Source organism: Anabaena sp. PCC 7938, assembly GCF_049315035.1.
GTDB classification, from domain to species: Bacteria; Cyanobacteriota; Cyanobacteriia; order Cyanobacteriales; family Nostocaceae; genus Anabaena; species Anabaena cylindrica.
The window spans coordinates 3,332,467-4,255,212 of sequence record NZ_CP186034.1 but is presented as its reverse complement, the minus strand read 5'-3'; the positions used below and the strand labels follow the sequence as shown (position 1 = coordinate 4,255,212).

Below are 922,746 nucleotides of genomic sequence, written 5' to 3'. Positions count from 1 at the left end.
ATTCAGCAAAACCCCCAACTCCATGTAAAATACAGATTCCAGACTGTATTTCCTCAACATCATGGGCAGCACTTTTGGTCATCTTTTCCGAATTACGACTTTTGGCGAATCTCACGGCGGCGGTGTGGGCGTTATTATTGATGGTTGTCCGCCACAACTAGAAATTTCGGCTGAGGAAATTCAATTTGAGTTAGATAGAAGAAGGCCGGGACAAAGCAAAATAACCACTCCTCGGAAGGAAGCGGACACCTGTGAGATTCTATCTGGGGTGTTTGAGGGGAAAACCCTGGGAACGCCAATTTCAATTTTGGTGAGGAATAAAGATGCTCGTTCCCAAGATTATGATGAGATGGAGCAGAAATATCGCCCTTCCCACGCAGATGCTACCTATGATGCAAAATATGGATTGAGAAATTGGCAAGGCGGTGGCAGGTCGTCAGCCCGTGAGACAATAGGGAGAGTTGCTGCTGGTGCGATCGCTAAAAAGATTCTTCGTCAAGTCGCCAATGTGGAAGTTATCGCCTATGTTAAGTGTATTAAAGACTTAGAAAGCGTAATTGATACTGATACTGTAACTTTAGAACAGGTAGAAAGTAACATTGTCCGTTGTCCAGATGGCGAAATTGCCAACCGCATGATTGAATTAATTGAACAAACTGGTAGAGATGGTAATTCCATCGGTGGGGTAGTTGAATGTGTAGTGCGGAACGTTCCCAAGGGTTTAGGTGAGCCTGTTTTTGATAAATTGGAGGCAGATTTAGCAAAAGCTGTGATGTCTCTACCTGCGAGTAAAGGTTTTGAAATTGGTTCTGGTTTTGCGGGAACTTTGTTAACTGGTTTTGAGCATAATGACGAATTTTACATTGATGAAAATGGCGAAATTCGCACCGTAACCAACCGTTCTGGGGGGATTCAAGGGGGAATTTCTAACGGCGAAAATATCATTTTGCGAGTCGCATTTAAACCAACTGCAACTATTAGAAAAGAGCAAAAAACGGTGACTCGTGAAGGAGAAGAGACACTTTTAGCAGCCAAGGGAAGACATGATCCTTGCGTTTTACCCCGTGCTGTACCAATGGTTGACGCGATGGTGGCTTTGGTGTTGTGTGACCATCTGTTACGGCATTATGGGCAGTGTAAGGTATTGTAGAGGGGACTGATAAGTTAGGGGTAGAGCGATCGCACTTTAAGATTTACACAAGTGTCACATTTAATTTCTGGAGATGTCTAAAGGACTTCCAAATAAAAAAATGTACAAAAATTTCTTGTGGTGCGGGCAAGATGACCACAAATTATCAAGGACGGGCAGGATGCCCATCCCACAAGATTGGATAATTTATTTTCTGGTGTTCCCTAATGTCTTTTGTAGGTGAGTCAGACTCCAAAAATTCGGTAACAATTAATAGATTTTTGGCATCTGATACAGCGGATTTCATTTAAATGAGATACAAACTTGAATAATGAAACTCTTGTGGTGCAGGCATCTTGCCCGCTATATAGGGCTTGCTGAAAAAGTTATCTGTGAGGGCTAGGAGTTCAGAAGTTCAGGAGTTCAGAAGTTCAGGAGGAGTTGGAAGAAAGTAAGAATAATATCTAGCCTGGAAAAGTGGTCAGTTTTTGATGCTATCACCCTTTTTTCCTTGCACTTTATTGTATCTTATCTCCCTGTATCCCTTGATTTATCTAGGTTTTACATTTATTCAGCATCCCCTATATAAGTACCTCCTGACAGCGAAATCCGCTATATATTCACCTAAAATTTTCAAACATAATTTAAAAAAGTTGCTAAATTTGGCACATTTACCCAGGTTTTCAACTCATGAGATTGATGAGACAAATCCATTAATAATTGAGAATAAACCCCTTCACGCAAAGATGGTGTAATCTCTTGTTTAGTTTCAATTCCTTTTATCCATTCATCCACAACACGAAGAAAAGCACAAATTCGACCATCAGCATAATATTGTGGAAACAGCAATTGTTGAGGAATTTCTATTTCTGTTAAAGGTTGACCAATTTGAGAACCCCAAACTTGAAAACCGTGAATATAATCCTTTTGGTTGTCGCTACCTAAAACCAATGTACCCTTATCTCCATAAACCTCTACTCGATGAGTTCTAGGTGCGTGAACAACTGCACTAATAGAAACTTGACAAGGTGTACCATTTGCTAATTCCAGAGATAACATACAAGTATCATCTGTATTCACTGGCTTTAATTTTCCATTTACCGGATCACTTCTTTCGGGAATAGCTGTACTCAAATATGCATTTAATTTGTGAACAGGGCCAAATAACCAATTAATATAATCAAACGCATGGGAACCTAAAGATCCTAATGCACCACCACCTTGTTCTTGATTAGAATACCAATTCCAAGGACGAGAAACATCTGCACGAGAAGCACCCAACCAGTCAATTTTAATTAAGCGTAAATTACCAACATATCCTGATGATAAAAGTTGAGCAAAAAATTGCCAGCCAGGAACAAAGCGAAATTCAAAATCTACGGTTGCAATTACACCTTTATTTTTAGCTAAATAGTATAGTTCTTTAGCTTCAGTTACATTTAAAGTTGTGGGTTTTTCTAATAAAAGATGTTTGCCAGATTGCAGGACTTGTTTTGCCATTTCATAATGTAGAAATGGCGGTGTAGAAATGCTGACTGCTTGAACTTCTGGCAATGCAAGAATTTCTGTTAAATTATCACTAGCGTGGGGAATATTATTTGTTGTAGCGATAGATTGAGCTTTATTAATATCTCGATGATAAATAGCAACTATCCCTGTTTTGTGATGGGCTTGAAATGCGGGAATATGCACTTTTTGACCGAATCCAGTACCGACAACTGCAACGCCAATCATAAATAGTTAAAAGTTAATTTTTGCAAAACCGTAATTTTCAGATTATCACAACTATATACCAAATTATGAAGCTGCATAGAATAAAATATCAAGAATAATTGAACACAGATGATAGATGATCGCAGATAAACACAGATAAAGATGGATCAATCAATGAAGTACAAAATTATCCGCGTCTATCTGCGTTTAATTATTACTACTTGTACCTCACTTGAATGGAAATTGCTATATGTGCAGCATCACATATAATTGGTATTATTTACAAATATCTTTTTTCAAACTTTCTTGAGGATCAGTTGAAAAGCTTTGAATTATTCCTATCAATTCTTGGCTAGATTTTGTGCGATTAACCATTAATCTGGGTATTTTGTAATTATCTTTTAAACAAGTATAATTGAGTAGCTTATCATTATATAGATAACCCGATAAATAATACTTGGTGACATACTTTTCTACCTGTTTATTATAAGCACCATAAGGATAAGCAATATGGGAAGCTACTTTTTGTTCTGGATCTAAATCATCTAGACATTTTCTCAGTTTAATTCTAGCTAATAATAGTTCACTAATTACCTCTGGCTGAGAAATCTTGGTTAAATTCTGATGATTATTTCCATGAGATTGAATATCAAAAAATCCTTTTTGCCAACCTTTTCTTAATTCTTGACACCTTAAATGGGTTGCAGGTATGCCATCATTATTAGCTAATGTACTAGGACTAATAAATAAAACTACTTTAATTTTCTTACCATATTTTTTTTCTAGCTTAGATAAAATAGGTAACAAATTTGTATATATTGTCTTGTATCCATCATCAAAAGTTAACATAATCATTTTTTTATTTCGATGTTCATAAGGTATTTCTTTAGATTTAGTAAGAAAAAAATCATACAAGTCTTGAGTAGTTAAAAACCAATAATCTTGAGTAACTAAATATTCTAATAATTTCTCTATTTCTTGTTGTTTATAATCCATCTCTAAGTTGGAAGATTGACGAAGATTATTTTGAAATTTCACAATCCCATGAAAACCTAAAATCGGAATTGTTGGTGGATTAGATCCTAATTTAAGCAATGGAAAAATCATTGCCATCAACAAAAATATGGTAATGGGGAATTTTTGGTTTTTTGAAGAATTGCTAACTTGATCATTATTATCTTCGGTCATTTTTAAAATCTTACCTTTTAATTAACATTAGTTGTCAGCATTAACTCAACATATTATATATAAGATATGTTTATTTATAATCTAAAATATATACAGCGGTTATTGGTTGAATGAGGTACAAAAACCCCTCCCCGTAAGCGATGGGGGTGGTATGATGTACCTCATCATATGAGGCAACGCTATACGTAGTATTGTGGTGTTGCTACTAGTCAATAAAATCAAGTTTAAAAAACAATTACTACCAAACTTTGGTTATTATTGGAAGACCCGCAGAAGCTTGGTAGATGCTACTGTGAGAAACTGCATCTAATTTGCAATTAATTATTCCGATTAATTAATGCTGTGATATTGCAAGCAATGTAACCAATTGCTAAAGGAGATTGATTTTGTAAAAGTGGCAAAATTTGATTGAGAATCTGCGGCAAAGTCGAACTATATACAGGGTATAATTTTTCACACAGTTGATTTAAAATACGATCGCCTGCAATATCGTCTGTACCCGGTCGCAGTAACCAATGCGTCCGCAATATGTGAAAATAATGTATGTCATTAGTCCGCACAACCTGACGAATCTCCTGAACAGCATTTTCCACTAACTCATCAGTTGCCACTTTCATTACCAAGGGTTGCAGTGTAAATGCGGGTTCTTGTTCGCTGTTCCATTTTTCTAAAAGCGATCGCTTTTCCAACGCCATAATGCCCTCTAAAACCATAGCAGGATCAACGGATAGCAGCAAATGGGTCTGCAATCGACAGAAAGAGATGGGTTCTTGCCAAATTGCTAACCAGTATAGGATATCTCGTTCCAAGCCGGAAAGCTGCTCAAATTGCTGTTTGAGGATGACACGCAAGCGATCGCTCACAACTATGGTATTTTGATTAAGAAAAGCTGCCACATTCCCACCAAATACAGACTCAATCAAGGGAATAACAAGTTTTATTGCTAAAGGATTACCACGATAAAGTTGAATTAAAGCCGATAAACCTAATTCTTTACCTGTAAATCCTCTCGATTGTAATAGTTCTAAAGCCTCTGTTTTGGCTAAACCATTTAACGTGAGAGTACAAACTGTTTTAGTATTAACTTCCAGGGAATTTTGTTTTTCCCGGCTAGTCGTAATGATACAGCTTTGATGACGGTGAAGACTTGATTCTTGAATAAATTTAGTTAATTCTGAATTGGATAAAACAGCATCCAATCCATCTAAAATTAATAAACAACGATGTTGTTGTAGATAACTTATTAATTTGAAAGTATCTTTTTGAATATTTTGAACCGCAGATTGATTAAAACTATTTAATAAATAATCGATTAAAAAATTCAGTGAAGGTGTATGATAAAGCGATTTCCAAATTAAGCAATCAAACTGAGATTGCAGACTGTCTGCTATAGCCAATGCTAGAGAAGTTTTACCAATTCCACCAATACCAATAATATTAATTAATTTACAACCATTATTAATCCATTCCTCTAACTGTAATAATTCCGCATTTCTGCCATAGAAACTTTCAATATTAGGTGCTTCATTCCAGTCAATCAAAGGAGTAGTAATATCTAATTGGGTATCAGATGAATCTGAGATAGTTTCCCATTCATTAATACCTACAGCTTGACAGATAGCAATGAAGATTTCTTTCTGAATGCGATCGCCCTGCCAGAACCGGCGTAAAGTAGCTTTAGAAGTATGAGCATCTTGCCACCAACGCGCTGTACTGGTTTTAGTCCATCCTAAACGCAGACGGGCTTTATCAACAATTTCTAATCCTGTAGTTGATGCTTTGATAGAATTAGGCATATTTATCTTTTGTGACTCTTTATAAAATAAGCAATGTAAAACTTACCATACAAGAGTTTTGTTCTAAAGTTTGGAACGCAAAGCAAAGAGAAGTATTATAAAATACATATAGTCCAAATACTAGCATAAATTATGACTACACAAATTATTGCAATGATTTATCCCACCTTCGCTGAATGCTGCGCTTTTGGTTTCAATCCCTAATAGGGAGTAATAGAAATTGCAATAAGTAGGTGGCATCAGTTAATATACTAAAGTTTTGTTTCAATCCCTAATAGGGAGTAATAGAAATTGCAATTGTAGCAAATATATTTGTAAAAATACTTCCTTCGTTTCAATCCCTAATAGGGAGTAATAGAAATTGCAATAACTGGGGTTGGCGCATTGGTTTTGAGCGTCCAGTTTCAATCCCTAATAGGGAGTAATAGAAATTGCAATCTGGAAGATGTCTTCATGCCTAATTTGGAAAAAGTTTCAATCCCTAATAGGGAGTAATAGAAATTGCAATTCAAAGAAAAACTTATCAATCACAATTCGCTAAAGTTTCAATCCCTAATAGGGAGTAATAGAAATTGCAATTTTATGGTATGGGTAAATTATCTAATAGATAATCTAATAGTTTCAATCCCTAATAGGGAGTAATAGAAATTGCAATTATTGCCGTTGCCGTTGTAGCTCAAGTATTTCGGTTGTTTCAATCCCTAATAGGGAGTAATAGAAATTGCAATTAATTTTTCTCAGGGCGTTTTATGAATATTATTGATTTGGTTTCAATCCCTAATAGGGAGTAATAGAAATTGCAATTATCTGACTTTTTGGGAGTAACAAACCATGTAGCGTTTCAATCCCTAATAGGGAGTAATAGAAATTGCAATATTCCCCTTAAGCCTAGGTTGACCTAAAGTGTTGTTTCAATCCCTAATAGGGAGTAATAGAAATTGCAATCATAAAATAACTTTTTCATTGTCAGGAAGTGCGGAGTTTCAATCCCTAATAGGGAGTAATAGAAATTGCAATTTGCTGTTGGAAAAAGTCTCTTTCTGGGTTTTGTGGAGTTTCAATCCCTAATAGGGAGTAATAGAAATTGCAATCTTTTTTGCAAAGCAATTTGTATCAGGTGTGTAAAGTTTCAATCCCTAATAGGGAGTAATAGAAATTGCAATTTGGTATGAAAATTCTGGGGTATTTAATATTAAAGTTTCAATCCCTAATAGGGAGTAATAGAAATTGCAATATCCCAAAAATAATGCAATTGCGGACTGGCGAAGATATTTCTTTGTTTCAATCCCTAATAGGGAGTAATAGAAATTGCAATATTAGAGAATAATATCTAGTAGAAAATCTATAAGTTTCAATCCCTAATAGGGAGTAATAGAAATTGCAATGATATGTACCACCACTGGACTTCCCCTCACCGGACGTTTCAATCCCTAATAGGGAGTAATAGAAATTGCAATCCTAAGTGCATACCCCGCGCCTGTAACTGGAACAGTAACGTTTCAATCCCTAATAGGGAGTAATAGAAATTGCAATTGACTGCGTTTTCCCTACTCAGCTAGAAGCGGAGTTTCAATCCCTAATAGGGAGTAATAGAAATTGCAATAAGCAACGACAGCTTTTCCAATTCTCTGAAAATCTAGTTTCAATCCCTAATAGGGAGTAATAGAAATTGCAATAAATGGACAATGGACTTAATGCCTGTTGCCATAATGTTTCAATCCCTAATAGGGAGTAATAGAAATTGCAATAGAATGTTTTAGAAGGGGAGAGTAAAATATGTGGTTTCAATCCCTAATAGGGAGTAATAGAAATTGCAATCCAAGGAGAATCAGGGTACTGGGTGATAGTGAAGTTTCAATCCCTAATAGGGAGTAATAGAAATTGCAATCAATTACCAGTACTTAAAGAATTGGGAATAGATGCTTTTGTTTCAATCCCTAATAGGGAGTAATAGAAATTGCAATATTGTCTCCATAAAGCGATCCATTTTTCATGACTAAGATGTTTCAATCCCTAATAGGGAGTAATAGAAATTGCAATGAGTTAACCGAATCTTCCCACGGTTTCTCAGGATTGTTTCAATCCCTAATAGGGAGTAATAGAAATTGCAATTACTGGGAAAAAGTTGAGGCAAATACCCAGCTTTTACTTGTTTCAATCCCTAATAGGGAGTAATAGAAATTGCAATTCCCATACTCCCTCGGCATTCAAGGTACATTCTCCAGTTTTGTTTCAATCCCTAATAGGGAGTAATAGAAATTGCAATAGCGGCATCCTGGAAGCCTGTCTGTATTTGGTTTTCAAGGTTCGATTACGCGGATGGGATAATCATAGTCCATTTCAGAAATTGTGTCAAGAACAAAAAATGCTGAAACCCATGCTGTGTAAGGTGCGCGGATGGTTCATCAACATTAGTAGCCTCAAAACCAAGCCCCTCAAGAGATACAGCCATTTTTTGCTACTTCTAATTTTTTACACCTACCCATCCGCGCGAAAAAGCTGATGATTAACTCACCAAATCAGGGAAAACCTCTTGTACAGCCGGATGTATTAAACGATGATTCTGCACATTCAAACCCTTAGCCAAAGCTGGGTTAACATCCAAAGCCTTAATTCCCAAATTAGCCAACTGCACAGCATAGGGCAAAGTGCTGTTGTTGAGAGCTTGAGTGGATGTCCAGGGTACAGCCCCTGGCATATTAGGAACACCATAATGTACCACACCCTCATCAATATATACCGGACTGGTGTGAGATGTAGGGTGTAATGTTTCTACACATCCACCTTGATCAACTGCAACATCCACAATCACTGAACCGGGATGCATTTGTTTAACCAAATCACGGGATACTAAAATTGGCGCTCTCCTGCCAGGAATTAAAACCGCACCAATGAGTAAATTGGCTTCTTTAACTGCGGTTTCAATATGAGCAGAGTTGCTATACAGCAGTTCAACTCTAGAACCAAAAAGAGTTTCTAAGTAAGAAAGACGTTCAACGTTGACATCTAAAATTTGTACGATCGCACCCATACCCACCGCAATTTTAGCGGCTTCTGTGCCGACGACACCACCACCTAAAATTACTACTTTGCCAGCTTTGACACCGGGTACACCGCCGAGAAGTACGCCTTTACCACCTTGTTGACGTTCTAGAAATCTAGCGCCAAATTGTACCGCTAACCGACCAGCGATAATGCTCATCGGGGTAAGCAAGGGTAATCTATTCACTCCAGCTTGTTCTACTGTTTCGTAAGCGATCGCACTAATGCCACAATCTAGTAAATGTTCTGTTAATTTGCGATCGGCTGCCAAATGTAAATAAGTAAATAATAACTGTCCCTTTTGCAGAAGATTATACTCGCTTACCAACGGTTCTTTAACCTTGATCACTAACTCCCGATTCCAAGCGGCTTCCAGTGTAGAGACAATTTCTGCCCCCGCACTGATATAGTCTTCATCTGTAAATCCAGCACCAGTACCCGCCTGTGTTTGGACGAAGATACTATGACCATTTTCTCGCAGTACCCGCACACTAGAAGGACTTAACCCTACACGAAACTCTTGATCCTTAGTTTCCTTAGGAACGCCGATTTCCATTTACAGCCTCTGATATTTTTTTATTTACTCTAGCCTGCCAGTCTCTATCTCGCTACTTCCGTATTAGAGATAGCCAATTTCTTACCCATCTCCCCTAAATCTACCCGCAAAACTGCCAACTCTTACCCTTGACTAATCTTCCAGTATTCTTACAATAGATAAAGAATCATTAAAAATTGTAAAGTCGGCTTTTGCATTGCTCTCTCCAACAAACTGCTGTTGGACTTCTCAAGTTAAAGTATTGCAATTAGCTAAAAGCTCAATTTAAAGTTTCGTTTGCCATTAAGAAGAGAGGAAAAACTGATAATGACACAACCACAACCAAGCGTTAACCCCAAACTAGAAGATCCCAAATTTGGTTTTAATGAATATTCCGAGCGCCTAAATGGACGGGCGGCTATGATTGGCTTTATCTTAATGGTTTTGATCGAATATCTCACCAATCAAGGTGTACTTTCATGGCTTGGTTTAAAGTAGCTTCACTTAAAACATAGCTATTAATTAGCCCAAGTTATTCATCTTGTTTTTAGCAACATACCCCATCTATTGTTTCGGAGAAGCAAGCTGGGGAGGGATAAGGGAGGGAACAGGGCGCAGAAGAGAAAAATATTCTTCTTCCTTCTTCACTTCTTTATCCTGACTCCTGACTCCTGACTCCTGACTCCTGACTCCTGACTCCTGACCATTTTCCAAGTTGAAGAAGAAAAATTAATATCGACTCAAAAATAAAAATCCCACTTGAAATAACCCGACAACAAAACCTAAAATACCGCCTAAAGTCACAATCGCCTGTAATTCATTTTTAACAATTCCCTCAATTGCGGCTTCTAAATCAGCAGGTGAAGTTGATTTTACTCTGTCGATAATCACTTGATCTATAGATAAAATAGGAATGACTTGGGTAACGATTGCTTCTAAGTCTCTCTCTAAATAGCGTTCTAAAATTAACGCTAACTCTTCGGAAACAACTTCTAAGGAAGTACTAACAACAGGTGAATTACTCAAACGCTTTAGAAGTAATCCTGCAATATTTTCCCAATCGGCTGATTCAGTTAATTCTTTTAACAAATCACTACCACTATTTTGGAGATAATGACGAACACTATCTCTCGTTGTTTTTCTGAGTTGACGGACTGTACCAATTGGTAAGTTTTGGAAAGATAAATCTTGTAAAAGTTTTTTGAAGCGATCGCGCATTTGCAAATCTTGAATTAATTCTTGCAACCGCTTATTGGTAGCTTCTTTTTCATCTAAACAAAATGTCCGCAATCGGGTGAGAGTATTGCGTAAACCAAATAAATTAGCTACTACCCAATAAGTACCGCTGGTTTTTTCTCGGAAGCTATCATCAATAGTTTGGATTGTGCGATCAGTTAAAAAATCAACTATTGCTTGTCTTAACACATCTGGTGGTAAAACTACTTCCAATAACCAATCAGCTAACCGAGTTGATTGTTCCTCGCTTAGTTGAAATTCCAGTAAAATCTGGTCAAAAATTTGGTTGATTTGCGCTTCTAAAAAATTTTCCTGTCGTGCTAATACCTTGAGAAGGCGTGGTAATGACTCTCCTAATAAATCACGTAAAATTCCCGCGATGATTTTGACACTTTTTTGGTTTTTATCAGCTTGGACTTGTTCAATTGCTAACTGCAATAACCAGAGGATTGCACCTTTTACTCTTTCTGTTTGTAGGAGTCGTCGCGCCAGTTTTTGTAATTCATCTGGCGTTAACAGAGACCCCATAATGGTATCGGAAATATTTTTTGCCAACCGTTCTTGATTGCGGGGAATCAATCCGGGAGTAAAAGGTACTCTCCACCCCAGGATATAAATAGCTTGGTAGGGGCGAAATAGCATTTTGATGGCTATATCGTTGGTGAAATAGCCGATAACTCCACCCAAAATAGGGGGTGATACATAAAGCCAAAGATGAGACCAATCCACAGTATTTTGGATTAGGAAACGAGGACAAGGGGCTGGAGATTGGGGACTGGGGACTGGGAGAAATTAATTAAAAATTAAAAATAATTCTGATTCTCCTGTCTTTTGCCATCCAATTACCAATTATTTATTTACTACTAACACTCCCATCATATCGTTAGAAATGGGATAATGTATTGTATTGACAAAACCAATTTTTTGCGCTATTCGCACTTGTTCTTGACCAATGGGGAAGCGGTCTAAACTGGGACTGATATAAGCGTATTCTTCCTTTACGCCTAGATTTGTGGCTAGGGGAACAACTAAGTTGTCTAAATACCACTGCTGAAAGGTACGCAATATAGCATTACTAGGTTTATGAAAGTCTAGAATAGCTGCTTTGCCACCAGGCTTAAGAACACGATATATTTCTTGGAGACTAAGGGGAATATCTTTAACATTTCTTAAACCATATCCCATTGTGATGGCATCAAATTGATTGTCATCAAAGGGTAAATTTAATACATCAGCTTCTAACCAAGTTATGGATGCTTGGGGGTAATATTTGTGGCAGCGTTCTTTGGCCACTGTGAGTAAGTTGCAGGAAAAGTCTACACCATATACCTTTCCCGTTACTCCTGCATATCGGGCTAATCGAAAAGTTAAATCGCCACTACCGCAGCACAAATCCAAGCAAGTATCTCCAGGTTTAACTGCACTCCATTTGACTGTCATTTCTTTCCATATGCGGTGTTGTCCCAGACTTAACCAATCATTTAATTGGTCATAGACTGGAGCAATACGGTCAAAAATGTCACGAATTTCGTTGCTCATTAGTCAGATGATTATTGAACATTGAGACTGGCATACTACAACCAGTTTATAAAGTGTCATTCTGTAGCTTACCTCGGATTTTGATGAGGGATACAGTATGGCATTAGGTCTAGGTTCACCCGTTTGCAGTATAACTACTCGATAGAGCGATCGCTAATAGTTCCACCGATAAATGGATGAGTTTGAGTTCATCTGTTCTTAAAATACAAGGTTTTTGCCACTGTAGAGACAATACCCCTAACATTTTCTGCCGATAAATAATGGGGATAATTAAATGTGCTTGGACTCCAGCGGCTTGGTAGTAAGCAAGACTACTGAGATTAGGGTCTTTAGGTATATTTAGAGATGATTGTATTTGACCAGTTGCGATCGCTGCTTTTGCTAATACATCTTGAGAAAGCCAATTTTCAATCACACCCGTTTCACTGTACACCCCTTGAGTTCCAACTAAAGCTTCCCCTTCCAGCAGTTGCACAATACAGCCATCTGCATTAAAAGTTTTACTACAAGCTTTAGCAATGGGAGCCAAAGTTGCTTCTAAACTAGAAGCTGCTTGAGTAACTTCTACCAAAACCGTCAGCAGATCCATTTGGGCATTAGCACGGCGTAATTCTTCTGTTCTTTGCTTGAGCAGATCATAAGTTGCCGCTGCTCTTTGCACTACATCCTTCAGTTCTCCAGAATCCCAAGGTTTGGTGATGTATTTGAAAACTTGACCGGAATTAATAGCTTCCACCAAATCTTCAATATCAGTAAATCCAGTGAGAATAATTCTGACTGTATCGGGAAATTGTGGTAATGTCCTGCTCAGAAATTCGGTTCCTTTCATTTCTGGCATCCGCTGATCGGATATAATGACTGCGACTTCCCCCTCTTCCTCCAACAATTGCAGTGCATTTATACCACTGTCGGCTTTGAGGACATTAAAATCACGGCGAAAGGTACGATACAGCAAATCCAGATTATCTGGTTCATCATCAACTACAAGAATTTTGAGTTTTGTTGGGCGTTCACGATTACTCGCTTGAGAGCGTACTTGCTCAATGTCCATATTGAGGTTATCCATAATTTGTTTTATATCTTCTTCACTATTTGGTTATATTCCATACAAGACTGACTTGAGAATAGGGGGTTGGGAATTGGGTAATGGGTAAAACACTCATGATCGGGTGGTGTAAATCATATTCTTAGGTTCAGTAGAGTTGATTATGGAAGATTCTGAGTCTGACAAGAGATTAGCACTTTAGAGATTAGAATTAGGATATGCTGTTCAGGTTAAGCCGTAACATATTTTAATTACACGTTGATTAATAAAATTCCGGCATCAGGCAGTTACTAAAAGCCTAGGCTAGGAACGAAGCCCATTCTTTAAATCTCAAAGAATCACCATATTAAATTAAAGTTTACACTTTAGATTATGACTGAACTACCAACCAATACCCAAGATACTGAGAACGCTACTAACGATACAGCACAAGAATTATTAGTCAAGTTAAGACAAAAACAAGGTAACTGGGTGGAATGGGGAACAGCGATCGCTTACCTACAGAAAAACGGTTACAATCCTCAAGAAATTTTTGAAGCCACTGGATTTGAGCCAAGTCAACAAAATCAGGTAATTGTTGGCTCACAAGTTTACAGTTGTTTAGAAAAGTTTGGTGCATCCGAAGCTACAAAGGCATACTATGGTGAAAGGGCTAGTGATATTCTATATGAACTACGCCTACTTACCCAAGAAGACCGAGCCGCCGCCGCCGATTTGATTTTTCTTCACAAACTCGACGTAGACGAAGCGCGGGAGATTGCCAAATCAATTAGAGATTTTTCTCGATTTCCTGCCCCTCCAACAGGTTTTACAGCCAATCCTGGGGATGCTGTAGCCTATCAAATTTGGAAATTGGCAAGACAAAATTCTGATTTACAAGAGCGATCGCGCTTAATAGCCAAAGCATTACGATTTGTTCACTCACAAACAGCTAGGAAACAAATCGAACAACTATTAATGGATTTTACCGCAGTTGTTCAACGCCCCGCTCCAATTCTCCCCTTTTTCCGTCTAGAGTCAGATGAAGAATTACCCCGGATTGTGCCTGTAGTTGGTGAGTTGCCATTGACACCGCAAGATATACAAGCTGTACCCATAATTACAGAAATTGAACCATTTCGGATTGTCAAATTTGCCGGAGAACAAGCTTGGGTATCCTTACCAGGTTGGCAGGTACTACGATCTGCTGAAGATCCAGTTGTAATTATTGCCAGCAGCGATATCTTCCCTAACCCAACCCTAACCAAAACAGAACCGGTGCTAGTCGTTATAGATCGCGCACAAAGAGAATGGGATATTTCTAGCTACTTTGTCGTCGATAACTCCGGTGAAATTGATTTTCAGTGGTTTGATACAGCCCCAGAAAATACCATACTAGGAAAAATAATCGTTATTTTACGTCCTAAGAAAGTTCTTGATGAAGAATTTACCAAGGATTCTTGGCAGATTGACGAATAAGGTTAGGTGATTGGTGATTGGTAAGAAAAGTTTTACCATTCCCCAATTACCAATTAGGGAACACCAGACAATAAATTATTCAATCTTGTGGGATGGGCATCCTGCCCGTCCTTGATAATTTGCGGGCTTTTCGGCCCGCACCACAAGAAATTTTTGTACATTTTTTTATTTGGAAGTCCCTGATGAATTGCTGCAACGATAAAGTTGATAAGGGAATTGACCAGTGCGATAGTGTTGGATAGGTTCTATCTTACAAGTAGTTTTACCAGATGTAAGTGTCAAATTTTGTGGATAATCCCGCTTTCTCATGCTTGAACCTACGAACCATAAATTAAACTGAGATATATCTGCCATAGAAATTTGAGAAAGCTTGTTACTAAAGGCAGAAAAATCAGGAGATTTATCTAAAAAAATCAAACTATCTTTCTGTAATTGGCTGGTGATTTCATGACTTCTAAGTTGTTCCAATGCCACAGCAAAACTTAATCCCGCAGCGACATCTTGATAATTTTCATATCCCACCACCAACATTAATGGTACAGCAGGTTCAAAATTCATATTTTGGGCAACTTTATCAGGTTGAAAAGGTTTTTGAAACGCTAAATTAGAAAGCACAAAAATACAACTGATTAAACCAACCAATAAAAAGACAAACTTGGGAATTTTGACTTTTTCTAAACTGACTGCTAATAAAGCGCAAAAACTAGGATAATAGACAAAATGATAACGAGGAACAACCGTAATATCTTTACCTAATAAATAAGCAATCAAGAAGAATTGTAATAATACAAAAAAAGTAAAACTTAAAAGTGTGAAAGTAGGCAAATGGGTTTTACTTTTTAACCATAGTAACTTTAAATTTGGCAAGACCTGCCACCCAGTCCAAATCATAAATACAACCATGAGAAAACCACAAAAAATCGCCATTAATAAAGGCTGATTTTCTACGGGGAGAGTAATGATCATCAACACCCAGGTAATCAAAGTTTGATAGATTGGTTCAACATGATGAGCAGATGGCAACCAATTAGTTTCAGAACTGCGTAAATGGCTGAGTATAACTAGTATCCAGGGCATGAAGCTAATAATAATAGAACAGGTAGAGATAATTAGATATAAATAGACTTGCCGGAGTTTAAAAATATTACTTTTACCCCGATAAATTAGCATTAATAGTGTAGCAACTTCGGCGATAAATGCTATACTAAAAAAATAGTGAACATAAAGACCAATACTATTAATAATTGCCCATAAAAACCAAACCCAAAAACGTAATCTTTGTTGATAAAAGATATCTTGCTGAATTTGCATGAGCAAGAATAACGCTAAGGTAATTATGAGCATAGGTAGAGTGTAGTGCCTTGCTTCTTGGGAAAGATAAACAGCAAAAGGGGATAATGCCATCAAAAATGCTGCCATAATTCCAGATGTGGGAGAAAAAGCAATACGATTGACTCCATAAATTGCTAGGATTGTAGCCACACCAAATAAAGCTGGTAGCGATCGCAATTTAGCCATCCACTCTATACTCAAAGGATGCAAAAACCCTAACCAACTGTACATCCAGCAAAAAAACAGCGGTGGGTGAGTAGAATAATTAGCCAGATTAGTGGCAATTTGAGAGCAGCTAACACCTGGTTGAAAAGCAAAAATTGTCTGAATTTGGTTGAGGGGAAAGAGAACATCCAAAGGTAAATCACGGTAGTTTTTACCCAAACTGAAAATAGCCGTAATTATTTCATCGAGCCAGAGGGGTTTTAAATCAAGATGCCAAAAGCGCAAAATAGCACCAATAGCGATCGCAATACCCAATGCAGGTATCGTTCCAGTTAAACCCAAATCATGTATAAAAAGTTTGCGATTAATCATTATTGATTCATGTTAATTGAAATACTTAATCTCTCAAACACTCACTCTCTGAGCCTCTGCGTCTCTGCGTGAGATAAAATCATACACTTACTCAGCAACGCCAAAATAAAAACCTAAATTTTATATGTCAAAAGATAATTTTACAGATTTAGTAGAGCAAAAAAGCCTTGAATTAGAAGCAAATCAACAATCCTCCTTAGCTAAATTAAACGACAACATTGTAGCAATTCGTGATAGTTTGCGACCTGGACAAAAGCAAATGGCCGACTGGGAACATGGGTCATTAGCTGTGTCTGCTGTTCCTGGTGCGGGTAAATCGAGAGGGATGGCAGATGCCGCTGCGATCGCAATTGCCCGTCAATATCAACATTCCCTTTCCACAGGTAACAATTACCGTCGTCAATTGATAGTCGTCACCTTCACCCGTTCCGCCGCTGCCAACATTAAAGCAAAAATCCGCGAATGCTTACGAGATAAATTATCTTTACCGCAAACAGGCTTTGCAGTCTATACCCTGCATGGTTTAGCCTTAAACATTGCCAGCCGTCATCCCAACTTATCCGGTTTGCAGCTAGAAAATGTCACATTAATTACCCCTAACCAAAGCCATCGTTTCATTCGTCAAGCGGTAGAACAATGGATTATTCATAATCCCGAACAATATTCTCACTTACTCGCAGGTAAACAATTTGATGGGGAAGAAACAGAAAAACTGCGTCGTCAGTCAGTATTGCGAACAGAAGTATTACCAGATTTAGCTTATACCGTCATTCATGAAGCGAAAAGCTCAGGAATAACACCACAACAATTAAAAAAATGGAGTCAAAAAACTACCGATAAGTATGCAATTTTGCAAGTTGCAGCAGGATTGTATGAGGAATATGAAAACTTAATGCGTAGACGTAGCCCATCGGATATGTCGCCAGACTTCATCGACTACGACGATATGATTTTAGCTGCTTTACGAGTTCTAGAAAACGACAGCGCCCGTCGTATAGAGCAAAATCAAGTTTTTGCCGTTTTTGAAGACGAAGCCCAGGATTCTAGCCCACTTCAGACGCAGTTATTAGAAATATTGGCAAGTGGGGAGAGGAAGCAGGGGAGCAGGGGCAGGGGCAGGGGGCAGGGAGATGGGGAGATTTTGATAGTTCTTTACTGAGGACTCCTCAACTCAACCTAGTGCGAGTGGGTGATCCTAATCAAGCGATTAACTCAACTTTTACTCCTGCTGACCCGATTTATTTCCGGGATTTTTGTAAAAAATGTCATCTTGATCAAAGATTGGCAACAATGGATCAAGCCGGTCGGAGTACAAGAATTATTATTGCAGCAGCTAACTTCGCCTTGGAGTGGGTGAATAATCAATGGTCAACAACCAATAAAGGCGAAACTCCATTTCTGGTGCAGACAATTCACCCTGTGGATATCAATGATCCTCAGACAAATGCTAATCCCGCACCAGTGGGGAAGGGACTTGAACTTTATACCCCTGTAGATATTCATCAAACAGTTGAGTTGCTTTCCCAGAGAGTAGTTGAATTATTCACCCAAGATCCCCAATCTTGTGCAGCAGTTTTAGTGCGAGAAAATCGCCAAGGAAGATGGTTAGGAGAGGCTTTAGAACCGATATGCAAAGAACATAACATCAAACTTTATGACGTGGGAGAGAGAGAAAGACGTTCTCATGTACCCCAAGAAATTTTATCATTATTGCAATTTTGCGATCGCCCCCACTCCCCCGGAAAACTCAAAGCCGCCCTCGATGTCCTAGTCCAACGTCAATTAATTCCTACCCAAGATCTCAACGCCCTCGCCAGTATTCCCGAAGAATTTTTATATCCTGGCCCCCTAGCCGCACCGCAAACAGATATAGTCCAAAAAACTGCCCATTTGTGTCGTAGCCTACTCCGCGCTCGTCTAGAACTGCCTCTGTATCAGATTATTTCCTTCTTCGCTTTAACCTTAAATTATGACCAAGCAGAATTAGCAACCGCTGACAAACTTGCAGAAAGAGTCAATCAGCAACTCTTCGGTAACACCTCAATGGAAGCAATGCTTTCCGCTTTAAGTGAAATCGTCAGTTCCGAACGATTTGAATCAGTAGACACAGAAAATCTGGACGAACAATATACCCAACCAGGTCAACTCACAATCATCACCATGCACAAAGCCAAAGGGCTAGATTGGGATTATGTGTTTTTGCCCTTTCTGCACGAAAACCTTATTCCTGGTAGATTTTGGGTTCCACCCCAAAGCCAATTTTTAGGTGATTTTACCTTATCAGAAGTCGCTCGCGCCCAAATTCGTGCCGTACTCCACACCAAAGCCATCCCCAATATCAGCCAAGCTTGGGAAGATGCAAAATATCTGAAAATGGCTGAAGAATACCGTTTACTCTATGTTGCCATGACCAGAGCCAAGCGGCTGTTATGGATGTCTGCGGCTCAACAAGCACCCTTCACTTGGAACAAACCGCATAATTTGCAAGCTTCCGCTCCCTGTCCTGTTTTTGCAGCCTTAAAGCGCCAATTTCCCAAAAACGTAGTTAAGTAAATTCTGTATTCCCTGATTTCAATAACAATTTGGGGAACAAAACTAAACTAAAAATAGTAAATAAGTTTATATATAGCGGTATGCACTTGAATGAAATACATCATAGCCCCCTCCCCGCAAGCAATGAGGGGGTTGGGGGTGGGGTTCTTGTATCTCACTCAACCGAGAACCGCTATATCTTGTTAAATTGAGGCGGAAAACAGATTATGTCATTTCATTTGAAAAATATCGGTAAATTACCTCAATCAATTGTTTTAACCCTTGCTTTAAGCGGGTTGCTGGCTTGTGGACTTGATATTTCTAACAATCAAACCTCTGTGGCTATTCCTAGTCCAGAACAGACACAATTAGCTCAAAATCGAAACAATCTACCTAGAGATATTTCTAGAGCCGTGCTACGAGATGCGGCTAAACGTTCTGGGGTAAAAATGCCTGATTTGAAAATTACTCAAGTCACAGTTACAACCTTTGGAAATCCCTGTATTTTTCGATTTGGAGAAATTTGCACTAAGGAATACAGACCTATTCGAGGCTGGAAGGTAGTTGTGCAGGTAAAAGATCAATCATGGACTTATCATGTCAATCAACCTGGTTCACAAATCCTGCTCGACCCCAAAGTGAATGTATCTGCTACTTCCCAACTGCCGAAGGATATAGCTGATAAGGTTGTGAGTGATGCTTCTAAACGCTCTGGATTACCACAAAATGCCATAAAAATTACTCAAGCAACCCAACAAACCTTTAGTAATGCTTGCGTATTCAGTTTTGGTGAAGTCTGTACTCAACAGTTTGACCCCATAGAAGGCTGGATAGTAATTGTGAAAGTGAAAAATCAATCTTGGACTTACCACGTAGATAAAACCGGCGCAAGTATTGTCTTAGATCCTAAAGTCGCAACCTCCACAAAAAATTAATTTGGTTTTTTTGATATATAATAATAGATTGTGTCGAATCATAGCCAAACCCATGCCTAAACTCAAAACTCGTAAAGCAGCGGCGAAGCGATTTCGTGCCACTGGTACAGGTAAAATTGTCCGTCGCAAAGCTTTCAAAAGCCACCTTCTGGAACACAAGTCTTCCAACAAGAAACGTGGTTTGCGCCAGTCTGCACTGGTATGTGAACGTGATGCAGACAATGTACGTTTGATGCTCCCTTATTTGTAAAACATCACAGGTAGTTAAGATATGACTCGGGTAAAACGCGGTAATGTAGCTCGTAAACGCCGCAATAAAATTCTCAAAATAGCTAAAGGGTTTCGTGGTTCTCACTCAACTCTGTTTAGAACCGCTAACCAACAGGTGATGAAGGCGCTTCGCAGTTCTTACCGCGATCGCAAAAAGAAGAAGCGTGATTTCCGTCGTCTATGGATTACACGTATTAACGCAGCTTCTAGACAACATGGTTTAAGCTACAGCCAGTTAATTGGTAATCTCAAAAAAGCTAACATTGAACTAAACCGCAAAATGTTGGCACAATTGGCAGTTCTTGATCCTGCAAGTTTTGCTAAAGTGGCAGAAATGGCAAACGCAGTTAAAGGATAAAGGTGGCAACGGATGAATAACGGATGTAACAGGTGGTCAAAAATTAATCAGTTACATCTGGTATTATCCGCTACCTTAATTTTGGTTTTCTGCCTTTGTTTCGGGGGAAAATCTTTGACTGCTTCAGCCGCTACGTTGCCGGAAATTCAGCAACGAGGCTATGTAAATATTGCTGTTAAATATAACTTGCGTCCTTTGGGATTTAAGGATGATAACGGCAATTTACAAGGGTTAGAAATTGATTTAGCCAGGCGTTTGGCAGAGGAATTACTAGGTAAACCGGATGCGGTGAGATTTAAATCGGTTGCTAATAGCGATCGCTTGTCAGTAATTTTAAACAATCAAGTAGACCTCACCATTGCCAGAGTTACAGCAACTGAATCACGTTCCCGTATAGTTAGTTTTAGTGTTCCGTATTATATTGATGGTGCGGCAATAGTTACAAAAGATACATCTATTCAAAAATTGCAAGATTTATCTAAACGTAAAATCGCAGTCCTCAATAATTCTAGTACTATCGCTAGGGTAAGGTATTTTATACCTAATGCTGAGTTAGTAGGCGTGAATTCCTACGTAGAAGCACGGGAAAAAATCGAAAATAACACTGCTGATGCTTTTGCGGCTGATACCAGCGTTCTCAGTGGTTGGGTGCAAGAATATCCTCAATATCGGCTATTACCCACCAAGCTATCAGCCCAACCTTTATCGGTTGTGATGCCCAAGGGTTTGCAGTACGATGAGTTAAGGCGAAAGGTAAATGAAGCGATCGCACGTTACACAGCTACAGGTTGGCTCAAAGAACGCGCACAATTTTGGGGGTTATTTCCTTAACAGCAGAATATGGATTAAATGAACCGCGAAGGCGCGAAGGACGCGAAGGAAGAAGGTATATATTAAGAATTACGAATTACGAATTACGAATTACGAATTATTTTTTTATTTCCCCATTTTCCCAGAAAGTTGAATAATAGATAGAGAAAGCACTTTTTATATTTGTATTTGTAGGCAATGGATAACAATCTAGCCGTCGTTTATCTCTCAGTTTTTGTTGGTCTGCTCGCATTTGCAGGTGTGAGTGTTTTTCGAGAAATTTTCAAAACTCGCAAACTAGAAGGTTCTCTTTCCAAGTTGAAAAGCAAGTTAACTAAAGAAAAAGGTACGGCTCAAGAATATTATGAATTAGCCAGTATTTATTCCGAAAAAAAAGTCTTTACTCAATCAATACCCCTATTTCAAAAAGCTCTTAAAGCTGCTGAAGAAGAGGGAGAAGAAAATATTGCCCCAATTTACAACGGTTTGGGTTATGTTTATTTTGCCCAAGAGCAATATGACTTAGCAATTCGTCAGTACAAAGAAGCAATCAAATTAAACCCAGATTATATATCAGCCTTGAATAATCTTGGACACGCTTACGAGAAGAAAAAATTAAATTCTCAAGCACTGGAAATGTATGAAGCAGTACTAAAATTGGTTCCTAATAACGCCACTGCAAAACGTCGTGCTGAATCTTTACGACGTTTGGTTACTGCATAATCCAGCCAATTATTTGCAAATTAGTTTCTGAATCTATCGGTTTTACTATTAGCACTGGGGAAATAAATAACCAATACCAATTTTAAAAATTATTGTTACAGATGTAGGTTGGGTTAAGGAACGCAACCCAACAGCAAAACCTTAACTCTGTTGGGTTTCTCTCTGTTATACCCAACCTACCTATCTGTCGCATTCTTTTTTTTACCTGGTATAAGTTCTAAATTAAGTAAACTAATGATTCAGAGACTAAGGTTTTTTGGGCTAGTTGTTGCCATCATTGTTTTCGCTACTACCATACTGGGATTTATGGGCATTTTATCTGCTCAGGAATCTGTCATTTCCCATCCTTTAAACCCATTAACCGAGATAGAAATCAATCAAGCTGTAGACATACTCAAACAGGAAAAAACCTTGAGCGATACAGCATTTTTTCCCATGATTGCTTTGCAAGAACCGGATAAAAAAGAAGTCTTGAATTTTACACCTGGTAAGTCATTTACACGCCAGGTTTTTTTATTAGTTTATGAACGTGAACTCAACAAAACTTTTACAGGAACAGTTGATCTCACCACCAAAACCTTAACTTCTTGGGAAGAAAAACCCGGTGTTCAACCTGCAATATTACCCCCAGATTATGAGATAGCAAAAGAAGTCATTAAATCCGATCCTCAATGGCAAAAAGCCATGCAAAAGCGGGGAATTACAGATTTTGACCAAGTGCAAATCAGTTGCTGGACAGGAGGAATACTCACTCCAGCAGAAGAAAAATCAGGTAATCGTCTTTGTCGAGCATTATCTTATTATAAAGGGAAACTATCAAATTTTTATGCCCGTCCCATTGAAGGAGTTTTGGTTACAGTTAATTTAAACAAAGGTGAAATTGATAGTTTTGTTGATAACGGTGTAGTTCCTATATCTCAAGAAAATTGGGACTATGATCTAAAATCTTTCAGTAAATTACTTTCACCACCAAAACCCTTAAAAATTATTCAATCTCATGGTCAAACCTTCAGAATTAAAGGTAACGAAATTAGTTGGCAAGGTTGGAAATTTCGTTATTTAATGCATCCTCGTGAAGGATTGGTTTTATATCTTGTTAATTACAAAGATGTCGAAAAATACAGACCAATTTTATATCGTGCCGGCTTATCAGAAATGGCAGTTCCTTATGGTGATTCTAATCCTAATTGGTCATTTCGTAACGCCTTTGATGTCGGAGAATATAACCTTGGTTTGTTAGCTAATAAAATGGAAATAGGTAAAGAAGTTCCCGATAATGGGGTTTTACTGGATGCCGTATTTGCTAATGGTGAAGGAGATGCTTATACAATGCCTGGAGTCATTGGTATCTATGAAAGAGACAACGGTGTACTCTGGAAACATTTTGAATACAATAGCCAAAAAAATGATGTTCGTCGCAGTCGTGAATTAGTAATGAAGATGACAACGGCTGTTGATAATTATGATTACAGCATTAATTGGATTTTTCACCAGGATGGTACTTTAGAAGTACAAAATGAGTTAACAGGTATTGTTCTGGCACAGGGAACAACAGCCAAAATCCAAACTCAAAATAATTCCTTTGGCAGATTATTAGCTCAGAATATATTTGGAGTAAATCACCAGCATTTCTTCAACTATCGTCTAGATTTAGATGTAGATGGTCAGGCTAATTCTGTGATGGAAATGAATGTTGAAGCTTTGCCAATAAGTGATAAAAATCCTTTGGGAAATGCTATTACTGTAGAAGACACACCATTAAAAACAGAAAAAGCTGCTGTCCGTGATTTAGATATCAAACACAGTCGAGAATGGATGATTGCTAGTGCAGATAAACAGAATAATTTAGGTGTTTCCCCTGCATATATGTTGATGCCAGGAGGAAACACCATTTTGTATGCGGTAGAAGGTGCAAAAATCCGCGAAAAAGCCAGTTTTGCAACTCATCATCTTTGGGTAACAAAATATAAATCTAGTGAAATGTATGCAGGTGGAGATTATCCCAATCAAGCAAAACCAGGCGAAGGTTTACCAAAGTATATTGCTGATAATGAGTCTTTAACTGGTGAAGATGTTGTGGTGTGGTACACAATGGGAATGACTCATGTTCCCCGTCCCGAAGATTGGCCAGTAATGCCACGACACCAAGTTGGGTTTAAGTTGATGCCCAGGGGTTTTTTTAGTAGAAATCCCGCGATTAATTTGGGTGAATAAATTAGCTTTAAATTAGTTTTGTAGAGACTTTCACTTCGTTACCTGTCTCTGACAGGTAATGGAATCGCAAAACAGGAAGTTAAGCAAACACAATTAGACTTTTTTAATGAAACCTAAAAATAGGTTAATTACTATCTAATTTCTGTATAAAATTCGTGTGTTCAACAGACTTTAAACCAGCTTGTAAAACATTCAACACGCCTTGCATATTACCTGTTAATAATTCATTTACCGCTAACCATAAACCTGGAAATACCCGACTTTGTAAAATTCCATCTTGATTAGGTGCTAGTTCTAAATATTCACCTTCTTCCAGAGAAAACCAATTCAATTTTTGGTCTAAAACTTGCCAAACAATATATTCTTTGACACCATTACGGCGATAAGCTTGTTTTTTGCTATGTAGGTCAATAGCTGCACTACTAGCAGCAATTTCCACAACTAACTCCGGCGCACCTTCAATATAATCATCCTCACTGATTCGAGTTTGTCCACCTGCTTCTGGTGTAATAATCAAAACTGCATCAGGTTGAGGTTCGTTATCTAAGTCTAAACGCACCGTGGGTTCAACTCCTAATGCCACACCGGGAGTCATAGCTTCATAACTAAACAACCAACCAGTTATCCGACCATGAGGTTGTCCATGACTTCTAAAACGCAAAGCAGCAGGCATAATATAGACTATTCCTTCGATTAATTCAGCTTTTTTAGGTTTAGGGATGGCATTATATCGACGCTCAAATTCATAACGAGTGAGTTTATCGCCGTTTGTCAAAGGAGGAATTGTCGAAGCGAGAAAGGGTATTTTTACCATAATTTTTGTAATAGGTAATTAATTCCTATTGTGTATATTTTAGCAAATTACTGATAAAGACTGATTATATCATTTGGCTTTTTTGCGGTTTAAATTAACAAATATCAGTGATGTCAATTGCTCAAAATTGATCCCAAGATTTTGCTAATTATTAAGATTTATTGATTTAAACAACATGAATATTGTTTAAGTCTATAGCTATAACCCAGTCAGGAACTAGGTTTTACTGTCTCCCAAGTCAAATAACCTCGCAACAAACCTTATTTGTTCATAACGGTTAGGTTTGAGAAAATCAGAAACGATTTAATAATCAAGCACTTATAGTTATTTGAGTTGTAAAGGGAGAAGACCGGATGAAATTGGCTTACTGGATGTATTCAGGCCCCGCCCACATTGGTACTTTGCGGATTGCTAGTTCCTTTAAAAACGTTCACGCAATCATGCACGCACCTCTCGGTGATGACTACTTTAATGTTATGCGTTCCATGCTATCGCGGGAGAGAGACTTTACCCCAGTGACAACCAGTGTGGTTGACAGAAACGTTTTAGCGCGTGGTTCTCAAGAAAAGGTGGTGGATAACATCACCCGCAAAGACGCTGAAGAACACCCCGATTTAATTGTCTTAACCCCCACCTGCACCTCCAGCATTCTGCAAGAAGACTTACACAACTTTGTGGAAAGGGCGCAGTTGGAAGCGAAAGGGGACGTAATGCTGGCGGACGTGAACCATTACCGCTACAACGAATTACAAGCCGCAGACCGGACTCTACAACAAATCGTTCAATATTACATTGAGAAAGCCCGCAAGCGTGGGGAACTACCAACAGAAAAAACTGCTAAACCTTCAGTTAACATCTTTGGTATTTCTACTCTTGGTTTCCACAATAATCACGACTGTACTGAACTGAAACGGCTAATGGCTGATTTGGGAATTGAGGTAAATACTGTCATTCCTGAAGGTGCTTCGGTTCACGAGTTGAAGAATATGCCAAAAGCTTGGTTTAATCTAGTTCCTTACCGTGAACTTGGTTTAACTACAGCTAAATATTTAGAAGAAGAATTCGGGACTCCTTACGTAGATATTACGCCGATGGGTGTTGTGGAAACGGCAAGATGTATCCGCAAAATTCAGCAGGTAATTAATGCCCAAGGTGGTGAGGTTGATTACGAAGACTTCATTAATGAACAAACTCTCCATGTATCCCAAGCTGCTTGGTTTTCCCGTTCGATTGACTGTCAGAATTTAACTGGGAAGAAAGCGGTGGTTTTTGGTGATAATACCCATGCGGCTGCTTTAACTAAGATTTTGTCACGGGAAATGGGGATTCATGTGGTTTGGGCTGGTACTTATTGCAAGTATGATGCTGACTGGTTTAGAGAACAGGTGAGCGAATATTGCGATGAGGTATTGATTACAGACGATCATGGAGAAATTGGGGATGCGATCGCTCGCGTTGAACCTTCTGCTATATTTGGTACACAGATGGAACGCCACGTTGGTAAACGTTTGGATATTCCTTGCGGTGTGATTGCAGCACCTATCCACGTCCAAAATTTCCCCATTGGTTACAAACCATTTATGGGTTATGAAGGCACAAATCAAATCACTGATTTAATCTACAATTCCTTTACTTTGGGAATGGAAGATCACTTATTAGAAATCTTTGGTGGACACGATACAAAAGAAGTAATTACCAAAGGAATTTCCGCAGAATCCGGTTTAAATTGGACAAAAGATGGACAAGCAGAATTAAATAAGATTCCTGGTTTTGTGCGCGGAAAAGTAAAGCGAAATACTGAAAAATTTGCCCGTGAACGTGGCTTTAAAGATATCTCGGCTGAGGTATTGTATGCAGCGAAGGAGTCTGTAGGGGCGTAAGTTTACTGCGATCGCATGAGTCAACGCAGCGATCGCACCAACCAGTAAAATGGGTATGTCCGTAATTAAAACCCTATGTTCACCACATCTGATTTCCTGCAATATACACAATGGTCAGGTATTGCGACGATAGCCTTTGCAGTCTTCACAATTCTAGCTTTTATCGTCAAATGGGGCTTTCGCTTTCGGCTGGTGGGTGCAACTGGCTTTATGATCGTGCTGACTGCTGGGTTATTTTCACTGTCTTTAGTCCCTCTGAGTCGCACAGTTATCCCCGGTGCAGTAAAATACACCCTAGTTTATGACAATGGTTCTAGCGAAGCGGTAATTGCGACTTCACCCCAGATTACCCCTACACAATTAGAAGCAACTTTGCGTCAAGCAGCTAGTAATCTGTATTCTTTTGGTCGTTTGGGTAGCAGAGGAAACAACCAATTGACCATTCGCGCCCGTACCGTTATCCACCCAGAACCAGGAATTACAGTACCGCTGTATTTAGGTGAAGTCAAACGAACTTTGGCTAGTCGTGAAGATTCTGAAATGGCCGTGCAAGTTTACCTAGATAAATTCGCTCAAATACCAAAAAAACCCACAGCTTAACAGAGATTTGGAAGTGTGGGGAGATAGGGAAATGGCAAATATTACCTAGTTTTCAGTCCCCAATCCCCAAATATAGCCTTTCCCACTCTAGTTTAGATACAAAATTACCCCTCCCCAACCCTCCCCTTGGTAAGGGGCTACGGTGCGCGACAGCGCGGGTGGGGTGTATTTCATGAGCTTGGGAATTGCCACAACATGATTTTTTTGTGATTTACTATACAATAAATATTATTTTTAGATTAAGATATTAAAACTTCAAAAATTTCACTATTGGGGAAAAAATGTATCACTTTGCTGGTTATAGGCAATGGTAAGAGGATTGCGCTTAATCTCTAATTGGTAGTCGAAGTATGCCCATCCCGCAAGATTAGATAATTTATTTTCTGGTGTTCCCTCAGAACCAAGCCTGATGCTAAAAGACTTTCAACTCTGTTCCCTATTCCCTATTCCCTGCTGTATATTGTTAATCTAATTTGGTTAAGAAATATCAATTTTTGACATACTACTTATTATGCCTAATCAATCTTCTACTCAAGCTTTATCTACCCAAACCTCTAGTTCGTTAGTTGCACTCACAGTTTCCCCGGCTAAAGTTATCCGGGGTGCTGGTGTGTTAATCTCAGCAGCAGGAGAAATTGCCCGTTTGGGAACTCGTCCTTTAATTGTGGCAGGCGATCGCACTCTCAAGATTAGCCAAGAGAGTTTACAATCTATTTTCCAAGCCGAAAATTTACACACAGTTACAGTTTCCTATGGTACAGATTGTTGTGAAGCCAGTCTGAAAGCCTTACGCGAAGCAGCAAAGGAACATCAAGCTGATGTCATTATCGGTGTTGGTGGTGGTAAATCCATGGATACAGCTAAGTTAGTCGCCCATCAATTACAGCTACCAGTTGTCACAATTCCTACTTCTGCGGCTACCTGTGCAGCTTGGACGGCTTTATCAAATGTCTATTCTGAAGCTGGGGCGTTTTTATATGATGTGGCTTTGTCTCGCTGTCCTGATTTGCTGATTTTGGACTATGATTTGATTCAAACTGCACCACAACGGACTTTAGTTGCAGGGATTGGAGATGCGATCGCAAAATGGTACGAAGCATCAGTCAGCAGTGGACACTTACAACAAACCCTAATTATTGCCGCAGTTCAACAAGCGCGGGTTTTACGAGATATTTTATTACAAAAGTCCGAAGTTGCCCTCAAAGAACCAGGTAGTGAAACTTGGCAAGAAGTTGTAGATGCAACGGTTTTACTCGCTGGAGTCATCGGTGGACTGGGTGGGGCGCAATGTCGCACTGTTGCTGCCCATGCTGTACATAATGGTTTAACGCATATTTCTGGACATGGTAGCATTCATGGGGAAAAAGTCGCCTATGGCATCTTGGTACAACTGCGGTTGGAAGAAATGATCCCAGGAAATCAACTAGCAGCAGCAGCAAGACAACAATTGTTGAAGTTCTATGCAGAGATTGGATTACCGCAAAAATTAAGTGATTTAGGTTTAGGTAATATCACCCTGGGCGAGTTACAAACAGCAGCAGAAATTGCTTTAGATCCTCATTCTGATATCCATCGCTTACCTTTTAAAGTGGCATTGGAACAATTAATGGCCGCAATGGTTTCTACTACTGCACCAATAGATAGTAATCGTATTGACAAAAAGGGGGAACGAGTAACAGGTAATTGAAGGCAGGAGTCAGGAGTCAGGAGTCAGAAGTAAAAATAAAGGTTCTTTCTCATCCTCCCTAGTTCCCAATCACCAATCCCCAATCCCCAGTCCCTGTTTATATTCGAGGTTTTTAGATGAATTTGAGTTGGATTACACCCGCAGAACGTGTACAAAAGTTGCCTCCTTATGTGTTTGCCCGTCTTGATGAATTGAAAGCCAAGGCTAGGGAACAGGGGCTAGATTTGATTGATTTGGGGATGGGAAACCCCGATGGTCCCACGCCGCAACCGGTGGTAGAAGCGGCAATTGCAGCTTTGCAAAATCCCGCTAATCACGGTTATCCCCCATTTGAAGGTACTGCTAGTTTCCGCAAGGCAATTACCCAATGGTACAATCGCCGTTATGGTGTGGTACTTGATCCTGATAGTGAGGCTTTACCTCTATTGGGTTCTAAGGAAGGTTTGGCACATTTAGCGATCGCTTACATTAATCCCGGTGACACTGTTTTAGTCCCTTCACCCTCCTACCCCGTTCATTTCCGTGGCCCCATCATTGCCGGTGGAGTTATTCACAATCTAATTCTCAAAGCAGAAAATAACTGGTTAATTGATTTAGCTGCTATTCCTGACGAAGTAGCCAGAAAAGCCAAAATTCTCTATTTTAATTATCCCAGTAATCCCACCGCAGCTACTGCCCCCCGTGAATTTTTTGAAGAAATTGTGGCTTTTGCACGGAAGTATGAAATTCTTTTAGTCCATGATTTATGTTACGCCGAATTAGCTTTTGATGGTTATCAACCAACTAGTTTGTTAGAAATTCCCGGTGCAAAAGATATCGGTGTAGAATTTCATACCCTCTCTAAAACCTATAATATGGCAGGTTGGCGTGTAGGTTTTGTGGTGGGAAATAGTCATGTAATCCAAGGTTTGCGGACTTTAAAAACTAATTTGGATTATGGCATTTTCTCCGCTTTACAAACTGCCGCAGAGACAGCTTTGCAACTTTCAGATACGTATTTACACGAAGTCCAACAACGTTACCGCACCCGTCGAGATTTTCTCATTGATGGTTTAGGCCAGTTGGGTTGGAAGATTCCCAAAACGGAAGCAACCATGTATTTGTGGATAAAATGTCCTGAGGGGATGAATTCCACAGATTTTGCTTTGCACGTCCTACAGCAAACAGGGGTTGTTCTCACTCCTGGTAATGCTTTTGGCGTTGGTGGAGAAGGCTATGTGAGAATTAGTTTAATAGCAGAGTGCGATCGCTTGGGAAAAGCTTTACAAAGATTCAAAGAAGCGGGAATCCACTATCAAATGGAAGCCATAGTTTCTGCGTGATAATTAAGGTGAATACACAATCTCAAAAGAATTAAGGTTATGACAATTCTAGAAAAAGTAGTAACTACGATGCAGCAGTTGCCTATGGATCAACAGCAGCAAGTTCTACGTTTTATTGAATTTCTTGTATTTGAATTGAGAGATAACGAACTACAGCCAAGCGATCGCCTAGTTAATCAACATCCTGAAAAAGCAACTGCAAACAATCCTAAAATTTCTCCTCGTGATCTATTGAGAAAATGGGAGGGAGTGATTGAGGATGGAGTTAATGATCTTTCCTGTAATAAAAAATACATGGAAGGATATGGGGAGAAATGAATCAGCGCATAATTCTCGATACTGGTGTTTTAGTTGCTTATTTCAGAAAATCTGATCGCTTTCACAAATGGGCTGTAACTCAATGGAGACAGGTTGATTTACCTGTATTAACCTGCGATGCTGTAATTTCAGAAACTTGTTTTCTTTTTCGTGATTTACCTTTATACCGCGTAATTAATTGATGCCAACTCCCACCACGTTTCCTAACAATGTCATCGTAGCAGGCTTTCATGCCCTTTCTGACCCCATCAGAATCAGCGTGATAGAACTGCTGCGACAGCGTGAATTGTGCGTATGTGACTTATGTGATGCTTTAGAAATAAGTCAGTCAAAATTATCCTTTCACCTAAAAAATCTCAAAGAAGCTGGTTTAGTTAACTCACGTCAGGAAGGACGCTGGATTTATTACAGCTTAAATTTGCCCCAATTTCAGATTTTAGAACAATATTTAGCCGATTTTTGCCTCAATCATATCATGTCAGTACCTCGTTCCTGCTGCGATTAATCAAGATGGGTAATATTAAAACTATAAGGGTGTAATTACATAAACTAAGACAGTGTTAATTACTCAAAACCTTGAAACAACCGAGTTTATACTCATGACTCACCGAGTTGATTTCACCCCTCTACCCAATACATCAAATTTTATTGATTAATATTTGTATATGTTGTTATAATATTGCTTGACATATCAACTTTTTTTGAAATGATAGATACATAACTTTCCATATCAGCAATAGGAATGGTGATGTCAGTGAAAACAACGAGGAATAAATTGGTCTTAGCAGTGGGAATGTTGACATTAGCAACTAGTTGCACAACAGCACCCGACTCATCAATTCAAACTCAGCAGACAGCAAAAACAACACAAGTCACTGATTCAGAAACTATAAAAGCCATCAAAATTGATGGTTCTAGTACCGTACATCCAATTACACAGGCTATAGCCAAAGAGTTTCCAGTCACAACCAAAAATAACACCCCAGTGCAAGTTAGCATTTCGGGTACTGGTGGGGGGTTTGAAAAATTCTGCACGGGTAAAATAGACATCAATAACGCCTCTCGACCAATTTCTAAAGCAGAGATGGCAGTTTGTAATAAAAATGATGTTAGATACATAGAATTACCCATCGCCTTTGATGCCTTAACCATCGCTGTTAATCCCCAAAACGACTGGGCAAAAGACATCACAGTAGCAGAATTAAAAAAAATGTGGGAACCTGCTGCTGAAGGAAAAATTACCCGTTGGAATCAAGTACGTAGTTCTTGGCCAGATCGTCCTCTGAATTTATACGGTGCTGGTAAACAATCTGGTACATTTGACTACTTCACAGAGGCGCTAGTTGGTAAAGCTAAATCCAGCCGTAATGATTACATAGGTAGCGAAGATGATGATGTCTTAGTTGAAGGTATCAATAAAGATCCTAACGCTTTAGGATATTTTGGTTACGCTTACTATGAAAAAAACAAAGATAAGTTAAAAGTAGTAGCTGTTAACAACGGAAAAGGTGCAGTTTTACCATCACCAGAAACAGTAGAGAAATCTCAATATCAACCACTTTCTCGACCCTTATTTATCTATGTCAATCTTTGGTCTAGCCAAAACAGAGGTGACGTTTATAAATTTGTAGATTTCTATCTGCAAAAAGCATCAACAGTTGCTAATTCTGTCGGTTATGTACCTTTACCAGAGGAAGCTTACAAAATTAATTATGTCCAATTGCATAACGGAAAAGCGGGAACAGTATTTGCTGGAAAAGCAGAACTAGACCTAACAATTGGGCAATTATTGCGTAAACAAAAGGAATTTTAACATGACAGTGCGTGTAGGAATTAATGGCTTTGGCCGCATGGGACGTTTAGCACTCCGCGCTGCATGGGGTTGGCCAGAAATAGAATTTGTACATATCAATGAAACGAAAGGTGGTGCAGTAGCAGCAGCACATTTACTCAAATTTGATTCTGTACATGGACGCTGGGATAGAGAAGTTGAAGCAGTAGAAAACAGAGTCGTAATTGATGGTAAACCCCTCAGTTTTAGTGAAAATTCCCAACCGGGTGAAGTTCCTTGGGAAGACTTTGGTGTTGATATTGTTTTGGAATGTTCTGGTAAATTTAGAACCACAGCTACCCTTGATCCTTATTTTAAAAGAGGTGTGCAGAAAGTAATTGTTGCTGCACCTGTAAAGGAAGGGGCATTAAATATTGTCATGGGGGTAAATGATCACCTTTATGAATCTAATCAACATCATTTATTAACTGCTGCTTCTTGTACTACTAACTGTTTAGCCCCAGTAGTAAAAGTAATTCATGAAGGCTTAGGAATTAAACATGGCATAATCACCACAATTCATGACAATACTAATACTCAAACTATCGTTGATGCACCTCATAAAGATTTGCGTCGCGCTAGGGCTACAAGTATGTCATTAATTCCTACTAGCACTGGTTCAGCTACAGCTATTGGTTTAATTTATCCAGAATTAAATGGTAAGTTAAATGGTTTAGCTGTGCGTGTACCTTTATTAAATGCTTCTTTAACAGATTGTGTGTTTGAAGTGGTTCGTTCAACAACGGTAGATGAAATTAATGGTTTGTTAAAGGCAGCTTCTGAACAAGAACCACTTAAAGGTATTTTGGGTTATGAAGAACGTCCTTTAGTGTCAATTGATTATAAAGATGATCCTCGTTCTGCAATTATTGATGCCCTTTCAACAATGGTTGTAAATGAAACTCAAGTGAAAATTTTAGCTTGGTATGACAATGAATGGGGTTATGCCAATCGCATGGTGGAATTAGCGCGAAAGGTGGCTTTAAGTTTGCAGAAATAATGATTTTCAAAGGGGTGGAATGTTTATTTTACCCCTGATGGATTTTTTTCACGCAGAGACGCAGAGGCGCAAAGAGAGTTAGAGTTTTTTGATTCTTGGTTTGTATTGTAAATTTTGAATTTTTAATCATGGCTTCTACTACAAGTTCTAGTGGTAATTTAAAGAATTACGCTTTAGTTACTTTGGCTTATTGGGGGTTCACTATTACTGATGGTGCTTTGCGGATGTTGGTGTTGCTTTATTTTAATAAAATTGGTTATACACCTCTGCAAATTGCATCTCTGTTTCTGTTTTATGAGGTTTTTGGTATTGTTACGAATTTTTTAGGTGGTTGGATTGGTTCACAATTTGGATTGAAAGTTACTCTTTATACAGGTATTGGTTTACAGATTTTTTCTCTGGTGATGTTGTCTTGGTTAAATCCTAATTGGGTACAGTGGTTTGCAGTTCTTTATGTGATGATTGCACAGGCTTTTTCAGGAATTGCGAAAGATTTAACGAAGATGAGTACTAAAAGTGCTATTCGTTTGGTAGTTCCACAAGATGCCCAATCTTCTTTGTTTAAATGGGTAGCAGTTTTAACGGGTTCTAAAAATGCTCTCAAAGGTGTTGGTTTTTTTGTTGGTAGTGCGATTTTATCTTTATTTGGGTTTGTCAATTCCCTGTTGATAATGGCAGGTGGACTATTTTTGATTATGTTCACTGGATTGATGTTGCCGAAGGGAATGGGCAAAATTAAGAAGAAAGTTAAGTTTAGTCAACTGTTTTCTAAAAGCAAAGAAATTAATATTTTGTCTGCGGCTAGATTTTTTCTTTTTGGTTCGAGAGATGTGTGGTTTGTAGTGGCTTTACCAGTATTTTTACGTGAAACTTTGGGTTGGTCTTTTTATCAGGTGGGAGGGTTTTTGGCTTGTTGGGTAATTGGATATGGGATTATTCAATTTTTAGCACCAACTTTGATACAACGATTTGGTTCTGGCCGTCCACCGCAATCACAGACTATTCAGTTTTGGACTTTTACGTTAACTGCTGTTCCTGGTGCGATCGCACTTGCTCTCCAAATCGGTTTACCTGCTAATCTAGTAATTATTGGTGGACTCCTCATATTTGGCGTGGTCTTTGCCTTCAATTCCGCCGTTCATTCCTATCTAGTGTTAGCATTTACCGATGATGACAAGGTAGCCTTAAACGTTGGCTTCTATTATATGGCTAATTCCGGTGGTCGTCTCGCAGGTACTGTATTATCAGGTTTAGTTTATCAGTTATCCGGCTTAGTCGGTTGTCTGTGGACATCAATGTTTTTTGTTTTAGCAGCAGCTTTAGTTTCTCTGAAGTTACCAAATCCTCAACCTAGTAAAGATATCGCTTGGAAAGCTGGTGACGGTGATTAAAAAATCAAAATTAGGTAATGAGTTATATTGGGTAATATATAGTTTTTCCCCATTATAAATCATAAATTACATCTATTAATTATTAGGAGATATTTATGAATGTAAATAATGGAGAAAATATAATTCCAATTAAAGCTCAAAGCAATCTCAGCTTTTTTGAAAAATATCTCACTGTTTGGGTATTTATCTGCATTTTAGTAGGAATTGCATTGGGAAAATTATTTCCAGGCATTGCTGTTACACTAGACGCTATTAGTATTTATCAAGTCTCAATTCCCATTGCTATATGCCTATTTTTCATGATGTACCCCATCATGGTAAAAATCGACTTCACCCAAGCTGCAAATGCACTCCGCACCCCGAAACCTGTAATTCTGACTTTAGTAATGAATTGGTTGATTAAACCATTCACCATGGTAGTATTTGCCCAATTCTTTTTAGGTTGGTTATTTAAACCATTGATTACAGGTACAGAATTAATTCGTGGCAATGAAGTTAGTTTAGCCAATTCTTACATTGCTGGGGCAATTTTATTAGGAATTGCACCTTGTACGGCAATGGTTTTAATGTGGGGATATCTTGCATACGGAAATCAAGCACATACCTTGGTCATGGTGGCAGTTAATTCTCTAGCAATGCTGTTTTTATATGCACCCTTGGGTAGGTGGTTACTAGCAGCAAATGATTTAATAGTTCCTTGGCAAACAATAGTTTTATCTGTATTGATTTATGTTGGTTTGCCCTTAGTCGCAGGGATGTATAGCCGTTATTGGATTTTTAAATATAAAGGTAAACAATGGTTTGAAAGAGAATTTCTGAAATATCTTTCTCCCATTGCTACTAGTGCTTTATTGATTACTTTAGTTTTGCTGTTTGCCTTTAAGGGTGAATTAATTGTTAAGAATCCCTTGCACATTTTATTAATTGCTGTACCGCTATTCATTCAAACTAATTTCATTTTCTTGATTAGTTATGTAGCAGCATTAAAATTGAATATAACTTATGAGGATGCAGCCCCTGCGGCTTTAATTGGTGCTAGTAATCATTTTGAAGTCGCTATTGCCACAGCAGTAATGTTATTTGGTTTAAATTCTGGTGCTGCATTAGCGACAGTGGTAGGAGTTTTAATTGAAGTTCCAGTAATGTTAATGCTGGTTGAATTTTGTAAGCGCACAGCAGCTTGGTTTCCTAGAGAACCAGAAAAGGCAACTTTGTTAGATCCCCGCTGTATTCATCCTTCCTAGTTATATTGATCTTATCAATATAAAATAATTCCTACAAGGAGCAAAATTTATGTCAGTTCTAAAAACTCATATTGCATTGAATGTCACTAACATTGAGAAATCAGTAACATTTTATCAAGCAATGTTTGGTGTTGAACCTGTGAAATATAAAACTGATTATGCTAAGTTTGATATTTCCAAACCACCTTTAAACCTGACACTAAATATAACTTCTAGCGTACAGTCTGGGGGAGCATTATCTCATTTAGGTGTGCAGGTTGAAAGTACCCAAGAAGTACAAGCTTCTATACAAAGGTTTGCAGAAGCTGGACTAGCATTGTTTACAGAGGAAAATACAGAATGTTGCTATGCGTTACAAGATAAAGTGTGGGTAACAGATCCTGATGGAAATCGCTGGGAAGTATTTGTGGTGAAGGTGGCAGACACAAAACCAGCAGAGAATGTGGATGCTACTATAGATTCTGAACAGGTAGTACAACCTTTGAAAAAATCTTGTTGTGCATGATATAGGGTGGGCAAGGTTTAAATATGGGAATCTGATTTGAACCTTGAAGGTTTAATAAAATGAAAAGCCTTATTAATTAACTAAATTAAATAAGGCTTTTTTTATTCAACGTTTATCAACAATCAAATTTTTATTTTTTCTGTTTTTCATCATTCTGACTTGGTATTTCTTGTGTGATTTGCTTAACTGTTTCAACTGTTAAATTCAAAGCCTGTGCAATTTGTTCTACTGTCAAATTCAACGCTAATAATCTAGGTATAGATTCTAACTTTGCTTCCAAGCTCCCTTCTTCTCTTCCTTCCTCTCTTCCTTCCTGATAAACCTTTGTTTGTTTCAAATCACTTAAACTAAACATAGCCTCAATCTCCTTGTGACTCATTCTGGGAAACTTATAAACCAAAATAGTTTCTACTATTTCTAATAACCCACATTCCGCAGATGTTAAAGCAAATTTAGGAATTAAAAATTTAGAGAAAGAAAAGCCTGAAAAGATTGTCTAGCAAGGATTTCAGGCTTTTATTTGTTAAAATAAAAAGCGTCAAATAGAGAAGGGAAAAACCGTGAAAGAGTCTCAAGTTGCCATACAAACCCTAGATATAGACCATTTAGGAATAGTAGCAGGAATAATAGACGAGATGGAATTGGTAGAAGAAGTGAATAAAATAGTGGGAATAAAAACAAAAGAAACCCTAACACCAGGACAAGTAGTAAAAGCGATGATATTGAATGGATTAGGGTTTTTAAGCGCCCCATTATATCTATTTGGGGAATTTTTTGTAGGAAAAGCAACAGAACATTTAATAGGAGAAGGAGTATTACCAGAGCATTTAAATGACGACAAACTAGGAAGAGAACTAGACAAATATCATCAAATAGGAACAACCAAGATATTTCGGCTCTTGCATCCCTTTTATGGTGATTGAGGATTTATTGTAACAAAACCCTTGCCCCGCAAGGGTTATAAATAATTATGGTACTTCCTTGAATGAAATGCTTACAGGATAAGGCTTTCAAGGATTCTGAACTAGGTTGTCCATAAAAATAACCGAAGAACCGATATTTACAGCAGTAGCCATAAAAGCAGCCCATAAATTCCAAGTAGAAATGGATAGTATTCATTTAGATGGGACATCAATGAGTGTAGAAGGAGAGTACAAAAAAGAAATCAAAGAAATAGACGAAATAAAGCAAGAAACAGAAGAGAATAAATTAGAAATAGAACCGGAGATGAAAGCAATAGAAATAGTCCACGGATATTCAAGAGATAAAAGACCAGACTTGAAACAATTTATCATAGACATGATAGTAACAGGAGATGGAGACATCCCATTATATTTAAAAGTAGACTCAGGAAACGTAGATGATAAAAGTGTATTTGTAGAAAGATTAAAAGAATTTAAAAAACAATGGACATTTGAGGGCATAAGTGTAGCAGACAGTGCCTTATATACAGCAGAAAACTTAGCAGCAATGAGAGAACTGAAATGGATAACAAGAGTACCACTAAGTATCAAAGAAGCAAAAAATAAAATTGTAGATATAAAAGAAGCAGAATGGAAAGATAGTCAAATATCAGGCTATAAAATAGCAGCCAAAGAATCAGAATATGCAGGCATAAAACAAAGATGGATAATCGTAGAAAGTGAAATCAGAAAAAAATCAAGTATCCAACAAGTAGAAAAACAAGTCAAAAAACAGGAAGCAAAAGCAAAAGCCGCACTCAGCAAACTATCCAGACAAGAGTTCGCCTGTCAGCCAGATGCAAAAATAGTAATAGAAAAGCTATCAAAATCCTGGAAATATCACCAAATAAAAGAAATTGAATACATAGAGAAACTAGAATATAAAACAGCAGGTAGACCAAGTAAATTGACCGAACCAAGTCAAATAAAATATCAAATAAAAGGTCAAATAGAAACAAGAGAAGAAGTAATAGAAACTGAAAAAAATTAACGCAGGGAGATTTATATTAGCAACGAATGTATTAGATAGAAATGAATTGAGTGATGAGAAAGTATTAGAAGAATACAAAGCTCAACAATCTAACGAAAGAGGATTTAGATTTTTAAAAGACCCATTGTTTTTTACATCAAGCGTATTTGTCAAAACCCCGGAAAGAGTAGAAGCAATAGCAATGATAATGGGATTGTGTTTGTTAGTCTATAACCTTGCCCAAAGAAAATTAAGGCAAGAATTAGCTAAATTTGATGATGGGATTAGAAATCAAGTTAAGAAAATCACAAATAAACCGACAATGAGGTGGGTATTTCAGATGTTTCAGGCTGTACATTTGGTAATCATAAATGGACAGAAACAAATGAGCAATTTAACGGAGGAACGTGAAAAGATTGTCAGATATTTAGGAAAGAGTTGTAGTAAATATTATCTAATTACTTGATGTGGTTTATTTGACCTAAAAGATGTAGAAAGTTCAAGGGTAAAAGTAGTAAATAGAAGTTTTTAGCGAAGACGGAAATATTCTTGGCTTTAATTGTCATGTTTATTTTACCGAAAATGACTACTTTAATTGAGAGAGAGAATCTATTTTAAAAACTTGTGAAATTAACTTACTTAATAAGCTCTATCTTTTGGCAAATAAAGTTAAATTCAGCCAGAAAAATTAGGTAGATAAAATTTTCCTGGCTGGAATTTTTCAAAAATATCAATAATCTGAGTCACATCTGCGGAATGTGGGTAATAACTGCCGTTGTTGTTCATTGCTGATTTCCTGCTGGGTTCTGTTAATTAACTCTTTAGCAGTAGTAATTGCTGTGTTTTCATCCTCAATAATTAATTTTATGGTAGCAATACCAATAGGCAAAGATGCACTTTCACCTAATTCATTCAGATAAATACGGCTAATACGCTGACTGGTAAAAAATTCGCTGTAATGCTTGGTATCTGCTGTATCTAAACTGCGACTGGGATAAATAACAACTCCCCTCCACGGATTTTGAGGTTGATATTGCCGTAAATATAAAGATATTTCCGAGAATAGACGAAAATAAATTTCCGTATCGGTTTGAAACTGGACTTCTACAAAATAGATAGTGTTTTGTTCATCCTGCGTTGGTATAAAAACTCCATCTATCCGAAATGCAGTTTGCTTAATTTCGATAGAAGAGAACTGATAAGCTGCTGCTATTTGGGCTTGCTTGCCAATTAATTCAAAAAATATGCTGGGAAACTCTTGAAAAAGGCGATAAAATATGCTATCAGTTTTCACGCTGGATAGATTGCTAAAATTGGCACTCTCGCTATTTTACCTTTTCGTTAACTACTCCAGTGTTTTCCACAGTTGAAAACGTCATTTTATTAGGTCACTGGATAATAAACCATGGATTCAGGTTGCCTAAAGCTTCATTTTGACGGCAAATACGACTTAGAGATTACGGTTCACCCCAATTCATGAACGTATTAATTCTCATACATTAGTCAGAGTGACAACAGTTCAATCCATGAACCAATTAAAAACAACCTTTAAAATTAACCGTCCTATTCAAGGTTCGGGAAGCCACCCTTCATGGACTGACTACACAAGTTCAGTATATATATCAGCATAACTTGCGGTTTTGACCCCAGACCAGCTCAACCATGCTGCACTGACTGTTTTTTTAGATTCAGTTGGTTCAAAATTTAGTCCTTTATTTGTAGTTATACGGAGCCACAACATAAAATGGCAAAAGTAGTTGGAATTGACTTAGGTACGACTAACTCCTGCGTAGCAGTGATGGAAGGTGGTAAACCCACCGTAATCGCTAATGCAGAAGGCTTTCGGACAACACCATCAGTGGTGGCATTCGCTAAAAATGGCGATCGCTTGGTTGGTCAAATTGCCAAACGTCAAGCGGTCATGAACCCCGAAAATACCTTTTATTCGGTTAAACGTTTCATCGGTCGTCGTTATGACGAAGTTACCAAAGAAACCACTGAAGTATCTTACAAAGTGCTAGGTAGTGGCGGTAACGTTAAGCTAGACTCCCCAGGTGCAGGCAAACAATTTTCTCCCGAAGAAATTTCTGCCCAAGTCCTCCGCAAACTAGTAGAAGACGCTAGTAAATATCTGGGTGAAACCGTTACCCAAGCAGTCATCACCGTTCCCGCATACTTCAACGACTCCCAACGCCAAGCAACCAAAGACGCTGGAAAAATCGCCGGGATTGAAGTTCTCCGAATCATTAACGAACCTACAGCAGCCTCTCTAGCTTACGGTTTCGATAAAAAGAGCAACGAAACCATCCTCGTCTTTGACCTTGGTGGTGGTACCTTCGACGTATCCGTACTAGAAGTTGGTGATGGCGTATTTGAAGTACTAGCTACATCCGGAGATACCCACCTTGGTGGTGACGACTTCGATAAAAAAATAGTTGACTTTTTAGCTGAAAAATTCAAAAAAGACGAAGGCATTGATTTACGCAAAGACAAACAAGCCTTACAACGTTTAACTGAAGCCGCAGAAAAAGCCAAAATTGAGCTTTCTAGCGTTACCCAAGCCGAAATCAACCTGCCATTTATTACAGCAACCCAGGACGGCCCCAAGCACCTGGATACAACTCTAACTCGTGGCACATTTGAAGAACTTTGCTCTGACTTAATTGACCGTTGCCGCATCCCTGTAGAAAATGCTCTTAGAGATGCCAAATTAAATAAGAGCAACATTGATGAAGTCGTACTGGTTGGTGGTTCCACCCGGATTCCCGCAGTCCAAGATGTAGTCAAGCGGGTGCTAGGTAAAGACCCAAACCAAACTGTTAACCCTGATGAAGTGGTAGCAGTTGGTGCAGCTATTCAAGCGGGTGTTCTCGCTGGTGACGTTACAGGCATCTTACTGTTAGACGTTTCACCACTGTCCTTAGGTGTAGAAACCTTGGGTGGTGTGATGACCAAGATTATTCCTCGCAACACCACCATTCCTACCAAAAAATCAGAAGTCTTCTCGACTGCTGTAGACGGTCAAACCAACGTGGAAATTCATGTCCTCCAAGGGGAACGGGAATTTTCTAACGATAACAAGAGTTTGGGAACCTTCCGTTTAGATGGTATTCCTCCCGCACCTCGTGGCGTTCCTCAAATTGAAGTTACCTTTGACATTGATGCAAACGGTATCCTCAACGTCACCGCTAAGGATAAAGGCACTGGTAAGGAACAATCTATCAGCATTACCGGCGCTTCCACCTTGGATAAAAATGATGTTGACCGCATGGTGCGCGAAGCCGAACAAAACGCTTCTAGTGACAAAGAACGGCGTGAAAAGATTGAACGCAAGAACCAAGCTGACTCTTTAGCATATCAAGCTGAAAAGCAGTTGCAAGAATTAGGTGATAAAGTTCCTGAAGCTGATAAAACCAAAGTTGAAGGTTTGGTGAAAGAACTGCGGGAAGCAGTGGCTAAGGAAGATGATGAGCAAATCCAGAAACTGACACCAGAATTGCAACAAGCTCTGTTTGCTATTGGTAGCAACATCTATCAACAAGCTGGTGCAGGTGAAGCTCCCGGTGCTGAACCTCCTCAAGATGGTGGTGCTACTCCCCCTTCTGGCAGTGGTGACGATGTGATTGATGCTGATTTCACTGAAAGCAAATAATTCTATTCTCTAGGGGGTAATTAAACTCCCTTTTTGAATACCCATTCAGGTGTTTACCTGGGTGGGAATTTTTTTGGCTATTGTGTGCGTGCGTGCATCAGACTCAATCAGGACTCACGCACTGAAATGGAAAACTGTCATTCTGAGCGCAGCGAAGAATCTCTCCAGAAGTTGAAACGCCTATTCTACCGTTCTCAACTTGGCTGAGTGCATAAGTCCTATCAATAATTTGGTAAAAATTAACAGACTATGAACATTGATTTACAAGAAACTTGTTATGGAAATCACAAGCTATACTAAAACTCAGCTTTTCCAGTCCATGAATTGTGTCTAGCTTTGCCATCTATATGAATGCTAATATTATTGTATATTGCTAAATGATTAATATAATCACCACCCAGACTAATGGCTTCAGTAAGATTTACACGGCCCCCACTAGATGAGATAATTTTTTCTGTAGAATTTGTTGCTCCTGGTTTTTCTTCTGTCCATTTCGGACTTTATTGGGAGTCAATTCGGTTAGATTTTCCAGTGCAACAAGATAAAAGACCAATTATTTTGGAAGAGAACGAAAATTCTACACCTCTTTTACAAAGAGTATGGTTTATATCAAATGATGGAAAAAAACTAATTCAACTTCAAGATAATCTATTCATATTTAACTGGAGGTACGATCAGCAAAATAAAAATCCTGCGTTTGAGGATATTCTTAAAGAATTTATTTATCACTGGAATCATCTAAAAGCATGGTGGTTAAATATTGCACAAGAATCTATAGAATTGCGAAATTATGGTTTGACTTATATAAATCAAATAGGCAAAAAATTGGGTTGGGAAAATGCTAAAGATTATTCCAAAATATTTAATTTTGGAACAACAGAAGGAACTGATTTATTGAATTTTCCCGTTTCACTGGATTTTAAAATTAGTTTTTTATTACCTGATAACTCAGGAACCCTGTTGATTAGATTAGAACAATTATCTAGATCAGATAATTATAGTGAAGAAGTAATATCAGACGATGAATTATTTTTGTTTTTTCAACTACTTACAAAAAGCAGCAATACTACGATTCCAATAATAGATTGGTTTACATCTGCTCATGATTATGTTGTTACAGCTTTTTTGGAACTAACGAAGGATGAGGCTCAAAAATCATGGGGGCGTTATGAATACTAAAAAATATGCTAGTGCTTCTCAAATCGAGGAGGAAAAACTCTACAAGGAAAATAAATTTTTAAACGATATTAATGGATCTTTTTATTCCAAAATACAGGTTAACAAAGATGTCAAGGCTAAGAAGAATAATCCTCAGCCCAATATTGATAGAGAAAGAAATTATTATGCTGGTGAATTCATTGGTTTAATTCTAATCAAAGATTATTTCCAAGAGCATCCAAATAAAAGAAAAGCACTTGCTAAAAATGTTGCACAATATATCACCTCTACTGACACAGTATTGGAAGTATTAGATTTGGGTACTTCCAGAAAAATTCGTGAAGGTTTTGATGCTACAGTTATGCTGTTAGCTGAATGTGGAAATGTAATAATCTCTACTCTCAATCACCTACACAAACCCGACTTAGACAATAAAGATTTATTAGTTTTAGAAGAAAAATGGGAAATTCTAATTACTAGTATTGCTTGTACCTCTAATATCCCTGTTCAAAAAAGATTTAATGCAATCGTTAAATTAATCCCAGATAGCAACAGACGCTCAGTAAAAGCTGCAATTATAGATGCTTTGCTAATCATGGAAGATGAGATAGATATTCAAGCTATCAAAAGTCAATTAGAATATTTTTTGTCAGATTCTGAACACGATGAATATGTAAAAGAATATGCCAAAGAAGCTTTAGAAGATATGTAGGAGTTGAGAACTTTAAACAATGATTCCAACTCTTGAAGATTTTGGTGTACAAACTCCTGCATATATCAGAAAAATAAATAAGCTCACACATTGGAATCCAGAGGATTGTAATAGTGAACAGGAACGCGCTCGAAAAGCATCTGTAAATATATTTGATGATGGTGTTAATAGTCTTTATCTAGTCAACTCAAATGAAGATTTGTATGCAACAATAGTTGCTATAAGTGCAAATAGAACTCCAAATGATCAGAATTTTGATTTTATCTGGATAACTGAAGAAGAATTACAAGAAATTGGTATAAAATTTGAATTAGTGATAGAAGGAGCTTGTTTACATTCCCAAAAGCTACATTTCAATGCTTCCATTGACATAAATTCTGCTTACAAATTATGTGAAAATATTATGTCAAAAAATAGAGAAGCAAAGCGCTGCAAAAGGAAAGATACTATGAAAATTTTAAATGCTTTAAAAACTTTAGGATGTAAAGCCATAGTGACTAATAGCCCAAATTGCAAGTGTGAAAAATTAAACTAATAAAAAAATAGTTCTATCTACTACAAGGTAAACATCCTATATATATTTCCTCACTGCATTAATATCTAATTCTTGGATCTACATAAGCATTGAGAATATCAATTAAAATACTTGCACTCACAACGATCGCACCAAAAAATACTAAAACCCCCTGCACTGTTGGATAATCGCGGTCAGAAATAGCTTGATATAGTCGATTTGCTAACCCAGGCCAGGAAAATGTGACTTCCGTTAAAATCGCCCCACCTAAGAGGGAAGCAAATGTTAACCCCAAAACCGTAATTACAGGAATTAAGGCGTTTTTCAAAGCATGGGAGACTAAAATCTTATTTTCAGAAATTCCCCGCGCCCTAGCTGCTTCTACATAATCAGCTTTTAAGGTTTGTTTTAAATTAACTCTGACAATCCGCTCAAAAATTCCACTCAGCAAAATTCCCAAGGTAAGACTTGGTAAAGCCAAATGATGTAAAGCAGTGAATAACTGACTGAAATTACCAGTTAATAAACTATCAACTGTATATAAACCTGTGATAGATGAAGGTGCAGGGAGATTTGGAGGAAAGCGGTTAGAATTGGGAAACCAACCCAGTTGAACTGAGAAAATTAATTGTAACAACATACCTGCCCAAAACATAGGTAAGGCATAGGTAATTATTCCAAATAAACGCCCACCAACATCAAAAGATGTCCCCGGACGAGAAGCGGAAAAAGTACCCACTAAAACACCAACAATTAGCGCCACAGCCATACTTGAAACTGCTAATTCCACTGTGGCAGGGAAATGTTGCCCAATTATTTCCCACACTTGCTGTCCTCGACTTGTTAAGGAAGTTCCTAAATCAAAACGCAGGATATGTCCTAAATAATTGAGATATTGTAGCCATATAGGTAAGTCTAAACCTAGTTGTTTTCTTAATTCTTCTTTAGCACTTTCTGGCGCACGTCCACCAAGAATTGCATCTGCTGGATCTCCTGGTGTGGCTCTGAGTAAAAGAAAGACAAGAGTGATAATAGTTAATAATTGTAGTGGCGCAAAGAGCAACCGAGAAACTATGTAATATTGTAAGGCTTTAGAACGAGACATATTTTAAATAGGAGTTCAGGAGTTCAGGAATTATATATTATCTCGTTCCCATACTCTGTATGGGAATGAATTCTAGAAGGCTCTGCCTTCGATTAAATTAGAGGCAGAGCCTCTGTGATAGCATTCCCAGTCAGAGACTGGGAACGAGAAAACGAGAAATGAAACTTTTACAGGAGGCAGGAAGGAGTCAGGATTAGTTACTAATGACCAATGACTAAAACTTACTTTTTAATCGTTTTATAAATCAGGTTTTGGGTGGGGTCAAGGTTAACGTTACTTACACCTTTTTGGGCAAATACATAATCTTTGTTTTGCCATAAAGGTACGTAGGGAACATCAGTTAAAACTTGGTTTTGAATATCTGCAAATATTTTTTTCCTGGCTTCAGGATTTTGTTCTTTGCGTTGCTGATCTATCAGCTTATTCATGGCTTCACTGTAATAGAATGAACCCTGAGTTTGACTGCCTCCATTTTCACATCCTTTCGCAACTGAGCCTTTTTCACAGGCTAAAAATGGTTGTACATAGTTATCTGGATCTAAAAAGTCTGGATACCAATCAAGTAATGCTGCTGGATATAAACCTTCGGAAATCTTTTTAAAGAAGGTAGCACCTTCTACTGTGTTTACTTCCAGTTGCAATATGCCATCCATTTTGGTATCAGCTAGAGATTTTAGTGTCTGTGCTGCTAAACTGCGAGTGGGTGAACTGGAAGGATACCAAATTTGGATTTTAGCCGGGTTTTCTTTGGAAAAACCTGCTGCAATTAATGATTTTTGAGCTTGTTCAAAGTTGCCATCACCATATTTATCTTTAAATAATGGCTGGGAAACGTTGAAGGTAGTAGGAATCATGCTGTAAAGCGGATCTGCTTGACTAAACAAAACGCGCTCATTTAATAATGGACGATTAATTAGTGATGCGATCGCACTTCTGACCTCGATTTTATCTAAAGGCTTCTGATTCCGATTCAACACCATATAACTAACCACACTACCTTGGGCTGTTATAGCTTGCCAATCTCCTTTTTTCGCACCTGCTTCTAAACTGCGAATTTGGTCTGGTTGTAAAGATAAGTAAGCTACATCTACCGCACCAGTCCGAAAAGCATTAAACAAATTGACTGGACTGGTTTGAATTTGGACATTAATACCGTTATTGGCTGGTTTTTCACCCCAATATTTATCGAATACATCAAAACGCAGGGAATCAGTTCCATACTGGGCTAATTTGTAAGGGCCAGTACTAATAAAGATATTGGGTTTAAATTTACCTGCACCAATTTCATAAGCTTTGGGGGAAACTGGACATACCCCAGAAAACGCCAACAAGGATGGAAACGCCGCAAAAGGCTTTTTCAGCTTAATTGTTAACTCATAGTCCCTTGTGGCTTTTACAGAGGCTATTGTATCAGCTAATAAAAAGGAGGGTTTACCCTTATTTTCTATAAAGCGCTGGATACTAAATTCCATTGCTTTGGCGTTGAAGGGGGTATCATCATGGAAAACCACTCCTTCACGGATGGGGATGGTGTAAGTTAAACCATCTGCACTAACTTTAGGTAATGCTGTGGCCAGTTGGGGTTTGATTTCCGTGCTGCCTGGTTCATAGGTGTACAAGCGATCGCTCATATTAAACACTAAACCCAAAGATGCCAATTCATACCCATCGGCAGGATCAAGGGTACGCGGCTTCTGAGTTGTACCTACAGTAATCCTGCCATCACCAGCAGGAGTATTCACAGCACCAGAATTAGGTGTATTTGTCTGTTGACTGGGGGTACAGCTTACAGCCAACAATAAACATAGAGAGAACAAAGATAGGAATTTTGCCATCCTACCCCACCGTCTCATAGCCCAAGACAACCAAGTTATAACCATTAATTTTTTTTTATCAGCAGTCAATTATTCTAAGATATATATTTAGCTAATTACATATAATCAGATTGTTTTTACAACAATAGCATCTCATTTTTGTAAAACTTGAGCAGCGGTCAACTTGAGATCAGGAAATACGGTGGAAACAATCACATTATCATTTTTATATACCTGCTCGTCATAAAAACCCTCCACCCATTCCAACACCGTCACCTTTTCGGCAATGGGATCAACAATCCAATATTCAGCAATACCCCGTGCTGCATACTCGGATCTTTTGTAGCGATAATCACGATTAGCCTGATTAGGACTTACCACCTCAACCACCAATAACGGTGGCGGCATATCCATATACACAAGCGATCGACTAGCGCCCTCCATTGCAACAGCTAACTCTTCAGAAAATACTACCAGATCAGGTACACGCACACCCACCCTTCTGCTATTCACAGCCACCTCAGCCTTCATCCGCAATCGAGAAGATGGGATACCATAGGTTAAAAAATAAGCCACCAAAAACATTGCTATCCGTTGATTTATATCACTTTCTGAAGGCATGGGAATTAATTCTCCATTTTCCAATTCATATAAACTATCCGTACCATCGTCAAAGTTGAGAAATTCCTCAAAGGACATCTTTTTAGTAATTGCTAATGTCATTGCTTTTTCTCCCATGCTTAACATCTAATCTTGATAATGAAACCGACAAGCTACAATAATTATGTTGTCTTCTAACACTTCATATACTAATCGGTGTTCGGTGTTGATGCGCCTTGACCAATAACCTGATAAATTAGCTTTCAATTGTTCTGGTTTACCAATGCCCTCAACAGGACTCCGCAGAATTTCTTTAATTAGAGTATTGATTCTTTTCAAGAGTTTCTTATCAGTCTCTTGAAACCACAAATAATCCTCCCATGCAGATTCTGTAAATGTGAGTTTCATTCTTCAATTAAATCTCTCTCAACAACTTCACCTGCTTTTGCTAATTGAATTGAGGTAAGAAGATGCTTGGCATTAACAGGATTTGACAGTAAATACAATGTTTCTTGCCATGATGAAAATTCGTCTAGAGAAATTAAAATAGCCTTATTGCCTTTGTTATTACAAATAATTGTTGGTTCTACATCTGCAATAACCCGATCTATCAAACCATCTAAGTCATTACTTGCTTGCTGAGTAGTCATTGCATCCATTTGATCCTCCTTTAACTGTTAAATATTAGTTAAATTCTAGCCTAGAAATTTCAGGATTAAAATCAAGGCAAGAAAGAGATGATGATAGACAATCAAAACTAAGCGGCTAACTTTTGGTGATAATTTTTACAAATTCTTCTGAAAAAACAATGTTTAATATTTTCTCTAAATTATCTGTTAGATTCGATGTACTAAATTCACCAAACTCAGAAATAGGTATTCTATACGCCAATAACCGCCATTTATTTGATGTCATGTCATTAAATAAGTTTTCTTCAATTCCTTGCTTTTTAAAACCATCAAATATACTTTTTAAACTAGAATTTTCTTTAAGTTCATCTCTCTTTTCTGGGTCAATATCAAAGAAGAAAGCAATTTCTGATTCAGATTTTTTTTTGAATTTTATTCCGTGGTCATCATCATCAAAATATATGCCATAAAAAAACCACATTTTGTAAGCATTCTTAAAATCATATTCATATCCTACTCTACCCCAATCTATATTGTCATCATTAATATTCTTCCTCCTTTTAATATTAATAGATTTTTTAAACAGTGAATCAATATGTATATTTTTTAAAGAGCCTATTATCTTTTCTTCTATCTTGTTTATCAGTGAATAAATATAGATATTGACATCATCATTAGTTGGTTGCATATTCATAAATTCCTTACTTAATTTTCCATATTCTAGAAATTGGGATACAACAAAACTAGGATTAGATTCTTCAATTTTATGGAGTTGTTGTGCTATTTCATTCCATGTTTTAAAAAAGAATTTTGATCCTGCATCTTTAATACAATCTTCTATAATACTTTTGTCTGTTATTTTTGGAGTAACAACTAATAAAAAAGAGTTATTGTCTCGGCAAAATTTCTCGTTGTGTCTTAAAATTTGTTCTTTAGTTAAACCAAGCCTAAATGTTTTATTCTCGAAGTAAATATTTATATTTTGATCATCATGAGTTGAAAAGCTAAATTTTCCATCAGGATTTGATTCATAACCAACAAAAACACCTTTTACACAAACAGGTTTCTGTTGCAATAAACTAAATTTTCCATCAGTTAGAAATTCGATAAACTCTTTATTGTTTGGCATATGTTTAATTAAGCAGAGAAAATTGTAAGTCAATTTATTCTCTGGTTGCTGGTAGGCATTCATGAAGACATTAAACTTGCTCACAATAGCTAACTCGTAGTTAATGCTTGTTTATTATACATACTTTTTTGGGTTCTCTACTGAATTTTGTAAACAATTACAGGCTTTTGCGTCTATTCCTTGATGATTGCACAAATTATTATGTGTAAATCTTGTCTAAAATAAAACCTGTAATTCTTCAACAAGCGATCGCCTGGAAAAACCCCAATTTAGTTTTATGCGGTACATTGTGAGCTTAAAATAACTTCAGCACTCTAGAGGGATTCAGAAGATAAACAGCAGTATTTTGGGGATTGGTAGCGATATTTGAGCCACAAACTAGGTAATTGCATTTATTGAGACGCTTGCAAAGAGTCCCATCAATAGTTACACTTTTTAAAATATTCTCATTTTTGCTTGGCGATCGCATAGCCGCTCAAATAGCCACTTCCCAAAAGTTCGCAACTCCAAGGAAATTTACCTATAACAGCGGATCAGCATTGCTAAACCACAGGCTAATCTGTGGTAAGACTCAAGACTGGCAATAACAAAAAACTCAGAAATTTCTCCAAGAAACGACTGTCGTTTCTGAGAACCTCAGTAAGAAAATTGCTTTGTAAACTAATTCATCTAGGAGGATTGTAGTCAATGGGACTACCCTGGTACCGAGTACATACAGTTGTTCTGAACGATCCAGGTCGGCTGATTTCTGTACACTTAATGCACACAGCCCTAGTTGCTGGCTGGGCTGGTTCAATGGCATTGTATGAACTGGCTATTTACAATCCCAGTGATCCAGTTCTCAACCCCATGTGGCGGCAAGGGATGTTCGTACTACCCTTTATGTCACGTCTAGGTGTCACCGAATCTTGGGGTGGTTGGAGCGTTACTGGTGGACAAGCAACCGATCCTGGTTTCTGGTCATTTGAAGGCGTTGCAGCTGCTCACATTGTTCTTTCCGGTTTGTTATTCCTCGCTGCCGTTTGGCACTGGGTTTACTGGGATTTGGAATTATTTAGAGATCCTCGCACAGGCGAACCTGCTTTAGACTTGCCAAAAATGTTTGGCATCCACCTGTTTTTATCTGGTTTACTTTGTTTCGGTTTTGGTGCATTCCACCTCACAGGACTATTTGGCCCTGGAATGTGGGTTTCCGATGCCTACGGTGTCACTGGTAGCATCCAAGCAGTAGCACCAGAATGGGGACCAGCCGGGTTTAACCCGTTTAACCCTGGTGGCGTTGTCGCTCACCACATAGCTGCTGGTGTTGTCGGTATTATTGCTGGTTTATTCCACCTTACAGTTCGTCCACCCGAAAGGCTCTACAAAGCCCTACGGATGGGTAACATCGAAACCGTGCTTTCTAGCAGTATCGCAGCGGTATTCTTTGCCGCTTTCATTGTTGCTGGAACAATGTGGTACGGTAACGCCACCACCCCCATTGAACTTTTTGGCCCTACCCGTTACCAATGGGATCAAGGCTACTTCCATGAAGAAATTGAGCGCCGTGTGCAAACAGATGTTGCCCAAGGTGCTACCCTCGCTGAAGCTTGGGCAAAAATTCCCGAAAAACTGGCTTTCTACGATTACGTAGGCAATAGCCCCGCTAAAGGTGGTTTGTTCCGTACAGGAGCAATGGTTAACGGTGATGGTATTGCTCAGTCTTGGCAAGGACACGCTGTATTTAAAGATGGTGAAGGTCGGGAGTTGACTGTACGTCGTCTACCTAACTTCTTTGAAACCTTCCCAGTGATTTTGACTGACGCAGATGGTGTTATCCGCGCTGATATCCCCTTCCGTCGGGCAGAGTCTAAGTATAGCTTTGAGCAAACAGGCGTTACTGTTAGCTTCTACGGTGGTAATCTGAATGGTCAAACCTTTACAGATCCTGCTGATGTGAAGAAGTATGCCCGTAAGGCTCAAGGTGGAGAAATCTTTGAATTTGACCGGGAAACTTTAAAATCTGATGGTGTATTCCGTACATCTCCCAGAGGCTGGTTTACCTTTGGTCACGCTGTATTTGCCCTCCTATTCTTCTTTGGACACCTCTGGCATGGTTCTCGGACAATCTACCGAGACGTGTTCGCTGGTGTGGAAGCAGATCTAGAAGAGCAAGTTGAGTGGGGTCTATTCCAGAAATTGGGTGATAAATCAACCCGTCGGAAAGAAGCTCTCTAACTTTTGGGGAATGGGGATTGGAATTGGGGATATTAACCAACACCTAATCCCTGTCCTTGGTACACTAATATTACCGACTGGATAAACAGGAACTCGTAATATGGAAAGTGTTGCATACATCTTGATTTTCACTTTGGCAATAGGCGTTCTCTTTTTTGCGATCGCATTCCGCGAACCACCCCGGTTTGAGAAAAAAGAAAAATAGATTCCTATTACCATTTACCTGACTTGTCAGGTAATCTAAAGATTCTATCCGTTGCCGCCTATTCTAGGTTGCAACGGATAATCTTGCGAATATCTTTTGCTAAACTTATCAGGCTACAATTGTCAACTGGTGAAAAACTTTTTGATATGTGATACAATTTCCTATCTGGAAGTTGATATGTGTGAACCTAGCTCTTCTGAGCTAGTATGAACAAACGTGTAAGTGTAAACTTCTTTTAAAAAAGCCCTTGCATACACATTGTTAATTGTGGCAAAAACTTGACGGAGAACAGAACCAGGAACAAATCAGCATGGTCAATCAGAACTTAACCGCTCCAGAAATTGGATTTACTCACGAAGATTTCGCTGCTCTACTCGATAAGTACGATTATCACTTCAGCCCTGGTGATGTTGTACCAGGTACAGTTTTCAGTATAGAGCCGCGCGGCGCTCTGATTGACATCGGTGCTAAAACAGCAGCATACATACCTATACAGGAAATGTCTATTAACCGGGTGGATAGCCCGGAAGAAGTCTTACAATCAAACGAAACACGGGAATTTTTCATCCTCACTGATGAAAACGAAGATGGTCAGCTAACCCTTTCCATTCGTCGTATTGAATACATGAGAGCATGGGAAAGAGTGCGCCAGTTACAAGCAGAAGATGCTACTGTCCGTTCTGGCGTGTTTGCTACTAATCGCGGTGGTGCATTGGTACGCATTGAGGGATTACGCGGCTTTATCCCCGGCTCCCACATCAGTACCCGCAAACCTAAAGAAGAATTGGTAGGGGAAGAATTACCCTTAAAATTCCTAGAAGTAGATGAAGAACGCAACCGTTTAGTTCTCTCCCATCGTCGCGCGTTGGTTGAGCGCAAGATGAACCGCTTGGAGGTTGGCGAAGTAGTAATTGGTACTGTTCGCGGTATTAAGCCCTACGGTGCATTCATCGACATCGGTGGTGTTAGCGGACTGCTCCACATTTCTGAAATTTCCCATGAGCATATTGACACACCTCACAGCGTGTTCAATGTCAATGATGAAGTGAAAGTGATGATCATTGACTTGGATGCAGAAAGAGGAAGAATTTCTCTATCTACCAAGCAGTTGGAACCAGAACCTGGTGACATGATTAAGAACCGTGATTTGGTCTATGATAAGGCTGAAGAAATGGCAGCTAAGTATAGGGAACAGATGTTAGCTAAACAGCAAGGTATCACTGCTGCACCTGTGGAAGCAGCGGTAGATGCTGAAGCTGAAGCAGAAATTCCTTCAGCAACTGAAGAAGTTGAAACAGAAATTTCCGCAGCAACTGAAGTTGTAGCTGAAGCAGAAACTCCAGTCGAAGCTGTAGCAGAAACAGAAATTCCTGCGGCAACTGAAGATTAATAAATTCCTAGTTGTAATTGCTTGCAACTAAGATTATCAAAGTGTTTAATTAAGAGGGAAAATCCCTCTTTTTTTATCACTGATCCTGCGGATTTAAGGATCTCACGGAATGAAGGAGAAGGATCTTTCATAAATGATAGACCTCTACAGGCAGCAATTTTTCTGTCTGGGATTTAATCCCCATTACAAAACTTAATCACGAATTACGTAAAGTCATTAGGAGCATAACAGCGCTTAGGGTACAGACGGCTGAAAGCACTATTACAAATTTTTTTATTATGGCGACTATTCAATGCAAAGACATCAAATTTTTTAATATTCAGGCAATTTTATTTGATAAAAATGGTACTTTAGAAGACTCAGAGAGTTATTTGCGATCGCTCGGACAAAGAGGAGCGCGGATGATAGATGCTCAAGTTCCCGGTATTGGGGAACCTTTATTGATGGCTTTTGGTATTAATAGCGATAGATTAGATCCTGCGGGTTTAATATCCGTAGCCAGTCGTCGAGAAACAGAAGTTGCAGCAGCTGCCTACATAGCAGAAACTGGTAGAGGCTGGTTTGAATCCTTAAAAATTGCCCGTCAAGCTTTAGCAGAAGCTGATCAATATATTGACAAAACTCCCTCACCTTTGTTTGCGGGTAGCTTAGAAGTTTTAAAGTACCTATCAGAAGCTGGGTTAAAACTTGGTATCCTCTCAGCAGCCACGACCGAAGATGTGCAGAGATTTGTCAGCACTCACCAATTAGGGGATTATTTGCAATTAGAAATGGGAGTTGATGAGGGTCCGAGTAAACCAGATCCAATCTTATTTTTGCAAGCTTGTCAAGCTTTAGGGGTAGAACCGGGAGCTACTTTGATGGTAGGTGATTCAGTCGGCGATATGCAAATGGCGCGTAATGCTCAAGCCGCAGGTTGTATAGGTATTACTTGGATTGGCAATTCCGGTAATGTGAAGGGTGCAGATGTGGTAATTAATCAACTTGATGAAATTCAGGTTGTAATGTAAGGAGTCAGGAGTCAGGAGTCAGAAAAGGAGAGTTTTTGCATAAGTCCTAATTTTATCTAAACCACGTCTACTTTTAAACCAATAGTTTTTTCTGAATCGGGTTTTGTTCCTAAATTCTAATACTCTTCCCTGTTCCCTTTTGAAAAACTCCAGTTCTCAACTTGGATGAGGTTTATGTAAGGATTCAAGACACAGAATATTTGATATAGCAGGGAACTCTTAACAGAAGAGAAAAATATTCTTCCTCCTTCTTCATTCTTTCTCCTGACTCCTGACTCCTGACTCCTGACTCCTGACTCCTGACTCCTGACTCCTGACTCCTGAATTCTTACTTATCTATAACCCAAGATGATTTTTTAGTGCTTGACGCATTTCGGTTATAGGTACATTTTCCTGTTGTAACCAGATTTTTAATGCTGCTGCACCTTGTTGAACTAGCATTTCTAAGCCATCAATGGGAATAGCACCTTGTTTTTCTGCTAGTTTAAGAAACTGAGTTGGTTTAGGGATGTAGATCAAATCATAAACAATACCACCTGAAGGTAAATCTACCATCTCCTCTATACTTAAAGGTGATTGATCTACATGGGGATACATCCCTACAGGAGTTGTATTAACTAACAGATTTGCTTGGGGAATTAACTTGGGCAATTCTTGCCAATCATGCACTTGAAATTTATCTGCAAAGGGTGAATTTTGCCAACTTTGCCAAAATTCTGTTAACTTTTGCAAATTTCGCCCCACCACATGAATTTCAGCCAAACCTAGCTGAATACAACCGGCAACAACTGCTCTCGCTGCACCACCATTACCTAGAATTACTGCTGTTTTTTGACTCCAATCTTGGTTATATGTGGTTTGTAAAGGAGAAATAAACCCTTCTACATCTGTGTTAGTTCCCACCCAACCGTTTCCTTGACGAGTCACCGTATTGACTGCACCGATCGCTTGAGCAATGGGTGAAATTTCTGTTAAAAAAGGTAATATAGCCTGTTTGTGGGGAATTGTGACGCTAAACCCAACAACGCCAATAGCAGTAAAACCAGCTATCGCAATTTCTAAATTTTCTGGGGCAATAGGAAAAGGCAAATACACATAATCTAACCCCAATTTCGTCAAGGCCGCATTGTGCATGACTGGGGATAGAGAATGCTCCACAGGATGCCCAATTACTCCTAAAAGTTTAGTTTTGCCGCTAATCATAAGTAAATCAACTTTTCTAGCCTTGACTCCAGCAACAATACTTATTCTCTCATGTCATTGCTTTCTGGTGTAAAGATAACGGTTGTGTACTGTAGACCACCAGGATTACTATGACTTTGGTACACCATTACCCATTACCCATTACCATGATCAATGAGCATTCGGCTGAGGCTAACGACGGAAGCCAATCACCAATGATCGAACCCTTAATTGCACTCAAAGGTATTTCTAAAACATTTGGTAAAAATAAAGTTTTAGATAATGTCGATTTGACAATTTATCGAGGGGAAGCACTGGCAATTATTGGCCCTTCAGGAACTGGTAAATCGACAATTTTAAGAATAATTGCGGGGTTATTACAGCCCGATGAAGGAGAAATTTATATTCAAGGGGTAAAACGCAATGGGTTGATTGAGGATGGAACTGATCCTGTAGGAATTGGGATGGTATTTCAGCAAGCAGCCTTATTTGACTCGTTGACAGTAGAAGAAAATGTCGGATTTTTATTGTATCAAAACTCAAGATTAGAGCGATCGCGCATTCGCCAACTAGTAAACGATAAATTAAATGTGGTGGGTTTGCCAGGAATTGGTCATCTTTATCCCTCAGAACTTTCTGGAGGAATGCGAAAACGGGTCAGTTTTGCCCGTGCGATTATGTCCAACCCCGATAGCCCCGCAGACAGTCCAGAAGTTTTATTGTACGATGAACCCACAGCCGGACTAGATCCCATAGCCTCAACGGTAATTGAGGATTTAATTCGCAGTTTGCAATGTACACAAGGTATCTGTAGTACATACTGTATTGTTACCCACCAAGAAAGCACTATTCGGCGTACCGCTGACAAATTGGTATTTCTTTATCAAGGTAAAGTGCAATGGCAAGGTAAAGTAAGTGAAATAGATCACACTGAGCATCCTTTGATCAGACAATTTATGAGCGGGAGTATACATGGGCCGATTCAGGTAGTCGGCTAGATCAATGCTGGGTGACTGTCAATATACTGAAACTCACAAATCATGACTAGTTTTTGGGTGGAAAAAAATGCGAGGTTTAATTAGCAAATTAACGTCTACACGAACATTGAGAGAAGGCTCTGTGGGATTATTATTCCTACTCGGTTTAGGCGCATTTGGTGCCATTCTCTTGTGGTTGAATCGAATTACCCCCGGACGCAATTCATATAAAGCAGTGGTAGAATTTGTTAACGCCGGCGGAATGCAAAAAGGTTCACCAGTTCGTTATCGTGGTGTCAAAATCGGTAGTATTTCCAAGATAGCAACGGGAGCAAATGCCGTTGAAGTGGAAATTGAAATTAACAATCCTAACTTACTGATTCCTGCTGATTCGGTTATTGAAGCAAATCAGAGCGGGTTAATTAGCGAAAGTATTATTGATATCGTACCCAAGGCCACCTTGCCAACTGGGACGGATATTTCTAAACCTTTAGAAAAAGATTGTAATCCCAGCCTGATCATTTGCAATAACACTAGTAACTTAAAAGGTCAGATTGGCATCAGTGTAGATGATTTGATTCGTCAATCAGCTAATTTTGCTAATCAATACAGTAACGAAAAATTTTATCAAAATATTAATCGAACCTTAGAAACTTCTGCTGAAGCGGCTTCTAGCGTCGCTAACCTTAGTCGAGAACTCCAGAGTGTCAGCAAAACCTTTAAAGGACAAATAGGTATATTTTCTGGTACGGCTGTTACAGTCCAAAGAGCCACCAATGAACTGACAGCAACTAGTACAAAAACTGCCAATCAATTAGGTGTAACAGCGAGTGATTTTAGTGTCACTGCCAAACAAGCAAGTCGTTTGCTCAATAACTTAGATGACTTATTAACTACAAACCGTTCTTCTCTAGTCGGTGCTTTAAACAATATCACCCAAACTAGCAACCAACTACGTCAGACAGTCAGCAGTTTATCACCTGCTGTTAGTCGCCTGTCAGAAGGAGAATTGTTAAAAAATTTAGAACTTCTTTCTGCCAACGCCGCTGAAGCTTCAGCTAATTTGAAGGATGCTTCTAAAAATTTAAATGATCCTAAAAATGTCGTGCTACTGCAACAAACTCTAGATTCAGCTAGGGTGACATTTGAAAATACACAAAAAATTACATCAGATTTAGATGAATTAACAGGTGATCCTAAGTTCCGGCAAAATCTCTTGCAACTAGTAAATGGTCTCAGCAAGTTGGTATCTTCTACACAAGATGTACAGCAGCAAGCAAAGGTAGCTGTTACCTTAGACTCTCTCAAAACATCTTTAAATCAAACAAAAGTTATTACCCCAACCCAGAAAGCATCTGTAAATAAATCCGTAGCTAAATCCAAAGTTGTCATCCCCACCCCAACTTTGAAAGAATTTGTACTTCAGCCAAATTTAGAAATTTCTACACCACCCCAGGAAAAAGCAGTAATTAAACTTGAACCTTTACCCGCTAGTGTCGAGAGTTCTGTTGAGAGTGTGGAAAAAAACTCCCAGAATACTAGTCCAGTTATTTTTAAGTCATCCGAAGAACAGCTATTGCAACAATTACGGGAATACAGGAAACAGGAAACAGGGGAGATGGAGAACTCCTGAACGGGCGTTCGCGTAGCGTGCTGGAAGCATCAGCATTCGGGCGATCAATTATCGGTTTTTGGCAAAGGCTATTTTCCGAATGCTTCGCCCCTACTAATTCCAATCTTGCTCTTCTTTTTTGCCACGACTTTTATAAATGCCGCCCACGTCATGGAGTTGGCGAGTTTTTTCTAAAAGTTCATTTTCCGTTAAACCCCAGTGTTGCAAAACTTTATCTAAGTCTTTTTGGATGTCCCGTGCGCCTGGAAAGCCCTGATAACGAATTTTCAGCCTAGCCAATTCGGCCAAATTGTATTCTGTTGGCTCTTGAGAGAGTAAAATATCAATAAAGGGGCGATCACGGTTGTAAAGGGGATGTTGTTGGTCTTTACTTCCTGAAAATTCTGTCATAATTCTTACAACTTATTAGGATTTGGGATTGATCAAGATTTGAGTCTGAAGAGTCCCCGAAAATAGCCCTAGTTGGCTAATGACGGCAACCACACCCTAGCTCATACGGCTCTCACCACTGCCATTCAACTTTAAATAAAGATACATTATCTTTAAGAAAATACAAGAAACTTTAGATGAGGGTGAACTCTATATCACCCACAGCCCAAGCAGCAAGGGAGCAAGAACCCGCTATGTTTGAACACTTCACGTCCGAAGCCATTAGGGTAATTATGTTAGCTCAGGAGGAGGCACGCCGTCTGGGACACAACTTCGTAGGAACGGAACAAATTCTCCTGGGTTTGATGGGAGAAGGAACTGGCGTTGCGGCTAAAGTGCTGGCTGAGTTGGGCGTTACCCTCAAAGATGCGCGTCGGGAAGTAGAAAAAATTATTGGACGGGGTTCTGGTTTTGTCCCACCGGAAATTCCTTTTACACCCAAAGTAAAAAGTCTGTTTGAGCAATCCTTTAGAGAAGCTCATAGTCTTGGACACAACTACATAAACACTGAACATTTATTGTTAGGTTTAACAGAGTCTGGCGAAGGGGTCGCTGCCAAAGTACTACAAAATCTGGGAGTAGATCTGCACGCTGTCCGCTCGGCTGTAATTAGTCGTTTGGGTGATGATGTCGCTGTTCTCGCAGGTGGTAATAGCCCCAAACGTAACAAGAACTTAAGTATAGAAGAGTTTGGCAGAAATCTCACCAAACTGGCTCAAGAAGGCAAGCTTGACCCTGTAGTTGGTCGCCAAAAAGAAATTGAACGCACTGTCCAAATTTTGGGTCGCCGGACAAAAAATAATCCCGTCTTGATTGGGGAACCAGGAGTTGGTAAAACTGCGATCGCAGAAGGTCTAGCTCAACGCATCATCAACCAAGATGTCCCGGAAGTTTTGCTCAACAAGCAAGTCATCAGTCTCGATATGGGATCTGTGGTTGCCGGAACTCGCTTCCGTGGAGACTTTGAGGAACGCCTGAAAAAAATTATGGAGGAAGTTCGCTCAGAGGGCAATATCATCCTCGTCATTGACGAAATTCATACCTTAGTTGGTGCTGGTGGTACAGAAGGCGGTTTAGATGCAGCAAACATCCTCAAACCAGCTTTAGCACGGGGTGAACTCCAATGTATTGGTGCCACCACCTTAGATGAATACCGTAAGCATATTGAACGAGATGCAGCTTTAGAGCGTCGTTTTCAACCGATTTTGGTCGGAGAACCATCTATAGAGGAAACTATTCAAATTCTCTACGGCTTGCGTGGTGCTTATGAACAACACCATAAGGTACATATTTACCGATGCGGCGGTAGTAGCTGCTGCTGAGTTGTCAGATCGTTATATTAGCGATCGCTTCTTACCAGATAAAGCCATAGACTTAATAGACGAAGCTGGTTCCCGCGTCCGCTTGCGTAACTCTCGCACCGCCACCGACAAGGAACTAAAACGCGAATTAGTTGGTGTCACCAAATCTAAAGAAGAAGCAGTTAGACTCCAAAACTTTGACAAAGCTGGTAAACTGCGTGACCAAGAAGTAGAAATTCAAGGTAGACTCTACACCGAAGAAACCGAGAAAAACGCTAAAACTCCAATTGTTGACGAAGAAGACATCGCCCAAATCGTCGCTTCTTGGACTGGCGTACCAGTTAACAAACTGACAGAATCAGAATCAGAGTTACTCTTACACTTAGAAGACACTCTGCACAAAAGGCTCATCGGTCAAGAGCAAGCCGTTACATCTGTTGCTCGCGCTATCCGTCGCGCCCGTGTCGGCTTAAAAAATCCTAACCGACCCATAGCTAGTTTTATCTTCTCCGGCCCCACCGGTGTTGGTAAAACAGAACTAGCGAAATCATTAGCTGCTTACTTCTTCGGTGCTGAAAGCGCAATGATTCGGCTAGATATGTCCGAATACATGGAAAGTCACAACGTCTCCAAATTAATTGGTTCTCCTCCAGGTTACGTAGGATACGACGAAGGTGGACAACTAACCGAAGCAGTGCGACGCAAGCCATACACAGTGGTTCTATTCGACGAAATCGAAAAAGCACACCCTGATGTATTTAATATGCTGTTGCAACTTTTGGATGATGGACACCTCACCGACGCAAAAGGTCGGAAAGTGGACTTCAAGAATACATTAATTATCTTAACTTCCAATGTGGGTTCTAAGGTAATTGAAAAAGGCGGTATGAGTTTAGGCTTTGAATTTGATAATCAAGCCGACGCTAGTTATCACCGTATTCGTAACTTGGTAAACGAGGAACTAAAAGCTTACTTCCGTCCAGAATTCCTCAACCGTCTTGATGATATTATCGTCTTCACTCAACTCAATAAAGCTGAAGTCAAGCAAATTGCTGAGATCATGCTCGTCGATGTTGCTAGTCGCTTGACAGAAAGAAGAATTAAACTCGAAGTCACCGAAAGCTTCAAAGACCGGGTAGTAACCGAAGGCTACGACCCCAGCTATGGCGCTAGACCCTTACGCAGGGCAATTATGCGCCTGTTAGAAGATTCTCTGGCTGAAGCACTCCTGGCCGGACAAATTGGCGAGGGAGACACAGCTATTGTTGATATTGATGATGATGGTCAGGTAATAGTGAGAAAAACAGAAACACGCGAGTTACTTACTGTTAGCTAACGCGGGTTAAATCTAAATACCATCACAAAAGTAATTTTTTCATGGGTAAGGGGTAAACCTTTACCCTTTTGCTTTTTCTCAAACAAACTTACAACAGGGAATAGGGAAAACAATCTCTGTAATTAATTCTGTCTGGTTACTTACGAATTACGAATTACGAATTATTTTAATAGTCATTATCAGCCACACAAATACCTTTACATTTAATACCGTTCGTAGCAGTGCGTTGACAATGAGAACAGAGAATTTCTTCGTTTTCTGTTTCTTTATTTTTTATACTATTAATTGGCTGTAGCTTGTCTTTTTCGCTCTGGGGTTTTTCATTCATAAGAATGGAGAAATTTTTGCTGTTTAAATTTTACAAACACTGTAGGTTGGGTTGAATAAAATGAAACCCAACAAATTTATCAACAACAACGATAATGTGAATGTTGGGTTGCGTTCCTTAAGCCAACCTACAAGATTAGCGCACTGACAATTACCCTTATCTACAACCCTGATAAGTAGGCAAAAACTTTTTCCTGCCAGAAATTAATACGGTTTTCTCGTGTTGCTGGTTTAAGCATTAGTTTACACCAAGCTCCATTTGCTGCACCACTAGGATGAGGAAACTCAAGGTGTTTGACTTCTAAATTTATACTTCTAATGGTGCTACTTGCTATTCGTCCCCAGGTAATGACCGCAAGTGGTTCAAAAATTTCTAACTCTGTCTTCAGAACTTGAATGAAGCGAGTACGATCTTGTTTGCTCAGAGGAAGACCGTGATCGCAATTAGCCTCACTGACCCATACCTTGAAAATATCTGTGAGGTATACTCTGTATCCTTCATCTAGTAAGACCTTGATCAAATCAAAGTATAGCCTTGTATTACGCAACTTCTCACGACAATTCTTCAAGTGCAAAGCATAGGGTGTTGCAATACCAATTTCCTCTACTTTTTTATCACTTTTTCTTAAAGGATCTTGTCCCAAAATAGCAACTGTTTTCTTGTTTGAATTATTATTGTTCTTTTCAAGGAGACTTGGAATATCTACTCCAACAACTAAAGCTTCTTCGTAGTATTTCTGAAAAATTTGATCGTGAGAGTGAAAAATATTTCTGGGAAGAGTATGTTCAGGATAGCCCTCTAATTCAAATTCTTGCAGCATCACCTCATAGAGAGCTTGTAGTTGACTTTGTGAAATATCTAGAACTTTAGATAACTCCTTATGCAAAGCTTCAAATTCATTGGCTTTAAACTGTGAAAACAAGTAATCTGACATAAATTAAAAAGCTATCACTAACACAATATCAATGTAGTTTACCCATAATCGTTAATAAAACAACCAGAACAACATCAAAGAACGTGATTGAGGTTTGCAAAAAACGTCTGAGCAAATACGATAGTGATTAACAGGAGTAATGTGATGGATCAAGCTAAAAGAGAACGTTTGGAATCTAAAGGCTGGAAAATTGGTACAGTGTCCGATTTTTTGGAGTTAACACCCGAAGAAACTGTCTTTGTAGAAATAAAACTAGCTCTCAGTCAAAACTTGAAGGAACGTCGGCAAAAACTGATGACTCAAACTGAACTTGCCGATAAGATTAGTTCCAGCCAACCTCGAATTGCTAAAGCTGAAAATGGCGATGCTTCAGTATCAATTGAATTGTTGATTCGGGCAATGTTAGCCACAGGTGCAACTCCTCAAGATATTGGCCAGGTTATTGCTGGTGTGGGGTAACAATTCCCAACCTTTCCCGTCCCAAAATAGCCCCAACTCCTGCTTAAAAAGATGCAGCGTACAGTTTATCACCGATAATGCCGCGAATAGTCTCAACTAGCTGAGTGTAGACAGCATCAGATAAAACTGGTTGAGAGCCTTGCAAACGCACCTGTTGATCTAAATCAATCCAGGATTTACAACCACCATATTCATCTAGATAAGGAATATCCTGCGCTTTAGGTAGTTTGTAAGTCCGTAGCAAAAGGATATATAGCGGCTGACGTGGTTTCCATTTTAAGCGATCGCTAATAAAATACTCATTCCAAATATGAAAGGGAAGTAAATCCCCCACAATAGACTCATCAACAACTGGCAAAATATCCGTAATTTCTGCCCAACTACCAATGCGAATTGTTTCTGGATGCCAACCTGAAGTTACTGGATAGACAAGATCCGCGTACTCAGCCTTAAGCATAAAAGATTGTTGATGCTCGTAAGTAGGGTAGAGCAAAACCTGCTGATGGGCAACTTGAAAGCGTCCCTCCTGTTCATGGATACCGCCTTTACGAAGCAGCATAATCGTTTGGCCGTCTTCCAACGCATTTACGGCCACAGCCCATTCCTTAAAAGCATGAAAAGTGGTAGTCAATTCCATGAGCATCTACTTTGACTCTGATTTAATTTCAGTCTAAGACGGTTAAAGTATAAAACTAGTCAGGGAAATAAATTTGAGAAAAATCATGAAAAAACGCACACTGGGTAAATCAACCGTACAAATCTCACCCATCTTAATGGGAACTTGGCAAGCTGGAAAAAAAATGTGGGTGGGAATTGAGGATGATGACTCGATTAAAACCATCCGTGCTGCCTATGAAGCCGGAATTACCACAATAGATACCGCAGAAATTTATGGTGAAGGACATTCTGAACAGATTGTAGCTAAAGCTTTATCTGATGTGCGGGATAACGTAGAGTATGCCACAAAAGTTTTTGCAAATCATCTCAAATATCAACAAGTAATTGAAGCTTGTGAGCGTTCCTTAACAAACCTGAAAACAGACTACATTGACCTCTACCAAATTCATTGGCCCTCTGGTGCATTCAATAATGAAATCGTGCCAATAGCAGAAACCATGAGCGCCTTAAATCACCTCAAAGAACAATGGAAAATTCGAGCCATTGGCGTTTCCAATTTTTCCCGTGACCAAATAGCAGAAGCCGCCCAGTATGGACAAATTGATAGTTTACAACCGCCTTATTCTCTATTTTGGCGGCAAGTAGAAAAAGACGCTATGCCTTATTGTATTGAAAACAACATTTCTATTTTGGCTTATTCGCCTCTAGCACAAGGATTATTAACTGGTAAATTTCTCCCAGGGCATAAATTTGACCCAGCCGATAACCGAGCTAAAAATAAGTTATTTCAAGGCGAAAACTTTGAACACGCTCAACAAGCCTTAAATGAACTTAGCCCCATAGCCGAAGACCATAATTGCAGTCTGGCTCAGTTAGCACTAGCATGGTTAATCGCCCAACCCCAAACAAATGCGATCGTTGGTGCGCGTTATCCTGAACAAGCTATAGCCAACGCTCAAGCTGTAGAAATTAAACTTTCTGCCGAAGAAATTGCAAAAATAGGCAGAATTGGCAGCATCGTCACCGACCATCTTGATGATCAATCAGTTATGTGGAATTGGTAATAAGTAATAGGTGATTGGTAATCGGAAAACTTCTCATGTTCCCTATTTCTTGTCACCTACTTCCCATATTGCTAAATTAAACGAAATATCAACTTTAGTAAACAAATAATTGCATCTCAACTACCCAGTGCTAAATTAGATTCATCAGGACACAAAGCAAATTACAACTAACCCAATGGGCAATGACTTAGTGTCCCCTGTCAGCAGCCCCAGCAAGTTTCAGCATATAGAAAATAAAGTGGCAAAACGACCGCTTTTTCAGGTCGAGCCAAATCCCAAAGCGGAAAAACAGGAAAGTGCTAAACTTGCCTCTTTATCCACCCTATCTATTAACTGTCAATTACTAACTTTAACAATTTGAAACTTCTGAACTCGCTAGAACCTGGTCAACCCTGACCAGGTTTTTAGATTTTTATTGGCTGTTGAAATATATCCAAGTCAATACCATGCTGGAGCTTTGAATGAGAAAATTTAGTTTTTTGTGGAAAATGACAATAGCTGTAATTCTAGCTACATTTTCTTTTTCCTGTGAGACCAGAATTAATAGAAAAACCCAACCAGCAAAAGCTGCTGAAAAACTGTACCCAAAAACAAATATTATTTACGGTGATTTTATTATCAATGAAGCGTCAAATTACATCATGATTCCAGTTAATCTCATTGACCAGGATAAGGATAAAGAAATTGATTTAAATCTTTCTCGTTCTTATCAAAGGGGAAACAAATTATATAATATGATTTTTTATCACAAAAAAACAGGCGAAAATCATCTTTTATTAAATAAAAAAGCGGTTATTAATTCCTTTGACTTATTAGAAATCAAATTAACAGGAAAACCAACCACAAGATTTTGGTTGTATCAAATCATTGACAAAGATACAAATAACGATAATCAAATCAACACTCAAGATGCCATTGTTGGCTATATTTCTGATTTATCAGGTAAAAACTTGCAGCAAATTACCCCCAATAATACAAAAATCGTTAAGTGGGTGGCGCTTGCCAGTCAAAACACAATTTTTCTGAAAATTATCAAAGATAACGATCAAGATAAACAATTTACAGAAGTAGATCAAACAAACTTTATTAGGGTTAATCTTGATCAACCTGTTATCGGCACAGAGATTATTAGTGAACAAGTAGAGAAAGATATTAAAAGTTATGTTCTCAAATGAAATAATTATTGATTTTTAGAAAAGAATATTTCTGAATCCTTACATTTGATGTAAGTATTCAGGATAGAGAATAAAGGCTTTATTAGTCAACTTTGATGATTTTGATAAAATCTCACTTCTCTCTATTCTTCATTTCATCACAACAAATTTGCTCTTATTCAGTCAGAGATAAAGCCCAATTATGTAGAAGTGGATTTACTTGATCAGGTGCTTCATCATGGGGACAATGACCAGCATTTAAGAAATATTCCGTTAATTGGGGATAATATTGATGGAATTTTTGAGAACGTTCTCGCGCTTTCATCCAAGGATCTGCTTCTCCCCATAATAACAATAAAGGACAATTTAATTGCTTGAGTAAAATATCAACTTTTTCTCCTTGGGGAGTACTAAAAACTGAGACAAAAACATCTAAAGCACCTGTATCATAAGCAGGGCGCTGAATTTCTTCTACTAATTGATTAGTAATTGCAGTTTTGTCTAAATAAACTTTTTCTAAAGTGCGTCTAATTACCCAACGTTGTCGCACATATTGAAATAATAAAGATTGGAATAACCGTTGTTTAAAAGCCCATTTGACAGTTTTACCGAATAGTTGCTGTACAGGGTTTTTAGAAGGTTGAATTTGGCTTTGTAGTGTTTCTGGTTGAGAAAAAGGGCCTGCACTATTTAGTAAGACTACACCAGCAACACTATCAGGAAATTGAGACGCAACACATAAGCAAGCATAACCACCAAGGGAGTTACCTGCTAATACTGCTTTCTCACCAATGACTTCACTAATAAAATCTCGCAGTTGGTCACGCCATAAATCACCGCTGTACTGTAATTTAGGTTTTGCTGAACGTCCAAATCCTAAAAGGTCAATAGCAAATACTTGAAAATCTGCACAGAGTCCGATGATGTTTTTTCTCCAATGGTCTGTGGAAGCACCAAAGCCATGTACTAAAAGCAAGGAGGGACGCTGGGATTTTTGTTCTCCCGCTTGTACATAGTAAACTTTGTGTCCGCGCCATTGCCAGTATTGTCCAGATATTGGAGTTGTTTGCATATTATGAAGAAATATTACGAGTTATTAATAATATAGGACTTATGCCTTGATAAAATCCATCAAAGATGAATTATTTTATTTCGTGTAGGGTGCGTCAGACCCGATAATTTAGCAGACGACAGATTGTCTCTATCTGACGCACCGCACTAATACAAAGGTTCTCTGTCGAATGCAATACAATGGAGGACGGGGTTTCCCATTGGTGTCAACTTAACGTCAAAGCCTTGTAAAAACTGGGTTTCGTCCTTCCCATACTCTGTAAGAGGCTGAATTCTGGAATGCATCTGCTTATGCTACGCTCTCAATGAGAGTAGAGGCAGAGCCTCTGTGATAGTATTCCTAGTCAGAGACTAGGAACGAGATAGTGAGATCATGAACACTTCTGTTCCCTGTTCTCTTGCGTCACCGATAAGTTCTCAACTCAAATAGGATTGCTATGGGCAATGATAAGTTGGAAAAAAAGCACTCATAAAATTTGACTTTATGTATAATTATGAGTTATTATGAAAGTAGCGTTTTTATAAAAAAATTCCATGCGTTTAAAAAGATGGGAATCTCCCCGCAAAGAAGGGAGAAATGATAAAGGCCGAGGCGGCTCTGCTAGGAAGCGACAACTGAAAAAACAAAGACAGATGCTGAGAAACAAACTTAAAGAGGCTCAAAAGGCCGAAAAAAATCAAAACAACCAGCAGAAGAGGGAAGGGATTTTTACCTTCCCTCTTTTTTTGGGCTTTCCTCAAACAAAAATCAAAACTTACGCAAGTATCACATTAAATATCTCTGGTAGGTGTTTTTAGATATCAAAAATCTGTTTATTGACGGTATTTATGCAGTCTGACGCACCCTACAAAGCAAGCCAGTTGGGTAAGTCCTAAAAAATAAAATAATAAGAATAAAAATAATTTCTCAAAAGTACTTGACATAATCTCTATTTAACTGCTATATTATCAAAAGTTGACTTGTTCCATTGGGGCGTAGCCAAGTGGTACGGCAGCGGGTTTTGGTCCCGCCATCCCTAGGTTCGAATCCTAGCGCCCCAGCATTTTAGTAAAGGGTAGGTTTTAAAGCCTACCCTTTTTTATTAGTTTTAACAATTGAGTTTCCCCGCCTTATTTGAATAGAATTCGCTGCACTACGTTACGTATGGCTAACGCTCCCGTCAGGGATACAGCAAACCCTAAGTTCAGATTTCACCCGTTTGCAGTATGGCAACGGGCAAGGAGTTAAAGAAATCAAGCGTAGTGCGCCAATACAGTAGCTTACCATAGGTATTGATGAAACTCTTTCCACAACAGGGTTTTACTGCTGATTCCTGCTATAAAATCACTTTTCAGGTGATTTGAGTGCCTGATCTAAAACTTGTCTAGCCTGTTCTGCTTTAGTTTTTGCTTCTTGATAACGGATATTAGCTTGAGCGAAGTTTTTGAGAACCTTAAAACCTTCCTTGAGACGGGTAATTTCTTCCTCAGTTACTAAATTATCTGAGAATAGAACATCAACTGCTTTACGAATTTCCAAGGCTTCAGCCCGTGATTCTTGTACTTTTAGCTTGAGTGTGGCTAAGTTGTTGAGAATTTGTACAGCTTGGGTAATTGCATCTTCACCACTTGCTGTATCAGTGGTTGGTTCTTTAATTTCAATTAATTGTTGAGGGCCAAATCCTTCTTCTAATTCGGTGGTTAGTTGATCAGCTTCCATTAGTTCCATCAACTGATCCATTGCTTTGTCACGGGCTTTAGCTGAATCTTTACCGGGAACAGAGATGATAATTTCTGGGCTTTGAGCGAGGGTATATTGAACCATAATGGGCAGAAAATTGCAGGTTTACCAGGCTTGAGAGCAACTAAACATATGAATTGTCCAGCGCCATAATGACCATATCACTTACTCAATAGTTTGTGTTGTGTGTCGTCACTGGAAATCAAACTTATACTAGATCATAGGTAAACTGAAATACAAGAGGAAAGGAGAGCTATGACTCCCAATCCCGCTATCATGCGATCTGTAGAACAATTGGGCTATCGAGTCACTACTGGTGATGTAGCGGCTCAGGCTGGATTAAATGTAGCTGAAGCAAATAAAGGATTATTAGCCCTAGCATCTGATGCTGGTGGACATTTACAGGTGGCAGAAACGGGTGATATTGTTTACCAGTTTCCCCAAAATTTCAGAACAATTTTAAGGAATAAATACTTGCAATTACGGTTGCAGGAATGGTGGAAAAAAGTTTGGGGAGTGCTTTTTTACCTAATTCGCATTTCTTTTGGCGTTTTCTTAATTCTTTCTATTGCTCTGATTACTGTTACCATCATTATTATCGTTACTGCTGCTAACTCAGATCGAGATAACGACAATAGAGGTAGCGGTTCTCGTGGGTTGAATTTTTTCTTTTTCCCTGATTTATTCTGGTATTTTAGCCCTGATTATAGAAGTCGTTCCCAGGAACGACGACGAGAAAGAGGAGAAAACAGTAATCTCAATTTCTTTGAGGCTGTGTTTTCGTTTTTGTTTGGTGATGGTAATCCTAATGAAAATTTAGAAGAGCGTCGCTGGCAAGAAATTGCTACTGTGATTCGTAATCATCAGGGATCTGTGGTAGCAGAACAAATTACTCCCTATATGGATCATCTGGGTGAGAAGTATCAACAAGAGTATGAAGATTATATGTTGCCTGTAATGCTGCGATTTAATGGACAACCTCAGGTAAGTCCTGATGGGCAAATTGTCTATTATTTCCCAGAGTTGCAGGTGAAAGCTAGTAAAAAGCAGCGTCAGTCTATAGCACCATATTTGGAGGAATTTCCTTGGCGTTTTAGTGCGGCTGGTTCAGGACAAATTATGCTGAGTGCTGGTTTGGGTGTACTCAATTTTGTTGCTGCTTTAATACTGGGGAGTTTGTTGCGAGATGGAACAGCGGCAGCACAAATAGGTGGACTGGTAGGTTTTGTGCAAGGAATTTATTGGCTGCTATTAGCCTATGGTGCGGGTTTCTTGGGGATACCTTTGGTGCGTTATTTCTGGATTCAATGGCGTAATGGCAAAATTGCTGCTCGTAATAGCGATCGCTCACAAAGAGCTAGGCTGTTAGCAAATGCAGATGATTCTTTACAGAAAAAGATTGCTTTTGCTGGTCAGTTTGCTACGGAAAAAGTCATTGGTAAGGAAGATTTGGTTTATTCCAGTGATACAGATTTGCTGGAACAGGAGTTTGAGCAGGTGAAAAAACAGAATCGGTTGGATGACTAAGAGAACTCCACAAAAAAGATGATCCAATCTTGTGGGATGGGCATCTTGCCCGTCCTTGTATTATTAGCGGGCTTTTCGGCCCGCACCACAAGAAATTTTGGGATATTTTTTTAATTGGAGAACTCTAAGAAAAGAATATGGATTTAATGAACCGCGAAGGCGCAAAGGACGCAAAGGAAGAAGGAAGAAGGAAGAAGGAAGAAGATAAATATTTTTCTCTTGCTTCCCTCCCCATTTCTAGCTTACTTGGCTTGAATCGGTGTTAGGGCGACATCTTTGTAATAATGCCCCAAAATTTGCAGGTAACTGGCTCCGCGTTGAGCTAAGTTGTATGCTCCCCATTGGCTCATTCCTAAGCCATGACCGAAGCCTAGTCCTTGAAGGACAAAACCGCCATTTTCTCCTTTGCTGACTGTAAACCGGGTACTTTTAAGCCTGAGTGCGGTGCGAACTTCTTCACCTTTAAGTACTTTAGTACCTTGATCACCAACGATTTTTAAGGTTTTAACGCTGCGGAAAGGTGAGAAGGATTCAGCAATCATCTCTTTGATGTTGCCTATACCGGAAATTCTGGCGCTAATTTCTCCAGGAGAAAAGGTTTTTACCCAATTGCACTCTTTGACATTTTGATCAAAATCTTGCACTGCACGTAAATAAGGGAGGGGATTTCCCCAAACATCTTCTACGTTTTCGGTGTGTCCACCAGAACAGGCATGAAAAACGGAGAGAATAATTTTGTTGCTATGGGTGAGGACTTTCCCTGCGGTGTTGTCTACTGCGGTGTAAGTGTTACGGGATTCGCTGCTGACACCTTTGTAAATTTGCCAACGATCTGGACTATCTCCTAAGTCATAGACGGGGTTGTTGCGCTGTTTTTCTCGTTCATAGAGGGCATAGGTGCGGGCTGCGATCGCTTGGGCTTTGAGTGCTTCTGGTGGCCAGCTAGAATCCATTTCACCACCGATAACGCTGTAGAGATATTCTTCTAAATCGACCCAATTAACTGCTGTTAAGCCTTTTTCGGTAGGAATAACAAGGGTTCTACCTCTAAACCAGCGATCGCCTATATAAACAAATCCCTTACCTGTTGGTTCAATCCAAAATAACCCCGATTGCCATTTATCCAAAGCCACTCCCCCAGGAACTGATTGAGCCGCATAAGCACTCATTCCTGGTAATTGTCCGAGAGTACGGCCTGTACTATCTTTGACTATAGCCGTTGTGGAAGCACCTACCTTGACTTGATTCACACCCCTTTCAATTGCTACTCGCAGGATGACAGATGCTTGAGCAGGAGCAACCAAAGCAAACCATAAGAGGATACCTACCCACCAATGTCGTCCTTTAATTTGGGAAAATAAAGCACCTAAATAAAGTTGGATTTTCATGCTGATTGTCTAATCACAAGCCTCTACAAGTTCAATGAGACGTTCTCCCCGGTGGGAGGTTGCCACTTCTACCTATTATGCAGTTTGCTCAGGTTATCAACCAGAAATTAGCTAATCATCATTTTGACTTAATCAGCAGATTTAACTGTGTCAGCACGTTCTGAGGATTTTTTCACTTTCGGAGACTGGTGAACTTCATTAGCAACAATACCAATTAAATTCAACTGGCTCAAAATTTCCGTTGCTTGCATCAGTTCCTGTGGAGTTAACTGACCAATACGACCTACTATCACAATTCCATTACAGGCAGATGCAATAATTCTGGCATCAACACTATCTAAAACAGAAGAAGCATCTATCAGCACTAGATCATACATTTGCTCACAGGACTCGATCAATTCTTTCAGCTTTTCGGAACTGAGCAGATTTACCACATCTTCTGGTGTCGGTCCAGCAGTCAAAATATCAATGGAAGGGTGAATAGGCTGGATATAATTATGAACTTGAGTCTTAACATCATCCAGCAATAACAGAGATAAGCCCCAATCATTGGAAATATTGAGGATTTTGTGTAAACTAGGCGATCGCAGATTAGCATCAATAACTAGTACCCTCTGATGCATATGTGCCGCACTAGCTCCAAGTCCTAAAGTTAAAGTTGTTTTACCCTCTCCAGGTAATGCAGAAGTTAACATCAAAGACTTAAAAGGCAAAGACTGCTTGAATATCTGAATATTTTGGTAAATCATATCCAGAGTTTCATGACTGGATAATTTTGTATTGCTTTCTGTTATTGTCGGTGATGAGCTTTGCCGTTTAGATCTGAATATTTGCTGAAGCTTGTTTTTAACACTAGATTTACCCAATTTAGGAACAGATCCCAGTAAACGAAGATTCGTCAAGTTCTGTAAATCCTGGGGAGAGAAAATTGCTTTATTAAACATTTCCCAAATCAAGGCAAATATCATACCTAAAATTGGACCAATTAAAATCCCGCCAATTATCAATAACCATTTACGATTACCAATATAAATCCCTAAATCTGGTTCTTCCAACACTTGCCAATTAAATCCTCCCTGAGCAATTCTCATTCCTAGCGTTTGTTGTAATTGCAGCAATTGCTCAAGTGTTTTACGTTGAATTGTTACATCTGATAATAACCGATTATATTCAGATATAATCCCAGGATATATATTTAGCTGTGAACTAATATTTCGTTCAAATTTCGCTAGATTATTTTCATTAGCAATTAGCCCCATTCCTGTTTTCTGTAACTTCTTTAACTCATTAGCTAAGTTGGAATCGACTCCTAATAAATTTTGAGACTTACTATTAGCACTGATGGCTTGTTCTTGCAACTCTTTTTCTAATAACGCCATCTGAATTTTTCGTTTCTGCATCAGTCTAACTACAACCGGAGAATTTTCAGTGTAGCGCAAACGTTCTTGAGCCAAAGTCATTTCTGTATTTCTAATCTCATCCACTAAAGCTTGATAGCTACTCGAACGACTCAAACTAGCAGCTAACCGTGCATTTTGACTTGAAGATACTAATTGTTTCTCTAGATTACTGTAGCGAATTTGTATATCTTCAAGCTGTGAGCGAATAATTTTTCGTTGTTTTTGAATATCAACAAGAGAATCTAGTAAAATCTTACTCTGTACTTCTGGATCAATTAAATTATGTTTTTTGCGGAAAAATTCTAATTTTTTATCTGCCGTTAATACTTCTTGTTGCAACTTAGGTAATCTATTATTAACAAAAGCTAGTCCTTGATTAACACGCTCCTGCCTTTGTTCAATATTGTAGTCCTGGTAAACTTTTTGTAGAGCTTGTAATACTCGCTTAGTTTTTACAGGATTGGGGTCTTTAAAAGAAACTAAAAATATTTGATTAAAAGCTGATTTTCCCTCGGTGGGTGCTACTTGTAAAGATCCTTGATTCGCAGTATTAATTTTACCTTTTAAATCTTCTATCGTTAGATTATGATAATCAGAAAGCAGCAAATCAACAGTTTTTTGTAGTAGCTTAGAACTCAGCATTAATTTCATCTGATCAGTATATTCTGTAGATGAATTATTAAGGTTAGTTAGCTCATTTTTTGCACTCTTATGAATATTACTAGAACGGAATCCTTGATTTTCATCAGAACTCACCATCAGCTGCATAGAACTCTGATACATAGGTTTAGTAATAACAGCAATCAGGCTTGTAACTGACATCACTGCACAAGAAAACCCTAAAATCAAATAGCGTCGATGCAACAGAATGTTAGATATTTGTCTAATATTAAATACCCTTTGTTTAGAAGTTTTAAGAAGTTGTTTGCGATTTAGACCAGTTGTAGTCACTATCAAAGCCCTCTACTATCGAAACAATATATCTGGAAAATAATGATAAAAAAAGTCTTTTGAGATAATTTATAGCCTTTCCCACTCTAGTTAGATACAAAATTACCCCTCCCCAACCCTCCCCTTACCAAGGGGAGGGTGCGCGACAGCGCGGGTGGGGTGTATTTCATGAGATTGGGAATTGCTACATACACTAATTTCTCTCTTAAAACACTAATATTTATTTTTCCAGGAGGATATAACTACTTGATAGAACCTATCTCTAAGCAGCTATTCCATAATTAATTCATCCAGATATATGCCTGGTCAGCACTATGATAGTAAATTTCTTTATCAGATTTTTAAATATTTAATAAAGGATAAAAATGGAATATATAAAGCTTGATATATAGCATTCCTAAATCATCAGCTTTTTAAGCACACTACGCGAACGTAATTAATAAATTAGACCTTTTAAAAATCCTCTCAGCTAGGATTCTATTATTGTTAGGATCATATATTATTATGTATCATTTTAGTGAAATTACCGCTGCACCTTGGCAGCAGGAATGAGTATTGATACGATATAAAGGAAGTTTATCAGTGCTAAATCTCCTACATATAGGTTTTCCGTTTGGCTGAATTTTTAACACCAGCGACTATAATTACTACACACTAATTGAGGATAACTTCACGCCGTCTAGGTACGTCATAAACCATGAAATCATGAGCCATGATTGTATTGGGGAAAATAGCACGGGCTTCCCGCAGTAAATCTTTTAACTCAATAGCATTTCCTGGAGCATAGCGGGGACTAAAATGAGTCATAATTAGTCTATTGACCCCCGCTAGATAAGCAGTTTGTGCTGCCATCGTGGTTGTAGAATGTAATCTTTGAAAAGCCATATCTGCATCTTGATGAGCAAAGGTGGCTTCATGAATTAATACATCCGCATCTTGTGCTAATTGCACCGCACCGTCACAATAAACTGTATCTGTACAATAGACAAACTTGCGGCCAATTTCCGTAGGCCCACACAATTGACTACCATCAATTACACTTCCATCTTCCAGGGTAACTGTTTCACCTCGCTTAAGTTGCCCATAAATTGGGCCTGAAGGAATTTGTAAAGCTTTTGCTTTTTCTACATCAAAGCGTCCAGCTCGGTCTTTTTCTGCAACACGATAGCCAAATGCTGTAATCCGGTGATGCAATAGACCACAGGTAACGGTAAACTCATCATCTTCATAAATTATCCCTGGTTGGATAGTATGTACCTTGATAGGGTAAGAAAAGTGGGTATGAGAGTAACGTGAAGCAGCTTGCAGATATTCATTTAATCCAGATGGACCATAAATATCAACTCGTTCTACATTACCTGCTAAACCACAACTAGCAAGAAGTCCCATTAAGCCAAAAATATGATCCCCGTGCAAATGGGTGATAAAAATTCGGGAAAGTTGGCTAACTTTGAGGTCACTCCGCAAAATTTGATGCTGTGTACCTTCACCACAGTCGAATAACCACAGTTCTGCCCGTTGTGGTAATCTCAGTGCAATACTGGAAACATTGCGTGATCTTGTAGGTACTCCGGAACTCGTCCCTAAAAATGTTATTTGCACAGCGTTTTTTAGCCTTCTTCTTGCTCAGTATGAAGATTTACTTTTTATAGTTACATGATTGTTGAGCAAAATGCCAAAATTTGAAGATTTACATATCATAACTTATTAGGCATCCAGGCCAAGATAACTCACAAATAGTTCCTCTGGAAGCAAGAGGAACCCGCCGAAATTTACCTTTTATTTGTTGTGCTACATTTTTAAACTGTTTTGTTCCCCGTCCTTCTCTGGATGATTTAACGCCTAAACCATCATCTATAATACTCAGCGTGTACCAACCTACAGATGAAGAACAAGTAACTTCAAGACAGGTTAATCCTGTGGCATATTTACCAACATTACACAAAGCTTCTTCCAGAAAACGGCAAATTCCTCGTTTGTTTTCAATAGTTAAACTTTGTTCATCTATGGGTTCAAAAGTGCGAATCTTCACTTTTATGGTTCTAAAGCAAGGAAAATCTCGTTCCAAGGTGTGGTTATAAACTTGATAAAGAATTTCATGCAGGGGATCTTGTAAGTTGATGATTATACCGTTTCCTAAGTAAAGGTTTGTTTCCTGGTTTAGAGTTTCCTGCTGCCAAAATTCATAAATTCCCCGTAGCTCTTGGTTTAATTTTTCAAGCTCTGCTTCCAGTTCAGGAAGCAATTTTTTTATTAATAAATTTTCTCCCCTCACCATTCTCAAAACTTTATCTAGGCTTTGTAATGGACCATTATGAATTGTTTCAAACGTAATTTCAATAATAGCTTGCCTAGCTTTAATTCCAGATTTAATAAATTGGTTATAGTGATATAAAGCTATTAGTGCTGTAGCATTTAGACCTAAAACTAGAAGCGCTGGAAATTTCTGAACTAAGTAACTCCAAGTTGACAAGACATAACTAATACTCAATAGATTGGAAATAGAAATACCAAGAATTATGATGTTTGCTACTGCATATGTTCTCAACATCCAGATATATCTCCATCCTGTTTTAATTTTCATCCAAAAATTAGACTGCATAAGCTTCAGTCTGGATACTGAGTTATTTAAAATTTTAAATGTTTGATTTATAATCAATCAATTAAGCCTTCTGCTCTGGCTCGCATTTCTGTCTGAATACGGATATTTTTACCGTCTTCAGGATAAACATTTAAAGCATCTTGTAGTTTACTCCAATAATGGCGTACCATGCGTTCAGATATACACATCTGTTCAGCGATAGTTTTATCTTGTAGTCCTTGTTCAAAGGCAAGATGTAATACTTTCAGCCATTCTGGTTTGACCTCTAATCCTGAATGGATTCCTTTAATATCTTTTATATGAGTTAATCCTTGTAATGCCCAATTAACTCTTGTTAACATCTCCTGGCTAGAAAGACTTTTATCAGCAATAGTAAAGCCTCCTTTATGATTATCAATATCTAAACGAATACGTACTAATGTTCTTACATGGGCGCTTTGAACAACAATATTCAAATTGGGATATTTTTTCATCAAAATTTTCAGCAGTTGAATACCGTTATCAGGACGCGCAGTAATTCCTATTTTTGCTGGAATGGAAAGATCCATAACTATCAAGTCAGGCTGCACACTATTAACTTGTTCAAGAGTATTATCAGCATTAATGGCAATCATGAATTCAGCACTAGGATAGGTTTTTCTGAGGATATCAACTGTTCCGCTTAAAACTGATTCGTGATCATCAATTACTAAAATTTTCAACCATTTATTTTCTAATAAAACTTGTTCCATCTTCAACCATGAATAATGAAATAATTATGCAACTTATGTTTCAAATTTAATCGAATTAACTAACTTATAATAAATTGTATTTCTGATAATTAATTTGCCATGAGGTATGTCACCCTTCATCCGTACAATTATCACTAAAATGCTTTCTTTTTTAGGGTGAAAAATATGCTAATAAATAATACTTACCAACAAAAACACCAAACTATCTTCAGGTTACTACTATTGTAAAAGCATTTACCAGACAATAAAAATTCAAAGCTATCACTGAGATATTTTAGTTCAGGTAGATTAGAATAATAAATTAGAGTAGATATATCAGGATCGGTGATTTTCACTTTTAATTTTCCCGTATTTTTTTTAAGTTTTAAACTGATATAAACGGAAACCTGTGTCGAAAGTTTTGGTATGGTTATTGACAGTAATTCTTCTAAAGTCCTTAAAATTATGACACTATATTCTATTGGTTCCTGTCGCCAGTATATTGGCAGATCAATATGAAAATATAGATGGGGATTAGATGCTAACCAGGGGTCTAGTAAGCACTGAATGGAGAAGGGTAAGCTATCCTGAATATACACCGGACACAAGCGATCGCTCAATTGTACTAAAGAGTGATGAAAATTATCAATTTTTTTGATGTAGTCTGAAATTTTATTAATTGATAAATTCAGATCACCTATTTCTAATGCATCTAAGCTGCGACGGATTGTGAAAGATTCTTGTAATAATCCATCCCGAATTTTTTCTGCTTCCAGGAAGAGTTTTACAAATTGTCTGTAAGACCACCATTGTAAGGCTTGTTTAATTCTATGTTCATAGGTCATAAATTTGACAATTTTTATGACTTTAAAGTAAGGAATATTTATGTAAATTCTCCCATGTCCAAATCATGTAATAAATTTTAAGTATCCTATTTGGGAGATAAATTCACATTAAAGATGTACGTATAACTTATAGCGGTTATCGGTTAAGTGAGGTACAAAAACCCCACCCCCAAACCTCTCATCGCTTGCAGGGAGGGGGGCTATGATATATCTTATGTGATTAGGAAACGCTATATACAGGTACTAGATTGATTGTAAGATTATAGAGTGCTTCAAATTCCCAAAATTTGTTGATTATTACTGAATCATGAAGTCTGACAGACCTACCAAAATGCCAGTTACGTAAGTCTTGGTTAAATAAACTATATTTACTTATAAATCAGTAATCAACCTTGCCTTTCTCAACATAAATTTTAGTGCTGTTTCTTCTCTAGAAATAATGTCAGTTTTGACTTCCATTCCTGACTGGATATGACATTGGTGATTACTATTACCAAATTCAAGCTTTTCAGGCTGAATTGTTGCTTCAAAATGACCACTAGATGTTAGTATACCTGAATTATTACTTTGAGTTGGAATGATGTCTGGAGAAATATTTTCGACAACACCTTTAAGAGTACCATAATCAGGATATGGACAAGAATTAACACGTAACTGTACTTTTTGCCCAACAGCAACTTTTTTAATTTCAGCCGTAGGAATCATAGCTTTAATTACTAGAGAAGCATTATTAGGAACAATCTCAGCAATAGATTCACTAGCACGCACTACTTGTCCTGGGTTACGTAAATTGAGTTTGAGGATAATACCATTATTAGTAGCACTAAGAATGCTTTTTTTTAGTTGATTTTCGATTTGTTGTAGTTCTTTTTGAAATTGCTGAATCTGAGTTTGTAATTGCAATCTACGCTCAATTAATGCTTGTTTTTCTTTGTTTAAACTAGCTATATTACCTTGACCTTTAGCAGTTTCTTGGGCAATACGTTCTTGTGCTATCATTACCATCGCTGTAGTTGGATTCACCGCAGCTTTAGCTGATTTTACTTTAATTTTTGCTATTTGATAAGACTTCTGTTGTGCTTGCAGTGTTAATTGTGTCTGCTGGACAACTAATTGTTTCTGTTCAAATTCTCTTCTGCCAATTGCACCAATTTGCGATAACTGTTCATAGCGGTCACGATCCAATTTTGCAAATTCTAAATCAGCTTGAGCTTTTTGTAAATCCGTCTTGGCTTTTTGCAAACCAGCTTCAGTTGAGAGGAATTCATTTTGAGTATTAATTTTCCGTTCTTGATATTCTCTTTTGTTACGTAATAAATCAGCTTTTGCAGAAGCAACAATTCTTTTAATAACTTCTTTTTCAGCTAAAATTTGACTATTTAAAATACGAATTTGGGAATCAATTTGAATTATTTGTAAGCTACTTTGTTGGATATTACCTTGCATCTGGGTCTTTTTGATCAGCACTTGCTCAGTATCAAGATGAGCAATTACGTCACCTTTTTTCACAACCTGATTTTCTTTAACTAAAATACTTTTAATAGTTCCATCCATTTCTGGTTGTACCACGCGAATTTCTCCTGTAGGACGGACAGTGGCCTCAGCTTTGACGGTGACATTATATTTAACCCATGAAGATAGGGTAATACCAACAGCAACAGTTCCCAATAGAAATATTCCTGCTAATGATGTCCAAGGACTAATGGGAGGAAGAAATTCATCATTTTCTACTGAAGAGACAAGTTTTTGATTATGAGTGTAGAGCATAATTACCTGATAATTTATGATGAATTAGGGATTTATAAAATCTAAATGCTCTCCTGCTTGAGTTTTTAACTCTTCCAAAGAACCTTGCATTTTTAACCTTCCCTGATTGAGCAAAATAATCCAATCAGCACGATTAATTACCTTGGGACGATGACTAATTAAAATTGTGGTTTGACCCTGACGATGTTTAAATAGTTGGTCTAAAACTTGTTCTTCACTTACAGGGTCAAGTCCACCTGTAGATTCATCTAAAATTAAAATTGGTGGTTCTGAAACAATAGCTCTAGCTATGGCTAATCTTTGACGTTGACCACCAGAAATATTAGCGCCAAATTCACCTAAAATAGTTTGGTATTTTTCAGGTAGTTTACTGATAAATTCATCAGCACCAGAAATTTGACAAGCTCTAACAATTTGCTCAAATGTAACGTAGGGCGCTCCTAAACGGAAATTTTCGACAATAGAACGACTCCAAAAATGAGCATCTTGAGGAACAAGAACCACTTGTTGACGTAGACATTCTAAAGAAAGATCTTGAAGGTTATAGAGTCCGATTCGGATGTTTCCAGATTGGAGAGGATATAATCCAGCAATTAATTTAGCAAAACTACTTTTACCACATCCAGATTTACCAATTAAGGCAACTACTTGACCACCGGGAATTATTAGAGAAAAATCTTCTAAAAGGTCAATTCTGCCTGCATAATGAAAGTTAACATTGGTACAAATAATATCGGAATCATCTGAAATTTTAGCAAAAGGCTTTTTTCCATCATTTTCATTTTCTGGAGTAGCATCAATAACTTCTGTCAAGCGTTGTACAGAAGTTTTTGCACGAGTAAATTCTTCAACAAAGCTGATAACAGTGCCAATTAACCCTAGGTAGTTACCATTCATGGAGTTAAATGCAAGTAGCTTGCCGATGCTGAGATTTTCTGCTGGTTCAATTACTAAATAGCCACCAAACCACAGTAAAATAACTCCACCCATGGCAGAGACAAAACCAGAAAAGGTATTATTAATGATGCTAATTTGAATGGTGCGATATGTGAGAGTAGCTAGACGACCAAAACGGCTTTCTAATTCATCCCAAAACTGCGGTGCGGCTGTAGTTGTTTTGAGAGTTAATGCTCCTTTAAAGGTTTCAACTAAAACGCCTTGATTTTCTGCATCTTGAACTAAAAGCTCACGAGTTTTTTGTTGTAAAGTTGGCTGGAAGGCAATAGTAGATAATGTCATGACGACAGAAATTATTAAAGCTACTATCGTTAGCTTCCAGCTATAAAAAAGCATGAATGCCAAAGAAATCAGTGCAATAAAAAATCGGCTGGGTAAGCTGACAACTAATTGAGTAACTAATTGATTAATCTGTTGAATATCTTGCAAGCGGCTAATAATTTCACCACTGCGTCGCGCTTCGTAATAACTTAAAGGTAAGCGGAGAATTTGCCGACCAAAATCTAAAACTAGTCCTAATTGTAACCGTTGAGCAAAGTGAGCGATTAAGTTAGATTGGACAAATGAAAGGCTGTTAGAAATAAAGTTCATTACTACTACAGAAATAGCTACAGTAGTAAGTAATTTTGTGTCACCTCTAACTAATACATCATCAGTGAGAATTTGCAACAGGAAAGGGGAAGCCAAAGATAGCAAACCCAAGACTAAATTTAGAGGTAAAGCTTGGACTAAAATGGCGCGATAAATCCAAACACGTTTGAAAAAACGCCAAAAGCCTCCAACTTTATCACTTTCCTGTTCAAAAAAGCGGATGGGGTCTGGTTCTAATAAGAGAATTAACCAATCTTTCCAACCATCAATTAAATCTTTTTTAGAAAGATGACGAACCCCGACTGCGGGATCTGCAATGAGATAATTTTTGCCTTTCTTACCGTATAAAACAACCCAATGATTACCCTTCCAGTGAATAATTGCTGGTAAGGGAGCTTCATTCATTCGGTCAAGCATTTCTACTGATGTTTTGACTGGATTAGCTTTAAAACCAAGTGTTTCTGCACCTCTTCTTAAGCCTAATAATGTGGTTCCAGATTGTCCAGTTCCGACTGCTTCACGAATGCGGCTGAGGGTAAATGTATGACCGTAATATTTAGCAATTGCAGCTAAACAAGCTGCACCACAGTCTTCTACACTGTGCTGTTTAACAAATTGGAGTTTCATAAGCAAAGCACCCTAGATAGTTGCAAAAATAAATTGGAGTGCTGTTAGTGTATGGGAGGGGTTTGAATCTCCTGCTAAATTGGACTTTCTGCTCTCTGCCTCCTGTCTCCTTCAATGAATTTTTTCTAACAATCACAAAGTGCAAATTATGGGAGCAACAGCTTATAATTAAAATGAATTAATTATCTAGCTTATTCTAAGAGAATAAGGATATAAGCCAATTCATATTATTATTGAATCCATTTCTATTGCGTCTACTGCCTCCATTAAATGGCAACCAAAAAAGTATCTTTTCTGTTAAACTGTAAAAAGATGTTTGCTCATTGTAAAGTTCACTAACACCATCTGAAATTTTTGTATTATTATTTGCGTAACTCAGTACATTTTTTTCTTGATACACAAACATACCAGATGGTGAGTATTGAGAACATCCACCGGATGCAATTTCTTGTTCTTGTTCAGATAATTGTTGGAATAGCTGGTCTTTTTGTCCGTTGATTTGGTTAAACATCTGCTTATATTCCTTTCATAAAGGTATAAATAATGAAAAAAATTATATTTGCAGTTAAACTAATTAAATTCCATTATTCTTTGGATTTCTGAATTAATTCGATTTAATGAAATGATTGCTGTAATTCTATATAAAGCTGGACAATTATCTCAGCCAGAGTTAAATAGATATCTTCCATCACTTTTAAATTAAATATAGAATTTATTCGAGAGTGATGGAAGAAATTAGGCAATTAATTTTGTATATTAGCTAATTGCCTAATTATTACTCAATTAGTACTGGAAAGCTTTAAATTTCTTGGATGCTTCTGTATACAGATCCACAAGTTCAAAGTTCTGTAACACTCTGCTACCACCAGGACCGGAGAAAACGTCAGCATTCAACACAGCGTTCTTGAAAGCGTATTCGGTGTAAATTTTGTCCACAAGACTGCTGCCAGTACCTGTGTCTTCACCATAACTATTACCATAACCACCAGCTACGATTTCTTGTTCTTTAATGGATACTGCGGTAAATAAGTTAGACATGATAGAAATCTCCTTGATCTGATTTTATTGCTTGGAGTTGATTTAGTTTTGCGTGCTGCTCAACCCCTCGCTTGTTAATAGAATATCTAGGAGTAACCCTTGAAGTCATGCTCTATTTATGCAAACTTAATTACCAGATTTAGAAGTATATATTTCACATTTACGTCAGTGCTATTTCCGAAAAATACACGCGCTTATTCAATGCAATTGTGCAAATATAATAAATATGAAAATTTAATTATGAATGGTCTTTTGAGTAAGAAGGAAGAAACCCTCCACGAAACAGCGGGGAGGGGGCTATAATATAGCTGATATAGTTAGGAAATGCTATTTTTAATTTTGTACGACTACTGATGTTTTTTTGGAGATTCTTCACTTCGTTCAGAATGATAGTTTTTACTGCTTATTAGGAAGTTTGTGGATTTGTGAAGGAATGTTATCTGCAAAGCGATCGCTCCTCTCACCGCAAGCATGACAAATTTCTGTCAGTTGTTCTTGGCTATTAATGGGACTGCGCGGTGCTGGTAGTTCTGTATTCGGCCATGTGGGTAAACTATTACAGGGACAAAATAAAGCTGGCATACCCAAAGTATGTACTGGTACTGGCATATCACACCGACCGCAAGCAAGCATTTCCCAAGCTGGTGTTAGCAGTTGAGCTATGGTTTCATGAGTACCTTCTAAATAGCAGTCACAGGTTTCTAGGGAGATAATTTGTTCCCAGCAGTCTTCAAATTCTTGGCTATAGCGATCGCCATTGAGGACTGAGCTAGGTAAAAAGCTCTGATTACCATTACCTGCTATAACTTTCTTCCCTAATTGAAACCAGTGAGCAAGATACTTTTTAACTTCTTGTTTATTTGCCATAATCTTGATTGTAGATTTAATTTAGGGTTTTTACCTGGTGAAGCTTTAATTTTAAATTAAGACTTCGCTGGTGGTAAGGGTACACCCAAAATACTGAGATTTAAAACATGACCACCTGTAACTAAGTAAACTGTCTCGCAAATAGCACCTAATTGACGAACTAAAGCACCCAAGCGATCGCGAAATGTTCTCCCCAGAGGATAAGCAGGAACTACACCCCAACCTGTTTCTTCTCCTACAAATAGCAGATCAGCCTCTACTAAAGACACAGTTTCTAGCAATTCTGTCACGATTTTGTCCCAACTCAAATCATCTTGTTCCAGAAAATTAGCTACCCAAGTTCCCAAAGAATCAATCAAAATACAGGTATTAGGCTTGGCATTAGTTAGACTTGCCGCAAGTTTCACAGGTGCATGGAGTGTTACCCAATTTTGTGGACGGCGTTTTTGGTGTTTTTCAATACGTTGTTGCCACTCTAGATCATGGGTATTTTCAGTAGCTGTGGCTATATAAATAACGGGTTTTCCTGACTGAATAGCTAAATTCTCTGCCCATTCACTTTTACCTGAACGTGCTGGCCCTGTTACTAAAATAACTCTACTCATAATTATGTTGCCAGATATCTGCTCAAAAGAGTCTAACTTTTCTCAATAAACTACTATCATCCCCTATACAATAAAAAGAAGTTTCTCAATAATTTGCACTCTTAACAAACTCTCAATAGAAATATTGAATACCACTAGAACAAGCTTCAGGATCTCTTTATGAAAGCAGGCTTAAAACGCATTGAGGCAACTCTACATGATTTGGGTATACGCAATACTGACATAGAATCAGAAGCAGGTGAAGGGATAAAACGCCCGTTCTCCTTTAGAATCAGCATCGGTGCTAACAAATCTATAGAAAATAAAGAAACTACAACGAAAGAATTTAATACAGTCGATACAAGTGCAAATACTGTAAACAATTCAGAATCGCAGCCAAATTTATTTCCCAAACATAACTCCGTAAAAACTTTTCCGACCCAGGAAAATGACGATAGAACACCCAGTTTACCTAAGTTTAAAACACCAAGCTTCAGTAATCATCGTCATGGGGCAAATCCAGCATTTGCAATGAATATGTTGCAAGATATTCAGGAAACTGTTAGCAGTTGGCAAACAGAATTACAGGCAATTCTTCAGCAAATTCAGGATATCTATCTAGAAGGGCCAGTTATTAATGGTTGGTTAGAATCTAATCCCCAAGAAGCAGAACCAGGAGGAACTGCAACACTGCGCCATGCAGAAGTTGAACGACTCATGGATTATGTGGAAGAAATTTGTGAACCTGCTGATAACAAGGTATCTTATCAATCATCACGTACTGACTATCGCCTTTGTGGAGTCGATGCTGTAGGTAAAGTCTGGTCACGTTCGTGTCCAGTTGATCAAGTTCCTAATGTCAGTATGGCTATTGCTCGTTATCAGAAGTTACGTCAACTGTTTGGACGCAAGCAGTATCTAGAGACTCGTCTTAGCCAATTAGCCGAAACTCTTGTGGCATTACACAGCCATATCCATCAAGTTTAAAGTCTTGATAAAGGTTTTAATGATTTTTCATGAAGATTGTTTATATACGATAGTGTCAGCGAAATTTCGGTTGGTAGATCGGTAATTATGAGGTAGATTAATAACCAGTAAGCAACTGTCGAGTTGGATATTCTAGCAGGAGTCAGAAGTAAAACCCTTGGGTCATCTAAATTTCATCATGAATTGATGTCCTAATTACTCTGTCTATTGCTATATCTAAAAAATCCAAATCTTCAAATACCAAACAAGGCCATGCCAGATATCCAAATCTCTGCCATCATTTGTACTCATAATCGAGATATGTACTTGGGTGCAGCAATCGACAGCCTATTGGCTCAGGAATTTGCGGCTAAGTTTGAAATTGTGGTAGTGGATAATGGATCTAGCGATCGCACTCGTGAAGTTGTAGAACAAAGATCCAGCTATCCCCACCTCAAGTATATTTTTGAACCCACACTAGGTTTATCTGTCGCTCGCAACACAGGTGCTAAAGCTGCCAGTGCTGACATTCTCGCCTATTTAGATGATGATGCCGTAGCCAGTCCCCAATGGTTGCAAATTTTGTATTCTGCATATGAGAATAACCCCAAAATAGCGATCGCTGGTGGCAAAGTTACCCTCATCTGGCCCCCAGGCATCGAACCACCAAAATGGATATCTCCCGGACTAGCTGCCAACTTAGGAGCCTATGACTTAGGTGAAAGCAACCTCTACATTGACCAACCAGGTTCCACCCCCAGAGGCTTAAATTACTCCATCCGCCGCAGTTTTCTAGACAATATCGGCGGTTTTGACCCCCAACTAGGACGAGTCGGCAAAAACCTATTATCTAACGAAGAACTACAAATGACCGAATTTGCCCTCCAGCAAGGTTGGCAAGTCGCTTATCTTCCCCAAGCCCTAGTTGCTCACAACGTTGCCCCAGAACGCCTCAAACCCTCCTGGTTTTTAAACCGGGGTTGGTGGCAAGGTATCAGTGAGTGCTATCGGGAACAACTTGCAGGTAAAGCCGGTCTTGGACAGATACAACGAGGTAGCGAAAAGTTTGTACGTGGCTTATATAAATCATTACAATATATTACTGATCCAGCCGAAAGATTTGATAAACTAGTCTATGCTTATGGTCAGATTGGTTACTTAAATGCTGCAATTCACGGACTTATGTCTAAAACCAACAAAAAAATATAGCAGGAGTCAGAAGTCAGGAGTCAGGAGTCAGGAGTAAAAGTCTTTTTCTGTATGGTGTTTGCCGTAAATTTTGTATCTCATTCAAATGAATACCGCTAAAAAAAAATTAAAATAAAAATATTATGTCATCTAAAATACCAGTTTCCGTACTCATTCCCGCTAAAAATGAAGAAGCAAACTTACCTGCTTGTCTCACTAGTCTGGCAGTCGCCGATGAAATTTTTGTAGTCGATTCTCAAAGCAGTGATAGAAGCATCGAAATTGCGGAAAGTTACGGTGCTAAAGTTGTACAATTTAACTTTAATGGCAGTTGGCCGAAAAAGAAAAATTGGTCATTAGAAAACCTGCCTTTTAGAAATGAATGGGTGCTAATTGTTGATTGTGATGAGCGAATTACACCAGAATCCTGGGCAGAAATTGCTGAACTAATTCAAAAAGATGAATGCAATGGTTATTATATCAATCGCCGCGTATTCTTCTTAGGAAAATGGATTCGTCACGGAGGTAAATATCCTGATTGGAACCTCCGATTATTTAAACATCAAAAAGGTCGTTACGAAAACCTCAACACCGAAGATATACCCAACACAGGCGATAACGAAGTTCACGAACACGTAATTTTAGAAGGTCAAGTCGGATATCTCAAACATGATATGCTCCACGAAGACTTCCGCGACCTTTATCACTGGTTAGAAAGACATAACCGCTATTCTAATTGGGAAGCCCGTGTTTATTTTAATTTGCTCTCAGGTAAAGATAACGCTAATACTATTGGTGCAAATCTATTTGGTGATGCAGTACAACGGAAACGCTTCTTAAAAACCGTGTGGGTGCGTTTGCCATTTAAACCATTATTAAGGTTTATCTTGTTCTATATTCTTCAACGCGGCTTTTTAGATGGCAAAGCCGGATATATCTATGGACGCTTACTGAGTCAATATGAATATCAAATTGGGGTCAAACTCTACGAATTAAGCAGTTGTGGAGGACAATTAAATACTGCAAACATCTCTGAATCTACCTCCTCAACTTTGTCTCAAGAAGTTGGGTAATTGGTAATTGGTATTTTTCTTCTGACTCCTGACTCCTGACTCCAATGACCAATGAAAAACCTTTTGTAGATTTACGTAACTATGACCAATCTTGGTTTGACAGAGGTCGTCCAGGTTGGTATGTTTTGTTTTGGTGGTTGGTGCAAGCGATCGCATTTCCGCTCACTCCCCAACCGCTGAATGTATTGCGTTGTCAGCTACTGCGACTATTTGGAGCTAAAATTGGCAAAGGCGTATTAATCAGACCCACAGCCCGTTTCACCTATCCTTGGAAAGTTACCATAGGTGATTACAGTTGGATTGGTGATGATGTAGTTTTCTACAGCCTTGATCAAATTGCCATTGGTGAACACTGCATAGTTTCCCAAAAAAGTTATCTGTGTACTGGCAGTCATGACATCCAAGATCCTGCCTTTGCTTTAAAAACCGCAACTATAACCATCGGTAATGGTGCATGGGTAGCAGCAGATTGTTTTGTAGCCCCAGGAGTGGAAATTGGTACTAATGCCGTGATAGGTGCGCGTAGTAGTGTTTTTGCTAATATGCCCCCTGGTCAAGTTTGTTGGGGGAGTCCCTGTCGTCCCCAGCATCCAAGAGTCAAAACGGAAGGAAACCCAACATTCAAGACTTCTGGTTAAACTCAATGGGAGATATTATGTCATTAACTCAATTACATCAGACTCGAAATTTACTTACTAAGGGACTTCCAACTAAAAAAATACCCAAAAGTTTCTTGTGGTGCGGGCATCTTGCCCGCAAATTATCAAGAACGGGCAGGATACCCATCCCACAAAATTGGGGAATTTATTTTTTGGTGATCCATAAAGGTTTATTCACTAACCTTTTTACTGTTGCTTTTACTGCCATTTTATTAACCAACATTGGCATTAATCAAGCGCAAGCTTCATGTGCAGCACCTTATAGTAATCTTGATTTTGAACAACAACCATCCTCTTATTGGCAAATAGAAGGACGTGGGGGTTTTGATGTTAAAAAGGGATATAGTTTTAAAGGTCAAAATAACGCTTGGATGCGAAACGTTTCTGGCTGGAATGGTATTCGTCAACAAGTACGTCTCAAACCAAATACTAACTATATTTTAGAGGCTTATGTGAGAACATCAGCTAATGTTACAGATGGATATTTTGGAGTGCGTGATAGTCAACAGAAAGTTTGGTCAGAACTCAAATTTGGGAGTTTGCCACAATATACAAAACTAACACTACAATTCCGAACTGGTAATGCTTCAGCTTATAACATCTTTACAGGTTTGTGGGCTTTAGGACAAGATAGTTGGGTGCAAGTTGATAGTTTTTCTTTAAAAGGGCCAAGTCCAGAATGTTTTGACCAACAATAACTTTCATTAAACTCAAGTTTTCAACGTCTTGCTACTGACTCCTGGCTCCTTCTTCAACAAAATCGACATTCCAGAGTTTAATGGTTTTGTCTCTACTTGCAGAAGCGATAGTTTTACCATCTGCACTCCAAGCCACACTCAAGACAATATCTCTATGTCCATTCAAGGTTTTGATCAATTTGCCTGTGCTTGTATCCCAGAGTTTGATAGTACTGTCTGCACTACTAGAAGCCAGGGTTTTACCATCTGCACTCCAAGCCAGGCTACCAACCGCATCGCTATGCCCAGTCAGGGTTGTAATTAATTTATCTGTGCTTATATCCCAGAGTTTGATAGTTCGCTCTGTACTAGAAGAAGCTAAGGTTTTGCTGTCAGGACTCCAAGCCAAACCATAAACAGTTCCTCTATGTCCAAGAGTTTTGATTAATTTACCTGTGTTTGCATCCCAAAGTTTGATAGTGCTATCCCCACTCCCAGAAGCGAGGGTTTTACCATCCGGACTCCAAGCAACATTGTAAACCTCTAATGTATGCCCACGGAGGGTTTGGATTAATTTACCTGTGTTTGCATCCCAGACTCGGATGGTTTTATCCCAACCTCCCAAAGCGAGTTTTTTGCCGTCCGGACTCCAAGTTACACTCCAGAACCCGTGGCTACCAGTCAGGGTTTTGAGTGGTTTTCCAGTGGTTACATTCCAGATAATTATTTCGTTCCCACTTATAGAAGCAAGCGTTTTGCTATCACTATTCCAAGCTACACCATATACCTGATAGCGATGATTTAGGGTTTTAATTAATTTACCCGTCGTTATATCCCAGATTTTGATAGTACCATCTGCACTACTAGAAGCGAGAGTTTTGCTATCTGCACTTACTACCAAACTGATAACAAAATCATTGTGTCCTGTCAAGGTTCTCTGTTCTGGTTGCTGTGCATCTGCGGTTATCATAATTTGATGATTTGTTCTTACCCCTTGAGTTTGTTTGAGTTTTCCTGCTACTTTGAATGCAGAATTATCAGCATCACTGGTTCTCAGTGTTGGGGAGAGATTTGTTTGTGCTGAGACTGCGTTAACAAAGCTATCTGCAAGCATCTTATCAGCTGGTTGTTTTGGTTTCGTAAGTCCTTGTGCTTGACAATTTGCTGACACAGCCAGTACAGCCAAACCAACTCCGGCTGCAATAGTTTTATGAGAGTTAGTTATTTGAAAAAATTTTCGTAAATCCATAATCATTTTGTGCAAAATCAGGTAATTATTTATACTGTTAATTGTAGGCATACATTAGACAAGAGCGTGCAAATTAAATGTGCGTTTCTTAGAACCCTTGTAGAGAGGTTACATGGAACGTCTCTACATCCTTTTCCACAAGATATCTAATTAATCACCTTATATCTTGATGACGCTCTTATGTGCTTCTATAGTTCCCTGTCCCCTGCCTTCCAAACAATGGGGTGCAAAAGGTGGTATAAATACCAGCAATGGCCAAGGAAGGTATATGATCTGGGATTTACGCACTGTACAAACTTCAGATGATATGTATGAAGGAAATTACCTAGTTTCAGGCTTTTGGAATTGCATATTAGTGCGGTGCGTCAGATAGAAACAATCTGTTATATGCTAAATTATTGGGTCTGACACACCCTACAACTGAATTCCAACGATTGCCTATGAATTAGGAACTGCTATATTACAATGTAATATGTAAAGTTTCTCACGCTGTGTCTAGACTGGGGAAAATGGATAAGTACGATATAGAGCTTAGAAGGAAGAGATACTTCAAACTCAGTTCACAAATTGCTCAGTTGGATAATGCACAATTGCATTCTCTATTTGTCAATAGTGAGTCGAATGAATCTAGCACGGGTTGGGCGCAAAATCACACTATCGTTATTGGGGAATCCAAGGTCTTTGTGAAACGTGTTCCAGTTACGAACATCGAATTTGACAACCAGTTTTCCACCAGAAACCTCTACGATCTGCCAACTTACTGTAATTACGGCTTCGGTTCCACTGGTTTTGGAGTGTTCCGTGAACTCGTGACCCATATCAAGACGACAAACTGGGTATTAGAAGGGGCGATTACTACCTTCCCACTTATGTACCATTATCGGATTATTCCATTCTCCGTCCAGCGTGCGGATGTGGATAGGTCGGGTATAAAAGGTTATGTAGAATACTGGGGCAATAGTGAGAACGCTGGGAAGTATATGTTAGATAGGGCGATCGCTAATTATGAGTTGGTTCTGTTTCTAGAGTACATACCGTATATTCTGGAAACATGGCTGCAAGAAAACCTCAACAAACTTCAACAACTCCTAGACGACTTACGCACGACGATTGACTTTTTGAGGACGAATGGAATCATCCATTTCGATGCACATTTTCGTAACGTCCTTACAGACGGAGAGCAGACATATTTGACCGATTTTGGTTTGGTACTTGACAAAAGTTTTATGTTGACTCCACATGAAGAATATTTCTTTGAGCAGAACACATTTTACGATTACGGAGAAATCCTACGAAATATTGGACACCTAATTCGATTACCCTATGATTTATGTTCGGAGAACGATAAACACAGGATCATGAAAAAATATAGTATAAAAAAAGACTGTAAATTTTATGAATTGGGGTCTATATTACTCGACAACATCGAGCAGATTCATGCTGACGGGGACATCAAGTTAGATGAGTTCTATGTTGCAAATATCGTCAAATACCGTGGCATCATTGCCCTCATGCAAGAGTTCTTTTCTCAGATGTGGAAAAATAACAATAAGGACACAAAACTTTGTCACACAGAATTAGGGTTGCTGCTTAAAGAAACAGGGTTTATTTCCTGAATTTTCCCGTTACGTCTGGAAACATTGAAAAATCAAGGATTTTAGAATAAAGTAAGCAATGTTAAGAGACGTTGTATACAACGTCTCTACAGAAGATTAAATTTCTTTTTTCTGATTCATTGAACTGAAAATTGTTGTAATTAAGTCTACTAATTGGGAATTTTTAATTGTTTATAATCCCAACCAGGTTAAAAGATTTTCCCACCAAGAACTTGTTGTAGTTCCGACATTGAATTTCATTTTTTGACGAATGTCTTGAATTTTCCAATTCGTTAACTTGGCTAGAGTTTGGGCTTCTTGTTCAAAACGTCCAGACAAAGACCGTTTGTATTCCCTACCTGCGGAACACTGTAAATTTCCTGTAAAGGGATGTTGTAAAACATAACGTCCTTGGAAAGATTCTTGATTGGAAGTTGTTTGAAATATCAAATCTTCTGGAAACTTATTACGGGTGTAGCGGACGTGCAAACGAGTGATGAAAACATTACCTGTGGGGAAGGGACGACGAAATTGAGGAGATGCTATGCCATTGTTATCGATATTATTATCTAACCAAAATACACCTGCTTGTTTGAGTTCTTCTGAGTTGAGAGGATCAGCAGAACAAGGATCGCAATTACTCATATTCCAAGCATATTCTAGAAAAGCAACTTTTTTATCTTCTTTGGTGTAAGAAGTTTGAAACATTGATTTATAGAAGTCGCCAAATTCACTTTTAACAAAAACAGGAATATTGAGATTAGAAGGAACTTTCACTGTCCGGTAATTGGTGACTTCGGCTTGTCCCTGGGGTGAAAGAATGTAGACTATTAAATCTTGTTCAGTTGTGGCGTTAATCATACCCAAGCGAATAGGTAACATAAACTTGGGTGATTCGTAGGATATTTGTAGAGGTCGGAGTGATTGGTAGCCAGATTCTGCAAATTTATCTAGGTTGATTTTGGCAACAAAGAACTTCATTGAAGAACGAATATAGGGTTTGAGTAATTGATTTGATCCTCTGGGCATTTTGTAACCATTGCGATTCAGCCAAGTTTCTAAACCACCAGATTCTTTGGCACTGAGGATAACGATATCATATTCACCAACGTTGAATTGTGCCTCAACGGTGACACCTAAACTGTTATCTTGTCTACTACTTTCCGCTGCACCTCTGCTTGCTGCTGACATTGGTGCTGGTACAGCGCTCATTTTGTAAACTGGGGCGCAGGGATCTTCATCAAAATATTCTACTAATCTAGGAGCGCTAAAAGCATCCAATCGTTCAATAATTCTCGGTTCGGCAACGCGTACTTGTTCTTCTTTGATGACGGTTGGTACTGGTACGACCATTGCAAAGTCTTTAACTTCGCCTTGAAAGTCGTTAGCCATTGTTAATACTGTTTTATTATCCTGCCGTGCAATTACTACCTGAGAAGCTTTGTTGTAGAGTTTAGTATCAGCTTTGGCGACATAAAAACCACAAAAAGCCAATGCTGTTGGTGCAAAAGATAGGATAGCAATAAGTGCTATTAGTAAGGGGATGAATAATTTAAATTTTCTCATTTTTTTTGGTAATTGGTGTACACAATACGTGGGGAAATTACTCTTTGGTGGCCATAACACCCCACCCCTAGCCCCTCCCCGCTGTTTCGTGGAGGGGGACTGGATTTTCTGATTAAATCCTGCTTTTAGGTGTGAAAACTCTCTTTCGTATCCCTACAGGGAGAGAGACTTTGATTCTTCCAACCCTTGTTTGAACCAAGAAAATTGGGGGGAGAACCAGATAGTATCTATAAGAATGGTCAATGGTGCGATCGCAAATAATGCCCAAAATACTGCGGTAGAAAGAAAGAAATAATTCCGCAAAATAAAGGTGATCATGGCAATAGATACAGCCCAAATTATCCTCCCTATACGGGCGTTGGGAATTGACCGAGGATCTGTCACCATAAATAAGGCAAATAGGATTAAAGAACCACTTGTCAAGCGATGCAAGTAAACATCCCAAGTCCAACCTAGCCAAAGATTACGCACGGCTTCTAGTAGGGAGTAAGCACCTAAAAAGGCTGCTGTGGTGTCCCAACGACCAACTCGTTGTAAAATCATGCCTCCTGTACCAGCAAATAGCAGTCCATACCACCATTCTTCACCCCACTGTCCGGGGGAAACCCAGGCATCAGAGGTGAGTGCTAAGACGGTAATAATGCCGAAGTTGGCAGGGTTGAAGAAATGCTTCTCACCAGTTTGGAAGATAAATTTGCTACCTATGGCGGTGACGGCAGCTAAAACCATTGTTGTCCAATGGTCAGCCCGTAATAATAAACTGAGTCCGAGAGAGGTAATTAGGGGACTGCGGATATTGATTATGGGTTGATGATCAGTTGGTTCTGGGCTAATGAAGAATGACCAATGACTGATGGCTAAGGAGAATATTAGTTGAGTCGTGATGCAGGTTGCGATCGCTATTAAAATAAATAAAGGTCGCAGTGTCCAGTCTCTTGTGCCAATCCCTAAAATTAGGAATAAGCTCAAAAATAGAATTTGATAATCTCGAATATCTTTAAACATTACCCCTGTATATGGGGATTACCCCTAACTTTCTCATCAATTTAGACCAGAGTTAGGGGAAATCATACTCTTGTTACAAAATTTGTTACAGGATGTTGTTAAAATAAAATAATGTCCGCACGCGGATTGAAGCCGGATGGAGTGTTTGCGATGACTGCGAACTTAATGTCCAAGTCCCATGTAGGCAGGAAAAATAAATCACCTGTAGTGCTGTCATAAATGAACTGGTTCAAATCAGATGAACCAAATCCCAATTTATCAACCAGGATTTTGTCGCCATCTGTGTTCCAATCGAAATCTGTAATAGTATCAATACCATCCGATAAAGAGGTAAAGAGGAATTGATCTGCACCAGTACCTCCAGAAAGAATGTCATTACCACCATTACCAACTATAAGATCATCTCCTGCACGACCGTAGATAGTATCCACATCATTGCCACCGTACAAACTATCATTACCTCCATCCCCAGAGATGTAACCGCCCCCTGATCCTGCAAAAATAATATCATCACCATCTAACCCAAAGATCGTGTCATTACCGCCATAACCGTAAATGAGATTATTGCCACTATTGCCAACAATAACGTTATCTAAACTGTTGCCTGTAGCATTCAAGTGAGCAGTTCCTGTGAGAACAAGGTCTTCTACATTGTTTGTCAAAGTGTAGCTAATAGAAGCATAAACTATGTCTGAACCTTCATTGAAATTCTCAACTACTAAGTCACCTGTATTATCAACATAATAATCATCGTCACCAGTACCACCATACATTCTGTCAGCACCAGCACCACCATTGATTCTGTCGTTGCCGCCATAGCCATAGATAATATTATTGGCGCTATTTCCTGTGATGCGATTACTTAAACTATTACCATATCCATTGATTGCACCAGTTCCTGCTAAAAAGAGTATTTCTACATTGTTTGTCAATGTGTAGCTAATAGAAGCATAAACTGTGTCTAAACCTTCACCACGCATTCTCAATTACTAAATCGCCTGAATTACCAATATAATAGGTATCGTTGCCAGTACCACCATACATGGTGTCAGCACCAAGACCACCATCAATAATGTCGTTGCCACCATAGCCATAGATAATATCCGCAAAAATTGTACCTACCAGTGTGGGGTAAAAAGTCGAACCTTGAAAAGTACCATTGTCATTGAAATTTGTACCAAAAATCAAAGCCATTTTCAAATTCCTCAAGATATCGTCTAAATTTTTAATTTTGGAATTAGCATTTTGAATGCTATAGCAATTCCCAAGCTCATGAAATACACCCCACCCGCCTTACCAAGGGGAGGGTTGGGGAGGGGTAATTTTGTATCTAACTAGAGTGGGAAAGGCTATAAATAGCCGCTGGCTAGGTTATATCTACAACAGAAGTAAGATGTTTTTCATATTGTACTTAATAATTTTAATACAATCCCAAATTGGTTTTCTGGTATTACAAATATTCTAACTTTTACCCACTCCAACCACTAATTCCTATGCAGTTTGCATCTCTTTTTCCCCTGATTCACCGTATTCTCCAACCGAGTTTTCCTAATTGTCTGTGGCATGGTAATATTCATAGTCAAGCGATTCCTACGGAGCGCTTCGCTATCGCTCTCACTTTTGATGATGGACCCCATCCTTTATACACACCGCAAGTATTAGCCGTTTTAGATCATTACAAAATTACAGCTAGTTTTTTCTGGTTGGGTGTTTGTGTCAACCGTTCACCGCATATTGCCAAAGCAGTCACAGATGCAGGACACTGGATAGGTTTGCATGGCTATGAACATCACTCTTTTCCTCTGCTTTCCTCAACTGACCTCAAGCAGAGTTTAGAAAAAACCCAAGCCGCTATCTACAATGCTTGCAATCTACAACCTTCACTAGTGCGAGATGTTCGTCCTCCTAATGGTTTTTTTACACCTCAAACTTTAAAATTATTTCAACAGTGGAATTACAGACCAGTCATGTGGAGTGTTGTTCCAGAAGATTGGGTACGTCCTGGTGTATCTGTAGTTGTTCAACGAATACTTGAACAAGTGAAAGGTGGATCAATTATTGTCTTGCATGATGGTGTTTGTGGTGGACAAGATGTGGCACAAACTATCCAAATCCTTATTCCCCAATTATTACAACTAGGCTATGAATTTGTAACTGTTGATAGCTTATGGCAGCATTAATAGTACCGAGTAGTGTCTCGTTCCCAGTCTCCGACGGGGAATGCCATCACAGAGGCTCTGCCTCTACTATCACTCAAGGCAGAGCCTTCTAAAATTCATTCCTATACAGAGTATAGGAACGAGAATAGTTTATGGAAGTATTTGATAGCTTATGGCAGCATTAATAGTACCGAGTAGTGTCTCGTTCCCAGTCTCCGACTGGGAATGTCATCACAGAGGCTCTGCCTCTACTATCACTCAAGGCAGAGCCTTCTAAAATTCATTCCTATACAGAGTATAGGAACGAGAATAGTTTATGGAAGTATTTGATAGCTTATGGCAGCATTAATAGTACCGAGTAGTGTCTCGTTCCCAGTCTCCGACTGGGAATGTCATCACAGAGGCTCTGCCTCTACTATCACTCAAGGCAGAGCCTTCTAAAATTCATTCCCACACAGAGTATGGGAACGAGAAAGGAGAAAGTAGTGAGTCCGTTAGTGAGCAATTTTTATACTGAAGAGATGGCGCAAACTTGCAATCCTACAGGGGTGTGAATAATTACGGATTCCACACCAAAAACATGAGCAATATTATTAGATGTCAGCACAGTTTCGGGTGTACCAACTTCCCAAAGATGACCTTGTTTTAATAAAGCCATGCGGGAACTATAACGGGCAGCTAAATTTAATTCGTGTAAAACGGTGACTATAGTTAAATTTTGCTGCTGATTGAGATTTTTCAGTAACTCTAATAATTGTAATTGATAATTTATATCTAAATACGTTGTCGGTTCATCTAGTAATAATACCTTTGGTTCTTGGGCTAAAGCTAAAGCTAAAAAAGCCCGTTGTCTTTCACCACCAGATAGTTCTTCAACCAAGCGATCGCTAAAATTCTCTAATTGTGTTTTTTCAATTGCCCCCTCAACTTTTTGTCTATCTTCAGCACTTAATTCCCATTGCCACCAGGGTTGATAGGGTGTCCTTCCTAAACTTACTAATTGACTTACTGTTAAACCGACAGGAACTGTTTGCTGTTGTGGTAAAAGTGCTAATTTTTGAGCTACTAAATTTGCAGGCTGCGAGTGAATCGCTTTGCCATCGAGTAAAATTACTCCTTGTTGTGGTGCAAGAATTCGACTAATTAATTTCAATAAAGTAGATTTACCTGAACCATTAGCACCAACCAAACTTAACCATTCTCCAGTTTGCAAAGAAAGGTTAATATCATTGATAATTGGCGAAACAGTATAACCACCCGTAAGATTTTGTAATTCGAGAGGCATATGGTTAATATAATCACTTTTAAAAACAATATATCTGCTACTTTATTTCTAACAGACTACACGAGTTTTTGCAACGTCATTACTTTTTCTTAATATCGGGAAAATATGACTAAAGTCATGATTAAATTAGTGACTTTTTACCTATATGTCTATGCAACTATAATTTTATGCTTTAAATAGGTTGAATAAAACAACCCTCAAAGTAATTCCATTGTTAAGAATACTCATCATGAATTTGCACAAAGCTCTCATCTTAATTAGTACACTTGGCTTAGTTGCACTAGGTAGTGTAGGAATATCTCCAGCCTTAGCTGATCATCCGAACAATTATAGAAATCATCGCCAAGAAAATCGTTACAGACGAGATAATAATCACAGACGAGATAATAATCACAGACGAGATAATAATCACAGACGAGATAATAATCACAGACGCGATGATAATTACAGACGCGACAATAATCACAGACGCGATGATAATTATAGACGCGACGATAATTACAGACGCGATGATAATTACAGACGCGATGATAATTACAGACGTGACGATAACTACAGACGTGACGATAATAGAGGAAGACAATATTAAGATGGAATATTCGGCTGAGTGTTATTGCTAATTGTTGTAACTACCATCTTATATCTACTTTCTTTAAGAAGATATAGATGGTATTTTTAAGTTGTAGACAGTAGATAGATTTTTGAGATATATCATGATAAATGATATACAACTAGTCTAGTTATTGGAAATGAAATGTACTGAGGGAGTATCAATTTATGAACTATAAGCTGATGTTGGGTACTGCTGCAATTGCTATTTTCACTTTAGGATGTCAATTATCTCCTAATGGTGGATTATCTTTGCCTAATGATTCTACTGATAACGAGAGAGTTTCTACATCTTTTCCTAATAATTCTAATGAGAACAATAATGGACGAGATTCTACATCTTTCCCCAACAACTCTACTGAGAATGAAAGAAGTTCTAGATCATCAACAGATCTAAATCTAGCTTCAGAAAGAATGTCAGAACTTAATTTAACTAACACTCAAAAAGCACAAATAAGACGAATTAGAGAGGAAAGTGAAGAGAAAATTTTGGCACTTTTATCTCCTCAACAGCAACAGCAATTACAATCTGGTAGTAATGGTCAGAATCAACTGTCTATGAGAAAACTACGATCGCTAAATCTGACAACAGAGCAAAGACAAGAAATACGCGAAATTACACGTGAGCAACAACAAGAAATTCAGGCAATTCTGACACCGGAACAACAAGCCAAATTGAGACAATACCGTAGATATCCCAGAAACAGTTCCTACAACAAAAATGATTCATACAACAGAAATGATTCATACAACAGAAATGATTCATACAACAGAAACGATTCATACAACAACTAATGCTGAAATTAGAGTGTGTAATTATCTGTAGCTAATTTCTGATCAGCAAATTCTCTGCGTAATTTCCTATTATAGTAATCCTAAATTATTTTTTTATAATTGCCTTTAGCAATCACTAATTACTAGAACGACGATAAAGCAACCAAATAAACAATGGTGAACCCAACAAAGCAGTCACCGAGCCGACAGGAAGTTCTACTGCGCCTAGTCGAGAAAGTAAATCTGCAAACATTAATAACCACGCACCTGCAAGGGCTGAAAGTGGTAAAACAAAACGGTTATCTGTGCCTACAATTAAACGCACACCATGAGGAACAACTAAACCGACAAAACCGATTAAACCACCAATACTAACAGCACCTGCGGCTAATAAAGTGGCAACACCACCAATTAATAAACGCGATCGCATTAACGAAACTCCCAACCCTACAGTCATATCATCACCCAAAGCCAGGACATTGAGCGATCGCGCCAACAAACACCCCACCAGCAAAGCCACAATAATATAAGGCCCCGCTGTATAAATTTCTTGCCAACCTCGACCATTTAAACTACCAACCAACCAACTAAGCGCGATTTGCACCTGTCCATCTTCCGCCATTAATAACAACGTACTCTGCACAGAACCAAATAAAGCGCTCACCGCTACCCCACCTAAAATCAACCTTTCCACTGAAATACCCGAACCAGTCCGACCGAGGAAAATAACTATCCCAGAGGTCAAAATTGCCCCCAACCAAGCCGCTAAAGGAATCGCTATCGGGAAAACTTGCAAAACAATCATAATAATGACAATTAGTCCTGCACCAGCAGAAATTCCCAATATAAACGGGTCAGCCAAACTATTACGTAACATCCCTTGTAACAATGCGCCAGACATTCCCAAAGCCGCACCCACAATCAGCGCCGCTACAATGCGAGGTAGCCGTAAATCCCAAAGAATAGTTTGTTTAATTGGATCGCCTTGGCGCATTAATGCTTGATAAAATTCCGAAAAATTAATAGAAACAGCACCTTGAGAAAGAGACAGTAACAGCGTAATTACCAAGGCGCTACTGAGAAGTAAAATTGCCCAGAGTAGGCGATGTTTTGTGAAGATTGTCTGCATTTTCTATCTGCGTTTATCTGCGTCCATCTGCGTTTAATTATTACTGCTTGTACTTCACATAAATAGGAATTGCCATATCTAATTATAGAATGTTGCCACAATTTAGCAGAGAGATTGGCAGCACAAAAAAGCGAGGAAGTATTACTCCCCCGCACAAGAACGATCCACAAATTTTAATCAATTGAGATTTTTGAATTTCACAAATCTGCATTAGTCTCCCACGAGTGCTGATGAGAAATCAGATTTTGATACTCCTACTCACCCAATTTATTACACAAAGGCAAAATCAGCAGCGGTCAAGCTGGTAGTATTGATTCCAATGAGAATGGCAATGATTGTATTACCCACAGCAATATTGTTGCCACTCAGAGTCAAGTCTGTGAAATCAAAACCTGCACCTTGACCGCCAATACCTAAGACATCAGTACCGGTTTCAAAGTCGAGAACAGTGTTAGCAGTACCGGGTAAATCGCCGGTCAGAATCCAGAATTGGTCAGCACCATCACCACCAGAGAGCAAGTTATTGCCACCATCTTGGACATAGAATTTATCGTCACCGTCGCCACCTAAAGCACGATCATCTGCACCCAGGTAGAAGATATCACTGCCGGCACCACCAGACATCCGGTTCTCACCTTGACTATCTGTAGCATCAAATTCGTCATTACCTTCAGTACCAAAAGCGCGATCGCGCCGACTAACATAGATAAGATCATCACCACTACCAGAATTAACTCGGTTGCGGCGAGCATCACTATTGAATGCAAAATCTATCTCGTCGTTACCTGCACCAGTAAAGATAGTATCTTGAACGCCATCTATATCTACAGTTGCAATCAAGGTGTCGCTGTCAGATGTTCCAAAAACCAGTTCTTTCTCAGCTTCTTCTGTAACTGCGGCAAACATGGTCTGATAAATGTGGGTTTGATCTCCCAAACCGTCAATGCCAGGAATATCGTAGCCATAAGCTTCATATCCTTGACTAACCAACCCATCCAATACTTCAGAACCAGCACCTTGGTAATAAACAGGAACTGGACGGTTAGTGTGAGTACCCCAACCATATTTAGTGGTTTCTGAAGAACCCCAATAATGACCAGATCCTTCTACTGTGTCTATATCTGTGAGGGCTTCACCACCTTGATTCCGCAATAATTCGGGAAAATCTTGATTTAGGGTGAGATAGTGGTCATGGTCAGCAGTAACGACAAGTAGGTTTTCTTCCCAACCGCCATTTGCTTCAATCCAATTCATTACTGACTGCACCGATTTATCAAAATCCAACATAGTACCGATCATGTTATCTATGTTGTCATCATGGGCTGACCAGTCAACATCACCCGCTTCTACCATCAACCAGAAACCGTCTTTGTCTTTTTCTAGAACAGTTAAAGCTGCTTTGGTGAGATCATCGAGGGTGGGGTTTTCATTAATTTCACGAGCAATAAATGACTCGTCTGTTTCACCAGGTAACAACGGACGCACCGTATCTGGGTTTTGCCCTTGAGAAGCAAATACAGTAAACATCCCTAAACCAGTTGTACTGTAGTCTCCATTAGCAGAACTGACGGGTAAGTTGCCATCTTGACCTCTAGCACCATAAACCCCAAGTAGTCTATCTCCCTTTTCAGGGTCGAGTTGAGATGCTGTCTCGGCTAAAACTTCTGCTGCATCAGGACCACGCTCTAAGAATGTGTAACCATAGATGTTATCTGTGGGATTATTCTTGAGTTCTGCGTAGGTTTCCTCAGATATATACAAATGATCACTGGGAGGTTCTACTTCTGCGGGTAGGGGGTTATTAACATTAGATAAAGGATGACCACCACCCAAAAGAACAGTAGGTTTATAAATACCTAACTCTTGCTGAAGAATTGTGTCGATAACACCAAATTCATCGAACTTATTCCGATTGTTAACGTTAGCCGCAGCAGCACCAGGGGTTGCGTGGTCAATAGGTACTGAAGATACTAAACCAGTTGATTTACCTTGCTGGGTTGCTTGGGTAAGAATACTTTCTACAGGATTCTCGAAAATATCTACACCAATAGCACCGTTATAGCTCTTGACTCCGGTGTAGAGAGTGGTAGCAGTATTGGCCGAATCGGGATAGCTGTACTTGATATATTCAGGATTGTTACCTGGTGTCCAAGGATTGATACCGCCCTGTACTGGGTCGTAACCCACAAGGTTGCCAACTGCACCTTCGCTAACTTTTGCGCCACCATTAGGTGTAGTTCCAGGATTGAAGGTTGGATCAAATTCAAAACCTTCACGTACGGGAGCAGTGCCTGTTGGAGTGTTGATGGTTTGGTTAGCATCGTTCCGTGCTGTGTTCGATACGTTAAACGTACCATTGTTACCTGCAATTGTTGTCCCGTAGGTTGTTACTAACCCATAGCCTGATAGGTTTTGGAAACTTAAGCCTGTTCCCTTCCCTTCTGTATAAAAATCTGCGAGAGTAGTACCTGTTGCCCCAGCTTCAATTTCTTTAGCTATTGCCGCAGCACGAGCCATTTCCCAGCCCATACCGTCGCCGATCATAATAATTGTATTTTTAGCCATGATGGTTTATTTTCCTTTGTTTAAATGCGACAAAAATGCTATTCATATATTTATTGAGTATTTTTGTAATGATAACAATTATCAAAATTGCCCTTACACAATATCAATAAATAAGATATTTATGTTGCTGTTTCGTCTTCATTTAAGATGTCATATAAAAATAAACTCAAGGTTAAGAATAATAGTTGATTTGTTTAATATGGCTTAAGAATACTATGCACTTACGTCTATAATATGCGAGAAGCAAATGGCTTGAAAACCTTTTGGTATCTGGGTTGTGTGTTGTTAGTTTATGTCTTAATCTATGAAGTAGTATATCTAAAATTTATGAGGGATTGGGTCAAAAATATTCTTCTTCAGAAAAAATGGTGATAACGATTATGATTAATGATCTCTTAAATTATGCATTATTTAAAATAAACAAGATACCACAAATTCTACTATGCAAATAAGTTCAGATTCTTCACTAGTAAATAAATCATGAACTGCATTACTAAAAAGAAAAAATGAAAGAGGTAATAAAATATACCTCTCCCATTTTGCCTAAACTAATTAGAGAACTCCACAAAAAAGATGATCCAATCTTGTGGGATGGGCATCTTGCCCGTCCTTGTATTATTAGCGGGCTTTTCGGCCCGCACCACAAGAAATTTTGGGATATTTTTTTAATTGGAGAACTCTTACTAAACAAAAGCGAAATTAGCAGCAGTCAAACTAGTGGTATTGATTCCAGTGAGAATTGCAATAGTTGTACTACCTACAGCGATGCTGTTACCACTTAAGGTTAAATCAGCAAAGTCAAAACCTGTACCTTGACCACCAATACCTAAGACATCAGTACCGGTTTCAAAGTCGAGAACAGTGTTAGCAGTACCGGGTAAATCACCGGTCAGAATCCAGAATTGGTCAGCACCAGCACCACCAGATAGCCAGTTATTGCCACCATCTTGGACATAGAATTGATCATCACCGTCACCACCTAAAGCGCGACCGTCTGCACCTAAATAGAAAATGTCATTACCTGTACCACCGGCAAGACGGTAGTCGGTGGCATCTGTAGCGTCGATTTCATCATTGCCACTACCACCAAAAGAGCGATCGCCATCAGCAACATAAACAATATCAGCACCACTGCCTGTGAAGACGCGGTTGTTACCAGCTAGGCTACCACCAAAGGGGATATCTACTTCATCATTTCCAGCACCAGTGAAAACGATATCGTTGACTCCATCAAAATCAACTCCAGCTACTAAATCATCTGCATTAGAAGAGCTAAATACAAGGTTTTCATCTTGGATTAAGGAAGCATCAGGACTGATCAAAAACAGTAACTGACCACCTTGCACTAAGTTATCATTGGCCTCAACTGTACCATCTCCATCGGTATCAACGCCGGGAACATTGATGATGTTGCCATCACGAAGACTGTGAGCCTGGACATCAAGGATGAACTGTGTACCAGGCGCGTTACCAAACAGGGTGGAAACATCAAGAATACCGGAAGATTCCCAGTTACCAATATCTGTAGGGCTAGAATCAGTTTGGTCTGAAGGTACACCAGAGCGATCTATTTGTGCTATGCGGGTTGCAGTGGCAGCGGGATCAGCTGCGTCGGGGTCAAGAACCCAAATAGAAGCTTCTTCTCCGGAAGTTGCACCAAAAAGGTCAGCACCAATGGCGCGGTCTTCTTGAAGATATATCAAGCCATTATCAGCCCAATCTAAGTTATCAGGGCTACGCAGACCAAAATCTTTGTTACCCTCATCGTTACCGTCGTAAAGGATGTTGAGGTTAGCTGTGATTTCGCTTGCACCAAAATCAACGTCAATTTTATAGGTTGTACCCCAAGTATCTTTACCATCGAAGACTTCTGGGCGACCAGTGGAAGCTAAAACAGCTTCAGTCCCATCGAAGGGATTGGTGGCTACATCTTCAGGACGGGAGAATTTAAAAGCCCCAGCAGCCGCTGCAAGAGCATCCTGTTTCTCTTGGGTAGCAAAACCTTGAGCATCGTAACCATTAGTACCAGCTAGGTCGAGACGGTAGTAGTCAATTTCCACAAACTTACCATTTGTGCTGCTGCCACTGCCGCTAAAATCTCTGGGGTCAGCTTCAATTGCATCTGAGGCATTTGCTGTATCGTCAGCAACCCATACATATAATTTGCCTTCAGCTAGTCCATTGCGATCTAAGAAACTGCCGTCACCATTAGCATTCTTTTCGCCAACGTATAGAATTAATGGAGCAGTTTCGCGATCATCACCTATTAATAAAGCGATTTGATCTGTATTACCCGTATCTAGTTCGGTTGCGCTTTCCCAAGCCGCACGACCTAACCAGGGTAAAGCCCACAGTTCATTAGTAGCAGTATCTAGAGCAAATTGTGTACCGCCATCGGTTTCTTCACCAGCAAAGTAGATAGTATCAGCAAAACCCTTGCCGGAGCCGAAATGGTTGGCTTCCATCAAGTTAGCGGAGCAAAAGCGGTTGATACCGCTAAATTCTAAGTCAGAAGCTTCATCTACAATTTCACCAGCCCGGTTATAAATGGTATCGTAAGCCAGACCGGAATCAACTATTTGCAGGGTGCGTTTATCAATATCAAAATAGCTGATTCTTGCACCAGTTAAGGAAGTGCCGTTTTCTAGGGTATAAGCATAACCGACATTATTGGCGGTTTCATGGTTAACCAGAACTCGAACTGTAGTTTCATTTAGTTCAAACGCACCTGTACCATCGAGAATGCCGGGAGGTGTATAACCGTCTATGGTTTCCCCAACAGTAAAGATAGGATCTACGGTATAACCGTCTAGTCCTTGTACTTGGGCGGGCTGGGTTGTATCGAATGGCGTATTAGTCATGAAATTCCTCAATTATCGTTACAATATTTACTTATCAATCAATTCCCAAGCAGTAGTGACAAAAGCTAAGAACCGTAAAGAAAAGGTTTTATAAACCCTTCTTTGTTTGATGGCTTTAGAAAAACCTAAATGTAGTGATTATTCAATATCACGCACTAATTAAAATGCGCTTTTTAGGTTAAGATACGACTATGGAGTAGCTATTTTTTGATTAAAAATAGTGATATTTAATGAGATAAAATTAACCTCAATATAGAAATTTTAAAAAAACATAAGATGTATTATTTTATACTGTCCTTATAAAAAGCGATCGCACTTCACCCGGAATGCGATCGCTTTTAAAGGATTGATAATTATCCTCTCCCTGATTTGCCTAAACTAATTTATGAGTCGAAGGCAAAATTTGCAGCAGTCAAACTAGTGGTGTTAATGCCAGTGAGAATTGCAATGGTTGTACTACCTACCGCGATGCTGTTACCACTTAAGGTTAAATCAGCAAAGTCAAAACCTGCACCTTGACCACCAATACCTAAAACATCAGTACCGATTTCAAAATCAACAATGGTGTTAGCATCACTGGGTAAATCACCAGTGAGTATCCAGAATTGGTCAGCACCAGCACCACCAGATAGCCAGTTATTGCCACCATCTTGGACATAGAATTGATCATCACCGTCACCACCTAAAGCGCGACCGTCTGCACCTAAATAGAAAATGTCATTACCTGTACCACCGGCAAGACGGTAGTTGCTGGCTTCTGTAGCGTCGATTTCATCATTGCTACTACCACCAAAAGAGCGATCGCCATCACTCACAAAAATGGTATCCTGACCACTACCTGTAAAGACGCGGTTGTCACCTACCGAACTGCCACCAATGGGAACATCTACTTCATCATTGCCAGCACCAGTAAATACAGTGTCTTGAATACCGTCGAACTTAACAACTCCATTGACCGAAGCACCTGCAATTAAAGTATCTGCATTGGGACTACCAAACACAAGTTCAGGAACTTCTACAAGGTTATAGGGTAATTCCAAAATACCCAATTTTTCGGGAGTTGTAGTTCCGGCAACGTTGAAATCGTTATCGTTAATTAAAGCTAGAGTGTTGGGTGAAACTAATGCTAAACCCTCTAATTTCTCAACTCCTGTGTAACCCAATTGTGCAGCATTAGCAATCAAACTCTTACTAACGGGAGTAATTCCAGCAGTTACTAACTCAGATGGGGTGAGTTGTTCAATAGTTTTACCAGATGGTAAGTTAAAGTTGGCAGGATTATTGATATTAGTAGCTGTTGCTAAATCAATTTGGTAGATGAGTTTATTAGAAGTGTTATCACTTCTATCATCTCTTTCGACAACTGCAAATTTTCCGTTACCCAAAGAAACAGCATCACCAAGTTTATCTGTTTTTGCAGTACCACTACCTGTAATATCGTCGAGAAGGTAGAGATATTCACCTGTTACCTGTTTAGAAATGATGTCAAATTCCAGAATTCGCAAATTGCGGGAATTTCTAGATGTTGTATCTCCAGCATTATCAGGATTATCAATGGGACTCTGAATAAAAGCATACAGCTTATTACCCTCTAATGCGATCGCTTCAAATCCCCGATTAGCTCGTCTTTGGGAGTAAACTGCTGGTAATACCTCAGTCCCAAAAGTTCCTGCGGCTTGGTCGGGTTCGGGTGCTGTGGCTGTTCCTTGGGGGATAAAACGGTCAAGCAATTTACCGTTAACATCAAAATGGTAAATCGCAGGACGGTATTCATCAACCATCCAATAGTCACCGTTTTCCGCAACAACAATACCCTCTACGTCAGCACCTAAAGGATCATTAGGTAGGACTTGACCATTCAAATCTACACCAATTTCATCGGTGTAAGCTGTGTTTCCTGACCCTGCTTGCAGATTAGGAAGTCCAGTTAATGGTGTTGTTCCATCTGATGCGAATAACCCAGTTCTCTTCGTAATGCTGATTTCACCAGTAGTTTGATTAAGTTCAAAGCTAACTATTTCTGGTTGGAAATCGGGTAATAGAAATGGTCTATTTTGACCTGTGGGTTCTCCATTTGGCCCCCGGTCTGTGTGGGTGACAAATTTCAAGTTACCATTAGCTGCTACTCCTTGGAAATACAACCCAGAGAAGCCACCTAAAAAGATATCTTGACCTGCGGAAGTTGTTCCTAATTTGGGTAGGTTGTCAAATTCGTAATTAGTTAATCTGGGTTGGGCTACAGGGTTGCGGGGGTCGTAACTGGTGGTGTCAATTTTGAGGATATCGGGAAGGGTATTTGCAATATTTTCCCAAGGTACAAATTTAAAGTTGCTATTGACGTTTTCTATTTCCCCATCATCTTCAACGAGTTTAGCTGGGTCGTTGTTACCATCTTGGGTGACAAATAAACCATAGGGGAAATTTGCACCAAGAGGGACGTTGATAACATCTGCACCGTCTGATTCTTGGACGCTATCAATTGCACCGTTGTTACCGATACCAAAACGCCCTAAAAATTCGTTGTTTCCTTCACGGGTGTATGCTGCAAAGGTGTTATCTCCTTGACTGGATGCGATTAAGTAACCTGTCCCGTTAGCACCGTAGTAGATAGTTAGTCCTTCTACGTCGTCTACTAAATTGCTACCACCCAAACTTTTGACTACATCAATCAGTTTACCTGTGTTGCTACCGTTGGGTTCTGCATCAAATTTCCAGATACCGACATTTTCTTGACCAATGTAGAGAAAGCCTGTTTCTTGGTCTACAACCATTCCCTCAGTTTGGGGGTCAATGCCATTAATTGTAGGTACAGTAAATTCTCGGACTAGTTCTGCACCAATTTTACCGTTGCCGATGTCAATTAATTTTAACTGGGCTATATCTCCAGTTTCTCTGCGTCCTGTGAAGACATAGTAATCATTGGTGAAAGGACTGCGATATATTGTGAGTCCGTAGGAACTGCGGGAAGATGGTTCGTAGGGAGGGTCAAAGGGTGCAGCTTGGAAAATTGTGCCGATATTGCTGTCGGTGATATCTTCTAAATAGTTGCCGTTGCTAGAGTTGGGGTTGATTTTGAAGATTACTAGTTTATCATTATTGCGATCGCTTGCAACGGCAATATCAATTGACTCTCCATCCAGTTGGAAACCATATTGCAGGTCGATGTTGTTGTAACGAATTCCACCAGGATTCACTGTTTGCAATAATTCACCAGATAGATCATAAACCCGCAATCCGGCATTTTTGACTGAAGTTAAAACTAAGCTATTCGCAGAATCTTCCGCATTGACGTAGATAGCTGGGTCATCCGCATCTGCATTTTGATCTACTTCAGCCTGTCCTGGGTCTTCATCATCAAATAAATCAGGAGTGGTTTCAACTGTAGGTGCAGCACTAGGAAGTATTTCATAAAAGCTCACAGTATTACTAACTTCATTAGCAACTGTCAGCATTGGTTTAGCATTAGGACTATCTTCAGCAGAAATGAATTTTAAACCTTCAGGACTAACATCACCTTCGGTTCTAATGTACTGGACAAACTCAGGTGCAGTTGGGTCACTCAGATTATAAACCATTACCCCACCACCAGCACGTTCTAAGCCCACAAATCCATAAGTTTTGCCATCAATAACACCAACTACTACACCTTCTGGTTCAGGGCCTTTATTATCTGAACGAGTGTCAAAATCGTCAGGATCTCCGTTGTTTGCATTGAAAAAGGTTGGTGTTTGTTGTGACAAAATTTGTTCAATCTGGTCGCCACTATCGTATACTAATTGACCTTGAGAATTCCAAATGGAGAAAGAACGAGCGCCGTAAGCATAAAGTTGATCAAAATCTCCATCTCCATCTGTATCTCCTAAGGTATTGGTAATGATCAGACGACCCAAATTTTCATCTTTTTGTAATTCAGCAGCATTAGGAAAAGCAGTTGGATCAAGTATGACATCTTTAACCCTTGTTTCTTCATTAAAAATATCACCTTCTCCATCATTAGGTGCAGGTAAAATATCATCACCAGTAGGACGAATGCGAGCATCTCCTTCATTAGCAGTGATGTAGTAAGTGTTGCCACCAATTTGGAAAGAGTTGATAGCATCTGGCTGGTACATCCCAAAAACAGGCCAATTTTGGATATTTATACCATCGTCTCTATCACTAGCATCAATACCATTTCCTGCTAAACTATGGTCTTTAAAACCCAGAGGTACAACGTCGGTAATAGTTCCGCTGGCTATATCAAGAACAGCAACAGCATTATTTTCTTGTAGCGTGATAAAAGCAGTTTGATTATCAGGTGAAACTGCAATATACTCTGGTTCAAAATCTTCAGCTACCGAAGCGTTAAGCCCAAACAGTCTTACTCCTGCTGCTTTTAAAGTTGCTTCTTGCCCATTAAATGCGGTAAAGTCGGCAGTTGTAACTTTACTATTATCTAAATTGGCAATGTCTCCAGAAACATCAATAATACTAACTGAACCTTCAGGGTCAATTGTATAATCTTCATTTGGTTCTCCTTCGTTAGCAACAAGTAATTTGCTACCATCGGGAGTGAAAGTTATCATATCGGGTAAAGACCCTACTATCACTTCTGAAAGTTTAGTGAGAGTCACAGCGTCATAAAAAGCAATTTTACCGGAATCGGTACTATTGTTAGCAGAAATTGCCACAGCAAAAATACTATTTTCTGTTCCTATACCTTTTCTGACTGCGACACTTTGAATTCCGCCACCTAAGCCAGAAAAATCAATGTTGGTAATTTTATTGGGGTCAGTTGGGTTAGAAACATCTACTACTTGAATAACTGGGTTGCCTTCAGATTCACCAATCACGAAAAGGCGTTGAGACTTGGGATCAAAATCAGAAATTTCTGCACCGTCTAATTGAATTGTGCCTATTTGATTAAGTTGAATTGTATTGGTCATGGTAAATATCTGTAATTAAAAGATGAGCATTAGTTAGTTTGTAGTCAAGGATTCAGGACACAGAATGGTTGATATAGCAGGGAAAGGAAACAGAAGAGAAAAATATTCTTCTTCCTTCTTTCTCCTGACTCCTGACTCCTGAATTCTTAGGTTTGTAGTCGGGATTTTAGTCTTTTGAGAATTTTGAGGAAAGGATCAAAACCTTAACTACAAACAAAAACCTATCTCAATAAAATTAAGAACTAAATAACAAAAGGTTAAGAAGTCAAATGTTACAGGATTTTGATATGGAATTTTAAAATGCTACTATTTAAATAGTGATTTTTTGCGTTTGTGAATCAGGCGTTTTTATAGCAATTAGATCCATTAAAAACAGAGGAGGGGAAAGAAAACCTTTCTCTCTCCCCTTACTTTAGGATTTACGCAAAAACTCTCCCAAACTCCTATTCCTCTGCGTTCTCTGCGTCCTCTGCGGTTCGTTTCTCCATAAGACGCTTTTTACAAGAAGGCGAAATTAGCAGCAGTCAAGCTAGTGGTATTAATTCCATTGAGAACTGCAATAGTTGTACTACCCACAGCAATACTATTACCACTCAGGGTCAAGTCTGTAAAGTCAAAACCTGCACCTTGACCGCCAATACCTAAGACATCAGTACCGATTTCAAAGTCGAGAACAGTGTTAGCCGTACCAGGTAAATCGCCGGTCAGAATCCAGAATTGGTCAGCACCAGCAGCACCAGATAGCAAATTACTACCACCATCTTGGACATAGAATTGATCATCACCGTCACCACCTAAAGCGCGACCGTCTGCACCTAAGTAGAAGATATCGTTACCTGTACCACCGGAAAGACGGTAGTCGGTGGCATCAGTAGCATCGAGTTCATCATCACTACTACTACCAAAAGCACGGTCATGATTAGCAACATAAACAATATCAGCACCACTACCAGTAAAGATGCGATTATTACCAGCTAAAATTCCACCAAAAGGGACATCTACTTGATCATTTCCTGCACCAGTGAAAACGATGTCGTTCACTCCATCAAAATTAATTCCAGCTATTAAGCTATCTGCACCGGGAGTCCCGACAACCAAGTTAGATTCTTCAATTAATAGAGTAGGATTAACTTCAAACTGGCTGACAATTTGGGGTTGACGGTTGATAATTTCATCAGGATTTGCTTCTAATTCCTCACGGTTGTAATATTCAATCCCGTAGGTAGTAACAGTCAATTTCTGAGTTACAGGATCAATATCAAACTGAGTCCAACCATAGGTGTGGGTAGCGACATAATCACCTTGTAACAAGGTAGCATCAATCAAACCATCAGCCACAGCCAGATTGTTATTTAAACCAATGGGATCATAACCCAAAGGAGCTAAACCACCATCTATGACTAACTTGATGAAATCATCTTTATCGTTAACGATACTATCAACATCATTAGTGACAGGGAGAGAATCATAAATTGCTTTTTGGTCAGGAGGGAGGAAGAAATTAGCTACAGTTGGACCAAAAGGAGCATCATAAGCAACAGAACCTGTGATAATTTCAAAAGCACCAGTAGCGATTTGTTCCTGACCTGGTGCTAACTGATAGGTGAGATTATTAACTAAAGTCCCGTGAAAATCAGCAGTGACAAAAACAACGTTATCAATATTGTTGTCATTGATGAACTTGAGGATTTCTGTCCGTTCCGCAGCGTAACCTTCAAATCTATCAGCCGCGAGAGCCACACCAATATTTTGTACTGGTTGTGGCATCATAATAAACTTCCAAGTGATGCCATTATTTTGTGCGTCTAATAAATCATTTTTCAGCTCATCAACTTGCACTTTTCCTAACATGGTACGACTAGGATCAAAGGAAGCAGCAAGGAAATTTCCCACTTGAGTTGCATCAGAAGTATCTGTAACATCTGGTAATGCTGCATCACGGAAGGAACGAGCATCAAGAACGAAAGTTGCAGCATCGCTACCGTAGGTATTGTAACGGTAAAGTTTTCGTTCTCCTGCTGTTTTATTATCCCCTGTTTGCCCGTAGAATTGGTCATTAATGGGGTTGTATTCTTGGAAAGCTTGCAGACCGTTTTCATACAATGGTGAGTCATTCTGTAAGCCAGAAGTTGCTCCAAATAAAGCTTGTATATCTGGGTTTGCTGTCGCTAAATCTTCACCACCGTCAAAATTATCAGTAACTTCGTGGTCATCAATTGTGGCTAGGATAGAAGTAGAAGCCCGTAAATCGCCTAAAGTATTTTGTCCGTAGCGTTTACCGTAGACTTCCGCTTGTTTGAGGCGATATTCTTCTAAAGTTGTAACTTGTTCCTTTTCTGTACCATCGGGATTTTTGACAGCGGGAGATGAGGCATCGGCGTAAATTGTATCACCAAATTCTAAGAAGAATTTCAAGTTAGCATCATCAGCATTACTCACTGCTGGATAGGGTGCTAGGTCGCCACGCCAGTCTCCAGAAACACCAAATTTCAAGCCAGTTTGCTGACCTAATGCGGCTGCTGTACTAAATTTACCGATGCTGTTTGAACCAACGCTATCAGTAACGCGATAGTAGTAGTTGGTGTTGGGAGTTAAACCATTAACTGTGACTTTGACTGGTAAATTGATGTCAGTCACATTAGCTGTTTTTGTTCCCGCAATGGTAGTGAAATTGGGGTCAGTGCTATATTCAAATGTGACTTCACCAAGGAAGATACTTTGCGCCCAGAGAACGGTAGAAGTTTGGGTGGTGTCACCACTAGCTATACCATTTACAGGCAGTGGTTGGGCTACGGGGTTGCGGGGGTCGTAACCGGTAGTGTCAATTTTGAGGATATCGGGAAGGGTATTAGCGATATTTTCCCAAGGGACAAATTTGAAGTTGCTATTGACGTTTACTAGTTCCCCATCATCTTCTACTAATTTGGCTGGGTCGTTGTTACCATCTTGGGTAACAAATAAACCATAGGGGAAGTTAGCACCAAGAGGGACGTTGATAACATCTGCACCGTCTGATTCTTGGACGCTATCAATTGCACCGTTGTTACCAATACCAAAACGCCCTAAAAATTCGTTGTTGCCTTCACGGGTATATGCTGCAAATGTATTATCTCCTTGACTGGAGGCGAGTAAGTAACCTGTGCCGTTTGCACCGTAGTAAATTGTTAAACCTTCTACGTCAGCTACTAAATTACTACCACCAAAATCTTTGACTTTATCAATCAGTGTACCTGTGTTGCTGCCGTTGGGTTCTGCATCAAATTTCCAGATACCGACGTTTTCTTGACCGATATAGAGATAACCTGTTTCTTGGTCTGCAACCATTCCTTCGGTTTGGGGGTCAACATCACCAAAGTTAGTGGGAGGAGTAACTGTAAAGTTTCGGACTCTTTCTGCACCGATTTGACCATTACCCAAGTCGATTAATTTTAACTGGGCTATATCTCCAGTTTCTCTGCGTCCTGTGAAGACATAGTAATCATTGGTAAAAGGACTGCGGTACATTGTGAGTCCGTAGGAACTGCGAGAAGATGGTTCGTAGGGAGGTTCAAAGGGTGCAGCTTGGAAAATTGTCCCGATATTGCTGTCGGTGATATCTTCTAAATAGTTGCCGTTGGTAGAGTTGGGGTTGATTTTGAAGATTACTAGTTTATCATTATTGCGATCGCTCGCTACTGCAATATCAATTTTTTCATCACCTAGTTGGAAACCATATTGCAGGTCGATGTTATTGTAACGGATATCTCCTGGATTCACTGTTTGCAATAAATTCCCAGACAAGTCATAAACCCGCACTCCGGCATTTTTAACCGCAGTTAATACTAAGCTATTCGCAGAATCTTCTGCATTGACGTAGATAGCTGGGTCGTCCGCATCTGCATTTTGATCTACTTCAGCCTGTCCTGGGTCTTCATCATCAAATAAGTCAGGACGGGTTTCAACTGTGGGTGTGGCAGTTGGTACTAAATCTGCACTCAATGTTAAAATTTGGGTGAATTGAGTAGCACCAAAATTATTATCACTAACTAGGACAATAGATTGACTACCATCTGCTAATTTGGGACCAAAAGCAATTCCTTCAATGTTATCTACACCTGTGGGATGATTACCATCACTGTTGGGTAAATCCAGATCATTTAAATTCAACAGTAGGCGTTTCTGAGTTGGTTGAATAGCTGCTAGTTGTTCTGCACTTAAACTATTCAAAGAGTTAATGGTGCTAAGGTCAGTTGCACCTTGGAGGGTAACTTCATAGATTTTGATGGTGTTCCCTCTACCTGTGGCAAAAGAACGTTCTAAAGCTAAGAAAGTTCCCCGATTATCAAGTGCTAATAAATCCACCAATCCGTTATCATTGAAGATAGATCCGGTACTGTTAGGATCAGGTGGTTCGGCAATAGGATCTGTGATGTAAAGGTATTCTTTTTCTGGTTGACCTGTTACCAAATTATATTGAATAATCCGAGATAAACTACCATTATCCAAAGTAGCAATTGCACCATCTTGGAAAAGCGCGTTTTCTGTTGCTGTAAATAGGGTTTTTTGATCTGGAGTAATAGTCAAACTTTCAAAAGCTAAATTACCACGCACTCCAGAAAGTTGAGTATCACCAGTATTGATAGTACCGCTACCGTTTGTATCCTCTACCACTGGGAGAAATTTTACAGGTACAGGTAATGATCTAATTTCCTGCCCTGTAGTTAAGCTAAACTCTTTGATGAAAGGATCGGTAACTCTACCTGCATTGAGATTAACTTCACCTTCGGAAGAAATAAATACAGTATTGTTGTTGGTGACAACTATATCTTCAGGGTCAAGACTATTTGTGGCAAAAAAGTTGCCATTTGTATCTTTTAACGGAGTAACTTGAGTGAATGTGACTCCAGTACTATCAATAGTTGCGGGGTTGGTGGTGAAAGTGTAAAAACGAGCAGGTGCATTTTGAGAGCGATCATCAGAAATGGCGTAAAATTGACCTTGAGCCGCGTCGTAAGTAACACCAGACAAACCACCCAATGCAGTCTCTACACCATTGACTATTCCTGCTTCACCACTGGGAATAAAACCTGTAACGAAAGTTGTCTGACCTAAAAATTCGACATCAGGAACTGTATTACCTGCTTCAGTCGCACCAACTTCCACATCTGCAAACACTAAACGATGGTCAGAACTGGGGAAAGGAAAAGTACCAACAGGTGCAAAAGTTGGATCAGTATCTACAGGCCAGAATACTGCTGAGTTAGTAATTTGTAAATCTGATGATGGTAACACATAATCTGCTCGCAGATTTCCGGGAGTTCCATCAGCGAAGTCTGCGGTGTCAAAATAAGGATTACCATTGTGGTTAGCGTTTGCACCACCTTGTAAATCCGCTTGTTGAGGAGCGCCGGCACTGGTAGGGATATAGTTAGTATTAATACCAGCATTTTGTAAAAGCTGTAAAATGGCATTATCAAAACTATCACCATCAAAGGGATCAGCGTTTTGATCACCCATAATCACAAAGCTAGAACCAGCAGTTAAACCGCCTATTGTTCCACCATCATCATAGATATAATCACCTTTACCGGGGGTAATGTAATCTGCCCAAAATCTGATTTCATCATGGTTGCGTTTACCGTTTCTGTCTTCCGCACCATCAAATACTGGGGGTGTAGGATGACTGACTAAAACGTGAACTGTCTTACCATTAATTTGGATGGGTACATCCCAATGACTCTTAGATGATAAACGCAATACTTCTTGTTCTTCTGGGGAGTACCAAGGAGTATCAGAACCAGGAGTAGAAATATTAGGTAATAAAGAGTTTGGCATATCCTTCCATAAGAAATTTTGGAAGGTGCGAACATTGGCAGTATCAATGGGATATTTTGATAACAGCAACATCCCAAATTGTCCGGGAAAATTACCGAAACCAAAGGCATCATTACCGCCACCGACTGTACCATTATTGTCTAAATCAAATCCAGAGACAATACCTGTGTTAGAAGTCGCAATATAAGCGTAAGGATAGTTAACAGGAGTTGCACCATTTTGACTAATTCCTAAATAATTTTGCTGTAATAACTCTACAGGTTGTAAAGGATTAGATGCTACATAATCAAATTCATTAATCAGCAGTATATCTGGGTTAGCGCGTTGGATGATTTCTGCTACAGCTTGGGCTTGAAGGTTATCAGAAGTCGATAAATCTGTTACCAACTGACCCTCAGTGTTACGATTGAGGGAAGCATTGAACTGAGAAAAGCGAACTGTGTAATTAGTTGCCATTATTTCTATCCCTTAGTAAATGCAGATTTGATTTGATTGATAAGAATTATGTGCTGGTAAGTTGGAGATAATGGCCTTAACATATCAGTCAAAAGTTAAGATTGTATTGTCAAAAGTTGAACGTTGTTTAAGAAAAAAAAATTCCTGACTTATGGGAGAAATCAGGAATCAGAGACTTTATTAAAAGTTTTAAAAGGGCGAATATAATTCGCTACTACACAAACGAAGTCCACCTGAGTGAGTTTTATCTATGTAATCCTTTTTTTCTAAACAAAAGCGAAATTAGCAGCAGTCAAACTTGAGGTATTAACACCATTCAAAGTAGCAACAGTTGTTGTACCGATCGCAATGTTATTACCACTGAGAGTTAGGTCACTAAAGTCAAAACCTGCACCTTGTCCACCAATACCTAAGACATCAGTGCCGATTTCAAAGTCGAGGACGGTGTTAGCAGCACTGGGTAAATCGCCGGTCAAAATCCAGAATTGGTCAACACCATCACCACCAGATAGCAAGTTACCACCACCATCTTGGACATAGAAAATATCATTACCGTCACCACCTAAAGCGCGACCATCTGCACCTAAGTAGAAGATATCATTACCTGTACCACCGGAAAGACGGTAGTCGGTGGCTTCTGTAGCGTCGATTTCATCATTGCCACTACCACCAAAAGAGCGATCGCCATCAGCTATATAAACAATATCAGTACCACTGCCTGTAAAGATGCGGTTATCACCTGCGCGGCTACCACCAAAGGGGATATCTACCTCATCATTTCCAGCACCTGTGAACACGATGTCATTGACTCCATCAAAGTCAGTTCCAGCTATCAATATATCTGCACCGGGAGTTCCTGAAATGAGTTCTCCGGGAACGTCTAGAACTGTATCTTCCCGGAAATTGAGGTTTTGGATTCTGGTATCTTCTTCTGGGGGTGTTTCCACGATATTGAAAGCTGTATTCCCACCTATGGGGAAGTTTACAGCTAAAAATTCAGCTAGTGTATCCTGTTCCGAACCATCCGCAGCAAAGGTGGCAACACCAGTTCTAGTAGCATTACTAGGTTGGGTTAAATTAACGCGATTTTCACCAAATTCAGGAAATGGGTAGTTATCACCACCACCTGCTAGGAAATCAAGGGTAATTAGGCGAATTTGCCGATTTGCATCTCCTACCAATTGCCCATTTTCCACAATTACATCTAAGATTTGACCATTGTCAGGATCGACAATAGCCAAACTACGAATGCGATCGCCTTCTGTTTGTACACTAGTCACTCTACCATTCGCATTTCGTTCAAAGACAATAGCCTGTTGACTGGGGTCAAAACTAAACTGAATCCCACTAACCTGGGGAAATTGTCCCGGAGTCGCACCTTCAGCAGTTGCTGCTACACCATATTCTAAAATTCGCTCTAATTCTGCTGCGGTTACAGTCAACAAGGATAAGCCATTATTGAATCGCAAACTATCCAGAATGTCTAGCTGGGAAATCTCCCCAGTTTGCTTACCGGAAAAGGGGTTTTCTTGGGTAGGAAGAAGTGTTCCATTTGTATCTACTTCACCAATAGCTGCGCGAATACCACCGCCATTTTTGATGGATACTTGCACAGTAGCATCAATAGTTTTAGCAAAGAACAAATTAGCATCCGCAGACAAATTACCCAAAGTTGTTTCTTGGGTTCTTACCTGTTCTCGACGGCCTTCAATAAATACCTCACTCCGACCAAAAACATTACTATCTTGTGCTGCAACCAACCCTTCAACAGCGTCGGTTAGCTGTTTAACCAGATTACCTTTTGTCCCTTCAGCAAAAGCAGCTTCTGTACTACCCCATAAAGCAATTACTTGATCCTCTGTAGTCGCAACTGGACCATTAATTACTAAATCTAAATCACTGACTTCATCCAGAGGACTACCATTAGCATCTACTAAAATGCCATTAGCATCAAAATCTACTACCAATCTTCCTACATAAGAATATTCGCCATCAGTGCTAACAATGACGGCGGGATCTCCATCTGCATTAGTGGTGACGATGGGATAGGTATTTGCCGGTGTATCTCCAGAACGCAAATTATCATCACCATTAGCCAGGATAGTATCAGAACCACCAGCTATAACTACATCTACACCGCTTAACTTGGTAATTAGTTCTTGTTCTAGGGCAATTTGTTGCAGATGTGAAACTACAATAATTTTATTAATGCCTTGGGTTTGCAGTTGATTGATCACAGGCTGCAAAATAGCAGCTAAGGCATCCATATCATTTGCTTTTGTTCCCTGTACCGTTGTCCCGGTGGGAGAAGAAATACTTTCTAATAATTGGGTGGTAGCACCAACTACACCTATTTGTTCACCACCTTTTTCAATAATTGTCGCCGGGGCAATTTTTGGTGGTGGTTGTTCCTGCCAGGGATGCTGTGGGATTTGTTTGAAAAGCTGTATTAGGGAGAATATTAGTAGTAAATAAACCAGATAAATTACTATCTGCGGCAAAATTTAAGTTAGCGGATAGGTAAGGAAATTGTGATCCTACCCATCTATCATCAGCTAAACCTGCACCCCGATATTCTGCTTCTATAATGGTTCTTAAAACTTCCGAACCCAGATCAAATTCATGATTACCAAGGGCAGAAGCATCAAAGCCAATGATATTCATAATTGAGATATCAACTCGACCACTACCTTCTCTTAAACCACCATAGCTATGATTGATGGTTTCATTGGGTAAACCGAAAATTTGATTGTAGATATCGTTAAATAAGCCACTGTTACGGAAAGTTATATCTCCTGCGGCACTAAAAAATGGACCGGCTAGGTAGTTATCTCCCGCAGACAGGGTAATGGAGTTATCAACTAAGTCTTCTAAGCTATCAACAATTGCCGCAAAGTTAGGTGCATCAGAAATTGCATCTACACCACCTTCTAGGTCAGAAGCATGGAGAATTTGCAGTCTAAAATCTGTCATGGGATAACCTCAAATCCTTCTAGAACTAGAATTGAATAAATAAGTTAAGATAGAATGAAGAAAATATAAATCAATAGTTAAATTTATTACGGTCTCTAGAACAAAAGTTAAACGCCGATATTTTGTTATATAGCAATTCCCAATCTCATGAAATACACCCCACCCGCGCTGTCGCGCACCCTCCCCTTACCAAGGGGAGGGTTGGGGAGGGGTAATTTTGTATCTAACTAGAGTGGGAAAGGCTATATCATGTCAGATTGATTACTTATGATTAAACCGGAAGAACCCCACCCTGCTGGCGCGGGAGAGGATTAAGGGGAGGGGGTGCAATGACTGTGGTAAACGTAACTAATTTCCCGGACATGATATTAAACATCTCTGGTAATTAAGTGCGTATAACCTGAAACTCTTGTAGAGACAATTTATGAATTGTCCCTACAAAAATTTTCACCAGATGTCTATTTAATACCTGCTGGTTTTATACAAAAGCGAAATTAGCAGCAGTCAAACTTGAGGTATTAACACCATTCAAAGTAGCAACAGTTGTTGTACCGATCGCAATGTTATTACCACTGAGAGTTAGGTCACTAAAGTCAAAACCTGCACCTTGTCCACCAATACCTAAGACATCAGTGCCGATTTCAAAGTCGAGGACGGTGTTAGCAGCACTGGGTAAATCGCCGGTCAAAATCCAGAATTGGTCAACACCATCACCACCAGATAGCAAGTTACCACCACCATCTTGGACATAGAAGATATCATTACCGTCACCACCTAAAGCGCGACCATCTGCACCTAAGTAGAAGATATCATTACCTGTACCACCGGAAAGACGGTAGTCGGTGGCTTCTGTAGCGTCGATTTCATCATTGCCACTACCACCAAAAGAGCGATCGCCATCAGCCACATAAATGGTATCAGTACCACTGCCAGTAAAGACGCGGTTATCACCTGCGCGGCTACCACCAAAGGGAACATCAACTTCATCGTTTCCAGCACCGGTGAAGACAATATCACTGATACCTTCAAAGTCAGTTCCAGCTATCAATATATCTGCACCGGAAGTTCCTGTAACCAAATCTTGTGCTGGTTGACCTACACCCGCAGCCAGGTTGAGGGTTTGATCTAATTTGAGGATGATGATTTCGTTGTTGTCGATATCTGGACCACGACCGACAGAGAAAGGATAATTGTTGTCATTGGCAACCAAAATGGTATTTGCGTCAATAACTAACACATTTTCAATGGTGACAAATGGGAAGTCAAAAGTAGTTTGGCCATCTCCATTAAGGTCGTTAGGGTCTTGGATATTCAACAGATCCACTACTTCGACTTTTTCAACAAAGCCGTTGGCATCTTTTTTAGACAAATCGACTTTGTAGACTTTCTTGAATTCAGCCGCATTACCTTGAGCATTATCTCTCTCAACTATCAGGTACTCATTGTTATTAATGACTGTGAAATCACCAATAGCATGACTGGGGCTTTCCAACTGATAGAAGCCTTGTAATCCTTGATATTGCCCAGAAGCGACATCAAATTTATAGATTCGCAGTGAACCGACAGGATCACCGTAAACTGTTCCTTCTAGTAAAGGATATAAGGTTTTTTGGTCGGGACTAATAGCCATACCTTCAAAACCTTGAGAACGGTTAAGATTAGAAACAACAACTTCCCCTACAAGTTGGTCGCGTACCAAATCGCCTGTACTGGGGAAGTCGGTAAAATAACCATCAATTCCCAATTCGATAAACTGTTCATATTCAGCTTTCGGATCACCATTGTAGTCTGATGCCAGAAAAAGTTCTTCATTACGGAAGGTGTAGGGATGTACAAGCAAACCTGCTTCATGGGCATCTTGGACTAAGGTGGTGGGAGTACCAAGAACTCTATCAGCTTCGTTAATTGTGCCATCACCATTGAGGTCATCTGGTTGACCATCACCATTGTTATCTACGGTGTTAGCGGGGATAATTAAACGTTTATTAGGGCCAATACCAGAGGCATACTCGACAATTTTAGCTAGTTCTGCTGGTGTGGTTAGAGCGCCGTAAGTGCGAGGATCTCCACTAACTACAAAATCATAGGGCTTTTGTGTGGCTCCCCCATAGAGTTGAATTAGTGGAATGTCAATATTCTTAGCAGGCATGAGAACATCATGTAGTTCTTGGAGATTGCCTACTTCAAAGGATTGGATAAATACCCGTTTTGGATCTGTGAAGTTATTCGCAACTAAGGTGTCAACTAGTAGCTGTCCTAAACTGGTGTTGATTTTGGTAGTTCCATCCAGGAGTGTACCTTCAGTTGCAAAGTAAGTGGGGTGTTTGGTTTCTGGATAAATACCAATTTTGCGACCTGTTTCTGTTTCTACCTGTTTGACTAAATCAATGATTTCTTGGAGAGTGGGAACTTCTAAGTTGTCATTGTCATATTCTGTTCCCCGCAGGTCTGGTAGTCTTTCGATCGCTTTGAGGGTTTTAATTTCTGCTAGGGTCAGGTCTTCGGTAAACCAACCCGTAATGGTGCGACCATCAACAACTTTAGTGGTTTTACGATCTGCAAATTCTGGACGGGTAGCAATATCTGTGCTGGTATCCGTGCGGTTAATTGTACCATCAGCATTGAGAATTGCTAAGGCGTTTTCGTGACGTGCTACTAAAATTCCGTCTTTGGTGGCTACCAAATCAGGTTCAATAAAATCAGCCCCATCTGCGATCGCTAATTTGTAAGCTGCTAAGGTATGTTCAGGACGTGAACCACTTGCACCTCTGTGACCAATAACTAAAGGTGCATTACCATCTAAGGTGTTAAACTCAGTTTTGGCAAGTACGTCGGGGTTTTGGGGCGATCTAACGAATGGACTAGTGATGCGATCGCGTACTAAGTCACCTGTGCCGGGAAAATCGGTAAAATAGCCATCAACACCCAAATTGATAAACTGTTTAAACTCTGCCGCTGGATCGCCATTATAGTCTGAGGCTAAATAACGTCCTTCGTTGCGGAAGGTGTAAGGATGTACCACCAAACCCGCATCATGGGCATCTTGGACTAAACTACTAGGAGCAGTTAAAGTTTTATCCGCATCGTTAACTGCACCATCACCATTCACATCATCCGCAGCACCATCACCATTAGCATCCACACCTTTCACAGAAACAATCATCCGTTTCCAGGGGCCAATACCATCCGCATAGGTAGCAATTTCTGCTAAACCTGCTGATGTTTGTAGATCGCCATAGGTGCGTGTGTCACCGTTAACTGTAAAATCGTATGGTCTGGCATTGACCGATTCATAAATTAGAGAACCATCAAGTGCCACATCATAAGCATCCAACAACTGAACCAGAGGAATATCAGTCTTCCCATTTAGTTCTTTGAGGTTAGCAACTTCAAAAGATTGGATAAATATCCGACTAGGATCAGTGAAATCTGCTGCTTCTAGAGTTGCTAACAGCGGATCTTCTAAAGACAATCCTAAATCATCGTGAAAAGTTGGATGTTTGGTTTCTGGATAGATACCAATTTTGCGACCCGTATCTAATTCTACCTGTTTAACTAATTCGATGATTTCCGCCAAAGTAGGAATCTCATACAAATCATTAAACACTTGAGGACGGAAACTTTGGGGCATTCTTGCCCGCAGAGTTTTGATTTCTGCCAAAGTAAAATCAGAAGCAAAGTATGCCGTCACTTCGACACCATCCAGCATTTTGGTAGATTTGCGATCAGCACCAAAAACTTCTGCTACATTGGTAGTATCATCCAGCATTGGTTCGTGACGGGCAATTAGCACACCATCCTTAGTAGAAACTAAATCTGGTTCAATGAAATCTGCACCTCGTTCAATTGCTAACTTATAAGATCCCAGAGTATGTTCTGGTAATTCACCACTTGCACCCCGATGTCCAATAACAATTGGTGCTTCCCCATTTAAGGTATTTAATGTAACGGTATTAGGTGTAGAAATAGGTGCATCTAACAATTTGCCAGTGGCATCAAAATGTAACAGATAAGGCCCAAATTCTTCACCAATCCAGATCGAACCATCTTTATCAATTACAAATGATTCAATATCAAAATCTGCACCAGTTAGTAATCTGGCACTAGTTCCTTCATTGACAATTGTGAAAGGAATCCTGTTATCAGGATCAGAAAGTTGAATAAAATCTAAAGTATTAACAGTGCCATTGCCATTTTCTGTTCCCTTAAAATCAGGATCTACTCGATGGATACGTAGTAAATAATCTGCACTATTATCTTTTGCACCGTAGCCATTATCTGACAGGAAGTAGAAACTCTTATCGTCCGCAAATTGTACACCGCTGAAACCTTGTATTGGTTGTCCTGGAAAAGGGCCGGTTCTATCATTTCCAGAAATACCATTTCCTGACGCTGGCCCTTCAGCAAAGGTATCAGCAGGGAGAGACGCAAAACCTATCAACTCAACTTGGGAAACCATATATTTAGTATCTCTACTTTTTGATTTTCGCTTTTCAGGCAATATTGAATTTCTTTTGACTCATGCCATCAAATACCCCCCTCAGTTCAACAAGAGGAGTTTATAGAAATGAAATTTTTAATTCAATTTGCTCGAAATGAGTATGGTAAAATCCTCATCTCACCAGCAATAATTTCATGAAAAGATTAAGATAATACTAAGTTAGGTAAAACACAAGATTAAGATAATCCTAAGAATTTACGAGTCAGAATAATTATTAAACCAGGAATCAACGCTTTCAAGTTTATTGTGAAACCCTCACAAATAATGTTTACAATCTTCAGCTTTTACCAGCACTAGCAAGGCATCTAGCAGAAATTTACAACTCCGATCATAATGAAGAGATTTTATGATAAAAATCTTTTTATTCACGAATAATTTTTGGTGATAATATCTATTTAAAGCTTGATTGGAATCTCCGCTTCGTCAACTTCCTGCGCTTGTAGAAATAATTACCGACTCTTCAAAATATACCTATGAAACGTATTGCATCTGTTGTTCTCGCTACTTTGATAGCGTCTATGTCAGTGTTGGGTATTGTGGAAGATGCTTCTGCACATAATACTTATCGTCGTCGTCATACGACTACCCAAGTCAGACGTTATCGGACTTGTACTGGCAGAAATCGTTACAGATATTATCATGGCAGGTATTATAGATGTCGTTACTATAGACGTAATAGAAGACATCATTGATTAGCAATTTTGTAGGTTGGGTTGACACTAAAAAACCGACATTTAGCTTGTTGTTGGGTTGCGCTGTCGCTTAACCCAACCTACAAATTTGTTGCTGAAAGCATCTTGACACTAAATCCTGACTCCTGAATTATTACACCATTTCTAATATTTACTACATCCTATTTTCGTGTATATCTATGTTTGACACCCATAGGAAAATACTCAATATCACCAGTAGGTTTTAATTCTACTTGTGGTGTTTGATATTCTGGGGAAACATAATTAGCAAATTCACTATTTAAACGCAACAATTGGGAAAGAATAGAAACAGTTATAGATTCCTTTTTTTCTGCACTACTTTCTACACCCGGTGCTAATTCCACAACTATAGATAAAAAGCGATTTTTATCTGAGTCTTCTTTTACCTGTAAAACAAATTTACCTGTTACCCATTCTCTAATTATTGGTTGTTCTAAACCGACTGTCACATTTTCTGGATAAATATTTGCACCAAAATAAGAAACTGTAAAATTAGAACGTCCAAAAACGTAAACAAATGGTAATTGATGAATTCCTCGATTTTGCTGTAATTCTGCAAAGGGGTTAAAATCCCATTTCGCTAAAAATTTCAGCATCTCTTCATAACTAATTAACCCACCTTGATCTAAGATATTATATCTAATTAAAGGAATGCCATTTTTACCAGAAAATAGCAAATTCCCATTTTCAACTTCAAAGAAGCGACTACAAGGATCATATTGTACTAATGTTGGTAAACGAGATTCACCAAATAATGCTTTAGCTGCTTGAGGATTTGCTGCTAAAAATCGCCGAATGCAAATACTTAAAGGTGTTTCGTTGCCTAAAACTCCTGCGTCTGCTGTTCCATACATGGAAGCAAAATCATAACAAAGATTTTGAGAATTTACTCTTTCACCAACTAGGTTACGCCATTCTTCACTAAATACTTCTCCTGCCATCACTAGTTTAATTTGATATTGTCCCCACTGCACATTATTGGCAATACCAGTATCAATTACATCTTTAAGAAACGGGGGATATCCTAATAAGACAACTTGCTCAAAGTTATTACCAAGTTCCTGGACAATTCGCAAGATTTCAGTTTTGTTGTTACCTGGTGTAATGATTGTGATAGGATAACCTTTACAAGCAAGATATCGACAGCAATTGGTGGTGAACATTCCCCCCACCCATGTTCCCAAGGTGAAACAAATTACAGCTAATGTCTGTTTATTATCTGCATCAAAACTATCGTGAAATATCTGTTCAAATCTCGTGGCTATTTCTAGTTCATCGGTAAGGAAGCGCGGCCAAAAGGTGGGTTTACCTGTTGAGCCAGAGGAAGCTGCGATCATATCACAGCTTCCTAATTTTCCATTATTACATAATTGGGGCAAAGAATAACGGGAAATATAATTTTCTTTATTAATTTTTGGTAATTTCTGGAAATCTTCTAATGTTTGAATATCTCCAGGGTTGATGCCTTGTTCTGTTAAAAATGCCTGGTAAGCGGGTACACTGGCAGCGACATCTTGAAATAATGTCAAAGCTATTTCTTGAGAGTCAATGTTAAGATGCTGTTCTAGTTTCTCTGCTAAGGGAGTCGATATAAAACTTTCTAATCCCAGAATTGCCCTTGCCGATGGTGTTTGGGGTTTCATAAGGCTTGTGCGTGGAAAAAATCTGGTCGCTCTTTCTCAGTATTTTATCTATAAATGCAATTTTTTAGCTATGAATCTAATCTCCTGGAAAATTTTAACAGCAGCTGCTTTAAGCGTTACTATTCCTTGCCTTCCCTCCAATTCATTGATGCCTACGACTCCTCATTCAACAACTCACCTGAGCCAAAGTAGTCAACCAATTTTCACATTAAAAGAGTCGGAAAGAGTTCCAGCAATTATGATTAGCTCTGATGGCAAAAAATTAATTGGTGGTAGTCGGTCAGGAAGCATTAAAATTTGGAACTTGCAAACTGGTAAACTTCTGAATACTCTGACAGAAAAATCAGAAGGAATTACCTCTATTGCTATGGGTGCAGCAAACAGTCAGATTCTCGTCAGTGGAGATATTGATCATACCGTCAAGGTTTGGAATCTGTCTACAAAAAAACTACTTTTAACTATCGGGGGACATTCACTGCCAGTAGAAACAGTTGCAATCAGTGCTGACGGCAAAACACTTGTCAGTGGTAGTGATGACCGTCAAATCCAGTTTTGGAATTTACAAACCGGAATACTACTCCATACTCTTGTAGGACATTTAGATTATATTAGTCGTGTTGCTATTAGTCCCAATGGTCAAATTCTTGTCAGTGGTAGTGGTGGAGCAGCTACAGAAGAGATTAAACTGTGGAATCTGCATACTGGAAAACTCTTGCACAGTATGAATCATCCACCGGGTATTGCTGCATTGGCTATCAGTTTGGATAACAAAATTTTGATTAGTGGCAGTTTTGGTCAGCTTGTGGATAAAGATAGTGCCATTAACACTATCAAACTTTGGGAATTAAGTACAGGTAAATTGTTACGTGATTTTAGTCAGAATACAGATTCAATTAATTCAATCATCCTGACTCCAGATGGAAAAACCATGATTACCGGCAACTTTAATGGCAAAATCAAATTCTGGAATTGGCGAACTGGGGAACTACTTTCCACTATCAGAGGTGATACAACTCCGGTAGAGGCAATTGCTATCAGTCCTGATCAAAAAATTCTAGCTAGTAGTAGCGAAGATGGGACAATTAGAATTTGGCAACTCCCATAATAAATATTAGCTTTTTACCTACTCTTAATTAATCCTTTAAGATTAGATGGGACATATCAAACTTGCTTGAATTCTTTCTGGAGAAATATCAATGACCATTTCCATGTACAAAGCTTCAATACCCGTATCTATTCACTCACTGAATAATCTGATAGGTATTCTTGAAAAAGGTGCTAAATATGCAGAAACAAAAAAAATAGATCCTGCTGTTTTGATTAATAGTCGTCTATATCCAGATATGCTTCAATTATCAAGACAAGTACAAATTGCCACCGATATAGTAAACAGAGGTCTTGCCAGACTAGCAGGAACAGAAGCACCTAAATTTGAGGATACTGAAACCACATTCCCTCAACTTATTGACCGTGTTCAGAAAACGATCTCTCATTTAAATACTTTTAAACCTGAGCAAATCGACGGTTTAGAGGAGAAAGCAATTACCTTAGAGGTGGGTGGTAACACTCTTTCTTTTCAAGGAATGCCATATCTCCTGTATTTTATTTTACCAAATCTTTATTTCCATGTCACAACAACCTATAACATTCTCCGACACTGCGGTGTAGAAGTTGGCAAAAGAGACTTCCTTGGTGAGCCATAGAAAGTTTCAATAGGCTTCATAGCAGTAGGGAAGAGAGTTGTTATTTAGTCAATTTTCTCTCGTTTTATCTCGTTCCCATACTCTGTATGGGAATGGATTTTAGAAGGCTCTGCCTTCCATGTAAAGTAGAGGCAGAGCCTCTTGTTTGCATTCCCAGTCAGAGACTGGGAACGAGATATATGGATCGTCTACTCCCGACAAATCCACATCTTGAACACGCACAATATCAATGTCTGGGGCTTGGCAAAGAACACCTCGCACAATTTGGTTATTAAAGTTTTCGTCAGCCAGGAATCGAGTCATTTTAGATTACCTGGATTGATTTCGCCTAGCGAGTAGACGATCGCGTATTCCTAAAGGGCTAAAACGTTGTTCAGCTTCCTGCTGAATTATATTTGCTTGACGTTGACGTTCTGCAAGGTATATATTTACCTCATTCCGATGTCTAAGGTAGTAACCAATAACTAGGTAGATATCTGATAATTGAAGCGATGGATACTGCTCCCCTATCTCCTCTGGCGTGCAACCCTCAAGAAAAGTAGTAATAACAGTATCAAGGGTTACACGAGTTTTGGCAACTCTTACAACACCTTGAGGATCAGTCTCTATTGGTGCGGGTTCAAGGGAAATTGCTAGAGTCATAGACTTTATCTAGTTTCTACCTCACATAATAGCAAATACTGAATCAATTTTAACTTTTATGGCTTATGGGAGAAGTCATTGTAAGGATAATGGCACAATTGAGCGGTAAGCGATCGCCATCTTAATTGCTGAGACAAGATCAGTGAAAAAACGAGACGCGGTTGGGTTTCATAGTTTAACTAACCTACGGCGAGCGATCGTACTATAGCTATAATAGATAAATACCATGATTCTCTATTATTATATTATGACGACAAAATTAATCCAAAAAGTTATAGAAACAGTTAAAAGTTTACCAATAGAAGAACAAAGTAATATTCTTCAACGTTGGTTATATGAGTTAGAAACACATAAAATTGCTCAATCAAATCAATCTCAAGTTAAATTATCGGAATTACTTCTTTTACCTGAATTAGAAGAAACTGAAACGTTGTTTGAACGAGATCAAGACACAGGTAGAGATATTATATTATGAAATATTTATTAGATACTTGTGTTATTTCTGAATATGTAAAAAAACAACCCAATCAACAAGTTATTAACTGGATAGATGAGCAAAAAGAAAGTAGTTTATTCATTAGCATTATAACTATAGCTGAAATCAAAAAAGGAATTGTGAAAATAGAAAAATCTCAACCAAGTCGCTATCAAAAACTAGAGCAATGGCTACAAAAACTTGCACAAAGATTTAAGAATAGAACTTTACCGTTAAATGAGAATATTCTTGATACTTGGGCAAAAATTTGTGGTCAATCTGAAGCACAAGGGAAAAAACTACCGATTATGGATAGTTTAATAGCTGCCACTGCATCTGCTCCTCCAAAAAATCGAAAGGCTAAGTTGCGCGGTGGCTAGTATCCTTTATATCACCACCCATATCTCTCGCCCGTCCACTCCAACGTGTTGTTAGACCGGGCTTTCTCGATAAGTTCACAACTTCTCTTCCGCTTTCGGCCTGCTTCTTACGTAAGTCTGCAAATATTGCGTCCAAGTCATAGTTGAAGGACTTGGCGTACTTTTCACGAATTTGGTGGATTTCTTCGACAATTTCATCTGTCCACATGATCTAATCTCCCATTAATTCGTTAGGTGTGCAAAGAATAGGCAGAACATAACCGAAATCGAGACTAATCTCTGCCAACTTTCCCTGGATTTGAGCATTGGCAATATGCTTACAATTCCACGTTAGCAGATAATCCATGCCGTGGACGGTAGCAGCGGCAATGTGAATTGCGTCCACCTTCGCTTTTGGAGGCAGATTACTCCGAGCAAGAAATTGTGCAGCTAAACCTTGTACAACTTCGTTTAATTCCAACAAGGGGAAGTTTCGCAGTATGTCTAATCGTTGAGTTGCAATCTTTGCGTCTCCCTGTGCCACTTCGTCTAGGACAGCCTCCGACGTGTAAAGCATGAAGGCATTTCGTCGAAACTCCCACCAGTCCCTGGTTATCTCCATATTTGCAGCTAGGATCAGATTTTTGGTTGATCTGGCTGTGAGATAGCCCAAGATGCTGGTTTCGATGTAAACGGTTTCACTCATATGGAATAGGTTTGGGGTCTTTCCATTTTATGTCTGTTTGGCTTAGGAACATTGTGTGTGAGTCAGTCTCAATACAAATAAAAATAAGGTGCGTTAATCAAATGTAACGCACCCTACAAGATTGGCGATCGCACTATCACTTAAGGCGTAAGCAGACCCTTTTCAAACATCCTCTAACTTAGAATCTTTTTTATCCTTATTCTGAGTCTTTCATCGTCATCATTTTATACGTTACTCCTGCACCAATAGCCGCAAAGGTCAGTACGATTGCCCAACCAGCCGGATTCGAGATTAAAAATAGACCAGCTGGAATGCCTGTTGATGCTGCTGGAGGTCCTAGTAAAGCTGCCGGTGCCCCTACACCAAGTGTATGCGCAAGAATAGCTCCAAGCCCCGCAGTATTACCAGCTATCAGCCCACTCATCCCTACTCTTTTCATAATAGTAAGTGGAGACACTCCTATTTTCTCTAACATATGTGATGTGGACAAAATAAAGACATCTTTACTGCTATTCTCGATACGATCAAGTACAGTCAAATAAAGCTGCTGAATCCATGTTTGTCCATCAGGATTTACTTTTTCGAGATTAGTATTATCTACAGCTACAGATGGAATCGCATGGACAGTATCGTTACTCAATTGAAGTTTTAATAACGCTGCATGAATACGTTTGGTTCGTTCATCTAAATATTCGTCAAGACGTGAGACTGATACCATATCCGAGCAAGTGAATACAATAATCGCCTTTTTCCAAAATAATTCACCGAATGCTTCCGTAATTAAACGCAATCCTCTTTGCTCACTAGCATCAACTCTAGGTTCGTTTAAACGGCTAACAAATAGAACTGAATCAATAGTGTATGGAATTTTTTGACGCATCAACTCTATATATTGAGCATCATTGTCTGACCCTTCTGTATCGCACAAGCCCGGAGTGTCAACTACGCGAACGATGACTCCATGTAAATCGGTTTCATGGATATCAATATTTGTTGTACAGGGATCAAAATCATTAACAGGCGCGACTCTAGCGCCCATTAACGAATTAAGTGTGCTAGATTTTCCAACTCCTGTTCTACCAATAAGTAAAAAAGTGAAGGTTTTACCCTTGGCTTTGTTTAAACGCTCTTTTAACTCTTCAACCACTGCCTTTACCTCTTCTGATAATGAATCATAAATATCTTCAGGTAGAATATCTGGACTGAAATCAGCCATTTCAAAAGTCCCTGTCTGCTCTGGTAACGGCTCGTAGGTGTCTGCATATAGAGCCTCTAGGCTAGAATTATCTCCCCTAAAAGGTTGAGATTTTGTAAGTTTTTCAAGTTCATCATGACTTCTCTCGATCCCTTGCTTTAGGTTTTGAATTTGATTTTTGAGCTTTTCCTTTCCAATTGGATCATCTTCGTAGTCTAATTTCGTTTCGTACTCTCCAAGTAATCCAACCATGAGTAACAATCTTGTTTCGAGATATTCGATCCGCTTTTGCTTCCAATTCATAATTTCTCACGTTATTTATTGCGAAGTTTGGTTTTCCAGCGCTCCCATGCTTCTCTTATCTTGACTCCAGCACTCAATCCTAATTCACCCTCATATGAAAGAATAAACGGGATGATTGGAATAGAAACTTTCAATGCGTGCTTTGTATCTAGAGTTGGATAATTTAAAGCCTCAATGATCGCTTCATTACCGCTTGGTAGTGCAAAATCTTTTCCTCTCATCGAAGCCATGGCTTGTTTTAATTGTGCAACTACCAACTTAATTTCTTCTTCACTAACTTGATTGGAATCAATTGCTTTTAATACAGCCTCTACTTCAACTATTTGAGCTTCTTCAAGTTGTCTTGTTATAGGTTCAATTATAGCCGTTTCTTCAGTAGTAAAGTGTGCCAAAACAGCTTGATAAAAAGCTACTTGACCCCCCGCAAGCCAGTTTAGCTTTTCGTCTATCTGCTGTAATTGGCTTTCAATGATTGAGATTTGTTCTTGTGGTTGCTTATTGGCTAGTTGTTTTTGGATGAGCATTAACTCCTTCTCATAGTTGTCGCGTTGTTGTCTCAAATCTTCAATGCGGCGACGATATTTATTTTTTGTTCCTGGGTCAGACTCATCTAGTAGTTCCACCTCATAATCGTTCAGTAATGATAGAACTCTGGTAACATTGACTTCCAGTTGCTTCAAGCGCATTTGCGTGATAGCAGATAGCATATAGAACCTAATGACCAACTCTGCTTATAGCATAGCCAGAGTTAAGCAAATTATGTTTATCAGATGTCATACCTGTTAATAAATTTTGGTTTATACCACGAGGAATAAGCCAGACAAGATTTTACAAGAACTCTTGGAAAATTCTCTAAGTATTGAAACGGCTTTGAATATTTCTGCAACAAATCTGCGTAAATTGCTTTTTATTTGTTGTAGCCATCAATAATATCTGGAAATATGGACTTGCTGGGAAAGAGGAAAGGTGGAAATTTCAGCCTTGTCTATGTCATATTGTTTCCAGGTGATACAATCTAAAATCCCAAATCTAAAATTGGTTAATTCATCCTCCCGTACCATGCTGGTATATTGTAGTAAAAAACACGCAAATAATGATAGTCACAGTTTTTGTACTAACTGTGGGGAAGCATTACCTTTGACTGTAGGACAGGTGATAGATAATCGCTATGAAATTGCGCGTATATTGGGACAAGGTGGTTTTGGTCGGAGCTATTTGGCGATTGATAGGCAAAAATCGCGCCAAACGTGTGTTTTAAAGGAATTTGCACCCCAAATTGTGAAACCACAGGATTTACAAAAAGCTAAAGAACTATTTGAACGGGAAGCAAGTGTCCTCAAAAAAATCCAACATACCCAAATTCCGCGTTTTCACGCTTCTTTTGCAGCAAAGATTGGCACTAAGGATTTTTTCTTTTTAGTCCAAGATTATGTTGAGGGTGCAAATTATTACCAATTATTTGAAAATCGTCGAAGTCAGGGGAAATCTTTTAGTGAGGAGGAAGTTGTTAACCTGCTGCACAATATTCTCCCTGTGCTGACTTATATTCATTCTCTAGATATTGTTCACCGGGATATCTCACCGGATAATTTAATTTTACGCCAAAGTGATAATTTACCTGTATTGATTGATTTTGGTGGGGTGAAACAATTACCAGCTTCTCAGGGTTTTTGGCAGACTCAGTTGGGTGGTAATGGGACTTTGTTGGGTAAAAAGGGTTATGCACCTGAAGAACAGTTAATCCAAGGCAAGGTATTTAGAAGTAGTGATTTATACTCTTTGGCGGTGACTGCTTTGGTGTTAATTACTGGGAAGGAACCGCAATCACTCTATGATAGCTATAACGGGAATTGGTATTGGGGAAAGGAAATTAAGGTAAGTCCCAAATTAGAAGCGGTCTTAAAGAAGATGTTGGCATATAAACCGAGCGATCGCTATCAAAAAGCTGAACAAGTTCTCAAAGACTTACCTGCATCATCTTCTATTCAAACAGCAAATACCATTGCACCGACTGTTAATAGCCAAAATGTCTACATGACTAAGTTGAAAACCATGATAGCTGCACCAGGTATAAAAAGTGTTAGAGCTATTAGCAGTAAATTTCATAGTCGGACTCAACTAGCTGTTCAACAGATACCAATGCCAGTATGGTTGCGTCCTTTTGCTGTCAGCTTTTTGGGAACCAGTGCCATTGTTTTAACTGGTGCGGGGGTTTTTGCAGCAGGAAATTTTGTCTATCGTTCAGTCACATCAATTACAGTGCCGACAATTTCACTTCCACAAATACCCTTAGGAGGAAAACCAAATACTCAACCCGTTAGTGATAAAGAAACAACTCCCAGTCTGGAAAAAATTTCTAATCGTCGTCAACAGCTAGAAATTCCTTCAGGATTTTTTACAGGAACTGTAGACGAGATATTTTATACTAATAAGCCAGAATTAAGAGGACGTACCCTCACCGGCAACCCGGAAGATGCGGCATTACGTGAACAATGGTATGGTGTGGCGGAGGAATTGTTGAATAAAATAGAACGTGCCAATCTCAGTGTTGCAGCCCGCAGGAAACTGGGAAGTTATACTAGACAAGATTACGAAACTTGGGGGAAACTAGCAGAGTCAGGTAAATTGGGTAAATATAGAACTATTGAACAACTGAAAGCAGACACATATCAAAAATTTGACCCGTTGTTTCCTGGTCAAGTGCGTGGGAAACTAAATCAGCCAACCTTTTTACAAATTTGGTATGCGATCGCATCTGATAAAGTAGGGAACAGGTGATTGGGGACTGGGGACTGGGTAATGAGTAATAACCTGTTTTCTCAATTACGAATTACGAATTACGAATTACGAATTACTAATGACTAATCTTTATTGTTCTCAAGGTCATCAAAATCCGTCGGGTAGTAAGTTTTGTCTCCAATGTGGGGAGAAAATGTCGGAGATCCCTACAAATTCTGGTAGCAATGGTATTCAAGCAGGACAAACTTTAGGCGATCGCTATGTTATTGTACGTCAACTCGGACAAGGAGGGTTTGGACGTACTTATTTAGCTGAAGATATCAATCGCTTTCGGGAACCTTGCGTTTTAAAAGAATTCTCTCCCCAAGTTCAAACTCCTTACGTTGTCCAAAAAGCAGCAGAACTTTTTCAGAGAGAAGCAAGTGTTCTTTATAACCTACAGCATCCCGCAAATTCCCCGCTTCCGAGAACTGTTACGCATCAACCTAGCAGGGAAAGAATACCTATTTTTAGTACAAGATCATGTCAACGGTGACACTTATAATACTTTATTAAATAATCGCAAACAGCAAGGGTTGAAATTTACAGAAACAGAAGTACGTCAGCTATTACAGCAAATTTTACCAGTACTGGAATACATCCACTCTGTTGGTGTCATTCATCGTGATATTTCTCCTGATAACTTAATGCTTCGCACCGTTGATCAATTACCCGTATTAATTGATTTTGGTGGTGTCAAACAAGTAGCCGCAACAGTTGCTTCTCAATATTACCAAAGCGGTGCTATGACATCCCCCCCAGCGGCAACCTTATTAGGGAAAATAGGATTTGCACCCCCAGAACAAATGCAAACTGGTGTGGTGTCTCCCCACAGTGACTTATATGCTTTAGCTGTAACGGTGTTAGTTTTACTGACAGGTAAACAACCCCAAGAACTAATTGATAATTATGATTTTACTTGGCAATGGCGACGAGAAGTAAGCCTCAGTCCCATGCTAGGACAGATAATAGATAAAATGTTATCGCCAAATGTGAGCGATCGCTATCAAACAGCCCGTCAAGTTTTAGATGCACTCAACCCCCAACCAGCAACCTATCCCCCCACAGAACTACCACATCATACCAACCCACCAGTCCCTGCTTACGTTCCCACATCTGCAACTGTCGCTGTATCGTCTCCCTCTTCCCCCAAAACCCCAATACCTCAACCTGTCAATACACCCATTCCGCAACCTCCAAGCGTTTGGACACCAACAAACATCTTCATTGTCACCTTAGCTTTATCAGCCAGTATCGGTCTACTGTGGTGGGGAATCAATAACCGGACACGGAATCTAGCAGGAAGCGACCCTTTAATTACATCTAGTCCTACCCCTAGCGAAACCCCAACCCCAGAACCTTCAGATAATTATTCCCCAGCAGAAAAAGCACGCAAACAAAAATTAAATAATCTCCGGGAACAGTTAGATATAAATAATGGCTTTTATGTGAGTTTAATTAATCAAGTTTTTTGGGAAAAGAACCCCAGCTTAAAAGGGCGTAGCCTAAGCGATAGTCCAGAAGATGAAAGTTTGCGGTCAGAATGGGATAAAACCGCCTCAGAAGTCCTAGAAAAGCTCTCAGGACTCAGTTCTAATTCTCGTCGTCAGCTAGGAACTTACACTTCTTCAGAAGGCGATCGCTGGAAAGTCGAAGTTAATAAAGTCAACGTTGGTAGTCGTTCTTTATATGATTTAGGTGATGCCGCTTTTTTAAATAAATTTCCTGAACAGAAGGGTAAAGATTTTCTCAAACAACCCATTGGCCAAGTTTGGTATGGTTTTGTCAATGATCAACTTAATGCTATCCTTTCAAACAGCGCATTTCAAAGAATAGTTTTTCCTGAAGGTGGTATCAGTAAAACAGTTAGCGGAACTCTGCAACCTGGTAGGGGTAAAGTATTTATCGCTGGACTGGCCAAAGAGCAAAATATGAAAGTTGAACTAGAAGCAAATTCCCAAATTTTGCTATCAATTTATTCTCCTTCTGGGAAAGTGACATTTTTAGAAGATTCTCAACAACGTACAGTTTCTAAAACATTACCAGAAACAGGATTTTATGAATTTGTAGTTGTTTCCACAGCCACGAAACCATTAGATTATCAACTGACTCTGACAGCAGAAACTCCAACACCACCAGAACCAACTGAAACCCCAACCGAAACTCCGACAGCAAACCCAACCGAAACCCCAACAGCAACTCCAACCGAAACCCCAACTGAAGCCCCAAAAAACTAAAAATAGGGCTTACTCAAGTATCACATTGAATATCTTTTGTAGGTGCGTCAGATATCAAAAATCTGTTGACAATAACCATTTTAGAGGTTTGACGCATTGCAATACTTGTTGGTTACAGCGGTTTCCGCTATTTGCAATAATGCCATTTATACAAATATATTCCAGAACTAATGCTATTAAATGTAAATTATCGCATTTAATTAATTCATATAATTCAATAACCGCTATGCTTAGATGATATATCTGTGAAATTTTCACAAATATGTTGTTTAAGTATAGGAGATGACTATGCTCATAGAGTTTAGTATTGGTAATTACAGATCATTCAAAGATAAAGTCACTTTTAGTATGGTAGCGGCTAATATCGTCGCTAAAGAAAAAGAACTCGATGAAAATAATGTTTTTGCAGTAGATGATGAGCTTAAATTACTCAAAAGTGCCGCAATTTATGGGGCTAATGCTAGTGGTAAAAGTAATCTAGCCAAAGCTCTTATTTTTATGAAATGGTTTATGATTAACTCCTCTAAAGATACTCAAAGCACAGATAAAATAGAAGTTGAAGCATTTAGGTTAAGTACAGAAACTGAAGCACAACCATCTTTCTTTGAAATTGTGTTTATATTAGATGGGAAAAAGTATAGATATGGTTTTGAAGCTACTAAAGAAAGCATAGTTTCAGAATGGCTATTTTATGTTCCCAAGACAAGAGAAACTCGGCTCTTTGAACGGGTTTATGATGGAAAAACTGATAAAATGGAATATCTATCTAAAACATTTAAAGGTGAAGGTATTCACCCAAAAACTAGACGAAATGCGCTTTTTCTTTCAGTGGCTGCTCAATTTAACGTGGAAATAGCTGATAAAATACTAAATTGGCTCACAATTAAACTACAAATTATTTCCGGCTTAGATAATAGAGATTATTTCGATTATACATTTCGCTGTCTGACAGAGAATAATGATTTTAGAGAAGAAATTATTCAATTAATTAAAAAATTAGATTTAGGTATTAGAGAAATAAGAATAAATGAACCAGAAATAAATTATTTTAAAGCTTCGGAACTTCCTATTCATGCCAATTCTTCTCAAGAAATGCAAAATAAATTCATAGATTATACGATTAAATCTATATTGCAAAAAGCACCTCCTATTAATACTGTACATCAAAAATTTGATGAGCAAGGTAATTCTATTTCTATGGAATTGTTTGACTTAGATAATCAAGAATCTGAAGGAACTCAAAAAATATTTGCTATTGCTGGGTTATTAGTAGATACTCTTAAAAATGGTAATATTTTGATCTTTGATGAATTTGACGCGAGACTTCACCCTTTAATCAGTAAAGCAATAGTTGAATTATTTAACTCTAAAGAAACAAATTTTAATAATGCACAACTAGTATTTATGACTCACGATACAAACTTGCTGAGTAATAAACTTTTTCGTAGAGATCAGATTTGGTTTACCGAAAAAAACAAATATGGTGCTACAGATTTATATTCCTTAGCTGAATATAAAATTAGAAATGATGCCTCATTTGAAAGTGATTATATCAAAGGTAGGTATGGCGCTATTCCTTTTATTGGTAATTTAAGTCAAATCATAAGTGAATCTAATGCCTAAAAAAAGTTCGAGTGCATCATCATCTCGTGGTTATTCTGATAGAAAAGTTGCAACTAGAGATATCATAGAAAGATTTTTAATTATTTGTGAAGGTGACAAAACTGAGCCAAATTACTTCGAGAGTTTTCGCGTCCCTAAAGATGTAATTGATGTCAGAGGATTCGGATATAATCCCAGTAACTTAGTAGAAAAGGCAAAGGAGTTAAAAGTCCAAGGAGATTATGATCAAGTCTGGTGTGTATTTGATAGAGATGATTGGACTAAACAGGATTTTAATAATGCAATTGCAAACGCTAAACGAGAAGGATTTCAAATTGCTTACTCTAATGAAGCTTTTGAATTATGGTATGTATTGCATTTTGAATTTCTCAATACTGGACTTCCTCGTAAAGATTACATAACTAAGTTAGAAAAATGGCTAAAACATAAATATAAAAAGAATAGTGATATAATTTATGAGGAGTTAGAGATTTTTCAATCTACAGCAATCAAACACGCTAAAAATCTTCTCAAACAATATGATCCTGAAAATCCAGAAAGTGATAATCCTTCAACAACAGTACATCAGTTAGTTGCAGAGTTAAACAGATTTATTCGATAATGTTTGTAGAATAATTACAATTTGTATTTTCTAGACAAATCTAATGTTAATTGACCTGTCCATATTTTTATTTAATTTCAACCCAATTTAATCTATGCCTTCAGAAAAATTTTATCAAAAACAATTTCTTAATTTTATAAAAACCGTTCCCAATAATAGCTATTTATATGGTAGCCAATTTATTGAGGAAGTTCCGCTGAGATACGATACTGAAAATAGTGTCGCCAGAGGGGAAGATATAAAGTTTATGCCAGACTATAGAGCAGACATAATAGAAATTGATAGTGAGTTAAACCTTCATCTCTGGGAAGCAAAATTGCTACACGCTGATGACTTGCTGAAAGGAAAAATTATAGGACAATTATTATTCTATGATTTTCTATTTTCTACTAATCCTATTTCTTCAAATATAGATATTCTTCGAGCCAAGGGAATAGATGAGACTATATTAAATGAGTTGGCAAAAAAGGATTCCCTCGATTTCAAAACATGGAATATATTAATATGTGGTGGACAAGGTTATGAAATATCAGCAGGAGTAAATCCTATTATTTGGACATATGTTGGAGGCTTAGAGAGGTATCTAAATGAAGGATTTATTGTTGACACTTGGCATTTTTATGAAACCCAAGAAAAATATGACTTAAAGAATATATGGGATTTAAGCATTTATAAACCAGAATTATTACATCCTGATGCCTATCAAGCTTTTCTAGATTCTAAAAATATGACTGAAGAGGATTGGGAAGGTATAATTTTTCAAGAACAATGGGAAGATGCAGTTTTTAATTTTTTGGAAAGTCTCGGTATTAAAGAAGAAGAAAAAGAGAATATTTTAGAGGCTTTCTATAATTATGAAGAAGATGAAATTCAAAAAAATTATTTGGAATCAATAGGAATAGATATTGAATATGCCAATAATATCATAGTTGAATCTATAACAAAAATACGCGAAGAAACAAGAGTCATTTTTACTAGAAGTAGGTTTCCTTATTGTCCTATAAGTGAAAGACCAGAATAAGATTGGAAAGGTATTATTTTTCAATATATAGTGGTAAATGAGGTTTTAATTTTTTTAAGAATTGGTATTCAAGAAGAAAAAGAAAATATTGAGGATTTTTATAAATATGAAGAAGATAAAATTCAAAAAAAATATTATTTAGGATCATTTGCTCAACTGATAGCATAATGGCTAAATAAAACTAGGGTGGGCATCGCCCACCAAAATTTACTAAAGCTTAAACTTCTCAGTGATCCGTTTCATTGCTTCTTCCACATTTTCCCGACTATTAAATGCAGAAATGCGGAAATAACCTTCACCAGCAGCACCAAAACCAGATCCTGGTGTTCCTACAACGTTAACGGTTTGCAATAGCTTATCAAAAAATTCCCAACTAGATAGACCATTGGGAGTTTTCACCCACACATAAGGTGCATTCACACCACCATAAACTGATAAACCTGCGTTGGTGAGTTGTTCACGGATAATTTTAGCGTTTTCTAAATAGAAACTTACTAAAGCTTTGATTTGCGCTTGTCCTACTTCTGAATAAACCGCTTCTGCACCTCTTTGGACAATGTAAGAAACGCCGTTAAATTTGGTAGATTGACGACGGTTCCAGAGTTTCCAGAGTTCTACGTCGGAACCATCTGCGGCTTTAGCGGTAAGGTTTTTGGGAACAACGGTTAAAGCGCAACGTGTGCCGGTGAAACCTGCATTTTTGGAGAAAGAACGAAACTCAATTGCACAATCTCTAGCACCTGCAATTTCATAAATAGAATGGGGCAGGGTAGGATCTGTAATGTAGGCTTCGTAAGCAGCATCAAAGAAAATAATCGAACCGTTGGCTTTGGCGTAGTTTACCCAAGCTTGTAAATGTTCTTTGGTAGCAGTTGCACCGGTGGGGTTATTGGGAAAGCAGAGATAAATTAAATCTACTTTTTGGGTAGGAATTTCTGCGGTGAAGTTGTTATCTGCGGTGACAGGTAAATAAACTAAACCCTCAAATTCGCCTTTTTCATTAGCGTCTCCAGTGTTACCCGCCATGACGTTGGTATCTACGTAAACTGGATATACAGGGTCAGTAACAGCGATAATGTTATTTTTGCCAAAAATCTCTAAAATGTTGCCTGAGTCGCACTTAGAACCGTCGGAAATGAAGATTTCATCAGCTTCTATGGCTGCACCTCGTGCTTGGAAGTCTTGGATAGCAATTTTTTCCCTTAACCAAGCATAACCTTGTTCTGGGCCATATCCTTTGAAAGTAGAGCGATCGCTCATTTCTTCCACTGCTTTAATCATTGCAGTCCGGCAAGCTTCTGGCAAGGGTTCAGTTACATCACCAATTCCCAATCTGATAATTTTAGCATCTGGGTTAGCTTGGGCGAAAGCATTCACCCGACGGGCAATTTCCGGGAACAGGTAGCCAGCCTTGAGTTTTAAGTAGTTGTCGTTAATAGTAGCCATTCTAGATTTTGAAGAAACGCACTAAAATAGCTTACTGTAAATAATTCCAGGACTTATGCAAAAACTCTCTGAAACTTTCTTTTCTTCGAGACACTGCCTAAACGTAGTTCATTATAGAAAGAAGATTTTTATCACCAAATAGAATAAGCCGCTACAGGTCTTATCCTGAGACGACTTGGGAATTTTAGGCTACATACAAGTTTAATTAATCTTGAATGTAAGCCATCAAATGTTACGGAGTATTAATTACCAAGGGTGCGACGACGACGAGCCATTACCATACCACTAGCTACTAAACCTAAACCTACTAAAGAAGCTGGTTCGGGAACTTTGTTCTTAGGAGGCTCTTGAGGTTTGATATTAGAGAGAAACAATGAAGCGTGAGATAAACCTTGAGCAGTTCCTTTACCATTTGTGGAAACACCAATGGTATTATATGCTGCCTTTAAAGTTGTACCTTGGAAATTTTCAAAGAGATAGGCACTATAACTGTTACTAGCTTTCAGACTCACTACAAATGTCTTGCCTAAAAAGCTTGTCAAGTTTCCTGCCAATGTCAAATCACCATCAGCAGTGTTATCTGCGGTAAAATTACCACTATCTGATTTGCCAGCTAGTATCCATTGCACGCCAGTACCAATTTCGCTACTAAACAAATTATCATTTAATTTATCTAGTAAAGTGCCTTTTTCGCCTGTATCATTACCTGCAAATGCACCCTCGCAAGCTGTAGCACTGAGTGCGCCAAACTTAACATTTGAATTATTACAAGCAAGACCAGTTAGACCACCGTCAGCAATGCTGCTGCTAACAACTTCAGGGGTTTTGTCTTTAGGGGTTTTGTCTTTAGTGCTGTTATCTTGAATTTTGCCACCTTTCTCAGCGTATGCTGGTGCAGCGATTGAAGTATAAACAATTCCGGTTGCTAATAATGCAGAAGCTAGTAAAGTGGAGAATTTAGATTTCATCTAACTTGGTTTCCTTATTTATTTGTGTAAGTTTTCGTTTGTTACTGCCGATGTGTTCTATTTTACGATTATTTTTTGAGATGTCAAATAGTAAAGGTATTATTTTTGCCATACTTTTATATAAGTAAAGCTTGTTTGAAGGTAAGATAAAGTTGCTCTAGGGTGATTGACAATGCTTGACTGTGTAGAAAAAATGGTTAACAACCACCATTAATCCTTGTCCAGCAAGCTTTTTCCAACCCAGATGAAATTTATAAGTGTAGGATTTTGTGCAGTATGGGGGTAGCTTAAAAACTCCATCAAAATAGATAGTAGTCAATTTATATGAAGACAAATTACGGGAAATTACGTACATTTTTCCATATAGAGAGATGATAGTTAATCCATTCCCATTTACTTATGTATGTAAACGGCTGAAAGCATGATAAATCGATCCTGTAATGGCTACAGAAGTCATGATCATGACGACAACAGTCGTGAAAATATGTATCTTACTGATATTTGACAGAGAATACCCTGAAGGTAAACCAAATCATAAAAACCCAAAATCACATCAACTATGATTCAAAATCTTGATCATCCGAGAATTTCTATCATCATTCCGACTCTGAATGAAGCGGAAAATATCAAAAATGCGATCGCAAGTACCCAACCCAGTACAAATATAGAAATAATTATCGTTGATGGTGGTTCTCAAGATAGTACAACAGCGATCGCACAATCATTAGGTGCAACTATCGTCTCCTCTCAACCTGGACGCGCAATCCAAATGAATGCTGGTGCAGCAGTAGCTACTGGTGAAATTCTCCTCTTTCTCCATGCTGATACCCTTTTACCACCTGGGTTTGACGACATGATTCGCACCACCTTACAACAACCGGGGATTATAGCTGGTGCTTTTGCATTGCGGATAGATGCACCGCATTGGGGTTTGCGACTGGTAGAATGGGGAGTAGAAGTGCGATCGCGCTTTTGGCAAATGCCCTATGGTGATCAAGCAATTTTTTTAACTCAAGTAGCATTTGCAAAAATTGGTAACTTTCTTGAATTGCCAATTATGGAAGACTTTGAACTCATCCGCAGGTTAAAAAATCAGGGCAAAATCTCTCTTATTTCCATACCTGTAATTACATCCTCCCGCAGATGGTTAAAAAAAGGAATTTTCATCACCACCTTCCTTAACCAAATCATCATCTTTGCCTATCTACTCGGTATTTCACCAGAACGCATCCGTAAATTGTATCGTTGGGAAAAATTCAAGAGAATTTAATCTCTTTCTCATTTAAAGAGCGTATTTTAGGAGATGATAATTGGTAAAAATCGGATTAACCCCATAATGCCAAATCATAAATCCAGATTAAATAGCAAATTACAACTATTATTATTAAGTTTCCTAATTGCCACCCTGATTATTGCCACTAAATTTATCAATTTTCAGGAATTTTTACAAATTTCAGTAACTTGGGTACAAAATCTAGGCATTTTTGGGCCAATTGCATTTATTATTATCTACAATTTGGCAACCTTACTGTTTATTCCTGGTTCCCTACTAACTCTCAAAGGTGGTTACTTATTTGGCCTATTTTGGGGGTCTGTATATGTATTAATAGCCGCACTTATCGGCTCTATCCTAGCTTTCGCCATTGGACGTTATCTATCACAAGATTATATTTGCCGACAGCTTGAAAAATATCCTAAATTTAAAGCCATTGATTTAGCAGTAGCGAAAGAAGGATGGAAAATCGTCTTACTAACTCGGCTTTCTCCCATCTTTCCTTTCAATTTATTAAATTATGCTTTTGGGGTAACAAAAGTCTCCCTTAAAGACTATATATTCGGTTCACTTGGCATAGTTCCTGGTACAGTAATGTACGTTTACATTGGCTCAATAGCTGGTAACATTGCCATGATTAACACACCAAATCAACCAACCAATCCAGAAACACAAATTTGGCAATGGATAATGCAAATAATTGGTCTAATTGCTACAATCAGCATGACTTGTTATCTAACAAAAATTGCTCAGAAAGCTCTCAATCAAAGTGTGTCAGTAGTTGGAAATCCACACTCACTAAATGATCAATCAAATCGCTAAATAAAAATAATTTACATCTCCTAACACTTTTAAATTATGAATAATCCAATTTCCACAAAAACCTTTCAGAACTTATGCAAATCGCATATTAGCAGGGTGTATCAGACCTATAAATTTATTATTATCAACAGACTTACGAGATCTGGCGCACCTGCTAAAAATATTAAAGGTGACACTTGCGGAAGTCCTGCCTTTATCATTAACAAAAACTTGCAGAAATTAGCAAAGCTGTGTACTTTTACCTTATTCGCATTTAGCATAGCTGGCTTATTACATACAGACTTAGCCTTAGCACAAGAATCTATTAATTCATCTACTTTTAATCCTCAAGAAATTTTACGCAATGCCTTACAGTGGATTGATAATTTGGGTACAGTGGGGGCAATAGCCTTTATTGGCATTTATATTATTGCCACAGTTGCATTTTTACCCGGTTCAATTCTCACATTAGGTTCTGGTATAGTCTTTGGCGTAATTTGGGGATCTATATATGTTTTTATTGGTGCAACTATAGGTGCAACAGCAGCATTTATAGTAGGACGTTATCTAGCTAGAGGATGGGTTTCTCAGAAAATTGCCGATAACAAAAAATTTGCAGCTATTGATCAAGCTGTAGGTAGAGAAGGATTAAAAATTGTTTTATTAATGCGACTTTCGCCAATATTTCCTTTCAACTTATTAAACTACGCTTTGGGAATTACAGGTGTATCTCTCAAAGATTATATTATCGGTTCTATAGGTATGATTCCCGGAACAATAATGTACGTTTACATTGGTTCCCTAGCTGGAAATTTAGCACTAATTGGCACTGAAGCTCAACCAGGTAATCCTACTTTAAATTGGGTAGTTAGAATCGCAGGTTTAATAGCCACAGTTGCAGTTTCATTGTACGTTGCTCACATAGCAAAAAATGCCCTAGATGAGGATATTTTGTAAAAAGTATTATCGCTATTTTTATATTCAGTAGGGGCGGGGTTTCCCCACCCTCTATATCTGCTACCTCCGAACTCCGACCTCCGACCTCCGACCTCCGAACTCCTGCTGTAACTGTTAAACTTCTTTTCTTAGCTGTTCCACCACTTTATGCAAATCACCCGTATTCAGACGATAACTCAAAGGATGAACAATTAACCTGGCCGTACTTTCATACAAAGTTGCAATTTCTACCAAACCATTTTCGCGCAAAGTCTTACCCGTAGAAACAATATCCACAATCGCCTCAGACATCCCCGTAATTGGGCCTAATTCTACTGAACCATACAAAGGAACTATTTCTATAGGCAAATCCAGACTTTGAAAATATTCCCGCGCACAATTGACATATTTAGAAGCAACTCGACCATGAGCAGGTAGATCTATCGGCAACTTGTAGGAACTAGAAGCTTTTACAGCCACACACATTCTACAATAACCAAATTGCAAATCCACTAATTGTGCAACTTGCGGTTTTTTTTCTTGTAGTACATCGTAACCAACAATACCCAGTTGCGCCTGACCGTATTCTACATAAACAGGTACATCCTGCGCCCGTACTAACAGACCTTTCGCTTGTCCACTAGCATCAGAAATTTGCAGTTGGCGGTTTCCAGAATCTAAAAAAGCACTAAAATCTAATCCTACAGATTGCAACAGCCGGATGCTATTTTTAAGTAATTCCCCTTTTGGTAGTGCAACAGTCAGCATTCTTTTTCTTGGTGTCTTTATCTTTGCGGTTAATTATATGCTTACTACAAGCAGCATGAGAATTTTATTAGTTGATGATGAATTTGAACTCACAGATCCCTTAAGCCGCATCTTAACTCGTGAAGGTTATATTGTAGATACTGCTTATAATGGAACAAGCGGCAGCCAACTTGCACAAACAGGCACTTATGACTTACTAATTTTAGATTGGATGTTGCCAGGAAAAACAGGGTTGGAAATTTGTCAGGAATTACGCCGACAAGCTAAAACTACCCCCGTTCTATTTCTAACAGCCAAAGATACTCTAGATGACCGTGTACAAGGTTTAGATGCTGGTGCAGATGATTATTTAGTGAAACCCTTTGAACTGCGGGAGTTACTAGCAAGAGTCCGTGCTTTGTTGCGGCGTTCAGGCGTTGAGTTGCATAGCACTTCATCACTACGTTTAGTAGTAGCTGATTTAGAACTAGATGTAGAAAACCAAATATCTTATCGTCAAGGCCGAATTATTGAGCTATCCCAAAAAGAAAGTCAGCTACTACAATATTTTATGGAACACGCTGGACAATTGCTGACTCACGGGCAGATTATGCAACATTTATGGCAAGATGATGAACAACCAGGAAGTAATGTCATCGCTGCATTAATTCGCTTGTTGCGGCGTAAAATTGAAGTAAATAGTGAATCTGCACTCATTCATACAGTTTACGGCAAAGGCTATCGTTTTGGCTCTGTCGTAATGGAATAAGTTTACCTTCATATTTCTAATTACTCTTAGTTGATACATAACTTAAAAAGTGTTTTTTTTAATAAGCTCAATCTATATCATTCAAATTACATCTAAAAAAATCATAAATACAAATATTAATCTTATAATAATAAAATAATATGAAACTACCAACTAATTTATTAAATTTGCCAAAATTATCTTTCAAGCAAAAACAAGTTTTTCTACTTATAATATTAATCATTTTAGGTTATCTTGGCAACTATTTTAAAGTAACACTTTTTTTCGGTGTGGACTTTTTATTTGGTAGTATAGCTGTTTTGCTTGTAGTAGCTATTTATGGATGCTTTTGGGGAACAATTGCCGCAATGATTAGCAGCAGTTATACCTACCTAGTATGGTCACATCCTTATGCAATTATCATCTTTACTTGTGAAGCGCTTTTTGTAGGATTACTATTACGTAAAAAAAGTCAGAATTTACTTTTATTAGATGGCATTTACTGGATTTTAATAGGTATGCCACTGGTTGCTATATTTTATGGTGGGGTATTAAATGTTGCTGAACTAGGAATGTGGCTAATTATAGTTAAGCAAGCTGTTAATGGTTTCTTTAATGCCATAATCTCTAGTTTAATAATTAATTATTTATCTATTGAGCAATGGTTAAAATGCAGAAAGACTAAACATACAATTTCTTGGCAACAATCCCTATTTACTGTATTGGTAGCTTTTGTGTTTTTCCCCGTCATGGCTATTAATATGAATAATGCCATACGCGCAGTTGAAGATCTTGAAAGCAACATTATTAAAGATATAAATTCATTTTCTGGAGAGTTAATAAATGATATAAAAAACTGGCAAGATAACAATACAAAGAGTTTAAGCACAATCGCTAATTCTTTTTTTCGGGTTAATGAAAATACCGCCATTGAATTTGATGAATCAATTATAGGAAATATTCAGCTGCTTTTACCTCAATTTAAGGAAATTTATATAGTTAATAGCTTAGGAGAAATTATGAAATCATCTCCACTGAATATAAAGTCATATATAAATATTAGTCAAAGGACTGATTTCCAGAAATTAAAAAAATATCAGTCCTCAGTCACAAGTGAAATATTATCTGTATCTATAGAAGGTAGAAAACATGATTTTTTGAACTTAGGTGTGCCAATTATCAAAGATAATAAATTCATGGGTGCTATTTTTGGTGAAATAAATCTAGAAGAATTAAGTAAAATAATTCGTAAAATACACCTAGAACAAGAATTTTATGTCACTATTTTAGATAAAAAAAGCCGAGTACTTTCCACTAATTTAGAAAAAATAAAGACACTAGAAACTTTTAATCCTTACCAAAATAAAAAAATCACCAACCTGCATCAGAATGTTGTTCATTTGCTACCAAACTTATCCAATGTACCAGCTATATGGAGGTGGGAAAGATCCATGTATTCGCAAACCAGTTCTTTAGATAATATTTTTTCAGCCAAATTACTTGTTCAAGTACCCACCAAACCCCAAATAGATTATATTCGTAAAATATATATCAAAAATTTATTAATCATGTTATTTACAGCTATCATAGCTTTGGTAGCTGCTATCATCCTTAGTAACAAATTAGTCAAACCTATGTTGAGATTAACTCAGATTACTACGGATTTACCACAAAAAATACTGGCACAAGAAGAGGTTATTTTAACAAATAGTAACATTGCCGAAATAGATTCTCTGACTCGCAATTTTCAATCTATGATATTGGCGCTAAATCAAATGTTTCAAAACATTATAAATACCAACGAAACACTTGAAGAACGTGTAGAAACTCGCACTCAGGAATTATCTAATATTAATGATGAACTAGCATCTGAAGTACACCGTAGACAAAAAGTAGAAGAAATTTTAAGGGAAAGGGAAGAACGTTACGAATTAGCAATTTCTGGTACTAATGATGGGATTTGGGATTGGAATCTGCTGACTGGGGAGATTTATTACTCACCTGCTTGGATGAGAATTTTGGGTTATGAAAACGAACTACTACCTCATTTATTATCTACCTGGTCAGATAATGTTCATGCTGATGAACTGGAACAAGCAATGCAGTATATAAATGACCACTTGGAGGGGAAAACAGATATTTATCAATGTAGCTATCGCATGAAACATCGCAATGGTAATTATATTTGGATAGCTGCAAAAGGAAAGTGTATTCGCAGTGAGCAAAATCAACCTTATCGTTTTGTAGGTATAATTACAGATATCACAGATAAAAAAATAGCTGAAGAACAACTCAAATCGGCGAAAGAAGAAGCGGAAATTGCGAACCTTACCAAGGGCGAATTTCTAGCAACTATGAGTCATGAAATCCGTACACCAATGAATGCAGTAATTGGTATGACTGGTCTGCTATTAGACACACAACTAACACCACAACAATTAGAGTTTGCAGAAATTATTCGTAACAGTGGTGATGCTATGTTGACGTTGATTAATGATATTCTTGATTTCTCTAAAATTGAGTCGGGTAAGTTAGAGATAGAAGAACAAATTTTTAACTTGAGAACTTGTCTGGAAGAATCATTAGATTTAGTAGCTCCCAAAGCTAGTGAAAAAGGATTAGAACTTGCTTATCTGATGTATCCAGAAACATATGAAGTAATTAGTGGAGACGTTACCCGTTTACGGCAAATTTTAGTAAACTTACTCAGTAATGCGATTAAATTTACTAATTCTGGTGAAGTGATCCTCTCTGTCACTAGTCAGATCAAAGATCAGTCAGATTCTGAATTTATTTCTCAACAAAACTCGCAGTTATACGAAATTAAATTTACTGTTAAAGATACAGGCATAGGTATTCCTGAAGATAAAATGCACAGGCTTTTCAAGCCATTTAGTCAAGTTGATGCTTCCACCACTCGTCATTATGGTGGTACAGGTCTAGGATTGGTAATTAGTAAGCGACTGACTGAATTAATGGGCGGTAAAATGTGGGTTGAAAGTACGGTTGGTCAAGGCTCTAATTTTATATTTACTATTGTTAGTCCTTTTGTTGGAAAGTCAGATATTAAATATGATTATCATCATCACCACTCAATCCATAATAAACGCTTACTGATAGTTGATGATAATATTAATAATCGTCAAGCACTGATTTTACAATCTCAGTCTTTTGGTATGGTTGGTGTATCCGCTGCGTCGGGAAAAGAAGCACTCAAGTATCTTCAGGAACAACAATTTGATATTGCTATATTAGATATGCAGATGCCAGAAATGGATGGTTTGACTCTGGCATCAGAAATTCGCAAGCTAAATAATTGTGAGCGATTACCTTTAGTGATGTTAACATCTATTGGTGATGGGCAGAGCAATACAAATTACCAGAACCTAAATCTTGAGTTTGTAGCTTATCTGACCAAGCCTATCAAGAAGGCCAATCTTTTAAATATTTTGATTAACATTTCAAAAAATAATGTTGTCATGCCTAAAGAGAATACTTATCAGGACACGCAATCAAAATTTGATTCTCATATGGCAGAAAAAATTCCACTCAAAATTCTTGTGGCTGAAGATAATGTGGTGAATCAGAAAGTAGCTATTAATATTTTACAACGTTTGGGATATCGTGCTGATGTAGCAGCAAATGGTTTAGAAGTATTAGTGGCTTTGCGTAGACAATCTTATGATGTGGTATTAATGGATTTACAAATGCCAGAAATGGACGGTTTAACTGCAACTCGTCAAATCTATAAGGAATGGCCCTTATCTAAACGTCCTTGGATTATTGCCATGACGGCTAATGCTATGCAGGGAGACCGGGAAAAATGTTTAGCAGCCGGAATGAATGATTACACAACAAAGCCAATTCGCATAGAGGAATTAACTAAGGCTTTAAGTAATTCTCAAAAGCAAGGTATAACTATAAATAATATTAATAATAATAAAACCGTTGAACCTATGACTAATGATGTGCTTGATTCCAAAGTTTTAGAAGAACTCAAAGATATTGTTTGCAGTAATAACGTAGAAGAATTTATCCAACTAATAGAATGTTATCTGGAAGATACACCCCAACGATTACAAGCGATTCATGATGCTATTATTCAAGAAAATGCAAAAACACTGCAATTAGAAGCTCATGCTCTCAAGTCTAGCAGTGCTATTGTTGGTGCTAAAAATTTAGCTCAAATTTGCAAAGGATTAGAAGATTTGGGACGGGATGCTAATTTAGCAGATGCAACATTATTACTATCCCAAGCTATGACAGAATATCAGCAAGTAGATGCAGCTTTAAAATTAGAATGTCAATAAGCCGGCAGTGGCACTTTTCAGTAAATTCTCATACCATAAAATCTTGTGCTATGGTATGGAAGTTAATTAATATTATTATTACTTATTATTTCGATTTATTTAGGTTTGCTGGAAAGACACATACAACCAGGATCACCACGCGATCGCTCTTAGTTGACACCAGCAGGTACTAAAATCCTTATGGAACATCAATATCATCAAGATATGGTATCCCCAAGCTAAATTCAAAATTCTATGCTTTCCCTCTCCCCCACTCTCCAAGCTAGACTTTCCCAACCTCTAAAAATTGGCTCATTTGAGGTTAAAAGCCGTGTTTTGCAGTCCCCATTATCGGGGGTGACAGATTTGGTATTTCGGCGTTTAGTGCGTCGTTATGCACCAGAATCAATGATGTATACCGAAATGGTGAATGCGACGGGATTACACTACGTCACGCAGTTACCCAAAATCATGGAGGTAGATCCCAACGAACGCCCAATTAGCATTCAGTTGTTTGATTGTCGTCCTGATTTCCTGGCTGAAGCAGCAATAAAAGCTGTTGCTGAAGGTGCGGATACAGTTGATATTAATATGGGTTGTCCAGTTAATAAAATCACCAAAAATGGTGGTGGTTCTTCCTTACTGCGACAACCGGAAATCGCAGAGGCAATTGTGCGGGAAGTTGTCAAAGCTGTTGAGGTTCCTGTGACAGTAAAAACCCGAATTGGTTGGAATGATCAGGAAATTACTATTCTTGATTTTGCCAAACGCATGGAAGATGCCGGGGCGAAAATGATTACCGTGCATGGACGTACCCGCGCTCAAGGTTACAATGGCAATGCCCGTTGGGAATGGATTGCACGGGTGAAAGAAATACTTTCGATTCCGGTAATTGGTAATGGGGATATTTTCTCTGTAGAAGCAGCAGTGAAATGTCTAGAAGAAACTGGTGCAGATGGGGTAATGTGTTCTCGTGGAACTTTGGGTTATCCGTTTTTGGTGGGTGAAGTTGATCACTTCCTGAAAACTGGGGAATTATTACCAGCACCAAATGCGATTCAACGCTTGGAATGTGCCAGAGAACATTTATATGCTTTATGGGAATATAAGGGTGATAGAGGTGTGCGTCAAGCCCGTAAACATATGACTTGGTATGCTAAAGGCTTTATGGGTGCGGCAGAATTGCGCGGACAGTTAAGTTTAGTGGAAACCGTGCAGCAAGGTTTGGATTTAATTGATAGAGCAATGGAAAAACTGGCAGCTGGTTATGAACCAGAAGCAGACGAACCAGCATATTTAGCAATGGTGTGAAGAATTTTCAAATTCGGGGGTTATTAAAAAACCGGGAACTATCCCGGTTGCATTGCGCTCAAGCTACTATTAGGATTGAATTTGGATTGTCAAAACAACGGAACTGGTGATAATTTGGGAAGGTCGCCAAGTGAGGAGCGATCGCTTAATTAATTCAATCAAACTTTGTTTGGTCACAGAAGAAGCTTGCTCATCCAGTACTAACTGTCTCACCCGTCCCTGATTAATCTGAAACTCAAACACTAACTCACCACTCATATCTTCAGGTAATGCAATTGATTGTAGATAATGAGTAATCTCATAGATCATTGACCGAGTTAGTCCTTTGATCTTCACTACCTGTAAACGTGGTGCTGGTTCATCTCCTTCTAGTAAAGCTTTTAGTTCTTCTAACTCTTCGGTTTCAGCATTGTTAATTGGTTGCTGAATAGATGCAGCAGGATAACCACGTCCTCTTGGTTCATCTAGACTACCTTCATTTAGACTACCTTCTGGCATATCAGCAAAGAGATTGATCGATTCATCATCTAGTAATGGTTCTGATCTAGTTGCACGTTTAGCTGACATCTCAGGTTCAAATAACACAGTTTCCAGATTACTAAACTCATCTTTTGCTAATGATTCAGGTGCGGGTGCAGCATACATGGAAGGTTGAGGACGTGAGAGAGATTCCCTTCTTGTAACTTTTTTAGTTACCATTCCCCCAGGAACAGCATTACCAAAAATACCCTGTTGGCTGACACCTGCCGGCATTTCTACAGGTACTTGCATAGACACAGAAGCTGGGTAAGGATGAACTCTAACTTCATCACTGACAGCAACAAAAGCAGTATATTGGGATAGCAATTGATAGGTTAATGCCGTATTTGTCACTGCTTCCACACCGACCTTTGTATCACCACTCACCATCTGATTCATCAAATCCTTAATGCGGGAACGTCCCCAAAGTTGTGCAATAGCAGGATTACCCATAACCTGAAAATTGATATTAAAGACGTATTGAGAGCGTCTACCATCCCCACTCATACCTGTAACGTGCAACTTGCCAGCACAACCATCGGGTTTACGTCCAAATAGCACTAAAGGCTGTTCAGCAAATAAATCTGGTGGTGTGGAAGGATACATGATGGGAAACTCACCATCACCTTCCCAATGCAATTGGATATTAGCAAAAACGGGATGATTAATTTGACGGAAGAATTTTTCCACCACCTCATTCATCGGCTCATCATGGCGGATAATGCGAGCAATACCCCTGCCTATTTCCGCAACTCGATTTAGCAAGAACCGATTCACAGAACTACCAGCACCAAAGCTATGCAGTCTAGTTCCTGGTTGCAGACAACGTTGTACTTCGGCAATAATCTGGTTCTCATTACCGATATAGCCATCAGTGAGTAGGACAATATTTCTTAAACGGACTGGATCTGTGACTGGGAAATTTAACACAGTTTGAATCCCCCGTAACATCTGCGTTCCTCCACCTGCATTTAAGCGATTGATATAATTAATTGCCCGTAAGCGATTTTCAGGAGTATTAACGAGGGGAACAGGTGAAAGTTGCTGTGTAGTATCGCAAAAATCAATAATGCTAAAGGTGTCATGGGGATTGAGTCCAGCGATAAACCGGCGCATTAATTCCTGACATTGCATCAATGGTGCGCCACTTTGAGAGCCGGATCTGTCAATCAAAAACACCATATCTTTGGGGACAAACTGATCTGGCTGGTACTGGAGTGCAGGAATTAGGTAAACAGCAAAATGTCCACCCCGTTCATCTGCTTGGGTGAGTACACTGGTTTGTGTGTTTTCCCCTGCTACTTGGTAACGTAGAATTAGGTCTTTATTGGGTATGGTGTCTCCACCTCCTAGTTGTATTTGTGCCAGATTTCCGTCACGGGTAATTTGGATATGATGAGAGGGTGAGTTAATATGACCTATTTCTACTCCAGCGTTAATTTCCACGGTGACATTAATATCATGGCTAGAACGTGTACCTGCGGGGAGGATGGGAGCATTCAAGCGAGAAGCATCTGGGACTAAATCGGTATCTTGATTGAGAGACATGGGTGCAGGTGCTGAACCTCTCCCGGCTGTATTGTCTTCAATACTTATGCCTGGAATGTAACGGGGGCCAACAACCATCGGAAAGACAAACTCATAATTTCCACCCTCAAATTTAAGACTTTCGGTGTAGCGAATAATCACATCAATTTGCTCACCGGGTTGAATGTTAGCGAGGGATTGGGTGAAAATATTGTCTCGTTCTTGTTCAAGAAGTCCGGCTGTGCGTCCTTGTTGTTTCGCTTGCTCGTAAATTTGCTGTGCTTCTTGGCGTTTTTTAATACTACCTTTGATCATTTTGTCACCAATCCGAATCAGCATATCATCAACAGCAGCTTCATCAGGTAAGGGGAAGATATAGGTAGCTTCTAAGGTAGTAGTAAAAGGGTTTTCAAAGCTTTGAGTAACTTCTACCCGTGAGATATTACCGACAACTTGAGCTTTGACTTCGGTGTGTTTGAGGGGAAAAGCTATAGGTTGTTGGTTAGGGGTGTAAATGTATAAACCACTGGGTTGCTGTTCTAATGTGCTAATCATATTTTTTACCTGACGCTTGTTTTTCTATGTCTCTAGCGTAGGTGGGTTTTTCAGGGAGATATGCTCACTTTTCTGCTCAGTTGATGCTCAGTGGTAGGTTTAGTTGGTATGTGGTAATGTCTTGTTAAACTTAATCCAATAATTCCATTGGCACCAACATCTTGGTTAGATAAAAACTAGCACGGCTCTTTGCTAGAAATAATTTACATCTATCTTGTAGTGCGATTACTGACGGTACAGTGCGTAAAAGTTTTTATTAGTGCTTCAGCGAGGTGAATCAATAATATAGTATGAAAATTGTTCAAGAAGTTTCTTTAATCAGTGTTGGGAGTTTTGAAGAATCAAGGGATTGGTCTATCATTCGTAGTGAAATTCGCGATGCTATATCTCTCATTGTCCATCCACCGGGTACACCCAACTTTACAATTAATCCCAAAAGACATGGTAACGGTGTCAAGCCAATAAAAGAAGCTTGCATGATTGCGTTGAGAGATAGATTTAGATGGAGGCTGGAAACTCCAATTAACTATTCAACCAAATCACCAGGAAGGGTGGATGCAACAAAGGTAATAGATAATTATCTTTTTGCTCTGGAGTGGGAAACAGGCAATATTTCCTCAAGTCATCGCGCAGTTAATAAGATGGTTCTCGGATTACTACGCGGTGTCTTTTTAGGTACTGCTTTGGTACTTCCTAGCCGAAAAATTTATCCTTACTTAACAGATAGAATTGGTAACTACGAAGAGTTAGAACCATACTTTGATGTTTGGCGAGCCGTTCAGATCCAAGAGGGTTTTCTGGCGATCTTCGTCATTGAACACGATCAGCTAGATAACAACGTACCAACACTTACTAAGGGAACAGATGGACGTGCATTAGTCTGAAAGTTTCTGTTATTAAATAGAGTAAGGAATTGGTAGTTGCAGTGCAGTAGTTTTACGTGGCTTTGATTTCTTACTTCCTCTTGCCGATTCCCATTCTTCCATGATTCCGTTAGCCAAATCAGTTAATCTTTCTACTGCTGGATCTGTATCCCCGATTTCTGAACCAATCCAGTAACGTTGTAACTTTTCTGCTGCATAAAATGTCGTACCAGATCCTGCAAATGGATCCACCACAATTTGTCCCGGATTAGATGCCATTGCAATAATTCGCTCTAGCATAATTGGCGCAAGTTCATTTGCAACTCGTTTTTTGTGTTGACGATGCCGAACTGCTGGAATGTCAATCCACATTTCTTCTGCCAACGTCCATAAAACTTCATTAGAATTAGCTTCAGAGACATCTTCCCAAACATCTTCTGGCACATCCCAAACATCCATTAAGTTAATACCATTCTGGTTAAGTTTTTTGCGATGTCCACCATAATCACGAATTTCTCCACCGCAATGGCGACAAACTTGAATTGGGGTGTAAACTTTATTGAAAACTGCTGGTTCCCCTTTAGTGTAATAGAGTAACCCGTAGTGAGCAGGAGACATTTTTTTCCCTCTGGGAAAAGCTTTCGGCATTCTGCAAGCAATCCAATGACGAAAACACATTCCTTGCTGATTCAGATATCCACCATATTCTATACACCATTTTGGCAAGTTAAATACAAATAAACTACCACCTGATTTAAGCACTCGAATACTTTCATCAAGCCACTGTTTCGACCATATTAAATATTGATTTGGATCTATTTTATCGTTAACACCTTCACCATATTCTTTCCCAAGATTAAAAGGTGGATCTGCAAAAATAATATCTACAGATTCATTGGGTAATGCTGACAAAAGTTTCAAACAATCTCCCTGATAGAGAATCCCATACTCACTCTTGTAAACCTGTTTTAATCCTTTTTGAGTGGCAACATCAGTCACAATCAGTTGAAAAGGCAGCATTAATTTAACCTTTATTAAATTAGTATAGCTTGAGTGTACAAATTTTTATTGTCAATTGTCAATAGAGTTTTGTTGAGAAGTTGTGCTACGAGGTTGATAGGGTTTTCCAGTAGGCTGGTTCTGATATCTCTCTATTTCAGCAGGTTCTATGTAGTAATAACGCCCAAGTTTATGAGCTATGATCTGACCATTTTTAATTAAGTCGTGTACTCGCTGACGGGTTACGCTAAGTAATTTGGCTGTTTGAGCAACCGAGAGTAACTCAGGAGTGTTGTTAGAAGCAGAGTCTGTCATACTACATATGATTTAGTTTCAAATCCTTCTCTACCAGATGCTGCGCGAACAGGCATAAATTTAATTCCTGGAATTTTCAGAGTGAATATATTGCCGTCGTCTCACTCAGAGTAATCCAATGTCAAGTACATTTTTTATTCAACTGTTAATTCTTTTTCTGTCTCTTTTGTCAAGTGTGTATTATACCAAATTAGATGATTTTACCCTGCAACCTTTAGAATTTGAAGGTATGGTATAAGCATTTCTAGATAAAGACGTACTGTAACAACCCAACTAATTTTTGCGTAATACTACCCCCGTCCTCAAAGGGTTTTAGGAGTTTCTGATCATGAATAGAGCGATCGCACACATTTGCAAAATCTGGTTGCGATTTCAGATATAATGTTAACTGTCAATTGAGTGTATGTCTTAATTCAGTATAAAAATTTACTTATTAACTTACCGTATCAGCCAAAAACTATAATTATGAAAGCATTTCTCTTCGTTACTGATTTAGATGACACGCTAGTAGGTGATAAAAAATCTTTAAACTTTTTAGAGCAATTGAACGAAGAATTAATAAATCATCGCAAGACATATGGAACTAAAATTGTTTATGCCACGGGGCGATCTCTAACTTTATACCAGCAACTGATAAACACACAAGAACTTTTAGAACCTGATGCTTTAATTACTGCTGTAGGAACTGAAATATACTTCAACTCTAATTACAAAACTCCCGACTTAAAATGGTCTAGTAAGTTATCAATTGGCTGGAATCGTGATTTGGTAGAGAAAATAGCCGCAAATTTTGAAGACTTAGTTCTTCAAAAAGCATCTGAACAACTTCCTTTTAAAGTTAGTTATCTTGTTAAGGAAGAAGCTGCTAAAAAAGTCATACCCCAACTCGATAATTTATTAAAAAAGGAAAACATTAAATTTAATTTAATCTACAGTGGAAACTTTAGTGGCAGCGAAAACCTGGAAAGCAAAAACCTGGATATTTTGCCTTTTGATACCGATAAAGGTTTAGCAATGAAGTATTTACAAAATGAATGGGGACATTCTGCTCACGAAACAGTTGTTTGTGGTGATTCAGGTAATGATATTGCCTTATTCAGCAGAGGAGAAGAAAGAGGTATTATTGTAGGAAATGCGCTTTCTGAATTACGGGAATGGTATACAGCAAACAAAACCGACTATCGCTATTTAGCAAAATCATTTTATGCTGAAGGTATTTTAGAAGGTTTGCGTCATTTTCAGTTTATTTAATCAGTATTCTTTGAGTTGTAAGGGAGTATCAGGGGCTGTATCGTTAATTGTGGCATTTAAAGCATCAAGACTAAAGCTAAATTGCGATCACACTCCAAAAACTTGTACATTATTCCGTTTCATTCATTAGAGAATGTTTGAAAACCAGAATATGGGTATAGTTTGTCATTTTGACTGGAATGCAGAGGAAGGGAGAATCTCTATTTTTCTGCAAGTTTATAATTTTAATCGAATATTTTCCTAACCCCAATTCCATTAACTTCATACTGGTTTAGCGAAAATAGTCAACAAAACTGGCCCTAATAAATAGTAGTGACCTAAACACAAAAGTCCAGCACCAGAACCTATTTTTTCACGCTGTTCTTGACTGTAGAATTTAATTCCAGCCGGAGAATTAGCCATTAATTGAAATGCTGAATTATTCTGAGCAGTTATATCAACTAAATAAAAACGTCCACCAGGAGAAAGTACCCGCGTTATTTCACTTAAAACTTGTTCTGGTTGCGGATAATGCAAGAAACTGATAGTACTAAAAACGGCATCAAATTGATCTTCAGCAAAGGGTAGTGATTCCGCATTACCTTCCAGATAAATTAACCGGGGACGATGACGATTATTTTGTCTAGCTACCCGCAACATTTGGGGAGATAAATCTAATCCTGTCCCCCGCAATTCAGAAAATTGACTTGCTAATTTATCTAGTAGTCTTCCAGTTCCACAACCTAAATCAAGTACATTTGCTTTTGCTGGTAATTCGACTTTTGAAAGCAATCTTTTATGAATAGCTTGATAAATAAAAGAGGGAAAAGTCCAATCGTAACTTGATGCCCAACGGTCAAAAAGTTGTTTTTTGTTATTTATAATGTTATTCATCGTTTCTAATTTATTGGTCTTTATAGCAATTCCCAATCTCATGAAATACACCCCACCCGCGCTGTCGCGCACCCTCCCCTTACCAAGGGGAGGGTTGGGGAGGGGTAATTTTGTATCTAACTAGAGTGAGAAAGGCTATATTTCATTATAACCTTATACAAAAAAGCAAAGGCACACAGTTTTGTTTGCACCTTTGCGCGAAATAGAAATTAAAATCTACAACCAGTCTCGATAAGCCGAAATTTCATTGATGGGAATTTCAAAGGGTTTACCTTTCCCAAAGGGTGGATAAACTCGAATTTTTGCGTCCTTGGTAAACCGTTCTAATCTATTACCCAATTGGGGAATATTGCTGACTATATGCCAGTAAGATACTATATCTGGGCAGTCAATGATCAGCATGAGGGTGGTGGTATTAGTTGTCATATACCACTGACAGTTAGATAATAGAACTTGGGTGATGCGATCGCACGCGTGATAGAAACACCTCCCAATAGATTGTTCAAATTCTAAATGTAGCATTCCATCCTGTTTAGTCACCTCCAGAGGAGGTAAATCGTCAGGAGGAAGCAGGGGAAGTTTAGACATAATTTCGCACCTCTTGATTGTAGCGCTGCATACTCTCTCGATTTTTTTGCAGAGACAATGATGAGGGTTTGAGCGCTAGTGTGCCGAGATTTAATTCATCTTGAAATTTCTTGATTCGGTCGCGACAGGTTTCGACATCGCCAATAATCGAATTTTCGAGCAAATAATCTTCCTCAAAACAGATATTTGTCCGATCAAATGGTTTCTGTGGCTGGGGACTATTCTGCATTACTTGAGTGGAATTAGCTGTCATTTTTTGGCTAAATTTGCGGATGAAAGGTAAGGCTTCACTCACCGCTTCATCGGTGGTTTTAGCAACAAAAAAGAACCGTGCTAACAGCAATTTATCTGCACCACTGGAATTTAATTGCCGATATTTGCTGACTGTATTCTTCAATCTTGTCAGGGAAAAGGGCGGCCCTCCCATTAAACCGAAGGAATTTTGAGCAGCATATTCAATCGTATCATCATCACCACTGGCAATATAGACGGGAATTGGTTTTTGTAGCGGCTGGGGATAGACCGTCAAGCGATCGCACTGATAGAATTGTCCATTAAATGATACGTCAGTTTCATATAATAGCTTTTGAATGAGTGCGATCGCTTCCACCATCCTCACACGGGATTCCGACATCAACACCCCAAAATGCTTATTCTGTTCAGGGAAAGGGCCACCTTTAGCCACTCCAAAAGCCAATCTACCACTACAAAGATTATCCAAAGTAGCAATATCCTCAGCCACCCTAATGGGGTCATGAAACGGCAATAATACTGCCCCCGTCCCTAAGCGAATAGTTGACGTAATACCCGCCAAATGTGCCATTAACAGCAAAAGTGACGGGCTGAGATTCGATTCATTAAAATGATGTTCACTCACCCAGGCTTCTTCAAAATCCAAATTTTCCGCCTGTTTCACCAGTAAAACTTGCTCAAAGATGGCGCGACGGGCATCTTGGTGATGATTTTCGTAATTGCAGAAAAGTCCTGTTTTCATTTTTGACGATATTCTAAGCAGCCACTAAATGCAACTCCAACCATAAACGCGGTTCAGATTGTTTAAGTTTTGACATGGGGTCGCGCAGTAATCGCTTCGCATTCATGCAAACCACCTGAATTAGTCCCATATTTCCTGCTATTTCTCTGAGTATTTCTTTTTGCGCTTTTACATAGGGCATCAGGTCTTCAGAACAATAAATCCCTATATATTGAAAGCGTTTAGCCGGTCGTCCCCAGAAGCAGGTAATCACTTTTACATGACACTTTTCCAGTAGTTCCCCAGTATTAGGGTAATAATGGTTAACGACTCTTGTGAATTCTTTAGCTAGGATATCTTCAGCAATCATTTGACTGATATTTCTGTAGCGTCCATCACTACCATTTAGCATAACATAAATTTGTCAATTAAGCATGACAAAACACCAATTTAAATCGATTTTTTGAAAAATTTTCCCAAAAAAAGAGTGATACTTTTATAAAAGTACCACTTCTGTATAATGACCATATATAATGAATTCAAAATTTGGAAATAGCAAAAATAAATTTTGAACTTTACCTAGCGAGAATTTCGTTCAGCGACTAAAACATCAGCTATAATATCTGGAATATTCTTTAAATCCAGATAGCCCTCAGAACCAGAAATAGGAGAACTAAATGTATAATTGGGGTCACAAGTTCCTGTATCATAAACTTGGATAAACCACTTATCAGGAAAACCTTCAACACCCAATTCTACAATATACCAAAACTCACCCGTTAACCGCGAGTTAAAGATAGTAAACCAATCTCGGTAATTTTCTGAGATGTTCCAATCTGCCAAGATAAACTCTAACGCTATTTGTCCAGCATCAGTTGAAGTCAATAACATTGTCACTCCTGATGTGCAACCTCAGTGGAAACTTCAGGATATAAACCCAATTGTTTAGCCAACTCTTTTGCTACAAAAAACAAAAATTGAGCGCCATCTTGATTTCCTTCATGGGCAAACATAGTAGCTACTTGTAGCATTGAATGTACCAACCCAGAATCAACCAATTCCGGCTGAGATTCTAAAATTTCTGGTTCCTGGCCATTAGGACATTGCAACAGTTCATCAATCAAATTAAAATACTGTGTTTGGCGTTCGTCTGTCATGATAATTTAGTTGATAGTGGATGAGAAAACTGAAAATTATTGCTCAATACTCTGTTGCCAAAGTCTTTCTAACATTTCGACTTGCGCTTTTAAAACAGCAGTACGATAGACAAGATACCTGTCATAAACAATAATGCCTAAGCCAATGCAAATAGGTGTAACCAAAACCAACCATTGCAAAATTGTAGCGATTTTATACTGTTCCACTAGAATTTGCAGTTGCACAAAAAAATTATGTTTGGATAATTTTTTGTTAGCTGGAGAGTGGGGAGTATTTATGCTCTCTGGCTGGGGAAATGTAGGTTCAGAACCTTTATTAATATTGGTGACTTGACAAGATAAATTCTGTGTCTTAACTAACTCTATATGTCGTTCCCAAATTAAATTAAAGACGATTATCCCTGGAGAAAGAACAGCTAAAGTAACCAAACCTACTGTTAGCACATTTAAAATTTTTAATTTCATCTTCACTCTCCCTTGCTAGGTAGCTATTCACCCAGTAAGAAAATATAGTTTATGGTTTATTGCTGCACCTTCCTTTTGCCAATTCTCAAACAAGCATCAAGTATTAGATTCTAAATATAGCCTTTCCCACTCTAGTTAGATACAAAATTACCCCTCCGCAACCCTCCCCTTCGCGACAGCGCGGGTGGGGTGTATTTCATGAGCTTGGGAATTGCTATATACATTTAGTAGTAAGAATTCAGGAGTCAGGAGGAACAAAGAAGGAAGAAGAAAATTTTTCCCTCTGACTGTTTCTTTTTCCTTGCTCTATCAAATATTCTGTATCCTGAATCCTTACATTTAGTAGATGACACCCAATTATTTAAAAGCATCTCAAATAATTTAAAAATTATCTGTGAATCTAAAACTTTAAATCTAAACTTGGCAGATTTATGAATCACCACTATTTGTGCAAAATACTCATAAATTATTACTAAGCAAGTGAAAATTTTAAAATCCCAAATACACTCCATTTAGTATTGACTAATACTGACAGGATTTAACCGCTTTTGAATAGAGATTTCTATCAAACTAGGGTTAAGAAGTCCCCCCTAGTTCTCTAGACTTTCATCTAGGAATTTCGGGGGGTAGAGGGGAATCTCTGCGTAAATCCTACTAACGTTTATAGCAGTCACCTCTCTTCAACACAGTTTACCCCAGCCGAATTAAGATTATTAAAATCATTAACATAGTACTCAAAGCTTATAAAACTGATCCAGTAAGACTTTAAAAAATTATTTGGGGTAGAGGTGCTAGTGTTTTCAAGAGGAGGTACTAGCATTTATCCACTGGGGGACGGGGATTTTTGTACTCAACTTAATGCTTTATTAGCTGATGTTTGAGGATATTTAATGGTGATTATTGTCCCTCAAAACTTGTACTCAAATGACAATATCTCATGACAAAGTAGACCTGAATTAAAAATAAACTAAACAACTCAAAAAAACAATTAAAATTCTTAAATTCTATGATCTCATCTTGACATCACTAAATTCTTCTGACTTTTATAACCTGAAAAATTACACCTGAACTCAAAATAATTGATACAAGTTTAGTAGCAAATTATCAGTCTTCTAGCGCTGTGTACCATTATGCTATTTACTCAAAACCCAGTCATTATAAAGATTTCTGGCAAAAACAATATCTAATTAACTAACTGTTACGTAACTACAAATTAAATGAGTAAAAACATATTATTATAAGTAGGGACGGAAAAGTAATATTTAGAATATTAGGAGTTAATAAATGCGAATTGCTAAAGACGTAACAGAACTTATTGGCAAAACCCCCTTAATTCAGCTGAACAAAATTCCTCAAGCGGAGGGAGTAGTTGCCAGAATAGTTGTCAAACTAGAAAGCATGAACCCAGCAGCTTCAGTCAAAGACCGCATTGGGTTGAGTATGGTACTTTCAGCCGAAGCAGATGGTTTAATTACCCCAGGAAAAACTGTTTTAGTTGAACCAACTTCAGGGAACACAGGAATAGCTTTAGCAATGGTAGCTGCGGCTCGTGGTTACAAATTGATTTTAACAATGCCAGAAACCATGAGCCAAGAAAGACGCTCAATGTTGCGTGCTTATGGTGCAACTTTGGAGTTGACACCAGGCCCCCAAGGAATGCGGGGGGCAATTAGCAAAGCTGAGGAAATTGTGGCTAATACTCCCGATACCTTTATGCTGCAACAATTTTGCAATCCAGCTAACCCCAAAGTTCACCGAGAAACGACAGCTGAGGAAATTTGGGCTGATACTGATGGGGAAGCAGATGTATTAATTGCTGGGGTAGGAACTGGGGGAACGATTACTGGTATTGCAGAGATACTTAAACAACGCAAACCAAGTTTTCAAGTAATTGCGGTTGAACCTAGCAACAGTCCCATTCTTTCTGGAGGTGAACCCGGCCCCCATAAAATTCAAGGGATTGGTGCGGGATTTGTCCCAGATGTATTGCGTCAAGAATTGATTGATGAGGTGATTCGGGTTAGTGATGACCAAGCGATGTCTTATGGTAGAAGATTAGCTAAAGAAGAAGGTTTATTATCAGGGATATCATCTGGTGCGGCTTTGTGTGCGGCTATTCAAGTAGGCCAACGCCCAGAAAATGCAGGTAAGTTAATTGTCATGATTCAGCCTTCTTTTGGTGAACGTTACTTGAGTACGGCGATGTTTCAAGAACTAAAAAATTAAATATGCATGGCTTGAATGCCCTGTGGAGACGTTTCATGGAACGTCTCTACAATATTCCACCTACTTAAGAAATTGCTGTCCCAAAAGCTATCCTCAGTCCCCAAAATACGATTAAAATTGCGATCGCTAACCAGTCACCTGTTTTCAATCTTAATTCTTGCCATTTGACTCTATGCTCATTTGGACTAGTAAAACCCCTGACCATCATTGCATTTGCCATTTGATCAGCACGCAAAAGCAGATTTTCTAAAAGTCGCTCAATCACAATTAACCAAACTTTAGCTGCTCTTTTTAATCCTAGCTTTTTCCAATTAATTGCTCTCGTCATCACAGAACGAATGAGATTTTGGACTTCTTCTAAAACTAAAGGAATAAACCGCAAAGATAGAGTGAGAGTTAACATCAGTTCTGTAACTGGGATTTTAAACCTCCGCAAGGGTTGCATTAAGCTTTCCATTCCCGAAGTGATTTCTTCTGGTGCGGTTGTCAATAAATATAAATTAGTGCTGTAGATTAAGGTAAAAACTATTGTACTCAAACTAATTGCTAAATTTAAGGAACGACGATTTACTTTAATTGGGCCTTTGTGAAATAATACATAGCTATATTCTTTATTATCTCTGACTGGCTCTAGACTCACTTTGTTATTCTGAGCAGTTGCTGGCTGAGTTAAAACTTGTTCATTAGCTGGTAAGCGTGGTTGATAATTTACAGCTAGTCCATCGGGACTGATAGCACCCAGCACCAACACCATAAATGATAACACCAACAGCCAGCCCATTTGTTGCCGCCATACTCGCAGCGGAATTTTGGCAAATAAGGTAAAAATAATTAATAATGCAACCAACAATACCCGCCAATAGTTGTTAGCTACAACATAGCTGGTGAGAAAGCTTAACAACCAAACTAACTTGACTCGCGGATCTAGCCTATGTAGCCAAGTTTCTGGTTGTTCTAAGTATAGTCCAAGGGGGAGCGATCGCAGTAAATCCATTCTTTAGTCATTGGTCATTGGTCATTGGTCATTAAACATCTGGTGGTAATTAAATGTGCGTGGATTGAAACCCTTGTAGAGACGTTCCGCCGGAACGTCTCTACTACAATCATTTTCACCAGATGTCTATTGGTCATTGGTCATTTGTTCATCACCAATGACCAGTGAATACTATTTTACGCGAGTTGCTCGATTGAGATTGCCAATTTCCGCATCCCGGACTTTCTTACTCCGCCAAAATACACGAATCGGAGTACCATCAAATCCTAATTGTTTGCGGAACTGTCTTTCAATGTAACGGCGATAATTATCATTAAAGCGTTGAGCATCGTTGACAAATAAAGCAAACGTTGGTGGTTGGCTACTTACTTGCGTACCATAATATATTTTACCTTGGCGACCGCCCCGTGAAGTTGGTGGAGAATGCCAGCTAATTGCATCTGTGAGGACTTCATTAACTACAGAGGTGGTGACACGGCGTTTGTGTGCCTCTGCTGCCTTATTCACCAATTCTAAAATCTTTTCTACCCGTTGTCCGGTTGTGGCACTGACAAAAATTATGTCTGCCCATTCGGTAAAATGTAACCGTGTTTCTAGGGTTTTTTCGTAGTCATAGATGGTGTAAGAGTCTTTTTCGACTGCATCCCACTTGTTAACTACGATAATGCAAGCGCGACCTTCTTCAATAATTCGCCCAGCTAATTTCTGGTCTTGTTCAGTGGCTCCATCTTCAGCATCTAACACTAATAAAACCACATCGGCGCGGCGAATTGCTTTAAAAGCGCGGTTAATGCTAAAAAATTCCGTACCGTATTCTATATGTTTCTTTTTGCGAATACCGGCGGTGTCAATTAAGCGATAGGTCTGCCCATTGCGCTCAATTTCAGTATCAATTGTATCACGAGTTGTGCCGGAAATGGGGCTAACGATCGCTCTTTCTTCCCCCACAAAGGCATTCAATAAGCTGGATTTGCCCACATTGGGACGACCGATAATGGCGACTTTAATCACATTATCTTCGGGGACATCCTTCACATCGGGGACGTGCTTAATTAACTCATCCAGAATTTCCCCAGTACCGCTACCATGAATTGCCGAAATCGGGAAAGGTTCACCTAAACCCAGTTCCCAAAATTCACTCGCTTGAATTAAGCCTTGGTCTGGTGATTCACATTTATTGACAGCCAGGAAAATTGGTACAGGTTGCTGACGTAACCAATCAGCAATTTCTTGATCTGCGGGCATTGGGCCTGTTTGCCCATCCACTACAAAAATCGCTGCACAGGCTTCTGAGAGCGCCATTAATGCCTGTTGGCGAATCAAGGGGAGAAATTCGGTATCATCGTTAAAGACTAAACCGCCTGTGTCTACTACTGAAAATTCGCGATCGCTCCAAAATGCTGGACGATAAGTGCGATCGCGTGTCACACCCGCTTCATCATGGACAATCGCCGCTTGATCACCAGCGAGACGATTAACCAGGGTAGACTTGCCCACATTTGGGCGGCCGATAATTGCAACAATTGGCAGTGCCATAAACTAGAGTTCTTCGTGCTGAGTGTTGTAGATGTGCTGAGTTTTATCTCTACGTTCTTCACCCAGCACGTTTTTAGAGAACTACTAATCATATCACATTTTTTGATAAAAACAACTTTGCTTTTTTATGTGTTTTTATTAATGCACATACAAGTATTTAAGCCTAATTTTAGATCCAAATACTAGTAATAACATCTATATTTAATTTCACTCGATTAAAAGCATTGTAATCAATTGTGTGAGTAACCCTAAATGGCTATAAATTATCGCTGAGGAGTGTAGTAAATATTGGTTATTTTTTTATATTCAAAACCATAGACATGAATTAAGTGGCTTTAATGTGTGTGTCTATACTCAATTCAAGTAAAAATAATTGTCAAATACGCTTTTATGCAACAGTCATATTTTCTAGTATTAATTTGTGGTCACAATAGCTTCAAAACTATTCGCTACAGTCAATGTCTGGTACATAGGAAAACAAAAATTATGAATAACAAACTGTTCACAAGCTTATCTATTGAACAGCAAGAAAGTGTTTCCGGTAGTGTAACATTAGATTCTTTGATAGCCCCTTTAAACACACCATCAATACCAACATTTGATATACCAACACCATCAATACCAATATTTGATATATCAACACCATCAACACCAACATTTGATATACCAATACTTGATACATTCCTAGCACCAAGAGAAATATAACCAATTAATTTACGGCATAATAGACTTAAATAGAAATTAGAAAACCGCTAGAATTAATATTTTCTAGCGGCTTTTATAATTATTAAATGGGAGTGCAAGATTAAAAACCACGATGACGCTGTTGATTTAATTTATCTGGGTAAAAGCTTATTATCTACACAAAGTTAACCTATCATTAGAACTGACAATTTGCCCTTCCCAAGAATTATACTGTCTGTTCCATTTCTGTCTCTACCTTCTGTCCAATTTTTGGTTCAGTACCTGCCAGCAATCTTTCAATATTACTGCGGTGACGGATAATTACATACAAACCCCCAGCGACACCAAGTAAAATATAGGGTAAAGGTTGATGGAAAATTACCATCAGAATAGAAACAGCAACAGCACCAGCAATAGAACTCAAAGACACAATTTTGGATATCGCTACAACAACAGCAAAAACACCTATTGTGGATAATCCAACCTGCCAACTTAAGGCTAACAAAATCCCCACACCAGTAGCTACAGATTTACCACCAGTAAAACCTAAAAAAACTGATTTACTATGACCTAAAATGGCAGCTAATCCGGCTAATGTTCCTAACCAAGGTTGCCATATTTCTACATTTAATGTTGATGGAATTAAATTTTGACTGGGTGCTAGATTAAATAAAGTATAAACGAAATTTATTGCTAAAACTCCCTTTAAACAATCAATTAATAACACAAAAGCCCCTGGAACTTTTCCTAAAGTTCTCAGTACATTTGTTGCACCCGTTGAACCAGACCCAACTTCCCGAATATCAATACCTTTTAACAGCTTCCCGGCAATATACCCAGTAGGGAAAGAACCCAATAGGTAAGCTAATAAAACAACTGCCCCACACAAAGTTAACCAAATAGCCATAATAATTCGTAATTCGTAATTCGTAATAGTGCTTCCAGAAGACTACACCAACGTGATTTCAATCAGTTAGAGCTTGTACCCTTTTCAATTAAGAATTAGTAATTATTTGGTCACTAGTCTAGATGAAAAAATCATGACCAATGACCAATCACTAATCACTAATCACTAATCACCAAATTAAAATTCATCATCAAAATCACGATCTCTCATGGTTTTGGGGTCAGGTGCAAAAGCTAACCACAAAGGGAATTGTAACAATCCTAAGCTAATTTGCTCCTCTGAATCATCAATGATAATTAAAGGCAATTGATTGGCTTTAACCAATCTATCTGCTTTTTGGGCTAAAGCTGTAGGTGCTTCAAACAAAACCACACCTCTATCAGGGCCAAAATCAGGACGGCCAATTCCCAAACAATCTTGTAAACCGCGTCGCCATTCACCTAAACGTTCCGGTGTATTCGCTAAAATTAGAGTACGCACCCTCTCTCCATGTAACTTGTGTAATATGGAAATCACCGCCGACGCAATCAAGATATTCTGCAAACGGCTACCCATTGTCCGTAAAGCACCCCGTCCCCCCAAGGTGAAAAACCAATTAGAAACTCGTTCTGCATGAATTGGTTCAAAGGTCCGTCGCAACTGCCACACAGCACCATAATAATCGGGTTGGTTGCGGTATTGGTCAATTAAACGGCGAATTTGTTTGGTTGTATCTTGAAACTGTTGTTGGGCCAGTTGCAATGTAGGTGGCTGTTGTTCAACAGGTTTAGCCTCTTTCACTGCTGGTTTTTCGCGTTCCCTCACAGCCGGAACAAGTTGCAATTGCTCTGCTGCTGATGCTAAATCTTGTAAACTACCTGTGAGATAGTCTTTAAAACCCTGTACTCGAATTGCCAAATCTTGAGATGTTCCCGCAAAGGTAGTTCGCATTTCATTACGAATACGTTCTTGACGGCGTTCTAGTTGTTCTACAGAAATTTGCAGTGCTTGTTTGCGTTGTTCTAACAGCACCAAAGACTCTTGCACCATTTTCGAGAGTGACGTTTGGGTTTCACTTACTTGTCCTTGAAGGGTTTTGTAAGTAATTTGTAATGCCGATATTTCCGCTTTTAGTGTGGCTTCAGTTGCTTGTAAATCGGCTACTCGTTGCCCTATTTGTGCATATAGTGAATTAAGCTCTGGTTCTGACTCCAGCACCCCAGTTTCTACTGCTAATTGTGGTACTAACTCGCTTTTAGATTCTTCTGTAGGTTCTACTGTAAAATCTTCGGGTTCTGTATTAGCGACGGATGATGTAAAAGATACATCATTTGTTTGTGGTTTATCTGCTGACGTTGGCGCTTCTGTTTTCTGTACTGACTCAGAAGATATAATTTCTAGGTTTTCACCTGTAGGATTTTGTTCTGGCGTTTCTTCCCACCATTCATCAATTGGTTTTGGGGTTTGAGATTCCTCTGGGTTCATAAACAATAGTAAATTCCTAATGATGCGAACAAATAGCTTTGAGAAATATATAACAGGGAACAGGGAACAGGGAACAGGCAAAAGGGTTGAAACTTTCTTCGTGTCTGTAGCGCAGCGTGGCGTAAGCCATATTTTATGAACAGTGTATGTCCTGAATATTTTGCAACTGCTATACAATTTTAAAGCATTCAATCCAAACTACTGAGCGCTAAATACGTGGACAACGCTGTTCTAAGCAAGATTTTAAGGCGTTGGGGTCAAATAAAATAGGCAGAAAGTGAATGCTATTAATTTCTTTAAAGTAAAACAAGATGGGAACTCTATTCCAGAAAATTCGCCAGTTTTGCCATTCTTGATAAGGAAAACGCCGAATTAACTTTTCTCCTCGGTAAATATCAAAGTCGGTGGCAGTGAATTGACAACGCAATGTTACAGCCTGCAACATCAGAAACAAACCCATCACCGTAAACACTCCTCCTACCCAAGGTTGTACTAGCAGGAGAGGAATGGCTGCAAGCACCAAGATGACAGGGATATTGTAACTTGGCTTGAGTTCCACAGTCGAGGTAGAATTAGGCGCTAATGAACTTGTCACAATTTTTTCTCCTGCTTTGTCAGTAGATATTAATCTTTTATTTTAGTCATTGGTCACTGGGAAGAGATTATAAATAATTTTCTCCCTGCCTCCTGCCTCCTTTACATCCCTGGTGATAATCCACTACCAGGACCCTGAAACATTAACCAAGAAAGAAAGAAGTTGCTAACAAAAATAATCAGCAAGGCTGTCACAACAGCTGTTGTGGTTGATTGTCCCACACCTTTAGCTCCTCCTGTTGTGGTTAAACCCCAGCTACAGCCGATAATGGCTATTAAAACACCAAAGCACCCGGCTTTAATCATCGCACTACAGATATCCCAGATGCCCAGAAAGTTACGGGCTGAGTCTAAAAATACTGTATCTGAGAGATTGTAAATGTTGGTGGCAATGATCAATCCCCCAAACATCCCAGTGATTAAGGATAGCAAGGTTAAGACGGGCAACATTAATAAACAAGCTAGGAGTCTGGGAATAACGAGGTAATCAATTGGGTCTGTTTTTAACATTAACAGGGCATCAATTTGCTCTGTAACTCGCATTGTTCCAATTTCCGCTGCAAAGGCAGAACCAACCCTTCCTGCCAAAATTACTGCTGTTAGCACTGGTGTGAGTTCCCTTGTCAAGGCTACCGCTAAAACTCCACCAACTAGGTTTCCTGCGCCAAAGTTGATAAATTCCCGCGCTACTTGAATGGTAAATACTGCACCTACGAAAATGGCTGTGATTAAGGCGATAAATAGGGAGTCTGGCCCAACTGCGGCTAATTGCTCTAGGGTATTGCGTCGATGGATTTTGCCCTTAAGTAGGTGAATTATGATTTGTCCACCCAAAAAAATCGCTGCCAGCAATCGCTGACTCCATGCTCCTAAACTGAATTTGGATATAGTCTGGCTCAATGTTCTTTAGCTAACTCGGTAACTGCTTTAAGAATAGCGAAAGTCATAGCTCATTTTTCATGAATTTTTTTTGTCTCTCTTTTTTTCAGGTCAAACGTTAACTTACTTTAAATACTTTCTCATAATAATGAATCTATTATTAAGCGTGATGTAATACATTTAGATTCGATTTTTGAAGATAAAAGTTCTATAAACCAATGGTTCTGGAGTTTACAAGCTCTTTAATTAGGGGCAGCATTTTATGAAACTGATTGGGTTCTCTTTTAATGAAAACTTAAGATTTTTGACATATTGAATGTTCAGGAGCGATCGCACTTATTGTAGAAGATGACGTGCAGTTGTTCAGCCATCGTCTACATTAAATCCCGGAGCTTGCCTGATCATGAGCATATTTGCCAACTTTCTCCGATCTCTAGTACTCACGACCCTTTTCAGTTTTATCGCGCCTATTTTCTTTGTCGGCGGTACACTGGTCTTTTTATGCCTTTCCGGTTACATCCCAGGTTTACAAGCCATAACTGAGAATATCCCCACTCAGATTCTGCATTTTCTTGCCACCTTTGGTACTGGTAGTCCCCTCAATGGTCTATTTGTAATCAGTCTGACTTGCGGTTTTGTGGGTGGACTGTTTGACATCTATGCTTATTACCGCTGTCAAATTCTCCGCATTGATTCTTAAAATGTTAAGCAGTTTTTATGCGGTTTTTGATAACTTACAGCCCTATTAATTCTCGCAAAAGCATATCACTAATCCTTCGTAACTGAAGTTATTTTGATAGAATTGAGTATTTATACAATAATTAAAACTGTCATTAGTCACAATTTACTAAAGACAAAGCTTTGCTATGAGTAATGCAGTTATTTTTGTTTACAGCTTTAAGTTTTGACTTCGTTCAATCACGACCAAAATTAACCTAAAGAAATAAGTCTTTAAATACATATCCCTTCATGAAGAAATATAGCAAATAAAACTACACGCGAAATATAAAAATTTCCTTAAGATTTTAAATAGTTCTATGGCTGCTCACCTTTCTTAACAGAGTTAGAGAGGTCGTCTGACCGCTGGGCATCTTATATTAGTTTCATTAATAGGTGATTGATAACTCATGGTTTGGCCTTTTAAACCCAGATTTCGTAAACAAATTGCTCGGATTGAAATTACTGGTGCGATCGCCAGTGCTACACGCAAACGGGTATTAGAAGCTCTGAAAACTGTCGAAGAAAAGAAATTTCCAGCTTTACTGTTACGCATAGATAGTCCTGGCGGTACAGTAGGTGATTCCCAGGAAATCTACAGCGCTCTGAGGCGGTTGCAGAAAAAAACTAAAATTGTCGCCAGCTTTGGCAATATTTCGGCTTCTGGCGGCGTTTACATTGGTATGGGAGCCGAACACATTGTGGCTAACCCCGGCACGATTACAGGCAGTATAGGCGTGATTCTGCGGGGAAATAACCTAGAACGCCTCCTAGAAAAAGTTGGTGTTTCCTTTAAGGTGATTAAGTCTGGACCGTACAAAGACATTTTGTCTTTTGATCGGGAATTGACAGAACCAGAGGAGAATATTCTGCAACAATTGATTGATGTCAGTTATCAGCAGTTTGTGCAAACCGTAGCCGAAGGACGTTCTTTAGCGGTAGACACCGTAAAAACTTTTGCTGATGGCCGCATCTTCACCGGAGAGCAAGCCTTAGAGTTAGGTGTTGTAGACCGCTTGGGAACAGAAGAAGATGCACGTCGCTGGACAGCCGAATTAGTCGGACTTGATCCAGAAAAAACTCCTTGCTATACGCTAGAAGAACGTAAACCATTGCTGAGTCGAGTTCTACCTGGGAGTCGTCTGAAGAAATCAGGAATTGGGGCTGGAATTGATTGGCTCGAATTTGAAATGTCTACAAGTGGTTTACCTTTGTGGTTGTATAGACCGTAAATTAATTGTCAATAGTTACAGCAGGGAACAGGGAACAGGGTTGAAAGTTTTGTTGTATATGGCTTTGTGCTTAAATTTCGTACCTCCTGCAACCTGCAATCTGCTGTAATAGTCTTTGAGCTAATGACTAAAATATAGGAGGATTTTGGAAGTGGAATGGCAAATGCGAGCGATTCGTGGCGCAACAACCGTTGCAGATAATAGCGTAGAAGCAATCCGAGAAGCGGTGACAGAACTGCTTGATGAACTGGAACAACGGAATGAACTCCAACCAACAGAAATGATTAGCGTTACTTTTTCTGTCACACGAGATTTAGATGCTATTTTTCCAGCCGCGATCGCTCGCAGTCGTCCTTTATGGGATAGTGTAGCTATGTTGGATGTCCAGCAAATGCACGTTGAAGGCAGTTTACCGCGTTGCATTCGGTTTTTAATTCACGCCTATTTACCAACTTCCGCCTCAATTCACCACATTTATTTACGTCAAGCGGCTAAATTGCGCCCAGACTGGGGTTTATCGCAAACGTTACAAACCTCACAGCCAATAATTAAAACAAAAGCTTAAAATCAGCAGGTCAATAATATTATATAAAAGTTAGCGCCAAATGAGCTATTACAGTGGTGACGCGGCTGCTCAACCTGCTGCTATTGGTGGGAGTATTTTCACTCATCGAGGAACTGGTGTTTGTGTGAAGTTAGAGGATTTTTTGAATATTCTCTCGAAGGGTGAAGAGCCGCTTGTCATTGTCACCAGTGAAGGTTTTTTTACGAAAATATATAAATATGTGACTACATATAAGGGTTTTGTGTTTTTCACAGAATCCTTAGATAAATTGCAATTTGGTAGCAATATTGAGGTGATTTACGCTCAGAGTTTAGGGACAGATATTTGAATAAATTTAATTGCAAAGACTGATTAATTACACACTTTATGCTGGATAATGATACAAAAGCAATCTTATTAATTATAGTTTCCAATAATGCTGGAAGATATAAAAACCCTTCTTTTACAGCCAGAAGGTTCCACTCTGAAATATAAGTATACGCTGCCACCACCAAGTTTGTTAGGACGTATTATTGCAGCTTTTGCTAATACTGAAGGTGGCTGGTTGATTATAGGTGTCAAGGAAAGTCAATCATGTCTTGAAATTGTAGGTTTAGCAGACGATGTACCAGCAGCAGCAGTTGTTGACTCAGCTATTTTGAGACTTAGACCACATCCAGATGTAAACCATGACTGGGTTTTAATAGACAATAAGTGCTTATACGCTATTGAAGTTAAAAAATCAGCTAGATTAGTAATCACTGAAGATCAAAGCGTTTTTGTCAGACGTGGCTCAGAAATATCGAAAGCTACGCCTGAAGAAATATTTATCATAGATAAGATTAAAAAATCATCGTGTTTACATCAAATTATAGAACAAATACTTAATGAAGAAAATAATTCTACAGAATCTAAACTAGTCTTTCTAAGACAGTATAAGAATTTAGCTATCATCGCTGGTCAATCAGCTAATATTATATGCCCAGATAGCCCTAATATATCGAGTAAATTCCCGCAGGGAAGAAGTTTAATAAGATTGCTTTTTTCTTCTTTAGCAGATACTTTTGAAAGATATCTTGCCGATTTATTGTTTTTACAAGAATTGCAAAAACAGGCGCTACAATTACCAATTAGCGATCATAATCTTATATTTTTCAGGGTGGGTTACTATATTATTAACTCACCTTTCTAATTCAACATTGATAATCTTGGTGTAACCGATGGAAATTCATGAATTAGTCATTGAAATGAAGTTACAAGAACGCCGCCTAACACTCTACGAAGAAAAGTATGGCGTTCTTAGTGAAGATTTTTACAAAGCCCTGATGTCGGGTAACCTCTCCCGTTATGATGAGTATGACGAAACTCGGACAGACTTCAGCCGCTGGAAAGGGATCTATGAAACATGGCTTCGCCGTAAGCAAGCATACACCAAGCAGATGGAGCAACGAGAACTAGCTGAAACATTTCGGTTTCAGCCCACTTACTGACAATGAGTGAATCCCCTTTGAAATCACTAGCTGAGTACAGTCAGTTTGTATCGCAGATTCTCAACCGTTCTGATGTAGAACGTTCAACCCTTGTGCTTTGGTCTAATAGTCCCTATACAGGAACAGCAGAAGGTGAAGTGTTTTTCAAAGGAAACATTAAACTTCGCATGAGAGAAGAACTCGATTTTGATGCAGAGCTAATTACTTCCTATGGCTACGAAGTCTATCGAAATAACGAGAAACTCTACTGGTACGATGATTTTCCTCATCCCAAGGATGCATCACTTGCTTCAACATTTCCCCATCATAAACACGTTCCCCCGGAGATGAAACGCAATCGGATTCCAGCGCCAAACATCAGTTTTATCCATCCAAATTTACCTTTTCTGATTCAGGAAATTGAGGCTTTGATACAGTAATCATGAGTGGTAAACCCCTATGGCAGATTTACTTGAAAGAATTACAATCAACCCTAAACAACGTGGTGGTCGTCCCTGTATCCGGGGTATGCGAATTGGTGTATCAGACGTGCTGGATTTGTTTGTAGCTGGACTAAGTGCTGGACAGATTCTCGAATAAATACCTGATTTGGAAATTGACGATCTCAAAGCAGCACTTATGTACGCTTCACGTAAACTCAATCATCCAGTTAGTAGAAATCAGCGGTAATTAATACCGCTTACGTTTTATTCGTGATGCTGATTAAACCGAATTCCCAGAAAAATATCATACAAGAACTCAAAAAAGTCCTTTTTCTGCAATAGTCCTGAAGTTTGCGGACTACCCTTTTCATCCAGCAACGGCTTCATCATATAATAAGCTGGTTGGTAATTATACCAAGGAATCGAAGGCCACAGATGATGAATGAGGTGATAATTCTGCCCCAAAATCAGGATATTGAGAACCTTACCAGGATAGACGCGGGCATTTTTCCAGCGACTTCTTTCCACAAAGGGACGATGGGGTAAATAATCAAAAAATAACCCCAAGGCAATTCCCACCAAAAATGCTGGAATAAACCAAAAATTGAGAATATAGCCCAAAAAATGATATTGGACAGAAATATAAACAATAGTAATGATAATTAAACGACTAATAAACCATTCCAATAACTCATATTTCCGCCACAATTGCCGTTGAAAGAAAAATACCTCATGGTATAAAAATCTGACTGCAATCAACCACAATGGCCCACCTGTAGAGACATAATGATCAGGGTCATCTTTAGGGTGATTGACATTACCATGATGCTGTAAATGTACCCGTGTAAACACAGGGAATGCAAAAGCTAAAATTAAGGCGCTACCATGTCCTAACATGGCATTAATCACCCGGTTGCGATGGGCTGACTGGTGACAAGCATCATGAATCACCGTCCCCGAACAATGCAAGGACAGAGTGTTAATGCTAAAGCATAGCCAATGTGGCCATTCCCAAACCCAATAACCAAAGTTAGATAACACCAACATTGTCACCACCACAAAAAACAGCAGTAGTGTGGGATTAAAATCACCAGGAGGTGCTAAAAGTTCCTTGGTTGGGATTGTCAGTGGCTTTTGTGCCTCCGACGTGAGCATTACTAACTCCTTCTTCATCAAATATCACGAATATACGACAAATCTTAGTAAAGAGTAAAGTTATATAAAGTTTCATATGACAATATTTATCTGCTGTCTTTGCTGATTAGCAGATGAATGGCGCTATGATTCCAGACTAGACCTATGTATTTACTGACGACTAAAGTTTAAGCAGTGCTAATGCTTTCATGGCAAAAATCTCTCTTCAGGAGGATGCCGATAAGATTAGTGTACTATATCTAGTCTATCCCGCTAATTCCTTCTCTAACTGCTGACATCATTGATATAGCAGTGACTGAAAAGGAGATGCCGCTTAATATACGATTACTTCCCAGATAGATTATTTTGAAATCAGTCCCTATGCAATTAAGAGATTCTCTGCGCCGAACCAAAATTGTTGCTACTATTGGGCCTGCTACCAGCAGTCCAGAAATGCTGAAGGCAATTATTGAAGCGGGTGCAACAACACTGCGGCTAAACTTCTCCCACGGAACTCATGCTGACCATCAGCGTAGTATTCGCCTAATTCGGCAAACTGCTTTTGAACTCAATAGACCAGTAGCAATTCTCCAAGATTTGCAAGGGCCAAAAATTCGCTTGGGTAAGTTTGAAAATGGTTCTATAATTTTGGCGAAGGGCGATCGCTTCACCTTAACAAATCGTCCAGTTGTAGGAACCCAAGAAATCAGTTGCGTTACCTACGATTATTTAGCAGATGAAGTCCCCGTCGGTGCCAAAATCCTCCTCGATGATGGACGAGTGGAAATGGTCGTGGAAGACATTAACCAGGACAAAGGCGATTTGCATTGTCGCATTACTGTACCTGGTAAACTTTCTAACAACAAAGGTGTAAACTTTCCGGGAGTTTACTTATCAATTAAAGCTATGACCGACAAAGACCGCGAGGATCTGATGTTTGGTCTAGATCAAGGTGTAGACTGGGTAGCACTTTCCTTTGTCCGTAACCCCCAGGACATGATCGAAATCAAAGAGCTAATTTCTAGCACAGGCAAAAATGTCCCTGTAATTGCCAAAATTGAAAAGCACGAAGCCATTGAACAAATGGAAGAAGTTCTGTCTTTGTGTGACGGCGTAATGGTTGCTAGAGGTGACTTAGGCGTGGAACTACCAGCGGAAGATGTACCCATACTGCAAAAACGGCTAATTGCTACAGCCAACCGTTTGGGTATCCCCATTATTACCGCTACCCAAATGTTAGATAGCATGGTCAGCAACCCCCGTCCTACCCGTGCGGAAGTCTCCGATGTCGCAAACGCGATTTTAGACGGTACAGACGCGGTAATGCTCTCCAATGAAACTGCTGTTGGTAGTTTCCCGGTGGAAGCTGTAGCCACAATGGCCAGAATAGCAGAACGCATTGAACAGGAAGAAACCCTAAACGCTAACTCCCGTCAATCAAGAGATAAAAGGCGTTCTATTCCCAATGCTATTAGCCAAGCAGTTGGTCAAATTGCTGAAAATTTGGGCGCAGCGGCAATTATGACTTTGACTCAAACCGGTGCTACAGCCCGCAACGTTTCTAAATTTCGTCCCAAAACGCCAATTTTAGCCATCACACCCCATGTAAACGTAGCAAGGCAGTTGCAAATGGTCTGGGGAGTAAGACCGCTGTTGGTACTAGAACTACCTTCCACAGGTCAGACATTCCAAGCCGCTATAAATGTGGCTCAGGAGAAAAATCTCTTGAGTGAAGGTGATTTGGTAGTGATGACTGCTGGTACACTTCAGGGGGTTTCTGGGTCAACAGACTTGATTAAGGTGGAAGTGGTGACTGCTGTACTGGGTCAGGGCATTGGTCTAGGACAAGGTTCTGTCAGTGGTCGTGCCAGAGTAGCACATACTGCTATGGATGCAAGTAACTTTAACCCTGGAGATATTTTGGTCGCATCCCGCACTAGTGTAGATTTTGTGGAAGCGATTCGCAAAGCTGGGGGAATTATTACTGAAGAAGAAAGTCTCTCAAGTCATGCAGCCGTGATTGGTTTACGTCTCGGTGTACCAGTGATTGTCGGGGTGAAGGAAGCGACAAAGGTAATTAAAGATGGGGCAATTTTGACTTTAGATATGCAACGAGGTTTAGTTTACTCTGGGGCTGTGGGAACACCTTAAACAGAATGAAGGATGAAGTCTTTTTTCATCCTTTACCCCAAAATTATAAATAACGGGATAATACTTCTACTGTTGCTTGTCCTGTTTTTTCCCAACTAAATTGATTTGCTCTGGTGATACCTTTTTGAGAAAGTGTTTTTCTCATTTCTGAATCGTTGATTATTGCTTGCATTGCTGCTGTGATTTCCCCTGGGTGATGGGGATTAATGAGAATAGCCGCATCTCCAGCTACTTCGGGAAGGGAGGAAACATTGGAAGTGATGACGGGAGTACCACAGGCCATTGCTTCCAGGACAGGAAAACCAAAGCCTTCCCACAAACTGGGGAAAACGAGTGCGATCGCTTGATTTATAATTTTTGGTAGTTCACTATAAGGTACGTAGTTGAGGAATTTGACGCGATGAGTTATACCCAGTTCTTCAACTTGCGCTTGCAATAATGGGGTATAACGTTTATCGGTAGGTCCTGCTAACCATAGTTCATAGTCTCCCTTGTTGGGTAGCGCGGCAAAGGAAGTGATGAGTTTCTGCAAGTTTTTGTAAGGGTCTTGACGACCGATGTATAGGAAGTAATTACTGGTGGGTAAGTTGAGGAAGCGGAAGTGAGTGCGATCGTGTGCTAGGGGAATAGGTGTTATTTTCTTAGTAGGAACTTGGTAAAAGTCGGTGATGTCTTTAGCTGTTGCTTCTGAGTTACAAATAATATGTTGTGCTTGTTTAAAAACTTGGGGAGTGTAGTAACGATGGTATGGTGTCAACGGTGAAAAGGGTTTGGGAAAGCGCAACGGTATCATGTCGTGAGACATGATGATAAAACGACAGTTGCTGTAGAGGGGTGCTTCTGGTATTGGAGAGAATAAAAGTTGAGACTTAAGGTTTTTATAGATTTTTGGTAGTTGAAATTGTGTCCACATTAGCCGACGTAAATGTCCTTTAATACCGTCAGCAGGAGTAAAATTATTTGGTACTGGATAGCAGTTGAAATCAGAATATTTTTTGGCTGTTAATAGGGTAGGTTGGAGAGATTTTAAATAAGGAAATAAATTTAGCGCATAGTTGCTGATGCCTGTCGGTTGAGAAAAAAGAATGGATAAATTTATGATTAATTGATTAGAGAGTGAATTGTTTATTGTATTCATTTAGTACTGCATATTTTTTATCAATTTTTCTGTATAGACAGTAGGGAAAGCAATTGTTTAGCTGATTCTTCCCATGAAAATGGAATATACTCATTTCTAATACGAGTTACTAACTCATTGTAGAAAGTCTTTGAATTCACCAATTTTTCTAAAGCTTGATAAAGTTCTATTGGTTCTTTAGGATTGAAGTATATACAAAAATCTCCACCTATTTCTGGCAGAGAACCACCATTACTTGAGATTACAGGTTTACCATGTTGTAGTGCTTCCACAACTGGTAATCCAAAGCCTTCATAAAAAGACGCTTGTACTAAACAGTAACAGTTTTGGTAGAGAAGATTTAGCTCAAAGTCAGTTACTGAGCCTAAGATATGTATGATATTGTTGTGCATTCTATGAGATTCAATTAAATGATCAGTTTTTGAATCCCATCCTTTGTTACCGGCAAAAAGTAAATATATTTGTTCATGCGTAGAATCTACTAACAAATCAAAAGCTTCTATAACGGATTTAAGATTTTTATGAGGAACTAAACTACCAACTACCAAAATATATTTTTTTGTTAATAATCTTTTGATATTATCATTACAATTTTTATCATTCAGATTGCTTCTCGATATCTTGCTTGAGTAGTCACACCCTAAACGAAAACTTTTCACAATCAAGTTAGGGTTATTATTAGAAACTATTCCCTTAGACCGCGCATTTTTATAGTCATCAGCACTATTTTTAGATATACATAAAACTTGATCAAATAAATTTGAGTAATTTTCATAAAAATTATTGAAATCTTTAGTCAATTTTTGAGAACAAAACTCTGGAAATTTCATTGGTATAATATCATAACATATTACAGCAACGATAACATCATGCTTTTTCAAAATTTGTAAAAATTTATAATAGGTTTTAGGTAAATCCCAGTTTGCATCAGCTATAACGTAAATGTCTCCAGGCAATATTTTATGACCCTCAAATTCAAGAAGGCTAAACTTATTGTCAGAATTTAAATCAAACCAGTAAGCCCAAAATAATATGCCTGAAAAATAATTTAGAATTTTATTGTTTACCTTATTCAAAAAAATCTGGAATTTTTTATTTTTCATCCAGTCGAATAAGCTATTTTTATGGTGGTGGATGTAGTTTTGGTGATGCAAATTAGTAACTCTTGTTATAAATTTACCATCGAACATAACATCAATTACTTCTATATTCTGATAATTCTGACTAATATTGGCTAACTCAGTTGTTAGTTCACGTACTACTCGATGTATTCCTGTGTTTTTATAATTGTGCTTGGCCGTATGAGTACAATCTATAAATATTCTCATTGATTATCCTAAGTTAAGCATTTTTTTAGATTTATGACTATAGACACTGTAAATTCCTTCAAGGAATATATATTTCCACTTTAAGAGCATTTTAATCTTGATTTTCAACTATTTGAAGCATTAGTCTAAAAAATCGGCAAAAAGCATTTGTATATCACAATGAAAATGATAAATACAATCAAGGTTACTGGAGATTGAGCAACTAACTAAAGTCAGAACTTGATAGCCTTTACCCAGAAAAATTTCCCCAAGATTAAGAAATATCTTGTTTAGTTACTGCTGTAATTAGAGCTTTTTGTGTTGTCATATTTTTTTCTGTTACTCAATAATTTGATCAACTAAAAACTTTATTACCAGATTCAGATCTGTATTGAGTTTTTACTTTTTAGCCTACTTTATAGATATTTACTAATTTATTCATTACCAATAATTTTAGCAAAATTAGTCAGCACCGTTTCAGAAGCATTGGCTTCAATCTTAGCTAATTCCCTACCAACGTAATCAGTAAGAAGTTTTTGCTTGGATTGGGATGAACATAAAACTTGCTGAATAAACTCAGAATATAACCGAGCGCATCTTTCTGGAGAATGTTCTCTATAAATATACTCGGAGGCATTTTTGCTTAATGAATGTCTATATTCCAGTTTTTCAGTCAAGAAAATTAAAGCTTTGAGTATTTCATCAATTTCATTACTTTGATGAGGCTGAGGAATTTTGAATACCACATCATCAGGAAAATCTGAGAATGAACCTATATCTGTGACGATTGTGGGCTTACCAACAGATAATATGCGTAGAAGTGAACCTGAACTTTCACCTTTAAATGGATATCTTAAATTAAGGCAAATATCTGATATTTCTATATATCTGTAAAAGTCTGCCATATTTACATATCCAGTAATTTTTACTTGATTCTTTAAACCTAGTTTTTTAATTTCGTATTCTATATCAATTGAGCCAAGGTAATCAGTACCACCTACAAAAATTAAATAGGCATTGGGTTGCTCGACTAAATACTTTTTAAAAGCACGCAGAATTTGCAGAGGACGTTTAGTTAAATTAATAAATCCAAATGCAGCAATTATGACACTATCGATGGGAATTCCTAGCACTTGACGTTCTTCTAGCAGTGATTTCTCTTTAAAAGTAACTTTGGGAACTAAATGTGGTATGTGAACAATATGATTATTATCATTACTAAAATCTCTAACTGCACAATTATAAGCCCATTTACTATGTAAAACTACGCCTAAAGACCTAGTAAAAATTCTCCTATTTAAAAAAATTTTTTCTTCAGGTAGTTTTTCCTGTATATTCAATTTTCCCTGTTGAATTAAGTTTGATATTTCTATAGCTCTATCTTTTCCATAACTGTGTTCTAGCTCCTGGTGTAAGGTTATTCCAATTTCTGGAGTATGAATCTCCATATAATTAATGAGTCCTCCCAAGTAATAGTCATGTAACACAGCTATACCGGGATACCGCATTAATTTTGAGTACATATGACAATGGTAACTACTATTACCTATCTGATAAATAATCCCTTCGTAGTTTTGCGAATCTAACCGTTCTTCAAATTTTGTATGAGGGAATAATTTATTTGCTATATCAGCCTCCAGTAAATAACTATCATCATACAAATCAAGATTAAAATATTGTTGCAATGATGGTAGAAGGTCTTGACTGTAATCTGAAATACCAGATTTAGCTGGCGGAAAAGGACTGAAAAAAGCTATTTGAGGCTTGTTACTAGGTGTCTTAACTCGACTGAATGCAATAGTTATCTTATTTAATGGCTGATGTTCTTGAAAAACGCCAATCATTTTTTCTGCCACTGATTGCCAGGAAAACTGAGCCGCTTGTTGAAAAGCATTTTCTGTATTTTTTATTCTAAATTCTTCATTAGAGAGAACTGTTTGCATAATCCTAGCAATATCATGAGATGAATGTGGATCAAACAGTAGCTCCGGAGAGCCTAAAATTTCTGGTAAAGATGAGTTATTACTTGCAATAGCTGGTGCGCCACACGAAATAGCTTCCAGCAATGGTAAACCAAAACCTTCATAAAAAGAAGGAAAGACAAATAAAGAGCAAGTTGAATACAAAGCTCTTAGTTCTTCATCTGTAATATAATTTGTTAAGATCAGGGATTTACCTACTCCTAATTTTATTCCTAAAGTGCTAATTTCTTGAGAAAAGAAATCAGATACTTTACAAGCAATCACTAATTGGTAATTTTCTTGAAAACTTTCAGGTAATTTAGCGAAAGCATGAATTAATCCTTCAATATTCTTACGCCAGTCCTCACCACCTGTATAGAGAATAAATTTCTTGTGAATGCCAAACTTATCAGCAAAAGTTTTCAGCCAAGAGTAATGCTCATTTAATTTGGACTGGGGTAAAGAACGGAGAAACCCCACCCGAAACATTTAAAACTTTGTTAGGAGATATGTTGAGATATTTGATTAAATCTTGGCGAGTAGATTCAGAAATTGCAAATATAAAATCAGCATTCTGTACATTTTTTAATCTCCTCATATAAAGAGATTGCATATTGTCATCGTTTAAATATCTATCAGAAAATATAAGTGGAATCAAATCATAGCAAATTACAAAAATTTTTTTAGTAAACTTAGTATAATCAGGTATTGTAGAATCTAAACCCTCCATAGGACTGGGGACAAATATCATGTCAGCATCAGATGATATTAAGGTTGTTTTTAGCAATAGATCATTAGTTGTACAACTGCCAATATATGGATAATATATAGAACTATATGAAAAAAGACTCTTATTCAAAAATGGTTCTGGTAGCGTAGCATTGGCATATAACTCAAAGTTAGGAGCATCTTGCTGATTGAATAGAGCTTCTATGACTGATTGTGTATAACGCCCAATCCCTCTATTTCTAGAATTATTTGTTTGTAAGGCTTGAATATCAATTGCAACTTTCATTACTGTATCAATTCCAATTTTTTAAATTAAGATTTTTTTTTACATACCAACATAGCTACTGCACCAGGAAGGTAGTTATCGGGGTTATGTTCTTGGACTGAGGCTTCTAACTCATTTTCAGTGATAGTCCATGTAAAGCTATCTTTGCGTACTCCATAGGATATTTGCATCACTGTAAAATCTTGAGTTAATTTTTGCAGTGATTCTTGATCGTAAATTCGATGTACTGGTGTTATAGCTTTTCTACCATAGGGAACTGTGAGTATAAATATACCCTCTGACTTTAAAAGTAAATTGATTTGTTTAACAGCTTCAAGATCATAACTATTTATTTTTTCATCCCCATACCATCCCAAACCGAGATGTTCGAGCGTAGATAAAGCAATTACGCAATCGAAGCTAGCTGGTGAAAATACAGCCTGACAAATATCACTTTTAACAAATTTTAAATTAGGATGAGATAAAGCTATAGGGCGAATATCTATTGCTGTAACTGAGTAATTAAAACTTGCCAATTCGTATGATAAAAGACTTTCGGCTGCTCCTACATCTAGAAGTTCTATTTTCTTAGAATTACAAAAATGAGCTAGGGAATGTATCACAAATGTTTTTTCTACAATTCTTTCATTAGTTACAGCCCAATAAGCTTCACCATCACCGCTATAGCCAATAATTATCGGTTCATTAAACCATAAGCCACTTCTCATCTTCGCTGTTTCAGAAGCCACAAAGCTATTCGTGTTACTATTATCAGTTTGTATTTCAGTAGATAGCTTTTCTATTATCTGTTCAAGTTGAGTAATTTTTTCATTTACCTCTCTAGCTTTTACTGAATCTTCATATTGTATTTCAGTAGATAGCTTTTCTATTGTCTGTTCAAGTTGAGTAATTTTTTCATTTACCTTTCTAGCTTTTACTGAATCTTCATATTGTATTTCAGTAGATAGCTTTTCTATTGTCTGTTCAAGTTGAGTAATTTTTTCATTTACCTCTCTAGCTTTCACTGAATCTTCATAGCTTTTTTGTACTAGATTATATAAAAGCTGTCTGATGGCAGAATTGAAATAAATCTGTCTTTTTAAAATAGGCCATGCTACTTTCTTCAGTATGTTCTTGATAAATTTGCTAAACTTACTGGTGTATATATCGTTAAAAAATAACAAGCAATTACCATCTATTTCTATAAAGTGACTGTTTCTATTATGTATAGATTGATTACTGTCACTAGATGATTGAGATTGTAAGTCTGTTTGCATATTTTGTCCATGATTTTCAATGCTGACAGATTGTTGATAGATATCTTTCATCCGTTCTAGTATTTTTTCGGAATCCATTTTATTTCTCACATTCACTAATTATTAACTATTTCGGTTTGTTTAACACTTTCTAAATAATACTTCACTACTTCTTGTGATTCGCCTTGAAATTTAATATTTCCTTGATTTAAATAAATTGCTTTTTTGCACGATGTACTAATAAACTGTAAATCATGAGAAACAACTAAAACCGTCGTTTCTCCATCCCAAAACTGATCTATCCTCTTCTTACATTTATTCTTAAAACTCTCATCCCCTACTGACAATACTTCATCCAAAATCAAGATATCAGGCTGTACATCCGTAGCAATTGAAAACCCTAACCGTGCTACCATACCTGAAGATAAACCCTTTACTGGAACTAAAGCATAATCCTCCAATTCGGCAAATTCCAAAATAGACTGCGCTCTTTTTTTCATTTCAGACCTAGAAAATCCTAGTAGTACACCATAAAGTAGAATGTTGTCCATCACAGATATTTCTGCATCGAAACCTGCGCCTAGTTCAATCAAAGGTGCTACTTGACCACGTACTCTTAGAGTTCCGGTAGTAGGTTGTAAAATACCAGAAATTATCTTTAAAAGCGTGGATTTACCAGATCCATTCGCACCTATTATCCCAATTTTCTCACCTTTGTCAACTACTAGATCAACATTATCTAGTACTAATTTCTTGGCAGGTTGGCGATATTTACCTTCTAAAATAGACAACAATGTTTTCTTCAAATCATAAGAAAACTCTTCTTGAGTCCGTCGCCACAGCGAAACATTATCCAGGCGAATTACTTCCATTTACAGTAAATCCATAAACTGATGTCGCCAAACATGAAAACAAGTCCATCCCAGGGACAAAATAATGATGCCACTCAGTAAAGCGCCCCAAATTAAACCTAAATCTGGCAGAGAACCCGATAATGTAATTTGACGCAGACTTTCAATAATTGGAGATAAGGGATTTAAACCTAAAAATGGCTGTACCTGCTTTGGTACAATATCTGCCGGATAAAAGATAGGACTACTTAGCCAAATTACAAATACCACTAACTCATAAAAATAAGGAAAATCTCTAAAAAATACGTACAAAGCACTTACTAAAAATCCAATTCCTGTGGAAACTAAGATTAGAGCTATAAATGGAAATACCAACGAGAGGACATTGACTAGGCTTTTGGAATTAATCAAAGTCATAATCGCCAGTAACGGTAATGCTCCCACTGAAAACTGAAATACGTTGGCTGCAATCATTGACACAGGAAAAACACTAACTGGTAGACGAATTTTGTTCAATAATGCGCCATTCCCTACGACACTTGTTAAAGCTTGGGATGTGGAAGCTGAGAAAAAATTGATTACCACCAGCCCTGTAAATGCTGCTAATACGTAATTCAGGATCGAGTTACCATAATAAGATGCGAAAGTAGCTCCAAAAATGGCAGTGTACAGCCCTGTCATAATGAGTGGGTTCAACAACGACCAATAAACCCCCAGGAATGATCCCCGATAACGTACTTTGAGAGTCCGCACTACCAAGACGTGCAACAGTTCCCAGTAACGCTGCACTTGTAACCCAGTTAAATTGTCTTTGATAGAAATGGTCATCCTTAAGCACCACCACAGGCCATAGCCAAGTTATTACGGCATTTTATACTATTTTCAGTATTAATTTAACCTGAACTATCAGGCTCGATTCCTGCGGTGAATTTAAAATCAGTGTAGGTATTGCTGCGCTTACTTTATAGCATCTTGTTAGCGTAGCCTCTGTCTAAGACACCTTTGACGAACATAAACTAGAGAAGCCATTATCCTTCAATACCTTGTCCTTATTACCAAATTCAATCAGCTTTATGACTAGAGCTAGTTACTCTACTAATATTTTGATCATTACTGTGATGCCAAACCATGCCAGCGCTCCAACCAGCATAAACGCCCTTCATAGCTTCTTGGACATATTGCCATAAAATTTGATTGTCAAGACGATGAGTAAATTTAAGCCGAGTGATCCTCAGTAAACATCGGTAAATCAGAAGCAGAACCAGACGTATGAGCAAAATTGACAAAGGAAGTCTTTTGTAAGCGTGCTTTAGAGCAAAGTACGTAGTATTTTTAGCTAGAGAATACCAACAAGTAAGATGCTTTTGATCATAACGATTATGACTAGGTTGAGGATAGTGATCCACAATAGTATCACAATAGTGAATTTCATAACCCGCTTGAATTAAGCGCAGACATACATCTGTTTCATCTAAAAAATATTCAAAAAATTCATCATAGCCATTAATCTCTTCCAGAAATTCTTTACGGTAAGATGAATTTGTTCCCATCAAACCATTGTACCAAAAACCCTGTTCTTGGTTATAGTTGAGAGCATCTCCAGGACGAATTGGAATTGTATTACTAATACAATTTGTAATACCTCGATGATATTGTAAAGGATAACCCGGAGTTGTCATATCTCGTACAGTGCCACCAACACCAGCACATTTATATCCATACAAAGAATATGTTGATATTAATTTATCTAACCAGTCAGTGGGCGGAATCGCATCATCATCTATAAAAGCAACTATTTCCCCCGATGATTTTTGTATACCTATATTTCTAGAAACACTCAGATTTTTATAATTTGATATAAATATTTTAATACTATAATTCAAGTCTTGTTTGATAAAGTTTAGCATTTTCAATGTATTATCATTGGCTGAAGAATCTACAATAATGACTTCAAAATGGTTATAACTAAGGTGATTTAAAGATTGAATAGTTTTTTGTAGAGAAGCCGAGCGGTCTGCTGTACAAATAACTATAGATATCAATATACTTGTGTTTAACATAGTAGCGATTACTTCCAGTATTGTTAATGATAAAAGTTATCTTGTAGCTGCTGATTTACTTACTAAAATACTCATTTGCCAATATATTTTCATCAACCGATAAAACACTTGGAGACTGTTGAGTAGTACATTTATGAAACTTATATTTACTTGTATATAACCTGCATCAGTGAAAAAATAGACTTTCTTCGCTAAATTTAAGTAAAACAGTTCCGGTTGATAGCAGCTAACTATTGCCAAATCTACAGGCTTGAAAAAATAAGATATGATCCAGATATAAATCCGATGTAATAAATTTTTGGGTGGATACCAAAGAGTAATTTTTTTATTCAGTTCCAATTCCTGCCAAGCATTAACTTGAGAATTTTTGTAATAAATCGTAGATGACACTACAACTTTTAAATTATCAGTAATAATTTCAGGTAAAGTATATTCTCGATATGGAAGTTTATCTGCTATTTTACCTTTAACTCCTTTGAGAAAATCTTCCAATCCCCATAAATAAATTTCTACTAAAAAAAATCGTCCAGTGAACGAATAATAAATTAACTTTGGTAAAAGTAATTGCAGACGTTTTAATAAAAGTTTTGGGTAATATTTCTGCCAGCAATAGCATAAATTACGTTCATCATAATAACTAATCCAAGGACGATATTTAAAATCTGGTGAACAATGCCAAACAATAGATGCGGGATGAGCAGCAACAACCCAACCAGTCTGCTTTGCTCTTAAACACCATTCAACATCATCGAAGTGCAGAAAATAGTTTTCAAATACTCCTATTTGCTCAATTATTTCACATCTAAATAATAATGATGCCGCAGCACAAACATCTACCACTAGATAAGGTTTTTCTGCTAATATTTCGTCTGTAGATATAATAGGAGAATTACCTAAATAGGTTTTTAAGTGTGCTTTTCTGTGATGGAGATAACTACCTATTTCTTGAATAATCTCTGGCTGTTCTGATTTTCTAATTTGAGAACCTACTAAACCTACTTCAGAATAGTTTTGCAAAGTTTCTACTAAAGGAAACAAAGATTGATGATCTAAACGCACATCATTATCTAGTAACCAAATGTAGTCATAATTGAGTTTGTTTAAAAACTCCATTCCATAAGAAAAGCCACCGGAACCACCTATATTTGCACCTGTTTGGAGAACCTTGACTTGGGGATAATGTTCTTGAATATAAGATTGCGTACCATCACTTGAAGCATTATCAACAACAAAAATATCCAGATATATCCCATGCAAATCTAATTTGTTAGTATCTTCAATTAGATAAACAAACATCTTTAATTTTATTCCAAGTGACAATAATAGCTGCGACTTTGGCAATTTTCATAAATCATTTATTAAAATCAATAATACCAATACCCATCCACTCCTCAGCAATATGACTAATTTCTAAAATTGAGGCCGACTGACAATATGATAATTTGAGTTCATTCCAACATCTTCTAGTTCCACCATCTAAATGATCATATTCTGCTGCATTAATATCATGAAAGGCACAAACTTTTCCATAACGTCCCACATTTAAAAAATCCCTTTTCATACCATGATATGAATGATCAGCATCAATATAGACAACATCAAATTCTGAGCCTATAAAATCAGCAGATGTAGCAGGAATAGCTTTTTCTAGAGGTAAGATAGATGAAAAATATTCCCAATCTCTAAAGTTATCTTCTATGTCAACACAAGTATACTTGAAATTGTTGTTGAATTTAGATAAAACAGCACAGCATAGAGCAGAAAATCCTCCGTACATTACTCCGACTTCTAGAAACGATAGTGGTTTTTTATGAATACAATAAATCAAAAAATCTACTAGTTCTGTAGGAATTTGAATTGATCCATAATCAGAAGCATTGACATATTGTTGATAAGGAGAATAAAGGCTCCACCCCTGATAAGGACAACCATAATCTTTGATTTTTTCTAACAAAAAATCTCTATTTATTAATTCCTCTTTTGAAGAAGATAAGATTGATTCAATGACAATCCTACCCTTTTTAAAATCATATTCCAGTGCTTTTTTATTCATGGCATCTGGAATTTTTTCTACTTTATTCTCAAAATATAAATATTGATTTTCTGGCTCAAGTTTTTGATAAAAGAGTTTTAAATTTTCATGTTCTAGCTTTAAATTATCATAAGAAGTGATTAATTTTTGAAAAGCTGTATCTCGATCACGTAGAAAAGCACGGAGAGATTTGGGTACGATTTGTGTAAATGATGTATAGAACAAAGTATTTCTCCTCTAATAATTGCCTCTAATGATTGTTAGTAAACTAATAAATTTGACTAATTCTGTTTTCAAACACCGTGAGAGCGGCAGCAACAACCTGATCCATGTTGTAATATTGGTATTGTGCCAATCTACCTACAAATGTTACTGTTTCCAGCTTATCTGCTTCACTTTTGTACTGCTGAAATAACTCACGATTTTCTGGACGTGGAACGGGGTAATAAGGATCTCCTTCCGCTTGTGGATATTCGTAGTAGATAGTAGTTTTAGGATGTTTTTGTCCAGTAAGATGTTTAGATTCAACTACCCGTGTAAAATCATAATCATTGGGATAATTGACAACAGCAACTGGTTGAAAATATTCCATATCATGAGTTTCAAAGTCAAAGCGCAATGAGCGATATGGAAGTTTACCGAACTTATAATCGAAAAATTGATCGATGGGTCCAGTATAAATTAAATGGTCAAATTTTAGCCATTTTTCTACTTCCTGAAAGCTGGTATTGAGCATAACTTTAATGTTGGGATTTGCCAACATTTTTTCAAACATTTTTGTATAACCATGTAGCGGCATAAGTTGATATTTATCACCAAAATAGCGATTATCTTTATTGGTTCTTACGGGAATACGAGCGCAAACTGAAGCATCTAGCTCATGCGGCCACAGGTTCCATTGTTTGTAAGTGTAGTTTTTAAAGAATTTCTCATATAAATCGGTTCCTACTTTACCAATTACAGCTTGTTCTGAGTTTTCAATTCTGTCATATCTTTCTTTAACTTGCTCATAAAATTCTTCAAGTTGTTGGCTATTAAGATTTAGCCCATATAATTTATTAATAGTATTCAGGTTGATAGGAATGGGATATAAGTCACCATCTACTTTAGCTAAAACTTCATGCTGATAAACTCGCCATTGAGTAAACGGTGAAAGGTAATCAATGATTTTTTTACTATTGGTATGGAAAATATGCGCTCCATATTTATGAACTAATACCCCAGCATTATCATAAAAATCAAAAGCATTACCACCAATATGATTGCGAGTATCAATAACTAATACTTTGCGATCTAGATGCGTAGCTATACAATTTGCTAGGGTACAACCTGCAAATCCTGCCCCAACAATGAGAAAATCAAACATTGTGTTGTACATATTTTTATTCTGCTTCTTATAGTTATTTGGGTTCTATTTCTAGATACTTTTCCCAGAAAGATTGACTGGTCAGCTTAGGTAATGAAGTGATATATAGCTTTTTTAATTCTGGTAATTTTATTAACATCACTAAGGCTAACCATAATCCATATATCAAAGCTTTAAAAAACCTGATTCTGGAAAATTTGACTATAAATCCTTCTTGAGTTTGCAAATTGTAATATAAAACTTTTTTGGCTCGAAAAACGTTGAGAGGTCTACCATTCCAAGCTGGAACAATACTATATCCCTTATCGGTAAATGTATCATCTTTAAAGAAAAATCCATTGGGTAAAAGATGACCATTAAAAGTTATGAGTCTGACAAATCTATGTAACTTGTTTTCACTTTTTTCTAAACTGGTTATATATTTGCTATATATGAATGGTAATTCTGAATTTTTAGCTGTTTTTTCCGTAACTTTAGAAACTTCTTTGTGTTTGTCTTCTGGTTTGTTAGCAACTAGAGCATCAGGACCTTGCAGAAAATCAATAGTTGCTTTGAGAATACTCTCAGCGGTTTCATATCTATAACAAAATAATTCTTTAAATAATGGTTTTAAAAACCATTTAATAGCTTTAATTTTACTAAAACTTTCATAAAAATACAGGCAATTGAAAATCATACTATTTCTAAAATAGTAGTACTCGATTAATGGACTTTTTTTATTCTCAAATGGTTCATGCCAAACACATATACCATTCAGAATTATAATTTTATGCTCTATTCTTTTGCAAAATTCTACATCGTCCATTCTGATAAAGAAAGGATATGGTAAGCCATGAGCTTTGATAGCATTGACTGGAAAGCAAAACAACCACCAAGCACTGTAATCAATATGTTCGTCTATTTCATTGAATAAAGTAGCTGTTAGTTTTCTCAAATCTATATTGGGTTTGACAGCGACAAAACCTTTATCCCTATTCCAATAAGCTCCTTTTTCATGCTGTATGTATTTTTTATCCAATCTCAACATACTGCTACCAAGGCAGATGTTTTTCTGATTAGTTACACTCAAAAAATTCCAGATTCTCTCCAATATTGCTGGCTCGAAGAGAATATCATCATCCATAAGAATAATATGTGAAAATTTATTTTGCTGTTTTAAAACTTCCAGCATTCCTCTAGCAAACCCGCCACTTCCTCCTGCATTTTTATTAGGTATTAAATGAATTATATGACTATTAAATTGCTCTAAAGTATTACCGTTATCAATAATAAATACTTCTAATTTATTCTCACAGCCATTTTGTTCTAACAAATATCTTGTTAATAATTCCATGTTTTTATAAACATAGCCTTCCCTTTTATATGTGCATATAACAACTGCTAGTTTGATGTTTGGATCTGATTCTGTAAAAGTAGAAAAATACCCTGCACTCATTTGACACATATTTTCTAGTGCTTCGATTTCCAGGTATATCATTCCTGTATATGCAGATATATCGAAGTTATCTAAAACTGTTATTTCTTCGAGTTTTTTGTTATTAATAATTTTTTGTGACAATAAGGTTTTAGTCTCATCTAATTTATCTATATTGTAAATATTAATTTTGAATGATCCTTTTAATTTGAGAGTAACTTCTATACTTCTAACTTTGGTATATTCTTTCCAGGTGTCTACAGAAAAAGCATTGAAATAGGTGTCAAAGCTAACTATTCCACTTTTCTCTAGCTCTAATATATTATTTTCATAGTTAAATAAAACTTGAGAATTATTTCTAAAAAATAGTTCTTCAACAGTGCAAATATCAGTTTTAGGAAAAATAATATTTTGAAGATGATTTGATATGTCTTTTTGATTAATTTGATAGATGGGTGATAATTCTAGTTGGTTAACCATAGTTTATTTTTACTCAATTTTTATTTTATTTTGTCTTAAAATGCTCTTCAGTAACTGTTATGCCAAACTATCCGTTAAAATGCCAACAGAATAAACACTTAATTCAAAACTACTTATTCTGTAGTAATAGTACTTTTTGCTGCTACATTACAGATTATAATTTCTGTCATATAGATGTATGATTTAGCTTTTTTTGTTTTGATAAAGTAGCCATTTTCCTTAAATATCCAATTTTAGTTAAATATTTTATACCTAAATCACTTTTTATTTATGTCTAGATATACTAGCTCAATATTTAACAGTAAAAATCAATGAATCTGATGTTTTATTTGCTTCTTAATTGTTTGGTGCTTCTAAAGGTAATATTATACATTGGCTTTCCTTATAATGATGTCATTTTACTTAGTAGCGATGAGAAAAAATGAGTTCATGGCGAAGAAACTAAATTGCATTGATTTTGGTGTTCTGTGGGTGTAAAATGCCTACTATGTCTTCAAAAGGCTTTGAGGATACAGAACATTTTCAGCTTAAAAGAAAGCTTCTAAAACTGTATTGAAATTCTTCTCAATAGCACCTGAAACTCGAATTGGGATGAGGTTTTTTCTTTAAGTAGGACTTACATAACAACTCTGAAAATCAAGATTATTTTTATCGCTTTAACAATGTAGAAGATGCCTAAATCCTAGGTTTTTAGAGGGTTAAAGAATCTGCTGAATGTGTAAGTTCTATTAATACAATTAAATAGATACAAAACAGGTAGGAGGTTATTAAAGAACTTACAACCAAGTTGTATCAATTCCTCCTATTCTCGTTACACCTTATAGCTATAAATCCTTCAGGATTTATACTATGTCAGCATAGATATTGAATCTAGAAACAAAACTTTACAAATCTAAAATATACGCACTATTTTATCTTGACTTGTATTTATTCTGGGATGAATTGACCTGCTAGATAAGATTGTACTGCACGCTCTGCTGTTCCTATAAAATTGATTTTTCCCTTTTCTAACCAAATTATCTGTTTGCAAGACTGTTTCATAAAACCCAAATCATGGGATACTACCAAAACGGTCGCTTCTGCATTCCAAAATTTATCAATTCGTTGTTTGCATTTATTCTTGAAACTCTCATCACCTACTGATAAAACTTCATCCAGAATCAAAATATCAGGTTGTACGTCTGTAGCGATCGCAAAACCCAACCGTGCTACCATGCCAGAAGATAAACTTTTCACCGGAACTAAAGCATAATCCTGTAATTCTGCAAACTCTAAAATTGAATGTACTCTTTCTCGCATTTCTATTCGGGAAAAACCCAGTAGTACACCATAAAGTAGGATGTTGTCTATTACAGAGATTTCTGGATCAAAGCCTGCTCCTAGTTCAATTAAAGGAGCAATTTTACCCTTGACGCGCACTGTGCCGATGCTTGGTTGTAATATCCCACAAATAATTTTTAAAAGTGTGGATTTACCAGAACCATTCGCACCAATGATACCTATTTTTTCACCTTTGTCAACTGCTAATGCAACGTGATCCAGCACTAATTTTTTTGCAGGTTGGCGATATTTACCTTCTACAATAGAAAGCACGGTTTTTTTGAGGTCATAAGAAAACTCTTCTTGTGTGCGTCGCCACAGCGAAACATTATCTAGGCGGATTACTTCCATTTATAGTAAATCCATAAACTGATGTCGCCAAATATGAAAACAAGTCCATCCCAGGGACAAAATAATGATGCCACTCAGTAAAGCACCCCAAATTAAACCTAAATCTGGTGGAGAACCCGATAATGTAATTTGACGCAGACTTTCGATAATTGGAGATAGGGGATTTAAGCCTAAAAAGGGCTGTACCTGCTTTGGGACGATCGCTGCTGGATAAAATATGGGGCTACTAATCCACATCACAAAGGTGACTAACTCATAAAAGTAAGGTAAATCTCTAAAAAATACATACAAGGCACTGACTAAAAATCCAATTCCTGTGGAAACTAATACTAATGCCAAAAATGGAAATACCAAGGCTAGGACATTGATTAGACTTTTGGAATTGATTAAAGTCATCACTGACAGCAATGGAAATGCTCCTACTGAAAACTGAAACACGTTTGCCGTAATCATTGATACAGGAAAAACGCTAACTGGTAGACGAATTTTGTTCAATAATGCGCCATTCCCTACGACACTTGTTAAAGCTTGAGATGTGGAAGCTGAGAAAAAATTGATGACTACCAGTCCTGTGAAGGCTGCTAATACATAATTTAGGATTGAGTTGCCATAATAGGAAGAGAAGGTGGTTCCGAAAATTGCGGTGTATAAGCCTGTCATTATTAATGGGTTCAACAGCGACCAATAAACACCCAGGAAGGAACCTCGATAACGCACTTTGAGAGTCCGCGCTACCAAAACTTGCAGCAGTTCCCAATAACGCTCTACTTGCAACTTAGTGAAATTGTCTTTGATAGATAGGGTCATCCTCAAGTACCATTGCACACCACAGCCAAGTTATTCGCGTATTTTATATGGTTGTCAGCATTAATTTAAGCCAAACTGTCAGGATCTATTCCAAGCGATCGCAATTTTTCTGCCAAAATTTGTACTTTCTCTCTTTCACTTGTTAACAGATGTTCTGACTCACGAGCTTGTCTTTCAGCTTCCAAAGCCTGATTTTGGGCTGCTTGAGCTTGTCTTGCAGCTTCCAAAGCCTGATTTTGGGCTGCTTGAGCTTGTCTTTCAGCTTCCAAAGCCTGATTTTGGGCTGCTTGAGCTTGTCTTTCAGCTTCCAAAGCCTGATTTTGGGCTGCTTGAGCTTCTTGTTGTATTTTTGTAGCAGCTTCTTCTGGTGTTGGTACTAACTCACCTTCCGATGTAAAATAGCGAAGTTTAGCATTTTCTACACCTAAATATAAATTTAGGACTTCACTCCAAAGCCATCTTTGCTCATTGGGTATAATTTCCTGATATTGTTTTCCTACCAGTTTGAAACCCATAAATTCTAAACTTTCGGGGCTAAACCAAAAATATTCCGGGGTACGAAATCGACTTTCATACAAACTTTTTTTGAGGTTGCGGTCAACTTTAGCTGTACTATCTGACAATAATTCAATAATTAAATCTGGATAATTTCCGTCTTCTTCCCACACAACCCAAGAAGTGCGGGGACGCTTTTCTGTATCTTTGACTAAAAAGAAATCTGGACCCCTAAATTCTCGATTTTTTAACTGCTGACGACTAAAATAAATAGTCAAATTAGCACCAATAAAGAAATCGTTTTGATCACGCCATAACCACTCTAAACTAGTTACTAACAATAGTAACTGCATATAATGTAAAGAACTTTCCATTTCTGGCTCATCACTTAACAAACGAGTCGCATCGGGCATTTGTTGTTCTAGCTGTTGGGCTGTAACAAACATACGAGTATACCTGCTTACTGATTTAATTTTAAGCCATGACAGTTAATAAAACCAGCAGTCTAGTACAGGCAAATACTGATTAGCTGGTGGGATTAGTTAGTTAAAATTTGAACTATTTAATTTCCTGTTGTAAAGCACGAACTTGTGCAAGAGACAATTCAGTAACTTCTGAAATTTGCTCTAAACTCATACCAATTTGTAATAAGTTTAAAGCTAATTTTCTGGTTGTTTCAGCTATACCTTCCTGTCTACCTTCTAATAAAGCTTCTTGATAAACCTTGGTTTGTTTTAATTCACTTAAGCCTAACATTGCTTCAATCTCCTCTCGGCTTTTTTTGGGTAATTTATAAACGATAATTGTCTCAATTAGGTTGATGATATCTCGTTTAGTAGTTGTATCATTTATTTGTTGATTTGCTTGAGCAATTAACCGTTTTGCTAGTTCTGGTGCAGTGTCTTCGGTTTCAATTACTAGTTTAACAACTCCTACCCCTAAAGAACCCTCTCCTAACTCATCTAAATAGATACGTTTAACTCTCTCCAGCAGCAAGATTTCGCCAAATTGTAAAGGCTGTTCTCTTTCTATGCTACGACTAGGATATATAATAACAGCCTGCCAAGGATAAGGCGGTTTGTATTGTCGCAAGTAGAGGCAAATTTCCGCAAAGAGACGATAATATAAATCATCATCTGGCTGAAACTGAACTTCAACCACATAAAATGGTTTTTTTGACTCTTTGGTAATTGGCAAAAATAAACCATCTAAGCGAAAAGCCAGTTGTTTAACTTCACGGGATGTAAATTCATACACAACTGCTTCTGAGGGAGACTGATTAATTAGTTCAAAAAAAATGCTAGGAAATGCTTGAAATAAACTATAGAAAATTGTGTCTGTTTTCACGGTGATTGGGTAATTCTTCTATAACTAATCTAAATGACTGTATGTAGAACGCAATATAAGCGAGGGCTAGGGAACCCCACTCCTACGGGGAAAGCAACTCTAGAGGTGAGTGATTTCCTGATTTTCTGATTGCGTCGCTTCTAACTAAGTCACAGATTCCGCTACACTGAGATTTGGTTTATTGAATTGTAACTAGATCATGGAAATTGGACAAAAGGTGAAGGTGTTTCGGTTGCGCGATCGCGTATCTGCTGTAATTGCTCAAAAACTAGGAAAAATAGGCATCATCGAAGGCTACAAAGTCACTGACGGTGCGGGAATCGGCGTAGTAGTCAAATTTGACGATAACTCCTCTACTTGGTTTTTTGAAGATGAAATCAAAATAGTATAGGGGTGAAAAGTCGTTAACTTCGGCTGAGAGTATTGGTTCAGTGCTAAGTTGGAGTTGACAAGACAGGCGGTAATTGGAAATCAAGTAATGGCCTTGATACTGACATTTTTAGGCAAAAGCGGCATCGCTCGTAGCAAAATAGCGATCGCAGCGGCCAAGTTATTGGCAAACCAAGGCAAACGGGTACTCCTAGCAGGACTTGCAGAGCCAACATTGCCAATTCTCTTAGATACTTCTCTCACTCCTGACCCCCAGGAAATCGCTCCCAACTTGCAAGCAGTACAGTTTCAATCATCTGTACTGCTAGAACGTAACTGGGAAGAAGCAAAAAAACTTGAGGCGCAATACCTCCGCACGCCTATTTTTAAAGAGGTTTATGGTCAAGAACTGGTAGTATTACCGGGCATGGATAACGCCTTGGCTCTCAATGCTATTCGTGAATATGATGCCAGTGGCAAATATGACGCGATTATCTACGATGGCACAGGCGATTCTTCCACCTTGCGGATGTTGGGAATGCCAGAATCCATGAGTTGGTATGTCCGGCGATTTCGGCAATTGTTTGTCAATTCTGACTTGGGCAAAACAATTACAGAATCACCCTTGATTCAACCGCTGATTACCAGCTTTTTTAATGTTAACTGGACGGCAGATAACTTTGCCCAACCCACTAACCAAGTTAATAATTTTCTCGAACAAGGTAAAGATGCGATCGCAGATCCCCATCGCGTCGCCGCCTTTTTGGTGACAACTCCAGACCCAATTGATGTTGCAAATTCCCGCTTTCTTTGGGGTACTGCCCAACAAGTTGGTTTAACTATTGGTGGCGCTATTTTAGTGTCTGCTGGAGAAAACACCGACCTATCAGAAGAGTTTACACCCCTACCTGTGAGCATCGTTCCTGATGTCTCTAACGGTGAATGGCAACCTTTGATAGATGCTTTACCCAACTTCGTAGCGCAAGCATTACAAACTCCCAAACCAATTGAAATCGACGTTCATAATCGTCAAGTACGCTTATTTTTGCCTGGGTTTGACAAAAAGCAAGTCAAACTCACCCAGTACGGGCCAGAAGTCACGGTAGAAGCCGGAGATCAACGGCGCAATATCTTCCTACCTCCTGCCTTAAGTGGTAGACCCATCACTGGCGCTAAGTTTCAGAATAATTATTTGATAATTTCTTTTTAGGGATTGGGGGATTGGGTACTGGGGATCGGCGACTGGAAACTGGGGAATAATTACCCTGTAACCTATTACCAATCACTCATTACCCATTACCAATCACCAATCACCCATTACCATTACACCTTATGTCCGAATCTACGCCTATTAACCCAAATCCTCAACCTACTGAGGTTGTAGAATCTACCAGTCAGGAAGCGACAACCACAGAAGCCCGGAATGCGAAAACTCGGCAACTACTAGGAATGAAAGGTGCATCACCTGGGGAAACTTCCATTTGGAAAATCCGCTTGCAATTGATGAAGCCTATTACCTGGATTCCCCTCATTTGGGGTGTAGTCTGCGGTGCGGCTTCTTCTGGGAACTACACCTGGACTCTAGAAAATGTCTTGAAGTCCGCACTTTGTATGTTGCTATCTGGGCCTTTGTTGACAGGTTATACCCAAACCATCAATGATTACTATGACCGAGAAATTGACGCTATTAATGAACCTTACCGGCCTATTCCTTCCGGGGCAATTTCAGAAAAGCAAGTAATTAGCCAAATTATTGTTTTACTCTTACTAGGATATGGGGTAGCCTACACCTTAGATTTATGGGCAGGTCATCCAGTCCCTAATGTCCTTTTATTGTCGATTTTTGGGACATTTATCGCTTACATCTATTCTGCACCACCATTGAAACTGAAGCAAAATGGATGGTTAGGGAATTATGCTTTGGGTGCAAGTTACATTGCTTTACCTTGGTGGGCTGGTCATGCGTTGTTCGGTGAACTTAATTGGCGGATTGTAGTTCTAACCCTATTTTACAGCTTGGCTGGCTTAGGAATCGCTATTGTCAACGACTTCAAGAGTGTTGAGGGCGATCGCCAATTAGGATTACAATCACTACCAGTCATGTTTGGTATTCAAAATGCTGCCTTGATTTGTGTAGTCATGATTGACTTATTCCAAGGTTTAGTTGCTGCCTATCTCGTCAGTATTCATGAGAACTTGTACGCTGCCATCTTGGTATTATTGATCATTCCCCAAATCACTTTCCAGGATATGTATTTCCTCCGTGATCCCATAGCCAATGATGTCAAATATCAAGCCAGCGCTCAACCCTTCTTGGTACTGGGAATGCTGGTGACAGGTATTGCTTTAGGTCATGCCGGCGTTTAATTTAATATATCTTTAGCTAGAAGTGATCAATGAGGAGTTAGGAGTTATATTAATTTCTAACTCCTCACTTGTATTAGAACTTGCCGTGTTAAATTTTATATTTTTCCTCATGCATGGCATACAGCCATTTTTGATTCCAATTTGCTTTGTCATTGCTTGGACGATAATTATTTTGGTGATTCTGAATTTATGGACAGCAACAAAAGATACTGTGAAAACTGCTCAAAAAATGCACAAAATTCCCTGCCATAATTGCCAGTTTTTTACTAATAATTATCGTCTCAAATGTACTGTAAATCCATGCATTGCTAATACTGAAGAAGCAATTGGTTGTAAAGATTATCAATCAAATTAATGATGATATTTTTGTCAGAATCAGGATTTACAGGATGTTGATATGTTTTGAAAATTCAATTTATATGAATAAAATTTGACAAATAAATTCATATAACCCTAAGAGGATGTTTGAAAAGTGGTTAGTGATGTATTAAAAACTTTAGATCCTCCTAAATCCTCCTTAAAAAGGAGGACTTTGACTCTAATTCCCCCCTTAACAAGCTACGATGTACACACAAGTGAGGAAATGCTCTTTGGTCGCCATAAAACCCCACCCCTAGCCCCTCCCCGCTGTTTCGTGGATGGGAACTGGATTTCCGGTTAAATCCTGTTTTCATGGCGCGAAACTTACTCTGGCTAAGATTGTGTGTACACCGTAGCCTTAACAAGAGGGGTTAGGGGGGAATGGCTCCGCCACGCAAGCTATCATTGAGTGTCTAAAACACCATCCGAAACTTTTCAAATACCCTCTTAGCAGGTAAGTTTATTCCATGTCTATGAATGATGTAATTGATCAAATTGCGATCGCGGCAGAACATGATTCTCGCCCTAGCTGTCTTTGGTTAATTAGTAAGTTTGACAACTTGCTGCTGCCAGAAGAAAAAAAACAGAAAGACTTTTCTCCAGAACGAATTAGCGAACTCAATCAATACGCTCGTGTTAGATTACCCTCACCCCGATTAAATATTGATACAATAGATGCCATCCTTATAGATTATCCTTACAAGTTACCAGTTGAGCTTTATGAGCTATATCAGCGAGGAAATGGAGTTTTGCCAATCGGTAAAGATAGAGACTGGGAGTCCTATAATAACTACTTTTTTTTCATAAATGGGGATTCTGATTGGATGCCTCTAGATCGGGCAATGAAAGACTATAGAAATTTTTGTCAACATTTTTACCGAAGTGGGTATGAAGTGCAGCCTAAGCTATTTCCACTGGTATCATTTGAAGAGTGTACTTGGGCGATCATAGGAAACGAGATACAACAAGCCACTTCTCCTGTTTTTCGCTTTTACGATGACGAAAGACCTGAGAAAATATATTTTGGGAATTCAGAGCTTATAGTGTGGAATAGTCTGGCTGAAATGTTTGCTGATGATTTGTCAGACGCAGCTAATTGGTATAGAGATAAAGTATGAAGGATGGGTGGTAGCTAGATAGAGACCAATACCCTATCACTAAAACAACCTACGTAGCTGACAATAATGTCCAAAAAATCCTGTAACCCTTAAGGGAGACATTAGCCATTTCTGTCAGTATGAACAAACAAGTAGTTGATTTTCCCCAGGTACACCACAGGAATTTGTAGCAATTGTTTCCATCCTCACAAGTTCCTCAAATTTGCCAACTAAATTGAAGCAAGATAGAACTTGATACTAAAAAACCAATTTTACTCTGAATGCGTCAGGCTCTGAATGCGTCAGGCTGTGGTGCTATATTTTGACATTTTATTATTACACAGTCAGTTTTTACCTGGAATTTATTTAAAAAATAGGGATTACTTGCCGCTATGGATACTCTCGCTTTTATGAACAAGCTGGAAAACCGATTTAGTTTCACCCCTGAAGATAAATCTATTCTTACATCAAATGCAGATTGGGGGCTAGAAATTGCATCAGAAATGGCAGATCATTTCTATAGTTATCTGGGACGTGATGAAGAAATGAATGCTATTTTAAATGCAACTGAAGGAAGAATTCATCGTCTCCGAGAAACATTTATTCATTGGTTTCATGAAATGTTTACAGGAATAGATGATTGGGGTATTGGCTATTCTAAAAGTCGTTGGCAAATTGGTATTGTTCATGTCAAGATAGGAATTCAACCCCAGCACCTAGTTCCAGCTATGGCCACAGTAGTTCATGAAGTAGGTAAAAAACTCAAACTAGAAGGAAAATCAGAGGAATTAAAAGAGGCTTTAGGGAAAATTTGCATGATTGATTTAGCTTTTATTGAACAGTCTTATGTGGAAGTTTCTACATCTGCTGTTCTCAGAGAAACTGGTTGGTCAGCAGTTTTATTTAAACGTCTAGTTACTCATGGTGCAGAATCTATGTAATTTGATTTTTTGATTTGCTAATTTATTTCTAATAGTATCTTTAAAACTCCTTTAGTTTGCGCTTTTTCAATAGCAGCTAAACCTTCATTTAGGGGATAATAAGCATTAATTAGTGGTTCTACATCCACTTGTTTTGTTGCTAATAACTCTAATGCTGGGGTAAAGGGGCCACAACGAGAACCTATGAGGGTAATTTCATCTACCACCAATGAGGAAGCATCTAGGCTAAGATTGCCTGCATAGGTACTTTTTAGTACTAGTGTGCCACGAGGACGTAAAGCCCGACGAGCGATCGCAAATCCTTCTGGATTTCCTGTACAATCAATGGAGATATCAAAAGCTCTATCTGTCACAGCATCTACTAAACTAGTTTTTATCCCCCGTGCTTCTAAATTAACCAATTTCTCTCTGTGTCGTCCCACTACTAACAAATTGCAACCTGTTAAGGCTAGTGTCTGGGCTACTAATTGCCCTAATTTACCATCTCCCACCACTAACACTCGATCATCTCCACATAATTGCACTTGCTGTTGAATTTCCAATGCTGCGGCTATGGGTTCGGTGAAAGTTGCAGCTTCAGTTGAGACATTTTCCGGGACTGGATGCAAGTTTTCAACAGGTAAACAAAGGTACTCAGCAAAAGCACCATTACGGTTGACAATACCTAAAACCGTGCGATTTTCACAATGTGTGGGTTGTCCCCGACGACAAAACCGACAATAACCACAAACAGCATTGATTTCACCGACAACTCTTTTATTAATTAAGTTGTCTGCACCTTGTTCTACAACACCGACAAATTCATGGCCGATAATGCCAGTATAGGGATAATAACCTCTAAGTAATTCTAAGTCTGTGTTACAAATCCCCGCACATAAAACGCGCACTAAAGCCTCTCCCTCTGGTGGTTTAGGGATAGGAATATCTGTTCTGAGTTGCAACTGGTTATTTTCTAGCCAAAGTCCTTTCATTGTTGTCCTAAACTAGTCCTAATATATAGTTTTTTATGGGGAATTCCCCGCTAAACCTGATAGATATAGCGGTGGGAATCGGTTAAAATTTTACACCTTCTAGAAATGGTGTAAATACTGGTGCTAACTCTGAACTGCTCAGAACTAGACTAGGAAAAGAGCGATCGCTATAATCTGTTCCAGGCGATAATGGAAATGACTCAGAATTGAGTGATATCCAACTACCACCAGCAGCTTGAACTATTACCCAAGCACCTGCAATATCCCAGACTTTTGGTGTCGCTTCCAGTCCTCCTAAAACTGCACCAGTAGCGACTGTCAAAAAGTTGTAACTAGCAACTCCTAACATCCGAATTTTACAAGGAAACCCTGGTTGGATTATTCCCGTACTGCGGGAACAAAGGTTAAAAAAATGGTTTTTACTGGGAGCATCTTGACTAGTATGAATAGGGTGATGATTCAGAAATGCTCCCGTTGGTGTTGTTAAACCCGATTTACCAGGCCAAAAACCGTGAAAAGCTTGATTTAATGGTGGTGCGTAAACATAGCCAAAAATAGGTATGCCTTGATAGAGTAAGCCTAAAGAAATCGACCAAATAGGAATTCCTCTTGTAAAGTTGGTCGTTCCATCTAAAGGATCTATTACCCAACACCATTCTGTGTCTGGAAAAGTTTGGTCACTTTCTTCGCTTAAAATACCGTAACCTGAAAATGAGGAAATAATCGCATCTCGAATTTCTTGATCTGCCCATTTATCAGCTTGGGTAACTAAACTACCATCAGCTTTTTGAGACGCTTGTACTTTACCAAAATCTTGCATTAATTGCTGTCCCACTTTGTTAGTAGTAGTTTCAGCAAAATCTAAAATTGTATTCCAAAAATCGTTCATTTGTTATACCATTTTTTTATGAATTAGTCGTCAGAGTAAATTTTGCAGCTTGGCTCGCGTGTATGCAGCAATTGTAAAAGAATCTGTAATTTCGTTTTCACAGATCATCCTTTCTAATTCTGATACATCTATTGGTAGCAATTTAGAAATTCCTTCTTTAATATCAAATTCACCAAAAGATTTAAGTTCTGCAAAATATAGATCAACACATTCGGAAGTCATGCCTGTATTGAGGTGCATTTTCCCAATTGAAACTAAAGAATAAATTTCAGCACTAATTTCTTCCATTATTTCTCGCCGAGCATTTTCTGTACTAGATAAACCTTTTTCGCCAAATCCACGCGGTATTTCTAAATGCCAAGAGCGCGTTGCATGGCGAAAGTGACGGACAAGCAATATTTGTTGTTGATAAATTGGCATAATCGCCACACCAGGAGAGCTATTTGGCTGATCAACAATACGTATGTAAGTACCAAACTGTCCACCAGGAAAACGTACTGCATCCCTGAGAATTAATAAATATTGGTCTTGATAAACTATGCCAATTTTAGCCCATTCAATTGGTAATCCCTTTTTTTCTAGTCTCTGCCCGACGAGAGATTCCACTTGACTAATTTCTTCTTCTTGTAAGATTATTTGTAATCCATCGCCTTCTAAATTAGCAAACATTTCTGGATAATTGATGGCGAGAGATAAGTATTGTTTTAAAGTATTCAAGCGACTTCTTCTCCTGAAAGATTGAATGTAGCATCATTTCCTACTAAAATAGGCTCTGGTCTAAAACCCGGAATTTCTTGAATTTTGCGCTTCATCGCTTCCCATTGTTCTCTAGGGGAGCGTGTAGTACCTTTCTTCAACTCGATGGTCATATTTAAATCAGCTTGATTAGCTTCAGAACCTGCAATTCTGAATTTTTCAACAAAAGGTACTGTATCGTCTTCATCTAAAGAAGAAACTTTCCCATTGAATGCGTATGTAGTTCCCTTATCAGACCATTTTACTAATAGTTGTACCCCTGATATCTCTAAAATATACTCAATACCAGGTGTCCAAAGTTCTACTTTCTCTTGCGATCGTTTGAGTTTAACTAAATTTGTCATTTGTTTATTCAGATTTATATAGTTTTGATACACAGGTTCTGCCATTTCTTCAAACTTGTCAGGATTTCTGAGTAAATCATCCATACTTTGCATATAAATTTGCCATTCTTCTGTAGTTCTAACTTCTAGAACTTCTTGCAGATTTAAAGATGCCAAAGAATCTAGATAACCATCTTGAAGCAAAGATTCTAAATACAGTCCCTGCTGTAAACGCTCAAATGCAGAATCTTTCAAGAGCTTTAGCCAATCATCAGCATTTTTTTCTGGCTCACTGCGATTTTTTCGGGCTGATCCCAATTCCTGTAATGCTGACCTTGGTAGAGAATCAAAAGGTGTTAATGCTATTCCTTCTAATGCATCTGGAAGATTAACATTATATTTTAAATCAATTAATTGTTTAATTTCTGCTGCAAATGGCTTTTTAAAATCATACTTTTTATCAACAGGGTTACTTCCGTCAGCAGTAACAAAATGTTTATATATTTCTTCACGAGTAATTAAGGATCTACTTTGACGATATATATCAACACAGTGTTGTTCTAAGTCAAACAATCTTTGTATAAAAGGCTCTTCTGCTGCTTCTGGCAAATTCAAATCCCTGATATATTGATTAATATCTCCTGAAGCAATACCTTTACAAAATTCATGAAATCGACGACTAAGTTTTAAATCAATCAATTCCTTGTTTTTTTTATCATTCCATGAAAGTCGTAAGCATTTGAGGCGAACTTCTTGACAAAGTTGAGTCCAAGCTTCAAAAGTATTAGTAGTAAATTTAGGCGGTTGTATAGGACTTTCTTCAGCAAATAAAAAAGGTACTATAGTCCCGCTGTTCAAAAAAGCCTTAAAAGCTTGACGATCCTCTCCAGGGTTTTCATAGCACTCAAAAACTGTTTTTTCGTTGTAAATAGCAGCACGATTGATAACTAGTTGTCGGGAATTGATTAAAGCCCGACGGAACTCCATCTTTTTATCTTGTTCAACCTGATTTTGAATATCGCTAAAACTCAAATTACGTTCTTTCATCTGATTGAGCAAATAGCTGGGTATCCACTGGTTATCAAGAGATTGAGGCATTAAATGGTTAGTTTCTAAATCTTTTTTTTCATAACGTTCAAATTCGTAATTTCCGATGGTAGTAATCATAGGTATTTGTCTTTCAGGAGATATTTCATTGTTTACATTCAGGTTAACTTTTTTATCTTTCAGCATATCTTCCCAATTATTAGGAAAGTCTTGTTTTAATTGTTCATTCCATAGTTTGGATAGTTCTGCTTTTTTTTGTTGATACCATGCAGGGAAAAATTCTGGTGTGTCTGCTTGTAAGTTCTGACCACAACTAATTAATTCTTTACGAATCTTAGTAACATTATTAGTAACTTCTGCTAATGATAACCTCAGAAAAAAATTATCCACCGAAAAATTACCATCTTCTAAAATTTCATTAAAAAAATCTCTTTCTTCTGTAAATTTATAAAATATAATTTTCGATTCTGAGAAGGCAAAAATTTTATGCTTCCTTAGATCAAATTCACTTAAATATTTACGCGAAGTATCCTTGTAATAATTAAAATGCAAATTACTTCCGTAAAGAACAAAATCAACATCCTGATAAAGATAAACTAATTCATCAATTTTGGATGTTTCATAATTAACGTATGCAGCACGTAAATTATTTTTTTGATCGCGCAAAATAGGTACTACTGATGATGGGTAGTAAGCTAGAGGACAATCATGTCCTATTAATTTAAATTCTTCTTCCATTAGCTTCATAATTATTTCATCAAATATTTTTCATGTATTATCAAATTGGCAATAGTCTTCAACAATAGCTTCTTTTGCTCTGTCCTCCAATATAGCAGCAATTCCTTTAGGGTCAAATCTACTATGAAAATTGTAAGTCTGTATCTTAGGAAGTTGTATTGGTCTATCTTCTGTTATGGAATTACGCCACAATTTCTTAAATTCATTCAGACGTTCTTGTGGCCAACCTACCCATAATAAATACTGAGTTAAAGGAACTACAGTTTCAGTCTGACACTCAATTGAGCATTGTCGATGATCAATTCCTTCAGAAGTTAAATCAAGGCTGAGAAAGTCACGAATTGTTTGTAAAGGACTAGGTAGAGAATTAGTAATTTGTTGAATATTTCCCTCTAAATATTGATGATTATTTCCATAAATGTATCTTACAAGCTTACGGGGTGTATTGAAGTCGCCTTTCAGACAATACTTAGGAAAATTAATTAGCTCACTACTCCAATTTTCACCATATTTCCTTGACGCTGCTGCTCCAGTATCATAAGGATAATAATAATTAATATGCTGTAACAGTTCTGGACTAAACATAAAAGCTATAGGTAACTCTCTGGGTTTTCCAGGTGAAGGACGATGAAATATTCCACCGTAGGAAAAATAAAGTAAATCTTTTTCAAAGACTTTACAATATTGAGGTTTTAAAGTCATTTTTTCTTCTGCGATCTGATTTAACCAATTAGCAGAAGTAAGATGGGCTATTGGTAAGGCTAATGGTAATTGATCATTATCCTCTAAGTTTTTTATTGCATCTTGAAGGCACATATAGTTTCGATGACCTTTATTGGTATTATCAGAATTTATGTTATCAGTCCTAGAAAAACAGACCGATTATTAAAACTATTCAGAAATTCAATGCCCCCATGTTTCAAGTTTGATGGCATTAGTCAACTATTACCTGTTGACTTTTGTTCTTTACGAAGTTCTGTCCAATTTTTATTTGTTTCTTCAAAAATAATTTGATATTGTTGATATAACTTATCTAGCTTTTCTTTATCAATGTTTTCCATCTCATCGGTGCATAAATATTCTAGGTTGTCTCGTAACTCATATAATTCGTTCAGAGTAGCAGTATATCTAATCCATAATCCTCTATGATTTAAAAATGTATCCCAAACAGTTAAAAATGTTGTCATGGCACTAAGACTAAAAGCTATGTTTTGAAAAATTAACTTGTTTGAGGTATTTAGTCCATTAATTCCTAATAAAATGGTTGTTAAAGATGCTATGGCTAATGAAATAAATTTAATTCTAATCGCTTTTTCCCTATTGTGAATACGTCTTTCTTTAAATGAATCTATTCTCTTATTTATTTTTTCTTCAAGAAATTTAATTTTTCTAGGAATTTCTTCATCTTTTTCTATGGCGGTAATTTTTAATTTGAGTTTTTGTGTACAATGGGTGATGAATGGTATAAGTTTTTTTGAGTTAGTGAATGTCAGTGTTATTATTAATTCTTCCGCACCATCAAAAGCTAGTTCCTGGAGAGTGCCATCATAATCAGCTACTAAATCTGAAATTTCACTGCTTATATCATCAGCATTCTGCATTGAATAACTAATTTGCACGTTAAATTTTTGCAATTTTTCTTGCATAACCTTAATAATCAATTGAATTGTTAATTTATACTGTGACGATGACGAGCTAGTAAATGGAAATTTATTTGTAAGAACTATAACTGTTGTCTGATAAAGCTTTTAGCCATACGCTTACACAGCAAGCCCTAAGTATAAAAATATTATACCTATTCTTAGCTGTAAAAGACAACGTCGAGCTTTAATGTATCAAAATTAACTTGACCATATTTTGTGTAAACTCGACCATTTTACTTTTTCATAACTGTTGCAAAGGTTTTTTTGCAACAGGTCTAATCTAAATCACTTTCTAAAACAGAAGCAAAAGCTTTTTTAGTATTCGTTTGAAATTCTGTCACATTGACTCGATTCAAAAACCAAATTGATACTAGCATTCCTACTGCTTCTAAAGCAAAAACTAATCCATAAGCCAAGACTAAGTTATCTGGTAGGAGTTTGCGTCCTATATCTAAAACAGTACCACCGATAACGACAGCTATTCCCCTAGATATAGACTGTGCTAACCCCCAAGCACCAATAAAAGTACCTGCGGCTTCTGCAACTGTTAAATCTAACATTAAACTAACTGCTGCTGTAGTTAAGAAACCCGTAGATAAACCAAAGATGACTAAACCAAATTTCAGAAAATTAGGATTAGCAGAAAAACCTGAAAAACCGAGTAATAAAGCCGAAAATGCTACTAAAATACAGCCTAATTTTATAGTTTTGCGCTTACCCAAACGTGGCACAATGAAAAAGCCTGTGACACCATAAGCAATTAAAATTCCTGTCCCATAAAAAACATTGAGTTTAGTGCTTTCAGCTAAAGGCATTTTAAACACTTCACCCGCATAAGGTTCTAAAATTGGATCTTGCATAAACAAGCTAATAGTCATCACCAATAAAAAAGTAAAAAATATCCCTGTTTGCGGACTAGCTGTTAATATTGACCAAGCTTTACCGATGCTAATATTATCTTCCCTGTTTCCTGGTGTGGAACGGTTGGAGAAACGGGAATATTTTTTTTCTACACCTACAGTCGCGACAATTGCTAAACAAAAAACTATTCCCGGAACAATCAAAAATAATCTATTAATTGCGGCTTGCAAAGTTTCTAAAGATGCACCTGCTGTTAATTGATTCAGCAAGCTAGAACTGATAATTGCCCCAACTATAATACCTACCATCAGCATTGACCAAACAATACCGACAATTTGGGAACGGTTATCTTCTTCTGAAATATCCACTAACAAAGCTGCAAATGTTGTACCACTGACACAAATCGCTAAACCATAGACAGCGAAAACTAGACCTAAAACTGCTGTCCAACCGATTGTTTGGGTAGTCCATACCCACGTAGCTGCACTACTAGCAGCATTTAACTGCCACATTACTTGTACTGCTAAAAAGGCTGCGATCGCAAATATTCCTGCTCCCACCCACACATAAGCTGTGCGATGATATCCCCATAATGGTTTGACATCGGACATTTGTCCAAACCAAATCCGCGTCGGAGAAACAAACGCCGGCATTGCTAACACCAGAGATACCAGCGTTGCAGGAATGGCTATTTCCTGAATCATGACTCGGTTGAGTACTCCCAGAGTCAAGATAGACATCATACTCAACCCCATTTGAAACAACCCTAGCCGAAACATAGTCAAAATATTGACCTTTGGTACAGCTAGGGATTCCTTTTTCGTGTCAAATGTATTACCTGCCATAGCTACTTTATTGTATGGTTTACTGATTTAACCTCTTATTAGATTAAGATAAACCGAAATTCACTATTATTTTATATTATTCTAAAAATTATTAAATTTAATAAAACTGAAACAGGAATAATAAGTATGGAAAATATCAAAATCCATAACGAAAATGTAAAAAATCTAAATTTCAAAAACGCAATTTCAGAGTTAATAATAATTTGAGTTGCAATATCCAAATATTCTTTTTTGTATGGTTGAGAAATTTTATTGTCACAATAAAGTTGATTCATGGCATCTAGTAACTCTATATTTTTATATTTCATTAAATGTCCATAATAATATAAATTATCCGTATTATTTTGTAAAGTTTTAAAATTTTTAGATGGTTTACCTTGCATCCATACAATATGTTCGAGATTAGTTTTTGGTAGGAAAGAAAATAAACAAACTAATGAACTAATGCTGAGAATAAATGTACTAGCTGGTAAAGATAATATTAATGATTTTGGAATATTAGATGCAGCACTAATATATGTGATTATAGCAGTAACACCTGCTCCTGAAAATGCCAGAAGAACAGCATTTTTGGCTTCTGCAAACTTAAGCCAATCAATTACTATTTCTAGAATTTTGAGTAATTTTTCTAAAATATCCATACGTTAATTAACAAATAATTTTTATTTTTCTAGCTTCAATTTTTGACATTACCACTTACTACAGTTGCTTTTTAACCAATTGTTCATTAAAAGGTTAATAACATTACCATGATAGCATCTTCTGTTTGAATTCCATTTCATTAGATTTTTGTAATCTTCATTAAGATTGTTATAAATAGCTTCTGATATCATTAACTCATCACTCCAAGCTTTATTTGCATTACTACATAAATTAGAAGCTGAATTAACTACATCTCCCATCCATACAACCTCATTAATACCACTTCCACTATAACCAGCTTTTATCATTAAAGCCCTACCATAATCCATACCAATACCAATTCTTATTGGGTGAAAATTTTTTTTAATTAATTTGCAATTAATAATATTAATTATTGATGATACAATAGCTGTTGTCTCGAAAACACTATTTATATTCGATTTATATGGTGTATCAAAAATTCCCCAAACGCAATCTCCTTGAACGTTAATTTCTGAGCAATTGGGATTACCATTCATGACTGCAACGACTTCAGAGATATAAGTTCTATACAATTTTGCTAATCTTGGTCTTCTATATTTTTCTGGTAATGATGAAGAGTCTCGAATATCAACAAAAAGTGCAGTACATTTTACATAAAACCCATTTGTAAAGGTTAACCTATCTCTTGAGGGAATTTCATTTACTTCTTCATATAACACATCGCTAGTGTCAAGTATTGCATCAATTCTTTCTCTACTCTTGTCAAAGTTATAGTTTATGTGATTGCTTTCCATTAAAAATTATCCATTATGATATTACAATTAATTCTTCGTCATAAAGGCAAAATACTGTTGTGTTATTTAGTTAAAAATTTTAAAATATCACGTGTAAATCTTAACATAATAAGTATAAAAATTGTCAAGCCCACATAGCCAAAAATTATTTTAAATTGCCACCAATAATCAAATACTTGTCTTAACTCAACTGAATCTTAAGTTTTTTAGATTGAGTTACTAATCATCAAAAGGTTAATAAAAGACGATAAACTAAATAAGTAAAGAAATGTAAATATAATCTATTTTAACAAAATGGAACCCATCACATTAGGTCAAAATGGCGTAACCGTTCCCCGCCTCTGTATAGGAACTTGGGCTTGGGGTGATCAACTTTTTTGGAATTATGGCAATGGTTACGGTGAAGAACAGTTACAAGCAGCTTTTACCGCAGCTTTAGATGCTGGTGTTACCTTCTTCGATACTGCGGAAGTTTACGGTTTCGGGCTTTCTGAAGAGTTTTTAGGAAAGTTCATGAAACAAGTATCCCAACCAGTACAAATTGCTACCAAATTTGGTCCTCTACCTTGGCGTTGGGATGGCAAATCTGTATCTGAGGCGTTAACAGCAAGTCTCAAACGTCTACAAGTTGAAAGAATTGAATTATACCAAGTTCATTGGCCATTTACTTTCTTTCTCAGTCAAGAAACTTTGATGAACACCTTAGCTGATGAAGTGAAGCAGGGCAGAATCGGTGCAGTAGGTGTTAGTAATTATTCTGCATCTCAAATGCGGGAAGCACATCAAATACTAGCCGCAAGGGGAGTACCCTTAGCTGTTAACCAAGTCCGTTATTCTTTACTCACACGACAAATTGAAACTAACGGTATTTTGCAAACCGCCCGTGAGTTAAATGTAATAATTTTAGCTTATAGTCCTTTGGCTCAAGGATTGCTTACAGGCAAATATACACCTTCTCAAAATCCTACAGGTGCAAGAAGCATAGACCCGCGATTTAGTCAAGATGGTTTAAATAAAATTGCCCCAGTTTTATCTTTACTACGAAAAATAGGTGAAAAATATGATCGTACCCCCGCCCAAGTAGCCCTTAACTGGTTAATTGCTCAGGGGAACGTGATTCCCATTGCTGGTGTTAAAAACGCCGAACAGGTAAAACAAAATGTTGGCGCTTTGGGTTGGAAAATGACTGATGATGAATTTGGCGAGTTAGATCGAATTACCCGCCTTTAAAGCAATTTTAGATTTTAGATTGGCAATTTTAGATTAGGAAAAACCATCACTTGAGAATTACATCAATGCCTTCATTCTCAATCCAAAATCTAAAATCCAAAATTGAATTGAGAAGTCTATTCTCTACCTGTATGTGAACCTAGTTTATGATTACTGGGTGCTGGGGAAGATTCACGGCGACCTGTGCGTAACTTCGGTTTGGAAGATCCTTGTCCTTCATCACCACCGTTATCTTTAGCCCAAGAAACACGATTGCGATCGCCACCATCACGACGCTTGTTGAGTTTGGGCTTGGAAGATGGTTCTTCTGGAACATCTACACCTGATTGTAACCACGCAGGACGGGTTTGATCATAAGCAATTTGCAGAGCCGCAGCTGCGATCGCTTGAGCATCATATTTCTCAATCAATTCGCTAATGATTGGTAAAAATGAAGCTAAACGTTCACCTGTTAAAGCTTCTCCTACCTGTTCTTGCAATTTTTGAATGTGTCTAGCTTCAATTTGCGCTCTTGTCGGAATCGTCAACACTTGCCAATTTTGGCGATTATGACGTTCAAATGCTTGTTGCTTACGGCGTTCAAAAGGTTGTACTAAAGAAATCGCAGTTCCTTCTTTCCCAGCGCGACCAGTCCGACCAATTCGGTGAACGTAGGTTTCGGCACTGTCGGGTAAATCAAAGTTGATGACATGAGAAAGTAGATCAACGTCTAAACCTCGTGCCGCAATATCGGTAGCTACTACCCAACGGACTTGACGATTGCGGAAACGGATCAACAATCTTTCCCGTGCTTGTTGAGACAAATCACCATGATATTCATCAACACTGTGACCAGCAGCTTGTAATTGATTAGTCAATTCTGCGGCTGTGCGTCTGGTGCGAACAAAGATTAAAGCTGTTTCTGGATCTTCCATTTCCAGAATTGGCTGTAAAGCCTTAGCTTTTGTCCAATGACGGGGAATCAGGTAAGCTACTTGATTGATTTTGTTGGGTGCAGCTTTTGGTTGCTCAACGGTGACAGTTGCCGGAGAGTTCAAAAACTTGTTGACCAAGGAGCGAATTGAGGGCGGCATTGTTGCCGAAAATAAAGCTGTTTGGCGTTCTTTGGGAGCCTGGGAGAGGATTTTGATGACATCATCAATAAAGCCCATGCTCAACATTTCGTCAGCTTCATCTAAAACAAACCACTGTACTTGGTCAAGTTTGAGACAGCCGCGATCTAACAAGTCGATCACCCGTCCGGGAGTACCGACAACCATGTGAACACCACGTTTGAGTTGTGACATTTGGCGGTCGATTGATTGACCACCGTAAATTGCCATGACTCGCAAGCCATCATCACCCATGAATTGGGAAATGGCATCATGAACTTGCATTGCTAATTCACGGGTAGGTGTTAACACTAAAGCTTGTACAGCCCGTTTGTTAACATCTAGTTGTTCTAAAATAGGCAACGAAAAGGCCGCTGTTTTACCGGTTCCTGTTTGTGATTGACCAACGACATCGCGACCTGCTAACAGTTGGGGAATAGCTTGGGCTTGAATATTCGTGGGTGTAGTAAAGCCCATTTTTTCTAGAATTGCTACACGTTCTTGGGAAATACCTAGTTCTTGAAAGGAAAGATTCATTAATTCTCCTAGATTTTATTGTGAGTTGTGGACTTGTAAACCGATACTTAGTTTGTAAATTAGGGCATGGGGCATAAGTCATGGCAACATCACCAATGACTAATGACTATTAACTATTAACAATTTGACCATAGAGGTCATAGGCATCGGCATTGTGGATCTTTACTGGCACGATGGTTCCTAGCCTAGACTCGCCTTTAACATAGACTTGGCCATCGACTTCTGGGGAAAATCTGCCGGAACGGCCGATTAATTCTCCACTTTCGGGGTTTTCTTGCTCAATCAGGACATCGACTATTTTGCCTACTTCCTGTTGATTTTTGTGGAAGGAAATGGGCTGCTGGAGTGCCATGAGTTGGTCACGGCGCTCTGCCATTACTTCTGCGGGAATTTGATTAGGCAATTTATAGGCTGGGGTTCCCTCTTCTGCTGAAAAGGTGAAGACACCAACGTGATCAAATTCGTGTCGCTCAGTAAACTCTAGTAGATGGTCAAATTGCTCTTGTGTTTCTCCAGGGAAACCAACAATAAAGGTTGTTCGCAGTACTGAAGATGGTAACGCTGTTTTGATGCGATCAATAATGCCATCATTTACCCGTCCTTGCCAAGGACGGTTCATAGAGCGAAGCATCTCTGGATGAGAATGTTGCAAGGGCAAATCTAAATAAGGCAGAACATTAGGCGTTTCTTGAATTGCCGCTATTACGTCTGGGGTAAGTCCGGTGGGATAGGCATAGTGCATTCTGATCCACGGTACATCTACTTTCCCTAAAGCGCGGAGTAATTCCGCTAACTTTGGCTGGCCGTAAATATCCAAACCATAATTGGTGGTGATTTGGGATATCAGAATTATTTCTTTGACCCCTTGGTTAGCCAATTGCTTGGCTTCGGCGACTATGGATTCTATAGTACGCGATCGCTGGTTCCCTCTTAAATAAGGAATAATACAAAATGCACAACGATAATCGCATCCTTCGGCAACTCTCAGGTAAGCGACTCCTTCAGTTGTCGTTCGATAGCGGGGTGTCGTTTCATCAGCTATGTAGGTGGGTTCGGCGCTAATTAGTTTAACCCGTTCCCCTTGTTCTACCCGTTCTATGACATTGACAATTTTGTGATAATCACCTGTGCCAACCACGGCTACTGCTTCTGGCAACTCTTCCAATAATTGTTCTTGAAAGTGTTGCGCCATGCAACCAGTAATAACGACTTTTTTATTTGCTTCCGCCAATTCTACTAAAGTTCTTACTGACTCTTCTCTGGCAGCTTCAATAAAACTACAGGTATTGACAATAACATAATCAGCTAACTCTTCATTTGTATCTACACTATAGCCTGCTTCTACCAGCAGCCCTAGCATATGTTCTGTATCAATTCGGTTTTTCTCACATCCTAGGTGAGAAATAGCAATTGTCGGCTTTTCACCCATATTTTGAAAAAATCTTCACTTTTTTTTCTCGTTCAATCACAACATTAAAAACAGTAGTTGGGTGCTTTTTCCCGCACCCTAATCAGGACATAGTAGTAACAAATTGCCACTGCTAATCAATACCCGTGGACGTTTGACCCTAATCAGTATTGATATAGAGGCCATGCTATGATATTTTTATTAATCTGTTCCCCAGGGTAAATTGAAGTGTCTTTGGGTACTTATGACACTCTTAATCTTTTTTAACGATTCGCTTATTGGTATTTTACACTACCCCAGCGTGTGCGTTGTTAGTTTACCCATCGGGAAGCCGCCCAAAGGGCTGTTTTTGAGAAGTCGCTACCCTCAGGGAAATCGCACTTGCGACTACGCCTATCAAGCAGTAATGCTACCCCATACCTCAGACTGGGCCGGCGACGATGCGCGGGCGGTATGCCTAAACTATCGGGAAGCTGCCTTGTGTCTTGTGAGTGGCAAACTCCTCTTATAGCCAGATTTTATCTTAACATATCTTATGGAAGGTTCAACGCCGATTTCCATCTTCAGAAGGACGCAATAAAGCATGAATAATCAAACAAAGTGACTAGTTTAATTAAAAGTCAAGATTTCGCTCAAGAATGAAGCATAAAGGCAGAAATGCCCTCAATCATCAGAGGATAGGGTGATAAAATCGCCAAAAACCAATTAAAAACAGACTAGGGACGTGGTAGATCCAAAAATTATTCTTGTCTTTTCATCCTTCTTAAACAAAAAATTCTCAACTCTGGACAATGCCCTAGCAAATTAAAGACGTGGACTTATATCAGCTATTCAAAACTCGAACACCAATTATTGGCGTGGTTCACCTGCTACCGCTGCCTACTTCACCACGTTGGGGAGGTAGTCTTAAAGCGGTAATTGACCGCGCAGAACAAGAAGCAACAGCCCTGGCTAGTGGCGGGGTAGACAGTATTATTGTAGAAAATTTCTTCGATGCACCGTTTACTAAAAATCAAGTTGATCCAGCAGTTGTTAGTGCGATGACTGTGGTGGTACAGCGCATACAGAATTTAGTAACTTTGCCTATAGGTTTAAATGTTTTGCGAAATGATGGCAAAAGTGCAATGGCGATCGCTAGTTGTGTAAAAGCCCAATTTATTAGAGTCAATGTCCTGACTGGAGTTATGGCTACTGACCAAGGATTAATTGAAGGTGAAGCCCATCAATTACTGCGCTATCGACGAGAACTAGGCTCGGATGTGAAAATCCTGGCTGATGTCTTAGTCAAACACGCCCGTCCTTTGAGTTCACCCAATCTCACAGTTGCTGTCAAAGACACAATAGAAAGAGGATTGGCAGATGGGGTAATTTTATCAGGCTGGGCAACTGGTAGCCCTCCTAATCTAGAAGATTTGGAACTTGCTTGTGGTGCGGCGGCTGGTACACCAGTGTTCATTGGGAGCGGAGCTAATTGGGAAAATATTGATACCCTGATGCAAGCAGCAAATGGTGTGATTGTTTCTAGTTCTCTCAAACGCCACGGTCAAATTTCGCAACCGATTGACCCAATTCGCGTCAGTCAATTTGTAGAAGCTGCTCACCGCAGTTGGAACTCCAAAGGTGAAAGTAAATCCATTTCTTCAGTGAAATTACATTCGTAATTCGTAATTCGTAATTCGTAATTCGTAATTACAATTCTCCTGACCCCTGACTAAATAATTATGATTCGCCGTCGTTCTACTCCTTGGATTCATAAATGGTCGCGTCCATTAATTGGGGCGATCGCTGGCTGTGGTGTCCTCATCACAGGTTATCTCACCTTTGAAAAGCTGACCGGCAGAAGTGCTGCTTGCGTAGCCGAAGTTGGTACTAAGGGCTGTAATGATGTCCTTTCTAGTCCTTGGGCAACAGTTTTTGGTCAGCCATTAGCTTTGTTTGGGCTTTTAGCCTACATCAGTATGCTGATATTTGCTCTTGCTCCCTTAGCATTAAACTCAGGGGAAAACAACAAAAGCAGTAAACAACTGGAAAATCTGACTTGGTGGTTGCTATTAATGGGTGCGATCGCAATGTCAGTGTTCAGTGGTTACTTAATGTACATACTGGCATCCCAAATCAAAGCCTTATGTCCTTACTGTATCGGCTCGGCTTTATTTTCCCTGAGTATGTTAGTAATAACCATCATCGGTCGTGACTGGGAAGATATTGGGCAAATATTTTTCACGGCCATTATTATCGGGATGATGACGCTAATTGGCACTTTAGGCATCTATGCTGGAGTGAATCCATCTGGTGACATCGCTGAATCTACTTCTGGCAAACCTCAGCAAATTACATTCACTCCCACAGCAGAACCTAATCCCGAATTTGGCTGGAAAATTACTACCAAATCTGGAGAATCAGAAATTGCCTTAGCAGAGCATCTTGTTAAAATTGGGGCTAAAGAATACAGCGCTTATTGGTGTCCCCACTGTCATGAACAGAAGTTACTTTTTGGACAAGAAGCTGAAAAAATTATCGACGATAATATTAAGGTAGAGTGTGCTAATGACAGCCCCAAAGCAAAGCTAGACCTATGTCAAGCTGCCAAAATTCAAAGTTTCCCCACTTGGATCATCAATGGTAAAACCTATACTGGTGTTCAGAACCTAGACGAACTAGCAAAGATTACTGATTACAAAGGTTCTCGAAACTTTAAGTATTTTAGATAAATTACTTGTAGCCAGTTCTTGACTATTACAGGAGCATCCCACCGCCAATAAATTACATTATCCCTAGCTTGGCTCATAAATTCAGCTAGGGATTTAACATATACTTTATATTCCACACTCAGCCGGACTAATACCATTTCATGAAAAGCCTGATACAAATCATTGGTATTTAATTCTTTCCCTCTGCCCCCTGCTGCCTATTTTTATCAACTTTAAAGTGAAACAGTATTAGTCCGGCTGCTAATTCTCGCTTTCCACAATCCCACGAGGTTTTTATGAATCAGCAGTTAAGCAGTCATCTTGTGAGACTTGTATTTGAGGTTAAACAAGTTCTTAATCAAGGACGCAGAGAATTGATGATTGCTTCGTGGATTGCTATTTGTGTCATGATTTTGCGTTCTGTAGGTTTATTACAGTCTTTAGAGCTAGATACTTTAGATAAATTTTTTCGCTTACGTCCCTATGAATTGCCAGATGAACGCATCACTATAGTAGCAATTGATGAAACTTCTGTACGTCAAGTAGGTTCTTGGCCAATTCCCGATGAGATCATTGCCCAGGTTTTGTTTAAGTTAAAAGAGTACAAACCCCGTGCAATTGGCTTAGATATTTATAGAGATTTGGCTGTAAAGTCTGGTTACAAAAAACTAGAAAATGCTTATAAAAGCATACCAAATTTGATTGGTATTCAACTATTGGCACATAACAAAAAACAAAGTGTTTTACCTCCATCAATACTGAATGAGCGAAACCAAGTAGGGTTTAATAATATACTCTATGATCCTGATGGTAAAGTTCGCCGTAGCTTGTTATATTCGCACGTTAATAATCAAGCCCATGAAAGTTTTGCTCTCAAGTTAGCGCTACTATATTTAAAGTCAGAGGGAATAACACCTCAAACAGCCAAAGGAAATCATCAATATTTACAGTTAGGTAAGGCTGTTTTCACTCGGTTTGAGAGTAACAATGGTGGTTATGTGGGTGCTGATGCTAGAGGCTACCAAATTTTATCTAATTTTCCTAAACCCCGTTGTCATAATGTATCTGTTGGACTTTGTAATTATCGTCATATTTCTTTGACGGATGTATTAGCTGGGAGAATTCCAGAGGATTGGATTCGCGATCGCATTATCCTGATTGGTTCTACTGCACCCAGTCTCCAGGATTTTGTGTTTATTCCTTACTCTAGCCATCTCATGGATACAAGTGCGGCACAACCGATAGCTGGTGTCCAACTGCAAGCTTATTTTATCAATGAATTAATTTCTGCTGCTCTGCAAGGACGACCATTACTCAAAGTCTGTCCTGATTATATAGAAAATTTGTGGATTTTTATTTGGTCTTTGATCGGAATGCTTATCATCTGGCAAATCCGCCAACCAAAAAAGAGTGTATTCATATTTTTACTATCTGGGTTTGCTTTAAATCTAACTGTTTATCTGGCTTTTTTAAGTGGTTGGTGGATACCCATTATTCCAGCATGGTTGACTTTTAGCAGTTCAGCTATTGCTATGATTTTTCACATTAATTATATACAACAAGAATTAAAACGTTCTAAAGAGTTTTTGCATCAAATTATCAATGCAATTCCTGATCCTATTTTTGTGAAAAATCAACAACATCAGTTGATTGTTTTAAACGAAGCCTATTGTCGATTTATTGGTTATTCATATAATTTATTAATAGAAAAGTTAGATTATAACTTTTTTCCTCAACATGAAGCTGATATATTTCGCAAGCAAGATGATATTGTGTTTCAGACTCAGCAACCCCAGGAACATGAAGAAGAATTGACTAATGCTAATGGTAAGACTTACTTGATTGCTACTAAGCGATCCCTGCACAAAGACGCTGCTGGTAATTTCTTTTTAGTTGGAATTATTAGAGATATCACTCAAAGTAAAAAAATTGAAGAACAACTTAAACGCACTGCTGCTGATTTGTCCCATTCCAATTATGCTTTAAAACTTCAAGAAAATCATTTGCGTCAATTAGCTTACCATGATTCTCTAACTGGTCTATCTAATCGTAAATTTTTTCTGGAACAACTTGATGAATCGCTAAATTGGTCACAAACTAATCATCTCATGTTAGGATTGCTGTTTATTGATTTAGATGGCTTTAAGGAGGTAAATGATACATTGGGTCATGAAATCGGCGATCGCTTGTTGGTAATTATTGCCCAACGTCTAAATAGTTCATTACGCACGAGTGATACAGTTTCTCGTTTGGGTGGTGATGAATTTACTGTGATTTTACGCGCTATTTCTAACTTCCAAATAGCTGCGAAGGTGGCTGAAAAGCTTTTAAGTGTGATAACTGAGCCAATTGTTCTAGATGGGCATACTACCACAGTTTCTGCCAGTATTGGCATCAGTATCTACCCAACTAACAGCCAAAATAGTGAAGATTTGATTAAGCAAGCAGATACAGCAATGTACCAGGCTAAACATCTTGGTAAAAATCGTTACGAGTTTACTGAAACAGTTATGAATGCTGAGTAAAAAATTAAATGCACTCAATTTTGTTAGAATTAAGCACGAATTTAAGTTTTATACTTTTGTAAATTAATAATTTAAGTAACAACTAATAATATTTTCTAACTTCTTGTAAGTTTTGATGGAGTAGTTTGAGTGTTTCCACAGAAAAAAGTTAAGCTTTGGTTAAAAATAAACCAAATGCTTAATTTATGCCTAAATAATATGGGGAATATCCATCTCTGGAGCGATGATTCAAATATCATATAAGGAATATTTCTTAATTGAGAGTATGTTATTCAACAACAATATTTCCAAAGCTGAGGAGAAAGCTAATTTTCAGTTCAGTAGTGAATTGCTAACAATAACTAACTATAAAAAGCTTTGATTTTGTCCGAATAACCCACTCAGTCTACAGTAGACACCGAAAAGAGGCAGAATGCATTTATATGCTAGTCAGTAAGATAAAGTGCTTTGAGACTAATTTAAAAATCACAAGTATTGTGGTCTTATGTATAGTCAGTGCTGTCATACTAATACCCAATATGACAGAGGTGAAAAAAATCTTTCATAGCTTTATTGTTCATGATTTTAGTGACACAGAAAGCCCACGCACCAAAACTCAAGGAGCGAATGAGTTTGCTCTAGACATAGATATGTATAGTCCACCAGACTATGGTGCGCCTGACAGTCAACATGGTAGCGGGACGCGTTAAAATGAGTTAATATTCTACCTTGTAGAAAAAAGAGTATGTAAAATCTAGATGATATCTTAGTGAGATTTCCACCAACTACGATTCTGCACAATTGTGTGAACTTGCCAATTTAGATTTGGTTGGGGATAATCTAGACGGTAGTGTCCACCCCTGCTTTCGGTTCTAAAAGCGGCACTTTTGAGAATTAGGTAAGCTACATCTAACAAATTGCGTGTTTCTGCCCAAAGTCGCAATTGCTGATCAATATTCGGGAGATTGAAATTGGCTGATTCTGTGGGGCGTAAACTTTGCAAGAATTGACTCAAAGGTAAGTTAGTGAAATCTTGTTGCCAAGACTCAATTGTAGCGATCGCACTTTCTAAACCAGATTCTTCTCGACAAATGCCCGCACTTTGCCAAACTAAACGCGGTAGTTTTTCTCTTATTGCTGCTAGATATTCCTGTTGATTTTGCCACTCGCTGGCAGAAAAAACACAAGATAATGGATTCGATATAGATTCCGCTGGGATTTGATTTGCGCTTAATAATTCATTTTCAACATCGGCCATCTGCGCCCCAAAAACAATACATTCCAACAGAGAATTACTCGCAAGGCGATTAGCTCCATGCACTCCAGTACTAGCAGTTTCGCCCACAGCGTACAAACCAGGGATATTGGTACGATTCATCAAATCTGTCAAAATACCACCCATCCAGTAATGAGCAGCAGGGGCTACAGGAACAGGTTCATTAAAGACATCAATACCCGAATGCTGACAAACTTGAATAATGTTGGGAAACCGATGGCGAATTTTTTCCGGGGGAATGGAGCGCATATCTAACCAGACATGGGCTGTGGCTAGATCAACGGCTGTATTTTGCAAATGACTGAAAATAGCTCTACTCACCACATCTCGCGGTGCAAGTTCTCCGGCTGGATGGTAGTCAAAAGCAAAACGTCGCCCTTCATTATCAATTAGATGCGCTCCTTCACCGCGTACAGCTTCGCTAATCAAAAAGCGTCCTGGTTTAGTGAGCGCAGTGGGATGAAATTGGACAAATTCTAAATCTCTAAGGATAGCACCAGCCCGCCAAGCGATCGCTACACCATCACCTGTACTGACGGCTGGATTAGTGGTTTGGGCAAATACTTGACCGCCGCCACCTGTAGCTAAAACTACAGCACCAGCCCTGACCCATGTAACTTGTCCTTGATAAAACAGACTAATTCCCTGACAGCGACCTGTTTCTGGCTCTATCCATAAGCTCAGAGCTAGGGCTTGCTGGATAATTTGGATATTGTGGCGGTGTAGTACTTGGGCTGCAAGAGTGGTAGTTACTTCCCTACCTGTAGTATCTGCGGCGTGAAGAACACGAGGACGAGAATGAGCTGCTTCTAGGGTGAAAGCTAAGGAACTACCATGACGGTCAAAGGCTACACCCAAGTTAACTAATGATTCAATACAGCTAGGAGCATTTTCAGCTAAAAATTCTACAGCTTCGATATCACATAAACCTGCTCCTGCTTTCAATGTGTCTTCAATGTGCAGCTGGGGAGAATCTTCTGGGGATACGGCTGCGGCAATGCCACCTTGGGCCCAATCACTGGCTGATAAGGTAACTGTTTCTTTAGTAATCAAGCCGACTCGTAAGGAATCTGGTAGACACAATGCGGTGTATAGTCCAGCAGCACCTGCACCGACTACTAAAACATCAAATTGGCTAGGAATATCTATTTGAGACATTAGGTAATGGTTAATGGGTAAGGGGTAGTGGGTAATGGGTAATGGATAATGGTAATGGAAAAAAGTATCTAAATCATTTTCCTCAGTCCCCAGTCCCCAATTCCCAATTCCCAGTCCCCAATCCCATTTAGTTATCTATAAATACCGTTGTTAATGCGATCGTCTCCTTCATTGAAGTTAGGCTCGTATTCGGTGACGGTAAAGTTATCAAAATTGGCTTGCAGTCTGGATTTTTGACTCTCGCTCAATCCTGGTAGATTCAATACATCCTCTACTTTTTGGTAGGGAGCATTGCTGATAATTTTCTTGGCCAGAGTGGGATATAACCCCGGATATTGTTGGAAAGCGGCAATATTGGTATTATTCAAATCAATTTTTTTACCAAATTCCGTTCCTAGCTTGGCATCTGCCCGATTTTGACGTGAAATTGCCAAAACTGGGACTTGAAACAAAGTAACATTGCTAAAACTTGCAGCTTGGGCGATTTGAGTAGTTCCCAATAATCCCCAACTGCCTAGCAACAGGCTAAACACTGTTAATAAACGTACTAATCCTTTCACCATTTTCTACCTCTTTCCATCAAACATAAATCAACGCTTTTAGCTAGAAGCCGTCAACTGTGGGCTAAAGTTCAGAGGTATGGAGTACAAATTCAACCCCGCTGGTGACTCTGGAGGCTGATCGGGTACTTATTTGTTCTGACCTCATCCTTTGGTTGATAGCTGATAGCTAAATCAACACACAGCAGTCATCAGAAACTAATATACAGCTTAGTGAAGTACCCATCGCTGATTCGGAATACTAACCTGCCGATATAATGGATAACTTCTGTGCAAATTTAGTTAATATCCACAAATTTACGGCTCTGGGGTTTGAATTTTACAAATTTATCTGTAATTTTTATGTTGTGCGTTTCTTAAAGTTTGTTTGATAAATTTAGGCGAAAACCGCTGCTAATAAAAACAGACTATCTACTAAGATTGTACTCAAAACTGCTCCACTAAAGGCGTACCAGTGCCATTGTGTTTTACCCAAAGAGACAATTCCGACTGTTAACAACGCTAGGGCGAGAATGATTGCCCAGGTTTCTCCCCAAGGCGTTAGGACTTGTGCTAAAGCATTTTTTAAGATTTGTGAAGCTCCAGCGGTATCTGTTCTCATAATTTGTCGCCAATAGGGCATTAAATCCACTAAATAAAAATACACGTCGGTTAAAACTGTGCCGAATAGAGAACCTAAATAAAACCAGTTCCCGACTTTGCCCCAATTTCGCCACAAACACCAGATAGCAAAGGGTAGTCCGATAGATTCTATGGGTAAGTGCCATAGGGGTTCCCACCGTAACCAGCCCCAGTAAATTGCTCCTGTTAACCAACTCCAGCTAAATCCTAGGAGTAAATCCCCCCAAATGTAGGTTTGCGGACGTGACATTAATGTCAAACTCAGCCAAACCCAAAATCCTGTCATTACTAAACTAACGTTGGGGAGCGATCGCACTAACGGCGCTTCTATAAATACAGGTACTGTTACCAAAAACATCGCTGCTGCAAACACTAGCCAAGTTTGCTTCCTAGAGATGGCAGCGGGAAAAGAAGCCGATAACGATAGAGTAGACTCTAGCTCCTTGATTCCCCCGTACCCGGTGTCAGTGGTGTGCAAATCAGTATTATTAGTGGTGTAAGAGGACAATGTATTATTAATCAAAATTTTTAATATTTGTTACTAAACTTTACTTATCATAAAGTATCATACTCTAAAATCCCCCTGGGGGGCATCTTGATTATACTTTAAATTTGTTCATCTCTAAGGATGTTGCCCGGAATAAATGACGAGAAGCAGGTAAAGTTGGATAATTTTCTCAAGTTATTTATTCATTTTGGGAGCATGGTAAATGGCGATAATCTTGGCAACAGACAGTATAGACTTACTATTCCCTGTATGGTGGCAAATTTTACAAGTAGAAGTACCTAGTGAAGCGGCAACTAATGGAGTCAACCTTGTTCAAGGACTAATGCAAGCATTCATTCTCGGTATTGTGCAAGGTATTACCGAGTTTTTACCGATTAGTAGCACCGCACATCTATTAATTGTCACCAAAGTATTTGCTTGGAAAGAACTAGGTTCTAAAGATTTTGTTGATGCCATTCAATTTGGTAGTGTTATCGCAATTTTATGGTATTTTTGGAAGCTGATTTCTAGTATTCTTAAAGGTGCAATCAAAACACTCAAGGATAAAGACTGGGAACGGGAAGAATGGAAAATTACTGTAGGTATTGCAGTTGGAACAATGCCGGCATTAACTATTGGCTTTCTTTTAAAAGACGTTTTACCTGATAGTGCATTAATTATTGCTATAATGTCAGTCGTCATGGCGATTTTACTAGGTTTAGCCGAAAAAATTGGCACTCGCAAGCGAGGATTTGATTCATTACAAATTAGAGATGGTATTTTAGTAGGGTTAGGACAAACTCTAGCTTTAATTCCCGGCGTTTCTCGTTCTGGTTCTACATTGACAACTGCCTTATTTTTAGGCTTAGAGAGAGAAACAGCAGCAAAGTTTTCATTTTTGTTAGGATTTCCCACCCTGACAATTGCCACCCTTTATAAAAGTCTGAAAATATTTAAGCTATTTCAAGCTCAAGAGTTGCCAAATAACATTGTTTTACTGTTAATTGTCGGGATTATTTCAACCTTTATCTTTTCCTACCTATCAATTGCATTTCTAATCCGGTATTTACAAACCAAAAACACAATGGTTTTCGTCTGGTACAGATTAGCCTTCGGTATTTCTATCTTATTAGCGATCGCATTTGGCTGGCAAGGATAGGAGATAGGAGACAGGAGGCAGGGAGCAGGGGGAAGGACAATTACCAATTACCAATTACCAATCACCAATCACCAATGACTACCATTCATCCTGCCAAAATTACCAAGGTGCTGACCGAATCAATAGCTGCCGAAATTGGCTTTGAAGCGGGTGATGCGATTGTTGCTATTAATGGAACACAACCCCGTGACTTAATTGATTATCAATTTTTATGTGCTGATGAAGTTTTAGAACTAGAAGTTTTAGATACTGCTGGCAAAACCCATCATATTGAAATTGAAAAAGATTATGATGATGACTTAGGACTAGAATTTGAAACCGCTTTATTTGATGGTTTAATTCAGTGTAATAATCGTTGTCCTTTTTGCTTTATTGACCAACAACCACCAGGTAAACGTTCTAGTTTGTACTTCAAAGACGATGATTATAGGCTGAGTTTTTTGTATGGTTCTTATCTAACTCTGACAAATTTATCAGAAAAAGAATGGCAACGTATTGAACAAATGCGTTTATCTCCTTTATATGTTTCTGTTCATGCCACAGAACCAGAAATCAGAACTAGGCTGTTAAAAAATAATCGTGCAGGGCAGATTTTAAAACAACTCAAATGGTTTCAAGAAAGACGATTACAAATTCATGCTCAAGTAGTGGTTTGTCCGGGGATCAATGATGGTAAACACCTAGAACAAACATTGAGAGATTTAACATCTTTTCATACCGGAGAAATACCTGCGGTAGCATCAATAGCAGTTGTTCCCGTCGGTTTAACCAGATTTCGTCCCCAAGAAGATGAGCTTGTACCCGTGACGCAAGAAAAAGCGCGAGAACGTAATTTCTCAAGTTAAATCACTCTCTCACGAATTTCGGAAAAAATTTGGTTCTAGTGTGGCTTGGTTAGCAGATGAATGGTTTTTGATTGCTGGTGAAGAATTGCCTAGCGAAGCTGAATATGAGGAATATCCTCAAATTGATAATGGTGTTGGTTCTATTCGGTTATTTATCAAGCAATTTACCCAAGCTGCTCATGAATTACTACCATTAAAAGTATCCCCCCAAAAAAAATTAACTTGGGTTGTTGGTAATGCTGTGGAACAGGCATTTAAACCTATCGTCAAACAATTAAATGCTGTGGAAGGTTTAGAGATAAATATGAAAGCGTTATGTAGCGATTACTGGGGGCAAAGTATCAGCGTTACGGGATTATTAACCGGACATGATTTACTTTTGAAATTAAATGGGCAAGATTTAGGTGAAGGTATTTTGCTGCCTAGCGTTATGCTCAAACATGGAGAATTAATATTTTTAGATGATGTCAGTGTTGAGAATGTAGCCAATCAACTGAATACAAAAATATTCCCAGTAGCGGGTGTTGAAGATTTAATCAATACCTGTATTTCCTAATGATTCGAGGCTGCCAATTTAAAAAATATCGAATTTGTAGGGTGCGTTAGGCTTCTTTAACACACCAATAATCACAGAAACAGAGAACTTCCAATTTAAAAAATATCAAATTTGTAGGGTGCGTTAGGCTTCTTTAACGCACCAATAATCACAGGAACGGTGTGTTAAGCTGTCGCTAACACACCCTACGAACTACGAACTAAATTCAGTGTGTGAGGAATATTTAGTGAAGAATCATATAAAAATTAAAATTGCGAGCTTGTTTATTGTAAATATTAATTTTTTGGTTTTTAATTTATTGGAAATATTGCCAACAAAAGCGGCAACAGAAGTAAATGTATTGGGCGTAATTAAAAGCCAAGAGAATAGCAATCAATGGAAAGGAATCACCAACCGCTTACAGGCTGTAGGCGCAAAATATTGTGTAATTCCTCTAGATAGTGTGAAAAATGTGGCTGATTTAGGTAAGCAACAGGTATTGTTATTGCCAAATGTAGAGGTTTTAACGCCAGTACAAGCGATCGCACTAGAAGAATGGATGAGTAGGGGAGGGCGCTTAATTGCCAGTGGCCCTATAGGTAGTTTATCGACTCCTGGAGTGCGTCAGTTATTGCGAACTTTGTTAGGGGGTTATTGGGCATTTAGCCTCAGTCAAGCTCAAGAGTTGCAACCAGCAAAAACTAATTCTCCAGAATGGGCAAACCGAAAAGAACTCTTTGGTAAAGTTATAGGTGCTGTGATGATTTCTGATCATCCTAGTACTCAAGTTGCTGCTGTTTGGAACTCCCAAGATCAGCAATCAGCAGTACTGACAACCGAGCGTTCCACTTTGTTAGGTTGGCGCTTAGGAACAGATACTGCTGCAACAGCCGATTTAGATACCGCTTGGTTAAAAGCTGCACTCAGTCGTTATTTAAAATGGCCAAATAAAAAAATTGTGGGAGAGGTTGCCAATTGTTCTCCGGCTTCAGAAAATTTGCCAACTACTACACAAAGCCCTGTACTCGGCAACATCAATCCACCCACGACTAGAAACAAGCCTAGAAGGGTTGTTTCTCAGAAAAAGCCCAACTTGCCCAAGACTAGAACCCAGCCTAGACAGGTGACTTCTCAGAAAAAGCCTAATTTACCCAAGACTAGAACTAAGCCTAGACAGGTGACTTCTCGGAAAAAGCCTAATTTGCCCAGGACTAGAACCCAGCCTAGACAGGCGACTTCTCGGAATCCTGAAACCCAACCAAAACCTGTTTCTCAAAATTTCCAAGAGGCAATTGATCAACTTGAAACAGCAGTTCGTTTGGATGTTCTACCCAATTCTAATCAGCCGATTGATAGCAAGGATGCAGTAGCACTTCAAAAAGAATTAGAGAATCTGATTGGTCGAGTGAAAAGCGCCCATTTAGCAGCTTCAGTTCATGGTTATAGTAACGTCAATAAACTCCAAACCTTAAAATCAGAAAGCGAAAAATTAGCATCCACTGGATTAGAAACTACAGACCTCAGTTTAGAGCAAAACTTAGCCCAAGCCAGAGAAGTTGCCAAAAATATTCCTGTATTAATTTCTCAAAAAAAATATGCTTTGGCTCGTCAGGAATGGTTAAAGACAAAGACCAATTTATGGCAGCAGTTTCCTATTAATCAACGCATAGCTCAACCAGAAATTCGTGCAGTTTGGTTAGATAGAGGAACAATAGTTAAAGCCGAAAATGAAGCGGGATTAGTACAGATTTTTGATCGTTTGACTCAAGCTGGAATTAACACCATATTTTTTGAGACTGTCAACGCCGGTTATACAATTTATCCCAGTCAGGTTGCACCAGAACAAAACCCCTTAATTAAAGATTGGGACCCCTTAGCCGTGGCTGTGAAATTAGCCCATGCAAGAGGAATGGAATTACACGCTTGGGTTTGGACTTTTGCAGCTGGTAATCGCCCTCACAATGAAATTATCAATGTCAATCCTGATTATCCAGGCCCTGTGTTGGCTGCTAATCCTAATTGGGCAAACTATGATCAGCGTGGACAAATGATTCCTAGTGGTCAAACAAAGCCTTTTTTAGACCCAGCTAATCCTGAAGTACGTCAATATTTATTAAAACTGTACGAAGAAATTTTGACTCGCTATCAGGTGGATGGTCTACATTTAGATTATATTCGTTATCCTTTTCAAGACCCTTTTGTAGGTCGAATTTATGGTTATGGTAAAGCAGCAAGAGAGCAATTTCAACAACAAACTGGTGTAGATCCTATAAATATTGCTCCTACGCAGAGAGATTTATGGCAAAAATGGACGGTATTTCGCACCGAACAAGTTGATAGCTTTGTTGCTGAAGTATCACAAATGTTACGTAAAAAGCGAGCCAATCTAATTTTATCTGTGGCTGTATTTCCGTTGCCAGAATATGAAAGGGTACAAAAGATTCAACAGCGTTGGGAAGTTTGGGCTAGACGAGGAGATATAGATTTAGTTGTGCCGATGACTTATGCTTTGGATACTCCTCGTTTTCAACGACTGGCGCAACCTTGGATTAACTCTACTAAGTTAGGTTCTACTTTGTTGGTTCCGGGAATTCGTCTGCTGTCGTTGCCTACAGTGGGGGCTTTTGACCAACTGCAAATGTTGAGAGATTTACCTGTCAGCGGTTATGCACTCTTTGCAGCAGATAATTTTAATAACAAGTTGGATGAAATATTTAGTAATACCCAAGGTAAGTTGCAAGATTCCAAAAATGACCCTATTCCTCAGCGCCAGCCATTTCGCACTGCGGCTTTACGCTACATGGCTCTAGAAAAAGAATGGCAACTTGTGCGAGAAAATGATCAATTACAAATGTCTGCAAATACAATTTCTACTTTTAAGAACCAGTCTCAAGAATTACAAAGTATTTTAAATCAACTTGCGGTTTCACCTTCTCCTCGTAATTTAATTAGTGCCAGAGCATCGCTCAATCGTTTCCAGTCTAAATTTAGAATTTGGCTGATTGTGAAAGCCAAAGAAAATCCTTATCAAGTTAAAGTCTGGGAAAATCGACTGTTAACAATAGAAAGGCTATTGCGTTACGGTGAGCGGAGGGTAATAAATAAATAGATTTGTAAGCATTTAGGAGTCAGGAGTCAGGAAAAAGAAGGAAGAAGAAGGAAGAAGAATATTTTTCTCTTCTGTTTCCTGTTCCCTGCTATATCAAACATTCTGAATCCTGAATCCTGAATTCTTGCATAGAATCTGCAAATTTTTAAGAGGATGACGACCAAAATTTAAAATCCTAAATTAAATGTCGTCCAGATTGAAATATGGAGTTTTTAAGGAAAGTATATTATTGAGTAATGGATTAATTTTTGAGCTTTACCCTGATTCCAAAAAAACTATGGCTTTCAAAGTAAATGCGGTTTATATTAATTGAATAGAGACATTTTCTTGCTTGTAGATCATCTATCTAGGCAAATGAATCAAGACGATAGTATTTTTGACTAAAAAATTTACCGTATTTTTACTTATTATAATAATATTAATTTCGGGTCACAATTATTTAGTGCAAGCTGGGGAAATTAACTAGCTAGTGAAGAAAGCTTAAAAAGCTCATAAAATTTGCTTTCTTGCCTTCTGGCACTAGATTTGACCTCAATATATCAGCGGTTTGAGATAATTATTTTTTGTTAGTGGCTATTTAAATCAAATATGCAAGCATCACCTCACTATTTCGTCCTCAAAAGCTTAAAGTCGGTAATTTACTGTTCGGCGTTGACGGTTACGCCAGAAACATATGTCCTGGATGTGATCGCTGCGATGCCTGTAAGTCCTGCGGACAGATTACACCAAAATGGTGCGATCGCACCAGAAAGTATCTCGCCAATAGCTCGACAATATCAATGTGTTTTGATTAAATCAGCTTCAGAGATAGTGGGATGCTTGACACCACAAGACATAGTGCAGCTTGTCGCTTCCGGGGCTGACTTGAAAAATGTCCAAATTTCTGAAGTAATGCAGACCTCAGTCATAAAACTGAATATGCAGTCATTTAATACTTTAACAACAGTAATTTCATCATTATCTCAGTCTAAGTTGCAGTTATTTGCAGTTGTAGATGAGCAAGATCGACTTAACAGCATCATCACCCCGGAAGGTATTTGTTTAGCTCTAGAAGCAGTGCCTTTAACAGCAGCATTTTGCAATGGCGTTCACCGAGCCGATACCTTGCACTCAGCGTACCGTAAGAATGGCCAGATAGTAGAAAATCAACTCCTGCAATCTCAGCAAATGTTGCAGTTAATTATAGATACTATTCCCCATAATATTTTCTGGAAAGACGTAAATTCCGTCTTCTTAGGCTGTAATCGCAACTTTGCCAAAATGGTTGGGTTGGAAAATCCCCAAGATATTGTCGGTAAGACAGACTATGATTTAGTTGCCAATCGGGAGCAAGCAGACTTCTACCGTTCCTGTGATGCCCAAGTAATGAAGACTAATCAACCTCAGTATCAAACTATTACACCTCATCAGCAAGCAGATGGCAAGCAACTTTGGCTAGAAACAAACAAAGTCCCTCTATATAATAATGGAGGGAATGTGGTAGGTATTTTAGGCACATTAGAAAATATCACCGAGCAAAAACAGGCTTTAGATGCTTTAGAAAAAAGTGAAGAGCGCTTTCGCTTCTTAGCTGAATCCATCCCCCAGCAAGTATGGATTGCACGTCCAGACGGCAGTCTGGAATACATCAACCAACGCACACTAGATTACTTTGCCTGTACCGCAGAACAAATCTTAAATTGGAAATGGCAGGAATGGGTACATCCCGATGATTTGCCAAACAGTCTTACGGCTTGGAATATATCTCTAGCCACAGGTACAAATTATGAAGTAGAATTTCGTCTCCTCCAGCAATCATCAGGAACCTATCGCTGGCATTTGGGAAGAGCCTTAGCATTGCGTAACCAACAAGGGCAAATTATCAATTGGTTCGGAACAAATACAGATATTCATGACCGCGTAACCGCAGAAGTTGCACTCCGGGACAGTGAACGAAGATATCACACGATCGCCAAAGTTTCTCCTGTGGGCTTGTTCTGCACCGATGCAGCGGGACATTTTCACTACGCTAATGACCGTTGGTGCGAAATTGCTGGTAGAGTTCCAGATAAGATAGGTGGTATGACCTGGGTAAGTACTATTCATCCAGAAGACCAAGAGCGGATTCAAGCAGAATGGGATCAAAGTGTCACCCAAAACCTGTCATTTTGTTCCGAATATCGGTTTCAACATCCAAATGGAGAAGTTAGGTGGGTCGTTGGTCAGATAGTTGCCGAATGCTCAGAAAGTGGAGAAGAAATTACTTACATCGGTACAGTTACTGATATTAGCGAAAAACAAGCTGTGTTGCGCGATAGTGAAGCGATCCGTAGGAATCACCAACGAGTAGAAGCGGCACTGGTAGAACGAGTGCGGTTAGCAGATTTTCGCTCGGAAGTAGATGCTATTCTGACTCAGACAGAAACCTTAGAAAATATGATGCGTGGTTGCACTGATGCTTTGGTTAAACATCTTCATGCTGCCTTTGCTCGCATCTGGATACTGAATACAGAAGAGCAAGTATTAGAATTACAAGTCAATTCAGGGAAATACACTGACATTGATGAAAATCACAGACTAGTAGCAGTTGGTCAATTTAAGATTGGTTTGATTGCCCAAGAAGGTAAACCACACTTGACTAACTCTGTTCAGGATGATCCACACATTAGTAATCAAGAGTGGGCCAAGCAAGAAGGAATAGTGGCCTTCGCCGGTTATCCCTTAATTGTGGAAGGGGAAACAATAGGTGTAATTGCTATGTTTTCCTGTCAAGCCCTCACAGAAAATACTTTTAGCTCAATGGGAATTGTTGCTGACGAAATTGCCCTTGGCATCAAGCGCAAACAAACTGAAGCTGCGCTGCGAGAAAGCGAAGAACGTTTCCGCAACTTGGTTGAAGCTACTACTGATTGGGTGTGGGAAGTTGATGAAAACTGCATTTATACCTATGTCAGTCCCAAAGTCCGCGATATTTTAGGTTACGAACCCCAAGAAGTATTAGGAAAACAACCCTTTGAATTGATGCCACCAGCAGAAGCAGAGCGTGTTATCAAGATTTTCTTGCCACTTTTTGAGGACAGGCAATCATTTAAATGCGTGGAGAACATTCAATATCATCAAGATGGACACTTGGTAGTTATGGAAACCAACGGAGTTCCAATTTTTGATGTTGATGGCAACTTTGGTGGTTATCGTGGTATTGATCGAGATATCACTATTCGCAAGCAGGAAGCGGCAAAGTTATGGGAAATGCAACAGCAACTACAAGCGATTTTGGATAATTTCCCAGCGGTAATGTATTTACTCGATCCTGAAAATAAATATCTGCTAGTGAACCACCAATATGAAAAGCTATTTAACATTACTCAAGCGCAGATAGTCGGTAAAAGTGTTTATGATGTTTGGCCTCATGATGTTGCTCAAGCATTCGCAGTCAGCAATTCTCAAGTCATGGCTGGTGGTATTCCTCTAGAAATAGAAGAAGTTGCACCCCACCCAGATGGTTTACACACTTACTTATCTGTGAAGTTTCCTTTAAAGGATGTTAATGATACTCCTTATGCAGTATGTAGTATTTCCACAGATATTACCAGCCGTAAAAGGGATCAAGAAGAACTGCGCCAAAGCGAAGAATATTTCCGTTTATTAGTAGAAGGTGTCAAAGATTATGCAATTTATATGCTTGATCCCGAAGGCAGGGTGATGAGTTGGAATTCTGGTGCAGAATGTATTACTGGGTATCAGGCATCAGAAATAATTGGGCGTGATTTCTCTTGCTTTTTTCGACCAGAAGATGTTTTAAGCAATATCCCAAAGCAACAGTTAAAAATAGCTGCAATTAATGGTCGATGTGAGTGTGAGAGTGTTTTTCTTCGCAAAGATGGCTCTCACTTTTGGGCAAATTGTATTTTAACGCCATTACATGATGAAACAGGAAAGCAACGTGGTTTCTCTAAAGTTACCCGCGACATCACAGAGCGCAAATTAACAGAAAAGTCTTTATTAAGGTTACACAAGGCAATAGAAAGCACAAGTGATGCTATTAGTATTACAGATATCACTGGCAAGGCTGTTTATGTCAATCCTGCTTTCGTGGAAGTATTTGATTATACTTTTTCTCAATTAAATAGTTGTGGTGGATTATCAGCTAATTTTACCAAACAAGAAACATTTAACCAAGTATTTAAGACTGTCCAAAGAGGTGAGCCTTGGCGTGGTGAAATAACTATGCAAACTCGTGGTCATCACAATGTTCAAGTTGATTTACGTATTGATGCCATTAAAGATAGTACTAATAAAATAGTTTCATTTGTTAGTATTTATACAGATATAACTCAGCGCAAATTAATTGAGGAAGGTTTAAGACTACGCGATCGCGCGATCGCTGCTAGTAGTAACGGTATTGTCATAGCTGATGTTACCAGCCCAGATAGTTCAATTATCTATGTTAATCCAGCTTTTGAACGGATGACTGGCTACTCAGCAGCAGAAGTCATGGGGCAAAATTTTCGTTTGCTTCAAGGTGTTGATATTCATCAACCAGGATTACAAGAACTTAGCACTGCCATGCAGGCAGGACAAGACTGCACCGTAATTTTACGTAACTACCGTCAAGATGGTAGCCTATTTTGGCAAGAGTTAAATATTTCTCCTGTTTATGACACTGATGGTTATTTAACCCACTACATTGGTATTCAAACCGATATTACCAATCGTAAGCAATTAGAGCAAGAACTGAGAGTAGCACTAGAGAAGGAAAAAGAACTCAACGAACTCAAATCTCGCTTTATCTCTATGACTTCTCACGAATTCCGTACCCCATTAAGCACTATTCTTTCTTCCTCAGAATTGCTAGAACATTACCGCCATAAATGGACACAAGAAAAGCAACTAACTCATCTGCGTCGCATTCAAAGCGCAGTCCAGCGGATCACAGAAATGTTAAATGATATTTTGATGATCGGCAAGGCAGAAGCAGGAAAATTGGAATATAAGCCATTATTGTTCGATTTAGTTGCATACTGCCGTCACTTGGTAGAAGAATTACAATTGAATCTGAAAAATCAACACTTGCTATCTTTCAGCAGTGAGTTTGAATCCATATCCTGCTATATGGATGACAAATTAGTAGGGCATATTCTGAGTAATTTACTCTCAAATGCCCTCAAATATTCCCCAGATGGTACTCTGGTTAAGTTTACCCTTAGTTGTGAAAATAGACAGGCAGTATTTGAAATTCAAGATCAGGGAATTGGTATTCCTGAAGAAGATATACCTCGATTATTTGAATCTTTTCATCGGGCTAAAAATGTCGGTAATATTTTAGGGACTGGTTTAGGATTAGCTATTGTCAAAAAATGTGTAGACATTCACCAAGGTTCAATTCATGTCATCAGTCAGGTAGGCTGGGGTACAAAGTTTACTGTTAAACTACCAATGAAAAATATAATATGAGGTAAATTATGCATAAAATTTTAATAATTGAAGATGAAGAATCAGTTCGAGAAAATATTTTAGATTTACTAATAGCAGAAGATTTTGAAACAATTGCTGCTGCCAATGGAAGAACTGGCTTAAATTTGGCCATGTCGGAAATACCAGATTTAATTTTGTGCGACATGATGATGCCAGAACTTAATGGCTATGAGGTATTAACAGCATTAAAAAAAGAACCAATAACTGCAACAATTCCCTTTATTTTTTTGACTGCGAAAGCTGCCAAATCCGATTTTCGTCAAGGGATGGATATGGGAGCAGATGATTATCTAACTAAACCGTTTACTCGATCTGAACTATTAAGTGCCATTCTCAATAAATTGGAAAAATATGCAAATTTAAGAAAATATTTATCACGTCAGACTGCAATTCATAAACTCACTCCTAGAATGCAGTTATTGGATAAAAAATTACATCGGGCAATCATAGATAATCATTTTGAAGAATTCGAGATTTATTATCAACCAATTATAGATATCTATAGTGGTAAAATAATTGGAGCAGAAAGTTTATTGCGTTGGCAAAGTCACGAATTAGGAGTAATATCACCAACTGAGTTTATTCCTATAGCAGAATCTAATGGTTTGATTATGACTATTGGTAAGTGGGTATTAAAAAAAGTTTGTCAACAAATTAAGATTTGGCGTGTTGCTGGAATTAACTCTTTGACTATCGCTGTCAATTTGTCAGCTATTGAATTTAATCAACCAGATTTAATTGCCCAAATTATAGACTTGATTAAGTCGAATAATTTGGAAATGCCAGGGCTAGAAATTGAATTGACAGAAAGCATGATTATGCAAGATGTTAATAGTGCGATCGCTACTATGAATCAATTACGTTCGTTGGGTATCAAAATTGCAGTAGATGATTTTGGTACTGGCTATTCTTCATTAAGTTATTTAAAATATTTCCCCATTAATACACTTAAGATTGATCGTTGTTTTATTCAAAATATTACCCAAGATCACCAAAAATCGGCAATTACAAAAGCCTTGATTCAAATGGGTCATAGTTTAAATCTTAAAATAGTTGCTGAAGGAGTAGAAACAGAATCAGAATTATCATTTTTGCGGCAACAAAATTGTGATGCTATTCAAGGATTTCTATTTAGTTGTGCCTTACCAGCACTAGAGTTTGAGCAGTTTGTTTTATCTAATAAATCCTTTTTTATCTAAGAAGTATTTATGTATATAGCCTTTCCCACTCTAGTTAGATACAAAATTACCCCTCCCCAACCCCTTGGTAAGGGTAGGGTGCGCGACAGCGCGGGTGGGGTGTATTTCATGAGCTTGGGAATTGCTATAATATGATTGTGTACGCAAATGAATGACTTTTACCTCTTGTTGCTAATTATTGATTTACAATATTTAAGGTGGAAAAATTAGTTATGAATCAGCATGAGAATGAGCTTCAGTCCAATTTAGATAACTCTTCTTGCCATTCCGGTGAAAGGTACTGGGGTAATGTGGAAGTTTTAGAAGAGGGTGAAAATTATAGAATTAGTCGTGTGGAAATTAAGCCTAGACACGGCATTAAAGCACAAATTCATTATCATCGACATGAACATTGGGTGGTAGTGTCTGGTGTGGCTAAGGTAACTTGTGGTGATGAGGAAATATTGCTCAATTCTAATCAGTCAACCTATGTACCCGCAGCAACTCTGCATAAGGTTGAAAATCCAGGATCTATTACCCTAGTGATTCTAGAAATTCAAAATGGCGAGTATTTGGGTGAAGATGATATAGAACGACCGTTTGAGTTAACTTCAGTTCAATGAAAAATCTCCAACTGCCTATTGATTGGCAAGCTGTTCTTGGTGATGAATTGACAAAACCCTACTTTGATAAACTCCAAGCATTCTTGGTAGAGGATGGCTTGTCCCATAATATTTATCCGCCAGAAAAAGATGTTTTTTCGGCTTTTGAATTGACACCATATGAGAAAGTCAATGTTTTGTTACTGGGGCAAGATCCTTACCATAATGAAAACCAAGCACATGGGTTATGCTTTTCCGTTAAACCGGGGATCAAACCCCCTCCTTCACTGATGAATATATTTAAAGAACTCAAAGCAGATGTGGGGCTGGATATTTTCAATCATGGTTATCTTGTCCAGTGGGCTAAACAGGGTATATTGATGCTCAATGCGGTACTAACTGTGAGGGCGAATACACCAAATTCTCACAAAAATAAAGGCTGGGAAATTTTCACAGATGCGGTGATTAATAAAGTTAATGAAAAATCTGAATCGGTAGTTTTTGTATTGTGGGGCGGATATGCACAAAAAAAGTTAAAGTTAATAGATACCAATCGGCATAAAGTTATACAATCTGCTCATCCTTCACCCTTTTCTGCACGAAACGGCTTTTTTGGCAGCAAACCTTTTTCAGCTATTAATGCTGCTTTGGTTGATTGGGGTAAACCGGAGATTGATTGGCAAGTTGGTAATTGGTGATTGGTAAGTACCTGAGTTCGGAGTTCGGAGTTCGGAGACGCTACGCGAACGGAGTTATGATTTTTAAGGGCGAGAGAATAAGGGTTTGAAACTCCTACTGGGGGCAAGTTTTCCACAAATTATATTATGTCTAACTCAGGTGGTAAGTATTCAGGATAGAGAATACAGAAGTCATGAAAATAAAGGCTTTTCGAGTCAGTTTTGAGAATTTTGATAAAATCTCACTTCTCTCTATTCTTCATTTCATAAGCATTCTAACTCCTGACTCCTGACTCCTGACTCCTGACTCCTGAATTCTTAAATTAAAACCAACCTTCTTGTTCTAGGGTTTCAATTAACTGTAAACCACGAGGATCACCGACTCCCAAAAGTGCGGCTTTGGCATCTTCTCGGACTCCCAAATCTTGGTCTTCAGCGAAAGCTTGAATTAAGGCATCAATTGCTGTGGCATAAACTACGTTAGAAGGCAATTCTTTGCACAGTTGTCCGATTGTCCAAGCACAGTTACTGCGTACTGCGGCTATGGGGTCTTGGACAAGGGCTTCAATTAAGGGGGGAATTGCGCCCACAATTACTTCATAACCCACTCCTGCCATTTGGGCTAGGGCGCTGGCTGCCCACAGACGGACGGCGGAGATGTCGGTTCGTAAAGATTCTGCTAGGGGTGCTAAGGAACGGCGATCGCGACAGTTGCCTAAAGCCCAAACTATGCCTTTTCGCACATAGCCATTCCAATCTCGATTGAGTTGAGTAATTAATGGCTCGACTGCATCTTGACTAGGATTTCGCCCCAGGGCGTAGGCTGCACTAACTCGAACTAAGGGACAGTTATCGGTTAAAAGGCTAATAAGATGGGGAATTGCTCTTTCATATTCGATATCACAAAAAGCCCGCGCCGCTAACATTCTTTGTTGGGACTGGGGATTTGTCAGAAGTGCCAACATTAATTCTGGATCGGGTTTTGCCACTTCTGATTCAGCAGTAAGTGGTTCTATGCGGTCTAGGGGGCTTTCTAGCTCCACTTCGGCATCAAGTAGGCTTAGGTCATCTTCATCGTACATAATTATTCCGGTTTAATCGCCGCGAGGGATCAACTTATTACCCCCTATACCAACAAGAAAAACCCTGATAGATATTAGTTAAATAATTGTACAGGCTAATGGAGTGGTTTTACCATCCATAGGGATTGTGTTTGATAACCTTGGTGATGATAAAGCTGTAATGCAGCTGTGTTGGATTGAAAGACTTGCAGAGCGATTTGGCGATCGCCTCTTTGTTTTGCCCAATTTTCTACATGATTCATCAAGGCTCTACCAATACCCTGACGGCGATGTTCTGGGGTAACGTAGAGGAGAAAAATGTGAGTGTGGCGATCGCCCTTTATTTGATCTATGGCATTGCCTACCCATAGACAAGCTATGGGGGATGGTGATTGGTAATAGGTGATTGGTGATTGGGTAAACTCTTCCTTTTTTCCTGCTCCCTTTTCACTTGCTTCTTCATCTACCCACCATAAAGGGGTGTCAGTGGAGAAATATTGCTCAACTGTTAGAGCTAGATGTGAAAAATCTTGATGAGAAAACATTTCCTGGTAAGTCTGCTGCATGAACTTGACCAGAATTGCCCTATCTACAGTTGAGCCTCGACGAATGTGGTAGCCGGGTAGTAAGAGAGTCAAAATTTGGGAAATGGGGAGGATAAGGGAGATGGGGAGGTTAATAACCCGAATTACGAATTACCATACCAATTGGTGCGGGTGCTGCCATATCGGAAGGTAGAAAAATGCGAGCGCTGACTGCGACTAAGGCGAAGGTAAATATCAGCACAGCAATTAAAGGGGCGATATATTGACGAAAAATGGCCATCATAAAGTATGGGTTTTAATTAGCTAGAGATTTTCTAAAAAATTAGTTGAGCAAAACACTCAGTACTCGGTACTCGGTACTTAGCGCTGTTCACGATCCAAATCATCTAGTACCCTCTCACAGTACCAATTTTCTGGCATACCAGGATAATTTTGTTTGGCCTGCTCAATTAATCTCTCCGCTGCGGCAACATCGCCAGATAACCTAGCTATGAGTCGGTTTTTTAGGTAGTTACCAGTGACTTCTTCGTCTACCTGCTTGGGTATGCCGTTTTTGAAAGGCTGTGAAGGTTCTCGCCGTAACTGCCAAAATAAAACGTAATAGAGTGTACCAAAGATTAAAATCAAGCTGATTGTGCCTAGGAGAGTGAGGAGGTTAAACCCCAGAAATCCTAAAACTAACTGGGAGAGTACATAGCCCAGTAGTAACCCTGTGACGATGAGGACGAATGTACCGACAAGAATAACTACTTGGTTCCCCATATATCCTCTTCTTCTGGCTCAATTCCTGGTCTGGTGACTGCCTCTGGCGTTGGATTCCAGGGGGCGAAAAATGGTAACAGGAGTAGTCCCGGTACAGCAGCAAGGATACTAATGACGAAAAATAAAGGCCAACCTGTATTTTTTGCTAAGGAACCTGCTGGCGCAACTAGAATATCACGACTTACGGCCATAAAACTAGAAAGTAAAGCATATTGAGTGGCTGAATAACGCTGATTACACATATTCATTAAGAAGGCGACAAAAGCTGCTGTTCCTAATCCAGCACAAAAGTTCTCGATGTTGATGGTCAGTAGGAGAACTTGGTAGTTTTTACCAACTTGTGCAAGTACAAGATAAGCTAAGTTGCTGACTGCTTGCAATGCTCCAAATACCCAAAGTGAGCGATTCAGACCAATTTTACTCAAAAATGCTCCACCTGCCAGTGTGCCGACGATGGTGGCTATCAATCCCATGCCGCCTTGAATTGCTCCTATGTCGGTTTGTGTGAAGCCTGTTTGTAGTAAAAAAGGCGTGGACATATTGTTGACAAAGGAGTCGCCGAGTTTATAGAGGACGATAAACAGCAGGGTTAGTAAGGCTTGGAGGATACCCTGGCGCTGGATAAATTCCCCAAAGGGTAAGATTACGGCTGCGGTTAAGGATTCTGGAGGAGTGATTTCTTTGGGTTCTGGTGCAAATAAGGTGGCAATGATGCCTATTACCATGCCTACTGACATCAATAAATATACTGATGACCAGGGGATGTTATCGGCAAGGATTAGGGCTAAAGAACCTGTGAGTAAGAGGGCGATGCGATAACCTAAAACGAATACTGCTGCACCTGCGCCCATTTCTAGTTGTTCGAGAATGTCGGTGCGGTAAGCGTCAGCGGCGATGTCTTGGGTTGCACTGAGGAATGCGATCGCCACGGCGTTGATGGCTAACAGTTGGAGGGCTTGTTTGGGCTGTTGCAATGCCATGCAAGCGATCGCTATCAATAACCCAATTTGGATTGTAATTAACCAACCCCGTCGTCTGCCTAAAAATGGCAACGTAAACCAGTCTAACAGAGGCGACCAGAGAAATTTTAATGAATATGGCACACCTACAAGGCTAAATAAGCCGATGGCGGTTAAATCTACGTTTTCAACGGTCATCCAAGCTTGTAGGGTCTTGCTGGTTAAAAACAAGGGCAAACCAGATGAAAACCCTAGTAATATCAGAGCAGCCATTTTCCGGCTACCGAAAACTTGCAGTAGCGATTGAACTGGATTCATTAGTTTAAATTGCCTTCTCACCTGAGAGAGTTGCAGCTATCTTGCCATATTGGCTATGTTTTTTCTTGCCTACACGCCAATTAACATTGCAGAATCAGGATCTTACTTTCTTTGTAGCTAGTTGAATTAAATCTTCAATTTTCTTGATATTCTGATCCCCTGCTAAATAACCAATTCCCCGATGTAAATGTAGGCGAAATTGCGTAATTAGGGTTTCTTTATCTGTATCTAATCCGTCGTTATAGCAGCGTTGTTTCAGGGCTAACAGTAGAATATCAGATATTTCTCCACCAAAGACGCGCCATGTCATTTCGACGTTGCTATCTTGGGGAATGGGTACGGGTGAGGGCGGAGTTATTTCTGCAAGGGAACGACAAAACGCCCACCGACATAATATGTTCCATTGGTCGATTTTTGTGCTGCGTTTAAGTTTAAGAAGTTGTTCTTTGGCTGTTTGGGAAAGTTTGATTCTTTCTATGGGTGATTCCATAATTTTGGTGATTGATGATTAGTAATAAAGGAATACATTTAAGTCTCACGCAAAGGCGCAAAGACGCAAAGGAAGAAATAAATCAAAAGTTTTAAATTTGCTAATTTTATATAGTTTGGTCGTTTGCATTTTTGGCTAGATTACGAACTATAAGATTTAGAAAACTGAGATAATCATCTATTTCTTCATAACTATCTAATTCTTTTTCTTCTTCAGGTGTGAGTTGAGAATCTTGTTGTTGTAAGAGTAATGTTTCAATGCGATTTTGTACACTACTAGAAGCACGAAAGATAGCTGTTCCTTCTTGTAACTCGATTCTGATAGCACCTTCTAAGGGTAAGGTAGCAGGTAAATTATGTAAGGTTGGTAGTAAGGGAGTTGTCATATTAAACTCTATGAAATACTAGATGATATTTTACCAAAAATAACCAGGTTTAATTGTAGTTTCCCGTTTACCGGAGTTATATTGAAGTAAGTATTCGCGGGCTATGGCTTCGGTTTCTTTGAGGTTTTGATATTCTTTTTTGCCGATTTCGGTGTCGGTGGAAAGGAGGATGACTTGATGGCTGGCTGAGGGAAAGTATCTTTCTACTAGGTTGTTGCGGTGGGAGGAGTCTAGTCTTCCTAGCGGGGTATCTATGGCTACGGGTAAGCGTCTTCCTGATACTTTGGCTAGTCCCCACAAAAATGCGATCGCTAATAGTTGTTTTTCCCCAGCAGAAAGTCGATGTTTGGGGACTGGTTTACCGTTTAAATCATATAAAGACAATCCAAATGTTTTACTATCAATAGCAATACGATGTACTAAATCAGATTTATGTAATAAATATAGAAAACAGTTTTTTACCTCCTCTTCTAATTTATTCAATTTTCTCAAAGTTAATCTTTCTCGAAACTCCTTTAATGTCGCTTGCACTTTCGCAGCCGAATTAATAATATGTTCACTATCTTTATATTTCAGATTTTCTACGGTATATTCATTTAGTTCTTGTCTTAATTTTTTGATTTCTGTCTCTAATTCTATCAATTCCCGACTCATTAATTCAGCCTGAGATTGCATCTTATTAAATTCAGTTTGTGCCTGTTTTACAGCTTTTTGCAACTTTGTATATTCTTCCGGTGCAGCCGCAGTTTGTACTTGTCTTTCTAAAGTTAGTACTTCTTCCTCATAATTACTTAATTCGTCTAACTGCTTTTGGGCTGTACTTTCGGCAACCTGCAAACGATAAATTATATTGTCCAGTAAACTTAAACTTTCTTCATCTCCATTTAACCAAGTATTTTCAGATGATACATTATTGGTATATAAATTATTGATATCTTCAGCTAGAAAAGATTGAATATTAGTAACTTTATTAGATTCCAGATTTAATTGTTGTAGCCAATTAAGTAATCGTTCATCCCTAGCAATTAATACATCCTTAGCTAATTGAATTTGTTGAGTTTTAAGTTCTTTTTCTCCTTGGTGTTGGACTTGAGATAATAAAGGACTAATTAACGCTAAAGGTAAAACATCAGCAGCTAACTCACATAAAGATTCACGGATATTATTACCAGCTTTGACTTTATCTTCCTTTTCTCGTTCTAATTGGCTACGTTCAGCAGCGATTTTACCACCTTCATTCACAAATCTATCTAAAGCTTCTTCATGAATCTTTTCTAATTCTGTAACTTCAATATTCAGATTTTCTAGATTTTTCTTGTTTTTCTCATATTCCTCCTGTTTCTCATTTAGTTGAGTTTCAATTTCTTCTAATTTAGCCAAATCTTTATTATCTGCAAATTCTCGCTTTTTGCGATTTACTAAAATCTCCAAATCAATTGCTAACTTATCTGCTAACTCTAAACCCAAAAGTCCGTTAATAGCATCAACCACAATTGGTGGTGGTATTTCCTGTTCTGCAAGTTCCTTAACTTGTTCACCGTCAAAGAGAAATAGATTAGAAATACCTAAAGGTAAAATATTTTCTATATATTCATCCCATATATTCACCAACGAATCAATCGGCCAAGTTTCATCATCACCTAAAATCCCTAAATGGTCTTTACCATCTTTAGGATTTTTTTCCCAAGTCCGAACAACACGATATCTAACAGGTTTATCTTCTTCAATATGTTCAAAAACTAATTCAATTCTAGTTTTCTCTATAGGATCAGCCTTACTATTTACACATTGATTTAAAAAATCACTATAACTAAGATTACCGCGAGTTGAACATTGGGCGCGTTGACCATATAAAGCCAGACGAATAGCATCCATGAGGGTAGTTTTTCCACCACCATTCATGCCTCCAAAAAGGATAATTGGACGTACATTATCCTCATCAATTTTCGGGTTGAGGTTGATGACTTGCTTACCGGAGTATGGACCGAAATTTTGCAGGACTAATTCAAGAAATATCATTAGACAATTTTAGTTTTTAGATTAATCTCGTTCCCTGGTTCTGACAGGGAATGCTTTCAAGAGGCTCTGCCTCTGTTATAATTAGTTGAGGTAGAACCTCAAGATTGACATTCCCAGCCAGAGGCTAGGAACGAGGAAAGAGAGGATATTCTATTCATCTGAACTATCATCTACATTCTTTTTTGCAAACTTAAAACTAGCCCAAGTTTGTGGTTTAGCCTCTTCCTTCTCAGGTGCATCTCCTAATGTTAATTGCTTCACTTTTTCCCTAATTGTTGCCACATCACCGTCTAAAGCTGCTTGTCGTAAATCCCGTTTTAAATGGGCATTTTTAATCGCTGCTTCTGGAGAACGGGAACTTGTATTAAAACATTTTTCTAGACTTTCATAAATACCAACACGACGAGTTTTTTTCTTAAATTGGCGTTCTGTATCTAATAATTTAGACATCAATTCCAAATGCATTCCGTCACTATCACAAATTTCTTCTAATATTTCCCATTCATCAATACCAAGTGTAGTATGATCAGCACCAGGACGGGGATCTTTAAATACTTCTCCCGTAACTTCTTCATATATACGGGGTAAACTATCATCAAATTCGTGTTTTTCCTCTAACCATATCCGGCGAATTTCACTCAATTCTGCTTGGGAAATAAGGGTAATATCACGCATATTTTCGGGCGCATTTTGACGCATTTCTTTTTGCGCTATTAATAATTTTCTGAGCCAATACTCCCGCCAATATTTTGTATATGGACCGGGTATAGGTTCAATAGATGTTCCACCCTCTAAATTACGCTCAAATAATTGTACCTCTCCCCGTAACCGACGAAAATCTCTTTTTTCTCTGTCATTTTCAATATCTAATTCTCGACGAAAATCAACTATTGGTTGTAACCATTCTTTTTCGTCATTATTTTGAATCATCGCATTCAAAGATTTATCACGGTCAACAAGCGTGCAAACCCAGCAACCAAAACGAGAGCTACCACAACTAGGAGTAGAAGTATCAACAACTAAAGGACATTCATTATCTGCTGTTGATTCTCTATACATAGTAAATAAATCTTTATTGCTATGTCCCCATGGATTTTCCCATTGCATTAAATATAGCCAAACTTCATCAGTACGCCAATCTTCAATAGGACTATAAACGAGTGAATTAGGTAAGTTTGCATTAGGACTAAGACGTTCGCGTACCCTTTTTTCTTCAAGTTTTTTCATTGTGGTAGCGCGACTATGACTTTCTGCTTTACGAATACCTAAAATGACAATAGCTTCACCGTTACTTCTAACAACATCACGAATAAAACGATTAGATGGATTGATTTTTAAACGTCCAGTACACCAACGAAATTTTCGACGAGGTGCAGGATAACCTTTACCAATTAAACCTACCCAGTATGTGTCCGCAATCTCTGGTTCTAATACGTGGGGTTGCATTGGTATTTTTTGCTCTTGAGCAGCTAATTCTATGTGTTTATGAGAACTACGCACCCAACCAGAAACATAGGGATTTTCTACTCCTGTATCTGTTGTAATTACATGAATTGGCTTAGTTCTTTTTTCTGGTGGGAGTTCAGCGATCGCATTCCAAATAAGTTGTAACGTAGCAGTGCTGTCTTTTCCACCCGAATAGCCTACTACCCAAGGTATTTGGTCTAAACAATACAATTCTTGAATTTCTATAGAGAGAACTTGGATATACTCCACTAACTCTGCTACAGTACGATTTGGCTGTTTTTTATTTTCTGGCTGTTGTGCTGTAGTCATTTTCCCTACCTACATATATATGGACTTAGACTCAATACTTTCCTTCGGGGAAAATCATCTGGTATATAAATAAACCTAGCTATGGGTACAAAATATTTTTAAAAATAGCATCCCTAGTATCTATTTTTTTGGACAATAAAGCAAGAGTCAGTTATTAAGTTTTTAAAAATTAAAATGAGCGATAGTACAGAAGCACTAAATAATCAACTCGCTAACGAGTATCTAGAACGAGAAAATAAGGATAAACAGGTATTAGCTTTACTGCTAGAGAGGTTTTTAGAGAAAAAAGACCAAATTCTTGTCCAAAAGACAGAAATGGGTGGTACTGAGGCTTATGTTGGTTCTGTGACATTGGAATGGTTCGCGGGACGGGTACATTTTGCGTCTGGTTTACCCCTGCTGCAAAAAAAGTACAACCCAGAGACAGAGAATATTGAAATTGATGCTGATAGTATCGATGAAATTCAACAACGTCCTATTGACTGGTCGCGTCAAGCACCGTTAGTACAGTATCTAGCAGCCAGAAAAAATCATAAATTTCCTGCTGTGTTGGTGGTAATTAATCAACCTTGGGTAGATAACCCCAAAGCAGCGGAGTGGGATAGTCAAGGAAGGGCTAAAAAAGCGACTACCGATTTTATACCTTTAGATAAAGATGGAAAAGTTGGTTTACTGAATATTTCTGAAGAAAATGTGACAATTTATGCTTTAGATGGTCAGCATAGATTAATGGGTGTACAAGGTTTAATGGAGTTAATTAAATCTGGTAAACTCCAACGTTATAAAAAAGATAAAACTGCTGATGATAGTTTTATTACTTTGTCTGATTTGATTGATAAATATCAAGTAGAACCTGCTTATTTACAAAGTTTATCTAAAGAAAAAATTGGTATTGAGTTTATTTGTGCAGTTAATACTGGGGAAACTCATACAGAAGCAAAACGACGGGTAAGATCAATTTTTGTTCATGTCAATTTAATGGCTGCACCTTTAACTAAAGGTCAGTTAGCACAATTAAATGAAGATGATGGCTTTGCTATTGTAGCGCGAAAAATTGCCGTTACACATCCACTCTTAGAACAAAAACCAAATCGAAATCCGCGTGTTAATTGGAATAGTGCCACAGTAGCCGCTAATTCTACGGTTTTGACGACGCTGCAAGCCTTACAAGATATGTCCGAAAGGTATTTGGGGCAAAAATTTCCCCACTGGAAACCTTTGGAAAAAGGGTTAATCCCCATGCGTCCAGAAAATGAAGAAATTCAGGAAGGAATTGCAGATTTTAGACAACTGTTTGATAATTTAGCTAATCTTCCCAGTTATAAAATTTTAGAACACGAGGAGACAACTGTCTTGCGTCGCTTCCATTTTGAGAAAGACGGAGGTGAGGGAAATATGTTATTCCGTCCAGTTTCTCAAGTTGCTTTAGCACAAGCTTTAGGAACTTTGATATTTAAAAAAGGCTTTGCTTTGACGGATGTTTTTAAGAAATTGGAGAAATTTGACCGTCAAGGTGGTTTTAGTAGTATGGAATATCCTCAATCTTTATGGTATGGGGTTTTGTATGACCCAAATAAGAAGCGGGTACAGGTAGCAGGAAAAGATTTAGCAGTAAAGTTATTAATTTATATGTTAGGAGGAATGAGTGAAAAAATGGAAGTTACTGCTTTACGTAAGGCTTTAGCTAATGCTAGGACTATTGAAGAACAAACCATAGGTTTTGATGGTACGTTTGTCAAACCGCAGGATGTAGGACTTCCATCTGTTTTATAATTACTATCCGAGTGTTGACAGATTAGTACCAGATCTTCTAAACTTAAAACGGATTTGTTTAATTTTATACAATGGACGGGACTAATCCAGGTCAACAATTACGTGATTTACTCAAGAGAATATATCCTTTAGACTCAGAGAATACAAACTCTTCTGAGGATAATTCTTTCGTCTCAAGAATTGACAATGCTTTGATAGCTGAAGGTAATTTTAGTAATCTAGTTTATGAAAGTAGTATAAATTATTTGCTCAGAAGATTAATCAATACGGCTGAATATCTCAGGAGAAAGTATGAATCAGATGTATTTCCACCTGAAAAATTCTTATTTGAATTGAGGCGTTTTATCACAGAAAATACTCATATTGAAGTTGATAAAGTTGAAATAATTTTGTCATTATTAAAACTATGTATAGACGCAAAAGACAAACAACTAAAACCTTCAAGAAAAAAACGGATTTTCAAAAATGCAAAAGAAAAAGATGAACTATGCTGTTATATATGTGGTAATGCCTTAAATGTTGAAAGAGTTTCAATAACTGAAGATAAAGAATTAAAAAACCGAGAAGAAGTTGAAGTTGAACATATCTGGCCAAAAACTATGGGTGGAGCTACTGAAGACTTTAATCTAAAATTATCTTGCTCATACTGTAATAAGGCTAAGAAAAAGTATATTGATGCGACAGATTTCCATTATGAACAAATGTGTCTAGTAAGTGACAAAAATGATCAAAATTTTTCAAGTGAGTTTGAAAAAGAGTATAGGATAGCTATATCAGCTAAAAGTAACTATAGTTGTAGTGTATGTGGTAAACCAGCATTAACTGTGGGTCCCTTAAATTTTGCTCGTCTCAACCCAGATGATAGTTGGCACTTTTTAAATATAGCAGTATATTGCGACGAACACACTCCAGATTAAATGGTAAATGATATCACATTTTAGGATTTTCTATGGAAAATAAAACTTACTTTGGATGTCTTGTTAGACAAAGATTGGAACAAGAGACTATATCTTTTTTTGTATTTTATGCTCGCGTTAAAGATATTATAAAATGGGCTGGTGTTAGACGAGCAGAAGATTCAAAAGAAGGTACTCAGCGCGTTTTAACACCAACTAGAAAAAAAGCAATAACACGCTTTGTAAAATCAGATTTAAAAAATACAATCCCTAACAATATTTTGTTAGCATTTGAACCAGGTAAAGCAAAATTTACGTCTTTAGAAGATAAATTATCTCAATCTATTACTGAAATAGAAATACACAATGATTGTAAAGATATAATGCAATGGGGTATAATTGAATTCTCACTTGATAAAGCAAATGAAGAATATTGTGCTTATGTAGTTGATGGACAACATCGTCTTTATGGTTTATCAGATTATGATGCAGAAGATTTACCTATTCTTGTTGTTAGTTTGGTAAATGCTACCATTGATGAGCAAGCATTCCAATTTATAGTCATAAATAACAAAGCTGTTAAAGTTAGTACGAATAATGTTAAGGGAATAATTGCAAATTTAAATGAAGAAGAGTTAGAAGCTAGACTACTAAAGGCTGGTGTAAAATATGGAAATACATCCCCTACACTCCGAGACATTAATGATTTAGATACAAGTCCTTTTCAAAATTTATTAGATTGGCCGTATAATAAACAAGGTACTAAGTTAGTACCAGTTACTGCAATAGAGCAATCCTTAAAGTATCTAAAAACAACTTTCACATTTTTAGAAGAAGATGATGACTCTTTATTTGAAATATTTTGTGCTGTATGGAGAGCTATCAAAGAAAATTATTCTCAGATATGGGGAGAAGATAATAAATTCATGAAGAAAGTGAATATTAATTCCTTAAATGAGTTTATTTTTGATCGTTTAAAATTTGCGTGGGAATTGAGTATTGTAGATATTTTTGATTCTGAGAAATTAGAAAAACAAGTTTTAAGCATTGTTGGATTACTTCCTAAAGAATTTTGGGAAGCAGAATGGTCTATTAGACAACTTCAAGATAGTGCTGCTGTCAGAAAACAGATAAAGGATGATTTATTAAATTTAGCAGAAAATTGTAAGCTCAGAAGAACTTGGTACAAAGATTTGAAATTACCTATAATAATCGAGGAATAAATAAGCTACTTTAATAGTTGTATTAAGACAGGAATTTAGTTAAATCAAATTCCTCATCTTCTTTTTCATTATTTGTTTTTTCATACTTCAAATACATAGCAATTCTATCCGTATAGTCAATTGAACCTCTAAGTTCCGATACCAAAAGTTCTAAACCACCATTAGCATATTCTTCAAAAATTTCATGACGCTGATTTTGGTATTGTTCCTCATTAGGAGATAAAATTCCAATATCTTGAGTTTCTGTAAATCCCAACAATTTAATTAAATTATCATATCCCATCGTAGCAAAAACTTCTAACCTTATCGGTGCTGGTTCACGTTTAGAAATTTCCTCTAAAGGAACGCGCTTTTTATACTTAGCACCCAAAGCAGCAGCAAAAACAATCACATCAGCAAATGTCTGAAAAGGACCAGTTCCCCCATCAGCAGAAGTTAAACTTTTGACCAACTCAGCCTTATCTTTAGCAACTCTGATTCTACCAGTTTCTGCCATAATTATAAAATATACACCCTAAATATCTCAAACTTAATTTATTAATACCATACTCTTGCTTTCCTCTCCGCGCCTCTGCGTGAGAAAAAAATCAAAAAACATCCTCATAAACCAGAGAAAGAGGAAACGTAAAATCAACACTAACTAAATTTATTTCATCACCCTCAACAAAAGGATGTAACTCCCATAAACCCCTCTCATTTAACCGAAAACAATCCAAACCGATTTTATCCACACTAATTAAAACATATTCTTGTAAAGTTTCAATTCGTCTATATAGCTGAAACTTACCCCCCCTATCATAAGCTTCCGTACTCGGAGAAAGCACCTCAATAATTAAACAAGGATATTGAATAAACTTAATAGCTTGTTTATCCCGTTCATCACAACTTACCATCACATCAGGATAATGAAAAGAACCATTTTCTGATATACCCACTTTAGCATCTGCCATAAAAGGACGACATTTACCCCCACGCAAATGATTTTTTAACGCAGAAGCCAAATTTAAAGCAATAGTAGTATGGGGAATAGTTCCCCCAGTCATAGCAAAAACCTCACCATTGATATATTCATATTTAATATCTTGCTGTTCCTCCCACTCCAAATACTCCAAAGGACTCATATAACTTCTATGTGAACTAGCAACCATAACCTTCTTCCTTTGCGCCTTTGCGTGAGACAAAATTCTAAATTTACCCCTCAGTTTTCACAGTCAAAACTTGTGGAGGAGTAGAATCAGGAGGATACAAAAAATCTACTTGAACTTGTCTTTTTTCACCCGGTGCTAAATTCAACCTTACTAAAGCTTCCCCTCGTTGTCCCCGACGCTGTACTAAATGCACATAGCGCGTCTTTTCCCCTCCATTATCATCCCTGTAACGCACTCGCACAGTACCCCGGAAAAATATTTGTTCCACTGGTGGCTTCAAAAACAACAGTCTATCTGTTCCACCCTCATCTTTAACGGGTGTTTGTATTAATACAGATACAGTTCGAGTTTGACTGCTAGAATTATATAAAGGTAACGTCAGATTATATTCTACACCGTAGTTGCTATGGGCAAAATAAGCCGTATCATTATAGCGTTTTAACATTTCAGCACTCTGTATTTGTCCTGTGCTGAGAGTGATTAAATGAACCGTTCCTAAAGGATAAGAAAAAGCCTTTCCTGGCTGGGGTAAACTTAAATTAGCAACATTTGGATTATCTGTAATATTTGCTTCCCATTTTGTTCCTTGAGAAACACCAGCAACGCGACTAAATACCGTTGGTTCTCTGGGGGGATCTAAAGGAGTGGGTATAGGATCACGCTTTCCTGCTAAACTGCCACTATCTAATAGCTGTAGCCATTCTGCTAGAGTTGGAGGACTTTGGCTTTTCATAGCTAAGTTAGCCATAAAAATCGGTTTATTGCTACTCAACCTCATCATCACTGTGCGACCATTGGAAGAAGGTGCTTGAACCCCAATTGGTAAATTAGCTAAAATTTGACTTTCCCCTGGTTTTATCACCAATTTTTCAGGAAACATCTCTTGCTTAACCCCTCGTAGCACATCATTCATAGTCCGACTACCGGGGCCAGCATAAACCGTACTTTGGGCATTATCTACCATATCCGGTAGATTAATAAAAGGTGCTTCCCGTGAAAGGTAACTAGCAGCTTGTAAAACTTCCAGAGTCACTGCTTCATTACCTGGATTATGAACAATAATACCCTGATAAACAGTACGGTTTTGAGATGTATTTTCTGCTCTAATAATATGATGAGAGAACACATCAAATCTACCTTGAAAAGGATAATTTAAATGTGCTTCTTGGCTTTTTTTCCCTTCTGGTGAAAAAGTTGAAAGTAAAATTCCATCAGTATCAACAAGTTCAGGACTATTACTATTAAAAGTAGGAATAGAATCTAATTTTCCTGGTAAAGCGCGTACCTCTTGCGGTTGAACTTCCACACCAGCAATATATTGAGGAGGGACAGCGTAAATATTTAAAGCGCGACACATTAACGCTGCAACTTCACCTCTAGTAGCAGTATCTTGAGGTTTTAACTTTTTGACATCAGGATAATTAACAACAATACTATTAATAGTTCCCGCAGCTATAGAATTTTGAGCATAATTAGGTATTAAATTAGCATCTTCAAAATAACGTTGTAATATCTGCACTGAATTAGATACAGAACTATAATTTTTTCCCCCAGCGATAACACCAATAATTTGCGCTCTTGGAATTGCTTGGTTAGGCTGAAAAAGATTACCGGGATAACCAGAGAAAAACCCTTTTTGATAAGCAGTATTAATCGCTTTATATCCCCAATAATTGCTAGATACATCTTTAAATATTACAGAATCGCGTTTTATTGCTGCATTTGGAAAAGCATTTAACATTAAAACCGCTGCTTCTGCGCGAGTAACAGTTGAATTAGGACGAAAACTACCATCAGGATAACCCGTTAGTAACTTCCTTTCTCCTAATTGTTGAATACAATCTTTACCCCAATAGTTTTGAGTATCAGAAAAAGCCAAAACGCGAGAAGGTAAAAAACTTAAACCTAAACTAACCAACAACGAAGCATTTCTAAATAACATTCTACCTTTGCATCCTTTGCGCGAAACAAATTAACTAAAAATTCCCAATAACCAACGATTAACTTCACCATCATCTTGAGTTAGACTACGTTGAATAGCTTCCTTAACAGTAGCTATTTGTAACCCTGGTAAAACCTTAGATTCCTCAATTCTTTTACTTCCACCATCAGATATTTCAAAAGCAATAATATCATTATTATTAGCACCCATCACCCAATATTCCTTTACACCCAATCTTTCATAAAGTAACCTTTTAAACCCTAAATCATCATTTACAGAAGAAGCAGCAATTTCTACCACTAAAGTCGGTGCTGCTAACTCATTAATATTCACAGGAGAATTATTCAAAGGTGGAAATGTTACCTTATCCCCAATATAAAAAGCCAAATCAGGTTGACATTCCCCTTCATTTGTTCTGCGAAAACTGGTATTTACCCAGCCTTTAATTTTAATATTTTTCAATGTTGCATAAAAATTCACAACATTTGCAACAACATTATTATTGTTTCCATGAATTGAACCAACAGGTGACATTTCTATCCTCATGTAATTTTGATAATAATAAAATCTTCCTTGCTGATAATCAGGATGATTAGTAATTTCTATAAACTCATCCCAACTCACACTTACCCACGTATCCGTCACCAAACTTAAAGAACTAACAACCATAAATCCTTTCTTCCTTTGCGTGAGACATTCTAATCTCGTTCAACCTCAATAATTTCAGTATATTCAAAACCATTCAAACTCTGTCTTACCAAAGAATATCTTTCTCTACCCAACTGAATATCATCTTGCTGACAATTAGGTTTAGAAGAATAATAAACCAACACATATTCTTTACCAATTTTATCAGCAATTTCCTCCTCAACTTCTACCCTCCATTGGGTTTGAGTCACTAAGACAATTAACTGATTTGCTAATTTAGGAATAGTTTGAGCAATGTGACGGCGGGAATTAGCATCTAAACTCCCAAAAGGAGAATCCATGACAATGGGAAAAGTGCTACTATCAGGAACCATCATCATTTTCCGCTTTTCACTCCAGTCTCGCACTTTGTCTATAATACTAGCGATAAAAGATAAGCTAAGAATTTGATTTTCTCCCGTTGAAGCTGCGACTGGTGCTTCTATTCCCGTGGTATTTTCGACTAAACTCAATTCATATTTTTCGCTAATTTTGGGAATGTAGGGAGTAAAAGACATATCTGAGAAAATTTCTTGTACTCGCTGTTCTAATTGCAGACGAAACTGGTTTTCTTGACGGTTTTTTACTTCCGATAAACGTTCAATTGCATCTTGGGTAGCGCTAATGCGACGCTGTGCTAAAGATTGTTTTTCCTCATTTTGTTTTTGCTTAGATATTTGTTTGATTAAAGCATCAATATCGGTTTTGAGGTGAGAGAGTTCCTGTTGATTTGCACCTTGTTCTCGATTTAATTCATCAATTTTCGCTTCAATTCCATCTAATCGTTTTTGTAAACCGCTAATTTCTTCATTGGGATCTTTTCGCAGTTGTTCTTGAATACCATCTAATTCCAGTTCAACTTGAGAAAGGTTTTCCTTTAACTGCTTAATTCGTGCTTGTTCTCTATCCGCTTCTTCCCAAAAAGCAAGTGCTTGTTTATCAATTTCATCAACTTGTGCGCTCATTCTAATTGCGGTCTCTTCTACTGTCGAAGAACCTGCTTTTTTCATTAAGTTTTTAACATGAAAATGAGTATGAGTTCCTTCTCTTAAATCAGCACCACAAATACAGCGTCCGGTATTGAGTAAATCCTTGACAAATTCTTGGGAAATTCCTGCTGTTAATTCACCACGTTGTTTTAAATCTGTGAATATTTCCCGAAACTTAGCTGTAGTTTCTGATAACAAAACTGTATAACCCCGTGCAGAAATAGCTTTTTTTAAAGCTTCTCTTGTTTTCTTAAGTTCTTCTCGATATTTGTCTCTTTGAGATTCTAAGTTTTGCTTTCTTTCTTGTAATTCTTTAATAGCACTTAGTTCGCGTAATTTATTACTGACTTCTTTTTTGAATATTTGTTGATGTTCTAATTCCAGCTTGATTTCAATTTGACTGTTGTTGATGGTTTCAATTTCCAATTCTAGCTTTTCTTGCTGAGTTAATAACTGTTTAGTTTCTGCATCACCAATGTTTTTTAGTTCAGTTTCTAAAGTCTTTTTAGTATCTTTCAGGTGTTTGATGGAAAGTTCAATTACTTCTACACCCAAAAAAGTTCTAATTGCTTCTGCGATTTCTGCTTTATTATCAGAACGGACTATTTCTTCAATGCGTTCACCGTCAAAGAAAAAATATTGATGTAAACTTGCGGGTAAAATCTGGGTGATGATTTCTTCGGCTTGCTGAAGGGGAAAATACCATTTACCGTCATCTCCAGCAACTTGGATTTTTAACTGGGTTTTACCAGCTTCAATAAAATCACTTTCATTTTTATAAACCCGACAAGAACGAGTTGCACGGTAACGGTTGCTTTCATGTTCCCAACCTACTTCTACGGAACATTCTACAGGATCTCCTGGTTGAGATTCTGCGATCGCTCTTTTATTGACTAACTTTTCTGTGGAAGCAAATGCAGCACTGAATTTTTCATATAATACCCAGGTAAAGGCATTCAATAAACTGGTTTTACCTGCGCCGTTACTCCCATAAATCATGGTAGTATTGCGAACGTCTCCACCAGCTAAAGTAATTTCTGGTGTTTTTCCATAAAATGAGCGAAAATTACATAATTTAATGGAGGTTAGCTTCATTGCACTGCTTCTTTTACAATTATTAAAATATCATCATTAATATGTCCTTTGCTTTTTCTATCTAATCTACTTTTCTCTAATCTCCATACTTTTTCTATTATTTGTTTTACTTCTGGTGGTGCGCTGTTAATTGGTTCTTGGACATCTTCGATGTTTGAGTGTTCTGGCATTTTTTTATTTGTGTTTAAGGGTGTGAGAAGAATTAATGAACCGCGAAGAGCGCGAAGGAAGAAGAAGAGAAGGTTTAGGATGAGAGGATGACTCGTTTAATTCCTTCTTTGAGGATGGGGACGTTAAAGTTAATGAGGAGTCCGAGGCGGTTATTTGTTGTTTTTAAATATGAGATAACTTGAGCTTCGTGAATGGGAGCTAGTTTTTCTACAGCTTTTAATTCAACTACTAAAATATCACCAACTAAAAAATCTAATTCACCCTCACCAATAGGATGACCTTTATAATTGATTGATACTAAATATTTAGGTTTACAAGGTATCCCCCGCAAACGAAATTCACAAAACAAAGCCTCCTGATAAACCCTCTCCAAAAACCCCGCTCCCAACACCCTATGCACCTCAATAGCCGCACCAATCACCCCATAAGCTAACCCCTCCACATCATCACCCAACTCCCTCATTCTTCCCTCTTCTCTCTTCATCCCTTCTTCCTTCGCGCTCTTCGCGCCTTCGCGGTTTATTTATCTTCAAATATCCAACAACCCATATCGTTTTTGCAAAGCCAATAACTTCATCCTAGCTTGTCCAGCATTATCTGCTAAATCAGCAAATTCAACAAAACGCCGTAATTCCTTTTTTAACAAATTCCGTTCCACTTCAATAGTTTCTCTATCCAAATCTGGAGGTAAAACAATCATATCAAAAATCGTCGCTCTATCCTTACCAGGATGAGGACGTAAAACTCTTCCTCGACGTTGAATAAATTGACGAGGATTGCCAGAACTTGATAAAATCACCGCAGTTTGAATTGCAGGAATATCTACACCTTCATCTAAACAACGAATCGCCACTAAACCTTGCAATTCTCCACTTTCAAATTGACAGCGTAAAGTTTCTCTTTCCTGTAAAGAAGTGTGTGCGGTGTAGGTGCTGACTTTGTAACCCAAGTCTACACCCAAAATCTTAGAAACAGCTTTGAGTTGACGCAGAGATGAACGCTGTCCGGTTTCTGGAGAACCATCACTACAATAAAATAAAGTATGGCTTGTATCTTTGCGAGTTGCCATTAATTCCCGCAAAGCTGTTAATTTATTTTCTGCTGCACCAATTAACCTAGCACGTTGCATTAATAAAGATTTGATATCTTCGTTGTTTTCAAAATCTCCAACATCACCATGATCTCTTTCTCGATACTGAAGAGAACGCCCAATTTTTTTTGTTAACTTAAGATAGGCTATACTTTCAGCCTCTGTTAACTCCACCAAAACCGGGTAATAAAGATAGTGTACCAAAGCTCCTTGTGCGATCGCATCCTCTAAACTAAACTCAGGTTGGAGAACAGCACCGAAATAATCTAATAAAGATTGTGTACCTCCGTCATCAAAATACCGTTCCGGTGTCGCCGATAAAGCTAGACGCAAACCCACCTTCCGGGGTAAACTTTCTTCTAACTTGGGTGAACCTAAATTATGCGCTTCATCACCAATAATTAAAGTCTTCGCTGGAAAATATTTAACTTGCGACTGAAAACCATCACTAATTAAAGTCGAGTTAGTGGTAATCACCGTCACAAAACCTTGAGAACCAGAACGCAGATTATAAATTTGTGTTGATAATTGACTTTGCCAACTACGTAAATTCTCGAAAGCTAAAATTGGAATTAAGTTAAATTTCTCACATTCTCTCGCCCATTGACTCACAAGATGACGATAGGGACATACCACCACCAAAACTTGTAAACCAATCTGCTGATATAACTCAAAAACAATAGACAATGCAGTAATAGTCTTACCACTACCAGTAGCCATCTTTAGCGTCCCTCTGCCATTATTAGCAAACCAACTAGTAATAGCTTCACGCTGATATCCCCGCAGTTGCAGAGATAACGGCATTTTTGGACATCCTGGTAAAGGTTGCTTAACTTGATAAATGCCTTTCTTCTCCCCCACAAAAGGTAACTTGAGAGAGAAAAAAGGCAATTTCTGCACTGGTTTTCGCGTTATATACATAAATTGGTAATTGGTAATTCGTAATTGTTATTCATTTTACCCATTACCTATTACCCATCACCCATTACCATTTTTCAGTTATAGTTTCGCCAAATACCAATCAGAGAACCTTGCACTTGTACTTGCATCGCAGGTATTTCCATCGGTTTATACTTAGAATTTGCTGGTTTGAGAGTCACAAGATCATCATGACGATAAAAACGTTTTAAAGTTGTACCGTGTCCTTCAACTCTAGCAGCCACAATAGTGCCATTTTTTAACTGATTTGGTTCTGCTACCGGACGCAAAAACACCACATCCCCATCAGCAATTAAATCATCAATCATGCTATCTCCAGTCACCCGCAAAGCATAACTTTGGGGAGGTAAAGATAAATTAGCCAAGTCTAAATGCTCTACAGCATCCGTAAAAGGTTCAATTAAACCACCAGCAGCAATAGTCCCCAAAATTGGCACACCTAGCTTCACAGGACGCAAAACCCGAATAGTTCGCGCCTTACCTTCCTTCCACTCGATATATCCCTTGTTGCGTAAATGCTCTAAACGGCTTTGAATCGGTGCAGGTGATTTCAAGTTCATTCCTTGCATCATTTGACGAATAGAAGGCGAATGCTCATTCATTCTGATATATTCTGTCAACCATTCGTATAATTCTTGTTGAGCTTCTGTTAGTCTTTCCATAATTTTTGTTGGGAAGTAATTATAAATGTCCCTAGAACATTAGTACTACAAAAATCTTCCCTTAACAAGATAAAACTTAAAAATTTAAAAGGCAAAAGAGAAATGACTGACTTTACTTTTGCCTATTTACTTGCAATTTTTTAGCTTTTACCTGTCATTTAGCCCCTAAAATACTGGCTAGTAGAGCTTTTTGAGCGTGTAATCTATTTTCTGCCTGATCCCAAACCTTTGATTGAGAACCTTCGATTACTTCTTCGGTAATTTCTTCACCTCGATGTGCTGGTAAACAGTGTAGAACAATAGCGGCTGGATCTGCAAGACTCAATAATTCTTGAGAAATTTGATAAGGCTGGAAAATAGGAAACCGATTATCAGCTTCTGCCTCTTGTCCCATACTTGCCCAAACATCAGTGTAAAGTACAGATGCACCTTTAGCTGCTGCTTCTGGGTCATGGGTGAGAACAACTTCAGTTTTATTATCAGCTATTGCCCTAGCTTTTTCTACAATTTTGGCATCTGGAGCATATCCCGAAGGAAAAGCCACCCGCACATTCATTCCCACCAAAGCACAACCCAGCATAAGGGAATTAGCGACATTATTCCCATCACCCACGTAAGTCAAAGTTAGACCAGATAAATCACCAAAACATTCTTGAATGGTCAATAAATCGGCTAAAATCTGGCAGGGGTGTTCTAAATCTGTTAGCGCATTAATTACAGGACTTTTGGCATAGCTGGCAAAAGTTTCCAAATCTTTCTGGGCGAAAGTACGAATTGCAAAAATATCCAAATAACGATCTAACACCCTTGCCGTATCCTGAAGAGGCTCCCCACGACTCACTTGAGTTACATTGGGATTAAGATCAATTACCTGTCCACCCAGTTGGTACATAGCTACCGTAAAACTAACTCGTGTGCGAGTTGAGGCTTTGGAGAATAATAACCCCAGAACTTTATTACACTGCAACTGTAACTTTTGTGACTTGAGTTGAGTTGCCAATTGCAGAAGTTCTTGCAGTTCTGTGGAATTAAGATCCGCCAGACCTAATAAATCTCGTCCGATCAATTCTGCCATGCTTGTGATCTTTTAAAGAACAATAATGTTTTTCTGTTCCTTCACCCAGACGCGTCAAAAGGAATACAGTCTTAAAACTGTACCAAATATTATTACCTTAAGTTACACAATTAGAATTAGCTTTTTTAATCAATGATACTTTATGAGTATTTTTCGACTCATTCACAGATTTCTTCTCTATACAACTATCTTTAGTAGGACTTACGCAAAAACTCTCCTAAACTCTTATTCCTCCGTGTCCTCTGCGGTATGCGCTATGCGAACGTTATTCCGTAACTCATCCGTAAGTCCTATTTAGACTGAAAATTTAGCTATGACTAAGGAAATAATTTTTTTAGTCATCACCACTAGACAAATCTCAGAATTGTGATATGATATGTAATCGGTGGGTGCTTAAAAAGTACTAGCCAGTCCGCCAGCATAGCACAGTGGTAGTGCATCCGACTTGTAATCGGAAGGTCGCGAGTTCAAATCCCGCTGCTGGCTTTATTTAAGCTTATAAGCATATAGATGTATAGTTAGTACTAAGTCAGGGGAACTTCTAAGAGCGATCGCATTGAGAACAATGTGAAGCTTGCACCAGCAATTAGTTTTATTTGCAAAGAATACTTGTTGTCTATCACTATTGTCGGATATATTGCAATACAGTTCAGTAACTGAACCGGATGAGGATATAGGGCCTTTAGTTATAGATTAGTTATATTGTGATAGATAACAACAACCTTTTATTACGTAATCTTTGGTACTATGCACTACCTAGTTATCTCCTGAAACCAGGTAAAATGGTGGCTCGGATTTTCTTGGGAGAACCAGTACTACTGATTAGAAGCCAAGATGGTCAGGTTTCTGCTGTGAGGGATATTTGCCCTCATCGCGCTGTACCCTTGAGTTGTGGTCGATTCAATGGACAAGAAGTAGAATGCTGTTACCACGGTTGGCGTTTTGATCCTGCTGGACATTGTGTCTCAATTCCATCTTTATTGCCAGAGCAGGATACGGACTTGAGCCGCTTCGATGTGCAATCATATCCAATTCATGAGACTCAAGGCAATATTTGGATATACATGACAGATGGGGATAAATCTCAACCCAGCGCTTCAGAAATGGATGTTCCAGTAGTTCCAGGTTTTGCTGAACAACTCCCTCAACTAGTTGAGGTGATGAGATTTCCTTGTTTTATTGATCATGCGGTGACAGGTTTAATGGACCCTGCTCATTCTCCTTATGTACATCGGGTATGGTGGTGGAGAAGCGGGGAATTGCATGAAGAAGTCAAACAATTTGATCCTTCACCTTACGGGTTTACAGTCCGACGACATAAGTTGTCAGACAATATGGAGAATATGAGCCGATTATATTGGTTAGTCGGTGGTGGTATTCCCGAAGTAGAAATTTCTTTTCGTTTACCAGGTGTGAGAATAGAAGAGATAACCTTTGGTAAACATCGACTTTGTAATTTGACAGCGGTTACACCAATTTCTGATACAGAAACAGAGGTAACTTTTGTCCTTTATGGAATGCCTACTTGGTTAAATATATTCAAACCTTTGATTCATGTATTAGCACGAAAATTTCTCGACCAAGACCGAACAGTAGTAGAAAAACAGCAAATTGGACTCAAATATGATCCAGTTCTACGATTAATTAAAGATTCAGATATGCAAGCACAATGGTACTACCAGTTAAAACGGGAATTTGCTCGCGCAACGTCTGAAAAACGGGAATTTGTCAATCCTGTTAAGAGTCTGTTACTACGATGGCTTGCTTGAAAATGTATGGTTTTATTTAAGCAACTTTTAGTACCATAACCTGACCAAGTTCGTTTTGCAGTTGATAAACAATACGATACTTACCCAAACGAATTACATACAAGTTCTCTTGGCTTTTTAACTTTTGTGCTTCAGCTAGAAGTGGGTTTAACGCTAATTCTTCTAGCTTCATGACAACTTGTTGCTGAAGTTCAGAATCCAATTTTGTAATTTGTTCTACAGTTGCAGGTGCTATTTGTACGTGGTAGGTCACTATCCTAACCTCTTTTTCAATTCTTCTAAAGATGTGAAACCAACTTGTAAAGCTTCTTTGAGGACATTCTCAGCATCTTTAATATCAATACTCTCTAGCTTTTCTTCAATTACTTGGTCGAACTGCTCTATAGAACTTATATCAATTCCTGGTTCTGTTTGTAGTCTATCCATATATGTGTAAAAAGCAGCTTGGTCTTCTGGATGTGTTTTGACATATTCCCGAAGTTGTTCTCTGTTCATGCTAGTAAAGTGAATATTTGTCATAATATCCTCACGTAACCGTTAGGGTAAATCAATATTTCGATGTCTTTACTTGCCAAAATGTAGATTTGATTTGTTCTTGCATCTAATCTAACTAACTCTATTGTCAATAGTAAATTACTCAAATCAACGCAAACCAAGAAAAATTTCAAAGCTTGCTCTTGAGTAGGAATATTGGGATGAGGATACATAAATACTAAAGCGGTATGCACTGGAATGAAATACATCATAGCCCCCTCCCCGCAAGCGATGAGGGGGTTGGGGGTGGGGTTCTTGTATCTCACTCAACCGAAAACTGCTACAATCTATTCTAGGTGATAGATCACCCAGTTTTTCTGGGTGAAAAGAATTAAATTATTTCTTAGTGCTGAAGATAGTAGTGAACATCATCAACATTCCACCTACCAAAATAGCGATCGCTAATCCCCCAGTCACCAAATCCAAAGTATTGCTATTATCCATAGCTTATCCCTTATCTCAATGATTATTCTTGAATCCAGACCGAAACTGAGCCACCTTGACAATGAAACTCAGCCCAACCCCATTCATTAGTATAAACTGGCTGCTTAATATGTTCTGTCAGATCGTAAAACTTGGTGTTAGGTTTACCAACTTCCATCCATTTACTACCACCAGATCCATCACTCATAATTACAGCCAAAGCTTTGGGGTGTTCTCCATCTCCTAGTCTTGTCCACCCAATCACATTCGGGTGATCAAAGTAGTCATACTGTGAACCATAGGCAAAATTCTGACGGGCATAGAGGAATTTGTCAATTAACCAACGGTGAGAAGGCAGAAAAATCTTGTATCGGTTGCCGTCTTTTCCCCAATCTTCATATTCTGCACCATAATAGTCACCATAAAATACACAAGGATAGCCTTCTGCACGCAGGAGAATCAGGGCATAAGCCAAGGGTTTAAACCAAGGTTCAACAGGTGCTTCTAAAGCCTGTAATGGTTGGGAATCGTGGTTTTCAACAAAAGTAACAGCATGAGTTGGGCGTTGCTGCATTAATGTCCCATCAAGAATGCGTCGCATATCATAGTTACCACCAGCTTTACTGGCATAGTGGAAATTGTAGTGTAGGGGAACATCAAACAAGGACATTTTGCCCCCAACAGCATTCAGATACCAATGCAGTGTGTTGATGTCGTTATACCAATATTCACCCACCATAAATAAATCTTTGCCAGCATATCCCTTGAGGTGATCCAACCATTGGGGAAAGAACCAAGCAGAAATATGTTTTACGGCATCAATACGGAAACCATTAACTCCCGTAGTCTCAAGATACCATTCACCCCAGTGAGTTACCTCGTCTCTGACTTTCTGGTTTTGAAAGTCCAGATCACATCCCATGAGGTAAGCAAAGTTACCTTTTTCTAAAGCCACATAATCATCAAATCTTTTACCATCTAACAAATAGATAGTATTTCGCTCTTTACTATAATCATCGTAATCTACAGCATCAAAGTGCCACCAATGCCATTGGAAGTCAGAATGTTTACCTTGACGACCAGGAAAGGTGAAATGGGTGTAAGCATTGATATCCCGTTGCCAACCTTTAGGATTTAGACGATCGTCTTGTGAGAATGGAGTAGCTTTAACTACTTCTTTTCCATCTCCTCCCATTCTGTGATTGAGGACAGTATCTGCATAGACTTGTAACCCATGTTGCTGAATTGTTTTAATGGCATCTAGATACTGTGTGCGATCGCCATATTTGGTGCGAGTTGTCCCTTTTTGATTAAATTCGCCCAAGTCGTACATATCATATACGCCATATCCCACATCATAACCGCCCGACATTCCTTTATAGGCTGGTGGTAGCCACAAAGCGGTAAAACCTGCATTAGCTATTTCTTGAGCTTTGTTTTTTACATCATTCCACAGGATTAAATCGGGGTCGATATACCAGTGGAAATATTGCATCATTGTGCCGTTCATTTGGGACATTTTACTGATTTCCTCAAATAGTTCACAAAATAATAACGAAATATAGAAAGCCCATTCATTCAGTGTTTTGCATAGCCTGAGCTTTTTTATTCCTCCAATAGTTACTTGCTGTTTTACGGGAAATCACTGTGTTTTTTAAAAAATTCTACGAATATTAGTGTTTACACCAGGTTGTAACTAAATGAGGTACACAATCTAAGAATAAAACCCTATACCAAAAGACTTTCAACCCTGTTCCCCATGCTAGGGTAATACCTAACAATACGAGGTTAAGAATTTTTTTAGGTTGGGTTGTAGCAAGATCCCGTAGGGTGCGATAGTGAAACCCAACAAATGCCTGTAAATATTGGGTTATGCCTCCGGCACACTTCGTGTTCACGCAGTGTCCCGCAGGGATACGTTCCATTGCTTCGCAACGAAGAAAGCGAACAACCCAAGCTACAACTTTCTCTCTGCGACTCTGCGTGAGATAAATTCATACACAAAAAAATGGATATGGTCAAATTAACCATACCCACTCACAAAATTTATAGATTAAAAATTACAGTTGCGGTACAAACTGTGACTTATCGGGTACAACAGTGTACTCAGCGACAATTTGACGGAACTCTTCACCGTCAATGGTTTCTTTTTCAATCAACAGATCCACTAAACGATCTGTGACACTGCGATGTTCACGGATAATTTTCTTAGCGTTCTCGTAACACTCTTCTGCGATCGCTCTGACTTGAGCATCAATACGAGCAGCAATAGAATCAGAATACTCAGAACGTGTTGTCCAGTCACGTCCCAGGAATACTTCTCCTTGTTGGCTTTCCAGTGAAAGGGGGCCTAAATCAGACATCCCAAACCGTGTTACCATTTGTCTTGCCATTCCTGACAACTGTTGTAAGTCTCCACCTGCACCAGTAGTAACTTCTGCTGGGCCAAAGATGACTTCTTCGGCTGCACGTCCACCCAAAGCGCCTGTAATTCTGGCTTTGAGTTGAGAACGAGAAATTAAACCTTGTTCTTCGTTAGGCATAAACCAGGTTAAACCCTGTGCTTGTCCTCTAGGAATCAGGGTAACTTTTTGTACTGGGTCATGGTCTTTTAATAAAGTACCCACCAACGCGTGTCCGATTTCATGGTAAGCAATCAAGCGTTTACTCTTGCTGTCTACCAAGGGAGTGCCTTCCATACCTGCAACTACCCTATCCACTGCATCATCAATTTCTAGAAGGGTAATGCCTTCTTTGCGTCTTCTAGCGGTGAGAATTGCGGCTTCGTTGAGGAGGTTAGCTAAATCTGCACCGGTGAATCCAGGAGTACGACGTGCGATCGCTTCCAAGGATACACTCTTATCTAATTTTTTGTTCCGTGCGTGGACTTCTAGAACTTCTAAACGTCCTTTAATGTCGGGTGCATCAACAGTTACCTGTCTGTCAAAACGACCGGGACGCAACAACGCCGAATCCAATACATCAGGACGGTTGGTAGCAGCAATAATAATAATGCCAGTATTACCTTCAAAACCATCCATTTCGGTTAATAGCTGGTTGAGAGTTTGTTCTCTTTCATCATTTCCACCACCGATACCTGCACCCCGTTGACGGCCTACAGCGTCGATTTCATCAATAAAGATGATACAAGGAGCATTGTCTTTAGCTTTCTTGAACAAGTCGCGGACACGGGAAGCACCCACACCCACAAACATTTCTACAAACTCAGAACCAGATATAGAAAAGAATGGTACACCAGCTTCACCTGCGATCGCTTTTGCTAGTAAAGTCTTACCAGTACCAGGAGGGCCAATTAACAGTACACCCTTGGGAATCCGAGCGCCAACAGCAGTAAATCTTTCTGGCTGTTTGAGGAAAGTCACAACTTCTTGCAGTTCTTCTTTCGCTTCCTCAATCCCAGCAACATCATCAAATTTTACCCCAGTTTTTGCTTCCATTTGGAAACGAGCGCGGGATTTACCGAAATTCATCGCTTGTCCGGGACCACCAGGGAGGTTGTTAGAGCGACGGAACAAAAAGAACAAACCAGTAATCAATAATACTGGGAATACAAGATTACCCAACAATCCCCAGATTGCGCCATCATTACGCATAGGATGAGCGTCAAAACTGACTTTGTGTTCTTTGAGTTTGTTAATTAACTCAGGAGCATTAATAGGTAAATCTACTCGCCAACGTTGAATGCGGTTTTCGATATCTTGGTCATTAGCTTCGATAATCGCGGTTCTACCACCGTCGTAAAGATCCACATTGGTCACGCGGTCTGCATCTAAGTATTCAAGAAAGCGACCATAAGTCATGCGAGTATTAGCCGCATTCTTACTTGTATCCGTAGGAACATTTGCAAAAGCCCCTTGCCAGAAGAAAAAGCCAATTACCAAAGCAAGCACTGACCAGAGTGCTACCACTTTCCAAGAGAATTTCATCTTTTAATTTACCTCTAGATGCCAATACGACTAATTAGCTTTGTTCACCAAATACCCAGTTTCAAAAGTATCAAGTTGTCAAGTTCGATCTTTCATTTTTCCTGGCTTGGTAACGCTGCTGTGTAACGGATGTTTATAAATCCATTTTGTTTAATTGGATGTCTGATCACCGTTTGGGGATAACCAAAAGGCTATTAAGTCCCCATGGCAGATCCGTCACGCTTATCAAAAATCTTAATTAAAGTTAACTTAATTCTCATTTTAATACAAATACAGGATTGTCGAGACAAGGTGAGTTTTTTCCCCGTCCTTCTCTTATCCTCAAAACGAGTGAAACCTTTAACAGTTATAGGTTTAGACTTCAAAAAGCAGATTTTAGATTTTTGGTACTCCTGCTCCAGAAGCTATGTATCTGGACAAAACTCCGTTCCTTGTGGATGAAACAAATCCAAAATCCGTTGACCTACTTAACTTCTGTAATTTTTAAAGTGTAGGGTAAATATTTTCCTTTTTCGTAGGAACCGACCCAAATTTGGTAAGTTCCTTTCAACCACTCACCCACAATGCCAGGATTTTTACCATTAAAATCATCATTGCACCAAACACCACCAGGGCCTTTAATAATCATCGTGGTGTCCGCTGGACTTTCTACTTCCACTTTTAGGTAATCGAATTTACTTATTAATTTCAGTGTGTGATCTGGTGCTTGATCTACAAACCCAGCGCAAGGGCCTGTGGGGGTTTCTTTCCCACCCACTTCGCTTGCCTTCACTGAACCACCACTCATCCCCCGCACTTTCAAAGGATCGGGTGAAAATTTGGGTTTGATGGTGATATCTCCAAAAATTGGTGGTGCTTCTTGAGCATTAGCAATATTATCAATAATCGGTGTGATGAAGAGCGTAACTATCATCAATGATAATTTGATTCTTATATTAACCACTTTTTTAGGCATTGCATTACATTCATTTCTAAGTAATTTTTAAGACATAGATTTTACATACCAAGTTCCCAGGGGAGAAGGGGAGCAGGGGAGCAGGGGAGCAGAGGGGGCAGAGGGCAGGGCAGGGGGCAGAGGGGCAAGGGAAAGATAAATTATTCTTTCCCAATTACCCATTACCAATTACCAATTACCAATTATTAATTACCCATTACCTAATTAATTGCTTGATTTAACCGAGGTTTATCTAAACCGATTTGATTTAGTAATAGCCATGATTGGATAAGGTCAGGGCCATGTACATCTCCTGTTAGGGCGGCTCTGAGCGATCGCATAACTAAGCCTTTTTTGACTTTTTGCTCTTTCACCACTTGTTTAATTATTTCTTGAGCGCTATCTGCTGACAGTTCTGATTGATTTTCTAAAGCTGTAATAATACCTTGCAGTGTCGCTTTTACCCCTTCTTGCTGGAGTTGGGCAGAACCTTCTTCGGTTAATTCTACCCCATCTGTAAAGAACATTTTGCTCATGGCTACAGCATCCACCAAGCGAGTCAGACTAGCAGCAATTAAACTTACTAGCTGCTCTAACCAAGGACGCTCTCTACCACCCGAAAATGTATATCCAGCAGTTTCCCAGACAGGTATGAGCAAATCTGTGAGTTGATCTACTGGCATATGATGGACATATTGACTATTCAACCAATCCAATTTATCCCAGTCGAATTTAGCCCCGGCTTTATTAACACGCTCAAAGGTAAACTCTTTAGCAGCTGCTTCCAAGGTAAAAATTTCTTGGGTTGAATCTGGGGCTGACCAACCCAGCAAGGTCATATAATTGACCAGACCTTCAGCGGTAAAACCCATTTTCTCAAAGTCAGAAATAGAAGTTACTCCATCCCGCTTGGAAAGTTTGCGTCCTTCTTGATTCAAAATTAGTGGTGTATGGGCAAATTCAGGTATTTTTGCACCTAAAGCTTCATACAACAGAATTTGTTTAGCGGTGTTGGCTATGTGGTCTTCTCCACGAATGACATGAGTAATTTGCATATCAATATCATCGACAACGACGACAAAGTTATACAGTGGTTGACCAATCCCTTCAGCAGAAGCACGAGCGATGACCATATCACCACCCAAATCACTTCCACGCCAAGACATTTGGCCTCTTACTAAGTCATTCCAGACTATTTCCCGGCCGTCGTCAATTTTGAAACGAATTACAGCGGAACGTCCTTCGGCTTCAAAAGCTGTGCGTTGTTCTGGGGTGAGGTTACGGTGACGGTTATCGTAGCGGGGAGCTTCGTTTCTAGCTTTTTGTCTTTCTCGCAACGCATCTAGTTCTTCAGATGTGGTGTAGCAACGATAAGCTAATCCTTGATCTAGCAGTTTTTGTACTGCTTCTCTGTAAAGATGTAGGCGTTGAGATTGGAAAAATGGCCCTTCATCCCAGTTCAATCCCAGCCAGCGTAGTCCACTGAGGATATTGTCGGTGTATTCGGGGCGCGATCGCTCTAAATCTGTATCTTCAATTCTCAGGATAAACTTCCCACCGTGGTGACGGGCGAATAAATAATTGAATACAGCAGTTCTGGCTGTACCAATATGTAGGTTTCCAGTTGGACTCGGAGCAATACGAACTCTAACACTCACAGTTAATTCTCTCTTTCACACAAAAAAACAATTAGGGGCGTATTGCAATACGCCCCTTATCTGTAACTTACCACTTTTTAACGGGACTGACGGGGCTCGAACCCGCAACTTCCGCCGTGACAGGGCGGTGCTCTAACCAATTGAACTACAGTCCCTTGTTCTTTGCAACTTTATTATTGTTGCCTTTTTTTTTCTAATTGTCAAGTACTTGGGAGTTAAAAATTCAGAAATTGATAATTTTTTCTTTTTTTGCTGCCGAGACTATAGCCGGTAGGCGGGAAATGAGGGTGACTTTAGACCTGAGAGGTAGCAGGAGGGTAGGGTACAGAAAGGGAGAGAATTTACAGGTTTTGTCAAAATGATGACTGCGGGGACTGGAGGTATCATGGTGCAATTTACAAACGCGACTATTACCCAATTGCGATCGCAATAACTAAGATATAAAGGTTGATTTATAGGAAGCTACTCGAATGGCCCAAAAAAACACCAAAATTTTGCAACAATCAGGAGTCATTCCATATCGGATAAAAGATGGAAAAATTGAAGTTTTATTGATCACCACACGTAACAGTCAAAATTGGGTAATTCCCAAAGGAGGAATTTGCAAGGGAATGAGTCCACATGATTCAGCTGCAAAAGAAGCCTGGGAAGAAGCGGGAGTGATTGGTCAAGTGAACGCTGAGAAACTGGGCGCTTACAAATATCAAAAAGGTGGTAATACTTATCGAGTTAATTTATTTTTGCTACCAGTAGAGAAAGTTTTAGAAGATTGGCCAGAAGCAGCCCAAAGAGAACGTTTGTGGTTAGAGATAAACCAAGCTGTCATGCTGGTTAAAGAAACTTCCCTGAAAAGAATTTTGAACAATTCCAAAAGCCAAGTAAAAATTTAAGATATAGGAATCCTCTTAGATTCCTGTGTGAGATGATGGAATTGTTGCGATCGCTCACTATTTCCGATTTAAAACCTTTTCTAGCTGAACCGACCCAGCTTAACAATCAATCTATCGCCTTACAACTAGCCGTGGCCAGTTATTCCCCAACCCTTGGTAAGTGGAGGGTGCGCGACAGCGCGGGTGGGGTGTATTTCATGAGCTTGGGAATTGCTATAAAATCTTTACGCTAGTGATATGAATTTATATTATGATCCCAATCATTTGAAGTTTAGACTAAATCGGTGATGTTCAAGAAAAAATTAGTATTACTCAGATTGCTAGTGGCTATAGAGATGTAGAATCATTATTTGAGTAAATTTCATGATTTTGCAAACCTTGTCTCAACATCTTTGATATCGCATTCCGGGAAGTTGGGTAACTAAACCCATGAGTTCTAACTGCAATAAAGAACTAGAAACTAAACCAGCATTCATACCTGTTTTCTGCACAATATAATCAAAAGATAAAGCATCAGTAGATAGAGTATCCATTACCTGTTGTAATTCTGCTGATAAATTAGGTAAAGGAGCAGATTTAACTAATGGTATCTCTACATCTATTTTGGGAATTGCTCCCAACATTGTTAATAATTCACTTAATTGCTGATTAATAATACCAGCACCTTGACTAATTAATTTTAAACAACCTTGTGATGGTTGATCATCAACTCTTCCCGGTAAAGCATAAACATCTCTACAAAATTCATTCGCATAGGTAGCTGTAATTAATGCACCAGACTTTATCGGTGCTTCCATAACCAATACTGCACGACTTAAACCAGCAATAATGCGATTTCTTCTCGGAAAATGGGTGCGGTTAGGTGCAGTTTTGGATGGATATTCACTAATTACTATTCCAGAATTCAAAATCTCTTTATATAAATCTCGATTTTTATGGGGATAAATAACATCTACACCAGTTCCCACAACCGCTATTGTTCTTCCTCCAGCTTTCATTGCTGCTGAATGACTTTCTGTATCTATTCCTTCGGCCATTCCCGAAACAACAGTAAAACCATTTTTTGCTAAAGCGGTACTAATTTGACGAGTCCATTTAATTCCATATTCTGTAGGTTGACGAGTTCCCACAATTCCTACTAAGGGTTTTTGTCCCGAATTTTCTTGTAAATCAACTTCACCGCGATAGTACAATAATGGAGGTGGACTGGGTATTTCTCGCAGCAGTTGGGGATATTCTGTGTCTGCTGGTGTCCAGAAGTGAGGGTTTGCTTGTTGGTGTTGGGTAAGTAGTTGTTGAGGATTTAAACGGGTTCTCTGTTGGACAACTTTTTCTAATGTTTGAAATCCAAAACCTTCTACTGTTCTTAAATCACTGGAATTTGCTTTCCAAGCTGTTTCTAAATTCCCAAAATGTTGTTGTAATCTTTGCAGTAATACTGGCCCAACACCAGAGATTTGTGACCAAGCTAACCAGTATGCACTTTCTCCTCTCAAGTTTTCCCCCTCATTTCGTAGGATTTTTATTGCTCAACCACTTTTATCGCTTATTTTTAAATACAAATAAAACCGTGAAAAGACAGTTAAACTTTTGCTAATCGTTGATTTTTCAAATAATCAAATACAGATTTATCCCCAATATCTGCGGGAATAGCCTGTACTGTTTTTCGCAATGCAAATACTAGAAAGCAAATTGCCCAAATTCCTAATAAAATCTGTTCTGCTTGAGTTGATAAAATTCCTGTTAAATGTCCTAATAAAAGTAGAGGTACAAGGGGTGTTAAAATTTTAGTTTCTAAACGATTGAAGCAAAAACCTTCTTTGAAAAAGATCCCTGTTAATGCTGCAAAAGTAAAACCAACTCCGAATAAAGTCAGAGGTTCGTTATAAACAGTAATCGCAAAAGGTTGGCTATCAAAATGTCCAAAAAGAAATGCGGAAATGCTGCCAATTATCCAGAAAAGCTGTAAAATGCGGTGCAGAGATGCCATATAAATATGGATGGTTAGCAAACTGACACCCAGTGCAAGACTAAAACAGGTGTAGAGTGGGGTAATTGCTGGAATTGCCACAGGTTGAGGAGAGAATAAAACTAACCCGCTACCGATCGCAAAACTCACAGCAGCGACCATTAAACCTGTACGATAGATGATCACACTTGTGCGATCGCTCTTTGTAATTGTAAAATTGCCAAACTGGCCTTGATATACTTCTGGTGCAGACATTGTTTGTGTAGTCATATTACATAATAGATGATATTGTTAATAAGCTTCTATAGCCATTCTATATGATTTATGCAGATTTACCAAAATCTCATCAACCCAACCACCATCAAATATTCTGTACCCCACATTTTGCAGAAGTGAAGCATTAATTTTTTTTAAAGATTTGAAATAATTACGAGAAAATCTTTCAATGATTGATGTTTCTCAAATTAATAATTATTAAAATTGCTTTAATACCTGTGGAATCTGGGCTATAAAATCGTCCATCACAATCATCACGTTAAAAAATTAAAAGATTGTTAAAATAAAACATACTCCAGTATTTTTGACTAAGAATCTGCTATTATTTTTTACTAGTACCCAAAAAAAATATAAAAAAATATGTAAAGTAATAAAGCAACAGCTTTATTTTTTTGTGCAGAAAAATTGTCAATCTGAAGCGTAACTGAATCATCTACAAATCATGATGATAATCATATACAAACAATGATGAAAAAATTCAATCAATATTTGCCCCAGTACAATCTGTGGCTAAGTAAATATCGTATTATTTTACTTTCTTCTACTTTATTTTTGAGCTTCGACATAGGTGTTCTTATACCTAATTTCATTATATCTTCCCAACTACAAGAAGATGCTGTAATTATTAATTTGGCAGGTCGTCAGAGAATGTTATCACAGAGAATTGCCAAAACTCTATTACAATTGCAGGTTGCACAAACATTAAACCTTCCCACCGCAGCCACAAAAGAAGAATTAATAAAAGCCTTTAATAAATTTGATGAAACTTTAACTGGATTTTCTTCAGGGAAAATTGTCACTGGTAGTGATGAAAAACCTGTTTTTATTAAAAAACTAGAAGAAGAAAAATCTAAAGAACTAGTTACTCAAGCCCAAGCAATCTGGAATATGTATAGAGTAAAAATAACCCCTATAATTTTATCTGGAACGCAAATTTCACCCCCCGTATTAACAGAAGCTGTAATTTATTCTAGTGAAAATAATATCAAATTATTAAATTTAATGAATGATCTAACTACAGAATATCAAAATATAGCTAATCAAAGAGCGCATAGGTTACAGATTATTCAGATTACTGGGTTAGTAATGGCATTAACTAATTTCTTTATCTTGCTTTCACAGAGTTTAAAAAAACTAACAGACAGCGATACTCAAATGGCAGAAACTTTAAAGCAATTAGAAACAACCCAACTTCAACTTATCCAAAAAGAAAAAATGTCCAGTTTGGGACAACTGGTTGCGGGAATAGCTCATGAAATTAATAATCCTATTAATTTTATTTCACCTAATATTAATCACGCTCATAAATATATTTCAGAACTATTAGAATTGATAGAACTTTACCAGAAATATTACTTAGAACCAATACCAGAAATAGATGAATTTATCCAACTCATTGATCTAGATTTTCTGCAATCAGATTTACCAGAACTACTAAAATCAATGAAAAATGGTACAATCCGTATTCAACAAATTGTACTTTCTTTAAGAAGTTTTTCTCGCTTAAATGAAGCTGAACTTAAGAAAATTGATATACATGAGAGCATTGATAATATTCTAATTATTCTTCAAAACAGATTGAGTTATAAATTAAATCAACCCAATATAGAAATTATCAAAGAATATGATAAATTGCTACCATTAATAGAATGTTATACTGCCAAAATTAATCAGGTTCTATTAAATATTATTTCCAATGCTATTGATTTTTTGGAAATAACCCCATCACACATAAATCCTAAAATATCCATTACTACTAAATTTATCAAAAATAATTATGTCTTAATTTGCATTGCTGATAATGGAATTGGGATACCACTAGAAAATCAACAGAGAATTTTTGACCCATTTTTTACAACTAAGCCAGTAGGACAAGGTACTGGTTTAGGATTATCCATTAGCTACAAAATTATTGTTGAAGAACATCATGGTCAAATAAGCTGTAGTTCTACTTCTGGAGAAGGTACAGAAGTCCAATTAAAAATTCCTATTGTTTATTCACCAGATAATTTTAGAAAAATATAGCAATTCCCAAGCTCATGAAATACACCCCACCCGCGCTGTCGCGCACCCTCCCCTTACCAAGGGAGGGTTGGGGAGGGGTAATTTTGTATCTAACTAGAGTGGGAAAGGCTATATAAATTTAATTATTCTTTAAAGACAGGGGTGAAAATTAAATATGCGTTTTTTAGAAACCTTGTAGAAGACGTTCCATGGTTAGGGATTCTCGTCTCTACGTTATAGTGGAGGAACTACCGATGGCTAAATTTATAGAGCCTCTGGTACTCTAGGTGATATTATCCAGTATACAATATTTAATTTATTTCTGTAACAACAGCTACAAAATTTATGCTATGTTATGAATACAAAACATAGACATAAACTTAAAGGAGTCATCCCTATGAGTAGTAATCGAGTGCAAGTAGCCAGAAAAACAGAAGAAGCCCACAGAGAGAATATTCAAAAAACCTTAGAACATCGCTTGGAAGTAGCCAAATTAAAAGGTGATGAAAATCTTGTTCGTCAGTTGGAAGCAGAAATGGCATCTTACAGATAAATCAAGTTTTTAAATTTAATATGCATTCTTGGGGATAAAAGTGGCTAAACTTTTATCCCTTATTATTTAGATACGCCAGTAAAAATTAAATTTGCTAAAGAATTATAATTTTTTGTATAAAAATACAAATATAGGAATTCCCAAGGTCATGAAATACACCCCACCCGCGCTGTCGCGCACCCTCCCCTTACCAAGGGGAGGGTTGGGGAGGGGTAATTTTGTATCTAACTAGAGTGGGAAAGGCTATATAGGAATTACACACTATACAAACTTCACATGATATGTATGATCGAAACTGCCTAGTTTCAGGCTTTTGAAATCGCATAGTTAGTGTGGTGCGTCAGATAGAGAAAATCTGTTGGGTGCTAAATTATCGGGTTCGGCTCACCCTACAAGATATAAAATTTATAATCTAAATATTTGATAGATTTTGTTAATGCGTAAGTCCTAGTTTCATAGCTTCGCAACGAAGAAAGCGAACAACCTAACCTACGTAATTTTATTTTTTGAGCCTAACCGACAAGTATTGAAACCACATCTTAAAACAGATAACAAAAAAATTTGGAAGCCTTATAGCCAGAGTAGGCAAATTTTACTCAAAAATGGCTATAAAGCTAATATTTGTCCAGTTGGACATGAAATTTTGGAAAAACTCCTGAAGGATAACCAGGTAGCAATTTCGCCGAATTTGCTAAAAATTGCCAACACTGAGTTAAATAGTGCTTATTTACGCCCTGTAAATAGGCGTAAGAAACCCCATCCAGTAAGTTATCCTTTGGGTTTTCTTGAGTTCTTTATTCAGTTTGTAACTTTTGACGGATATCTAGTTCTAGATACCTGAGCAGGTTCTAAAACAACGGATTATATTGCTGAGATTCAACAATGCCGAGAGATATCTCTGGAACTGAAAGAGGTTTATTCAATGGGATGCTGCTATGGATTTAGCAGAGAGTCCATGCTTGAGTTGTCGTGGTTTTACTGTCATCTCAATTGCAGTCAATGTTGTTGCACTTGAAGATTTTAGAATTTAGACTCCTCAAGACAGATTCATATATCACCATTAACCTGCATTTGATGGACTTGATCTGCTAACTCTTGACGACCTTGATCATCCAATTTGTCAATTGCTAACATCCCCATGAGAATAACCTCTTTTAAGGTTAGACGTGTAGAATGTGCCTGTTTTTGCACAATCTCTTTAATGATTGGACTGACACCAATTGCGGTACTAGCTCTAGCCACGGAATAAAAGGAAACATTAATGACTTCGCATAAATCTTAGCACTTTAAATGACGTTATTCTAATTTTGAAAAAATTTTAACTAAGTTGTAAATAATCATCAAAATTCAATCTATTCAATACTTGGTTATTTTTTATACTAAAAATTACATAATTACATCCCCACGGGGGATATTGATACAAACGAAAGGAAAGTAAAATTTTCCTGAATTCAGCCAGAACAGGCTGTCATAAGGAAAAGTAGTGAGTATTTACAAGGACAGAAAAAACGATGAAGGAACCTTATCTGTTGGCAGCAAGCTTGTTAACAGGATTGACAGTACCAACATCGGCTCTCCCAAAGATGTCGAGTATATTACCAGAGAATACAGCTTTTCTGGAAGATTTAACACCAGATTCACAGTCACAAGTAAGCAGAAAAGTTATCAACAATGTTGACATTTCTTTACCAGAATTTAGCGGTCAAGCTACTTCCACACCGAGGCGTTCGCAGCGACAAGTACGTGAAAAAAGTATATCTTTACCAGAATTCAGTAGCCAAGCTGTATCCATATCTGAGAATTCGCAGGGAGAAGCAGGTGAGAAAGTTGCCCCCAGTCTTGACATCTTGTTAGCAGAATTCACTAACTATATTTTGCCAACACCCATAAAGACATCACTCAACTTCAGTTCCCAAAAAACCAAACAAACTTTTTTATCTGGAAGTCAACTGTACTACCTAAGATTAGCGTCACTAAAAACTGGTCAGATTTATACACGCGTGGATGATGACGATTTATCATCCTCGTGGAAGTCAGCTAAACAGTATAAACTCAGTTATCAAGATTGGAAAAGCTTATTAGTTATGGAAGCTAGGGCTATTTCCCAAGGTCAGGGTTCAAATCGTTTGAGTATATTGGTGGGCGATTCTCTGAGTTTGTGGTTTCCTAAAGAAAAGCTGCCTTCTGGTAAATTATGGCTAAATCAAGGCATATCTGGAGATCGGTCTGAGGGTGTATTGAGAAGAGTGGGAGCATTCTCGACAACGCGTCCAGAGGTGATTTATTTGATGGTTGGGATCAATGATTTACTTAGAGGTGCTAGTGATGTTTCTATTTTGCGTAATCACCGCCAGATTATTCGCAGTTTACGCCAAACTCACCCAAAAAGTCAGATTATGGTGCAATCAATTTTGCCGATTCGCCGGACTATAATTCCTAACAAGCGTATTCGTCATCTCAATGCTCAAATAGCCTTGATTGCTAAACAGGAAGGGGCAAATTATCTGAATATCCACAATTGGTTTACAGATTTTGAGGGTAATTTACGTTCAGACTTAACAACAGATGGGGTGCATTTGACACTGGAAGGATATGATGTATGGCAAGCTGCTCTACAGCGAATAGAGTTTAGGGTTGCTCAAAGCCTGAATTGAGGTAATTAGAGCAGGATTGAGGAGTAAGAGTCTTTTTTAGCATAGCTTTGTGGTGAAAATTTGTACCCTATGGCCATGCTACGCAAGCTATCGAGTGATTTGTACTGATGGTTCAAGTATGCTCACGTAAGTCTCTTTTACCTGCAATCTGCTGTAAATAGCAATACTTTATTGATAATTCTCCAGTTAGGATTTATTACTCACAGTTTCTCGATTTAAAACCTGATTCAATTTGCCGCTGCGATAACCTTCTAAATCTAAGGTGACGTAAATAAATCCCAAGTTCTGAAATGCAATCACTAAAGAGGGTAAGTCTGTGGTTAAGACAAATTTTTTAATTTGTTCTGGAGATAATTCAATGCGTGCGGTGTCTTCTTGAGAACGTACCCGCAAATTGTCCCAACCGAGATTGCGTAAATAAATTTCTGCTCTGCCGACTCGCTGTAATTTGGCTATGGTAATTTCTTCACCATAGGGAAAGCGAGAACTCAGACAAGGCTGGGCTGGTTTATCCCACCAAGGTAAACCGAGTTGTTGAGAAAATTGACGGACTTCGGCTTTAGTGATGCCAATTTCTGCTAAAGGCGATCGCGCACCTCTTTCTTTAGCTGCCTGAATTCCGGGGCGATAATCGTGTAAATCATCGGCGTTTACCCCATCTACCACATAGGGATAGCCTAACTCTAATGCCAAAGGTTTGAGTGTATCGTGCAGTTCACTTTTGCAAAAATAGCAGCGGTTAACAGGGTTAGATGTGTAATTGGGATTTTCCATTTCGTGAGTTTGGACGATTTTATGGGCAATTCCAATGGTTGCAGCTTGGGCTTCCGCGTCTGCCAACTCTTCTGGTAACAGCGAAGGAGAAACAGCCGTTACAGCCAAAGCGCGATCGCCCAGCACATCATAAGCAACTTTAGCAACCAATGTGCTATCAACGCCCCCAGAGTAGGCAATCAGCGCCTGCTCCATTTCTGCAAATAAAGCTTTTAACTGCTCCAATTTTTCTGTCATCATCATTTCCCAATCCTGCCAAAACCTGATAGCACCTGACAACTACTATTTTAGGGGTGGATAAAGATAATTATGAATTTTGGAGTAATTCAAACATTCTCTTAGAGAACTACACAAAAAGATGATCCAATCTTGTGGGATGGGCATCTTGCCCGTCCTTGTATTATTAGCGGGCTTTTCGGCCCGCACCACAAGAAATATTAGGATATTTTTTTAATTGGAAGTCTCTTAGTAGATTTTTTATCTACCTATCAGGCGTTGCACTTGAACAAATACGTTCGGAAAGGCTAAGGGGGCAATAGTGCCTGTAGTGATGATCAGTTCTGTTGAATATTGTCTATTTTTTAAGTCTCGAAATACTTGCAATTGCGGAGTCTTGAGATTGGCTACCCAATATTCAGCAATACCTGCTTCTGCGTAGATATCTTTTTTTTCACCTAGGTCTTTGCTGAGAGTAGCTTTAGAAAATTCAATGATCCAGAAGATATCTTGAGGATAAGGATGGTGTTCTAAATAGACTTCATCTAAAGGTTTGACTATGGCAATATCTGGTGCGGGTTCTGAGTCATTGGGTAGAGTGATGGGTTTGGCATCGCGGATTTTTGCCCTTCCACCAAGGAGAGTACGGATATAATCTGCGGCTTCTGTGTTGTAGTAAGCGTGTGGTTCTCTTTCTGGAGGCATAAGGATGAGGTCGCCGCGCAATAATTCTATAGGCTGGTCATCAAAAATACCTGCTGCTATTGCCCGGTGATAGCGTTGAACTGTCCATTTATAGGTAGTTACAGTCATGAAAGTTGATTTTGTTGTTTCTGCCGTTTAGACTAGAAGCTCTATTTTGAGTTTAACTTCTTCGCATCCTCATCTCTTAATTGACAATACTTTGCCATCAGACTGGCTAAAAGTTGTAAATCTATAGGTTTAGAAATATAGTCATTGACACCAGCAGCTAGACAGGTTTCTCTATCTCCTTTCATGGCCATTGCTGTTTGAGCAATTATTGGTATTTGCTGATACTGCTGTTTGTCTCGCAGTTGTTGCACCAAATTCAACCCATTGCCATCTGGTAGACTCACATCCATTAAAATTACTGCTGGTTGTAGCTGTGGGAGAGTTGCCCACATTTGTTCTGAATTTTGGACACAAGTTACCTGATAACCCAATCTACCTAGATAAATTTTTATTAATTCTGCATTACCTACATCGTCTTCTACCAACAAGATTTTTGGTGAGATACTGACAGGGATAATAGAATCAGAGAGAGAACCAGAATAATTACTTGTTTCTTTACTAATTTCTAAATCCTTTTCTGCATTGACTTCTATCGCTTCCAAAACTTTTCCCATTGGCTGGAAGGGAAGGGAAATTGTGAAATAGGAACCGCGATTTACTTCTGATTCCAACTCTAAAGAACCACCGTGAATTTCTACAAGCCGCTGAGTCACTACTAACCCCAAACCAGTACCTTCATTGCTTTCAGCACCGGGATTAATAATTTGACTATAGGGACGAAATAGTAGAGCTTGGTTTTCTGGAGATATGCCAATTCCAGTATCCCAAATTGTAAAACGTAAATATAAATCTTGTGCAGTTACCCGTAAACCAACACTACCAGTATTTGTAAATTTAACGGCATTGAAGAGTAAATTCAATAGCATTTGTTTGAGTCGCAAAGGGTCTGCTAGTAGTGTTTTGACATCATCGTCTATTTCCAGACGCAGTTTCAAACCCTTATTAGCGGCTTTCTCTTTCACCAAAGCTAAAACATTACGACATAATGATGGCACATCAACCATTTCCCATTGCACTTCTAGCTGATTGGCTTCGATTTTAGAAAGATCCAAAATATCATTAATCAGACATAGCAAATGCTTACCGCTGGATTGGATGATGTGTAAATATTCTTGGTGACGCTGTTTCTCTGGTTCGTAACCTTGTGCCAGCAGCAAATGTGTGAATCCGATGATAGAACTCAGAGGAGTGCGGATTTCGTGGCTGGTATTGGCTAGAAACTGGTTTTTAAGTAGATTGGTGCGTTCTAGTTCCTGATTAAAGTTAGCTAACTGTTGACAATGTTGTTGCCAAGACTGCATTTGCCTCAATTGTGCCAAAGCTGTATTACAATAGCCGACTGTTCTAGTGATTAATTGCGATCGCAGTTGAGTTGGCAATGAGTCAATGGTGTCAATATCATGATTAGACTTGGTTGTGGCAATAACTAACCATGTCATCACATTGCTAGAATCATCCACTAAACGCCAAGCAAGCGCAGGCTTTTGTCTCTCCATTTGCTGCAAATCTTTTAATTTGATGGCAGCTTTTAATCTCAACCGCAGTTTTTTTCCGGCTTTGAGTTTTATTTCTGGGATTGGTATTCCGGGGGTAGAAGAACTATGAGAAACATAGCAAATATTACCAACCATTTCTTGTGGTTGACATTGGGCAATACCTACTGTACATTCCGTCAACTCTTCCCAACTAGCATTTAAAGCGTTGTAGAGTTCATCAACCACTGTTTGAAAAATCTCTGATTCGGTTATTGTCGCCTGTGGCATCGGTTCAGCAGATGAAAGCAGGCAATCATTGAGACGACTCTGTAAATGATTCAACCTGCGTTCTAACCACAAGTTATCCTGTAGTTGCTGGATTGTTGTCAAAACTGTTGGCGTTCCATTTATCTGTGAGTTCTGTTCTGGTAAGCTTGAAGATTGCTGCATGGTCAACTAGACCGCCAAGAAGATGCGAACTGGATTTTATGTATATTAACGGACAAATTTTTTTAAATTGAAAAACATAACTGCATAGTGTCAATTGTAACGGTTAATTAAACACTTTACAGAAGGAAAGTACTGTCTTAAAAATTTCTTCATAGTAATTTAAAACAATGGATGCACAATTTGTTCAATTAATTATCAACGGGATTGCTGTGGGCAGCATTATTGCTCTAGCCGCAGTAGGACTCACTCTTACCTATGGAATTTTAAGATTATCTAATTTTGCCCACGGTGATTTTCTCACATTAGGAGCTTATCTGACCCTGGTCGTAAATGCTACGGGGTTAAATATTTGGCTGTCGATGATTCTAGCATCTGTAGGAACTGTGGGAGCAATGTTACTGTCCGAAAAATTGCTGTGGTCAAGGATGCGGTCTATTCGTGCTAGTTCGACAACACTGATCATTATTTCTATCGGACTGGCTTTATTTCTCCGCAATGGGATTATTTTTGTGTGGGGAGGTAAAAACCAAAACTATAATCTGCCTGTCACCCCCGCTTTAGAAATTGGGGAATTAAGAATACCGCAAAATCAAATATTAGTACTGGGATTAGCAGTTTTGGCAATTGTGTCGTTACATTACTTGCTCCAAAATACCAAAATTGGTAAAGCGATGCGAGCCGTTGCCGATGATTTAGACTTAGCCAGAGTCTCTGGTATCAACGTTGATAGAGTGGTTCTCTGGACTTGGGTAATTGCGGGAACTTTCACTTCTTTGGGTGGAAGTATGTACGGTTTGATTACCGCTGTTCGCCCCAACATGGGCTGGTTTTTGATTTTACCCTTATTTGCTTCTGTAATTTTGGGAGGTATCGGCAACCCCTATGGTGCGATCGCAGCAGCTTTTATCATTGGTATAGTTCAAGAAGTCAGTACCCCTTGGCTAGGTTCACAGTACAAACAAGGTATAGCCCTATTAATCATGATTTTGGTGCTGCTCATTCGTCCCAAAGGTTTATTCAAAGGCACGATTTGAAAAGAGGCAAGGGCGAAGGGCGCAGGGTGCAAGGGGGATAATTTCAGATGGGAATTCTAGCTAATTCAAACCCATATTTCCCTTTACTCCATAACAGGAGAAAGAGGTCATTTCCCCCTGCACCCTGCCCCGTTCCCCCTGCCTCTTCATTTAACTAGTCAATGATGTGGAAATAGTAAGCCGCTACCAAGAAGTTGATAGCCAACAGTAGCAACGCCCAACTTGCACGAAAAACATAAGTAGGTTTAGCAGCTTTGCCTTTAGAAGTCATAATTTGGTTCTCCTGATTTTGATGACTTTTTAACAAATAGCAAACAGAAGCACCAATTCTCCAGAATCTTTAAAAATATTTTTGTAGAGATGGGTATTGGGTATTGGGTATTGGGTATTGGGGACTGGGAAATTAAGATTTCTCCCCTGCCCCCTGCCCCCTGCCTCACTCTTCCCCAGCATGGTATGAACTCCGCACCAAGGGGCCAGAACGAACATGACTAAATCCCATCTCTCTGGCTATGCTGCCGAGTTCATCAAATTCTGCTGGTGTCCAGTATTTTTGTACAGGCAGATGTTCTAAAGAGGGTCGCATATATTGACCAAGGGTAATGCGATCGCACTTGACAGCCCGCAAATCTGCCATTGTTTCAATTACTTCCTCCCTAGTTTCACCATGTCCCAGCATTAAACCCGATTTAGTAGGAATACTCGAATCAATGTTTTTAACATTTGCCAGAACTCCTAAAGAGCGATCGTACTTCGCACCCCGTCTTACAGGCCCTGTTAATCTCCGCACAGTTTCAACGTTATGATTAAAACAAGCCGGTTTAGCAGTCACAATCATAGCTATCCGTAGGCTCTGCCCTGCTTCCCCAACACCCACACCACCCCACAAATCAGGTGTCAGCACTTCAATTTGAGTTTCTGGGTTTAATTGGCGGATAGCCTCCATCGTTTTCACAAAATGCCTAGCACCCCCATCAGACAAATCATCACGGGCTACAGAAGTTAATACCACATAACGCAATCCCAAAAGCTGGACTGACTCCGCTACCTTTTGCGGTTCCTCGTCATCTACAGCCATTGGTGCATGACCTTTATCTACTTGACAAAAAGCACAAGACCTAGTGCAGGTTGGCCCCATGAGTAAAAAAGTTGCAGTTTTTTGGGCATAGCACTCCCCTCTATTGGGACAGCGGCCTTCTTCGCAAATTGTATGAATTTGGCGCTGCTTAATAATACGTTGTACGGTAGAAATTTCACTAGCTTTGCCAACAGAACGACGTAACCAGCTAGGCATAGCCGCAATTTTCAATTTGAGTTCGGCTTGTCGAGAAAAAGTCATAGACATCCCAGTAAGATACAAAAATAAAGATAAAAGATATACTAATGCAGAAAGACAAGAGGGTAGAAAAGCTTGTTTTATCAGCTTTTGAACCTTGTTGAACGGGATAGTTATTTTTGCCACACTGCACTAATGCGGGTGAACAGAAATTATTTATTGGCTAAAATAACCTCAAAAGCCTGTAAGATAAGACTTATAGAGATAAACCTACTAGCAACTGAATACTGACATTAGTTTAAATTTTTTAGCTCATGGAATTTCTATGATACAAATTGATCAGAACGCAAGCAGAAGTTTTACAAACTACTTGTTTTTTTGACACTTATACAGAAATATACTCTCCCCCAATTTACATAAATCTTGTATATAGTGGGAGAATTCTTAATGTCAATCGGCAAACTAGCCATCTAAACATAAAGTCTCTGGTAGAGTAATCAGTCGTGGCAAACAAAATTTTAGTTATTGATGACACTACAGTTGTCAGGGTAAAAGTCAGAGAAATGTTGCCTCCGGGCAATTTTGAAGTATTGGAGGCAAAAGACGGTTTAGAAGGATATAATCTCATCCTTAACGAAAAAGTCAGCTTGATCATGTTGGACTTTATTTTACCGAAAATGAGTGGGTGGGAAGTTTTCCAAAAAATTCAAGCCCAAGCAGAATTAAGCAAAATTCCTTTAGTGATCATGTCTGGCCGTAAGGAAGAGGTAACGGGAAAAAATACCTGAACCATTTGAATATTTTGAATTTCTCAATAAGCCTTTTGACCAAAGACAGCTGATTACTGCTATTAAGTCAGCAATGGCTAAGGCTACTAAAAAAGCTCGTACTAATACTGAGCAATCAGTAGTTGCTCCGGCGAGACAAGAAACAGTAGCTGCAAAACCTAATTCCGCAGCAGGTAGCTCTGATGCAGAAATACAAGCTCTGAACGCAAAAATGGTGAAGATGCAAGCAGAGATTGACAGCCTCAAGAAACAGCTAACTCAAGTTGTGACATTTATTAAACAGAAAATTAAGTAATATTATAGCAATTCCCAATCTCATGAAATACACCCCACCAGCGCTGTCGCGCACCCTCCCCTTACCAATGGGAGGGTTGGGGAGGGGTAATTTTGTATCTAACTAGAGTGGGAAAGGCTATAGCTCTTGTGATGGTCTTTGCCACCCAACATATTCAGTCAAGCAACACGGCTATAGACTGAGTAACCCTGCCTATTTGTACTGAGTTTCAGAGAATGGCAGGTTTTTTTTGGTTAGGGAGAATCCCAAACATAGAAAGCTATTTAGGGCTTGCTGTAAAGCCCTGCGGGCATAGCTTCGCTTACCGCGTAGCGTGCCGTTAGGCATAAAAGTCTTTTCGTTAGGGCTAGGAGTCAGAAGTCAGGAGAAGAATTAGAGGGAGATCACAATAGTCTCTAATTTGGGTAAATGAACGGTTTTTGATGGTTTCGTCACTTATTCCTTGCACTTTATTGTATCTTATCCCCCTGTATCCCTTGATTTATATAGGTTTTACATTTATTCAGCATCCCCTAGATACTCCATAAATTAAACGCGCTATCCCTCCCTAGCTTGCTTCATTTCGTGACGCTTCGCGAAAGCTAAACCTGGGGTATCTCGCGGAAAAAGCGGAAAAACAAGATGAAAGAAACCAAATTTGAGATTAAGATTCTAATCCATACAATCAATAAGACGGCTGGCTATAGTTAAAAAAAGGTGATAGGTGACAGGTGACGGGTGACAGGAAGATAAAGGAGTTTAATTAATAATTTTTACCTATTACCTATTACCCATTACCTATTACCTATTACCCAATCACCACGAATTATTCTGCTTGGTCAGTGATAATTACACCTGCTTGAGTACTCACTATTTTTGCTGCTTGCAATATGGGAGTATTCGCAACTGAATTATTGACTAAGGTAAACAGTGGGTTTGACAAAACACCGGCGATGGTAGTAGCGATTAAAGTTACTATCAAACCTACTTGTAAAGGTCTGAAACCTGGTAAATCCCAATTAATTGCGGGGTAATTTTTCACCACGTCAGACATTTCTTGGGGTTCTTTGACTACCATCATTTTAACTACACGGATGTAGTAGTAGATGGAAACGACGCTTGTAATTAAGCCTAGTAGGACTAACCAGTAAAGACCTGCTTGCCAACCAGCCCAGAATAAGTAAATCTTCCCGAAAAACCCAGCTAGTGGGGGAATACCACCTAAGGAGAGAAGAGAGATACTTAATCCTAGAGTGAGAAGTGGGTCTTTTTGATATAACCCTGAGTATTCGGCTATTTGGTCGGTTCCCGTGCGTAGGGAGAAGAGAACTATGCAGGTAAAGCCGCACAGGTTCATGAACAGATAAACCAGTAGATAAAATATCATGCTGGAATATCCTGCATCAGTACCAGAAATTAAGCCAATCATCACAAAACCAGCTTGGGCAATGGATGAATAAGCCAACATCCGTTTCATGCTGGTTTGGGCTAGGGCGACAACGTTACCCAACACCATACTGAGGACTGCAAGGGCTGTGAAAACAAATCTCCACTCATCAGCGACGAGAGGGAAAACAACGGTCAATAAACGGATAGCAAGGGCAAATCCTGCTGCTTTGGAACCAACTGATAAGAAGGCAATAACTGGGGTGGGTGCGCCTTCATAAACGTCTGGTGTCCACTGGTGGAAGGGGGCAGCGGAGATTTTAAAACCAATGCCGGCAATTACGAAGACGAGGGCAATGATAAAACCAAGAGATTGACTGACGTTAGCTGCGGCGATACCATTAGCGATCGCACTCAGTTCTGTTTGTCCACCGGATAAACCATACAGCAGTGATACACCGTATAAAAATACTGCTGTGCTGGAAGCGCCAATTAACAGGTATTTCAGCGCCGCTTCATTGGAACGAGGATCACGTTTTGTGTAACCTGTCAACAAATAAGAGGAAATACTCAAGGCTTCTAGAGAGATGAAAATCATCACCAACTCACTAGCACCTGATAAAAACATTCCTCCCAAAGTCGCAGTCATCAAAATGGCGATAAATTCGGCTAAAGCTGTGCCACTCTGCTCAATGTAGCGAATTGACATGAGGATGGTGACAATGGCAGATAGAGCAATAATGCCCCGAAAGACGATACTCAGGTCGTCACCGTTAAAGCTACCAGTAAAACCGATGGGGTTGGTAGCGTCCCATTGTAAGCATAGGGCGACAATTGCAGCGAGTAAACCTGCGATCGCTAGATATCCTATCCAGCGCGAAGATGTCCGCCCCAAAATCAAATCAACAATCAAAACCCCTAAGAGGGTGATAATTACAATCCCCTCTGGCAAGATCGTTCCAGCATTTAACTGGGATGCAATATTAGCAAAATCCATGATATGTATAGGTTTTGGCGATTAGATATGAAGGCTAACTCTGTTCATTCTATCTATAGATCTTTACCATAATTGCATTTAACCGTATGTTTTAAACTCACAGATGAAAGTTCGGGATTTATTTTAAGTAGGGTTTGCTGAAAAAGTCTTTTCGTTAGGGTTAGGAGTCAGGAGTCAGGAGTCAGGAGTCAGGAGTCAGGAGTCGGGAGTCAGGAGGAAGAATTAGAAGGAGATCAGAATAGTCTCGAATTTGGGTAAATGGACGGGTTTTGATGATTTTATCGCTTATTACTTGCACCTTCTCCAACTTTTTCAGCCTGAAATTGCTGCTATATCTAGGTTTTTGATTTATTCAGCAAACCCTAAGTAATTATACATATAAAAATCGTGTTAAATTTTAGCGGATACAATGCCTATAGTCATTTAATTGCAGTGCTTCATCCATACTTTTATCTAATCCGTTTGTTCGCCCCAGATACGGTTAAGGGTGGTTTGGATCTTTTTCTCGAAGCGGGTGATTAGTTCGCGGTTGGCGTTAACAAGGGTTTGCTCGGCTTCTATTTCAGTTACTATTGCTTGTTGAGTTTCGAGAGGTGGAAGAGGAATTTTTACTTCAAACAATTGTGAACGGTTGATTTTTGGAATGCTCGCTCGTTCGTAATAACCACGAATCCTCTCATTAAAGGTATCTGAAAGCATATAAGTTGCTAAATACATGATATGAGCTTTGGAGTTGTCGATTAGTAAAGGGTACATATCGGAACTACAACAGCCATGCAAATTAACAATAGCTAACTTGTTAAGATATGGACGAATCTTGCTGTATAGTAAGCGCTCACCAGCAAATTCATAAACGGGACCGTTTACATTTTGTGCTTCGGCTGACTCTTTTTTGATTAATTTCCCAGTATGAGACTCGATACTATCAGCACCAAAATAGGGAATTGATTTATCTATATTGACGTTACTGGTAATTGATGCGCCGAGTTCGCAAATTGTTCTCAGTTCTACCATTTCCCAATCAGGATCGATCGCAATATGAGGACGGTAGTTGTCGATGACTGCACGAGCGCCGTTGATGACTTTTTGGTAGCCTTCGATCTCGGTGACGATTTCTTGCTGAATTGCGATCGGGGGTAGTGGAAGAGTTGCATTTATTAAACTGCGAATTGGTAATTGTGGCTGTGCAGCACCAGATACAATTGCATCACGCTGATTTTTAAAGTTCTGAGATTGGAAAAACTGGAAAAGATAGTCGCCAGACAACTTGTCTTTATCTGGTCTAAAAATCAACATTCCTGAATTAATTCTAATATGATCGAACTTTACAGAATCATCATAATAACCTGTATTCCCAATTGTGCCTCGTGTTGTAAGGACAACATCACCACGAAAAAGTTTACCTTTTCTTAGGGATTTATCTTTCTCTTCAGTAATAAATTCGACCTCACTAAAATTGAATCCATCTGGACGTACATTCTTTGTACTGAGAAAGACACAATAACCATCTGACGAAAACTCTTCTTTCTTTGGATAATTTATTCCTCGATCACCATCAATAATCTCAAAAGGAGCTTCCTCAAATCTTACAAAATGACATTTAGAATTTGTAACGATACCTTCCCGATATCTCTCACCACTAAAGTTATAGTCCCCATTCTCTGCAATCTTTACTTTAGGAACAATCAACCCATGATTAAACAGAATATTATCAGTCGATACTTGATTACGAACAGCTTGCAGATATTCCGCTAACTCGATTTTTACCTGTGTAAGCTGTTCCCCAGAAACCTCTCGCCGTTGAGCGCCTAAACCAAAACCATCATTTTCTACTTTAAAAAACGCCACCGTATCAGACTTTTTCGCCAAAGACTTATCCAAAATCAAAATCGAAGTCTTCACACCCGAATAGGGATTAAACACCCCCGCAGGTAGGGAAACCACCGCCACAAGGGAGTTCTCGACCAGCATCTTTCGCAAATCCTTATACGCCGTCTGACTCTGGAAAATGATACCTTCAGGCACAATAATCCCCGCCCGACCATGAGGCGACAGATGTTCCGCCATGTAATCGACAAAAAGTACCTCACTCCGTTTCGCCTTAATCGAAAAACGTTTATGAGGCTTAATCCCACCCTTCGGAGACATAAACGGCGGATTGGCAAGAATCACATCTGCAAACTCATTCCACTTATCCTCAGAAGTCAGCGTGTCATACTCGGCAATTTGCGGACTTTTAAACCCATGCAAATAGAGATTTACCAACGATAACCGCACCATATCGGGCGAAATATCATAGCCCTTAAAATTTGTCGCCATCCGTCCCTTCTCATCGGGCGTAAGGGTACTATTGCCCTGACTATCCAGATTTGACCGCAAAATATGCTTGTATGCCGAAATCAAAAAACCCGCCGTACCACAAGCCGGATCGAGAATCACCTCACCCTTTTTCGGCTGAATAATCTCTACAATAAAATCAATAATATGGCGCGGTGTGCGAAACTGTCCCGCATCCCCCTGAGAACCCAACACAGAGAGCAAATATTCAAACGCATCCCCCAACCGCTCGGAATGATCGTATTTAAACTCATCGATCACCTTCAGAAAACTTTTCAGCGTCTCAGGATCACGATAGGGCAAATAAGCATTTTTGAAAATGTCCCGAAATAAGGCAGGAATCCCTTCATTTTGCGGCATTGTGCTAATGCCCTCACTGTAGAGACTTAGCAACTCATGACCCCCCACCCTCGGATTCATAAGCATCGACCAGCCAAACTTGGCAAATGAGTCCGCGAAAAAAGTGCGATCGCCGCCTAACTCCTCTACCTCAGCGTCCATATCATCCATGAACTTGTAGATAAGTGCGATCGTGATCTGCTCGACCTGAGACTTAGGATCGGGAACCTTCCCCACAAGAATGTCACGGGCGGTATCGATGCGGCGTTTGGTTTCAGTGTCGAGCATTTTTTTGAATTATGTATGAATTGATATTTTAGGTGAATGCTATTATAGAGTCTAATTCTAGGCTCACTTCTCAAAAAAATTGAACCCGGCTTAACCCAACTCGTAATTTAAAAAATGAAACCCATCACCATCGATAAATTACCTGAAGACCTAGAAACTCTACTAGCAGAAATTGCCGCCACAGGCGATCGCCTTGAGTTTGACTGGAAAGGCAAACGCTTCCAAATTTTGCCAGCACCGAAAAAAAATAAACTTGAAAAACTTGTTCCTCATCCAGAAGTATACATTGGCGATCCTGACGATCTGGTAAACATCTCTTGGGAGCGAGAAATAAACCTTGATTTACCTTGATACTCACGTCATAATCTGGCTCTATGGAGATGCTTCTAAAAAGCTGTCTACGCTAGCAGAAAGCTTAATATCCGACAACGATATTTGCATATCACCATTGGTTCGCTTAGAGCTAAAGTATCTTTACGAGATTGGCCGTCTAGGTTCATCACCAGATCAAATAATTGAGTATCTAGTCAATCAGACTGACCTAAATATTTGTCAGAAAGACTTTTATCTAATCATTGAAAAAGCCATGAGCATTGAATGGACTCGCGATGTTTTTGATCGTTTAATCGTAGCTAATGCCATGATTGATGAGAATATCTTAATAAGCAAAGATCACAAAATTCTGGCAAACTATAGCTATGCAAGATGGTAAATCAATTATGCAACAAACCTATCTAACTCTATATAGTTTTTAACGTAATCTGGAATCAGATCGCGGTAAGACTTAGGCACAGCCTTAAAATTATCCATCGACAAAACCGGATTTGTCGCTAACTCTTGGTATTTTTTAGTTTCAATAATTTGCCGAATCTGACTATTAGTGACATAAGCCTTAAAGTAATTTTTAATCTCAGGAATTGCCTCTTCTGGCTGATATGCAGCCACAAAATTAGAAAACTCCTCTTCCAGTAACTCATCCTTTGACTTAAAGCGCGGAATTAAACCAAAGATTTTTTCTAATATTTCTCGCAAACTCAAACGGCGATCAACCGCCGCCGCTTTCCGTAACTTATCCAACGTATAAAATTTCTCAGGATCGTCAAATATTTGACGATTAATATAATCAATCACCAGATCCCATTGCCCCGCCTCAACTGCCTCAGCAATCACCCGATTTTCGCGGATCTTCTCCTCAAATTTTTCATAATACAAGCGATCAATCTTCATTCCCTCAAAGCCGATTTTCTCCTCCTTAATGCTCTCCAGAATATCCGCCCCTAAATGTTCATAGGTTGCAATCCCCTTTGTCCCATCGCCGCCATTATCGCCATTACCATCACTTTTCGGCTGAGGTAGTGCTAACACCTCATCATATTTAAACTCTTGATCAAAATATTCACAATTAGCAAAAAAATCAAACAACTTATAAGCGGTCTTGTGCGGTTGTTTAACTCCGTCCTTAATATCGTCATCAAACAACTGTTCCAAAAAATTATGCTTGCGAGTCCCCCGCCCTTTGATCTGAATAAAATCAGTCGGTGAAAAGATGGGACGGAATAAACCAAGATTAAGCAAATCAGGACAGTCATAACCTGTCGTCATCATTCCCACCGTCACACATACCCGCGCCTTACTCGTGCGATAAGTTTCTATAAAATTCGCAGTACCCAACAAATTATTATTTGTAAAATTAATGGTGTGTTGCTGCGCGTCCTTAACTCCTGATGTCACCTGTACGGCAAAATCCGATTGATACTTATTCGGAAACATCCGATCCGCCATCTCATTCAGGATCTGCACCAGTTTTACTGCATGGTTTTGACTTACCGCAAAAATGATCGATTTGCCAATCTCGCCACTAATCGGATCGCGCAAAGCATTCTCTAGAAAAATCTTGCAAAAAAGCTGATTTGTCCCTTCAGCAAAAAATCGTTTCTCGAATTGACGCTGTTTAAAAGTTTCTTGGCGATCGCCCCCATCATCATCTTTAAACTCAACAATAAAACCATCCTTAGACAAAAGCTGAGTCGTTACCTCACTCCTGGCATCTACCACCGTCGGATGAATCAAAAAGCCATCACTCACCCCGTCATTTAACCCATAGGAAAACGTCGGTAAACTATCCGCACAGCCAAAAATGCGATAAGTATCCAACATCATCCGCCGCTCGGATTCTCGTGGATCTTTAGTCGTGGGCTTTGTCTTATCAAACTGCTTGAGATAGTCGCGAGGTGTTGCTGTCAGTCCTAACTTGTACCCAATAAAATACTCAAAAACTGCCCGTGAGTTACCACCTATTGAGCGGTGTGCTTCATCGGAAATTACCAAATCAAAATCAGTCGGTGAAAAGCGATCGCGATACTTGTTATTTACCAGTAATGACTGCACCGTAGTCACGACAATATCGGCACGTCGCCAATCATCCCGATTTTCCTTATAAATTACGGTCTTATAGTCATTTTTCAGCAACAAATCAAAAGCCTTTTTTGCCTGATCCTCAAGCTCAAGGCGATCGACCAAAAATAAAACACGTTGAGCATTTCCAGTCCGCAAAAATAAATTAATCACCGCCGCCGAAGTCAGAGTTTTTCCCGTCCCCGTCGCCATCTGAAACAAAAATCGCTCTTTTCCCTCACTAACCGCCCCTTGCAAAGCCTTAATTGCATTCCTTTGATAAGGTCTTAAAAATCGCAGTTTATTTGTTTCAATAAAATTTGGTCGCTCTGCCTGATTCTTCCACCCTGCCTGATCTTGATAGTCCGGTAGCTGGGTCAGCACTACATAGTTATCTGCGATCGCCTCATCCACAAGACGCTGAGGCTCTGGAATTGTTTTCTGATAACCCATCACCGAGTTAGGTGTAGGAAAATTTGTAATAACGTCGGGATTTCCTCGCTCTAAATCCCAGAAATAATGCAAATCTCCATTAGACAAAATCACAAAACGGCATTGCTGAGACTTGGCATAATCCCGCGCTTGCTCCTTACCAAATAAAGGGTGAATCCCCCCCGCCTTAGCTTCCAGTACAATAAACGGAAATCCGCGATCGTTCAGCAACAAAAAATCAATAAAACCTTTTTTCGTTTTTTCAAAGTTCTCACCGAACTTATCTAAATCTGACGATCCAAGCTGCACGTTAGGCTCAAGACATATATTCGCTGCTTGTCCCCCTTCATCAAAAAAACGCCAGCCAGCCGCCTCAAGTAACTTATTAATCTTAATTCTGGCGGTAGCTTCATTATTTGACATCCAGATCCTCAACAAAAGTTTTATAACAACATATTTTAGTGAGATTAGAAGTAAAATCTCGCCAAATCCAACTATAAAACTAGTTTAGTATTTTTCAAACATCCTCTGAGGAGTAATTTCTAATTCTGGTAAAATTTCATAACTGATGACTTGATTTTCTCGAAAAGTCACAGGCAGAGAAGATGCTGTAAAGACGGTGATAGTTTGAGATATTGTATCCACTATCCAAACCAGAAAAATCCCAGATTGAAGATAATAAGTAGTCTTTTCAATCATGTCTCCAAAAGTTTGACCAGGAGAAATAATTTCAATCACTAATTCTGGGATCACAGGACAAGCTTCATCTTGAAGCCAGTCAGCAGGAAGACGATTATAGGAAATGTATGTTAAATCAGGTATGGGTATCCAATTTTCTTGATTTCTGGTTAATTTAATCCCCCATTCCACGACAACACGACCTTTGCCTTCCGCCCATGTGGATAATATTATAAATAATGCTCCTGTGGTTGAACCATGAAAAAACTTAGGAGACATTTGATCATTTTTATATTTAGGTACAGATTCACCGTTAACAAACTCATAAGCAAGATCACTTTCGGGAAGTGCCAGAAATTCTTCGAGAGTGAGTTTGGTTTTTAATTGAGTCATAAAGGGAACTGGGAATAGGGAACAGAAAAATAATTTGTGTAATTAATTCTGTCCAAGTACTTAATCTAATGTCATTTTGACATATTCTCCCATTTTCTAAGGACTTCTTATCTAGTGGTACACCACAGGTATTGCACTTTAGCTAAGTACTCAATCAGAATTTACTCTGTCCGCTGAGATTCTGCGGCTTTAGCCCTGAAAGTGTCAAAATTGCTCATAACCCCTGTCAATCAAGCAAATAAGGCATCATAGCAGTTACACTCCAGAGATATTTTGAAAACCGTAGTCGCCAATTGTGCGTTAGATAAGTTAAAGATGGAAATATCTGACAACTTATCAATTTGGCATTACCTCCCCCAGTCTTCTGGGACTGACTGTGCCTAAAGTTGAAAGAATTTTCCCCCTTTTGGGCAGTTTGTGTAAGGATTAAATCACTGCTTAGGCGTGATATTTCATCTTGACATTTCGCCGAAATTATCTCAACTTGACTGTTTAGCTTCGCAGCTATTCTTTTTTTTGAAATTTCCATGTCAACTCTCGTCATTGTCGAATCTCCAACCAAAGCTCGTACCATTCGCAACTACCTGCCAAAAGACTATCGGGTAGAAGCTTCAATGGGTCATGTGCGTGACCTCCCGCAATCGGCCAGTGAAATCCCCGCCGCTGTCAAAGGGGAAAAATGGGCGCAGCTTGGGGTGAATATAGAAGCCGACTTTGAACCGGTGTATGTCGTTCCCAAGGATAAAAAGAAAATTGTCACTCAGCTTAAAGATGCCCTGAAAGGTGTTGATGAACTGATATTGGCAACTGACGAAGACCGTGAAGGTGAAAGCATTAGTTGGCATTTATACCAATTGCTAAAGCCAAAAGTGCCAACCAAGCGAATGGTGTTCCACGAAATTACCCAAGAAGCTATTAAAAAAGCTTTGAAAAATTGTCGCACCATTGATGAGCAGTTGGTTCGCGCCCAAGAAACCCGACGCATTTTAGATCGCTTGGTAGGATATACCCTATCTCCTCTGCTATGGAAAAAAATCGCCTGGGGATTATCTGCTGGGCGAGTTCAGTCTGTAGCCGTGTGTCTATTGGTGACAAAGGAACGTCAACGCCGTGCTTTCCATGAAGGTACATACTGGGATTTAAAAGCCAGTTTGCTCCAGGAAAAAACCCCTTTTAGCGCTCAGTTAGTAACCCTGGGAGGTACGAAAGTTGCCACAGGTAGCGATTTTGATGCGGCAACTGGACAAATCACCGCAGGGCGCAATGTGGTCTTGCTCAATGAAGAAGAAGCCATAGACCTCAAAGAACGGCTGACAGGAAAAACTTGGAATGTCAACGACATTGAAGAACGCCCAGTCACCCGGAAACCTGCACCACCGTTTACTACTTCTACACTGCAACAAGAATCTAACCGCAAATTGCGCCTTTCGGCACGAGACACAATGCGGGTGGCTCAAAATTTGTACGAGCAAGGGTATATTACCTATATGCGTACAGATTCGGTACATTTGTCAGATCAAGCGATCGCAGCTGCCCGCAGTTGTGTAGAGCAAAAATACGGCAAACAATACCTCAGCCCCCAACCCCGCCAATACACCACCAAATCCAAAGGCGCACAGGAAGCCCACGAAGCCATTCGCCCCGCAGGTAGTAGTTTCCGTACTCCCCAAGAAACAGCTTTAGGCGGCAGAGAACTGGCGATATATGACTTGATTTGGAAGCGCACCGTCGCCAGTCAAATGGCTGATTCTCGCCAAACACAAATTAGTGTTCAACTGCAAGTAGAAGATGCTGGTTTTCGTTCTTCTGGTAAGCGCATAGATTTTCCCGGCTACCTCCGCGCCTACGTTGAAGGTTCCGATGATCCCGAAGCCGCATTAGAAGACCAAGAGGTAATTTTACCACCACTAAAAGTCGGGGATCATCCCACTTGTAATGAACTGGAATCCGTGGGACATGAAACCCAACCCCCAGCTAGGTACACCGAAGCAAGTCTAGTAAAAACCTTAGAAAGTGAAGGCATTGGTCGTCCTAGTACCTACGCCAGCATCATCGGCACTATCATTGACAAAGGTTATGCCCAGTTGGTAAGTAATGCCTTGATTCCCACCTTCACCGCTTTTGCTGTTACTGACTTATTAGAGAAACACTTTCCCGACATCGTTGATCCCAGTTTTACCTCCAAAATGGAGCAAACCCTAGATGACATCTCCACAGGAGAAGCTAAATGGCTACCCTACTTGCAGAAATTTTATCTAGGCGACCAAGGTTTAGAAACTCTGGTGAGGGAACGAGAAAGTGAAATTGATGCAACTATTGCTAGAACCGTAATATTAGAAAATTTAGATGCTAAAGTCCGCATTGGTAAATATGGTCCTTACATCGAAGTAGATACTGGTGATGGTGTTGTCACAGCATCTATTCCCAAAGACCTCACACCCGCTGATCTTGACCCCAAACAGGTAGAAGTTCTACTGCGGCAAAAAACCACCGGGCCTGACCAAGTGGGACGGCATCCCGAAACAGGTGAACCAATTTATGTGAAAATTGGCACTTATGGGCCTTATGTGCAGTTGGGAGATAAGACAGACGAAAACCCCAAACCTAAACAAGCTTCCCTTCCTAAAGGCGTAACCCATGAAAATGTCACCCTAGACATGGCCGTTGGTCTTTTGGCACTCCCCCGCACATTGGGAGTTCACCCAGCCACTGGAGGGAAAATTCAAGCTAGTTTAGGACGTTTTGGCCCTTACGTTGTTCATGACCAAGGCAAAGAAGGGAAAGACTACCGTTCTTTGAAAGCTGCTGATAATGTATTGACAATTCCTTTGGAACGTGCATTGGAATTATTGTCTGAACCGAAAAAGGGACGTGCTTCTAGCAACAGCAAATCTAAGGCAGCTTTACGGGAATTAGGAACACATCCAGAAGATGATGCTCCTATCAATATCTACGATGGACCCTATGGCCCTTATATTAAGCATGGCAAAACTAATGTGAGTATTCCCGAAGGTCAAACAGTAGAAAATGTAACGCTGTCTACCGCATTGGAATTGCTGCAAGCTAAAGCATCTACCAAATCCACAGGCAAAACCAGAAAATCAACAACTTCTAAAGCTAAGTCATCAACCAGTAGGACGAAAAAGAAGGAAACGGACAGTTAGGGATTGGGAACTGGGGACTGGGGACTGGGAACTGGGGACTGGGGATTGGGGACTGGGGACTGGGGAAGATGAAGAAGTATTTATATTCTGCCACCCAATACCCAATACCCATTACCAATTACCCATTACCAATTACCAATTACCCATTACCAATCACCCATCACTAATGTGATAATCTAAGGAGTAAGGGAAAACACAAAATAAAATTTTAGCAGCAACTTTAGCTCTAAATCTCAGAACGTGTTAACCCTGCTAGAAGCCAGAGGTGCAATAATACGCCAGTTTCTGCGACTAAAGTTAATTAAAATTGAGGTAGTATCTCAGGAGCGTTCAGTTCAATGGATTATATAGAAAAGGTACTGGAAAAGCTTAAAGAGTTAGCGCGGAAGCTAATGGGAGCCTTGCTGGGGCCAGAGGCTGAACCGGAACCGGAACTAATTCCGATTCCTGTGAACGAACGTCGCCGCAGTCGCTAATTATCTGGAGTGATTGGAGTTAACGTTGCCAACTTTAAGTATTTTGATACTGCACGGGCCAAACCTCAATTTACTAGGACAGAGGGAACCGGGAATTTACGGCTCTCTGACCCTAGTAGACATTAATAGACTGTTAGAAGCAGAAGGACTAAAGCTACAGGCAAAAGTTACTGCTGTGCAGTCAAATCATGAAGGAGTCTTGCTAGATACGATTCACCAGGCATTAGGACTACATCAAGGGATTGTAATTAATGCTGGGGCATACACCCATACTAGTTTGGCTCTGCGGGATGCGATCGCTGCTGTGAATTTACCAACTGTAGAGGTGCATCTTAGCAATATTTATCGTCGTGAAGATTTTCGTCATCATTCTTATATAGCTCCAGTGGTAATTGGTCAAATCAGTGGCTTTGGTGTCCAAAGTTATTTGTTAGGTCTACAAGCATTGATACATCATCTGAGAAAGGAAAAAGTCTAGAAGTTTGTTGTAGATTTTGGTTTTTGGAATCTAAACATTTGTAATACAATCTAAAATCTAAAATCTAAAATTGTATGCGTTATTCTCTCGTAAGTCGGGTTAGAGGTATTTTTATAGGCGCATTCTTGGGAGAAAATTTAGCTATTGAAAATGCTGGTGATTTAGGTAAAATGGCTATCTTGGGTAGCCAAAGTTTAATTGCACTAGGTAGATTAAATGTAGATGATTGGTTAAAGCGTCAGCAACAAGCATCTCTTGTTTGGGAAAAAACTGATTATGCTTGGGTAAAAATAATTTTAGCCACCTTACCAGTGGCAATTTTTTTTCACGAAGATACTATTAAACTTAAACACAATTTACTGCAAGTATTACAAATTTGGCATACTGAGCCGATGGTAACAGATGCAGCCCTAGCTATAGGATATGCGATCGCTCAATCTCTCACAGAAAAACTCGACCCCTTGACCCTCATTCCCCAAACGATTTCTTTTCTGGGAGAAACAACCACACCATTAACACAAAAACTATTAAAAATCAATACTTTATTAGCTCAAGGAGCAGAATTAGAACGGGCGCGAACCGAACTGAGTAGACAAGAACCACTAAGTAGCAACATCGCCTTTGCTTTTTATTGCTTTCTGAGTACCTTAGAAGATTGGCAACTAACAGTTTTGCGAACTACAAATAATTCCGGGAAAGAAGATCCTTGGTGTATGGACTCACATCCTAGAAGCGCAATTACTGGAGCCTTATCAGGAGCATATAACAGTACAACAGGCATTCCTGTTAATTGGCAACTGTTAGCCATTAATTCACCCGGCTGGGGACTAAGTAGCTTTTCCCAAATGTTGGAATTAGCTGATGCACTTGTAGCCGTCTGGTCAGGTGTGTATAATATTACCCTGGATACTAACAAGCCCACAAAAGAAGGATGTGGCATAAATCGGGAATTGACTCCACTATCTATCTTTGCTGCACCCCGCGTTATTCGCCCGCGATGAAGCATAAATTTTTAATTGCCTGGATTTAAACCGCGTCTACTTTGAAACTAATAGTTTTTTTTAATGGTTTTGTTCCTAAATCCTGTACTCTTCCCTGTGATGCACTGAGCAGTTCGGCAAGCTCACTGTAACACTTGTCGAAGTGTTCCCTTTTTATAAAACTCCAGTTTTCAACTTGGACGAGGTTTATCTGGTTTTGGATAAGTTTTTTTAGGGCAGATCAGCTGCTACAATTCACACAAACCAATGCGTAAGAAAAACCGCTGTCTGATATGTAGTTGTTTTGGTTATCTGCTAAAAACTCTATTCGATAGAATCAATTTATGTATATATAAGCCAATAATTCATGGAGCAGTAGTCAAGATTGTCTTGTTTTGGGCTATCAAAGTAAGGAACTACACCCAGAGGTAATGAAAACGCAGAAATTTTTGCGGTCTTTAAACCAGCAATTAAGGCAATGGCGGCGACAGTGCAAAGTGTTATGCCGTAAAGCGAAGTGGCTGGGTTTGGCGAGTAGTCCCAGCAGTCAGAGTCATAACAAAAAATTTTTCAGGAATATCCTCAAGAATTTACTTGTGTTTTTGTTACCAGCTACTGATGAAGGTGGACACCGACAAGGAAGAAAAGCTCTTCACTCAACGCCCAAATCTTTCAAAACGAAGCCTGGCATTTATGCTGTTGTTTTCAGCTGGTTATACAAAAAGCGTTCTGCGGTGATTTTGGTGATTACCGTGATATCTCTCACAGGTGTTATGGGGCATGAATTATATAACCAGCCGCAGATGAAAGTTGGTTCTTTTGCACCACAGACATTTATTGCCCCTAATACTGCAAGTATCGAGGATCGCAAACAAACAGAAGACGAGCGCAAAGCAGTGAGAAATCGTTCTCAGCCTGTATTGATGATTAATGCCCAAAAAAATGAACAAATTAACGAACATTTGCGACAACTGCTCGATGATGCTAATGAACTTCGTGCTATTGCTGGGCCTTTTCCTTTTTTTGATGTATCGGTTTTGTCTATTCCTACCCAACGCTATCTCCGTTCTTGTCTGGAGTCTGAATGGCAACAGCTAAAAGTAACTTTAGAAAATAATCAGAAACAAAATTATAAATTGTTGATGCCTAAGTCGAGGCCAATTGATAGACAACCATTTTCCAGACCTTTGCGTAGTCCGCTGTTGTCCTTATCTATACCCTTAATCAAGGAGGGACAGACGGATATTTCTCAAGCATTAGCAGAATTAGAAGCTTATCGCCTCACTAATTCAGAAAAAAATCTATCTTTACTAGTTGCCCAAATAAATCAAATTAGATCTGGATATGCCAAAGCTACTGAGAAACTTGTAAAAATGGAGGCAGAACGATCGCAGAGAGTATATTCAGAAACTTTCCTTTTACAACTGTCAGATGAGGATTGGATAAAAGCACAACTGGGAGTACACCAAAGTGCAGAACGGATGCTTACTCAAGGTATAGCACCTGGACTGCCGCGTAGTATTTTACAGGATGCGGTGAGCCTACAAGTACAAATTTCTGTCCCTGGTGAAGCTGAATCATTGGCAAGTAAAGTTTTGTTGGCTGTACTCCGGTCGAATCTCACGCAAGATGAAGAACAAACGAGACAAAAGGCTCAATTAGAAGCGGATAAAGTGCCATCGGTAATGCAAAAAGTGCGGCAAGGAGAAGTCATCGTTAAGAAGGGGGAACGAATTACAGAATGGAAATTTGATGTGCTTGAGCATTATCACTTGATTCGGAGGGAGGTAGATTGGCTGGCTTTAATTCTTTTAGGAGGTTTGGTTAGCATAGCTCTTGGTGTTTTTGTCTGGGTAGAAATGCGTATTGGCAATCACCTGCGAGAACGCGATCGCTTTTTGATATTATTGCTCACCCTTAGTATCCCTAGTGTTTTGGCAATGGGTGTGCCATATACTACATGGAGTGCTATTGGTTTATTGTTGGGCAGTTTTTATGGCCCGACTTTGGGAGTAACAGTTGTCGGACTACTATCACTGATACTACCAGTGAGTATGGAGATTAGTAAGATTGGGCTGCTGGCTGGTGCTGCGGGGGGAATCTTGGGCAGTTATGTCGCCCAAAGATTTAAATCTCGTGAGGAATTGGCATTATTAGGTATTGTTCTTGGCTTGACTCAAGGCAGCATTTACTTGGGTTTGAATATACTTGTTGGTGCGGCGTTTGGTTCTGCTTGGTATATTGTCCTGCAAGAAGCACTGTTATTTGCTGTATCTGGCTTGGCGTGGAGTATTATTGCTTTGGGTTTAAGTCCTTATTTGGAAAAACTGTTTGATTTAATTACTCCGATTCGTTTGGCAGAACTGGCTAACCCTAACCGTCCGTTATTAAAACGACTAGCTACTGAAACACCGGGAACTTTTCAACATACGTTGTTTGTGGCGACTCTAGCTGAAGCTGCGGCCAAAAAACTGCGCTGCAATGTGGAGTTAGTTAGGGCTGGGACACTGTACCATGATATCGGTAAAATGCATGACCCTTTAGGATTTATTGAAAACCAAATGGGAGGACCGAATAAACACGAAACGGAAATTAAAGATCCTTGGCAAAGTGCGGCAATTATCAAAAAGCACGTAACTGAAGGTTTGGTAATGGCTAAAAAACATAGTCTACCCACAGCGATTCAAGCTTTTATTCCCGAACATCAGGGTTCAATGGCGATCGCTTATTTTTATCACCAAGCCCAGCAAATGGCTAAGGAAGACCCCAATATTATCGTCAATAAAGCAGATTTTTGTTACGATGGACCAATTCCCCAATCTAGAGAAACAGGAATTGTCATGTTAGCTGATTCTTGTGAGGCTGCATTGCGAAGTCTTAAAGATGCTACTCCAGAACAAGCATTAAATATGCTGAATAATATTATCCGGGCTAAATGGCAAGATGAACAATTAATAGACTCTGGATTAACAAGAGAAGAAATATCAAAAATTTCTCAAATATTTGTAGATGTGTGGCAGCAATTCCATCATAAACGTATTGCTTATCCAAAATTAAAAGCTAGTAGTGAAAGACTATAGCACTTTTAAAATGATATGTGAAAATAAATACAGCAGGAGTCAGGAGTTAGGAGTCAGGAGTAAAACTGGCTTGGTATCTGGCTTTGCAGTTAGATCCTGTACCGTATGGCTACGCCACACAAGCTATCGGCTGACGCTCACGGTGGAGTCTCATTGATCTGCAATAAACCTTATCGAATCAATGATTGAGTCTCAGTATAATGAACAAAAATCAAACCGGATTCCTATATTTGTATCTTGGTTGACGGGATTTGTGTTACGGAAGTTTCGGTTCAAGATTTAATCAAGTTTCTTACCTGCTGTCACCTGCTATATGATTGGCAGGAAATTACTAAACATAATAGGGAATTACTACACTACCTCTCCAACCCCAAAAAATTATAATATTATATGCCTTGATAGCCTTAAATCAGAAATATCTATCGCCTGTGAGGTATTCTAGGTTAGATTCTAGGTTAAATTTATACAAAAAGTTAACGGGAACTGAATAAGCTGTGATGAACGCTGTATTACCTCGTTTTTTGAAGTCAGCATATCGGAAAGAACCTATCATTAGTGCATTAATCACCATGGGTGTAGTAGATGCACTAATTGGGGGTTTGGATGATAGCTGGTCGTTATTCGCTTTTGGTTTGGGAACAACAGGAATAGCTCTGGCCTTTAAGTTATGGCGGATGCAACAGCGTCCCCCTTTACCAGATGAGCCTGTAGTGCAACATTATTTACCGTCTAACTCTTCCAGTCCACCTTTACCAATCATGACCGTTTCCAAGAAAAAACCACGCCAGTAGGTAGGGCTGAATACCGAGTACTGAATATTGAGTCTTGATTTAATTCAATAGGTGTCAACAGGTGAGGATAAAGTGTGAGAAGTGAAGAAAGAAGGGGAATTAATACGGTTATTCGGTCTTGTATCAGTTTGGTATTCATGACATCTGTAGCTCTGTCAATTCCTATGAATCAAGAGTTTTACAGTCATCCTGCTTACGCTGCTGATGAATTAAAGACAAACTCCCCAGATAGTAAAACTTTTGCTAATCCCCAACTACTTCACACCTTAATCGGGCATACAGGTGCTATTAAATCCCTAGCTTTTAGCCCAAATGCTAAACTTTTGGTCACTGGTGGGGCAGAAAATGAGGGTATAATTCGCTTCTGGAATCCTCAAAAGGGCAAAAATTCGGGTAAAATTAACAGAGCGCATCAAGGATCTGTAGACTCTATCTTGATTACTCCCAATGGTGAAACTCTGATTAGTTGTGGTAGTGACTACAGAATTAACCTTTGGAATCTCAAAAATCTTCAGTTTAGCCGTTCCTTCGTTGGACATACAAGTCCAATATTGTCTTTAGCGGTTTCTGCTGATAGCAAAGTTCTTGCCAGTGGTGGTTTAGATGGGATTCGCTTGTGGGATTTAAAACGACAAATGCCACTAGCTACCTTGGTACGCTTTGATAATATAATTTACACCCTAGCTCTTAGTCCTGATGGGCAGACCTTGGCTAGTGGTGATAATAAAGGTGTAGTTAAGCTATGGGATTTGCGTAGTAACAAATTAATCCGAGCATTTGTGGCACATTCTCAAATAGTAACTGGGTTAGCTTTTACACCCAATGGCGAAGCTTTAGTTAGTGCCAGTCGGGATGCCAGCATCAAAGTTTGGAATGTCAACAGTGGTGAACGAATCCACACCCTCACCGGACATAATAATTGGGTGAACACTGTTGCTATTCATCCTGATGGTAAAACCCTAGCCAGTGGTGGCAAAGATGGAATTAAGCTGTGGGATTTAACTACGGGTGAGTTAAAAAATACTTTTGATAGTCAGAGTAAGTCGGTGAATGCGTTAGCGCAGCCCATTGAGGATATTGCTTTTAGTCGTGACGGGCAATTTCTGTCTAGTGGTGGATTTGATGGGAAAATTCATATTTGGCGGAGTCGGTAAAAAACCTATAAAAAAACCCCCAAATGGAGGTTGATAAGTTATTCAAGTGGAGTGAACAACTAAGTAATTAATACCTAAAGTAGATATAGTAATCCGAACAGAATGATCCAAATTACATCTACAAAGTGCCAGTACAGTTCAGCGGCTTCAATACCGAAGTGCTTTTCGTTGCTGTAGTGTCCGGGAGTGCGCGATCGCTATAAAACTTCAATAAATAGATTGCTAGGCTGTTTTGATTGCCTGGAGTACAATAAATTTAAACGAATTCTTCCAAGCATATTACGCATTTTAGGATGGACGGGGATTAAAATTCCTTGAGCCGCTTCCCTTTCAGCCTTGAAGAGACTGAGTTTCCCGCATCCCATGAGGTTTTATGAAAAATAAAATAGTTAATATCACTTATGAAGTTGAACTTAACCCAGGGGAAAAGTTGGCTTTACCAGAATCATTATTAGAAAGTATAGGCGCAGGAAATTGGATAATTACTATCCAACCAAAGCCTAATCATTTGGTAATTACTCGCGGCCATGACGCATTTTTAAAAGGCTACTCTTCAGCAGATGAGGGACTTTATGATGACTATACATCCGGGTGAATTCTGGGTGGCTGATATTCCCTTTACCAATGGTATAAGTTCTAAAAAACGCCCTATTCTTATACTTTGGTTAGATGGAGATGATGTGATAGCCGCAGTGGTTACTTCTGCACAACCACGCACACAAACGGATGTAGTGTTAAATGATTGGAAAATTGCTGGTCTGCGTATTCCCTCAACTGTGCGTTTATCTAGACTTGATTGCTTAGAAAAATCTTTGTTAATAGCTAAAATCGGACTAATTTTTGGATCAGATGCAGACCAATTGAAAACTATATGGGATGCCTATATTAAACCTCAATTTTAATCTGAATAAATGGCAATAAAAAACCCCCTGGGTGGGGGAATGTAAGTTATTCAAGTAGAGTGAACAACCAAGTAATTAATACTTAAAGTAGATACAGTAATCCAAACAGAATGATCCAAATTACGTCTACAAAGTGCCAGTACAGTTCAGCGGCTTCAATACCGAAGTGCTTTTCGTTGCTGTAGTGACCGGGAGTGCGCGATCGCCACAAAACTGCTAAAATCGCCAATACTCCAATAGTTACGTGCAGTCCGTGGAAGCCAGTTAAGACGTAAAATGCACTGGCAAATAAATTTGTAGTTAAACCAAATTCTAAATGGGTGTATTCATAAACCTGACCCATCAAGAAAATCGCACCCATAGCGGCAGTAATGGCCAACCAAGTCCGCATTCCTTTGACATCATTAGTTTTGATCGCAGTATCACCCTTATGCATGACAAAACTGCTGCTAATCAAAATAATGGTATTCACACCAGGTAGCAAAAGTTCTAACTCTGGTGTACCTGCGGGAGGCCAGACAGGTAAGATAGAACGGAAAGCTAAATAAGCCCCGAACATCCCTACAAAAATCATCCCCTCAGCAATCAAGAAGACAACCAACCCAAACATCCGATGATCTGGATGTGCTTCATGATGGTCAACAGATGCTGCGTGGTGATGATTTTGTTCAACTTGTGCTGTGTCAATTATCTGACTTTGCATGAATTTTTAAATTGGTAATGGATAATTCGTAATTCGTAATTCGTAATTAAAGAAAATTACGAATTATTAATTACACACCAGACTCAATGGTTGGATATGGTTCGTCAGGTTGAACGCTTAACACTGCACTGACATCAACTTTTTTCTCACCGACACCATAGTCATAAGGGCCAGTAGTCAATACGGGCAGTTTTTCAAAATTCTCTATTGCTGGTGGTGAAGTAGTCATCCACTCTAGAGTGAGTCCTTGCCATGGGTTGTTACCAGCTTTAGGCCCGTATAACCAACTCCAAATTGCATTGATAATAAAGGGTAATGTGGAAATGGCGAGAATATAAGACCCGTAAGTGCAAATTTCATTCAATGATGTAAATTTGGGGTCATATTGGGCAATACGGCGATTCATACCCATCATGCCTAGCTTGTGCATGGGTAAAAAGGTCATATTTAGACCAACAATGGTTAAAACAAAGTGAACCTTACCCCAAAATTCATTGATCATTCTTCCCGTCATTTTCGGGAACCAGTGGTAGATAGCGGCAAAGATCCCTAAAACGCTACCACCAAAGAGAACGTAGTGCAGGTGTGCCACTACAAAGTAAGTATCGTGAACGTGAATATCAAAAGGCACAGATGCCAACATTACGCCACTGATACCGCCAATTACAAAAGTTCCTAAAAAGCCCATTGCAAACAACATGGGACTATTGAGACGGATTTTGCCGCCCCAGATGGTTGCTAACCAACCAAAAATTTTAATGCCCGTGGGTACAGCAATGATCATTGTGGTGATCATAAAAAACATTCGTAACCAGCCAGGGATACCGCTGGTAAACATATGATGCGCCCAGACAATTAGACCCAAAAAGCTGATAGCTAGAGACGAAAAAGCGATCGCTTTATAGCCAAAAATTGGTTTGCGAGCATGAACTGGCAGAATTTCCGAAATTGCCCCAAAAAACGGCAAAATCATAATGTAAACCGCAGGGTGCGAGTAAAACCAGAACATATGCTGGTACACCACCGGATCACCACCACCAGTCGGATTAAAAAATGTTGTCCCTGCCAATAAGTCAAAGGAAAGGAGAATCAACGCTCCCGCTAAAACAGGTGTCGATATCAATACCAGTGCGGAAGTTGCGAACATTGACCAGCAAAACAAAGGCAATTGATAGATACCCATGCTAGGAACACGCATTTTCAGCAGGGTGACAATAAAATTAATTGCCCCCAAAATCGAAGACGTACCCAACAGTAAGACACTCATAATCCAAATAGCCTCACCCACTTGACCTGTTACCAAGCTCAAAGGAGGGTAGGAAGTCCAACCGGCATCTGGGGCATCACCCACTACTAAACTAGCGATGAGCAATATACCCGCTGGCGGAATCATCCAAAAAGCCACAGCATTCAAGCGGGGGAAAGCCATATCCCTAGCCCCAATCATCAAGGGAATGAGATAGTTAGCAAAACCTGCCCCTGCTGGTACGATCCACAGGAAAATCATGATAGTGGCGTGGAGTGTAAACAGGCTGTTATAGACTTCTGGAGTAACAAAATCTACGTCAGGAGTACGTAATTCTGTCCGCACTAAGTCAGCCATCACGCCGCCAATACAGTAAAAAATAAACGAAGTGACTAAGTATTGAATACCAATCACTTTATGATCGGTACTAAAGCCAAAGAAGTCACGCCAATGTCTTTCCCCTTCTTCTTCAATATGAGCAGGGATATTAGCAGTTTCTTGTAACTGTGCTTGTGTCATAGTCTGAATAAGGAGTTCAGGAGTTCAGGAGTCAGGAGTCAGGAGTCAGGAGTCAGGAGTCAGGAGTTTAAAATTTTCCTAATTCCCTGTTAAATATCTTCAAGACAGAGAACAAGAGAATTATTCTGTAACTCCTGCAAATCCTACAACTTCTGAACTTCTGTGGAAAGGCAGCATTTCTGAATGAATTCCCATGTCCTTAGTGTAGGGGGCGAGAAATTCATCTGCGGATAAATCCGTCGGGTTAACGGCAACGGCTTGATTCAGGGTTTCCTTACTAGCAACTAGCTGTTCTTGCATCCAAGTGTCATAAGCCTCTTGGGACTCTACCACTACTTGTGTTCTCATCGCCCCGTGGTATGGTCCACAAAGTTCAGCACAAATTAAGGTATACTCACCCACCTTATTGGGTGTGAAGCGAATCTCACTTTGTCTACCGGGGATCACATCTTGTTTGAGGCGAAATTCTGGAACCCAGAAGGCATGGATGACATCGTTAGCTGTCATATTCATTTCCACTTGTTGACCGACGGGTATATGGAGTTCACCAGTTGTCACGCCTGTATCTGGATAAGTGAAAATCCAAGCATACTGGAGTGCAGAGACGTTAACGACTAATTGTGATGGCTTTTCCCCTTGTTGGGGAGTGACATTATCTACTTGGGCAATCAGGTTTGGTTCAGTGCTAGGAGGTGTATCGCTTAAAGTGGCAGCAATAGCTGTTCCTGGCATTGACATTGATTCTTGCATCATCGGCATTTCCGGGGCAGCATGGACTGCATGAGGATCAAAGCCACCGATTTCGTTGTAGACATCAAAGCTATAAACAGAAATACCGAGGACGATAATCGCTGGGATCGCCGTCCAGAGTATTTCTAGAGGTACATTACCCTCAATTGCTGGCCCATCTTCATTGTCACCCGCACGGCGGCGGTATTTAAATGCAGCATAAATTAAAATACCTTCAACAAGTAGAAAGATACCTGTAGAGACGATCATCATCGTGTTGAATAGACCATCTACTAAGATGGCTTCATCAGATGCGGCTGTGGGTAACAGACCGTGATTTTGACCGTACCAAAGGCTGGCTAAGGTTAGCACAATGCCAATGAGTAATGTCCAGATCGAACTTGGAATTTTCACGGCTTACTTAACTGAATTTACTACGTTATTTCAAAGTCACTCACTTACTAAGGTAGTGCAGACTATAGAATATAGGGTCTCAATGTCTGAAATTTTTATTAATTTTTTTAATAAGTTGAGTAATCTTGAGTAAAAGGGATTTATGTGATATCGCTAACAAATAATGACAATTATATAGAAGAATTTTTGGAAAATTTTAGTAAATTCTTAAGAATTGCCATTAATTAATTATTCATATCTTAAAAAATACCTAAATCTTACAGATAAAAGTACCTGAAGTGATTCAAAGTATAAGTAAAAGCGGAAGCCAATCTATAAATCTTAGCTCATAGGTTAGGGTGTAGATAGGTCTGGATTGACTCAAATAGATAATTTATAAGAATATCTACCTCAAGCGGGCGGAAGGTATCGTTGATGAACGAATTTGTCCTACAACAACAAAATGAAGCGGCTGCCCAACACAATAGCCCCAAGGAAGTAATTCGTCGCTTGGTGTGGAAGATTTGCATAGCCACCTTGATTTTGATGGCCATAGGCAGTGCTACCCGCGTGATGAATGCTGGACTTGCTTGCCCCGATTGGCCTCTGTGCTATGGGGAATTGGTGCCTGCCAAGCAAATGAATCTCCAGGTGTTTTTGGAGTGGTTTCACAGATTAGATGCAGCTTTGATTGGTTTTAGCGCGATCGCACTTTCGGGTTTATCCTGGTGGCATCGTCGTGTTTTACCCAACTGGCTACCTTGGGCTTCTACATTCGCCCTGTTTTTAATTGTCTTTCAAGGCGTTTTGGGGGGACTTACTGTTACTGAATTGCTGCGGTTTGATATTGTTACCGCCCATTTGGGAACGGCACTATTGTTTTTCACTACTCTCTTAGTCATCGGTACAGCACTTAGCCCATATCAAGGGACTGGAACGGTTGGTAAGCTGCCTTGGGTGGGTTTAACTGCCTCTATTTTCGTTTACTTGCAAAGTCTACTAGGGGCTGTTGTCGGTTCTCGCTGGGCTGTACACCAATGTTTTGGTGATTCTCAGCTTTGTGGAGTGATGTACAGCCATATTGTAGGTTTGCTGCCACCAACGGTGGCTATTTTGGCAATAGTTTTTATCTCTTGGCGGACACCCGCTTTACATCCAGCTTTGCGCCGACTGGCAAATATGGCTGGTAGTCTGTTGATTTTACAACTACTGTTGGGAGTTGCGACTTTCCGGCTACATCTACAAGTTGAACCTCTGACTGTGACTCACCAAGCTGTAGGTGCTACTTTGCTGGGTACTTTGGTTGTGTTCACAGTTTTATCACTCCGCGACAGAACACTTAGTAACTCAAGTTGCTAGTAATTGGTAATGGGTAATTGGTAATTGGTAATTGGCAAAATTCGTCTCTATTCCCTTCTTACTGTCACCTGTCACCTGTCATCTGTCACCTGTCACCTAGTCACCTCGTAATTGATAACTGAGAAAGGAAGTAGAGCCGACATGATTGAGACTAATGTCTCTCGCCACCACGATACATTTCTACAAGTTGTTCAAAGCTACTACCAGCTAACTAAGCCCCGGATTATTCCGTTGCTGTTAATTACTACGGCTGGGAGTATGTGGATTGCTGCTCAGGGACAAGTAGACCCTTTGTTGTTGCTAGTAACACTAATTGGTGGTACTTTGGCTGCTGCTAGCGCTCAGACGATTAACTGTATCTATGACCGAGATATAGATTACGACATGGAACGGACGCGCCATCGTCCTATGCCTTCTGGTAGGGTTCAGCCCCGTGATGCTTTAATTTTTGCGATCGCTCTGGCTGTTGGTTCTTTTACCATCCTCACAGTATTTGCAAATTTATTAGCAGCACTTTTGGCTTTTTCTGGCATTATTTTTTACATTTTGGTCTATACCCACTGGCTGAAACGCCACAGCACTCAAAATATCGTCATTGGTGGTGCTGCGGGAGCAATCCCAGCTTTGGTGGGTTGGGCGGCTGTAACTGATACTTTAAGCTGGGCGGCATGGCTAATTTTTGCGATCGTCTTTTTATGGACTCCGCCTCATTTCTGGGCTTTGGCTTTGATGATTCGTGATGATTACGCCAAGGTGGGCATACCTATGTTACCAGTGGTAGCAGGTGATGAAGCCACTGTCCGGCAAATTTGGTATTACACGGTGATTACCGTAACTGCCACAGTACTATTGTTTTATCCTTTACACGCCAGTGGTGTTGTTTATGCCTTTGTGGCTTTGACATTGGGAGGAATATTTGTTCACAAAGCCTGGCGCTTGCTGCAAAATCCCGAAGATCGGACTAAAGCTAGAGAGTTGTTTCTTTATTCCATCTCCTACATGATGCTGTTGTGTCTGGCGATGGTGGTTGATAGTTTACCGATTACTCACAGTTTGGTAAGTGCTGTGATCAATCTGTTTAGTTAGGAAGAGCGATGTGCGATCGCATGAAGGTAACTGCCTAAAGCGATCGCATTTCTTGGTCTTGAGAGTGCGATTCCTAGGGTGAGCTAAGAGCTTTTTTTAACGCAGAGGAACGCTGAGGTTAACGCGGAGGGTCGCTGAGGTTTATTTATATATTTTTAAACGGGGTTGTAGAGGAAATAGAACAATAGCGATCGCTTTGAGAAGGGCAAATTGCTCAAAAGCCAGCATCTCAGTAGTCACAAAGCTAATTCACCACACAGATTGAAGGCTGTGATATTATGGGAGACTGCTGCATACATTTAGAAAAAATCACAATTTAATCGCTCATGGCTCTGACGCAACAGCGCAAACAAGAACTTATTTCGGGCTACCAAGTCCATGAAACCGACACCGGTTCGGCCGATGTCCAAATCGCTATGTTGACTGATCGCATTAACCGCCTCAGTCAACATCTCCAAGCTAATAAGAAAGACCATTCCTCCCGCAGAGGATTATTGAAGATGATTGGACAACGCAAGCGTCTTCTCAGCTATATCCAAAAGGGCAGTCGGGAAAAGTATCAAGCTTTGATTGCTCGTCTCGGTATTCGTGGTTAGGAATTGCTGCTTATGCCTGCTGAAGAATCAGAACGTAGTCGCTTACCTTTTGAGCCAAACAAAAAGCGCCCAAAACCAGTAAAGGCTAAAACTCAACCCGCCCCCAAGCCACAGGAGTCTGGTAAACAGACGCAAAAGCAGCCACCCTTCACCAAGGAAGAAATGGCTATTCCTGAGGTTGTTAGCCAACGGATGATCCGCCGAGTGGCTGCGTTTTGTGGTGTACCCACAACTTTGGGTATTGTCAGTCTTGTTGCCAGTTATCTACTGGTCATATATGCCCATATCCAACTACCTCCCATCGCTGTGTTATTAGTAAATATGGGATTATTTGGTTTAGGGGTATTGGGGATAACCTATGGTGTTCTTTCTGCCTCTTGGGATGAAGAAAGACCTGGAAATTTACTAGGTTTAGATGAGTTTAGTACCAACTGGGGAAGGATGATCGAGGTTTGGCGCGAAACTCGCAGCAAGAACGTCTGAGAATCAGCGCTCAGGTATCTAGATAACTGCAATATTGGGTAAATTGAAGAATGAATGTTGAAGTTGAAATTTTATCACTTCAACATCAATATTAAGAAAAATATATATTGTCTTGTTTATACCCAATATTCAGAAGAAAGTACCGAGCGCTACATTTTTTTATATAAAAATATTTGAATAATTTATTTTTTGGTATCTCTAACTTCTGAATTCTTACTAAATCAAACTACATTACTGAATCGCTAAATAATCTACCCAAATACATAGGAACTTTAACATGATTGTTGTTATGAAAGTTGGTTCCCCGCAAGCCGAAATAGACCGTATTGAAGAAGAATTAACTAGCTGGGGATTAACACCAGAAAAAATCATTGGCAAGCATAAAGTAGTAATAGCTCTAGTAGGTGAAACTGCTAACTTAGACCCCTTGCAAATTCAGGAATTGAGTCAATGGATTGAGCAAGTTTTACGAGTAGAAGTACCTTACAAGCGGGCTAGTCGCCAGTTCCGTCATGGGGAAGCTTCGGAGGTGGTGGTGAAGACTCCCGATGGAAATGTGGTGTTTGGTCAACACCATCCTTTGGTAGTTGTGGCAGGGCCTTGCTCTGTAGAAAATGAAGAAATGATTGTGGAGACGGCTCGGCGTGTTAAGGCTGCTGGCGCTAAGTTTTTGCGTGGTGGGGCATACAAACCCCGGACTTCACCTTATGCTTTTCAAGGTCACGGCGAAAGTGCTTTGGAATTGTTAGCTAAGGCGCGGGAAGTGAGCGGACTCGGCATTATTACCGAAGTGATGGATACTGAAGACTTGGAGAAAATTGGCGAAGTTGCCGATGTCATTCAAGTGGGTGCGAGAAATATGCAGAATTTCTCCATGCTCAAAAAAGTTGGGGCGCAACCGAAACCAGTGCTTTTAAAACGAGGCATGGCGGCGACAATTGAAGACTGGTTAATGGCGGCTGAGTATATTTTGGCTGCGGGTAATCCTAATGTGATTTTGTGTGAACGGGGAATTAGAACTTTTGACCGCCAGTATACCCGCAATACTCTAGATTTGTCGGTTGTGCCGGTGTTGAGAAAGCTGACTCACCTACCAATTATGATTGATCCCAGTCATGGTACTGGTTGGTCTGAATTTGTTCCTTCTATGGCTATGGCTGCGATCGCAGCTGGTACAGATTCTCTCATGATTGAGGTACATCCCAATCCTGCCAAAGCCTTATCTGATGGGCCCCAATCTTTAACACCAGACCGTTTTGATCATTTGATGCAAGAGTTGTCCGTGATTACCAAAGTCATGGGACGCTGGCCGCAACCTGTAACTGTAGCAGTTTAAAAAACGAATTCGTAATTTGTAATTGAGCTAATAATTACGAATTACGAATTACGAATTACGAATTACGAATTACCTTCTTCTGCTTCTACTACCAAATCCAGAAGACCGGCTACCAGAAGAACGTCCACCACTACCAAAACTACTACCAGAATTGCGACGAGGAGTAGAGTTAGAGTTACCGGAAGGACGGAGGGTACTACCACCAAAACCGGAACCAGTCGATCTACCTGTATTTGTGCGGGGTGTCGTGCGAACCTGTCTAGAGGGGTTTCTGATTGTCCCTGTAGTGCGGAAAGCAGTGCGATTTCTCACGGCTGCGGGTGGTTCATTGTAACGAGTGCGATAGCTGGAAACCGCTTGGTTATAGGTAGAACCATATCCACCGTAACCACTCATAATCCCACCTGATTGATAAACAGGAGGCACATAATACTGAGGTCTAAATAAAAGGCTACCAATTGCTTGACCTGCGACGTTACCAGCTAAAGAAGCGGCAAAGGGTGTCCAAAAGTTAGATTCCCGGCGAACAACAACGGTTTCCTGTTGTCCTGTTTGGGGATTAGTTTTAGTTTCAGTGACGTTATGAACGTACTCAATTTTAAAATCTTCTGTCAGGTATAAAGCTGGTTCTCCTTTTTCTACTTTTAGGTAAGTTTTTTTGCCCTCTTTGATTTCTTCATCAGTCAGCCGTGCCATTTGTAATTTTTCGGTGGCAAAGGTCGGGGGCTGACTATTGAGTAAAAACAGCGTATATTCCCCGTTGGCATCGTTATAAGAGGCTTGTTGTATGGGGTACTGTCCATCACTTATCTTGGTGGGGGTAGCAGTTTGGCTAACATTGTTTGTTGGAGATGAAGATGTAGTTTGGTTTCCACCTCCACAGGCAACGGTTGTTAAGCACAAGGTCAGAGATAATAAAATGACTGTAAATTTACGTGCTATGGTCATGAGCATTACATGATTTTCCTAAAGTGATGAATGCAGGTGGTAAATATAGACTAACCAAAAAGTTATAAGGGAATCAATTCAGGAAAATACTGCAATAACTGATCGTTAGTCAGTTCATCTCCTAACTGTGCGGGTGAAAAATGCACTTGGATAGCTTGGAGGTTATGTTTGTAGTGCAGATTGATGAGAGCTTTGAAACCTTCTTTTAATGCCTGGATGTTAGAAAGGTCTGTTTCTAATTGCGGTACTTCTCCCTCATAGGCCACTGTTAGCATGACAACTACATTGCGGGTGACAGGGATAGATAAAGGTTCATCGAAACCAGAAGCCGAACTAAAATCTGGTTCACTGAGATATCTTTGGGCTGAGTCGGTAAATAATTCATTGACATAATCTCCGGCTTCTCCTTCACTCCAAAAAACATCACCTTCATTAGCGGCTGATGTCCAGTAGTCATCATATTGGAGAAGGTTTTGACAAATGGCGACCAATTCTTCTCCCAAAACTTCTAAATCGCCTTCAGCGTCCATTGCTTGCCGTGCAGCACGATTGAGTACACCCAGAACTGGTGCTACTTCACCCCCGCTTAAGTGCAGGAATAGGCGACAGACGACATAGCGAGTTTTCCCCATCATTCGATTCAAGCGATCGCGCATTTTCTTTTTCCAGTAATTTATTTAGAGTATGCTGAAAAAGTCTTTTCGTTAGGGCTAGGAGTCAGGAGTCAGGAGTCAGGAGGAAGAATTAGAAGGAGATCAGAATCAGGGTTATTTCATTCTATATTTCAGCACCGAATTTAGGTGTTCTTAGCCGTCGTCAGATCAACCCTCTAAAGCCTCAAACGACGTATTCTTGTAAATACATAAAATGTCAAATCTTAGAATGAAACAGCCCTGAGATCAGAAATAGTATCGAATTTGGGTAAATGAACGATTTTTGATGATTTCATCGCTTATGACTTGCACCTTCTCCAACTTTTTCAGCCTGAAACTGTTGATATATCTAGGCTTTTGGTTTATATGGCTTACGATATCAGCAAACCCTATTTAGAGTGTGCTGAATAACACTCTTCTCCTTCTGACTCCTGAATTCTGACTCCTGACTCCTGCTGTGTTATCACCAATTACTGCTGGTTAATGACGTAAAAACCTTGGATAAAATCTATTGCCATTTTTAACGAAGGCATAATATATTCTGATTCATCTAATATTTCATCATTGAAATTACTAATAGTCCGATTCACAAATCGTTTACCAAAGTTGGGATGATCATAAATAGTCAAACATCGAGCATTAGAATTTGTTAAAATTGTCTGGGTTGGCGCTTTAAAGAATTTTAATCTCGCGGCCACTTCTAAGTTTTTTTTCGTCTGTTTAATGTTTTTAGATTTATGCATAGCTTCCTCTAGTAGGAAGATGAGTTTTTTAACAAGTGCGGGTGATTTAAAACTCTGGTTATTCATCGCTTCTTGACGCATCATATCTACCAACATATAGATACTTTTTTGAGTGGCGCTGGCATCCTTAAAAGGTAGAATTGCCATAAAAGCAGTTGATAATAAATTTTCGTCTTTATCAACTCGAAAAGTAAAAACTGTTCTGCGGCTGCCGTTTTCTACACTAGCCGGTTGTATCATGGCATCATACTCTTGAGCAATTTGGTAATAAGCACCAGCGAGGACAAAATTTGCCTCATGCTCTAATGGTAGATCAACAATAATACGAATAGTGGGCGGAGTGGCATTAAAAAAGTCTCGTGATTCATCACCATTAAAATTTTGAATGATTGTGCGATCGCCTGTAGCAGACAAATCAACCCATTCGCATTTGATCCCTTCAGTCTTCAAACCAAAACGAGGGGTAGCATAAAGTTTAGAACCAGTTAAGGTACAGCCTGTTAAGTCAGCGCCCATCCATTCAACTTTAATTAATTTTGCCTGAGTTAAATTAGCGTGTACTAAACTTGCATTCGTTAAATTAGCATTACTCAAGTCCGCCCCGGTTAAGTTAGCTCCACTCAGTTTTGCTCCGCTTAAATCCGCCCAACTCAGGTTTGCTCCTCTTAAATCCGCCCAACGGAGATTTACCCCACTTAGATCTGCTCCACTCAGGTTAGCCATACAAAAATTGGCTTGTCTGAGTTCACTGTCTCGTAAATTTGCTCCACTCAAGTCACAGGAAGTCAAATCAGAGGCGTTTAAGTTAGCCATTTCTAAATTAGCTTCTTGAAAACAAGCGCCTCTTAAGTTGGCTTCGCTCAAATTGGCGTTACGGAGATTCACTTGTCGGAGTGTAGCTTCTCGTAAGTCAGCATGATTGAGATTGGCCTCATACATATCAGCACGACTGAAATTAGTGCGGATTAACTCAGCCCGCACAAAGGAAGCATGACGTAGTTGAGTGCGACTGAGATCTGCTCGAATCAAATTGGCAACGTTGAGGCTAGAGTTGTTGAGAATAGCACCAGAAAGATTGGCGCTACTCAGTCTGGCTACATTGAACTTAGTTTCGCTGAAGTTAGCGTCATTGAGAGTTGCACCACTAAGGTTAGCTACGCTCAAATTAGCTTTGCTGAGATTAATGCCGGTTAGTTTAGCACCACTCAAGTTAACTTCTGGTAGGTCAGCGCCACTAAAATCTAAAACTCCCGTCGCATATTTTGCTAGTAATTCCTCTATGGTCATGAATCTACCTCTCAGATGCCAACCTTAATAGTTGGTAAAGTATGCAGAGAATAAGTCAAATTTTAGTTGTCAGCGGTAAAAATGAAAATTGGTATTTTGGGACTGGGACTGATAGGTGGCTCATTAGGATTTGATTTACGTTCCCAAGGAAATCATGTTCTAGGAGTTAGTCGTCGTGAATCAACCTGTAAAAAAGCTATTGATCTCGGCATTGTCGATCAAGCTTCAGTGGAATTGAGCCTGTTGGCTGCTGCTGATATTGTATTTATTTGCACTCCGATAGGACTTATTATTCCCCAAGTTGAACAGTTAATTGCTTATTTACCTGCAACTACTATTGTGACTGATGTAGGTTCAGTAAAAACACCTATAGTAGCAGGAATTTCCCCGCTTTGGAATAATTTTATTGGTGGTCATCCAATGGCGGGAAATACAGATGCAGGTATAGAAGCAGCACAACGAAATTTGTTTGTGAATCGTCCTTATGTACTGACACCAGTAGCTACAACGCCAACTGATGCAATTTCAGTTTTAGAGGAAATTGTGCGATCGCTAGGTTCTATTATCTACCATTGTCAGCCAGAAAAACATGACCGGGCTGTGAGTTGGATCTCCCATTTACCTGTCATCGTTAGTGCCTCTTTGATGGCTGCTTGTTTGAGTGAAACAGATCCAGAAATTTTTCAATTAGCTCAAAACCTAGCTAGTTCAGGATTTTGTGATACCAGCCGTGTTGGTGCTGGTAATCCAGAATTAGGAGTAATGATGGCACAATATAATCGTCAAGCATTGATTAATTCACTACATCAATATCGTCAAAACCTAGATGAATTTATTGACTTAGTTTCACAAGAAAAGTGGCTTCTTTTAGAAGACAAACTCAAGTTAAATCAACAAAATCGTCCTAAATTTTTGGAATAAGAGTTCTCCAATTAAAAAAATATCCCAAAATTTCTTGTGGTGCGGGCCGAAAAGCCCGCTAATAATATAAGGACGGGCAAGATGCCCATCCCACAAGATTGGATCATCTTTTTTGTGGAGTTCTCTAAATAGTCAGGGCGTATTACACTACGCCCCTACTTGCTGCATAGTCAAAGTCAAACATTTTTAGATTGTTCAAATCCAAAATCTCAAAATACGACACAGAGTTACAGCAGTTTGCGTAGTTAGGAGGTACAAAATCTAAATTGGAACCTATACATGAAGCCAGTTTTACTCTTGACTCCTGAATCCTGCTGTATGTGCCGTTTAGCGTAGATCAAGCAGGATTTTTGTATCGGTTGGAAAGTTCATTCTCTCCATAAAGCAATACCACCTAATAACCCGGTGATATTAGGAATTAGTTTCACATTTAGGGGTAAATTCATGTTGACGCGCACAGCTTCACCACCACCGATATAAAGACAATCATAGTTAAAGAGGCGTTGTAAAGATGCGATCGCTCTCTGTAATCGCTTATTCCATTTCTTATCCCCAATCTTTTCTAAAGCAGCGCGTCCTAGCTGTTCTTCATAGGTGTCCCCTTTACAAAACGGATGATGTCCCATTTCCATATTCGGAACCAGCTTTCCATCTACAAACAAAGCCGAACCAAAACCAGTACCTAGTGTGATGACTAATTCCACACCTCTACCTGCAATTGCCCCTAGCCCCTGCATATCTGCATCATTAATTACTTTCACAGGTTTATTTAGCTGTTTAGATAATGTTGTTGCTAAATCAAATCCAATCCAATCCGCATTCAAATTCACCGCTGTTTCTGTGACTCCACTGCGAACCACACCGGGAAAACCTACTGAAACCCGATGATATTCACCTTGAGATGCAGCTAACACAGCAATGGCATTAATCACGACTTCTGGTGTCGCAGGTTGGGGTGTTTCTAACCTTCCTCTTTCTGTTAAAGGTTTCCCGGTGATATCCAAAACCATAACTTTGACACCACTACCCCCAATATCTACTGAGAGTGTGCGAACTGAACCATTATCTTCCACCATTGGGTTTTTCCCTCTTGCTGCAACTTCTTTCGATATTATGCGCTGCTAAATTCCAGTCAGTAGGATATTTTTTCAGAGTCTTCAGCTTTGAATAATGAGAATGGGAAAGGGGGAAGATTATTACCAATTATCAATTAACAATGACACATTACTATAAATCTCTATCGTCACTCTCATTTAGATTTGCTAGTGTAGGGGTAGTGCAAAGATTGCTAATAGCAGCATAGCCGTCTATTAAAAATTATTATCAGAGAAAGCATTATGACGAACTTTGAATCTAACAGTCTGCGTTCTTATAGCCAAGAAGAGGTGCAACAAATTCTACAACTAGCGATCGCTCGTCAAACCAATGATCGTGATCAAGAATTTTCCTATCAACAAATTATAGAAATTGCTGCTGAGTTACAAATATCACCAAATGATGTAAAACAAGCACAAATTGATTGGATAGCTCAACAAAGTCAAGTACAACAACGTCAAGCCTTCGACCTTTACCGCCGCAGTAAATTTCAAAAACGTTTGGGTAATTATACCATTATCAACGGATTTCTAATACTAATTGACTTCGTTGGTGGTGCTAGTCTTTCTTGGTCATTATACATCTTATTATTCTGCGGACTAGGGATCTTTCTTGATATCTGGAATACCTTTCAAAGTAAAGGTGAAGAATATGAAATCGCTTTTCAAAAGTGGAATCGTAAGCATCAAATTAAACAAACTCTGAATACAGTTTTAAATAAGTGGTTTAAAGCATTTCAGACATATTAAAATAATTCATAATTTGTAATACCGCTACGCAACAGAAAGTTACGTAATTAATTCTGCCATGGAAATTTATACCTCATTCAGTTAAAGCAAGATTTATAGCAGTTTTCAGATCAGTTACAGCGGATTTCATTTAAATGAGATACAAACTTGAACAATGAGACTCTTGTGGTGCGGGCATCTTGCCCGCTAGATATGTACGAAATCCGTTGTATGTACTACAGTTTTTGATTGCCAAGCCTGTCAGAGTGGATGTTACCTGCCCTTAATAATATTGAAACGATAATCGTTTGATTACATAAAAATAGTAGTTTTTATCACAAAATTTTCTTGATAATTACATTTAAAAATCAAAATTTTAATGAATATTGTTCACTGATAAATCGTTAACATATACATCAAATATTGTCTTGGCAATTTGACCAGTTTTTCAATTATGGTTATTGTATGATCATGAAACAATTAATTTTATGGCTCTTGTTGTTTTTCGATACTAAGAAAAACATAGTTCGATTTACGTAAGTTGAATATAATAAGTAATTCCCCAATCCCCACCAGGTTTATCTACCTTCCAAGTATGCAAGAGTCTATCAAATACAGGGAAAATGCGGAATAAACTTAGCATTATTTATCATGCAGTCACTTTTCTTTGCTCATGATCTGCTGTTTAAATCCAGATTGTCAAAAACCCCAAAACCCAGATAGTAAACAGTTTTGTCAAAGTTGTAATACCCCGTTATTACCACTATTAAGAAATCGTTTTCGTGTCATCCGAGTGCTTTCAGATGAAGGGGGATTTGGCAGAACTTATCTTTCCGAAGATACCGATAAATTAAATGACTGTTGTGTAGTTAAACAATTAGCGCCAAAATTTCAAGGAACTTGGTCACAAAAAAAAGCAATGGAGTTGTTTAGCGAAGAAGCAAAGCGACTCCGAGAACTAGGAGAACATCCACAAATTCCTACTCTCTTAGCTTACTTTGAGCAAGATAACTGTTTGTATTTAGTACAACAGTTTATTGATGGAAATAATTTATTAAAGGAGTTACAGTTACGTAAAACCTATAGAGATTGGGATATTCAATCTATTTTACTAGATTTATTGCCTATTCTCAAATTTATTCATAGCCGAGGAGTTATTCATCGAGATATCAAGCCAGAAAATATTATTCGGCGTAAAAGTGATGGCAGATTAACTTTAATTGATTTTGGTTCTTCTAAACAATTAACAGCCAGAGTTCAGAAAAAAAATGGTACTTCCATTGGTTCACATGGTTATTCTTCAATTGAACAAATCAGAGATGGTAAAGCCTACGCTGCTAGTGATTTATTTAGTTTGGGGGCTACCTGCTTTCATTTGATTACAGGAATTTCTCCTTTTCAATTGTGGATGGAACATGGGTATAGTTGGGTAAAAAATTGGCAAGATTATTTGCGATGTCCGCTGAGTCATGAATTAGCACAAATTATTGATAAGCTGTTACAAATAGATATTCAAAATCGTTATCAATCTGCTGATGATGTCATCAAAGATTTGAGTAAACAATATACACATTTATTAGCACCAGCTAGTAATTCATTTTTAGCTGTACCCACTAAAAAGACACGTGTTTATCCACGAAAATATATTTTTCTGAGAAACTCACTTTTAGTAGTTGCGACAATTTTATTTTTGGGTTTAGGAGAATTTGGTTATAGACATTTTCACCAGATACAAACTGCTATTTTGGCTAAATTTATTTCATCGGCAAATAGTAATGCTACTAATGATGCGATTCTCTATCAATCCCCGCAGGAATCTTCAGAAAAATTTTCTTTAGTAAAAACTATTTCCGAACCAAACAACTTAATTTTATCTGTTGCTATTAGTCCAGATTCTCAGACTATTGCTAGTGGTGGTAATGGGATCATTAAATTATGGAACGTGGCTACAGGTAAAGAAGTTACATCTCTATCAGGACATATCCGAAATGTAAATGTAGTAACTATTAGTCCAGATGGCAAAAATCTGGTTAGTGGTAGTGATGACCAAACAATTAAAATTTGGAACTTAATTACAAAAAAGTTAAGTTATACCCTAAAAAGTCATACTGATTCAGTCCAGGCTTTAGCTATTAGCAAAGATGGAAAAACTCTGGTAAGTGCTAGTGATGACAAAACAATTAAAGTTTGGAATTTAGATACAGGAAAGTTAATTCGGACTCTTAAAGGTCATTCCTACTGGGTGAGATCTGTGGCTATCAGTCCCAATGGTGTCACCCTAGCAAGTGGTAGTTTTGATAAGACGATTAAGCTATGGAATATCACTCAAGAAAAGTCAATTCATCAATTAACACCAAATTCACAAACGGTGACATCTCTAGCTTTTAGCCCAGATAGTAAAATTCTTGCTAGTGCTAGCCGCGATCGCAAAATAAAATTATGGGATATTGGTACAGGTAAGGTAATTCATACTCTCACAGGATCAGATCACAATGTGACTACTGTGGCTTTTAGCCCAGATGGTAAAATTCTCGCTAGTGGCAACCGGGACTGTCTGGAGTGCGATACATTGAATCAACCCACTCATCATAATATTAAACTATGGGATGTCGCCACAGGCAAGGAATTAACCGCATTGACAGGACATATTAATACAGTCACATCTTTGGTTTTTAGTGCTGATGGTAAAACCTTAGTCAGTGGTGGAGAGGATAATAAAATTAAGATTTGGCGTTTTTCTCAGTAATTTGTAATTAAAAATTACTTAACATTCCGCACTCATACAGCAGATTGCAGACCAATGAGGTACAAACTTAAACAATGAAACTCTTGTGGTGCGGGCATCTTGCCCGCTAGATATGTACCTCATAACAGCAGAAAGTGCTGTAACTACTGAAATTTATCGCGTTCCCAATCATCAATCACCTTTTGCAAATACCATTCCTCTGACATTCCTGGATAAACGTCTTTTTTTTGTTGAATTAATCTTTGTGCCATTTCCCAATATCCACCAACCATGCGTAACAGTCTTTGACGTAATAGATTATAGGTGGCTTTATTTGTTTCTGGGATAAACGACTTGATTTTTTGTAGGCTATTTAATACTTGTTGATAATTCTCCCAATCTTCTTGTTCACAATAGATACTAGCTGCTTTTTGATAATCTGCTACAGCATTTTGCATTTCTTCTAAAAAAGTGTAAGCAAGACCACGATTGTAGTAAGATAACGCGTCATTAGGATTAATTTTTAAAGCTTGGGCATAATCTTGAATTGCCCCTAAATAGTTACCCATTGATCGATAGATATTCCCTCTAGCAACATATCCTAAACCATCTTCAGGTTGCAATTTCAGGGCTTGATTCATATCAGCTAATGCCCCTTGATGATCTCCTAATTGAGAACGGGCTTTACCACGATTTCGATAAACAACAGCATTTTGAAAATTTAGTTGTAATGCTTGATTAAAGTCAGCAATTGCTTCTCGATAATTACCAATTTTACAATATACAACTCCACGACAGCAATAAGCTTGGGCATCTTGAGAATCAGCTTTTAATATCCAGTTTAAATCAGCAATTGCTTCTCGTGTATCTCCATGTTCTGCTTTTTCTAACAATTGCGTAAAATAATCCTTAGTGGATATAATTGGTGCAGGTTTTGAATTAGCTGGATTTGTTACAGGTTGTGGTTTTGGTTGTAGCTGTTTGATTTTTTCTAAACAGAGACGACAATTCTTTGCGTCTTTTTGTTCTAAATATAATTCTGCGGCTTTTTTAAAATTAGCGATCGCATTTTGAATATTTCCCTGTTTGCGCTGCACTATTCCCCGTAAGTCATAAGCAGCCGCATAATTAAGATTAAGCTGAATCGCTTTCTCTACATCTTCTAAAGAACCCGGTAGATTTTTTAGTGTTAACCTTGCTAAAGCACGACAATAATAAGCTTCTACATTTTTAGGATCTAGCTTGATAGCTTCAGTATAATCAGAGACAGCTTGAAGAATTATACCTGAGTCATAATATGCCAAACCTCTTTTTACATAAACTGAACTAAAGTAAGGATCATCTTGTATAACAAGATTAAAATCCTCTATCGCACCAGCATAATCTTTTTGTTGAGCTTTTTCTAAGCCTCGATTGTAAAATTCCTGATTCATAGGTTTAAAATCATGAAATGTATATAAGTCAGCTAACGGGAAATATTTTTTGGAAATTTAGTATTGTTTAAGATATTTGAATTTGCATATAAACCTCACATTTTTGGTTTCAATTATCGAGGATAATGGCTTGCTAAAAACTCTCGTGCTTCCGCTTCGTCCTTAATAATACCATCTAAGGTAGCACTGAGTAAATCATCAAGAATTTGCTTATATAGTGGACTAGGCTTATAACCCAACTGTTTTAAATCATTGCCATTTAACAAAGGTTGTATATTGGCTAAATTAGTTAAAAAATACCAAATCTTCCGTCTAACTTTTCTAGGACTTTTTACAGCTATTAAAATCAAGGTTTGTAAATCATATTTTCGCAGTAAATTGACAATTTGACTGGGAGATTGTAAATTTGGTAGAGATGTAAATACCGTAGTTTGCATTTCTGATAAAGTCTTTAATCTGGCAATACTATCATCTCCTAATTGTAGATTTTTAGCTACCTTTGCTCTATATTTTGGTTCTAAGTGAGCTATTAATACTTCTAAGCGTAGTTGCCAATGCTGTAGATTATATTGTTTGTCAAATTTTCGCAAACAAATTTTTAATAAATGTAATTCTTGTAAAATATCACCATCTAAGCTTAGGCTAGAATGAATACATTGCAATGCCCCTAAATTATCTAATAACTCTAAAGCTGCTTGCCAATAGGGGGCTTCAAGGATATGTTTTAGTTCTGTTTTTAACCGAGTTTGCAAAGCGGGTGTTTTGGTATTTGCTTGGGAAGTGCGGTCATAAACACCGCTATTTATTGCATAGCGAATATATTCTTCAGTCCGCTGTTCAATTGCAAATCCAAACCTCACTGCAAAACGAACACCACGATAAATACGAGTAGGATCTTCTATAAAACTATTAGCGTGTAAAGTCCGAATTTGCTTTGCTTGTAAATCTATTAAACCACCAAAAAAATCAAGTAATTCACCAGCACGGGGAGATGTTAGCCTTAATGCCATAGCATTAATAGTAAAATCCCGACGATATAAATCTTGACGAATTGAACTTGCTTCTACTTCTGGATTTGCGGCTGGGTAGGGATAAAATTCTGTTCTAGATGTGGCAATATCTATCCATAATGAGTCTAATTCTGGATCTTTGTGCCACAATAATGCAGCAGTTTGAAATGCACCATGAATTTCTAAACGGGCATTAGTATAAATTTGTTGGAGTGCTTTTGCTAATTCCACACCTGCACCTACATCTGCCGATTTATGAAAACCATCAACTACTAAGTCAATATCATTAATCATTAAAGTGCCAGTTTCTGTTTCTGCTAATAGTAAATCTCGCACTGCACCACCAACTAAATAAAGATGCCAACCGCGTTTTTCTGCTTCTTTTGATGCGGTAGTTAGTAGTTGCCAAAGTTGGGTATTTAATTTATTTTGTAATTGTGGCAGCTTAATATTAATTTCACCATCTTTTTGTATTTCCCCATCAACCACATCTACTTGATGTAATTCCCTTAAAACATCGGTACGAGTGACAATGCCAACGAGATTTTCATTTTCTAATACTGGTAAACGTCCAATATCATAAGTCACCATCAAGGACTCAATTTGTGGCAAAGTGGTATTTGGGGTGATGGTTTTTAAATTGGTTGTCATGTAGCCTTTAACTGGTGCATGACTAAATCCGTGATGCAATGCAATATCTAAGTCACGCCGAGAAATTATACCAACTAATTGCCCGTGAGGATTGACGACAGATAAACCAGAATGACCGTAACGCAATAAAATTCTTTGTGCTTCAGCTATTGTGGTTTCAGGACGAATGGTGCGGACTGGGGAAGACATTAAATCTCTGGCTGTGGGGGGATGGGGAATTTGTGCTTTTAACCCATCTAGGAGTTGCTGCAAAATTGGCTGTGAGTCTTTTGTGCGAATGTTTAGGGAAGCAGCTTGAGAATGTCCACCACCGTCAAATATTTGAAATAAGAGATTGAGATTTGTACCAGAAATGTGTGATCGCCCAATCACCGTTAATCGCCACTCATCATCGTCACCCAAAGCATACTCATTTGCCAACAATATGGCATCAATTTCTGTTAATTCGACCAATTCCGAAGCTAAACTGGATAACCCCGGCACAAAGTTATCTGTTTTTAATGTCACCCAAGCAATAGTATATCCCCGTAGACAAATATAATCTAACGTTTCTAAAGCCTGAGTTAATAATTGTTGTAATTGTGGCGATAAACCAGGATCACGATAAGTGGAAATTACTGATAAACTCGCTCCCTGTTGCATCAACCACGCCAACGCTAAAGCATCTCTGGGTGTAGATTGGCTGTATGTTAACGAACCAGTATCGACATGAATACCCAAAGCCATCACAGTTGCTTGGGCAGAATTTAAAGAAATATGACGTTTTTGTAATTCTTCCACCATTAAGGTAGTCGTAGCGCCCACTTGATCAACATATAATTGCGTCGTGGGAATATCGCTATCTTGTCCGAGGTGATGATCATAAACTATAATTTCTTGGACATTGGGTAAATCGAACCATTCCGCAGCTTTACCCAAGCGATCGCGCTGTTGAGTATCCACAACCCTCAAAGAACGAATCTTTTCTGGATTTACCGCACGTCTTTCAATCAGCGGATACTCATCCCGATGCAACGCTAAAAAATCTCTCACAGGTGGATGCGCTCCCCCAGTTAGCACAATCTTACTACCTGGCAGCAGACAAGTTAACCCAACAGCCGCCCCCAAAGCGTCAAAATCAGCAGTTGTGTGGCAAAGAATTAAATCCATAGGGAATAGGTGACAGGTGACAGGTGACAGGTGACAGGTGACAGTCAAGAGAGGAGAGGAGGAGAGTGCAGTGAGCAGGGAGAAGAAGCAGGAGAGATCATGACTAATAACTAATTACGCAAAAGTAAGGAAAAAATGAACCGCAAAGACGCGTTCGCGCAGCGTTCCGAAGGAAAGAGCGCGAAGGAAAGAGGGTTTAGAGAAATTTTGCGTAAGTCATGGACTAATGCCTAATGACTAATGACAATTGATCATCTGTTACAAACCGGACGTAAAATATTAATGGTTCAGAAGACCAAGTGACTTCACAGGGGTCACTGAACAACCCAGTCTGTCCATCATACAGCGACAGTCTTGGGACAATTTACGATATCGCTGTGTTGGGGAAAGAAAAAATGACCTTAGTATTCCAATTTGCTTTAGTATCTCTAGTTCTGATGTCTTTTGTCCTAGTTGTTGGTGTACCTGTTGCTTACGCTACACCTCAAAATTGGGTTGAATCTAAAAAACTGCTGTGGGTTGGTTCTGGAGTCTGGACTGTCCTAGTGCTTTTAGTCGGTATATTAAACTTTTTTGTGGTGTAGGCGACGGCTGCAAACAGGCACAAGCACATAACATAAAAAACTAGAGGGGCAGAAAAGTTAACGTAGAAGGTTAGAGAAGAAAAAGAGAAATTTTCTTTTTCCTGATGCCTTTTTCCTGAACGTGCTTTCCTGCTCCTCTATCTTGAACACAGAAAAGTGTATTGGCTAAGAATTTATAGTTAATTTAAGAGGCAGTCATGGCAGTTTTTGAGGGAAATTTTACTCAAACAGAGCCTTTGCGGTTTGCAATGGTGATTGGTCGATTCAATGACTTAGTTACTCTCAAACTGGTAGAAGGATGTCAAGATTGTCTAAAACGTCATGGTATAAATCCTGATCCTCAAGGCAATCAAGTAGACTATGTTTGGGTTCCAGGCAGTTTTGAAGTTCCTACCGTAGCTCGCCAGTTGGCACTCTCCCAACGTTATGATGCCATAATTTGTCTGGGTGCGGTAATTAAAGGACAAACACCTCATTTTGATTATGTATCATCTGAAGTAGCTAAAGGTATTGCTGCTGCGAGCTTTCAAACTGGTGTCCCGGTGATTTTTGGCATTTTGACAACGGATACAATGCAGCAAGCATTAGAGCGAGCAGGAATTAAAAGTAATCACGGCTGGGATTATGCCATGAATGCCATAGAAATGGCCAGCCTGATGCGTAATTTACGCTCTAACCTAGCAGAACCCTATGCTCGTAATGCCCAATCTTTACCAGCCGCAATCCAAAATCCTGTTGGTTCAGAGGTGGTTGGTTAAGAGGGCAGGGGAGCAGGGGAGCAGGGGAAGAGGTGAGCAGGTGAGCAGGTGAGTAGGGGGAGAATTATTATCTATAACCCATCACCAATTACCCATCACCAATTACCAATTACCAATTACCAAAAAAAATAAATTTGGGGGTTGACAAACTGGGATAAAGCTGAGATACTGATATTAATGTGAAAGTTGCGGGTATAGCTCAGTGGTAGAGCGCAACCTTGCCAAGGTTGATGTCGCGCGTTCGAATCGCGTTACCCGCTTTTAAAATTAATATCAAAGTAAAACTCAGATTTTTAACTCCTGACTTTTTTGCCTAAGTAACAGAAAAGACATAGGCAAGTTAAATTTGGTGTGTTATCCCGTAGCACCAGCATATTTAAGTTTGACAAGGATATCAGTGTACCTGAGTTCGACATAAGATAATTTGTGGAGAACTCGTCCCCAGTAGGAGTTTCAAACCCTTATTCTCTCGCTTTTAAAAAGCATAACTCCGTTCGCGTAGCGTCTCCGAACTCCGAACTCCGAACTCCGAACTTAGGTAGTGTAGCTAAATTTTTTCAGGTTGGGTATTTTGTCAAGTTAAAAATAGCGACTTCAAGACAGCCAGAAATATACTAGAAGTAGTCCTGACTGTGGCGATATTCACCACGACTAAAATTAACTTATGAAAGCAGCATTTAACTAGTGTGAGGTTTTCCTCCTGGCAGCAACTGCTGTGGAGAACTCCGCTAATGAGGCTGATTTCTAGAAACCAGTAATCCCAGAAGTAATTCAGGGAATCACTACCAAAAACTGTTAAGAAAAACTCGCTCAAGTTATTTATATCGCTTGTGCCATCTCAAAAACCTGAAAAAATAGATTTCAATACTGAGTATAGCTGCCCTTGCCGTCGCCGGGGTCAGTTAATACCGATTACGCTGACAGAAGCATTTGGTTGCGATCGCTGTCAGCAAATATTCGTTGTCGAAGATAATGGCTATAGATTGGAGCAACTTTCCACCACCTATCCCTATAAAAGGGCTTGGCGCTGGACAGGGAATAGCTGGAATGTGATCCAACCCAGGTTGGGAGAAAGTTATCTACCGATAGCTTTAGGCATTATTTTTGTGCTAGTGATTATATGGCTACCATTAGCACTACGATTGGCAAATGGCTCTAGCATTATTGCTTGGGCGATAGTGGCTGTGCTATTGGCTATTTTGCCAGCAATTATGGTCTGGCTTACCTACAGACGTTAACTCAATGACCGTTGAAGCTTTTGATGATTGCCCCGAACCCATGAACAGCGCCAAACGCGCTTATCAAGCTTCCCTGAAGTTAGGGATCACCAAAGGGGCAGACCGGAGTCGTGCTGTGCTGGCAATGGCACAGGCGTTAGAATATTCATTCGACGATATTCTCGAAGCCAATACGTTGGATTTAGAAGCAAGTCGAGAAATGGCGGTTTCAGAATTAATATTGGATTGGCTGAAGTTAACTCCCTCAAGGTTAGAGAATACAGTGGCGATTCTCCAACGGTTGGGGGAATTATCAGATCCGCTACGACGGGTGAGAACTGCCGATTATCAACAGGAAGATTCTCAGAGTTATACCCAGTTGATGCCTTTGGGTGTGATTGGATTTATTTATGAGGCTTTTCCTGATTTGGGTGCGATCGCAGCTGGGTTTTGTATTAAAACTGGTAATAGCGTGATTCTCAAAGGCAGTACAGAGGCTAGTCATTCCAATGCTGCGATCGCAGAAGTACTGCAAAATGCTATTACTGATATTGGTTTACCAGCAGGTTGTATAGAATTAATTACAACTGAACATGGTACTTCGATTCGAGATTTAGTTACTCAAGACCAATATTTAAGCTTAGTCATTCCCTACGGACGTTCTAGCTTAATCCAGCAGGTGGTAAGACAAGCAACTTGTCCAGTTTTAAAATCAGCGATGGGTAATTGTTACCTGTACTGGTCGCTAAATAGCAGCTTGGAAATGGTGCGTTGGATGATTCTCGATAGTCATGAGAGTGAACCAGATCCAGTAAATGCGATTGAAAAGGTGCTGATTCATCGTCAAGCTTTACCATCTTCCTTGTCTGTGTTGTGGAACAGCTTAAAGGACAAAGGCTTTGAACTGAAAGCAGATGCGGAATTGGTAGAAGCTTTTCCCCAGTTGCAGTTAGCGAAAGATGGAGAATGGGGAACGCCGTATTTAACGAAAACAGTAGCTTTTAAGTTGGTAGATAGCTTAGAAAGTGCGATCGCTTGGATTAATCAATATAGTAGCAGTCATGCTGATTGCATTGTCACAGAATCCTATCAAGAAAGTCGCCAATTTGCTTTAGGAGTAAATAGCGCCTCCACCTACATCAACGCATCCCCGCGTTTTGCCCGCAACTCCTCACGGGGAGACGCAGTATTTTTGGGAATGTCCAATCAAAAAGGACACCGCAGGGGATTTATTAGTTTGGAGACTTTGACAACAGTGAAGCACATTGTCCAGGGAAATGGAAGGTTTTAGGAATTAGAAGTTAAGTATACTTGGGGCTTGAAACAGATAAATTTTTGTCATAATTGGTTTCTCAGCCCTAAATCTTTTAAACATTTGGCAAACTCCTCTAAAGAATCATTCCGTCTAATACTCTGATCATCAATTTCTATATAATCTGCCACTTTGGGTGATTGTTTTTCTTCATATTGCATATTTTTGAGATTATTAATCTTATTCTTTAAATTAGGATTTTTCTTAATTAATATTTCTCGTGAAAATTGTTCTAAATACTCTTTTGCTCCTCTACCCCCAGATTCTGATTCTGCTATTAAATTTGTTTTTCCAAGTTGCTTACGTCTAGAAAAATTTATCCAGTCTTGATTATACCTATTTTCCGGTTTTTCGGTAAAATAACAACAAATTCCTAGACAATCTACTAACAACCAAGCTTCAAATTCTTGCACCATCAAAATTAGTTTAGCTTTACCTTCCGATGCTTGAACTACTTGCTGAATTTGGTTCAATAAAGAATTATTTTCCTTACGTCTTTGAGTTTGAGATTGAATTCCATCTGAATCTATCAAAAAGATTACCAAATCATCTCTTTTCAAATAGATATCTACTGCTTTTTTTAAACCTCCTGGTTTCCTTGCTACCTCACTAAAAGCTGATTTAGTAGCATAATCAATTTTTAAATCACACTCATAGTATTGAGAAATTTTTCTAGAAATACAGCAGACAGCATCTCTATCATAGTCAGATTCAGGAGTCCAAATACGAATACTAGGCATATTAACTAGCTAAAATTTCCTCAATTAAGTGACTATGATAAATTGCACTTCCTAAACCGAAATCAGTCATCCAATCTAAAAGATCATCACGATTTTCAGCTAATTGATCTAATAAACAGGCTCTAGTTCCTAATTCACCTTTTTGACTTAAAAGTATAATTGATATATCAGATGATATTTCTTCTGGAGAAAAGCAATCTAGCAGTTGAGAACTGTGAGTTGTTAGTACTACTTGAGTTCTTTTAGATAGTCTTTTCATAATTGAAGCAACATCTTTAAGAATACCTGGGTGAAAATTCATTTCAGGTTCTTCAATACCAATAAGACTTGGCATATCTGAATCTGACTGGTAAAGTAGTGTCAAATAAGCAATTAATCTTAAAGTTCCATCTGACATACTTGACAAGGGCATTTGTTTACCATCTAGTTCTAAAACGTTGACGATAGGGTCTTTTTTACCAACTAAATTCAAGCTAATATTCAGACAACTTTGTAGTTCTTCTGTAATTTCATTAATTCGATTTCTATCATTTTTAGCCCAATAATTTAACACCTCTTGAATTTCACTAGCTTCATTATCAAGATTGGGTATTCTATCGTTATCTTCTGTTGTTTTAAGCAATTTTATCCTTTCCATAAAGAGAGAATATTTTCTGATATCATCAGGATCTATATTATAAAATTTCCAGTCTCTAATATAGCTCGCTAATTTTTTAGTAAAAGGTTTATTGCCAATATTACCAACATAACGTAATGCTAAACTCTCTATACTTTCAGGATCTGATTTATATGATTGAGAATTTTGTCCATCTTCATCACGTACTTCTCCTTCACCATTGATAACTTTAATTACCTCATGTTCATTGACTTTTAAAATTTCAGTAGCAATCCGCACATTTTTTTTATTCGTTTTCAAACATACATTATATTCAGCTTGATTGTGTTCATCATCTTCTACTATAAGTTTTAAATTAATTTTTTCTTTTCCTAGTCTAACTAATGTCTGAATAGTTTCTAATGATAAAGAATCTGAAACTAGCAAGTGCTTAAAAAAATTCAGGGACTCTAATGAATTAGATTTACCACTAGAATTAGAACCTACTATCATTGTTAAATCTCTAAAACTTAAAGAAATATCACCTAAACTTTTAAAGTTTTCAATTTTTGCTGTGGTTAATTTTATAGTCATAACCTTGTTTACCAATTTTACATACTCAAGATCAGCTAGTTATTCATTATTACCAGATACGGCAAATAATGAGCGAAAAGTTTCGCACTCAGGTTCTTTACTTCAATTTTTATCAGTGAGTTGTTCTCTAAGTGAAGGCGTTAAAATCATAATTCCTCTCACGATTTCTTCAGGGGTTGCTGTGCCATTAATGACACGAGGTGTAATTTTCATTACCTCCAACGCTAAATCTTCGGGAATACCCGATATTTTCAGCCTCTTTAATTCTAAAATATCTATACCAGCTGCCATTCCTTCTAAATATTCTTCTACAGTAACTTCTAAGTTCTCTATTTCTGGCATTTGTTTAATTTCTATCGCAATCACCTCTTTTGTCATACTAGACGATATGAAACAAAAAAAGCCCGCCGACGCGGACTTCATTTATCTCAATAATCTACTAATTACTTCACATTCTGACTCTTAGAAGTGTAGTAAACCTTATTTCCCGTATCTGGAACAAAATGACAACTGATAGCAGAACGCCATAAAGACTTCCAAACTGGTTCTTTAGACTCAAAAAAGTACTCACCCATAATTGGTTTAATTGCCTTAGTTGCCTTCAATAAATTGTAATGAGGCATATTTAGGAAAATGTGGTGAGCAACATGAGTACCGATATCGTGATGGATATGATTAACAAAACCGTAATCTCTATCAATACTAGAAATCGCACCTTTCAAGAAAGTCCATTCTTCCCCACGATACCAGGGAATACCTGGCTCAGTGTGATGTAAAAATGTCACCAAATCCAGCCAAATTATAAACACAATATATGGAGCAGCGTAGTATTTTAACAACCACATCCAACCCCATTGGTAGGTAAAGAAACCTAACAAAGCTACAAAGCCAATCCAGAGTGTTGTGCTAGTAATAATATCCCATTTTTCCGCAGGCTTGAAAAGAGGGCTACTGGGTGAAAAGTGAGAGCCTTCCTTACCAGGAGAACGCTTAAACAAATATACTGGATAAGCCAATAAGAACACATAAAAACGCCCTATTCTTTGTAATAAAGGCATCTCGTCGTATTCTGATTCAGATACAGGATACCAGCTTTCATCATTCTCCAAGCTGCCTGTATTTTTGTGGTGAGTTCTGTGACTAATTCTCCAGCCGTGATAAGGAACTAGAATTGGAATGTGGGAGAGATGACCAACCAAATCATTTAGCCATTTATGCTTAGAAAAAGATTGGTGTCCACAGTCATGACCGACTACAAATAAAGCCCAAAACATTGTTCCTTGCATGACCCAGAAAATTGGCCAGAAATACCAAGAATCTAGATAATTAGCAACTGCATAAAGCAGACCGATAATCAAGATGTCACGAAAAAAATAATAAAGTGATTTAATCACACTAGGCTGAAAACATTCAGCAGGAATGGCAGCTTTTAAGTCCTGAAGGGTAAAGGGTAACTTGGTTGTTTCCTCAGATGATTCAGAGCTATCTAATTCGTTGAGATTGATTGTATCTAGTTGCACTGGATTTGGTGATTTGATGTAAAGCTAAACTTAATTTCGGTGGTAATTTATATTACCTTAATCTATGCCAAATTGGGGAAATTTTTAAGACTTCACCAACTTAAAAGCAGGTGAAAGCTGGCAATTTTCTTCAGAATATTTCTGCATGAAAAATTGCCATGAATAAATTCAAGAGGATAAAAGTTAAAGTCCTAACTTATCCTGAATTATTAATTATTTACCTGCATAATATTCTGAGAAAGTCTTATAGCCCACATCAGTTGTGTAGAGTTGGCATTCGTCTGTAATTTGCTTCATTAAAGACCAAGAAAACTTACATTCATCATGTAAATAACTGCTCCAATTTTCTTTAATGCTGCTGTAAGCTAACCGCAAATTATAAGAAGGAATGGCAGTAGAAATATGATGGGGAACGTGGACATTAATATCGTGGCAAAGAATTTCTACCCAACGAGGATAATCACAATGGATTGTACCGAATAACTGTGCTAAAGCTTCGTTCCATTTGTCAGCAGTTGTAAAAGGAACATCAGCAGTAGTGTGGTGAACAATTGTAAATGTACTCATCCAGAAATGGTAAACCATCCAGGGTATAAACCAGAATTTGATAAATCCCCAAATACCAGTTGTAGCAATGAGTGTGGGGAAAACGATAGCGGCAAATATGATAACGACAGCTACAGAAAGCTTGACGCTAGATTGTTCTTTTGGTTGAAATTTGCGTGCGTCAAAATGCACAACAGCCCAATGTCCAATAGAACCTACCCACCACAGGCGTTTCTCCATGAACAATACAAAAGCTGACTGTCTGGTTTTATCCCAACTTTCAAAAACTTCTGTTCTAATGGGATGCCAAGCGTTATCTTCATCCAGCTTGTTTGTATGTTTATGGTGATAATTATGTTTAATGCGCCAACTATGGAATGGGTAAATTAAGAACATCATGAAGAAATGTCCAACTAAATCATTTACCCAACGACGGTTGGAAAAAGAACGATGACCGCAATCATGTCCGATAACAAAAAAACCTGTTAAAGCAGTTCCTGTAAAAATCCAAGCTAGAGGTAACAGAAACCAAGGAGAAATAGCCAGGAAGAAGTAACCTAAGCCAGCCATTAAGAGACTAAGTACTACTTGTGTCCAAGCCTTGCGACTATTTTTCTGAAAACATTCTTTTGGCAGACTTTTGATAATATCTTTAAGCTTCAGGTCAGAATTACCAAGGTCTGTAGAAACGTTATTTATCTGGTTGTTAATTGTTGTAGTCATGAATACCTGAAAAAGAACAAAAATTCTCTACAAAGCTACTAAAAAGTAACTAATCGCAAAGTTTTGTAACATTAATTCTTCGGATTATAGCAAGCTAAGTTACAATAACGCACTTGAAAAAAAAATTTGCTAAATTTTCCGAATTTGCAAAAAAGTTTTGGTGAAAAATATCAATACTCGCAATTTAAAAGCCAATAATCGCAAGTCAACAAATAATTGACTATATGACTATTGACTATATGAATATTGACTATGATTTACTGCTTGCGATCAGCCAGCTTCACATTTGTAGCTAGGCCAAGTAATTGCAGTAATTGAATTGTCATCCAAGTCATATCAATTTCCCACCATTCTAGGCCATGACGGGCTGAGTATTGAAAGGCGTGGTGGTTATTGTGCCAGCCTTCCCCAAATACTAGTAGGGCTACCCACCAGCAGTTAGTGGATTTATCACCAGATTCATGACTGCGATAGCCAAATTGATGGGTAGCACTGTTAACCAACCAGGTACAGTGGTAAACCCAAACAATACGAAAGAAAATTCCCCAAACAACAAAAGACCAGCCACCTAAGAAAAATAGTGCTAAACCCAAAGCAATTTGTAAGAAAATGAAATTTTTCTGTAAAAACTGATAAACTGGGTCATCTATGATGTCTTTAGTGAAACGGGGAACTTCATCGTGAGCCGGAGCGAAATGAATCATCCAGCCCATGTGGCTCCACCAGAAACCTTTATTTGAATCATGGGGATCTTTTTCTGTATCCGAGTGCAAGTGATGGATACGGTGTGTACCTACCCATTCAATTGGCCCACCCTCACAGGAGAATGTCCCAAAGATAACTAGGACATACTCTAACCATTTGGGTGTTTGAAAACTACGGTGGGTAACAAGACGGTGATATCCCAGGGTAATGCCTAAACCACCAGTCACCCAGTAGAGAAATAATGCAATACCGACGGCGTTCCAGCTAAAGTTACTAGGAACCAAAGCGAATAAAGCGCCGACGTGGAGTCCAACGAAAAATAGGGTGTTAACCCAGTTAATTTGAGGTTTAGAAGTAGCAATTGTCATGCAATATCCTGAATAGAAAATTGTTTAGCCCCGTCTGCACGATCCGTTCGAGTAGCTAGGCGCTACGCGCCATAAATCCGCATATCTATATTTTTTTGAATGAGGAAACAATGAACAGCTTAGAAAAGCTGCGGCAAGCAGAACAGGCACTATTAGAGATTTTTTCTGGTATTGACGCTCAGGTCAAGCATAATCTTAAACGAGTACTAGACGGTTTTCGTAATCATCGTGTGGGCGCACACCATTTTGCGGGTGTAAGTGGTTATGGACACGATGATTTAGGACGAGAAACTTTAGATAAAGTATTCGCGGAAGTGATGGGTGCCGAAGCTGCGGTGGTGCGAGTGCAGTTTGTTTCGGGAACTCATGCGATCGCCTGTGCGCTGTTTGGTGTACTCCGTCCTGGAGATGAAATGTTAGCAGTAGTTGGTTCTCCCTACGATACGCTTGAAGAGGTAATTGGCCTACGAGGACAAGGCCAAGGTTCCCTTATTGATTTTGGCATAAATTATCGACAATTGGAGCTAAATTCTGAAGGAACAGTGGATTGGCAAACCTTAAGCACTAGCATCACTGATAGTACAAGGTTAGTGTTAATTCAGCGTTCCTGTGGTTATTCTTGGCGGCCGAGTTTGTCAATTGCGGATATTGGGAAGATTGTCCACCTAGTCAAACAGCAAAATCCGCGCACCATTTGTTTTGTAGATAACTGCTACGGCGAATTTATTGAAACCCAAGAACCGACAGCCGTAGGTGCTGACTTAATGGCGGGATCATTAATTAAAAATCCTGGTGGAACCGTTGTCAGTGCTGGTGGGTATATTGCAGGTAGGGCTGACTTAGTAGAAGCTGCGGCTTGTCGCCTAACAGCTCCTGGTATTGGTAGTGCTGGGGGTGCTACCTTTGATCAAAATCGCCTTTTATTCCAAGGATTATTCTTAGCACCGCAGATGGTGGGTGAGGCCATGAAGGGAACATACCTCACAGGTTATGTATTTGACAAACTCGGTTATCCCGTTAACCCCGCACCTTTAGCACCACGGGGGGATGTAATTCAAGCCATTAAACTGGGTTCAGCCAAAAAGCTGATTGCCTTCTGTAAAGCCATCCAACAGTGTTCCCCTATTGGTTCTTATTTAGACCCCGTTCCTGATGATATGCCGGGGTATGAGAGCCAAGTAGTGATGGCTGGGGGGACATTTATTGAGGGAAGTACCTTAGAGTTATCGGCGGATGGGCCTTTGCGTGAGCCTTATATTGTGTATTGCCAGGGAGGGACTCATTGGACTCATGTTGCGATCGCACTCCAAGCAGCTATTGAGGCTGTGGGGGAGGTATGAGGTAAGATTTTTGCACGCAGAGACGCAGAGGCACAGAGAGGATGATTGAGAATGAGATTTCGGGAGTTATTGTTGATGTAGCCTACAAGGTTCACACTACTTTGGGACCTGGTTTGTTGGAGTCGGTTTATGAGACGGTGATGGATGTTGAGTTGAGGAGACGAAAGTTTGAGGTGAGAAGACAGGTAATTATTCCCATCCTCTATGAGGGTGTGGTTTTGGAAGAAGGTTTCCGTGCTGATTTGATAGTTGAAGACAAGGTGATTGTCGAACTCAAATCAGTGGAAACTATCCATCCTGTACACAAAAAGCAGCTATTAACCTATCTACGCCTTGCTAATAAAAAAGTTGGACTACTAATTAACTTTAACGTCCCACTCATCAAAGACGGCATCACACGAGTAGTCAACGGACTCTGAAAACTCTCTGTGTCTCTGCGCCTCTGCGTGAGCTATCATTCCGGTAACTTATACTGTCCCACTATCCGCTTCGCAAACTCCGGTACATGAGCTTCCAATTTCTCCCCATGATTCCGCTTCACATATAAATAATTTCTCGCAAAGTGAGAATCTATAGAAAAACGTGCATATTCCAGTCCTTTGGGGCCAATTTTATCTATCACTACTCCCATCAATTTTGCAGCCCACATCGGTAAGGTAACGGCTTGGTCGTAAGCTGGTATGCTTTGCTGTACAGCAGGTTTTCTGTCTCCTTTAGACATCACAGGCTGGGTGTCGATTTGGTCTTTCACTAATTCCAACATTTCTTTGCCTGTATCATTCCTGACTACTATCCATTGCCATTTGAAGGGTGCGCCCATATAACCCACAACGATATCCGCTAGGGAGTTGACGTAATCAAAGCAACTCATACAGGATGGGGCAAAGATGTCTTTGAGGACGTTGGTTTTTAAGCCGAAGAAGGGGACTGTTTCTTCTGAACCGTCTTCGTGTTTGAAGTGTACCCGGAAGTCTTGCATAAATTCGTAACTAACTACTGTTTCCGGGGATCTGCTGGTGGTTTCCAGAAATTTTTGCAGTCCGGCGCGGGTAACATTATCTACGCATGGTGTTCCCAGTACGTAGAGTTTTTCTAAGCCGAGTTTTTTCTCGACGGCTCGTAATGCTTGGATTTGACAACCTACACCGATGACTAATAACCGTTTCATTCCTGATTTTTCTATCTGTTCTAATACGGATAGGTTAGGGGATAGGGTAGGTTTATTGACTTTGGCTGCTAGTATTTCTGCTGGGGTGCGGGCGATGATGGGCATCGGTTGAAAGCGGTCTTCTTTGGTGTTTTGTACACAGACTACGCCTTCTACTAAGCCACGATTGAGCATTTCTATGGCTATGCTGCTAACTATTCCTGTCCATTGTGCGCCTTCTATGGGTTCTTGTTTTCTAGCGGACATCATTTCTTGATGAACACCGAAATATAGTTCGTTTTCGTCTTTGAGGTTGCGGGGGCGGTTATGGGTGGTGGTTTCTAGTTCGTCTATTCTTTGGGTAATGAAGGCGCAAGCTTCTTTGACGTAGTGGATATAGTAGGTGTCGCATAGTCCGCATTCGCTACAAAGTTCTTTGGCGGGGCGCACGCTTCCGGGTTTGAGGGCTTTGGCTTTTTTGTGGGAATCTATGGATGTCATTTATTTTGTTTATTTTTACTAAATATGGCTTTTATTACCTTACCGTTAGGGGTTGTGATGTGGGTGTTTTGAGTTGGATAATAGTTTTGTTTCGCACAGATACGCAGAGAAGAGCGCAGATGGAGTTTTGATGAGTAGCTAAAGGATATTATTATAGATAAAGCATTTTCTATCTATAAAAAGTGATGAATTATGGCAAATTACGACCAAAATCAACAAGCAAAAGAAGCTCTAGGAAAGTTACATGAAGGAGCAGCTAGAGCCAGTGTAGCTCAAACAATTGCTCAACGAGATTATGCAAAAGCTCAAGCAGAAGCTGATAAATGGGAAAATCGGTATCAACTTGCTTTAAAAGCAGGTAATCAGGATTTAATACGTCAAGCAAAATTCCAGAAAGAACGATATCAAGCCATATCTAGTCGGCTAAAAAATCTTGTAGAGGAGCAAACACCAAAATTAGAAGAAATTAAAAGCAGCTTTAACTCTTGGGAGAAGAAAGTTTCAGCATCACAGAATGAAGTATTATGCAGCAAGCCTAATAACATAGAGGTTTCACGGACATTAATCAGCTTTGAAGATGAAAATGTTGATGTATGGGCTGATGATATATTAGAGCCACTTGAAGAAACATTATTGCTACAACCTAAACCGCAGAAGGAAACTCAATTTAAAAAAGACGCTACTAACTTTTTAGCAGAGGCTATTCATGAAATAGAACAAGCTATAATAAACGCTGTTTCTAATCAAGAAGGTATTCAGAAAGATTTTGAAAATGCACAGAAAGAAGCTAAATACTGGAATGAAAAAGCTAAAGTTGCTTTGCAAAGTAATGATGATAATTTAGCTCTTCAAGCTGTAGTAAATAAAAAAGTTCAAAATAAAATTACGCTTACTATTAAAACTCAGTTTCAGCAGCAGGAAACAACGATAAATATACTTGTACAAAATCTAATGATATTAGAAAAACTCAAAGAAAAATTGGCTACAGTATAAAATCATAATTCAATGCTAAATACTCAAAAAGTACATATTCCCACTCAAATATTGTCATTAATACTGAAATTGAAGCACTACAAAACCAATTATATGAAACATAGTATCGAAGGGTTTTCGCTTTTACAAAATTTGTTATGTATTGATCTCACACTCTTGATTTCTCTCTGTGACTCTGCGCCTCTGCGTGAAAAAAAGAAAGCGATGGCTACGCCCTCCGCAGGCATCACTTACCCAAAATACTCTAAAATAAACTATATCAATACAATCACCATACCCAAATGAGTAGAGAATTTAATGTAATTATTGAACGGGATACTGATGGTTACTTTGTCGCATCTGTACCAAGTAGAAGAATTTAGGAACTTACTTTAAAATAGCTAATCTTGCTGTTAATATACAGCTTTAATTTTTCCACAAAACCTCTATGCGTAATATTCCATCCCCAGCTTTAACCATAGGAATCAGTATTATTTTACTTTCCCTAATCATTTCCTAACTTCTCCAATAACCATTTCACAGCACTTTCCACATCTGCAACTTGTTCCCCTGGTGGTAAAGGTGGACGGTTTACCATCACCACCTTGATACCCATTTCTCGTGCTGCAATAATTTTAGGATATGTCGCATTACCACCGCTATTTTTACTAACAATAGTATCTATATAATAGTGATTTAGAATTTCCCTTTCATCCTCTAAAGAAAAGGGTCCTCTATCAAATAACATTAAACCAGGAGGTATTACTGCATCAGAATTTGGTGGATCTATCATTCGCATTAAAAACCACATTTCTTGCAAATGGGAAAAAGCAGGGATTTCTTGTCTACCAATGGTTAAAAAAACCCGTTGTGCTTTGTTTTTTAAAGCTGCGGCTGCTTCGGTAATATTTTCTGCTTCAATCCAAATATCACCCTCTTGTTTTTCCCAGGGGGGACGATTTACTAATAATCTAGGAATACCTGTTTCTGTTGCTGCTGCGGCTGCATTCCAGGAGATATGATTGGCGAAGGGATGAGTTGCATCAATTAACACATCTATTTTTTGATGTTGTAAATATTCAACCAAACCTGTGACACCACCAAAACCGCCAACGCGGAAATTACCAATAGGGGCAGAAGGTTCACGGGTACGACCGGCTAAAGATGCGATCGCATCCACACCACTAATATTAGCCAATTTAGCAGCTAATTCAGCAGCGTCACCAGTTCCACCCAGAATCAAAATACGCAACATAGCAACTTTGAATTTGAAATTTTAGATTGTGAATTCTTTAAATAAAACTCTTGTGGGGTGGGCATCTTGCCCGCCATACCCATACAAGTTAAATTTACACAAGCCTATTTAATTAACTGATAAAGACGGAATCCTGGCTAAAATGCCTTTTTTTAAAGGTTCAGGACGTTCTGACCAAGGCAGCACACCATCAGGCTGAGAGTAGTATTTACTGGCACATTCCAGCACAGCCTCAGCACAACCTGCAACCGGCAAATCACCGAATAGATAAGTTAACTTGCCTTCACCAGCGAAAGCGACGACACAGGAACGGTTACAAGCACTCATACATTCAACTTCTTTGATGGGGAACTCATCGCGTAAATCCCAATCTTGGGCGAGTTGTTGAATTTCTTGTAAAAGTTTTTGACCACCGCTTTCACCGACACGCTTACCATCTTGCCAAACACTGGCGCAGGTTTTGCAAACAAAGAGACTATGAGAAGCTACACCAGTGTCATTGGTAGGGGAAATTGAAGAAATATTCACAGCAGCAATCATCTGTATCCTCGCTGATTTGCACAATTTCTAATTATACCGCGAGGATTTTGACTCACACAGCTTTTGATGATATCGGCTGTTGTCACACCGTGCTGGAATCTGTGTCTGTGTTCAATTTCGTTAAATCTTGACCTTCCAGAATAGTTCCTCTAACATTTGCCCCCTGAAGATTAGCCCCTTGAAGATTAGCCCCCTGAAAATTAGCCCTTTGAAGATTCGCCAATTCAAGAATTGCCCCCTCAAGAATTGCCCCTTGAAGATTCGCCCCCTCAAGATACGCCAGTGGAAGTTTTGCCCGTTGAAGATTCGCCCGTTGAAGATTAACCCCTTGAAGATTAGCCCCTGGAAGATTCGCCAACTCAAGATACGCCCCCTCAAGATTAGCCCATTGAAGATTAGCCCATTGAAGATTAGCCCATTGAAGATTTACCTCTTGAAGATTCGCTCCTTCAAGATTAGCCCCTTGAAGATTAGACATTTGAAGATTAGACATTTGAAGATTAGACATTTGAAGATTAGACATTTGAAGATCCACTAGATAAAAATCTTGATGGATTAGGATACAATTCTGCAAATCTAGATAACTCAAATAATTTAAGCAAAAAATCTGATTATAAAAATCAGATCTTTGTCCTCGTAATCGAGAAATCCAGACACCAAAATCTTGCAGGGAATGCCATTGAATTTCGGAAACTTTCTTTGTTACTCTAGCGCAAGCATTCAACACAACTAATAACGCTTCTTCTGCATTTCGCGCTTGCCGATTTTCTTCATGAAAGTTAGATAAATTCAATTCTTGCATCGGCATACCATCACCTAACATAAAACTAATCAAATTACATAAAGTTTGCTGCCATTTGGCAACATTTCCTAGTTCTTGTAAACGTATTTCATCAAAAATAAAGCTAAATAGATATTCATTTAGAGGGGATGTCCCACACAAAATAGCCCATTGTTTTAAAGCCTCTTTTTCATCCCATCCTTTACGACGATTGTTTTGACGTTCTTCTAACTGATCATGAATTAAATCTAATTCTCTTACTATCCGTCTAGCTGTCAAATATTCACCAAAACTCTTATGAGTAAATTCAAAAGTTTTCTCCTGTTCCCTAACTCCACTTTGGCGGAAATAAAAAGCAGTCAATAAACGAGTTACACCTGCTTCTGCTGCTTGCTGATATTCCTCAAAAAGATTTTTTAAATGATTATTGTCACTACAAATTTTCTCAATTTTACTAACTGTTGTAGTTCTACCATCTCCGTGCCAACAAGCCAAAGCAATTTCTTCTAAAACTTCTGCAAATTCTTCCTCATCTTTGATTCCAAATTCTTGATTTATGGGATGTTTTTTCTTGTCTGCCCATTTACGTTCGTAAACTGCTTTAAGTAAATCAGCATAAATACTATTTAAATTACTATCTGCTGAAAAATCCACTTCACCACGAGCGAAACTTAAAGCCACCAAGTAATTTAACAAAGGTTGAGCAGTAATTTCTTTTAGCTTTCCTTGATCTAACTCAGATGGTAAACCAGTATATTCTATTCCCTTTGCTTCACCATAACGCTGCCACCATAAATTTCTTTGGTCTGTTTCTAACAATTTTTGTTCATCAATGTAATTATCTCTTTCATTTTCTTCTAAAAAATAAGGCAGAACATACAATATTTGTTGTGATGAATTATCCAATAAACTGCTATTTGCTTGAATTGTTAAATCGCGTCCTGTAATCAAAACTTGTAAACGAGTTTCCCGTTGATTAAAATTATCTAAATTTCTCTCTAATTTCAGAATAAAATCTTTAGCAACTTCTGCTCCAAGTTTACCCTGCATTGCCAACTCATCTAAACCATCAAAGATAATTAATAATCGTGAATCAAAATTATTTCCTTCTAAAGGATTCTCTTTAATCAAGCCATTACTCAAAACAAAATTACCAACAGCATTAGTTAAATTATCAGTAACTTCAAACCGATGTAAAGGAATAAATAAAACTCTAACTTCTCCCTTTTTAGCTTGGTTAGCTGCAAATATTTTGGCGAAGGAAGATTTACCACTACCTGGACTCCCACTAATTACCCTAATAGCATCTTGAGAATCAGCTTTATTTAACCAATTTTCTACTTCTGTTTCTAAATCAACAACAATCTGCTCAAATTTATCTTCTTCTCTACCAAAAGCCTCAGATTTTTTAACCTTAATTTTGCGTTTATAATAACCCCGCAACGGCACATAAACCTGTTTTAAACCAAAGGCTTCATCAAACATCCTTTCATTAACTTGATTTTCCAGCCACGCGCTATAAATTGTCCATGCTTGTTGTCGTGCAGTGGCTTTAACAAAAGGACTATTGAGGTTATTTATTAAAGATTGATATTTATCACTATTTTTTAACCATTCTTTGTGCAGTGCATAGACAAACTGACTGGGAATTTGATTACTAATAATTTTCGCTTCTGCTGAACTTACACCAAAGCTTTCTAACCACTGTCCAAAAGGTGTTTTGATTTCTTCAATAATTACCAAGCTTTCAGGATGATCAAAAAAGTTAATATCAATAGTTATTTCTTGTAATTCTAACTTTTTTAAACATTGCTCTAAACGATAATTAACTATTGTTTGAATATCTTTATTATCAGCATCTTGTAATAAATCTTTTCTCTCTGCTGCTAAAGTCCATATTGCTTGAATTAAAGCACTAAGAATTAAATCCCAAGCAACTTCTCCAGGTTCTTTACCTAACCCAACAGATGCGACAACTTCCACAAAATTTTCTGGTATATTACCAAAATTTGCAACAGCCGCATTTGCACCAGCTTTGGTTAATGCTGTAAAGAAACTCCCGAAGTTAAAGTTAATCTTTTTATTTAATAATGAAACTGGCTTTTTGATGAGAATCCCTGATGTGTCGCTCATAATCTCATGTTTATTTAATCACTTTTAAAATAGGTGATACTGCAAACGGGTGAAATTTGGACTTATGTCATACTGAGCGTAACGTAGTGCAGCGTATCCCTTCGGGACACTTTGTGAACGCGGAGCGTCTCGTAGAGAAGTATCTCGGAGATTTTCACTTCGTTCAGAATGACACTTTTAACCCGTTTTTAATATATACCAACTGTATGTGAGGCTGCACAGAATCCTGAAATCTATTGAACCATCTTTATCTGTGTTTATATCCGTACCCTTCTCCTGTCGGAGACACTACGTGAACGGGAAGCAAGCTAAAATTATTTTTGATATTTATTCTATTTGGTATTAGGTTGACGTAAATAAACCCAACATTATTAATGCATTTGTTGGGTTGCGCTGTCGCTTAACCCAACCTACTTTTTTATTATTTAAAATCTTAAACCAACACCACCTTGCAAAGATAAAGCAGTACCTCCACCATTGCGGTAGGCATCAAAAGCAATAATTGCGTTACCAAAAATCACCGTATTGCTATTAGGAACTACATAATCAATTCCCGGTTGCAAAGCAAAACTAATTTTATTACCCACAGGAGAAGCTTCATTCCCACTTGTCAATACCATTCCAGCACCTAAATAAGCATCTGTTTGCCAATTCAAGGGGATATCATAGGAAACAGTAGGTACTATTGCTGTTCCTTGACCAATTAAAGCTTGAGCGCGAAAAGATACAGGTGTTTCTAGTAACTTGTAGCGGAAAGCCAACACCCCACCTATTTGAGTACCATCACTCAGTCCAATTGTTGGGCCAATACCAACATAGCTACCATAAGCTACTTGAGCTTTTACTGGTTGGGTATTTATAGATAGACTCAAAACCGCACCAGTCCCTAAAATTGAAACTAAATATTTAAAATGTTTCATGATCCCCACTCCTCACACCATATAAATAACTATGTTGTCTATATTACTCTCAATAGCTAATAGCGAAAAGGGAACAGTGTCCGGAAAAATTACTTTCCCTGCATTCTCTGTTCCCTTTCATACATGATTTTTGACTATGGACAGCGGGGATGAATACCGCCTTTAGTACAAATAAAAGCCAGTTGCTTGGCATCTAAATTTTTGACTTCGGTAAAATCAACTTCTTGGACTACAGCGGCTTGTGAACCAAGATCGGATGTTTGTACAAATTGATCTGTGGTATCTTGTTTAGCAGTAAAGAGAATAGTACCTTGAAAATCAGCTTCTTTCAAATTTGCCCCACGTAAATCTGCGCGACTTAAATCAGCATTTCTGAGGTTAGCATTTGTCATATTGGTAGAGCGCAAAACAGCACCAGAGAGACGAGCAGCACTCAAGTTAGCATTGGTAAGATTAGCATTGTCTAAATATGCTTCAGATAAGTCTGCTCCTTGCCAATCGGTGTTGGTTAAATCGGCATAAGATAACTGTGTACCGATTGCAGAAACTCGACCCAAATGAGCAGCATACAAATTAGCTTCCATTAATTTGGCATCACTGATATCCGCCCCTGTCAAAGTAGCATCTTCTAAAATTGTTTTTTGCAAATCGCTACCTATTAACTGAGCGCTGCTCAAGTTAGCACTCACTAGACGGGAGTTTGATAAGTTAGCTTTGTTGAGGGTGGCGCGGCTAAAGTCGCTGCGGTTCATCAATACACGACTGAGGTTAGCATTACTGAGATCAGCTTGCTGGAAATGAGTGTTACTCAAATCAGCGGTAACATCATCGTAAGTATCCCAGCGTCCATCTTCGCCTACACTGCGGAAACGAGTACCTTTCAAACTAGCTTGGTTAAGGTTGGCAGATTTAAAAATAACTCCAGATAAATCAGTATTGTCTAGTTCCAAGTTAAATAAAGAATTTGCCTCAAAGTTTTTTGAGCCTAATTTGGTGCTGCTCAAATCCATGCCATTAATTTTGCCGCTATAAACAGTAAGAATTTTGTTTATTGCTTGTTGGTTAAGGTTTAACTGCTTTTGCCGAATTTCTCGGAATGTGGCGACTGATTCCATTTCACTCGCAAGAAACTGATTCATGCGTTTTAATTCTGGCATGGCACTCGGCCCGATATTTGCCAAGGCTTGTTGAATAGTATCTATGGTCTTGGGGTCAGTTTCTTCAACTAGTAGATCTACCAGAAATTTAATTGATTGTGTATCGTTGATGCCACCCAAGATGAGAATTGCCCTTTGGCGTTCTTCGTTGGTAACACCAGAATCAGGGCTAAGTTGTTTAACAAGTTCCAGAAATTTTTGGCTATTGATTTGCTGGGTTTTCCGTAGGCTTTCTTGGCTTTGGATGTAAATTTGTGTACCGACTAAAGTTGACAACACAGCAATCATGCTCGTTATCCCTACCAAAAACAAGATTAAATTGGGACTGCGCCGGATTGCATTTGTTGAAGTCGATTGGTGACTGGATGTGTTGAGATCATGCTGATTTTCTGGTTGGGGTTGCTCGCTGGTATTGTCTACAGGTGGTTTGACCCGCTTTTTGCTATCTGTAGCATCTACTGTGTATGTACCTGCTAACTGATCATGAAAAGCACGACGACGCTTTTGTGAAGGCCAACCCATTCCCTCTCCTAGCACCATCAATACAGCTAAAAATGTGAATAAACCTAAGTTAGGAAAGGTAAAGCTATAGCGCCACAGCAGATAGGCAATAGAAACTGGTGCTGTCCACCGTCCTAGCCCTTCACGGACGACAACTGCGCCTAAACCAGGGGCTGTACCTTCGTCGCTAACTACCCGCACACCAAACCAACGTTTGGGAATGGTGCTGCCGGTTTTACCTAGTAGATACAATTGCCACCATGAGAGGGTGATTGGTGCTAATAGGGCAACTGTCCACAAGAAATTAGTCGGACTGGCAACGTTACGAATACCATAACTAACGGGTAGGGCTAGTGGTCGTGCGATCGCTCTTTCTGTAAGTACCAACACTGGATTCAGAGGTACTCGGTTGAGATCGCTGCGAGAATTGGCATAAACGCCTAGTCCAAAGGGAACTAAGCCACTGGCAACTACTAATGTGATTTCCACTGCCCAAGCGGCCAAGCGCCTTGTTCCTAAGGGTAGGGAATGAGTTTTTTCTGGTTTTTTGGACTGGCTAGATTGATGAATATTTGTCCCGACAGTTGGGGTCGCCATTATATAATTCCCTTTGACTTTATGTTTACGCCAATCTCGGCGCGGTTAAAATAGGCTATTGCTTACGTTGAAAGCTATTAGACACAAAAAATTTGTATCCAAGATACACTAATACCGCTAACAGTGCCAGACTAATTACAGATGTTACGAGTTTAAACACTGTTTGTAACATCAATAATCCCAACACCATCACCACTCCCCCAACGGCCAGCTTTTTCATTCCCGATAAACCTTGGAACCAAAAGCGCGATCGCTCTAGATATAAGTTAAATTTGGCAAACCCAGCGGTCGGTGTCTGTTTTTCTCCCTCTGGTTGAGGCTGGGTTGGGGAAAATGAATTAATCTCAGCCTCTAGTTTTTGGAGGCGACGTTGCAACTCTTCTTCGGGTTGAGGACTCATGATTTGTTTACCTCAGCTAGGATAATCTGGCTTTACAACCAACTAAATCCTTTATTTGGCGGTTGTCTTAGTGATTTTAACTAATATCTATGTGTACAACACCTTTATAGGTAGGGAAAATAATCTATTACCCCTGAGTTGCTAGAGGTTGCTGTTGACTAAAAATTGACTAGCCATTATTGAAGGGGATCAAGATTATTAGTGCTTGAGTATCCGTAAAATTTTTCTGCCTTTCCCTTTTCATTTCAGGATATTTTAATGTTTAGTCACAAAATAGTTAAATTTCAGAATAAAAATTTATACATTACATTTGGGAACAAAGACGGTTTGTGTGCGTCAAGTAGTCCAGAATATATATAAAGATATTGCTCTATTCACAATTGGGAGCATTAACTAAAATGAAAACTTTAAAGCTATTGACTCTTGTTTCCACAACTTTGGCAATGTGTTTGGTATTTAACCAAGCTAATTTGGCCCAAACTCCAGTAATTCAAGTTAATAACAAACCCCAGACAGACCCCATGGTTGTCAATGGTATGTCAGGGGGAACAGTTAAAACTAACTGCGGGAATATTACCACTAAACCAAGTCAAGTTATTCAAGTTAAAGAATCACTACCTTATTTGCGATTAACCGTCGAGAGTCAGGGAAAGCCCACGCTATTCATTGATGGTCCCGGTGGTAAATTTTGTGTACTGGCAGATAGTTACTCTGAAAATAATAAACCAGAACTTGCAGGTTTCTGGCAGGCTGGGCAATATTTGCTCTATATAGGTGATTTATCCCCAGAACAGCACCCTTATGCCCTCTCGATTTCACAAAAACGGAACTAGAAGGCAGGAGGTAGGAGTCAGGAGTCAGGAGTCAGGAGTCAGAGGGCAGAATGAATGCTAGTAAGTACTCAATACTCGGTACTCACTACTCACTACTCAGACTGTTATGAATTATCTTAATCTTCTAGTGATTTGGCGGGGACTTCAATGGCTGTGATATCAATTGTGCCTTCTGGTGCAAAGCGGCTAAATTGACTATTTTGGATTGATAGCTGTTCTCCACAATTTGAACACTGCAATTTGCTGTTATTTAAACCTGTTAATTCAAATTCGCAGACGGGACACTGGCCAGTAACCAAATTGCGTTGTAGCCACCAGCGAAATCCGAAAAAGGCAATAACTGGTGTGACTAACAACAGCCCAAAAATAATTAGCAGGGAATTAACCAACCAGCCTAAGCCTAATGATGCTAATAACCAGGTTACAGCTAATAAAGTGAGCCAAGGACGGAGTTTTTCAAGATTCAATTGCAAGTTATTAGGGCGCATTTCTCAAATTTGTTTTACTATCACTCTATCTTAGTCATTAGTTACAGCAGATTGCAGATTAAAGAGGTACAGAATTAACATTGAAACCTAGACACCAAGCCAGTTTTACTCCTGACTCCTGACTCCTGTACGGGCGAAGCATTCGGGCGATCAATGATCGATTTTTGGCAAAGGCTATTTTCCGAATGCTTCGCCCCTACTCCTGAATTCTGCTGTAAGGGTCATGAGTTTAGTTGAGACGAAGAGAGAAGCATTTGTTGTAGGCGTTTTTGAAAGGCTTCTATACCAAAAATAGCGATCGCTTGTTCTCTTAACCATTCACCATCACAACGTTGATCCTGACCTTGGAGAATTTCGATACAAGCTGCTGCTACGGCATCGGGGTTGCGGTGTGGTACTCGCCATCCTAGCTTACCATCTTGTAAGGGGTCAGCCGAGCCATCATTATCACCAGATAGCACTGGTATACCACAAGCCATTGCTTCTAGATAAACTATACCAAAGCCTTCTTGAGAGGGCATAACATAGGCATCTGCTAGACGATAGTGTAACATTAATGCTTCTGTAGCGATAAAACCGGCAAAAATCACGCGATCGCTCACACCTAAATCTTTTGCTAACTCAGCTAATCGCGGTTGGTCGTCACCACGACCAATTACCAAATATTTTACTTCTGGAAACACCTGCATGATTTGCGGTAATGCTCTAATTGTGACATCTACACCCTTGTAAATATCCCCAGACCACAACCGTGCCACTGTCATCAACACCTTGGCATTATTTAAACCGTACTTCTCAACTAATTCTGGTGCTTTGATACCAGGAGTAAATTTATCCCCATCAATAGCACAAGGTAACATCTTTACCTGATCAGGATTGATATCATTAGCAGCACACGCACAATCTCGACTGTAGCGGCTAATTGTCCAAATGGACGAAGCTGAAGTTAAAGCACGTCTTTCTTGATTTTTGAGTGGTTCCCAGACTTCCTTCCCATAAGTTAGTACAGTATAAGGAATCCCCAAAGGTTTGCATAAAGTCTTTATCAGTACCGCCAATTTAATGTGACCACAAAAAACGTGTTGCGGTCTTTTTTGCAAGAGATAGCGAAGTAAAGCTAAAGTAAATTTGACTCTTCCTATTTGGGGCAACTCACTTTTAAAATAATGAAATTTTAAATTTTCCGATGCAAAAGGATTTACACAATCATCACTATCACGTAATAAAAAAACTTCTGCTCTACAGGTTTGTTCTAATCCCAAATAGCCGCGAAAAATATCTTTAATATAGGATTGAATCCCACCTTCAAGGGCAAAAATTTCTAAAAATACGAATAAATGATTGGCTTCATTACTCAATTTTTCACCAGGCTTCAAATTATCTGTCACTTGATTAATTAGCATTTTGGGATATTTAGGGTGACACTCTAGCACTTTGTAATCTATCCAAATCAGTGTTTACCATTCTCTCTAACAGTTGCTCAAAACTAACTTTAGGTTCCCAGGCAAGATTATTTTTAGCTTTATTAGGGTTAGCTACAAGTTGAAAATGTTCATCTGCTCGTAGTAAATTGCTATTAATAACTACGTATTTTTGCCAGTCTAGTCCCACACAATCAAAAGCTGTGGCGATTAACTCTCTAACACTGTGAAGTTTACCTGTACCAATCACATATTCTTCTGGCTCATCTACTTGTAACATTCGCCACATAGCTTCAACATGATCTCCAGCAAAACCCCAATCACGTTTGGCATCCAAATTACCCATTTCTAAAGTTTCAGCTAAACCCAATTTAATTGATGCTACCGCTAAAGAAACCTTGCGTGTCACAAACTGAGGAGGACGCAAAGGAGATTCATGGTTAAACAAAATACCACTACAAGCAAATAGGCCATAACGTTGTCGATGATGTACCATCGTCCAGTGAGCGTGTAATTTTGCTGCTGCATAGGGATTTTTCGGACGAAAAGGAGTTTCTTCATCTTGAGGAGAAACATCAACATCCCCAAACATTTCTGAACTACTAGCTTGATAAAAACGTGTAGATAGACCAACTTGCCTAATTGCATCTAACAATCTAGTAGCAGTACCTGTGATTAGATCCAGTGTTCCTAAAGGATCATGCCAAGAATCAGGAACAAAGCTGGGTGCTGCTAAATTGTAAATTTCGTGGGGTTGTAATTGTTCGACAGCCGTTAATAAAGCCGCACTATCTCTAGAATCAACAGTGTAAATTTTTACCTTGTTTGCCAAGTCTCCCAGTTTTGACAAATTGGCTTGTCGGTGTGGAGATACCAAACCCACAACTCGGTAATTTTGGTTGAGGAGCAAATGGCTGAGATAGTAGCCGTCTTGACCTGTAATGCCTGTAATTAGGGCTGTCTTTGTCATAGATATGCTTTTGAAGTATGACAGTTTTAGTCTAGTAAAGTTATGTATCTAGTATATAATGAAGTTGATTTAGCTACCCGTGATATATTAAACTCTGTTACTACCGAGTTTATTTAACTATATTTAATTGATTTGGTCACTGGTGGCAGTAATGATGAAATTTACGATTTGTACTCTCACTAAATAGTCATGCAGATTTAATCTCTTTTGGCAAGCTATTGATCTCTAAAATCACGAAAGCGGCGTATGACTCTTAATGCAGGATTGTAGAATGCGTCAGACTGGATCATTCAGTAAAAATTTAAAGATTTTTGCTATCTGGCAACACCCTACTAAATATTAGCTAAGAATGGATAACCTAATAACTGTTTTAGGTTTTATAATTGTCTAGAACAGGTAAAAACTGGTCATTAAAGAGAGGCCGAACAGGTTGTATAAACCTATCTAAACACAGTTTGTTGCAGGTAACTTTAACACAAAATTTAGTTACAATGTCATGCACAAAAAGGGTTTTATTCCTGTACGGGTTGATTATTGCTAAACCCATACTGACCAATGGATTGCTGACAGCTACTGTATTTTAGACATCGGCTTATATAACCTGGCTTTAAAGTCTGTTTTTCCATGAAATATCACTTCGCCAACACGTACAAATAATTATGGATTTGTCAAACTTTACTACACTCCAAAACTTAGAATCTGCCTTCGGTGGTGAATCGATGGCAAATCGCAAATACCTGTTTTTTGCTAACGTAGCGCGTCAGCTGGGTTTTTCAGACTTAGCAAAACTTTTTAAGGAAACAGCAGATCAAGAAACTGAACACGCTTTTGCTCATTTTGAGTTGTTGCATCCCGAACTTGTTGTAAAAGATGCAGCGAGTTTAACTGAAGAACAAAAAAAAGAAATTATCTCTCGCTGTTTGTCTTTAGCAATTGAAGGCGAAACCTACGAATACACTACAATGTATCCTGATTTTGCTGCTGCTGCTCAAAGCGACAGAGATAATCCCGCAGCTGAAGAATTTCTCAAACAAGCACAAGAATCTAGCGAACACGCCAACACATTCCGCACCGCAGCACACCGTTTTGGTTTGCTCAAATTCATAGAAAATCACCATGCAGATCGCTACTCTGAAGCTTTAGAAGTATTAAACGGAGGACAAGCTGTAACCAGAATAGCAGGTGAAGATCCTGCAACTCAAAAATGGATTTGTAGACAATGCAGCATGATTTATGATCCCGTGACTGGTGATCCTGATTCAGGAATTGCACCTGGTACACCTTTTGCAGCAATTCCTGATGATTGGAGTTGTCCTATTTGCGGTGCTACCAAAAAGACTTTTAAACCTCTTGAAGAAAAAGTTGCTGCTTAAGACAGAACTAAATTGAGTTGATCGATCTATTAAATTTCAAAAAATCCTAGCCTTATCCCTCTTCCTTTATAATGTCTAAAATACGGAAGGGGGATTTTATTTCGCTTTCTACTAACTAGGTGATATTTTTGAAGAGAGAGAAATAAATATGCTGCCAAAAATAAAAAGAATTTACAGAATTGAAGAATTTTCTCGGCAAGATATACTTTATCATTCTTTTACACCTGGTTTAGGAATAATTTCCTCTATTTTCGGTGGCTGGACAATACTTTGTTTTTATTTGTTAGTGGGTGCATTTATTAGTATTTTATTTTTAGATATTGATAATTGTTATGAAGTACTAACTTGCAATTTCAATTCAGCACTGGGTCGAATTAGTTTGAAACAAAGAAATATATTTTCTCAGGGAGTTATTGAACTATCACTTGCTGAAATTGAAACAGTAATAATTAACTCGCGCAGTTCTTCTTTTAGTACTAAAACTAGGTTTGGCAAAAAAATTCAAATTGACAATCAGTTATATTGGATTACTTTTATTTTATATTCTGGTGAACATCATCGTTTGACTTATTATGAAACTACTCTTTTGAGTAACAAGCAAAAAATGGTTGATTATATTTTATTTTTGAAAGCAAATACATAAGGTTATTAATCTACTAATGATGTAGAATTTGAATTAAATATCTATAATAGCAATCCTGTTGGATTTATAAACGGAATTTGGAAAATTAACCCCAGAGACGCAAAGAACGCAGAGGAAGATAAAAAGAGGTGTTCACATCTTATTTAAAATCGCTATATCACTATATTTACGCGATAATTACAACCCATAATTCCCAAGCTAAAACTTCTGCTTTTCTCCATTAACCACTCAATTAAGAGAACTCCACAAAAAAGATCCAATCTTGTGGGATGGGCATCTTGCCCGTCCTTGTATTATTAGCGGGCTTTTCGGCCCGCACCACAAGAAATTTTGGGATATTTTTTTAATTGGAGAACTCTAACCAAAAGAAAAAGAGGCGTTGAATACAACCTCTCTACAAAAGTTTTATTTGAGTTTTTTTATCTCACAGAAAAAGCCTCACTAAATCTGCGTGTAATTGGCTCAACAATAAACGTCAAAACTGATTTTTTTCGAGTGACAATTTCTGCATTTGCAGCCATACCTGGTGTAAATTCTACATCTTGTCCCCGGAAATTAATTGAATGTTTGCTCAACTTAATTTGAGTCGGAAAAATTAATCCCAAATCCTTATCAACAACTGCATTGGGACTTATTTGCATAACTTCACCATCAACAATTCCAAATTCTTGAAAAGGGAAAGTCGCTAATTTCACCTTTGCTTTCATGTTCTGACGAATAAAACCAATATCACGATTGAGGACTTTTACTTCTAATAGCATTTCTTCCCCTTCAGGGACAATTGATAATAATTCTTCACCAGATTGAACTGGCCCTTTAGTAGCTTTGATTTTGTAAATTGTCCCCGCTACAGGTGCTTTAATAGATTCTCCATCTTTTTGCTTTCTCGCTTGCTCTAATTGACCGGCAACATTGGTTAATTCTTCTTTGCGTTTATTTATCAGCGTTAAAATTTCACTTTGGCGTTCTGAGGATAAACGTAAAACTTGATTAAGTGCAGATTGATAAGCTTGTTCAACTTGTTTAATTTCTTGACGTTGAGCAGCAATATCTTTTTCTAGAGATGAAACTTTATCTTTTGCTTCTGTTAATCTGTTTTTGGCATTAGTTACTTCATCTGCACTTCTAATAATTTCTGTGTTGGCACGGTTTAATCTTTCTTGTGCTTCTAAATAATCAATTCTGGGAACTGCACCGGGATTTAATAAAGTGCTGAGATTTTTTTCTCTTTGTTGAGCTATACTTAAATTATTTTCAACTTTAAGACGGATATTTTCAGCATTAACTATATTAGTTTGAGCATTAATAACACTGGTTTGAGCGCTGGCTAAATTTTCTTGTAACCGAGTCAACCGGACTTTTGCTTGATTGATAATCGAAAGTTGACGTTGTGCTTCTGCTTCTGCTGCTGCTTGTTTGGCTTTGTAATCTGATAAACGCGAGTTTAACAATTCATCTTGTAGTTTTGTTCCCGCAGTTTTTCCCCCAGTCCGTTCTGCTTGTAAGCGCTGTAAGTCTTCCTCAATTAATTTACTAGCTTTAGCCAAGCGATTCACATCTGTTTGTTGTAAATTGGGGTCACGTTCAATTAAAATCTGATCTTTGGTAACGCGATCGCCTTCTTTCACCTTTACTGCTAAAATAGAACCATCACCCAAAGATGTCACTGGTCTGACTTGGGTAGATGCAATTAACTCTCCTGGTGCTGTGGCTACTTCATCAATTTCGGAAAAATGCGCCCAGGAAATTGCTCCAAATATAACGATGCTAATTGTTCCGGCTAATAATCTTGTATAAAGTGGTGGTAATTCTTGTACAGCTTTACCCAATTCATAAGATAATTGTTCTTCCGGTTGAGCAAATCTCTCTTTTGTCTGACGTGCTTGAGCCGCATTTGCAGCCAGGGAATATTTCATAGATTTTGGTAATGGGTAATGGATAATAGGTAATGGGTAATGGGTAATGGGTAATGGGTAGAAGTCTTTCCAATCACCAATCACCAATTACCTAATTTAAATAGCTAAATAACGGCGCAAAAAAGTTTCCAAAGTTTCCAATTGAAAGTTAAAAATTCTTTCTACATTTGCGGTTTCTTCTAATGTGCAAAAAAACTCATTAGCCAGCAAAGTACGAAAGGTTCCTAAAGCTGTTTGTGCTTGGGAATTTAATAAACCTAATGCACTTCTTAACCCATCAATAGCAAACAGAGGAACGTTAATTATTATTGGTTCTTTGTTAAAGATGCGACTAAAAATTTTAGGGATATCCTCTCGCAATAGAATTTCTGCGCCTCCTATTGGTAAAATTTGATTACGAGCATCTGCAACGGTCAAAGAATCTACAATTATTTTGGCTAAATCATCGGTGCTAACAATAGACGTACGGTTTTTAGGATCACCGATAAGTAAATACAAACCTGTTTCTCGAAAGCGTTCTGCTAGTGGTAGCAAGTTTGATGCTAGTCCAGCCGGGCGTAAAATAGTGTAATCTAAGCCACTACTTTGCAGATATCTTTCTACGGCTCGTTTTGCTTTGAACACGGGTGCATCTTCATATCCTCTATCAGCACCTAAAACGGATATGAAAACAAAATGTTCAACACCTTGGACTTTAGCTTGGTCAATGAGTTCAATATTAGCGCGGTAATCCAAAGAGAGCGCGTTATTACCTGAACCGTGAGTACTGATTATATATTTAATGCCTCGGCAAGCTTTTTCAATGTCCTGTTCTCGTTGTAAATCCCCAATGAAGATATCAGAACCCCGATGTTCTAACTCGCTGTAATGGGATGTGAGACGGACAAACGATCGCACAGGCTGCTGTTGTTGGCGTAATAGTCGCACGACGCGACGACCAATTCCTCCAGTTGCTCCAGTGACTAGAATCATAGCGTTTGGATTTGAGTATGGGCTATTCCTCTAGTTCAGTTTAATCACTATTTTCCGTGGAGCAAATTTTCAGAATCCGAAGTTGTGCCATTTTGCCTACAATGGGAATTTGAGGCTACGATTTATACTTTCTTGACTCCGATGATGTTGCACCGTTACACCCTTTAAAGATTTACTTATAAATGGTCTGTTGGATATTGAGGAAAATTAGATGACACTATTAAAAGATCAAGTTGCGATTGTCACGGGAGCATCACGGGGAATTGGGAGAGCGATCGCACTCCAATTAGCATCCCAAGGCGCTAAAGTAGTTGTCAACTATGCTAGTTCTAGCGCAGCAGCAGACGAAGTAGTAGCAGAAATTATCGCTAACGGGGGAGATGCGTTCGCACTCAAAGCCGACGTTTCTCAACCAGATCAAGTAGACACACTTATTAACACCACCGTTGAAAAATACAAGCGTGTCGATATTTTAGTCAATAATGCAGGCATTACCCGCGACACTTTACTGTTACGAATGAAATTAGAAGATTGGCAAGCAGTTATAGACCTAAATTTAACTGGTGTATTTTTATGTACAAAACTTGTCAGCAAAATTATGCTCAAACAACGTTCTGGGCGCATTATTAATATTGCCTCTGTTGCTGGACAAATGGGCAACCCAGGACAAGCCAACTACAGCGCCGCCAAAGCAGGTGTGATTGGTTTTACCAAAACAGTTGCCAAAGAACTAGCTTCCCGTGGGATCACCGTCAACGCCGTCGCTCCTGGCTTTATCACCACCGACATGACCAGCGATATCAAAGCTGACAATATTCTCCAATTCATCCCCCTCGGTCGCTACGGTCAACCTGAAGAAATTGCAGGTATGGTGCGCTTTCTTGCAGCTGATCCCGCAGCAGCTTACATCACTGGTCAAGTCTTTAATGTAGACGGGGGAATGGTCATGTAATTCGTAATTCGTAATTCGTAATTTGTAATTCGTAATTTACCGCCATGTAAATGAAGAAATACATTAATTAAGACCGTGGTATAAAGGCGCGGAATGTGCGTACTTGCACAACTTAGTATTATTAATTCAATTACGAATTACGAATTATCAATTACGAATTACTACGCATTCTTTGCCAGATAGTAAAACCCAAAAGCAAAATAATACTGGCGGCAGATGTAAGCATAACTGCCAAATTCATGCCTTGTATTTTCATAGCCAGCAAATTAAAAAACAAAGTGATTGACCACAGAGTCAAAGCTGCGTGGCGTTGGGATAACCCCCAAGCCAACAAACGGTGATGTAAATGGTCTTTACCGGGAGTACTCAGGGGGTTTTTTCCTGCTAGAAGTCGCCGTACAAAAACCTGAGTGGTATCTAATACTGGCAACATCAGAAATAAAACCGTGGGTACAAGAGCATAAACGGTGTTTTGTTGAAGTTTTCCTAAAATGCTAGTTGCTGCTAATACGTAGCCAAAAAAATATGCCCCCGCATCACCCATAATGATCCGTGAGGGATAGAAATTGTGCCTCAAAAATCCCAGTGCAGCACCTGCCAAAGCGGCTAAAACTAAGGTTGCTGCGGCTCGATTATTAAACTGAGCCGAAACCCCTAACAAACTCATGGCAGTAATAAAACTGATTCCTCCCGCCAAACCATCCATACCGTCCATCAAATTGATGGCATTGGTAATACCTACTACCCACAACACTGTCAACGCCATCGACAATAGCGAGTCTATGGGTGTACCAAAAGTAACTTGAATACTAATGCCATTAGCCACCAGCAAGAGTGCCGTAATCATCTGCGCCCACAAACGCACAGAAGGAGGTAAGCCAAATTGATCATCAATAAAACCAACCAGGACTAAGATAGATCCTCCTAAAAGGATTGTTAGTACCTGAGCTAACACCCCTTGGAGTTCAATGGGTCGTAAGAGACTAGCCAGCACCAAAGCGGCAATAACACCAGCATAGATAGCCAAACCTCCGGCATTAGGTAAAGGTTCTTGATTCAGTCGTCGGGCATTGGGTTGGTCTGCCCAACCTACCCGCAAGGCAAATTGACGTATTGCCGGAATTAAACGCCAAGTCACAAACCAAGCCAGAATAAAAGTAAATACTACCGCCAACCAGCCGGTGCCGCTAGGGTTAGCAATGCCAAGAGACTTAAGGGAGTTGTCTAGGTTCATCTCCCACTTTAACCATTACTGCTAGTATTGAAAATCAGCATCAATTGTAATATTAATCAATTTTTTATTAGAATTTCTTAATTTGAGTGGCTAAGGGACTTAGCACTCTTTGCCTGTGAGTGCTAAATTGTCTAATGGAAGCGCTAGAGAAATTAAACATGGCGAAAATTATTGCATTTAATGAAGAATCACGGCGGGCCTTGGAAAAGGGTATTAACGCTCTGGCTGATGCGGTGAAAATCACCTTGGGGCCAAAAGGTCGCAACGTCCTTTTAGAAAAAAAATTTGGTATACCTCAAATTGTCAACGATGGTATCACTGTTGCCAAGGAAATTGAATTAGAAGATCCTTTGGAAAACACTGGAGCTAGACTAATCCAAGAAGTAGCATCCAAAACCAAGGATGTGGCTGGGGATGGAACTACTACTGCTACGGTTCTAGCACAAGCTTTAGTTCGAGAAGGACTCAAGAACGTCGCCGCAGGTACTAACCCTATTAGCTTGAAACGGGGAATTGATAAAACCGTTGAGGCACTCGTGCAAGAAATTGCTAACATTGCCAAACCAGTAGAAGGAAGTGCGATCGCTCAAGTAGCTACCGTTTCGGCTGGTAACGACGAAGAAGTCGGCAATATGATTGCTGAAGCTATGGAAAAAGTCACTAAAGATGGCGTAATCACCGTAGAAGAATCCAAATCTCTCACTACCGAGTTAGAAGTAGTAGAAGGGATGCAAATTGACCGGGGTTACATTTCTCCATACTTCATCACCAACAACGAACGGATGACGGTGGAATTTGAAAATGCTCGCATCCTGATTACCGACAAAAAAATCAGCAGCATCCAGGATTTAGTACCTGTCTTAGAAAAAGTTGCCCGGTTAGGTCAACCTTTGCTGATCATTGCCGAAGATGTGGATGGAGACGCTTTAGCAACTTTGGTTATCAACAAAGCGCGGGGTGTATTGGCAGTTGCCGCTATCAAAGCTCCTGGATTTGGTGAACGCCGCAAAGCTTTATTACAAGATATCGCTATCCTCACCGATGGACAGATGATTTCTGAAGAAATCGGTTTAAGTTTGGATACCGCTACTTTGGAAATGCTGGGAACTGCCCGCCAAATCACCATTGACAAAGAAAACACCACAATTGTATCTGCTAGTGACATCAAGCCAGAGGTGCAACAGCGGATTGCTCAAATTCGTAAACAGTTGGAAGAAACTGATTCCGACTACGATAGCGAAAAACTACAAGAACGCATTGCCAAACTAGCTGGTGGTGTGGCAGTCATTAAAGTCGGTGCAGCTACAGAAACCGAACTCAAAGACCGCAAACTACGGATTGAAGACGCACTCAACGCCACCAAAGCCGCAGTGGAAGAAGGCATTGTCCCCGGTGGTGGTACAACCTTGATTTATCTTTCCTTGAAAGTAGATGCAATCAAGAACACCCTTGATCCTGAAGAAAGAATTGGGGCAGAAATTGTCCAAAGAGCCTTAGAAGCTCCTCTACGGCAAATAGCAGATAATGCTGGTGTTGAAGGTACTGTGATTGTTTCTAAAGTCAAGGAAACAGATATTAACATCGGCTACAACGCTGCTACTGGAATATTTGAAGATCTAATTGCCGCAGGTATCATCGATCCTGCCAAAGTTGTCCGTTCCGCTTTACAAAACGCCGCTTCTATTGCGGGAATGGTCTTAACAACCGAAGCCATCATTGTTGAGAAGCCTGAGCCTGCTGCTGCTGCTGCCCCTGATATGGGTGGCATGGGTGGCATGGGTGGCATGGGCGGCATGGGCGGCATGGGTGGCATGGGTGGCATGGGCGGTATGGGCGGCATGGGTATGTTCTAAGTACCGAGTACCGTTAGCGATAGCGAGGCGTTTAGCCCGTATTGAGTACCGAGTAAAAAAACAGGAGGCATCCGCCAGTTTTATGGAGTTCCTCCTGACTCCTGACTCCTGACTCCTGTATTCTGTTTAATAAATTTTGATTTTTTATACAGTTTGTCTTCGCAAAAGGGCAAACTGTTTTTTTGTGTCTTTAGGAAATTATGATTTTTTCTTGATTACGGTCGTAATTTCCATGCAGATAAAAGCATAATAGAAGTGTGATTGATATGTTAGCCCCTTTACAATCCCTACAACAGGGTCACTGGTTCAAGTTGATTTGTGGAGCCAGTTTCCAACATTTACCTGCGGTCAGAAGTTTAACATTAGCCTACACTTTGGCGGGCGCTGACTGCATAGATGTGGCAGCTGACCCGGCGGTAGTTGCCGCTGCCCAAGCAGGTTTACAAGCAGCGAAGGATCTGGTGAGGGATGCCCAGAAGCGCGGCTTTGGCTTTGAAGGGAATTTACCATTGTTAATGGTCAGCCTCAATGATGGAGAAGACCCCCATTTTAGAAAAGCAGAGTTTAATTCTAGTAATTGTCCGATAGATTGCTCTAGACCTTGTGAAAAAATTTGTCCTGCACAAGCGATTGTGTTTAACGATTTTAAAAATAACTATTCAGGAATTGTGGCTCAAAAATGTTATGGCTGTGGTCGTTGCATTCCAGCCTGTCCTTATGAGATAATTGATACAGCATCATATGTGTCAACGCCGGGAGCGATCGCACCATTGATCATATCAACGGGAATAGATGCCATAGAAATTCATACACAAATAGGGCGTTTGGCAGAATTCCAGCGTTTGTGGGCAGCAATGGCCAAACCCTGGGCGGTTAATTTAAAGGTAATAGCCATCAGTTGTAACGATGGTGAAGGATTAATTGATTACCTCCAAGCAATTTATGATCTTATGTCCCCCCGTCCCCAAGTTGTAATTTGGCAAACAGACGGGCGCTCTATGAGTGGTGATATTGGAGATGGAACCACCATAGCCGCAGTAAAATTAGGGCAAAAAGTTTTGGCAGCAAACCTACCGGGATATGTGCAGTTAGCAGGAGGCACAAATAGTTACACTGTTCCTAAGTTGAAGGAACTGGGACTGTTGCAAGAGGCAAGGGAGCAGGGAGCAGGGAGCAAGGGGGAAAATTCATCTCCCCTGCACCCTGCACCCCGTCCCTCTGCCTCCATAGCCGGGGTTGCCTACGGTAGCTACGCTCGTGTATTGCTGTCACCCATTCTTGAAAAGTTAGAAAATAAGGAGGTGAGTAACACTGGTATTAAGACCTCTATCCGCCTGGAAGAAGAACCGGAATTACTCTGGCAGGCTGTAGAGCTTGCCCATACTCTCGTTTCCCAACTCAAGTCACAGCGATCGCTCGACTAATTGCGGCGATCGCTCTAATCGCTCATTCCGGTCACTTTCCCCAACTGTGGGAACTCCCGCAAAAAAGTGTCCTCGTTATCTCTAAAAACGTCAGTCACCATAGAAAGCATGACGATTACAGAAGATCTCCAAAAGTTATTAGACATTTTGCCCCAGGACTTGCGACAAGTACTAGAGAATCATCCCAAACGAGATAGTTTAGTTGAAGTGGTCTTGGATCTAGGTCGTCGTCCAGAAGCTAGGTTTCCCCATGAAGCTGAGTATCTGAGCGAAACAACCGTTAATCAAGCACAGATAGATGATTGCATTCAAAGAGTAGGAACCTTTGGCGGAGATAATCGGGCAGGAATTGAGCAAACTTTACATCGAATCAGTGCTATCCGTAACCGCACTGGTAAGATTATTGGCTTGACTTGTCGTGTCGGTCGGGCAGTGTTCGGCACAATTGGCATGATCCGCGATTTGGTAGAAACTGGTAAGTCAATTCTCATGCTGGGTCGTCCAGGTGTGGGAAAAACTACCGCTTTGAGGGAAATTGCCCGTGTGTTGGCGGATGATTTCAATAAACGAGTAGTAATTATTGACACGTCTAATGAAATCGCTGGAGACGGTGATATTGCCCACCCGGCCATCGGTCGTGCTAGACGAATGCAAGTGGCTAAACCAGAATTACAACATCAGGTGATGATTGAGGCGGTGGAAAACCATATGCCAGAAGTTATTGTCATTGATGAAATTGGCACGGAATTGGAAGCTTTAGCCGCTCGTACCATTGCCGAAAGGGGGGTGCAATTGGTAGGAACTGCTCACGGAAACCAAATCGAAAACCTAATCAAAAACCCTACCCTCTGTGATTTGGTTGGGGGTATTCAAGCGGTGACGCTAGGAGATGACGAAGCCAGAAGGCGGGGTTCTCAAAAGACTGTGTTGGAACGCAAAGCCCCTCCCACTTTTGAGATTGCTGTGGAGATGTTGGAGAGACAGCGCTGGGTAGTTCACGAAACTGTAGCTGATACTGTAGATACTTTATTAAGGGGTCGTCAACCTAACCCGCAAACGCGAACTGTGGACGAAAAGGGTAAAGTGGCAATTAGCAGACAGTTATCTGTGGTTAATGGTCGCGGGGGCAGCTTACCTAGTGATGAAGAATCTTTCCCAGCGGTGAAGCAGGCGAATGGCTGGCGTTCTTCTGGTCAAATGGTCGCTCTACCACCTTTGTCTCTGGAACGTGAACGGGTGACAGGACGCAGTGAATTTGACCGCTTGTTAGATGAATCTTTCAATTATTCTGAAAGTATTGATTTTAGTACTTCTACTAAGCAAGCAGGGCCAAATGGGGAAGATTTGCCATTACATATTTACCCTTATGGAGTAAGTCGTCACCAATTGGAACAGGTGATTAGTGTGCTAAGTTTACCTGTGATTTTGACAAAAGATATTGATAATGCTGATGCTATTTTGGCATTGCGATCGCACGTCAAAAATCACGCTAAATTAAGGCAAATGGCCAAGGCTCGTCATGTCCCCATTCATGTCATCAAGTCCAGCACCATTCCTCAAATTACTCGCGGTTTACGTCGATTGCTGAACATTGATGATCCAGAAATGGGCGATGACCGAGAATTACAATTGTTACTGCATAGGGGTGGTGATGATGAGATGGACGCTTTGGAAGAAGCAAGACTTGCTGTTGAGCAAATTGTGATCCCCAAAGGTCAGCCAGTCGAGTTATTACCCCGTTCTTCTCAAGTTAGGAAAATGCAACATGAGTTGGTAGAACATTATCGGCTCAAGTCAGACAGTTTTGGGGAAGAACCAAATCGGCGGTTAAGAATTTATCCAGCTTAACCCCGTTCAAAACCCCTCTTGATGAAAAAGAGGGGTTTATTAATTTGTGGGTTCAATTAAATTAAAGCCCCAAGGTTTCATAACTGCGATCGCAAGTTCTCTATCTATACCTACATAAGCTTCCCATTCAGACTGCTTATCTTTAGGATGTCCCTCACCTACATGACCTGCAACTTTGATTACCGGCACACCAACCAAAGAATCGCGTTCCAACCCTTTTGGCAGGGCTAGTCGCATCTTGTGACCTACAAATTTTGATGCGCTGGAATTAGCTACAGATTCACGAACTAAACAAATATCACCAGCAGTCCCCCAAGTAGTTGGATAAATGTGGAGAAAACATATATAAGTTTCTGGTTTAATGGATCTTTTTAGAACTTGCATTATCTGTAATCCTTAATCAACAATTTTATCTTAACCTCCCAGGAGACCCCCACCATAACCGTTTGCAGACTATTCCGTAAAGCCCTACGGGCATCGCTGCATTTACCGCATAGCATTCCCAAAAAAGAAAAATGGCTGGTGGTGGGAGAAATTAGGAGGTTAAGGAGAAACCAGTCTATCTTGCAATTTTGCCACCATTTCTGCCCGCGCTGATACCCCAAGTTTGCGGAACATTCTTTTCAAAGCTTGTTTAACAGAATTTTGGGTAATCCAAAGTTTAGCCGCAATTTCACCATTGGTTAAACCTTGAGCAACTAATTCCGCAATTTCTAACTCCCTGGCTGTCAAGGGACAACTGACAGCAGACAATAATGGTTTTGGTTTCGCCCGTAGGGTAGCCAGTTTAGTGGATAAATGAATACAAACAGCACTTAAATCAGCTAAATCACTACCATTAAAAGGCGGACTTCCTTGGTCACGGGCAAAATTTAACGTCCCCACTAAACGACCATCACAAACTATAGGTCCAGTCATCACATGATCATGACGGGAGCAAAAACGCTTCCAATCCCCAGGAGATAAGATTAATTGCTCATGGGCTGGGGCGTGACGTTCAACCACATAACGCCCTACGGGATTGCTTTCTAAACAGGCTGCGGGCATTTCTGGCAGGTCTATGTCGGTTCTAGAATAGTCATCTAAGAAATAAATACCCCAATGTTGCACGCCAAAATGGTCGCCAATAGCATCCATGAGAGCTAATTTTAATTCTTGCTCATTCTGGATATTAGCGATCGCTTGAAAAATGGCATGGAGAGTTTTAGCCATAAGAGTACCCACTTGGGGACTATACGAACCTCGATAATTACCTCTATGCTAATACCAACAGCCATAAAACTCTATTAATCACCAATAAACACATGACAGTTACTCAAATTTCAGCCCAAGAATTTTTCCAGGCTGCTTATGAAAACCGCTACACCTGGGATCAAAATTTCCCTGGTTATACCGCAGATATCACTTATAAGTATGACGGGCGAGTATTGACTGGAAAAGTTAAAATTGACGCTAATCTCAAAGCAGAAGTCTTAGACGTAGAAGACGAAGCCGCAAAAAAAGCAATTCACGGACAAGCTTGGGAAATCGCTATTCACCGTGTTCGTCGAGCCTTTGCAGATACCCACGGCGCAAATACCTTTAGCTATGGTAAAACTGACGAAACTGGTGCAATAGAAATTTTAATGGGTGGTAAAGCCGAAGGTGACAAATACAAAGTTCGTAATAACGAAGTTTGCCACGTTCATCGTTTAATTCATGGTACTTTTGTCACCATTGACACTTTCAGCAGTCATGATACAGGTGCAGGTTATCTGTCTCATACCTATGACTCTGTATATCATGACCCCCAAACCGGCGCACAAAAAGGTGGAAGAAGTTTCTTCACTGACGAATATGAAAAAGTTGGTGAATATTCCATTTTAAACCGTCGGGAAATCCGCACTGAAACAGAAGGTAATATTTCAGTTCAAGAATTTATCTTTTCTAACATAGAGTTGTTAGGCTAGATTTTGAGATAGCGAATTATCTGCGATCGCTCTGAGTTAATATCGGGGCGATCATTTGTATTTATTTTTTGTTTTTACGCAACCCACATTCCGCAGGTGTTTTTTGAATTTTCGGAATTATCCATAGCCCAATGATCTCAAGGCTTTCAGACAATGATACGCAATTCTATATTAGGGCGATGCCTTCGGCACGGCGTAGCCATCGCAGCTCTACCTGACCTTCGGCGCTTCAGTATCAGTAGCCACCAAAAGGTTATACTGTTGTTGCCCACTTCCGCCATTACCATCGTTTACTGTAATGACAACTGTATGATTGCCAACATTACCAGCAGTTGGTGTCCAGCGCAGTCTGCCGAGAGTATCCAGTGTCATTCCCAATGTTGGGTTTCATGAAGTCAACCCAACCTTGTATCTTAGAGGTATGTTAGAGGAATTGCGATTCCACTAACAGAAATCAAAGCATTTGTAGCTGCCTAAAAATTAAACTTTTTAGGTGATGATCTTCTACAAAAGTCTTGAACGTCTCTGAAACAACTGTAAGATAACCTCTGGAAAACCAAAACATATGTTTATTTTTGATTATTTCATCGTTAAAAACATATGATTTAACCTTTATTAAACCTCCGAAACCATCCTCATATATTGATTTAGAGTAGTCTAAAGGATCAACTAAATCATTTATTTTAATTACGAAATACTGAGCTTCTCTACAAGTTAGAGGAAGTAGTTCAACAGAATTTGTAATAATTGGCTGTATTAGTTGCCATGCTCTCTTTGTACATACAAGATGATGACCAATGAAACTTGGAAAATCGCCTGCTTGTCCCACAATATCTATATTTACAGGAATATTTCTCCACTCAGTTATTTTTTTGATGGCGATAATGGTCTTTCATCAAATTAGAAAAGAATGCAGCATCTCCTTTGTTAATACAAACTAATCCATCGTATGTATCAGCGTCAGGTATGGGTCTATACCAATTCATAAAAGTTGTTCCTATTTAGTGGAATCGCAATTCATCGTAGGTTGGGTTGAGGAACGAAACCCAACATTAACAATATTTAAAATAATTGACTAATCTAAATCAATAGAGTCTGTTGCTAATTTATTTATATCAGCAGAATCATCATCTGTAGGGGCGGGGTTTCCTCACCCTCTCGATTATATTACTCAATTAACTTATGAATATTATCCTCCCAATTGGCACCATCAAAAGGTACAACTTCAAAATCACCAATCACATCTCCATCTAAACACCTGACATTCACATCAATACAATCAGGATGACTACGGGGAATATAAAAAGAATGAATTCCACAAATATTACAAAATTTATGTTTTGCAACTCCCGTATTAAATTGATAACTTGTTAAAACATCCTCCCCTTGCAGCAAAGTAAACTTATCTTTAGGAACAATTAAATGTAAAAATCCTTTTTTTCGACAAACTGAACAATTACAATCATCAACTTTATATTTATCAACCATCACCCGAAAGCGCACCGCACCACAGTGACAACCACCTTCATAAGTAACAGCTTTATTAATATTTGTTATCATTTTTAATTACCTAAACTAGAATTTTATAAAATTGTAGATTGGGTTAAGCGACAGCGCGACCCAACAAAATCTCAAAAATATTTAGTCTTCTTACATCAATAAAATTCACGTAATTTAATTTTTATGCTTCTCATACCATTTTTTATCAGTTGGTATAATTAAATCATATTCACATAAAACTTGTTAAAGTGGAATCGCAATTCATCGTAGGTTGGGTTGAGGAATGAAACCCAACATTAACAATATTTAAAATAATTGACCACTTGCAACATGAAGTTTAACAATAAATAAACCTATTATGTTCGCCTCAAACCTGTTAAAATTATACTATAGCGGTATGCATTTGAATGAAATACATCATAGCCCCCTCATCGCTTGCGGGGAGGGGGTTGGGGGTGGGGTTTTTGTAACTCACTTAACCGATAACCGCTATATCTAAAGGTATTTATATAATAAACCAATCACAACTTCTGGTGATTCCAAATGCGGTAATATACCAGTATTAGCAATCCCTTGAAAATGTCTAATCGCATTTTTATTTAAACTGGCTAACCTCCGTCCTAAATTAATATTAGTAAATTGTGCCTCTTCACCCCACAAAAATACAGTGGGTATTCTTAACTGCTGAATATATAAACTTAAATCAAAATAAAGATCACCTCGTAAAAATGCCAAAGCTGAAAACTTAGCATTTGACTTTTGTGCAGATGTCAAATAAGCTTCTACCATTTCTTGAGTAACTCGTTCTGGTTTAGCAAACAGAAAACTTCTTAAAAAATTACTAACAGCAACTTCATTCTCCGCACCTAAACCATAAATTAGATTATCCAAAAAAGGCAAATTAATCACCGAAAGCGGTAATCTCCGTCCCGCACCTTGACCAAAATCATCAAACCCAGAAGGAGAAAATAAAAACAAATCTTTAAATAAATCAGGTTCAGAAATAGCCAAACGAATAGCAAATGCAGCAGTTAAAGAAGAAGCTACCACCGTTACAGGTTGATCACAAGTTTGGTGAATAAACTCACTAATAGTAGTCAAATAATCTTGAATTTGATAATCCCTTACAGGATGATCAGATTCTCCCCAACCAATTAAATCAGGTGCTAAAATTCGATATTGATTAGCAAATGCTGGATAGACTTTAGAGCATTCATAACTAGAAGCACCACCACCAAAATTGTGTAGAAATAATAAAGGTGGTAATTCTGCAATTTTAGAAATATCCCAAGGTTCACCAGTTTGGGTATAATATATCATTGAACCCAAGGATGTATTAATAACCTGATGACCAAAACCAGGGGGTTGAAATTTCAGCATATATAATTAGGAATTAGGAATTATTATCTTTAGTAATTTGTACAAGTTGATTGAGATTATCACCATTAATATTGTAAGCTGCACCAAACCCAATTACAAAACGTCCCTCAGTTGGAGTAAGTTGAAAAATTCTAAAATCTGGCAAACTGCGTAACATTTCAATAATTTCTCCAAAACGGTCTTGAAATTGTTCGACAATTTGATTCCATTTTTCAGTTTCCCTTGTAATTAAAGTAGCCGTACAGTCAAAACTTAAACGACGACGAGCAAAAATATTAGGAGTCTTAGATTCATCTTCAATAAATAAAACACCAACATGAGGATGAGCATGAATATTAGTAGTGTGACTAGCTAACCCACTCACATAAATGTAGATATTTTTAGATTCATCCATCACAAAAGGAGTATAACTTGTATTAGGAATACCCTTTTCATTGACTGTACTAATAATTATGCTGGAAAATCCTTGCGGAAATTTTTCATATTCAGTTTGAACTTTTTCAACTTGGCTCATAAACAAAATAAAATTGCACTCATCATACCTGATTATAATAGAAATCCGATACTTATTTTCCATGCTAATCATAAATAATTTATCATAAACTTCCTTAATTGCCTCTGTGTCGCGCCAGTTGCTAACGCACTGGCTTCTCAGAGCCTCTGCGGTTAGTTCAAAAAAATTTTACAATTGATGCAAATGTAAAACTTAAAATTGATACAATTAAAGCACAGTAGAGGAGTAGAAATAATCGTGACTGAAAAAAATCGTTCTCAATGGGACTTATGCAGATTCATCAAAACCCTCACCTACTTTGAGGTATTTCCTGCCTTGAACTGGGTAGAAAAGTTATTTCAAAGCCATCCTCAAGACAATCAAAATCAACCAAATGGAGGAAGCAAAATGGGTGTAATTCTAGTAGCAGGTGCAACTGGTGGAGTTGGTAAGCGAGTCGTAAAAAGATTGTCAGCACAGGGTTATAAAGTTCGCTGTTTAGTCAGAGATATTGAAAAAGCGCGTTTAATTGTCGGTAATGATGTTGACTTAGTAGCTGGGGATATTACCAAACCCGAAACCCTAAACAGCTTAGTTATGAGTAATATTCAAGCTGTTATTTGTTGTACAGCAGTGCGTGTCCAACCAGTAGAAGGAGACACACCAGATAGAGCTAAATATAATCAAGGCGTGAAATTTTATCTACCAGAAATTGTTGGCGATACACCTGAGAATGTCGAATATAAAGGTGTAAAAAATTTAGTAGAAGCAGCAGCTAAATATCTACCAAACACAGGTGAAAAAGCGATATTTGATTTTACTCAACCATCAGAAGAATTAAAAAATATCTGGGGTGCGCTAGATGATGTAGTCATGGGTGGTGTTAGTGCGAGCAATTTTCAAATATTAGAAAAAATAGCCTTATTTGCTGGTAATGTTTCCACCGCTAATTCTGGAGGATTTGCTTCTGTGAGAACTAAGAATTTTTCACCACCAATTGATTTATCAGGTTACACAGGTGTAAAATTGCGTCTCAAAGGTGATGGACAGCGATATAAAATATTTTTAAGAACAGAATCAACATGGGATGGTGTAGGTTATAGTTATGCTTTCGATACTGTAGCTAATACCTGGATAGATATTACCATTCCTTTTGCAGATTTAACACCTGTGTTTCGAGCTAAATCTGTTAAAGATTGTCCACCAATTGACTCTAGTAAAGTTTGTTCATTTCAACTAATGTTGAGCAAATTTGAATATGATGGAGCTTTAAATCCGAAATTTAATCCTGGTAGTTTTGCATTAGAAATAGAATCAATCAAAGCTTTTGGTGGTGAAAGTTTACCTCAATTTGTTTTTATTAGTTCTGCTGGGGTAACTCGTCCTGGAAGACCAGGAATTAATTTAGACGAAGAACCACCAGCGGTGAGATTAAATGATCAATTAGGAGGAATTTTAACTTGGAAGCTAAGAGGGGAAGATAGTTTAAGAGATAGTGGAATTCCTTACACAATTATTAGACCTTGTGCTTTAACAGAAGCAACAGGAGGAAAAGAATTAATATTTGAGCAAGGTGATAATATCAGAGGTAAAATTAGCCGTGATGATGTTGCTGAAATTTGTATTCAATCTCTACAACAACCAAAAGCGCGTAATCTGACTTTTGAGGTAAAACAGGGAGAAAATAATGCTAACTCTATGAACTGGAACCAGATATTTTCTAGCTTAAAACCGGATAAATAACTGTTAGATAATCATAGATAATCAGTCAATAAAATGCTGAAAAAATTATTGTTTGCTGGAACTTTAGTGATAATAATTTGGAGCGGAATTTTATTAAATTCTGCTTCATCACAACAAGTAGATTTTCGTGTGAATAACTTAGAGTCTGACTTACGCCGATTAGAGTTAAGGTTAAACCAAATTGAGTTATCACTCAGTCAAAATCGTCAATTTCCATCTTCTAGAACAACTCTTACTCCTCCAAAGCCTACGAATTCCAGACGAAATTGGTCACAGTCAGAACGGGATAAAATGTTTGATAAACTATCAATTTTAGTGGTTGAAGTAAAGCAACAAGTTAATGATTTAGGAAAGCGGGTTGTTAAATTGGAATCTGGGAAATAGTGAAAATGTCAGAATCAGGATATCCAGGATTTAAGGATTTTCAGGATGAAGGGATTAAATAATTTTCATGGCTACCAAATTATTTTATTCTGCTAATTCTGTCACTGATGATAACAAGGACTTAATCAGGATGTATAGGATTCAATTATTTTCTAGATGAACTATTTTTGAGAAACACACAATTAATTTTGGAAATTTTCAAATCATCAAAATCCAGATATTAACAAAAATACTTAAAATCTTCAAATCATCAAAATCCAGATACTAACAAAAATCCTGTAAATCCTGAAATCCTGGATATCTTGATTCTGACAATAAATGTTATAATCAATAAATAACTACTTGATGCCATATCAATCTTATGATCATTGCTCAAGAATTAGAGTTTCAACAAAACATCTCCCAAGATGTAATTTTTCCTCCAGGTGATTTATATAGTGACGAACCTCAAGTGGAAACAGAACTGCATCTACGACAAATAATCCTACTTTTCAAATGTTTAGAATGGTTGTGGAAAGACAGAAATGATTTCTATGCTGCGGGAAATCTCACTATTTACTATAGTCCTAACCAGAAAAAATCAGAATATTTCCGAGGTCCAGATTTCTTTGTAGTGTTGGGAACTGAACGCAAAACCCGTAAAAGCTGGGTTGTTTGGGAAGAAGACGGTAAATATCCCAATGTAATTTTAGAAATTCTTTCACCAACTACAGCTAATACAGATAAAGAATATAAAAAAGAACTTTATCAAAATACTTTTCGTACACCAGATTATTTTTGGTTTGATCCTTATACATTAGAATTTGCAGGTTTTCATTTAGTAGATGGAAAATATCAACCTCTATCAGCAAATGAAAAAGGACATTTATGGAGTCAACAACTAGGTTTATTTTTAGGAATTCATAACGGTTTATTGCGGTATTTTACACGAGAAGGAAAGCTAGTATCTACACCAGAAGAAAGCGCAGAACAAGAAGCTAAAAGAGCAGAAAACGAAACTAGAAAAGCAGAAATACAAGCTAAAAGAGCAGAAAATGAAGCTATGAAATCCGAACGGTTAGCCGCAAAATTGCGAGAATTAAATATCGATCCAGATACAATTTAAAATGTAGGTTGGGTTAAGCGACAGCGCAATCCAACAAAAATCCGCAAATGTTGGGTTTCCTAGCGTCAACCCAACCTACCTAATTTAATGTTTTTAGCTTAACCGACAAGTATGGAGTCAGAAGGAACAAAGAAGAAGGTAGAAGAAAATTTTTCCCTCTGACCATTTCTTGTTCTCTGATCTATCAAATATTTTGTATACTGAATCCTTAGCATAAAAATAAGGGTACAGCATTGCTGTACCCCTACAAAATCCTAATTTATGTGGATAAATTAAACTGTTATGCCATCAGTTCAGCCATCTTCTGCTTATCTAACTTAAGCATCAACACACCCAAAGGTGGTAAACACAAATCCAAAGAATAAGGACGATTGTGCAAAGACCAATCATCAGTCCACTTGCCACCTAAATTGCCCATATTGCCGCCGCCATACTGACGAGCATCACTATTAAACATCTCGGTATAAAATCCCTTTTCGGGTACACCAATGCGATAGTGAGAATGGGGTTGGGGAGTAAAGTTACAAACCACAATCACAAAATTATCAGAATCCTTTTCACGACGGACAAAGGAAACGACACTATGACGGTTGTCGCTACAGTCAATCCACTCGAACCCTGGTTCGGCAAAATCCTGGGTGTATAAAGCTGGTTCAGAACGGTAAAGGTGGTTAAGAGCTTGGAAAAAGTCTTTTAACTGTTGGTGTGGTTCATGCTGGAATAAATGCCATTCTAAATCAGCCCACACATTCCACTCACTCCACTGGCCAAACTCCATGCTCATAAACATGGTTTTCTTGCCTGGGTGAGCGAACATATAACTAAATAAACAACGCACATTAGCGAGTTTTTGCCATGTATCACCCGGCATTTTGCCGATGATATTGCTTTTACCATGTACCACTTCATCGTGGGACAAGGCGAGCATAAAGTTCTCGCTGTGGTTGTACCACATACTAAATGTGATGTTGTTCTGATGGAATTGGCGAAACCAAGGGTCCATGCTGAAATAATCCAACATATCGTGCATCCAACCCATGTTCCACTTTAGGTTAAAGCCGAGTCCACCTGTATAAGTCGGCCAAGAAACCATTGGCCAAGATGTTGATTCTTCAGCAATGGAAAGAACACCGGGAAAATAGCTGAAGATGGTGTGATTTACCTGACGCAGAAAATCAGCGGCTTCTAGGTTTTCTCTACCGCCATACTGGTTGGGTAGCCATTCTCCTGGTTCACGGCAATAGTCGTTGTAGAGCATGGAAGCAACAGCGTCAACACGAATTCCGTCAATATGGTACTTATCAAACCAGAATAGGGCATTTGCTACCAAGAAATTACGGACTTCGTGACGATTATAGTTGAATACCAGCGTTCCCCATTCTTTGTGTTCTCCTTTGCGGGGGTCAGCGTGTTCGTACAAGTGACTACCGTCAAAGAAGGCTAAACCATGTCCATCTTTAGGGAAGTGTCCGGGAACCCAATCAACAATTACACCGATGCCATTTTTATGACATTGGTCAACAAAATACATGAAATCTTCAGGACTACCAAAACGAGAAGTGGGAGCGAAGTAACCAGTGACTTGATAACCCCAGGAACCGTCGAAAGGATGCTCGGCAATTGGTAGTAGCTCTAGATGGGTGTATCCTAGTTCTTTGACGTAGGGAATGAGTCGGTCTGCTAATTCCCGGTAGGTAAGAAAGCGTGCGCCAGGATTTAGTTCTGATACGGGAACGATCGCTTGCGTTTCCCCATTGGGTCTTTTTGCTGGTTCATCACTAGCAGCGTGTAACCAAGAACCTAGATGGACTTCATAGACGGAAACTGGTTGAGTGAGAGGGTCGGTGTTACGCCGCACTTCCATCCAATTTTCATCAGTCCATGTGTATGTATTTAAGTCTGTGACAATTGATGCTGTTTTGGGGCGTGGTTCTTGTTGAAAACCGTAGGGATCAGATTTTTCGTAAATATGTCCTTCAAAATTTTTGATTTCATATTTGTAATGCTCTCCTACACCGAGTTCAGGAATAAATAGTTCCCAAATCCCGGTGTGGCCTTTACGCATTTGGTGTTTGCGTCCATCCCAAAGGTTAAAATCTCCTAATAAGGAAACGTTGCGGGCGTTGGGGGCCCAAACGGCAAAATAAACTCCCTTGACTCCATCTACAGTGGTGAGGTGCGCTCCCAGTTTTTCATAAATTCGGTGATGGTTTCCTTCACCAAATAAATGCAAGTCAAATTCAGTTAGATTGACTGAACGGAAGGCGTAGGGGTCGTAAGTAACGCGCTCATGTTCCCCTTCTTTGATCCGTAACTGATAGTTTGTTAGTTCTGCGGTTTCAATTGTGCATTCAAAAAAATGGGGATCATGCACACTGTGCATAGGGTATTCTTTCCGTTGTTCAGGAACTATTACCCATGCTGCACTGGCATTTGGTAGGTAAGCTCGCACAGCCCAGACAGTCTTACCATTTTGCTCTACGGGATGCAAACCAAGTATTTCAAAGGGATCGTGATGCTGATTCCAAACGATGCGATTAACCTGTTCAGGGGCGATCGTGGTCATGGACATGAAGCTACCTACGTAAAATAAGGTGATTAACTAAATCTACTTTTTTAAGATCTATATATATTCTTTACATTTATTTGCACTTTTGTCGTCACGGTTATCCTACATCAGAATGTATCTTGATTGGGTAATTGGTGATTAAACGTCTCCCTGCGTCTTCTGCCTAAATATCTAAAAATGGGAAAAGCTGTAATAATGCTTTTCGTAACTGGAGGAGGAATATTTGGTCTCTAATTCTGGCATCGAGCTTTGGTGGTGGACTTGTTTGCAGTTGTGTTTGTAATTCTGCATATTCGGACGCTGTTAGACGCTTACCATCAATGGGCGATCGCGCTTCGGTAATAATTTCTGTTCGCAATATTTCCTCTGGTGTATCCTCTGGTGGAGGTAATAATGCGATCGCCTCCGGCGCGGCGTAGCCTATCGCTTGCGGCGCGGCGTAGCCTATCCCAGTTTTTCCCCAATAGCTACTTACCACCACTAAAACACTAGTGCTAAAACACAAAATCGTAAATAATATGGCTTTTATCTTTTTCACTCTCCTCTCTCCCCTGCTTCCCCACCCATTTTGACATCTCAGACAATTTCACGAGAAGCCCGATACAATCATTCGTTTTTAATTTTCCCCCCTGCTCCCTTGCCATCTGTTTGTAATCTTAAAGTCAAATGGTATTCACACTAGTCCTGGTGGCAGTTGCTCTCCACACAATTGATGAATCTGCACAATCCGCTCAAATAACCAGGGATATCCCTGACGGTACTGAGGAATAAGGGCTAAAGGACTTAGCAATGCAGCTGCGGTAATATCCGCTACGCTTAAGCTTTCACCCACCAAATATTCGCTTTTTTGCCAGCGGATAGATAACTCCGCCAGAGCGATCGCTAACCTGTCAGTAGCTAATTTTACATTAGCATCGTTGATACCATACTGTTTTCTTACTACCCCAATCACCATCTGACTGAATAGAGAAGGGTCAATTTGTTTACCATCACCAGCACGAAAGTGATAATACACAAACCTTGTTGCTGTACCAATACTTTCATCTAACCAATCTTCGAGCATCAAAGCTTCAGTTTGCTGTTCATGGTTGGTTAAAAATAGTGAAGGTTCTGGCTGATAAGATTCTAAAAATTTTACTATTTGGGTAGAGTCTGCGATCGCTTGCGGTTGTCCCTGAATTTGGGGCAACAACACAGGCATAGTAGTTAAACCAGTTAGCGGCTTCAGTTTCAGGATATGCAAGCCAGGTGTAAGGTTTTCTACCTGGTAACTAATTCGTTTGTAACCCAGCGCCAGGCGAGCCTTGCGACAATAGTGAGATGTACTAAATTGCAGTAGCAACATAAAGCTGCTTATTGATAAAGTGATATTTTTTCCAGCTTAAATTTATAGATGGACACTGAGAGGCGGTAGAAACCGCTTTTTCTCGTGTCCTCAAGTTGCTAGCAAAAATCAAAGTGCTGTTAGCTGTAGCTGGGCATTTAGCCCGTGCTACTGAGTCACCCTATAGGGAAGCGAAGGGGTTGGGGATTTAAGTAAAAACACATTATTTCTCATCCACTCTCGGCTCGAAATAAATCTTTTTTCTTGCTCCAGACCCAAAGCCAGGGGCTACAGACCAATTTGATACTGAGCCAAGCTAATTTTATTTTTTACTCAGCACTCATTACTCAAAATTGTTTAAGTGATAGCGATGTGGTGAGGAGCGCTATCCAAAATGAATTAAGGAGTCGTAGTGGGAGTAGCTGCGGGGGTAGCTTCGGGAGTAGTTGCAGGGGTAGTTGCAGGGGTAGCACCAGTATCAGATGGTTCTCCACCTGTTGTAGCAGCAGGAGTACTGGTAGTACCAGCAGGTGGCGTACTACTTTCGCAAGCACCAAGAACTGTAGCCAGACTTAACATTAGAGCCAAACCAAAGATTTTTGTTTTCATAACTCCTCTTTCACCAAATAAGGGCAATAGAAATCTTGCACCTGTTCAATAAGATAGCTTATTTGTTGATTTTTTTTAACCCCTATTTTCTAAGGTAACGAGCTTTGTGGTCAGCTATTGCCGCAGAATGCTCTACATTGCCATAATCTTAGATGTATGTAATACCTGATAAGTTGGTCTACCCAGGTGAGCATTACACTACCTGGTGAATGTAAATTGTGGTGGAGTCACCGAAGAAAATCTGGAGAGGTTTTATCTGTGCAGATTGCTAAATAGAGGACTTTAACCCTAGCAATAACCAGCATTAGAGTTCAAATACAATGTTTACCATCCCCAAAAATTATGGTTGCTGCCCGTAAATCGGCTGTTTCTACAAAAAATACTTGGTTCAAGCGAAATTCTGCTCTGCCCCAAAGGCAGCGACCTTCTGGGAGTCTGGACACAAATAAGCCAAGTACCTCTACAGAGGCGAATGAACTCACAGTAGTACGCCCCAGAAGAAAACGTAATTCCTCCAGAAATTTATCAGTTTCTCCCACAAATGAGGCAACCATGCTCTCTGTAAAGAAAGAAGAAGGCAAAAAAGCAGTTGCCAATATTCATGGACAATCTCGCTTACCCATGATGCCTACTGCTGAGGCTGCACCTATTTGGTTGCTACGCTTAAACTCTGTCTACCGTTATTCTTCAGCAGCGGCATTTTTGTTTGTGACAGCTACACTTGTGGTTTATGGTTGGACAGTATATTCTCAAGAGCTTTGGAGTCAAGCTTATCGCACGCTGCAAAGTCTACAACGTAACGAACGCCAATTGACCACAACCAATGCAACTCTAACCAGCAAAATGGCTGAAGAGGCAGAACAAGCAGCGGCAGGTCTTGTATCACCAAGTCCTGGCGGGACAATTTTCTTGCCACCGACATCTAATAGACCTAATTCCCTACCTTCTACCACAGTCTCGAATACAGAAACACAGCCCCAAACGAAATCACCTATGGGATATTAATATCCACAATCATTGGTCATTGGTCATTAGTCATTGGTCATTGGTCATAACAACAAACAACTGACAAAGGACAATCCCAATGCAGAAGTCGCCAAGCAGAACAAAATTCAAAAATTTGCAAAATTTGGAATTCACAAGGCAGCGAAAGTTTTTTAGGCAAGTTTTCCCAGGGAATGATACTCCTAAAACTCAAGCCCAAGTCCCAAATCTTAAGTCTCGACTTTTGATAGCTTGGAGTGTGCTAATTGCTGGTGGGATGGGGTTGGCTTTGAATTTGTATCGGTTGCAAATTCTTCAGGGATCAAAGCTGACTGAAAGGGCTAGAAGTCAGCAAATGGTAAATTTGCGTCCTTTTATGCCTCGTCGTTCAGTGGTTGATCGCAATGATAATATCTTGGCAATTGACCGCCCTGTTTATACTTTGTATGCCCATCCCAAACTATTTGATAAATCTAATGAAGAGATGGCCAAGCAAATTGCTCCTGTATTGGGTAAAGATGCTGACAATTTAGTAAAAATATTTAAAAGTAGAAAAAGTGGTATTCTGCTATCCAATTCTGTAGCTGAAAATATTGCCGATCGCATAATTTCATTTCGTTTAAATGGCCTGGAGTTGATTGAAAAATATTCCCGGTTTTACCCACAGGGTGATTTAGTAGCTAATGTGGTCGGCTATGTTAATCTTGACCGTCGCGGTCAGGCAGGGGTGGAATACAGTCAAGAGAAGTTGTTGGAACGCTCTGTACAAACTATACGGTCTCAGTCGGGCAGGTAACGGGGCCTTAATGCCAAATCACGCACCTGAGGGATTTCTACATTTTGATGACTTAAAACTGCAACTGACTATTGATAGCCGCTTACAACGTGCTGCCCGGACTGCGCTCAAAAAACAGATAGATAAGTTCCAAGCTAAACGCGGGGCAGTCATTGTTATGGATGCTAGGGATGGTTCTTTACTAGCTTTAGTTTCTCAGCCTACTTATAATGCGAATCAATATTCTAAAGCAGATATTTCCCTGTTCAAAAACTGGATTGTAGCAGATCTTTATGAACCAGGTTCAACGTTCAAACCTTTGAATATTGCGATCGCTCTAGAAAATGGTGCCATTAAGCCAGATGATGTCTTCAGTGACCCAGGAACTATGAAGGTAGCTGATCGCATTATCAAAAATGCTGAAAAAAATGCTCCTCGACAAATTGATATTGCTCAAATTCTTCAACATTCTAGTAACGTGGGCATGGTTAAAATCATTCAACGAATGCGCCCCTCAATATACTACAACTGGCTGGAGCGTTTAGGTCTAGGACAAAAAGTTGATACGGATCTGCCCTTTGAAGTCGGTGGTCGGCTCAAAAGTCAAGAAGAATTTTTGTCCTCAACAATAGAACCAGCAACTACTTCTTTTGGTCAAGGCTTTTCTCTGACCCCATTACAGCTAGTACAAATGCATGGTGCTTTAGCTAATGGTGGTAAATTGGTAACACCGCATATAGTCCAAGGGCTAATTGATAGCCAAGGCAAAATGCATTATTCCCCCACTCTGCCCACACCACGCCAAATTTTCTCTCCCACAACTGCCCAAAAGGTAGTAGACATGATGGAAACAGTGGTTTCTGTGGGTACAGGTAAAGCATCAAAAATCAACGGCTACGGCATCGCAGGTAAAACTGGTACAGCCGAAAAAGCCAGTCCCAATGGTGGATATATTCCGGGAGCAAGAATTACCAGTTTCGTGGGTATTTTGCCAGCAGAAGCCCCCCGCTATGTAGTTGTAGCAATAGTTGACGAGCCAAAAGGAGCAAATGCCTATGGTGGAACTGTTGCAGCACCAATTGTCAAGGCTGTGATGGAAGTACTCATCCCCATGGAAAAGATTCCACCTAAGAAATAAGGCAGGGGGCAGGAGTGCAGGGAGCAGGGAGAGGATGGGGAAAATTGATCTTTCTTCTGCCACCAATCACTAATCACCAAAATCGTAAGTTTTCTTAAGTGTTTCTTTGATAGAACCTACATTTTGGAAGATTTCAATGAGTTGATGAGATTTGGTTTTCTTTTCTGCCAAAATAATTTTTAGCGGTTTTAAAAACTCAATATCTGGGTCATTTGTCAGAGCAATTTCAGCAACTTCTAAAATCTTGGTTGTATTCAGAAAAATCTCTTCATTATCAAACCCATATTTTGCCGAAATTTGGTGTAAATTAGCATCGGGTATAATAGCTCTACCCGACAAAGTTGTATCTAATGCTAAACCTTTTAATAAAGCTAATAAACCTGCATAAATAGCAAAATTATCACAACTATCACAAGCTTTAAACTCAATCCGACCTACTTCTGCTGGAATGCGGGCTACTTTTGTTAAAGAAGGTACACTTTGAATAAGTTGTTCCTGTTTTTCTACAAAAACTAATGTTGCTGATCTTTTTCCAGTCCTGATAAATGTCCTTATTGATAGACCTTCCCATAAGCCCCCATTTAAAAAAGGAGAACTATAACTAAAAGGAACAATATAAGGACTATAGTAAGTTAACTTTTTACCTATATCAATGACATTTTCAATAGGTAAATCTGCTAGAGAAATATTTAAATCTGGCCCATAGGAAACCATATAAATATGAGCAGTTTGTTCATCAGGATAAGCTTGTAATTGCCTAATTTCAAAATCATTTAATGGTGGTGTCGGTTTAAAAATGTCAGTATAAGGGTTAAAGCTAACTAAAACAGGTAAAAACCCAAAACTAGCAGACACTTCACGTAGTAAGTTAAAACTTGCTGTTAATTCAGTAATTGCTCCTTGAATACTGGAGTGAATAGTTGTTCTGATTTCGATGCCTTTCGCTACACAGTCAATTACCTCTTCTGAATCGGCAAATCTTTCAAACCCCTCAATATACCAACGCTTTTTTTTAATGCCAGCATCACCTACTCTTAATTGTGGGTAGTCATTGGGGTATATAGGTAGCCGATCAACAATTTGATTAAACTCAGCAAATTTTGTACAAGAGAAATCAGCAAACTTTCCTTCATGGTTAAGGAAAGCAACTTCATGTTCAATCCCGAAAAAAAACATATAGTAAATAGAAAGAATTCTCAATAATACTCTCAGAGGGATTCTAACGCAAAACTGACAATTAAGGTAGCTTAAGCTTAGTAAAGATTGAGAAAAAGTTGAGGCGTGAGTTTTATGAAAAGTGCTGTTAAAACCCCATACAGCAGCGAACAAATTACCGCTTGGTTACGTGGATTACTGTCTATTGCTTGGGCTGATGGTAATTTTGATGCCCAAGAACAGGAGTTAATTACCAGCCTGACCAAAGATGAGTTAGCCCCTTGTCTGGACTGGAATTCACTAGAAATAATTACACCAGAAGAATTAGCTGCTGTATTGGGTAAAGGTACATCAGCAGCGGAGAATTTTTTGCGAACAGCAGTAATGGTAGCGATCGCAGATGGAACATATTCTCCCAGCGAAGAGGAACTTCTGCAACAGTTTTGTCAAGCCTTAGAACTGCAAACACAAGCCCTAACAGCCCTACGTCATACCCTAGAAGCGACAGAACAAACAGAAGAACCCATCCTACACCCACCAGATATACTTCACCCCATGCGGGACTGGTTGGACAAGCTAGATATTCAAGATCCCAGAGTAGCCAGGTTTTTGTGCAAAATGATCCCCTCTCAATGTCCCTTTGAGCGAGATGTCACCCTATTTGGACGCAAAATAGTTCACATCCCACCAATGTGCAAAATTAACCCATTGTATGAACAACTAGTAGGTTTACGCTTCCGCGCCCTTTCCTACCTTGCTGATGACTGCGGTGAAGATATTTCTGCATATATTTAGTCATTGGTCGTTAGTTATTAGTTATTAGTCAATAGTTAGGTGAGATAATGGGAGGTAAGAGGTTTCAGGAATTACGGGTATATCAGCTATCAGAAAAATTAGCTGATGAGATTTGGAAAATCGTTAACAAATGGGAGTCATTACCCCAAAATACATTGGGTAAGCAGATCATCCGTTCAGCAGATAGCATTGGTGCGAACATAGCAGAAGGTGTAGGAAGAGGAAGTTATCAAGACAATCGGCGATTCATTAGAATAGCACGAGGATCTTTGTACGAGACTCAACACTGGCTAAGACGAGCATATAGCCGTAATTTGTTAACCGACGAACAAATTAACACACTCAAGCTCATAATTAATGACTTAGCACCCCAATTAAACGCCTATCTCAACTCAATCGGTCAACATCCAAAAGACCAATGACCAATGACCAATGACCAATGACCAATGACTAATGACTAAAATATGCAATTTATAGACCAATCAGTAATTGAAGTAGAAGCAGGTAAAGGTGGTGATGGTATCGTCGCCTTCCGCAGAGAGAAATATGTACCAGCAGGCGGCCCCTCTGGTGGGAATGGTGGAAGAGGCGGTTCCATCATTTTCGTGGCTGATACAAACCTACAAACCTTGCTGGACTTTCGATACAAGCATTTGTTTAAAGCCCAAAATGGGGAACGTGGCGGCCCCAATAATTGCACCGGCGCAGGTGGAAAGGATTTAATTATCGAAGTTCCCTGCGGTACTACTGTTTATGATGCGGAAACAAGCGCCTTATTGTGCGATTTAGTTGAACCAGGGCAACGCTTTCGAGTGGTTGAAGGTGGTAAAGGTGGACTAGGAAATCAACATTTTTTGAGTAACCGTAACCGCGTTCCAGAATACGCACTTCCTGGACTGGAAGGAGAAAGGAAAATATTGCGTTTAGAGTTGAAATTGTTAGCAGAAGTGGGAATTATTGGTTTACCAAATGCAGGTAAATCAACTTTAATTTCTTCTTTATCAGCCGCACGTCCGAAAATCGCCGATTATCCTTTTACTACTCTCATTCCTAATTTAGGTGTAGTGAAAAAACCAACTGGTGACGGTACTGTTTTCGCTGATATTCCCGGATTAATTGAAGGTGCTTCTCATGGTGCCGGTTTAGGACATGATTTCTTACGTCACATTGAGCGCACACGGGTTTTATTACACCTAATTGATGCAACGAGTGAAGATGTAATTGCTGATTTCCATACTATTCAAGAAGAATTAAAAGCCTATGGAAGGGGTTTAGCAAAACGTCCGCAAATTTTAGCTTTGAATAAAATTGATGCAGTTGATAGAGAAACTGTTGATTTGGAGGCTTTAGCTTTGCAATTAAATCATCTGGCTTTAGCACCAGTTTTCATAATTTCTGCTGTAACTCGCACTGGTCTAGATCCAATGATGCAGGAAATCTGGCGGATTTTAGATGAAATTAATGCTTTGGAAGCTTTGGAAACTGCGGAGGTGGCGGTTTAATTGATGGGTTGATTTTGTAGGGGAACGTAACAAAAATTTTGTTACCTGATTCAAAATGTCAGACTAGGTTTTATACTAGTTCAGCTATCTAGTTTGAGGGTTCCGGTATGTCTGGAACTTCTCAGCGTTTAGCGAATAGTATTAAAACTAACAATCGTATGAATCTTGCTGCAATTTTCAAATACTCTAATTACAAGCTTTCTCAATTTACACCCCAAGAAATTGATACTTTAGAGAAATCCATTTTTATCAAACAAACAGAAAGCGGGGATGTTGCTTATATTCTGAGAAAAAATCGCTAAAAGCCTTAATTGAAGAAATGGAAGATGAGGTTTTAGCAAATGCTGGAGCTGATGTTTTTGAGGAATTATTCAAGGTGAAAAGGGACAATATTTTACACCCCGCTATGTAATTGATATGTGTGTCAAAATGCTCAATCCTCAAGAGGATGAGTATATGATTGATACGGCTGGTGGTTCTTCAGGTTTTCCTATACATACCATTTTTCATGTTTGGAAACAAATTATTGAAGATGAAGGAATCAATGTCAGTAATTTATTTTCTTTAGAAGATAAACCGCCACTGGGTATTAATTCCCTGTAAATCTTTGTCCAAACCCCATTAATTTTGAGATAATATAAACATCCAAGTATATCCTATCCTACAACTACCTAAATACTATCATCTTATGTCAGATCAAATTTACAATATCACAGTAGAGAATCAAGACCTGATCATCAGGTTCAAAAAAGATATTATTGAGCTAGATACTCTCAAGAAATTTTTAGATTATCTTGAGTTAGAGTCTTTCAGAAAAAAAAGCAGTATGACAATAATACAAGCTGAAGCTTTAGCAAAGGAAATTGATATTGATGTGTGGTCAAATATCAAACATAAATTTGTTGGAGAGTAAATAGTGTCTAGAAATCAGCCAATTATTGTTGATACAAATATTTTATTTTCAGCTTTATTGAACAGCCAATCTAGTTTTACTAACCTCCTTTTTCAAGGAGAATATAGTTATTATATCTGTGAGCTAGTATTGGTAGAGTTATTTAAGCGTAAAGAAAAGATAATCAAAGTTAGTCAGTTATCTGAAAACGAAATAGTGCGAATTTACCAAATATTATTACAAAGACTCAATCTCTATAAAGAAGACTTAATTGCACCTGATAACCGAGCAGCAGCTTATACTTTATGTAAAGATGTTGATGAAAGTGACACTCCTCATGTTGCTTTAACATTGGAATTAGAAGGCTTATTATGGACAGGAGATAAAAAATTGAAAGAAGGATTGATGAGAAAAGGCTTTGATAAATTCTTTGAACCGAAAAGTTTTTAATCACTGAAGCCAAATAAGGTAGATTTTGATTCAAAAGAAGAGATATAAAGCCAGATTCGCAGAATTTGGACAGGCAAGATGCCCGCCCTACAAGAGTTTTATTTACACTTTAAGAAACCAGCCTTTCTGATACATCAAGACAGCAACACCGTACCACAACAAGACGGTAACAACCCCAAATAAAAGTGATCCGTTGAAATTCCCTGCCCAAGATGCAAAGATATTTTGGTAAATCCAATTGTAGATGCTGATGGCGGTTTCACCTGTGCCAATTTGGGTTTTTGCTGTGATTTTGATTAACAAGACAGATGCAACAAAAAGTGCGATCGCATTTAAGCCCATAATCTCAAATGGTTTACTCCAGCGTTTTATTACCCTCACTTCTATCAATTCATAACAAGCAGCTAATAACATTAATGCCCAACCAGTGGTAAATACAACATAAGAACTTGTCCATAGTTTCTTATTAATGGGAAATGCTACATCCCAAATAATCCCAATTACTAAACAACACAAACCGAATAATACTAAATCCATACTGGTTTGTGAATTAGCTTGTTTTTTATCTTTTATCCATTCCCCAGTAAAATAACCAGCTAAAACGCTAACTATGGCGGGAATTGTACTATATAATCCTTCTGGATCTCCCATAAAATTAAAACCATCACCTTTGTATAACTGCGCTTTGGGAATAATTAATCTGTCAATAAAAGCGCCAAAATTACCTTCTCGCGTCAATACTCCTGCACCATATTCGGGAACGGGAATATACATCATTGTTAACCAATAACCAATAAGTAAAACCCCTGCTAATATCAATTGACTTTTGCGTGGTAGTTTTAAAACTATCAAAGATGCAAACAGGTAGGAAAGGCTAATCCTTTGTAATACTCCCATTAAGCGGATACTACTTAAGTCAAAAGTCCAAACACCTTTATTCCAAAAGCCGTTAAGTAGTAATCCTAAAATAAAGAGAATTGCAGCACGTCGCAAAATGCGTAAGTAAACTGCTTTGGTGGGTTTGTTGTCTGCGGTGTATTTTGATAATGAAAAGGTCATTGCTACACCAACAATGAACAGAAAAAAAGGAAATACTAAATCAGTTGGTGTACAACCGTTCCATTCAGCATGATCTAGAAGGGAATATTTATTATCTGCGACTCCCACCATATTGACGAGAATCATACCCGCAATGGTGATACCGCGAAACACATCGAGTGAAGTCAGGCGCATAGGCGGATTATTTTTTTTGATAACTATCTACCCTACCCCGCCCGATGCACCTTATCAAGGAAAATTTATAGACTAAGTTACAAGGTAAAATTTTATTAAGTAATGTTTGAATTTTTTAATATGGCTATCAAAGTTGGAGATCAAGCCCCAGATTTTTCTTTACCTGCCCAAAACGGTTCTACAGTCAGCCTGAGAGATTTTCGTGGTCAACAGGCTGTTGTCCTTTATTTTTATCCCAAGGATGATACACCAGGATGCACTATGGAATCTTGCGCTTTTCGGGATCAGTATGAAGTATTTAAAGGCGTTGGTGCTGAGGTGATTGGTGTGAGTGGTGATTCTAGCGAGTCTCACCAGAAGTTTGCAGCCAAGCACAATTTACCATTTACGCTTTTGAGTGATCAAGGTGATCAGGTGCGGAAGCTATATGGTGCAACTACTGCTTTTGGTTTTATCCCCGGCCGGGTGACTTATGTAATTGACCAACAGGGAATTGTGCAGTATGTGTTTGATTCTATGTTGAATTTTAAAGGCCATGTTGAGGAAACTTTGAAAACTCTGCAACAGTTGGCTGCAAAGTAGGAGGATTTTTAACGCAGAGGGGCGCAAAGGTTAGCGCAGAGGTTCACAGAGTATATTCTCTGCGTTCCTCTGCGTTTTAATTAGGCTTTAGATTTTTCTGGTACAGCGATGTTAGCTGTTTTGCCATTTTTGCCGTTGGTATGACCGTTACCGTTGCGGGGTTGAATGACACCAAAACCGCCGTGATTACGTTCGTAAATGACGTTAATTTCTCCGGTTTCGGCGTTACGGAACATATAAAAGTCGTGTCCTACGAGTTGCAGTTGTTCTTGGGCTTCTGCAAGGGTCATGGGGGGCATGGAAAAATATTTGGTGCGGACGACTTCTCCTGGTAGTTCGGGAGTGCGATCGCCTATTAAATCAGTTACTGGTTCAGGCGCTACTACCTCGTTGGTTGGTATGGGTTGGGTTTTGTGGTCTTGTCTTCGTTCTTTATATTTACGCAGTTGCCGGGCTATTTTATCTGCAACTAAGTCAATACTTGCATATAAGTTTTCGCTGCTTTCCTCGGCACGGATGACGCTACCATTAGCATATATAGTGACTTCCGCAGCTTGTCTGGTACTAATTCGGGGATTGCGAGCTACGCTTAAATGGACATCCACTTCGTTTGTGATGTTCTGAAAGTGACTAACTGCTTTTTCAATTTTTTGATGCACATATTCCCGGATGGCATCGGTGATTTCTATATTTTTACCGTGGATGACAAGCTTCATGTAAACTCTCCCGCTCAATATTTATTTGATGTGAATGTATTTTGTATGAACAGAGATTGCGGTCAGTCTATCATTGCCGCTAATACAAATTTTGAACTGCTTTTGATGTATGGCTGTCGCATCTTTATTTATGACCACCTCTAGCCTTGATTTACTTTGTCAAACTCTGCTCGGTTTACCAATGGGTTGCTAAACAATCGGATATGTCCATAAAGTCTGTAAATACAGCAGTTTTGACTTTTATATCCTTGCTGTGTTTGTTAGAGCAACATTTACAAACTTAGGAGTGTTTGCTCCTTCTTTATTTTGTAGGCTTGGTTATCTTTTATTTAATAATATACAAGCCTTTGTCGAAGTTTTATCCTGATCAATGTCATCAATTTCTGAAAATCTATCACCTAGTCCGTTCGTTCCTATTGTCTTGGCTTGATGATGATTGTAGAGAATTCCTCCTAACACCATTGAGGTTATATATTCAAGTTAACACTTTGTTGTTTATATAGCTAATTCCCTTGATGTTCCTTTAAAATCCTTTGCATAGCTTGACATTTATTGACTTTATTATGGCAAGTTGAAATATATTTAGTCATTTACCCAATTGATTTTTGGCATGATTCATAGTAGTGCAACCGCAAAATATCGGTGTTTTTTATACAACCAAGGATTAATGCCATATTTAGATGCTCATCAATGGCAGCGATCGCTTCTCCAAGAACGTATCAATAACCCCAGCCTAGATGACGTACTCATTTTGCTAGAACATCCCCCTGTTTACACTCTGGGTAAAGGAGCTAATTCAGAATTTATCAAATTTGATATTGACAAAAGCGAGTATGATGTGCATCGAGTTGAAAGAGGTGGTGAAGTAACTTATCATTGTCCTGGTCAACTGGTGGGGTATCCGATTTTAAATCTGCAACGTTATCGTCAAGACCTGCATTGGTACTTGCGTCAACTAGAGGAAGTGTTAATTCGCGTTTTGGCAAATTATGGATTGTCAGGCGATCGCATTCCCGGTTTTACTGGTGTATGGTTAGAAGGTTACAAAGTCGCAGCCATAGGCATTAAAGTCAGTCGTTGGGTGACTATGCACGGTTTTGCTTTAAATGTTTGTCCTGATCTAAAAGGCTTTGAACGTATTATCCCTTGTGGCATTGCTGATAAGGCTGTCGGTAGTTTAGCAGACTGGATTCCCGGTATTAAATGTCAAGAAGTACGTTTTTGCGTAGCCCACTGCTTTTCTGAAGTATTTGGCGTAGAATTAGTCGAGTCTCAGTTTGAAAAATCTGCATATTCTTAATTTAAGGAGCAGAATTGCAGAAACTTGCTGACAACTTTTTGGAAACTTTATGATCTACGTCACATTTTAATCACAGTATTCAAAGTACAATATGCACATTTGCCAGCAAATATACTCACTTTTGATATACATTAACTGAAAATGCGCTTGTGAATTACTCCAATAATCTACAGGTAAGCCCTTCCTCATACACCACCCTCAGAGAACGAGACTGGGAAGCTTTGATATCATTGTTCGACAGAGACGACAGTGATGAAATTGAAGCCGAAATCAAAAGTAAATTGGTTTGGTTAGTCCCAGAACCATGTTGGGAAGATAATCCCTTTGAATTCTTACGTGAGTTTCTTTGATATTCCTTTGGCTTACTAAAAAGAGAAGGCTAGGCTTGTATTAGCCCATAGCTGTCTGTAGTGAAATACCATCACAGACAGTTTTTTTGTATTGGGTTTGATCACTTCTACACTGCAAACAGGTGAAATCTGGACTTATATAATACATACTGGGTTTTTAGGTAACTTGATTTTTCGGTACATACTGCGGTTTTCTAGAGTTTTTTATTTAGTTATATTTAATTGTGTCTACCATTTATTACAAAATGTAAAAACCCCGCTCAGTTTTGAACAGGGTTAATGTAAATTTTTTGGTTAAAAGTCACTATTTTGTGATTAAAACACGCTCATAATCGTAATGATCCCCGCACTGGTCAAAACGATTAAAAAGCCCATAACTATAGACTGATTCAAGCTATTTGGTAATTTCGTATTATTCATTATTTTGTTAAATCCTGAGAATTTTAAAGCTTAGGTTAAGAATAACAGGATTAATATAAACATCTATGCAAAAGCAAGTAAAAATTAAAATTGCTTAACTTATCTTAATATATGCGATTATATTTATTAATACGTGTTCAAATATAACAATGTGACTAACCTGTAGTGATACCCGTACAGGATAAATACCCAATTATCGGGAGGAATGTGTGCCTTGATAGGTTAAAATTAAGTTTAGTCAAGGTAAAAAAATTTTTCTAGAAAACGATCATGACAGTTTCCACAGCTTTTGACTTAGATCAATTAAATCAACAATTTGAAACCGCCACTCCCAAAGAAATACTAGCGTGGTCTATTGAGAATATTCCCACAGGACTAGTGCAAACAAGCGCTTTTAATGTAGATGACTTGGTAATTACTCATATTCTCTATACTGAACTAAAGCATCCTGTTCCCGTCATTTTTCTTGACACCCTGTACCACTTCCCCCAAACTCTAGAACTGGTTGCGAAAGCTAAAGAAATCTACAATCTAGATTTGCAAACTTATAAAACTCCAGATGTAAATAGCCGCGAAGCCTTTACAGCTAAATATGGTGAAGCACTTTGGGACAAAGATATTGCCCAATTCCACCAAGTTACAAAAATTGAACCACTCTTACGGGGTTTAGACGATTTAAATACCGTCGCTTGGATTACAGGCCGCCGTCGTGACCAAGCCGTTACCCGCGCGAATATGCCTATATTTGAATTAGATAATCTGGGAAGATTGAAAGTAAATCCCATCGCTGCTTGGACACGAAAAGATAGTTGGGTTTATGTCGCTGAACATGGAGTAATTTACAATCCTCTTCATGACCAAGGTTATCCCAGTATTGGTGATGAACCTATTACCACCAAAGTAGCTGACGGTGAAGACGAACGCGCTGGACGCTGGAGAGGAAGTGAAAAAACTGAGTGTGGTATTCACATTTAGTTAGTTGTCAGAGTAGGGTGTGTTAGCGACAGCGTAACGCACCTTAATTGATATACTTGATTTAATTTGTCTGAATCAGGATATCCAGGATTTAAGAATTTTCAGGATTAAATTACCCATAGAGAATATCTTTGTAACCTCTTACCTCCGTGTCCTTTCCTTCGGAACGCTTCGCGAACGCTTCTTCGTGGTTCCATAAAAAAGATAGAATATGTCTGAATCAGTATGTCCAGGATTTGAGGATTTTCAGGATGTGATTGGATGATTTATGATGGGAAGTTGGGATTTTTAGGATGTTGTTGAATGATTGGTTTTGAATAATTTAAACCATCTAAAAATTACCATCCTGTTAGTCCTTTAATCTTGGTTATCCTTATTCAGACTTAATAATTTTCTGTAACCTTTAAATGTTACAGTCCTTGTGGAAACCTTCCACATATTTAGGGTAATTAGCATCTCTACACAAACGATTATTAGGAGTTTTAATAACAACCGGAAAATTTAAATCTTTATGTCTTGCTTTATAAATAATACCAAAATCCTCAGAACCAAGTTCCTCTTCTATTACATATTGGGGACGTTGTTTTAATGGCTTCCCTGGTTGTAACATAGAAAGATGTATGCTTGAATATAACCGTAATTTTAACAGAATTGGGTGATTGAAAATTGCGGTTAGTTCTAAACTAATAACGAAGAACTAATTATGATTAAAATTCTCCACCTTTCAGATATCCACATGGGAAGCGGTTTCTCCCACGGACGCATCAATCCAGTTACGGGTTTGAATACACGTTTAGAGGATTTTGTTAATACTTTATCTTTGTGTATTGACCAAGCCCTAGCTGATGCTGTAGATATGGTGATATTTGGCGGTGATGCTTTTCCTGATGCTACGCCACCGCCTTATGTACAGGAAGCTTTTGCTAGTCAATTTCGTCGTCTTGTTGATGCTGATATCCCGACGGTGCTGTTAGTGGGTAATCATGATCAACATTCCCAGGGAATAGGAGGCGCAAGTTTAAATATTTACCGGACTTTGGGTGTACCGGGGTTTGTGGTGGGTGATACTTTGACTACTCACCATATTCAAACTCGTAATGGAAAGGTGCAGGTAATTACTCTCCCTTGGTTAACTCGTTCTACTTTGATGACTCGTCAAGAAACTGCGGGTTTGTCTATGGCGGATGTTAATCAACTGTTAACAGAACGGTTACAGGTGGTTTTAGAAGGGGAAATTCGCCGACTTGACCCTGATGTACCAACGGTGCTTTTGGCACATTTGATGGCTGATAATGCAACTTTGGGGGCGGAACGTTTGTTGGCTGTGGGTAAGGGTTTTACTTTACCGCTATCTATGCTAACGCGTCCTTGTTTTGATTATGTGGCTTTGGGACACGTTCACCGTCACCAGAATTTAAATAAATCGAATGATCCACCGGTGATTTATCCGGGAAGTATTGAAAGGGTCGATTTTAGTGAGGAGAAGGAAGATAAGGGTTATGTGATGGTGGAATTGGAACGGGGAAAAGTAAATTGGGAATTTTGCTCTTTACCTGTACGAGTATTCCGCACGATTGAGGTAGATTTATCTAAGGCTGATGATCCCCAAGGGGTTTTGTTTAAAGCGATCGCAAAACATAATCTTCAAGATACCGTAGTTCGACTGATTTACAAACTGCGATCAGAACAGTTAGATTTAATTGACAACTCTTCTATACATGATGCCTTAAGTGTAACGCATACATACACAATTCAACCAGAGTTAGTTAGTCAGTTAGCTAAACCTCGTATTCCTGAATTAAGTGCAAGTAGCAGTATTGACCCGATGGAAGCGTTAAAAACTTATTTAAATAATCGGGAAGATTTAAAAGACCTTGCTACATCTATGTTAGAAGCGGCACAAACTTTATTACAAGATGATGAAGAAATTTTGTTAATATAACAAGAGTTAGGAGTTAAAAATCAGGATTATAACCCTTTTGTAGAGGGATTTTTATGATCAATTGATGCATTAATAACCACCTTGTCAATTGTTGTACAAATTTAAAAACATATTACATCAACTTTTTTTAGTTACAAGTTGAAAGGAGTTCAGAAGCCAGTTTTACTCCTGATTGCTGACTCCTGCTATAACTGCCTAAAGCATCTGGTGGGTGAGTGAAAGAGGAAAAACCTTTACCCAGTGACTTTTACTCAACACAAATATTGCTACAACTCCATTGTTAGACTGTGAAATAAATCATTCCCATGTCCATACACAAATAAATGTTTAGCCGTTCCGTAATACTTACCCCATCAGAATTGAAATCTGCTATTATCCGTAATCCTCTGATAGTTAAACCAGAGACAACGGTAATAGATGCGATCGCAATGCTTGCAGCAGGCATCGGTCAAATGGGTGGTGTAGGAGCAATATCTAATACTAAAATAATAGATGGGCAATTGGATGAACTCCATTTAGAGACAAGACCAAGCTGCGTGCTGGTAATGGAAGATGGTAAGTTGTTGGGCATTTTCACAGAACGCGATGTAGTACGCCTGATTTCCCAGCAACATTCCTTAGAGAATTTGGTGATTCAAGATGTGATGACTTATCCAGTTGTCACCCTATACGAATCGGCTTTTAGCGATTTATTTTCTACAATTAATCTCTTGCAGCAGTATCACATTCGCCACATACCCATCCTGAATGAGCAAGATTGTGTGGTTGGGCTAGTAACTGATGAAAGTCTACGGCAAATATCTAATCCCATATACCCGTTGCGATCGCGGCTAGTATCTGCGGCAATGACAAATGAGGTAATTTGTGCAGCACTAGATAGTTCCATACGGACGATTGTCCAACTTATGGCAAAAAACTGCATTAGTTGCGTCATCATTGTCCAGAAACGTGGTAGCCAAGCTCAACCACTACAAATTCCGGTGGGAATTATCACAGAGCAAGATATTGTTAAATTTCAAGTATTGGGTTTGAACTTAGAAACTAGTCAAGCCGAAACAGTCATGAGTGCGCCTATTTTCTCCGTGAAACCTAATGATTCCCTGGAGATGGTGCAGCAGATCATGGAACAACAGTTAATTCGGAAATTGGCAGTGACGAATGAGGAAGGGAATTTATTGGGAATAGTCACCCAAAATAGTCTACTACAGACACTTAACCCTTTAGAACTCTACAAACTGGCAGAGGTATTAGAAGAAAAAGTATTGCGGTTAGAAGCAGAAAAAATCCTCCTCCTAGAAACTCGCACCGTTGAATTAGAAAAAGAATTAGCAGATCAAAACATCGCTCTCCAGACTAAAACAGAGCAAGAAAAACTGGTGGCAATAATCGCTACTCAAATTCGATCATCCCTGAATTTGCAAACAATTCTGGATACAACAGTTGAACAGATACGGCAATTGCTGAATTGCGATCGCGTCACTATTTGGCAATTAGAAGCCAATGGGAAACTAATTACTGTGGCTGAGTCCACAGGCTGCACCCTATCTCTGCTAGGGCAACAAAGTCAAGACCAATGTATTAGCCAACAACTTGTTGAGATCTATCAGCAAGGCAAGATTCGCATTGTGCCAGATATCTACACGACCGAGATGTCAGACTGTCACCGCAATCTGTTAATTAGCCTCGATATCCGTGCCAAAATTTTGATGCCGCTGATGTGTGGTGATGAATTGTGGGGCTTTCTCAACGTTACCGAAAGCCAGCACCCCCGTCAGTGGCAAGATTCAGAAATCGAACTATTGAAACTGTTAACAGTACAACTAGCGATCGCCCTTCAGCAAGCTACCACCCACCAAAAATTACAGGAAGAACTAAGAGAACGCCAACGGGCTGAATCAACACTGCAAAAATTGGTAACAGGAACTGCTGCTGTGACAGGAGATGACTTTTTTCCAGCGTTAGTGCAACATATTGCCGAAGCCTTAGATGTCAGCTATGCGATCGTTACCGAACTAGTGGGTGATCAACTTCATACCCTGGGTTTCTGGGCTAATGGATCTTTACAACCATCAGTTTCCTACTATGCGGCTCATACACCGTGCAAATATGCCCTCAGAGATGGGCAATTTTACTGCAAAAGCGGAATACAAGAAGCCTTTGCTAATGATTTTGATTTGGTGATGATGCGGGCAGATAGTTATTTGGGCATTGCCCTAAAAGACGATCTAGGTAATGCAATTGGCAACCTTTGCATTCTAGATGTACAGCCTTTACATAATTCTCAACTCAAAGAAGCTAGGGACATTCTTCAAGTATTTGCAGCACGAGCAGCAGCAGAATTGCAACGCAAAATAGCTAAAGATGCCTTAATTAGCTTGAATCACAACTTAGAACTAAGGATAGAACAACGGACAACCAAACTACAAGCCAGAGAAGCTCAACTGCGCGATTTATTCGATAATGCCACCGATTTGATTCAAAGTATTTCCCTCAATGGTCGAATTTTATTTGTTAATAAATCATGGAAAGAAGCCTTGGGATACGATGATACCGACTTAGAAAAGTTGTCCATTTTTCAAGTTATTCATCCCGATGAACTTGTACACTGTCAAACAGTAATGGCAAGTTTAGCTTCTGGTAATCCCTCTATGAGCATGGAAACCAGATTTTTGACCAAAGATGGCCGCGAAATTATCGTTGAAGGCAATGTCAATTGTCAGTTTGCCAAGGGAAAACCGATAGCGACACGGGGTGTTTTTCGGGATATTACCCAGCGTAAACAAGCTGAACTCGCCCTAGAAGAAGCACAACAATTTCTTTACACTGTACTTGATACATTTCCCCTATTTATATTTTGGAAAAATCGAGAATCAGTTTATTTAGGCTGTAACCAAAACTTTGCTATCAGTGGGGGGTTTGCTTCCCCTGCTGAAGTTATCGGTAAGACAGATGATGATTTTCCTTGGCGAAATGGGGAAGCAGATATCTATCGAGCCGATGATCGCCAGGTGATCGAATCTGGTATAGCTAAACTCGGCATTATTGAAACTCAGCAACAGACCAATGGATCAACAATCTGGTTAGAAACCAATAAATTGCCCTTGCGTAATCTGAAGGGGGAAGTAATTGGGATTTTGGGAACTTATCAAGACATTACCGAACGGAAACAAGCCGAGAATGCATTGCAAAATAGTGAACTTCGTTTCCGCCGAATGTTTGATTCTAGTGTAGTTGGGATGATTTTTGCTGATTTTCAGGGGCGTATTCTTGATACCAATGATCGTTTCTTACAGATGCTTGGCTACACTAGGGATGACTTCAATGCCGGGGCAATTAATTGGTTAGCAATTACTCCATCTGAATATATACCGACCGACTTTGCCGCCATAGATCACCTGATGAAATATGGCGAAATTGACCCCTGGGAAAAGGCATACTACCGTCAGGATGGTAGCCGAATTCCTGTTCTCATTGGAGCAGCGATCCTCCCGGAATCAAAGGATCAAACTATTTGTGTGGTGGTGGATATTAGCGAACAAAAAGCTGCACTGCGGGAACGTCAAGAAGCTGAACTCTCTCTGCAACAGGAGGCGATGTACAAACAGTTGCTCTTAACTCTTAGCCAAGCAATTCGTGAATCCCTAGAAATTGAAGTCATTCTCAATACTTCTGTCAATGAGGCTAGATCATTACTGGTAGTAGATCGGGTAGCAGTTTACCGCTTTCAACCCGATTGGAGTGGTGAATTTATTACCGAGGCTGTGGTTCCTGGTTGGGTAAAGCTTGCAGCAGAATCTGATGTTAAAAAGGTTTGGCAAGACACCTATCTCCAAGAAACTCAAGGAGGTAGATTCCGAAACTACGAAACCTTAATAGTCCGTGATATTTATCAAGCTGGTTTGCAGCCCTGTCATATTGAACTTTTGGAACAGTTTCAAGCCAGAGCTTATGTGATTACACCCATTTTCGTAGGTGAATCACTCTGGGGTCTGTTAGGGATGTACCAAAATGATCAGCCTTATTGGTGGACAACGGGGGAAATCGAATTATTACAACAAATTGCCAGCCAGTTAGCGATCGCTATTTACCAAGCAAATTTATATCAACAAGTCCAAGCAGAATTGATCATCCGCCAAAAAGCTGAATTAGCTATCTCTCATCAGTTACAGCAACAGCGCACTCTAGGGAAAATAGTGCAGAAAATTCGAGACTCGCTAGATATCAAAGATATTTTAGCAACGGTGACTCAGGAGATCAAAAACTCGCTTAATTGCGATCGCGTCATCGTTTTTCGTCTTTTTGCTGACGGTGAAAGCCAAATTGTTGAAGAAGCCGTTTCTGGTGAGTTAGTAAGCCTCAAAAACCGCCACTGGGATAATGAAGTCTGGTCTCAAGAAATTCTTGATTACTACTGGCAAGGGCAACCCCGGATTGTAACCGATGTCATGGAAGATATTTGGACAGATTGCCTGGTGGAATATTCCATCGAAGGTCAAGTCCAGTCGAAAATCGTCGCACCGATTTTGCAAGAAGCGCAAGATGGAGAAAAAAATCGCTGGGTAGCCTCTGGGGAAAATAACAAACTTTGGGGCGTTTTGGTTGTTCATGCTTGCTCAGAAAAACGAATCTGGAAAGACTGTGAAGCCCAACTTCTCCAACAAATTGCTAACCAGTTAGCGATCGCAATTCAACAAGCAAATCTTTTTGAAAAATTACAGCAAGAACTCACAGAAAGGCAGAAAACAGAAATAAAGTTAACCCACAGCAATCAACAACTGGCCATTTCTAACGAAGAACTCGCCCGCGCCACCCGCCTCAAGGATGAATTTCTCGCCAACATGAGTCATGAACTACGTACTCCCTTAAACGCTATTTTAGGCATGACTGAAGCTCTGCAAGAGCAAGTTTTTGGCGGCATTAACGAACGCCAACTCAAAGCATTAAAAACTGTTGAGAATAGCGGTAATCATCTACTGGAATTGATCAATGACATCCTGGATTTAGCCAAAATTGAAGCCGGACAGATCAATCTCAACTGTACTTCAATTTCTGTATCTCATCTGTGCCAATCCAGTTTGGCATTTATCAAACAGCAAGCACTGAAAAAGCGCATCAAGCTAAATATTAAACTGCCACAAAACCTACCTGATCTGTTCGTCGATGAAAGACGGATTCGTCAAGTATTAATTAACCTACTTAATAATGGAGTGAAATTTACTCCACAAGGAGGAAGCATTACTTTAGAAGTCACCCAATTTCACCCCGACATGGAGAACGCTGATTTCTTCCCCCAGGGCTTCTTGCGAATTACCGTGATTGATACTGGCATTGGGATCTCCCCGGAGAATATCAATAGACTATTTCATCCTTTCATCCAAATTGATAGTTCCTTAAGTCGTCAGTATAACGGTACAGGTTTGGGACTAGCATTAGTGAAACAAATTGTCGAACTTCATGGTGGTCAGGTAGGGCTAACCAGTGAACTTGGTGTAGGTAGTTGCTTTATGATTGATTTACCCTGTAGTCCCCTTTTATCTGAAATCACCACAGATGATCAATCAGCCTCTACTTCAGAATTGGACTTCCTAACTGCTGAGGAAGCTGAAAGCCAAGCCCCCTTGATTTTGTTAGCAGAAGATAATGAAGCCAACATTATTACATTTTCTAGCTATCTGGAAGCCAAAGGCTATCAAATTATCTTAGCTAGGGATGGTCATGAAGCCGTTAACCTTGCTAAAACTCACCAGCCTAATTTGATTTTAATGGATATTCAAATGCCGGGAATGGATGGATTAGAGGCTATGACACAAATTCGCCTCGATCCTAAATTAATCAATATACCGATCATTGCACTCACGGCTTTGGCCATGACAGGCGATCGTGAACGATGTTTAGAAGCGGGGGCAAATGATTATTTGACTAAGCCAGTTATGCTCAAACAACTGGCTACCACGATTCAACAGCTTTTAAACAAAGATGGGTAAATCCTAAATCGAGACAATTAATATCATATAAAGAAGTTAGGAGTCAGGAGTCAGGAGTCAGGAGTCAGGAGTCAGGAGAAAGAAGAAAAGAAGGAAGAAGAAAAGAAGGAAGAAGAATATTTTTCTCTTCTGTTACCTGTTACCTGTTACCTGACTATACAAGTAAATCCAGGAATCAAACCGGATTCCCATATATCAAACATTCTGTATACTGAATCCTTACAATAAAACTTATTTAGGGTTTGCTAAATAAACCAAAAACCTAGATATATCAACAGTTTGAAGGTTAAAAAAGTGAATGAGGTGCAAGGAATAAGCGTTGAAACTGTTCATTTACCTATCACTTGAGCAGATTCAAGACTATTCTTCTCTTCTTCTAATTCTTCTTCCTCCTGACTCCTGACTCCTGACTCCTGACTCCTAACTCCTGACTCCTGACTCCTGACTCCTGATGGTTACGCTATCTTTAACCCACCCTACAAATATACAAATAATTTTTTGAATATTTTTGTATTTCGTAATCTCTAAAAACTCTAACCAAGGCAGGTATTAAACGATGGTACGCTTAAAAATCTGGCAATGGATAATTATAGTTTCACCTATTGCGGTGATGATCTCATTCCTACTCATAGCCGCAGGAATGCAAATTCACACTTGGGGATTAAGTTGGATTTGGGGTGTATTTACTATTGTGTTTGTCGGTTGGCGTTGGTTGCTGGTACGCTGGACTAAACCGGCTGTTAATCAGATTGAAGCTGTTTTTGCAGAGATGCGGGAAGAATTGGCATCTAATACCACTAGTAATAATCTAGATGTGTCAACAACAAAAGACAACACCCAACAAGCAGAAGCAGAATTACAAAAAATTCTTACCGCAGCACAAAATGATTCTCTGATTTGGGAAGACTGGCAAAGCTTTTGGCAAAGATGTCAAGATTTAGTAGTAGCGATCGCACACATTTACAATCCTGAAGTAAAATATCCCCTACTAAACATCTACATTCCCCAAGTATATGGTTTAATTCGCGGCACAGTAGATGATATGGATCAATGGATGCAAAAATTATCCCCTGTTCTTAATCAAGTTACCGTCGGACAGGCTTACCAAGCATACCAAATCTACCGCAAGTTAGAACCATCAGCCCGTAAATTTTGGCAAGCTTGGAATTGGGCGCAGTGGGTATTAAATCCAGTCGCAGCAGTCGCAAAACGTGCCAGCCAAGGTACAAGTAACCGCGCTTCTCAAGAATTACTGATAAATTTGAGCCAATTATTCAGAGAAGCTGCTTTGCGAAATTTATGCAAACAAGCGATCGCACTCTACGCCGGGACTACAATTGAATTATCTACCCCCACCCTATCCCCAGACAAAACCCAAACCCTGCGCGACATCCTCACCCAAGCAGAACCCCCAGAAATAGTTGCCCAAAAACCCGTTAATATTCTCCTCGTGGGACGCACAGGTGCAGGTAAAAGTAGTTTAATTAACACTCTCTTTCAAGCCGAATTTGCCGCAGTTGATGTATTACCCAGTACAGATAAAATTCAAAACTATCACTGGGAAACCGCAAGCGGTGAAACCCTCAACCTCTTGGATACTCCCGGTTATGAACAAGTAAAACGCGATGATTTGCGGGATGTAGTTCTTGATTATGCCAGTAATGCCGACTTACTGTTATTAATCACCCCCGCACTTGATCCCGCCTTGCAGATGGATGTAGACTTTTTAGAAGAGATAAAAGCCGAAGTTGCAGATTTACCCATCATTACCATTGTTACCCAAGTAGATCGTTTGCGTCCTCTCCGGGAATGGCAACCCCCATACAATTGGGAAACCGGAGAAAAGCCAAAAGAAATTTCCATTCGAGAAGCCACAGAATATCGAAAACAACTATTAGGAAATTACGCAAATTTAGTTTTACCAATTGTTACCAGTGATATAAAAAGCGATCGCACTGCTTGGGGAATAGAAGAATTATCTTGGGGATTAGTAGAAACTATATCTCCTGTCAAACAATTACGTCTCACCCGCTTTTTACGTAACCTAGAAACCCGCACCCTAGCAGCAGCAAAAATCATCGATCATTATACCTTTCAAATGGCCACAACCCAAGGACTAACCACACTTCTAAAAAGTCCTGTTTTGCAATTTATTTCTACTCTCTCAACAGGTACTCCTACCCTTGCCTATCTCCTCGCACAACAAATTCCCGTCGAACAATTACCCATAGTTATTGGTAAATTACAAATGGCTTATGAACTATTTCCCCTATTAAATACAGATAATTCCAAATCACGTAATTTTGATTTACTATCCCTATGGCCATTGTTATTAGAAAATTCTACCACTCCAGATCGTAATGCCTGGGCATTTGGTCATGCTTTAATAGAGTATTGGACTCAGAATTTAACAATTGAACAACTTCGAGAACGATTTGATTATTATCTTCAGTAGTTATGGAGAGAAAATAGGGAACGGGAAAAAAGGGATATAAATAAATATGTTCGTAATGAAGATGTGCGTTATCTCATATTTCGTTTCCATACTCTGTATGGGAATGCCTTTTCTTGCATAAATAATGAGTATTAAAATACAACAGATTTCTTTGTCAGGAGGTACATACCTAGCGGGCAAGATGCCAGCACCACAAGAGTTTCATTATTCAATTTTGTATCTCATTTAAATGAAATTAGCTATAGCAATTGCCAAGCTCATGAAATACACCCCACCCGCGCTGTCGCGCACCCTCCCCTTGGTAAGGGGAGGGTTGGGGAGGGGTAATTTTGTATTTAACTAGAGTGGGAAAGGCTATATTAAAAATACTAGTTAATTGTCTCGTTCCCATATAGAGTATGGGAATGCCTTATCTAAGGCTCTGCCTTATTTAATCTTAATAAAGTCTACATACAGCAAATTGCAGATCAATAAGGTACAGAATCAAAATTTAAACCTATACACCAAGCCAGTTTCACTCCTAACTCTTGAATTTTGCTATACAAAAAACTACCTTCATCTGTATTCAGAGAGAGTAATTTTAACTACAGCCTTTCCCACTCTAATTAGATACAAAATTAACCCTCCCCTTACCAAGGGAGGGTGCGCGACAGTGCGGGTGGGGTGTATTTTATGAGCTTGGGAATTGCTATAATCCCGAAATTAATAATATTAGTCATCTTCTAACTCAAGTTGTGCCACCGTCACTGCATTAAATGCGAAAGCAAAAACTAACGGCATAGGACATTTTAAAACAAATGTATAAATAATAGCTAAAATGCTAATTACCACAGCGGACATCGACCATATCATTTCTTGATTAGTGAGTCCATTCTCTTCTTTAATGACTCTCAAAACATGAACTGGAATTGGTTCTGGCATTACTCCTCCAGGAGGAAACGCCCAAAAATTATCACGACGTTCGATAAATAAATCTGTCCAGCCATTTTCCATGCACCATGCTTCAATCCATTGAATAGAGTAATGATTATTCATCATAGGGGTAATACTTCCAGGTTTCAATTTGATTAGTGAGTGAATATAGATTTATCGACGATTCCTGACAAGCTAACAAATGCTTATAAGATTAACGCTAATTCCATAATCGTAAAATTGAGTTCAGCACTTGAGGCATATGTAAATCATCCTCACAGACTGATTCCCTTAATTAGAACAATAACAGCATCAACCGATGGTTTCCAGCAAACGATAATAAACTTTACTATGTAAATGAATGTAAATAAATTGGCGAGTCAGTGCTAAATTCTTAAGTAATTCTAAAACCAATAAATATATAACTTAACTATTATCTTAGTGTAGAGATTTAGCATTACTAAAACCCTACTTATAGGCGTAGAGAAAGGGTAATGGGGAATTACATTTCATCCGGGTTTCACTCTGCTGATCTCAAAAACACTGATTTTCGACAGATTTTGGCTGTATTTACATTATTTTAATTATTGCCATGATGAAAAATTCAACCCTAGATTGACATCAGCCTCAAGTTAGAAATTAGCTGAGATTTTGCTGACAACTCAAGCAATTTATGACAAATCTTTCAGCAAAGGCAGTAAACCACTCCAACAGAATGCGATAAGCTGAAATAAATTAAACACTTTTTTTGGCTATTGAATATGTATTTGCGGCAAGGATTAGCATTACTTTTAGGAATTATGATTTGGTGTGTGGCATCTCCAGCACTAGCAGTAAACTGGACTCACCCCCTATCATTTAGTAATGCAGAGTTAGGAAGACAGGATTTTTCGGGACAAAGCTTACAAGCTGCGGAGTTTTCTAACGCTAATTTAGAAATGGCGAATTTTACAGGTGCTGACTTACGGGGAGCAGTATTAAGTGCTTCAGTAATGACTCAAGCAAATTTACATGGAGCCGATTTAACAAATGCCATGATTGATCAGGTAAAATTGAATGGGGCTGATTTAAGTGATGCCATTTTATTAGAAGCTCTTTTACTACGTTCCATTTTTACTGATGTGAATATTGCAGGTGCAGATTTTACTGATGCAATTCTGGACAAAGCGCAAATAAAAGAGCTATGTCAAAAAGCCAGTGGTGTAAATTCCCGGACTGGTGTTGAAACTCGTGATTCTCTAGGATGCTGATGCAACGTGTTGGTATAATTGGTGGCGGACAACTTGCCTGGATGATGGGAGATGCAGCAAAGAAGCTAGGAATAGAATTAGTCATACAAACTCCTAGCCAAGATGATCCCGCTGTATATATTGCTCAAGAAGCTGTTTTTGCCGCAGTTGATGATGCCGCAGCTACGGAAACTTTAGCGGCAAAATGTGATGTGATCACCTTTGAGAATGAGTTTGTTAATTTAAATGCTTTATCTTTTTTAGAGAAACAAGGTGTTTGTTTCCGTCCCAGATTAGCAGCTTTATCTCCGCTATTAGATAAATATGAGCAACGTTGCTATTTACGGGATTTAGGTTTACCTGTTCCCCAGTTTTTCGCTTTAGAAAAGCCAGAAGATATTCAAGCTAAAAAAGAATATTTGAGTTTTCCTATTGTTCTCAAAGCGAGACGACATGGTTATGATGGTCAAGGGACTTTTGTTATTCATGATTTAGCTGCTTTGTCAACAGTAGTAAGTCAAAATAATACACAGTTTTTAGTAGAAGAATTTGTTCCCTTTACCAGAGAATTAGCTATAATTGCGGCACGTTCTGTTCATGGGGAAATTGTCACCTATCCGGTTGTAGAAACCCAACAAGAACAACAGGTTTGTCGTCGAGTAATTGCACCAGCGGATATTACACCCCAACAAGAGGAAGAAATTCAAGCGATCGCGCATACACTATTAAATAACCTACAAGCTGTAGGCATATTTGGCATTGAGCTATTTATCACTGCTAAGGGCAAAATACTAGTAAATGAAATTGCCCCTCGTACTCATAATTCTGGGCATTTTTCCTTAGATGCTTGTGAAATTTCCCAATTTGAACAACACCTGAGAGCCGTTTGTGGTTTACCTTTGGTTGATCCAGCTTTAAATTGTGCTGGTGCAGTTATGGTTAACTTGCTAGGGTATGAAAATTCACACAGCGATTATCAAAACCAACGCCAAAAACTAGCAAATATTCCCCAAGCTTACCTGCACTGGTATGGGAAAACTGCATCTCGTCCAGGACGTAAACTAGGACATATCACCGTTTTACTAGAGCAGCAAAACCCAGATGTCATCCAGGCTATCATCAATACCATAGAATCTATCTGGTATCCTCAATAAAAATTTTCGCCAACTTTTGCATATTCAACACACAAACTGATTTTGAAAGTTATAATGAACTAGTTGCACTACGACGTTGGTGACTGCCCCCAAGTTTTTTGATCTATGTCTTTAAAGAAAAGGGAGCAAAAGAGTTCTTGTGGCAGTATACCGGGCTTGTACCCGGAAACTTTAAACGAGAAACAGCCGTTCCCCCCTGGTTTAACCAGGTCATAAACTTAGGTAAGACGGCGTTGCGGTGAACTCAAAAATTTTAGCTCCCAGGTTGTTGCAACTTGGGAGTTTTAACTATTTCAAAACTTAGTATTAAACCGCGTCTACTTTAAAACCCATAGTTTTTTCTTAATCGGGTTTTATTACACCAAATCCTATACTCTTCCCTATTTCCTTTTGAAAAACTCCAATTCTCAACTTGGACGAGGTGTAGCTTCCACTAATATGCTATGCAAAAAGGCTGAAACAACCCAATTTCGTTAATAACATATGACGCTAAATTTTTACAGCGTGTAAATCCTACAAATTATCAATTTATTTATTTCATTGAGTCCAAAAATCTGTATAATTTGATTCTAATTGGAGTAAAATTCAGAGTTAAGATAACAAAATTGGTCTAAATTGTGGTTGAAGCTACAAAAAATTGACAAAATACCTAACTAAAACAGTGTTTCCAGCCTCGGTTCTTCACCTAGACAATGGTTTGACTTTTATTCATCAGGAGATTCCTACTACCCCTGTAGTGGTGTCTGATGTTTGGGTTCGTGCTGGAGCCACTTTAGAGCCTGAACCTTGGTTCGGAATGGCTCACTTTTTAGAACACATGATTTTTAAAGGTACAGCCACCTTACCCCCTGGGGAGTTCGATTATAACATTGAAAAGATGGGTGGTGTGAGTAATGCGGCGACAAGTCATGATTATGCCCATTACTCTCTGACTACAGCTACCTCTTACTTAGCGGATACCTTACCACAATTAAGCGAACTCCTGCTAAATGCGTCCATTCCCGACGATGAATTTATCCGCGAACGGGACGTAGTTTTAGAGGAAATTCGCTCATGCGCTGATGATCCTGATTGGATAGGATTTGAATCGCTGCTCAAAAACGTCTATCAAGATCATCCTTATGGACGTTCTGTGTTAGGTACTGAACAAGAATTGATGCAGCATTCGCCAGAAGCAATGCGCTGTTTTCATCGTTCTCACTACCAACCGGAAAATATGACGGTGGTAATTGTGGGGGGAATTGCTCAAGAACCAGCTTGGGAACTTGTAAATCGCAACTTTTCAGATTTTAATGGTGGCTCTAATTGTCCCCCATCTCAGAAAATAATACAACCAGTAATTACAGGAATTCGCCGTCAAGAGTTTATTTTACCAAGGCTAGAGCAAGCTAGGTTAATGATGGCGTGGATAGCACCTGGGGTAGAACAACTCCGTACAAATCATGGTTTAGAATTTCTTTCGGTGTTACTAGCAGAAGGAAGAACTTCTCGCTTAGTTCATGATTTACGGGAAGAAAAGCAATTGGTACAGGCAATTTGTAGTAATTTTTCTCTGCAACGGGAATCAAGTTTATTCACAATTACTGCTTGGTTAGAGCCAGAATATTTAGAGCGCGTGGAGTCTTTAATTTGTAACCATTTGTATGACTTGCAAACTATAGGTATTAGTGAACAAGAAGTTAACCGCACCTGTAGATCATTGTGTAATGAATATGCTTTTTCTACAGAAGCGCCTAATCAGCTTTCTTCACTTTATGGTTATTACAATACCATTGCCAAAGCTGAATTAGCCGTTACTTATCCCCAGATAATTCAGTCCTTTGATGCTCAAGAACTACAACAATTAGCACGGCAGTACCTTTCACTACAGAATTACGCGGTTACTGTTATTAAACCCTATTAGTCATTAACCACTTAGTCATGAGCTATAAAAGCTTGTGACTTTTGATTATTGACCATTAACCATCAACCTTTTGACTAAAGAATGCAAACTATAAATAATTCTAACTCTTCTATCCATCGCACCGTATTACCGAACGGTATTGTTGTCTTGGTGGCAGAAAATCAAGCTGCGGATATTATTGCCGGACGCATTTTTGTGCGTGCTGGTAGTTGTTACGAAAGCAGAGAACAATCTGGGTTAGCACATTTGCTATCAGCGGTAATGACTAAGGGTTGTGATGGTTTATCTAGTTTAGAAATTGCCGAAAAAGTCGAGTCTGTAGGGGCAAGTTTAAGTACAGATGCGGGTACGGATTATTTTTTACTGTCCTTAAAGACGGTGAGTGCAGATTTTGCAGAAATTTTAGCATTATCGGGGTTGTTATTGCGATCGCCCACATTTCCCGAAACCCAAGTCGAACTAGAACGCCGGTTAGCATTACAAGATATTCGCTCTCAAAAAGAACAACCTTTTAGCCTCGCTTTTGAGCAAATCCGGCAAGCAATGTACCAAGAGCATCCATATTCCATGTCAGTTTTAGGACATGAATCAACTCTCAATAGTATCACCCGTGCAGACTTGGTACAGTTTCACCAAACTCACTTTCGTCCAGATAATGTGGTAATTAGTATTGCTGGACGGATTAAACCATCAGAAGCCCTAGAGTTAGTCACAGCAGTCTTTGGTGATTGGCTGCCTCCAGCCCAACCACGCCATATACTGGACTTACCGGGAATTTCTGTCACACCAAAATCTTGCCTCAAACCTTTAAATACACAGCAATCAATCGTCATGTTAGGTTATATGGGGCCATCAGTGAGCGCTCCAGGATATGCTGCCCTCAAATTACTGTCTACCTACCTAGGAAATGGTCTTTCTAGCCGCTTGTTTGTGGAATTACGGGAAAAGCGGGGTTTAGCCTACGAAGTCTCTGCAATTTACTCCACACGCCTATTTCCAGCCTCATTTATCGTTTATATGGGAACTGCACCCGAAAATACCAGTGTGGCACTCCAAGGACTACGCCAAGAAGTAGAACTACTCTGCACCACTGAACTCACCGCAGATGCACTGCAAACAGCTAAAAATAAAATACTGGGTCAGTACGCATTGGGTAAGCAAACTAACGGACAAATTGCTCAAATATATGGCTGGTATGAAATTCTCGGCTTAGGAATAGCATTTGACCAAGAATTTGCCGAAATGATCAACAAAGTCAGTGCTAAGTTAGCGATGACAGCGGCTAAACAGTATTTACAGGAACCATATTTGTCTTTAGTAGGTCAAGAAGAGGCAATTAAATCAGTTATTTAGCGGGCTATGGGAAATGTCATCATGTTCTAGAGCGATCGCATAGCTGTAAGATCAACAACAGAAGATTGCACGTAAATTTTATGAACGGCCACCTGACAACAAGTATCTCTAACTACTTGAAACCAAATCATTTGTATTACTTGTTTTTGTGTACTGCAATACCTGCACTAATCGGTTCCTCTGCTGTCAGAGCGATCGCATCCACAAAGCGTGTACCTGATACTCAGCAACCCGTAGGAATCCCAGTACCAGCAAAAATTGCCCAATTCAATACAAACACTATTAACCGTCCCACCTTAAAACTTGGTAGCCAAGGCGAACGTGTTTCTGAACTTCAAGCAGCACTCAAACTTCTAGGCTTTTACACAGGTGCAATAGATGGCATTTATCAAGCAGGGACAGCCAGCTCTGTTTCCCAGTTTAAGCAAGCAGCTGGCTTAAATCCAGATGGAGTAGTAGATGCTGTCACCTGGCAAAAACTTTTTCCTAATGTATCAACCGTTGCTACCAATATCCCCTTAGCCCCTACCCAACCTACCTCAGTCAACAGTTTTACAGTTCCTACCCAATCCTATAGAATCCCCAAAATTAATAACACACCTGTACAGAAACCGATTCCCTCAAGACAAAGCACGACCATCCGCAATAAGCCCAACACACCCTTTCAGCCCACTCCCACTAAACAGCAAAATCCTATCATTCAATACACCGCAGAAGGATGGCCAATTTTGCGTTTAGGTAACAGCGGTTCAGAAGTAGTCAAGTTGCAAAAACTACTCCAAAACCTGGGATTTTTGAAAGGTCGTATAGATGGAGACTTTGGTGTCACAACTGAAGCAGCAGTCAAAGCCGCTCAAACCCGCTATGGTTTACAACCAGATGGCATAGCTGGTGGCGCTACTTGGGAAGCTTTCGTGCGACGATTGCCCCAATAACCTCAGACTGAATCGAAAATGTCATTTAAACACAAATGAAATCGCTTCATTCTTTCCCCTAACTAGATAATTTATTCTCCACAACTACTTAACATTGATATGAAAAACTTTTTATTCACTTGGCTTGGTACTGCGGTAGCATTATTAATTACCGCTAAAATCGTGCCTGGATTCATCATCAAAACTTTTGTAGCTGCCCTGCTTGCCGCCATAGTCATCGGTTTAGTGAATGCCATTATCCGTCCAATTTTAGGTTTGTTAGCATTTCCCATTACCTTAATTACATTTGGTTTATTTACATTTGTCATCAACGCTTTAACTCTTTGGCTGGCAAGCGCTATCACTCCAGGTTCCGGTTTCGAGATTCAGGGTTTTGTACCTGCTTTTCTCGGTTCTATCGTGCTTTCCATTGTTTCTAGTCTCATTAACTATTTTCTGAGAGTAGTTGATTGAATTGCTAATGTAGAGTCGAGAATCCCCACAAACGTCTCTACAATATTTATTTAGCGCGACTTTATATAAAATTAGTAAGCTGTTAAGCACCTAAATTTGACAATCCTAAAATGTTTAAATCTTGTGGGGTGGGCATCTTGCCCGCCAGACTTATACAAATTAAATGCACAACAGCTTAAAACTACTATAAATCCTAAGAGAACTCCACAAAATAGATGATCCAATCTTGTGGGATGGGCATCCTGCCCGTCCTTCTATTCTTAGAAGGTGAGAATGCCTACACCACAAGAAATTTTGGGATATTTTTTATTTAGAAGTCTCTAAATAAAACCCCTAATCCCTTGAGCAACAGCTATCGTGATACTACCTGATTCTCCTGGTAAGCGAAAAATTTGCTTCGGGACTAATAACCTCACACCGTCGGCAGCAATTTCCTTAGCAGCCAGAATAGCAGATGCCTCGGCAACACTCGGTGTTCCTACTAACCCTTCAACAATTTTGGCAGGGTTAGGAACACAGACACTAGATAAAAATTCTGCTGTGAAAGTTTTTAAAGGAAAATTATGGATATGACAAAATTCCCTTAAACCAACTTCCAACGCTTTAGATTCAATAGTCGCAATACCCGCTATATCAGTATCAGCAAGTTGATATTCTCGAAAAATTTTCTCAATAGCAGCATTAATTAAGTGGTAAGAAATGCCTTTTTGACAACCTATACCCACCCATAAAACTTGTAGAAAAAATAAATCTACTTGCATAATTTAATCATTCAATAGTATTGGAATAAATTTAATTTTTTATATAGAATCTCGCAAAAGCTTTGTAAATAGGCACAAAATCACACCATTGAATGATTGATTTTCAACAATTGTACATTTTAATACATCAAAATTGATAATTTTAATACTTTCGCCAAAAATAAAAACCGATATATTTAGTACATCTAGCACAGTAGGAAACATCGAGGGAGAAAGCAAAGGTAAAAGGTAAATTAAGTCTTCATTTTTACTTTTTTCTGCCCTTGTAGCGTAAGCATTTCATCTTGATGTTTCAATTTCTTCCTTCTCCGTCGTAGCAAAATCACAACAGCTATGACGGAGTTTTGCTTATTGTAACGGGTTATAAAATTTTGGTTTTCAGATCAGTGAAGCATAGTTTTCAATTACAAAGTCTGTAGAAGTAAGGTTTCTTAGTCCTCAATTGTATTGCATTTGACAGAGAAACACTATATGGCAATTCCCAAGCTCATGAAATACACCCCACTCGTGCTATCGCGCCTTACCAAGGGGAGGGTTGAGGAGGGGTAATTTTGTATATCACGCTTAGTGAAAAACACTATATCTTCACGCAATTCAACTCAGACGGTGACTACTATAGAACAACTTGCGACTGATAGCAATTGTAGAAAATTACACAAACTTGGGAACTTATCTCTTTTACCTTCTGTCGTTCCAATAAAGACTCAGTAGACCATTTGAAAAGTCAAGTCACAGAAGGATTCCCATGTTACCTCAACCTTCATTCAAGTTTTTTCGTCAAGGTGTTTTGACAGTTACTAGTATCTCTGTCTTAGCTACCGTTGCTCTCCCCTCTCCAGTTTTCTCCTTAACAACCCAAGTAGAACAGAATTTACAAAGTCAACATCTTGAACTAACAGAACCAGGAACTAATTCATTCTCAAATCCGTTGAGCGGAATGAAAAAGTCAACTTTTTTGATTGCTGGAGATGATGACGATGACGATGATGATCGTAACAATAATCGTCGCGGACGTTATGATGATGATGATGATGACGATGATGATGATGATGATGATCGTAAGAACAACTATCGCAGAAATGAACAACGTTATCAGTCATCAAAAGCTTTTCGGAACAAAGACTGGAGTTGTTTACTGAAATCAGGAAGGCTAGTTAATTCCAAGCAAAGAGCCTTAATTTTACAGCTAGATATTCTAGAAAAACCAATTACTAGATATGCAAATGTAGTCTACACTGTGTATGCTCGGCAGAATAATCGTTGGGTGAAATTTTACAGCAGTACAGGCTCAAGATTAATTGAGCAAAGAGCAGGAAGATACTCTTTACAACCAGAAATAATAGAATACAACAAACTGCGGCTAGGTAATCTTGACTTATCGAAGTCAGACCTGAGATTTGTCACTCAAATTCGCTATGATTCTGCCAGCAGACGTGAAGAAAGCTTAGTATTTGAAGATATCAGAAACTACAGAGAGGTTACTGAAATTAGTAGCGTTAGACAGTTTACCAATATCAGCACATCAACTAACACTCAAACAGTCTATGATCGTCAATATAATAATCGCAGACGTGATGATGACGATGACTATCGTCGTAGACAAGGATATGGCAGAGAGCAAAATCGTAACTCATCAAAAGCTTTTCGTAACAACGGCTGGAGCGGCTTACTACAATTTGGCAGACTAGTTAATTCCAACCAAAGAGGCTTAGTTTTGCAACTAAATATTCTAGAAAAACCAATTACTAGATATGCAAATGTAGTCTACACAGTATATGCTTTACAAAACAATCGTTGGGTGCAATTTTACAACAGCACAGGCTCAAGATTGATTGAGCAAAGAGCAGGAAGATACTCTTTACAACCAGAAGTAATAGAATTCAATAAACTGCGAATAGGTAATCTTGACTTATCGAGATCAGACCTAAAATTTGTCACTCAAATCCGCTATGATTCAACCAGCAGACGTGAGGAAAGCTTGGTATTTGAAGAGGTCAGAAACTATAGAGAGATAACTGAAGTTAGTAATGTCAGACAGTTTTCTACTTACCGTTAAATAACGCATCCTTAAAAATAAAGAGGTAAAAATATTTATTTTTAATATTTTTACCTCTTAGTCCTAAAAATTGTGAGTCATAAAATCTAAGGATATAAACCCCTGTCAGTCAAAGCTTGAGCCACCCTACCAACGCCCAAAGTGTAAGCTGCTAACCGTAAATTTACCCCTTGGGATTGTGACTGTTTAACCACACGATGATAAGCATTGACCATCAAATGCTCCATTTCTCGGTTAACACGTCCCTCATCCCAGAATAGGTAAGAAAGTCCTTGCACCCATTCCAAATAACTGACTACCACACCACCAGCATTGGCCAGAATATCCGGTAAAACCGTCACACCCTGCGCTTCTAGAACCCGGTTAGCTTCCAGGGTTACTGGGCCATTAGCAGCTTCAGCGATAAACTGAGCTTGTATCTGATGAACATTTTCCTCAGTGATTTGGTTCTCCAATGCGGCTGGAATCAAGACATCACAAGGTAAAGTTAGTAAGTCTGCATTACTAATTGGTGTAGCTTGGGGGAAACCTACTACACTTCTGCGGTTTTCAGCAGCGTAGGCTTTCAAAGCCGGAATATTAAGACCAGTTTCTGAAAATACACCTCCAGCACCACTAGAAACAGCAATAATTTTTGCTCCTTCTTGGTGTAATAATTCAGCAGCAGCACCACCAACATTACCGAAACCTTGAATAGCAACTCGCACACCTGCAAGAGATTTACCTTGATTTGCCAGCGCTTCACGCACAATAATCATTACACCCCTGCCAGTAGCCATTTCCCGACCTAGTGAGCCACCAATAGAAATAGGCTTACCAGTGACCACACCCGGTACAGAATGACCAACATTAACAGAATAAGTATCCATCATCCACGCCATTTCACGGGCAGAAGTACCCATATCAGGCGCGGGAATATCTACCGAGGGTCCAATATCTTTAATTAATTCACTGATATAACGACGGCTAATTCGTTCTAATTCTCCAAGACTGTACTGTTTGGGATCTATGGGAATTCCCCCTTTAGCGCCACCGTAGGGAATACCCAGCAAGGCACATTTCCAAGTCATCAGCATGGCTAAAGCTGAAACTTCCCGCAGAGTCACAGCTGGATGATAACGAATACCCCCTTTATAGGGGCCTAAAATATCACAATGCTGTACCCGATGACCGGGGAGAACTCTGATCTCTCCATTATCCATTTTCACGGGAATGGAAACTGTCACCACCTTACGAGGATGGCTGAGGATTTCTAATAAACCTGGATCTAATTTTAATTCTTTACCTGCCCATTCTAGGTAGCTACAAGCTTGGTCATAAGGGCAAATGTAAGCAGGAGAGTGACTTGCTAGTGATGGTAGTGATGTTGAAACCATAAGATTTTCCCCTTGTCGCGGTGTCTTCGCGAGCCGGATTTATATGGATTAGCTTACCCTTATTTTTGAAAAATATGACAATTTTGTAGTTTTTGTTACAATTTTATTTTTCTTTATATGATTTAAAATCAGCAATTCTCATTTTGAAACGATTTTGCGCCATTTCAGCGATTCCCAGATTCGTTAAGAGTTGTAAAATCCTATGACTGTAAGGGTTTCAATGTTATGAAACCTTAATTCTAAAGGTAACGTAAAGCAAGAATACTTATTGGTTCGCGCATCCTTGAAGCACGCGAAAATATTTATTGTGTGTGAATAATACTTTTGCAGTTAAATTTTTCTTTAAAAAGCTGTTTCTTAAATCCTGCTTTAATAAATCATTATCTGAAGATAATGCCCGTGTGTTAATTAGTAAGCAACTAAACCTCTGTATTAGTTTTTCAATTCTTTGGAGAAGACAAAATGAAGAAATTGAGCAGTTTGATGATTGTCGGAGCAATATTGTCGATGAGTGCGCCGGCATTAGCTGAAAGCCGTGCAGTTAATATCAGTGTTGGTAGTATTGGTGGTGCATTAGATAATGCTGCTTTGCGAACAGTTCGCCAAGTGATTGGGTTTGCAGTTGGGACTGGTACTGTTGATCAATTTATTGTATATAGCCCAAGAGAAGGTGGTCCTATTCCGAAAGAAGGTGGGTTATCTGCTTGTGCTGAAATTGGGTTCGGTGTAACTGATGCCAAATTTAAAGCTTTTATCCAGCAGTTACGTTCAATTACACCCAAATCAGGAACTTTCTTAAATGTAGAACTTGCTGCAAGTTGTAGCATCAACTAAAAATGTTGGTAATTAATTCTCTTGTGTCACTTTTAAACAATCATTGTCAAAGCTTGATTCTGAAACTGAGAGTGATGGGATTGTCTCAATGTGGGACAAGAGGGTTAAACTGTTGGAGTTAAAAACTAAGATTACGTAATATATAACTTGGTATAAAGTTTTTATTAAAGCAATTTTTTGTCTAGAAAAATGGGAATTTTAATGATGAATTCTGAACCTTTTCCCGGATTAGATATACAGTAAAGTTGACCACCATGTTTTTCTACTACAATCTGATGGCTGATAGATAATCCTAATCCAGTTCCTTTACCCACAGGTTTGGTGGTAAAAAATGGATCAAATAAACGTTTTTGTATACCCTCCGGTATTCCCAGTCCGTTATCAGCAATGCTAATCATTATTTGATTATCATCAGTTACTTCACTATGAATATAAATTTTGATATCTTTTTGAGTATTTTCGGTTATTTCATCACTGCAATTAGAGAGTTTATAACTTTCAGATAAAGCATCAATAGCATTAGATATTATATTCATAAATACCTGATTCATTTGTCCTGCATAGCACTCGACTAAAGGAAGTTCGCCATACTCTTTAATTATTGAAATTTCTGGACGATCAGGTTTAGCTTTTATATTATGTTGGAGAATTGTTAATGTGTTTTCAATACCTTCATGAATATCAACAGATTTAATGTCTGCTTGATCTAATCGAGAAAAATTTCGTAAAGATAAAACAATTTCATTAATTCTGGTAGCACCAACTTTCATAGAAGATAACAATTTGGGCAAATCTTCCATAATAAATTCTACTTCAACACCCTGCTTTTTTGCTTGTGATACTACATCAGAGTAAGACTGTTCCTGTTGATAACATTTTAGTATATTGATCAGGTCTCGTACATATTCACTAGCATAGTTAAGATTGCCATAGATAAAATTCATGGGGTTATTAATTTCGTGGGCTATACCTGCCACCATTTGTCCCAAAGCGATCATTTTTTCATTTTGTAGTAGCCGGGTATAGTTGTGCTGGAGGTCACGAAATCCTGCGTGTGCGGCTCTGGCACGCTCTTTTTCTTTTTGTAATCTAGCCAGTGTGAGAGCCTGGATGTGGGATGAAGCTAACAGTAACTGATGGAAATCAAGAACTCCATACTGACAAGATTTATCTGTGATTAAAATTGGCTCATAGACGTTTTTAGATGAGCGTTCTAATGCTATTTGGGTCGCTTCCATAATCAGCACATCTTCTGGTAAGGTAGATATGTCTGGCTTCAGAAAATCGTATAAATATTCGATAGGGCGACCAGAAAATAGTCCTAAACCATAGGGATGACTCATTTGCTCAAAAAACAGCCGTCGTGAAATCATGCCTACACATTGCTGATTTTTAGTCAAGATGATTCCAGGGAGTAAAGGCTCTTGCTCAAAAAGTTTAGCTAATGCATTTCCTGGATAATTTAGCTCGATTTGAACCGTCCAAACTGGTAGTTCTTGCAAGCTTGAATCTAGCTTTAGGTTCAATTCATCAGCATTTTTTATGCTATGCATAGCCAGCATTTTTACTATCCTTTGATGTAATATTGACCAATGATTTTTTGATGGTAGAAGCCCCCAGATTTATTGATGGAATCAATTGAAAATCTAAAATTGTCTGATGGTTACTAACATCCGCGTTATTACTCCGGTTAGCATTCCTATAGCGATTTTCGGTGGAGTGAGATACAATGACCCCACTCCCAACCCCTTCAGGTGATGCCTCCGGCACGCTACGCGGTAAGCGCAGCCATGCCCGCAGGGCTTTACACCAGTCGCCTACAGTGGAAAACCCGCCCATAGCGCTGGTTCATCGCTTACGGGGAGGGGGCTATGATGTATTTCATTCACGTGCGTACCGCTATAAAACAGACTGGTAAATCTTTTGATGACGCAAAATTATAATTTCAAGTTTTTTAGCGGCATTGATGCTTTTTGCTTAATCAAATCAATTAATTTTTACTTAAGCTGCATTATGCTTACGTTATTTTGTGCAAAGATGAGACGCTACGCGTAGGTTTAGGCGATCGCTCAGTCGAATGCTGGATTGACGATAGGAAAGGCGATCACACTCTCAAGATTGCAGACAATAATAGGGTTTGAGAAATATATACTTAGGAATAGTTTAGGTTTGAGTAAGAGAACGAATTAGATCTTAGCACCCAGCCTTTAAGTAAAAGTTAAGGATAAGTAGTCAAATTAGCTAAGGTGTTTTAAAAATTATCTACATAGCTCAGTAAATCTGCATAATTACAACTATACGAATCAAAATTAACAGGCTTAAAGCTCTCCTCCCTTCTACCTGATACTCAATGTTTTCAAGTTGGAATATTCAGTCTCATCCACTCTAAGTCTCAAAATCATTCTCCTATTGATGAGCAAAAAGCGGAAGGAACAAATGAGATACCCTAATTAAAATGTAAAATATGACGGTTGTATTATATGCCCGAATGTGATTGAGCGTTATACTTTGCCCGAAATGGGCAATCTTTGGAATGAAGCCTATAAGCTACAAACCTGGCTGCAAGTAGAAATTGCTGTTTGCGAGGCACAGGCTCAATTGGGTTATATTCCATCAGAAGCAGTTGCAGAGATTAAAGCCAAGGCGAATTTTGACCCCCAGCGGGTGCTAGAAATTGAGGCAGAAGTTCGCCATGATATGATTGCCTTTTTAACTAATGTCAATGAATATGTAGGTGAGGCGGGACGCTATATTCATTTGGGTTTAACTAGTTCGGATGTGCTAGATACGGCTTTGGCACTACAATTGGTTGCTAGTTTGGATCTATTGTTGCAATGCCTGGAAGATTTAATTCAGGCAATTCGCCACAAGGCTAGAGAACACCGTTATACAGTTATGATTGGGCGATCGCATGGTATTCACGCCGAACCCATGACTTTTGGCTTTAAGTTAGCCGGTTGGTTAGCGGAAGTGTTGCGACACCAAGAACGCTTACGAATTCTCCGGGGAACCATCGCTGTGGGTAAAATTTCCGGTGCGGTGGGAACTTATGCCAATATTGAACCGCGTGTAGAAGCGATCGCTTGTCAAAAGCTCGGACTCAAACCCGATACTGCTTCCACACAGGTTATTTCCCGCGATATTCATGCTGATTATGTGCAGCAGTTAGCCTTAGTTGCTGCATCCATTGAACGCTTTGCTGTAGAAATCCGCAATCTCCAAAAAACCGACGTTTTGGAAGTTGAAGAATTTTTCGCCAAAGGTCAAAAAGGCTCTAGTGCTATGCCACACAAACGCAATCCCATTCGTTCCGAACGACTCACCGGGATGGCGCGATTAGTAAGAAGTCATGCAGGTGCAGCTTTAGAAAATGTCGCTTTATGGCACGAACGAGATATTTCTCACAGTTCCGTCGAACGGGTGGTTTTACCAGATGCCTGCATTTTGACCCACTTTATGCTGCATGAAATCACCGACTTGGTGACAAATTTGCTGGTTTATCCCCAGAACATGGAACGGAATCTCAACTGCTACGGTGGTGTAGTTTTCAGCCAAAGAGTTTTACTAACTTTGATCAACAAAGGACTCAACCGGGAAGAAGCTTATGCGATCGTCCAACAAAGCGCCCACAAAGCTTGGAACAAACCAGAAGGTAATTTCCGCGATTTGATTAACAAAGATCCCCGTGTCACCGAAAAGCTATCACCAACAGAAATAGATGCCTGTTTCGACCCACAGCAGCATCTCAGACATTTAGATCAGGTTTATCAACGACTGGGTATTTAAATTTCAGGATTCAGGAGTCGAACTAGAAGGAAAAAACCAAGCTTCTCATGTTATCTCTAATCAGGTAATAATTCTGACTCCTGGATTCTTGACATTGAAACTTCAAACTCTCTGTGTCTCTGCGCCTCTGCGTGACAGAAATCATCCCCCTTTTATGCAAAGTTAGAGATTTGGAGTATTTTCTAACCTGAATACTCCTCTAAAACTTAAAATTGCTCCTAAAATCTACACAAATATGATAAGTATGAATTATAACTGTATATATATAACATTAAAAATGCATCTACTATGTACAGACTAGTTAATACCAGTGTTGTACAACAATTATTCTCAATAAGACTAAATATTCACAACTCTCTTCTGCTCCTTTATTCATAATAGGGATATTCCAATGATTGAAATTCTCGCCACGCTTTCTGCTGCTGCCGCTGCTGGATTGAGAATAGGTACACCCTTGCTCATCATTGGGTTGTTACAAGGCAGCAACCTCTGGTCTCAAGTTCCGCTGTTATCACGTATTTCACCTTATGTATTAATCTGCTTACTCACTAGTTGGTCACTATTTGAGCTATTTGCCTCCAAAAGGCTAAGTGGGCAAAGAATAGTACAACAGATTCAGTTATTTTTGTCTCCCATAGTAGGGGCAATTATGGGATTAGCCGTTGCCTCAGCAACAGCAATGCCAAGCTGGATAATTGCTTGTATTGGTGGTTCCTTGGCTTTGGTACTCCAACTAGTTCAATTAGGTTGGTTTTATCGCTTGCGTGGCTTGCCTTTGTGGGCAGTTTTTCTTCAAGATATGTTGTGTGTTCTACTGGTGCTGTTTGCCGTTGATGCTCCCTGGCAAGGAGGATTAATTGCCTTAATCCTCCTCTGGTTTGCAATTCATAGCGCTAAACAGTGGTATCAGTGGTACTGGCAAAATCGTCGTCTCTAGTCAGACAATTTTGAATTTTGGATTTTCCATTAATTCCATGCTTAAATCTGGGGGTTTGTAGCATCAAGGAATTATTGGTCAATTTTAGGTTTTAGAATTTTTGTAGGTTTGGTTGTGGAACGTAAACGTTCGCGGAGCAATGGAACAAAACCCAACATTTGCAAGTATTTGTTGGGTTTCACTATCGTTCAAGCCAACCTACGCGATTTCATTTTTTTGAGCTTAACCGACAAGTATTGAGTTCCGGGGGATTTTAGTCTATTGTGTGAATAATTAAAATTTCTGCCTTGCTATTTTTACAAAAGTCCGATCGCGTGTAGTAAGCCTTGACCAGTAATCAACTCAATGATCAAAGCAATAAAACCTAGCATGGCAATTCGACCATTCCAGACTTCGGCGCTGGTTGTTAAACCCCATTCCCAACGTTCTTGAGGGTACATTTTCACCCTTTTTTTCATCTGGGTGACTTGTGATAATTTGAGGCTAGGTTTTTCCAGTGACTCAATTACCAAGTCTGCTAGTGCTTTAATAAATACCGGATGCGTATTGGGAGCAGCGGCACGACGGAAGTTGTGAATTCCTGCTTCTTCAGCTATTTCCCGATATTCAATATCAATTTCTTGCAGTGTCTCGATGTGTTCTGAAACAAAGCTGATAGGTACAACGACTAAATCTTTGACACCTGCTGCACCTAGTTCTTTGAGGGCATCTTCAGTATAAGGTTGTAGCCATTCCACGGGACCGACACGACTTTGATAAGCTAAGGTGTGGGCATTGGGGCGATTTAGGGTTTGCATTATCAACTGAGTACATTCCTCAATCTCTTGTTGATAAGGATCTCCTGCTTCGATAACATAGCTTTTAGGAACGCCGTGGGCGCTAAAAAAGATATGCACTTGATCAGGATCAGGGTATTGATTCAGTTGCTGAATGATCAATTCCGCCATTGCTTGCAGGTAGCCTGGTTGTTTGTACCAGGAAGGAATGACGGTGTATTCCAGCGGTTGCAGTTTTGGGTTTTCGCGCCACAGTTGTTCTAAGAGTCGGAAACTGGAACCACTAGTACTGATAGAAAATTGGGGGTAAAGTGGTAAAATCACCAGACTTTCAATGTTGTCTTGAGACAGTTGTGCGATCGCTTCTTCTGTGTAAGGATGCCAATAACGCATTCCCACATAAATATTCGCTTCTTTCCCCAAAGCATTTAGTTGTGCTTTCAGTGCTTCCCCTTGTTCTTCTGTGATCCGCCGTAATGGAGAACCACCACCGATATACTTATAATTTTCTTGAGATGTTTTAGTTCGTCGTGTAGCAATAAACCAAGCCAAAGGTTTTTGCATCCAGCGAAAGGGTAGACGAATAATTTCGGGATCAGAGAACAGGTTATATAAAAACGGCCCGACATCTTCTAATTTATCGGGGCCTCCGAGATTGAGTAATAATACGCCTACACGACCCATAGCAGTTACTTTCCCCCAACCTTTCAGATTTTTTACTAATGTTAACAATATATCTTTAATTAAATATAAAGCTTTATCGGTAGGAAAGATGTAATGGCAACTATTTTAAGAGACTGGAGTTATCGCTATCAATGGCTATATGATGGCATATCGCGTTTAGCCGCCTTAAGTGTGGGTGGTGAAGGTCGTTTCCGCCAACTTGCTTTACAAGGTTTAACACTAAATTCAGATACTCAAGTTCTAGATTTATGTTGTGGTAGTGGTCAAACAACAGAATTTTTGGTGAAATTATCACAAAATGTTACAGGGCTGGATGCTTCCCCATTGTCTCTGCAACGGGCGCGGCGAAATGTGCCGAATGCTACTTATATAGAAGCTTTTGCAGAAAATATGCCTTTTGCAGATCATTTATTTGATGTCATTCATACCAGTGCCGCTTTACACGAGATGCAGCCTGAACAACTGCGAAAAATCATTCAAGAGGTTTATCGGGTTTTAAAGCCAGGGGGTGTATTTACGTTGGTAGATTTTCACTCACCAACAAATCCCATCTTTTGGCCAGGTTTATCGGTGTTTTTCTGGTTATTTGAAACGGAGACTGCTTGGGAGTTGTTAAAAACTGATTTACCTGCTTTGTTAACAGAAAATGGTTTTGAGGTAGGTGAACCTAGTTTATATGCTGGTGGTAGTTTGCAGGTTATACAAGCACAGAAACTGAGTTAGTAGCAGAAAACGTAAAACAGAGGTATCTAAAAAGTATTGAGGAATAAATTTATCACCTATTTGGTATTATTCCTCGTCTTTATCTATTTTATTTTTCCTTTGTGTTGATATTCTGTTGTTGGACAATCTCGCTAATTTCTTCCAAACTTAAATTTAAAACTTGTGCGATTTGTTCTCTAGTTAAACCTAATGTTATCAAACCAGGAACTGCGTCTAATTTAGCTTTGCGTTCACCCTCTTCTTTTGCTTCTTGATAAAATCGGGTTTGTTTTAACTCACTTAATCCAAACATGGCTTCTATTTCCTCCCTATTCATTCTTGGAAACTTGTAAATTAAAATCGTCTCGATGATTTGTAAGACTTGTTGCTGTTGAAATTGAGAATCTATCTCTTGTTTAGTTCTGGTGATTAATTCTCTGGCTTGGGTAATGGAATTATCTGGGTTAGCGATGATTAGTTTTATTGTAGCAATACCAATGGGTAAAGATGTTGTTTCTCCTAATTCATCGAGATAAATAACTCTGACTCGTTGGCTGGTGAAGAATTCTTGATAATGCTTAATATCTTGTGTATCTATGCTGCGGTTTGGATAGATAACTACCGCACTCCAGTGATTTTTGGGGTTGTTTTGGCGGATGTAAAGAAATATTTCGCTAAAAAGTCTATGGTAGAGATCCTTATCTGATTGAAATTGTACTTCTAAAAAGTAGATGGGGTTATCTGTATTTTGGTTAGGTAAGAAAACTCCATCTATTCTCAAGGCTGTTTGTTTGACTTCAACTGATGAAAATTGATAAAGTTCTGCTAGTTGGGGAGAGTTAGCAATCAGTTCAAAAAATATGCTAGGTATTTCTTGAAATAATCGGTAAAATATGCTGTCTGTTTTCATTTTAAAAAGTTGTTTTAGTGACTATTGAGAGAGGATAATCATTATGGTTTGCATTGAAAAAAGTATTTGTTTCTTCCAGTATTAATACTATTGTATATTTACTATAATTATACTAAGTTATTTTATACCGTTATTTAGTAAATCAGAAATACAAAAATGAATATTGACTTACTAGGATATCGTCAAAAAGCTGGAATGCAGCAAGTAGATATTGCTAATGCCTTGGGTATTTATACGGAAGAAGTTGATGCTTATGAAAAAGCACCTGCTACTGTTTCACAAGAGCTTTTAGTACAATGGCTGCAAATATTGATGTCACCACTTATACAACCTCTAAAAGGTATTGATCCCGGTTCTCCATATACAGAGCTTTATCGTAGACTAAATTTACTTGATCAGTATATTGATTCTACTCCTCCTATAGATAAGCTGGATATACCAACACCTCTAAATACTCCTAACGACCTAAAAAAACAACTGAAACGCTACCGAAAAAAACCGAATTTAGTATTAACAGGAGGTTTCGACGCAGGTAAATCGCATCTAGCAAACACTATGTTAGGTACTAAAAATTTGCCTGTTGGTTATCAACCAGCAACAAGAGTTATTACATTTGTGCGTCATGTTGAAGATCGTCCTCAATGGTGTGAAGATGATGTATTAATTGTCAATGATGATTTTTGGCTCAAAGATGAAAAAGGTAAACTAATTCTGGATTTTTTGCTTTTAGATGACGAAGAACGTTTTGAAAAATATTGTATTCAATCAGGAAGTTTTGAAGTTTTACAAAAGTATGGTGTACATGGAGAAAATGAAGATATAGCTGCTCATGCTGCGGTAGTTTACATCAATTCACCTCTTTTGAAAGCTTGTAATTTAATAGATTTACCTGGTTTTTCAGATCAACCTGATGAAGTTTCCAAAGATGTAGAAAAGGCTAATAGTGCGGCACAAATAGCAGATATAGTGATATATGCTTCACCAGCAAAAGGACATATTAATGGTCAGGATATGTTACGGCTTAGTAATTTATTAAGTTTACTTCCTGCTCCAGAAAATGAATGTAAGAATTTTCCTACATTGGGAAATTTATTTATTGTTGCTACTCATGCTGATCCTAGTATTTCTAATGAGCAACTTCAAAAAATTCCAATTGGTGCTGCTAGAAGACTCTATAAACAACTTAACGAAGGAGTTTTAAAGAATCGTAGAAAATTAATAAATCGTGATATTTCTCAGCAAGATTTACAAACAAGATTCTTTACATTTTGGGCAGAAAGACCTGATAGATGTCAAGGTTTATTTCATGACTTTACTAAATTAGTAGGGGAATTTTTACCTCAAACAGTAATGTCTCGTCTCGAAAGAGAAATCAATGCAATCAAAGAAGCTAATATAGATAAATGTACTAAAGGAATAGAGGCTTATCAAAAGACTCTTGATGATATAGATTCACGACGTAAACAGCTAGAAGCATTGAAAGAGAATGAAGAAACTCGTAAAAAGGAAACTCAAGAAAAACGTGATAATGTACTCAAACTTATCACTAACTTAAAAAAAGATACTCACACTTCTTTCAAAGAGTACACTAATAAGATACTCACTATTGATGCTGTTGAAGGAATTATTCGTAATCAGTATGATGATAAAAAAGAGGCTAAAGAGGGTATTTCTGGTTATTTAATTGGAAAGATTCAACATGAATTAGAAAAAACCATTAAATTAAACTCTGATAAGTTAACACCTGCAATTGAAGATTTTCTGGGTTCATATCAAGAGGCGTTATTAAAACTCCCAAATTTTGATACATCTATGGAAATACCATTTGATACTAAAGGTGCTTTTTTGGGTGGGTTTAGCAGGTTTAGGTAGTTATGGAGCTTTAGCAGTTTGGGCTGCTAGTTTAGGCAATCTTGGAGGTTATATTTTAGTAGCTAAATTAGTGAGTTTACTATCAGCATTGGGTATTAGTATTGGTGGAGGTACTGCTGCTGTCATAGCTTTCATAGCAACTATTGGTGGTCCCATAGTTCTGGGTATTGGTATAGCTGCTACATTAGCTTCACTTGCATGGAGTTTATTTGGAGAATCTTGGCAAAAACGTTTAGCAAAGCAGACAGTTAAATATTTCCAAGAACAAAATATAAATGATAAATTTGCAAATGGAATTGATGAATTTTGGCAGGATACCACTAAAAGCTTTAATCAAGGTGCTGATGCTGTTGAAAAAGACTGGCAAAGATATCTTGATCATTTGCGGGAAATAACTTCTCCTGAAATGGATTCAAAAGAACGTATTGAGGAAATTATTAAGATATTGGAGGAACTTCAGAATTTTTTTAAACAAATTCCTTGGATAAGTTTTAATCTCAAGGATTGTATGTAAATTTCTGGGTAGTTTTTAAACTTAAAGGCTACCCATGTTAAAATAATTGAAACTTTGACTTTATTGAATTAAAGGATTATCATGAGCAATCTTTATTTTGGAGAACGAGAATTTGGATTAAAACCAAGAATTGAACATGAAATTAATGATAATGTTTGGGGAGGATTAATAGCTTTAATTAATAACTTGATTGATGAAGAATATTTTGCTCAAGCCTTTCCTGAAAGATGTCCTGATTATCCTAATTCTTATGATCAAATATATACAACTAACATTTCAAGGATGAATTCAGCCATTTGGGGTCATTTTGCAAATTTTAAATTTCCGCTAACTGAATTAGATACACCTCTAACTTTAACTATTCTTGAGTTCATAGAATTTTGCCATGAACATATATCGAAACCAGTAAAATTTGAGAATCATCCTCACTACGAACACCATGATTTAAGTTTTGATAAACAAGAAGGACAAAAGGAGTTTCGTGATCAAGTAAATAGGTTATTTGAACGAAATCGTATAGCTTTTGAATTACAAGAAGATGGACAAATTAATCGTTTATCTCCTCCTTTTTTAAGAGATAAATTAAATAATTCTATTTTTCAAACAAATGATGAAATATTGGATTCATTCCTTAAAACGGCTAGAATAAAATATCTTGATCCAGATTTGAATATACGTAAAGAATCATTGAAAGAGCTATGGGATGCTTGGGAAAGAATAAGAACGCTAGATGATCCGTCAAATAAAAAAAATCTGTAGAAATACGTTTAGAAAAAGTTTCTGACCAGGAAAAAATGCGCGAAGTTCTTCATAATGATTGTAAAGAATTAAATGATATCGGTGATAATAAATTTATTATCAGACATACAGGATTAGGAAAAACACCTATCACTTCAAGCTCACAGGTTGATTATTTATTTAATCGTATGTTTGGTCTTATTTACATTTTTCTAGGTGATAAGATTGGTAAAAAGTCGGATTTAACTGTAAAACAAGAAATTCGAGAAGATAAAGTTATTGATGAATTTTAACTTTAATCTGTAAAAATCAATAAGGGTTGTAATTTTTGTAAAATAGAGATTACGGTTTTAGCGAAGCAGCTTTGCTCAAGTATACTAAGTTGAATAAATAGTTGGACTGAACTATTGACAAATTTAAACCCAGCACCAGCAGCTTATTGCAAATGGGTTTACTATTTAGTAATATAGTATTTACATTGTATTACTGTCTTGGGAGTATTTATATGTCCGATTCAGAACAAAAAAAATCCTTGAATCATCCAGAGATTGATTTTCTAGGTGGTAAAACTATTGAAGAAGCTACAGAGGAAGTTGAAGAACTTCTCTTAGATGGTAAAAATATTGAAGAAGCTACAGAGGAAGTAATTAAAGAGTTTGGTGGAAGAATGAATAATGATGAAATACGTAAATTATTTGATTAGACAATCGTAAACCTAAATTATCAACAAATACCTGAATTTAGTAACATAACTTTACTAAGTTCAGTTTTTTTATATTATAAAATTAGAGTTTAATTTAGAAGATATTCTATGATGATTTTAAATAAATTATTAATTCAATTGAAAACTTATCCACAGAGTATATAGATATTTATTTGAGTTTATTTGAAAATTCCCCACCCGTTTCAGCAGATTTTGATCCAGACCAAGCTAAATGGAAATATTTAAAGGAGAAACATAATCTGTGAAAGTCTTACTTGATACCAATATAATTATAGATATTGCCCTAGAGCGACAGCCTTACGTCACTCATAGCGAGACAGTTTTAGCATTTGTTGAACAAAGGCAAATACAAGGCTAGATTTCAGTTTCAACAATATGATATTTCCATAGGAAGAATGATAAAATAGCTTGTGAATAAAGTCTTTATTTGTGCCTATTCTCAATTCAATTTACAGAGAATATAAATAATTATGCTATCAGTTGAAGAATTAATTCAGGAAGCCTTGTCTTTACCCAGCTCTAGCAGAGTATTTTTAGTAGAAAAACTAATTAAAAGTCTAGAATCTGATATTGATGAAAATATCCAAAACAGTTGGAACACAGAAGCTAAAAAACGCCGGGATGAAATACGTAATCATATCGTTGAGCCAATTTCTGGAGAAAGAGCTTTAGCTCAAATCAGACAAATTTTATAAAAATGAAAATTGAATTTTGCTTAACGCAAGATAATATAGAAACAGAGTCTTATAAAGAACATCATGCAAGCATACAAACTCAAAGGAAAAATTGATCAATCTGGTAACTTACTGATTACCGAATCGGTGAATTTACCCCCCGGAGATGTGGAAGTAATAGTCTGGCAAGCTACTGAGACACTTGATAATATCACAACCCCAGCAAGTGAATCAGCACCAGAAACACCTAGAAGACGAACTAAAATCAAAGCCTTGCAAAACTGGTTTGAAAAAACTCAACCTGCGCCACCTGATTTTGATCCAGATCAAGCTAAATGGGAATATTTAAAGGAGAAACATAACCTGTGAAAGTCTTGCTTGATACCAACATAATTATAGATATTGCCCTGGAACGACAGCCTTACGTCACTAATAGTGAGACAGTTTTAGCATTTGTTGAACAGGGACAAATAGAAGGCTACATTTCAGCATCAACCATTAGCGACCTTTATTATATTATCCGTAAACAAAAAGGTCGAGATTTAACTATTGAGTTTTTGCAAGAAATACTTACCTTCTGTCAAATTGCTACGGTAAATCAGGCTGTAATTAGTATGGCTTTCACAACCAATTTTAAGGATTTTGAAGATGCCATTCAATACTCTACTGCGGTAGTCAATCAATTAGATGCGATTATTACCCGTAATCCTCAAGATTTCCCCGTAATTTCACCGCGAATTCTCACTCCTGACCAATTAATTGAGGAATTAACAAACTCTTTATAAGATTATGATTTTAGAATTATCTTTAAGTTCTCTGAGGATGAGAGTTATTACAAATAGTTATGTAATTTTTATCCCTGCTCGAAATTCCCGCAGTGCTTGAGCATGATTTTCTATATTAATACAACCCATTAATAAAGCCACATCTAAATTAGGTAAAAGTTGTGATTTAGTAACAGATTCATATCCCTCTTTTCCTAAACTATAAAACAATAGTTCATCATTAATCCAAAACCAAACTTCAGGAATTTGCAAGCGTTTATATGCTTCCAGTTTATCAATTCCTCCACTACTAACAACTACCTCAATCACTAAATCAGGGCGTTTTCTGTTTTCTCCCAATTCATAAGATTTATCACCTTCTTTTTTGACTTTTTCAAATTCACTCTCTAGGGTGACAGAACCAGTGGGAGTAAAATCTAATTCCAAAAATTCTAAATAAATTTCTAGTAAAGAAGCAATACTTTCTTTGATAATTTGATATTTCTTACCTGGGTTTTTCCGAATCTCTAAAACTCCATCTAAAAAAGACAACCTTAACCCTGGACACTCAATTAGCTGTTTAACGGCTTTAAATTCTCTCCAGGTGAGGTCGCTAATTAAAATAGGTTCTGCTTCTCGTTCAATGAGTGTAGTTATCATAATATAAACCCAAATTTAGAGATTGAATTTATTGTATCTTAAATTCCCTATATACGAGTACGGGCAATTCATGAATTGCCTCTACTGTAAATTAAGTTATAGCGGTTCTCAGATAAAATACAATCAAGTGCGGGGAAACCTCACCCATACATTGAGCCATAAATAACAAAAAATGTAGAGACGTTTTTTGCATCATCTCTACATTTTCGTATTTGGATCAACAATAGATTTAGGGCGCGAGGGCGTTACCGCGAATTAAGCTACCAATGGTTTTGGCAGTTATTTTTAGTTGGGTGATGGGGTTAGCAGGAACGACGGTTTTATACAGATAGCTGTCAAATGTTAGTTTCTGTACATCCATATCACCACACATTTCTACAAATGCTTCACGGGTAGCGTCGGAACGATAGAATACACTTTGGAGAATGTCTAACACTTTGTAGGTGAGTCCGTATTTCTTATCCCAACGCTTCAAGTAAACTTTGAGGTCGCCTTCTGTGGGAATTCTCGCGCCGCCGTTGGCTGCTTCGACAATGGCTTCGGCGCACATTCTTCCAGATTTAGCTGCGAAGTAAATACCTTCACCAGAGGATTTGGTAACATAACCTGCTGCATCTCCTACCAAAGCGATGCGTCCCACAACGCGACGAGGGCGGGGATGTTCAGGGATGGGGTGGGCTTCTATTTTGATGATTTCACCACCGGCTAGTTTTTCGGAAGCACGGGCGCGAATACCGGCTTGGAATTGTTTGATTTTGGCTTTGTTGACGTGCATTGTGCCGGTGCCGACGGCTACGTGGTCATATTTGGGGAATACCCAAGCGTAGAAGTCGGTGGAAACGTCATCGCCAACATACATTTCGGCGAGGTCGTTGTAGTAGGCCATTTTGTCTTGGGGGAGACGAATGCGTTCTTGGAATGCGATCGCATAATTGTAATCCCCAGCATCCATTTCCTTAGCAATCCGGGAGTTAGCCCCATCAGCCCCAATCACTAAATCCACCTTGAGGGTTTTGGCAATTCCCTGAGTTCCAGTCTCAGTATGGTCTACATAATGAATGGTATAGGGGTCGGTGTTATTTGTGGGAATATCAAGTTTATGAACTGTGGCATTAATTAAAATTGCGCCTAATTTGGCCGCGCGATCGCGTAAGAAGCCATCCAAAACTTCCCGACGGCACATTCCTATATATTCATCTTCATTTATCAGATTGATATCAACCTCACGATTTGAGGGCGAAATCATTTTCATCTTCCGCACTCGACGGTCGATAATCTCTGGTGGTAGGTCAAATTCGCTCACCATACACAGAGGAATGGCTCCCCCACATGGCTTGGCGTTATCAAGCTTGCGCTCAATTAAGTAAGTTTCAATTCCAGCTTTTGCCAGTGTCTCAGCGGCAGATGAACCAGCTGGGCCTGAACCAACAACCGCAACCCGTAGTGTCAAAGGTTTTCTCCCAATCTTCACATTTACCCAGAAAATCCTATCACGGACTTTTGGTTGTTTTGGCGCTTTCCCTTAAGGTTTTGAGATAAATGCAATATTCTTTAACATTTCGACACGAAAACTGAGGTGAAAAACGGTCATTAGGATTTATTACTAGATATTAGTCGATGGTAACTAGAAGAATTAACTATTTCATAGACACCTGACAAAATATGCAAGTTTCTTTGTGGGACTCTTTTGCTAGAAAAGTTGGTGTTTCTGCAATTACTGGGTATCAACAACATATTTCCCCTTATAAAGGCTTTGTTTGCGCTCACCGAGTCTTGTATGGTGGTGAGTCTTGCTCTGGGTACATCAAGCGGGTAATTGCTCAAGAAGGGTTAAAAGCTGGATTTGTCAAGTCCCGTGTCAGATTTCAAAGTTGTCAGCAAGCCAATATAATGCTCAAATCCCAAGCTGAGGAACTAGAACCACCAACAACAGATGAAGATCAGCAAAAAAAGAAACCTCAACCAATTGCGCCTAAATCATCTTGTCAAAATAATTTTGATGTTATGGATTTAGGAATTAATTGCGCTGAAATAAGTTGTGACTGTCCAGAAATGCTGAATATGGCTCCTGATTGTAGTTCTCTAGAATGTGGTGCTACTGATTGCAGTTCCCTAGATTGTAGCGGTGCTGATTGTAGTTTTCTCGATTGTGGTGGTTGTGGATGGTGAATTTTTCTCATCCAATCAATTCTGAATATGATATAAATATACAGTAATCCTACCTATAAGCCGTAGATTAGTAGCAGAGGTATAAAACCAGTGGGCATAGTAGTTGAGAATGTCTCTAAACAATTTGGTAGTTTCCAAGCTGTTGATCAAGTGAGTTTAGAAATTGAAAGTGGTTCGCTGGTTGCTTTACTCGGTCCATCTGGATCTGGTAAATCTACCCTGCTACGGTTAATTTCTGGTTTAGAAATGCCAGATAGCGGCAAAATTTTGCTTACAGGTAAAGATGCCACATATCAAAGCGTACAAGAAAGAAATATAGGCTTTGTATTTCAGCACTATGCTTTATTTAAACATTTGACCGTGCGACAAAATATCGCCTTTGGTTTAGAAATTCGCAAAATACCTCAAAAGAAAATTAAGGGCAGGGTAGACCAGTTGTTAGAATTAGTGCAATTGTCTGGTTTAGGCGATCGCTATCCTTCTCAACTTTCTGGTGGACAAAGGCAACGTGTAGCCTTAGCTAGAGCCTTAGCTGTAGAACCTAACGTATTATTACTAGATGAACCATTCGGAGCTTTAGACGCTAAAGTCCGCAAAGACCTACGGGCTTGGTTGCGTCGTCTCCATGACGAAGTCCACGTTACCACCGTTTTCGTCACCCACGACCAAGAAGAAGCAATGGAAGTATCAGATGAAATCGTGGTGATGAATAAAGGCAGGGTAGAACAGGTAGGAACACCAGCAGAAATTTATGACCATCCCGCTTCAGCATTTGTCATGAGTTTTATTGGCCCAGTTAATGTTTTATCCAGCAGCTCGAAAATTTTTCAGGCCAGTGGCTTTAATTCAGCACACCCAGAAACGTTTTTACGTCCCCAAGATGTGATTGTAGAAAGAGTGGCTAACGGTACAACAGCACCTGCCACAGTTAGCCGTGTAATTCATTTGGGTTGGGAAATTCAAGTAGAGCTAAAATTAGATGACGGGCAAATTATGACAGCACATTTAACACGCGATCGATTTGATGAGTTAAAATTAGAACCACAAGAGCGTGTTTATGTCAAGTCAAAAGACGCTAAATCTTTTCCGTTATATTACTCGATTTAAAAGCAAACTTAGCCTCAACCCCCTTACACCGACAGGGGGTTAAACTTTCTTGGTTCATAGGTTTACAGGCAATTCCACAAAATTGATACCAATAAAATTAAGTCTTTACGTACACAATCAGAAATTTAACGGCTAAAATTGGCTAAGTGTTAAATTTACTGACCCCTATAACCTACCTATATGACATTTGATATTGTTGGTGCTGCTGTAGATTTTGTCACTGATACTACTAACCGAGTTATTTCTGCATTTATTAACCAAACACTAGTTAAAGAAAATAAAATTAACTTACCCGTAAGAATTCAAAAACTTAGACAAGATCACCGAGTAATACAAGCGGAAGTAGACTATTACAATCGTCGAGAAGCCAGAAAAAAAGAATTTTTGCAAATTCAACAATCACCTCTTTCTACAGATATAGAAATTACATTTACAGCAGATGAAAGAGAAAAAAAATTAATCCAATTAAAACGGGAAGAAATGCAAGATAGAGGTAAATTAAGTGCATTATATCTCAATTTAAGTCGAGAAACGACATCTAAAGCGATTGAACTTAAACAGAAAGAAATTCAGGGAATCTTCGACCAACAAAAGTGGCCTGGTGTCTTAAGTCGTGATGAAGCACAGCGGATTTTTGTAGATGAACAAAAGAAACCACGCTTACTAATCTTAATTCCCCCACCAGATATCAGTGAAGATTTTCCCATATCTTTCCGTGATAGCCTCAAAAAAGAAATTCGCAATCAATTAAAACTATTTTTAGAAAAATATTACCCTATTCATAGTGATTTCTGTCCGGTAGAATTTTATGGTAAATATTTTGAGCGTTCAATTTTTGATGCAGAAGTAAAACAGTTAGAAACCATTTTGTCTGCTGTACCAACAGCAATTATTTACACTGATATCACAGATCATGAAGTTTATTTCAATGTCAAATTTTGGGGACTGCATGAACCAGTATCTTTGTCTTTTGAACCTTGGAATTGGGAAGAAGTCAAAGGACAACTTGAAGACTCTGGCAGTGATGAAACTAAAAGTTTGCGTGCAATCAGACATACCATTGTTATTTTACACAAGCTACTAGCAGCATTTTTAGCAGATTGGTATTACTTGAATATTAACCCAAATTATGAACCGCAACTATTTAAATTAAGTGCAGACTTTCCTTCAGTTTGGACAAGCGAAATGTTGCAAAAACTAAGGTTAATCCTGCAAAAATATAGAGAAGTATATAATTATGAATTAAAACAATTAGCATTTGTGCAAATTGAAAAACCCACACTATGGAATTGTGTAAATACTATCCATGGACATTCAAATCATGTTTTTTCAATTGCTGTCAACCCTGATGGAAAAACATTTGCAAGTGGTAGCGGTGATAAAACAATTAAAATCTGGGATGTCCAAACTAGTGAACTGCTTAACAGTTTAAACGGTCATTCAAACTATATTTCCTCAGTCGCTTTTTCTCCTAATGGAGAAATAATAGCTAGTGGTAGCTATGACAAAACATTTAAACTATGGTATTCTTTTAAAAGTAAAACTTTCATTGAGCATTCAGGTTGTGTAACTTCAGTTGCTTTTAGTTCTGATGGTAAAACCTTTGTATCTGCAAGTTTAGATAAAACTATTAAAATCTGGGATTTAAACACTGAAAAGTTAATTTATACTCTCACCAATCATGACAATTATGTTAACTCTGTTGTCTTTACCCCAGATGGAAAAAAATTAATTAGCTGTGATTGTGACAAAACTATCAAAATATGGAATGTTAAAACGGGAGTAGAAATGATTAGCATGACTGATCATACCGATGCAATTAATACTATAGCCATTAGTCCTGATGGTAAATTTTTTGCTACTGGTAGTCATGATAAAACAATTAAACTTTGGCATTTGGCAACAGGAGAACTCATTCACACATTTTTAGGGCATACAGATTCTATAACTAGCCTTGCTTTTAGTCCTGATGGTAAAAACTTAGCAAGTGGTAGTTTTGATAAAACAATTAAGATTTGGTATGTGGAGACAAAAGAATTAATAAATACTCTTGAAGAACATTCCTCAACCATTCATTGTTTAGCTTTCAGCGTTGAAGGAAATACTATATTTAGTGGAAGTGCTGACAACACAATCAAGATGTGGCAACGCAATTAATAACCTTCTCAAAAAGGCGCTTTGATAAAAGAGGTGATAATTGATTTATCACCTGTTGGCAGAAGATCAAGGGTTTTTGCAGGCAAAAGTTAAATAGTTTTTCAGGTTTTGAAGGATTCTCAAAAATTCTCTTTTTCCCCCCCTGACTCCTAACATCTCACGGAAAGATTTTTATGGCTTATGCTACGCTATCAGCAAGCCCTAAAAAGCTTACTGACTAAGTTCAATAATCTAACAGCATGGATCAACTTATCCAATTTTTAAAGCGGGCGATGGGACTCGAACCCACGACATTCTGCATGGGAAGCAGACATTCTACCACTGAATTACACCCGCGACAAATAATTAATTAAAAATTTGTGTCATTGGACATCATATCATAAATTTAGTAAAAGATAAAAAGCAGATTTTACCAGGACTTACGCAAGATGTGACCGAAAACCTGATTCTTCCGTAGAGGTAATTCATGAATTACCTCTACCTTCGTTGTGTTATGCGTAAGTCCTATTTACTAATCTCGTCTGCCGACTGGAAGCATTAATTCCCAAGTAGGGAATAAAACTAATTTTCTTTGCTCATAGCCTATACTAGACTCTAAACAATCAACTCAACTCATTTGCTAGGAAAAATTGAGAATGATAATGTAAACTTAATTCAAAGGGGTTTAAAGCACCAAAGTCTCTGACTATACTAACTTTCTCATGATTCCATGCGCTTCATCCACCTGAAAAGCCTTCTCCATTTTGAGAAAGCTATCCTTTGTGAGTGCAAGCCACACGCCTAAATTGAAGCTGACTCGATTATACAAAATATATACCTGAGTATCCAGTATGTTCAATACAACTGAAATTATCATTAGTGCTTTTGTAAATCAAATTAGATCTGGCTACCAACGTACTTACGGTAGCTTAAAAACTGATTATCAAGATATTATCGCTTGGGCAGGTAACATGGCTTTAGAAAATATTGCCAATAGCGATGCCTTATATCACAACGTTGAACACTCAGTCCTCGTTACCTTAGTTGGACAAGAAATTTTGCGCGGTAAACACATCCGCGAAGGTGGTGTTTCCAGTGAAGACTGGTTACACGTAATCATTTCTTTATTGTGTCACGATATCGGCTATGTGAAAGGAGTTTGTCGTGAAGATAAAGAATCAGAAAGCCTGTATGCTACCGGTCAGAATGGCAACATGGTTTCTCTCCCTTCAGGTGCTTCTGATGCTAGTCTTACACCCTATCATGTAGACCGGGCAAAACTATTTATTGATGAGCGATTTGGTGGACATTATTTAATAGATTCAGAAGCGATTAAACGTAATATTGAATTAACTCGTTTCCCTGTGCCTCATGCAGATGATCATCAAGATTCCAATCATTTTGCGGGATTAGTACGTGCTGCTGATTTAATTGGTCAATTAAGTGATCCGCGTTACTTAAAAAAAATCACGAGTTTGTTTTATGAATTTGAAGAAACGGGGATTAATAAAGCTTTAGGCTATCAAAATCCTGGAGATCTACGCAAAAACTACGCCAAATTTTATTGGCATGGTGTCTATCCTTATATTAAAGAAGGACTCCATTATCTATCTCTAACACAACAAGGAAAACAAGTTTTAGCCAATCTTTATTCCAATGTTTTTGTTGTCGAACATGAAAAACAAAATGAAGAATTCCGGTATTTAGCTGAACAGTTAAATGCTTAGATAGTCATTACTCATAAGTAATTAATAAACAGCAATAACTAACGAATTGCTAACCTGTATCCATTACCTTTGATCAATAGTTTCTTAAGGGAAAAAGTCCCTAGATAAATCAGGGGAATCAATCGAAAATTATCAAGCCCCTAAATTTATTTATCATATGGGGTCAATCTAAGATCTAAAATTGTTCGATTTGTGATAAGAAATTATGAATTGGTGGCAGAGACTGAAAAAAAATCCTTTGGCGCGATTTGGGGCAACCTTGCTGTTAGTTTTCTATTTGGCAGTAGTTGGGGCTGATTTTATTGCACCTTATAACCCATATGAATCACAGCTAAATGGTTCATTACTGCCACCGACTCGTATTTACTGGGTTTCTCCGGCAGGTCAATTTATTGGACCGCATATATATCCGACAACTCAAGGGGATACAAATTTAGAAACAGGAGAACGGAAACTAATTGTAGACTTCAAAAAGTCTTCACCATTAGGTTTGTTTGTCTCTGGATCAGAATATAGATTATTTCAACTCAGTTTGCCATTACCTCCCAAATGGGATGAAGTCACCATTATCCCTGGTATTCCTCTGAATTGGCATTTGTTTGGCTCAACTGGTGAAGCAAAATTTAACCTTTTAGGTACTGATGACCAAGGACGAGATCAATTTAGTAGATTGCTTTATGGTGGCCGTATTAGTTTATTTATTGGGATTTTTGGGATTATTATCACCTATCCTCTTGGTTTATTGATAGGTGGTATTTCTGGTTATTTTGGCGGTGTGATTGATAGTGTGATCATGCGTTTGGCAGAAGTGCTGATGACTTTTCCTAGTATTTATTTGTTGGCAGCATTATCAGGAGTCTTAAGTCCGCAATTAACTAGTACGCAGCGGTTTTTATTAATTGTAGTCATTACTTCTGTGATTAGTTGGGCAGGTTTAGCAAGGGTAATTCGCGGGCAGGTACTATCAATTAAAGAGCGAGAATTTGTACAAGCAGCACAGGCAATGGGTGGTAAGCCAATATATATTATTATGCGGCACGTTTTACCCCAAACTGCAAGCTATATAGTTATTTCAGCTACTCTGACAATTCCTAGTTTTATTGGTGCTGAAGCTGTATTGAGTCTAATTGGTTTAGGGATTCAACAACCAGATCCTTCTTGGGGAAATATGCTTTCTTTGGCAAGTAATGCGTCTATTTTAGTTTTACAACCTTGGCTAATTTTGCCACCAGCAATCTTGATTATTCTGACTGTGTTAGCCTTTAATTTACTAGGGGATGGGTTGCGCGATGCCCTTGATCCTCGCAGTTTGCAGAGATAAATTTGTCAAGAAAGATGAGATTTAGGAGTGGGTTAAGATGTTGTTAACCCACTTTTATTATGAGTTGATGTTGTGTATTATTTTTTCACTGGTGTACCGCAGGGATAAGTAGCCGCTTGCTGTGAATTAGTTTCACTTGCTGGCTTGTCTTTAGCCGCTAGGTAGTCTTTTTGTAATGTGCCTAACAATTGATCTCGTCTATCATACAAACGTTTCAGAGTACGAGGTTGACATTGATTGAGAACATAAGCTGTAACCAATGGCAGAGCGATCGTACTATCTGTATAACAAACAATGGTGCTAGGTAACTCATCTGGGTCAATCTTACCCCAGCTGACAGCTTCGGCTGGAGTTGCCCCTGACAAACCCCCTGTATCTGGTCTAGCGTCGGTAAACTGGACAAAGAAATCATGTCCCCGTTCTTCTAGTCCTAGTACTTCGTGAATTTGTGGTTGTGTTTGCAATAAAAAGTTTTTAGGACTGCCACCACCGATAATTACAGCCGCACTTTTACCCTCTGTTTCCCTTGCACCATAAGCAATAGCCGCTGTTTCATTTACGTCAATAGCTGGATCTAATATCAACTTTGAGCCTTCCAATGCTAATGCTGCTACATTCATGCCAATGGAACTGTCACCAGGAGAAGAAGTATAAATCGGTACGCCACATTCATAAGCTGTGGCTAACAAACAAGAATTTTTGACACCTAATTGCTTTTCTACTTCTCGCACATACTTACCCAGCAAATAATGAAATTCAGCTGTTCCCATGCGCTTTTGAAAAGGTTCCGCTTGCAGAATTTTGCGAATAAAAGCGTCAGTTTCTAGTAGCACATCATAGCCAAAAATAATGTCATAGATTCTGATGGTACCTTCTTCGCGCAATTTGACATCATCTAAAAACGGACTACCCGCAAAAAGTTCAAAACCCAAACCGTAGTGCATATCATGGTAAAGATTTGCACCTGTGCTAATCATCCAGTCAATAAAACCATTGCGAATTAAGGGTGCAAGGGCAGAAACACCAAATCCGGCTGGTGTCATCGCGCCAGAAAGGCTAACCCCCACTGTAACCCCGTCTGTAAATACATCATGACTGAGTAGTTGACAGGCTTCTCGCAAGCGTGCTGAGTTGTAAGCGGTGAAGTAATTATTAATCAAATCAACCACTCCAATATCGGCTGGCATTGGGATGGGTGAGATTTTTTTACCTTGCTGTTTTGACATTGTGATTAACTCCGCTAGTAAATGCGCTGAATATAATGTTATCTAGCTTTTAAGGAATTATTTCAATAATTTGTGGATACAAATTATCGGCATCTTGCCCAAAATATATAAAAAGTATCTGTTTTAGCAGGTTATGGTTTTGTAAAAACTCGTTAACTTTCATCACATTCAGAGGGAACTGGCAACAGGGAACAGAAAAAACTCATGTTTAAAAAGATGAGATTGAAATAAAGTATTTAATTATTTAACTGTTAATGTTTGCAATTTTGTCAATACTGCTTGGGCATGACCTTTTGTTTTTACATTAGGCCAAGAGTAGGCTATGATTTTATCGGGTGAAATCAAAAAAGTTGAACGAGCAACACCCATATATTCTTTACCCATAAATTTTTTTAACCTCCAAGCACCATAGGCTTCTATTAATTGATGTTCTGGATCACTTAACAGGGTAATTGATAATTGATGTTTGTCGATAAATTTGCAATGTGCTTTAGATGAATCTGGACTGACACCGATGATTTTAGCTCCTACAGTGGTAAATTCTGAAGCTAAATCAGTGAAGTCTTTGGCTTCTGTGGTGCATCCCGGAGTGTCATCTTTGGGGTAAAAATAGAGGACTATCCACTCACTGAAGTCAGCTAGAGTAATTGGTTTTTCGTTTTGGTCTGGGGTGGTGAAGTCGGGTGCTGATTGTCCGGTTTGGGGAATGTCGGCCATGATTAGGATTTAGTGCGATGGAGATGCTTTAGAATTATAACGGAAATTTTGACGATACATTTAATGAAATGTCTTCTGATTGGAATTTAGACTAAGAGACTTCCAATTAAAAAAATATCCTAATATTTCTTGTGGTGCGGGCCGAAAAGCCCGCTAATAATACAAGGACGGGCAAGATGCCCATCCCACAAGATTGGATCATCTTTTTTGTGTAGTTCTCTAAGGTTCTCAGCTATACTGCAAACGGTTCATAGTTTAACTAAATATGGAACCCCTCTCCAAATCTCTCCCCAAACATCTCCCCGTGAAACTACGGTGTACACACATCTCTAGACGGGATGCTAAACGTGATCCGATCCCCCTAAATACCCCTTTCTAAGGGGGACTTTCAAGAATTTAGATACCCTTAAAAAGAGAGGCTTTGAACTTATTCTTTGTATTATCAAAAAGTCAAATTTCTAGCCGTTTTGAGTATAATGGGTTCGATTCAAGTTAAGAGGGTGTTTGAAAAGTGGTGACTGATTATTGTTGTATCGGCAACTTCTATTAACAAAAATATATCTTCTGGTTGGGGGTGTGAATTTCTATAAAAATCTGCATGCGGTTTTAGTAATGCTATATCTGGTTGCGGTTCGGAAGTGTCATTTAATTCTATGGGATTCTGCGGTGCAAGAACTATTTGCTTTCCTAGAAGCTGAATCAGTAGATTAACTAATCTATTTACACAACCCGCGTGTCTTGTCCCAATAGGTGACATATCAATCATTTCTCCCCGAATTAGTTCTACTCGGTCATTTTCTGTTAAAATACCAGACTCAGCCATTTGATGATATTGCTGAACTGTAAATTGGTGTCTGACTAAACTTAGAGTCATTGTCACCTCTGCTTTAATTTAATATTTGATTTGATTTGATTTGAGAAAAAACAAAAATACGAAATATCTAATTTCGGATTGTATCTAAAATATAGCAAATTTTCCAAAATACTATGAATAGCAAAAGCAAATTATTAACTATTGTCGCTATCACCCTTACAACTTCTGTTTTCGCGGTGGGAATGGTGACTGCACAGACAAAATTAACCAATCAATCAAAAGTGACTATTAATGGTATTGGTGCGGTAAAAGTAGGAATGAATCTTCCTGAAGCGGCTCTTCATGCTAAGTTATATGTATCCTACGCTGGAAATGATAGCTGTTACTATCTTCAAGGAGAAGGAGACCTCAAAGATATATCATTTATGGTGACAAAAGATGATGCTAAAAGTCGTCAGAAATATGTCACTAGTGATGTTATTGCTAGGGTAGATATAGATGATCCAAGAGTTACTACAGTTTCAGGTGCAAAAATTGGTGATACTGAAGCAAGAATTAAATCTCTTTATCCTGGACAAATTAAAGTTACACCTCATAACTATGTCCAAAAGGGACATTACCTAACTTTAATACCCAGGGATAAGGCTGACCAAAATTATAGAGTTGTTTTTGAAACTGATGGTCAGCGGGTAACTAGGTATAGATCAGGTAAATTACCAGAAGTAGAATTTGTGGAGGGATGTAGTTAAAATTTGGTATATTTCAAACGGTTCATAGTTTAACTAAATATGGAACCCCTCTCCAAACCTCTCCCCGTTCACCTACGGTGTACACACAATTCCTAAAAACCTAGCTTGATAAGACTTTCCTCGTTCCCAGTCTCCGACTGGGAATGCATTCTTTGAGTCTCTGACTCAATGCCAGATTGGAGGCAGAGCCTCAATGAGCAGCATTCCCATGCAGAGCATGGGAACGAGATAAAATTCTTCAAAGTCCCCCTTAAAAAGGGGGATTTAGGGGGATCGGATCACGTTTAGCATCCTGTCTAGAGATGTGTGTACACCGTAGCCCCAGTGAAGAGGGAGAGGCTTTGAACTTGTTCTTTGTATTATCAAAAAGTCAAATTTCTAGCCGTTTTGAGTATAATTGGTAAAATTTACATCCCAGTTACTATCTTTCTACATCTTTTATTTCCTTGGGAACTCCCGCAGTTAATACTTCATGTCCATTTGCGGTGACTAAAACATCATCTTCAATTCTAATCCCAATACCTACCCACCGGGGATCAATTTCTGGTTGATCTTCTGCGGGTTTGGTGTCGGGAACTATGTAAAGTCCTGGTTCTATTGTTAGTACTTGTCCTGGTTGTAAAAGTTGGGGATTTTCTCCATGTTGATATACACCGACATCATGAACATCTAATCCTAACCAATGGCTGGTACGGTGCATATAAAATGGTTTATATTTTTCTTCTGCGATTAATTTGTCAATTTCACCTTTGAGTAAACCCAGTTCTACTAAACCTTCTGTGAGGATGCGGACGGCTGTATTATGGGGTGCGTTGAAGGCGTTTCCTGGTTGTACTTGTGCGATCGCTTGTTTTTGTGATTCTAGTACAATTTCATATAATGCTTTTTGTTCTGCTGTGAATTTTCCCCCCACTGGAAATGTCCGCGTAATATCAGAGTTGTAGTAGTTATAGGCGCAACCTGCATCAATTAGCAGCAATTCGTTTTCCTGCATTTGGCAATTATTTTCAATGTAATGCAGCACGCAAGCATTTTTCCCAGCCGCGACAATGGAAGGATAAGCAGGCCCCATTCCACCCCGCAACCGGAAAATACGTTCCATCTCTGCTTGGATTTCGTATTCATAACGTCCAGGTGCGGTAATTTCTAAGGCGTGGTTGTGCGCTTCTACAGCAATATCTGCCGCTTTTCGCATTAAATCTAATTCTGTTTCGCTTTTATGCAATCTCATACCATGCAAGACAGTAATGGTATCTTGAATAGCAATTGGCCCCGTTCCTCGCTTGGGATAAGTCCGCAGGAGATTTTGATAATGTTTGAGAATTCTGTCATTGAAATTGCGATCGCGTCCTAGATGATAATATATGCGATCGCTCTTTTCTAAATATTGAGGTAATTTCTCATCTAACTCCGCAATCGGATAAGCTGCATCTGCACCATAAAATTCCTTCGCTGCATCTACCCCACAGCGATAACCACTCCAAACTTCCTTTTCCCTGTCCTTGGGTTGAACAAACAGCACAAACCGATGTTCTGGGTGATGAGGTGCTAACACCGCTACAGCTTGAGCCTCATTGAACCCAGTTAAGTAAAAGAAATCACTATCTTGACGATAATTATACTCAACATCGTTGTGCATTACCGCAGTTGGCGCACTCCTAAAAATGGCTGTACCAGCACCAATTTTCGCCATTAACTGCTCACGACGTTGCCGATATTCTGTTTGCATAACTAATTTACTGTTGAATTTATAGTAGTGTTTTTTACTTTAATAACTAGAAGTATCTCTATTAATAGTTACTAATCTCAGTTATTTTAGCCAATTTTTACTTTATCTCATTTTTTGGTGTCACTCACAAATATAGTCATCATCTTTGATTTGTTTGTAACTCCTTGCGAATTGCGATCAAGATGATTGTCAAAAAACCAGAATTTTATGATTAAACAATGACATTAATAAACAATATCAAAAATCTATTTTGATTATTAAGATATTATTTTTATTTTTGACAAAAGCAATTTTCAAACAGTAGAGATATATCTTCAAATAATGACATTTGCTAAAAAGAATTAGCCGAATGTTTATTATTTACAGAATCTTTATCGTAAACAAATTAAAAATTTATATTAATTACCCATAAAAACACACCATGTTTCAAGCAGCAACTCGCTCAGGATTATATTCAAAAGAACTAGCAGTATCAGGATTACAATCTCTCGAAAAATCACAAGCTTTGACAACATCTCTTGATACGCAACTTCCTAATAGTTCTGCACCCCAATCACAAGAAGATTCAATATTTCCTATCCCACTTGATTCATTACCCTCAATCCCAGTAGGTAGCGTCAATCCCAACCCTAATCCTTACCTAACTAGCGCCGCAATTGTCCCTGATTTCAACGGTGATGGTAAAACAGATAAATTGTGGGTGAATGTGCAAACAGGTGAAATTTTAGTTCGCCTGATGGATGGGACAAGAGTCGTAGAACAGGCTTCTTTAGGTCAATATGACTTAACCACCTGGAGTTATGAAACTGCTGACTTTAACAGCGATAATAAGACCGACTTCTTGCTACGCAACCAACAAACAGGTGAGAATGTTGTTGTGCTAATGGATGGCGCAAGAGTTTCTAGTTTCCTCAATTTAGATAGAGTAGATCCAGGTTGGTCTGCGAACATTGGCGATTTCAATGGCGATCGCAAAACCGATATCTTCTGGCATAATACTCAAACAGGTGAGAACGCCATTTGGCAGATGGATGGAACCACAGTAGTTAGTGCCACCGTTCTCGAAACCACAGATGTAGCCTTAACTGCAACCATTGTCGATTTCGACGGTAACGGCAAGAGTGACATCTTCTGGCGCAACAACACAACCGGCGATAATATCGCTTGGTTCATGGATGGTAGCCAAGCCACCCCATATAACTTACAATCACAGGATGCATCCTGGACAACTAGCCTAGGCGATTTTAACGGCGACTTCAAGACAGACATCTTATGGCGCAACTCCCAAACAGGTGAAAACAAAATTTGGACAATGAATGGTATCTTCGTTACCGAAGGCGTTGTCAACACACTTGGTGCAGAATGGACATCCAGCATTGGTGATTTCAACGGCGATGGCAAAACTGACATCTTCTGGCACAATGCCACCACAGGTGCAAACACAGCTTGGTTGATGGATGGTACACAAGTGAGTTCTGAAGCCTTCCTACCCAGCAATAGCGTAGGTTTGACATCATCCCTTGGCGATTTCAACGGCGATGGCAAAACCGACATCTACTGGCGTGATCAACAAACAAGTGCAGACACCATCTGGACTATGAATGGTACTCTAGCAACTGAAGCTCCTGTCACTGAAGCAGATAAGCTAACTCCAGAATGGTACACCGCTTAAATTGGTAATGGGTAATAGGTAATGGGTAATAGGTTTCTTCCCATTACCAACCCATACTCAAAACGGCGAGAAACCTTACTTTTTTATAATACTATAGCGGTTCTCGGTTGAGTGAGATACAAGAACCCCTCCCCGCAAGCGATGAGGGGGCTATGATGTATTTCATTCAAGTGCATACCGCTATAGGACTTACGCATTGATAAATTTATCAAATATGGCAATACCTTGTCCAAATCGAAAAAAGTCTTGATTTGTAGGTTGGGCTGAGGGACGTTCACGTAGTGTGCCGGAGGCATAACCCAACAAATGCGTCGGGTTGCGCTGTCGCTTGACAATCAATACAGTCGCTACAAAAAATGGACAAGGCATTGATATGGATTTTATCTCTTGTAGGGTGCGTCAGACCCGATAATTGAGCATTTAACAGATTGTCTCTATCTGACGCACCGCACTAATATGCGATTTCAAAAACCTGAAACTAGGCAATTTTCTTCATACATATTATGTGCAGTTTGTACAGTGCGTAAGTCCTAATAAAGATGCACCCATAAGATTTACCTGAAGAACACAAGAAAATAAATTATCCAATCTTATCAGTCAAGTATATATTCGTAGTCGTATAGCCTAATATTCATCAAAAAAATATATTTATCTAGGTTTTATTTAGTTCATATAAACCCAAAACATTTTTCACCTACAAAAATATTTAATTCCCGTCCTGAATAGCTTTGGGCGTTTTATTTTGGCTATTTCAAACTCATTGATTTAACCGCCAAATCCGAGAAATTACGGTTTTGTTTATAAGTGAAATCCATTACCATCTTAATTGTGCTTAAGCCTGTACCCATAAAGAGTTGTAGGGGTTTAGCAATGCTAAATCCTAGTCTCAATGCAACAGGAAAATACATTCTGTTATAGGTGCAAAAATAATAATTATGTTGAACAACTATTCACTCAATCAAATCTATACCATTGTCTTCATTGATTCCTCAGTTTCCGATTACCAAACCCTACAGACAAGAGTTGTTGAAGGAGTAGAAACGGTTATTCTTTCCCCAAATAGAGACGGAATTGTAGAAATTACCGAATTTTTACAAAATCATCCCCAAATCACCGCCATTCACATCGTTTCTCACGGTTCTCCGGGATATTTATATTTGGGAAATAGTCAACTGAATTTAGACAACATCAGTAAATATGCTACTTTATTACAACGTTGGCAAAGCCAGAGTATTTTACTCTATGGTTCTAGAGTCGCTGTGGGAGACGCTGGAGAAGAATTGATTCGCAGGTTACATGAGATTACCAACGCAACCATTAGCGCCTCAGCCACAAAAATGGGAAATGCTGCTTTAGGGGGAAATTGGGAGTTGGAGGTGACATTCCCCGTTACAGTAGAGGCGTTCCATGGAACGTCTCTACAAGGGTTATAGGATACGCATATTTAAATTCGGTCGATGTTTTATATATTTCAAGTTTCCTGTCAATGCGTAATGCCTAGGAGTGAAACCCAACATCTACAAAACTGTCAAGTGTTGGGTTGAGAAACGAAACCTTAAATTTCTGCCCGATTTAACTAAAACTTATAACTCAAAAGCTGAATTTCAGTATTTTCCGGCAAAGCCTTAGAATTAATAGCCACAGTATCACCATTACTCCGGCGCACATTGACACCAGGCATCAAAGCCAAAAAATCATCTACTGGTGTAATCTCACAACTAGCGGCATCTGCTGCTTGGGTGCGGTAATGGGTAGGAATTATCAACTTTGGATTTAAGACCGCAACTGCCTGTTTTGCTTCTTCAGCATTATAAGCTTTAGCGCTACCACCTACAGGAACTAATGCCACATCGGGACGACCTGTAAGAATTTTTTGCTCAATGGAAATAGGTGCAGCTGCGCCCCCTAAATGTAAAATATTAATTCCCCCTTGGTTCCACTTCCAAGCGGTATTTTTACCGAATTGTCTGCCACCTTTGCGGTCATGATCCATAGAGATTCCCTGGAATTTAAGACCTTTAAATTCATAAACTCCCGCTTCATAAATCAGCTTAGGATTTCCTGGTAGTCCTTCTACTGCACCTTCATCTAACAGTTGACTGCTAATTAAGACCAAATCAGCTGCAACTTTGGGGAGACGATAACCAGCCGTACAGCCGACAGTCCGAAAAGGATTGACGAGAACTTTTACACCCCCACCAGTGAACAGAAAGCAAGTATGACCCAACCACTGAACTGATACACCACTAGATTGGGCTGTAGCGGGAAGATTGGAACCTAAATTAGTTACTAATGCTGTTACCAAACCTGCCCCAGCATAGCCCATCAACTCTCGTCGTTTCATTTAATCACACTCTCGTCTGTAGTTGTTCCAGGAAATTCCGCAGTAACTGCTTACCCGAAGAAGTCAGTACACTCTCTGGATGAAACTGGACTCCCTGAATGTGAGGATAGTTCCGGTGTTGTACTCCCATAATTGTGCCATCTTCCACCCAAGCGGTGATTTCTAAGACTTCGGGGCAAGTTTCGCGGTCAATCACCAAACTATGATATCTGGTGGCGGTAATGGGATTTTCTAATCCTTGAAAAACCCCGACTCCAGTATGAGATACTTGGGAGGTTTTGCCATGCATCAATTCTGGAGCAGAAACGATTTTACCACCGAATACCTGACCAATACTTTGATGTCCTAAACAAACACCCAAAATAGGAATACCATATCCTAGTTTTTCAATTACATCTACAGAAATTCCTGCATCTTCTGGACGACCAGGCCCAGGGGAAATTACGATCGCATCGGGCTTTAAATCCCGAATTTCCTCTACAGTTATTTTATCGTTGCGAAAAACTTTCAATTCAGCCGCTACCGGGAAATCTTTGGCTAGTTCCCCCAAATACTGCACCAAATTGTATGTAAAGCTATCGTAATTATCAATGACTATAATCACAATTTTTACCTAATTTCATATGAACTACCCTATCTTACTTCGTTGTAGCTTGCCTCTGCGAAGCAACAGATGGGGTTTTCACATCCCCTGAAAACAATATTATCCATAATAATATTTCAGCATTTTAGAAGGCGTATTTGCCAAATTCAAAAAATGCCATTCTCAAAGCTAGAGATACAAAATTAATCTAAAAAGCAGTAACAATTAAAGCTACTAAAGGAGGCAGTAAAAGTGTCGCAGCTACCAATAAAGATACCAAAGCAGACACAAGCACAGCACCAGCAGCACAGTCTTTCGCAACTTTAGCCAAGTCATGGTAAGTTTGCTTAACTGTTAAGTCAACCAGAGACTCAATAGCCGTATTCACTAACTCCAATGTCAAAACTAAACCGCTAGTGATAGCAATTATGGCTATTTCTACAGATTGTAGATGCAAAAAAATGCTTAAACCTATAGCAAAAGCACAGACACTGAGATGGATACGAAAGTTGCGTTGAGTTTGAAAACTATAGCTGATTCCAGCCCAGGCATACTTAAAACTAACAAATAAATTAGAGGCTATCTGCCAGGAAAGTTCCCGTTCTTTGGACACAAGGGTTGATATGCGGTTTGGTGTTGGAGGTGGCGAAATTTGTTGGGACATAGGCCGGACTATACCAATATTATAGGGTGGGAATCTTGGTTAATTTTAAGAGCTTAATTAACTTTGACGCAATTCTAAAGAATTAGTGACAATAATATTGTCAAAATCGCCACCAACAGTGAAAATTTGAGCCACACCCACTAATTTAAGTCAATATTAATACTTATCCTATCTAGTAATATAACTTGTTGTTTTAACATTTGCATCAAACTTTCTTCATCTGGATGATCCCAGCCTAAAAGATGCAACAAACCATGAGCGGTTAACCAAGCTAATTCTGTGGTTAAACTATGCCCCTGTTGTTGCGCTTGGAGTTTTGCCGTATCTATAGATACAATTATATCACCTAAATACAAAGGTTGAGAAGCCAGCATTTCCTCACTTTGGGGCAAATCTGCTTCTAAGGAAGCAAAGGCTAAAACATCTGTAGGTTTATCCTGTTGGCGATATTGAGCATTTAGTTCCTGAATTTGGGCATCATTTGTCAAACGCAGCCCTATTTCATAACTTAGTGCAGGTGGAAGATCAGGGGTCAATATTTCTAACCAGCAATGAAACCAGTTTTCCCAAGTATTGTCAGAGACTGTTAACAGGGTATCCCCCTGACCTGCTGCTACTTGGAAAGGCTCATCAAAACAATTTTCTACATATAATTCAACTTTCACCAAGCAGAAACTCTCCTTAGTTATCGAGTTAGGTAAGCAAGACCAACTAAGAGGGTTAACAGCCCCACAGCAGTTAGTGCAAAATGTTTGAGTGATGTACCACCTTTGTTTACCATGTTTCGCATGGCAAGTTTCACATAGCTGGGTTTAGGTTCTGTCGAGGGAGATTTGCTCATATAAATACTCGGTGAGTAGGGAATCTTAGTAGATTGAGAGAAAGAGAAGAAAACAACTTCTGCGCTTTTACAGCGGATTTCATTTAATTGAGATACAAACTTGAATAAATAAAACTCTTGTGGTGCGGGCATCATGCCCGCTAAATACCTCCTAACAGCGAAATCCGCTTTTAACTGCCATGAATATTTACAAATTCCCAAATTATGCAGAATTGCTATCTACTAGTTGATTTTCTTGCCGTAGATAGGCTTGAATAAAAGCATCAATTTCGCCGTTCATGATATCACCAATGGCGGTAGTTTCCGTATTTGTACGCAAATCCTTGACCATTTGGTAAGGATGAAACACATAGTTACGAATTTGGTTTCCCCAGGAAGCTTCTACCATATCACCACGAATTTCGGCAATTTCTTGGGCGCGTTGTTCTTTAGCAATTACCAACAGTTTGGCTTTAAGACGAGCAAGAGCTTTTTCTTTGTTTTGCAGTTGGGAACGTTCTTCTGTACAGCGCACAGCTAAACCAGTAGGTAAGTGAACTATCCGCACTGCTGTTTCTACTTTATTGACGTTTTGCCCACCTTTACCACCCGACCGAGTTGTGGTAATTTCCAAATCCTTCTCTGGAATGTCTAACTTGACGGTGTTATCTATTTGTGGCATTACTTCCACCCCAGCAAAACTGGTTTGGCGCTTACCGTTGGCGTTGAAGGGAGAAATCCGCACTAAGCGATGAGTACCCATTTCGGAACGTAAGTAACCATAGGCGTAGCGACCGGTAATTTCTAAGGTGGCTGATTTAATTCCCGCTTCATCACCTTCTGATTCTTCCGATAAAATTACCTTGTAGCCATGATCTTCTGCCCAACGGGTGTACATTCGCATGAGCATAAATGCCCAATCTTGAGCGTCTGTACCACCTGCACCTGCGTTAATTGTTAAAACTGCGCCTTGAATATCGTAGGGGCCAGAAAGTAACTGTTGTAGTTCCCACTGGTCAAGTTCACGGTTCAGCTTGGTGATGGTAGATTCCGCTTCTTGCAAGAGTGATTCGTCGGTTTCTAATTCTAGTAGCTCAATCACCACCCTAGTATCATCTAAATTGGCGTGCCACTGATAATATTGCTCTAAGTGGTCTTTGAGGTCGTTGAGTTCTTGTAGTGTTTGTTGTGCCTGGGTTTGGTCGTCCCAAAATTCTGGCTGGGCTGATATTTGTTCCAAGTCATGAATTTTGGCTTTGAGTGCGGGTACGTCAAAGATAGTCCTGGGTTTTACCCAGGCGGCCAGACAACGTTTCGATTTCGCGTTTGAGTTCTAGGACATCCATATTACTTACTTTAGTTGAGAACGATTTGGATTTTTATCGCTCTTTATGTCTTAGATTTTAGCTGTAAGTTGAACAAATTATCTAAAATCCGTGGTGTAAATCAGCTTAATGATGAGAAACCGTGGCTCTTGTTGATGAACCACGGTTAGTCTTAGTTAACATTGTGTTGTTTCTGCTGTTATACTGCAAACGGTTCATAGTTTAACTAAATATGGAACCCCTCTCCAAATCTCTCCCCGTAAACCTACGGTGTACACACAATCTTAGCCAGAGTAAGTTTCGCGCCATGAAAACAGGATTTAACCGGAAATCCAGTTCCCCTCCACGAAACAGCGGGGAGGGGCTAGGGGTGGGGTTTTATGGCGACCAAAGAGCATTTCCCCACTTGTGTGTACACCGTAGCCCCGTAAACGGGGAGAGGCTTTGAACTTGTTCTTTAGTATTTATCGAAAAGTCAAATTTCTAGCCGTTTTGAGTATAACAATCAATTAATCACGGCTATTGATAGCAATGAGTAACCGCAAAATAAAGATAAACAGGTTGATGTAGGTTAGGTACATCGACAAAGCTGCTGGTAAGTACTGATCATCACGATAGGTGCGGGGCAAGATGTAGAAATCGACCACAGATGCTCCAGCGAAGATAAATACCCCTAAACCAGAGATACCGATTTCTAGCCATGTGGGTGTGTAAACACCAAATAAGGCCAACCCAAATTGAACTAGACAAACAACGACTAAGGCAATTACCCCCAAGGAGACGGTTTTTGTCAACGCCATACCGTCTGATTCTGAGAGATTAGAACCAATTTGACGGGCAGCAATAAAGGTGACACCACAACCAAGGGCGGCGATGCCAATGCCCTCAATACCCACGCCTTGGGTTCTCAAAGCGACAAATACCAAGCCACTGAGGGTATATCCAGATAAGAGGCTGTAAATTGCTAATAGTGGGAGGGCGACGCTGTTGTTACCTTTGGACGCAACATTTTGAGCGACAAAGAAAAGAATTAACTCCAGAACTACAGCACCAAAGAAGGTAGGAAAGAATAGTCCGGGGTTAGAACGAATAACTCCCAAACCGCCATAGGTTCCCAATGCAGTTAAAACTAACCCACCACCAACAAAGGGGAGGGCGTTGGCAATGACATTGGGGCCAACAAGGGCGTGATTTTGAGCTTCACGGAAAGCTTGACGAAAATTGCTGGTATTGCTCATATCTAAAAACTACTAAATTTTTGAGTAAATTACCTCTTCATCTCCATTCTTACCAATACTTGTGTCTGGAGACTAGGGAGGAAATCTAGAAAAGAAATTTTTTAGTAGTGGTTGTAAAATTTTATAAAGGCAATTATTTATGGTTTTAGATTCTAACGCATTTTATGACGATATTTCCACAGGTATTGATTTGGGTTGCGGCTATTCTCATGACGAATCTAGCAGTTATTCTTGAATGATTAAGTAGTATTCACTAAATAAAAGTAAGTTTTGTAACGAAATATTAAAAGATAGATCACCTATTTTTTTATTTATAATCAGGTATTGGTTTATTTTTTACTCTTTATTAGAGATAATTACTGGGCATATGTGGTATTATTACGCAGAATCGGTTTTATTTAATTACATAATAAAAAGCTATGTACTGATTAAATTTTAGATTTGTAAAGAAAAATTACAGATAACAAATAAGAATGAAGGACTATGCGTAATTTCACGGAGGAACTGACGTAAGCTTATTTTAAGTTCAGTAAAACAACGATGGCTTATTCAGCGATGACTAAGGAAAATAATGACAGTTTGAAATCAAGTATACGCAACTCCATTCTTCGGGGAAGGGGGTTACTACAAGGGAATTGATATGGCAGCAAGTGAGTCCTCTGTGCAATCTGATGGTATAGAGCTATTACACTTATACCACCGCGCTCCTTCTATTAAACTTCGTAACCAATTGGTACAGTTACATACGGGTTTAGTCCGTAAAATGGCTTATAAGTTTAGCCATCAGTGTAATGAGCCTTATGAAGATTTAGAACAGATCGGTTATTTTGGTTTAATTAGGGCTATTGAACGCTTTAATCCTACTCAAGGTTATGCGTTTAGTTCCTTTGCTATACCTTATATTCGCGGTGAAATGCTGCATTTTTTGCGCGATCGCTCTACTCTAGTCAGAATTCCCCGTCGTTGGCAAGAACTTTACAATGAAGGGCAAAAAATTCGCAAAGAGTTGACGCTATCTCTCAGCCGTCCTCCCAAAGATATTGAAATTGCTAACAAACTTCATATTTCCCTACAAGAGTGGCAAGAATGCAAATTAGCGGCTCAAAATCGGATGCCTCTAAGTTTAGATGCGACCCCAGCTAATTACGTTGATTATCAAATCACTTTGGGTGATATACTTCCCTGTCCTCGTACTACTCTGCTGCAACAACAAGAGGAAGAACGACTGCAACTACAAGGGGCTATGAATATGTTAGACGATAAACCCCGCATGGCAGTTGAATTAGTCTTTGTTAAGGAACTTACCCGCAAGGATGCTGCTAAGAGAATTGGTGCTAGTCCGATGACAGTAACTCGGTATCTGCATAAGGGAATACAGGAGTTAATCTGCTACTTACAGCCACAAGCTGAGTCAGGAGTCATTAGTGCTTAGAATTGTCTGATAGCGTAGCGTGGCGCAAGCTATATCAGGATTTACTAGATTTAAGGATGAACAGGATTTCGTATTTAGATCAACTGAAACAACGAGATTGAACCATCTATCTTTATTCATCCTATAAATCTTGAAATCCTCAAAATCCTGATTTTGATAATAGACTATCTACTAGATTTTATATCGGCTATGGCTCCTCTAGTCATTGCTGCGATCGCTTTATCAGTCGCTTTGGGTAAATATTTTAGTTATTTAACATACATAACCAAGATTCACTACTGTTAATTTATATGTACCTTTCAAAGTTTAAAATTTCCAACTACAAATCTTTTCAAGATTCTCGTCTACTGAAATTTACACCGGGTATTAATATTATTGTTGGTCAGAATAATGCAGGTAAAACAGCACTATTAGAAGCACTTACATTAAATTTTGATAATATTCCACATCGCAGTATTAAAACTTTACCAACTCAGTCTTCAATTACAAAAGAGATATCAAAATCTGAAATTACATTGTTACTACAGAATCAAGAATTACGAAATTTCTTGGATTATCTTGAATCCTCTCTTGGAATTCCTTATCCAAACTATTATGAAGAATCTGGGGGTAGCTGGGAAGGCACACCAAAAGATATAGATGAACTAGTCAAATCTTATTTTCAAAAAATTTTAGATAGTCAAGATTTGATAGAAATTAATTTATCATTGTCTAGCATAAATAACCAGATCATAGTTGAGAATGACAAGATAAGTAAAAGATTAAACTTTAATCTATATTTACCAAAAATAAAAAAAGACAAGATTAAATATGATTTCATTAAAATCAAAAAAGAAAATGGGTATAGCTATAGTCCTGAATTTATTTATGAAAAAGTTTCAGTTCCTGATTATGGAGATACCTGGGAAAGAAGCGATGTTGAAATCTATGAGGGTGGTAATGAAGAAACAATCACTTACAAGCTATTCCTACTCTTTAAAAGCCGTATATACAGATTCTATGCTGAACGATTAAATATTAGCAAGTGTGCTTTTGGAAATAAGTCAGTTTTAGAACCAAACGCATCTAATTTAGCTGAAGTTTTGAGTGGTTTACAAAGTCGAAACTCAACAGCTTTTGACAGGTATAACAAATACATAAATCAAATTTTTCCCCATATTAAAAGAATAGCCGTTGAACCCAGGGAGAATAATCAGCTAGAAATTATGGTTTGGAATATACAACCAGAAACCGAAAGGGTAGATTTAGCTGTTTCTTTATCATCTTGTGGTACAGGTATCGGTCAAGTATTAGCTATCCTATATGTTGTCATGAATTCATCAGAACCGCGAACTATAATTATTGATGAACCACAATCATTTTTACATCCAGGGGCAGCAAAAAAACTCATTGAAATATTGAAAGAATTCCCACAGCACCAGTATTTTATAGCTACTCATTCACCAACGATAATTAATGCTGCTAATCCTTCTAAAATTATCATGCTTAAATATGAAGACTGTGAAACTAAAGTATCAGTAATAAATGCTAAAGAAGCAAGAGAACAACGGTCACTTTTAGCAGAAGTTGGTGTGAGTTTATCAGACGTTTTTGGTGCTGATAATATTCTTTGGGTAGAAGGTCCGACAGAGCAAATATGCTTTCCATTAATTTTAGAAAAAGTAGCTAGGAAATCATTATTAGGTACTACAATTTTGGCTGTTCAGGATGTAGGACGTTTAGATAATAAAAATGCTAATTTGATATTTGATATCTATGACAAGCTTAGTGGGGGTTCAAGCTTATTTCCACCTGCTATTGGATTCTTATTTGACCGTGAGACTAGGTCGGATAATGATGAAAAGGAGTTGCAGAAGAGAAGTAAAAAACCTGTTAAATTACTGCCTCGACGTATGTATGAAAATTATCTACTTCATCCAGAAGCAATAATAGCAGTCATTAATGAATGTGACGAAAACCGTGAAGAAAAGCTTGCTATTGAAGACGTTAAAGAATGGATTGATAAAAATAAATACGAACCTGATTATTTTCCAAAAGATGTAAAAATTGAGAAAATTTCAGATAATGATTGGTTTTGTAAAGTTGATGGTGCAAAGCTGCTAAAGGAATTATTTGTACATTTTTGTGACACGCGATTACCATTTTCTAAAACAACACACTCCGTCAAGCTTACTGAATGGCTAATTGATAATCAACCTGATCAGCTTTTAGAGATAGCGGAATTATTAGTAAATATTTTGGATTTTAAAGATTAATAATTTCTACTTTCATTTAACAATTAACTAAAAATAACTCTTCTCTCTTCTTTTCTTGGCACTCTTTGCTTCCCTACGGGACGGGACGCTACGCGAAAGTGTCTTCGTAGTTTATTTCTCCAAAATTATTCATCCCAAAGTCAAAATACCAGCTTGAAAATTCACCACCAAAGGCAAAAATTCCAACCACCTTGAACCCAATAAAATCTCCGTCAACTGATCTCCAGCATAAACAGGAATTTCATACTCTTGATTATCCAATATCACCTTACCTAAATAAATATCAAAAATTTTTATTCCCTGTGCAGTTCGCATTCTTTGTTCACTAATAAATTCCCAATTCAAAGCATCTAGATCTTGTTTATTAATAGCCATAAAGCCTGTAAAACCTGTATCTAACAAGGTATCTACAGGCATATTTAAACCATCAGCACTAATTAATTCAACTTCAAAAAATAGCTGCCCCTCATCACCAAAATAACCATGTATCATATTCTCCCGGTTACTCCATTTTCATTGATCCGAAATAGAAAGTGTATCACATGAGGATGTTTGTCCCTGGCTTGTTTACTAGCAACTTCCATATTTTGATCAACAAAATAATCACCGCTATCTGGTTCTACGGCAATATACCAATTATAATGTTCTTTAATCAACTCAGGACGAACACGCTCAAAAATTGCTCGACAACGTTTATGAAAAGCTTCTCTTTCCGCTTCACGTTTAGCTAATTCTTCTGGTGATAAAGTTAGTTCAGGGAAAATTCGTCCTCTTCTTGCTGGTTGTTTTGGTGTTAGCTGAGTCATATATTTAAACTCCATTGTTACCACTAGCGATATCAATCTACTCTGATTTTAACTGCATCTAACTTGCGTTTTTCTGTAGAGACGTTCCTCATATAGGAATTCTCGTCTCTACATTGTTTTTTACTTTGATTTCATGTCTGCTATAGCTCCTCTAGTCATAGCCGCGATCGCTTTATCAGTCGCTTTCGGTAGGTGATAATATTTACCACCGGCTGCTTTTGACAATTCCTTTGCAAAGCCAGTTGATACAAATTTACTCTCAGTATCAATTACTAACAATTGCATCCCCGAAGCCCGAATTCTGCCTGCAATATCTAATAATTCGGCTTTAATATCTGGCTTTTCTCCTGGTTCTATGGGTTCTCCTAAAGAACGAGCCAGAGGAATATTACCACGACCATCAGTAATTGCCACAATCACAACTTGACCGATATCCCCACCCATTTGGGCATTTACACCCACACGAACCGCTTGAGTTAAACCATGTGCAAGGGGAGAACCACCACCACAAGGTAATCTTTCCAAGCGATTTTTAGCTAAAGCAATCGAACGGGTAGGAGGTAATAAAACTTCTGCTTGTTCACCCCGGAAAGGTATTAAAGATACTTGGTCACGATTTTGATAGGCTTCTGTTAAAAGTTGCATCACCGCACCTTTAGCGGATTGCATTCTATTTAAAGCCATTGAACCAGAAGCATCCACAACAAAAACCACCAAAGCGCCGGCTTTTCTCACCAACCGCTTAGAACGGATATCTCCCTGTTCAACAATCACCTTTTTATCTGGTTGTCTAGCTCGCCGTGCTTTTTGATACGGAGCTGCGGCTCGAAGTGTGGCATCTACGGCTATCCGTCTAGCTTTACCTTTGGGAATCATCGGCTTTATATAGCGCCCCCGGTCGTCTGAGAAGATAATACTGCGGCTTCCAGATTTACCTTGACGTTGTGCCATTTGGGTAAAATAAAGCACTTCTGGGTCAAGAATTACCCCTTCTGGATCAAAAATAAATTCTTCGGGAATGTCTGGGGGTTCTTGCTGTTCTTGTTCCTCTTCTTTCTCTTCTTCGTTTTCTTCCTCTTGTTCTTCTTCTGATTCCGACTCGTCTTGATTTTCTGGTGGTGGGGGAGGAGGTGGAGGTGGTTGGTCTGGTGGTGGGGTTTGAATTATGGTTGTTCTGGGAACTATGACCAATTCTACTGCGCGACGTAAATCTTCAGCATTTACGGTATTGCGTCCTTCTAAAGCTGCTGCGGCTTTTGCAACTCGTACCGCAAATAATTCTGCGCGATGTCCTTCCACACCACCGCGAATGGCTTCATTAACGAGGTAGGTAATTTGTTCTTGAGTAATGGTGACTTCTTTTAACCATTCTCGTGCAAGGATGATTTGGGTTTTGAGTGAGTCGATGTCTTCGCTATATTGCTGGAGAAATTCTGAGGGAGACTTGGAATATGCGATCGCTTGTTCAACTGCTTGTACTCTTTGATCTAAACCCAGAACTCCGTCTGCTGATAGTGCGATCGCAATTCTATCAAGTAAATGCTCCCTTAACGCTCCTTCTTCCGGGTTATAAGTCGCAATAAACAACGGCTTACAAGGATGTTGAAAACTGATCCCTTCCCGTTCAATCTGGTTACGTCCGTCAGATAATACAGCTAAAAGTTGGTTACTAATTTGGTCATCTAATAAATTGATTTCATCCACATACAGCACCCCACGATTTGCGGTAGCCAGTAACCCCGGTTGAAAAATTGTATCACCTTGTTTAACCGACTGTTCCACATCCACAGAACCTAAAAGCCGGTCTTCCGTCACACCCAGGGGAATTTGCAAAAAAGGTGCAGGAATAATTTCCGTTTCTATCTCCTGTCTTTCCTCGGCTAAAAGTTTATCATCCCATTCTTCTGGGTGGTTCGGGTCACAGTTACAGAGGGAATCTTTAACAACTTCAATAGGTGGTAACAAAGCGTGAATAGCACGCGCCATCACAGATTTAGCCGTACCACGACGACCTGCAATTACCACACCCCCCAACGCGGGATCTACTGCTGTCAACAGCAAGGCTATCTTAATCGCTTCTTGACCAACTACAGCAGTCAGCGGAAAAGCAGTCATTTTCGGGGTAATAGTAGGCGCAGGCATTGTTTCCTTAATAGTGATTATATTTTTAGCATAGCAATTTCTGGCACATTTATAATATATGTAATTGCAATTTCTAAAAGAACAAAACGTATGACTACGATTCAGGCTAAATGCTTTACCCTAGAAGAATATCATCAACTGACCGAAATCGGCTTTTTAAAAGAAGATGATCACATTCAATTAATTAATGGAGAACTGATATAAATGGTATCAAAAAGTAGGGTACATAAAACTTGTTTAATAAACTTATTACGGGAATTTTCCATTAATTTAGGACTCTTATAACGATACCAAATGGATTATAAATACCTTGTAGGTTCGGTTAGATGCGGTAATCAAATTATAACCCTCACAGATAAATCATCAAACCACATCGTAACCCAACATCCACTATAAAATATGTGTTTACTGATATATAATTATTAAGAAGTTTATCAGTGCCACTGTCAAGTTCAAAATTTTATTTACCTTCGGTAAAATGGAGTTACAGCTATGGTACAGCAACTTACACCAGAAACAAAACCAGAAATCATCTACCCTGATAGTGATGGAAACCCAATGGCTGATAATACAGAACACTATGAATGGATAGTTAAAATTAAAGAAAATTTGGAAATATTATTTGCTTCAGAAAATAATGTATTCATAGCAGGTGATTTGCTTTGGTATCCTGTCGAGGGAAGTGTAAAAACTCGTCAAGCACCTGATGTCATGGTCATAATTGGTAGACCAAAAGGTAGACGAGGTTCTTATAAACAATGGGAAGAGAATAATATTATTCCCCAGGTAGTATTTGAAATCCTATCTCCAGGAAATCGCACCAAAGAAATGGCGAAAAAACTACTTTTTTATCAACGTCATGGAATAGAAGAATACTATATTTATAATCCAGATACAATTGAATTAACCGGATTTATTCGGGAACAAGAATGGTTTGAAGAAATTGAAGAAATCAATAATTGGGTAAGCCCACGTTTAAATATACGTTTTGAGTTAACATCAGATAATTTAGAAATTTATTATCCCGACGGAAAAAAGTTTCTCACATCTCTGGAATTAAATCAACGTGCAGAACAGGAAAGTCAACGCGCAGAACAGGAATATCAACGCGCAGAACAAGAACGTCAAAATTATCAAGACTTATTAGCGAAATTGCAAGCTAAAGGAATTGATATCAATACACTTTAAAAATTAGATACCTAACTTCTCAACCAAGTCAGGTATCTCCACTAACAATATCTAAACCTAACCAACTGCAAAACCTGTATATTGCCTCACCAAAGGTTCATGAAATGCTAACACAATATCTTCTTTTGGCACTCCTAATTTAACTAATTCATTTGCTATATCTATCTCAGTCCCATTATATTGAATCCAAATTTTACCATTTTTAATATCTAGATGTAAAACACAACCATACATCGGTCGGCGATTTTTCCAACCTGCATAAACAACCTGATAATGATCTCTTTCTTTATCAAAAATTAATTGTGTTTCCACTTCATCATCTGATGGACTTCCTTGAGCATATTCAGTTAATAACTTTTGAATGTATGTCCGATATTGTTCTATGTTTTCCATAATAAAATTACCTCATCATTTGGATCATAAACAATTAAACTAAGATGGAAATGCTCAATCACATTTGCTACAAATGGCAATTGAAAGAATGTCTCATAAGGTGTTTTGGGAACAGCTAAATATAGGAATCTTTGAGGTTGTTGTTCTTGTAAAGCAAAACGATAATTAAGAAACTGTCCTAATGCAGTATGAAATTCAGAAATATTAGAAGAACTAATAAAACTTTTAATTTCTACTGCGATTTTTTCTTCTCCTTTTTCAGCAGCTAAGATTTTTTCTGCACCTAAGTCTATTTGCATATCAACTCTACCGGAGCGAATTCTTAAAGGATCATCTGTGATCACCCATCCTTCCTTTTCTAATCCTTTTCTCACAGCATCATGGAAAATATCTTTAGCAGGCATTAGCTTAAAATTTAGTCTTTTTTACAAATAATTATAACAATATCTCCCCATATCTAACCTCACTGACATCCCTGGAATACCTCAAATTAGGATCTGGAATTGGTAGATTTTATATTTTTTTACAAATAGAAGCTTGACATTTTAAAGTAGATATGTGAATATTTAGGGTTAAGACAGCTAAATAACTGCGTTCTCAAGCAGGACTCTAACGCGCAAGCCTCGGTGGTTGTCTCAGCAGCAGGATTCCTAAGTTACCGCTAGTAGTTCGCTTTGTTCCTTTGTCTGAAAGTTAAATTTGATTTCAGCCAAAACCAGCAAGTGCAAAGCGATTAGTTGGTGGCACTCAATAGTGGTGACAATTAAATTTGTGAGAAATTTTGAAGTTAGTAGAACCTAGCAAAAATAACGCCATCATGCCATTCTAAGAGAATCTAAGATATAGCTAAGAATCTCAAAACAATTGCGTTATTGCTTGCAGAAGGGAAATAAGAAGCTATATTTTATCCTTCAGTGCTTGGTTCTAAATCGATAAATAGATTATTTTATTTGCGAAATACTACTTCAAGAGAAACAGAATTATAGAAGCTGAACAAACTCACGAATTTGTCAGGAATACTGGTTAAAATTGAATTTTTTAGGTCAAATTTCAGCCGCAGGAACGAAGCGAACTGTTGGCGGTAATTTGGGAATCATACTGCTGAGACTGAAACTGATTAATTTAGAGAAGCTAAATAAGAGAAAACTAACTTTTTAGTTTATTCTCTAATATGGCTATATTGCTAATAGATGTGTGGTTTTCCGATGCTGTTGACAAAAAATCAACGGAAAATAATTCACATGAATTCCAAACAAAAGCAAAATAAAAAGTATCAACTCATAGATATCTTTGGTTCTTACTGTTGGTGGTGTGGTAAGTCGATGTCAATAGATAAGTTAACTATTGAACACGTTCTTCCTAAAAGTCGAGGTGGTTCTAATTCTTTTGAAAACTTAAAGCTTGCTTGTTTAACTTGTAACCGTTCCCGTGGAAATAGTCTGTTTCCACCAGGTGTAAAGGTAACTGTCTTGAAGTAACACTTGAATTTTCTCGGTTCTTATTTTGTGGGGTGGGCATCTTGCCTGCCCTTCTATTCAATTCATAAATGAGAGAAACATAAAATGCACAATCTTTTAATTTTCAAAACTGAAAAACTTCTCCGTCAAGCACTTACCCACCGTTCTTATGTCAACGAACACCCTGAAGAAGGTGAACAAAACGAACGTCTAGAATTTCTTGGTGATGCTATTCTCAATTTCTTAAGTGGTGAATATCTCTATAAACGTTACCCAGAAAAAGAAGAAGATGAATTAACTCGTCGTCGTTCTGCATTAGTAGATGAGAAACAATTAGCAAAATTTGCGATTGAAGTAGGTTTAGATTTCAGAATGCGTTTAGGACAAGGTGCAATTCGAGATGGAGGATTTCACAATCCTAATTTATTAAGTAGCACATTTGAAGCCGTTCTTGGCGCTTACTATCTAGATAAAAATTCCAATATTGAAGCAGTTCGCGCTATTGTAGAACCGCTGTTTGATTCCGTATCAGAAAAAATTGTCGTATCTCGCTCAAATGTAGACTCAAAAAACCGCTTTCAGGAATGGGTACAACGAGAAATTGGTGCAAATCCCCCTAAATATATGACAGAACAAATAGGGGGACCATCTCATGCACCAGAATTTGTAGCTAAAGTATTAGTAGATGGAAAAGAGTATGGAATAGGTAAAGGACGTAATAAAAAAGAAGCAGAAAAAGATGCCGCTGAAGATGCGTTAGCTAAATTAAAAAAACGCGGGTTGTTAGAGTAAAAATTGTTGATTTTACTCAAAGCTGCAAAAATATCTTTTGTCTCTTTGAGCGAAATCAACTTTCTTTTATTTCCAGTTGTAAAGGCAGAATTACAGTAAAAGTAGAACCAACCTCCGGTTGAGAAACTAGCTTAATTTCACCTTGTAAAAGTTTCACTAACCGCGAAACTATTGCCAAACCTAAACCGGTACTATCAGGAAGACGAAAGTTTTTATGAGTGTAGCGAAAATAGGGTTCAAAAATTTGCTCTTGGTTTTCTGCTGTAATGCCAATACCTGTATCAGCAACAACTAATTCCCACTTTTGATTATCTAATACCTGACAAGTGATATTGATATTTCCCGACTCTGTATAGCGAATCGCATTACTAATAAGATTCATAACAATTTGTTGTAACTGTAAGGCATCTGTGATTACTTGTTGGGGAGCTTGTTCACAATTCATTACCATGAGCAAATTTTTTTCAGTAGCTAAAGGTTTAAACATTTCACATACATTACTAATGATTTCACGGACATCAGTTGATGTAAGTTCAAGTTTTATTTTTCCAGAATCATGCCGCGATAATTCTAGTAAATCATTAATTAAACGTAGCAAGTGTCGGCCATTACGTAATACTCGTTCAATATGTTCAAGATTGTTATAAGTATCTTGTTTCTGAGCTTTTTGTCGATGTTCACGTAAAAATAAATCAGAGTAACCAATAATCGAAGCTAGAGGATGTTTTAAATCATGTGCTAGTAGGGAAAGATGTTCTCGATTGTCATTGACTAAGCGAGTTAGTTCCTGATTATGTAATGCTAAAGTGTTATGTAGATTTTCTAATTCTCGTAATCGTTCATCAACATAACTAGTAAAACATCGAGCAATCGCTTCATCAATCACGGCGTTAATTAACCGCATAGTCCGAATGATCTCTGTCGGCTTTCCCTCCATTAAATCCATTTGTATGGTATCAAAAATTACCGTTCTTAAATGATGATATTCCCTAGCAATTTCTGCGGGATTAAAGCCTTGTGTAGCCCGAAGTGATCCATGCTGCCAACTAGCAATTACTATAGCTTTATAATCATTACCCTGAGATGTTGAAAGCACTGTAACCATTGCTTTCAAGACATCAGGAACGTGATTTTTGATCCTGCTGTATGGTAGATTACTAGCACTTTCAATCCGCTTATCTTGATGAACTGCTATCACCCATTGATCTATTATTGTATCAATCCGTTCAGCCAGTAATTGACTAAAATCCATTTTTTTAAATTCAGTTAATTGGATGTCTATTATGTAATTAGTTTAACGATTATAGGTTTGATGATCACAATTGTATAGACGACTTACTTAGCAGAGCAAGTATATACTAATCTATCTGTTCATTAAATACTTTCAGTAATATTTTTACCATGGTAAACAAAAAATACCTAAGTATAGAAATCTCATAATTATTGATACTTACTTTTCTCTATATGCCTCTAGACAGAGATTTGCTCATGGTACAACCATAAACTAATTTAATTATTGCGGAAGCGATAGAAGATTTACTAAAATTAAGTACTGAAAGTAATAAAATTAATGATGAATACAGATGCTTTTACTGTACATTAATGTTATAGTTTTGCTGTTAATGTGTATTTAGAGTAAGTCAGCTTAATCCAGCACATAAGTTAAAGCTGGAGCGGAGAAACCAAATTTTGGGGCGTATCTTTCAGAAAGTGACCATTTAAGAGCAAAAAGTGAAAAATTAATCAATATTCAACTCATCACTTAGCACTCAAAACTCACTATTCCTGAAAGAGGGACATCTCTCAGTCCTAGCCCGTCAGCTAACTTCGTAAGCATTGAGAGGAGACTGAAGAGACAGCATTTTTCTAATGTTCTGATCTCATCAGTGTCCAAGGCTGGTACTGCTCGCATTTTTCGTACCTGCACTTAAAATCTGTTGAGGTTATAAATGATCTTTCAACTTAATTTAGCTGCAACCATTGCGGTTGCGGGACAAGTTGCTTGGAAAAAAGCAAAGCCTGTCCTTTTTCGGGATGAGTTTTTATTGCCTGTAGTGGGTTTTTCGGGAATAATTGTGTTGTGGTGGGTGGTAGCACTTGCTAATCGTGAATTGATGCCTACACCACCAGAAGCTTTAATTGCTAATCTTGACTACATCTTAAATCCATTTTATGACAGAGGGCCAGGTAACTTAGGAATTGGATGGTTATTATTAGCCAGTTTACGCCGGGTATTACTAGGTTTTGGGTTAGGTGCATTAGTAGCAATTCCCTTGGGCTTTTTAATTGGGATGTCTAAACCAGCAATGCTGGCTTTTAATCCTATTATTCAGATATTTAAACCAGTTTCACCCCTGGCTTGGTTGCCTATCTCCTTAGCTATTTTCAATTTGGCAGATCCTTCTGCTATTTTTGTCATTTTCATTACTTCTCTTTGGCCAACTATTATTAATACAGCCTTGGGAGTTTCTAGCGTTTCTAAAGATTATTTAGATGTGGCGCGTGTGTTAGAAATGCCTCGGTGGCGACAGATTATCAAAATTATTTGGCCTGCCAGCTTGCCCTATATTTTTACAGGCTTGCGAATTAGTTTAGGAATTGCTTGGCTAGTAATAGTTGCCGTAGAAATGTTGACGGGTGGTGTGGGAATTGGGTTTTTTGTTTGGGATGAATGGAGTCGCTTAAATCTCAGTTCTGTATTTCTGGCTGTGTTTGTAATTGGCTTAACTGGCTTAGTTTTAGATTATGCTGTGGGCAAAATTCAAGAGTTTGTTACTCACCGTCCAGGAATTGTGAAGTAAAAGAATTATTTACAGCGATTCTCAGGTAAATCAATTACATTTTTTCTCTCACGCAGAGACGCAAAGAGAAAAAGTTTTCAAAGTTAATTTCATCCTCTAATTATACAACGCCAAACTCTTCATTTCTCTCCGTGTCTCTGCGCCTCTGCGTGAGCAACAAATCATCCCATCAATCAGCAATAGCAATACGAAAAATCCAAAATTGTAGACAATTATGAATGAAAATAATTGGAATCGCAGAGATTTTATCAAGGGAATAGGTGCAACGACTGCGGGGATAGCGTTGTCATCATGTGGGATATCTGGAGACAGGTCTGCTAAAGGACTGACAGAAGCAGCTTTAGCTGTAGAACCCTTAGTCAGACCCCAAGATTTAGAAAAACCTGATCTTACAGTTGGTTATGTTCCTGTAAATGATTGTGCGCCATTTGCGATCGCATGGAAAAAAGGTTTCTTCCGCAAATATGGCTTAAATGTCAAACTCAACCGCGAAGCTAGTTGGGGAAACTCCCGCGACGGTCTGATTTTCGGTCGTCTCGATGCTGCCCCCGTCGTCTCTGGTGCTGTCACCAACGCCCGCATAGGTGCAGAAGGCGCACGTCATGCCCCCCTCTGTGCAGCCATGACCATACACCGTCACGGTAACGCCATGACTATGAACAAAGAGATGTGGGACTTTGGGATACTTCCTTGGTACGAATATCAACAAAAATATGGTGATAGTGCTTTAGAAGCCTTTGGAAAAGACTTCCGGGGCTATTTCAACAAACAACCCCCAGAAAAGAAAATTTGGGCAGTAGTTTTAAGTTCTGCTATTTACGAATACTTTGTCCGCTATATATCCGCTGCTGCTGGTGTAGATCCCTTCAAAGAATTTCGGGTAATTATTGTTTCCCCACCGCAAATGGTGACAAACATGAGAATTGGCTCTATGCAAGCTTACATGGTAGCCGAACCTTGGAACACCAGAGCAATTCAAGGAAACGAAGCTATCGGCTTTACATTCGCGCAAGGTAAAGAAGTTTGGCAAGGACACCCAGACAGACTGCTGGGAGTAATGGAATCATTCATCGACAATTATCCCAAAACCTATCGTTCTTTGGTAAAAGCAATGATTGAAGCCTGTCAGTATTGCAGCAAACCCGAAAATCGGCAAGAAGTAGCACAATTAATGACAGAAAAATCCTTTACCGGCGCAACACCCAAACAAAAAGATGCACCCATAACTAAGTTGACTTCTCCGGGAATTATTGGCAATTACAACTATGGTGGATTTGATGGCAAAGACCGGACTATTAAAGCCGATGACACCACAATTTTCTTTGATGTTCCTAAAAATATTCCCCAACAAACAGGAGAACATTCGACATTTTTATGGCGTTCCCAAAGCATCTGGTTAATGACTCAAGCTGCCCGTTGGGGACAAATCAAAGAAATTCCCAAAAATGCTGTTCAATTAGCTGAGAAAGGCTGGAGAACAGATTTATATCGGGAGATTACGGCGGAAATGGGAATTGAATGTCCCCAGGATGATTATAAAATTGAACCGCCAGAAGTATTTATAGATAACAAAGGCTTTGACCCTAGTAATCCTGTAGGTTATCTGAATAGTTTTGCCATCAAAGCAAACGCCCCTACTCGCTTTTTCATGTCCTAAAAAAGGATATATTATCTCGTTCCCAGTCTCTGACTGGGAATGCTCTCACAAAGGCTCTGCCTTCAAGGAATTTAGAGGCAGAGACTTCTAGAGTTCATTCCTATACAGAGTATGGGAACGAGAAGCGAGAAATACACCGTAATTTTTACACCTCAAAATTTCACTAATTTAGGAATATTTAATCATGAAATATACCTCCTTTTCAAACGAGACTTATCAAGAAGTTAAGCCCCAGCATGGATTTCTGGAAATTGAAAATTTGGTCAAGTCTTATCCGACATCAGACAAAGGAGATGCTGTTGTTTTAGATGGCGTTAATCTGACAATTGGGGAAGATGAGTATATTTCTGTCATAGGACATTCTGGTTGTGGTAAGTCAACATTACTAAAAATTATCGGTGGATTTCAAAAAGCTACCTCTGGCTCAGTACGCTTAGATGGCAAAGAAATCCGCAAACCGGGTGCAGAGAGGATGATGGTATTTCAAAATTATTCTTTGCTACCTTGGTTAACCGTGCGCGAAAATATTCGTTTAGCTGTGGATGAAGTGCTAAAAAATGCTAATCGTGCTGAAAGAATTAGCGTTGTAAATGAACATTTGGCAATGGTAAACTTAACAGCGGCTGCCGATAAGTATCCCGATGAAATTTCTGGAGGTATGAAACAAAGAGTAGGTATTGCTAGAGCTTTGGCAATTCGCCCCAAAATGTTATTAATGGATGAACCATTTGGGGCTTTGGATGCTTTAACTCGTGGTAAATTGCAGCGTCAGGTATTAGATATCTGGGAAAATCATCGTCAAGCCGTAATGATGATTACCCATGATGTAGATGAAGCAATTTATATGTCTGATCGAATTGTATTAATGACCAATGGCCCACGTGCTAATATTGGAGAAATTCTCAAAGTTCCGTTTCAGCGTCCACGTGATCGGAGTGCGATCCGAAATTCTAAAGAATATTTTGAACTCCGCAACCACGCTCTAAATTTTCTAGACCACTACTTTACTTCAGAAGAATAAAATAGTATTATTATTTTTTTAGTGGGTAGCCTAATTCAAATTCATGAAAGCTGGATTTGAAGCGGAGGAACCAAAAATTGGGGCTAATCTAACGAGAGACACCTTCCAGTCTTAGCCCGTCAGCTAACTCCGTCGGCAATGGAAGGAACCCCCAAAACCTTGGCTGTAATAGCAGTTATGATTGGGGTTTCCTGAATCAATTTTAGATTTTGAATTTGATCCAAAATCTAAAATTGGCATCCCTGCTTCTCATTCGTAATCCGTTTCCAGGGAGAGAAGTTAAAACTGTGAAAATCAAGCCAATGTTAGCACGTTTGCAATGTGCGATAGGTCGTGACGACCTAGTTGAACAAATGGTATTGTTACCAGAAGCTGAAAACCAGGCTTCTCAACAATATCAAATAGCCAATTCCGTTAACTTAATTGTTGGCTATGATGCTTCCCCTCAAAGTCATACAGCTCTAGATATTGCTTGTTGGATTGCCCACCAAACGAGTTTAGCTACCAATACACAAGTTACAGTCCAAGCTGTTTATGTAGTAGAACCAAACTCCAGCAATCAATATCTTGGTATTTTCAATATTCCCCATAATCAGCTTCAATTAGAGTGTGCAGCGAGCAATTTATCAAAGTCAGTTACATCAGTATTAACTCAACAAAAGGTAATAGAAATTTCACCAAAATTACAAGGACAATCAAGAACTTTTTTTCAAGAATCAGAAAAAATTCTCTGGCAAGCAAAAACTCTAGCTCAAGAATGGCAAGTTTCATTTAAATCACATCTGCGGTTTGGCAAAATTGGTACAGAACTTAAAAAGTTTGTAGAATCAGAAACTGCTGATATTCTGTTCTTAGGGTGCAAATCTGTCGATCATCCAATGATTAAGACGCTAGGTACTAATTTTCCCTGTGCTGTTTTGGGTATTCCCAGTTGCATTGATGAATAATTGCTTTTCTCAATCACAGTGATTGGTAATTGAATTAAAATTATGGAAAAGTCACCTATACTTTAGGTGGCTTTTTCGCTACTATCCAAGCTGTAATATTTCGAGGTTAAATGTGTGGAAAACTGGCAAGCTATCTTCAGTGTAATTATATTTGTTACCGTCATTGTTTTAATCATGATGGAGTGGGTGCATCTTACCATTGTTGCTTTATTGGGGGCATTGTTACTTGTTTTTAGTAATATCATGACTTTGCCAGAAGCTGTTGGTTACATTGGTAAAAGTCATGGAACATTGGGTTTATTTTTCGGTGTAATGGTCTTAGTAAGAGCATTTGAACCGACTAATATTTTCAGTTATATAGCTACGCAAATAGTCATTCTTGCTCAAGGCAGTGGCAAGAAATTACTATTAGGTATAGTGGTATTAGTAACACCAATTTGTGCAGTTTTACCCAATGCCACTACGGTGATGTTATTAGCGCCTTTAATTCCCCCAATGGCACAAGAAATAGGAGTCAATTTTGTGCCTCTATTAATTTTGATGGTGTTTGTTGCTAATAGTGCAGGGTTATTAACCTTAGTTGGAGATCCTGCTACTTTTATTGTTGGGGATGCTGTGAATATTAGCTTTCTAGATTATTTATGGAACTTGAGCTTAGGAGGTGTGATTGCTGTTGCCACTGTGGTTTGCACACTACCATTTTTATTTAGAAAAATTTGGAATACAAGACTAGATGATTTAGCAGAACTACCACATCCTGAAATCAATCATCCGCGAGTTTTAATGGTAGGTGGAGTGATTGTAGGTTTTGTATTGTTGTTTTTTGTAATTGGTGAATCTTTACCAATACCTATTTCACCTGCTGCGGTAGCTTTGTTAGGTGCTGCTTTAGCTTTATTGTTATCCCACCATAGCCGCATTGATACTGTTAACAATATATTAAGGGATGTAGACTGGAGTACCTTAATATTTTTCATGAGCATTTTTGTGCTAATTGGGGGACTAGATAAAACAGGTGTTCTCAAAGGTTTATCAGGAATATTAGCGATAGTTTTGGGGAAAAATATTCTCCTCGGTTCGCTAGTATTGTTATTTTCGGTGGGGATATTATCTAGCGTTATTCCTAATATTCCTTTAGTTGTGGCAATGGTTCCTCTGCTAAAACAATATATCGTCAATGTGGGGTTAGCACCAGCAGAGGTTTTAGCCTCAGACTATCAAGGACAGTTTCCCCCAGAAGTTTTACCACTGTTTTATGCCATGATGTTTGGTGCAACTTTGGGAGGTAATGGTACTCTCGTAGGTGCATCTTCTAATATTGTAGCGGCTGGGATTTCTGAACAGCATGGGAGAAGAATTTCCTTTAAGACTTTTCTACATTACGGCATTCCTGTGATGTTGCTGCAACTTGTGACTTCAGCATTATATATGTTGGTACGTTTTTTACTTTAGAGTTGTGTAGATTATAAAAAATCCCCCATTTTCCTGTTCTTGATTGGAAAAGGGGATTTTTTAAAAGTGGTAGGTAACAGGAAAATGACGAGTTGAGTCAGCAATTATTCCAATTACCAATTAACCATTACTAGCCTCGACTATATGACTAGTAATTTGGGTTAATATCTCATAATGTGCAGCACATCACGAAGAACGCTATAACCGACTAAATCCCAAAGTAGGTAAGCTAGAAATCCAATCATTGCCAAGCGTCCATTCCACAATTCGGCTTGAGGGTTCCAGCCAAAAATAAAGGCGTTACGGTCTACACCGTTATAGGCTTTAGCAACAGATGGTATATCGGTAGAAGAGCGAGTTTCCATTAGGCATCTCCAAAATTAAGTGAACTTGAGGCTTTGAATCTTTTATCCAAAAAACAAATTGGTTGCTTTACCTTAATGTAGCTTTGACACACAAATTTTCTTTATGCCTATAGATACAAACTAGAGACACTACTTGTGGAAGATAATTATAAATTTGGTAACGCAAACAAATCTACCTTGAGAGGTTGACAAAATTATTAATTATAAATAAACGTAAATCGAGGTAATTGAACTGTGATTTATGTTGAGTAAAAATTTGAAATCTATAACTATAAATAGCAAGACTTCTATTTATAAAAGACATAATTTAAACATATATTTACAATAATAAAAAAATCAATTTCCTTCTAAAGTTGTACTAGGTCTTCAAACCTTAGATGGATGCTAGGATAGCCTGCCTTCCCTGATTCTAAAAGCTAGAGGAGTTGTGTTTGGACACAAATACTAACTAAATATTGAATTTCTCAAGTTGAATTAGAGGCAGGAAAATATAAATCATGCAGGAACTGTACAAACATTTATGGTGGATGGCACAAATACCTGTAAACCCCGCCAACGTCTCACCAGCACAGGCATCGGTTCTCACTTCTGGCCCGCGCTTTTTTGTGGCTTTAATATCTGGGGTGATTCTGGCGTTTGCTTTCCAATTAGTTTTGACAAATCTTTCGGTTGCTGCTGGTATTTCCTATTTGGGGCATCCATCAGAATCAGAAGAGATTGAAAGTTTTGGTGGCACAATTCGCAAAATCGGTACGGGCTTGGGGGTTTGGACGTTAGTTACAGTTACACTAGCTTTACTAATTGCTTGTTTCTTGGCTGTGAAATTGAGTTTATTGATTTTAGATCCGAGTTTAGGAGCAATTTTAGGATTGGTGATTTGGGGGGCATACTTTTTATTACTAGTATGGGTGAGTACTACTACTGTAGGTTCTTTAATTGGCTCAGTGGTGAATACTGCTACCTCTGGGTTTCAGGCGATTATGGGAACGGCTACGGCGGCGCTGGGGGCTAAAGCTGTAAATCAGCAAGTGGTAGCAACGGCTGGTGCGGCTGCATCTGCTATGCGTCGTGAATTGGAGAGTGCGATCGCATTACCTGCTTCTGGTTTCGACCCGGCCAGTATTCGTGAGAATATAGAAGATTACATAGAAAAGCTACGTCCCCCAGAAATTGATATATCTAAAATTCGGGGAGAATTTGAAAAATTACTCAACGAACCGCAGTTTCAAGCGATCGCTCATAGTCCAGACCTCCGCAATATTGACCGTAAGCAGTTTGTTGATTTAGTTAGCAGTCGCACTGATTTATCTAAACGGGAAGTTAACCGCATTACTGATACTTTATACAAAATTTGGCAACAGGTGGTAAGTCAGCAAGCACCAAGTAAAAACGGCTTGGGTGAGTTGGCGGAGTATCTCAAATCTCTTCCCCCTGGACAAACCAAAACCGATGAACTCAATACCAAAGTTGACCAGTTAATTGCTGAAATCCATACCTCTAAAGCAGCAGAACAAAAGCCGGGGATGGTGCAACAGGCAATATCGGCATTGACTGGGGTAGTTTTGGGGAGGGCAGATTTATCAGATTTGGATGTGGAGAAAATTTTGCGTTCCTTTGGTACTGCTAAACAAAAAGTCATACAACAAGTTACAGAACAACCTTATAGTCCAATTCGTGTCGATATTGAAAACTACTTGCGTAACACCTATGTTTGGCAACTAAGTCAGGAAACAATTGCTCAAGAATTTCGGAATGTGATCTACGATCCAGCTGCTGATCCTGGTGTCATACATAGGGAGTTAGAGAAAATATCTCGCCAGGATTTTGTGAATATTCTGCAACAACGGGGACTGTTGACTCAAATACAAATTACCCACATTGCTGACCAATTAATGGCTGTGCGCGATAATGTGCTAGTGACAGTGACAGCCCAGGAAGAAAGAGAAATTGTCCAGGATTTGCAACGACGGGTAGAAAGTTATCTGTTGGTGACTCCAAAAACTGAGTTAACACCAGAAGGGATTGAGGCAAATTTTAAACCACTGTTGGCAGATTCAGAGGCAGATCATGAAACTTTATCCCGACGACTGGCACAAGTTGAACGGGAACAAATGGGGGAAATTCTCTTAGCACGCAATGATATTCAAGAACGGGATTTAGATCAGATTTTGGATGAATTGGAAATGCAGCGCGATCGCGTTTTGGTAGAATCCTTAGGACTGGCACAACAGGCTAAATATCAAGCAGAAACGCTCTGGTTAAATGTCGAGTCATATCTGCGGAATACAGGTAAGGAACAATTAAATCCTGATGCTATCCGTGCTGATTTGAGAAGACTTTTAGAAGATCCCCAAGCTGGACTAGCAGCAATTCAATGGCGGTTATCTCGATTCGACAAAGATACTTTGGTGCAATTGTTGAATCAACGCCAAGACTTGGGTGAGGAACAAGTTAATCAAATTATTCATGCGGTGGAAGAATCATGGCATAGTATCCGCCATACACCGCAACTAGTAGCGGAAAAAGCTAAGGAACAATATGATTCTGTTGCTACTACCATTGCAGATTACTTGCGGAATACTGGCAAGGAAGAATTGAATCCTGAAGGAATTCAGCGAGATTTGACGAGATTGTTTGAACATCCTAGAGACGGTATGGTTGCCCTGCGTCGTCGTTTATCGCATATTGACAGAGATACTTTGGTGCAATTGTTAAGTCAACGTCAAGACTTGAGTGAAGAACAAGTTAATCAAGTCATTGATAATATGCAGACATCAATTCGTAACTTTGTCCGTGCGCCACGTCGCCTTGCAACCAGGACACAGCAAAGGGTACAAACTTTCCAAACTTATCTGCAAGAGTACTTACGGCTGACGGGTAAGGAAGAATTGAACCCGGAAGGGATCAAGCGGGATTTACAATTATTGTTGCATGATCCGGGTGTGGGGATGGAAAGCTTGAGCGATCGCTTGGCACATTTCGACCGAGAAACCATTATCGCTTTGCTGAAAATTCGGGAAGATATGACCGATGAAGAAGCAGCGAAAATTGCCGATAATATCGTCCTTGTGCGCGACCAATTTGTAGAACAGGTACGGGGCATCCAAAGACGTATCCAAGATGTGACTGAGGGCGTTTTTGCCACTATTCGTAATTATCTCAATTCTCTAGATCGCCCAGAACTTAATTATGATGGAATTAAGCATGATATCCGCCAATTGTTTGATGATCCTCAAGCTGGATTTGATGCTTTGCGCGATCGCCTTTCACATTTCGACCGGGAAACTCTAGTGGCAATTTTGAGTTCCCGTGAGGATATCTCAGAGGCGGATGTTAACCGGATTATTGACCAAGTTGAACGCGCCCGGAATACTGTTTTACAACGGGCAGAACGCTTACAGCACGAAGCCCAACGCCGCCTAGAACAGGTGAAACATCAAGCCCAGCGTCAAGCTGAGGAAACGCGCAAAGCTGCGGCTAATGCTGCTTGGTGGTTATTTGCCACAGCGGTTGTTTCAGGTTTTGCTGCGGCCTTCGGAGGTGCAAGTGCTGTAGTGCGTTTGTAGATTATAAATTGTCTCCGCTACTTTTTTACCTCCCATCTGGGAGGTTTTTTTTACCTCATAGACATCTCCACAAGCGATCGCTAATTAACATTTTTAGGATTTTTGACAATGTATTGACGAATATTATTTAATGCTTCCTCATTACGAATAATATGTTCATGATAATTACGTTGCCAAATCATATTTTCTTTAATCTGATTAATACGATTAATTTGGTGTGTAGAAATAGATTTATAATTTTGAATTATTGCTGCAAAAATTGTAGTTTCGTGCCATTAATTTTAATTGTTTGAATTGTTTCAATTTTCTTTTTCCAAATGTAGGGGCGAAGCATTGGCTCGACAATTTGTGCTGATGTTGATAATTTTGATTTGCCAATGCTTCGCCCTCCACTTTTCATGGTTCTGGGGAATGGTGAAGCATTCGCGAATATTAGGTTATCTGTTTGTTCCATATTTTTCTCGTGCGAATACTGCACCCCTACGACCTTTTAAAAAGACAAACCAGGAATTTATTTTTTTGAGGGCTGTGATCATGCCAATGTGCCTTCATTCATTTTATAGCCTTTCCCACTCTAGTAAGATACAAAATTACCCCTCCCCAACCCTCCCCTTGGTAAGGGGAGGGTGCGCGACAGCGCGGGTGGGGTGTATTTTATGAGCTTGGAAATTGCTATATTACCCCTTTGATTTTTCGGATTTTTACCCACTGTAGCGTATTGGCATCAGAATGAATAAATATATCATTCATTTTGGCACCGATAATTTTTTCAACGTCGTTGCACCATTCGCATAAAAGCCGCACCCGTTACTAATCCTGCAAATTGTCCCCAATAACCAAGATTAGTTACACCACCTGGAATATTTAAACTACCAATTCCATAAAATAACTGTTGTACAAACCACCAAAATAAATAAAAAAATGCTGGAATTTCCACGGGAATAAATACAATAATTAAAGGCAATATTGAATCTATCTTTGTTTTAGGAAACTTCATAATATAAGCTCCTAAAATAGATGCTATCGCCCCATTAGCACCAATCACTGGAATTGTTAATTTTGGTTCCATAAAAATTTGGATCATCCCAGCGAAAATGCCAGCAACTAAGTAAAGCAATAAATATCTCTGTTGTCCTAGAATTCTTTCTAGACTTTTACCAAACACCCATAAAAAAAGTAGATTCCCCAGTAATTGACTAAAACTGCTATGTAAAAACAGCGATAAAGGCAGAGAAAATAATCGCCAAAATACGACTATCCACGCCGCTGAATTGTAAAAAATTGCATTCGTAAATGCTGTATTAATTTGCTCTGGAATTATTCCCCAAGTATTTACAAAAGAACCTAATTTATCATTAATATCTAGACTCAATTGCCAGGAAAATATAAACAGATTAACACCAATTAACCAATAAGTAATCATCGGTTTTTTCCAACTATAGATATTATCACTAATGGGAATCATAATAATTGGTGATTGGTAATTGGTAATCAAAAACTCTGAAATCTGCAAAAATCATTAAATCCTAAAAATCCGTGATCATATTTTGTAATTGTTCCTGCCCAACTCCCCAGTACCCAATCCCCATTCCTCTGTGGCAAGATGTAATTAGGTAAAATTGCATTCAACTCAGCAACCGAGATGCTAGGAAACACACTTGTGGGAAGATACCAAATTATCAGCCACCTGGGAGGAGGAGGATTTGGCGAAACTTATGTCGCTTATGACACTCATTTGCCGGGTTCACCGCAGTGTGTTGTTAAAAAACTCAAGCCCCAGTCAACTAATGCAGCCACTTTGGAAATAGCTAGACGGTTATTTGATACTGAAGCACAGGTTTTGTACAAATTAGGTACTCACGATCGCATTCCCCAACTTTTAGCGTACTTTGAAGAAGATGCAGAATTTTATCTTGTTCAGGAATTTATCGTTAGTCATGATTTGAGTCAAGAGTTAGCACCAGGAAAAACTCTAAATCAAGATCAAGTAGTTTCACTGTTACAAGAAATTTTAGAAATTTTAGACTTTGTACATCAACAAAAGGTAATTCACCGTGATGTTAATCCACGCAATATCCTGAGACGAGAACAAGATCACAAATTAATTTTAATTGATTTCGGCGCAGTTAAAGAAATTACCACTCAAGTCATGATTCCCGCAGGTAAAACGAAATCTACCGTTGCTATTGGTACACCTGGTTATATGCCTGGAGAACAAGCACAAGGAATGCCAAAGTTGAGTAGTGATATCTATGCTTTGGGAATTATTGCCATTCAATCCATAACTGGACTATCACCAGATCAATTAGAAAAAGATGATGATAGTAATGAAATTATTTGGCGAAATCATGCCACAGTCACATCAGAATTTGCGGACTTTTTAGATAAAATGATTTGTTATGATTTTCGTCAACGTTATGCTTCAGCAACTGTAGCATTAAATGCATTGCAAGGTTTAACTAAACCATCTTCTGGGACACTGGCATTAAGTCCGGCTGCTACAGGTAATAATCTTAAAAATATCAAACCTCTAAAATTTAAAAAAGTTATATTTATCAAATTAACATTAGGAGTATTATTACTGGGTTTAGGGGGAACAGCATCAATATATATTTTGAATAAAGTTAATACTAATAATGCTACAGAATTATATAAACAAGGTAACACACTTTTACAATTACAAAAATACGAAGATGCCCTAGCAGTTTATGAAAAAGCAGCCAATATTAAACCAAATTATTTTCAAGCATGGTATGGTCAAGGTAAGGCATTATTTAAATTACAAAAATATCAAGAATCACTACTAGCTTATGATAAAGCGATTCAACTTCAGCCAAATTATTTAGAAGCTTGGACTGACAGAGGTTTTGTTTTGTCCCATTTACAGCGTTATTCAGAAGCAATTTTTGCTTTTGATAAGGGATTACAAATCAAAGAAGACTACCCAGCCCTCTGGGATGCTAAAGGTGATGCTTTTAAGAATTTAAAACAATATGATAATGCAATTAAGTCTTATAATCAAGCGATTGAATTGCAACCAGATAATTATGAGATTTGGTATAAAAAAGGATTTTTGCTACAGAGTTTAAAACAATATGATGATGCAATCACAGCATATATAAAAGCTGTAGAATTAAAACCGGATTATGAAGCAGCTTTATATAATTGGGGAAATTCTCTAGTTAATTTAAACCGCTATGAAGATGCTTTAAAAGCATATAGTCAATTAGTACAGTACAAACCCAATCATTATCAAGCTTGGTTTTCTAGAGGTAATAGCTTGATTACTTTACGGCGATATTCTGAAGCAATTGATTCTTTTAAAGAAGTCATTAAATATAATCCTAGTAACTATCAAGCATGGTATAGTTTAGGATGGGCATTGCATCAAAGTCAACGTTATGCAGAAGCTATTGAATCTTACAATAAAGCAATTTCTTTAAAATCAAATGACTATAAGGTATGGTACAATTTAGGTAATTCACAATATAATTTACAAAAATATGCAGATGCTTTAGCAGCATATAATAAGGCAGTTCGTTATCAGAAAAATCATTATGAAAGTTGGTATAGTAGAGGGAATACATTATTGAATTTAAAACAATATCAAGAAGCAATCGCATCCTATGAACAAGCTATTAAATACAAGCCTGATTACCAACAAGCAATAGATGCTATAAAACAGGCGCAAACCCAATTGCAACCAGAAAAATCTCGCTCTATAATAGTACCGATTCTGCGGCTACCTGATTCAAATTTATAAATAATCTCAAATTTAGTTTATTTGTGAACCCATATAATTGTTAGGTAAAGTATCCTTGATATTGATCAAGTACTAATATTGACTTCTCTTACTTCATCTGGTGATGGAAAGTATGCAATTTTAGCATCTGAATCTGACTGTCCAAATATAGTAAGTTGATTGATGACCGAAACTCTGCTATTTTTAACGATGTTTTGAATTTTTCCCCGTAATTCTAACTTTTGATTATACTCTTGTATTTTAATTTGAGCTTGAGGATAAGCTTCGGTATCTTGGGGAATTTTTTTGAGCAATTTTATTGCACTAGCAAAGTCATTCGTTAAGGCTTTTTTGTAAGCAGTATGTAAAAAATAACCTGCTCTTATTTGCTGCTTTTGTTTGTATTCAGTCAATTTTTGTTGAACTATAGTACCAGCATAAGTTTCGGGAGGAATTTGACGCAAATATTCTAAAGCAGCGGAAAATTCTCTATTCTCAGCTTTTGCGTAAGCTTGGTTTAATAAGTTGCGTGATTGTTCTTCCAGGTTAGCTTGTGTTTTCTCTACAAGTTTTTCTCGTTTAGAACTCCAATATGAAGTATATGGAATTTGAGAAACATTAAGTATTGCATCTGATAATTTACCTTCATTTAAAGCTTGTTCGGCTGCTAGATAATTTTCTGTCTCAATGTGCCATTGTTTTTGCCATTCGGCAATTGTATCTTGAGCTTCTGGATATACGTTGCTATAGGGAGGAATTGATTTAGCAATATTAATTGCCTTTTCTAAATCCCCTGATTGATATTCAGTTATAGCTTTAGATAAAGTTCCTGTTTCTGAATAAACTAGTGAATTATTTACTAAAGCCGATACACCTAATCCTACTACTAAAGAGTTAAGTGCTAGTCCCAATCGCATTCCTGCTAATAATGGTTCTGATTTGCTATTTTTCTTTTGAACATTTTTTTTTAAAGAAGTTGACGGTTGGGTGGGAGCAATTATTTGTGGTTGGTGTTTCCATGTTATGTGATTCAATATCCACAGTGCTTCGCTGGCAGACTGAAAGCGTTCTTGGTAATTATAACGAATCATTTGGTTGATGAAAACAGCTAAATATTCATCAATTTCAGTGCCTTCGCAACGCCAGGGAATTTCATTATTGGTAGGATCAATTTTTAGTTGTAGAGGTGTTAGTCCTGTTAAAGCTTGGAGAACAATCATACCCAAAGCATAAATGTCACTATTGGGTTGTGTTTGACCCAGAAATTGTTCTGGTGGTATGTAACCCAATGAACTGACAGGAATCTGGGAAATGGGTAATTCTGCATCAGTGCTAAAATCAATTGGCTGAATTGAGCCAAAATCAATTAGCACTAATTTATGATCACCAGCGCGTCGGATTAAGTTTTCTGGTTTAACATCACAATGAATAAAACCTTTAGAATGAACAAATTCAAGAATTCCTAAAGCATCTTCAAGAAATGTCATTGCTTCGATTGCTGTCCATTGAATTCCTCGCTGTTGATTTAAACTTAATTCCCCAGACAAAGGCTGTCCAACAATATGTTCTTGTACTAAGTAAAACTGCTCATTTTCTTCAAAGAAGGTGATTAGTTGCGGAATTTGGTTATGTTGTCCCAAATGCTTGAGGGTTTCTGTTTCGGTGAGGAAACGTAGCCTTAAGTAGTCAAAGTAAGCACTAGACTGATAGTCGTTGACTTTTAACTGCTTAATTACGCATCTAGGTCTTTCTGGATAGTCTACATCTTCGGCAATGTATGTTTGTCCAAATACTCCTGCACCAAGGCTTTGAACAATTTGATAACGTCCTTGTAGAAGTTGTTTTACTGTTTGGTTGCTCATAAGTTCCTTACTGAGAAAGCCTTACATAAGTTGTTACCTACCTCTTCTGAATTTCCTGCCAGTTTCCGGAATACCGAGAAATAATTATTTGTAGCTTTAAATTAAGGTGAGTAAATTAAACCCCGGTTTCTCAACGTATATCACCCTTGACAGATATGGATTAACAACGTCATCATAGGCTTTTACAGCTTTTTGCTCTTTCTTGGGGTAATTTGAACTGAGGTGAAATAAAATACATTAACTTCACCTTAATATGATAGATACCCAATTCCTTTAGCTAGTATTTTTGCGTAATGCAAATGAAGCTTAAAGTACCATTTTTTATTTTTGAGGGGTCTGAGGTATCAGGGGTCTGGGGTATCAGGGGTTTGAGGTATTAGGGATTTAGGAGTTTAAGGAATGAGATTATAGAGGGATAAAAAGGTTGGTTTGGCTACGTTTTCACAAAAAATAAAGAAGTGGTAAATGACTCGTGTGATTTTTAGGTTGCGGTTTGCGATCGCTATTTATCCACCGATTTAATTGGATACATCAAGGTGTCAAGCTATTTGGGAATTTTTGCTAGTAATTTTCTATTGTTTCTATAAGTAAATCTCAAGGCTGAAGACGATGACTCTCAATACTATTGACGCTGTTGGTGAAATATTTCTTAACATTGAGAGAAAAACATCGTTATGGGTAACGTTGAGTTGATCAAGTGTCCTTAATCCCTAGCAAAGCGATGTAATCTGATTTATAAGCTCAGTAATCGTGAATATTGAGGACATTAACCAACAATATTCGTATTTAAACCGAAATATTGTGGATAGGTATATCTCAAAAGATAGAGATTTACTTAAAAAGGCGAAATACAGTAGACCGGAGGGAAGATTTTCCCCTCAGCTTTTTTGTATAGGTTTCAGAGCAATTACATTATTATTAACGCGATTCGCTACTGTTATCTTCTTGATCTTCAAAGGTGTCTTTTAAGGGTTTGACTACTTTAGCGATCGCTTCTTGGATAAAAACTTTGATAAACTCATCCCGGCGATTGATCTGAAACTGTTGCTGCACAACTTCCGTCATTCCCCCATCACCCCAATCTTGATCATGACGAAAATATTCAATAAAGCTTTTACCTGCAATGCGCGTTAAATAAGCTGCTGTCACCCCTTGGATGGCTCTACCAATCACAAACGTGGCAACATTGAGTTGTAGTGCAGTCGAGAGTAATTCAATTGCGCCCTTGACGATTCCTAAGCCAGCAATGGTTTTTCCTAAAGACAGGGCTAATTCTCGTCCTCGTTCCATATTTAAATCACAACCGTAAACTCTGCCAATTTCTACCACCATTTGGGCGTTAACTGCGGCTGTGGCCAGTAAATCTACAACTGGTAAAGGGGTGACAGAAACCACACCAGCCCCAATCCATTGATACCTCTCCACAATTTTATCAGCTTGACGACGGCGTTGAGAATCAATTAGTTTGCGGGCTTCTTCTCCTAAACGTAGAGATTGCAGGAGAATATTATCTGCCACCAAATCCTCACCTTCAGCGCGTAAGACTGCGGCCATGCGTCGTAATAGGGGGATAATATCGGCTTCTGGCTGGAAGATTTCGCCGGTTTCTAATTGTGCAGATTGGGGATTAGCTGCGATCGCTACCACATCATTACTAGCAATAAAATCTCGTACCCGCTGGCGCAACTTTGTCAAGATAGCTTCTGTATCGTCATCTGTATATAAATCAGTTTTATTGAGAATTAAGAGCGATCGCTTACCAATCTCCGCCAACCCTTTCAGCGGCTCATATTCAGAACGCCTTAAATCATTATCTACCACAAATAACAACAAATCCGCCTCCGTCGCCAAAGCCCTAGCAAGCTGTTCCCGTTCCGTTCCTGCTACACCCGCTTCTAAAATCCCCGGTGTGTCAGTAATTAAAATTTTCCGTTCTAATCCCTTCAACCGCAAACAATAGGTTTCCCCCACCTGAGTTGTACCCATCGGTGCATTGACTTGACCTACTATCCGCCCCATAATCGCATTTACCAGGGAAGTTTTACCAGCACTTCCAGTCCCAAACACTACAACTTGAATTTCCCCCCGTGCCAAATTCGTTTCAATTTCCTGAGTGCGACTCAACAAAGCTTGACGAGTCACCTCATCTTGAATTTGGGCTACCTGTTGGCGTACAGCTTGAAGAGTAGTTGAAGCCGCATCAGATTTAGCCGCAGGAATTTGACTAGGAGTAACTCGTCTATGATTACGGCGCGATTTTTGTTCACCAGATTGCAGCACCAGTACATAATAGACAAAAGCAGCAACCAACCCTCCCAGAAGCAGAATCAGCAGCAACAGCAGCAAATTCCCTAATAGGGGAGAATAGGATAACTGCCAGTATAGCCGCGTAAGCGAATCAATCAACCATAGGGCTAAACCCAAAATGATAATCAGACCAAAAATAAGTGTGACTATGCGCGACAGAGGCATGAATAGCAAAAATGAAAGAGTATTGAGTAGACAGATGCTTCTGATCTTAATAGGTTGAGTGTTTTTATCCAGAGTCCAAAGAAGCAAATTTTGCTAAACTAAGATCCAGTTTGTATCAAATGTTCCTTTAAAACCGTGACCAATGATTCCTTGATGGCAAAAGTCCCCGGATTTATTCATGAAATCAATCAAAAATCATTCGACTAACTTTTACTGTACCTTATCTTTCGCGCAATCTCCCCGCACTGAGCTTGCCGTAAGTCCTACAGATGTAGCGTTCCGTAGGGAAGTGTTACACCAAAGTCCGAAATTCAAAATTGTCTAATCTCTATTTACTGATCACCGTTAATGACTAGCTGCTGAATTCTTCATTTTTCCTCAAAATCTACCTTATCGAACAGTTCAACGGCGAGTTATACCATGAAGTCTATCTCTGAATTAAGTTCCTCTAACTGGTTGCGACAATTCTTTAATCGACTCAGTATTAGACAAAAAATTGTCAGTGGATATACCCTTTCTCTGGGAATTGCCGTCTTAGGGACAGCCGCCGGGTTAGTAATGGGCGCTCTCTATTTCCAAGCAGCCGGAGCAAAAATGCTCTTAGCCAATCAGGAAGGAAGTTTGTTAAGTAGTCTGCAAGGAAAGCTTTTGGAAGTTCAGATTGATCAACAAGAAATAATTCCTCTTTTAAGTCAGCCGCAAGCTTCACGCTCAAAAAATTCTGAATTAAAGGCTCATCTTCATGAAGTCGAAATTTTATTTTCCCAGTTAGAGAAATTTAGTCAACCCAATTCCCAACATGATTTGCAGAATTTGCTCAAAAAATATGATGATGATGATATCAAAGCATATTCTCGAAACCTCAAACAGTTAGTTGATCAAATGAGCCTGTTGAGATCCAATCCAGAAGATTTAGCAAAAGCACAGCAATTAATTTGGCAATTTAATCAAAGTCAAACCGCACAGAACTTTTATCAATATGCCCATGAATTAGCCGAATTTGCCGAAACGGTTCAAAATCGCCAAAAAGAAGCTGATTTAGCTTATAGAGAAGCTAGCAGCCTACAAGCACAGGTCATTATCGTGAGTATGGTGCTATCAGTTGCGATCGCTATTACCCTAGCTGTATATACAAGTAAAATCATTGCTAGTCCTATAAATGCCGTCACAGATGTCGCTCTCAGAGTTACCCAAGAAGCTGATTTTGAATTACAAGCACCTGTAACCACCAAAGATGAAATTGGCACTTTAGCTAATGCTTTAAATTTATTGATTCAACAAGTAAAACACCTTTTAGAAATCCAAGAATTAGAATCACAAACAAAACTGATTCAAAGCGAAAAAATGTCAAGTTTAGGGCGGATGTTAGCCGGTGTCGCCCATGAAATTAATAATCCTGTTAATTTCATTTCTGGTAATTTAGTCTATGCCCAAAGGTATATTGACGATTTATTAATATTACTTAAAACCTATAAAGATACAATTCCTAACCCACCTATTCAAGTGCAAACTGTAGCCGAAGAAATTGATTTTGAATTTCTAGAAACTGATTTACCAAAAATCTTTAATTCTATGACAGTAGGAACTGAGCGCACAAGAGAAATCGTTCGCAGTTTAAAAAATTTCTCGCGTTTAGATGAAGGTACAATTAACTTAGTAGATTTACATCCTTGTATTGATAGTACATTATTGATTTTAAATAATCGTCTTAAACATAGTATTAACGTTATTCGCACTTATGGAGAAATTCCCCAAATTCCTGGTTATATGGGTTTACTATATCAAGTATTTATGAATATTTTGAGTAATGCTATTGATGCATTAGAAGAGAAATACCATAGCAATCCACAATTTTCACCTGAAATCACCATTATTACAGAATGCCTGGGCAATGATTGGGTAATAGTAAGAATTGCAGATAACGGTCAAGGAATTACGCCAGAAAATAAACAGAAGATATTTGAAACTTTTTTTACCACCAAACCACGCGGAATTGGTACAGGTTTAGGTTTAGCAATTACTTATCAAATTGTGGTAGAAAAACATAGAGGCAAAATTAGTTGTAATTCTGAGGTAGATCAAGGTACAGAGTTTGTCATCGCTCTACCGCTTAATCAACCTTAAATTTCCACTAAATTTGCTTTATTAAAGTATCAATTCTGGCAAGTATTACAAGTGGAGAAAAAACTGAATGGGACTTTTTGATCAAATTCTAGGCTCAGTTACTAATTCCAACCAACAAGGTGGTTTAGGTCAATTAGTAAAAATTGCTAACACTGTTCAGCAGGTGAGTAATACTACTGGTGCAGATACTGCCACCATTCAATCGATTTTAACAGTAGTCGGGAAACAGGTGCATTCCTCTTTGCAAGAAAAGCAAGCCACAGAGGGAACTGAAGCTGTCCAAAACTTGGTGAATCAATTTGCAGGAACTTCTCCAGATTCCCAAGCCGTAAATACCCTATTTTCTCCGGCTATTCAACAACAAGTTGCAGAAATTGCAGCCCAACGCACAGGTTTAGATGTGGGGATGATTCAACAATTATTACCTACATTAGTGCCTTTAGTGCTGAGTTTCTTGCAATCAGGCGGAAATCCATTGCTAAATAAATTCCTAGATGCTGACGGAGACGGAGACGTTGATATTGCTGACGCAATGAAATTAGCTAGTCGGTTTTTAGGCAAGTAATTACTAACTGAGAAATAGACAGTTATAAACGTGGATTAATCAAGTTTTGGACTTTTTTATCCACGTTTTCTGGTTAATAATTTTCCAACATTAGGGAAAAAAATCTGCATTGAGAACCTGAATTAAAGAGTAAGGTGACTCTTCTGGGAATAATTCTAAGGGAAAGCGCTTGCGCGATCGCATTCCATCATCCCCAAAAGCAATTTTCAGTAGTGAAACCGGCAGGCGAGAATTCTGATTTTATCGTCTAGGACTTCATAAACCAGGCGATGTTCTTGATCGATTCGCCGTGACCAGCAGCCAGATAAATCGTGTTTTAGTGCTTCAGGTTGTCCTGTGCCTTCAAATGGATTACGTTGTACTTCACGAATTAGTTTAATGATTTTTAATGCTTTTTTACGATCGCTTTCGATCCACCAAGCTAAGTCCTCAAAAGCATCTACATCAAATTCCAAGCTTTTCACAGGCTGCTTCCAAAGAAATTCCCTCTTGACGTTTTCTAGCGGTAAGTAATCTCGCTTTCATGGCTGGACTGCTCAACAGATAAGCAGTTTCTTTCTCAGCCATTATTTCTTGCCAAAGGGCAATGGGAACAACTACAGAAACTGTTTGCCCTTCTGAATCACAGATGTATTGTAATTCGTTAGTCATAGTAGCCAATATAACTTACTATATTGCTAATAATTATAACCGCAAAAGTTTTGATCAGCTATTTGTGATTCCTACGGAGTGCTTGCGCCATCGCACCTCCCATCATTCCAGCAGAAATGCGATCGCATACCATCATCCCCAAAAAGCGAACTGCTTGCAGCAGCGCTTCGCTATCGCATTCCCCACATTCCCTAACAAGCGATTCCTGCGGAGCGCTTCGCTATTACTCTCCCTACATCCCCCCACAAGTGAACTGACAAAAGCCCTTCGGGCATCCAAGAAACAGCGATAGCTAATTATATTAAACCATATGAAAAAATCGGGTTTAGGTAATAACCAAATTATCTAACCTCAATATGTATCCAGTATTAGTATTAGCGACTCGATAAACGTGGAGGTAATAAGTCCCAGGCAGTAACCCAGAAAGATTAATTTTTTCTGATGCAGATCCTAGATTCGTTGAAGTGGCAATCACTTCACCAGTGTCAATCACACCATTATTGTTGCTATCATAAATCAGTCTCATATCGGCATTATCAGTTAAACCAACGAGATTAAAGGATGCAGCAGTAGTTCCCCCTAAATTGAATTTAAAAAGCTCGTCTATATTGCTATCACTTAGTGAGTAACTATATGCATTCCAAGGTGTAATATAATTACCTTTACCCAAATTATAGCTATAGGTGACAGGATTTAAGTTATTCACTATCTCTGGTTCTGAGGCAGCCAAAGATGTGAAATTCAATGCGTAGCCAGTACTAATATTAATCCTGTTGCCATCAGAATCAATATAGTTAGTTGCATAAACATCAACATAATAATTACCTGCTGCCAAGTTATGGAAATTAAAAGATTCCGATGTTGTACCCGTATTGATGGCAGTGGCAATTACTTCACCTGTATCAATTAAGCCATTGTTGTTGGCATCATAAATCAACCGCATATTCGCATCAGCCGTTAAACCATTAAGGGTTACTTTGATAGCACCAGTGCCAGCAAAGTTGACACGATACATTTGGACAGGAAATTCACTGTTAACAGAGTTATTAAAGTAGTAAGAATAAGTACTTCCCACGGCAACATTTACAGTGTTAGCACTTACAGAATTTAAAGTATTTCCAGTGCCGCCTAGTGATGGCAAAGTATATGGTTGAGCTGCACCATAGTTCACATTCCAACCAATATCTCTGAGAACTGCTAAAGAAAGTTGGCTGAGAGACTCAGTAGCACCCATGAGAATGTGAGTCATTATCTCATTCCCAAACACTGTTTCTTTCCAATGTGTGTAATCAGAGCCGCTACCCACTCCTGTGGTCATTGGTACAGAAGTTTGAGTGAATGTACCTTTTAGCTCTCCATATGCCCAACCAGCGTATGTATTGGCGTTATAAGTCCCATTGGATGTATTTACAGCAGATCCACTTATCAGTCCCAAGACATGACCCATTTCATGGATTAATATTCCCGTATTATCCCCAGAATTACTATTTAACTTATTCACAACGTCAGCACTTAATTTAACGGCTCCTGAGATAGGCATATATCGACCATTCGCATCCAATCCCGTATTGGTTATTTCGCCTGTACCACTGTATCCTGAGAGTGAAGAATCCAGGGATAAATTAATCGTTAAAGTCTGGGAACCAGTAAAACTGCTATGGGAAATGGTATTTTCCCAAAAGTCTGCTGCTTTGCGAATTGTAGCTTGAGCAGTTGAATTAATACTGCTACCAAAGTTGAGTTGAATAGAAAACTTGCGATCATCACTAGCCGCAGGTGTAAAATTAGTTGCCAGATTGTAGTTAGCTGTCTGATTGTTATAACTCATTACTTGTAAGTAATAAGTTCCCGCATTTAGGAAACGACGAATAGACTCACTAGCTGTACCACGTTCCCATTGCCAAGCCAATATTTCACCAGGGTCTAATATACTAGTAGTAGGATTGTATAACTGAGCAGTGTCTATGAGTCCATTATTATTTTTATCTTGAATTAAACGGACATCTGCATCTCCAGTTAATCCAGTTAGGTTAGCGGTGAAAATACCAGATTGACTAACTGTAAAACGGTAGAAATCATTGAGATTAAGGTTACTTACGAAGTTATTGATCTGACTATAATCTGCAACAATACTTTGGGCATTGTTCAGGCTATCATTGGTATAATCGTTATCAAAAATATTAACAGTAGCAGCTTTCGCCGTTCCCAGATTATAATTTGTACTACTGCTGAGATTAACTATAACTGTTTCATCACCTTCAACCGCAGTATCATCAATCGGAGCAACATTAATTATGGCAGTAGAAGAACCAGCCGCAAATGTAACCGTTCCACTCAAATTATTGTAATCTGCACTATTACTTGCAGTACCTGCCACAGAGTAATTAACCGTCAGAGAAGAACTTAAATCTCCAGTTCTTGTAAGTTTAAATTGACCAAGATTTGCAGTTTGTCCAGTTACAGTTTCCGTCGCAGTTGCATCATTAGCACTAATAGTGACAGTCGGTTTAACAGTAGTTGCAGAATCGTTATCAGCAAGATTAACAGTAGCAGTGTTCGCAGTTCCTACAATGTAACTAGCCTTATTTGCCAAAGTAAGGATAACTGTCTCATTACCCTCATAAACAAAATCATCAATGGGAGTGACATCAATTATTGCTGTAGCTGAACCAGCTTCAAAAGTCACACTTTTAGTTAATGTGTTGTAATCTGTACCATTAGTTGCTGTACCCGCTACTGTATAATTGACAGTTAAAGCAGCAGTTTTATTCCCTGTGCGTGTAAGAGTAAATTTACCAGGATTTGCAGTTTGTCCAGCTGCCGTTTCTGCTGCATTTGCATCACTGGCTTTAATGGTTATTGTCGGTTTATCATTATCTACTAGGCTAACAGTAGCAGTTTTCGCTGTTCCTAAAGTGTAATTGGCGTTATTTGCTAAAGTGACAATAACAGTCTCATTCCCTTCATATACATCATCATCTTTGACATTAACATCAACTATTGCTGTAGCTGAACCAGCCTCAAAAGTCACATTTTTAGTCAATGTGTTGTAATCTGTACCATTAGTTGCTGTACCCGTCACAGTATAATAAACTGTGGATAATGAACTTAAATCTCCTGTGCGTGTGAGAGTAAATCTACCAGGATTTGTGGTTTGTCCAGTTATAGTTTCTGCCGCACTTGCATCAGTGGCTTTGATAGTAATTGTTGGTTTGTCGTTATCAGCAATGTTAACTGTAGCGGTTTTTGCTGTTCCTAAAGTGTAATTGTCACTACTCGCTAATGTAACTATCACTGTTTCCTGTGCTTCTAAGACAGCATCATTAATCACAGTCAAATCAATTATGGCTGTAGATGAACCAGATGCAAAGGTTACATTACCATTCAATTGATTGTAATCTATACCATTAGTTGCAGTACCCGTAAAGGTATAATAAACTGTGGGAGATGAACTTAAATCCCCTGTGCGTGTGAGAGTAAATCTACCAGGATTTGTGGTTTGTCCAGTTACAGTTTCTGCCGCAGTTGCATCAGTAGCTTTGATAGTAATTGTCGGTTTGTCGTTATCAGCAATGTTAACTGTAGCGGTTGTTGTTGTGCCTAAATTGTAACTGTTACCACTCTTTAATGTAACTATGACTGTTTCTGCTGGTTCTAAAATAGCATCATTAATCACAGTCAAATCAATTGTGGTTGTAGATGCACTAGCGCCAAAAGTTGCAGTACCAGTCAATTGATTGTAATCTGTACCGTTGGTAGCAGTCCCAGCAACAGTATAATTAACTGCTAGGGTTGAAGTGAGATCCCCTGTGCGTTTGAGTGTGAATTTACCAGGGTTTGCGGTTTGTCCTGCTATGGTTTCAGCCGCAGTTGCATCACTGACAGCAATGGTAACTGTAGGAGCGGCAGTTATGGTAACTGTAGATGTAGCTTGTTCAACTGTTAAAAATCTGCCATCTGCAAAGATTGTAGTTGTATCGTCTTCAGTTTTAATCTCTGCAATCTGATTAGTGTTAAGTTGTTTACCTGTAACGACTGCTGCAAACAATTGTCCCTCATCACCGGGGGTGTCTACTGCGTTTATTTGTTTGTCTAGGAAATGTCCAACTTCTTCTATGACTGTCTCTTTAATGAGTCCAATACTACCACTGCTAAGTAATTTTTTGGAAAGATAAATTTTATTGGTTTCTCCAGCAAAAGCGCCTAATGCCTCTCTGGAAAATACAGATGCGTCTAGCACTTCTATCTGTGGCAATAGACTAAAGTTACCCACTATCCACTCAGAAGCAATTTCATTTAATTTTCCTGCATTGAGATTATCTCCAAAAATCGAGTGTATCTGTGACTGAAAATCAGGAGATTGTGCGAATTGCTGTAGAGTTGGGTAGATATCTTGTTGCAGGATGTTAGTAGTAGAACTTTGCCAGCCAAAAATATGATCCCATGATAGCGTTTCAGGTACAATATTAGACGAGTCTGGTACTGCCTCAATTGTGGTTAATAGCAATGAATTAAGATTAAGATGAGTCAGGTCAAGGGGATTGACGACTTTACCGATACCATCCAAAAAAGCAATTTTTGCCAGTCCAAAAACAGGATGGGAGACATCCTGATTGCCTTGTAGTATTAGCTCATCCATTGCGATTTATACCCTGTAACTATTGAGTAGTCTATCTGCTATCTTCTAGGTTTTGTATAATTAAGTCTATAGTATTATTACTTAACTTGACACAAAGTTTTAATGAAGTATAGGTATTGTTTTAGTGGTGTTAAATCACTATGCGATGCAAATGGAAAAGATTTAATTAAAAAATGGTAGTAACAAATTCAATGGAATGCAGCTTCGCATAGCAATCTTATTTGATTAGTGAAAATTTTCTAGGGACTGTCACAATAATGAAGGTAAAAGCTTGGAATCATTACCTGTGAACCCTCCTACTAGCACCTCAGCACAAACTCAAAATCGCAAAGCAGATCATATCCGCATCTGTTTAGAGGAAGATGTCCAATGTCAGCAAGTCACCACTGGACTAGAACGCTATCGCTTTACTCATTGTTGCTTACCGGAATGCGATCGCACTGACATTGATATCAGCAGCAATTTTTTAGGAAAAAGCCTGAATGCACCTTTATTAATCTCCTCCATGACTGGGGGAACAGAACGAGCCGGTATCATTAACCGTCGTTTGGCTGAAATCGCCCAACAATATAAACTAGCAATGGGTGTGGGTTCCCAGCGTGTAGCATTAGAAAAACCCCAAGTTGCTGATACCTTCGCTATTCGCAAATATGCTCCCGATGTGCTTCTGTTTGCTAACTTGGGTGCGGTGCAACTTAATTATCAATGTGGCGTTGATGAATGTCTGCAAATTATTGATATTTTAGAAGCAGATGCTTTGATTTTACACATTAACCCCCTGCAAGAATTCATTCAACCCAGAGGTGATACCAATTTTCGGGACTTGTTTGACAAAATAGCTAATTTATGTAGCAAGTTGCCAGTACCCGTAATTGCCAAAGAAGTCGGTAATGGCATTTCTGCGACGATGGCAGAAAAACTGATATCTGTGGGGGTACAAGCCATTGATGTAGCTGGTGCAGGTGGTACATCTTGGGCGTTGGTAGAAAGCGAAAGAGCAGAAACGTCCTTGCAGCGGCGCTTGGGGAGGACTTTTGCAAATTGGGGGATACCGACAGCAGAGTGTATTACCAGTATTCGCGCTCAGTTTCCGCAAATACCGTTAATTGCTTCTGGGGGATTACGTCATGGCTTAGATGTTGCCAAAGCGATCGCTCTCGGTGCAGATATCGCTGGTTTAGCAATGCCCTTCCTACAAGCGGCAGATGTATCAGAAACAGCCCTGCAAGACTTAGCAGAAGTATTAATTGCCGAAATCACCACCGTATTATTCTGTACAGGTAACAGAACTTTGTATCAGTTAAAGCGATCCGACAGTTTGCACAGCATACAATAAAGTAAACAGGTTGTCTTTCCTTAGTCATTGGTTTTTTTACTAATGACTAAAGACCAATAACTCATGACTAATAACTAATGACTAACTTTCTTAAACAAACTTTTGCTAGTTTAATTGGTAGCTTACTGGGGCTGACTATTTTCTCTGGTATCAGTACTCTAGGCTTATTATTCCTGATAATCGTTGCTACTAGCTCCAAAGATACGGGGCCAGAAGTCAAAGATAAATCCATGCTGGTTTTTGACTTGTCTATGAAAATCACTGACAGTCAACCTAGTTCCAGTGACTTACTGCAAACAACCTTAACAGGAGTAGACGAAGATAGAATTACACTCCGCAAAGTTATCGAAACTTTAGAAAAAGCACAAAAAGATCCGCGTATTGTTGGTATTTATATAGATGCGACAAAATCTGGTGCAGCTAGTGGACTCGGCTATGCTTCCCTCAAAGAAATCCGTCAAGCTTTAGATAAATTCCGTGGATCTGGCAAAAAAATTGTCGCCTATGGCACAGACTGGAATGAACGGGAATATTATTTAAGTTCGGTAGCTAATAATATCGTCCTGAATCCCGTAGGACTAATGGAAATCAACGGTTTGAGTTCACAGCCAATGTTTTTGACGGGAGCATTGCAGAAATACGGTATAGGTGTTCAAGTAGTCCGAGTGGGTAAATTTAAGGGAGCAGTAGAACCGTTTATACTAAACAAACTGAGTCCAGAAAATCGACAACAAACCCAGAAATTATTAGATGACGTGTGGGGAGAATGGCGAACATCTGTGGGGACAAGCCGGAAAATGCAACCGCAGAAATTGCAAGCGATCGCAGATAGTCAAGCTATCCTAGAAGCTAACACAGCTAAAAGCAATGGTTTGGTGGATCAGATAGCCTATCTAGATGAAGTAGTTACTGACCTAAAAAAATTAACTGCTAGTGATAAAGACGATAAAAGCTTCCGCCAAATTAACATCAGTGACTATGCCGAAGTTCCCGGTAAATCAATGGGTGTAGAACGCAACTCAGAAAATAAAATTGCGATCGTCTATGCAGAAGGTGAAATAGTCGATGGAAAAGGGGAAAATGGAGAAATAGGAGGCGATAACTTTGCTCAAATCTTCAATAAAATCCGCCAAGATCAAGATGTCAAATCTGTCGTTTTACGAATTAACAGCCCTGGTGGTAGCGCCACTGCTTCCGAAGTTATACAACGAGAAATAAAATTAACTCGACAAGTTAAACCAGTCATCGTTTCAATGGGTGATATCGCCGCCTCCGGTGGTTATTGGATAGCCAGCGACTCCAACCGCATTTTTGCCGAACCCAACACCATCACAGGCTCTATAGGTGTCTTTGGCGTACTATTTAACGGTGAAAAGCTAGCAGATAACAACGGCATCACCTGGGATACAGTCAAAACTGCAAAATATGCCGATAACCAAACCGTTTCTCGTCCCAAATCACCCCAAGAATTAGCACTTTATCAGCGCAGTGTTAACCGCATTTATAATATGTTTATCAGTAAAGTTGCCCAAGGTCGAAAGCTACCCCAACAAAAAGTAGCAGAAATTGCCCAAGGTCGAGTTTGGTCAGGTGCAGCAGCAAAGCAAATCGGTTTAGTTGATGAAATTGGTGGTCTTAATGTCGCCATAGAATATGCCGCCAAAGCAGCCAAATTAGGTAATAATTGGGAATTACAGGAATATCCACGAGCGACAACCTTAGAAGAACGCTTTTTTGGGCGTAAACTGCAAGAAGCACAAGCAAAACTAGGAATTGAAAAAACTCAAATCAAATCAGCTAACCCACTTTTAGCAGAATTTGAAAAATTGCAGCAAGAAATTTCCATTTTAAACAAAATGAACGATCCTCAAGGAATTTATGCCCGCTTACCTTTCAACTTGAAGATTGACTAAATTAATTCCAATATTTAGTAGTCAAAATCAGGATTTACCGGATTTGAGGATCGCTAGGATTTAATCAGCAAGCCCTAAGCATTTCTTCATCCTTTAATCCTGGGCATCCTGATTCAGACTAATTATCCATTTCTTCATCCTGGGCATCCCAGGGTAAACGCAACTTAATATACCACCTCGTAACCAACCAGAGAAAAATTCAACCTGAGTAATTATTGAATGTGTTAATTTATCTATTCTCAAAATCTCTCTTAATTTTCACGCAGATAGAATTATCGACCAAACACTTGACAAATTTTCAAAATCTTCTATTATTAATTATATAGTCAAAATCTGTGCGCCCATATATATAATATATACAGATTTATAACTTCCCCAACATAATAGATAAATCAACATATTCTCTTCACTTTTATTACCGTAATGAGCTAATGTCAGGACATAGATAGATATCCTTGTTTGCTGACCTAAATATCTTTTTTAAATTAGATAATATTGGGGACGACTTTGGAAAAGATGCTATCTTCCTCTCCACCATGCAAATTTGCCAAAATCCCAATTGTTCAAACCCCTTCAACCCTGACTACAGTAAATTTTGCATCGTTTGCGGACATGGTACATTTGGAAAACTACTCAGAAACCGTTACCGTGTTTTGCGGTTATTAGGTGAAGGTGGGTTTAGCAAAACCTACGCAGCAGAAGACGTAGACAGACTAAATGCACCATGTGTCATTAAGCAATTTTTTCCTCAAGTTCAGGGAACAGGACAACGCGCAAAAGCAGCCGAATTCTTCAAAGAAGAAGCGTTTAGATTATATGAACTGGGTGAAAATCATTCCCAAATTCCCCGTTTATTAGCTTACTTTGAACAAGGTGCTAGTTTGTATTTAGTACAGGAATTTATTATTGGTAAAACACTCCTAGAAGAAGTTCAAAAACAGGCTTATAGCGAAACAGAAATTCGCCAACTTTTAGCTGATTTATTACCAGTACTTGATTTTGTTCACCAAAAAAATGTAATTCATCGGGATATCAAACCTGAAAATATTATTCGTCAAGATATAGATAAAAAACCTGTATTAATTGACTTTGGTGGTGCAAAACAAGTTACCCATACTAGTATAGCCAGACAAGCTACAGCCATTTATACTTTAGGTTATGCACCAACAGAACAAATGGCAGGTTTTGCTTGTCATGCGAGTGATTTATATGCTTTGGGTGTAACTTGTGTCAGGTTATTAACTCAGGATTTACCTATGCAAGATACCTATGGACTTAAAGATCCTCTTTATAATCCCATGAATGCTAAATGGTTATGGAAAGAACGTTTAGAGGAAAAAGGTATTACGATTAGTGACGAATTAAAAAATATATTAGATAAATTACTCCAACATTTCCCCAGTGATAGATATCAGTCAGCTACAGAAGTTTTGAATGATTTAAAAGCCGAAACCTCTCCACCAGCAGCATTAAATATTACTCCGATTATCGAAACACCACCACCAAAAGTTAAGGTTATCGTTCCCCTACCACCTTTAGAAAATTTCGATTTTGATATTATTACTGTAGATACCGCAGGAAGAGAAATTAAATGCGAGAAAGGTAGCGCTCAATTTTTTGCAGAAGAAGTGAATAAAAACGTCACTTTAGAAATGGTATCTATTCCTAGTGGTAGTTTTTGGATGGGTTCACCAGAATTTGAAGTTGATGCTGATGAATATCCTCAACATCAAGTTAGGGTTGAAAATTTTTTCATGGGGAAATATCCTATTACTCAAGCACAATGGAAAGCAATAGCAGCTTTACCAAAAATTCAACAAGCTTTAGACTCTAACCCATCAAAATATAAAGGTGCAAATTTCCCTATAGAAAATGTTTCTTGGTATGAAGCTGTAGAATTTTGTTTGCGGTTGTCGGTGAAAACTGGACGCAATTATCGTTTACCCAGTGAAGCAGAATGGGAATATGCTTGTCGTGCAGGAACTACAACTGCTTTTCATTTTGGGGAAAGGATTACGTCTGATTTAATTAACTGTAATGGTGGTGATTTTTATGCTGTGGAACCAAGAAGCCATTTCCGCAAAGAAATCACAAATGTAGGCAGTTTTAAGATAGCTAATGCCTTTGGTTTGTATGATATGCACGGGTTAGTTTGGGAATGGTGTGCTGATCCTTGGCATAAAAATTATGATGGCGCACCTATAGATGGTAGTGTGTGGAATATTGGTGGTGATGAACATCGTCGGGTTTTGCGCGGTGGTGCTTGGAATTTCAGTGCTGAACTTTGTCGCAGTGCCAGTCGTACTTGGAATGAAGCAGATGATGGTTTGAGAATGTCGGGTTTTCGAGTGGTGTTTTCGGGTGATGTCTGAATCAGGATGTCCAGGATTTGAGGATTTTCAGGATGAAGATACTGTTCCTAATTAATTTAAAAGCTATAAATTTCTAAATCAGACAAAAAATATTGTGTTAAAAAAACTGTAACTATAAATGATAAACTTAATAATGATATCTTGCACCCTTGTAGTAATCAAGGTTAAATTTGATGAATGTTAATTGGTGTAGGTTGGGTTAAGCGACAGCGCAACCCAACAAGTGTATTAATCATGTTGGTTTTGTTGGGTTTCCTTACGTCAACCCAACCTACAGAATACTGATAACTGAATGCTATCAGACAAACAGCCGCTAATCATCAAGCTATTAACAGTGAGACTAGGTTTTTCGGTGCTTTGGGTTTTCTGTACAAATACTTAAATAAATTTTCCGTGAAATTAGCATAAATATTAATCAATGTCGCTTAAAATACAGCAGCTTTTAGCTAATGCCTATGGTTCCTGCGTCGCCACGCAAGCTATCGGCACGCTACGCGGTAATAAGCGCAGCTATGCCCGTAGGGCTTTACAGCGGTCATTTGCCAAAAAATTCTAAACTCTATACTACAAATCAACAATATGCTCAAATTTACACCTATTATCACCACCCCCATCAATAATATTTTTGTGGGAGTAAATGCAACCGATACTAATTTAAATTTAATTAACTACTTTGATGACCCTAGCACAACAGGACTCGTAGCCCATTTTAATTTAGCAAATACATCAATAGGCAATGGAGTAATTAATGTAGTCCTATTCGATCAAAACGGAATCGGCGCACCAAAAACAGTCCAAAATTTCCGCAACTATGTCAATAATGGACGTTATACCAACAGCATTATTCATCGTTCTATTCGTAACTTTATTGTTCAAGGTGGTGGATTTACAGTCAATAACCTAGCTGTAGGAACCATTCCCGCTAACGCACCGGTGCAGAATGAATTTAGTACCCAGCGTTCTAACGTGCGCGGAACCATCGCTATGGCTAAACTAGGTAATGATCCTAATAGTGCCACTAATCAATGGTTTTTTAACCTAGCAGATAATTCTACTAATCTCAATAATCAAAATGGCGGTTTTACCGTTTTTGGACAAGTTCTTTCTAACAATGATTTAGCAACTATTGATGCTATTTCTGCCCTACCAATTTACAACGGAAGTAGCATTAATCCAGCCTTTACAAATCTACCTCTTGTTGTCGATAATCCCGCCCAACCTGCTATTACGAGAGATAATAATTTTATTCGTTACAGTAGCATCACAGTTTCACAAGAGGATGAACTTAAATTTACTGTAGTTGGTAACTCAAAACCCACCTTAGTCACTCCTGTTATTAATAATAACCAACTTTTACTCGATTATCTTCCTAACCAAACTGGTACTGCCAATATTACCCTTCGCGCTACAAATTTATTTGGTGACTATTTAGATTATCAGTTTTCAGTCACAGTTTTACCTATTATCAACTTAGCGATAAATCCCACCAGCGTCACCGAAAATGGTGTAACAAATCTAGTTTACACTTTTACCCGCAATGGCACTTTAACCAACTCCTTAACCGTTAACTATAACGTTGGGGGAACAGCTACTTTTAATAACGATTATACCCAAATTGGGGCAACTAATTTTAATACAACTACTGCCACAATCACCTTTGCAGCTAATTCTGCCACAGCAACTTTAAGGATTGACCCCACTGCCGATACAATAATTGAAAATAATGAAACTGTAACTCTGAGTTTGTCATCAGCAACAACCTATCAAATAGGAACAAGTACAACTATTACAGGCACGATTATTAACGATGATTTTCCTAACCAAGCCCCTACAAACTTGACTTTATCTAATAGCAATATTGCCGAAAATCAACTAATTAATACAGTTATTGGTAACTTTAGCAGCACCGACCCCAATCCAGGTAATACTTTCACCTACAGCTTAGTTACTGGAAGCGGTTCTACAAATAATAACCTATTTACAATAGTCGACAATCAACTCAAAAGCAAATTCGTTTTCGATTATGAAAGCAAAAATAGTTATACCATCAGAGTTCGCACCAGAGACCAAGGTAATTTATTTTATGAGAAACCATTAACCATTAATATCAACAACTTAGATAACGTTTTTACAGGCACTATTAATAACGAAAGTATCACCACAACTGCCGAAAAAGATATTATCAATACTCAAAGTGGTAATGACACTATTACCAGCGTCTTCACTAATTTACAACAACAAGATTCTCTCAATGGTGGTACGGGAATTGATTCCCTAGTTATTAAGGGAGGAACAACTGCAAATAGTATTTCCATTAATGCCAATAACACCACCAATCAACTCTTAAATATTACAGGCACAACTATTGTAGGATTTGAACGATTTGATTTAAGTGGATTTGCTGGAAAATTTAGTTTTGTTGGTACTGCCGGTAATGATTTGATCAAAGGTGGTAAGGGAGGAGATAATTTAAGCGGTGGTGCGGGTAATGATACTCTTAATGGTGGTGCAGGTGCAGATATCTTAATTGGTGAAGTTGGTAACGACATCCTTTATTTAGGTTTAAACGATAATGCAGTAGATAACGTTAACTACGTCTTTGGTAATGGTGCAGATACCGTTTATCAATTTGTTCGTGGTGTCGGTGGTGATAAACTCAATTTTACTGGTATTACTGCTATTGATGTGCTGACATCAGGTATAAATACACAACTGCGAATTAGTAATAATATTGCGGGTGATACTGGTTTTGGTACAGGTCAGTTATTAGTCACTTTATCCGGTACATCTGGCTTTATTGGTGCTGATGTGAATGTTAACTTATTTGGTGCTAATTTCTTATTCAGTTAAAGTTTATGTAGCCCCTGAATTCTCTTCTAAGTGCAAGATGTAAGTCAAGGAAAAAAATGAGTTTTGGGGGTTGACGATTGATTTAAATTTTGTTATCATAAACTTGATAAGGAAGAACTATATTAAAATTGATTAAGTCTAAAAATGGGTAGGAGTTTAGCATTGCTAAACCCTTATATCCTTCCTGACTCTACTATCACGCCCAGGCAGAGCCTTGTAGAATTCATTCCCATACAGAGTATGGGAACGAGAAACGAGAAATTTTGCTACCTAAAGCTTGGTTAAACCAACTTCAAATCAGGATACTCAGCAAACAAATCATCAGAAGTTAAAGTATCTCCTTCTGCTTGGGGAGTCCACAATACTTCAAGAGCTAAAAGTTGCTCACCAGGAAGACTACCAATTTGTCGCAAAGCCCGACTTAAATCATCAGCACTATTAATTTGGGGAATTTCACATTTACCCAAAGTTGCAGCTAATAAGGTGACAATGAGATATTCTCCAGGCCCTTCACTGATTAAACGGGTGGGATTATCTACTTCACCGGGTAACTCTTTAGCCAAAACGGATTTTAGCTGATTGTTGACGTTAGAAAGGGTTTCTTCACTAAATTTGCTGCGTTCAGCCAATGACAAGCGGTTAAATTGTGATTCAGCAGCATTTAATTTCACTTGTTGGCTACCACCACCGGCATATACCCAATATTCAGGATGACGCAGTAAAGCTAAACTCGCTTCTTGCAAAATTTCTGCTTTTCCTTCTGGGGTGTTGGTATCAGCTTTTTCTGCAATTTGGTTAAGTTCGGTTTGTAAGCCTCTAGCTTGTGCTAATAAACCTACTTGTAGCCGGGTGACAGAAACGCTGGGATTGCTGCTATAGCCAACTTCTTCACCTTCTCCACCGTTAACACGGCGGAAACTTTGGACTAAGAAATTAGCGATCGCAAAAAAGATTAAAATCCCGAACAACCCGCCAAAACCTCCCCCAATACCCCACAAAGGAAGTAGGAATGGAAATCCAAAACCACCACCACCAAAACCGCCACCAGGATAATATCCTCCACCACCACCAGGTGCGTAGGTGCGTGGAGTGTAAGTCCGGCTAGAGGGCATTCTAAAGGAACCTCCCCCAATACGTCCACCACTGCGTGCAGCTAATGCACCATCAGCGTTACCGAGTGCTAAAGCCATTACCAGACCCAGGACAAAGGCAATTTTTAACAGTGGTTTGAGGGTTTGTTGTAATTTTTTACGCATAATCAATCAGGTGAAAAACACTATTTTTAAGATTTCTCCCCTCGCTGCCAGAAGTTTGACAATTGTGAGGTGATAATAGCTACAGGCAAACAAGTCTGTCTTTGTCAGCTATATACCTAATCTAACGCCTATTATCTTGGCTTGGCAGTGAACATAGGGGGGATTTCTCGCGTTGATAACCGTACCATGAATCTTCTTTGTGATCTACAGAACGCCATAGGCATCGCAGAAATTTGGCATCAATTAATTATTACTTTTTTTCAGCACCATAATATTTATTAGCAATAATTTTAACTCTATACTTACGCGAATATGGTTAAATTTTTGCCAATTAAATTTTTTAGGATAGGAACTATTTTTTTTCCGGATAGGTAAAGAATATTCAGCACATATTGGCAAGGGGGTTTGAATAATCATTGCTGCTATTAACAACAATCAATACAATTACCACTCCAGAGAATGGATGTTTGATACTACTAACAGTACAAGGAGAAAATTATACAGTATGACGAAATTTTTTATGATGAATAATAGCACAAATAGTCTCTACAGCAGTAGTAATTAGTAAATAGTTAGACACGATTAAATTCGTTGAACTATCTAGGTAATAAACAACAGAAAAAAGATGTGCAATTAATTGTATTTAGGTAATTATGGAAAGATAAAAATATTATTGAAATATAGAAAACATATTATCTAGAGTAGCAAATTATCAGATATTTTCTGGCAATTTGGCATGAGTTCTGGCGATATTCAAGCTAGGCTATTAATAGCAGCTAGATTTAGTATTTTACCCAGCATTCCTTGAACATTTGCTGGTGCATATCAGTAATAAAATCTAGTGAAAGTTCATCATGTGAAAATCTTCATTTTGTCAGTAATTGATAGGCAAGCATAAAATTTAGACCAATTTGGAATAGTTAGTATTGTTTGAAATTTCGGGAACAGCTTATTAATCCAAACTTAGGTTTAAGTCAATTTAAAAATCAATATCTCTTCAGGATTAAATTTGACTTTATAGCTTGGACTACACGCTATTTTAATCCTGATAAAAATTTGATCTTTCAGATAAAAACTATCAATCCCATTCAGCCATTATTTTCTACGTTGCTGATGGGCATTCAATCAGAAAAAATCAAGAAATTAAGTTTAAGGATTTGAAGTTTATTTATCAACCTGAATCATGGAACATATTTCACAACTAGGGACACACTTCCGGGAGAAAACAGATTACCCAGACATCCTAGTTATCTCGCGCATATTCCAGCCACAACAGGCTGTAATTGGAGAATATGTCTATAATCGTTGTTTACAAGATCCAGATAGAGTGATTGTACTGGCTGCTGGTTGCTCAGGAGATAAGATTTTTGATAAAGAGCAACAATTTCCAGTTTATCGCTGGCTTTATTTTAGTTTCTGGGGTGGTAATTTATTGAGCAGCATTTTTAAGCCTGTTTTTAATATTATTTGCTCAATATTACTAGCTATTAAACTATATTTTCGTTATCATTACCGCTACATTGAATGGTGTCATGGTTACGATTTTATAGCTTTGTTAATACTCAGTTATATCTTACCTGTTCGCTTTTTTATCTACCTCCATGGTAACGATTTGGTTAGCATTTCTCGTAATCCATTGTGGCGGTTGCTATTTAAAATTACCCTCAAACGAGCCGAAGGAATTGTTTGTAATAGTTCCTATGTTAGGGATACTTTAAGAACTACTTTTCGCCTAGATACACCTACTCATGTAATTAATCCAGTTGTGAGACCAGAAAAATTTGGTAATCCCACTAGTCCTAGTCATCTGGATGATTTACGTGTGCGCTTACGTCAGACTTATAATATTTCTGAAACAGCTATTGTAATTCTTTCTGTGGGTAGGTTAGTTAAACATAAAAGCTTCGACCGAGTTATAGATAATATTCCTTTACTATTAACTGTTGGTGTAGATGTCCATTACATAATTTGTGGTGAAGGCTCCTGTGAACAACAGCTAAAATCCCAAGCTCAACGTTTACGGGTAGATAAACGAGTACATTTTGCTGGATCTGTACCTGAACGAGAATTAGCCAGTTATTATGCAGCTTGCGACATTTTCGCTATGTTGACCTTGTGGGAAGATAACGCTAAAAGCATAGATAACTTTGGTATTGTTTACTTAGAAGCAGAATACTTTGGTAAACCTGTGATTGCCTCCCGCTTAGGGAGTATTTTAGATGCAGTCCACCATGAAGAAAATGGCCTATTGGTAAATCCCGATTCTGGTTATGAAGTTTTGCAAGCCTTTAAACGTTTGTGTCAAGACAAGCAGTTACGAGAAAAACTCGGACGCAAAGGACAAGAATTAGCCAAACGCAAAACCTATCACCGCTGGTTATATGCACCTGAGTCTCGTTATTCCTGTTTGTTGAATTATTAAGCGATGGGTAACTGGTAATGGGTAATGGGTAAAAATCATCTTCCCCTGCTCCCTGCTCCCTGCTCCCTGCTCCCTGCTCCCTGCTCCCTGCTCCCTGCTCCCTGCTCCCTGCTCCCTGCTCCCTGCTCCCTGCTCCCTGCTCCCTGCTCCCTGCCTTCTGTCTAACCCCCACCAACGATTGTCACTACTTCCAAGCGATCGCTGTTTTGGATTTTAGTTTCTGACCAAAACTGACGGTGCAAAATTTCACCATTATATTCCACTGCTACCAACCGGGGATTAAAACCCAACTGCTGAAGTAATTCAGGTAACGACGTTTCGGATACACAACTCTGTGTTTCCCCATTGACTTGTAAACTAATTTGATAATTCATAATCCTAATTCGTAATTCGTAATTGGGCAGGGAAACCCCACCCCTACAGCACTGTCACCTGTTACCTGTCACCTTCTTTTCTACTTCCGATGGAGTTGAGAAATAAAATATTGTGTGACTAAAGTAGGTTGTTCAGATTGAATGAGCGATCGCACTACAGCTACCCGTCGCGCTCCTGCATCAATCACATCATTGATATTACTTGCATCTATTCCCCCAATTGCAAACCAGGGAATTGCACAATTTTTAGCCGCATAACTCACATATTCTAAACCAGCAGCGGCCTTACCTACCTTTGTAGGCGTTTCATAAACAGGCCCCACACCAATATAATCTGCACCTTCAGCGATCGCTTTTTGCATTTCTTGGGCATTTGTAGTAGAACGGCCGATTATGCGCTGCGTTCCTAGTAATTGTCGGGCAATGGCAATGGGTAAATCTTGTTGTCCCAAATGCACACCATCGGCATTTACTGCTAAAGCCAAATCTACCCGGTCATTGATGATGAACAAAGCACCGTAATTGTGACATAACTGCCTTAATTGCGTTGCTTGTTCCAGACGCATCACATCATCAGCAGTTTTTTCCCGATACTGTACCAGCGTTAAACCACCTTTGAGAGCCGCTTCTACCACCTCCAACAAATTATCTACCGGAGATGTGACCAAATATAAATGCGATCGCCATAATAACTGATGACGCTGATAACCCATCAAAGTACTTTCCAGGGTATAAACCTGATAGCGCATCTGCTTAAAAGTACTACCCATATTCGGATCATACAGTTTGCCATATTCCTCCAGCACCCTCAGTGCTTCTTGAACACGACAAAAATTAGCTTGCAACAAAGATGCAATCGAACTTCTTTGTTCTTCTTGGGGATGGGTTAAATCAGTACCAGGATCACCAGGTGTATCTCGTGCCGCCCTCATTTGAGCCGTATGCCAGTTACCTACCTCTTGACGTAAGCGTTTGCATTCCCCAGCTAAATGGGCATCATTTAAACCAAAACGACACCATTCTTCAATAATTCGCAATCCTTCACGAGCGCGGTCTAAGTTGGCATCTAAAATCCGATAAACCACTTCTTTTATTTGCTGTGCTTGGCTGTGGGCTTCGACCATTACAACAACTCCGTTGTCAGTCTAATCATAAAACCTCCAGCCTGGTTATTAAATATTTGCATCTTTAAATATTTACTAATTAATTAATTTGTATGAAATATAGCCACTTGGTAAACTTATGAGTAATATTATCGTCATATTACTATCTGCAAAGTATAAAAATTCCTTTTGTGTTTCACAGGAGTTATACAAAGTTAATGCTTCAAATTGAATCTTGCCATCACCGTAAAGTAAATAAACTGGTTACAAAACTGATTTACCCTGAAGCCAGTCCTTCAGTTTCTCACTCAATATTGAGTGTCAGCTTTGCTTTAGGAGTCGTCAGTATCGCACTCTTAAACACAAATTTTAATAGTGCCACTGCTCAGATTACCATCAGATCAGAACAGAAACTTCAAAATGAGAGAATAATTTCTCAGGCTAACTTGCTGTTTGTTAACCCCACTATTGGCAATGACCAAGGGGGTAATGGCAGTGAAAACGCTCCTCTAAAGACGATTACTCAAGCTTTGCGAACGGCACAACCAGATACTATCATTATGCTTTCTCCTGGTACATATAGCCTCAAAACCGGAGAAGTATTTCCCATAACCATGAAACAGGGTGTAGCTATTCAAGGAGACACTCGTAATCAAGGCAGAAGTGTCAAGATTATTGGTGGTGGTGAATACCTCAGTCGTAGCTTTGGCAGTAAAAACGTGGCGATAGTCAGTGTAAACCAAGCAGGTTTAAGTGGAGTCACGGTCACTAATACCAATATCCGTGGTTATGGTTTATGGATTGAATCTAGCAATCCCCTCATTCAGGAAAATACATTTACCGGCAATACCCAAGATGGAATTTCCATCGCTGGTAATGCTACTGCGACTATTAGCAAAAATTATTTTCATAGCAATGGTGCTAATGGAATCACAGTTTCTGGTAATGCCCGTCCCGAAATTCGGGAAAATTTCTTTCAGAAAACTGGTTTTGGCATTAACATTGCTCAAAATGCTGCCCCGATCATTGTAGGCAATCAAATTCAAGACAACAGATCAGGAATTATAGTCCAAGCCAATAGCAGCCCTATTTTGCGGAATAATATTATTCAAGGCAGTAAAGAAGATGGTTTGGTCGTAATTGCCCAAGCTACACCCGATTTAGGTAATGCTCAAGAACCAGGTGGAAACCAATTTCGGAATAACGGTCGCTCTGATATTAATGCCAAAGCTGCAAAGCAAGTAGTTTCTGCTCCTGGCAATAACCTGGTGAGAAATCGCTTGATCGGTAATGTAGACTTTAATGCTAGAACTGCACCAATAGTCAGAAATCCTGTACCAAATTCTCTATCTGCCCAGAAAATACCCACAAATTCAGAAATAGTATTTGCTGCTCCCACCATCCCACGAAGTTTTAACCAGTCTACTGTGGTTTTATCCCATGGCAAAAATAATTCCCAGCCCAGTACTTTGCCAACACAACCGGATACAACACAATTAAATTATGTCAGAATTGAGCCGGGAGTGATTGAGTTTACAGCACCTCAAGCATCGCTTCCTAGCAATTCAGTCAAAACATTACCCCCCAATCTTTATACCAGTACTGCCAAGGGTGTACGTTATCGTGTAGTAGTTCCAGTCGCTAATGACTCACAGCGGCAAGTGGTTCGTTCTGTCGTCCCTGATGCTTTTTCTAAAGTCTGGCAAGGTCGTAAAGTGATGCAGGTAGGCATTTTTGATAATCAAGATAATGCCAGTGAAATGATTCAAATCTTCAGTAGTAAAGGTTTGAGCGCTTTCATGGAGCCTTTGAATTAATTCGTAATTCGTAATTCGTAATTCGTAATTCGTAATTCGTAATTCGTAATTCGTAATTCGTAATCCGTAATTATCTCGTTCCCATACAGAGTATGGGAATGAATTCTCAAGACTCTGCCTTTACTAACAAATGAAGGCGGAGCCTACATAATAGCATTCCCAGTCAGAGACTGGGAACGAGATACTCGGTACTCGGTACTCGGTACTCATAAATTACACTGCAAATTCAGGTTCTTCATCAGTCATCGCTCTGAGCTTGGATGTGAATGATTCTGAGCGATCGCTCCTTTGCGGGGTAAACTGTCCAATGGGTGGATGATTGGCACTTCCTGGCAGCAGTTTTGGCAGTTGTTTGGGGATCAAACTTCCTTGAGCTATCAGCCTTTGGCTAACAGACGCGGCTAAATGTCTCTTACTAGTATCGGTAGCAACTTTAAATGAGGGAGATGTTAACACACGTCCTTCCTCCTCATTATTGGTTGGGTATCCGGATGCAGTGTGACTCTCTTGGTAATTATTTCTATGAGCAGGTAATAAATGATGTTTTTTGACTGGCTCAATTGGTACAGGCGATGGGATAGATGGTAATACGGGTGGAGACATCTTAGTTAATTTTTCGGGGAATTTGCTGCAAATCAAGCGCTCAAATTCCATATTGAAATGATAAATAACCTGACCTCGTCGCAGCCAGAAGTTTAAAATTTGTTGTACTGAGATCGCTTTATAACGTCCCTGATACAGAGCTTCAATTACTGCCATATGTAGCCAATTAACCGGGTAATCGGATCGCCAACGGTTAATTAACTCACTGGCACTGTACCCATTGAGGTCAAAACTATAGTGAACTAATAAGTTCGCTGTCAATTCAGTTGAGGTTTCTGGGGCTGTTGTTAGCATGGGGCTTTTAGTTCCAGGCAATAGGTATAAATTTTTCACCCATCGCATCTAGCCTAACGTCTTTTTAGCTACATGAAAGTTTTTTCATCAGCCGCAAATTTAATAGGCAGTGTTTTTCATTCTACTTGTCAATCGCTATTATGCAAAATAATAGAGTAGAACTCCAGTTCTAGACAAATTTAACATTATATGTACTCAGTATCTACTTTGGTAATGGGTGATTGGTAATTGATAATTGGTAATTTATCTTTCCCCTGCTCCCCTGCCCCCTGCTCCCCTGCTCCCCTGCCCCACTGCCCCACTGCTCCCCTGCCCCCTAATTTTTGATTACTATGTAAGGTGAATTAATGGATTTAGTACGCTGGAGGGCAACCAGCGCCTGATAAATCATAGCTGCAACTTCGGCGCGTGTGGCATCTCGTGTGGGTGCAAGCAATTTGGGGTCTGGATAATTGACCACTATTTTCTGTGCTGTGGCAGTAGCGATCGCAGTTTGGGCATATTCGGGAATAGATTTTTTATCTGTGTAAACAATTAAAATACTACTATCGGCTGCGGGCAGTCCCAGTCCATTCACCAAAGAAACCATCACCTGTAGTCGTTGAACATTTTGATCAGGACGAAAAGTGCGATCGCTAAATCCACCTACGAAACCACCACTGGCTGCTTTTTGAATGGCGCTGGCCGCCCAAAAACTGGCAGGTACATCAGTAAATTCTGTGGCCGAGCGTTTGGGTGTAGGGTTAAAAGCAGCCGCTATTAAAGCTGTATATTGAGCGCGAGTCATGGGTTTATCTGGTTGGTAGCTGCCATCAGCAAAACCTTGAGTGATGTTCATACTCACTAAAGCCCGGATAAATGGTTCTGCCCAATGTCCCACTAAATCAGAAAAGGAAGGAATCTCGGTTTCTGGTTGCACAATGTAGGGAGAAGGTATAGCTTCAATCTCACCTCTAGCAACTAATGCTTGATAAATTAATGCTGCTACCTCAGCACGGGTAATTTCTCGTAATGGTTCTAGTAGTTCTGGTTGGGGATAATTGACTACTAAAAGTTTTTGGGTAGCCATAGTCACGGCATTAATAGCATAACTGGGAATTTGAGCGCGATCGCTATACACTGTTAATCCATTTGGATTACCACCGCTAAATTTCAAGCCATTGACAATGGAAACTATAGCCTGAACTTTAGTTAAATTTTGCCCTGATCGAAATGAGCCATCGGGAAAGCCACTCAAAAAACCTTGTTCAGATGCACTGGCTATGACTGCGGCTGCCCAAAAGTCAGTTTTGACATCTTTAAATCTATTGAGTTGATTACTAGCAGGTAGTTTAAAAGTTTTGGTAATGAGGGCAGCATATTGAGCGCGGGTAATTGGTGTGGATGGTTGAAAAGTGCCATCGGGAAAGCCACTAATAAAACCTTTGTTCACCAAAGCTTGTACAAAAGCTGCGGCCCAATGTCCATCTAAATCAGTAAAACTAGTACTAATTCCTACTTGACTGGGAGTATCGGCTGTGGCAGCGATAAATTCTATCAAACCCTTCACCTGGGTAGAATTTAACTGATTACCTACAGAAATTAACTTTTGTGAGGATAAATTCTGCACATCAAATTCACCCTGATCTCGAAAAATGTTATCAGCCGGATCTTGGGTGCTGCCTAAATTAGGAACTGCATTACCATTAATTAACAGACCGCCTTGGGTATTTTTGGTAATCAGATTGCGTCGCAGCACCGGTCTAGCATCACGAGAAAGAGCGATCGCCATTCGGTTTTCTGACAACTGATTATTTGCCACTAGGGGGGCGGCAAAGTCACTAATGGCTATGCCCAGAGGGTTTTTTTGAAACACATTCCGCAACACTTCACCTTTGCTATTCCGCGCCATCATTAACCCACTGGCAGCATTTTCTACAAACAGATTATCTAAAATTGCTGGTTTGGCATTACCTGTTGTAAATATTCCCTCCCGTCCACATTTGCTGAAAGTATTATTAGCCAATGTCGGTGCTGTTGACTCAATCCAAATACCAGTACCTTTAGCAATGGAATTAGTCACAGTCACACCCAACAAACTGGCATCACCTAGCAATAAGAGGGTGATATTTTGCATACCAAAGCTAGGACTTTGATATTCCCCACTTCCAGAAATGATAATTTTTTCACCTTTATTAGCTTCGTTACCCACCACCAACATCCCCGCAGGAATGATGAGAGGAAAAATTTCGCCACTAGCAACACCGTATGTCCCAATTCCTAGTTGAATAATTCCGGGTGATTTAATAACTTTTAATGCACGGGTAATACTTTTAAACGGATTGGAACGGGAACCTGAATTAGTATCATTTCCCGTCACGGGATTTACATGGAATGTAACAACAACCATAATCACGGATTATAGGGATTAAAGGATGACACGGAAATACGGATGAAACTTAATATATAGCGTTTCCCACTAAGCGTGATATACAAAATTACCCCTCCCCAACCCTCCCCTTGGTAAGGCGCGATAGCGCGGGTGGGGTGTATTTCATGAGCTTGGGAATTGCTACATAACCCATCCATCTTGAGAACTGGAGATTTTCCTGTAGAAAAAACTACAGCTTTCTCCTTAGACGGAGTTTAACAACAACCATAATCACGGATTATAAGGATGACACGGAAATTTGGATTAAAGATATACTGTTCTATCTCGCGGGCAAAAGTTAACCTGACTTTACTCATTTCATATGCATATGCGATCGCTTTTTGATAAATTAACCAAAAACTTATGCACCTCAAAGGCAGCACCAATAATTTTCTCCGTAGTATCTAAATATTTTAGTTTTTTATCACCATATCTTTTTAGTCTGAATCACAGATTGGTAAGGATTTAAGGATTTCACAGCAGTAGTTTATTATGTTCTTGTCATCAGTTAATCACTTCTTTAAATAAGATCCTCAATTCCGTATCATCCTTAAATCCCTAAAATCAGTGATAGAAGTTGAACATCTCAGTAAAATATACGGTTCTACCTCAGCCATCACAGATGTGTCCTTTAGTGTAGAACCAGGGGAAATCTTAGGTTTATTAGGGCCAAATGGCGCTGGTAAAACTACGACTATGCGGATTTTAGCCGGCTATTTACCCGCAACCAGAGGTACAGCCAAAATTGCAGGTTATGATGTCCAAGAAAATTCCCTCGCAGTCCGACAGAAAATTGGCTATTTACCGGAAACACCACCGTTATACCCCGAAATGACGGTTGAGGGATTTCTGCACTTTGTAGCTCGAATTAAGGGAGTATCGTCAGGCGATCGCTCTCAAAAAGTCCAAGCCGCTATGCAACGCTGCAATTTACAGGAAAAACGCCAAGTCATAATTCGCAAACTTTCCAAAGGTTATCGTCAAAGAGTTGGTATTGCCCAAGCTATAGTTCACGACCCCCCAGCAATTATTCTTGATGAACCAACAGTAGGACTTGACCCCCGACAAATAATTGAAGTCCGAAATTTAATCAAAAGTTTAGCCGGAACGCACACAATTATTCTCTCAACCCATATTCTTCCAGAAGTGAGCATGACTTGTAACCGCGTTGCTATTATCAATGGCGGTAGAGTCGTAGCTACTAACACACCAGAAAATCTGATGACACAATTGACAGATGGTTCTGGATATGAATTAGAAATTGCAGGAGAAGTAAGTCTAGCAAAACAGGTATTGCAAAATATATCAAATGTGATTTTGGTAGAATCAATGCCGACAAGTTATAAGACCCAAAACCGCGCCCACCTGCGGGTAATATCTCAACCAGGAACGGAACCAGGGCAGAATATCGCGGCGGCTTTGATTCGGGGCGGATTCAGTTTATATGAAATGCGACGAGTCAGCGCTACCCTAGAAGATGTGTTTTTGCAACTGACTACAGAGGAAAAAAATTTGCTACCTGAAGCAGACTCAGCAGCCACAGAAGGAGAAGCCGCATAGATGGGTATTGTTCTGGCTAATATTATTGCCATTTATCGCCGGGAGTTACAAAGTTATTTTGTATCTCCTTTGGCCTATGCTATTGCTGGCATTTTTTGGTTTATTGCCGGCTTATTCTTCGTGATGATTTTATTAGGGCCTGGTGGAATTTTGCCCACAGTCGCCGCTTATGACATCCAAGGACAACAAATAGGTGTACCAGTACCACCAATAGACGTTCCTTACGAATTTGTGCGGGCATTTTTAGACCGCATGGGCTGGTTATTGCTGTTTATTCTGCCAATTTTGTCCATGGGATTATATGCCGAAGAACGCAAGCGGGGAACATTAGAATTATTAGCCACATCACCAGTCACTAACTGGGCTGTAGCGGTGGGTAAATTATTAGGAGTGCTAACGTTTTTCACAACATTGATTTTACCTTTACTCGGATTTGAAGCGATCGCACTTAGCAGTTCAAATCCCCCTATGTCACCCATCATCCCCTTACTCGGTCATTTAGGATTAATCTTACTAGCCGCAGCAATTTTATCCATAGGAATGTTTATTTCCTCACTCACAGACAGCACACTTTTATCAGCTGTCCTCAGCTTCGGAGTCATTATATTACTGTTATTTATTGATGTAATCGCCAAAACCATCCCCGGACCAATAGGTTTAGCTTTAGGTCATATATCCTTACTAAAACATTACAACACCTTAATTCAAGGCATTTTCGACACCAGCAGCTTGATAGTATTTGCCAGTTACATCATCTTAGGCATCTTTCTCACAGCCCAATCAATCGACGCACTCCGCTTCCAACGCCGTTAGAAGAAGCAAGGGTCAGGGCGCAGGGGAGAAATATCAAATATCAAATACCAATTACCAATTACCCAGTCTCTAATGATTAAAAAGAAACCTTGGAAACTTATATTTTTACTAGGTCCATTCCTGATTGCAGCTGGTTTAGCAATCGCACTTTTATCAGACAAATGGAAATTATTACCTTTAATATTACTAACTTCTGGTATTGTTATCTGCGGTATCTGGATAGTAGTACAAAACCGACAGAGTAAATGGTGGCAGCAGCGTTCTACCCAAGCAGGTACAAACGCCATTATCGCCACTTTCGCAGTATTAACAATATTAGGACTAATTAACTTTTTAAGTACTCGCTACCACCTCCGGGCAGACTTAACAGAAACTCAGTTATTTACCCTCGCCCCCCAATCTAAAGAATTAGTGCGTACCCTACCACAAACGGCTAAAGTCTGGGTATTTACCAGAGAGCAAAATTATCAAGACCAAGAATTACTAGAAAATTATAGTCGCCAAAGTAACAATTTTAAATTTGAATATATTGATCCCCAAGCTAGACCAGGACTAGCAGAAAAATTTGGAGTCAAAGATTTTGGCGAAGTTTATCTAGAATTTGTAGACAAACGCCAATTAGTACAGACAATAAATGAAAATGAACGCCTATCAGAAGTTAGGCTAACAAATCGCCTGCAACAAATCACCACCAACAGCACCACTAAAGTCTACTTTCTCCAAGGTCATGGCGAACACCAACTTACAGCAGGTAAAGGTGCCGTATCAGAAGCAATTCAGGGCTTAACTGACAAAAATTTCACCGCCTCACCGCTGAATTTAGCTGAAAATCCTCAATTACCTGAAGATGCTGCTGTCGTTATCGTCGCTGGCCCCAAACGAGAGTTATTTCCAAGTGAAGTCAAAGCTTTACAAGAGTATCTTAATCGTGGCGGTAACTTATTGCTGATGATTGACCCCAATACTGACCCAAAAATTGACAGTTTGCTGCAAGATTGGGGCGTAAAACTAGATAATCGTTTAGCTATAGATAATTCTGGACAAAGCTTAGGACTTGGGCCTGCTGCACCTTTAGTCACAGAATACGGAGAACATCCCATCACTAAAGATTTCGGTAACGGTATTTCTTTCTATCCCCTAGTTCGTCCTTTAGAAGTTACCCCAGTTCCAGGTATCGAGTATACTCCTCTATTAAGAACAAAACCCTATCCCAGCAGTTGGGCAGAAAGCGACCAGCAAAGTGAAAATTTAGAGTTTAATGAAGGTAAAGACCTCAAAGGCCCTCTAACTTTAGGCGTGGCACTAAAGAGAAATTTAGCAACACCAACAGCTTCACCAACTCCAATAGCTTCACCAACACCAACAGTTTCACCAACACCAACAGTTTCACCAACACCAACAGCTTCACCAACACCAATAGCGTCTACCAAAGAATCACGTTTAGTAGTATTGGGAAACTCGGATTTTGCTACAGATGGCTTATTTCAACAGCAATTAAATGGAGATGTATTCCTCAACTCAGTAACTTGGCTGAGTCAACAGGATCAACAACCACTTTCCATTCGTCCCAAAGAACCGACAAATCGCCGCATCACCATGTCAACTATCCAAGCAAATCTATTAACAATATCTTCTTTATTACTTTTACCTTTTATCGGTTTGGCAACAGGGGCTATTATTTGGTGGAAACGAAGATAGACATTTGAAACTGGGGAGATGAGGGAGAGTATTTATCTTTATTTATTTTGCCTCTATACTAAAAACGGCTAATATATAGACTTTATAGGATGACAAAATTCACAGCAAAAACCTCAGTAAAAACTCTGCGTCACTTTGCGTTTACCTCAGCGAACCTCTGCGTTTAAAAATCAAATTTCCAATCTTTTTAGTATAATTACCAATGACCAATTAATAAATGAAACGCACAACATTAATTTTGATACTTTTAGCCCTGGGTTTGGGTGGTTTTGTTTACCTTTATGAAATTAAAGGTGCAACTCAGCGTGAAGAAGTTCAGGAAAATAAGCAGCAGATTTTTACTTTCACTGCTGATGATGTCCAGTCTTTAACAGTCAAAACAAAAGACATAACATTAAATCTAGAACGTAACGATAAACCTGAATCACCAAAATGGCTAATAAAATCGCCAATATCAGAACCCGCTAATGATGCGATTGTTGCTTATTTGCTGGATTTATTAGTCAAAGGCACAAGTGAGAAAACTCTATCCATTCCCAATAATCAACGAAGTGAATTTGGTTTAGAAAAATCCCCAACAAATATCGAAATTAAACTCAAAAATCAGCAAAGCCATCAGTTAATTATTGGCAAACTTAATTTTAATAATAGTTTTTTGTATGCTCAAGTTAATCCCACTAATCAAACAAATGATAATATCAATATATTGCTAGTATCTAAAGATTTTTTAAATGCAGTCAACCGAGAAATATCCGAGTGGAAACAGGTAGAAAACAGCAGCGAATCACAGCCTTTACCGGGTCTTCCTGAATCAATTCCCAACAAATAGTAAATAAATAAATTTTAAATAAAATTTTATGACTAAGCCAACAGCAACTTTACTAATATCCTGTCCTGATCAACGGGGACTAGTAGCAAAAATCGCCAATTTTATCTATTCCAATGGTGGAAATATTATCCATGCCGACCAGCATACAGATTTTGCTGCTGGTTTATTTCTCACTCGCCTAGAATGGCAATTAGATGGGTTTAATCTACCACGAGACTTAATTGCAAAAGCATTTAATGCGATTGCTCAACCTTTAAATGCTAAGTGGGAATTACACTTTTCTGATACTGTTCCACGTCTAGCAATTTGGGTTAGTCGTCAAGACCATTGTTTGTTTGATTTGATTTGGCGACAACGTTCAAAAGAGTTTCATGCTGAAATTCCCCTAATTATTAGTAATCACCCTCATCTACAGGATGTAGCAGAAAAATTTGGCATTGACTATCACTATATTCCTATTACTAAAGAAAATAAAAAAGAACAGGAAATTAAACAATTAGAATTACTACAACAGTACAAAATAGATTTAGTTGTATTGGCAAAATATATGCAAATTGTCAGCGCTGATTTTATTCGACAATTTCCGCAGATTATTAATATTCATCACTCATTTTTACCAGCTTTTATCGGCGCTAATCCCTATCATCGAGCCTTTGAAAGAGGTGTGAAAATTATTGGGGCAACGGCACATTATGCGACTGCGGATTTAGATGCAGGCCCAATTATTGAGCAAGATGTGGTGCGGGTAAGTCACCGAGATGAGGTGGATGATTTGGTGAGAAAGGGCAAGGATTTAGAACGAGTTGTTTTAGCTAGGTCAGTAAGATTACATTTACAAAATCGCGTCTTGGTATATGGGAATAGGACAGTAGTTTTTGAGTGATTTTGGTAATCGGTAATTTAATTCCATCTGTTTACTAGCAGTTCTAAACTTGTCAATACCCATTTAGCAATATATTTGCTAGAACAATTTTCTTTCAAATCTACTTTTTGAAAGATTGCCAATAGCCCTAAAAAATTATAATCAAATTCATACTCTCTTCAGTTTTGCTCTAGGGTTGATTGGTACTTAATAAGGTTGTGGTTGCTTGGGAAAAATTTAGTCAATCTTCCACAGGGTTAGTTCGCTAGGATAGGGTGGTAGGGTTAAATTGATAAAATCAAGTGTTTGTATAGAAATAAAACAGTTGTTTTTGAATGATATTGTTATTCATTACCACTGTAGGTAGATCATATCTATTCCCGCTAATGGGTTAGTCGCTTGACGCTAATAAATCGAGGAATTAGCAAATGCTTTCTGATATCGGTATACTTAAAGGGAAGCACTGAATGGAAACTGGGAATTTATACAAAAACTATGCCTAAACAATTAGAATCATCAACTGATTTGACACAATTGCAGACAGAAGCAGAACGAGAAGAAAAACTGATGCAAGATGTTCTCCTCTTGTTGGAAAATTTGATCTACAGGGAAGAAATTACAGTTAAGTTGATTTTAAATTGTCTCTATGATGCTGGGTCAACTAATTTAATCAACCAAAAGTTTCAGTCTCGGACTCTTAATAAAACTCTGAAGGGGATTTCTAAATTATCTAAGCCGGCATTCAGGATGATTGCTTGGCAATGGTTTAAGAGTAATTGCCCTAAGTTAATTGCTGATTGGCTAAGAAGCAAGATTGAGTTCAAAATAATAGAGAATGAAAAAGTAGAAAATGCAAAGGTGGAGATAGTCGCAGAAAATGAAGATAGCAATCTCATCTCTCTGGATAAGAATCAATACCAAATTTATGAAGTCAAACAACTTCGTTCTCAAGTAAAAATGCTGACTAGCCTTTTAGTGACTGTAATTGCGGTGTTAGGTGGTAGCTTTGTTTGGGCAGGTTATTTGTTAGAGCGATCGCATCAACAAATGGTAGAACAATTGCAAACTCAAGTAAAAACCCTGGAGGCTAGTGTTAAAAAGCAATAGCAGCATCAGCTTTTAATTTATAGCCGATGCTTTTCCCAGTCAAATGTATTCTTTTCTAAACAACCAGATTTACGCCAGGTAGTCCTACCTTGTGACTCATTGAGCAATGTTTGCTCCACTACATCACTTAAGTTATCCCATGACAGGTCTTGACGTTGCAATATAATTTTTAGTTTTTCCAAAGCATCTAAGGCTGCTTGGTCTGCTGTAAAATTGAGAGGATCATTAACACGCAAAGGATCTCTTTGTACAGCTATAATTCCTTGACGTACAGCTGTGGTAATTTTCTGATATAACTCTGTTTTTCCATGATGCCATTGTCGCTGCCACCCTCTCCTACTGGTAGCATACAGGCAAGGTAAACGGTTTAAAGCATAAGCAACAACTTCTGATGCTTTGATGTAGTTAGCAGTTTTGAGAGGCAAGGATTTGATTTGTTTCTCCACTTCGTCTACAACCAGCATTTCCATTACGTTGCGAGAATTTTTTGTAAATGCAGTTTGTTGAGAATGGGAATTTGCTGAATTTAAGGATGGACGTAGGTTTGACATAACTGTAAAAAATTGATTTTATTTTGAATTTCAGTTAGACTTCTTATAAATCAAGCTTCACGCCATAATTATGAACCATGCACTTTATCCGTATATTTTACTATAACCATATATCTCTGCTGTTGTGAATATGCATCATACCATCTTTATATTAAATTAATAATTTGTAAAATATGAACTGCTTTTTTGATCTTTTCAGAAACTCTTAAAAGCTAGAAAGTCACTTTGTCTATTGGTTTTGTTATATCTACGGTTCTATTAATATTTAAGATTGCTGTATAATATGACCCTAGTGAGATCACGAATGCAGATAATGTTTAGGCTAACTATATCTCAAATTACAGATTTCAATAAATATATTCTTTTTGTGCAGGGAAAACTATGACATTACTCAACGATTTAGTCAAAAATTATCTGAACAGCGATTTAGAAGTAATATTTAAAACTGTTGGTCTTGAAACTGCTAAGATTAGTAATATCAATAGGCAAATTCTCAAAGAAGTTACCCTAGCTCAATGGTTGTTAGAATCTGCTAGAGCCACAAGCGAACTTGCCATTAATGCTAATAATTTTGCCGGATTAAAATGGCGAAGTCCTCATATGAAAGGCTTTGCAGAGCCAGTGAAGATAAAAATTTCTTCGGAGCTAGAAGAAGTTGAGTTTTGTAAATTCACAGATATTAATGCATTTATTATTGGTTATTGGAAATTTTTAACTCGTTCTCCCTATAAAGGTTTAGAAGAGCATACTAATACTCCAGAAAACTTTATTGGATTTCTCAAAAGTAAGGGATATTCATCTGATCCTAACTACGTCAGTAAAATTATTAAACTACTGCCTGAAGCACAGGAATTACTGACTAATAAGGGGGAAGTTATCATTCCTTCGACATTAGAACAACTGCAACTAATTCGTGCGCCTAAAGAAGTAGAAATAGGTCAAGGTTTCAGAGTTGAAGGTTTAGCAAAATTAGCTGATAGTGGCAAACTTTTGTCAGTGATAATTGATGATAAATTTCCAGCCCCCAGTGTACTAATTAATCAGGACGGTAAATGGCAATTCAATTTTGTATTTAACCAAGATGGCAATCGCCAAATAGTAATTACTATTAATGACCAAATCCTTAAGTTCAACATCAAAGTAGTTGTTCCTAGCAATCAAAAAACTCAACAAATTTCAACATCTAGTGTATTAGCAGCAAAGGTAATTGAACTTAGTGGTAGTGTAGGAATTGGCGGAGTCAATAAAGCTGATGACGTGAAAGCAGTTAAAGGCAGATTGTATGAGTTAGGCTACAAATGGGTAGGTGATCCTCAGAGTGCAGACCGAGATAGAGGATTATTTGATGCTATTAAACTATTTCAGTCAATTATTGTTGGTCGCAGTACTGTTAGTGGTGATGGTAGAGTTGATGTTGGTGAAATAACTCATAGATGGTTGCAAGCAGCTAATGCACCGCAGTGGGTATTAATGCCGGCAAGTGACCCTGACAATGGTTTTGTTAATGGTGAACTAGCAGAAATTCATGATAATCATGATTTTGGAACCCATTGGTTAGCTGATGTCATTAAAGCGATCGCTCAAGATTATCAAAATAGTTATCGTAGTACTCACCCCAAGGCTGCGCCATTTGCGATTAATGATGTTAGCCTACCTTATGGAGGAGATACCCCTGATCATCGCGGTCATGAAACCGGGATGATGTGTGATGTTTTCTTGCCCAAGAAAAATGGTAATTTTGGCGGTATTGTCTGGTCAAGTTCTGAATACGATCAAGATGCTACGCGAGCCTTGCTGAAATCTATTCGCAAGCAACAGCTAGTCAGAACAGGAGCAGTTTTTTTCAATGATCAGCAGCTAATTCAAGAGGGTCTTTGTACTCCTCTGAGTGGTCACAGTAATCATATTCACTTTGAAATTAACGCTCCATTGAGAAGCTAATCAAAGTTCGGAAATACTGTTAAAAATCCCCGTCAATTTATGGCAGGGAGTATTAACCAGTTCTCACAATTTTTGACCTGCATAAATTGAGCGCACCTCGCCATTACGGCGGATAATCGCCTCACCATTACTCACCTCTACTAGTGTCCAACCACTAGAGCCAATACCCTCTCCCAGGTTAATGCGGCGAGTTACACCATCAATTTTAAACAAAGCAGCAGATTTGTTTCCTAACTCTAGTAATCCTTCCAATTCAGCGGAATAACTAGGTGGTAAATAGACTTGTTGCTTAATAGTTGCTGGTGCTGTTGGCAGTTTTGGCGGTGCTATAGCAGGTAGCTGAGGTTTACCTGCTGGCTTCACGGTTGCCGTTAACACCTTTGCTGGTATTGGTTTGCTTGCTGGTTGCGCCGCGTTGGGAAGATTTTTCACAGTCTCAGGTGTGGATACCAGTGCCGGAATTGGCAAAACCTGTGGTAATGGGCGTAGGGGTTGAGGTGCTTGATAGACAGGGATATATATGCGCTCAACAACATTTGTTACCCGACTAGGAGCAGGTGCTACATTATTAGCAGATACTGGTGGTGGTAGAGTCCCAATTGGTTGGGTACTGGGCAAAGCCAAAGAGTTAGTTTGGTTGAGATTTACTGCCGGAAATCCAGATCTAGCTGATGTCTGATTAGTGCTTGTTCCTTGCTGTTCTATGACTGCTAAGGCTTCCAGCATATAATTAACCAACTCTGCTTGAGGGTCTGGTTTGATAACTACAGGCGCTTGTGGCTGACTTGTTTGTGAACTCTGGGGAATCAATTTAGCAGTGAGATTAGTTAGCAGTCTCGAATCTGTGAGGTAGAGTGTACCCACCATTGCCAAGCTTAAGGTGGCTCCCATAATTAGCAGGTTGCCTAAACCACTGCTATTTTGTTGAGTTCTTGTACTAATAGCCGTAACAGAGGGGTGATTAAAGACTAATGTACTTGTTTGTTGCTTTTTGGTTGGCGACATCGCCTTAACTGTTCCGTGTACTCTCTGTGGTAAAACCACTTCTGGAGTCTTTAGCATAACTGTTTGTATAGGTACATATTCTGCCCTCACAGTTTTGGCTGGACGTTTCCTCCGACCATCTAGAATGCTGTCGATATCGTTGAAGAGATCATCCATTAATCCTTCAGCGTAAGTTTCTATGGACAGGGATTCATTGGGGATTAAGTCCTCTGCTGCTTCGGAAATAATTAGATGGGTGCTGGCTTCTGTGATCATAGACATCCTCTGTTGTAGCTGCTAGGAAGGGTAAACTACACCCCGATTACCTGGAAATCAAGTTAAAAAAAATAAATAGCTAAATTACTTGTCCCAGAGGAGACAAGTTGATTGAGCAATGGTATTAAATTCTACTCTAATTTAGGACAAGTTGATGATGTCACAACAAAAATATATGTCATCTATCATACTGATCCCTCACATCATACTATACTTGCTCTTTCTGATTTTATGTGTCGGCTAACACCGATAACTGTTTCTGGGACTTGGTTCTACCTATTTCCAAATAAATTAGTAAGGCGTTGATATCAGCTGGATTAACTCCGCCAATGCGAGATGCCTGACCAATTGTGAGGGGTTTGACCTTGTTGAGCTTTTCTCTGGCTTCTTTAGAAAGAGTATCAATTGTTGTGTAGTCTAAATTTGCAGGTAATTGGCGGTTGGCTTGACGGGCGGTTTGCTCGATTTGGTTTTGCTGTCTGGCTAGATAACCAGAATATTTAATGTCTATTTCTGCACCTTCTTTTTCGGCTTGGTTAAGGTTGGTGTTACCTAGTCCGTAATTTTCCAAATCAACATAATGTATTCCTGGACGACGTAATAAGTCAGCGAGGGTAATTGAGCCTTTAATTGTTTGTTGGGTATCGAGTGCGATCGCTCTCCCCACTTCCTCAAGTTCTTTAATTCTGGTAGAATGCAAACGTTCTTTCTCTGCCGTAATCTGTTCTTGTTTGCTAGTAAACAAATCCCAACGACGATCATCAATTAAACCAATTTCTCTTCCTAAAGGTGTCAACCGTTGGTCAGCATTATCAGAACGCAGTAACAAGCGGTACTCAGACCTACTCGTCAGCATTCGGTAAGGTTCCCGTAAATCCTTCGTACACAAGTCATCAACCAAAGTCCCGATGTAACTTTGCTCACGGGGGAAAATTATCATTTCCTCACCCCGGACAAATCGCGCCGCATTAATACCCGCGACTAAACCCTGTGCAGCAGCTTCTTCATAACCCGTTGTCCCATTAATTTGTCCGGCGCAAAATAACCCTTCCACCTTCTTCGTCATCAAGGTCGGATAACACTGAGTTGCAGGTATATAATCATACTCCACTGCATAGGCAGGACGCAGCATCACACAGTTTTCTAAACCGGGGAGACTCCGCAACATCAACAATTGTAGATTTTCTGGTAAACCCGTAGAAAATCCTTGGATGTATAATTCAGGAATATCCCGTCCTTCTGGTTCAATAAAAATTTGGTGGCTTTCTTTATCCGCAAAACGCACAATCTTATCTTCAATACTCGGACAATAACGGGGTCCTTTCGCTTCCACCCAACCACCATAAACTGGTGATAGATGCAAATTCTCCCGAATCAAACGATGGGTTTCCGCCGTTGTTCGGGTCATGTAACAAGCCAGTTGTTCCCGTTCTACCCAGGCTTGGGGGTCAAAGCTAAACCAGCGGACTTCTTTATCCCCCGGCTGAATTTCCATTTTACTGTAATCTGCCGAGCGTCTATCTACCCGTGCAGGTGTTCCTGTTTTTAATCTTCCCGTTTCAAATCCTAAGCGATTGAGAGTTTCTGTTAATCCTTCAGCCGCAAACTCTCCCGCACGTCCGGCGGCCATTGACTTGTTACCCACCCAAATTTTACCACCCAAGAATGTGCCTGTGGTGATAATTAAGGCTTTGCATTGAAATGCCATGCCAAAGTAAGTTTGTACACCGATAATTTCATCGTTAGCACCCAGCACCAAATCGGTAGCCATGCCTTCACGAAGTGTCAAATTGTCTTGATTCTCGACAATAGATTTCATGACTGCTGCATATTCTCGCTTATCAGTTTGCCCCCTTAATGCCCACACCGCCGGACCTCGTGAAGAGTTGAGGACACGTTTTTGTAGATAGGTGCGGTCTGCAACTTTGCCAATTTCTCCACCCAAAGCATCTACTTCATGAGTTAATTGAGATTTTGCTGGGCCACCTACTGCTGGATTACAAGGTTGCCAAGCGATTCTATCTAGATTAAGGGTTAACAGCAGAGTCCGACAACCGAGACGGGCAGTAGCTAAAGCTGCTTCGCAACCGGAGTGACCTGCACCGACGACAATTACATCAAATGCGTCTTGGAATTCAACGGAATTGTGCATGGTCATAAGCAGTTAAAAATTAAAAGTTAAAAGTTAAAAAAGCTAGTTACAATCAGTATTTTAGCCTATATTTAGAGGCGATTTCAGTTTTTGCTATGGGGGTTTTCAATTGCGAAGCCTGTAGAGGCGGGGTTTCCCCACCCTTAATTGTCTTTGATCCGAAGATAATTAATGTATCAGTCCGTTAATCTGCATTAAGAATTCTTAGGAATAATCATTTCCTGAATTGCTGAGGCTGTTGCAGGTGCGAGCAAAACGCCGTTGCGATAATGACCAGTGGCTAATAAGACATTATTAAAGCTAGGGAGTTTATCAATAACAGGTGCGGGGCGATTTTCAGGACGGGGACGTAAACCAGACCAAGTGCGGACAACTTTTGCTGAAGCTAAATCTGGACAAAATGCGATCGCTTGTTTTTGTAAAGCTTCCAGTAATTCTTGCTTTGCAGATATCTCATCAGTATCATTAGGAAATTCTACCGTTGCCCCCACCCAATAATCACCTTTACCCATAGGCACAAGATGGACATCATTACCAGTAATTACCGGTTGAAAATCAGGATTTCCTAAAAACCGTCCTAAACTTAAATATAAAGCTTGCCCCAACACCGGACGGATATGCACCTTTTGATTTAATTGTGCAGTCAGTAAGGTTGAACCCAAGCCAGCAGAAACAATAAACCAATCTGCGGTAACAGTACCCTCTGAAGTTTCAATAGATTTAAGTTGCTCATTAACTGTCGGCGATATTTGTACTAATTGAGAAGGTGGAACTTGGTTAATTTTGACACTCGCACCAAATTTAAATTTAACGCCATTACGTTGAGCCGCATCTACCAAAGCTAATGTTAAAGCTGTAGGATTGAGTTGACGGTCTTGGGGAGAGTAGACCGCACCAATAATAGTAGAATGATGAATTTGTGGACAGAATTTTTGCAGTTGTTCTTTGTCCCAAACAGCTAACTGCCAACCTTGAGATTGGCGAATTTCCCGTAATCCTTCCCATTCTGTTATTACTTCCACACCACTAGCTAAAGGGCGTTCTGTGTCTTCTGACAACAGCATCACGATTCCTTGACGGTTACAAGGAATTTTGCGCCCCGTAATCCCTTCTAGTTCAGGAATCAAAGTTTCATAACGTTTAATGCTTTCTTGACGCATTTGCCAAGCTTTACCCTTGATTTTGTGGCTAACTACACCCATTAAAACACCGAGAGCCGCACCTGTTGAAGCTTGTGCTGGTTGATTTTGGTCGAAAACAGTGATATTTAGACCTTTAACTTGACTGAGTTGATAGGCGATAGTCGCCCCAACTACGCCACATCCAATAATTACTATATTCATGACGTTTTTTATGAAGTGCGGAGGTGAAGAGTAAAGATTCGCCCTCTTTACCCTATCACCCCATTACCCTAGCGTTTTGTGACTCAGGACTCATAGTAGGACACAAAGGATTGGTAATGAGTAACAGGGAACAGAAGAAAGATAAATTTCCCCTTCCTTCCATAACCTGTCACCTATCACCTGTCATCTGTCAACTGTCACCTACTTCTGGAATCAGTTGTAGAAACTTGTCAATATCGACAAAAGCATCTTTGTAGCTACTCAAGGCCAAACTAGTGTTACCGACCTTAGCAGCTTGGTCAATTTTTACCAAGTGGCTTAAAAAAGCCTTGCTGATCTGTCTGGCTTTAGGTTGGTCTTGGGGTAACAAGTTGGGGATGACGTAAGTCATATTTAACCTAGCTTCTGTAATTGGGCCATGGATAAAATTGCCGACATCAATCCATTCCCCGCTTTTAATCAAGGTTTTGAGTTCTTCTGAGCGATCGCGCACCACCTCAATATCAGGAACATATACCTGAATTTTCGCCACTTGATCTGGTGTGTAAGTTGGAGGTGCAGTAGCAACACTAGGACCGCCACAGCTGATCAGGAATGTAGTCACTAGTACGAGAATCAGTGATAAAATAGAGCGTTGACGCACCATAAACGGAAATTAATTTACTATTTGTTTGCGGCTTTACAGTGTCATTTTAGATCGCCACTGTAATTTATCGTTCTAGTCAACAGAGGTTTTTACAAAAAATACTCCAGCTTGACAAGAATTTGTTACCAAACCAATCAAAAGGCAGAGTTGTTAGCGGTAGGGAAGGTTTTTTAGTATAATTACTCAAAGAAATGTGAGGAAATCATAATTCACCGTTGCTAAATTTCCAATCTTATTGATAAGCTAAAACACCAATGAGATAAACTTCCTCAGCGTTTTTCTGTTTTCACATCCCCATAGGCCGATGCAAGATTAGGAGTATTTTGTCGTGAACGCAGCTGAACAGACAACAAACTTTGAACTCACCAGCAAGATTGCTACAGTAGTTAATTTATTCAAATTAGAGTTTCCTGATGCCAAATCCGATCTTAAACCTTGGAAAAATGACCCCGAAACCAGAGAATTAGTAGATCCAGATTCCATTGATATGGGTTTTCACTTTCCGGGAATCAGCAAATCTTGGCGCAGTCGCAGTATTTTAATTCAAATCCGGTTTTATCAAGATCCTATCAATCAATCCAAGCGTGCTATAGGTGTTGAAGCATCTGGATTTGACCATCGTGGGCAAGTTTGGCAACTGTCAACAGTAGAACAATGGAATTTTGTTGGTGAGTCTACACCTTCCCCTTTAGTTGGGGATAAGCTTAAAGAAGTTTGCAGACAAATTTTAGATATATTTAATCTAAATTCCGCCTTATAAACATTATTAAACAGAAACTTAATCTTCTGCCTTCAACACTATCCCTCAAAGTAATTTATAGGTGAATAAGCTGTTAAGCACCTAAATTTGATAATCCTAAAATGTTTAAATCTTGTGGGGTGGGCATCTTGCCCGCCAGACTTATACAAATTAAATGCACAACAGCTTAGTGAAAAATTAAATTGGCTAATTTATCTTTTTAGGCAGCCATAAATAACATATATAGGAATCTGGTTTGATTGCTGAAAAAATACGTAGGGTGTGTTAGGCGTAAGCTGTAATGCACTAAAACATTGAGAATGGTGCGTTAAGGATTTCATACTAATGCACCCTACAATACCTAATCTTGTTCAAAAATCAAATAGGAGTCCTATAGCATTTTCTAGTTTAATGAAGTACAAAATTATCTGCGTTTATCTGCGTTTAATTATTACTACTTGTACGTCACTTGAATGGTAACTGCTATAGTACTAACCACATGGGCAAGAATATACAGTTTTCAACTTTGTTCTCTACTCCCTACTATACAGCAATTTGCGTAGTTAGGAGGTACAAAATCTAAATTGAAACCTATACACAAAGCCAGTTTTACTTCTGACTCCTGACTCCTGCTGTAACTGTTAACTGATAACAGAAATATCCGTATTTTTCTGCCATAAATAAATTCTGCAAGTCAAATTGATCAGCGCGTAAACATTCCCAGGGTGTTATCTACCATAAACATCACACTGAGGAAATATATGCGCTTTTCCCCATATAGTAAACAACGCAATTTTTCTGTTTTATTTACTGCTAAATGTGTCAGCCTTACGTTTTTTTTTGGAACTTTAATCCTTGGTGGTTTTTATACAGGTTCTTTCATGATCTCTTCTGTTACATCCAGCTTAAACACTATTCACCCTACCTCAATTCCTGGTATTAAAGACCAAGAAAAATGCGAGAATACGGGTAGAGTTTGGCGAGATAATAAATGTTGGGATTATCAACATAATCCTGCATTTTGATGACTACATAGCAGCTGTATTGAATTTTTCCAAATTATCCATGTCTGGCTTCTGCCACACACAGCTATCAAATCCCCGAATTCTGTAAAAAATCGGGGATAATATTACCAGGAAGACATAAAATTCCAACCCTCTTTTCCCTCTGCTTCTGGATTGTTATCTTCTGGCGTATTTAAATTTGCATCTTCTCGAATTAAATCATCATAGTCACCTGAATCAACCCATTTCAATAATTCTCCAGTTCGCATGACTATCCAAGAAAGTCTATATTCTGTATAGCTTAATATTTTTGTTACCTGATCTAAATTATCAAAGCTATTGGCTGCAAACTCACGAGACTGAATGAGAAAATCTTCAATGACATCATTATTTAAGTATTCATCGGGTAAACCAGCAAGTTTCATCAGTGCAGTTGTGGCTATATTAATATCTTGACACGCTAATAAACCAGCACGATCAGCAGTTAATTTAGCCATCATTACCCAATTATATAAAGCTAGTTCAATACCACTAGCAACTAAACCACCAAGACCTAATGTAGTACTACTCAATAAATTTTTTAAAGCCGGCATCACAATTGCCATTTGATGATATATCATGTGTTGACTCTTAATACGAGCAACTTCAGATCCTAAAACATAAACCAATTCATCTGGATTTAGCCATTCCATTGCTTCTAAATTAACACCAATTAAAGGTTTATCTACCCCCACAACATATGTTTGAATATAACCTGTACCTCGAAAAAAATACAATTCAGGCAGGGGAGAAACATCAAGAATTTTGCAAGTTTCTGCCAATGCTTGATATAATTTAGGAAAATTACGATTTGTAACTCTAATTTCACTACCAAGGCTTTGCAATCTCAGCAAGCGATCAATACTATATTCGTTAATTTTTTTGAGTATGGGGGATATCCCCGGCATTTTTTGTAAAGAACCTAAAGCTTGCCGATCAAAGGGGTGTTCATAGGTTTTTGAATTTAAGCCAGTTAAAATTTTTCTGGTCATGGGTGCTGAAGGCTTTGAAGATGAGGTTGTTTCTGTTATTCTCTAATAGAACCTCACCAGATGTTTAAAAAGAATTATATTAAATATCTCAAGCCAGGAAACACAACCTTTTTGGATGTAAGTATTCAGGATAGAGAATAGACAAATCGGGAGAATAAAGGCTTTTTAAGTTAACTTTGATGATTTTGATAAAATTTCACTTCTTTCTATTCTTCATTTCATAAGCATCCTGACTCCCGACTCCTGACTCCTGAATTCTTACTTTTGGATGAAATAAGTAAAGACGTTCCCCAGGAACGTCTCTAGCTTAAATATTCGCCTGTTGTCGTTGATAAAGTGACCAGTACAAACCCTTTTGTTTTAATAACTCTGCGTGTGTACCTCGTTCAGCAATCACACCTTTTTCCATGACTAATATTAAATCAGCACGTTTGAGAGGTGCGAAACGGTGAGCAATTAAAAACACGGTGCGGTTAGCAGAAACTTTCTGCAAGTTTTGTAATACTTGTTGTTCGGTTTCACTATCTAAGGCGCTGGTAGCTTCATCCAAAATCAAAATTGGCGCAGTAGAAAGAAATAATCGTGCTAAGGCTATCCGTTGTCTTTGTCCACCAGATAAAGCTGTACCTCTTTCACCAACATTATTTTCGTAACCATAAGGTAATTGACTGATGAAATCATGGGCTACGGCTAATCTCGCAGCTTCTACAACTTCTTCGGCAGTAATATCTGGATTTCCTAAAGAGATATTTTCCAAGATAGAACCGTTAAATAAAAAGTCTTCTTGCAGAACTACGGCGATTTGTTGTCGTAAAGATGCTAAATCAGCACTTTTGATGTCAAAACCATCAATAAGAATGCGTCCTGATTCAATTTGATAAAGACGTTGCAAAATTTTGGAAAGGGTACTTTTCCCAGAACCACTACGTCCAACAATTCCTATAAATTGTCCTGGTTCGACATTAAAAGAAATTCCTTTTAATACGGGTTCGGTATTGGCATTGTAGCGGAAGAAAACTTGATCAAAGCTAACTTCACCTTTAAGCGGTGGTAAGACTAAACCTGTGCCGGCTTCGGTTTCTGGTGCGGCGTTGAGAATATCACCAATTCGGTCTACAGATAGTAAAACTTGTTGGAGATTTTGCCACAACTGCACTAGGCGTAATAGGGGTCCGGTGACTCTCCCGGATAACATTTGAAAGGCGATTAATTGACCAACTGTGAGTTGATGATCAATGACTAATTTTGCCCCAAACCAAAGTATGAGCAGTGTAGAGAAGTTGGTGAGAAAGTCACCAATATTACTGCTAATATTAGAAGTTGTGGAAGCTTTAAAACTGGTGCGAATAAAGCGAGCAAATAAGCCTTCCCAGCGATCGCGTGCTACTGGTTCTGCTGCGTGGGCTTTGACAGAATGTATACCAGTAATTGTCTCTACGAGAAAAGATTGACTATCCGCACTACGGTTAAAGGTTTCATTCAACCAATTCCGCAAAATCGGTGTCGCCACAATTGTCAAAGTCGCAAACAAGGGTAATACAGCTAAAGCCACAAAGGTGAGGGGAATGTTGTAATAAAACATCAACCCCAAATACACCACCGCAAAGATGCTATCCAGGATAACTGTTAAAGCCGTACCTGTTAGAAATTGGCGGATTTGTTCTAGTTCCTGTACCCTGGCGATTGTGTCTCCCACTCTCCGCGACTCAAAATAAGCCAAAGGTAAACGCATCAAATGGCGAAAAAGTTGAGCAGATAAACTCAAATCTAAACGCCGTGCGGTGTGGGTAAAGATGAATAGGCGCAGGATTCCCAGGATAGATTCAAATATAGCGACTAACAAAAGTGCGATCGCCATTACGTCCAAAGTGGCTAAACTCTCCTGTACCATCACCTTGTCAATGATGACTTGGGTAATCAGCGGTGTGGTTAACCCCAATAACTGCAAAGTAAAGGAAGCCAGCAATACCTCACCCAACAATACCCGATACTTCCAAACAGCAGGAGTGAACCAAGAAAGGTTGAATTTTTCTTGTTTGGAAACCAGTTCAGCTTGCCAAATTTGTCCATCCCAAGCGGCTTCTACTACAGACTGGGTTAAATATTCACATTCAAAATTGAGGGGATTGGCAATAATTAAACTATTGCCTTTCATACCATAAGCCACTACCCAAGAAGGAGTTTTGATTTCTGCCGATTTCCACAGTAACAAAGCAGGAAATGACAACTGTCTTAATTCACCCCAACTTACCCGCAACTTTCGCAGAAGTAACCCTAGCTTTTCTCCAGCTTCTACCAAATTTTTGGGGCGTTGTCCTCGCATTTGCCGTTGCACCCATTCCAATTGCACAGGATTATTTAAATATTGCGCCACCATAGTTAAACAAGCAGCGCCAGTATTCCCACTCACTACAAAAGGATAAGAAGGTGACAGTGAAGAAAAAGAAGAAGAATGATAATAATTTGCTTCCTCTCCCCTCCTCCCTCTGTCACCTGTAACCTGTTCCCTGTCACCTATTTCTTCCCTCTTCCCTCTGTCACCTGTAACCTGTTCCCTGTCACCTATTTCTTCCCTGTCATCTTCTTCACCTGTCAAATTCCAAAATTCATCAATTTGAGGAGTGGAAAACTTTGCCCATAGTGCTGAACTCCAACACACAACTACCACTTCCTTACTAGCAGCTACAGCTTTACAATCAATGAATAATTTTTGACACTCACCAAACCAATTTCCTTCCTGTAGGGTAGCTAAAGATTTGCTGACATCATCTCGTAAGCGGACTTTACCCGTAATAATAAAAAACTGATTATCTCCTGCTGCTTGTGACCAAATTCTTTCGCCAAGTTTGTATTGCCGAAGTTCGGCATAATTTTTTAATTGGTTTTTTTGTTCGGGAGTCAACCAGCATAATGGCGGTTGATCCCAAGGCATAGCAGCTAAGAAATTTAGTTGTAAAGATTGATTATCCAGAATTTTTAGCTCACTTGTAATTTTACTGTCAGACTTTGAATTTTCTCCCCTATCCATTGCTCAAATAACTCATTTTGTAGTGATTGCTTAAGTTGAACATTTTCTAAAGATGCTGGCAGAATGTTTTCTAATCTAAACAAACTAAACCGCCCTTCTAACTCGATTGGGCCTATTAATTGACTGGGATTTACCGCATCCACAGCCGCCCTCAGCATATCTGGTAAACTACCCCGACTAAGTGGTCCCATCATGCCATTAAAAACTCGCTCATCTGCCAGTGAATACTCTTTTGCTAGTTGCTCAAAACTACTTCCTTCTTCAATTTGAGTGTGTAGTTCTTCAGCCAGTTCTCGATTATCAACCATAATTCGAGAAAGTACGACTCGATCTAAGTAAATTTTCCGTTCAATAAAGTATTCTGATAGTTTTGATTCGGCAACTAAAGCCTTCAGTTTTTCTAATTTGAAACTGAAAGTAACTGATGCTAGAAATGTGGCATAGTCAGTACCATTATTTTTTAACCATTCTTGGAAAATTTGAGGATCAGTAAGTTGATTTTTGAGTCGATAATCAATAATTGTTTGTTCAATTATCCCTGTACTGATATCTATGTCATCTCGTTTTTCTAGTTCTGTTTCTATTATATATTGACGCAGTACATCACTAATAAACTGATTCAGTTTACCAGAGACTTGTAAATACTTGACTACTTGAGAAAGGTCAATTTGCTCGTCGTTGACAGTCAAAAATGATGAAGATTCCATGAAATAAATATGATGAAGCCGCTAAAAATATATACAACTTTTCCATTAAATAATAGATAAAACCGCAGGAAATTACGGTTCACAATGATAAAGATTCTGTGAATTAAATATGGCAAAAATAAATAATTATAAAATTTACCGAAAATACTTAAGTTATTTAAACTAGTAAATACAATAATTTACTCAAAAGTTAGTATTCTATGCTGCAATGAATATAAAAAAAACAGCAAATTTGCTGCCATATTTTATCCAAATTTTGGTAAAATTTTAAACAAATATGCTCTTCCAAATCAAAGCAATGACAATAGCTGCAACAGCCCCAATCAGTGTATTGACAATATTTACAACTTCATTAGTGAGCCAAGTATATTTAGATTGCAAAGTTGCACCAATGACACTTTCTAAATTTGTAGCAATAAATGCTGCGATCGCACACCAAACAATTCCTAGGGGATCAATTAAATTTACGCCCCAAGCCACAAGTGCGATCGCGATCGATCCTACTACACCAGCTAAAGTCCCCTCCAAACTTACCGCCCCTTCTGTTCCCCTAGCCACAGGTTGCAGCGTCGTAATCAAAAAGGTACTTTTACCATAAGCTTTACCAACTTCACTCGCAGTCGTGTCAGATAGCTTAGTGCTAAAACTCGCCACATAACCCAAAACTAGCAAAGACTGGAAACTGGGTACAAGCAACACTCCCACAGCGCACAAAGCCCCAACTAATGCCGAACCCCAAACGTTTTCCGGCCCCCTAGCACCAGAACGCTTTTCCGCAATTCCCGCTGCTTCCTTTTCTGCCATCCCAATCCGCGTTACCCCAGAACCGACAATAAAATAAAACACTACCACTAGATATCCTTGCCAGCCTAGTGTTCCCCAAATGATAATTCCCAATAACCAAGCATGAAATATACCCGCCGGGGTGAGCAATTTTTTAGGAATAATTGCCACTATTGCCAACAAAATTGTATTTAATACAACGCCAACTATCCAGGGGTTAAAAGACTCAATTACAGATAACATCGGTGATAAATTGTGAGTATTTTTAGGGTTTTTATGGTAATAACATCATTTTATACTTGTTTACCACAAATTTATCGTCATCTTAGATGCCTTAGTCCTGTCTATCCTGCTTTTTAAGGGCTTGTCGTACCACTTCGATTTTTAATTCTAGTGCTTCGGCAATTTGTTCTACACTTAAACCCATTTTCAAAAGACGAGGAATTGCTTCTAACTTAGTATTTAGCTTAGTTTCTTCCTGAACTTCTTCCTTCACTTCTTGATAAAATCTGGTTTGTCGCCATTCTGTTAATCCAAACATTGCTTCTAACTCCTGACGGCTATAGGTGGAAAACTTATAAATTAGCATTCTTTCTACTAATTCTAAAAGATAACGACTGTTGGCCGCATCTGCTTGTTGTACTAAATTAATTAAACTTCTTGCTGTTTGTACTGCTTCATCTTCAGGCGCAACTACTAATTGAATAATTTCTAAACCAATTGAAGTTGATGTATCAGTTAATTCATCTAAATAAACTACATGAATTTGTCCAGCAGCTAGTGAAGTTTGATATGTAAAGGGAATACCAGGATCAAAACTCCGTTTAGCCCACAATACTACAGCTTGCCATGATTTATCAGGTTTATATTGGTTTAAATACAGAAATACTTCGGTAATCAACCGCCAGTATAAATCATCATCATTTTGAAATTGGACTTCAACAAAATAAATAGGATCTTCTGGGTACTCGACTTTGGGTAGAAATACACCATCTATGCGACGTGCTAGTTCTTTGATTTCTACTGATGAAAATTCGTAGTGTGCAGCTAGTTCGGGTGATTTTTCCAGCAGTTCAAATAAAACGCTGGGGAGATTTTGCAGAAGGGTGTAGAATATCGTGTCTGTCTTCATTTTTCATGAAAGTGCGATCGCATTTGTAGGTGCTAACATACTACACACTACATAGAATTTTGTTTTTGTTTCCAGTTTTCTTTGAATAGCACGAGTACTATCTCTCAAAGAAGACCATGCAGTAGCGTAATTATGGATTAAGCGACTAAGTTCTCTACCACCGTATATGTGTAATTCCATGTACTTTTGGCTATCAGATATAAAATCATCACTAGCTATGAGGTTTTTATAACCTTGAATAGTTGATTTCAATTTATGATAGTTTCTTTCAAAAATATAAAAACTATAAAAAACAATAGAACCAAATTTATCTCCCATTTTAATATTCTCCCCAATTTAGTATTCGGTCATTTTTTTGATGTCATTCAATTTTAGCTATTCTAACAGAGATTGATATTTTTTATCTGATGACAAAATACCGTTTTAATGTGTAAACCAATAAATCCCAATTTATCAATCCACTATTTTGTTATTCTGTCAATGCGTAAGTCCTAAATTTTTGATTTCCATATCTTTGTAAATATACATTGAGGAAATAGCATCTAAATCTATCTCCTTTCTTTCACCCTCATCTGTATTTTTAAACAACACAGTAAACGCACCAGCACCTAAACCATCTTGGGGAAACATCCGATAACAAGGAATAGTAGTTAAATGTGATTGATATTGTAATAAATGAGGAACTTCCACCGCTTGAAATTGGGGAAACTTTTCTAAAAACCATTCACATACTTGCTCATTTTCTTCCGGTGAATAGGTACAAGTCATATAAGCCAAATAACCTTGAGGAGCTACAACCTGTCCTGAGTTAGCAATAATACGTTTTTGGCGATTAGCACTTTTATTAATTGATGTAGAGTGAAAACATCCAGGTGCTTTTTCACCCTTAGCTAATAAAGATTGCCCAGTACAAGGCGCATCTACTAGGACTAAATTACTAGACAAAGGAAACATTTCTGCAAAAATACTAGAATCTCTATTTACTACACCACTAGGTTTAATCTGGCAGCGTTTCAAGTTAGAAATTAACATACCCAAACGCTTACCAATCACTTCATTACTGATCAGTAAATCAGGTTGTAATGCTTGCCAAGCAAAAACACTCTTACCTCCCGGTGCAGCGCACATATCCAGCACTAAAGGTATTGATTGATTGATAGTTAACAAAATAGAAGCAGCAAATACAGAAGAAAAATCCAAACAATAAAAATATCCTTGTTGATGTAGGGGATGTTGACCGGGTTTTTGCCCTAACTGTAAACGGTCTACAAATTGGGGTTGCCAAAGTGTTGAATTCTCTACCATAAAAGGAGAATCTTCTGGCTTGTTTTTACACCAAAGAATACAAGGTAAAAAAGGCTTAGGATTAACTAAAGCATCTATAAACTTTGCTTGTTGATCATCATTATCAAATAAACGGCGCGAAACTTTAAGTAATAAATTTGAAGGCTTTTCCATCTTTAATTTTTTGATTCAAATATTTGGGAACTTTAGCTAATTAGAACAATATTAAAAGTGTTACACCAGAACAATGCCATCCAGGTATTTAGCTGCATACTGAAAATATAATGACCACCATTTAGATTGCGTTTGCGAAGCGCGTCCGGCGCGGCTTCTGGCCTTTGGCTAGAAGCTAACTGTGTTTTGACACTTGCTAAACTAACCCATTGCACCGGAGAGGTCATGATCCCAGATAATTTTCCGAAAAAATTACGCCAAGAAGCAAAACTTTGGCGAGATGAAGGACTTATTAGTTCTTCTCAACACCAGCAACTAGCAGACCGTTATCAATTTAATAAAATAGAAGCGGCTGCACGAGAAAGTTCTGGATTAATTGCCGTTGCCGCAGGTGGCTTACTTTTAGGATTAGGCATAATTATCTTTGTAGCAGCAAATTGGCAAACATGGTCAAGAGAAGTCAAGTTTATCTTGTTAATGAGTTGGTTCCTGTCTACTGCTATCACTGGTTTTTATACTTGGAGAGAACCAACACTCAAGAAATCTGAAAATAAAAAGCCACAACGAGGTAAACGTCTACTAGGAGAGGGTTTGCTAATTCTCAGCGCCTTTATTTTAGGGGCAACTTTACTGCTAATGGCGCAAATATTCAATATTAGCGGTTCTGCTGCTGAGTTATTTTTGGCTTGGGGGTTCGGTGTTTTAGTGATGGCCTATAGTCTGTCGCTCAATTCTTTAGGTATTTTAGCTATTGTTCTCATCCAAATTGGTTATTGGATAGGACTCAGAGAGTTTTTATCCTCTCCTAATGAGTTGAGTTGGGCGCGGTTAGCAGTGCGACATATGCCTCTGCTTTCATGGTTGGCATTTGTTCCCTTAGCCTATGTCTGCCGTTCACGGTGGATTTTTGGGTTAGCGGCTGTAGCCTTTACTGTTTCTTTGCAATATAATCTCAACCCATTACCACTACTGACTTTTTCTTCTAATGTAGTTCCTTGGGTGGCATCTTTTGCTTTAGCACTTCCACCATCATTACTCTGGAGTTATGATGACTTGCTTTTCCCCACGGTTCATTACAGGTTATTTCAACCCCTAGCCCGTAATTTAGCCTTGGTGTGTTTTAGCGTCGTCTTTTATTTGTTATCTTTCCGTTGGCAATGGCAATCTTTTGGTTTTGGTAATTCGGCAACAAATTCCTTGAATGTGTTCCAGTCTCTGCCAATAATTGATTTAGGAATTATCAGCGGCTTGGCAGTTTTGCAGTGGTTATTTCTGTTTCGTCATCGTAATAATCCCACCCGCAAGGAAGTATTTTTTACGATCACTGTCATTATCATTTTTCTCAGCTTTATTGTCATATTACCTTTTTGGCATCAAGCTATTAGTCGTATTCCCGAACTGGGCATTTTTGTTTTCAATGTCCTGTTGACAACATTAGTTTGGGGACTGATCCAAGAAGGAATGAAGTTAAATAACAGATTTTCTTTTTGGTGCGGTATGCTATTGTTTGTCTTGCAAATTATCAGCCGCGTGTTAGAGTACGATACCGATTTATTGTTTAGATCATTGGTGTTTGTATTGTGCGGTTCTGGTCTGATTTCTGGGGGTCTTTGGTTTGAACGCCGCTTCCATGAACGTACTGCTACTAAGAAATAGTAGGGAAGTTGTTTAGCTAAAATTAACGGATATACTAAATCTCTGCGTTAAAAATCCTATTAGTTATTGGTCATTGGTTGTTAACAAGTGACAACTAAACAAACTCTAAGCAATTAATTATCATGACAAATAAATCACCTGAATCGAATAAATCACCTGAATCGAAGCAAACCTTAAGCCCAGAGAAGGAGTTTTCGGAAAAGTTGACTTTTCGGGATTACTTGATAGCTACTGAACAAAAGGCTAATGAGCCGCTACCAATTTGGCGGTTAATAGCACCTTTAATGGTGCAAATTGGCCTAATTTTGGCGGTTCCAACTCAAGCGATGTATACAGATGTAGCTGGTAAAACGGTGGTTTTGCAAACTCTACCTGTATCTTCTAATAATTTGCTGCGGGGTTCTGCTTTAACGCTTGATTATAATATATCCCGCAGTGAAACTTTGAGAAGATTACCTGGGTGGAGAGATTGGGTAAGACAAAATTCCCTGAGAAACTCACAAGTAACTCAGGGTAGTGTCTTATATTTAACTTTGCAAGAACAACTATCTTTTAATCGTGATGTTGGTATTCCTAGGGCTTGGAGACCAGTGCGTGTCAGTAGTAGTCGTCCTCAGAACTTACGCAATAATCAGGTAGCTTTAAGGGGTAATTATCAAGATGGTTTGATTAATTACGGTTTGGAAAACTATTACATTTCTGAAGAACAAAGACAGCAGATTAATAATGATCTGTTGGAAACACAGGAAAGGAGAAATGGGCGGAGATCGCCGATAGTGGTAAGAGTGAAAGTAGATCCTCAAGGTAATGCTGTACCTACGAGTATGTGGATAGGCGATCGCAATTATCGCTTTTAGTCTTGGTGGTGTAAATTCCAGGCTGCACCAAAAGCAGCCCCAGCCCCGGCTAATAACCCAGTACTCATACCTTGAATAGTTTTTTCTACTGGGTTTTTAGTCAGACATTCGCTGCTGATTGAATCAGCACTCAAGCACATTTTGCTTTCTGCCCATGCGGAAGTCCCGCCTAAAATGACACCAGATACACTACAAGCAACAATAAGGAGTAACAGGCGTTTACTTTTTCTATCCATAGATGGATGCGTAAAATAGAAGAATGAGGTTCTGTTCTAGAATACTTTACACTCTTTTTGTAATTTAGCAACAGGTGACATGGGGCAGGAAGTAGGCAACAGGGGGCATAAGTACTTACAAAACAGGGAACAGATAAGAAACTTTATTTCTGAGTTTAAAGCTCAGTCAAAAAACAGTGTCATTATTTCAATCTCATGTTTTTAAATATGAGTTTTTTTTGTTAAGAGTTGCCTGTTCCCTGTTCCCTAAAACGAAAAAACTTTGTACCTCACGAGCATGGGAACGGCTATATTAAACTTTTTAATCAACAATCTCTAAATCAGCAACAATCCCAAAATGATCCGAAGGATAAAGATAACGGTTATTATCTGCTGGTTGATTGAGAATTATTCGACAATCTTTCACCTGTAAATGCTGATTAATAAAAATATAATCTAAAGTTCCCTGCCACGGTTTCCAACTTCTATTAAAAATTAAAGTTCTCCAAAATTGTCTGATTCGTTTCTTCCAACTAATTTTATCTAAAGGTGTGGGGCAAGTATATTCTGGTTCTTGTCCATGATAAACTTGATATGCTGATTGATATTTTTCTTTAACTAATGCAATTCCTGATGTATCGGGAGTACCATTAAAATCTCCTACTGATATAATTGGCATTGTATCAGGAAATTCTGATAACCAATTTAACATCATTTGTATTTGTTTATTACGTTTTTTGTGAGAACCGGGATGCCAAAAATAATGCCCGTTACAAATTACTATTGATTTATTATCATCAAACTTAATTTGTGCATATTGGGCTATTCTTCCCTGATGTTCTAAATTTAGTGCTGCTGTTTTTTCAATTGGATAACGACTGAGAATAGCTAAACCAAAGGGTAAATCACTATTACATACTTCTTTGGGAACAGCTTTATAAATATAGGGGATATTTAATTGTTCTGCTATCCAAGCAGATGTATCTTCTGATAAGCTGACTTCTTGTAAAGCAATGATATCGGGATTTTCGGCTTTGAGTCCATCTATTAATAATTGTCTGCGTTGTGTCCAATAATTCAATTTAAAGAGAATGTTAATTGTGGCAATTTTCATAATTTTATTGTCATTTTTTCACAAAAATTCGACACCTCTCAGATTGAGTGCGTAATCCCACATTGTTTGTGGTTGTGACATCAATTCCATAACGACGCAACCCAAGGGCGATTGCAGGATCAAAATTTTCATCTAGATGAAAGCGGATTCGTTCAGTGATTTCTCGACTGTCTGAGTTTTTCTTGAAGACGTGAGGGATGATTTTGTTTCAGCATCTCAACTATCTCATTTTCTTGTGCTGCAAGTTCATCAATCTCGTCTCGATGATCAAAATAATAAGCCATTGCTGCATAAACAGATGCTAGTGACAAGTCATATTTACCCGCAATCTCTATCAAAGAGTAACCCAGCTTTAAATGCATCACCGCTACATCCTCTACTGCAATGCGAGTACCAGCAATTCTGGGTTTCCCACTTCGCACATCAGCAGCAATTTCGATATACTCCTGGCTGACTAACTGCATCAATGAATCTTCCACCTACATTCCTTAATTTAATCATACACAATTACAAATTTATCAATGCAAATGCCCAATATACTGTACATTTCAGCCATTGTTGAGTTAAAAAAGAAACTATGAAAATCACCAAAAACATCACCAATTGGTTAGAAATCCACGCCTCATCTCCTACCTATGGCGGTTGGGTATTAGCCGGCATTGCTATTTGTTATTTAGGCGCTGCTATCAACACGATGGCAGGCTGGTTATATGTAATTAGTGGGGTCTGTATTGCCCTTGTGGGTGTGTCAGCTTTTTTAGCACCGCGATCGCTCAAAAATCTCATTATCAAACGCTCTCCCATCCAGCCAGTCAGCGTTGGCGACGACATCACCATTGAAATAGAAGTCCATAACCCCACCCAAAAGCCTGTTACCTTATTGCAAGTTGCAGATATACTGCCCTTCATCTTAGGCAAACCAGTCAAACAGCCAATTGACACCATCGACGCAAAAGATTCTCACCGTTGGACATATTATCACCCCACCGAACGCCGAGGATTGTACCGATGGGAAACAGTAGAATTAGCCACAGGTGCGCCTTGGGGATTATTTTGGTGTCGTCGGCAGCGAGAATGTAAAGCTAGAGCGATTGTCTATCCCACCGTTTTACCCCTGACTAGCTGCCCCCTAGTTGATGAAATAGGGCAAGATGAACACCAAAAAAATGATCTTCGTGGAAAACCATTACAATTAGCGACAACAGGATTAGTGCGATCGCTCCGTCCTTATCGCATCGGTGATCCCACCCGTCTCATTCATTGGCGTACCAGCGCCCGTTATGGAGAATTACGAGTCAGAGAATTAGAAGTTATCACTGGTGGACAAGAAATCATTATTGCCCTTGATAGTGCAGCTAATTGGCAACAAGAACAATTTGAACAAGCAGTCATCGCCGCCGCTTCATTATATTTCTATGCCCACAGACAACAATTGCAAGTAGAACTGTGGACAGCAGCCACAGGTTTAATCAAAGGTGATATTCCCGTTCTCGAAACTTTAGCAGCAACCAACCCCTTAGAAGAAGCCAACACACCACCAGACAACTACCCCCTAATTTGGCTCACTCAAAACCCCTTAACTCTATCTAACTTACCTCTAGGCAGTCGTTGGGTTTTATGGGAGGATATAAATCCATCCTCAGAACAACTCATAGTCAATCGAGATTATCCTGGCATCATCCTTCACAGTGAACAAGAACTACAACTTCAGTTACAAAAACCATTAAGTTCACTATAGAAATTGATACAAAACTTCAATTAACTTAAATTAAGTTAAACTTCCCTGATGTCATCAATTATTTTGATCACCAGATGCCAGACCGACAAGCGTTAGTATAAATCTAGGTCAAATTTTAAAATTTCAGGTTGGGGAGATTTCCCCAGTAATAGCTCACTGGGGCTGTTGTACAATGCAAAGAAATATTTAAATTATGAACGACGATCCAATGGTTAAATCAGAAGTTAACACAAAATCCAGCGAAAAAAGCCTAGAGGCAATGCGGCATTTTTCCGAACAATACGCCAAACGGACTGGAACATACTTCTGTTCAGAACCTTCCGTTACAGCAGTCGTAATTGAAGGTTTAGCTAAACATAAAGACGAACTCGGTGCGCCTTTGTGTCCCTGTCGCCACTATGAAGACAAAGAAGCCGAAGTTAGCGCTGCCTATTGGAACTGTCCTTGTGTTCCCATGCGAGAACGCAAAGAGTGCCACTGTATGCTCTTTCTCACCACCGATAACGATTTTGCTGGCGACAGACAAGATATTTCCCTGGAAACCATCAAAGAAGTGCGGGATAGCATGGGATGAGTGACGACCTACCCCAAGAGTTTTGGCAAGGAGTGGAACAGTTCAACTCTGGACAGTTCTACGCTTGTCATGACACCTTAGAAGCTCTATGGATTGAAGCAACCGAGCCAGAAAAAAGTTTATATCAAGGTATTCTGCAAATTGCAGTAGCCCTGTATCACCTGGGTAATCGTAACTTGCGAGGAGCAATGATTTTATTGGGGGAAGGTAGCAATCGCTTACGCCGTTATCCCGCTAGTGATTGCGCCATCAATGTAGAAGAATTTTTTACTCAAAGTGTGGAATTGTTGAAGGAACTCCAACAAGCAGATCCAGAAAAAATTCTTAGTGTAGATTTGGGTAAAAATGCAGCCTTGCCTTTACCTAGAATTTCTATAATTAAAGATTAGCAATAACGAAACCTTTAGGTGTCCTCAAGCGTCAACAATCTCAAGTTGTAGTCACATATCCAATGATTTATCTGCAATTATTCCCGATAGCAGATTGTATTTATGGATAAAGTGGTTGAGTTGACACTTCATCACCTCTAGTGCAACAAGGCAGAAAAGAATAAAGCTCGCTTAATCAGCTTTTTAACCTTTTTTCACTAGATATCTATTTTCGCCCTTGTGTACTGGTAATATTGAGGCTGATTTTTTCAACTTTAATTGTGGAGAACTCCACACAAAAGATGATCCAATTTCACCAACTCAAAGCGACTTTTCTTCCCCCTGCTCCCTGCCCCCCTGCCGTCACAATGACGGGATATTTTTTTAGTTGGAAGTCTCTTGGTGATTCTGCACTGAGTACGATTTTTAAAATCAGAATACAAACTGAGATAATCCTTATCCACTATGATACCCCCCTATCAATTGCCAAAATCACAGATACATCGTCTTGGATTGGCGCTAATGCTACCCGTTGCGCTATTGGGTGCAATTGCTTTTCCTAGCCAATTACCAACCGCTACAGCCCAATCATCTGGGGGAAATCGCCCACTCACCATTCGCTCTGATGTGCAAGAATATGATGCCAAAAGTCAAGTAATTACTGCTCGTGGTAATGTACAAATGTTGTATCCTGCTCGTCAGTTGCAAGCAACAGCAGCCCAAGCACAATACTTTAGTCAAGAAAGACGCATTGATTTCAGTGGTAATGTCTATATTTTGCAACAGGGTAATAATAGTATTAGAGCGGAGAAAGTCACTTATTTGATTGATGAAGGTCGATTTATCGCCTTACCCCAGTCTAATCGTCAGGTAGAATCTGTGTACATGGTAGAAGACTCTAATCTCAATGGACAAACTGCCAAACCTGCCCCAAAGACACCATCTCTCAAGCGTTCTAATTAGAATCTGTTACCACAAAAAACGCGAATAGTGAAAATAGTTTTAGAAAATATTCACAAATCTTACGGCAAGCGACTAATTGTCAATCGCGTTAACCTTTCTGTAGCTCAAGGTGAAGTTGTTGGCTTACTCGGCCCCAATGGGGCTGGTAAAACGACGACATTTTATATCGCTACAGGCTTAGAAAAACCCAATCAAGGCCGGGTGTGGTTGGATAATTTGGATATTACGGGAATGCCCATGCACAAAAGAGCTAGATTGGGAATTGGCTATTTAGCTCAAGAAGCAAGTGTGTTTCGTCAACTCTCCGTTCAAGATAATATCCTGCTAGTATTCGAGCAAACTAGTGTGCCACGCAGGGAGTGGTCGAGACGGTTGCATGATTTAATCGGGGAGTTCCGTTTGGAAAAGGTGGCTAATAGTAAAGGAATTCAACTTTCTGGTGGTGAAAGACGACGGACAGAGTTAGCAAGGGCTTTAGCAGCAGGAAGACAAGGGCCGAAATTCCTACTTTTGGATGAACCATTTGCGGGAGTAGACCCTATCGCAGTTGCAGAAATTCAAGAAATTGTGGGACAATTGCGCGATCGCGGTATGGGCATTCTCATCACAGATCATAATGTCCGCGAAACCCTGGCCATTACTGATCGTGGTTATATCATGAGGGAAGGGCAAATTCTCGCTTTTGGCATTGCAGATGAACTTTACAATAACCCACTCGTGCGTCAATACTATTTAGGTGATAACTTTTCCACCTAAATTTATTATTGTTAATAATAAAAAATAATTTAAATCTCATAAATTAGCTACTTCAATCACAATCATCAATACATTTTTAAACTGCTAATACATCTAGGGTGCCGAAATTTAACTTTTAAACTTATTGTTAAGTATTCAGGATGTAGAATACATAAATCATGAAAATCAAGGCTTTTCGCGTCAATTTTGATGATTTTGAGAAAATTTCACTTCTCTCCATTCCTGATTTCATAAGCATTCTGACTCCGAACTCCTGACTCCGAACTCCGAACTCCGAACTCCGAACTTATGATATCCAAGCAGATTAAATCTTTCTACTCACTCAATTCACTGCTGCCTTTTTCCATCATGGATCGCTATTTGGCAATGCAGTTGCTGCCGCTATTTCTATTCGGAGTTGGGGCATTTACTTCTGTAGTTTTAGCAATTGACAGCTTATTTGAATTATTACGAAAAGTAGTAGAATCTGGACTACCAATCACCACAGCCATGAAGGTTTTTGCCTTAAAACTGCCTTATGTCATGGTTTATTCCTTCCCCATGTCCACCTTATTAGCTACTTTAATGACCTACAGTCGTTTGTCTAGTGAGAGTGAACTAATAGCCCTTCGTGGTTGTGGAGTAAGCGTCTATCGCATGGTATTAACTGCTGTTTTATTAAGTACTTTAGTCACAGGTATGACATATGTTTTTAATGAACAAATTGCACCAGCAGCCAATTATGAAGCAACTCGGACACTAGAACAGGCACTAAAATCAGATACACCTTCATTTAAACAACAAAATATCTACTATCCTGAATATCGAGAAATTAAACAACCAGATGGTAGTACTAATAAAATACTTTCACGCTTGTTTTATGCCGATCAATTTGATGGCAAAAAAATGCAAGGTTTAACAATTATAGATAGATCTACAGAAGGACTCAATCAAATACTCGTCTCAGAATCTGCCCAGTGGAATGCATCAGAACAGGTTTGGGATTTTTATAATGGCACTATTTATTTAGTTGCTCCCGACCGTTCTTATCGAAATATTTTGCGGTTTGAAAAACAACAATTACAACTACCTCGCACACCTTTAAATTTAGCAGAAAATAGCCGAGATTATGGCGAAATGAATATTGCCCAAGCTTTGGAACAACTAGAAATAGAACGTTTAGCTGGCAACCCCCAAAAAATTAGAAAACTAGAAGTACGGATTCAACAAAAAATTGCCTTTCCCTTTGTATCTATAATTTTTGGTTTAGTAGGTTCGGCAATGGGCAGCATACCTCAACGGACAGGCAGAGGAACGAGTTTTGGGATCAGTGTCATAGTTATTTTCAGTTACTACTTATTATTATCAGTTTCCGGTGCTTTAGCACAAGCAGATGTTCTTTCTCCCTTAATAGGTGCTTGGCTGCCTAACTTATTTGGTTTAGTAACAGGTTTATTTCTATTGTCGCGAGTTGCACAAAGATAAATAATTCGTAATTCGTAATTCGTAATTCGTAATTCGTAATTCGTAATTCGTAATTCATAAGTAAGGATTCAGGATACAGTATTCTGACTCCTGAATCCTGACTCCCGAATTTTTAGAGTAAAAGTCTTATTGAGGATTTCGACATTCTGGTGCAGCTGGATTTTCTCGACAGTATTCTTCAAAAGAAACTTTAGCTGACACCATAACTTCAGCTTTTTGATGTGCAGCTTCTGCTTGTAGTTCCTCTACTTCATCCCAAGCAGCAGCACAGGCTTTAGAATAAGCCCCTTGTTCAGTACAAATAGCACGAGCTTCTTTAATCGCTTTTTTAATTCTCTCCTCTAGTAGTAACGTTTTAGGAGCTTCCACAAAATCACTTTTGGTAAGAATATCCGTAATTGAGATAATTCCCAACATCTGACCTTGAATTACAGGGGCCCTGCGAATACCAGTATTAGCAAACAACCGTGCTACGTATTCTACGCTCAGATTAGGATCGACAATAATACAAGGCTTACTCATAATTTCATAGACCCTTAATTGTCTAGGGTCTTTGCCATAAGCTGTCACCTTATAGACAATATCTGTCTCAGTGACAATGCCATAGGCATCATCATCATAGCGACGATCTACAACTAGCGCACGCAATCCTTTTTCTTTCATTAGTCCGACTGCTTCTGCAACAGTCGCTGTACCACGGATAGTAACTACGTCCTTGGTCATGATATCTTCGGCTTTCATGATTAAGTCTCCTGGTGAATGGTACAGTAGTAACTAGGAAGGGGAAAGTTTAACAATTGTTTGGCTATACCAATAAAATTAGTCCAGCTTTCAACTCCAGATGATATCCAAAGTGACCGATATCTGAAAACTAAGCATAAATTGACTAAAAGTTATAAAAAAATGTCAAAGAACTGCAAGGTTTAACACTAACTTTACATTTGGAATTGAAAATACTTTTACTGATAATGGTTCTCTGCCAGATGTAATAAATAGAATCAAGGTGGGGGAAATCCCGTCCCCACAGGCTCGGTAGTTGAAAACTGCACATCACTAATCTGAAAACTACTACAGAATTTTTTATAAATTTATTTAATTTACGTTTCGTATGAAAGTAAATTTTTGATTAATTAAACTGTATTACTCATGACTTATTACTTTTGAGAAGCTAGGATGAAATTACAATACTTTTACTATTGATATAGTTCAATTCAAGAGAAGCATCTAAATCTTTCCTAATTTATAAAAATAATTCAATCAATCAAAGTTATGCCAGCACGCAACTATCCCCCCGCTTATTTACGCTATCTCAAAGCCAGATTATCTAATTTCTTTCGGCCTAGTTTTTGGGGAACAGGCATTTTCTTAATCGTTGTAGCCCTAGTAATTAGGGAATATTGGAAAAATCCAGCACTTTTCACCGAAAAACCAAATCAAGGCACAGTTGTTTCCGAGAAGGTTGAAGAAGCTTCACTTTCTAATGAAGATAAAGCAATTACAGCAGATATTGATAATATGCCATCGTTGTTAAGCGATTTTGACAGAGAAAATTTATCTGCGATTATCACTACATCTTCAAAAAATACTCAGATAGAGAATGCAATTAATCAAAAAAATGCAGATGTTAATCCTGCTAAATCAAATCTGGGCTTAGGGATAGTTAGTCAAATTTCTCCCGATAGTGTAAAAAATCCCTTGATGGTACAAGCTACAAAATTATTGCAGCCTGTTAAAGTTAATAGTAATAATCAATTTTTAGGTTTAAATAATCTAGTTGTTCCCAGTTCAACAGAAGTTGTAGAAGTTTCTAATTTGAATTTTGAATTAAATGATCAGACTACAAATAATCAAACTCCTGTGTTGATAAATCCTTTAGCAACAGCCATCAACAGATCTAGTAATACAAGCCAAATAAAGTCTTTTAGTAGTAATGGAAATGTCAGGTCAATTGTCCCTATTAACAGCTTACCTAATCAGGGTTTACCCTCTAATTCCAGTATGGGTTATATTCAGCCAGGATTAGTGAACCAGTCACAAAATACCTATAGTACTTTTAATAATGTTCAGACAATACCCAATCAAGAAACACCAACAACAGGGTTGACTCCTGTACCTAATAATCCTTATGGTGTCAATTCTCCAAGTCGAGATGTTGTCAACTCAACTGCTGCTGTAGGATATGGAAATTACGGTAATTATAATTTACAGCAGCCCAGTCAATTACCGCAATCAAATTTATCTTATCCTGGACAGGTGCAGCAGTATCCCAGGTAATTTTTTTTCTTTAGGGGATGTTGTTCGCGCAGCGTGCCGTTAGGCATATAAATGTAAAACCTAGATAAATCAAGACATTCAAGGGTAAAAAAGTTGAATAAGGTGCAAGGAATAAGGGATGAAAGCATCAAAAACCTTTCATTTACCCAGATTTGAAAATATTCTGATCTCCTTCTAATTCTTCTTCCTTCTTTCTCCTGACTCCTGACTCCTGACTCCTGACTCCTGACTCCTGACTCCTGACTCCTGACTCCTGACTCCTGACTCCTGACTCCTGACTCCTGACTCCTGACTCCTGACTCCTAGCCCTAACAGAAAGACTTTTATGCCTAACGCCACGCTACGCTATCAGCAAACCCTACTTATTATGATTTATCTTCGGCACAACTAACACTTTATCAACACGGTTCCCATCCATATCCATGACTTCAAAACGCATACTATCCCATTCAAAATGATCTGCGGCTGCGGGGATACGTCCTAAATGGGTGATGACAAAACCACCTAATGTTTGATAGTTTCCTCTTTCCTCTGTGCCTAGTTCTTCTAAACCGAATAGTTCTAAAAATTCTTCTATACCTAGCATTCCATCTACAAGCCAAGAACCATCTTCTCGTTGTACAGCTTGGGGTTCTTCCTGTCCTGGGCCTGCGGGAACATCACCGACAATTTCACTCATGATGTCATTCAGGGTAACTAATCCTTGAATTACGCCGTATTCATCGACTACTAAGGCCATGTGAGTGACAGTTTGCTTGAATAACTCCAATACTTTTAAACCACGGGTGCTTTCAGGTACAAATACGGGCTGACGTAATCCCAAGGTTAGATCTAAAGGTTCGCTGCGTAAACTCCTGGCTAATAAGTCGGTGACGGGAATAATACCTAGAACGTTGTCAAGTCCTTCTTGACAAACCGGATACCGAGAGTAGGCACTTTCGACCATTTTATGGCGATTTTCTTCAAGAGAGTCGTCTAAGTCTAACCAAACAATATCAGGACGGGGTGTCATTAAGTAAGTGACTGGACGATCGCCTAAACGGAATACTCTTTCCACCATATCCTGTTCTGCTTCTTCAAATGTTCCCGCTTCTGTACCTTGTTCTATTAAAATTTTAATTTCTTCTTCTGTAACTTGAGGTTCAGTCGAGGGTGTAATTCCTAACAATCGCAGGACGGCATCTGTAGAGGCACTTAATAAATACACCACTGGAGAAGCTAAGGCAGCTAAAGCACGCATGGGAATAGCAACACTAGAGGCTACTCCTTCGGGGTTATTTAAAGCCAAACGCTTCGGTACTAGTTCACCAACAATTAACGAAAGATAGGTAATTAGCAAAACCACTATCCCGAAAGCAATGGGTTGGCTATAATCGGCTAAAAATGGTACTAGCTGGACATACTTCTCTAGCCTTTGGGCAATGGTAGCACCACCAAAGACACCATTGAGGATGTTAATGAGTGTAATGCCTACCTGAACAATGGACAAAAAATGATTGGGAGACTCTGCTAGTTCTAATGCAGCCTGGGCATTGAGGTTGCCTTGATTGGCTAGTTGCTGTAATCTGACCTTCCGGGCTGAGACTATGGCCATCTCAGACATGGAAAATACGCCGTTAGCGAAGATCAGCACCAAAATCGTTAAAATTTCAAAAGAGAGGGAAGACATTTTAAAAATTACCGCTATAGAGAAAAAAGATAGCTTAACCCTTAGTATCCAGTATTTAAGGTGATTTTATAAATGCTAAGACTATACAAAAAGTAGTAGTTATGTTTCTTCTGTCTATTAGTAGTTACGCCTTATCATCAAGATTGCTGTGAACACTTTTAAAATAGTTGAAAGGGACTGCCTCTAGATTTTCTCCTCCCCCACGACTTCTAATTTAAGTATAAAACCTATGGCTTTTTCTTCTATTGTGCGTGCTTTGGCGCGATCGCCTCTGACGGCAGAACTGACTCTCAAACTCAATAAACAACAGGAGTTACGGTTAAATGGTATCTCTCGTTTACCCAAGACTTTGATTGCTTCAGCTTTAGCCAACTCTGAGGGTAAGGATTTATGTGTGGTGTGTGCCACTTTGGAGGAAGCCGGACGAGTTTACGCCCAAATGGAAGCAATGGGATGGAAAGCTGTCCATTTTTACCCGACTTCCGAAGCTTCTCCCTACGAACCCTTTGATCCTGAAACTGAGTTAAGTTGGGGACAAATGCAGGTTTTAGCTGATTTGGTAGCTAAGGGTGGGGTTTCCCCAGAGGGGAAGTTACCTCAAAAAAATACAGCCATAATTGTAACTGTGGGGGCGTTACAGCCACATTTACCACCACCGGATGCGTTTAAATCTTTTTGTGTCACTTTAAAAAAAGGGATGGAATTTGATTTAGATGCTTTTAGTGAAAAAATCACGATTTTGGGATACGAACGAGTTCCTTTGGTGGAAACGGAAGGGCAATGGAGTCGGCGTGGGGATATTGTCGATATTTTTCCGGTGTCCTCTGAGTTGCCTGTGCGCTTAGAATGGTTTGGAGATGAAATTGAGCAGATTCGGGAATTTGACCCCACTACTCAGCGTTCTGCCCTGGATAAGATTAACGAAATAACTCTTACGCCAACTAGTTTTACACCAATTATTTTAGATGCACTTAAGGATCATCCTCATTTCCCAGAAAATGTAGAGACGTTGCATGCAACGTCTCTACAGGGATCGGACTTAGGACTCTTAGAAGGTAGTCGGCGTTTTTTGGGTTTAGCTTTTGCAAAACCTGCTTCTCTGCTGGATTATTTAGCCGAAAATGCGCTGGTGGCCATTGATGAGCCAGAACAATGTTATGCTCATAGCGATCGCTGGGTGGAGAATGCACAGGAACAGTGGGAAGAGGTAGGAGGCAGGGGAGAAAGTTACCAATTACCTAAAATTCATCGGTCGTTGGATGACTGTTTAGTGGAAATTGGGAAATTTAAAAAGTTATATTTATCGGAATTGGCTGAAGAAAATACTGGGCTAAATTTAGCGAGTAGACCTTTACCTGTCACACCTCACCAATTTGCCAAGTTAGCTGAGACAATTAGACAAGAACGCGATCGCAAGTTTGCTGTTTGGGTACTTTCGGCTCAACCTTCCCGTTCTGTCTCTTTACTCCAAGAACACGACTGTCCCGCCCAGTTTATTCCTAATCCCCGCGACTATCAAGCGATCGATAAGCTGCAAATCAATCATACTCCTATCGCTCTCAAATATTCCGGTTTAGCAGAATTAGAAGGTTGTATTTTACCTTCTTTCCGTCTCGTTATCGTCACCGACCGCGAATTTTACGGACAACATTCTTTAGCTAATTTTGGCTATATCCGCAAACGTCGCAAAGCTGCTTCTAAACAAGTTGACCCCAACAAATTGCGTCCAGGGGATTATGTCGTTCATCGTAGTCATGGTATTGGTAAATTTGTCAAGTTGGAAAGTTTGACAATTAACCACGAAACCCGTGATTATTTAGTGGTGCAGTATGCAGATGGTTTGCTGAGGGTTGCTGCTGACCAAGTTGGTTCTCTGTCTCGGTTTAGAACTAATGGAGATAAAGCCCCACAACTCCACAAAATGACCGGAAAAGCTTGGGAAAATACGAAAAATAAAGTCCGCAAAGCGATTAAAAAACTAGCGGTAGATTTGTTAAAGTTATATGCAGCGCGATCGCAACAAGAAGGTTTTTCCTATCCCGCAGATATGCCTTGGCAGGAAGAAATGGAAGATTCTTTTCCTTACCAACCTACCACCGATCAACTAAAAGCGGTGCAAGATGTGAAACGGGATATGGAAAGCGAAAGACCGATGGATCGGTTAGTATGTGGTGATGTCGGATTTGGGAAAACAGAAGTTGCAATTCGGGCAATTTTTAAAGCTGTCACCGCAGGTAAGCAAGTTGCACTTTTAGCCCCAACAACAATTCTAACTCAACAACATTATCACACCATCAAAGAACGTTTTGCTCCTTATCCTGTGAATGTGGGTTTACTTAATCGTTTTCGCAGCGCGGAAGAAAAACGCAATATTCAAAAGCGTTTGGCTACTGGAGAATTAGATATAGTTGTAGGGACACATCAGCTATTAGGTAAAGGAGTACAGTTTCGAGATTTAGGACTTTTGGTAATTGACGAAGAACAAAGATTTGGTGTAAATCAAAAGGAAAAAATCAAAAGTCTCAAAACTCAAGTTGATGTTTTAACTCTTTCTGCAACTCCCATTCCTAGAACCTTATATATGTCTTTGTCTGGAATTCGGGAAATGAGTTTAATTACAACACCACCCCCAACGAGAAGACCAATTCAAACCCATTTAGCACCATTAAAACCCGAAATTGTCAGAAGTGCAATTCGTCAAGAATTAGATCGGGGTGGACAGGTATTTTATGTAGTTCCCCGTGTGGAAGGCATTGAAGAGACAACAGCAAACCTGCGGGAGATGATTCCAGGGGGAAGATTTGCGATCGCACACGGTCAAATGGACGAAAGCGAGTTAGAATCAACCATGCTCACTTTCGGCAATAATGACGCGGATATCCTCGTTTGTACCACAATTATTGAATCTGGTTTAGATATTCCGCGAGTCAACACCATTTTAATAGAAGATGCTCACCGTTTCGGTTTAGCTCAATTATATCAATTGCGCGGACGTGTCGGACGTGCCGGAATCCAAGCTCACGCATGGTTATTTTACCCCAAACAGCGGGAATTATCCGATGCCGCCAGACAAAGATTAAGAGCAATTCAAGAATTTACCCAACTTGGTTCTGGATATCAATTAGCCATGCGCGATATGGAAATTCGCGGTGTAGGTAACTTGCTAGGTGCAGAACAATCTGGCCAATTAGATGCAATTGGGTTTGACTTGTACATGGAAATGTTAGAAGAAGCAATTCGAGAAATTAGAGGGCAAGAAATACCCAAAGTTGATGATACCCAAATTGACCTCAACCTCACAGCCTTTATTCCTTCAACTTACATCACCGATATTGACCAAAAAATGAGCGCATATCGTGCCGTAGCAACTGCAAAATCCAAAGAAGAATTAACATTAATAGCAGCCGAATGGACTGATAGATATGGGACTATACCTGTTTCTGCAAATCAACTTTTGCGAGTCATGGAATTAAAACAAATCGCCAAAAATTTAGGATTTAGCCGCATTAAACCAGAGAATAAACAGCATATTGTTTTAGAAACTCCCATGGAAGAACCAGCTTGGAATTTGTTAGCAGAGAATTTAAAAGAAAGTATGCGTTCTCGTTTTATTTATTCTCCAGGTAAGGTGACAGCTAGAGGTTTAGGTGTATTTAAAGCCGAACAACAATTGCAGACTTTGATTGATACTTTAAGCAAAATGCAAGGTGCAATTCCTGAAGCAGCTTTAGTATGATTATTTTATTGTCAGGAGTCAGGAGTCAGGAGGAAGAATATTTTTCTCTTTTGTTCCCTGTTCCCTGCTATATCAAATATTCTGAATCCTTACCTTGATCCGTATTATGGTTAGGCGATTGGCTTAATTTTTTACCAATCTCACACTTTGCAAACATCCTCTCAAGATAAACGGCAACAATCGCTACTAAATTAGCGTCTCTCTTTGAGATACTCAAATATTGATGCATTGAAGATTGTATTTTATTATTCAAATTTGCATCGTCATATTATGTAGTAAATGGTTATTAATTTGTATTTTTACAAGAATAACCAACTTTTTAATACATCACCCCATGGGAAATTTTGTCATGCTGAATCTTAAAACTTTTTCCAACCTAAGTACCAACATCAATCACAGACTAATTACCAGTTCTTTAATGTTAACTGCCATGTTATCAGTAAGCAGTGGCATCACTCTTATGAATAGTTCATTTGCTGTTCCAAATCCCATTAATATCCAGCAAAGATATATCAAAAATAATAAAATACAACCTATCCCAATTCCTACTAATGAGTTACCACCACCTTTAGATAGAGGTATGGTATTTCGGGAAATTTCTAGTGGTGGGATAACTGGTAGAACTTACCAAACCATTTTACTAAACGATGGGCTTTTGATGCGTGTACGGATTGGTGATGCTAATGATTCAGAACGTAGTGTCCGCCGTGTTTCTTTACAACAGGTAAAACAGTTTGAAAAATTGCTAAATCAAAATAACATTACTAAATTCAAAAATCTCAATTATCCTGCACCTAGCGGTGCTGCTGACTATATTAACTACACTCTCACCAGCCAAAAAGGTACATTTCAGTACAATGATATTTCTCAAAATGGACTGCCAAATAAATTACAGTCTGTTATCTCCGCTTGGAATCAACTAAAAAATAAAGCTCAATAATATAGCGTTTCCTAATGACATAATACTCAATAGCCATAAATCCATTTTCTTTATAGCCTTTCTCACTCTAGTTAGATACAAAATTACCCCTCCCCTTGGTAAGGGGAGGGTGCGCGACAGCGCGGGTGGGGTGTATTTCATGAACTTGGGAATTGCCATAACATCTTTACACCTTAATTTGCTGATGTGTAATTTTAAGATTTAGGAAAGCAGCTAAATTTTCCACCATTTCTAATTCACTTTTCCAATTTTGACCATAATATGAAGATAAAGATATGCGTTCACCTCCAGACATTAATAAAAGATAGGAAGTTGTAGTATCATCACTTTTATCAATTTTGTCCTCCTTGATTACCTCCACCACTTCACTAAGTTTGTGTTCAATTAACTTGTTTTTGAGAAAGCCTTTGTGCTGAATTAATATTTTATTAGTAATTTTATCAAAAGTTATATTTCTGTAATAAGGAATAACAATTATAAGTATCAAAAGTCCCATACCGAGACTGAAAAATAATAATCCCATCAATAGTGGGCCTACTTTCAGTTGTGTAGAAAACTCAAGTTGAAAACTATTTTGTGTTTTATTGGTAATAAAGCTATTAATTTGAGAGGCTATACTCTGGGCTTGATCTTCTGAGTTATAGCCAATAAGAGTAAAATTATCATAGTCAGTTTTCAATTTGACAAAATATTGATCGTCATTACTTTCTCCAGATAGGGTAGCCACAATTGCTGCATTTATTTGTTCTAAAAAAGTTTCTTGTTTTATCCCTAGCCATAATTCGTTTTCTTTAAAATTACAACTAGGATTATTTGCCGCTATTCTGTTACAAGAAAATACAAAATTTCTCGGTAAAGCTGAATAAGTAATAGCCAGTCCAGAAACTGTAAATGCTATAGTGAGTAACCCAGAAAAAAATATTCCACTAAAAGGGTTGTTGTGCAATACCAATTCATTTTTCATTTTGTTAATGACATCAGGGTTATTTTGTTACAAACTCAATTTTTCCTTGTTCAATTACATCCTGTAATGATAAATGTTGCCCAGTAATAAGGATTATTGTAAGGCTGTTTATAAGATGCTAATTTGCTATGTTTATCAATTTGTGTGGCTACATAGTTTCTGAGTTGGAATTCTTCTGGATGCAAATTAGGTAATAAATCTTCATACCATGCAATTAGTTCTACAACTGTTATATTTCTCAACCAAGTTGTTGCTTCAGCTAAGGATATAATTGGTGAATGATGAGTAAGTAATCTGCGGTAAAACTCTATAATTACTAAATTAGTTACCGATGATTCTACAGTCCAAATTGTACTTACCACATAGGGAACACCTGCATTTAATAAACCAGTGGCTAAACCTACATACTCACCGCTGATATTCTGATTTTTATTAATCACATTTTCAGAATTGGTGAGGGTAAAAAGATTGTAATTTGTAAAAGTCTGTTGGTTAATTTGTTCTAAAGTCAGTTTGTCTTCATTGGCTAATACCAAAGCAGATTTTCGGACTTCACTCAAATTGTTAATAGCATGGCCAGTAAAATGAAAGATGTTGTAATCTGCCACTAAAGCATTTTCTAAATTATCTCTGGTGACTTGTGTACCTTTGATATGCTGGGCATAATCAAACATCTGTCTCACAATTACAGATGCAAACTCCGAAGAGTCTTTATTATCTAAGCTTGCGGGATTTTCTACACTCAGAAATTTTTGTTGTTGCCAATTTGATAATGAATTTGTTTTCAGGTTAAGCCCTATTTGAATACTGGGTAAATAGTTGATGGTGTAATTTGGCAAATCTGGCTGATGAAGAGGAAATAGTGCTTGCAGCGGCAATTTATGTAAATCACGATGGGGAATTAAAATCAGGTTAGTGATACATTCAAGTTCCTGAATAATTGTGGAAATATTTAGAATGTTTTGCAGTTTTAATAACCTCTGCTCTATCTCCCAATTACGAGAATGATAGTGATTATTTGCTGGATATTCTTTTTGCCAATTTTCTAACCAGGCTTCAAATTCAACTAAGCGTTTTACTGCTTCAGGTATGGCTTCTATATCTTGTATTGGCGTTAATAAAAGAATGGGTGAAGGGGCTTGATCTTTTATAATAAATGTGTGTAAAGCTGCTGGGCTGAGATGCCAGTAGATTATTGCTGTTGTTGGATTAAGTAGTTGTTGAATTGCATCATAGTTAGGGAAATAAATTTCTTCACTCCAACTAGAAAGCAGTAATTTTAAACAGGTATTTTTACCTTGTTCGGCAATTTCCCAAGCTTCTACTAAATCACCAACATTTACGGCTAAATCAACGGCCAATTGCTTTAGTCCTGCAAATTTGAGAGCTAGTTGTTTTTTACTTTGTTCAGGACGGGTTGTTTGATTGAGTAATTGTTGTAATAAATCTAGTCCTTGTTGTTGTATTTCTTGGGCTGATGCTGTTTGTCCTAAACCTACGAGTGTTTTGGTTAGAGATTGCAAAACATCTAGATGCAATTCTGAAAAATCTTCTGCTGTGAGAGTTAATAGTGCTTGTTGGTATTCAGATACTGCTTTTTGCCAAAAATAGCGGGGGATGGGTTGTTTTTTACCTTGTTCGTAGTGTGTATTGCCCATTGCTAGATGCAATCTTCCCCAACCTTCGGGGTGGGTATCGGGACGAAGATATTTTAATCCTTCTTGATATGTGGCTAATTTACCTTCATAGCCGCGCTGATTGAGGGCTGGGTTGGATGCTGCGATGCTACTGGGTATATTCAGGGGTAATTTGTCATTAACTAAGTTAGCAACGGCTCCAGCGCGACCTAGCCACGCTTCCCAGTAGTCTAGTTTGATTTCTAAGGCGCTATCATAGCAAGCGATCGCTTCAGGAAATCTATCTAAGTAAAATAGGGCTACGGCTTGGTTGTACCAGGCGGGATGAAAATCAGGCTTAATAGTTATGGCTTGTTGATAGGAAGTGATGGCTTCTTCACGTCTTCCTAGGTTCTCTAAGGCTATGCCTCGGTTATAGCAAGCTAGGTAAACGTCAGGTTGAATTGACAAGGCTTGATCCCAGGATTCAATGGCTTCTGACCAACGTTTTAAGCTAAATAACACCACACCCCGATCAATCCAGACTTCGTGATAGTCGGGTTGGATATCTATGGCTCGGTCATAGGATGCGATCGCATCTTCGTATTGTTCACCCACCGCTAGGGCTACCCCTCTGTAATACCAGGTTTCTTGGTCATGGGGTTGTAATTTCAGGGCTTGGTCATAACTAGAAATGGCTTCCCAAATTAGTCCTAACTTCAGCAGTGCTAAACCGCGACTAGACCAAGCTTCTTGGTAATCGGGTTTAAATTGGATAGCTTGATCAAAAGAAGCGATCGCATTATCAAAGTCTCCAAACTCCCCTAGAATACCCCCTCTGTTGTACCAGGCCTTGTGGAAATCAGGTTTTAGACTCAGAGCTTGGTCATAAGCTGCGATCGCTTCGGTGAGCCGTTGTAAATGAAATAGTGTCAACCCTTGGTTAAACCAATATTCATGATCTTCTGGTTGCATTTTAGTAGCTTGGTTATAAAAAGCCAATGCTCCCAATAAATCCCCAGATTTAGCTTGCTGCAAACCTTGGTAAAACCATGCTTGAGCCTGATTAGTCACAGTCAATTGAAACGATGGCCGTTCAATAATGGCTTGGCTTTCACGGATTGCTAGTTCCGAAGCTAGTTGTTGAACTAAATTAGTACTTTGCTCCAACCGCACCACCAACTCATCTAGAGTGTGTGCAACCTGCGGCTCTAAATTTACAAGCGATCGATCCCAATTCTCTGTCAAAGAAGAAGATGCAACTTCTTCTAATTCCTCAACTGTTGAAGCTTCTTCTCCAACATATTCAAAAACCACAGCCTCAGATAAATCTGCTTGAGCATCTTCATAACTCAATTCTTCTGAGTTAACCCATATCTGCTCCAATATTGGGGATGCGGCTGAGGTATGGACAGTTTCATCTTGATCATGTTCCCATAACTTTTCACCCAAATCTCTCAGCAATTTTTGCCCAGGAGTCTCTTCTAGCAATGGCTTTACTGCTGCTGCGGCTGTCACCTCTACTGGTTCAGAATTTGATACATATTCTTGATTTAAGAAATCACGTCTCAATAATTGGATACCAATTTCAGCCGCAAGTTCACCAACTCTGCCGACATTTAGTTCACCTAGTTGCACCATCCGCGTTGCTATCTGATTATTTGGCGCTGGTGACGCTAACAATTTTTCACCAAATATCAGCAGCCAATCTATCCAGCGTTCAACAGTAATCCGAGGTTCCATCCGCTGCAAATACTTCAGCGCCCATTGTTGTCCTCGTGCTTGATGCACACCTTCCAGCAGCTGGTTAAACAAAACTTCCAGATCCGCATTGGTTAATTCTGGTGGAGAGTTTACCACCCTATATCCCTTATCAGCGTCGGCATCATGAGTCCGACGACTGTGAAAAGGGTACTTCAAAAAACTGTTAAGCCACTGCAATAGCCACCTGAGCATTTGCCACATTCTTGGATTTTCTTTCTCCTAGATTGTAGCCATCGTTGTGTCAAAAAAATCATGAATCACCTAACAGACCTGGCAATTAACCTAGACTGCGTTGATATAGCAATAAAAACTATACAAAACTTTATCAGTAAACAAAAATTACTCCTACTATTCGGCACGTAATACTCAATACTCAGTACTACTCAACAGATGTCTGGGATTGATTCAAAAGTGTCTGGATAATAATTTCTGGATCATCAGTTTCAATTGCCAGATCTTGGGCAATTTGCTGACGGAGGCTTTGATCCTCCTGCAACATCACAAACAATTCATCCCAGGTTAGAGTTTGGTATTCTTCATCTAGAAAATTCCCGTCATCTGCTTCTGTTGATACTACATAGGTGATTGACGACGCTGAAGTAGTTGGGCTGATAGTATCTGGCCCGTCATATTCCCAAATCGGTTCACCTTGATTGCGTGTCAACAACTGCATTCCAATATCATAGGCAAGGTCGCCAATTTCACCAATGTCTAACTCACCTAGCTGTACTAACCGCGCCGCTAATTCATTATTGGGTGTACGAGATGTTAATAATTTTTCGCCAAACTGTTTTAGCCAGTCTAGCCATCGTTGAGTCGTGACGCGATGCTCAATTTTATGTAACCAGTTTTGCGCCCAAGCCTGGCCTCTAGCTTGATGAACTCCTGCCAAAAGTTCTGTGAACAGAAATTCTAAATCCGTATCACTTAGCAGTGGTGCTACTTCTTTCTGCACATCTTTTGTGAGTGGAATGAAATTTTGTTTGTTACGAAAGAACGGCTGAAAAAATTTTTTCAGCCACTGAATTAGCCGCTTGAGCATCTGCTGCACCATTGAGTGTTGCTTCTAAAATTTTAGCGATGTGGGGGACAAGCCGCTATCCATTCTCGACTGGAGACTAGGAACTATAAATCATAAAAATCACATTCATTTATTTGTAATAAGTAAATTTACTAGCATAAATTTTTCTCAAGGGGGAAATCGCCATGAGTTGTTAAAATAGTTAAACCCCGCACTCGACTGGGTGCTACGAATTAACTATCAAGGGCATTGAAATTTCTCTCCATGTCTTACGAACCCCTACACCACAAGTATCGCCCGAAAAGTTTTGCTGAATTGGTGGGACAAGAAGCGATCGCTACTACCCTCACCAATGCGATTGGCTCATCTAAAATTGCCCCTGCCTATTTATTCACTGGCCCCAGAGGTACGGGGAAAACTTCTAGCGCCCGAATTTTGGCAAAATCTTTAAATTGTCTTAAAAGTGACAAACCAACTGCTGAACCCTGTGGAGTTTGTGATAGTTGTCAAGGCATTGCTAAAAGCTATTCTCTCGATGTCATAGAAATCGACGCTGCTAGTAACACTGGTGTCGATAATATCAGAGAATTAATTGAAAAGGCACAATTTGCCCCTGTGCAGTGTCGCTACAAGGTTTATGTAATTGATGAATGCCTCACAGGAGATTCATTGGTTTTAACCGATGAAGGGCTTGTTCGCATTGATAACCCCAGTATTGAAGGCAAGAAAGTCCTTAGTTACAATGATTCATCTGGCAAGTGGGAATTCAAAAAAATTGTTCGTTGGTTAGACCAAGGAGAAAAGCAAACCTTAGTTATCAAAACCACTAACCGCGACATTAGATGCACAAGTAATCATTTAATCAGAACAGAGCAGGGATGGATACCAGCAAGAGACGTAAAAGAAGGTGTGAAGATACTATCTCCTGTGAATGTGGATATTCCATACCCGCAATGGACTACAAATTTGGAGAAGGTCGAATCTGTTCACCTCGCTGGAGTTGAGCAAGTCTATGATATTGAAGTTGAGGATAATCATAACTTTGTAGCTAACGGGCTTCTAGTCCATAATTGTCATATGTTAAGTACCGCAGCCTTTAATGCGTTACTGAAGACACTAGAAGAACCACCTAAGCATATTGTTTTTGTTTTAGCGACAACCGACCCCCAGCGCGTATTACCAACAATTATTTCTCGTTGTCAAAGATTTGATTTTAGACGCATTCAGTTAGATGCGATGGTGAAGCATTTAAACCATATTGCTTCCCAAGAAAATATTAATATTTCTGCTGATGCTGTCACCTTAGTAGGACAACTTGCTCAGGGAGGCTTGCGAGATGCGGAAAGTTTACTAGATCAATTAGCTTTAGTTGCTGGGGAAGTGACACCAGATCAAGTGTGGGATTTAGTGGGTTCAGTCAGTGAAAAAGATTTATTAGGTTTGTTAGATGCGATCGCTCAAGATAATTCCGAAATCGTCCTAGACTCTACCAGGCAAATCCTAGATCGGGGCAGAGAACCCATCATAATTCTCCAAAATTTCGCTGCCTTCTATCGAGATTTACTCATAGCCAAAACCGCCCCAAATCGTCAAGATTTAGTCGCTTGTACTCAACAAACCTGGACAGCACTAATTAACTTTGCCCAAAGGTTAGACATAACCACCATTTTGCGCGGACAGCAACACCTCAGAACCGCAGAAGTTCAACTGAAAAACACCACCCAGCCCCGTTTGTGGTTAGAAGTCACATTACTCGGTTTATTACCTAGTGCCAATATTCAGCCACAAGCGCCCAGTATTCCTCAGCAAGTAAATACACCTGCGGTATCTCCAACTTCTTACCAACCAGCTACACCACCACCAGCAGCTTATACCCAACCAAACTATCAATCAGCAGTATCTTCACCAGCAGCTTATACCCCAACAAATCATCAATCAATAGCAGCTACTCCACCACCAACATATACCCAAGCAAATCACAATTCAGCACCTAATACAGAATCTTCACCACCAGAACCTGTATATGCTAATCCTCCAACAGTGACACATCAAACCGCACCTTTGCAGGAAATCGCGGCAGGATCAGAGTATGACTTACCTCAAGTTTGGCAACAAGTGCGTGCTAATTTTCCCATGCCTTCCAGACAAGCTTTATTAGGGCAAATGTGCCAGCTAATAGAGTTCAATGGTATTGAAGCGCGTGTCGCTGTCAAAGGATTAAAATGGTACGAAACACTCAAATCTGACCTGCCAATGATGAAGGCAGCTTTTCAAAAAACTTTTCAGCGTGAAATCCTAGTAAATTTAGAACTAGCAACTTCATCAGGTTCCACCTCAGCCAGAAAAAATCCTCCCCCGCAAGATTCCACTCGCGTTCAACAGCCACCAACCACACCCAGCTACAACCAGCCAATTCAACCTCTAACACCAGCACCAGCACCCCAACCACAACAAACCCAACCACCACCAGCACCAACAATAACTGAGCCTGTAGCAGCTAACACAGCCCCTGTCCAAACCCTATCACCCCCACCAACCCAAACACCTGTGCCAACTTGGGATCATGACGAATTGGCAAATGCGGCTAAAAGTCTGGCAACTTTTTTCTCTGGGGAAATTATTCGCCTCACAGATGATACTTTCGATTTATCAGATGCTACACCTTCAACAGAAGTTGAGATATATGAATCAGATTATGACTATGATTAAAGGGCAGGCAAGACTTGTACTGAGCTTGTCGAAGTATGCATAACCCACCGGAGTTAAGTGAATATTTTTTATTACTTTTTGGTTACAAAATATCTCGTTCCTAGTCTCTGACTAGGAATGCCATCAGAGAGGCTCTGCCTCTACTATAACTGAATAGCACAACGTAATATTAGTCATGGAAGGCAGAGCCTTGAGAATTCATTCCCATACAGAGTATGGGAACGAGAATTGAGTAAGTTTGATATAACGTCATTACAACATTTTCCATTTAAGTTCACAACAATGAGCATTGCGCTTTAACCCTACTGACTCCTTCTTCAATTTCTGGTTACAAAATCGAGCTAATTTCCTTCAAATAAACCCTCGTAAAAGGTTCATCAGCACCCAACGTGTAATCTTCAATTAATCCTTGACGGCGAATAGAAACCTCTTGTTCTTTCTTCATCACCTCAATTGAATCATCACAAATATCTCTGACTAACATCATCTCAGTTTCACTGGGATTATCCAAAACAACAATATTGCTTCCCTGGTAAAACATCCCATCTTCTTCCAGAAGATCTTCTGAGTATTCAACAATGAGTAAATCAAGTTTGGGATTACGCAACAAAGTTTGGACATTACTATTGTAATCTTTTCTCAATACCTTTTGGGAACGATTGACGAAAATTCCTTGACGACAAATAGCCCCAATTGTCCATTCAGGATGTTGTGAAAGAATGTGATCAATTGTTGATTGTAACTCACTTAAATAAATTTGATTAAAAGTGATAATGGGAATTCTGGAATCTCTACCAGACTGAAAAAAAGTTGACAAAATCTGAGCAGGAACATCAACACTTTCACCCATTGCCGGGTTAAGATGCATTAAAATTCCCGGTGCAGAGTTAATTTCTAAGATAGCAAAGTTACCAGTTTTCCAAGATTCAGAAATATTTTCAGCAATGATATCAATTCCCAAACAAGTGAGGCGAAAATATTGGGCTATATCTTGAGCCAGGATGATATTATCATGGTGAATTATTTTTGTAGCATCAATACTTGTGCCACCAGCGGAAAGGTTAGCAACTTTACGCAAATAAACAGTGCGATCGCTTTCAATGATACTATCCAACCTCAAACCCTGTTCATCTATATACCTTTCTAGCGCCTCATCAATCTCAATCCTACTCATCGGTGAAGTTGGTGTATCCCAACGTTCCGGTTTGCGATTTTCCCGTCTAATTAATTCTTTGACAGTTGCCGAACCATCACCCGTAACTGATGCCGGACAGCGTTCTGTAGCAGCAATAAATCTACCATTAACACACAGTAACCGAAAATCTTTTCCCCTGATACTTTTCTCCACAATAATTCGCCTTGGCTGTTCTTCAGGAATCGCTATCGACGCTCTACTATAAGCCGATGCCAACTCTCTCACATTCTGCACATCAGGAGTTACACCAATTCCTTTATGACCTACTACCGGCTTAACAGCAACTGGGTAGCCAATATCTCTGGCTACCTCCACAGCTTCCTGTTCAGAAAAAACAATTTTGCCCTCTGGAATCGGGAAACCCAATTTGTGTAAAAATTCTTTACAATCATCCTTGCGCGTGGAAAATTCTGAATCTATATGACTATCACTATCAAAAGTAGTCGCTACTCCCCGCACCAGTTTTCTACCAAAACCATATTGCATTAATCCCTCTTCCCATAAATAGAAAGCGGGAATACCTTGGTTATAAGCCGTCTGGAATAAAGCATAAACCGTGGGGCCGCCGTAAGCAGATAAACGAAATCTGTTTTGCAGTTTTATCAACCCTTCTTCAAACAAAAACTCCTCATGTTGAGTAATAGTTTCCCACCAATCCCAAACAAAATAAACTACTGCTCTACTTGTCAGTTCATGTAGTGATTGGATGCTAATTCTGACAAAATCCTGCTCAGGCTTGACACTCCAGTGATTGAGGTGCAAACCCATATCTAATTTTCCCACTTCGGAAACAACACGAGCAAACAAATCAGCATAGGAATTATATGTCTGCTTGCCTAAGTGAGAATACATCTTGCTAATATCGGCAACATATTCTTCTATCTTTAGTGGCTCTCCAAACCCAGTTAAAGCGAAATCAAAAACTAATGCACCTCTATCTAAATAGGGATTTGGACCAATGTAATATTTTAAATTAAAAATGTCGAAGACATCAGTTGTTCTGGCATTGATGCGGATGACATCGCTGCTTTGTGTTTGAATCATTGATAATAAACCTTTCTCTAAACACCCTGGAATTTAAATTCTGGCTTTTTTGTATTACTAAAGTTTAGTTACACAGAATGATAATTTCAGCTATCTCAGGGCATAATTTCAACCACATCACCCCAGAATTCAGTAAAGATAAAACACAATGCTCATGAGTCTCAATTTACAGCCAAATTCTTACCATATCTCGTTCCCAGTCGGAGACTGGGAATGCTATCACAAGGCTCTGCCTTCCTTTTGCGACAGATATAGGCAGAGCCTTTAGAATTCATTTCCATACAAAAGACATCGACCGAATTTAAATATGCGTATCCTAGAACCTTGTAGAGACGTTCCATGGAACGTCTCTACATTCTTTTCCGGAGAGGTCTAGAGTATAGGAATGAAAAATACTGTATATCCCACATTCAGCAGATGAAACCAGAAAAAGAGTAAGAGAAATACAAATAATTTATTTATTCCCTGTTTCCTGTTGCCAGTTCCTTGTTATCTACCAAAGGAAAGATTTCATTGTTTTCCCATCATGTTTTATTGAGATTACATAACTCAAAACAAGAGGCATTATGTCTGAGAATCAAAACAAAGGACAATTAGTAATTATTGGTGGTGCTGAAGAAAAAAACGGAGATGCACCGATTTTACGAGAGTTTGTCCGCCGTGCTGGAGGTGTAAAAGCCAATATTGTAATTATGACAGCCGCAACGGAATTACCTAGAGAAGTAGGAGAAAAATATATTGAAGTATTCCAACGTTTAGGAGCTTCAGAAGTTCGTATCATTGATACGACGACCCGTGAAGATGCATCCTCGTCTACAGCATTAGAAGCAATTCATAGAGCAACAGGTATCTTTTTTACTGGGGGAGAGCAAGCGAGGATTACTAGTATTCTCAAAAATACTGAAATTGATGCAGCCATTCACAAAAGACATTCTGAAGGTGCTGTTGTCGCTGGGACTAGTGCAGGTGCTGCTGTGATGCCAGATAAAATGATTGTAGAAGGTGACTCTCAAACCAGCGCCAGATTAAACATTGTGGAAATGGGGCCTGGTCTTGGTTTTCTCCCTGGTGTCGTCATCGATCAGCATTTTTCTGAACGCGGACGTTTGGGACGTTTAATTACTGCTTTGGTACAAGAACCTGTAGTTTTAGGCTTTGGTATTGATGAAAATACGGCTATGGTAGTATCCGATGGACAGATAGAAGTTTTTGGTGAGGGTTCAGTCACGATTGTTGATGAATCAGAAGGTACATATAACAATATGGATCAAATATTGAAAGATGAACCCTTAGCTGTTTGTGGTGTGAAGCTGCATATTTTGCCCCATGGTCACAAATTTGACTTGAAAACTCGTCAACCTATTTTAGATCGTCAAACTTCTGTTACTAGAATGAGCGTGACATAAGCCATACTCCTAAATTTCTATATTTTTATTGTTCAGCTAAAAAATTTTTCTACACACCTAACAAACATTTCTACACCCATGACTAAAGCGGTTTCATCAAAGTCAAATCGGGGATGATGATGGGGATAATTTAACTTTTTCTCTGCATTAGCTGAACCTAAAAAGAAATAACAACCTGGAACTGCTTGCAGGAAAAATGACATATCTTCACTACCCATAATTTGGCATTCTGGGATGATACCTAAAGGGGTTTCTACAACTTCTTCGGCTACATTTCGCACTAATTCTGCCATCCCGATATCATTAATGACTGGAGGGTAAAGATTGATATATTCCAATTCATAATTTGCACCATGACTTTGGCAAACTCCAGCAATGATTTGCTCAATACGTTGTTTAAAAAAGCCAGCTAAATCAGTATTAAAATATCTGACTGAGCCACTCATTCTGGCTGTATCAGCAATGACATTCATTCTGGTGCCGGCGTGGAGTTCACCTATTGTCACCACCGCTGAATCTAAGGGGTTGACGTTTCTGGCAACAATGGTTTGTAAGGCATTGACGATTTGGGCAGCAACGACGACTGAATCAATAGTTTGATGGGGTAATGCGCCATGTCCACCTTTACCTAAAATGGTGCAGTTAAAGAAGTCTACAGCAGCCATAAAACCGCCCGAACGGACTCCTACTGTACCAATAGGAAGATCATTCCATAGGTGTAACCCGATAATGGCCTCAACATCTGGGTTTTTGAGTACCCCTGCTTCTATCATGGGTTTTGCACCTCCTGGCCCTTCTTCTGCGGGTTGGAAGATAATTTTCACCGTTCCAGCAAAGTCTTGACGATGGTGATGGAGATAGTATGCTGTTCCCAGTGCGATCGCTGTATGACCGTCATGTCCGCAAGCGTGCATCACTCCATTATGCTGTGAGCAATAGGTCACTTCATTCTCTTCTTTAATTGGTAAAGCATCCATATCAGCACGAATTGCTAAAACTTTACCATGCTGAGATTTTTCACCTTTGATAATGGCGACAATGCCAGTTTCGGCTACACCTGTTTGATGTTCAATTCCCCATTGTTGCAACTTTTGAGAAATAAACTCAGCCGTTAATTTTTCTTGAAAACCCAATTCTGGTTTTTGATGTATGCGTCTTCTCCATTCTATTAATTGCGGTTGTAAAGTACGAATTTGAAACCGCACATTAGCAAGATTTTCAGTAGAAGAATTTGGGATTGTAGAAATCATTGTGAAGACAACTAAATATAAATAGATTTGACTTTAGCGTAAGAATTCAGGAGTCAGGAGTCAGGAGTCAGGAGTCAGAATGCTTATGAAATGAAGAATAGAAAGAAGTGAAATTTTATCAAAATCATCAAAGTTGACTTAAAAAGCCTTTATTCTCTTGACTTGGAGTATTCTCTATCCTGAATACTTACCACTTTAGCTTATAGCGTTTCCCACTAAGCGTGATATACAAAATTACCCCTCCCCAACCCTCCCCTTACCAAGGGGAGGGTGCGCGACAGCGCGGGTGGGGTGTATTTCATAAGCTTGGGAATTGCCATATCTTACTCCATAAGATATATTCCATCTGTCTATAGTCTCAAAACATTAGTTAACAGGGGATTTTGTAAGGATTCATTCAGGATACATAATGTTTGATATGGCAGGAAACAGAAGAGAAAAATATTCTTCATCCTGACTCCTGACTCCTGACTCCTGACTCCTGACTCCTGACTCCTGACTCCTGACTCCTGACTCCTGACTCCTGACTCCTGACTCCTGACTCCTGACTCCTGACTCCTGACTCCTAAAGGGATTTCTTCTTTAAATCCATAATTTTCAAACAGCATATTTGCGAGATAAAGCACTATGAGGCAAAACCCTTAGCACTTCTTCTAATGTTGTCACCCCAGTTGTTACCTTTTGGGCAGAAGAGACACTAAAGGAAGTAAACTTAATCTCCTTGAGATAAGAATGTAGCTGAGTCATTGTTCCTTCATAAATCAACTCTCTCACCCTATCATCTACATTTAGTAATTCCACAATTGCTTCTCGTCCTAAATAGCCAGAATCAAAGCATCTAGGACAACCTTTCCCCCGCCGCCAGCCTTGGGTTGTAGCTGGTGTTGCTTCTAGTCCCAGTTTTTGCAAATCTGCTGTTGTAGGGGTGTAGGGTTCTGTACAGTGGGGACAAACTCGACGCACTAAACGTTGAGCAACAATACCTAAAAGAGCATCGCTGATTAAACCTGGATCTGGGCCAATATCTTTTAACCGGGGAATTGTGCCTACAGCATCATTAGTGTGGAGTGTAGTAAACACTAAATGTCCAGTTAAAGCGGCTCTAACGGCTGTTTCTGCTGTTTCATGATCTCTAACTTCTCCTAACATAATCACATCAGGATCTTGGCGGAGAATCGCTCGTAAACCCGCTGCAAATGTCATACCGGCCGCTTCGTTGACTTGGGTTTGGGTGATACCTGATAGGACATATTCTACTGGGTCTTCCACTGTCACTACATTAACTGATTCGGTGGCGACTGCTTGCAAACTGGTGTATAGCGTGCTGGTTTTACCTGAACCAGTTGGCCCTGTGAGGATAATCATCCCCTGGGGTTGGCTTAACCAGCTTTTATAAGTCTCCAATGCAGATGCAGAAAAGCCGAGTTTGGTAATATCAGAGAAGGGATTGCGCTGGGGTAGCAAGCGGATGACCACTTTCTCCCCACCGACACAGGGAAGGGTGCTAACTCGCATATCTAATCCCACGTCTGATGAATCTCCGACAGCATACTTTTGGCTAATGCGCCCATCTTGAGGGCGACGGCTTTCACCAATATCTAGGTCAGACATGACTTTGGTGGCTACAACTATTCTCCGACTCACTTCTAAAGGGAGAGTGGTAATATTTCTCAGTACGCCATCAATGCGATAGCGGACTCTTAAACCTTCTGACATTGGTTCAAGGTGGATGTCACTAGCGCGGTTGCGTAAGGCACTACTAAAAAGGGTTTTGACTCTTTCTATTTGGTCAGATGCTTTGGAGAGATAGAGTTCTGCAACTTCGGAAATGTTTTCTATTTCCGATTCTTTGGTGAGGGGATTGATTAATGAATCTGCACTAATTTTATTGAGGTCGAGTTTTTGTGTCAGAAACCAAGATTTATAGCTTTTTTCGCTAATGGAAATAATTTTAATTTCAGTGAAAGTGCGATCGCACAATTTCTTTATTATATCTGGTATCAGAGTCACTGGACTCCCCAAATAGTAACAGTTACGCCAAAGTATGAGGGGAATGACTGGAGGTAATTCTTGGGGATTGGAAAATAATTTAAAAAACCGATAACTAACTTCTATATCTAATAATTCCAAGTTAAGTTTTCCTGCCTCATTTACCAAAAGACTGATTGCTTGTTGGCAGTCAATTTCTCCCTTTTTTAGTTGTTGCCAAGGAGATGGAGTATTAATGACACTTTGCATAGGGTTTAAATAATAGGAGAACAGAATTAGATCCTGAATAACCAATTTTCCCAAAAATGTTTAATTGCGTAATAAAAGTTTACATACTTAGACAAAATTAGGCTACAGGTGTCATTTTCTATGTTACCCACATAAGTTCCCTAACCCATCAAATTTTCTCAAGTAAGGGACTTCCAAATAAAAAATCTCTCAAACCCTTATTCTCTCGCTCTTAAAAATCATAACTCCGTTCGCGTAGCGTCTCCGAACTCCGAACTCCGAACTCCGAACTCCGAACTCAGGTTACGTTAATATTTCCCAGTCTAAATTAGATCCAATTTCAGCAAGTTTATCTAAATCAGTGGGATTTTCTAAATAAGGTAAACAACCTAAAACGGGTATGTGAGTAAATGATTGAATTAACTGTGGTGGTGTTAAATCAGCTATTTCTGCTTCTGTGCGGGGTTGGGTACAGTTGAGAATAATTCCACGCAGATTAACTTTAGTTTGTCTAGCTAATGCTACATTAGCCACGGCTTGAGCGATCGCACCTAATCTTACTGGCACAACCAAAACCGTTGGTAAACGCCATTCACCCGCTAAATCTGCCACCGTCAATTCATCAGTAACTGGTGAACCCAATCCTCCCAAAGACTCCACCAGCAGAAAATCACGTTCCTTTTGTAACTTTAGTAGAGTCTGCCAAACCAAAGCTAAATCTATAGTACGATTTTCTTTCGCTGCTGCAATTGGTGGAGCTAGAGGTGCTTGAAAATACAAAGGTGTAATCTCTTCTGGCGACTGATTTAGTGTAAAAAGAGTCTGATAAAGTTCACTATCACCGACACCAGATTGAATCGGTTTCATAATCCCCAAGCTGCTTTGAGGGTAATATTTTTGCCGATAAGCTGCCAAGGCTGTGGTCAAAAAAGTTTTGCCAGCGTCCGTATCAGTCCCTGCAATTAGTAATGTGTTTAACAATTTATTTACCAAGAATTACCTTTGTTTACCGAAAATTCTGCCCTGCAATTTTCTTGCAGGGACTACTTATAACTTAGCGTTAATTTTGTTGATCAAATCCTGGTGTTGATGTTGTTTCAGGTAATTGATTATTGTTTTCTGCATCTGTAGTCGGAGTTTCCGTTGGTGTCGGTGTTGGTGTCTCTTCAGGTATAGGAGTTTCCGCTGGTGTTGGTGTCTCTACAGGTGTAGGAGTTTCCGTTGGTGTTGGTGTCTCTACAGGTGTAGGAGTTTCCGTTGGTGTTGGTGTCTCTACAGGCGTAGTTAGTGTTGATAAAGCAACACTGAGACTGTAATAACTTTCAGCCACTCCCTCGGACAGACTTAATTGAATAATATATTTACCACTATCTAGTAAGATGCCCTCATATGATGCAACTGGTTGAGACTGTCCATCAATTGGTTGACCATTGGGAGTTAATACTGTTAGCAAAATCCCAGATCCTTGGTCAACAGAAACCGTTAATTTTTGCCCAGCTTGAGCCGCAAAACTATATTGAATTATGTCATTTACTTTAAGAGTATCCTCGACTGTAGCAGTATTCAACCTGCCTAATTTCAGGCGTTTTTGATATACAACAGATTGGGTATTAGTCGGTGTAGGTGTAGGTGACAGTGTAAATGTAGTATCAGGAATTACTGGTGAGGGAAAATTCTGGGGTACAGATGTTCCTTCTGATGGTTGTTGGGATTGATTGCGAAAAGACTTGACTATTGCCCAAGAACCAAATCCCGCTAAGATAACTACAGCACTGCCAATAGCCCCAATTGCTAACGGTTTATCGAGGATTGAACTAGTTTGTTTTGGACTAGTTTGTTGAGCATAAATTACAGGACGAGGTTTTTGAGGTGATGGTGGTTGCGGGCGATTACCAACAGCGAGAGTTTGTACATAGGAGATATTGGTTTGAGGAACATGGGGTTGATCTAGTGATTGCAAAGCTAATTGCACTTGTGCCGCACTTTGAAAGCGATCGCTTGGAACATAGCTTAACATTCGCTGTAATACTTCAGCAAAACGCGGATTAATCGTTACCCACTGCTGCCAATTCCAACTCACTTTAGTTTCATCAAATAAATCTGTCGGTTCTTTCAGCGTTAACAAAACAATGGCCGTTACCGCCAGTGCATACAAGTCACTATTGGGATAAGCTCTGCCTGATTGAATTTGCTCACTGGGAGAATAGCCCATTTTTCCCACAGTAGTTACCTGCTTTTGATTTGGCGCATATAATCTTGTAGCTAATTCTTTAACTACCCCAAAATCAATTAATACAGGTTTGTTGTCACTTTCTCGTAAAATCAAATTATCCGGCGAAATATCACGGTGAATAATCCCACAACTGTGGATGTATTCTAAAACTGGCAATAAAGAGTTCATCAACTCTAAAACTTCCGTCTCTGAAAAAGATTGACCAACAGCTTGGTGTTCAGCTAACAAAGTATGGTAAGTCTTCCCAGCAACGTAATCTTGTACCAAAAACAAGCGTTGATCCTGTTCAAATTTTTCCCGAAACTTCGGTATTTGTGGATGTTCAATTTGATATAAAGTCGCAGCTTCTCGCTCAAACAACTCTTTTGCCTTTTTTTCACTAGAAGCTCCCTTAACTGCGATCGTTAATTCCTTAATCGCACAAAGTTCGTTAAAGCGCCTCTGGTCTTCTGCAAGATAGGTTCTACCAAATCCCCCCTGTCCAAGAACGTGAATTATATGGTAACGATTTTGCAGGACAGTACTAACTGTAATGGGTGGTTGCATAATCAATTGATTAAGTGTAATGGCAACAGAGTTGGAAGATAAAGCTTAAAGGACTAATTATAGACAATATGACCTAGCTGTACCGATAGTTATAGCTGCGATCGCACAATGTCTAACGCATCTTTTGCAAAAAAAATGGTACATTACTATGCTAGTCAAGTTTGGCATCTTCATTTTAGCCACATTTTCCAATACAGCAGATAGCAGGTAGATAAGGGACAAAAATTGATCACTAAGCTGTGCTACACCCATACTTTTATTCCTAACTCCGTTCGACGGAGGCTCACAGCGAAGCCTTAATTCTGCTGTATATTGTTGCAGTTTCGATCATAATCCTGCCGTTAGCGTGAGCCGTGTATAAGCACTACATCATCACTTTTCGGAAATGATGTGGACTCTACACTTGACAGCTTTAACGTTTTAGTAGCGCATAGACCCTACAAAAACACCTCAGACCTTTTGTCTTTCTGCACTAATCTCTGAATTTAGCGCTAGTATCATAAAATAATTAGCTGCACCTTGGATGCCTATAGTAGATAACGCAAAACAGGGAACAAGTTTGAAAGTTATTTGGTGTCTGTAGCGTAGCCTAAGCCATATTTTATGATAGCAGTATGTTCTCATCCTACGGAAAACCTCTATGAAGCATAATTGTTCTAGTGCTTGAGAAATAATTTAATTATCACTTTATGTGTAAATCTTTTGTTATCAGTTATAAAAGAAACGGGTACAATAAATAATCTACTTACTAACTTCTTGAATATTCGCGCGGTTTACTTCAACACTTACACTAGAAACGATGGAACTATTTGAAAAAATAGATGTCAGTAAGATCCTCATTGGTTTTTTTACTCAAGCACTAGAAAAATTAGCAAATGTAATTTTATGGAGAAATATTTCTTTCTTTGTATAAAATCTTCAACAAAACTTATAGATTTTTTATTTTAGTCTATGTCAGTAAAATCTTCTAAATCTCTAAATGATAATATTGCCATGAATGCACATCGAGGATCTGCTGTGCTTAGTTCTGCGACTTTAAAAGTGCAACCAGCAACCACAGGAATAACAGAAAATCATCGCCTGCGGCTTTTTTCTGGCTCTGCTAATTTACAACTATCCCAAGAAGTATCTCGTTATTTGGGAATGGACTTGGGACCAATGATTCGCAAAAGATTTGCGGACGGAGAACTTTATGTTCAAATCCAAGAATCAATTCGGGGTTGTGATGTCTATTTAATTCAGCCCACTTGTCAACCTGTTAATGACCACTTAATGGAATTGCTGATTATGATTGATGCCTGTCGTCGGGCTTCTGCACGGCAGGTAACAGCAGTACTTCCATATTATGGTTACGCTCGTGCTGACCGCAAAACCGCCGGACGAGAATCAATAACAGCCAAGTTGGTTGCCAACCTGATCACACAAGCAGGTGCTAACCGCATTTTAGCAATGGATTTGCACGCCGCGCAAATTCAGGGATATTTCGATATACCCTTTGATCATGTTTATGGTTCACCAGTTTTGTTGGATTATCTGGTCAGTAAACAACTCCATGATATTGTAGTTGTTTCCCCGGATGTCGGTGGTGTCGCACGAGCCAGAGCATTTGCGAAAAAGCTCAATGATGCACCATTAGCAATTATTGATAAACGCCGTCAGGCTCACAATGTTGCTGAAGTTTTGAACGTCATTGGTGATGTTAAAGGCAAAACGGCTGTGCTAGTAGATGACATGATTGATACCGGCGGCACAATTGCTGAAGGTGCTAAATTACTGCGTCAAGAAGGTGCAAGTCAGGTATATGCCTGTGCTACCCATGCAGTTTTCTCACCACCTGCGATTGAACGCTTATCAAGTGGCTTGTTTGAAGAAGTTATAGTCACTAACACCATTCCCATTCCTGAAAGTGATCACTTTCCCCAATTAGTGACGCTTTCAGTGGCTAATTTACTGGGAGAAGCTATTTGGCGGATTCACGAAGATAGTTCTCTCAGTAGTTTATTCCGTTAGTCAACAAAACACTCTCATCCCAAAGGATGAATTATGAAATATGAAGGATGATTGTTTTCATCTTCGTCCTTCATGTTTTCTTTGTGGCTAAAGTTTCCAATTCTGTCACGACTCTTTCTAATTCTGCGACTAAGGGCGTGATTTGTTTTTTTCCAAAGGCATCCGCTAACGCTCGATAATACCAAAGTGTACCTTCTTTGCGACCTTGAAAACGTTCCCACACTGCATCACCAATCATGCGGTAATCTTTGACAATTGATCTGGCATTATGAAGTTTATCAGAGGCTGAAACTAGCAGCACTGAGGGGGAAGCGTTGTGAATATGGGCGATGTATTTTTCTTTACGTTCTCTCCAAGGTGGTTTAGGTGTGCTGTCTGCGTCTGTACAACCATCAACAATAGCGGTGACATTATCCCCAAAACGACGACGAATTTCTTCTCTGGTGGCTGCTCCGCCTTGATCTTCTATGGCATCATGTAATAAGGCTGCGATCGCTTCATCTTCGTTTGCACCATATTCTAAAGCTATGCTGGCTACTGCTAATAAATGGGTAATATAGGGAACTCCTGAACCTTTCCGCACTTGTTTTGCGTGCAGTTCGTGTGCGTAGGTGAGGGCTTGGGTAAATCTTTCTGATAGCATTTTTAGAGTTAATTTTTATCTTCTGGTTTGGTGTTGAGATTGGTAAGGAACGAACCGCGAAGGCGCGAAGGACGCGAAGGAAGAGAAAGAGGAAGAGAGAGTTATTACAAGTGTCAATTTTAAGATTAAATATTACATTGTTCTAATTTTGAAACTAAAGCCTTAATACGATCCAAATCACCATTCCAATAAGCACCAAACCAACCATCTTTCCACACAAAGCCCAAAAATTCTAGATAAGCAGGTAAATGTCCATCAGGAGCATAAATACTGAAATTATATTTAGAATATGGAAGCCATGATTTTTTAACACGCCACCCAACAATCGTACCAAATTGATCTACATTTCCTTGTGCATAATCCCAAATTATATGTTGGATACTAAAACCAAATTTACCTTTGCTGTAATTTATCCAGAGTTTATCAATTATACGAAATTCTTCACAAGAAATTTTTTTAATAGATTCGGAATCAAGCCAGCGTCCTTTTGTAGGACAACCTAAAGAAAGCATTAGATTACTGGTTTCTATATTTGCACCTATCCAGTTTCCATCCGCTAGTAAATCACGCAGTTTGTAATAATCAGATTTCAAAGAGGGAATAACAGGAAATGAGTTGCTTTGATTTGGAGGTGCAGAGTAAATTTTACTGACAACTTCTGAACCTAATAATTTTAGCCAACTTTCCACCGACTGAGGACGATTTTCTGGCTTGATTTCCATTCCTTTGATTATCGCTTGATTAACTCTATCACTAATACTAGAATTTATCTTTTTCGCTTCTGCCAATTCTGTACCAATAGCTCTCATTGGTGCTATAGTTGGTAATTCTCCAGTTAACAAAGAATACAAAGTTGCAGCTAAAGCATAAACATCTGTAAATTCTCCCCGTTTTGCTCTTGCATCATATTGTTCAATTGGTGCAAAACCATCAGATAATATTTTTGTATGAGTTTTTGTTAGATTTGGTGTAAATTCTCTCGCAATGCCAAAATCAATTAACACTGCTTCTGATTTACCAGAACGTATCATTATATTTTGCGGTTTAATATCTCGATGTAATAAACCATTATTATGAACTAGAGTTAACGCTTCTCCAATTTGTTGAATATATCGTAATGCTTCGGCTTCAGGTAAGACACCTTGATTTTCTACCAAACTTCCTAAATCTTCCCCATCAATATATTCCATCACCATACACCACAGAGAATTTTCATTGATGACTTCATGAATTTGGACGATATGGGGATGACTACATTTAGCTAATTTAATCGCTTCGTTGAGAAAGTCTTGTTGAAATTTAGCAAAATCAGAACGTCGTTGTATTGCATCATTCAAAGTCTTGATAACAACGAAATTTCCATTATTATCTCTAGCAAGATAAGTGATACCAAAACCACCTTCACCTAATTCTTTTTCTATGGTGTATTTACCATCTTGCAATTGCTGTCCTGATAACCAAGCCATAAGCTGTAAATTTATAGATTTATAAGTTAATTTTGGCACAATTTCAGTTATCAGTGCTAATTCCAGGTTATTATTTGCCTAAAATAGTAGAAAAACCTTTATTCCAAACTAAAAACCTATGCCACAAACCATTCTTAACGAAATTCTCAATCAGCTTGATAGTTTAGAACAAGATGAACTACAACAGCTGAATCAAGCTATCCAAATATGTCTGACTGATAAAGCACAAGCTAATCAAATCACAAAATTTCATCAAGCACTTTTAAGTTCTGGTTTAGTCAAACAAATTAAGCATCCTGCTGACAGTCAAGAACAAGAAAGAAAACTCATTCAGGTACAGGGTAAGCCTGTTTCTCAAACTATTATTGAGGAACGCCGCTAAATGGCAGTTTATTTCTTAGATAGTAGTGCGTTAGTTAAACGCTATGTTGCAGAAATCGGTTCAGCTTGGGTTGTGAGTTTGTTCGATCCTACTCTAAAAAATCATGTGTTTATTGCAGCTATTACTTCCGTAGAGATTACTGCGGCAATTAGTAGGCGATTTCGTGGTGGAAGTATCAGTTCTACAGATGCGACAACAGTATATTATCAGTTGAGAAATGATATCCAATCTGAGTATCAGGTTCTGGAAATTACAGACAGTATCATTAATTCTGGAATGGCATTGGCAGAAAAATATGGTTTACGAGGTTATGACGCAGTTCAATATAGCTGCTGGTAAAGCCATCAATACTCTTTGCATAGCAAATAATTTACCTTTATTGACTTTTATATCTGCTGATAAAGAATTAAATATAGCCGCTGCTAGTGAAGGTTTGCTTGTGGAAAATCCTAACAACCACCCCTAAACCCAAGAAATTCTCTTGCTAGTTATTCTCAAAACAACAATAATTGTGACAATTACGCTAGAATTATTAAAGGTTCGTTACAGATATCGGCAAATCATCCCCAATTCTGTTACAACAGCCAAACATTTAGCTACTAAATCTAAAAACACTAAAGTTCACCCCAAGCCTCTATGACGCTCCCAATTCGTAACGTCGCCATTATCGCCCACGTTGACCACGGTAAAACCACCTTGGTTGATGCTCTCCTCAAACAGTCTGGCATTTTCCGTGAAGGTGAAGACGTTCCGGATTGTGTCATGGACTCCAACGCTTTGGAGAGAGAACGAGGGATTACGATTCTTTCTAAAAATACAGCAGTTAGATATAAAGAAACCCTAATCAATATTGTTGATACCCCTGGACACGCTGACTTCGGTGGAGAAGTAGAACGGGTACTCGGCATGGTTGATGGCTGTCTGCTCATTGTCGATGCCAACGAAGGCCCCATGCCCCAAACCCGCTTTGTGTTGAAAAAAGCGTTGGAAAAAGGTCTGCGTCCTATTGTCGTTATTAACAAAATCGACCGTGGACAAGCTGATCCTCACGTTGCTGTTGATAAGGTTTTGGATCTGTTCCTAGAATTAGGTGCAGACGAAGATCAGTGCGATTTTAAATATCTGTTTGCTTCCGGTATGGCCGGTTTCGCTAAGGAAACCTTGGAAGCAGAATCGGTAGATATGCAGCCCCTATTTAATGCCATTCTTCGCCACGTGCCTGCACCTGTGGGAGATCCTAACAAACCTCTGCAATTGCAAGTTACCACCCTAGATTATTCTGAGTATTTAGGACGGATTGTGATTGGTAAAATCCACAATGGAACTATCCGCACCGGACAGCAAGCTGCTTTGGTGGTAGAAGATGGCAGTATTGTGAAGGGTAAAATCACCAAGTTGATGGGATTTGAAGGCTTGAAGCGGGTAGACATGGAAGAAGCTACCGCTGGTTATATTGTGGCTGTGGCTGGTTTTGCTGATGCTTACATTGGCGAAACAATTACAGATCCTAATGAACCCCTGGCTTTACCTTTAATTAAGGTCGATGAACCAACTTTACAAATGACCTTCTGGGTGAATGATTCACCTTTTGCTGGTCAAGAAGGTAAATTGGTAACTTCTCGACAAATACGCGATCGCTTATTTAGAGAATTAGAAACCAACGTTGCTTTGCGTGTAGAAGAAACCGACTCACCAGATAAATTCCTAGTTTCTGGTCGGGGTGAATTACATTTGGGTATCTTAATCGAAACCATGCGTCGTGAAGGTTTTGAGTTTCAAGTATCTCAACCTCAAGTAATTTACCGCACAGTTAACGGTCAACCTTGCGAACCTTTTGAACTTCTAGCATTAGATGTTCCCGCCGATGCAGTTGGTAGCTGTATTGAACGTTTGGGACAACGGAAAGCGGAAATGCAAGATATGCAGCCTGGTGGAGGCGATCGCACTCAACTAGAGTTTATCGTTCCCGCCCGTGGTTTAATTGGTTTCCGTGGTGAATTCATGCGGATGACTCGTGGTGAAGGCATCATGAACCACAGTTTCCTCGATTACCGTCAACTTTCTGGTGATATTGAACCTCGTAATAAAGGCGTTTTAATCTCCTTTGAAGAAGGTGTTTCTACCTTCTACGCCATGAAAAACTCTGAAGATAGAGGCGCATTCTTTATCAGCCCCGGAACTAAGGTTTACAGAGGCATGATTATTGGTGAACATAATCGCCCCCAAGACTTGGAATTGAATGTTTGTAAAACCAAGCAATTGACTAACCACCGTGCGGCTGGTGGCGATGAACTTGTCCAGTTACAAACACCCATAGATATGAGTTTGGAACGGGCGTTAGAGTACATCGCTCAAGATGAATTGGTGGAAGTTACACCTGAATCTATTCGTCTACGCAAAATGGCGAAGAAATTAGCGAAACGGTAATCCGCAGGGGTGGGGTTTCCCCACCCTCTTTCATTGGCGGTTAATCAATTTTGCTTATATCAATTTTTAGAAAATTTGTAGGCTTGACTGTTTTCGCATTAAGCAGCCCATATTTTCAATATTCTTGACATTATTCTCAATAATCTCACGAAGTTTGGTTTTTTCAGCCATTGATATTGACACAAAATATTTTTCCTGATAAATTTATTTAAAATCCCAAGGTATTGATATGGGGTTTTGAGAGATCTCTTTCACGCAGAGATGCAGAAGAAAAAAAGAGAAATTTATACTAGTTTTAGAATAAATTAACCATAACTCAAATTAATGACTTCATTGCCAAGTAATTTTGGTACACCAGCTACTAATTCTAATTTTTGTAAGTTTAGAGTTAACCAAGGCTGACCTAAACTTAAAGAAGCAAAAGGGCTATGCTGGGGAATTTCTAAATTGGCTTTTAAGAAGCTAATTTGAGACTTAAAATTATTTTGAAAATATAGCAACTCAGAACCTAAACCGCCGAAAGCATTACCTCTAAATTCTTGTTGCCACCATGTAGATAGGCTCAACAAGCCTTTTTTATAACACAGTTGATATAAATTCTTTTGATTTTGTCGGACACTAACTTTACCATGATTATCCCAGCTAAATTCAGCCATTTCTTTGGGTAATCCCCAGATTTCCCTACCTCCAGCCACGGAATCTTCATGATCTACATAAATATGGGAAATCCAAGCCCCAATATGTCCTTGATAGCGTACAAATGCCGGAACTACAATTAATTCATTGTATTCTAATAAAGAACCAGCTTGATAGGAAGATACATAAGTTCCTGCCAGAGTTTTGCCGGGAAAAAGCGAAACAATCTCTAATTCGGAGGGAACAAAAGGAACAGCTTGCTTTATATCAACTAGGTGCAAGGTTTGAATAGCATAACCTTCAAGCCTCCAAGGAGCAGTTTGATATGTCATATAAACTTTCTGAAAAATGCTTACATCTTTTATTTTAGAGACTTCCAAATAAAAAAATATCCCAAAATTTGTATTATTAGGGGGCTTTTCGTCCTGCTAATAATACAAGGACGGGCAGGACTTGTACTGAGCTTGTCAAAGTATGCCCATTCCACAAGATTGGATCATCTTCATCTATATGTCTCAGGTATCGCTGACGCGGCAATTTTCATAACTTAAATATACAAAAAGCTAAATTTATTTGCAGAAATTATTGAATTGTTATTTTTCTCTAATAATTTGATCCTTATTCACAAATACTTCATAAATTCATCGTAGCTTCATAGTCAATGAGATTACTTCAATTTTCTCTCGATTCATAACCAAAACAAATTTTGTAAAAACTTTTTAAAATTTTATAGCCTTTCCCACTCTAGTTAGATACAAAATTACCCCTCCCCAACCCTCCCCTTACCAAGGGGAGGGTGCGCGACAGCGCGGGTGGGGTGTATTTCATGAGCTTGGGAATTGCTATATGAATACCTGCCCTTGCTGCTCCAACATCATGACTCGCAACTTTCGCCAACATCATATTTACTGGTTTTGTCGCAGTTGCTGGCAAGAAATGCCAATACTGGCGCAAAAAAGTCTGAATACACTGGTTACACCCTTACCAAAACACCCTCTAGCTTTAGTTTAACTGTGTCTTGGAAAATCTACATCAAAAAGTCAAAAACTATGAAATGTATTCATCAAATTTCACCTAACAGTTTGATTCAGGAATTATTTGGGGCAGAAAAACATCAGTATCAACTGCGTATATACTTACCTTACCCACAAATACAAATAGTCGTCTTCTCCAAGATGAAAGCAAAAAAAGGTTCTTTGACAATCCAAGAGGTTGAGAATCTAGCAAATCTGGTAGTAAAGGAATTTGGGTTAAATCCGAATTTTGTAGTGTGGATTGAGCATGATTTTTCACAGTGCGAAAATCTATCCGCTGCTGCCTTCAGTTTAATTACTTTTGACTGGTATCGTCGGCAAGCAGCTAATCCTCGCTGGCGAACTATTCATGAAAACTGGTATCTTTATTGGCTAGAAAATGGTAATCTTGAATACGTAACTGTGTGAAATTAGGATGTGGAATATTCTTAGAGAATGAAACCACCAAGGATAAGCCCATGTGAAAATTCTTTGTGTCGAAGATGATAGAAATATAGGCAATTTACTACAAATAACGTTGGCCAAGCAACGCTATCAGATTGAGTTAGCCCAAGATGGACAAGCAGGATGGGACTTAGCAGAAGTTTATACCTATGATCTAATCCTCCTAGATGTAATGTTACCGAAGTTGGATGGGATTAGCTTCTGTAAAAAACTACGGTCTAATCAGTCTTCTGCCCTTAATCCCAATCGGGACACCCCAGTTATATTAATGACAGCATTAGATGCTGTGACGAATAAAGTCATGGGCTTAGATGCTGGTGCTGATGATTACCTAGCAAAACCTTTTAATATAGATGAGTTATTAGCTCGAATTCGAGCATTATTAAGAAGAAACCAGATCCAAAAAACACCTCTATTGACTTGGGGTGATTTGTGGCTGAACCCGAATAGTTGTGAAGTCACATTTCAAGAAAAGCCGATTTATCTGGCTGCCAAAGAATATGAAATACTGGAATTGTTTCTCCGATATCCTGAACAAATTTTTAACCCTAGTCGGTTATTAGATAGGCTGTGGACGGCAGATGAATTTCCTAGTGAGGGAGCAGTACGCACACATATCAAGGGGTTGCGGCAGAAACTTAAACAAGCAGGTGTTGCAGATATATTGGAGACGATTTATAAACAAGGGTATCGGCTGAAACCGCAGAAAGTTATAAGTAAGGATGGTCAGGAAGATATTACCTCTGCACCAATCCCCGCTGCTGGTGTTGCGTTGGAACTAAAAGCTGTTTGGGAAAAATATCGCCAGTCTTATAGCGATCGCATCTCCATCATAGAACAAGCCGTTACTGCTTCACAAAATGGGACTCTCACACCCATACAACAACATGAAGCGGAACAAGAAGCACATACCCTAATTGGTTCGTTAGGCTGCTTTGGCTTAGATGCAGCTTCGCAAATTTCCCGTCAAATTCAACAACTTTTTCAGCGCGAGCAAGGATTAAAACCACCGGAAATTAAACAACTAGAGCAACTATTAACACAGTTACAGCAGGAAATTACCCAATACGGTTTTGAAGCTCAAGAAGAATTTTTACCCTTAACCCCAACTATCCCCTCACACCCTATTGCGTTCTCAGATATTAGTTTTGGCAAGCAGGGGGAGAAAGATATTAGCTTGGAAAACAATTTAGTATCACCATCACTACTAATCGTAGATGATGACTTCCTCCTAGCCAACCAGATAGCAATAGAGGCAACAAATTGGGGATTTCAAGCGGAAATTGCCGTTAATCTTCAACAAGCACAGGAATTTTTAACTCATCATTTTGATGTGATTTTATTAGATATCAACTTTCTTGATTCCACAAAAAATGGGTTAGGTTTTCTCACAGCAGTACGTAACCAGTACCCAGAGATTCCCGTTGTCATGCTGACTGCTGAGGATTCCTTTGCTCAACGGGTAGAAGCAGCACGGTTAGGAAGTCAATGCTTTTTACAAAAACCCATTGCTCCCAATCAAGTATTAGCAACTGTAACCCAAGTAATACAACAAAAAAACCAGCCTGTCGCTAGGTTGTTAATTGTTGATGATGATCTAGGCTTGCTAAATCTTCTCCGTACTTTGTTAGAACCATGTGGCTATCATCTTACTCTGCTAGATCAACCCCATAAATTCTGGGAAACACTAGAGCAGACAGTTCCTGATTTGTTGATTTTGGATGTTGAATTTAGCGTAGTTTCCCTATCTCATCAGCATAAAGAGCAAGGCACAGTCAGCTTTTGGAGTGGGTTTGATTTGTGTCAAGTAGTCCGCAGTGATATTCGATGGAATCGCTTGCCAGTCTTGTTTTTATCTTCCCATACCGATATTGACACTATGCAACGCAGTTTTGCTGTTGGTGCTGATGATTTTTTGACTAAACCAATTGTGGCAACAGAATTACTAACCCGTGTGCGAACCCGCTTAGAACAACGCCAACTGTGGAGAGTGGCAGAAATAGATGCGCTGACAGGATTAAGTCTGCGGCGAAAAGTATTACAAGACTTAACAAGATTACTACAGTTAGCCCAACGACAACAACAACCTCTTAGTTTAGCAATGTTGGATTTAGACAACTTCAAGTTGGTCAATGATCAATATGGGCATGAAATGGGCGATCGCGTCCTCAACTATTTTGGTAAACTCCTGAATCAATCCTTCAGACAGGAAGATATTGTTGGCCGTTGGGGTGGTGAAGAATTTGTAGTAGGAATGTACGGCACAAGTAAAGAAGAGGGAATGCGACGATTAGCACAAGTGCTTCAGCAATTTAGTCAGCATTCATTCACTGCACAACAGAAAGGAGGTGATAAGAAGGATGAAACTAAATTTCAGGTAACATTTAGTGGAGGAATTGCTCAAACTCCCGATAACGGCAAAGACTTACAAACACTTTACCAAAAAGCAGATATCGCACTTTACCAAGCCAAAGCACTGGGGCGGAATCGTATTTGTTTGGCAATCTTGAACAGTTAGAAGCAGGGGAGCAGAGGAGAAGAGGGGCTGAGGGGAAAGAATTTCAACGTTTCATTAACCATGGTGAAGGGTTAGTAATTATATTGACTAAACTACCTAAAATTTGATTGTAGATTCGATATAATTCTCTACCTGATTCCACATCTAGATAATTGCACTTAACAGCAAACTCAATCCAAGTCTGAGTTTCAGCAGATTCTGCCTCACAGTCATTCAGTTTAGCCACAAAAGCTGCCTCGTATCGTCTTTTTCTCCAGGCTTCTGCTAGATTTGCACAAACAGAACGTGATGATCGACGAATCTGATCAGTTAGAGTTCTCCAATTAAAAAAATATCCCAAAATTTCTTGTGGTGCGGGCATCTTGCCCGCTAATAATACAAGGACGGGCAAGATGCCCATCCCACAAGATTGGATCATCTTTTTTGTGGAGTTCTCTTAATGAATATCGTTCCTCCACAGGAAATTTTTTGGAGAGTTCAAAGATCTTCATTGCTGCCTCAAATGCCATTTGATAAACTCTCAAATCTTGATGATTTTTAATTGCTTCTTTTTCCATATCCCCCACTCCTCTGCCCCTCTGCCCCCTGCTGTAACTATTCAAATGGAGATGACATGATTTCTACTAACTACATTTTTGACCAACCGATTAACCTCACCAATTGCGATCGCGAACCAATTCATGTTCCTAACGCAATTCAACCCCATGGCATTCTTTTAATTTGTAACAAAGAAAATTGGCAGATTACTCATGTCAGTGATAATACTGAATTTTTTCTAGGCTATTTACCCCATGAGTTATTAAATCAAAGTTTAAATCAGCTTTTAAATGCAGAAGATATCAATGCGATCGCTCAATGTTTAGAACGAGATTTTGAAACCATAAATCCCCTCAATTTAAAAATATTAAATTCCCAACAAGCAACAATTTTATTTTATGGCATAGTTCATCGCTCACCTGATAATTTGTTAATTCTGGAACTCGAAACCTGTAATGAAGATGAATCTTATGATTTTTTTCAATTTTCTCAATTAACTCGTCACCTGCTCACAAAAATTCAAAATGTAGCTGATCTCAGCACTTTGAGTCAATTAATTACTAAAGAAATAAGAGAAATTACCGGATTTGATCGGGTGATGGTATATCGGTTTGATGACGATGGTTCAGGAGCAGTTATTGCCGAAACTAAACATACTGATTTAACTTCCTATTTGGGTTTACATTATCCTGATAGCGATATTCCCAAACAAGCTAAACAACTCTATCATTTAAATAAATTACGTTTAATTCCTAATGTTAACTATCACCCTGCGGCTTTAATTTCTAACCTTTCTTCGCTCACTCAATCTTCACCAGATTTAAGTCTTTCTATTTTAAGAAGTGTATCACCTCTGCATATTGAATATTTACAAAATATGCAAGTAGGTGCATCCATGTCAATTTCTCTATTAAAAAATAATCGTCTTTGGGGTTTAATCTCTTGTCATCACAGAACAACTAAATATCTTTCCTATCATCTCCGAACATTCTGTGAATTGATTGGCCAATTAATGTCTATTGAATTGAGCAATAAAGAAGAACAAGATAATTTAACTGAAAAAATTCAATTAAAGATTCTGCTATCTGATTTTGTGGACAAGATTTCCGAGTCAGAAGATTTTGTTGACGTGTTAACGAAAAATCAAGAAAGTTTACTACCCTTAGTTAAAGCCACTGGAGTAGCCATTATTTCTCATGAGGTGGTATTATTGGGAGAAACCCCCTTAGAAAATCAAATTCATCGCTTAATAGATTGGGTACTACCCCACTTGAAAAATAATCTTTATTATACAGATAGTTTACCCGAAGTTTATCCGCCAGCAGAACAGTTTAAAGATTTAGCCTCCGGTATAATTGTGGTTTCTATTACTAAGCTACAACGCAATTTAATTATCTGGTTTCGTCCTGAAGTAATTCAAACTGTGAATTGGGGAGGTGAACCTGATAAAGAAAATAAATATTGATGCAGATGGTAACATTACACTTTCACCACGAAAATCCTTTGAAAAATGGCAAGAAATTGTCAAATTTAAAAGCCTACCTTGGCAAAAACATGAAGTTGAAGCAGTGATGGAATTACGCAGTGTAATTATAGGAATTATCCTCAAAAAAGCAGATGAATTAGCATTAATTAACGAACAGTTACAAGATAGTAATAATGAATTGGATGCTTTTGCTTATATCGCTTCCCATGATTTGAAAGAACCGTTAAGAGGTATTCACAATTATGCGAATTTTTTACTAGAAGATTATGGACATCAATTAGATGCAGATGGTGTACATAAATTAGATACTTTAATGCTATTAACAACTCGTATGGAGAATTTAATTAATGCTTTACTCCATTTTTCCCGGTTATCTCGTGCTGAGTTAAGACGCAATAATTTGAACTTGAATAAGTTAGTAGAAAATGTTTTTAACTTTCTCAGAATCAGTCAATATAACTCTCAAATTAACATAAAAATTGCTCAAGATTTCCCCATTGTCGAAGCCGACCGCATCTTATTAGAAGAAATTTACACTAATTTAATAAGTAATTCTATTAAGTATAATGAGCAGCCTGAAAAACAAATAGAAATTGGGTGGACAATAGGTAAACCAGAATGGTCATTAATAGAGCATCCTTGTTTTCAGCAAAATATCCCCATTTTTTATGTTAAAGATAATGGCATCGGCATCAGAGAAAAGCATTTAGATACTATATTTCGCATTTTTAAACGCTTGCATGGACAAAGTCAATATAGAGGAGGAACTGGTGCAGGATTAACCATAGTCAAGAAAATTGTTGAACGACATGGAGGACAAATTTGGGTAGAATCAAAATTAAACCAAGGAACAATATTTTATTTTACTCTAGTTAAAGAAAATGAAAATTGAGGGTAAATCTAGAAGCATATTAGTGATAGAAGATAGCGATGAAGATTTTGAATCTTTGAAACGGGTTCTGAAAGCTTTGAATTTTTCTTTTCCTGTTTATCGCTGTAGTGATGGTGACACAGCATTAGATTTTTTGTTTCAAGAATGCGACTATTTGAAACCAGGAAAAGCCCCCCGTCCTAATTTAATTCTTTTAGATTTAAACTTACCAGGAACTGATGGTAGAGAGGTATTGGAAACAGTCAAAAAAAATGAGGAATTAAAATTAATCCCTATTGTTGTGTTCACCACATCGTTTAATCAAAAAGATGTACAGTTTTGTTATCAGCAAGGTGCAAATAATTATATGTTAAAACCTATGGGTGTATCAGCTTTAACAGAAACCATCAATACTTTAATTCGATATTGGTTTGAATTTTCAGTTTTACCAGAATAGGCAGGGGGCAGAGGGCAGGGGAGCAGGGGAGCAGGGGGCAGAGGGGCATGCAAATTAAAGGTGTAATAGCTTATGGAAGATTGCTATAAAACCAACGCACAACTAATCGCTGAACTGGAAGCATTAAGAACGGAAGTAGCTGTCTTGAAGGGAGAGAAACTGAGTAGGAAAACCCTTGAGACTCTTGAGGTGAGTGAATCCAGGCAATATACGATTTTACTGGTGGATGATTCTGAGAGCGATCGCATGACTTACCACCGATATCTTACCCACAATCACCCTCATCTTTATCAGATTGTCGAATTTGATCATGCTGAGGATGCTTTACTGTGGTGTCAGCAGCAGCTACCAGATGTGATACTGATTGACTACTTTTTACCCGATATGGATGGGTTAGAGTTTTTGCAGGAATTAAAGCAACAAACAGGAAAAGATAGAATTCCTGCCATTATGATTACGGGACAAGGTAATACAGAGATAGCTGTTGATTTATTCAAAAGTGGCGCACAAGATTATTTAGAAAAAAACCGCATTAATGCCGCCAGCTTACATCAAGCTATCACCAATGTTTTACACCAAACCCAACTGATTCAACAACAGGAATGGCAGCAACAGCGACAACAACTCATTACCAAAACTGCACTTTCTATCCGTAATTCTCTCAATTTAGAGGATATTCTTAATACTACTGTTACAGAAATTAGAAGTATTTTGGAAAGCGATGGCGGCGGGCGTTGCCATCGTATAATTATCTACCAATTTCAAGCCGATGGTACTGGCTTAGTTGTTAAAGAATCTGTTTCTGATCCAGCATTTTCCATTCTTGGTCGGGTCATTAAAGAAGAATGCTTTCCCGAAATGTGGATAGAACCTTATCGACAAGGAAGATCTAGAACCATTAATGATGTAAATACAGACCCCAGTTTAACAGAATGCCATCGAGAATTTTTAGTATCTTTGATGATTCGGGCAAATTTGATCGTTCCCATTATCCAAGGGGAAAAACTCTGGGGATTACTCATTGCCCATGATTGTACAGCACCCCGGCAATGGAAAAGCAGCGATGTAGAATTTATGAATCAATTGGCAATTCAGGTGGGTATTGCCATTCAACAAGCATCATTAATAGAAAAGCTCCAAACAGAACTGACACAACGACAACAATTAACCTCTATATTAGAAGCTACTCCTGACTTTGTGGGCATGGCCACACCCGCAGGAAAGGTAATTTGGCTCAATCCCGCTGCCAAGCAAATAATGGGAATTGCTGATATTCATGATTTCACGGTGCTTAAAAGTCATCCTCAATGGGCTTTAGATATTATTCAAAATCAAGGCATACCCACAGCTATTGAAATTGGTAGTTGGTTAGGAGAAACATCAATTTTGCATCAAGATGGCTCACAAATCCCCGTATCACAATTGATTGTTGCTCACAAATCTATGGATGGTGAATTATTATTCACTTCTACCATCATGCGTGATATTCGTGAGCAGAAATTAGCAGCAATAGCCCTACAGGAACGGGAGAAACAATTAGAATTATTTGCCAAATATGCACCGGCTGGTATTGCCATGTTTGACCGGAAGATGTGCTATGTAATTGCCAGTCAGAGATGGGTTGATGATTATCAAATTGAGTCTATTGCAGCCATTATTGGTAAATCCCATTATGAAATATTCCCAGAAATTCCAGACAGATGGCGGCAAATTCATCAACGTTGTTTTGCAGGTGCTGTTGAGAAATGTGAAGAAGATTTATTTGTCAGAGCAGATGGGTTAAATCAATGGTTACGCTGGGAAGTTCGTCCCTGGTATAATAGCAACAATGAAATTTGCGGAATTATTATTTTCTCTGAAGATATTACAGAACGCAAACAACTAGAACAAAGCTTGAAAGTTAGTGAAGAACGCTTACGGCTCACCCTTGACTTGACAGGTATTGGTTCTAGGGACTGGAATTTGCAAACTCATGAATGCCTCTGGAACGAGAATCTATGTCGCATTTGGGGACTAGAGTTAGGAAAAGTTCTACCTAATCATACAATTTGGCTAGAACAAATTCATCCTGATGATGTGGAGCAAGTCGAACAACAGTTGCACAAAGCATTACAAACTCAAACGGCTTATCAGACAGAATATCGAATTTACAGGAAGAACGATGGTAGTCTGGATTGGGTGATGGAAAAAGCCAATTTCCTGTATGACGAAACTGGAAAACCTGTGCGAATGCTAAGTATTCTTCTTGTTATTACTGAACGCAAACGAGTAGAAATAGAACTGCAACAATTGAATATGCAGCTAGAACAGCGAGTTGCAGAACGCACAGCAAAAATAGCTCAGACTAACAATCAACTACAAATAGAACTGTTGCAGCGAGAGAAGTTGGAGCGAGAATTAAGAAATCGGGAACAATTATTAGATGGATTTTTTAATGCTGCCAGTCAAGCAAATGTAGGCTTATCTATACTTGATACTAACCTGCGGTTCTTAAAAATTAATCAAAAATTGGCAGATATCAACGGCTATCCTGTTGAGACACATCTGGGAAAATCGGTGATGGAGTTGATACCAGAAATTGCCACCAAAATTTTACCTCTATTACAAACTATTCTAGATACTAAACAACCGATTTGTAACTGGGAAATTAGCAGTCCTGTTCCTAGTCAGCCGGCAGCGATAGGTTATTGGCTACTCTCCTATTTTCCTATTCTTGGGGAAATAGGAAATTCAATAGCAATAGGTAGTATTATCATCGAAATCACTGAGCGAAAACGCTTAGAAATAGAGCGCGAAAAACTCGTTTCTATTATAGATACTACTTCCGATATGATTGCTACAGTTGCCTTTGATACCCAAAAAGCAGAATATATTAACAAAGCTGGTCGTCGCTTATTAGGTTTAGCTGATGATGCACCATTTAGTAACATTGGTATTGCTGATCTGCATCCCCAGTGGGCTTTAGAAATTGTTCAAAACCAGGGTATTCCCTTTGCAGTAAGAAATGGTGTTTGGATGGGAGAAACAGCCTTTTTAAACCATGAAGGGCGGGAAATTCCTATTTCTCAAGTGCTGATTGCTCATACTTTTGGTAGCAACTATACACAATATATATCTACTATCGCTCGTGATATTACCAAACCAAAGCAAATTGAAGCCACTCTGCAAGAATCAAATCGCCGCTGGAAATCACTCCTAGAGAATGTACAGTTAATAGTCATTGGTTTAGATGCCAACGCTAATGTAGATTATGCCAATCCTTTCTTTCTGCAACTCACTGGCTACACCCAATCAGAGGTTTTAGGTAAAAACTGGTTTAATAATTTTTTGCCCCAAAGTCAACAAAATTTAGTAGAAATTTGTTTCCAAGAAGTAATAGAAAAGAATTTTCATCCTCATTATCAAAATCAAATTTTAAGCAAATCAGGTGAAGAACTGATGATTGCTTGGAGTAACACCGTATTACGAGATCCAAAGGGAAGCGCCATTGGTACAATTAGCATTGGGGAAGACATCACCGAGCGTTATAAACTGGAGCGGATGAAAGCCGAGTTTGTCTCTGTCGTCAGCCATGAATTGCGAACTCCTCTCACTTCCATGCAAGCGGCACTAAGTTTACTTTATGAGAAAATTATTGATCCATCCTCACCAGAAGGTGAAGTCACTATTGAAATTGCTACCGAAGGTGTAGATCGTCTAGTCCGCCTGGTTAACGATATTCTGGATCTAGAACGTCTGGAATCTGGCAAAATAAATCTCGAAAAACGCCTTTACAATACTACCGACTTGATCAATACCGCCATTGACCAAATGCAAGAGATGGCAAACCAAGCCGGCATCACCTTGAATTTTACAGCTTTGTCTTTGCAAATTTTTGCTGACCCAGATCGTCTGTTACAAGTCCTCATCAACCTCCTCAGCAACGCCATTAAATTTTCTCATCCCGACTCAAATGTCTGGCTAACTGTAGAAGCAGTTTCTTCTCCCCTGCTCCCCTGCTCCCCTGCTCCCCCGCTCCCCATTCTGTACGTCCTTTTTAAAGTCAAAGATCACGGAAGAGGTATTCCTAGTCATAGCCTGGAAAGTATTTTTGAACGTTTCCATCAAGTAGATGCTTCTGACTCGCGCTCTAAAGGTGGAACTGGTCTAGGGCTGGCTATTTGTCGTAATATTGTCCAACAGCATGGTGGTACTATCTGGGTAGAAAGTGTCTTGGGAGAAGGTAGCACTTTTTACGTCACACTGCCAATAGAAGGGGTAAGCAATGGGGACTAAACGAGTTTTAATTATTGATGATGAGCCAGGTATCCGGCAAATTGTGCAAATTTCGCTGAAAGCTATTGCTGGTTGGGATGTATTGCTTGCGGCTTCTGGAAAGGAAGGAATAACTGTGGCCAGGGTCGAAGTTCCCGATGCTATCCTCTTAGATGTGATGATGCCAGAAATGGATGGAATTTCTACTTTTCAACAGATGCAAACATATTCTGAGTTGCATTCTATACCTACTATTTTACTGACGGCCAAAGCTCAGACCATTGAACAACGTCAATTTAGCGAATTAGGGGTGACTGGAGTAATTACCAAACCCTTCAAAGCCCCGGACTTGGTAAAGCAAATGCGATCGCTCCTGAATTGGTAAAAGCAGGAGTTGAGGGGGATGAAGAGAAAATAGCAGATTATGAAGACAATCTTTATCTGAAATTCACAAAAAATTCACAAAGTTTGTTTACCTTCTATGTAGCGAAACAAATCCTGGTGGCGAGATGAATAAGATTTTAGTGGTTGAAAGTGAAACTATACTATTGGAGCTTTTAGCAGAGGCACTTACTTACAATGGTTTCTGTACGATTACTACCACATCTTTTGAGCAAGGATATGGGCTAACTAAACAAGAATTACCTGATTTAATTTTGTGTGGTTATTCAAGTAAAAATATTAATAGCTATAATAGCGATGAAACTTGCTGGACATTTCTACAAAAAATTCGCCAAGATTTAGAAACAGTAAATATTCCCTTGATTATGATGACTGGAGATGATTTAAAGTTAGTTCCTAACTGGCATAATTACCTGACAGATCAAGATATTTTACTGAAACCATTTAACCTTAAAGTTTTGCAAGAAAAAATTCATACTCGTTTGCAGCCTTTCCGAATCCAATCCAAGACTGAAAAAAAATGCGTTGCTCCGCACTCATAATTCGCATCAAAGCATCGGCACAATATCCTTGAAAAAGTGGAAACAGAGGCTGAAAAGCATTACTAAATTCTAGGTTGCAAAGATGTATCATAATGTTCCTAGTTGTATTGATGCTATTCCTACACAAAACTTCGCCTAAGAAAATTTGAAGTTGATGAGAGTTTCTTTTTTATGTTCACAGAGGATTGAGTCTGGTAAGGGATACACCGCGTCGTTTTGATTCAATGCCCTCATCCGCCACTTTTGAAACCGCAGACAAAAGTTTGTGGGGGAATTGACTTTTTTGGTGAATTTCTTTGTCCTGGGGGAGCAGACTCGATTGCGAGATTGATGGTATTTTATTCTTGCACTAACTCTTTTATCCCCATCGCCAGCTATGACACTCAATTTATATTTACTGCGACATGGCGAAACTACTTTTAGTCAAAGTGGTAATTTCTGCGGTGCAACTGATGCAGAATTGACCTCTGAAGGGATGCAGATGGCAGAGAGTTTTGCCGATGCTTATCAAAACTTGAAGTGGTCAGCGGTTTATGTTAGCCCGATGAAGCGAACAATTGCCACTGCCAAGCCATTTTGTGATGCTGTTGGTATGGAAATGCAGGTAAGGGAAGGATTAAGAGAAGGCAGTTACGGTGAATGGGAAACCAAGAGTAAATCGTTTGTTCAAGAAAATTACCCAGAAAACTATGTAAAATGGTTGACAGAACCCGCTTGGAATGCACCCATTGGGGGAGAAACTGCGGTAGAAATTGCTAACCGTTCTATGCCTGTAATTGCGGAAATTCAAGAAAAACATCCCCAAGGTAATGTTTTAGTAGTTGCCCATAAAGCCACGATTCGGATTATGCTTTGCAGTTTACTGGGAATTGATTTGGGACGCTACCGTTATCGGGTAAATATTTTGGTTGCTTCGGTAAGTATGGTTAAATTTGACGTGAATGGTCCTTTGTTGGAAATATTAGGCGATCGCTACCATATACCCGATCATATTCGCTCTCGTCCAGGAACTTAACAGCCTAAGACAATTCAGCAGGGAGTAAGGGATAATATCAAGCAAAGATGTTTAAGGATAGGCGCAGATCACTGCTTAGTTTTCTTAAAAACCTGCTGTTTTCCTATTGGTGTTCTTTGTTGCTAATGTTTACGGGTGTATTTACCTTTGCAGGTTGTAGAACTTTTGGCTGTGAAGATTTGGAAAAATGAAGGTAGTTTTCCCTATTTTTGCTTGTCTCCAGAAATGCGAATTAATTCAGCTATGACAGCGACGGTGGCGGTTACAGAAATTAATATGACACTAAGGGCGTTAATATCAGGTTTGACCCCGGTTCTAATACGGCTAAATATTTCCATTGGTAGGGTGTTAGAACCACTACCTGCGGTGAAGCTGGAGATGAGAAAGTCGTCTAAACTGAGAACAAAGGCGAGTAGACAACCGGAGACAATTCCAGGCATTAGTTGAGGTAGAACGACTTTGATGAAGGCTTGAATGGGTGTTGCACCTAAATCTAGTGCGGCTTCTTCAAGGTGGGGGTCTAAATTACTGAGTCTAGCAGAAACGACTAAGGCGATGTAAGAGAGACAGAAAACTATGTGGGCGGCTACAATTGTCCAGATGCTGAGGGGAATGGCAAAGGCGGCTAAACAGACGAGGGTAGCAACTGCGATCGCAATATCGGGTATTAATAATGGTAGATAAGATATACCGCGATACAATTTTTTACCGGGGAACTCATACCGCGCTAACCCCACAGCCATTAAGGTTCCTAGAATGGCAGCAACTGTGACTGCGCTAAAGGCAACGAATAAACTGTTATTTAAAGCTGACAAAATGCGATCATCATGAAACAGTTTTTGATACCATTCCAAGGTGAATCCTTGCCAATTTGCACTGTAAGGTGACTTGTTGAAGCTATAAAAGCTTAGTACCAAGATAGGTAGGTACATGAACACAAATATCAGTAGCGAAAAAACTGCCAGCCATTCGATAGGCTTTTTGTCATTTGAGTTAGAAATATTCATGCTTATATTTAACTTTATATTTTATTGTATTATATTATACGCTTTTATTGGAAAAGTCAACGTTTTAACGGTGATGCTACAGAATTAATCAGTAATTTAGCAGACTGAGAATTATATTAAAATTCAGCATATGTAATCTGCTGAAGAGAGGTATATGCAACATACAGCAGAATCCAGGAGTCAGAAGTGAAACTGGCTTTGTGTATAGGGTTCAATTTAGATTTTGTATCTCCTAACTACGCAAGCTGCTGTATCAACATTGGTTTGTAGTAGTGGTTGTAGTTATAGCCTTTCCCACTCTAGTTAGATACAAAATTACCCCTCCCCAACCCTCCCCTTGGTAAGGGGCTACGGTGTACACACAAGTCCTATTTAAGATTAAATCGGCGGTTAGAAACCGCAACTACACAGGCAAAACCAGTATTGTTTCTTAGTCCACGTAGGTGGACTTTGTTTGTGTAGCCGTGATTTATAATCGCCAGGGCTTGTTTTGGGTAATCAGATCACTTGTGTGTACACCGTAGCTTGGTAAGGGGAGGGTGCGCGACAGCGCGGGTGGGGTGTATTTCATGAGCTTGGGAATTGCTATATTGATGTTGATTAATTAAATGGAAAATGATCAATTATGATTCGGGTTACAAATTTTTCAACATCCACTCAGGCTTAAATACAGGAACAAATCACCCTATATATTGAAAGATAATAAACTGCATATTTTGGGATAATATGGGGGTTTATGTTAGTTAATTGCCATTTATAGAGATACTGATTTTATTTGCGAAGTCTTATTTTATGTCTTTTGATGAGGCTGAAATCACTACCTAAGATAGACAAAAAATATCAAAATAACAGCATAAAATTTTGAGGCAATTATCTATATAGTTGTTGCTTCAAGTGATTTACTGCTATAGTTAATCACTGGGCATTAATTCCAAATTAAATAATAAACACCGCTAATTGTAATTCTACTTTTTAGGAGACTGACATGAAAATTGCTCAAATTGCTCCATTGTGGGAGAGAGTACCACCTCCAGCTTATGGTGGTATAGAATTGGTAGTAGGATTATTGACTGATGAATTAGTCCGAAAAGGTCATGAAGTGACGCTATTTGCATCAGGTGATTCTCTCACTTTGGCAAAATTAATATCAGTTCATCCTCGTGCTTTAAGACTTGATAAAACTGTCAAAGATTGCAGCATTTATGAATCGCTACAACTAGCCTCAGTATATGAACGAGCAGATGAGTTTGATATCATTCACTCCCATATGGGACATAGCCCCCTAGCGTATGCGAATCTGGTAAAAACTCCAACAATTCACACCTTGCATGGAATTTTTACACCCGATAATGAAAAGATATTTAGATATGCCAAAAAGCAGCCTTATGTTAGTATTTCTGATGCTCAAAGAGAACCCAGTTTAGAGTTAAATTATGTAGCAACAGTTTATAATGGAATTGATGTTAGTAGTTATGAATTTTATGCTCAACCAACAGATCCACCTTATTTAGCATTTTTAGGTAGAATATCTCCAGAAAAGGGTCCACATTTAGCTATTGAGATTGCTAAAAAATCTGGTTGGCAGTTGAAGATAGCGGGTAAGGTAGATTTCGTAGATGTAGAGTATTTTGAAACGCAAATTAAACCGCAGATTGACGGAAAGCAAATTCAATATTTAGGTGAAGCAAATCATGTGCAAAAAAATGCGATCATGGGTGGTGCAGTAGCTACTTTATTTCCTATTACTTGGCGAGAACCTTTTGGGTTAGTAATGGTAGAGTCAATGGCTGCGGGTACTCCAGTAATCGCGATGCGAATGGGTTCGACTCCAGAAGTAATTTCTGATGGTGAAACTGGGTTCCTTTGTGATAATACACAAGAATGCATTAATGCTATTGACAAGATAAATAGATTAAACCGTTATGCTTGCCGACATTATGCAGAAGAAAAGTTTAGTTTACAGCAAATGACTAATGGCTATGAGGCGCTTTACCAGCAAATTATCGGCGAAAAAATTGCTCAACAAAATGGATATTTACGCCCTGCTTTAGTTTAGTTAAATTTAGATCGAATAGTCTCAATGCGTTGGCGATTTACTCCTAAATCACCATAACCTAAGCGGGAAGCTGAACGCATATGGATGATGTTAGAGTTATGGTCGAGATAAAATTCTACATCATCTACAAATCCCATCAAACCACTTTTAAATTCTGCATATAAATAATCTTCAGTTTCAGTAATCAACTTGGTTCTAGGTAAAGATTGAATAATACCTTTTAGTTTAGATAATGCTTGCTCTGGGTTTGATGTAAAACTCAGAGGTGCAATTTGATGGAGTGGATCTGATGCTTGACTGGAAACACAGTTAGGACTGGGGGGACAGGGTGCTAACTTACCATCTCGAACGCCTAAATTGTCTGGTCGTTTGCCTGTGAATATCATAGGGTTAAGTAGGAGTAAAAGAATAATCAGGACACTAAATAAGATAAAAGCTAAAAAGCCTCTTCTTGTTTGTCTAATCCACACGAAAAATATTAATCTCTGGTATTAGTTTAGTAACTCTATCATAAATTATGGTGGTTAACTTTTAATTAAAAGAAATAGAGTATAGAAAATAAATCAAATAATTAAATTATTGGTGTCTGTAATGCGCTAGTAGCCAAAGAGCATAACGCTCTAATCCTACCAAAATAGCTGTAATACCCACTGCCCAAGCAAATAATACCAGGTTACTTATATTACCAGCTTTTAAAGCAAAACTGATAGAGGTAGCAACGGCTGGGGGGTGCATAGCATCTAGTAAAATCATGAGAAAAATAGCGATTACCATAGCCAGTCCACCGGAAATATAGCCACCACCAAAACCTAAATAGGTGATAAATCCAATACTAGCAGCCATCATTTGGGCAAGCATCAAAGTGCGGATAGCATTGGTTCCGTGTTGGGGGTCAAGATAAATTAAAAAAGCGCTAGAAGCAAGAGAGGCAAACAATAAGCGTTGTTGTGTGAGTGCTTCTACAAAATACATAACTAACAGTACAACTGCGGTGGGGGCAATCGCTAAGGCTATTTCTCCTTTGAGGTCTAATCTACGCCTGAGTGACCGATTTGCCCCTTCTAAGGGTTTTAAGCTAGAACGTTTTTGACTCATGATAACTAACTCATGAAGCGATCGCCTGAACAGGTCTTAACAGCTTGTTACATCCACTTTAAGACTTTGGGGATATAGCTTCTTCCTACGAATGGTAGACAATCATGAAACTGATAAAAACATCGGTGATGCGATCGTTTTATCATGCGATTAATTACCATTTAGCCTCGAAATAAATTATGACATCCACAATTTCCGTCAACGATAATCACTCGTTAAAACTTTCACCCCTAGAAGTCCCCCACCGTCTATTACTTGGACCCGGCCCCTCCAATGCCCATCCAGCAGTATTACAGGCGATGAATAACACACCCATAGGGCATCTAGATCCCGCATTTTTAGCCCTCATGGATGAGATTCAATCTCTGCTACGCTATGTATGGCAAACAGAAAACCCCCATACTATCGCCGTCAGTGGTACAGGTACAGCCGCAATGGAAGCCACTTTAGCTAATACCGTAGAACCGGGAGATGTAGTATTAATTGGTGTAGCTGGTTATTTCGGTAATCGCTTAGTAGATATGGCAGGAAGATATGGCGCAGATGTGCGAATCATTACCAAACCCTGGGGGCAAGTTTTCAATTTAGATGAAATTAGTACGGCAGTAGAAACCCATAAACCCGCGATTTTAGCTTTAGTTCATGCGGAAACTTCCACCGGCGCACGTCAACCTTTAGAAGAGGTGGGTGAGTTGTGCCGCAAATATGGCACATTGCTATTAGTGGATACTGTAACTAGCTTAGGTGGTGTTCCCATTTTTTTAGATGAGTGGGGTGTTGATTTAGCTTATAGTTGCAGTCAAAAAGGCTTGGGTTGTTCTCCTGGTGCGTCACCCTTTACCATGAGTCCCCATGCTATGGAGAAATTGCAGAAGCGCGAGACTAAGGTTGCAAACTGGTATTTGGATATGTTGTTATTGGGGAAATATTGGGGAAGCGATCGCATATATCACCACACTGCCCCGGTTAATTTATATTATGGTTTACGGGAAGCATTGCGTTTAGTGGCGGAAGAAGGTTTAGCAAATTGCTGGCAACGTCATCAAAAGAATGTTGAATATCTTTGGGAAAGCTTGGAAGAAATCGGTTTAAAAATGCACGTTGCCAAGGAATTTCGGCTACCAACTTTAACTACTGTTTGCATTCCTGAAGGGGTAGATGGTAAAGCAGTTGCACGGCAGTTATTACTTGAGCATAACATTGAAGTTGGTGGTGGTTTGGGAGAATTAGCGGGTAAGGTTTGGCGTGTAGGTTTGATGGGTTTTAATAGTCGTCCTGAAAGTGTGGATAAGTTAGTTGAGGCTTTGAAAGAGGTTTTGGGTCAGTAAGATTGTTGGTTTTGGGTGCGTTAGCGGTGAGTTAGCGCACCTGACAACAGGGAGAACTTAAGGATGTGTTGAATTCGCTAATTTCTCTGTACAAAAATCGAAAATTTTCTGAAATTTATCTTTTGTACTTTTTGAAAGCTCAATTTGCTGATTGTTTACATATAGTTCTTGTATAGCTCGGTTGAAATGTGTTTTCTTAAATGTTTTCCCATCTGGATAGACACTCATTTGAATTTTTATTAATTCTTCTTTATTCATTAAAAACTCAGTAGCTACTTTAACCTAATTTAACACACTACCTTAGCAGTAAGCCAGGTGTTATCAAAATTACTAAATATTTTGTTTTCTTCTTTGTGCTGCTCTTCGAGATTACGAAGCGAGATTGCTCGAAACACACCACACATAGATTTTCAATATTAGTAATTTTTCTTAATCCTGCAAATCCTTTAATCCTGTAAATCCTGATTCTGACAGTTAGATTTTACAGTTTAAAAGTCTGGAGACGAGACAAAAGAAACCAACCAAAATCTATGCCCTAAGTGTTGAAAATCTGGAATTGCACAAGATGATTTTTTATATAAAATCCTGTTAATCCTCTAATCTTAAAAATCCTGATTCTGACAATGAAATTAATCTAAATCTTCCTCAGTTAAACTTGCATCTTTCAATATACTTCTCAGTGTACCATTGGGTAGATCACGATTACTATGAACAGGAATAGAAAGAATAACACTCATACCTTCCTTAGCATAAATATGGTGACTACCAGTTATCCGTTTTAAAGTCCATCCATAACGTTCAACAATCTTACACAGAGATTTGCCAGAAACCGATTTCATAAGGATAACTCAATCAACTGTTTTTGTGGTTCAATTTCTTCTTGCTGACTAGCAACTTCTAACCAACCTTGAACAGCGTCTTTAAGCATTTCTAATAAATGTTCGTAGCTTTCCCCCCAGGTATGACATCCTGGTAAAGCTGGTACAGAACCACACCATACACCGTCTTCTTCCCAGATAATTGCTTTTATTTTCATGACTACTTCTTCCAAATACCGATATTTTACTCTAGAGTGGATTAGGTACAATAACTAATGAACCTAATTTTTAACACAGATAATGCTAGTAGATAGATTGTTGTTGCTTTCTTTTTTCTCGCACTCTGTCTAACTTACTTATCAAGAGACTAATATTCATGCTAAAAAGAAGGATGCGGACTTCATAACTTGTCGTAGTCCATTGGCTTTGCAAGTCCTTCTGCTATCTCTCTTTTAGCACGTTGAGCAGATGCAATCAATGTTTGTTGAGTTTTCTTAAATGAATTATCCCACTTTAATTCATCTTGCAATCCTTCCAGATATTCTCGAAGATGTTCTACAACTTTGTCTTGTACCTCTTCAGATAAAGATTCCATCATTTGAATTACTGTGGTAATTGCTGGAGATGACATAAAAAATTTCCTTTTTAACTATATCAGTCTATTTTACTAAAAAATTCAATTGTAAATCCTGATTCTGACATTTAAGGAATTCCCGCTTGTTGGAAAATTTGTTGAGGTGTAATTTCCAATCCTGGAGAAAGAGCCTCTTTTAAAGTATTTGTACCTCGTTTTGTTTGCGGACGAGTATCAGGATAAAAAATAGTAACGGTTTTAGCTTTTGCATCTACAACCCAAACTCTCATGACACCAGCATCAAGATAATCTGTAGCTTTTGCACTCATTTCTCCAAAAGATTGGTCAGGTGATATAATTTCAATCACCAAATCCGGGGGAATAGGACAAGCTTCATTCTCAATTACACCACTCGAAAAACGAGCATAAGAGATATAAAGTAAGTCTGGAACAGGAACCCAATCTCGACCATCACGTTTTAACTTCACTGCCCATTCTACCCCAATTTCACCTTGATTTTGCGCCCATTGGGTAAGAAGCAGACACAGCGCAATAGTTAATCGTGAGTGAAATCTTTTTGGTGAAATTTTGGGTTTGGCTTGGCCGTTAACTAATTCGTAGGTAATATCCTCTTCTGGAAGGGCAAGAAATTCTTGTAGTGTAAGTTGATGTTTAACAGAAACCATAGCTAGATTTATCCCTTCGCAATGATTCTATTTTATAGCTGAAGCATCTCTAGTTTATTGTCCTAAAAAACCAGCCAGCAGCAGGGGTATGAGTATCAAAGCAGAAACAATCAAAACCAGGGTAGCTGGATCAATTTTAATATGGTTCTTCTGTGGATCTCGCATTGGCCACAATTCCCAAAAATAGGTACTTAAACTCATTTTAAATTATTCATAACTCTTTTATGCCATTCCATGAGTTGAGAAATGTAAAGCGGTCATGAGTTATTTTTTCCCAGGTAGTTTAGTACCCATTTCCGTTAAGGCAGAGAAGATGAGATAGGCAATCAGTAAACCCACACCTGCCAAAAAAGCGAGTAAATCGTTATTCATTACCCTAAATTATATTGAACATTACGCACAGCTAGTATACAGCAATAATACGCAGATTTTTTAGAAGTTGGTCAATTTCCAGTAGGCTATTTTAATGAAAAATTATACAATTTATTTATATTTTAGTCAGTAATCCTCACAAGATCCTCAAACTTTCTGTTTAGGGTTGGAGGTGTTAAAAAGAAGCTGAAAATTCGAGCAATACCTCATAAATTGATATTTAATGGAGATTAACAATGATTAAGTTGCTTGTGGGGATACTTGTTTTTGTTATTAATACGGTTTATCGCGATCGCCCTTATCCTCGCTTCTATGTCCTGGAAACCGTTGCACGAGTCCCTTATTTTTCCTATCTCTCAGTTCTGCACCTCTATGAAACACTGGGATTTTGGCGGAAAGCCGATTGGCTGAAGGTGCATTTTGCCGAATCCTGGAATGAGTTGCATCACCTGTTGATCATGGAATCGTTGGGAGGTTCGCAATTTTGGGGCGATCGCATATTAGCAAGAACAACTGCACTAATTTATTACTGGATTATAGTTGCGCTCTATATTGTCTCTTCTAGTTCTGCTTATAATTTCATGGAATTGGTAGAGAATCATGCTTATGACAGTTACCAAAAATTCTTGACAGAACACGAAGCAGAATTGAAATTACAACCAGCACCAGCAGTAGCAATTAACTACTATCGCGATGGTGATTTATATATGTTTGATGAGTTTCAAACTGCTAACTCACCAGAAACACGCCGTCCAAAAGTCGATAATCTTTATGATGTCTTTGTGGCCATTCGTGATGATGAAATGGAACACGTCAAAACAATGGTTGTTTGTCAACAAGCAAATGCTCAACTCTCATTTAAGAGTCCTCACGCTCTTCCCACATCTGACATTAATGATAGTAAAGTTTTGTCTACTCATTAATCTATAATAACAATATAGCCTTTCCCACTCTAGTAAGATACAAAATTACCCCTCCCCAACTCTCCCCTTGGTAAGGGGAGGGTGCGCGACAGCGCGGGTGGGGTGTATTTCATGAGCTTGGGAATTGCTATATAACAAATAATAACTCTGATTTTTAGAAGTCGGAGTTATTATTTATAATTCTATTTTGTCTATATAAATTTATTACTAGATGCGATCAAATTTTGCCACAAAAGCATCAGCAACCCTGTAGAGATGGGGAAAATGCGCCCTTCCTGGTATTGGATCTAACCGATAATTGATATAAACAGGTTTAAATGGATATTGAACTAAATAAGCAAAAGAAAGCTTGATTGGCAAGCCACCAGAATTTACATCCAGGTAACGAGAGAGCAAACCCTAGTGATATTACTTCGATTAAAAGTGTATATCGTAGATAATTTCCCGGATAATGCTCTTGTTTTATGACAATAGGTAATTGTAAGCATAAATAAATCTATGCTCTGAAACAAGCCCGCATTGATGCTTCAGCAGATATTGTCGCAGTTTCAGGTAAAGAAACCATAGGATATATAGCGTTTCCTCATCGCTTGCGGGAAGGAAGTTGGAGGTGGGGTTTTTGTATCTCACTTAACCGATAACCGCTATATCTTTCTAGGGGATATGAACTATGAACTAATTAGGGAGTTGCAAGCAAAATTAGATGAAACAACTAATAAATGGCTCTACCAAATTGAACTTAAGTTCAATAATTAGTATGAAAATTTGGCAGCGATTTTTGGGATCTTCAATAATATTTGCTGGGTTGATCTGTTTAACAGGTAGTGGTGCATATTATTTATACCAAGCCGAAATAGCTGCCGAAAAAACTCATAAAAAAACTACACAGGCACTTACTCTTACTAATAGTTTGGAAAAATCTCTCAAAGACCAAGCTCTAATACTCAAGGATTTTGTAGTTTTAGACCACAACCTTACAAGCATGATGGAATATCAGCAAATCAGGTCTAATTTTATAATTGATCTTGATAGATTAGAACTATTAATGAACAAAACATCAGAGTTATTAGTTGTACGCCGTCGTCATGATTTTTTGACCCGTTTAGTAAATGAGCTTGATGGTAATATAAATACTTTGGTAATATCTCAGGAGGATGTACAAGCGATTAAATCATATATACAAGATATTAATTTTTATTTGAATATAATTTCTCAAAATGCTCAAAAACAGGATGAGATAGCAGCTAAAAAAGTTAGAACAATTAGGACGATGAATGCAAATTTTATATTTGCAGGTATATTGGGTATATTGTTGATATTTTTAGCCCAATTTATTATTATTGTTATTCCAGTTATTCGCTCACTTCATCAACTTCAAATTGGAGTAGCAAAAATTAGTGCAGGAAACTTGAGTTATCATTTGGATATCAAAACTAATGATGAAATCGAACAATTAGCAAATGATTTTAATCAAATGACGTTGAAGTTAAGTAATTTTTATCAGTCGTTAGAATCTAGAGTTACTGAAAGAACATCTGAGCTTTTTCAAGTCAATCAAGATCTAGAAAATGAAATTATTGATAGACGTAATACGGAAATTGAGCTAAAAAAATCTCAAATACAGTTAACACAAAAAGCTGAAGAACTTGAGCAAACACTAAAAAAACTCCAGCAAACTCAAATTCAATTAATTCAAACTGAGAAAATGTCAAGTTTAGGACAGCTAGTAGCTGGTGTAGCTCATGAAATTAATAATCCTATAAACTTTATACATGGAAATATTCAACCATTTCATGAATATTTGCAAAATTTAATTGAATTAATATATTTATATCAAAAATATTATCCTCAGCCGGCTGATGAGATTCAATACTATATTGATGATATAGATTTATGCTTTATTCTTAAAGATTCTACTCAATTAATTTCTTCTCTGGAAATAGGAACTAAAAGAATTCGAGAAATTGTTGTATCTTTGAGAAATTTCTCTCGACTAGACGAATCTGAGATGAAAGAAGTAAATATCCATGAAGGTATTGATAATACTCTATTAATCCTCAGGCATAGAACTAAAGCAACACCAGAATCTGCTGAAATTGAAATTATTAAAGACTATAGTAATTTGCCATTAATTCAATGTTATGCAGGTCAACTAAATCAGGTATTTATGAATATTCTAAGTAATGCGATTGATGCATTAGAAGAGTATAACAATCCACATTATGATCAAGAGCTAAATAATGGGCATAAACAAATTCATATTCAAACAAAAATGATCAGAAAAGATCGCATTGCTATTCATATCACAGATAATGGTATGGGAATTCCCGAAGCAAGTCGTAATCGGATATTTGATCCTTTTTTCACAACAAAAGCAGTTGGTAAAGGAACAGGACTTGGTTTATCAATCAGCTATCAAATTGTGACTGCAAAGCATAAAGGTAATTTGCGATGTATTACTAAATCTGGTAAGGGAACAGAATTTATTATTGAACTGCCAATTCATCAGAATCACTAATTGCCATAGATGGGAATTATAGGATTATATATAATTTATTTATGGTATTTTTATGGTCTGAAAATAAAGCTGAAAGTTTCTATGAAATTGATCCACACCTTGTCAGATTTTATTAACTCTAATTCCACAATTATCCCCACACCTCCCAGTTATTATTACGAAGGGAAATGTCCTCAAACTGGGGAACTGCTGAGACTACCTCGCACTGCTTTAGCTGAAGCTATAGCTGAGGGTTTAATGCAGCAGCTTCAGCAAGATCACCTTTATTTCTGTGAAGGTAAAATGTATGGGATATTACTAGTTGAATTATCTAATGGTGAACAAGGGGTAATTAAAGCCTTTTCTGGTTTATTACATAGTTGCAGTGTGCATGAAGGTTGGGTTCCACCTATTCCGGGACGTGAAGAAGTTACACTAGCAGAAGCGCATACTTTAGCTGAGTTAGAAGCAATTAAACAAGAAATAATTCATCTGCAACAACTTCCAGAACGAGAACAATATCAAACATTATTGACTGAGTTTAAACAGCAGTTACAAATAATGAGTTGCCAACATAGCCAAAGTAAAAAACAACGACAGGAAAAACGTCAGCAATGCGGTGAGAAATTGACAATAGAAGTTCTTGAAGAACTGGAAGCAGAAAGCCGTCAACAGGGGATTGAGAGAAAATACTTTAAACGTCATCAAAATGAAGTTTTACAACCACTTCAGCAGGTTATAAATGGTGCAGATAACAGAATTAGGGAACTAAAACAACAACGCAAAGAACTATCTAGGCAATTACAAACACAGATGCACGCTGTTTATAGCTTAACTAATTTTTCTGGAAAATCTCTATCTTTACAGCAACTACTACCAGGAGGAACACCCACAGGGACAGGGGATTGTTGCGCTCCTAAGTTGTTACATTATGCGGCAGATCATGGACTCAAACCCCTAGCAATGGCTGAATTTTGGTGGGGTAAATCTTCAGTACAAGATAAAATTCAGGGGCGTTTTTATGGTGCTTGTGCAGAAAGATGTCAGCCATTAATGGGGTTTTTATTATCAGGAAAATCTAAGCCTATTAGCCCATTTTTAATCAAGAAAGAGGAAATTAGCAGTCCTATTAGTGAATGGATTATTTATGAAGATAAATGGTTAATTGCTGTGAATAAACCACCAGGATTGTTGTCTGTACCTGGACGTTATTCTTATAACCAAGATAGTGTTTTGAGCCGATTGAGGAATTTGTATGATATGGAATTGATGACGGTACATCGTTTAGATCAAGATACTTCTGGTATTTTGTTATTAGCTAAGAATTTATTTACCTATTCTCAACTAAGTCAACAATTTGAAAAACGGCAAATTCATAAAGTTTATGAAGCTATACTTGCAGGTTCCCTCGCTATAGCAGAAGGTGTTATTGATTTACCATTGTGGAAAAATCCTGAACAAAGTCTTTATCAAAAAGTTGATTTAGAACGAGGTAAACCCAGCTTGACGCGCTTCCGGGTTATGGGAAAAGTAGGTGACTATACCCGTGTAGAATTTATCCCTTTGACAGGACGCACCCATCAGTTAAGGGTTCATGCCGCTGATGTGCGAGGATTGGGTATAGCTATTTTGGGCGATCGCTTGTATGGTTGTAATATTGATGCCTGTAGACTATATCTGCACGCGAGAGAACTGAGTTTTTATCATCCCCATTTAGAGGAAACTATTCATCTCCAGACAGCAACACCGTTTTCTCAATCTGTTAAACCTGCATGAGTTGTAAGGCCATCAGTGATAAATATTCTAGTTTTTACATCTGGCTTATCTTTATAATCAAATAAGATCTTTTGAATTAGATACAGCAGTTTGCATGAACCTATACATGAAGCCAGTTTTGCTCCTGACTCCTGACTCCTGACTCCTGACTCCTGCTGTATGCTATTTATTTATAGCTAATATCCTGGATTTTAAATCTAGCTCTCCCTTTGATACTGCTGTGTATTGATTGAATCACTACTCCGTTGCTCCTGAAATTCCATTGAAACAGTATTAATTGATAAGTTGCTTACCTGAGGTTCATCCTCATAATTCAGTCTTGTAAAAATATCGAAAGCATACCAAGCTAAAATATACCAAGGAAGCTCTTCTAGTTCTAGTCCTTTTCTGAGCAGTTGTCTGATAGCCAGTAAACTAATTCCTAGAGGTAATATCACCCGTAAATCAGCAACACCACTTGTCATTCTCCCCACATCAGCATTTATATCAGATATCATATTGATGAAATCTTTAGCTACTTCTGACTTACCATTTGTCACCTGATTTGGGTAAGTTCTAGAGCTAAAACTTTCAGGCTGATCTTTTCTAGCATCTGCTGTAGTTTTTTCCAATACTTCAGATATTTCTGTAATTGCATCCTTAAACCTATTAGACAAAAGAATACTATCTTTAATCGTATTTTGAACTACAGGTTGTTTTACTGCTGATGCAATAGGTATAATTAGTGGTGAAAAAACTATTGCTGTTAAGCCTTCAAAAATTGTTTCTAATGTAGATGCCATTCTTAATCTCCACTATTATCACAAACAATATTTAATCCTTATATAGCGTTTCCCACTAAGCGTGATATACAAAATTACCCCTCCCCAACCCTCTCCTTGGTAAGGGGTGGGGTGTATTTCATGAGATTGGGAATTGCTATATAGCAATCCTATTTGAGTTGAGGACTTATCGGTGATGCAAGGGAACAGATAACAGAAGTGTTCATGAATCATTTAGGATTGCTATATCAGCATAATTAAAGAATAATATTTTGCCACCAGCCTCAAGTTAGAGAACTATGAAGCTACCAATCATCAAAATATTTCTGTGGTTATATACCATCTAGCTTATTTGCAGAGGAATTATGTCTTTAGATTCATGCAACGCCAACCTAAAAATAATCATACTAAAAAAGATCGTTAATAACCGATAAATCTGGTTTTTCTCCTCAACGTTACTTACTCAGAATAGTTAAATGACAAACTCAAAAGACAGTAATCAACAAATTGATCAGTTACGTACACTGATTAAAGATATCGACCATGCAATGTTAACTACAGTTGATGATGATGGAAGTTTGCATAGTCGTCCCATGTCTATATTTAGTGATATTGACACTGATGGCATACTCTGGTTTTTTACCTCTACTGATTCTCATAAAGTATTTGAAATTGAACATTGTCAACAGGTGAATGTGAGTTTTTCTTCACCTGATAAACAGCGATACGTTTCCATTTTAGGTACAGCAGAACTGGTAAAAGATAGGAATAAGTTACAAGAAAAATGGCAACCAAAATTACAAACTTGGTTTCCCCAAGGACTAGATGAACCTAATCTTGCTTTGCTGAAAGTAAATATCAATAAAGCAGATTATTGGGATAGTCCATCTAGTTTTAGATCGCAAACAATTAGTTTGTTAGAACTCTCACACCGTTAATGCAAATTCAATATGCCGGATTACAATACTTGTCGGTTAAGGCTAAAAAACGGAAATATGTAGGTTGGGTTGAGGAACGTTCACGAAGTGTGGCGTAGCCATAAACCAACATTTACAGGCATTTGTTGGGTTTCACTTTGTTCAACCCAACCTACAAAAATTCTTAACCGAACAGTATTGTGCCGGATTAAGCTTTCTGCCATTTTTACAGCCAAGATTATTAACTGCTGTTCTATGGTTCCATTTCCACCTGTATCACTAATTTGAGGATAAATGTGGGGATTTGATAGCATAGCAGCTAGTATTTGAGATGAAGTTTTTTCAATTCCTCAATTTGTGTTTTCATGTACTTACTTATTCTTGCCAATCTAAGGGCGGTTCAATCAATCTTTTTGATGATTTACCAGCACGAACACCAGGTTTATCAACTATTTTTACGCTGCTGGCTTGGGGTCCTTCTTCACCTTGTTCTAGGGAAAAATGCACACCAGTACCAATTTCTAAACGGTCAAAGTCATGATGTAAAACGCTATTGTGGTGGAAATAAATTTCCTGACCATCTAAAGATTTGAGGAAGCCATAACCATCTTGTCTAAATAATTTAGTCACAAAAGCTATACTTTCTTGTGCTTCTTCGCTTCTATAAGATTGTTCATTTGCGCGTTGACGCTGGGTAAGTTTAGCTAACTGATGACGCATGGCATCAAAGGTTTCTCTAATTACTGCATCTAGAGGTTGATATTGAATACCTTCTCCAGGATTCTTTTCTGCTACTAATTCATGACCAGGGGGAACTGTCAGATCAATTCGCACGCGATAAGGAGAACCACTGCGAGGTCGTTCATGTATTTTTTCAATAACAATTTGACAGTTATTAATGTAATTGCAAATATGCTCTAATTTGGCAATTTTTTCCTGAATTAAGGTATCAATTGCATCTGATTTTTCTAGATTACGATAGGTAATTGCTGGTGTAATTTTCATGCTTTTCTCATCCAGATAGGCAGTATTCAAATATCTAATTGTGTCTACATCTTTTTATATAGGTTTGCTATTCAAAGATTTTAGATAAATCCTCGAATTTTTACTCTGACTAAAGGGAAGATATTTAAAATCCACGTATATATATTAAGTATGAGTTCAAATAGAGTTAACAGCCTATTCTGTGAGGATCACCTATTTTTGGTGCAAGACAGGATTATTTATTTTGTGGCTTACTCTAGGACTTCGAGAAGTTTATTCCCCCCTTTTCAAGGCTAGGGGGGATTTCGATACAACCGTAAACATTTAAAATATGTTCTGAGGTTGGGGTTGAGTTATTGCAATTTTACCGCTGCACGTTGTAAAGGTAAAACTTCTTCTAAACTCAATTCATGGTCAGTGGTAAGATGACTACTGCAACAAATGGTACTAAAGAAAATAGGCTTGCCTACAACTTCTGAAAAGTGCTTTTCTAGCAATAATCGGGAGGTGATATCACCTAATAATTCACCTAAATCTTTTGTTAATTGGTCTTGATCATCTCGGTGAACCATTCTAAACTTAAACTTGGTTTCTCCAACTAAATTTTTAATTGCAGAATCAAATGCGTGTGCTTTACCTTGAACATAAGCAAAAGCTTGTTCTTCTAAAAACTTCCAAGCTTCTGGAAAAATCTCCTGGATTTTTTCTAGATGATTTTCCGCTTGGTAGACCAAAGTTGCAGTTTTACAATCCATATATTGATGTATTTGGTTGGGAAATAAACCTGATTACCTCTGTAATCTCAACAGAAGCAGTAAAATTTTTTGCCTAGCTCCTTAAAAATTATCGGCACAAGGTGATAATAAAACTGTTACATAAAATACAAAATATCTAGAAATTATGGTAAACATAAAAAATAAAGTATTGCTGAATCCTTATATAAAAATCAAAAATTCCATGTCTCAAACTCTTACTCTCTGTGCCTCTGTGCCTCTGCGTGAGACTAATTCATACCTTAAATCACCACCACCAAAAATAAGCTAACATTGAACGCAAATTAATTGGAATTGCTAAAGTGAGGATTTATGAGTTCTGCACAGATGGAAATTATTATTGGTTGGCTATATCCTAAGTTGATGAGTACCTATGGCGATCGCGGAAATGTTATAACTATAGAACGCCGCGCCCAATGGCGGGACTATGATGTGACCGTTTTACCCCTTGACCAAAACTCCACTGCAAATGATATAAAATCAGTAGATGTGATCGTCGGTGGAGGCGCACAAGACCGTCAGCAAGAGATAGTTATGCGCGATTTGCAAGGTGCAAAAGCTGACGCAATGCGAGAAAAAATTGAAAATGGCACACCGGGAGTTTTTACCTGTGGTTCTCCCCAACTGCTGGGAAATTATTATGAACCAGCCTTTGGGAAAAGAATTGAAGGTTTAGGAATACTAGATTTAGTTTCGATTCATCCTGGTGAAAATACTAAACGTTGCATCGGTAATTTAGTAATAGAAGTTACAGCATCACGCCTAGCCCAAGAACTCGAAGCAATGACAGGGACAAAACCCTATCTAGTCGGTTTTGAAAATCACGGTGGACGCACCAAATTAGGGAAAGTGGAAGCTTTGGGGCGTGTGGTTTACGGTTTGGGTAATAATGGTGAAGATGGCACAGAAGGCGCGTTTTATCAAAATGCGATCGCTACATATTCTCACGGGCCATTACTACCAAAAAATCCCTTTGTTGCAGATTGGTTAATTCAAACAGCTTTGCGGCTAAAGTATCAGCAAGAAATCAAACTTTCACCTTTAGATGATACCTTGGCAATGCAAGGAAGAGAAGCGATGTTTAAGCGGTTGAAGGTCAGTAGGTAGTACCGAGTTGTGAGTACCGAGTACCGAGTGCTGGGTGCTGAGTGCTGAGTTTTTAATCATGAATTACGAATTACGAATTACGAATTACGAATTACGAATTACGAATTATTCTGGTTTTGCAACAAAGGACGCACAATCAAATACCCAGCACCAAAACCAGTGATCATCATTAACACAATCGTAATTATTAACCACCAGCCATTAAGCCCCTTCAACTCCGACTCTGGAGTGGGATAATAGCGTACCTCCTGTTCTTCGACAAATACAGTTTCTGATACCGGAAAATTCATATCCATAATAGGTACAGAAAACTCCTCTCTGCGGCTTTTGCTAGGTGGAACTTTTGTAACTGCGGGTGAACGGGGACGAGAAGCTTGTTGACGTGGAGGTGCGGCTGTAACTGGGGGCTGACTTACCTGTTTTAGTTCAGTATTAATACGTGGTTTCGGTTCAGGAATAGGTATATTAGAAGATTCAACTAAATTTTGCAGGTGATTAAAAGCCTGAATAACTTTAGTAATTTCTTGACGCAGGAGTTGATTTTCTTGAGCTAACTTTTGATTGTGGGTAGTAACTACATCTAACTTTGATTGTATTGCTTGTAACTCTGTTGCTAGTTCCCGGTACACATGAAGGGGTACAGAAGGAGAATAACTGGGAGTAGGTGGTTGACGGTGAACATGACCTGTAGTTGTTCGCATTGGGAATATTATATAAAAATAAGGACTTTAGATTAACAAAATATACTATCAGCGTAAAGGTATCCCGGAGACTATAATTCAAAAACTCTCTGAGGGCAATTATTTAGCTTTGAGTCCATTTCTAAACGTGGCTTTTTTGTAACAAAGGGAAAAAGTGTCCTACAGGCCCTTGTCCTGTGCCAATATCAAGAGAGTAGGTGAGTGCAGTTGTTACATATTGTTTTGCTTGTTGAACTGCTGTCCATAGATCTTTGCCTAAAGCTAGATTAGCAGCGATCGCAGCTGATAGAGTACAACCAGTACCATGAGTGTTTTTTGTCTCTACCAATTGCGTTGTTAAAGTCTCCAACTTTTCCCCGTCAAACCAAATATCCACCCCTCGCAAATTTCCAGACATTCCCCCACCTTTAACCAAAACAGCCTTATTTCCTAATTTTTGATGGATAATTTGGGCTGCGGCTTGCATATCCTCTAGAGAATCAATCTGTAACCCGCTCAAAATCTGAGATTCATAACGATTTGGTGTAATTATAATCGCTTGGGGAATAAGTTCATGACTGAGAGTTTGTACAGCATCATCATCAATCAATTGCGCCCCTGTTCGTGATACCATCACCGGATCAACTACTAAGTTATTAATTTTGTAAGCTGTTACTTGCTGGGCTACAGCCGAGATAATTTCCTGGTTTAGCAACATTCCCGTTTTTGCAGCTTGGACACCGATATCTTCAACTACAGCCTGAATTTGCGCCACGACAGCCTCTGAAGGCATTGCATCAACTCGTGACACACCAAGAGTATTTTGGGCTGTAATGCAAGTAATAGCACTTGTTCCGTGAACACAATGAAAGGCAAAAGTTCTTAAATCGCTTTGAATTCCTGCACCCCCACCACTATCCGAACCGGCAATAGTTAAAGCAACAGGGGTTAAAGTTTTGCTTGTTGTCATTATGATAAATTTTTAATATTAAAAGTACATATATATTACTATTTTATGTCCAATCAATCTCCAGATGAGGAAATTGCCTTTTTACGTCAACGTGTCGCTGGACTTGAAAAAGTATTAGAACATCATCATCAATTACAACAAGAGTTAGAAGAATGTAAACAGGCAAAGGCAGGATTAGAAAAAGATTTACAAAAAATGGAAGAGCAATCTTCCCTATTTAAAATGATCCTTGAAGCAACCCTTGATTGGGTATTTGTCAAAGATAAAAATTATCGTTATCTTCTAGTTAATCAGACCGTAGCTAATTCACTTGGTAAAACCATTGAAGAGATGCTTGGTAAAGATGATATAGAACTAGGTACTTCCGCAGAAATAGTATTTGGTAATCCTGATAAAAAAATTCGTGGTTTTCGCACAGATGATCAACTAGTTTTATCAGGTGAAACAATACATAATCCTTATGATCCTGCACCTGATCATGATGGTAATTTATATATTTTAGATACACGCAAAATTCCTTTACGCAATACTAAAGGGGAAATTTTTGCTATGTTGGGTGTTAGTCGTGATGTTACAGATCGTCATCGAGCCGAGGAAGAATTACGAAAATCAGAAACTCAACTTAGACAGCGAACATTAGAATTAGAAGCTACTTTACAAAAACTACAATGCACCCAATCTCAACTAATTCAAAGCGAAAAGATGTCTTCTTTAGGTCAATTAGTAGCAGGAGTTGCCCATGAAATTAATAATCCTGTTAACTTTATTTTTGGCAACCTTATCCATGCGGATAAATATACCCAAGATTTATTAAACCTATTAGAACTTTATCAAATTAATTATCCACATCCAGTTTCTGAAATCCATGAGCAAACCCAACTTATGGAACTAGAATTTTTAAAAGAAGACTTACCAAATCTCATCTCTTCTATGACAATTGGTGCAGAACGTATTCAGCAAATTGTTGATTCTCTGCGGACATTTTCCCATCTTGATCAAGCTGAATTAAAGCCTACTAATATTCATGATGGCATTAATAGCGCGTTGATGCTTTTAAAACATCGTTTCAATAATCAATCACATATTTCTAAAATTGCTATTATTAAAGAATATAGTAATTTACCTTTAATCGAGTGTTTCCCAGGACAACTCAATCAAGTATTTATGAACATTTTAGTTAATGCTATAGATGCTTTAGAAGGAATAGGAAGTCAAAACTCTAGATTACCCATTCCTGAACCTAAAATTCACATTTCTACTCATGTATCTAATTCTGATTATGTCACTATCTGCATTGCTGATAATGGTTTGGGAATGTCAGCAGAAATACAACAAAGAGTATTTGATCCTTTCTACACGACAAAACCAGTCGGTAAAGGTACAGGATTAGGTTTATATATCAGCTATCAGATTATTCATGAACAACATAATGGTTCGTTAAAATGTATTTCTTCTCCTGGGAAAGGAACAGAATTTGTGATTGAAATTCCTATTCGTCAAACCCAGTCTAAATCTTCAATTTAAATTTCCGGCTTTTCTTATATTTTGCAACTTCATATTTTCAGCAATAAGCTGTTGAGTATTTTTTTAATTGGAATAGGACTTACTCATTGACAAAATCCATCAAATATAAGTTATATATTTTATTTCTTGCAGGGTGCGTCAGACCCCATAATTGAGCATCTAACAGATTTTCTCTATGTGACGCACCGCGCCAATATGCGATTCCAAAAGCCTGAAACTAGGCAATTTACTTCATACATATTATGTGCCGTTTTTACAGTGCGTAAGTCCTATGGAAGTCCCTAACTCGCTAGAAGCATCGAATACTCCAAATAAAGCTCGATTTCCACCGCTAGAAAGTCACTAAATTTATCATGGCTTTTAACAAAATAAGGTTCTTCCTGCCCTTCGCAATATGAATAAGTTGGTGGGTTATCTCCTTCTGAAAGCCTGAAAAAGCTAAACTGATAACCTTGGTGCATGAAAAATATAAAAGCATCCTCTGGTAAAGCTTGGGGAAAATCATTTTCTAACAAAAGTTGTTTAGCCCATTCTTGAATTTGGGGTAAATGCTGGTAGAAACAATCTGAACCACGCAGAAACTTACCTGCTCCATGCCCCATCATCTTGAGAAAGCCTTTGTACCTGTTGGGCAGAGTGATACCTTGTTGTCGTTCAAGTTGAATTATTTCCAAATCCGAACATGAGAAACACTGATTTTCGTTAAAAATAAGCTTATAAATTTCAATTTTAATCACTATTTCCTGATTGCAAGCTTTTTAATGCCCCCTGCAAAAATTTACCCCATTCTGCTGCTAAGGGAACTTCTGTAAACGGCACAAGAATGGATTTAGCATTAGTCAATAAAAACTCTAATTCAATTTTGCGACCTTTTTGGGGTGGATTTTCTATATCTACCAAATTACTATTTACCAAAAAGCGGATTTCTTGAACATCCAATAAAGAAAAAGTTTCTAATTCAATGGGTCCTTTAGTTGTTGGTTTTCCCCAAGTGATATCATTACCTTTTTGAGCTAATACTGCATAAATATCATATTTAGTCCGCTCAAATTGTTCTGCCCAAATTTGATACGCTTGAAGTTTCTTAAATTCCTGTGAACCTTGCCACGCTAACCAGAAAAATGCCACTAATAAAGGCAACCATAAAAGACCACGTTCCATAATTCGTAATTCTTAATTTTTTCCAGTCTCTATTTTCCCAAAAATACCATGAGATGAGTTATCGTAGTGAGCAAACTGACAAGAAGCGGTGATGAAAAAATTTATATTATTGTGCTTGTTTGTCATCGGTCTGACTGCGGCTGTGTTTGGGTTTCTGAATTTTCAGGGACTAGCAGCTAAAGGTGACTTCGAGACAATTTTGCTGGATTTTCGGGAAGATATTGCAGAAACTGTCATTCAGAAAGATTTGCAAGCGATCGCACAACAATACGATGTTACACCCCAACTGGATAATAAATATTCAGCGGCCGACAATGTATATATTATCAAAGGCGATCGCACCAGGCTCCAAGCATTAAGAAAATCTCCTTATGCTAACGTTACAGAATTCATCGAGCCAAATTACATTTACAGAACCGTTCCCCTAGGGAAAAACACTGGTTTAGCAGAACTCTCAGCCCAAAACAATCAAAATACTAATCCTTCATTAGTTGGCCCCAATGACCAATATTACAGCAAGCAGTGGAACCTGCACAAAATCGGTGTCGAAGGTGCTTGGACTCGTACCAAGGGTAGCGGGATTACAGTAGCCGTCATTGACACCGGCATCACCCAGGTACGCGACTTAGCTGACACTAAATTTGTCAAAGGCTACGACTTTGTTAACGACAAAGAACAAGCCAATGATGATAACGGACATGGAACCCATGTCGCCGGTACAGTCGCCCAAACCACTAACAATCAATATGGTGTCGCTGGAGTCGCCTACGAAGCCAGTCTCATGCCCTTAAAAGTGTTAAGTGAGTCCGGGAGTGGAACAGTTGCAGACATCGCCGAAGCCATCAAATTTGCCGCCGATAAAGGCGCAGATGTTATTAATATGAGCTTGGGTGGTGGTGGTGAAAGCCAACTCATGCAAGACGCTATTGAGTACGCCTATAAAAAAGGTGTAGTTATTATTGCTGCTGCTGGCAACGAAAGTACTGATGGCGCTAGTTATCCAGCCCGTTATCCCCATGTTATTGGTGTTTCTGCCTTTGGCCCAGACGGAGAAAAAGCATCCTATTCTAACTATGGTGCTGGTGTAGATATATCTGCCCCTGGTGGTAGTGAAACCGGTGCAATTCTCCAAGAAACCATTGACGAAAACGGTGAAGGCGTATTTTTGGGACTCCAAGGAACAAGTATGGCCTCTCCCCACGTTGCTGGTGTAGCAGCGTTAATTAAAGCTACGGGAGTTACAGAACCAGATCAAATTTTAAAAGTTCTGCAACAGTCGGCCAGAGTTATTCAGGATGATGGTTTGAACTATTATGGTGCTGGACAACTCAACGCGGAAGCAGCAGTTAAACTAGCCAGCGAAGGACAAATTAGTTTTCCCGATTTCTTCCGGTGGTTGCGGGATAACGGCTATATCAACCCTGGTTTTTGGATTGATGGTGGTGCGATCGCACTATTACCTAAAATATTAATGGTAGTAGGTTCCTATCTCCTTGCTTGGTTTCTACGGGTTTACTTCCCCTTCGCTTGGAGTTGGTCTTTATCCAGTGGCTTAATATTTGGTAGTTCTGGCTTATTCTTCCTCAAAGGATTGTATATCTTCGACCTTCCCCAATGGCCTTTCCGGGTTTTAGGCAGTTCCATTCCCGAACTAGGTAACAGCTTACAAGGAACAGGCGCTTTAAATCCTCTCTTTGCCAGCGTTCTAATTCCCATTGTTTTGATAGCATTATTATTAGGACATCCCAATTGGAAATGGTTTGCCATTGGTTCTAGTCTGGGAGTAGCAGCCTGTTTAACAATCAGCGCCATTTATGATCCCGCAGTTTGGGGATTAGGAGATGGTAACATAGCCCGTATTTTCCTCATCGTTAATGCTTTACTGTGTTACGGACTCGTGCGTTTAGCATTAAAAGACGAGAAACAAACAGCTTAAATAATTAGGTAATGGGAAAGATTTTTTCCTATTACCTATTATCCAGTCAACCTATTCCCTCTTTCTAATTATGAATATTACAGTTACAGGAAAAATTGAACGCCGCAATATTGGACTTGGCGCTTGGGCGTTTGTTACAGACGAAGGAATTACTTATGAAATTCCCAAAAGCACTGACAAAAACTTACTCAAATCAGGACAAACAGCCAAAATCACAGGAAATGTCCGCGAAGATGTCATGACAACAGCAATGATTGGTTCTGTATTAGAAGTTAATTCTTTTGAAGTGCTTAACTAAGTTAATACATAAGTTTCAAAACCCCCCTCTACGGTATGCACACATCTCTAGACAGGATGCTAAACGTTATCCAATCCCCCTAAATCCCCCTTTTTAAGGGGGACTTTTAAGAATTTAGCCCCCCTTAAAAAGGGGGGTTGGGGGGATCTAAAGATTGTTGGAAGAAGCGATTAATTCTTCTATAATTCCACATACACCGGCAAAATTTTTCAACACATCATTATTTGTAAATCTCATCATCTTTAACCCATAACCCTTTAACATCTCTGTTCTTTCCATATCATAATTTTTACCTTCGGGCGTGAAATGGCTATCACCATCTACTTCAATCACTAATTTCAAACTTGGACAGTAAAAGTCAACAATAAAATTATCAATAGGTCTTTGTCTAAAAACGCGAAATTTAAAGTTTTTTAAGTATTCATTCCACAGCTTTTTCTCTGCTGGTGTCATGTTTTTTCTCAGTTCTTTTGCCCTTTCTATAAGTTTTGGGTTGTAGGGTAAGTGAAAATTTGATTGAAGTAAGTTTTTTTGTATTGGCATTTGTTTAGATACTCACAAATATCCCCCCTAACCTCCCCTAAAAAAGGAGGGAACAAGAGGTTTTTTGGATATTCTGGTCGAAGTTCACCCCTCACCTCTAAAAAAAAGGGGGAAAATTAGCATGATTATTTTGCTGAATCTCTATTACCTTGTGCTAATTGTACACCCTTATAAATCCCATAGCCAGCCAAACTAGCAGCAGCTACAATACCAGCAGCAGGAAGAGCAACAACACTTGTAGTGGTAAATCCTATAGCACCCAATATTCCCGGTGCAGAAGCTGTAACTGTAGCTACTGTGATTGAACCTAAGCCAGCAGCAGCAGATGAGGCAGCACCTATAGCACCTATAGCCTTTGCATCTTCGCTATCTGCTAAATTACCTGCTGCTTGAACTATACTTTCAGAAGCCTTTTTAAAATATTCTAGCATTTACTTGAACTACATATTAGTGTAAACTAAACAGATTATATAAACTCACACTTTTTAGGTATACAGTAAATATCCTGAGAATTAAAAAATCTTAAATTACTTTTAATAGTGCTTAGTCATCAAAAAACCCCCCCTTTTTAAGGCTACGGTGTACACACATCTCTAGGCAGGATGCTAAACCTTATCCGATCCCCCTAAATCCCCCTTAAGAAGGGGGACTTTTAAGGATTTAGCACCCCTTAAAAAGTGGGTTTGGGAGGATCATCTATAATCCTGACTTTGAATACTCCGCAACTTCGCCGCATCACGCATACCATAATCAGCACGAGTAAAGCGATTTAACTGCATTTCAAAAAACTCACGATTTGCCTGTAAATGCTTGGGATTTGGATCATCTAGCGGATATAAAAGTGCAGTTCTTAAAGCTTGAATTACCGCAGACGTAACATTATACATTGAACGTTGGAAAGTCACACCCAACTGAATCAACATATCATCTTCACCGCGACAATGTTGTTTATAATAATCAACAAGATATTGCGGGAGAAAATGCAACATATCCTGCATTAATAATGTGGGAGGAATACCCGCAGTTCCTACAGGGAAAACATCAGCATAAAGAATGCCATAATGAAAGTCTTTTTGGTCATCTGGAACTTGTTTAGCTTGGGCATTATATGATTTTGTACCTCGGAACGGTGCAGTCCGGTAAAATACAGCTTCTACATAAGGTAAAGCTGCCTCATATAACCAAGTAAAACCTTTAGATTTAGGGATAATTTCATAACATTCACCATCAACATAAAGATGATGATAAATGGGACGACCGGCAATAGCAAAGATACCATTAACCAAGAAATTCATGGCATCAGGAACACCTTTAAAACCGCCTTCATCATAAATATCCGACATTTCAAAAAATACCGGTGCCATTACTTCCCAAAAAAGTCCTAAATTAGAATAATAGGACATCATTCGGCATTGTTCCAAAAACATATCTGGAAACAGTTTATAAAGTCCTAACATTAAAGGATTATTTTTGAAGTAGGCTTTAATTGCTTTATCGGCGTTGGCTTTATATTCTTCTGAATCTAAATAGGCATCGAATTGATTAACTGGGGCGTACATTTTGCGATGCCACAACATTGCTTGCATACAAGCTTCAGCAAATTCCATGTTAATTCTATCATGGAATAAATGATGTAAGATTGTTTGGCATTTTGGTGGTTTCACCTTTTTCCATAAATGCCAAAAGTTCAGGATGTGCGGTAGCGACACCACGCCAAATTCTTAAATCTGCATCATCACCTGCATAATGGTTATGTAAGTCTAAATATTCTTGAGGTAAGAAGTATTTAAAGGCAGGAAGAGGATTTAAAAATACTCTTTCGGCAATATAAAGCAAGTCGCGCCAATAAAAGTCCATTGGTACAGCATAGGCTTTATAAATACCGATAATTTGCATTAAGTTTTCCGGTGTATCTGGCAGCATTGAACCACCAGCTTCTAGACGATGAATTATTTCTGCAAATTCGTGCTTTGATGGAGGTAGTTTGGTGATTGGTTTATCTGGAGTTTGTACCATTTTGCTTAATTTAAGAAGTAGGACTATTTGGTAAATTTTGGTTTAAAATTTGACGAATTTTCAAGGCGGAAGACGCTTAAAATATCATGATTCCACGGGGGTAAAATCAAAGTTATTTTCTCGTTCTTATACTCTGTATGGGAATGAGTTTGAAAGGATCTGCCTTTAGTTGTGGCAGAGGCAAAGCCTCTTGATAGCATTCCCAGTCTCTGACTGGGAACGATTTATATTATTTTTTTATTCTGAACTCCTGTAACTTCTGTATTCTGAACTTCTTTTTAAATTACTTCGATGCCACTTGTGAAATTACGGTTTTTTCAGGGGTAGGAATAGCAGCTACCATTGCGGTAGTTGTGGTTTCACTCCAACGCACTAACCAGGTGGGTTGTACTCCTAAGAAAAGAATCAGGGAGGCTAATATTAATGCGGGTATTTTTTCTGCCCAAATGACTCTAGGATAATAGGCTAAGTCATTGTTGAGTCTACCAAAACAGGTACGGTTGAGGAGAATAACGAAGTAAACAGCAGTTAAACCGGAGGAAGCTACGCATAGTAATGTCGGTAGAGGAAAGGTAGCAAAACTGCCTTGAAAAACAATAAATTCGGCAATAAAGCCTGTTAAACCAGGAATACCTGCGCTGGCCATGCCACCAAGAACTAGTAAGGCACTGATGAGGGGTAAGCCGCGTATGGGACTCATTAGTCCGTTGAGTTTATCTAGTTCTCTTGTGCCAACTTTAGTCTCAATGACACCGACTAGATGAAAGAGGATAGCGAGAATAATTCCGTGACTGAACATTTGCGCGACTGCACCAACTAAGGCTAGTTTGGTACTAGAGGCTGCTGCTAGGAGAATATAACCCATGTGTCCGATGGAACTATATGCTACCATGCGTTTGATGTCTTTTTGCGCGATCGCTATTACTGACCCATAAATTGCAGTGATAGCACCCCAAATGGCTAATGTTGGTGCAACTATATTCCACGCTTGGGGAAATAAACCAAACCCAAACCGCAATAGTCCATAGGTTCCTAATTTTGCTAATACTCCACCTAATAAAATAGCAATAGGTGCAGAAGCTTCAACGTAAGCATCAGGTAGCCAGGTATGGAAAGGAATTAAAGGAATTTTGATGCCAAAACCTAAAATTATTCCTATTAACAATAACAGTTGCATTCCAGCAGAAATGTTTTGGGTAGAAACTGCATCTAAGGCAAAACTATGAGAACCACTTAACCATACTATACCCAAAAATGTTGCCAGAATTAATGCCCCAGAAACTGCTGTATAAATCAGAAATTTCATTCCTGCATAGGCTCGTTTTTCTCCTCCCCAAATGGAAATTAATAAATAAAAGGGGATTAATTCGAGTTCATAAAACAGAAAGAAAAGCAGTAAGTTTTGAGCTAAAAATGCACCAGACACACCACCACTGACTAATAAAACCATTGAATAAAAAAGTCGGGGGCGTTCTGTGTCTTGACTACTGCTGTAAATAGCTATCCAAGTTAATAAGCTATTTAATACCAACATTAATATTGATAGTCCATCAACTCCTAAGTGATAACTTAAACCCAAAGTTTCATTCCAAGGTAAATATTCTGAAAATTGCATCCCTGGAGTATTGATATCAAACTTCAGCAGAATAAAAATATTCCACAAGAGAACTAAAAATGACAGGGTTAACGATACCAGTCTAACTCTCTTTTTAGGAATAATTCTATCTGGTAAAAATCCGATAATTGCCGCGCCAACAATTGGCAACCAGATTAAAACACTTAGCATAATTGGTAATTGGTAATTGGTAATTGGTAATTGGTAATTGGTAAGAAGTAATTATCTTATATAAAAAGCCTCTTACCAATTGATTGAAGGAACTTAACTAACTAAGCTGACTTTACCAGTGTCTAAGTCGTAATAACCGCCAACTATTTTGAGTTTCTTGGCATTGATTAATTCAGATAACACTGGTGATGATTTCAAGTTTTCGATTTGCACTAAAATGTTAGCTTTACAGGCGTTCTCTAATTTATCTCCTGGTTGTCCTTTAGATTTTTCTACTCCGGGTTTAATTGCCTCTATTAATTTACCAATTTGTCCTGGTACTTCTTCACCTTTAAGAGTGGCATCTACAGCACCACATCTTTCATGTCCCAATACAAGAATCACTTTTGAACCTAATACTAAACTGCCATACTCTAAACTACCAATTTCTTCTGGAACAGCAATATTACCAGCAACACGACAAACAAATAAATCGCCTAATCCCTGGTCAAAAACTATTTCAGCGGGTACTCTAGAATCTGCACAACCAAGAATAGAAGCAAAGGGTTTTTGACCTTTGGCAACTTCCTGTAAGCGTGTATAACCTTGATTTTTATAGCGCCGCTTTCTATTGGCAAATCTATCATTACCATCCAGTAATGCTTTGATTGCTTCGTCAGGGTTAGTAATATTTTGGGCTGTAGCCACTTCAGGTGTAACTAAGTTGGAAGCTACGCTTAAAGCAACTCCAGTCCCAATTGCACCTGTACCTAATTGGAGTAAATTTCGACGTGAAAGATAGTTTTTTTGATGTTTGATGTTCACTAATTTATTCTCACGATTCTCAAAAGTAATTTTCTTATTTTAGATGTTTATAGACACTCAAATCATAGATGTTTAAAAAATTAAATCTATGAACTGAATACCCCAAAAAGGCCATGTCATCCATGCACCTAAAATGCCAACTCCCAATAAAATTGTGAATGCATAAAATTGAGTTTGTCCATTAGTGCTGTATTTTAAACTTTCCCCACCCAATAGAGAAAACAAACCCACAAAATTGACGATGCCGTCAACGACGAAGCGATCAACCATATCGGCAAATTTAGAAAGTTGAGCAACTCCGAAAATTATAGTGACCTTGTAAAGTTTGGGGGTGTAAAAGTCGTAAGCTAGTAAATCTTGTAAACCTTTCCACGGCAAGCGTATTGGTTTAGCAATGTTACCTAAATAAATGACACCGCTAATACTGCAACCAAAGATACTAGACCAAATTAAAAGCAGTACTACATCTTTATTTAATATTGCCCAATCAGGTAATAAAGATAAACTTTGCAACACCAAAGGCAGATGTAAAACAAAGCCAAATAAAACCATCATTGGTAAAACCATCAACCAAATAACTTCGGGGGAACGTTCACTCATTTGTTTGGCTTTACCACCAAATATTAAACTGAATTCTCTGGTTAAACTAAAGGCAGTTAAGCCATTGACAGCAATAATAATTCCCACTAACCAAGGTTGAGTTTCCCATAACCCATCAGCTAATTTTACTAATGCCCAAAAACTGCCTAAAGGGGGGAAAGCAATTAACCCTAATGTACCCACAATAAATGCTAAACCGGAAATGGGACGACGTGACCATAAACCACCAAGTTGGGTCACATCTTGGGTGATGTTGTTTAAGATGATGTTTCCAGTACTCATGACTAAAAGTGCAGCAGATAAAGCATGAGTGAGGACTAATAATAATGCTGCTTCATCTTGTTGTGTGCCTACAGCGATGAATACCAGTCCCATGTAAGCACTGACAGAATAAGATAAACAGCGTTTGATGTCAATTTGAGCGATCGCTATTAATGAACCTCCAATAGCTGTCACTGTACCAATACCTACCATTGCAGAAGAAGCTACAGGGGATAAACTAAACACAGGTTGCAATTTAATCAGCACCCATGCACCACTCGCTACTACCACCGAGTTCCGCAAAATGGTACTGGGAACAGGCCCTTCCATCGCTTCATCTAACCACAAATGCAAGGGAAACTGGGCGCATTTACCCATTGGCCCAGCAATTAAAGCCAAACAAACTAAGGTAATAATTGTCTGGTCTACTTTTGCAGTTTGCGCCCATATTGCTAAGTCTTGATAGTCCCAAGTTCCGGCTAAAGTCCATAGTCCCAAAACTCCCATTAGCAAGAATAAGTCACCAACCCGTTTGGTTAAAAATGCATCTCGCGCCCCAGTCACAACCAGAGGTTGACTGAACCATAAACCCACTAATAGATAAGTTCCCAGGGTAAGAATTTCTAGAATTACATAACTGAAAAACAGATTATTACATAAAGCTAAGGCACACAAACCAGCTTCAAATAATCCCAATAAAGAATAAAACCGTCCCCAACCCCAGTCCCTTTCCATGTAGCCCACAGCATATACTTGGGCAAGAAAATTTAAACCGGTGATGATAATTAATGCACCAACACTAATAGAAGACAGTTCTAAATTAATAGTTAGATTTAATCCAACTGTGGATAACCAAGGTATCAATACTTCTTTTGCTGGATGATTCCAGGTAGCTGTAAATGCTAAGACCGAATGCAAAAGAGAGAAGAACGTCATCACTAAATTGACGTAACCTGCTGGTCTTGATCCTGTACGACGAATAATACCCGGCGACCAAGGTAAAGCTAAAATACCACCTAATAAAGCATAGCAAGGGACCAACCAAACGGTCTCTAGCAGTGACTCAAACATGAATTTACCTCTATATTTGTATGAAAAACCCCTTACAGGGTATTATTTATCGTTGATCCCTGTAGTTTCTTGTGATTAAATCAAGGCAATTTATCTTTGCTTAATATTATTAGGTTATAGCTTACCGTGATTTTTACCAAAAATGAATCAGTTAATTACACAAATTAACGATATGTACTCTAATTTATTCTTATATTTCTATGGATTGGATTATCCAATCCATAACATTGATTTAAATCTATGCTAAATTATGAGCGCCCCAAGCATCACACAGCAATAGCCATGTTTGACACCTGAAAATGAATTTCTAGTCTCATATCGAAAGCAGTACACAATCGAGGCTTTTGGAATCGCCTATTAATTAGTGCGGTGCGTCAGATAGAGCAAATCTGTTGTCTGCTAAATTGTCGTGTCTGACGCACCCCGCAAGAGATACAATTCACAATTCATATTTGATAAATTTTGTCAATGCGTAAGTCCTAGAAAATAGTTTCTAAGGGATATCAGAACAAGACTGTTCCCAAGTGAGCTTTTTCTCTACAGTTTGCTTTTCACCAGGTGGAACAGTACGCTCATCCATAAAGTAAATTTTGAATTTCTCTAGTTTTTCACTACCCTTATGTTGATTATTCCAAACGTGACAGAGATATTTTCCATAAAGAGGATAAAGCTTTTTACCAACTGCTCGATTGAGATTAATAAAGTAAGTGCGCCATTGCATATTGTGATAAATAGCACTTCTGACACCCAAGCTAGGTTTATCCCAATTCACAGCACTCCCACCTCGGAAAATATCTACCTCGCTGCCATTTTTCAGACTACCAGGAATTATATGCCATCCATCATCTCTGGGGGGTGCAGGTGCAAAAATGCTCCAAGATTGATCAAGTCGTGTAACTCGTCCAAGAATTTCTGTATTTTGCCATATTTTCCGCTTGAATAAATCAGGAGCATAACTACTGATATTCCAAATCAAAGCGTAGATTAACAGTACCACAGCCAAAATATTCAAAAAGCGAGATTTACGAACTTCCAGAGGACGGAATTTCAAAGGTTTAGTGAAATTACCAGCGAATTTACGGTTAGATGCGATCGCTTCATAAAACTTTGTACCCCCTGCCATTACAGGTTTCCAAGTCAACACAGGCACTAAAAATTTAAATATCGGCGACAAGCTCACCACATAAGCAATACCTTTAAACTTAAAATATCGCTTTCCTTGCCAATCTTCAATTACCCAAGAATTATACGCTTCCATATCAGCATAAATATCCGGGTATTCCTGCGCCATTAATAACGGTGTTCCTGGCAAAATCAACAGCGTTCTTAATATATGCACTACTTTTTTACAAAACCCACAATCACGATCAAAATAAATTGTTAAACCCTGACGTGCTGGTGTTTGTAACCGCTTTTCTAAACTATGCCAAAAAGAACTAGGGAGGAATGCTAACCAACTAAAAATACTCAAAAATGGAAAAATGCCGATATTCAAAGTTAAAGCAAATCCGGCGTGAAGTCCGATAAAAGTCAGAACTGCACCCAAGCGAAACCAGCTATTCCGAAAAGGAATGAATATCACCAATGGTCCAATCCATTCCAGCACCAAAGTAATTTTAGTGAAGATATTTAAAATCGGCTGAAAATTAAGGAGAAAATGACCAAAAGAAGTAACATACTGGTCAAAACTCAAAGCATAATAAACGGCGCTACCATCAACCCAAATGGGACTTTTAGTTTTAATTGCAGCTGAGAAGATATAAATAAAGCACTGCTGACACATGAGAGCGAATGTAGCACCAGATAACACTCTTTCTGGTAACTGACGTTGAGAAGTATTCAGCGCACTATCAAGGGAATAACAAGCTCCTAAAGGCAGGAACATAGCCCAAAACATGAGAGCGCGGAGGACATCATCCGCAGCGAAAATTAGGGCTGGATTGCGATTGTGGAGGGAGATGAGCAATACCCAGGAAGCAATGACAGCAACTCTAGTGCGATAACCCACTAACATCAAAAGCGCCATCAAAGTTGCGATCGCAAATAATAGTACCTGAAAAATCGGTTCACCACTAATGGCGTGTAAAGACCAATGTCCAGTTTTAGCGATTTCTTTGAGTAAAGTACGGGGAAGAACACCGACATCTGTATAGTGAGCGGTAATATCTCTAAAGCGGGTCAATAAATCTGTGAGAATGATTAAGGAGATACCGATGCGAAAAACTGCAAGCGATCGTATATCTAGTCCTAAGATAGTTTCTAGATTTTTTTTCCAGGATGTTTTTGATGTTTGTTCGTGAATGGTCATAATTTTTTTAATAAACCGCGAAGACGCGAAGGACGCGAAGGAAGAAGGAAGAATATAAATAAATTTGGGATTTATAAAATATTGAGGACTAAATTTTAAAGGTTAAGCAGTTTTTACTTCTGATTCCTATTTTTTCATTTTTCCAAATATCCACCTTTTAGCTACTTGAAGTTTATGTTTGAGAGTTGGTAAACGTTGAATATACACTCCTCGGCGAATAATGCGAGCTAGATTACCATCTAAGGTGATACCAAAGCTATAAACTACAGCATTCTTAATACCTAATGTCAGCATTTCTCCCAGGTGTAAGTAACTAAATGGCTTTAATTTACGTCCTGTGATTTTTGCCCGGATATTACGAGCCGCACAGGGAGCTTGTTGAAAGGCTGCTTGGGCTGTAGCAGGAGATTCGTTACCTTGAATATCTCGAATTTCTGCCAAATCTCCTAAGACAAATACATTTGGATATCCTGCTAGTTGCAAAGTTGGTGTAGCAATTAATTGTCCTTGTTGATTATGTTGACAATTTAGATTTTTTACCCATTCAATTGATTGATTTCCTCCTGTCCACAACACTAAATCTGTCTGAAATTTATGAGTTGTACCGTGATGATTAACAATAATTGCATCAGGTTTGATAGCTTCGATATTGGTGTCTAATTCTATTCTCACACCCCGTTTAACTAAAGCTCTATATGATGCAGTACGACTACCTTTAGAGAAGGTTTTAAGTATTTCATTTCCTCTGTCAATTAAGCGAATTTCTCCGCGTTTTTTGAGCCTATCTGCCAATTTACAAGCTATTTCTACACCATTGGGGCCTGCTCCAGCTATAGCTATCCGAATTAATGGTATATTCGATGCTTCCAAAAACTGCAATCGGTTTTTTAAATATTCAGCATCAGCCAAAGTGCGAAAGGTGCGAGCATATTTTGTTGCACCTGGGACTACATCTAATCTTGTTTCTTTGCCAACAGCTAATACTAAATAATCATAAGTTAGTATTTCTCCATTTTGCAAGTTTACTAATTGGTTTTCTAAGTCAACACCTTGAATTTCTGCCTGATAAAATTGAGCTTGACTATCTGAAAGCAATTTTTTATAAGTTGGGGCAATTTCGCCATTATGTAATTCTCCTGTTACGACTTCATAAAGTAAAGGAGTAAATAAGAAATGCGCTCGTTTTTCAATTAAAGTAATCTCATAATCAGGCTGACGAATTTGAGCAATTTTTCCTAATTCTAAAGCCGTATATAGCCCACCAAACCCACCACCTAAAATGCAAATCCGCAACGGATACGGTTGTTTTAGCTTACCTTTTTGAGGAATTTTGTCTTTTATTTCATACATGAGTTATGGTTTTGTCTTTTTTTTATTGCACGCAGAGGCGCAGAGGCACAGAGAGAAACAGATAAAAATAGATTTTTTTATTTAAGTTTGACTTAATTACGAGCTATATTTACAGCTTTAAACTGTTCTACAAGTTCAATGCTTCGAGTCCGGCGACCATCAGGATTAAGATGATAATGAGTATCAGCAAATAAGCTAGAATCAGTCTTAATGTTTAAGGTTTCTTTGTTATAAAGTACAGGGGCAATTTTGCCTAAATCTTCCGCTGTTTTGCGGATATTATTGAGGGTTTTAGTATCAGTGCTGCCATAAATCCAAGAAAGCGCTAATACCAGAGTTGCTTCTTTGGCTTCAATTTCTTGTTTAAATTGCTGAATCCGTTTTAGAGAATGAGGAGAAATGCTATCATTGATTTTCAATTTCCACCATTCGCTTTTAGTCCGTTTTTTCATGACTGTTGGATCACCTTTGGCTGTAACTGGGTCAGAATAATAGCCTGTTAAATGACCTTTTTCTACCAAATCTAAAGATGATTTAGTGGCGGCGCGTAGGGAGGGTATACCTAATAACATCAAGTCTTGAGCTAGTTGCTTGGGGGGTACGTTTCCTAAACCGGGTTTACCGATAGCAACACCAAATTGACCAGAGCGATCGCCCCATCCATCTTTATCTAGTAACAATAAATATTCGGGAATAAGAATGACAATATCGCCTTTTTTGATGACATCAGAAATACTAGGCAAAATTACATCTAAACCGATGGGTCCATCTGTGGCTATGTTGAGGGTGGGGATTCCCAATTTTTGTTGTATTAGACCTGCATCTACTGTGTAGTGAGCGCCAGATCCACCGACAATGAGAATCCGCTGGGGTGTTTGTACTTCCTTCGCTATGGCCATTTTTTGCTCATACATCATCCGCAACCAGCTAAGTTCACCACCATAACGGGCATTGTAGAAATAACCAACACCCCAAGTTAAAGTAGCGATCGCAAACCAACTAGAAAATCTGAGAAACTTTTTCATAACAGGTGACAGGTGACAGTTAAGAGTTTTAACTGAGGACTGAATCTAGAACTCAAAGTAAATAAACGGTGAAGGTGTATTAGCCGCAAATAAAATAGTCAGCACTAAAAGCACCCGCGATACCCAAGGAGAAATTAATAAATCATATTCAGTTTCTCCTTGTCGCCAAACTCCAATTTGTTCCATTAACAATAGTCCTATAGACAGCACTAAAGTTAATACTAAAGCTGCTGCTCCATTCCCATTAAAGAATGTCAAAGCTTCACCCAAGTTAGATAAAGAATAATTCCCAGGAGTTACCAAAACTTTCAGTTTTTCTACTAACCGCAAAGTATTGGTTTCCATAAAAAACAAACATCCTAAAATGATAGATCCAAAGGTCAAAGCCCAGGAAATGAACTGAGGCATGAGGAATTTTTGCTGTCCTAAAAATTTATAAAAAGGTCTTCCTGCATAACGCAGTACTAACAGCAGTAGTCCATGATAAGCTCCCCAAATAATGAAGTTCCAGGCTGCTCCATGCCAAAAACCAGATAGGGTAAATGTAATAAATAAATAGAATGGCGCTAATTTCATGTTTTTACCCATTAAAGGTAGAAAAACATAGTCCCGAAACCAAGTGCTGAGAGTGACGTGCCATCTGCGCCAAAACTCGTTAATACTCTGGGAAGTATAGGGAGCGAGGAAATTCAGGGTTAAGTTAACACCTAAAAATTTTGCTAAACCCAAGGCTATAAAACTATATCCACCAAAATCAAAATAAATTTGCAGCGTAAATAAAAAGGCAAAAAACCAGACTAACCAAGGATTATCAACTTGATCTACTTTGATGTATGGTGAAATATTGTCAGCTAGGACAAACTTCATAAATAGTCCTAGAGATAGCCATCGAAAACCAGATTCAAAGTTATCAAGTGTAAATTTGAACTGAAAGTTTTCAATCTGGGGAAAGAAATCAGCCCGACGTTCGATTGGCCCTGCGACAACTTGGGGGAAAAAGGAGACAAAGTTGACGTAATCTAAAGCTGCAATGGGTTGTTTTTTGGCGCTTTTGTAGGAATCAACCACAAATGCCACCATCTGGAAAGTATAAAACGACAATCCAGGAGGGATAGAACCCATACCAGGGATAGACTTTGATTGCCAATTTGTTGCCAATCCTGGTATGACTAAGCCCAAAACATCTTCAACAAAAAAGTTCAGGTATTTGAAATAGGCGAGGATAGCAACATCTATAACTACTACAATCGTAGCGATCGCTTTAGCTTGCCATTTTTCTTGCCTCAACATCAACCACACCATCGCGTAGTTGAAAATAATTTCGCAGATAAAGATGATAAAACTAGACTTGGAAGCGTTGAGAAACAAGAACAACGACATTGATACCAAGCCAACTGTGTCGAAAATACCTCTCCACAGGTTCAAAGACTTGGCAACATAACGGACTGTAAAATAAGGGATGCTAAATAGCAGTAGCACCCACCAGAAGGAAAACTCCGAGAAATTCAATTCACCCTGCCTCCAGTCTAAGAAATGCGTGAAATATATAAACTACTCAACTAATGGGTAAATTAGTTACAACATTTTTCATGTATTTAGACCACACTCTTAATCTCTCTCTGTGCCTCTGCGCCTCTGCGTGAGACAAAAAATGAGTTCATCTACCCGAAAATTGCTATAATTTCCTCCCCCATTTCCCCCAACATCAGCTACCACTAATTTTGCTCCAAATTCCACCCCAGCCTTTGCCTTGGATAGTTGTTTCTTCTTTTGGTTTGCTGGCAACAGCAGCTGCTTTGGTAACAGTGGTTGCGGAAGGTAATACACTCAGTTCATTGACTAAATATTGAGCAGCTTTTTCAATAGTTGGATAGTCCCAAAGTAAAGTGGAAGGCAGTTCTGCATCTAACCAATCTTCCATATCACCAACGATAGTTACAGAGTCAATGGAATCTAAACCATAGCGAGTCAAAGGTTCAGTAACTTTGATAGTTTGAGCATTGATACCCAGTTGTGTGGCAATTTGATTAACTAACCATCCTTGGATAGTATCAACAGCATTCAGAGTATTAAGCTTGGAGTTGGAGTTTTGGACTTGCATCATTGGTAGTTTCCTGTTGTGTAGAATTTGCTAGTTGGAAGGGAACAATCGAAAACATCTTGTTTTGGTTGTACAAGCGGATTAACTCTTGGGTAACAGCCCCGTCATCAATCCGTCCAGGCAATGCTTTGGCAGAACGAAATGCCAGCATTAGCTTCCGCAAGCTAAGTGCCAGCCACTCTCCGTTAGCAAAGAATTTTCCCAGATGATTGCGGTTATGAAGCCACGTATGCACACAAGCCGCCGCTACGTGCATGACGCAGTATTGTTTCGCCATATCAAACACCTCTGGCGATTGCTCATGCCCAAACTGGAAAGTAGAAGCTGTAATTTGTTCATCAAGCGTGTTTAACTCTTCCTGAACTATGTTGGTCAGGGTGATGATCTGATACAGAATGTCTGGGTCAAGATTTGAGTCTGCCTTGAGGTGTTGTAGGGATGTCAAGGCTAAATCTAGTCCTTGGAGTACATCGTCACCACCCCGGTTGACCAATTCCAGCTTTTTACCGTTGAAGGGGGGTAAAGGCTGTGTGAGGTCAAAAGTTGTAGCTAGGCGTGTTTGCAGTTTTTCTAGGTTATTTACAGCATTTCTAACACGAGATTTAGCTAACTGCCGCAGTTGCAAAAGTAGGGCATGAAGATTAACGACGGTGCTGCCATCAAACATACTGATGATGGCGTTATCCCGCAAAACTTTTTGAAAAATGCCCCAGTCGTGTGCTTCCCGCATATAGAAGCGTGAACCTAAAACGACGGAGACATTCTGCACCGTTGTTTCCAAGGTGGTAGTAACAAAGTATTTGACTACTGCTGACCAAACGCTAATTTGCTCTGGCATGGTATTAAATCCACGCGCAACTCCGATGGTGGCACAGTCACAAATAAGGATATCCAAAAACCCATCTGTAAGAGTGCGTTTGGGTTGGGGCATATCAAAGACTGTCTTGCCATATAGTTTGCGTTCTAGGGCAAATTTGAGGGTGGTACGCAGGGCTGTATCTGCTGCTCCTTGGGAAAAGGCTGCACATAAGGCTCTGGTAATTTGGAAGCCTTTGAGTGCTAGTTCTAGTCCTGCGCCTTCTGCTCCTAACCTCATGGATTCTGGGATGTAGCAGTTATCGAAGCGAATACCACTCATATCAGAACCACGTACTCCGTGAGTGAGGATTTTAGGGAGGTGGCTATAGTTGGCTTGGTCAATTTTGCTCTTTTCTACCATGAACAGGGAAAGACTTCTGGCTCCTCCTTCGTCGTCGGTTCTGGCGAGTACAAAAGCAACTCCAGAGATGGTGGCGCGGTTAATTGGCCATTTCTCTCCATTGAGGATGTAGCCTCCAGAAGCTTTTTTGGCTTGCATATCTCCGCCCAGGAGGTCGCTACCATGAGCCTTTTCTGAATAGGCTAGACACATAGTGCCGTTGGCATCTTTCATGAAGCTGGATAGGGTATGTTTTTGCTCGTCTGTTCCTGCCATCCAGACCAAATATGACCAAAACATGGTAGTGAATGCGATCGCAGCGGTTTGATCTCGCCGTGAAAGCACCCGGACAAAGGAGATAAACTCGTCAAAGCCGGTAAACTCACCACCGCATTCTGTAGGGATGTAATAGTCTTGGAGTTTCCAGTTGTATAGCCAGTTAATGATTTCGTGAGGAAATTCTTCCTTTTCATCCAGGTCTATTACCTGTTTGAAGGACATCATATTATCTGGGTTGCCAGGGTCGCCTAAATCCCGTTCTAGTGCTTCTGCGACCCAAAATTGCTTTAGTGGTTGCATGGTTTTCTCCTTAATGGGTAACTTGCACTTGATCTAGTAAGGAATCGACTTCCTGTGATAGTTGTTGGTAGCTGGCACAAAATGTAGGGTTTTCACTCCAGTCTGCTAACACGCCCAATTCACCTGCGAGGAAACTGGCTTTACAAGCACGACGCTGAATCTTGCCGCTGGATGTCTTGAGGACGTTACCTGGTTTGGCTAAGACGATCGCATAAACTTGCAGTTCATGAATTTCGGCGATCGCTTGTCTAATACTGTTAATTACCTCATCGGCTATAAACTCTTCAGGATTGCGTTTGACTTCCTGCACTATCACTAGTCGCTCAACTGCATCCACAACTATGGAAAAAGCTGCACCGTAGTCTGGGCGTAGGGCGGGATGAATTTGCTGCACTGTCCACTCTAAATCTTGGGGATAGTGGTTAGTACCCCTGATAATGATCAAGTCTTTGATCCGTCCCGTGATGAACAACTCACCATCTTTGATAAAACCTAAGTCTCCTGTCCTGAGAAATGGTCCCTCGTTGGTATCTACAGTGTAGGCTTGGAAAGTACTCTCGCTCTCTGTTGGACGATTCCAGTAACCCCCAGCCACACTAGGATCAGCCACCCAAACCTCGCCTATCTCATCGGCTGAACAACGAGTTAAGGTATCGGGATTTGCGATCGCTACTTTGGTATCACACACCAACTGGCCACATCCAGGAATAGCCCGCACACCATCGCCCCAGCTACTGGCTTCGACAATTTTGTTTTTCTCAATTTCTGATGTTTTTACCAGACAAAGTACAGGTGGTTTATCTCTAGGACTAGTTGACACCAGCAATGTATCTTCTGCCAATCCATAAGCGGGCGCAAAGCTTTCCCAACGGAATCCACAGGGCGCAAACTTCTCAAAAAACTCTTCCAACACCCTAGGATTAATGGGTTCTGCGGCATTACCTGCTGCCACCCAACTGCTGAGATCAAGACTTTCTATCTGTAAATCAGTAACACGTCCAACACACTGCTCATAAGCAAAGTTGGGAGCCTGACTATGAGTCCCTCGATATTGAGAAATAGCCTGGAGCCAGCGAATCGGCTGTTTAATGAAAGCTAGAGGAGACATGACATAGCAAGGATGACCATTGTAGAGTGGCTCAGTCAATCCTTCCACCAGTCCGTAATCATGGAAATAAGGCATCCAAGTGATAGAAACACTCTCTGCATCATAGCCACAGGCTTTTTGCAAATAGCCACAGTGGTGCATGATATTGTGGTGGCTGATCATCACCCCTTTAGGCGTAGAGGTCGAACCCGATGTATATTGCAGATATGCCAGGGTATCTGAACTCACTTGAGGATCTTGCCACTGTTCTGCCATTGCCAGATCAATCTCTTCCGTGGCTATCCATTGTATCTGCTCAAACTCTGGAAAATCTAATTCTGCCTCTTGCAAAATGCTAAGAAAGCGTTGAGTCGTTAAGGCAAAGGAAGCATTTGCATCTTTTACTATTGCCCTTAATCGAGGCAAAGCCCGCTTCAGCCTTCCCGCATCAGGCGGTGGTACAGGTATAGCTATCACCCCACCATAGAGACTACCCAAGAAAGCCGCTATGACATCCAATCCTTGAGGGTAAAGCAATAAAGCCCTCTGTCCTTTGGCATTGTATTGCTGCAACAGTGCGCCAATGGCACGGGCTTGAAGGTCAAGTTCGCCATAGGTTAACTTGCTTCCCTCTTTTTTTCCGTCAATCAGGAACGTATAGGCGAGTTTATCTACTTCATGGGTAGCACGCCAGCGCAGTAATTCTATCAAGGTAGAGGCGTTTGTCATTGGCAAATTTTGGGTAGCGGGGCATTGATTCATTTAGCCACTCCGTACAGAGTAGGATTATCTGAATCTATTGCTCTACACATATCTCACCTGTACGGAGTACATTTGTATAGCTATGTGTGTGACTGGATTTTCTAGCTTTAGACTTAATCGTGACACATACAACCACTTTAGTTAAATATCCATCCGTATTTTCACTAAATCAATAAACTTAACCTTTATTAACATCCGTCAATTCACTAGCCTTGAATTGGCAAAACCATTGTTTCTGAGGAAGTTTACCTTCTTTGTCAGTGTAAATACGACATAATAACAATGATTTTCTCCATGAATTTTCTATGAATTTTTTTTTGAGTGGAAAATTATTGCGTTTGTTATGCTTAGGACTTACGCAAGATTGAATCTAAAACCTGATTCTTAGGGGTAATTCATGTAGCTTGCCCGTTGCGGTATTACCCCTACTTCCGTTCTGTTTTGCGTAAGTCCTGATGCTTTTAGAGCTTTAAGTAAGTAGTCAGTTTGATTAGTTACCTGATAAACCACTAGTACTTACATCGTTATAGAATTCTTGACGGTTCGTTGTGCTGCGCGACAACACGCCCTACATTTAAATTTCTTAACATAGCTGGAAATATTAGCACCGACGTGTCAATTTAGGGTTTCTAATCAGCTAAAAAACCATTGTTTAGTGACCTATTCCCAACTCCATAGTAAAAATGGGGTTGCTAAACAAAGTTTAAATTGTGGAAAAATTATTAAGAACCCTAGTTATATATCACGGCAATCATTCTGAAGTCATAGCTTCATCCCAAAATGGAGTGAAAGCGATTTAGGAACGGGGTGTTGCTTTTGGCAGATAACAGGTTAAACTGGGACTTTCTAGCCAGTGGTAATTAGGCTAGAATATCGCAACAGCCCTAGCCTGTTAGCAGATAGCGATATGAAGCTTGTCTTTGCCAATAAAAAACCCCCAGTAGGTATTAACCAGCTAGGGGAAATTAGTTATCAGGGTGCATCTACCAATTTAGTTTTCTCAGGTGCTTCACTATCCTCCGGATAAATTTCTCCCCCAGAAGTTTGTTTTTGATTCAGAAGCGAAAACTCTCAGAGAGTGTTGGTCAGCTAGGGGAAGTTAGTTATCAGGGTGAATATAGCAAGTAACTGTAATTTTTAAATCTACTGGCTACGGATAAATTTTTCAGAGATAGGGTAGTATGATTGTTGCTAACTACAAAAAACCCCCAGTGGGTGTTAGCCTACCAGGGGAAATTAGTTATCAGGGTGCATCTACCAGTTAAGTGTTCTCAGATTTCATACCGTACTCCGGATAAATTTTTGAGAATCAGGGTTGTTTTACAAAACTTGAGTTGATTTATAGTCAGACATAGGCTATTTTAGGCATAAATAAACATTTTTAGTCCTTAATAGTCGGTGGTCTAAATCAACGTCGTGGTGAAATTTATTCCATAAGAAGTAAACCATGATATCTTTGTCCATGGTTTTATGAACTATGATGGTTACTAACTACAAAAAACCCCAAGTGGTGTTAGCCAGCTAGGGGAAGTTAGTTATCAGGGTGCATCTACTAATTAAATGTTCTCAGGTCTAATGCTATCTCCGGATCAATTGAGGTGCATAATCGTTTTTAGTTTATGAATAAAAAACCCCCAGTGGGTGTTAGCCAGCTAGGGGAAGTTAGTTATCAGGGTGCATCTACTAATTAAATGTTCTCAGGTTTAATGTTATCTCCGGAAAAATTTGGTGGCGTTTCAATTTATTGATATTGTCAACCACATAAAAAACCCCCAGTGGTGTTAGCCAGCTAGGGGAAGTTAGTTATCAGGGTGCATCTACTAATTAAATGTTCTCAGGTTTAATGTTATCTCCGGAAAAATTTGGTGGCGTTTCAATTTATTGATATTGTCAACCATATAAAAAACCCCCAGTGGTGTTAGCCAACTAGGGGAAATTAATTATCAGGGTGCATCTACCATTTAAACGTTCCTGGTTATATGACTATGCTCCGGATAAATTTCACCAAATCTGGCTATTGCTTACGGAAAGAAATTCCTATGGCTAGTAGTTGGTTGGGGGAGTTATTTATCAGAATTCGATCTACTGATAGTTTGAAAAGAAATTCTTGGGTCAAAGATTGCTTTTTTTGCCAAAATTAAAAAGAAAACCCCCGGCGGGTGTTAGCCTACCAGGGGAGTTGAAGATCAAGGTGCATCTACCATTAAAGTGTTCTAGTCTGAAGTAATCCAATCCGGATAAAGTTGTTCGAGCCAAAAAGGCGAAACAACACAAAATCAGAAACATTCCTTGGCAATATGCTTCTAAAGTATCAGCTAGAGGGAGAAAGGACTAGAAATTTTTACGGTTCAAACCGGATTTAGGAGGCAAACAGGAGAAGTTGTGACCCAGGAATTTCACATTTCCGTAACCCCAGTAGGGCAGAATGACTACTTGGTGCGGACGGAACAAGTCGCACCTGGGGTGCCATTGGCAGAGGAATTGGTAACTTGGCCTGTGGCTGAGTGGTTGGCGGCAGCAGGACATTTAATGAATGACCCTTTACAGTTGGTGCTACAGGGGGATGCTGCGTCGCAGTCTGCCGCAGGCATCGCTAGAAACTCTGTAAACTTGGTGGCATTGGGTCAACAATTGTATAATGCTTTGTTTCAAGGCACTCTTAGAGATAGTTGGATTACTGCCCAGGGTATTGCCCAGAATCAGCAGCAGGTACTGCGCTTGCGTTTAGGACTTAAAGATAATAAGTTGGCGCGTTTGCCTTGGGAAGTGATGCACGCAGGCGATCGCCCTTTAGCTACTGGGCCATATATCGCTTTTTCTCGTTACCAAAGTGGAATTCCCGCAACATCAAGATTAGCAACTCGCAACATCCCCACGCCACAGGAAGACAGCGGGGTAAAGGTATTGATGGTTATTTCTTCCCCCACTGACCAAGTGCGTCTTGATTTGCTCAAACAAGAAGCAATTAACTTGCAAGCCGAATTACATCGCCAGAACCCCCGAACCACTGAAAATGGAAATTATTTTCCAGAGATTGAACTAACGCTTCTTGATCAACCAGGCAGGGAAGAGTTAACCCAAGCTCTAGAACAGGGACGATATCACGTTCTGCATTACTCCGGCCATAGTAATTTGGGGACTAATGGAGGAGAAATTTATCTAGTCAGTAGAAGAACTGGCTTAACAGAAATCCTCAGCGGCGATGATTTAGCAGGGTTGCTGGTGAATAATAATATTCAAATGGCAGTATTTAACTCTTGTTTGGGAGCATACAGAGCTAAGGCTGATACATCTGGGGAGACAGGAGAACGTAATCTAACTGAAAGTTTGGTGAAAAGGGGTTTAAGAAGCGTTTTGGCGATGTCAGAACGGATTCCTGATGAAGTGGCGCTGACATTAACGCAATTGTTTTACCGTAACTTAAGTCAGGGCTATCCCCTAGATTTGTGTGTGAGTCGAGTACGTCAAGGCTTAATTTCTGCCTATGGTTCTCACCAGATGTACTGGGCGTTACCAATGCTGTATCTACAGCGGGAATTTGAAGGTTTTCTGTCTCCGCAAATTGGTTTGTCTGCAAATGCGGAATTGTTCAATGAATATCACTCGCCTGTGGGAACATCAGTTAATTCGATGTATGCTGCTACAGATGATGCCCAGATGGCTTTAAATTTTGAGGATATGATGCCTTCAGGTTTAGCACGGGATGCATCTGAGCTTGATTGGCTAGGGGATGATACGTGGGGAGATCTTTTGGATGAAATTGAGTATGATCAACCTGGTTATGATGAAGATTCGGCAATTGTTTCCGATTTGTTTCGTCAGTTAGGTAATCCACAAGTTTCTACTGAAGAAACTTCCATGAAGGCGGAACTAGAGCAGCCAGTACGGGAAAATGATCACCAGGAGAAGCAGCCTTCACAGGTAGAAGAAGATTTAGATTTATGGGGGGATAGTGTAGCAGAAACAGCCTCAACTACGCCAATTGTTGAAGCTAATCAGGCAAACTTTCAACAATCTCCATTACCATCAATTCATCCACCAGGTCGCCGTCGCCGATTATGGCCAATTTTCGGGCTTGTGGGTGCAGGACTGGCAATTCTGATGGGTGCGATGTGGTGGCAGCATCGACCGTCAGTGGTCGGCAAAATCCCGCCGATTCCTACCGATAATTTTGCTAACCGCAAATTAGAACCCATTAATCTACAAACATCAAATACAGGAATTGTCACTGCTACGGCTACAGAACAATTGAGTCAAGGTAATTTAAAAGCAGGGTTAGAGGCTGTAGATGAATTATTGAATCGTGGCGCTTTGAAATCAGCAGAAACTGCTTTAGCGCTGATTCCTACTAAGCAAACTGAAGATCCATCTGTCAACTTTTTACGGGGACGCTTGGCTTGGCAATTTGCTCAAACTAGAGATAACAAATACAGTTTTGATGATGCTCGTCGTTATTGGGAAATTGCGGTGCGGGATCAACCGGATTCTGTGTTGTATAATAATGCTTTGGGATTCGCTTACTATGCAGAGGGAAATTTAAATCGCGCTAATGATGCCTGGTTCAAGGCTTTGAATTTGTCACTCAATCCCCAGAATGCAACTTTGACAGAAGCCGAATCTCCCAATCCGATTATGCCACCAGCGGCTTTAACTTCTTATGCGGGGTTAGCTTTGGGTTTATATAAATCTGTAAATAATCAACCTGTTGCAAGACAAGCGCAATATCTGAAAGAAGCAATTAAACTGCGTCAAACAGTGATTGAGAATGAACCTGCGAAGTTTACGGTCGAGAAATTGGCTCAAAATTGGCTGTGGACAGAAAAAGCGATCGCAGATTGGCGATCGCTCCTTCAGGAACAAAGCCAGTAAGTAAGGTCTAGACACCTGAGCAGTGGTGAAATACAATACATCAAACTCAAGTTAAACAGTAGCTCTATAGTTACAGCTTTAGACAACTAATCTGGTTAGATATATAAACGATGCTCTTAGAAGTCAGGAATTGCAAAAAATGAGAAAAGTAGAAGCTATTATCCGTCCATTTAAGCTGGATGAGGTAAAAATTGCCTTGGTGAATGCGGGAATTGTGGGCATGACAATTTCTGAAGTCCGTGGTTTTGGACGACAAAAAGGTCAAACTGAACGCTACCGGGGTTCGGAATACACGGTTGAGTTTCTACAAAAACTCAAGGTGGAAATCGTTGTTGAAGATTCCCAGGTAGATATGGTGGTTGATAAAATTATCTCAGCTGCCCGAACTGGAGAAATTGGTGATGGTAAGATTTTCATCTCTCCTGTAGAGCAAGTTATCCGTATTCGTACCGGGGAAAAGAACACAGAAGCTGTTTAAGTTCTGAGTTCTGAGTTCTGAGTATTAAAATATTGGGCGTTGTGGAATTAAGGGATGAGGTATTGTCAAGATTTTTCTTCATCTCTAACATCAGCAGCGCCTTTTGTAGTTTTATCATGCTATACTAAAAAAAGTTATAGGTTACGTAACGCATAACATCTACTATTGTTTAAGATATGTCTCCGTCAGAAAATTATCCAAAATATCGAGATAAAAGGACGGAGCAATTCGCTTTAGGTGAGAGAGTAAAAGAGTTTCAAGCTTTTACTAGACAAGCATACAGACGGCTTGAAATATTAGAGGCGGCTACTAGTAAAAAGGATTTAATGTTATTACCAAGTAATCATTTTGAGTCCTTAGAAGGTGATAGAGACGGCCAATACAGCATCCACATTAATGAAAAATGGCGAATTTGTTTCAATTGGCCAGATGATGAACTAAAACCTTTCAACATAGAAATTACAGATTATCACTGAAGGAGAATTATATGGCACGTCCACCTATTCATCCTGGAGAAATTTTAGCTGATGAACTGCATGAATTAGGAATAAGTGCAAGTGAATTAGCTAGGTTGCTTCATGTCCCAAAAAATAGAATTACCGAAATAATTAATGGTCAAAGGTCAATTACTGCTGACACTGCATTACGTCTAGGACAATGGTTTGGTACTAGTGCTGAATTTTGGATGAATTTGCAAAAAAATTATGAACTCAGACTGGCTGAACAAAAGATTGGTAAAGAAATTAAAGCAACCATTTCTCCTTGGATATCAACTGGGGATATGCAAGTTTTAGCCTAATATTTGTCTGATACAGCGGATTTCGCTGTCAGGAGGTACATACCTAGCGGGCAATATAACACCTTTTTCGCTAGTTCTATCATTTATCAACCTCCATATAAAAACTGTAAGCTTTTGTTAATATAGTAAGGTGAATGAAGGAAGTTTGACACACTATAAAAATTAATTAGTTTTGCTGTCTTCCTCTTCTTCCCCTCTTCCTTCGCGTTCTTCGTGCCTTTGCGGTTCGTTAAAAACATCCCCAATAGAAAACAAGTAACCCCAAAAAAAACCCTTACCCCAACACCTGCACCAACTGAGGAACTAAACTTTTCAAAGCATTACCACGATGACTAATTGACTTTTTCAAATCCGGTGACATTTCGGCAAAAGTTAATTGCTTTTCTGGGACATAAAAAATGGGATCATAACCAAAACCACCTTCACCACGGGTTGAATAAAGAATTTCACCACGACAAATACCTTCAGATTGCAGAACTATTTCCCCAGCAGGATTTGCAACTGCTACTGCACAGATAAACTGGGCTTGACGATTTGCTGTATCGCCTAACTCTCGTAATAACCGAGAAATACGTTCTGCGTCTGTATTGCCATAACGGGCAGAATAAACACCAGGTGAACCATTGAGGGCATCTACAGCTAAACCGGAATCATCTGCGATCGCCCAATTTCCGGTAGCTATAGCAACCTCAGAGGCTTTGATACAAGCATTTGCAGCAAAAGTTGCCCCTGTTTCTTCCACTTCTAAATCATCTGGTTTGAGGGTTAATTCCCAACCAGAATCAGCTAAATAAGCTTGCATTTCCCTCAATTTACCGGGATTTCCTGTAGCTACTACGAGTATTTTTGTCATTAAAAATTAGGTGACAGTTGACAGTAAGCAGTGAATAGGGAATAGATAGAAATTTATTCTCCTCTCTTCCCCATCTCTTCTAATTCGATTCTGCCCAGGTTTTTGCCCAAGCTAGGGTTTGATGAACTTGTTCTAGTGTGGGTGCTTCGCAATAAAGGCGTAAAACTGGTTCAGTGCCACTAAAGCGAATCATTAACCAACTTTGATCAGCGAGACGGAATTTATAACCGTCGATGGTTTTGCAATCAATCACTGCTAACCCGGCAATTTCTGTTAAAGGTTGGGTTTGCAGTTGTTGCAATAACCGTCCTCTTACGTCCATATTTGCTAAAGGTAAATCTATGCGATCATAGGTTGAATTGAAATTGGTTTGTTGTTGCAATTGGCGATAATAATCACCTAAATCTAAGCCTGATTCTACAACTGCTTCTAAGACATACAATGCAGAAAGTAGGGCATCTCGTTCGGGAATATGACTGCCATAGCCAATGCCACCGGATTCTTCACCACCAAGTAATACCTCTGTATCTAACATTCTGTCAGCAATGTATTTATAACCGACGGCGGTTTCAAATACAGGTAAATTCAGTAATTTAGCAACAAGGGGAATGATGTCAGAACCGCTAACTGTTTTGACGATTTCGCCTGTAAAGTTACGCCTGCGGGTGAGGTGATCTATTAATATGGGGATTAAGATTTGGGAACTGAGGAAATTAGCGTCTTTGTCTACTGCGGCAATGCGATCGCAATCTCCATCAAATACTAAACCTACAGTTAAACCTGGTTTCTTACTTTTCCCATGAGTTTTCATGACTTTAAATAGCTGGGAAAGGTATTTTGGCAAAGGTTCGGGCGCACCACCTGCAAACAGGGGATCACGGTTGGTATTGATTTCTTTGACTTGTTCGCCTAACAGTCTACCCAATCCACTCGCCGCTGCACCATGCATAACATCAACAAATAATGTTAATTTGTCAGATGCGATCGCTTCCCTAATTTTACCAATATCAACTTTAGCCGCTAATGCTTGACAATAACTAGGCCAGGGATCAAACTTCTCTTCTTTCCCTGTCGTGGCTGCGGGTGGTACATCTACGGTTAACAAACTTTCTATTTCGTTGGTAACTTCTGGCGGTACAGAACCCCCAAAAGCGCTTTTGACTTTTAAGCCTAAGTATTTGCCAGGATTATGACTAGCTGTAACGACTAGCGCCCCTAACGCATTGAGTTCTTTAGCTGCCCAACTAAATGCCGGTGTGGGGGCAAAAGTTTCGCTAAATAGGACATCAAAGCCCACAGCAGTCACAGCATTAGCGACAACACGGGCAAACTCTTCAGCCATAAAACGGCGATCGTAACCAATAATAATTGTGCGATTACCTACCGTAGGAAAATAAGTACTATATAAAACTTTGGCGGCAACGGTTGCTACTAGGGCTAGGCGTTCAAAAGTGAATTCCTCGCCAATTACGCCCCGCCAGCCATCTGTACCAAACTTGATTGGGCTAGTTAAAACTGGCATAAATATATCCTTAATTTCTAACTGAGGATTGTAACATTTATATAGGTAATGGGTAATGGGTAATGGGTAATTGGTAATTGGTAATTGGTAATTGGAAAGATACAACGTAATAGAGCAATTTTTACTCCTGACTCCTGACTCCTGACTCCTGACTCCTGACTCCTGACTCCTGACTCCTGACTCCTGACTCCTGACTCCTGACTCCTGACTCCTGACTCCTGACTCCTGACTCCTGACTCCTGACTCCTGACTCCTGACTCCGAACTCCTAACTCCGAACTCCTAACTCCGAACTCCTGACTCCTGTATTCTGCTATGAGAGGCTAGAGAAGCGATCGCTAATGGTAAAATTAGATGTTCCTGTAATTGGATTCTAGCGTGTAGTGTTTCCGCCGTATCATCCGGTAATACTGGTACTGCCGCTTGCATCAAAATTGGGCCACTGTCCATTTCTAAACGGAGGAGATGCACAGTACAACCTGTTATTTTCACTCCTGCTGCTAAAGCTTGTTCCACAGCCCTAACACCCTTAAAACTAGGCAACAAGCTGGGATGGATATTAATAATTTTGTCAGGAAAAGCGTCAATTAATTCTTGTGTCACCAGACGCATCCAACCTGCCATGATCACCAAGTCTACATCATACTGCTGCAAAGTCTTAACAATTTCTCTGTCCAAATCTTTGCGGCTTTTATAGTCGCGGTGATTTAATAGAATAGCTTCTACACCGTGATTTGCTGCCCTTGTTGCTGCCTTAGCCGAAGGATTATTGTAAATTAAAACTTGAATTTTAGCGTTTAATGTGCCTTCTTGGATAGCTTCAGCAACTACCTCAAAATTACTACCATTTCCAGAAGCCATAACTCCTAATTTCAAGGGAGTATCTGATGTGAATTTTGTACTAGAAATGTCAGGAGAAATTAGGCTAGATGCAACCTCAATCGGGTAATATTGACTCATAGAATGATGAATATCGTATGACTGAATAAGATTATCATGAAACCATCCCGATTTTCGTCTATGCAATTGCTGGATAATGATACAGTCGCTGCTTGGATTTTTCTCACACCCGCATTGATTTTGTTAGGCTTATTTATTATTTGGCCTATTATCTATTTGTTTTATCTCAGTTTTACCGCTGGTAGTTTTACTTCAACGGGGACTTATTTAGTAGGCTTTAAAAATTACTGGCGTTTGCTACTCAACTCTGATTTTTGGCAAGTTATTTTTAACACTGTTTATTTCACCCTTGGTAGCCTCTTTCCGAGTTTAGTCATCCCCTTGGGGTTAGCAGTATTATTAAACCGTTCCATTGCTTTGAGAGGAATTTTAAGAAGTGCCTATTTTCTGCCTTCAATTGTCTCTCTCGTTGCTGCTGGTTTAGGATTTCGCTGGTTGTTTCAAAATACTGGGCCAGTCAATGGACTTTTGAATTTTTTTGCTATTCAGCCAATATCTTGGTTAGGAGATACTTTTTGGGCAATGCCAGTCATAATTTTATTTAGTATTTGGAAACAACTAGGTTTCAATATGGTGGTTTTTTTAGCTGGGCTGCAAACAATTCCTTATAGTCGTTATGAAGCAGCAGAATTGGATGGTGCTAATGATTGGCAACAATTTTGGCATATTACTTTACCAGGATTACAACCTACTTTAATATTCGCTACTGTCACCACTGCTATTTTTACATTGCGGAGTTTTGAACCTGTTTATGTAATTACAGGTGGTGGCCCTTTAAATTCTACTAATTTATTAGTTTATTACATTTATCAAGAAGCTTTTGGTCAATTTGATTTCGGTTACGCAGCAGCAGTAGCAACTGTCTTGTTAGCTGTAACTTTGCTATTAGTTTATTTGCAGTTACGAACTTGGGAAGAAGATTAAAGGTAAGAAGAAGGAGTCAGGAGTCAGGAGACGCTACGCAGACCTGCGGTTCAGAATGCTTATGAAATGAAGAATAGAGAAAAGTGATATTTTATCAAAATCATCAAATTTGACTAAAAAAGCCTTTATTCTCATGACTTGAACTATTCTTTATCCTGAATACTTACGATTGAAGTAATTACCTGTTGCTTGTTAATGGTTTATTAAAGTCTCGAATGTTTTAATTTCTGACTTCTAACTCCTGACTCCTGACTCCGAACTCCGAACTCCTTCCTTTAAAACTCTCTACGTAAGAATATAAAAATAGCAACTGCTAACAGCATGAAGCTATAAAGTAAACCATAGACTGCATTAGTAATCAGTGTGATTATATCAGGCATTGCTTGTAAACCATAAACGGCATCATTTTTCAAATCCAAGCGAGATAAATCTGGGAGTACAAGATATAAAGCTTGGGTAATGCGTTCTACACCAGAGTTTTGACTAAGACGACCAAGTGCAACTAAATCTTGTGTAATATTTCCCATTAAATAAACTGCAAATGTTAAGGCTGTGGCTATGAGGGAACTGGTAAAAACTCCTAAAGTGATGGCTACAGCGGTAACTAAGGTTAATTGTAAAAATAAGAAAAACGAAGCAATGAGAATGCTTTCTATCGGATAGGACATTTTACTAAATTGTAAAAATCCTAGATAAATAACTGTCATTGCGGCTACAAGTACTGCCAATACACCAGATAAACCTAAGTATTTACTAGTAATAAATTCACTGCGACTGATAGGTTTGGCAATTAGCATGAGAATAGTACGTTTTTCTATTTCTTTGTTAACGAGTCCTGTACCTATAAAGATGGCAATAATTAAACCGATGACGTTCATTACTGACAGTCCGACATCTAAAAATATTTTGTCTTGGCTTGTAGCACTAAATTCAAAAATGGTACGGTTAGCAACAGCCAGGATGAGTGCATAAAAACCGATGATATACAGGATGCGATCGCGTATCACTTCATGAAATACATTTTTTGACATCACGAAGGTTCTAGCTATGTTCATAGTGATTGGTAATTGGTAATTGGTAAACTTCTTCTTGTCTCAGTCTCCATCTTCACTATCTCCCCAAACCCTTACTGTTGTGGTGGTGGGGAACCAAGGTAAAATCTGTTAATGCGATCGCATTCAATTCCAGCGACTGCGTTTTTATTTTCTGGTTGATTGACGGATGCAATTGGTTGGATGCGACAAGATTTCTGGATATAAAAACCGCGTGAATTTGAGCTTGGGCCTTTCCAAATGCTGAGGATATCTAATCTGTATCCTGATTCGATGTTGACTACACGGGGTTCAACACTCCATAGTTTTTGTTCTTTATATTTAACCAGATTTTTATCAATCATTCTGTTTCCTAAATTCCCAACCTCCTTATTAGCTTCTAACAACCATCTCTCTACTTCTGCCCAAGGTTTGGTAACTATTTCTTCTTCTATGAGTGGTTGAATTTTATTTAAGATAGTCTCACCATTTTTTGGTTTTTCAGTTTTTGGTTCTAGTCTAATTACAAAGGTACTGCGTTGAAAATTATCTACGGATAAACTTGGATATTCTTTTAACCATTTATCTATGACAAAATAAAACTGAAGCCAACAGCTTATCAACATAGACCAAGCAATCAATACGATTATTTTTTGGCGGGTTTCTAGTTTGGGAATAGCAGCTTTTGCTTGTGTCCCTGTTCCTGCAAAAAATTCTGGTATTGCGGTAATGATGGCAGCGATTGTTGGCCAGAGAACGATGGTTCTAGGTGTAACTACATTTACCTGATGTCCAAAAGCAAAAACACTGACTAATAATCCAGTTATTAATGCTCCAACCGGCATAAAAGTACCAGGTACTCTTAAAGGATCATCAGTGGTATACCAAGCTGTACCAGCTATTAAAAATAACCAACCTGTTAATGCAATTATGTCTTTTATAAAACCTAGCGCAAAATATGAAGTTCCCCAAGAAAATACACTTAAATAAATGAATGTTTGCCAGGAGAAAGCTTTGGGAGGCATTAAAAGTTTTTGAACTCCCAAAAATAAATCTTGAATAAATTTAAAGATCAGGGTTACTTCTTTAAAGAATAATGATGAGTTCATTTTTTTTTACGTTAATAAGGTTATTCTTTTGGCAGTTATGTAGAAAACAAAATTGAATTCGTTGGTGAACATAGATAACAAAGAATGGGCAATAATGAAAAATGTGTATAATTAATTTTTTTGAGGCAGTTATTTTATAACTGGAGATAAATTGCGAAGTATTAATACTACAGTTATGGCAGTATAGCTCATTGAATTTGCTATTAATGTAGTGGTAACTAAATTGGTATTTTGCAATTTAAATTTTTCATTGATCATGATTTTTTCTCGCTGAGTAGTCGGTGTTTCTTCTTTTTTACCAATTTCATCTAATGCGATAATTAATGTTTTTAGTAACAAAAATTTTACCAAAAAGGTAGCGAAGAACATGATGAAACAGATGAAGATTATATAACTCTGCGTACTGACATTTGTGAACTTGTTAAAAAATACATAGCTCATTAATTCTGATTTTGCTTGTAAAGGTAATATTGGCTCAATCAGAAAAAAGAGATTCCAGCCAATGACGGTGGAAAAAACGTTCATAGCTATGGCATAAAAGATGCTAGTTTTTTTGTCAAATTTTAGCCATCTATGCAAAACATAGCCTTCTATGGCAATGGCAATTAGTAAAAATAAAGTTTGAAACAAAATTGCACCAACGGGCAAAATTCTGGGAAGTGATAATTCTTCTGGCATAAAGGGTGAACAGTAAGGGTTGACTCCACAGTATAACTGAGATAATACGGATGATGGGGGCAATTATCTCATTCTTCTTGTCATTTGCGATCTGTGTATGATGGTAGATTGTGATTAAGATTATTAATACATTGACTTCACTAGTATACTGAGGTGTCATCTATAGGGCAGATTTTAGAGAAAATCTTCCTACCTAATTAAACCAAGGTTCGGTAAAATAGGGGATTGCCACGTTACAGCTTTTCCAAAGATGACAAGAAATGGCATCGGTATTCGCACAGCACAAGTACGTTCTGAACGGCTTACGGGTCAAATTCACGTCTATGATGGACTTGGAAAAGGAAAGTCCCAAGCTGCTTTAGGGGTGGTTTTGCGCTCGATTGGTTTGGGAATAAATACACCGAGTGATTCTAATCGTGTCTTACTGCTGAGGTTTTTGAAAGGCCCAGAACGTGATTATGATGAGGACGGTGCGATCGCAGCTTTACAGCGTGGTTTTCCCCATTTGATTGATCAGGTTCGCACGGGTAGGGCTGAGTTTTTTGGACATGATGAGATTACCCCCTTTGATAGAACTGAAGCTGCAAGGGGTTGGGATGTGGCCAAGGGTGCGATCGCATCAGGGTTATACTCGGTTGTAGTTTTAGATGAAATTAACCCGGTTTTAGATTTGGGTTTGCTATCAGTAGATGAGGTGGTAAAAACATTAAAGTCTAAACCCCAAGAATTGGAAATCATCGCTACCGGACGTGCTGCACCGCAACAGTTACTAGATATTGCAGATTTGCATTCAGAAATGAAACCCCATCACCACCCGACAGCAGCAGCGCTGTTCATTGAGGGTATAGAAATTTATACTGGTGCAGGTAAGGGTAAATCAACTAGTGCTTTGGGTAAGGCTTTACAAGCGATTGGTAGAGGAATCAATCATCCTGGTTCTACTCGCGTGTTAATTATGCAGTGGTTGAAAGGTGGTAGTGGTTATACTGAAGATGCAGCGATCGCGGCTTTGCAGCAATCCTATCCTGAAGTGGTGGATCATTTACGCTGTGGACGGGATGCGATCGTGTGGCGTAATTCGCGGCAAGAATTAGACTATGTGGAAGCTGAGAGGGGTTGGGAAATTGCCAAAACTGCGATCGCATCTGGAATCTATAAAACCATCATTCTCGATGAACTCAATCCCACTGTTGATTTAGAATTACTCCCTGTTGATCCCATTGTGCAAGCGTTATTGCGTAAACCAAGAGACACAGAAGTTATTATTACCGGTCGCTGTCAAAATCAACCTGCATATTTTGATTTAGCCAGTATTCACTCTGAGGTTTATTGTCATAAACACTATGCAAATCAAGGTGTAGAATTGAAACGAGGAGTAGATTTTTAACCGTCGTAAAATTACAAAAAACCTAGATTTGTAAGGGTTTAGCACTGCTAAACCCCTACTTGTCAAATCACTATTAATAATGTTCTTCTTGGTTTAACCAATTTACTAAATCCGCAACTTCAGAGATATTAAACAACGCTGCACCTAAATTTTCTAACTGTTCCACAGGTAGGATTTTAACTCTTTCAATTATTTCGGAATCAAGTTTTCCAAAACGTTGATTAAGTAACATCAGACAAAATTTAACTGCTTCTTTTCCTTCTCCCTTCTGTAAAATGTCCTGATAAATTACTGATTCTTGCATAAGATCCTCACTCAATAATTGACGAATAAAATCTTTTTCAAACCGCAAACCAGCTAAAATCTCTGTGTAAGCTGCAATATCCTGTTTAGTCTCCCTATCTGCAATTTTAGCAACATTATTGGCAATTTGGGATAATAAACCTTGAGGTGAATTTGTCCGAGTTAATGGTGCTAATGGTAATAATGCCAGATTATGCAAAAATAATTCTGGTTCTTCTTCCCACATTCTAATTACAACTCATAGGGGTGTAAAATTAAATTGTCTGAATCAGGATTTCCAGGATTTAAGGATTTACAGGATGTTTGTTTGATTTGTGTTTTTAGGGCTTGAGGATTCAATACTTTTCGGTTAGGCTAAAAACACTGCAATGTGATCTAGATTAGTGCTTTTTGCTGCTTGATAGGGAATACTAGAATAAATACTCCTTGTCAGATAAAGGCGAATTTTGAGCAATGGACTGGACAACAATACTAAAAGCACAGCAGACTGATTTTATTCAAAGACTGAAATCTGGTGACTTACTCCATTGTGAGAAGGAAGGCCAGCATAGTGAGTTGACAGTTATCTCTGGAGAGAGGTTAAAGCAATTACGGGATTTTTGTTGGGAGATGGCTGAAAAATATAGACATACCTCTTCAACTCCTATTCGTAATGTTGTTACCAATAATATGAAGGGAAAGCTGGGTGAGGAAGTTGTTAAAAGTCGTTTAGGTGATTTAGTAACTGAAATTGATTATGAAAAACGCATTGGTGGAGATGGAAAAATTGATTTTACTTTAACTTCTGATTCATCAATTGGTGTTCAGGTTAAAACCCGTTATGGATATTTTGATAAAGTTCAATGGACAATTGATAGAGAAGAAATTGAAAAAAATGCTGTTTTAGTTTGTATTTTATGTCAAGAGGAATTTAGTGAAACAGAAAAAGAATATGGTCTTATTATAGCTGGGTTTTTACCAACTAATATAATTAAATCAATTGGTGATAAAACTTTAGTCGGAATAGATGAATTACTTTATTCTGGTAGTTTACGTGGGTATTTAGAGGGTTTAGCATATTATGATGCTGACAAATATATCAGTTTAGGTGATGAATGTATTGATAATCTTGATTATCAAGGTGCTATTACTAATTATAGTCAAGCGTTACAACTAAATCCCAAAAATGCTGAAATATATTTCAAACGAGCAGAAACTCATCATCAATTGGGAAACTTTCGGGATGCTATAAATGATTATAGTCAAGCAATATATATTAATCCTAAAGATGCTTGTTCTTATAATAACAGAGGAATTATTTACTATGAATTGGGTTATATAGACTATGCCATTAATGATTATGAGGAAGCACGAAAAATTAATCCTAAAGAGGATGTAGTCTATTTTAATTTAGCAATTACCTACTATAACCTTGATGAAATAGACGGGGGTTATATTTATATATATATACATGAAATAACAATCAATTATTTGAATCAATCATTAAATATTAATCCTGAATTTCATAAAGCATACTATGTTAGAGGAAAAGTTCGTTTTTAAATAGGAGATATAGTAGGTGCATTTGAGGATTTTAATAAACTATTAAAAATTCATCCTGACTATGCCTTAAATATTTATACATACCTTGCCGAAAACTACTACTATCGAGGAAATTACTATAGCGAAATAGGAAATAATAAAAATGCACTTGAACATTTGAATTTGGCTGCTAATCTATATAAAAGACTAAATAAGGAATTTAGTTATAGACGCACTATTAACTATATCCAATATGTTCAATCAAAATATTTTGAAGATAATTTTGAGGATGATGATGAATATTATCAATTTATTTTTAATTCAAACAATAAATCATTAGAAGTAAATAATGTTGATCTAAAATCAACAGTAGGTATGAATTATACCCGTCTTCGTGACTTACTCGCAGCAGGGAAATGGAAAGAAGCTGATGAAGAAACAACGCGAGTCATGTTAGCGGTTGCAAAAAGGGAAAATCAAGGTTGGCTAGATTTTAACAGCATTGATAATTTCCCCTGTGAAGACCTCGCTACTATTGATAAATTGTGGGTAAATTACAGTAATGGGCGTTTTGGTTTCTCTGTTCAGAAGCGTATTTATCAAAATCTTGGTGGAACTAGACAGTACGACGACAAAATTTGGGATGTCTTTGGTGAAACTGTAGGCTGGAGAAAAGGAGGATACTGGTTATCTTACAAAGATATTACGTTTGATAAAAAAGTACCAGAATTTCATTTACCTTTGAGTCGCTTTTGGGTGGTAGGTGTAGGCGGTGGTTGGGGTATTTTAGTTGGTATCTTCTCTCGCGTCGAGACTTGTAAACTTTTTTTAGTAGAGGAAAGACAACCGCAAATTATACTCACACCAGAACCTGTAAACCAAGATGTACAATTAAAATCATCTGTAGGAATGGACTACAGAAGACTGACTGACTTACTCAAAGCTGGAAAATGGAAAGAAGCAGATGAGGAAACAACAAGGCTAATGTTAGCGTTTGCGAAACGGGAAAAAGAAGGTTGGTTAAATATTCATAGTATTGATAATTTTCCTTGTGAAGACCTTCACACCATTGACCAGTTGTGGGTAACATACAGTGATGATAAATTTGGGTTTTCTGTGCAGACACAACTTTATCGAAGTTTAGGAGGAACGAGAGAGTACGATTCAGAAATCTGGAGAAAGTTCGGGGAAAAAGTAGGATGGAGAAAAGAAGGCTACTGGTTATCAGATATTCAATTATTTAGGAATTTTAGAACTTATAAAGTACCAGAAGGCTACCTCCCTGTTGGTGTGGTTTTTGTACAATGGTTTATGAAGGTGGGGTGGGGTTGGGGTGGGGTGTCTTCTGTCGCGTCGAGACTTGTAAAATGTAACATTTAAAGATTATAGAAAATTATTAAGTCAGAATCATGATATCCAGGATTTGAGGATTTACAGGATTTTATTTTCTGATGAAAGCTCCCCCAATTCTGAGATAATTAATTAGATAAACGAGAAAAATACTCCCTTCCCACACAAAGACAACTGATATTTTTTCTCTGTGTCCTCTGTGTCCTCTGTGGTTCGTTTAAAAAAAATTAGTAATCTAACAGTAATACCAGAATAATTGAACGCAGATAAACGCAGACAAACACAGATAAAGATGGACAATCAAAATTCAAAACATGATACTTTTAAACAACATCCTGTAAATCCTTAAATCCTGGATATCCTGATTCAGACAAATAAAACATAATATAATAGAAAATAAATATTTACCCCAATTAACTATGCAAACCACAGAATCACCCTTACAATTGCGGCTGTGGACTGTTGATGAATACCACAGAATGGCTGAAGTAGGAATATTTGAACCAAGTGAACGAGTAGAATTATTAGAAGGGAAAATAATTTGGATGGTTGCTAAAGGAACAGCCCACAGTTCAGCAGTAGGAAGAACAAATAAATTATTACAAAATCTTTTAGGAAATCATGCTTGGATAGCTGTTCAAGACCCTGTAAAATTAAATGAAAGGTCTGAACCAGAACCAGATATTGCTCTAGTGAAAATAGATCCGCTAGACTATGCAGATCATCATCCTACACCAGCAGAAATTTATTTCATTATTGAAGTTGCAGATAGCAGTTTAAAACTATATACAGAAATCAAAGCTAAAGCTTATTCTCAAGCAGGAATTAAAGACTATTGGGTATTAGATGTAGTGAAACGCGAATTAATTGTATTTAGAAATCCCACAACAGAAGGTTATCAAAATCAAGAAATTATCACAGAACAGCAAAAAATATCTCCTTTAGATTTTCCTGATTTAGAAATTGTAGTATCTGAAATGCTACCAATTGTCTAAATAAGACAAAAATCCTGAAAATCCTTAAATCCTGGACATCCTGATTCTGACAAATTAAATATCAGGTTCTACACCCAACAACCTTAACTGTTCTATCAATCTTTCCTTTTGTCGTCTTTCATGTTCTGTCGGAGTCAATATCCAAGGAAATTGATTTTTATTCTTGACGAGGATTTGATAGTGGTGGATGTCAACCTGCTTCCACCCAAAAACGACAAACAACTTGAATAGAAGGCTCATCACGCTGTTCATAATTGAACTTAAAGCGATCGCACTAATTATACAAAATCAAGCCACATTCTTGACTGAAACAATTCCTGCGCTGCACCACTGAACCAATAGCCATCGGTCGGAATCTTTATCTAGTAATGGTTTGAGACGGAAAGCGAAAAATTCTTCCCATGTCTCTACACCGTGTCGTGAGACAAGGGTTGAATACCCCCACCAAATTTAGGGGTTTGAATCCCCTTCTAAATTGAACCTTCTGCCTTCTTCAATTGTGCAAATACTCGTACAAAAGTATCATGAGATGGAATGCCATTTGGTAGTTCTAAAAATGTTTTTAACCACTCATACTTCGCGCAGGCATAACATGGGCTTTTTACTGAGAATATTCGGCTTCGGTTTGTTGATATTAGGCATTTACTTGGTTGGACAAAATATCATCTTCACAACCAACGTTTATCCTTACTGGTGGCGGGGTATAGCAGCAGACACATCCATACTTGCACTAACAATAGGAGTAATGATATTGATATTCTTCCCCAGAGGCATGAAAGAGCTAGGCTGGATACCCGTAGTTCTTGGGATTATCCTTGTATTTATGAGCAGTCGAGCTATCCTCAATCCTATGAGCCTCTGGCAATTTTTCCTATCATTAATGCTAATGTTAGGAGGCTATAAAATGTTCATCACTGGACGTTTACCTGTGTAAAGATATCCAAATTCTGACAATTAAAATCCTAAAAATCCTTAAATCCTGAACATCCTGATTCAGACAATAAGTTAAAAACAAAAAAACGCTCCCCGTGAGAAGAGCGTTTCTTATTTAACTAAGCTTGAAATATTAACCGTTGATTGCAGGAGCAGTTAAAGCAACAGGAGCAACATCACCAGCAGCCAAGTCTAAGGGGAAGTTGTGAGCATTACGTTCGTGCATCACTTCCATACCCAAGTTAGCGCGGTTGATTACATCAGCCCATGTACCAATCACACGACCTTGAGAATCAATGATGGATTGGTTGAAGTTGAAACCGTTCAAGTTGAAAGCCATTGTGCTGACACCCAAAGCGGTGAACCAGATACCGATTACAGGCCAAGCAGCGAGGAAGAAGTGAAGTGAACGGCTGTTGTTGAAGGAAGCGTATTGGAAAATCAAGCGACCGAAGTAACCGTGTGCTGCAACGATGTTGTAGGTTTCTTCTTCTTGACCGAACTTGTAACCGTAGTTTTGTGATTCGGTTTCGGTTGTTTCCCGAACTAAAGAAGATGTAACCAAAGAACCGTGCATTGCAGAGAACAAGGAACCACCGAATACACCAGCTACTCCCAACATATGGAAGGGGTGCATCAAGATGTTGTGTTCAGCTTGGAACACGATCATGAAGTTGAATGTTCCAGAGATACCCAAAGGCATACCATCAGAGAATGAACCTTGACCGATTGGGTAGATTAGGAATACTGCGGTTGCTGCTGCTACTGGTGCAGAGAAGGCTACGCAAATCCAAGGACGCATACCTAAGCGGTAAGAAAGTTCCCATTCACGACCGAGGTAGCAAGCTACGCCGATTAAGAAGTGGAAAATTACCAATTGGTAAGGACCGCCGTTGTACAACCACTCATCTAAGGATGCTGCTTCCCAAATTGGGTAGAAGTGTAAACCGATCGCATTAGAGGAAGGAACAACTGCACCGGAGATGATGTTGTTTCCGTAAAGTAAAGAACCTGCTACTGGTTCGCGGATACCGTCGATGTCTACGGGGGGAGCAGCGATAAATGCAATTACGAAGCAAGCGATCGCAGATAGTAGAGTAGGAATCATTAAGACTCCGAACCAACCGATGTAGATGCGATTTTCAGTGCTGGTGATCCATTCGCAGAATCTATCCCAGACATTGGCGCTTTCGCGCTGTTGAATGGCTGTAGTCATGTGTTTATAATTGCTTTTTGGGTATGTATGTTTTGGTAGGTGTTTCTACCTCATGAATTTATATTAAGCTGTTTGTTTAGTTTTGTAAACCCCTGTTAACAAAATTTTTTGAGAAACCTGCAAAATTGGGTATCAATTAGGAGCTACAAAGATTACATAGCAATAGTTTCAGGAATTTTTGCTAGATTGTAAATATCTACTCATAAACGTTACATTTATGCCCTCATCTAGTTCAAACATCGTTACATATAGTCCGGCTTACACCATCGTCCCCACCTACGAATGCTTTAATCGCTGTTCCTACTGCAACTTTCGGACAGATCCTGGTCAAAGTCCCTGGCTGACTCTCGCAGAAGCAGAAGGTATTTTACAACAACTGCAAAGTCAAAACGTCTGTGAAATCCTCATCCTCAGTGGTGAAGTTCATCCCCACTCCTCAAGGCGTAAGGCTTGGTTACAGCGAATTTATGATTTGTGTGAATTAGCACTAAAAATGGGATTTTTACCACATACTAACGCCGGTCCACTCAGCTTTGAGGAAATGCAAAAACTAAAATATGTAAATGTATCAATGGGATTGATGTTGGAACAATTAACACCAAAACTACTCAATACAGTGCATCGCCACGCGCCTAGTAAAATACCAGAACTGAGATTGCAACAATTACAATGGGCAGGAGAGTTGCAAATTCCTTTTACTACAGGCTTGCTTTTAGGAATTGGGGAAACTGAGAATGATTGGTGGGAAACTTTAGCAGCTATTTCTGAATTACATCAACACTACCAGCATATACAAGAAGTAATCTTACAACCCCACAGTCCAGGAAATCAGCAAAGCTTTAACGCACAAGCTTTTGACCCCCATAAATTACCAGAAGTCATCAGCAAAGCACGGGAAATTTTACCCGCAGATATTGCAATTCAAATTCCGCCTAATTTACTAAAAGATGAAAATTGGTTACTAGCGTGTTTAGATGCAGGTGCGAGAGACTTAGGAGGAATAAGTCCAAAAGATGAAGTTAACCCTGATTATCCCCACTTGCAAGAACAGACATTAAAAGCAATTTTACAACCTGCTGGGTGGAAATTAGTACCACGTTTACCAGTTTATCCTCAGTTTCATAGCTGGTTAACTAAAAAATTGGCGAAATTGCTTATTTTCTTCCTTCTTCCCTCTTCCTTTGCGTCCTTCGCGCCTTCGCGGTTCATTTAATCCGTATTCTTTTAGGTTTTTTTGCAAAGCCATTCGGTAGAATAATCATCTACTTGCAATCTTATAGTCCAAAGGAAACTGGGGAATTATGGCGCGTCTAGCCCTGCTGAGTGTATCTAACAAAACTGGTATTATTGATTTAGCCCGGAACTTAGTTGAAGAATTTGGCTTTGATATTATCAGCAGTGGGGGAACAGCCAAAACCCTGAAAGATGCCGGAATTCCAGTCACCAAAGTTTCTGACTACACAGGTTCACCGGAAATTTTAGGCGGTCGGGTGAAAACTCTCCATCCCCGCATTCATGGCGGTATTTTAGCACGACGGGATGTAGCGCAAGATGTAACAGATTTAGAAAATAATCAAATTCGTCCTATTGATTTAGTGGTAGTCAATCTTTATCCTTTTGAGGAAACGATCGCTCGACCAGGTGTAACATTAGCTGAGGCAGTTGAGCAAATTGATATCGGTGGCCCAGCTATGTTAAGGGCATCATCGAAAAACTACGCTCATCTGACAGTATTATGTAATCCTGACCAATATGGGGAGTATTTACAAGAATTACGCCAAAATGGAGAATCTTCTTTAGCGTTTCGCCAAAAATGTGCTTTGAAAGGATTTTCACATACTGCCAGTTATGATAACGCCATAGCTTCCTACCTGGCTGGCACACAAGCAGAAGAATTACCACAACAATATACTGTTTCTGGTCAAAAACTCCAATCTCTGCGTTATGGTGAAAACCCCCACCAACCCGCAGCTTGGTATCAAACAGGAAGTACAGCTACAGGTTGGGCTGGTGCAACTAAACTGCAAGGAAAGGAACTCAGCTACAATAATTTGGTAGATTTGGAAGCTGCACGGCGGATAATTGCCGAATTTACAGAAAGTCCCGCAGCGACAATTATCAAACATACCAATCCCTGTGGAACTGCTGAGGCTGACTCGATTTTTACAGCTTATCAAAAAGCTTTCAATGCTGATTCTACATCGGCTTTTGGGGGTATTGTGGCTTTAAACCGTGCCATTGATGCAGCGACGGCTACGGAACTAACGAAGACTTTTTTAGAATGCGTGGTTGCGCCTGGTTGTGATGAAGAAGCCCAAGAAATTCTAACTAAAAAAGGCAACGTCAGAGTTTTGATTTTACCAGATTTGTTAACTGGACAGAAAGAAACAGTGAAAGCGATCGCAGGTGGGTTCCTTGTCCAAACTGCTGATGATATTGTTGCAGATGTAAGTAAATGGCAAATTGTCACCGAACGTCAACCCACTCCTAGCGAGTTAGCAGAATTGCTGTTTGCTTGGAAAGTTTGTAAACACGTTAAATCCAATGCTATTGTTGTGGCGAGCGATCGCACAACTTTAGGAATAGGTGCAGGTCAAATGAACCGCGTCGGTTCGACAAAAATAGCCTTAGAGCAAGCTGGAGAAAAAACTCAAGGTGCGTTTCTCGCCAGTGATGGTTTCTTCCCCTTTGATGATAGCGTCAGAACCGCAGCCGCAGCCGGAATTACAGCTATTGTCCAACCAGGGGGCAGTCTGCGCGATAAAGATTCCATCAAAGCTGCTAATGAACTAGGTTTATTAATGGTGTTAACTGGCGTTCGCCACTTTCTACACTAAGTTATATGTAGATTCTTTGCTGTCAAATAACTCAATTATAGAATTGTCACGCAATTTACTTGCCATTCTCTAACTTCAGTGATATAGTGATGGGGTGTGAGGAGCAATGTTAAATATAAGAAGCGCTTGGGGTGGAAACACGGTAACACTCCCAGGCGCTTTTTATTGAGCGTGTAAAAAATAACCTCCTGGTGCAGTTACGAAAGTGGCACTTAAGATACTTGTTTTTTAATTCAGCAATGATAATTTAACTCTTGTGTGAGGAGTAAGTTGAAACAAAAAATGCTTGGGGTGGAAACACGGCAACACTCCCAGGCGTTTTTTATTTTTGCCTCAGTCCAGATATTTAAATTATTAATATAAAATTTTTAGTTAAGTACTTGCTATTTAATTTAACCAATGATATAAATATGGGGTGTGAGGAGCAAGTTTCAAAGAAAAGCGTTTGGGGTGGAAACACGGTAACACTCCCAGACGCTTTTCTATTGAGTCACAAATTCAAAACGAAAACTTAAATAAAAACTCTGCGTCACTTTGCGTTTACCTCAGCGAACCTCCGCGTTTGAAAGTAAAATTCCCAATCATTTTAGTATAGGCTGTGTCAAAATTGCTTCCCACTCAGTTTCAGAAAGCGGTTGTACTTCTATCTGCATATGAAAACAATCACAAGCCGCAACAATCAAAGCTTCTATCAGTGTTTCCAGACTGAGATTTTGAGGAAGTTGAACTGGGGTAAAAGCATCTTTACCAAATACTTGTTTAAATAAATCTGCGTCTGGGTGTAACAGGATAGAACCATGCTGTAAAATCGCCTCACCTCGTCGCAGTTGGGCGCTACCAATCAGTTTACTACCATCTGCTAAAATTAAGTCTGCACCTGTCGCAGTTCCAAAACAGTTAGGGTTGTGGATATAACCACGCCCAGCTTGACCATAATTTAACTCTAAACCAAGCGATCGCCAGCCGGCAATCAAAAACTCACAAATCTTTCCATACACCTGGAGACGACTTCCCTTAATTTCCGATGTCACTACAGCATAAGTCAAATCACCTTGGTGTAACACAGCCCTCCCACCACTAGGACGACGTACTAAATCTAGTTTTTCACCTTGCCAAGTTAAATTTTGCCAATATTCAGGGTATTGTTTTTGATGATATCCTAGGGAAATTGCGGCTGGCGACCAAGTATAAAACCGCAGAGTTGAAGGATGATTTCCTGACTCGTGCTGTTCTAACAACCAATGGTCAATTGCCATTTGTAAATTACCAGTAGTTGCTATTAAAGGAATTAGTCGCCAAACCTGCTTATTTTGCATCCGATGCAGTAGACTTCAATCTCAAATCCAAAATCTAAATGTACCTATTATGCCAAACCATACTCAGCTGCTAAAGCTTCATCATTATTATCGGCAATGGTAGCAACTATGGTAATTATACGGGAAACTTCGCTAGGTGACAACTCTGCTAAAGTCCGTGATGAAATTACAACCACTTGATTGTCGATAATTCCAAAACGAGCTTCAAAGGTACTAGTAAAGTTCAATTCTAACAGATAACGCATCAATTTGGTTTCATCTTTAGCGGGTAAATTCAGTACCGCAGACCAAACTGTAATTGTATCTTCATCACTCGAACCCGTGAGTTGTACAAATACTTCTACACTGCCATATTTAAATTTCCATAGATACGCACCCTCTGGTGTATGGCTAACCATAGCACTGTTATCTTGTTCCAAGGTGCCGATCACGCTTTGAATCACTTGTACATGATTAAGAGCAGTTGTTTCACTAATGAGTTCATCAATGAATTCATCGGGAGTTAGGGTTTCTTGGTAGCTTGTCATACAGATTTATTCCTCAATATGGTTACTGCTTTAATGTACATTAGGGAACTCTTAACAGGGAACTCTTAACAGAGAGAATAATCACACATTAACTTTTTCCTGCTGCCCTTTACTTTCCAAAAAATCGATAATTTGGTATAAAAAGAATATATAACTGTAAATACAAATTACTTACTATATAACTTTAAGCACCGCTGAATTTTAACATCTTATGCAGCAAATAATTCCTGAAACTACTTCTCCTTTTCCTTCAGTTCTACAAACTAGTGTGCGAAAAATCGGGATTAATCCCAATCATTGGTACGTAGTGGCACGCAGTAGTGAAGTTACTAATAAACCTTTAGGTGTAATAATTTGGAAACAAGCGATCGCACTCTATCGAGATCATACCGGAAAAGTCCATGCCTTAGAAGACCGCTGTCCTCATCGTCAAGTTCAGCTTAGTCACGGGCAAGTCAAAGGCAATCAATTAGAATGTAATTATCATGGTTGGCGCTTTAATAGTAACGGTGAATGTGTAGCAGTTCCCTACCTAGCCGCAAATCAAAAATTACCGACTTGCCAAATTCGCCATTATCCAGTTAAAGAACAAGATGGTTTTATTTGGTTATTTCCCTCAGATATAGAACCATCTATAGAACCAATGGGTTTACCAGAATGGGAACATTTAAATTATATCGCTACAGTTTCCGTAATTAATACTCAAGCCCATTATTCATATTTAATTGAAAACTTGATGGATATGTATCACGGTCATTTGCATCAAGATTTACAAGCCTGGGCAGAAGCAGCATTACAAAATATTGATGAGGATGACAATCGTGTTAATGCCCATTATACAGCCCAAAGCTATTATAAAATAGATAAAATTTGGTCGATATCACAATTATTTTTTCCAGCATTGCGACGCTTACATCCTGAACCCTTAAATGTCAGTTATATTTATCCCCATTGGGTATCTACCTTGGGTAATGATTTTAAAATTTACTGTTTATTATGTCCTGTAAATGAGACACAAACAAAAGCCTATTTAATTCACTTCACATCACTTAACGCCTTTTGGAGACTACATAAATTACCAGTATGGTTTCGACGGTTTATCAAAAATAGCTTATTTGGTGCAGCCCAAAAATTACTTGATGGTTTGGTGATACAAGATGTCAAAATGATTGAAGAAGAACAGCAAGCTTATTTACAGAATCCAGAAATACGGAATTACGAGTTAAATCGAGCCTTAGTGAGTGTGCAGAAGCTGATGAAGAATCAAATTGAGAAATTAGTAATGGGTAATCAAATAGATTAATTTCGTAAAAATGCAAAATTAGAATTTATGTAAGTATTTAGGATAGAGAATGTTTGATAAGTAGTCGTGCAAAATAAATTTTATATTTGGGAGACAGAAGAGGTAACAGATAAGGAATACAGAGATTTTTGGATCAAACAAAAATGTTAAATTAATTTTGCCCAGGTACTTATAGCAGGGAACTTTTAACAGTAGAGAAAAATATTATTCTTCCTTCTTCCTTCTTCCTTCTTCCTTCTTCCCTCTTTCTCCGAACTCCGAACTCCTAACTCCTAACTCCTAACTCCTAACTCCGAACTCCTAACTCCTAACTCCTGACTCCTGAATTCTTACAAGAAGATTTTTAATAAAATTCAACTTTGAGATAAACGTTTCACTTCTGCACCTGCTAACATTTCATGGGCTTTTGCTAACATCTGGGGTATTTTCTGTCTTTGAGGACTATTAACAAGACATTCTTTTAAATCTAGTTCTGCTAACTTATCTGCTTTATTACCTGGAAACCAAGAACTACCATTACCTAAGAGGTTGTAGCGCATTTTGCTGTATTCTATCATGTCATAGGCTAAAGCTAAATTTAATAACCACAAAACGGTCTTGATATTCATCTGTCCTGGTGTTTTTTCCCAAGTTGGTAAATTAGTTTCCCAATTTTTTACCCAATCTTCTCCTAAAGTTTTTATAGCTTCTGATTCTAACCGAGCTAGAATTGGTGGTAAAATTTTATCTGCATTATCTAATAATTCTAAAGTTTTTAAATGTTCATCAAAATCTTGAGGTTTTGCTGCCCCTATACTTAAGGTATGCACTTGAGGATGACTCAAACAAAATAAATCATTAAATACCATTGGACTCAATGGATAACACAAATTAACTAATTTTTCTGATGGTTGATATAACAAGCCTCCTTTATTAGATGGACTAATAATAAACACTCCCATATCTAGCCGATTAGCAGCTTCAATTGCTGACCAATTCCATTGATTGATGTAGTACCAGTGCAAATTAACATAATCAAATTGATTGGTATTAATCGCTTTTGTAATTATATTTGTTGGTCCATGAGTAGAAAAACCAATAAATCTCACTTTTCCTTCTGCTTGTAACTGCTTTGCTACTTCTAAACAACCTCCAGGATTCAGGCTATAGTCAAAAGATTCCGCATGATTGATACCATGTAAACCCAGCAAATCAACATAATCTAATTGAAGATATGCCAGAGATTTTTCAAATTTTTCTCGGAATTTTTTCGCATCTGCTACAGGAGAGACTTTTGTTTGTACAATCAACTTTTCACGGAAAAATTTAGGCAGTATTTTTCCTAACTGCATTTCTGAAGTTCCATAACCACGGGCAGTTTCAATGTGATTGATTCCTAGTTCTACGGCACGATGAATTGTTGCTTCTAAGTTTTCTTGTTGATCTGCTGGAATCTCATCTAGTGGAACATCTTGCCATTTGAACTGATATCGCATTCCCCCACAGGAAAAAACGGGCATTTGTAATTCTGTGCGTCCGAATCTTTTATATAGCATCGTGTAATTTTAGATTTTAGATTATGAATATTTACAAGTATAACTTAGTCCAATTATTCATAAAATTTTAGGGTGCATTACTTCACGATATAGCTAACTTACGTTTTTGCTATTGTGGTTAACACACCCTTTGATTTTAGATTTTTTTACCTGTAATTGCTAACTACATTTGCCGAACAACAGGTTTACCATCTATAACTTCACCAATCAGAACTAAATCCACACAATTGACGAAGATGCCATTTTCCAAAACACCAGGAATGTTATTGAGTGTGATTTCTAAATTCGCTGGATCTGGAATCGAGTCAAATCTGACATCTACGACCATGTTACCTTGATCGGTGATGACTGGGCCTGCTTTTTTGACACCCATACGCAATTCAGGCTTACCACCGAGTTTCTTAATGGCATTAAGTACAGGGGTGATGGCCATTGGTATTACTTCTACTGGTACAGCAAAACTAGAACCCAAGCGGTCTACTAATTTGCCACTATCGACTACAACTATGAATTGCTCTGCTAGATAATCTACAACTTTTTCGCGGGTATGTGCTGCACCACCACCTTTGATCAAATTTTTGTAGGGATCGACCTCATCCGCACCATCAATGGCAATATCAATGTGGTCAATAGCATCTAAAGTGGTGAGGGGAACACCGTACTGTTTTGCTAGAACTTCCGACTGAAACGAGGTGGGGATACCGACGATATCTTTAATTTCACCAGACTGGAGGCGATCGCCTAAAAACTGAATTGTGTATGCTGTAGTTGAACCTGTACCCAACCCCACAATAGAACCTGATTTTACCAGGGCGGCTGCGGCTTTACCAACTTCTTGCTTCATCAATTTCACTGGATCTGCTGCTACGGTCATTTCCTCAACTCCTGAAAAATCAATTAAATAGAAATAGAAGGCACTATTGAATGCTTACAGAGAATGTATCACGTTGAATGTCTATGATCTTCGGTTCAATCTGACTAGCGTATTGTGGCGAAAATAACTATCCAGTTCAAAAAGGTTCAATTGAGGTATAACGATGCCTACGTCCTCTACAGGCATCGCTATGAAGATTCTCTCTATATCCCAAAGCGTACCCATTAATGGGAGAATAGGACGGTGTAATAACGCTTGTCTTATATTATTGCTTTGGGTCTAAAGGAATTTTGATAAATGTGGAAAAAAATTGCTTTAATTTTCTTATTAGTGTTTAGCTTCAGTTTCAGTAACTCTGATGTAGCGGCTGCTGCTGGATTCAAAAGCTTTGTAGATAGTGCTGATGGTTATCAGTTTTTATATCCTAATGGGTGGTTGCAAGTTAAAGTTGCCAACGGGCCTGATGTAGTTTTCCATGATTTAATCGAGATTTCAGAAAATGTATCTGTGGTAATTAGTCCTGTTCCCGCAGGGAAAAATTTGGCAGAGTTGGGGACTCCGACAGAAGTGGGATATAAGTTAGGTAAGGCTGCTCTTGCTCCTGTAGATTCTGGACGTAAAGCCGAATTAACCAACGCGGTTCAAAAAGAATCTAATGGTAAAATATACTACCTCTTAGAGTATGAGGTGCAACTCCCTAATGGACAACAAAGACACAATATTTCTAGTGTCGCTGTGAGTCGTGGTAAGCTTTTTACCTTTAATGCTTCAGTCCCGGAGAGACGTTGGCAAAAACTGCAACGCATGATTGATGAAATTGTCAATTCTTTTACGGTGTATTAACTAATATAACTGGGAACTGGGGATTGGGTACAGAGTTTTCTAGTGAATAATTATCAATTAACTATTAACTATTAACTATAGCGGTTCTCGGTTGAGTGAGATACAAGAACCCCAACCCCAACCCCCTCCCCGCAAGCGATGAGGGGGCTATGATGTATTTCATTCAAATGCATACCGCTATATTACCTAATTAGCAATTCTCTCCATTTTTTTGACTATGACCATTCCTGAATTTATACTTGCTTCTGCTTCTCCAGCACGTCGTCGCTTGCTGCAAACTGTGGGAATTGAACCAAGAGTTTGTCCTAGTGATTTTGATGAGTCACAAATTCAACTTAGTGATCCTGCCCAATTGGTACAAACTCTGGCTCAGTGTAAGGCAGAAACTGTAGTTTCGCAGTTTGCATCAGCGTTGATTATGGGCTGTGATTCGGTTTTAGCTATGAATGGAGAGATTTATGGCAAACCGGCAGATGCGGAGGAAGCGATCGCTCGTTGGCAATTAATGCAAGGTAATTTTGGTGATTTGTATACTGGTCATGTTTTGATTGACACTACACAAAATCGGAGTGTTGTCAAGTGTCAAGTTACTAGAGTTTTCTTTGGGAAGATGAGCGATCGCGCAATTCAAGCTTATGTGGCTACAGGTGAACCACTTAAATGTGCTGGAGCCTTTGCTATTGAAGGATTTGGTAGTTTGTTCGTGGAAAAAATTGAGGGTTGTCACAGTAATGTAATTGGCTTGAGTTTGCCATTACTCCGACAGATGATAGGGGAATTGGGGTATGAAGTGACGGATTTTTGGGGATAGCAGATCAAGAGAAACTATAATATTGAATGTGTTTTAGGGAAAAACCATGAAAAGAGATGAGGTACTGGCAATTTTAGCTATACATCGAGAAAAATTGCAGAACCTAGGAGTAAAATCCCTTAATTTATTTGGTTCAGTGGCACGGGATGAAGCTCGTCCAGATAGTGATGTAGACTTTTTAGTGGATTTTAATCAACCAGGTGGGTTGTTTCAACTTTTGCAAGTGCAGTATTATTTAGAAGATATTTTGGGATGTTCTGTAGATTTGGGAACTGAGGATGCTTTGAGAGAACATTTACGAAGACCTGTACTCAAGGATATTATTCGTGCCTTCTAGAGATTGGCGGTTTCGCATTCAAGATATTGTGGCATCTATAGCTGAAATTGAGCAACGTATCACAGATGTCACGTTTGAGTAATTTGCTAAAAATCAAACGCTTGTCAAAGCTGTTCTCTACGATTTTGTCGTGATTGGAGAAGCTAGTAGAAATATACCTAATGAAATCCAGTCACGCTATCCTCTCATACCTTGGCGTTTGATGGGAGGGATGAGAAATGTGGTAACTCAGGAATATTTTCAAGTTGATTTGAATAGAGTTTGGGAAACTATTCAAAATGATTTACCTTCATTAGTTCCACATCTACAGGAAGTGCTGGAGAGGGAAGTATCTGGAGAATAGTTGATTAAATTAAGAGCGATCGCACTCCCTGATTTTAGATTAAGGATGAGCGATCGGGCAATTCAAGCTTATGTTAATACTGGTGAACCTTTGCAATGTGCAGGAGCTTTTGCTTTAGAAGGGTTTGGAAGTTTATTTGTGGAAAAAATTGAAGGTTGTCATAGTAATGTGATTGGTTTAAGTTTACCCCTATTTCGACAGATGATAGGGTAATTGGGATATGAAGTTACTGATTTTTGGCAGTAGCAGCAAGTATTTCTCCTTGTTGAAGTCGCTCTAGGAGTGGTTTAATCTCGTTGCGAATATTAAGATATTTATTTCAACCAGATTTGATCTCATGAACCATGAGATTTTTGAAGTTTAGCAAAAAATAACTCCTGTAATGGAGTTAATGAAAGGGTTGTTACGGTGTTATTCTTGATGTTTTTTAGCAGACTTTTTCTGGGTCTTTTTCAGTGGATTTAGAGAAATTAAGTTTGTGCTTGAGGCGTAAACCTGCGCCTATTGTACCAAGAATGATTAAACTTAATACTGAGGAAGGTTCAGGAATTGGATGAATATCTTCAGCTTCCACTGATTCTATTGAGAGTAGCGGATCTCTAGGAAGAACCGATACATAAGTCACATTCACACGGCTTATTGTCTTATTTATAGTGCGATCAAAATTTAATTGCTCACTATTAAGAATACTGAGGACATATTTTTGTTCTTCATTACCTCTTCCAAAACCATCATAACGCCATCTAAAATTGCCGTCAAATAGAATAGAATCTGTCCAATCAGCTTGAAAAGTATTGCTCCAATTTAATATGCAAGGAAATGATGGTTGTATAATACTTTGTGTCCCTGATGGTAATTTTACAGTAATATTTAAAACACATTTTTTCCTATCGCTAGTGAGAGTCATTGGATCTAAGTTAGTAATATCATGACGAGAAACATCTAGACTATCATCTGGTACTACATCTCTTACAATAGAAATACTAAAAAAATTAGTTTGACTATTATTAAGTTGATTATCAGCGAATAGGTCTATTTTTACCCCTTGTCCTGCTAAGAAGTCTATAGTATCAAATTTTATTTTGAAACAATCAGCTAAAAAACCTAAATCTGATAATGAGATACTAACTCCATCGCCTGGATTAATTAATGGAATTAAAAGCCTTCCAGAGCTTTCAGAAAAAGAAGTATCACCAATTGCTGTGTACCTAGAATCTATAATTCCATCATCAAAATTATCAGAAAAAGATACAGCACGTACGGGAAGTGCATCAGTCATCGAGAAAATTCCAACTGCTGCTAAGATAATGGATTGAATTAAACTCATTTTAAACATATCAAATTTATCCTCTGATGAAATTGTGATTAATTATCAAATTGTTTTTTTGAAAAACCCTTTTTAACCACGAACCTACCCCTAAAACCCCCAAAGCCAATAAACTCAAATTCACAGAAGGTTCAGGAACACTTGTTGGTGAAATATAACTCTGCGCCTTTGCCCAAACTAGCCCTCCAACTTGTCGCCCCAAACTCCGCCCCATTAAATCTCCATCTGCAAAATGGATACCACCGTAACGACGAGAAAGACCAGCTTGATCAGCAGCCTCCGAAAAAGTATTCCAAGACAGGGTAATATCAGTCAAAAGACCGTTTTCAACAAACGAAGTTCCGGCTGGTTGTGTATAGGAAAAATCGAAAGCATCACTGCCACTAAACCGCTTCAATATCTCAGCTGCGGCAGCGCTAAAAGTGCTATGTCCTGATACATATTCGGGAAAAGGAGGAGTAACAAAAGTGGTAGCTTGGTAAGGTTGCCAGTCTTCGCCATTAATCTCCTGTGTACCCTGATTTGGACCACCCCAAGCATTCACCTTTTGACCTTGATATAAATAATGAATTGCTGTAACTGGGCGTACCGAATCAAAAGCTCTTTTGGCATCCCAAGCAACAATACTGGCATCAAGTAAGGCATTGTCCAAAGCAAAAAACATTTTGACATCAGTATCCAGATCGTGATTGTCTCTTTGAGATACAAACTGAGCAAAAAGATTCCAATGACCTGGTGGTGTTTCCGATGCTGGACCATCAGCCCAGTATTCAGCAATCACCTTTTGCTCATCAGTCAGATTAGCACTGATATCGAGGATTTCTTGAGCTTGTGCCTTATACCCTTCTGGGTCTGAAACTAATGTTTTCGGTCCAGTGGTAGGTCGTAATTCAGAACCAGATTGAAGCGCAAAAGGGGTTACATTGCCCCACTGAGGAGCTAAATATTTTTGCACAACAAAACCACCTTTACCATTAGAAACCTGCAATGGTTGCCAACGATCTGGATTATTAATATTGAGCGGATCATTCACTGATGTATACCCAGTGTAATCAGAATAGGCTAGACCGGATGAACTCAGATTTCCTAACTGATTTGACCCATCGTTATGCCTAAAACCAAGTAATGCTTGGGCAGATAGGTTGCCAATTCCAATAGCATTGGTGGTATCAGTAGAAGTGTCCGTGAAATCATAACCCAGACTGGTCATGACGTTATTGAATTTAGTTACCTGGGAAGGAAACAAGTCTGATAGGGTGCGATAAGCAGCATAGCTAATTGCCTTGTTTTTATTTTCCAGGGTATTTTCAAAGTCGGGACGTTGCAGATCATTACCAACAATAGTACCAACTGCTAAAGGATCATAAGCAGCCCAAGCATCATAGATGCCAGTCTGCACCATTGATAACGCTCGCGCGGTCATTGGCGGACCCATGCGTGTGTCGCGTACAGCCTGTAGTGCCACATTGTTCCATAAAATCACATTATTTGTGGTTTCGCTTTGGTACAAGGAAGTAGCTTTTACTGGGGAACTGAGAAACAGACCTATGACTGCTACCTTAAGGGGTAGTAGTAAAAGAAAAAGTTGATTTTTATTTGTATCTCTTTTAAAAGATGATGAAAAAGTAGTGACCATAGCTTTGTTCCCCCAATAATCACTAGCAGAAAAGTTTATTTTGGCGTTGCTGAATTGAAGATATGATTTAGCGAAATTTGAAAAGAGTTTTCAAGCTTTGTTTGATTTTTGCAGTTATCTAAGTAGATTGTGCCTAGTTGGAAAAATCAAGTAATAAGCGATCGCTTTCTTCTTTCTCCCAGCGTGAATCAGGCGATCTCACTCCTTGGTTTTATATTGAGGATGGCGATCGCACGATTCAAGCTTATGTTGCCTAAAAGTCAGCTTTGAGTTGTTATTTATTTAGAACTCTTTATAACAAGAGACTTACTCCGTCGATGTCCTAGCAGCATCAGCCCAGCTAACCCTACAATTGATAGTGTTACACTTGGTTCAGGAACACTGATTGTGTCATTTATTGGAGCAAAGAATTCAATTTCGTGACTAGGATCGTCACTACCACCGGCAAACTGGATTTGCAGCCCATTCAAAAGTTGAGGTTTTGGAGTTTCAACTTCAAACCATAACTTAATTACTTCATTCAGTCCCAAAACAGGAGGATTAAAGGCGTTAATTAATCCCCCAAAACCAAACCAAGTTGCACCAGGGTTAGCTCTTGGATCATTAGCTAGTTGTGTAGCAACATTAGAGTTAGGTTGAAGTGGTGTAAAAGGTTGCAATACTTCGCTGATATGAGTCAAAATATTCGTTTTGGTGATCATTACACCAAGGACATTCACCATTCCAGATAATGGATTAGTGAGGTTTCCCAATCCGAGACCACATTTGCAGTTGGTAGGTGATGTAGGAGGAAACAAGCTCACTTCCTGTCCAATCCAAAATTCTTGCTTTCCGTTATTGTCAGTATCCCCATGAAAGTCAATCCAAATGTTTGGGGGAGGTAATGGTGGTGCCATTACGCAAGCTGCTGCTGGTTGAGCTAGAGAAATTAGAACAGCGGCAATGGAAAATGTTTGCCATATCTTGGGTTGATTAATCGACTTTTTATTAACTGTCTTACAGTTGCTCATAAGTAATTCCTTGTTTGTATCTTCAGAGAGATTGCTATTGCTTTCTATTTGCATATTTATCTAACTATGTAGGGTCTGCATATTTAGGAAAGCCGGAGTAATGTGCGATCGCTTCCCTGGCAACACAAGATGACAAAAATTAGCTAAACTAGTCTTGATATATTTATTTGGCAGGGGTTGATGCAATGGGCTATGCCCGTTTGTGCAAAGTGACCGCTAAGAGCGATTTCACACACTATCAACGCAGACACTCTTGCTTTTTTTAACTTCGCAGTTATCTAGTGTCAGTAAATTCTACGTAGTTATAAAAACAAGATAAAGCGTAATCGCACTTTCCCGATAAATTAGAGGGAGTAAAGCTTGAGGCTTTTTTCCTTAACTTCAGTAATCATACGGTTGAATAAATCATAAAAATGCAGGTGTGGACAATCTTTATATAGTAAAGTTATGTAACAACTTATGGTTTAATTTACTCTCCGCAAAACCACTAAATAGATATTCCAGGACTTCTGCGAACGGAATAAATCCTTTACTCGGTAGATAGATCAGGAATTTTAGCAAAACTTTATTTTATGAGATAAATATAAAGTATTCGTTACTTTACTAACAGGTATGAACATTTATCAAGAGTTAATCACTTAAAAATGACCGAAATCCTTTGACTTATAACCGAGCTTCCGCACCCTCAACTGTCACAATCGGTTTTTACTGTTTTTTATGATGATGCAAAGCTGTATTATATACTAATTCTCAATGAATTAACGGATGCGGGATGTTGATTAAGCATCATTTACATCCAAAAAAGCAATAAAATTTAAGTGATAATACTATGTGACACCCCAGGGTACGGAATGTGGGTTATAAGTTAAATGTATAGAAGAGTAGCACTTATCTGAGTCATTAACTTCATACAATCTTCATAAGATTACTGAATTAGTAATAATTTTTACTAAAAAATAATGATTTACTTAAAATAGTCGGTTTTCTTAATCCATAACTTAACTTCGCACTGTTGTAATACGGAAAATATTTTTTCAATTACAGTTTTTAGTCAACTAGTTAATCATATCTGCTTCAGTTAAAAAAAATCCGTCAATGCGAATTGGTTCTAAATTTAATTCAGTTTTCAGTAATTCTGGAATTTGTGTAATTTTGGTATTTAATAACCATTGAACAATGACTTGGAAATATTCTTCGATTAAGTATTTAAGGGTACTGTCATAACTCATATTTTATCAGGGTGTAGTTGTATATTTACATTTCTCAATACAACAGAATGTACTTAATAATTGTAAACTAGATCCTGAATTACACAATTAAAATAATATGTCTTCTACTTCTACCCCCTCCCTCCGAGAGCAACAACACACCCTCATTCATCAACTAGCTGATACAATTGAAGCGGTTTGGCATAAATACTTAGACTTATCACCCTATCATTTGCCGGCGGAATTGGGATATGTAGAAGGTAGACTAGAAGGCGAAAAACTGATTATCGAAAATCGCTGTTATCAAAGTCCACAGTTCCGCAAAATGCACTTGGAACTAGCAAAAGTGGGGAATATGTTAGATATCTTGCATTGCGTGATGTTTCCCCGTCCAGAATACGATATCCCTATGTTTGGTTGTGACTTGGTTGGGGGTAGAGGTCAAATTAGTGCAGCGATTGCAGACCTTTCTCCTGTAAGCTTAGAACGCATCTTACCAGTAGCTTATCATTCTGCGCTGACTGAGCTACCTGTAATCGACTTTTCCCAACCCCGTGAATTACCGGAATGGGGAGCTATATTTTCTGATTTTTGTATTTTTATTCGTCCCGGTTCCCCAGAAGAAGAAACATTGTTTCTCTCTCGCGTACAAGAATTTTTAGAAATCCATTGCCAAAATGCGATCGCATCTCACCCCGTTCCACCAGAAAAAGTAGCTCCAATTCTGGCTGGACAACATAATTACTGTACCAAACAACAGCAAAATGATAAAACCAGACGTGTGCTAGAAAAAGCCTTTGGTACAGATTGGGCAGAAAACTACATGACTACCGTATTATTTGACCTTCCACAATAATTAAAGCTCATTACAGCTCAAGCGTCAAAACTCTGCACCCCCCACATTCCAACTCTTCAGCTTCTCATCTATCTATCTGTAAGCTCTGTTACGTTTTCCCCCAACTGATAAATGTAGAATTCATTTAACCAGAGTTGAATGGAGTCAAAAAACAACAGCAGGGAAAGTAGCACATCAAATCTTCGCAGTAAATAAGCAAAGATATTTGTTGTCTTATTCGATGTTAGCAACTAACCATGCTCACAGATTAATAATCAACATAAGGAAACTGTGATGTTAGGAATGCTCTGTTTGACAGATATGTTTCAATTGGTAATTGATCGTGCCAATTTTAGATTGAGAAAAAGCCGATTTTAGATTTTTTTGACACATTATTCTAGTTTAAACTATAGAATCAACAAACAGTTATCAGTAAACCGAGATAACTGAGTTTGATCATCTATGGTTGTAGACAATCTTGGCAATAGCCTAAGCCGAGAAGATGTCTGCATGATTATACCTACCAAATTTATACTGGGTTGCCTTTCAAAATAACCTGCTCAAATCAATAGAATCTGGGTGCTGGAGTTGGTGAATTCAATAGTTTGAATTCCCTTAATCTTTAATGCAATCACATCTCATCCTCAGAAACTATTAAATAGCCAGTCAATAAAGAGCGCCATTGCAGAAAATTCTAGCCTTGAGTGCTAATCAGGCAATGGATTTTAAGTAAATAACCAGTCTAAACCCAGCCTTATTTCCCAATAGCTGGCAGTTTACTTATGACTCTTTTTGACTAATTCAACTATGGCTAATTTGCTTTTTTACTTCCATTAGTACAAATCAGATAAACGGGCAATATACCATGTCAAGGGTGACTGATAAGCCAGAGTTAAAAGAACAGGGACTGGAAAAATCTAAAGTTTGGTTGAAGGTTGCTGTAGCCCTGCCAGTAGCGATCGCAGCAGGGTTTCTAGCTACAGCCAAAATTGAGCAGCTAAGAAAACTCACATCCTCCGTATCTGTAGCACCAACGATCAAAAGTATCAGTGCGGTAGGAAGATTAGAACCACGAGGAGAAGTCATTAGAATAGCTGCCCCCAACTCAGGACTATCAGCAAGAGTACAGCAACTTTTGGTGAGAGAAGGACAACGAGTACAACAAGGTCAAGTTATCGCAATTCTAGACAGCCGTGATACCAACATGGCAGCAGTCGAAGAGGCAAAAGCTAAACTACAAGAATCCCGTGCTAATTTAGCGCAAATCAAAGCTGTTTCACCAAGAGATATTCAAGCCCAAACAGCAATTATTGCTCGCTTACAAGCACAATTATCTGGTGAAAGTAATGCTCAACAAGCCACCATTGCCCGCATTGCCGCCGAGTTAAGTGGAGAGAAAAATGCTCAACAAGCTGGCATTAAACGTCTAGAAGCTGAACTCAGAGGGCAACGAGATGGGTTAAGAGCAACCATTGCCAAAATACAAGCCGAACAGCGTGACGCTCAAGTTGATGCCGGACGCTATGAGTTCTTGTACAAAGAAGGGGCTATTTCCCAGCAAGAAAGAGATACAAGGCGTTTGCGTGCGGCTACAGCTAATCAGCAACTGCGTGAAACTCAAGCCAGTTTGAGACAAGCACTAGGAACATTGCAGCAGCAAATAACTCAAGCTAGAGCTACCCAAATTCAAACGATCGCTACTTTGCAGCAACAACTGATTGAAGCCACGGCTACCCGTAACAAAACTTTAGCCACTTTACAAAAGCAAATCGACGAAGAACGAGCTAGATTGAGCAGGTTCTTAGATGTTCGTCCTATTGATATCCAAATAGCCCAAGCCCAAGTTAGTAATGCGATCGCTTTTGTCAAAAAAGCCCAAGCAGAACTCCAGTTAAGCTATGTCAAAGCACCAACTCAAGGTGAGATCTTAAAAGTTTACACCAAATCAGGCGAAGTCATGAATGCCAATGGCATTGCAGAAATTGGACAAACTGATCAAATGTTTGTGGTTGCAGAAATAGCTGAAGACAGTATTGGTAAAATACGTGTTGGTCAAATAGCGACGATTACTAGTGATAACGGCGCATTTGAAAAAGAATTAAAGGGAACCATCACTCAAATTGGCAGAAAAATCGGCAAAAAAGATGTCCTGAATACAGATCCAGCAGCAGATATTGATGCCAGAGTAGTAGAAGTGAAAATTGCCCTCTCTCCAGCAGACAGTCAGCGAGTTTCTGGTTTAACTAACGCTAAAGTCATTGTTGAGATTAATACTAATGGAGTTACAGATGGGCAGTAATTACATTTATCTATCAGCCGAAATTATGAGGTTCGGCTTACCATCTTTAATCTCTAGCAACACGTAATTATGCAAGGCATAGAAAAATTTTGGAAAAATCATGATTATTCTCCATCAAAAATATAAACTCACAAATAAAAAATTGGCGTAACTGTAAATAAACATAGAAAATGACTCAGAAAATACCTCTATCTTGGCTACAACTGACCAGAGAAAAAACTCGCCTCGCTGTGGCACTATCAGGTATTGCCTTTGCTGATATTTTGATGTTTATGCAACTTGGTTTCCGAGATGCACTATATTACAGTAACGTCAGAATGCATGGCAGTTTAAAAGGTGACATTGTTTTAATTAACAATCAATCCAACGCTGTACTAGCAATGAAACCTTTTTCTCAACGGCGATTATATAAAGCTTTAGATTTACCAGCAGTACAGTCAGTACATCCTATATATTTAGATTATACCAGCTGGAAGAATCCCGTTACAGGCCGCCCTCGGAGTATTTTAGTTTTTGGCATTAATCCAGAATCTAATGTTTTTGATTTACCAGGTGTTGAGGAAAATTTAAATGCCTTGAAACTGCCTGATGTAGTTATATTTGACCGTTCTTCTAGACTAGAATATGGGCCTATTGCTGCTGATATTGATCAGGGAAAAGTTGTCACAGCAGAAGTGAGAAGAAGACGAATTAAAGTAGCAGGATTATTTACTTTAGGTGCATCCTTTGGCGCAGATGGCAATTTAATTACAAGCGATGTCAACTTTATGCGGTTATTTAGTACCCGACAACGCGGATTAATTGATATTGGCTTAATTAGGCTAAAACCAGGCGCTGATACAACCCAAGTTGCTCAATATTTACGGACTTATTTACCTACAGATGTCAATGTTTTAACAAAAGATGAGTTTATTGCATTTGAAAGAAACTATTGGGCAAGTAGTACAGCTATTGGGTTTATTTTTACTTTAGGAACAATTATGGGTTTTATTGTCGGCACCGTAATTGTTTACCAAATTTTGTATACAGAAGTAACAGATCACTTGTCTGAATATGCTACGCTGAAAGCAATAGGCTATACACAAAATTATTTATTAACTGTTATTCTTCAAGAAGCTTTTATGTTAGCAGTTTTAGGATATATGCCTGGATTTGCTTGCGCTCTGTTGATGTATCAAGTCGCTAGAGATGCTACTCTTTTACCAGTTTTCATGAGTTATAATCGTGCTATCATGGTGCTAATATTAACCATTTTTATGTGTTTTATATCTGGCGCTATTGCCATGAGAAAATTACGTTCAGCCGACCCCGCAGATATTTTTTAACCTAAGATTATTACATCATATCCAAAAATTAGTAAACAGAAACATATGAACAGCACAGAACCTGTAATCGCTATTAAAAATATTAACCATTACTATGGTAGAGGTGTTCTCAGAAAACAAATTTTATTTGATATCAATCTAGAAATATATGCTGGAGAAATTGTGATTATGACAGGGCCTTCAGGTTCAGGAAAAACTACATTACTGAGCCTGATTGGTGGATTACGGTCTGTACAAGAAGGAAGTATGAGATTATTAGGTCAAGAATTACTTGGCGCTAGTCAAAGTAAACTTGTACATATGCGGCGTAACATTGGTTATATTTTTCAGGCTCATAATTTGCTGGGGTTTTTAACTGCTAGACAAAATGTGCAAATGGCAGTGGAATTAAATCAAGGTATTTCTCAATCAGCAGCCATTAAGAAGTCAGAAATAATGCTAGGTTCGGTTGGGTTGTCCGAACGGATGAACTACTATCCAGACAATCTATCTGGTGGGCAAAAACAAAGAATTGCGATCGCACGCGCCTTAGTCAATCACCCTCCATTAGTTCTAGCAGATGAACCCACAGCCGCCTTAGATAAACAATCAGGACGGGATGTAGTAGAAATTATGCAACGTCTTGCTAAAGATCAAGGAACAGCTATTTTGTTAGTCACCCATGATAACCGCATCTTAGACATAGCTGATCGCATCGTCGAAATGGAAGATGGTCTATTAACTCGTGATGCCCAAAATGTCCCTATTAGCAACAAGTTAGGGCGAGAAGTTTCCGAGCCTCATAACTAGTCTTCACATTCTCAAACCTGCTTTTTTGAATGTGGCATCTGTGGCGGCGGCGGCGGTGCAGGCAGATTTTGTTGGCGCGTAGTCCGGAAAGTAACATTTACCCCTTCATTTGATTGTTCTAACACCAGTAGAGGAGTAGGTTTAGCCTTTTGGTCCCAATGCATATAAACAATCCGACCTTGAATTGTCGGTTGCCATGTATCATCTTCTTCTCTAGGACTAAGGTAAGTTTCTATACAGTCCATAATTTGGCTAATAGTAGCAGAAGTCGCTTGTGTGGGTAACTTCATTAAACGAATTTGAATCCGAAATAGTACTCGGTTGACAATATTGGGCGCAATACCAGTTTCATATTCGACATCAAAAATCTCATCTACCTGCTTACCAGCGTTACTGGCAATTCCCACTTGACCTTGTTGAGATTGATTGGGTCGCAGTGCCTGAGAAATTTTCTCTTTCACCTTGAGTTTCACTTGATTAACAACCCCAAAATGAAATACCTCCTCTGTCATCCGCATTCGCAGATAATCGAGGTTAAAATCCCGTGAGTGAACCAAATCGGGGTTTGTTTCCATTTTCCGAATAGTTTCCAGCGCCAACTTCAACTTTTTTTCTAGTTCTCGCGTGCGAAACTTTTCAAACTTAACTTTTTTTTCATATTTACCCGCTAATATTTTGCTGTACACAATCACAGCAATTAGTGCTATTATCAGTCCTCCACTAGCAAACAGTAATAAAGATGATGGCATCTGAAAATTACTGGCTGCGACTTCCTTGATTGCCGGTTTAGTCTTGGAACTTGAAGACTGGGCTAGAAACATTGTACTAAGCATGGTTAGCAAACTAAAGATTTGACTCCTAATGGTTAGGATGCCCAAATCTTTAATATCACATTACTGTATTATTAATATTTTTTTACATCATATTGTGATTTTATTATGTACAGACCCATTAGCGAATCTACGGAATTTAGGGATGTTCGCCTTGTAGCTACGGATATGGATGGCACTCTGACAAAGGAGGGAAAATTTACCTCCCTATTGTTGCAAGCTTTAGAGAATTTGGCCACCAACGGAATTCAGGTACTGATTGTAACTGGTCGTTCAGCAGGTTGGGTAAGTGGAATCAGTAGTTTAATGCCTGTGGTAGGTGCTTTAGCAGAAAATGGGGGTATTTTCTACCCATCAAATAACCTTGCGCCAATATCATTAACACCCATACCCGACATAGCTAAACATCGCCAAAATTTAGCCAGGACTTTTGAAAAATTACAAAGTCAATTTCCCCAACTTAGGGAATCTAGTGACAATCAGTTTCGTCTCACCGATTGGACATTTGATGTAGCTGCTTTAACAGAAAACGAATTGCAATCTCTTAATAATATTTGTCAACAAATGGGTTGGGGATTTACTTATAGTAATGTCCAATGTCACATTAAACCTCAACAACAAGATAAGGCTGTAGGTTTGTTACAAGTGCTACGCCAATACTTTCCAGGATATTCACCGTCTCAAGTTGTTACTGTTGGCGATAGTCCAAATGATGAAAGCTTATTTAACCAAAATTCTTTTCCCCTTTCTGTCGGTGTAGCAAATGTAATTAAATATGCACATCAGTTGCAGTATCAGCCAGTTTATGTAACCACTGCGGCTGAAGGGGAAGGATTTTGTGAATTATCTAATTGGATTTTGCAAAAAAAAGCCGACTCCAGAGGCCAGGATTAAAGAAGTTAATACTTCTTTAATAGCAGCAAAGTAAACTCTTATTTTAAATATTTACTCACCTAATTATGAAATATATTATAGTATATTTTATATTTTTATACCCTATTTAGATAGATAGATTAGTTTGTACTTATTAAATGATTTGTTGCTACTAGTTAAATAATTTTGAGGTTGACTTATGTAATTTATATGGCATCGTTTTTGTGTATAATCTAATCTCATATAGAACATCATCATTGCTAACATTCCCCTAACCCTTATATAGCTCTATTTAAACTATATTTTTATCTGTACAGTTAGAATTTGTACTACTGTACGCTTTTCTAACCAGGCATTTGGAATTTATATATGGGAATACAATATTTGACATCAGCAATCAATAAGTTAACGCAATACCATTTTTATAATTTCTTTGTTATTTTGTATTTAACGGGACAGTTCTCCAACATACCCTGAGCTTAAATAGCAATTAGTTGAAGAACTTATCTGTTTTTTTATGTAAGATATATAAGTCACTATTATCTTACCTAAGATTACCAAATTGGTATATTCCTCTACAATAATTTGCATGATTATAAGCCAAATTGGCTGATTATCATCAATCTCAAGACAGCAGGATTTAGAACTATGATCACAACAAATACTCAACCTATCATTCTCCATACTTTAATTAGCCCTATGGGAGAGGAGCATCAAGCAGATCATAAATCTGATTTATTGCAACCAATACGCCAATGGTTGGATGAAATCGAGATTCAGAATCGTAAATTAGCTAGATTTATTGCTAAATTGATTCCTGCTCAGTGTCCCTTTGAGCGTGACATCGTTTTGTTTGGTCGGAAAATTGCCCATATTCCCCCTATGTGTAAGCTAAATCCACTGTATGATCAATTAGTTGGCTTGCGTTTTCGTGCATTATGTTATTTAGTAGACAAGTGTGGAGAAGATATCCAATCATACTGCTGAATACAACTAGATCAAACACCGCATGAAAATTAAAATCCAGCATCAACCGACGCAAGATGATCTCAAAAAACTAGATGTTTTTAAATGGGCTATTTGGCAAAAAGAAGCTTCCAAATTCCCCTGGACTTATGATTCTCAAGAAACTTGCTACTTTTTATTAGGTAATGTAATAGTGACTCCTGATGGAGGACAACCAGTACAAATGGGTGAAGGAGATTTAGTGACGTTCCCTGCTGGTATGTCTTGTACATGGGAGATTATCAGCGATGTAAAAAAACATTATTGCTTTGATTAATGTAGTGCTAAGAGTCAATTTATTTTCTCTTGGTCTCCTAGTATTCTAAATTATGCAGAAAACAGATATTTCGTCATTGACTTGGAGTTAGTCTTATATGGAGATTTGCAACGAGTGTGATTAACTAAAGTTCCGAATGGGTAAATGACTGATACTCGTATTATTCAAAACTTGTTGCGACTCCATCCCCTAGAAAATATTCGTTAAAATTTTATAGTTTCACTTAGAGAACTCCACAAAAAAGATGATCCAATCTTGTGGGATGGGCATCCTGCCCGTCCTTGTATTATTAGCAGGCTTTTCGGCCTGCACCACAAGAAATTTTGGGATATTTTTTTATTTGGAAGTCTCTTACAGGTTTTATCTGTTGCTATACCTAATTAAGATAGTAGCCAATTGCGGTTATTTATTCGCCTTGCGTCGATACTCCCAAGGATCAACAAATTTAGCATCATTCCAGACTCCAATCCGTTGCTGTTGCGCTTGTACTTCGGCTTGTTGCACTAAGCTTTTACTAGGACACTTGTTTAAATAAGGGCGATACGCTTTAGCTAATCCTTCTTGTAACAAAACTTGCTGTACAAAAGTACCATCTTTTAAACGCACTTCTGCAACTTTTCTCCCGTAGCGATCGCTATCCGTAATATTCAACTTGACGCGATTATCTGACTTTTTAACCAGTGCTTCTACTCGTGTTTGTGCTTTGATACCCCAAGTAAATTGATTAATATCTTTAGTAAATTTACTGTTCTTTTCTCTTTGAGAATGAGGTATTTCTGGTGCATCAACACAAGCAAAACGCACTGTAAATTTATTGCCATCAGCACCTTGCAATACCAATGTATCACCATCACTCACTCGCTCAACTGTATCACCGGAGGAGGGAAATAGGTGGCATCCACTTAAACTTACAACAATGATAGCTGCACCTAAGCTAATTAGAACTTGTTTTATGAATTGATTCATTTCCACCCACCAGATTATTATATGATCCGTTGAATTAGGACTTATGCAAAAACTCTCCCAAATTCCTACTCCTCCGTTGCCGCTGTGGTTAGTTATTCCATTGTCATAGCACTTACGACTTCTCGGTAATACCACGGATTTGGCAATCAAGCCTGTTAATGTGTAAAATATATACCAAGTTAAATAGTAGTCATTCCCATAGCCATCAAAATAATTTTAGATTGCTCACATTGAATGGATGTGCATAGACAATCGACGATTAAGTTACTAAAATAATCATTCTCACATTAATACCATGAAACCTATTCAGCAATATCAACGGTGCGCCTCTGCTCAAGAATTTCAAAAATCCCTCACTCAGTTAGAAGACATTTTAGAAGTCAATTCTACTCATCATCAAGTGGTTATAAAACCGGATGCTAGTAGCTCTATTAACGATCAATTCAGTGAAAATTCTGAGGAAATTTCTTTAGATGCTTTAGAGGATGCAGTTGCTGACATTGAACAATATTTAGACCAGAAAAACAAAAGGAAGTAATTCCTAAATCAATAAATCACCCATAAATCTTTTGTCGCTGGACTTCGTACAACATTAAAGCCGCTGCGATCGCAACATTTAAAGATTCTACTCCAGGACTCAGGGGAATTTTAACTTGCTGGTCTGCCATTGCAGCTAAATTTGCTGACAACCCAGCACCTTCATTTCCCAATAAAATCAAACTCGGTTTCCGCCAATCTACTTCCCAATAGGTTAAATTTGCATCTGGCAAGGTGGCTACTACCTGCATTCCTGCTTGCTTGACTTGTTTGACTGTTGTTCTTAGATCTTCACTTACCGCCATATTTAAGCGAAACCACTGCCCCGCAGATGCACGTAAAACCTTGGGGTTATCCAAATCAACACTATCATCACTTAACCATAAACCCGATGCCCCAGCAGCAGCCGCAGTGCGAATCATAGTCCCCAAATTGCCAGGATCTTGCAGCGTTTCTACAGCTAGAACTACACCACTAAAGGGAACTTGGGTTTGCTGCTGGGCGCGTTTTGCTATTGCCACTACACCATCTGGCTGTACTGTTGTTGCTATTGCCGATAAAACTTCTTCACTGACAATTTCATAGCGATGGCACCGACTACAGACATCATCCCATAATTGAGGATGTACCATTTGCCATTGGGGAGTACAACACACCACCTCTAACGGGTAATTCACTGCCCAAGCTTCTTCTAACAGGTGCGTCCCTTCCAGTAAAAATAACTCTTGCTTGTGCCTCTCTTTGGTAGAGTGCAACTTACGGATTTGTTTAACTAAGGAATTTTGTAAACTTGTCAGCACAATTTTCAAATAATTCGTAATTAAGTTTTGTAAATCGGATTAATACCACATTACAAAACTTGCTGTTTCTTAGTTGTGGGAGACTTAAAACCCCCAGATATTAGTTAAATTTTGATATTTTGGACTTCAGATAAAACTAAAACCCAAAATTATTAATTAATAATGCGGAACCCGGGACTTGAACCCGGAAGCCTTGCGGCACTAGAACCTGAATCTAGCGCGTCTGCCAATTCCGCCAGTTCCGCTGGCATCAATTTCTTATTGACAATTTCTTATTGTTACTTAAATCTTAGAGTTTGTCAAGCTGAACTTATATACATAAATTTAACCACCAGAAACAAACGCTTACTGTGTATTAGCTTTTGAGCTTACTGAATATTGATGCTGGCTGTAAATTAGGAGTTAGTATTTCTATGGTCGATAGGTTTTAACACCTTATGAACCTTGTTAGTAGATATTTACAGATGCTGGAGAAAAGAGTTATAAAATTCATTCCCATGAATCATAATAGCAAAATGTAGACAAACCGACTCTTTACTGTAGAATCGAAACCAACTTCAAACCCTTATTATTACTTATTTTTTGGAGGTAGGCTTATTAATTCTTCTAGCAGCTTACCAGATGCCAAGTCTTCACCTGAAGCAGAGTCCCCAGTTTTGCAAATCTGGGGTGGGCATCCTTTGCGAGGTCATGTAAGAATTAGCGGAGCAAAAAATTCAGCCTTGGTAATCATGGCTGGAGCTTTGCTTTGTTCAGGAGATTGTCGGATTCGCAATGTCCCCTTATTAGCGGACGTAGAGCGCATGGGGCAAGTTTTATCAGCTTTGGGATTGGGCTTAACCAGACAAGACGATATCTTAGATGTTGATGCTAGGGAAATTAGCACATCTAAAGCGCCCTATGAACTAGTTACTCAACTGCGAGCCAGCTTTTTCGCCATTGGACCCCTATTAGCGCGACTGGGAGTAGCACAGATGCCTCTACCTGGAGGTTGTGCGATCGGTGCTAGACCAGTTGATTTGCACGTCAGAGGACTGCAAGCAATGGGAGCAGAAGTGCAAATTGAGCATGGTATTTGTAATGCCTACGTTCCTGGTAGCGATCGCAGATTGAAGGGAGCCAGAATCTATCTAGATACTCCCAGCGTTGGTGCAACCGAAACCTTGATGATGGCGGCTACCTTAGCCGACGGTGAAACTATCATTGAAAATTCTGCTAGAGAACCAGAAGTGGTTGATTTGGCAAATTTTTGCAACTCAATGGGAGCGAAAATTCAAGGAGCAGGCACGAGTACAATTACCATTGTGGGTGTACCTCAGTTACACTCTACTGACTACTCAATTATTCCTGATCGTATTGAAGCAGGAACTCTTTTACTAGCAGGAGCAATCACTCGATCAGAATTTACTCTGTCCCCAGTGGTTCCCGACCATTTAATCCCAGTGATTGCCAAGTTACAAAAAATTGGTGTACCCATCATTGAGGAAGGATTAAATTGTCTGAGAATTTTGCCAGCAGAAGTATTGAGAGCCACAGATATTGATACTTTACCTCATCCGGGTTTTCCCACGGATATGCAAGCGCCTTTTATGGCATTGCTAACTTTGGCAGAAGGTGACAGCATCATTAATGAATCTGTGTTTGAAAACCGTCTGCGTCATGCTTCTGAGTTAAATCGCTTGGGGGCAGATATTCGGGTTAAAGGTAATACTGCCTTTGTTCGTGGCGTGCCAATGTTATCGGGCGCACCAGTAATAGGCACGGATTTACGAGCATCCGCAGCTTTGGTTATAGCCGGACTAGCCGCAGAAGGACAAACCACTATTCAAGGATTAAATCACCTAGATCGTGGTTATGATCGCCTGGATATGAAGTTGCAGCAACTAGGTGCAAAGATTATCCGTGTAAATAATGAAGCATTAGCAGATGCAGAGTCACATACAAATAACAGCAATCCCCCAGCTTCAGTATCTATCTAGAGTTAGGGGATTTTGTGTTTGGTGATTTAATGGCGGATTTTACCTGTTGATTAAAATCAAGTTGGTAATTTTCGCCATTCATTTACTTTTTTTGATGAGTGCGATTAAAAAGTTCGTTCACTTCCCACTAGTCGGAATCTTTGTACTATGCTCCAAAGACTATATGTAAATAACTTCAGATGTCTAGAAAACTTTGAACTGACTATAAAGGGTATCTCATCTGCTCTCTTAATTGGAAAAAATGGTTTAGGTAAATCAACTATTGCCACTGCATTAGAGGTAATTCAATCCATTGGTAGAGGTATAAATAAAGTTGGGCAACTTGTTAATTCTAAAGATTTTACTCGTGGCAGGTCTGATGTTCCAATTCGATTTGAAATAGAAGTATTACTTAAAGATAAATTATATAAGTATGTCTTGGCCTTAGAGTTGCCAGAAAAATTTAAAGAACTTCGAGTTTCCGAAGAACAACTGCTAGTTTCGGGAGAACCTATTTACTCTCGAAAAGAAGCTCAAGTCACTCTTTATACTAGCTCACAAAATCGTGAAGCTCAGTTTTTGGTAGATTGGCATCTTGTCGCCCTGCCAGTAATTCAGGAGCAATCAGAAACTGACCCACTGCGTATTTTCAAAACTTGGCTGGCTCGCATGATCATTTTAGCACCGATTCCGAGCTTAATGACCGGAGTCTCCAACGGTGAAACTTTAGAGCCAAAACGAGATGCTTCAAATTTCGGAGAGTGGTTTTCTGGGTTACTTGGTCGCTACCCTGCGTCATACACACTGTTTGACAAATATCTCCGAGAAATTATGCCCGATATTATGGATGTTCAGAACGAACTTATCGGCAAAGATTTCAAAAGTATGGTTGTGCGGTTTGAAGAAAATCATGCAAATCTGAGTGTTAACTTTCAAGATTTATCTGATGGTGAAAAATGCTTTTTTCTTTGCGCTGTTGTTTTAGCTGCTAATAAATTCTATGGGCCACTTTTTTGTTTCTGGGATGAGCCTGACAACTATCTCTCTATATCTGAAGTAGGACACTTTATCGCATCACTGCGACAATCATTTAAGAATAATGGGCAAATTTTAGTAACTTCTCATAATCCTGAAGCGATCAGAAAATTCTCAAATGAAAACACTTTGGTTATTGATAGGAAAAGTCACTTAGAACCAACTTTGATTAGACTGCTTAGTGATATACCTGTTACGGGCGATCTGATCAATGCTTTGATTGGTGGCGATATAGAATTATGAGCATAAATAAACATAAACAGCATCTTATTTATCGTTTATTGTTGAAAAACTTATTTAAAATCTAGGTTCAATCCCGAAGTATCCATTTTCCCAAAACTTTGGATCTTTATATAAACTACTTTTTGACTGATTTAAGAAGTAATGAATCACATAACGTAGAATTCCACAAGCTTTTTGAGCAGCTTTATTTAGTGAAAGTTTTTCCTCACCGATTTTACAAGGATCTTTAGGTATACCACCATGAGCTATTGTACTGCGTATATCATACAAATGTTTTGCAACTTGATATTCCTTTAAACGGTTTTCTGGATTATCAAATAAGGTTGAATAATTGAGTGAAAAGCGGAACTTTATTTCTGTCTCTTTTCCCATTGATGCAAGAAGAATAGCTTCTAATCCTGCTACTGCATCAAGAAGTCGATCTTTGGAATGTATACGTAACTCTGCGTCGGCAAGTTTTGTAAACGCTCTTTCTAATGGCTCATCTAATTTGGAGAAAATTAATTTTGCGTGGTTTTGAAATCTTTCAACGTCGCATTCTAATAAATAGTAGTTTCCAACAGGTATGTGCAGACCACCATACATTCGAGTTATAGGCATTATAGGAGAAAATTTAACGGTTTTGAATGTAATACATTCGTAACCAACAGATCCTCCTTGAAATGTGTTTAATGCCAGAACAGCATTATTTAGATTTTCTATCGCTACATTTTTTGTGGTCTCTAGGTCAGAATCATCAAATCTTTTAACCTCTTCAAATTCACCTTCTATTACAAACTCATGAATATGAGATACACGATTTACTCCGGGTACATATTGTGATGGTGAATCTTTATAAATATCACTAACCTCTTTTTCACTCAGTTGTCGAATGATAATATCATCAGTTAGAAAAATCTGTTCTTTATCCATCCTGAAGTTAAGCAGTATTGCTGTGTAGCGAAAACGAACTTTAGGATTATCAACAAAATCAGCAAATTCTTGAATAATGATATTGATTTGTTCATCATTAACATTGAAAGTATTGTATCTATCCCATAATTCACATAAAATGCTTTTGACAATCATCGACGAATTGTGCAATATATTTATAGCAATGTTAAGGCTTTGAAAGCCAACAAGGTTTTCATATTCACGATGGTTTTTGCGAACAATCTGTGTGAACTCTACTCCAAGGTCATCTAATAATTTTTGATGCTTAGAAAAAAGATAATAATTATTAGGACGGTTTACATAAAAACTTTGCCAACCATTGGGAACTCTACGCCATTCAACAACTTTATCGGATTGAAAATGTGATTCTATGAATTTAATGGGAGATGAATTAAAAGCACGTAACGATTGAGTAATAGCATTCTTTAGATTAACTACGACTTCTTCTCGCATAATTCAAGCAATCTACAATAAATTAAATATCAAGTTTAGCAATTTTTTATACTTTATGGGTGAAAGAATAAATTGACATTTCTAACACCCCTAGAAGTGGGATTGATAATTACTTCGTAATAAAACCTAAAAAAGTTTCACAATCCATTCCCAACCAGAATAAACGGAGACCAGTAAAAAGGATGACTCAGCCGATCGCTCACCTGTGATGGTAAATTACTATTGATGGGCTGTTTGATAGAAATACGTCGTTCCTGACCTGTAATTGTATAGTTGCCAGTAATCAGAGATATTTGAGCTTGACGCAGGGCTTCGGCTTTAGTAATATTCCCTTGTTGCAGAACTGTATAAAAGGTATTCATCAACGCTTGTGTGCCACCATCGTCCACCGACCATAAAGAAGCGATCGCAGCTCTTGCACCTGTTTGTTGCATCTGGTAGCCAAAACCGAGAATTTCCCTACCGTCTCCTAATCGATCGCCTAATCCGGTTGCACAAGCTGAAAGCACGACTAAATCAACATTCGGCAACCGCCAATTTTTGATATCTCGTAGGGTAATGCGATCGCCATTACCAAACAAAATAAATGATTCTTCCGGCTGTCCAAGGGTAAATACCGCATGAGTTGCTAGATGTACAATAGAGTAATCATTCATCTGCAACACAATATCTTTTGTGAATTGCTGGTCTAGTAATTTTGTAGTGTTAGGAATAGTTTGAGCCAGAGTTTCCACTTCACGACCGGCGAAGGGCAACCCGGAGAAGTTAAACTCCTGATCTCCTGCCTTAACGCTATAGTTGCCTTTGGTAAAAGCAGCCGCTAACACATTTAACCGATTTTGGGGTTTAGTGTTGAGGTCAGTCAAACTAACAGCAGTAATATTATTGATGCGAAAGCGTTCGATAAGCCATTGCTTACCATCATGCAATGCTGCTAAAGGAATATAACGCAATTGTCTATCAGGGGCGTAAATAATGGTTTTGGTCTTGGCTTGAACTAAATCATTTTCCAAGGGCTTTATCAGCCAATTATAGAGCTTTTGAGCAGGAATTTTAGGATTACGGATTGGCGTTGTGACAGTCGAACGAAATTCAGCGATCGCTCGGTTAAGTTCTTCTCGTTTGACAGGAACAGTGCGCTTTAAAGGAGGAGCATAAGGAGAAATTAACACTAATTCTAAACGGTCTTCTAATACAAAAGGATAGATAATTACAGCATCTTGGTTAATTTTTTTCAGGTTGTCTTGTAAAGTGGTAGCGTAAGCATTTAAATCAATTGCTTGTCCTTGGGTGGTTTTTTGTAGTTCCGCTATCCATTGTCTCACCTGGGGACTTTCTAAAAAAGTTGCAAACTCTTTAGTAATTTGCTGTTCACTTTTTCTTAATTCAATAATTCTCTGTTTCTGTTTTTCTGTTCTTTGATTAACACCGATATTTTCTAACAAAGCTAATTCTTGACCTTGAGAAATTGCCTTATCTATTTGTGCAGACATACCTTGAATAATTTGCTGTTCTTGGGGTCGTTTGGTAATACCTTGAACAGTATTATTACTTGATCTCACATTACTTAAATAATCTGCTAATTCCTGAACCTTGAGTAAATCTAATACTCTTTGCGCTTCTAAAATGCGGTTTTCTCTTAATAACAAATCAGCCAAATGACGATAATCTTCCGCAATGGTTTCTGTATAAGATTGTCTTTGTTCCTGGGATAAACCTTTAATATTATTTCTAATTCCTTCTCTCGCATTTACGGATTGTTTAAAAAACACAATTGCTAATTGTGGTTGTTTTTGTTTTTCCAACAAATAACCCAGACTACTCAAAACTTTAGCCTCACCTGCTTTATAGCCAATTTCCTGAAAAAGTGTTAAAGATTGTTGATAAAAATTACCTGCTAATTCATATTTACCTTGTTGGAAGTAAACCTTACCAATACTATCTAATAGTACTCCTTGAGAAAGTTTATCTCGCAATGATTTCACAATATTTAAACCTTGCTGTAAAAACTTTAAAGATAAGTCATAATTTCCTTGATCAAGGTGAACCAGTCCAATATTATTAAAAGTCAATGCTTCTAATAATTTCTTTTCTTTTTTATTCTTAACTCCTGGAAGTTTTGCTAAAGATTGTTGATAAAAATTCAATGCTAAATCATATCTTTTTAAGCGATAATAACTATTACCAATGGCGTTAATATTTTTTACTTCTGAGCCTATTTTATTTTCTTGAGCTAATTTTAACGCTTGCTGATAACTATTTAAAGCTCGTTCATTTTCTCCTAAAGATTGATAAATTTCTCCCATGTTAAAAAACACAGTCCATACCCAAGGAATTTTTTCTACTGGTTGTGTAGTAACTTCTCGAAAAACTGATAAAGATTGTTGATAAAATTTTAAAGCTGTTTCGTATTCTCCTAAAGTATGATGAATCATACCGATTTTGTTAATGATGAAACCTGTTTGAATTTTTACATCTTGTAAATCTAGTTGTCCCTTTAAATCTTGTAAATCCAGTTGTTCCCTTAATTTTAAAACTTTTTGTAATTTTTCTAATGCTTTTTGATATTGTCCTTGTTCGTAAAGTTCGCGACTTTGTTCATTTTCAAGATTCATGATTTTCATGAGGGTTTGTTTTTCACCCTTACTATCACCTAACTCTTGTTGTAGTTTTAATACTTGCTGATAATAATTAAGTGCTTGTTGATAATTTTTTCTGCTGTAATATACAAACGCTAGATAATCCAATGTTTTAGTAATTCCAGGTTTATCTCCTATGTTTTGATATGCTTCTAAAGTTTTTTCAAAACTGTTAATAATTCTGTCATAACTTCTTCTGTATATGTGAGCATTCGTCATTAAATAAATTGTTTCTCTCAATAACCGATCGGCTTGATCTTTCTGAGTTTGATTACTCACTTCTTGAGCGAATACAGGGGCGAAATTACCAATAGGTGTTAAAACAGATATGGAAGATATTGACAACAGGAGAGTAATAAAACCGAGATTTGCTGAATGTATACGCATAAGGGTAAACTGGTTAATGAATGTTAAGAAAATAACTAATAAAAATTATTGGTTTAAACTATAACTATTAGCATAGCAAGTAATATAGGATACGGCAATGTTAATATTCAGCTATGAGCAGTTAGCAAGAGCTACACAAAACAGATGAAAGCTGATTACTGATAGCTAAATGCTGAGAAAAATCTATACAAACAATAGGGATATCAAATATGAAATTAACTAGCGCGTTGGTGTTGATGACGAGTATGTGGTTAGGTGGTGGATGGGGAGTTATTGAAGCTGCTCAACCTCCCAGGAGAAGTAATTTTATACAGTTGTGTAAGGAACAGGCTAATTTATCAGCAGATGCGAGAATTACGGTAGAATTATTATTAGCAAAAGCCAAAACAAATGATTGTGATTTAGCTGCCAAAAATTTGTTAAATGTCACAAAACTTGATCTGATAAATCAGCAACTTGTTGATTTAAGTCCCTTGTCAGGATTCACAAATTTAGAATCATTAAATCTCCACGGTAATGAAATTGTTGATCTCAGTGCCTTGGCAGGTTTAAAAAATCTCAAAGATTTGGACGTTAGTAATAATCAAATTCCTGATGTTAATCCTTTAGCAACCCTGCAAAATCTTAATCGTTTAACTTTGGAAAGAAATAAAATTAAGGATATTAATGCCATAAAGGAATTAAAAAATCTAGAATCTTTGTCAATGTTTAATAATGAAATTATTGATATTAGTGCTTTGACTAAATTGAAAAATCTAACTTGGTTAAATCTCGACAAAAATTATATTACTGAGATTAGTTCCCTCAGGGATTTGGTAAAATTAACGGGTCTTTCTTTAGAAGATAACCAAGTTAAGGATATCTCTGCTTTAGCTAAGTTGACTAATTTAACTCGACTGGAATTAACGGAGAATCAAATTCAGAATCTTACTCCTTTAGCAAATTTAAAAAAATTAACAAGGCTGAATTTAGAAGGTAATCAAATTGCCAATGTTAGTCCGTTAACAAATCTCACTAACTTAAATATGCTGTTTTTAGGAGATAATAAAATTAAAGATGTAAGTCCTTTGGGAAACCTGAAAAATTTAACTCGGTTGCTTTTGACTTACAATCAAATTACAGATGTTAGTCCTTTAGCGAATTTGAATAATTTACAGATCTTGGTATTAAGTTTGAATAAAATTAAAGATATAAGTTCTTTAGAAAAAATGACTAACTTAAATGAACTTATTTTAGAAGATAATGAAATCACAGATATTAGTGCTTTATCAAAACTTACTAGCTTGACGCTCCTAAATCTCGATCATAACAAAATCACAGATGTCACTCCCCTATCAAAACTCAGTAACTTAAAAGATGTGAGTTTCAAAGATAATCCGGTTGTGAAATAATGCTAACAGGACTTACGCAAAATGTGATCGAAAACCTGATTCTTCCGTAGCAGTAATTCATGAATTACCGCTACTTTCGGTGTGTTGTGCGTAAGTCATAGCTAGGTAATCAGCTATCAGCTTTGAGCTATAAATTGACGTTAAAAAAGTCGGGGATTTGGAGATTACGTTTTTCTATCGTTATACTATCTGTGGGAGTTGTATTTTTTATTGATTACCATAATTATGTCTTTAGTTAAAACGCCCCTAATTGGTTTAAAAGCTGACTCATTCCGTCATCCTCTGGACTTGGAGGCAACTAAAACTCTCAAGCAAATTCCTGGGATAGATATGATGGTGCGAAATTGGCTTGGGCCAATGGCTGAACAGGTTTTTTATGTAGAAAATATTGCTTCTAGTATTTTGGTAGGTGAAAAACAATTACCTGATTTACACAAGTTATTATTAGACGCTTGCAATATTCTAGATATTGAGCCACCTCAGTTGTATGTGCGTCAACATCCTGCGCCCAATGCTTATACTTTTGCAATGCGGGGTAAGCAGCCGTTTGTGGTTCTGCATACTTCCTTAATTGATATTCTCACCCCGGAGGAAATACAAGCTGTAATTGCCCATGAATTGGGACATCTCAAATGTGACCACAGCGTTTATTTAACACCTGTAAATTTATTGGTCTTAGCAGCGGCAATTTTGCCTAATGTTGGTGCTGTTGTGGCTCAAGCATTACAGGCACAATTATTAGAATGGGTACGTTGTGCTGAGTTTACCTGCGATCGCGCTGCTTTGTTAGCTACCCAAGACCCCAAAGTGGTGATGTCAGTATTAATGAAGTTAGCCGGTGGTTCTCCCACCTTAGCACCCAAGCTAAATCTTGATGCCTTTGTTGCCCAAGCCCGTGCTTATGATGACATCAGTAAAACTGAACTTGGGGTAATGGTCAAAGAAGCTCGCACCGCTCAACTAAGTCATCCAGTACCAGTATTACGAGCTAGGGAAATTGACCGCTGGAGTAGTAGTCTAGATTACCACAAGTTACTGCAAAATCACGGTTTTAAAGATCAGATGGAAACAGCATCCAAGGGCGGATGGCGCAATTGGTAAAATTAGAACTTACGCACTGTACAAATAAACCATGATGTGTGATGACAAAGTTTGTATTTTCACAATTTGGGCATCTACCCTCAGATAGATTGTCATTGCTGATTAATAGTGGAAATATCAAACCCAGGATGTCTGAAATATCTGAAAATTTCGGCTAAAAACCTGATGGTTTCTATCAATGCGTAAGTTCTAAAAATCTCAAACTTTAGGACTATGGCTTTATTTGCTGAAAACGTTGCAGTTATTACTGGTGGTACATCTGGAATTGGCAGGGCTACAGCGATCGCATTTGCCAAGGAAGGCGCAAAGGTAGTCGTTGCAGGTAGACGCGAAAAAGAAGGGGAAGAAACAGTTGCCTTAATTCAAAAAGCCCAAGGAGAATGCACCTTTAGATGATCTGCGGACATAACTAAAAATTAATTAGAGAACTCCACAAAAAAGATGATCCAATCTTGTGGGATGGGCATCTTGCCCGTCCTTATATTATTAGCGGGCTTTTCGGCCCGCACCACAAGAAATTTTGGGATATTTTTTTAATTGGAGAACTCTTAGTGAAAGAAATATTCAAAAATGATACAGGCGAACGTTAGTTCGCCCAAAATATACTAACCGACATCATCATGAGCGAAACGGTTAAACAAGAAGTCTAACGCATAGTTCCGCAATTGATAATATTGGGGATCTTCCATTATTCTCGCCCTGTCCCGTGGCCTGGCAAAGGGAATTTCCATCACTTCCCCAATTTTGGCATGAGGGCCATTGGTCATCATTACCAATTTATCTGCCAGAAATAACGCCTCATCAATATCATGGGTAATCATTAACACCGTACAACGGTTATCATTCCAAATTTTCAGCAACTCTTCCTGTAATTCTTCCTTGGTGATTGCATCTAACGCCCCAAAAGGCTCATCTAAAATCAGCACTTTTGGACGAATAGCCAAAGCACGGGCGATAGAAACCCGCTGTCTCATCCCCCCAGACATCTGCATGGGTTTCTTTTCCATTGCATCACCTAAACCCACCATTGCCAAATGTTCTCTAACAATAGAACGTTTTTCGGCTTCTGGTTTGGTGGGATAAACAGCATTTACGGCTAAATAGATATTTTCAAAAGCTGTCCGCCAAGGTAATAACGCATAGTTTTGAAATACAACCATTCTGTCTGGGCCAGGTTTGGTAATAGGTTCTCCTTCTAATAACACTTGTCCAGTGGTGGGAAAGTTAAAACCAGAAACCATATTTAGCAGTGTTGATTTACCACAACCAGAATGGCCGATAACACAAAGAAATTCACCTTGTTCAACGTTGAGGTTAACACCATCAAGGACGGTAAATGGCCCATTTTTTGTGGGATAAACTTTGCAAACGTCCTTAATTGCTAGGAAAGGCTGATGGCTGATGGTTCTGGTAGCGGTGTTGGTAGTTCTCAAATTGCGGTTTTGCATGGTTTGGGAATTGGGGATAGATTTTTATGTCTCACGCAAAGGCGCAAAGACGCAAAGGAAGAGGAAGAGATCCGGGTTTACGCTGCTGTTCTTCTGGGGGTATCTAGAATAACTTCGGCTATGGAAAAATCGCGTTTAATTTCTAAATCGTTGAGATAGCTAATGGGGTCATCGGCGTTGAAGGGTTTACCATCAAATAATTTAATGGGTTGACGGGTGTAACTAATATCCAAACCTAGTTCTCTAGCTGCTGTGCTGAAAACTCTGACTCGACAAACTCTTTCGACGATTTCTACCCAATTTCTGGGGAAGGGAGTATCACCCCAACGTGCTAATTGAGTCATAATCCAAATTTGTTCTGTTCGACTGGGGCGGTTAATGGCAGACTCAGAATAAAATTGGTGATGGGCATATTCCCGCATGGGATGATCTAAGTCACAGCTTGCACCATTGACATCTTCAATTTGGATATAGTCAATATCTGTGCTGACATATTCCCGACTTGCTAAAATTTGCCGAACTTCTTGGGCGTTGGCAGGATTTGCACAATATTGGCAAGCTTCTAGTAAGGCTTTGGTTAAGGCAATATGGGTATTAGGATAAGTTTCTGCCCAATCTTCTCGTACTCCCAAAACTTTACCGGGGTGTCCTAACCAAACTTCTAAATCTGTGGCTATGGTAAAACCTGAACCTTCAACTGCTGCGCGATAATTCCAAGGTTCACCCACACAATAACCATCAATAGTTGCGCCTTTTAAGTCTACTACCATCTGGGCGGGTGGGATATTTTTCATATCCACATCAATGTCGGGGTCAATACCACCTGCTGCTAACCAATAACGTAGCAATAAGTTGTGCATTGATGCTGGATGAACTACACCCATTCTGTGTTGTTCTTCGCGGGTTTTAAGGAGGTAGTTTTTGAAGTCAGATAAACTGTGTACACCTTGATCATAAAAGCGTTTAGCTAAGGTGATGGCGTTGCCGTTACGGGTCATGGTTAGGGACGTGACAACGGATAAGGGTTCATTTTTATTTCCTCCCAAACTTAACCACATTGGCATTCCTGATGGCATTTGTGCGGCATCTAAATAACCGCCTGTCATCCCATCCACAATTCCCCTCCAACTGCTTTCCCGAACTAAATTAACCTCATCTAAGCCGTGTTTAACAAAAAAGCCTTTTTCTTTGGCTATGGCTAATGGGGCGCAAGCGGTAAGAGGTAAGAAGCCAATTTCTAAATTAACTTTTTCTAAACCATGTCGAACAATTGCAGCAGTTTTTCGCGCTCGAATTTTCTTAACGCGTTTTTGTTGGTTGAGGAAGTAAATCATTTCACTTCGCAATGTGTAGTAACTGGGATGTTTTACTACTTCCATGCGTTTGCGGGGTCTAGGAATATCTACTTCTAAAATGTCGCCAATTTTTGATTCGGGACCGTTAGTTAACATGACAATTCTGTCAGATAACAAAACGGCTTCGTCTACGTCGTGTGTCACCATTACAGCGGTGACTTCGTTTTCTTCGCAGATTTGCATGAGTTGTTCTTGCAAGTTACCACGAGTGAGTGCGTCTAAAGCACCGAAAGGTTCGTCTAGTAGTAATAGTTTAGGACGAATTGCCAATGCGCGTGCGATCGCCACCCGTTGTTTTTGTCCACCAGATAACATTCCCGGTTGTTTGTCTGCATGGGGACGCAAACCCACCATATCTATATGTTTTTCGATTATGGCTTTCCGTTCTGCTGCCGGCATCCCATTTAAGACTGAATCTACAGCTAAGGCAATATTTTCTCTGACTGTCCGCCAAGGTAAGAGAGAATAGTTTTGAAATACTACCATTCTATCTGGCCCTGGTTTTTTAATTCTTTGACCTTCTAACGTGACTAAACCTTCTGTGGGTAAATCCAAACCGGCAATCATATTTAAAAGAGTGGATTTCCCGCAACCGGAGTGACCAATTAAAGAAACAAATTCGCCTTTTTTAATTTGGAGGTCAATACCTTTGAGGGCAATATATTGACCACCACCAGTTAATTCAAAAACTTTATCAATTTGATCAACGCCAACAAATACAGACATATTATTTGGTAATGGGTAATGGGTAATGGGTGATTGGTAGTTAGTAATTAGGAGTAGAAGTTTCTTAATTACGAACTACGAATTACGAATTACGAATTAAATCTCTATTTTTGCTCAGTAGGTAAAATCCAGTTTTGTAGCGCCGCCATGAGTTTATCTAGGATTAGACCAACAACACCGATATAAACTAGAGCTAAAATAACTTCACTGACGTTGTTATTTTGATAAGCATCCCAGATAAAAAAGCCAATTCCGACAATACCGGACATGACTATTTCTGCTGCGATAATCGCTAACCAAGCCAAACCAATGGCAATTCTTAATCCTGTGAAAATGTAAGGTAATGCTGAAGGAATTAAGATGTTAAAGAAATACTCTTTTTTAGAAAGTTGCAGAACTTTAGCAACGTTATTGTAATCTTGGGGGATTTGAGTTACACCCACCGCAGTGTTAATGAGAATTGGCCAAAGTGAGGTGATGAAAATAACGAATAATGCTGCTGGTTCGTTTTGGCGTAAAGCTGCTAAGGAAATGGGAACCCAAGCCAAAGGTGGTACAGTTCTTAGTAACTGAAATAGGGGATCTAAAGCCTTTGCCATAGTTTGATTTACACCAATCAAAACACCCAAGCCAATACCGACAATTGCCGCTAATGTATAGCTAATAGCTACCCTTTGTAAACTAGCTAAAATTTGCCAGAACAGCCCTTTATCTGTGCCTCCTTTGTCATAGAAGGGATACAAAATCAAGATCCAAGTGTCTTGAATAACCTTGATGGGCCCTGGTAGTGTTGCCCCTGGAGTCCAAGAGAATAATTGCCAAATAGTTAAGAAGATGAGGATCGCAATAACTGGAGGGAGAAGTTCAGGAAATTGCTTTTGCAAACTTGATAAAAATTTATTATCAAATTTAGGACTTGTGGAACGTTTTTGGGCTACTGTCATGAATGTTTCCTCAATTGTGTTAATGATTAATGACTAAATACTGGCTTTCTTAATTTTCAAATTATTGAGATATTCTTCTGGTTTTTCTGGGTCGAATTTAACACCATCAAAAAATTCTTCTACTCCACGAGATTTACTAGTAGGGATGTCAGCCGCAGGTATTCCTAATTCTTTAGCAGCTTCTCTCCAAATATCTTCGCGGTTAACTTTTGTGATTAATTCTTTGGCTTTAGCACCACCATTCGCAATGTAATCTTTGGGCAAGAATCCCCAACGCACATTTTCAGTTATGAACCATAAATCATGACTTTGGTAAGGATAAGAAACACTGCCTTTCTCATCTTTCCAGTAATAAGCAGCCATTGATTTATCATCAATCTTGCGACCATCACCCATGTCATATTTACCTTGGAATGGGTCAGCAAGAACGTCTGGTGAAGATAAACTAAAATACTTTTTAGCAGCAAGAATTTGCGCTGCTTCTTTGCGGTTGTCAAAGTTATCTAGCCATTGCTGGGCTTCCATAATACCTTTGAGTACTGCTTTTGTGGCTTTGGGATTTTGATCAACCCAATCTCCTCTCATGGCAAAATATTCTTCGGGATGATTTTTCCAAATTTCGGCGGTTAATGCGGCCATGAAGCCAATTTTGTCGTTAACGAGGCGAAATGGCCAGGGATCTCCGGTACTAAAAGCGTCCATTGTGCCGGTTTTCATGTTAGCAACGGTTTGCGCGGCAGGTACTGTCAACAATTTGACATCTGCATCTGGGTCAATTCCACTTGCTGCTAACCAATAACGAATCCATAAATCTTGGTTAACGTGGGGGAAGGTAAAAGCTGCGGTGAAGGGTGTGGAGGATTTAAGTTGGGCTAATAGGGGTTTAGCGTCATCGAGTTTTAAGCTAATACCTTTCCCTAGATGTTTGTTTGCGATCGCAATTCCGTTACCATGAGTAACTAACTGCGCTAAGACATACATGGGAATTAGTTGATTCCCTTTGGTAATTTTTCCTTCTGTAATTAAGTGGGGCATGGGCATTTGCCATTGACCACCATCAATACCACCACCAGCAGAACCAATTTCTACGTTGTCTCTTGCTGAACCCCAAGAAGCTTGTTTAGAAAGTTCTACTTCGGACATTCCATACTTGGCAAAAAATCCTTTTTCTAAAGCAATAATTAATGGTGCAGATTCAACAATGGGGATATATCCAAGTTTAACTTTTGTAGTTTCTGGTTTTTGTTCTGGACTAATATTGGCTACTGGTTGAGCAGCAGATTGTGTAGAATTACCACCAGTTTCAGGTGGATTTCCTAAACAACCTTTGAGTAATACCGCACCGGCTGAAACTCCAACTGTGACAATAAATTTACGGCGAGAAACTTGATTAAAGAATTCTGTCATAGCATCTCCTTAAATCACAATTTAAATTTTTTACACATGAAAACTAAGGCAAGGAACTTATTTCTTTGCTCTGTTATTGAAATTCACAGATATAGCTAGGCATTAAAAATCAGCCGTTTTCTGTGAAAATGGCTAGTTTGTATACTTGGTGACAAACGTGATTTAATTTCTTAACCTGGTGTGATTAATGGGTATCACTCAGCTAGTGAAAACTAGTTTACAGTCTTTCTTGTGAAAGTGATCAATTCTCAACTCTAATTATTAAATAAATATTAGATTAGACATATAAGTAAAAACTTATATATTGGGCTAAATTATCCCTGACTTCTCTACTCTATAGAGTTTTACTTATGATGACTATTATATTTAAACTCTGATTAGGTCTTTTTGACTTAATTAATTAGCGCAATCAAGAAGTTTATAGATTTTAAGTAATGATAACTATTAGATTTAAGTAAGTTGGATAATTATCGTTTGGATAAGGTAGGGAGCAGGGGCAGTAGATCATTTCATTATTTATCCCCATCTCCCCTAATTATAAGCAGAACACGATATAACTCCCTGATCTATATCTACTCAAGTGAAATTATTTAGAGTTCCACAATACCCTTAGAGCCATCAATCTTGACTTGTTGACCATCTTGGAGCAGATATGTAGCGCCACGTACATCCATGACTGCGGGTATACCGTATTCACGGGCGACAATCGCACCATGAGAAAGTTTACCGCCAGCTTCGGCAATTACTCCTCCAGCCCTGACTAAGAAAGGGGCCCACCCAGAGTCTGTGTAGGGGACGACGAGAATTGTACCTTTGTTAATTTCGCCCACTTCTTGTAAATTTCGTAATACCATGACTCGCCCTTCGGCTTGCCCTTGACTGGCAGGGATGCCTAGTAAGATATTGTCTGAGGTATCAATAGGAGAGGCGATGGGATGAGGGGGATTGTAGCCATAAACCAGGGGAGGGATTTCGGTAATCTGGCTATCTTGGAGAAATTGCGATCGCCTATTTTCCAGCAACTGTACAAGTCGATTTCTCAGTTCTACATCTGCATTGGCTTCTAAACGTCGGATTTCACCCAATTTTAAAAAGAAGATATCCCCGGTTTGTGACAATAAACCAGTCTCTAACCAAATCTTTTCTAAAGCCAAAAAAGTCCAACGCAATTCGGCTAACAAGCGAGAATAAACTTCTGTAACTCGTCCTTTGAGATCCACTCGTCTTTGCACAAAACCTTGCTGGCGCTTTTGCGATTCATCCTGATGTGGTAATTCACTCCGCATCAACTGTACAAACAATTTTCGCACTAGTTGAGGCTGTTCTCGCCAAGTGGGAACGGAAATATCAGTTCCGACTTCACTTAAATAACCATAATCTTGGAGTATTTCTTCAAATTCATACAAAATCTTTTCCCCTTCTGGAGTTTGCGCCAATTGTTCAAAAACGCTTTCTGGGTCAAAGTCTTGTAAGATTTCTTTGGCATCTGCGGCTAAAAGACTGAGCGATCGCAATGATGCTACCTCTGGGGTAATACTATGATCAATCTGCTCATCCTTAACACTCGAAATTGCTTGACGGATGGCAGCACTCAGAGGAGATAAAATACTGTAGTAAGTACCTTGGTTGAGCAAATCCAGAATTAAGTCAACTCTGTTTAACAACTGGTGTGGTGATAATTCCTCAATGAGTTCATTCGCTAACCGTGTCAACCCAGGAATGAATTTCTGACGATAATCTTGCTTAAATTCTGTTTCTAAACTCATTTCCCGCTGTAGCAACTTCGTCAGTCCTGGCAAATTTTCCCAGGTGGAAGCTAGGGGGGGTTTACTCATTTTTGCGCCTCTGGTTAAAAAATCCAGGCTTTCTGGCGGTAAACCCATTTCTAGAAAAACTTCCCCTAAAAAGGAAGCATTAAAATAGGCTCTAGAGTAATGCAGGGTCGCCATTGTAGTAAAATCTAATTCGCGGGTGCGTTCGCCTAGTACTATGGTAAAAATTTCTCCCCACATTCCACAGGTGAGGGGTAAATTAATTGACCAAGTTAAGGGGTGAATGACTCCCGGAATCACCTCAGCGGCAATTTTTCTTGTCCAGATGGGTAGTAAGGTGGTAATTGGCCGCGCTTGCAATACCCACAGAGTTTGTCCGTCGTAACTCCACTCTACATCTTGGGGAATGCCGTGATAACGATTTTCTAGCCGACGGGCTAAATATGCTACTTGTTTGATTAATGGTTGGGGAATTTTGCCTGTTCCCTCAAATTGGAGACAAGATAATTTTTCTTCACCAACGACAAATACTCGATATTGTTCTGGGGTGACTTTGCCTGAAACTACTTGTTCTGGGCTACCAGATAAAGCTTCAATGATGACAGCATCACCTTGTTGGGCAATGGGATCACGGCTGAAAGCTACACCAGAAAAGACACTTTGGACTTGTGGCTGAATGAGGATCGCCATAGCTGCATCTTTAGCATTGCGATTCCTACGGAGAGCTTCGCGATCGCGCCGATACTGCACAGCGGAGGGATGATTGTATGAAGCTTGGACTTGTGCGATCGCTTGCTCTAACTCTGGTTGAGTAGTAACATTCAAAATCGTCGTGTACTGTCCAGCCGCTGAAGCTTGTTCCGAATCTTCCCCAATCGCCGAAGAACGTACTACTAATGGTGATAGTGTCGATGGTTGGAGAAAATCAATCAGCAACATCGGATCTTCAAAGGGAGCAAGTATCCATCCCTTGGGAACTGCATAACCCCAGCGTTTAATTTGAGCTAATGTAGCTGCCTTGCTGCCAAATACCTCTGGATTTAATTCATCATCCAAAGTAACAATCGTTTGCTCACTACCGCTGACATATTCCATCATCGGTTGCAATTGCGCGTCTGCCTCTGCCACTGGCAGGCTCATATCATCGGGAATTTGTGTATAAATCCAGCCGAGTAATCCCGCTAGTGTAAACGCTGCTACTATTCTAGCAAAATCATTAAAATACAAAAGAGCCACAAATACAGGAAATAAAATCAAAACCCCAAATTTGACTATTTGCCGAGAACGAAAAAGGATAAAGCTAATAGCTGCAAATAAACTGACAAATCCAAAAACGAGAGGATCATGGATCAAAAATCCCCAGAAGACGTTTGTTGTTCCGGCACCTCTACCCATGGCATATCTACCTGCAACTAAGGCAATTAGCGCAATTAATTCCCAAAACGAACTGGGAGGAAAAAAGATACGCGCAATAAATACAGCACCAATTCCTTTCAAAGCCTCTGACAACACTGCCAGCATACCCACCAATTTGCCACCATGATAGAAAGCGGCTGAAACGCTAATATTTCCTGTACCAATTTGTGCTAATCGCTTGCCTTTGAGAGCATAGGTAATCCAAGCGATTAAAGGCACTGCCCCTATGAGTGGGCAAGCAATTAAAATAACTAATAAACCCCAAAGCTGAAACATTTATTGTTGATTTTGAATGTTTGATTAAATCCGAATCTTCTTGGATATTATTTGGTAATTGTAAATTTTGATTATAATAATTTTGGCGTTCTTTGAGCGCTGGTAAGTGACAGATTAATTAATAGTTATTTACACTACAATCATAGTAATCATACCCGTACTTAAGTATAATAAAAAAGGTATTGAACCTTTTTTTATTGAGTCTGGGTTTTGAATCAGTAATTATAATTAAATTTTGGAGAGCGATTGAGTATTTTTTTGTTTGCAAGTCCCTTGGTTGATGAACACAGACAACAAGGATTTTCATTGTTGCCTGTGTCCTTAGAGTTTACTAATGATTCTAATTTAATGCATAAGCCGATTGCAACGCCCATAGGATGAGTGCTGCAATTGACCCCAAAAGTAACACAGTAGAGATGGTGACTACTTTTGGTGAATCTGCACCGTCAAATTTCATAATTCCGCGATTTAAGTCAGACATAGCTTTGTAAGCCTCCTTTGTTACAGTGCTAATCTTTCCGTTTTGATTGTAGTCTTTACTGTTTGCCGATGATATTAAATTCACATTATTATTTTCTTTAATCTTTGCAGCTTTCTCTGAGGTGGTTAGGCAATAGGAGAATTGAGGACTCTAAAAAGGAGAGGGAACATTTCTTCACTGCACCCTGTCGCCCTGCTTATTCTGCCAATCACCAATTAACAGTTAAAATAGTGTAATTTAATACTGTAACATTTTAAAGAATTAGATGTGGTTGCAGGTGAAAGAGGTGCTAATTGTTATTTTGGCAGTGCTGGTGGGATTAAGTGTAGTGATAGAGTTAGGATTGCGATCGCTCTTTGGCTTTGGTAATCCCCTAATTTACATTCAGGATCAACAAATTGGTTATTTATTAGCGCCTAATCAACGCACCCGGCGCTTTGGAAATTGCATTGAAATTAATGAATATTCTATGCGTAGCGCCCCAATCAATGCCACGACAGATGGAACTCTACGAATTTTGCTTTTAGGCGATTCTATTGCTAATGGTGGCTGGTGGACAGATCAGCACCTGACGATTTCTAGTTTGCTGATGACCTCCTTGAAATCTACGAATCATTATCAGCAAGTGGAAGTGCTAAATGCTTCAGCTAACTCCTGGGGGCCTAGAAACGAATTAGCTTATTTGCAAAGTTTTGGCAATTTTGGAGCTAAGGTGGTGATATTATTAATCAATACTGACGACTTATTTGCTACTGCGCCTACGTCTTTACCAGTGGGACGCGATCGCAACTACCCAGATCGTAAACCACCTTCAGCAATTGCAGAAGTTTTGCAGCGTTACCTATTAAAGCAAAAACCCGATTCCTGAACTCCAAGCAATTCATAACGAAGCAGGAGACCGGGTGGGGATTAATTTAGACGCAATTGGCAAAATTCACAATTTCACTCAAGCAAACAACAGTCAATTACTTCTAGTTATGACTCCCTTACTGAGGGAAATTGGCGAACCAGGACCCCATGATTATGAAATTAAAGCACGTCAGCGCCTCAGTGATTTTGCTAAAGCGCAGCAAATTACTTATATAGATTTTTTACTAAAATTTAACTCAACTACTCACCCACAAACCTTATATCAAGATCACATCCACATGAATGTCAAAGGAAATAGACTGGTGAGTGAAGTCATCGAGACATCACTTTTGTCTATGTTAGGGCAAGCTAATACACAAAAAAGCTTTTAAGTCAATAGTTTATTAGCAGTGTTCAGAACCTAATGGAAAATTAATATGAATCAGTCGCAGAAACTCAGGCCACCATCACCAACTCCCGTAAAAAAACCTCCTGTAGCCAATACAACATTGGGGAGAAGTGCCAAAATACTAGTGATTAATATTGCTGAATTTCTTGATGAGCTACTGTATATATTCATGGGAGAATTGGGGAGAACAGTATATGTTTCCATTCAAGATGCGATCGTTTTAATCATCCTTCTCAAAATACCAAGTTTAATTTGTGAAAAGATTCTGCATCAAAATTATTCTAATTTTCAATTCTGTTTAGCAGAAAGTGCCTGGGGTTTATCCCGTTATGTTTGCTTTATCATCGTCACAGCGAATTTTTTACTGTGGATTGTGCTGACAGGACGGATAATAGCTCGATTTTGGACATATTTGAAAAAATCTCCAAAAAAACATAGGAACATAAATATATGAATTCAACTACTCAACAGCAAATTAGCCTTTATCAAGAAGCTAAAACCAGTTTAAATTCTTTATTACAACAAACTACTCAAATTGGAGTATATTTCCTAGTTATGTTACTCATAACTGGTGGAAATCCTCCAGCATTTACTATTATATTAAGTATAATTATAGGCATTGGATTTGTTGTGTGGAAAGAAGAAAAGCGACTAACCAAACAACGATTAGCTAGAGAAAAAGAAGAAATTCAAAAGCAAGTTAAACAAATTTTAGAAGCCGACACAGAAAACTTATCTGAACTCATCAAAACTGCTGGATTTAATCCACTTACAGATTTTGTTGGGGCTAATTTATTTGCTGTTAAAGGAATTGGTTGCAACCTGAGTGGCTACAACTTGAGCTATGCTGATTTGAGTGCAGCTGATTTAAGTCGTACTGATTTGAGTGAAGCTAACTTAATGAACACAAATTTATGTACTGCTAAACTGCGTCGTGCCTATTTAATGAATACTAACTTAAGTAATACCCTACTAATAGATGCTGACCTGAGTTATGCTGACTTGAGAAATGCTGACTTGAGAAATGCTGATTTGAGCAATGCTAATATTAACAATGCTGACCTCAGCGGTGCTAATTTAACAGGTACTAATCTCAGCAATTTAAAAGTTAAAAATACTCTATTTAGCAATAATATGGGGCTGACTGATAATGTCAGATATATACTGGAAAAGCAAGGAGCAATATTTCCTCATGATGAACTGGTAACAATTCCCTTGTCTCCCTACAAATAAGATTTAGCTCCGAATTTGCCGCTTTTGAACGCGGGGACTGAAAAACCCAGAATTTAGTTATAGCGGTTGAGATACAAAATTACCCTTCCCCAACCCTCCCCTTGGTAAGGGGCTACGGTGTACACACAAGTGGGGAAATGCTCTTTGGTCGCCATAAAACCCCACCCCTAGCCCCTCCTCGCAAGCGAGGAAGGGGAACTGGATTTCCGGTTAAATCCTGTTTTCATGGCGCGAAACTTACTCTGGCTAAGATTGTGAGTCGGCATAACTTACTCTTTAGTTATTGGTAAGCCTAGCCAATCACTAAGTTCTTGAGCCAACCAATCAAGTTCTAAAGTACTAACAGAAAAAATATTATTTTCACCGGACTGAATTTTATATTTCCGCATTCCTGCCCAGATAATTAAACAAGGTTGAGGTTTATCTTTATAAAAAGTATTAGTTTTCTCTAAACGCACTATATATTTTTTGAGGCTAGGAAGTGGATAATGACGCTCAATACCAAATAATTCATAACATGAATAAATTTGTTTTCTATTAATATAAAGTTTTTTAGTTCCAAAGAAACAGATAAACACAACCAGAAATAATATTAATAGACTAAGTGGAATCAGCAAAGGCGACATAGCTCTAAATATAGGCATAATCATTAAAAAAGAAAGCGATAAAACTATCCCAAAATACCAAGAAAGTATAATCATGATTTTGGAAAATCCACCGACTGGCGGGATAGTAATTTCGATAAAATCAGCATTTTTATGCAAAATAACCTTACTTCCAAAAGGTTTTTCCAAAACTGAATTAGATGCCTTTACTGGAGTTAGAGTTTTCACTCTAGGTAATTCTAAAATTTGTAAAGCCTGTTCAGCAGAAGCCAAACGTCTACTCGTCATAGGTTGGGTCATCTTCCGCAACCAACTACTAAAATCGGAGCTAATATTGGCAGCTTCTTCAAATTTAATGACTAAGTCTTGTTGCGGTAAATCTGCTGGATGTTGGCCTGTGATTAAATAAATTAAAGTTGCACCTAAAGCATAAAGGTCAGAAGCAGGAGTAGCTTTACCACTAAATTGCTCAGGTGGCATATATCCATAACTACCAACAACAGTCATAGTACTATTGCTTCTCACAATAGTTTGTACTGAACCAAAGTCAACTAAATAAACATCACCGACGTTATTACCAGAACGATTTGTTAATAGTATGTTGCTGGGTTTAATGTCACGATGAATTACGGGTGGTTGACGACCATGTAAATATTTAAGAATATCTAGTATCGCTGTTGCTATTTGCTTGACTTCTTTTTCACTGAAACTACGTCCTGCTTTGAGTTGTGTTTCTAAAGATTCAGCAGGAATATAACTTTGTACAAGCGCAAATCCTTTGTAGTCAGCAGTATTTAACTCAAAGTAATCTAGGTAACTAGGAATTGCTGGGTGTGAGATGGCTTTCAGGGTTTCCGCTTCCCGTTCAAACAGCTTCAAGTCGTGCCATTGAAACTCATCATCAAATATCAGTAGTTTAACTACTACCAGTTCTTGGGTTTGCAAGTCACGAGTCAACAGTGTCCTGCGTCCTGCTTTTTTACCCAACTGCTGCTGAACTTCGTAACGTTCCAATAGCGTCTCTTTGGCAAAATCACCTAAATCTTGATTTGTCATTTTGCTAATTTTACAACTTCGTTGCTTTTATAACTTGACTCCCTGTTACTACAGTACTGTAAGCTTACTTAAACCAGCAACTAACATGAAACAGAGTATTCTGTAATTCTTCTTCAATTTATCTATGAGCAATAGCACATTTTCCAGACTCGCACCCTTCATTCAAGAATATATTTATCTTCACAACTGGACAGAATTGCGACCAGTACAAATTGCTGCTTGTGAAGTTATATTCAATACTAATTCTCATTTACTTATTGCCGCTGCGACAGCTGCGGGAAAAACTGAAGCAGCGTTTTTACCAATTTTAACTTTATTACATGAAAATCCAGCTACTACCATAGGTGTATTATATATTAGTCCCATCAAAGCTTTAATTAATGATCAATTTGAACGCCTCAATGATTTATTGAAAACGGCAGATATACCTGTATGTTCTTGGCATGGTGATGTTGCTCAAAGTCGCAAAAATAAATTTTTAAAGAATCCCCAAGGTATTCTACAAATTACACCAGAATCATTAGAAAGCCTGTTAATTAACAAAAATAATGAACTAATTCGGTTATTTGCTGATTTACGTTTTATCGTCATTGACGAAATTCACGCTTTTATGGGTTCAGAACGCGGGTTTCAAATTATTTGTCAATTACAGCGGTTAGGAAAAATAACCAAAAAAGAAACCCGTCGTATTGGTTTATCAGCAACGCTTGGTGATTACTCTATGGCTGAAGAATGGTTACAATTAGGAACACATCAGCCAGTCATAACTCCAAATATTGAAGCAGGTAAACGCCAAATCAAATTAACTGTAGAACAGTTTTATATAGAAAAAGAATCTGATGAAGAATCAGCATATCAACAATATATTTTTAATCTCACTAAGTCTCGTAAATGCTTAATATTTGCTAACAACCGTACCCAAACAGAATCTATTATTTCTTCTTTGCGTCAAATAGCTAAAAAAGAAGCATTTCCAGATATATATCATGTTCATCATGGCAGTATATCAGCCAGTTTAAGACAAACTGCTGAAAATGCCATGCGTGAACCGAATAATCCGGCTGTGACTGCTGCAACTTTGACTCTAGAATTAGGTATAGATATTGGTTATTTAGAAAGAGTAATTCAGTTAGAATCACCTTTATCTGTTGCTAGTTTTTTACAAAGATTGGGACGGAGTGGTAGAAGAGGTGAATCTGCGGATATGCGTTTTGTTTGTGCAGAAGAAAAACCATTAGCAGAAGCTGCATTACCAGAACAAATTCCTTGGCAACTTTTACAGTGTATGGCTATTATTCAACTTTATTTAGAAGAACGTTGGCTAGAACCAATTCAGTCTATTAAATATCCTTTCAGTTTACTTTATCATCAAACAATGAGCATCTTAGTAGCAGCGGGAGAACTTTCACCAGCAGCTTTGGCTCAACAAGTTTTGAATCTATCACCATTTACGCACATTTCTGAAACTGATTATAAGTTATTGCTACGTTATTTAATTGACATTAATCATATTCAAAAAACAGAACAGGGTAAATTGATTATTGGTTTAGCAGGAGAAAAGATAGTTAACAGATTTCAGTTTTATGCTGTGTTTCCTGACAATCAAGAATATGTAGTTAAAGAAGGTAAAACGGCAATTGGTAGCATTGTTATACCTCCTGCTGTTGGTAATCAATTTGCTTTAGCTGGAAGAAGTTGGGAAGTTATAGAAGTTGATTTTAAGAAAAAAGCTATTTTTGTGAAGCAATCTGAGGGTAAGTCTACTATTTATTGGCGTGGTACTAGTGGTAATATTCATACTAAAATTTTGCAAAGAATGCGCCAAGTTTTGCTAGAAGATGTAGAATATGTTTATCTACAACCTAATGCAATGCGACGCTTGCAGGAAGTTCGTAAATTGACGCACAAGGCTGGATTAGATAAACAAAATATTTTGTTATTAGAAAAAAATAAATGCTACATTTTTCCTTGGATTGGTACAGTTGCTTACCGCACTTTGGAAAGATTGCTTAATTATTTTTGTCGAGAATCGTTAGAAATTACCAGTATTGGTGGCATAAATCCCTATTATTTGACTTTGAAATTAGGTAAGGGTAAATTTTCTTCTGTTTATCCAGAAATTGCTTCTTTATGTGAGCAAAGAATGACAACAGAACATTTAGTTAGTCATGCAGAAGCACCAGAAATCAATAAGTATGATGAATTTATTCCGCACGCACTTTTAAGAAAAGCTTTTGCTAATGATCATTTAGATATGGAAGAACTGAGACAGCAAGTTTCCCTTTGGGAAAAGGGTCAAACTTAGTATTTATTACAAAATTACCCCTCCCCTTAGCAACTACGGTGTACACACAAGTGGTTACCTCATAAGTTTCAGGTTTTTTAGCCCATGAAATACCCGATATTTTGCGAAACTCAAACCTCCATCTCTCTATTAAATTGGGATTTGGAGTAGCAAAACCAAGTGTTAAATATGATTTCAAGACTTCTGTGTACACTGTAGCCCCTTAGAGGGTGTTTGAAAAGTTGGAAAAGGTATAATTTGTCATTCTGAGTGGAACAAAGTGGAACGAAGAATCTAGGGTTTGAACGATTACTCGGAGATGCTTCACTACGCTGCGCTACGTTCAGCATGACTTTTCAAACATCCTCTTAGCAAGGGGAGGATACGCGATAGCGCGGGTGGATTTTATTTCATGAGCTTGGGAATTGCTATAAATAAATTGTAAGCAGGGTTGTGTTGTGCGGTAACACAACAAAATTACTTAGCTGTTGGGTTTGTTTCTCAAACCAACCTAAGGTTACTCTCCTAACCCACTCTTGTATGGCAAATCGGAATCAATAATTAATATTGAAAAAGTTATTGATTTCAAATTCTTATGGATTATCTTTTAAAAGATTTATTAAAATGTTGTAATTGTTTATATGGAAAGGCATTAATTTCCAATTCTTTTTCTACATAATACAACATACCTAAGAAAAAACTCATGATCACTAAACTATAGATTGTGGCTAAATAACCATTGACAACTTTGAAATTTGAATTTTTTAATCGCTGTTGTGAACGGTTTTCTTTACCCATCAATAATACTAGATAAAATCTGCGTTTAAAAAATGGTATTGATAGCCTCATATCTACTTTAGATGAATTACTAACACGGTCTATAAATACCTTTTTTAATTCTGTTAGTTGAGCATCAGTAAAAGTTGCAGCTATTTGGGTAGGAATACGAGCTAAAATTTTTTGCACGAAAGGATCATGGTGCAAAGATTTTTGAGTTAAACGTTTATTAACCATTTTATTTTTGATACTTTTCTATGATTAGATTTTTGCGAAGGATACAGAATCAATAATAATTAGAACATCAAGCTTAATATTGTTGAGGAAATCTCGAATCAATAATTTATTGATTTGAAAATTATTGTTCTGACCACCGATTCCTAAATTCTTACTAATTTTGCTTCAGAACGTAGGATTATGTTCATTATCCCAACATTTATCATCACTCCAAGTTTTGTTAGCTTTTTTACATAAATTTTCATCGTTTATCCAAGGTAATGAGGTAGGAAAGGTTGAGTTTGATTGTTTAGGAATAAAAGATTTGATTAAAAATAATGTTGAGATGCTACCACTGGTAACAATGAAGCAAAGTGCAATTAAAAACAAAATATTACCAAAAGTCCAAAAAGGATATAGCTGTTTTTCATATTGCCAGCGTTGTTTTGAACGGCGTTCTTCACCTGCCAATAACACTAAATAAAAACCGATTATAGGGATAGGAACAGATATCCGCAAGTCTAAAGTATGCTGCTTCCATTCATTGTGAATAAAGCCTTTTTGAATTGCTTCAATTTGTTCTTTAGTAAAGGTAGCTGCTATTTCTGGGGATATCTGAGAAAAACATTTTTCAAAATCAGAATTAATGTTTGATTTTTCTTTATTTTCTGGTATTTTCATATTTTGAGATAAAGACATATCATTTTGTTTAGATAATAGCATGATATATTGAGAAGTGATACAGCAGTTTTACACAGGTTTACACAAATTTTTTTATGAATATTTCGTCCAAAATTTATAAAGAACTGATCTAAAAATACTTTATTTCTAGACCATAAATATTTATTGGTTTCGTGGTAATTCCACAAAAATACATTTAAGAACAATAATGGAATTTACAAGTTTATTTCATTCTTTCATTAGTTAGTGGGGAAGAAATATACTAAATAGGTTGCCGTTAAAAATTGTCGTTGGGAAAAAGGGTTTTAGCTTTGTTTATTTTTCTTTACACAGTTTGGTTTTATTCTGCCCACCTACTTATAGCAGAATTCAGGAGTCAGGAGTAAAACTGGCTTTGTGTATAGGTTTGAATTTAGATGTTGTACCTCCTAACTACACAAACTGCTGTAATTGATTTTTCATTTCTGAAAAATCTCTAGTATGATGCCCCCGTATGTGGTTAGTATAACATATAGCCGATACAAAAAAAGCTAACTCTTGTCCGCTTCTTTTTCCTGTTTCCACTTGGAAGTGTTGATACTATCCAGTCCACAGGCTAAAATGACTAATTTAGCCGCTTTTTATCTTAAATTATTGAAGGAAGCTAATTTAGTGTATTAATAGTTCGTATCCTAAATAATACATTAAATTAGCCGTGTTATTACTGTCAGGGGCCAGCAGTGACAATGACCAAATTTTCTGGTTGAATTAACTCTTCAATTGCTTTCTGTACTTGATTCATAGTTACTGCTTGAATGCGCTGGGGAAATTCGCGGATTTCTGCGGTTGATAATCCTGAAACAGCATTGTTAAGAATGATGCTGGCCATTTCGCTAGGATTAGCTAAATCTACGGGGTAACTATTGGTAAGAGAACGTTTGGCTGTGTTAAATTCTGCTTCAGTTATACCTTGGTTACGCAATTGTTTAAGTAAGGCTATGGTACTAGCGATCGCTTTTTGAGTGTCACTAGGTGCTGTCTGCATGGAAATTAAGAAGGGGCCAGGATTGATTCCCGCAGCAAAACCACTGTATATACCATAGGTCAAACCTAAGCGATCGCGCACTTCTGTTCCCAAACGACTCGATAAGGTATCACCACCTAAAATCTGATTGAGAATCAATGCGGCATAATAACGAGGATCTGTGCGCGAAATGCCATTGTAACCAAGGTATGTCACCGCTTCCGATTTACCAGGAATTACTGGATTTAGCAGTTGAGTTTTTGACAACGATTTTACGGAATTGAAGTTAATAACAGGTGGTTTCCCCTGTGGTTGCCATTGCTCAAAAGCCTTATTTAACAAGGATTTAACTTGCATTGGCTCAAAATCACCCACTAAGGTCAGTGTTGTAGCATCTGGTCGATAGTGTGTTTGATAGAAACTCACCACATCGTCACGAGTGATATTTTCTAAACTCTCGACAGTGGGGAAACTGTGGAAAGGATGATTTTCTGGGTAAATTGCTTGTTGAAATACCCTTCTTCCTAGGGTTCTGGGGTCATCTAACTGGACTTTGAGACTAATTAATTCTCGTTGACGACTTAGTTCTAACTGGTCTGAGGGAAAGTTAGCATTCTGTACCACATCTGCTAAAGTTTCGACTAATATCGGCAAATTAGCTGATAATCCTTGACCATTAATGCTTAATCCTTCACGATTGGCACGAAAGCTTAAACTCGCACCTCTATCTTCTAAAGATTGCGCTAATGTCAGAGCATTTTTAGTTTTCGTACCATTCATTAAGTTGGTAGCGGTCAAATTCGCTAAACCCGCTTTTTGATTACCATCAAATTCATTACCAGCGTTAATTTGTCCACTAATATTGATGGTGGGTAGGCTGGAATCTTTTAACAGCAGCACCTTCAATCCATTGGCTAAGGTAAAATTTTGTGGTAAAGATTGTTGGTTAGTGTTGGTAGCTGATGTTGACGGTGGCAGATATTTGGCTAATTCTGCGGGGTCTACAGGTTGACCAGGACTAAAGTTTTCTGTAGTGCGTCCAGCACCACCGCTAGAAGTTCCTGGTTGACCATCTGCTTGAGTTGGTTCAAAATAACCGATAGTTTGTTTGGCTGGGTTGAGGTATTTTTGAGCGACTCGCTGCACATCCTGGGGAGTAACTTGAGCGATCGCACTCAAATACTTTTCTATATAATGATAATCTCCAGCAATAACTTGGTTATACGCCAATTGACTAGCTTGACTGCTAATATCCTGATTATTCAAAATATAACTAGCTTGCAATTGGGTTTTGGCTCGGTTTAATTCTTCAGCCGTAACTGGTTGCTGTTGCAATTTTGTCAAAGATGCTTGCAGTTCAGCCGTAATTTTACTTAATTCTTGCCCAGGTGCGGCTGTTGCACTAATGTCATACCAACCCGGTTCTATCAGTTCCGCAGCATAACCACTAACAGAACTAGCCAATCCTGATTCTATTAAAGCTTGATACAATCGAGAACTACGTCCACCTGTCAGAATAGCATCCATGACATCAATTGCTGGTACATCAGGATGTTTGATATCTGGTAAAGGATAAACAGCTTGCAATAGTGCAGCACTTCCTGGTTGTTTGAGGACAATTGGCGTTTTTTGAACAGCATTAACCGCTGTTACAGCAGGAGAAACTTTCAAAGTCGTTTTTTCTCCTTTTGGTAGTTTGCCAAAAGTTGCTTTGATAGATTTCAGTGTCGGTGCGGTGGTAAAACTCGCCTGTAACTACTAAAGTCGCATTATCAGGACTGTAGTAAGTTTGGTAATAATTGCGAACTTGGTCAACGGTGAATTTTTCAACATCTGCTTTTGTTCCCCCTACTGATAAACCGTAAGCACGGTTAGGGAAAGCGGCTTTTCTGACTTCTCGATCTAAACGATATTCTGGAGAGTTTTCATAGCCTTGCAACTCAGAAATGACTACACGCTTTTCACTGGTTAGTTCCTCTGAGCCTATTAAAGCATTTTTCATGCGATCGCTTTCCAGAGTCAACAGCGCTTCCAACTTATCTCGCTGCACCGTCCCAAAATAAGCAGTTTCATCAAAACTAGTAAAAGCATTAAACTGACTACCCAAAGCACTAAATAACCTGCCAAACTGTACCGGACGGTCAGTAGTACCTTTAAACATTAAATGTTCAAGTTGGTGAGAAATACCACTTTCTCCATTTCCCTCATTGCGAGAACCAACTTTATACCAAACCTGCACACTTACCACAGGTGCAGTATGCACTTCTTTGGTGAGTACAGTTAAGCCATTTTCTAAAACCGTTTTTTGCACCCCTTGGGTAAAAGAGAGTGCAGAAACAGGAGTAACTGCTGGTGTAGCAGCATTGGTAAAATTGCCGGAAAGCGGCACAACACTCAGAATCAGACTGAGACACAAACCTAAAAGCATATAAAAGCGCAGCTTCATAAGCGGTTAATTTGAAACAACAAAACCCCAGCTTTTGGGGTGAAAAGTAAATTACAAAATCTCTCTTTTGGGTGATGACAGATATTTATCAAAAGTTGAGATGTAAATGACTAAGCAGGTTTTGCTATTCCTCTAGTGTAGTCATGAAATTCTAGTGTGAAGAAGGAAAAACAAACCGCAGAGGCACAGAAGACGCAGAGAAATGAGTGTAAGAGGATGTTTGAAAAGTCATGCTGAACGTAGCGCAGCGTAGTGAAGCATCTCCGAGTAATCGTTCAAACCCTAGATTCTTCGTTCCACTTTGTTCCACTCAGAATGACAAATTATACCTTTTCCAACTTTTCAAACACCCTCTAAGAGAACTCCACAAAAAAGATGATCCAATCTTGTGGGATGGGCATCTTGCCCGTCCTTATATTATTAGCGGGCAAAGATGCCCGCACCACAAGAAATTTTGGGATATTTTTTTAATTGGAGAACTCTAAGAGTTGTGATTTGCTATTTTGCGTGAACAATAACAGCAATAAAGTAGTTACAATAAGTGATATCATTAATTGGTTGCAACGAATGTTATGGAACGCGAAGCTTTAACAATCCGTTTTCCTTCTGAACTACTTGCCAAAGCCAGGAAACTAAAGGAAGGTAGGGAATCTTTTAATGATTTAATCGTTGAGGCTGTGGAACGTGAGGTAAGACGTAGAAGAGGATGGGCTGCACATCAGCGAATTATTGCCCGCAGCGAAACTATCGAAGCCAGAACCGGCATACAACCAACCTCTATAGATATGATTCGCAGTCTCAGAGAGGGTGAGGGACGGCATGACTAGAGTTTTGTGCATAGATACCAGTGTTTGGATTCCTTACCTTGTCCCAGAAGTTTACCAATTCCAAGCCAGAACTCTAGTAACAGAAGCATTGAGCTTAAATATACACTTAGTAGCTCCCGCTTTTGCTTGGGCGGAAGTTGGATCTGTACTAAGGAAAAAAGCCCGGATAGGAGTCATTACCAAAGAAGAAGCACAAGGTTTTTTTGAGGACTTCTGCGAACTTCCCATTGATTACATTGAAGAAGAAACAATTAGGGTTAGAAGTTGGGAAATTGCCGCAAAATACGGTTTATCTACCCTTTATGATGCAGCTTTTCTTGCTTGTTCTGAAATGACATCGGCTGAGTTTTGGACTGCGGATGCTGCATTGGTGAGAGAACTCACACCTAAACCCGATTATTTGCGAGAAATAGAAGAAATAGTAAATTAAATTGATTAAAATATTTAGTAACCCAAAGTAACAGCAGATAAATTATGAACCTTACATCTACAGAATATAAATACATAGAACTCAACGAGTTCCATGTTCCGATCATCGCAGGAACGACAATGAAAGTGATTGAATTAGTTACGGGTTATCTTGCTCATGGTTGGAGTCCAGAAGAACTGCATTTTCAACATCCTTATTTAACTCTGAGTCAAATTCATTCAGCCTTAGCTTATTACTGGGATCATCAATCAGAATTAGATGCAGATATTCAGCAACGAGAGCAATATGCTGAACAATTAAAACAGCAAGCTGGTGAATCTCCTATAGCGAAAAAACTACGCGCTCAGGGATTAATTAAATGACTATTGCTTTATATATGGATGAGCATATCCGTACTAAAGCCAGTGAGTCAGAAGATTTAGCTAATTTGGTTTTATATCTACCTTTGTAACCAAAATATTACGTAAAATCAGTCATCAAATTTAATAAAATATGGCATCTAAATCCAACAAATATGTTACAAAGATTTTTGAATCATTAGCCATTGATACATGGATAATTTTGCGTGATAACTGGTAAAAAGGAAAAATATTTGTATAAAAAACCAAAAAAAATGTTACTCTAATTAATTAGTAAAAATACTATTTATCAGAGTAAAGATATGTACTTGAAGAAAGTCCTGCTTGAAAATGTTGGTCCTATAGACAGCTTAGAGATTGAGTTACCATTCAATGAAAATTCTCAGCCAAAACCTGTGATTATTGTAGGTGAAAATGGGTCAGGAAAAAGTATTTTTCTTTCCTATATTGTTAATGCGCTTCTATTTACTCAACAGGAACTTTTTGATAATTGTGAGGTTGAAAAAGGTAAAGTCTATAAAAAACGTAGTCCAAGTTATATCAAAGTTGGCTCAACATATTCTTTCGGAAAAATAGAATTTGAAGAAGAGTTCACTTGTTTTGAATGGCAACTTAATCGAACAAAAAAAGAACTTGAAGAGATTTATGGAATAACTCCAATTCATAAAGAATGGAATCAGATACCTGAAAACGAAAGTAGTTTTTTATATGCTAATTTTAACAGAGAAATCAAAAAACTAGAAGACCTTTATAATAGAAACTGCTTGCTTTACTTTCCAGCGAATAGATTTGAGGAGCCTGCATGGCTAAATTGGGATCATTTAAATTCTAAGGCTAGTTTTTCAGATATTATACATATACAAGGATTCTTAAATCGAAAAATCATCAATTACTCGCCACTAAATATTAACAAAAATTGGTTGCTTGATATTCTTTATGATAGAAGTGTATTAGAGCTTAATGTTTTAAATTTACAACTTCCTGTTCAATCTATTCAACATACATTTTCAGTTTTTACAGGATATAATGGAGAAAGTACAAATATATATAATTCAGTTTTGCTAGTTTTAAAAAAGCTTTTTCAAAAAGAAGGTGATCTCAGATTTGGTATGGGAAAGAGAAATTTCCGAAATGTTGAGTTGATATATGATGAGAAACAATTAGTACCAAACATATTCCAGCTTTCTACTGGAGAAACAGCACTTCTCAATCTCTTTCTAACAATATTGCGTGATTATGACTTATGCCCTTTAACTAAATTTGAGAGTCTTGATAAAATTCGTGGATTAGTTCTTATTGATGAGATTGACATACATCTTCATTCATTGCATCAAAGAAATATTCTTCCAGAACTTATAAGCCTATTTCCGGGGATTCAGTTCATTATTACTTCACATTCTCCTTTATTTATACTTGGACTTGAGGAAAAATTAGGAAGTGATGGTTTTAGAATTATTGAATTACCAAAAGGTATTGAAATTAGCTCGGAGCAATTTAGCGAATTTGAAAAAGCTTATTCTTTTTTAAAGTTCACAAAAAAATATGATGAAGATATACGGGCGGAAATTGAGAGATCACATAGACCAATTGTCTTTGGAGAAGGTACTTTAGATATTAGATATTTAAAAAAAGCGGCTGAATTTCTTGGAAAAAAAGAGTTTTTGGAAAAATTAAATTTAAAAGATTTCGATGGATATAAAAACATGGACAACTTTTGGAATAATCCTAAATGTACGGCAATTACACCCCAAAAAATTATTTTACTTTATGATTGTGATACTAAAAAAAATCACGAAGAAAAAAAGACTGTTTTTCGTAGAATTATACCTTTTGTAGATGCCAATCCTATAAAGAAAGGTATTGAAAATCTTTTTAAGAGAGAATCTTTAGAAAAAGCCTTAAAAGAAAAATCAGCTTTCATTGATATAACGCGAGAACATACAAAAACTGAGAGAGGGCAACAAGTAACTGTTCCCGAAACATGGGAAGTTAATAAAGATGAGAAGAAAAATCTTTGCGATTGGTTCTGTAATTATGGTACACGAGAAGACTTTGAGAGTTTTATAGATGTATTTAAACTAATCGAAGAAATATTAACCTAACCTGAGCCTGGGAAACCATAGGGTACAGGTGGTTAATGATATAAAATCCATTACTGATAACCTGACATTACATTTATAATAAAGTTATTAATGTCTGACATTGTTAGATGCTTTCATCTCAACAAAGTTGAGGAAAAATATCATGACTACCAACATCCTGGATAACATTGATCTGCGGACATTAGGTGAACTTCTCCAACAAGCACGTAAAAAATGCGGCATGACTCAAGTTGATGCAGCCAAAATTATTGATGCTGCACGCACCACCATGATCGCTATTGAAAAAGGAGAACGCCGTCTTAAAGCCAATGAACTGATTAAACTTGCTCGTGCTTACGGACGTTCTGTAAGTGACTTTGTTCGGCAACGTCCAATTGTCCAACCTTTTGAAGTACAGTTTCGGGCAGTTTATCAACGCAGTCAAGAACAACAGGCAGAAATTGAACCATTTATCCTGCATTTAGAGGAATTATGTCAAAATTACCTAGAACTTGAGCAGATTATGAAAGCGCCAATCCCGCGTAACTATCCTCTTGAGTATCAAATAACTGATATGCCCATTAAATCTGCTGCGGAGAGTATAGCAGTAGCAGAACGTCAACGCCTGGGTTTAGGTGATGCACCTATTTTCCAACTGCGGGACATCCTAGAACAAGATGTGGGTTTACGGATCTTCTATTTGCAGATGCCGCAAAAATATTCAGAAGTGTACAGCTATAACGAAGAAGTTGGCGGTTGTATGGCTATCAATGCCAATCATCCAGAGGAACGCCGACGCTGGTCAATGGCGCATGGATACCTTCATTTTTTAGCACATCGGCAAAAACCAGAATTCCATTTTGATGGTCAATATCAGCGATTTCCTGAAAGTGAGCAATTAGCAGAAACTTTCCCCAAATATTTCCTCATGCCTACCAGTGGATTGCTGAAGCGGTTTAATGATATGTACCGTACTCATGGCAAGTTCACACCCACCAATCTATTTACACTAGCGCATTATTATGGTGTGTCCATAGAAGCCCTAGTTTATCGGTTAGAAGAAATGGAACTTCTACCTTCTGGAACTTGGGAGAAATTGCGAGATAGAGGTTTAAAAGTCAGAAAGGTACAGGAAGAACTAGGTTTAGAACAGATTCCCCAAAGAGTTGATATGATGCCTCTGCACTATCAACATTTAGCTATTGAAGCACTGGATCAAGGTTTAATTACGGAAGGGCGTTTTGCTGAATTTCTCCATGTTGATCGTTTAGAAGCCCGTCGCATAGCTGAAGCATTACGGGAATATTCAAGCGGAATGATGGAAGAAGATACGGATTTTGATTTGCGTCAAATCCAAGCTGCTGGGAAGTGAGGAAAATATGCAAATTAATCACTCCCACATTATTCTTGATGCTTGTTGTGTTCTCAATCTTTGTGCATCAGGTCAATTTTTAGCAATTTTGAAATCTCTTCCTGCGGAAATTGTCGTGACTACAGTTGTCCAAGAACGGGAATTAAACACACTCCAAAGTCTCAAGGAAGAAGAAAATGATGCGGTGTTAGAATTTGAGACAGCTATTACACAGGGTTGGTTAAAAGTTGTAGATTTTGAATCAGAAGAAGAGGAAGAATCATTTGTTAACTATGCTGCTGTTCTTGATGATGGTGAATCTGCAACCTTTGCTATTGCAGTTCATAGAAAATGGGCAGTAGCAACTGATGACGACAAGGCTATCAAGTTTCTTCAAGAAAATTTTCCCCATCTTCAGATTTTATCAACCCCAGCAATAATAAAACATTGGTCAGAAGTAGAAAAACCTGATTCTTTAATATTAAGTTATGTCCTCAATGCAATTAGGATTAAAGGGCATTATGTTCCACCAAAAAATGATCCTCTGCGAAATTGGTGGCAAAATGCTTCTTAACCTACATTCCGCAGAAGCGTAGAGTAAAAAAATAATTATCCCCAAAAGCTATTATTGGTAAGGCTTTCCAGAATTTTAGTTCAGATGAACCACAAAACACCTATTAGAAATTCATCTTATTTATTAAGAACATTTTTGGAGAAAAGTTTGTACAACCCTGAATCCTTCGTGATAATTATTCAGAAGTGGATTGGATCTGTAGAATGTGGGTTTTAGGTGCTTAACTATTCTAAATAGTTACTCTCTCTGTACCCAATATAAATAATATCTTTCACTATCCACCCATGCCCTTTTAAAATTCTTAATTGGCAAAATCTTCAAATCATTTTTCTTTATTTTCAATTCCTGATGTAAAATTAGCAAAATTTTGTTTAGCTTTTTTTGCATATTTAAAAGAGAACTAGTTTGTTTTAGTATCTCCGCTTGATCAACTTCTTTACGTCCTGTTTTAAATAAAGTAAAACTTCCCATATTTTGCAATTCGGGATAATAAAATTTACGATTAAGATAACCTGATAGCGCAGCCATATTTGCATCTCGACTAGCAACAATAAATTCCTGATCTAGCTGAGATTTGCGAATGTATTGGCTTGTTTCACGACTAGCAGAATAGGGAATAATTAAATCTCTCGTAAAACCATAAATTCCTCCGAAAAATTGCATATAAAGAGTAGCCATGAAGATGATAGAATAACATTTATGACTAAACCTAAGTGTTTGCGGGGAAATGAGAAATTTCTGGGATAAAAAACTAGATTCTTGATAATAACTTTCCAGCCATAAAGCAGCTATAAAAACTAAATAAAAATGCCCAAAATGTCGAAGTCCTGAACCTGCAAATCTCAAATATGCAAACGTTAAAATTTCTAAAGTCCCTAATGTATAAAAAAATAGAGGAATCGGTTTTTTAGATAGTTTAATCAAGGTTAAAGCTATTGCAAATAAGGCAATTAATGTACAGACAATTAAATCTAGCCATCGTTTAGATGTAGGTATTATTAAAAAATAGCCACCAAATAATCTGCCTATACTTTTCAATAAATGATGTATCTCTAGCGTCACAGACCATCCATTGCTTAATCCTCCATGAAGATAACTATCAGCAGGAGGAGTAATAATGTTTATTGCTAATATAAAACAAGATATAATAATAGCAACACTTATAAATAAATCATATTTTTTATTTTGGCGAAAATACTGGTGACGATGTTCAATATCAAAACAAAATTCAAATACTAATGTTAATAACAAAGTAAATGATATAAATAGGGCATAGGCATTACTATTGGCCATTAAACCTAATAAAATAGCTAGGATAATATAAGTTTTTTTTCTAGATGGAAAAGCAGCACAAAATGCAAAAATAAATAACATTCCCAAAGCATAGTTGCGAGAAATTAATAGATATTCATAAAAGGGGAGATAACCAAATGAAAATAGAAATTTTTGTCTATAATTAAATGGGCTATATAAGCAAAAAATAGTAACAGAAGAAATTGCTAAACCTAAATGAAATAGTTGCATCATTATCGGTGTATCAGCAATATTTCTTAATAATGCTAGAGAGAAATACCACAGAACCGGATGACCCTCATAACGAATATTTCCGATTAAATCAGGCAAAGATTCACTATCTCTGATAATTAGCCAGGGATTTAATTCGTCTCTCCACATTGAATGGTTGAGAATCCCAATCAAACCGAGAATCGAAAATGAAATAATTATAAACCAAGGTGAATTAAAGATTAATTTTGGTATATGATTAAATATTTTTTTTGCAGACATTGTTTATAAATTAAGGTTTTGCACTCAAAATCAAAGCCAGGAAATTTTTAGATGTAAAACGCAGCAAAATCAATCATGTTTTTGCTGCGATTCTTACTGATTAACGTGTAGCTTCCAACAAACGAGAAAAGTAGAAGCGAGTTCGAGTCATTGCTTGACGCTGTATTGTGAAGCCATTTTTTTCGAGGATTTTCACTACATCAGCTTCACGGTGTAAATAGGCACGAGTTGCTTTACTAGGGCCTGGGAAGAAACTACCAATTTTCTTGAGGATAGTCAGGAAACAGGTTTTAGGTGCAAAACTCAGAATAATGCGTGATTGCGCTAAAGAACATAGGTGCGAAATCATCTCATCTGCTTTTTCTTGGGGGTAGTGAATAAGAACATCTAAGCAAATGACAGTATGAAAATTACCACTCAAAGATTCTAAATCCTGAACTGCGAAAGTCGGATTTGTAGAATTTGATAAAGCTTCTACACTTCTATCTTTGGCTTCTGATACCATTTTTTCGGAGATGTCGCTGGCGTAAACTGTAGCACCATCTGTCGCTAAAGGAATACTAAGACTACCCACACCACAACCAGCATCACAAATTGATAACTCTGCTAAATTGTTATCTGCTTTCAACCAGCCGATGACTGTATCCACAGTTTGCTGATGTCCAGTACGGATGTCTAACTGGACTTTGTTTACTTCACCATCACCATAGATGCGTTTCCAACGGTCAAAACCTGTGGAATTGAAGTATTCACGTACTATTGTTTTATCGTCGGCTGCGTTCATAAAGTTGATTATTGAAGTTCTCAATTCTTAGAATTATAAATTTTTTGAGCTAATTTTTCACTTAAAAAATAGGAATATTTTTCACATCTGCTTTCATTCAGTAGATAATTGGGTTTCAACATAATAATGATTTACAGCGGATTTCGCTGTTGGGAGGTACATACCCAGCGGGCAAGATGCCCACACCACAAGAGTTTCATTATTCAAGTTTGTATCTCATTTAAATGAAATCCGCTGCATTGCTAAAACCCCACTCACAACCTTGATCATTGTTGATTTTGATTTAACCAACTTTCTAAATCATCGACTTTGGCAAAGTCTAATAATTCTACTCCCAAAGTTTCTAATTTCTCAAGTGGTAATTTTTGAATCCTCTCAATTAATGTCGATTGAATTTCGCCAAGCCGTCGATTTAATTGACGGATAATTAACGATGTTTCTCCTTCTATTTTCCCCTCTATTTTTCCTTCCTGAACTGCTAACTCTCGATCTTGTTGATACAATGGTGCTAATCTCATAATTATCTCCTTGTCTTCTGGTTCTTGACTCACTGCCAGATTTTTTTGCAGGTTATACAGCAATTCTAGCGTCACTCTCCTAAATGGGTGGTTTGCTGTTAATGCTGCTAATTCTTCAATGGCTTGTTTCTGCACAGTTCCTCTTCCTAGCATTCTAATCCAGAGAGTTGCTTCTGTTCGGGGTAGTTGGTGAATAACTACTATGGCTGTGCGTAGTGCTTTTCCTAAATAGTAGATCCCTGGTAAAGAGTCAGTTTCTAAAGTAGCGTTAAAACTGGATAATATTTCAGCAGAGGCTGTAGGTGTGAGTATCCATAGTTTGGGATTTTTAGATTCTTGAAGATTGGTTTTATTGCGTTTGGCTTCTCTTTTTAAGGCTCCTTTTACTTCCAATAATTTTAACAAGCAATCACAAATTTCATCGGCAGATGCAGGATTGCGATATGGTTCAAATATGGCAGGTGTAGATGCAAATTTACCTAATAAACCTAAGAGTTGTAAGTTAGGATTTTTCTGGGGAGATGGAGAAAAATAAACATCTATTTCTCTTACTTCTCCTGCAACGCGAGCAGGTGCTTGCATTTCTCCATAGTTTTTCAGGAGTTCTTCTAAATAGTCTTTGGCAAATTGGTCATGAATGAATCTTGTCATGTAATAATCTTATAATCTTTCCCAAGTCAATTCTTGTGTTTCTTCTTCATAATGCCAGCGTAATAAATTAGCAGGTTGATTTGGGGCAATTGTTGGTAAATTTATTGCTTTTCTGGGTGCGTCTGTAGCGAGGAAGATGGCTTTTTCTACGCCACAAATTCCCCATTTGACTAAGTTTTTTACTCCCGTTAATAGGGGTAAGGTTGTGCCTGATAAAGTGCCATCAAATAGTCTGGCTGTACCGTTAATAATTTCAATTTGCCGATCATCCCAAGGATAAACGCCATCTGGTAATCCTAATGGTGCGAGGGCATCACTGACAAGAAATAGACCTTTACTGGCGCGGAGGAGAATTTCTAACATGGTAGGGACTACGTGCTGTCCATCGGCAATAAAACTACACATCACGTCGGGATGGTTCATGGCTGCACCTAGTAAGCCTGGTTCACGGTGATGTAATGGTGGCATGGCATTAAAAGCATGAGTGAGCATTGTTGCACCTTGGTCAAAGGCGTTTTGTGCTTGTTCTGCTGTGGCTTGGGAGTGTCCTAAACTGACTGTGATGCCTAATGAGTGTAAATATGGGATGACTTTATCAGTGGGATCTAATTCTGGTGCTAAGGTGATGACTTTGACAACGGAGGCATAATCACCTAATACCCGCTTGACTTCATTCATGGTTAGGGGTAGGAGGTATTCTGCTGGATGTGCGCCACGTTTACCGTAGTTCAAAAATGGGCCTTCGAGATGGACTCCGAGAATTTTCGCGCCTGAGTTTTGGGTATAGTTAGAGATGACGGCGAGCGATCGCTGTATATTTTCTACAGAAGTTGTCACTAGGGTTGGTAAATAGCCATCAACACCCACATTCCACAAATATTGGGAGATATCTTCGAGCATATGGGCGTTTTTAACTGTCAAATCAGGAAACGCCAAACCTAGCCCACCGTTAATTTGCAAATCAACGCCACCGAGGGAAATCCAGTCACCGGCAAAATCTAAAATTTGTAAGTCTTCTGGTGTCACTCGTCTACAGACTTTACCCATGGGCAGAATTTGCTCAATTATGCCGGTTTCATTCACCCAGATCATCTGCAAGTCTTGATAACCGGGTACTCTTACGTTGATAATATCTACGTTTGTCAGGATGGAATTTGGTGTTGCTTTGGTCATTACCCTAGCCAGAAAAAGCTGAACCTCAACCGATTGTAGATGGAAGCATCGACAATTAATCTAAAATCTAAAATCTAAAATCTAAAATTCTATGAGTCTTCAAGTTGGTATTATCATGGGCAGCGATTCAGATTTGCCTACAATGAAAGATGCGATCGCAGTTTGTGAGGAATTTGGTGTTGAATGCGAAATAGCGATCGTTTCTGCCCATCGTACCCCAGAACGTATGGTGGAATATGCCCAAACAGCACACCAACGCGGTATTAAAGTCATTATCGCTGGTGCAGGTGGTGCGGCTCACCTTCCTGGTATGGTAGCATCTTTAACCCCCCTCCCTGTGATTGGTGTCCCCGTAGCTACCCGCAATTTACAAGGTGTGGATTCTTTATATTCAATTGTGCAAATGCCAGCAGGAATACCTGTGGCTACGGTAGCCATTGGTAATGCCAAAAATGCCGGACTTCTAGCAGTGCAGATTCTCGCTACTCACCAACCAGAACTGCTGCAAAAAATCCTGAAATATCGCCAAAGCTTATGTGATATGGTCATGGACAAACAAAGCAAATTAGAAGAATTAGGCTATCAGCAATATTTACAACAAATGTTTTGACTCGCTTATATCCCTTACCTGCACAATCCTGAGGAAGGGGTATGATTGGAATTTAATTATACTCAAAATTTTAACGCCCACTTACTGACAGGTAGGGGTAAAGCAAAAGCTCATAGGTGTCAACTTAACGTGAAAGCCTTGTAAAATATCAGTTTGCACCCTTTCTCGTTCCCATACAGAGTATGGGAATGAATTCTAGAAGGCTCTGCCTTCTATGAAAACAGAGGCAGAGCCTCTTTAATAGCATTCCCAGTCTCTGACTGGGAACGAGATATCATCAGGATTTGAGCTTAAGTTGACACCATTAAGCTTTTGCTTTACCCCTACACATATAAGTTTTTCGTGATCTTACAAAAGTCCATTTCCCAACCGTGTTTAGTATAAATATTACGGTTTTAAGATTGAAGAAGAATTCTGTTCGATAAATTTTTTATATGACAAAATAACCACATTATTATTTTTATTAATAGTTAATTATTCAAGTCCTTTTTATTAGATATGGATGAGGCTAAATCCTTGTATTGCAAGGGATACATTCACCTTGACCTTGATTCCAGGGTGAGTAATTTATATCAGAAATGCAAAAATGTATTTTTTGATACAGAATTTATTTCTATATTAAATAGAAAATCAATCAAATTTATTGAAGAACGGTTTCATTAAATTAAATCAGGAATTAATCTAGAAATTCCTGAAGCAATTACATCTAAATTTTCCCTTAATTAGGGTTAGTTAACCAAATTTTGCCAAATTGTAATTTGCACCTTGATCGATAATTAACTTTCATGATAATTAGGGGATAAATCATGGAAGAAATATTCTGTTTTCTATGTCTCAAACTGAAAATTTTTATTACAAATAAACACGTTTGAGCCGAATAGAATCCATTTTTGAAACATAAATTTTGAGGTAGTGATTTTTCAGATTTAGCGGTAAAAACATTGTTTAATGTTTCTAGAATTAATTTTTGTCTGCTCCTGAAAAACATCAATCAAGGCTTTAATCGCAGGAAAAAACAGCAATGAATAAACGTACTCGACCCTTGTACCGCCTAATAGCACTAGCTATAGGTTCAATGGTGTTTGCAATTTTTGCTCCCACAGTTGTTCAAGCAGCTGATCCGCCAACAATTCAATCTTTAGCGGAAACAACAACCAAATTACAAATTTCTATTGATACTACCTGGGTATTACTCACAGGGTTTCTAGTATTTTTCATGCAAACTGGTTTTTCGATGCTAGAAGCAGGTTTGCTCCGTCAAAGAGGCGTAGTTAACGCCTTATTAGAAAACTTCATTGATGCTGCTGTCACAATCTTAATTTGGTGGGGAGTTGGTTTTGGTATTGCCTTCGGTACAAGTGCAGGTGGTTTCATTGGCACAGATACCTTTTTCCTCAGTCAGTTACCAACTGATGGAGCCTTTCCAAATGGTGGAGTGCCAGGTATAGCTTCCCAACTCAATGCTTACACCTTGTTCTTCTTCCAGTTTGCTTTTGCTGCTACTGCCAGTACAATCACAACTGGTTCAATGGCGGGAAGAACAGATTTTATTGGTGACTTGATCTACAGTGCTGTTATGGCAGCATTCAGTTACCCAATTATTGTTCACTGGGTTTGGAACGCGGATGGCTGGTTAGCCAAAATGAGTTTCCATGACTTTGCTGGTAGTTCTGTAGTTCACACCGTTGGTGGTTGGACAGCTATAGTTGGCGCGTATTTGCTAGGCCCCCGTCCTGGACGTACTCCTTGGGGACAAATTCCCCCTGCACACAACTTAGGTTTAGCAGCCTTAGGAACCATGATTCTATGGTTTGGTTGGTACGGCTTCAACCCAGGTTCAACCCTCGGTACTGCTAATCCTGGCTTGATTGGTTTAGTAACACTCAATACCACCCTTGGTGCTGGTGCTGGCGCTCTTTCGGCAATTTTTTACCAATACTACCGTTCCCGTAAATGGGATTTAGTTTATTGTCTTAATGGTTCTTTAGCTGGACTTGTAGGGATTACAGCGGGTTGTGCCTTTGTTGCACCTTGGGCTGCGGTTTTAATTGGGTTAACCGGTGGAATTTTAGTAGTTTTAGGAATTGATTTCATTGAATCAATGCATATTGATGACCCTGTAGGTGCATTTGCTGTTCACGGTATCAATGGCATGATGGGTACTCTGGCTGTGGGTTTCTTGGGTCAACCAGAATTAACTCTGAACAAAAAAGCTGGGTTATTATTAGGCGGTGGCTTTGATTTGCTGGGTGTGCAAATTTTGGGTGTAGTTGCGATAACTATTTTCACCGTTGCTTTTGCCTTTTTGATGTTCGGTGGACTCAAAGCAATTGGCCACCTGCGTGTTGATTCTGAAGCCGATAAAATCGGTATTGATGCTTATGAACACGGCGCAACTGTCTGGCCTGATGTCTATGCAGTTGAGCAGTTTGTTGAAGAAGAAGAAAAACATCGCTCTCATAAGCCTGGAGTTGGTGCTTTGGAAGGTGAATAATTTACCGCTTTGGTTAGGTAAGCCTAATCAACCAATTACCTAACAAATGTAGAGACGTTCCATGGAACGTCTCTATAAGGATTTTAGAAGATGCAAATTGAATTTTTAGAAAAGCATAATTTATTTAAATATATTTTTTCAGAAAATTGTCAACTATAGCCTTTTTAGCAATAAGTAGCCTATATTCTCAATAATATTGACATTATTATCAATAATTTAACGTAAATACGTTTTTACAGCCATTGATTATTACCTATTGACATTTTGTGATATCATTCATGTAAAATATGCTGGGGCTTATTTAGGGTTTGCTTAATAAAGCTAAAACAGCTAAAACATAGATATATCAAGAGTCGGAAGGTTAAAAAGGTAAATCAGGTGCAAGGAATAAGCGTTGAAACTACCAAAAACCTATCACTGGATCTGATTCAAGACTCTTCTTCTAATTCTTCCTCCTGACTCCTGACTCCTAGCCCTAACGGAAAGACTTTTTCAGCAAGCCTTAATTAACCCCTGTAAAACTTCCACCAGCTTTTCAATATGCTGTTTTTTATGCGTAGCCATCATGGTTATTCTAATTCGGCTGGTGGGGACTGTAGGGGGACGAATTGCTGGAGCAAAAATACCAGCTTCTTTCAGATGCTTTCCTGCTTTTAATGCTGTGGCTGCATCAGATAATTGAAAACATAATATTGGTGATTCGGAAGGTAGAATATTTAAATTTAAATTAGGTAAATTATCAGAAATTAGTTGTTTCAAATAATTTATATTTCGCCATAATTGCTCACGGCGTTGGGGTTCTTGCTGCACTATCTTAATTGCTGCTAATGCTGCGGCTGTATCTGCTGGTGAAAGGGCTGTGGTATAAATCCAACTGGGGGCGCGATTTCGTAAAAAGTCTATGAGGGTGTTACTTCCAGCTACATATCCGCCTAAACTACCCAAGGCTTTACTCAAAGTCCCAATTTGAATTAATTCTCTACCTGTACAACCGAAATGTTCCACACAACCAGCCCCGGTTTTACCCATGACTCCGGTAGCGTGGGCTTCATCTAATAACAGCATACAATTAAATTCTTCGGCTATATCCAGTAATTCTGGTAAAGGACATAAATCACCGTCCATGCTGAAGACGCTATCTGTAATCAGTAAGCAGCGGCGATGGTTTTGACGTTGTTGGTGTAATTTCTCGATTAGTACTTCATTACTATTATGCGGGTATTCAAGAATAGTTGCACCGCTGAGAATTGCTCCATTTTTTAAACTGGAATGATTATATTGATCTGATAAAATTAAGTCTCGTTTACCGACTAATGCAGTAATTGCACCTATATTAGCCAAATATCCAGAACTAAATACTACTGCATCTTGTGTTTGTTTGGTAGATGCTATTTCTTGCTCTAAATCTCTGTGTAATTCTCGATGTCCGCTGAGTAATCGAGAACCTGTGCTACCAGTCCCAAATTGTTGAATAGCAGTAATTGCAGCTTTTTGTAAGCGTTCATCTGCTGCTAGTCCCAAATAGTCGTTACTGGCGAAATTTATCACCTCTTGCCCAGATAATAGCACTTCTGCACCGGGAAGACTGTTAATTGTTTGTACCGAACGATACCAGTCAGCTCGATGAATTGTTGCTAGAGATTCTTCTATCCAAGCATAAGGATTGTCATTCATTACTCAGAACTCGATACTCGGTACTCTTCTGACTCCTACACGCCAGCTTCGGTACTGCTAAGATGGGCGATTGCTTGTTTGATCCAATCTTCCACATAGGCATCTTTGGGTAAACCAATATTTTCGCTGACTACGTGCAGAGCGTGACTGACTTCATGGGCAGTATATCCCAAAGCGAAGAGAGTCATTTGCACTTCTTCAAGGATTCCCGGTGCAGGGCCACCTGTAGCCACGAAGAAGCCTGCTGATTTGCGCCATTCAATCAACTTGCTTTTGAGTTCTAAACATAACCTTTCAGCGGTTTTCTTACCCACTCCAGGAGTTTGAATTAGTATTTGAGTGTTAGCCGCAATAATCGCTTGGACTAACTCTGGTAATTCCAAAGTGTCCAAAAGTGCGATCGCTAAAGCTGCACCAATACCACTCACAGATAGCAAGTGCCGAAATAAATCCCGTTCCGATGGCGAAGAAAAACCATAGAGTAAAGGTACTTCTTCCCGAATCTGGTAATGGGTAAATATTTGTACCACATCTCCAGTACTTGTTAATTGGTTAGCTAGACGCTGTGGAATTTGCAAATCGTAACCCAACCCATTTACCTCTAATGTCAAAATGACGCGATTAGCGCTAATTGTTTGGACACCAGCAACGATACCTTTAAGATAACTAATCATTCTAGGAACCCAAAATATTTAAAACCTTCCATAATCCCCCCAGCACAAAAGTTTTGTGCGAAGTAACGATGTTGATTGTGTCATAGGAGTAACCCTTTGTGAGCATTCCCGACATGATTCCCCGTTCGTTACTTACAGCGAATAAAGCAATATCATTACCTAAATCGCTACAAACAACAGTTTGCTTGGCTGCAAATTTCCACCTTTGTCGTAAAAATTGCATTGCTTGACCTTTATCGCTGGTCAGGGGTAAAATGTCAAGGTCTATACTGCCACTATCAATTAACTTTATATTTAATTTAGTTTTCTGCAAATCTGTCTGAAGTTGAAGGAGGCAGAAGGCTGTTAAAAAACAAGAGCATCTGCTGGGATCAAAATTACTGCATCCTATCAATTGTCCGATATTGAATTGCTTCTGCTACGTGTTGGGGTTTGAGATCGTCATCTCCTGCCAAATCTGCAATCGTGCGTGCTACTTTGAGAATGCGATCGCTTGCCCTAGCCGATAAACCCAATTTTCTAATAGCTGCTTCCAGTAAATTGCGACTAGCATCATCTAACTTGCACCATGTTTGCAAATGACTACTTTGCATTTGGGCATTACAACGCAGATTTGCTGCCGATTGAAACCGAATTATTGCTTGTTCTCGTGCCTTCTGCACTCTTAATGCTACAGATTCCGATGCTTCCCCCGTCGGTTGTTGGGTAATTTCCTCCGGTTTCAAGCGATTTACAGCCACCTGCAAATCTATTCTATCCATCAAAGGCCCAGATAACTTTGCCCAATATTGTTCCCGTTGTCTCGGTGAACAAGTGCATTGTTGAATCGTATCGCCGTAGTAACCACAAGGACAGGGATTGGTACTTGCCACCAAAGTAAATTGTGCTGGAAATGTTACCGATTGTTTAGCGCGGGAAATCGTCACAAAACCATCTTCTAAAGGCTGACGTAGAAACTCTAATACATCTCTTTTAAATTCTGTTAATTCGTCCAAAAACAATATCCCTCGGTGGGATAAAGATATCTCTCCAGGACGGGGAAAAGTGCCACCACCAACTAGAGATGGACCCGATGCCGAATGGTGAGGACTACGAAAAGGGCGATTGCGTACCAAAGAACCACGATTTTTCAACAACCCGGCCACAGAATGAATCCGAGTCACTTCTAAAGACTCAGAAAACTCCAAAGGTGGTAAAATACCCGGTAAGCGACGTGCTAACATCGTCTTGCCACTGCCAGGCGGTCCCACAAAAATCAAATTGTGTCCTCCAGCCGCAGCGATTTCCAAAGCCCGACGCGCATGAACCTGACCCTTCACATCATGCAAATCTGCCCCAGTGTATACCGCCTGTAACCCTTCTTCCCTGGCAGCCAATTTTACAGGTTTGTAAAGTCCTGGATTATTTAACAAATCCACCACATCAGAAATATGTTGGCAACCATAAACAGCTAATCCTGCCACCACAGCCGCTTCTTGAGCATTATCAATCGGCACGACCAAAGCCGTAATTCCCATCTTTTCCGCAGTTGCCGCAATGGGGAGAACACCAGCCACAGGGCGCAAACTACCATCTAAAGAGACTTCCCCTAAAAATAAAAAATCTCCCAACAAATCAGCGTTAACCTGCTCAGAAGCCGCTAAAATACCGACACTAATCGGCAAATCAAAAGCAGGGCCTTCCTTACGTAAATCTGCGGGAGTCAGGTTAATTACAATCTTCCGCATTGGAAAGGCAAAACCCGCATTTTTGAGAGTTGCTTTCACCCTTTCCCTAGATTCCTGAATTGCAGAATCTGGTAAACCCAAAACTACAATTCCCGGTAAACCCCCAGAAACATCAACTTCTACACCAACTTTAACAGCATCTATACCAACAATTGATGCACTCCAAACTCTAGCCAGCATTTTTTATATATGAATAAGCTTTGAGAATATCAAAGCAGATTCGTAGGTAGATTAACAATGGGTAAAATCACGCAAGAATACTGTTAGTAACTCAGAAAATAAGGAAAATGTCAAGCTAAAATAATAGCAGCTAAAGATGTAGGTGACTTATGGTTCAAGCATTAACAAAACCATTAACCTTAGCAGAATTTCTCATCCAATATGGTAAAAACCCTCGCTATGAACTTGCAGACGGAGAATTGATTGACATGGAACCAACTGGCCCCCATGAAACCGTTGGTGGTAAACTGGCAACTCAATTGGGTATTGCCATTACTACAGCCCAACTGCCTTGGTTTATTCCTCGCACCTGTCTAATCCGTCCTTTCGCAGAAACAGCCACAGCCCGCCGTCCTGATATCGTAGTATTAGATGAACCGTTGCTTCAACATGAACCTTTTTGGGAACATGAACCAGTCATCGCTTTAGGTCAATCAATTAAATTAGTAGTTGAAGTTGTCAGTAGTAACTGGGAAACTGATTATGCCCGTAAAGTTGAAGAATACGCCTTGTTAGGAATTCCTGAATATTGGATTGTCGATTATCGAGGACTGGGTGGCATTGTTTTTATTGGTAAACCGAAGCAACCCACATTTACAGTTTGTCAACTAATTGGAGAAGATTACCGCCAGCAACAATATCGTTTGCACGAATTTATTCAATCTCCTCTTTTACCTCTTCTGCAAATGCGTCTGGAAGATATTTTACCACGCTAATTGATAGCGAATATTATTATTCCTGATTCCTGTTGACTTGAATTGAAATATCTAATCGTGTATTCTGAGCATTCAAGAACATTTAGCAAAAACAAAAATGAACAAATTTATACTAACTTTGTTTTCTTCTCCTGTGTTGATTAGTTCTTTGTTGACTATGGGAGTGATGCTAAATCAAGCACAAGCTGGGGAACCAAAAGCTAAAAATACAGATAATTTGTCCTGTATTCGCAATAAACATAAAGTTGGTTTAGTCTGTGCGAGAGTTTCCGTATTGGCTCAAGTTCCCGAATATCAAGCTCAACCAGAAGATGCTTCTACTCCAGATGATGTTCTCTTGCTAGAGTTTAATGTTGAAGAAAGCAATAAAGCGATCGATTTATTTGGCTGTGATTGCCCCGCTTGTATAAATTCTTTACGTCAGATGCGTGGTGTTACACCTCTGGTTTATTAAGTCGTAGGGAACAGGGTACAGTAAACAGTGAAAAAACTGATATAGCGGTATGCACTTGAATGAAATACATCATAGCCCCCTCATCGCTTGCGGTGGGGTTCTTGTATCTCACTCAACCGAGAACCGCTATAACTGAGCCAGTTCCCAATTATATCAATAACTTCCAGCCCAAGTTATCCATTTATGAGATAAACCTATGTGCAGAACTTCGCCGGTTATCTCTAGTTCAGTGATCATTACGTTAGCTAAATTTGCGCCATTAAATTCGGCTTCATTGATATTACTACCAATTAAATTGGCGTTTTGAAGATTAGCACCGCTAAAATCAGCACCACTAATTTCAGATTCAGTGAGGTTTGCACCTAATAGGTTAGCCAACTTTAAATTTGCACCACGTAAATCAGCACCACTTAAGTTCGTTTCTTTGAAGTTGACTTTTGTTAAGTCAGCACCAATTAAGTTAACCTCGCTCAAATTTGCACCTTGCAAATTAGCTCTACTTAAATCAGCATTAGTCAAATTTGCCCTGGTTAAGTTACATTTACTTAAATTAGCTTCACTGAGGTCAGCACCACTCAAGTCAGCTTCAGATAAATTGACACCACTTAAGTTAGCTTTAGTTAGCTTTGCCTGATGCAGACTGACACGATTAAAATTCCGCTCTCCTGATGTATATTGTCTCAGGAAGCTGATAGTATCCATATTTCACCTTGCTATATCTATGGGTGAGTTCGACACTCTTCAAACCACATTAAATTAAATTTATTAATTCTATTGTGCTAAATATTTTAGTGTTTTGAACCTTTTTTTAATGGAAAGATATTTAACTTAATGGTATGGCTGTACAGGAAAATCACAAAATGAACGTTAGAGGATGTTTGAAAAGTGGTTGCTAATGTATTAAAAACTTTATATCCTCCTAAATCCTCCTTAGAAAGGAGGACTTTGACTTGAGTGTCTAAAATCACCACCCGAAACTTTTCAAACACCCTCATATACTGCAAACGGTTCATAGTTAAGGCTAAAAAACGAAAATACGTAGGTTGGGTTGAGGCACGAAACCCAACATTTTCGATGTTTTATTGGTTTTATACAATGGGTTCTTTGCGTGGTAAGTATTGCGTTAGAATCTCAGTACTTACGCAACCGGCTTGCTTTGTAGGGTGCGACCTATAAGTTATTATCAACAAAATGATGATATCTGACGAACCTGCAAAAGATATAGCGAATTGCGGACTAATGAGGTACAGAATCTAAATTCAAAGCCAGATACTAAGCCAGTTTTATTCCTGACTCCTTAATTCTGCTGTATTAGATATCTCCAATTAAATGTAGTCATGAATCTGTCAAAATGGTGAGTAAAGCAGATAAAACTCTAAATCCACAATGTTCTTATGACGGCTGACTTGACATCTAGTATTACATCTGATTTTACCAGCATTCTCTTCCAGACTGCTGCTGCATATCGAAAGGGAAACAAACCCCCTATGGCTGAGGTAGTAGTGAATGCGTTGCTACAAGCTGAAAAAGCTGCCAAACAAGAAAGATTAAATTACACTTTTGATTCTCTGATTGGTAAATGGCGGTTATGCTTTGCTACTGGTACTAAAAAGATTAGAAAGCGTGGGGGAATTATATTAGGTAAGGGTTTTTATGTACCTAAATTGGTAAAAATTCATCTTGCTTTTAGTAATACTCAGGAACAGGTTTTAGGTAGAGGCGAAATTTATAATCAAGTGCAATTAGGCTCAATTTTATTAAAGCTGACAGGCCCATCACAATATTTAGGTAAAAAGAATTTATTAGCATTTGACTTTACCCAGATGAAAATTAGTTTATTTAATCATCTTCTTTACAATCAACCAATTCGTTCTGGTAAAGACCAATTAGACGATTTTTACAACCAATCTATAGCTAAATTACCATTTTTTGCCTTCTTTTTAGTTACAGCGGATTTTATTGCTGCCCGTGGACGTGGTGGAGGTTTAGCTATCTGGATTCGGGAACATTAAAAATAATTATAGCAATTCCCAAACCTTAGTGGTGCAGAAAACTTTTTGGAGTCTCAAGAAGAGAAAACAGTGACACGAGAGAATTCAATTCGCGTCTCTAAGTGGGAGCGTTTTTTGAGGGAAGCAGAGGCAGCTACGGTGTACACACAAGTGGGGAAATAAACCTTAAACTAATCACAAACTAAATTCTGCTGCATCTTCTCCTAAATTAGCATCTTTACCCGCAGCAGTAGGCTTAAAATTAGCTCCATGAATCAATTCAGTAAACTTAATTTCTGGGTTTTGATAAAGAACATTTAATACACTAATAAAATCACGAATAATTTCTCCCGGCGTGAGTAAAGCTTCCGCACCTAAGCGAGTAATTATTTCTTGAATAAATTCCTTTAATTCACGATTTGTCAAGTTTTCTTCATATCCAAAATTAAGAGCATGAATCTCTGTTAAACGTTGCAAAAGTGTGAGTATTTCTGTTTCAGTTAAAGGATTGAGACGAATAACTGGCCCTAAATATTCTTGTACATTAGCTTGGGTAACAAATCGACTTTCTTTTGTGCGTCTGCGCCAAGCTTGGTCTGCAAATAGTCCCCGATTTGGGTCCTCTAAAAATTTGGTTGTTCCACCAATGACGATACCAAGATTTTCAGCTTTACATTGCATGGTGTCGTTAAACATGGCTAAAAGTCTGTTATAGTTTTTCTCACGAGTAACTGTAGTGGATATTTGATATAAATTTACAGCTTCATCTACTAAAATAAAAAGTCCTTTGTAACCTATCTCAGCTACAAATTTAGCCAGTAATTTAATATAATCAAACCAAGTATCATCATCAATAATGACACGTACTCCTAAAGCTGCTTTAGCTTCGGTTTTAGTGTTAAATTCTCCCCGTAACCAGCGCAGAGAGGCATTTTTTAAATCATCATCATCTAAGCGATAACTACGCCAATAAGCAATAATTACGCTACCAAAATCAAAGCCGTGAACTAAGTCTTCAATGTAATGAACTACTTCCCGAATTTTTGTTTCTACTTGCTCATCAAATCCTTCATCATTGGGACGCGTTCCTGTTTCTTTAGCTACTTCTTGCTGAATTTTATTAATCCATCCTTCCAAAATAGAAACTAACGCACCACCATCAGGACGGGTTTTTGTAGCTAGACGACTCATCAATTCTCGATAGGTTGCTAAACCTTCATTGTGACTTCCTGCTAGTCTACGTTCAGAGGATAAATCAGCATCAGCAACGACAAATCCTTGCTCCATGGCGCGGTTACGAATCATTTGTAGCATGAAGCTTTTACCAGCACCGTAGTTACCAATTATAAATCGAAATGCGGCTACACCTTCGCCAATATCGTTGAGATTTTGTAATAGGCTATTGAGTTCTTTTTCTCGGCCTACTGCTATATGCTCAATTCCTACTCTAGGGACTACTCCCGCACCTAGAGAATTAATTAAAGCAGTAGATATTTTTTTAGAGATTTTAAGCTTTGTCATGTAGTTGATTTTAAATGAAAAAATTATTTAATTAGGTGATATTGATTTAGTGATTAATTGTTCATAAATTGCTATCATTTTTTTGACATTCAACAGATGTTCTTGATAAATTTCGGGAATTTCTTCACCTGTTTCGATAATTAGTTCACCCAGGGTATTATTGGCAATTTCATTGATGGAATCAATTAATAGATTCGGCATTGTGATATGTTCTTCGGCAATTTGTTTAATGATGGCTTTGGGGTTATCTTCCTCGACGATGGCTTTTAATACTTGAATTTCATAGGTTGGCAGATTTTCTAGAAAATGACTCCATTCTGGTGGTAAATTTGAAGTTTGTGGTTGAGAATCTATGGTTTCTAGTAATTCATCAAAAGGAAATAATTCAATCTCATTTTCTTGAATATTTTCAGATAATGTTTCTGGATTGAGTGTCTCCATGTTTTGAAGTAATTCCCAAACTTGATTTTGCAACAAGTCGCGCTCATCTTGCAATAATGCAATTTGATTTTGTAATTGATTAATTTCTGCCTGTTGTGTTTGGGTTTGTATTTGTAAATTAGCCAGATTATTTGCTACAATTTCTCTAGCAGTTGTTGTATCTATGAGTAAGTTATTGCGCTGAGATATTTTAATTTCTAATTCTTGAATCTCTGTTCGCAGTTCATATAATTTTTCTTCTAGTTGGGGTTTAAGTCTATTGACGAGGGTTAAATTACTTTCTATTTCCTGTTTTTCTTGTTTGAAAGCTTCAATTTGACTTTGCAGTTGGGTAAGTTCTGAACGCGATACATTAGAGTTTAGTTCTAGACGGCGTTTTTCGGCTGTGAGATGGGAGCAGGTTTGATCAAGTTCTTCTGCGCTACTTTTTAGATAATGAATTTCATTTTGGAGAGTGTTAATTTCTGATTCTAATTGTTTTTTTTGCCCAGCATAACTACCTAATTCTCGATGGATGATATCTCTTTGATTGCGGCTTTCTGCTATTTGATTTTGTAGATGCTGTGATTCTGTGTAGAGAATGTTACGATGTTCATCTATTTGTTTTATTTCTCTGACAATTCGATACTTTAGTCCTTCAAGTTCTCTGATTCGTTTATGGAGAGAACTTAAAATTAGCATTTCATAATTTCTACGTCGTTTGTCAACAAATAGTGCGGCTGAATAGGTAGCTAAGACGGTGATTAAGGCTGTGAAAAAAGCTTTATTAAAATCCCAATTGGGGACGAGACTTAAGCCAAAACTTACACTAAAGGCAGATATGCCTAAAATCAATCTATTGCTGATTATTGCTGAGTGCATCTTGCTTGTTTTGAGCGTAGTAAAGTTGTCGGAGTTAGTAGTTATTAATGTCATTATTTTTCACAATGTTTTGAATATATAACTGTGATTCTATTAAGAGATAAAAAGTCATGAAGTAAGTCAATTATAGTCTGTTATTATTGCCATTAAACAAAGCTAAGTCTGATTTCAAGAAGTCAATAAATTGTTGTGCTGTTCTGCCAGAACGACCATTATGGCGAGTTGCCCATTGTAAAGCTTTATATTCTAAGTCTTCTTGATTAAGATTAATACCAACTTGTGCTGCTAAATGGTTGACAATGTTTAAATATGTTTTTTGATCTGCTGGTTCAAAGGTTAACGTTATACCAAAGCGATCGCTAAAGGACAGCTTTTCCTGCATTGTATCCCAAGCATGGACTTCCTCATTGTCCTTGGGAGTCGGTCTATCACTAAAATACTCACGAATGAGGTGACGACGGTTTGAGGTAGCATAAACAACTATATTTTGAGGTCTAGCGGTTAAACTACCTTCTAAAACTACTTTTAATGATTTAAAGGCATCATCATCTTCTTCAAAGGAAAGATCATCCACAAAAATAATAAATTTCTGCGGTACTCCCCGTAATTGTTCGACAATTTTTGGTAAATCTTGCAGTTCTGACTTTGCTACTTCTATTAAGCGTAGATTGTGATGATTACATTCATTTAAAAGGGATTTGACTAAAGAAGACTTGCCAGAACCACGACTACCGTAAAGTAATACGTGCAGTGCGGGTTGTCCTGACAATAAAAATTTTGTATTTTTTAACAGAGTATCTTTTTGCCACTCATAACCTACCAGTGTATTGAGCTGCACGGGGTCAGGATAAGGGATAGCAACAAAATATCCATTTTGCCAACTAAAAGCGCGATATTCTGCAAATAGACCAGTTCCATGTTGCTGATAATAAGCTGCTAAATCTTCTACAGCATCAGCCCAAATTTCCAACTGTGGAATAGAGGTAACTAAATCAGTATCAATTTTTACTTTTTCTGCTTCTTGATACCACACCACCGGGGAAACTGGCAAATGAGCGACAACTTGCACCCATTCGCTTAAAATAGCGCTGTTACATTCATGTAAATTTTGTAATACTTGTAAGTCATGACGGGCTGCTGCGACTAAAGCCGGTGGTAAATCAGTAAAATCTCGTTGTTGAGCTAGTCTGGTAAAAGGATTGTCAGCGATCAGAATTTGACTAATTAGGTATTCTTCCCAGGTTTGTTTGCTGGCAGCCAAAGCTTGAAAATAATTACCGTAAGCTTGGAGACAGTCGCGCCCGTCGGCATCAGTGTATCTTATAGCTTGCAACAGATCAAGAAATGCGATCGCTACTTCGCCTTTCAGGACAGATTGGTACAGTAAAAGAGACGCAGCTTGGCGTTGAAGGAATTGAACTTGGGTATAAGACGAAGTATTTGGCGTAGACATCGCTCGATTATCCATTAATCAACTGTAATTGTCTGCTGATCAGGAAAGTAAAATTCAAATCTACATAGGTTGTAACAATGAATTTAAGTATACTTGCCACTTTTGGTTATGGCGTTTTAGCACTAGTAGGTGGAATCATTGGCTATATTCAAGTTAAGAGCAAAATTTCTTTACTCAGTGGTAGTATTAGCGGTTTGTTGCTGATTTTTGCTGGTTATTACCAGCTTCAGGGGCAAACCTGGGGTTTAACTTTAGCGACTTTAGTTACTGCCATCTTAGTAGTATTATTTGCCTTCAGATTTGCTAAAACACGTAAATTTATGCCTGCGGGATTAATGATTATTTTTGGTATGCTGGCATTAGCAGTAATGGTGAGGCAAATTTTTGGTTAATAATTCGTATGAGTGCTTAAGTAAGCATATCCCCTCCTTGACACCAGTAACTTAGGCTAGTACATTTATATCATAAATTAACCACGTTATTTTTATAACATATCGAGAAGTATAGATAAATAACTTATTGAGCGCAAACAGCATCATCTAGTAATTATTGATTAGCTAGTAATTTTTGCTATCAACAAGCTTTAACCACATAACTCTATATATACTAGAGTTATTATTCCCAATAATGTAAAGATTTTATGGAGTTCTCAGTATACTTTGAAGGAAAAATAAAGCGTATTTTGCCATTTTGGCAGGTTTTACTAACATAAATAAGATATCACTATATAGTAGCAATCGTTATTAATGTTTGCGCTCTTGTTGCTATCTACCGAATACTGCTAAGGCTAAATCAACCTTTATCTCAGTAATTATCTCAGCAATTTAAGAAACTAGGAAAAGAATACATGATATTATCACTGTCTTCTCAAAATGTTATCCAGTACCTGCAAAATGCAGGTCTGTGTAGCTCAGGAGATGGCATATTATATGAATCTGAGTTACCAGAAAGCGGCAGAAATAATCGGAATTTACTGGTGAGTCTAGTAGATGATCGTAAATTACTGGTTAAACAAGAAAATCGCCAGAATTGTGGTAGCAGTCCCCATGATTTTTTTAATGAATGGTTGTTTCACCAACTACTTCAGCAGTTTCCAGTCCTTGGCAATATTGCGGCAATATCATCATCATTGCTACATTTTGATGAAGATAATTCTATCCTTGTCCGTAGTTACCTAAGTGAATATATGGAACTGGGTAAATTTTACAAAAATAACAGTACTTTTACCACAGAAATTGCCACCGCCATTGGTAATACATTAGCGAGTTTACACAGTTCCACTTGCCAACGGCGAGAATATCGTGATTTCATGGATACTGCTCCTCAAGGACAGTTTCGCTATAACTTTTACAACCCTGCTCAAGGAATAGGTTCAATTAATCAAGATGTTTTTGGCAATATTCCCACTGAAGCACTCAAATTTCACACTCTCTATCAGCGCTACGAAAGTTTAGAATCAGCAATTGCGGATTTGTCCTATGAATGGAAACCTTGTTGCTTAACTCACAATGATTTACAGTTAAACAATATTTTGATTCATTCCCGTTGGCAACAACTAGATAATTGCTTAATAAAATTCATTGATTGGGAAGCTTGTGCTTGGGGAGATCCCGCTTTTGATTTGGGAACTTTATTAGCCAGCTATGTCAACATTTGGCTTTCAAGTTTGGTAGTAGACCCCAGTTTAGAATTAGAAGAATCTCTCAATTTAGCAATGATACCACTGGAGGTTATTCAACCTTCAATCTCAGCTTTACTCCGTGCTTATCTCCATGCTTTTCCCATGATTTTGGAGTACCGTCGAGACTTTGTAATCCGCGTCATTCAGTTTACTGGTTTGGCACTAACTCATCAAATTCAAAACATAATTTTGTGCCATAAATACTTTGATAATACTCACCTTTGTATGCTCGAAGTAGCCAAAAGTCTTTTAACTATGCCTGAGCAAGCTATGTTAACTATTTTTGGAAGTTCAGAAACAGAGATTCTTCAGTCTGTAAGCGGATTAAACAACATAGCTAAACCTGAGAAAGAAAAGCAACTACTACGGATTTATTACGAGAAAACTCGCCTACGAGGTTGTTAGTATTTTGGCTAGTATTTTAGTTTAGTATTTTAAATATGGAGGTGCAAATTTATTAATGTTAGATAATTCTACCAATCAAATCTTGAATTCTTTATTTGATATTGCCACCAATATCCAAATTGAGCCAAATTTTTGTATTCAACATCCTCATTATCAACCTTTTGCTCTACCAGCTACAGTAGCAAATAGATTTCAACAAAATTCACAAGATTTACAACATAAATACCTGTCTCTACTACTACGGAATTTTTTGCATGGTATTTATTATAATGGTTCACTCCAAACTGTTTTAGCAGTAAATAGTGATCATGAAAACTACTCACCACAAAAAACTTTAGAGCCAAGCTCTAGCCTCGGAATTGATTGGGACTTTTACGAGCAACTGCACGAAAACAATCATGGTCATGGTCATTATGATCCTAATTGGGAAGTTTTGCGACTAGAACCTGATGGTAGTATGGCAGTAACTAAAAATGGTTTGACCTTGTATGTTGAGCCAGAATGCTATCTTCAATCTAGTAAAAAGTCAGTCAAGCCAGGTGAATTAATAGCTATTTGGATGCCTAAAAATCGCTTGCAAAACGGCTGTTATGTGGCAGTTAGTAATTTGGGACAGGAACGCCAGGATACACCAAAGACTGATGTGGAAGTAGGGCGAATTTATTTTAATTTTACCCCATCAGGTGCGATCGCACTCATGGATAGCCTCACCCAACAATTAAACACCGCTAATATCCCTTTTAGTTTTGAAGTTCTTTATAACCCCTCAGCTTATGGGCGTTATGATGCTGGTATACTTCACTTTCAAAGGCAAGATTATCCAGCCATTCATAAAATTCTTCAGCCTGTTTACAAACAGCATCAATGTTATTTTCAGCCAGAAATTCCCTTATTTACCAAGTTTTTAGCCCCAGGACTCAGTTTAGCAGAAGAACCAAGCCAAAAATTTGCCGCACAAGAGAGCTTTGGCATGAATCGTTGTCAAATCGTTGCCAATGCTTTATTAGAAGCCTGGGATAAGGGTAAAAATGCCATTGAGGAAAGAATGCGGATAATTGATCAACATTTTGCCCAGCATTTAATTGATGTCCAGCGTCCTTATCTTAACCCCAGTTCTGAAGATATATATATCCCCTTAAATTGTTAGTAACTCCAGTAAGTTGCGAGTTATCTAGTTATGGCTGGTAATTGTTCTCTGTTACCTAACTATCAACTGACGTTAATATTTGTTCGGGCATTAAAATGAGTTTATAGAGCAGGTAAAATACCTGCTTTTTGTCTTTAATTGAGGAATTTTGACTAAATGATTTTTACCTATCAAAGAACTATCAGATTTCAAGATACTGATGCAGCAGGAGTGGTGTATTTTGCTAATACCTTAAGTATCTGTCATGAGGCTTACGAAGAATCTCTAGGAAGCTGCGGTATAAATATCAAAACTTTTTTTACTAATCCTGCTGTCGCTTTTCCCATTGTTCATGCAAATGTAGATTTTTTGAGACCAATGTATTGCGGTGATAAGTTAATGATTAGTTTAATACCGCAAAAAATAGGTATGGACAAATTTGAGATTACCTATGAAATTACGGTAGATGAGGTAATAGTTGCTAAGGCAATTACTAGGCACGTTTGTATTCATGCAAGTAGTAGAATTAAGCAAGAATTACCAAATGAGATGATTTCTTGGTTGGAAACGAACCGCAGAGACGCAGAGGGTGCAGAGAGAAGAAAGTCACGGGAAGAGATAATTTGACCATCTCCTTTTACTTCCTTGGCGCTTGCTGTTTTCTTCGCCTCATGCGCGGGCGGGTGGGTGTAAAAAATCTCAGTCAGCAAAAAATGGCTGAAATCTCATCTAGGCAAGCTTTTCCATACTTTTATTTGGTTCACGCATCCGCGCACCTTACACAGCAAGGGTTTCAGCTATTTTCACCCTTGACAGAATTTCTGAAATGGACTATGATAAGACCATTCGCGCAACCGCACCTTGAAAACTACATATATATAGGTTTTCAGCCTCCCACTGTTGAAATTTCAAATAATCCCTATTAGGGATTGAAACTTGAGATAGCTAATGGTGCTAGTGAATTAGCTATCAGGTTGAAATTTCAAATAATCCCTATTAGGGATTGAAACCTTTCTAAAATATTCACTTTTCCTTCTAGACTTCCAGTTGAAATTTCAAATAATCCCTATTAGGGATTGAAACAAATAAATTTTCTAATACTGATTTTGAAAAACAAAGGCTTTGTTGAAATTTCAAATAATCCCTATTAGGGATTGAAACCAGAAGCAGCCCCGTTGTACAAGCTGTAAACTTGATGTTGAAATTTCAAATAATCCCTATTAGGGATTGAAACCCACGCCAAAAGATTGTAGAGGCAAATAAGCATTTTGATGTTGAAATTTCAAATAATCCCTATTAGGGATTGAAACCATATTCTGCGCGTTCCTCTAGCTGTACTTCCTCAGGGTTGAAATTTCAAATAATCCCTATTAGGGATTGAAACATCCCGGACTTGTCACCAATTCAAAAAGCTTTAAATGATAAGTTGAAATTTCAAATAATCCCTATTAGGGATTGAAACTCTTCGTCGTTCTGCTTACCGTGCAACTCATAGAAAAGTTGAAATTTCAAATAATCCCTATTAGGGATTGAAACTGTTAGGTGGTCTTATTCGTGCATTTGGATATCGAGTTGAAATTTCAAATAATCCCTATTAGGGATTGAAACTTGTAAACTCCCATAGAGATAGAATAAGTTTATCTAGATAGGTTGAAATTTCAAATAATCCCTATTAGGGATTGAAACAGTATCTGATACTACACATACAGCACTTGCAGCACGTATAGGTTGAAATTTCAAATAATCCCTATTAGGGATTGAAACCAGATTAGAGAATGGATTCAAAGCCATACTTGACAAGTTGAAATTTCAAATAATCCCTATTAGGGATTGAAACTCCCTAACGTATTCCCGTATCTTCTGAAGGACAGGTTGAAATTTCAAATAATCCCTATTAGGGATTGAAACACAAATACATAACACCTACGCTTTATGATGTAATCTGTTGAAATTTCAAATAATCCCTATTAGGGATTGAAACACTAGAGTCAGGAATCCCGTCATTATCGAAATCTTCTTGTTGAAATTTCAAATAATCCCTATTAGGGATTGAAACTTAATGTGTGGTTCTTGGGGCCATTCCTACCACGTTGAAATTTCAAATAATCCCTATTAGGGATTGAAACAATAAAGGAATATCAATCATATATGATTTGATTTTCTATGTTGAAATTTCAAATAATCCCTATTAGGGATTGAAACAATGATATCAGACTGATAAATAGCCAGAAGTCTGGTTGAAATTTCAAATAATCCCTATTAGGGATTGAAACCGATCGCCTCTGTGGATGATGGTGATTTAGCCAAGTTGAAATTTCAAATAATCCCTATTAGGGATTGAAACGAAAAATTTAGATAAGTTGTCAGACGAGGGACTGTTGAAATTTCAAATAATCCCTATTAGGGATTGAAACAATACAAACCCCAGAAAACCGCCAACTGTAATGAGTTGAAATTTCAAATAATCCCTATTAGGGATTGAAACGTTAGAACAACTCCAGCAGCAGTAACAGACCGAACGTTGAAATTTCAAATAATCCCTATTAGGGATTGAAACGTTTCCTCAGCTTGACTGGTGGGGATAAGGTCAGGTTGAAATTTCAAATAATCCCTATTAGGGATTGAAACACAATAATATATTAATGGTTCAGATTTTGAGAGATTGTTGAAATTTCAAATAATCCCTATTAGGGATTGAAACCGATTTTCCCCAAGCGATAATTGATTAATACCATAGTTGAAATTTCAAATAATCCCTATTAGGGATTGAAACATCACGATTTACTGATACAAACGAACTACCTTTTGTTGAAATTTCAAATAATCCCTATTAGGGATTGAAACATTGGAGACTTATCTAGTGCGTAAGAGTAGAGAGCGTTGAAATTTCAAATAATCCCTATTAGGGATTGAAACGTTGTCGTTATCGTCAATACGACAAGCTAATTTTAATGAGTTGAAATTTCAAATAATCCCTATTAGGGATTGAAACGACAATTAAGATTGCATTACCGTTTTCTTCTTTGATGTTGAAATTTCAAATAATCCCTATTAGGGATTGAAACATTTAATTCCAGTTCTCTCACAAACCATGTCTCAGTTGAAATTTCAAATAATCCCTATTAGGGATTGAAACAATCACGCTTTCAATAAAGCTATGATGCTGTCGGACAATGGTTGAAATTTCAAATAATCCCTATTAGGGATTGAAACTCGCTGCCTCTATCAACCGTTTTTCACTTGGAGTAGTGGTTGAAATTTCAAATAATCCCTATTAGGGATTGAAACTCTGCGTCCCACGTAATTCCAATTGCATACAAAGTTGAAATTTCAAATAATCCCTATTAGGGATTGAAACGGCAGCAGCGCAACGCTAGGGAGCTTCCTAGGCTCGTTGAAATTTCAAATAATCCCTATTAGGGATTGAAACAGAAGGTGATGCAATAGCTTTTCAAACTGATCAAGGGTTGAAATTTCAAATAATCCCTAATAGGAATTGAAACGGAAATCTCAAGCATTTTAGCTTTAAAAGCTATACTACAAACTAGGTAAAGCCAAATTATTATTTGCCAGAAAATCCTCGGCAATTTTTTGGAGTTGTTGACAGTTAATTTTTCCTTGTCCATTTCTGGGTAAGTTTGGTAGGGAAATCCAATGTTTAGGAATTTTGAATTTACCAAGTTGATTTTTGAGTTGAGTTTGAATTTCTAAAATAGAGGTATTCGGGTTTTTAGGAATATAAATAGCTGTTAATACTTGTCCCCAATGTTTATCAGGTATACCAATTACACAAACATCAATAACCATATTGGTTTTTCTAATCGCTGATTCAATTTCTGCTGGGTAAATGTTTTCGCCACCTGTAATTATTTTATCGCTACTACGTCCGATAATATGTAAATAGCCTTGAGAATCTAAAAAACCAATATCATCTACTGCAAAATTATCTGTATTTTTCCAAAGTTCTGGATAGTAACCTAAAGCTAAAGATTTAGCTTGAATATTGATATTTCCTGTTTGATTAGAAATTGTTATTTTAGCATGGGGGAGAATTTTCCCACTGTTAGTTTTACCATTCAAAAATTCATCAGGTTTAAGTGTGGCAATTTGAGAAGCTGTTTCTGTCATTCCATAGGTAGGCGCTAATCTAATATGATGAAACTTTGCTTTTTCTAAGAGTTCACCCCATGCTGGCGCACCTCCTAAAAGTACTGTATGATATTGAGTTAGCCACTGGGTTAATTGGGGATTTTGCAGCAGACGTTGTAATTGAGTAGGAACTAATGATATAAAAAATTCTGCTGGGTTAATATTCGGTATTTGCGAAAATTCAACTTCTTTAAATGGAGTAATAACCAATTTACCACCTGTGGTAAAACTTCGCATAAATTGCATTAAACCACTAACATGATATAGTGGTAATACACAAAAAGAATTAACTGTTTTTAACTGAAAATATTCTGTAAATCCTTGTACAGATGCTGTTAATGTTTCCCAGGTATGAATAGCAAATTTAATCTTTCCTGATGAACCACCAGTAGGAATCATAATAGCATTGGTGATTGGCGATTGGTGATTGATAATTGGTGGTTGTAAATTAATATTATCTAGTCCCCAAACTATATCCGGTTTTACTAAATCAATAACTTGTTCCCATTCATTTTTTCCCCAGTCAGGATTACACAGAAAAACTGGACATTTGGCTGCACAAGCGGCAATAAAACTGGCTAAAAATCGCACTGGTTCACGTTCAGCTAGAATAATTTTTGGTGGTGTACTCTTTGTTGATAATTGAGTTAATTCTGAATATAATTCTGTTGCTATTTGCTGGAAATCTTGGCTATCATAACCAATTAGCCAATCATGATTTTTGATTTTTTGTAAATATTCTAAAGGTTGTTCCACAGACTTTGAAGCCAGTTTTCTGGTTGTTGTGTAAAAAAGTGGTTGATTCCAAAACCTACTGCGCGATTATTTTTAGATAATTCTGCTGCTAATTGCAGTGCAGCTTGTCTACCAATTTCAGTTTCCAAGACTGATGAAAAAACTAGATCAATTTCATATTCTTGGCAGAATTTTCTTAACTGTGATGGTGAACCAATTATACCTGGTTTAATCACATAAATACTTCGCCAACTTTGTTTATAACAATCTTCTAACTGTTGTAAGGTAGCTACGGATTCATCTAAAGCGATTTGAGTAGAATATAAATTACTTAATTCTAACATTTCTCTAAATTGATTTATAGGTAATGGTTGTTCTATAAATTCAATTTTAGTTTGCAGGTTTTCGCAAGTTTTTAACCATAATTTAGCTTCTTCATAGCTGAGTCCACCATTTGCATCCAAACGCAGTTTTAATGAATTGGGTAAGTTTTGAATTAGTGAATTAAAAACATTTAATTCTGTAGCTATTTTATCAACGCCAATTTTCCATTTAAATGTTTTATATCCCTGTTTCCATAAACCTTGCCATTGATCTAAAGCTGCTTTTCCTGCTGGCAATAAGCCGCTATAGGTGAGATTGTCGATAGATGTCAATTCATTATTTTTTTCTAATTTTTCTAGTGCTGATTCAAAACCAAATTGACAAGCTGGTAAGTTATTGGGAATAGAAAAAATTATTTCTCGTGTAATTTCTGTTGGTAGTTGGCTACAAAAATCTAAAGCTTGTTTTATGGTTTCAGAACCAAACCAACTAATAGGGGAAATTTCCCCCCAACTAACTGTACCTTTAACATCAATAAGACGGATAATCATGCTTTCGCGTATTTCCCAAATCCCATGACTAGTAACTATAGGACGAGTGAATTTTTGACGAATGGGACGGAAAGAAAATTGATAATTCATTAACCAATTACAAATCCTATACCCAAAAACAAGCAACTTAGAAAATGAACTTTAACAGCGATAAATTTACAATTATTGACTTTATCAGGTTGGTTGTGATTTTCTAAGACGTGACGACATAATTTGTAGGCGTAGGGTAAACTTAAGAAACTTAGTAATGTCCAAATAGGGAAAATATTCAAGATCACAAACAGCATAGTAAAGGGATAAATACTAGCAGTGAACCAAACTAATACTTTTGCACCTGTTTCTGTGCCTAAGCGTACAATAGGAGATTTTTTTCCGGCGGCTATGTCATCCTTAACTTGGTGAAAGTGTGAACAAAATAGAACTAAGCTGGTGACAATGCCGACAATCACGGAAGCTGCTAAATTGGTGATAGACCAAGTTTGAGTTTGGCTGTAGTATGCTGCTGTCATTCCCAGGGGGCCAAAGGCGAAAAAGCAGAGAATTTCACCTAAACCCTGGTATCCTAGACGAAAGGGAGGGCCTTGGTACATATAACCCAAAGCACAGCATAGCAGAATGATAGCAATTACAGCCGGGTCTTGTTGTAAGAGTGCGATCGCAATTATCCCCAACAAACCCGAACCCAAACACAAATTTCCTAACCAAAACATTAATTGCTTGTCACCAGTCAAATTTACCAGCGAGTGATGTTTATTTTGATCAATCCCTGTTTCTGCATCAAAAACATCATTACTGATATTTTCCCAAGCCAAAATTAAAATTGCCGCAGTCATAAAAACCGCAAATATTACTCCATTAAAAACTTTAGTTTCTGCAAAAGCTACCGCAGAACCCACCCATATAGGCATAATAGCAACACTATACATTGGTGGTTTAATTGCCGCCAGCCATAATTTATTTTTGGGAATTGAAATTTGATTTTGAGTCATTAGTCTTCATGCGTTAAATTACTAGAAATTGACCTATAACAGGGAATAGAGAACAGCACTAACACCAGCTTTGTATTTACCTTTATAGCTAAATCTTGTACTCCATTTGTAAGGATTCAGGATACAGAATAAAGAATTGAGAAGAAATCACGCTTTCTTTGAGTATTATGCTTGATATTTTTGTTAACATCTCGAATCTGTTAATTCCTGATTTGACAATTCTCCTAACTCCTGAATTTTTGCCTCCTTTTAACTGCTATACACGGTATAAGTTAGATTTTATAGTTTTGTGAGATATTTAACGCTGGTGAATTCCCAAAAAGTGCTACTTTTGTGATCACTGGTTTACCTCACTGTAATAAAACTTGGCTTTCAATTTCGCAGTCATAAACAGGATAAGTTCTGGAAAACCCCAGAAACAGCCTAAAATGACGCTGGTTAATGGTCACTGAATATGTTACCTATAGAAATACGACCATGATTTATTGCACTTTAGGAAGATAACTTAAAAAAAATTAACTTACACTCCATGACAATTTCACCATGTCGTAGCCGTTTTTTTGTAGATTATAAAGATTTACATCAATTGCTGTTAGCAGTTCAAGAAAAGTGCTGCGAAAATCATACCCAGCAAATTGTAAGTATTTCTCTAGAAATTGACTTAATTGATCCTTTGATTGTATTAGATAAATTTGCCCAAGCAAATACATTAAATTTTTACTTTGAAAATAAAAGTAAAGGAGAAGCAATTACAGCTATTGATTCGATAACCAAATTAAAGATTTCTGGTGCAGATAGATTTAATCAAGCCGAGGATTTTATCAAAAATTGTCGGAAAAATATTATTAGTTTTGGGAATATTTTTCAAGGTTTTGCAGGTTCCCACTTTTTTTGTTCCTTCAGTTTCTTTGATCAGCATAATCAAGTAAATTACCCCTTTCCATCTGCTACTATTTTTCTACCTAAATTACAAGTTGCTGTCAAAAATGAATCTTGTGTTTTAGTAATGAATAGTGTAATTAATGCTGATATCAATATTCAAACAATATTACAGGAATTGAAAACCAAAATTCAATCTCTTCAATCTTTAACAAAACCCAATATTGAAATCATTCCAGCTAAATTTATTAAAGAAAATATTATAAATTCAGACAACTTTAAATATTCAGTATTATCAGCTTTAGAAAAAATCAAATCTAATCATTTAATCAAAATTGTTTTAGCAGATGCCTTAGATGTTAAATCATATCGTCCTTTCAATTTATTTAAATCTTTAAATAATCTTCGACAGTTACATCCTAATTGTTATGTTTTTTCCACCAGTAATGGTAAAGGACAAAATTTTATTGGTGCAAGTCCAGAACGATTAATTAGTATTCAAAATCAACAATTAATTACTGATGCTTTAGCAGGTTCTGCACCCAGAGGTAAAACTCCTAGAGAAGATGCAGAAAATGCGAATAGATTAATTAATAGTACCAAAGAAAAACATGAACATAAACTAGTACTTGATTTTATTACGCAACGTCTATCACAACTCGGTTTGTTTCCACAAATTTTATCCCCACGTCTACGACAATTATCAAATATTCAGCATTTATGGACACCAATTAGTGCTGTAGTTCCTGCTAACGTCCACCCTTTAAAAATTGTCGGGCAATTACATCCTACACCAGCAGTAGCAGGTGCAGCTAGAGATGTTGCTTGTGCAGAAATTCGCAATTATGAAAGTTTTGAAAGAGGTTTATATGCAGCACCTTTAGGTTGGGTAGATAGTTCAGGTAATTGTGAGTTTATTGTGGGGATTCGTTCGGCATTAATTGATGGCGATCGCGCTAGACTATATGCAGGTGCTGGTATCGTCGCCGGTTCCGATCCTGATAAAGAATTTGCTGAGGTGCAGCTTAAATTGCAAGCATTACTAAAAGCATTAGTTTGAAAAAATAGTGTACGAATTGTATAACTTCCACTAAAACGTTCAAAAGGTAGAGGTTCTATTGGGCAAAATTTGTAACTATTAAATGTGCGGCAAAAAACTCAAGCTTAGATGCAATCTAAACTTGACGATAATATGGACAAATTTTTGAAATTCAACAAAAACTGTTTCATAATTTAAAAAAAATTATGAATGCTTGTATAAAGAATGTATGGGCAACAACACTTACTAGGATCATAATCTAATGATAGTCGTCCACCACTTAAACAACTCTCGCTCCCAACGTGTACTCTGGCTGCTAGAGGAACTTGAACTCCCATACGAAATCAAGTGCTACAAGCGAGACCCACAAACCATGTTGGCACCAGCATCGCTGCGTGAAGTACATCCTCTCGGCAAATCGCCTGTGATTACTGACGGGGAACTGACATTGGCTGAATCCGGTGCCATTATCGAGTATCTAATCGAACGCTATGGCAACGGACGACTGCTTCCTGCTTCCGGCACGCCAGAACATCTGCGCTACACCTACTGGTTGCATTATGCAGAAGGTTCTGCGATGCCACCGCTAGTCCTGAAGCTCATCTTCGACGAAATTGAGAAGAGTTCAATGCCCTTTTTCGCGCGTCCGATCGCCCGATCAATCGCTAATCGCGTCAAAAGCTCGTTTATTGAACCGTATATTACACAAAACCTGGATTATATGGAGATGGAACTCGGAAAAAGCACCTGGTTCGCGGGTAACGAATTCACCGCTGCCGATATTCAAATTAGTTTCCCGCTAGAGGCGGCAGTGGCACGGGCTGGACTGAACGCGAGCCGTCCAAAGCTTATGGCATTCTTGAATCGCATCCATACACGTCCGGCGTACCAACAAGCACTGGAGCGTGGTGGGGCTTACGAGCTTGCGAGTTGAGCAAAATAATCTGAAAGGTAGCATCACTAGCCAAGTCGGATCGTTAGTCAAATCAGGAGATGCGATCGCTAAAATTGGCAATTGCTGGCCTCCTTGAGTCTCAGTTTGTCTATGACCCACCGCCGCCTAGCAAAAGTAGCGATCTTAATCGCGTTTATTGTATGGGGGATTATGTTATGAACTTTGTTAATGTGTAAATTTTAGTTTATATCCCCCCTAAAATTAGAAAGGGAGGAAATATAAACTATCAAAATGCTTCTGCTAAACTTTCTATTTTAGCGGTAGATAGCTGATTAATTCTCTGTTCTATTTCAGACACCACATCGACGAGATAATAAACGGAGGATTAACAACACTTCTCCTTCTTGTTTCCCGATTTGAAGTCCTTCTCGTTTTCCTTTTTGGAGAATATCTGGATAAATTACAGATTCTTGCATAATTTCATCTCAAAATAGTTGTCGAATTACATCTTTTTCAAACCGCAAACCAGCTAGAACCAGAAGTAATGTTATTCCAAATCCCGATGAGTAAATGATTTAGCATTTGCCCCGGTGTAACTATCCACAATATGTCCATCACCAGACATTTTATATTTATATGTTATTAAACCTTCTAAACCAACTGGTCCACGAGGTGGCATTTGTTGAGTGCTAATTCCCACTTCTGCACCAAAACCATAACGGAAACCATCAGCAAAACGAGTGGAACAATTGTGATAAACTCCCGCTGCATTTACTAAGGCTTGGAAAGTTTCTGCTGCTTTGATATCTTCGGTAATAATTGCTTCTGTGTGCCGAGAACCATAATTATCAATATGAGTTATGGCATCTTCTAAGGAATCGACAATTTTAATTGATAAAATCAAATCGCTGTATTCTGTTTCCCAATCTGTGGTTGTAGCAATAGAAATATTCGGTAAAATTTTCAAAGTGCGTTCATCACCTCTTAATTCTACATTGTGTGCTTCTAAATCTGCGGCAACTTGAGGGAGAAATTCTGAAGCAATGCTGCTGTGAACTAATAAAGTTTCAATGGCATTACAAGCAGCGGGATATTGAGTTTTAGAATCAACAGTAATATTAATTGCTTTATTAATATCCGCAGCTTGATCTACATAAAGATGACAAATTCCATCTGCATGACCAAGTACAGGAATGCGGGTATTTTCTTGGACAAATCTAACGAAAGAATTAGAACCTCTGGGAATAATTAAATCTACATATTTATCTAATTTTAAAAGTTCTAATATTTCTTCTCTAGTTGTTAGCAATTGCACGGCATCGGGATTAACAGCGGTGTGAGATAAACCTTGTTTAATAGCTTTAACAATTGCTGCACAAGAACGCAATGCTTCTTTGCCACCTTTGAGAATGACACCGTTACCTGATTTAATTGCTAAAGAGACAATTTGAATAGCCGCTTCGGGACGGGCTTCAAAAATGATTCCTAACACACCCAAAGGACAAGTAATGCGTTTGAGAATTAAGCCAGAATCAATTTCGCGGTGAATTTGCACCTTACCTACAGGATCTTCTAATTTACCCACATCTCGCACACCAGCGATCGCATCTCGTAACTTATGTTCATCCAACTGCAACCGTTTATAAAGGGGTTTAGCGATTCCTTCGGCTACAGCAGCTTGACAATCAGCCACATTAGCAGACAATATTTCCTCCCTAGCTGATTCTAAAGCCAGAGCGATCGCATCAATAGCCTGATTTTTGTCCTCAGTCGAAAGCAATCCCAGCTTACTAGCTGCTTGACGGGTTTCTTGGGCAATCTGAATTAAAGGCAAAGCATTCTGCACAGTAGTCATAACAAAAATAAAGTTAATTATAATAACCAAAGTCAATGAAGATTGCTGAGTTACAAAACCGTAGTCGCTGCACAGGTTTTAGCCATCAGTCAGAAATCTCACACATCACTCAGCATTAAAGAGTTTACCAATTTTTGCACAGATGTGGTGATCATAACCAATTTGTCGAACATGATATGAGTGCCAATCACCGCTTTAGCAACGTCTGTCAATAAAGTTCCCATAAATTCTCAAAATTTAAATGAATATTACCGAATTAGTCAAAATTTCAATTATTCTCCTGCTAGTTGCCACTGGTGTAGCATTAGTATCTCGTCGATTGAGAATCCCTTATGTCACGGGTTTAGTCTTAGCAGGTTTACCAATTACTGAGCTATTATCTCGTCCTATAGGTTTAGATCCCGCCTTAGTTTTGAATCTTTTTCTACCAATCCTCATCTTTGATGCTGGTATCAATACTGATATCAGTCGGTTACGCAGCACGTTTAAACCAATTGCCCTTTTGGCAGGCCCAGGGGCTGTGCTTTCCAGTGCTATCATTGCCGTCCTGTTGAAATTTGGACTGGGACTGACTTGGATACCTGCTTTATTTGTAGGGGTAATTCTAGCAAACACTGATACAGTTTCCATGATTGCCGTCTTTAAAGAGATACAAGTACCTTCTCGACTTTCTGCGATCGTTGAAGGAGAAACCCTTTTTAACGATGCCGCTGCCCTAGTTTCATTTAACCTGATTTTGCAAGTCTATTCCACAGGTTCACTGACCTTACTAGAAGGAATTCAACAAGTACTATTTATCTCTGTAGGGGGCTGCCTTGTGGGTTTAGTCTTAGGTTACTTGAGCATACCTATATTTTCCCGTTTAGATGATCCCCTTGGCAGTCTCTTACTAACTGTCGCAGTTGCACTAGGAACCTTTCAAGTTGGTCAATCTCTCGGTGTATCAGGCGCTGTTGCCGTAGTAGTAGCTGGATTAATTTTCGGAAATTTTGGACTGTCTCGCAATACTTCTGCTTCCAGCCGCATTACCTTATTTAGTTTTTGGGAATATGCCAGTTTTACCGTCAACACCTTTATTTTTCTCCTCATTGGTGTAGAAATAAACCTAGTCACACTGTGGAAAACTTTACCTGCTATTTTACTAGCCGTTTTAGTTTACCAAGCAGGAAGAATTCTCACAGTCTATCCATTATTAACAGCAATTCGTTGGTTTGACCGCCCAATTCCTCTGCGTTGGCAACATTTACTCTTTTTAGGCAACATCAAAGGTTCACTTTCAATGGCTCTGGTGTTGAGCTTACCCAGTACCCTGCCAGGTCGAGAATTCCTGATTACTTTAGTCTTTGGTTGTGTGTTGGTGTCATTAGTAGGGCAAGGTTTAAGTTTGCCTGGACTAGTAAAACGCTTAAAGTTATCTAAATTTTCAGAGGCACAGCACCAAGTTGAAGAAATGCAAGCTCAACTCATGACAGGTAAAGCAGCACAAGATGAATTAGATAGCTTGTTGAAGTCAGGAGTATTGCCAAAATCCCTCTATGAAGAGATGCGTTCAGCTTATCAGGTGCGAATCGCGGGAGCAGAAAAGGCATTGCGGGAATTTTATAATCGCCGTCCAGACGAGTTAGGAGCGAAAAGAGATGATAGCAGTAAATTAGAAACTATTCGCCGTCGTTTACTACTTGCAGAAAAAGGAGCGCTCAACGAAGCAATACGAAAGCGAATTCTTGCCGAAGATATTGCGCGGGGGCGGATACAAACTATTGATGAACAGTTGCTTCAACTAGATGATGATTAATTTTGACTTTTAATGACCTTACCCGAACTGGTAAAAGAGATTCCTTGCTGAAAGTCAGTACCAATCATGATCGCTTCTACTATCGGTTCAGATATTTCTGTTGAGGCTACCCACTCGACAATAAAGTTTGCGCCTAAACCCCCACTGGTGTTATTTCTATTAATAAAAAAATCTGTTGAAGCCAGTGCATCAAGTTGAATTGGTTGCTCTAAATAGTTCTTAACTAATTTACCATCTGAATCATAGTAGCGCACAGAAGTAATGATCAGCGGATTTGCCAAATCTGTATTGCGAATACTGAGCGTAGCCGCTAAATTAAAAATTTCCTGTCGATTGTGATGATAAATATGAGAGTAGACAGGAACATAAATTGTTTGACCCATTGCTATCTTGAAGTTTTTATCTAAAGTCACTATCTTTTGAGATGAGATTGCCTGAGTAGTATGAGGTTGTGACTTAGATGAGATTTCTGTTGCTTTACAAGACGCAAGCAAAATTACTACAACTACTAAATAAATATGTAGATAAAACTTCATTAAAACTAAAGGAATCCTATTTAAGTTTTCAACAAGTTATGTAGATATTTTACTGCTTTGGGACTTCCAGGAAATAAATTATCCAATCTTGTGGTAGTGACTCTCTAGCTCGTCCGGGTTTAAGGGCAGGCAAGATGCCTACCCCACAAGAATTAATTGAATATTTTTTGATTTGAAAGTTCCTTTATTACCAATTACCTATTTTCACACCCTTCGATAAAATCAATAACTTGGTGTACACACCCTGGCTTGGTGACAATCAGTATGGTTGAACCCGGTTCTAGTACTGTACTGCCATTAGGAATCATCAAATCCTCCTGAGGGTGGGGTTGGTAGCCAATAATTAACGAGCCAGTGGGAAAGCGAGAATCTTGAGCAATTTCAGCAACGCTACGATTGACTACATAGCAATTTGTGGGAATAGAAAGTTTTAAAACCTCAATTTGCCCTTGGTCAAAATGCATCATTGATTCCACTTGCGGGTACTCAATAGCATTCACCATTGTTGAAACCGCCAATTCCACAGTACTGATAATATGGTTGGCTCCTACTATACGAAGTGGTTCGGCAAAATCGGGATGACGCATTCGACTCAAAATATGGGGAACACCGTAGTGCTTGGCCAGAGTTACCAGCGCCAAATTCAAGGCATCACTTCTAAGAACAGCTGCTAAGGAATTGGCTTTACGAATTCCTGCTTCTAACAACACTTCTGTACTCACAGCGCTGCCTTCAAAAGCCATTGCTCCGACTTGTTCACGGGCGTAGCGGCAAGCGGTAGAGTCAATATCAATGATGGCTACAGTATGCCCTAGTTCTACCAATTTTTGAGCCAAAGACAGCCCTACTAAGCCTGCTCCACCAATTAGCACGTACATAGTTGCTCCTGATACTCAAAAACGTTCTACTTTACTTTATCGGTTGGCAAAGCAGTAAAGGGCAGGATAGCCAAAAAAATCTGACTACCTCTTCTTTAACTTTTGCGACATTAAGATGACGAATACTGTATCTATTGAGTATTCATGGAATAAAATATCACCCTTTCTATCAGGGATATCATAAAATGTCATTGCAATCAGGGTTAGATGCCTTTCAACAAGGGCAATATCAAGAAGCAGTTTATCTCCTAGAGGAATTTTCCCAAAACTCCCTAGAACTGAACTCTCCCGATTACCTGACAGCCCAAATGTGGCTGATGAAAGCTTATCAAAAAACAGGCGATACAGAACAAGCGACAATTCTGTGGCAAAAGTTAATCAACAGTGATAACCCACAGGTACGAGAATGGGCAGAGCAAGACCGTCCATTTTTCTCATCAGTCACTCAGCCTAGTTTCCAAAAAGCGGGACGTGCAGCAGCCGTGGGAGTGAACTTGGCAATGAAAGGAGTAGGTGGGAGTTTAGCCCTAGCATCTGGTATCACCATAGCCTTGTTATTTGGGATGGTGTTTGTTTTAGGTTTAAGCCTGGTATTGATTGCCAGCAGTAGTGATCCTGTAACTGGACTAGCGATCGCGATCGCTATTACCTTAATATTCAATCTAGCTGCCTTTTTCTTTTCTCCCTTCCTCATGGACTTAAGCCAAAACTGGCTTTACAAAACTCGTTGGGTAAACTTAGCAGAAATCGAAAACCTCAGCCCAGAAACAGGAAAAATTATTCGCCAAGTCTGTCAGCAAAAAAACATCACCACCCCCCGACTGGGAATCATCGACGACCAAAACCCCACCGCTTTTACCTACGGTTCCTTACCTAACAGCGCCCGGTTAGTCGTCAGCCAAGGACTTTTCACCTACTTAGACGATGATGAAGTTGCTACCGTCTACGCCCACGAACTAGGGCATATAGTCCACTGGGACTTTGCCGTCATGACGGTAGCTTCCACCTTAGTCCAGATTTGCTACCTGGTTTACAGCACAGCCCGCAGATTTACCCGTGGTGGTGGCGACAACAAAATCAAAGATGCTTTAGAAACTGCTGGTTTTGTTGCTTACATCTTTTACATTATTGGTACTTACCTGCTGTTATATCTCTCTCGTACCAGAGAATATTTTGCAGACCACTTTGCAGCCGAAACCACAGGAAATCCCAACGGACTCTCCCGCGCCTTAGTCAAAATTGCCTATGGCATCGTAGAAGAAGGTTCACGCGCCCAAGAACCCAGCCGTTTAATCGAAGGAACTCGTGCTTTAGGCATTTATGACCACAAAGCCGCAACCACAACCGGTACAGCTTACCGCATTTCCTCCGACCCGCAAAAAATTGGTCGCATCTTTTTGTGGGATATGTTTAACCCTTGGGGTTGGTGGATGGAATTAAACTCAACTCATCCCCTCACAGGTAAACGAGTCCGCGCCCTTAGCACCTATGCAGAACAACTGGGTTTACCCACAGAGTTTGACATGGGAAAAGTCATGGGTGAAGGTCAGACCCTGAATAAGAAAAAGCTTTACGGCAACTTCTTCTTAGATGTTGTCTTATATGGTGCAGAAGCGATCGGTTTATTTCTTGGCTTATTTATCGGCGTGTTACTTTGGTCAGTTTCAACCACCTCCAACCCAGGTTTAATGCTGGGTGCGCCATTTATTGGTTTAGGAATCGGCATATTAATCAAAGCCTTTGTCATGTTCCCCGACTACATGAAAGCACCAGCAACAGATATTCTCACCTTAATGTCAGACCCCTATGCAAGTCCTTTGCGTGGACAACCTGCCAAATTACAAGGGGAATTAATCGGTCGTGGTGACTCTGGTTATAAATTTGGTTCTGATTTGAAACTCCAAGACCCCAGCGGAATGCTTTATTTACATTACGCCTCACGTTTTGGCCCCATTGGTAACTTCCTCTTTGGGATGAAGCGGGTAGAAACCCTGATTGGTCAACAAGTTGGAACTATTGGTTGGTTTCGTCGGGGAGTTATGCCTTGGATGGATTTAATCCAACTAGAAGGCGAAAACGGCACAATTGTCAACAGTTACCATCGCTTCTGGTCATTTATACTTAGTGGCGGATCAATTATCCTAGGAGTGGTATTGATTGGATTTCTGAACGGTAAACCCTAATTCCCCATTTTTCATCCAAAATTGCACAATTCCGCATTAATGAATTTAGTCTCCGAAAAGTCTGTGCATTAAAATTAATTGGTAGGGGTTTAGCAATGCTAAACCCTATCTACAATGCAACAAGAAACTACACTTCATTACCAGGTGCAAAAATCAAAAATATGCTAAACAACTATTTACTCAATCAAACCTCTACCATTGTCTTCATTGATTCCTCTGTTTCTGACTATCAAACCCTACAAACAGGAGTTATGGAGGGTGTAGAAGCAGTTATCCTTTCCCAAAATCGAGACGGAATTGAGGAAATTACGGAAGTTTTAGAACGACATACCCAAATTACAACCATTCATATCGTTTCTCACGGTTCTCCGGGATGTTTGTATTTAGGGAATAGTCAACTGAATTTAGATAACATCAGTAAATATGCTGAATTGTTGCAGCGTTGGCAAAGCAAAAGAATTCTACTCTATGGCTGTAATGTCGCTGCGGGAGATGCTGGAGAAGAATTTATTAGAAAATTACATGAGATTACCAACGCAACCATTAGCGCGTCAGCAACAAAAACGGGAAATGCAGCTTTAGGGGGAAATTGGGAGTTAGAAGTTAATATTCCTGAAAATAATGGGACATCTGTTATTTTTAGTGAAGAAACTCTAGCAACCTATCAAGGAGTATTTATACCCATATTAGTGGGGGAATGGGATCGTTTAAGCTATGCCAATGCTTTGACAGTCGTTGGTAACTACGCTTATGCAGTGGGCGATAGGTTGGATATCATTGATATTAGCAATCCTGCCCAGCCCATTGTTAAGGGAAGTTACAAAATTTCTGGTGGTCTAAGTGTACAAGTAGTAGGCAACTACGCTTATGTGGCTGATGATGATAAAGGACTACAAATCATCGACATCAGCAACCCCACTAAACCCACACTCAAGGGCAGTTATGATACACCCAGCTATGCTAGGGATGTGCAAGTAGTAGGCAACTATGCTTATGTAACTGATAGAGATTCAGGACTACAAATCATCGACATCAGCAATCCCATTACCCCTACCCTCAAGGGGAATTATGATACATCTGATGGTGTTTATGGGGTGCAAATAGTAGGTAACTACGCTTATGTTGCTGGTGGTGATTCAGGACTTTCCATCATTAATATCAGCAATCCCAGTACCCCTACCCTCAAGGGGAATTATGATACACCTGGCTATGCTAATGGTGTACAAGTAGTAGGCAACTACGCTTTTGTCGCTGATGGCTCAGGATTGCAAATCATCAACATCAGCAACCCATCTACCCCCACTCTCAAGAGTAATTATGATACACCCGGCTATGCTTGGGATGTCCAAGTAGTAGGCAACTACGCTTTTGTCGCTGATTATGATAAAGGACTAGAAATCATTGACATCAGCAATCCATCTACCCCTATCCTCAAGGGGAATTATGATACTTCTGATTATCCTTATGGTGTTACTGGCGTACAAGTAGTAGGTAACTACGCTTATTTGGCTGATAATGGTTTAGGACTTTCGATTATCGATATCAGCAATCCGTCTATACCCACCCTCAAAGGCAATTATGATATAGCTGGCATTGCTTATGGTGTGCAAGTAGTAGGTAAGTATGCTTATGTGGCTGATTATTGGTCAGGACTTTCTATCATTGATATCACTAACCCCTCAACGCCCATCTTTAAGGGAAATTATAATACATCTGGCAATGCTTGGGATGTGCAAGTAGTAGGCAAATACGCTTATGTTGCTGATGAATATTCAGGACTGCAAATCATCGACATCAGCAACCCATCTATTCCCACCCTCAAGGGCAATTATGATACATCTGGTTATGCTTATGGTGTGCAAGTAGTCGGCAACTATGCTTATGTGACTGAATATGATAAAGGAATAGAAATCATTGACATCAGCAATCCCACAATCCCCACTCTTAAGGGCATTTATGATACACCTGGTAATGCTTATGATGTCCAAGTAGTAGGCAACTACGCTTACGTAGCTGATGGCAGTTCAGGAATAGAAATCATTGACATCAGCAATCCCACAATCCCCACTCTTAAAGGCATTTATGATACACCTGGTAATGCTTATGATGTCCAAGTAGTAGGCAACTACGCTTATGTAGCTGATGGCAGTTCAGGAATAGAAATCATTGACATCAGCAATCCTACAATCCCCACTCTTAAAGGCATTTATGATACACCTGGTAATGCTTATGATGTCCAAGTAGTAGGTAACTACGCTTATGTAACTGATGGTGGTTCAGAACTTGACCTCTATGTAGCTGATGCTTCAAAACTGGAAATCATTGACATCAGCAACCCCACAACCCCCATCTTCAAGGGCAATTATGATACATCTAATGGTATTCGAGATCTGCAAGTAGTTGGCAATTACGCTTATGTAGCTGATGGAGAAGGTGGCTTAAAGATTATTGACATCAGCGATCTCAACCAAGTACCAACCAATCTCACCCTATCTAACAGCAATATTGCAGAAAATGAAGCCGTTGGTACAGTAGTTGGCAACTTCACAACTACTGATCCAGATGTAGGCAATACCTTCATCTATAGTTTAGTTACTGGTACAGGTTCAACAGACAACGCATCCTTTACCATTGTGGGAAATCAACTCCGCAGCAATGGCATTTTTAATTTTGAATTCAAGAATACCTACAATATCCGTATTCGCACTACTGACCAAGGTGGGTTATTTTATGATAAACAGTTAACTATTGGTATTAGCAACTTTAATGAAACTCCCACGGATCTAACTCTCAGCAATAGCGCAGTAGTGGAAAATGAAGCCATTGGGTCAGTAGTTGGCAACTTCACCACCACAGATCCAGATACAGGTAACACATTCACCTATAGCTTAGTCACAGGTTCAGGTGACACGGATAACGCATCCTTTACCATTGTCGACAATCAATTAAAAACTAATGGAACTTTTGACTATCAAACTAAAAACACCTATAGCATCCGTGTTCGCACGACAGATCAAGGTGGGTTATTCTCCGAAAAACAGTTGATCATTCCGGTAATATTTACGCCCATTTTAGTGGGAGAGTATGATACTCCTGGCTATGCTTTCGGTGTACAAGTAGTAGGCAGCTACGCTTATGTTGCTGATCATGTAGGTGGCTTAAAGATTATTGACGTGAGTGAGTTTATTCCTAACATCATCACAGGTACAGCCAACAGCGAAAACTTCACCACCACAGCCCAAAAAGATATCATAGATGCTCAAGGTGGCAATGACACCATCACCAGCACCTTTTCTACCCTGCAACAAAATGATACCCTCAAAGGCATCACAGGCACAGATACCCTGATAATTACCAATGGATCTGCTACCGATGCTATTGCGATTGATACCACTAACACCACCAATCAATTAGATATACTGGGGACAACAATCATCGGATTTGAACGCTTTGATTTAAGCAGCTTTGCTGGTACAGTCAGCTTTGGCGGGAATGCTGCTAATGATTGGATTAAAGCAGGTGCAGGAAACGATGATTTAACTGGTGGAAATGGTAATGATTACTTGAATGGGGGAACAGGTGCAGACTTCTTAATTGGGGGAGCAGGCAATGATACTTTTGTAGTGGACAATATTGGCGATATCATTGGTGAAGGTTTAAATGGCGGCATTGATACCGTTGAATCTTCTATCACTTGGACATTAAAAACCAATCTGGAAAAGTTAACTTTGACCGCCACAGCGGCCATTAAAGGTACTGGTAACACTCTCAATAATACCCTCACTGGCAATAGCGGTAATAATATCCTGGATGGTAAAACTGGTGCTGATACCTTAATTGGTGGTTTGGGTAATGATTCCTACTATGTTGATAATGTCGGAGATATCATCACTGAAGCTGCTAATGCAGGAACTGATACTGTTTTCAGTGCTGTTAGTTACACATTAGGAAATAACCTAGAAAATCTAACTTTACAAGGAACTGCTGCGATTAATGGTACTGGGAATACTCTCAATAATGTCCTCACAGGTAATGCAGCAGCTAATACTCTAATAGGTGGTGCTGGTGTCGATACCCTGACTGGTAATGCTGGTGCAGATACTTTGATTGGTGGAACTGGTAACGATAAACTCAACCTGGGTTTAAACGATGGTGCTGTGGATATTGTCAACTATGCCTTTGGTGATGGTGCAGATACTATTACTCAGTTTGTGCGTGGTGTTGGTGGTGATAAACTAAATTTCACAGGTATTACTAATCTTGATGTGATTACATCAGCTGCGAATACACAAGTACGAATTGGTGATGGTATTGGTGGTAATTCTGGTTTTGGAACTGGTCAGTTATTAGCTACTTTATCGGGTATATCTGGCTTTATTGGTGCTGACGTAAATATCAATCTATTTGGTGCTAATTTCTTGTTTAGTTAATAGGTGATTGATGATAGCATCTTCATCCTGTTCATCCTTAAATCCTGATTCAGACAGATGATCTAAATGTCAACCTGTTTGGTATTTACTAATGTTGGGTTGTTGGGTTTGGTTCCTCAACCCAACCTACAATACTTTTGGGGTAAATTAATGCTTCACAATAGATTAAAAAAATGGATTATCTTTCCTTTATTACTAATATTAGTATTTTTGAGCTCAATTACCTTGAGCCTAATTTTCCAACATCAACCTGCGATCGCTGTTAAAGAACAAGACTGGGATAGATTTCTCAAAACCAAAGACTTTACTACAGCAGTCAATGAAGTTGAAAAACATTGGGAAACAGATTATGAAGAGTATTTTAACCAAAATCTTGGCGATTTTTCACTCAAGGCTGAAGATATAGCAAAAACTCTTTCTAATCTATCTCAACAAACTGCCAGCAACCCTGCGGTAATCTGGATATGGCCGCGAGAGAAACAACTGCAACTAGTAATAATTACTCCCAGTAAAAAGCCAGAAGTTTATAGTGTCACAGATGCTGATAAAGAAACTTTGATTAATCTTGTCAAAAAACTAAAGGCAGAAATCACCAGTCCCAGTAGACGCAAGACTAAATCATATTTAAAACCAGCCCAAAAACTATATGAATGGATGGTAAAACCATTAGAACCCACTCTCAAAGCAGAAAAAATAGATACATTACTTTTCTGTTTAGGTTCTGGTTTACGGACTCTACCCTTAGCAGCATTGCATGACGGAGAAAGCTTTATAGTAGAAAAGTATAGTATTGCTCGGATTCCTGCTTTTAACCTGATCAAAACTGACTACAATAAAATTAAAAATGCACAAGTTTTGGCTATGGGTGCATCCGAATTTTCTCAACTTGAATCTTTACCAGCCGTACCAGTAGAATTGGAGAGAATTACTCAAGAATTGTGGTTAGGTAAACAATTTGTTAATCAACAGTTTACAGTCAAGAATTTACAAGAACAGAGAAAAAAACAGCCTTTTGGAATTATTCATTTAGCTACCCATGCAGAATTTAAACCAGGAAAACCTAATCAATCTTATATTCAGTTCTGGGGTAATGAAAGAATAGGAATAGATGAGATTGAAAAATTGAAATTGGGTCAACCACCAGTAGATTTATTAGTTTTGAGTGCTTGTAGAACTGCATTGGGAGATCGAGAAGCAGAATTAGGTTTTGCGGGGTTAACAGTGAAGTCAGGAGTGAAATCAGTTTTAGCGAGTCTTTGGAATGTTAGCGATATGGGAACCTTAGCTTTAATGACTGAATTTTATCAACATTTACAGAAGACACCACTCAAAGCAGAAGCACTCCGACAAGCGCAAGTTGCCATGCTGAGAGGGAAAGTAAGTTTGCAAATGGGTAAGTTACAAGGATCTAGTCAGGATTTACAACTCCCACCAGAGTTAGCAGAATTGGGAGATGAAACTTTTTCCCACCCTTATTATTGGTCTGCTTTTACAGTTATTGGTAATCCTTGGTAACAAGCTGTGTATCAAAAATATAATATTTGCGCTTGGGTAAGCATGATAAATAAATACTATGTTTTATTTTGTTTGACTCAACGCAAATTTCTATGGTACAAGCCCTTTCTATTCGATTTCGCCAAATCATTGCCTACCTTGCCAGAAAGCATCATATTTCGCTAGGATTAATAGGCGGAATGCTAGTATTATTACTGATATCTGCTCCCGGACTTGCCCAAAACCCAGAATCCCAACAACCTTTATTAGTAGCTACAAGAGAAATACCACCCTTTGTATTTTCTGATCAAGGTAAGTTATCAGGATTTAGTATTGATCTTTGGGATAGCATCGCCAAGCAGATGAATGTAGAATCTAAATTTGTTGAATATCCCACCGTAGCAGACTTACTAACTGCCGTTAAAGAGAATAAAGCTGATTTAGGAATTTCTGCCATTTCCATTACAGCCCAACGTCAGGAAAATTTTGATTTTTCCTTACCCATGCTTGCCTCAGGACTTCAGATTTTAGTACCCAAGCAAGTAACAAGCGGTAATTCTTTATCCAATATTTGGCAATTATTTTTCTCGGCAGGCCTGTTGCAAGTGATTGGTGTAGCCTTAGTACTGGTGATAATTGCAGCCCATATAATTTGGTTATCTGAACGCCATCACCCAGATGGGATGATTCCCAAATCATACTTTCCTGGTATTTTCAAAGCTTGTTGGTGGGCAGCTGCCACATTAGGGGCGCAAGTTGACGAAATGCCCAAAGGTGCTATCGGCAGAATTTTAGCTATTATCTGGATGTTTATCGCTATTATTTTCGTCGCTTACTTTACGGCTAGTGCTACGACAGAGTTAACTGTACAGCAACTTCAAGGTGATATTAGAAGTATAAACGATCTCCCAGGTAAAGTAGTAGCAACAACCTCTGGTAGTACGGCAGCAGCATACCTGCGAGAAAAAAAAATTACCGTTTCAGAATTCCCTAAAATTGAACAAGCTTATGATGCGCTATTAACCAAAAAAGCAGCTGCTATTGTATTTGATGCTCCTGTACTCCTATTTTATGCAGCCAATGAAGGCAAAGGTAAGGTAGAAGTTGTTGGTAGTATTTTCCGGGAAGAAAACTACGGTATAGTTCTACCTAACGAAAGTCCTTATAGGAAAAAAATCAACAGAGCTTTACTCAATTTACGAGAAGATGGAACTTATCAAGCTTTGTATGAAAAGTGGTTTGATACAAACAAATCTTAAAGCAATTTGTAATCATGCATCCGGCAGACTACGCCAAAGTAATTACCCCTGAGCAAGTTTAGCCTTTGCCTGTTGCCAAAGTGCATCTAACTCCTCCAAACTATAATCTGTCAGAGGACGATCAATAACGTCCTCCATTTTTTGCAACCGCTGGATAAATCGCTGACTTGTACCTTGCAAACCTGCACTAGGATCAAGATTATGCCATCTAGCAACTTGAATTATTGCAAATAGTAAATCACCTAATTCTGATTCTTGTCTTTCTTTAGTTTCTTCAGCTAAAGCCTGTTGAAATTCCCCTAACTCTTCGTGAAATTTTCCCCAAACTTCATCCACATTATTCCATTCAAAACCAACATTCGCAGCCTTTTGAGAAATCTTCATCGCTGCATTTAAAGGGGGAAGACTACGCCGATAACGACTAAGTTTATCACTCAGTTTTTGAGCTTCTGGTGTTTCTCCCTTTTCTGCGGCTTTGATAGTTTCCCAATTTTGACGTACCTCATCAATATTTTTTACCGTGACATCACCAAAAACATGAGGATGACGACGAATCAACTTTTGAGAAATACCCTCAGCCACCTCTTGTAGAGAAAAATCACCGACTTCACTAGCAATTTGAGCTTGTAATACTACCTGTAATAATAAATCACCTAACTCTTCTACGATCGCATTTTTATCCCCAGTTTGAATTGCATCAACCACTTCATAAGCCTCCTCAATTACACAGGGAGTAAGACTTTGGGGCGTTTGTGCCAAATCCCAAGGACAACCTCCAGGCGATCGCAATTTTGCCACCACATCAATCAACTCCTGCAAAGCCACCAAAACCCCATTATCTACCATAAAACCTCAGCGTCCCTTTGCGTTTACCTCAGCGTCCCTCTGCGTTTTTTAACCGCCTTTACTCCCTTCCGCCTCTTCATTTTGCCATTAGGAAGTAACCCTTGCATCCCCTGCTTTTGAAACCGCTTATAAGCCGAATTACTCCAATCGCTCAGAGAATGACTCATAGCCCCCAATTCAAACCCCACAAACAGAGCAAAAAATTCCCCATAATAGAGAAAGAGCGATCGCCCCACACCCCTCCAAACATCCCCCCAATTCAACGCCACATTCCCCAACTTCGCAAACAACACCAAAGCCAAAATCCCGACAACCGCCAAAAAACTCGTTAGATACACCACCCGCAAAGTCGTGCCAATAATTGGCCCATGGGATAAAAAAGACCGATGGCGCAGACTTTTTTGATACGGTAGCCAAATCCAACGGAGAAAACCCCAACGCTGAAATTGACGGGAGTAAATATCCAAATCGGGGCCAAACATCAACCCCCCAAACATAAACCCACCCGCCACCAACAAAGTCATATTACTGCTGCGAGTCGAAACCAAAGTCACACCAGCCACAAATGGCAAAGACCAAATAGTAATGCGATCGTGCGTCTGACCAGAGGGCATCTTTTAAGATAGAGTGCGGTTAGCTCGGCATTTAGCCCGTACTGAGTCAGTATAGTGCATAGACAAAAAAATTTTCAAAATACTTGCAAAATTTTCAAACCCTGTGCTATATTAAATAAGTGACAAAAACGGGCGGTTAGCTCAGTTGGTAGAGCGCCTGCCTTACAAGCAGGATGTCATCAGTTCGAGTCTGGTACTGCCCATTACCCGTTTTCCTTGCTGTATTTGTTTTTTTGAGTGCGATCGCAGCAGTTATGGCGCTGAGAGTTTATTTTGGTAGTCTTTAGACGACTTTTGCTATTAGGCTTAGAATTGATTCTGAGGCGGTTGTTAAGAATCAAATAGCCTTGGATATTGATGATGTGGAAATATTTTTATGATTAATTATAGTTGATTAATGTTGGGTTATGCCTCCGGCACACTTCGTGAACGTTCCTCAACCCAACCTACAAGATCAGCGATCGCACTGTGCAAATAGCGACGTTATCGAATAAGCCTTTGATTAGTGCAATACCTTGTCCAAATTGGAAAAAACCTTGATTTGTAGGTTGGGTTGAAGCATGAAACCCAACGCATTTTTTGGGTTGCGCTGTCGCTTAACCCAACCTACCGAAAATGGACAAGGTATTGTTAGTGGAAATGATATTTCCGTTGCCTAGTTTAGGCTTGCTACAGTAATACTTCTAATATAATATCGTGTTCGGTGAAAAACTTATCACTAAATCCGCAGGGAGCAGGGTTTTATGGTTTCTTCACAGATTTCCCGAATATAAATGAGCAACTGGACATGATATTAGTTATTCTTTGTAGTTAGAAAATGAGTTATTTATAAAATTGATTACTTTGGTATGTTACAACAAATTAATTACTTCCAATATCTAAAGAAGTCAAAAAATTTTTTGTTAGTAAATCAAAAATTTTGTTATTTATTTTTAAGGCTCTTGGCTGTTAATATTATGTCGCTCAATTTGCTTTTGGCTGGATGTCAAAGCCCAGATGGCGGTAATAAGGCAATGAGTGACAAGAGAGAAAGATTAATTTTACAGGCAAAAAGTAATTTAGAAATTATGCTAAAAGAGCAAGAAAAAATTTTTTTAAAGAAAAAAGAATTTACTCTGTTTCCTGATAGATTTGGTAAAGACCCATCATTGACAGATTGGCTTTTTACAGATCCTTCAAGCTGCTATGGTTACTATAGTAGAGCAGGTGATAATAACACTAATGTTACTAATAGTATTTACTTATATGCTTTCCAAGATGCTTGTAAAGATCAGTGGAGGTTCAGACTTAATTTATATGTTGGTGCTATTTTTGCAGTTCCTATTTCTGACAATAAGCAACTGAAAACGATAAGTATTCTTTGCAAAGAAAATAGATCAGCTTCTTTGTCTAGGAAAGATTTACCTCCAATACTGTACAATCAAGGCTTATTAAAGTGTCCTGCTAAAACTACTCAAGTTTACTTTAATGAATCAAGTACTTCTACAAAATGATAAGCGGAACAAGATGACATTGAAGTCCTTGAATAAGTTATTATGTAAGTCATACCATTTTTATATGAAGCTGCATATAATAAAAGGAACAAACTTGATAAAATAAAATAACCATGAGCCGCCCTTTTAAGATTGAAATAGCAGAGAGCAAAGAAGAACTTAAAAACGTCTACAAACAGCCAACTTAGGGAATCAGAAAGAAAAACTGATGATGCTGTGGTGGATAAAAAGCGGGCAGATGAAGAAGCAGCAAGAAATTGGAAAACGCTTGGCCAAAGATACTAGCCCTTTCAAGGTGGTGAAATTTGGAACGAAGATTTGTTGTTTAAACCTTCAAAAAACCCCAAATATGGGCAGAGGGTTTAAGATAATCTCATGGAAATGACGTATTTCCATTAGAGGATGTTTGAAAAGTATCAGAATCGATTGAGATCCACCCTTTTTAAAGGGGGCTAAATTCTTCAAAGTCCCCCTTTTTAAAGGGGATTTAGGGGGATCTACAAGTGTTAGATCCCACACGACAAAGTTTTCAAACATCCTCTTAGTCACCTTGAAAGGGCTAGTCCTAAAATAATACTATTTTATTGATTTATTGATTACTTAGATACTAAAGCTTTTTGTATTTGGCATTTTGGCAGATTTTCTGTTTGTTGCATTGTTATCCTAGATTCGCGAATGTCTTTGTGCGATATTTCCGACTTGCAGAATCCCTCGGTCTATAACCGGGGGTCTTTTTTTATAACTAAAACTGCGTGTCACACTCAATGTAAGATTGTAGGGTGCGTCAGACTCCAAAATTCGGTAAAAATTAACAGATTTTCGGCATCTGACGCACCTGACTAATATGCCTGATGATTTATTTGCCTAAAAAGCACCAAGATTTGGCCAATTTTAATCATTCGGTATATAAACAAGCTAAGAAAATTACTACAAAACCGCTTGAGGGAGTTCCTAAGCGGTTTTGGTAGCACATCTATATTGATGCCATATTTTTGGTATAGAGGGTTCGGTATAAAGTCCTAATTCCTTAATTCAAGAGAATTTTGAGCTACCAGGAAAATTACAAAAATCCATCATTTGACGTATTGAAGATAACTAACAAACCTTTCCCTCCGATAGAGTGAATTGCTTGGTGAGCAGGATAAATTGGTATCAAGACTAGTCCACATTCCAATGTCTTTGATTCTATCCTCCAGTAACTGAACTTTGCTGGAGGTGATTTTTTAATCGGGATATGTAAGACACATCGCTATGAAAAAGCGCCAGTGAAAGCGGATTAAAATCTGGCGCTGAGATTCCATCAGTTGTGTACGTATCATCAACTAAAGTTTAGAAGACAGGAATATTAGCCAATTTTCTTAAAATTCAATTGTCTGAAATATTAACAATTTCTTGGCGATTCTATCTTCAGTACCACTAATATTTTGCTGCCAGAAAAAATACGCGTTTTTCTAACAGTTTCAGTGGAACGCTAGTTTCTATTGGAATGATAGTCTAATAAGTTAATGTTAACAATTAACTTATTAGTTCTTAACAATTAAATTTGATTATTTTATATCAATAAAATATCTATACCAAAACATACTAGGGTGGGTTAGCAAAGTAGTCCGTAATTCATCATCAACTTAGGCATCAATTTAGGGATAATAGTGGGTTAAGCGGCAATAACCCACCCTAAAAATTGGGGGCTTTTTTTATTTGGAAGTTCCTATCATTTGTAATTGGGAATAATCGGTAATTAGCCTCTATAATATACACAGTAAGTATTGCGTCCTTGGGCTTTTGACCTGTAAAGTGCTTGGTCTGCTGCGGCAATCATATCTTCTGGTGCAGTCTCGTCTGTAGGAATCATACTGCTAATACCAATACTCAATGTTACTAACTCATTTGCTAAAGAACATTGGTGCGGGATGGCCATCTTGGCTATTTCTTGTTGAATTTTATTGGTGATATAAATTGCTCCTTCTAAATCAGTATTGGGTAGTAAAATCACAAACTCTTCTCCACCATAGCGAGCGACTAAATCAGCAGGTCGGTTGCAGCTTTGTACCAATGCCTGTGCTACTTGCCGCAGACATTCATCACCTGCCTGATGACCATAGTAATCGTTATAATACTTAAAATAATCTATATCGCCCAGGAGCAGAGCCAAGGGTAATCTTTCTCTTTTTAGTCGTAGCCACTCATGACTGAGTGCGTCATCAAAACATCTACGATTGGCAATTTGTGTTAATCCATCTAGATTTGCTAACCGGAGTAATTCTTTATTTGCTTGTTTAAGAGCTTCCTCAGTCTTTTTGCGGGCAATAAATCCACCTAATTCTAGAGCAACAGCCTTTACTAACTCTACAAGTTCTGAATTATAGTCTAAGAGCGATCGCTTGAAAAAACACATCACCACTAGTACCTCTCCCTCTATGGTAATGGGTACAGCAAATGCAGTTTTTAATCCTGCACCCTGCACTAGTTCAAGCCTTAAAAATACATCTTCCCCCACTTGTAAAATATCTTCAATCCATTCCAGTTGCTGCGTTGCCCAAACTCGTCCTATAAGTTTTACTCCATAAGTAAAAGTGTAATTTAAACTTGCTTCATGAAACTGTCTTAAAGCTTGATCAGAACAATTGTAGTAAGCTTGACTTAGTTGCAATGATGTCCCATCTAAGTCTGTAATCCAAGCCTCACCATAGTCCCAATCAATCATTCGACAAACCTCACGCAAAACATCCTCTAGAGCATGATGTAAATCGGGGGCTTGACCGACTAAATTAATTGTTGTTAGTAACAATTTAAGTTTGGTTTCAATTCGCTTGCGCTCCTGAATTTCTTTGACTAAAACCTGATTATGTTGATAAAGTTCTTGTCCTTGTCTAACAATAGTGAGTTGATGATGAACTCTAATTAATACTTCTTCTGCTTGAAAAGGTTTGGTAATGTAGTCAACACCTCCCATTTCAAACCCTTTTACTTTATCAGCAGCAGTGTTCAGGGCGCTTAGAAAAATGATGGGAATATGACGAGTTTCATGGTTTTTTTTCAGCATTGAGCAGACTGTATAGCCATCAAGGTTTGGCATCTTGATATCCAACAGAATCAGATCCGGTGCGTCAACTTTAACTGTATCTAAGGCAACTTCTCCACTGATTGCTTTTCTAACTTTGTACCCCTCCTTGCTAAGGATGACAGATAATGTACGTAAGTTATCTGGATGATCATCAACTACTAGTAAATTAGCTCTGTACTCTAATGCTGCTGTTTTCACTAACAAAACTGAGGTTAAATTTTTGAGACTGTAACCGAATTCACTTTGAATCTGGTAAGACATTTATTCAAAAAGCTTGGCATTTGTAGAAAAAATTTTTCCTTAAATTACTCTTATATTCCTTTATAAATGGCGAAAGCCTTGATATCAAGTTGCTAATAAGATCATTGCTTACTAGTGATGCTTCATTATGCACGTTACATTAGAAATAGCTCATAATACAATCTAAACTTTATCTAAACTTTGCACTGAATTTTATTTTTATCTTAGTTAATGCATTGGCAGCTATTCATACCAATATGAAAATTGTTTTTAATGTGAGAGGTTTTATCCAGGCAATAAGGTAAAAGAAAGTGTAATAAGAAAATTACCATGCTTTCTGAGAAAGACATGGTAACATTTAATAAATTATTGCATGAGGTATATAGGATCAGCCTATTGAAGAGCAGCCCTTAGCTCTCTCAGCACTCTACCAGCTTCTTGAAAATTTTCATCTTGCGAAAGCTTCTTAAGAGTCTCAACATTACTTTCACGAACAATCTGGTTGTAGGCACTAATAGCAGCATTCAACTGATTGATATCCACATTCGCTGTATTAATGTCGATATTATTTGTTGGATCTACCTGGGCAATCACAGAAATAGTCTTTAGAGATTTAGTACTTGCTACTGGCTGTCCTGGGGTTAATTGCCCAACAGGAAGCCCAGGAACAGAGGCTATACGAGAGAAGCAAAGACGAAATAGGTTTTTTACTAATTCTTGCACTGTTGACGATGAAGCACCTAAATTGACAAATTGGGTGTTTACCGTTGTGGCTGCATTTTCAGCACCTTCTCTGCCTATGACAAGAATGATAATGAGGCTATTTCTCTTAAAACTGTTAATGATATTGACAGCAGTTAAATTCAACTTATCTTGAATTCTGGGTGAGGGATTAATTATCCCATCATTACCCACAGACACGCCATCACCTGATTGTGTTCCTTGATTACCAAAACCGAAACTATCACCAGTCACACCCGATGAATCTGGACTAGTTCCTGGAACAACAAACTGACCAGCATTGGTTCTGAGAGGGGAAACCACTAGAGAACTCAATAACATCAATACTAGGCCAACTTTGAAGGTCAATTTTTGCTTACTCATGCTTTTGCCTTAAATTTCAGCAGTGAAAAAATTTAGATGATTAGAACTGGAAAATATACCCTGCACTCAGACTAAAGCCAACACCATTATTCAAATTATCAGTTACGTCGGTGAAAATGGTATTAACAACTATGGGAGTATTCTTCAAAGGAACAAAAGAAGCTCCTAGGTTGAGACTGTTTCCAGTCCAACTGCTCACCAGAGATGCTGCTGGTGCAACTCTTAAACCTAAACTACCAAAAACATTCACTGCATTTTCATTAGCTTGACGCGCACCTTTAGATGCAAAGCTACCAGAACCAAGACCGACAGAAACAGTTACTAGATTAAATGATTTGGTAACTACTCCGTAGATGGTCTCTTTTGCTTGGTTTGCTTCTCCCCATTTGACTGGGTTTGACCAACCAACAGCTACTGCTGTACCATCTGGTAAATATTTATGTAGTTTAAAACCAACGGTTCCACTATCACCAAAGTCGCCGAGGTTTTCTTCTTGACCACCGACACTAATGATATTAGTGGCAACTTCTAGACCCACAGATTTTACTGCATCTCCTAAACCGAAACCAAGAGACAGAGAACCGTCAACATCGCCGTCTTCTAGGGGGAAGAATGCTCCACCACCAATGAATGCTTGACCAAAACTTGCACCATAAGCGGTAGGTGTACCAGCACTTGATGAAGGTGCTGCGGTTAATCGACGTTTGCCTGTTGATCCCACAATGGGTTCGATTAACAACTGTTGGCGCAATTCATTACTTTCACCAAAAGTATCTCCGACACTTCCAGAAGAATCTATTTGAGCAATTAGTTTTGGTTGCTGCTTAATAGCAATAGGTTCAACTTGTTGGGAATCCACTAGCTTTTGTGCCAGTGCTGTTTCTTCTGCTGTCACCTTTTGTTGATCAGGTAAAGAAGATAGTTGCGAAGTTTGGTTAGAAATTACTTCACTGCTTTGATTTTCAATAAGTAAGTTCTCAACAGCAGATGCGGGCTTGCGTGAAATAGCTGTAGCGACAAAAAGGCAACTTAGGATAGCTGCTCCTATAAACCTCACCCAACTAAGGGCTACCATAGTCGAAAATTTTGCGTTTGTCAAAGTCTTGCTCCTCACAGTGTTGTTATGCACTTGAAAAATTATACCAATACTTTCGGGTTAAAAATCAAAGTCTTAAAAGTAACATTTTATAAAGTAAATATAACGCAAAATATATAAAAAACTAAGGATTACTAATTAACTTACTTGCTGTCTGTTTGCATGGTGAAAGTAAATTATGTTTGTCCATAATAATCAATGGAAGTGTTACCTAGAAAGGGTTTTGATAATATAATCTCATGAGAGAATTGCAAATAATTCGCATTCGCTAAATTTAGGGGAACAAAAAATTGTCAATTAAAGTCAATATTCAAATTTCTAAAAATTGACTAATCATTGATACATTTTAGATGACCATGTATTAGTTATAATTATCAAAAAAATGTGCTAAGTTTGTTCTGAATATGATTAGCTAATTGTGGAAATTACGTAGGAAGTCAAAGAAGTTGAGATTTTACATTTGGTAAAGTTTGATGTTCACCTTACTTATCCGTAAGTTCTGATGAAAACTAAATCAACTGCACTTAATGTAATATATATATTTTATATAATGTAGAATACACACTACTGAGAGTTTAAGCATAACTATGTTTGATCAATTCATGCCTAATAAGCGGATTTTTATTCAACAGAAATTAACGCCTTATTTATTTTTATTACCAGCTTTAGCGATCTTAAGCTTAACTGTTTTTTGGCCAGCCCTACAAGCCTTTTACCTTAGCTTTACTAGTTACCAAGATATTGGGGAAGCACCTAAATTGGTAGGGTTTGACAACTTTTTTCGTTTGTGGAAAGATGTTGTTTTTTGGAAAACCTTAGAAAATACCTTTCTCTATCTTGTTGGTGTTGTGCCAATCTTGGTAATTGCTCCCTTAATTTTGGCAATTTTGGTAAATCAAAAACTGCGGGGAATGAATTGGTTTAGAACTGCATATTACACCCCTGTGGTAATCTCAATGGTAGTTGCGGGGATAGCTTGGAAATGGTTATATGCTGAGAACGGATTACTAAATCAATTTATCAAAACTTTAAATATATTTCCCGAAGGAATTCCTTGGCTAACTAGCCCAGTAAAAATATTAGGAATTGTACCCATTTCTCTTGCTAGTGTCATGGCTGTGACGATTTGGAAGGGTTTAGGTTACTATATGGTAATTTATTTAGCTGGACTGCAATCTATTCCTGTTGATATCTATGAAGCAGCAGCAATTGATGGTTCAGATAGTATTCGTAAACATTGGGATATAACTATTCCTTTAATGCAGCCTTATTTAGCTTTGGTAGCAGTAATTTCAGCGATTTCGGCTACTAAAGTATTTGAAGAAGTTTACATAATGACTGGGGGTGGCCCTCTCAATAGCTCGAAAACAATTGTTTACTATTTGTATGAGCAAGCATTTAGTAATTTAGAAATTAGCTATGCTTGTACAATTGGTTTGGTGTTATTTTTAATAATTTTGGTTTTATCAGTTTTGCGCTTGGTAGTGAATCAACAAGATAGTAATAATTTAGGTATGTAATTTGCAGTAATATAGCAGAATCCAGGAGTTATGAATCAGGAGTAAAAGTCTTTTTCTGTATGGCTACGCGATTCAAGCTATGACAACTTTTCTGGATTGCTATAACGGTTATCGGTTGATTGAGATACAAAAACCCCACCCCCAACCCCCTCCCCGCTTGCGAGGAGGGGGCTATGATTTACCTCATTCAAATGCATACAGCTGTATCTATTTTGCACAATAATCAGAATTGGAAAAAACAAAGAAAAAATTATGAATAAACCGATGATTCTGACGGTGGATGATGACCCACAGGTGTTACAAGCGATCGCTCGTGATCTACGGCGAGAATATGGCGATCGCTTCCGCATCTTACGCGCAGACTCAGGCGCACAGGCACTAGAAGCCATCAAAGAATTAAAATTACGCAATGAAACAGTAGCTTTATTTCTGGCAGATCAGCGAATGCCGCAAATGACCGGGATCGAATTTCTCCAAGAAGCAATCACCATCTTTCCCGAAGCCAAAAGAGCATTACTCACAGCCTACGCTGATACCGACGCTGCGATTGCAGCCATCAATAAAACCAATATCAACTACTACCTCACCAAACCTTGGGACCCACCAGAAGAACGTTTATATCCCATACTCAACGACTTACTTGATGACTGGTTAGCCTCCTACCATCCACCCTTTGAAGGCATTCGCGTTGTTGGTAATCGTTGGTCTCCTGACTCCCATAACATCAAAGATTTCCTCGCCCGCAATCATGTTCCCTATCAATGGTTAGACATTGAACGCGACCAAGAAGCCCAAGATTTACTCAACTACAGTGGTGAAAACAAACTCAGCCTCCCCCTCGTCATCCTAGGAAACGGAGAACGTTTAGTCAAACCTAGTAATATTCAAATCGCTGAAAAAGTAGGACTGCAAACCCAAGCCAAACAACCATTTTATGACCTAGCCATTATTGGTGGTGGCCCTGCTGGTTTAGCCGCCGCAGTTTATGGCGCATCAGAAGGGCTAAGAACAGTCATGATCGAACGAGAAGCCCCAGGAGGACAAGCCGGTACAAGCTCTAGAATTGAAAACTATCTTGGCTTTCCTGTCGGTCTGAGCGGTGCAGATTTAGCCAGAAGAGGAGTTACCCAAGCCAAACGCTTTGGTGTAGAAATTCTCACACCCCAAGAAGTCATCGGTATTCGCATCAACGACTCCTATCGTTACGCCCTTCTTAAAGACGGTTCAGAAATTGCTTGTCATGCCTTAATGTTGGCAATGGGAGTATCTTGGCGACGTTTAAACGTACCCGGAATTGAAAAACTCACAGGTCGCGGTGTCTATTATGGCGCAGCTATGACTGAAGCAATGGAATGTAGTAATGAACAAGTCTACATTATTGGGGGAGCTAACTCCGCTGGACAAGCAGCCATGCACTTTAGTAAATTTGCCAAACAAGTACATATGTTGGTTCGCGCAGACAATCTCGCTAAGGGAATGTCACAGTATCTAGTTGACCAAATTGGCGCTACAGAAAATATCATCGTCCAACTTAATTCCAGCGTCATTGAAGCTAAAGGAGAAGATAGTTTAGAAGCTTTAACTATCCTTAACAATGTCACCGATGAACAGGAAACCGTCGCGGCTAACTCACTATTTATTTTTATCGGTGCAGTCCCTCACACCGACTGGTTAGAAGGCATTGTAGAGCGAGATGAGCGCGGTTTTATTCTCACTGGCCCAGATTTGTTTAAGGATGGGAAACGTCCAAAGGGATGGTATGCAGACAGAGATCCTTACCTCCTAGAAACCAGCATACCCGGTATTTTTGCTGTCGGTGATGTGCATCATGGTTCTGTGAAACGCGTTGCTTCAGGAGTCGGGGAAGGTTCTATTTGTGTAAGTTTTATTCATCAGTATCTAGCTAAGGTTTTGTAAGGAGTTCGGAGTTCGGAGTTCGGAGTTCGGAGTCAGGAGTCAGGAGTCAGGAGTCAGGAGTCAGAAGAAAGATATATCTTGACCAATGCCCAATGCCCAATGACCAATGACCAATGACCAATGCCCAATGCCCAATGCCCAATGACCAATGACCAATGCCCAATGCCCAATGCCCAATGCCCAATGACCAATGACCAATAACCAATAACCCATTCCTTATTCGGATGTTTAATTGCAATGCTGGAAATAGAAGCTTTACGCGAAGTGAAACTGTTTGCAGACTTAACTGATGAACAGTTGCGGTGGTTGTGCGAACAAGGAAAAGAAGTTTGGCTTGAACCTGGTGATATCCATCGTGCTGCGGGAGATCCTGCGGATCAAGTCTTTATCTTGATTGATGGTGAAGTGCAAGTTACTCAACAAGTAGGTAATCAAAAGATTATTTTGGTCAACTATGGCTCAAAAACCTTGTTTGGTGAGTTGCTAATGTTAACTGGAGAAACCCGATTACCCGGTACTGGTAAAGCTGTGCAGCCTTGCCATATTCTGGAATTAGACAAAGATATATTTTGGCAAATGCTGGCTACAATGCCTGCTGTGACTACTTCTATTTTGCAAACAACAGCACAGCGGTTACAGGAATTACAATCTATGTCCCAGCAGCGGGAAAAATTAGCTGCTTTAGGAACGATGGCTGCTGGACTTTCTCATGAGATGAATAATCCCATGGCTGCGGTCAGACGTGGTATTGGGGAACTGCAACAGCTATTTCAAGATTTACCATCTCTGGTTCTCCAACTGAGTCAGCAGCAACTGAATCAGGAACAAGTCAAATATTTGGCTACTTTGCAAAAAGATGTAATTGAGCGGCAGCAAAAGTTTTCCCAATTATCTCCCTTGTCTCAGTGCGATCGCGAAGATGAATTAATCGACTGGCTAGAAAATCATGGAGTTAAGGATGGTTGGAAATTAGCTCCTACCTTAGTTGCGATCGGACTAAATTGCGAAGACATCGACAAAATGACTCAGCAATTACCATCTGAGTCTTTAGGCGCGATCTTAGCCTGGCTAGAATCCACGTTAACGGGACTGGGATTGCTTTCTGAACTAGAAACAGGTTCAGCCCGTGTATCGGAGCTTGTGAAGGCACTTCAGGATTATTCCTACATGGATAGCGCCCCTCTACAAGAGGTCAATGTCCATGAAGGCATAGAAAGTACCCTGAAAATGATGCACCACAAAGTTAAAAATGGCGTAGTCATAACGAAAGAATACGGTAATTTACCTAGAATTAGCGCCTACGCTAGTGAGTTAAATCAAGTATGGACAAATCTAATTGATAATGCCTTAGATGCTATTGGTTGTGAAGGTCAAATTCACATCCGGACTAAATGCGAAAATGAACAAATTTTAATAGAAATTGTTGATAATGGACATGGTATATCACCAGAAATTCAATCCCGCATTTTTGAACCTTTTTTCACCACCAAGAGTGTTGGGAAAGGTAAAGGATTAGGTTTAGATATTGTTTACCGGACTGTAGTTGGCAAGCATCAAGGTGATATCAAATTTACCTCCTGTTCTGGTAACACCTGCTTTCAAATTCGTCTTCCAGTCGAGATTAAATCATGTGATGAGTGAGGTGATAGGTGAGATAACAGAGATAAGGAGGTAATATTTATATTGCTTCTGCTTTCTACTTCTTGTCTCCTAATTCCTAACTTGCTACTGACACATTAAATTAGTTCCAAAATGCACTGGATCTTTGATAATGAATCGCATAACCTAGACTGTCAGCTATCTTCTTTTAGGAAATTTATGAACAAAAAGCTTATACTTAATTTGCTTGCTAGTTCCTCAATTTTTACATCCTTGATGTCTACACTGGGGATAATCAATCCTGCCCATGCTGGCGTTGATCTTAACCAGCGATTAATACACACGAATGATGGCCGTACCTGTATCACTAATCCCCACGGGATGAAAGATTTTGTGTGTATCCGAGATGCTGAGAGAGATCCAAAGGCGGCTCCTGCACCTAAATCAATGGTACTCTCGATGCAGCCATCTGATAGCAACATTGCAGAACTGGATTTTACCGAGGAGGAAAGCGATGCGGCAATTAGGATCTTTTCGTGCGACTGTCCTTTTTGTGTCAATTCTTTACGACAATTACGTGGTACTGGCAACCTAGTTTACTAAGCTTTATATAGCAATTCCCAAGCTCATGAAATACACCCCACCCGCGCTGTCGCGCACCCTCCCCTTACCAAGGGGAGGGTTGGGGAGGGGTAATTTTGTATCTAACTAGAGTGGGAAAGGCTATAGCATCAGCGATGCTGTGAAAATCTGTAGAGACTTTATTTACAACGTCTCTACAGAAAGCTTTAGAAAATCATTCATCATCACGACGTAGAAACGTTCCGCTTTCTTTAATAAGGAGTTTTCATGCAGCAAGAATCCAATAATTCTGCTACTCTTTTCCCCCGCTTGTCAGATGAAGTGTTGCAACATCTGAAAGAATATGGAACTGAGATAAATTTGAGTGGTGGTGAGTATTTATTTAAAGAAGGTGATAGCAGTTATGACTTTCACGTTGTTTTAGAGGGAGAAATTCAGGTAACAAAGCAATTAGGGGGTCAGGAAAAGATACTTGCTAAACATCAACGAGGTGAGTTTATTGGCGAGCTTTCTATTCTCACAGAAACTGATTCTGTTGTTAGTGGATATGCAACTGTAGCTAGTCGGATACTCAAGCTAGAACTCAAAATTTTTAAACAAATTATTGCTACTTTTCCCCCTTTAGCTGATATTGTCATTTCGACTTTAGCCGCAAGAACAAAAACAGTTGAACAACAACTACAACAGCAGGAAAAACTGGCATCTCTGGGTAAGTTATCAGCAGGCATTGCTCATGAGTTGAAAAATCCAGCCGTAGCAGGAGCAAGAGTAGCAGAAGAATTACAAACTCGTTTTCAGGAAGCACAAACTCTAGCTTTACGACTGCATCAATATTCATTTACTAATGCACAATTAGATTTTTTGGCTGACTTCCAAGACCATACTCAAGCTGGTATAGTTTCAACTAAACTTGATTTGCTCATGCAGAGCGATATTGAAGATGAAATTACCGACTGGTTAGAAGAACATCAAGTAAGTAAAAGTTGGGAAATTACTTCAGTTTTAGTAGATGCTGGTTTGGATAGCCACAAACTAGAACTTATTACCCTAAAAATACCTACAAATGCTATTAATGATGTCATTCATTGGTTAGCAGCTAATTTAACAACTGCAACACTAATTAAAGAAATTGAGCAAAGTAGCGCTCGTATTTCTGAACTAGTGAAATCTGTTAAATCCTATGCTCACATCAATCAACTTCAAGTTAATATTCAGCAAGTTGATGTCCATGAAGGAATTGAAAATACTCTCACCATGCTCCGTCATAAATTAAAAGGTGGTATTGATATAAAACGGGAGTATGGGCAGAATTTACCATTTATCAGCACCTATGGTAGTGAACTTAATCAAGTTTGGACAAATTTGATTGATAATGCTATTGATGCTCTAGAAGGAAAAGGTAAAATTTGCATACGTACTTTCCAAAATGATGACTATTTAATCGTAGAAATTGCTGATAATGGATCTGGTATTCCTCCAGAAATTCAGTCCCGCATTTTTGAACCATTTTTTACTACGAAAGGAGTTGGTCAAGGTAGTGGTTTAGGTTTAGATATTGTTCATAATCTTATAGTTGATAGACATCATGGCAAAATTCAACTTCACTCCCAAGCAGGGGAAACACGCTTCCAGATTTTTCTTCCTATCGGGATTGTAATAAATTAACTGGAAGAATGAAATATAGCACTTCCCATTTAAGTAAGGTACAAGCAGTATTAATTAAACGCAGATGAACACAGATATTTTTGTACTTTATTAGACTAGGAAATGCTATAAATGTCTTTGATTTTTGCAGCTATAATATAGAAATCCTATTTGATTTTTGGAAAAACTTAGTTTGTAGGATGGAAATTACTAATCATGAAATTCTTAACTTCTGCCATTACTATATTGGGAATTGGTGCTAATTTCTTAGTATCTGATCCGAGTATTGCTCAATCATCTAAAATTGAAGAATTTATTGCTAGAGGTACAGAACCATTTTGGAGTGTGACTGTCAGTAAACGCGGAATTATCTATGCTTCTCCAGATACGAAACAGCAAACTTTCCCCTATACCAAACCATTAAAAGCTGAAGGAAGACCAACGGATATAGTTAGAGTTTACAGGCTTAGAGGTAGGGAAAACAATATATTAATTCTGAAAAAAGTGAGTAGCTGTAGTGATGGTATGTCAGATATAAATTATCCATATTCTGCTGTTTTTATTTTGGGCAATAAAGTTTTAGAAGGTTGCGCTGACAAGAAATAATACAGCAGATATAAGCAGTCAATTGTCTTTAATTACGAATTACGAATTACGAATTACGAATTACGAATTACGAATTATTTTAAAATCTTCTCTCAAACTCAATAACTGCGCGACTATCATCAGTGAGATTGGTAGAAGCACGAACACGAAACTCATCATTAATCCGATAATTAATACCCCACTGGAAGGGGTCAGTGGCTGTTAAAATTTTGATACTTGAAACAGAAATTCTCGTAGAAATATCAACGCCGGCTTCTAATGCTAATTCTAAAGAAGAGCTACTTTTACCTGCTTCGGGTCTGTCAGAAATGATTGTCGGAAATAATCGCAGTTCGCTTAACCCAAAGGCACTACCAATCTGGTTAAATGTATTTTGAAAGTTACCAAAAAGAGCCGAACCAGCGATATTAATTAAACCCAATGTACTGTCACCGCGTCCTTGGGTATCTACAAATCCACCTCCTAACAGAGCGACGATTTCTGTTTCTGAACGAGAGGGACTGCTTTTCAATTCCAAACTATCATTCAATTGACTAGCGGGACCTTTGACATTGGCTTCGACTCGGACAGTTTCTAAAGCTGCTAAACCGGAAGCAGTTTGTCTACTGAGGTCATTGGTTTGAATTCCATCTAATATCTTGGCCAAGAGCTTAATATCTAAGTCAGGGTCACGGGGTTGAGATTTTCTAAAAGTTGCGGTATGTTTGTAGCCACGAGTTAAGTTAAATTGGGTGGTAAACAAATTTACACCACCTTTGTTTAATCTGATAGTTCCTTCAGGTATGGGGTCATTTAAGAAGCCACTAACATTTAAGTCACCAGAGGCTTGGAAGTTGAAAAGAGGTGGACTAGCAATTTGAATATTTTTACCAAGTTTAATTTCTAAATCATTTAATCTGGTGATTCCACTATCAGCATCTGTTTTGATCTGATTATTACCTGTGGGATTTGATGAATTAGCCAGGCTGTTGGATGTGGTAGCGGTCTTAGATTCAGCTAATAAAACTTGACCATCAAATAATTCTATATTACCGCCAATGGCTGGTTGTAAAACAGAGCCAGTAATTTGTAAATTGCCACTAGCACCACCTTGATATAATCCCTTGAGATTTAATGCTAATTTATCTAGGTTAACGGTGAGGGGATTATCTATTTTGATATCTTGACTGTTGAAAATAGGAATTTCTCCGGCAGCTTCTACCTTACCTTTGCTAAACTGACCTTGCAGGTTTTGTACTAATACTTTGTCAAAATCAAATTCTGCTTTTCCCGAAACATTTGTTAGTTTACCTGGTAATGCTTGAGCAACAAAACTGGCATTATTAAGAGCAGCGATGCCTTTAACTAATGGCTGTTGCCTTGTTCCGCGGATGGAGAGGTCTATTTCTCCTTCACCGTTCTCAAAAGCGATTTGGTCAGTAAACAAGTTTAATAGTGCCAAACCTTCATCTTTGACTTTAATATCTAAATTAATTTGATTGTTGTCTGGTTCTACTGATGCAAATGGTAATTTATAGGGAATACTACCACTAATATTGACGGGTTCTGGCCCGGCTGCTGATACCAGACTGCCAAAGTTTAAACGACCATTAGCATAACTGAAACTTGCGGTAGCTGATTCAACTTGTTTCTGATTCAGAGTTCCTTCGGAAACGTTTAATTCTCCTCTAGCTTGAGGGTTGGCGATGCTACCGGCTAAAGCTGCTGTTGCATTGAGGTTTCCTGTTATTCCTACTGGTAGCCTAACAAAGTTATTTAATACCTGAATGGGAAAATTTCTGACTCGCAATTGACCAGATTGTTCTTCACCACCTATATTTCCTGTGAAAGCAATCAGCCTTTGTTGAGAGATGATTATGCGTAAGGGTTGTAAGCGCAAAACACCTTTTTCAAAATTACCTTCAGCAATTACTTTTTCGGCACTATAAAAACGATTTGGTTCGGTTTCTCTACCCCAAGTGAAGTTTTCGCCTCGTAAGTTAAAGTCTACTGCGAGTCCGTTGGCTGTGGCGGTATTGATCGCAATTTCTCCGTCAAAAATACCTTTAAAGTCTGTTAAATCGGGTATGGGGTTGGAATCTAGGCGTTGTTGTTCTTGTGCTGCTACAAGTGCATTAATTTCTGATAGACGCTGAATTTGATTGAATAAAGGCTGATTGGATAATCCTTGGGGGTTGGTTTGTAAATCCGCAGATGTGCCGTAGGTTGGTGCGGCTAAACCTCGTTGGAGGTCTTGGAGTTCAAAGACCTGTGCGACTGTGAGGATATCTTGAATATTGCCTTGGTTGATGTTAATTTTCGCTTGTAGTTGGGGGCCTTTGGTGGTTTGTTTAACGGCAGCATCAAAGATATAACTGCTTTGGCCTTTGGTAAATTTGCTACTTGTGAGGCTGGCTGTGTCATTGTTGTAGCTAAACTGAGTGCTGAAGGCATCGCCTTTGATTCTACCAATTTGCGGTTGTGCGATCGCTATATTTCCTCTAGCAGCATATGTTTTTTGATTAACTTGCAAGTCTCCAGTTAACAAGCCAGCTAATGCACTGTTACCCAAAAAAGTATTATTAGGTAAAGTTAAATTTAAGGCTTTTAAGGGGAAATTATTAACTTTAACCTGCCAATTATCATCTTTAACTTGACCTGTGGCTGATGCTTGTTGCCATTGCACCAAAAAGGCATTAGGTTGATTATTGGCGTTTAATTTAGCGGCTAGTCTATCCCGTTGACCTGCAATATCTAAACTTAAACCGCCTCCCTGCACCATATTGATGTTACCAGTTAACAGCGGCTCAAAGGCAAATTCTTGGACTTTTAAATTTCTCAAACCCAGCGCACCGACTACATTTGGTGAGTTAAGTTTCCCGGTTATTTGTCCCTTAAAATCTAATTTTCCAGACACATCTACAGCATTAGGCAATTTAAAGGGTAACTGTTGCAAGTCGAAATTCTGCGCTTGCACATTCAGATTTAACTGGGTAATTTCTGGTATGCCTGGTTCTTTGCCATTGGCTAAAATATAACCACTGGCATTTAAATTCGGTGTTCTCGCTTGGGGGATAGTCAGTTGTTGACCATTCCAAGCAAAAGCTGCGTTGAGAGGTGAATTAATCGCCCCAATACCTTTACTAAACTGCATCGAGCCGGCAGCACGTACATCAGCTAATTTAGCAGATCCCAAAATACCAGTAACTTGTAATTCACCAGCCAGTTGACCTTGTAATTGTTTATTGAGGCGATTTAATTGCACACCAGAACCAGCTACTAAAGCTTGATAATTACCATTAGTTACTTGAATATTTTTAGCTGTAACTTTTCCCCCAGCCAGATTTAATTGTCCTTGACCAACAGCTTGAATAGTTTGAGGTTGGAAAGATTCAACAGATCCGGCAACATTCAACTGACCGGCTAAAGTACCTTGTAATTCTGGTGGAACTGCGGCTAATTTCTGCAAAGGTACATTTTGAGCTTGAACTTGTGCCTTATAGCGACCATTACTAACTTGAATATTTTTAGCGGTAATTGTGCCATTACCAACAGCCAAGCTACCTTCACCAACACCACCAATGGTTTTGAGATTGAAATTTTCGGTATTACCTGCAATGGTAAATTTAGCTGTCAAGGGGTTATTTAAAACTGGAGGAGATTGTTTTAATATTTGCCCTAAACGCACATTTTGAGCTATTAATTCGGCAATGAAGTTTTGGTCTTGTAGTTGCAGACGAGAAATAGCAATTCTTCCCCCAGCAATGTCAACACCTGCGCCTTCTGGACGAATATTAGTCAATTTAAACGGCGCTGAAGTTCCCGATATCAGTAAACGTCCGTTAAATTCTGCGTTTCCTAGAGAGATATTTTCTAATTGTTCTTTGTTGAGAAATGGCGCTAATTTTACACCAGAGGCTTCAGCTACAGCTTGCCAACTTTGACTATTATAATTACCATAACCACGGACGACGTTACCGTTAATATTGACAGCGACATCACGGAAAGAAACAGTGCGGTCAGGGTTGATAATAGTTTCACCAGTAGCGGCATAGGTAGCTTGGGGCGCTTGCCATTTAACTAGAGTTTGGACATTATTTGTAGCACCGCTGAGGTTAGCTGTAGCGGAGACAGTGCCTATGGATAAATTTGTTTTGAGATCATAAAGTTTAGCGATCGCATCCCCAGGTACATTCTTCGCAGTAAAATTAATATTTAGTTGTGGTGCCGTACCCAGTTGAATTGTTCCCCCACCCGTAATATCACCCCCTAAAGTGGTTTCCCCTTGAATATCCTTAAGAGTAATGAGCGAATCACGAGTAGAAAGCTCAAATTTACTACTAATCTTCTTAAAATCAACTTTATCAATTTGGGCAGTTTTAATATTGGTAACAGTACCAGAAAGCACCGGCTCGGATATATCCCCCAATATCTGTAAATCTGCCTTAACTATCCCACTCACAGGTAAAGGTGACTTAACATCAAGAGTTTCTAGGGCATTAGATACACTCACCGCATTGACACGCCCTACCAACTTAAAGCCTTTTTCCCTATCAATCACACCTGTAGCCATGACGGGAATTTTGCCATAGTTGCTAACTACATTATCTAGCTCTATGGCCAATCCTTGAAACTTGAGATTTCCCTGACTATTACTCAATAATTGCGGGATGTTTGGTATTGCCAGCGTTACCCCTTGTACAGAAGCACTTCCATATAACAAAGTTTCTTGCTCTGGTATCAACTGAATTTGTAAATCACCGTTTACCCGACCTGCTTGTAAACCCAGTGGTAAATTAATTAAACGAGTAATATCTGCGGCCAGTAAATCTTGCGCTTTGAGCTTTAATTTACCTTCTAAAGTTGCTTGGGCGCGGATATCTCCCTGAAGGTAAATATTTCCCCCACTCTCTGCCTTTCCTGCTAAATCAAACTTAATCAGTTTGTTATTCTCTACAAGTTGGGCAGTTCCATTTAACCCTGAAAATACCACAGGAACGGGGGGACGGCGCTTGCGTCTTGGGGATTGGGGATTGGGTGGAGATTGAGGCGATTGAGAACTAGAGACTGTTGGTAAATTGATATTTCTCCCCTGCTCCCTACTCCCTGCTCCCTGCCCCCTGCTCCCTGCTCCCTGCCTCCTATTCCTCCTGCTGCGCCTGTTTCCGACTCTCTCCTGTCCTACTAAAACTAACTTGGCATTGCGAAACCGCAGTTTATCTAAATCAGTTTTAATCAACCCCTCTTTACCTGGGGGGGCTATGGTAGTGGTAATCCAGCGTTCTTGGCTATCCTGTTGAATGTAAACCTCTGGGTTAATTAAGGTAACATCTAGTTTCAAATTGCGGTTAACAACCAACTGCCAGGGATCAAAACCCACATCTACTGCTTCTATCGTTGCCTGATCTGAATCTGTGGGTGTTGCAGGGATAGCTGAAGCGTCAAACCGTATTCCTGTTAGGGAAAATTCTTTTACTTGTCCCAATCTGACTGGACGGTTGAGAGTGGTGGTAAGACTCTCCTCGGCCAATGGTGCTAACTCTTTTTGGATAAAATCCCGCAACCGCCAAACACCGCCGACAATTAAGAGTAGCAAAAATGCTCCTACCGCAATGCCACCACGACTCAATATCATCAGCCATAAACGCTTACGGCTCTTGCTTAGGGTATGAAAATCTTGATTAGAAGAGTTAGACATTGGTTTTGAGTCTTTAACTGCCGGATGTAGTTGGCACAATCCTATTCATAAGTAGCACAATATTTAAATCAGGACTTGTGCAACTAGCTTGCTTTGTAGGATGCTTCAGATGTCTGAATAATAACCAATTTATAGGTTTGACACACTCTACAAGAGATATTGAGTTTGAAACTCGGCTTTAGAAGATGCTTGAAAATTATCAGAATTGATTGAGATCCCCCCAACCCCCCTTAAAAAGGCTACCGTGTACACACAAGTGGTTGCCTCATAGATTTCAGGTTTTTTAGCCCCTGAAATGCCTGATATTTTGCGAAACTCAAACCTCCATCTCTCTAATAAAATTGGGATTTAGAGTGGCAAAACCAAGCGTTAGGTATGATTTCAAGACTTGTGTGTACACCGTAGCTTAAAAAGGGGGGCTAAATTTCTCAAAGTCGCCCTTTTTAAGGGGGATTTAGGGGGATCTACAAGTGTGAGATACCACACGAAAAAGTTTTCAAACATCCTCTTAGTCCTGATAAATATGCCACTCATCTCATATTCGTTAAAATACTTATCATATCTGTTTAGGCTGGTAATGGGTAATTGGCTAAGGTATTGTCAAATCAATACCTTGTCGATTTTTTGTGGGTTGGGTTAAGCGACAGCGCAACCCGACGAATTTGTTGGGTTATGCCTCCGGCACACTATGTGAAAGTCTCTCTGCCCAACCTACGAATCAAGACTTTTTTCGATTTGGAAAAGGTATTGCAAATAGACTAGGTTTATTATAAGTAATTATCTCAATTTGAGATTACAGCGATTTGTCATCAGTGTCCCCAGTTACTTATAACCTATAATCTATAACCTGTTCACTGATTTAATAGAAATATATTAGAACTTAACTCAAAGGATGGACGATGCGTGTTTTTGTACTAATTTTTAACGCTGGCACTGATAATGAAGGGATTCACTCGATTCGGGTTGGTAATCGTAACAAAATCATGATGTTCGAGTCTGAAGATGATGCCACGCGTTTTGCTTTAATGTTAGAAGCTCAAGATTTCCCCACACCGACAATTGAAGTTATGGATGCTGAGGATATTAAGGAGTTCTGTGAAGGTGCTGGGTTTGACTGGGAAGTTGTGCCAGAAAACGGGGATTTAATCATGCCCCCAGAATTAAATGTGGAAGAAACTGATTGGCAACTCGAAGACGAAACACAGGATACTGATGATTCCTTTCCTCCGGGTGCAGTAGCTGAAACAGAACAGGAAATACCTGATTCTGAGCTAGAGAGGATTCGTCGCAAACTCGAAGGGTTATTGTAATTAATCATGGCGAACAGGGAATAGAGAACAGGGAATAGGGAAGACAACTTATCTTTTTTTGCCTATTCCCAATGACCAATTACAACTGACATACAAAAAATGACAAACTTGCAGGAACGCGGGCATCTTCTAACAGAACAGGTAAATCCCAATAGTCTGAATTTAGACCAACTCAATTCTCTGGAATTGGTGGAATTATTTAATAACGAAGACCAAAAAGCTGTAGAAGCAGTTGCTGCGGCTAAAGTTGAGTTAGCAGAGGCGATTGAACGGACGGCAGAGCGTTTGTATCAGGGTGGATGTTTATTTTACATTGGAGCGGGTACTAGTGGACGATTAGGGGTGTTGGATGCGGCTGAATGTCCTCCAACGTTCTGCACACCTCCAGAGTTGGTACAGGGCATTATTGCTGGTGGTGCGGGGGCGTTGTTGCGTAGTTCTGAGGGTTTAGAAGACCTGGCTGAAGATGGTGAAAGTGCGATCGCACAACGTCAAATTACTCAACTCGATGTAGTCGTCGGTATCACCGCTGGGGGAACGACTCCCTATGTTCAAGGTGCTTTAAAAGCTGCCCGACAACGGGGGGCTATGACTGTTTTTATTGCCTGTGTTCCTGCTGAACAAGTTTATTTTGATGCTGATATTGATATTCGCTTGTTAACAGGCCCAGAAATCTTAGCTGGTTCAACTCGTTTGAAAGCTGGGACTGCGACTAAACTGGCTTTAAATATGCTTTCTACCGGGGTGATGGTGAAATTGGGTAAAGTGTATGGCAATCGGATGGTGGATGTTGCAGTTACAAATCAAAAATTACGCGATCGCGCTTTAAGAATTTTACAAGACCTCACCGGTTTAAGTCGAGAAGCTGCCGGTTTTTTACTAGAACGCAGTGGTACAAAAGTTAAACTAGCTTTGTTAATGCAGTGGACTGGTTTAGATAAAGTTGCCGGTGAACAACTGCTATTCACACATCAAGGTAATCTCCGTGCTGCCGTTGATAGTTACAAACAAGATCAACATCTTTGAAAATTACCAAAGATGCCAAAATAGATTTAGCGCGTTGCTGATTAAGAGTATGATTTTGTTTCACGCAGAGGCGCAGAGTCACAGAGAGTAAGAGTTTGAAATTATGGATTTTTCAATTTCATACTTTAGTTCAGCAATGCCGGAATTCATTCCCAGTCTCATAGCAAAAGTTATCTTTAGATAACTAAATCAACCGCCAATCTCTTAGTAAACTTTAGTTCACTTTGGCTATTAGCCCTGAAATTCATTTCGGGGCGGGTGTGAAAGCTGACTAGCATTGCATTAAAAAAATTGAACTTTATAGAATTTCTTGAATAGCGCCCTGATGATGGAATTTATGAATTGGTGAATGGAGAAATTGTAAAAGTGGAAGTAATTAGAGCGCATAAAAATGTAGCACGATATCTGTTATGTATTTACTAGCTTTATCTGCCGAATAGGAATCTCAATCAAAAATTCTGTTCCCTTTCCAGGTTCAGAAACATACTCGATCTTTCCCTTATGCTTATCTACTATAATCTGGTAACTAATAGATAATCCTAACCCAGTACCTTTACCTACAGGTTTAGTAGTAAAGAACGGTTCAAACAATTTACTTTTAACTTTTTCTCTTATTCCTGTGCCATTATCTTTAATACTAATCATTACGTTATCTTCATTTTTGACTTGAGTATGGATAATAATTGAACTGGAGTGTTGTTTAATATCTTTATAAGCATCTATTTCCTGTTGGCGTAAAGCATCAATAGCGTTAATAAGAATATTCATAAATACCTGATTTAATCCTCCAGCATAACATTCAATAAGAGGCAAATTTCCATAGTTTTTAATAATTACAATTTCTTGCTGTTTCTGCTGACCTTTAAAAAGATCTTGCAAAATTAACAGCGTACTATCAATTCCTTCATGAATATTAACTGGTTTCATTTCTGCTTCATCAAGACGCGAAAAATTCCTTAAACTTAAGACAATCTCACGGATACGTTCAGTACCAACTTCCATTGAGGATATTATTTTGGGCAAATCATCAATAAGAAAATCTAACTCTATTTCTTCAATCAAATTATTTATTTCTGGATTGTAATTAGAATATTCTTGCTGGTATCGGTTAATCAAAGTTAATAATTTTTGGGTGTATTCTCTAACGTGTATTAAGTTACCATAAATAAAATTAACAGGATTATTAATCTCATGAGCAACACCAGCTACTAACTGACCTAGCGAAGACATTTTTTCAGTTTGAATCAGTTGTACTTGTGTTTCCTGAAGTTCTTGTAGTGTCTGTTGTAATTGAATATTTTTCTGTTTTAAATTTTCTGTTCTGGCTGCAACTTGCTTTTCTAAAATATAATTAGTTTCTTCTAAAGTAGCTTGAGTAATTTTTTTAGCTTTTACGTATTCTTGTAATAAACGTAATACTAAAAACCATACTGGGACAAGTACTATTAAACTTATAATTGAGCCGAAAATAGCCCAAATCATTCTTTGGCGATACTGGGCAACTTTTAGTTGTAATCCCAGTGATATATTCTGATTTCTCTTAGCAATACCATCAGCATAAATCTGTTTCTGAATTTCATATTTGCGACTGGATAATAGTTGCTGTGCATCCTGTTTTTGATTTTTATTAACTAAATCAAAAGATTGATATTCCATTGCAACTAACTTCTGATTAGCAATATCAATTTTTTGAGCATTCTGATCTTTATATGCTTCAGGCGCTAGTTTAATAGCTTCTTTAATCGCAAAATCAAGTTTAGGTTCAAATTGGCGATATCGTTTTTCCCAAATATTATTACCTGTAGCAGCATTCATCCGGGCTGACATGGTTAATACTTCATCAAAATAAGTAATTTCATCACTTAGTCTTTGGAGGTTAAATTCCTGTTTTGTCATACTGTTAAAGTTATAAAATGCTTGCCAGTTGAGTAAGACTTGAGGAATAAACAATAGTAATGTCAGCAATACCGACACACTTACTATTTGAGAAGGAGTAAATTTAAGCTTATAAAATAAATGCATTTTTTTCTTTATAAAATTAAATATTTGTATACACTTATTCAACTTAATTGACCAACACGTTTTACATTCATAACTAGGTAAATGGCAAAATTTATAACTATGTGATTGCGAAGAGATTAAAGCTAAGTCAAGCATGAGACTAAAGCAGTGATACTCATTGATTACAAGGGTTTTGAGTATTTGACATTTTGTGAAACCTTTGGGTTTATTTATGTCTACATACTTACTTTAGCTCGTCAGGTTATACGATGAAGAATTTCTTATTAGAACTCCAACAAAGTTTCTGTAATGGCATCAAAACTATGTAATTTTACTGAGTTTTGGTGTTTTAATTTACTTATTGCGTATGGCTAACGCCATGCTATCAGATATTTTGGCGAAGGTATTGTTGCACCCATATACAGCAGAATTCAGGAGTCGGGAGTAAAACTGGCTTTGTGTATAGGTTTGAATTTAGATGTTGTACCTCCTAACTACACAAACTGCTGTAATTAAAATATAGGATGTTTTAGAGGTATGACACAAAGTCTATTAATCATTGAAACTCAGCCCTCATTACCTGTAGGTTCTGAGAGCAGATTTCGAGTAATATTTATGATTTTCCCAACATCTTCTTAAATTATGAATTACTCTTTAATAAGGTATCAATCTTTTGTGTAAAGTATGTTTCTTGATATTTGAGTTGTTGAGCTATTTCCAACCCTTTTTGAAAAGCTGCTAATGCTTTGGCATCTTCTTTTTTTTCTAAATGCAATTGTCCTATTTGATCGTAAGCTTGCATCAAGCCATAAAAATTGGTAGCCAGTATTTCTGTTTCTACAAGAATTTGACTAGTTTGCAAAGCATCGTCAATTTGGTTTTGGGAACGGTAAAGCGTGATTAATTTTTGCAACGCTTTACTAGCAGTAACGTATTGTTGTAATTGCCAAGCAGTAACATAAGCTTCTTGATATTTGTTAAAGGCTTCTTGTAGTAAATTGGGATTTTCCGGCGTTAAAGATTGGTAATTTTCAGCTATTGCTATTTTTAAGGCAGGAATTTGGGTAAGTTTATTTTCACTAGTGTAAATTTCTGCTAATTGATTTAGTGCAGTAATAGCTTGTTGAGGCTGTTTACCTTGCTGATAAATATAAACTAATTGTTGCAAATACCCTATTTGATTGAGCCTATCACCCTGCATATTTGCCAATTTTAACAGTTCTTGGTAAGTTGTTGCAGCTTGGGGATAATTAAACCAACTTAAATGCAATTCCCCAATGGTATTCAGGGTTTCTAGTTCAGCAGTAGTGTTATTTTGCGATTGCACTAGTGTTAAAATCTGCTGATAAGCTCCTACCGCCAATTTGGGTACACGAATATTTTGGTAAGCTTCACCAAGCGATCGCCATAATTCTAAATCATTGCTTTTCTGAGTCAGCATCTGTTTTTCAATGACCTGCAACCGTTCTGTAATATACTTTATCTGCTGACGCTCATTTTCTTGCCAAGCGATCGCACCCACCCTTGATAATGCTTGCACCTCAGCTAATGAACCTAAAAAGCGTCGCAGTCTTAATTCCCGGTTCCAAATATCAAACGCTGTTACCTTATCCCCCTCTTGCAGTGCCGTTGCAGCTTCTTGATTTAACCCATCTAAAGCCGTCTCCAATTTTTGCCGTTCCTCCAGGGTTAATGGTTGTTTTTCTAGAGAACCTCGAATCAGTGGATCAGGTGTGGTAATCTCTAATGGCCCAGGAAGAAACTTATCCAGTTGTTCTGGCTGCTTACTTTCTGCTAGTGTTGCGTAACTGCACAGATGCCAGAAAATAATACTGGTAACAATAAAACTCAAACGCAATAACATAAGCAAATTTTCTATCCTGCTGGAAAGTGTCTATAGATTTCGCATTACTAACATATTGGACGCATACCACATTGATAATTATCCTCAAAGTTCATTAAACTTTCTTATAGAATTTTCGTCAGGAGTCAGGAGTCAGGAAGAAGAATATTTTTCTCTTCTGTTCCCTGCTATATCAAACATTATGTATTCTGAATCCTTACGAATTTTTAGTTATCTTTATCAATTCTTTATTGTGTGATTTTTCATGTCCCCAGACTAAAGTACTATAGTAAATATTACTAGTTAGCATTTTACAACAGCTAAAATTACAACATGAGACTTTTACAAACACTTAAGTAACTAGATATTTGCTGTTTATCCATATTATCTATTCATTATCCCCTTAGTACAGCAAGATAATGAAACAGTGGCACTGATTCTTAACTATATTTTTAAGTCAATTGTTGTTTCACGCATTTTATCAAGCATGAGTAAAATAATTCCTGCCCTTAGCGTTCAGAACTTTAGCTGTTATTATGATGCTCAAAAAATCATTGAAGATGTGTCCATGGATATTCCCCAAAATAAAATCATAGCCATTATGGGGCCTAGCGGCTGTGGAAAATCTACTTTTTTAAAATCTCTCAATCGCATGAGTGAGTTAGAAGGAGAAGTACGAGTTGAAGGGAAAGTAGAATTTTTTGGGCAAAATATTTATGGTCGTCGTGTCAACTTAACTCGGCTACGTCGTCAAATTAGTATTATCTATGCTAGAGCAAATCTTTTTCCCATGAGCATTTACGATAATGTTGCTTATGGGGTGAAAGTAATTGGATGGCATCCCAAAGTAGAATTAGATGAGATTGTTGAGTTAGCGCTCAAATCTGCTAATCTCTGGGAAGAAGTTAAAAATAAACTCTATAAATCTGCTTTAGAATTATCTTTTGGACAACAACAAAGATTGTGTATTGCCCGTGCTTTAGCAGTCAAGCCGCAAATTCTGCTCATAGATGAACTGTGTGCTGGATTAGATCCGATGTCTACCATAAAAATTGATGAACTCATCGAATGTTTGCGTTCTGAATTAACTATTGTTTTTGTCTCTCATAACATCCAACAAATTGCTCGTTTATCAGATTTCACAGCTTTATTTCACTACAACGAAAATCATGTTGGACAATTGTTAGAATTTGCCCCGACAAAGAAACTTGTCAGTAATATCAGTGATTATCGTAGTCGTAATTATGTTTCTGCGCGTTTCCGTTGAACTATATTTAGGGCTTGCTGATAGCGTAGCATAAGCCATAAAAGTCTTTTGGTTAGGGCTAGGAGTCAGGAGTCAGGAGGAAGAATTAGAAGAAGAGAAGAATAGTCTTGAATCTGGTCAAGTGATAGGTAAATGAACAGTTTCAACGCTTATTCATTGCACTTAATTCACCTTTTTAACCTTCAAACTCTTGGTATATCTAAGTTTTAGATTTATATAGCTAAAGCCTGACGCTGGATAGCAGCTATGGGAGTCAATAACAGGAATGTTGTATCGACTCCGATATTTAGCTAAGATGACCTGATTAGCTAGAAAGCCTGTGCTGAAGGTATTGCTAATTGACGCTTTTAGCAGCATCTTGCTATTAAAACGTAAGGATTCAGGATACAGAATATTTGATATAGCAGGGAACTCTTAACAGGGAACACGGAACAGAAGAGAAAAATATTCTTCCTTCTTCCTTCTTCCTTCTTCCTCCTGACTCCTGACTCCTGACTCCTGAATTCTTACATCAAAACAAAAATGAACGCGCTAAGAAAAAGCTGGCTATAGATTTAGCGTCTACAGGTTGTCCCTCAAGAATTGCTTTTTCTAGTTCTTCCGGGGTGAAAAATACTATTTCGATATCTTCATCTTCTTCTGGTGGGGGGGGTGTCTCCAGCTTTTCTAAATCTCTAGCCAGGAAAGCATGGATAATTTCATCGGAATAGCCGGGAGCTAGGAAAAATTCTCCCAGTTTATCCCATTTGTGAGCGCGGTATCCTGTTTCTTCCTCAATTTCTCTCTGTACCGTCTCTAAGGGATCTTCATTTGGTTCGAGAGTACCGGCTGGAAATTCTAACAATCTTCCCTGAATGGCAAAACGATATTGGCGTACAAGAATCAGCCTACCATCTGCGGTAACGGGTAAAGCTAGAGCGCCACCTGGATGACGAATACACTCCCATTCCCCTTCAGATTTGTTGGGCAAACGCAAGCGGTTAACTTCAAAATCAAACTTGCGGCCTTTGTGGAACAAACGTTGCTTGAGTAGCTGTGGTAATTCTCGACCTAGTGGCATAGTTAAATAATTTGGTCTGTAGATACACAGAATATATACGGGGCGCTTTAGTTAAATCAGGGTTCTTCCGCTTTGAACGATGGTAATTTTAATTTCCCCTCATTACATAAATGTACATCATAAGTGTCCACCTCTTTGAGCAAATCTTGAATTACACGCCCTGAGACTGGTTCTATCCAATTGGGGGCAATTTCTGCCAGCGGCACTAATACAAAGGCTCGCTTAGACATTCCAGGGTGGGGGATTTGGAGATTTGGCTGGTTTAATATCAAATTATCATACAACAACAAATCTAAATCTAAGGTTCGTGGACCCCAATGTTGTTGACGCACACGCCCAAATTTTTGTTCAATTGCTAACAAAGTTGCTAATAACTTTTGGGGTAACATACTTACTTGTAAAATGGCGCAACCATTCAAGTAATCCGGTTGAGGCGGCCCTATAGCTTTGGTTATATACCAACTGGATTTTGCTTGTATGATTATACCTGGGGTTTGAGCTAAAGTCTCTAGAGCAGCATCTAAAATTTTTTGGGGATCACCCATGTTACTACCCAGGGCGATCGCTACAGTTGCCGCCGGGATCGCACTTTTGCTGGAGATGCTAGGCGATCGCAGCCATTTTTTGCCCGTACTCATGTGCCGTAAAACTCTCTCTAGATAGCTGGGACTAGATTTAAATCTCTATGTCTCAGAGGTTTTCAATGGTTTTGAAGTTCTGCCAGATTATTAGAAAATACTGCCTTGGTTTTCCAGAGATTAATTGAATTAACAGTTTTGGAAAGAACAATATTTTACACTGAATTAAATTAATTATTTATGAGATATTATACTAACAACCAAAGTAGTGTGCCAACTCCAAATCCTTTCATGGTAGTTAGGTGGCAATTACTGGATGAAAATTAACAAATTTAAGTAGCTCTGACAAGGAGAAACTGCTCTTGCCGCTTGGGAATCATCACAAAAACGAGAAGTCCACATATGACAACTTACCAAAAACCATGCTGGTAAAGGCAAAGCAGTTATTGAACCAGATGACGAGCATATCATCTGTGATGATTGCCAGAATTGGTAAGAGCGATAAACCTTTTTATCGTCGTTTGTGGTTTTGGGTAGGTTTAAGTGTCGGTGGAGGGATTGTTGCCTTTAATTACGGTTTGAGAACAATAGATAGTTCTTTGCCAGATAAATCCAAACTAAACGCGGTGCTGCGAGAGCAAACACTGACTATTAAAGCCGGAGATGGGACAGTTCTCCAACAACAAGGAGAAGCGACTAGGGAACAGTTAAAGCTAGAACAAATACCAGATAGGTTAAAGAAAGCTTTCATCGCTTCAGAAGACCGAAGATTTGAGCAGCATCAAGGGGTAGATACTCAAGGTATTCTCAGAGCAGTTGTGAATAATGTGCGATCGCAAAATGTGGTAGAAGGTGGTAGTACCATCACCCAACAGGTAGCGCGAATTCTCTTCCTCACCCAAGAACGGACAATCTGGCGCAAACTTAAAGAAGTCCGACTAGCTCAAAAAATGGAGCGGGAATTAACCAAAAATGAGATTTTAGAGCGTTACCTCAATTTGGTTTATTTAGGTTCTGGAGCCTACGGTGTAGGAGATGCTGCCTGGGTGTACTTTAGTAAAACGGTAGATCAACTGACTTTGTCAGAAATGGCAACCATTGCCGGACTTGCCCCTGCTCCCAACGTTTACGCCCCAGATAAGAATCCCAAAGCAGCAATAGAACGGCGAAATCAGGTGTTGCAGCGGATGCAGGAAGACCAAGTAATTACCCCCACCGAGCAACAAACTGCACTGCAAGAACCACTTACAGTTAACAGTAATTTACCCAAGCGCTTCCAAGTCGAATTTCCCTACTTTACTATCTACGTTCAGCAGGAATTACCCAAGTATATTTCAGCCGATCTATTAGCAGCAGGAGGGTTAGTAGTAGAAACCAGCTTAAACCCAACCTGGCAAAAAGCAGCAGAAGCGGCAGTTGCCAAAACTTTAAAAAATCAAGGTCGCTGGGAAAACTTTAAAGAAGCAGCTTTAGTAGCCATAGATCCCCGTAATGGAGAAATCCAGGCCATGGTGGGTGGTAAGGACTTTAGTAACAACCAGTTTAATCGTGTAACTCAGGCACAGCGTCAACCAGGATCGACATTTAAGGGATTTGTCTACGCTGCTGCGATCGCTACAGGCAAAAATCCCTATGATAGTTACCTAGATGCGCCTTTAGTAGTAGATGGTTATGAACCAAAAAATTACAGTAAAAAATTCTACGGCTGGATGAACCTCAGAGATGCCCTTACTCGCTCTATCAACACAATCGCAGTCAAAGTATTAATAGACGTGGGATATGAGCCAACAATTAAACTCGCCCAGGATATGGGCATTAAATCAGAACTTAAGTCTACTTACTCCTTGGCTCTTGGCTCTAATGAAGTTAATCTCCTCGAATTAACAAGTGCTTACGGTTCCTTTGCTACCCAAGGATTACATACAGATGTGCATGGTATTCGTCGCATCCTCAACCGACAGGGTGAAGTCATTTGGTCTGCTGATTTTCAGCCCAAACAGTCATTAGATACTGATAGTGCTGCCATTATGACCTGGATGCTACGCAACGTAGTCAGAAATGGTACTGGTGCTGCTGCCCAATTAAATGATAGACAGGTTGCCGGCAAAACTGGTACCTCTGACGAATCTCGTGATTTATGGTTTCATTGGCTACATTCCCCAATTAGTCACAGGGGTTTGGCTTGGCAACGATAATAACCGCCCTACCTATGGTAGTAGTAGTAGCGCTGCTTATACCTGGCATGAATTTATGGAAAAGGCAGTAGAGGGGATGTCAGTAGAAAAATTCCCTGAACGACCTAAATTAGAAGGACGCAAAGCGACGATTAAAGCCCAACCCATAAAACCGCACAAAATTATCAATCGCTCAATCTCTGATAATAATGAAGAATCAGACAGAAACGATGATTCATCAAGTAGACGCAGAAAGAGGAATACCCAAGTAGAAGAACAACAATCAGACTATACCCCAAGGCGTAGAAGACGTTACAAACAACAAGAAGAAAATACCACATCGAGAAAGCAGCGCTCTCAAGAATCAAGTGGTAATTCTTCAGGATCATCTCGTTCACAGCGGCGAAATAGCGGCTCAGACTCAGGTTCTTCCCGTTCCTCCGCTCCTGCAAGCCGTGGCTCTTCTGAATCTTCTTCACCTAAAGGTTCTTGGCGGGAGAGGCTCAAACCCAATTCATCTGCTGAATAATTAGGGAACACCAGAAAATAAATTATTCAATCTTGTGGGATGGGCATACTTCGACAAGCTCAGTACAAGTCCTGCCCGTTCTTGTATTATTAACAGGCAAGATGCCCGCACCACAAGAAATTTTTGTACGTTTTTTTATTTGGAAGTTCCTTAGCAAAAAAAGATTGGTCTGGTGGGAGAAAAATAAATATATTTTTCTCCCAAACCATATTGTTTTTTATCTCTCAAATTTCAAGCGTTTCAACCTACTGGAGGATGTAGGTGTTACGCTCGTTTTATACTTTGTTAAGAAGCGCAACTTACACTAGGAGAATTTACTCATGAATTTATTGCTTCAAACAGCAGCGCCAGCCGCAGCAGGACAACACTTTCCATTAGCTTTTACATTGGTGTATGTAGTTGGTTTTATTGCTGCTGTTACCATCGGTTCAATTGCTTGGTACAACTCGAAACGTCCTGCCGGTTGGGAAAGCAAAGATCGTCCTGATTTTGTACCCAAAGTTGATAAAGAATAACAGGAGGCAGGAGGCAGAGAAGAGAAATAAAGATAAAGTTCTCTCCATTTCCCCAATCTCCTAATTTTGAACATCAACCCAACGACGGTAAAGCTTTTGAATTTGTTTAAGCAGTGGGGTATAAGCCGATGGCGTGGATTCATGCGACTTGCTTAATTCCTCCAATGTAGTTAGTAGCTTGGCTTCTTCAATTGCTACTTCACCGTCGCTGTAAATCAAGCCACTAATGGCTTCAATCAGATTTTCACAATCTTCCAAGCTAGGATGATCGCCTAAATACTCACTTACCCATTGGTAGCACTCCTTTGGCTGTACGGAAACTAATTCATACAACCAAGGCTTAATCTCTGGATCATTAGCCAAGCCTTTAGCCTGAGCTATTTCGCGCAGATATTGCCGTTCTTCTGGTTGGATTCTGCCATCGATCCAAGCTGCTCCAATCAGAATTTTAACTAAGTTTTTGACATCAGAATTATTAACCATTACTGCCTCCTCTAGTAGATTCGGACCATCACCAAATCGTACAATCGTTAGCAGTATTCACTCGGAATTATTGGTTTTTCTTAAGCGCACCATGAAAAAGCCATCCATGTCCTCTTGATGAGGCCAAATTTTCAGCCAGCCTGGCGGTGTACTAGAGGTAGCAGTTAAATTCTGACGGGGAGGCTCAACTTGCCAATGAGGATGATCAGCTAAAAACCGGGAAATTACTTCTTCATTTTCAGCAGGATGTAATGTACAAGTTGCATAAACTAATACCCCATTGTCCTTGACAAAATTTGAGGTATGTGATAGCAGTTTTGTTTGCAACAGGGAAAGTTGCTGGATAGACTCTGGTGTTTGTCGCCAACGCGCATCAGCATGACGATGCATAGTTCCCAAACCAGAGCATGGGGCATCTAGTAATACACGGTCAGCTTGATTGTAAAATTGGGGTAAATTGCAACTATCACCAGTGTAGATTTCAATAGATTGTAAATTCAACCTTCGAGCATTGTCTTGGAGTTTACGAAGACGGGAGGCAGTCTTGTCACACGCCCAAATTTTGCCATGATCTCCCATTAATTCAGCAATATGGGTTGTTTTACCTCCTGGTGCAGCACAAGCATCAATCACTACTTCACCGGGTTTAGGATCTAGCAAATGACCAACTAATTGGGCGCTACTATCTTGAATAGTCCACCAACCTTCACGGAATCCAGGTAAATTTTGAATTGGGCCATTACTGCCAATTAATCGTAAAGCCTGGGGTAAACGGGGAATACGTTTGACTAGAACACCAGCAGATTGAAAAGCTGATTCCACCTCTTTTAGGGAACTGCGAAGGATGTTTACACGCAAATCAATAGTTGGAGTTTGATTCATCCATGCACAGAGTTTTTCTGTTTCCGCAAAACCCAATTGTGCTAACCAGACTTCAATGATCCAATCAGGAAAACTGTATAAAATACCCAATCGTTCCACTGAATTTTCGGGTAATTTCAACGGTTCTGATGATTTTTCTCCAAGCCGCAAATACTGGCGCAAAAGACCATTTATAAAACCGGTTAAACCAGTTAAACCGTTTGCTTTTGCTAACTCAACGGTGGTATTAACAGCAGCAGAAGGAGGAATTTTTTCTTGATAACGCAGTTGATAAAAACCGAGATGTAAGATTGTGCGGAGGTCTGGTGGTTGTTGCTGGGCTTTTTTTGTGGCGATTTGGTCAATGAGAGTATCTAGGGTGCGTTGTCTTCTGACACAACCATAAACTAATTCTGTCGTTAAACGGCGATCTCTACGGAGTGTTTCGTTATCGCTATCCGGTAACTTAAACTTTTGTAGCGCTCGATCTAAAGCAACATCAGCATAAGCACCTTTATGAACCTCTTTTAAGGCGATAAAAGCTACTTGACGGGGGTTTGTCATCAAATTAGTTAATAATAACTATAATTATAAAAAAGGGAACTCTTAACAGGGAACACATAAGAAACTTTAGTTGAGGGTTGAAAGCTCAGTCAAAAAAAAAGATGTTTTTACAAGATTCGTAGCACGAAAAAAGCAGTGTCATTATTTCAATCTCATGTTTTCAAACATGAGTTTTTTCTGTTAAGAGTTACCTCTGAATTGTATTGCAGTTTATTTTTCGTGTTCTTGTTGATGATTAATGGTATTATTATCTGCTTCCAATAACCGTGACATAAACACATCTGGTTTTCTGCTAATCACAGATACAACTTTATCAATAGCGACTACTTCGCTAATTTTTACGACCATTTCCCATAAAGTATCTTCTTCTGTCTCCTTGTTATGAGTTCTGTGTTTAAACCATAACAAATCATCACATACTCTAATAATTTTTGTAAAATACCATTTATCTCGTATTAGTAACCATATTTCTTGCTCCACGTAGGTTTGTAGAATAGATTTCATAATAGATTAGATAATGAAAAGTTATTGCGCTACATAGTATGCTGCTATTAAAGAATAATGCAATAGTAAATTTACGAGAGTATAGAGCATATTTGGATACTTAAATTGATAATATTTCAAAAATTTTGCCATCTTGTACTAGACTAAACATTTATTGTCACCAGTTGGGCAACAGCTGTTGCTAAAGCATCTGGTTCTACTGGTTTTGATATGTGCATTTGAAAACCTGCGGCAATTGCCTGTTGTTGGTCAAATTCTCCAGCATATGCTGTTAGCGCGATCGCTTTCGGTGACATAGATTCGCTGACTGAGGGAATTTGTCCATCCGTATCTGACGACCAATTCCTAATTTTTTTTAACAATTCATAGCCATCCATTTTCGGCATCCCAATATCACTAACCAACACATCTGGTTGAGACTGAATAAAAGCTTCCAGCGCCTCAAATCCTGATGCGACTGTGATAACTTCAGCCCCATACAGTTCCAACACAAAGGTGATAAAATCCCGTGAGTCAGCATCATCATCCACGACTAAAATTTTAATCCCACTTAAATCACAAGATACGTTTTGTGGTTTTTTCTCTGTGAGCATCTCTGACTGAGAAGATATTAAGGGGATTCTGACAATAAAGGTTGCTCCCTGTCCTTCACCTGGACTATTAGCCTCAATAGTTCCACCGTGTAACTCTACTAACTGCCGAACAATTGCTAATCCCAACCCTAGTCCACCAAATTTTCTGGTGATTGAACTATCTTCTTGACGGAAATGCTCAAATATATATGGTAAAAAATCTGGACTAATACCTTTACCTATATCACTGACTGTGATTTGAGCCATTGAAGCAAATTGCTCTAACCGGACTTGCACTTGTCCACCTTGGGGTGTGAACTTAACAGCATTAGATAAAAGATTCCAGACAATTTGTTGTAAGCGTGCCGGATCACCTGCGACTTTCCCTATACTTAGTTCTAGGTGGGTTTGAATAGTAATTTCTTTAGCAGCAGCCGCTAAACTCACAGTATCTAAGGCAGCGGAAATTAAAGTTGCCAGATTAACCGTAGAAACATTCAACGTAATTTTACCTTGGAGAATGCGGGAGACATCCAGCAAATCTTCAATCAGGTCAACCTGCAATTTGGCATTACGCTCAATACTGTTTAGGGCTTCATTCGTCTTAGCTTTGTCAAGTTTGCCAGTTTTCAAAAGCCTAGCCCAACCCAAGATCGGATTGAGTGGGGTACGCAGTTCATGGGAGAGAACTGCAAGAAATTCATCTTTAATGCGATTTGCTTTTTCAGATGCTTCACAAGCGGCTTGTTGTTGTTGTAAGGCATTCCGCAAAACTTCTTCTGCCTGCTTTTGGTCATCGATATCAGTACATGAGCCAAACCACTTGATAATCTGTCCCTTGTCATTACGTAGAGGAAACGCTCGACAAAGATGCCAACGATATTGCCCATCACTAGCACGACAAAAGCGGTACTCAATTTGATAATATTTACCTGTGCGAACAGATTCACACCAACTATCCATACACATTTGGAAATCATCAGGGTGCAGTACAGGTTTCCAGCCCCAACCTTGAGTTTGTTCTAAAGTCATGCCCGTATACTCACACCAACGCTGGTTATAGTACTCTAACCAGCCATCTGGTCTAGCAGTCCAAAACATCTGCGGCATGGTATCTGCCAAAGTGCGAAAATTTAACTCGCTTTCTTGTAAAGCTTCCCTGGCTTGGATGTGGTCTGTAATATCGGTATTAGTACCATACCATTTAACAATCTGTCCCTGTTGATTTCGCAAAGGGCGTGCCTGTCCTAAAATCCAATGGTACTCCCCAGTTGCAGAGAGCATTCGAGTCTCTACTTCATATTCGCTACCGGTTTGCACTGCTTGAGTCCATACTTCTTTTACTTTTGGTAAGTCTTCGGGGTGAATAATTTGCTCCCAACCCTCAGTTTTCAGTTGTTCCACCGTTTTGCCTGTGAAATCGCACCACCGCTGGTTAAAATAATCTAGCTGACCATTAGGCATGGCTGTCCATACTTGTTGAGGTATAGTTTCTGTCATTAACCGCAATTGATATTCACTTTGTTGCAATGCCAGATGCGATCGCTGACGCTCAATTGCTACACCCGCTAAGTGAGATGCTCTCTCAATCAACTGCTGTTCTGATTCGTCAGGAGACCTAACTGTGGGGTAATATAGCGCAAAGGTTCCTAATACCTCACCTTGACTATCAAAAATGGGCGTTGACCAACAAGCTTTCAAGTCATTAGCTAGTGCCAAATCGCGGTATTTTTCCCATTTTATATCGTTGGCAATGTCTGATACAATTACTGTTTTTTTAGTATAAGCAGATGTGCCACAACTGCCTACGTCTATACCTATGGGAACACCATCTATTATTGCTTGGGTATATTTTTCTGGCAGGCTAGAACACCCAATAGGATACAACTTTGTTCCCGAATCATCTAATAGCATAATGGAGCAAAAAACTTGACTTAACTGTGCTTCTAAAGAATCAGTTAAGATTTTTAGCACCTCGGAAAAGGAAGTACCAGTAGCAATCAGTTCCAAAATATAATTCTGCATGGATAAGAATGCTTTATTGCGATTGTTAGAGGTATTTTTCGCAACTGACTGCTTTAGCTTTTGCTGATTATTTAGACATTGTTCTCCGGTTATTAATAGTTTGTTATTGGTTGTAATATGATTATTACTTCTAGAACTCTGGAGTTTAATTTCTGTTATATCTTTAAATGTAGTAACAACTGCATAGGGAGAAGTTGTGTTAGCTTGAAATAAAGGTTGGGAGTTGAGTAATAACCAAACTAAATTACCAGTTGGCTGATAAAGTCCCATAACAATGTTTTTGCATGGTTTACCTGTTTGTAAACTAACTAAACATGGATAGGTTGCGGCTGTAAAAAGTGAGCCATCTTCATGAACAGTTTGCAAAGGAGATTTAAAGGGTGTCTTTCCCAGGATTTGCTCAGTTGTATATCCAAGTATTCTCTCAGCAGCAGCATTACACGCCTGTATAGTGGTATCGGCAAGCTGGAAAATCATCCCCTCTTCATTAGAATTAATTTCCTGCTCTTGTTGGGGTAATGCTGATAATTCAGCAGTAATTTTATTCTGGCGATGATTTTTTTTTGACATGGGGATTTTTTAAGGTTTTAAACTATTTTTTCGGAAAAATAATGATTTATGTCAATGATTATTTTTCATATAAATTCCCATCGCTATAGTAATACAAAAGAAAACCGAAGTCAGCAGTAATGTCCTTTCGCTACCTGGAGTTTAACCAAATTTTCTACTTTATTTACCTGCAATATCCTGTATTTATTCCGAATTTAAAGGAAAATTAGAATTTAAAGATCCGTTAAGCGGGTAGATAAACTAACAATATTTTTCCCCTATTATAATGAACCAGGTAATAAACTTTTGGCTTACGGCTATATCACTATCATAGTTAATAGAAATTTCTTTTTTCTTTTGATTGCACAATATTCCTTATGGGAAGGCAATTAAGCATTCCCACACTAAGCATTAACAAACTGCTTTGCAAACTCTATTGCTCCTTCTACGGTGGAAACTTTACCTTCAGCCTGGGCTACAGCAATTTCACTCAATATTTTTCCTATAAGTGGTGAAGCTGGAATATTGAGTGCTATAATCACTTCTTTGCCACTCACTAACGGTGAGGGGTGAGCTACCAAATCATCAGGGTTCAGGTAATGGTTGATTAAGGGTGCATAGACCTCTAGTGGATTATCGCCGGATATCGCCTCTACTAAAATATCATCTGCTAAAGCTAAGGCGGTTGTACTACTAAATGCAACTCCCACGTCCTGAAACAAAAAATACTGTTCTCGTAGGGACAGATTAATTACTTTGAACTTTGGGAACAGTCTCAGGGCGGTTATTATAGCTCTAATTTCTGCACGGCTATAGGTTAATTCCTGTAGTTCTGTTTCGGCTATTTCAGGATTTGGGTGGACAAGACAGGCTAGTTTAGCAATACCTAACCAAGTAGTTTTGACTGTATCGCGCACACAGTTTTGTAGTTCTTCTCCTAATTGTTGCCAATTTTGGGAAATTAAAGCTGCTGCTTTGTCAATTGCGGCTAATTTTGATAAGCTTTCACGGGTGGCATTTTTGAAGAATGCAACTAGTAAACCATCCTCCCAGGCACTGGTTAGCCAAGGTGTACCTTGAGAATTTGCTAACAAATAACCTATTTCGACCCGGATTCGTTCGGCTGCAACTTTACTGATATCTGCTGCTAAGGTGCGAATTGTCTTTTGGGTTGTTGCTTCTATTATAAACCCAAGTTGGGCAGCTTGACGATATGCCCGCATTAACCGCAAAGGATCGTCTTGGAGATTTTTGGGTGATATCATGCGTAAGATACCCGCTGCTATGTCTGCACAGCCGTGGAGGGGGTCAATTATTTGTCGGGTATGGGGATGATAGGCGATCGCATTAATTGTAAAATCTCTTCTATGCAAATCCGTGATTAAACTATCACCTTCCTGTTGGGCAAAATCGGCTGTAGCATGGGGAAACACCACACGGGCAATTTTTCTTTCTGCATCTAAGAGAACAAAACCAGCTTGATAATAACGAGCAATATCACTGGCAACTTTCACCGCATCATCTGGGATAATAAAATCTAAATCTAAATATTCTCGACTTCTGCCTAAAATCGCATCTCTCACAGCACCACCAACCATGTAAGCATCTTGTGGCAAAAATTCCAGGCTAAAAGGCCAATTTTCGGCAGCTAGAAGAGAAACGGCTAAATCATCCATTATATTCATTCCGTGAAATCCTTAAATCTGTTAAATCAAAGATCCTTCATTCCATAAAATCCATTAAATCAGTGATAAAAATCAACCCCGCAACTAATGCTTAACATTTCCGCGTAGGTTACATTAACTATAAAGCTTCCTGGAGTTGGTTCTATTATGTGTATTTGCGTGAATTGCCACTATGTAGACCGCTGTTTAACCTACAATGCCGTAGAAGCACAGCACCAACAGCCTCACTTGACCGAAACCCCAGATTTTGATCCCAGTGAACCTTCCATCAATGTCAATATTCGCACAAAAGACGAAATCATTGAAATGGAATGGGATGTTGTCGGTTGTCTCAGTTTTAAAAAAGAAATGGGTAAATGGGCTAAATTGCGTCCCGGTGAATTAGTACCAACGTGAATTTTAGATTTTGGATTTGGGCAGCTTGCAACTTTGTAGAGGCGTTTCATGTAGCGGAAACTTCCCTGATGGTAACGTCTCCATAACATATTTGAAGTTTCTTTTTGTATTTTATGTATTTTAAAGTGGTAAAATTGTAAACTGTTAATTTGGGCAAAATTAACCTTTTCATATTCTCAAAATCTATATTTACTTTGATAACTCAATTAGCACATCTCCCGACCACAAAATACGCTTTAGCACTGCATACAACTACGCCCGAATTAGGTTTGGTAATTAGTAACTTTGCTGACGATACCCGCGCCAATGTTTGGAATTTAGGACGTGACGTATCCAGCTTAATACATCAATATTTAATAGACCTGATTAAACCCCAAACCTGGACAGATTTGGCTTTTATTGCCGTTGCTAAAGGCCCTGGTGGTTTTACAGGCAGTCGTATTGGAGTTGTTACTGCGCGCACTTTAGGACAACAGTTAGAAATTCCCGTATTTGCAGTTTCCACTTTAGCCGCTGTAGCTTGGACAGAGTTGAAGAAAAATCAACAATCACAAGATGTGATTGCGGTGGAAATGCCAGCACAACGGGGGCAAGTTTTCGGGGCTATTTATCAACCTGCTGCTGATTTGGGAATTACTGCTTTATTAGCAGATACAGTCTTCACACCTGAAGCATGGCAGGAAACCTTAGCAAATTGGCATACTGAATATCAAATCATTAAAGCTACATCTGGATTAGCTGCAACTGTTACAAGTATTTTAGAATTAGCTTATTTAGATTGGCAACAAGGTAAACATCCTGATTGGTCAGAGGCTTTACCCTATTATGGGCAGCATCCTGTAGATGTATAGCAATTCTATTTCAGAACACCCTAGAAGTGAGCTAGAAGTGCGATCGCTCTTTGGATGAGTATAATAACCACTTAGTAAGCCACTTAATATCTAATGTGCAAATCCAAATTTCACAAAACTCTTGTGGGGTGGGCATCCTGCCCGCCCTAATTATACAAGTTGAATAAAAAGTCTTTTCAACAATTAATTTTGAGGATGATTATTAGTAGGATTATCTATATCTATGTCGTAAATAAACTTGGCTCTAATTTTATTTATCTTGCTACATTCAGCTAATATGCGAATAGCTTGTTCTAAGTTTTTAGATGCAGGCTGATAACCAGAATGGAGAAACCATCGAACCATATCAAGTAATTCAGGATGGCCTTGTTCAAGCCATTGACAATATTCATCAACAGTACGACTCTTTAAAAATTCAATATCTTGTTGTAGTCTAGGTGATCTTGAAGAGTAATCAGCATTAATTACATTTTTCAAGACGGTAGTAATATCTAATGTTTGCTGATATTCCTTAATCTTATCCTTGAAGGCTTCTTCCAAATCAGGATATTTACTCAGTTTATTTGTAAAGCCACTTAAATTATCATAATAATTCTGTTCAAAAATTTTCTTTAATATTGTTTCTAATAGAGGTTTTTCGTATTCAGAAATATCAAGTCCCAAGATTGATGTAAATCCCTCAACTTGTTCAAATTGGAGAATGCTCAATTGAAGATAGTTCTCTTTTAGGAAAGTAACGATTCCATTAATAATATCTTGCTCATTATCTGCGAATGACTCATAGTATTTGGATCTGTAAAGTTTATTTGAAAGCTCATTGAATTTTTCTAAAATATGATTTATTTTTTCTTTTTGGTTGAGAATATCACCTTTTTCAATAAATTTCAACTCAGCAGATTTAGATAACGATGTCTCAACCAACTGGATTATAAGTTCATCTACTTCTTCTAAATCAATGTAACCAAAATATCTATTTACTAATTGTTGTCTTTGTATAGCTTTAATTTTATCTTGTGCCAGTTGAGATTTTGCGATCTCATTAGCCCTTTGATCTGTTCCCATATATTCCAATGGATCTATTGACAAAGTAGATTTAATATCTTTAATATTAGGAAATTTATCACGAAATTCAGTATCAAGCTTCGATAAATTTATGACAATACTATTTCTAATAATTTGATGACGTAAACTAACCTCCCAATTTTTCATAAAGGGAATAAGTTCATCAATAAGCCATTGAGTTTTGCGTATAACTCGAATATTATTTGTACCAGCATTTATTAATACTGATTTAATTACCTCTATATCAGGATAGTCTTTAAATATGAAGTCTAAGTTTTCTTCTACTGTTGGATTAAGTGTAAATTCTCTATCAATTACTTTTTCTCGATAATCATTTAAGGCTTTTTTATCTATTTCTGCTAAATTATCTTCATTATAAATTAGAACAATTTTGCATTTACGCTCTTGCACTAGATACTCAGCAAACCCAAGTATCTCTTCTAGAGGTAGTTTAGATTTTCTTTCAAGGTCATCAATACATATAATTGAATTTTCTCTAATGTTTAAATTAAAAAGTATCTCAAGTGCTAAATCACCAGCGATAGAAATTAACGATCCTGCTATTGGAATAGAAAAATTTTCTGACAATGATAAGTCTAGTTTTGGAGTTTTCTCTAATCTTGGCACAATACGCTTGAACCATTCAAAAGTATTAGTTATAACCTGAGTTCGATGTAAAAAAATCAGCTAAAAATGAGTATTCAAAAGGGTTAGAGGCTTTTCTGGAGAGATCCCATATTCTCAATAAACCTTAATTATTGAGAATTAATAGGAAACCAGCCTAGATTTAAGTAAATTTTCATAACAAAATCTAAATTTATATTACGAATACTATTTGAATACAAACTCAAAGTACCTCAAATTAGGGACAATAGAATAGGTTTAATTAAAGAACATTAATGATTATAACTCATGGAATTAGAAACTATTTTCTGTGAAATTGATGATTTTTGTACCTATTTTGAGCCAATATTTCAAGCTCAACTTATCCCATCCCAAATAAAAAAAAGAATTAGACCCAGCCGATTATGTCTAAGTGAAATTATGGCAATAATTGTGTATTTTTATCGCTCTAGTTACCGCAATTTTAAAGATTATTACCTGAAGCATATCTTCAAATATTGCCAAGGTGAATTTCCCAATTTAGTGAGTTATCAAAGATTTGTTGAATTAATGCCAAATGCTTTAATTCCGTTGATGTATTATCTGAATACACGAAAAGGACTCAATACAGGTATAAGTTTTATTGATAGTACCTCTATTCCCATTTGTCATTCTAAAAGAGCCAAGACAAATAAGGTCTTTAAAGATTTAGCTGGCTGGGGGAAAAGTTCTATTTGTTGGTATTTTGGGTTTAAACTTCATTTGATTATTAATGATCAAGGAGAGTTACTTGCGTTTCAAATTACTCCTGGAAATACAGATGACCGAAAACCTGTTCCCACTTTGACTAAGAACTTATTTGGGAAAATATTTGGAGACAAAGGATATATTTCTCAAAAACTCTGGATTGAACTTTGGTCTAATGGACTCAAACTAATCACTCCTTTTAAGAAAAATATGCGGAATAAGCTATTGTCCCTTGAGGAGAAATTAATGCTCCGAAAACGCTCTTTAATTGAAACTGTTAATGACCAACTCAAGAATATTTCACAACTTGCTCATTCTCGACATCGAAGTGTTACTAATTTCATGGTTAATGTTGTTGCTGCTTTAATTGCTTATACTTGGCAACCCAAAAAACCTTCTTTAAGATTTGATGAAAATGAAATTGAAAACTTACCAGTTTTATTAGCTTAATTACCAATTAAATATCAATATTACCTAATAGTAAATACATTTCAAAAAATTAATTTTTTGAGAACTTTTTGGCGTAACCTTTAATTCTCAATAGCCAATATTTATTGACAGAACCATTGCTGTTACCCACTTTTAGACTTTTTATTTACATCGAACTCAGGTTAGTTATATATTTATTGGCAGAATTAATAACTAATTCAGTTTTTCTTTGAGAAGATTGATTATCAGACTTTAGATTATTTTTGTAATTAGCTATTAACCTTGCTTTTAATTGTTCAATTGAAGAAATACCAAAAACAGAAGCATACAAATAATATCCTTCTTTATGTTCATCTAAAAAGGTTTGTACTAAATGGGTTTTTCCAATACCCCATTTTCCCTTGACAGCTAAAACTCTATAATTTTCATTATTTAAGAATCTATCGAGAATACTTTTAGCTTCTTCTCGATTAACTCCAGCATTTGCTTTATTTGTGCTTTCAGTCATAACCGTCTCTCACTTCCAATTATTACAGTATAAATTGTGCTAATACTTAAATTAGCTTAATCTTGTTATTTATTACAAAGGGCGGGCAGGATGCCCACCCCACAAGAGAGGATGTAATAATTGGGATTATGAGGTTTGCCAGAAATAAGGGTAATCTTCTGGAGTTGTTGACAGTCCTGCTTCTACAGGATTTTGCCTGATATATTGCCAATATGCTTGAAACTCATCTTCATTTCTAACAATTCTGTCATATCGCTCATCTTGCCAAACAGTACCTATATGTTTCATCACCTTGGTAATTTGTTTAGCACTATAACCTTTGATACTATTCATAATACTGCTGAGTGACCAATACTCATTTTCAGACTTTAGTAATGGCTGCATGAGGATATGGACATGATCTGTCATCACCACCAAAACAAAAATCTCATATCTTTGGTTATTAAAAAATAGACAAGAATTAAAAACTATTTCCCTTGCTTCTGGACTAAGTTCCAACTTTTCCCAAGTATTAAAAGTAATAAAATAACTTGCCCCATCTAACTCCCAATGAGGTAATGTCCTTTGGTAAATTTTTAACCTTGCTTCTTCCATACCAGAAAAACAATTTTTTATTTTTCTTTGTTTCTTGTGGGGTAGGCATCCTGCCTGCCCTTAATTTATATTTCCCATCTTCTAAACAGAAAATTATATCCTTTACTATCTTTTCTTACAATTTATACATCTCTTGTGGGGTGGGCATCCTGCCCGCCCATAAAAAAATCCCCCACCTTACGGCAGGGGATTTTAATTACTTACCTAAAACTAGTAGTCAGGATCAACCGAACTTACCAGCAGTAGAGGCAATGAGGAAAGCTGCGTAAGTGACGATGTAGCCAACAGTGAAGTGAGCTAAACCAACCACACGAGCTTGAACAATGGAGAGAGCAACGGGTTTGTCTTTCCAGCGAACCAAGTTAGCTAGAGGAGTACGCTCGTGCGCCCAAACCAAGGTTTCGATCAACTCTTGCCAATATCCTCTCCAAGAGATGAGGAACATGAAACCAGTTGCCCAAACTAAGTGTCCAAAGAGGAACATCCAAGCCCAAACAGACAAGTTGTTCATGCCGTAGGCGTTGTAACCGTTAATCAACTGAGCAGAGTTAGCCCAGAGGTAGTCACGGAACCAGCCCATTAGGTAGGTAGAGTTTTCGTTGAACTGAGCAACGTTACCTTGCCAAATACCTAGATGCTTCCAATGCCAGTAGAAGGTTACCCAACCAATGGTGTTCAACATCCAGAACATTGCTAGGTAGAAAGAGTCCCATGCGGAGATGTCGCAAGTACCGCCACGGCCTGGACCGTCGCAGGGGAACGCATAGCCGAAGTCCTTTTTATCGGGCATCAGCTTAGAACCACGTGCATCCAAAGCACCTTTAACAAGTACTAGGGTGGTGGTGTGGATAGCCAAAGCGAATGCATGGTGAACCAAGAAGTCGCCAGGGCCAATTGTTAAGAAGAGGGAGTTAGTACCAGAGTTAATGGCATCTAACCAGCCAGATAACCAAACGTTACCGTAGTTGGGATAGGCTGTGTAGGCAATGCTATCAGGGTTAGACAGCAATGTGTCTAAACCGTAGAGTACTTTACCGTGAGCAGCTTGAATGAACTGAGCAAATACTGGCTCAATCAAGATTTGCTTTTCAGGAGTACCGAAAGCAACTACTACGTCGTTGTGAACGTACAAGCCCAAGGTGTGGAAGCCCAAGAAGAGAGATACCCAGCTGAGGTGGGAAATGATCGCTTCTTTGTGCTGCAAAATCCGGTCTAATACGTTGCCCTTGTTTTGTTCGGGATCGTAATCACGTACCCAGAAGATGGCGGCGTGGGCGAATGCACCAACCATCAAGAAACCAGCGATGTACTGGTGGTGGGTGTACAGTGCTGCCTGTGTTGTGTAGTCCTTAGCGATGAACGCGTAAGGAGGCAGGGCGTACATATGCTGTGCCACCAAGGAGGTAATAGTTCCCAGTGCAGCCAATGCCAAAGACAGTTGGAAGTGCAGGGAGTTATTGATGGTGTCGTACAGACCTTGGTGAGGCAGGTTGAACTGACCTTCACTCTTGCTACCGGGAACTAAACCGGATTTGGAGTTCAGCATTTCTTTGATGCTGTGACCAATTCCGAAGTTAGTGCGGTACATATGACCGGCGATGATGAAGATAACAGCGATCGCTAAGTGGTGATGAGCCATGTCGGTCAACCACAAAGATTCTGTTTGGGGGTGGAAACCGCCCAAGAAGGTGAGAATCGCTGTACCAGCACCAGTGGAAGTACCAAACAGATGACCCGCAGTGTCAGGGTTCTGAGCGTAAACGCCCCAGTTACCTGTGAAGAAGGGGGTCAACCCTGCTGGATGAGGTGCGGCGGTTAAGAAGTTATCCCAGCCAACGTGAATACCACGAGATTCAGGAATAGCAACGTGAACCAAGTGACCTGTCCAAGCCAAGGAGCTAACACCGAACAAACCAGCCAAGTGGTGATTTAGACGGGGTTCAGCACTCTTGAACCAAGAAAGACTAGGACGGAACTTGGGTTGTAAATGTAACCAACCAGCGAATAGGAACACTGCTGCCAACAGAAGCAGACCTAATGAACCGGTGTACAGTTCAGTATTTGTCCGCATCCCGATGGTGTACCACCAGTGGTAGACACCGGAATAAGCAATGTTTACAGGGTTGCTTGCTCCACCTTGGGTGAAAGCTTCAACCGCAGGCTGACCGAAGTGAGGGTCCCAAATCGCATGGGCGATAGGACGGACGTGAAGGGGATCTTTAATCCACTGTTCAAAGTTACCTTGCCAGGCTACGTGAAACAGGAGGCTGGATGCCCACAGGAAGATGATTGCCAAGTGACCGAAATGCGTAGCGAAAATCTTTTGGTAAAGATTTTCTTCCGTCATGCCATCGTGGCTTTCAAAATCGTTGCCTGTAGCGATCGCATACCAAATCCGACGGGTAGTCGGGTCCTGTGCGAGATCCTGGCTAAATTTTGGAAATTTTGTTGCCATAGGTTTTGATATGTCCTCTGACCTTTAGCCATCAGGTATCAGTGTTTAGAGTTCTGAGTTTTGAGTCCTGAGTCCTGAGTTTTCACTGATTTCTCAGCACTCAGCACTCAGCACTCTACAAACTGATTGCTACCCTACTGAAAGGATGTGTGCGTGGAAGAATGCCCAGGTGGTGGCAATTCCTCCTAATAGATAGTGAGCTACACCTACAGCACGACCTTGAGTGATGCTCAAAGCACGAGGCTGAATTGTTGGTGCTACTTTCAGTTTATTGTGCGCCCATACAATGGACTCAATTAGTTCTTGCCAGTAGCCACGACCACTAAACAGGAACATTAAGCTGAATGCCCAAACAAAGTGAGCGCCTAGGAACATGAGTCCATAAGCAGACAATTCACTTCCGTAGGAGTTGATTACCTGTGTAGCTTGCGCCCACAGGAAGTCACGCAACCAACCATTGATGGTGATAGCGCTTTCGGCAAAGTTACCGCCAGTGATGTGGGATACCACACCATCTGAATCGACAGTTCCCCATACGTCAGATTGCATTTTCCAACTGAAGTGGAAAATTACGATTGACAAGGAGTTATACATCCAGAATAGTCCTAGGAACACATGGTCCCAACCAGAAACTTGACAAGTACCGCCACGACCTGGCCCGTCGCAAGGGAAGCGGAAACCTAAGTTTGCCTTGTCTGGAATCAAACGAGAACTGCGGGCGTAAAGTACACCTTTTAGCAGAATGAGGACGGTAACGTGAATGGTGAAGGCGTGAATGTGGTGAATCAAGAAGTCGGCTGTACCCAATGCAATGGGCATCATCGCTACTTTTCCGCCTACAGCCAAAATACCGCCGCCAAATGCGTAGCTAACTGGTTCTATAGCATTGGGTGCTGTACCACCTGGAGCCAGTGTGTGCAGGTTTTGTACCCACTGAGCAAACACAGGTTGTAACTGAATTGCTGCGTCAGAGAACATATCTTGGGGACGACCCAAGGCACGCATTGTGTCGTTGTGAATGTATAAACCAAAGCTGTGGAAGCCTAGGAAAATACAAACCCAGTTTAGGTGAGAGATGATAGCATCACGATGACGAATCACCCGATCCAGAACGTTGTTTTGGTTAACAACTGGATCATAATCTCGCACCATGAAGATGGCTGCGTGAGCAGCACCACCAACAATCAAGAAACCACCGATCCAAATATGGTGAGTGAAAATGCACAACTGTGTAGCGTAATCAGTTGCCAAATATGGATAGGGAGGCATCGCGTACATATGATGCGCGATGATGATTGTCAAGGAACCTAAGAAGGCCAGGTTAGTAGCCAACTGAGCGTGCCAAGAGGTGGTCATGTTTTCATAAAGACCTTTGTGACCTTCACCAGTGAAGGGGCCTTTATGGTTTTCTAGGATGTCTTTGATGCTGTGACCGATACCCCAGTTGGTACGGTACATATGACCAGCGATGATGAACAGTACAGCGATCGCTAGGTGGTGATGAGAAATATCACTCATCCACAAGCCGCCTGTAACGGGGTTCAAACCACCTTTAAAGGTCAGAATGTCAGCATAGGTTCCCCAGTTCAAAGTGAAGAAAGGTGTTAAACCGCTGGCAAAGCTGGGATACAACTCTATCAACAGATCCTTGTTCAAAATGAACTCGTGGGGCAAGGGGATGTCCTTAATGGCAACGCCTGCATCTAATAGCTTGTTGATTGGCGCGGACACATGGATTAAGTGACCTGCCCATCCCAACGAACCACAACCTAACAATACTGATAAGTGGTGATTTAGCATTGACTCCGCATTCTGGAACCATTCCAGTTTGGGAGCGCGTTTGTGGTAATGGAACCAACCAGCAAATAGGAATAAGCCTGCTAGTACCAAGCCACCAATCGCGGTGCAGTAGAGTTGGAAGGAATTGGTGATACCCCAGCCACGCCATACTTGAAACAAGCCAGAGGTGATTTGAATGCCGTGGAAGCCACCGCCCATATCACCGTTTAAAATGTCTTGTCCCACAATGGGCCAAACTGTTTGAGCGCTGGGCTTAACGCCTAATGGATCTGTTAACCAAGCTTCGTAGTTGGAGAACTTAGCGCCATGGAATAACATTCCGCTTAACCAGATTGTCACTACAGCCAGGTGGCCGAAGTGCGCGGCGAAGATTTTGCGGGAAATGTCTTCTAGGTCGCTTGTATGTGTATCGAAGTCATGGGCGAGGGCATGGAGGTTCCAAATCCAGGTTGTGGTTTTTGGACCTTTAGCTAAAGATCTATCGAAGTGACCAGGTAGCGCCCATTTCTCGAAGGAAGTGGGTACAGGATCTTTATCTACGATAACTCTTGCCTTTTTCTCCTCTCGCTGTGGAGGACTAATCGTCATTCGACCTCCTCTGTCAATAAGGAATGAGGAATCATGAATACCACAGAGTGAATTTTACTCATCGTTTCCAGGGTTTTTCTGGAGCCGTGTGGAATAGTTGTTTCTGTTGAATTATAGAGTCTGTACTGGCACATTGTTAGAGACATTTTAACAATAATTCAAACTTGCCAATTTTATTGTCATATCTGCCTTTTATATTCAAACTTTTTGTAAAAAAGTCAATAGTTTTTCTATTTAATTTACAAACTATAACAATTCTTAAAATTTATGGGTAATCGTGAATAAAGGCATAAAACTTACTGTTCTGACTCCATATTTTCGTTGTTTCTCTAATTTAATTGGAAAATTCTGTCACAAATATTACTATTGCTGCATATTTTATGATAATGGTTCAAAAATATTGAGCATCTTGCCACAAACTTAAATCTTTTGGTCTATATTTCACTAGGCGCAATTTGCGTCACAATGATTTGTCAGTTGTTGAAGACGATCCTAGGGTGGAATGCATGACCTCTGAGCAAAAGAAGGCTTTAGAGAAACTCTTCTCTAAGAGTTTCCCTATCTTCAAATGGATAATGACATTGCTGCTAGTCTTGACCTTAAGCAGCTGTGTCGAAAAAGCTGGAAGCCAAGAAGTATCACTTGAGCAACAAGACAGATCATCACAGATATCTAAAGTTTCTCGGCAATTTTCAGAAACAGCCCCTCCTGATATCATCCAAGAACTACGTTCTAGCTTGGAAGTTTATCAGCCACAGGTAACAATCCTGACTCCTCAACCGAATGAAGTTCTCAAAGATAATACAGTTACTGTGCGGTTGCAAGTGAAGGATCTACCGATATTTAAAGATCCAAAATGGCAACTAGGCCCTCATCTGCACGTAATTCTCGATAACCAACCTTATATAGCGGTTTACGATCTCAGTCAGCCTTTGATTTTGCCAGACTTGTCCGCAGGTACTCATACCTTACGTGTATTTGCATCTCGTCCTTGGCATGAAAGCTTTAAAAATGAGGGCGCTTATGCCCAAACCACATTTCACCTTTTTACTAAAACCGACGATAACAATCCTGACCCTAATCTACCCCTTCTCACCTACAGTCGTCCTAATGGTAGTTATGGTGCAGAACCAATTATGTTGGATTTTTACCTAACTAACGCGCCTTTGCATATTGTTTCTGAGGAGAATCTTGAAGACTCAATGAGCGATTGGCGTATTCGCTGCACAATTAATGATGAAAGCTTTATTCTCGATCGCTGGCAATCAGTGTACCTCAAAGGCTTCAAACCTGGTAAGAACTGGGTACAACTGGAATTTCTCGACAATCAGGGCAATCCTGTAAAAAATGTCTTTAGTAGCACAGTTAGGCTATTTAATTACCAATCTAATGGGAAAGATACGCTTTCGAGAATGATAAGAGGGGAAATTACTGCTGATGAAGTGCGCGGTATTGTAGACCCGAATTATATAGTTAAGATTCCCGTTACTGAACCTACTCCTACCGTAACGCCCAAAGTCGAAGAAACACCAGCACCTCAACCCAAGGTAGAAAAAACACCTGTTCCAGAAATTGAAGTTCCCGAAGTTCCTCAACCACAGGTAGAAAAAACACCGATTCCAGAAATTGAAGTTCCTGAAGTTCCTCAACCACAGGTAGAAAAAACACCGATTCCAGAAATTGAAGTTCCTGAAGTTCCTCAACCACAGGTAGAAAAAACACCGATTCCAGAAATTGAAGTTCCTGAAGTTCCTCAACCACAGGTAGAAAAAACACCGATTCCAGAAATTGAAGTTCCTGAAGTTCCCCAACCACAGGTAGAAAAAACACCGATTCCAGAAATTGAAGTTCCTGAAGTTCCCAACCACGGGTAGAAAAAACACCTGTTCCCAAAATTGAAGTTCTACCACCACAGCCGAAAGTGACACCCACTCCGGCGGAATAACCATAAAAAGAAAAATCAACTTCCGAAAAAACGGAATTAAGCCGATTAAGCGGTTATTTTAAGCTTAAATTTTGGGATAAAGCTTCGATGAATGCCAGCCCTGCAACAGGATTGCCTATACGATCTAGAGCAGGACTGTAACAAGCGATCGCTCCTTGATTTGGTGCGATCGCTAATAACCCTCCGCCAATACCTGATTTCATCGGTAAACCAATTTTGACGGCATACTCAGCAGAAGCTTCATATAATCCGCAGGTTAGCATCACAGCGTTAACGATGCGGCGGTTTTCAGAATTTATCCAACTGTTTTCACAAGCTAATAATTTTCCTAATAAAGCTAAATCCTGCACTCGTCCAGAAATACAGCATATTTGTTCATAGGTGTCAAGGGCAGTTTCAATATTTTCAATATATCCATTTTGATTCAGATGATGTGCGATCGCTATATTTGCAGGTGAACGAGTAACACGAACTGAAGCCAACATTTCCAAATCTACATATAGTTGACAACCTGCTACTTCATTAAGCCATTCACAAAATAAATATGCGCGATTATTTGCATCCTCACCAGGCAGTTTATCAGATAAGGTAATAGCACCACTATTAATCATCGGGTTGCGGGGATGTCCATTATCAGCAACTAATTGTTCAAAAGAATTAAAAGGAGCTGCTGAAGGTTTAATTCCAACCCATTGAAATACCTTGTTAGCTTCAAAAAGTTTTAGCAAATATAATAGAGAGAATACCTTAATTACACTCATCAAAGGAAATACACAAGCTGTATCCCCTAAACTATAATTTTCTCCTGACTGACAGCAGATGTGAACCGCAAAGCAATTAGGGTCAGCTACAGCTAAAAGAGGGATACGATCAATCACACTTCCCTGTTTTGCTTGGGTTTTGGCTTCCTGTACCCAAAGAGATAAATTACTTGTATTGATTTTTTCGAGTTTTATCAAAACCGTCGATCTAAAATATACAATCTCAACGTACTATGATTCCTCGTGTAAGATCACCAGAACTACCGCAAAATTACCCTTGGTTAAATACAGTTAAACCCTTATCTCTAAAATCACTCAAAGGTAGAATCGTCATTTTAGACTTTTGGACATACTGTTGTGTTAACTGTCTGCACATATTACCAGACTTGAAATATTTAGAGCGCAAATATCAAGATAGCCTAACTATTATTGGCGTTCACTCTGGAAAATTCGACAACGAAAAGGAAATTGAAAGCATCCGTCAAGCTATTCTGCGTTATGAAATTGAACACCCAGTTTTAGTTGATAATAATTTTCTTGTTTGGGAAAATTATACTGTCAGAGCTTGGCCTACTTTAATTATTATTGACCCGCAAGGATACGTTATTGGGCAATTTGCTGGAGAAGGGCATCTTCAAGCCATTGAAAACGTAATTATTCAACTTCAGCAGAAAAATCAGGCTCACATCAATTTTCAACAATTTCAATTCACTTTAGAAAAACAACATCAACCATTAATTACACCCCTAGCGTTTCCGGGTAAAGTCTTAGCTACATCATCAGGTTTGTTTATTGCTGATTCTGGACATCATCGTATCGTCATGACCCGCTTTGATGGTAAAATTCTGTATGTGATTGGTACAGGAAAATCTGGACTAACTGATGGTGCTTTTAATCAAGTACAGTTTTCTGCACCCCAGGGGATGACATTTGATGATGAAAGTCAAATTCTTTACATTGCTGACACAGAAAATTATGCCTTACGACAAATTGACTTACAGCGGCAAGTGGTAGAGACTATTGCAGGAACTGGCCAGCAAAACCATATTATTAGTCCTCACGGAGGTGTTGCACTCGAAACAGCCCTAAATTCCCCTTGGGATTTACAAAAAGTAGGCAATAAATTGTTGATTGCAATGGCAGGATCACATCAAATTTGGGAAATGGATTTAGAACGAGGTACGATTGAAACCTTTGCTGGTACAGGTGCAGAAGGTTGTTTCGATAGCACATTGACAGAATGTGCCTTTGCTCAACCTAGCGGCATTACCACCAATGGTCAGGAATTATTTATTGCTGACAGTGAAGTTAGTTCAATTCGAGGAGTAGAACTCGACGAACAGGGTAAAGTGCGAACTATTTGCGGCAGTGGTATGTTATTTGGCTTTGGTGATATGGATGGAGAAAAGCTAGATGTCAGGTTGCAGCACTGTTTAGGTGTGGAATATTTCCAAAATTATCTGTGGGTAGCAGATACTTACAACCACAAAATTAAATTGGTGCATCCCACCACAGGGAATTGTCAAACTGTTTTAGGAGATGGTTTACCTGGGTTTCAAGACGGACAAGGTAAGAATACCCGATTTTCAGAACCTTCAGGACTAAGTGGCATAGATTCATATCTATATATCAGTGATACCAATAATCATGCCATCCGTCGTGTCAATTTAAAAACGCTAACCGTGCAAACATTAGATTTTCCTGGTTTGTGTGCGCCTAGCCTATGTCTGTCTTCTCATATATCTGCATTTTGAAAGGTTTATTTGCAATGTCAAATGCACAAATACTGATTAAATAAACCGCATAAAGCCTTCGGCATAGCTTCGCTTACCGCGAAGCGTTCCGTAAGGAAAGATGTATAAAATCCAAGTACTTCCCGCAGGGGGGAAGGCAAATAAAAAAGAAGATAAGTAATCTTACGGTAGAAAGGGAGTATGTAAAGCGGGCTATGATGACAACTATATGGTTTTTAAGAGGATGTTTTAAAACTATTTGGTGATGTGTCAAAAATATTAGATCACCCTAGCCTTTTAAAAAGAGGGAAACTGGAGTTAAAATCCTCCTTAAAAACGGTGGTTTAGGTTGATATTGAAACTTGAAAAATATTCTCTAAGAGCGCTTAATAGGTGTAATTTTTTGCCAAAAAAATCAATCTACATGATTAGAATCAACATGAATAATAAATACATTCCTTTGAATTGTGGTGATGACATCCTATCTTTAGGAAAAGATATATTTAAAATAAGTAGATTTAAGGAGTTAGTGATCCGAGAAATTCGAGAAAATTTAATGCTACAAACTTGTAATTCTGAACAACAGTCTCAGGGATCAATTATACAATTATTTAAAACTGTTCAAGTTGGAGAAGAAGTTATAGACATAAGTAACATTCAATTTCAGTTTTTTAAAGATTGTCAGTTACTAATTAGGGGTAATAAAAACTGGCAGACAGGAAAACTGAAGGTTCAGATATCTATATCACCTTTAGGTAAACAAGCCGATGAAGTATACATAGAATTTTATTCTGATGAATTGGATGAACCATTAACATTAGAAAATTTGCCACAGATTTCTAAAAATATGACTTACTCTAAATCATATTATTGATTTGGAATAATGCAGCATAACAACCATCCTTCACATCGCCGAACGGCAGAAATAGCAACAAGCAAAGATGTAAAAATAAAATGGGAAATCAACAAATTGATGTAAATGAGTATGTAGAACAAATGTCGTTGTTACTAAACTTGCAGATAAAAGATGAATATCGAGATGACGTGGTAGTGAATTTTGAGAGAATCAAATCAATAGCAGAAATTGTCAATAATTTTCCTTTAGGAGAAGAGATTGAAATTGCACCCACGTTTGAACCATGAATGATGCTGTATCTATAGCTGAAAATGTTTTATCAGGTAAAGTTAGCGCAGTAGAAGTTACTCAAGCAGCGTTAGCAAGAATTGCTGCTAGGAATAACCAATTAAATTGTTTTACAACTATTACCGCAACAACAGCTTTAAAAGATGCAGAAAATATTGATAAAAATATTGCTGAAGGTAAAAATATTGGTGTTTTATGTGGTGTACCATTTGCAGTTAAAAATTTATTTGATATTGCTGGTTTAACAACTTTAGCCGGTTCAAAAATTAACGCTGAAAATCCTCCAGCTACTGAAGATGCAACCGCTATTACTAGGTTAAAAAAATCTGGTGCAGTGTTGGTTGGTGCGTTAAATATGGACGAATATGCTTATGGGTTTGTGACAGAAAATGCCCATTATGGTACTACTCACAATCCCCATGATTTACAACGGGTGGCTGGGGGTTCTTCCGGTGGTTCTGCTGCTGCGGTTGCTGGGGGTTTGGTTCCTTTGACCTTGGGTTCGGATACGAATGGTTCTATTCGTGTTCCTGCGGCTTTGTGTGGTGTGTTTGGTTTTAAACCGACGTATGGCAGGTTATCTCGTGCGGGTGTAAAATTATTCTCTAGCAGTTTAGACCATATTGGCCATTTTGCGACTTCAGTTAGAGATATTGCGACAATATTCGATGTTCTGCAAGGTGAGGATGGAAAAGATCCAATTTGTACGAAACGCCCTGCTGAAAGGAGTTTATTGCAAATTAATAATGATATTTCTCATCTTAGAATTGCGATCGCAGATGATTATTTTACCCAAAATTCCACACCGGAAGCTTTAGCAGCAGTACAAAAGGTGGCTAAAGCGTTGAATATCACCCAATATGTAAACATACCAGAAGCAGACATTGCTCGTGCTGCGGCCTTTGTAATTACAGCTTGTGAAGGTGCAAATCTGCATTTAGAGAAATTAAAATCCCGTCCGCAGGACTTTGATGTTGCCACACGCGATCGCTTTTTAGCTGGTGCATTAATTCCCGGCTCTTGGTATATTCAAGCACAGCGTTTTAGAAGATGGTATCGAGATCAAATCCGAGAAATATTTCAAAATTTAGATATAATCATTGCCCCCACTACACCGATTACAAGCCCGTTAATTGGTCAGCAAACCATGATTTTAGATAGTGAAGAAATTCTTGTCCGTCCTCATTTAGGATTATTCACTCAACCATTATCTTTTATTGGTTTACCGGTTTTATCAGTACCCATTCAAAACCAAAATTCTCTGCCTTTAGGTGTACAATTAATAGCAGCACCTGATAATGAAGTTCTAATTTTACAAATTGCGGCAGTCTTGGAATCACAGGGTGTAGTTTCATGTCAGGTCAGTATTTAACTTACCCTACTAATATTAGATATACTGCGAACTAGTCAAATCTGAACTTAACGCTATAATCATTAAAGTGTAAATTAACTTATTCAGGTTATTAGCTCATCTAAATCCCATCTTCCCATACTTGGGAAACTATATGTTAAAACTTATAATTACTATATTCATTATTATTGTAGGTTCAGCGCTTTGTTCTAGTATAGAAACAGCGCTGTTTTCTGTTTCAACGTTGAGAGTTAGACAATTAGCTCAATCAAAAAATCCAGCCGCAGTTGCACTTCTGGCGATTCGTGAAAACATGAATCGACCTATTGCTACTATTGTTATTCTCAATAATACTTTCAATATTATTGGTAGTATTATTACAGGTAATATTGCGACTCAAGTATTAGGAGATAATTGGCTTGGTGTATTCTCAGGAATACTAACATTTTTGATTATCATATTTGGAGAAATTATTCCAAAGACAATTGGAGAGAGATATTCTGAACAAATAGCCATACTTACAGCTATACCTATCACTGGACTTTCGATTGCTTTTACACCTTTAGTTTGGATTCTAGAAAATGTCACTGCACCCTTTTCTAGAGGGAGAAAAAGACCGACAACAAATGAAGCAGAAATAAAACTGTTAGCAAGGATTGGTCAACAAGAAGGAATTATTCAAAGTGAAGAAGCAGAAATGATTCAGAGGGTATTTAGATTAAATGATGTGACAGCTTCAGATTTAATGACACCCCAAATCATGCTGACCTATATACGTGGTAATTTAACTCTTGCTGAGTCTAAAACCGATATTATTGCTTCTCAACATACGCGAATTATTGTTATTGATGAATCTATTGATCAAGTTATGGGATTTGCTCTCAAACAAAGCTTACTAACAGCGATGATTGAAGGTAGTAATGACCAAAAAATTGCAGATTTATGTCGCAATGTCCGCTTTGTTCCTGAAATAATCCGGGCTGATAAACTTCTGAAAAACTTTATAGAAGCCCGTGAACATCTTGCAGTAGTAGTTGATGAATATGGGTGTGTAGCTGGTGTTATTACTTTAGAGGATGTGCTAGAGGTAATAACTGGTGAAATTGTAGATGAGACTGACAAAACAGTTGATTTACAAGAAATTGCCCGTAAAAAACGGGAAAGAATGTTGCAATCTATCAATATTTCTCATACCAAAGAAACTATTGTTGATTAATCATAAATTACGGCACAGAATCCTTGATTTATCAATTAAATTTAGATTATCTTGAATAAGATGTGAACACCATTTTTTATCTTCCTCTGTGTTATCTGCTTCTCTGCGGTATGGCTATAGCTTGCGTGACGACGTAGGAGTCATACGCCTCCCGTCAGGGATACGGTTTCAAAATTCCGTGATGCCTCCGGCACACTACGTGAACATAAATCCAATAGAATTGCTATATATTGCACTTAATCACTCGCGCCACTAAATAATAAAACCGCCTTTCTACTCCATCTAATAAAAACCACCCATAGCGACCCCACCATGAATCAAACCAAAAAATTCCACTTGGTAAATGAGCTTCTGGTGCTGTAATATCAAATGTCAAATCATCATAATACATCCATTTTTTATCTTTCTTCCAACCCACTTTATCACCAATAGCATCCCAAACTTCTTGGTGAAATTTTCTAGTGCCTCGCAGACTTTGATAAATACGCCTTTGCACAGAGAAACCAAATCTGCCATTACTATATTTTACCCATAATTGGTCAAGAGTACGAATATCTTGACAAGGGAAATTATAAATATCTTTTTCACTTAACCAACCTTCATTTTCTCTTCCTACTACGGCTAACATGACTCGTGTTGTTTCTTCATCTGCTTCTTTCCACTTTCCAGACGCAAGTAATTCCCGTAGTCGAGTGTAGTCCATTCCCACTACTGAAATTAGTTTTTCCTCTATTTCTTGAGAGGGTAACATACTAGCTAGACCTAGTAATTCTCTAAATTCAAATACCGACTGGGGACGATTTTCTGGTTCCAAAGCCATTCCCCGAAGAATCGCATTATTTACTCTATCGCTAATTTGCGAATTAAATTGTTTTGGTGGTGGTAAAGTATTATTTTTGTTTCTATATTCAGCAGGTATAGGTACTTTTTTAGTTAGTAAAGTATAGAGGGTAGCAGCCAAAGCATAAACATCGGTATAAGCACCAAAATTGCCTCTTTTTTGATATTGTTCAATTGGTGCATAACCATCGGTTCTATCATTAGTCATACTTTTGATTTGACCGCTGCTATACTCTCTTGCCAACCCAAAATCTATTAACACTACTTCCAATTTTCCTCGACGTAATAAGATATTACTAGGTTTGATATCTCGATGTAAAAATCCTTGGTGATGAATATATTCTAAAGCTTGTGCAATTTGGTCAATATATAGTAGTGCTTCTTCTTCTGCTAACACTCCATTATCATTAATATATTCTGCTAAATCTTCTCCATCTATATATTCCATAATCATGCACCAAAGTCCATCTTCTTGGATCACTTCATAGACTTTGACAATATGAGGATGAGAACATCTTGCTAACCGAACTGCTTCATTGACAAACTTTACCTGTAGTTGTTTAAAATCTACTTTATTTTGTTGAATATAATTGAGAGCTTTCAAAACAAATAATTTAGATGTAGCCTTTTCTCTGATGCTATAAGTGACTCCAAAGCCACCGCTACGCATCACTCTTTGGATAATAAATCTACCATTATTTAGATGTTGATTGGGCTGCCAAAGTTTCATTTATGTCTTATTGAACAATATTTGTGAGTTAACCTATTTCTACAAGGGACAAGGGGCTAGTTTTGGGTTTGCTTGATTGGGAAGATGATAACTAAAGAGAAAAAGATAGGGTTGGGAAATCTTATACTAATTCTGTCACAGAATTTACTTATTGTTTCTAAAGTAAAAACAGATCCAGGTTTGAATCTACAGATAAAGTATTTTTTTATACTAGTACTATCAAGGACTAAGTTTATTTGTAGTGAGTTAACAGTTTTAACTTCTATCAACGTTTTATAAAATGTATTTTTTGTTTTTAGTGGATTTTTATCACACCTTGAAATGATCAGGACTCACACAAGATGTGCCGTAGCGGTAATTCATGTAGCTTGCTTGCCCGTTGCGGTATTACCGCCACTTTCGTTGTGTTATGCGTAAATCCTAATGATGACAGTGTGGAATACCTCACCCACCTTATCGGTTAGCACACCTTATGGACAGTTTGCAAATTTTGTTTATATTCGTTATATTTATTTACATAAAGCAACATAAGTTAAAACACGAGGTTCCAAAATGACTATATTAATTGCGCTAATTGTTGTAGGTTGGGTAGCAGCTTCAGTTGTAGGTTCTCTGGCTTATTTTATGGGTGAGCAAACCAAGCCAATTCATGAACGTAACTGGCGTTCTGAGTCTTTTGAGCAGTTAGCCCAGTCTATTACTGGCATAGAAATAGACTATAGTAATCGCACTCCTGCTTATGTAATGGATGCTTATGCAAGCCGTACTTTACCTCAATAGTGGTAAAGGCCGCTCTAATAAAATGTCTACAAAATTAACCCCCAGTCATAGTGCTGGGGGTTTTGCTGTCAGTATTTAAAATACTTACTTATTTCTTTGCTGCGCTGTATTAAACTGCGTTAACTACATTGGACGATAAGAGCGATAGTTAATATTGGGGAAAATATTATCCATTAACTCTACTTTTTCCAACCAACCGCTATCGATTTTACCGACTTTCACATCTTCATACAGTTTATTAAACCGCATTAAATGCGATCGCGTTCTTCTCACCGCATAAGGAACCATTGTTCCTGTCCGCATAATAAACGCCCAGTCTGAAGATTGCGCTAATAATAACTCCCGTGCTGCTTGGTTTAAAGCTTTCCACTGCAACTCATCCTCTGGTTCCAAGGTGGATATTTCAATCATCCGTTCCGCAGCTTTGTGTAAATGTGGGTAAACCCAGGCATTTGTCTCATTTAACCAATACTCATGAAACCCTTTATAACCCCAACTCGACTGAGCAGGACGACAAACTTGTTGAGTGGGATTAGCCCGCAAATAATCAGCTAAATGGGTCATTTCATAAGTTCCTTGGTCATACCAAGACTTACGGAACAGGTAATCAATAAACCAAGGGCCTTCATACCACCAATGACCAAATAACTCTGCATCATAAGGTGAAACAATAATTGGCGGGCGACCCATGATACCGTGTAAATGCTCAGATTGACGTTCACGGTTATACATGAAATTAGCGGCGTGATCTGCGGCTTTTTCCTTTGCCCAATAAGGATCATAGAGTGCTTTATCAGAAAGACCTAAGCCACGCCCTGTAATTTTATGATACTTAATACCTGTATTTTTTCTCTGACCATTGGGCATGATGTAAGGCTTAATATACTCATATTCAGCTTCCCAGCCCAAATCTTTGTAAAATTCCCGATATTCGGCTGCACCAGGATAACCAACTTCAGAAGACCATACCTGTTGAGACGATTCATGATCTCGACCAAAGGCTGCTACACCAGGTTCGGTGAAAATTGGCGCATAAGTACCGAAGCGGGGACGGGGACGAGCGTATAAAATACCATGTCCATCAGTGAGGAAATAACGCAAACCTGCGTCCGCTAACATTCGGTCTAAACCTTCGTAGTAGGCGCATTCTGGCAACCAAATACCTCTGGGTGCTTTGCCAAAAGTTTCTTCGTAATGTTCACAAGCTACTTGAATTTGCGCCCATACAGCTTGGGGATACATTTTCATCAGCGGTAAATAGCCGTGAGTAGCACCGCAGGTGATAATTTCTAGGTTATTAGTATCTTGGAATCCTTTAAAAGCTGTGACTAAATCACCGTTATAGCGTTCCCATAATTCACGCGCTTCGTTGAACTCAGTCGCGTAATGTTCAGCTAAATAACGAAGATGACCGTTTTGGACATTGCGCTCGGCTTCTAGTTCTATTAATTCTTCTAATTGAGATAAATGTGCGTCGTAGCGTTCTTGTAGCAGCGGATCACGTAGCATTGACACGAGGGGAGGTGTCATACTCATGGTGATTTTAAAGTCGATCCCGTCTCGCTTTAAGCCTTCAAATACTTTCAATAAGGGGATATATGTTTCAGTGATGGCTTCATAGAGCCATTCTTCTTCCAGCACGTACTCACTTTCTGGGTGACGAACGAAGGGTAAGTGTGCATGAAGTACGAGTGCGACGTAGCCTATAGCCATAATAATTGTGTGTGTTTCTGTAAATTGAAGGTCGGGAGATTCGGCTGAAATTAACAATATTTTAAGACTTTATTGCGATCATTTTTGCAGGAGTTAAGGGAATAAAAAATTAAGTAGGGGTCGCTGAATAAGTCTTTTCGTTAGGGCTAGAAGTCAGGAGTCAGGAGTCAGGAGAAGAATCACCAATTACCCATTACCCATTACCAATCCCCTATTCCTCACTTTCTCGATATAACTCCTGTAAGTCTTGTAATTGAGTTTTGCGGGAAATGCGGCGATATTTTTTACTTTCTAGCTTTGGCTCGTACTGACTCTGACCTTTGCCTTTGGATTTTAACTTCAGACTAGATTCGGGATCAGCTTGCTGTTTAAGATGGGTTTGACGTGCGATCGCATCCCCTAAAAATTCTAAATAATGTGTATATCGTTCCCAGTCCTTACCCACAGCACAATCCGGCTCATCTCGATGGGTACAATCACTAAACCGACAACTAGCAATTTCTAATTGTTTTCTGGCTTCTGGGAAATAGTAAATTAATTCTTCTGGGCTACAATCCAAATCAGGTTGATTAAAACCGGGAGTATCAGCCAGTAAACCACCACTGGGCATTTCAAATAATTCTACATGACGGGTGGTATGGCGACCACGGGCTAATTTCCCAGAAACTTCTCCCACGCGCAGGTTGATATCGGGAATTAGTCCATTAATCAAGCTTGATTTTCCCACACCGGAAGGCCCAGCAATCACAGTAATTTTATTGTTTAAATAATTTGCTATGTGGTCAATATTAATTTGGTTTTGAACACTGATAAAAAGTGGTTGATAACCCCAAGCCAGTAAGCGATCGCTAATTTGCTGTTTTTCAAGGGGGGAAATTAGATCACATTTATTCAAACACAGCAGCACATCAACGCCTGTAGACTCAGCTTTAATTAAAAATCTACTCAATTGGACAGGTTCTAAAGGCGGATCAGCTACCGCAAATACCAGTAGAATTTGGTTAACATTAGCGATCGCTGGTCTGTCTAACTCACTATGTCGGGGGAGAACATCACCAATAGCTCCCCGTCCCCCAGACCAATCAGGTTCTTCTACAATAACGCGATCGCCCACCATCACCTGTTGACCAATTTTTTTCAGGCGTGTTCTGCGTGTACAGAGGAGGTATTGGGGGCTGGGTATTGGAGACTGGGGATTGGGGACTCGGTAATTCTCCTCTGCTCCTCTGCACCCCTGCACCCCTGCTTCCTCATCCATCTGTACCCGATAAAAATTAGCCTGTACAGCTAACACCGTACCCCATAAATGTCCATTAGCAACAGTTTCACCCTTCATTCGGCAACTACAGGACGGCGTACTAACAGAGAAAAATAGCCAGAACAATCTGTAATAGTTTCTACTTGAAAACCTGCCATTGTGAGGCTATCAGGAACTTGTTCAATAGGTTCTCCAGCATCTAACCAGACTTCCAACAAACCACCATCTGGCATTTGCTCCAAACGGAGTTTTGTCCGCACAAAATTAATCGGACAAGGAGTACCGCGCAAATCCAGTTGAGCATCAGGAGTTAACAGGGAAGATACACTCATTACTTAAATAAATTTCCCAAAAAACCTTGACCACCTTTACCAGTCCTATCTCCCTTAATTTTAGCTAGTTTCTCCAGTAGTTCTCTCTCTTCTGGGGTAATCTTATTGGGAATATCAATTGACACTGTTAGCATATGATCTCCCCGACTCACAGGATTTCCCAAACGAGGAACACCGCGATTTTCCAGCTTCATTACCGTATTGGGCTGAGTTCCTGGGGGAATCATTAACTCCACAAGTCCATCCACAGTATTCACCTCCAAACGGCAGCCTAAAATTGCTTGCAAATAGCTGAGTTTAATTTCCGAAATAACATTAATTCCATCGCGCTGGAATTCCTCATCTTCATTGACAAACAAATAGACATACAAATCTCCAGGTGGGCCTCCGCGTTGGCCAGCATCACCTTCTTGGGAGATCCGCAAACGGGTACCATTATCTACCCCAGCTGGAATAGTAATTTTCAATTTTTTCGTGACCTGATTTGCGCCTTTACCGTCGCAAGCATCACATTTATCTTCAACTACTGTTCCCGTTCCATTGCAAGTGGGACAAGTAGAGACTTGGGTAAAGCTGCCAAAAGGCGTTCTCGTCACACGTCTGACTTGACCAGAACCAGCACAAGTTGCACAAGTTCGGGGACGAGTTCCTGGTTTAGCACCAGAACCGCTACAAACTTCACAAGTTTCTAGATGAGAAATCCGAATTTCTTTTTCGCCACCAAATACCGCTTCCCGAAAATCTAACTTCAGGTCTAGACGTAGATCATCACCCCGCACAGGTCCACTACGTCGTCTTTGCTGCTGGGTTGGACTACCCATTCCGCCAGCAAAGCCACTGAATATGCTTTCAAAGATATCAGCAAAACCGCCCATATCCCCCATATCTTGGAAGCCAGCGCCAGCAGCAGCACCAGATACACCAGCTTCACCAAAACGGTTATAACGCTCGCGGGTTTCTGGCTCAGACAGCACTTCATAAGCGCGGTTGATTTCCTTGAACCGTTCTTCAGCACCAGGTTCTTTGTTCACATCTGGGTGATACTTCCGGGCTTGGCGGCGATAAGCCTGTTTAATTTCTTCTTTGTCGGCGTCACGAGAGACACCCAAAATTTCATAATAGTCGCGGGCCATAAAGCAAGGGTAAAAGTTAGAAGTAAGAAAGCAGAAGTACTTAAAGGAATCAGGTCAAGGAATAGAGACAATACTTAATTTTTGTTAATAAAGCCACACAATTTTCACTGTATAAGGCTGTCTCTTTTACAATTGTGCTATTTAGACTGGTCAAACTAGCCTCAGCAGACAGAGGAACTAGCCGTACTATTTAGTGTGGAAAACCACCATATACTTTTAGTTGCATCTGTAATATGAGGAATTTTATTCCCCTACAATTTGCTCCTACAATTTAGCAAACCTTGGAGATATAAAACCATGTTGCCTAGATATTAAAAATTTTGGGAACTGGTAATTGGTAATAGAAAAAACTTTTATCCTTACCGTTTACCTATTCACTAGTCTATCGCTTCGTAATCAGCCGAAGCCGTATTATCCTCATCAAAATCAAAATTGAATTGTGGTATTGCTGTCTCAGTCATAGCACTTTCCTCTATTAAAGTTACGGAAATATCAGTACGCTCTTTTTCCTCCTCCTGTAATTCTGGGGTTGTGTCTGTTGAGCTACTAGCTCGTTTATAAACATCTGCACCGATCGCAAACAGAGTTTGTTTAAATTCCTCTAAGATGGGGCTAAAGGTAACTGCCGTGATAGCAGGGTCACTCATGGCCGCTTGGAGTTTGGTAAATTTCTCCTGTGCCGAAGCTTTAACTTTTTCACCAATTAATTCACTATTCTCCTTTAACGTAGACGTGTAACTTGCCAACAGGTTATCTGCTTGGTTTTTCAGTTCAATCAGTTCTTTGCGTTTTTTGTCTTCTTCGGCAAATAATTCAGCTTGTTGCCGCATTCTTTCGACTTCGGTTTGACTTAAACCACCTGTATTAGTAATGCGAATACTTTGTTCTCTGCCTGTACCTTTGTCCTGGGCAGCAACTTTGAGAATGCCGTTAACATCTATGTCAAAAGCTACCTCAATTTGTGGTACACCACGAGGAGCAGGAGGAATACCGGCTAAGAGAAACTTACCAAGAGTTTTGTTATCTCGCGCCATAGCTCGTTCTCCTTGAAGAACGTGTATTTCCACGGAATTTTGACCATCAACTGCGGTAGAAAAGACTTGGGATTTACTCGTGGGAATGGTGGTATTACGTTCAATGATTTTAGTGAATACTTCCCCAAGGGTTTCTAGTCCTAAAGATAAGGGAGTGACATCTAGAAGTAACAGGGTATCGACTTCCCCACCTAAAACCCCCGCTTGAACTGCTGCGCCTAGTGCTACAGCTTCATCAGGGTTGACAGAGCGATCAGGCGTTTTGCCATTGTAGAACTTGATTACAGCATTGAGAACTGCGGGAACGCGGGTAGAACCACCTACTAAGATAATGCGATCGATATCTTGTGGTTTGAGGTCTGCATCTTTGAGAGCTTGGATCATTGGTTCGATGGTAGCTGCAATTAAATGTGCTGTGAGTTCTTCAAATTTAGAACGACTCAGTTCCATCTCCAGATGCTTAGGCCCTGTTTCATCAGCAGTGATAAATGGCAAGTTAATTGAGGTACTTACCATGCTGGAAAGTTCAATTTTGGCCTTTTCCGCTGCTTCCCGCAAACGTTGCAGTGCCATTTTATCTTTAGCAATATCGATCTTCTCTTGTTCTTTAAATTGCTCTACCATCCAGAGGACAAGACAATTGTCAAAGTCGTCTCCACCTAGTTGATTGTTACCACTAGTGGCTTTAACTTCAAAAACTCCATCTCCCAGTTGCAGGATAGAGACATCAAAAGTTCCACCTCCCAAGTCGAATACTAAAATCAGTTGTTCTTGGTCTTGCTTGTCTAAACCAAAGGCTAAAGCTGCTGCGGTTGGTTCGTTGATGATCCGTAAAACTTCTAAGCCAGCAATTGTGCCAGCATCTTTAGTTGCTTGTCTTTGGGCATCTGTAAAATATGCTGGTACAGTAATCACGGCTTGAGTGACTTCTTCACCTAAAAAATTTTCTGCCTCCTGTTTGAGTTTTTGCAGGATCATGGCAGATATTTCTTGGGGTGTGTAATTACGACCGCGAATCTGCACGTCAACGGTATCATCTCGACCTTTGACACAGTTATAGGGTACGCGATCGCGTTCTAATCCAGTATCATCCCAACGACGACCAATAAATCTTTTGATACTATAAATTGTATTTTCGGCATTAGTGATGGATTGTCGTTTAGCCAGCTGACCAACTAAAAGGTCGCCACTCTTGCCAAATCCGACGATACTAGGAGTAGTGCGTCCCCCTTCGGAATTAGCAATCACTATTGGTTGGCCACCTTCGACAATAGCAACGCAACTATTAGTAGTGCCTAAGTCGATCCCAATAACTTTTCCCATACTGACAGTATTCTTGATTGAGTGCTTTTACCGTGATTTTTCGCCGACTATCGTTTTTACTCAGGGCTGGAAACCCCAGAAAATTTCTGTGTAAATTTTAATTACTACTATAGCAGTATTAATACATAGAATTACATCGATGTCTGCTACCGAGTCTTTGATGAGAAACACTGCCGGAGGGGGCTGATCAACCTATACAAGGTCAATAGCCCGCCTTTTCTCCAGAAACGCGATTCTGAACCTTGCGAGAATCTAGAACTTTTCAGTCAGCACGACGAGCGAATAAAGTTTAACTATTTTCTTGATTCGATTCATCTTCTTGCTCTGTAGGTGTATCTTCTCTAGGAGCTGCCACTTTCACCATTGCATGGCGCAGTACACGTTCTCCCAAATAATATCCGCGTACTAACTCCTCTAATACTGTACCTTCTGGATGTTCATTAGTAGGTTCCCGCATTACTGCTTCGTGCAAATTAGGATCAAATTCTTCACCTTCAGGCCGCATTGGTGAGACACCTAAGCGTTTGAGACAATCTACTAATTGTTTATAAACTCCTTGATAACTTTTGTGAATTGTCATTTCACCTTCAGATTGTGGCTTGAGGTGCGATCGCGCCCGCTCAAAATTATCAACAACAGGCAACAATTCCATAATTGTATTTCGCTTCATCTGCATCTCCATGTCTTCTTTTTCTTTGGAGGTGCGTTTGCGGTAATTTTCAAAATCTGCGGCAATCCGCATATATTGATTACTACGATCTTCTAGTTGCGTTTTCATGGACTCAAGTTGTTGAGCCAATTCTGCTAAAGCTGGCGTATCCACTTCTATTTTTTCTGCCGCAGCGACGTTATTTTCTTCGGCGAGTGTAGGTTCTCCCGGTATATTATTTTGGGTCGCCATTTGCTCAGTCACATCGCTGCCAGATTCGTTATGGTTATTTTCGGTTGGGGAGTCGCTCTTCATTGCTTGCTTTACCTCTATTGGTTGACCCAATTGCTGGTTTGTATTGTTTACTTGTTTATTTTCTTCTATCATTGCCTACTCATCCCAGATGCTTTTTACGGCAGAGCGTCAAGCAATTGTGGATTGCGGATGGGGATTCCAGATTTAGTCTCTATCTAAAGACATAGATTTGGTTTTCGATTTCAGGATTTTTGGTTTTGGTTTTATTTCATAGTCGAAACTGCCGTTGCGCTGTAATAGCTTTTAGATTTTGTCTTTTTAATCTAAAGTCTGAAGGACACATATTGCAACAGTTACTGTTTAGGACTGACAACAGCGGCTAATTTAACCACCGAATTTTCCTAAAAGTGATGTCACTATTATCTTATTTGGACAAATGGGAAACAAATGAGCGGTAATTAATCGCCTGCGTTCCTGATCATAAGTCAGTTTTTTAACTAATTACAAGCATGGTAATCTAAAAGCTGCCAGGACTTATGCAACTGGCATACAAGCAGGTGCGTCAGATGTCCAAAATCTGTTGATACTAACCAACTTATTAAGTTTGACACACCCTACAAGAGAGATTGAGTGTGATACTTAAGCAGTTTTAGCCTAGCCACGCAACAAAAGGCGCATCGGTACCTATAATCGTGCTGAAAATAAAAATTTTTAAGAAGAAAAATTTTAAACTGGAATTTAATACAGCCACTATGAGAATAATTGACTACAGTGTGGGAATACTTAAATAAGAAATTTCCCTGCGAGATTGCTTATGACTTACTCGTCACCACAACGGCGTAGCACCGCTCTAACTACAAGAACAGAGTTTTCGCCCTTCGGCAACAAGCTAGTACAATCTGGCTATATCAACAGTGAACAGATGAAGCAGGCGCTGATTGAAAGCCGCAAGTCTGGCAAAATGTTGACAGATGTACTAGAGTCAATCACTGGGCAACAACTATCACCTGAATTTCTCAGGGAATACAAAAAACAACATTTATTTGAACTCAAAATACTATACGGTGTTGAATTCCTAGATCCTGAAGTTAATCAAATTGGCGACCTGATGGTGAGTCAATTGATTGAAACCTTGATTCCAGTGGATATCTGTCGTCGTCATCGTCTAGTACCTCTGTCGAGACACGATGAAAAAACCCCGCCTTATGTGTTAGTGGCAATGGTCGATCCGGATAATCTAGAGGCATCTGATGACCTCAACCGGATTTTGCGTAACCAAAATTTGTCCTTACAGAGGATGGTAATTACTCAGGAAGATTACCAACAACTGATTAACCAATACTTAGATGAGTTTGCTGTTAAACAAAAGCAACTCGAACAAGAAAAGTTTACAGATGTTGGTCAAGATTTAGTAGATATCGAAAATCTGAATGATGAAGAAGTCGCTGAGGATAAGGATGCGGACATAAACGCATCAATTAAGGATGCTGAAGATGCACCTATTATCAAACTTGTCAACAGAATCCTGTTCAAAGCTTTGCATGAAGGTGTTTCGGATATTCACATCGAACCACAAGAGGAAAACTTAAGAATTCGCTTCCGTAAAGATGGGGTGCTGCGTGAAGCTTTTCCCGCTATGCCCAAAAAAATTATTTTGGCGGTGACAGCCCGATTTAAAATCATTGCTAATTTAGATATCGCTGAGAGACGCTTACCCCAAGATGGACGCATTCGCAGATTGTTTGAAGGCAGGAAAGTAGACTTCCGCGTCAATACGTTACCCAGTCGTTATGGGGAAAAGGTGGTACTACGGATTTTGGATAACTCATCAACTCAACTGGGATTGGATAAGTTAATTACCGATCCAGAGACTTTGCATATTGTCCAGGATATGGTCAGTAGGCCTTTCGGGTTGATTTTGGTGACAGGTCCGACTGGTTCTGGTAAAACGACTTCGTTGTATTCGGCATTGGCAGAAAAGAATGATCCGGGGATTAATATCAGTACTGTAGAAGACCCGATTGAGTACAGTTTGCCAGGGATTACGCAAGTACAGGTAATACGAGAAAAAGGACTAGATTTTTCAACAGCTTTAAGAGCCTTCTTACGACAAGATCCTGATGTGTTATTGGTGGGTGAAACACGGGATAAAGAAACGGCGAAAACAGCGATTGAAGCGGCTTTGACAGGTCACTTGGTTTTAACTACCTTACACACAAATGATGCTCCTGGTGCGATCGCTCGTTTGGGAGAAATGGAAATCGAACCATTCATGGTTTCCAGTTCCCTAATTGGTGTGTTAGCACAACGTCTAGTCCGTCGCGTCTGTTCAGAGTGTCGGATTCCCTATACTCCCACTACCGAAGAACTCGCTCGTTATGGGTTATCAGCTTCTACAGATGTGGGCATAACCTTTTATAAAGCTAACTCACTACTTCCAGAAGCGATCGCAGAAGCTCAAAGCAAAAATCAGCTTTGCCAAAAATGTAATGGTGTTGGCTACAAGGGACGTGTTGGTGTTTATGAAGTCATGCGGATCACCGAAACCCTCCAAACTCTCATCAACGAAGATGCACCCACAGAACGCATTAAAGAAGTAGCAGTAGAAGAAGGTATGAAAACCTTACTCGCCTACAGTCTCGATTTAGTACGTCAAGGTGCCACCACTCTAGAAGAAGTTGATCGAGTGACATTCACTGATACAGGTTTGGAAGCTGAATTGAAAGCAAAACGCAAGAGCGGTCTCACCTGTAAAACTTGTGATGCCACACTACAACAAGAATGGCTAGATTGTCCTTACTGTATGACACCTCGTTTTCAAGATTAATGTTCAGGAGGCAGGAGGAAAGATATAGTTTCAAAACCTTTAATTTCTTAGCATTGATTTACTTAGTTATTTGATTGAGAATTTTGAATTTTAAATTGGAGAAAAACTATGGAAATGATGATTGAAGACTTGATGGAGCAGCTAATTGATATGGGTGGCTCGGATCTGCACTTATCAGCAGGTTTGCCTCCCTACTTCCGCGTCAGTGGTCATTTGACTCCCATTGGAGATCACATACTAACCGCAGATGAATGTCAAAGATTGATTTTTAGTATGCTCAACAATACCCAGCGAAAAACCTTAGAACAAACCTGGGAATTGGATTGTTCCTATGGTGTCAAAGGATTAGCTCGCTTCCGGGTGAATGTCTACAAAGAACGTGGTGCTTATGCAGCTTGTTTGCGAGCATTAAGTTCTAAAATTCCTAACTTTGAAAAATTAGGTCTACCAGATGTTGTCCGGGAAATGTCTGAAAAGCCCAGAGGATTAATTCTCGTCACCGGGCCGACAGGTTCCGGTAAAACTACTACTCTAGCCGCAATGATTGATCTCATTAATCGCACTAGAGCAGAACATATATTAACAGTAGAAGACCCCGTAGAATTTGTTTACGAACCAGTAAAAAGCTTAGTTCACCAACGCCAACTAGGTGAAGATACTAAAAGCTTTGCTAATGCCTTAAAAGCCGCCCTCCGGGAAGATCCAGATATTATTCTGGTAGGAGAAATGCGTGATTTGGAAACAATTTCTTTGGCTATTTCCGCAGCGGAAACCGGACACTTAGTATTTGGAACGCTGCACACCAGTTCAGCCGCACAAACCGTTGACCGGATGATTGACGTTTTCCCTCATGAAAGACAAACCCAAGTGCGGGTACAGTTATCCAACTCTTTAGTAGCAGTTTTTAGCCAAACTTTAGTACCCAAGAAAAATCCTAAGCCAGGTGAATATGGTCGAATCATGGCTCAAGAAATTATGATTATTACTCCTGCTATTTCCAACCTAATTCGTGAAGGTAAAACTGCACAAATTTATTCAGCTATCCAAACTGGCGGTAAATTGGGAATGCAAACTCTAGAAAAAGTCTTAGCTGATTTATACAAATCTGGAGCTATCTCCTTTGAAGCAGCTATGTCTAAAACTTCTAAACCCGATGAAGTTCAACGTCTAATTGGTACAACAGCACCTGCTGGTGCTGGTGCAAAACCTGGTACTGCTGCTAGAACTCGTTAAAATTGGTGACTGGGGATTGGGGACTGGGAACAGGCAGCAGAAGAAAGTTTACCAATCACCAATTACCAATTACCAATTACCAATCACCAATCACCAATCACCAATCACCAATCACCAATCACCAATCACCAATCACCAATCACCAATCACCAAATCTATGCCAACTTATCTCGCTCGTATTCGTGACTCTGAAGGAAAATCTCGCACAGAGAAATTTGTTGCTGATTCCTTAACAGATGCTCGGACTGATCTCAGGAATAAAGGTTTTGTTGTTCAAGAGTTAAAAGAATCTCAAAGCTTGGCTTCAATCCTTGATTTTAAAAAATTTCAGAATTCTTTAGTGAAAGTTTCTGTTAAAGATAAAGCTGTTTTTTCCCGTCAATTTGCTGCTTTAGTAAATGCAGGTGTAGCTATTGTCAGAGGATTAGGGGTACTTTCTGAACAGTGTAGTAATCCTAAACTTAAACAAGCTCTGATTGAGATTTGCGCCGATGTTCAAACTGGAGTTAATCTTTCAGATTCCATGCGTAAACATCCTGACTGTTTTGATGGTTTGTATGTCAGTATGGTTCAAGCAGGAGAAATAGGCGGTGTACTTGATGAAGTATTAAATCGCCTAGCCAAATTATTAGAAGATGTAGCTCGATTACAAAACCAAATTAAATCAGCACTATCTTATCCTGTAGTAGTAGGTTTTTTAGCTACTGCTATCTTTGTGGGTATGACTGTTTTTCTGATTCCCATTTTTGCCAACATTTTTGACGATATAGGAGTAGAATTACCTCCTTTAACACAATTTTTGATGACCTGTAGTAAAATACTCCGAAGTTGGTGGTCTTTAGCGATCATCGGTGCTTTTATGGCATTATCGTTTGTTTATAAACAGTATTACAAAACCCGTATTGGCAAGGAAAATATTGACCGTCTTTCTTTAAAAGTACCTTTGTTTGGTGACTTGATTCAAAAATCGGCAGTAGCTCGTTTTAGTCGGACTTTTGGTTCTCTAACTCGTTCAGGAGTACCAATTCTAACTTGCTTGGAAATCGTGCGGGATACATCAGGAAATCAAGTGGTTGCTAATGCCATAGATGCAGCCCGTTTAGATGTTCAACAAGGAGGTATGATTAGTACTGCTTTGCAAAAAGATGCAGTTTTTCCCGCTATGGCAATTCAGATGATGAGTATCGGAGAAGAAACTGGGGAATTAGATGCTATGTTGATGAAAGTTGCCGATTTCTATGAAGATGAAGTAGAACAAGCAGTTAAAGCACTAACCAGCGTTTTGGAACCTCTAATGATTGTAGTTCTTGGGGGTATGGTTGGTACAATTTTGTTGGCAATGTATCTGCCTATGTTTAAGGTATTTGAAACCCTGGGCTAAGAAGTCAGTTATCAGTGAACAGGAAACAAACTGATAACTGAAATAATTGATAACTGAAATAACTAAAAAATTATGTCTGTACAAAAATCTTTTTATGAAAGTAGTTTGGCGGAGTATAGTAATCATGTAGCTGCGATCGCACTCCTCAAACAACACCGTCCCTATTTAGAAATGATTCCGAGTCTGCGTCGTCCTGCTGAAAGTGTCATCACTATCCCTTTACCCATAGTCCGTCTCCGTGATATCGAGACTAAAACCTCACAGACTTTATGTTTACCCTGTGATATCGCCATTTTGATGTGTGACCCAGAATGGAAAATCAAAACCGGCGCGGAAATATTACTCTTTATTCATCGTCCTCACGAAGACTTTTCCGACTTATTGAGACGTTGGCGACAATCTCAAGTTTGGTTAGACAAGGACTATGAATGGTTAATGCACCCCCGTCACAGTCATATTTTAAGTGATGGTGCTAATACTATTTATCCTCTATTTGTGATTTTCAATGAAACCTCAGAACGCATTCAAAGAGGTTTGGTGGGTGCTGAACTGCCTTTTGTAATTCAAGCACCACCAGTTTTATTTGAGGAAGAAGTTGTCGAATCTTATTCCTCAGAAATTCCACCAACTTAGGAATCACCTATTTTACAAACTTAGGCATAATTTCCGCAGCGGTGAATAAGCCAGAAATGCCTCGTTGATGTAATTCTTGACCAGCTTTGAGATAACCAAAAGCAGGACCGCACACATTAGCAGCCATACTGGTTTCATCGCCTAAAGTAAAGGTGTGAGTAGAAATTTTCCCCTCAAAAGTGCGTCCGGTAATTTTCACATTGGTACTCAAGGGCTTTTTGGGGTTGCGGGTATCCACTACACCACCAACAGTGACTCTATCCCGTGAACAAATTCCCGCTATTTCTAACATCACATCATCAGCGTGTTCCATATTTTCCAAGGTTAATACGCCGTTGGTTTTATCTAGTAATGCTTCTACCTCTGCGTCAGTCATAGCCCTAGCTGTTTCTACACTATAACCAGGCATATGGCCTATATCTTCCCGAACCGTGGCGCGGTAAGCTTCCCAGTTAGCAATTCCCACACCAAAGGTAATTACTACATTGTGAATTTCGGCGTAACTTTGGGCGGCTAAAGCAGCAGCAGCGGTTAATAGTCCAGGGGTAGCACCACAGCCTGTCATGTAAGTAATTCCTGCTGCTTGCAGTTCATCTTTCATTCCTAAAAGTTGTTCTACTGCACTGGTGCGTTTAATAGCATCCACTAGCACACCTTTCCAACCGGTTTGAATGAATTGTTTAGCAACGTTGGGGATAAAGTCGTTAGGAAGATTAGGTAAAGCCAGGAAATAACCATCTACAGCGTCACCTGTGGCTTGAATTAAATCTTGAATACTGTTATTGCTTAATGTCCCAACTGGTTCTAAATAACCCACTGTACCCTGTTTTCGGTAGGTGGTGATGCAAGCATCGGTGTTTAAGCCTTCGGTGTAGTAAGCATAGCCTTTTTGGTCTGCGGCTGCAACTAAGATCATTTCCTGTTTGCTGGAAAGGAGTTTTGCGGCTGCTTGGCCGAGTCCGCCAAAACCTAAGACTCCGACGCGGATAGGTTGTGTGTTCATAGTGATTTTTCTGTGTTGGTTAATGGTTATAAAGGTTAATTATGCTTTATTTTTCTGGGTTCTCAAGTAGAAAAAGCTATAATTACTTGAACGTTATTTAAGGTAGCTTAACAATTGTGAGCCAACTATTAACCCTGGAACTGAACGATGACGTTTATACAGTTTTGCAGCAACAAGCTAGTGCTGTGGGACTTTCAGTAGCAGAATTAGTTGCTGCTTCCCTAAGTCGTCAGTATAGTTTGTCAGTTAGTCCTAAATCCGATGCTGAAGAAGCACGTCAGCGTTTGCTTGGCTATGCTGGTGTAATTAGTCTGGGTTACGCTACAGGTACAGATAATGAAAGCATTGATGCTGATCTGGCTAAGGCTTATGATAATGACTTATAAGGTATAAATTATAATCGTGTTACTTGATACATCAGGGTTGCTCTGTTTTCTCCATCAAGATGAAGCTCAACACAAAACAGCAGTTGGGTTAATTTCTAATTATAACGGTCGTTTTATCACACATAACTATGTTCTCGCTGAGTTGATAGCTTTGACATTAGTTCGACGTTTTCCGCGTTCAACGGTGTTAATGTATTCGTTGGAATTAATGGAAAATCCAAATGTAGAGATGATTTGGGTTGATGAAATTTTGCATCGGGAAGCAATGGATTTATTGTTAGTTCGACAAGATAAAACATATTCTTTGTGTGATGCTATCAGTTTTGTGTTGATGCGGAAGAAAGGAATTAGGGAAGCTTTAACCACTGATAAACATTTTGAGCAAGAAGGGTTTACTCGTTTATTGCAATCTTAAACTTAAATGCATTCCTTGACTATTCAATATCGTCAAATTATTCAGAAAATTCTCGAAGAATATGCTGATTTTCTTGGCAATGATGAACAGGTGAAAGTTGAATTGGTGTTAGATGAAAATAATGATCGTTATTTATTAGTAGAAACTGGTTGGGAAAATGGTTATCGGATATATGGAACTTTATTACATCTTGATTTAATTGATGGTAAGGTTTGGATTCAACATGATGGCACTGAGGAGGGTATTGCTAATGATTTGGTTGCTGCGGGAATACCAAAATCACATATTATTTTAGGTTTTAAAGCGCCTGAGATTCGGAAATATACGGAATTTGCTGTTTCTTAGGTAAAAATTTGTTAGTCACAGGTTAGACTGATCGCGTATTTGTGTACTATAAGGAACAGGGGTGAGTGTATGATTAGTTTACTTTAAGGAGATTATGGACAACATAGTAACTCGATTCCATCTAAATGCTGGTCCTCTGCACAATCAAGCAAAAAATTACTACTACGTGAATTCTAAGTTTCACGACAGCGGAATAACTGATGCAATTCCGGCTATTTTATTTTCAGCTATGTCAATTGAGGCATTTATAAATGAATTACCGGAACTAGCTACAGCATATACAACACCAGAAGAAGAACCAGAGGATTTTGCAAAAAAACTTGCAGCACTATTAACTACAGTTGAGAAATCTAACGGACAAATACAACTCAAGCTGTTGGTAACTTATATAGCTATTTCAGGTGAACCACCAAAATTAGGTACTAAAACTTACCAAAATTTTGTTAATCTATTCAAATTGCGTAATGAGTTAGTTCATCTTAAGCCCCAAGATGAATATGATTTAGACCTTGATGGTGATGATTCCCCTTCTTCAAAGAGGAAGCTTGTAGAAAAGCTAAAGCAATCAGGACTAAATATTTTTCGTGAACCAAGCACTTACAAAGATCCTGCTGGTACAAATAAAGATTGTCCTTTACCTTTATTGGAATTGATTAGTACACATCATGCCGCTAAATGGGCTTGTAATACAGCGGCTAACACAGTTCAAGAGATTGTAGAGAAGATGCCTAATTCAAAATTAAAAGATTACTTAAAAAGGAATTATACTAATAAGTATTTTCAATTAATAGAGAGCGATCTCATTTAATGTAGAGTTGAAAGCGATCGCATTTTATGGATGTAGAGTGAATAGCGATCTTATTTCTGGTGTAGGGTAAGAGCGATACCTTCTGTAAGCTTCGCTATCGCATTATCTGATGTAGAGTGAGTGCGATATCTACGATGGGCTACACCTACGCTTATCATTTATAATTAAAATATTATAACCTTCAATGTCACAAGGATAAAAAAAATGGACACTACAAAACTGAGTGGCACAACAATAGAACTATCAGATATTACAGCTTGGGATAAAAATGGACAGAAACTGTTAGTATCAAAAGTTAGAGCTAGAGATATTGTAGAAGACATTACCGGAAAGGTTGAAGATATTCTCAAGTTTGAGTATGAACACAATAGAGTGATAATTCCTTATGCTATGACAGCTACCCGTGAAGAAATTAAATTTTTTCGATGGGATGGGGAAAAGTTAGAAGATGTCTACACTTTCCCAACTCATGAAGTTTTGTCTGAATATGATCCAGAATTTAGTCATAAAAAGAGGATTTTTGAATATTATTTAGAAACATTAGTTGAAGGATGGTTAAGAGATTTAGCTGATAACTGGAAAACAGATAATCCTCCAAAATCAGAAGAACTAACCCAGATAGGTTTTGTAAAGAAAATTTATGATGCAACACACTAAAAGTTAGTAAATTTAATGATTACGCTTTACATAGAAACTAATTTTTTTATTGATTTTGCGAAAAACCAAGATCAAGATACTGAGAATTTAGTAAATCTCCAATATCCTGAAGTAACAACAAGAATTAAAATAGTAACTCCTGCAATTTGTTGTATGGAATCTCTTTGTGTATTAAAAAAAGAGCGAAACAGAAGTAATTGGTTTAGTGATAATTTACAGGATGAAGTAAGAAAACTCAAAGGAGATGTTAACTCTCAATACTCTAGAGAAATTAAACGATATTTAGAACAAGCAATTATTAAAAATAATGAGAGAATAAATGAGATTAATACTCGTCTTTTTGATGTTTTAGAATGGGCTAAAAATTCTGTAGAATTAATACAATTAAAACCAGATATACTCAGTAAAAGTCTAGAAAATTTACTTATTAATGATCCTACAGACAATTTAATTTTACATTGTATTCTTGATCATGCCAAAACATCTTTAAGTAATCAAAAAGTTTTTTTAAGTGGAAATTCTGACGACTTTGGTACAAAAGAGATTAAAGGAATATTGCAGGAAAGAGGTATAAGATATTTTGTCAAGACGGGAGATTTTTTAGGGTGGTTAAATTCACAGCTTTAATTATCGGGTAATATCGCATTTCTGATGTAGACTGAGAGCGATCGCATTATTGATGTAGAGTGAGGAGCGATACCTTCGGTAAGCTTCGCTAACGCATTTTATGGATATAGAGTAAACAGTGATCGCATTTCTGGTGTAGATTTAGGAGCGATACCTTCGGTGCGCTTCGCTAACGCATTTCTGATGTAGAGTGAGTGCGATCGCATTTTTGATGTAGAGTGAGTGCGATTATTCAGCATCATCTTGTAAATCAAGTGCGAATTTAATCGCTTGCTGAATTTCTAGCATAACTTCTTCTGGGAACTTGCCTAATTTTCGCTCTAGTCTTACCGTTGGAATAGATCCAATACCTTGAACATTCGCTATAAAATCTCGTTCAAGAAATTGTAGTCGAGGTAGTGCAACCTCATAAAAACTTCCCCGATTTTGGGTAGTTAGTGGTACATAAATAACCAAAGCTCATGGTGGGTCTGGGTCATTACGGGATACAATCACAATTGGGCGTGTTTTTGCTGCTATACCCAAATCAGCAAGCCAAATTTCACCAAGTTTAGGGTTCATCTAACAAATCCAAAACTTCCTGCTCTACTGTACGGGTTCTGAGAATATCTAAAACATCCTGATCTGCCATTTCGATGATTTCTAGAATACAATGGCGAACTTGTTCTGCTACAGCAGGTTTCCAGTAACTTAACTTTGTATTTAGTTCTTCAATTAAAGCATCCATAATAATTTTGTATACTTCTAACTATCAATATTAAACTAATTTTCAACCAAAGTACATTTCTAATTAATATAGATAAAAGAGCGATATATTTGGTGCAGTTATCTACGCATTTCTGGTGTAGAGTGAGAGCGATACCTTTGGTAATCTTTGCTAACGCATTTCTGATGTAAAGTGAGAGCGATATCCTTATCATTCAAGACTAACAACTACAGCTTGACCTTTCACTACTGTAGATAAAATATCTAAAATCTTTGGAACTAAAGGTTTAATGTCCATTAATCTATTAGAAGATGCTTGTAAAACAACTACAGCAATATTGAACTGAGACAAATTTTGCTGAAAAGATAAATTCCTATCAACCGTAATAAAAACATCAAATTCTTTTTCTACTAAAGCCAGTAGTTTACCATTTTTAGTTCCCGCCCATCCCATTTGAGGAACTGTTTTGACTTCATAACCTACAAATTCTTTAGCTAACTTGCGGTCAATACATTCATCTAGAACCAGTTTCATCCTAAGCTACCTTACTAATCATTTGTTTTCCTGCTTCCTCTAGAAATGTAATTACTTGCTCTCTAGTAACCGTGGGAAAACCATCTAAAAAATTATCTATTGAATCTCCTGCTGTCAAATAATCTAAAAGTGTTTGTATAGGAACTCTTGTCCCAGTAAAAACAGGAGTACCACTCATGATTTCAGGAGACACACTTATAACTGAGGAATGGTTAGACATGGTGTTTTATATCTTCAGGTGATATTCTTAGTTTAGCTGATAATAATTAAGTTTTTAGACTTACAGACGCTACGCAAACGCTAACGCATCATTTGATATACAATAATATCTAGAAACCTTTCCCAAAATATACGGTTATGGCGATAGTTGTTTCCCTGAGTCCAGAATTAGAAGCTCGACTGCGAGAGAAAGCAGCACAGCAAGGACAAGATATTAGTTTTGTTGCGGCTGAATTGCTGGAGAATATCCTAGACTGGGAATTACAAGACTCAGAAGCAGCTATTAAAGCTATCCAGCAAGGGTTAGAAGACTTTGAAACTGGTCGTTTTCGTTCCTTTGATGATTTTGCTAACGAGCAGCGTCATAAGTATAACCTGCCAGCAGATTCATGAAATACCGTATTGAAATCTCTAGCACAGCAGAAGCAGAAGCAGACAAAGCATTTTTACAGTGTCTCAAATAACTTCTCCTGAAAAAGCAAACCAGTGGTATGCAGATTTATTAAGATTAATTGAGTCTTTATCACAAATGCCAAAGCGATGTTCTTTAGCTAGAGAAAATGATTATTTGAGTCAAGAAATGCGTCAGATAATTTATGGAAAAGGACGCAACGCATACAGGATAATTTTCACAATTATAGACGGAAAGGAAGTTTCTACAGTTCGTATTCTTCATATCCGTCACGCAGCACAGCAGACAATTGGTGAAGCACCAGATGAATCTGATGCAACATAAATTAGAGAGAATTGCATTTCTGGTGTAGAGTGAGAGCGATTATTCAGCATCATCCTGTAAATAAAGTGCGAATTTAATCACTTGCTAATCATGACAAAGCAGGGGCGCAATTTTCACGCCCCTACGATGATGAGGTAGATTTCGTTAAATGTTACTCAACTACTGTAGCGGCAGTTCCCTCATGAGACGGTGGTAGACTGGGTAACTCCAGACAGTATCCCGCACCATATACCGTCTTAATATAGCGAGGATGACGAGGATCTGGTTCGAGCTTAGTCCTTAAGTGGCGAATATGCACCCGAATTGTTTCAATGTCATCATCAGGATCGTAACCCCAAACTTCTCTGAGGATTTCGCTAGGGGAAACTGTCTGACCGTGGCGCTGAAGCAAGCAATGAAGTAGCTCAAATTCCAAATGAGTCAATTTCACAGTGTCATTGAACCAAATGGCCTCAAATCTTTCTGGAACGAGGGTAAGAGGCCCATAGTTGAGAATCTCACTGTGCTTGGCTGCTTGGGGAATGCGGTCAGTCCGACGCAACAAAGCCCGCACTCGCGCTAACATTTCTTCTACTTCAAAAGGCTTGGTCAAGTAGTCATCTGCGCCAGCATTGAAACCTTCAACTTTATATTGAGTTTGGCTTAACGCCGTCAACATCAAGACAGGAATTTCAGCCGTGCGCTCATCCCGACGTAAGCGTTGGCAAATGGTAAATCCATCTACTCTGGGTAACATGAGATCGAGCATGATCAAGTCGGGTTGCAGCTGGAGGGCCAGCGCCTGACCTTTAATGCCGTCTTCAGCTTGACTAACATCATAGCCAGCCATTTCTAAGTTGACAGCAACGAGTTCTGAGATCGCTGGGTCATCGTCTATGACAAGAATCCTCGGCATTCTTAAAAAATTATGACTACTTATTTAAGGATAAATAAGAACCTTTGTTATATGCAAAGATTATTATTTTGATTATTAAAAGATTTGAAATCTAACATAAATATTAAGATTAAAGGACTACGAAATCAAGATCAATTTACGCGAAATTTTATCTATGATGTGTGACTCTACCTACAATCCGCCTCATTTTTTGCGAAATGGTGTGGCCATGACTGCTTACACCGCCTTATGGGGAGGACGTAATTGGCAAAGTACTACTCTACATCCAGAGCCACTTTATCAGAAAGTAATCTTCACAGGTGGGCAGGGTGTGCCAATTTTTGGTTGGGTCGCTATCCCCAAAAATGCTCATAGCACAATTGTTGGCACGTATGGCATTACAGGAGAGTTGGATCAGCAGTGGTTTTTGCGCCTATTGGGACGAAAAGCCTACGCTCAAGGGTATGCTGTGGTGTTATTTGATTGGCGGGCGCATGGGAAGACAGCGGAATTATCTCCAACTCTCACTTCGGATGGGTTGTATGAAGGAGAAGATTTTGTCCACATTGCGGCTGCTGCTGCGGCTATGGGCTGTCCTAAAAAGTTTTGGTTTACGGGATATTCATTAGGGGGGCAATTGGCGTTGTGGGGGCTGAAAGCAGCTGTAGATTTGACTAGAAGCGGAGATTTAGGAATTAAAGAAAGTGACATTGCTGGGGGGGCGGTAATTTGTCCAAGTTTGGATTCATTGCGATCGCTCACTTACCTAATCACTACACCCTTTGGTAAGTACGTAGAACCACGCATCGCTAGAGAATTAAAAAACCTCGCTTGGAAACTTCATAATACTCATCCTGGCTACTTTGATGCAGATGCTATTAACCGCGCCAACAGCATTTGGGGATTTGATCAAGAACTGGTAATCGCACGTTTGGGTTTTGACTCTGTAGAAGCATATTATGAGGCCAGCAGCGGTTTACATCTGTTACCTAAATTATCAAAACCAACTTTAATTCTTTACGCGGCAGATGATCCATTATTTGATCCTGACATTGTTCCCGATCTAAAAGCAGCTAGCTCTAAAAACCCTGCCATAGATTTGTTACTTACCTCCTACGGTGGTCACGTAGGTTATATAAGTAGTAAAAAGTGTCAACGTCAATCCCAAGACTCTGATCAATGGTGGGCTTGGAATCGCATTTTACAGTGGATAGGAGATAGACATAGTAATGAGTTAGAAGTGCTAAATGCTGAGTGCTGAGATAGTAAATAAGCAGAGAATAAATACAATCACGAATGACTACGTTTAATCATATTTGGCTACCTGCTCCTAAAAATTTAATTTTGTCAGCAGATCATGTGCATATCTGGAAAATAAACCTCAACCAACCAGAATCACAGATACAATCTTTCCGAGAAACTCTATCTAGTGAAGAGATCGCTCGCGCTGAACGGTTTTATTTTCCTGAACATCGTCAGCGGTTTATTGTTGGTCGCGGTAGTCTTCGCGCTATTTTAGGACGGTATTTAAGTGTAAACCCCTCACAAGTAGAGTTTGATTATCAACAACGTGGAAAGCCTACTTTAGCAGCTAAGTTTGCCGATAGTAGGGTATTTTTTAACTTGTCACATTCTCAAGATTTGGGTTTGTGTGGAGTAACTTACCAGCGATTAATTGGGGTAGATTTGGAATATATTCGCCCTATGTCGGATTTAGAAAGTCTTGCTAAACGCTTCTTTTTACCAAAAGAATATGAGGTAATTAAATTACTCTCTCCCGAACAACAACAACAGGTATTTTTTCGTTACTGGACTTGCAAAGAAGCTTATTTAAAAGCAACTGGTGATGGTTTAGTTCAGCTGGAACAGGTTGAGATTGATTTAACACCCTCAGAATCGGCTCAATTGCTTGTATCGGGAGATTGGGGTTTAAAGGAACTAGTTCCAGCAGATAATTTTGCTGCTGCGGTTGTTGTGGCTAATGATGATCTAAATTTTCAATTTTGGCAATCATAATTTGCTTTAATATCCAGTGCGGATAGTTTAGTCTAATTGATAAATCCTCTTTTCAATCGCTAATGACAAATTAATAAATTTCATGTCTATAAAGCAAGTCTATCAAAAAAAGACGAGCTTGTTCTAGTGATATATGTCTGGGTTTTCCTTGATAAACGATTTGATATTCATCAATCTCTGGCCCATCTCCATATCCAGAAATTAGCTTCCGATGAAATGCTTCTTCTGCAAGTTCTCTAACTTCATTTCTCAGAGCAGCTTCTGTATTATTCATAACATTGCCGTCTCCTTAAGTACTAACATCATTTATATCAAATTGGTCAACCTATTACATCTTTCCCCGGTGATATTTTTATCATTTCTGTCTAGATACTGATTTAAAAAACTTTAATCAAGTTTAAATTACGCCCTAAGATAGCTGACTTTTTGCATAATAGAAGTGGGTGGGAATCGAAAAAATAGTCTAAACCAGTGTAAGTCGATTGAAATTCGAAGACTCTGAGTAATTTAACTTAGAATCAAAATTTTGAGTTCTCTAGCCAAAGGTTAACAATTAATGGTTCAAGACGAAAGCACTGATAGAATTCGCATCAATGCGAGAAGAACTGATGTTTTTGATATTTTCAACTTCAAGTATTATATTGGTTCAAACCCTTATTTAGATACAGGGGCGTTAGTATTTGATTTTGCTTTGACTGAACATCAAGATCCACTACCTATTAAAAAGTATGTTTTAATTATTAGTGATTTTTATCCTTACTTAGCAGGACAAAAATATCAATTATATGCTGATTTATTTGCTCATGTGATCTCCGAAGTGGGCAAATTAGATATGGGGTTGCATCTTAATAATTGGACTATTAAGCCATATCCTTCTTATGTAAGAATTGGTATTCAAGCACTTCATGAACAAACAATTAGAGGAGTAGTTTACTTAGTTTGGGATTGGTTTGAAAGTATTTCTCAAAATGAAGATTTCCCCTTTGAAGAACGGTTAATTAAATTACAAAATAGCTTCCGGGAATCTGTTTATGGTGGATCTACCGTTTATGCTTTATTGCAAGCTGCATATCAACAGGGTATTCCTGCTTTCTATTTATGGGAAGAAGGATTAACGCAATATGGCTATGGGAAAAAACAAATACGTGGAGTAGCAACAACTTTTGATGTTGATAGCCATCTAGATTCAGAATTCACAACCCGGAAAGATGACTGTAAGGAATTTCTACAAAGATTGGGTTTCCCTGTTCCCAATGGTGATATTGTTATTTCTGAAAAAGCAGCTTTAGCTGTAGCGCGAGAAATTGGCTACCCAGTTGCAATTAAACCTGTGGTGAGTCATAAAGGAATTGGTGTAACTGCTGATGTACAGAATGCTAGAGAGTTAAAATCTGCCTATAATAAGGCGATACTAGCAATTCCCAAAGAGGAATCACAGCGGATAATTGTTGAAAAAAGTGTTTTAGGCAAGGATTTTCGGTTACTGTGTGTGAATCGTAAATTTGTTGCTGCTACAGAACTTGTACCAGCATCAGTTGTAGGTGATGGGTATTCAACTATTAGAGAATTAATCAAACGAGAAAATCGCAACCCGAAACGAAGAGATACACCCACCTCACCCATGTGTAAGATTTTGATTAATGAAGGCATGGAATTGTATCTACATGAACAGAGGTTAGGCTTGGATAGTATCGTGAAGAGCGATCGCACTATTTATCTTAGTAAAAGTGCTAATATATCATCCGGGGGTATTAGCATCAATGCCACAAATACAATTCACCCGGACAATATTATCTTAGCCCAAGACATCGCCCAAAACTTTCGCCTCACTTGTCTGGGTATTGATATCATTGCTAAAAATATCTCTAAATCTTGGAAATCTGGTAATTTTACTATTTTAAAAATTAATGCCGCACCCGGTATTTTTATGCACCTTAACCCAGTTAAAGGTGAAATTATTGACGTTCCTTTTCATATTTTATCAACCTTTTTTAAATCTGCTCAAGATGCCAAAATCCCAATTATCACTTTTAATAAAATCAGTCTCACCGAACTACAAGCAACAATTGATCATATTTTATTAAAATATCCTGACTTGATAATTGGTGCTGTATGTAATGAGGGAATATTTATCAATCGGGCAGAAAAAATTTTGCATCAAGATTACAACTACAACGTGCAGACTTTGTTACGTCATCCCCAATTAGATTTACTAATTGCTGAATATTCAGAAGATATTCTCGAAGCCGAAGGAATGCTTTATCAAGGTAGTAATATTGTTATTTTGGATAATCCCAGTGAAACGGAAATGATTTTGCTCAGAGATGCAATAGATGGTTCAATGGCGTTGATTAAAAAAGAAAATAATGTTTCTATTCGCCATAAAGGGTTAATTGAAGATTACACTTTAGATAGAGAAGAAGACTTTCTCAATTTTTATTTGCAGATCATTAGCTCAATTTTCTAATTTTTTTATGCAGAGGAACGCAGAAAAATTGACCTGCGTCTCTGCAAGATGTGATTTATTTGAGTTTAGCGTGAGCAGCTAAAATAATCTTTTCTGTTTCTTCCCAACCAATACATTTATCCGTTACTGAAACACCATATTGCAATTCTTCTCGTTTTCCAGTAATGGGTTGACTACCTTCATATAAATTTGATTCCAGCATCATCCCTACAATTGAAGTATTACCATCAATTATTTGCTGAATCACATTCTCTAATACAAAAGGTTGTTTTCTATAGTCTTTATTGGTATTACCATGACTACAATCAATCACTATTCTCGGTGGTAAATTTGCCGCTTTTAATTGTTCTTCCACTAATTTGACATTATCTATATCAAAGTTAGGTTGACTTCCTCCTCGCAAAATCACATGACCATAGGCATTACCTCTAGTTTGAAATACGCTCACCTGTCCTTTTTGATTAATTCCTAAAAAATTATGTGGTTCCTTCGCTGATTTTAGAGCATTCAAAGCTACATTAATATTACCATCTGTGCCATTTTTAAAACCGACCGGCATAGAAAGTCCACTAGCCATTTCTCGGTGAGTTTGTGATTCAGTTGTTCTGGCTCCAATTGCTGACCAAGCAACCAATTCACTAATATATTGTGGGATGATGGGATCAAGTGCTTCTGTGGCGGTTGGTAATCCTAATTCTGTTAATTTTAATAACAGATTACGAGCAATTAAAATACCCCGTTCTACATGAAAAGAATCATCCATATCTGGATCATTAATTAATCCTTTCCAACCTACAGTTGTTCTGGGTTTTTCAAAATAAACCCGCATAATTAGCAGCAGTTTATCTTCAACTTTATCTGCTAAAAGTTTCAATTTTTCTGCATACTCTATAGCTGCTTTAGGATCATGAATTGAACAAGGCCCAACTACAATAAATTTTCTGTTATTTTGAAAATCAAGAATATGTTCTATTTCTTGTCTGAACTGCAAAATTCTTTGTTCTACAGATTTAGTTAAAGGTAATTTGGCTTTAACTTCATTGGGAGTTAATAAGACGTGGGAACTCTTAATGTTAGTGTTAATTAATTTGTTGATCATGACGACAATCGCTTGATTGCTCTAAGGCTATTTAATGTGTAAACGATTACTATACACATTTTCAAGAAAAAATACAAGTTTCTTTCATGGAAATTAAATAATATTATCAATTTAACTTTTTAGTTATTTTTTATTTAATTTAGTTAATTATTTATATGACTTTTGATGTACAAAATATTTGTTGATGTTAAATTTTATAGTTTTCATCTCTATCAAGGGGGGGTAAATAACCCCCTCTTCAACATAACTACAATGCTGTTGCAGTTATAGTATATTTCATTTGTGCCAGACAAATACTTTGGCTTCATAAGAGCCTAAGTCTGTCATAATAGTATTTTCACCTGCTTCTATATCATAATTACCTGTCCATTCATGCCATGTACCACTAGAGGGAAAATTAGTAATTTGGTAGCCAGCTAAGAAGTCATTAGAGAAATTGGCTACTACTACTACACGAGAACCTTCATCATTCCATCGACTATAAGCGAGAACTTTTGTTTCTGGATTTTCGTGGATAAAATCAATGTTTTCTGTGTATAGTGCATGATTAGTTTTACGCAAATTAATCAAGCCTTTATAGTAATCAAACAAGCTGCGATTTAGGTCATTACCTAGCAAATTCCAATCAATTTTTGATGCGGAAGATTGTTTAGGTTTATATTCACCAAATTCTTCACCCATCCAAATTAAAGGTACACCAACAGATGTCATGAGAATAGCTGCTCCTAATTTAGCCCGCTTTACAGCTTCCTCGTCAAAAATATCACGATTAGCCAACTCAACCATCAGATGATCATGGTCATGATTAGTTAAGTAATTAACAACATTGGTTGTCCCCATGAAGCCTTGACGTTTACAGTCAATAACATCTTTGAGATTTTCTAATTCAAAGACATCACCGCAAATATGTACTGTAATTGTGTGCCGGAAACTATCATGCCAGCAACCATCCATTGGCCCATCTTGATTAGTGATGCTGGGAGTTTCTGGAATATGTTCAGCGATGTTATAAAAAGGCTTAACACCAGCAGCATTTCGATTTTCCTGAACAATCCAATGCATGAAATCATAGTTGGCGATTTGTCTAGCGGCATCATAACGAATACCATCTATATGATATTGTTCAATCCAAAAACGGATTGTATCACCAATAAATTTTCTGGCAGGATAAATATCTAAATTTTTGTCATAATGTTCGTAATTAAATTCTGGACCCCAATTATTTTCTGGATCACGAGGAGAGTGATGATACCAATAGTCATGGTCTATTTGGGTGAGGGGACTGGATGCTTCTGAGTGGTTGAAAATTCCGTCCATAATCACACGAATGCCTCTGGCATGACACTCGTCTATCATATTTTTTAAATCTGTTGTAGAACCATAACTAGATTCTGTGGCAAAGAAGTGACGGGGATTATAACCCCAACTATAACTACCAGGATATTCTTTTATAGGCATTAACTCAATTGCATTGATTCCTAATTCACAGAGGTAATCTAGTTTTTCGACTACGTGTTTATATTTTCCTCTTGCATAAGGATCATCTTCTCCACCAGAAAAGTCCCCAACGTGCATTTCATAAATTACTAATTCATGATCTGGTGATAAATGTTTATCATCATGTCTCCAAACATATGTATCAGTAATAATTTCCCCATCTTTTATTCTGATCATACCATCATCTTTTCCACCCATCTCATCAATGTTTGTGGCATAAGGATCTGTGACATCAACCCACTGTCCTGGTTCAAAAAACCAGGAGTTTGATTGAACTCGAAATTTATAGCTATAACTTCCGTCTGCTAATTGTACGTTTGTCCGAAAATATCCATCTTTCCCTTTTTCCATTGGTATTTCTTGCCAATTAGAAAAAGACCCCATTAAGGCTACTCCTTTGTTGTAGGGAGCAAATAATTTAAATTCAATTGACTTTGCCATAAAGCTTTTGTTTAGTATAGAAACCTGATATATTCTCTAATACTACACTTTATAGTACAATCATTCTTGGGGAATATTTAAATATGTATGTAATCTAACTTAGGAGGTATATTGGAAATTTATTTTTTTTGTTATTTTAGTAATATTTATAATATTCAGTACAACTGAGTTTCTAGCAAGTAAATATGAAGCTGCATAGAATAAAATATTAATAATTGAACGCAGATAAATCCTGTAACCGGCAAGACCTCAACAGGCTCAGTCTGAGAGGATGTTAGATACCACAGTCCAAGTTTTCAAACATCCTCTAAGATAGAAATTTATTCTATTTTTCCAGTGGTAATTACCATATAACTTAATAACCAATTGGCTGCTGTTGCTCTGCGAGTTTGTCGGGGTCCAAAATCACCGATTTTATAACCTTTAAAACCTAGTTTTTCTTTGAGTAATTGTTTGTTTTCTTGGGGAATAGAACGAGTTAATTTCATAGTTGCAGGACGAGAATCAAGAAAATTTATAGGTTGTGGATATTCATCTCGCCATTCTACGGCTGCTTTACTAGTATCCCATTGTTTATGTGTGGAGTTGTAATGATAACCTAAGTAATACCAAACTAATTGATTAACTGTATCATCATCAATTGTATCGTTGATGATTGCCCAAATTGTTTCTGTGTTAAGTGGTGGTAGGTTAGACATAAGCAATTAAAATGGGTCTGTTGTTATGTGCAGAATAAATACTATCCAGTTGTCCAATACCTTGTCCATTTTTTATAGGTTGGGTTAAGCGACAGCGCAACCCGACGCATTTGTTGGGTTATGCCTCCGGCACACTACGTGAACGTCCCTTAACCCAACCTACAAATCTACAAATCAAGATTTTTTTTCGATTTGGACAAGGCATTGGTTGTCATAATAAATTATTTTCACTACCTGGATAGATTTATGAAGACAGAAATAATTTTATCTTTTTGGAAGTTGATGGAAAGATTTATGGGATACAACCTAGAGATGAATTTGCTAAAAAAGGATCTTTACACTATTCTCACATGGTGTTTTGTCAGCTATGGAGTTATTTTTACGTCTTTAAACAAATTAAAAAGCTCTACGCAAACGGCGGTAACTTGATCATTAGCTATTTGATCATCTGTAATCCATCCGCTGTAAACCCAATTTCCACAAAAGCTGTAATAGGCATCTATTTTATGTGCTTTGTCCCAAATGGAATGAAATTCTATATGATCCAATTTATAAGGGGCGCTCAAGCTAAAAGTGCCATCTTCAGATGATTGTTGCCAAAAACATACATTTATCACTCCATGAATTAATTCTTGTACTTCAGGTATGAAAATTTTAAATCCTTCAAACATTCTTCCGTACCATATTTCTGCTTCAGTATTATTCTCTGGAAAATGCTTTTTCACAATTTCCGACATTTTGAGCAAATACTGCCGAATTTCTAAATTGTTCAGTAATGCTTGTTCACAATGAGATAAATGTTGGTGCATGATATTTTGTCCTTTTATAAGTTCTGCCTAGATTCTTTTGTTATGTTTAGGTTAAAGACTTAATAAACTGTGATGGCTTTGGTACTTCCATAGAAATGATTGTAACTGTTCACACCTTTTTGATATAGGACTCTTATTTGATTTATAAATGGGTTTTAAGATCAAAGCCTTGTCGGGTATGGATTTGAGTCTCAATGTATTTTAAAAATTCAGTGTTAATTTCTCATAGTACCTGTGTTCATAAACTAGGTAAACTGAAAATAGTCAATACTTGAATCAAACAACCTTTTTTCCCTTCTGTATTTTTTCACTAGTTTATGCAAAATTCGACACTATTACCAAAACTAATCCGCGCTCATGTCTTGATTACTGGTCGAGTTCAAGGGGTGGGCTATCGCTATGCCACTTTAGATACAGCCAGCCAGTTGGGGTTAACGGGTTGGGTGAGAAATCTTCCTGATAATCAAGTGGAAGCTGTGTTTGAGGGAGTTGGGGAGGTTGTAGAAGAGATGGTGCGCTGGTGTCACATTGGGCCACCAGCAGCGGTGGTGAAGAACGTTGTGGTTGAGTATGAACAACCGGAAGGGTTGCGGAGATTTGAAGTTCTATAGTTGCACTGGGACGGATACAGTACAATTAGGAACGACGATTGAAGTTAGGTCTAATTACTGGATTTGCTATTTGAACCTGGTGTACGAAAGATTTCTGCAAAAAATTGCCGCATGGCTTGCCAAGAACGCTGCTCCGCAATGGGGTTATAAACTGAGCCTTTGAGTTTATCTTTGGCTGCGGGGTTGGTGAAGGAATGAACTGCTCCACCGTAAGAAATTAATTGCCAGTCTATATTAGCCAGCCGCATTTCTCTGGCAAAGCCGTTTACTTGCTGTTCTGGTACTAGGGGATCATCTGCTCCATGCAGTACCAATACTTTGGATTTGATGTTTTTGGCATCTTCGGGGTTAGGAGTGTCGAGGTTGCCGTGAAAACTAACTACACCTTGGATATTTGCACCACTACGGGCTAATTCTAGGACTGTACCACCACCGAAGCAGTAACCGATGGCAGCAATGCGTTTGGGGTCAGTGAATTGATTTTTTTGTAAAACTTGTAGACCAGCGATCGCGCGATCGCGTAATAATTGTCTATCATCACGATACAATTTCGCTTGCGCTCCTGACTCTTCGGCATTTTTTGGTCTTATACCCTTGCCATAGATATCAGCTGCAAAAGCAACATAACCCATCTTCGCTAATTGCTCAGTCCGTTGTTTGGCAAACGATTGTAAGCCTGTCCAGTCGTGAACCACTAAAACACCAGGACGTTTACTTTTAATTGCGTCATCATAAGCTAAATAGCCTGCTAAAATTGTATTTCCTTGCTTGTACTCAATAGTTTTGGTTCTAATTGCTGCTAACACATCCCCAGGAGTCAACAACATCACCACCGGCGTAAAAAAAATAGAAAGCAGAATTTTCATGAATTTGTAAATACTAAAACACTCATCATGCTTAATTATCCCCACAAAATCTCCAAAAACGACAGCCGCATCATACTGGTTAATGCACAAATTTGGCTTCCGCTTTCCGGCAGATTTTCCTAAATTTAGAAGAGTGCCATTCTAGCAAGCTTAAATTGTGTAGTGAAGGTACATTATTAGTTATATAAATAAAAATCATTGTTTCCCCTATTTATTGGCTACTAACAAAAAAACCATGAGTGCAACTGCTACTATTTCTCAAAGTCCCCTTGTTCAAGGCTGTGGTTTACCTCCGTTTGCAGAGATTACACCGGAGCAAGTAGAACCATCCTTCAGGCATCTGTTAGCAGACCTGAAGCAACAGCTAGATATTTTAGAAGCTAATGTAGAACCAACCTGGAGCGGTTTGGTAGAACCTCTAGAGCGGTTGACAGAAAGGCTACATTGGAGTTGGGGGATACTGAACCATTTAATGGCTGTTAAAAATAGCCCAGAACTACGCATAGCCTATGAAAAGGTTCAGCCGCAAGTAGTGCAGTTTATGAACACTCTTGGTCAAAGTAAGCCTATTTATAATGCTTTTAAAGCCCTCCGCTCTAGTCGTACCTGGGTAACGTTAGAATCAGCCCAGCAGCGCATTGTTGAAGCCGCGATTCGGGATGCAAAATTATCTGGTGTGGGACTAGAAGGAGAAGCCAGAGAGCGTTTCAACACTATTCAAATGCAGTTAGCAGAACTGGCTACTAAGTTTTCTAACAATCTTTTGGATGCAACTACGGCTTTTAGTTTAAGCTTAACAACTAAAGCGGAAATAGAGGGTTTACCAAGTAGTTTACTCAGTCTCGCTGCTCAAGCTGCTCGTGCGGCAGGAGAAGAAAATGCCACTCCAGAAAATGGCCCTTGGCATATCACTTTGGATTTTCCCAGCTATTTCCCTTTTATGCAACACAGCACCCGTCGGGATTTACGGGAAAAGCTTTACAAGGCATATATTACCCGTGCCACCTTTGGGGAATTGGATAACAACCCTTTAATTGACATTATTTTAGAGTTGCGGCAAGAACTTGCTCAGTTAATTGGCTTTCAGAATTTTGCCGAACTGAGTTTAGCCAGTAAGATGGCGAAGAATGTCCAAGCGGTAGAAAAGCTGTTAGAAGAACTACGTCAAGCGAGTTATGATGCTGCTGTTAAAGATTTAGAAGCACTAAAAGCCTTTGCTAAAGCTAAGGGAGCAGCAGAAGCTGATAATTTGCAACATTGGGACTTCAGCTTTTGGGCAGAACGTCAACAGGAAGAGAAATTTGCCTTTACAGCGGAGGAATTGCATCCCTATTTTCCCCTGCCACAGGTGCTAGATGGGTTATTTGGGCTAGTGAAACGGTTGTTTGGGGTGACAGTGACTCCTGCTGATGGTCAAGCCCCTGTGTGGCATGAGGATGTACGTTATTTCCAAATATCTGATAAACATGGTAATGCGATCGCTTATTTTTATCTAGACCCCTACAGCCGTCCTGCTGAAAAACGCGGTGGTGCTTGGATGGATGTTTGTATTCATCGTCGCAAAATCAAAGAAAATGGTATCACCAGCATTCGTTTACCTGTTGCTTATTTGATTTGCAACCAAACTCCCCCAGTTGATGACAAGCCCAGTTTAATGACTTTTGATGAAGTCGAAACATTATTCCACGAATTTGGACATGGTTTGCATCATATGCTCACCAAGGTTGATTATACTGGAGCAGCAGGTATTAATAATGTAGAATGGGATGCAGTGGAATTACCTAGCCAATTCATGGAAAACTGGTGTTACGACCGCCCCACTTTGTTTGGTATGGCTAAACACTACGAAACCGGTGAATCACTACCAGAGCATTATTACCAAAAGCTGTTAGCAGCACGTAATTACATGAGTGGTTCGGCAATGTTGCGGCAAATTCACCTCAGCAGCGTTGATTTAGAACTACACTACCGCTATCGTCCTGGTGGTAAAGAAACTCCCGTAGATGTACGTCATCGCATTGCTAAAACTACTACCGTTTTACCCCCATTACCTGGAGATGGGTTTTTATGTGCATTTGGTCACATTTTTGAAGGTGGTTATGCAGCCGGTTACTATAGCTATAAATGGGCAGAAGTTCTCAGTGCTGATGCTTTTGCTGCTTTTGAAGAAGCTGGTCTAGAAGATGAGGAAGCAATACACGATACTGGTAGACGCTACCGGGATACAGTGTTAGCACTAGGTGGTAGTAAGCACCCAATGGAAGTTTTTCAAGCCTTCCGAGGTAGGGAACCCAGTACTACTGCGCTGCTAAAACATAATGGTTTATTGGCTGCTGTGTAGAATTAGGAGGTTGGGTTACACTGTTGCTAACCCAACAAAATCTTTAAAATCTAGGATTTACGCAATAGAACCATGTCTGAATCAGTGCAGTATATAACGAATACAGAAGGAGATAGAGTTGGTGTATTGTTAAATTTGGAAACTTACCAACAGCTAACCAATTTATCAGCAGATACTGAATTATTGATTGGTTTAAGTCAGGATGAGTTGCAAGCTTTAGCAGAAACTTCTTTGTCTCCTAAAAGTCAGATTCAGTTAGATAAGTTATTAATGAAAAATTCTGAAAATCAATTGTCTAATGAAGAAAGTGAAACTTTAGACAAATTGCTGGCACAGGTTGATCAATTAAATATTCTTAAAACTAGAGCTAGATATACTTTAAACCAACTTCAAGAGAAACCGAAAGTAGCGTGAGTGCTTATATTTCTGTTGAATTAAAAGAAAAAATTCGTCATTGTTTTGCAGATTGTTGTGCTTACTGTCGTACTGCTGAATTTCTAACAGTTACTACCTTTGAATTTGAGCATATCATTCCTCGGTCAGCTGATGGTGAAACAGTGTTTGAAAATCTCTGTTTAGCTTGTCCATCTTGTAATCGTTATAAAGCAACTCGTCAAACAGCAATTGATCCAAATACTCAAGAGGAGGTTAAACTATTTCATCCTCAACAGCAATCATGGATACAGCATTTTACTTGGAGTGAAGATGCTACGGAAATTGTAGGACTTACACCTGTGGCTAGAGTAACAATTTCTGCTTTAAAAATGAACCGTTCACAATTAACTCGTGTACGTAAAATGTGGGTAAAAATGGGCGAACATCCGCCCAATATTTAATATTTTCTAAACCTTTGATTTCGTTCTTTTTAGCATCAATTCCTTGTTTAACAGCTTCACTCAATGCAACTTTAGGGTGGGTTAGCAACAGCATAACCCACCATCAACCATCAATATTCCTGGTGGGTTACGGCGCACAATAATAATTATCTCATCTTTTTCCATGATTGTTTGTTGCGTCTAACCCACCCTACAAACTACTCTTTCCATTGGTATAGTACACACCTAAATTTAGCAATGTTAGTCTCTGCATTAGAAGAATTAGAAGATGAAGATTCTGAAATAAAAATTTAACTCAACTCATAACCCATTACCAATTAAAATAAATGCAGCCCAATAATAAGGATGTTTAAATTCTGTTTTATTAGTATTATTTAATAAGGCAAGTTGTGCTTTTTGTAATGCTTCCGCTTTTGTCACATTTCCTACTTTTAAAAGTGTATAAAATTCATTCATTAAAGCTTGTGTTCCTCCATCAGAAACACTCCACAAAGAAGCCATAGATGCCTTTGCACCTGTGAGTTGAATCTGATAACCTAAACCAAGAATTTCTTGTCCATTTCCTAATTTTTCGCCTAAACCTGTTTGACAAGCACTTAAAACTACTAAGTCTACATTTGGTAAAGACCAATTTTCTATATCTCGTAGTGTTGCTTTTTCTCCATCTCCAAAGATAATAAATGAATTTTCTGGTTCACCAGTTACAAGTAGTCCATGTGTAGCCAAATGAACGATTTTATAATCATTCATTTGGGGAATTGTAATTTTAGGTGTAAATTCATTATCTAATAATATTTTTGTCCCCGGAATTGTTTTAGCTAGGTTTTCTACTTCGACTTTAGCAAATTCTAAACCGCTAAATTCTGCTTGACGTTCAGTTCCTAAGCTAACTGTATATTTTCCTTTTGTAAAAGCTGCTGCTAATGTTTGAAGATTTTTTTGAGGTTTGTTATCTAATTTTGTCAAACTTGCAGCCGTGATATTATTAACAGTATATCTTTGTGCTAACCAATTTTTGCCATCATACAATGCTGCTAAAGGAATATATCTTAAGCGATCATCGGGAGCATAAATAATAACTTTTGCCTCAGCTTGTTTGAGGTCATTTTCGATGGGTTGAATGAGATAATTATATAATTTATTAGCTGTTGGTTTTACATCTTTTCGGGTATTAGTTAATTCTTGTCTAAATTGTGTAATCAGTTGATTTAATTCGGCTTTTTTAATTGGTACTGTCCGATGAATAGGTGGAGAATCTGCACTAACTATGACTAGTTCCAATCTATCATCTAAAACTAAGGGATAAAGTAATACTGCTTTTTGATTTAACTGTCTTAAATTATCCCGAATTGAGTTAAGTTGACGGAGGTTGATATTTTCTTGTCCTGTGCTGATAGATAATTGCTGTACTAATGAAACTACAGATGGACTTTTGATAAATTTATTAAATTCGGCTGTAATTGTTTGCTCTGATTTCACTAATTCAGCAATGCGTTTTTCTTGGGTAGCTGTGCGAGATTTTTGGGGAATTTTTCGCAGTTCTGTCAGTTCTTTACCCAAGGATATGGCTTTATCTTGAATAGCACTATATTTTTGAGTAATTTCTTGTTCTTGGGGTTTTAGGGGTAATTTATTTGGGGAAATGGTGGTTATTTTTTCGGGATTTCTTTGGTTATTATTAGATATATTATTAGTTTTTTGAGGACTTCTTTGACTGTTACCAAGAAAATCAGTTACTTCTTGGATTTTCAATAAATCTAAAACTTCCTGCGCTTCTGCTGGACGATTTTGCTGAAGTAATAAGTCTGCGAGTTTGCGGTATCTCTCAGAAACTGTTTCTGTATAGGATTTTTGAATATTTGTGGGGATAACGCGTAAATTTTGACGAATGGTTTCTGTGAGGTTTACCGATTGTTTATAAAATGCGATCGCTAATTGTGGTTGTTTTTGAGCAGATAACACATCTCCAGTAAATTTTAAAGTTGCAGATTCACTAACTTTATCACTAACTTCTCGATGTATTGTTAAAGCTTGCTGATAGAATTCTAAAGCCTTTTCATTCTGATTTTGTTTCTGGTAAATTTGTCCTAAATTACTAATTGTTACACCTTCACCAGTTCTATCTCCAACTTCTCTATAATTAACTAAAGCCTGTTGATTTAATTCAATTGCTTGGTCATATTTACCTTGATTTTGATAAATACGTCCCATATTATTGAGAGTAACAGCAATCCCTGATTTATAATTATTTTCTTTGTATATATTTAAAGCCTGTTGATATAAACTTAACGCTTGCTCATATTTACCTAAACCAAAGTAAATTTGTCCAATGTTGTTGAGATTCAGTGATTCACCTTGAAATTGAAAAGAATCTTTGCCAAATGCATCACCAACATTAGCACGATTAGTAAGTTGTTGTAATGCCTGAGGATTATCACCTAAAGCATTATAAAGTAACTCAATCTCCTTTTTAGTTGTACCTTTGTACTCACCAGTCCGCAGTTTTTTGTAAATAGTTGCAGATTTTTCGGCAAATTCTAAGGATTTTTGATATTGACCTAAACTAAAATAAGCACCTGCAAAGTTATTGAGGATTGCAGCTTGTGTCCCATAATAAATAGAACAACAGTCTTGGAGAGTATTTTCCGCTTGCTGATAAGCATCTAGTGCCTGGGCATAGTTGCCCAAATTAACATACACTACTCCTATATTATTCAAAGTTTGCACACTACCAATGCGATCGCTCTCTGTTTTTTGAACTACTAAACTTTGCTGATAGAAATCGAGTGCTTTTTGATACTGTCCTAGTCTAAAATTAACTGCACCAATATCAGTCAGAATAATTGCTTCACTGGTAGAATAACTGGATTCTTTTGGTTTAGCGGCTTTGAGTTCTTTGAGAATAGCTAAACTAGATTGATAAGACTCCAGCGATTTTTGGTAATTACCAAGATTGAGATAAACTTCTCCCATGTAAGAAAGGGGTATCCATTCATTTTCTCTATCTTTGTTTTTTTTGCGAATCTCTAAAGCTGGTTGGAAAAATTCCAATGATTTTTGATATTCTCCTTTTCGCAGATAAATATAGCCAATATTAACCAGACTATTAGCTTCTCCTGCTGTAGCTTTATATTTTTTGAAAATGGTTAACGCTTGCTTGAACATTTCTAAGCCAGCGTTTAATTCACCCAAACCTACTAAGTCTTTATAAACTAAACCTTCCCCATTATTATTGAGATTAATGGCCTCAATAATAGCTTCTTCGGATGTTGGTGTTGGTGCTTGTGATAGAACTGTTTCTGAAGGATAAACAATCAAATAAGGCGAACTTAAAGCAATCAAAGCAGATATAGTAATTAAACGAAATTTTATCATATTGGTAATTGGTAATTTGATATAGCAGGGAACAGAAGAAAAAATATTCTTCTTTCTTTCTAACTCCGAACTCCGAACTCCGAACTCCTGACTCCTGACTCCTGACTCCTGACTCCGAACTCCTGACTCCGAACTCCGAACTCCTTACCTTTACTATGGTTGATAACGGACACTAAAATAAAAACCATCATCTTGAGCATTATTACCCCGGTCATCTAAATCAATGAAGGGTATACCATAATCAAGTCGCATGATTAAATGTTCAATTCCCAAAGCTTGATTCCACAATAATCCTAAACCTGCACTGGCTAAAAAGGTTTGATTGGGTAGATTATTAGGATTATCAGATTTATTCCAAACTGCACCTAAATTAGTAAAGGGAATCACCTGAATTATGGGTAATCCCGCAGCGTCACGTTTTACTGTGATTCTATCTTCAATTGCTACCCGAAATCCATTATCTCCAGAACGGGCATTTTGTCGATATCCCCGTACAGATTGACCACCCCCAATCACAAATTGTTGAGAAGGTAACAAACTATCTGGTGTAATTTGTAAGTCTGCTTGCACAATTAATAAATTATTGTCGTTGATTCGTTGCACTCTTTCTAATTGACCTAACCAACTGAAAAAGTGACCGTCAGGCGTGGGAGAATTGTTTGTTGTAGCATCAAATAAGCCTGTGCCAAAATTGAATTGCGATCGCACTGACCAAGCACCTTGCTGATCTCTTCTTGTATAATCTTGGGCAAATTTAATTACACTGGTACGACTTACCCCATTTTCATCAGGGCCTATACCAAAAGGTGTGGGGAGTTGATCAAACAAAAAAGTTTGACCATCTTGATAGGTAAATCCTAAAGACAAAGCAAACTCTTCTCTGGGAGTTCTGACTAAAGGTTGACGATAATTGATTTCATATACATCTTGTTCGGCTCTAATCCCTAAATCTTTAAATGGTGGTTCTGTAATTTCACTCCTGCTGGGGGCAACTCTCAATTGTACTTTCCCATTCATGGCATTAACAGGAATCTGATAACTAAAATCAAAACTATCAGCACCACCTGTTACCGAGCGATAATAAGAACCAGCTAATTCATCTCCTATTCCAGTTAAATTCCGCTCTCGTAGTTGAATCCCCAATCTTTCTGAACCAACACTAGGAGGTGAATAGTTATCTGCACTCAAACCAAACTCAAAAGATTTAGCCTCTTGAACTCTGACTAGCAGCAGACTTTGACCAACTTGACCGGATGGACGTAGACTAGCTTCCACATTATCAAATAGTGGATCAATTCGTAGTAATCTTAATTGTTCTTCTAATTTAATAGCATTCAAAGGAATACCAGCACCCAGTTGAATTCGATTCCGAATGTAAGCAGGATTTAACCGCTTTGTTCCTGTAATTTCAATATCTGCTAAACGTCCTTCAATCACCTGAATTACCGCAATACCATCTGTTGTATTGGGTTGTTGGGTAACTGGGACTGCTCTAGAATTAAGATAATTTTTATTTAAGTAAAGTTGGGTAACAGCATCTGCTGCTTTTCTGATGTCTTCTTGAGTTAATTCTTTGTCGGTAAACTGCTGTACAACAGCATTCAATTCATTTTCATTGAAAACCGTGCTACCGATAACCTTAATTTGCCGTATATAAATACGCTCAGGTTCTGCTGGTGGTGCTGATTCAGGAGGCAGAGCATCTGGTGTCTGTACTATTACAGATTGGGAATGATCAAGATCCAAATAAGAATCTGAGTTAAAAACCTTACCATCACTAGCCGTAGCCTTCATACCATTAATGGCTACAATCGAGATTATATTCAGAATTAGCAAAGCGCATTGAAATGAGATGCTTTGATAACTCCGCAGAATGACCAATTGATGAAAAAAATATACAATGCCTGGCTGTTTTTTAGCTGCTTTTTTCACACCAGTTTTTGTTTCTTTTCTCATTTCACTTCCTTGGGATGCCTTATTTAGCAGTTGTTAGTTCACAGTTATCGGTTATTACCATCTTTACGGTACAATGTTGGCTGTTCACCGCATGAATATCATACATTTGTTATTACTATGACATTCAAAGATGAATAAAATTTGTAAATAAAAAATATTTAACTTACGATTGTACCTAAGTTATATTTCCAGCATTATATTCTGAACAGAGCAAAAATTGCGGAGTACTTCGATGTCACAACTGATATCTATTGTCATCGTCAATTACAACCGGGAGTCTTACCTTGGGAGTGCGATTGCTAGTGTCCTAGAACAAACATGGCAAGACTTAGAATTACTAGTATGGGATGATGGCTCCACAGATAAATCAGTGACAGTTGCTCGTGAATATGCCCAAAAAGATCGTAGAGTCCGAGTAGTAGCTGCACCTCATTTGGGAATAGCTACGGCTCGACAAAAAGCGATCGCTCAAACTACCGGACTCTACCTTGGTTACGTAGACAGTGACGACATCCTCGCCCCCACAGCCCTAGCCGAAACCGCAGCTATCCTCAACTGCAACCCTAAAATCGGCTTCGTCTACACCGACTACATAGACATAGACAAAGACGGAAAATTTCTCAACTACGGTCATCGCTGTCACATTCCCTATTCTCCACAGCGTCTGTTAGTAGACTTCATGACCTTTCAATTTCGCCTCATTCGTCGTTCAGTTTATCAGCAAGTTAACGACATCGAAAGTTTCGCAAATTACGCTGACGACTATGATCTCTGCTTGCGACTTTCAGAAATTACCCAAATAGGGCGTGTACAAAAACCACTTTACTACTATCGGCAACACTCAAATAACACCTCCCAAGTATGCCGAAAACAAACCCTCTTATCTTCCCAAAAAGCAATATCCCAAGCTCTCCAACGTCGGGGACTCAGTGATAAATATCAAATCGATCTCGAACTATCTACAAGTCGCTTTATACTCCGACGCAAACAACCCTGGCAAGATTTTGTCAACAGCGCCACTAAAACAATCAAAGCTTTCTGTTGGCGTTTAACCCCTTATATCATCCCCTTAGTGGGAGCCATTAGTGGGGGATTAGCCAACGCCCAAATAGTCCCCAATGCAGATACAGGAACAATTGTCACCCCCAACGGCAACACAATCAATATCAATGGTGGAACAACATCTGGCGCTAATCTCTTCCATAGCTTTCAAGAATTTGGCTTATCACAAGGACAAATAGCCAACTTTCTCGCTAACCCCAATCTGCAAAATATCCTGGGTAGAATTACAGGTGGCAATGCTTCCATTATCAATGGTTTAATACAAGTAACAGGAGGTAGTCCCAACCTCTATTTAATGAATCCTGCCGGTTTTGTTTTTGGCAGCAACGCTAGTTTAAATGTTCCTGGTGCTTTCACAGCCACAACAGCCAATGGTATCGGTTTTGAGAATAACTGGTTTAATGCTTTTGGTAATAATGACTACAGCACTTTGGTAGGAAACCCCAACGGCTTCGCCTTTACCATGAGTCAGCAAGGAGCAATTATCAACGCTGGTAATTTGGCAGTAGGTACAGGACAAAGTTTAAACTTATTGGGTGGTACAGTTGCCAATACAGGACAACTCACAGCACCAGGAGGACAGATTTCAGTTACATCCGTACCTGGACAAAATTGGGTGCGTTTGAGTCAGCCAGGAAATTTATTAAGTTTGGAAATTCAGCCATTTTCTGGACAAAACCAACCGAATAGCCCGTCTTTATCAATTGCATCTTTGCCGGAATTACTCACAGTTGGTAACACAGGTTTAATTGCCAACTCTGATGGTACAGTTCAAGTTATAGGTTCTGATGTTAAACTTCCCACTATCCCTGGTACTGCGATCGCTTCCGGTAATATTGATGTATCTGGTGCAACTGGCGGTAAAGTTAATATTCTGGGTAATGATATAAATTTAGTCAATCCCAATGGCGATTTTATTATTTCAGGGGACTTTCAAGTTAATGCTAGTAATAGTATTCAAGTAGTAAATTTAGGTACTAGCATTGGTAACTTGGATTTTACCCACACTAATAGTGTTAACGGTTCCAGCATAACCATATCTGCCGATAATCCAATCATAACTGATGTCGGAACTATCACTATCAACAGTGATGTGATTTCAAACCCAGGTGGGAATATCAGTTTATTTCCCAATGGTAGTATTAATCTAATAAGCATAGTACCCAACGCCGATGGTACAGGTACAATTGTCACTTTCAACACTGGCAGAATAGATATTACTGGTGGGACAACATCCGGTACTAACCTCTTCCATAGTTTTCAGGAGTTTAGTGTACCACCAGGACAAATAGCCAACTTCATAGCCAACCCCAATCTGCACAATATTCTGGGTAGAATTACAGGCGGTAATGCTTCTATTATCAATGGTTTAATACAAGTAACAGGAGGTAATCCCAACCTCTATTTAATGAATCCTGCCGGCTTTGTATTTGGCAGTAACGCCAGTTTAAATTTACCTAGTGCTTTCACAGTCACAACTGCCAACGGGATTGGGTTTGGCAATAATTGGTTTAATGCTTTCGGTACAAATGATTACTCTGCTTTATTTGGAAACCCTGACAGTTTCGCCTTTACAATGAGTCAGCAAGGATCAATTATCAATGCTGGTAATTTAGCAGTTGGTACAGGACAGAGTTTAAACTTATTAGGCGGTACAGTCGCAAATACCGGACAACTCACAGCACCGAGAGGACAGATTTCTATTACATCCGTGCCTGGACAAAATTTAGTACGTTTGAGTCAAGCAGGAAATTTGTTAAGTTTGGAAATTCAGCCTTTTTCTGCACAAAATCAACCAAATAACCCAGCTTTATCAATTCCTTCCCTTGCTGATTTGCTCACAGTTGGTAATACAGGTTTAACGGCCAATTCTGATGGTACAGTTCAAGTCACGGGTTCTGATGTTAAACTTCCCACCACTCCGGGTACAACTATTGTTTCTGGTAAAGTTGATGTATCTGGTGCAACTGGTGGTATAGTAAATATACTTGGTGATCAGATCGGTTTAATTAAGACCAACATCAACGCATCTGGTAATAATGGCGGAGGTAAGGTACTAATTGGAGGAGATACCCAAGGTGAAGGAACTGTACCTAATGCTACAAATACTTACGTTGATGCCAATTCAGTTATTTCAACCGATAGTAACGTTAATGGTAACGGGGGACGGGTAATTATCTGGGCTGATAATAGTGCAAAATTCTTTGGTAATATTACTGCTCGTGGTGGAGCAAATTCTGGCAATGGTGGTTTTGTAGAAGTATCAGGTCAAAATTATCTCACCTTCAATGGACAGGTAAATACTACAGCAGTTAATGGTAGCATGGGTAATTTATTATTAGATCCCACAACCTTAACCATTATTGATGCTCCCTTAAATTCAGGCACATTTGATACTTCATTTAGCGGGACTATTGCTTCTGGAGATGCAGATAATGGAGTTAATACCATTTCTTGGGGTGCTTTAGCAAATTTAGGTGCGGGTGCAAATATTAATTTACAAGCCACAGGGAATATCACCATTAATGCCATTACAGGTAATACACCTGGAGTAACCACCGCTGCTGGTGTAGCTACACTAAACTTAGGTAACAGCGGTAGCTTCAGCCTGACTTCCACCATTGGTGCGGTAAATTTTGCTAATCTCACCAATACTATCAGGACTGTTGGGGGAGATATTAGTATTTCCGGTGCAAGCTTAAATCTGGGAAATTTTGACACAACTTTAAACGCAGGAAGTTTCGGTAGTAGTGGTAATGTCACTTTATCTGCTGCGGGGAATATTATTGCAGGTGACATTGTTGCCTTTGGACAAGGTTACGTTGCTCAAGCAGGTAATATTCAAGTTAATAGTACCAATGGCAGTATTCAACTAGGCAATCTCGACACCTACCTTATTAACCAGAATTCTGATGGTAATAATAATTCTTTAAGTGGCAATATTACTTTATCTGCCAATGGAACAGTTGATGTAGGAGCTATCAATACTAGCATCACAGAGCCTACAACTAGTACCGCCACCAGTGGTAGTGTTGACATTACAAGTACAACAGGTAGTATCACCACGGATGGTATTAATTCCTCCATGACAAGAACCAGCGGAGGAAATTTTACGGGAGAGGGGGGTGGAGTTAGTTTAAATGCCAGAGATAACATCACTGTTAATGGTGCAATTGATACCTCAGTAGTTGCCACTTTTGTAGACGGTATAACTATTATTAAGGGTGGAAATGTAAGCCTGAATACTACTAATTCCTCTGGTAGCATTATTCAGTTTAGTAGTATTAATACTCAGTCTACAACAGATACCTTAGAACCCGTTGGTAACTCAGTCAAAGGTGGCAACGTAGAAGTCCTTACCAATGGCTTGATTTTAGGAACAGGAACTGTCGGCACTTCCAGTAATACCATCGCAACAGGTGGAAATCTGGCTACCCTATCTCAGGATGGTAATATTACTGGCACTGTACCAATTGCCAATACAGGTGGGACGATTAAAATTCAACATGATGGTGGTCCAGACAACGAACCCTTTACTGTCGGATCTGCTGGTGTTAATGGCACAGTAGGATCGCTGAATGCGGGTGATGCAAACATATCTTTAGGCAGCTTTCCTGTTTTACCTACTGGTGGTGATGCAACTGGAACTCCAACACAGATTACAATCACTTCGGTCAACACACCTCCCACGATAACGGCAACCTCACCAATATCATTTAATGTTGAAGCAAATCAGCAGGTAAGTTTTACATTTAATGCGGTTACGGGTGATGTCAATGCTGATAACACAACTATAGAGATCGATTCTATTCTGACTGGGACTCTGAGAAGAGGTAATACCGTATTAGTTGCGGGAGATATCATATCTTCAGGTGAGACGCTAAACTACACCCCACCAACGGATACAACTGACTCTATTAATGCGTTTACAGTTAAATCGAGCGATCGCGTTTCATTCTCCACACCTGCTACAGTAACAATTAACATCACTCCCCCAAGCAAATACCTCAACACCACCACCTTGTACTTTCCAGTGTGAAAAACCACCAGAAAAACCACCAGAAAAACCTCCTGATTCTGATAAACCAATTCTTAATTCTGATCCCACTCCTGAAGATAAATTTACCAACATCTTTACCAGTCAATTAAATATACCCACTCCTAGAGTCAAAAGCATAGATGAAGCCAAAGAGATTACTCGCCAAATTGAGAAAGCAACAGGTGTCAAACCTGCATTTATCTATCTCAGTTTTGTCCCTGTAGAAATTTCACCAGATTCATCTTCAGGAAAAACTGCTAATAAAGAGTTAAAAATCATAACTGATCAGGATAGTGACCAACTAGAAGTTATAGTAGTAACCGGAACTGGAAACCCCATACGTAAACGTATTCCCAATGTCACAAAAGCTGAAGTTCTCAAAGTTGCAAAGGAATTTCGTGACCAAATCGCTAGTCCACAGTTCCGCACCCGCAAAACTTACTTGCAACCTGCTCAACAACTTTATCGTTGGATAATTGCCCCAATACAGGCAGATTTACAAACTCAAGGCATCAAAAACCTGGTTTTCTTACCAGATGTCGGCTTACGCTCAACCCCTATGGCTGCTCTTCATGATGGGCAAAAATTTTTGGTCGAAAATTATAGTATTGGTTTAATGCCTAGCCTCAGCTTAACCAATACCCTCTATACAGACATCAAACAATCCCAACTCTTAGCAATGGGTGTTTCTCTGAGTACCCAAGGGCAAGAACCTTTACCAGCAGTACCTATAGAGTTATCAACATTAGTTAATAAACTCTGGCCTGGCAAATTATTGTTGAACGAACAAGCCACGTTAGATAATCTGAAATCTCTCCGTCGCTATCAACCTTTTGGCATTATTCACATGGCCACCCATGCTGATTTTATTGGCGGTGCTGTGGATAATTCCTATATTCAACTATGGGAAAATAAATTACGTTTGAACGAAATCAGGCAATTAGGTTTTAATAACCCCCCGGTGGAAATGCTGGTACTGAGTGCTTGTAGAAGTGCTTTGGGGAATAAAGAAGCAGAAATTGGATTTGCAGGTTTAGCAGTATTGGCAGGTGTAAAAACTAGTGTTGCCAGTCTTTGGGCTGTTAACGACACTGGGACAGCTGCATTGATGGCAAAATTTTACGAGAGTTTAAAAACTTCTCCTATTCGTGCAGAAGCCCTCCGAGAAGCTCAAGTAGCTATGGCAACAGGGAAGATTTATTTAAAAAATGGTCAGTTACAAGGTTTGGAACAAGTTGGCAGCTTACCTTTACCTACTGAAAGTTTTGAACAACCGAATGAATCCCTTTCCCATCCTTATTATTGGGCAGCATTCACAATGGTTGGCAATCCTTGGTAAGTCGGTTTGCAGGTGTAGCAAAGTGCTGAGTGAATGCTGAGTTTTGTAAAGCCATGCGGGCATGGCTGCGCTTATAAATGTAGTAGGTTATTGAGCCTATCCTGAATATAAACCCAGTTGCTTCAAGGCTTTCAGCAATCACCAGTTACCAGTTTAAAAAAGATAAATATAGATTAAAAATAATAACTAACATCATATTTCGTAAAGTTTGTTAGGGTAAATTGAGAGTATGCTTAATCTATCGAAAGCCTAGTTGCAATTTTAAGTAATTAAGCGCAAAGAAACTTAAAAATTTATTAGTTTTCTTCTCATTGGCTAGTGTTAGTAGCACTAACTAATAACTAAATAACTAATAACTAAAGTTAATTTGTGCCTATTTACTGACTAGGTTGTTGAGCAAAGTGGAGAACATCAGTTCTGATGCTCAGTACTAGCAGCGAAACCCAAAGAACCCTTAAGAACAATTACGGAAGATGATAGAAAAAATTTTGCTGGCTGTCTCTGGACTGGGACACGCAGAAGAAATGATGAAGACATTGAAAGAAATGCCCTCAATCCAATCTGCAAAAGTTACGGTTCTGCACGTTGTATCCCCACAAAGCACTGCGGCTGTAATGACAGATAAATGGGAAGAAGGTGGTAAGATTCTGGCTAATGCGATTCAGTCTCTGGACTTAGATCCTAGCCAAGTTTCTTCGATTTTGCGGCAAGGAGATCCTAAAGATGTCGTTTGCCAAGTAGCTGAAGAAATGGATGCTGACTTGATTGTCATGGGTTCACGGGGACTCAAGCGACTGCAATCAATTTTAGGGAATTCTGTTAGTCAGTATGTTTTCCAATTATCTTCTCGTCCCATGTTGCTGGTTAAAGATGACATTTATGTCAAAAGAATCAAGCGTGCTATGGTGGCTATAGATAAATCTGAAGCGGCAACAAGTTGTTTGAATTTAGCTCTGTTCATCCTGCGTGGTGTCACAGGTGGCCAGTTAATTTTGGCTAATATTAATACAGATTTAGGTGGCAAATTATCGGGAATTACTGATATTAAGCCAGAAAAAAATTCAGTTCTAGGGCTTGCAGTTGCAGAAGCAGAGAGACAAGGTGTCGCGGTTCGTTGTGTCACCAGTAGTGGCAAACCTGGGGAAGAAATTTGTCGTTTAGCTGAAGAACTGAATGTAGACTTGTTAGTATTAGGTTCTCCAGATCGTCGTCCATCTATTGCTAAGAGTTTTGTTGATCTAGACCGATTGATTGGCGCTTCTTTGTCTGATTACGTCCGAGTTAATGCAACTTGTCCAGTATTGTTGGCACGAACTTCTGCTTAAATGCGTTTTTAGTAATAATTTCTCTAATTACCAATCCATAATCAAATATTGGTTTGAGCGATTGATAAATGAAAACCCCTGCACTGAATGAGTGTAAGGGTTTTTATTTTATAGCTAAAGTATTAACTATTTTTTCAACCTTCTCGGCTGGCAGTTTGGATGTAAAGCATAATTAAAAAAACGGCAGGCACTAGCACGAACAAAATGCTTGCTACGAAGCCCAGGTCATTAACTTGCATGGCAAGATAGCCTCTCTTTGATTTCCAGTCAACAACTTTAGAATAGCATCATCTATGACTGAGTTTTTCCAAATTTTCTGCTTTCGCCAATACTAATCACGAGTACATAACCAAAAGTTAAGGTTTTGTAACGACACTGACAGGGCCATTAACCAGGGTTTGACAGGCTAGACGGTAGTTATCAGGCTTTTTTTTAAATTTCCGGTTTTCAAAATCAGTGCGTGGTGATAGGTTTTCTAATCCTTCTACTACCTGAACTATACAAGTACCGCATTGACCTGCACCACCGCAATTGGTCATTTTGCCAATCAATGTATATATATCAATGTTATTTTCCATGGCTTTGAGTCGGAGATTTGCACCATCTGCGGTCACTATTTCTTTATTCTCTTTAACAAATTTAATATTTCCCATAACTCCTCCCTGAGTGTAAATGTGTCTATTGGCTTTGTTTTGACCAAGCTTGATACATTATCCCATTTAATTATGGTTATTTATTGCAAAATATTAATAAATATCAATTTTTAATAAGATGATTACACAAAAAATTAGGACAGGTGTGTGTTTCCTGTCCACGGAGTTAAAAATACATCGATTTACCTGAAACCTACAGCAGCTTGCCAAACAAAAGCAAGCAACAGGAAGAAAACAGGAATGATTGGGAGAACATCTACCAAGGGGTCGAAGATTTGGTAGGCTTCAGGCAATTTTGCTAATAACAGTGCGGCTTCCATGTTTGTTTATATCCAACTAATCCAACACAGCTTTCATATTTAAGATGTATATTAACATGGTTTGGGGACTGGTAATTGGTGATTGGTAATGGGTAATTGGTAATTGGTAATTAGAAAAACTCCCCTGCTCCCCTGCTCCCCTGCTCCCTGCCCCTTGTCATCTGTAAGCCAGTGTCCAAAGTCGGTGAGGAAGCGATCGCTCAAAATTGATTCCCGAATCTTTTGGGTAAAGCGAATTAGTTCGGTGATATTGTGAATGCTTAATAATGTGTAGGCTAATATTTCCTGCGATCGCACTAAATGGGATATATATGCACGACTGAAATTTTGACAAGCATAACAAGGGCAAGTTTCATCTAATGGTGCAAAATCTTCACGAAACTTGGCATTTTTCAAATTCCAACGTTCACCGGATACGATCGCAGTTCCATGTCGCGCCCATCTGGTGGGAATCACACAATCAAATAAATCTATCCCCGAAGCGATCGCAATCGCCATTTCTCGATAAGTTCCCACACCCATCAAATAACGAGGCTTATTAACAGGTAACAATGGCGCTGTAGTTTTGACAATTTGCGCCATCAATTCCGTCGGTTCCCCCACACTCACCCCACCAATGGCATATCCTGGCATATCCAACTCGGCCAAAGCATTGGCAGCACGGGCGCGTAAATCTAAATACACCCCTCCCTGCACGATGGGAAACAAGGCTTGATCACTGCGTTGATGGGCAACTATACAGCGTTCTAGCCAGCGATAAGTCCGGTCTGTGGCTGCTTCTACCTCTTCACGAGTGGCTGGATAGGGGGGACATTCATCAAAAGCCATGATCACATCAGCCCCTAAAATATTCTGAATTTCAATGGAGCGTTCTGGCGTTAATTTAATAATCTGTCCGTCACGGGGCGAGCGAAAAGTTACACCTTCTTCTGTAATCTTTCGCATTTCACTCAAACTAAAAACCTGAAAGCCGCCAGAATCTGTGAGCATGGGACCATTCCAGCCCATAAACTTATGCAGCCCACCACCTCCGGCAACAATTGCTTCTCCTGGTTGGAGGTGCAAATGATAAGTATTTGATAAAACCATCTGCGCCCCAGTATCTTTTAGTTGAGCAGGGGTAATGGTTTTCACATTTGCCAGTGTACCCACAGGCATAAATCTGGGAGTTTCTACAACACCATGGGGGGTGAAAAATATTCCGGCTCTGGCTTTTGTTTGACTACAACTAGCTAGACATTCAAAGGAAAAATTGGTCATTGGTAATTAGTAATTGGTCATGGGGTCAGAGTTTTTCCTAAGTCCTAAGTTCCTAGTACCCAGTACCCAATCCCCATTACCCAGTATTTAGGGGTGAAACCCTGCATTATATACTGCCTAATTGGGTATATTATTCTAAGACTAAAAGCAATCGGAACAGTCATCGTCAATTTCTGCATCCCATCTTGCTGATAGTACTTGCTCCATCATTGCTTCCATGGCGACGACGTTAAAATGGCGATCGCACCGTTCTTGCAAAGGTATGGATAGGGGAATTAAACGCAAGCAGATATCCTCTTGGATCAAATCAAAGTAAGGTTCTTGTTGCGGTGATTGTTTGAGTTCCAGGTAGTCAAAACTATAAATGTTCAGATATAGTGCCTTATTGGCGACTATGGTAGATCTTTGTGGGCTTGTAAATACTTCCATCACATCACCCTCTCCTTCGCTGAGTAGCTTGTCTTCTTGGGTGTAGATGTAGCGAACTCGACCTAAATCAGCTAGTAATCGTCTGATATCGAGTTTATTGACAATAATGCCAGTATTAACAATGCACGGTGCTGGTATCCTAGTGTCGGGTAGATGGTGACTCATAGAGAAATAGCTATTGAGGGAAGGTGAGTGACAACACAGCTAAAAAGTCAATTGCCTAGCTTTTGGACTGGAAAAAAACCCTACATTTCCAAAATATCAATTTTGTAGGGCGATCGTCCATTAAAGAATCGAAAAGCAGACCGTCCCTGATAATTTTGTGTTTTTTTCGTCATTGAATGCGCTTATATTATCTGTTACTGCAACTTTTGATTACTAATGACGTTAGCATAACAAACTTTTTGGCATCAGTCTCTAGTTACTAATCAAGCTTGAATATCGACTACATATTGCTACAAGTGTTGTGTCGTAAATATATATTGAGCTAGTAATTATACTTTTAAGTAAGATGAATCAAATAGTGCATTGGTGCAGAAAACAACTGTTACAGTTTGTTGCAACCATAATATTTTATACCGCTATTCCTTTACCCTATATCAAAAACTTAGAATTTGAGCGGGTAGCCTGTTTTGCTCCTGTTGTGGGGTTGATGATTGGCGCAATTTTAGGTTTATTGGATACAACAATTGATTATTTAGGTATCCCTGTATTAACTCGTAGCGCTTTAGTAATAATACTTTGGGTAGTAATTACGGGTGGGCTACATTTAGATGGAGCAATGGATACTGCTGATGGTTTAGCGGTGACTGATCCAGAAAGACGGTTGCAGGTAATGGTGGATAGTGCTACAGGTGCATTTGGAGCGATGGCTGCGATCGCTATCTTGCTATTGAAAACCACAGCGTTGAGTGATTTGTCAGAAAACCGTTGTTTGACGCTGATTGCGGCTTGTGGGTGGGGACGTTGGGGACAACAAGTTGCGATCGCATTTTATCCTTATTTAAAACCCACGGGTAAAGGTGCATTTCATAAACAAGCGATTCAGTCTTACAAAGATATATTACCAAGCTGGTTTTTGCTAATTAGTTTAAGTGGTTTAATTTGGTTAATTAATCCCCAAAATTTGGCTTTGGCTATGGGGATGATGATTATTGGAACCGTGATTTCTGGTTTAACAGCAGCTTGGTTTAATCATAAATTAGGTGGACATACAGGAGATACTTATGGTGCAGTTGTTGAATGGACGGAAGCTTTATTTTTATGTGTAATTACAAGTTTTTCGTAAACATCTTTTAGCGAAGCTCACTGGAATTTTAAGTGATGTCGAAATCATTCAGTCTCTTTGTGAGGTTGGGGTACTTTTAAAACTTCAATATGATAGTGATCTTCATCAGTAGCAATAATCTCTATCTCAAACATTAACTCCCCAATTTTACCAAAAGTACCTATAATTATATCCGTCCACAAGCACCAGTTTCATTAACTCTAAAAGTCACTAACCAACCTTGAGGATATTTTTTCCTTGCATTTTTAACAGCAACATTTTCATCAACATCAATAAAATAATCATACCGATCCACAAAAATAGCTCATCTTCAGTGCTTAAAACCTCTTTTTCCTCTCTGTGACTCTGCGCCTCTGCGTGAGACAAAAAAACGGCAGAGAACCGAAATTCTCCACCGTTTAATTAACAATTAAAACATCCTAATTACAACTCAACACCTTGGGGTAATAACTCCCGTGTTTTTTGAGAACTAACTTGAACAACGCCATTTTCATCAACGTCAACAAGAGCAGTATCGCCGTCTTTGATGCGTCCAGACAGAATTTCTTCCGCTAAACTATCTTCTAACAAGCGCATAATTGCCCGACGTAATGGCCTTGCACCGTAGCTAGGACTGTAACCCTCAGTTATCAAGCGATCTTTGAAGCGGTCTGTGACTTCTAAGACAATGCCCTTATCTGTCAACCTACCGAACACTTCCTTAAGCATGATTTCGGCGATTTGGGTAACTTCAGCCTTATTCAACTGACGGAAGACGATGATTTCATCTAAGCGGTTCAGGAATTCAGGACGGAAGTATTGCTTCAGTTCTTCATTCACCAAAGAGCGAATTCTGTTGTATTGTGTCTCAGTGGCATCTTCAGAGAATTCAAAGCCGATACCGCTACCACCTTTTTCAATTACCTTAGAACCAATGTTGGAAGTCAAAATCAGCAAGGTGTTTTTAAAGTCCACTGTGCGTCCTTTTGCGTCGGTTAACCGACCATCTTCCAAAATTTGCAATAGCATATTGAACACATCGGGGTGTGCTTTTTCGATTTCGTCAAACAGCACCACGGTGTAAGGACGACGACGTACAGCTTCTGTTAGCTGACCGCCTTCGTTGTAGCCGACATAACCAGGAGGTGAACCAATCAGTTTGCTGACGGTGTGACGCTCCATGTATTCGGACATATCCAAGCGGATCATTGCTTCTTCTGAACCGAAGAAGTATGAAGCCAAGGATTTTGCTAATTCAGTTTTACCTACCCCAGTTGGCCCGGAGAAGACAAAACTAGCGATCGGTCGATTGGGATTTTTCAAGCCAACACGAGCGCGACGAATAGCGCGGGAAACAGCCTTGACAGCGTCATCTTGACCGATGAGGCGCTGGTGTAAGGTGTCTTCCATGTGCAGCAGTTTTTCGGATTCGGATTCGGTGAGTTTGTTCACCGGTACTCCTGTCCAGGAAGCGACAATGTGGGCGATGTCTTCTTCTGTGACAACAGGTTCTAGACCATCTCCACCGGTAGCGTTGGTTTTGCTTTGAGCGATCGCGCGGATTTCGGCTTTGATCTCCATTTCCCGATCGCGTAATTCCCCGGCTCGGTCAAAGTCCTGAGAACGCACTGCGTCATCTTTTTCTTTTAAGATTTGCCGCAATTCCTTGTCTAATTCCTTTGCTGCTGGTGGCAGTTGGGAGTTAATCAAGCGCACCCGTGAACCGGCTTCATCAACCAAGTCGATGGCTTTATCTGGCAGGTAGCGATCGCTAATATAACGGTCAGACAACTTCGCTGCTGCTTCCAATGCCTCATCGGATATCTTCAGCTTGTGGTGTTGCTCGTAGCGTTCCCGCAGTCCAAATAAGATTTCAATGGTTTCTGCAACTGACGGCTCACCCACCATCACAGGTTGGAAGCGTCTTTCTAACGCCGCATCCCGTTCAATGTGCTTGCGATATTCGTCTAAAGTTGTTGCGCCGATACACTGCAATTCACCTCTAGCCAAAGCTGGTTTGAGAATATTTGCCGCATCAATCGCCCCTTCAGCCGCACCCGCACCAATTAAGGTGTGAACTTCGTCAATTACGAGGATGACATTACCCGCAGAGCGGATTTCATCCATGATTTTTTTTAGGCGTTCTTCAAATTCACCCCGGTACTTGGTTCCTGCTACGAGCAAACCAATATCGAGAGTTACTACACGCTTATCTTCCAGGATGTCGGGGACATCTTTGTTAGCAATACGACTTGCTAAACCTTCTGCGATCGCTGTCTTACCAACCCCTGGTTCACCAATCAGCACTGGATTATTTTTAGTCCGGCGACCCAAAATTTGAATCACGCGCTCAATTTCTTTAGCACGTCCCACCACAGGATCAAGTTTATTGTCTGTGGCCATTTGGGTCAGGTTGGAACCAAATTCATCCAAAGTCGGGGTTTTTGTGCGACCAGATGGGCCTCCTCCTGGTGAAACTTCGGCAGTTTCTCCCAGCATTCGGATTACCTGAGTTCTCACCTTAGATAAATCTACACCGAGGTTTTCTAACACCCTGGCTGCTACACCTTCCCCTTCGCGGATGAGGCCCAACAGCAGATGCTCGGTGCCTATGTAGTTATGCCCCAGTTGGCGTGCTTCTTCCAAGGATAGTTCTAGAACTCGCTTTGCCCGTGGCGTAAACGGAATTTCCACGGCCACAAAGCCAGATCCCCGACCTATAATTTTTTCAACTTCAATTCGGGCATCTTTGAGATTAACTCCCATCGATTTCAGCACCTTGGCGGCCACTCCTGTGCCTTCACCTATCAAACCCAGGAGGATTTGTTCGGTTCCAACAAAATTGTGACCTAAACGGCGGGCCTCTTCTTGGGCCAGCATGATTACCTTAATGGCTTTTTCTGTGAAGCGTTCAAACATGGCATTTTTCCCATCACCTGCGGTCGTGCCGGTATGCTGATTTTAGCACAGGCTAAAAGTTTGGATGTTTGTATACAAATTTTAGACATCCAATCGCCATCAGACATGGTGATGAGTTAATTGTTAACTTTTTATTACTTTTTGTGTAGCTACTGTACTGAGGAGGTTGAATTTTCCAGCGTTTTTGGCACTAATGGCAAACAATAAACCGCTAATATTGAGATTTTGTTGATCCAATCCCAAACAAAAATAAATATCATATAAGGTGTCACATTGTCAATAAATTAGCTGTTAAATAAGCTTGGATTATTGAAAGACTAAATTTAGTTTAAAATTCTGATTTAAATTTGGTTAAAATTAGTTGCATAAAAATTGCATTTTTTATCATCAAGGGGAACTGGGAAGAGGAAAAGGTGCAGGGAGAGAATCACCAATCAGACTGGCTGAGGCGATCGCTAACTATGGTATGCCAGTCTGCCAAGGTTTTAAGAAATTTTGGCTGTTGTAGGTCAGAAAGCCAAAGAATCAGCGCATCTTCATCATTATCTTTGTAATAGCGCGGTCTTCTGCCAGCGGTTTTAAAACCAAATTTTTGATATAAAGCGATCGCACCCTCATTGGAAGCTCTAACTTCGAGGGTAGCTCGCTCCAAACCGCGATCGCTTGCTGTCTTCAGCAAAGAATACAATAAAGCCTGTCCCAATCCTTGACGGTGATATTGAGGATGAACCGCCAAAATCGTAATATGTGCTTCTTCTAAAATTGACCAAAAACAACCCATTCCCAGCAATTCAGAATGAGAAAATGGGGAAAATAAACCCAAAAAATGACTATTAGGACTTTCTAACTCTCTACGGTAGCCATCCATTGTCCATAAACCATCAAAACAAGCATGATCAAGTTCGAGCAATTCACTTAAATGCTCAGGTGTCAAGGATTGAATTTTTAAATCTAATAAAATCACGGTTCTGGGAACTGGGGATTGGGGACGGAGGATTGGGCAATGGGGATTAGGGATTGGGGCAGAAAATTAACCTTTCTTCTTCACTGTCACCTTCTTCTCCTAATCACCCATTACCAGCAAAGCTGTAAACTGGGAATCGAGAGACTAACTCACGCCTGTAATTTTCACAAGGACAACTTTTATTATTTATGGTATTGACTCAACCCGTCGTGGTTCAACCTTCTGGCAATCAATATTTACCTCAAAATCTTAGCCACACAACAGTTTCACCTAACCAAGAACTTTTACCCCTGAGTGCCAGAGTTAATGATCATGACTCCCTGGAAATCGGTGGGTGTGATGTCACAAAGCTGGTTGAGCAGTTTGGTTCACCTTTATATATTTTGGATGAAACAACTCTGCGGACAGCTTGCCAGCAATACCGGGATACTTTCAAACAATACTATAAAGGTGAATCTCAAGTATTGTACGCTTCTAAGGCCTGGAATTGTTTAGCAGTTTGTGCGATCGCCGCCTCAGAAGGTTTAGGAATAGATGTAGTTTCCGGTGGTGAACTTTACACTGCTTTAAAAGCTGGAGTTAGTCCAGATAAAATCTACCTGCACGGCAATAATAAATCTCGTGATGAATTAGTTTTAGCCATTGAGTCAGGTTGTACCATTGTTGCTGACAATTGGCACGAATTACATATACTGGTAGAATTGGCAACAAACTCTTCACCAGTGCGCGTGATGTTGCGGTTGACTCCGGGGATCGAATGCCATACCCATGAATATATTCGCACTGGACATTTAGATAGTAAATTTGGTTTTGATCCCAATGACTTAGATCAGGTATTTGCCTTTGTTAGCAAACAACCTGGTTTAAACTGTGTGGGATTACACGCTCATATTGGTTCGCAAATTTTTGAACGTCAACCCCATCGAGATTTGGGCGCTGTGATGGTACAGTGGTTGCGAGATGCGGCCAAGTATGATTTGGAATTGACCGAATTAAATGTTGGTGGTGGTTTAGGGATTAGGTACACAGAGTCAGATGATCCCCCAAGCATTGAAGAATGGTCAAAGGCAATTTGTGAAGTAGTTCAACAAGCTTGTGCTGCCGAAAATCTGCCCTTACCTAAATTATTATGTGAACCAGGGCGATCGCTAATTGCGACGGCTTGCGTTACCGCCTACACTATTGGTTCAGCTAAAGTCATTCCCGATATTCGTACATATGTAACGATTGATGGGGGAATGTCTGACAATCCTCGCCCTATCACATATCAATCAGTTTATCGAGCAGTAGTTGCTAATAAAATGTCTGCTGCTTGCACAGAAACAGTCACATTGGCGGGTAAACATTGCGAATCAGGAGATATTCTGATTAAAAATGCTCAACTGCCAAAAACTGAACCAGGCGATATTCTCGTAGTTATGGGAACTGGTGCATACAATTACAGTATGGCATCTAACTACAACCGTCTGCCCCGACCGGCTGCTGTTGTAGTAGCGAACGGCGAAGCAAATTTAATTTTGCAGCGCGAAACCTATCAAGACATAATTCGACAAGATTGCCTACCAGAAAGACTGAAATAGTCGTTAGTCCTTGGTCATTGGTCATTAGCTAAGAACCAAGGACTGATGACTAATGACGAGTGACTAATGACTATTTAGAATCCAGATGTCATGAGAGATTGGTGGAAGCAATGGCTGATAAACCTGGGATGGTCACAGTCCTTGCTGTTTGGGACTCTGGATATTGTGTTGGTGCTGGCGCTGACATACATGATCCTGGTAATTATTAGTGAACGCCGGACGCTGTGGATGGTGCGCGGATTTATTGTTTTAATGCTCGCCTCAGCATTCAGCGGCACTTTGGGGCTACCTCTACTCAATTTTGTCCTAGAAAAGCTAGTAATTGGTTGTGCTGTAGCAATGGCAGTAGCACTCCAGTCAGAGTTTCGTCGATTTTTAGAACAATTGGGACGGGGAGAGTTTCGCCAGCTATTTCAACCCAACCGCTTGGCAGTCCCTAAATCTGATAGCGTAATTGATGAAATTGTCGATGCTGTCAAAGAACTGTCAAAAAATCGGATTGGTGCTTTGTTGATTTTAGAAACTTCAGGGCCAATTGATGAACGAGATTTTTCTGTACCTGGAGTAAAGTTAAATGCAGAGGTTTCTAAAGAACTGATACAAACAATTTTTCAGCCAAAAACTTTGTTACATGATGGAGCAACTTTGATCCGTGGTTCGCGGATTGTGTCATCGGGTATAATTCTACCACTTTCGGGACGCACAGCCTCTCGTCAGCTGGGTACACGCCATCGGGCAGCGATGGGAATTACTGAGCGGGTCGAAAATTGCATTTGTGTCGTTGTATCAGAAGAAACGGGTTCTATTTCCTTAGCAGAACGGGGAACCCTATATAGACCACTGACGATTAAAAAGCTAAAAGAGTCTCTAGAAGCTCGATTTTCGCCAACTGTAGATCGGGAAGCTGTAGCACCTGGTCTTTTAAGTTTGGTTAGTCAAATTGGTGGTCAAATATTAGCGCTGGCTTCTCGTTTAGTTGGATTACCATTTCTTCTTTACGAAAGGCTATGCCAAGGACGCGCTACGCGTAGCTTGCTTCCCCCCAAAGACACGTCTGCTTCTCGCCAAAAAAATAAGACCGAAAAATGACAACACAACATACTGAACTGCAATATTTACCTTTAGATTTAAAAAAAGAACTACTTCCCCAGCACGTTGCGGTGATTATGGATGGCAATGGTCGATGGGCTAAACGTCAAGGTCTACCCCGGATTATGGGGCATAAAGCTGGTGTTGATGCTATTAAAGATTTGCTGCACTGTTGTAAGGATTGGGGAATTAAGGCGCTGACTGCTTACGCTTTTTCGACGGAGAACTGGAAAAGGCCACAGGAAGAGGTGGAGTTTTTGATGACTCTGTTCCAGCGTGTTTTGCGGCAAGAACTGCGGGAAATGGTAGAGGAGAATGTGCAGATTCAGTTTGTGGGCAATTTGCAAGCTTTGCCAAAAGCACTGCAAGAGGAAATTTCTCGCTCAATGGCAGAAACTAAGGATAATTGCAGTATCCGATTTACAGTAGCCACAAATTATGGGGGTAGACAAGAGATTTTACAAGCTTGTCGTGCGATCGCTCAAAAGGTTCAAGAAGGTTTACTCAAGCCTGAAGAAATTTCTGAACAAGTATTTGAAGCACATCTCTACACCGCAGGAATAGCAGATCCAGATTTATTAATTCGTACCAGTGGGGAAATGCGACTTTCTAATTTTCTTCTTTGGCAAATGGCCTATGGAGAAATTTATATCACTGATACTCTCTGGCCAGATTTTGACAGAAAAGAGTTCCACCGGGCTTTATCTGCCTATCAGCAAAGAGAACGACGGTTTGGGAAAATTTAGATAAAAATGTCAGATATCTGGATATTCGAGATTAAAGAATTAACAGGATGAAAAGAAATACATTGAAGATTAAATGCTAAATCAGGATACTCTAGATTAGCAGGATGGAAAAATCCAGAAATATTTAAATAATTAAATTTCGCCAATCCTTAAATTTGGTAAATCCTAATCCTGACGACGAAATCTAGGGACCGAAAAAAACGGCTTGTTCGATATCTTCCCGACTCAGGGAATATTTAAAGGAACGTTGGATATCTTTGTTGTTTTCTCCAGCTTTGATGTATCGCACTGTAATTTGTTCGACATCTAGCCAGAGTTCTGCTTCCCAACTAGGTCTTTGCAATCGCCAGCAATGTAGCTCGGTTTCATCTTGTTGACAACCTTGGTCTTTTAGCCATTGTTCAATTTGTGGTAGAGGATGGCTATACAGAGGTGTGTTAGAGGGGGGAATAGGCATAACAATTTTAGATTTTGGCTGAAGAAATGATGAATTTTGAATTTTTACTTGCAGGGGTATTTAGTGGATAGATGTAGCTGATTTGCTGTTGTGGATTGGGGTTGAGAGTTTGGGGAAAGTAAACTGGTTTCACCACGAACGAACCCAATAGCGATCGCTAGTAGCAAACAACCTACAAGAGTTAATCCTAAAACAAATAATACAAATATTTCTCCAGATGATAGGGGGCGATCACTGGCATCAAGATACATTGATTTTGAGTAATCATAAGGTTTATGTACGGACTGATTTAAATCCGTTGGTGCTTGAATTACACCAAAGCGAGAATAGCCAATTTTTATATCATAACTTAAACGCCGTTCTGGATGACTGAGGGTGGCATAAGCTTCATTAATTTGTTGGAATTTGGCAGTAGCAAGTGTAGCAGGCAATTCTGTGGTATCTGGATGATACTGTTTACTCAGTTCCCTATAAGCGCGACGGATATTAATCACCGACGCGGAAGGATGCAGTCCTAGCAGGGAGTAATATGTAGTTTTGCCGCTTTGTAAATTTGTCCCGTTTTGACTCACGGCTTCGATTCACTTTACTCAAATATGTTTTTTTATATTTTAGATGTTTTGTGAATCGGGGCAACGGAAACAAGCTGCGAACCACTTCAATCCCTGTAATCCTGGTCATCCTGATTCAGACTTTGCTGTTAAATTAAATCAGCCCGGGGTTTAAAGGTTTCAATTTCCCGCAATTTTTCGTAAAGCTGTCTTTCTTCATCTGTAATATTTTTGGGTGTGACGATTTGAACTTCTACTAATTGATCGCCGCGTTTACCGTTGTCACCAGGATAGCCTTTATTGGCTAGACGAAATCTTTGACCGGATCTCACAGCGGGGGGAATGGTCATTTTTACTGGCCCGTCTAGGGTTGGTGCTTCTACTTGTCCTCCTAAGACTGCTTCACTGGGAGTCACTGGAACTTGACAGAAGATATTTGCACCTTCTAGTTTAAATAACGGATGGGGGTCTACGGTAATTTTTAAGTATAAATCGCCGCCACCAATGCCTTGATTTCGCAGCCGGATGGTTTGACCTGTTACCATACCTGGTGGCATAGTTACTTCAAGCGATCGCCCATCTTCTAAACGAATGCGTTCGTTACCACCTTGATAAGCCTTTTCTAGGGGTAGAGTTAATCGTGCTTCTATATCCCTGCGGGTGGTGCGGGGTGGGGTGTTAACTGTATATGAAACTTTGGTTCTGGGAGTCCGAAACGGGTCGCTAGGAGTGGTATCAGCTGCCGTATTTTTATTATCTTGGCGACTGCTGACACCAATTACCGTATTAATAAAACTTTCAAAATCAGGAAACTCGCTGGGGTCTACTTCCTGATTAGTGCGACCGTTGACACGATTATCTCCCCAAGCTTTGGGTTTTTGTGTTTGTTTAGCACCAGCAAAGCCTTTTTGTTTCCAGTAGCGGCTAAACTGGTCATATTGCGATCGCCTACTGGGGTCGGAAAGGATTTCATAAGCCTCACCAATAGTCTTAAATTTTTCTTCTGCTTCCTTGTTACCTGGATTAAGATCAGGGTGATATTGCCTTGCTAACCTGCGATAAACTTTTTTGATTTCTTCGCTAGAGGCTTCTTTCGTTACTCCCAAAATCTCGTAATAATCCCGAAAATTCTGCAAATTTTGCATAGTTCAGTTATTTAAATTTAGATGTCACTAGTCAGTGGTTAGTTGTCAGTTGTCAGTTGTGCTTCTACTTATCACTGACGGGAGCAAATATTGGAACTTAGATTTTAGACTTCATACAGTTAATCCCTCAATCTAAAATCTAAAATCCAAAATCTAAAGTTACTTTAGAGCCAATCATCGTCATCATCCCAATTATCCTGATAGCTGGGACGGCTTCTGCGTGGGGGAGGACTATCATAGGAGGAAGAACGATTGTCTCGACCATAGTCTTTGCCATAGTCTTTGGTATTATCTCTGCCATAGTCCCGGCTATAAGAATCACGTTCTCGATAGGTATCTCTGGGATAATCCCGTTCTCGTTCCTTTTCTTTATCGCCGGTGAAAATGTCACGGATAGCGCCAAACAAGTCTTCGTCTTCATCATCAGCATAATACTCTCGCACTTCCCTATTTAGCTCATACAGAGCATCTTGCAGGTCAGCGTAGGCTTGGTCAATACCGCGATCGTCATTATCTTTTAAACTTTCACGCAATTCTCGGCAAATATTGTCAATCTTTTGGCGACGGTTACGGGCAAATTGCATCCCCATTTCTAAGGCTACTTCCCTTAATTGCCGTTCTGCTTGCAAAATTAATGCTTCGGAACGAGTGCGTTTTTCTACCCGTTCTTTCCTTTCTCGGTCGATGTCGGCGTATTTTTCGGCATCTTGAATCATCCGATTCACTTCTGATTCACTTAAAGTAGAAGCGCCTTGAATTGTGATACTTTGCTCTCTACCAGTAGTCCGATCTAAAGCCGTTACCTGTAAAATACCATTGGCATCAATGTCAAATGATACTTGAACTTGGGGTATACCTCTGGGGGCTGGTGGGATGCCGTACAGCTTAAACCGTCCTAAAGACTTATTATCTGTTGCCATTTCTCTTTCACCTTGGACAACGTGGATTTCTACGCTGTTTTGGTTATTTTCAGAGGTGGAAAAAATGTCAGAGCGTCGTACTGGTATAGTTGTGTTGCGGGGAATCAGTTTTTTCATCACGCCACCAATGGTTTCTAATCCCATAGATAGGGGTGTGACATCTAACAGCAACACATCTTTGAGTTCACCTGCGAGAATACCTGCTTGAATAGCAGCACCAACGGCCACAACTTCGTCAGGGTTGACGTTTTCGTTGGGTTCGATGCCAATTAAATCCCGAACTAGCTGTTTTACCATCGGTATCCTTGTGGAACCGCCCACTAGTACAACTTCTTCAATATCCCTAGATGAAAGTCCGGCATCTTTTAGCGCCCGTTTAACAGGGGTTCGCACTCGGCTGATTAAGTCAGTACAAAGTCCTTCAAATTGCGATCGCGTCAGGCGAGTTTCTAAATGCTTGGGGCCATCTTCCGTGGCAGTGATGAAGGGTAAGTTAATATCGGTAACGCTGACGGCAGAAAGTTCTATTTTCGCTTTTTCTGCTGCTTCCATTAATCTTTGCAAAGCTTGGCGATCGCGTCTTAAGTCTACACCTTCTACTTCTAAAAATTGCTCTGCCAACCAATCAACTATTTTTCTATCAAAATCATTACCACCTAACTGGGTATCTCCACTAGTGGCTTTAACTTCAAATATGCCATCACCTACTTCCAAAATCGACACATCAAACGTCCCACCACCCAAATCAAAAACTAAGATGGTTTCAGTTTCACCCCGATCTAATCCGTAAGCCAAAGATGCCGCAGTTGGTTCATTCAGAATTCGCAGCACATCTAAACCAGCTATTCTCCCAGCATCACGGGTAGCTTGGCGTTGGGAATCATTAAAATAAGCAGGAACAGTAATCACCGCCCCAGTCACAGCTTCTCCCAAATAGCGACTAGCATCATCTGCCAACTTCTTCAGCACCATAGCTGAAATTTCCTCTGTTGCAAATTCCTTATTTAACCGAGGACAAGCAACTTTAATATTGCCCATTTCATCTTTGCGGATAGTGTATGGCACACGCTTGGAATCTGGGTTCAGTTCACCATATTTCCGCCCAATAAAGCGTTTAACCGCAAAAAAGGTATTTTGGGGATTCAGAACGGTTTGCCGTCTTGCCATTTGCCCAACTACCCTTTCCCCTTCCTTACTGAAGCCAACGACTGAGGGGGTTGTTCGCATTCCTTCTGCATTGGCAATCACCACCGGCTTGCCACCCTCCATCACGGCGACTACTGAGTTGGTTGTACCCAAGTCGATGCCGACTACCTTGCCCATGCGTTACTCTTCTCCTAAGCGTTTCTTATACATTTATTATGATTAGGCGAGACTTCCTCTTGCTTGGCGCTCAATGATGAAAACCGCCCAATGGTATAATTATCACCATTAAATCAAGAATTGGAAAAATTTTAGCTGGAGGCGCTACTTGCTTGCACTAGGATAGCATTTGCAGTGAGGCAACAGGGAATCAGGAATAGGGAACAGAAAATAGGTCAAAATTTTGCTAACCACCAATCACCAATCTTTAATTTGACATTAAAACAGCGATTAAAAAATCATTTACAAGAGATAGCACGAGAACGTGATCCCTATATGGCAACTGCGGGACATTTTTTTGTTCAAGAATACATTCGCCAACAATTTACCCAATGGGGAAGTGTGGAAATCCACACCTTTCAAGTAGGGTCTAAAAGCGGCAAAAACTTGATTTTAAATTTACCCGCTTCAGCAAAAAAGCAAAAGTTAGATTTACCACCTATTTTAATCGGCGCTCATTATGATGGCGTACCTGGTACAGTAGCTGCTGATGATAACGCTACGGGTATGGCTGTTTTATTAGAATTTGCTAGAAATTTTGCCGCTGAACCAATTAAATATCCGTTGCGGCTAGTGGCTTTTGATATGGAAGAATATGGGTTATTGGGAAGTGCTGATTATGCAGCTTTGTTGCGCGAACAAGGGCAAAATCTCCGCTTGATGATGTCTTTGGAAATGTTAGGGTATCGAGATTCTACCCCTGGTTCCCAAAGTTACCCTTCTCCTTTAGGACTTATTTACCCAAATCGTGGTGACTTTATTGGTTTAATTGGCAATTGGCGGACTTTGGCGGATTTAATGAGTTTAAGTCGCAGTATTCGCCAAACGGGTGTCCCTAGTCAATGGCTACCAGCACCGAATCGCGGTTTAATGGTTCCTCAAACCCGACTTAGTGATCATGCCCCTTTTTGGGATCAAGGTTATCCAGCAATGATGGTGACAGATACTGCTTTTATGCGAAATCCTCATTATCACAAACCAAGCGATACTATTGCTACTTTGGATTTAGATTTTCTCACAGGTGTCTGTGAGGGTTTGGAAGTTGGTATCAGGCGGTTATGAAAAATTGCCAATCATTAGACATCTCCGAAAATGATTGTAGAGACGTTCCGGCGGAACGTCTCTACAAGGGTTTCAAGCCACGCACATTTAATTACCGGAAATGTCTATTATATCTGAAAATGTGTTAACTCATATCAGCAATTATCCCAGCAACTTGCTATTTGTATGTATTACGAATAACGTATCAGAATGATTTAACCATCTCTACTTACTTCAACTTGACAGAAATATTGAGTGGGAAATCACAAATATATGATCAATTTGTTCAAGAAATATTTTCATGTCTACATCAATAACTGGCGTTCAAATCATATATCTTCTTTGTATGAATGGACGCTAGGAGTCAAACTAATTAAATCGTTAATATTAATTTTCATGGTGTTACAAATATTATCCAAAGGTAAATCATTGGCATCATAACCGAATGGATTTTCTATTTCTAAACCAATGGCTTCAATACCCAATAAGGTAAAGCTAACTAAAGCAGAAATAAATCCTGTCCACCAACCAAGATTCTCGACTATTTGAAATGGTAATAACAGGCAATATAATAATAATAATTGCTTGAGATGAATAGCATAGGCTAGGGGAATAGGCGTTTTTAAGATGCGTTCACAAGAGCCTAAATTATCAACCAAGATATTTAATAATTGTTGTAGAGAGTTTAATTGGTAGCTATTTAAGCAATTGCGGTTATATTGTTGTTGTAAGTAATCGCTTATCCAAAAAGCAATTTCTAGAGGAGGATTATTCATTAATTTCAGCTTAATATATCGAGAGGTGGGCATTAATTCTTCTAATTCACTATTTATAGCTTCACTTCGTAAATGCAGTTTGGTTGATACGGCAAAAGCTACTAATAAATTTAAAGTGTCAATTTTATGGTCTTTATCTTCTATCGAAATTTCATCAACAGATACCCAAATTTGTCGTGCTAGATTTCGGACTGTATTGACTATAGAACCCCAGATTTTTCTGCCTTCCCAAAAACGTTCATAAGCTGTATTTGTGCGAAAAACTAGTAATAAACCTAAAACAATGCTGGGAATTACACTTCCTAAAATAGGTTGAGAAACTGGTACTTTGAAATAGTAAAGTACTGAAACTAAAACGCCAAATATTCCGCACCCAATAACTCGTAGATAAACTGCTGTAATTACAGAGCCTCTAATCTGTAAAGCAACTTTAAACCATTGCAATCTTTCGTTTGCCATGTAGTTTTTCTTAATAAACTTAGATGTTTGGTGAATCTACAATTAAAAGTAAATCCGCATAAATAATAATTTAATTCGATTTGTATATTTTAAGTGCCGCTGGAATAAATTAATTATCTTTACGGACAAATAAGGTTGCTTTTGTGCGAGTTAAAGCGATTTAGTGTAGGTAGAATAATATGGTTATGTGCATAGGTGCTTAACAAAAATTTATTAATTATGAGTTTAAGTAATTATTACCACAATTAAGAAAATATATTTTTAATGTCTAAAAAGCAAGCTTTCATGAGCTGGAATGTTTACGGGAATTTCCTTGAATACCAATTTTTACAATACCTGATTACCATATTATCTGCAAATAATTCTTTGATTAGCATTGCAAAAGCTAACCATCCGTCTATATTATCAGATAAAATGACTTACTTGTCCGTTGGCACACTTGGCTGTTATATATGTCCAAAACTTACACCGTAGAAATTAACCACCAAGGCAAAATTCATGCTTTGCAAGTTCCTGAAAATGAAACTATCCTCTCAGTTGCTCAAGATGCTGGTTTAGATTTGCCAACTTCTTGTGGTGCTGGTGTTTGCACGACTTGCGCGGGTCAGATTACTGAGGGTAAGGTAGACCAAGCTGATGGTATGGGGGTGAGTCTAGAATTGCAAAAGCAAGGCTATGTGTTGCTTTGTGTGGCTAAACCTCTTTCTGATTTAAAAATTGACACAGAAAAAGAAGACATAGTTTATCAAAAGCAATTTGGTAAAGACTAATAAACTGGGTAATGGGTAATGGGTAATGGGTGATAAAATTTTACAAATTACCAATTACCACCTGAGTTAGACATAAAGATAATTTGTGGAAAACTCGCCCCCGCTAGGAGTCTCAAACCCTTATTCTCTCGCCCTTAAAAATCATAACTCCGTTCGCGTAGCGTCTCCGTTCGGCGAAGCCGTGCCGTAGGCATAGGAGAAACTCCGAACTCCTAACACCGAACTCAGGTAATTACCCATTACAAATTAACAAAAAATAGCTGTATTCTGGAAATTACCAAGACATAGGTTTAACTGTCATGACTACTCATTTTATTAGTGCCGAAATCGACCTCCAAGAAACTCCTACAGAATTGCAAAAAGCTATTGAAGCCGAATTGAAAAAACAAGGTGAACCTTTACGTTGGGCTATTACTTCTGTAGATGAAGAACAGCAAAAGGCTACTGTGGAAGCTGTTGTAACTACGGCTAGTAATAAGTAATAAATAAGTTAGATCATTGTGGCGATTTATAATCGCCTTATCTAATAATTATGCAACGTCCATATACAGCGATTCTAATTATTCCTACTGGCATTGGGGCGGCAATTGGTGGTTATGCTGGTGATGCATTACCTGTGGCTAAAGTTATATCACAGGTGTGCGATCGCTTGATAACTCATCCCAATGTCATGAATGGCGCTAGTTTATACTGGAATATTTCCAACGCTTTATATGTTGAAGGTTATGGACTGGATAAATTTGCTGCTGGGGAATGGGGTTTGCGTCCTGTTCACCGTAACCGAGTAGGTTTACTTTTAGACCAAAGTATCGAACCTGAATTAATGCTCAGACACCTGCAAGCCGCAGATGCAGCTAGAGCCACCTTGGGTTTAACCATTGCAAATCATGTAATTACAGATGCCCCATTAAACGTAGAATTACGTGCTTCTGCTTCTGGTGCAAGCTGGGGAACAATTGGCAACCCAGACAGCTTACTGCGAGCAGCGGAAATATTGATCAAAAAAGAACGAGTTGATGCGATCGCAGTTGTTGCCCGGTTTCCCGATAACATAGATGAAGAAGCAGCCCAAAACTACCGTCATGGTCATGGTGTAGACCCCCTAGCAGGTGCAGAAGCAGTAATTAGCCATTTACTAGTCCGCACCTTTCAAATTCCTTGCGCCCATGCTCCCGCCCTTGCAGCAGCCTTACCAGACCCCAATTTATCTCCCCGTTCGGCTGCTGAAGAATTAGGTTATACCTTTCTACCTTGCGTCCTTATCGGCTTAAGTTGCGCTCCCCAATTTATCCTCAAAAGGGAAATTATTAATTCTTTACCAGCAGATATTTGGGCAGATCAAGTTGATGCTGTTATAGTACCTGCGAATGCTTGTGGTGGTAGTGCCTTATTAAGTTTAAGCCAGAAGCAGTGCCAAATAATTACAGTTGCAGAAAATAAAACTTTAATACAAGTCCCTGCCCCAGTATTAGGGATCAACTCTATACAGGTAAACTCATATTTAGAAGCAGTAGGTGTATTAGTCGCTCACAAAGCTGGTATTAGTCATTCATCATTAGTCATTGATCATTAGAAAAAATTTTCCCAGTCCCCTATTAACCTAAATACCTGTGGTTGAACAAAAAAACCAAGAGCCAGAAATTCCTTACCTCACACGTACTCAAGTACTTGTCGCTATGGGCGCGACTGCCATTATTTTGTGGATAGTGGCCAAGCTGTGGTTGCGCTTTGGCAACATTCCCCTATTTAAGTTGTACTGGCATCCAAAAGATTTATTTTTAGGAGTGGGATTGAGTGTAATTATAACTGTTTTAAGTAGTTTGGCTTATCGCTTTTCTCCTCCCTATCGTAAAAGTGCAGATTATTATCTGAAACTCGTACTCAAGCCTTTAGCTTTACCAGATTTGATCTGGCTAGGGTTATTACCAGGTTTAAGTGAAGAATTATTATTTCGCGGTGTCATGTTACCAGCTTTAGGTGCTAATCATGTAGCCGTCATTGTCTCAAGTCTTTGTTTTGGAGTTTTACATCTAAGTGGTTCCGAACAATGGCCTTATGTAATTTGGGCAACGATTATCGGCATTATTTTGGGATATAGCGCTCTATTCAGTGGCAATTTGTTAGTACCAATTGTGGCGCATATACTGACAAATCTGCTATCTAGCTATATGTGGAAAATGCGTAATTTATAGGTAATGCTAAGGGACTTCCAAATAAAAAAATACACAATCACTCTTATGGCGGGGGAAAAAGGGTTTTATTCTGCCCACCTACTTACTAACAAAAAAATTAAACCCAGAACTTGTTTTCAGGTTCTGGATTTAACTAATAAACTGCTCACACTTCCCGATTTAGCTTGTAAAACGCTTATAAACTGGCTTTTTGTTAGAAATCATCAAGATACTGGCTCAAGCGGCTAATCACAGGGTCAATCTCTTGGGGAGTGCTATCGGGATTAGAACCAGAATTGTTAACTACTTCTACCGTTGGTACTGATGAAGTTGGAGGTTGAGTAGATGCTCCTTGACTAAGCATAATAGCCAGTTGTGCAACTTGTTGAGTAAGTTGTAATATCTGGCTTTCCATCGCCTCCAAACGATTGGATTCCTTAGCAAAAAAACGTTCCTCAAGGCCAGCTAATTGACGTTGCAACTCACCGATTTTTTGTTCCATCGGTAAGGCTGCTATATTCGGAGCAGGTCGTACAGATTCCGGTACACATAAAGCTTGCCATAGAGCCTCCTTACAGAGGTCGCTAAAAGTTTTTTCGGGCTGTGCCTCCAAATAACTTTCCACCTGTGCTAACAAGCTCTCATCAGCAATTTCTGGATTGAATGTTACCGATTTAACTACCTTTTTTGACCATTGGAACATCAGTTTTATTACCTAGCAGCGCGAACAGCAGATAACTGCGCTTCCCCATAAATAAATTGCCCTAAAGCGTTAGCTTGGCGGGAGGGCGCAGCTAAATGAGCGCTAATTTTGGCTTCTTTGAGCAGACGTTGTACATCTTCCCAGAAGAACTCACCACCACCACCGGTGATAATTACATCAGTTACACGCTCTGGCAACCAGGCTAATACGCGAGAGCAAATTTCTCGTGAAAACTGCTCTGTGAGGTTAGGGAGAAAATCGTCTAAATTGGTAGGTTTGCTGGCACCTTTGGGACGGTAAAAGCGATCGCCTTTTGGTTTATTCACAGCAGAAATTAGTGCTAGGGATTGACTATCAGCCCCTTCTATTTCTTTAGCCACCATTTCATAAAACTTGCTCATACCAAAGTCTTCACTCTTAGAAGCACCTCTAGCAAAGCGGAAATTATCCACCATCAACAAGTCAATAGTTTGATGTCCAATATCAACTATCCCCACTGATACCTTGGTCAAATCAGGAATCGAAGTTCCTTTATTTGGTTGGCCTTCAGACCACAGTAAGCTACCATAGCCTTCTGGCATCACCCAAACTTTAGTGACGTTCAGCTGAACAGTTTCCCCACGGAAATTCATGATATGGGGACCACTAATCAAACTTGTTAATTGAGCTTTTTCCCGTTCAAATTGCTCTAGAGAAAGAAAAGGCAAACCAACAATCACAGAAATATCGTCTTTAAGCTTAAAGTAACCAGCAGCAGCCAGAACTTTAGCCATTGCATCTTCAACCTTAGATTGTCCAACGCCTAAATTGGCTCCAAAGTCTGCTGCTATTTGACCAACAGCATATCCATTACCTTGATATTCCAGCCATAAATCCATCAAAGGATCTGTTGCTTTAGACTCAAATACCCCACCCCGTATTTGTTCTATTGACATCTGCTTGACATTGGCAGGGATAAAGGCCACATTTTCTGGTTCGCGGCTCACACAAGTTTTGGTAGAGGTTCTACCTAAATCAACACTGAGAATGTTTTTCCCCGAAATACTGATTGGCTTATTAGTATTATTTATAGGGGTTGCCGCTGCTCTATTCATTGGTATGGCAGCGGCATTCATCGGGTTAGCTACTGGAGGTTGGTCTGTCATGAAAGCTCCTATGTGGTGACTTAACTGTAAAAAGTTATCATGCCCATCTTACAAAAAGGCGAAGTCGGAAAAAATTCCTACTTGGGTCAAGTGTAGCTAGAAATACGTCACAATAATTGTACGTGATACCTGTGGTGGGCTTTACTAGGTCACGCTACGCGAACGCCAATGCGAATTTAGCATTATTTTGGCATTATAGTGTAAGAGAAATTTGCACATTTTTAACTTCTACTTTCACCCCAATACTTACACAGGTTTATCTTCTAGTACTTTTGCCCTGGCGCTTAAATATCCAAATGAAGAATACCAGCACCAGACCCCCTAAAACAATTTTAGATACAGGCGCGAGGTACTTATCTACAAGTTCATATTGACTACCTAAAAAATATCCTGAATATGTGAGCAAGCCTACCCAGGCTGCACTACCCAGTGTTGTGTAAAATAAAAAGGGAGGCAAGGGCATATTACTCATACCTGCGGGAACGGAAATCAAGGTACGGATTCCCGGCACAAGACGACCTATTAATACCGCTTTATTACCTTGTTTGTTGAACCAGCTTTTAGCCTTATCAATATCTTCACTAGATATAGCCAGCCATTTACCGTACTTATTAGCTAAAGTTTTCAAGCGTTGTTCTCCCAAAAACTTACCTGGATAGTACCAGATCAGTGCGCCAAGTACAGAACCCAAAAGTCCTGATAAAAATACGCCTAATATATTTAGTTTTGCTCCTCCTGGTTGATATGGACTGGCGGTAAATCCTGCCAATGGCATAATCAATTCAGAAGGTATAGGGGGAAAAAGGTTCTCTAGGAACATCAGGAAAGCAATTCCCAAGTATCCCAGGGAGTTGATCGTGTTAGTGATCCATTCGAGCATAGATAATGGGTAATAATTAGTAATAGGTAATGGGTGATAGGTCATGAGGCAGTTATTCCCCTAGTCCCTATCACCGACGCTCTCATTTTCTAGGCAGTTGGGGTTAATGATTGTACTCTTGATTCTGATTGCCAGTCTAATGGGTTCCAAACCCGTTCTTCTAGAGCCATCTGCTCGATTAAACTGGCTAATCTTAAAGCTTTTAGAGCTTGTTCACCACCCACAGAAGGCTGATTCCCTCCATGCACACAGTTGACAAAATGTTCTAACTCTGCACTTAGAGGTTGAATGTTACTGGTATAGACTTTTTCTATTAAACCATCTTGCTTGTAAAGTACTTGCCGATGGTCGGTGAGAGGGTTGATATTAGTTTGGCGATGAATCAAAATTTCATTCTTGAGGAAATCTGCTTCGGTAAATGAGTTTTTGCAATGGGCGACAATGCGGCGAATTTTGCGGTGAGTAACTTTACTAGCTGTCAGAGTAGCGACGACACCATTAGCAAAACCCAAGGTAGCAGTCACATAATCTAAATAACCAGAATCTAAAGAGCGAGTACCATTGGCTGTCAATTTCACCACGGGAGAACCAGCTAATTCTAAAAGCAGGTCGATGTCATGAATCATTAAATCCAGTACTACTGACACATCACTTGCTCTAGCTGAATAAGGACTCATTCGGTGAGCTTCTAACGCAAGTACTTCCTCAGTTTTCAAGACTTGGCTGAGTTCCCTAAATGCTGGATTGAAACGCTCAATGTGACCTACTTGCAAAATACATTGAGACTCAGCAGCAGCGTTGACGAGAGATTCTGCTTCAGAAATACTTGCAGCGATTGGTTTCTCAATCAAAACATGAATTCCAGCTAACAGGCAGTTGATGCCAACAGCATAATGTAAGCGAGTAGGTACAGCAATACAAACTGCATCTATATGAGGTAGCAAATCGCAGTAATCTTCAAAAAAACGGACTTTGTATTTGCTGGCGGTTTCTAAGCCTCGCTCAACATTAATATCGGAAACGCCTATCAGTTCAACATCTTTCATTGAACTCAGTACGCGGGTGTGATGTTGTCCCATGTTACCCACTCCAATCACGCCTATGCGGATTGCTCGTGGCTGGTTGCGCTGTGAATATAGATTTGGTTCTGCCACTGACATGCTATTTTGCACTATTATTTTCTCCTCAACCACCAAATTTAAAGACGCTACGGTCGTTGGCCTTTATACTTAAGCGCCAGGTGCGATCCGTCTAAAACCATCCAGATGGTAACATAGTGGTTCTATTTATGAAGAATTTCAAAGTTTATGATCAGTTCCCACTATTTGGCTACCTTTTGGATAGATAGTTATTAATTGCGCCATTTTTTAGAATAGACACAAAAAACTATGTGTTGTTTTGTTGACTTTACAAGCTCCATCAGACCTACGTAAAAATTCACAGGTGACGGTTAGGCAATCAATTACTGGAATAGGTACTTATTTTTCCGTAGCAAATTAATCACGCGTATTGCTAGTAAAATTACAAACAATTAAATAACTAACGCTGCAAGTATAATCTTCAGCAAGGTTGTTGCGTCAGACTACGGGAAATTAATTTTTTTTCATATTTATTTTTTTAGGTTTGTTGCATTTTGTTGATTGTCTCACCTTTTGGAAGAAATTGGTGTTAGTGATTTTCTGAGTTCGTTGATTGGTGTCATCTGGTTTGGATGTAATTTAACAAACGATGGGTAAACCTAAATTGTCAAGTGAGATGAAAGCTGTAATTTTGTTGTCTGGGGGATTAGATTCTTCTACAGTTCTCTACCAAGCAAGGGCTGATGGTTGTGAATGTTATGTTATTTCCTTTGATTACCAGCAACGACACCAACGAGAGCTAAAGTCAGCCTTACTGATTGCCCAAGCGGTTGGGGTTGTCAAACATCAGGTGGTGAATTTTGATTTAAGGCAATGGGGTGGTTCGGCGCTAACGGATCATGCGATCGCTCTCCCTCAAGAACGTTCTCTAGATGAGATGTCACAAAATATCCCTGTCACCTATGTCCCTGCCCGTAATACTATCTTTTTAAGCTTTGCTTTGGCCTATGCCGAAGCGATCGCCGCGCAACGGGTATACATTGGCGTGAATGCTTTAGATTACTCTGGCTATCCTGATTGCCGTCCTGATTATATTCAAGCTATGCAAGAAGTCTTCCGCTTGGGAACCAAACAAGGACTTGAAGGACAACCAATTAATATTGTTGCGCCATTAATTAATTTGAAAAAAACCGAAATTATCCAACTAGGCAACCAGTTGGGAGTGCCTTGGGAGTTAACATGGTCTTGTTATGCTGGTGGTGAAGTTGCTTGCGGTGTTTGTGACTCCTGCCGTTTGCGTTTAGCAGCCTTCGCTGAATTGGGATTAAAAGATTTAGTTCCCTATGCGAAGTATTGAGTACCGAGTACCGAGTAAGAATTTTCTCTCCCTGCCCCCTGCCCCCTGCCCCCTGCCCCCTACTCCCTGCCTCCGAACTCCGAACTCCTACCCCCTATCCTTCTAAAAATTTGATTTGAATTTGGTTGAGGCGTGGGCCGATAACTGACATGACGGTAAATTCGATATTTTCATAAAAGAGGGTTTCGCCTTTATCGGGGATTTTTTGCAATTGATAGAGCAGAAAGCCACCCAAGGTCTGATATTCTCGCGTTAAGGGTAAATTGAGATGTAAGACTTCGTTAAGTTCTTCTAGGTTGATCTGGGCTTGCACTAAAAATGTCTGCGGATCTGACATTTGGACTAACAGGTAATCGTTACTTTCCTGTTCACCTGCATTGCCAATAATTTCAGCAATGACATCTTGAATTGTCACCAGTCCTACCGTACCGCCAAATTCATTAACAACAATTACCATAGCTGGTTTTTCTTGCTGCATCATGGGCAGTAGTTCGCTCAACAAAGTTTGTTCTGGGACAAAGCGGGGCGATCGCATCCAAGGTAGAATTTGTGTATCTAAAGCCAGCTTTCCAGTAGCTAATGGTCTTGCTAAATCTTGAAAATAAACAATACCGCGAATGTCATCTAGAGATTCGCCAACAATGGGAAAGCGGCAATGACCACTAGATATCATTTCCTGGAGTAGGGTGTGAAAAGTTGCGTCTTCTGGCAAGGCTATAACGTTGGTACGAGGAATCATCACATCTTCCGCTGTGATTTCTCCAAACTCAAAAACATTATTGAGCAATTCTCGCTCTGATAACTCTAAACCAGTTGATTCTCGTTCTGTTGATATAATTAATTGCAATTCTTCAGGAGTAACTGGTGGTCTCCAGCTTTGTCCTGTATATTGAATGCCGAATAATCGCAACAGATAGCGGGTTGATTGGTTGAGAATCCAAATTACAGGGCTGAAAAAACGTACTATCGCTTTGACCGAAGACCCCAAAAACCTAGCCAGCTGTTCTGAATACAGCATAGCTACCGATTTGGGAAACAATTCCCCGAACACAATTTGCAAATAGGCAATCAAAAAGAAGGTAATTGGAACTGATAAAGAATGAGCTAGGAAGTTACTCAAACCGATGGGTAAAGGCCAGGATTTTAACCATGCCTCCATCAATACAACAATCGTACTTTCTCCAATCCAACCTAGTGCCAAACTAGAGAGGGTAATACCTACCTGAGCCGTAGATAAAAGCCTGTCAATACTACGTTGTAGCATTTCGACAGCGATCGCTGGAATGTCCCCAGCCTGAACTAATTGGTGAATACGTGTGCGCCGTACAGTCACCATCGAAAATTCCGCCATGACAAAGAAAGCATTAATCGCTATCAGCAGTAGCACTGACAACAATCTCAACCCTACATCTGTCCAAATTAACTGAGGAAGACCACTCACCGTTAAAGCTCGTGTAAAACTTACGCCGATACCAAAACGCTAACAATAGCATTTCTATTTTTCTACAGGAATATCTGACACTTGTAATTTTAGTTTTTGAGCAGGATAATCTGTCAGTGCCAGCGAGATTTTACTCACATCGTCCAGTAAAGCTGTGGGAATACTAATTGTACCTGTAAATGTTGGACCCTTAGTAGGCAATTCTGCGGGCAATCCTTCTGTAATAGCGCTTAGTGTTCTGCCTTTATCATCAGTGACATCTAAAAAACTATACAGGAACCTTACAGAATCAGCACCCTGGTTTTGCATTTTTACTTTTAGTAATAAATCACCACCAGAGTAGCGAGCCGATTGTACAGACAACGTGACACCTTCACTTTCAGCAACAACTGGAAATCCTGGTTGCAGTTTTTCTTCGGTCACTTCTTGGGGCGTTTCCTGGACTTCAGGCTTCTTGGTTTTTGTCTCATCTTCATCTTCATCTAGCTTTTTTGCTTTGCTCGCACTCGTATTCCCCTGAATCCGTGATTGAACACTTTTAAGAATCTCATCCTCTTTTAAGAGGCTTATTCCCACCTGTTGAGCATTATTGGTCTTACCGCTGGCAAATTTAGTTGCGGGACGACCATCTGGTGTAGTTACACCTTTAAGAGCAGAACTTCCCATCGTAAATCCCAAAAATGCACTCACAGAACCTGCGCCCAACATTAGGGTTAACAAAATCAACGTCAAAACTACAGTGGAATTTATTTTCATCGCTGACAAGCTAGTTAGAAGAAATTTAATTTATTTACAAGTGTTAAAGCGTTAAAGCTAAACCATATATCAGTAACTTCATTAATTATTCTCGTAAAAAGTCTAAAATCGCCATTTTTCTATAAACTTGTGATTAGGTGATGTTTTGTCTTCAGACTCTCAAACCTGAGGAAATTTTTAAAATTTGGCAAAGGTTGTAAAATCATGCTATGCTTATAGACGTGCGTTTGTCTAATAAGTCAATTATTGACTCAAGCTCAAATAATAACAAAGAGTTAGCATTAAAGCTTAAGTAGACAAAACTAAAATTTAACACAACGAGCGCCCTTGGCCGATTGGGGAGGCAACGAACTCATAATTCGTCCTCAGGCTGGTTCGATTCCAGCAGGGCGCATTGAAAACTCAGAAATTAAATAAGTTTATTATTAGGGGTTTAGCATTGCTAAACCCTTATGTAAATATTTATGTGCAATATCCAAAATTGGCGATTTACTTAGACTTCGCTCAAAGCCATATAATATTTGCTGCATAAACCCAATGATAAGCGCTAAAAATTTCTTAAATTGACTAAATTCAAGTTATGAAACCAACATCCACAATAGGTGCAACATTCATCACCACCGGAAGTTTAACTGGCGCGTGTCTATCATCTACCGTTGGTGGAATTGGGATAGCAGGTAGCTTTGGTGCTGTAGGAATAGGTGCAACTTCTGTTAGCGCTGCGGGTGCAGTTGCAGGTGCTGCTATATATGGCGCATTTAAAGGAATCACAGAAGGAGATACAGCAGTTTTTGGCGCAATGGGAATAGGTGCTGTTGGTGGTGTTGGTTTTTCTAGCGTCGTTGGTGGGATAGGATTCGTTGCACCGAAAATTGGTTTAGCTTTCGGTATTGGTAGTATGCCAATAGCAGGAATTGGTGCTGTAGTTGGACTAGCTGCTTATGGTGTCGCGCAATTGTTAGATAATTCTGAATTTAAAGAAACTCCCATGCAAGTTTTTGAACGCATGGAAGAAAAAGTTCTACAAATGGATTATTACACCGCCGCATTAAGAGAGTTATCAGGTGATGATATTAGTCAGAAATTTTCAGCTTTAGAACTTGATGATGAGTTAGAAAATCTCAAGAATACACAAAATACTCACTCCCCCAAAGTTGAAGTAACAACTGTATCACTTACTAACAAATTACCTCAAACTTGGCAATGTGTAAAAACACTCAAGGGACATTCTGGGGCTGTAAATGCAGTAGCTATTCATCCCGATGGAAAAACTATGATTAGTGGTAGCGATGACAGACAAGTTAATCTGTGGAATTTGAAACCCGGAAAATTTTTATATACATTTTCTGGACAAGCTGAAGCGGTTTTATCTGTGGCTATCAGTCCAGATGGTAAGCAAATCATTAGCGGTAGTGTAGATCGAAAAATTAGCAGTTGGCAATTGAACACAAAACAATATAACCGCACATTCTCTTATTTAAATTCTCCCTGTAGTCACAACGGTTTTGTTAATGCAGTTGTTTATAGTCCAGATGACAGAATTATTATTAGTGGAAGTACAGATAAAACTATTAGAATTTGGGGACGTTATACAGGAAACATCAAACGCACTTTAAATGGACACACAGATGCAGTTTTAGCAATTGCTATTAGCCCTGATAGTACAACTTTAGTTAGTGGTAGTGCAGATAAAACTATCAGAATCTGGGATTTACAAACTGGTCAAAAACGTTGTATTCTTACTCAACATTTAGCCGCAGTAAATACACTGGCTATCACTCCAAATAATCAAGTTTTAATTAGCGGAAGTACAGACACTACTATTAAACTTTGGACTATGAAAACAGGTGAATTAATCCGCACCTTAACGGGACACTTAAAGGCAGTTTTATCTATTGCTATTCATCCTGATGGTAATACTCTCGCTAGTAGCAGCAAAGATGGAATTATCAAAATTTGGAATCTACAAACTGGGGAATTATTAGAAACTTTTTCTGGTTTTAGTCCTTTAATTTTTAGTTCAGATGGTGAAATTTTGATTAGTGGTGGTAAAAGTGGGACGATCAAAATCTGGAGACAAGTCCAAAGCACTAAAAATTTAACTGAAAATTTATCTATAATTGGGGAATGGTGGGAAATATTAGGTGTAAATACAAACACCCATCCTGACGATGTGAAACTTGCCTACCGTCGATTAGCAAGATTGTATCATCCTGATATTAATAATTCAGAAAGTGCTAAAGCTGCAATGCAAGCTGTGAATCAGGCTTATCATAATTTTCAGACGTTAGCGAATGTTGAAAAATAAACCTAATTTTAATACATAAATTTGTGTAATAAGTTACAGAATATTTCTCCTGTAGAGACGTTTTATAAAACGTCCTTAAAGGGTGTTGATGTAGCACGAGTTAGTAAGATTACAAAAATTAGTTTATTTTGGCTTTGATAGCCTCTAGTAAGCTGTGAGAGCGGTTAAAAAAGCCGTTATATAGCCTTACTCCTGTATACATGGTTTTGTTCGGATTATCTACCATAAGCTACTGATTGCATAAATTTTTGGTCATTAGGATACAATGAACAATCCTTGATCAAAATTGACACCCTAAATTTTTAAGCATCCATATTGCATATTGCGAAAAAACGTTATAAATTGTTAACTTATAGGGGAATAATTTAATTTGCAGTTTCAAACAGTCAATCCTAGCCAAGTAAATATACTACAAGGGGTTTAAACTTCACATAAACCTTAAACAGCAATAGGGATATATTTTTGTTTAGTAAAGCAAAGTCCTGAACCTTAAAATAGGGCAATGCAGAATCTAAAAATCTATCTTCCTATAATTGTTTTGAAGGTGATTTTCATTTATGGATGTGAATAAACCGATTAGTAAAATTCACCTAAAGATTTTTAATAAAAAGCAAATTAACAGCAAATTGATTTGCTAATATTCAGCAGTTGTAAATGTTCTTGTTGGAGTATTGCTTTCCAGGATTTATATTTGCTTTTCAGAAAATCAGTTATGTGATAATGAAAATAGCAAATATAAATAATCAATAAAGGTGCATCTACTACAAAATTACTATCTAAATGGAGTTATTCTGGCGATGCAAGTAAATGAATTAAGTACAACTGACAATATAGAAAATGAGGCGTGGCAAGCTTTAGAGAATTCAATTCTCTATTATCAAGGTCGTCCTATTGGAACCTTAGCTGCCTATGATCCGTCTGTTGAAGCGTTAAATTATGACCAGTGCTTTGTTAGAGATTTTGTTTCTTCCGCCTTAATTTTTTTGATTAAAGGTAGAACAGATATTGTCAGAAATTTCCTAGAAGAAACCTTAAAGTTACAGCCTAAAGAAAGAGCATTAGACGCATATAAACCTGGTCGAGGTTTGATACCAGCAAGCTTCAAAGTTATTTCTATTAATGGTGAAGAACATTTAGAAGCTGATTTTGGAGAACACGCGATCGCTAGAGTCACACCTGTTGACTCTTGTTTGTGGTGGCTAATTTTACTGCGTGCTTACGTGGTTGCTACAAATGACTATGCTCTGGCTTATCAACCTGAATTCCAAACAGGTATCAAGTTAATCATGGAAATCTGTCTGGCTAATCGTTTTGATATGTATCCAACGCTGTTAGTTCCAGATGGAGCTTGCATGATTGATCGGCGCATGGGTATCTATGGTCATCCGCTAGAAATTCAAGTGCTATTTTTTGGTGCATTGCGCGTAGCGCGTGAGCTACTAATTTGTAAAGGTAATCAAGATATCGTCGCTGCAATTGATAACCGCTTACCTTTACTATGTGGACATATTCGTCAGCATTATTGGATAGATATTAATCGTCTCAATGCAATTTATCGCTTCAAAAGCGAAGAATATGGCAAAGCAGCGGTGAATCTATTTAACATTTATGTAGATTCTCTACCTTATTATGAATTAGATAAATGGCTACCTAAAAAAGGTGGTTATTTTGCCGGTAATGTTGGCCCATCTCAGTTAGATACTCGCTTCTTTACACTGGGAAATTTGATGGCGATTATTTGTGATCTTTCAACTGAAGAACAATCTCAATCAATTATGGCTCTAATTGAAAAAAGATGGGATGATTTAGTGGGAGATATGCCCATGAAAATCTGTTTCCCGGCTTTAGAACATGAAGAGTATAGAGTTGTAACAGGATGTGATCCTAAAAATATACCTTGGTCTTATCATAATGCTGGAAGTTGGCCTGTTTTGATGTGGATGTTAGCCGCAGCATCCATGAAGACCAATAAAACTGGTATGGCTAGAAAAGCAATGGAAATTGCCAAAGCTCGTTTGAGTGAAGATGAATGGCCAGAATATTACGATGGTAAGAAAGGGCGATTAATTGGTAAACAAGCCCGCAAATATCAAACCTGGACAATTGCAGGGTATTTATTGGCTAAAGAACTAATGGATAATCCTCAGTTTTTACCGTTAGTTAGTTTTGATAAATTACCTCCAGAATCAATTTCTAGAGCCTGTGAATTTGAAGTTGGTAATATTGACCCTTATCTGTCTATGTAATGAGATAATTGTCTACAATGAACAATATTTTTCAAGCCCCTATATAATGATCTGGGGCTTTTTTCTCTTTTATAAATTGCTTCCAGCGAATAGTTAAAGAAGATATCATATAGAAAAATAAGAGAAATAAAAGACTCAGATTCTCTTGTAATAATGGAATATTGCCATGTATCGTGTATGTCCAAGATTAACTGGCTATATATCCGTTATTAAACCCAGAAAGCATTGCAGCGCAAGCAAGCGATACATTTGCTAGATCCCAGTCCAGAATATTAATTACTGCACAATTCCCATAAAAATGGAGTATTCATAGCAATGACAAAAGAAGAAATGTCAAAAATTGATGATGTCGAAAAACAGGCATGGGAATTACTAGAAAATTCTATTATTTACTATCAAGGTCGTCCCATAGGAACTGTAGTTGTCTGTGATAAGTCACAACCAGAATTTAATTTTGATCATTGCTATGTTAGGGATTTTGTATCTTCAGCTTTAGTTTTTCTCATCAAAGGTAAATATGATATTGTCCGTAATTTTCTAGAAGAAACATTGAAGCTACAACCCAAGAAAAATGACCTTAATGCTTATACACCTAGCCAGGGTTTTATCCCAGCCAGTTTTAAAGTTGTATCCATAAATGGAGAAGAATTTTTAGAAGCAGATTTTGGAGAACAAGCTATAGCTAGAGTTACACCTGTTGATTCTTGCCTATGGTGGATTATTATCTTACACGCTTATGTCAAAGCTACAAAAGATATAAAATTTGCTTTGCAACCGCAATTTCAGCAAGGCATAATGTTGATTATGGAACTTTGTTTAGCTACTCGGTTCGATATGAACCCAACGCTATTAGTTCCCGACGGGTCGTGTATGATTTATCGGCGTTTAGGTATTTTTGGCTATCCTTTAGAAATTCAATCTCTCTTTTATGCCGCTTTATGTGCAGCGCGTAAACTGTTAGTTTGTGCTGGTGATGAAGAGATTGTTGTAGGCATTGATAATCGTTTACCTTTATTAAGAGATCATATTCGTCATCATTATTGGATAGACATGAAACGGCTGAATGTTATCTATCGTTTTAAGGGTGAAGAATATGGACAAACAGCGGTAAATCAATTCAATATCTATGCAGATTCAATTCCCTATACTGATTTATGTGTATGGTTGCCAAATCATGGTGGTTATTTAGCAGCAAATGTTGGACCTTCTCATTTAGATACTCGATTTTTTGCTTTGGGAAATATGATGGCTATCATTTGTTCTTTAACTACTGAACGTCAGTCTCAAGCCATTATGAATTTGATTGAAGAACGATGGGATGATTTAGTGGGAGAAATGCCCATGAAAATCTGTTTTCCGGCTTTAGAGAATGAGGAATATAAAATTTTCACAGGCTGCGATCCTAAAAATATGCCTTGGTCCTATCATAATGCTGGTAGTTGGCCAGTTTTGTTATGGTGTTTAATAGCGGCTGCTCAAAAAACAGGTAGAACTGATATTAGTAAACGTGTTTTAGAAATAGCTGCATCACGTTTAAGTGAAGATGAATGGCCTGAATATTATGATGGTACAAGTGGTTTATTAATTGGTAAAGAAGCCCGGAGATATCAAACTTGGACAATTAGTGGCTTTTTATTAGCCAATGAATTAATGCGAAATCCTGTATATTTAGAGTTAATTAGTTTTGAGGAGTTTGATGCTGGAAATACTTCTCAGGTTTGTGATTTATAGTGAAGGTTTTTTGATTTTATGTACTGCATAAACAGTATCCTATCGTTGCCCTTCTACCTGATAACTTTTCTTTAGCTTCAGGCTCTATTCCTTATGAAACAAGCTGTTTAACCACCTTGTCACCCGTTAAGTGGAAATCCTGTATTCCTACAGTATTGATTCACAGGTAATCTAACAAACTTTAATTTCTGTAACTGAATTATTTAAATCAAACTGAATATGTCTTAATACAAACCTACGTAAGTAAACCCACTATTAAAGTGGGTGAAAAATCACTAATTTGTAACCCTTGTCAAACGTATTGTAAAACTTCGCCAAATATGAGTATTTACGCCATATTAGGGATTTGAACTTGTATCTGGACTAGAGGTTGGTTGTGGAGTTGGGGTCTTGGTGGACGGTTCAGATTCAGAAGGAGCTACATTAATCGTCGTGTTCTGTGGAGCAGTAGCAGGTTGTGAATTATTAGGAACAATCACATTAACATCTGTCTTGCCTTCTCTAGGTGCTTGCGACTGTGGAACATCAACTTTAACATTGATATTAGGCGCATTTTGTGGAGGAGCAGGAACATCTGCTGGTACTGGAACACGCTCAACAGTATTCGTTCTTTCAATGATAGTTGTCTGTTTAGCTGGCTGTTGAGGGGCAGCAGGAGCAGGTGTAACAATTATTGGATTGCTTGGTGTCCGTCCCCAGAGATAGTAAGCAAGTCCACTCAGTCCTAACAAAGCGGTAATACCAATACCAATTAAAAAACCACCAGCAGCATTGTTTTGATCGCGTACTTTTAGCGTTTCGTTCTTGATATTTGTTCCAGAAACACGACCATCAGAGTAACCGTCTCCATAAGAGGTCACTTTATCTTCATGGTTATTAGGATTAGGATTTTTGGGGTTAGTCATAGTTGCTACCAGGAATAATTGGTGGAATTAAAATACATGACGAATAGAACTGACATAAAACCTACGCAAATGTCATTTTTTTTAGACCTTAATTAAGGATGCTTTGAATATTACCTTTTACATCTTCTATCGTGTTACGAAATTGACCTTCTACTTGTTTAGCTTTGCCAGCAGCTTCTTGATTTTTGCCTTCAATTTTCTTAGAAACGGCTTTTGCTCTTCCTGATAAATTCAGCTTACTTTTCATGTCTTCTATTGATTGACGAACTCGGCTTTCTCCTTGTTTAGCTCTGCCAACAATTTGGTCTTTCCGGTCGCCTGTAATATTGCCAATTGCTTCTTGATTTTGTCCTTCAATATTCTTAAAACCTGCTTTCGCTCTATCCATTGTTGCTATTTGAATAGGCGGTTGACTGATTAGATCACTGAGTGGAGTTGCAGCCAAACTTTCTCCAGAAGCTAAATCCAATCCTATAGAAGTTGAAACTAATAAAACTAGGCTAATTGTTAGCAATAACTTACAAATTTTTTGAAGTAAAATCATTCTAAATTCCAAAATCTTTAATTTTTACAGGTGTTGACTCAACTATTAACTATGGGTGTAGAATTAGAAAGTATGGAAAATTGGATTTTATTCATACTTTCGATAAAACAGTACCTTTGCTAAATTGAAAAAAGCAGATGGGATTCGCGGCAACACAAACAAATTCCACCTGTGAAGGTAGACTGTAAGGATACAGGATGTCTGATATAGCAGGAGACTCTTAATAGAAGAGATAAAATATTCTTCTTCCTTCTCCTGAATTCTTACGGTAGACTTTATTTATGTAGCTCCATAATTCTGGTTTGAGAGCATTTTGCACATTTAGGATGCTGGTTATACATCCACAAATTAACGTGCATTGTTATAGAGAAATGGTATTAATCAATAATTTTTTTGACCTCATCTTTCACATTTTCAACAACGTGAATAGTGCTTGCTTCAACTTGTTTTGCCTTACCTTCGGCTTGAGCTTGGGGATCTCCGGTAACATTGCCTACAGCTTCTTGAACTTTGCCTTCGATATTTTTGGCCGTTGCTTGAACCCGATTTTCTAAACTCATAATGACCTCCGTATTAATTTTCAAAATCACTGTTAAAGTCGGTGAGAATATAGTTATTCTTCACCTCTGATTCAAAACCGTGCATGATAGTTTTCAATCTCATGCGGCTCTTACTGTGCAGACTAGATATAGGCAAGAAGTCTTCTTTTTCGGGGGCATCCCAAATGTGTAATTTCCATTACGCAATGCCTAGAGTTCCCTTTAGGGACACAAAATGACAATTACGGTGTTTTTGGAAAATTGGGATGTTCCCTCTTTGCTTATGTCTTCCTTCATTTCCGTAGCTTGGAAAGAGGGGATTAAAAGCTCATAATTATGAACTTTTTCAGGTTATGCTCTACTAAGTACACTCAGTATTTATACTTTTTAAAACTGGACGAGTTGCTTTTTTCATGCTTGTAGCGTAACACAAATAATTTGTTTATTTTTATACCTAAAGACATAGTTTAACTGTTACTAATATCAGTACTTGTGGGGATTTTGCAAAAAGTCTAATGAATAGGGATGGAAATTACAAACTCTGTACCCTGACCTGGTGATGAAATGCAACGCAAGGAACCACCATGTTTTTCAGTAACAATCTGGTAGCTAATCGACAATCCTATACCAGTACCTTTGCCAACTGGTTTTGTAGTGAAAAAGGGGTCAAATAGATGAGGCTGGATTTCTTCTGGAACCCCTGTGCCATTATCAACAATATGAACAAAGACGTTTTCATCCACCTGCTCTGAAGAAATACGAATTACGGGTTCTGGACAACAAACCATTTTGAAAAGCTTCTTCTAAAGCATCAATAGCATTGACCAAGACGTTCATAAATACTTGATTTAATTGTCCTGAAAAGCACTTAATTTTAGGAATTTTACCATACTCTTTAATCACTGTAATTTGAGGGCGAGGTTGATCTAAATTCCCGCTTGTATCTATGTTTTGGGATTTGAGACGGTGTTGTAAAATTAACAGGGTGCTATCAATTCCTTCATGGAGATCAGCAATTTTAAACTCGGCTTCATCCAAACGAGAAAAGATTCGTAAACTGAGGACAATTTCTCGTATACGACTTGCTCCTATCTTCATAGAAGTGAATACTTTTGGAAAATCTTCCATTAAAAATTTAACATCAGCTTCTTCTTGAGCATTTTGAATTTCTGATTCTGGGTAGGGGTAATATTTTTGATAAAGTTGAATTAACCATAGTAATTGTTGAGCATAATCTTCAGTGTGCTTAAGATTGCCATAGATGAAATTAACAGGGTTATTAATTTCATGGGCAATACCAGCAATCATTTGTCCCAAAGAAGACATTTTTTCGTTTTGGATTAATTGGGACTGGGTAAGTTTGAGTTCATGTAGAGTGTGATTGAGGTCTATATTTTTTTGCCGCAGTGCTTGCGTGCGTTCTTCTACTTTTTGTTCTAGTATTTGGCTGTAAACCTCTAGTTTTTGGTTGGCTTCGTATTGTTCTATTAACAGTTGCTTTACCTGTTGAATTAACTGGTTAAAAGAAATAGCTAATATCCCAACTTCGTCTTGAGTTGTGACCGGAGCTTGGAGATCAAAATTTGATTCTTGGGTGACTTGTTGTGCAATTTGTGTAACAACTTTTAGGGGACGAGTAATTGTTTGCACCGTTAAAAATCCGGCAATTGCCACAATAGCACTACCCAACAAGTACAAGAATCCCAAATGTTGCCATAGTCTCCATTGCTCCATTTTTAGTGTTGATGTGGGGAACAATACTGTAGTGGTCAAAGACTGACTATTTCCATAAACTAAGATGCTTTTGGCTAAATAGTTCTGGTTATCAATCATAATTTGTGCCACTGGCAACTCAGGATCGGGTAATTTCCAATTATCATGCTGCTCTATTGATAAGGATGTCGCAATTATATGATTATTTTTTTGGATAATTAGATGTTTGGAAGAACCAGATACAACTCTTTTCAGTAGGTTATCATCTACTAAGTTGCCAATAATGATTCCTCCTAGTAATCCTGTTGGTGTTTTGATTGAATAAGTTACACTCTGAAGAATTTTTTTCCCACTTTCTACATCAACAAAATCAATTAATTGCGCTCCATTACTGGCACTACTAGTAATTAATTGATCTGATACTTTCATTTGAGATAGTGAAATGCTACGCAAGTCGGTAAGGATGTTTCCTTTAGTATCAACTACTTTCAGCCAATCCAATTTTAATACTGTCTTCAGTGGCAATAATACCTGTAACAGTAATACTTGATCTCCTTGCTCAATAGCTTGTTGAAGCTTATTTTGATAAGCCATCAGTTCGATTTTAGTTTGTAGGGCTTGCTGTTCATACTGAAAATCTTGATTAACCCGTTCGGTAAATCTCTCCAAATCTTGACGGAAATTTCTCTCTAAATTTTCCGTAAACCAATTTCCTATTACTACTAAGCCTGATGTGAATACGCTCAAGTAAACTATGAGTAGTGGTATGACAATTTTTTGGCTTAGATTCAGCCGCTTAAAAAATCTCTGCATAATAATGTTATTTAATTAACTAATTAATTGGGAATAAACCCATTTTTTTGCAGAATTTTATTACCTTCTTCGCTAAAGATAAAATTAATAAAATTCTGAGTGGGTGCTGAAGGCTTTTTATGCCAGTTTATTCCAATGTAACGTACCATTTGATATTTTCCACTTCTGAAATTTTCTATTGTGGGTTCAACACCATTGAGACTGAGGCGATTGACTGGTAATTGATTGATTACAGAATATGCTAAAGAAAAAGCACCAATGGAATTCGGTGTATTTTGTAAGGTTTCAATTAATTGTCCTTCTTTATTCAAAACAATGGCTTTAGTGCTGGTCTTTTCTGCTCCCAAATAGTATTTTCGCAATAATTTTTTTGCTGACTCGTCTTCAGGTCTATCCAATACAATAATGTTGGCATTAGCTCCGCCCAATTCTTGCCAGTTGGCAATTTCACTTTGATAAATGGCTTTTAATTGTTTAGTGGATAAATTAGTAACACCTTTGACGCTGTTGTTGGTAGCAACTAATAACAAATCTTTTGCCAATTCACGATATTGAATTTGACCATTGTTTTCTTCGGGTTTGAGTTTGTGACTGCTACCAGCAATATCAAGGATGTTGTTTTTTAAAGCTGCAATCGCTCCTTCTGACTGAGTATTAGAGATAAACTCAATTTTAATGTTGTTGTTTTGGGCTTGATAAGCTTGTGCCAACAGTTTTAAAACTGTCACCGTGGAACTGGAACCACCAATTTTGATGATCTTTTGGTTTGAAGAATTTATGGAACTAGCAGATGGACTAGAGGCTGTTGGCATAGTTGAGTTGATTGACGCGCAACTGCACAGCCCTAAAACTATACATCCTATGGTCATTGAATGAGCAATCTTTTTCATATCTAAGATATTGTTATTAGCAAACTTCTATTCATCATAATGAAATTGTGTGTCAAGTGCGTCTACTTTATATAAACTACATCTATCTTCAGGATGAGATGTTTTTCTACGCATCCTATTGATTAATTTAGTATATTTACTTAGATATATAGTTGCTCATAATATCACAGAATAAGCTAATACAGGCAAAGATTCCCCACGACTACCTTTATCAACACGATAGGTTCTCAAACGACACTCTAACACCGTAATTAGCCTGAAGGAGAGCAAGCAAAACTCATCACAAAAACACTGGGTATATAGCTAAGTTCAATCTGATAATTTCCTCCTATCTGATTGCTTGGCTAAAAGTGCGCGTACTTCTTCATCTGTAGTTTGGGAAAAATCTTCATACCAAAATCCAATAGCAGACATTTGTTTTGGAGTTTGCAAACAAACTATGTTGTCTACTTCTAGCTGTAACTCTTGGTAAGTGCTTGTTGGTGCAACTGGAACTGCGACAACAATGGTTGTAGGCTGCTGTTGTTTAAGGATTGCGATCGCAGCACGCATGGTTGAGCCAGTAGCAATGCCATCATCTATCAAAATCACTGTTTTATTTTTGACATTTAAAGGAGGAGCATTACCCCGATAAGTGCGATCGCGTCGTTTTAATTCTTGCAATTCTTCGGCAGCAACTATTTCAATAACTTTCCTGTCTATCCCCAAGGCATTGATGACATCATAATTTAGTATCTCCATACCCTGATTAGCAATACCTTCTCCATGAGACGCTTCGCCAAGAGTGAGCATTGCGATCGCACCCATTGCCAATTCTTTATGGCCAGGTACGCCGAGTTTTCTGACTATACAGACATCCAGAGGTGCATTTAATTTTTTGGCTACTTCAAAGGCCACCGGCACACCTCCACGAGGCAAACCCAATACTAGCAAGTCTTCTCGGTGAGTATAGGCTGTTAAATGTTGCGCTAAAATTTGTCCTGCTTCTGTGCGGTTATGAAATCTTTTCAGCATCACTATCACCACCTGGTAATGATTTTGGATGACCAACAACTTCTCCTCATCTGCAACGCCAGAAAAAACTCATATATTGCTTAATTCGGCGATGAGGCCATTCTCCAGTTTTTATGGGATGTGAGAAGGAATCTCGATACAACTCTAGAGTTAAACATTCTCTCTTAATTTCTATGGTAGATCCAAAATGCAGGTGATCAGAAATAACGATCCGGTCAAAAAAGGTTAAAATGGTTTGTATATAAGTAAATGGGCAAAATAAAACCAAACTTAAGACTTGTCGAAACTGACGCTCAAGCTTGCTTATTGCTACCTACTCCTCAAGGAATATTAACTATGTTTCACCAAATTTTAGTTGCTTTAGACAACTCCGAAACAAGTCAGTATATTTTCGAGCAAGCCCTATTTTTGGCAAAAACAAGCAATTCAGCCTTGATGTTGCTTCATGTGCTATCGCCCTTAGAAGATCCTTACCTCAATCCTATATTTTTGCAACCAGAAACAATTTATCCCACTTTGTATACAGAAAACATCAATCAATATATGCAAGCTTGGGATAAACTCAAGCAAGAAAGACTTGACTGGATGCGATCGCTCACTCAAACAGCAGTTAATGCCGGTGTCAAAACTGATATCACCCAAACTGTAGGTGACGCAGGTCGCATAATCTGTGAATTAGCATTAAGTTGGCCAGCTGACCTCATTATTGTCGGTCGTAGAGGAATAACTGGAATCAGTGAGGTTTTCTTAGGCAGTGTCAGCAATTACGTACTACATCATGCTCATTGCTCAGTTCTCACCGTACAAGGTTTAATTCCTACAAAAATCCCAAATAGCAAAGACACTCAAGTAACTTCCATCTAAAAAAAATTCACAATTTCTTAATATTTAAGCTAGGACAAATCAAAAAAATTTTGCTTTTTCTGCTCTGCGAATAGGAGCAATGAAAGGCTGCTCACATCTGGGTTTGAATCACAATATCAGTCAGCACTATAATACTATTGCTGTAGTTACTCTCATCCATTACTTTAATTTAAGATATGGCTCAGTCTCAATGAGTTAAATTTATTTGTAGCTAGTGTCTGTATACAATTTCTTATTGCTTTTATAACTACGGTTATTAACTGGGTACAGACTATACTAGTATTAGTAATTTATCAAATACATCCCAAATTTAAAATCTAGAGGTATCTATGAGTTTTACTAATCTTAACAAAAAAACAAACGAATATAAAGAACTTAAAGAAAAACCTCATTGGCAAGGGCCACCCACAGTAAAAAATGGTGTCAAAGGCAGAGAAATCAAGCCACAAGAGATAATGACCGATGTTCCCAATGAGGATGATCGGGGTCGCGGTCGAGTGGCAATTTTTATAGATGGCTTAAACCTATTTCACGCAGCTTTGCAACTAGGCATTGAAATCGACTACGTTAAATTGCTATGTCGTTTAACACAGAGTTCTCGATTGTTGCGAGCTTTCTTTTATACCGGGGTTGATGCCAGCAAGGAAAAACAACAAGGGTTTCTATTATGGATGCGTCGCAATGGCTATCGTGTAGTTGCTAAAGAGATAGTTGCAGTTGCCGAAAATTGCAAAAAACCCAATCTCAATGTAGAAATTGCCGTTGATATGATTACTCTAGCACCCTATTACGATACTGCTGTTTTAGTCAGTGGTGATGGTGATTTAGCCTATGCTGTCAGTGCTGTCAGCAGCTTGGGATCTAGAGTAGAAGTGATCGGTTTGCAAACAATGACTAGTGATAGCCTGATTGATGTGGCTGACTACTTCATCGACTTCGACAGCATTAAACAGCATATTCAAAAGGATTCTCATGTTGGCTATAGTTATCGCACTTCGTCCACTTCTCAAATTTAAATACTCAAACATTTGCTGAACTAATAGAAACCTAACTAGCTTTATAAAAAGAAGAATTTTATTGTCGGATAAGTCGCAATGGGATCAATTCTGTGGAGATGTTTCCAACAACTACCAAATTTAGTCATCTTCAATAGATATAGGAGTAGAAAAGCTGTGGGGAAAATGTATGAATTGTCCCCACAAATGGTGTCGAGCAACGCAGAATTATTGTAAGAATTCGGGAGTCAGGAGATGCTACGCAGACCTGCGGTTCAGAATGCTCATAAAATGAAGAATGGAGAAAACTAGATAATTTATTTTGTGCAACTGCTTACATCAACTTATAACGTAGCAAATGCTGCATTTTATTTGCACCTTCTGTTAGATCTGTGCTATACCAAGGTGAGAATAGTTAGTTAACATTGCTATGTATAATTACTGTCCCAATTCTTGAAATTTTAAATTCGGTGAGAATACTGATTAAGGTGTTTTTTAGGATTCGATTAATATTGACTTGAGTGCAGAATGTATAGTTAGCTTCAAAGTTATTAAATACGAAAGTCTCTTCGCAAACTTATGCATCTTCACTGTACAAACTATACTAATAACCTGAATACAGACATTATTACTGGATCTCGCATAATCTAAGGAGTGCAAAACGTGAATCAGATCCAATTGACTTTAGTAATTAGTTATCTGTTAATGACTTGCTATTTTTTTACCAATTGGTTAAGTTTTTCCCTGCGTCACCCTGCATCTACTCCAGAAGATAAATTTTTATCATTTATTATGTGTTTAACAACTACTATCTTCTGGCCTTTAATGATTCCTCTATGGTGTTTAAAAATTATTAAGAATGGCAAGCTAGAATTTAGTACTGTAATTCCTGTGCTTTTAGCAATATTTGCTTGTAGTATTTCCTATTATTTGATTTAAGTAACCACGCAGAAATATTTTAGATTAGAGACAGAATCAGGGCTGTTTCATTCTAAATTTTGACATCTTAGGCTTCAGGGATTCTATCTCTCAACGGCTGAGAATACCTAAATTCGTTACCTAAATCTAGAATGAAATAACCCTGGGGACAGAATGATTCCGTCCCTAGTTTGAAAATATTATTGAACTCGCGTGGGAAAAGTACCAGGACTAACACCTATGTTGATATTCTGGTTATTGCGACGCAGATCTAGACGCAAATTTCCGCCAATTTGGGCTTTTTCGACAGCTTTCTGGACACTAGCCGCATCTGTGACTAATTGGCCATTGAGCTTTTGAATAACATCACCTGCGCGTATTCCGGCTTTGTCCGCTGGTGAATTAACCATAACTTTGACTATCAAAACACCTTTGTCTTCTTTTACACTTAAACCACTATTGGGATCTGAGTTGAGACGTTGCTTCAACTCAGGTGTTAAACCCACCATTTGAATTCCTAAATAAGGATGTTGCGCTTTACCTGTAGTTATAAGTTGATTAGAAATGCGTTGTGCTGTGTTAATAGGAATAGAAAATCCTAAACCCTGCGCTCCTTGAATGATAGCCGTATTCATACCAATAACTTCCCCGCGAGCATTTAGCAAAGGGCCACCAGAGTTACCGGGGTTAATTGCTGCGTCGGTTTGAATAAATTCTACTCGCTTATCGGGAACGCCAACTTGATTACTAGAGCGTCCGGTACCGCTGATAATGCCTGTCGTTACGGTATTATCTAACCCTAGAGGATTACCAATTGCGATCGCCCATTGTCCCGCTTGTAGTTGGTCAGAATTACCTATACTCACTGTTGGCAAATTATTCGCTTGAATTTTCACAACCGCAACATCAGTTAATTCATCTTTCCCAATTACTTTACCTTCAAAGCTACGCCCATCTTTGAGAGTGACACTCACTGTGTCAGCACCATCAACCACGTGAGCATTGGTAAGAATTCGACCATCTGCACTGAGGATAAAACCTGAGCCAGTACCTCTTTCTACCCGATTTCTTCCTTGCATTGGTAGTTGTGAACCAAAAAAGCGGCGGAAAAATGGATCATTGAACTCCTCTGGTAACTGGGTTGTAACAGTGCGAGCCGAGTTAATTCGCACTACCGCAGGCCCTACTTTTTCGACAACTTGAGTAATAAAATTAGGATCTGTATTTGCTGCTAATGGGGAAGCCGCATTGACTCGGCTGACTGCCAGTTTAGATGCAGTTTCAGATAGCTGCTGTTGGTTTCCAGCTAGATAACCACCTGCTAGGGTCATACCTGATCCCAGCAGCACCAAGGATAAAGAGGCCGCTGCCTTTTTCCAGGGTGCATCATGATGGCTTTTTGGTAAAAGATTATCTTGTTCTTGTGTTTGTTTTGACATTTGATGTACGGGATAAATATTGAGGACTATTACTAAGGTAGATATTATTTTTGATGCTTTTGTTGCAAAAGTGTAGCAGTATGGGGAAAATTTCCGGTCTTTATATTTGGATACACTCACAAATATGAATTTTTCCAACAAATCCATAAAAATCTGTTGACATTATAGCAATCTTCACAATTTGATCACCTAATTATCGCCAAGTGCGTGACAGCCTGCCTTCGATAAATCATCGGTCAAATCTTGACAAGGTTCATAGTTATGTGTTTTATTTAAAAAAATAACGACCGTTCGATATAAATAAGCTGAGTAATGCCGAAAATTGTTGATCATGAACAGTACCGCAAAGAATTAATCGGCAAGTGTTTCGATTTATTCGCTGAAAAAGGTTATGGATCTATAACCATGCGGCAAATTGCTCAAAGTTTAAATGTTTCTACGGGTACGTTATATCACTATTTTCCCAGTAAACAGGCTTTATTTGAGCAACTGGTGGAAGAAATTACTCAACAGGATGTGATTACAGCTTTAGCAGAATTGGGAGGAAAGAATAACTTATCTGAATTGATGACATCCTTAGGTAATTATCTTGTTAAAAATGAGGAATACCTAATTAAATGGACTTATGTATGGGTTAATTTTTGTCAACATCAAGAATCAAAAGCTATGCTGAGTAATAGCACAGTTTTCAAACACGCTAATCAAAGATGCCAACAAGTAGCCTGTGACTTATTAGGCATTCAAGATGTAGTATTAGCATCTTTTATTTTAAGCTTTGTCAATGGAGTAATTCTAGAAAAACTATGGGGTAATGAAACAATTAATTTTCCTGAACAATGCGCTTTGTTAGAAAAAATGTTAACTGCTTATTTACAGCAAAAATCATAGGTGACTGGGGAGTCTTTTGGTAAATAGAAATGAATCAAAAACTGTTATTCAAACCTGCAAATAAAGGGTTTATCGGTTTACTGATAACTACTACTGCTATTATAGCCGGGATGACGACTTATGGTATTTATAATTTTGGACAAATTGCTAAAAATTCCACATTGGAATTAGCAGAAGCTGCACCTACGCCGATAAAAGTGACTGCTTTAGGCAGACTAGAACCAGAGACAGAAGTTATTAGCTTGTCTGCACCTTTAGCATTAGATGGCGATCGCATTGCGGAGGTTTTAGTGAAAGAAGGTGATAGAGTCAAAGCCAAACAAGTGATTGCAGTTTTAAATTCACGCGATTACTTGCAAAATGCTGTCCAACAAAGTGAGAAACAAGTTAGAGTTTCCCAAGCTAGACTTGAGCAAATCA

General features: G+C 38.8%; 770 protein-coding genes, 8 tRNA genes, 1 other RNA gene, 24 pseudogenes, 2 CRISPR repeat arrays and 2 riboswitches (1 of these 807 only partly in view). Of the genes and pseudogenes, 382 read left to right on the top strand and 421 right to left on the bottom strand.

Translation table 11 applies throughout. The annotated features are described in order from the left end of the window. The first annotated feature begins 61 nt into the window (after positions 1 to 61). Positions 62 to 1,150 carry a chorismate synthase gene (gene aroC / locus ACOWPH_RS19395; protein ID WP_015217027.1) on the top strand — a complete coding sequence of 363 codons (1,089 nt, stop codon included), beginning with the start codon at positions 62 to 64 and terminating at the stop codon, positions 1,148 to 1,150. Positions 1,151 to 1,762: 612 nt separating this feature from the next. On the opposite strand, the gene ACOWPH_RS19390 is transcribed toward aroC, so the two are convergent. The 4 genes from ACOWPH_RS19390 to ald form a co-directional block, all read right to left on the bottom strand. After that, positions 1,763 to 2,863 carry a Gfo/Idh/MocA family protein gene (locus ACOWPH_RS19390; RefSeq protein WP_015217026.1) on the bottom strand — a complete coding sequence of 367 codons (1,101 nt, stop codon included), beginning with the start codon at positions 2,861 to 2,863 and terminating at the stop codon, positions 1,763 to 1,765. Positions 2,864 to 3,118: 255 nt separating this feature from the next. Beyond that, the gene (locus tag ACOWPH_RS19385; protein WP_015217025.1) at positions 3,119 to 4,030 is read right to left on the bottom strand and encodes a polysaccharide deacetylase family protein; all 912 of its coding nucleotides are present in this window, start codon (positions 4,028 to 4,030) and stop codon (positions 3,119 to 3,121) included. A gap of 317 nt (positions 4,031 to 4,347) precedes the next feature. After that, complete coding sequence (locus tag ACOWPH_RS19380; RefSeq protein WP_015217024.1) at positions 4,348 to 5,826, bottom strand: NB-ARC domain-containing protein; 1,479 nt, start codon at positions 5,824 to 5,826, stop codon at positions 4,348 to 4,350. Positions 5,827 to 6,016: 190 nt separating this feature from the next. Then, a CRISPR array of direct repeats spans positions 6,017 to 8,092; the repeat unit is 37 nt; unit sequence GTTTCAATCCCTAATAGGGAGTAATAGAAATTGCAAT. A 240-nt stretch (positions 8,093 to 8,332) separates the two neighbouring features. Further along, complete coding sequence (ald, locus tag ACOWPH_RS19375; RefSeq protein WP_015217023.1) at positions 8,333 to 9,424, bottom strand: alanine dehydrogenase; 1,092 nt, start codon at positions 9,422 to 9,424, stop codon at positions 8,333 to 8,335. Between the two features lie 306 nt (positions 9,425 to 9,730). On the opposite strand from ald, the gene ACOWPH_RS19370 reads away from it, so the two are divergent. Beyond that, positions 9,731 to 9,901 carry a hypothetical protein gene (locus ACOWPH_RS19370; protein WP_015217022.1) on the top strand — a complete coding sequence of 57 codons (171 nt, stop codon included), beginning with the start codon at positions 9,731 to 9,733 and terminating at the stop codon, positions 9,899 to 9,901. A gap of 231 nt (positions 9,902 to 10,132) precedes the next feature. On the opposite strand, the gene ACOWPH_RS19365 is transcribed toward ACOWPH_RS19370, so the two are convergent. From ACOWPH_RS19365 to ACOWPH_RS19355, 3 genes are all read right to left on the bottom strand, one after another. Further along, the gene (locus tag ACOWPH_RS19365; RefSeq protein WP_015217021.1) at positions 10,133 to 11,368 is read right to left on the bottom strand and encodes a DUF445 domain-containing protein; all 1,236 of its coding nucleotides are present in this window, start codon (positions 11,366 to 11,368) and stop codon (positions 10,133 to 10,135) included. Positions 11,369 to 11,488: 120 nt separating this feature from the next. Further along, on the bottom strand, positions 11,489 to 12,178 hold the full coding sequence (gene ubiE / locus ACOWPH_RS19360) for a bifunctional demethylmenaquinone methyltransferase/2-methoxy-6-polyprenyl-1,4-benzoquinol methylase UbiE (RefSeq protein WP_015217020.1): 690 nt from the start codon (positions 12,176 to 12,178) through the stop codon (positions 11,489 to 11,491). Positions 12,179 to 12,293: 115 nt separating this feature from the next. Continuing rightward, positions 12,294 to 13,244 (bottom strand): response regulator, encoded by a 951-nt coding sequence (locus ACOWPH_RS19355; RefSeq protein ID WP_042465442.1) that lies wholly within the window; start codon positions 13,242 to 13,244, stop codon positions 12,294 to 12,296. 351 nt (positions 13,245 to 13,595) lie between these two features. On the opposite strand from ACOWPH_RS19355, the gene ACOWPH_RS19350 reads away from it, so the two are divergent. Then, positions 13,596 to 14,681, top strand: coding sequence for a RuBisCO accumulation factor 1 (locus tag ACOWPH_RS19350; protein ID WP_015217018.1), 1,086 nt, complete (start codon positions 13,596 to 13,598; stop codon positions 14,679 to 14,681). 165 nt (positions 14,682 to 14,846) lie between these two features. On the opposite strand, the gene ACOWPH_RS19345 is transcribed toward ACOWPH_RS19350, so the two are convergent. Then, the gene (locus ACOWPH_RS19345) at positions 14,847 to 16,550 is read right to left on the bottom strand and encodes a glycosyltransferase family 39 protein (RefSeq protein WP_015217017.1); all 1,704 of its coding nucleotides are present in this window, start codon (positions 16,548 to 16,550) and stop codon (positions 14,847 to 14,849) included. A 124-nt stretch (positions 16,551 to 16,674) separates the two neighbouring features. Between ACOWPH_RS19345 and ACOWPH_RS19340 the strand changes: the two are divergent. The 7 genes and pseudogenes from ACOWPH_RS19340 (at position 16,675) to ACOWPH_RS19310 (ending at position 24,392) form a co-directional block, all read left to right on the top strand. Continuing rightward, positions 16,675 to 19,103, top strand: a pseudogene (locus ACOWPH_RS19340) (ATP-dependent helicase). Positions 19,104 to 19,309: 206 nt separating this feature from the next. Further along, a complete protein-coding gene (locus tag ACOWPH_RS19335) occupies positions 19,310 to 20,017 on the top strand; it encodes a hypothetical protein (RefSeq protein ID WP_015217015.1) in 708 nt (235 codons plus the stop codon). 52 nt (positions 20,018 to 20,069) lie between these two features. Next, positions 20,070 to 20,267, top strand: a complete 198-nt coding sequence (gene rpmI / locus ACOWPH_RS19330; RefSeq protein ID WP_015217014.1) for a 50S ribosomal protein L35 — start codon at positions 20,070 to 20,072, stop codon at positions 20,265 to 20,267. A 21-nt stretch (positions 20,268 to 20,288) separates the two neighbouring features. Next, positions 20,289 to 20,645 carry a 50S ribosomal protein L20 gene (gene rplT, locus ACOWPH_RS19325; RefSeq protein WP_015217013.1) on the top strand — a complete coding sequence of 119 codons (357 nt, stop codon included), beginning with the start codon at positions 20,289 to 20,291 and terminating at the stop codon, positions 20,643 to 20,645. 12 nt (positions 20,646 to 20,657) lie between these two features. Further along, positions 20,658 to 21,476 carry a transporter substrate-binding domain-containing protein gene (locus tag ACOWPH_RS19320; protein WP_015217012.1) on the top strand — a complete coding sequence of 273 codons (819 nt, stop codon included), beginning with the start codon at positions 20,658 to 20,660 and terminating at the stop codon, positions 21,474 to 21,476. Positions 21,477 to 21,653: 177 nt separating this feature from the next. After that, positions 21,654 to 22,178: a tetratricopeptide repeat protein gene (locus ACOWPH_RS19315; protein WP_015217011.1), complete on the top strand. Its 525-nt coding sequence runs from the start codon at positions 21,654 to 21,656 to the stop codon at positions 22,176 to 22,178. Between the two features lie 234 nt (positions 22,179 to 22,412). Continuing rightward, positions 22,413 to 24,392: a primary-amine oxidase gene (locus ACOWPH_RS19310; RefSeq protein WP_015217010.1), complete on the top strand. Its 1,980-nt coding sequence runs from the start codon at positions 22,413 to 22,415 to the stop codon at positions 24,390 to 24,392. Between the two features lie 124 nt (positions 24,393 to 24,516). On the opposite strand, the gene ACOWPH_RS19305 is transcribed toward ACOWPH_RS19310, so the two are convergent. Further along, a complete protein-coding gene (locus ACOWPH_RS19305) occupies positions 24,517 to 25,206 on the bottom strand; it encodes a Uma2 family endonuclease (protein WP_015217009.1) in 690 nt (229 codons plus the stop codon). 353 nt (positions 25,207 to 25,559) lie between these two features. Between ACOWPH_RS19305 and bchB the strand changes: the two genes are divergently transcribed. The 12 genes from bchB to ACOWPH_RS19245 all read left to right on the top strand — a co-directional run bounded on the left by bchB (position 25,560) and on the right by ACOWPH_RS19245 (position 36,984). Further along, positions 25,560 to 27,086, top strand: a complete 1,527-nt coding sequence (bchB, locus tag ACOWPH_RS19300; RefSeq protein ID WP_015217008.1) for a ferredoxin:protochlorophyllide reductase (ATP-dependent) subunit B — start codon at positions 25,560 to 25,562, stop codon at positions 27,084 to 27,086. A 75-nt stretch (positions 27,087 to 27,161) separates the two neighbouring features. Then, positions 27,162 to 27,686: a Ycf51 family protein gene (locus ACOWPH_RS19295; protein ID WP_015217007.1), complete on the top strand. Its 525-nt coding sequence runs from the start codon at positions 27,162 to 27,164 to the stop codon at positions 27,684 to 27,686. 511 nt (positions 27,687 to 28,197) lie between these two features. Next, complete coding sequence (locus ACOWPH_RS19290) at positions 28,198 to 29,373, top strand: iron-containing alcohol dehydrogenase family protein (protein WP_015217006.1); 1,176 nt, start codon at positions 28,198 to 28,200, stop codon at positions 29,371 to 29,373. Between the two features lie 116 nt (positions 29,374 to 29,489). Next, on the top strand, positions 29,490 to 30,695 hold the full coding sequence (locus ACOWPH_RS19285; RefSeq protein ID WP_015217005.1) for an aspartate aminotransferase: 1,206 nt from the start codon (positions 29,490 to 29,492) through the stop codon (positions 30,693 to 30,695). 39 nt (positions 30,696 to 30,734) lie between these two features. Next, positions 30,735 to 31,013, top strand: a complete 279-nt coding sequence (locus ACOWPH_RS19280; RefSeq protein ID WP_015217004.1) for a hypothetical protein — start codon at positions 30,735 to 30,737, stop codon at positions 31,011 to 31,013. After that, positions 31,010 to 31,195 (top strand): PIN domain-containing protein, encoded by a 186-nt coding sequence (locus ACOWPH_RS19275; RefSeq protein WP_015217003.1) that lies wholly within the window; start codon positions 31,010 to 31,012, stop codon positions 31,193 to 31,195. Before ACOWPH_RS19280 ends, ACOWPH_RS19275 begins: the two co-directional genes overlap by 4 nt. Beyond that, the gene (locus ACOWPH_RS19270; protein ID WP_015217002.1) at positions 31,195 to 31,518 is read left to right on the top strand and encodes an ArsR/SmtB family transcription factor; all 324 of its coding nucleotides are present in this window, start codon (positions 31,195 to 31,197) and stop codon (positions 31,516 to 31,518) included. Before ACOWPH_RS19275 ends, ACOWPH_RS19270 begins: the two co-directional genes overlap by 1 nt. Positions 31,519 to 31,761: 243 nt before the next feature. Further along, a complete protein-coding gene (locus ACOWPH_RS19265; protein ID WP_015217001.1) occupies positions 31,762 to 32,826 on the top strand; it encodes a PstS family phosphate ABC transporter substrate-binding protein in 1,065 nt (354 codons plus the stop codon). A 1-nt stretch (position 32,827) separates the two neighbouring features. After that, on the top strand, positions 32,828 to 33,844 hold the full coding sequence (locus tag ACOWPH_RS19260) for an ArsJ-associated glyceraldehyde-3-phosphate dehydrogenase (RefSeq protein WP_015217000.1): 1,017 nt from the start codon (positions 32,828 to 32,830) through the stop codon (positions 33,842 to 33,844). A gap of 128 nt (positions 33,845 to 33,972) precedes the next feature. Then, a complete protein-coding gene (gene arsJ, locus ACOWPH_RS19255; protein ID WP_015216999.1) occupies positions 33,973 to 35,235 on the top strand; it encodes an organoarsenical effux MFS transporter ArsJ in 1,263 nt (420 codons plus the stop codon). Between the two features lie 95 nt (positions 35,236 to 35,330). Next, the gene (arsB, locus tag ACOWPH_RS19250; protein WP_015216998.1) at positions 35,331 to 36,479 is read left to right on the top strand and encodes an ACR3 family arsenite efflux transporter; all 1,149 of its coding nucleotides are present in this window, start codon (positions 35,331 to 35,333) and stop codon (positions 36,477 to 36,479) included. Positions 36,480 to 36,528: 49 nt separating this feature from the next. Beyond that, on the top strand, positions 36,529 to 36,984 hold the full coding sequence (locus tag ACOWPH_RS19245) for an ArsI/CadI family heavy metal resistance metalloenzyme (RefSeq protein ID WP_015216997.1): 456 nt from the start codon (positions 36,529 to 36,531) through the stop codon (positions 36,982 to 36,984). Positions 36,985 to 37,114: 130 nt separating this feature from the next. On the opposite strand, the gene ACOWPH_RS19240 is transcribed toward ACOWPH_RS19245, so the two are convergent. Further along, positions 37,115 to 37,444: an Rpn family recombination-promoting nuclease/putative transposase gene (locus ACOWPH_RS19240; protein ID WP_313933840.1), complete on the bottom strand. Its 330-nt coding sequence runs from the start codon at positions 37,442 to 37,444 to the stop codon at positions 37,115 to 37,117. Between the two features lie 121 nt (positions 37,445 to 37,565). Here ACOWPH_RS19240 and ACOWPH_RS19235 point away from each other — a divergent pair. Together ACOWPH_RS19235 and ACOWPH_RS19230 are read left to right on the top strand one after the other, a co-directional pair. Continuing rightward, a pseudogene (locus ACOWPH_RS19235) lies at positions 37,566 to 37,877 on the top strand (DUF4277 domain-containing protein); the annotation flags it as partial. 163 nt (positions 37,878 to 38,040) lie between these two features. Continuing rightward, positions 38,041 to 39,382: pseudogene (locus ACOWPH_RS19230) on the top strand (IS1634 family transposase); the annotation flags it as partial. 297 nt (positions 39,383 to 39,679) lie between these two features. Here the strand turns inward: ACOWPH_RS19230 and ACOWPH_RS19225 are convergent. Then, positions 39,680 to 40,210, bottom strand: a pseudogene (locus ACOWPH_RS19225) (Rpn family recombination-promoting nuclease/putative transposase); the annotation flags it as partial. Between the two features lie 450 nt (positions 40,211 to 40,660). Here ACOWPH_RS19225 and dnaK (ACOWPH_RS19220) point away from each other — a divergent pair. The 4 genes from dnaK (ACOWPH_RS19220) to ACOWPH_RS19205 all read left to right on the top strand — a co-directional run bounded on the left by dnaK (ACOWPH_RS19220) (position 40,661) and on the right by ACOWPH_RS19205 (position 44,973). Further along, complete coding sequence (dnaK, locus tag ACOWPH_RS19220) at positions 40,661 to 42,568, top strand: molecular chaperone DnaK (protein ID WP_015216994.1); 1,908 nt, start codon at positions 40,661 to 40,663, stop codon at positions 42,566 to 42,568. Between the two features lie 405 nt (positions 42,569 to 42,973). After that, a complete protein-coding gene (locus ACOWPH_RS19215; protein ID WP_015216993.1) occupies positions 42,974 to 43,747 on the top strand; it encodes a TIGR04255 family protein in 774 nt (257 codons plus the stop codon). Beyond that, positions 43,737 to 44,438: a hypothetical protein gene (locus ACOWPH_RS19210; RefSeq protein ID WP_015216992.1), complete on the top strand. Its 702-nt coding sequence runs from the start codon at positions 43,737 to 43,739 to the stop codon at positions 44,436 to 44,438. Before ACOWPH_RS19215 ends, ACOWPH_RS19210 begins: the two co-directional genes overlap by 11 nt. Before the next feature lie 19 nt (positions 44,439 to 44,457). Next, positions 44,458 to 44,973 carry a hypothetical protein gene (locus ACOWPH_RS19205; RefSeq protein ID WP_015216991.1) on the top strand — a complete coding sequence of 172 codons (516 nt, stop codon included), beginning with the start codon at positions 44,458 to 44,460 and terminating at the stop codon, positions 44,971 to 44,973. Positions 44,974 to 45,031: 58 nt separating this feature from the next. On the opposite strand, the gene ACOWPH_RS19200 is transcribed toward ACOWPH_RS19205, so the two are convergent. From ACOWPH_RS19200 to ACOWPH_RS19175, 6 genes are all read right to left on the bottom strand, one after another. After that, complete coding sequence (locus tag ACOWPH_RS19200) at positions 45,032 to 46,057, bottom strand: ABC transporter permease (protein WP_015216990.1); 1,026 nt, start codon at positions 46,055 to 46,057, stop codon at positions 45,032 to 45,034. 221 nt (positions 46,058 to 46,278) lie between these two features. Continuing rightward, the gene (locus ACOWPH_RS19195) at positions 46,279 to 47,937 is read right to left on the bottom strand and encodes an ABC transporter substrate-binding protein (protein ID WP_015216989.1); all 1,659 of its coding nucleotides are present in this window, start codon (positions 47,935 to 47,937) and stop codon (positions 46,279 to 46,281) included. Between the two features lie 87 nt (positions 47,938 to 48,024). Further along, complete coding sequence (locus ACOWPH_RS19190) at positions 48,025 to 48,594, bottom strand: Uma2 family endonuclease (protein WP_015216988.1); 570 nt, start codon at positions 48,592 to 48,594, stop codon at positions 48,025 to 48,027. Positions 48,595 to 48,618: 24 nt separating this feature from the next. After that, entirely contained in the window at positions 48,619 to 48,879 is a 261-nt protein-coding gene (locus ACOWPH_RS19185; protein WP_015216987.1) for a Txe/YoeB family addiction module toxin, read from the bottom strand. Continuing rightward, positions 48,876 to 49,130, bottom strand: a complete 255-nt coding sequence (locus ACOWPH_RS19180; protein ID WP_015216986.1) for a type II toxin-antitoxin system Phd/YefM family antitoxin — start codon at positions 49,128 to 49,130, stop codon at positions 48,876 to 48,878. The genes ACOWPH_RS19185 and ACOWPH_RS19180 overlap by 4 nt, the downstream gene beginning before the upstream one ends. Before the next feature lie 106 nt (positions 49,131 to 49,236). Continuing rightward, complete coding sequence (locus ACOWPH_RS19175) at positions 49,237 to 50,229, bottom strand: hypothetical protein (RefSeq protein ID WP_250855222.1); 993 nt, start codon at positions 50,227 to 50,229, stop codon at positions 49,237 to 49,239. Positions 50,230 to 50,916: 687 nt separating this feature from the next. On the opposite strand from ACOWPH_RS19175, the gene psbB reads away from it, so the two are divergent. From psbB to ACOWPH_RS19155, 4 genes are all read left to right on the top strand, one after another. Then, entirely contained in the window at positions 50,917 to 52,446 is a 1,530-nt protein-coding gene (gene psbB, locus ACOWPH_RS19170; protein ID WP_015216984.1) for a photosystem II chlorophyll-binding protein CP47, read from the top strand. Between the two features lie 100 nt (positions 52,447 to 52,546). Further along, positions 52,547 to 52,651 (top strand): photosystem II reaction center protein T, encoded by a 105-nt coding sequence (locus tag ACOWPH_RS19165; RefSeq protein WP_015216983.1) that lies wholly within the window; start codon positions 52,547 to 52,549, stop codon positions 52,649 to 52,651. Positions 52,652 to 52,961: 310 nt separating this feature from the next. Next, positions 52,962 to 54,041, top strand: coding sequence for a 30S ribosomal protein S1 (locus ACOWPH_RS19160; protein WP_015216982.1), 1,080 nt, complete (start codon positions 52,962 to 52,964; stop codon positions 54,039 to 54,041). Positions 54,042 to 54,319: 278 nt separating this feature from the next. Next, positions 54,320 to 55,051 carry an HAD family hydrolase gene (locus tag ACOWPH_RS19155; RefSeq protein ID WP_015216980.1) on the top strand — a complete coding sequence of 244 codons (732 nt, stop codon included), beginning with the start codon at positions 54,320 to 54,322 and terminating at the stop codon, positions 55,049 to 55,051. Positions 55,052 to 55,387: 336 nt separating this feature from the next. Here the strand turns inward: ACOWPH_RS19155 and ACOWPH_RS19150 are convergent, their stop codons facing one another. Continuing rightward, positions 55,388 to 56,254 (bottom strand): shikimate dehydrogenase, encoded by an 867-nt coding sequence (locus tag ACOWPH_RS19150; RefSeq protein WP_015216979.1) that lies wholly within the window; start codon positions 56,252 to 56,254, stop codon positions 55,388 to 55,390. 194 nt (positions 56,255 to 56,448) lie between these two features. Here ACOWPH_RS19150 and ACOWPH_RS19145 point away from each other — a divergent pair, with 194 nt between their 5' ends. Beyond that, a complete protein-coding gene (locus tag ACOWPH_RS19145; protein WP_042466186.1) occupies positions 56,449 to 57,231 on the top strand; it encodes an ABC transporter ATP-binding protein in 783 nt (260 codons plus the stop codon). 67 nt (positions 57,232 to 57,298) lie between these two features. Further along, a complete protein-coding gene (locus ACOWPH_RS19140) occupies positions 57,299 to 58,843 on the top strand; it encodes an MlaD family protein (protein WP_015216977.1) in 1,545 nt (514 codons plus the stop codon). A gap of 93 nt (positions 58,844 to 58,936) precedes the next feature. Here the strand turns inward: ACOWPH_RS19140 and ACOWPH_RS19135 are convergent, their stop codons facing one another. Continuing rightward, on the bottom strand, positions 58,937 to 59,233 hold the full coding sequence (locus ACOWPH_RS19135) for a DUF3288 family protein (RefSeq protein ID WP_015216976.1): 297 nt from the start codon (positions 59,231 to 59,233) through the stop codon (positions 58,937 to 58,939). A 233-nt stretch (positions 59,234 to 59,466) separates the two neighbouring features. Between ACOWPH_RS19135 and ACOWPH_RS19130 the strand changes: the two are divergent. Beyond that, positions 59,467 to 61,909: pseudogene (locus ACOWPH_RS19130) on the top strand (ATP-dependent Clp protease ATP-binding subunit). A gap of 166 nt (positions 61,910 to 62,075) precedes the next feature. Here ACOWPH_RS19130 and ACOWPH_RS19125 read toward each other — a convergent pair. Together ACOWPH_RS19125 and ACOWPH_RS19120 are read right to left on the bottom strand one after the other, a co-directional pair. Further along, positions 62,076 to 62,237, bottom strand: a complete 162-nt coding sequence (locus ACOWPH_RS19125) for a hypothetical protein (RefSeq protein WP_015216974.1) — start codon at positions 62,235 to 62,237, stop codon at positions 62,076 to 62,078. 160 nt (positions 62,238 to 62,397) lie between these two features. Next, positions 62,398 to 63,171 carry a hypothetical protein gene (locus tag ACOWPH_RS19120; protein WP_015216973.1) on the bottom strand — a complete coding sequence of 258 codons (774 nt, stop codon included), beginning with the start codon at positions 63,169 to 63,171 and terminating at the stop codon, positions 62,398 to 62,400. Positions 63,172 to 63,315: 144 nt separating this feature from the next. On the opposite strand from ACOWPH_RS19120, the gene ACOWPH_RS19115 reads away from it, so the two are divergent. Then, positions 63,316 to 63,630 (top strand): helix-turn-helix domain-containing protein, encoded by a 315-nt coding sequence (locus ACOWPH_RS19115; protein ID WP_015216972.1) that lies wholly within the window; start codon positions 63,316 to 63,318, stop codon positions 63,628 to 63,630. Between the two features lie 43 nt (positions 63,631 to 63,673). Here ACOWPH_RS19115 and ACOWPH_RS19110 read toward each other — a convergent pair whose 3' ends face one another. Further along, positions 63,674 to 64,273 (bottom strand): DUF1802 family protein, encoded by a 600-nt coding sequence (locus tag ACOWPH_RS19110; protein ID WP_015216971.1) that lies wholly within the window; start codon positions 64,271 to 64,273, stop codon positions 63,674 to 63,676. Positions 64,274 to 64,352: 79 nt separating this feature from the next. Between ACOWPH_RS19110 and ACOWPH_RS19105 the strand changes: the two genes are divergently transcribed. The 3 genes from ACOWPH_RS19105 to ACOWPH_RS19095 all read left to right on the top strand — a co-directional run bounded on the left by ACOWPH_RS19105 (position 64,353) and on the right by ACOWPH_RS19095 (position 66,487). Further along, positions 64,353 to 65,312, top strand: a complete 960-nt coding sequence (locus ACOWPH_RS19105; protein WP_015216970.1) for an aldo/keto reductase — start codon at positions 64,353 to 64,355, stop codon at positions 65,310 to 65,312. Between the two features lie 175 nt (positions 65,313 to 65,487). After that, the gene (locus ACOWPH_RS19100; protein WP_015216969.1) at positions 65,488 to 65,673 is read left to right on the top strand and encodes a hypothetical protein; all 186 of its coding nucleotides are present in this window, start codon (positions 65,488 to 65,490) and stop codon (positions 65,671 to 65,673) included. A gap of 127 nt (positions 65,674 to 65,800) precedes the next feature. Next, positions 65,801 to 66,487 (top strand): hypothetical protein, encoded by a 687-nt coding sequence (locus ACOWPH_RS19095; protein WP_242043131.1) that lies wholly within the window; start codon positions 65,801 to 65,803, stop codon positions 66,485 to 66,487. Positions 66,488 to 66,641: 154 nt separating this feature from the next. Here ACOWPH_RS19095 and ACOWPH_RS19090 read toward each other — a convergent pair whose 3' ends face one another. Next, positions 66,642 to 67,538, bottom strand: coding sequence for an alpha/beta fold hydrolase (locus tag ACOWPH_RS19090; protein ID WP_015216967.1), 897 nt, complete (start codon positions 67,536 to 67,538; stop codon positions 66,642 to 66,644). Between the two features lie 533 nt (positions 67,539 to 68,071). Between ACOWPH_RS19090 and ACOWPH_RS19085 the strand changes: the two genes are divergently transcribed. Together ACOWPH_RS19085 and ACOWPH_RS19080 are read left to right on the top strand one after the other, a co-directional pair. Continuing rightward, positions 68,072 to 68,335 (top strand): hypothetical protein, encoded by a 264-nt coding sequence (locus tag ACOWPH_RS19085; RefSeq protein WP_015216966.1) that lies wholly within the window; start codon positions 68,072 to 68,074, stop codon positions 68,333 to 68,335. Between the two features lie 171 nt (positions 68,336 to 68,506). Next, positions 68,507 to 68,578: transfer RNA gene (locus tag ACOWPH_RS19080), tRNA-Gln, on the top strand. 283 nt (positions 68,579 to 68,861) lie between these two features. Here ACOWPH_RS19080 and ACOWPH_RS19075 read toward each other — a convergent pair. Then, on the bottom strand, positions 68,862 to 69,341 hold the full coding sequence (locus ACOWPH_RS19075; RefSeq protein ID WP_015216965.1) for a hypothetical protein: 480 nt from the start codon (positions 69,339 to 69,341) through the stop codon (positions 68,862 to 68,864). Between the two features lie 171 nt (positions 69,342 to 69,512). On the opposite strand from ACOWPH_RS19075, the gene ACOWPH_RS19070 reads away from it, so the two are divergent. Beyond that, positions 69,513 to 70,784: a hypothetical protein gene (locus ACOWPH_RS19070; RefSeq protein ID WP_015216964.1), complete on the top strand. Its 1,272-nt coding sequence runs from the start codon at positions 69,513 to 69,515 to the stop codon at positions 70,782 to 70,784. Between the two features lie 242 nt (positions 70,785 to 71,026). Here the strand turns inward: ACOWPH_RS19070 and ACOWPH_RS19065 are convergent, their stop codons facing one another. The 12 genes from ACOWPH_RS19065 to cobU all read right to left on the bottom strand — a co-directional run bounded on the left by ACOWPH_RS19065 (position 71,027) and on the right by cobU (position 85,132). Then, positions 71,027 to 72,172 (bottom strand): SpoIID/LytB domain-containing protein, encoded by a 1,146-nt coding sequence (locus tag ACOWPH_RS19065; protein WP_015216963.1) that lies wholly within the window; start codon positions 72,170 to 72,172, stop codon positions 71,027 to 71,029. 128 nt (positions 72,173 to 72,300) lie between these two features. After that, positions 72,301 to 74,523, bottom strand: coding sequence for a GumC family protein (locus ACOWPH_RS19060; RefSeq protein WP_015216962.1), 2,223 nt, complete (start codon positions 74,521 to 74,523; stop codon positions 72,301 to 72,303). Between the two features lie 654 nt (positions 74,524 to 75,177). Further along, positions 75,178 to 76,125, bottom strand: a complete 948-nt coding sequence (locus tag ACOWPH_RS19055) for a ribonuclease Z (RefSeq protein WP_015216961.1) — start codon at positions 76,123 to 76,125, stop codon at positions 75,178 to 75,180. Between the two features lie 88 nt (positions 76,126 to 76,213). After that, on the bottom strand, positions 76,214 to 77,125 hold the full coding sequence (locus ACOWPH_RS19050; RefSeq protein WP_015216960.1) for a sensor histidine kinase: 912 nt from the start codon (positions 77,123 to 77,125) through the stop codon (positions 76,214 to 76,216). A 53-nt stretch (positions 77,126 to 77,178) separates the two neighbouring features. Continuing rightward, positions 77,179 to 77,856 (bottom strand): response regulator transcription factor, encoded by a 678-nt coding sequence (locus ACOWPH_RS19045; RefSeq protein ID WP_015216959.1) that lies wholly within the window; start codon positions 77,854 to 77,856, stop codon positions 77,179 to 77,181. A 182-nt stretch (positions 77,857 to 78,038) separates the two neighbouring features. Next, a complete protein-coding gene (locus ACOWPH_RS19040; protein ID WP_015216958.1) occupies positions 78,039 to 78,680 on the bottom strand; it encodes a hypothetical protein in 642 nt (213 codons plus the stop codon). A gap of 372 nt (positions 78,681 to 79,052) precedes the next feature. Then, the gene (locus tag ACOWPH_RS19035; protein ID WP_015216957.1) at positions 79,053 to 80,447 is read right to left on the bottom strand and encodes an HlyD family secretion protein; all 1,395 of its coding nucleotides are present in this window, start codon (positions 80,445 to 80,447) and stop codon (positions 79,053 to 79,055) included. 24 nt (positions 80,448 to 80,471) lie between these two features. Continuing rightward, positions 80,472 to 82,622, bottom strand: coding sequence for a peptidase domain-containing ABC transporter (locus ACOWPH_RS19030; RefSeq protein WP_015216956.1), 2,151 nt, complete (start codon positions 82,620 to 82,622; stop codon positions 80,472 to 80,474). Positions 82,623 to 82,818: 196 nt separating this feature from the next. After that, complete coding sequence (locus ACOWPH_RS19025; protein WP_015216955.1) at positions 82,819 to 83,133, bottom strand: hypothetical protein; 315 nt, start codon at positions 83,131 to 83,133, stop codon at positions 82,819 to 82,821. Between the two features lie 272 nt (positions 83,134 to 83,405). Further along, positions 83,406 to 83,660 carry a CTB family bacteriocin gene (locus tag ACOWPH_RS19020; RefSeq protein WP_015216954.1) on the bottom strand — a complete coding sequence of 85 codons (255 nt, stop codon included), beginning with the start codon at positions 83,658 to 83,660 and terminating at the stop codon, positions 83,406 to 83,408. Between the two features lie 396 nt (positions 83,661 to 84,056). Next, positions 84,057 to 84,527, bottom strand: coding sequence for a hypothetical protein (locus tag ACOWPH_RS19015; RefSeq protein WP_015216953.1), 471 nt, complete (start codon positions 84,525 to 84,527; stop codon positions 84,057 to 84,059). Positions 84,528 to 84,583: 56 nt separating this feature from the next. Continuing rightward, the gene (cobU, locus tag ACOWPH_RS19010; protein WP_015216952.1) at positions 84,584 to 85,132 is read right to left on the bottom strand and encodes a bifunctional adenosylcobinamide kinase/adenosylcobinamide-phosphate guanylyltransferase; all 549 of its coding nucleotides are present in this window, start codon (positions 85,130 to 85,132) and stop codon (positions 84,584 to 84,586) included. Positions 85,133 to 85,291: 159 nt separating this feature from the next. Between cobU and ACOWPH_RS19005 the strand changes: the two genes are divergently transcribed. The 5 genes from ACOWPH_RS19005 to ACOWPH_RS18985 all read left to right on the top strand — a co-directional run bounded on the left by ACOWPH_RS19005 (position 85,292) and on the right by ACOWPH_RS18985 (position 89,695). Beyond that, complete coding sequence (locus tag ACOWPH_RS19005) at positions 85,292 to 86,098, top strand: hypothetical protein (protein WP_015216951.1); 807 nt, start codon at positions 85,292 to 85,294, stop codon at positions 86,096 to 86,098. A gap of 252 nt (positions 86,099 to 86,350) precedes the next feature. Continuing rightward, positions 86,351 to 87,286: a glycosyltransferase gene (locus ACOWPH_RS19000; RefSeq protein WP_015216950.1), complete on the top strand. Its 936-nt coding sequence runs from the start codon at positions 86,351 to 86,353 to the stop codon at positions 87,284 to 87,286. Between the two features lie 122 nt (positions 87,287 to 87,408). Beyond that, positions 87,409 to 88,338, top strand: a complete 930-nt coding sequence (locus ACOWPH_RS18995) for a glycosyltransferase family 2 protein (protein WP_015216949.1) — start codon at positions 87,409 to 87,411, stop codon at positions 88,336 to 88,338. 44 nt (positions 88,339 to 88,382) lie between these two features. Continuing rightward, on the top strand, positions 88,383 to 88,976 hold the full coding sequence (gene hpsU / locus ACOWPH_RS18990; protein ID WP_015216948.1) for a hormogonium polysaccharide biosynthesis acetyltransferase HpsU: 594 nt from the start codon (positions 88,383 to 88,385) through the stop codon (positions 88,974 to 88,976). Between the two features lie 17 nt (positions 88,977 to 88,993). Beyond that, positions 88,994 to 89,695, top strand: coding sequence for a hypothetical protein (locus ACOWPH_RS18985; RefSeq protein ID WP_015216947.1), 702 nt, complete (start codon positions 88,994 to 88,996; stop codon positions 89,693 to 89,695). A gap of 31 nt (positions 89,696 to 89,726) precedes the next feature. Here the strand turns inward: ACOWPH_RS18985 and ACOWPH_RS18980 are convergent, their stop codons facing one another. Then, positions 89,727 to 90,923: a WD40 repeat domain-containing protein gene (locus tag ACOWPH_RS18980; protein ID WP_242043132.1), complete on the bottom strand. Its 1,197-nt coding sequence runs from the start codon at positions 90,921 to 90,923 to the stop codon at positions 89,727 to 89,729. Between the two features lie 509 nt (positions 90,924 to 91,432). Here ACOWPH_RS18980 and ACOWPH_RS18975 point away from each other — a divergent pair. Then, on the top strand, positions 91,433 to 92,539 hold the full coding sequence (locus ACOWPH_RS18975) for a hypothetical protein (RefSeq protein ID WP_015216944.1): 1,107 nt from the start codon (positions 91,433 to 91,435) through the stop codon (positions 92,537 to 92,539). A 171-nt stretch (positions 92,540 to 92,710) separates the two neighbouring features. On the opposite strand, the gene ACOWPH_RS18970 is transcribed toward ACOWPH_RS18975, so the two are convergent. The 4 genes from ACOWPH_RS18970 to ACOWPH_RS18955 all read right to left on the bottom strand — a co-directional run bounded on the left by ACOWPH_RS18970 (position 92,711) and on the right by ACOWPH_RS18955 (position 96,283). Beyond that, positions 92,711 to 94,084, bottom strand: coding sequence for a DUF2330 domain-containing protein (locus tag ACOWPH_RS18970; RefSeq protein ID WP_015216943.1), 1,374 nt, complete (start codon positions 94,082 to 94,084; stop codon positions 92,711 to 92,713). A gap of 153 nt (positions 94,085 to 94,237) precedes the next feature. Beyond that, positions 94,238 to 95,089, bottom strand: coding sequence for an RnfABCDGE type electron transport complex subunit D (locus tag ACOWPH_RS18965; RefSeq protein WP_015216942.1), 852 nt, complete (start codon positions 95,087 to 95,089; stop codon positions 94,238 to 94,240). A gap of 98 nt (positions 95,090 to 95,187) precedes the next feature. Further along, positions 95,188 to 96,069, bottom strand: a complete 882-nt coding sequence (locus ACOWPH_RS18960; RefSeq protein WP_422665612.1) for a calcium-binding protein — start codon at positions 96,067 to 96,069, stop codon at positions 95,188 to 95,190. Beyond that, positions 96,059 to 96,283, bottom strand: a complete 225-nt coding sequence (locus ACOWPH_RS18955; RefSeq protein ID WP_422665611.1) for a hypothetical protein — start codon at positions 96,281 to 96,283, stop codon at positions 96,059 to 96,061. The genes ACOWPH_RS18960 and ACOWPH_RS18955 overlap by 11 nt, the downstream gene beginning before the upstream one ends. Positions 96,284 to 96,582: 299 nt before the next feature. Between ACOWPH_RS18955 and ACOWPH_RS18950 the strand changes: the two genes are divergently transcribed. Further along, entirely contained in the window at positions 96,583 to 97,269 is a 687-nt protein-coding gene (locus ACOWPH_RS18950; RefSeq protein WP_015216940.1) for a polysaccharide deacetylase family protein, read from the top strand. A 487-nt stretch (positions 97,270 to 97,756) separates the two neighbouring features. On the opposite strand, the gene ACOWPH_RS18945 is transcribed toward ACOWPH_RS18950, so the two are convergent. After that, the gene (locus ACOWPH_RS18945) at positions 97,757 to 98,533 is read right to left on the bottom strand and encodes an ABC transporter ATP-binding protein (protein WP_015216939.1); all 777 of its coding nucleotides are present in this window, start codon (positions 98,531 to 98,533) and stop codon (positions 97,757 to 97,759) included. 229 nt (positions 98,534 to 98,762) lie between these two features. Between ACOWPH_RS18945 and ACOWPH_RS18940 the strand changes: the two genes are divergently transcribed. Next, a complete protein-coding gene (locus ACOWPH_RS18940; protein WP_015216938.1) occupies positions 98,763 to 99,122 on the top strand; it encodes a hypothetical protein in 360 nt (119 codons plus the stop codon). A 188-nt stretch (positions 99,123 to 99,310) separates the two neighbouring features. Further along, a complete protein-coding gene (locus ACOWPH_RS18935; protein WP_015216937.1) occupies positions 99,311 to 99,937 on the top strand; it encodes a Spy/CpxP family protein refolding chaperone in 627 nt (208 codons plus the stop codon). A 115-nt stretch (positions 99,938 to 100,052) separates the two neighbouring features. Here the strand turns inward: ACOWPH_RS18935 and ACOWPH_RS18930 are convergent, their stop codons facing one another. The 7 genes and pseudogenes from ACOWPH_RS18930 to ACOWPH_RS18900 all read right to left on the bottom strand — a co-directional run. Next, positions 100,053 to 101,045 carry a FecCD family ABC transporter permease gene (locus tag ACOWPH_RS18930; protein WP_015216936.1) on the bottom strand — a complete coding sequence of 331 codons (993 nt, stop codon included), beginning with the start codon at positions 101,043 to 101,045 and terminating at the stop codon, positions 100,053 to 100,055. Positions 101,046 to 101,315: 270 nt separating this feature from the next. Further along, positions 101,316 to 103,610 carry an alkaline phosphatase gene (locus tag ACOWPH_RS18925; protein ID WP_015216935.1) on the bottom strand — a complete coding sequence of 765 codons (2,295 nt, stop codon included), beginning with the start codon at positions 103,608 to 103,610 and terminating at the stop codon, positions 101,316 to 101,318. A gap of 683 nt (positions 103,611 to 104,293) precedes the next feature. Further along, complete coding sequence (locus ACOWPH_RS18920) at positions 104,294 to 106,471, bottom strand: alkaline phosphatase PhoX (protein ID WP_015216934.1); 2,178 nt, start codon at positions 106,469 to 106,471, stop codon at positions 104,294 to 104,296. A 383-nt stretch (positions 106,472 to 106,854) separates the two neighbouring features. Next, positions 106,855 to 111,396, bottom strand: coding sequence for a phytase (locus ACOWPH_RS18915; RefSeq protein WP_015216933.1), 4,542 nt, complete (start codon positions 111,394 to 111,396; stop codon positions 106,855 to 106,857). Positions 111,397 to 111,894: 498 nt separating this feature from the next. Beyond that, complete coding sequence (locus tag ACOWPH_RS18910; RefSeq protein WP_015216932.1) at positions 111,895 to 117,666, bottom strand: phytase; 5,772 nt, start codon at positions 117,664 to 117,666, stop codon at positions 111,895 to 111,897. 266 nt (positions 117,667 to 117,932) lie between these two features. Continuing rightward, positions 117,933 to 120,167: a 5'-nucleotidase C-terminal domain-containing protein gene (locus tag ACOWPH_RS18905; protein WP_422665610.1), complete on the bottom strand. Its 2,235-nt coding sequence runs from the start codon at positions 120,165 to 120,167 to the stop codon at positions 117,933 to 117,935. Between the two features lie 950 nt (positions 120,168 to 121,117). Then, a pseudogene (locus ACOWPH_RS18900) lies at positions 121,118 to 125,089 on the bottom strand (glycerophosphodiester phosphodiesterase family protein); the annotation flags it as partial. Between the two features lie 524 nt (positions 125,090 to 125,613). On the opposite strand from ACOWPH_RS18900, the gene ACOWPH_RS18895 reads away from it, so the two are divergent. Continuing rightward, positions 125,614 to 125,832, top strand: a complete 219-nt coding sequence (locus tag ACOWPH_RS18895; RefSeq protein ID WP_015216929.1) for a hypothetical protein — start codon at positions 125,614 to 125,616, stop codon at positions 125,830 to 125,832. A gap of 161 nt (positions 125,833 to 125,993) precedes the next feature. Here ACOWPH_RS18895 and ACOWPH_RS18890 read toward each other — a convergent pair whose 3' ends face one another. Further along, entirely contained in the window at positions 125,994 to 127,496 is a 1,503-nt protein-coding gene (locus tag ACOWPH_RS18890) for a phenylacetate--CoA ligase family protein (RefSeq protein ID WP_015216928.1), read from the bottom strand. Positions 127,497 to 127,566: 70 nt separating this feature from the next. On the opposite strand from ACOWPH_RS18890, the gene ACOWPH_RS18885 reads away from it, so the two are divergent. Beyond that, positions 127,567 to 128,601, top strand: a complete 1,035-nt coding sequence (locus ACOWPH_RS18885; protein ID WP_015216927.1) for a WD40 repeat domain-containing protein — start codon at positions 127,567 to 127,569, stop codon at positions 128,599 to 128,601. A 91-nt stretch (positions 128,602 to 128,692) separates the two neighbouring features. Continuing rightward, positions 128,693 to 129,199, top strand: a complete 507-nt coding sequence (locus ACOWPH_RS18880) for a DUF1993 domain-containing protein (protein WP_015216926.1) — start codon at positions 128,693 to 128,695, stop codon at positions 129,197 to 129,199. Positions 129,200 to 129,298: 99 nt separating this feature from the next. Here the strand turns inward: ACOWPH_RS18880 and ACOWPH_RS18875 are convergent, their stop codons facing one another. Together ACOWPH_RS18875 and ACOWPH_RS18870 are read right to left on the bottom strand one after the other, a co-directional pair. After that, the gene (locus ACOWPH_RS18875; protein ID WP_015216925.1) at positions 129,299 to 129,502 is read right to left on the bottom strand and encodes a hypothetical protein; all 204 of its coding nucleotides are present in this window, start codon (positions 129,500 to 129,502) and stop codon (positions 129,299 to 129,301) included. A gap of 6 nt (positions 129,503 to 129,508) precedes the next feature. Further along, entirely contained in the window at positions 129,509 to 129,841 is a 333-nt protein-coding gene (locus ACOWPH_RS18870; protein ID WP_015216924.1) for a DUF433 domain-containing protein, read from the bottom strand. Positions 129,842 to 130,088: 247 nt separating this feature from the next. Between ACOWPH_RS18870 and ACOWPH_RS18865 the strand changes: the two genes are divergently transcribed. After that, positions 130,089 to 130,316, top strand: a complete 228-nt coding sequence (locus tag ACOWPH_RS18865; protein ID WP_150111050.1) for a hypothetical protein — start codon at positions 130,089 to 130,091, stop codon at positions 130,314 to 130,316. Further along, positions 130,313 to 130,696, top strand: coding sequence for a type II toxin-antitoxin system VapC family toxin (locus tag ACOWPH_RS18860; protein ID WP_015216922.1), 384 nt, complete (start codon positions 130,313 to 130,315; stop codon positions 130,694 to 130,696). The genes ACOWPH_RS18865 and ACOWPH_RS18860 overlap by 4 nt, the downstream gene beginning before the upstream one ends. On the opposite strand, the gene ACOWPH_RS18855 is transcribed toward ACOWPH_RS18860, so the two are convergent. From ACOWPH_RS18855 to ACOWPH_RS18840, 4 genes are all read right to left on the bottom strand, one after another. Continuing rightward, on the bottom strand, positions 130,677 to 130,904 hold the full coding sequence (locus ACOWPH_RS18855; RefSeq protein ID WP_015216921.1) for a hypothetical protein: 228 nt from the start codon (positions 130,902 to 130,904) through the stop codon (positions 130,677 to 130,679). The genes ACOWPH_RS18860 and ACOWPH_RS18855 overlap by 20 nt on opposite strands. Positions 130,905 to 130,907: 3 nt before the next feature. Then, a complete protein-coding gene (locus ACOWPH_RS18850) occupies positions 130,908 to 131,381 on the bottom strand; it encodes a type II toxin-antitoxin system VapC family toxin (protein WP_015216920.1) in 474 nt (157 codons plus the stop codon). Positions 131,382 to 131,577: 196 nt separating this feature from the next. Continuing rightward, positions 131,578 to 132,879, bottom strand: a complete 1,302-nt coding sequence (locus ACOWPH_RS18845) for a GTPase (protein ID WP_015216919.1) — start codon at positions 132,877 to 132,879, stop codon at positions 131,578 to 131,580. 11 nt (positions 132,880 to 132,890) lie between these two features. Next, positions 132,891 to 133,586 carry a hypothetical protein gene (locus tag ACOWPH_RS18840; protein WP_015216918.1) on the bottom strand — a complete coding sequence of 232 codons (696 nt, stop codon included), beginning with the start codon at positions 133,584 to 133,586 and terminating at the stop codon, positions 132,891 to 132,893. A 352-nt stretch (positions 133,587 to 133,938) separates the two neighbouring features. Between ACOWPH_RS18840 and ACOWPH_RS18835 the strand changes: the two genes are divergently transcribed. From ACOWPH_RS18835 to ACOWPH_RS18810, 6 genes and pseudogenes are all read left to right on the top strand, one after another. Next, entirely contained in the window at positions 133,939 to 135,657 is a 1,719-nt protein-coding gene (locus tag ACOWPH_RS18835) for a serine/threonine-protein kinase (RefSeq protein WP_015216917.1), read from the top strand. 79 nt (positions 135,658 to 135,736) lie between these two features. Next, positions 135,737 to 137,894, top strand: a pseudogene (locus ACOWPH_RS18830) (protein kinase domain-containing protein). A gap of 288 nt (positions 137,895 to 138,182) precedes the next feature. Continuing rightward, positions 138,183 to 139,517, top strand: coding sequence for an AAA family ATPase (locus ACOWPH_RS18825; protein ID WP_015216915.1), 1,335 nt, complete (start codon positions 138,183 to 138,185; stop codon positions 139,515 to 139,517). Beyond that, positions 139,510 to 140,118, top strand: a complete 609-nt coding sequence (locus ACOWPH_RS18820; RefSeq protein ID WP_015216914.1) for an RloB family protein — start codon at positions 139,510 to 139,512, stop codon at positions 140,116 to 140,118. The genes ACOWPH_RS18825 and ACOWPH_RS18820 overlap by 8 nt, the downstream gene beginning before the upstream one ends. 94 nt (positions 140,119 to 140,212) lie before the next feature. Next, a complete protein-coding gene (locus tag ACOWPH_RS18815) occupies positions 140,213 to 141,139 on the top strand; it encodes a hypothetical protein (RefSeq protein WP_015216913.1) in 927 nt (308 codons plus the stop codon). Between the two features lie 30 nt (positions 141,140 to 141,169). Further along, positions 141,170 to 141,307, top strand: coding sequence for a hypothetical protein (locus ACOWPH_RS18810; RefSeq protein ID WP_015216912.1), 138 nt, complete (start codon positions 141,170 to 141,172; stop codon positions 141,305 to 141,307). Positions 141,308 to 141,349: 42 nt separating this feature from the next. On the opposite strand, the gene ACOWPH_RS18805 is transcribed toward ACOWPH_RS18810, so the two are convergent. After that, positions 141,350 to 142,585, bottom strand: a complete 1,236-nt coding sequence (locus ACOWPH_RS18805; RefSeq protein WP_015216911.1) for an LL-diaminopimelate aminotransferase — start codon at positions 142,583 to 142,585, stop codon at positions 141,350 to 141,352. 242 nt (positions 142,586 to 142,827) lie between these two features. Continuing rightward, positions 142,828 to 143,553 carry a PEP-CTERM sorting domain-containing protein gene (locus ACOWPH_RS18800; protein WP_015216910.1) on the bottom strand — a complete coding sequence of 242 codons (726 nt, stop codon included), beginning with the start codon at positions 143,551 to 143,553 and terminating at the stop codon, positions 142,828 to 142,830. Between the two features lie 559 nt (positions 143,554 to 144,112). On the opposite strand from ACOWPH_RS18800, the gene ACOWPH_RS18795 reads away from it, so the two are divergent. From ACOWPH_RS18795 to ACOWPH_RS18785, 3 genes are read left to right on the top strand one after another with little or no spacing between them, the layout of a single operon-like run. Continuing rightward, positions 144,113 to 144,823 carry a TIGR04283 family arsenosugar biosynthesis glycosyltransferase gene (locus ACOWPH_RS18795; RefSeq protein ID WP_015216909.1) on the top strand — a complete coding sequence of 237 codons (711 nt, stop codon included), beginning with the start codon at positions 144,113 to 144,115 and terminating at the stop codon, positions 144,821 to 144,823. Between the two features lie 33 nt (positions 144,824 to 144,856). Then, entirely contained in the window at positions 144,857 to 145,648 is a 792-nt protein-coding gene (locus ACOWPH_RS18790) for a TVP38/TMEM64 family protein (protein ID WP_015216908.1), read from the top strand. Positions 145,649 to 145,684: 36 nt separating this feature from the next. Continuing rightward, complete coding sequence (locus ACOWPH_RS18785) at positions 145,685 to 146,584, top strand: TVP38/TMEM64 family protein (RefSeq protein ID WP_015216907.1); 900 nt, start codon at positions 145,685 to 145,687, stop codon at positions 146,582 to 146,584. 114 nt (positions 146,585 to 146,698) lie between these two features. On the opposite strand, the gene hisG is transcribed toward ACOWPH_RS18785, so the two are convergent. Further along, positions 146,699 to 147,331: an ATP phosphoribosyltransferase gene (hisG, locus tag ACOWPH_RS18780; RefSeq protein ID WP_015216906.1), complete on the bottom strand. Its 633-nt coding sequence runs from the start codon at positions 147,329 to 147,331 to the stop codon at positions 146,699 to 146,701. A gap of 55 nt (positions 147,332 to 147,386) precedes the next feature. Between hisG and rppA the strand changes: the two genes are divergently transcribed. The 3 genes from rppA to dusB all read left to right on the top strand — a co-directional run bounded on the left by rppA (position 147,387) and on the right by dusB (position 153,658). After that, entirely contained in the window at positions 147,387 to 148,079 is a 693-nt protein-coding gene (rppA, locus tag ACOWPH_RS18775; protein WP_015216905.1) for a two-component system response regulator RppA, read from the top strand. Positions 148,080 to 148,219: 140 nt separating this feature from the next. Beyond that, entirely contained in the window at positions 148,220 to 152,368 is a 4,149-nt protein-coding gene (locus ACOWPH_RS18770) for a response regulator (RefSeq protein WP_015216904.1), read from the top strand. A gap of 234 nt (positions 152,369 to 152,602) precedes the next feature. After that, positions 152,603 to 153,658 (top strand): tRNA dihydrouridine synthase DusB, encoded by a 1,056-nt coding sequence (gene dusB / locus ACOWPH_RS18765; protein ID WP_015216903.1) that lies wholly within the window; start codon positions 152,603 to 152,605, stop codon positions 153,656 to 153,658. A 69-nt stretch (positions 153,659 to 153,727) separates the two neighbouring features. On the opposite strand, the gene ACOWPH_RS18760 is transcribed toward dusB, so the two are convergent. Then, a complete protein-coding gene (locus tag ACOWPH_RS18760) occupies positions 153,728 to 156,259 on the bottom strand; it encodes a VIT domain-containing protein (protein ID WP_015216902.1) in 2,532 nt (843 codons plus the stop codon). 290 nt (positions 156,260 to 156,549) lie between these two features. Here ACOWPH_RS18760 and ACOWPH_RS18755 point away from each other — a divergent pair, with 290 nt between their 5' ends. Then, positions 156,550 to 157,143, top strand: a complete 594-nt coding sequence (locus ACOWPH_RS18755; RefSeq protein WP_015216901.1) for a restriction endonuclease BamHI — start codon at positions 156,550 to 156,552, stop codon at positions 157,141 to 157,143. A gap of 12 nt (positions 157,144 to 157,155) precedes the next feature. On the opposite strand, the gene ACOWPH_RS18750 is transcribed toward ACOWPH_RS18755, so the two are convergent. Both ACOWPH_RS18750 and ACOWPH_RS18745 read right to left on the bottom strand, forming a co-directional pair. Next, the gene (locus ACOWPH_RS18750) at positions 157,156 to 158,142 is read right to left on the bottom strand and encodes a DNA-methyltransferase (protein ID WP_015216900.1); all 987 of its coding nucleotides are present in this window, start codon (positions 158,140 to 158,142) and stop codon (positions 157,156 to 157,158) included. A 51-nt stretch (positions 158,143 to 158,193) separates the two neighbouring features. Further along, complete coding sequence (locus ACOWPH_RS18745) at positions 158,194 to 158,436, bottom strand: helix-turn-helix domain-containing protein (protein ID WP_015216899.1); 243 nt, start codon at positions 158,434 to 158,436, stop codon at positions 158,194 to 158,196. Between the two features lie 465 nt (positions 158,437 to 158,901). On the opposite strand from ACOWPH_RS18745, the gene ACOWPH_RS18740 reads away from it, so the two are divergent. Then, positions 158,902 to 159,687, top strand: coding sequence for a sucrose-phosphate phosphatase (locus ACOWPH_RS18740; RefSeq protein WP_015216897.1), 786 nt, complete (start codon positions 158,902 to 158,904; stop codon positions 159,685 to 159,687). Positions 159,688 to 159,948: 261 nt separating this feature from the next. Here ACOWPH_RS18740 and ACOWPH_RS18735 read toward each other — a convergent pair whose 3' ends face one another. The 7 genes from ACOWPH_RS18735 to ACOWPH_RS18705 all read right to left on the bottom strand — a co-directional run bounded on the left by ACOWPH_RS18735 (position 159,949) and on the right by ACOWPH_RS18705 (position 163,743). Beyond that, entirely contained in the window at positions 159,949 to 160,560 is a 612-nt protein-coding gene (locus ACOWPH_RS18735) for a class I SAM-dependent methyltransferase (RefSeq protein WP_042466172.1), read from the bottom strand. Positions 160,561 to 160,776: 216 nt separating this feature from the next. Then, the gene (locus ACOWPH_RS18730) at positions 160,777 to 161,148 is read right to left on the bottom strand and encodes a hypothetical protein (protein ID WP_015216895.1); all 372 of its coding nucleotides are present in this window, start codon (positions 161,146 to 161,148) and stop codon (positions 160,777 to 160,779) included. Then, the gene (locus tag ACOWPH_RS18725; protein WP_015216894.1) at positions 161,141 to 162,142 is read right to left on the bottom strand and encodes an LLM class flavin-dependent oxidoreductase; all 1,002 of its coding nucleotides are present in this window, start codon (positions 162,140 to 162,142) and stop codon (positions 161,141 to 161,143) included. Before ACOWPH_RS18725 ends, ACOWPH_RS18730 begins: the two co-directional genes overlap by 8 nt. A 13-nt stretch (positions 162,143 to 162,155) precedes the next feature. Beyond that, entirely contained in the window at positions 162,156 to 162,533 is a 378-nt protein-coding gene (locus ACOWPH_RS18720; RefSeq protein ID WP_015216893.1) for a hypothetical protein, read from the bottom strand. A gap of 167 nt (positions 162,534 to 162,700) precedes the next feature. Further along, positions 162,701 to 163,012: a hypothetical protein gene (locus ACOWPH_RS18715; protein ID WP_015216892.1), complete on the bottom strand. Its 312-nt coding sequence runs from the start codon at positions 163,010 to 163,012 to the stop codon at positions 162,701 to 162,703. A 2-nt stretch (positions 163,013 to 163,014) separates the two neighbouring features. Next, positions 163,015 to 163,278: a hypothetical protein gene (locus tag ACOWPH_RS18710; RefSeq protein WP_015216891.1), complete on the bottom strand. Its 264-nt coding sequence runs from the start codon at positions 163,276 to 163,278 to the stop codon at positions 163,015 to 163,017. A 36-nt stretch (positions 163,279 to 163,314) separates the two neighbouring features. Next, positions 163,315 to 163,743, bottom strand: a complete 429-nt coding sequence (locus ACOWPH_RS18705; protein WP_015216890.1) for a hypothetical protein — start codon at positions 163,741 to 163,743, stop codon at positions 163,315 to 163,317. Positions 163,744 to 165,027: 1,284 nt separating this feature from the next. Here ACOWPH_RS18705 and cysK point away from each other — a divergent pair. Further along, positions 165,028 to 165,969 (top strand): cysteine synthase A, encoded by a 942-nt coding sequence (gene cysK / locus ACOWPH_RS18700; protein WP_015216889.1) that lies wholly within the window; start codon positions 165,028 to 165,030, stop codon positions 165,967 to 165,969. Positions 165,970 to 166,033: 64 nt separating this feature from the next. Here cysK and ACOWPH_RS18695 read toward each other — a convergent pair whose 3' ends face one another. Then, entirely contained in the window at positions 166,034 to 166,963 is a 930-nt protein-coding gene (locus tag ACOWPH_RS18695; protein WP_015216888.1) for an energy-coupling factor transporter transmembrane component T family protein, read from the bottom strand. Between the two features lie 171 nt (positions 166,964 to 167,134). Continuing rightward, a complete protein-coding gene (der, locus tag ACOWPH_RS18690; protein WP_015216887.1) occupies positions 167,135 to 168,499 on the bottom strand; it encodes a ribosome biogenesis GTPase Der in 1,365 nt (454 codons plus the stop codon). 486 nt (positions 168,500 to 168,985) lie between these two features. On the opposite strand from der, the gene ACOWPH_RS18685 reads away from it, so the two are divergent. Then, complete coding sequence (locus ACOWPH_RS18685; protein ID WP_015216886.1) at positions 168,986 to 169,204, top strand: hypothetical protein; 219 nt, start codon at positions 168,986 to 168,988, stop codon at positions 169,202 to 169,204. A gap of 205 nt (positions 169,205 to 169,409) precedes the next feature. Here ACOWPH_RS18685 and plsY read toward each other — a convergent pair whose 3' ends face one another. The 4 genes from plsY to ACOWPH_RS18665 form a co-directional block, all read right to left on the bottom strand. Further along, on the bottom strand, positions 169,410 to 170,090 hold the full coding sequence (gene plsY / locus ACOWPH_RS18680) for a glycerol-3-phosphate 1-O-acyltransferase PlsY (protein ID WP_015216885.1): 681 nt from the start codon (positions 170,088 to 170,090) through the stop codon (positions 169,410 to 169,412). 177 nt (positions 170,091 to 170,267) lie between these two features. Continuing rightward, the gene (locus ACOWPH_RS18675) at positions 170,268 to 171,554 is read right to left on the bottom strand and encodes a DUF3086 domain-containing protein (protein ID WP_015216884.1); all 1,287 of its coding nucleotides are present in this window, start codon (positions 171,552 to 171,554) and stop codon (positions 170,268 to 170,270) included. Positions 171,555 to 171,762: 208 nt separating this feature from the next. Next, positions 171,763 to 172,149: a DUF3119 family protein gene (locus ACOWPH_RS18670; protein WP_015216883.1), complete on the bottom strand. Its 387-nt coding sequence runs from the start codon at positions 172,147 to 172,149 to the stop codon at positions 171,763 to 171,765. A 101-nt stretch (positions 172,150 to 172,250) separates the two neighbouring features. Beyond that, entirely contained in the window at positions 172,251 to 173,048 is a 798-nt protein-coding gene (locus tag ACOWPH_RS18665) for an MlaE family lipid ABC transporter permease subunit (protein WP_015216882.1), read from the bottom strand. Positions 173,049 to 173,430: 382 nt separating this feature from the next. Between ACOWPH_RS18665 and ACOWPH_RS18660 the strand changes: the two genes are divergently transcribed. The 8 genes and pseudogenes from ACOWPH_RS18660 to ACOWPH_RS18625 all read left to right on the top strand — a co-directional run bounded on the left by ACOWPH_RS18660 (position 173,431) and on the right by ACOWPH_RS18625 (position 177,679). After that, positions 173,431 to 173,727: a hypothetical protein gene (locus ACOWPH_RS18660; protein WP_015216881.1), complete on the top strand. Its 297-nt coding sequence runs from the start codon at positions 173,431 to 173,433 to the stop codon at positions 173,725 to 173,727. A 427-nt stretch (positions 173,728 to 174,154) separates the two neighbouring features. After that, a complete protein-coding gene (gene sppA, locus ACOWPH_RS18655) occupies positions 174,155 to 174,976 on the top strand; it encodes a signal peptide peptidase SppA (protein ID WP_015216880.1) in 822 nt (273 codons plus the stop codon). A 151-nt stretch (positions 174,977 to 175,127) separates the two neighbouring features. Beyond that, positions 175,128 to 175,541, top strand: coding sequence for a chorismate mutase (aroH, locus tag ACOWPH_RS18650; protein ID WP_042465412.1), 414 nt, complete (start codon positions 175,128 to 175,130; stop codon positions 175,539 to 175,541). 40 nt (positions 175,542 to 175,581) lie between these two features. After that, a complete protein-coding gene (locus tag ACOWPH_RS18645; RefSeq protein WP_015216878.1) occupies positions 175,582 to 175,869 on the top strand; it encodes a hypothetical protein in 288 nt (95 codons plus the stop codon). Positions 175,870 to 175,956: 87 nt separating this feature from the next. Then, a complete protein-coding gene (locus ACOWPH_RS18640) occupies positions 175,957 to 176,712 on the top strand; it encodes a helix-turn-helix domain-containing protein (RefSeq protein WP_015216877.1) in 756 nt (251 codons plus the stop codon). A gap of 28 nt (positions 176,713 to 176,740) precedes the next feature. Beyond that, complete coding sequence (locus ACOWPH_RS18635) at positions 176,741 to 177,010, top strand: hypothetical protein (protein ID WP_015216876.1); 270 nt, start codon at positions 176,741 to 176,743, stop codon at positions 177,008 to 177,010. A gap of 2 nt (positions 177,011 to 177,012) precedes the next feature. Then, positions 177,013 to 177,429, top strand: coding sequence for a toxin-antitoxin system TumE family protein (locus ACOWPH_RS18630; RefSeq protein ID WP_015216875.1), 417 nt, complete (start codon positions 177,013 to 177,015; stop codon positions 177,427 to 177,429). Positions 177,430 to 177,448: 19 nt separating this feature from the next. Next, positions 177,449 to 177,679: pseudogene (locus tag ACOWPH_RS18625) on the top strand (DUF433 domain-containing protein). Positions 177,680 to 177,696: 17 nt separating this feature from the next. Here the strand turns inward: ACOWPH_RS18625 and crtR are convergent. Then, positions 177,697 to 178,587 (bottom strand): beta-carotene hydroxylase, encoded by an 891-nt coding sequence (gene crtR, locus ACOWPH_RS18620; protein ID WP_015216874.1) that lies wholly within the window; start codon positions 178,585 to 178,587, stop codon positions 177,697 to 177,699. Positions 178,588 to 178,947: 360 nt separating this feature from the next. Between crtR and pyk the strand changes: the two genes are divergently transcribed. Next, a complete protein-coding gene (pyk, locus tag ACOWPH_RS18615; RefSeq protein ID WP_015216873.1) occupies positions 178,948 to 180,717 on the top strand; it encodes a pyruvate kinase in 1,770 nt (589 codons plus the stop codon). Between the two features lie 43 nt (positions 180,718 to 180,760). Here the strand turns inward: pyk and ACOWPH_RS18610 are convergent, their stop codons facing one another. From ACOWPH_RS18610 to ACOWPH_RS18535, 16 genes are all read right to left on the bottom strand, one after another. After that, on the bottom strand, positions 180,761 to 181,855 hold the full coding sequence (locus tag ACOWPH_RS18610) for a glycosyltransferase family 4 protein (protein WP_015216872.1): 1,095 nt from the start codon (positions 181,853 to 181,855) through the stop codon (positions 180,761 to 180,763). 20 nt (positions 181,856 to 181,875) lie between these two features. Continuing rightward, on the bottom strand, positions 181,876 to 183,183 hold the full coding sequence (locus tag ACOWPH_RS18605) for a glycosyltransferase family 4 protein (protein WP_015216871.1): 1,308 nt from the start codon (positions 183,181 to 183,183) through the stop codon (positions 181,876 to 181,878). A gap of 413 nt (positions 183,184 to 183,596) precedes the next feature. After that, positions 183,597 to 185,612: a glycosyltransferase gene (locus ACOWPH_RS18600; RefSeq protein WP_422665609.1), complete on the bottom strand. Its 2,016-nt coding sequence runs from the start codon at positions 185,610 to 185,612 to the stop codon at positions 183,597 to 183,599. Further along, entirely contained in the window at positions 185,563 to 186,138 is a 576-nt protein-coding gene (locus ACOWPH_RS18595) for a hypothetical protein (protein ID WP_422665608.1), read from the bottom strand. Before ACOWPH_RS18595 ends, ACOWPH_RS18600 begins: the two co-directional genes overlap by 50 nt. A gap of 26 nt (positions 186,139 to 186,164) precedes the next feature. Continuing rightward, positions 186,165 to 187,472 (bottom strand): class I SAM-dependent methyltransferase, encoded by a 1,308-nt coding sequence (locus tag ACOWPH_RS18590; protein WP_015216869.1) that lies wholly within the window; start codon positions 187,470 to 187,472, stop codon positions 186,165 to 186,167. 17 nt (positions 187,473 to 187,489) lie between these two features. After that, on the bottom strand, positions 187,490 to 188,245 hold the full coding sequence (locus ACOWPH_RS18585; RefSeq protein ID WP_015216868.1) for an ABC transporter ATP-binding protein: 756 nt from the start codon (positions 188,243 to 188,245) through the stop codon (positions 187,490 to 187,492). Next, on the bottom strand, positions 188,246 to 189,052 hold the full coding sequence (locus tag ACOWPH_RS18580; RefSeq protein ID WP_015216867.1) for an ABC transporter permease: 807 nt from the start codon (positions 189,050 to 189,052) through the stop codon (positions 188,246 to 188,248). Positions 189,053 to 189,285: 233 nt separating this feature from the next. Then, positions 189,286 to 190,284, bottom strand: a complete 999-nt coding sequence (locus ACOWPH_RS18575) for a glycosyltransferase family 2 protein (protein WP_015216866.1) — start codon at positions 190,282 to 190,284, stop codon at positions 189,286 to 189,288. A gap of 36 nt (positions 190,285 to 190,320) precedes the next feature. Beyond that, entirely contained in the window at positions 190,321 to 191,580 is a 1,260-nt protein-coding gene (locus tag ACOWPH_RS18570; protein ID WP_422665607.1) for a glycosyltransferase, read from the bottom strand. Positions 191,581 to 191,635: 55 nt separating this feature from the next. Beyond that, positions 191,636 to 192,541: a class I SAM-dependent methyltransferase gene (locus ACOWPH_RS18565; protein ID WP_015216864.1), complete on the bottom strand. Its 906-nt coding sequence runs from the start codon at positions 192,539 to 192,541 to the stop codon at positions 191,636 to 191,638. A gap of 43 nt (positions 192,542 to 192,584) precedes the next feature. Next, positions 192,585 to 193,694, bottom strand: a complete 1,110-nt coding sequence (gene glf, locus ACOWPH_RS18560) for a UDP-galactopyranose mutase (protein WP_015216863.1) — start codon at positions 193,692 to 193,694, stop codon at positions 192,585 to 192,587. Positions 193,695 to 193,716: 22 nt separating this feature from the next. Further along, on the bottom strand, positions 193,717 to 195,576 hold the full coding sequence (locus ACOWPH_RS18555; RefSeq protein ID WP_015216862.1) for a glycosyltransferase: 1,860 nt from the start codon (positions 195,574 to 195,576) through the stop codon (positions 193,717 to 193,719). A 927-nt stretch (positions 195,577 to 196,503) separates the two neighbouring features. Further along, the gene (locus ACOWPH_RS18550; RefSeq protein WP_015216861.1) at positions 196,504 to 197,247 is read right to left on the bottom strand and encodes an ABC transporter ATP-binding protein; all 744 of its coding nucleotides are present in this window, start codon (positions 197,245 to 197,247) and stop codon (positions 196,504 to 196,506) included. Then, on the bottom strand, positions 197,248 to 198,054 hold the full coding sequence (locus ACOWPH_RS18545) for an ABC transporter permease (RefSeq protein WP_015216860.1): 807 nt from the start codon (positions 198,052 to 198,054) through the stop codon (positions 197,248 to 197,250). A gap of 65 nt (positions 198,055 to 198,119) precedes the next feature. Next, positions 198,120 to 198,995 (bottom strand): Uma2 family endonuclease, encoded by an 876-nt coding sequence (locus ACOWPH_RS18540; RefSeq protein WP_015216859.1) that lies wholly within the window; start codon positions 198,993 to 198,995, stop codon positions 198,120 to 198,122. Positions 198,996 to 199,107: 112 nt separating this feature from the next. After that, complete coding sequence (locus ACOWPH_RS18535; RefSeq protein WP_015216858.1) at positions 199,108 to 199,896, bottom strand: Rpn family recombination-promoting nuclease/putative transposase; 789 nt, start codon at positions 199,894 to 199,896, stop codon at positions 199,108 to 199,110. A gap of 199 nt (positions 199,897 to 200,095) precedes the next feature. On the opposite strand from ACOWPH_RS18535, the gene petP reads away from it, so the two are divergent. The 6 genes from petP (at position 200,096) to ACOWPH_RS18505 (ending at position 205,030) form a co-directional block, all read left to right on the top strand. After that, positions 200,096 to 200,287, top strand: coding sequence for a cytochrome b6f subunit PetP (gene petP, locus ACOWPH_RS18530; RefSeq protein ID WP_015216857.1), 192 nt, complete (start codon positions 200,096 to 200,098; stop codon positions 200,285 to 200,287). 87 nt (positions 200,288 to 200,374) lie between these two features. Then, positions 200,375 to 201,475 carry an ArsA family ATPase gene (locus tag ACOWPH_RS18525; protein ID WP_015216856.1) on the top strand — a complete coding sequence of 367 codons (1,101 nt, stop codon included), beginning with the start codon at positions 200,375 to 200,377 and terminating at the stop codon, positions 201,473 to 201,475. Between the two features lie 122 nt (positions 201,476 to 201,597). Continuing rightward, positions 201,598 to 202,632 carry a chlorophyll synthase ChlG gene (gene chlG / locus ACOWPH_RS18520; RefSeq protein ID WP_015216855.1) on the top strand — a complete coding sequence of 345 codons (1,035 nt, stop codon included), beginning with the start codon at positions 201,598 to 201,600 and terminating at the stop codon, positions 202,630 to 202,632. Positions 202,633 to 202,717: 85 nt separating this feature from the next. Then, on the top strand, positions 202,718 to 202,987 hold the full coding sequence (locus tag ACOWPH_RS18515; RefSeq protein WP_085930388.1) for a hypothetical protein: 270 nt from the start codon (positions 202,718 to 202,720) through the stop codon (positions 202,985 to 202,987). 472 nt (positions 202,988 to 203,459) lie between these two features. Further along, positions 203,460 to 204,110: a hypothetical protein gene (locus tag ACOWPH_RS18510; RefSeq protein WP_190645404.1), complete on the top strand. Its 651-nt coding sequence runs from the start codon at positions 203,460 to 203,462 to the stop codon at positions 204,108 to 204,110. Positions 204,111 to 204,481: 371 nt separating this feature from the next. Continuing rightward, positions 204,482 to 205,030 carry a protoglobin domain-containing protein gene (locus ACOWPH_RS18505; protein ID WP_015216852.1) on the top strand — a complete coding sequence of 183 codons (549 nt, stop codon included), beginning with the start codon at positions 204,482 to 204,484 and terminating at the stop codon, positions 205,028 to 205,030. Positions 205,031 to 205,047: 17 nt separating this feature from the next. Here the strand turns inward: ACOWPH_RS18505 and ACOWPH_RS18500 are convergent, their stop codons facing one another. The 9 genes from ACOWPH_RS18500 to ACOWPH_RS18460 all read right to left on the bottom strand — a co-directional run bounded on the left by ACOWPH_RS18500 (position 205,048) and on the right by ACOWPH_RS18460 (position 214,521). Beyond that, complete coding sequence (locus ACOWPH_RS18500) at positions 205,048 to 206,001, bottom strand: MDR/zinc-dependent alcohol dehydrogenase-like family protein (RefSeq protein ID WP_015216851.1); 954 nt, start codon at positions 205,999 to 206,001, stop codon at positions 205,048 to 205,050. Positions 206,002 to 206,083: 82 nt separating this feature from the next. Further along, a complete protein-coding gene (locus tag ACOWPH_RS18495) occupies positions 206,084 to 206,890 on the bottom strand; it encodes an inositol monophosphatase family protein (protein ID WP_015216850.1) in 807 nt (268 codons plus the stop codon). Between the two features lie 30 nt (positions 206,891 to 206,920). Further along, positions 206,921 to 207,607, bottom strand: coding sequence for an NUDIX hydrolase (locus ACOWPH_RS18490; protein ID WP_015216849.1), 687 nt, complete (start codon positions 207,605 to 207,607; stop codon positions 206,921 to 206,923). Then, entirely contained in the window at positions 207,604 to 209,763 is a 2,160-nt protein-coding gene (locus ACOWPH_RS18485) for a hypothetical protein (protein WP_015216848.1), read from the bottom strand. The genes ACOWPH_RS18490 and ACOWPH_RS18485 overlap by 4 nt, the downstream gene beginning before the upstream one ends. Before the next feature lie 21 nt (positions 209,764 to 209,784). Then, positions 209,785 to 210,570: a hypothetical protein gene (locus ACOWPH_RS18480; RefSeq protein ID WP_015216847.1), complete on the bottom strand. Its 786-nt coding sequence runs from the start codon at positions 210,568 to 210,570 to the stop codon at positions 209,785 to 209,787. 122 nt (positions 210,571 to 210,692) lie between these two features. Beyond that, positions 210,693 to 211,400 (bottom strand): SLATT domain-containing protein, encoded by a 708-nt coding sequence (locus ACOWPH_RS18475; protein ID WP_015216846.1) that lies wholly within the window; start codon positions 211,398 to 211,400, stop codon positions 210,693 to 210,695. A 272-nt stretch (positions 211,401 to 211,672) separates the two neighbouring features. Further along, entirely contained in the window at positions 211,673 to 213,103 is a 1,431-nt protein-coding gene (locus ACOWPH_RS18470) for a BCD family MFS transporter (protein WP_015216845.1), read from the bottom strand. 71 nt (positions 213,104 to 213,174) lie between these two features. Further along, entirely contained in the window at positions 213,175 to 213,744 is a 570-nt protein-coding gene (locus ACOWPH_RS18465) for a hypothetical protein (protein WP_015216844.1), read from the bottom strand. Between the two features lie 48 nt (positions 213,745 to 213,792). After that, entirely contained in the window at positions 213,793 to 214,521 is a 729-nt protein-coding gene (locus ACOWPH_RS18460; RefSeq protein ID WP_015216843.1) for an adenylate/guanylate cyclase domain-containing protein, read from the bottom strand. A 294-nt stretch (positions 214,522 to 214,815) separates the two neighbouring features. Between ACOWPH_RS18460 and ACOWPH_RS18455 the strand changes: the two genes are divergently transcribed. Next, the gene (locus ACOWPH_RS18455; RefSeq protein ID WP_015216842.1) at positions 214,816 to 215,751 is read left to right on the top strand and encodes an aldo/keto reductase; all 936 of its coding nucleotides are present in this window, start codon (positions 214,816 to 214,818) and stop codon (positions 215,749 to 215,751) included. 116 nt (positions 215,752 to 215,867) lie between these two features. On the opposite strand, the gene ACOWPH_RS18450 is transcribed toward ACOWPH_RS18455, so the two are convergent. Together ACOWPH_RS18450 and rimO are read right to left on the bottom strand one after the other, a co-directional pair. Beyond that, positions 215,868 to 217,379, bottom strand: coding sequence for a DEAD/DEAH box helicase (locus ACOWPH_RS18450; RefSeq protein ID WP_015216841.1), 1,512 nt, complete (start codon positions 217,377 to 217,379; stop codon positions 215,868 to 215,870). 109 nt (positions 217,380 to 217,488) lie between these two features. Then, positions 217,489 to 218,808, bottom strand: coding sequence for a 30S ribosomal protein S12 methylthiotransferase RimO (gene rimO, locus ACOWPH_RS18445; protein ID WP_015216840.1), 1,320 nt, complete (start codon positions 218,806 to 218,808; stop codon positions 217,489 to 217,491). A gap of 791 nt (positions 218,809 to 219,599) precedes the next feature. Here rimO and btpA point away from each other — a divergent pair. From btpA to ACOWPH_RS18425, 4 genes are all read left to right on the top strand, one after another. Continuing rightward, complete coding sequence (gene btpA, locus ACOWPH_RS18440; protein ID WP_015216839.1) at positions 219,600 to 220,448, top strand: photosystem I biogenesis protein BtpA; 849 nt, start codon at positions 219,600 to 219,602, stop codon at positions 220,446 to 220,448. Positions 220,449 to 220,508: 60 nt separating this feature from the next. Further along, entirely contained in the window at positions 220,509 to 221,498 is a 990-nt protein-coding gene (locus tag ACOWPH_RS18435; protein ID WP_015216838.1) for a vitamin K epoxide reductase family protein, read from the top strand. A 275-nt stretch (positions 221,499 to 221,773) separates the two neighbouring features. Beyond that, positions 221,774 to 224,002 (top strand): CHASE2 domain-containing protein, encoded by a 2,229-nt coding sequence (locus tag ACOWPH_RS18430; RefSeq protein ID WP_015216837.1) that lies wholly within the window; start codon positions 221,774 to 221,776, stop codon positions 224,000 to 224,002. Between the two features lie 518 nt (positions 224,003 to 224,520). Continuing rightward, positions 224,521 to 224,691: a hypothetical protein gene (locus ACOWPH_RS18425; protein ID WP_171815815.1), complete on the top strand. Its 171-nt coding sequence runs from the start codon at positions 224,521 to 224,523 to the stop codon at positions 224,689 to 224,691. A gap of 56 nt (positions 224,692 to 224,747) precedes the next feature. Here the strand turns inward: ACOWPH_RS18425 and nadB are convergent, their stop codons facing one another. The 3 genes from nadB to ACOWPH_RS18410 all read right to left on the bottom strand — a co-directional run bounded on the left by nadB (position 224,748) and on the right by ACOWPH_RS18410 (position 228,119). Further along, positions 224,748 to 226,415 (bottom strand): L-aspartate oxidase, encoded by a 1,668-nt coding sequence (gene nadB / locus ACOWPH_RS18420; RefSeq protein WP_015216835.1) that lies wholly within the window; start codon positions 226,413 to 226,415, stop codon positions 224,748 to 224,750. A gap of 131 nt (positions 226,416 to 226,546) precedes the next feature. After that, on the bottom strand, positions 226,547 to 226,975 hold the full coding sequence (gene psbU / locus ACOWPH_RS18415; RefSeq protein WP_042466168.1) for a photosystem II complex extrinsic protein PsbU: 429 nt from the start codon (positions 226,973 to 226,975) through the stop codon (positions 226,547 to 226,549). Positions 226,976 to 227,351: 376 nt separating this feature from the next. After that, positions 227,352 to 228,119 carry a DUF3120 domain-containing protein gene (locus ACOWPH_RS18410; protein WP_015216833.1) on the bottom strand — a complete coding sequence of 256 codons (768 nt, stop codon included), beginning with the start codon at positions 228,117 to 228,119 and terminating at the stop codon, positions 227,352 to 227,354. Between the two features lie 187 nt (positions 228,120 to 228,306). Between ACOWPH_RS18410 and ACOWPH_RS18405 the strand changes: the two genes are divergently transcribed. From ACOWPH_RS18405 to ung, 7 genes and pseudogenes are all read left to right on the top strand, one after another. After that, positions 228,307 to 229,242, top strand: a complete 936-nt coding sequence (locus tag ACOWPH_RS18405; RefSeq protein WP_015216832.1) for an undecaprenyl-diphosphate phosphatase — start codon at positions 228,307 to 228,309, stop codon at positions 229,240 to 229,242. Positions 229,243 to 229,316: 74 nt separating this feature from the next. Then, positions 229,317 to 230,643 (top strand): annotated as a pseudogene (locus ACOWPH_RS18400) (TIGR03279 family radical SAM protein). A 226-nt stretch (positions 230,644 to 230,869) separates the two neighbouring features. Further along, a complete protein-coding gene (locus tag ACOWPH_RS18395) occupies positions 230,870 to 233,731 on the top strand; it encodes a glycoside hydrolase family 10 protein (protein WP_015216830.1) in 2,862 nt (953 codons plus the stop codon). Between the two features lie 588 nt (positions 233,732 to 234,319). Next, on the top strand, positions 234,320 to 239,164 hold the full coding sequence (locus ACOWPH_RS18390) for a PAS domain S-box protein (protein WP_015216829.1): 4,845 nt from the start codon (positions 234,320 to 234,322) through the stop codon (positions 239,162 to 239,164). A gap of 8 nt (positions 239,165 to 239,172) precedes the next feature. After that, positions 239,173 to 240,384 (top strand): EAL domain-containing response regulator, encoded by a 1,212-nt coding sequence (locus ACOWPH_RS18385; RefSeq protein WP_015216828.1) that lies wholly within the window; start codon positions 239,173 to 239,175, stop codon positions 240,382 to 240,384. 212 nt (positions 240,385 to 240,596) lie between these two features. After that, positions 240,597 to 240,986 (top strand): phosphomannose isomerase type II C-terminal cupin domain, encoded by a 390-nt coding sequence (locus ACOWPH_RS18380; protein ID WP_015216827.1) that lies wholly within the window; start codon positions 240,597 to 240,599, stop codon positions 240,984 to 240,986. Beyond that, positions 240,983 to 241,663: a uracil-DNA glycosylase gene (ung, locus tag ACOWPH_RS18375; protein ID WP_015216826.1), complete on the top strand. Its 681-nt coding sequence runs from the start codon at positions 240,983 to 240,985 to the stop codon at positions 241,661 to 241,663. Before ACOWPH_RS18380 ends, ung begins: the two co-directional genes overlap by 4 nt. A 302-nt stretch (positions 241,664 to 241,965) precedes the next feature. Here ung and ACOWPH_RS18370 read toward each other — a convergent pair whose 3' ends face one another. From ACOWPH_RS18370 to dndC, 9 genes are all read right to left on the bottom strand, one after another. After that, the gene (locus ACOWPH_RS18370) at positions 241,966 to 242,724 is read right to left on the bottom strand and encodes a HEAT repeat domain-containing protein (protein ID WP_015216825.1); all 759 of its coding nucleotides are present in this window, start codon (positions 242,722 to 242,724) and stop codon (positions 241,966 to 241,968) included. A 95-nt stretch (positions 242,725 to 242,819) separates the two neighbouring features. Next, positions 242,820 to 243,341: a GNAT family N-acetyltransferase gene (locus tag ACOWPH_RS18365; protein ID WP_015216824.1), complete on the bottom strand. Its 522-nt coding sequence runs from the start codon at positions 243,339 to 243,341 to the stop codon at positions 242,820 to 242,822. A gap of 37 nt (positions 243,342 to 243,378) precedes the next feature. Then, positions 243,379 to 243,531, bottom strand: a complete 153-nt coding sequence (locus ACOWPH_RS18360) for a hypothetical protein (protein WP_015216823.1) — start codon at positions 243,529 to 243,531, stop codon at positions 243,379 to 243,381. 77 nt (positions 243,532 to 243,608) lie between these two features. Continuing rightward, complete coding sequence (locus ACOWPH_RS18355; protein WP_015216822.1) at positions 243,609 to 244,010, bottom strand: hypothetical protein; 402 nt, start codon at positions 244,008 to 244,010, stop codon at positions 243,609 to 243,611. Then, a complete protein-coding gene (locus ACOWPH_RS18350; protein WP_015216821.1) occupies positions 243,995 to 245,287 on the bottom strand; it encodes an AmpG family muropeptide MFS transporter in 1,293 nt (430 codons plus the stop codon). The genes ACOWPH_RS18355 and ACOWPH_RS18350 overlap by 16 nt, the downstream gene beginning before the upstream one ends. A 94-nt stretch (positions 245,288 to 245,381) precedes the next feature. Next, complete coding sequence (gene dndE, locus ACOWPH_RS18345) at positions 245,382 to 245,777, bottom strand: DNA sulfur modification protein DndE (RefSeq protein WP_015216820.1); 396 nt, start codon at positions 245,775 to 245,777, stop codon at positions 245,382 to 245,384. A gap of 106 nt (positions 245,778 to 245,883) precedes the next feature. After that, complete coding sequence (locus ACOWPH_RS18340; protein WP_015216819.1) at positions 245,884 to 246,162, bottom strand: hypothetical protein; 279 nt, start codon at positions 246,160 to 246,162, stop codon at positions 245,884 to 245,886. A gap of 30 nt (positions 246,163 to 246,192) precedes the next feature. After that, positions 246,193 to 248,181 carry a DNA sulfur modification protein DndD gene (gene dndD / locus ACOWPH_RS18335; protein ID WP_015216818.1) on the bottom strand — a complete coding sequence of 663 codons (1,989 nt, stop codon included), beginning with the start codon at positions 248,179 to 248,181 and terminating at the stop codon, positions 246,193 to 246,195. A 150-nt stretch (positions 248,182 to 248,331) separates the two neighbouring features. After that, positions 248,332 to 249,957 (bottom strand): DNA phosphorothioation system sulfurtransferase DndC, encoded by a 1,626-nt coding sequence (gene dndC / locus ACOWPH_RS18330; protein ID WP_015216817.1) that lies wholly within the window; start codon positions 249,955 to 249,957, stop codon positions 248,332 to 248,334. A gap of 174 nt (positions 249,958 to 250,131) precedes the next feature. Here dndC and ACOWPH_RS18325 point away from each other — a divergent pair, with 174 nt between their 5' ends. The 3 genes from ACOWPH_RS18325 to ACOWPH_RS18315 all read left to right on the top strand — a co-directional run bounded on the left by ACOWPH_RS18325 (position 250,132) and on the right by ACOWPH_RS18315 (position 253,849). After that, complete coding sequence (locus ACOWPH_RS18325) at positions 250,132 to 251,730, top strand: DGQHR domain-containing protein (RefSeq protein WP_015216816.1); 1,599 nt, start codon at positions 250,132 to 250,134, stop codon at positions 251,728 to 251,730. A gap of 71 nt (positions 251,731 to 251,801) precedes the next feature. Then, the gene (locus tag ACOWPH_RS18320) at positions 251,802 to 252,647 is read left to right on the top strand and encodes an HNH endonuclease (RefSeq protein ID WP_015216815.1); all 846 of its coding nucleotides are present in this window, start codon (positions 251,802 to 251,804) and stop codon (positions 252,645 to 252,647) included. A gap of 32 nt (positions 252,648 to 252,679) precedes the next feature. Beyond that, positions 252,680 to 253,849 (top strand): DGQHR domain-containing protein, encoded by a 1,170-nt coding sequence (locus ACOWPH_RS18315; protein WP_015216814.1) that lies wholly within the window; start codon positions 252,680 to 252,682, stop codon positions 253,847 to 253,849. A gap of 22 nt (positions 253,850 to 253,871) precedes the next feature. Here the strand turns inward: ACOWPH_RS18315 and ACOWPH_RS18310 are convergent, their stop codons facing one another. The 10 genes from ACOWPH_RS18310 to argF form a co-directional block, all read right to left on the bottom strand. Then, a complete protein-coding gene (locus tag ACOWPH_RS18310; RefSeq protein WP_015216813.1) occupies positions 253,872 to 254,345 on the bottom strand; it encodes a DNA phosphorothioation-associated protein 4 in 474 nt (157 codons plus the stop codon). A 91-nt stretch (positions 254,346 to 254,436) separates the two neighbouring features. After that, complete coding sequence (locus tag ACOWPH_RS18305) at positions 254,437 to 254,997, bottom strand: Uma2 family endonuclease (protein ID WP_015216812.1); 561 nt, start codon at positions 254,995 to 254,997, stop codon at positions 254,437 to 254,439. Positions 254,998 to 255,040: 43 nt separating this feature from the next. After that, positions 255,041 to 256,939 carry a DUF3370 family protein gene (locus ACOWPH_RS18300; RefSeq protein WP_015216811.1) on the bottom strand — a complete coding sequence of 633 codons (1,899 nt, stop codon included), beginning with the start codon at positions 256,937 to 256,939 and terminating at the stop codon, positions 255,041 to 255,043. A gap of 30 nt (positions 256,940 to 256,969) precedes the next feature. Next, entirely contained in the window at positions 256,970 to 257,608 is a 639-nt protein-coding gene (locus tag ACOWPH_RS18295) for a Uma2 family endonuclease (RefSeq protein ID WP_015216810.1), read from the bottom strand. 29 nt (positions 257,609 to 257,637) lie between these two features. Continuing rightward, positions 257,638 to 259,710: an AAA family ATPase gene (locus ACOWPH_RS18290; RefSeq protein ID WP_015216809.1), complete on the bottom strand. Its 2,073-nt coding sequence runs from the start codon at positions 259,708 to 259,710 to the stop codon at positions 257,638 to 257,640. After that, a complete protein-coding gene (locus tag ACOWPH_RS18285) occupies positions 259,707 to 259,880 on the bottom strand; it encodes a hypothetical protein (RefSeq protein ID WP_015216808.1) in 174 nt (57 codons plus the stop codon). The genes ACOWPH_RS18290 and ACOWPH_RS18285 overlap by 4 nt, the downstream gene beginning before the upstream one ends. 74 nt (positions 259,881 to 259,954) lie before the next feature. Then, positions 259,955 to 260,365: a GxxExxY protein gene (locus ACOWPH_RS18280; protein ID WP_015216807.1), complete on the bottom strand. Its 411-nt coding sequence runs from the start codon at positions 260,363 to 260,365 to the stop codon at positions 259,955 to 259,957. Positions 260,366 to 260,410: 45 nt separating this feature from the next. Continuing rightward, positions 260,411 to 261,892 (bottom strand): DNA phosphorothioation system restriction enzyme, encoded by a 1,482-nt coding sequence (locus ACOWPH_RS18275; protein ID WP_015216806.1) that lies wholly within the window; start codon positions 261,890 to 261,892, stop codon positions 260,411 to 260,413. Between the two features lie 74 nt (positions 261,893 to 261,966). Further along, positions 261,967 to 262,572, bottom strand: a complete 606-nt coding sequence (gene lexA / locus ACOWPH_RS18270; protein WP_015216805.1) for a transcriptional repressor LexA — start codon at positions 262,570 to 262,572, stop codon at positions 261,967 to 261,969. A 154-nt stretch (positions 262,573 to 262,726) separates the two neighbouring features. After that, complete coding sequence (gene argF / locus ACOWPH_RS18265) at positions 262,727 to 263,647, bottom strand: ornithine carbamoyltransferase (RefSeq protein WP_015216804.1); 921 nt, start codon at positions 263,645 to 263,647, stop codon at positions 262,727 to 262,729. A gap of 414 nt (positions 263,648 to 264,061) precedes the next feature. Between argF and ACOWPH_RS18260 the strand changes: the two genes are divergently transcribed. Continuing rightward, positions 264,062 to 264,133: transfer RNA gene (locus ACOWPH_RS18260), tRNA-Thr, on the top strand. A gap of 218 nt (positions 264,134 to 264,351) precedes the next feature. After that, complete coding sequence (locus ACOWPH_RS18255) at positions 264,352 to 265,416, top strand: aromatic ring-hydroxylating oxygenase subunit alpha (protein WP_015216803.1); 1,065 nt, start codon at positions 264,352 to 264,354, stop codon at positions 265,414 to 265,416. Positions 265,417 to 265,432: 16 nt separating this feature from the next. Here ACOWPH_RS18255 and ACOWPH_RS18250 read toward each other — a convergent pair whose 3' ends face one another. The 8 genes from ACOWPH_RS18250 to ACOWPH_RS18215 form a co-directional block, all read right to left on the bottom strand. After that, on the bottom strand, positions 265,433 to 265,669 hold the full coding sequence (locus ACOWPH_RS18250) for a type II toxin-antitoxin system RelE family toxin (protein WP_015216802.1): 237 nt from the start codon (positions 265,667 to 265,669) through the stop codon (positions 265,433 to 265,435). After that, entirely contained in the window at positions 265,669 to 265,935 is a 267-nt protein-coding gene (locus ACOWPH_RS18245) for a DUF6887 family protein (protein ID WP_015216801.1), read from the bottom strand. The genes ACOWPH_RS18250 and ACOWPH_RS18245 overlap by 1 nt, the downstream gene beginning before the upstream one ends. Beyond that, positions 265,932 to 266,162 carry a DUF6888 family protein gene (locus ACOWPH_RS18240; protein ID WP_015216800.1) on the bottom strand — a complete coding sequence of 77 codons (231 nt, stop codon included), beginning with the start codon at positions 266,160 to 266,162 and terminating at the stop codon, positions 265,932 to 265,934. The genes ACOWPH_RS18245 and ACOWPH_RS18240 overlap by 4 nt, the downstream gene beginning before the upstream one ends. Before the next feature lie 254 nt (positions 266,163 to 266,416). Then, positions 266,417 to 267,892: an alpha-amylase gene (locus ACOWPH_RS18235; protein WP_015216798.1), complete on the bottom strand. Its 1,476-nt coding sequence runs from the start codon at positions 267,890 to 267,892 to the stop codon at positions 266,417 to 266,419. 541 nt (positions 267,893 to 268,433) lie between these two features. Further along, complete coding sequence (ftsH2, locus tag ACOWPH_RS18230) at positions 268,434 to 270,320, bottom strand: ATP-dependent zinc metalloprotease FtsH2 (RefSeq protein ID WP_015216796.1); 1,887 nt, start codon at positions 270,318 to 270,320, stop codon at positions 268,434 to 268,436. Between the two features lie 463 nt (positions 270,321 to 270,783). Continuing rightward, entirely contained in the window at positions 270,784 to 271,275 is a 492-nt protein-coding gene (locus ACOWPH_RS18225) for a hypothetical protein (RefSeq protein ID WP_015216795.1), read from the bottom strand. 200 nt (positions 271,276 to 271,475) lie between these two features. Continuing rightward, positions 271,476 to 272,912 carry a glutamate--tRNA ligase gene (gene gltX / locus ACOWPH_RS18220; RefSeq protein ID WP_015216794.1) on the bottom strand — a complete coding sequence of 479 codons (1,437 nt, stop codon included), beginning with the start codon at positions 272,910 to 272,912 and terminating at the stop codon, positions 271,476 to 271,478. A gap of 81 nt (positions 272,913 to 272,993) precedes the next feature. After that, positions 272,994 to 273,067, bottom strand: a tRNA-Asp gene (locus tag ACOWPH_RS18215). Between the two features lie 315 nt (positions 273,068 to 273,382). Between ACOWPH_RS18215 and ACOWPH_RS18210 the strand changes: the two genes are divergently transcribed. Together ACOWPH_RS18210 and ACOWPH_RS18205 are read left to right on the top strand one after the other, a co-directional pair. Beyond that, complete coding sequence (locus ACOWPH_RS18210) at positions 273,383 to 273,802, top strand: NUDIX hydrolase (RefSeq protein ID WP_015216793.1); 420 nt, start codon at positions 273,383 to 273,385, stop codon at positions 273,800 to 273,802. A 32-nt stretch (positions 273,803 to 273,834) separates the two neighbouring features. Continuing rightward, a complete protein-coding gene (locus ACOWPH_RS18205) occupies positions 273,835 to 274,035 on the top strand; it encodes a hypothetical protein (protein ID WP_015216792.1) in 201 nt (66 codons plus the stop codon). Positions 274,036 to 274,185: 150 nt separating this feature from the next. Here the strand turns inward: ACOWPH_RS18205 and dprA are convergent, their stop codons facing one another. Both dprA and ACOWPH_RS18195 read right to left on the bottom strand, forming a co-directional pair. Further along, positions 274,186 to 275,298, bottom strand: coding sequence for a DNA-processing protein DprA (dprA, locus tag ACOWPH_RS18200; RefSeq protein ID WP_015216791.1), 1,113 nt, complete (start codon positions 275,296 to 275,298; stop codon positions 274,186 to 274,188). Between the two features lie 86 nt (positions 275,299 to 275,384). After that, positions 275,385 to 276,041, bottom strand: a complete 657-nt coding sequence (locus ACOWPH_RS18195; RefSeq protein ID WP_015216790.1) for a DUF2301 domain-containing membrane protein — start codon at positions 276,039 to 276,041, stop codon at positions 275,385 to 275,387. 471 nt (positions 276,042 to 276,512) lie between these two features. Here ACOWPH_RS18195 and ACOWPH_RS18190 point away from each other — a divergent pair, with 471 nt between their 5' ends. The 3 genes from ACOWPH_RS18190 (at position 276,513) to ACOWPH_RS18180 (ending at position 279,445) form a co-directional block, all read left to right on the top strand. Continuing rightward, positions 276,513 to 278,072, top strand: a complete 1,560-nt coding sequence (locus ACOWPH_RS18190; protein WP_015216789.1) for an ATP-binding protein — start codon at positions 276,513 to 276,515, stop codon at positions 278,070 to 278,072. Positions 278,073 to 278,448: 376 nt separating this feature from the next. Beyond that, complete coding sequence (locus ACOWPH_RS18185; RefSeq protein ID WP_015216788.1) at positions 278,449 to 278,604, top strand: hypothetical protein; 156 nt, start codon at positions 278,449 to 278,451, stop codon at positions 278,602 to 278,604. Positions 278,605 to 279,130: 526 nt separating this feature from the next. Beyond that, the gene (locus ACOWPH_RS18180) at positions 279,131 to 279,445 is read left to right on the top strand and encodes a site-specific DNA-methyltransferase (protein ID WP_052334537.1); all 315 of its coding nucleotides are present in this window, start codon (positions 279,131 to 279,133) and stop codon (positions 279,443 to 279,445) included. Between the two features lie 206 nt (positions 279,446 to 279,651). Here ACOWPH_RS18180 and ACOWPH_RS18175 read toward each other — a convergent pair whose 3' ends face one another. Further along, the gene (locus ACOWPH_RS18175) at positions 279,652 to 279,846 is read right to left on the bottom strand and encodes a hypothetical protein (protein WP_015216787.1); all 195 of its coding nucleotides are present in this window, start codon (positions 279,844 to 279,846) and stop codon (positions 279,652 to 279,654) included. A 269-nt stretch (positions 279,847 to 280,115) separates the two neighbouring features. On the opposite strand from ACOWPH_RS18175, the gene ACOWPH_RS18170 reads away from it, so the two are divergent. After that, positions 280,116 to 281,258 carry an SGNH/GDSL hydrolase family protein gene (locus ACOWPH_RS18170; RefSeq protein WP_015216786.1) on the top strand — a complete coding sequence of 381 codons (1,143 nt, stop codon included), beginning with the start codon at positions 280,116 to 280,118 and terminating at the stop codon, positions 281,256 to 281,258. 186 nt (positions 281,259 to 281,444) lie between these two features. Here the strand turns inward: ACOWPH_RS18170 and larE are convergent, their stop codons facing one another. The 3 genes from larE to hrmK form a co-directional block, all read right to left on the bottom strand. Continuing rightward, positions 281,445 to 282,275: an ATP-dependent sacrificial sulfur transferase LarE gene (gene larE, locus ACOWPH_RS18165; RefSeq protein ID WP_015216785.1), complete on the bottom strand. Its 831-nt coding sequence runs from the start codon at positions 282,273 to 282,275 to the stop codon at positions 281,445 to 281,447. A 234-nt stretch (positions 282,276 to 282,509) separates the two neighbouring features. Beyond that, on the bottom strand, positions 282,510 to 283,061 hold the full coding sequence (locus tag ACOWPH_RS18160; protein WP_015216784.1) for a Uma2 family endonuclease: 552 nt from the start codon (positions 283,059 to 283,061) through the stop codon (positions 282,510 to 282,512). A 41-nt stretch (positions 283,062 to 283,102) separates the two neighbouring features. Beyond that, positions 283,103 to 284,986, bottom strand: coding sequence for a hybrid histidine kinase/response regulator HrmK (hrmK, locus tag ACOWPH_RS18155; RefSeq protein ID WP_015216783.1), 1,884 nt, complete (start codon positions 284,984 to 284,986; stop codon positions 283,103 to 283,105). Positions 284,987 to 285,153: 167 nt separating this feature from the next. Between hrmK and ACOWPH_RS18150 the strand changes: the two genes are divergently transcribed. Beyond that, a complete protein-coding gene (locus ACOWPH_RS18150; RefSeq protein ID WP_015216782.1) occupies positions 285,154 to 286,020 on the top strand; it encodes a branched-chain amino acid ABC transporter permease in 867 nt (288 codons plus the stop codon). Between the two features lie 154 nt (positions 286,021 to 286,174). Here ACOWPH_RS18150 and ACOWPH_RS18145 read toward each other — a convergent pair whose 3' ends face one another. Continuing rightward, positions 286,175 to 286,291, bottom strand: a complete 117-nt coding sequence (locus ACOWPH_RS18145) for a photosystem I protein PsaX (RefSeq protein WP_015216781.1) — start codon at positions 286,289 to 286,291, stop codon at positions 286,175 to 286,177. A gap of 165 nt (positions 286,292 to 286,456) precedes the next feature. After that, complete coding sequence (lipA, locus tag ACOWPH_RS18140) at positions 286,457 to 287,359, bottom strand: lipoyl synthase (RefSeq protein ID WP_015216780.1); 903 nt, start codon at positions 287,357 to 287,359, stop codon at positions 286,457 to 286,459. A 440-nt stretch (positions 287,360 to 287,799) separates the two neighbouring features. On the opposite strand from lipA, the pseudogene ACOWPH_RS18135 reads away from it, so the two are divergent. Next, positions 287,800 to 288,379 (top strand): annotated as a pseudogene (locus ACOWPH_RS18135) (response regulator). A gap of 805 nt (positions 288,380 to 289,184) precedes the next feature. Here the strand turns inward: ACOWPH_RS18135 and ACOWPH_RS18130 are convergent. Both ACOWPH_RS18130 and ACOWPH_RS18125 read right to left on the bottom strand, forming a co-directional pair. After that, positions 289,185 to 290,741 carry an NAD(P)H-quinone oxidoreductase subunit N gene (locus ACOWPH_RS18130; protein WP_015216778.1) on the bottom strand — a complete coding sequence of 519 codons (1,557 nt, stop codon included), beginning with the start codon at positions 290,739 to 290,741 and terminating at the stop codon, positions 289,185 to 289,187. A gap of 453 nt (positions 290,742 to 291,194) precedes the next feature. Beyond that, positions 291,195 to 293,705 (bottom strand): N-6 DNA methylase, encoded by a 2,511-nt coding sequence (locus ACOWPH_RS18125; RefSeq protein WP_015216777.1) that lies wholly within the window; start codon positions 293,703 to 293,705, stop codon positions 291,195 to 291,197. A gap of 114 nt (positions 293,706 to 293,819) precedes the next feature. On the opposite strand from ACOWPH_RS18125, the gene ACOWPH_RS18120 reads away from it, so the two are divergent. Continuing rightward, a complete protein-coding gene (locus tag ACOWPH_RS18120; protein WP_096713120.1) occupies positions 293,820 to 294,056 on the top strand; it encodes a type II toxin-antitoxin system prevent-host-death family antitoxin in 237 nt (78 codons plus the stop codon). Further along, positions 294,043 to 294,417: a type II toxin-antitoxin system VapC family toxin gene (locus tag ACOWPH_RS18115; protein ID WP_015216775.1), complete on the top strand. Its 375-nt coding sequence runs from the start codon at positions 294,043 to 294,045 to the stop codon at positions 294,415 to 294,417. The genes ACOWPH_RS18120 and ACOWPH_RS18115 overlap by 14 nt, the downstream gene beginning before the upstream one ends. A gap of 5 nt (positions 294,418 to 294,422) precedes the next feature. Here ACOWPH_RS18115 and ACOWPH_RS18110 read toward each other — a convergent pair whose 3' ends face one another. The 3 genes and pseudogenes from ACOWPH_RS18110 to ACOWPH_RS18100 form a co-directional block, all read right to left on the bottom strand. Continuing rightward, complete coding sequence (locus ACOWPH_RS18110) at positions 294,423 to 296,552, bottom strand: DEAD/DEAH box helicase family protein (protein ID WP_371834369.1); 2,130 nt, start codon at positions 296,550 to 296,552, stop codon at positions 294,423 to 294,425. A gap of 54 nt (positions 296,553 to 296,606) precedes the next feature. Further along, positions 296,607 to 296,954 (bottom strand): annotated as a pseudogene (locus ACOWPH_RS18105) (type I restriction enzyme HsdR N-terminal domain-containing protein); the annotation flags it as partial. A gap of 84 nt (positions 296,955 to 297,038) precedes the next feature. Continuing rightward, positions 297,039 to 297,602: a Uma2 family endonuclease gene (locus ACOWPH_RS18100; RefSeq protein ID WP_015216773.1), complete on the bottom strand. Its 564-nt coding sequence runs from the start codon at positions 297,600 to 297,602 to the stop codon at positions 297,039 to 297,041. 527 nt (positions 297,603 to 298,129) lie between these two features. On the opposite strand from ACOWPH_RS18100, the gene topA reads away from it, so the two are divergent. From topA to ACOWPH_RS18070, 6 genes are all read left to right on the top strand, one after another. After that, the gene (gene topA / locus ACOWPH_RS18095; RefSeq protein ID WP_015216772.1) at positions 298,130 to 300,766 is read left to right on the top strand and encodes a type I DNA topoisomerase; all 2,637 of its coding nucleotides are present in this window, start codon (positions 298,130 to 298,132) and stop codon (positions 300,764 to 300,766) included. Positions 300,767 to 301,267: 501 nt separating this feature from the next. After that, positions 301,268 to 301,720, top strand: a complete 453-nt coding sequence (gene aroQ / locus ACOWPH_RS18090; RefSeq protein WP_015216770.1) for a type II 3-dehydroquinate dehydratase — start codon at positions 301,268 to 301,270, stop codon at positions 301,718 to 301,720. Positions 301,721 to 301,794: 74 nt separating this feature from the next. Beyond that, positions 301,795 to 302,721 (top strand): ADP-ribosylglycohydrolase family protein, encoded by a 927-nt coding sequence (locus ACOWPH_RS18085; RefSeq protein ID WP_015216769.1) that lies wholly within the window; start codon positions 301,795 to 301,797, stop codon positions 302,719 to 302,721. Between the two features lie 410 nt (positions 302,722 to 303,131). Next, entirely contained in the window at positions 303,132 to 305,780 is a 2,649-nt protein-coding gene (locus tag ACOWPH_RS18080; protein ID WP_015216768.1) for an HD family phosphohydrolase, read from the top strand. Positions 305,781 to 306,277: 497 nt separating this feature from the next. Further along, positions 306,278 to 306,571, top strand: a complete 294-nt coding sequence (locus ACOWPH_RS18075) for a hypothetical protein (protein ID WP_015216767.1) — start codon at positions 306,278 to 306,280, stop codon at positions 306,569 to 306,571. A gap of 74 nt (positions 306,572 to 306,645) precedes the next feature. Further along, on the top strand, positions 306,646 to 307,725 hold the full coding sequence (locus tag ACOWPH_RS18070; protein WP_015216766.1) for a WD40 repeat domain-containing protein: 1,080 nt from the start codon (positions 306,646 to 306,648) through the stop codon (positions 307,723 to 307,725). 74 nt (positions 307,726 to 307,799) lie between these two features. Here ACOWPH_RS18070 and ACOWPH_RS18065 read toward each other — a convergent pair. After that, a pseudogene (locus tag ACOWPH_RS18065) lies at positions 307,800 to 307,922 on the bottom strand (cytochrome c oxidase subunit 3); the annotation flags it as partial. 176 nt (positions 307,923 to 308,098) lie between these two features. On the opposite strand from ACOWPH_RS18065, the gene ACOWPH_RS18060 reads away from it, so the two are divergent. Together ACOWPH_RS18060 and ACOWPH_RS18055 are read left to right on the top strand one after the other, a co-directional pair. Further along, positions 308,099 to 308,320 (top strand): hypothetical protein, encoded by a 222-nt coding sequence (locus ACOWPH_RS18060; RefSeq protein WP_015216765.1) that lies wholly within the window; start codon positions 308,099 to 308,101, stop codon positions 308,318 to 308,320. Next, positions 308,298 to 308,627 (top strand): type II toxin-antitoxin system PemK/MazF family toxin, encoded by a 330-nt coding sequence (locus tag ACOWPH_RS18055; RefSeq protein ID WP_015216764.1) that lies wholly within the window; start codon positions 308,298 to 308,300, stop codon positions 308,625 to 308,627. Before ACOWPH_RS18060 ends, ACOWPH_RS18055 begins: the two co-directional genes overlap by 23 nt. A gap of 82 nt (positions 308,628 to 308,709) precedes the next feature. Here ACOWPH_RS18055 and ACOWPH_RS18050 read toward each other — a convergent pair whose 3' ends face one another. From ACOWPH_RS18050 to ACOWPH_RS18040, 3 genes are all read right to left on the bottom strand, one after another. Next, positions 308,710 to 309,330, bottom strand: a complete 621-nt coding sequence (locus ACOWPH_RS18050) for a cytochrome c oxidase subunit 3 (protein ID WP_015216763.1) — start codon at positions 309,328 to 309,330, stop codon at positions 308,710 to 308,712. A gap of 70 nt (positions 309,331 to 309,400) precedes the next feature. After that, a complete protein-coding gene (gene ctaD / locus ACOWPH_RS18045) occupies positions 309,401 to 311,095 on the bottom strand; it encodes a cytochrome c oxidase subunit I (RefSeq protein ID WP_015216762.1) in 1,695 nt (564 codons plus the stop codon). A gap of 120 nt (positions 311,096 to 311,215) precedes the next feature. Next, the gene (locus ACOWPH_RS18040; RefSeq protein ID WP_015216761.1) at positions 311,216 to 312,238 is read right to left on the bottom strand and encodes a cytochrome c oxidase subunit II; all 1,023 of its coding nucleotides are present in this window, start codon (positions 312,236 to 312,238) and stop codon (positions 311,216 to 311,218) included. 414 nt (positions 312,239 to 312,652) lie between these two features. Here ACOWPH_RS18040 and ACOWPH_RS18035 point away from each other — a divergent pair, with 414 nt between their 5' ends. The 5 genes from ACOWPH_RS18035 to aroF all read left to right on the top strand — a co-directional run bounded on the left by ACOWPH_RS18035 (position 312,653) and on the right by aroF (position 317,077). Continuing rightward, complete coding sequence (locus ACOWPH_RS18035) at positions 312,653 to 313,576, top strand: COX15/CtaA family protein (protein ID WP_015216760.1); 924 nt, start codon at positions 312,653 to 312,655, stop codon at positions 313,574 to 313,576. Positions 313,577 to 313,717: 141 nt separating this feature from the next. After that, positions 313,718 to 314,662, top strand: coding sequence for a heme o synthase (locus ACOWPH_RS18030; RefSeq protein WP_015216759.1), 945 nt, complete (start codon positions 313,718 to 313,720; stop codon positions 314,660 to 314,662). A gap of 326 nt (positions 314,663 to 314,988) precedes the next feature. After that, positions 314,989 to 315,258 (top strand): 30S ribosomal protein S15, encoded by a 270-nt coding sequence (gene rpsO, locus ACOWPH_RS18025; protein ID WP_015216758.1) that lies wholly within the window; start codon positions 314,989 to 314,991, stop codon positions 315,256 to 315,258. 12 nt (positions 315,259 to 315,270) lie between these two features. Next, positions 315,271 to 315,741, top strand: coding sequence for a PAM68 family protein (locus tag ACOWPH_RS18020; RefSeq protein WP_015216757.1), 471 nt, complete (start codon positions 315,271 to 315,273; stop codon positions 315,739 to 315,741). 277 nt (positions 315,742 to 316,018) lie between these two features. Next, entirely contained in the window at positions 316,019 to 317,077 is a 1,059-nt protein-coding gene (aroF, locus tag ACOWPH_RS18015) for a 3-deoxy-7-phosphoheptulonate synthase (RefSeq protein ID WP_015216756.1), read from the top strand. Positions 317,078 to 317,146: 69 nt separating this feature from the next. Here the strand turns inward: aroF and ACOWPH_RS18010 are convergent, their stop codons facing one another. The 3 genes from ACOWPH_RS18010 to ACOWPH_RS18000 all read right to left on the bottom strand — a co-directional run bounded on the left by ACOWPH_RS18010 (position 317,147) and on the right by ACOWPH_RS18000 (position 320,708). After that, positions 317,147 to 318,031, bottom strand: coding sequence for a hypothetical protein (locus tag ACOWPH_RS18010; protein WP_015216755.1), 885 nt, complete (start codon positions 318,029 to 318,031; stop codon positions 317,147 to 317,149). 56 nt (positions 318,032 to 318,087) lie between these two features. Beyond that, positions 318,088 to 318,681, bottom strand: coding sequence for a DUF1517 domain-containing protein (locus ACOWPH_RS18005; protein ID WP_015216754.1), 594 nt, complete (start codon positions 318,679 to 318,681; stop codon positions 318,088 to 318,090). Positions 318,682 to 319,148: 467 nt separating this feature from the next. Then, entirely contained in the window at positions 319,149 to 320,708 is a 1,560-nt protein-coding gene (locus ACOWPH_RS18000; RefSeq protein WP_015216753.1) for a pentapeptide repeat-containing protein, read from the bottom strand. 81 nt (positions 320,709 to 320,789) lie between these two features. Between ACOWPH_RS18000 and ACOWPH_RS17995 the strand changes: the two genes are divergently transcribed. Further along, complete coding sequence (locus ACOWPH_RS17995) at positions 320,790 to 321,629, top strand: prephenate/arogenate dehydrogenase (protein WP_015216752.1); 840 nt, start codon at positions 320,790 to 320,792, stop codon at positions 321,627 to 321,629. Positions 321,630 to 321,997: 368 nt separating this feature from the next. Here the strand turns inward: ACOWPH_RS17995 and ACOWPH_RS17990 are convergent, their stop codons facing one another. Further along, positions 321,998 to 322,705, bottom strand: a complete 708-nt coding sequence (locus ACOWPH_RS17990) for an ROK family protein (protein ID WP_015216751.1) — start codon at positions 322,703 to 322,705, stop codon at positions 321,998 to 322,000. A gap of 261 nt (positions 322,706 to 322,966) precedes the next feature. On the opposite strand from ACOWPH_RS17990, the gene ACOWPH_RS17985 reads away from it, so the two are divergent. Together ACOWPH_RS17985 and ACOWPH_RS17980 are read left to right on the top strand one after the other, a co-directional pair. Then, the gene (locus tag ACOWPH_RS17985; RefSeq protein ID WP_015216750.1) at positions 322,967 to 323,473 is read left to right on the top strand and encodes a 2TM domain-containing protein; all 507 of its coding nucleotides are present in this window, start codon (positions 322,967 to 322,969) and stop codon (positions 323,471 to 323,473) included. Positions 323,474 to 324,125: 652 nt separating this feature from the next. After that, positions 324,126 to 326,198: a serine/threonine-protein kinase gene (locus tag ACOWPH_RS17980; protein ID WP_015216749.1), complete on the top strand. Its 2,073-nt coding sequence runs from the start codon at positions 324,126 to 324,128 to the stop codon at positions 326,196 to 326,198. A gap of 143 nt (positions 326,199 to 326,341) precedes the next feature. On the opposite strand, the gene ACOWPH_RS17975 is transcribed toward ACOWPH_RS17980, so the two are convergent. Both ACOWPH_RS17975 and ACOWPH_RS17970 read right to left on the bottom strand, forming a co-directional pair. Then, positions 326,342 to 327,610, bottom strand: coding sequence for a tetratricopeptide repeat protein (locus tag ACOWPH_RS17975; protein ID WP_015216748.1), 1,269 nt, complete (start codon positions 327,608 to 327,610; stop codon positions 326,342 to 326,344). 113 nt (positions 327,611 to 327,723) lie between these two features. Beyond that, positions 327,724 to 330,420 carry a CBS domain-containing protein gene (locus ACOWPH_RS17970; RefSeq protein ID WP_015216747.1) on the bottom strand — a complete coding sequence of 899 codons (2,697 nt, stop codon included), beginning with the start codon at positions 330,418 to 330,420 and terminating at the stop codon, positions 327,724 to 327,726. Positions 330,421 to 330,815: 395 nt separating this feature from the next. Here ACOWPH_RS17970 and psbZ point away from each other — a divergent pair, with 395 nt between their 5' ends. From psbZ to ACOWPH_RS17945, 5 genes are all read left to right on the top strand, one after another. Continuing rightward, a complete protein-coding gene (gene psbZ / locus ACOWPH_RS17965; RefSeq protein WP_015216746.1) occupies positions 330,816 to 331,004 on the top strand; it encodes a photosystem II reaction center protein PsbZ in 189 nt (62 codons plus the stop codon). Positions 331,005 to 331,201: 197 nt separating this feature from the next. Next, positions 331,202 to 331,762, top strand: a complete 561-nt coding sequence (gene ribH / locus ACOWPH_RS17960) for a 6,7-dimethyl-8-ribityllumazine synthase (RefSeq protein ID WP_015216745.1) — start codon at positions 331,202 to 331,204, stop codon at positions 331,760 to 331,762. 188 nt (positions 331,763 to 331,950) lie between these two features. After that, positions 331,951 to 332,022, top strand: a tRNA-Gly gene (locus ACOWPH_RS17955). A gap of 570 nt (positions 332,023 to 332,592) precedes the next feature. Next, positions 332,593 to 333,000: a hypothetical protein gene (locus tag ACOWPH_RS17950; protein ID WP_015216744.1), complete on the top strand. Its 408-nt coding sequence runs from the start codon at positions 332,593 to 332,595 to the stop codon at positions 332,998 to 333,000. A 4-nt stretch (positions 333,001 to 333,004) separates the two neighbouring features. After that, positions 333,005 to 334,270 (top strand): glutamate-5-semialdehyde dehydrogenase, encoded by a 1,266-nt coding sequence (locus ACOWPH_RS17945; protein ID WP_015216743.1) that lies wholly within the window; start codon positions 333,005 to 333,007, stop codon positions 334,268 to 334,270. A 47-nt stretch (positions 334,271 to 334,317) separates the two neighbouring features. On the opposite strand, the gene ACOWPH_RS17940 is transcribed toward ACOWPH_RS17945, so the two are convergent. From ACOWPH_RS17940 to ACOWPH_RS17915, 6 genes are all read right to left on the bottom strand, one after another. Beyond that, positions 334,318 to 335,031: a DUF4276 family protein gene (locus ACOWPH_RS17940; protein WP_015216742.1), complete on the bottom strand. Its 714-nt coding sequence runs from the start codon at positions 335,029 to 335,031 to the stop codon at positions 334,318 to 334,320. A 1-nt stretch (position 335,032) separates the two neighbouring features. Further along, on the bottom strand, positions 335,033 to 336,220 hold the full coding sequence (locus ACOWPH_RS17935) for an AAA family ATPase (protein WP_015216741.1): 1,188 nt from the start codon (positions 336,218 to 336,220) through the stop codon (positions 335,033 to 335,035). Between the two features lie 102 nt (positions 336,221 to 336,322). Beyond that, positions 336,323 to 336,598: a hypothetical protein gene (locus tag ACOWPH_RS17930; protein ID WP_015216740.1), complete on the bottom strand. Its 276-nt coding sequence runs from the start codon at positions 336,596 to 336,598 to the stop codon at positions 336,323 to 336,325. Between the two features lie 65 nt (positions 336,599 to 336,663). Further along, complete coding sequence (locus tag ACOWPH_RS17925) at positions 336,664 to 337,740, bottom strand: fatty acid desaturase (RefSeq protein ID WP_015216739.1); 1,077 nt, start codon at positions 337,738 to 337,740, stop codon at positions 336,664 to 336,666. A 213-nt stretch (positions 337,741 to 337,953) separates the two neighbouring features. Beyond that, the gene (locus ACOWPH_RS17920) at positions 337,954 to 339,009 is read right to left on the bottom strand and encodes a fatty acid desaturase (protein ID WP_015216738.1); all 1,056 of its coding nucleotides are present in this window, start codon (positions 339,007 to 339,009) and stop codon (positions 337,954 to 337,956) included. Positions 339,010 to 339,266: 257 nt separating this feature from the next. Next, positions 339,267 to 340,082 carry an acyl-CoA desaturase gene (locus ACOWPH_RS17915; RefSeq protein ID WP_015216737.1) on the bottom strand — a complete coding sequence of 272 codons (816 nt, stop codon included), beginning with the start codon at positions 340,080 to 340,082 and terminating at the stop codon, positions 339,267 to 339,269. 110 nt (positions 340,083 to 340,192) lie between these two features. On the opposite strand from ACOWPH_RS17915, the gene ACOWPH_RS17910 reads away from it, so the two are divergent. Both ACOWPH_RS17910 and ACOWPH_RS17905 read left to right on the top strand, forming a co-directional pair. Continuing rightward, positions 340,193 to 341,422 (top strand): aminotransferase class I/II-fold pyridoxal phosphate-dependent enzyme, encoded by a 1,230-nt coding sequence (locus ACOWPH_RS17910; protein ID WP_015216736.1) that lies wholly within the window; start codon positions 340,193 to 340,195, stop codon positions 341,420 to 341,422. 41 nt (positions 341,423 to 341,463) lie between these two features. Then, entirely contained in the window at positions 341,464 to 341,841 is a 378-nt protein-coding gene (locus ACOWPH_RS17905; RefSeq protein WP_015216735.1) for a GxxExxY protein, read from the top strand. A gap of 35 nt (positions 341,842 to 341,876) precedes the next feature. On the opposite strand, the gene ACOWPH_RS17900 is transcribed toward ACOWPH_RS17905, so the two are convergent. Next, positions 341,877 to 343,070 (bottom strand): Coenzyme F420 hydrogenase/dehydrogenase, beta subunit C-terminal domain, encoded by a 1,194-nt coding sequence (locus ACOWPH_RS17900; RefSeq protein ID WP_015216734.1) that lies wholly within the window; start codon positions 343,068 to 343,070, stop codon positions 341,877 to 341,879. 192 nt (positions 343,071 to 343,262) lie between these two features. On the opposite strand from ACOWPH_RS17900, the gene ACOWPH_RS17895 reads away from it, so the two are divergent. Then, positions 343,263 to 344,063 (top strand): PspA/IM30 family protein, encoded by an 801-nt coding sequence (locus ACOWPH_RS17895; protein ID WP_015216733.1) that lies wholly within the window; start codon positions 343,263 to 343,265, stop codon positions 344,061 to 344,063. Between the two features lie 484 nt (positions 344,064 to 344,547). Here the strand turns inward: ACOWPH_RS17895 and ACOWPH_RS17890 are convergent, their stop codons facing one another. The 6 genes from ACOWPH_RS17890 to ACOWPH_RS17865 form a co-directional block, all read right to left on the bottom strand. Further along, on the bottom strand, positions 344,548 to 345,297 hold the full coding sequence (locus tag ACOWPH_RS17890) for a cobalt-precorrin-6A reductase (RefSeq protein ID WP_015216731.1): 750 nt from the start codon (positions 345,295 to 345,297) through the stop codon (positions 344,548 to 344,550). 108 nt (positions 345,298 to 345,405) lie between these two features. Next, positions 345,406 to 345,837 carry a DUF1636 domain-containing protein gene (locus ACOWPH_RS17885; protein ID WP_015216730.1) on the bottom strand — a complete coding sequence of 144 codons (432 nt, stop codon included), beginning with the start codon at positions 345,835 to 345,837 and terminating at the stop codon, positions 345,406 to 345,408. 82 nt (positions 345,838 to 345,919) lie between these two features. After that, a complete protein-coding gene (locus ACOWPH_RS17880; RefSeq protein WP_015216729.1) occupies positions 345,920 to 348,751 on the bottom strand; it encodes a pentapeptide repeat-containing protein in 2,832 nt (943 codons plus the stop codon). A 425-nt stretch (positions 348,752 to 349,176) separates the two neighbouring features. Next, positions 349,177 to 349,671 (bottom strand): hypothetical protein, encoded by a 495-nt coding sequence (locus tag ACOWPH_RS17875; RefSeq protein WP_015216728.1) that lies wholly within the window; start codon positions 349,669 to 349,671, stop codon positions 349,177 to 349,179. A 134-nt stretch (positions 349,672 to 349,805) separates the two neighbouring features. Further along, positions 349,806 to 351,926, bottom strand: a complete 2,121-nt coding sequence (locus ACOWPH_RS17870) for a pentapeptide repeat-containing protein (RefSeq protein ID WP_015216727.1) — start codon at positions 351,924 to 351,926, stop codon at positions 349,806 to 349,808. Between the two features lie 55 nt (positions 351,927 to 351,981). Then, the gene (locus tag ACOWPH_RS17865) at positions 351,982 to 352,326 is read right to left on the bottom strand and encodes a hypothetical protein (protein ID WP_015216726.1); all 345 of its coding nucleotides are present in this window, start codon (positions 352,324 to 352,326) and stop codon (positions 351,982 to 351,984) included. Between the two features lie 398 nt (positions 352,327 to 352,724). On the opposite strand from ACOWPH_RS17865, the gene ACOWPH_RS17860 reads away from it, so the two are divergent. Further along, on the top strand, positions 352,725 to 353,159 hold the full coding sequence (locus tag ACOWPH_RS17860) for a hypothetical protein (protein WP_015216725.1): 435 nt from the start codon (positions 352,725 to 352,727) through the stop codon (positions 353,157 to 353,159). A gap of 116 nt (positions 353,160 to 353,275) precedes the next feature. Here the strand turns inward: ACOWPH_RS17860 and ACOWPH_RS17855 are convergent, their stop codons facing one another. The 3 genes from ACOWPH_RS17855 to ACOWPH_RS17845 form a co-directional block, all read right to left on the bottom strand. Continuing rightward, positions 353,276 to 353,647, bottom strand: a complete 372-nt coding sequence (locus ACOWPH_RS17855) for a hypothetical protein (RefSeq protein ID WP_015216724.1) — start codon at positions 353,645 to 353,647, stop codon at positions 353,276 to 353,278. Positions 353,648 to 353,868: 221 nt separating this feature from the next. Beyond that, a complete protein-coding gene (locus ACOWPH_RS17850; RefSeq protein ID WP_015216723.1) occupies positions 353,869 to 355,050 on the bottom strand; it encodes a glycosyltransferase in 1,182 nt (393 codons plus the stop codon). 10 nt (positions 355,051 to 355,060) lie between these two features. Beyond that, positions 355,061 to 356,038 carry a GDP-mannose 4,6-dehydratase gene (locus ACOWPH_RS17845; RefSeq protein ID WP_015216722.1) on the bottom strand — a complete coding sequence of 326 codons (978 nt, stop codon included), beginning with the start codon at positions 356,036 to 356,038 and terminating at the stop codon, positions 355,061 to 355,063. Between the two features lie 659 nt (positions 356,039 to 356,697). Here ACOWPH_RS17845 and ACOWPH_RS17840 point away from each other — a divergent pair. Further along, positions 356,698 to 357,411, top strand: coding sequence for a rubrerythrin family protein (locus ACOWPH_RS17840; RefSeq protein WP_015216721.1), 714 nt, complete (start codon positions 356,698 to 356,700; stop codon positions 357,409 to 357,411). Positions 357,412 to 357,559: 148 nt separating this feature from the next. Next, positions 357,560 to 358,054: a hypothetical protein gene (locus tag ACOWPH_RS17835; protein ID WP_015216720.1), complete on the top strand. Its 495-nt coding sequence runs from the start codon at positions 357,560 to 357,562 to the stop codon at positions 358,052 to 358,054. Between the two features lie 419 nt (positions 358,055 to 358,473). On the opposite strand, the gene ACOWPH_RS17830 is transcribed toward ACOWPH_RS17835, so the two are convergent. Both ACOWPH_RS17830 and ACOWPH_RS17825 read right to left on the bottom strand, forming a co-directional pair. After that, positions 358,474 to 359,970, bottom strand: coding sequence for an HlyD family efflux transporter periplasmic adaptor subunit (locus ACOWPH_RS17830; protein WP_015216719.1), 1,497 nt, complete (start codon positions 359,968 to 359,970; stop codon positions 358,474 to 358,476). Between the two features lie 96 nt (positions 359,971 to 360,066). Then, the gene (locus tag ACOWPH_RS17825; protein ID WP_015216718.1) at positions 360,067 to 360,942 is read right to left on the bottom strand and encodes an SDR family oxidoreductase; all 876 of its coding nucleotides are present in this window, start codon (positions 360,940 to 360,942) and stop codon (positions 360,067 to 360,069) included. 211 nt (positions 360,943 to 361,153) lie between these two features. Here ACOWPH_RS17825 and fabG point away from each other — a divergent pair, with 211 nt between their 5' ends. Beyond that, positions 361,154 to 361,894, top strand: a complete 741-nt coding sequence (fabG, locus tag ACOWPH_RS17820) for a 3-oxoacyl-[acyl-carrier-protein] reductase (protein ID WP_015216717.1) — start codon at positions 361,154 to 361,156, stop codon at positions 361,892 to 361,894. A gap of 151 nt (positions 361,895 to 362,045) precedes the next feature. On the opposite strand, the gene ACOWPH_RS17815 is transcribed toward fabG, so the two are convergent. After that, entirely contained in the window at positions 362,046 to 363,128 is a 1,083-nt protein-coding gene (locus ACOWPH_RS17815; protein WP_015216716.1) for an MraY family glycosyltransferase, read from the bottom strand. A 158-nt stretch (positions 363,129 to 363,286) separates the two neighbouring features. Between ACOWPH_RS17815 and groL the strand changes: the two genes are divergently transcribed. The 3 genes from groL to ACOWPH_RS17800 all read left to right on the top strand — a co-directional run bounded on the left by groL (position 363,287) and on the right by ACOWPH_RS17800 (position 368,253). Then, positions 363,287 to 364,981: a chaperonin GroEL gene (gene groL / locus ACOWPH_RS17810; protein WP_150111047.1), complete on the top strand. Its 1,695-nt coding sequence runs from the start codon at positions 363,287 to 363,289 to the stop codon at positions 364,979 to 364,981. 257 nt (positions 364,982 to 365,238) lie between these two features. Then, on the top strand, positions 365,239 to 366,405 hold the full coding sequence (gene ldpA, locus ACOWPH_RS17805; RefSeq protein WP_042465373.1) for a circadian clock protein LdpA: 1,167 nt from the start codon (positions 365,239 to 365,241) through the stop codon (positions 366,403 to 366,405). Between the two features lie 108 nt (positions 366,406 to 366,513). Next, positions 366,514 to 368,253: a R3H domain-containing nucleic acid-binding protein gene (locus tag ACOWPH_RS17800; RefSeq protein ID WP_015216713.1), complete on the top strand. Its 1,740-nt coding sequence runs from the start codon at positions 366,514 to 366,516 to the stop codon at positions 368,251 to 368,253. A gap of 39 nt (positions 368,254 to 368,292) precedes the next feature. Here the strand turns inward: ACOWPH_RS17800 and ACOWPH_RS17795 are convergent, their stop codons facing one another. After that, positions 368,293 to 368,637 (bottom strand): hypothetical protein, encoded by a 345-nt coding sequence (locus ACOWPH_RS17795; protein WP_015216712.1) that lies wholly within the window; start codon positions 368,635 to 368,637, stop codon positions 368,293 to 368,295. 159 nt (positions 368,638 to 368,796) lie between these two features. After that, positions 368,797 to 369,465, bottom strand: a complete 669-nt coding sequence (locus ACOWPH_RS17790) for a helix-turn-helix transcriptional regulator (protein ID WP_015216711.1) — start codon at positions 369,463 to 369,465, stop codon at positions 368,797 to 368,799. 92 nt (positions 369,466 to 369,557) lie between these two features. On the opposite strand from ACOWPH_RS17790, the gene ACOWPH_RS17785 reads away from it, so the two are divergent. Then, positions 369,558 to 370,202 carry a DUF3386 domain-containing protein gene (locus ACOWPH_RS17785; protein WP_015216710.1) on the top strand — a complete coding sequence of 215 codons (645 nt, stop codon included), beginning with the start codon at positions 369,558 to 369,560 and terminating at the stop codon, positions 370,200 to 370,202. A 210-nt stretch (positions 370,203 to 370,412) separates the two neighbouring features. On the opposite strand, the gene ACOWPH_RS17780 is transcribed toward ACOWPH_RS17785, so the two are convergent. From ACOWPH_RS17780 to ACOWPH_RS17755, 6 genes are all read right to left on the bottom strand, one after another. Beyond that, the gene (locus ACOWPH_RS17780) at positions 370,413 to 370,574 is read right to left on the bottom strand and encodes a putative Ig domain-containing protein (RefSeq protein WP_015216709.1); all 162 of its coding nucleotides are present in this window, start codon (positions 370,572 to 370,574) and stop codon (positions 370,413 to 370,415) included. Positions 370,575 to 370,656: 82 nt separating this feature from the next. After that, positions 370,657 to 371,031: an imm11 family protein gene (locus tag ACOWPH_RS17775; RefSeq protein WP_422665606.1), complete on the bottom strand. Its 375-nt coding sequence runs from the start codon at positions 371,029 to 371,031 to the stop codon at positions 370,657 to 370,659. Between the two features lie 31 nt (positions 371,032 to 371,062). Next, positions 371,063 to 371,188 carry a hypothetical protein gene (locus tag ACOWPH_RS17770; RefSeq protein ID WP_422665605.1) on the bottom strand — a complete coding sequence of 42 codons (126 nt, stop codon included), beginning with the start codon at positions 371,186 to 371,188 and terminating at the stop codon, positions 371,063 to 371,065. A 181-nt stretch (positions 371,189 to 371,369) separates the two neighbouring features. Then, positions 371,370 to 371,762, bottom strand: coding sequence for a GFA family protein (locus ACOWPH_RS17765; RefSeq protein ID WP_015216707.1), 393 nt, complete (start codon positions 371,760 to 371,762; stop codon positions 371,370 to 371,372). 435 nt (positions 371,763 to 372,197) lie between these two features. After that, positions 372,198 to 373,082: an alpha/beta fold hydrolase gene (locus tag ACOWPH_RS17760; RefSeq protein ID WP_015216706.1), complete on the bottom strand. Its 885-nt coding sequence runs from the start codon at positions 373,080 to 373,082 to the stop codon at positions 372,198 to 372,200. A gap of 13 nt (positions 373,083 to 373,095) precedes the next feature. Then, positions 373,096 to 373,596 (bottom strand): HugZ family protein, encoded by a 501-nt coding sequence (locus tag ACOWPH_RS17755; protein ID WP_042465371.1) that lies wholly within the window; start codon positions 373,594 to 373,596, stop codon positions 373,096 to 373,098. Positions 373,597 to 373,833: 237 nt separating this feature from the next. On the opposite strand from ACOWPH_RS17755, the gene ACOWPH_RS17750 reads away from it, so the two are divergent. The 3 genes from ACOWPH_RS17750 to ACOWPH_RS17740 all read left to right on the top strand — a co-directional run bounded on the left by ACOWPH_RS17750 (position 373,834) and on the right by ACOWPH_RS17740 (position 376,807). Further along, on the top strand, positions 373,834 to 375,318 hold the full coding sequence (locus ACOWPH_RS17750; RefSeq protein WP_015216704.1) for a CIA30 family protein: 1,485 nt from the start codon (positions 373,834 to 373,836) through the stop codon (positions 375,316 to 375,318). A gap of 33 nt (positions 375,319 to 375,351) precedes the next feature. Next, positions 375,352 to 375,702 (top strand): hypothetical protein, encoded by a 351-nt coding sequence (locus ACOWPH_RS17745; RefSeq protein ID WP_015216703.1) that lies wholly within the window; start codon positions 375,352 to 375,354, stop codon positions 375,700 to 375,702. Between the two features lie 361 nt (positions 375,703 to 376,063). Then, positions 376,064 to 376,807, top strand: coding sequence for a Uma2 family endonuclease (locus ACOWPH_RS17740; RefSeq protein ID WP_015216702.1), 744 nt, complete (start codon positions 376,064 to 376,066; stop codon positions 376,805 to 376,807). A 280-nt stretch (positions 376,808 to 377,087) separates the two neighbouring features. On the opposite strand, the gene glgB is transcribed toward ACOWPH_RS17740, so the two are convergent. From glgB to ACOWPH_RS17715, 5 genes are all read right to left on the bottom strand, one after another. Then, a complete protein-coding gene (gene glgB, locus ACOWPH_RS17735) occupies positions 377,088 to 379,379 on the bottom strand; it encodes a 1,4-alpha-glucan branching enzyme (protein WP_015216701.1) in 2,292 nt (763 codons plus the stop codon). A 160-nt stretch (positions 379,380 to 379,539) separates the two neighbouring features. After that, on the bottom strand, positions 379,540 to 379,905 hold the full coding sequence (locus ACOWPH_RS17730; RefSeq protein WP_171815837.1) for a hypothetical protein: 366 nt from the start codon (positions 379,903 to 379,905) through the stop codon (positions 379,540 to 379,542). 144 nt (positions 379,906 to 380,049) lie between these two features. Next, entirely contained in the window at positions 380,050 to 380,721 is a 672-nt protein-coding gene (locus ACOWPH_RS17725) for a glutathione S-transferase family protein (RefSeq protein ID WP_015216699.1), read from the bottom strand. Positions 380,722 to 381,099: 378 nt separating this feature from the next. Beyond that, complete coding sequence (locus ACOWPH_RS17720; protein WP_015216698.1) at positions 381,100 to 381,309, bottom strand: hypothetical protein; 210 nt, start codon at positions 381,307 to 381,309, stop codon at positions 381,100 to 381,102. 311 nt (positions 381,310 to 381,620) lie between these two features. Then, positions 381,621 to 381,863, bottom strand: a complete 243-nt coding sequence (locus ACOWPH_RS17715) for a hypothetical protein (protein WP_422665604.1) — start codon at positions 381,861 to 381,863, stop codon at positions 381,621 to 381,623. Here ACOWPH_RS17715 and ACOWPH_RS17710 point away from each other — a divergent pair. Both ACOWPH_RS17710 and ACOWPH_RS17705 read left to right on the top strand, forming a co-directional pair. Then, entirely contained in the window at positions 381,862 to 382,314 is a 453-nt protein-coding gene (locus ACOWPH_RS17710; RefSeq protein ID WP_422665603.1) for a hypothetical protein, read from the top strand. The genes ACOWPH_RS17715 and ACOWPH_RS17710 overlap by 2 nt on opposite strands. A 79-nt stretch (positions 382,315 to 382,393) precedes the next feature. Further along, positions 382,394 to 384,206 (top strand): annotated as a pseudogene (locus ACOWPH_RS17705) (peptidoglycan D,D-transpeptidase FtsI family protein). A gap of 69 nt (positions 384,207 to 384,275) precedes the next feature. On the opposite strand, the gene ACOWPH_RS17700 reads toward ACOWPH_RS17705, so the two are convergent. After that, positions 384,276 to 385,382 (bottom strand): hypothetical protein, encoded by a 1,107-nt coding sequence (locus ACOWPH_RS17700; RefSeq protein ID WP_015216695.1) that lies wholly within the window; start codon positions 385,380 to 385,382, stop codon positions 384,276 to 384,278. Between the two features lie 114 nt (positions 385,383 to 385,496). Between ACOWPH_RS17700 and ACOWPH_RS17695 the strand changes: the two genes are divergently transcribed. The 7 genes from ACOWPH_RS17695 to ACOWPH_RS17665 all read left to right on the top strand — a co-directional run bounded on the left by ACOWPH_RS17695 (position 385,497) and on the right by ACOWPH_RS17665 (position 389,000). Continuing rightward, positions 385,497 to 386,156, top strand: coding sequence for a Mo-dependent nitrogenase C-terminal domain-containing protein (locus tag ACOWPH_RS17695; RefSeq protein WP_015216694.1), 660 nt, complete (start codon positions 385,497 to 385,499; stop codon positions 386,154 to 386,156). A 47-nt stretch (positions 386,157 to 386,203) separates the two neighbouring features. After that, positions 386,204 to 386,578 carry a four helix bundle protein gene (locus ACOWPH_RS17690; RefSeq protein WP_015216693.1) on the top strand — a complete coding sequence of 125 codons (375 nt, stop codon included), beginning with the start codon at positions 386,204 to 386,206 and terminating at the stop codon, positions 386,576 to 386,578. Between the two features lie 42 nt (positions 386,579 to 386,620). After that, complete coding sequence (obgE, locus tag ACOWPH_RS17685) at positions 386,621 to 387,658, top strand: GTPase ObgE (RefSeq protein ID WP_015216692.1); 1,038 nt, start codon at positions 386,621 to 386,623, stop codon at positions 387,656 to 387,658. 107 nt (positions 387,659 to 387,765) lie between these two features. Next, positions 387,766 to 387,960 (top strand): hypothetical protein, encoded by a 195-nt coding sequence (locus tag ACOWPH_RS17680; protein ID WP_042465365.1) that lies wholly within the window; start codon positions 387,766 to 387,768, stop codon positions 387,958 to 387,960. 127 nt (positions 387,961 to 388,087) lie between these two features. After that, positions 388,088 to 388,261 carry a hypothetical protein gene (locus ACOWPH_RS17675; protein ID WP_242043098.1) on the top strand — a complete coding sequence of 58 codons (174 nt, stop codon included), beginning with the start codon at positions 388,088 to 388,090 and terminating at the stop codon, positions 388,259 to 388,261. Positions 388,262 to 388,346: 85 nt separating this feature from the next. Beyond that, on the top strand, positions 388,347 to 388,571 hold the full coding sequence (locus tag ACOWPH_RS17670; RefSeq protein ID WP_015216691.1) for a hypothetical protein: 225 nt from the start codon (positions 388,347 to 388,349) through the stop codon (positions 388,569 to 388,571). A 3-nt stretch (positions 388,572 to 388,574) separates the two neighbouring features. After that, a complete protein-coding gene (locus ACOWPH_RS17665) occupies positions 388,575 to 389,000 on the top strand; it encodes a PIN domain-containing protein (protein WP_015216690.1) in 426 nt (141 codons plus the stop codon). A 102-nt stretch (positions 389,001 to 389,102) separates the two neighbouring features. Here the strand turns inward: ACOWPH_RS17665 and ACOWPH_RS17660 are convergent, their stop codons facing one another. Continuing rightward, positions 389,103 to 390,233, bottom strand: coding sequence for an acyltransferase family protein (locus ACOWPH_RS17660; RefSeq protein WP_015216689.1), 1,131 nt, complete (start codon positions 390,231 to 390,233; stop codon positions 389,103 to 389,105). Positions 390,234 to 390,353: 120 nt separating this feature from the next. Here ACOWPH_RS17660 and ACOWPH_RS17655 point away from each other — a divergent pair, with 120 nt between their 5' ends. Beyond that, the gene (locus tag ACOWPH_RS17655) at positions 390,354 to 390,815 is read left to right on the top strand and encodes a peroxiredoxin (RefSeq protein ID WP_042466159.1); all 462 of its coding nucleotides are present in this window, start codon (positions 390,354 to 390,356) and stop codon (positions 390,813 to 390,815) included. Positions 390,816 to 390,895: 80 nt separating this feature from the next. On the opposite strand, the gene hpf is transcribed toward ACOWPH_RS17655, so the two are convergent. After that, positions 390,896 to 391,531 (bottom strand): ribosome hibernation-promoting factor, HPF/YfiA family, encoded by a 636-nt coding sequence (gene hpf / locus ACOWPH_RS17650; protein WP_015216687.1) that lies wholly within the window; start codon positions 391,529 to 391,531, stop codon positions 390,896 to 390,898. Between the two features lie 610 nt (positions 391,532 to 392,141). Here hpf and lipB point away from each other — a divergent pair. From lipB to cysH, 3 genes are all read left to right on the top strand, one after another. Next, a complete protein-coding gene (lipB, locus tag ACOWPH_RS17645; protein ID WP_015216685.1) occupies positions 392,142 to 392,831 on the top strand; it encodes a lipoyl(octanoyl) transferase LipB in 690 nt (229 codons plus the stop codon). Positions 392,832 to 392,980: 149 nt separating this feature from the next. Beyond that, complete coding sequence (locus tag ACOWPH_RS17640) at positions 392,981 to 393,181, top strand: hypothetical protein (protein ID WP_015216684.1); 201 nt, start codon at positions 392,981 to 392,983, stop codon at positions 393,179 to 393,181. Between the two features lie 690 nt (positions 393,182 to 393,871). Beyond that, positions 393,872 to 394,576, top strand: a complete 705-nt coding sequence (cysH, locus tag ACOWPH_RS17635) for a phosphoadenosine phosphosulfate reductase (RefSeq protein ID WP_015216683.1) — start codon at positions 393,872 to 393,874, stop codon at positions 394,574 to 394,576. 403 nt (positions 394,577 to 394,979) lie between these two features. Here cysH and ACOWPH_RS17630 read toward each other — a convergent pair whose 3' ends face one another. Further along, positions 394,980 to 395,186 (bottom strand): hypothetical protein, encoded by a 207-nt coding sequence (locus ACOWPH_RS17630; protein WP_015216682.1) that lies wholly within the window; start codon positions 395,184 to 395,186, stop codon positions 394,980 to 394,982. Positions 395,187 to 395,279: 93 nt separating this feature from the next. On the opposite strand from ACOWPH_RS17630, the gene sbcD reads away from it, so the two are divergent. From sbcD to ACOWPH_RS17615, 3 genes are all read left to right on the top strand, one after another. Then, entirely contained in the window at positions 395,280 to 396,518 is a 1,239-nt protein-coding gene (gene sbcD / locus ACOWPH_RS17625) for an exonuclease subunit SbcD (RefSeq protein ID WP_015216681.1), read from the top strand. 323 nt (positions 396,519 to 396,841) lie between these two features. Continuing rightward, the gene (locus ACOWPH_RS17620; protein ID WP_015216680.1) at positions 396,842 to 402,502 is read left to right on the top strand and encodes a GAF domain-containing protein; all 5,661 of its coding nucleotides are present in this window, start codon (positions 396,842 to 396,844) and stop codon (positions 402,500 to 402,502) included. Between the two features lie 556 nt (positions 402,503 to 403,058). Next, positions 403,059 to 404,957: a GTPase family protein gene (locus ACOWPH_RS17615; protein WP_015216679.1), complete on the top strand. Its 1,899-nt coding sequence runs from the start codon at positions 403,059 to 403,061 to the stop codon at positions 404,955 to 404,957. A 711-nt stretch (positions 404,958 to 405,668) separates the two neighbouring features. Here the strand turns inward: ACOWPH_RS17615 and ACOWPH_RS17610 are convergent. Continuing rightward, positions 405,669 to 405,992, bottom strand: coding sequence for a hypothetical protein (locus tag ACOWPH_RS17610; protein WP_042465358.1), 324 nt, complete (start codon positions 405,990 to 405,992; stop codon positions 405,669 to 405,671). Between the two features lie 638 nt (positions 405,993 to 406,630). Between ACOWPH_RS17610 and ACOWPH_RS17605 the strand changes: the two genes are divergently transcribed. The 7 genes from ACOWPH_RS17605 to ACOWPH_RS17575 all read left to right on the top strand — a co-directional run bounded on the left by ACOWPH_RS17605 (position 406,631) and on the right by ACOWPH_RS17575 (position 412,896). After that, entirely contained in the window at positions 406,631 to 407,119 is a 489-nt protein-coding gene (locus ACOWPH_RS17605; RefSeq protein ID WP_015216677.1) for a pentapeptide repeat-containing protein, read from the top strand. Continuing rightward, on the top strand, positions 407,119 to 408,252 hold the full coding sequence (locus ACOWPH_RS17600; RefSeq protein WP_015216676.1) for a 5-(carboxyamino)imidazole ribonucleotide synthase: 1,134 nt from the start codon (positions 407,119 to 407,121) through the stop codon (positions 408,250 to 408,252). Before ACOWPH_RS17605 ends, ACOWPH_RS17600 begins: the two co-directional genes overlap by 1 nt. Before the next feature lie 62 nt (positions 408,253 to 408,314). Next, positions 408,315 to 408,498, top strand: a non-coding RNA gene (gene ssrS, locus ACOWPH_RS17595) — 6S RNA. Between the two features lie 415 nt (positions 408,499 to 408,913). Beyond that, positions 408,914 to 410,155, top strand: coding sequence for a M16 family metallopeptidase (locus tag ACOWPH_RS17590; protein ID WP_015216675.1), 1,242 nt, complete (start codon positions 408,914 to 408,916; stop codon positions 410,153 to 410,155). A gap of 81 nt (positions 410,156 to 410,236) precedes the next feature. Then, positions 410,237 to 411,508: a M16 family metallopeptidase gene (locus ACOWPH_RS17585; protein WP_015216674.1), complete on the top strand. Its 1,272-nt coding sequence runs from the start codon at positions 410,237 to 410,239 to the stop codon at positions 411,506 to 411,508. Between the two features lie 80 nt (positions 411,509 to 411,588). Next, positions 411,589 to 412,443 carry a peptidoglycan-binding domain-containing protein gene (locus ACOWPH_RS17580; protein WP_015216673.1) on the top strand — a complete coding sequence of 285 codons (855 nt, stop codon included), beginning with the start codon at positions 411,589 to 411,591 and terminating at the stop codon, positions 412,441 to 412,443. Positions 412,444 to 412,542: 99 nt separating this feature from the next. Continuing rightward, entirely contained in the window at positions 412,543 to 412,896 is a 354-nt protein-coding gene (locus tag ACOWPH_RS17575; protein ID WP_015216672.1) for a phage holin family protein, read from the top strand. Positions 412,897 to 413,216: 320 nt separating this feature from the next. Here ACOWPH_RS17575 and ACOWPH_RS17570 read toward each other — a convergent pair whose 3' ends face one another. Further along, positions 413,217 to 413,657 (bottom strand): cobalamin biosynthesis protein, encoded by a 441-nt coding sequence (locus tag ACOWPH_RS17570; protein WP_015216671.1) that lies wholly within the window; start codon positions 413,655 to 413,657, stop codon positions 413,217 to 413,219. 745 nt (positions 413,658 to 414,402) lie between these two features. Here ACOWPH_RS17570 and ACOWPH_RS17565 point away from each other — a divergent pair. Then, the gene (locus ACOWPH_RS17565) at positions 414,403 to 415,713 is read left to right on the top strand and encodes a hypothetical protein (RefSeq protein WP_015216669.1); all 1,311 of its coding nucleotides are present in this window, start codon (positions 414,403 to 414,405) and stop codon (positions 415,711 to 415,713) included. Positions 415,714 to 415,799: 86 nt separating this feature from the next. On the opposite strand, the gene ACOWPH_RS17560 is transcribed toward ACOWPH_RS17565, so the two are convergent. After that, positions 415,800 to 417,089: a Glu/Leu/Phe/Val family dehydrogenase gene (locus ACOWPH_RS17560; RefSeq protein WP_015216668.1), complete on the bottom strand. Its 1,290-nt coding sequence runs from the start codon at positions 417,087 to 417,089 to the stop codon at positions 415,800 to 415,802. 462 nt (positions 417,090 to 417,551) lie between these two features. On the opposite strand from ACOWPH_RS17560, the gene ACOWPH_RS17555 reads away from it, so the two are divergent. After that, entirely contained in the window at positions 417,552 to 417,923 is a 372-nt protein-coding gene (locus ACOWPH_RS17555) for a hypothetical protein (protein ID WP_015216667.1), read from the top strand. 164 nt (positions 417,924 to 418,087) lie between these two features. Here ACOWPH_RS17555 and ACOWPH_RS17550 read toward each other — a convergent pair whose 3' ends face one another. Beyond that, a complete protein-coding gene (locus tag ACOWPH_RS17550) occupies positions 418,088 to 419,485 on the bottom strand; it encodes an ATP-binding protein (protein WP_015216666.1) in 1,398 nt (465 codons plus the stop codon). 928 nt (positions 419,486 to 420,413) lie between these two features. On the opposite strand from ACOWPH_RS17550, the gene purB reads away from it, so the two are divergent. Together purB and ACOWPH_RS17540 are read left to right on the top strand one after the other, a co-directional pair. Further along, positions 420,414 to 421,709, top strand: a complete 1,296-nt coding sequence (gene purB / locus ACOWPH_RS17545; RefSeq protein WP_015216664.1) for an adenylosuccinate lyase — start codon at positions 420,414 to 420,416, stop codon at positions 421,707 to 421,709. A gap of 391 nt (positions 421,710 to 422,100) precedes the next feature. Then, a complete protein-coding gene (locus ACOWPH_RS17540) occupies positions 422,101 to 422,646 on the top strand; it encodes a DUF4126 domain-containing protein (protein ID WP_015216663.1) in 546 nt (181 codons plus the stop codon). A 296-nt stretch (positions 422,647 to 422,942) separates the two neighbouring features. Here the strand turns inward: ACOWPH_RS17540 and hemH are convergent, their stop codons facing one another. Next, on the bottom strand, positions 422,943 to 424,106 hold the full coding sequence (gene hemH / locus ACOWPH_RS17535) for a ferrochelatase (RefSeq protein WP_015216662.1): 1,164 nt from the start codon (positions 424,104 to 424,106) through the stop codon (positions 422,943 to 422,945). A 93-nt stretch (positions 424,107 to 424,199) separates the two neighbouring features. Here hemH and ACOWPH_RS17530 point away from each other — a divergent pair, with 93 nt between their 5' ends. Then, on the top strand, positions 424,200 to 424,829 hold the full coding sequence (locus ACOWPH_RS17530) for a class I SAM-dependent methyltransferase (protein WP_015216661.1): 630 nt from the start codon (positions 424,200 to 424,202) through the stop codon (positions 424,827 to 424,829). An 88-nt stretch (positions 424,830 to 424,917) separates the two neighbouring features. Here ACOWPH_RS17530 and ACOWPH_RS17525 read toward each other — a convergent pair whose 3' ends face one another. After that, positions 424,918 to 425,718: an Rpn family recombination-promoting nuclease/putative transposase gene (locus tag ACOWPH_RS17525; protein ID WP_015216660.1), complete on the bottom strand. Its 801-nt coding sequence runs from the start codon at positions 425,716 to 425,718 to the stop codon at positions 424,918 to 424,920. 195 nt (positions 425,719 to 425,913) lie between these two features. Between ACOWPH_RS17525 and ACOWPH_RS17520 the strand changes: the two genes are divergently transcribed. The 9 genes from ACOWPH_RS17520 (at position 425,914) to ACOWPH_RS17480 (ending at position 431,025) form a co-directional block, all read left to right on the top strand. Beyond that, complete coding sequence (locus ACOWPH_RS17520) at positions 425,914 to 427,590, top strand: dynamin family protein (RefSeq protein WP_422665602.1); 1,677 nt, start codon at positions 425,914 to 425,916, stop codon at positions 427,588 to 427,590. Then, on the top strand, positions 427,556 to 428,104 hold the full coding sequence (locus ACOWPH_RS17515; protein ID WP_422665601.1) for a hypothetical protein: 549 nt from the start codon (positions 427,556 to 427,558) through the stop codon (positions 428,102 to 428,104). Before ACOWPH_RS17520 ends, ACOWPH_RS17515 begins: the two co-directional genes overlap by 35 nt. Positions 428,105 to 428,185: 81 nt before the next feature. Beyond that, on the top strand, positions 428,186 to 428,863 hold the full coding sequence (locus tag ACOWPH_RS17510; RefSeq protein ID WP_042465351.1) for an AbiJ-NTD4 domain-containing protein: 678 nt from the start codon (positions 428,186 to 428,188) through the stop codon (positions 428,861 to 428,863). 35 nt (positions 428,864 to 428,898) lie between these two features. After that, complete coding sequence (locus ACOWPH_RS17505) at positions 428,899 to 429,135, top strand: hypothetical protein (protein WP_042465348.1); 237 nt, start codon at positions 428,899 to 428,901, stop codon at positions 429,133 to 429,135. A gap of 212 nt (positions 429,136 to 429,347) precedes the next feature. After that, entirely contained in the window at positions 429,348 to 429,545 is a 198-nt protein-coding gene (locus tag ACOWPH_RS17500; RefSeq protein WP_015216658.1) for a hypothetical protein, read from the top strand. A gap of 262 nt (positions 429,546 to 429,807) precedes the next feature. Further along, a complete protein-coding gene (locus ACOWPH_RS17495; RefSeq protein ID WP_242043099.1) occupies positions 429,808 to 429,924 on the top strand; it encodes a PIN domain-containing protein in 117 nt (38 codons plus the stop codon). Positions 429,925 to 430,036: 112 nt separating this feature from the next. Continuing rightward, on the top strand, positions 430,037 to 430,261 hold the full coding sequence (locus tag ACOWPH_RS17490; protein ID WP_015216657.1) for an addiction module protein: 225 nt from the start codon (positions 430,037 to 430,039) through the stop codon (positions 430,259 to 430,261). 63 nt (positions 430,262 to 430,324) lie between these two features. Further along, the gene (locus ACOWPH_RS17485) at positions 430,325 to 430,609 is read left to right on the top strand and encodes a hypothetical protein (RefSeq protein WP_015216656.1); all 285 of its coding nucleotides are present in this window, start codon (positions 430,325 to 430,327) and stop codon (positions 430,607 to 430,609) included. Then, a complete protein-coding gene (locus ACOWPH_RS17480) occupies positions 430,606 to 431,025 on the top strand; it encodes a type II toxin-antitoxin system VapC family toxin (RefSeq protein ID WP_015216655.1) in 420 nt (139 codons plus the stop codon). Before ACOWPH_RS17485 ends, ACOWPH_RS17480 begins: the two co-directional genes overlap by 4 nt. A gap of 57 nt (positions 431,026 to 431,082) precedes the next feature. On the opposite strand, the gene ACOWPH_RS17475 is transcribed toward ACOWPH_RS17480, so the two are convergent. Both ACOWPH_RS17475 and chlP read right to left on the bottom strand, forming a co-directional pair. Next, on the bottom strand, positions 431,083 to 431,664 hold the full coding sequence (locus tag ACOWPH_RS17475; protein ID WP_015216654.1) for a Uma2 family endonuclease: 582 nt from the start codon (positions 431,662 to 431,664) through the stop codon (positions 431,083 to 431,085). 229 nt (positions 431,665 to 431,893) lie between these two features. Then, positions 431,894 to 433,114 carry a geranylgeranyl reductase gene (gene chlP, locus ACOWPH_RS17470; RefSeq protein ID WP_015216653.1) on the bottom strand — a complete coding sequence of 407 codons (1,221 nt, stop codon included), beginning with the start codon at positions 433,112 to 433,114 and terminating at the stop codon, positions 431,894 to 431,896. A gap of 212 nt (positions 433,115 to 433,326) precedes the next feature. Between chlP and yidD the strand changes: the two genes are divergently transcribed. The 3 genes from yidD to ACOWPH_RS17455 all read left to right on the top strand — a co-directional run bounded on the left by yidD (position 433,327) and on the right by ACOWPH_RS17455 (position 437,097). Continuing rightward, complete coding sequence (yidD, locus tag ACOWPH_RS17465) at positions 433,327 to 433,833, top strand: membrane protein insertion efficiency factor YidD (protein WP_015216652.1); 507 nt, start codon at positions 433,327 to 433,329, stop codon at positions 433,831 to 433,833. Positions 433,834 to 433,923: 90 nt separating this feature from the next. After that, positions 433,924 to 434,940: a sulfate/molybdate ABC transporter ATP-binding protein gene (locus tag ACOWPH_RS17460; RefSeq protein WP_015216651.1), complete on the top strand. Its 1,017-nt coding sequence runs from the start codon at positions 433,924 to 433,926 to the stop codon at positions 434,938 to 434,940. Positions 434,941 to 435,120: 180 nt separating this feature from the next. Next, entirely contained in the window at positions 435,121 to 437,097 is a 1,977-nt protein-coding gene (locus ACOWPH_RS17455) for a WD40 repeat domain-containing protein (protein ID WP_015216650.1), read from the top strand. 264 nt (positions 437,098 to 437,361) lie between these two features. Here the strand turns inward: ACOWPH_RS17455 and ACOWPH_RS17450 are convergent. After that, a tRNA-Gly gene (locus ACOWPH_RS17450) sits at positions 437,362 to 437,433 on the bottom strand. A 494-nt stretch (positions 437,434 to 437,927) separates the two neighbouring features. Between ACOWPH_RS17450 and ACOWPH_RS17445 the strand changes: the two genes are divergently transcribed. Next, entirely contained in the window at positions 437,928 to 438,803 is an 876-nt protein-coding gene (locus ACOWPH_RS17445; RefSeq protein ID WP_015216649.1) for an Npun_R2479 family HD domain-containing metalloprotein, read from the top strand. 205 nt (positions 438,804 to 439,008) lie between these two features. Then, positions 439,009 to 440,124 carry an ABC transporter permease gene (locus ACOWPH_RS17440; RefSeq protein WP_015216648.1) on the top strand — a complete coding sequence of 372 codons (1,116 nt, stop codon included), beginning with the start codon at positions 439,009 to 439,011 and terminating at the stop codon, positions 440,122 to 440,124. A gap of 77 nt (positions 440,125 to 440,201) precedes the next feature. Here the strand turns inward: ACOWPH_RS17440 and ACOWPH_RS17435 are convergent, their stop codons facing one another. The 3 genes and pseudogenes from ACOWPH_RS17435 to ACOWPH_RS17425 form a co-directional block, all read right to left on the bottom strand. Further along, on the bottom strand, positions 440,202 to 441,350 hold the full coding sequence (locus ACOWPH_RS17435; RefSeq protein WP_015216647.1) for a homospermidine biosynthesis protein: 1,149 nt from the start codon (positions 441,348 to 441,350) through the stop codon (positions 440,202 to 440,204). A 240-nt stretch (positions 441,351 to 441,590) separates the two neighbouring features. Then, positions 441,591 to 442,067: a thioredoxin-dependent thiol peroxidase gene (gene bcp / locus ACOWPH_RS17430; RefSeq protein ID WP_015216646.1), complete on the bottom strand. Its 477-nt coding sequence runs from the start codon at positions 442,065 to 442,067 to the stop codon at positions 441,591 to 441,593. 523 nt (positions 442,068 to 442,590) lie between these two features. Further along, positions 442,591 to 442,941, bottom strand: a pseudogene (locus ACOWPH_RS17425) (Uma2 family endonuclease); the annotation flags it as partial. A gap of 113 nt (positions 442,942 to 443,054) precedes the next feature. Here ACOWPH_RS17425 and ACOWPH_RS17420 point away from each other — a divergent pair. Then, a complete protein-coding gene (locus ACOWPH_RS17420; protein WP_015216644.1) occupies positions 443,055 to 443,630 on the top strand; it encodes a hypothetical protein in 576 nt (191 codons plus the stop codon). Between the two features lie 421 nt (positions 443,631 to 444,051). On the opposite strand, the gene ACOWPH_RS17415 is transcribed toward ACOWPH_RS17420, so the two are convergent. After that, the gene (locus tag ACOWPH_RS17415; RefSeq protein WP_015216643.1) at positions 444,052 to 445,359 is read right to left on the bottom strand and encodes an aminopeptidase P N-terminal domain-containing protein; all 1,308 of its coding nucleotides are present in this window, start codon (positions 445,357 to 445,359) and stop codon (positions 444,052 to 444,054) included. A 421-nt stretch (positions 445,360 to 445,780) separates the two neighbouring features. On the opposite strand from ACOWPH_RS17415, the gene ACOWPH_RS17410 reads away from it, so the two are divergent. Continuing rightward, the gene (locus ACOWPH_RS17410) at positions 445,781 to 447,031 is read left to right on the top strand and encodes an FG-GAP repeat domain-containing protein (protein WP_015216642.1); all 1,251 of its coding nucleotides are present in this window, start codon (positions 445,781 to 445,783) and stop codon (positions 447,029 to 447,031) included. Between the two features lie 189 nt (positions 447,032 to 447,220). Here the strand turns inward: ACOWPH_RS17410 and ACOWPH_RS17405 are convergent, their stop codons facing one another. Continuing rightward, complete coding sequence (locus ACOWPH_RS17405; RefSeq protein ID WP_015216641.1) at positions 447,221 to 447,400, bottom strand: hypothetical protein; 180 nt, start codon at positions 447,398 to 447,400, stop codon at positions 447,221 to 447,223. Between the two features lie 566 nt (positions 447,401 to 447,966). Between ACOWPH_RS17405 and ACOWPH_RS17400 the strand changes: the two genes are divergently transcribed. Continuing rightward, a complete protein-coding gene (locus ACOWPH_RS17400) occupies positions 447,967 to 448,464 on the top strand; it encodes a DUF4347 domain-containing protein (RefSeq protein ID WP_015216639.1) in 498 nt (165 codons plus the stop codon). A 143-nt stretch (positions 448,465 to 448,607) separates the two neighbouring features. Here ACOWPH_RS17400 and ACOWPH_RS17395 read toward each other — a convergent pair whose 3' ends face one another. The 7 genes from ACOWPH_RS17395 to ACOWPH_RS17365 form a co-directional block, all read right to left on the bottom strand. Further along, a complete protein-coding gene (locus ACOWPH_RS17395) occupies positions 448,608 to 449,375 on the bottom strand; it encodes an MBL fold metallo-hydrolase (protein WP_015216638.1) in 768 nt (255 codons plus the stop codon). Between the two features lie 4 nt (positions 449,376 to 449,379). Then, positions 449,380 to 449,979, bottom strand: coding sequence for an anthranilate synthase component II (locus ACOWPH_RS17390; RefSeq protein ID WP_015216637.1), 600 nt, complete (start codon positions 449,977 to 449,979; stop codon positions 449,380 to 449,382). Positions 449,980 to 450,166: 187 nt separating this feature from the next. Continuing rightward, entirely contained in the window at positions 450,167 to 450,622 is a 456-nt protein-coding gene (locus ACOWPH_RS17385) for a diacylglycerol kinase family protein (RefSeq protein ID WP_015216636.1), read from the bottom strand. 140 nt (positions 450,623 to 450,762) lie between these two features. Beyond that, positions 450,763 to 451,287 carry an rRNA maturation RNase YbeY gene (gene ybeY, locus ACOWPH_RS17380; protein ID WP_015216635.1) on the bottom strand — a complete coding sequence of 175 codons (525 nt, stop codon included), beginning with the start codon at positions 451,285 to 451,287 and terminating at the stop codon, positions 450,763 to 450,765. 20 nt (positions 451,288 to 451,307) lie between these two features. Next, a complete protein-coding gene (locus ACOWPH_RS17375) occupies positions 451,308 to 451,463 on the bottom strand; it encodes a DUF3285 domain-containing protein (RefSeq protein ID WP_015216634.1) in 156 nt (51 codons plus the stop codon). Positions 451,464 to 451,665: 202 nt separating this feature from the next. Continuing rightward, positions 451,666 to 452,788, bottom strand: a protein-coding gene (gene prfB / locus ACOWPH_RS17370; RefSeq protein ID WP_015216633.1) for a peptide chain release factor 2 whose coding sequence is annotated in 2 segments (ribosomal slippage) — positions 451,666 to 452,715 and positions 452,717 to 452,788 — 1,122 coding nt in all. Because the reading frame shifts where the segments join, the coding sequence is not laid out codon by codon here. 488 nt (positions 452,789 to 453,276) lie between these two features. Then, a complete protein-coding gene (locus ACOWPH_RS17365; RefSeq protein WP_015216632.1) occupies positions 453,277 to 454,005 on the bottom strand; it encodes a Bax inhibitor-1/YccA family protein in 729 nt (242 codons plus the stop codon). 640 nt (positions 454,006 to 454,645) lie between these two features. On the opposite strand from ACOWPH_RS17365, the gene ACOWPH_RS17360 reads away from it, so the two are divergent. Then, positions 454,646 to 455,437 (top strand): RNA polymerase sigma factor SigF, encoded by a 792-nt coding sequence (locus ACOWPH_RS17360; protein WP_015216630.1) that lies wholly within the window; start codon positions 454,646 to 454,648, stop codon positions 455,435 to 455,437. 290 nt (positions 455,438 to 455,727) lie between these two features. Continuing rightward, the gene (locus ACOWPH_RS17355) at positions 455,728 to 457,692 is read left to right on the top strand and encodes an AAA family ATPase (RefSeq protein WP_015216629.1); all 1,965 of its coding nucleotides are present in this window, start codon (positions 455,728 to 455,730) and stop codon (positions 457,690 to 457,692) included. A 129-nt stretch (positions 457,693 to 457,821) separates the two neighbouring features. Here ACOWPH_RS17355 and ACOWPH_RS17350 read toward each other — a convergent pair whose 3' ends face one another. From ACOWPH_RS17350 to bchD, 3 genes are all read right to left on the bottom strand, one after another. Continuing rightward, positions 457,822 to 458,184, bottom strand: coding sequence for a hypothetical protein (locus ACOWPH_RS17350; RefSeq protein ID WP_015216628.1), 363 nt, complete (start codon positions 458,182 to 458,184; stop codon positions 457,822 to 457,824). Further along, complete coding sequence (locus ACOWPH_RS17345; RefSeq protein ID WP_015216627.1) at positions 458,181 to 458,498, bottom strand: hypothetical protein; 318 nt, start codon at positions 458,496 to 458,498, stop codon at positions 458,181 to 458,183. Before ACOWPH_RS17345 ends, ACOWPH_RS17350 begins: the two co-directional genes overlap by 4 nt. A gap of 120 nt (positions 458,499 to 458,618) precedes the next feature. Continuing rightward, positions 458,619 to 460,640: a magnesium chelatase ATPase subunit D gene (gene bchD / locus ACOWPH_RS17340; protein WP_015216626.1), complete on the bottom strand. Its 2,022-nt coding sequence runs from the start codon at positions 460,638 to 460,640 to the stop codon at positions 458,619 to 458,621. A 492-nt stretch (positions 460,641 to 461,132) separates the two neighbouring features. On the opposite strand from bchD, the gene ACOWPH_RS17335 reads away from it, so the two are divergent. Further along, positions 461,133 to 461,828, top strand: coding sequence for a Uma2 family endonuclease (locus ACOWPH_RS17335; protein WP_015216624.1), 696 nt, complete (start codon positions 461,133 to 461,135; stop codon positions 461,826 to 461,828). 57 nt (positions 461,829 to 461,885) lie between these two features. On the opposite strand, the gene ACOWPH_RS17330 is transcribed toward ACOWPH_RS17335, so the two are convergent. Next, complete coding sequence (locus tag ACOWPH_RS17330; protein ID WP_015216623.1) at positions 461,886 to 462,221, bottom strand: XisI protein; 336 nt, start codon at positions 462,219 to 462,221, stop codon at positions 461,886 to 461,888. Then, the gene (locus ACOWPH_RS17325; RefSeq protein WP_015216622.1) at positions 462,209 to 462,625 is read right to left on the bottom strand and encodes a XisH family protein; all 417 of its coding nucleotides are present in this window, start codon (positions 462,623 to 462,625) and stop codon (positions 462,209 to 462,211) included. The genes ACOWPH_RS17330 and ACOWPH_RS17325 overlap by 13 nt, the downstream gene beginning before the upstream one ends. 837 nt (positions 462,626 to 463,462) lie before the next feature. Here ACOWPH_RS17325 and ACOWPH_RS17320 point away from each other — a divergent pair. Further along, positions 463,463 to 463,699, top strand: a complete 237-nt coding sequence (locus ACOWPH_RS17320; protein WP_042465344.1) for an HNH endonuclease — start codon at positions 463,463 to 463,465, stop codon at positions 463,697 to 463,699. 84 nt (positions 463,700 to 463,783) lie between these two features. Beyond that, positions 463,784 to 464,470: a ribonuclease III gene (gene rnc, locus ACOWPH_RS17315; protein WP_015216621.1), complete on the top strand. Its 687-nt coding sequence runs from the start codon at positions 463,784 to 463,786 to the stop codon at positions 464,468 to 464,470. Positions 464,471 to 464,525: 55 nt separating this feature from the next. On the opposite strand, the gene ACOWPH_RS17310 is transcribed toward rnc, so the two are convergent. Next, entirely contained in the window at positions 464,526 to 465,722 is a 1,197-nt protein-coding gene (locus ACOWPH_RS17310; protein WP_015216620.1) for a sensor histidine kinase, read from the bottom strand. Positions 465,723 to 466,102: 380 nt separating this feature from the next. Next, a riboswitch (cyclic di-AMP (ydaO/yuaA leader) is annotated at positions 466,103 to 466,321 on the top strand. A 98-nt stretch (positions 466,322 to 466,419) separates the two neighbouring features. Between ACOWPH_RS17310 and ntrB (ACOWPH_RS17305) the strand changes: the two genes are divergently transcribed. The 5 genes from ntrB (ACOWPH_RS17305) (at position 466,420) to ACOWPH_RS17285 (ending at position 472,348) form a co-directional block, all read left to right on the top strand. Continuing rightward, on the top strand, positions 466,420 to 467,271 hold the full coding sequence (gene ntrB / locus ACOWPH_RS17305) for a nitrate ABC transporter permease (protein WP_015216619.1): 852 nt from the start codon (positions 466,420 to 466,422) through the stop codon (positions 467,269 to 467,271). Between the two features lie 214 nt (positions 467,272 to 467,485). Next, positions 467,486 to 468,928, top strand: coding sequence for an ABC transporter substrate-binding protein (locus ACOWPH_RS17300; RefSeq protein ID WP_015216618.1), 1,443 nt, complete (start codon positions 467,486 to 467,488; stop codon positions 468,926 to 468,928). Positions 468,929 to 469,112: 184 nt separating this feature from the next. Beyond that, a complete protein-coding gene (locus ACOWPH_RS17295; RefSeq protein ID WP_015216617.1) occupies positions 469,113 to 469,949 on the top strand; it encodes an ABC transporter ATP-binding protein in 837 nt (278 codons plus the stop codon). Between the two features lie 17 nt (positions 469,950 to 469,966). After that, a riboswitch (cyclic di-AMP (ydaO/yuaA leader) is annotated at positions 469,967 to 470,102 on the top strand. Positions 470,103 to 470,251: 149 nt separating this feature from the next. Further along, complete coding sequence (locus ACOWPH_RS17290; RefSeq protein ID WP_015216616.1) at positions 470,252 to 470,896, top strand: universal stress protein; 645 nt, start codon at positions 470,252 to 470,254, stop codon at positions 470,894 to 470,896. Between the two features lie 114 nt (positions 470,897 to 471,010). Further along, a complete protein-coding gene (locus ACOWPH_RS17285) occupies positions 471,011 to 472,348 on the top strand; it encodes an SLC13 family permease (RefSeq protein ID WP_015216615.1) in 1,338 nt (445 codons plus the stop codon). Between the two features lie 161 nt (positions 472,349 to 472,509). Here the strand turns inward: ACOWPH_RS17285 and ACOWPH_RS17280 are convergent, their stop codons facing one another. Then, complete coding sequence (locus ACOWPH_RS17280) at positions 472,510 to 472,713, bottom strand: chlorophyll a/b-binding protein (RefSeq protein WP_015216614.1); 204 nt, start codon at positions 472,711 to 472,713, stop codon at positions 472,510 to 472,512. A 497-nt stretch (positions 472,714 to 473,210) separates the two neighbouring features. Between ACOWPH_RS17280 and ACOWPH_RS17275 the strand changes: the two genes are divergently transcribed. Then, entirely contained in the window at positions 473,211 to 476,279 is a 3,069-nt protein-coding gene (locus ACOWPH_RS17275) for an MFS transporter (RefSeq protein ID WP_015216613.1), read from the top strand. A 244-nt stretch (positions 476,280 to 476,523) separates the two neighbouring features. Here the strand turns inward: ACOWPH_RS17275 and ACOWPH_RS17270 are convergent, their stop codons facing one another. Further along, entirely contained in the window at positions 476,524 to 476,733 is a 210-nt protein-coding gene (locus tag ACOWPH_RS17270; protein WP_015216612.1) for a hypothetical protein, read from the bottom strand. Positions 476,734 to 477,048: 315 nt separating this feature from the next. Further along, entirely contained in the window at positions 477,049 to 477,744 is a 696-nt protein-coding gene (locus ACOWPH_RS17265) for a rhomboid family intramembrane serine protease (protein WP_042465339.1), read from the bottom strand. A gap of 177 nt (positions 477,745 to 477,921) precedes the next feature. Between ACOWPH_RS17265 and ACOWPH_RS17260 the strand changes: the two genes are divergently transcribed. Beyond that, the gene (locus ACOWPH_RS17260; RefSeq protein WP_015216610.1) at positions 477,922 to 480,042 is read left to right on the top strand and encodes a serine/threonine-protein kinase; all 2,121 of its coding nucleotides are present in this window, start codon (positions 477,922 to 477,924) and stop codon (positions 480,040 to 480,042) included. 65 nt (positions 480,043 to 480,107) lie between these two features. Here ACOWPH_RS17260 and ACOWPH_RS17255 read toward each other — a convergent pair whose 3' ends face one another. Together ACOWPH_RS17255 and ACOWPH_RS17250 are read right to left on the bottom strand one after the other, a co-directional pair. Further along, positions 480,108 to 481,883 carry a serine/threonine-protein kinase gene (locus tag ACOWPH_RS17255; RefSeq protein WP_015216609.1) on the bottom strand — a complete coding sequence of 592 codons (1,776 nt, stop codon included), beginning with the start codon at positions 481,881 to 481,883 and terminating at the stop codon, positions 480,108 to 480,110. 918 nt (positions 481,884 to 482,801) lie between these two features. After that, a complete protein-coding gene (locus ACOWPH_RS17250; protein WP_015216608.1) occupies positions 482,802 to 484,355 on the bottom strand; it encodes a YcjF family protein in 1,554 nt (517 codons plus the stop codon). A 420-nt stretch (positions 484,356 to 484,775) separates the two neighbouring features. On the opposite strand from ACOWPH_RS17250, the gene ACOWPH_RS17245 reads away from it, so the two are divergent. Together ACOWPH_RS17245 and ACOWPH_RS17240 are read left to right on the top strand one after the other, a co-directional pair. Next, a complete protein-coding gene (locus tag ACOWPH_RS17245; RefSeq protein ID WP_015216607.1) occupies positions 484,776 to 486,479 on the top strand; it encodes a sensor histidine kinase in 1,704 nt (567 codons plus the stop codon). 67 nt (positions 486,480 to 486,546) lie between these two features. Beyond that, positions 486,547 to 487,044, top strand: a complete 498-nt coding sequence (locus tag ACOWPH_RS17240; RefSeq protein ID WP_015216606.1) for a DUF937 domain-containing protein — start codon at positions 486,547 to 486,549, stop codon at positions 487,042 to 487,044. Positions 487,045 to 487,250: 206 nt separating this feature from the next. On the opposite strand, the gene ACOWPH_RS17235 is transcribed toward ACOWPH_RS17240, so the two are convergent. The 3 genes from ACOWPH_RS17235 to ACOWPH_RS17225 all read right to left on the bottom strand — a co-directional run bounded on the left by ACOWPH_RS17235 (position 487,251) and on the right by ACOWPH_RS17225 (position 492,334). After that, complete coding sequence (locus ACOWPH_RS17235) at positions 487,251 to 487,508, bottom strand: Txe/YoeB family addiction module toxin (protein WP_015216605.1); 258 nt, start codon at positions 487,506 to 487,508, stop codon at positions 487,251 to 487,253. Next, a complete protein-coding gene (locus ACOWPH_RS17230) occupies positions 487,489 to 487,695 on the bottom strand; it encodes a hypothetical protein (RefSeq protein ID WP_015216604.1) in 207 nt (68 codons plus the stop codon). Before ACOWPH_RS17230 ends, ACOWPH_RS17235 begins: the two co-directional genes overlap by 20 nt. Positions 487,696 to 488,020: 325 nt before the next feature. Next, the gene (locus ACOWPH_RS17225) at positions 488,021 to 492,334 is read right to left on the bottom strand and encodes a beta strand repeat-containing protein (RefSeq protein ID WP_015216603.1); all 4,314 of its coding nucleotides are present in this window, start codon (positions 492,332 to 492,334) and stop codon (positions 488,021 to 488,023) included. A 286-nt stretch (positions 492,335 to 492,620) separates the two neighbouring features. Here ACOWPH_RS17225 and fni point away from each other — a divergent pair, with 286 nt between their 5' ends. The 4 genes from fni (at position 492,621) to ACOWPH_RS17205 (ending at position 500,805) form a co-directional block, all read left to right on the top strand. Beyond that, the gene (fni, locus tag ACOWPH_RS17220; RefSeq protein ID WP_015216602.1) at positions 492,621 to 493,670 is read left to right on the top strand and encodes a type 2 isopentenyl-diphosphate Delta-isomerase; all 1,050 of its coding nucleotides are present in this window, start codon (positions 492,621 to 492,623) and stop codon (positions 493,668 to 493,670) included. Positions 493,671 to 493,747: 77 nt separating this feature from the next. Then, a complete protein-coding gene (gene sppA / locus ACOWPH_RS17215) occupies positions 493,748 to 495,583 on the top strand; it encodes a signal peptide peptidase SppA (RefSeq protein WP_015216601.1) in 1,836 nt (611 codons plus the stop codon). A gap of 536 nt (positions 495,584 to 496,119) precedes the next feature. Continuing rightward, positions 496,120 to 497,955 (top strand): bifunctional serine/threonine-protein kinase/formylglycine-generating enzyme family protein, encoded by a 1,836-nt coding sequence (locus ACOWPH_RS17210; protein WP_015216600.1) that lies wholly within the window; start codon positions 496,120 to 496,122, stop codon positions 497,953 to 497,955. 579 nt (positions 497,956 to 498,534) lie between these two features. Beyond that, positions 498,535 to 500,805, top strand: coding sequence for a peptidylprolyl isomerase (locus ACOWPH_RS17205; RefSeq protein WP_015216599.1), 2,271 nt, complete (start codon positions 498,535 to 498,537; stop codon positions 500,803 to 500,805). Between the two features lie 281 nt (positions 500,806 to 501,086). Here ACOWPH_RS17205 and ACOWPH_RS17200 read toward each other — a convergent pair whose 3' ends face one another. Further along, entirely contained in the window at positions 501,087 to 502,061 is a 975-nt protein-coding gene (locus ACOWPH_RS17200; RefSeq protein WP_015216598.1) for a DUF1517 domain-containing protein, read from the bottom strand. A gap of 1,183 nt (positions 502,062 to 503,244) precedes the next feature. On the opposite strand from ACOWPH_RS17200, the gene ACOWPH_RS17195 reads away from it, so the two are divergent. Beyond that, entirely contained in the window at positions 503,245 to 504,483 is a 1,239-nt protein-coding gene (locus tag ACOWPH_RS17195) for a glycosyltransferase family 4 protein (RefSeq protein ID WP_015216597.1), read from the top strand. A gap of 161 nt (positions 504,484 to 504,644) precedes the next feature. Here the strand turns inward: ACOWPH_RS17195 and thiS are convergent, their stop codons facing one another. Both thiS and ACOWPH_RS17185 read right to left on the bottom strand, forming a co-directional pair. Further along, positions 504,645 to 504,857: a sulfur carrier protein ThiS gene (gene thiS, locus ACOWPH_RS17190; RefSeq protein ID WP_015216596.1), complete on the bottom strand. Its 213-nt coding sequence runs from the start codon at positions 504,855 to 504,857 to the stop codon at positions 504,645 to 504,647. Positions 504,858 to 504,937: 80 nt separating this feature from the next. Then, on the bottom strand, positions 504,938 to 505,981 hold the full coding sequence (locus ACOWPH_RS17185) for a thiamine phosphate synthase (protein WP_015216595.1): 1,044 nt from the start codon (positions 505,979 to 505,981) through the stop codon (positions 504,938 to 504,940). 197 nt (positions 505,982 to 506,178) lie between these two features. Between ACOWPH_RS17185 and ACOWPH_RS17180 the strand changes: the two genes are divergently transcribed. Continuing rightward, positions 506,179 to 507,777: a DUF1565 domain-containing protein gene (locus tag ACOWPH_RS17180; RefSeq protein ID WP_015216594.1), complete on the top strand. Its 1,599-nt coding sequence runs from the start codon at positions 506,179 to 506,181 to the stop codon at positions 507,775 to 507,777. Positions 507,778 to 507,990: 213 nt separating this feature from the next. Here the strand turns inward: ACOWPH_RS17180 and ACOWPH_RS17175 are convergent, their stop codons facing one another. Beyond that, positions 507,991 to 508,674: a hypothetical protein gene (locus tag ACOWPH_RS17175; RefSeq protein WP_042466147.1), complete on the bottom strand. Its 684-nt coding sequence runs from the start codon at positions 508,672 to 508,674 to the stop codon at positions 507,991 to 507,993. Positions 508,675 to 508,990: 316 nt separating this feature from the next. Beyond that, entirely contained in the window at positions 508,991 to 511,063 is a 2,073-nt protein-coding gene (locus ACOWPH_RS17170; RefSeq protein ID WP_015216592.1) for an S-layer homology domain-containing protein, read from the bottom strand. A gap of 588 nt (positions 511,064 to 511,651) precedes the next feature. Between ACOWPH_RS17170 and ACOWPH_RS17165 the strand changes: the two genes are divergently transcribed. From ACOWPH_RS17165 to ACOWPH_RS17140, 6 genes are all read left to right on the top strand, one after another. Continuing rightward, the gene (locus ACOWPH_RS17165; protein WP_015216591.1) at positions 511,652 to 512,644 is read left to right on the top strand and encodes an ABC transporter ATP-binding protein; all 993 of its coding nucleotides are present in this window, start codon (positions 511,652 to 511,654) and stop codon (positions 512,642 to 512,644) included. Next, on the top strand, positions 512,645 to 513,457 hold the full coding sequence (locus ACOWPH_RS17160) for an ABC transporter permease (protein ID WP_015216590.1): 813 nt from the start codon (positions 512,645 to 512,647) through the stop codon (positions 513,455 to 513,457). 72 nt (positions 513,458 to 513,529) lie between these two features. Continuing rightward, positions 513,530 to 515,155, top strand: coding sequence for a GldG family protein (locus tag ACOWPH_RS17155; RefSeq protein WP_015216589.1), 1,626 nt, complete (start codon positions 513,530 to 513,532; stop codon positions 515,153 to 515,155). A 217-nt stretch (positions 515,156 to 515,372) separates the two neighbouring features. After that, the gene (locus ACOWPH_RS17150) at positions 515,373 to 515,984 is read left to right on the top strand and encodes a DUF4340 domain-containing protein (RefSeq protein ID WP_015216588.1); all 612 of its coding nucleotides are present in this window, start codon (positions 515,373 to 515,375) and stop codon (positions 515,982 to 515,984) included. Between the two features lie 28 nt (positions 515,985 to 516,012). Continuing rightward, a complete protein-coding gene (gene purU / locus ACOWPH_RS17145; protein ID WP_015216587.1) occupies positions 516,013 to 516,867 on the top strand; it encodes a formyltetrahydrofolate deformylase in 855 nt (284 codons plus the stop codon). Positions 516,868 to 517,341: 474 nt separating this feature from the next. Beyond that, on the top strand, positions 517,342 to 517,953 hold the full coding sequence (locus ACOWPH_RS17140) for a hypothetical protein (RefSeq protein ID WP_015216586.1): 612 nt from the start codon (positions 517,342 to 517,344) through the stop codon (positions 517,951 to 517,953). Positions 517,954 to 517,970: 17 nt separating this feature from the next. On the opposite strand, the gene ACOWPH_RS17135 is transcribed toward ACOWPH_RS17140, so the two are convergent. Next, entirely contained in the window at positions 517,971 to 518,504 is a 534-nt protein-coding gene (locus tag ACOWPH_RS17135; RefSeq protein WP_015216585.1) for a late competence development ComFB family protein, read from the bottom strand. 381 nt (positions 518,505 to 518,885) lie between these two features. Here ACOWPH_RS17135 and ACOWPH_RS17130 point away from each other — a divergent pair, with 381 nt between their 5' ends. After that, the gene (locus ACOWPH_RS17130) at positions 518,886 to 520,445 is read left to right on the top strand and encodes a glucosaminidase domain-containing protein (protein ID WP_015216584.1); all 1,560 of its coding nucleotides are present in this window, start codon (positions 518,886 to 518,888) and stop codon (positions 520,443 to 520,445) included. Between the two features lie 63 nt (positions 520,446 to 520,508). Here ACOWPH_RS17130 and ACOWPH_RS17125 read toward each other — a convergent pair whose 3' ends face one another. The 4 genes from ACOWPH_RS17125 to psbQ all read right to left on the bottom strand — a co-directional run bounded on the left by ACOWPH_RS17125 (position 520,509) and on the right by psbQ (position 525,846). After that, positions 520,509 to 521,711 carry a hypothetical protein gene (locus ACOWPH_RS17125; RefSeq protein WP_313933846.1) on the bottom strand — a complete coding sequence of 401 codons (1,203 nt, stop codon included), beginning with the start codon at positions 521,709 to 521,711 and terminating at the stop codon, positions 520,509 to 520,511. A 223-nt stretch (positions 521,712 to 521,934) separates the two neighbouring features. Then, positions 521,935 to 523,863 (bottom strand): tRNA uridine-5-carboxymethylaminomethyl(34) synthesis enzyme MnmG, encoded by a 1,929-nt coding sequence (mnmG, locus tag ACOWPH_RS17120; protein ID WP_015216582.1) that lies wholly within the window; start codon positions 523,861 to 523,863, stop codon positions 521,935 to 521,937. 188 nt (positions 523,864 to 524,051) lie between these two features. Continuing rightward, positions 524,052 to 525,200, bottom strand: a complete 1,149-nt coding sequence (locus tag ACOWPH_RS17115) for an NAD(P)/FAD-dependent oxidoreductase (protein WP_015216581.1) — start codon at positions 525,198 to 525,200, stop codon at positions 524,052 to 524,054. Positions 525,201 to 525,390: 190 nt separating this feature from the next. Next, positions 525,391 to 525,846 carry a photosystem II protein PsbQ gene (gene psbQ, locus ACOWPH_RS17110; RefSeq protein WP_015216580.1) on the bottom strand — a complete coding sequence of 152 codons (456 nt, stop codon included), beginning with the start codon at positions 525,844 to 525,846 and terminating at the stop codon, positions 525,391 to 525,393. Positions 525,847 to 526,174: 328 nt separating this feature from the next. Between psbQ and ACOWPH_RS17105 the strand changes: the two genes are divergently transcribed. Both ACOWPH_RS17105 and ACOWPH_RS17100 read left to right on the top strand, forming a co-directional pair. Then, positions 526,175 to 526,606 carry a hypothetical protein gene (locus tag ACOWPH_RS17105; RefSeq protein ID WP_015216579.1) on the top strand — a complete coding sequence of 144 codons (432 nt, stop codon included), beginning with the start codon at positions 526,175 to 526,177 and terminating at the stop codon, positions 526,604 to 526,606. 740 nt (positions 526,607 to 527,346) lie between these two features. Then, complete coding sequence (locus ACOWPH_RS17100; RefSeq protein WP_015216578.1) at positions 527,347 to 527,610, top strand: hypothetical protein; 264 nt, start codon at positions 527,347 to 527,349, stop codon at positions 527,608 to 527,610. Between the two features lie 104 nt (positions 527,611 to 527,714). Here the strand turns inward: ACOWPH_RS17100 and ACOWPH_RS17095 are convergent, their stop codons facing one another. The 8 genes from ACOWPH_RS17095 to ACOWPH_RS17060 form a co-directional block, all read right to left on the bottom strand. Next, positions 527,715 to 528,620: a M48 family metallopeptidase gene (locus tag ACOWPH_RS17095; RefSeq protein ID WP_015216577.1), complete on the bottom strand. Its 906-nt coding sequence runs from the start codon at positions 528,618 to 528,620 to the stop codon at positions 527,715 to 527,717. Between the two features lie 307 nt (positions 528,621 to 528,927). Beyond that, on the bottom strand, positions 528,928 to 531,648 hold the full coding sequence (locus ACOWPH_RS17090; RefSeq protein ID WP_015216576.1) for a type I secretion system permease/ATPase: 2,721 nt from the start codon (positions 531,646 to 531,648) through the stop codon (positions 528,928 to 528,930). Then, positions 531,597 to 532,355, bottom strand: a complete 759-nt coding sequence (locus ACOWPH_RS17085) for a foldase protein PrsA (protein WP_015216575.1) — start codon at positions 532,353 to 532,355, stop codon at positions 531,597 to 531,599. The genes ACOWPH_RS17090 and ACOWPH_RS17085 overlap by 52 nt, the downstream gene beginning before the upstream one ends. 267 nt (positions 532,356 to 532,622) lie before the next feature. Then, entirely contained in the window at positions 532,623 to 533,381 is a 759-nt protein-coding gene (locus ACOWPH_RS17080) for a TIGR00297 family protein (protein WP_015216574.1), read from the bottom strand. Positions 533,382 to 533,472: 91 nt separating this feature from the next. Next, complete coding sequence (locus ACOWPH_RS17075; protein ID WP_015216573.1) at positions 533,473 to 534,270, bottom strand: Rpn family recombination-promoting nuclease/putative transposase; 798 nt, start codon at positions 534,268 to 534,270, stop codon at positions 533,473 to 533,475. Positions 534,271 to 534,273: 3 nt separating this feature from the next. Beyond that, entirely contained in the window at positions 534,274 to 534,588 is a 315-nt protein-coding gene (locus ACOWPH_RS17070; RefSeq protein ID WP_015216572.1) for a hypothetical protein, read from the bottom strand. A 159-nt stretch (positions 534,589 to 534,747) separates the two neighbouring features. Next, positions 534,748 to 535,728, bottom strand: coding sequence for an RsmB/NOP family class I SAM-dependent RNA methyltransferase (locus ACOWPH_RS17065; RefSeq protein WP_015216571.1), 981 nt, complete (start codon positions 535,726 to 535,728; stop codon positions 534,748 to 534,750). 32 nt (positions 535,729 to 535,760) lie between these two features. Continuing rightward, positions 535,761 to 535,955, bottom strand: coding sequence for a hypothetical protein (locus ACOWPH_RS17060; RefSeq protein ID WP_042465330.1), 195 nt, complete (start codon positions 535,953 to 535,955; stop codon positions 535,761 to 535,763). Here ACOWPH_RS17060 and ACOWPH_RS17055 point away from each other — a divergent pair. Both ACOWPH_RS17055 and ACOWPH_RS17050 read left to right on the top strand, forming a co-directional pair. After that, a complete protein-coding gene (locus ACOWPH_RS17055) occupies positions 535,954 to 537,384 on the top strand; it encodes a DUF2157 domain-containing protein (RefSeq protein ID WP_015216570.1) in 1,431 nt (476 codons plus the stop codon). The two genes, ACOWPH_RS17060 and ACOWPH_RS17055, sit on opposite strands and share 2 nt — an antisense overlap. A 122-nt stretch (positions 537,385 to 537,506) precedes the next feature. Beyond that, positions 537,507 to 538,241, top strand: coding sequence for a GDYXXLXY domain-containing protein (locus ACOWPH_RS17050; protein ID WP_015216569.1), 735 nt, complete (start codon positions 537,507 to 537,509; stop codon positions 538,239 to 538,241). On the opposite strand, the gene ACOWPH_RS17045 is transcribed toward ACOWPH_RS17050, so the two are convergent. The 3 genes from ACOWPH_RS17045 to ACOWPH_RS17035 form a co-directional block, all read right to left on the bottom strand. After that, complete coding sequence (locus ACOWPH_RS17045; RefSeq protein ID WP_015216568.1) at positions 538,238 to 538,477, bottom strand: hypothetical protein; 240 nt, start codon at positions 538,475 to 538,477, stop codon at positions 538,238 to 538,240. The genes ACOWPH_RS17050 and ACOWPH_RS17045 overlap by 4 nt on opposite strands. A 301-nt stretch (positions 538,478 to 538,778) precedes the next feature. After that, positions 538,779 to 539,570 carry an endonuclease/exonuclease/phosphatase family protein gene (locus ACOWPH_RS17040; protein ID WP_015216567.1) on the bottom strand — a complete coding sequence of 264 codons (792 nt, stop codon included), beginning with the start codon at positions 539,568 to 539,570 and terminating at the stop codon, positions 538,779 to 538,781. Positions 539,571 to 539,722: 152 nt separating this feature from the next. Continuing rightward, positions 539,723 to 540,049 (bottom strand): DUF433 domain-containing protein, encoded by a 327-nt coding sequence (locus ACOWPH_RS17035; protein ID WP_244887712.1) that lies wholly within the window; start codon positions 540,047 to 540,049, stop codon positions 539,723 to 539,725. Between the two features lie 98 nt (positions 540,050 to 540,147). Here ACOWPH_RS17035 and ACOWPH_RS17030 point away from each other — a divergent pair, with 98 nt between their 5' ends. The 6 genes from ACOWPH_RS17030 (at position 540,148) to ACOWPH_RS17005 (ending at position 545,433) form a co-directional block, all read left to right on the top strand. Then, positions 540,148 to 541,308: a DUF58 domain-containing protein gene (locus ACOWPH_RS17030; RefSeq protein ID WP_015216565.1), complete on the top strand. Its 1,161-nt coding sequence runs from the start codon at positions 540,148 to 540,150 to the stop codon at positions 541,306 to 541,308. A 208-nt stretch (positions 541,309 to 541,516) separates the two neighbouring features. After that, complete coding sequence (locus ACOWPH_RS17025; RefSeq protein WP_015216564.1) at positions 541,517 to 541,882, top strand: ferredoxin thioredoxin reductase catalytic beta subunit; 366 nt, start codon at positions 541,517 to 541,519, stop codon at positions 541,880 to 541,882. Next, positions 541,879 to 542,271: a DUF309 domain-containing protein gene (locus ACOWPH_RS17020; RefSeq protein WP_015216563.1), complete on the top strand. Its 393-nt coding sequence runs from the start codon at positions 541,879 to 541,881 to the stop codon at positions 542,269 to 542,271. Before ACOWPH_RS17025 ends, ACOWPH_RS17020 begins: the two co-directional genes overlap by 4 nt. A gap of 444 nt (positions 542,272 to 542,715) precedes the next feature. Further along, positions 542,716 to 543,213: an LptA/OstA family protein gene (locus ACOWPH_RS17015; RefSeq protein ID WP_015216562.1), complete on the top strand. Its 498-nt coding sequence runs from the start codon at positions 542,716 to 542,718 to the stop codon at positions 543,211 to 543,213. Between the two features lie 27 nt (positions 543,214 to 543,240). Beyond that, positions 543,241 to 543,969 (top strand): LPS export ABC transporter ATP-binding protein, encoded by a 729-nt coding sequence (lptB, locus tag ACOWPH_RS17010; RefSeq protein ID WP_015216561.1) that lies wholly within the window; start codon positions 543,241 to 543,243, stop codon positions 543,967 to 543,969. Between the two features lie 348 nt (positions 543,970 to 544,317). Continuing rightward, positions 544,318 to 545,433 (top strand): LptF/LptG family permease, encoded by a 1,116-nt coding sequence (locus ACOWPH_RS17005; protein ID WP_015216560.1) that lies wholly within the window; start codon positions 544,318 to 544,320, stop codon positions 545,431 to 545,433. 126 nt (positions 545,434 to 545,559) lie between these two features. Here the strand turns inward: ACOWPH_RS17005 and ACOWPH_RS17000 are convergent, their stop codons facing one another. Then, the gene (locus ACOWPH_RS17000; protein ID WP_015216559.1) at positions 545,560 to 546,174 is read right to left on the bottom strand and encodes a CP12 domain-containing protein; all 615 of its coding nucleotides are present in this window, start codon (positions 546,172 to 546,174) and stop codon (positions 545,560 to 545,562) included. 528 nt (positions 546,175 to 546,702) lie between these two features. Here ACOWPH_RS17000 and ACOWPH_RS16995 point away from each other — a divergent pair. Further along, positions 546,703 to 547,707, top strand: a complete 1,005-nt coding sequence (locus ACOWPH_RS16995) for a hypothetical protein (RefSeq protein ID WP_015216558.1) — start codon at positions 546,703 to 546,705, stop codon at positions 547,705 to 547,707. Positions 547,708 to 547,881: 174 nt separating this feature from the next. Here ACOWPH_RS16995 and ACOWPH_RS16990 read toward each other — a convergent pair whose 3' ends face one another. After that, entirely contained in the window at positions 547,882 to 548,046 is a 165-nt protein-coding gene (locus ACOWPH_RS16990) for a hypothetical protein (RefSeq protein WP_171815814.1), read from the bottom strand. Between the two features lie 19 nt (positions 548,047 to 548,065). Beyond that, positions 548,066 to 549,376, bottom strand: coding sequence for a hemolysin family protein (locus tag ACOWPH_RS16985; RefSeq protein WP_015216557.1), 1,311 nt, complete (start codon positions 549,374 to 549,376; stop codon positions 548,066 to 548,068). A gap of 229 nt (positions 549,377 to 549,605) precedes the next feature. Between ACOWPH_RS16985 and mfd the strand changes: the two genes are divergently transcribed. Beyond that, positions 549,606 to 553,112, top strand: a complete 3,507-nt coding sequence (mfd, locus tag ACOWPH_RS16980) for a transcription-repair coupling factor (protein WP_015216556.1) — start codon at positions 549,606 to 549,608, stop codon at positions 553,110 to 553,112. A 349-nt stretch (positions 553,113 to 553,461) separates the two neighbouring features. Next, positions 553,462 to 554,052, top strand: a complete 591-nt coding sequence (locus tag ACOWPH_RS16975) for a hypothetical protein (RefSeq protein WP_015216554.1) — start codon at positions 553,462 to 553,464, stop codon at positions 554,050 to 554,052. Positions 554,053 to 554,218: 166 nt separating this feature from the next. Here the strand turns inward: ACOWPH_RS16975 and ACOWPH_RS16970 are convergent, their stop codons facing one another. The 3 genes from ACOWPH_RS16970 to ACOWPH_RS16960 form a co-directional block, all read right to left on the bottom strand. Next, entirely contained in the window at positions 554,219 to 555,016 is a 798-nt protein-coding gene (locus ACOWPH_RS16970) for a hypothetical protein (protein ID WP_015216553.1), read from the bottom strand. A 50-nt stretch (positions 555,017 to 555,066) separates the two neighbouring features. Continuing rightward, positions 555,067 to 558,597 (bottom strand): CHAT domain-containing protein, encoded by a 3,531-nt coding sequence (locus ACOWPH_RS16965; RefSeq protein WP_015216552.1) that lies wholly within the window; start codon positions 558,595 to 558,597, stop codon positions 555,067 to 555,069. Between the two features lie 178 nt (positions 558,598 to 558,775). Next, on the bottom strand, positions 558,776 to 559,450 hold the full coding sequence (locus ACOWPH_RS16960) for a hypothetical protein (protein WP_015216551.1): 675 nt from the start codon (positions 559,448 to 559,450) through the stop codon (positions 558,776 to 558,778). A 231-nt stretch (positions 559,451 to 559,681) separates the two neighbouring features. Here ACOWPH_RS16960 and dnaX point away from each other — a divergent pair, with 231 nt between their 5' ends. Beyond that, positions 559,682 to 562,126: a DNA polymerase III subunit gamma/tau gene (gene dnaX / locus ACOWPH_RS16955; protein ID WP_015216550.1), complete on the top strand. Its 2,445-nt coding sequence runs from the start codon at positions 559,682 to 559,684 to the stop codon at positions 562,124 to 562,126. A 328-nt stretch (positions 562,127 to 562,454) separates the two neighbouring features. Here dnaX and ACOWPH_RS16950 read toward each other — a convergent pair whose 3' ends face one another. After that, positions 562,455 to 564,365, bottom strand: coding sequence for an acetate--CoA ligase family protein (locus ACOWPH_RS16950; RefSeq protein WP_015216549.1), 1,911 nt, complete (start codon positions 564,363 to 564,365; stop codon positions 562,455 to 562,457). A gap of 566 nt (positions 564,366 to 564,931) precedes the next feature. On the opposite strand from ACOWPH_RS16950, the gene ACOWPH_RS16945 reads away from it, so the two are divergent. Continuing rightward, the gene (locus tag ACOWPH_RS16945) at positions 564,932 to 565,771 is read left to right on the top strand and encodes a cyanophycinase (RefSeq protein ID WP_015216548.1); all 840 of its coding nucleotides are present in this window, start codon (positions 564,932 to 564,934) and stop codon (positions 565,769 to 565,771) included. A 32-nt stretch (positions 565,772 to 565,803) separates the two neighbouring features. Here the strand turns inward: ACOWPH_RS16945 and ACOWPH_RS16940 are convergent, their stop codons facing one another. From ACOWPH_RS16940 to ACOWPH_RS16920, 5 genes are all read right to left on the bottom strand, one after another. After that, on the bottom strand, positions 565,804 to 567,021 hold the full coding sequence (locus ACOWPH_RS16940) for a M20 family metallopeptidase (RefSeq protein ID WP_015216547.1): 1,218 nt from the start codon (positions 567,019 to 567,021) through the stop codon (positions 565,804 to 565,806). A 350-nt stretch (positions 567,022 to 567,371) separates the two neighbouring features. After that, entirely contained in the window at positions 567,372 to 567,629 is a 258-nt protein-coding gene (locus ACOWPH_RS16935; protein ID WP_042465324.1) for a hypothetical protein, read from the bottom strand. Beyond that, complete coding sequence (locus ACOWPH_RS16930) at positions 567,619 to 569,259, bottom strand: GspE/PulE family protein (RefSeq protein ID WP_015216546.1); 1,641 nt, start codon at positions 569,257 to 569,259, stop codon at positions 567,619 to 567,621. The genes ACOWPH_RS16935 and ACOWPH_RS16930 overlap by 11 nt, the downstream gene beginning before the upstream one ends. A gap of 282 nt (positions 569,260 to 569,541) precedes the next feature. Beyond that, complete coding sequence (bioD, locus tag ACOWPH_RS16925; protein WP_042466144.1) at positions 569,542 to 570,219, bottom strand: dethiobiotin synthase; 678 nt, start codon at positions 570,217 to 570,219, stop codon at positions 569,542 to 569,544. Positions 570,220 to 570,298: 79 nt separating this feature from the next. Then, positions 570,299 to 572,017 (bottom strand): protein kinase domain-containing protein, encoded by a 1,719-nt coding sequence (locus tag ACOWPH_RS16920; RefSeq protein ID WP_015216544.1) that lies wholly within the window; start codon positions 572,015 to 572,017, stop codon positions 570,299 to 570,301. Between the two features lie 993 nt (positions 572,018 to 573,010). On the opposite strand from ACOWPH_RS16920, the gene ACOWPH_RS16915 reads away from it, so the two are divergent. After that, the gene (locus ACOWPH_RS16915; RefSeq protein ID WP_042466143.1) at positions 573,011 to 574,027 is read left to right on the top strand and encodes a ribose-phosphate pyrophosphokinase; all 1,017 of its coding nucleotides are present in this window, start codon (positions 573,011 to 573,013) and stop codon (positions 574,025 to 574,027) included. 70 nt (positions 574,028 to 574,097) lie between these two features. On the opposite strand, the gene ACOWPH_RS16910 is transcribed toward ACOWPH_RS16915, so the two are convergent. Next, entirely contained in the window at positions 574,098 to 574,670 is a 573-nt protein-coding gene (locus tag ACOWPH_RS16910) for an HD domain-containing protein (protein WP_015216542.1), read from the bottom strand. Between the two features lie 125 nt (positions 574,671 to 574,795). Beyond that, on the bottom strand, positions 574,796 to 576,136 hold the full coding sequence (locus ACOWPH_RS16905; RefSeq protein ID WP_015216541.1) for a serine/threonine-protein kinase: 1,341 nt from the start codon (positions 576,134 to 576,136) through the stop codon (positions 574,796 to 574,798). Positions 576,137 to 576,254: 118 nt separating this feature from the next. Here ACOWPH_RS16905 and ACOWPH_RS16900 point away from each other — a divergent pair, with 118 nt between their 5' ends. From ACOWPH_RS16900 to typA, 5 genes are read left to right on the top strand one after another with little or no spacing between them, the layout of a single operon-like run. Further along, positions 576,255 to 576,518: a hypothetical protein gene (locus ACOWPH_RS16900; RefSeq protein WP_015216540.1), complete on the top strand. Its 264-nt coding sequence runs from the start codon at positions 576,255 to 576,257 to the stop codon at positions 576,516 to 576,518. Beyond that, positions 576,519 to 576,857, top strand: coding sequence for a type II toxin-antitoxin system VapC family toxin (locus ACOWPH_RS16895; protein ID WP_242043061.1), 339 nt, complete (start codon positions 576,519 to 576,521; stop codon positions 576,855 to 576,857). Further along, positions 576,829 to 576,984: a hypothetical protein gene (locus ACOWPH_RS16890; RefSeq protein ID WP_242043060.1), complete on the top strand. Its 156-nt coding sequence runs from the start codon at positions 576,829 to 576,831 to the stop codon at positions 576,982 to 576,984. Before ACOWPH_RS16895 ends, ACOWPH_RS16890 begins: the two co-directional genes overlap by 29 nt. Before the next feature lie 45 nt (positions 576,985 to 577,029). Next, positions 577,030 to 577,158, top strand: a complete 129-nt coding sequence (locus ACOWPH_RS16885; protein WP_422665600.1) for a hypothetical protein — start codon at positions 577,030 to 577,032, stop codon at positions 577,156 to 577,158. Then, positions 577,155 to 578,945 carry a translational GTPase TypA gene (gene typA / locus ACOWPH_RS16880; RefSeq protein ID WP_015216539.1) on the top strand — a complete coding sequence of 597 codons (1,791 nt, stop codon included), beginning with the start codon at positions 577,155 to 577,157 and terminating at the stop codon, positions 578,943 to 578,945. Before ACOWPH_RS16885 ends, typA begins: the two co-directional genes overlap by 4 nt. Positions 578,946 to 579,250: 305 nt before the next feature. On the opposite strand, the gene ACOWPH_RS16875 is transcribed toward typA, so the two are convergent. Further along, on the bottom strand, positions 579,251 to 579,913 hold the full coding sequence (locus tag ACOWPH_RS16875; protein WP_015216538.1) for an acetoacetate decarboxylase family protein: 663 nt from the start codon (positions 579,911 to 579,913) through the stop codon (positions 579,251 to 579,253). 717 nt (positions 579,914 to 580,630) lie between these two features. Between ACOWPH_RS16875 and ACOWPH_RS16870 the strand changes: the two genes are divergently transcribed. Together ACOWPH_RS16870 and ACOWPH_RS16865 are read left to right on the top strand one after the other, a co-directional pair. Next, entirely contained in the window at positions 580,631 to 581,023 is a 393-nt protein-coding gene (locus ACOWPH_RS16870; RefSeq protein ID WP_015216536.1) for a hypothetical protein, read from the top strand. A gap of 52 nt (positions 581,024 to 581,075) precedes the next feature. Beyond that, on the top strand, positions 581,076 to 583,577 hold the full coding sequence (locus tag ACOWPH_RS16865; RefSeq protein WP_015216535.1) for a response regulator: 2,502 nt from the start codon (positions 581,076 to 581,078) through the stop codon (positions 583,575 to 583,577). Positions 583,578 to 583,620: 43 nt separating this feature from the next. Here the strand turns inward: ACOWPH_RS16865 and ACOWPH_RS16860 are convergent, their stop codons facing one another. Then, entirely contained in the window at positions 583,621 to 583,938 is a 318-nt protein-coding gene (locus tag ACOWPH_RS16860) for a four helix bundle protein (RefSeq protein ID WP_042465320.1), read from the bottom strand. A gap of 76 nt (positions 583,939 to 584,014) precedes the next feature. After that, a pseudogene (locus ACOWPH_RS16855) lies at positions 584,015 to 584,134 on the bottom strand (four helix bundle protein); the annotation flags it as partial. Between the two features lie 56 nt (positions 584,135 to 584,190). Here ACOWPH_RS16855 and ACOWPH_RS16850 point away from each other — a divergent pair. The 7 genes from ACOWPH_RS16850 to ACOWPH_RS16820 all read left to right on the top strand — a co-directional run bounded on the left by ACOWPH_RS16850 (position 584,191) and on the right by ACOWPH_RS16820 (position 593,141). After that, on the top strand, positions 584,191 to 585,579 hold the full coding sequence (locus ACOWPH_RS16850; protein ID WP_422665599.1) for a GAF domain-containing protein: 1,389 nt from the start codon (positions 584,191 to 584,193) through the stop codon (positions 585,577 to 585,579). Next, positions 585,551 to 586,492: an ATP-binding protein gene (locus tag ACOWPH_RS16845; protein WP_422665598.1), complete on the top strand. Its 942-nt coding sequence runs from the start codon at positions 585,551 to 585,553 to the stop codon at positions 586,490 to 586,492. The genes ACOWPH_RS16850 and ACOWPH_RS16845 overlap by 29 nt, the downstream gene beginning before the upstream one ends. Beyond that, a complete protein-coding gene (locus tag ACOWPH_RS16840) occupies positions 586,482 to 586,928 on the top strand; it encodes a response regulator (protein WP_015216533.1) in 447 nt (148 codons plus the stop codon). The genes ACOWPH_RS16845 and ACOWPH_RS16840 overlap by 11 nt, the downstream gene beginning before the upstream one ends. Positions 586,929 to 587,000: 72 nt before the next feature. Next, positions 587,001 to 591,203 (top strand): PAS domain S-box protein, encoded by a 4,203-nt coding sequence (locus tag ACOWPH_RS16835; RefSeq protein ID WP_015216532.1) that lies wholly within the window; start codon positions 587,001 to 587,003, stop codon positions 591,201 to 591,203. Further along, positions 591,193 to 591,567 carry a response regulator gene (locus tag ACOWPH_RS16830; RefSeq protein WP_015216531.1) on the top strand — a complete coding sequence of 125 codons (375 nt, stop codon included), beginning with the start codon at positions 591,193 to 591,195 and terminating at the stop codon, positions 591,565 to 591,567. The genes ACOWPH_RS16835 and ACOWPH_RS16830 overlap by 11 nt, the downstream gene beginning before the upstream one ends. A 124-nt stretch (positions 591,568 to 591,691) precedes the next feature. Beyond that, positions 591,692 to 592,126, top strand: coding sequence for a response regulator (locus ACOWPH_RS16825; RefSeq protein ID WP_015216530.1), 435 nt, complete (start codon positions 591,692 to 591,694; stop codon positions 592,124 to 592,126). A 376-nt stretch (positions 592,127 to 592,502) separates the two neighbouring features. After that, on the top strand, positions 592,503 to 593,141 hold the full coding sequence (locus tag ACOWPH_RS16820) for a histidine phosphatase family protein (RefSeq protein ID WP_015216529.1): 639 nt from the start codon (positions 592,503 to 592,505) through the stop codon (positions 593,139 to 593,141). 203 nt (positions 593,142 to 593,344) lie between these two features. On the opposite strand, the gene ACOWPH_RS16815 is transcribed toward ACOWPH_RS16820, so the two are convergent. After that, complete coding sequence (locus ACOWPH_RS16815; RefSeq protein WP_015216528.1) at positions 593,345 to 594,148, bottom strand: ABC transporter permease; 804 nt, start codon at positions 594,146 to 594,148, stop codon at positions 593,345 to 593,347. A 985-nt stretch (positions 594,149 to 595,133) separates the two neighbouring features. On the opposite strand from ACOWPH_RS16815, the gene ACOWPH_RS16810 reads away from it, so the two are divergent. Further along, positions 595,134 to 596,204, top strand: coding sequence for a glycosyltransferase family 4 protein (locus ACOWPH_RS16810; RefSeq protein ID WP_015216527.1), 1,071 nt, complete (start codon positions 595,134 to 595,136; stop codon positions 596,202 to 596,204). Here ACOWPH_RS16810 and ACOWPH_RS16805 read toward each other — a convergent pair. Both ACOWPH_RS16805 and ACOWPH_RS16800 read right to left on the bottom strand, forming a co-directional pair. Next, the gene (locus ACOWPH_RS16805; protein ID WP_015216526.1) at positions 596,201 to 596,590 is read right to left on the bottom strand and encodes a DUF1499 domain-containing protein; all 390 of its coding nucleotides are present in this window, start codon (positions 596,588 to 596,590) and stop codon (positions 596,201 to 596,203) included. The genes ACOWPH_RS16810 and ACOWPH_RS16805 overlap by 4 nt on opposite strands. Before the next feature lie 190 nt (positions 596,591 to 596,780). Then, the gene (locus tag ACOWPH_RS16800; RefSeq protein WP_015216525.1) at positions 596,781 to 597,299 is read right to left on the bottom strand and encodes an HPP family protein; all 519 of its coding nucleotides are present in this window, start codon (positions 597,297 to 597,299) and stop codon (positions 596,781 to 596,783) included. 179 nt (positions 597,300 to 597,478) lie between these two features. Here ACOWPH_RS16800 and ACOWPH_RS16795 point away from each other — a divergent pair, with 179 nt between their 5' ends. Further along, positions 597,479 to 598,627, top strand: a complete 1,149-nt coding sequence (locus ACOWPH_RS16795; RefSeq protein ID WP_015216524.1) for an alanine--glyoxylate aminotransferase family protein — start codon at positions 597,479 to 597,481, stop codon at positions 598,625 to 598,627. A 57-nt stretch (positions 598,628 to 598,684) separates the two neighbouring features. On the opposite strand, the gene ACOWPH_RS16790 is transcribed toward ACOWPH_RS16795, so the two are convergent. From ACOWPH_RS16790 to ACOWPH_RS16765, 6 genes are all read right to left on the bottom strand, one after another. After that, positions 598,685 to 598,885 carry a hypothetical protein gene (locus ACOWPH_RS16790; protein WP_015216523.1) on the bottom strand — a complete coding sequence of 67 codons (201 nt, stop codon included), beginning with the start codon at positions 598,883 to 598,885 and terminating at the stop codon, positions 598,685 to 598,687. 371 nt (positions 598,886 to 599,256) lie between these two features. Then, on the bottom strand, positions 599,257 to 599,466 hold the full coding sequence (locus ACOWPH_RS16785) for a type II toxin-antitoxin system HicA family toxin (protein ID WP_015216522.1): 210 nt from the start codon (positions 599,464 to 599,466) through the stop codon (positions 599,257 to 599,259). Continuing rightward, the gene (locus ACOWPH_RS16780) at positions 599,463 to 599,663 is read right to left on the bottom strand and encodes a type II toxin-antitoxin system HicB family antitoxin (protein ID WP_015216521.1); all 201 of its coding nucleotides are present in this window, start codon (positions 599,661 to 599,663) and stop codon (positions 599,463 to 599,465) included. Before ACOWPH_RS16780 ends, ACOWPH_RS16785 begins: the two co-directional genes overlap by 4 nt. A gap of 182 nt (positions 599,664 to 599,845) precedes the next feature. After that, complete coding sequence (locus ACOWPH_RS16775) at positions 599,846 to 600,076, bottom strand: hypothetical protein (protein ID WP_015216520.1); 231 nt, start codon at positions 600,074 to 600,076, stop codon at positions 599,846 to 599,848. Positions 600,077 to 600,147: 71 nt separating this feature from the next. Continuing rightward, positions 600,148 to 600,705, bottom strand: a complete 558-nt coding sequence (locus ACOWPH_RS16770) for a Uma2 family endonuclease (RefSeq protein ID WP_015216519.1) — start codon at positions 600,703 to 600,705, stop codon at positions 600,148 to 600,150. A 54-nt stretch (positions 600,706 to 600,759) separates the two neighbouring features. Further along, positions 600,760 to 600,906 (bottom strand): hypothetical protein, encoded by a 147-nt coding sequence (locus tag ACOWPH_RS16765; RefSeq protein WP_015216518.1) that lies wholly within the window; start codon positions 600,904 to 600,906, stop codon positions 600,760 to 600,762. Between the two features lie 407 nt (positions 600,907 to 601,313). Between ACOWPH_RS16765 and ACOWPH_RS16760 the strand changes: the two genes are divergently transcribed. Continuing rightward, the gene (locus tag ACOWPH_RS16760) at positions 601,314 to 602,000 is read left to right on the top strand and encodes an alternative oxidase (RefSeq protein ID WP_015216516.1); all 687 of its coding nucleotides are present in this window, start codon (positions 601,314 to 601,316) and stop codon (positions 601,998 to 602,000) included. A gap of 207 nt (positions 602,001 to 602,207) precedes the next feature. Here the strand turns inward: ACOWPH_RS16760 and ACOWPH_RS16755 are convergent, their stop codons facing one another. Then, positions 602,208 to 602,396: a hypothetical protein gene (locus ACOWPH_RS16755; RefSeq protein ID WP_096713122.1), complete on the bottom strand. Its 189-nt coding sequence runs from the start codon at positions 602,394 to 602,396 to the stop codon at positions 602,208 to 602,210. Between the two features lie 361 nt (positions 602,397 to 602,757). On the opposite strand from ACOWPH_RS16755, the gene ACOWPH_RS16750 reads away from it, so the two are divergent. Next, positions 602,758 to 604,518 (top strand): sensor histidine kinase, encoded by a 1,761-nt coding sequence (locus ACOWPH_RS16750; RefSeq protein WP_015216515.1) that lies wholly within the window; start codon positions 602,758 to 602,760, stop codon positions 604,516 to 604,518. Between the two features lie 81 nt (positions 604,519 to 604,599). Further along, the gene (locus ACOWPH_RS16745; protein ID WP_042465310.1) at positions 604,600 to 606,273 is read left to right on the top strand and encodes an RluA family pseudouridine synthase; all 1,674 of its coding nucleotides are present in this window, start codon (positions 604,600 to 604,602) and stop codon (positions 606,271 to 606,273) included. Between the two features lie 197 nt (positions 606,274 to 606,470). On the opposite strand, the gene ACOWPH_RS16740 is transcribed toward ACOWPH_RS16745, so the two are convergent. Then, entirely contained in the window at positions 606,471 to 607,055 is a 585-nt protein-coding gene (locus ACOWPH_RS16740; protein ID WP_015216513.1) for a DUF5132 domain-containing protein, read from the bottom strand. A 455-nt stretch (positions 607,056 to 607,510) separates the two neighbouring features. Here ACOWPH_RS16740 and ACOWPH_RS16735 point away from each other — a divergent pair, with 455 nt between their 5' ends. Continuing rightward, positions 607,511 to 607,972: a pyridoxamine 5'-phosphate oxidase family protein gene (locus ACOWPH_RS16735; RefSeq protein ID WP_015216512.1), complete on the top strand. Its 462-nt coding sequence runs from the start codon at positions 607,511 to 607,513 to the stop codon at positions 607,970 to 607,972. A gap of 80 nt (positions 607,973 to 608,052) precedes the next feature. Here the strand turns inward: ACOWPH_RS16735 and ACOWPH_RS16730 are convergent, their stop codons facing one another. The 3 genes from ACOWPH_RS16730 to ACOWPH_RS16720 form a co-directional block, all read right to left on the bottom strand. Beyond that, positions 608,053 to 608,265, bottom strand: coding sequence for a hypothetical protein (locus tag ACOWPH_RS16730; protein ID WP_042465308.1), 213 nt, complete (start codon positions 608,263 to 608,265; stop codon positions 608,053 to 608,055). Between the two features lie 61 nt (positions 608,266 to 608,326). Then, positions 608,327 to 608,956, bottom strand: coding sequence for an HPF/RaiA family ribosome-associated protein (locus ACOWPH_RS16725; protein WP_015216510.1), 630 nt, complete (start codon positions 608,954 to 608,956; stop codon positions 608,327 to 608,329). 332 nt (positions 608,957 to 609,288) lie between these two features. Then, the gene (locus tag ACOWPH_RS16720; protein WP_015216509.1) at positions 609,289 to 609,690 is read right to left on the bottom strand and encodes a hypothetical protein; all 402 of its coding nucleotides are present in this window, start codon (positions 609,688 to 609,690) and stop codon (positions 609,289 to 609,291) included. 330 nt (positions 609,691 to 610,020) lie between these two features. Here ACOWPH_RS16720 and ACOWPH_RS16715 point away from each other — a divergent pair, with 330 nt between their 5' ends. Continuing rightward, positions 610,021 to 610,815 carry a type 1 glutamine amidotransferase gene (locus ACOWPH_RS16715; protein ID WP_015216508.1) on the top strand — a complete coding sequence of 265 codons (795 nt, stop codon included), beginning with the start codon at positions 610,021 to 610,023 and terminating at the stop codon, positions 610,813 to 610,815. Between the two features lie 98 nt (positions 610,816 to 610,913). Here ACOWPH_RS16715 and ACOWPH_RS16710 read toward each other — a convergent pair whose 3' ends face one another. Together ACOWPH_RS16710 and thiD are read right to left on the bottom strand one after the other, a co-directional pair. Next, complete coding sequence (locus tag ACOWPH_RS16710) at positions 610,914 to 611,516, bottom strand: hypothetical protein (RefSeq protein ID WP_015216507.1); 603 nt, start codon at positions 611,514 to 611,516, stop codon at positions 610,914 to 610,916. 121 nt (positions 611,517 to 611,637) lie between these two features. Then, positions 611,638 to 612,465 carry a bifunctional hydroxymethylpyrimidine kinase/phosphomethylpyrimidine kinase gene (gene thiD / locus ACOWPH_RS16705; protein WP_015216506.1) on the bottom strand — a complete coding sequence of 276 codons (828 nt, stop codon included), beginning with the start codon at positions 612,463 to 612,465 and terminating at the stop codon, positions 611,638 to 611,640. A gap of 45 nt (positions 612,466 to 612,510) precedes the next feature. On the opposite strand from thiD, the gene ACOWPH_RS16700 reads away from it, so the two are divergent. Continuing rightward, the gene (locus ACOWPH_RS16700; RefSeq protein WP_015216505.1) at positions 612,511 to 613,989 is read left to right on the top strand and encodes a PAS domain-containing sensor histidine kinase; all 1,479 of its coding nucleotides are present in this window, start codon (positions 612,511 to 612,513) and stop codon (positions 613,987 to 613,989) included. 281 nt (positions 613,990 to 614,270) lie between these two features. Here the strand turns inward: ACOWPH_RS16700 and ACOWPH_RS16695 are convergent, their stop codons facing one another. Beyond that, positions 614,271 to 614,663, bottom strand: coding sequence for an SMI1/KNR4 family protein (locus tag ACOWPH_RS16695; RefSeq protein WP_150111044.1), 393 nt, complete (start codon positions 614,661 to 614,663; stop codon positions 614,271 to 614,273). Between the two features lie 55 nt (positions 614,664 to 614,718). Beyond that, positions 614,719 to 615,150: a hypothetical protein gene (locus ACOWPH_RS16690; protein WP_015216503.1), complete on the bottom strand. Its 432-nt coding sequence runs from the start codon at positions 615,148 to 615,150 to the stop codon at positions 614,719 to 614,721. Between the two features lie 91 nt (positions 615,151 to 615,241). Between ACOWPH_RS16690 and ACOWPH_RS16685 the strand changes: the two genes are divergently transcribed. Both ACOWPH_RS16685 and ACOWPH_RS16680 read left to right on the top strand, forming a co-directional pair. Next, complete coding sequence (locus tag ACOWPH_RS16685; RefSeq protein ID WP_015216502.1) at positions 615,242 to 617,086, top strand: S8 family peptidase; 1,845 nt, start codon at positions 615,242 to 615,244, stop codon at positions 617,084 to 617,086. 70 nt (positions 617,087 to 617,156) lie between these two features. Beyond that, positions 617,157 to 617,384, top strand: coding sequence for a hypothetical protein (locus tag ACOWPH_RS16680; RefSeq protein ID WP_015216501.1), 228 nt, complete (start codon positions 617,157 to 617,159; stop codon positions 617,382 to 617,384). Positions 617,385 to 617,531: 147 nt separating this feature from the next. Here the strand turns inward: ACOWPH_RS16680 and ACOWPH_RS16675 are convergent, their stop codons facing one another. From ACOWPH_RS16675 to ACOWPH_RS16615, 13 genes and pseudogenes are all read right to left on the bottom strand, one after another. Further along, entirely contained in the window at positions 617,532 to 617,927 is a 396-nt protein-coding gene (locus tag ACOWPH_RS16675; protein ID WP_015216500.1) for an endonuclease domain-containing protein, read from the bottom strand. 125 nt (positions 617,928 to 618,052) lie between these two features. Continuing rightward, positions 618,053 to 618,358, bottom strand: a complete 306-nt coding sequence (locus ACOWPH_RS16670) for a hypothetical protein (protein WP_015216499.1) — start codon at positions 618,356 to 618,358, stop codon at positions 618,053 to 618,055. Positions 618,359 to 618,619: 261 nt separating this feature from the next. Beyond that, a pseudogene (locus ACOWPH_RS16665) lies at positions 618,620 to 619,943 on the bottom strand (CO2 hydration protein). A gap of 283 nt (positions 619,944 to 620,226) precedes the next feature. Continuing rightward, positions 620,227 to 621,729 carry an NADH-quinone oxidoreductase subunit M gene (locus tag ACOWPH_RS16660; RefSeq protein WP_015216497.1) on the bottom strand — a complete coding sequence of 501 codons (1,503 nt, stop codon included), beginning with the start codon at positions 621,727 to 621,729 and terminating at the stop codon, positions 620,227 to 620,229. A gap of 93 nt (positions 621,730 to 621,822) precedes the next feature. Further along, the gene (locus ACOWPH_RS16655; protein ID WP_015216496.1) at positions 621,823 to 622,533 is read right to left on the bottom strand and encodes a carbonic anhydrase; all 711 of its coding nucleotides are present in this window, start codon (positions 622,531 to 622,533) and stop codon (positions 621,823 to 621,825) included. A 72-nt stretch (positions 622,534 to 622,605) separates the two neighbouring features. Next, positions 622,606 to 624,465 (bottom strand): NAD(P)H-quinone oxidoreductase subunit F, encoded by a 1,860-nt coding sequence (locus ACOWPH_RS16650; protein WP_015216495.1) that lies wholly within the window; start codon positions 624,463 to 624,465, stop codon positions 622,606 to 622,608. A gap of 493 nt (positions 624,466 to 624,958) precedes the next feature. Next, on the bottom strand, positions 624,959 to 626,773 hold the full coding sequence (locus ACOWPH_RS16645; RefSeq protein ID WP_096713123.1) for an HTTM domain-containing protein: 1,815 nt from the start codon (positions 626,771 to 626,773) through the stop codon (positions 624,959 to 624,961). Between the two features lie 126 nt (positions 626,774 to 626,899). Beyond that, on the bottom strand, positions 626,900 to 628,123 hold the full coding sequence (locus ACOWPH_RS16640; RefSeq protein WP_015216493.1) for an NAD(P)/FAD-dependent oxidoreductase: 1,224 nt from the start codon (positions 628,121 to 628,123) through the stop codon (positions 626,900 to 626,902). 92 nt (positions 628,124 to 628,215) lie between these two features. Next, positions 628,216 to 629,148: a hypothetical protein gene (locus ACOWPH_RS16635; protein WP_015216492.1), complete on the bottom strand. Its 933-nt coding sequence runs from the start codon at positions 629,146 to 629,148 to the stop codon at positions 628,216 to 628,218. Positions 629,149 to 629,193: 45 nt separating this feature from the next. Beyond that, positions 629,194 to 630,627, bottom strand: a complete 1,434-nt coding sequence (locus ACOWPH_RS16630) for an MBOAT family O-acyltransferase (protein WP_244887709.1) — start codon at positions 630,625 to 630,627, stop codon at positions 629,194 to 629,196. 226 nt (positions 630,628 to 630,853) lie between these two features. Continuing rightward, complete coding sequence (locus tag ACOWPH_RS16625) at positions 630,854 to 631,252, bottom strand: acyl carrier protein (RefSeq protein ID WP_015216490.1); 399 nt, start codon at positions 631,250 to 631,252, stop codon at positions 630,854 to 630,856. Then, positions 631,218 to 633,026, bottom strand: a complete 1,809-nt coding sequence (locus ACOWPH_RS16620) for an acyl-CoA dehydrogenase family protein (protein WP_015216489.1) — start codon at positions 633,024 to 633,026, stop codon at positions 631,218 to 631,220. The genes ACOWPH_RS16625 and ACOWPH_RS16620 overlap by 35 nt, the downstream gene beginning before the upstream one ends. 10 nt (positions 633,027 to 633,036) lie before the next feature. Continuing rightward, the gene (locus tag ACOWPH_RS16615; RefSeq protein WP_042466140.1) at positions 633,037 to 634,842 is read right to left on the bottom strand and encodes a fatty acyl-AMP ligase; all 1,806 of its coding nucleotides are present in this window, start codon (positions 634,840 to 634,842) and stop codon (positions 633,037 to 633,039) included. A 2,415-nt stretch (positions 634,843 to 637,257) separates the two neighbouring features. On the opposite strand from ACOWPH_RS16615, the gene hetF reads away from it, so the two are divergent. The 4 genes from hetF (at position 637,258) to ACOWPH_RS16595 (ending at position 641,021) form a co-directional block, all read left to right on the top strand. Further along, positions 637,258 to 639,744: a cell division protein HetF gene (hetF, locus tag ACOWPH_RS16610; RefSeq protein WP_015216487.1), complete on the top strand. Its 2,487-nt coding sequence runs from the start codon at positions 637,258 to 637,260 to the stop codon at positions 639,742 to 639,744. A 139-nt stretch (positions 639,745 to 639,883) separates the two neighbouring features. Beyond that, entirely contained in the window at positions 639,884 to 640,222 is a 339-nt protein-coding gene (locus ACOWPH_RS16605) for a P-II family nitrogen regulator (protein ID WP_015216486.1), read from the top strand. A gap of 176 nt (positions 640,223 to 640,398) precedes the next feature. After that, entirely contained in the window at positions 640,399 to 640,698 is a 300-nt protein-coding gene (locus ACOWPH_RS16600; protein WP_015216485.1) for a type II toxin-antitoxin system RelE/ParE family toxin, read from the top strand. An 11-nt stretch (positions 640,699 to 640,709) separates the two neighbouring features. Then, entirely contained in the window at positions 640,710 to 641,021 is a 312-nt protein-coding gene (locus ACOWPH_RS16595; protein ID WP_015216484.1) for a HigA family addiction module antitoxin, read from the top strand. A gap of 274 nt (positions 641,022 to 641,295) precedes the next feature. Here the strand turns inward: ACOWPH_RS16595 and rdgB are convergent, their stop codons facing one another. The 3 genes from rdgB to purN all read right to left on the bottom strand — a co-directional run bounded on the left by rdgB (position 641,296) and on the right by purN (position 644,355). Next, on the bottom strand, positions 641,296 to 641,874 hold the full coding sequence (gene rdgB / locus ACOWPH_RS16590) for an RdgB/HAM1 family non-canonical purine NTP pyrophosphatase (RefSeq protein ID WP_015216483.1): 579 nt from the start codon (positions 641,872 to 641,874) through the stop codon (positions 641,296 to 641,298). Between the two features lie 79 nt (positions 641,875 to 641,953). Beyond that, a complete protein-coding gene (locus ACOWPH_RS16585) occupies positions 641,954 to 643,396 on the bottom strand; it encodes a phosphoglucomutase/phosphomannomutase family protein (protein ID WP_015216482.1) in 1,443 nt (480 codons plus the stop codon). Positions 643,397 to 643,677: 281 nt separating this feature from the next. Next, positions 643,678 to 644,355, bottom strand: coding sequence for a phosphoribosylglycinamide formyltransferase (purN, locus tag ACOWPH_RS16580; protein WP_015216481.1), 678 nt, complete (start codon positions 644,353 to 644,355; stop codon positions 643,678 to 643,680). A 36-nt stretch (positions 644,356 to 644,391) separates the two neighbouring features. On the opposite strand from purN, the gene ACOWPH_RS16575 reads away from it, so the two are divergent. Next, positions 644,392 to 645,279, top strand: a complete 888-nt coding sequence (locus ACOWPH_RS16575; protein WP_042465302.1) for a carbohydrate ABC transporter permease — start codon at positions 644,392 to 644,394, stop codon at positions 645,277 to 645,279. 275 nt (positions 645,280 to 645,554) lie between these two features. Here the strand turns inward: ACOWPH_RS16575 and ACOWPH_RS16570 are convergent, their stop codons facing one another. The 3 genes from ACOWPH_RS16570 to fraC all read right to left on the bottom strand — a co-directional run bounded on the left by ACOWPH_RS16570 (position 645,555) and on the right by fraC (position 648,097). Then, positions 645,555 to 646,334 (bottom strand): ABC transporter permease, encoded by a 780-nt coding sequence (locus ACOWPH_RS16570; protein WP_015216479.1) that lies wholly within the window; start codon positions 646,332 to 646,334, stop codon positions 645,555 to 645,557. A 71-nt stretch (positions 646,335 to 646,405) separates the two neighbouring features. Continuing rightward, positions 646,406 to 647,419 (bottom strand): septal junction protein FraD, encoded by a 1,014-nt coding sequence (fraD, locus tag ACOWPH_RS16565; protein WP_015216478.1) that lies wholly within the window; start codon positions 647,417 to 647,419, stop codon positions 646,406 to 646,408. A gap of 129 nt (positions 647,420 to 647,548) precedes the next feature. Continuing rightward, a complete protein-coding gene (gene fraC / locus ACOWPH_RS16560) occupies positions 647,549 to 648,097 on the bottom strand; it encodes a filament integrity protein FraC (protein ID WP_015216477.1) in 549 nt (182 codons plus the stop codon). A gap of 250 nt (positions 648,098 to 648,347) precedes the next feature. On the opposite strand from fraC, the gene ACOWPH_RS16555 reads away from it, so the two are divergent. After that, entirely contained in the window at positions 648,348 to 649,484 is a 1,137-nt protein-coding gene (locus tag ACOWPH_RS16555) for a cob(I)yrinic acid a,c-diamide adenosyltransferase (protein WP_015216476.1), read from the top strand. A 73-nt stretch (positions 649,485 to 649,557) separates the two neighbouring features. Here the strand turns inward: ACOWPH_RS16555 and ACOWPH_RS16550 are convergent, their stop codons facing one another. Continuing rightward, complete coding sequence (locus ACOWPH_RS16550; RefSeq protein ID WP_015216475.1) at positions 649,558 to 650,013, bottom strand: DUF4351 domain-containing protein; 456 nt, start codon at positions 650,011 to 650,013, stop codon at positions 649,558 to 649,560. 227 nt (positions 650,014 to 650,240) lie between these two features. Between ACOWPH_RS16550 and ACOWPH_RS16545 the strand changes: the two genes are divergently transcribed. The 3 genes from ACOWPH_RS16545 to ACOWPH_RS16535 all read left to right on the top strand — a co-directional run bounded on the left by ACOWPH_RS16545 (position 650,241) and on the right by ACOWPH_RS16535 (position 653,653). Continuing rightward, on the top strand, positions 650,241 to 651,329 hold the full coding sequence (locus ACOWPH_RS16545) for a tetratricopeptide repeat protein (RefSeq protein WP_015216474.1): 1,089 nt from the start codon (positions 650,241 to 650,243) through the stop codon (positions 651,327 to 651,329). A gap of 162 nt (positions 651,330 to 651,491) precedes the next feature. Further along, positions 651,492 to 652,688 carry a GUN4 domain-containing protein gene (locus ACOWPH_RS16540; protein ID WP_242043084.1) on the top strand — a complete coding sequence of 399 codons (1,197 nt, stop codon included), beginning with the start codon at positions 651,492 to 651,494 and terminating at the stop codon, positions 652,686 to 652,688. 389 nt (positions 652,689 to 653,077) lie between these two features. Beyond that, positions 653,078 to 653,653, top strand: coding sequence for a Uma2 family endonuclease (locus tag ACOWPH_RS16535; protein WP_015216472.1), 576 nt, complete (start codon positions 653,078 to 653,080; stop codon positions 653,651 to 653,653). A gap of 54 nt (positions 653,654 to 653,707) precedes the next feature. Here the strand turns inward: ACOWPH_RS16535 and ACOWPH_RS16530 are convergent, their stop codons facing one another. Together ACOWPH_RS16530 and ACOWPH_RS16525 are read right to left on the bottom strand one after the other, a co-directional pair. Then, a complete protein-coding gene (locus ACOWPH_RS16530; protein WP_171815769.1) occupies positions 653,708 to 653,893 on the bottom strand; it encodes a hypothetical protein in 186 nt (61 codons plus the stop codon). A gap of 254 nt (positions 653,894 to 654,147) precedes the next feature. Beyond that, positions 654,148 to 654,243: pseudogene (locus ACOWPH_RS16525) on the bottom strand (transposase family protein); the annotation flags it as partial. Between ACOWPH_RS16525 and ACOWPH_RS16520 the strand changes: the two are divergent. Beyond that, positions 654,210 to 654,587: a hypothetical protein gene (locus ACOWPH_RS16520; RefSeq protein ID WP_242043083.1), complete on the top strand. Its 378-nt coding sequence runs from the start codon at positions 654,210 to 654,212 to the stop codon at positions 654,585 to 654,587. The pseudogene ACOWPH_RS16525 and the gene ACOWPH_RS16520 sit on opposite strands and share 34 nt — an antisense overlap. Positions 654,588 to 654,719: 132 nt before the next feature. Here the strand turns inward: ACOWPH_RS16520 and psbA are convergent, their stop codons facing one another. Then, a complete protein-coding gene (gene psbA, locus ACOWPH_RS16515; protein ID WP_015216470.1) occupies positions 654,720 to 655,802 on the bottom strand; it encodes a photosystem II q(b) protein in 1,083 nt (360 codons plus the stop codon). Positions 655,803 to 656,019: 217 nt separating this feature from the next. Here psbA and cofG point away from each other — a divergent pair, with 217 nt between their 5' ends. Then, positions 656,020 to 657,015, top strand: coding sequence for a 7,8-didemethyl-8-hydroxy-5-deazariboflavin synthase subunit CofG (gene cofG, locus ACOWPH_RS16510; RefSeq protein WP_015216469.1), 996 nt, complete (start codon positions 656,020 to 656,022; stop codon positions 657,013 to 657,015). Between the two features lie 88 nt (positions 657,016 to 657,103). After that, entirely contained in the window at positions 657,104 to 658,639 is a 1,536-nt protein-coding gene (gene purH / locus ACOWPH_RS16505; RefSeq protein WP_015216468.1) for a bifunctional phosphoribosylaminoimidazolecarboxamide formyltransferase/IMP cyclohydrolase, read from the top strand. A gap of 581 nt (positions 658,640 to 659,220) precedes the next feature. Here purH and ACOWPH_RS16500 read toward each other — a convergent pair. Together ACOWPH_RS16500 and ACOWPH_RS16495 are read right to left on the bottom strand one after the other, a co-directional pair. Continuing rightward, the gene (locus tag ACOWPH_RS16500) at positions 659,221 to 659,955 is read right to left on the bottom strand and encodes a lipoate--protein ligase family protein (protein ID WP_015216467.1); all 735 of its coding nucleotides are present in this window, start codon (positions 659,953 to 659,955) and stop codon (positions 659,221 to 659,223) included. Between the two features lie 47 nt (positions 659,956 to 660,002). Beyond that, positions 660,003 to 660,482 carry a YbjN domain-containing protein gene (locus tag ACOWPH_RS16495; protein WP_015216466.1) on the bottom strand — a complete coding sequence of 160 codons (480 nt, stop codon included), beginning with the start codon at positions 660,480 to 660,482 and terminating at the stop codon, positions 660,003 to 660,005. Positions 660,483 to 660,693: 211 nt separating this feature from the next. Between ACOWPH_RS16495 and ACOWPH_RS16490 the strand changes: the two genes are divergently transcribed. Beyond that, positions 660,694 to 661,785 (top strand): aromatic ring-hydroxylating oxygenase subunit alpha, encoded by a 1,092-nt coding sequence (locus ACOWPH_RS16490; protein ID WP_015216465.1) that lies wholly within the window; start codon positions 660,694 to 660,696, stop codon positions 661,783 to 661,785. Between the two features lie 353 nt (positions 661,786 to 662,138). Here the strand turns inward: ACOWPH_RS16490 and ACOWPH_RS16485 are convergent, their stop codons facing one another. Both ACOWPH_RS16485 and rpiA read right to left on the bottom strand, forming a co-directional pair. Further along, entirely contained in the window at positions 662,139 to 663,320 is a 1,182-nt protein-coding gene (locus tag ACOWPH_RS16485) for an aldo/keto reductase (RefSeq protein ID WP_015216464.1), read from the bottom strand. Positions 663,321 to 663,483: 163 nt separating this feature from the next. Next, on the bottom strand, positions 663,484 to 664,194 hold the full coding sequence (gene rpiA / locus ACOWPH_RS16480; RefSeq protein ID WP_015216463.1) for a ribose-5-phosphate isomerase RpiA: 711 nt from the start codon (positions 664,192 to 664,194) through the stop codon (positions 663,484 to 663,486). A 297-nt stretch (positions 664,195 to 664,491) separates the two neighbouring features. On the opposite strand from rpiA, the gene psbP reads away from it, so the two are divergent. The 5 genes and pseudogenes from psbP to ACOWPH_RS16455 all read left to right on the top strand — a co-directional run. Continuing rightward, on the top strand, positions 664,492 to 665,037 hold the full coding sequence (psbP, locus tag ACOWPH_RS16475; protein ID WP_015216462.1) for a photosystem II reaction center PsbP: 546 nt from the start codon (positions 664,492 to 664,494) through the stop codon (positions 665,035 to 665,037). Positions 665,038 to 665,254: 217 nt separating this feature from the next. Then, positions 665,255 to 665,848, top strand: a complete 594-nt coding sequence (locus ACOWPH_RS16470) for a Maf family protein (protein WP_015216461.1) — start codon at positions 665,255 to 665,257, stop codon at positions 665,846 to 665,848. 46 nt (positions 665,849 to 665,894) lie between these two features. Further along, on the top strand, positions 665,895 to 666,185 hold the full coding sequence (locus tag ACOWPH_RS16465) for a nucleotidyltransferase family protein (protein WP_015216460.1): 291 nt from the start codon (positions 665,895 to 665,897) through the stop codon (positions 666,183 to 666,185). A 94-nt stretch (positions 666,186 to 666,279) separates the two neighbouring features. Beyond that, positions 666,280 to 666,528, top strand: a pseudogene (locus ACOWPH_RS16460) (DUF86 domain-containing protein); the annotation flags it as partial. Between the two features lie 42 nt (positions 666,529 to 666,570). Beyond that, positions 666,571 to 666,741, top strand: a pseudogene (locus ACOWPH_RS16455) (Maf family protein); the annotation flags it as partial. Between the two features lie 214 nt (positions 666,742 to 666,955). Here ACOWPH_RS16455 and ACOWPH_RS16450 read toward each other — a convergent pair. The 4 genes from ACOWPH_RS16450 to ACOWPH_RS16435 all read right to left on the bottom strand — a co-directional run bounded on the left by ACOWPH_RS16450 (position 666,956) and on the right by ACOWPH_RS16435 (position 671,730). Then, the gene (locus ACOWPH_RS16450) at positions 666,956 to 667,864 is read right to left on the bottom strand and encodes a PEP-CTERM sorting domain-containing protein (protein ID WP_015216459.1); all 909 of its coding nucleotides are present in this window, start codon (positions 667,862 to 667,864) and stop codon (positions 666,956 to 666,958) included. Between the two features lie 7 nt (positions 667,865 to 667,871). After that, on the bottom strand, positions 667,872 to 669,491 hold the full coding sequence (locus ACOWPH_RS16445) for a vanadium-dependent haloperoxidase (protein WP_015216458.1): 1,620 nt from the start codon (positions 669,489 to 669,491) through the stop codon (positions 667,872 to 667,874). A gap of 278 nt (positions 669,492 to 669,769) precedes the next feature. Beyond that, positions 669,770 to 670,501: a hypothetical protein gene (locus ACOWPH_RS16440; protein ID WP_150111043.1), complete on the bottom strand. Its 732-nt coding sequence runs from the start codon at positions 670,499 to 670,501 to the stop codon at positions 669,770 to 669,772. A 1,055-nt stretch (positions 670,502 to 671,556) separates the two neighbouring features. Continuing rightward, complete coding sequence (locus ACOWPH_RS16435; RefSeq protein WP_015216456.1) at positions 671,557 to 671,730, bottom strand: hypothetical protein; 174 nt, start codon at positions 671,728 to 671,730, stop codon at positions 671,557 to 671,559. A gap of 97 nt (positions 671,731 to 671,827) precedes the next feature. Here ACOWPH_RS16435 and ACOWPH_RS16430 point away from each other — a divergent pair, with 97 nt between their 5' ends. The 4 genes from ACOWPH_RS16430 to ACOWPH_RS16415 all read left to right on the top strand — a co-directional run bounded on the left by ACOWPH_RS16430 (position 671,828) and on the right by ACOWPH_RS16415 (position 676,957). Further along, the gene (locus tag ACOWPH_RS16430) at positions 671,828 to 672,565 is read left to right on the top strand and encodes a phycocyanobilin:ferredoxin oxidoreductase (RefSeq protein ID WP_015216455.1); all 738 of its coding nucleotides are present in this window, start codon (positions 671,828 to 671,830) and stop codon (positions 672,563 to 672,565) included. An 844-nt stretch (positions 672,566 to 673,409) separates the two neighbouring features. Then, positions 673,410 to 674,843: a biotin/lipoyl-binding protein gene (locus ACOWPH_RS16425; RefSeq protein ID WP_015216454.1), complete on the top strand. Its 1,434-nt coding sequence runs from the start codon at positions 673,410 to 673,412 to the stop codon at positions 674,841 to 674,843. Positions 674,844 to 675,013: 170 nt separating this feature from the next. After that, positions 675,014 to 676,168 carry an ABC transporter permease DevC gene (gene devC / locus ACOWPH_RS16420; protein WP_015216453.1) on the top strand — a complete coding sequence of 385 codons (1,155 nt, stop codon included), beginning with the start codon at positions 675,014 to 675,016 and terminating at the stop codon, positions 676,166 to 676,168. A gap of 45 nt (positions 676,169 to 676,213) precedes the next feature. Next, a complete protein-coding gene (locus tag ACOWPH_RS16415) occupies positions 676,214 to 676,957 on the top strand; it encodes a DevA family ABC transporter ATP-binding protein (protein WP_015216452.1) in 744 nt (247 codons plus the stop codon). Positions 676,958 to 676,968: 11 nt separating this feature from the next. Here the strand turns inward: ACOWPH_RS16415 and ACOWPH_RS16410 are convergent, their stop codons facing one another. Continuing rightward, positions 676,969 to 677,790: a hypothetical protein gene (locus ACOWPH_RS16410; RefSeq protein ID WP_042465291.1), complete on the bottom strand. Its 822-nt coding sequence runs from the start codon at positions 677,788 to 677,790 to the stop codon at positions 676,969 to 676,971. A 105-nt stretch (positions 677,791 to 677,895) separates the two neighbouring features. Here ACOWPH_RS16410 and ACOWPH_RS16405 point away from each other — a divergent pair, with 105 nt between their 5' ends. The 3 genes from ACOWPH_RS16405 to ACOWPH_RS16395 all read left to right on the top strand — a co-directional run bounded on the left by ACOWPH_RS16405 (position 677,896) and on the right by ACOWPH_RS16395 (position 679,942). Then, positions 677,896 to 678,681 carry an HAD-IIB family hydrolase gene (locus tag ACOWPH_RS16405; RefSeq protein ID WP_015216450.1) on the top strand — a complete coding sequence of 262 codons (786 nt, stop codon included), beginning with the start codon at positions 677,896 to 677,898 and terminating at the stop codon, positions 678,679 to 678,681. A gap of 627 nt (positions 678,682 to 679,308) precedes the next feature. Then, a complete protein-coding gene (locus ACOWPH_RS16400) occupies positions 679,309 to 679,647 on the top strand; it encodes a Mo-dependent nitrogenase C-terminal domain-containing protein (protein ID WP_015216449.1) in 339 nt (112 codons plus the stop codon). 22 nt (positions 679,648 to 679,669) lie between these two features. Beyond that, complete coding sequence (locus ACOWPH_RS16395; RefSeq protein WP_015216448.1) at positions 679,670 to 679,942, top strand: cupin domain-containing protein; 273 nt, start codon at positions 679,670 to 679,672, stop codon at positions 679,940 to 679,942. A gap of 402 nt (positions 679,943 to 680,344) precedes the next feature. Here the strand turns inward: ACOWPH_RS16395 and ACOWPH_RS16390 are convergent, their stop codons facing one another. Further along, positions 680,345 to 680,908: a thermonuclease family protein gene (locus ACOWPH_RS16390; protein ID WP_015216447.1), complete on the bottom strand. Its 564-nt coding sequence runs from the start codon at positions 680,906 to 680,908 to the stop codon at positions 680,345 to 680,347. A 295-nt stretch (positions 680,909 to 681,203) separates the two neighbouring features. On the opposite strand from ACOWPH_RS16390, the gene ACOWPH_RS16385 reads away from it, so the two are divergent. After that, positions 681,204 to 681,446, top strand: coding sequence for a hypothetical protein (locus ACOWPH_RS16385; protein ID WP_015216446.1), 243 nt, complete (start codon positions 681,204 to 681,206; stop codon positions 681,444 to 681,446). Positions 681,447 to 681,462: 16 nt separating this feature from the next. On the opposite strand, the gene ACOWPH_RS16380 is transcribed toward ACOWPH_RS16385, so the two are convergent. Both ACOWPH_RS16380 and ACOWPH_RS16375 read right to left on the bottom strand, forming a co-directional pair. Beyond that, entirely contained in the window at positions 681,463 to 682,245 is a 783-nt protein-coding gene (locus ACOWPH_RS16380) for a TrmH family RNA methyltransferase (RefSeq protein ID WP_015216445.1), read from the bottom strand. Between the two features lie 163 nt (positions 682,246 to 682,408). Further along, positions 682,409 to 682,490, bottom strand: a tRNA-Leu gene (locus ACOWPH_RS16375). Positions 682,491 to 682,841: 351 nt separating this feature from the next. Here ACOWPH_RS16375 and murA point away from each other — a divergent pair. Together murA and ACOWPH_RS16365 are read left to right on the top strand one after the other, a co-directional pair. Continuing rightward, positions 682,842 to 684,224, top strand: coding sequence for a UDP-N-acetylglucosamine 1-carboxyvinyltransferase (gene murA / locus ACOWPH_RS16370; protein WP_015216444.1), 1,383 nt, complete (start codon positions 682,842 to 682,844; stop codon positions 684,222 to 684,224). 147 nt (positions 684,225 to 684,371) lie between these two features. Continuing rightward, on the top strand, positions 684,372 to 685,481 hold the full coding sequence (locus ACOWPH_RS16365; RefSeq protein ID WP_015216443.1) for an AAA family ATPase: 1,110 nt from the start codon (positions 684,372 to 684,374) through the stop codon (positions 685,479 to 685,481). 54 nt (positions 685,482 to 685,535) lie between these two features. Here the strand turns inward: ACOWPH_RS16365 and ACOWPH_RS16360 are convergent, their stop codons facing one another. Both ACOWPH_RS16360 and ACOWPH_RS16355 read right to left on the bottom strand, forming a co-directional pair. Then, complete coding sequence (locus ACOWPH_RS16360) at positions 685,536 to 686,867, bottom strand: HEPN domain-containing protein (RefSeq protein WP_015216442.1); 1,332 nt, start codon at positions 686,865 to 686,867, stop codon at positions 685,536 to 685,538. 137 nt (positions 686,868 to 687,004) lie between these two features. Then, complete coding sequence (locus ACOWPH_RS16355) at positions 687,005 to 689,893, bottom strand: CHAT domain-containing protein (protein ID WP_015216441.1); 2,889 nt, start codon at positions 689,891 to 689,893, stop codon at positions 687,005 to 687,007. 209 nt (positions 689,894 to 690,102) lie between these two features. On the opposite strand from ACOWPH_RS16355, the gene ACOWPH_RS16350 reads away from it, so the two are divergent. From ACOWPH_RS16350 to ACOWPH_RS16340, 3 genes are all read left to right on the top strand, one after another. Continuing rightward, on the top strand, positions 690,103 to 691,284 hold the full coding sequence (locus ACOWPH_RS16350) for a leucine-rich repeat domain-containing protein (protein ID WP_096713124.1): 1,182 nt from the start codon (positions 690,103 to 690,105) through the stop codon (positions 691,282 to 691,284). Positions 691,285 to 691,509: 225 nt separating this feature from the next. Further along, positions 691,510 to 692,385, top strand: a complete 876-nt coding sequence (locus tag ACOWPH_RS16345) for a M48 family metallopeptidase (protein WP_015216438.1) — start codon at positions 691,510 to 691,512, stop codon at positions 692,383 to 692,385. 213 nt (positions 692,386 to 692,598) lie between these two features. Continuing rightward, positions 692,599 to 692,781: an SDR family NAD(P)-dependent oxidoreductase gene (locus tag ACOWPH_RS16340; RefSeq protein WP_015216437.1), complete on the top strand. Its 183-nt coding sequence runs from the start codon at positions 692,599 to 692,601 to the stop codon at positions 692,779 to 692,781. Positions 692,782 to 692,990: 209 nt separating this feature from the next. On the opposite strand, the gene ACOWPH_RS16335 is transcribed toward ACOWPH_RS16340, so the two are convergent. The 6 genes from ACOWPH_RS16335 to ACOWPH_RS16310 form a co-directional block, all read right to left on the bottom strand. Beyond that, positions 692,991 to 693,833 (bottom strand): nitrate ABC transporter ATP-binding protein, encoded by an 843-nt coding sequence (locus ACOWPH_RS16335; RefSeq protein WP_015216436.1) that lies wholly within the window; start codon positions 693,831 to 693,833, stop codon positions 692,991 to 692,993. Between the two features lie 77 nt (positions 693,834 to 693,910). After that, positions 693,911 to 695,914, bottom strand: coding sequence for a nitrate ABC transporter ATP-binding protein (locus ACOWPH_RS16330; RefSeq protein WP_015216435.1), 2,004 nt, complete (start codon positions 695,912 to 695,914; stop codon positions 693,911 to 693,913). Between the two features lie 104 nt (positions 695,915 to 696,018). Next, positions 696,019 to 696,858, bottom strand: a complete 840-nt coding sequence (gene ntrB, locus ACOWPH_RS16325) for a nitrate ABC transporter permease (protein ID WP_015216434.1) — start codon at positions 696,856 to 696,858, stop codon at positions 696,019 to 696,021. A 33-nt stretch (positions 696,859 to 696,891) separates the two neighbouring features. After that, complete coding sequence (locus tag ACOWPH_RS16320) at positions 696,892 to 698,265, bottom strand: CmpA/NrtA family ABC transporter substrate-binding protein (protein WP_015216433.1); 1,374 nt, start codon at positions 698,263 to 698,265, stop codon at positions 696,892 to 696,894. A 590-nt stretch (positions 698,266 to 698,855) separates the two neighbouring features. Beyond that, a complete protein-coding gene (locus ACOWPH_RS16315; protein ID WP_015216432.1) occupies positions 698,856 to 701,729 on the bottom strand; it encodes a glycerol-3-phosphate acyltransferase in 2,874 nt (957 codons plus the stop codon). 340 nt (positions 701,730 to 702,069) lie between these two features. Beyond that, a complete protein-coding gene (locus tag ACOWPH_RS16310; RefSeq protein WP_015216431.1) occupies positions 702,070 to 702,210 on the bottom strand; it encodes a hypothetical protein in 141 nt (46 codons plus the stop codon). Positions 702,211 to 702,475: 265 nt separating this feature from the next. On the opposite strand from ACOWPH_RS16310, the pseudogene ACOWPH_RS16305 reads away from it, so the two are divergent. The 3 genes and pseudogenes from ACOWPH_RS16305 (at position 702,476) to ACOWPH_RS16295 (ending at position 704,701) form a co-directional block, all read left to right on the top strand. Further along, positions 702,476 to 703,451 (top strand): annotated as a pseudogene (locus ACOWPH_RS16305) (SGNH/GDSL hydrolase family protein). A 45-nt stretch (positions 703,452 to 703,496) separates the two neighbouring features. Next, on the top strand, positions 703,497 to 703,922 hold the full coding sequence (locus ACOWPH_RS16300) for a hypothetical protein (RefSeq protein WP_015216429.1): 426 nt from the start codon (positions 703,497 to 703,499) through the stop codon (positions 703,920 to 703,922). Beyond that, entirely contained in the window at positions 703,919 to 704,701 is a 783-nt protein-coding gene (locus ACOWPH_RS16295) for a pentapeptide repeat-containing protein (RefSeq protein WP_015216428.1), read from the top strand. Before ACOWPH_RS16300 ends, ACOWPH_RS16295 begins: the two co-directional genes overlap by 4 nt. A gap of 269 nt (positions 704,702 to 704,970) precedes the next feature. On the opposite strand, the gene ACOWPH_RS16290 is transcribed toward ACOWPH_RS16295, so the two are convergent. After that, complete coding sequence (locus tag ACOWPH_RS16290) at positions 704,971 to 706,362, bottom strand: serine/threonine protein kinase (protein ID WP_015216427.1); 1,392 nt, start codon at positions 706,360 to 706,362, stop codon at positions 704,971 to 704,973. Between the two features lie 124 nt (positions 706,363 to 706,486). Between ACOWPH_RS16290 and ACOWPH_RS16285 the strand changes: the two genes are divergently transcribed. After that, positions 706,487 to 708,667, top strand: a complete 2,181-nt coding sequence (locus ACOWPH_RS16285) for a DEAD/DEAH box helicase (protein WP_015216426.1) — start codon at positions 706,487 to 706,489, stop codon at positions 708,665 to 708,667. A 579-nt stretch (positions 708,668 to 709,246) separates the two neighbouring features. On the opposite strand, the gene ACOWPH_RS16280 is transcribed toward ACOWPH_RS16285, so the two are convergent. The 3 genes and pseudogenes from ACOWPH_RS16280 to ACOWPH_RS16270 form a co-directional block, all read right to left on the bottom strand. Continuing rightward, the gene (locus ACOWPH_RS16280) at positions 709,247 to 709,660 is read right to left on the bottom strand and encodes a hypothetical protein (RefSeq protein ID WP_015216425.1); all 414 of its coding nucleotides are present in this window, start codon (positions 709,658 to 709,660) and stop codon (positions 709,247 to 709,249) included. Positions 709,661 to 709,825: 165 nt separating this feature from the next. Next, positions 709,826 to 710,362: a hypothetical protein gene (locus tag ACOWPH_RS16275; protein ID WP_015216424.1), complete on the bottom strand. Its 537-nt coding sequence runs from the start codon at positions 710,360 to 710,362 to the stop codon at positions 709,826 to 709,828. A gap of 664 nt (positions 710,363 to 711,026) precedes the next feature. After that, positions 711,027 to 713,751, bottom strand: a pseudogene (locus tag ACOWPH_RS16270) (M16 family metallopeptidase). 590 nt (positions 713,752 to 714,341) lie between these two features. On the opposite strand from ACOWPH_RS16270, the gene ACOWPH_RS16265 reads away from it, so the two are divergent. The 6 genes from ACOWPH_RS16265 (at position 714,342) to ACOWPH_RS16240 (ending at position 719,391) form a co-directional block, all read left to right on the top strand. Next, positions 714,342 to 714,596, top strand: a complete 255-nt coding sequence (locus tag ACOWPH_RS16265; RefSeq protein WP_015216422.1) for a YlcI/YnfO family protein — start codon at positions 714,342 to 714,344, stop codon at positions 714,594 to 714,596. Continuing rightward, positions 714,589 to 715,026, top strand: a complete 438-nt coding sequence (locus ACOWPH_RS16260) for a type II toxin-antitoxin system VapC family toxin (RefSeq protein ID WP_015216421.1) — start codon at positions 714,589 to 714,591, stop codon at positions 715,024 to 715,026. The genes ACOWPH_RS16265 and ACOWPH_RS16260 overlap by 8 nt, the downstream gene beginning before the upstream one ends. 44 nt (positions 715,027 to 715,070) lie before the next feature. Next, positions 715,071 to 715,388: a DUF433 domain-containing protein gene (locus tag ACOWPH_RS16255; RefSeq protein ID WP_015216420.1), complete on the top strand. Its 318-nt coding sequence runs from the start codon at positions 715,071 to 715,073 to the stop codon at positions 715,386 to 715,388. Between the two features lie 299 nt (positions 715,389 to 715,687). Beyond that, positions 715,688 to 717,487 carry an AAA family ATPase gene (locus ACOWPH_RS16250; RefSeq protein ID WP_015216418.1) on the top strand — a complete coding sequence of 600 codons (1,800 nt, stop codon included), beginning with the start codon at positions 715,688 to 715,690 and terminating at the stop codon, positions 717,485 to 717,487. Positions 717,488 to 717,629: 142 nt separating this feature from the next. After that, complete coding sequence (locus ACOWPH_RS16245) at positions 717,630 to 718,838, top strand: ImmA/IrrE family metallo-endopeptidase (protein ID WP_015216417.1); 1,209 nt, start codon at positions 717,630 to 717,632, stop codon at positions 718,836 to 718,838. Positions 718,839 to 718,845: 7 nt separating this feature from the next. Then, complete coding sequence (locus tag ACOWPH_RS16240) at positions 718,846 to 719,391, top strand: hypothetical protein (RefSeq protein WP_015216416.1); 546 nt, start codon at positions 718,846 to 718,848, stop codon at positions 719,389 to 719,391. A gap of 237 nt (positions 719,392 to 719,628) precedes the next feature. Here the strand turns inward: ACOWPH_RS16240 and ACOWPH_RS16235 are convergent, their stop codons facing one another. The 4 genes from ACOWPH_RS16235 to nagA form a co-directional block, all read right to left on the bottom strand. Next, positions 719,629 to 721,176: a hypothetical protein gene (locus ACOWPH_RS16235; protein WP_015216415.1), complete on the bottom strand. Its 1,548-nt coding sequence runs from the start codon at positions 721,174 to 721,176 to the stop codon at positions 719,629 to 719,631. A 100-nt stretch (positions 721,177 to 721,276) separates the two neighbouring features. Then, positions 721,277 to 721,960 (bottom strand): magnesium protoporphyrin IX methyltransferase, encoded by a 684-nt coding sequence (gene bchM, locus ACOWPH_RS16230; protein ID WP_015216414.1) that lies wholly within the window; start codon positions 721,958 to 721,960, stop codon positions 721,277 to 721,279. A gap of 266 nt (positions 721,961 to 722,226) precedes the next feature. Beyond that, on the bottom strand, positions 722,227 to 723,129 hold the full coding sequence (locus tag ACOWPH_RS16225; protein WP_015216413.1) for a DUF4351 domain-containing protein: 903 nt from the start codon (positions 723,127 to 723,129) through the stop codon (positions 722,227 to 722,229). A 9-nt stretch (positions 723,130 to 723,138) separates the two neighbouring features. Further along, a complete protein-coding gene (nagA, locus tag ACOWPH_RS16220) occupies positions 723,139 to 724,302 on the bottom strand; it encodes an N-acetylglucosamine-6-phosphate deacetylase (RefSeq protein ID WP_015216412.1) in 1,164 nt (387 codons plus the stop codon). 91 nt (positions 724,303 to 724,393) lie between these two features. Between nagA and purE the strand changes: the two genes are divergently transcribed. Together purE and ACOWPH_RS16210 are read left to right on the top strand one after the other, a co-directional pair. Then, a complete protein-coding gene (gene purE / locus ACOWPH_RS16215; protein ID WP_015216411.1) occupies positions 724,394 to 724,912 on the top strand; it encodes a 5-(carboxyamino)imidazole ribonucleotide mutase in 519 nt (172 codons plus the stop codon). 1,021 nt (positions 724,913 to 725,933) lie between these two features. Beyond that, on the top strand, positions 725,934 to 727,406 hold the full coding sequence (locus ACOWPH_RS16210) for an ammonium transporter (RefSeq protein WP_015216410.1): 1,473 nt from the start codon (positions 725,934 to 725,936) through the stop codon (positions 727,404 to 727,406). A 492-nt stretch (positions 727,407 to 727,898) separates the two neighbouring features. On the opposite strand, the gene bioF is transcribed toward ACOWPH_RS16210, so the two are convergent. The 4 genes and pseudogenes from bioF to ACOWPH_RS16190 form a co-directional block, all read right to left on the bottom strand. Next, a complete protein-coding gene (gene bioF / locus ACOWPH_RS16205; protein WP_015216409.1) occupies positions 727,899 to 729,080 on the bottom strand; it encodes an 8-amino-7-oxononanoate synthase in 1,182 nt (393 codons plus the stop codon). A gap of 35 nt (positions 729,081 to 729,115) precedes the next feature. Further along, on the bottom strand, positions 729,116 to 729,754 hold the full coding sequence (gene ruvA / locus ACOWPH_RS16200) for a Holliday junction branch migration protein RuvA (RefSeq protein ID WP_015216408.1): 639 nt from the start codon (positions 729,752 to 729,754) through the stop codon (positions 729,116 to 729,118). Further along, positions 729,751 to 730,100 (bottom strand): annotated as a pseudogene (locus tag ACOWPH_RS16195) (HAD family hydrolase); the annotation flags it as partial. The gene ruvA and the pseudogene ACOWPH_RS16195, both read right to left, overlap by 4 nt. Before the next feature lie 31 nt (positions 730,101 to 730,131). Then, on the bottom strand, positions 730,132 to 731,661 hold the full coding sequence (locus ACOWPH_RS16190; RefSeq protein WP_015216407.1) for a YifB family Mg chelatase-like AAA ATPase: 1,530 nt from the start codon (positions 731,659 to 731,661) through the stop codon (positions 730,132 to 730,134). A 149-nt stretch (positions 731,662 to 731,810) separates the two neighbouring features. Between ACOWPH_RS16190 and ACOWPH_RS16185 the strand changes: the two genes are divergently transcribed. Beyond that, positions 731,811 to 732,416: a Uma2 family endonuclease gene (locus ACOWPH_RS16185; protein WP_015216406.1), complete on the top strand. Its 606-nt coding sequence runs from the start codon at positions 731,811 to 731,813 to the stop codon at positions 732,414 to 732,416. A 97-nt stretch (positions 732,417 to 732,513) separates the two neighbouring features. After that, entirely contained in the window at positions 732,514 to 732,870 is a 357-nt protein-coding gene (locus ACOWPH_RS16180; RefSeq protein ID WP_015216405.1) for a hypothetical protein, read from the top strand. Between the two features lie 153 nt (positions 732,871 to 733,023). Here ACOWPH_RS16180 and ACOWPH_RS16175 read toward each other — a convergent pair whose 3' ends face one another. Beyond that, positions 733,024 to 733,572 (bottom strand): pentapeptide repeat-containing protein, encoded by a 549-nt coding sequence (locus tag ACOWPH_RS16175; RefSeq protein ID WP_015216404.1) that lies wholly within the window; start codon positions 733,570 to 733,572, stop codon positions 733,024 to 733,026. A gap of 692 nt (positions 733,573 to 734,264) precedes the next feature. Here ACOWPH_RS16175 and ACOWPH_RS16170 point away from each other — a divergent pair. Next, positions 734,265 to 734,882, top strand: a complete 618-nt coding sequence (locus ACOWPH_RS16170; RefSeq protein ID WP_015216402.1) for a hypothetical protein — start codon at positions 734,265 to 734,267, stop codon at positions 734,880 to 734,882. A 174-nt stretch (positions 734,883 to 735,056) separates the two neighbouring features. On the opposite strand, the gene ACOWPH_RS16165 is transcribed toward ACOWPH_RS16170, so the two are convergent. From ACOWPH_RS16165 to ACOWPH_RS16155, 3 genes are all read right to left on the bottom strand, one after another. Next, positions 735,057 to 736,382 (bottom strand): ATP-binding protein, encoded by a 1,326-nt coding sequence (locus ACOWPH_RS16165; RefSeq protein ID WP_015216401.1) that lies wholly within the window; start codon positions 736,380 to 736,382, stop codon positions 735,057 to 735,059. A gap of 27 nt (positions 736,383 to 736,409) precedes the next feature. Beyond that, positions 736,410 to 737,738, bottom strand: a complete 1,329-nt coding sequence (locus tag ACOWPH_RS16160; RefSeq protein ID WP_015216400.1) for a tellurite resistance TerB C-terminal domain-containing protein — start codon at positions 737,736 to 737,738, stop codon at positions 736,410 to 736,412. 70 nt (positions 737,739 to 737,808) lie between these two features. Beyond that, a complete protein-coding gene (locus ACOWPH_RS16155) occupies positions 737,809 to 739,137 on the bottom strand; it encodes an ATP-binding protein (protein WP_015216399.1) in 1,329 nt (442 codons plus the stop codon). 77 nt (positions 739,138 to 739,214) lie between these two features. Between ACOWPH_RS16155 and ACOWPH_RS16150 the strand changes: the two genes are divergently transcribed. From ACOWPH_RS16150 to ACOWPH_RS16135, 4 genes are all read left to right on the top strand, one after another. After that, entirely contained in the window at positions 739,215 to 739,529 is a 315-nt protein-coding gene (locus ACOWPH_RS16150) for a TMEM14 family protein (RefSeq protein WP_015216398.1), read from the top strand. Between the two features lie 455 nt (positions 739,530 to 739,984). After that, positions 739,985 to 741,223, top strand: coding sequence for an aminoglycoside phosphotransferase family protein (locus ACOWPH_RS16145; protein WP_015216397.1), 1,239 nt, complete (start codon positions 739,985 to 739,987; stop codon positions 741,221 to 741,223). 55 nt (positions 741,224 to 741,278) lie between these two features. Continuing rightward, positions 741,279 to 742,370 carry a T3SS effector HopA1 family protein gene (locus tag ACOWPH_RS16140; protein WP_015216396.1) on the top strand — a complete coding sequence of 364 codons (1,092 nt, stop codon included), beginning with the start codon at positions 741,279 to 741,281 and terminating at the stop codon, positions 742,368 to 742,370. A 156-nt stretch (positions 742,371 to 742,526) separates the two neighbouring features. Beyond that, positions 742,527 to 742,976 carry an acyl-CoA thioesterase gene (locus tag ACOWPH_RS16135; RefSeq protein WP_015216395.1) on the top strand — a complete coding sequence of 150 codons (450 nt, stop codon included), beginning with the start codon at positions 742,527 to 742,529 and terminating at the stop codon, positions 742,974 to 742,976. Between the two features lie 272 nt (positions 742,977 to 743,248). Beyond that, a CRISPR array of direct repeats spans positions 743,249 to 745,852; the repeat unit is 37 nt; unit sequence GTTGAAATTTCAAATAATCCCTATTAGGGATTGAAAC. A gap of 34 nt (positions 745,853 to 745,886) precedes the next feature. Here ACOWPH_RS16135 and ACOWPH_RS16130 read toward each other — a convergent pair. From ACOWPH_RS16130 to menA, 3 genes are read right to left on the bottom strand one after another with little or no spacing between them, the layout of a single operon-like run. After that, positions 745,887 to 747,254, bottom strand: coding sequence for a 2-succinylbenzoate--CoA ligase (locus ACOWPH_RS16130; protein ID WP_015216394.1), 1,368 nt, complete (start codon positions 747,252 to 747,254; stop codon positions 745,887 to 745,889). After that, positions 747,239 to 748,198: an o-succinylbenzoate synthase gene (locus tag ACOWPH_RS16125; RefSeq protein ID WP_015216393.1), complete on the bottom strand. Its 960-nt coding sequence runs from the start codon at positions 748,196 to 748,198 to the stop codon at positions 747,239 to 747,241. Before ACOWPH_RS16125 ends, ACOWPH_RS16130 begins: the two co-directional genes overlap by 16 nt. Further along, entirely contained in the window at positions 748,198 to 749,097 is a 900-nt protein-coding gene (menA, locus tag ACOWPH_RS16120; protein ID WP_015216392.1) for a 2-carboxy-1,4-naphthoquinone phytyltransferase, read from the bottom strand. Before menA ends, ACOWPH_RS16125 begins: the two co-directional genes overlap by 1 nt. Before the next feature lie 529 nt (positions 749,098 to 749,626). Here menA and ACOWPH_RS16115 point away from each other — a divergent pair. Both ACOWPH_RS16115 and ACOWPH_RS16110 read left to right on the top strand, forming a co-directional pair. Continuing rightward, positions 749,627 to 751,036 carry an isochorismate synthase gene (locus ACOWPH_RS16115; RefSeq protein ID WP_015216391.1) on the top strand — a complete coding sequence of 470 codons (1,410 nt, stop codon included), beginning with the start codon at positions 749,627 to 749,629 and terminating at the stop codon, positions 751,034 to 751,036. Between the two features lie 241 nt (positions 751,037 to 751,277). Next, the gene (locus tag ACOWPH_RS16110; protein ID WP_015216390.1) at positions 751,278 to 751,949 is read left to right on the top strand and encodes a glutathione S-transferase; all 672 of its coding nucleotides are present in this window, start codon (positions 751,278 to 751,280) and stop codon (positions 751,947 to 751,949) included. 311 nt (positions 751,950 to 752,260) lie between these two features. Here ACOWPH_RS16110 and ACOWPH_RS16105 read toward each other — a convergent pair whose 3' ends face one another. From ACOWPH_RS16105 to ACOWPH_RS16095, 3 genes are all read right to left on the bottom strand, one after another. Beyond that, entirely contained in the window at positions 752,261 to 752,386 is a 126-nt protein-coding gene (locus ACOWPH_RS16105) for a hypothetical protein (protein ID WP_277882371.1), read from the bottom strand. Positions 752,387 to 752,457: 71 nt separating this feature from the next. Continuing rightward, a complete protein-coding gene (locus ACOWPH_RS16100) occupies positions 752,458 to 753,765 on the bottom strand; it encodes a glutamate-5-semialdehyde dehydrogenase (protein WP_015216389.1) in 1,308 nt (435 codons plus the stop codon). 98 nt (positions 753,766 to 753,863) lie between these two features. After that, positions 753,864 to 753,989, bottom strand: coding sequence for a hypothetical protein (locus tag ACOWPH_RS16095; RefSeq protein ID WP_015216388.1), 126 nt, complete (start codon positions 753,987 to 753,989; stop codon positions 753,864 to 753,866). Between the two features lie 17 nt (positions 753,990 to 754,006). Between ACOWPH_RS16095 and ACOWPH_RS16090 the strand changes: the two genes are divergently transcribed. Beyond that, positions 754,007 to 755,560, top strand: coding sequence for a cation:proton antiporter (locus ACOWPH_RS16090; RefSeq protein ID WP_015216387.1), 1,554 nt, complete (start codon positions 754,007 to 754,009; stop codon positions 755,558 to 755,560). Here the strand turns inward: ACOWPH_RS16090 and ACOWPH_RS16085 are convergent. Both ACOWPH_RS16085 and ACOWPH_RS16080 read right to left on the bottom strand, forming a co-directional pair. After that, positions 755,557 to 756,096: a DUF3124 domain-containing protein gene (locus ACOWPH_RS16085; RefSeq protein WP_015216386.1), complete on the bottom strand. Its 540-nt coding sequence runs from the start codon at positions 756,094 to 756,096 to the stop codon at positions 755,557 to 755,559. The genes ACOWPH_RS16090 and ACOWPH_RS16085 overlap by 4 nt on opposite strands. Before the next feature lie 194 nt (positions 756,097 to 756,290). Further along, positions 756,291 to 756,974, bottom strand: coding sequence for a potassium channel family protein (locus ACOWPH_RS16080; protein WP_015216385.1), 684 nt, complete (start codon positions 756,972 to 756,974; stop codon positions 756,291 to 756,293). A 185-nt stretch (positions 756,975 to 757,159) separates the two neighbouring features. Here ACOWPH_RS16080 and ACOWPH_RS16075 point away from each other — a divergent pair, with 185 nt between their 5' ends. The 4 genes from ACOWPH_RS16075 to ACOWPH_RS16060 all read left to right on the top strand — a co-directional run bounded on the left by ACOWPH_RS16075 (position 757,160) and on the right by ACOWPH_RS16060 (position 766,340). After that, positions 757,160 to 759,157 (top strand): zinc metalloprotease HtpX, encoded by a 1,998-nt coding sequence (locus ACOWPH_RS16075; protein ID WP_015216384.1) that lies wholly within the window; start codon positions 757,160 to 757,162, stop codon positions 759,155 to 759,157. A 95-nt stretch (positions 759,158 to 759,252) separates the two neighbouring features. Further along, on the top strand, positions 759,253 to 763,587 hold the full coding sequence (locus ACOWPH_RS16070; RefSeq protein WP_242043081.1) for a DUF4347 domain-containing protein: 4,335 nt from the start codon (positions 759,253 to 759,255) through the stop codon (positions 763,585 to 763,587). 225 nt (positions 763,588 to 763,812) lie between these two features. Continuing rightward, positions 763,813 to 765,102, top strand: a complete 1,290-nt coding sequence (locus ACOWPH_RS16065; protein ID WP_250855220.1) for a CHAT domain-containing protein — start codon at positions 763,813 to 763,815, stop codon at positions 765,100 to 765,102. A 92-nt stretch (positions 765,103 to 765,194) separates the two neighbouring features. Next, the gene (locus ACOWPH_RS16060) at positions 765,195 to 766,340 is read left to right on the top strand and encodes a transporter substrate-binding domain-containing protein (protein WP_015216381.1); all 1,146 of its coding nucleotides are present in this window, start codon (positions 765,195 to 765,197) and stop codon (positions 766,338 to 766,340) included. Positions 766,341 to 766,382: 42 nt separating this feature from the next. Here ACOWPH_RS16060 and mazG read toward each other — a convergent pair whose 3' ends face one another. Continuing rightward, positions 766,383 to 767,186, bottom strand: coding sequence for a nucleoside triphosphate pyrophosphohydrolase (gene mazG, locus ACOWPH_RS16055; RefSeq protein ID WP_015216380.1), 804 nt, complete (start codon positions 767,184 to 767,186; stop codon positions 766,383 to 766,385). Between the two features lie 23 nt (positions 767,187 to 767,209). Beyond that, complete coding sequence (locus ACOWPH_RS16050) at positions 767,210 to 767,800, bottom strand: metal-binding protein (RefSeq protein WP_015216379.1); 591 nt, start codon at positions 767,798 to 767,800, stop codon at positions 767,210 to 767,212. A gap of 130 nt (positions 767,801 to 767,930) precedes the next feature. Between ACOWPH_RS16050 and ACOWPH_RS16045 the strand changes: the two genes are divergently transcribed. Both ACOWPH_RS16045 and ACOWPH_RS16040 read left to right on the top strand, forming a co-directional pair. After that, a tRNA-Val gene (locus ACOWPH_RS16045) sits at positions 767,931 to 768,003 on the top strand. A gap of 645 nt (positions 768,004 to 768,648) precedes the next feature. Beyond that, a complete protein-coding gene (locus ACOWPH_RS16040; protein ID WP_015216377.1) occupies positions 768,649 to 769,293 on the top strand; it encodes a hypothetical protein in 645 nt (214 codons plus the stop codon). A gap of 1,738 nt (positions 769,294 to 771,031) precedes the next feature. Here the strand turns inward: ACOWPH_RS16040 and ACOWPH_RS16035 are convergent. The 3 genes from ACOWPH_RS16035 to ACOWPH_RS16025 form a co-directional block, all read right to left on the bottom strand. Further along, on the bottom strand, positions 771,032 to 772,618 hold the full coding sequence (locus ACOWPH_RS16035) for a diguanylate cyclase domain-containing protein (protein WP_015216376.1): 1,587 nt from the start codon (positions 772,616 to 772,618) through the stop codon (positions 771,032 to 771,034). A gap of 372 nt (positions 772,619 to 772,990) precedes the next feature. Next, entirely contained in the window at positions 772,991 to 773,701 is a 711-nt protein-coding gene (locus ACOWPH_RS16030) for a hypothetical protein (RefSeq protein WP_015216375.1), read from the bottom strand. Between the two features lie 40 nt (positions 773,702 to 773,741). After that, a complete protein-coding gene (locus ACOWPH_RS16025; RefSeq protein ID WP_150111040.1) occupies positions 773,742 to 774,800 on the bottom strand; it encodes a hypothetical protein in 1,059 nt (352 codons plus the stop codon). 584 nt (positions 774,801 to 775,384) lie between these two features. Between ACOWPH_RS16025 and ACOWPH_RS16020 the strand changes: the two genes are divergently transcribed. Both ACOWPH_RS16020 and ACOWPH_RS16015 read left to right on the top strand, forming a co-directional pair. After that, on the top strand, positions 775,385 to 776,317 hold the full coding sequence (locus tag ACOWPH_RS16020; RefSeq protein ID WP_015216373.1) for a carbohydrate ABC transporter permease: 933 nt from the start codon (positions 775,385 to 775,387) through the stop codon (positions 776,315 to 776,317). A 252-nt stretch (positions 776,318 to 776,569) separates the two neighbouring features. Continuing rightward, positions 776,570 to 778,234, top strand: coding sequence for an FAD-dependent oxidoreductase (locus tag ACOWPH_RS16015; protein ID WP_015216372.1), 1,665 nt, complete (start codon positions 776,570 to 776,572; stop codon positions 778,232 to 778,234). Positions 778,235 to 778,294: 60 nt separating this feature from the next. On the opposite strand, the gene ACOWPH_RS16010 is transcribed toward ACOWPH_RS16015, so the two are convergent. Beyond that, positions 778,295 to 778,447 carry a hypothetical protein gene (locus ACOWPH_RS16010; RefSeq protein WP_015216371.1) on the bottom strand — a complete coding sequence of 51 codons (153 nt, stop codon included), beginning with the start codon at positions 778,445 to 778,447 and terminating at the stop codon, positions 778,295 to 778,297. Positions 778,448 to 778,471: 24 nt separating this feature from the next. On the opposite strand from ACOWPH_RS16010, the gene ACOWPH_RS16005 reads away from it, so the two are divergent. The 4 genes from ACOWPH_RS16005 to ACOWPH_RS15990 all read left to right on the top strand — a co-directional run bounded on the left by ACOWPH_RS16005 (position 778,472) and on the right by ACOWPH_RS15990 (position 782,665). Then, complete coding sequence (locus ACOWPH_RS16005; RefSeq protein WP_015216370.1) at positions 778,472 to 779,875, top strand: ATP-binding protein; 1,404 nt, start codon at positions 778,472 to 778,474, stop codon at positions 779,873 to 779,875. Positions 779,876 to 780,052: 177 nt separating this feature from the next. After that, positions 780,053 to 780,436 (top strand): hypothetical protein, encoded by a 384-nt coding sequence (locus ACOWPH_RS16000; RefSeq protein ID WP_015216369.1) that lies wholly within the window; start codon positions 780,053 to 780,055, stop codon positions 780,434 to 780,436. Positions 780,437 to 780,682: 246 nt separating this feature from the next. After that, on the top strand, positions 780,683 to 782,080 hold the full coding sequence (locus ACOWPH_RS15995) for an ATP-binding protein (RefSeq protein WP_015216368.1): 1,398 nt from the start codon (positions 780,683 to 780,685) through the stop codon (positions 782,078 to 782,080). Positions 782,081 to 782,275: 195 nt separating this feature from the next. After that, entirely contained in the window at positions 782,276 to 782,665 is a 390-nt protein-coding gene (locus tag ACOWPH_RS15990) for a COG3650 family protein (protein ID WP_015216367.1), read from the top strand. 79 nt (positions 782,666 to 782,744) lie between these two features. Here ACOWPH_RS15990 and ACOWPH_RS15985 read toward each other — a convergent pair whose 3' ends face one another. Then, positions 782,745 to 788,342 carry a translocation/assembly module TamB domain-containing protein gene (locus ACOWPH_RS15985; protein ID WP_015216366.1) on the bottom strand — a complete coding sequence of 1,866 codons (5,598 nt, stop codon included), beginning with the start codon at positions 788,340 to 788,342 and terminating at the stop codon, positions 782,745 to 782,747. 899 nt (positions 788,343 to 789,241) lie between these two features. On the opposite strand from ACOWPH_RS15985, the gene ACOWPH_RS15980 reads away from it, so the two are divergent. Further along, positions 789,242 to 789,652, top strand: coding sequence for a DUF3110 domain-containing protein (locus tag ACOWPH_RS15980; RefSeq protein ID WP_015216365.1), 411 nt, complete (start codon positions 789,242 to 789,244; stop codon positions 789,650 to 789,652). 99 nt (positions 789,653 to 789,751) lie between these two features. Continuing rightward, positions 789,752 to 790,678 carry an N-acetylmuramic acid 6-phosphate etherase gene (murQ, locus tag ACOWPH_RS15975; RefSeq protein WP_015216364.1) on the top strand — a complete coding sequence of 309 codons (927 nt, stop codon included), beginning with the start codon at positions 789,752 to 789,754 and terminating at the stop codon, positions 790,676 to 790,678. 408 nt (positions 790,679 to 791,086) lie between these two features. Here the strand turns inward: murQ and ACOWPH_RS15970 are convergent, their stop codons facing one another. Next, a complete protein-coding gene (locus ACOWPH_RS15970; protein WP_015216363.1) occupies positions 791,087 to 792,700 on the bottom strand; it encodes a sensor histidine kinase in 1,614 nt (537 codons plus the stop codon). A 619-nt stretch (positions 792,701 to 793,319) separates the two neighbouring features. Beyond that, complete coding sequence (locus tag ACOWPH_RS15965) at positions 793,320 to 794,543, bottom strand: tetratricopeptide repeat protein (RefSeq protein WP_015216362.1); 1,224 nt, start codon at positions 794,541 to 794,543, stop codon at positions 793,320 to 793,322. A 466-nt stretch (positions 794,544 to 795,009) separates the two neighbouring features. On the opposite strand from ACOWPH_RS15965, the gene ACOWPH_RS15960 reads away from it, so the two are divergent. After that, entirely contained in the window at positions 795,010 to 795,789 is a 780-nt protein-coding gene (locus ACOWPH_RS15960) for a phosphate ABC transporter ATP-binding protein (protein WP_015216361.1), read from the top strand. Between the two features lie 511 nt (positions 795,790 to 796,300). Here ACOWPH_RS15960 and ACOWPH_RS15955 read toward each other — a convergent pair. Both ACOWPH_RS15955 and folK read right to left on the bottom strand, forming a co-directional pair. Beyond that, positions 796,301 to 796,849 (bottom strand): NUDIX hydrolase, encoded by a 549-nt coding sequence (locus ACOWPH_RS15955; protein ID WP_015216360.1) that lies wholly within the window; start codon positions 796,847 to 796,849, stop codon positions 796,301 to 796,303. Between the two features lie 56 nt (positions 796,850 to 796,905). Further along, positions 796,906 to 797,487: a 2-amino-4-hydroxy-6-hydroxymethyldihydropteridine diphosphokinase gene (folK, locus tag ACOWPH_RS15950; protein WP_015216359.1), complete on the bottom strand. Its 582-nt coding sequence runs from the start codon at positions 797,485 to 797,487 to the stop codon at positions 796,906 to 796,908. A 362-nt stretch (positions 797,488 to 797,849) separates the two neighbouring features. On the opposite strand from folK, the pseudogene ACOWPH_RS15945 reads away from it, so the two are divergent. Then, positions 797,850 to 800,130: pseudogene (locus tag ACOWPH_RS15945) on the top strand (transglycosylase domain-containing protein). A 320-nt stretch (positions 800,131 to 800,450) separates the two neighbouring features. Then, positions 800,451 to 800,645, top strand: a complete 195-nt coding sequence (psb35, locus tag ACOWPH_RS15940) for a photosystem II assembly protein Psb35 (RefSeq protein WP_015216357.1) — start codon at positions 800,451 to 800,453, stop codon at positions 800,643 to 800,645. Positions 800,646 to 800,705: 60 nt separating this feature from the next. Here psb35 and ACOWPH_RS15935 read toward each other — a convergent pair whose 3' ends face one another. The 5 genes from ACOWPH_RS15935 to ACOWPH_RS15915 form a co-directional block, all read right to left on the bottom strand. Continuing rightward, positions 800,706 to 801,128: a TerB family tellurite resistance protein gene (locus ACOWPH_RS15935; RefSeq protein WP_015216356.1), complete on the bottom strand. Its 423-nt coding sequence runs from the start codon at positions 801,126 to 801,128 to the stop codon at positions 800,706 to 800,708. A gap of 57 nt (positions 801,129 to 801,185) precedes the next feature. Continuing rightward, positions 801,186 to 802,553: a 16S rRNA (cytosine(967)-C(5))-methyltransferase gene (locus tag ACOWPH_RS15930; protein ID WP_015216355.1), complete on the bottom strand. Its 1,368-nt coding sequence runs from the start codon at positions 802,551 to 802,553 to the stop codon at positions 801,186 to 801,188. A 210-nt stretch (positions 802,554 to 802,763) separates the two neighbouring features. Beyond that, positions 802,764 to 803,057 carry a hypothetical protein gene (locus ACOWPH_RS15925; protein ID WP_015216354.1) on the bottom strand — a complete coding sequence of 98 codons (294 nt, stop codon included), beginning with the start codon at positions 803,055 to 803,057 and terminating at the stop codon, positions 802,764 to 802,766. Positions 803,058 to 803,200: 143 nt separating this feature from the next. Next, positions 803,201 to 806,224, bottom strand: a complete 3,024-nt coding sequence (locus ACOWPH_RS15920; RefSeq protein ID WP_015216353.1) for a PAS domain S-box protein — start codon at positions 806,222 to 806,224, stop codon at positions 803,201 to 803,203. 383 nt (positions 806,225 to 806,607) lie between these two features. Continuing rightward, positions 806,608 to 807,879 (bottom strand): CCA tRNA nucleotidyltransferase, encoded by a 1,272-nt coding sequence (locus ACOWPH_RS15915; protein ID WP_042465282.1) that lies wholly within the window; start codon positions 807,877 to 807,879, stop codon positions 806,608 to 806,610. A gap of 156 nt (positions 807,880 to 808,035) precedes the next feature. Between ACOWPH_RS15915 and ACOWPH_RS15910 the strand changes: the two genes are divergently transcribed. After that, the gene (locus ACOWPH_RS15910) at positions 808,036 to 808,284 is read left to right on the top strand and encodes a Ycf34 family protein (RefSeq protein ID WP_015216351.1); all 249 of its coding nucleotides are present in this window, start codon (positions 808,036 to 808,038) and stop codon (positions 808,282 to 808,284) included. Positions 808,285 to 808,478: 194 nt separating this feature from the next. Beyond that, positions 808,479 to 809,135, top strand: a complete 657-nt coding sequence (gene tsaB / locus ACOWPH_RS15905) for a tRNA (adenosine(37)-N6)-threonylcarbamoyltransferase complex dimerization subunit type 1 TsaB (RefSeq protein ID WP_015216350.1) — start codon at positions 808,479 to 808,481, stop codon at positions 809,133 to 809,135. Positions 809,136 to 809,318: 183 nt separating this feature from the next. On the opposite strand, the gene ACOWPH_RS15900 is transcribed toward tsaB, so the two are convergent. Next, the gene (locus ACOWPH_RS15900) at positions 809,319 to 810,824 is read right to left on the bottom strand and encodes a P-loop NTPase fold protein (RefSeq protein WP_042465279.1); all 1,506 of its coding nucleotides are present in this window, start codon (positions 810,822 to 810,824) and stop codon (positions 809,319 to 809,321) included. 285 nt (positions 810,825 to 811,109) lie between these two features. On the opposite strand from ACOWPH_RS15900, the gene ACOWPH_RS15895 reads away from it, so the two are divergent. After that, the gene (locus ACOWPH_RS15895) at positions 811,110 to 811,997 is read left to right on the top strand and encodes an IS982 family transposase (protein WP_015216349.1); all 888 of its coding nucleotides are present in this window, start codon (positions 811,110 to 811,112) and stop codon (positions 811,995 to 811,997) included. Positions 811,998 to 812,142: 145 nt separating this feature from the next. On the opposite strand, the gene ACOWPH_RS15890 is transcribed toward ACOWPH_RS15895, so the two are convergent. The 4 genes from ACOWPH_RS15890 to psaA all read right to left on the bottom strand — a co-directional run bounded on the left by ACOWPH_RS15890 (position 812,143) and on the right by psaA (position 817,921). Further along, the gene (locus tag ACOWPH_RS15890) at positions 812,143 to 812,484 is read right to left on the bottom strand and encodes a P-loop NTPase fold protein (protein WP_042465278.1); all 342 of its coding nucleotides are present in this window, start codon (positions 812,482 to 812,484) and stop codon (positions 812,143 to 812,145) included. A gap of 126 nt (positions 812,485 to 812,610) precedes the next feature. After that, on the bottom strand, positions 812,611 to 813,078 hold the full coding sequence (locus ACOWPH_RS15885; protein WP_015216348.1) for an REP-associated tyrosine transposase: 468 nt from the start codon (positions 813,076 to 813,078) through the stop codon (positions 812,611 to 812,613). 223 nt (positions 813,079 to 813,301) lie between these two features. After that, on the bottom strand, positions 813,302 to 815,533 hold the full coding sequence (gene psaB / locus ACOWPH_RS15880; RefSeq protein WP_015216347.1) for a photosystem I core protein PsaB: 2,232 nt from the start codon (positions 815,531 to 815,533) through the stop codon (positions 813,302 to 813,304). Between the two features lie 129 nt (positions 815,534 to 815,662). Beyond that, positions 815,663 to 817,921 carry a photosystem I core protein PsaA gene (gene psaA / locus ACOWPH_RS15875; protein WP_015216346.1) on the bottom strand — a complete coding sequence of 753 codons (2,259 nt, stop codon included), beginning with the start codon at positions 817,919 to 817,921 and terminating at the stop codon, positions 815,663 to 815,665. Between the two features lie 506 nt (positions 817,922 to 818,427). Between psaA and ACOWPH_RS15870 the strand changes: the two genes are divergently transcribed. Further along, positions 818,428 to 819,795, top strand: coding sequence for a hypothetical protein (locus ACOWPH_RS15870; protein WP_342342677.1), 1,368 nt, complete (start codon positions 818,428 to 818,430; stop codon positions 819,793 to 819,795). A gap of 124 nt (positions 819,796 to 819,919) precedes the next feature. Here ACOWPH_RS15870 and ACOWPH_RS15865 read toward each other — a convergent pair whose 3' ends face one another. Continuing rightward, complete coding sequence (locus tag ACOWPH_RS15865) at positions 819,920 to 820,825, bottom strand: glutaminase (protein ID WP_015216344.1); 906 nt, start codon at positions 820,823 to 820,825, stop codon at positions 819,920 to 819,922. Positions 820,826 to 820,860: 35 nt separating this feature from the next. Here ACOWPH_RS15865 and ACOWPH_RS15860 point away from each other — a divergent pair, with 35 nt between their 5' ends. The 5 genes from ACOWPH_RS15860 to ACOWPH_RS15840 all read left to right on the top strand — a co-directional run bounded on the left by ACOWPH_RS15860 (position 820,861) and on the right by ACOWPH_RS15840 (position 826,071). Further along, a complete protein-coding gene (locus ACOWPH_RS15860; RefSeq protein WP_015216343.1) occupies positions 820,861 to 822,381 on the top strand; it encodes a thioredoxin-like domain-containing protein in 1,521 nt (506 codons plus the stop codon). 418 nt (positions 822,382 to 822,799) lie between these two features. Then, complete coding sequence (locus tag ACOWPH_RS15855; protein ID WP_015216342.1) at positions 822,800 to 823,234, top strand: KGK domain-containing protein; 435 nt, start codon at positions 822,800 to 822,802, stop codon at positions 823,232 to 823,234. An 80-nt stretch (positions 823,235 to 823,314) separates the two neighbouring features. Beyond that, complete coding sequence (locus ACOWPH_RS15850; protein WP_015216341.1) at positions 823,315 to 823,503, top strand: DUF4089 domain-containing protein; 189 nt, start codon at positions 823,315 to 823,317, stop codon at positions 823,501 to 823,503. Beyond that, positions 823,500 to 824,876 (top strand): Asp-tRNA(Asn)/Glu-tRNA(Gln) amidotransferase GatCAB subunit A, encoded by a 1,377-nt coding sequence (locus ACOWPH_RS15845; protein WP_015216340.1) that lies wholly within the window; start codon positions 823,500 to 823,502, stop codon positions 824,874 to 824,876. Before ACOWPH_RS15850 ends, ACOWPH_RS15845 begins: the two co-directional genes overlap by 4 nt. A gap of 133 nt (positions 824,877 to 825,009) precedes the next feature. Beyond that, a complete protein-coding gene (locus ACOWPH_RS15840) occupies positions 825,010 to 826,071 on the top strand; it encodes a hemolysin family protein (protein WP_015216339.1) in 1,062 nt (353 codons plus the stop codon). Positions 826,072 to 826,294: 223 nt separating this feature from the next. Here ACOWPH_RS15840 and ACOWPH_RS15835 read toward each other — a convergent pair whose 3' ends face one another. Next, positions 826,295 to 827,641, bottom strand: coding sequence for a serine/threonine-protein kinase (locus ACOWPH_RS15835; RefSeq protein ID WP_015216338.1), 1,347 nt, complete (start codon positions 827,639 to 827,641; stop codon positions 826,295 to 826,297). 552 nt (positions 827,642 to 828,193) lie between these two features. Between ACOWPH_RS15835 and ACOWPH_RS15830 the strand changes: the two genes are divergently transcribed. Then, positions 828,194 to 828,421 carry a photosystem II protein, Psb35-related gene (locus ACOWPH_RS15830; RefSeq protein WP_015216337.1) on the top strand — a complete coding sequence of 76 codons (228 nt, stop codon included), beginning with the start codon at positions 828,194 to 828,196 and terminating at the stop codon, positions 828,419 to 828,421. Between the two features lie 123 nt (positions 828,422 to 828,544). Here the strand turns inward: ACOWPH_RS15830 and ACOWPH_RS15825 are convergent, their stop codons facing one another. From ACOWPH_RS15825 to grpE, 6 genes are all read right to left on the bottom strand, one after another. After that, positions 828,545 to 830,134, bottom strand: a complete 1,590-nt coding sequence (locus ACOWPH_RS15825) for a glycoside hydrolase family 57 protein (protein ID WP_015216335.1) — start codon at positions 830,132 to 830,134, stop codon at positions 828,545 to 828,547. A gap of 211 nt (positions 830,135 to 830,345) precedes the next feature. Beyond that, positions 830,346 to 831,470, bottom strand: coding sequence for a small ribosomal subunit biogenesis GTPase RsgA (rsgA, locus tag ACOWPH_RS15820; protein WP_015216334.1), 1,125 nt, complete (start codon positions 831,468 to 831,470; stop codon positions 830,346 to 830,348). Beyond that, positions 831,467 to 831,724: a sulfurtransferase TusA family protein gene (locus ACOWPH_RS15815; protein ID WP_015216333.1), complete on the bottom strand. Its 258-nt coding sequence runs from the start codon at positions 831,722 to 831,724 to the stop codon at positions 831,467 to 831,469. The genes rsgA and ACOWPH_RS15815 overlap by 4 nt, the downstream gene beginning before the upstream one ends. Then, positions 831,724 to 832,857 carry a molecular chaperone DnaJ gene (dnaJ, locus tag ACOWPH_RS15810; protein WP_015216332.1) on the bottom strand — a complete coding sequence of 378 codons (1,134 nt, stop codon included), beginning with the start codon at positions 832,855 to 832,857 and terminating at the stop codon, positions 831,724 to 831,726. The genes ACOWPH_RS15815 and dnaJ overlap by 1 nt, the downstream gene beginning before the upstream one ends. A 377-nt stretch (positions 832,858 to 833,234) precedes the next feature. Continuing rightward, the gene (dnaK, locus tag ACOWPH_RS15805; protein WP_015216331.1) at positions 833,235 to 835,214 is read right to left on the bottom strand and encodes a molecular chaperone DnaK; all 1,980 of its coding nucleotides are present in this window, start codon (positions 835,212 to 835,214) and stop codon (positions 833,235 to 833,237) included. A 289-nt stretch (positions 835,215 to 835,503) separates the two neighbouring features. Continuing rightward, the gene (gene grpE / locus ACOWPH_RS15800) at positions 835,504 to 836,250 is read right to left on the bottom strand and encodes a nucleotide exchange factor GrpE (RefSeq protein ID WP_015216330.1); all 747 of its coding nucleotides are present in this window, start codon (positions 836,248 to 836,250) and stop codon (positions 835,504 to 835,506) included. A gap of 682 nt (positions 836,251 to 836,932) precedes the next feature. Between grpE and ACOWPH_RS15795 the strand changes: the two genes are divergently transcribed. The 4 genes from ACOWPH_RS15795 (at position 836,933) to ACOWPH_RS15780 (ending at position 842,192) form a co-directional block, all read left to right on the top strand. Continuing rightward, entirely contained in the window at positions 836,933 to 838,945 is a 2,013-nt protein-coding gene (locus ACOWPH_RS15795) for a GspE/PulE family protein (RefSeq protein ID WP_015216329.1), read from the top strand. Positions 838,946 to 839,053: 108 nt separating this feature from the next. Further along, complete coding sequence (locus tag ACOWPH_RS15790; RefSeq protein WP_015216328.1) at positions 839,054 to 840,178, top strand: type IV pilus twitching motility protein PilT; 1,125 nt, start codon at positions 839,054 to 839,056, stop codon at positions 840,176 to 840,178. Positions 840,179 to 840,335: 157 nt separating this feature from the next. Beyond that, complete coding sequence (locus ACOWPH_RS15785; RefSeq protein ID WP_015216327.1) at positions 840,336 to 841,559, top strand: type II secretion system F family protein; 1,224 nt, start codon at positions 840,336 to 840,338, stop codon at positions 841,557 to 841,559. A gap of 72 nt (positions 841,560 to 841,631) precedes the next feature. Next, a complete protein-coding gene (locus ACOWPH_RS15780) occupies positions 841,632 to 842,192 on the top strand; it encodes a hypothetical protein (protein WP_015216326.1) in 561 nt (186 codons plus the stop codon). A 7-nt stretch (positions 842,193 to 842,199) separates the two neighbouring features. On the opposite strand, the gene bioU is transcribed toward ACOWPH_RS15780, so the two are convergent. Beyond that, entirely contained in the window at positions 842,200 to 843,195 is a 996-nt protein-coding gene (gene bioU / locus ACOWPH_RS15775) for a (S)-8-amino-7-oxononanoate synthase BioU (RefSeq protein ID WP_015216325.1), read from the bottom strand. A 116-nt stretch (positions 843,196 to 843,311) separates the two neighbouring features. On the opposite strand from bioU, the gene ACOWPH_RS15770 reads away from it, so the two are divergent. From ACOWPH_RS15770 to ACOWPH_RS15745, 6 genes are all read left to right on the top strand, one after another. After that, complete coding sequence (locus ACOWPH_RS15770; protein WP_015216324.1) at positions 843,312 to 843,581, top strand: hypothetical protein; 270 nt, start codon at positions 843,312 to 843,314, stop codon at positions 843,579 to 843,581. A gap of 16 nt (positions 843,582 to 843,597) precedes the next feature. Continuing rightward, positions 843,598 to 843,996 (top strand): type II toxin-antitoxin system VapC family toxin, encoded by a 399-nt coding sequence (locus ACOWPH_RS15765; protein WP_015216323.1) that lies wholly within the window; start codon positions 843,598 to 843,600, stop codon positions 843,994 to 843,996. Positions 843,997 to 844,002: 6 nt separating this feature from the next. Beyond that, entirely contained in the window at positions 844,003 to 844,341 is a 339-nt protein-coding gene (locus tag ACOWPH_RS15760) for a XisI protein (protein ID WP_015216322.1), read from the top strand. A 94-nt stretch (positions 844,342 to 844,435) separates the two neighbouring features. Beyond that, on the top strand, positions 844,436 to 845,149 hold the full coding sequence (locus ACOWPH_RS15755; protein ID WP_015216321.1) for a hypothetical protein: 714 nt from the start codon (positions 844,436 to 844,438) through the stop codon (positions 845,147 to 845,149). 204 nt (positions 845,150 to 845,353) lie between these two features. Further along, positions 845,354 to 845,806: a hypothetical protein gene (locus tag ACOWPH_RS15750; RefSeq protein ID WP_015216320.1), complete on the top strand. Its 453-nt coding sequence runs from the start codon at positions 845,354 to 845,356 to the stop codon at positions 845,804 to 845,806. Between the two features lie 15 nt (positions 845,807 to 845,821). Then, positions 845,822 to 846,433 carry a PIN domain-containing protein gene (locus tag ACOWPH_RS15745; RefSeq protein ID WP_015216319.1) on the top strand — a complete coding sequence of 204 codons (612 nt, stop codon included), beginning with the start codon at positions 845,822 to 845,824 and terminating at the stop codon, positions 846,431 to 846,433. Between the two features lie 98 nt (positions 846,434 to 846,531). Here the strand turns inward: ACOWPH_RS15745 and ACOWPH_RS15740 are convergent, their stop codons facing one another. From ACOWPH_RS15740 to ACOWPH_RS15720, 5 genes are all read right to left on the bottom strand, one after another. Continuing rightward, entirely contained in the window at positions 846,532 to 846,675 is a 144-nt protein-coding gene (locus ACOWPH_RS15740; RefSeq protein ID WP_171815810.1) for a hypothetical protein, read from the bottom strand. Beyond that, entirely contained in the window at positions 846,662 to 846,889 is a 228-nt protein-coding gene (locus tag ACOWPH_RS15735; RefSeq protein WP_242043126.1) for a type II toxin-antitoxin system PemK/MazF family toxin, read from the bottom strand. The genes ACOWPH_RS15740 and ACOWPH_RS15735 overlap by 14 nt, the downstream gene beginning before the upstream one ends. Before the next feature lie 94 nt (positions 846,890 to 846,983). Next, positions 846,984 to 847,160 (bottom strand): hypothetical protein, encoded by a 177-nt coding sequence (locus tag ACOWPH_RS15730; protein ID WP_015216318.1) that lies wholly within the window; start codon positions 847,158 to 847,160, stop codon positions 846,984 to 846,986. A gap of 189 nt (positions 847,161 to 847,349) precedes the next feature. Beyond that, positions 847,350 to 847,673, bottom strand: coding sequence for a DUF5615 family PIN-like protein (locus ACOWPH_RS15725; RefSeq protein ID WP_015216317.1), 324 nt, complete (start codon positions 847,671 to 847,673; stop codon positions 847,350 to 847,352). A gap of 1 nt (position 847,674) precedes the next feature. After that, complete coding sequence (locus tag ACOWPH_RS15720; protein ID WP_015216316.1) at positions 847,675 to 847,893, bottom strand: DUF433 domain-containing protein; 219 nt, start codon at positions 847,891 to 847,893, stop codon at positions 847,675 to 847,677. 137 nt (positions 847,894 to 848,030) lie between these two features. Between ACOWPH_RS15720 and ACOWPH_RS15715 the strand changes: the two genes are divergently transcribed. Beyond that, positions 848,031 to 848,285 carry a hypothetical protein gene (locus tag ACOWPH_RS15715; RefSeq protein WP_015216315.1) on the top strand — a complete coding sequence of 85 codons (255 nt, stop codon included), beginning with the start codon at positions 848,031 to 848,033 and terminating at the stop codon, positions 848,283 to 848,285. A gap of 58 nt (positions 848,286 to 848,343) precedes the next feature. Next, entirely contained in the window at positions 848,344 to 848,628 is a 285-nt protein-coding gene (locus ACOWPH_RS15710) for a type II toxin-antitoxin system RelE/ParE family toxin (RefSeq protein WP_015216314.1), read from the top strand. 151 nt (positions 848,629 to 848,779) lie between these two features. Here the strand turns inward: ACOWPH_RS15710 and ACOWPH_RS15705 are convergent, their stop codons facing one another. After that, on the bottom strand, positions 848,780 to 849,523 hold the full coding sequence (locus ACOWPH_RS15705) for a response regulator transcription factor (RefSeq protein ID WP_015216313.1): 744 nt from the start codon (positions 849,521 to 849,523) through the stop codon (positions 848,780 to 848,782). 154 nt (positions 849,524 to 849,677) lie between these two features. On the opposite strand from ACOWPH_RS15705, the gene ACOWPH_RS15700 reads away from it, so the two are divergent. Together ACOWPH_RS15700 and hetI are read left to right on the top strand one after the other, a co-directional pair. Next, positions 849,678 to 850,763: a YheT family hydrolase gene (locus ACOWPH_RS15700; protein WP_015216312.1), complete on the top strand. Its 1,086-nt coding sequence runs from the start codon at positions 849,678 to 849,680 to the stop codon at positions 850,761 to 850,763. Between the two features lie 35 nt (positions 850,764 to 850,798). Next, positions 850,799 to 851,518 (top strand): 4'-phosphopantetheinyl transferase HetI, encoded by a 720-nt coding sequence (gene hetI, locus ACOWPH_RS15695; protein WP_015216311.1) that lies wholly within the window; start codon positions 850,799 to 850,801, stop codon positions 851,516 to 851,518. Between the two features lie 70 nt (positions 851,519 to 851,588). Here hetI and ACOWPH_RS15690 read toward each other — a convergent pair whose 3' ends face one another. Beyond that, positions 851,589 to 851,792 carry a hypothetical protein gene (locus tag ACOWPH_RS15690; protein WP_015216310.1) on the bottom strand — a complete coding sequence of 68 codons (204 nt, stop codon included), beginning with the start codon at positions 851,790 to 851,792 and terminating at the stop codon, positions 851,589 to 851,591. Positions 851,793 to 852,074: 282 nt separating this feature from the next. On the opposite strand from ACOWPH_RS15690, the gene ACOWPH_RS15685 reads away from it, so the two are divergent. Further along, the gene (locus tag ACOWPH_RS15685) at positions 852,075 to 853,985 is read left to right on the top strand and encodes an acetate--CoA ligase family protein (RefSeq protein ID WP_015216309.1); all 1,911 of its coding nucleotides are present in this window, start codon (positions 852,075 to 852,077) and stop codon (positions 853,983 to 853,985) included. Between the two features lie 55 nt (positions 853,986 to 854,040). On the opposite strand, the gene ACOWPH_RS15680 is transcribed toward ACOWPH_RS15685, so the two are convergent. From ACOWPH_RS15680 to ACOWPH_RS15665, 4 genes are all read right to left on the bottom strand, one after another. After that, on the bottom strand, positions 854,041 to 855,084 hold the full coding sequence (locus ACOWPH_RS15680; RefSeq protein ID WP_015216308.1) for a 3-deoxy-7-phosphoheptulonate synthase: 1,044 nt from the start codon (positions 855,082 to 855,084) through the stop codon (positions 854,041 to 854,043). Between the two features lie 276 nt (positions 855,085 to 855,360). Continuing rightward, positions 855,361 to 857,022, bottom strand: coding sequence for an alpha-amylase family glycosyl hydrolase (locus ACOWPH_RS15675; RefSeq protein WP_015216307.1), 1,662 nt, complete (start codon positions 857,020 to 857,022; stop codon positions 855,361 to 855,363). A 320-nt stretch (positions 857,023 to 857,342) separates the two neighbouring features. Then, the gene (locus tag ACOWPH_RS15670; protein ID WP_015216306.1) at positions 857,343 to 857,720 is read right to left on the bottom strand and encodes a DUF1823 family protein; all 378 of its coding nucleotides are present in this window, start codon (positions 857,718 to 857,720) and stop codon (positions 857,343 to 857,345) included. Positions 857,721 to 858,085: 365 nt separating this feature from the next. Beyond that, entirely contained in the window at positions 858,086 to 858,529 is a 444-nt protein-coding gene (locus ACOWPH_RS15665) for a hypothetical protein (protein WP_015216305.1), read from the bottom strand. A 317-nt stretch (positions 858,530 to 858,846) separates the two neighbouring features. Between ACOWPH_RS15665 and ACOWPH_RS15660 the strand changes: the two genes are divergently transcribed. Then, a complete protein-coding gene (locus ACOWPH_RS15660) occupies positions 858,847 to 859,140 on the top strand; it encodes an acylphosphatase (RefSeq protein ID WP_015216304.1) in 294 nt (97 codons plus the stop codon). 50 nt (positions 859,141 to 859,190) lie between these two features. Here ACOWPH_RS15660 and ACOWPH_RS15655 read toward each other — a convergent pair whose 3' ends face one another. Then, positions 859,191 to 860,006 carry a dienelactone hydrolase family protein gene (locus tag ACOWPH_RS15655; RefSeq protein WP_042465273.1) on the bottom strand — a complete coding sequence of 272 codons (816 nt, stop codon included), beginning with the start codon at positions 860,004 to 860,006 and terminating at the stop codon, positions 859,191 to 859,193. 235 nt (positions 860,007 to 860,241) lie between these two features. Here ACOWPH_RS15655 and ACOWPH_RS15650 point away from each other — a divergent pair, with 235 nt between their 5' ends. The 3 genes from ACOWPH_RS15650 to ACOWPH_RS15640 all read left to right on the top strand — a co-directional run bounded on the left by ACOWPH_RS15650 (position 860,242) and on the right by ACOWPH_RS15640 (position 863,183). Then, positions 860,242 to 862,347, top strand: coding sequence for a M3 family metallopeptidase (locus ACOWPH_RS15650; RefSeq protein WP_015216302.1), 2,106 nt, complete (start codon positions 860,242 to 860,244; stop codon positions 862,345 to 862,347). A gap of 72 nt (positions 862,348 to 862,419) precedes the next feature. Further along, entirely contained in the window at positions 862,420 to 862,761 is a 342-nt protein-coding gene (locus ACOWPH_RS15645) for a hypothetical protein (protein ID WP_015216301.1), read from the top strand. Beyond that, positions 862,758 to 863,183, top strand: a complete 426-nt coding sequence (locus ACOWPH_RS15640) for an HNH endonuclease (RefSeq protein WP_015216300.1) — start codon at positions 862,758 to 862,760, stop codon at positions 863,181 to 863,183. Before ACOWPH_RS15645 ends, ACOWPH_RS15640 begins: the two co-directional genes overlap by 4 nt. A gap of 300 nt (positions 863,184 to 863,483) precedes the next feature. Here the strand turns inward: ACOWPH_RS15640 and ACOWPH_RS15635 are convergent, their stop codons facing one another. After that, positions 863,484 to 866,558: a CHAT domain-containing protein gene (locus tag ACOWPH_RS15635; RefSeq protein WP_015216299.1), complete on the bottom strand. Its 3,075-nt coding sequence runs from the start codon at positions 866,556 to 866,558 to the stop codon at positions 863,484 to 863,486. Positions 866,559 to 866,711: 153 nt separating this feature from the next. Next, positions 866,712 to 868,514, bottom strand: a complete 1,803-nt coding sequence (locus ACOWPH_RS15630) for a ShlB/FhaC/HecB family hemolysin secretion/activation protein (protein WP_015216298.1) — start codon at positions 868,512 to 868,514, stop codon at positions 866,712 to 866,714. A 232-nt stretch (positions 868,515 to 868,746) separates the two neighbouring features. Here ACOWPH_RS15630 and ACOWPH_RS15625 point away from each other — a divergent pair, with 232 nt between their 5' ends. From ACOWPH_RS15625 to ACOWPH_RS15615, 3 genes are all read left to right on the top strand, one after another. After that, positions 868,747 to 873,615 carry a filamentous hemagglutinin N-terminal domain-containing protein gene (locus tag ACOWPH_RS15625; RefSeq protein WP_422665597.1) on the top strand — a complete coding sequence of 1,623 codons (4,869 nt, stop codon included), beginning with the start codon at positions 868,747 to 868,749 and terminating at the stop codon, positions 873,613 to 873,615. Between the two features lie 442 nt (positions 873,616 to 874,057). Next, positions 874,058 to 874,954 carry a CHAT domain-containing protein gene (locus ACOWPH_RS15620; RefSeq protein WP_422665596.1) on the top strand — a complete coding sequence of 299 codons (897 nt, stop codon included), beginning with the start codon at positions 874,058 to 874,060 and terminating at the stop codon, positions 874,952 to 874,954. A gap of 473 nt (positions 874,955 to 875,427) precedes the next feature. Further along, the gene (locus ACOWPH_RS15615; protein WP_015216296.1) at positions 875,428 to 876,279 is read left to right on the top strand and encodes a universal stress protein; all 852 of its coding nucleotides are present in this window, start codon (positions 875,428 to 875,430) and stop codon (positions 876,277 to 876,279) included. Positions 876,280 to 876,413: 134 nt separating this feature from the next. On the opposite strand, the gene psbM is transcribed toward ACOWPH_RS15615, so the two are convergent. The 5 genes from psbM to ACOWPH_RS15590 form a co-directional block, all read right to left on the bottom strand. Then, positions 876,414 to 876,518: a photosystem II reaction center protein PsbM gene (psbM, locus tag ACOWPH_RS15610; protein WP_015216295.1), complete on the bottom strand. Its 105-nt coding sequence runs from the start codon at positions 876,516 to 876,518 to the stop codon at positions 876,414 to 876,416. A gap of 117 nt (positions 876,519 to 876,635) precedes the next feature. Next, positions 876,636 to 876,932, bottom strand: coding sequence for a 2Fe-2S iron-sulfur cluster-binding protein (locus ACOWPH_RS15605; RefSeq protein ID WP_015216294.1), 297 nt, complete (start codon positions 876,930 to 876,932; stop codon positions 876,636 to 876,638). Between the two features lie 182 nt (positions 876,933 to 877,114). After that, the gene (locus tag ACOWPH_RS15600; protein ID WP_010995059.1) at positions 877,115 to 877,252 is read right to left on the bottom strand and encodes a photosystem II reaction center protein K; all 138 of its coding nucleotides are present in this window, start codon (positions 877,250 to 877,252) and stop codon (positions 877,115 to 877,117) included. 51 nt (positions 877,253 to 877,303) lie between these two features. Continuing rightward, positions 877,304 to 878,512: a tRNA guanosine(34) transglycosylase Tgt gene (gene tgt, locus ACOWPH_RS15595; RefSeq protein WP_422665595.1), complete on the bottom strand. Its 1,209-nt coding sequence runs from the start codon at positions 878,510 to 878,512 to the stop codon at positions 877,304 to 877,306. Between the two features lie 141 nt (positions 878,513 to 878,653). Continuing rightward, positions 878,654 to 879,106, bottom strand: a complete 453-nt coding sequence (locus ACOWPH_RS15590) for a hypothetical protein (RefSeq protein WP_015216292.1) — start codon at positions 879,104 to 879,106, stop codon at positions 878,654 to 878,656. 346 nt (positions 879,107 to 879,452) lie between these two features. On the opposite strand from ACOWPH_RS15590, the gene cobS reads away from it, so the two are divergent. After that, positions 879,453 to 880,229 (top strand): adenosylcobinamide-GDP ribazoletransferase, encoded by a 777-nt coding sequence (gene cobS, locus ACOWPH_RS15585; protein WP_015216291.1) that lies wholly within the window; start codon positions 879,453 to 879,455, stop codon positions 880,227 to 880,229. 166 nt (positions 880,230 to 880,395) lie between these two features. Here cobS and ACOWPH_RS15580 read toward each other — a convergent pair whose 3' ends face one another. The 3 genes from ACOWPH_RS15580 to rimI form a co-directional block, all read right to left on the bottom strand. After that, positions 880,396 to 880,524: a hypothetical protein gene (locus ACOWPH_RS15580; protein WP_277882385.1), complete on the bottom strand. Its 129-nt coding sequence runs from the start codon at positions 880,522 to 880,524 to the stop codon at positions 880,396 to 880,398. 128 nt (positions 880,525 to 880,652) lie between these two features. After that, positions 880,653 to 883,127, bottom strand: coding sequence for an ATP-dependent Clp protease ATP-binding subunit (locus ACOWPH_RS15575; RefSeq protein ID WP_015216290.1), 2,475 nt, complete (start codon positions 883,125 to 883,127; stop codon positions 880,653 to 880,655). A gap of 427 nt (positions 883,128 to 883,554) precedes the next feature. Next, on the bottom strand, positions 883,555 to 884,091 hold the full coding sequence (gene rimI, locus ACOWPH_RS15570; protein ID WP_015216289.1) for a ribosomal protein S18-alanine N-acetyltransferase: 537 nt from the start codon (positions 884,089 to 884,091) through the stop codon (positions 883,555 to 883,557). Between the two features lie 188 nt (positions 884,092 to 884,279). On the opposite strand from rimI, the gene lysA reads away from it, so the two are divergent. The 3 genes from lysA to ACOWPH_RS15555 all read left to right on the top strand — a co-directional run bounded on the left by lysA (position 884,280) and on the right by ACOWPH_RS15555 (position 887,506). Beyond that, positions 884,280 to 885,671 (top strand): diaminopimelate decarboxylase, encoded by a 1,392-nt coding sequence (gene lysA / locus ACOWPH_RS15565; RefSeq protein ID WP_015216288.1) that lies wholly within the window; start codon positions 884,280 to 884,282, stop codon positions 885,669 to 885,671. A gap of 90 nt (positions 885,672 to 885,761) precedes the next feature. Then, positions 885,762 to 886,760, top strand: coding sequence for a diadenylate cyclase CdaA (gene cdaA, locus ACOWPH_RS15560; protein ID WP_015216287.1), 999 nt, complete (start codon positions 885,762 to 885,764; stop codon positions 886,758 to 886,760). Further along, the gene (locus tag ACOWPH_RS15555) at positions 886,757 to 887,506 is read left to right on the top strand and encodes an isoprenyl transferase (protein WP_015216286.1); all 750 of its coding nucleotides are present in this window, start codon (positions 886,757 to 886,759) and stop codon (positions 887,504 to 887,506) included. Before cdaA ends, ACOWPH_RS15555 begins: the two co-directional genes overlap by 4 nt. 184 nt (positions 887,507 to 887,690) lie before the next feature. Here the strand turns inward: ACOWPH_RS15555 and ACOWPH_RS15550 are convergent, their stop codons facing one another. The 4 genes from ACOWPH_RS15550 to dnaK (ACOWPH_RS15535) all read right to left on the bottom strand — a co-directional run bounded on the left by ACOWPH_RS15550 (position 887,691) and on the right by dnaK (ACOWPH_RS15535) (position 891,902). Continuing rightward, entirely contained in the window at positions 887,691 to 887,963 is a 273-nt protein-coding gene (locus tag ACOWPH_RS15550) for a DUF3143 domain-containing protein (RefSeq protein ID WP_015216285.1), read from the bottom strand. Positions 887,964 to 888,007: 44 nt separating this feature from the next. Then, positions 888,008 to 888,535: a J domain-containing protein gene (locus tag ACOWPH_RS15545; protein WP_422665594.1), complete on the bottom strand. Its 528-nt coding sequence runs from the start codon at positions 888,533 to 888,535 to the stop codon at positions 888,008 to 888,010. 128 nt (positions 888,536 to 888,663) lie between these two features. After that, positions 888,664 to 889,659, bottom strand: coding sequence for a DnaJ C-terminal domain-containing protein (locus ACOWPH_RS15540; protein WP_015216283.1), 996 nt, complete (start codon positions 889,657 to 889,659; stop codon positions 888,664 to 888,666). Positions 889,660 to 889,823: 164 nt separating this feature from the next. Continuing rightward, positions 889,824 to 891,902 carry a molecular chaperone DnaK gene (gene dnaK / locus ACOWPH_RS15535; protein ID WP_015216282.1) on the bottom strand — a complete coding sequence of 693 codons (2,079 nt, stop codon included), beginning with the start codon at positions 891,900 to 891,902 and terminating at the stop codon, positions 889,824 to 889,826. 252 nt (positions 891,903 to 892,154) lie between these two features. Between dnaK (ACOWPH_RS15535) and ACOWPH_RS15530 the strand changes: the two genes are divergently transcribed. Continuing rightward, positions 892,155 to 893,003: a M28 family peptidase gene (locus tag ACOWPH_RS15530; RefSeq protein WP_042466124.1), complete on the top strand. Its 849-nt coding sequence runs from the start codon at positions 892,155 to 892,157 to the stop codon at positions 893,001 to 893,003. Positions 893,004 to 893,311: 308 nt separating this feature from the next. Here the strand turns inward: ACOWPH_RS15530 and ACOWPH_RS15525 are convergent, their stop codons facing one another. After that, positions 893,312 to 894,217, bottom strand: coding sequence for a bestrophin family protein (locus ACOWPH_RS15525; RefSeq protein WP_015216280.1), 906 nt, complete (start codon positions 894,215 to 894,217; stop codon positions 893,312 to 893,314). A gap of 452 nt (positions 894,218 to 894,669) precedes the next feature. Between ACOWPH_RS15525 and ACOWPH_RS15520 the strand changes: the two genes are divergently transcribed. From ACOWPH_RS15520 to ACOWPH_RS15505, 4 genes are all read left to right on the top strand, one after another. After that, positions 894,670 to 894,987 carry a 2Fe-2S iron-sulfur cluster-binding protein gene (locus tag ACOWPH_RS15520; RefSeq protein WP_015216279.1) on the top strand — a complete coding sequence of 106 codons (318 nt, stop codon included), beginning with the start codon at positions 894,670 to 894,672 and terminating at the stop codon, positions 894,985 to 894,987. A 299-nt stretch (positions 894,988 to 895,286) separates the two neighbouring features. Next, complete coding sequence (locus tag ACOWPH_RS15515) at positions 895,287 to 895,469, top strand: hypothetical protein (protein ID WP_015216278.1); 183 nt, start codon at positions 895,287 to 895,289, stop codon at positions 895,467 to 895,469. A 50-nt stretch (positions 895,470 to 895,519) separates the two neighbouring features. Next, complete coding sequence (locus ACOWPH_RS15510; protein ID WP_015216277.1) at positions 895,520 to 896,560, top strand: DUF3326 domain-containing protein; 1,041 nt, start codon at positions 895,520 to 895,522, stop codon at positions 896,558 to 896,560. A gap of 37 nt (positions 896,561 to 896,597) precedes the next feature. After that, positions 896,598 to 897,179 carry a CPBP family intramembrane glutamic endopeptidase gene (locus tag ACOWPH_RS15505; RefSeq protein WP_015216276.1) on the top strand — a complete coding sequence of 194 codons (582 nt, stop codon included), beginning with the start codon at positions 896,598 to 896,600 and terminating at the stop codon, positions 897,177 to 897,179. A 193-nt stretch (positions 897,180 to 897,372) separates the two neighbouring features. Here ACOWPH_RS15505 and ACOWPH_RS15500 read toward each other — a convergent pair whose 3' ends face one another. The 4 genes from ACOWPH_RS15500 to ACOWPH_RS15485 all read right to left on the bottom strand — a co-directional run bounded on the left by ACOWPH_RS15500 (position 897,373) and on the right by ACOWPH_RS15485 (position 901,058). After that, the gene (locus tag ACOWPH_RS15500; protein ID WP_015216275.1) at positions 897,373 to 897,861 is read right to left on the bottom strand and encodes a hypothetical protein; all 489 of its coding nucleotides are present in this window, start codon (positions 897,859 to 897,861) and stop codon (positions 897,373 to 897,375) included. 8 nt (positions 897,862 to 897,869) lie between these two features. Further along, positions 897,870 to 899,006 carry a ParM/StbA family protein gene (locus ACOWPH_RS15495; protein WP_015216274.1) on the bottom strand — a complete coding sequence of 379 codons (1,137 nt, stop codon included), beginning with the start codon at positions 899,004 to 899,006 and terminating at the stop codon, positions 897,870 to 897,872. A gap of 256 nt (positions 899,007 to 899,262) precedes the next feature. Beyond that, positions 899,263 to 899,886, bottom strand: a complete 624-nt coding sequence (locus ACOWPH_RS15490; protein ID WP_042466123.1) for a DedA family protein — start codon at positions 899,884 to 899,886, stop codon at positions 899,263 to 899,265. 89 nt (positions 899,887 to 899,975) lie between these two features. Next, the gene (locus ACOWPH_RS15485; RefSeq protein WP_015216272.1) at positions 899,976 to 901,058 is read right to left on the bottom strand and encodes a Gfo/Idh/MocA family protein; all 1,083 of its coding nucleotides are present in this window, start codon (positions 901,056 to 901,058) and stop codon (positions 899,976 to 899,978) included. 583 nt (positions 901,059 to 901,641) lie between these two features. Between ACOWPH_RS15485 and queC the strand changes: the two genes are divergently transcribed. Then, positions 901,642 to 902,322 carry a 7-cyano-7-deazaguanine synthase QueC gene (queC, locus tag ACOWPH_RS15480; protein ID WP_171815835.1) on the top strand — a complete coding sequence of 227 codons (681 nt, stop codon included), beginning with the start codon at positions 901,642 to 901,644 and terminating at the stop codon, positions 902,320 to 902,322. Positions 902,323 to 902,416: 94 nt separating this feature from the next. Here the strand turns inward: queC and ACOWPH_RS15475 are convergent, their stop codons facing one another. Together ACOWPH_RS15475 and ACOWPH_RS15470 are read right to left on the bottom strand one after the other, a co-directional pair. Beyond that, positions 902,417 to 903,763, bottom strand: coding sequence for a hemolysin family protein (locus ACOWPH_RS15475; protein ID WP_015216270.1), 1,347 nt, complete (start codon positions 903,761 to 903,763; stop codon positions 902,417 to 902,419). Positions 903,764 to 903,817: 54 nt separating this feature from the next. After that, on the bottom strand, positions 903,818 to 904,519 hold the full coding sequence (locus tag ACOWPH_RS15470; RefSeq protein WP_015216269.1) for a hypothetical protein: 702 nt from the start codon (positions 904,517 to 904,519) through the stop codon (positions 903,818 to 903,820). A 321-nt stretch (positions 904,520 to 904,840) separates the two neighbouring features. Between ACOWPH_RS15470 and ACOWPH_RS15465 the strand changes: the two genes are divergently transcribed. The 4 genes from ACOWPH_RS15465 (at position 904,841) to ACOWPH_RS15450 (ending at position 910,804) form a co-directional block, all read left to right on the top strand. Then, positions 904,841 to 904,913: transfer RNA gene (locus tag ACOWPH_RS15465), tRNA-Ile, on the top strand. Between the two features lie 186 nt (positions 904,914 to 905,099). After that, a complete protein-coding gene (locus tag ACOWPH_RS15460) occupies positions 905,100 to 906,827 on the top strand; it encodes a DnaJ domain-containing protein (RefSeq protein WP_015216268.1) in 1,728 nt (575 codons plus the stop codon). 797 nt (positions 906,828 to 907,624) lie between these two features. Continuing rightward, the gene (locus tag ACOWPH_RS15455) at positions 907,625 to 909,073 is read left to right on the top strand and encodes a glycoside hydrolase 100 family protein (protein WP_015216267.1); all 1,449 of its coding nucleotides are present in this window, start codon (positions 907,625 to 907,627) and stop codon (positions 909,071 to 909,073) included. Between the two features lie 315 nt (positions 909,074 to 909,388). Next, positions 909,389 to 910,804 carry a glycoside hydrolase 100 family protein gene (locus ACOWPH_RS15450; protein ID WP_015216266.1) on the top strand — a complete coding sequence of 472 codons (1,416 nt, stop codon included), beginning with the start codon at positions 909,389 to 909,391 and terminating at the stop codon, positions 910,802 to 910,804. Positions 910,805 to 911,142: 338 nt separating this feature from the next. Here the strand turns inward: ACOWPH_RS15450 and ACOWPH_RS15445 are convergent, their stop codons facing one another. The 7 genes and pseudogenes from ACOWPH_RS15445 to ACOWPH_RS15415 form a co-directional block, all read right to left on the bottom strand. Then, entirely contained in the window at positions 911,143 to 911,709 is a 567-nt protein-coding gene (locus ACOWPH_RS15445) for a hypothetical protein (protein WP_015216265.1), read from the bottom strand. A 232-nt stretch (positions 911,710 to 911,941) separates the two neighbouring features. Then, positions 911,942 to 912,097: pseudogene (locus tag ACOWPH_RS15440) on the bottom strand (CsbD family protein); the annotation flags it as partial. 533 nt (positions 912,098 to 912,630) lie between these two features. Continuing rightward, positions 912,631 to 912,813, bottom strand: a complete 183-nt coding sequence (locus ACOWPH_RS15435) for a CsbD family protein (RefSeq protein ID WP_015216263.1) — start codon at positions 912,811 to 912,813, stop codon at positions 912,631 to 912,633. Between the two features lie 491 nt (positions 912,814 to 913,304). Continuing rightward, on the bottom strand, positions 913,305 to 913,535 hold the full coding sequence (locus ACOWPH_RS15430; RefSeq protein ID WP_422665593.1) for a sensor histidine kinase: 231 nt from the start codon (positions 913,533 to 913,535) through the stop codon (positions 913,305 to 913,307). Next, positions 913,528 to 915,318: a HAMP domain-containing protein gene (locus tag ACOWPH_RS15425; protein ID WP_422665592.1), complete on the bottom strand. Its 1,791-nt coding sequence runs from the start codon at positions 915,316 to 915,318 to the stop codon at positions 913,528 to 913,530. Before ACOWPH_RS15425 ends, ACOWPH_RS15430 begins: the two co-directional genes overlap by 8 nt. Positions 915,319 to 915,341: 23 nt before the next feature. Continuing rightward, positions 915,342 to 916,208 carry a substrate-binding domain-containing protein gene (locus ACOWPH_RS15420; protein WP_015216261.1) on the bottom strand — a complete coding sequence of 289 codons (867 nt, stop codon included), beginning with the start codon at positions 916,206 to 916,208 and terminating at the stop codon, positions 915,342 to 915,344. Between the two features lie 309 nt (positions 916,209 to 916,517). Beyond that, positions 916,518 to 917,222: a phosphoribosyltransferase gene (locus tag ACOWPH_RS15415; RefSeq protein ID WP_015216260.1), complete on the bottom strand. Its 705-nt coding sequence runs from the start codon at positions 917,220 to 917,222 to the stop codon at positions 916,518 to 916,520. Positions 917,223 to 917,558: 336 nt separating this feature from the next. On the opposite strand from ACOWPH_RS15415, the gene ACOWPH_RS15410 reads away from it, so the two are divergent. The 3 genes from ACOWPH_RS15410 to ACOWPH_RS15400 all read left to right on the top strand — a co-directional run bounded on the left by ACOWPH_RS15410 (position 917,559) and on the right by ACOWPH_RS15400 (position 920,020). Then, complete coding sequence (locus ACOWPH_RS15410; RefSeq protein WP_042466122.1) at positions 917,559 to 918,086, top strand: universal stress protein; 528 nt, start codon at positions 917,559 to 917,561, stop codon at positions 918,084 to 918,086. Between the two features lie 329 nt (positions 918,087 to 918,415). Further along, complete coding sequence (locus ACOWPH_RS15405; RefSeq protein WP_015216258.1) at positions 918,416 to 919,102, top strand: NYN domain-containing protein; 687 nt, start codon at positions 918,416 to 918,418, stop codon at positions 919,100 to 919,102. A 642-nt stretch (positions 919,103 to 919,744) separates the two neighbouring features. Continuing rightward, on the top strand, positions 919,745 to 920,020 hold the full coding sequence (locus ACOWPH_RS15400) for a hypothetical protein (RefSeq protein ID WP_015216257.1): 276 nt from the start codon (positions 919,745 to 919,747) through the stop codon (positions 920,018 to 920,020). A 179-nt stretch (positions 920,021 to 920,199) separates the two neighbouring features. Here ACOWPH_RS15400 and ACOWPH_RS15395 read toward each other — a convergent pair whose 3' ends face one another. Beyond that, positions 920,200 to 921,438 (bottom strand): HhoA/HhoB/HtrA family serine endopeptidase, encoded by a 1,239-nt coding sequence (locus tag ACOWPH_RS15395; protein WP_042466121.1) that lies wholly within the window; start codon positions 921,436 to 921,438, stop codon positions 920,200 to 920,202. Between the two features lie 312 nt (positions 921,439 to 921,750). On the opposite strand from ACOWPH_RS15395, the gene ACOWPH_RS15390 reads away from it, so the two are divergent. Together ACOWPH_RS15390 and ACOWPH_RS15385 are read left to right on the top strand one after the other, a co-directional pair. Then, the gene (locus tag ACOWPH_RS15390) at positions 921,751 to 922,326 is read left to right on the top strand and encodes a TetR/AcrR family transcriptional regulator (RefSeq protein ID WP_015216255.1); all 576 of its coding nucleotides are present in this window, start codon (positions 921,751 to 921,753) and stop codon (positions 922,324 to 922,326) included. A gap of 29 nt (positions 922,327 to 922,355) precedes the next feature. Then, positions 922,356 to 922,746 carry the 5' portion of an ABC exporter membrane fusion protein gene (locus ACOWPH_RS15385; protein WP_015216254.1) on the top strand. Its footprint extends 899 nt past the window's final position, so 391 of the gene's 1,290 nt are visible here — the first part of the coding sequence; its start codon is at positions 922,356 to 922,358; its stop codon lies beyond the right edge, outside the window.

Bases quoted from the DNA above. Each gene is read 5' to 3' on its own strand.
- ACOWPH_RS19315 (WP_015217011.1), top strand. From the start codon at position 21,654: ATGGATAACAATCTAGCCGTCGTTTATCTCTCAGTTTTTGTTGGTCTG.
- ACOWPH_RS15655 (WP_042465273.1), bottom strand. From the start codon at position 860,006: ATGAAAATTCTGCTTTCTATTTTTTTTACGCCGGTGGTGATGTTGTTG.
- ACOWPH_RS16260 (WP_015216421.1), top strand. From the start codon at position 714,589: ATGACTAGAGTTTTGTGCATAGATACCAGTGTTTGGATTCCTTACCTT.
- ACOWPH_RS19355 (WP_042465442.1), bottom strand. From the start codon at position 13,244: ATGGATAACCTCAATATGGACATTGAGCAAGTACGCTCTCAAGCGAGT.
- folK (WP_015216359.1), bottom strand. From the start codon at position 797,487: ATGAGTACGGGCAAAAAATGGCTGCGATCGCCTAGCATCTCCAGCAAA.
- plsY (WP_015216885.1), bottom strand. From the start codon at position 170,090: ATGGCTATTTGGTTAACTTTGTGTGGGGCAGTTGTTTTATTAGCTTAC.
- ACOWPH_RS16350 (WP_096713124.1), top strand. From the start codon at position 690,103: ATGAAATTAACTAGCGCGTTGGTGTTGATGACGAGTATGTGGTTAGGT.
- ACOWPH_RS18130 (WP_015216778.1), bottom strand. From the start codon at position 290,741: ATGGATTTTGCTAATATTGCATCCCAGTTAAATGCTGGAACGATCTTG.
- ACOWPH_RS18190 (WP_015216789.1), top strand. From the start codon at position 276,513: ATGATGAAAAAATTCAATCAATATTTGCCCCAGTACAATCTGTGGCTA.
- dnaK (WP_015216331.1), bottom strand. From the start codon at position 835,214: ATGGGAAAAGTTATTGGGATCGACTTAGGCACTACTAATAGTTGCGTT.
- ACOWPH_RS15970 (WP_015216363.1), bottom strand. From the start codon at position 792,700: ATGCATTTATTTTATAAGCTTAAATTTACTCCTTCTCAAATAGTAAGT.
- ACOWPH_RS17720 (WP_015216698.1), bottom strand. From the start codon at position 381,309: ATGAAAACAAAAATCTTTGGTTTGGCTCTAATGTTAAGTCTGGCTACA.
- ACOWPH_RS18850 (WP_015216920.1), bottom strand. From the start codon at position 131,381: ATGAGTGAAACCGTTTACATCGAAACCAGCATCTTGGGCTATCTCACA.
- ACOWPH_RS16840 (WP_015216533.1), top strand. From the start codon at position 586,482: ATGAAAATTGAGGGTAAATCTAGAAGCATATTAGTGATAGAAGATAGC.
- ACOWPH_RS17170 (WP_015216592.1), bottom strand. From the start codon at position 511,063: ATGGTTGTTGTTACATTCCATGTAAATCCCGTGACGGGAAATGATACT.
- hetI (WP_015216311.1), top strand. From the start codon at position 850,799: ATGACTACGTTTAATCATATTTGGCTACCTGCTCCTAAAAATTTAATT.
- cofG (WP_015216469.1), top strand. From the start codon at position 656,020: ATGCCCTCATCTAGTTCAAACATCGTTACATATAGTCCGGCTTACACC.
- ACOWPH_RS16250 (WP_015216418.1), top strand. From the start codon at position 715,688: ATGTACTTGAAGAAAGTCCTGCTTGAAAATGTTGGTCCTATAGACAGC.
- ACOWPH_RS18100 (WP_015216773.1), bottom strand. From the start codon at position 297,602: ATGACTCAATTAAAAACCAAACTCACTCTCGAAGAATTTCTGGCACTT.
- ACOWPH_RS19095 (WP_242043131.1), top strand. From the start codon at position 65,801: ATGACAATAGCTGTAATTCTAGCTACATTTTCTTTTTCCTGTGAGACC.
- ACOWPH_RS16920 (WP_015216544.1), bottom strand. From the start codon at position 572,017: ATGCAACCACCCATTACAGTTAGTACTGTCCTGCAAAATCGTTACCAT.
- devC (WP_015216453.1), top strand. From the start codon at position 675,014: ATGACTCAGAAAATACCTCTATCTTGGCTACAACTGACCAGAGAAAAA.
- ACOWPH_RS18170 (WP_015216786.1), top strand. From the start codon at position 280,116: ATGAAGGAACCTTATCTGTTGGCAGCAAGCTTGTTAACAGGATTGACA.
- dnaK (WP_015216282.1), bottom strand. From the start codon at position 891,902: ATGGGCAAGGTAGTCGGCATCGACTTGGGTACAACCAACTCAGTAGTC.
- ACOWPH_RS17935 (WP_015216741.1), bottom strand. From the start codon at position 336,220: ATGACTATAAAATTAACCACAGCAAAAATTGAAAACTTTAAAAGTTTA.
- hemH (WP_015216662.1), bottom strand. From the start codon at position 424,106: ATGGGTCGTGTAGGCGTATTATTACTCAATCTCGGAGGCCCCGATAAA.
- ACOWPH_RS16830 (WP_015216531.1), top strand. From the start codon at position 591,193: ATGGGGACTAAACGAGTTTTAATTATTGATGATGAGCCAGGTATCCGG.
- ACOWPH_RS16135 (WP_015216395.1), top strand. From the start codon at position 742,527: ATGATTTTTACCTATCAAAGAACTATCAGATTTCAAGATACTGATGCA.
- der (WP_015216887.1), bottom strand. From the start codon at position 168,499: ATGGCACTGCCAATTGTTGCAATTATCGGCCGCCCAAATGTGGGCAAG.
- ACOWPH_RS19090 (WP_015216967.1), bottom strand. From the start codon at position 67,538: ATGCAAACAACTCCAATATCTGGACAATACTGGCAATGGCGCGGACAC.
- ACOWPH_RS15955 (WP_015216360.1), bottom strand. From the start codon at position 796,849: ATGCCACTAGGTCGAGAATTACCACAGCTACTCAAGCAACGTTTGTTC.
- ACOWPH_RS16470 (WP_015216461.1), top strand. From the start codon at position 665,255: ATGACCATTCCTGAATTTATACTTGCTTCTGCTTCTCCAGCACGTCGT.
- ACOWPH_RS17815 (WP_015216716.1), bottom strand. From the start codon at position 363,128: ATGAACCTAGACAACTCCCTTAAGTCTCTTGGCATTGCTAACCCTAGC.
- ACOWPH_RS16770 (WP_015216519.1), bottom strand. From the start codon at position 600,705: ATGGTTTCTGTTAAACATCAACTTACACTACAAGAATTTCTTGCCCTT.
- ACOWPH_RS17320 (WP_042465344.1), top strand. From the start codon at position 463,463: ATGAATTCCAAACAAAAGCAAAATAAAAAGTATCAACTCATAGATATC.
- bioU (WP_015216325.1), bottom strand. From the start codon at position 843,195: ATGAACACACAACCTATCCGCGTCGGAGTCTTAGGTTTTGGCGGACTC.
- ACOWPH_RS15575 (WP_015216290.1), bottom strand. From the start codon at position 883,127: ATGTTTGAACGCTTCACAGAAAAAGCCATTAAGGTAATCATGCTGGCC.
- ACOWPH_RS18880 (WP_015216926.1), top strand. From the start codon at position 128,693: ATGACCATTTCCATGTACAAAGCTTCAATACCCGTATCTATTCACTCA.
- ACOWPH_RS16075 (WP_015216384.1), top strand. From the start codon at position 757,160: ATGTCATTGCAATCAGGGTTAGATGCCTTTCAACAAGGGCAATATCAA.
- mfd (WP_015216556.1), top strand. From the start codon at position 549,606: ATGGCTTTTTCTTCTATTGTGCGTGCTTTGGCGCGATCGCCTCTGACG.
- ACOWPH_RS15855 (WP_015216342.1), top strand. From the start codon at position 822,800: ATGAATAATAAATACATTCCTTTGAATTGTGGTGATGACATCCTATCT.
- ACOWPH_RS16090 (WP_015216387.1), top strand. From the start codon at position 754,007: ATGAATATTACCGAATTAGTCAAAATTTCAATTATTCTCCTGCTAGTT.
- cobU (WP_015216952.1), bottom strand. From the start codon at position 85,132: ATGAGTAGAGTTATTTTAGTAACAGGGCCAGCACGTTCAGGTAAAAGT.
- ACOWPH_RS15840 (WP_015216339.1), top strand. From the start codon at position 825,010: ATGTTAAAACTTATAATTACTATATTCATTATTATTGTAGGTTCAGCG.
- ACOWPH_RS18540 (WP_015216859.1), bottom strand. From the start codon at position 198,995: ATGTTTGTTACAGCCCAACAGCTAGAACAACAAATGCCCGATGCGACT.
- ACOWPH_RS17375 (WP_015216634.1), bottom strand. From the start codon at position 451,463: ATGAGCAAATCTCCCTCGACAGAACCTAAACCCAGCTATGTGAAACTT.
- ACOWPH_RS16015 (WP_015216372.1), top strand. From the start codon at position 776,570: ATGAATAAACCGATGATTCTGACGGTGGATGATGACCCACAGGTGTTA.
- ACOWPH_RS18805 (WP_015216911.1), bottom strand. From the start codon at position 142,585: ATGGCTACTATTAACGACAACTACTTAAAACTCAAGGCTGGCTACCTG.
- psaB (WP_015216347.1), bottom strand. From the start codon at position 815,533: ATGGCAACAAAATTTCCAAAATTTAGCCAGGATCTCGCACAGGACCCG.
- rpsO (WP_015216758.1), top strand. From the start codon at position 314,989: ATGGCTCTGACGCAACAGCGCAAACAAGAACTTATTTCGGGCTACCAA.
- ACOWPH_RS16685 (WP_015216502.1), top strand. From the start codon at position 615,242: ATGAAAAAATTTATATTATTGTGCTTGTTTGTCATCGGTCTGACTGCG.
- ACOWPH_RS19120 (WP_015216973.1), bottom strand. From the start codon at position 63,171: ATGTCAGATTACTTGTTTTCACAGTTTAAAGCCAATGAATTTGAAGCT.
- cdaA (WP_015216287.1), top strand. From the start codon at position 885,762: ATGAGAGATTGGTGGAAGCAATGGCTGATAAACCTGGGATGGTCACAG.
- ACOWPH_RS18975 (WP_015216944.1), top strand. From the start codon at position 91,433: ATGGATAAGTACGATATAGAGCTTAGAAGGAAGAGATACTTCAAACTC.
- ACOWPH_RS16820 (WP_015216529.1), top strand. From the start codon at position 592,503: ATGACACTCAATTTATATTTACTGCGACATGGCGAAACTACTTTTAGT.
- ACOWPH_RS16060 (WP_015216381.1), top strand. From the start codon at position 765,195: ATGGTACAAGCCCTTTCTATTCGATTTCGCCAAATCATTGCCTACCTT.
- ACOWPH_RS18720 (WP_015216893.1), bottom strand. From the start codon at position 162,533: ATGCTAAATGGTAGTGATGGACGCTACAGAAATATCAGTCAAATGATT.
- ACOWPH_RS17150 (WP_015216588.1), top strand. From the start codon at position 515,373: ATGAAACGCACAACATTAATTTTGATACTTTTAGCCCTGGGTTTGGGT.
- ACOWPH_RS17055 (WP_015216570.1), top strand. From the start codon at position 535,954: ATGATCCCAGATAATTTTCCGAAAAAATTACGCCAAGAAGCAAAACTT.
- ACOWPH_RS15635 (WP_015216299.1), bottom strand. From the start codon at position 866,558: ATGATAAAATTTCGTTTAATTACTATATCTGCTTTGATTGCTTTAAGT.
- ACOWPH_RS18510 (WP_190645404.1), top strand. From the start codon at position 203,460: ATGTCTATGAATGATGTAATTGATCAAATTGCGATCGCGGCAGAACAT.
- ACOWPH_RS18480 (WP_015216847.1), bottom strand. From the start codon at position 210,570: ATGTGCCTTCAAGATGCAATAAAAAACTTAGAGGATAATGATCAATTA.
- ACOWPH_RS17195 (WP_015216597.1), top strand. From the start codon at position 503,245: ATGGAACATATTTCACAACTAGGGACACACTTCCGGGAGAAAACAGAT.
- ACOWPH_RS18080 (WP_015216768.1), top strand. From the start codon at position 303,132: ATGAAAACGCAGAAATTTTTGCGGTCTTTAAACCAGCAATTAAGGCAA.
- ACOWPH_RS16035 (WP_015216376.1), bottom strand. From the start codon at position 772,618: ATGTCTTACCAGATTCAAAGTGAATTCGGTTACAGTCTCAAAAATTTA.
- ACOWPH_RS19035 (WP_015216957.1), bottom strand. From the start codon at position 80,447: ATGCTCTACACTCATAATCAAAAACTTGTCTCTTCAGTAGAAAATGAT.
- ACOWPH_RS16155 (WP_015216399.1), bottom strand. From the start codon at position 739,137: ATGTCTACGCCAAATACTTCGTCTTATACCCAAGTTCAATTCCTTCAA.
- ACOWPH_RS17250 (WP_015216608.1), bottom strand. From the start codon at position 484,355: ATGCCTCTGTCGCGCATAGTCACACTTATTTTTGGTCTGATTATCATT.
- ACOWPH_RS16365 (WP_015216443.1), top strand. From the start codon at position 684,372: ATGCTCCAAAGACTATATGTAAATAACTTCAGATGTCTAGAAAACTTT.
- ACOWPH_RS16670 (WP_015216499.1), bottom strand. From the start codon at position 618,358: ATGCTAGAATATTTTAAAAAGGCTTCTGAAAGTATAGTTCAAGCAGCA.
- ACOWPH_RS15985 (WP_015216366.1), bottom strand. From the start codon at position 788,342: ATGTCTAACTCTTCTAATCAAGATTTTCATACCCTAAGCAAGAGCCGT.
- ACOWPH_RS16310 (WP_015216431.1), bottom strand. From the start codon at position 702,210: ATGTCTGACTTAAATCGCGGAATTATGAAATTTGACGGTGCAGATTCA.
- glf (WP_015216863.1), bottom strand. From the start codon at position 193,694: ATGTACAACACAATGTTTGATTTTCTCATTGTTGGGGCAGGATTTGCA.
- ACOWPH_RS15740 (WP_171815810.1), bottom strand. From the start codon at position 846,675: ATGATGCTGAATAATCGCACTCACTCTACATCAAAAATGCGATCGCAC.
- ACOWPH_RS17330 (WP_015216623.1), bottom strand. From the start codon at position 462,221: ATGGAAAACATAGAACAATATCGGACATACATTCAAAAGTTATTAACT.
- ACOWPH_RS16340 (WP_015216437.1), top strand. From the start codon at position 692,599: ATGGCTTTATTTGCTGAAAACGTTGCAGTTATTACTGGTGGTACATCT.
- ACOWPH_RS18050 (WP_015216763.1), bottom strand. From the start codon at position 309,330: ATGCAAAGTCAGATAATTGACACAGCACAAGTTGAACAAAATCATCAC.
- ACOWPH_RS15720 (WP_015216316.1), bottom strand. From the start codon at position 847,893: ATGTCTAACCATTCCTCAGTTATAAGTGTGTCTCCTGAAATCATGAGT.
- ACOWPH_RS17990 (WP_015216751.1), bottom strand. From the start codon at position 322,705: ATGGTGGAAGATAATGGTTCAGTTCGCACACTCTCAGTAGATATTGGG.
- ACOWPH_RS17525 (WP_015216660.1), bottom strand. From the start codon at position 425,718: ATGAAAACAGACAGCATATTTTACCGATTATTTCAAGAAATACCTAGC.
- ACOWPH_RS16125 (WP_015216393.1), bottom strand. From the start codon at position 748,198: ATGAATTATCAATTTTCTTTCCGTCCCATTCGTCAAAAATTCACTCGT.
- psbP (WP_015216462.1), top strand. From the start codon at position 664,492: ATGTGGAAAAAAATTGCTTTAATTTTCTTATTAGTGTTTAGCTTCAGT.
- fabG (WP_015216717.1), top strand. From the start codon at position 361,154: ATGACACTATTAAAAGATCAAGTTGCGATTGTCACGGGAGCATCACGG.
- ACOWPH_RS18525 (WP_015216856.1), top strand. From the start codon at position 200,375: ATGGCCTTGATACTGACATTTTTAGGCAAAAGCGGCATCGCTCGTAGC.
- ACOWPH_RS17420 (WP_015216644.1), top strand. From the start codon at position 443,055: ATGAATAGCAAAAGCAAATTATTAACTATTGTCGCTATCACCCTTACA.
- ACOWPH_RS16335 (WP_015216436.1), bottom strand. From the start codon at position 693,833: ATGCAAAACCGCAATTTGAGAACTACCAACACCGCTACCAGAACCATC.
- ACOWPH_RS16945 (WP_015216548.1), top strand. From the start codon at position 564,932: ATGTCTGAGAATCAAAACAAAGGACAATTAGTAATTATTGGTGGTGCT.
- hrmK (WP_015216783.1), bottom strand. From the start codon at position 284,986: ATGCAGCAATCTTCAAGCTTACCAGAACAGAACTCACAGATAAATGGA.
- ACOWPH_RS17850 (WP_015216723.1), bottom strand. From the start codon at position 355,050: ATGCTAATTAATCAAGTGACAGATAATTTGAAGCCTGGTGAAAAATTG.
- ACOWPH_RS19180 (WP_015216986.1), bottom strand. From the start codon at position 49,130: ATGGATGCAATGACTACTCAGCAAGCAAGTAATGACTTAGATGGTTTG.
- ACOWPH_RS18685 (WP_015216886.1), top strand. From the start codon at position 168,986: ATGAATAACAAACTGTTCACAAGCTTATCTATTGAACAGCAAGAAAGT.
- nagA (WP_015216412.1), bottom strand. From the start codon at position 724,302: ATGACCAAAGCAACACCAAATTCCATCCTGACAAACGTAGATATTATC.
- ACOWPH_RS17510 (WP_042465351.1), top strand. From the start codon at position 428,186: ATGAGCAATCTTTATTTTGGAGAACGAGAATTTGGATTAAAACCAAGA.
- ACOWPH_RS16895 (WP_242043061.1), top strand. From the start codon at position 576,519: ATGGCAGTTTATTTCTTAGATAGTAGTGCGTTAGTTAAACGCTATGTT.
- ACOWPH_RS18985 (WP_015216947.1), top strand. From the start codon at position 88,994: ATGTCATTAACTCAATTACATCAGACTCGAAATTTACTTACTAAGGGA.
- ACOWPH_RS16650 (WP_015216495.1), bottom strand. From the start codon at position 624,465: ATGTTTGAGTCACTGCTAGAGACCGTTTGGTTGGTCCCTTGCTATGCT.
- ACOWPH_RS17445 (WP_015216649.1), top strand. From the start codon at position 437,928: ATGTTCAATACAACTGAAATTATCATTAGTGCTTTTGTAAATCAAATT.
- ACOWPH_RS16400 (WP_015216449.1), top strand. From the start codon at position 679,309: ATGATCACAACAAATACTCAACCTATCATTCTCCATACTTTAATTAGC.
- ACOWPH_RS17565 (WP_015216669.1), top strand. From the start codon at position 414,403: ATGTTACCTCAACCTTCATTCAAGTTTTTTCGTCAAGGTGTTTTGACA.
- ACOWPH_RS17000 (WP_015216559.1), bottom strand. From the start codon at position 546,174: ATGAAAGCCGAAGATATCATGACCAAGGACGTAGTTACTATCCGTGGT.
- ACOWPH_RS18385 (WP_015216828.1), top strand. From the start codon at position 239,173: ATGCATAAAATTTTAATAATTGAAGATGAAGAATCAGTTCGAGAAAAT.
- ACOWPH_RS15990 (WP_015216367.1), top strand. From the start codon at position 782,276: ATGAAATTCTTAACTTCTGCCATTACTATATTGGGAATTGGTGCTAAT.
- bioF (WP_015216409.1), bottom strand. From the start codon at position 729,080: ATGAATGACAATCCTTATGCTTGGATAGAAGAATCTCTAGCAACAATT.
- ACOWPH_RS16620 (WP_015216489.1), bottom strand. From the start codon at position 633,026: ATGCAACCACTAAAGCAATTTTGGGTCGCAGAAGCACTAGAACGGGAT.
- ACOWPH_RS16960 (WP_015216551.1), bottom strand. From the start codon at position 559,450: ATGGTGCAGCAGATGCTCAAGCGGCTAATTCAGTGGCTGAAAAAATTT.
- ACOWPH_RS17360 (WP_015216630.1), top strand. From the start codon at position 454,646: ATGGCAGCAAGTGAGTCCTCTGTGCAATCTGATGGTATAGAGCTATTA.
- ACOWPH_RS19100 (WP_015216969.1), top strand. From the start codon at position 65,488: ATGGGCAATGACTTAGTGTCCCCTGTCAGCAGCCCCAGCAAGTTTCAG.
- ACOWPH_RS18815 (WP_015216913.1), top strand. From the start codon at position 140,213: ATGCCTTCAGAAAAATTTTATCAAAAACAATTTCTTAATTTTATAAAA.
- ACOWPH_RS19305 (WP_015217009.1), bottom strand. From the start codon at position 25,206: ATGGTAAAAATACCCTTTCTCGCTTCGACAATTCCTCCTTTGACAAAC.
- ACOWPH_RS18750 (WP_015216900.1), bottom strand. From the start codon at position 158,142: ATGCTGCCTTTTCAACTGATTGTGACTGATGTTGCCACTCAAAAAGGA.
- ACOWPH_RS17695 (WP_015216694.1), top strand. From the start codon at position 385,497: ATGAAAAGTGCTGTTAAAACCCCATACAGCAGCGAACAAATTACCGCT.
- ACOWPH_RS16080 (WP_015216385.1), bottom strand. From the start codon at position 756,974: ATGTACGTGCTAATTGGTGGAGCAGGCTTAGTAGGGCTGTCTTTGGCT.
- dndE (WP_015216820.1), bottom strand. From the start codon at position 245,777: ATGGAATCACCCATAGAAAGAATCAAACTTTCCCAAACAGCCAAAGAA.
- ACOWPH_RS17410 (WP_015216642.1), top strand. From the start codon at position 445,781: ATGTTTCAAGCAGCAACTCGCTCAGGATTATATTCAAAAGAACTAGCA.
- ACOWPH_RS15745 (WP_015216319.1), top strand. From the start codon at position 845,822: ATGATTACGCTTTACATAGAAACTAATTTTTTTATTGATTTTGCGAAA.
- ACOWPH_RS15725 (WP_015216317.1), bottom strand. From the start codon at position 847,673: ATGAAACTGGTTCTAGATGAATGTATTGACCGCAAGTTAGCTAAAGAA.
- ACOWPH_RS17395 (WP_015216638.1), bottom strand. From the start codon at position 449,375: ATGAAACGACGAGAGTTGATGGGCTATGCTGGGGCAGGTTTGGTAACA.
- ACOWPH_RS17550 (WP_015216666.1), bottom strand. From the start codon at position 419,485: ATGCTGGCTATGCATAGCATAAAAAATGCTGATGAATTGAACCTAAAG.
- ACOWPH_RS19125 (WP_015216974.1), bottom strand. From the start codon at position 62,237: ATGAATGAAAAACCCCAGAGCGAAAAAGACAAGCTACAGCCAATTAAT.
- ACOWPH_RS18725 (WP_015216894.1), bottom strand. From the start codon at position 162,142: ATGAAAACAGGACTTTTCTGCAATTACGAAAATCATCACCAAGATGCC.
- ACOWPH_RS17175 (WP_042466147.1), bottom strand. From the start codon at position 508,674: ATGCTAACAACAGCCCCAGAAACCTCAACTGAATTGACAGCGAACTTA.
- ACOWPH_RS18635 (WP_015216876.1), top strand. From the start codon at position 176,741: ATGGAAATTCATGAATTAGTCATTGAAATGAAGTTACAAGAACGCCGC.
- ACOWPH_RS16995 (WP_015216558.1), top strand. From the start codon at position 546,703: ATGCCAGCACGCAACTATCCCCCCGCTTATTTACGCTATCTCAAAGCC.
- ACOWPH_RS17760 (WP_015216706.1), bottom strand. From the start codon at position 373,082: ATGCTGAAATTTCAACCCCCTGGTTTTGGTCATCAGGTTATTAATACA.
- ACOWPH_RS17875 (WP_015216728.1), bottom strand. From the start codon at position 349,671: ATGAAACATTTTAAATATTTAGTTTCAATTTTAGGGACTGGTGCGGTT.
- ACOWPH_RS18645 (WP_015216878.1), top strand. From the start codon at position 175,582: ATGAGCTATTACAGTGGTGACGCGGCTGCTCAACCTGCTGCTATTGGT.
- ACOWPH_RS16210 (WP_015216410.1), top strand. From the start codon at position 725,934: ATGAATAAACGTACTCGACCCTTGTACCGCCTAATAGCACTAGCTATA.
- ACOWPH_RS18500 (WP_015216851.1), bottom strand. From the start codon at position 206,001: ATGAAAGGACTTTGGCTAGAAAATAACCAGTTGCAACTCAGAACAGAT.
- cobS (WP_015216291.1), top strand. From the start codon at position 879,453: ATGAATCAAATAGTGCATTGGTGCAGAAAACAACTGTTACAGTTTGTT.
- ACOWPH_RS19030 (WP_015216956.1), bottom strand. From the start codon at position 82,622: ATGAAACTCCAATTTGTTAAACAGCACAGTGTAGAAGACTGTGGTGCA.
- ACOWPH_RS17435 (WP_015216647.1), bottom strand. From the start codon at position 441,350: ATGTCAAAACAGCAAGGTAAAAAAATCTCACCCATCCCAATGCCAGCC.
- ACOWPH_RS18460 (WP_015216843.1), bottom strand. From the start codon at position 214,521: ATGGAAAGCAATCACATAAACTATAACTTTGACAAGAGTAGAGAAAGA.
- ACOWPH_RS19335 (WP_015217015.1), top strand. From the start codon at position 19,310: ATGTCATTTCATTTGAAAAATATCGGTAAATTACCTCAATCAATTGTT.
- yidD (WP_015216652.1), top strand. From the start codon at position 433,327: ATGCAAGTTTCTTTGTGGGACTCTTTTGCTAGAAAAGTTGGTGTTTCT.
- ACOWPH_RS16790 (WP_015216523.1), bottom strand. From the start codon at position 598,885: ATGAATAAAGAAGAATTAATAAAAATTCAAATGAGTGTCTATCCAGAT.
- typA (WP_015216539.1), top strand. From the start codon at position 577,155: ATGACGCTCCCAATTCGTAACGTCGCCATTATCGCCCACGTTGACCAC.
- ACOWPH_RS16495 (WP_015216466.1), bottom strand. From the start codon at position 660,482: ATGACAAGCTACCAAGAAACCCTAACTCCCGATGAATTCATTGATGAA.
- ACOWPH_RS16870 (WP_015216536.1), top strand. From the start codon at position 580,631: ATGAAATGTATTCATCAAATTTCACCTAACAGTTTGATTCAGGAATTA.
- ACOWPH_RS17455 (WP_015216650.1), top strand. From the start codon at position 435,121: ATGACATTTGATATTGTTGGTGCTGCTGTAGATTTTGTCACTGATACT.
- ACOWPH_RS16005 (WP_015216370.1), top strand. From the start codon at position 778,472: ATGCTGGAAATAGAAGCTTTACGCGAAGTGAAACTGTTTGCAGACTTA.
- ACOWPH_RS18980 (WP_242043132.1), bottom strand. From the start codon at position 90,923: ATGGATTTACGAAAATTTTTTCAAATAACTAACTCTCATAAAACTATT.
- ACOWPH_RS18915 (WP_015216933.1), bottom strand. From the start codon at position 111,396: ATGACCAATACAATTCAACTTAATCAAATAGGCACAATTCAATTAGAC.
- ACOWPH_RS18455 (WP_015216842.1), top strand. From the start codon at position 214,816: ATGGAACCCATCACATTAGGTCAAAATGGCGTAACCGTTCCCCGCCTC.
- ACOWPH_RS16825 (WP_015216530.1), top strand. From the start codon at position 591,692: ATGAATAAGATTTTAGTGGTTGAAAGTGAAACTATACTATTGGAGCTT.
- obgE (WP_015216692.1), top strand. From the start codon at position 386,621: ATGCAATTTATAGACCAATCAGTAATTGAAGTAGAAGCAGGTAAAGGT.
- ACOWPH_RS15455 (WP_015216267.1), top strand. From the start codon at position 907,625: ATGCAAGTAAATGAATTAAGTACAACTGACAATATAGAAAATGAGGCG.
- ACOWPH_RS18865 (WP_150111050.1), top strand. From the start codon at position 130,089: ATGACGACAAAATTAATCCAAAAAGTTATAGAAACAGTTAAAAGTTTA.
- ACOWPH_RS16850 (WP_422665599.1), top strand. From the start codon at position 584,191: ATGATTTCTACTAACTACATTTTTGACCAACCGATTAACCTCACCAAT.
- ACOWPH_RS19140 (WP_015216977.1), top strand. From the start codon at position 57,299: ATGCGAGGTTTAATTAGCAAATTAACGTCTACACGAACATTGAGAGAA.
- ACOWPH_RS17580 (WP_015216673.1), top strand. From the start codon at position 411,589: ATGAACGGCCACCTGACAACAAGTATCTCTAACTACTTGAAACCAAAT.
- ACOWPH_RS17930 (WP_015216740.1), bottom strand. From the start codon at position 336,598: ATGACAAAAGAGGTGATTGCGATAGAAATTAAACAAATGCCAGAAATA.
- ACOWPH_RS16070 (WP_242043081.1), top strand. From the start codon at position 759,253: ATGCTAAACCCTATCTACAATGCAACAAGAAACTACACTTCATTACCA.
- crtR (WP_015216874.1), bottom strand. From the start codon at position 178,587: ATGCTCACGTCGGAGGCACAAAAGCCACTGACAATCCCAACCAAGGAA.
- ACOWPH_RS15540 (WP_015216283.1), bottom strand. From the start codon at position 889,659: ATGCAAAATTTGCAGAATTTTCGGGATTATTACGAGATTTTGGGAGTA.
- ACOWPH_RS16330 (WP_015216435.1), bottom strand. From the start codon at position 695,914: ATGTCTGTATTTGTTGGCGTTGATCAAATTGATAAAGTTTTTGAATTA.
- ACOWPH_RS18660 (WP_015216881.1), top strand. From the start codon at position 173,431: ATGAGCATATTTGCCAACTTTCTCCGATCTCTAGTACTCACGACCCTT.
- ACOWPH_RS16575 (WP_042465302.1), top strand. From the start codon at position 644,392: ATGAAACCATCCCGATTTTCGTCTATGCAATTGCTGGATAATGATACA.
- ACOWPH_RS18055 (WP_015216764.1), top strand. From the start codon at position 308,298: ATGATGACTATACATCCGGGTGAATTCTGGGTGGCTGATATTCCCTTT.
- ACOWPH_RS18825 (WP_015216915.1), top strand. From the start codon at position 138,183: ATGCTCATAGAGTTTAGTATTGGTAATTACAGATCATTCAAAGATAAA.
- ACOWPH_RS18280 (WP_015216807.1), bottom strand. From the start codon at position 260,365: ATGAAGAGAGAAGAGGGAAGAATGAGGGAGTTGGGTGATGATGTGGAG.
- ACOWPH_RS19275 (WP_015217003.1), top strand. From the start codon at position 31,010: ATGAATCAGCGCATAATTCTCGATACTGGTGTTTTAGTTGCTTATTTC.
- ACOWPH_RS16430 (WP_015216455.1), top strand. From the start codon at position 671,828: ATGTCTTCTACTTCTACCCCCTCCCTCCGAGAGCAACAACACACCCTC.
- purE (WP_015216411.1), top strand. From the start codon at position 724,394: ATGAGTCTTCAAGTTGGTATTATCATGGGCAGCGATTCAGATTTGCCT.
- ACOWPH_RS18875 (WP_015216925.1), bottom strand. From the start codon at position 129,502: ATGACTCGATTCCTGGCTGACGAAAACTTTAATAACCAAATTGTGCGA.
- ACOWPH_RS18545 (WP_015216860.1), bottom strand. From the start codon at position 198,054: ATGACCCTATCTATCAAAGACAATTTCACTAAGTTGCAAGTAGAGCGT.
- ACOWPH_RS17050 (WP_015216569.1), top strand. From the start codon at position 537,507: ATGACAAATAAATCACCTGAATCGAATAAATCACCTGAATCGAAGCAA.
- ACOWPH_RS18380 (WP_015216827.1), top strand. From the start codon at position 240,597: ATGAATCAGCATGAGAATGAGCTTCAGTCCAATTTAGATAACTCTTCT.
- arsB (WP_015216998.1), top strand. From the start codon at position 35,331: ATGAATGTAAATAATGGAGAAAATATAATTCCAATTAAAGCTCAAAGC.
- ACOWPH_RS15920 (WP_015216353.1), bottom strand. From the start codon at position 806,224: ATGTCAAAAAAAAATCATCGCCAGAATAAAATTACTGCTGAATTATCA.
- ACOWPH_RS16715 (WP_015216508.1), top strand. From the start codon at position 610,021: ATGAGTTCTGCACAGATGGAAATTATTATTGGTTGGCTATATCCTAAG.
- ACOWPH_RS15830 (WP_015216337.1), top strand. From the start codon at position 828,194: ATGACTATATTAATTGCGCTAATTGTTGTAGGTTGGGTAGCAGCTTCA.
- ACOWPH_RS15935 (WP_015216356.1), bottom strand. From the start codon at position 801,128: ATGGTTAATAATTCTGATGTCAAAAACTTAGTTAAAATTCTGATTGGA.
- ACOWPH_RS17005 (WP_015216560.1), top strand. From the start codon at position 544,318: ATGGATCGCTATTTGGCAATGCAGTTGCTGCCGCTATTTCTATTCGGA.
- ACOWPH_RS19175 (WP_250855222.1), bottom strand. From the start codon at position 50,229: ATGCCAAACAATAAAGAGTTTATCGAATTTCTAACTGATGGAAAATTT.
- ACOWPH_RS19065 (WP_015216963.1), bottom strand. From the start codon at position 72,172: ATGAAAATCCAACTTTATTTAGGTGCTTTATTTTCCCAAATTAAAGGA.
- ACOWPH_RS18290 (WP_015216809.1), bottom strand. From the start codon at position 259,710: ATGAAGCTAACCTCCATTAAATTATGTAATTTTCGCTCATTTTATGGA.
- ACOWPH_RS18425 (WP_171815815.1), top strand. From the start codon at position 224,521: ATGACAGAGGTGAAAAAAATCTTTCATAGCTTTATTGTTCATGATTTT.
- ACOWPH_RS19345 (WP_015217017.1), bottom strand. From the start codon at position 16,550: ATGATTAATCGCAAACTTTTTATACATGATTTGGGTTTAACTGGAACG.
- ACOWPH_RS15525 (WP_015216280.1), bottom strand. From the start codon at position 894,217: ATGGCAAACGAAAGATTGCAATGGTTTAAAGTTGCTTTACAGATTAGA.
- ACOWPH_RS17710 (WP_422665603.1), top strand. From the start codon at position 381,862: ATGCTCTCTGTAAAGAAAGAAGAAGGCAAAAAAGCAGTTGCCAATATT.
- ACOWPH_RS17585 (WP_015216674.1), top strand. From the start codon at position 410,237: ATGCAAACTATAAATAATTCTAACTCTTCTATCCATCGCACCGTATTA.
- ACOWPH_RS17970 (WP_015216747.1), bottom strand. From the start codon at position 330,420: ATGGATTTAATTCTTTGCCACACAACTGCTGATTTTGACGCTTTGGGG.
- ACOWPH_RS17740 (WP_015216702.1), top strand. From the start codon at position 376,064: ATGATCATTGCTCAAGAATTAGAGTTTCAACAAAACATCTCCCAAGAT.
- ACOWPH_RS16185 (WP_015216406.1), top strand. From the start codon at position 731,811: ATGGTTCAAGCATTAACAAAACCATTAACCTTAGCAGAATTTCTCATC.
- ACOWPH_RS18470 (WP_015216845.1), bottom strand. From the start codon at position 213,103: ATGGCAGGTAATACATTTGACACGAAAAAGGAATCCCTAGCTGTACCA.
- ACOWPH_RS18405 (WP_015216832.1), top strand. From the start codon at position 228,307: ATGGCGATAATCTTGGCAACAGACAGTATAGACTTACTATTCCCTGTA.
- rsgA (WP_015216334.1), bottom strand. From the start codon at position 831,470: ATGAAGGGTGAAACTGTTGCTAATGGACATTTATGGGGTACGGTGTTA.
- ACOWPH_RS17910 (WP_015216736.1), top strand. From the start codon at position 340,193: ATGAACAGCTTAGAAAAGCTGCGGCAAGCAGAACAGGCACTATTAGAG.
- ACOWPH_RS17490 (WP_015216657.1), top strand. From the start codon at position 430,037: ATGCTATCAGTTGAAGAATTAATTCAGGAAGCCTTGTCTTTACCCAGC.
- ACOWPH_RS18360 (WP_015216823.1), bottom strand. From the start codon at position 243,531: ATGATGGCCATTTTTCGTCAATATATCGCCCCTTTAATTGCTGTGCTG.
- rimO (WP_015216840.1), bottom strand. From the start codon at position 218,808: ATGGGTGAAAAGCCGACAATTGCTATTTCTCACCTAGGATGTGAGAAA.
- ACOWPH_RS17880 (WP_015216729.1), bottom strand. From the start codon at position 348,751: ATGAGCGACACATCAGGGATTCTCATCAAAAAGCCAGTTTCATTATTA.
- ACOWPH_RS17075 (WP_015216573.1), bottom strand. From the start codon at position 534,270: ATGAAGACAGACACGATATTCTACACCCTTCTGCAAAATCTCCCCAGC.
- ACOWPH_RS19075 (WP_015216965.1), bottom strand. From the start codon at position 69,341: ATGGTTCAATATACCCTCGCTCAAAGCCCAGAAATTATCATCTCTGTT.
- ACOWPH_RS17385 (WP_015216636.1), bottom strand. From the start codon at position 450,622: ATGTCCCAACAAATTTCGCCACCTCCAACACCAAACCGCATATCAACC.
- ACOWPH_RS17440 (WP_015216648.1), top strand. From the start codon at position 439,009: ATGAATTGGTGGCAGAGACTGAAAAAAAATCCTTTGGCGCGATTTGGG.
- ACOWPH_RS16265 (WP_015216422.1), top strand. From the start codon at position 714,342: ATGGAACGCGAAGCTTTAACAATCCGTTTTCCTTCTGAACTACTTGCC.
- ACOWPH_RS16180 (WP_015216405.1), top strand. From the start codon at position 732,514: ATGAACAAATTTATACTAACTTTGTTTTCTTCTCCTGTGTTGATTAGT.
- ACOWPH_RS15965 (WP_015216362.1), bottom strand. From the start codon at position 794,543: ATGTTATTGCGTTTGAGTTTTATTGTTACCAGTATTATTTTCTGGCAT.
- ACOWPH_RS15795 (WP_015216329.1), top strand. From the start codon at position 836,933: ATGACTTACTCGTCACCACAACGGCGTAGCACCGCTCTAACTACAAGA.
- ACOWPH_RS16225 (WP_015216413.1), bottom strand. From the start codon at position 723,129: ATGACAAGATTCATTCATGACCAATTTGCCAAAGACTATTTAGAAGAA.
- ACOWPH_RS16020 (WP_015216373.1), top strand. From the start codon at position 775,385: ATGTTTGATCAATTCATGCCTAATAAGCGGATTTTTATTCAACAGAAA.
- ACOWPH_RS17830 (WP_015216719.1), bottom strand. From the start codon at position 359,970: ATGAAATATTCCCTGGCTGCAAATGCGGCTCAAGCACGTCAGACAAAA.
- ACOWPH_RS17345 (WP_015216627.1), bottom strand. From the start codon at position 458,498: ATGACTCAGCTAACACCAAAACAACCAGCAAGAAGAGGACGAATTTTC.
- ACOWPH_RS15645 (WP_015216301.1), top strand. From the start codon at position 862,420: ATGTCTGAATCAGTGCAGTATATAACGAATACAGAAGGAGATAGAGTT.
- ACOWPH_RS17765 (WP_015216707.1), bottom strand. From the start codon at position 371,762: ATGATAACAAATATTAATAAAGCTGTTACTTATGAAGGTGGTTGTCAC.
- ACOWPH_RS17240 (WP_015216606.1), top strand. From the start codon at position 486,547: ATGGGACTTTTTGATCAAATTCTAGGCTCAGTTACTAATTCCAACCAA.
- argF (WP_015216804.1), bottom strand. From the start codon at position 263,647: ATGGCAGAATTGATCGGACGAGATTTATTAGGTCTGGCGGATCTTAAT.
- ACOWPH_RS17780 (WP_015216709.1), bottom strand. From the start codon at position 370,574: ATGACACTGGATACTCTCGGCAGACTGCGCTGGACACCAACTGCTGGT.
- ACOWPH_RS15415 (WP_015216260.1), bottom strand. From the start codon at position 917,222: ATGCTGAAAAGATTTCATAACCGCACAGAAGCAGGACAAATTTTAGCG.
- dnaK (WP_015216994.1), top strand. From the start codon at position 40,661: ATGGCAAAAGTAGTTGGAATTGACTTAGGTACGACTAACTCCTGCGTA.
- ACOWPH_RS19110 (WP_015216971.1), bottom strand. From the start codon at position 64,273: ATGCTCATGGAATTGACTACCACTTTTCATGCTTTTAAGGAATGGGCT.
- ACOWPH_RS18840 (WP_015216918.1), bottom strand. From the start codon at position 133,586: ATGCTATCTGCTATCACGCAAATGCGCTTGAAGCAACTGGAAGTCAAT.
- ACOWPH_RS17980 (WP_015216749.1), top strand. From the start codon at position 324,126: ATGATCTGCTGTTTAAATCCAGATTGTCAAAAACCCCAAAACCCAGAT.
- ruvA (WP_015216408.1), bottom strand. From the start codon at position 729,754: ATGATTAGTTATCTTAAAGGTATCGTTGCTGGTGTCCAAACAATTAGC.
- ACOWPH_RS18110 (WP_371834369.1), bottom strand. From the start codon at position 296,552: ATGGGTTATCAGAAAACAATTCCAGAGCCTCAGCGTCTTGTGGATGAG.
- ACOWPH_RS16315 (WP_015216432.1), bottom strand. From the start codon at position 701,729: ATGTTTCAGCTTTGGGGTTTATTAGTTATTTTAATTGCTTGCCCACTC.
- ACOWPH_RS16440 (WP_150111043.1), bottom strand. From the start codon at position 670,501: ATGAGCAACTGTAAGACAGTTAATAAAAAGTCGATTAATCAACCCAAG.
- ACOWPH_RS15885 (WP_015216348.1), bottom strand. From the start codon at position 813,078: ATGGAAGAAGCAAGGTTAAAAATTTACCAAAGGACATTACCTCATTGG.
- ACOWPH_RS17200 (WP_015216598.1), bottom strand. From the start codon at position 502,061: ATGCGTAAAAAATTACAACAAACCCTCAAACCACTGTTAAAAATTGCC.
- ACOWPH_RS16415 (WP_015216452.1), top strand. From the start codon at position 676,214: ATGAACAGCACAGAACCTGTAATCGCTATTAAAAATATTAACCATTAC.
- ACOWPH_RS18085 (WP_015216769.1), top strand. From the start codon at position 301,795: ATGCGTTATTCTCTCGTAAGTCGGGTTAGAGGTATTTTTATAGGCGCA.
- glgB (WP_015216701.1), bottom strand. From the start codon at position 379,379: ATGTCCATGACCACGATCGCCCCTGAACAGGTTAATCGCATCGTTTGG.
- ACOWPH_RS16445 (WP_015216458.1), bottom strand. From the start codon at position 669,491: ATGGTCACTACTTTTTCATCATCTTTTAAAAGAGATACAAATAAAAAT.
- psaA (WP_015216346.1), bottom strand. From the start codon at position 817,921: ATGACGATTAGTCCTCCACAGCGAGAGGAGAAAAAGGCAAGAGTTATC.
- ACOWPH_RS16900 (WP_015216540.1), top strand. From the start codon at position 576,255: ATGCCACAAACCATTCTTAACGAAATTCTCAATCAGCTTGATAGTTTA.
- hisG (WP_015216906.1), bottom strand. From the start codon at position 147,331: ATGCTGACTGTTGCACTACCAAAAGGGGAATTACTTAAAAATAGCATC.
- ACOWPH_RS16740 (WP_015216513.1), bottom strand. From the start codon at position 607,055: ATGGCATCTACATTAGAAACAATTTTTGAAGGCTTAACAGCAATAGTT.
- ACOWPH_RS18160 (WP_015216784.1), bottom strand. From the start codon at position 283,061: ATGACTGTAACTACCTATAAATGGACAGTTCAACGCTATCACCGGGCA.
- ACOWPH_RS18195 (WP_015216790.1), bottom strand. From the start codon at position 276,041: ATGACTACACAAACAATGTCTGCACCAGAAGTATATCAAGGCCAGTTT.
- ACOWPH_RS17505 (WP_042465348.1), top strand. From the start codon at position 428,899: ATGCGCGAAGTTCTTCATAATGATTGTAAAGAATTAAATGATATCGGT.
- bchM (WP_015216414.1), bottom strand. From the start codon at position 721,960: ATGAACGCAGCCGACGATAAAACAATAGTACGTGAATACTTCAATTCC.
- ACOWPH_RS18350 (WP_015216821.1), bottom strand. From the start codon at position 245,287: ATGAATCCAGTTCAATCGCTACTGCAAGTTTTCGGTAGCCGGAAAATG.
- ubiE (WP_015217020.1), bottom strand. From the start codon at position 12,178: ATGAGCAACGAAATTCGTGACATTTTTGACCGTATTGCTCCAGTCTAT.
- ACOWPH_RS17155 (WP_015216589.1), top strand. From the start codon at position 513,530: ATGATTAAAAAGAAACCTTGGAAACTTATATTTTTACTAGGTCCATTC.
- bchD (WP_015216626.1), bottom strand. From the start codon at position 460,640: ATGCCTGCGCCTACTATTACCCCGAAAATGACTGCTTTTCCGCTGACT.
- ACOWPH_RS18995 (WP_015216949.1), top strand. From the start codon at position 87,409: ATGTCATCTAAAATACCAGTTTCCGTACTCATTCCCGCTAAAAATGAA.
- ACOWPH_RS16810 (WP_015216527.1), top strand. From the start codon at position 595,134: ATGAAAATTGCTCAAATTGCTCCATTGTGGGAGAGAGTACCACCTCCA.
- ACOWPH_RS19155 (WP_015216980.1), top strand. From the start codon at position 54,320: ATGGCGACTATTCAATGCAAAGACATCAAATTTTTTAATATTCAGGCA.
- ACOWPH_RS17860 (WP_015216725.1), top strand. From the start codon at position 352,725: ATGAAAACTTTAAAGCTATTGACTCTTGTTTCCACAACTTTGGCAATG.
- ACOWPH_RS15550 (WP_015216285.1), bottom strand. From the start codon at position 887,963: ATGCCTATTCCCCCCTCTAACACACCTCTGTATAGCCATCCTCTACCA.
- ACOWPH_RS16160 (WP_015216400.1), bottom strand. From the start codon at position 737,738: ATGACATTAATAACTACTAACTCCGACAACTTTACTACGCTCAAAACA.
- ACOWPH_RS16965 (WP_015216552.1), bottom strand. From the start codon at position 558,597: ATGTGGCAAATGCTCAGGTGGCTATTGCAGTGGCTTAACAGTTTTTTG.
- pyk (WP_015216873.1), top strand. From the start codon at position 178,948: ATGCAATTAAGAGATTCTCTGCGCCGAACCAAAATTGTTGCTACTATT.
- ACOWPH_RS19045 (WP_015216959.1), bottom strand. From the start codon at position 77,856: ATGGAACAAGTTTTATTAGAAAATAAATGGTTGAAAATTTTAGTAATT.
- ACOWPH_RS17600 (WP_015216676.1), top strand. From the start codon at position 407,119: ATGCAACGTGTTGGTATAATTGGTGGCGGACAACTTGCCTGGATGATG.
- ACOWPH_RS17560 (WP_015216668.1), bottom strand. From the start codon at position 417,089: ATGGTTTCAACATCACTACCATCACTAGCAAGTCACTCTCCTGCTTAC.
- ACOWPH_RS18185 (WP_015216788.1), top strand. From the start codon at position 278,449: ATGAGTAGTAATCGAGTGCAAGTAGCCAGAAAAACAGAAGAAGCCCAC.
- ACOWPH_RS16030 (WP_015216375.1), bottom strand. From the start codon at position 773,701: ATGAGTAAGCAAAAATTGACCTTCAAAGTTGGCCTAGTATTGATGTTA.
- ACOWPH_RS16255 (WP_015216420.1), top strand. From the start codon at position 715,071: ATGAACCTTACATCTACAGAATATAAATACATAGAACTCAACGAGTTC.
- ACOWPH_RS18795 (WP_015216909.1), top strand. From the start codon at position 144,113: ATGATTCAAAATCTTGATCATCCGAGAATTTCTATCATCATTCCGACT.
- ACOWPH_RS18010 (WP_015216755.1), bottom strand. From the start codon at position 318,031: ATGCTCATGACCATAGCACGTAAATTTACAGTCATTTTATTATCTCTG.
- ACOWPH_RS19150 (WP_015216979.1), bottom strand. From the start codon at position 56,254: ATGATTAGCGGCAAAACTAAACTTTTAGGAGTAATTGGGCATCCTGTG.
- ACOWPH_RS16625 (WP_015216490.1), bottom strand. From the start codon at position 631,252: ATGATGCAAGTCCAAAACTCCAACTCCAAGCTTAATACTCTGAATGCT.
- ACOWPH_RS18735 (WP_042466172.1), bottom strand. From the start codon at position 160,560: ATGAATAACATTATAAATAACAAAAAACAACTTTTTGACCGTTGGGCA.
- ACOWPH_RS18550 (WP_015216861.1), bottom strand. From the start codon at position 197,247: ATGGAAGTAATCCGCCTAGATAATGTTTCGCTGTGGCGACGCACACAA.
- ACOWPH_RS18860 (WP_015216922.1), top strand. From the start codon at position 130,313: ATGAAATATTTATTAGATACTTGTGTTATTTCTGAATATGTAAAAAAA.
- ACOWPH_RS18800 (WP_015216910.1), bottom strand. From the start codon at position 143,553: ATGAAATCTAAATTCTCCACTTTACTAGCTTCTGCATTATTAGCAACC.
- ACOWPH_RS15405 (WP_015216258.1), top strand. From the start codon at position 918,416: ATGAGTTTTACTAATCTTAACAAAAAAACAAACGAATATAAAGAACTT.
- tgt (WP_422665595.1), bottom strand. From the start codon at position 878,512: ATGACCAATTTTTCCTTTGAATGTCTAGCTAGTTGTAGTCAAACAAAA.
- ACOWPH_RS16190 (WP_015216407.1), bottom strand. From the start codon at position 731,661: ATGCTGGCTAGAGTTTGGAGTGCATCAATTGTTGGTATAGATGCTGTT.
- sppA (WP_015216601.1), top strand. From the start codon at position 493,748: ATGACTAACTTTCTTAAACAAACTTTTGCTAGTTTAATTGGTAGCTTA.
- ACOWPH_RS19285 (WP_015217005.1), top strand. From the start codon at position 29,490: ATGAATTTGAGTTGGATTACACCCGCAGAACGTGTACAAAAGTTGCCT.
- ACOWPH_RS15630 (WP_015216298.1), bottom strand. From the start codon at position 868,514: ATGAGAAAAGAAACAAAAACTGGTGTGAAAAAAGCAGCTAAAAAACAG.
- psbA (WP_015216470.1), bottom strand. From the start codon at position 655,802: ATGACTACAGCCATTCAACAGCGCGAAAGCGCCAATGTCTGGGATAGA.
- ACOWPH_RS17575 (WP_015216672.1), top strand. From the start codon at position 412,543: ATGAAAAACTTTTTATTCACTTGGCTTGGTACTGCGGTAGCATTATTA.
- ACOWPH_RS18745 (WP_015216899.1), bottom strand. From the start codon at position 158,436: ATGACAGACTCTGCTTCTAACAACACTCCTGAGTTACTCTCGGTTGCT.
- ACOWPH_RS15760 (WP_015216322.1), top strand. From the start codon at position 844,003: ATGCATTCCTTGACTATTCAATATCGTCAAATTATTCAGAAAATTCTC.
- ACOWPH_RS15510 (WP_015216277.1), top strand. From the start codon at position 895,520: ATGCAACGTCCATATACAGCGATTCTAATTATTCCTACTGGCATTGGG.
- ACOWPH_RS19145 (WP_042466186.1), top strand. From the start codon at position 56,449: ATGATCGAACCCTTAATTGCACTCAAAGGTATTTCTAAAACATTTGGT.
- ACOWPH_RS18555 (WP_015216862.1), bottom strand. From the start codon at position 195,576: ATGGTTAACCAACTAGAATTATCACCCATCTATCAAATTAATCAAAAA.
- ACOWPH_RS16240 (WP_015216416.1), top strand. From the start codon at position 718,846: ATGCAAATTAATCACTCCCACATTATTCTTGATGCTTGTTGTGTTCTC.
- ACOWPH_RS17690 (WP_015216693.1), top strand. From the start codon at position 386,204: ATGGGAGGTAAGAGGTTTCAGGAATTACGGGTATATCAGCTATCAGAA.
- ACOWPH_RS17280 (WP_015216614.1), bottom strand. From the start codon at position 472,713: ATGGAAACTCGCTCTTCTACCGATATACCATCTGTTGCTAAAGCCTAT.
- ACOWPH_RS17530 (WP_015216661.1), top strand. From the start codon at position 424,200: ATGGCAACTATTTTAAGAGACTGGAGTTATCGCTATCAATGGCTATAT.
- ACOWPH_RS18790 (WP_015216908.1), top strand. From the start codon at position 144,857: ATGATAATTGGTAAAAATCGGATTAACCCCATAATGCCAAATCATAAA.
- ACOWPH_RS18320 (WP_015216815.1), top strand. From the start codon at position 251,802: ATGGACGGGACTAATCCAGGTCAACAATTACGTGATTTACTCAAGAGA.
- ACOWPH_RS17845 (WP_015216722.1), bottom strand. From the start codon at position 356,038: ATGACAAAGACAGCCCTAATTACAGGCATTACAGGTCAAGACGGCTAC.
- rpmI (WP_015217014.1), top strand. From the start codon at position 20,070: ATGCCTAAACTCAAAACTCGTAAAGCAGCGGCGAAGCGATTTCGTGCC.
- ACOWPH_RS18435 (WP_015216838.1), top strand. From the start codon at position 220,509: ATGATTCGCCGTCGTTCTACTCCTTGGATTCATAAATGGTCGCGTCCA.
- ACOWPH_RS19185 (WP_015216987.1), bottom strand. From the start codon at position 48,879: ATGAAACTCACATTTACAGAATCTGCATGGGAGGATTATTTGTGGTTT.
- rdgB (WP_015216483.1), bottom strand. From the start codon at position 641,874: ATGACAAAAATACTCGTAGTAGCTACAGGAAATCCCGGTAAATTGAGG.
- ACOWPH_RS17025 (WP_015216564.1), top strand. From the start codon at position 541,517: ATGGTTAAATCAGAAGTTAACACAAAATCCAGCGAAAAAAGCCTAGAG.
- ACOWPH_RS15395 (WP_042466121.1), bottom strand. From the start codon at position 921,438: ATGTCAAAACAAACACAAGAACAAGATAATCTTTTACCAAAAAGCCAT.
- ACOWPH_RS16095 (WP_015216388.1), bottom strand. From the start codon at position 753,989: ATGGGAACTTTATTGACAGACGTTGCTAAAGCGGTGATTGGCACTCAT.
- ACOWPH_RS16660 (WP_015216497.1), bottom strand. From the start codon at position 621,729: ATGCTAAGTGTTTTAATCTGGTTGCCAATTGTTGGCGCGGCAATTATC.
- ACOWPH_RS17855 (WP_015216724.1), bottom strand. From the start codon at position 353,647: ATGCGCCCTAATAACTTGCAATTGAATCTTGAAAAACTCCGTCCTTGG.
- ACOWPH_RS15450 (WP_015216266.1), top strand. From the start codon at position 909,389: ATGACAAAAGAAGAAATGTCAAAAATTGATGATGTCGAAAAACAGGCA.
- ACOWPH_RS19050 (WP_015216960.1), bottom strand. From the start codon at position 77,125: ATGCAGTCTAATTTTTGGATGAAAATTAAAACAGGATGGAGATATATC.
- ACOWPH_RS16355 (WP_015216441.1), bottom strand. From the start codon at position 689,893: ATGCGTATACATTCAGCAAATCTCGGTTTTATTACTCTCCTGTTGTCA.
- ACOWPH_RS17290 (WP_015216616.1), top strand. From the start codon at position 470,252: ATGTTAGCACGTTTGCAATGTGCGATAGGTCGTGACGACCTAGTTGAA.
- ACOWPH_RS17185 (WP_015216595.1), bottom strand. From the start codon at position 505,981: ATGGTCGAAGCCCACAGCCAAGCACAGCAAATAAAAGAAGTGGTTTAT.
- larE (WP_015216785.1), bottom strand. From the start codon at position 282,275: ATGATGATGACAGAAAAATTGGAGCAGTTAAAAGCTTTATTTGCAGAA.
- ACOWPH_RS18205 (WP_015216792.1), top strand. From the start codon at position 273,835: ATGATGGAATTGTTGCGATCGCTCACTATTTCCGATTTAAAACCTTTT.
- ACOWPH_RS18675 (WP_015216884.1), bottom strand. From the start codon at position 171,554: ATGAACCCAGAGGAATCTCAAACCCCAAAACCAATTGATGAATGGTGG.
- ACOWPH_RS15600 (WP_010995059.1), bottom strand. From the start codon at position 877,252: ATGGAAGCCGCACTGTTATTAGCAAAATTGCCTGAAGCCTACCAAATC.
- ACOWPH_RS18710 (WP_015216891.1), bottom strand. From the start codon at position 163,278: ATGACAGACGAACGCCAAACACAGTATTTTAATTTGATTGATGAACTG.
- ACOWPH_RS18285 (WP_015216808.1), bottom strand. From the start codon at position 259,880: ATGCCAGAACACTCAAACATCGAAGATGTCCAAGAACCAATTAACAGC.
- ACOWPH_RS19350 (WP_015217018.1), top strand. From the start codon at position 13,596: ATGACTGAACTACCAACCAATACCCAAGATACTGAGAACGCTACTAAC.
- ACOWPH_RS19135 (WP_015216976.1), bottom strand. From the start codon at position 59,233: ATGACAGAATTTTCAGGAAGTAAAGACCAACAACATCCCCTTTACAAC.
- ACOWPH_RS18125 (WP_015216777.1), bottom strand. From the start codon at position 293,705: ATGCTCGACACTGAAACCAAACGCCGCATCGATACCGCCCGTGACATT.
- ACOWPH_RS15665 (WP_015216305.1), bottom strand. From the start codon at position 858,529: ATGCACCAACATTTATCTCATTGTGAACAAGCATTACTGAACAATTTA.
- ACOWPH_RS17870 (WP_015216727.1), bottom strand. From the start codon at position 351,926: ATGGCGACCCCAACTGTCGGGACAAATATTCATCAATCTAGCCAGTCC.
- ACOWPH_RS15890 (WP_042465278.1), bottom strand. From the start codon at position 812,484: ATGACTGAAAGCACAAATAAAGCAAATGCTGGAGTTAATCGAGAAGAA.
- ACOWPH_RS15500 (WP_015216275.1), bottom strand. From the start codon at position 897,861: ATGTTCCAATGGTCAAAAAAGGTAGTTAAATCGGTAACATTCAATCCA.
- rnc (WP_015216621.1), top strand. From the start codon at position 463,784: ATGCACAATCTTTTAATTTTCAAAACTGAAAAACTTCTCCGTCAAGCA.
- ACOWPH_RS18715 (WP_015216892.1), bottom strand. From the start codon at position 163,012: ATGTTATTGACTTCAACTGATGCTGGACAAATAGCGTTAGAGTTTATC.
- ACOWPH_RS18390 (WP_015216829.1), top strand. From the start codon at position 234,320: ATGCAAGCATCACCTCACTATTTCGTCCTCAAAAGCTTAAAGTCGGTA.
- ACOWPH_RS18020 (WP_015216757.1), top strand. From the start codon at position 315,271: ATGCCTGCTGAAGAATCAGAACGTAGTCGCTTACCTTTTGAGCCAAAC.
- queC (WP_171815835.1), top strand. From the start codon at position 901,642: ATGAAAGCTGTAATTTTGTTGTCTGGGGGATTAGATTCTTCTACAGTT.
- ACOWPH_RS17790 (WP_015216711.1), bottom strand. From the start codon at position 369,465: ATGGCTAAAACTCTCCATGCCATTTTTCAAGCGATCGCTAATATCCAG.
- ACOWPH_RS16485 (WP_015216464.1), bottom strand. From the start codon at position 663,320: ATGCTATATAAAAGATTCGGACGCACAGAATTACAAATGCCCGTTTTT.
- ACOWPH_RS16890 (WP_242043060.1), top strand. From the start codon at position 576,829: ATGACGCAGTTCAATATAGCTGCTGGTAAAGCCATCAATACTCTTTGC.
- ACOWPH_RS15390 (WP_015216255.1), top strand. From the start codon at position 921,751: ATGCCGAAAATTGTTGATCATGAACAGTACCGCAAAGAATTAATCGGC.
- ACOWPH_RS18595 (WP_422665608.1), bottom strand. From the start codon at position 186,138: ATGAAAGTTGCAATTGATATTCAAGCCTTACAAACAAATAATTCTAGA.
- ACOWPH_RS17205 (WP_015216599.1), top strand. From the start codon at position 498,535: ATGCTCAAATTTACACCTATTATCACCACCCCCATCAATAATATTTTT.
- ACOWPH_RS16635 (WP_015216492.1), bottom strand. From the start codon at position 629,148: ATGAAAAAGTTTCTCAGATTTTCTAGTTGGTTTGCGATCGCTACTTTA.
- ACOWPH_RS18605 (WP_015216871.1), bottom strand. From the start codon at position 183,183: ATGAGAATATTTATAGATTGTACTCATACGGCCAAGCACAATTATAAA.
- topA (WP_015216772.1), top strand. From the start codon at position 298,130: ATGTCAACTCTCGTCATTGTCGAATCTCCAACCAAAGCTCGTACCATT.
- ACOWPH_RS17715 (WP_422665604.1), bottom strand. From the start codon at position 381,863: ATGGTTGCCTCATTTGTGGGAGAAACTGATAAATTTCTGGAGGAATTA.
- ACOWPH_RS18925 (WP_015216935.1), bottom strand. From the start codon at position 103,610: ATGGCTAAAAATACAATTATTATGATCGGCGACGGTATGGGCTGGGAA.
- ACOWPH_RS17610 (WP_042465358.1), bottom strand. From the start codon at position 405,992: ATGAATAATCATTACTCTATTCAATGGATTGAAGCATGGTGCATGGAA.
- ACOWPH_RS17355 (WP_015216629.1), top strand. From the start codon at position 455,728: ATGTACCTTTCAAAGTTTAAAATTTCCAACTACAAATCTTTTCAAGAT.
- ACOWPH_RS16785 (WP_015216522.1), bottom strand. From the start codon at position 599,466: ATGAAATCGGTTTCTGGCAAATCTCTGTGTAAGATTGTTGAACGTTAT.
- ACOWPH_RS17755 (WP_042465371.1), bottom strand. From the start codon at position 373,596: ATGAGCCAAGTTGAAAAAGTTCAAACTGAATATGAAAAATTTCCGCAA.
- ACOWPH_RS17265 (WP_042465339.1), bottom strand. From the start codon at position 477,744: ATGATTCCCATTAGTGATAATATCTATAGTTGGAAAAAACCGATGATT.
- ACOWPH_RS17275 (WP_015216613.1), top strand. From the start codon at position 473,211: ATGCAGGAACTGTACAAACATTTATGGTGGATGGCACAAATACCTGTA.
- ACOWPH_RS16110 (WP_015216390.1), top strand. From the start codon at position 751,278: ATGATAGTCGTCCACCACTTAAACAACTCTCGCTCCCAACGTGTACTC.
- ACOWPH_RS18300 (WP_015216811.1), bottom strand. From the start codon at position 256,939: ATGTTATTTAGAAATGCTTCGTTGTTGGTTAGTTTAGGTTTAAGTTTT.
- ACOWPH_RS17230 (WP_015216604.1), bottom strand. From the start codon at position 487,695: ATGACTAACGAATTACAATACATCTGTGATTCAGAAGGGCAAACAGTT.
- ACOWPH_RS19385 (WP_015217025.1), bottom strand. From the start codon at position 4,030: ATGACCGAAGATAATAATGATCAAGTTAGCAATTCTTCAAAAAACCAA.
- ACOWPH_RS19290 (WP_015217006.1), top strand. From the start codon at position 28,198: ATGCCTAATCAATCTTCTACTCAAGCTTTATCTACCCAAACCTCTAGT.
- ACOWPH_RS16320 (WP_015216433.1), bottom strand. From the start codon at position 698,265: ATGACAGAATTCTTTAATCAAGTTTCTCGCCGTAAATTTATTGTCACA.
- ACOWPH_RS18890 (WP_015216928.1), bottom strand. From the start codon at position 127,496: ATGAAACCCCAAACACCATCGGCAAGGGCAATTCTGGGATTAGAAAGT.
- nadB (WP_015216835.1), bottom strand. From the start codon at position 226,415: ATGTCTCAAATAGATATTCCTAGCCAATTTGATGTTTTAGTAGTCGGT.
- ACOWPH_RS16905 (WP_015216541.1), bottom strand. From the start codon at position 576,136: ATGGCTTGGTTATCAGGACAGCAATTGCAAGATGGTAAATACACCATA.
- ACOWPH_RS16385 (WP_015216446.1), top strand. From the start codon at position 681,204: ATGAAACCTATTCAGCAATATCAACGGTGCGCCTCTGCTCAAGAATTT.
- ACOWPH_RS16085 (WP_015216386.1), bottom strand. From the start codon at position 756,096: ATGAAGTTTTATCTACATATTTATTTAGTAGTTGTAGTAATTTTGCTT.
- ACOWPH_RS17630 (WP_015216682.1), bottom strand. From the start codon at position 395,186: ATGTTACAACCAGGGAAGCCATTAAAACAACGTCCCCAATATGTAATA.
- ACOWPH_RS17975 (WP_015216748.1), bottom strand. From the start codon at position 327,610: ATGAATCAGGAATTTTACAATCGAGGCTTAGAAAAAGCTCAACAAAAA.
- ACOWPH_RS16410 (WP_042465291.1), bottom strand. From the start codon at position 677,790: ATGCTTAGTACAATGTTTCTAGCCCAGTCTTCAAGTTCCAAGACTAAA.
- ACOWPH_RS16860 (WP_042465320.1), bottom strand. From the start codon at position 583,938: ATGCCCGCACCACAAGAAATTTTGGGATATTTTTTTAATTGGAGAACT.
- ACOWPH_RS16490 (WP_015216465.1), top strand. From the start codon at position 660,694: ATGCAGCAAATAATTCCTGAAACTACTTCTCCTTTTCCTTCAGTTCTA.
- ACOWPH_RS15850 (WP_015216341.1), top strand. From the start codon at position 823,315: ATGGGAAATCAACAAATTGATGTAAATGAGTATGTAGAACAAATGTCG.
- ACOWPH_RS15995 (WP_015216368.1), top strand. From the start codon at position 780,683: ATGCAGCAAGAATCCAATAATTCTGCTACTCTTTTCCCCCGCTTGTCA.
- ACOWPH_RS18930 (WP_015216936.1), bottom strand. From the start codon at position 101,045: ATGCAGACAATCTTCACAAAACATCGCCTACTCTGGGCAATTTTACTT.
- ACOWPH_RS18145 (WP_015216781.1), bottom strand. From the start codon at position 286,291: ATGACTTCTAAAGGCAAAGCTGCTAAACCTACTTATGTTTTTCGTGCA.
- ACOWPH_RS18430 (WP_015216837.1), top strand. From the start codon at position 221,774: ATGAATCAGCAGTTAAGCAGTCATCTTGTGAGACTTGTATTTGAGGTT.
- ACOWPH_RS17890 (WP_015216731.1), bottom strand. From the start codon at position 345,297: ATGTTGCGTATTTTGATTCTGGGTGGAACTGGTGACGCTGCTGAATTA.
- ACOWPH_RS18570 (WP_422665607.1), bottom strand. From the start codon at position 191,580: ATGTTTGTTTATCTAATTGAAGATACTAACAAATTAGATTTGCATGGG.
- ACOWPH_RS18060 (WP_015216765.1), top strand. From the start codon at position 308,099: ATGAAAAATAAAATAGTTAATATCACTTATGAAGTTGAACTTAACCCA.
- ACOWPH_RS16910 (WP_015216542.1), bottom strand. From the start codon at position 574,670: ATGCTATCAGAAAGATTTACCCAAGCCCTCACCTACGCACACGAACTG.
- ACOWPH_RS16050 (WP_015216379.1), bottom strand. From the start codon at position 767,800: ATGCCCTCTGGTCAGACGCACGATCGCATTACTATTTGGTCTTTGCCA.
- chlG (WP_015216855.1), top strand. From the start codon at position 201,598: ATGTCCGAATCTACGCCTATTAACCCAAATCCTCAACCTACTGAGGTT.
- fraC (WP_015216477.1), bottom strand. From the start codon at position 648,097: ATGCCAGAAGAATTATCACTTCCCAGAATTTTGCCCGTTGGTGCAATT.
- ACOWPH_RS17045 (WP_015216568.1), bottom strand. From the start codon at position 538,477: ATGGATAGAAAAAGTAAACGCCTGTTACTCCTTATTGTTGCTTGTAGT.
- ACOWPH_RS15660 (WP_015216304.1), top strand. From the start codon at position 858,847: ATGCAAAATTCGACACTATTACCAAAACTAATCCGCGCTCATGTCTTG.
- ACOWPH_RS17905 (WP_015216735.1), top strand. From the start codon at position 341,464: ATGATTGAGAATGAGATTTCGGGAGTTATTGTTGATGTAGCCTACAAG.
- ACOWPH_RS16550 (WP_015216475.1), bottom strand. From the start codon at position 650,013: ATGTGGGAAGAAGAACCAGAATTATTTTTGCATAATCTGGCATTATTA.
- ACOWPH_RS17835 (WP_015216720.1), top strand. From the start codon at position 357,560: ATGCTGCCAAAAATAAAAAGAATTTACAGAATTGAAGAATTTTCTCGG.
- ACOWPH_RS17655 (WP_042466159.1), top strand. From the start codon at position 390,354: ATGGCTATCAAAGTTGGAGATCAAGCCCCAGATTTTTCTTTACCTGCC.
- ACOWPH_RS16300 (WP_015216429.1), top strand. From the start codon at position 703,497: ATGAATCAGTCGCAGAAACTCAGGCCACCATCACCAACTCCCGTAAAA.
- dnaX (WP_015216550.1), top strand. From the start codon at position 559,682: ATGTCTTACGAACCCCTACACCACAAGTATCGCCCGAAAAGTTTTGCT.
- ACOWPH_RS17555 (WP_015216667.1), top strand. From the start codon at position 417,552: ATGAAGAAATTGAGCAGTTTGATGATTGTCGGAGCAATATTGTCGATG.
- ACOWPH_RS19380 (WP_015217024.1), bottom strand. From the start codon at position 5,826: ATGCCTAATTCTATCAAAGCATCAACTACAGGATTAGAAATTGTTGAT.
- thiD (WP_015216506.1), bottom strand. From the start codon at position 612,465: ATGACAACAAGCAAAACTTTAACCCCTGTTGCTTTAACTATTGCCGGT.
- ACOWPH_RS19310 (WP_015217010.1), top strand. From the start codon at position 22,413: ATGATTCAGAGACTAAGGTTTTTTGGGCTAGTTGTTGCCATCATTGTT.
- ACOWPH_RS18740 (WP_015216897.1), top strand. From the start codon at position 158,902: ATGAAAGCATTTCTCTTCGTTACTGATTTAGATGACACGCTAGTAGGT.
- ACOWPH_RS17670 (WP_015216691.1), top strand. From the start codon at position 388,347: ATGTCAGATCAAATTTACAATATCACAGTAGAGAATCAAGACCTGATC.
- ACOWPH_RS19000 (WP_015216950.1), top strand. From the start codon at position 86,351: ATGCCAGATATCCAAATCTCTGCCATCATTTGTACTCATAATCGAGAT.
- ACOWPH_RS19280 (WP_015217004.1), top strand. From the start codon at position 30,735: ATGACAATTCTAGAAAAAGTAGTAACTACGATGCAGCAGTTGCCTATG.
- ACOWPH_RS15895 (WP_015216349.1), top strand. From the start codon at position 811,110: ATGGAATTAGAAACTATTTTCTGTGAAATTGATGATTTTTGTACCTAT.
- ACOWPH_RS16780 (WP_015216521.1), bottom strand. From the start codon at position 599,663: ATGAAAATAAAAGCAATTATCTGGGAAGAAGACGGTGTATGGTGTGGT.
- ACOWPH_RS18030 (WP_015216759.1), top strand. From the start codon at position 313,718: ATGATTGAGACTAATGTCTCTCGCCACCACGATACATTTCTACAAGTT.
- ACOWPH_RS16555 (WP_015216476.1), top strand. From the start codon at position 648,348: ATGACAAGAAATGGCATCGGTATTCGCACAGCACAAGTACGTTCTGAA.
- ACOWPH_RS15915 (WP_042465282.1), bottom strand. From the start codon at position 807,879: ATGGATGATTTAGCCGTTTCTCTTCTAGCTGCCGAAAATTGGCCTTTT.
- ACOWPH_RS15615 (WP_015216296.1), top strand. From the start codon at position 875,428: ATGATAGAAAAAATTTTGCTGGCTGTCTCTGGACTGGGACACGCAGAA.
- dndD (WP_015216818.1), bottom strand. From the start codon at position 248,181: ATGATATTTCTTGAATTAGTCCTGCAAAATTTCGGTCCATACTCCGGT.
- dnaJ (WP_015216332.1), bottom strand. From the start codon at position 832,857: ATGGCCCGCGACTATTATGAAATTTTGGGTGTCTCTCGTGACGCCGAC.
- ACOWPH_RS16010 (WP_015216371.1), bottom strand. From the start codon at position 778,447: ATGGGTTATTGGTTATTGGTCATTGGTCATTGGGCATTGGGCATTGGG.
- ACOWPH_RS19210 (WP_015216992.1), top strand. From the start codon at position 43,737: ATGAATACTAAAAAATATGCTAGTGCTTCTCAAATCGAGGAGGAAAAA.
- ACOWPH_RS15555 (WP_015216286.1), top strand. From the start codon at position 886,757: ATGACAACACAACATACTGAACTGCAATATTTACCTTTAGATTTAAAA.
- ACOWPH_RS17885 (WP_015216730.1), bottom strand. From the start codon at position 345,837: ATGATTGCTGCTGTGAATATTTCTTCAATTTCCCCTACCAATGACACT.
- ACOWPH_RS17520 (WP_422665602.1), top strand. From the start codon at position 425,914: ATGCAGCAAGTAGATATTGCTAATGCCTTGGGTATTTATACGGAAGAA.
- ACOWPH_RS18505 (WP_015216852.1), top strand. From the start codon at position 204,482: ATGGATACTCTCGCTTTTATGAACAAGCTGGAAAACCGATTTAGTTTC.
- ACOWPH_RS17825 (WP_015216718.1), bottom strand. From the start codon at position 360,942: ATGATTCTAGTCACTGGAGCAACTGGAGGAATTGGTCGTCGCGTCGTG.
- ACOWPH_RS18760 (WP_015216902.1), bottom strand. From the start codon at position 156,259: ATGATTAGCACATTAGAACAGCAACCCAGTGGTTTATACATTTACACC.
- ACOWPH_RS16150 (WP_015216398.1), top strand. From the start codon at position 739,215: ATGAATTTAAGTATACTTGCCACTTTTGGTTATGGCGTTTTAGCACTA.
- ACOWPH_RS17335 (WP_015216624.1), top strand. From the start codon at position 461,133: ATGGTACAGCAACTTACACCAGAAACAAAACCAGAAATCATCTACCCT.
- ACOWPH_RS18240 (WP_015216800.1), bottom strand. From the start codon at position 266,162: ATGATGTATTTCATTCCAGTGCATACCGCTTTAGTATTTATGTATCCT.
- ACOWPH_RS18910 (WP_015216932.1), bottom strand. From the start codon at position 117,666: ATGGCAACTAATTACACAGTTCGCTTTTCTCAGTTCAATGCTTCCCTC.
- ACOWPH_RS18955 (WP_422665611.1), bottom strand. From the start codon at position 96,283: ATGGCTTTGATTTTTGGTACAAATTTCAATGACAATGGTACTTTTCAA.
- ACOWPH_RS19025 (WP_015216955.1), bottom strand. From the start codon at position 83,133: ATGTTTAACCAAATCAACGGACAAAAAGACCAGCTATTCCAACAATTA.
- ACOWPH_RS18475 (WP_015216846.1), bottom strand. From the start codon at position 211,400: ATGCAAGAAAAATTGCAAAAATTTAACGTGCAAATTAGTTATTCAATG.
- ACOWPH_RS16985 (WP_015216557.1), bottom strand. From the start codon at position 549,376: ATGTCTTCCCTCTCTTTTGAAATTTTAACGATTTTGGTGCTGATCTTC.
- ACOWPH_RS18465 (WP_015216844.1), bottom strand. From the start codon at position 213,744: ATGGATATTTTAGAAAAATTACTCAAAATTCTAGAAATAGTAATTGAT.
- ACOWPH_RS17865 (WP_015216726.1), bottom strand. From the start codon at position 352,326: ATGAGTCCTCAACCCGAAGAAGAGTTGCAACGTCGCCTCCAAAAACTA.
- ACOWPH_RS16275 (WP_015216424.1), bottom strand. From the start codon at position 710,362: ATGCTATTATCTAAACAAAATGATATGTCTTTATCTCAAAATATGAAA.
- ACOWPH_RS16935 (WP_042465324.1), bottom strand. From the start codon at position 567,629: ATGCTGTTTGAAAATTATGGATTTAAAGAAGAAATCCCTTTAGGAGTC.
- ACOWPH_RS15845 (WP_015216340.1), top strand. From the start codon at position 823,500: ATGAATGATGCTGTATCTATAGCTGAAAATGTTTTATCAGGTAAAGTT.
- ACOWPH_RS17785 (WP_015216710.1), top strand. From the start codon at position 369,558: ATGACAGTTACTCAAATTTCAGCCCAAGAATTTTTCCAGGCTGCTTAT.
- dusB (WP_015216903.1), top strand. From the start codon at position 152,603: ATGCTTTCCCTCTCCCCCACTCTCCAAGCTAGACTTTCCCAACCTCTA.
- ACOWPH_RS17745 (WP_015216703.1), top strand. From the start codon at position 375,352: ATGCTGAAAAAATTATTGTTTGCTGGAACTTTAGTGATAATAATTTGG.
- ACOWPH_RS17900 (WP_015216734.1), bottom strand. From the start codon at position 343,070: ATGACATCCATAGATTCCCACAAAAAAGCCAAAGCCCTCAAACCCGGA.
- ACOWPH_RS17350 (WP_015216628.1), bottom strand. From the start codon at position 458,184: ATGATACATGGTTATTTTGGTGATGAGGGGCAGCTATTTTTTGAAGTT.
- ACOWPH_RS15520 (WP_015216279.1), top strand. From the start codon at position 894,670: ATGTCCAAAACTTACACCGTAGAAATTAACCACCAAGGCAAAATTCAT.
- ACOWPH_RS15410 (WP_042466122.1), top strand. From the start codon at position 917,559: ATGTTTCACCAAATTTTAGTTGCTTTAGACAACTCCGAAACAAGTCAG.
- ACOWPH_RS17365 (WP_015216632.1), bottom strand. From the start codon at position 454,005: ATGAGCAATACCAGCAATTTTCGTCAAGCTTTCCGTGAAGCTCAAAAT.
- ACOWPH_RS18920 (WP_015216934.1), bottom strand. From the start codon at position 106,471: ATGACTAATACGCCATTCGATACAACCCAGCCCGCCCAAGTACAAGGA.
- ACOWPH_RS16675 (WP_015216500.1), bottom strand. From the start codon at position 617,927: ATGCCAATACAAAAAAACTTACTTCAATCAAATTTTCACTTACCCTAC.
- ACOWPH_RS19205 (WP_015216991.1), top strand. From the start codon at position 44,458: ATGATTCCAACTCTTGAAGATTTTGGTGTACAAACTCCTGCATATATC.
- ACOWPH_RS18755 (WP_015216901.1), top strand. From the start codon at position 156,550: ATGAAAATTGTTCAAGAAGTTTCTTTAATCAGTGTTGGGAGTTTTGAA.
- ACOWPH_RS15425 (WP_422665592.1), bottom strand. From the start codon at position 915,318: ATGCAGAGATTTTTTAAGCGGCTGAATCTAAGCCAAAAAATTGTCATA.
- ACOWPH_RS17030 (WP_015216565.1), top strand. From the start codon at position 540,148: ATGAAAATCACCAAAAACATCACCAATTGGTTAGAAATCCACGCCTCA.
- ACOWPH_RS17405 (WP_015216641.1), bottom strand. From the start codon at position 447,400: ATGCCTTGTCCATTTTTTGTAGCGACTGTATTGATTGTCAAGCGACAG.
- ACOWPH_RS18630 (WP_015216875.1), top strand. From the start codon at position 177,013: ATGAGTGAATCCCCTTTGAAATCACTAGCTGAGTACAGTCAGTTTGTA.
- ACOWPH_RS19005 (WP_015216951.1), top strand. From the start codon at position 85,292: ATGAAAGCAGGCTTAAAACGCATTGAGGCAACTCTACATGATTTGGGT.
- psbM (WP_015216295.1), bottom strand. From the start codon at position 876,518: ATGCAAGTTAATGACCTGGGCTTCGTAGCAAGCATTTTGTTCGTGCTA.
- hpsU (WP_015216948.1), top strand. From the start codon at position 88,383: ATGACCAATGAAAAACCTTTTGTAGATTTACGTAACTATGACCAATCT.
- lipB (WP_015216685.1), top strand. From the start codon at position 392,142: ATGATTCATAGTAGTGCAACCGCAAAATATCGGTGTTTTTTATACAAC.
- fraD (WP_015216478.1), bottom strand. From the start codon at position 647,419: ATGAACTCATCATTATTCTTTAAAGAAGTAACCCTGATCTTTAAATTT.
- ACOWPH_RS15705 (WP_015216313.1), bottom strand. From the start codon at position 849,523: ATGCCGAGGATTCTTGTCATAGACGATGACCCAGCGATCTCAGAACTC.
- ACOWPH_RS17260 (WP_015216610.1), top strand. From the start codon at position 477,922: ATGCTAGGAAACACACTTGTGGGAAGATACCAAATTATCAGCCACCTG.
- ACOWPH_RS16700 (WP_015216505.1), top strand. From the start codon at position 612,511: ATGTCCAATCAATCTCCAGATGAGGAAATTGCCTTTTTACGTCAACGT.
- ACOWPH_RS18210 (WP_015216793.1), top strand. From the start codon at position 273,383: ATGGCCCAAAAAAACACCAAAATTTTGCAACAATCAGGAGTCATTCCA.
- ACOWPH_RS18495 (WP_015216850.1), bottom strand. From the start codon at position 206,890: ATGAACGATTTTTGGAATACAATTTTAGATTTTGCTGAAACTACTACT.
- ACOWPH_RS15495 (WP_015216274.1), bottom strand. From the start codon at position 899,006: ATGACAGACCAACCTCCAGTAGCTAACCCGATGAATGCCGCTGCCATA.
- ACOWPH_RS15420 (WP_015216261.1), bottom strand. From the start codon at position 916,208: ATGAAAAAGATTGCTCATTCAATGACCATAGGATGTATAGTTTTAGGG.
- ACOWPH_RS16285 (WP_015216426.1), top strand. From the start codon at position 706,487: ATGAGCAATAGCACATTTTCCAGACTCGCACCCTTCATTCAAGAATAT.
- lipA (WP_015216780.1), bottom strand. From the start codon at position 287,359: ATGACTTTTTCTCGACAAGCCGAACTCAAATTGAAAATTGCGGCTATG.
- ACOWPH_RS18940 (WP_015216938.1), top strand. From the start codon at position 98,763: ATGAATTTGCACAAAGCTCTCATCTTAATTAGTACACTTGGCTTAGTT.
- ACOWPH_RS17840 (WP_015216721.1), top strand. From the start codon at position 356,698: ATGGATTTGTCAAACTTTACTACACTCCAAAACTTAGAATCTGCCTTC.
- ACOWPH_RS18450 (WP_015216841.1), bottom strand. From the start codon at position 217,379: ATGAATCTTTCCTTTCAAGAACTAGGTATTTCCCAAGAACGTGTAGCA.
- ACOWPH_RS18950 (WP_015216940.1), top strand. From the start codon at position 96,583: ATGCAGTTTGCATCTCTTTTTCCCCTGATTCACCGTATTCTCCAACCG.
- ACOWPH_RS18585 (WP_015216868.1), bottom strand. From the start codon at position 188,245: ATGGAAGTAATTCGCCTGGATAATGTTTCGCTGTGGCGACGGACTCAA.
- ACOWPH_RS16395 (WP_015216448.1), top strand. From the start codon at position 679,670: ATGAAAATTAAAATCCAGCATCAACCGACGCAAGATGATCTCAAAAAA.
- ACOWPH_RS18640 (WP_015216877.1), top strand. From the start codon at position 175,957: ATGCTGGAAGATATAAAAACCCTTCTTTTACAGCCAGAAGGTTCCACT.
- ACOWPH_RS15675 (WP_015216307.1), bottom strand. From the start codon at position 857,022: ATGGCAAAGTCAATTGAATTTAAATTATTTGCTCCCTACAACAAAGGA.
- ACOWPH_RS16645 (WP_096713123.1), bottom strand. From the start codon at position 626,773: ATGACCATTCACGAACAAACATCAAAAACATCCTGGAAAAAAAATCTA.
- ACOWPH_RS18305 (WP_015216812.1), bottom strand. From the start codon at position 254,997: ATGGTTGCTAGTTCACATAGAAGTTATATGAGTCCTTTGGAGTATTTG.
- ACOWPH_RS16290 (WP_015216427.1), bottom strand. From the start codon at position 706,362: ATGACAAATCAAGATTTAGGTGATTTTGCCAAAGAGACGCTATTGGAA.
- ACOWPH_RS16795 (WP_015216524.1), top strand. From the start codon at position 597,479: ATGACATCCACAATTTCCGTCAACGATAATCACTCGTTAAAACTTTCA.
- ACOWPH_RS16465 (WP_015216460.1), top strand. From the start codon at position 665,895: ATGAAAAGAGATGAGGTACTGGCAATTTTAGCTATACATCGAGAAAAA.
- ACOWPH_RS18235 (WP_015216798.1), bottom strand. From the start codon at position 267,892: ATGTCCCAAATGAACGGCACAATGATGCAATATTTCCACTGGTATATC.
- ACOWPH_RS16875 (WP_015216538.1), bottom strand. From the start codon at position 579,913: ATGACATATCAAACTGCTCCTTGGAGGCTTGAAGGTTATGCTATTCAA.
- lysA (WP_015216288.1), top strand. From the start codon at position 884,280: ATGGTATTGACTCAACCCGTCGTGGTTCAACCTTCTGGCAATCAATAT.
- bcp (WP_015216646.1), bottom strand. From the start codon at position 442,067: ATGGCCGACATTCCCCAAACCGGACAATCAGCACCCGACTTCACCACC.
- ACOWPH_RS17415 (WP_015216643.1), bottom strand. From the start codon at position 445,359: ATGCAAACAGAATATCGGCAACGTCGTGAGCAGTTAATGGCGAAAATT.
- ACOWPH_RS16105 (WP_277882371.1), bottom strand. From the start codon at position 752,386: ATGCAAGAATCTGTAATTTATCCAGATATTCTCCAAAAAGGAAAACGA.
- ACOWPH_RS18035 (WP_015216760.1), top strand. From the start codon at position 312,653: ATGAACGAATTTGTCCTACAACAACAAAATGAAGCGGCTGCCCAACAC.
- ACOWPH_RS17940 (WP_015216742.1), bottom strand. From the start codon at position 335,031: ATGCCTAGTATTCGTATTTGGACTCCTGAATCTGACTATGATAGAGAT.
- ACOWPH_RS15785 (WP_015216327.1), top strand. From the start codon at position 840,336: ATGCCAACTTATCTCGCTCGTATTCGTGACTCTGAAGGAAAATCTCGC.
- ACOWPH_RS16710 (WP_015216507.1), bottom strand. From the start codon at position 611,516: ATGCGAACAACTACAGGTCATGTTCACCGTCAACCACCTACTCCCAGT.
- ftsH2 (WP_015216796.1), bottom strand. From the start codon at position 270,320: ATGAAATTCTCTTGGAAAGTGGTAGCACTCTGGTCAGTGCTTGCTTTG.
- ACOWPH_RS18275 (WP_015216806.1), bottom strand. From the start codon at position 261,892: ATGTATATAACGCGAAAACCAGTGCAGAAATTGCCTTTTTTCTCTCTC.
- rplT (WP_015217013.1), top strand. From the start codon at position 20,289: ATGACTCGGGTAAAACGCGGTAATGTAGCTCGTAAACGCCGCAATAAA.
- ACOWPH_RS16930 (WP_015216546.1), bottom strand. From the start codon at position 569,259: ATGCAAAGTGTCATTAATACTCCATCTCCTTGGCAACAACTAAAAAAG.
- grpE (WP_015216330.1), bottom strand. From the start codon at position 836,250: ATGATAGAAGAAAATAAACAAGTAAACAATACAAACCAGCAATTGGGT.
- ACOWPH_RS16640 (WP_015216493.1), bottom strand. From the start codon at position 628,123: ATGTATGAAATAAAAGACAAAATTCCTCAAAAAGGTAAGCTAAAACAA.
- psbQ (WP_015216580.1), bottom strand. From the start codon at position 525,846: ATGGTGCGTCAACGCTCTATTTTATCACTGATTCTCGTACTAGTGACT.
- ACOWPH_RS17015 (WP_015216562.1), top strand. From the start codon at position 542,716: ATGATACCCCCCTATCAATTGCCAAAATCACAGATACATCGTCTTGGA.
- ACOWPH_RS17085 (WP_015216575.1), bottom strand. From the start codon at position 532,355: ATGGAATCTTCATCATTTTTGACTGTCAACGACGAGCAAATTGACCTT.
- ACOWPH_RS19295 (WP_015217007.1), top strand. From the start codon at position 27,162: ATGTTCACCACATCTGATTTCCTGCAATATACACAATGGTCAGGTATT.
- ACOWPH_RS16115 (WP_015216391.1), top strand. From the start codon at position 749,627: ATGACAATTTCACCATGTCGTAGCCGTTTTTTTGTAGATTATAAAGAT.
- sppA (WP_015216880.1), top strand. From the start codon at position 174,155: ATGGTTTGGCCTTTTAAACCCAGATTTCGTAAACAAATTGCTCGGATT.
- ACOWPH_RS16725 (WP_015216510.1), bottom strand. From the start codon at position 608,956: ATGAAAATTACACCAGCAATTACCTATCGTAATCTAGAAAAATCAGAT.
- ACOWPH_RS16295 (WP_015216428.1), top strand. From the start codon at position 703,919: ATGAATTCAACTACTCAACAGCAAATTAGCCTTTATCAAGAAGCTAAA.
- ACOWPH_RS15870 (WP_342342677.1), top strand. From the start codon at position 818,428: ATGACCTCTGAGCAAAAGAAGGCTTTAGAGAAACTCTTCTCTAAGAGT.
- ACOWPH_RS15910 (WP_015216351.1), top strand. From the start codon at position 808,036: ATGTGTATTTGCGTGAATTGCCACTATGTAGACCGCTGTTTAACCTAC.
- ACOWPH_RS16040 (WP_015216377.1), top strand. From the start codon at position 768,649: ATGTTACAACAAATTAATTACTTCCAATATCTAAAGAAGTCAAAAAAT.
- ACOWPH_RS16970 (WP_015216553.1), bottom strand. From the start codon at position 555,016: ATGAAAAATGAATTGGTATTGCACAACAACCCTTTTAGTGGAATATTT.
- ACOWPH_RS17895 (WP_015216733.1), top strand. From the start codon at position 343,263: ATGGCAAATTACGACCAAAATCAACAAGCAAAAGAAGCTCTAGGAAAG.
- ACOWPH_RS16595 (WP_015216484.1), top strand. From the start codon at position 640,710: ATGGCACGTCCACCTATTCATCCTGGAGAAATTTTAGCTGATGAACTG.
- ACOWPH_RS15750 (WP_015216320.1), top strand. From the start codon at position 845,354: ATGGACACTACAAAACTGAGTGGCACAACAATAGAACTATCAGATATT.
- ACOWPH_RS15590 (WP_015216292.1), bottom strand. From the start codon at position 879,106: ATGAGTCACCATCTACCCGACACTAGGATACCAGCACCGTGCATTGTT.
- ACOWPH_RS18355 (WP_015216822.1), bottom strand. From the start codon at position 244,010: ATGGGGAACCAAGTAGTTATTCTTGTCGGTACATTCGTCCTCATCGTC.
- ACOWPH_RS16145 (WP_015216397.1), top strand. From the start codon at position 739,985: ATGATATTATCACTGTCTTCTCAAAATGTTATCCAGTACCTGCAAAAT.
- ACOWPH_RS16720 (WP_015216509.1), bottom strand. From the start codon at position 609,690: ATGGATTGTAAAACTGCAACTTTGGTCTACCAAGCGGAAAATCATCTA.
- ACOWPH_RS18485 (WP_015216848.1), bottom strand. From the start codon at position 209,763: ATGAAGCTAATGGAAGAAGAATTTAAATTAATAGGACATGATTGTCCT.
- ACOWPH_RS16000 (WP_015216369.1), top strand. From the start codon at position 780,053: ATGAACAAAAAGCTTATACTTAATTTGCTTGCTAGTTCCTCAATTTTT.
- ACOWPH_RS19160 (WP_015216982.1), top strand. From the start codon at position 52,962: ATGGTCAATCAGAACTTAACCGCTCCAGAAATTGGATTTACTCACGAA.
- ACOWPH_RS15435 (WP_015216263.1), bottom strand. From the start codon at position 912,813: ATGAGTTTAGAAAATCGGGTTCAAGCAACGGCCAAAAATATCGAAGGC.
- psbB (WP_015216984.1), top strand. From the start codon at position 50,917: ATGGGACTACCCTGGTACCGAGTACATACAGTTGTTCTGAACGATCCA.
- ACOWPH_RS19165 (WP_015216983.1), top strand. From the start codon at position 52,547: ATGGAAAGTGTTGCATACATCTTGATTTTCACTTTGGCAATAGGCGTT.
- ACOWPH_RS16800 (WP_015216525.1), bottom strand. From the start codon at position 597,299: ATGAGTCAAAAACGTTCTAGCTTAAAACCCTTAGAAGGGGCAAATCGG.
- ACOWPH_RS16805 (WP_015216526.1), bottom strand. From the start codon at position 596,590: ATGATATTCACAGGCAAACGACCAGACAATTTAGGCGTTCGAGATGGT.
- ACOWPH_RS18855 (WP_015216921.1), bottom strand. From the start codon at position 130,904: ATGTGGACAGATGAAATTGTCGAAGAAATCCACCAAATTCGTGAAAAG.
- ACOWPH_RS17300 (WP_015216618.1), top strand. From the start codon at position 467,486: ATGAATGAAAATAATTGGAATCGCAGAGATTTTATCAAGGGAATAGGT.
- ACOWPH_RS18770 (WP_015216904.1), top strand. From the start codon at position 148,220: ATGAAACTACCAACTAATTTATTAAATTTGCCAAAATTATCTTTCAAG.
- purH (WP_015216468.1), top strand. From the start codon at position 657,104: ATGGCGCGTCTAGCCCTGCTGAGTGTATCTAACAAAACTGGTATTATT.
- ACOWPH_RS18315 (WP_015216814.1), top strand. From the start codon at position 252,680: ATGGAAAATAAAACTTACTTTGGATGTCTTGTTAGACAAAGATTGGAA.
- ACOWPH_RS17060 (WP_042465330.1), bottom strand. From the start codon at position 535,955: ATGACCTCTCCGGTGCAATGGGTTAGTTTAGCAAGTGTCAAAACACAG.
- ACOWPH_RS17020 (WP_015216563.1), top strand. From the start codon at position 541,879: ATGAGTGACGACCTACCCCAAGAGTTTTGGCAAGGAGTGGAACAGTTC.
- ACOWPH_RS17210 (WP_015216600.1), top strand. From the start codon at position 496,120: ATGCAAATTTGCCAAAATCCCAATTGTTCAAACCCCTTCAACCCTGAC.
- ACOWPH_RS15860 (WP_015216343.1), top strand. From the start codon at position 820,861: ATGATTCCTCGTGTAAGATCACCAGAACTACCGCAAAATTACCCTTGG.
- ACOWPH_RS17485 (WP_015216656.1), top strand. From the start codon at position 430,325: ATGCAAGCATACAAACTCAAAGGAAAAATTGATCAATCTGGTAACTTA.
- ACOWPH_RS17660 (WP_015216689.1), bottom strand. From the start codon at position 390,233: ATGCGCCTGACTTCACTCGATGTGTTTCGCGGTATCACCATTGCGGGT.
- ACOWPH_RS17500 (WP_015216658.1), top strand. From the start codon at position 429,348: ATGTCCGATTCAGAACAAAAAAAATCCTTGAATCATCCAGAGATTGAT.
- ACOWPH_RS17225 (WP_015216603.1), bottom strand. From the start codon at position 492,334: ATGGATGAGCTAATACTACAAGGCAATCAGGATGTCTCCCATCCTGTT.
- ACOWPH_RS15960 (WP_015216361.1), top strand. From the start codon at position 795,010: ATGAGTAAAATAATTCCTGCCCTTAGCGTTCAGAACTTTAGCTGTTAT.
- ACOWPH_RS15925 (WP_015216354.1), bottom strand. From the start codon at position 803,057: ATGAAATCTATTCTACAAACCTACGTGGAGCAAGAAATATGGTTACTA.
- ACOWPH_RS16360 (WP_015216442.1), bottom strand. From the start codon at position 686,867: ATGCGAGAAGAAGTCGTAGTTAATCTAAAGAATGCTATTACTCAATCG.
- ACOWPH_RS15470 (WP_015216269.1), bottom strand. From the start codon at position 904,519: ATGAAAATAAATTCCACTGTAGTTTTGACGTTGATTTTGTTAACCCTA.
- ACOWPH_RS17700 (WP_015216695.1), bottom strand. From the start codon at position 385,382: ATGTTTTTTTTCGGGATTGAACATGAAGTTGCTTTCCTTAACCATGAA.
- ACOWPH_RS15650 (WP_015216302.1), top strand. From the start codon at position 860,242: ATGAGTGCAACTGCTACTATTTCTCAAAGTCCCCTTGTTCAAGGCTGT.
- ACOWPH_RS17400 (WP_015216639.1), top strand. From the start codon at position 447,967: ATGTTGAACAACTATTCACTCAATCAAATCTATACCATTGTCTTCATT.
- ACOWPH_RS17800 (WP_015216713.1), top strand. From the start codon at position 366,514: ATGACGATTACAGAAGATCTCCAAAAGTTATTAGACATTTTGCCCCAG.
- ACOWPH_RS16405 (WP_015216450.1), top strand. From the start codon at position 677,896: ATGTACAGACCCATTAGCGAATCTACGGAATTTAGGGATGTTCGCCTT.
- ACOWPH_RS15670 (WP_015216306.1), bottom strand. From the start codon at position 857,720: ATGTCTAACCTACCACCACTTAACACAGAAACAATTTGGGCAATCATC.
- menA (WP_015216392.1), bottom strand. From the start codon at position 749,097: ATGACTCAAAATCAAATTTCAATTCCCAAAAATAAATTATGGCTGGCG.
- ACOWPH_RS16245 (WP_015216417.1), top strand. From the start codon at position 717,630: ATGACTACCAACATCCTGGATAACATTGATCTGCGGACATTAGGTGAA.
- ACOWPH_RS19105 (WP_015216970.1), top strand. From the start codon at position 64,353: ATGAAAAAACGCACACTGGGTAAATCAACCGTACAAATCTCACCCATC.
- ACOWPH_RS17255 (WP_015216609.1), bottom strand. From the start codon at position 481,883: ATGAGCAACCAAACAGTAAAACAACTTCTACAAGGACGTTATCAAATT.
- ACOWPH_RS19390 (WP_015217026.1), bottom strand. From the start codon at position 2,863: ATGATTGGCGTTGCAGTTGTCGGTACTGGATTCGGTCAAAAAGTGCAT.
- ACOWPH_RS16615 (WP_042466140.1), bottom strand. From the start codon at position 634,842: ATGACAAACGCCTCTACCTTGATAGAATTACTGCGCTGGCGTGCTACC.
- ACOWPH_RS18785 (WP_015216907.1), top strand. From the start codon at position 145,685: ATGAATAATCCAATTTCCACAAAAACCTTTCAGAACTTATGCAAATCG.
- groL (WP_150111047.1), top strand. From the start codon at position 363,287: ATGGCGAAAATTATTGCATTTAATGAAGAATCACGGCGGGCCTTGGAA.
- ACOWPH_RS17135 (WP_015216585.1), bottom strand. From the start codon at position 518,504: ATGTCAAACCTACGTCCATCCTTAAATTCAGCAAATTCCCATTCTCAA.
- ACOWPH_RS17945 (WP_015216743.1), top strand. From the start codon at position 333,005: ATGACCGTTGAAGCTTTTGATGATTGCCCCGAACCCATGAACAGCGCC.
- ACOWPH_RS16520 (WP_242043083.1), top strand. From the start codon at position 654,210: ATGTTTTTAACCACTCATACTTCGCGCAGGCATAACATGGGCTTTTTA.
- ACOWPH_RS19370 (WP_015217022.1), top strand. From the start codon at position 9,731: ATGACACAACCACAACCAAGCGTTAACCCCAAACTAGAAGATCCCAAA.
- ACOWPH_RS19200 (WP_015216990.1), bottom strand. From the start codon at position 46,057: ATGTCTCGTTCTAAAGCCTTACAATATTACATAGTTTCTCGGTTGCTC.
- ACOWPH_RS17080 (WP_015216574.1), bottom strand. From the start codon at position 533,381: ATGTTATCTGTAATTGAGTCTTTTAACCCCTGGATAGTTGGCGTTGTA.
- ACOWPH_RS16450 (WP_015216459.1), bottom strand. From the start codon at position 667,864: ATGTTTAAAATGAGTTTAATTCAATCCATTATCTTAGCAGCAGTTGGA.
- psb35 (WP_015216357.1), top strand. From the start codon at position 800,451: ATGAATTTATTGCTTCAAACAGCAGCGCCAGCCGCAGCAGGACAACAC.
- ACOWPH_RS17540 (WP_015216663.1), top strand. From the start codon at position 422,101: ATGATTGAAATTCTCGCCACGCTTTCTGCTGCTGCCGCTGCTGGATTG.
- ACOWPH_RS18340 (WP_015216819.1), bottom strand. From the start codon at position 246,162: ATGACAACTCCCTTACTACCAACCTTACATAATTTACCTGCTACCTTA.
- ACOWPH_RS16390 (WP_015216447.1), bottom strand. From the start codon at position 680,908: ATGAATCAATTCATAAAACAAGTTCTAATTAGCTTAGGTGCAGCTATC.
- purN (WP_015216481.1), bottom strand. From the start codon at position 644,355: ATGAGTCAATATTACCCGATTGAGGTTGCATCTAGCCTAATTTCTCCT.
- ACOWPH_RS15515 (WP_015216278.1), top strand. From the start codon at position 895,287: ATGACTACTCATTTTATTAGTGCCGAAATCGACCTCCAAGAAACTCCT.
- ACOWPH_RS17140 (WP_015216586.1), top strand. From the start codon at position 517,342: ATGCCTAAACAATTAGAATCATCAACTGATTTGACACAATTGCAGACA.
- ACOWPH_RS18310 (WP_015216813.1), bottom strand. From the start codon at position 254,345: ATGGCAGAAACTGGTAGAATCAGAGTTGCTAAAGATAAGGCTGAGTTG.
- ACOWPH_RS18845 (WP_015216919.1), bottom strand. From the start codon at position 132,879: ATGAATTGGAAGCAAAAGCGGATCGAATATCTCGAAACAAGATTGTTA.
- ACOWPH_RS19015 (WP_015216953.1), bottom strand. From the start codon at position 84,527: ATGGCAAATAAACAAGAAGTTAAAAAGTATCTTGCTCACTGGTTTCAA.
- ACOWPH_RS17125 (WP_313933846.1), bottom strand. From the start codon at position 521,711: ATGTCTATGATCACAGAAGCCAGCACCCATCTAATTATTTCCGAAGCA.
- ribH (WP_015216745.1), top strand. From the start codon at position 331,202: ATGGCAGTTTTTGAGGGAAATTTTACTCAAACAGAGCCTTTGCGGTTT.
- ACOWPH_RS16950 (WP_015216549.1), bottom strand. From the start codon at position 564,365: ATGATTCAAACACAAAGCAGCGATGTCATCCGCATCAATGCCAGAACA.
- mazG (WP_015216380.1), bottom strand. From the start codon at position 767,186: ATGGTAGATAATGGGGTTTTGGTGGCTTTGCAGGAGTTGATTGATGTG.
- ACOWPH_RS16435 (WP_015216456.1), bottom strand. From the start codon at position 671,730: ATGAGTTATGACAGTACCCTTAAATACTTAATCGAAGAATATTTCCAA.
- ACOWPH_RS18580 (WP_015216867.1), bottom strand. From the start codon at position 189,052: ATGACCATTTCTATCAAAGACAATTTAACTGGGTTACAAGTGCAGCGT.
- ACOWPH_RS16140 (WP_015216396.1), top strand. From the start codon at position 741,279: ATGTTAGATAATTCTACCAATCAAATCTTGAATTCTTTATTTGATATT.
- rppA (WP_015216905.1), top strand. From the start codon at position 147,387: ATGAGAATTTTATTAGTTGATGATGAATTTGAACTCACAGATCCCTTA.
- ACOWPH_RS15605 (WP_015216294.1), bottom strand. From the start codon at position 876,932: ATGGGAAATATTAAATTTGTTAAAGAGAATAAAGAAATAGTGACCGCA.
- ACOWPH_RS17915 (WP_015216737.1), bottom strand. From the start codon at position 340,082: ATGACAATTGCTACTTCTAAACCTCAAATTAACTGGGTTAACACCCTA.
- ACOWPH_RS15685 (WP_015216309.1), top strand. From the start codon at position 852,075: ATGGTTCAAGACGAAAGCACTGATAGAATTCGCATCAATGCGAGAAGA.
- ACOWPH_RS15790 (WP_015216328.1), top strand. From the start codon at position 839,054: ATGGAAATGATGATTGAAGACTTGATGGAGCAGCTAATTGATATGGGT.
- bchB (WP_015217008.1), top strand. From the start codon at position 25,560: ATGAAATTGGCTTACTGGATGTATTCAGGCCCCGCCCACATTGGTACT.
- ACOWPH_RS15835 (WP_015216338.1), bottom strand. From the start codon at position 827,641: ATGAAACTTTGGCAGCCCAATCAACATCTAAATAATGGTAGATTTATT.
- ACOWPH_RS19245 (WP_015216997.1), top strand. From the start codon at position 36,529: ATGTCAGTTCTAAAAACTCATATTGCATTGAATGTCACTAACATTGAG.
- ctaD (WP_015216762.1), bottom strand. From the start codon at position 311,095: ATGACACAAGCACAGTTACAAGAAACTGCTAATATCCCTGCTCATATT.
- ACOWPH_RS15490 (WP_042466123.1), bottom strand. From the start codon at position 899,886: ATGCTCGAATGGATCACTAACACGATCAACTCCCTGGGATACTTGGGA.
- cysK (WP_015216889.1), top strand. From the start codon at position 165,028: ATGCGAATTGCTAAAGACGTAACAGAACTTATTGGCAAAACCCCCTTA.
- ACOWPH_RS15980 (WP_015216365.1), top strand. From the start codon at position 789,242: ATGCGTGTTTTTGTACTAATTTTTAACGCTGGCACTGATAATGAAGGG.
- ACOWPH_RS18945 (WP_015216939.1), bottom strand. From the start codon at position 98,533: ATGCCTCTCGAATTACAAAATCTTACGGGTGGTTATACTGTTTCGCCA.
- purU (WP_015216587.1), top strand. From the start codon at position 516,013: ATGACTAAGCCAACAGCAACTTTACTAATATCCTGTCCTGATCAACGG.
- dndC (WP_015216817.1), bottom strand. From the start codon at position 249,957: ATGACTACAGCACAACAGCCAGAAAATAAAAAACAGCCAAATCGTACT.
- ACOWPH_RS17310 (WP_015216620.1), bottom strand. From the start codon at position 465,722: ATGGATTTTAGTCAATTACTGGCTGAACGGATTGATACAATAATAGAT.
- ACOWPH_RS18820 (WP_015216914.1), top strand. From the start codon at position 139,510: ATGCCTAAAAAAAGTTCGAGTGCATCATCATCTCGTGGTTATTCTGAT.
- ACOWPH_RS19040 (WP_015216958.1), bottom strand. From the start codon at position 78,680: ATGACCTATGAACATAGAATTAAACAAGCCTTACAATGGTGGTCTTAC.
- ACOWPH_RS16745 (WP_042465310.1), top strand. From the start codon at position 604,600: ATGAAATTGATCCACACCTTGTCAGATTTTATTAACTCTAATTCCACA.
- ACOWPH_RS17180 (WP_015216594.1), top strand. From the start codon at position 506,179: ATGCTTCAAATTGAATCTTGCCATCACCGTAAAGTAAATAAACTGGTT.
- cysH (WP_015216683.1), top strand. From the start codon at position 393,872: ATGACAGTTTCCACAGCTTTTGACTTAGATCAATTAAATCAACAATTT.
- ACOWPH_RS19320 (WP_015217012.1), top strand. From the start codon at position 20,658: ATGAATAACGGATGTAACAGGTGGTCAAAAATTAATCAGTTACATCTG.
- ACOWPH_RS17295 (WP_015216617.1), top strand. From the start codon at position 469,113: ATGAAATATACCTCCTTTTCAAACGAGACTTATCAAGAAGTTAAGCCC.
- ntrB (WP_015216434.1), bottom strand. From the start codon at position 696,858: ATGACAGTAGCCCAAAAACGTTCCACAAGTCCTAAATTTGATAATAAA.
- ACOWPH_RS16690 (WP_015216503.1), bottom strand. From the start codon at position 615,150: ATGGAACGTGGTCTTTTATGGTTGCCTTTATTAGTGGCATTTTTCTGG.
- ACOWPH_RS17115 (WP_015216581.1), bottom strand. From the start codon at position 525,200: ATGAATATAGTAATTATTGGATGTGGCGTAGTTGGGGCGACTATCGCC.
- ACOWPH_RS18575 (WP_015216866.1), bottom strand. From the start codon at position 190,284: ATGTTAAACACAAGTATATTGATATCTATAGTTATTTGTACAGCAGAC.
- ACOWPH_RS18120 (WP_096713120.1), top strand. From the start codon at position 293,820: ATGAAACCCATCACCATCGATAAATTACCTGAAGACCTAGAAACTCTA.
- ACOWPH_RS16170 (WP_015216402.1), top strand. From the start codon at position 734,265: ATGACGGCTGACTTGACATCTAGTATTACATCTGATTTTACCAGCATT.
- ACOWPH_RS18695 (WP_015216888.1), bottom strand. From the start codon at position 166,963: ATGGATTTACTGCGATCGCTCCCCCTTGGACTATACTTAGAACAACCA.
- ACOWPH_RS16165 (WP_015216401.1), bottom strand. From the start codon at position 736,382: ATGACAAAGCTTAAAATCTCTAAAAAAATATCTACTGCTTTAATTAAT.
- ACOWPH_RS18005 (WP_015216754.1), bottom strand. From the start codon at position 318,681: ATGCGCGATCGCTTGAATCGAATGATGGGGAAAACTCGCTATGTCGTC.
- ACOWPH_RS16760 (WP_015216516.1), top strand. From the start codon at position 601,314: ATGATTAAGTTGCTTGTGGGGATACTTGTTTTTGTTATTAATACGGTT.
- ACOWPH_RS16425 (WP_015216454.1), top strand. From the start codon at position 673,410: ATGTCAAGGGTGACTGATAAGCCAGAGTTAAAAGAACAGGGACTGGAA.
- ACOWPH_RS15690 (WP_015216310.1), bottom strand. From the start codon at position 851,792: ATGAATAATACAGAAGCTGCTCTGAGAAATGAAGTTAGAGAACTTGCA.
- ACOWPH_RS18225 (WP_015216795.1), bottom strand. From the start codon at position 271,275: ATGCCTAAAAAAGTGGTTAATATAAGAATCAAATTATCATTGATGATA.
- ACOWPH_RS19215 (WP_015216993.1), top strand. From the start codon at position 42,974: ATGGCTTCAGTAAGATTTACACGGCCCCCACTAGATGAGATAATTTTT.
- ACOWPH_RS18835 (WP_015216917.1), top strand. From the start codon at position 133,939: ATGCTGGTATATTGTAGTAAAAAACACGCAAATAATGATAGTCACAGT.
- ACOWPH_RS17160 (WP_015216590.1), top strand. From the start codon at position 512,645: ATGGGTATTGTTCTGGCTAATATTATTGCCATTTATCGCCGGGAGTTA.
- ACOWPH_RS15625 (WP_422665597.1), top strand. From the start codon at position 868,747: ATGTCACAACTGATATCTATTGTCATCGTCAATTACAACCGGGAGTCT.
- ACOWPH_RS16680 (WP_015216501.1), top strand. From the start codon at position 617,157: ATGAATATTACAGTTACAGGAAAAATTGAACGCCGCAATATTGGACTT.
- petP (WP_015216857.1), top strand. From the start codon at position 200,096: ATGGAAATTGGACAAAAGGTGAAGGTGTTTCGGTTGCGCGATCGCGTA.
- ACOWPH_RS17985 (WP_015216750.1), top strand. From the start codon at position 322,967: ATGACGAACTTTGAATCTAACAGTCTGCGTTCTTATAGCCAAGAAGAG.
- ACOWPH_RS15930 (WP_015216355.1), bottom strand. From the start codon at position 802,553: ATGACAAACCCCCGTCAAGTAGCTTTTATCGCCTTAAAAGAGGTTCAT.
- mnmG (WP_015216582.1), bottom strand. From the start codon at position 523,863: ATGACCATGCACAATTCCGTTGAATTCCAAGACGCATTTGATGTAATT.
- ACOWPH_RS16585 (WP_015216482.1), bottom strand. From the start codon at position 643,396: ATGCCAGTTTTAACTAGCCCAATCAAGTTTGGTACAGATGGCTGGCGG.
- ACOWPH_RS16570 (WP_015216479.1), bottom strand. From the start codon at position 646,334: ATGAACATAGCTAGAACCTTCGTGATGTCAAAAAATGTATTTCATGAA.
- ACOWPH_RS19195 (WP_015216989.1), bottom strand. From the start codon at position 47,937: ATGGTTATAACTTGGTTGTCTTGGGCTATGAGACGGTGGGGTAGGATG.
- ACOWPH_RS19260 (WP_015217000.1), top strand. From the start codon at position 32,828: ATGACAGTGCGTGTAGGAATTAATGGCTTTGGCCGCATGGGACGTTTA.
- ACOWPH_RS17620 (WP_015216680.1), top strand. From the start codon at position 396,842: ATGTTTAGCCGTTCCGTAATACTTACCCCATCAGAATTGAAATCTGCT.
- ACOWPH_RS15680 (WP_015216308.1), bottom strand. From the start codon at position 855,084: ATGATCAACAAATTAATTAACACTAACATTAAGAGTTCCCACGTCTTA.
- ACOWPH_RS17070 (WP_015216572.1), bottom strand. From the start codon at position 534,588: ATGGGAGATAAATTTGGTTCTATTGTTTTTTATAGTTTTTATATTTTT.
- arsJ (WP_015216999.1), top strand. From the start codon at position 33,973: ATGGCTTCTACTACAAGTTCTAGTGGTAATTTAAAGAATTACGCTTTA.
- ACOWPH_RS18895 (WP_015216929.1), top strand. From the start codon at position 125,614: ATGAAACGTATTGCATCTGTTGTTCTCGCTACTTTGATAGCGTCTATG.
- ACOWPH_RS15715 (WP_015216315.1), top strand. From the start codon at position 848,031: ATGGCGATAGTTGTTTCCCTGAGTCCAGAATTAGAAGCTCGACTGCGA.
- ACOWPH_RS18600 (WP_422665609.1), bottom strand. From the start codon at position 185,612: ATGTTTCGGGTGGGGTTTCTCCGTTCTTTACCCCAGTCCAAATTAAAT.
- ACOWPH_RS15825 (WP_015216335.1), bottom strand. From the start codon at position 830,134: ATGGCTATAGGCTACGTCGCACTCGTACTTCATGCACACTTACCCTTC.
- ACOWPH_RS18970 (WP_015216943.1), bottom strand. From the start codon at position 94,084: ATGAGAAAATTTAAATTATTCATCCCCTTACTAATAGCACTTATTGCT.
- ACOWPH_RS16915 (WP_042466143.1), top strand. From the start codon at position 573,011: ATGAATGCACATCGAGGATCTGCTGTGCTTAGTTCTGCGACTTTAAAA.
- ACOWPH_RS16530 (WP_171815769.1), bottom strand. From the start codon at position 653,893: ATGAGCCTTCTATTCAAGTTGTTTGTCGTTTTTGGGTGGAAGCAGGTT.
- ACOWPH_RS16735 (WP_015216512.1), top strand. From the start codon at position 607,511: ATGACAAACTCAAAAGACAGTAATCAACAAATTGATCAGTTACGTACA.
- ACOWPH_RS17100 (WP_015216578.1), top strand. From the start codon at position 527,347: ATGCGCTTTTCCCCATATAGTAAACAACGCAATTTTTCTGTTTTATTT.
- ACOWPH_RS17570 (WP_015216671.1), bottom strand. From the start codon at position 413,657: ATGCAAGTAGATTTATTTTTTCTACAAGTTTTATGGGTGGGTATAGGT.
- ntrB (WP_015216619.1), top strand. From the start codon at position 466,420: ATGATCTTTCAACTTAATTTAGCTGCAACCATTGCGGTTGCGGGACAA.
- hpf (WP_015216687.1), bottom strand. From the start codon at position 391,531: ATGAAGCTTGTCATCCACGGTAAAAATATAGAAATCACCGATGCCATC.
- ACOWPH_RS16535 (WP_015216472.1), top strand. From the start codon at position 653,078: ATGCAAACCACAGAATCACCCTTACAATTGCGGCTGTGGACTGTTGAT.
- lexA (WP_015216805.1), bottom strand. From the start codon at position 262,572: ATGGAAAGACTAACAGAAGCTCAACAAGAATTATACGAATGGTTGACA.
- ACOWPH_RS17475 (WP_015216654.1), bottom strand. From the start codon at position 431,664: ATGATAACTACACTCATTGAACGAGAAGCAGAACCTATTTTAATTAGC.
- ACOWPH_RS16815 (WP_015216528.1), bottom strand. From the start codon at position 594,148: ATGAATATTTCTAACTCAAATGACAAAAAGCCTATCGAATGGCTGGCA.
- ACOWPH_RS17245 (WP_015216607.1), top strand. From the start codon at position 484,776: ATGAAGTCTATCTCTGAATTAAGTTCCTCTAACTGGTTGCGACAATTC.
- ACOWPH_RS17680 (WP_042465365.1), top strand. From the start codon at position 387,766: ATGTCTGGAACTTCTCAGCGTTTAGCGAATAGTATTAAAACTAACAAT.
- ACOWPH_RS17995 (WP_015216752.1), top strand. From the start codon at position 320,790: ATGAAAATTGGTATTTTGGGACTGGGACTGATAGGTGGCTCATTAGGA.
- rpiA (WP_015216463.1), bottom strand. From the start codon at position 664,194: ATGACCGTAGCAGCAGATCCAGTGAAATTGATGAAGCAAGAAGTTGGT.
- ACOWPH_RS18325 (WP_015216816.1), top strand. From the start codon at position 250,132: ATGAGCGATAGTACAGAAGCACTAAATAATCAACTCGCTAACGAGTAT.
- ACOWPH_RS17090 (WP_015216576.1), bottom strand. From the start codon at position 531,648: ATGGATAGGGGAGAAAATTCAAAGTCTGACAGTAAAATTACAAGTGAG.
- ACOWPH_RS16500 (WP_015216467.1), bottom strand. From the start codon at position 659,955: ATGCAAAATAAGCAGGTTTGGCGACTAATTCCTTTAATAGCAACTACT.
- ACOWPH_RS15460 (WP_015216268.1), top strand. From the start codon at position 905,100: ATGAAACCAACATCCACAATAGGTGCAACATTCATCACCACCGGAAGT.
- ACOWPH_RS17795 (WP_015216712.1), bottom strand. From the start codon at position 368,637: ATGCAAGTTCTAAAAAGATCCATTAAACCAGAAACTTATATATGTTTT.
- ACOWPH_RS18075 (WP_015216767.1), top strand. From the start codon at position 306,278: ATGAACGCTGTATTACCTCGTTTTTTGAAGTCAGCATATCGGAAAGAA.
- ACOWPH_RS16975 (WP_015216554.1), top strand. From the start codon at position 553,462: ATGCTGAATCTTAAAACTTTTTCCAACCTAAGTACCAACATCAATCAC.
- murQ (WP_015216364.1), top strand. From the start codon at position 789,752: ATGACAAACTTGCAGGAACGCGGGCATCTTCTAACAGAACAGGTAAAT.
- aroC (WP_015217027.1), top strand. From the start codon at position 62: ATGGGCAGCACTTTTGGTCATCTTTTCCGAATTACGACTTTTGGCGAA.
- ACOWPH_RS19070 (WP_015216964.1), top strand. From the start codon at position 69,513: ATGACTCCCAATCCCGCTATCATGCGATCTGTAGAACAATTGGGCTAT.
- ACOWPH_RS19020 (WP_015216954.1), bottom strand. From the start codon at position 83,660: ATGTCTAACTTATTTACCGCAGTATCCATTAAAGAACAAGAAATCGTA.
- ACOWPH_RS17770 (WP_422665605.1), bottom strand. From the start codon at position 371,188: ATGAATTGGTATAGACCCATACCTGACGCTGATACATACGATGGATTA.
- ACOWPH_RS16100 (WP_015216389.1), bottom strand. From the start codon at position 753,765: ATGACTACTGTGCAGAATGCTTTGCCTTTAATTCAGATTGCCCAAGAA.
- ald (WP_015217023.1), bottom strand. From the start codon at position 9,424: ATGGAAATCGGCGTTCCTAAGGAAACTAAGGATCAAGAGTTTCGTGTA.
- ACOWPH_RS17920 (WP_015216738.1), bottom strand. From the start codon at position 339,009: ATGACTACAACAATTAACAACCAGATAAATAACGTTTCTACAGACCTT.
- ACOWPH_RS16600 (WP_015216485.1), top strand. From the start codon at position 640,399: ATGTCTCCGTCAGAAAATTATCCAAAATATCGAGATAAAAGGACGGAG.
- ACOWPH_RS16835 (WP_015216532.1), top strand. From the start codon at position 587,001: ATGGAAGATTGCTATAAAACCAACGCACAACTAATCGCTGAACTGGAA.
- ACOWPH_RS18935 (WP_015216937.1), top strand. From the start codon at position 99,311: ATGAACTATAAGCTGATGTTGGGTACTGCTGCAATTGCTATTTTCACT.
- ACOWPH_RS19115 (WP_015216972.1), top strand. From the start codon at position 63,316: ATGGATCAAGCTAAAAGAGAACGTTTGGAATCTAAAGGCTGGAAAATT.
- ACOWPH_RS17040 (WP_015216567.1), bottom strand. From the start codon at position 539,570: ATGAAAATTGCCACAATTAACATTCTCTTTAAATTGAATTATTGGACA.
- ACOWPH_RS18705 (WP_015216890.1), bottom strand. From the start codon at position 163,743: ATGAAATTAAAAATTTTAAATGTGCTAACAGTAGGTTTGGTTACTTTA.
- ACOWPH_RS15780 (WP_015216326.1), top strand. From the start codon at position 841,632: ATGTCTGTACAAAAATCTTTTTATGAAAGTAGTTTGGCGGAGTATAGT.
- ACOWPH_RS18885 (WP_015216927.1), top strand. From the start codon at position 127,567: ATGAATCTAATCTCCTGGAAAATTTTAACAGCAGCTGCTTTAAGCGTT.
- ACOWPH_RS16545 (WP_015216474.1), top strand. From the start codon at position 650,241: ATGGACTGGACAACAATACTAAAAGCACAGCAGACTGATTTTATTCAA.
- ACOWPH_RS19085 (WP_015216966.1), top strand. From the start codon at position 68,072: ATGCGTTTAAAAAGATGGGAATCTCCCCGCAAAGAAGGGAGAAATGAT.
- ACOWPH_RS16750 (WP_015216515.1), top strand. From the start codon at position 602,758: ATGAAAATTTGGCAGCGATTTTTGGGATCTTCAATAATATTTGCTGGG.
- ACOWPH_RS16730 (WP_042465308.1), bottom strand. From the start codon at position 608,265: ATGCTATCAAATCCCCACATTTATCCTCAAATTAGTGATACAGGTGGA.
- ACOWPH_RS15445 (WP_015216265.1), bottom strand. From the start codon at position 911,709: ATGACTAACCCCAAAAATCCTAATCCTAATAACCATGAAGATAAAGTG.
- ACOWPH_RS16940 (WP_015216547.1), bottom strand. From the start codon at position 567,021: ATGATTTCTACAATCCCAAATTCTTCTACTGAAAATCTTGCTAATGTG.
- ACOWPH_RS17270 (WP_015216612.1), bottom strand. From the start codon at position 476,733: ATGGAACAAACAGATAACCTAATATTCGCGAATGCTTCACCATTCCCC.
- ACOWPH_RS17095 (WP_015216577.1), bottom strand. From the start codon at position 528,620: ATGACCAGAAAAATTTTAACTGGCTTAAATTCAAAAACCTATGAACAC.
- ACOWPH_RS18590 (WP_015216869.1), bottom strand. From the start codon at position 187,472: ATGGATTCCGAAAAAATACTAGAACGGATGAAAGATATCTATCAACAA.
- ACOWPH_RS18730 (WP_015216895.1), bottom strand. From the start codon at position 161,148: ATGTCTAAACTTCCCCTGCTTCCTCCTGACGATTTACCTCCTCTGGAG.
- ACOWPH_RS17725 (WP_015216699.1), bottom strand. From the start codon at position 380,721: ATGTTGCTACTGCAATTTAGTACATCTCACTATTGTCGCAAGGCTCGC.
- ACOWPH_RS18870 (WP_015216924.1), bottom strand. From the start codon at position 129,841: ATGACTCTAGCAATTTCCCTTGAACCCGCACCAATAGAGACTGATCCT.
- ACOWPH_RS17065 (WP_015216571.1), bottom strand. From the start codon at position 535,728: ATGGAAAAGCCTTCAAATTTATTACTTAAAGTTTCGCGCCGTTTATTT.
- ACOWPH_RS17325 (WP_015216622.1), bottom strand. From the start codon at position 462,625: ATGCCTGCTAAAGATATTTTCCATGATGCTGTGAGAAAAGGATTAGAA.
- ung (WP_015216826.1), top strand. From the start codon at position 240,983: ATGAAAAATCTCCAACTGCCTATTGATTGGCAAGCTGTTCTTGGTGAT.
- ACOWPH_RS19265 (WP_015217001.1), top strand. From the start codon at position 31,762: ATGTCAGTGAAAACAACGAGGAATAAATTGGTCTTAGCAGTGGGAATG.
- ACOWPH_RS18245 (WP_015216801.1), bottom strand. From the start codon at position 265,935: ATGACAAATATTCACTTTACTAGCATGAACAGAGAACAACTTCGGGAA.
- ACOWPH_RS16235 (WP_015216415.1), bottom strand. From the start codon at position 721,176: ATGTCTGCAAAAAAAATATTTAATCATATACCAAAATTAATCTTTAAT.
- ACOWPH_RS15730 (WP_015216318.1), bottom strand. From the start codon at position 847,160: ATGGATGCTTTAATTGAAGAACTAAATACAAAGTTAAGTTACTGGAAA.
- ACOWPH_RS16345 (WP_015216438.1), top strand. From the start codon at position 691,510: ATGTCTTTAGTTAAAACGCCCCTAATTGGTTTAAAAGCTGACTCATTC.
- ACOWPH_RS18370 (WP_015216825.1), bottom strand. From the start codon at position 242,724: ATGTACGATGAAGATGACCTAAGCCTACTTGATGCCGAAGTGGAGCTA.
- ACOWPH_RS15700 (WP_015216312.1), top strand. From the start codon at position 849,678: ATGATGTGTGACTCTACCTACAATCCGCCTCATTTTTTGCGAAATGGT.
- ACOWPH_RS19270 (WP_015217002.1), top strand. From the start codon at position 31,195: ATGCCAACTCCCACCACGTTTCCTAACAATGTCATCGTAGCAGGCTTT.
- ACOWPH_RS16175 (WP_015216404.1), bottom strand. From the start codon at position 733,572: ATGGATACTATCAGCTTCCTGAGACAATATACATCAGGAGAGCGGAAT.
- sbcD (WP_015216681.1), top strand. From the start codon at position 395,280: ATGATTAAAATTCTCCACCTTTCAGATATCCACATGGGAAGCGGTTTC.
- ACOWPH_RS17675 (WP_242043098.1), top strand. From the start codon at position 388,088: ATGCTCAATCCTCAAGAGGATGAGTATATGATTGATACGGCTGGTGGT.
- ACOWPH_RS17130 (WP_015216584.1), top strand. From the start codon at position 518,886: ATGACATTACTCAACGATTTAGTCAAAAATTATCTGAACAGCGATTTA.
- ACOWPH_RS15755 (WP_015216321.1), top strand. From the start codon at position 844,436: ATGGACAACATAGTAACTCGATTCCATCTAAATGCTGGTCCTCTGCAC.
- ACOWPH_RS17615 (WP_015216679.1), top strand. From the start codon at position 403,059: ATGGTACGCTTAAAAATCTGGCAATGGATAATTATAGTTTCACCTATT.
- aroF (WP_015216756.1), top strand. From the start codon at position 316,019: ATGATTGTTGTTATGAAAGTTGGTTCCCCGCAAGCCGAAATAGACCGT.
- thiS (WP_015216596.1), bottom strand. From the start codon at position 504,857: ATGAATTATCAAATTAGTTTACAAGTCAATGGGGAAACACAGAGTTGT.
- ACOWPH_RS17605 (WP_015216677.1), top strand. From the start codon at position 406,631: ATGTATTTGCGGCAAGGATTAGCATTACTTTTAGGAATTATGATTTGG.
- ACOWPH_RS18000 (WP_015216753.1), bottom strand. From the start codon at position 320,708: ATGACCATAGAGGAATTACTAGCAAAATATGCGACGGGAGTTTTAGAT.
- ACOWPH_RS16605 (WP_015216486.1), top strand. From the start codon at position 639,884: ATGAGAAAAGTAGAAGCTATTATCCGTCCATTTAAGCTGGATGAGGTA.
- ACOWPH_RS18965 (WP_015216942.1), bottom strand. From the start codon at position 95,089: ATGTTTAAAGATATTCGAGATTATCAAATTCTATTTTTGAGCTTATTC.
- psbZ (WP_015216746.1), top strand. From the start codon at position 330,816: ATGACCTTAGTATTCCAATTTGCTTTAGTATCTCTAGTTCTGATGTCT.
- ACOWPH_RS18960 (WP_422665612.1), bottom strand. From the start codon at position 96,069: ATGCGTGGTGAAGGTTTAGACACAGTTTATGCTTCTATTAGCTACACA.
- ACOWPH_RS15815 (WP_015216333.1), bottom strand. From the start codon at position 831,724: ATGAGTGTATCTTCCCTGTTAACTCCTGATGCTCAACTGGATTTGCGC.
- ACOWPH_RS18150 (WP_015216782.1), top strand. From the start codon at position 285,154: ATGGATGCACAATTTGTTCAATTAATTATCAACGGGATTGCTGTGGGC.
- ACOWPH_RS19190 (WP_015216988.1), bottom strand. From the start codon at position 48,594: ATGACATTAGCAATTACTAAAAAGATGTCCTTTGAGGAATTTCTCAAC.
- ACOWPH_RS16765 (WP_015216518.1), bottom strand. From the start codon at position 600,906: ATGAGTTTAAGTACCTATTTTTGGGAATTGTGGCCAATGCGAGATCCA.
- ACOWPH_RS18295 (WP_015216810.1), bottom strand. From the start codon at position 257,608: ATGGTTGTTAGTTCTTTAAGTTTGGTGACGGATACGTGGGTAAGTGTG.
- ACOWPH_RS18610 (WP_015216872.1), bottom strand. From the start codon at position 181,855: ATGAATACAATAAACAATTCACTCTCTAATCAATTAATCATAAATTTA.
- ACOWPH_RS16775 (WP_015216520.1), bottom strand. From the start codon at position 600,076: ATGTCATCTCCAGCAATTACCACAGTAATTCAAATGATGGAATCTTTA.
- ACOWPH_RS16280 (WP_015216425.1), bottom strand. From the start codon at position 709,660: ATGGTTAATAAACGTTTAACTCAAAAATCTTTGCACCATGATCCTTTC.